The sequence below is a fragment of the Aliamphritea ceti genome, from assembly GCF_024347215.1.
Taxonomy (GTDB): domain Bacteria; phylum Pseudomonadota; class Gammaproteobacteria; order Pseudomonadales; family Balneatricaceae; genus Amphritea; species Amphritea ceti.
Window position 1 is genome coordinate 3,110,958 of record NZ_AP025282.1, and the last position, 922,746, is coordinate 4,033,703.

The 922,746-nt window shown below is 46.9% G+C and carries 825 protein-coding genes, 19 tRNA genes, 1 pseudogene and 1 riboswitch (1 of these 846 cut by a window edge); of the genes and pseudogenes, 326 read left to right on the top strand and 519 right to left on the bottom strand.

The genetic code is table 11. The annotated features are described in order from the left end of the window. Positions 1 to 69 precede the first annotated feature (69 nt). Together OCU49_RS14255 and OCU49_RS14260 are read right to left on the bottom strand one after the other, a co-directional pair. Positions 70 to 1,686, bottom strand: a complete 1,617-nt coding sequence (locus OCU49_RS14255) for a methyl-accepting chemotaxis protein (protein WP_261845237.1) — start codon at positions 1,684 to 1,686, stop codon at positions 70 to 72. 613 nt (positions 1,687 to 2,299) lie between these two features. Next, on the bottom strand, positions 2,300 to 2,686 hold the full coding sequence (locus OCU49_RS14260) for a hypothetical protein (RefSeq protein WP_261841234.1): 387 nt from the start codon (positions 2,684 to 2,686) through the stop codon (positions 2,300 to 2,302). 481 nt (positions 2,687 to 3,167) lie between these two features. Here OCU49_RS14260 and OCU49_RS14265 point away from each other — a divergent pair, with 481 nt between their 5' ends. Beyond that, positions 3,168 to 3,848 (top strand): mechanosensitive ion channel family protein, encoded by a 681-nt coding sequence (locus OCU49_RS14265; protein WP_261841235.1) that lies wholly within the window; start codon positions 3,168 to 3,170, stop codon positions 3,846 to 3,848. Positions 3,849 to 4,019: 171 nt separating this feature from the next. Here the strand turns inward: OCU49_RS14265 and OCU49_RS14270 are convergent, their stop codons facing one another. After that, complete coding sequence (locus OCU49_RS14270) at positions 4,020 to 5,819, bottom strand: acyl-CoA dehydrogenase (RefSeq protein ID WP_261841236.1); 1,800 nt, start codon at positions 5,817 to 5,819, stop codon at positions 4,020 to 4,022. 333 nt (positions 5,820 to 6,152) lie between these two features. On the opposite strand from OCU49_RS14270, the gene OCU49_RS14275 reads away from it, so the two are divergent. Then, positions 6,153 to 6,581: a MaoC family dehydratase gene (locus OCU49_RS14275; RefSeq protein WP_261841237.1), complete on the top strand. Its 429-nt coding sequence runs from the start codon at positions 6,153 to 6,155 to the stop codon at positions 6,579 to 6,581. 61 nt (positions 6,582 to 6,642) lie between these two features. Here OCU49_RS14275 and OCU49_RS14280 read toward each other — a convergent pair whose 3' ends face one another. The 28 genes from OCU49_RS14280 to sdhC form a co-directional block, all read right to left on the bottom strand. Then, complete coding sequence (locus OCU49_RS14280; RefSeq protein ID WP_261841238.1) at positions 6,643 to 7,086, bottom strand: c-type cytochrome; 444 nt, start codon at positions 7,084 to 7,086, stop codon at positions 6,643 to 6,645. 2 nt (positions 7,087 to 7,088) lie between these two features. Then, positions 7,089 to 8,141 carry a quinolinate synthase NadA gene (gene nadA / locus OCU49_RS14285; RefSeq protein ID WP_261841239.1) on the bottom strand — a complete coding sequence of 351 codons (1,053 nt, stop codon included), beginning with the start codon at positions 8,139 to 8,141 and terminating at the stop codon, positions 7,089 to 7,091. Positions 8,142 to 8,265: 124 nt separating this feature from the next. Continuing rightward, complete coding sequence (gene queC, locus OCU49_RS14290) at positions 8,266 to 8,949, bottom strand: 7-cyano-7-deazaguanine synthase QueC (RefSeq protein ID WP_261841240.1); 684 nt, start codon at positions 8,947 to 8,949, stop codon at positions 8,266 to 8,268. Between the two features lie 49 nt (positions 8,950 to 8,998). Next, positions 8,999 to 9,757 carry a tol-pal system protein YbgF gene (gene ybgF, locus OCU49_RS14295; RefSeq protein WP_261841241.1) on the bottom strand — a complete coding sequence of 253 codons (759 nt, stop codon included), beginning with the start codon at positions 9,755 to 9,757 and terminating at the stop codon, positions 8,999 to 9,001. Between the two features lie 20 nt (positions 9,758 to 9,777). Further along, a complete protein-coding gene (gene pal, locus OCU49_RS14300) occupies positions 9,778 to 10,281 on the bottom strand; it encodes a peptidoglycan-associated lipoprotein Pal (protein ID WP_261841242.1) in 504 nt (167 codons plus the stop codon). A 324-nt stretch (positions 10,282 to 10,605) separates the two neighbouring features. Then, on the bottom strand, positions 10,606 to 11,904 hold the full coding sequence (gene tolB, locus OCU49_RS14305) for a Tol-Pal system beta propeller repeat protein TolB (protein ID WP_376787878.1): 1,299 nt from the start codon (positions 11,902 to 11,904) through the stop codon (positions 10,606 to 10,608). Further along, positions 11,901 to 12,983 (bottom strand): cell envelope integrity protein TolA, encoded by a 1,083-nt coding sequence (tolA, locus tag OCU49_RS14310; RefSeq protein WP_261841243.1) that lies wholly within the window; start codon positions 12,981 to 12,983, stop codon positions 11,901 to 11,903. Before tolA ends, tolB begins: the two co-directional genes overlap by 4 nt. 7 nt (positions 12,984 to 12,990) lie before the next feature. Further along, positions 12,991 to 13,407 (bottom strand): protein TolR, encoded by a 417-nt coding sequence (gene tolR / locus OCU49_RS14315; RefSeq protein WP_261841244.1) that lies wholly within the window; start codon positions 13,405 to 13,407, stop codon positions 12,991 to 12,993. A 12-nt stretch (positions 13,408 to 13,419) separates the two neighbouring features. Further along, positions 13,420 to 14,100 (bottom strand): protein TolQ, encoded by a 681-nt coding sequence (gene tolQ, locus OCU49_RS14320; RefSeq protein ID WP_261841245.1) that lies wholly within the window; start codon positions 14,098 to 14,100, stop codon positions 13,420 to 13,422. A 378-nt stretch (positions 14,101 to 14,478) separates the two neighbouring features. Further along, a complete protein-coding gene (locus OCU49_RS14325; protein WP_261845239.1) occupies positions 14,479 to 14,850 on the bottom strand; it encodes a TraR/DksA family transcriptional regulator in 372 nt (123 codons plus the stop codon). A gap of 136 nt (positions 14,851 to 14,986) precedes the next feature. Further along, positions 14,987 to 16,000 (bottom strand): Holliday junction branch migration DNA helicase RuvB, encoded by a 1,014-nt coding sequence (ruvB, locus tag OCU49_RS14330; RefSeq protein ID WP_261841246.1) that lies wholly within the window; start codon positions 15,998 to 16,000, stop codon positions 14,987 to 14,989. Positions 16,001 to 16,019: 19 nt separating this feature from the next. Further along, on the bottom strand, positions 16,020 to 16,643 hold the full coding sequence (ruvA, locus tag OCU49_RS14335) for a Holliday junction branch migration protein RuvA (protein ID WP_261841247.1): 624 nt from the start codon (positions 16,641 to 16,643) through the stop codon (positions 16,020 to 16,022). Between the two features lie 45 nt (positions 16,644 to 16,688). Next, a complete protein-coding gene (locus OCU49_RS14340; protein ID WP_261841248.1) occupies positions 16,689 to 17,399 on the bottom strand; it encodes a trimeric intracellular cation channel family protein in 711 nt (236 codons plus the stop codon). Beyond that, the gene (gene ruvC, locus OCU49_RS14345) at positions 17,393 to 17,908 is read right to left on the bottom strand and encodes a crossover junction endodeoxyribonuclease RuvC (protein ID WP_261841249.1); all 516 of its coding nucleotides are present in this window, start codon (positions 17,906 to 17,908) and stop codon (positions 17,393 to 17,395) included. Before ruvC ends, OCU49_RS14340 begins: the two co-directional genes overlap by 7 nt. Positions 17,909 to 18,063: 155 nt before the next feature. Beyond that, positions 18,064 to 18,804 (bottom strand): YebC/PmpR family DNA-binding transcriptional regulator, encoded by a 741-nt coding sequence (locus OCU49_RS14350; RefSeq protein WP_261841250.1) that lies wholly within the window; start codon positions 18,802 to 18,804, stop codon positions 18,064 to 18,066. 75 nt (positions 18,805 to 18,879) lie between these two features. Then, positions 18,880 to 20,646, bottom strand: coding sequence for an aspartate--tRNA ligase (gene aspS, locus OCU49_RS14355; protein WP_261841251.1), 1,767 nt, complete (start codon positions 20,644 to 20,646; stop codon positions 18,880 to 18,882). Between the two features lie 100 nt (positions 20,647 to 20,746). Next, positions 20,747 to 20,977: an FmdB family zinc ribbon protein gene (locus OCU49_RS14360; protein ID WP_261841252.1), complete on the bottom strand. Its 231-nt coding sequence runs from the start codon at positions 20,975 to 20,977 to the stop codon at positions 20,747 to 20,749. Positions 20,978 to 21,146: 169 nt separating this feature from the next. Next, the gene (locus OCU49_RS14365) at positions 21,147 to 21,686 is read right to left on the bottom strand and encodes a nucleotidyltransferase family protein (protein ID WP_261841253.1); all 540 of its coding nucleotides are present in this window, start codon (positions 21,684 to 21,686) and stop codon (positions 21,147 to 21,149) included. Positions 21,687 to 21,701: 15 nt separating this feature from the next. After that, entirely contained in the window at positions 21,702 to 22,565 is an 864-nt protein-coding gene (locus OCU49_RS14370; protein WP_261841254.1) for a sensor domain-containing diguanylate cyclase, read from the bottom strand. 168 nt (positions 22,566 to 22,733) lie between these two features. Then, the gene (sucD, locus tag OCU49_RS14375; protein WP_261841255.1) at positions 22,734 to 23,609 is read right to left on the bottom strand and encodes a succinate--CoA ligase subunit alpha; all 876 of its coding nucleotides are present in this window, start codon (positions 23,607 to 23,609) and stop codon (positions 22,734 to 22,736) included. Positions 23,610 to 23,611: 2 nt separating this feature from the next. Next, positions 23,612 to 24,778 (bottom strand): ADP-forming succinate--CoA ligase subunit beta, encoded by a 1,167-nt coding sequence (gene sucC, locus OCU49_RS14380; RefSeq protein ID WP_261841256.1) that lies wholly within the window; start codon positions 24,776 to 24,778, stop codon positions 23,612 to 23,614. A 194-nt stretch (positions 24,779 to 24,972) separates the two neighbouring features. After that, entirely contained in the window at positions 24,973 to 26,415 is a 1,443-nt protein-coding gene (gene lpdA / locus OCU49_RS14385) for a dihydrolipoyl dehydrogenase (RefSeq protein WP_261841257.1), read from the bottom strand. 38 nt (positions 26,416 to 26,453) lie between these two features. Further along, positions 26,454 to 27,659 (bottom strand): 2-oxoglutarate dehydrogenase complex dihydrolipoyllysine-residue succinyltransferase, encoded by a 1,206-nt coding sequence (odhB, locus tag OCU49_RS14390; RefSeq protein ID WP_261841258.1) that lies wholly within the window; start codon positions 27,657 to 27,659, stop codon positions 26,454 to 26,456. A gap of 46 nt (positions 27,660 to 27,705) precedes the next feature. Continuing rightward, positions 27,706 to 30,537 carry a 2-oxoglutarate dehydrogenase E1 component gene (locus OCU49_RS14395; protein ID WP_261841259.1) on the bottom strand — a complete coding sequence of 944 codons (2,832 nt, stop codon included), beginning with the start codon at positions 30,535 to 30,537 and terminating at the stop codon, positions 27,706 to 27,708. A 464-nt stretch (positions 30,538 to 31,001) separates the two neighbouring features. Beyond that, positions 31,002 to 31,706 carry a succinate dehydrogenase iron-sulfur subunit gene (locus OCU49_RS14400; RefSeq protein ID WP_261841260.1) on the bottom strand — a complete coding sequence of 235 codons (705 nt, stop codon included), beginning with the start codon at positions 31,704 to 31,706 and terminating at the stop codon, positions 31,002 to 31,004. Positions 31,707 to 31,718: 12 nt separating this feature from the next. Then, positions 31,719 to 33,494, bottom strand: coding sequence for a succinate dehydrogenase flavoprotein subunit (gene sdhA, locus OCU49_RS14405; RefSeq protein WP_261841261.1), 1,776 nt, complete (start codon positions 33,492 to 33,494; stop codon positions 31,719 to 31,721). Between the two features lies 1 nt (position 33,495). After that, positions 33,496 to 33,843 carry a succinate dehydrogenase, hydrophobic membrane anchor protein gene (gene sdhD / locus OCU49_RS14410; protein WP_205656700.1) on the bottom strand — a complete coding sequence of 116 codons (348 nt, stop codon included), beginning with the start codon at positions 33,841 to 33,843 and terminating at the stop codon, positions 33,496 to 33,498. Next, positions 33,837 to 34,214: a succinate dehydrogenase, cytochrome b556 subunit gene (gene sdhC / locus OCU49_RS14415; protein WP_261841262.1), complete on the bottom strand. Its 378-nt coding sequence runs from the start codon at positions 34,212 to 34,214 to the stop codon at positions 33,837 to 33,839. Before sdhC ends, sdhD begins: the two co-directional genes overlap by 7 nt. A gap of 852 nt (positions 34,215 to 35,066) precedes the next feature. Here sdhC and gltA point away from each other — a divergent pair. Continuing rightward, the gene (gene gltA, locus OCU49_RS14420) at positions 35,067 to 36,347 is read left to right on the top strand and encodes a citrate synthase (protein ID WP_261841263.1); all 1,281 of its coding nucleotides are present in this window, start codon (positions 35,067 to 35,069) and stop codon (positions 36,345 to 36,347) included. A 106-nt stretch (positions 36,348 to 36,453) separates the two neighbouring features. On the opposite strand, the gene rlmKL is transcribed toward gltA, so the two are convergent. Beyond that, on the bottom strand, positions 36,454 to 38,673 hold the full coding sequence (gene rlmKL, locus OCU49_RS14425) for a bifunctional 23S rRNA (guanine(2069)-N(7))-methyltransferase RlmK/23S rRNA (guanine(2445)-N(2))-methyltransferase RlmL (protein WP_336605340.1): 2,220 nt from the start codon (positions 38,671 to 38,673) through the stop codon (positions 36,454 to 36,456). Positions 38,674 to 39,157: 484 nt separating this feature from the next. Between rlmKL and OCU49_RS14430 the strand changes: the two genes are divergently transcribed. Beyond that, positions 39,158 to 39,367, top strand: coding sequence for a BatR family protein (locus OCU49_RS14430; protein ID WP_261841264.1), 210 nt, complete (start codon positions 39,158 to 39,160; stop codon positions 39,365 to 39,367). 126 nt (positions 39,368 to 39,493) lie between these two features. Here the strand turns inward: OCU49_RS14430 and OCU49_RS14435 are convergent, their stop codons facing one another. Then, positions 39,494 to 40,522: a quinone-dependent dihydroorotate dehydrogenase gene (locus tag OCU49_RS14435; RefSeq protein WP_261841265.1), complete on the bottom strand. Its 1,029-nt coding sequence runs from the start codon at positions 40,520 to 40,522 to the stop codon at positions 39,494 to 39,496. Between the two features lie 74 nt (positions 40,523 to 40,596). Beyond that, entirely contained in the window at positions 40,597 to 40,830 is a 234-nt protein-coding gene (locus tag OCU49_RS14440; RefSeq protein WP_336605341.1) for a DUF2835 domain-containing protein, read from the bottom strand. A gap of 275 nt (positions 40,831 to 41,105) precedes the next feature. Between OCU49_RS14440 and OCU49_RS14445 the strand changes: the two genes are divergently transcribed. Beyond that, positions 41,106 to 42,920 (top strand): BatD family protein, encoded by a 1,815-nt coding sequence (locus OCU49_RS14445; protein ID WP_261841267.1) that lies wholly within the window; start codon positions 41,106 to 41,108, stop codon positions 42,918 to 42,920. Here OCU49_RS14445 and OCU49_RS14450 read toward each other — a convergent pair whose 3' ends face one another. Beyond that, positions 42,921 to 43,823 (bottom strand): TIGR01777 family oxidoreductase, encoded by a 903-nt coding sequence (locus tag OCU49_RS14450; protein WP_261841268.1) that lies wholly within the window; start codon positions 43,821 to 43,823, stop codon positions 42,921 to 42,923. It lies immediately after the preceding gene. 163 nt (positions 43,824 to 43,986) lie between these two features. On the opposite strand from OCU49_RS14450, the gene OCU49_RS14455 reads away from it, so the two are divergent. Then, on the top strand, positions 43,987 to 44,601 hold the full coding sequence (locus OCU49_RS14455; protein ID WP_261841269.1) for a riboflavin synthase subunit alpha: 615 nt from the start codon (positions 43,987 to 43,989) through the stop codon (positions 44,599 to 44,601). Between the two features lie 73 nt (positions 44,602 to 44,674). On the opposite strand, the gene mqo is transcribed toward OCU49_RS14455, so the two are convergent. Together mqo and OCU49_RS14465 are read right to left on the bottom strand one after the other, a co-directional pair. After that, on the bottom strand, positions 44,675 to 46,177 hold the full coding sequence (gene mqo, locus OCU49_RS14460) for a malate dehydrogenase (quinone) (RefSeq protein ID WP_376787879.1): 1,503 nt from the start codon (positions 46,175 to 46,177) through the stop codon (positions 44,675 to 44,677). A 483-nt stretch (positions 46,178 to 46,660) separates the two neighbouring features. Then, entirely contained in the window at positions 46,661 to 47,548 is an 888-nt protein-coding gene (locus OCU49_RS14465) for a bile acid:sodium symporter family protein (protein WP_261841270.1), read from the bottom strand. A gap of 604 nt (positions 47,549 to 48,152) precedes the next feature. On the opposite strand from OCU49_RS14465, the gene OCU49_RS14470 reads away from it, so the two are divergent. The 3 genes from OCU49_RS14470 (at position 48,153) to OCU49_RS14480 (ending at position 51,391) form a co-directional block, all read left to right on the top strand. Continuing rightward, entirely contained in the window at positions 48,153 to 49,310 is a 1,158-nt protein-coding gene (locus tag OCU49_RS14470; RefSeq protein ID WP_261841271.1) for a cation diffusion facilitator family transporter, read from the top strand. Continuing rightward, on the top strand, positions 49,307 to 49,924 hold the full coding sequence (locus OCU49_RS14475; RefSeq protein WP_261841272.1) for a YigZ family protein: 618 nt from the start codon (positions 49,307 to 49,309) through the stop codon (positions 49,922 to 49,924). Before OCU49_RS14470 ends, OCU49_RS14475 begins: the two co-directional genes overlap by 4 nt. Positions 49,925 to 50,368: 444 nt before the next feature. Beyond that, complete coding sequence (locus tag OCU49_RS14480) at positions 50,369 to 51,391, top strand: GGDEF domain-containing protein (protein ID WP_261841273.1); 1,023 nt, start codon at positions 50,369 to 50,371, stop codon at positions 51,389 to 51,391. A 92-nt stretch (positions 51,392 to 51,483) separates the two neighbouring features. Here OCU49_RS14480 and gorA read toward each other — a convergent pair whose 3' ends face one another. Continuing rightward, entirely contained in the window at positions 51,484 to 52,839 is a 1,356-nt protein-coding gene (gorA, locus tag OCU49_RS14485; protein WP_261841274.1) for a glutathione-disulfide reductase, read from the bottom strand. A gap of 279 nt (positions 52,840 to 53,118) precedes the next feature. On the opposite strand from gorA, the gene xthA reads away from it, so the two are divergent. The 7 genes from xthA (at position 53,119) to OCU49_RS14520 (ending at position 62,373) form a co-directional block, all read left to right on the top strand. Continuing rightward, on the top strand, positions 53,119 to 53,928 hold the full coding sequence (gene xthA, locus OCU49_RS14490) for an exodeoxyribonuclease III (RefSeq protein ID WP_261841275.1): 810 nt from the start codon (positions 53,119 to 53,121) through the stop codon (positions 53,926 to 53,928). A 401-nt stretch (positions 53,929 to 54,329) separates the two neighbouring features. Beyond that, the gene (locus OCU49_RS14495; protein ID WP_261841276.1) at positions 54,330 to 56,708 is read left to right on the top strand and encodes a DUF1989 domain-containing protein; all 2,379 of its coding nucleotides are present in this window, start codon (positions 54,330 to 54,332) and stop codon (positions 56,706 to 56,708) included. 125 nt (positions 56,709 to 56,833) lie between these two features. After that, positions 56,834 to 57,802: an ABC transporter substrate-binding protein gene (locus tag OCU49_RS14500; protein WP_261841277.1), complete on the top strand. Its 969-nt coding sequence runs from the start codon at positions 56,834 to 56,836 to the stop codon at positions 57,800 to 57,802. 230 nt (positions 57,803 to 58,032) lie between these two features. After that, on the top strand, positions 58,033 to 59,100 hold the full coding sequence (locus tag OCU49_RS14505; protein WP_261841278.1) for a quaternary amine ABC transporter ATP-binding protein: 1,068 nt from the start codon (positions 58,033 to 58,035) through the stop codon (positions 59,098 to 59,100). Then, positions 59,097 to 60,632, top strand: coding sequence for an ABC transporter permease (locus tag OCU49_RS14510; protein WP_261841279.1), 1,536 nt, complete (start codon positions 59,097 to 59,099; stop codon positions 60,630 to 60,632). The genes OCU49_RS14505 and OCU49_RS14510 overlap by 4 nt, the downstream gene beginning before the upstream one ends. 71 nt (positions 60,633 to 60,703) lie before the next feature. Next, entirely contained in the window at positions 60,704 to 61,726 is a 1,023-nt protein-coding gene (locus tag OCU49_RS14515) for a LacI family DNA-binding transcriptional regulator (RefSeq protein ID WP_261841280.1), read from the top strand. Between the two features lie 410 nt (positions 61,727 to 62,136). Then, entirely contained in the window at positions 62,137 to 62,373 is a 237-nt protein-coding gene (locus tag OCU49_RS14520; RefSeq protein ID WP_261841281.1) for a hypothetical protein, read from the top strand. Between the two features lie 194 nt (positions 62,374 to 62,567). Here OCU49_RS14520 and OCU49_RS14525 read toward each other — a convergent pair whose 3' ends face one another. Together OCU49_RS14525 and OCU49_RS14530 are read right to left on the bottom strand one after the other, a co-directional pair. Next, on the bottom strand, positions 62,568 to 63,506 hold the full coding sequence (locus OCU49_RS14525) for a universal stress protein (RefSeq protein ID WP_261841282.1): 939 nt from the start codon (positions 63,504 to 63,506) through the stop codon (positions 62,568 to 62,570). A gap of 122 nt (positions 63,507 to 63,628) precedes the next feature. After that, positions 63,629 to 64,372: a sulfite exporter TauE/SafE family protein gene (locus tag OCU49_RS14530; protein ID WP_261841283.1), complete on the bottom strand. Its 744-nt coding sequence runs from the start codon at positions 64,370 to 64,372 to the stop codon at positions 63,629 to 63,631. A gap of 253 nt (positions 64,373 to 64,625) precedes the next feature. On the opposite strand from OCU49_RS14530, the gene bfr (OCU49_RS14535) reads away from it, so the two are divergent. Continuing rightward, the gene (gene bfr / locus OCU49_RS14535) at positions 64,626 to 65,111 is read left to right on the top strand and encodes a bacterioferritin (protein WP_261841284.1); all 486 of its coding nucleotides are present in this window, start codon (positions 64,626 to 64,628) and stop codon (positions 65,109 to 65,111) included. 58 nt (positions 65,112 to 65,169) lie between these two features. Beyond that, a complete protein-coding gene (bfr, locus tag OCU49_RS14540; RefSeq protein ID WP_261841285.1) occupies positions 65,170 to 65,643 on the top strand; it encodes a bacterioferritin in 474 nt (157 codons plus the stop codon). A gap of 119 nt (positions 65,644 to 65,762) precedes the next feature. Here the strand turns inward: bfr (OCU49_RS14540) and OCU49_RS14545 are convergent, their stop codons facing one another. Beyond that, positions 65,763 to 65,972 (bottom strand): bacterioferritin-associated ferredoxin, encoded by a 210-nt coding sequence (locus tag OCU49_RS14545; protein ID WP_261841286.1) that lies wholly within the window; start codon positions 65,970 to 65,972, stop codon positions 65,763 to 65,765. Between the two features lie 304 nt (positions 65,973 to 66,276). On the opposite strand from OCU49_RS14545, the gene OCU49_RS14550 reads away from it, so the two are divergent. The 4 genes from OCU49_RS14550 (at position 66,277) to OCU49_RS14565 (ending at position 69,308) form a co-directional block, all read left to right on the top strand. Beyond that, positions 66,277 to 66,621, top strand: a complete 345-nt coding sequence (locus OCU49_RS14550) for a hypothetical protein (protein ID WP_261841287.1) — start codon at positions 66,277 to 66,279, stop codon at positions 66,619 to 66,621. Between the two features lie 113 nt (positions 66,622 to 66,734). After that, entirely contained in the window at positions 66,735 to 67,997 is a 1,263-nt protein-coding gene (locus OCU49_RS14555) for a GGDEF domain-containing protein (protein ID WP_261841288.1), read from the top strand. 128 nt (positions 67,998 to 68,125) lie between these two features. Further along, the gene (locus OCU49_RS14560; RefSeq protein WP_261841289.1) at positions 68,126 to 68,725 is read left to right on the top strand and encodes a DUF5610 domain-containing protein; all 600 of its coding nucleotides are present in this window, start codon (positions 68,126 to 68,128) and stop codon (positions 68,723 to 68,725) included. A gap of 274 nt (positions 68,726 to 68,999) precedes the next feature. Next, on the top strand, positions 69,000 to 69,308 hold the full coding sequence (locus OCU49_RS14565) for an ArsR/SmtB family transcription factor (protein WP_261841290.1): 309 nt from the start codon (positions 69,000 to 69,002) through the stop codon (positions 69,306 to 69,308). A gap of 51 nt (positions 69,309 to 69,359) precedes the next feature. On the opposite strand, the gene OCU49_RS14570 is transcribed toward OCU49_RS14565, so the two are convergent. Continuing rightward, positions 69,360 to 72,092: a bifunctional acetate--CoA ligase family protein/GNAT family N-acetyltransferase gene (locus OCU49_RS14570; RefSeq protein ID WP_261841291.1), complete on the bottom strand. Its 2,733-nt coding sequence runs from the start codon at positions 72,090 to 72,092 to the stop codon at positions 69,360 to 69,362. 224 nt (positions 72,093 to 72,316) lie between these two features. After that, complete coding sequence (locus tag OCU49_RS14575; protein WP_261841292.1) at positions 72,317 to 73,483, bottom strand: MFS transporter; 1,167 nt, start codon at positions 73,481 to 73,483, stop codon at positions 72,317 to 72,319. Between the two features lie 349 nt (positions 73,484 to 73,832). Here OCU49_RS14575 and OCU49_RS14580 point away from each other — a divergent pair, with 349 nt between their 5' ends. Continuing rightward, positions 73,833 to 74,315, top strand: coding sequence for a DUF1203 domain-containing protein (locus OCU49_RS14580; protein ID WP_261841293.1), 483 nt, complete (start codon positions 73,833 to 73,835; stop codon positions 74,313 to 74,315). A 60-nt stretch (positions 74,316 to 74,375) separates the two neighbouring features. On the opposite strand, the gene OCU49_RS14585 is transcribed toward OCU49_RS14580, so the two are convergent. The 5 genes from OCU49_RS14585 to pdxB form a co-directional block, all read right to left on the bottom strand. Next, positions 74,376 to 74,942, bottom strand: coding sequence for a DUF637 domain-containing protein (locus tag OCU49_RS14585; protein WP_261841294.1), 567 nt, complete (start codon positions 74,940 to 74,942; stop codon positions 74,376 to 74,378). A gap of 288 nt (positions 74,943 to 75,230) precedes the next feature. Further along, entirely contained in the window at positions 75,231 to 75,515 is a 285-nt protein-coding gene (locus OCU49_RS14590; RefSeq protein ID WP_261841295.1) for a hypothetical protein, read from the bottom strand. A gap of 135 nt (positions 75,516 to 75,650) precedes the next feature. Continuing rightward, positions 75,651 to 76,766: an ATP-NAD kinase family protein gene (locus OCU49_RS14595; RefSeq protein WP_261841296.1), complete on the bottom strand. Its 1,116-nt coding sequence runs from the start codon at positions 76,764 to 76,766 to the stop codon at positions 75,651 to 75,653. Between the two features lie 140 nt (positions 76,767 to 76,906). Next, positions 76,907 to 77,602, bottom strand: a complete 696-nt coding sequence (locus tag OCU49_RS14600) for a flagellar brake protein (protein ID WP_261841297.1) — start codon at positions 77,600 to 77,602, stop codon at positions 76,907 to 76,909. 2 nt (positions 77,603 to 77,604) lie between these two features. Beyond that, positions 77,605 to 78,765: a 4-phosphoerythronate dehydrogenase PdxB gene (pdxB, locus tag OCU49_RS14605; protein ID WP_261841298.1), complete on the bottom strand. Its 1,161-nt coding sequence runs from the start codon at positions 78,763 to 78,765 to the stop codon at positions 77,605 to 77,607. Positions 78,766 to 78,878: 113 nt separating this feature from the next. Between pdxB and OCU49_RS14610 the strand changes: the two genes are divergently transcribed. Continuing rightward, entirely contained in the window at positions 78,879 to 79,127 is a 249-nt protein-coding gene (locus tag OCU49_RS14610; protein ID WP_261841299.1) for a hypothetical protein, read from the top strand. Positions 79,128 to 79,350: 223 nt separating this feature from the next. Then, positions 79,351 to 80,553, top strand: a complete 1,203-nt coding sequence (gene trpB / locus OCU49_RS14615) for a tryptophan synthase subunit beta (RefSeq protein WP_261841300.1) — start codon at positions 79,351 to 79,353, stop codon at positions 80,551 to 80,553. A gap of 98 nt (positions 80,554 to 80,651) precedes the next feature. Here trpB and OCU49_RS14620 read toward each other — a convergent pair whose 3' ends face one another. From OCU49_RS14620 to OCU49_RS14630, 3 genes are all read right to left on the bottom strand, one after another. Beyond that, positions 80,652 to 81,242, bottom strand: a complete 591-nt coding sequence (locus OCU49_RS14620) for a hypothetical protein (RefSeq protein WP_261841301.1) — start codon at positions 81,240 to 81,242, stop codon at positions 80,652 to 80,654. Between the two features lie 172 nt (positions 81,243 to 81,414). Further along, on the bottom strand, positions 81,415 to 82,722 hold the full coding sequence (locus OCU49_RS14625; protein WP_261841302.1) for a Na+/H+ antiporter NhaC family protein: 1,308 nt from the start codon (positions 82,720 to 82,722) through the stop codon (positions 81,415 to 81,417). A gap of 345 nt (positions 82,723 to 83,067) precedes the next feature. Next, positions 83,068 to 83,391, bottom strand: coding sequence for a hypothetical protein (locus OCU49_RS14630; RefSeq protein WP_261841303.1), 324 nt, complete (start codon positions 83,389 to 83,391; stop codon positions 83,068 to 83,070). 310 nt (positions 83,392 to 83,701) lie between these two features. Here OCU49_RS14630 and OCU49_RS14635 point away from each other — a divergent pair, with 310 nt between their 5' ends. From OCU49_RS14635 to OCU49_RS14645, 3 genes are all read left to right on the top strand, one after another. After that, positions 83,702 to 83,959, top strand: a complete 258-nt coding sequence (locus OCU49_RS14635) for a CV_2116 domain-containing protein (protein WP_261841304.1) — start codon at positions 83,702 to 83,704, stop codon at positions 83,957 to 83,959. A gap of 337 nt (positions 83,960 to 84,296) precedes the next feature. Continuing rightward, a complete protein-coding gene (locus tag OCU49_RS14640; protein WP_261841305.1) occupies positions 84,297 to 85,301 on the top strand; it encodes a GGDEF domain-containing protein in 1,005 nt (334 codons plus the stop codon). Positions 85,302 to 86,132: 831 nt separating this feature from the next. Continuing rightward, positions 86,133 to 87,731 (top strand): sensor domain-containing diguanylate cyclase, encoded by a 1,599-nt coding sequence (locus tag OCU49_RS14645; protein WP_261841306.1) that lies wholly within the window; start codon positions 86,133 to 86,135, stop codon positions 87,729 to 87,731. Between the two features lie 43 nt (positions 87,732 to 87,774). On the opposite strand, the gene OCU49_RS14650 is transcribed toward OCU49_RS14645, so the two are convergent. The 4 genes from OCU49_RS14650 to OCU49_RS14665 all read right to left on the bottom strand — a co-directional run bounded on the left by OCU49_RS14650 (position 87,775) and on the right by OCU49_RS14665 (position 93,557). Further along, positions 87,775 to 88,218, bottom strand: coding sequence for a pseudoazurin (locus OCU49_RS14650; RefSeq protein ID WP_261841307.1), 444 nt, complete (start codon positions 88,216 to 88,218; stop codon positions 87,775 to 87,777). Between the two features lie 180 nt (positions 88,219 to 88,398). After that, positions 88,399 to 88,743: a mannan-binding lectin gene (locus OCU49_RS14655; protein WP_261841308.1), complete on the bottom strand. Its 345-nt coding sequence runs from the start codon at positions 88,741 to 88,743 to the stop codon at positions 88,399 to 88,401. A gap of 678 nt (positions 88,744 to 89,421) precedes the next feature. Beyond that, positions 89,422 to 92,349 carry a helix-turn-helix domain-containing protein gene (locus OCU49_RS14660; protein WP_261841309.1) on the bottom strand — a complete coding sequence of 976 codons (2,928 nt, stop codon included), beginning with the start codon at positions 92,347 to 92,349 and terminating at the stop codon, positions 89,422 to 89,424. 434 nt (positions 92,350 to 92,783) lie between these two features. Beyond that, the gene (locus tag OCU49_RS14665) at positions 92,784 to 93,557 is read right to left on the bottom strand and encodes an IclR family transcriptional regulator (protein WP_261841310.1); all 774 of its coding nucleotides are present in this window, start codon (positions 93,555 to 93,557) and stop codon (positions 92,784 to 92,786) included. Positions 93,558 to 93,859: 302 nt separating this feature from the next. On the opposite strand from OCU49_RS14665, the gene bhcA reads away from it, so the two are divergent. From bhcA to OCU49_RS14695, 6 genes are all read left to right on the top strand, one after another. Further along, positions 93,860 to 95,029, top strand: a complete 1,170-nt coding sequence (gene bhcA, locus OCU49_RS14670) for an L-aspartate--glyoxylate aminotransferase BhcA (RefSeq protein ID WP_261841311.1) — start codon at positions 93,860 to 93,862, stop codon at positions 95,027 to 95,029. 49 nt (positions 95,030 to 95,078) lie between these two features. Continuing rightward, the gene (bhcB, locus tag OCU49_RS14675) at positions 95,079 to 96,041 is read left to right on the top strand and encodes a beta-hydroxyaspartate dehydratase BhcB (protein WP_261841312.1); all 963 of its coding nucleotides are present in this window, start codon (positions 95,079 to 95,081) and stop codon (positions 96,039 to 96,041) included. Between the two features lie 116 nt (positions 96,042 to 96,157). Next, entirely contained in the window at positions 96,158 to 97,330 is a 1,173-nt protein-coding gene (bhcC, locus tag OCU49_RS14680) for a 3-hydroxy-D-aspartate aldolase BhcC (RefSeq protein ID WP_261841313.1), read from the top strand. Between the two features lie 72 nt (positions 97,331 to 97,402). Then, positions 97,403 to 98,389, top strand: a complete 987-nt coding sequence (bhcD, locus tag OCU49_RS14685) for an iminosuccinate reductase BhcD (RefSeq protein WP_261841314.1) — start codon at positions 97,403 to 97,405, stop codon at positions 98,387 to 98,389. Between the two features lie 208 nt (positions 98,390 to 98,597). After that, positions 98,598 to 99,473, top strand: a complete 876-nt coding sequence (locus OCU49_RS14690) for an isocitrate lyase/PEP mutase family protein (protein WP_261841315.1) — start codon at positions 98,598 to 98,600, stop codon at positions 99,471 to 99,473. 119 nt (positions 99,474 to 99,592) lie between these two features. Further along, on the top strand, positions 99,593 to 100,303 hold the full coding sequence (locus tag OCU49_RS14695) for a DsbA family protein (protein ID WP_261841316.1): 711 nt from the start codon (positions 99,593 to 99,595) through the stop codon (positions 100,301 to 100,303). Between the two features lie 546 nt (positions 100,304 to 100,849). Here the strand turns inward: OCU49_RS14695 and OCU49_RS14700 are convergent. Then, positions 100,850 to 101,578 (bottom strand): PhzF family phenazine biosynthesis protein, encoded by a 729-nt coding sequence (locus tag OCU49_RS14700; RefSeq protein ID WP_261841317.1) that lies wholly within the window; start codon positions 101,576 to 101,578, stop codon positions 100,850 to 100,852. A 194-nt stretch (positions 101,579 to 101,772) separates the two neighbouring features. On the opposite strand from OCU49_RS14700, the gene OCU49_RS14705 reads away from it, so the two are divergent. Then, a complete protein-coding gene (locus tag OCU49_RS14705; protein WP_261841318.1) occupies positions 101,773 to 102,243 on the top strand; it encodes a nucleoside triphosphate pyrophosphohydrolase family protein in 471 nt (156 codons plus the stop codon). A gap of 101 nt (positions 102,244 to 102,344) precedes the next feature. Here OCU49_RS14705 and OCU49_RS14710 read toward each other — a convergent pair whose 3' ends face one another. The 15 genes from OCU49_RS14710 to OCU49_RS14780 form a co-directional block, all read right to left on the bottom strand. Continuing rightward, positions 102,345 to 103,466: a mandelate racemase/muconate lactonizing enzyme family protein gene (locus tag OCU49_RS14710; protein WP_261841319.1), complete on the bottom strand. Its 1,122-nt coding sequence runs from the start codon at positions 103,464 to 103,466 to the stop codon at positions 102,345 to 102,347. Between the two features lie 134 nt (positions 103,467 to 103,600). Next, positions 103,601 to 105,448 carry a BatD family protein gene (locus tag OCU49_RS14715; protein ID WP_261841320.1) on the bottom strand — a complete coding sequence of 616 codons (1,848 nt, stop codon included), beginning with the start codon at positions 105,446 to 105,448 and terminating at the stop codon, positions 103,601 to 103,603. Between the two features lie 12 nt (positions 105,449 to 105,460). Then, positions 105,461 to 107,626, bottom strand: coding sequence for a vWA domain-containing protein (locus OCU49_RS14720; protein WP_261841321.1), 2,166 nt, complete (start codon positions 107,624 to 107,626; stop codon positions 105,461 to 105,463). Further along, the gene (locus tag OCU49_RS14725) at positions 107,626 to 108,654 is read right to left on the bottom strand and encodes a vWA domain-containing protein (protein WP_261841322.1); all 1,029 of its coding nucleotides are present in this window, start codon (positions 108,652 to 108,654) and stop codon (positions 107,626 to 107,628) included. The genes OCU49_RS14720 and OCU49_RS14725 overlap by 1 nt, the downstream gene beginning before the upstream one ends. Then, positions 108,651 to 109,145, bottom strand: a complete 495-nt coding sequence (locus OCU49_RS14730) for a DUF4381 domain-containing protein (protein WP_261841323.1) — start codon at positions 109,143 to 109,145, stop codon at positions 108,651 to 108,653. Before OCU49_RS14730 ends, OCU49_RS14725 begins: the two co-directional genes overlap by 4 nt. Beyond that, positions 109,142 to 110,074, bottom strand: coding sequence for a DUF58 domain-containing protein (locus OCU49_RS14735; protein WP_261841324.1), 933 nt, complete (start codon positions 110,072 to 110,074; stop codon positions 109,142 to 109,144). Before OCU49_RS14735 ends, OCU49_RS14730 begins: the two co-directional genes overlap by 4 nt. 16 nt (positions 110,075 to 110,090) lie before the next feature. Next, positions 110,091 to 111,101 carry an AAA family ATPase gene (locus OCU49_RS14740; protein ID WP_261841325.1) on the bottom strand — a complete coding sequence of 337 codons (1,011 nt, stop codon included), beginning with the start codon at positions 111,099 to 111,101 and terminating at the stop codon, positions 110,091 to 110,093. Positions 111,102 to 111,178: 77 nt separating this feature from the next. Next, on the bottom strand, positions 111,179 to 111,832 hold the full coding sequence (locus OCU49_RS14745; RefSeq protein ID WP_261841326.1) for a YfdX family protein: 654 nt from the start codon (positions 111,830 to 111,832) through the stop codon (positions 111,179 to 111,181). Between the two features lie 204 nt (positions 111,833 to 112,036). Next, positions 112,037 to 112,213: a hypothetical protein gene (locus OCU49_RS14750; protein WP_261841327.1), complete on the bottom strand. Its 177-nt coding sequence runs from the start codon at positions 112,211 to 112,213 to the stop codon at positions 112,037 to 112,039. Positions 112,214 to 112,480: 267 nt separating this feature from the next. Continuing rightward, positions 112,481 to 113,869: a HAMP domain-containing sensor histidine kinase gene (locus OCU49_RS14755; protein ID WP_261841328.1), complete on the bottom strand. Its 1,389-nt coding sequence runs from the start codon at positions 113,867 to 113,869 to the stop codon at positions 112,481 to 112,483. Then, a complete protein-coding gene (locus OCU49_RS14760) occupies positions 113,856 to 114,533 on the bottom strand; it encodes a response regulator (protein WP_261841329.1) in 678 nt (225 codons plus the stop codon). The genes OCU49_RS14755 and OCU49_RS14760 overlap by 14 nt, the downstream gene beginning before the upstream one ends. A 130-nt stretch (positions 114,534 to 114,663) precedes the next feature. Continuing rightward, positions 114,664 to 115,086 (bottom strand): phosphoribosyl-AMP cyclohydrolase, encoded by a 423-nt coding sequence (gene hisI, locus OCU49_RS14765; RefSeq protein WP_261841330.1) that lies wholly within the window; start codon positions 115,084 to 115,086, stop codon positions 114,664 to 114,666. Between the two features lie 11 nt (positions 115,087 to 115,097). Continuing rightward, positions 115,098 to 115,772 (bottom strand): DUF1826 domain-containing protein, encoded by a 675-nt coding sequence (locus tag OCU49_RS14770; protein WP_261841331.1) that lies wholly within the window; start codon positions 115,770 to 115,772, stop codon positions 115,098 to 115,100. After that, positions 115,769 to 116,734 carry a GTP cyclohydrolase FolE2 gene (folE2, locus tag OCU49_RS14775; protein ID WP_261841332.1) on the bottom strand — a complete coding sequence of 322 codons (966 nt, stop codon included), beginning with the start codon at positions 116,732 to 116,734 and terminating at the stop codon, positions 115,769 to 115,771. Before folE2 ends, OCU49_RS14770 begins: the two co-directional genes overlap by 4 nt. A 162-nt stretch (positions 116,735 to 116,896) precedes the next feature. Then, a complete protein-coding gene (locus OCU49_RS14780; RefSeq protein ID WP_261841333.1) occupies positions 116,897 to 117,814 on the bottom strand; it encodes a LysR family transcriptional regulator in 918 nt (305 codons plus the stop codon). Between the two features lie 154 nt (positions 117,815 to 117,968). Here OCU49_RS14780 and OCU49_RS14785 point away from each other — a divergent pair, with 154 nt between their 5' ends. Next, positions 117,969 to 118,655 carry a type 1 glutamine amidotransferase domain-containing protein gene (locus tag OCU49_RS14785; RefSeq protein ID WP_261841334.1) on the top strand — a complete coding sequence of 229 codons (687 nt, stop codon included), beginning with the start codon at positions 117,969 to 117,971 and terminating at the stop codon, positions 118,653 to 118,655. Positions 118,656 to 118,919: 264 nt separating this feature from the next. On the opposite strand, the gene OCU49_RS14790 is transcribed toward OCU49_RS14785, so the two are convergent. Together OCU49_RS14790 and OCU49_RS14795 are read right to left on the bottom strand one after the other, a co-directional pair. Continuing rightward, positions 118,920 to 120,938, bottom strand: coding sequence for a DNA topoisomerase III (locus OCU49_RS14790; RefSeq protein WP_261841335.1), 2,019 nt, complete (start codon positions 120,936 to 120,938; stop codon positions 118,920 to 118,922). Positions 120,939 to 121,064: 126 nt separating this feature from the next. Continuing rightward, a complete protein-coding gene (locus OCU49_RS14795) occupies positions 121,065 to 121,427 on the bottom strand; it encodes a glutathione S-transferase N-terminal domain-containing protein (RefSeq protein ID WP_261841336.1) in 363 nt (120 codons plus the stop codon). Positions 121,428 to 121,770: 343 nt separating this feature from the next. Between OCU49_RS14795 and OCU49_RS14800 the strand changes: the two genes are divergently transcribed. Continuing rightward, positions 121,771 to 122,340 carry a TIGR04211 family SH3 domain-containing protein gene (locus OCU49_RS14800; RefSeq protein WP_261841337.1) on the top strand — a complete coding sequence of 190 codons (570 nt, stop codon included), beginning with the start codon at positions 121,771 to 121,773 and terminating at the stop codon, positions 122,338 to 122,340. A 46-nt stretch (positions 122,341 to 122,386) separates the two neighbouring features. Here the strand turns inward: OCU49_RS14800 and OCU49_RS14805 are convergent, their stop codons facing one another. Beyond that, on the bottom strand, positions 122,387 to 122,872 hold the full coding sequence (locus tag OCU49_RS14805) for a Crp/Fnr family transcriptional regulator (RefSeq protein ID WP_261841338.1): 486 nt from the start codon (positions 122,870 to 122,872) through the stop codon (positions 122,387 to 122,389). Positions 122,873 to 123,194: 322 nt separating this feature from the next. Here OCU49_RS14805 and OCU49_RS14810 point away from each other — a divergent pair, with 322 nt between their 5' ends. After that, positions 123,195 to 123,464: a GrxA family glutaredoxin gene (locus OCU49_RS14810; protein WP_261841339.1), complete on the top strand. Its 270-nt coding sequence runs from the start codon at positions 123,195 to 123,197 to the stop codon at positions 123,462 to 123,464. A 40-nt stretch (positions 123,465 to 123,504) separates the two neighbouring features. Beyond that, positions 123,505 to 123,660 carry a hypothetical protein gene (locus OCU49_RS14815; RefSeq protein WP_261841340.1) on the top strand — a complete coding sequence of 52 codons (156 nt, stop codon included), beginning with the start codon at positions 123,505 to 123,507 and terminating at the stop codon, positions 123,658 to 123,660. Positions 123,661 to 123,775: 115 nt separating this feature from the next. On the opposite strand, the gene OCU49_RS14820 is transcribed toward OCU49_RS14815, so the two are convergent. After that, on the bottom strand, positions 123,776 to 124,222 hold the full coding sequence (locus OCU49_RS14820) for an HIT domain-containing protein (protein WP_261845242.1): 447 nt from the start codon (positions 124,220 to 124,222) through the stop codon (positions 123,776 to 123,778). A 199-nt stretch (positions 124,223 to 124,421) separates the two neighbouring features. Here OCU49_RS14820 and OCU49_RS14825 point away from each other — a divergent pair, with 199 nt between their 5' ends. Continuing rightward, positions 124,422 to 125,582: a GNAT family N-acetyltransferase gene (locus tag OCU49_RS14825; protein WP_261841341.1), complete on the top strand. Its 1,161-nt coding sequence runs from the start codon at positions 124,422 to 124,424 to the stop codon at positions 125,580 to 125,582. A gap of 160 nt (positions 125,583 to 125,742) precedes the next feature. Beyond that, a complete protein-coding gene (locus tag OCU49_RS14830) occupies positions 125,743 to 126,924 on the top strand; it encodes a sensor domain-containing diguanylate cyclase (RefSeq protein WP_261845243.1) in 1,182 nt (393 codons plus the stop codon). Positions 126,925 to 126,985: 61 nt separating this feature from the next. Here the strand turns inward: OCU49_RS14830 and OCU49_RS14835 are convergent, their stop codons facing one another. Further along, positions 126,986 to 128,647: an aminotransferase class V-fold PLP-dependent enzyme gene (locus OCU49_RS14835; protein ID WP_261841342.1), complete on the bottom strand. Its 1,662-nt coding sequence runs from the start codon at positions 128,645 to 128,647 to the stop codon at positions 126,986 to 126,988. Positions 128,648 to 128,847: 200 nt separating this feature from the next. Here OCU49_RS14835 and OCU49_RS14840 point away from each other — a divergent pair, with 200 nt between their 5' ends. Beyond that, on the top strand, positions 128,848 to 129,303 hold the full coding sequence (locus tag OCU49_RS14840; RefSeq protein WP_261841343.1) for an Lrp/AsnC family transcriptional regulator: 456 nt from the start codon (positions 128,848 to 128,850) through the stop codon (positions 129,301 to 129,303). Between the two features lie 42 nt (positions 129,304 to 129,345). Here OCU49_RS14840 and OCU49_RS14845 read toward each other — a convergent pair whose 3' ends face one another. From OCU49_RS14845 to OCU49_RS14940, 20 genes are all read right to left on the bottom strand, one after another. Continuing rightward, the gene (locus tag OCU49_RS14845) at positions 129,346 to 129,930 is read right to left on the bottom strand and encodes an HAD family hydrolase (protein WP_261841344.1); all 585 of its coding nucleotides are present in this window, start codon (positions 129,928 to 129,930) and stop codon (positions 129,346 to 129,348) included. 60 nt (positions 129,931 to 129,990) lie between these two features. Then, on the bottom strand, positions 129,991 to 130,377 hold the full coding sequence (locus tag OCU49_RS14850; protein WP_261841345.1) for a hypothetical protein: 387 nt from the start codon (positions 130,375 to 130,377) through the stop codon (positions 129,991 to 129,993). A 94-nt stretch (positions 130,378 to 130,471) separates the two neighbouring features. Beyond that, positions 130,472 to 133,105 carry an aminopeptidase N gene (gene pepN / locus OCU49_RS14855; protein ID WP_261841346.1) on the bottom strand — a complete coding sequence of 878 codons (2,634 nt, stop codon included), beginning with the start codon at positions 133,103 to 133,105 and terminating at the stop codon, positions 130,472 to 130,474. Between the two features lie 169 nt (positions 133,106 to 133,274). Further along, positions 133,275 to 134,123, bottom strand: a complete 849-nt coding sequence (locus OCU49_RS14860) for a DUF2797 domain-containing protein (RefSeq protein WP_376787880.1) — start codon at positions 134,121 to 134,123, stop codon at positions 133,275 to 133,277. Then, the gene (locus tag OCU49_RS14865) at positions 134,113 to 134,379 is read right to left on the bottom strand and encodes a YeaC family protein (protein WP_261841347.1); all 267 of its coding nucleotides are present in this window, start codon (positions 134,377 to 134,379) and stop codon (positions 134,113 to 134,115) included. The genes OCU49_RS14860 and OCU49_RS14865 overlap by 11 nt, the downstream gene beginning before the upstream one ends. Before the next feature lie 45 nt (positions 134,380 to 134,424). After that, positions 134,425 to 135,282 carry a rhomboid family intramembrane serine protease gene (locus tag OCU49_RS14870; protein ID WP_261841348.1) on the bottom strand — a complete coding sequence of 286 codons (858 nt, stop codon included), beginning with the start codon at positions 135,280 to 135,282 and terminating at the stop codon, positions 134,425 to 134,427. A 6-nt stretch (positions 135,283 to 135,288) separates the two neighbouring features. Beyond that, positions 135,289 to 136,263 (bottom strand): metallophosphoesterase, encoded by a 975-nt coding sequence (locus tag OCU49_RS14875; RefSeq protein ID WP_261841349.1) that lies wholly within the window; start codon positions 136,261 to 136,263, stop codon positions 135,289 to 135,291. A gap of 1 nt (position 136,264) precedes the next feature. Further along, the gene (locus tag OCU49_RS14880) at positions 136,265 to 137,146 is read right to left on the bottom strand and encodes an NAD(+) kinase (protein WP_261841350.1); all 882 of its coding nucleotides are present in this window, start codon (positions 137,144 to 137,146) and stop codon (positions 136,265 to 136,267) included. 41 nt (positions 137,147 to 137,187) lie between these two features. Next, entirely contained in the window at positions 137,188 to 138,153 is a 966-nt protein-coding gene (locus OCU49_RS14885) for a 1-aminocyclopropane-1-carboxylate deaminase/D-cysteine desulfhydrase (RefSeq protein WP_261841351.1), read from the bottom strand. Between the two features lie 68 nt (positions 138,154 to 138,221). After that, positions 138,222 to 139,157: a GGDEF domain-containing protein gene (locus tag OCU49_RS14890; RefSeq protein ID WP_261841352.1), complete on the bottom strand. Its 936-nt coding sequence runs from the start codon at positions 139,155 to 139,157 to the stop codon at positions 138,222 to 138,224. 401 nt (positions 139,158 to 139,558) lie between these two features. After that, positions 139,559 to 139,635, bottom strand: a tRNA-Asp gene (locus tag OCU49_RS14895). A 20-nt stretch (positions 139,636 to 139,655) separates the two neighbouring features. Continuing rightward, positions 139,656 to 139,731: transfer RNA gene (locus OCU49_RS14900), tRNA-Val, on the bottom strand. A gap of 58 nt (positions 139,732 to 139,789) precedes the next feature. Next, positions 139,790 to 139,866 (bottom strand) — tRNA-Asp (locus OCU49_RS14905). Positions 139,867 to 139,886: 20 nt separating this feature from the next. Next, positions 139,887 to 139,962, bottom strand: a tRNA-Val gene (locus OCU49_RS14910). Between the two features lie 59 nt (positions 139,963 to 140,021). After that, positions 140,022 to 140,098 (bottom strand) — tRNA-Asp (locus tag OCU49_RS14915). Positions 140,099 to 140,104: 6 nt separating this feature from the next. Next, positions 140,105 to 140,180, bottom strand: a tRNA-Val gene (locus OCU49_RS14920). 59 nt (positions 140,181 to 140,239) lie between these two features. After that, positions 140,240 to 140,316, bottom strand: a tRNA-Asp gene (locus tag OCU49_RS14925). A gap of 6 nt (positions 140,317 to 140,322) precedes the next feature. Then, positions 140,323 to 140,398, bottom strand: a tRNA-Val gene (locus OCU49_RS14930). A 58-nt stretch (positions 140,399 to 140,456) separates the two neighbouring features. Then, positions 140,457 to 140,533, bottom strand: a tRNA-Asp gene (locus OCU49_RS14935). Between the two features lie 21 nt (positions 140,534 to 140,554). Further along, positions 140,555 to 140,630, bottom strand: a tRNA-Val gene (locus tag OCU49_RS14940). Between the two features lie 233 nt (positions 140,631 to 140,863). Here OCU49_RS14940 and syd point away from each other — a divergent pair. Next, positions 140,864 to 141,448, top strand: coding sequence for a SecY-interacting protein (gene syd / locus OCU49_RS14945; RefSeq protein WP_261841353.1), 585 nt, complete (start codon positions 140,864 to 140,866; stop codon positions 141,446 to 141,448). 6 nt (positions 141,449 to 141,454) lie between these two features. Continuing rightward, on the top strand, positions 141,455 to 142,030 hold the full coding sequence (locus OCU49_RS14950; RefSeq protein ID WP_261841354.1) for a YajG family lipoprotein: 576 nt from the start codon (positions 141,455 to 141,457) through the stop codon (positions 142,028 to 142,030). A gap of 189 nt (positions 142,031 to 142,219) precedes the next feature. On the opposite strand, the gene OCU49_RS14955 is transcribed toward OCU49_RS14950, so the two are convergent. Both OCU49_RS14955 and msrB read right to left on the bottom strand, forming a co-directional pair. Next, positions 142,220 to 142,888, bottom strand: a complete 669-nt coding sequence (locus OCU49_RS14955) for a DNA-3-methyladenine glycosylase I (RefSeq protein WP_261841355.1) — start codon at positions 142,886 to 142,888, stop codon at positions 142,220 to 142,222. Continuing rightward, the gene (msrB, locus tag OCU49_RS14960; protein WP_261841356.1) at positions 142,889 to 143,302 is read right to left on the bottom strand and encodes a peptide-methionine (R)-S-oxide reductase MsrB; all 414 of its coding nucleotides are present in this window, start codon (positions 143,300 to 143,302) and stop codon (positions 142,889 to 142,891) included. It abuts the gene before it with no gap. Between the two features lie 173 nt (positions 143,303 to 143,475). Between msrB and OCU49_RS14965 the strand changes: the two genes are divergently transcribed. The 3 genes from OCU49_RS14965 to OCU49_RS14975 all read left to right on the top strand — a co-directional run bounded on the left by OCU49_RS14965 (position 143,476) and on the right by OCU49_RS14975 (position 146,453). Further along, positions 143,476 to 144,690: a pyridoxal phosphate-dependent aminotransferase gene (locus OCU49_RS14965; RefSeq protein WP_261841357.1), complete on the top strand. Its 1,215-nt coding sequence runs from the start codon at positions 143,476 to 143,478 to the stop codon at positions 144,688 to 144,690. 226 nt (positions 144,691 to 144,916) lie between these two features. Next, positions 144,917 to 145,285, top strand: a complete 369-nt coding sequence (locus OCU49_RS14970) for a hypothetical protein (protein ID WP_261841358.1) — start codon at positions 144,917 to 144,919, stop codon at positions 145,283 to 145,285. Positions 145,286 to 145,625: 340 nt separating this feature from the next. Next, on the top strand, positions 145,626 to 146,453 hold the full coding sequence (locus tag OCU49_RS14975; protein WP_261841359.1) for an HDOD domain-containing protein: 828 nt from the start codon (positions 145,626 to 145,628) through the stop codon (positions 146,451 to 146,453). A gap of 109 nt (positions 146,454 to 146,562) precedes the next feature. Here the strand turns inward: OCU49_RS14975 and OCU49_RS14980 are convergent, their stop codons facing one another. Beyond that, the gene (locus OCU49_RS14980) at positions 146,563 to 147,489 is read right to left on the bottom strand and encodes a class I SAM-dependent methyltransferase (protein ID WP_261841360.1); all 927 of its coding nucleotides are present in this window, start codon (positions 147,487 to 147,489) and stop codon (positions 146,563 to 146,565) included. 241 nt (positions 147,490 to 147,730) lie between these two features. On the opposite strand from OCU49_RS14980, the gene htpX reads away from it, so the two are divergent. The 3 genes from htpX to OCU49_RS14995 all read left to right on the top strand — a co-directional run bounded on the left by htpX (position 147,731) and on the right by OCU49_RS14995 (position 149,386). Next, the gene (htpX, locus tag OCU49_RS14985) at positions 147,731 to 148,609 is read left to right on the top strand and encodes a protease HtpX (RefSeq protein WP_261841361.1); all 879 of its coding nucleotides are present in this window, start codon (positions 147,731 to 147,733) and stop codon (positions 148,607 to 148,609) included. 261 nt (positions 148,610 to 148,870) lie between these two features. After that, complete coding sequence (locus tag OCU49_RS14990) at positions 148,871 to 149,050, top strand: PA3496 family putative envelope integrity protein (RefSeq protein ID WP_261841362.1); 180 nt, start codon at positions 148,871 to 148,873, stop codon at positions 149,048 to 149,050. Between the two features lie 144 nt (positions 149,051 to 149,194). Continuing rightward, complete coding sequence (locus OCU49_RS14995; RefSeq protein ID WP_261841363.1) at positions 149,195 to 149,386, top strand: PA3496 family putative envelope integrity protein; 192 nt, start codon at positions 149,195 to 149,197, stop codon at positions 149,384 to 149,386. Positions 149,387 to 149,423: 37 nt separating this feature from the next. Here the strand turns inward: OCU49_RS14995 and OCU49_RS15000 are convergent, their stop codons facing one another. Further along, positions 149,424 to 151,715, bottom strand: a complete 2,292-nt coding sequence (locus tag OCU49_RS15000) for a YgiQ family radical SAM protein (RefSeq protein ID WP_261841364.1) — start codon at positions 151,713 to 151,715, stop codon at positions 149,424 to 149,426. Positions 151,716 to 151,865: 150 nt separating this feature from the next. On the opposite strand from OCU49_RS15000, the gene OCU49_RS15005 reads away from it, so the two are divergent. Further along, positions 151,866 to 152,036, top strand: a complete 171-nt coding sequence (locus OCU49_RS15005; protein WP_261841365.1) for an oxidoreductase-like domain-containing protein — start codon at positions 151,866 to 151,868, stop codon at positions 152,034 to 152,036. On the opposite strand, the gene OCU49_RS15010 is transcribed toward OCU49_RS15005, so the two are convergent. From OCU49_RS15010 to OCU49_RS15020, 3 genes are all read right to left on the bottom strand, one after another. After that, positions 152,033 to 153,346, bottom strand: coding sequence for a hypothetical protein (locus tag OCU49_RS15010; RefSeq protein WP_261841366.1), 1,314 nt, complete (start codon positions 153,344 to 153,346; stop codon positions 152,033 to 152,035). The two genes, OCU49_RS15005 and OCU49_RS15010, sit on opposite strands and share 4 nt — an antisense overlap. Before the next feature lie 76 nt (positions 153,347 to 153,422). Next, on the bottom strand, positions 153,423 to 153,905 hold the full coding sequence (locus OCU49_RS15015; RefSeq protein WP_261841367.1) for an FKBP-type peptidyl-prolyl cis-trans isomerase: 483 nt from the start codon (positions 153,903 to 153,905) through the stop codon (positions 153,423 to 153,425). Positions 153,906 to 154,046: 141 nt separating this feature from the next. Further along, positions 154,047 to 155,084, bottom strand: coding sequence for an NAD(P)H-dependent flavin oxidoreductase (locus OCU49_RS15020; RefSeq protein WP_261841368.1), 1,038 nt, complete (start codon positions 155,082 to 155,084; stop codon positions 154,047 to 154,049). Positions 155,085 to 155,380: 296 nt separating this feature from the next. On the opposite strand from OCU49_RS15020, the gene OCU49_RS15025 reads away from it, so the two are divergent. Further along, entirely contained in the window at positions 155,381 to 156,745 is a 1,365-nt protein-coding gene (locus OCU49_RS15025) for a DEAD/DEAH box helicase (protein ID WP_261841369.1), read from the top strand. A 62-nt stretch (positions 156,746 to 156,807) separates the two neighbouring features. On the opposite strand, the gene OCU49_RS15030 is transcribed toward OCU49_RS15025, so the two are convergent. From OCU49_RS15030 to OCU49_RS15045, 4 genes are all read right to left on the bottom strand, one after another. After that, the gene (locus OCU49_RS15030) at positions 156,808 to 158,715 is read right to left on the bottom strand and encodes a sensor domain-containing phosphodiesterase (RefSeq protein ID WP_261841370.1); all 1,908 of its coding nucleotides are present in this window, start codon (positions 158,713 to 158,715) and stop codon (positions 156,808 to 156,810) included. A 143-nt stretch (positions 158,716 to 158,858) separates the two neighbouring features. After that, positions 158,859 to 159,461 carry a MarC family protein gene (locus tag OCU49_RS15035; RefSeq protein ID WP_261841371.1) on the bottom strand — a complete coding sequence of 201 codons (603 nt, stop codon included), beginning with the start codon at positions 159,459 to 159,461 and terminating at the stop codon, positions 158,859 to 158,861. A gap of 188 nt (positions 159,462 to 159,649) precedes the next feature. Continuing rightward, positions 159,650 to 160,123 carry a DUF2947 domain-containing protein gene (locus tag OCU49_RS15040; RefSeq protein ID WP_261841372.1) on the bottom strand — a complete coding sequence of 158 codons (474 nt, stop codon included), beginning with the start codon at positions 160,121 to 160,123 and terminating at the stop codon, positions 159,650 to 159,652. Between the two features lie 56 nt (positions 160,124 to 160,179). Further along, positions 160,180 to 160,761, bottom strand: a complete 582-nt coding sequence (locus OCU49_RS15045) for an NlpC/P60 family protein (RefSeq protein WP_261841373.1) — start codon at positions 160,759 to 160,761, stop codon at positions 160,180 to 160,182. Positions 160,762 to 160,883: 122 nt separating this feature from the next. Here OCU49_RS15045 and OCU49_RS15050 point away from each other — a divergent pair, with 122 nt between their 5' ends. From OCU49_RS15050 to OCU49_RS15065, 4 genes are all read left to right on the top strand, one after another. Further along, complete coding sequence (locus OCU49_RS15050) at positions 160,884 to 161,390, top strand: thioesterase family protein (protein ID WP_261841374.1); 507 nt, start codon at positions 160,884 to 160,886, stop codon at positions 161,388 to 161,390. Positions 161,391 to 161,393: 3 nt separating this feature from the next. Continuing rightward, a complete protein-coding gene (locus tag OCU49_RS15055; protein WP_261841375.1) occupies positions 161,394 to 162,401 on the top strand; it encodes a hypothetical protein in 1,008 nt (335 codons plus the stop codon). Positions 162,402 to 162,651: 250 nt separating this feature from the next. Further along, positions 162,652 to 163,788 (top strand): efflux RND transporter periplasmic adaptor subunit, encoded by a 1,137-nt coding sequence (locus tag OCU49_RS15060; protein ID WP_261841376.1) that lies wholly within the window; start codon positions 162,652 to 162,654, stop codon positions 163,786 to 163,788. A 12-nt stretch (positions 163,789 to 163,800) separates the two neighbouring features. Further along, positions 163,801 to 166,833 carry an efflux RND transporter permease subunit gene (locus OCU49_RS15065; protein WP_261841377.1) on the top strand — a complete coding sequence of 1,011 codons (3,033 nt, stop codon included), beginning with the start codon at positions 163,801 to 163,803 and terminating at the stop codon, positions 166,831 to 166,833. A gap of 159 nt (positions 166,834 to 166,992) precedes the next feature. Here the strand turns inward: OCU49_RS15065 and OCU49_RS15070 are convergent, their stop codons facing one another. Beyond that, entirely contained in the window at positions 166,993 to 167,526 is a 534-nt protein-coding gene (locus tag OCU49_RS15070) for a YaeQ family protein (RefSeq protein ID WP_261841378.1), read from the bottom strand. Positions 167,527 to 167,827: 301 nt separating this feature from the next. Here OCU49_RS15070 and OCU49_RS15075 point away from each other — a divergent pair, with 301 nt between their 5' ends. The 3 genes from OCU49_RS15075 to OCU49_RS15085 all read left to right on the top strand — a co-directional run bounded on the left by OCU49_RS15075 (position 167,828) and on the right by OCU49_RS15085 (position 169,942). Then, complete coding sequence (locus OCU49_RS15075) at positions 167,828 to 168,085, top strand: YkgJ family cysteine cluster protein (protein WP_261841379.1); 258 nt, start codon at positions 167,828 to 167,830, stop codon at positions 168,083 to 168,085. 74 nt (positions 168,086 to 168,159) lie between these two features. Then, positions 168,160 to 169,221 carry a nucleoid-associated protein gene (locus OCU49_RS15080; RefSeq protein ID WP_261841380.1) on the top strand — a complete coding sequence of 354 codons (1,062 nt, stop codon included), beginning with the start codon at positions 168,160 to 168,162 and terminating at the stop codon, positions 169,219 to 169,221. Positions 169,222 to 169,636: 415 nt separating this feature from the next. Next, positions 169,637 to 169,942, top strand: coding sequence for a hypothetical protein (locus OCU49_RS15085; RefSeq protein WP_261841381.1), 306 nt, complete (start codon positions 169,637 to 169,639; stop codon positions 169,940 to 169,942). Positions 169,943 to 170,070: 128 nt separating this feature from the next. Here OCU49_RS15085 and OCU49_RS15090 read toward each other — a convergent pair whose 3' ends face one another. The 9 genes from OCU49_RS15090 to OCU49_RS15130 form a co-directional block, all read right to left on the bottom strand. Next, positions 170,071 to 170,865, bottom strand: coding sequence for a hypothetical protein (locus tag OCU49_RS15090; protein ID WP_261841382.1), 795 nt, complete (start codon positions 170,863 to 170,865; stop codon positions 170,071 to 170,073). 348 nt (positions 170,866 to 171,213) lie between these two features. Then, on the bottom strand, positions 171,214 to 171,855 hold the full coding sequence (locus tag OCU49_RS15095; protein WP_261841383.1) for a hypothetical protein: 642 nt from the start codon (positions 171,853 to 171,855) through the stop codon (positions 171,214 to 171,216). Next, complete coding sequence (gene dcd, locus OCU49_RS15100) at positions 171,852 to 172,418, bottom strand: dCTP deaminase (RefSeq protein ID WP_261841384.1); 567 nt, start codon at positions 172,416 to 172,418, stop codon at positions 171,852 to 171,854. Before dcd ends, OCU49_RS15095 begins: the two co-directional genes overlap by 4 nt. Positions 172,419 to 172,563: 145 nt before the next feature. Continuing rightward, on the bottom strand, positions 172,564 to 173,655 hold the full coding sequence (apbC, locus tag OCU49_RS15105; RefSeq protein ID WP_261841385.1) for an iron-sulfur cluster carrier protein ApbC: 1,092 nt from the start codon (positions 173,653 to 173,655) through the stop codon (positions 172,564 to 172,566). A gap of 244 nt (positions 173,656 to 173,899) precedes the next feature. Beyond that, positions 173,900 to 174,217, bottom strand: a complete 318-nt coding sequence (locus tag OCU49_RS15110; RefSeq protein WP_261841386.1) for a DUF4144 family protein — start codon at positions 174,215 to 174,217, stop codon at positions 173,900 to 173,902. Between the two features lie 10 nt (positions 174,218 to 174,227). Then, entirely contained in the window at positions 174,228 to 174,821 is a 594-nt protein-coding gene (locus tag OCU49_RS15115) for a cysteine hydrolase family protein (protein WP_261841387.1), read from the bottom strand. Positions 174,822 to 175,020: 199 nt separating this feature from the next. After that, positions 175,021 to 175,368 (bottom strand): GFA family protein, encoded by a 348-nt coding sequence (locus OCU49_RS15120; protein WP_261841388.1) that lies wholly within the window; start codon positions 175,366 to 175,368, stop codon positions 175,021 to 175,023. A gap of 25 nt (positions 175,369 to 175,393) precedes the next feature. Beyond that, positions 175,394 to 176,098 carry an RDD family protein gene (locus tag OCU49_RS15125; protein ID WP_261841389.1) on the bottom strand — a complete coding sequence of 235 codons (705 nt, stop codon included), beginning with the start codon at positions 176,096 to 176,098 and terminating at the stop codon, positions 175,394 to 175,396. Positions 176,099 to 176,328: 230 nt separating this feature from the next. Further along, positions 176,329 to 177,162, bottom strand: coding sequence for an MBL fold metallo-hydrolase (locus OCU49_RS15130; RefSeq protein ID WP_261841390.1), 834 nt, complete (start codon positions 177,160 to 177,162; stop codon positions 176,329 to 176,331). Between the two features lie 197 nt (positions 177,163 to 177,359). Here OCU49_RS15130 and OCU49_RS15135 point away from each other — a divergent pair, with 197 nt between their 5' ends. Further along, positions 177,360 to 178,019, top strand: a complete 660-nt coding sequence (locus OCU49_RS15135; RefSeq protein WP_261841391.1) for a peroxiredoxin — start codon at positions 177,360 to 177,362, stop codon at positions 178,017 to 178,019. A gap of 108 nt (positions 178,020 to 178,127) precedes the next feature. Here OCU49_RS15135 and OCU49_RS15140 read toward each other — a convergent pair whose 3' ends face one another. Then, a complete protein-coding gene (locus tag OCU49_RS15140; protein WP_261841392.1) occupies positions 178,128 to 178,475 on the bottom strand; it encodes a DUF3127 domain-containing protein in 348 nt (115 codons plus the stop codon). A 278-nt stretch (positions 178,476 to 178,753) separates the two neighbouring features. Between OCU49_RS15140 and OCU49_RS15145 the strand changes: the two genes are divergently transcribed. Then, positions 178,754 to 179,089, top strand: coding sequence for a zinc ribbon domain-containing protein YjdM (locus OCU49_RS15145; protein ID WP_261841393.1), 336 nt, complete (start codon positions 178,754 to 178,756; stop codon positions 179,087 to 179,089). A 134-nt stretch (positions 179,090 to 179,223) separates the two neighbouring features. Here OCU49_RS15145 and OCU49_RS15150 read toward each other — a convergent pair whose 3' ends face one another. The 11 genes from OCU49_RS15150 to OCU49_RS15190 form a co-directional block, all read right to left on the bottom strand. Then, complete coding sequence (locus OCU49_RS15150) at positions 179,224 to 179,739, bottom strand: P-loop NTPase family protein (RefSeq protein WP_261841394.1); 516 nt, start codon at positions 179,737 to 179,739, stop codon at positions 179,224 to 179,226. A 371-nt stretch (positions 179,740 to 180,110) separates the two neighbouring features. After that, the gene (locus OCU49_RS15155) at positions 180,111 to 180,725 is read right to left on the bottom strand and encodes a cytochrome c oxidase assembly factor Coa1 family protein (protein ID WP_261841395.1); all 615 of its coding nucleotides are present in this window, start codon (positions 180,723 to 180,725) and stop codon (positions 180,111 to 180,113) included. A 103-nt stretch (positions 180,726 to 180,828) separates the two neighbouring features. After that, positions 180,829 to 181,191, bottom strand: coding sequence for a VOC family protein (locus tag OCU49_RS15160; RefSeq protein ID WP_261841396.1), 363 nt, complete (start codon positions 181,189 to 181,191; stop codon positions 180,829 to 180,831). A 440-nt stretch (positions 181,192 to 181,631) separates the two neighbouring features. Continuing rightward, positions 181,632 to 182,042 carry a GFA family protein gene (locus OCU49_RS23780; protein ID WP_376787881.1) on the bottom strand — a complete coding sequence of 137 codons (411 nt, stop codon included), beginning with the start codon at positions 182,040 to 182,042 and terminating at the stop codon, positions 181,632 to 181,634. Between the two features lie 135 nt (positions 182,043 to 182,177). Beyond that, positions 182,178 to 182,459 (bottom strand): hypothetical protein, encoded by a 282-nt coding sequence (locus tag OCU49_RS15165; RefSeq protein ID WP_261841397.1) that lies wholly within the window; start codon positions 182,457 to 182,459, stop codon positions 182,178 to 182,180. An 82-nt stretch (positions 182,460 to 182,541) separates the two neighbouring features. Continuing rightward, positions 182,542 to 182,685, bottom strand: coding sequence for a hypothetical protein (locus OCU49_RS23785; protein WP_376787895.1), 144 nt, complete (start codon positions 182,683 to 182,685; stop codon positions 182,542 to 182,544). Further along, on the bottom strand, positions 182,664 to 183,224 hold the full coding sequence (locus OCU49_RS15170; protein WP_261841398.1) for a hypothetical protein: 561 nt from the start codon (positions 183,222 to 183,224) through the stop codon (positions 182,664 to 182,666). The genes OCU49_RS23785 and OCU49_RS15170 overlap by 22 nt, the downstream gene beginning before the upstream one ends. Positions 183,225 to 183,319: 95 nt before the next feature. After that, positions 183,320 to 184,234: a DMT family transporter gene (locus OCU49_RS15175; protein ID WP_261841399.1), complete on the bottom strand. Its 915-nt coding sequence runs from the start codon at positions 184,232 to 184,234 to the stop codon at positions 183,320 to 183,322. A gap of 287 nt (positions 184,235 to 184,521) precedes the next feature. Further along, positions 184,522 to 184,755 carry an immunity 41 family protein gene (locus OCU49_RS15180; RefSeq protein WP_261841400.1) on the bottom strand — a complete coding sequence of 78 codons (234 nt, stop codon included), beginning with the start codon at positions 184,753 to 184,755 and terminating at the stop codon, positions 184,522 to 184,524. A 92-nt stretch (positions 184,756 to 184,847) separates the two neighbouring features. Then, positions 184,848 to 185,204 carry a hypothetical protein gene (locus OCU49_RS15185; protein WP_261841401.1) on the bottom strand — a complete coding sequence of 119 codons (357 nt, stop codon included), beginning with the start codon at positions 185,202 to 185,204 and terminating at the stop codon, positions 184,848 to 184,850. A gap of 84 nt (positions 185,205 to 185,288) precedes the next feature. Beyond that, positions 185,289 to 185,867, bottom strand: coding sequence for a hypothetical protein (locus tag OCU49_RS15190; RefSeq protein ID WP_261841402.1), 579 nt, complete (start codon positions 185,865 to 185,867; stop codon positions 185,289 to 185,291). Between the two features lie 696 nt (positions 185,868 to 186,563). On the opposite strand from OCU49_RS15190, the gene OCU49_RS15195 reads away from it, so the two are divergent. Further along, positions 186,564 to 187,073, top strand: coding sequence for a hypothetical protein (locus OCU49_RS15195; protein ID WP_261841403.1), 510 nt, complete (start codon positions 186,564 to 186,566; stop codon positions 187,071 to 187,073). 101 nt (positions 187,074 to 187,174) lie between these two features. Here OCU49_RS15195 and OCU49_RS15200 read toward each other — a convergent pair whose 3' ends face one another. From OCU49_RS15200 to OCU49_RS15315, 24 genes are all read right to left on the bottom strand, one after another. Next, a complete protein-coding gene (locus tag OCU49_RS15200) occupies positions 187,175 to 188,434 on the bottom strand; it encodes a sirohydrochlorin chelatase (protein ID WP_261841404.1) in 1,260 nt (419 codons plus the stop codon). An 83-nt stretch (positions 188,435 to 188,517) separates the two neighbouring features. Beyond that, a complete protein-coding gene (locus tag OCU49_RS15205) occupies positions 188,518 to 189,678 on the bottom strand; it encodes an aminotransferase class I/II-fold pyridoxal phosphate-dependent enzyme (protein WP_261841405.1) in 1,161 nt (386 codons plus the stop codon). Continuing rightward, positions 189,678 to 190,658: an adenosylcobinamide-phosphate synthase CbiB gene (cbiB, locus tag OCU49_RS15210; RefSeq protein ID WP_261841406.1), complete on the bottom strand. Its 981-nt coding sequence runs from the start codon at positions 190,656 to 190,658 to the stop codon at positions 189,678 to 189,680. Before cbiB ends, OCU49_RS15205 begins: the two co-directional genes overlap by 1 nt. After that, positions 190,658 to 192,358, bottom strand: coding sequence for a cobyric acid synthase (locus tag OCU49_RS15215; RefSeq protein ID WP_261841407.1), 1,701 nt, complete (start codon positions 192,356 to 192,358; stop codon positions 190,658 to 190,660). Before OCU49_RS15215 ends, cbiB begins: the two co-directional genes overlap by 1 nt. A gap of 34 nt (positions 192,359 to 192,392) precedes the next feature. Then, positions 192,393 to 196,292, bottom strand: coding sequence for a cobaltochelatase subunit CobN (cobN, locus tag OCU49_RS15220; RefSeq protein WP_261841408.1), 3,900 nt, complete (start codon positions 196,290 to 196,292; stop codon positions 192,393 to 192,395). Continuing rightward, positions 196,292 to 197,392, bottom strand: a complete 1,101-nt coding sequence (gene cobW, locus OCU49_RS15225; protein WP_261841409.1) for a cobalamin biosynthesis protein CobW — start codon at positions 197,390 to 197,392, stop codon at positions 196,292 to 196,294. Before cobW ends, cobN begins: the two co-directional genes overlap by 1 nt. A gap of 69 nt (positions 197,393 to 197,461) precedes the next feature. Further along, positions 197,462 to 198,250 (bottom strand): precorrin-4 C(11)-methyltransferase, encoded by a 789-nt coding sequence (gene cobM / locus OCU49_RS15230; protein WP_261841410.1) that lies wholly within the window; start codon positions 198,248 to 198,250, stop codon positions 197,462 to 197,464. A gap of 395 nt (positions 198,251 to 198,645) precedes the next feature. Then, positions 198,646 to 199,422, bottom strand: coding sequence for a precorrin-3B C(17)-methyltransferase (gene cobJ, locus OCU49_RS15235; protein ID WP_261841411.1), 777 nt, complete (start codon positions 199,420 to 199,422; stop codon positions 198,646 to 198,648). Between the two features lie 115 nt (positions 199,423 to 199,537). Then, the gene (locus OCU49_RS15240; protein ID WP_261841412.1) at positions 199,538 to 200,308 is read right to left on the bottom strand and encodes a cobalamin biosynthesis protein; all 771 of its coding nucleotides are present in this window, start codon (positions 200,306 to 200,308) and stop codon (positions 199,538 to 199,540) included. After that, positions 200,305 to 201,045, bottom strand: coding sequence for a precorrin-2 C(20)-methyltransferase (gene cobI, locus OCU49_RS15245; protein WP_261841413.1), 741 nt, complete (start codon positions 201,043 to 201,045; stop codon positions 200,305 to 200,307). Before cobI ends, OCU49_RS15240 begins: the two co-directional genes overlap by 4 nt. 45 nt (positions 201,046 to 201,090) lie before the next feature. Then, positions 201,091 to 202,431 carry a precorrin-6y C5,15-methyltransferase (decarboxylating) subunit CbiE gene (gene cbiE, locus OCU49_RS15250; protein ID WP_261841414.1) on the bottom strand — a complete coding sequence of 447 codons (1,341 nt, stop codon included), beginning with the start codon at positions 202,429 to 202,431 and terminating at the stop codon, positions 201,091 to 201,093. Between the two features lie 11 nt (positions 202,432 to 202,442). Next, positions 202,443 to 203,084 (bottom strand): precorrin-8X methylmutase, encoded by a 642-nt coding sequence (locus tag OCU49_RS15255; protein WP_261841415.1) that lies wholly within the window; start codon positions 203,082 to 203,084, stop codon positions 202,443 to 202,445. A gap of 24 nt (positions 203,085 to 203,108) precedes the next feature. After that, positions 203,109 to 203,882 carry a precorrin-6A/cobalt-precorrin-6A reductase gene (locus tag OCU49_RS15260; protein ID WP_261841416.1) on the bottom strand — a complete coding sequence of 258 codons (774 nt, stop codon included), beginning with the start codon at positions 203,880 to 203,882 and terminating at the stop codon, positions 203,109 to 203,111. Further along, positions 203,879 to 205,033 carry a cobalt-precorrin-5B (C(1))-methyltransferase gene (locus tag OCU49_RS15265; protein ID WP_261841417.1) on the bottom strand — a complete coding sequence of 385 codons (1,155 nt, stop codon included), beginning with the start codon at positions 205,031 to 205,033 and terminating at the stop codon, positions 203,879 to 203,881. The genes OCU49_RS15260 and OCU49_RS15265 overlap by 4 nt, the downstream gene beginning before the upstream one ends. A gap of 59 nt (positions 205,034 to 205,092) precedes the next feature. Next, positions 205,093 to 206,400 carry a cobyrinic acid a,c-diamide synthase CobB gene (locus OCU49_RS15270; RefSeq protein WP_261841418.1) on the bottom strand — a complete coding sequence of 436 codons (1,308 nt, stop codon included), beginning with the start codon at positions 206,398 to 206,400 and terminating at the stop codon, positions 205,093 to 205,095. Positions 206,401 to 206,416: 16 nt separating this feature from the next. After that, entirely contained in the window at positions 206,417 to 207,025 is a 609-nt protein-coding gene (gene cobO, locus OCU49_RS15275) for a cob(I)yrinic acid a,c-diamide adenosyltransferase (RefSeq protein ID WP_261841419.1), read from the bottom strand. 28 nt (positions 207,026 to 207,053) lie between these two features. After that, a complete protein-coding gene (locus OCU49_RS15280) occupies positions 207,054 to 208,895 on the bottom strand; it encodes an ATP-binding protein (RefSeq protein ID WP_261841420.1) in 1,842 nt (613 codons plus the stop codon). A gap of 39 nt (positions 208,896 to 208,934) precedes the next feature. Next, the gene (locus OCU49_RS15285) at positions 208,935 to 210,317 is read right to left on the bottom strand and encodes an MFS transporter (RefSeq protein ID WP_261841421.1); all 1,383 of its coding nucleotides are present in this window, start codon (positions 210,315 to 210,317) and stop codon (positions 208,935 to 208,937) included. 51 nt (positions 210,318 to 210,368) lie between these two features. Beyond that, the gene (locus tag OCU49_RS15290; RefSeq protein WP_261841422.1) at positions 210,369 to 211,064 is read right to left on the bottom strand and encodes an energy-coupling factor ABC transporter ATP-binding protein; all 696 of its coding nucleotides are present in this window, start codon (positions 211,062 to 211,064) and stop codon (positions 210,369 to 210,371) included. Positions 211,065 to 211,113: 49 nt separating this feature from the next. Continuing rightward, positions 211,114 to 211,896, bottom strand: coding sequence for a cobalt ECF transporter T component CbiQ (gene cbiQ, locus OCU49_RS15295; protein WP_261841423.1), 783 nt, complete (start codon positions 211,894 to 211,896; stop codon positions 211,114 to 211,116). Positions 211,897 to 211,917: 21 nt separating this feature from the next. Further along, positions 211,918 to 212,499 (bottom strand): NikL family nickel/cobalt ECF transporter subunit, encoded by a 582-nt coding sequence (locus tag OCU49_RS15300; RefSeq protein ID WP_261841424.1) that lies wholly within the window; start codon positions 212,497 to 212,499, stop codon positions 211,918 to 211,920. After that, complete coding sequence (gene cbiM, locus OCU49_RS15305; protein ID WP_261841425.1) at positions 212,492 to 213,112, bottom strand: cobalt transporter CbiM; 621 nt, start codon at positions 213,110 to 213,112, stop codon at positions 212,492 to 212,494. The genes OCU49_RS15300 and cbiM overlap by 8 nt, the downstream gene beginning before the upstream one ends. A 58-nt stretch (positions 213,113 to 213,170) precedes the next feature. Continuing rightward, on the bottom strand, positions 213,171 to 213,977 hold the full coding sequence (locus OCU49_RS15310) for a DUF4198 domain-containing protein (protein ID WP_261841426.1): 807 nt from the start codon (positions 213,975 to 213,977) through the stop codon (positions 213,171 to 213,173). Between the two features lie 110 nt (positions 213,978 to 214,087). Continuing rightward, a riboswitch (cobalamin riboswitch) is annotated at positions 214,088 to 214,380 on the bottom strand. A 127-nt stretch (positions 214,381 to 214,507) separates the two neighbouring features. After that, the gene (locus OCU49_RS15315) at positions 214,508 to 216,364 is read right to left on the bottom strand and encodes a methyl-accepting chemotaxis protein (RefSeq protein ID WP_261841427.1); all 1,857 of its coding nucleotides are present in this window, start codon (positions 216,362 to 216,364) and stop codon (positions 214,508 to 214,510) included. A gap of 313 nt (positions 216,365 to 216,677) precedes the next feature. Here OCU49_RS15315 and queE point away from each other — a divergent pair, with 313 nt between their 5' ends. Both queE and hisC read left to right on the top strand, forming a co-directional pair. Then, a complete protein-coding gene (gene queE, locus OCU49_RS15320) occupies positions 216,678 to 217,319 on the top strand; it encodes a 7-carboxy-7-deazaguanine synthase (RefSeq protein WP_261841428.1) in 642 nt (213 codons plus the stop codon). A gap of 550 nt (positions 217,320 to 217,869) precedes the next feature. Continuing rightward, positions 217,870 to 218,937, top strand: coding sequence for a histidinol-phosphate transaminase (gene hisC, locus OCU49_RS15325; RefSeq protein WP_261841429.1), 1,068 nt, complete (start codon positions 217,870 to 217,872; stop codon positions 218,935 to 218,937). A 96-nt stretch (positions 218,938 to 219,033) separates the two neighbouring features. Here the strand turns inward: hisC and OCU49_RS15330 are convergent, their stop codons facing one another. Both OCU49_RS15330 and OCU49_RS15335 read right to left on the bottom strand, forming a co-directional pair. Then, the gene (locus OCU49_RS15330) at positions 219,034 to 219,945 is read right to left on the bottom strand and encodes a sensor domain-containing diguanylate cyclase (RefSeq protein WP_261841430.1); all 912 of its coding nucleotides are present in this window, start codon (positions 219,943 to 219,945) and stop codon (positions 219,034 to 219,036) included. Positions 219,946 to 220,101: 156 nt separating this feature from the next. After that, positions 220,102 to 220,374 carry a DUF1127 domain-containing protein gene (locus OCU49_RS15335; protein ID WP_261841431.1) on the bottom strand — a complete coding sequence of 91 codons (273 nt, stop codon included), beginning with the start codon at positions 220,372 to 220,374 and terminating at the stop codon, positions 220,102 to 220,104. A 164-nt stretch (positions 220,375 to 220,538) separates the two neighbouring features. Between OCU49_RS15335 and OCU49_RS15340 the strand changes: the two genes are divergently transcribed. Further along, complete coding sequence (locus OCU49_RS15340) at positions 220,539 to 221,969, top strand: aminotransferase-like domain-containing protein (protein ID WP_261841432.1); 1,431 nt, start codon at positions 220,539 to 220,541, stop codon at positions 221,967 to 221,969. 20 nt (positions 221,970 to 221,989) lie between these two features. On the opposite strand, the gene rlmF is transcribed toward OCU49_RS15340, so the two are convergent. The 7 genes from rlmF to OCU49_RS15375 all read right to left on the bottom strand — a co-directional run bounded on the left by rlmF (position 221,990) and on the right by OCU49_RS15375 (position 228,966). Further along, complete coding sequence (gene rlmF / locus OCU49_RS15345; protein ID WP_261841433.1) at positions 221,990 to 222,994, bottom strand: 23S rRNA (adenine(1618)-N(6))-methyltransferase RlmF; 1,005 nt, start codon at positions 222,992 to 222,994, stop codon at positions 221,990 to 221,992. A 329-nt stretch (positions 222,995 to 223,323) separates the two neighbouring features. After that, positions 223,324 to 224,268 (bottom strand): alpha-L-glutamate ligase-like protein, encoded by a 945-nt coding sequence (locus OCU49_RS15350; protein WP_261841434.1) that lies wholly within the window; start codon positions 224,266 to 224,268, stop codon positions 223,324 to 223,326. Then, positions 224,265 to 225,824 (bottom strand): inactive transglutaminase family protein, encoded by a 1,560-nt coding sequence (locus tag OCU49_RS15355; RefSeq protein ID WP_261841435.1) that lies wholly within the window; start codon positions 225,822 to 225,824, stop codon positions 224,265 to 224,267. The genes OCU49_RS15350 and OCU49_RS15355 overlap by 4 nt, the downstream gene beginning before the upstream one ends. 8 nt (positions 225,825 to 225,832) lie before the next feature. Then, positions 225,833 to 226,555, bottom strand: coding sequence for an ATP-dependent zinc protease family protein (locus OCU49_RS15360; RefSeq protein ID WP_261841436.1), 723 nt, complete (start codon positions 226,553 to 226,555; stop codon positions 225,833 to 225,835). Positions 226,556 to 226,815: 260 nt separating this feature from the next. After that, entirely contained in the window at positions 226,816 to 227,268 is a 453-nt protein-coding gene (locus tag OCU49_RS15365) for an NfeD family protein (protein ID WP_261841437.1), read from the bottom strand. Positions 227,269 to 227,276: 8 nt separating this feature from the next. After that, positions 227,277 to 228,209 carry an SPFH domain-containing protein gene (locus tag OCU49_RS15370; protein ID WP_261841438.1) on the bottom strand — a complete coding sequence of 311 codons (933 nt, stop codon included), beginning with the start codon at positions 228,207 to 228,209 and terminating at the stop codon, positions 227,277 to 227,279. Between the two features lie 217 nt (positions 228,210 to 228,426). Beyond that, positions 228,427 to 228,966 (bottom strand): hydrolase, encoded by a 540-nt coding sequence (locus tag OCU49_RS15375; RefSeq protein ID WP_261841439.1) that lies wholly within the window; start codon positions 228,964 to 228,966, stop codon positions 228,427 to 228,429. 209 nt (positions 228,967 to 229,175) lie between these two features. Between OCU49_RS15375 and OCU49_RS15380 the strand changes: the two genes are divergently transcribed. From OCU49_RS15380 to OCU49_RS15400, 5 genes are all read left to right on the top strand, one after another. Further along, positions 229,176 to 230,024: a DMT family transporter gene (locus tag OCU49_RS15380; RefSeq protein WP_261841440.1), complete on the top strand. Its 849-nt coding sequence runs from the start codon at positions 229,176 to 229,178 to the stop codon at positions 230,022 to 230,024. A gap of 301 nt (positions 230,025 to 230,325) precedes the next feature. After that, entirely contained in the window at positions 230,326 to 230,949 is a 624-nt protein-coding gene (locus OCU49_RS15385) for a TetR/AcrR family transcriptional regulator (protein WP_261841441.1), read from the top strand. Continuing rightward, positions 230,946 to 232,007 carry an efflux RND transporter periplasmic adaptor subunit gene (locus OCU49_RS15390; protein ID WP_261841442.1) on the top strand — a complete coding sequence of 354 codons (1,062 nt, stop codon included), beginning with the start codon at positions 230,946 to 230,948 and terminating at the stop codon, positions 232,005 to 232,007. The genes OCU49_RS15385 and OCU49_RS15390 overlap by 4 nt, the downstream gene beginning before the upstream one ends. Continuing rightward, positions 232,007 to 235,111 carry an efflux RND transporter permease subunit gene (locus tag OCU49_RS15395; protein ID WP_261841443.1) on the top strand — a complete coding sequence of 1,035 codons (3,105 nt, stop codon included), beginning with the start codon at positions 232,007 to 232,009 and terminating at the stop codon, positions 235,109 to 235,111. Before OCU49_RS15390 ends, OCU49_RS15395 begins: the two co-directional genes overlap by 1 nt. A gap of 31 nt (positions 235,112 to 235,142) precedes the next feature. Then, positions 235,143 to 236,444, top strand: coding sequence for a TolC family outer membrane protein (locus OCU49_RS15400; protein ID WP_261845245.1), 1,302 nt, complete (start codon positions 235,143 to 235,145; stop codon positions 236,442 to 236,444). 68 nt (positions 236,445 to 236,512) lie between these two features. Here OCU49_RS15400 and fabV read toward each other — a convergent pair whose 3' ends face one another. The 4 genes from fabV to OCU49_RS15420 all read right to left on the bottom strand — a co-directional run bounded on the left by fabV (position 236,513) and on the right by OCU49_RS15420 (position 240,464). Continuing rightward, positions 236,513 to 237,706, bottom strand: coding sequence for an enoyl-ACP reductase FabV (gene fabV / locus OCU49_RS15405; protein WP_261841444.1), 1,194 nt, complete (start codon positions 237,704 to 237,706; stop codon positions 236,513 to 236,515). Positions 237,707 to 238,048: 342 nt separating this feature from the next. Further along, on the bottom strand, positions 238,049 to 238,978 hold the full coding sequence (locus OCU49_RS15410) for an FAD-binding protein (RefSeq protein ID WP_261841445.1): 930 nt from the start codon (positions 238,976 to 238,978) through the stop codon (positions 238,049 to 238,051). Continuing rightward, positions 238,978 to 239,727 (bottom strand): electron transfer flavoprotein subunit beta/FixA family protein, encoded by a 750-nt coding sequence (locus tag OCU49_RS15415; RefSeq protein ID WP_261841446.1) that lies wholly within the window; start codon positions 239,725 to 239,727, stop codon positions 238,978 to 238,980. Before OCU49_RS15415 ends, OCU49_RS15410 begins: the two co-directional genes overlap by 1 nt. 476 nt (positions 239,728 to 240,203) lie before the next feature. Next, positions 240,204 to 240,464, bottom strand: a complete 261-nt coding sequence (locus OCU49_RS15420; RefSeq protein WP_261841447.1) for a DUF1127 domain-containing protein — start codon at positions 240,462 to 240,464, stop codon at positions 240,204 to 240,206. A 179-nt stretch (positions 240,465 to 240,643) separates the two neighbouring features. Between OCU49_RS15420 and OCU49_RS15425 the strand changes: the two genes are divergently transcribed. The 6 genes from OCU49_RS15425 (at position 240,644) to OCU49_RS15450 (ending at position 245,929) form a co-directional block, all read left to right on the top strand. Next, positions 240,644 to 241,585: a LysR family transcriptional regulator gene (locus OCU49_RS15425; protein WP_261841448.1), complete on the top strand. Its 942-nt coding sequence runs from the start codon at positions 240,644 to 240,646 to the stop codon at positions 241,583 to 241,585. Positions 241,586 to 241,816: 231 nt separating this feature from the next. Then, positions 241,817 to 242,779: an ABC transporter substrate-binding protein gene (locus OCU49_RS15430; RefSeq protein ID WP_261841449.1), complete on the top strand. Its 963-nt coding sequence runs from the start codon at positions 241,817 to 241,819 to the stop codon at positions 242,777 to 242,779. 16 nt (positions 242,780 to 242,795) lie between these two features. Continuing rightward, the gene (locus OCU49_RS15435; protein ID WP_261841450.1) at positions 242,796 to 243,710 is read left to right on the top strand and encodes an ABC transporter permease; all 915 of its coding nucleotides are present in this window, start codon (positions 242,796 to 242,798) and stop codon (positions 243,708 to 243,710) included. Next, complete coding sequence (locus OCU49_RS15440) at positions 243,707 to 244,510, top strand: ABC transporter ATP-binding protein (RefSeq protein WP_261841451.1); 804 nt, start codon at positions 243,707 to 243,709, stop codon at positions 244,508 to 244,510. The genes OCU49_RS15435 and OCU49_RS15440 overlap by 4 nt, the downstream gene beginning before the upstream one ends. A gap of 155 nt (positions 244,511 to 244,665) precedes the next feature. Next, positions 244,666 to 245,547 carry an AraC family transcriptional regulator gene (locus OCU49_RS15445; protein ID WP_261841452.1) on the top strand — a complete coding sequence of 294 codons (882 nt, stop codon included), beginning with the start codon at positions 244,666 to 244,668 and terminating at the stop codon, positions 245,545 to 245,547. 91 nt (positions 245,548 to 245,638) lie between these two features. Then, a complete protein-coding gene (locus OCU49_RS15450) occupies positions 245,639 to 245,929 on the top strand; it encodes a putative quinol monooxygenase (RefSeq protein ID WP_261841453.1) in 291 nt (96 codons plus the stop codon). A gap of 109 nt (positions 245,930 to 246,038) precedes the next feature. Here the strand turns inward: OCU49_RS15450 and OCU49_RS15455 are convergent, their stop codons facing one another. Beyond that, entirely contained in the window at positions 246,039 to 246,545 is a 507-nt protein-coding gene (locus OCU49_RS15455) for a GNAT family N-acetyltransferase (protein WP_261841454.1), read from the bottom strand. 188 nt (positions 246,546 to 246,733) lie between these two features. Between OCU49_RS15455 and OCU49_RS15460 the strand changes: the two genes are divergently transcribed. The 3 genes from OCU49_RS15460 (at position 246,734) to OCU49_RS15470 (ending at position 248,305) form a co-directional block, all read left to right on the top strand. Continuing rightward, a complete protein-coding gene (locus tag OCU49_RS15460; protein WP_261841455.1) occupies positions 246,734 to 247,351 on the top strand; it encodes a LysE family translocator in 618 nt (205 codons plus the stop codon). 51 nt (positions 247,352 to 247,402) lie between these two features. Then, positions 247,403 to 247,690 carry a TfoX/Sxy family DNA transformation protein gene (locus OCU49_RS15465; RefSeq protein ID WP_261841456.1) on the top strand — a complete coding sequence of 96 codons (288 nt, stop codon included), beginning with the start codon at positions 247,403 to 247,405 and terminating at the stop codon, positions 247,688 to 247,690. A 168-nt stretch (positions 247,691 to 247,858) separates the two neighbouring features. Beyond that, on the top strand, positions 247,859 to 248,305 hold the full coding sequence (locus tag OCU49_RS15470) for a class I SAM-dependent methyltransferase (protein WP_261841457.1): 447 nt from the start codon (positions 247,859 to 247,861) through the stop codon (positions 248,303 to 248,305). Between the two features lie 334 nt (positions 248,306 to 248,639). Here the strand turns inward: OCU49_RS15470 and OCU49_RS15475 are convergent, their stop codons facing one another. After that, entirely contained in the window at positions 248,640 to 249,725 is a 1,086-nt protein-coding gene (locus OCU49_RS15475) for a hypothetical protein (protein WP_261841458.1), read from the bottom strand. A gap of 195 nt (positions 249,726 to 249,920) precedes the next feature. After that, positions 249,921 to 250,538, bottom strand: coding sequence for a hypothetical protein (locus OCU49_RS15480; RefSeq protein WP_261841459.1), 618 nt, complete (start codon positions 250,536 to 250,538; stop codon positions 249,921 to 249,923). A gap of 1,015 nt (positions 250,539 to 251,553) precedes the next feature. Between OCU49_RS15480 and OCU49_RS15485 the strand changes: the two genes are divergently transcribed. Then, complete coding sequence (locus tag OCU49_RS15485) at positions 251,554 to 252,135, top strand: NAD(P)H-dependent oxidoreductase (protein ID WP_261841460.1); 582 nt, start codon at positions 251,554 to 251,556, stop codon at positions 252,133 to 252,135. 547 nt (positions 252,136 to 252,682) lie between these two features. Continuing rightward, positions 252,683 to 253,012, top strand: coding sequence for an Imm63 family immunity protein (locus OCU49_RS15490; RefSeq protein ID WP_261841461.1), 330 nt, complete (start codon positions 252,683 to 252,685; stop codon positions 253,010 to 253,012). Between the two features lie 283 nt (positions 253,013 to 253,295). Here OCU49_RS15490 and soxR read toward each other — a convergent pair whose 3' ends face one another. Then, complete coding sequence (soxR, locus tag OCU49_RS15495; RefSeq protein WP_261841462.1) at positions 253,296 to 253,751, bottom strand: redox-sensitive transcriptional activator SoxR; 456 nt, start codon at positions 253,749 to 253,751, stop codon at positions 253,296 to 253,298. Positions 253,752 to 253,994: 243 nt separating this feature from the next. Between soxR and OCU49_RS15500 the strand changes: the two genes are divergently transcribed. Beyond that, a complete protein-coding gene (locus tag OCU49_RS15500) occupies positions 253,995 to 254,405 on the top strand; it encodes a RidA family protein (protein WP_261841463.1) in 411 nt (136 codons plus the stop codon). 104 nt (positions 254,406 to 254,509) lie between these two features. Here the strand turns inward: OCU49_RS15500 and OCU49_RS15505 are convergent, their stop codons facing one another. From OCU49_RS15505 to OCU49_RS15535, 7 genes are all read right to left on the bottom strand, one after another. Beyond that, entirely contained in the window at positions 254,510 to 255,271 is a 762-nt protein-coding gene (locus OCU49_RS15505) for an SDR family oxidoreductase (RefSeq protein ID WP_261841464.1), read from the bottom strand. 77 nt (positions 255,272 to 255,348) lie between these two features. Continuing rightward, complete coding sequence (locus OCU49_RS15510) at positions 255,349 to 257,250, bottom strand: propionyl-CoA synthetase (RefSeq protein WP_261841465.1); 1,902 nt, start codon at positions 257,248 to 257,250, stop codon at positions 255,349 to 255,351. Positions 257,251 to 257,383: 133 nt separating this feature from the next. Further along, positions 257,384 to 258,274 carry a 3-hydroxyisobutyrate dehydrogenase gene (gene mmsB, locus OCU49_RS15515; RefSeq protein ID WP_261841466.1) on the bottom strand — a complete coding sequence of 297 codons (891 nt, stop codon included), beginning with the start codon at positions 258,272 to 258,274 and terminating at the stop codon, positions 257,384 to 257,386. 53 nt (positions 258,275 to 258,327) lie between these two features. Continuing rightward, complete coding sequence (locus OCU49_RS15520) at positions 258,328 to 259,425, bottom strand: enoyl-CoA hydratase/isomerase family protein (protein ID WP_261841467.1); 1,098 nt, start codon at positions 259,423 to 259,425, stop codon at positions 258,328 to 258,330. Between the two features lie 10 nt (positions 259,426 to 259,435). Continuing rightward, a complete protein-coding gene (locus tag OCU49_RS15525; protein ID WP_261845246.1) occupies positions 259,436 to 260,212 on the bottom strand; it encodes an enoyl-CoA hydratase in 777 nt (258 codons plus the stop codon). A gap of 26 nt (positions 260,213 to 260,238) precedes the next feature. Further along, the gene (locus OCU49_RS15530; RefSeq protein WP_261841468.1) at positions 260,239 to 261,396 is read right to left on the bottom strand and encodes an acyl-CoA dehydrogenase family protein; all 1,158 of its coding nucleotides are present in this window, start codon (positions 261,394 to 261,396) and stop codon (positions 260,239 to 260,241) included. Positions 261,397 to 261,486: 90 nt separating this feature from the next. Further along, on the bottom strand, positions 261,487 to 262,980 hold the full coding sequence (locus OCU49_RS15535; RefSeq protein WP_261841469.1) for a CoA-acylating methylmalonate-semialdehyde dehydrogenase: 1,494 nt from the start codon (positions 262,978 to 262,980) through the stop codon (positions 261,487 to 261,489). Between the two features lie 216 nt (positions 262,981 to 263,196). Between OCU49_RS15535 and OCU49_RS15540 the strand changes: the two genes are divergently transcribed. After that, entirely contained in the window at positions 263,197 to 264,108 is a 912-nt protein-coding gene (locus OCU49_RS15540; RefSeq protein WP_261841470.1) for an AraC family transcriptional regulator, read from the top strand. 58 nt (positions 264,109 to 264,166) lie between these two features. Here OCU49_RS15540 and OCU49_RS15545 read toward each other — a convergent pair whose 3' ends face one another. Both OCU49_RS15545 and nhaA read right to left on the bottom strand, forming a co-directional pair. Further along, entirely contained in the window at positions 264,167 to 265,108 is a 942-nt protein-coding gene (locus OCU49_RS15545; protein ID WP_261841471.1) for a GGDEF domain-containing response regulator, read from the bottom strand. A gap of 481 nt (positions 265,109 to 265,589) precedes the next feature. Continuing rightward, positions 265,590 to 266,807 carry a Na+/H+ antiporter NhaA gene (nhaA, locus tag OCU49_RS15550; protein WP_261841472.1) on the bottom strand — a complete coding sequence of 406 codons (1,218 nt, stop codon included), beginning with the start codon at positions 266,805 to 266,807 and terminating at the stop codon, positions 265,590 to 265,592. A gap of 143 nt (positions 266,808 to 266,950) precedes the next feature. On the opposite strand from nhaA, the gene nhaR reads away from it, so the two are divergent. Then, positions 266,951 to 267,853 carry a transcriptional activator NhaR gene (gene nhaR, locus OCU49_RS15555; RefSeq protein ID WP_261841473.1) on the top strand — a complete coding sequence of 301 codons (903 nt, stop codon included), beginning with the start codon at positions 266,951 to 266,953 and terminating at the stop codon, positions 267,851 to 267,853. A 295-nt stretch (positions 267,854 to 268,148) separates the two neighbouring features. Here the strand turns inward: nhaR and OCU49_RS15560 are convergent, their stop codons facing one another. From OCU49_RS15560 to OCU49_RS15585, 6 genes are all read right to left on the bottom strand, one after another. After that, positions 268,149 to 269,339 (bottom strand): acetyl-CoA C-acyltransferase, encoded by a 1,191-nt coding sequence (locus OCU49_RS15560; RefSeq protein ID WP_261841474.1) that lies wholly within the window; start codon positions 269,337 to 269,339, stop codon positions 268,149 to 268,151. 47 nt (positions 269,340 to 269,386) lie between these two features. Then, a complete protein-coding gene (locus OCU49_RS15565) occupies positions 269,387 to 270,310 on the bottom strand; it encodes a branched-chain amino acid ABC transporter permease (protein ID WP_261841475.1) in 924 nt (307 codons plus the stop codon). Positions 270,311 to 270,320: 10 nt separating this feature from the next. Beyond that, positions 270,321 to 271,208 (bottom strand): branched-chain amino acid ABC transporter permease, encoded by an 888-nt coding sequence (locus tag OCU49_RS15570; protein ID WP_261841476.1) that lies wholly within the window; start codon positions 271,206 to 271,208, stop codon positions 270,321 to 270,323. A gap of 133 nt (positions 271,209 to 271,341) precedes the next feature. Next, positions 271,342 to 272,553: an ABC transporter substrate-binding protein gene (locus OCU49_RS15575; RefSeq protein ID WP_261841477.1), complete on the bottom strand. Its 1,212-nt coding sequence runs from the start codon at positions 272,551 to 272,553 to the stop codon at positions 271,342 to 271,344. A gap of 52 nt (positions 272,554 to 272,605) precedes the next feature. Next, positions 272,606 to 273,352, bottom strand: a complete 747-nt coding sequence (locus tag OCU49_RS15580) for an ABC transporter ATP-binding protein (protein WP_261845247.1) — start codon at positions 273,350 to 273,352, stop codon at positions 272,606 to 272,608. 14 nt (positions 273,353 to 273,366) lie between these two features. Then, the gene (locus OCU49_RS15585) at positions 273,367 to 274,161 is read right to left on the bottom strand and encodes an ABC transporter ATP-binding protein (RefSeq protein WP_261841478.1); all 795 of its coding nucleotides are present in this window, start codon (positions 274,159 to 274,161) and stop codon (positions 273,367 to 273,369) included. Positions 274,162 to 274,456: 295 nt separating this feature from the next. On the opposite strand from OCU49_RS15585, the gene OCU49_RS15590 reads away from it, so the two are divergent. The 9 genes from OCU49_RS15590 to OCU49_RS15630 all read left to right on the top strand — a co-directional run bounded on the left by OCU49_RS15590 (position 274,457) and on the right by OCU49_RS15630 (position 284,850). Beyond that, positions 274,457 to 274,861, top strand: coding sequence for a MerR family transcriptional regulator (locus OCU49_RS15590; RefSeq protein ID WP_261841479.1), 405 nt, complete (start codon positions 274,457 to 274,459; stop codon positions 274,859 to 274,861). Positions 274,862 to 274,912: 51 nt separating this feature from the next. After that, on the top strand, positions 274,913 to 276,079 hold the full coding sequence (locus tag OCU49_RS15595) for an isovaleryl-CoA dehydrogenase (protein WP_261841480.1): 1,167 nt from the start codon (positions 274,913 to 274,915) through the stop codon (positions 276,077 to 276,079). Positions 276,080 to 276,204: 125 nt separating this feature from the next. Then, positions 276,205 to 277,812, top strand: coding sequence for a carboxyl transferase domain-containing protein (locus OCU49_RS15600; protein WP_261841481.1), 1,608 nt, complete (start codon positions 276,205 to 276,207; stop codon positions 277,810 to 277,812). 16 nt (positions 277,813 to 277,828) lie between these two features. After that, positions 277,829 to 278,614 (top strand): enoyl-CoA hydratase/isomerase family protein, encoded by a 786-nt coding sequence (locus tag OCU49_RS15605; protein WP_261841482.1) that lies wholly within the window; start codon positions 277,829 to 277,831, stop codon positions 278,612 to 278,614. A gap of 34 nt (positions 278,615 to 278,648) precedes the next feature. Next, the gene (locus OCU49_RS15610; RefSeq protein WP_261841483.1) at positions 278,649 to 280,643 is read left to right on the top strand and encodes an acetyl/propionyl/methylcrotonyl-CoA carboxylase subunit alpha; all 1,995 of its coding nucleotides are present in this window, start codon (positions 278,649 to 278,651) and stop codon (positions 280,641 to 280,643) included. 2 nt (positions 280,644 to 280,645) lie between these two features. Further along, complete coding sequence (locus tag OCU49_RS15615; protein ID WP_261841484.1) at positions 280,646 to 281,554, top strand: hydroxymethylglutaryl-CoA lyase; 909 nt, start codon at positions 280,646 to 280,648, stop codon at positions 281,552 to 281,554. Between the two features lie 53 nt (positions 281,555 to 281,607). Next, the gene (locus OCU49_RS15620) at positions 281,608 to 282,210 is read left to right on the top strand and encodes a peroxidase-related enzyme (protein ID WP_261841485.1); all 603 of its coding nucleotides are present in this window, start codon (positions 281,608 to 281,610) and stop codon (positions 282,208 to 282,210) included. Positions 282,211 to 282,285: 75 nt separating this feature from the next. Further along, positions 282,286 to 283,986, top strand: a complete 1,701-nt coding sequence (locus tag OCU49_RS15625) for an AMP-binding protein (RefSeq protein ID WP_261841486.1) — start codon at positions 282,286 to 282,288, stop codon at positions 283,984 to 283,986. Between the two features lie 3 nt (positions 283,987 to 283,989). After that, positions 283,990 to 284,850: a class I SAM-dependent methyltransferase gene (locus OCU49_RS15630; protein ID WP_261841487.1), complete on the top strand. Its 861-nt coding sequence runs from the start codon at positions 283,990 to 283,992 to the stop codon at positions 284,848 to 284,850. A 353-nt stretch (positions 284,851 to 285,203) separates the two neighbouring features. On the opposite strand, the gene OCU49_RS15635 is transcribed toward OCU49_RS15630, so the two are convergent. Together OCU49_RS15635 and OCU49_RS15640 are read right to left on the bottom strand one after the other, a co-directional pair. After that, complete coding sequence (locus tag OCU49_RS15635; protein ID WP_261841488.1) at positions 285,204 to 286,547, bottom strand: purine-cytosine permease family protein; 1,344 nt, start codon at positions 286,545 to 286,547, stop codon at positions 285,204 to 285,206. Positions 286,548 to 286,724: 177 nt separating this feature from the next. Then, positions 286,725 to 288,101 carry an aminotransferase family protein gene (locus OCU49_RS15640; protein WP_261841489.1) on the bottom strand — a complete coding sequence of 459 codons (1,377 nt, stop codon included), beginning with the start codon at positions 288,099 to 288,101 and terminating at the stop codon, positions 286,725 to 286,727. Positions 288,102 to 288,577: 476 nt separating this feature from the next. Between OCU49_RS15640 and OCU49_RS15645 the strand changes: the two genes are divergently transcribed. From OCU49_RS15645 to pdxR (OCU49_RS15670), 6 genes are all read left to right on the top strand, one after another. Next, positions 288,578 to 289,513, top strand: a complete 936-nt coding sequence (locus OCU49_RS15645) for a LysR family transcriptional regulator (protein ID WP_261841490.1) — start codon at positions 288,578 to 288,580, stop codon at positions 289,511 to 289,513. 93 nt (positions 289,514 to 289,606) lie between these two features. Next, complete coding sequence (speB, locus tag OCU49_RS15650; protein WP_261841491.1) at positions 289,607 to 290,584, top strand: agmatinase; 978 nt, start codon at positions 289,607 to 289,609, stop codon at positions 290,582 to 290,584. Between the two features lie 98 nt (positions 290,585 to 290,682). Further along, positions 290,683 to 292,215 (top strand): CoA-acylating methylmalonate-semialdehyde dehydrogenase, encoded by a 1,533-nt coding sequence (gene mmsA / locus OCU49_RS15655; RefSeq protein ID WP_261841492.1) that lies wholly within the window; start codon positions 290,683 to 290,685, stop codon positions 292,213 to 292,215. Between the two features lie 144 nt (positions 292,216 to 292,359). Then, the gene (locus OCU49_RS15660) at positions 292,360 to 293,688 is read left to right on the top strand and encodes a tetratricopeptide repeat protein (RefSeq protein WP_261841493.1); all 1,329 of its coding nucleotides are present in this window, start codon (positions 292,360 to 292,362) and stop codon (positions 293,686 to 293,688) included. Positions 293,689 to 293,923: 235 nt separating this feature from the next. Further along, entirely contained in the window at positions 293,924 to 294,166 is a 243-nt protein-coding gene (locus tag OCU49_RS15665) for a glutaredoxin domain-containing protein (RefSeq protein ID WP_261841494.1), read from the top strand. Positions 294,167 to 294,239: 73 nt separating this feature from the next. Beyond that, positions 294,240 to 295,700 (top strand): MocR-like pyridoxine biosynthesis transcription factor PdxR, encoded by a 1,461-nt coding sequence (gene pdxR / locus OCU49_RS15670; RefSeq protein WP_261841495.1) that lies wholly within the window; start codon positions 294,240 to 294,242, stop codon positions 295,698 to 295,700. 67 nt (positions 295,701 to 295,767) lie between these two features. Here pdxR (OCU49_RS15670) and OCU49_RS15675 read toward each other — a convergent pair whose 3' ends face one another. The 6 genes from OCU49_RS15675 to OCU49_RS15700 all read right to left on the bottom strand — a co-directional run bounded on the left by OCU49_RS15675 (position 295,768) and on the right by OCU49_RS15700 (position 302,778). After that, a complete protein-coding gene (locus tag OCU49_RS15675) occupies positions 295,768 to 297,882 on the bottom strand; it encodes a methyl-accepting chemotaxis protein (RefSeq protein ID WP_261841496.1) in 2,115 nt (704 codons plus the stop codon). A 214-nt stretch (positions 297,883 to 298,096) separates the two neighbouring features. Continuing rightward, a complete protein-coding gene (locus OCU49_RS15680; RefSeq protein WP_261841497.1) occupies positions 298,097 to 298,909 on the bottom strand; it encodes an ABC transporter permease subunit in 813 nt (270 codons plus the stop codon). Between the two features lies 1 nt (position 298,910). Beyond that, positions 298,911 to 299,873, bottom strand: coding sequence for an ABC transporter permease subunit (locus OCU49_RS15685; protein ID WP_261841498.1), 963 nt, complete (start codon positions 299,871 to 299,873; stop codon positions 298,911 to 298,913). Then, positions 299,870 to 301,051 (bottom strand): ABC transporter ATP-binding protein, encoded by a 1,182-nt coding sequence (locus tag OCU49_RS15690; RefSeq protein WP_261841499.1) that lies wholly within the window; start codon positions 301,049 to 301,051, stop codon positions 299,870 to 299,872. Before OCU49_RS15690 ends, OCU49_RS15685 begins: the two co-directional genes overlap by 4 nt. Before the next feature lie 110 nt (positions 301,052 to 301,161). Then, positions 301,162 to 302,253, bottom strand: a complete 1,092-nt coding sequence (locus OCU49_RS15695; protein ID WP_261841500.1) for a polyamine ABC transporter substrate-binding protein — start codon at positions 302,251 to 302,253, stop codon at positions 301,162 to 301,164. A gap of 24 nt (positions 302,254 to 302,277) precedes the next feature. Beyond that, positions 302,278 to 302,778 (bottom strand): thioredoxin family protein, encoded by a 501-nt coding sequence (locus OCU49_RS15700; protein WP_261841501.1) that lies wholly within the window; start codon positions 302,776 to 302,778, stop codon positions 302,278 to 302,280. 378 nt (positions 302,779 to 303,156) lie between these two features. On the opposite strand from OCU49_RS15700, the gene OCU49_RS15705 reads away from it, so the two are divergent. Together OCU49_RS15705 and OCU49_RS15710 are read left to right on the top strand one after the other, a co-directional pair. Continuing rightward, positions 303,157 to 303,735 (top strand): cytochrome c biogenesis CcdA family protein, encoded by a 579-nt coding sequence (locus tag OCU49_RS15705; protein WP_261841502.1) that lies wholly within the window; start codon positions 303,157 to 303,159, stop codon positions 303,733 to 303,735. Positions 303,736 to 304,237: 502 nt separating this feature from the next. Then, entirely contained in the window at positions 304,238 to 304,525 is a 288-nt protein-coding gene (locus OCU49_RS15710; RefSeq protein ID WP_261841503.1) for a Bor family protein, read from the top strand. Between the two features lie 130 nt (positions 304,526 to 304,655). Here the strand turns inward: OCU49_RS15710 and speB (OCU49_RS15715) are convergent, their stop codons facing one another. Both speB (OCU49_RS15715) and OCU49_RS15720 read right to left on the bottom strand, forming a co-directional pair. Further along, positions 304,656 to 305,636, bottom strand: a complete 981-nt coding sequence (speB, locus tag OCU49_RS15715; RefSeq protein ID WP_261841504.1) for an agmatinase — start codon at positions 305,634 to 305,636, stop codon at positions 304,656 to 304,658. Positions 305,637 to 305,814: 178 nt separating this feature from the next. Next, a complete protein-coding gene (locus OCU49_RS15720) occupies positions 305,815 to 306,705 on the bottom strand; it encodes a LysR family transcriptional regulator (RefSeq protein WP_261841505.1) in 891 nt (296 codons plus the stop codon). A gap of 172 nt (positions 306,706 to 306,877) precedes the next feature. Here OCU49_RS15720 and dctP (OCU49_RS15725) point away from each other — a divergent pair, with 172 nt between their 5' ends. The 4 genes from dctP (OCU49_RS15725) (at position 306,878) to OCU49_RS15740 (ending at position 310,461) form a co-directional block, all read left to right on the top strand. Next, positions 306,878 to 307,894 carry a TRAP transporter substrate-binding protein DctP gene (gene dctP / locus OCU49_RS15725; RefSeq protein WP_261841506.1) on the top strand — a complete coding sequence of 339 codons (1,017 nt, stop codon included), beginning with the start codon at positions 306,878 to 306,880 and terminating at the stop codon, positions 307,892 to 307,894. A gap of 110 nt (positions 307,895 to 308,004) precedes the next feature. Next, positions 308,005 to 308,661, top strand: a complete 657-nt coding sequence (locus tag OCU49_RS15730) for a TRAP transporter small permease (RefSeq protein ID WP_261841507.1) — start codon at positions 308,005 to 308,007, stop codon at positions 308,659 to 308,661. Further along, positions 308,658 to 309,938: a TRAP transporter large permease gene (locus OCU49_RS15735; protein WP_261841508.1), complete on the top strand. Its 1,281-nt coding sequence runs from the start codon at positions 308,658 to 308,660 to the stop codon at positions 309,936 to 309,938. Before OCU49_RS15730 ends, OCU49_RS15735 begins: the two co-directional genes overlap by 4 nt. 166 nt (positions 309,939 to 310,104) lie before the next feature. Beyond that, complete coding sequence (locus tag OCU49_RS15740) at positions 310,105 to 310,461, top strand: HopJ type III effector protein (protein ID WP_261841509.1); 357 nt, start codon at positions 310,105 to 310,107, stop codon at positions 310,459 to 310,461. A gap of 74 nt (positions 310,462 to 310,535) precedes the next feature. Here OCU49_RS15740 and OCU49_RS15745 read toward each other — a convergent pair whose 3' ends face one another. The 5 genes from OCU49_RS15745 to OCU49_RS15765 all read right to left on the bottom strand — a co-directional run bounded on the left by OCU49_RS15745 (position 310,536) and on the right by OCU49_RS15765 (position 317,942). Beyond that, on the bottom strand, positions 310,536 to 311,372 hold the full coding sequence (locus OCU49_RS15745) for a sulfite exporter TauE/SafE family protein (protein ID WP_261841510.1): 837 nt from the start codon (positions 311,370 to 311,372) through the stop codon (positions 310,536 to 310,538). 171 nt (positions 311,373 to 311,543) lie between these two features. Then, positions 311,544 to 313,103: a SulP family inorganic anion transporter gene (locus tag OCU49_RS15750; protein WP_261841511.1), complete on the bottom strand. Its 1,560-nt coding sequence runs from the start codon at positions 313,101 to 313,103 to the stop codon at positions 311,544 to 311,546. A gap of 210 nt (positions 313,104 to 313,313) precedes the next feature. Continuing rightward, positions 313,314 to 314,399 carry a DNA polymerase IV gene (gene dinB / locus OCU49_RS15755; protein ID WP_261841512.1) on the bottom strand — a complete coding sequence of 362 codons (1,086 nt, stop codon included), beginning with the start codon at positions 314,397 to 314,399 and terminating at the stop codon, positions 313,314 to 313,316. Between the two features lie 125 nt (positions 314,400 to 314,524). Next, positions 314,525 to 314,809, bottom strand: a complete 285-nt coding sequence (locus tag OCU49_RS15760; protein ID WP_261841513.1) for a helix-turn-helix domain-containing protein — start codon at positions 314,807 to 314,809, stop codon at positions 314,525 to 314,527. 187 nt (positions 314,810 to 314,996) lie between these two features. Continuing rightward, on the bottom strand, positions 314,997 to 317,942 hold the full coding sequence (locus OCU49_RS15765; protein WP_261841514.1) for a sensor domain-containing protein: 2,946 nt from the start codon (positions 317,940 to 317,942) through the stop codon (positions 314,997 to 314,999). 353 nt (positions 317,943 to 318,295) lie between these two features. Here OCU49_RS15765 and olsF point away from each other — a divergent pair, with 353 nt between their 5' ends. From olsF to OCU49_RS15785, 4 genes are all read left to right on the top strand, one after another. After that, on the top strand, positions 318,296 to 320,089 hold the full coding sequence (gene olsF, locus OCU49_RS15770) for a bifunctional ornithine lipid synthase OlsF (protein ID WP_261841515.1): 1,794 nt from the start codon (positions 318,296 to 318,298) through the stop codon (positions 320,087 to 320,089). A 147-nt stretch (positions 320,090 to 320,236) separates the two neighbouring features. After that, a complete protein-coding gene (locus OCU49_RS15775; RefSeq protein ID WP_261841516.1) occupies positions 320,237 to 320,767 on the top strand; it encodes a hypothetical protein in 531 nt (176 codons plus the stop codon). 93 nt (positions 320,768 to 320,860) lie between these two features. Beyond that, complete coding sequence (locus OCU49_RS15780; protein ID WP_261841517.1) at positions 320,861 to 321,574, top strand: VWA domain-containing protein; 714 nt, start codon at positions 320,861 to 320,863, stop codon at positions 321,572 to 321,574. A gap of 17 nt (positions 321,575 to 321,591) precedes the next feature. After that, positions 321,592 to 322,287, top strand: a complete 696-nt coding sequence (locus tag OCU49_RS15785) for a DnaJ domain-containing protein (protein ID WP_261841518.1) — start codon at positions 321,592 to 321,594, stop codon at positions 322,285 to 322,287. A 3-nt stretch (positions 322,288 to 322,290) separates the two neighbouring features. On the opposite strand, the gene OCU49_RS15790 is transcribed toward OCU49_RS15785, so the two are convergent. Continuing rightward, positions 322,291 to 323,538 carry a hypothetical protein gene (locus tag OCU49_RS15790; RefSeq protein WP_261841519.1) on the bottom strand — a complete coding sequence of 416 codons (1,248 nt, stop codon included), beginning with the start codon at positions 323,536 to 323,538 and terminating at the stop codon, positions 322,291 to 322,293. Positions 323,539 to 323,757: 219 nt separating this feature from the next. Between OCU49_RS15790 and OCU49_RS15795 the strand changes: the two genes are divergently transcribed. Further along, positions 323,758 to 325,077: a sigma 54-interacting transcriptional regulator gene (locus OCU49_RS15795; protein WP_261841520.1), complete on the top strand. Its 1,320-nt coding sequence runs from the start codon at positions 323,758 to 323,760 to the stop codon at positions 325,075 to 325,077. A 3-nt stretch (positions 325,078 to 325,080) separates the two neighbouring features. Here OCU49_RS15795 and ybaK read toward each other — a convergent pair whose 3' ends face one another. Both ybaK and OCU49_RS15805 read right to left on the bottom strand, forming a co-directional pair. After that, positions 325,081 to 325,554, bottom strand: coding sequence for a Cys-tRNA(Pro) deacylase (gene ybaK / locus OCU49_RS15800; protein WP_261841521.1), 474 nt, complete (start codon positions 325,552 to 325,554; stop codon positions 325,081 to 325,083). A 61-nt stretch (positions 325,555 to 325,615) separates the two neighbouring features. Then, positions 325,616 to 325,834, bottom strand: a complete 219-nt coding sequence (locus OCU49_RS15805) for a DUF3820 family protein (RefSeq protein ID WP_261841522.1) — start codon at positions 325,832 to 325,834, stop codon at positions 325,616 to 325,618. 189 nt (positions 325,835 to 326,023) lie between these two features. Here OCU49_RS15805 and OCU49_RS15810 point away from each other — a divergent pair, with 189 nt between their 5' ends. Further along, on the top strand, positions 326,024 to 326,857 hold the full coding sequence (locus OCU49_RS15810) for an MOSC domain-containing protein (protein WP_261841523.1): 834 nt from the start codon (positions 326,024 to 326,026) through the stop codon (positions 326,855 to 326,857). Between the two features lie 5 nt (positions 326,858 to 326,862). On the opposite strand, the gene OCU49_RS15815 is transcribed toward OCU49_RS15810, so the two are convergent. The 3 genes from OCU49_RS15815 to OCU49_RS15825 form a co-directional block, all read right to left on the bottom strand. Further along, entirely contained in the window at positions 326,863 to 329,028 is a 2,166-nt protein-coding gene (locus tag OCU49_RS15815; protein ID WP_261841524.1) for a tRNA(Met) cytidine acetyltransferase TmcA, read from the bottom strand. Between the two features lie 12 nt (positions 329,029 to 329,040). Continuing rightward, positions 329,041 to 330,003, bottom strand: a complete 963-nt coding sequence (locus OCU49_RS15820) for a GGDEF domain-containing protein (protein ID WP_261841525.1) — start codon at positions 330,001 to 330,003, stop codon at positions 329,041 to 329,043. Between the two features lie 144 nt (positions 330,004 to 330,147). After that, entirely contained in the window at positions 330,148 to 330,753 is a 606-nt protein-coding gene (locus OCU49_RS15825) for a DUF924 family protein (protein WP_261841526.1), read from the bottom strand. A gap of 89 nt (positions 330,754 to 330,842) precedes the next feature. Here OCU49_RS15825 and OCU49_RS15830 point away from each other — a divergent pair, with 89 nt between their 5' ends. From OCU49_RS15830 to OCU49_RS15895, 14 genes are all read left to right on the top strand, one after another. Next, a complete protein-coding gene (locus tag OCU49_RS15830; protein ID WP_261841527.1) occupies positions 330,843 to 331,394 on the top strand; it encodes a hypothetical protein in 552 nt (183 codons plus the stop codon). A 330-nt stretch (positions 331,395 to 331,724) separates the two neighbouring features. Next, positions 331,725 to 332,348 carry an HD-GYP domain-containing protein gene (locus OCU49_RS15835; protein WP_261841528.1) on the top strand — a complete coding sequence of 208 codons (624 nt, stop codon included), beginning with the start codon at positions 331,725 to 331,727 and terminating at the stop codon, positions 332,346 to 332,348. Positions 332,349 to 332,455: 107 nt separating this feature from the next. Beyond that, complete coding sequence (locus tag OCU49_RS15840) at positions 332,456 to 333,148, top strand: substrate-binding periplasmic protein (RefSeq protein WP_261841529.1); 693 nt, start codon at positions 332,456 to 332,458, stop codon at positions 333,146 to 333,148. Between the two features lie 180 nt (positions 333,149 to 333,328). Beyond that, positions 333,329 to 333,496 carry a DUF3012 domain-containing protein gene (locus OCU49_RS15845; protein WP_261841530.1) on the top strand — a complete coding sequence of 56 codons (168 nt, stop codon included), beginning with the start codon at positions 333,329 to 333,331 and terminating at the stop codon, positions 333,494 to 333,496. A gap of 358 nt (positions 333,497 to 333,854) precedes the next feature. After that, positions 333,855 to 334,976 carry a hypothetical protein gene (locus OCU49_RS15850; RefSeq protein WP_261841531.1) on the top strand — a complete coding sequence of 374 codons (1,122 nt, stop codon included), beginning with the start codon at positions 333,855 to 333,857 and terminating at the stop codon, positions 334,974 to 334,976. Positions 334,977 to 334,986: 10 nt separating this feature from the next. Then, on the top strand, positions 334,987 to 335,613 hold the full coding sequence (locus OCU49_RS15855; RefSeq protein ID WP_261841532.1) for a glutathione S-transferase N-terminal domain-containing protein: 627 nt from the start codon (positions 334,987 to 334,989) through the stop codon (positions 335,611 to 335,613). 37 nt (positions 335,614 to 335,650) lie between these two features. After that, positions 335,651 to 336,274 carry a LysE family translocator gene (locus OCU49_RS15860; RefSeq protein WP_336605342.1) on the top strand — a complete coding sequence of 208 codons (624 nt, stop codon included), beginning with the start codon at positions 335,651 to 335,653 and terminating at the stop codon, positions 336,272 to 336,274. A gap of 135 nt (positions 336,275 to 336,409) precedes the next feature. Continuing rightward, on the top strand, positions 336,410 to 336,985 hold the full coding sequence (locus OCU49_RS15865; RefSeq protein ID WP_261841533.1) for a hypothetical protein: 576 nt from the start codon (positions 336,410 to 336,412) through the stop codon (positions 336,983 to 336,985). A 377-nt stretch (positions 336,986 to 337,362) separates the two neighbouring features. Further along, positions 337,363 to 338,919 carry a trimethylamine methyltransferase family protein gene (locus tag OCU49_RS15870; protein WP_261841534.1) on the top strand — a complete coding sequence of 519 codons (1,557 nt, stop codon included), beginning with the start codon at positions 337,363 to 337,365 and terminating at the stop codon, positions 338,917 to 338,919. Between the two features lie 95 nt (positions 338,920 to 339,014). Further along, positions 339,015 to 341,432 carry a GcvT family protein gene (locus OCU49_RS15875; RefSeq protein ID WP_261841535.1) on the top strand — a complete coding sequence of 806 codons (2,418 nt, stop codon included), beginning with the start codon at positions 339,015 to 339,017 and terminating at the stop codon, positions 341,430 to 341,432. Positions 341,433 to 341,434: 2 nt separating this feature from the next. Continuing rightward, positions 341,435 to 342,679: a sarcosine oxidase subunit beta family protein gene (locus OCU49_RS15880; protein ID WP_261841536.1), complete on the top strand. Its 1,245-nt coding sequence runs from the start codon at positions 341,435 to 341,437 to the stop codon at positions 342,677 to 342,679. Positions 342,680 to 342,761: 82 nt separating this feature from the next. Further along, positions 342,762 to 343,043, top strand: a complete 282-nt coding sequence (locus OCU49_RS15885; RefSeq protein ID WP_261841537.1) for a sarcosine oxidase subunit delta — start codon at positions 342,762 to 342,764, stop codon at positions 343,041 to 343,043. Next, positions 343,036 to 346,077: a sarcosine oxidase subunit alpha family protein gene (locus OCU49_RS15890; RefSeq protein ID WP_261841538.1), complete on the top strand. Its 3,042-nt coding sequence runs from the start codon at positions 343,036 to 343,038 to the stop codon at positions 346,075 to 346,077. The genes OCU49_RS15885 and OCU49_RS15890 overlap by 8 nt, the downstream gene beginning before the upstream one ends. Further along, positions 346,074 to 346,610: an aminomethyltransferase family protein gene (locus tag OCU49_RS15895; protein WP_261841539.1), complete on the top strand. Its 537-nt coding sequence runs from the start codon at positions 346,074 to 346,076 to the stop codon at positions 346,608 to 346,610. The genes OCU49_RS15890 and OCU49_RS15895 overlap by 4 nt, the downstream gene beginning before the upstream one ends. 1,078 nt (positions 346,611 to 347,688) lie before the next feature. Here the strand turns inward: OCU49_RS15895 and OCU49_RS15900 are convergent. Both OCU49_RS15900 and recQ read right to left on the bottom strand, forming a co-directional pair. Beyond that, positions 347,689 to 348,111 carry a YqaA family protein gene (locus tag OCU49_RS15900; protein ID WP_261841540.1) on the bottom strand — a complete coding sequence of 141 codons (423 nt, stop codon included), beginning with the start codon at positions 348,109 to 348,111 and terminating at the stop codon, positions 347,689 to 347,691. Next, on the bottom strand, positions 348,108 to 350,243 hold the full coding sequence (gene recQ, locus OCU49_RS15905; RefSeq protein ID WP_261841541.1) for a DNA helicase RecQ: 2,136 nt from the start codon (positions 350,241 to 350,243) through the stop codon (positions 348,108 to 348,110). Before recQ ends, OCU49_RS15900 begins: the two co-directional genes overlap by 4 nt. A 127-nt stretch (positions 350,244 to 350,370) precedes the next feature. On the opposite strand from recQ, the gene OCU49_RS15910 reads away from it, so the two are divergent. Then, a complete protein-coding gene (locus tag OCU49_RS15910; protein WP_261841542.1) occupies positions 350,371 to 350,961 on the top strand; it encodes a YecA/YgfB family protein in 591 nt (196 codons plus the stop codon). Positions 350,962 to 351,166: 205 nt separating this feature from the next. On the opposite strand, the gene OCU49_RS15915 is transcribed toward OCU49_RS15910, so the two are convergent. The 5 genes from OCU49_RS15915 to OCU49_RS15935 form a co-directional block, all read right to left on the bottom strand. Then, positions 351,167 to 351,538 (bottom strand): hypothetical protein, encoded by a 372-nt coding sequence (locus tag OCU49_RS15915; RefSeq protein ID WP_261841543.1) that lies wholly within the window; start codon positions 351,536 to 351,538, stop codon positions 351,167 to 351,169. A gap of 329 nt (positions 351,539 to 351,867) precedes the next feature. Continuing rightward, positions 351,868 to 352,098: a hypothetical protein gene (locus OCU49_RS15920; RefSeq protein ID WP_261841544.1), complete on the bottom strand. Its 231-nt coding sequence runs from the start codon at positions 352,096 to 352,098 to the stop codon at positions 351,868 to 351,870. Between the two features lie 197 nt (positions 352,099 to 352,295). After that, the gene (locus tag OCU49_RS15925; RefSeq protein WP_261841545.1) at positions 352,296 to 353,933 is read right to left on the bottom strand and encodes a TPM domain-containing protein; all 1,638 of its coding nucleotides are present in this window, start codon (positions 353,931 to 353,933) and stop codon (positions 352,296 to 352,298) included. 40 nt (positions 353,934 to 353,973) lie between these two features. Continuing rightward, positions 353,974 to 354,630, bottom strand: a complete 657-nt coding sequence (locus OCU49_RS15930) for a LemA family protein (RefSeq protein WP_261841546.1) — start codon at positions 354,628 to 354,630, stop codon at positions 353,974 to 353,976. A gap of 118 nt (positions 354,631 to 354,748) precedes the next feature. After that, the gene (locus OCU49_RS15935; RefSeq protein ID WP_261841547.1) at positions 354,749 to 355,699 is read right to left on the bottom strand and encodes a hypothetical protein; all 951 of its coding nucleotides are present in this window, start codon (positions 355,697 to 355,699) and stop codon (positions 354,749 to 354,751) included. Between the two features lie 329 nt (positions 355,700 to 356,028). Between OCU49_RS15935 and OCU49_RS15940 the strand changes: the two genes are divergently transcribed. From OCU49_RS15940 to OCU49_RS16005, 14 genes are all read left to right on the top strand, one after another. After that, the gene (locus tag OCU49_RS15940) at positions 356,029 to 356,919 is read left to right on the top strand and encodes a type II secretion system protein N (RefSeq protein WP_261841548.1); all 891 of its coding nucleotides are present in this window, start codon (positions 356,029 to 356,031) and stop codon (positions 356,917 to 356,919) included. 3 nt (positions 356,920 to 356,922) lie between these two features. Continuing rightward, entirely contained in the window at positions 356,923 to 358,926 is a 2,004-nt protein-coding gene (gene gspD / locus OCU49_RS15945; protein WP_261841549.1) for a type II secretion system secretin GspD, read from the top strand. Between the two features lie 11 nt (positions 358,927 to 358,937). Next, positions 358,938 to 360,428 carry a type II secretion system ATPase GspE gene (gspE, locus tag OCU49_RS15950; protein WP_261841550.1) on the top strand — a complete coding sequence of 497 codons (1,491 nt, stop codon included), beginning with the start codon at positions 358,938 to 358,940 and terminating at the stop codon, positions 360,426 to 360,428. After that, positions 360,415 to 361,626 (top strand): type II secretion system inner membrane protein GspF, encoded by a 1,212-nt coding sequence (gene gspF, locus OCU49_RS15955; protein ID WP_261841551.1) that lies wholly within the window; start codon positions 360,415 to 360,417, stop codon positions 361,624 to 361,626. The genes gspE and gspF overlap by 14 nt, the downstream gene beginning before the upstream one ends. Before the next feature lie 15 nt (positions 361,627 to 361,641). Beyond that, positions 361,642 to 362,097 (top strand): type II secretion system major pseudopilin GspG, encoded by a 456-nt coding sequence (gene gspG, locus OCU49_RS15960; protein WP_261841552.1) that lies wholly within the window; start codon positions 361,642 to 361,644, stop codon positions 362,095 to 362,097. Continuing rightward, positions 362,060 to 362,527, top strand: a complete 468-nt coding sequence (locus OCU49_RS15965) for a prepilin-type N-terminal cleavage/methylation domain-containing protein (RefSeq protein ID WP_261841553.1) — start codon at positions 362,060 to 362,062, stop codon at positions 362,525 to 362,527. The genes gspG and OCU49_RS15965 overlap by 38 nt, the downstream gene beginning before the upstream one ends. Further along, positions 362,511 to 362,900: a type II secretion system minor pseudopilin GspI gene (gene gspI / locus OCU49_RS15970; protein WP_261841554.1), complete on the top strand. Its 390-nt coding sequence runs from the start codon at positions 362,511 to 362,513 to the stop codon at positions 362,898 to 362,900. Before OCU49_RS15965 ends, gspI begins: the two co-directional genes overlap by 17 nt. Continuing rightward, positions 362,897 to 363,526, top strand: a complete 630-nt coding sequence (gene gspJ / locus OCU49_RS15975) for a type II secretion system minor pseudopilin GspJ (protein ID WP_261841555.1) — start codon at positions 362,897 to 362,899, stop codon at positions 363,524 to 363,526. Before gspI ends, gspJ begins: the two co-directional genes overlap by 4 nt. Beyond that, on the top strand, positions 363,516 to 364,481 hold the full coding sequence (gspK, locus tag OCU49_RS15980) for a type II secretion system minor pseudopilin GspK (RefSeq protein WP_261841556.1): 966 nt from the start codon (positions 363,516 to 363,518) through the stop codon (positions 364,479 to 364,481). The genes gspJ and gspK overlap by 11 nt, the downstream gene beginning before the upstream one ends. Next, positions 364,478 to 365,674 carry a type II secretion system protein GspL gene (gene gspL, locus OCU49_RS15985; protein ID WP_261841557.1) on the top strand — a complete coding sequence of 399 codons (1,197 nt, stop codon included), beginning with the start codon at positions 364,478 to 364,480 and terminating at the stop codon, positions 365,672 to 365,674. The genes gspK and gspL overlap by 4 nt, the downstream gene beginning before the upstream one ends. Before the next feature lies 1 nt (position 365,675). Continuing rightward, complete coding sequence (gene gspM, locus OCU49_RS15990; RefSeq protein ID WP_261841558.1) at positions 365,676 to 366,152, top strand: type II secretion system protein GspM; 477 nt, start codon at positions 365,676 to 365,678, stop codon at positions 366,150 to 366,152. Further along, complete coding sequence (locus OCU49_RS15995) at positions 366,149 to 366,811, top strand: hypothetical protein (RefSeq protein ID WP_261841559.1); 663 nt, start codon at positions 366,149 to 366,151, stop codon at positions 366,809 to 366,811. Before gspM ends, OCU49_RS15995 begins: the two co-directional genes overlap by 4 nt. Before the next feature lie 332 nt (positions 366,812 to 367,143). Beyond that, on the top strand, positions 367,144 to 367,563 hold the full coding sequence (locus tag OCU49_RS16000; protein WP_261841560.1) for a MarR family winged helix-turn-helix transcriptional regulator: 420 nt from the start codon (positions 367,144 to 367,146) through the stop codon (positions 367,561 to 367,563). 138 nt (positions 367,564 to 367,701) lie between these two features. Then, complete coding sequence (locus tag OCU49_RS16005) at positions 367,702 to 368,226, top strand: DUF2937 family protein (RefSeq protein WP_261841561.1); 525 nt, start codon at positions 367,702 to 367,704, stop codon at positions 368,224 to 368,226. A 368-nt stretch (positions 368,227 to 368,594) separates the two neighbouring features. Here the strand turns inward: OCU49_RS16005 and OCU49_RS16010 are convergent, their stop codons facing one another. The 8 genes from OCU49_RS16010 to OCU49_RS16045 all read right to left on the bottom strand — a co-directional run bounded on the left by OCU49_RS16010 (position 368,595) and on the right by OCU49_RS16045 (position 376,353). Further along, positions 368,595 to 370,601, bottom strand: coding sequence for a sulfatase-like hydrolase/transferase (locus OCU49_RS16010; RefSeq protein ID WP_261841562.1), 2,007 nt, complete (start codon positions 370,599 to 370,601; stop codon positions 368,595 to 368,597). Between the two features lie 37 nt (positions 370,602 to 370,638). Continuing rightward, positions 370,639 to 370,872 (bottom strand): hypothetical protein, encoded by a 234-nt coding sequence (locus OCU49_RS16015; protein WP_261841563.1) that lies wholly within the window; start codon positions 370,870 to 370,872, stop codon positions 370,639 to 370,641. A 426-nt stretch (positions 370,873 to 371,298) separates the two neighbouring features. Continuing rightward, complete coding sequence (locus OCU49_RS16020; RefSeq protein WP_261841564.1) at positions 371,299 to 371,760, bottom strand: outer membrane lipoprotein; 462 nt, start codon at positions 371,758 to 371,760, stop codon at positions 371,299 to 371,301. A 138-nt stretch (positions 371,761 to 371,898) separates the two neighbouring features. Beyond that, on the bottom strand, positions 371,899 to 373,683 hold the full coding sequence (locus OCU49_RS16025; protein ID WP_261841565.1) for an ABC transporter ATP-binding protein: 1,785 nt from the start codon (positions 373,681 to 373,683) through the stop codon (positions 371,899 to 371,901). 106 nt (positions 373,684 to 373,789) lie between these two features. Further along, positions 373,790 to 374,035: an HP1242/YdcH family protein gene (locus OCU49_RS16030; protein ID WP_261841566.1), complete on the bottom strand. Its 246-nt coding sequence runs from the start codon at positions 374,033 to 374,035 to the stop codon at positions 373,790 to 373,792. 191 nt (positions 374,036 to 374,226) lie between these two features. Next, positions 374,227 to 374,541, bottom strand: a complete 315-nt coding sequence (locus OCU49_RS16035; protein WP_261841567.1) for a BolA family protein — start codon at positions 374,539 to 374,541, stop codon at positions 374,227 to 374,229. A gap of 9 nt (positions 374,542 to 374,550) precedes the next feature. Continuing rightward, positions 374,551 to 375,939 carry a DUF3422 family protein gene (locus OCU49_RS16040; protein WP_261841568.1) on the bottom strand — a complete coding sequence of 463 codons (1,389 nt, stop codon included), beginning with the start codon at positions 375,937 to 375,939 and terminating at the stop codon, positions 374,551 to 374,553. A 57-nt stretch (positions 375,940 to 375,996) separates the two neighbouring features. Then, positions 375,997 to 376,353: a hypothetical protein gene (locus OCU49_RS16045; RefSeq protein WP_261841569.1), complete on the bottom strand. Its 357-nt coding sequence runs from the start codon at positions 376,351 to 376,353 to the stop codon at positions 375,997 to 375,999. A gap of 59 nt (positions 376,354 to 376,412) precedes the next feature. Between OCU49_RS16045 and OCU49_RS16050 the strand changes: the two genes are divergently transcribed. Next, positions 376,413 to 377,147, top strand: a complete 735-nt coding sequence (locus OCU49_RS16050; RefSeq protein WP_261841570.1) for a hypothetical protein — start codon at positions 376,413 to 376,415, stop codon at positions 377,145 to 377,147. A gap of 25 nt (positions 377,148 to 377,172) precedes the next feature. On the opposite strand, the gene OCU49_RS16055 is transcribed toward OCU49_RS16050, so the two are convergent. From OCU49_RS16055 to ycaO, 4 genes are all read right to left on the bottom strand, one after another. Next, complete coding sequence (locus OCU49_RS16055) at positions 377,173 to 380,622, bottom strand: SbcC/MukB-like Walker B domain-containing protein (RefSeq protein WP_261841571.1); 3,450 nt, start codon at positions 380,620 to 380,622, stop codon at positions 377,173 to 377,175. Further along, positions 380,619 to 381,398 (bottom strand): DUF4194 domain-containing protein, encoded by a 780-nt coding sequence (locus OCU49_RS16060; protein WP_261841572.1) that lies wholly within the window; start codon positions 381,396 to 381,398, stop codon positions 380,619 to 380,621. Before OCU49_RS16060 ends, OCU49_RS16055 begins: the two co-directional genes overlap by 4 nt. A gap of 2 nt (positions 381,399 to 381,400) precedes the next feature. Then, on the bottom strand, positions 381,401 to 382,801 hold the full coding sequence (locus tag OCU49_RS16065; protein ID WP_261841573.1) for a Wadjet anti-phage system protein JetA family protein: 1,401 nt from the start codon (positions 382,799 to 382,801) through the stop codon (positions 381,401 to 381,403). 227 nt (positions 382,802 to 383,028) lie between these two features. After that, positions 383,029 to 384,762, bottom strand: coding sequence for a 30S ribosomal protein S12 methylthiotransferase accessory factor YcaO (gene ycaO / locus OCU49_RS16070; RefSeq protein WP_261841574.1), 1,734 nt, complete (start codon positions 384,760 to 384,762; stop codon positions 383,029 to 383,031). Positions 384,763 to 385,056: 294 nt separating this feature from the next. On the opposite strand from ycaO, the gene OCU49_RS16075 reads away from it, so the two are divergent. From OCU49_RS16075 to OCU49_RS16100, 6 genes are all read left to right on the top strand, one after another. Beyond that, positions 385,057 to 385,132, top strand: a tRNA-Asn gene (locus OCU49_RS16075). Between the two features lie 37 nt (positions 385,133 to 385,169). Continuing rightward, positions 385,170 to 385,245, top strand: a tRNA-Asn gene (locus OCU49_RS16080). A 14-nt stretch (positions 385,246 to 385,259) separates the two neighbouring features. Continuing rightward, positions 385,260 to 385,336, top strand: a tRNA-Pro gene (locus tag OCU49_RS16085). A gap of 55 nt (positions 385,337 to 385,391) precedes the next feature. Further along, positions 385,392 to 385,468 (top strand) — tRNA-Pro (locus tag OCU49_RS16090). A 57-nt stretch (positions 385,469 to 385,525) separates the two neighbouring features. Continuing rightward, a tRNA-Pro gene (locus OCU49_RS16095) sits at positions 385,526 to 385,602 on the top strand. A gap of 55 nt (positions 385,603 to 385,657) precedes the next feature. Continuing rightward, positions 385,658 to 385,734, top strand: a tRNA-Pro gene (locus tag OCU49_RS16100). A gap of 342 nt (positions 385,735 to 386,076) precedes the next feature. Here OCU49_RS16100 and OCU49_RS16105 read toward each other — a convergent pair. Beyond that, positions 386,077 to 387,375, bottom strand: a complete 1,299-nt coding sequence (locus tag OCU49_RS16105; RefSeq protein ID WP_261841575.1) for a M18 family aminopeptidase — start codon at positions 387,373 to 387,375, stop codon at positions 386,077 to 386,079. A 2-nt stretch (positions 387,376 to 387,377) separates the two neighbouring features. Further along, positions 387,378 to 387,911, bottom strand: a complete 534-nt coding sequence (locus tag OCU49_RS16110; protein WP_261841576.1) for an FKBP-type peptidyl-prolyl cis-trans isomerase — start codon at positions 387,909 to 387,911, stop codon at positions 387,378 to 387,380. Between the two features lie 332 nt (positions 387,912 to 388,243). On the opposite strand from OCU49_RS16110, the gene OCU49_RS16115 reads away from it, so the two are divergent. The 3 genes from OCU49_RS16115 to rpsA all read left to right on the top strand — a co-directional run bounded on the left by OCU49_RS16115 (position 388,244) and on the right by rpsA (position 393,129). Further along, a complete protein-coding gene (locus tag OCU49_RS16115) occupies positions 388,244 to 390,337 on the top strand; it encodes a carboxy terminal-processing peptidase (protein ID WP_336605343.1) in 2,094 nt (697 codons plus the stop codon). A 59-nt stretch (positions 390,338 to 390,396) separates the two neighbouring features. Further along, positions 390,397 to 391,170 carry a hypothetical protein gene (locus OCU49_RS16120; protein WP_261841577.1) on the top strand — a complete coding sequence of 258 codons (774 nt, stop codon included), beginning with the start codon at positions 390,397 to 390,399 and terminating at the stop codon, positions 391,168 to 391,170. Between the two features lie 279 nt (positions 391,171 to 391,449). Next, positions 391,450 to 393,129, top strand: a complete 1,680-nt coding sequence (gene rpsA, locus OCU49_RS16125) for a 30S ribosomal protein S1 (protein WP_261841578.1) — start codon at positions 391,450 to 391,452, stop codon at positions 393,127 to 393,129. A gap of 441 nt (positions 393,130 to 393,570) precedes the next feature. Here the strand turns inward: rpsA and OCU49_RS16130 are convergent, their stop codons facing one another. Continuing rightward, positions 393,571 to 394,770 (bottom strand): winged helix-turn-helix domain-containing protein, encoded by a 1,200-nt coding sequence (locus tag OCU49_RS16130; protein WP_261841579.1) that lies wholly within the window; start codon positions 394,768 to 394,770, stop codon positions 393,571 to 393,573. Positions 394,771 to 394,944: 174 nt separating this feature from the next. Here OCU49_RS16130 and OCU49_RS16135 point away from each other — a divergent pair, with 174 nt between their 5' ends. Both OCU49_RS16135 and OCU49_RS16140 read left to right on the top strand, forming a co-directional pair. Beyond that, positions 394,945 to 395,388: a DMT family transporter gene (locus tag OCU49_RS16135; protein ID WP_261841580.1), complete on the top strand. Its 444-nt coding sequence runs from the start codon at positions 394,945 to 394,947 to the stop codon at positions 395,386 to 395,388. A 338-nt stretch (positions 395,389 to 395,726) separates the two neighbouring features. Then, complete coding sequence (locus tag OCU49_RS16140) at positions 395,727 to 396,827, top strand: malate dehydrogenase (protein WP_261841581.1); 1,101 nt, start codon at positions 395,727 to 395,729, stop codon at positions 396,825 to 396,827. Positions 396,828 to 396,835: 8 nt separating this feature from the next. Here the strand turns inward: OCU49_RS16140 and OCU49_RS16145 are convergent, their stop codons facing one another. Beyond that, entirely contained in the window at positions 396,836 to 397,777 is a 942-nt protein-coding gene (locus OCU49_RS16145) for a LysR substrate-binding domain-containing protein (RefSeq protein ID WP_261841582.1), read from the bottom strand. A 163-nt stretch (positions 397,778 to 397,940) separates the two neighbouring features. Here OCU49_RS16145 and OCU49_RS16150 point away from each other — a divergent pair, with 163 nt between their 5' ends. Then, positions 397,941 to 399,197: a M24 family metallopeptidase gene (locus OCU49_RS16150; RefSeq protein ID WP_261841583.1), complete on the top strand. Its 1,257-nt coding sequence runs from the start codon at positions 397,941 to 397,943 to the stop codon at positions 399,195 to 399,197. Between the two features lie 121 nt (positions 399,198 to 399,318). Here OCU49_RS16150 and OCU49_RS16155 read toward each other — a convergent pair whose 3' ends face one another. The 3 genes from OCU49_RS16155 to aptA (OCU49_RS16165) all read right to left on the bottom strand — a co-directional run bounded on the left by OCU49_RS16155 (position 399,319) and on the right by aptA (OCU49_RS16165) (position 403,144). Continuing rightward, the gene (locus OCU49_RS16155) at positions 399,319 to 399,981 is read right to left on the bottom strand and encodes a TetR/AcrR family transcriptional regulator (protein ID WP_261841584.1); all 663 of its coding nucleotides are present in this window, start codon (positions 399,979 to 399,981) and stop codon (positions 399,319 to 399,321) included. Positions 399,982 to 400,214: 233 nt separating this feature from the next. After that, complete coding sequence (locus OCU49_RS16160; protein ID WP_261841585.1) at positions 400,215 to 401,705, bottom strand: CoA-acylating methylmalonate-semialdehyde dehydrogenase; 1,491 nt, start codon at positions 401,703 to 401,705, stop codon at positions 400,215 to 400,217. Between the two features lie 98 nt (positions 401,706 to 401,803). Next, positions 401,804 to 403,144, bottom strand: a complete 1,341-nt coding sequence (aptA, locus tag OCU49_RS16165; RefSeq protein WP_261841586.1) for an omega-aminotransferase AptA — start codon at positions 403,142 to 403,144, stop codon at positions 401,804 to 401,806. Positions 403,145 to 403,290: 146 nt separating this feature from the next. Here aptA (OCU49_RS16165) and OCU49_RS16170 point away from each other — a divergent pair, with 146 nt between their 5' ends. From OCU49_RS16170 to OCU49_RS16190, 5 genes are all read left to right on the top strand, one after another. After that, the gene (locus OCU49_RS16170) at positions 403,291 to 404,217 is read left to right on the top strand and encodes a LysR family transcriptional regulator (protein WP_261841587.1); all 927 of its coding nucleotides are present in this window, start codon (positions 403,291 to 403,293) and stop codon (positions 404,215 to 404,217) included. A 94-nt stretch (positions 404,218 to 404,311) separates the two neighbouring features. After that, positions 404,312 to 405,796 (top strand): aldehyde dehydrogenase, encoded by a 1,485-nt coding sequence (locus tag OCU49_RS16175; protein WP_261841588.1) that lies wholly within the window; start codon positions 404,312 to 404,314, stop codon positions 405,794 to 405,796. 673 nt (positions 405,797 to 406,469) lie between these two features. Next, positions 406,470 to 408,479 carry a methyl-accepting chemotaxis protein gene (locus OCU49_RS16180; RefSeq protein ID WP_261841589.1) on the top strand — a complete coding sequence of 670 codons (2,010 nt, stop codon included), beginning with the start codon at positions 406,470 to 406,472 and terminating at the stop codon, positions 408,477 to 408,479. A gap of 621 nt (positions 408,480 to 409,100) precedes the next feature. Continuing rightward, the gene (locus tag OCU49_RS16185; protein ID WP_261841590.1) at positions 409,101 to 410,732 is read left to right on the top strand and encodes a methyl-accepting chemotaxis protein; all 1,632 of its coding nucleotides are present in this window, start codon (positions 409,101 to 409,103) and stop codon (positions 410,730 to 410,732) included. Positions 410,733 to 410,983: 251 nt separating this feature from the next. Then, positions 410,984 to 411,673, top strand: a complete 690-nt coding sequence (locus tag OCU49_RS16190) for a pirin family protein (RefSeq protein WP_261841591.1) — start codon at positions 410,984 to 410,986, stop codon at positions 411,671 to 411,673. 22 nt (positions 411,674 to 411,695) lie between these two features. Here the strand turns inward: OCU49_RS16190 and OCU49_RS16195 are convergent, their stop codons facing one another. The 8 genes from OCU49_RS16195 to OCU49_RS16230 form a co-directional block, all read right to left on the bottom strand. Further along, positions 411,696 to 413,213: an aldehyde dehydrogenase gene (locus tag OCU49_RS16195; RefSeq protein ID WP_261841592.1), complete on the bottom strand. Its 1,518-nt coding sequence runs from the start codon at positions 413,211 to 413,213 to the stop codon at positions 411,696 to 411,698. Positions 413,214 to 413,318: 105 nt separating this feature from the next. Continuing rightward, positions 413,319 to 413,864, bottom strand: coding sequence for a nitrous oxide reductase accessory protein NosL (locus OCU49_RS16200; RefSeq protein WP_261841593.1), 546 nt, complete (start codon positions 413,862 to 413,864; stop codon positions 413,319 to 413,321). 14 nt (positions 413,865 to 413,878) lie between these two features. Beyond that, the gene (locus tag OCU49_RS16205) at positions 413,879 to 414,712 is read right to left on the bottom strand and encodes an ABC transporter permease (RefSeq protein ID WP_261841594.1); all 834 of its coding nucleotides are present in this window, start codon (positions 414,710 to 414,712) and stop codon (positions 413,879 to 413,881) included. After that, positions 414,709 to 415,644, bottom strand: a complete 936-nt coding sequence (locus tag OCU49_RS16210; protein WP_261841595.1) for an ABC transporter ATP-binding protein — start codon at positions 415,642 to 415,644, stop codon at positions 414,709 to 414,711. The genes OCU49_RS16205 and OCU49_RS16210 overlap by 4 nt, the downstream gene beginning before the upstream one ends. Further along, a complete protein-coding gene (locus OCU49_RS16215) occupies positions 415,641 to 416,999 on the bottom strand; it encodes a nitrous oxide reductase family maturation protein NosD (RefSeq protein WP_261841596.1) in 1,359 nt (452 codons plus the stop codon). Before OCU49_RS16215 ends, OCU49_RS16210 begins: the two co-directional genes overlap by 4 nt. Before the next feature lie 52 nt (positions 417,000 to 417,051). Continuing rightward, on the bottom strand, positions 417,052 to 418,962 hold the full coding sequence (gene nosZ / locus OCU49_RS16220; RefSeq protein ID WP_261841597.1) for a TAT-dependent nitrous-oxide reductase: 1,911 nt from the start codon (positions 418,960 to 418,962) through the stop codon (positions 417,052 to 417,054). Between the two features lie 22 nt (positions 418,963 to 418,984). Then, positions 418,985 to 421,174, bottom strand: coding sequence for a transcriptional regulator NosR (nosR, locus tag OCU49_RS16225; RefSeq protein ID WP_261841598.1), 2,190 nt, complete (start codon positions 421,172 to 421,174; stop codon positions 418,985 to 418,987). Positions 421,175 to 421,197: 23 nt separating this feature from the next. Beyond that, the gene (locus tag OCU49_RS16230) at positions 421,198 to 421,554 is read right to left on the bottom strand and encodes a copper-binding protein (RefSeq protein WP_261841599.1); all 357 of its coding nucleotides are present in this window, start codon (positions 421,552 to 421,554) and stop codon (positions 421,198 to 421,200) included. Positions 421,555 to 421,915: 361 nt separating this feature from the next. On the opposite strand from OCU49_RS16230, the gene OCU49_RS16235 reads away from it, so the two are divergent. Further along, positions 421,916 to 422,560 (top strand): glutathione S-transferase family protein, encoded by a 645-nt coding sequence (locus tag OCU49_RS16235; protein ID WP_261841600.1) that lies wholly within the window; start codon positions 421,916 to 421,918, stop codon positions 422,558 to 422,560. A gap of 97 nt (positions 422,561 to 422,657) precedes the next feature. On the opposite strand, the gene OCU49_RS16240 is transcribed toward OCU49_RS16235, so the two are convergent. The 6 genes from OCU49_RS16240 to OCU49_RS16265 form a co-directional block, all read right to left on the bottom strand. After that, positions 422,658 to 424,400, bottom strand: coding sequence for a SulP family inorganic anion transporter (locus OCU49_RS16240; RefSeq protein ID WP_261841601.1), 1,743 nt, complete (start codon positions 424,398 to 424,400; stop codon positions 422,658 to 422,660). A 355-nt stretch (positions 424,401 to 424,755) separates the two neighbouring features. Then, a complete protein-coding gene (locus tag OCU49_RS16245) occupies positions 424,756 to 425,031 on the bottom strand; it encodes a hypothetical protein (RefSeq protein ID WP_261841602.1) in 276 nt (91 codons plus the stop codon). Positions 425,032 to 425,315: 284 nt separating this feature from the next. Then, a complete protein-coding gene (locus OCU49_RS16250) occupies positions 425,316 to 426,680 on the bottom strand; it encodes an NAD-dependent succinate-semialdehyde dehydrogenase (protein ID WP_261841603.1) in 1,365 nt (454 codons plus the stop codon). A 175-nt stretch (positions 426,681 to 426,855) separates the two neighbouring features. Then, positions 426,856 to 427,779 carry a dimethyl sulfoxide reductase anchor subunit family protein gene (locus OCU49_RS16255; RefSeq protein WP_261841604.1) on the bottom strand — a complete coding sequence of 308 codons (924 nt, stop codon included), beginning with the start codon at positions 427,777 to 427,779 and terminating at the stop codon, positions 426,856 to 426,858. Positions 427,780 to 427,923: 144 nt separating this feature from the next. Further along, a complete protein-coding gene (locus OCU49_RS16260; protein WP_272885299.1) occupies positions 427,924 to 428,610 on the bottom strand; it encodes a 4Fe-4S dicluster domain-containing protein in 687 nt (228 codons plus the stop codon). Positions 428,611 to 428,631: 21 nt separating this feature from the next. After that, on the bottom strand, positions 428,632 to 431,571 hold the full coding sequence (locus OCU49_RS16265; RefSeq protein WP_261841605.1) for a molybdopterin oxidoreductase family protein: 2,940 nt from the start codon (positions 431,569 to 431,571) through the stop codon (positions 428,632 to 428,634). A 771-nt stretch (positions 431,572 to 432,342) separates the two neighbouring features. On the opposite strand from OCU49_RS16265, the gene OCU49_RS16270 reads away from it, so the two are divergent. The 5 genes from OCU49_RS16270 to OCU49_RS16290 all read left to right on the top strand — a co-directional run bounded on the left by OCU49_RS16270 (position 432,343) and on the right by OCU49_RS16290 (position 438,533). Further along, a complete protein-coding gene (locus tag OCU49_RS16270) occupies positions 432,343 to 433,089 on the top strand; it encodes a sulfite exporter TauE/SafE family protein (RefSeq protein ID WP_261841606.1) in 747 nt (248 codons plus the stop codon). Between the two features lie 355 nt (positions 433,090 to 433,444). After that, complete coding sequence (locus OCU49_RS16275; protein ID WP_261841607.1) at positions 433,445 to 434,443, top strand: AAA family ATPase; 999 nt, start codon at positions 433,445 to 433,447, stop codon at positions 434,441 to 434,443. Next, on the top strand, positions 434,430 to 436,223 hold the full coding sequence (locus tag OCU49_RS16280) for a cobaltochelatase CobT-related protein (protein WP_261841608.1): 1,794 nt from the start codon (positions 434,430 to 434,432) through the stop codon (positions 436,221 to 436,223). The genes OCU49_RS16275 and OCU49_RS16280 overlap by 14 nt, the downstream gene beginning before the upstream one ends. A 518-nt stretch (positions 436,224 to 436,741) precedes the next feature. Then, on the top strand, positions 436,742 to 437,137 hold the full coding sequence (locus tag OCU49_RS16285) for a DUF3461 family protein (protein ID WP_261841609.1): 396 nt from the start codon (positions 436,742 to 436,744) through the stop codon (positions 437,135 to 437,137). Between the two features lie 208 nt (positions 437,138 to 437,345). Beyond that, positions 437,346 to 438,533, top strand: coding sequence for an ROK family transcriptional regulator (locus OCU49_RS16290; RefSeq protein WP_261841610.1), 1,188 nt, complete (start codon positions 437,346 to 437,348; stop codon positions 438,531 to 438,533). 148 nt (positions 438,534 to 438,681) lie between these two features. Here the strand turns inward: OCU49_RS16290 and OCU49_RS16295 are convergent, their stop codons facing one another. The 3 genes from OCU49_RS16295 to OCU49_RS16305 form a co-directional block, all read right to left on the bottom strand. Further along, positions 438,682 to 439,956 carry a TRAP transporter large permease gene (locus OCU49_RS16295; RefSeq protein WP_261841611.1) on the bottom strand — a complete coding sequence of 425 codons (1,275 nt, stop codon included), beginning with the start codon at positions 439,954 to 439,956 and terminating at the stop codon, positions 438,682 to 438,684. Positions 439,957 to 439,966: 10 nt separating this feature from the next. Next, entirely contained in the window at positions 439,967 to 440,491 is a 525-nt protein-coding gene (locus tag OCU49_RS16300) for a TRAP transporter small permease (RefSeq protein WP_261841612.1), read from the bottom strand. 146 nt (positions 440,492 to 440,637) lie between these two features. Next, complete coding sequence (locus OCU49_RS16305; RefSeq protein WP_261841613.1) at positions 440,638 to 441,885, bottom strand: TRAP transporter substrate-binding protein; 1,248 nt, start codon at positions 441,883 to 441,885, stop codon at positions 440,638 to 440,640. A 483-nt stretch (positions 441,886 to 442,368) separates the two neighbouring features. Between OCU49_RS16305 and OCU49_RS16310 the strand changes: the two genes are divergently transcribed. Then, positions 442,369 to 443,163 carry an IclR family transcriptional regulator gene (locus tag OCU49_RS16310; RefSeq protein ID WP_261841614.1) on the top strand — a complete coding sequence of 265 codons (795 nt, stop codon included), beginning with the start codon at positions 442,369 to 442,371 and terminating at the stop codon, positions 443,161 to 443,163. Between the two features lie 115 nt (positions 443,164 to 443,278). On the opposite strand, the gene OCU49_RS16315 is transcribed toward OCU49_RS16310, so the two are convergent. After that, complete coding sequence (locus OCU49_RS16315) at positions 443,279 to 444,916, bottom strand: GMC family oxidoreductase (RefSeq protein ID WP_446680415.1); 1,638 nt, start codon at positions 444,914 to 444,916, stop codon at positions 443,279 to 443,281. Between the two features lie 379 nt (positions 444,917 to 445,295). On the opposite strand from OCU49_RS16315, the gene pdxR (OCU49_RS16320) reads away from it, so the two are divergent. Next, positions 445,296 to 446,771 carry a MocR-like pyridoxine biosynthesis transcription factor PdxR gene (pdxR, locus tag OCU49_RS16320; protein WP_261841616.1) on the top strand — a complete coding sequence of 492 codons (1,476 nt, stop codon included), beginning with the start codon at positions 445,296 to 445,298 and terminating at the stop codon, positions 446,769 to 446,771. Positions 446,772 to 446,793: 22 nt separating this feature from the next. On the opposite strand, the gene OCU49_RS16325 is transcribed toward pdxR (OCU49_RS16320), so the two are convergent. Both OCU49_RS16325 and OCU49_RS16330 read right to left on the bottom strand, forming a co-directional pair. Then, positions 446,794 to 448,197 (bottom strand): pyridoxal phosphate-dependent decarboxylase family protein, encoded by a 1,404-nt coding sequence (locus tag OCU49_RS16325; RefSeq protein WP_261841617.1) that lies wholly within the window; start codon positions 448,195 to 448,197, stop codon positions 446,794 to 446,796. Positions 448,198 to 448,324: 127 nt separating this feature from the next. Beyond that, entirely contained in the window at positions 448,325 to 449,212 is an 888-nt protein-coding gene (locus OCU49_RS16330; protein ID WP_261841618.1) for a LysR family transcriptional regulator, read from the bottom strand. Positions 449,213 to 449,498: 286 nt separating this feature from the next. Between OCU49_RS16330 and hisD the strand changes: the two genes are divergently transcribed. Continuing rightward, complete coding sequence (gene hisD, locus OCU49_RS16335; protein ID WP_261841619.1) at positions 449,499 to 450,806, top strand: histidinol dehydrogenase; 1,308 nt, start codon at positions 449,499 to 449,501, stop codon at positions 450,804 to 450,806. Between the two features lie 100 nt (positions 450,807 to 450,906). Continuing rightward, positions 450,907 to 452,103, top strand: a complete 1,197-nt coding sequence (locus OCU49_RS16340) for a DegT/DnrJ/EryC1/StrS family aminotransferase (RefSeq protein ID WP_261841620.1) — start codon at positions 450,907 to 450,909, stop codon at positions 452,101 to 452,103. A 253-nt stretch (positions 452,104 to 452,356) separates the two neighbouring features. Here the strand turns inward: OCU49_RS16340 and OCU49_RS16345 are convergent, their stop codons facing one another. After that, entirely contained in the window at positions 452,357 to 452,806 is a 450-nt protein-coding gene (locus OCU49_RS16345) for a PACE efflux transporter (RefSeq protein ID WP_261841621.1), read from the bottom strand. A gap of 171 nt (positions 452,807 to 452,977) precedes the next feature. On the opposite strand from OCU49_RS16345, the gene OCU49_RS16350 reads away from it, so the two are divergent. Beyond that, positions 452,978 to 453,877, top strand: a complete 900-nt coding sequence (locus OCU49_RS16350) for a LysR family transcriptional regulator (RefSeq protein ID WP_261841622.1) — start codon at positions 452,978 to 452,980, stop codon at positions 453,875 to 453,877. 57 nt (positions 453,878 to 453,934) lie between these two features. On the opposite strand, the gene folD is transcribed toward OCU49_RS16350, so the two are convergent. From folD to OCU49_RS16380, 6 genes are all read right to left on the bottom strand, one after another. Continuing rightward, positions 453,935 to 454,804 carry a bifunctional methylenetetrahydrofolate dehydrogenase/methenyltetrahydrofolate cyclohydrolase FolD gene (gene folD, locus OCU49_RS16355; protein WP_261841623.1) on the bottom strand — a complete coding sequence of 290 codons (870 nt, stop codon included), beginning with the start codon at positions 454,802 to 454,804 and terminating at the stop codon, positions 453,935 to 453,937. 656 nt (positions 454,805 to 455,460) lie between these two features. Then, positions 455,461 to 457,911 carry a GcvT family protein gene (locus OCU49_RS16360; protein WP_261841624.1) on the bottom strand — a complete coding sequence of 817 codons (2,451 nt, stop codon included), beginning with the start codon at positions 457,909 to 457,911 and terminating at the stop codon, positions 455,461 to 455,463. 68 nt (positions 457,912 to 457,979) lie between these two features. Then, a complete protein-coding gene (gene purU, locus OCU49_RS16365) occupies positions 457,980 to 458,834 on the bottom strand; it encodes a formyltetrahydrofolate deformylase (protein WP_261841625.1) in 855 nt (284 codons plus the stop codon). Between the two features lie 117 nt (positions 458,835 to 458,951). Continuing rightward, entirely contained in the window at positions 458,952 to 459,899 is a 948-nt protein-coding gene (locus tag OCU49_RS16370) for an electron transfer flavoprotein subunit alpha/FixB family protein (RefSeq protein WP_261841626.1), read from the bottom strand. Beyond that, entirely contained in the window at positions 459,899 to 460,648 is a 750-nt protein-coding gene (locus OCU49_RS16375; protein WP_261841627.1) for an electron transfer flavoprotein subunit beta/FixA family protein, read from the bottom strand. The genes OCU49_RS16370 and OCU49_RS16375 overlap by 1 nt, the downstream gene beginning before the upstream one ends. Positions 460,649 to 461,219: 571 nt before the next feature. Then, positions 461,220 to 461,813: a helix-turn-helix domain-containing protein gene (locus tag OCU49_RS16380; RefSeq protein ID WP_261841628.1), complete on the bottom strand. Its 594-nt coding sequence runs from the start codon at positions 461,811 to 461,813 to the stop codon at positions 461,220 to 461,222. 550 nt (positions 461,814 to 462,363) lie between these two features. Here OCU49_RS16380 and OCU49_RS16385 point away from each other — a divergent pair. The 6 genes from OCU49_RS16385 (at position 462,364) to OCU49_RS16410 (ending at position 468,787) form a co-directional block, all read left to right on the top strand. After that, the gene (locus OCU49_RS16385) at positions 462,364 to 463,362 is read left to right on the top strand and encodes a TRAP transporter substrate-binding protein (protein WP_261841629.1); all 999 of its coding nucleotides are present in this window, start codon (positions 462,364 to 462,366) and stop codon (positions 463,360 to 463,362) included. Between the two features lie 73 nt (positions 463,363 to 463,435). Then, entirely contained in the window at positions 463,436 to 463,999 is a 564-nt protein-coding gene (locus OCU49_RS16390; RefSeq protein ID WP_261841630.1) for a TRAP transporter small permease, read from the top strand. A 15-nt stretch (positions 464,000 to 464,014) separates the two neighbouring features. Next, positions 464,015 to 465,358, top strand: coding sequence for a TRAP transporter large permease (locus OCU49_RS16395; protein ID WP_261841631.1), 1,344 nt, complete (start codon positions 464,015 to 464,017; stop codon positions 465,356 to 465,358). A gap of 84 nt (positions 465,359 to 465,442) precedes the next feature. After that, positions 465,443 to 465,943, top strand: a complete 501-nt coding sequence (locus tag OCU49_RS16400) for a universal stress protein (RefSeq protein ID WP_261841632.1) — start codon at positions 465,443 to 465,445, stop codon at positions 465,941 to 465,943. 536 nt (positions 465,944 to 466,479) lie between these two features. Next, positions 466,480 to 467,109, top strand: coding sequence for a hypothetical protein (locus OCU49_RS16405; RefSeq protein WP_261841633.1), 630 nt, complete (start codon positions 466,480 to 466,482; stop codon positions 467,107 to 467,109). A gap of 196 nt (positions 467,110 to 467,305) precedes the next feature. After that, the gene (locus tag OCU49_RS16410) at positions 467,306 to 468,787 is read left to right on the top strand and encodes a protein adenylyltransferase SelO (protein WP_261845250.1); all 1,482 of its coding nucleotides are present in this window, start codon (positions 467,306 to 467,308) and stop codon (positions 468,785 to 468,787) included. Positions 468,788 to 468,815: 28 nt separating this feature from the next. Here OCU49_RS16410 and OCU49_RS16415 read toward each other — a convergent pair whose 3' ends face one another. From OCU49_RS16415 to ppnN, 8 genes are all read right to left on the bottom strand, one after another. Beyond that, positions 468,816 to 469,541: an MlaA family lipoprotein gene (locus OCU49_RS16415; protein WP_261841634.1), complete on the bottom strand. Its 726-nt coding sequence runs from the start codon at positions 469,539 to 469,541 to the stop codon at positions 468,816 to 468,818. Between the two features lie 146 nt (positions 469,542 to 469,687). Continuing rightward, the gene (locus OCU49_RS16420) at positions 469,688 to 470,716 is read right to left on the bottom strand and encodes a porin (RefSeq protein WP_261841635.1); all 1,029 of its coding nucleotides are present in this window, start codon (positions 470,714 to 470,716) and stop codon (positions 469,688 to 469,690) included. A gap of 447 nt (positions 470,717 to 471,163) precedes the next feature. After that, positions 471,164 to 475,093 (bottom strand): ATP-dependent RNA helicase HrpA, encoded by a 3,930-nt coding sequence (gene hrpA, locus OCU49_RS16425; protein WP_261841636.1) that lies wholly within the window; start codon positions 475,091 to 475,093, stop codon positions 471,164 to 471,166. 91 nt (positions 475,094 to 475,184) lie between these two features. Next, entirely contained in the window at positions 475,185 to 475,961 is a 777-nt protein-coding gene (locus tag OCU49_RS16430; RefSeq protein ID WP_261841637.1) for a class II glutamine amidotransferase, read from the bottom strand. Between the two features lie 30 nt (positions 475,962 to 475,991). Continuing rightward, entirely contained in the window at positions 475,992 to 476,462 is a 471-nt protein-coding gene (locus OCU49_RS16435; protein WP_261841638.1) for a bactofilin family protein, read from the bottom strand. After that, positions 476,402 to 477,361 (bottom strand): M23 family metallopeptidase, encoded by a 960-nt coding sequence (locus tag OCU49_RS16440; protein ID WP_261841639.1) that lies wholly within the window; start codon positions 477,359 to 477,361, stop codon positions 476,402 to 476,404. The genes OCU49_RS16435 and OCU49_RS16440 overlap by 61 nt, the downstream gene beginning before the upstream one ends. A 180-nt stretch (positions 477,362 to 477,541) precedes the next feature. Then, complete coding sequence (locus OCU49_RS16445; RefSeq protein ID WP_261841640.1) at positions 477,542 to 478,291, bottom strand: TIGR00266 family protein; 750 nt, start codon at positions 478,289 to 478,291, stop codon at positions 477,542 to 477,544. Positions 478,292 to 478,389: 98 nt separating this feature from the next. Further along, positions 478,390 to 479,775, bottom strand: coding sequence for a nucleotide 5'-monophosphate nucleosidase PpnN (gene ppnN / locus OCU49_RS16450; protein WP_261841641.1), 1,386 nt, complete (start codon positions 479,773 to 479,775; stop codon positions 478,390 to 478,392). Positions 479,776 to 480,220: 445 nt separating this feature from the next. On the opposite strand from ppnN, the gene OCU49_RS16455 reads away from it, so the two are divergent. The 3 genes from OCU49_RS16455 to OCU49_RS16465 all read left to right on the top strand — a co-directional run bounded on the left by OCU49_RS16455 (position 480,221) and on the right by OCU49_RS16465 (position 484,561). Further along, a complete protein-coding gene (locus tag OCU49_RS16455) occupies positions 480,221 to 481,609 on the top strand; it encodes a PhoH family protein (protein ID WP_261841642.1) in 1,389 nt (462 codons plus the stop codon). A gap of 343 nt (positions 481,610 to 481,952) precedes the next feature. Further along, positions 481,953 to 482,219, top strand: a complete 267-nt coding sequence (gene yidD, locus OCU49_RS16460) for a membrane protein insertion efficiency factor YidD (RefSeq protein WP_261841643.1) — start codon at positions 481,953 to 481,955, stop codon at positions 482,217 to 482,219. Between the two features lie 131 nt (positions 482,220 to 482,350). Next, positions 482,351 to 484,561: a hypothetical protein gene (locus OCU49_RS16465; protein ID WP_261841644.1), complete on the top strand. Its 2,211-nt coding sequence runs from the start codon at positions 482,351 to 482,353 to the stop codon at positions 484,559 to 484,561. Between the two features lie 20 nt (positions 484,562 to 484,581). On the opposite strand, the gene OCU49_RS16470 is transcribed toward OCU49_RS16465, so the two are convergent. From OCU49_RS16470 to OCU49_RS16480, 3 genes are all read right to left on the bottom strand, one after another. Further along, on the bottom strand, positions 484,582 to 485,379 hold the full coding sequence (locus OCU49_RS16470; protein ID WP_261841645.1) for a response regulator: 798 nt from the start codon (positions 485,377 to 485,379) through the stop codon (positions 484,582 to 484,584). Between the two features lie 297 nt (positions 485,380 to 485,676). Next, positions 485,677 to 486,474 carry a response regulator transcription factor gene (locus tag OCU49_RS16475; RefSeq protein ID WP_261841646.1) on the bottom strand — a complete coding sequence of 266 codons (798 nt, stop codon included), beginning with the start codon at positions 486,472 to 486,474 and terminating at the stop codon, positions 485,677 to 485,679. Between the two features lie 267 nt (positions 486,475 to 486,741). Beyond that, positions 486,742 to 487,551 carry a mechanosensitive ion channel family protein gene (locus OCU49_RS16480; RefSeq protein WP_261841647.1) on the bottom strand — a complete coding sequence of 270 codons (810 nt, stop codon included), beginning with the start codon at positions 487,549 to 487,551 and terminating at the stop codon, positions 486,742 to 486,744. Between the two features lie 302 nt (positions 487,552 to 487,853). Here OCU49_RS16480 and radD point away from each other — a divergent pair, with 302 nt between their 5' ends. Then, positions 487,854 to 489,590: a DNA repair helicase RadD gene (gene radD, locus OCU49_RS16485; protein ID WP_261841648.1), complete on the top strand. Its 1,737-nt coding sequence runs from the start codon at positions 487,854 to 487,856 to the stop codon at positions 489,588 to 489,590. 26 nt (positions 489,591 to 489,616) lie between these two features. On the opposite strand, the gene OCU49_RS16490 is transcribed toward radD, so the two are convergent. From OCU49_RS16490 to OCU49_RS16530, 9 genes are all read right to left on the bottom strand, one after another. After that, on the bottom strand, positions 489,617 to 490,018 hold the full coding sequence (locus tag OCU49_RS16490) for an SMI1/KNR4 family protein (protein ID WP_261841649.1): 402 nt from the start codon (positions 490,016 to 490,018) through the stop codon (positions 489,617 to 489,619). Positions 490,019 to 490,106: 88 nt separating this feature from the next. Beyond that, positions 490,107 to 490,583 carry a peroxiredoxin gene (locus OCU49_RS16495; RefSeq protein WP_261841650.1) on the bottom strand — a complete coding sequence of 159 codons (477 nt, stop codon included), beginning with the start codon at positions 490,581 to 490,583 and terminating at the stop codon, positions 490,107 to 490,109. A 139-nt stretch (positions 490,584 to 490,722) separates the two neighbouring features. Continuing rightward, complete coding sequence (locus OCU49_RS16500; RefSeq protein ID WP_261841651.1) at positions 490,723 to 491,043, bottom strand: branched-chain amino acid transport AzlD family protein; 321 nt, start codon at positions 491,041 to 491,043, stop codon at positions 490,723 to 490,725. Beyond that, a complete protein-coding gene (locus OCU49_RS16505) occupies positions 491,036 to 491,788 on the bottom strand; it encodes an AzlC family ABC transporter permease (protein ID WP_261841652.1) in 753 nt (250 codons plus the stop codon). The genes OCU49_RS16500 and OCU49_RS16505 overlap by 8 nt, the downstream gene beginning before the upstream one ends. Before the next feature lie 2 nt (positions 491,789 to 491,790). Continuing rightward, positions 491,791 to 492,771 (bottom strand): bifunctional helix-turn-helix transcriptional regulator/GNAT family N-acetyltransferase, encoded by a 981-nt coding sequence (locus OCU49_RS16510; protein WP_261841653.1) that lies wholly within the window; start codon positions 492,769 to 492,771, stop codon positions 491,791 to 491,793. A 160-nt stretch (positions 492,772 to 492,931) separates the two neighbouring features. Further along, positions 492,932 to 493,303, bottom strand: a complete 372-nt coding sequence (locus tag OCU49_RS16515) for a hypothetical protein (RefSeq protein ID WP_261841654.1) — start codon at positions 493,301 to 493,303, stop codon at positions 492,932 to 492,934. Between the two features lie 13 nt (positions 493,304 to 493,316). Next, positions 493,317 to 493,553, bottom strand: coding sequence for a hypothetical protein (locus tag OCU49_RS16520; RefSeq protein ID WP_261841655.1), 237 nt, complete (start codon positions 493,551 to 493,553; stop codon positions 493,317 to 493,319). A 225-nt stretch (positions 493,554 to 493,778) separates the two neighbouring features. Continuing rightward, complete coding sequence (locus tag OCU49_RS16525) at positions 493,779 to 494,060, bottom strand: peptidylprolyl isomerase (protein WP_261841656.1); 282 nt, start codon at positions 494,058 to 494,060, stop codon at positions 493,779 to 493,781. A gap of 119 nt (positions 494,061 to 494,179) precedes the next feature. Next, positions 494,180 to 495,097, bottom strand: coding sequence for a LysR family transcriptional regulator (locus OCU49_RS16530; protein WP_261841657.1), 918 nt, complete (start codon positions 495,095 to 495,097; stop codon positions 494,180 to 494,182). 84 nt (positions 495,098 to 495,181) lie between these two features. On the opposite strand from OCU49_RS16530, the gene OCU49_RS16535 reads away from it, so the two are divergent. Genes OCU49_RS16535 through OCU49_RS16545 form a run of 3 tightly spaced genes read left to right on the top strand, consistent with a single transcriptional unit; the run spans position 495,182 to position 496,943 of the window. After that, positions 495,182 to 495,778, top strand: coding sequence for a flavodoxin family protein (locus OCU49_RS16535; RefSeq protein WP_261841658.1), 597 nt, complete (start codon positions 495,182 to 495,184; stop codon positions 495,776 to 495,778). Between the two features lie 21 nt (positions 495,779 to 495,799). After that, positions 495,800 to 496,366, top strand: a complete 567-nt coding sequence (locus OCU49_RS16540; protein ID WP_261841659.1) for a cytochrome b — start codon at positions 495,800 to 495,802, stop codon at positions 496,364 to 496,366. A gap of 4 nt (positions 496,367 to 496,370) precedes the next feature. Next, positions 496,371 to 496,943 carry a YceI family protein gene (locus OCU49_RS16545; RefSeq protein WP_261841660.1) on the top strand — a complete coding sequence of 191 codons (573 nt, stop codon included), beginning with the start codon at positions 496,371 to 496,373 and terminating at the stop codon, positions 496,941 to 496,943. Positions 496,944 to 497,143: 200 nt separating this feature from the next. Here the strand turns inward: OCU49_RS16545 and OCU49_RS16550 are convergent, their stop codons facing one another. Continuing rightward, positions 497,144 to 497,359, bottom strand: coding sequence for a cold-shock protein (locus OCU49_RS16550; protein ID WP_261841661.1), 216 nt, complete (start codon positions 497,357 to 497,359; stop codon positions 497,144 to 497,146). A 314-nt stretch (positions 497,360 to 497,673) separates the two neighbouring features. Here OCU49_RS16550 and OCU49_RS16555 point away from each other — a divergent pair, with 314 nt between their 5' ends. Further along, positions 497,674 to 498,231 (top strand): DUF2058 domain-containing protein, encoded by a 558-nt coding sequence (locus OCU49_RS16555; RefSeq protein ID WP_261841662.1) that lies wholly within the window; start codon positions 497,674 to 497,676, stop codon positions 498,229 to 498,231. Between the two features lie 379 nt (positions 498,232 to 498,610). After that, positions 498,611 to 498,817, top strand: a complete 207-nt coding sequence (locus tag OCU49_RS16560) for a cold-shock protein (protein ID WP_261841663.1) — start codon at positions 498,611 to 498,613, stop codon at positions 498,815 to 498,817. 56 nt (positions 498,818 to 498,873) lie between these two features. On the opposite strand, the gene OCU49_RS16565 is transcribed toward OCU49_RS16560, so the two are convergent. After that, positions 498,874 to 499,476: a DUF938 domain-containing protein gene (locus OCU49_RS16565; protein WP_261841664.1), complete on the bottom strand. Its 603-nt coding sequence runs from the start codon at positions 499,474 to 499,476 to the stop codon at positions 498,874 to 498,876. Positions 499,477 to 499,609: 133 nt separating this feature from the next. Between OCU49_RS16565 and OCU49_RS16570 the strand changes: the two genes are divergently transcribed. The 4 genes from OCU49_RS16570 (at position 499,610) to OCU49_RS16585 (ending at position 505,689) form a co-directional block, all read left to right on the top strand. Further along, positions 499,610 to 501,271, top strand: a complete 1,662-nt coding sequence (locus tag OCU49_RS16570) for a transporter substrate-binding domain-containing protein (RefSeq protein WP_261841665.1) — start codon at positions 499,610 to 499,612, stop codon at positions 501,269 to 501,271. After that, positions 501,268 to 502,677: a sigma-54-dependent transcriptional regulator gene (locus tag OCU49_RS16575; protein WP_261841666.1), complete on the top strand. Its 1,410-nt coding sequence runs from the start codon at positions 501,268 to 501,270 to the stop codon at positions 502,675 to 502,677. The genes OCU49_RS16570 and OCU49_RS16575 overlap by 4 nt, the downstream gene beginning before the upstream one ends. A gap of 277 nt (positions 502,678 to 502,954) precedes the next feature. Further along, the gene (locus OCU49_RS16580) at positions 502,955 to 504,361 is read left to right on the top strand and encodes an aspartate ammonia-lyase (RefSeq protein WP_261841667.1); all 1,407 of its coding nucleotides are present in this window, start codon (positions 502,955 to 502,957) and stop codon (positions 504,359 to 504,361) included. 47 nt (positions 504,362 to 504,408) lie between these two features. Continuing rightward, positions 504,409 to 505,689 carry a dicarboxylate/amino acid:cation symporter gene (locus tag OCU49_RS16585; protein ID WP_261841668.1) on the top strand — a complete coding sequence of 427 codons (1,281 nt, stop codon included), beginning with the start codon at positions 504,409 to 504,411 and terminating at the stop codon, positions 505,687 to 505,689. A 67-nt stretch (positions 505,690 to 505,756) separates the two neighbouring features. Here OCU49_RS16585 and OCU49_RS16590 read toward each other — a convergent pair whose 3' ends face one another. Beyond that, a complete protein-coding gene (locus OCU49_RS16590) occupies positions 505,757 to 506,596 on the bottom strand; it encodes a formylglycine-generating enzyme family protein (protein WP_261841669.1) in 840 nt (279 codons plus the stop codon). Positions 506,597 to 506,738: 142 nt separating this feature from the next. Next, entirely contained in the window at positions 506,739 to 507,119 is a 381-nt protein-coding gene (locus OCU49_RS16595) for a hypothetical protein (protein ID WP_261841670.1), read from the bottom strand. A gap of 581 nt (positions 507,120 to 507,700) precedes the next feature. Between OCU49_RS16595 and OCU49_RS16600 the strand changes: the two genes are divergently transcribed. Further along, a complete protein-coding gene (locus tag OCU49_RS16600; RefSeq protein ID WP_261841671.1) occupies positions 507,701 to 511,186 on the top strand; it encodes an indolepyruvate ferredoxin oxidoreductase family protein in 3,486 nt (1,161 codons plus the stop codon). Positions 511,187 to 511,320: 134 nt separating this feature from the next. After that, entirely contained in the window at positions 511,321 to 512,370 is a 1,050-nt protein-coding gene (locus OCU49_RS16605; protein ID WP_261841672.1) for a Leu/Phe/Val dehydrogenase, read from the top strand. Positions 512,371 to 512,438: 68 nt separating this feature from the next. On the opposite strand, the gene OCU49_RS16610 is transcribed toward OCU49_RS16605, so the two are convergent. From OCU49_RS16610 to OCU49_RS16630, 5 genes are all read right to left on the bottom strand, one after another. Next, positions 512,439 to 512,849, bottom strand: coding sequence for a VOC family protein (locus OCU49_RS16610; protein ID WP_261841673.1), 411 nt, complete (start codon positions 512,847 to 512,849; stop codon positions 512,439 to 512,441). 233 nt (positions 512,850 to 513,082) lie between these two features. Beyond that, positions 513,083 to 515,980 (bottom strand): aminomethyl-transferring glycine dehydrogenase, encoded by a 2,898-nt coding sequence (gene gcvP / locus OCU49_RS16615; RefSeq protein ID WP_261841674.1) that lies wholly within the window; start codon positions 515,978 to 515,980, stop codon positions 513,083 to 513,085. A gap of 271 nt (positions 515,981 to 516,251) precedes the next feature. Further along, complete coding sequence (gene gcvH, locus OCU49_RS16620; protein ID WP_261841675.1) at positions 516,252 to 516,641, bottom strand: glycine cleavage system protein GcvH; 390 nt, start codon at positions 516,639 to 516,641, stop codon at positions 516,252 to 516,254. A gap of 27 nt (positions 516,642 to 516,668) precedes the next feature. Beyond that, positions 516,669 to 517,958 carry a serine hydroxymethyltransferase gene (locus OCU49_RS16625; RefSeq protein ID WP_261841676.1) on the bottom strand — a complete coding sequence of 430 codons (1,290 nt, stop codon included), beginning with the start codon at positions 517,956 to 517,958 and terminating at the stop codon, positions 516,669 to 516,671. 48 nt (positions 517,959 to 518,006) lie between these two features. Further along, complete coding sequence (locus tag OCU49_RS16630) at positions 518,007 to 519,389, bottom strand: L-serine ammonia-lyase (RefSeq protein WP_261841677.1); 1,383 nt, start codon at positions 519,387 to 519,389, stop codon at positions 518,007 to 518,009. Positions 519,390 to 519,950: 561 nt separating this feature from the next. Between OCU49_RS16630 and OCU49_RS16635 the strand changes: the two genes are divergently transcribed. The 4 genes from OCU49_RS16635 (at position 519,951) to lipA (ending at position 525,079) form a co-directional block, all read left to right on the top strand. Then, positions 519,951 to 520,589, top strand: a complete 639-nt coding sequence (locus tag OCU49_RS16635; protein ID WP_261841678.1) for a helix-turn-helix domain-containing protein — start codon at positions 519,951 to 519,953, stop codon at positions 520,587 to 520,589. Positions 520,590 to 521,151: 562 nt separating this feature from the next. Then, positions 521,152 to 522,510 (top strand): alanine/glycine:cation symporter family protein, encoded by a 1,359-nt coding sequence (locus OCU49_RS16640; RefSeq protein WP_261841679.1) that lies wholly within the window; start codon positions 521,152 to 521,154, stop codon positions 522,508 to 522,510. 265 nt (positions 522,511 to 522,775) lie between these two features. Next, a complete protein-coding gene (gene gcvT, locus OCU49_RS16645) occupies positions 522,776 to 523,891 on the top strand; it encodes a glycine cleavage system aminomethyltransferase GcvT (RefSeq protein WP_261841680.1) in 1,116 nt (371 codons plus the stop codon). A gap of 165 nt (positions 523,892 to 524,056) precedes the next feature. Then, positions 524,057 to 525,079 (top strand): lipoyl synthase, encoded by a 1,023-nt coding sequence (lipA, locus tag OCU49_RS16650; RefSeq protein WP_261841681.1) that lies wholly within the window; start codon positions 524,057 to 524,059, stop codon positions 525,077 to 525,079. Positions 525,080 to 525,165: 86 nt separating this feature from the next. Here lipA and alr read toward each other — a convergent pair whose 3' ends face one another. From alr to OCU49_RS16665, 3 genes are all read right to left on the bottom strand, one after another. Beyond that, entirely contained in the window at positions 525,166 to 526,251 is a 1,086-nt protein-coding gene (gene alr, locus OCU49_RS16655; RefSeq protein ID WP_261841682.1) for an alanine racemase, read from the bottom strand. Between the two features lie 148 nt (positions 526,252 to 526,399). Then, positions 526,400 to 526,786, bottom strand: a complete 387-nt coding sequence (locus tag OCU49_RS16660) for a RidA family protein (RefSeq protein WP_261841683.1) — start codon at positions 526,784 to 526,786, stop codon at positions 526,400 to 526,402. A gap of 141 nt (positions 526,787 to 526,927) precedes the next feature. Next, the gene (locus OCU49_RS16665) at positions 526,928 to 528,187 is read right to left on the bottom strand and encodes a D-amino acid dehydrogenase (RefSeq protein WP_261841684.1); all 1,260 of its coding nucleotides are present in this window, start codon (positions 528,185 to 528,187) and stop codon (positions 526,928 to 526,930) included. Positions 528,188 to 528,487: 300 nt separating this feature from the next. On the opposite strand from OCU49_RS16665, the gene OCU49_RS16670 reads away from it, so the two are divergent. Together OCU49_RS16670 and dsdA are read left to right on the top strand one after the other, a co-directional pair. Further along, the gene (locus OCU49_RS16670) at positions 528,488 to 528,991 is read left to right on the top strand and encodes an Lrp/AsnC ligand binding domain-containing protein (RefSeq protein ID WP_261841685.1); all 504 of its coding nucleotides are present in this window, start codon (positions 528,488 to 528,490) and stop codon (positions 528,989 to 528,991) included. A 20-nt stretch (positions 528,992 to 529,011) separates the two neighbouring features. Beyond that, positions 529,012 to 530,325, top strand: a complete 1,314-nt coding sequence (gene dsdA, locus OCU49_RS16675) for a D-serine ammonia-lyase (RefSeq protein WP_261841686.1) — start codon at positions 529,012 to 529,014, stop codon at positions 530,323 to 530,325. Positions 530,326 to 530,490: 165 nt separating this feature from the next. Here dsdA and OCU49_RS16680 read toward each other — a convergent pair whose 3' ends face one another. From OCU49_RS16680 to OCU49_RS16690, 3 genes are all read right to left on the bottom strand, one after another. After that, positions 530,491 to 531,474 (bottom strand): NADPH:quinone reductase, encoded by a 984-nt coding sequence (locus OCU49_RS16680; protein ID WP_261841687.1) that lies wholly within the window; start codon positions 531,472 to 531,474, stop codon positions 530,491 to 530,493. 41 nt (positions 531,475 to 531,515) lie between these two features. Further along, positions 531,516 to 532,286 carry an SDR family NAD(P)-dependent oxidoreductase gene (locus OCU49_RS16685; RefSeq protein WP_261841688.1) on the bottom strand — a complete coding sequence of 257 codons (771 nt, stop codon included), beginning with the start codon at positions 532,284 to 532,286 and terminating at the stop codon, positions 531,516 to 531,518. Positions 532,287 to 532,442: 156 nt separating this feature from the next. Then, on the bottom strand, positions 532,443 to 533,225 hold the full coding sequence (locus OCU49_RS16690; RefSeq protein ID WP_261841689.1) for a sulfite exporter TauE/SafE family protein: 783 nt from the start codon (positions 533,223 to 533,225) through the stop codon (positions 532,443 to 532,445). Between the two features lie 291 nt (positions 533,226 to 533,516). On the opposite strand from OCU49_RS16690, the gene aptA (OCU49_RS16695) reads away from it, so the two are divergent. Further along, positions 533,517 to 534,833: an omega-aminotransferase AptA gene (aptA, locus tag OCU49_RS16695; protein WP_261841690.1), complete on the top strand. Its 1,317-nt coding sequence runs from the start codon at positions 533,517 to 533,519 to the stop codon at positions 534,831 to 534,833. A 235-nt stretch (positions 534,834 to 535,068) separates the two neighbouring features. Here the strand turns inward: aptA (OCU49_RS16695) and OCU49_RS16700 are convergent, their stop codons facing one another. Next, on the bottom strand, positions 535,069 to 535,641 hold the full coding sequence (locus OCU49_RS16700; RefSeq protein WP_261841691.1) for a helix-turn-helix domain-containing protein: 573 nt from the start codon (positions 535,639 to 535,641) through the stop codon (positions 535,069 to 535,071). 256 nt (positions 535,642 to 535,897) lie between these two features. Between OCU49_RS16700 and OCU49_RS16705 the strand changes: the two genes are divergently transcribed. Further along, positions 535,898 to 537,955, top strand: a complete 2,058-nt coding sequence (locus OCU49_RS16705) for a molybdopterin-containing oxidoreductase family protein (protein ID WP_261841692.1) — start codon at positions 535,898 to 535,900, stop codon at positions 537,953 to 537,955. Between the two features lie 119 nt (positions 537,956 to 538,074). Here OCU49_RS16705 and OCU49_RS16710 read toward each other — a convergent pair whose 3' ends face one another. The 6 genes from OCU49_RS16710 to OCU49_RS16735 form a co-directional block, all read right to left on the bottom strand. Beyond that, entirely contained in the window at positions 538,075 to 538,764 is a 690-nt protein-coding gene (locus tag OCU49_RS16710; RefSeq protein ID WP_261841693.1) for a pseudouridine synthase, read from the bottom strand. Positions 538,765 to 539,132: 368 nt separating this feature from the next. After that, positions 539,133 to 539,825: a M24 family metallopeptidase gene (locus OCU49_RS16715; RefSeq protein ID WP_261841694.1), complete on the bottom strand. Its 693-nt coding sequence runs from the start codon at positions 539,823 to 539,825 to the stop codon at positions 539,133 to 539,135. Positions 539,826 to 539,938: 113 nt separating this feature from the next. Then, positions 539,939 to 540,382 (bottom strand): BLUF domain-containing protein, encoded by a 444-nt coding sequence (locus OCU49_RS16720; protein ID WP_261841695.1) that lies wholly within the window; start codon positions 540,380 to 540,382, stop codon positions 539,939 to 539,941. 153 nt (positions 540,383 to 540,535) lie between these two features. After that, entirely contained in the window at positions 540,536 to 541,354 is an 819-nt protein-coding gene (locus OCU49_RS16725; protein WP_261841696.1) for an ABC transporter permease subunit, read from the bottom strand. 1 nt (position 541,355) lies between these two features. Then, positions 541,356 to 542,318: an ABC transporter permease subunit gene (locus OCU49_RS16730; RefSeq protein ID WP_261841498.1), complete on the bottom strand. Its 963-nt coding sequence runs from the start codon at positions 542,316 to 542,318 to the stop codon at positions 541,356 to 541,358. Further along, entirely contained in the window at positions 542,315 to 543,484 is a 1,170-nt protein-coding gene (locus tag OCU49_RS16735) for an ABC transporter ATP-binding protein (protein WP_261841697.1), read from the bottom strand. Before OCU49_RS16735 ends, OCU49_RS16730 begins: the two co-directional genes overlap by 4 nt. Positions 543,485 to 543,902: 418 nt before the next feature. Here OCU49_RS16735 and OCU49_RS16740 point away from each other — a divergent pair, with 418 nt between their 5' ends. The 6 genes from OCU49_RS16740 to OCU49_RS16765 all read left to right on the top strand — a co-directional run bounded on the left by OCU49_RS16740 (position 543,903) and on the right by OCU49_RS16765 (position 549,893). Beyond that, positions 543,903 to 544,613 (top strand): GntR family transcriptional regulator, encoded by a 711-nt coding sequence (locus OCU49_RS16740; RefSeq protein ID WP_261841698.1) that lies wholly within the window; start codon positions 543,903 to 543,905, stop codon positions 544,611 to 544,613. Between the two features lie 324 nt (positions 544,614 to 544,937). Further along, complete coding sequence (locus OCU49_RS16745) at positions 544,938 to 546,308, top strand: aspartate aminotransferase family protein (RefSeq protein ID WP_261841699.1); 1,371 nt, start codon at positions 544,938 to 544,940, stop codon at positions 546,306 to 546,308. Between the two features lie 33 nt (positions 546,309 to 546,341). Further along, a complete protein-coding gene (locus OCU49_RS16750) occupies positions 546,342 to 547,145 on the top strand; it encodes a response regulator transcription factor (protein WP_261841700.1) in 804 nt (267 codons plus the stop codon). A 138-nt stretch (positions 547,146 to 547,283) separates the two neighbouring features. Then, positions 547,284 to 547,904, top strand: a complete 621-nt coding sequence (locus OCU49_RS16755) for a LysE family translocator (protein ID WP_376787882.1) — start codon at positions 547,284 to 547,286, stop codon at positions 547,902 to 547,904. Between the two features lie 34 nt (positions 547,905 to 547,938). Continuing rightward, the gene (locus tag OCU49_RS16760; RefSeq protein ID WP_261841701.1) at positions 547,939 to 548,862 is read left to right on the top strand and encodes a LysO family transporter; all 924 of its coding nucleotides are present in this window, start codon (positions 547,939 to 547,941) and stop codon (positions 548,860 to 548,862) included. Between the two features lie 143 nt (positions 548,863 to 549,005). Further along, on the top strand, positions 549,006 to 549,893 hold the full coding sequence (locus tag OCU49_RS16765; RefSeq protein WP_261841702.1) for a response regulator transcription factor: 888 nt from the start codon (positions 549,006 to 549,008) through the stop codon (positions 549,891 to 549,893). Between the two features lie 16 nt (positions 549,894 to 549,909). Here the strand turns inward: OCU49_RS16765 and OCU49_RS16770 are convergent, their stop codons facing one another. Continuing rightward, on the bottom strand, positions 549,910 to 551,238 hold the full coding sequence (locus OCU49_RS16770) for a DEAD/DEAH box helicase (protein ID WP_261841703.1): 1,329 nt from the start codon (positions 551,236 to 551,238) through the stop codon (positions 549,910 to 549,912). 90 nt (positions 551,239 to 551,328) lie between these two features. Next, entirely contained in the window at positions 551,329 to 554,220 is a 2,892-nt protein-coding gene (gene rapA, locus OCU49_RS16775) for an RNA polymerase-associated protein RapA (RefSeq protein ID WP_261841704.1), read from the bottom strand. A gap of 239 nt (positions 554,221 to 554,459) precedes the next feature. Here rapA and OCU49_RS16780 point away from each other — a divergent pair, with 239 nt between their 5' ends. Further along, the gene (locus OCU49_RS16780; RefSeq protein WP_261841705.1) at positions 554,460 to 555,860 is read left to right on the top strand and encodes a DEAD/DEAH box helicase; all 1,401 of its coding nucleotides are present in this window, start codon (positions 554,460 to 554,462) and stop codon (positions 555,858 to 555,860) included. 108 nt (positions 555,861 to 555,968) lie between these two features. Here OCU49_RS16780 and leuA read toward each other — a convergent pair whose 3' ends face one another. Next, positions 555,969 to 557,627 (bottom strand): 2-isopropylmalate synthase, encoded by a 1,659-nt coding sequence (gene leuA / locus OCU49_RS16785; protein ID WP_261841706.1) that lies wholly within the window; start codon positions 557,625 to 557,627, stop codon positions 555,969 to 555,971. A 291-nt stretch (positions 557,628 to 557,918) separates the two neighbouring features. Here leuA and OCU49_RS16790 point away from each other — a divergent pair, with 291 nt between their 5' ends. Further along, the gene (locus OCU49_RS16790) at positions 557,919 to 558,410 is read left to right on the top strand and encodes an Lrp/AsnC family transcriptional regulator (RefSeq protein ID WP_261841707.1); all 492 of its coding nucleotides are present in this window, start codon (positions 557,919 to 557,921) and stop codon (positions 558,408 to 558,410) included. A 64-nt stretch (positions 558,411 to 558,474) separates the two neighbouring features. Here the strand turns inward: OCU49_RS16790 and OCU49_RS16795 are convergent, their stop codons facing one another. From OCU49_RS16795 to trmH, 8 genes are all read right to left on the bottom strand, one after another. Beyond that, the gene (locus OCU49_RS16795; protein WP_261841708.1) at positions 558,475 to 559,578 is read right to left on the bottom strand and encodes a hypothetical protein; all 1,104 of its coding nucleotides are present in this window, start codon (positions 559,576 to 559,578) and stop codon (positions 558,475 to 558,477) included. 103 nt (positions 559,579 to 559,681) lie between these two features. After that, on the bottom strand, positions 559,682 to 561,022 hold the full coding sequence (locus OCU49_RS16800) for a hypothetical protein (protein WP_261841709.1): 1,341 nt from the start codon (positions 561,020 to 561,022) through the stop codon (positions 559,682 to 559,684). Between the two features lie 100 nt (positions 561,023 to 561,122). Next, on the bottom strand, positions 561,123 to 562,928 hold the full coding sequence (locus OCU49_RS16805) for an SPOR domain-containing protein (RefSeq protein ID WP_261841710.1): 1,806 nt from the start codon (positions 562,926 to 562,928) through the stop codon (positions 561,123 to 561,125). A gap of 355 nt (positions 562,929 to 563,283) precedes the next feature. Then, complete coding sequence (locus tag OCU49_RS16810; protein WP_376787896.1) at positions 563,284 to 565,362, bottom strand: TRAP transporter permease; 2,079 nt, start codon at positions 565,360 to 565,362, stop codon at positions 563,284 to 563,286. 292 nt (positions 565,363 to 565,654) lie between these two features. After that, the gene (locus OCU49_RS16815) at positions 565,655 to 566,692 is read right to left on the bottom strand and encodes a TAXI family TRAP transporter solute-binding subunit (RefSeq protein ID WP_261841712.1); all 1,038 of its coding nucleotides are present in this window, start codon (positions 566,690 to 566,692) and stop codon (positions 565,655 to 565,657) included. A gap of 348 nt (positions 566,693 to 567,040) precedes the next feature. Then, on the bottom strand, positions 567,041 to 568,393 hold the full coding sequence (locus OCU49_RS16820) for a sigma-54-dependent transcriptional regulator (protein WP_261841713.1): 1,353 nt from the start codon (positions 568,391 to 568,393) through the stop codon (positions 567,041 to 567,043). An 81-nt stretch (positions 568,394 to 568,474) separates the two neighbouring features. Then, a complete protein-coding gene (locus OCU49_RS16825; protein ID WP_261841714.1) occupies positions 568,475 to 570,223 on the bottom strand; it encodes a sensor histidine kinase in 1,749 nt (582 codons plus the stop codon). Between the two features lie 56 nt (positions 570,224 to 570,279). Beyond that, complete coding sequence (gene trmH / locus OCU49_RS16830) at positions 570,280 to 571,002, bottom strand: tRNA (guanosine(18)-2'-O)-methyltransferase TrmH (RefSeq protein WP_261841715.1); 723 nt, start codon at positions 571,000 to 571,002, stop codon at positions 570,280 to 570,282. 131 nt (positions 571,003 to 571,133) lie between these two features. Between trmH and OCU49_RS16835 the strand changes: the two genes are divergently transcribed. After that, entirely contained in the window at positions 571,134 to 572,000 is an 867-nt protein-coding gene (locus OCU49_RS16835) for a prephenate dehydratase (RefSeq protein ID WP_261841716.1), read from the top strand. A gap of 133 nt (positions 572,001 to 572,133) precedes the next feature. Here the strand turns inward: OCU49_RS16835 and OCU49_RS16840 are convergent, their stop codons facing one another. Further along, positions 572,134 to 573,300 carry a GlxA family transcriptional regulator gene (locus OCU49_RS16840; protein ID WP_261841717.1) on the bottom strand — a complete coding sequence of 389 codons (1,167 nt, stop codon included), beginning with the start codon at positions 573,298 to 573,300 and terminating at the stop codon, positions 572,134 to 572,136. A gap of 715 nt (positions 573,301 to 574,015) precedes the next feature. Between OCU49_RS16840 and OCU49_RS16845 the strand changes: the two genes are divergently transcribed. From OCU49_RS16845 to OCU49_RS16865, 5 genes are all read left to right on the top strand, one after another. Then, entirely contained in the window at positions 574,016 to 574,591 is a 576-nt protein-coding gene (locus OCU49_RS16845) for a YdeI/OmpD-associated family protein (protein WP_261841718.1), read from the top strand. 125 nt (positions 574,592 to 574,716) lie between these two features. Next, on the top strand, positions 574,717 to 575,481 hold the full coding sequence (locus OCU49_RS16850) for a sterol desaturase family protein (protein WP_261841719.1): 765 nt from the start codon (positions 574,717 to 574,719) through the stop codon (positions 575,479 to 575,481). A gap of 91 nt (positions 575,482 to 575,572) precedes the next feature. Next, positions 575,573 to 575,896, top strand: a complete 324-nt coding sequence (locus OCU49_RS16855; RefSeq protein ID WP_261841720.1) for a luciferase domain-containing protein — start codon at positions 575,573 to 575,575, stop codon at positions 575,894 to 575,896. Positions 575,897 to 576,009: 113 nt separating this feature from the next. Beyond that, positions 576,010 to 576,594, top strand: a complete 585-nt coding sequence (locus tag OCU49_RS16860; RefSeq protein ID WP_512699312.1) for a DUF2238 domain-containing protein — start codon at positions 576,010 to 576,012, stop codon at positions 576,592 to 576,594. 437 nt (positions 576,595 to 577,031) lie between these two features. After that, positions 577,032 to 577,385, top strand: coding sequence for a hypothetical protein (locus OCU49_RS16865; protein ID WP_261841722.1), 354 nt, complete (start codon positions 577,032 to 577,034; stop codon positions 577,383 to 577,385). 173 nt (positions 577,386 to 577,558) lie between these two features. On the opposite strand, the gene OCU49_RS16870 is transcribed toward OCU49_RS16865, so the two are convergent. The 8 genes from OCU49_RS16870 to OCU49_RS16905 form a co-directional block, all read right to left on the bottom strand. Continuing rightward, entirely contained in the window at positions 577,559 to 579,307 is a 1,749-nt protein-coding gene (locus tag OCU49_RS16870; RefSeq protein ID WP_261841723.1) for an ABC transporter substrate-binding protein, read from the bottom strand. A 199-nt stretch (positions 579,308 to 579,506) separates the two neighbouring features. Further along, entirely contained in the window at positions 579,507 to 579,779 is a 273-nt protein-coding gene (locus tag OCU49_RS16875; protein WP_261841724.1) for a DUF2160 domain-containing protein, read from the bottom strand. Beyond that, positions 579,776 to 579,910, bottom strand: coding sequence for a hypothetical protein (locus OCU49_RS16880; protein ID WP_261841725.1), 135 nt, complete (start codon positions 579,908 to 579,910; stop codon positions 579,776 to 579,778). The genes OCU49_RS16875 and OCU49_RS16880 overlap by 4 nt, the downstream gene beginning before the upstream one ends. A 23-nt stretch (positions 579,911 to 579,933) precedes the next feature. After that, positions 579,934 to 580,062 (bottom strand): hypothetical protein, encoded by a 129-nt coding sequence (locus OCU49_RS16885; RefSeq protein ID WP_261841726.1) that lies wholly within the window; start codon positions 580,060 to 580,062, stop codon positions 579,934 to 579,936. A gap of 11 nt (positions 580,063 to 580,073) precedes the next feature. Beyond that, on the bottom strand, positions 580,074 to 580,880 hold the full coding sequence (locus tag OCU49_RS16890) for a carbohydrate ABC transporter permease (RefSeq protein WP_261841727.1): 807 nt from the start codon (positions 580,878 to 580,880) through the stop codon (positions 580,074 to 580,076). Between the two features lie 11 nt (positions 580,881 to 580,891). Next, positions 580,892 to 581,758 carry a carbohydrate ABC transporter permease gene (locus OCU49_RS16895; RefSeq protein WP_261841728.1) on the bottom strand — a complete coding sequence of 289 codons (867 nt, stop codon included), beginning with the start codon at positions 581,756 to 581,758 and terminating at the stop codon, positions 580,892 to 580,894. Next, positions 581,751 to 582,854, bottom strand: coding sequence for an ABC transporter ATP-binding protein (locus OCU49_RS16900; protein ID WP_261841729.1), 1,104 nt, complete (start codon positions 582,852 to 582,854; stop codon positions 581,751 to 581,753). Before OCU49_RS16900 ends, OCU49_RS16895 begins: the two co-directional genes overlap by 8 nt. Before the next feature lie 3 nt (positions 582,855 to 582,857). Further along, positions 582,858 to 583,949, bottom strand: a complete 1,092-nt coding sequence (locus tag OCU49_RS16905) for an ABC transporter ATP-binding protein (RefSeq protein ID WP_261841730.1) — start codon at positions 583,947 to 583,949, stop codon at positions 582,858 to 582,860. Between the two features lie 369 nt (positions 583,950 to 584,318). On the opposite strand from OCU49_RS16905, the gene OCU49_RS16910 reads away from it, so the two are divergent. Further along, on the top strand, positions 584,319 to 586,268 hold the full coding sequence (locus OCU49_RS16910) for a sigma-54-dependent Fis family transcriptional regulator (RefSeq protein WP_261841731.1): 1,950 nt from the start codon (positions 584,319 to 584,321) through the stop codon (positions 586,266 to 586,268). Between the two features lie 3 nt (positions 586,269 to 586,271). Here OCU49_RS16910 and OCU49_RS16915 read toward each other — a convergent pair whose 3' ends face one another. Both OCU49_RS16915 and OCU49_RS16920 read right to left on the bottom strand, forming a co-directional pair. Then, entirely contained in the window at positions 586,272 to 587,087 is an 816-nt protein-coding gene (locus OCU49_RS16915) for an undecaprenyl-diphosphate phosphatase (protein WP_261841732.1), read from the bottom strand. 85 nt (positions 587,088 to 587,172) lie between these two features. Continuing rightward, positions 587,173 to 587,694 (bottom strand): hypothetical protein, encoded by a 522-nt coding sequence (locus OCU49_RS16920; protein ID WP_261841733.1) that lies wholly within the window; start codon positions 587,692 to 587,694, stop codon positions 587,173 to 587,175. A gap of 269 nt (positions 587,695 to 587,963) precedes the next feature. Here OCU49_RS16920 and OCU49_RS16925 point away from each other — a divergent pair, with 269 nt between their 5' ends. Next, a complete protein-coding gene (locus tag OCU49_RS16925; protein WP_261841734.1) occupies positions 587,964 to 588,188 on the top strand; it encodes a FeoA family protein in 225 nt (74 codons plus the stop codon). Then, positions 588,185 to 590,362 (top strand): ferrous iron transport protein B, encoded by a 2,178-nt coding sequence (gene feoB / locus OCU49_RS16930; protein ID WP_261841735.1) that lies wholly within the window; start codon positions 588,185 to 588,187, stop codon positions 590,360 to 590,362. Before OCU49_RS16925 ends, feoB begins: the two co-directional genes overlap by 4 nt. 94 nt (positions 590,363 to 590,456) lie before the next feature. On the opposite strand, the gene OCU49_RS16935 is transcribed toward feoB, so the two are convergent. The 3 genes from OCU49_RS16935 to OCU49_RS16945 all read right to left on the bottom strand — a co-directional run bounded on the left by OCU49_RS16935 (position 590,457) and on the right by OCU49_RS16945 (position 593,071). Beyond that, positions 590,457 to 591,017, bottom strand: coding sequence for a hypothetical protein (locus tag OCU49_RS16935; protein WP_261841736.1), 561 nt, complete (start codon positions 591,015 to 591,017; stop codon positions 590,457 to 590,459). Positions 591,018 to 591,080: 63 nt separating this feature from the next. Next, a complete protein-coding gene (locus tag OCU49_RS16940) occupies positions 591,081 to 592,391 on the bottom strand; it encodes a sensor histidine kinase (RefSeq protein ID WP_261841737.1) in 1,311 nt (436 codons plus the stop codon). Positions 592,392 to 592,393: 2 nt separating this feature from the next. After that, positions 592,394 to 593,071 (bottom strand): response regulator transcription factor, encoded by a 678-nt coding sequence (locus OCU49_RS16945; protein WP_261841738.1) that lies wholly within the window; start codon positions 593,069 to 593,071, stop codon positions 592,394 to 592,396. A gap of 278 nt (positions 593,072 to 593,349) precedes the next feature. On the opposite strand from OCU49_RS16945, the gene OCU49_RS16950 reads away from it, so the two are divergent. From OCU49_RS16950 to OCU49_RS16960, 3 genes are all read left to right on the top strand, one after another. Then, positions 593,350 to 593,847, top strand: coding sequence for a hypothetical protein (locus tag OCU49_RS16950; RefSeq protein ID WP_261841739.1), 498 nt, complete (start codon positions 593,350 to 593,352; stop codon positions 593,845 to 593,847). 371 nt (positions 593,848 to 594,218) lie between these two features. After that, on the top strand, positions 594,219 to 594,605 hold the full coding sequence (locus tag OCU49_RS16955) for a nuclease-related domain-containing protein (RefSeq protein WP_261841740.1): 387 nt from the start codon (positions 594,219 to 594,221) through the stop codon (positions 594,603 to 594,605). A 286-nt stretch (positions 594,606 to 594,891) separates the two neighbouring features. Continuing rightward, entirely contained in the window at positions 594,892 to 595,242 is a 351-nt protein-coding gene (locus OCU49_RS16960) for a hypothetical protein (RefSeq protein WP_261841741.1), read from the top strand. Between the two features lie 73 nt (positions 595,243 to 595,315). On the opposite strand, the gene OCU49_RS16965 is transcribed toward OCU49_RS16960, so the two are convergent. From OCU49_RS16965 to OCU49_RS16990, 6 genes are all read right to left on the bottom strand, one after another. Beyond that, entirely contained in the window at positions 595,316 to 596,056 is a 741-nt protein-coding gene (locus tag OCU49_RS16965) for a hypothetical protein (protein WP_261841742.1), read from the bottom strand. Between the two features lies 1 nt (position 596,057). Continuing rightward, positions 596,058 to 597,785: a P-loop NTPase fold protein gene (locus tag OCU49_RS16970; RefSeq protein WP_261841743.1), complete on the bottom strand. Its 1,728-nt coding sequence runs from the start codon at positions 597,783 to 597,785 to the stop codon at positions 596,058 to 596,060. A 490-nt stretch (positions 597,786 to 598,275) separates the two neighbouring features. Further along, positions 598,276 to 598,554: a hypothetical protein gene (locus OCU49_RS16975; RefSeq protein WP_261841744.1), complete on the bottom strand. Its 279-nt coding sequence runs from the start codon at positions 598,552 to 598,554 to the stop codon at positions 598,276 to 598,278. 90 nt (positions 598,555 to 598,644) lie between these two features. Continuing rightward, positions 598,645 to 599,103, bottom strand: coding sequence for a hypothetical protein (locus OCU49_RS16980; protein ID WP_261841745.1), 459 nt, complete (start codon positions 599,101 to 599,103; stop codon positions 598,645 to 598,647). A 92-nt stretch (positions 599,104 to 599,195) separates the two neighbouring features. Beyond that, complete coding sequence (locus OCU49_RS16985) at positions 599,196 to 599,939, bottom strand: HNH endonuclease family protein (RefSeq protein ID WP_261841746.1); 744 nt, start codon at positions 599,937 to 599,939, stop codon at positions 599,196 to 599,198. Beyond that, positions 599,932 to 601,110, bottom strand: a complete 1,179-nt coding sequence (locus OCU49_RS16990) for an AAA family ATPase (protein ID WP_261841747.1) — start codon at positions 601,108 to 601,110, stop codon at positions 599,932 to 599,934. Before OCU49_RS16990 ends, OCU49_RS16985 begins: the two co-directional genes overlap by 8 nt. A gap of 257 nt (positions 601,111 to 601,367) precedes the next feature. Here OCU49_RS16990 and OCU49_RS16995 point away from each other — a divergent pair, with 257 nt between their 5' ends. After that, the gene (locus OCU49_RS16995; protein WP_261841748.1) at positions 601,368 to 601,520 is read left to right on the top strand and encodes a hypothetical protein; all 153 of its coding nucleotides are present in this window, start codon (positions 601,368 to 601,370) and stop codon (positions 601,518 to 601,520) included. A gap of 204 nt (positions 601,521 to 601,724) precedes the next feature. On the opposite strand, the gene OCU49_RS17000 is transcribed toward OCU49_RS16995, so the two are convergent. Next, positions 601,725 to 602,333: a YopT-type cysteine protease domain-containing protein gene (locus tag OCU49_RS17000; RefSeq protein WP_261841749.1), complete on the bottom strand. Its 609-nt coding sequence runs from the start codon at positions 602,331 to 602,333 to the stop codon at positions 601,725 to 601,727. A 419-nt stretch (positions 602,334 to 602,752) separates the two neighbouring features. Here OCU49_RS17000 and OCU49_RS17005 point away from each other — a divergent pair, with 419 nt between their 5' ends. Next, complete coding sequence (locus OCU49_RS17005) at positions 602,753 to 603,109, top strand: c-type cytochrome (RefSeq protein ID WP_261841750.1); 357 nt, start codon at positions 602,753 to 602,755, stop codon at positions 603,107 to 603,109. Positions 603,110 to 603,384: 275 nt separating this feature from the next. Here OCU49_RS17005 and OCU49_RS17010 read toward each other — a convergent pair whose 3' ends face one another. Next, positions 603,385 to 605,142, bottom strand: a complete 1,758-nt coding sequence (locus OCU49_RS17010) for an amidohydrolase (protein ID WP_261841751.1) — start codon at positions 605,140 to 605,142, stop codon at positions 603,385 to 603,387. Positions 605,143 to 605,288: 146 nt separating this feature from the next. Between OCU49_RS17010 and OCU49_RS17015 the strand changes: the two genes are divergently transcribed. Beyond that, positions 605,289 to 606,197, top strand: coding sequence for a LysR family transcriptional regulator (locus OCU49_RS17015; protein ID WP_261841752.1), 909 nt, complete (start codon positions 605,289 to 605,291; stop codon positions 606,195 to 606,197). A 380-nt stretch (positions 606,198 to 606,577) separates the two neighbouring features. On the opposite strand, the gene OCU49_RS17020 is transcribed toward OCU49_RS17015, so the two are convergent. Together OCU49_RS17020 and glpK are read right to left on the bottom strand one after the other, a co-directional pair. Then, positions 606,578 to 607,021: a CopD family protein gene (locus tag OCU49_RS17020; RefSeq protein ID WP_261841753.1), complete on the bottom strand. Its 444-nt coding sequence runs from the start codon at positions 607,019 to 607,021 to the stop codon at positions 606,578 to 606,580. A 504-nt stretch (positions 607,022 to 607,525) separates the two neighbouring features. Next, a complete protein-coding gene (gene glpK / locus OCU49_RS17025; RefSeq protein WP_261841754.1) occupies positions 607,526 to 609,010 on the bottom strand; it encodes a glycerol kinase GlpK in 1,485 nt (494 codons plus the stop codon). 282 nt (positions 609,011 to 609,292) lie between these two features. Here glpK and OCU49_RS17030 point away from each other — a divergent pair, with 282 nt between their 5' ends. The 5 genes from OCU49_RS17030 to ilvA all read left to right on the top strand — a co-directional run bounded on the left by OCU49_RS17030 (position 609,293) and on the right by ilvA (position 616,462). Beyond that, positions 609,293 to 610,051: a DeoR/GlpR family transcriptional regulator gene (locus tag OCU49_RS17030; protein ID WP_261841755.1), complete on the top strand. Its 759-nt coding sequence runs from the start codon at positions 609,293 to 609,295 to the stop codon at positions 610,049 to 610,051. A 439-nt stretch (positions 610,052 to 610,490) separates the two neighbouring features. Then, positions 610,491 to 612,008 carry a glycerol-3-phosphate dehydrogenase gene (glpD, locus tag OCU49_RS17035; RefSeq protein ID WP_261841756.1) on the top strand — a complete coding sequence of 506 codons (1,518 nt, stop codon included), beginning with the start codon at positions 610,491 to 610,493 and terminating at the stop codon, positions 612,006 to 612,008. 267 nt (positions 612,009 to 612,275) lie between these two features. After that, positions 612,276 to 613,277, top strand: coding sequence for a type I glyceraldehyde-3-phosphate dehydrogenase (gap, locus tag OCU49_RS17040; RefSeq protein WP_261841757.1), 1,002 nt, complete (start codon positions 612,276 to 612,278; stop codon positions 613,275 to 613,277). Between the two features lie 90 nt (positions 613,278 to 613,367). Continuing rightward, positions 613,368 to 614,813 carry a pyruvate kinase gene (gene pyk, locus OCU49_RS17045; protein ID WP_261841758.1) on the top strand — a complete coding sequence of 482 codons (1,446 nt, stop codon included), beginning with the start codon at positions 613,368 to 613,370 and terminating at the stop codon, positions 614,811 to 614,813. 344 nt (positions 614,814 to 615,157) lie between these two features. Continuing rightward, complete coding sequence (gene ilvA / locus OCU49_RS17050) at positions 615,158 to 616,462, top strand: threonine ammonia-lyase IlvA (RefSeq protein ID WP_261841759.1); 1,305 nt, start codon at positions 615,158 to 615,160, stop codon at positions 616,460 to 616,462. Between the two features lie 163 nt (positions 616,463 to 616,625). Here ilvA and OCU49_RS17055 read toward each other — a convergent pair whose 3' ends face one another. Beyond that, positions 616,626 to 617,252, bottom strand: a complete 627-nt coding sequence (locus OCU49_RS17055; protein ID WP_261841760.1) for a LysE family translocator — start codon at positions 617,250 to 617,252, stop codon at positions 616,626 to 616,628. Between the two features lie 105 nt (positions 617,253 to 617,357). Between OCU49_RS17055 and OCU49_RS17060 the strand changes: the two genes are divergently transcribed. From OCU49_RS17060 to OCU49_RS17070, 3 genes are all read left to right on the top strand, one after another. Then, the gene (locus tag OCU49_RS17060; protein ID WP_261841761.1) at positions 617,358 to 618,236 is read left to right on the top strand and encodes a LysR substrate-binding domain-containing protein; all 879 of its coding nucleotides are present in this window, start codon (positions 617,358 to 617,360) and stop codon (positions 618,234 to 618,236) included. A gap of 218 nt (positions 618,237 to 618,454) precedes the next feature. Then, positions 618,455 to 619,135, top strand: coding sequence for a zinc metallopeptidase (locus OCU49_RS17065; RefSeq protein WP_261841762.1), 681 nt, complete (start codon positions 618,455 to 618,457; stop codon positions 619,133 to 619,135). Between the two features lie 97 nt (positions 619,136 to 619,232). Continuing rightward, entirely contained in the window at positions 619,233 to 619,559 is a 327-nt protein-coding gene (locus OCU49_RS17070; RefSeq protein WP_261841763.1) for a YciI family protein, read from the top strand. 12 nt (positions 619,560 to 619,571) lie between these two features. On the opposite strand, the gene OCU49_RS17075 is transcribed toward OCU49_RS17070, so the two are convergent. The 3 genes from OCU49_RS17075 to OCU49_RS17085 all read right to left on the bottom strand — a co-directional run bounded on the left by OCU49_RS17075 (position 619,572) and on the right by OCU49_RS17085 (position 622,020). Then, entirely contained in the window at positions 619,572 to 620,075 is a 504-nt protein-coding gene (locus OCU49_RS17075; RefSeq protein ID WP_261841764.1) for an MOSC domain-containing protein, read from the bottom strand. A gap of 83 nt (positions 620,076 to 620,158) precedes the next feature. Beyond that, on the bottom strand, positions 620,159 to 621,448 hold the full coding sequence (locus OCU49_RS17080; RefSeq protein WP_261841765.1) for an AmpG family muropeptide MFS transporter: 1,290 nt from the start codon (positions 621,446 to 621,448) through the stop codon (positions 620,159 to 620,161). A gap of 89 nt (positions 621,449 to 621,537) precedes the next feature. Continuing rightward, positions 621,538 to 622,020 carry a YajQ family cyclic di-GMP-binding protein gene (locus tag OCU49_RS17085; protein ID WP_261841766.1) on the bottom strand — a complete coding sequence of 161 codons (483 nt, stop codon included), beginning with the start codon at positions 622,018 to 622,020 and terminating at the stop codon, positions 621,538 to 621,540. Between the two features lie 142 nt (positions 622,021 to 622,162). Here OCU49_RS17085 and OCU49_RS17090 point away from each other — a divergent pair, with 142 nt between their 5' ends. From OCU49_RS17090 to OCU49_RS17105, 4 genes are all read left to right on the top strand, one after another. Continuing rightward, positions 622,163 to 623,092, top strand: coding sequence for a 2-dehydropantoate 2-reductase (locus tag OCU49_RS17090; protein WP_261841767.1), 930 nt, complete (start codon positions 622,163 to 622,165; stop codon positions 623,090 to 623,092). A 93-nt stretch (positions 623,093 to 623,185) separates the two neighbouring features. After that, positions 623,186 to 624,028 (top strand): polyphosphate kinase 2, encoded by an 843-nt coding sequence (gene ppk2 / locus OCU49_RS17095; RefSeq protein ID WP_261845252.1) that lies wholly within the window; start codon positions 623,186 to 623,188, stop codon positions 624,026 to 624,028. Positions 624,029 to 624,225: 197 nt separating this feature from the next. After that, positions 624,226 to 624,840, top strand: a complete 615-nt coding sequence (locus OCU49_RS17100) for a cob(I)yrinic acid a,c-diamide adenosyltransferase (RefSeq protein ID WP_261841768.1) — start codon at positions 624,226 to 624,228, stop codon at positions 624,838 to 624,840. A 75-nt stretch (positions 624,841 to 624,915) separates the two neighbouring features. Then, on the top strand, positions 624,916 to 625,263 hold the full coding sequence (locus OCU49_RS17105) for a hypothetical protein (RefSeq protein WP_261841769.1): 348 nt from the start codon (positions 624,916 to 624,918) through the stop codon (positions 625,261 to 625,263). A 123-nt stretch (positions 625,264 to 625,386) separates the two neighbouring features. Here OCU49_RS17105 and OCU49_RS17110 read toward each other — a convergent pair whose 3' ends face one another. The 3 genes from OCU49_RS17110 to cobU form a co-directional block, all read right to left on the bottom strand. Next, positions 625,387 to 626,001: a histidine phosphatase family protein gene (locus OCU49_RS17110; RefSeq protein ID WP_261841770.1), complete on the bottom strand. Its 615-nt coding sequence runs from the start codon at positions 625,999 to 626,001 to the stop codon at positions 625,387 to 625,389. A 12-nt stretch (positions 626,002 to 626,013) separates the two neighbouring features. Then, positions 626,014 to 627,072 carry a nicotinate-nucleotide--dimethylbenzimidazole phosphoribosyltransferase gene (gene cobT, locus OCU49_RS17115; RefSeq protein WP_261841771.1) on the bottom strand — a complete coding sequence of 353 codons (1,059 nt, stop codon included), beginning with the start codon at positions 627,070 to 627,072 and terminating at the stop codon, positions 626,014 to 626,016. A gap of 127 nt (positions 627,073 to 627,199) precedes the next feature. Further along, the gene (cobU, locus tag OCU49_RS17120) at positions 627,200 to 627,727 is read right to left on the bottom strand and encodes a bifunctional adenosylcobinamide kinase/adenosylcobinamide-phosphate guanylyltransferase (protein ID WP_261841772.1); all 528 of its coding nucleotides are present in this window, start codon (positions 627,725 to 627,727) and stop codon (positions 627,200 to 627,202) included. Between the two features lie 317 nt (positions 627,728 to 628,044). On the opposite strand from cobU, the gene OCU49_RS17125 reads away from it, so the two are divergent. Together OCU49_RS17125 and OCU49_RS17130 are read left to right on the top strand one after the other, a co-directional pair. Continuing rightward, positions 628,045 to 629,226 carry an NnrS family protein gene (locus tag OCU49_RS17125; protein ID WP_261841773.1) on the top strand — a complete coding sequence of 394 codons (1,182 nt, stop codon included), beginning with the start codon at positions 628,045 to 628,047 and terminating at the stop codon, positions 629,224 to 629,226. 266 nt (positions 629,227 to 629,492) lie between these two features. Next, entirely contained in the window at positions 629,493 to 630,086 is a 594-nt protein-coding gene (locus OCU49_RS17130; protein ID WP_261841774.1) for a Z-ring associated ZapG family protein, read from the top strand. Positions 630,087 to 630,185: 99 nt separating this feature from the next. Here OCU49_RS17130 and OCU49_RS17135 read toward each other — a convergent pair whose 3' ends face one another. Continuing rightward, entirely contained in the window at positions 630,186 to 630,428 is a 243-nt protein-coding gene (locus tag OCU49_RS17135; protein WP_261841775.1) for a hypothetical protein, read from the bottom strand. Between the two features lie 26 nt (positions 630,429 to 630,454). After that, a complete protein-coding gene (locus OCU49_RS17140) occupies positions 630,455 to 631,216 on the bottom strand; it encodes a Nif3-like dinuclear metal center hexameric protein (protein ID WP_261841776.1) in 762 nt (253 codons plus the stop codon). 96 nt (positions 631,217 to 631,312) lie between these two features. Between OCU49_RS17140 and OCU49_RS17145 the strand changes: the two genes are divergently transcribed. Next, entirely contained in the window at positions 631,313 to 632,566 is a 1,254-nt protein-coding gene (locus tag OCU49_RS17145) for a S1C family serine protease (RefSeq protein ID WP_261841777.1), read from the top strand. 117 nt (positions 632,567 to 632,683) lie between these two features. On the opposite strand, the gene OCU49_RS17150 is transcribed toward OCU49_RS17145, so the two are convergent. Beyond that, positions 632,684 to 633,886 carry an MFS transporter gene (locus OCU49_RS17150; RefSeq protein WP_261841778.1) on the bottom strand — a complete coding sequence of 401 codons (1,203 nt, stop codon included), beginning with the start codon at positions 633,884 to 633,886 and terminating at the stop codon, positions 632,684 to 632,686. Positions 633,887 to 633,977: 91 nt separating this feature from the next. Here OCU49_RS17150 and OCU49_RS17155 point away from each other — a divergent pair, with 91 nt between their 5' ends. From OCU49_RS17155 to OCU49_RS17170, 4 genes are all read left to right on the top strand, one after another. Then, the gene (locus OCU49_RS17155; RefSeq protein WP_261841779.1) at positions 633,978 to 634,820 is read left to right on the top strand and encodes an AraC family transcriptional regulator; all 843 of its coding nucleotides are present in this window, start codon (positions 633,978 to 633,980) and stop codon (positions 634,818 to 634,820) included. Positions 634,821 to 634,988: 168 nt separating this feature from the next. Continuing rightward, on the top strand, positions 634,989 to 636,050 hold the full coding sequence (bmt, locus tag OCU49_RS17160) for a betaine--homocysteine S-methyltransferase (protein ID WP_261841780.1): 1,062 nt from the start codon (positions 634,989 to 634,991) through the stop codon (positions 636,048 to 636,050). Positions 636,051 to 636,510: 460 nt separating this feature from the next. After that, entirely contained in the window at positions 636,511 to 637,278 is a 768-nt protein-coding gene (locus tag OCU49_RS17165; RefSeq protein WP_261841781.1) for a substrate-binding periplasmic protein, read from the top strand. Between the two features lie 21 nt (positions 637,279 to 637,299). Continuing rightward, entirely contained in the window at positions 637,300 to 639,708 is a 2,409-nt protein-coding gene (locus tag OCU49_RS17170; protein ID WP_261841782.1) for a sensor domain-containing protein, read from the top strand. A gap of 278 nt (positions 639,709 to 639,986) precedes the next feature. Here OCU49_RS17170 and OCU49_RS17175 read toward each other — a convergent pair whose 3' ends face one another. Then, positions 639,987 to 641,228, bottom strand: coding sequence for a methyl-accepting chemotaxis protein (locus OCU49_RS17175; protein ID WP_261841783.1), 1,242 nt, complete (start codon positions 641,226 to 641,228; stop codon positions 639,987 to 639,989). A gap of 337 nt (positions 641,229 to 641,565) precedes the next feature. Between OCU49_RS17175 and OCU49_RS17180 the strand changes: the two genes are divergently transcribed. Next, on the top strand, positions 641,566 to 642,312 hold the full coding sequence (locus OCU49_RS17180; RefSeq protein ID WP_261841784.1) for a sporulation protein: 747 nt from the start codon (positions 641,566 to 641,568) through the stop codon (positions 642,310 to 642,312). A 73-nt stretch (positions 642,313 to 642,385) separates the two neighbouring features. Here the strand turns inward: OCU49_RS17180 and OCU49_RS17185 are convergent, their stop codons facing one another. The 5 genes from OCU49_RS17185 to OCU49_RS17205 all read right to left on the bottom strand — a co-directional run bounded on the left by OCU49_RS17185 (position 642,386) and on the right by OCU49_RS17205 (position 652,162). Beyond that, positions 642,386 to 644,500 (bottom strand): methyl-accepting chemotaxis protein, encoded by a 2,115-nt coding sequence (locus tag OCU49_RS17185; protein WP_261841785.1) that lies wholly within the window; start codon positions 644,498 to 644,500, stop codon positions 642,386 to 642,388. Between the two features lie 471 nt (positions 644,501 to 644,971). Next, on the bottom strand, positions 644,972 to 647,008 hold the full coding sequence (locus OCU49_RS17190) for an AIPR family protein (protein ID WP_261841786.1): 2,037 nt from the start codon (positions 647,006 to 647,008) through the stop codon (positions 644,972 to 644,974). 17 nt (positions 647,009 to 647,025) lie between these two features. Beyond that, positions 647,026 to 647,979 (bottom strand): PD-(D/E)XK motif protein, encoded by a 954-nt coding sequence (locus OCU49_RS17195; protein WP_261841787.1) that lies wholly within the window; start codon positions 647,977 to 647,979, stop codon positions 647,026 to 647,028. Further along, positions 647,976 to 650,687, bottom strand: coding sequence for a Z1 domain-containing protein (locus tag OCU49_RS17200; protein WP_261841788.1), 2,712 nt, complete (start codon positions 650,685 to 650,687; stop codon positions 647,976 to 647,978). Before OCU49_RS17200 ends, OCU49_RS17195 begins: the two co-directional genes overlap by 4 nt. Next, positions 650,684 to 652,162 carry an ATP-binding protein gene (locus tag OCU49_RS17205; protein WP_261841789.1) on the bottom strand — a complete coding sequence of 493 codons (1,479 nt, stop codon included), beginning with the start codon at positions 652,160 to 652,162 and terminating at the stop codon, positions 650,684 to 650,686. Before OCU49_RS17205 ends, OCU49_RS17200 begins: the two co-directional genes overlap by 4 nt. A 250-nt stretch (positions 652,163 to 652,412) precedes the next feature. On the opposite strand from OCU49_RS17205, the gene OCU49_RS17210 reads away from it, so the two are divergent. The 3 genes from OCU49_RS17210 to OCU49_RS17220 are packed head-to-tail and all read left to right on the top strand — an operon-like array spanning position 652,413 to position 654,948. After that, positions 652,413 to 654,083 (top strand): DNA cytosine methyltransferase, encoded by a 1,671-nt coding sequence (locus tag OCU49_RS17210; protein WP_261841790.1) that lies wholly within the window; start codon positions 652,413 to 652,415, stop codon positions 654,081 to 654,083. Positions 654,084 to 654,087: 4 nt separating this feature from the next. Then, positions 654,088 to 654,534: a very short patch repair endonuclease gene (locus OCU49_RS17215; protein ID WP_261841791.1), complete on the top strand. Its 447-nt coding sequence runs from the start codon at positions 654,088 to 654,090 to the stop codon at positions 654,532 to 654,534. A gap of 36 nt (positions 654,535 to 654,570) precedes the next feature. Then, positions 654,571 to 654,948: a VOC family protein gene (locus tag OCU49_RS17220; RefSeq protein WP_261841792.1), complete on the top strand. Its 378-nt coding sequence runs from the start codon at positions 654,571 to 654,573 to the stop codon at positions 654,946 to 654,948. Positions 654,949 to 654,951: 3 nt separating this feature from the next. On the opposite strand, the gene OCU49_RS17225 is transcribed toward OCU49_RS17220, so the two are convergent. Together OCU49_RS17225 and OCU49_RS17230 are read right to left on the bottom strand one after the other, a co-directional pair. Continuing rightward, entirely contained in the window at positions 654,952 to 655,770 is an 819-nt protein-coding gene (locus tag OCU49_RS17225) for a substrate-binding periplasmic protein (RefSeq protein WP_261841793.1), read from the bottom strand. Positions 655,771 to 655,982: 212 nt separating this feature from the next. Next, positions 655,983 to 656,894 carry a LysR family transcriptional regulator gene (locus OCU49_RS17230; protein ID WP_261841794.1) on the bottom strand — a complete coding sequence of 304 codons (912 nt, stop codon included), beginning with the start codon at positions 656,892 to 656,894 and terminating at the stop codon, positions 655,983 to 655,985. 139 nt (positions 656,895 to 657,033) lie between these two features. Here OCU49_RS17230 and OCU49_RS17235 point away from each other — a divergent pair, with 139 nt between their 5' ends. Both OCU49_RS17235 and OCU49_RS17240 read left to right on the top strand, forming a co-directional pair. Continuing rightward, entirely contained in the window at positions 657,034 to 657,951 is a 918-nt protein-coding gene (locus OCU49_RS17235) for an NHL repeat-containing protein (RefSeq protein WP_261841795.1), read from the top strand. 720 nt (positions 657,952 to 658,671) lie between these two features. After that, positions 658,672 to 660,348, top strand: coding sequence for an amidohydrolase (locus OCU49_RS17240; protein ID WP_261841796.1), 1,677 nt, complete (start codon positions 658,672 to 658,674; stop codon positions 660,346 to 660,348). 244 nt (positions 660,349 to 660,592) lie between these two features. On the opposite strand, the gene OCU49_RS17245 is transcribed toward OCU49_RS17240, so the two are convergent. The 5 genes from OCU49_RS17245 to OCU49_RS17265 form a co-directional block, all read right to left on the bottom strand. Then, a complete protein-coding gene (locus OCU49_RS17245; RefSeq protein WP_261841797.1) occupies positions 660,593 to 660,955 on the bottom strand; it encodes a cupin domain-containing protein in 363 nt (120 codons plus the stop codon). 184 nt (positions 660,956 to 661,139) lie between these two features. Beyond that, entirely contained in the window at positions 661,140 to 661,490 is a 351-nt protein-coding gene (locus OCU49_RS17250; protein WP_261841798.1) for a hypothetical protein, read from the bottom strand. 93 nt (positions 661,491 to 661,583) lie between these two features. After that, positions 661,584 to 661,937 carry a hypothetical protein gene (locus OCU49_RS17255; protein ID WP_261841799.1) on the bottom strand — a complete coding sequence of 118 codons (354 nt, stop codon included), beginning with the start codon at positions 661,935 to 661,937 and terminating at the stop codon, positions 661,584 to 661,586. A 280-nt stretch (positions 661,938 to 662,217) separates the two neighbouring features. Then, entirely contained in the window at positions 662,218 to 662,424 is a 207-nt protein-coding gene (locus tag OCU49_RS17260; protein WP_261841800.1) for a cold-shock protein, read from the bottom strand. Positions 662,425 to 662,825: 401 nt separating this feature from the next. Next, positions 662,826 to 663,737, bottom strand: a complete 912-nt coding sequence (locus OCU49_RS17265; protein WP_261841801.1) for a LysR family transcriptional regulator — start codon at positions 663,735 to 663,737, stop codon at positions 662,826 to 662,828. A gap of 114 nt (positions 663,738 to 663,851) precedes the next feature. Between OCU49_RS17265 and OCU49_RS17270 the strand changes: the two genes are divergently transcribed. Then, positions 663,852 to 664,574: an SDR family oxidoreductase gene (locus OCU49_RS17270; RefSeq protein ID WP_261841802.1), complete on the top strand. Its 723-nt coding sequence runs from the start codon at positions 663,852 to 663,854 to the stop codon at positions 664,572 to 664,574. 105 nt (positions 664,575 to 664,679) lie between these two features. Here the strand turns inward: OCU49_RS17270 and OCU49_RS17275 are convergent, their stop codons facing one another. Both OCU49_RS17275 and OCU49_RS17280 read right to left on the bottom strand, forming a co-directional pair. Continuing rightward, positions 664,680 to 667,097, bottom strand: coding sequence for a bifunctional diguanylate cyclase/phosphodiesterase (locus tag OCU49_RS17275; RefSeq protein ID WP_261841803.1), 2,418 nt, complete (start codon positions 667,095 to 667,097; stop codon positions 664,680 to 664,682). Between the two features lie 32 nt (positions 667,098 to 667,129). Next, the gene (locus OCU49_RS17280) at positions 667,130 to 667,888 is read right to left on the bottom strand and encodes a transporter substrate-binding domain-containing protein (protein WP_261841804.1); all 759 of its coding nucleotides are present in this window, start codon (positions 667,886 to 667,888) and stop codon (positions 667,130 to 667,132) included. Positions 667,889 to 668,038: 150 nt separating this feature from the next. Here OCU49_RS17280 and OCU49_RS17285 point away from each other — a divergent pair, with 150 nt between their 5' ends. Then, complete coding sequence (locus OCU49_RS17285; protein WP_261841805.1) at positions 668,039 to 668,251, top strand: hypothetical protein; 213 nt, start codon at positions 668,039 to 668,041, stop codon at positions 668,249 to 668,251. Here the strand turns inward: OCU49_RS17285 and OCU49_RS17290 are convergent. From OCU49_RS17290 to thrS, 12 genes are all read right to left on the bottom strand, one after another. Then, positions 668,241 to 668,858 (bottom strand): hypothetical protein, encoded by a 618-nt coding sequence (locus OCU49_RS17290; RefSeq protein WP_261841806.1) that lies wholly within the window; start codon positions 668,856 to 668,858, stop codon positions 668,241 to 668,243. The genes OCU49_RS17285 and OCU49_RS17290 overlap by 11 nt on opposite strands. A gap of 91 nt (positions 668,859 to 668,949) precedes the next feature. Then, a complete protein-coding gene (locus OCU49_RS17295; RefSeq protein ID WP_261841807.1) occupies positions 668,950 to 670,899 on the bottom strand; it encodes a monovalent cation:proton antiporter-2 (CPA2) family protein in 1,950 nt (649 codons plus the stop codon). Continuing rightward, on the bottom strand, positions 670,896 to 671,549 hold the full coding sequence (locus OCU49_RS17300) for an NAD(P)H-dependent oxidoreductase (RefSeq protein ID WP_261841808.1): 654 nt from the start codon (positions 671,547 to 671,549) through the stop codon (positions 670,896 to 670,898). Before OCU49_RS17300 ends, OCU49_RS17295 begins: the two co-directional genes overlap by 4 nt. Positions 671,550 to 671,976: 427 nt before the next feature. Further along, a tRNA-Pro gene (locus OCU49_RS17305) sits at positions 671,977 to 672,053 on the bottom strand. A 71-nt stretch (positions 672,054 to 672,124) separates the two neighbouring features. Next, positions 672,125 to 672,484, bottom strand: a complete 360-nt coding sequence (locus tag OCU49_RS17310; RefSeq protein WP_261841809.1) for a MerR family transcriptional regulator — start codon at positions 672,482 to 672,484, stop codon at positions 672,125 to 672,127. Further along, a complete protein-coding gene (ihfA, locus tag OCU49_RS17315; protein WP_261841810.1) occupies positions 672,471 to 672,767 on the bottom strand; it encodes an integration host factor subunit alpha in 297 nt (98 codons plus the stop codon). Before ihfA ends, OCU49_RS17310 begins: the two co-directional genes overlap by 14 nt. An 18-nt stretch (positions 672,768 to 672,785) precedes the next feature. Beyond that, entirely contained in the window at positions 672,786 to 675,176 is a 2,391-nt protein-coding gene (gene pheT / locus OCU49_RS17320; RefSeq protein ID WP_261841811.1) for a phenylalanine--tRNA ligase subunit beta, read from the bottom strand. Between the two features lie 43 nt (positions 675,177 to 675,219). Continuing rightward, positions 675,220 to 676,203 carry a phenylalanine--tRNA ligase subunit alpha gene (pheS, locus tag OCU49_RS17325; protein WP_261841812.1) on the bottom strand — a complete coding sequence of 328 codons (984 nt, stop codon included), beginning with the start codon at positions 676,201 to 676,203 and terminating at the stop codon, positions 675,220 to 675,222. Positions 676,204 to 676,288: 85 nt separating this feature from the next. Further along, entirely contained in the window at positions 676,289 to 676,642 is a 354-nt protein-coding gene (gene rplT, locus OCU49_RS17330) for a 50S ribosomal protein L20 (RefSeq protein WP_261841813.1), read from the bottom strand. Positions 676,643 to 676,682: 40 nt separating this feature from the next. After that, positions 676,683 to 676,877 carry a 50S ribosomal protein L35 gene (rpmI, locus tag OCU49_RS17335; RefSeq protein WP_261841814.1) on the bottom strand — a complete coding sequence of 65 codons (195 nt, stop codon included), beginning with the start codon at positions 676,875 to 676,877 and terminating at the stop codon, positions 676,683 to 676,685. A gap of 103 nt (positions 676,878 to 676,980) precedes the next feature. Continuing rightward, positions 676,981 to 677,523: a translation initiation factor IF-3 gene (infC, locus tag OCU49_RS17340; RefSeq protein WP_261845253.1), complete on the bottom strand. Its 543-nt coding sequence runs from the start codon at positions 677,521 to 677,523 to the stop codon at positions 676,981 to 676,983. 23 nt (positions 677,524 to 677,546) lie between these two features. Continuing rightward, positions 677,547 to 679,466, bottom strand: coding sequence for a threonine--tRNA ligase (gene thrS / locus OCU49_RS17345; RefSeq protein WP_261841815.1), 1,920 nt, complete (start codon positions 679,464 to 679,466; stop codon positions 677,547 to 677,549). A gap of 326 nt (positions 679,467 to 679,792) precedes the next feature. Between thrS and msrC the strand changes: the two genes are divergently transcribed. Together msrC and OCU49_RS17355 are read left to right on the top strand one after the other, a co-directional pair. After that, positions 679,793 to 680,251 carry a free L-methionine (R)-S-oxide reductase MsrC gene (gene msrC, locus OCU49_RS17350; protein WP_261841816.1) on the top strand — a complete coding sequence of 153 codons (459 nt, stop codon included), beginning with the start codon at positions 679,793 to 679,795 and terminating at the stop codon, positions 680,249 to 680,251. A 4-nt stretch (positions 680,252 to 680,255) separates the two neighbouring features. Further along, a complete protein-coding gene (locus OCU49_RS17355) occupies positions 680,256 to 680,858 on the top strand; it encodes a Crp/Fnr family transcriptional regulator (RefSeq protein WP_261841817.1) in 603 nt (200 codons plus the stop codon). A gap of 45 nt (positions 680,859 to 680,903) precedes the next feature. Here the strand turns inward: OCU49_RS17355 and OCU49_RS17360 are convergent, their stop codons facing one another. Beyond that, the gene (locus OCU49_RS17360; RefSeq protein ID WP_261841818.1) at positions 680,904 to 681,131 is read right to left on the bottom strand and encodes a hexameric tyrosine-coordinated heme protein; all 228 of its coding nucleotides are present in this window, start codon (positions 681,129 to 681,131) and stop codon (positions 680,904 to 680,906) included. A gap of 73 nt (positions 681,132 to 681,204) precedes the next feature. Then, the gene (locus tag OCU49_RS17365) at positions 681,205 to 682,158 is read right to left on the bottom strand and encodes a catalase family protein (protein ID WP_261841819.1); all 954 of its coding nucleotides are present in this window, start codon (positions 682,156 to 682,158) and stop codon (positions 681,205 to 681,207) included. A 232-nt stretch (positions 682,159 to 682,390) separates the two neighbouring features. Between OCU49_RS17365 and OCU49_RS17370 the strand changes: the two genes are divergently transcribed. After that, positions 682,391 to 682,744, top strand: a complete 354-nt coding sequence (locus OCU49_RS17370; RefSeq protein ID WP_261841820.1) for a MarR family winged helix-turn-helix transcriptional regulator — start codon at positions 682,391 to 682,393, stop codon at positions 682,742 to 682,744. A gap of 76 nt (positions 682,745 to 682,820) precedes the next feature. Then, positions 682,821 to 683,018 carry a YgaP family membrane protein gene (locus tag OCU49_RS17375; protein WP_261841821.1) on the top strand — a complete coding sequence of 66 codons (198 nt, stop codon included), beginning with the start codon at positions 682,821 to 682,823 and terminating at the stop codon, positions 683,016 to 683,018. Positions 683,019 to 683,066: 48 nt separating this feature from the next. Here OCU49_RS17375 and OCU49_RS17380 read toward each other — a convergent pair whose 3' ends face one another. Next, the gene (locus OCU49_RS17380) at positions 683,067 to 683,576 is read right to left on the bottom strand and encodes a hypothetical protein (RefSeq protein WP_261841822.1); all 510 of its coding nucleotides are present in this window, start codon (positions 683,574 to 683,576) and stop codon (positions 683,067 to 683,069) included. Between the two features lie 12 nt (positions 683,577 to 683,588). After that, positions 683,589 to 684,281 (bottom strand): FadR/GntR family transcriptional regulator, encoded by a 693-nt coding sequence (locus OCU49_RS17385; RefSeq protein WP_261841823.1) that lies wholly within the window; start codon positions 684,279 to 684,281, stop codon positions 683,589 to 683,591. Between the two features lie 246 nt (positions 684,282 to 684,527). Here OCU49_RS17385 and OCU49_RS17390 point away from each other — a divergent pair, with 246 nt between their 5' ends. The 3 genes from OCU49_RS17390 to OCU49_RS17400 are packed head-to-tail and all read left to right on the top strand — an operon-like array spanning position 684,528 to position 687,584. Beyond that, positions 684,528 to 685,460: a (Fe-S)-binding protein gene (locus tag OCU49_RS17390; RefSeq protein WP_261841824.1), complete on the top strand. Its 933-nt coding sequence runs from the start codon at positions 684,528 to 684,530 to the stop codon at positions 685,458 to 685,460. 4 nt (positions 685,461 to 685,464) lie between these two features. Then, positions 685,465 to 686,910, top strand: a complete 1,446-nt coding sequence (locus tag OCU49_RS17395; protein ID WP_261841825.1) for a LutB/LldF family L-lactate oxidation iron-sulfur protein — start codon at positions 685,465 to 685,467, stop codon at positions 686,908 to 686,910. After that, on the top strand, positions 686,907 to 687,584 hold the full coding sequence (locus tag OCU49_RS17400) for a LutC/YkgG family protein (RefSeq protein WP_261841826.1): 678 nt from the start codon (positions 686,907 to 686,909) through the stop codon (positions 687,582 to 687,584). Before OCU49_RS17395 ends, OCU49_RS17400 begins: the two co-directional genes overlap by 4 nt. A 139-nt stretch (positions 687,585 to 687,723) precedes the next feature. Here OCU49_RS17400 and OCU49_RS17405 read toward each other — a convergent pair whose 3' ends face one another. The 9 genes from OCU49_RS17405 to OCU49_RS17445 form a co-directional block, all read right to left on the bottom strand. Continuing rightward, a complete protein-coding gene (locus OCU49_RS17405; RefSeq protein ID WP_261841827.1) occupies positions 687,724 to 690,954 on the bottom strand; it encodes a flagellinolysin in 3,231 nt (1,076 codons plus the stop codon). Positions 690,955 to 691,240: 286 nt separating this feature from the next. Then, the gene (locus OCU49_RS17410) at positions 691,241 to 691,936 is read right to left on the bottom strand and encodes a hypothetical protein (RefSeq protein WP_261841828.1); all 696 of its coding nucleotides are present in this window, start codon (positions 691,934 to 691,936) and stop codon (positions 691,241 to 691,243) included. A gap of 64 nt (positions 691,937 to 692,000) precedes the next feature. Continuing rightward, positions 692,001 to 694,151 (bottom strand): adenosylcobalamin-dependent ribonucleoside-diphosphate reductase, encoded by a 2,151-nt coding sequence (locus OCU49_RS17415; RefSeq protein ID WP_261841829.1) that lies wholly within the window; start codon positions 694,149 to 694,151, stop codon positions 692,001 to 692,003. Between the two features lie 158 nt (positions 694,152 to 694,309). Then, positions 694,310 to 695,113 carry a TSCPD domain-containing protein gene (locus OCU49_RS17420; RefSeq protein WP_261841830.1) on the bottom strand — a complete coding sequence of 268 codons (804 nt, stop codon included), beginning with the start codon at positions 695,111 to 695,113 and terminating at the stop codon, positions 694,310 to 694,312. Positions 695,114 to 695,144: 31 nt separating this feature from the next. Beyond that, on the bottom strand, positions 695,145 to 697,295 hold the full coding sequence (locus OCU49_RS17425; RefSeq protein WP_261841831.1) for an adenosylcobalamin-dependent ribonucleoside-diphosphate reductase: 2,151 nt from the start codon (positions 697,293 to 697,295) through the stop codon (positions 695,145 to 695,147). A gap of 267 nt (positions 697,296 to 697,562) precedes the next feature. After that, complete coding sequence (locus OCU49_RS17430; RefSeq protein WP_261841832.1) at positions 697,563 to 697,850, bottom strand: hypothetical protein; 288 nt, start codon at positions 697,848 to 697,850, stop codon at positions 697,563 to 697,565. Positions 697,851 to 698,076: 226 nt separating this feature from the next. Then, entirely contained in the window at positions 698,077 to 698,964 is an 888-nt protein-coding gene (locus OCU49_RS17435; protein WP_261841833.1) for a LysR family transcriptional regulator, read from the bottom strand. 117 nt (positions 698,965 to 699,081) lie between these two features. After that, positions 699,082 to 700,029, bottom strand: coding sequence for an agmatinase (gene speB, locus OCU49_RS17440; RefSeq protein ID WP_261841834.1), 948 nt, complete (start codon positions 700,027 to 700,029; stop codon positions 699,082 to 699,084). Positions 700,030 to 700,110: 81 nt separating this feature from the next. Then, positions 700,111 to 701,280, bottom strand: a complete 1,170-nt coding sequence (locus OCU49_RS17445) for an MFS transporter (protein ID WP_261841835.1) — start codon at positions 701,278 to 701,280, stop codon at positions 700,111 to 700,113. A 389-nt stretch (positions 701,281 to 701,669) separates the two neighbouring features. Here OCU49_RS17445 and rho point away from each other — a divergent pair, with 389 nt between their 5' ends. Both rho and OCU49_RS17455 read left to right on the top strand, forming a co-directional pair. Then, positions 701,670 to 702,629: a transcription termination factor Rho gene (gene rho, locus OCU49_RS17450; RefSeq protein WP_261841836.1), complete on the top strand. Its 960-nt coding sequence runs from the start codon at positions 701,670 to 701,672 to the stop codon at positions 702,627 to 702,629. A gap of 233 nt (positions 702,630 to 702,862) precedes the next feature. Beyond that, positions 702,863 to 703,276 (top strand): universal stress protein, encoded by a 414-nt coding sequence (locus OCU49_RS17455; protein ID WP_261841837.1) that lies wholly within the window; start codon positions 702,863 to 702,865, stop codon positions 703,274 to 703,276. An 87-nt stretch (positions 703,277 to 703,363) separates the two neighbouring features. Here OCU49_RS17455 and OCU49_RS17460 read toward each other — a convergent pair whose 3' ends face one another. The 3 genes from OCU49_RS17460 to OCU49_RS17470 form a co-directional block, all read right to left on the bottom strand. Continuing rightward, positions 703,364 to 704,473, bottom strand: a complete 1,110-nt coding sequence (locus tag OCU49_RS17460) for an aminomethyl transferase family protein (protein ID WP_261841838.1) — start codon at positions 704,471 to 704,473, stop codon at positions 703,364 to 703,366. A gap of 102 nt (positions 704,474 to 704,575) precedes the next feature. Continuing rightward, positions 704,576 to 706,156: a trimethylamine methyltransferase family protein gene (locus OCU49_RS17465; protein ID WP_261841839.1), complete on the bottom strand. Its 1,581-nt coding sequence runs from the start codon at positions 706,154 to 706,156 to the stop codon at positions 704,576 to 704,578. After that, on the bottom strand, positions 706,153 to 706,461 hold the full coding sequence (locus tag OCU49_RS17470) for a hypothetical protein (protein ID WP_261841840.1): 309 nt from the start codon (positions 706,459 to 706,461) through the stop codon (positions 706,153 to 706,155). Before OCU49_RS17470 ends, OCU49_RS17465 begins: the two co-directional genes overlap by 4 nt. Positions 706,462 to 706,662: 201 nt before the next feature. Between OCU49_RS17470 and OCU49_RS17475 the strand changes: the two genes are divergently transcribed. Further along, positions 706,663 to 707,541, top strand: a complete 879-nt coding sequence (locus OCU49_RS17475; RefSeq protein ID WP_261841841.1) for a LysR substrate-binding domain-containing protein — start codon at positions 706,663 to 706,665, stop codon at positions 707,539 to 707,541. An 81-nt stretch (positions 707,542 to 707,622) separates the two neighbouring features. On the opposite strand, the gene OCU49_RS17480 is transcribed toward OCU49_RS17475, so the two are convergent. The 3 genes from OCU49_RS17480 to OCU49_RS17490 all read right to left on the bottom strand — a co-directional run bounded on the left by OCU49_RS17480 (position 707,623) and on the right by OCU49_RS17490 (position 710,016). Next, a complete protein-coding gene (locus OCU49_RS17480; protein WP_261841842.1) occupies positions 707,623 to 707,823 on the bottom strand; it encodes a putative motility protein in 201 nt (66 codons plus the stop codon). A 105-nt stretch (positions 707,824 to 707,928) separates the two neighbouring features. Then, positions 707,929 to 708,585: a transglycosylase SLT domain-containing protein gene (locus OCU49_RS17485; RefSeq protein WP_261841843.1), complete on the bottom strand. Its 657-nt coding sequence runs from the start codon at positions 708,583 to 708,585 to the stop codon at positions 707,929 to 707,931. Positions 708,586 to 708,762: 177 nt separating this feature from the next. Further along, positions 708,763 to 710,016 (bottom strand): DEAD/DEAH box helicase, encoded by a 1,254-nt coding sequence (locus tag OCU49_RS17490; protein WP_261841844.1) that lies wholly within the window; start codon positions 710,014 to 710,016, stop codon positions 708,763 to 708,765. A gap of 321 nt (positions 710,017 to 710,337) precedes the next feature. On the opposite strand from OCU49_RS17490, the gene OCU49_RS17495 reads away from it, so the two are divergent. The 9 genes from OCU49_RS17495 (at position 710,338) to OCU49_RS17535 (ending at position 718,762) form a co-directional block, all read left to right on the top strand. Continuing rightward, on the top strand, positions 710,338 to 710,526 hold the full coding sequence (locus OCU49_RS17495) for a periplasmic nitrate reductase, NapE protein (RefSeq protein ID WP_261841845.1): 189 nt from the start codon (positions 710,338 to 710,340) through the stop codon (positions 710,524 to 710,526). Between the two features lie 4 nt (positions 710,527 to 710,530). Then, positions 710,531 to 711,034 carry a ferredoxin-type protein NapF gene (gene napF, locus OCU49_RS17500; RefSeq protein ID WP_261841846.1) on the top strand — a complete coding sequence of 168 codons (504 nt, stop codon included), beginning with the start codon at positions 710,531 to 710,533 and terminating at the stop codon, positions 711,032 to 711,034. Beyond that, on the top strand, positions 711,031 to 711,300 hold the full coding sequence (locus OCU49_RS17505) for a chaperone NapD (RefSeq protein ID WP_261841847.1): 270 nt from the start codon (positions 711,031 to 711,033) through the stop codon (positions 711,298 to 711,300). The genes napF and OCU49_RS17505 overlap by 4 nt, the downstream gene beginning before the upstream one ends. Before the next feature lie 113 nt (positions 711,301 to 711,413). Next, positions 711,414 to 713,921, top strand: a complete 2,508-nt coding sequence (napA, locus tag OCU49_RS17510; RefSeq protein ID WP_261841848.1) for a nitrate reductase catalytic subunit NapA — start codon at positions 711,414 to 711,416, stop codon at positions 713,919 to 713,921. Positions 713,922 to 713,947: 26 nt separating this feature from the next. Then, positions 713,948 to 714,736 carry a ferredoxin-type protein NapG gene (napG, locus tag OCU49_RS17515; RefSeq protein ID WP_261841849.1) on the top strand — a complete coding sequence of 263 codons (789 nt, stop codon included), beginning with the start codon at positions 713,948 to 713,950 and terminating at the stop codon, positions 714,734 to 714,736. Continuing rightward, entirely contained in the window at positions 714,726 to 715,610 is an 885-nt protein-coding gene (gene napH / locus OCU49_RS17520) for a quinol dehydrogenase ferredoxin subunit NapH (RefSeq protein ID WP_261841850.1), read from the top strand. The genes napG and napH overlap by 11 nt, the downstream gene beginning before the upstream one ends. Next, on the top strand, positions 715,607 to 716,047 hold the full coding sequence (locus tag OCU49_RS17525; protein ID WP_261841851.1) for a nitrate reductase cytochrome c-type subunit: 441 nt from the start codon (positions 715,607 to 715,609) through the stop codon (positions 716,045 to 716,047). Before napH ends, OCU49_RS17525 begins: the two co-directional genes overlap by 4 nt. Before the next feature lie 11 nt (positions 716,048 to 716,058). Further along, entirely contained in the window at positions 716,059 to 716,646 is a 588-nt protein-coding gene (locus tag OCU49_RS17530) for a cytochrome c3 family protein (protein WP_261841852.1), read from the top strand. A gap of 445 nt (positions 716,647 to 717,091) precedes the next feature. Beyond that, positions 717,092 to 718,762 carry a formate--tetrahydrofolate ligase gene (locus OCU49_RS17535; protein ID WP_261841853.1) on the top strand — a complete coding sequence of 557 codons (1,671 nt, stop codon included), beginning with the start codon at positions 717,092 to 717,094 and terminating at the stop codon, positions 718,760 to 718,762. 271 nt (positions 718,763 to 719,033) lie between these two features. Here OCU49_RS17535 and OCU49_RS17540 read toward each other — a convergent pair whose 3' ends face one another. The 14 genes from OCU49_RS17540 to OCU49_RS17605 form a co-directional block, all read right to left on the bottom strand. Next, positions 719,034 to 719,318 carry a hypothetical protein gene (locus OCU49_RS17540; RefSeq protein ID WP_261841854.1) on the bottom strand — a complete coding sequence of 95 codons (285 nt, stop codon included), beginning with the start codon at positions 719,316 to 719,318 and terminating at the stop codon, positions 719,034 to 719,036. 124 nt (positions 719,319 to 719,442) lie between these two features. Beyond that, entirely contained in the window at positions 719,443 to 720,087 is a 645-nt protein-coding gene (locus OCU49_RS17545; protein ID WP_261841855.1) for a class I SAM-dependent DNA methyltransferase, read from the bottom strand. Between the two features lie 90 nt (positions 720,088 to 720,177). Continuing rightward, a complete protein-coding gene (locus OCU49_RS17550) occupies positions 720,178 to 720,822 on the bottom strand; it encodes a tetratricopeptide repeat protein (RefSeq protein WP_261841856.1) in 645 nt (214 codons plus the stop codon). A gap of 314 nt (positions 720,823 to 721,136) precedes the next feature. Continuing rightward, complete coding sequence (locus OCU49_RS17555) at positions 721,137 to 723,086, bottom strand: putative bifunctional diguanylate cyclase/phosphodiesterase (protein WP_261841857.1); 1,950 nt, start codon at positions 723,084 to 723,086, stop codon at positions 721,137 to 721,139. A 178-nt stretch (positions 723,087 to 723,264) separates the two neighbouring features. Continuing rightward, positions 723,265 to 724,143: a LysR family transcriptional regulator gene (locus OCU49_RS17560; RefSeq protein WP_261841858.1), complete on the bottom strand. Its 879-nt coding sequence runs from the start codon at positions 724,141 to 724,143 to the stop codon at positions 723,265 to 723,267. A 57-nt stretch (positions 724,144 to 724,200) separates the two neighbouring features. Then, positions 724,201 to 725,937: a dipeptide ABC transporter ATP-binding protein gene (locus tag OCU49_RS17565; protein WP_261841859.1), complete on the bottom strand. Its 1,737-nt coding sequence runs from the start codon at positions 725,935 to 725,937 to the stop codon at positions 724,201 to 724,203. Position 725,938: 1 nt separating this feature from the next. Beyond that, positions 725,939 to 727,186, bottom strand: a complete 1,248-nt coding sequence (locus OCU49_RS17570; RefSeq protein ID WP_261841860.1) for an ABC transporter permease — start codon at positions 727,184 to 727,186, stop codon at positions 725,939 to 725,941. Positions 727,187 to 727,188: 2 nt separating this feature from the next. Continuing rightward, positions 727,189 to 728,373 (bottom strand): ABC transporter permease, encoded by a 1,185-nt coding sequence (locus OCU49_RS17575; RefSeq protein WP_261841861.1) that lies wholly within the window; start codon positions 728,371 to 728,373, stop codon positions 727,189 to 727,191. Between the two features lie 157 nt (positions 728,374 to 728,530). Beyond that, entirely contained in the window at positions 728,531 to 730,588 is a 2,058-nt protein-coding gene (locus OCU49_RS17580; protein ID WP_261841862.1) for an ABC transporter substrate-binding protein, read from the bottom strand. 37 nt (positions 730,589 to 730,625) lie between these two features. Next, positions 730,626 to 731,318, bottom strand: a complete 693-nt coding sequence (locus tag OCU49_RS17585; RefSeq protein ID WP_261841863.1) for an HAD family hydrolase — start codon at positions 731,316 to 731,318, stop codon at positions 730,626 to 730,628. Positions 731,319 to 731,320: 2 nt separating this feature from the next. Then, entirely contained in the window at positions 731,321 to 732,151 is an 831-nt protein-coding gene (locus tag OCU49_RS17590) for an alkaline phosphatase family protein (protein ID WP_261841864.1), read from the bottom strand. A 287-nt stretch (positions 732,152 to 732,438) separates the two neighbouring features. After that, positions 732,439 to 733,365 carry a DUF808 domain-containing protein gene (locus OCU49_RS17595; RefSeq protein WP_261841865.1) on the bottom strand — a complete coding sequence of 309 codons (927 nt, stop codon included), beginning with the start codon at positions 733,363 to 733,365 and terminating at the stop codon, positions 732,439 to 732,441. Positions 733,366 to 733,526: 161 nt separating this feature from the next. After that, positions 733,527 to 734,459, bottom strand: coding sequence for a GntR family transcriptional regulator (locus OCU49_RS17600; protein ID WP_261841866.1), 933 nt, complete (start codon positions 734,457 to 734,459; stop codon positions 733,527 to 733,529). Beyond that, complete coding sequence (locus OCU49_RS17605; protein WP_261841867.1) at positions 734,449 to 735,264, bottom strand: alpha/beta hydrolase; 816 nt, start codon at positions 735,262 to 735,264, stop codon at positions 734,449 to 734,451. The genes OCU49_RS17600 and OCU49_RS17605 overlap by 11 nt, the downstream gene beginning before the upstream one ends. 81 nt (positions 735,265 to 735,345) lie before the next feature. Here OCU49_RS17605 and OCU49_RS17610 point away from each other — a divergent pair, with 81 nt between their 5' ends. The 5 genes from OCU49_RS17610 to OCU49_RS17630 are packed head-to-tail and all read left to right on the top strand — an operon-like array spanning position 735,346 to position 741,147. Next, a complete protein-coding gene (locus OCU49_RS17610) occupies positions 735,346 to 737,481 on the top strand; it encodes a TonB-dependent receptor (protein WP_261841868.1) in 2,136 nt (711 codons plus the stop codon). A gap of 11 nt (positions 737,482 to 737,492) precedes the next feature. Further along, entirely contained in the window at positions 737,493 to 738,371 is an 879-nt protein-coding gene (locus OCU49_RS17615) for an ABC transporter substrate-binding protein (RefSeq protein WP_261841869.1), read from the top strand. After that, entirely contained in the window at positions 738,358 to 739,362 is a 1,005-nt protein-coding gene (locus OCU49_RS17620; RefSeq protein WP_261841870.1) for a FecCD family ABC transporter permease, read from the top strand. The genes OCU49_RS17615 and OCU49_RS17620 overlap by 14 nt, the downstream gene beginning before the upstream one ends. Further along, positions 739,359 to 740,330: a FecCD family ABC transporter permease gene (locus OCU49_RS17625; RefSeq protein WP_261841871.1), complete on the top strand. Its 972-nt coding sequence runs from the start codon at positions 739,359 to 739,361 to the stop codon at positions 740,328 to 740,330. Before OCU49_RS17620 ends, OCU49_RS17625 begins: the two co-directional genes overlap by 4 nt. A gap of 4 nt (positions 740,331 to 740,334) precedes the next feature. After that, positions 740,335 to 741,147 (top strand): ABC transporter ATP-binding protein, encoded by an 813-nt coding sequence (locus tag OCU49_RS17630; protein WP_261841872.1) that lies wholly within the window; start codon positions 740,335 to 740,337, stop codon positions 741,145 to 741,147. A gap of 14 nt (positions 741,148 to 741,161) precedes the next feature. Here OCU49_RS17630 and OCU49_RS17635 read toward each other — a convergent pair whose 3' ends face one another. The 8 genes from OCU49_RS17635 to OCU49_RS17670 form a co-directional block, all read right to left on the bottom strand. Next, the gene (locus tag OCU49_RS17635) at positions 741,162 to 742,052 is read right to left on the bottom strand and encodes an EamA family transporter (RefSeq protein ID WP_261845254.1); all 891 of its coding nucleotides are present in this window, start codon (positions 742,050 to 742,052) and stop codon (positions 741,162 to 741,164) included. Positions 742,053 to 742,057: 5 nt separating this feature from the next. Next, positions 742,058 to 742,885: a phosphonoacetaldehyde hydrolase gene (phnX, locus tag OCU49_RS17640; protein WP_261841873.1), complete on the bottom strand. Its 828-nt coding sequence runs from the start codon at positions 742,883 to 742,885 to the stop codon at positions 742,058 to 742,060. Between the two features lie 162 nt (positions 742,886 to 743,047). Beyond that, positions 743,048 to 744,742 (bottom strand): putative 2-aminoethylphosphonate ABC transporter permease subunit, encoded by a 1,695-nt coding sequence (locus OCU49_RS17645; RefSeq protein ID WP_261841874.1) that lies wholly within the window; start codon positions 744,740 to 744,742, stop codon positions 743,048 to 743,050. After that, complete coding sequence (locus tag OCU49_RS17650; protein ID WP_261841875.1) at positions 744,739 to 745,911, bottom strand: putative 2-aminoethylphosphonate ABC transporter ATP-binding protein; 1,173 nt, start codon at positions 745,909 to 745,911, stop codon at positions 744,739 to 744,741. Before OCU49_RS17650 ends, OCU49_RS17645 begins: the two co-directional genes overlap by 4 nt. Positions 745,912 to 746,079: 168 nt before the next feature. Further along, on the bottom strand, positions 746,080 to 747,105 hold the full coding sequence (locus tag OCU49_RS17655; RefSeq protein ID WP_261841876.1) for a putative 2-aminoethylphosphonate ABC transporter substrate-binding protein: 1,026 nt from the start codon (positions 747,103 to 747,105) through the stop codon (positions 746,080 to 746,082). Positions 747,106 to 747,366: 261 nt separating this feature from the next. After that, positions 747,367 to 748,227: a phytanoyl-CoA dioxygenase family protein gene (locus OCU49_RS17660; RefSeq protein ID WP_261841877.1), complete on the bottom strand. Its 861-nt coding sequence runs from the start codon at positions 748,225 to 748,227 to the stop codon at positions 747,367 to 747,369. Positions 748,228 to 748,229: 2 nt separating this feature from the next. Then, the gene (locus OCU49_RS17665; RefSeq protein ID WP_261841878.1) at positions 748,230 to 748,778 is read right to left on the bottom strand and encodes an HD domain-containing protein; all 549 of its coding nucleotides are present in this window, start codon (positions 748,776 to 748,778) and stop codon (positions 748,230 to 748,232) included. An 87-nt stretch (positions 748,779 to 748,865) separates the two neighbouring features. After that, positions 748,866 to 749,525 carry an HAD family hydrolase gene (locus tag OCU49_RS17670; protein ID WP_261841879.1) on the bottom strand — a complete coding sequence of 220 codons (660 nt, stop codon included), beginning with the start codon at positions 749,523 to 749,525 and terminating at the stop codon, positions 748,866 to 748,868. Between the two features lie 66 nt (positions 749,526 to 749,591). On the opposite strand from OCU49_RS17670, the gene OCU49_RS17675 reads away from it, so the two are divergent. Next, a complete protein-coding gene (locus OCU49_RS17675; protein ID WP_261841880.1) occupies positions 749,592 to 749,819 on the top strand; it encodes a hypothetical protein in 228 nt (75 codons plus the stop codon). A 63-nt stretch (positions 749,820 to 749,882) separates the two neighbouring features. Here OCU49_RS17675 and OCU49_RS17680 read toward each other — a convergent pair whose 3' ends face one another. From OCU49_RS17680 to OCU49_RS17705, 6 genes are all read right to left on the bottom strand, one after another. Continuing rightward, on the bottom strand, positions 749,883 to 752,432 hold the full coding sequence (locus OCU49_RS17680) for a sensor domain-containing protein (protein WP_261841881.1): 2,550 nt from the start codon (positions 752,430 to 752,432) through the stop codon (positions 749,883 to 749,885). 388 nt (positions 752,433 to 752,820) lie between these two features. Beyond that, positions 752,821 to 753,381, bottom strand: coding sequence for an RICIN domain-containing protein (locus OCU49_RS17685; RefSeq protein WP_261841882.1), 561 nt, complete (start codon positions 753,379 to 753,381; stop codon positions 752,821 to 752,823). A 274-nt stretch (positions 753,382 to 753,655) separates the two neighbouring features. Next, positions 753,656 to 754,114 carry a DoxX family protein gene (locus OCU49_RS17690; protein WP_261841883.1) on the bottom strand — a complete coding sequence of 153 codons (459 nt, stop codon included), beginning with the start codon at positions 754,112 to 754,114 and terminating at the stop codon, positions 753,656 to 753,658. Positions 754,115 to 754,319: 205 nt separating this feature from the next. After that, positions 754,320 to 755,528, bottom strand: coding sequence for a 3-oxoadipyl-CoA thiolase (gene pcaF / locus OCU49_RS17695; RefSeq protein WP_261841884.1), 1,209 nt, complete (start codon positions 755,526 to 755,528; stop codon positions 754,320 to 754,322). A 51-nt stretch (positions 755,529 to 755,579) separates the two neighbouring features. Further along, positions 755,580 to 756,953 carry a 3-oxoacid CoA-transferase gene (locus tag OCU49_RS17700; protein WP_261841885.1) on the bottom strand — a complete coding sequence of 458 codons (1,374 nt, stop codon included), beginning with the start codon at positions 756,951 to 756,953 and terminating at the stop codon, positions 755,580 to 755,582. Between the two features lie 345 nt (positions 756,954 to 757,298). Further along, positions 757,299 to 758,033, bottom strand: coding sequence for an outer membrane protein OmpK (locus OCU49_RS17705; protein ID WP_261841886.1), 735 nt, complete (start codon positions 758,031 to 758,033; stop codon positions 757,299 to 757,301). 499 nt (positions 758,034 to 758,532) lie between these two features. Between OCU49_RS17705 and OCU49_RS17710 the strand changes: the two genes are divergently transcribed. Then, positions 758,533 to 759,435, top strand: coding sequence for a LysR family transcriptional regulator (locus OCU49_RS17710; RefSeq protein ID WP_261841887.1), 903 nt, complete (start codon positions 758,533 to 758,535; stop codon positions 759,433 to 759,435). A gap of 363 nt (positions 759,436 to 759,798) precedes the next feature. After that, on the top strand, positions 759,799 to 760,581 hold the full coding sequence (locus OCU49_RS17715; RefSeq protein WP_261841888.1) for an IclR family transcriptional regulator: 783 nt from the start codon (positions 759,799 to 759,801) through the stop codon (positions 760,579 to 760,581). Between the two features lie 101 nt (positions 760,582 to 760,682). Here the strand turns inward: OCU49_RS17715 and OCU49_RS17720 are convergent, their stop codons facing one another. The 7 genes from OCU49_RS17720 to OCU49_RS17750 form a co-directional block, all read right to left on the bottom strand. Beyond that, positions 760,683 to 761,759, bottom strand: coding sequence for a maleylacetate reductase (locus OCU49_RS17720; protein WP_261841889.1), 1,077 nt, complete (start codon positions 761,757 to 761,759; stop codon positions 760,683 to 760,685). Between the two features lie 264 nt (positions 761,760 to 762,023). Continuing rightward, positions 762,024 to 762,869: a dioxygenase family protein gene (locus tag OCU49_RS17725; protein ID WP_261841890.1), complete on the bottom strand. Its 846-nt coding sequence runs from the start codon at positions 762,867 to 762,869 to the stop codon at positions 762,024 to 762,026. A 154-nt stretch (positions 762,870 to 763,023) separates the two neighbouring features. Further along, positions 763,024 to 764,016, bottom strand: coding sequence for a TRAP transporter substrate-binding protein (locus OCU49_RS17730; RefSeq protein WP_261841891.1), 993 nt, complete (start codon positions 764,014 to 764,016; stop codon positions 763,024 to 763,026). 23 nt (positions 764,017 to 764,039) lie between these two features. Next, complete coding sequence (locus OCU49_RS17735) at positions 764,040 to 765,332, bottom strand: TRAP transporter large permease (RefSeq protein ID WP_261841892.1); 1,293 nt, start codon at positions 765,330 to 765,332, stop codon at positions 764,040 to 764,042. Continuing rightward, positions 765,329 to 765,847: a TRAP transporter small permease gene (locus OCU49_RS17740; protein ID WP_261841893.1), complete on the bottom strand. Its 519-nt coding sequence runs from the start codon at positions 765,845 to 765,847 to the stop codon at positions 765,329 to 765,331. Before OCU49_RS17740 ends, OCU49_RS17735 begins: the two co-directional genes overlap by 4 nt. 56 nt (positions 765,848 to 765,903) lie before the next feature. After that, a complete protein-coding gene (locus OCU49_RS17745; RefSeq protein WP_261841894.1) occupies positions 765,904 to 766,923 on the bottom strand; it encodes an amidohydrolase family protein in 1,020 nt (339 codons plus the stop codon). A gap of 699 nt (positions 766,924 to 767,622) precedes the next feature. Then, positions 767,623 to 768,117, bottom strand: coding sequence for a MarR family winged helix-turn-helix transcriptional regulator (locus OCU49_RS17750; RefSeq protein WP_261841895.1), 495 nt, complete (start codon positions 768,115 to 768,117; stop codon positions 767,623 to 767,625). 443 nt (positions 768,118 to 768,560) lie between these two features. Here OCU49_RS17750 and OCU49_RS17755 point away from each other — a divergent pair, with 443 nt between their 5' ends. The 4 genes from OCU49_RS17755 (at position 768,561) to OCU49_RS17770 (ending at position 772,953) form a co-directional block, all read left to right on the top strand. Then, a complete protein-coding gene (locus OCU49_RS17755) occupies positions 768,561 to 769,547 on the top strand; it encodes an XdhC family protein (protein WP_261841896.1) in 987 nt (328 codons plus the stop codon). After that, positions 769,544 to 770,155, top strand: a complete 612-nt coding sequence (locus tag OCU49_RS17760; protein WP_261841897.1) for a nucleotidyltransferase family protein — start codon at positions 769,544 to 769,546, stop codon at positions 770,153 to 770,155. The genes OCU49_RS17755 and OCU49_RS17760 overlap by 4 nt, the downstream gene beginning before the upstream one ends. A gap of 69 nt (positions 770,156 to 770,224) precedes the next feature. Continuing rightward, positions 770,225 to 770,713 (top strand): (2Fe-2S)-binding protein, encoded by a 489-nt coding sequence (locus OCU49_RS17765; RefSeq protein ID WP_261841898.1) that lies wholly within the window; start codon positions 770,225 to 770,227, stop codon positions 770,711 to 770,713. After that, on the top strand, positions 770,710 to 772,953 hold the full coding sequence (locus OCU49_RS17770; protein ID WP_261841899.1) for a xanthine dehydrogenase family protein molybdopterin-binding subunit: 2,244 nt from the start codon (positions 770,710 to 770,712) through the stop codon (positions 772,951 to 772,953). The genes OCU49_RS17765 and OCU49_RS17770 overlap by 4 nt, the downstream gene beginning before the upstream one ends. A 276-nt stretch (positions 772,954 to 773,229) precedes the next feature. On the opposite strand, the gene OCU49_RS17775 is transcribed toward OCU49_RS17770, so the two are convergent. The 8 genes from OCU49_RS17775 to OCU49_RS17810 all read right to left on the bottom strand — a co-directional run bounded on the left by OCU49_RS17775 (position 773,230) and on the right by OCU49_RS17810 (position 782,723). Continuing rightward, a complete protein-coding gene (locus OCU49_RS17775) occupies positions 773,230 to 773,943 on the bottom strand; it encodes a UTRA domain-containing protein (RefSeq protein WP_261841900.1) in 714 nt (237 codons plus the stop codon). A 140-nt stretch (positions 773,944 to 774,083) separates the two neighbouring features. Further along, complete coding sequence (locus OCU49_RS17780; protein WP_261841901.1) at positions 774,084 to 776,477, bottom strand: DNA polymerase II; 2,394 nt, start codon at positions 776,475 to 776,477, stop codon at positions 774,084 to 774,086. A gap of 71 nt (positions 776,478 to 776,548) precedes the next feature. Continuing rightward, entirely contained in the window at positions 776,549 to 777,556 is a 1,008-nt protein-coding gene (mvaD, locus tag OCU49_RS17785; RefSeq protein ID WP_261841902.1) for a diphosphomevalonate decarboxylase, read from the bottom strand. Further along, positions 777,540 to 778,472, bottom strand: coding sequence for a mevalonate kinase (gene mvk, locus OCU49_RS17790; RefSeq protein ID WP_261841903.1), 933 nt, complete (start codon positions 778,470 to 778,472; stop codon positions 777,540 to 777,542). Before mvk ends, mvaD begins: the two co-directional genes overlap by 17 nt. Beyond that, positions 778,453 to 779,490 (bottom strand): mevalonate kinase family protein, encoded by a 1,038-nt coding sequence (locus OCU49_RS17795; RefSeq protein ID WP_261841904.1) that lies wholly within the window; start codon positions 779,488 to 779,490, stop codon positions 778,453 to 778,455. The genes mvk and OCU49_RS17795 overlap by 20 nt, the downstream gene beginning before the upstream one ends. After that, complete coding sequence (locus tag OCU49_RS17800) at positions 779,477 to 780,643, bottom strand: hydroxymethylglutaryl-CoA synthase (protein WP_261841905.1); 1,167 nt, start codon at positions 780,641 to 780,643, stop codon at positions 779,477 to 779,479. Before OCU49_RS17800 ends, OCU49_RS17795 begins: the two co-directional genes overlap by 14 nt. A gap of 2 nt (positions 780,644 to 780,645) precedes the next feature. Beyond that, entirely contained in the window at positions 780,646 to 781,689 is a 1,044-nt protein-coding gene (gene fni, locus OCU49_RS17805; RefSeq protein WP_261841906.1) for a type 2 isopentenyl-diphosphate Delta-isomerase, read from the bottom strand. Then, entirely contained in the window at positions 781,689 to 782,723 is a 1,035-nt protein-coding gene (locus OCU49_RS17810; protein ID WP_261841907.1) for a hydroxymethylglutaryl-coenzyme A reductase family protein, read from the bottom strand. The genes fni and OCU49_RS17810 overlap by 1 nt, the downstream gene beginning before the upstream one ends. Before the next feature lie 268 nt (positions 782,724 to 782,991). On the opposite strand from OCU49_RS17810, the gene OCU49_RS17815 reads away from it, so the two are divergent. Next, entirely contained in the window at positions 782,992 to 783,387 is a 396-nt protein-coding gene (locus tag OCU49_RS17815) for a hypothetical protein (RefSeq protein ID WP_261841908.1), read from the top strand. A gap of 133 nt (positions 783,388 to 783,520) precedes the next feature. Here OCU49_RS17815 and OCU49_RS17820 read toward each other — a convergent pair whose 3' ends face one another. From OCU49_RS17820 to OCU49_RS17830, 3 genes are all read right to left on the bottom strand, one after another. Further along, positions 783,521 to 785,098: a tetratricopeptide repeat protein gene (locus tag OCU49_RS17820; RefSeq protein ID WP_261841909.1), complete on the bottom strand. Its 1,578-nt coding sequence runs from the start codon at positions 785,096 to 785,098 to the stop codon at positions 783,521 to 783,523. 147 nt (positions 785,099 to 785,245) lie between these two features. Beyond that, positions 785,246 to 786,472 (bottom strand): argininosuccinate synthase, encoded by a 1,227-nt coding sequence (locus tag OCU49_RS17825; protein WP_261841910.1) that lies wholly within the window; start codon positions 786,470 to 786,472, stop codon positions 785,246 to 785,248. 168 nt (positions 786,473 to 786,640) lie between these two features. Beyond that, positions 786,641 to 787,498 (bottom strand): flagellar protein MotY, encoded by an 858-nt coding sequence (locus OCU49_RS17830; protein ID WP_261841911.1) that lies wholly within the window; start codon positions 787,496 to 787,498, stop codon positions 786,641 to 786,643. A 258-nt stretch (positions 787,499 to 787,756) separates the two neighbouring features. Between OCU49_RS17830 and rnt the strand changes: the two genes are divergently transcribed. Further along, positions 787,757 to 788,377 carry a ribonuclease T gene (gene rnt, locus OCU49_RS17835; protein ID WP_261845255.1) on the top strand — a complete coding sequence of 207 codons (621 nt, stop codon included), beginning with the start codon at positions 787,757 to 787,759 and terminating at the stop codon, positions 788,375 to 788,377. A gap of 52 nt (positions 788,378 to 788,429) precedes the next feature. Here rnt and OCU49_RS17840 read toward each other — a convergent pair whose 3' ends face one another. The 3 genes from OCU49_RS17840 to grxD form a co-directional block, all read right to left on the bottom strand. Beyond that, entirely contained in the window at positions 788,430 to 789,653 is a 1,224-nt protein-coding gene (locus OCU49_RS17840; RefSeq protein ID WP_261841912.1) for a multidrug effflux MFS transporter, read from the bottom strand. Positions 789,654 to 789,976: 323 nt separating this feature from the next. Then, positions 789,977 to 790,579 (bottom strand): peroxiredoxin, encoded by a 603-nt coding sequence (locus OCU49_RS17845; protein WP_261841913.1) that lies wholly within the window; start codon positions 790,577 to 790,579, stop codon positions 789,977 to 789,979. Between the two features lie 156 nt (positions 790,580 to 790,735). Then, positions 790,736 to 791,068, bottom strand: a complete 333-nt coding sequence (gene grxD, locus OCU49_RS17850) for a Grx4 family monothiol glutaredoxin (RefSeq protein ID WP_261841914.1) — start codon at positions 791,066 to 791,068, stop codon at positions 790,736 to 790,738. A 326-nt stretch (positions 791,069 to 791,394) separates the two neighbouring features. On the opposite strand from grxD, the gene OCU49_RS17855 reads away from it, so the two are divergent. The 4 genes from OCU49_RS17855 (at position 791,395) to OCU49_RS17870 (ending at position 795,060) form a co-directional block, all read left to right on the top strand. After that, positions 791,395 to 792,579, top strand: a complete 1,185-nt coding sequence (locus OCU49_RS17855) for an aspartate aminotransferase family protein (RefSeq protein WP_261841915.1) — start codon at positions 791,395 to 791,397, stop codon at positions 792,577 to 792,579. Between the two features lie 70 nt (positions 792,580 to 792,649). Beyond that, positions 792,650 to 793,564, top strand: a complete 915-nt coding sequence (gene argF / locus OCU49_RS17860; RefSeq protein WP_261841916.1) for an ornithine carbamoyltransferase — start codon at positions 792,650 to 792,652, stop codon at positions 793,562 to 793,564. A 126-nt stretch (positions 793,565 to 793,690) separates the two neighbouring features. Continuing rightward, positions 793,691 to 794,605: a LysR family transcriptional regulator gene (locus tag OCU49_RS17865; protein ID WP_261841917.1), complete on the top strand. Its 915-nt coding sequence runs from the start codon at positions 793,691 to 793,693 to the stop codon at positions 794,603 to 794,605. Then, positions 794,602 to 795,060 (top strand): DUF6942 family protein, encoded by a 459-nt coding sequence (locus OCU49_RS17870; protein ID WP_261841918.1) that lies wholly within the window; start codon positions 794,602 to 794,604, stop codon positions 795,058 to 795,060. The genes OCU49_RS17865 and OCU49_RS17870 overlap by 4 nt, the downstream gene beginning before the upstream one ends. On the opposite strand, the gene OCU49_RS17875 is transcribed toward OCU49_RS17870, so the two are convergent. Further along, positions 795,057 to 796,694: a sensor domain-containing diguanylate cyclase gene (locus OCU49_RS17875; protein WP_261841919.1), complete on the bottom strand. Its 1,638-nt coding sequence runs from the start codon at positions 796,692 to 796,694 to the stop codon at positions 795,057 to 795,059. The genes OCU49_RS17870 and OCU49_RS17875 overlap by 4 nt on opposite strands. A 234-nt stretch (positions 796,695 to 796,928) precedes the next feature. Next, positions 796,929 to 797,327, bottom strand: coding sequence for a carboxymuconolactone decarboxylase family protein (locus tag OCU49_RS17880; RefSeq protein WP_261841920.1), 399 nt, complete (start codon positions 797,325 to 797,327; stop codon positions 796,929 to 796,931). Positions 797,328 to 797,556: 229 nt separating this feature from the next. On the opposite strand from OCU49_RS17880, the gene OCU49_RS17885 reads away from it, so the two are divergent. Together OCU49_RS17885 and OCU49_RS17890 are read left to right on the top strand one after the other, a co-directional pair. Then, positions 797,557 to 798,285: an SDR family NAD(P)-dependent oxidoreductase gene (locus tag OCU49_RS17885; RefSeq protein WP_261841921.1), complete on the top strand. Its 729-nt coding sequence runs from the start codon at positions 797,557 to 797,559 to the stop codon at positions 798,283 to 798,285. 2 nt (positions 798,286 to 798,287) lie between these two features. Continuing rightward, positions 798,288 to 799,145 carry an amidohydrolase family protein gene (locus tag OCU49_RS17890; RefSeq protein ID WP_261841922.1) on the top strand — a complete coding sequence of 286 codons (858 nt, stop codon included), beginning with the start codon at positions 798,288 to 798,290 and terminating at the stop codon, positions 799,143 to 799,145. 12 nt (positions 799,146 to 799,157) lie between these two features. On the opposite strand, the gene OCU49_RS17895 is transcribed toward OCU49_RS17890, so the two are convergent. The 3 genes from OCU49_RS17895 to OCU49_RS17905 all read right to left on the bottom strand — a co-directional run bounded on the left by OCU49_RS17895 (position 799,158) and on the right by OCU49_RS17905 (position 801,786). After that, positions 799,158 to 800,621: an NAD-dependent succinate-semialdehyde dehydrogenase gene (locus OCU49_RS17895; protein ID WP_261841923.1), complete on the bottom strand. Its 1,464-nt coding sequence runs from the start codon at positions 800,619 to 800,621 to the stop codon at positions 799,158 to 799,160. 125 nt (positions 800,622 to 800,746) lie between these two features. Continuing rightward, complete coding sequence (locus tag OCU49_RS17900) at positions 800,747 to 801,127, bottom strand: carboxymuconolactone decarboxylase family protein (protein ID WP_261841924.1); 381 nt, start codon at positions 801,125 to 801,127, stop codon at positions 800,747 to 800,749. 11 nt (positions 801,128 to 801,138) lie between these two features. Further along, a complete protein-coding gene (locus OCU49_RS17905) occupies positions 801,139 to 801,786 on the bottom strand; it encodes a GntR family transcriptional regulator (RefSeq protein ID WP_261841925.1) in 648 nt (215 codons plus the stop codon). Between the two features lie 261 nt (positions 801,787 to 802,047). Here OCU49_RS17905 and OCU49_RS17910 point away from each other — a divergent pair, with 261 nt between their 5' ends. From OCU49_RS17910 to OCU49_RS17935, 6 genes are all read left to right on the top strand, one after another. Then, positions 802,048 to 802,647, top strand: a complete 600-nt coding sequence (locus tag OCU49_RS17910; RefSeq protein ID WP_261841926.1) for an amino acid synthesis family protein — start codon at positions 802,048 to 802,050, stop codon at positions 802,645 to 802,647. Further along, a complete protein-coding gene (locus tag OCU49_RS17915) occupies positions 802,619 to 803,452 on the top strand; it encodes an alpha/beta fold hydrolase (RefSeq protein WP_261841927.1) in 834 nt (277 codons plus the stop codon). The genes OCU49_RS17910 and OCU49_RS17915 overlap by 29 nt, the downstream gene beginning before the upstream one ends. Further along, complete coding sequence (locus OCU49_RS17920) at positions 803,445 to 804,353, top strand: flavin reductase family protein (RefSeq protein WP_261841928.1); 909 nt, start codon at positions 803,445 to 803,447, stop codon at positions 804,351 to 804,353. Before OCU49_RS17915 ends, OCU49_RS17920 begins: the two co-directional genes overlap by 8 nt. Positions 804,354 to 804,367: 14 nt before the next feature. Next, a complete protein-coding gene (locus tag OCU49_RS17925; protein ID WP_261841929.1) occupies positions 804,368 to 805,402 on the top strand; it encodes an LLM class flavin-dependent oxidoreductase in 1,035 nt (344 codons plus the stop codon). A 15-nt stretch (positions 805,403 to 805,417) separates the two neighbouring features. Next, entirely contained in the window at positions 805,418 to 806,905 is a 1,488-nt protein-coding gene (locus OCU49_RS17930; RefSeq protein WP_261841930.1) for an aldehyde dehydrogenase, read from the top strand. A gap of 97 nt (positions 806,906 to 807,002) precedes the next feature. After that, positions 807,003 to 808,664, top strand: coding sequence for a BCCT family transporter (locus OCU49_RS17935; protein WP_261841931.1), 1,662 nt, complete (start codon positions 807,003 to 807,005; stop codon positions 808,662 to 808,664). Between the two features lie 109 nt (positions 808,665 to 808,773). On the opposite strand, the gene OCU49_RS17940 is transcribed toward OCU49_RS17935, so the two are convergent. Further along, a complete protein-coding gene (locus tag OCU49_RS17940; protein WP_261841932.1) occupies positions 808,774 to 809,949 on the bottom strand; it encodes a mandelate racemase/muconate lactonizing enzyme family protein in 1,176 nt (391 codons plus the stop codon). 104 nt (positions 809,950 to 810,053) lie between these two features. Then, on the bottom strand, positions 810,054 to 810,821 hold the full coding sequence (locus tag OCU49_RS17945; protein ID WP_261841933.1) for a class II aldolase/adducin family protein: 768 nt from the start codon (positions 810,819 to 810,821) through the stop codon (positions 810,054 to 810,056). Positions 810,822 to 811,079: 258 nt separating this feature from the next. Here OCU49_RS17945 and OCU49_RS17950 point away from each other — a divergent pair, with 258 nt between their 5' ends. Together OCU49_RS17950 and OCU49_RS17955 are read left to right on the top strand one after the other, a co-directional pair. Beyond that, entirely contained in the window at positions 811,080 to 812,432 is a 1,353-nt protein-coding gene (locus OCU49_RS17950; protein WP_261841934.1) for a class II 3-deoxy-7-phosphoheptulonate synthase, read from the top strand. Then, positions 812,432 to 812,770: a YqcC family protein gene (locus OCU49_RS17955; RefSeq protein ID WP_261841935.1), complete on the top strand. Its 339-nt coding sequence runs from the start codon at positions 812,432 to 812,434 to the stop codon at positions 812,768 to 812,770. Before OCU49_RS17950 ends, OCU49_RS17955 begins: the two co-directional genes overlap by 1 nt. A gap of 20 nt (positions 812,771 to 812,790) precedes the next feature. Here OCU49_RS17955 and OCU49_RS17960 read toward each other — a convergent pair whose 3' ends face one another. From OCU49_RS17960 to OCU49_RS17975, 4 genes are read right to left on the bottom strand one after another with little or no spacing between them, the layout of a single operon-like run. After that, a complete protein-coding gene (locus OCU49_RS17960) occupies positions 812,791 to 813,189 on the bottom strand; it encodes a CBS domain-containing protein (RefSeq protein WP_261841936.1) in 399 nt (132 codons plus the stop codon). After that, positions 813,186 to 813,536 carry a P-II family nitrogen regulator gene (locus OCU49_RS17965; protein ID WP_261841937.1) on the bottom strand — a complete coding sequence of 117 codons (351 nt, stop codon included), beginning with the start codon at positions 813,534 to 813,536 and terminating at the stop codon, positions 813,186 to 813,188. The genes OCU49_RS17960 and OCU49_RS17965 overlap by 4 nt, the downstream gene beginning before the upstream one ends. A gap of 17 nt (positions 813,537 to 813,553) precedes the next feature. After that, positions 813,554 to 814,339, bottom strand: coding sequence for a DUF1538 domain-containing protein (locus OCU49_RS17970; protein ID WP_261841938.1), 786 nt, complete (start codon positions 814,337 to 814,339; stop codon positions 813,554 to 813,556). Further along, a complete protein-coding gene (locus tag OCU49_RS17975; protein ID WP_261845256.1) occupies positions 814,339 to 815,040 on the bottom strand; it encodes a DUF1538 domain-containing protein in 702 nt (233 codons plus the stop codon). The genes OCU49_RS17970 and OCU49_RS17975 overlap by 1 nt, the downstream gene beginning before the upstream one ends. A gap of 444 nt (positions 815,041 to 815,484) precedes the next feature. Between OCU49_RS17975 and OCU49_RS17980 the strand changes: the two genes are divergently transcribed. Then, positions 815,485 to 816,549: a DUF3549 family protein gene (locus OCU49_RS17980; protein WP_261841939.1), complete on the top strand. Its 1,065-nt coding sequence runs from the start codon at positions 815,485 to 815,487 to the stop codon at positions 816,547 to 816,549. 98 nt (positions 816,550 to 816,647) lie between these two features. Here OCU49_RS17980 and OCU49_RS17985 read toward each other — a convergent pair whose 3' ends face one another. The 3 genes from OCU49_RS17985 to OCU49_RS17995 form a co-directional block, all read right to left on the bottom strand. Next, on the bottom strand, positions 816,648 to 817,460 hold the full coding sequence (locus OCU49_RS17985) for a replication protein P (protein ID WP_261841940.1): 813 nt from the start codon (positions 817,458 to 817,460) through the stop codon (positions 816,648 to 816,650). Positions 817,461 to 817,506: 46 nt separating this feature from the next. Beyond that, positions 817,507 to 818,628 carry a DnaT-like ssDNA-binding domain-containing protein gene (locus OCU49_RS17990; RefSeq protein ID WP_261841941.1) on the bottom strand — a complete coding sequence of 374 codons (1,122 nt, stop codon included), beginning with the start codon at positions 818,626 to 818,628 and terminating at the stop codon, positions 817,507 to 817,509. Positions 818,629 to 818,824: 196 nt separating this feature from the next. Then, positions 818,825 to 819,235 (bottom strand): CBS domain-containing protein, encoded by a 411-nt coding sequence (locus OCU49_RS17995; RefSeq protein ID WP_336605347.1) that lies wholly within the window; start codon positions 819,233 to 819,235, stop codon positions 818,825 to 818,827. A 68-nt stretch (positions 819,236 to 819,303) separates the two neighbouring features. Here OCU49_RS17995 and OCU49_RS18000 point away from each other — a divergent pair, with 68 nt between their 5' ends. Together OCU49_RS18000 and nfsA are read left to right on the top strand one after the other, a co-directional pair. Continuing rightward, the gene (locus OCU49_RS18000) at positions 819,304 to 819,951 is read left to right on the top strand and encodes an alpha-ketoglutarate-dependent dioxygenase AlkB family protein (protein ID WP_261841942.1); all 648 of its coding nucleotides are present in this window, start codon (positions 819,304 to 819,306) and stop codon (positions 819,949 to 819,951) included. Positions 819,952 to 819,977: 26 nt separating this feature from the next. Beyond that, the gene (nfsA, locus tag OCU49_RS18005; RefSeq protein WP_261841943.1) at positions 819,978 to 820,715 is read left to right on the top strand and encodes an oxygen-insensitive NADPH nitroreductase; all 738 of its coding nucleotides are present in this window, start codon (positions 819,978 to 819,980) and stop codon (positions 820,713 to 820,715) included. A 59-nt stretch (positions 820,716 to 820,774) separates the two neighbouring features. Here the strand turns inward: nfsA and OCU49_RS18010 are convergent, their stop codons facing one another. From OCU49_RS18010 to OCU49_RS18020, 3 genes are all read right to left on the bottom strand, one after another. Then, the gene (locus OCU49_RS18010; protein ID WP_261841944.1) at positions 820,775 to 822,280 is read right to left on the bottom strand and encodes a fumarate hydratase; all 1,506 of its coding nucleotides are present in this window, start codon (positions 822,278 to 822,280) and stop codon (positions 820,775 to 820,777) included. 185 nt (positions 822,281 to 822,465) lie between these two features. Then, positions 822,466 to 823,890, bottom strand: coding sequence for a transporter substrate-binding domain-containing diguanylate cyclase (locus OCU49_RS18015; protein WP_261841945.1), 1,425 nt, complete (start codon positions 823,888 to 823,890; stop codon positions 822,466 to 822,468). 179 nt (positions 823,891 to 824,069) lie between these two features. Then, complete coding sequence (locus OCU49_RS18020; protein ID WP_261841946.1) at positions 824,070 to 824,912, bottom strand: prenyltransferase; 843 nt, start codon at positions 824,910 to 824,912, stop codon at positions 824,070 to 824,072. Positions 824,913 to 825,264: 352 nt separating this feature from the next. Between OCU49_RS18020 and OCU49_RS18025 the strand changes: the two genes are divergently transcribed. Further along, positions 825,265 to 825,741, top strand: coding sequence for a class I SAM-dependent methyltransferase (locus OCU49_RS18025; RefSeq protein WP_261841947.1), 477 nt, complete (start codon positions 825,265 to 825,267; stop codon positions 825,739 to 825,741). 302 nt (positions 825,742 to 826,043) lie between these two features. On the opposite strand, the gene trhP is transcribed toward OCU49_RS18025, so the two are convergent. From trhP to OCU49_RS18085, 12 genes are all read right to left on the bottom strand, one after another. Continuing rightward, a complete protein-coding gene (gene trhP, locus OCU49_RS18030) occupies positions 826,044 to 827,408 on the bottom strand; it encodes a prephenate-dependent tRNA uridine(34) hydroxylase TrhP (RefSeq protein WP_261845258.1) in 1,365 nt (454 codons plus the stop codon). A gap of 50 nt (positions 827,409 to 827,458) precedes the next feature. Next, positions 827,459 to 828,019 (bottom strand): RNA 2',3'-cyclic phosphodiesterase, encoded by a 561-nt coding sequence (gene thpR / locus OCU49_RS18035; protein WP_261841948.1) that lies wholly within the window; start codon positions 828,017 to 828,019, stop codon positions 827,459 to 827,461. A 124-nt stretch (positions 828,020 to 828,143) separates the two neighbouring features. After that, on the bottom strand, positions 828,144 to 829,232 hold the full coding sequence (locus tag OCU49_RS18040) for a hypothetical protein (protein ID WP_261841949.1): 1,089 nt from the start codon (positions 829,230 to 829,232) through the stop codon (positions 828,144 to 828,146). A 178-nt stretch (positions 829,233 to 829,410) separates the two neighbouring features. After that, positions 829,411 to 830,712, bottom strand: a complete 1,302-nt coding sequence (gene pepQ / locus OCU49_RS18045; RefSeq protein WP_261841950.1) for a Xaa-Pro dipeptidase — start codon at positions 830,710 to 830,712, stop codon at positions 829,411 to 829,413. Further along, positions 830,709 to 831,683, bottom strand: a complete 975-nt coding sequence (locus OCU49_RS18050; RefSeq protein WP_261841951.1) for a LysR family transcriptional regulator — start codon at positions 831,681 to 831,683, stop codon at positions 830,709 to 830,711. Before OCU49_RS18050 ends, pepQ begins: the two co-directional genes overlap by 4 nt. Next, positions 831,684 to 832,838, bottom strand: coding sequence for a M14 family metallopeptidase (locus OCU49_RS18055; protein ID WP_261841952.1), 1,155 nt, complete (start codon positions 832,836 to 832,838; stop codon positions 831,684 to 831,686). It abuts the gene before it with no gap. A 66-nt stretch (positions 832,839 to 832,904) separates the two neighbouring features. Continuing rightward, positions 832,905 to 833,933, bottom strand: a complete 1,029-nt coding sequence (locus OCU49_RS18060; RefSeq protein WP_376787883.1) for an ABC transporter ATP-binding protein — start codon at positions 833,931 to 833,933, stop codon at positions 832,905 to 832,907. A gap of 1 nt (position 833,934) precedes the next feature. After that, the gene (locus OCU49_RS18065) at positions 833,935 to 834,933 is read right to left on the bottom strand and encodes an ABC transporter ATP-binding protein (RefSeq protein WP_261841954.1); all 999 of its coding nucleotides are present in this window, start codon (positions 834,931 to 834,933) and stop codon (positions 833,935 to 833,937) included. A gap of 4 nt (positions 834,934 to 834,937) precedes the next feature. Beyond that, entirely contained in the window at positions 834,938 to 835,891 is a 954-nt protein-coding gene (locus OCU49_RS18070; protein WP_261841955.1) for an ABC transporter permease, read from the bottom strand. A 2-nt stretch (positions 835,892 to 835,893) separates the two neighbouring features. Next, positions 835,894 to 836,868 (bottom strand): ABC transporter permease, encoded by a 975-nt coding sequence (locus OCU49_RS18075; RefSeq protein ID WP_261841956.1) that lies wholly within the window; start codon positions 836,866 to 836,868, stop codon positions 835,894 to 835,896. Between the two features lie 159 nt (positions 836,869 to 837,027). Next, the gene (locus tag OCU49_RS18080) at positions 837,028 to 838,581 is read right to left on the bottom strand and encodes an ABC transporter substrate-binding protein (protein ID WP_261845259.1); all 1,554 of its coding nucleotides are present in this window, start codon (positions 838,579 to 838,581) and stop codon (positions 837,028 to 837,030) included. A 379-nt stretch (positions 838,582 to 838,960) separates the two neighbouring features. Then, complete coding sequence (locus tag OCU49_RS18085) at positions 838,961 to 839,641, bottom strand: aspartate/glutamate racemase family protein (RefSeq protein ID WP_261841957.1); 681 nt, start codon at positions 839,639 to 839,641, stop codon at positions 838,961 to 838,963. Positions 839,642 to 839,780: 139 nt separating this feature from the next. Here OCU49_RS18085 and OCU49_RS18090 point away from each other — a divergent pair, with 139 nt between their 5' ends. Continuing rightward, positions 839,781 to 841,058, top strand: a complete 1,278-nt coding sequence (locus tag OCU49_RS18090; protein WP_261841958.1) for an NAD(P)/FAD-dependent oxidoreductase — start codon at positions 839,781 to 839,783, stop codon at positions 841,056 to 841,058. 364 nt (positions 841,059 to 841,422) lie between these two features. Further along, positions 841,423 to 842,415 carry an isopenicillin N synthase family dioxygenase gene (locus OCU49_RS18095; RefSeq protein ID WP_261841959.1) on the top strand — a complete coding sequence of 331 codons (993 nt, stop codon included), beginning with the start codon at positions 841,423 to 841,425 and terminating at the stop codon, positions 842,413 to 842,415. A 100-nt stretch (positions 842,416 to 842,515) separates the two neighbouring features. Here OCU49_RS18095 and OCU49_RS18100 read toward each other — a convergent pair whose 3' ends face one another. The 4 genes from OCU49_RS18100 to OCU49_RS18115 form a co-directional block, all read right to left on the bottom strand. Beyond that, positions 842,516 to 843,721 (bottom strand): MFS transporter, encoded by a 1,206-nt coding sequence (locus tag OCU49_RS18100; RefSeq protein ID WP_261841960.1) that lies wholly within the window; start codon positions 843,719 to 843,721, stop codon positions 842,516 to 842,518. A gap of 349 nt (positions 843,722 to 844,070) precedes the next feature. After that, positions 844,071 to 845,990 (bottom strand): TRAP transporter permease, encoded by a 1,920-nt coding sequence (locus tag OCU49_RS18105; RefSeq protein ID WP_261841961.1) that lies wholly within the window; start codon positions 845,988 to 845,990, stop codon positions 844,071 to 844,073. A 153-nt stretch (positions 845,991 to 846,143) separates the two neighbouring features. Then, positions 846,144 to 847,115 carry a TAXI family TRAP transporter solute-binding subunit gene (locus tag OCU49_RS18110; protein WP_261841962.1) on the bottom strand — a complete coding sequence of 324 codons (972 nt, stop codon included), beginning with the start codon at positions 847,113 to 847,115 and terminating at the stop codon, positions 846,144 to 846,146. A gap of 417 nt (positions 847,116 to 847,532) precedes the next feature. Continuing rightward, on the bottom strand, positions 847,533 to 848,231 hold the full coding sequence (locus tag OCU49_RS18115; protein ID WP_261841963.1) for a GntR family transcriptional regulator: 699 nt from the start codon (positions 848,229 to 848,231) through the stop codon (positions 847,533 to 847,535). A 242-nt stretch (positions 848,232 to 848,473) separates the two neighbouring features. On the opposite strand from OCU49_RS18115, the gene OCU49_RS18120 reads away from it, so the two are divergent. After that, positions 848,474 to 849,334, top strand: a complete 861-nt coding sequence (locus OCU49_RS18120) for a DUF547 domain-containing protein (protein ID WP_261841964.1) — start codon at positions 848,474 to 848,476, stop codon at positions 849,332 to 849,334. Positions 849,335 to 849,422: 88 nt separating this feature from the next. Here the strand turns inward: OCU49_RS18120 and OCU49_RS18125 are convergent, their stop codons facing one another. The 3 genes from OCU49_RS18125 to OCU49_RS18135 are packed head-to-tail and all read right to left on the bottom strand — an operon-like array spanning position 849,423 to position 852,027. Beyond that, the gene (locus OCU49_RS18125) at positions 849,423 to 850,313 is read right to left on the bottom strand and encodes an NAD(P)-dependent oxidoreductase (protein WP_261841965.1); all 891 of its coding nucleotides are present in this window, start codon (positions 850,311 to 850,313) and stop codon (positions 849,423 to 849,425) included. Between the two features lie 24 nt (positions 850,314 to 850,337). Then, the gene (locus tag OCU49_RS18130; protein WP_261841966.1) at positions 850,338 to 851,075 is read right to left on the bottom strand and encodes a class II aldolase/adducin family protein; all 738 of its coding nucleotides are present in this window, start codon (positions 851,073 to 851,075) and stop codon (positions 850,338 to 850,340) included. 7 nt (positions 851,076 to 851,082) lie between these two features. Further along, positions 851,083 to 852,027, bottom strand: a complete 945-nt coding sequence (locus OCU49_RS18135) for a 2-hydroxyacid dehydrogenase (protein ID WP_261841967.1) — start codon at positions 852,025 to 852,027, stop codon at positions 851,083 to 851,085. Positions 852,028 to 852,336: 309 nt separating this feature from the next. Between OCU49_RS18135 and OCU49_RS18140 the strand changes: the two genes are divergently transcribed. From OCU49_RS18140 to OCU49_RS18150, 3 genes are all read left to right on the top strand, one after another. Further along, positions 852,337 to 853,089 (top strand): sulfite exporter TauE/SafE family protein, encoded by a 753-nt coding sequence (locus OCU49_RS18140; RefSeq protein ID WP_261841968.1) that lies wholly within the window; start codon positions 852,337 to 852,339, stop codon positions 853,087 to 853,089. Positions 853,090 to 853,417: 328 nt separating this feature from the next. Beyond that, positions 853,418 to 854,986, top strand: a complete 1,569-nt coding sequence (locus OCU49_RS18145) for a trimethylamine methyltransferase family protein (protein WP_261841969.1) — start codon at positions 853,418 to 853,420, stop codon at positions 854,984 to 854,986. A 342-nt stretch (positions 854,987 to 855,328) separates the two neighbouring features. Then, positions 855,329 to 856,312 carry a GlxA family transcriptional regulator gene (locus tag OCU49_RS18150; protein WP_261841970.1) on the top strand — a complete coding sequence of 328 codons (984 nt, stop codon included), beginning with the start codon at positions 855,329 to 855,331 and terminating at the stop codon, positions 856,310 to 856,312. A 96-nt stretch (positions 856,313 to 856,408) separates the two neighbouring features. Here OCU49_RS18150 and OCU49_RS18155 read toward each other — a convergent pair whose 3' ends face one another. The 9 genes from OCU49_RS18155 to OCU49_RS18195 form a co-directional block, all read right to left on the bottom strand. Then, the gene (locus OCU49_RS18155; RefSeq protein WP_261841971.1) at positions 856,409 to 856,792 is read right to left on the bottom strand and encodes a 3D domain-containing protein; all 384 of its coding nucleotides are present in this window, start codon (positions 856,790 to 856,792) and stop codon (positions 856,409 to 856,411) included. Positions 856,793 to 857,015: 223 nt separating this feature from the next. Further along, complete coding sequence (locus tag OCU49_RS18160; protein WP_261841972.1) at positions 857,016 to 859,112, bottom strand: ASKHA domain-containing protein; 2,097 nt, start codon at positions 859,110 to 859,112, stop codon at positions 857,016 to 857,018. Next, complete coding sequence (locus OCU49_RS18165) at positions 859,075 to 859,974, bottom strand: dihydropteroate synthase (protein WP_261841973.1); 900 nt, start codon at positions 859,972 to 859,974, stop codon at positions 859,075 to 859,077. The genes OCU49_RS18160 and OCU49_RS18165 overlap by 38 nt, the downstream gene beginning before the upstream one ends. A 230-nt stretch (positions 859,975 to 860,204) precedes the next feature. Further along, the gene (locus OCU49_RS18170) at positions 860,205 to 860,921 is read right to left on the bottom strand and encodes a DUF1638 domain-containing protein (protein ID WP_261841974.1); all 717 of its coding nucleotides are present in this window, start codon (positions 860,919 to 860,921) and stop codon (positions 860,205 to 860,207) included. Positions 860,922 to 860,956: 35 nt separating this feature from the next. Beyond that, the gene (locus tag OCU49_RS18175; protein WP_261841975.1) at positions 860,957 to 861,664 is read right to left on the bottom strand and encodes a cobalamin B12-binding domain-containing protein; all 708 of its coding nucleotides are present in this window, start codon (positions 861,662 to 861,664) and stop codon (positions 860,957 to 860,959) included. A gap of 484 nt (positions 861,665 to 862,148) precedes the next feature. Beyond that, a complete protein-coding gene (locus OCU49_RS18180) occupies positions 862,149 to 862,859 on the bottom strand; it encodes a glutathione S-transferase family protein (RefSeq protein ID WP_261841976.1) in 711 nt (236 codons plus the stop codon). A gap of 113 nt (positions 862,860 to 862,972) precedes the next feature. Then, on the bottom strand, positions 862,973 to 863,659 hold the full coding sequence (locus tag OCU49_RS18185; protein ID WP_261841977.1) for a hypothetical protein: 687 nt from the start codon (positions 863,657 to 863,659) through the stop codon (positions 862,973 to 862,975). Between the two features lie 39 nt (positions 863,660 to 863,698). Continuing rightward, on the bottom strand, positions 863,699 to 865,747 hold the full coding sequence (locus tag OCU49_RS18190) for a hydantoinase/oxoprolinase N-terminal domain-containing protein (RefSeq protein WP_261841978.1): 2,049 nt from the start codon (positions 865,745 to 865,747) through the stop codon (positions 863,699 to 863,701). Between the two features lie 162 nt (positions 865,748 to 865,909). After that, positions 865,910 to 866,224, bottom strand: coding sequence for a DUF1289 domain-containing protein (locus tag OCU49_RS18195; protein WP_261841979.1), 315 nt, complete (start codon positions 866,222 to 866,224; stop codon positions 865,910 to 865,912). A gap of 336 nt (positions 866,225 to 866,560) precedes the next feature. Between OCU49_RS18195 and OCU49_RS18200 the strand changes: the two genes are divergently transcribed. Then, positions 866,561 to 866,956 carry an MmcQ/YjbR family DNA-binding protein gene (locus OCU49_RS18200; protein ID WP_261845260.1) on the top strand — a complete coding sequence of 132 codons (396 nt, stop codon included), beginning with the start codon at positions 866,561 to 866,563 and terminating at the stop codon, positions 866,954 to 866,956. A gap of 9 nt (positions 866,957 to 866,965) precedes the next feature. Here OCU49_RS18200 and OCU49_RS18205 read toward each other — a convergent pair whose 3' ends face one another. Then, on the bottom strand, positions 866,966 to 868,009 hold the full coding sequence (locus OCU49_RS18205; RefSeq protein WP_261841980.1) for a GlxA family transcriptional regulator: 1,044 nt from the start codon (positions 868,007 to 868,009) through the stop codon (positions 866,966 to 866,968). A 159-nt stretch (positions 868,010 to 868,168) separates the two neighbouring features. On the opposite strand from OCU49_RS18205, the gene OCU49_RS18210 reads away from it, so the two are divergent. After that, positions 868,169 to 869,047 (top strand): LysR substrate-binding domain-containing protein, encoded by an 879-nt coding sequence (locus OCU49_RS18210; RefSeq protein WP_261841981.1) that lies wholly within the window; start codon positions 868,169 to 868,171, stop codon positions 869,045 to 869,047. Positions 869,048 to 869,084: 37 nt separating this feature from the next. Here the strand turns inward: OCU49_RS18210 and OCU49_RS18215 are convergent, their stop codons facing one another. The 3 genes from OCU49_RS18215 to OCU49_RS18225 all read right to left on the bottom strand — a co-directional run bounded on the left by OCU49_RS18215 (position 869,085) and on the right by OCU49_RS18225 (position 872,766). Further along, positions 869,085 to 869,849: a creatininase gene (locus OCU49_RS18215; RefSeq protein WP_261841982.1), complete on the bottom strand. Its 765-nt coding sequence runs from the start codon at positions 869,847 to 869,849 to the stop codon at positions 869,085 to 869,087. A 10-nt stretch (positions 869,850 to 869,859) separates the two neighbouring features. Continuing rightward, on the bottom strand, positions 869,860 to 871,446 hold the full coding sequence (locus tag OCU49_RS18220) for a BCCT family transporter (protein ID WP_261841983.1): 1,587 nt from the start codon (positions 871,444 to 871,446) through the stop codon (positions 869,860 to 869,862). Between the two features lie 108 nt (positions 871,447 to 871,554). Continuing rightward, on the bottom strand, positions 871,555 to 872,766 hold the full coding sequence (locus tag OCU49_RS18225) for a M24 family metallopeptidase (protein ID WP_261841984.1): 1,212 nt from the start codon (positions 872,764 to 872,766) through the stop codon (positions 871,555 to 871,557). Between the two features lie 286 nt (positions 872,767 to 873,052). On the opposite strand from OCU49_RS18225, the gene OCU49_RS18230 reads away from it, so the two are divergent. After that, the gene (locus OCU49_RS18230) at positions 873,053 to 873,502 is read left to right on the top strand and encodes a GNAT family N-acetyltransferase (RefSeq protein WP_261841985.1); all 450 of its coding nucleotides are present in this window, start codon (positions 873,053 to 873,055) and stop codon (positions 873,500 to 873,502) included. A 31-nt stretch (positions 873,503 to 873,533) separates the two neighbouring features. Further along, entirely contained in the window at positions 873,534 to 873,953 is a 420-nt protein-coding gene (locus tag OCU49_RS18235; RefSeq protein ID WP_261841986.1) for a GNAT family acetyltransferase, read from the top strand. A gap of 19 nt (positions 873,954 to 873,972) precedes the next feature. Here OCU49_RS18235 and OCU49_RS18240 read toward each other — a convergent pair whose 3' ends face one another. The 4 genes from OCU49_RS18240 to OCU49_RS18255 form a co-directional block, all read right to left on the bottom strand. Continuing rightward, entirely contained in the window at positions 873,973 to 874,455 is a 483-nt protein-coding gene (locus tag OCU49_RS18240; protein ID WP_261841987.1) for a hypothetical protein, read from the bottom strand. A gap of 117 nt (positions 874,456 to 874,572) precedes the next feature. Next, positions 874,573 to 875,106 (bottom strand): hypothetical protein, encoded by a 534-nt coding sequence (locus tag OCU49_RS18245; protein ID WP_261841988.1) that lies wholly within the window; start codon positions 875,104 to 875,106, stop codon positions 874,573 to 874,575. A 130-nt stretch (positions 875,107 to 875,236) separates the two neighbouring features. Then, positions 875,237 to 876,343 (bottom strand): flavin monoamine oxidase family protein, encoded by a 1,107-nt coding sequence (locus OCU49_RS18250; protein ID WP_261841989.1) that lies wholly within the window; start codon positions 876,341 to 876,343, stop codon positions 875,237 to 875,239. Then, entirely contained in the window at positions 876,340 to 877,077 is a 738-nt protein-coding gene (locus OCU49_RS18255) for a cupin domain-containing protein (RefSeq protein WP_261841990.1), read from the bottom strand. The genes OCU49_RS18250 and OCU49_RS18255 overlap by 4 nt, the downstream gene beginning before the upstream one ends. Before the next feature lie 245 nt (positions 877,078 to 877,322). Here OCU49_RS18255 and sigZ point away from each other — a divergent pair, with 245 nt between their 5' ends. From sigZ to OCU49_RS18270, 3 genes are all read left to right on the top strand, one after another. Then, the gene (gene sigZ / locus OCU49_RS18260) at positions 877,323 to 877,892 is read left to right on the top strand and encodes an RNA polymerase sigma factor SigZ (protein ID WP_261841991.1); all 570 of its coding nucleotides are present in this window, start codon (positions 877,323 to 877,325) and stop codon (positions 877,890 to 877,892) included. Positions 877,893 to 877,987: 95 nt separating this feature from the next. Next, positions 877,988 to 878,728, top strand: coding sequence for a glutathione S-transferase family protein (locus tag OCU49_RS18265; RefSeq protein WP_261841992.1), 741 nt, complete (start codon positions 877,988 to 877,990; stop codon positions 878,726 to 878,728). Positions 878,729 to 879,437: 709 nt separating this feature from the next. After that, the gene (locus OCU49_RS18270) at positions 879,438 to 879,872 is read left to right on the top strand and encodes an excinuclease (RefSeq protein ID WP_261841993.1); all 435 of its coding nucleotides are present in this window, start codon (positions 879,438 to 879,440) and stop codon (positions 879,870 to 879,872) included. 153 nt (positions 879,873 to 880,025) lie between these two features. Here OCU49_RS18270 and maiA read toward each other — a convergent pair whose 3' ends face one another. The 5 genes from maiA to hppD are packed head-to-tail and all read right to left on the bottom strand — an operon-like array spanning position 880,026 to position 884,584. Beyond that, positions 880,026 to 880,670, bottom strand: coding sequence for a maleylacetoacetate isomerase (gene maiA / locus OCU49_RS18275; protein ID WP_261841994.1), 645 nt, complete (start codon positions 880,668 to 880,670; stop codon positions 880,026 to 880,028). Continuing rightward, positions 880,664 to 881,938 carry an amino acid aminotransferase gene (locus OCU49_RS18280; RefSeq protein WP_261841995.1) on the bottom strand — a complete coding sequence of 425 codons (1,275 nt, stop codon included), beginning with the start codon at positions 881,936 to 881,938 and terminating at the stop codon, positions 880,664 to 880,666. The genes maiA and OCU49_RS18280 overlap by 7 nt, the downstream gene beginning before the upstream one ends. Next, positions 881,925 to 882,908, bottom strand: a complete 984-nt coding sequence (locus OCU49_RS18285) for a fumarylacetoacetate hydrolase family protein (RefSeq protein WP_261841996.1) — start codon at positions 882,906 to 882,908, stop codon at positions 881,925 to 881,927. Before OCU49_RS18285 ends, OCU49_RS18280 begins: the two co-directional genes overlap by 14 nt. 14 nt (positions 882,909 to 882,922) lie before the next feature. Next, positions 882,923 to 883,462, bottom strand: a complete 540-nt coding sequence (locus tag OCU49_RS18290) for a VOC family protein (protein WP_261841997.1) — start codon at positions 883,460 to 883,462, stop codon at positions 882,923 to 882,925. Between the two features lie 18 nt (positions 883,463 to 883,480). Then, positions 883,481 to 884,584: a 4-hydroxyphenylpyruvate dioxygenase gene (gene hppD / locus OCU49_RS18295; protein WP_261841998.1), complete on the bottom strand. Its 1,104-nt coding sequence runs from the start codon at positions 884,582 to 884,584 to the stop codon at positions 883,481 to 883,483. Positions 884,585 to 884,755: 171 nt separating this feature from the next. On the opposite strand from hppD, the gene OCU49_RS18300 reads away from it, so the two are divergent. The 5 genes from OCU49_RS18300 (at position 884,756) to OCU49_RS18320 (ending at position 889,637) form a co-directional block, all read left to right on the top strand. Next, positions 884,756 to 885,223, top strand: coding sequence for a MarR family winged helix-turn-helix transcriptional regulator (locus OCU49_RS18300; protein ID WP_261841999.1), 468 nt, complete (start codon positions 884,756 to 884,758; stop codon positions 885,221 to 885,223). Positions 885,224 to 885,496: 273 nt separating this feature from the next. Further along, positions 885,497 to 886,516, top strand: a complete 1,020-nt coding sequence (dctP, locus tag OCU49_RS18305; protein ID WP_261842000.1) for a TRAP transporter substrate-binding protein DctP — start codon at positions 885,497 to 885,499, stop codon at positions 886,514 to 886,516. Between the two features lie 139 nt (positions 886,517 to 886,655). Then, positions 886,656 to 887,270, top strand: coding sequence for a TRAP transporter small permease (locus OCU49_RS18310; RefSeq protein WP_261842001.1), 615 nt, complete (start codon positions 886,656 to 886,658; stop codon positions 887,268 to 887,270). Then, a complete protein-coding gene (locus OCU49_RS18315; protein ID WP_261842002.1) occupies positions 887,270 to 888,571 on the top strand; it encodes a TRAP transporter large permease in 1,302 nt (433 codons plus the stop codon). The genes OCU49_RS18310 and OCU49_RS18315 overlap by 1 nt, the downstream gene beginning before the upstream one ends. Positions 888,572 to 888,719: 148 nt before the next feature. Further along, positions 888,720 to 889,637 (top strand): LysR family transcriptional regulator, encoded by a 918-nt coding sequence (locus tag OCU49_RS18320; protein WP_261842003.1) that lies wholly within the window; start codon positions 888,720 to 888,722, stop codon positions 889,635 to 889,637. Between the two features lie 148 nt (positions 889,638 to 889,785). On the opposite strand, the gene phhA is transcribed toward OCU49_RS18320, so the two are convergent. From phhA to OCU49_RS18340, 4 genes are all read right to left on the bottom strand, one after another. Then, complete coding sequence (gene phhA, locus OCU49_RS18325) at positions 889,786 to 890,571, bottom strand: phenylalanine 4-monooxygenase (protein WP_261842004.1); 786 nt, start codon at positions 890,569 to 890,571, stop codon at positions 889,786 to 889,788. Between the two features lie 70 nt (positions 890,572 to 890,641). After that, a complete protein-coding gene (locus tag OCU49_RS18330; protein ID WP_261842005.1) occupies positions 890,642 to 892,411 on the bottom strand; it encodes a cache domain-containing protein in 1,770 nt (589 codons plus the stop codon). A gap of 315 nt (positions 892,412 to 892,726) precedes the next feature. Continuing rightward, entirely contained in the window at positions 892,727 to 894,484 is a 1,758-nt protein-coding gene (locus OCU49_RS18335; protein WP_261842006.1) for a GAF domain-containing protein, read from the bottom strand. Positions 894,485 to 894,823: 339 nt separating this feature from the next. Next, positions 894,824 to 896,707, bottom strand: coding sequence for a DUF255 domain-containing protein (locus OCU49_RS18340; RefSeq protein WP_261842007.1), 1,884 nt, complete (start codon positions 896,705 to 896,707; stop codon positions 894,824 to 894,826). Positions 896,708 to 897,025: 318 nt separating this feature from the next. Here OCU49_RS18340 and OCU49_RS18345 point away from each other — a divergent pair, with 318 nt between their 5' ends. Continuing rightward, positions 897,026 to 898,171 carry an alpha-hydroxy acid oxidase gene (locus OCU49_RS18345; protein ID WP_261842008.1) on the top strand — a complete coding sequence of 382 codons (1,146 nt, stop codon included), beginning with the start codon at positions 897,026 to 897,028 and terminating at the stop codon, positions 898,169 to 898,171. Positions 898,172 to 898,261: 90 nt separating this feature from the next. Here OCU49_RS18345 and OCU49_RS18350 read toward each other — a convergent pair whose 3' ends face one another. Then, positions 898,262 to 900,589 carry a heavy metal translocating P-type ATPase gene (locus tag OCU49_RS18350; protein ID WP_261842009.1) on the bottom strand — a complete coding sequence of 776 codons (2,328 nt, stop codon included), beginning with the start codon at positions 900,587 to 900,589 and terminating at the stop codon, positions 898,262 to 898,264. A gap of 80 nt (positions 900,590 to 900,669) precedes the next feature. Between OCU49_RS18350 and cadR the strand changes: the two genes are divergently transcribed. The 6 genes from cadR to OCU49_RS18380 all read left to right on the top strand — a co-directional run bounded on the left by cadR (position 900,670) and on the right by OCU49_RS18380 (position 904,060). Next, positions 900,670 to 901,140: a Cd(II)/Pb(II)-responsive transcriptional regulator gene (cadR, locus tag OCU49_RS18355; RefSeq protein WP_261842010.1), complete on the top strand. Its 471-nt coding sequence runs from the start codon at positions 900,670 to 900,672 to the stop codon at positions 901,138 to 901,140. An 82-nt stretch (positions 901,141 to 901,222) separates the two neighbouring features. Continuing rightward, on the top strand, positions 901,223 to 901,489 hold the full coding sequence (locus OCU49_RS18360; protein ID WP_261842011.1) for a DksA/TraR family C4-type zinc finger protein: 267 nt from the start codon (positions 901,223 to 901,225) through the stop codon (positions 901,487 to 901,489). Between the two features lie 72 nt (positions 901,490 to 901,561). After that, positions 901,562 to 902,095 (top strand): methylated-DNA--[protein]-cysteine S-methyltransferase, encoded by a 534-nt coding sequence (locus OCU49_RS18365; RefSeq protein ID WP_261842012.1) that lies wholly within the window; start codon positions 901,562 to 901,564, stop codon positions 902,093 to 902,095. Positions 902,096 to 902,224: 129 nt separating this feature from the next. Then, positions 902,225 to 902,608: a hypothetical protein gene (locus OCU49_RS18370; RefSeq protein WP_261842013.1), complete on the top strand. Its 384-nt coding sequence runs from the start codon at positions 902,225 to 902,227 to the stop codon at positions 902,606 to 902,608. Positions 902,609 to 902,650: 42 nt separating this feature from the next. Beyond that, on the top strand, positions 902,651 to 903,187 hold the full coding sequence (locus OCU49_RS18375; RefSeq protein ID WP_261842014.1) for a c-type cytochrome: 537 nt from the start codon (positions 902,651 to 902,653) through the stop codon (positions 903,185 to 903,187). Positions 903,188 to 903,193: 6 nt separating this feature from the next. After that, positions 903,194 to 904,060, top strand: a complete 867-nt coding sequence (locus OCU49_RS18380; protein ID WP_261842015.1) for a c-type cytochrome — start codon at positions 903,194 to 903,196, stop codon at positions 904,058 to 904,060. A 192-nt stretch (positions 904,061 to 904,252) separates the two neighbouring features. Here the strand turns inward: OCU49_RS18380 and OCU49_RS18385 are convergent, their stop codons facing one another. The 6 genes from OCU49_RS18385 to OCU49_RS18410 all read right to left on the bottom strand — a co-directional run bounded on the left by OCU49_RS18385 (position 904,253) and on the right by OCU49_RS18410 (position 912,831). After that, positions 904,253 to 907,435, bottom strand: coding sequence for an efflux RND transporter permease subunit (locus tag OCU49_RS18385; protein ID WP_261842016.1), 3,183 nt, complete (start codon positions 907,433 to 907,435; stop codon positions 904,253 to 904,255). Between the two features lie 2 nt (positions 907,436 to 907,437). Beyond that, positions 907,438 to 909,351, bottom strand: a complete 1,914-nt coding sequence (locus OCU49_RS18390; RefSeq protein ID WP_261842017.1) for an efflux RND transporter periplasmic adaptor subunit — start codon at positions 909,349 to 909,351, stop codon at positions 907,438 to 907,440. Then, positions 909,348 to 910,805 (bottom strand): TolC family protein, encoded by a 1,458-nt coding sequence (locus OCU49_RS18395; protein ID WP_261842018.1) that lies wholly within the window; start codon positions 910,803 to 910,805, stop codon positions 909,348 to 909,350. The genes OCU49_RS18390 and OCU49_RS18395 overlap by 4 nt, the downstream gene beginning before the upstream one ends. 158 nt (positions 910,806 to 910,963) lie before the next feature. Beyond that, positions 910,964 to 911,365 (bottom strand): hypothetical protein, encoded by a 402-nt coding sequence (locus OCU49_RS18400; RefSeq protein ID WP_261842019.1) that lies wholly within the window; start codon positions 911,363 to 911,365, stop codon positions 910,964 to 910,966. 765 nt (positions 911,366 to 912,130) lie between these two features. Next, positions 912,131 to 912,207 (bottom strand) — tRNA-Met (locus OCU49_RS18405). A 547-nt stretch (positions 912,208 to 912,754) separates the two neighbouring features. Then, positions 912,755 to 912,831 (bottom strand) — tRNA-Met (locus OCU49_RS18410). A 257-nt stretch (positions 912,832 to 913,088) separates the two neighbouring features. Here OCU49_RS18410 and OCU49_RS18415 point away from each other — a divergent pair. Both OCU49_RS18415 and rimK read left to right on the top strand, forming a co-directional pair. Next, positions 913,089 to 913,502: pseudogene (locus tag OCU49_RS18415) on the top strand (ATP-dependent zinc protease family protein); the annotation flags it as partial. A gap of 78 nt (positions 913,503 to 913,580) precedes the next feature. After that, positions 913,581 to 914,474, top strand: coding sequence for a 30S ribosomal protein S6--L-glutamate ligase (rimK, locus tag OCU49_RS18420; protein ID WP_261845261.1), 894 nt, complete (start codon positions 913,581 to 913,583; stop codon positions 914,472 to 914,474). 93 nt (positions 914,475 to 914,567) lie between these two features. Here rimK and OCU49_RS18425 read toward each other — a convergent pair whose 3' ends face one another. The 9 genes from OCU49_RS18425 to OCU49_RS18465 all read right to left on the bottom strand — a co-directional run. Continuing rightward, positions 914,568 to 915,524 carry a tetratricopeptide repeat protein gene (locus OCU49_RS18425; RefSeq protein ID WP_261842020.1) on the bottom strand — a complete coding sequence of 319 codons (957 nt, stop codon included), beginning with the start codon at positions 915,522 to 915,524 and terminating at the stop codon, positions 914,568 to 914,570. A 164-nt stretch (positions 915,525 to 915,688) separates the two neighbouring features. Next, positions 915,689 to 916,660, bottom strand: coding sequence for a type II secretion system F family protein (locus OCU49_RS18430; RefSeq protein ID WP_261842021.1), 972 nt, complete (start codon positions 916,658 to 916,660; stop codon positions 915,689 to 915,691). Positions 916,661 to 916,672: 12 nt separating this feature from the next. Next, entirely contained in the window at positions 916,673 to 917,647 is a 975-nt protein-coding gene (locus OCU49_RS18435; protein WP_261842022.1) for a type II secretion system F family protein, read from the bottom strand. Positions 917,648 to 917,688: 41 nt separating this feature from the next. Further along, on the bottom strand, positions 917,689 to 919,038 hold the full coding sequence (locus OCU49_RS18440) for a TadA family conjugal transfer-associated ATPase (protein WP_261842023.1): 1,350 nt from the start codon (positions 919,036 to 919,038) through the stop codon (positions 917,689 to 917,691). Between the two features lie 4 nt (positions 919,039 to 919,042). Further along, a complete protein-coding gene (locus tag OCU49_RS18445) occupies positions 919,043 to 920,266 on the bottom strand; it encodes a CpaE/TadZ family protein (RefSeq protein WP_261842024.1) in 1,224 nt (407 codons plus the stop codon). A gap of 3 nt (positions 920,267 to 920,269) precedes the next feature. Then, entirely contained in the window at positions 920,270 to 920,740 is a 471-nt protein-coding gene (locus OCU49_RS18450) for a TadE/TadG family type IV pilus assembly protein (protein ID WP_261842025.1), read from the bottom strand. A 31-nt stretch (positions 920,741 to 920,771) separates the two neighbouring features. Next, entirely contained in the window at positions 920,772 to 921,242 is a 471-nt protein-coding gene (locus OCU49_RS18455; protein ID WP_261842026.1) for a TadE/TadG family type IV pilus assembly protein, read from the bottom strand. Further along, positions 921,239 to 922,552, bottom strand: a complete 1,314-nt coding sequence (locus tag OCU49_RS18460) for a Tad domain-containing protein (protein ID WP_261842027.1) — start codon at positions 922,550 to 922,552, stop codon at positions 921,239 to 921,241. The genes OCU49_RS18455 and OCU49_RS18460 overlap by 4 nt, the downstream gene beginning before the upstream one ends. A gap of 2 nt (positions 922,553 to 922,554) precedes the next feature. Continuing rightward, positions 922,555 to 922,746, bottom strand: partial view of a hypothetical protein gene (locus tag OCU49_RS18465; protein WP_261842028.1) — the 3' portion only. 66 nt of this gene lie beyond the right edge of the window; only the last 192 of its 258 coding nucleotides appear in the window; the start codon falls outside the window, past its right edge — the gene reads right to left on this strand; it ends in the stop codon at positions 922,555 to 922,557.

Below are 922,746 nucleotides of genomic sequence, written 5' to 3' on the forward strand. Positions count from 1 at the left end.
TTTGAATTTCATACCAGCATCACACCGGTTTCAGACATTCTACAAGATAGCTAAATGCAGACAAGCCCATTAACTGACTTTAAAGCGTTGCACGACATCACTCAGCGTATGGCTCTTGCTGTCCAGCTCAGCGATAGCAGCTTTATTACGCGCCACTGCCGCCGCGGTTTCTTCTGACAGCAAAGAAATACTGCTGACATTCTGTGACAGCTCATCAGTAACTGCAGACTGCTCTCCTGACGCGTTAGATATATTGAAGTTCAGATCGGATATACATTGAATTTCTGCTGAGATTTCCTGCAACGAATGTTCTGCTTTACGCACCATCTCGACAGAGCTACTGCTGCGCTGTTCGCTGCTCTGCATGACTTTGACTGCTCTGGCAGTACCGGCTTGCAGTTCGGTAATCATCCGGCTGATTTCTTCGGTACTCTGCTGAGTCCTGCTAGCCAGAGTTCTGACTTCATCCGCGACTACAGCAAAACCTCTTCCCTGCTCCCCGGCACGAGCGGCTTCAATAGCAGCATTCAGGGCCAGTAAGTTGGTCTGCTCAGCGATACCACCGATGACCGACAAAATCTCACCTATATCGTCAGAACGCTGTTTCAGCTGATCAACAACTTCAGAAGCATTTCGTAAATCATCCGCCAGACTCACAATGCTATTAACAGCATCTGACAGAGACGCTACTCCACTGCCAAACTCTGTCTGTGCATGATCTACAGCCTGCACTGCTGTATCGGTATTTTCTACAACCTGATGGGCGGTACTTGCCATCTGTCTGAGCGCAACCGCCAACGAATCTGTTTCGCCTTTCTGCTGATATGCCCGGGCAGCATTACACTCAGCATTATCATTAATCTGATCCAGCGAACTTGTGATATTAAACGAGAGATCCTTGACGTTGTTAACCAGGTCACGGATTTTATCCATGAACAGATTAAATTCATCAGCAATACTGGCAAACTCGTCCGTCCCCTGAATATCCAGTCGATGGCGAAGATCACCCTCACCGCGGGAAAGGTTATGGACTGCCGTGTGGAGTATATTCAGACGGCCTGATACGTATTGGTATAAGGCAAATGCAGCCAGCAGAATAACCACCAGACAACCAAGCATTAACATCACAGTGGTGCTTATCGCAGTGCCCGTCTGAGATTCGAAACGGCTGGTATAGAGACTTACCAGCTCAGCATAACGCTCCTCAAGAGCGATAAAACCCTGAATAGCTGGCGTATCTGAAATTTTAACGGTTTTATCAATACTGCCAACATCAGCACCACGGGCAAATAAATCCCGGACGGAGCCGGCTGCTGCCTGGTACTGATCTGCAACTTTTTGAATATCATCTAAAGCAGTCTGTTCCGCTTCAGTAAGACCAGACAATTGCCGATAACGGTTCAGCCCTTCACTCAATGATGAATGATTGTCTGTTATACGCTGATAATATTTTTCCTGGCCACGCAGGACGTAGTTTTTGAAATTATGTATGAGAGCGCCGTAGCCCATCTCGGAACGAACAGCGAGCAGTACATTTTCCCGGGCCAAAGCCTGATCCCTAAGCTCCTGCCAACTATTCCGCTGATCCTGCAACATAGTTGTCTGCACATACAGCACCCCGGCAAATGCCAGAATAACCACCGCAATTAAACTGACAAACCGGTGCTTAAGGCCTAATCCTTTCATCACTTTACGTCCCTTTACATTCCATTTCCTGAAGCTCTGACGGCTTTACACTTAATACTGCTAATCAGGCTTAAGAAGAATATAGGTCAAAACCCAATCTGGGACATAGATAAAAGGTCTACATAGTAACCATTATGAGTTCGGAATCGAAACGCAAGAAAACAGAAAGGCTGCACTTAGAAAAGTAATTAATGCCCAAAAGTAGCTTAAAAATACATTTAAACGGACATAATCATCAATATTCGCCCGTTCCTAAAGTAAAAAATCAGCAATTAATACCATAATAATTCATGAAGTTATCAGATTTTCCTAAGGTATTTAACTAAGTTATAAGCAGATTACAGTGCTGGATAGCAGCAGACAAATAGAGCAAAACAGATCAAAAATTAAGCAGATTAACCCTTGACGAATAGGCGATTGAGACCAATACTTTTAATCCGCGCTGCAGAATTCAGGCACACACATCACAAGTAATAATTGCCAGAATTCAAACGCTAAGCAGTTATAATTGAGCCGCAGCGTTGTATTTCCCTAATGAAAGTTTCATCAACATTCATTAAGCCACGGTATCCCCTAATACCGTGGCTTTTTTTATACCTTTTCTGAAACAGAGTTAACCTTCCGGTATCTCCGTCACGATTAACCTGTCGGAATCTGCTACCCGAACTATCTGCCCTTCTACTGTCGTAAAACGACGCAATTCAAGATCACGCTTATATACTTGGTAATCCCGACTTTCACCCTCTCCTGCAGGCGTTAACTGCACACTCAGCAAAGTGCGTCCGTCAAACCAGTGATAACCGGCAACCGAAGCACCACCCACCAGCGCCAGAAAAACAAGCACGACAGCAAGCAAGCGAAAAGGTGGCTTGGGGTCTATATCGGTTTCAGGAATCCTGCGTGTAGGAGATTGATCTCCAGCAGCTCGCTTGCGTTTAAATTTCAGATAAAAATAACAGGCAGTGATAACGGCAAGGGTAATTAGAATTTTAGTGATCATAGATGCCCGTATGCAGAACTAGGAAACAAAATCTCTGCTCAGACAACCGAACAGATAAACATTGAGACAGGGATTCCACCCCGCTTCAGTTAGATGAAAGCTTACCCGCAAACATCATTCGATACCACTGAAAGACAGTTACATTCTAATAGGTTAGATCCGATCCGCTGCTATAAGAAACAACCTTAAATAACAGATATATTTTTCTCGACAATACCCCGGTGACAGGCAAGATCAAACAGCAAGAAATCCTTTGCTTCGTTCAGCCTCATTACAGTTTCTTCTAAGTACTATGATTGATAACACATACATTTATCGATAACTATTAAGAAACGGGAAGCATATGGACATTCTAGAATCGCAATACGAGAATCTGATAAACCTGATAACGATCTACGGTGGGCAGATACTTCTTGCTGTGGTCGTTTTGCTTATAGGCCTTTGGCTTATCAAAAAAATAAACAATTTTTCCAGAAGCACCATGATTCGACACTTTCCGGACGAAACCTTAGCAAAGTTTCTCAGCGGTGCATTGGATATCCTGCTTAAAGTACTCCTGATTATAAGTGTCGCCTCAATGGTCGGCATTGAAACCACTTCATTTATCGCTGTTCTTGGTGCTGCTGGTCTGGCGGTTGGACTTGCATTACAAGGCAGCCTGTCGAACTTCGCCGGCGGCGTGATGATCTTAATATTCCGCCCTTTCAAAGTAACAGATTATATTGAAGCCCAGGGACTGGAAGGCGTAGTTATTGATATCGGTATTTTTGTTACAACTCTGCAAACATTTGATAAGCGTACCCTTATCATTCCCAACGGCCCCCTGGCTAACGGTAATATCATTAACCATACCCATAGCGATGTCCGCGCGGTTGAAATTAACATCGGGGTTTCATACAGCGATGATCTCGGCAAAGCAAAATCAGCAATGGAAGAAGTACTTGCTAATGACCCCCGTATCTTGCAAAACGAAGGCAATGTCGTCGCCGTTGTTGACCTGAATAGCAGCTCAGTGGATTTTCTGGTGCGGGGCTTTGTAAAAACAGATGACTACTGGTCGTTTTTCTTTGATAGCCGGGTAGCATTAAAAGCAGCTATCGAATCCGTGGGCTGTACTATTCCTTTCCCGCAGCGCGATGTTCATATGATTTCAGCAGAATAAATCACTCATTCAAAAGAAAAAGGGCCTTCGAATCCGAAGGCCCTCACTCACTGGGAATTACCCTTAACAGTCTCAGCTCAATTATTCAGTCACAACGGCTTTGCTGTCCAAAGCATTTTTAATGGACAACATTCCCACCCGTAATCAAACTATCCTGCGCATACAATCTTGTCAGCCAACTGAAGATAACCATTCTTCTTCCGTCATAGCGATTACCGCTCCACTGCCCTGCTGTAAAGAATCTGCATGGCCCTGAGTACGGGGTAATATTTGCTGAAAATAGAAATGACAAACTTTTAACTTACTGTCTTTAAACTGCTGACTGCAGTCATTATCTGACAGACAGGCCACTGCCTGTCGCAGTAACTGCCAGCCACCACAAACATAACCGGACTGCATCAGGAAATGCTGCGCAACAGCGCCGGCCAGTTGCGGATCATCAGACTGATTATGCAAGAGGTACTCAGCACTGACTTGCCAATTCTGCACCGCTGCTCGCAATTTAGTCGCAATGCCTTTCAAGCCCTCAGCATCAAATCCGGCAGCTTCTGCCTGAGCTATATCAGCATTGATTTCAGCCACTAACTGATGAAAGCCTGCTGCACTGTCATGTATTAATTTACGGCCTACCAGATCCATTGCCTGAATCCCATTCGTGCCTTCATAGATAGGCAGAATGCGGGCATCGCGGTAATACTGCGCCGCGCCGGTTTCTTCAATAAAGCCCATTCCGCCATGCACCTGAACCCCCAAAGAAGTGACTTCCTGTGCAAACTCGGTACACCAGCCTTTCACTATTGGCGTTAACAAGGCTGCCCGTACATTGTGCTGCTCGCGCAAGCCAACATGTTGATTCTGTCCTGCCCAGTCGATACTCGCACAGGCATCATAAGTAAGTGCCCGGCCAGCTTCTGTCAGTGCGCGCATAGTAAGCAGCATACGCTGCACATCAGCATGACGAATAATAGGACCGGCCTGATCAAAACCGACAGCGCGACCCTGAACACGTTCGCGGGCAAAGCCTACCGCATGTTGATATGCCCGTTCTGCAATCGCGACCCCCTGCAAACCAACAGCAAGCCGGGCGTTATTCATCATTTTGAACATGCACACCAAGCCCTGGTTTTCAGCACCAACAAGATAGCCGATCGCGCCGCCATTATCCCCATAAGACATCACGCAGGTAGGGCTGGCATGAATACCCAACTTATGCTCCAGCGAAACAACCTGACAGTCGTTACGGGTTCCCGGATTCCCGGCAGCGTCAGGCAAGAATTTAGGCACTAAAAACAACGAAATACCCTTCACGCCTGGCGGTGCATCCGGTAAACGCGCCAGCACCAAATGCACGATATTTTCAGCCATATCGTGCTCACCCCAGGTGATAAAAATCTTTTGACCGCTTATCAGATAATGGTCATCCTGAGGCTCAGCTTTTGTACGGATAACAGACAAATCAGACCCGGCTGCCGGTTCAGTCAGGTTCATGGTTCCAGTCCATTCACCGCTAATCAGCTTTGGTAAGTAACGCTGTTGTAACTCTTCACTGGCACTACAAGCCAGTGCTTCAACAGCTCCCTGCGTTAATAGTGGGCACAATCCCCACGACATATTCGCTGCTTGCCACATTTCCATAACAGCAATCGATAAAACATAGGGCAGACCTTGGCCACCATGAGCAGGATCAAACTGTAATGATCCCCAACCACCTTCAATGAATGCCTGATAAGCTTCCTGAAACCCGGGCGGCGTTTTTACATCTGTATCTTGCTGCTGTAAGCCTTGCTGATCGCCACTGCTATTCAGCGGCGCTAATACTTCACCTGCAATTCTGCCTGCTTCTTCAAGGATTGCAGAGACCATATCTTCACTGGCATCTTCAAACTGAGGTAATTGCGCCAGCCGTTGTAAACCTGCGGCATGCTTCAGAGTGAAACGCATATCTGCAACAGGAGCTCTATATTCCGCCATAACTAAGTCTACTCTTTATCTGTGTAGCCCTGAATGCAGGACTTTTTAGCTCAGGAAGCCGTGAATTTTCTATTCTGATCTTCGCTAAGCACCAAAAGCATGTTTTACTTAACATCCTAAAAAATCAGTGCGCCCATCATTTTATAAGGGTTTTCACTTATATTTCCAGTATAAGATTGTCGTATAGCAAAAACAGGTTATTTCGAAGTACTTTTAACGGTACAAAAACTTGTTCTGAGACTGACGCAAAGCCTGATTTCTGAATGAAATGACTGTCCGGTTACAACCTATTTACCGGACTTAGAGACTCGATTGCAGACGAGAGGAAAGTATATGCAAGACTTACACGGCTACTATCTGGAAGATCTGGAAGTAGGCATGAGCGACTCCTATGAGAAAACCATCAGCGAAGCCGATGTTAATCTGTTCGCTGAATTATCCGGAGACACTAACCCTGTTCATCTTGACGAAGAATATGCTGCATCCACGCCATTCAAGCAACGTATCGTCCACGGTATGTTTTGTGGGGCTCTGATTTCCACCGTTGCCGGCACTAAACTGCCAGGGCCAGGCTGCATTTATCTTGATCAGCAAATCAAATTTAAAGCACCGGTACTGATTGGTGATACGGCTAAAGCGACAGGTACTATTGAAGAAATCGATCAGCGTCGACGCCGTGTAAAAATGCGTACTGACGTTCATGTTGGCGAAAAACTGGTCGCAACCGGTTATGCCCTACTAATGGTTGATAAACGCGGGTAAGCGATATTAAGCACACAAAAAAACCGGCATCAGCCGGTTTTTTTTATAACTATTGAACAACTCAACGAAGCTGATCAACCTGTTCCATCGAGAATGTCATGCCACTGTCATTTCCCCAGGCATTGGAGATATAGGTAAGAATATCTGCCAACTCCAAACCTGTCACAGAATGTGAAAATGCCGGCATAGTGCCTTTACCTTCAAGCACTAATTTAATTAACGGATCAACTTCTTCACTCACGAAGGCATTCTCTTTCAAAGCCGGTGCTCCAACACTGACCTGTCCTTCGCCGGTACCCATATGACAAGCTGCACAGGTACGCTTATAAAACTTCTGTCCCCGATCAAGCCGCAGCAGGTTTTCATCGCTCCACTGCTTGTCACCGGTATTCCATTGCTCAGACAAAGCCTTTAAATCAGGCTCACCACCAAGCATATCGTCACAACCGCTGGCTAATACAACCGATGTCAGAACAGCAGCTACAATGGCTGAACGTATTATCATGCTTACTTCACCATCTGGCTGGAGAAATCCAGCATACGCTGCAAAGGCTTACGGGCATCATCAAGTAAAGCATCATCAACGATTACTTCATCAGAACCGTTTTCTAATGCGCTCAATACATTTTCAAGACCATTCATTGCCATCCAGGGACAGTGTGCGCAACTACGACAAGTAGCACCAGAACCGCCGGTAGGTGCTTCGATAAACTCTTTATCCGGAGCAACCTGACGCATTTTGTAGAAGATGGCTTTGTCTGTCGCAACAATGAACTGCTTATTCGGCAAATCACGTGCAGCATTGATAATCTGAGTAGTAGAGCCCACTACGTCTGCAATCTGAACCACCGGATCCGGTGACTCAGGATGGACCAATACCGCCGCATCAGGATAAACCTGTTTCATATCCAGTAAACGCTGCGCTTTGAACTCTTCATGCACTATGCAGGAAGAATCCCACATCAGCATTTCAATGCCCGTTTGCTTCTGAACGTACTCACCCAGATGCTTATCCGGTGCCCAGATAACTTTCTTACCCTGATCTGCCAAATGCTCAACAACTTTCAGTGCAATCCCAGAGGTAACTACCCAGTCCGCACGGGCTTTAACTGCCGCTGATGTGTTGGCATACACAACAACTTCATGATCCGGATGAGCATCACAGAATGCTGCGAATTCTTTTTCCGGACAACCAAGGTCCAGAGAACAAGTCGCTTCCAGTGTTGGCATCAGGACACGTTTTTCAGGATTAAGAATTTTGGCTGTCTCACCCATAAAACGCACACCAGCAACCAGCAGGGTTTTAGCCGGATGCTGATTACCAAAACGCGCCATTTCCAAAGAATCAGAAACGCAACCACCGGTCTCATCTGCCAGCTCCTGCAAGACTTCTTCTGTGTAGTAATGCGCGACAAGACAAGCATCTTTTTCAATCAGCAACTGCTTGATTCTGCGCTTATATTCTTCCCGTGCAACCTGATCAACATCAACCGGCATGCGTTCGCGTGCAAGGTGTTCCTGGACCAGGATACGATCGTCTAATTCGTGTTTCGTTAGCATTGTGTAGATCTTGTCATCAACACAGCTTTTACGCTGTAAGTGGGGGTCTAGTTTCTTAAGCTGCGGAGTATAGCATTGTTGCCGGTGCTTTTGGCATCACCGGCACACTCCAGTCAACTGAAGCTTATGACTGGTAACGGGTAGGGTCTGCAACACCGGCATCAACAAAACCTTTCGCCCGGATACGGCAGCTATCACACTCCCGGCAGGCCCGGCCCTGATCATCCGCCTGGTAACAGGAAACGCTCAGCGCATAGTCAACACCAAGGCGGTTACCTTCAGCAATGATCTGTGACTTAGTCAGGTCGATCAGAGGCGTCATTATCTCAATGCCATCGCCTTCTACACCTGCTTTGGTTGCCAAGTTAGCCATGGCTTCAAATGCCGCTATATACTCAGGACGACAGTCCGGATAGCCCGAATAATCGACAGCGTTCACGCCGATTGAAATATACTTAGCTTCCAGAACTTCAGCCCAGGCCAGCGCCAACGACATGAAGACGGTATTACGGGCCGGCACATAAGTAACCGGAATCCCTTCTTCTTCCCCGACCGGCATATCGATTGTTTCATCGGTTAACGCCGAACCGCCAAAGTCTTCAAGATGCAGACGTACAACCTTATGATCTGCAACCTGCATCTGGGCAGCAATCTGCTTAGCTGCATTCAGTTCAGTCTGGGAACGCTGGCCATAATCAAAGCTCAGTACATAACACTCATAACCAGCTTCCTGAGCCATTGCCAAAGCAGTTACTGAATCCAGGCCACCGGACAACAGCACTACAGCTTTCTTTGAAGAAGTATTCATAATTAGTCTGTCACTGGCAGCCTGTACAGACTGCCATCATTGAAGTTTTTTACTTAAGATGATCCTGCGCCAGATTGGCTGCAGAGGATCCGGGATACTGAGCAACGGTTTGCTCAAAATACGCTTTTGCCTGTGCTACATCGCCTTGCTGCTTATAGATCACACCCAGCTTATAACTGGCATCGGCAGCTTTACGGTGCTTGGCAAAATTATCGACAACATACTGAAATGCCTGCTTTGCAGGTTCAATATTTTGTTGTGCAAGATTAACCTCACCCAGCCAGTAATAAGCATTCGCTAAACGCGGACTGGAAGGATAAGTATTAATAAATGAATCAAAGGCACTAAGCGCTGCGTCGTAATCTTTATTACGCACTAACGCAAAAGCAGCTTGGTAAGCTTCAACATCGGTAACCTGCGTTGTAGTCGCTGGCTCCGTTCCACTCGTGTTTGATGAATCAGTAAGAGTAGTATCTGTCGCAGGAGTCTGACTGCCATTTGCTACAGGAGCACCCTGCTGAATATCGGCAATACGTCGGTCAAGATCACGGTATCGATCACGTGAATCTCGCTCCATTCGCTTAATCTTATGCTGCTGCTGTTCCACCATCCCCCGTAAAGACTGAACTTCACGCTGGAGCTGTTCAAGCAGCTGAAGAATATCGCCATTAGCAGCGCTATTCGAAGAAAAATTATTGGCTGCCCCTTCCTGAACCTGTAGTTCAATAACCGGGACGGGGTCTGCAGCGAAAGCGCTGGTGCTAGAAAGCACCAACGCCATAGCAGTAACTGAACATGCTTTAATCATGTGTTATTGCTTACCTACGCTTAGTAAGTCAGAACAGCACGACGGTTCTGAGCCCATGCAGATGGGTTATTACCCACAACTGCTGGCTTTTCTTCACCGTAGCTGATTACTTCGATCTGACTGCTGGACACGCCATTGATAGTCAGAACACGGGCAGCTGCTTTAGCACGCTTCTCGCCCAGTGCGATGTTGTACTCACGGGTACCGCGATCATCCGCGTGACCTGCCAGCTTAACTTTTGCAGATGGGTTAGCCGCCAGGTATTTAGCGTGGCCACGCAGTGCAGCAGCTGCTTCAGGCTTCAGAGTGTACTGATCGAAGTCGAAGTAGAATACTTTGTCCAGGCTCTTAACCTGATCCATTGCGTTACCAGAAACCTGAGAGCTAGTAGTGCTGGTAGTAGACGTAGTACTGGTATCGCCAGCTGCGCCTTCTGTAGTATTTTGAGATGTGGTGCTACAACCGGCAGCCCATACCACGGTCAGCGCTAAAGCAACTGCTTTGCTGATAGTCTTAGCTTGCATTGACGACTCCTAAAGTTTTTCTAACTGGTTCATACTGAACCGAAAATTAATGCAACAAGTGGTTGCCTAAATTAAAGCTTGCCAGCCATGAATGCAACAATTTTGCCTCAACTACACTGGCTTTACACAAGTCCTGTGTGTGCATTTTGCGACGATCACTGGAAATTTGGCATGATCTTTTCCGCATTAAGCACAGAACTGCATATTCTAAGTAGTTCCTGTAAGAGTTCAATAGTAAGGCAAGTCTTTATTGTCCTGCACTTACAACTGCTTACATAAAACCGGTAAAGCTGTCCGCAGAACAGACAGCTCTTTTAAAACACATTAGTTAAGGAACGGCGACCAGGCCGGTTCGCGAACATCACCGCTATCCGACGGCAAACGGAACTTAACATTACCATCCAGAGAAACCGCTCCTAATACACCCCGGCCTCCTGCCTGGGTTGCATACATTACAATACTGCCGTTTGGTGCAATCGTCGGTGATTCATCCATTGCTGTTTGAGTCAGTAAATCCAGACGGCCTGTCTGTAAGTCCTGAACAGCAATATGGAATGAACCGCCCTGCTGATGCACCATAGTCAAAAAACGACCATCCTGAGTCAGACGACCACGGGCATTATAACTCCCTTCAAACGTCAGACGGGTAATATCGCCACTCGGCAAATACACCTGGTAAATCTGTGGCTGGCCACCACGGTCTGAAGTAAAGATCAATGATTGACCATCAGGTGTCCAGGAAGGTTCCGTATCAATACCAAAATGATGTGTTACACGGTTCAAACGACGCTGTACCAGATCCAGAACATACACTTCCGGATTACCATCTTTTGAAAGCACTAATGCTAATTTATTTCCATCGGGCGACCATGCAGGCGCACCGTTCAGTCCGGAGAACGACTGCACTTTCTCACGACGACCAGAAGACAAATACTGAATGTAAATAGCCGGACGTCCTGTCTCGAAAGACACATAGGCTAACTTAGTACCATCACGGGACCAGGTTGGCGACATAATAGGCTCATCAGACTGAAGAATTGTACGGGGCCCGAAACCATCAGCATCCGCCAGTTGAAGCTTATAGTCATAAACCCCGGAACGGACTAAATCTGCTGTTACATAAACTATTCGGGTTGAAAAAGCGCCGCGGTTACCGGTTAGGGTTTCATAAATTTTGTCACTTATATAATGTGCAACAGCCCGTAAATTAGAGAAGTTAGCATTAACCACTTCACCTAATACCCGTTCTTCTTTCAGCACATCAAACATTTCAACAGCAACTTCAAGGTTACCGTCAACCTGCGGGCTGATCCGACCAATAACAAGAAAGTCTGTACCAGACACACGCCAGTCACGGAAGAACACACCGGACCGCTCTGACGGAAAGCTCAGCATATTATCCTGCGACATTAATGAAAATAAACCCGTTGTTTTCAGGTCATTGGTCACAATCGCGGCAACATCCTGCGGTAAGGCTGTTGTACCGTTCCAGGCGAATGGCACGACTGCCACAGGTGTTGGCTCGTCAAGACCTTTAGTGATTTCAATGGTTAATTCAGCCCTGGCAAGTAAACTGAAAAAGAGCGCGCATACCATTACTGCGCCGGACAACATTCTGTTCATTGACGAAGATCCTCAGGCTTAAATAACAATTCAAATTTTCTAAATTTCCGATCAAATAAAACTGACTGCATATTTTGTAGTTGATCAAACCTTTCAACGCGCTTCACAGCACGAACAGCACTTTCATCAAACAAAGAGTCACCACTGGACCGCTTCACATAGACATTATCCACTTCTCCAGTAGGGAATAGATGAATAGTCAACGTCACCTGCATTCCATTACGGGCATTCGGCGGACGACTCCAGCGGCTTTCAATTTCATTTTTAATATACGCTGTATAGCTGTTGACGCTAGCCTCATCAGCCATTTCCTGCGCTATACGTTCTTCTTCTGCAATTTCTGCATCAATTGCGGCCTGAATTTCCCGCTCACGCGCCGCATCTTTCTTAGCCTGCTCAGCTTTTTTGCGCTCAGCTTCTTGTTTAGCTTTTTCGGCCTTTTTACGCGCAGCTTCTTGCTTAGCTTTTTCAGCTTTCTTACGCTCAGCTTCCTGTTTAGCTTTCTCTGCTTTCTTACGTTCAGCTTCTTTCTTGACTGCTTCGGCTTTTTTACGCTCAGCGTCTTTTTTAGCTTTCTCTAACTTCTTACGTTCAGCTTCTTTCTTTGCTTGCTCAGCCTTCTTGCGCGCATTTTCCTTTTTAACTGCTTCAGCTTTCTTACGCTCAGCTTCTTTCTTTACTGCCTCAGCTTTTTTACGTTCAGCTTCTTGTTTCGCTTCTGCAGCTTTCTTACGCTCAGCTTCTTTCTTTATTTCTTCAGCCTTTTTGCGTTCAGTTTCTTTCTTTTCCTGTTCCGCTTTCTGCTGCTCAGCTTTCTTACGTTCAGCTTCTTGCTTTGCTGCTTCAGCTTTTTTGCGCTCAGCTTCTTTCTTACGTGCTTCTTCCTGCTTACGTTTGGTTTCCTGAGTGCTGGCCTTACTTTTCGCGCTCAGGTCGACAATCGTTGCCTTAACGTGCCTAGGTGTCGCTCTTTGTTCTTCGTCAGCATGGCCAAACCACGAGTTAAACAACAAAGTCAGCACAACTGCATGTAAAGAAACAGCGAGGAATGTAGGAATTATATAAGATCGGGAATTCACAATTGCGTTACTCAGTCACCAGCCCGACACTCGGAGCACCTGCCTGCTGCAACAGGGTCATCAGCATTACAACCGCTTCATAATCGACACCCTTATCACCTCTGACAAGCAAAAGTTTCTTAGGGTTCGTCGCTAACACCTTACTGATCCGCTCAAATACTACATCTTCACTAACAGCTTCGGATGGATCGCCGCCAACATCAATGTAATAGTTACCGTCCTTATCAACGGTTACGATAACTGGCTCGTTGTCCTGTGTATCAACCGGATCAGCTCCGGCCTGAGGTAACTCTACATTCACCCCCTGCGTTAGCATTGGCGCTGTAATCATAAAAATAACCAACAGCACCATCATGACGTCAATATACGGAACAACGTTAATCTCTGCGTTAAGCTTACGCTTTTTTTTCTGGCGTCTGATCATAACAGTTATCGCTTATTGTCCCGCGTGTGCACGACGGTGCAACACACTGGAAAATTCATCAGCAAAGGTTTCGTAGCTATTCATCAGTGTTTCTGTTTGTGCAGAATAACGGTTATAAGCAATTACTGCCGGAATTGCGGCAAACAAACCAATAGCTGTAGCAATCAATGCTTCAGAAATACCCGGTGCAACTGAAGCCAGTGTCGCCTGATGCACATTCGCTAAACCGCGGAATGAATTCATAATTCCCCAAACGGTACCAAATAGCCCAATATAAGGACTGGTAGAACCGACTGTAGCCAGGAAAGGTAAATTCGTTTCCAGACGCTCTTCTTCACGGGCTAACGCAACCCGCATACTGCGCTGCGCACCATCCATTACAGCATCGGCATCAACACCCGGCTGTTGATTCAGGCGGGTAAATTCTTTAATGCCTGCCCGAAAGATATTCTCAGCGCCATTATCAGCATCAGGTGAATGATTTACTTCCCTAAATAGCTGGCTTAGGTCCATTCCAGACCAAAAGCGGTCTTCAAAATAACGCAGTTTTTGTTTTGCCTGGCGTAAAACAGCATGACGTTGAAAAATCATTACCCAGGAAACAACCGATGCAAGCAACAGCAGTAACATTACCAACTGAACCACAACGCTGGCATTTACCACCAGACTCCAGATCGACATTTTATCCGGCACAGTCTGAACCTCTTCCGTTTGTGCAAAAAATTTTATTTAGCATGAGATAGTAGCCGGATAAACAAGTAAAATCTTTATCTTTTTTACAAATTTCAATTATTTGGCTATTGATACAGCAGGCAATTTTCAGACAGGCTTATTAAGGCTACAGACCACCAAAGAACCATTGGCAATCAGCACACACCCTTCTTTTCTGACAAGATTTCCTGTCCAGAATTAAGCTCTTTCGACATCCCGCTGTCTGACTGACCCTACCGCATCTTGGCTTTCCCAATGCAGGCCATGAAAACAGACAGCAAGCTTGCCAGTAAGTTTATTTTTTCGATAAAAAAACCGGGTAAAAACCCGGTTATTTAATTTTGCATACAAGATCTGAAATTAAGCCTCACAACTCGACTGACATCCGATACAAAGCACAGCGACCGGATTAGCCTTCAACCGGTTTAGCTCAATCACTTCACCACAGACTTCACACTCACCATATAAGCCGCTTTCAAGGCGTTGCAATGCATGCTCAGCAACACGCACCTCTTCTTCCAGCTTTTGGATATGCGCCAAAACCTCAACCCGGTGCGCACTGGCGTCAGCCTGCTCAGCCATATCCGCAAGCTGAGTTGTATCGACTACCGCCAATTCATTTTTTTGCTGTTCACGCTCCTGAGCAACATCTTCACGTAACTGCGCAATTAACTGCTGGATATCCTTTCTCAGATCAGCCAATTGTACTTGCGACAATTCACTGTTTTTCATCACATCTTTGCTCCGAATCCTTCGAATAGTGTCAGAGGCACGCCACTAGCCATCAATGGCCCGTCGGCAATTCGCACCACACGATTTAGTAAAGATGTAATTTTAAACTTTGATGAAAAACGCGCAATGACGCACATCAATCCCGCTTCGGTAATTCCAGCCCAAAATGCTGATAAGCATGATCAGTGACAATCCGGCCACGGGGTGTTCGCATCATATAACCTTGCTGGATCAAATACGGCTCCAGCACGTCTTCAATGGTATCCCGCTCTTCACTGATTGCCGCTGCAAGGTTATCGACACCCACCGGGCCACCACCAAACTTTTCAATCATCGCCAGCAGTAACCGACGGTCCATATGATCGAAGCCACGGGCATCAACATTCAACATATTTAGTGCCTGATCGGCCATCTCACGGGTAATTTCACCGTCACCCCGTACTTCAGCGTAATCCCTTGCCCGACGCAGCAGGCGGTTAGCAATTCGCGGAGTACCCCTTGAGCGACGAGCCACCTCAATGGCACCTTCATGCTCAATAACACAACCCGACAAACGCGCAGAGCGTTCAACAATGCTGGTCAGATCTTCAATATTGTAAAACTCAAGACGCTGAACAATACCAAAGCGGTCACGCAAAGGTGATGTCAGCAGCCCCGCCCTGGTAGTTGCCCCCACTAAGGTAAAAGGAGGTAACTCAAGCTTAATCGAACGTGCTGCCGGGCCTTCACCGATCATGATATCCAGTTGATAATCTTCCATTGCCGGATAAAGCACTTCTTCGACTGAAGCACTCAGACGGTGAATTTCATCTATAAACAGCACATCGCCTGGCTCAAGGTTCGTTAGCATTGCAGCCAGATCACCAGCCTTCTCTAACACCGGACCGGACGTAGTTTTTATCTCACTGCCCATTTCACTGGCAATAATATTCGCCAGAGTGGTTTTACCTAGCCCGGGAGGGCCAAAAACCAAGGTATGATCCAGGGCCTCACCACGCTTTTTAGCTGCGCTGATGAATATTTCCATCTGCTCACATACCACTGGCTGACCAACATAATCAGCCAGTGTTTTTGGGCGAATTGCCCTATCCTGCACTTCTTCCGCCGCCGGAACAGATACCGGCGATACAAAACGATCCGCTTCGATCATCAGTTAAACCCTATTTCAATTATCCCTGCACCATACTTTTCAGTGCGGCACGGATCAAGGCTTCACTACTAGCCCCTGGCTCAAGACCTTTATCAGCAGCAGAAATGGCTTTACTTGCCTGAACCGGCTTATAACCAAGCGCTACTAATGCACTTTCTGCTTCAGCACGATTATCTTCAACCGGTGTAGCTTCACCAAAGTCATCCGTAAGGGTGAAATCTGCAACATCATCCACCTGGAAGTCTTTGATCTTATCTTTCATCTCAATCAACAAACGTTCTGCTGTTTTTTTGCCTACACCCGGCAACCTGACCAGCGCAGCGGTATCTTCAAACTGCACACTCTGAACAAATTCAGACACGCTGATACCTGAAAGAATAGTCAACGCCAGCTTGGGACCTACACCGTTTACTTTGATCAGCGTACGAAATAATGAACGTTCCTGACGCTCATAGAAACCGTACAGCAGCTGCGCATCCTCACGGACAACCATGTGCGTAAAAAGTACGACGGTTTGACCGACTCCCGGCAAGCGATAAAAAGTGTTCATTGAAGCATCTACTTCATAACCAACACCATTTACATCCAGCACCAACTGCGGCGGAAACTTCTCAAGAACTTCACCTTTTAAACGACCAATCACGTATATATCCCTTCTCTTTTGCTGCTCTGCCAGCAACTGATAATCTTATCCGCGCTCTTTATCATCACGGCGCTCCAGCCTATGGCCCGCGACAATGAATTCCGGCAGACAAATATCACCAAAAACCGCTGCCATACGAATAATAAAAATAATTGAAATTGATAACGCCACTAATACTACTGGATGCATGCTGCCATCCAACCAGACATAAAGCACCGCCCCAATAATTGAGCAGGTGGCATATAACTCACCATGACGATGTAAAATCAGTGGTATCTGCCTGGTAAGAACATCCCGTACCATTCCTCCGGCACAGCCTGTAACCATAGCCATCATTACAACGATAATTGCAGGCAATTCAAGACTGATTGCTTTCTGTGCACCCAGTACAGTAAACAAAGCCATACCCAAAGCATCTAAAATGATCAGAAGACGCCTCGGATAGCGCAAATAACGGCATACCCAAAAAGCCGCCACTGCTGAAATAACAGCCGTCCAGATATAAGTATCATTCTGAATCCATAACAGGGGATGAATATCCAGGGTAAGGTCCCGTATAGTCCCACCACCCAGCGACGTTACCACTGCAAGGACCACAACACCCAGAATATCCATATGCTTGCCCTGTGCAGCTAAGGCACCCGTAATCGCAAAGACAGCAACGCCGAGCAGTTCAGTCACATACACAAATTCAGCCAGAGTGAAGAATATATTCATTTCAAAATCCGCCGCCCAGCCAAACTCGTTGTTTAACATAAACGCCCCCGACGACTGCCTTTAGCACCCGCCATTGCTATCAGACTGGTACGGGTATGCGCGTGACATAAAGCAATTGCCAGGCCATCTGCAGCATCTTCCTGAGGCAGACCTGGCAATTTTAGAATCGACATCACCATATGCTGCACCTGAGACTTATCTGCCGAACCTTTACCAACCACGGCTTGTTTCACTTTTCTTGCCGCATATTCAGAAACAGGTAACCCCTGATTAGTTCCGGCAACAATCGCAACCCCCCGCGCCTGCCCCAGCTTCAGCGCAGAATCAGCATTACGCGCCATAAATACCTGCTCAATTGCCATTTCCTGCGGGCAATAGTGCTCAATAATTTCGGTAACTCCGGCATATACTTGCTGTAAGCGTTCAGGTAATTCGTCGCCTTTAATACGAATACATCCACTGGCAACGTACTCGTTCTTACTGCCAACAGAATTAATAATACCGTAGCCGGTTATACGTGAACCCGGATCTATCCCTAAAATCAGCATTTACTTGCTATATGCCTCTGATATACACATTAAAATCAACCACAATACACTGTATCTTTATACATACTATCATTGCTAAAGCTATGCTTCTACGTGCAAACAGATATAAAAAAACCGAGACACAAAGCTCGGTTTAACATTCACTGCAACAATATTTACTCAACCAGAGACTCAGCCGGTATAACCGCATTATGGTAGACATTTTGCGTATCATCGAGATCCTCAAGCACATCCAGTAATCGCAACAGCTTGCGCCCTGCCTCTACATCTAGCTCAACACTGGTAGCCGGAATCATAGCAACTTCTGCAAACTCCGCTTCCAGACCCGCAGACAGTAAAGCATCCTTAACCAGCATAAAATCAGCAGCTACAGTTAACACTTCTGCTGAACCATCATCATGACTGACTACGTCTTCAGCACCTGCTTCCAGCGCGACATCAATCAACTGCTCCTCATCAACAGCGTCACCAAAGCTAAACTGACCTTTTTTCTCAAAAAGATATACCACAGAGCCACTGGTTCCGAGATTCCCGCCCGCTTTATTAAACGCAGCTCTTACCTGAGATACCGTCCGGTTAACATTATCTGTCATGGTTTCCACCAAAACAGCAACACCACCAGGCGCATAACCCTCGTAGGTCAGTTCACTATAGTTTTCATGCTCACCACCACCAGCACCACGAAGAATAGCCTTATCGACAGTGTCACGCTTCATATTCGCAGAAAGCGACTTATCTACTGCTGTACGCAGACGCGGATTATCGTCCGGATTCGCGCCACCTTCTTTGGCAGCAACAACCAGTTCACGAATAAGCTTGGTGAAGATCTTACCCCGCTTAGCGTCCTGAGCCGCCTTACGGTGCTTGATATTGGCCCATTTAGAATGACCAGCCATAGCGGACCTCCTTTTGGTACCTGAGAAACATAAAGATTCACCGCCGGAAGAAACCGGCGGTGAAGAAGGGTTAGCTTACGCCTCTTTCTGACGCAGCTTGATGTGCAGTTCGCGCAGTTGCGCAGCACTTACCTGACCAGGCGCTTCAGTCAGCGGACAGGAAGCACTCTGGGTTTTAGGGAAGGCAATAACTTCACGGATAGAGTCTGTACCTGTCATCAACATGATCAGACGATCCAGACCAAATGCCAGACCACCGTGCGGTGGCGCACCGTATTTCAGAGCATTCAGCAGGAAGCCAAACTTATCTTCTGCTTCTTCATCAGAAATCCCCAGCACTTCCAGAACAGTTGACTGCATTTCCTGATCGTGGATACGGATCGAACCACCACCCAACTCACAACCATTCAGAACCATATCGTAAGCGCGGGACAGAGCCGTCAGCGGATTAGCTTTCAGCTCTTCTGCTGTGCAGCTTGGCGCAGTGAACGGATGATGCAACGCTGTCAGACCACCTTCGGATGTTTCTTCAAACATCGGGAAGTCAACAACCCACAGCGGCGCCCACTCACGTTCGCTCATATTCAGGTCTTCACCGACCTTAATACGCAGCGCACCCAGCGCTTCGCTTACGACTTTCTCTTTATCAGCACCGAAGAATACGATATCACCATTCTGAGCGCCCAGACGTTCCATGATCTTCATGGCAACTTCAGCACCCAGGAACTTAACGATTGGAGACTGCAGACCTTCTACGCCTTTCTCCAGCTCGTTAACTTTAATCCACGCCAAACCTTTAGCACCGTAGATGCTGACAAATTTAGTGTATTCATCAATGTTCTTACGGGTCAGCTGAGCACCACCAGGTACTTTCAGCGCCGCTACACGACCTTTAGGGTCTTTAGCAGGGCCGGCAAAGACTTTGAATTCAATCTCAGCCATCAGATCAGCAACATCAACCAGTTCCATCGGGAAGCGTAGATCAGGCTTATCAGAGCCGTATTTCTGCATCGCCTCAGAGTATGGCATACGTGGGAATTCGCCCAGGTCGATACCTTTCAGCTCCAGGAACAACTTGCGAATCATGGCCTCAGTCATACCCATGATTCCTTCTTCATCCATAAAGGATGTTTCGATATCAATCTGGGTAAATTCTGGCTGACGATCTGCACGCAGGTCTTCGTCACGGAAGCAGCGGGCAATCTGATAATAACGATCAAAGCCGGAAACCATTAGCAGCTGTTTGAACAACTGAGGAGACTGTGGCAATGCGAAAAACTGACCTTCGTGAACACGGCTTGGCACCAGATAGTCACGTGCACCTTCCGGCGTTGCACGGTTCAGAATCGGTGTTTCGATGTCCAGGAAGCCATTGTCATCCATATAGTTACGGATAGCATTGGTTACTTTAGAACGGAAACGCAACTTGTCCTGCATTTCAGTACGGCGTAAATCGATGTAACGATGACGCAAACGCACGTCTTCACCTACCTGCTGATGCTCATCCAACTGGAACGGAGGCGTTTCAGACTTGTTCAGGATAACCAGCTCTTTGCCCAGCACTTCGATTTCGCCGGTAGCCATATCGGCGTTAGTTGTGCCTTCCGGACGCGCACGAACAGTACCACGCACTTCGATTACATATTCATTACGCACACTGTCAGCCAGGGCAAAGCTTTCTTCACGGTCCGGATCGAATACGACCTGTGTAACACCTTCGCGGTCACGAACATCCAGGAAGATAACACCACCGTGGTCACGACGACGATGTACCCAGCCGTTCAGGACGATGTCTTCGCCGATATGAGTTGTATTTAGTTCGCCGCAATAATGGCTGCGCATAATTACCAGTTCCTGTTATTTATCAGTTGCTCACTCACAGCCGCCTATTCCGGGCAACTGCTGAATATTTCTGATTGCCAATGCAATCAGTTGTCAGGTATCAGCTACCTGCTCCAGAGGAATTATCCCCCGCTATGTTTTTCTTCTTACCAGTTTTAAAGTCAGTTTCGTACCAACCACTGCCTGATAGTCGAAAGCCCGGTGCAGAAACCTTCTTTTCAACATTTTCAGCGTTACAGGCCAGACAGGCCGGGGCTGGCGCATCTGATTTCATAACTAACTTTTCAAATTCATGGCCGCATTCACGGCAGGCAAAATCAAAAATAGGCATAGATCAAATCACTTACTCAAGCTTATTCAAGCACACAGAGCCAATTAAAAAGACGCAAATTATACCTGAATTTCCCTGAGCTAACAGGGCCTGGAACGGAAATATCCCTTCCCTGATAAATGCAGCCGCAATAAAAGACTTTCATTCCCACAGCCAGCTAATTAGACAGTTATACTGCCACCTCAAGTCCGGGCCAGATGCTTAACCAGTTCTTCTGCGTTAGGCGCTGTAAAAACACATTATAATCGCGGACAGGGTTATGATTAACTTTGCCGGAAAACTGCAAATCAAGTGAAAAACAATGCTGTATCGACAGCATATTCTGCGCATTCAGAGAAACTCCTAGAGCGGTTTGCTTCTCAGGCCAATAACTCATCGCATCCAGTGAATTACCATAAGGCAAATCACCATTGCGTATATGCATTCTCGCCTGATTCTTTACAGACCAGGGCAGATCAGGGCAAATTGCAGATAACTGCCGTTCCAGCATCAGATCCCTTTCCTCTGATGTATCGCTACTACAAAAATAAATCACATCAATATCGCTCAACGGTGTAGTGACTTTAAATACGTGATCCCAGACTCTGTTGCGTACAAAACCCGCGGCAATCAACCAGCCTGGCAGCTCTAGCGACCTTACCGCAGATAAAGCCTGCATTCGCAGCGCATCCGTGTGAATTAATTCAATAATACAAGCCCGGAAACTCATTCCCTCACCTAACTTCTAGACCAATAAAGCACTATTCCTTCCTACCTCTTTACACTTATAAAGCGCCAAATCCACTCGCTTCAGGAGGCTTTCCCGGCACTCTCCCGGTAAAAAAACCGTTGCACCAATACTGACCGTCAATATCTGCTGATGAATAATACTGGCTGCTGCGATCTCAGTCCGTAGCTGCTCCACAAATCGCTTATATTCACCTGAATCAACAAGCTGACAGATTAGCGCATACTCCTCTCCGCCTACCCGGTAAACCCGACAATCGCTACCGCAGATACGACCGATCTCAGCAGCAATATTCTGAAGCGCCAAATCCCCAACATCATGACCATAATTATCATTCACATTCTTAAAGTGATCGATATCCAAGATCATCAAACCCCAAAGCTGCATTGCAGAAGAAGCAAGAATATCAGCCAAGTCTGCTTCAAATTTTCGGCGATTATAAAGCCCCGTCAAAACATCCGTATTGGAAATGCGCTCTAGTTCTTTTTCGGCTGCGGTATCAACAACCACTCCTGTAAACCCTTTTATAACCCCCTCAATACAAAGCGGCTCATAAATTGCGTGATAATAATGGGAATCACCATCTTTCTTTATAAAATGGGAATCATATCGAACCGCCTCCCCAGCCAAAACTTTATGGTAATGAACCAGATTGGCCTCAAACGCCTCCCGACCAATAACATCAGCAATGCTTAACCCAATTGCGTCCGACTGAGAAATACTGTGAGTTTTAGAGAAAAAAGAATTGATATATGTATAACAAAGCTGACGATCTACCGCATAAAATAATACCGGAACAGACTCAGCTAATTGCTTAAAAACAAGGGAATTACAATCTGACTCAACTTTACGGGAAACCATATTACGCCTTACACAAAGGATACTTCAGAACCCTTAAGCGACACCTGCTACCGTCGCACACAAATCACATCTAACAGCGCTTCCCTAAACACAAGCTGAACAACCCGCCAAAAATGCAAAAAGGCAGCCGTAGCTGCCTTTTTTATAATGCCGTAACAATCTGGAATATTATTTCCAGCCAGTCACTTCACGCAGACCATCTGCGATTTGCGCCAGAGAACGAACAGTCTTAACGCCAGCAGCTTCCAGAGCAGCAAACTTCTCATCAGCAGTACCTTTACCGCCAGAGATGATCGCGCCTGCATGACCCATACGCTTACCCGCTGGTGCAGTAACACCGGCAATGTAAGACACAACAGGCTTAGTAACGTTTGCTTTAATATAAGCAGCCGCTTCTTCTTCTGCAGAGCCACCGATCTCACCGATCATTACAATCGCTTCAGTCTGCGGATCATTCTGGAACATTTCCAGAATATCGATAAAGTTAGAACCTGGGATCGGGTCACCACCGATACCAACACAGGTAGACTGACCGAAACCAGCATCTGTAGTCTGTTTAACCGCTTCATACGTAAGAGTACCTGAACGGGAAACGATACCAACCTTACCTGGCAGGTGAATATGACCAGGCATGATACCAATCTTACACTCACCCGGAGTGATAACACCCGGACAGTTAGGACCGATCAGACGTACATTCAGCTCATCGCACTTCACTTTACATTCCAGCATATCCATAACCGGGATGTGCTCAGTGATACATACAATCAGCTCGATACCTGCATTCGCCGCTTCCAGGATAGAATCTTTACAGAATGGCGCTGGCACGTAGATAACAGATGCAGTCGCACCGGTTTCAGCAACAGCTTCAGATACAGTATTGAAAACTGGCAGACCCAGGTGCTCAGAACCACCCTTGCCTGGCGTTACACCGCCAACCATTTGAGTCCCGTAAGCAATTGCCTGTTCAGAATGAAAGGTACCCTGGCCACCGGTGAAACCCTGACAGATCACCTTAGTATCTTTGTTAATTAAAACTGCCATGATTATTTACCCTCCGCTGCTTTTACCGCTTGCTCAGCAGCGTCTGTCAGACTGGTCGCTGCAATGATCGCCAGACCAGATTCAGACAGCAGTTTAGAACCCAGCTCTGCATTGTTACCTTCCAGACGTACCACAACAGGCACCTCTACACCGACTTCTTTAACCGCGCCGATGATACCTTCAGCAATCAGATCGCAACGTACGATGCCGCCAAAGATGTTAACCAGAACCGCTTTAACTTTAGAGTCTTCTAAAATAATCTTGAACGCTTCGGTTACACGCTCTTTAGTCGCGCCGCCACCTACGTCCAGGAAGTTAGCCGGGAAGCCACCGTGCAGGGAAACGATGTCCATCGTACCCATTGCCAGGCCTGCACCGTTAACCATGCAGCCAATGCTGCCATCCAGCGCAACATAGTTCAGATCCCACTCAGCCGCGCGTGCTTCACGCTCATCTTCCTGACTTGGATCTTCCATTGCCTGCAAATCTTTGTGACGGTAAACAGCGTTACCATCGATCGCTAACTTAGCATCCAGACAGTGCAGGTTACCTTCTGCAGTAATAACCAGCGGGTTGATTTCCAGCAGCGCCAGGTCTTTTTCCTGGAACATTTTCGCCAGACCCATAAAGATCTGCGTGAACTGTTTGATCTGCACGCCTTCAAGACCCAGCTTGAATGCCAGCTCACGGCCCTGGTAAGGCTGTGCGCCAGTCAGAGGATCAACAGTAGCTCTAAGAATTTTCTCTGGTGTTTCTTCCGCAACTGTCTCGATTTCCACACCACCTTCAGTAGATGCCATGAAAACGATACGACGAGAAGAACGGTCAACTACCGCACCCAGATACAGCTCATTAGCGATATCGGTGCAGTCTTCTACCAGAATTTTAGATACAGGCTGACCATTTGCGTCAGTCTGATAGGTCACCAGATTTTTTCCTAACCACTTAGCGGCAAATTCAGACGCTTCAGCAGGAGAATTAATCAGCTGTACACCGCCAGCCTTACCACGGCCACCGGCATGCACTTGAGTCTTAACAACCCACTTGCTACCACCAATTTTTTCAGCCGCTTCAGCAGCAGCTTCCGGTGTATCTACAGCGTATCCTTTGGATACCGGCAGACCATATTCGGCAAACAGCTGTTTGCCCTGGTACTCATGAAGATTCATGCTCTAATCCGTCGTTTTTACTTTTGAGGTCTCTGTACACAATGGGGAGAGGCCATTGACGTACAGCCCAAAGGTTGCAAACACCCAGCAACTGCAGATACAGCATGCCGGGTATAAACAACGATAATCAACCGGGGTCTCCGGTCGAAATCTAAAACCATAAAGCCCCTGCACTTACTACAGGGGCTTTTTAATTACTTACGCTTACGGCGATTAGCCATATGGATTGCGTGACCATCCACAGCCAGTGCTGCTTCGTGCACTGCTTCACTCACTGTCGGGTGAGCAAATACAGTCAGCTGCAGATCTTCTGCAGTTGAAGAGAATTCCATTGCAATTGCAGCCTGAGCAATCAGCTCAGACGCGATACCACCAACCATATGCACACCCAGGATGCGGTCAGTTTTTGCATCAGCGATCATCTTCACGAAACCGTCAGTATCATTTGCTGCCATGGCACGGCCAGAAGCTGCAAACGGGAATTTACCAACTTTAATCTCAACACCTTCCGCTTTCAGTTCCTGCTCGGTTTTACCGACCCAGGCCAGCTCAGGATGTGTGTAGATGATGCTTGGAATAACATCGTAGTTCATTTGCGCATGGTGACCAGCAATGATATCTGCAACCATGATGCCTTCTTCAGACGCTTTATGCGCCAACATCGGCCCACGCACAGAATCACCAATTGCGTACACGCCAGGCGCTTCTGTACGGCACTGACCATCAACAAAGATGAAGCCACGCTCATCCAGTTTAACGCCGGAATCATCTGCCAGCAGACCATTCGTCTGAGGACGACGACCAACCGCAACAATCAGCTTATCAACGGTAATTTCCTGATCACCATTGGCATCGGAGTATTTAACTTTAACTTCTTTGCCATCGACGATTTCAGTACCGGTACAACGGGCACCCAGCTTGATATCAAGCTTTTGCTTCTTGTACAGCTTGGCGGCTTCTTTAGCGACGTCTTTGTCGGCCATTGCCAGGAAGCTGTCCATGGCTTCAAGTACAACAACTTCAGTACCTAAGCGCGCCCAGACAGAACCCATTTCCAGACCAATAACACCGGCACCAATAACGCCCAGACGCTTAGGCGTCTCATCGATATTCAGCGCACCTTCGTTATCCAGAATCAAACCTTCGGTCAGTGGCGCCGGTGGAATCTCAACCGGTACTGAACCAGAGGCCAGAATAACGTTTTCTGCATCATAAACAGTTGCAGCGCCGTCAGCAGCGGTTACTTCAACGCGCTTATTTGCTAACAGCTTACCTTTACCAGCCAGCAGCGTTACGCCGTTCGCCTTAAACAGACCAGCAATACCGCCAGTCAGGTTTGAAACGATTTTGTCCTTACGGGCAACCATCGCCTTAACATCCATAGTGACTTCGCCACCAACCTGAATGCCGTGAACATCAGCGTGCTGTGCATTATGGAACTGGTGAGTAGATTCCAGCAAAGCCTTTGAAGGGATACAACCAACGTTAAGGCATGTACCGCCTAACAAAGGTGCACCTTTAGTATCGACCCACTTCTCTACACACGCGGTTTTCAGTCCCAATTGTGCGGCTCGAATCGCAGCTACGTAACCACCAGGGCCAGCACCAATCACGATGACATCAAATTTATCTGACATTTTTACCTACCTTTAAAATTTCTGTAAGGGGGCTGAATTTATACGTCTAGCAACATCCGAGCTGGATCTTCTAAGAGATCCTTAATAGTAACCAGGAATTGTACAGCTTCCTTACCATCAATCATACGATGGTCGTATGACAGAGCCAGGTACATCATTGGTAAAATTTCTACCTGACCATTGACCGCCATTGGGCGTTCCTGAATCTTGTGCATACCCAGAATTGCAGTCTGCGGTGGGTTCAGAATTGGCGTAGACATCAGGGAGCCAAATACACCACCGTTAGTGATAGTAAAAGTACCACCCTGCATATCATCGATACCCAGCTTGCCGTCACGACCGCGCAGACCAAAATCGCGAATTGTCGCCTCAACGTTCGCCAGACTCATCGCATCAGTATCACGCAATACTGGCACCATCAGACCACGAGCAGTAGATACTGCCACACCGATATCCTGGTAACCGTGGTAAACCATATCGTTACCATCGATTGAGGCATTTACCGCAGGGAAACGCTTCAGCGCTTCAGTTGCAGCTTTAACAAAGAAAGACATGAAACCAAGACGGGTACCATTGTGCGTCTTCTCGAACAGATCTTTGTACTGCTTACGCAGCTCCATGATCGGCTTCATATTTACTTCGTTATAGGTTGTTAGCATTGCAGCATTTTGCTGTGCTTCAACCAGTCGCTTAGCAATAGTTGCACGCAAGCGTGTCATCGGTACACGTTTCTCAACGCGCTCGCCAACAGGCACTGTACCTGGCGCGGCCGCAGATGCGACTGCAGGCGCAGCGGCAGGAGCCGGCGCAGCAGGCTTGTTCTGAATAAAGTTAGCAACATCTTCCTTAGTGATACCGCCATTCTTGCCGGTACCTGAAATCTGCGCTGCATCAAGACCGTTTTCTTCGATCAGCTTACGCGCAGCCGGGCCAACTTTATCAGCATCCGTAGCCGCAGGAGCTGCCGTAGGTTCAGCAGCGGCAGCAGGAGCTGCTGATGCCGCAGCACCAGCCTCAAAAACACCCAGTACTTCTTCACTCAGTACGGTATCACCTTCACCTTTGAGGATGTCTTTAAGAACGCCATCAGCCGGCGCCACAACTTCCAGCACAACCTTATCGGTTTCAATATCAACAATCAGCTCGTCAGTAGAACAAGCTTCACCAGGCTGTTTGTGCCATGTAGCGACTGTACCGTCGGCTACGGATTCAGGGAACGTCGGCGTTTTGATTTCGATAGACATATTCTTTCCTTTTCAGTGTTACTAACAGGCGTTTTCTGCAGGCCTGTTAGCCATTGATTGCTTCATTAACCAGTTTTTCCTGCTGCTCAAGGTGTACAGAAATGTACCCTACAGCAGGTGCGGCTGCATGTGGCCGGCCGACGCCGCCCAGTTGAATAGAGCTGTTATGACGCGCAAGTGCATGACGCATGTGGTGCTGACTACAGTACCAGGCACCCTGATTCATCGGCTCTTCCTGACACCAGACAACAGACTCAAGATTGGTGTAATCCTTGATAGCCTCATACATCTGATTTTCAGGGAACGGATATAGCTGCTCAATACGTACGATTGCTACATCATCCTTTGCCAGCTCTGCACGACGGTTATACAGGTCGTAATAAACCTTACCGCTACACAACACGAGACGTTTCACTTTAGCCGGGTCCAGCTGATCAGTTTCACTGATTACTGTCTGGAAAGTGCCGCTGGCAAGTTCCTCAATACTGGAAACAGCCTGCTTATGACGTAACAAACTCTTCGGCGACATAACCACCAGAGGCTTACGCAACGGACGTACTATCTGACGGCGCAATAAATGATAGATTTGCGCTGGAGTAGTAGGTACACATACCTGAATATTGTGTTCAGCACACAACTGCAGGTAGCGCTCAAGCCGGGCTGAAGAGTGCTCAGGACCCTGACCTTCAAAGCCATGCGGCAACAACATAGTCAGGCCACACAAACGCGCCCACTTATGCTCACCACTGGTGATAAACTGATCGATAACTACCTGAGCACCGTTCGCGAAATCACCGAACTGCGCTTCCCAGATAACCAAAGCGTTAGGCATTGTTGTGGCATAGCCATATTCAAATGCCAGTACCGCTTCTTCTGATAAGAAAGAATCATGCAAAGTCAGCCGGGGCTGATCAGGTGCAATATTCTGTAACGGCTCATAAACAGCCGCATCTTTTTGATTGTGTAATACCGCATGACGGTGCGAGAAAGTACCACGGCCAACATCCTGACCAGTCAGGCGAATCGCATGCCCTTCCGCCAGAACTGAAGCATATGCAAGCATTTCTGCACAACCCCAGTTAACAGCCATTGCACCAGCTGCCATTTTTTTGCGGTCGTCATAAATTTTCTGCACCTGACGCTGAACAGCAAAGCCCTCTGGCACTTCACAGATCTTCTGACCTAATGCCTGTAGTGTTTTGATGTCAACACTGGTGTCACAATCAAATGACCATTTGTGACCCAGATAAGGCGTCCAGTCTACAAACAATTCTTTATTTGGTTCCAGTACCAGAGAATGGGTAACGTGCTTGCCGTCTTCCAGGTTCTTCCGGTAATCCTTCTCCATTTGCTTGCTCTGCTCCTGCGTAATGACGCCCTCGTCAATTAGCTGCTGAGCATAAAGTTCACGGGTAGTTTTCTGTGCTTTGATCTTTTGATACATCAGCGGCTGAGTACCAGAAGGCTCATCTGCTTCGTTGTGACCACGACGGCGGTAACACACCAGATCAATAACTACATCTTTCTTAAATTCGGTACGGTAATCCACAGCCAGCTGGGTTACAAAACGCACCGCTTCAGGGTCATCACCGTTCACATGGAAAATAGGCGCCTGTACCATCTTAGCGATATCAGTACAGTATTCTGTAGAACGCGAATCTTCCTGCTTATCTGTTGTAAAACCAACCTGGTTGTTAACAACAATATGAATGGTGCCACCGGTCTTATAAGCACGGGTCTGGGACATCTGGAATGTCTCCATAACCACACCCTGACCTGCAAATGCCTGATCGCCATGAATATTAACCGGTACAACGGTGTTACCCACAGGGTCATTACGACGATCCTGACGAGCCCGCACTGAACCTTCAACCACTGGCGCTGCAATTTCCAAATGGGATGGGTTAAACGCCATCGCCATATGCATTTCGCCACCATCTGTCATGATGTTTGATGAGAAGCCCTGGTGATACTTTACATCACCGGAAGTTTCCAGCGTTTGAACGCCTTCAAATTCACCGAATAGCTCAGCAGGATTCTTACCAAAAATGTTTACCAAAGTATTCAGACGGCCACGGTGAGCCATACCAATTACCAGCTCACGGGCACCGTGCTTACCGGCACGGTGAATCAGCGTATTCAGGCAGACAATCATTGATTCGCCGCCTTCCAGGCCGAATCGTTTGGCACCGGCAAAACGGGAGCCCAGGTATTTTTCAAGACCTTCAGCTGCCGTTAGACGCTCCAGAACCATCACTTTCTTTTCTGGCTCTACAGTAGGATGGGCGCGTACAGGCTCTAAACGAGACTGAATCCAACGCTTCTCCTTGGTATCAACGATGTGCATATACTCTGCACCCACCGTTGTACAATAAGTCTTTTTCAGGTCATCCAGAATAGACTTCAGCGTTGCTTCTTCAGCACCGAAAAACAGGGAACCTAACTGGAAAGTCGTATCATAATCTGCCTCAGACAGCTCATGAAAACGAGGATCTAAATCAGGTATAGGCTCACGTACGACCAGATTTAACGGATCGATTGTGGCAGCCTGATGCCCCCGCACACGATAAGCGTTGATCATCCGCAATACGCGAATCTGCTTTTTCTCGTGATCAGAGCTGACGCTTGAAGCAGAGACAGGGGCTGCCCGACGCTGGTTCTTAGCAATAAACTGGAAGTGTTCACGCACCGCTGTGTGCGGTACATCCTGTGTAATGTTGTCGCCGACTTTAGGTAGCCGGTCAAATTCTTCACGCCATTCCTGAGGAATTGCGTTGGGGTCCATCAGATAGGTTTCATACAGCTGCTCGATGTAGGATAAGTTGCCACCGTAAAGATGCGCATTCTTCCACATCAGCTCCATTATGCCTTCTTGCATTATTGATCACCCTGGCTCAAAGGAATATCAACGTTCAGGTTGCACCACGTCCCGACTGATACGGCCAATCTAGCCATTTCCTTTATGGTTATCGTTTATTATTTCTCACGTATATAGCCCCGAAGTGGTAGCACTTATACAGGGACAGATTCTACGCTTTTTGCACCCGCCTTCATACATGCAAGGCACTAAGAATCTTAAAGTTTTCTATTTTTGGATCATATACAACTTTTTTTTACTTACAAAAATACGACACCCACCCTGCTCATCCGATTCAAAAGCGTCTTCTAACTGATTTGGTGTATAAATTTCAACCATTCAGACCGAAGTACCTTTGTACCATCCTCACGCAACTCTGAACATTCCCCAAAGGATGCATGAATGCAATTCAATCAAGATTAAATAGCTGAGTTAAATTTAAGCAATAAAAAAGGCGGTTCCTTTCGGGACCGCCCTGGTAACAATCAGGTTGCCTGTTGCAACAACATGTTACGAATCTTACCAATTGCCTTCGTCGGGTTAAGACCCTTAGGACAAACACTGACACAGTTCATGATACCGTGACAGCGGAAAACACTGAACGGATCATCAAGATCAGCCAGACGCTCCTTAGTAGCCGTATCACGACTATCCGCCAGGAAGCGGTATGCCTGCAGCAAACCGGAAGGACCGATAAACTTATCAGGGTTCCACCAGAATGACGGACATGCAGTCGAACAACATGCACACAGGATACATTCATAAAGACCATCCAGCTCTGCACGTTCTTCAGGAGACTGAAGACGCTCAATTGCCGGCGGCGGCGTATCATTCAACAGGAATGGCTTGATCTTTTCGTACTGCTGATAGAACTGAGTCATATCAACAACAACATCACGAATAACTGGCAGACCTGGCAGCGGACGCAGAACAATTTTATCGTTCTCAACCACTTCAGACAGCGGCGTAATACACGCCAAACCGTTCTTGCCGTTCATATTCATGCCATCAGAACCACACACACCTTCACGGCATGAACGACGGTACGCCAGAGACGGATCTTTATCTTTCAGCAGTTGCAGCAGATCCAGAACCATAATGTCCTTACCACCAGGAATGTCGATATGAACATCCTGCATGTAAGGCGCATCATCAACCTCAGGATTATAGCGATATACACTTACTAGCATCGTGGCAACCCCTTAATACGTTCGAACTTTTGGCGGGAAGGCATCAACTGTCTTCGGCGCAAAGTTAACAGCACGCTTGGTAATCTGTTTAGTTTCCGGATGGTACAGAGAGTGGCACAGCCAATTCTCATCATCACGCTCGGTGAAATCGTTACGGGCATGCGCACCACGACTTTCCTTACGGGTAACAGCTGCGATAGCCGTTGCCTCAGCAACTTCCATTAGATTCTCAAGTTCCAGCGCTTCAATACGTGCAGTGTTAAATGCGGAACTCTTATCTTCAAGGTGAAGATTTGAGATTTTCGCACGCACTTCTTTAAGCAGCTCCAGACCTTTTTCCATACTCTCGCCTTCACGGAATACACCGAAGTACAATTGCATAGTCTTTTGCAGCTCAGCACGAACTTCAGAAACACTCTCACCACCGGTTGAGTTATTCAAACGATTCAGACGCGCCATTGCACGCTCCAGGTCAGCATCACTTGCAGACGCAACTTCGTAACCTTCACGCATTTGCTTCTCAATCTGGATGCCCGCAGCGCGGCCAAACACCACCAGATCAAGTAATGAGTTACCGCCCAGACGGTTAGCACCGTGTACGGATACACAGGCAACTTCACCACAAGCAAACAAACCATCAATGACCACATCATTGCCATCTGCATCAGCACCGATAGCCTGACCACCGATGTTAGTTGTTACACCACCCATCATATAATGACAGGTAGGAACAACAGGAATTGGCTCTTTGATTGGATCAGCGTGAGCAAATGTACGTGACAGCTCAAGGATACCCGGCAACTTAGCATTCAGAGTATCAGCACCAAGATGATCCAGCTTCAGGAATACATGGTCGGCATCTTCACCACAACCACGTCCCGCCAGAATCTCCAGCACCATCGAGCGGGCCACAACATCACGGCCTGCCAGATCTTTAGCGTTAGGCGCATAACGCTCCATGAAACGCTCGCCATCCTTATTCACCAGATAGCCGCCCTCACCGCGGCAACCTTCTGTCACCAACACACCCGCACCGGCAATACCGGTTGGGTGGAACTGCCACATTTCCATATCCTGCGCAGGCACGCCTGCTCGCAGACTCATACCCATACCGTCACCGGTATTAATCAGGGCATTAGTTGTAGACTGGAAAATCCGACCAGCACCACCGGTCGCAAGAACAGTCGCCTTAGCCTTGATATACACGGTTTCACCGGTTTCGATACAAATTGCGATAACACCAACAACCGCATCATCCGCATTCTTAACCAGATCGACTGCAAACCATTCATTAAGAAAAGTAGTACCGGCTTTAATATTGCCCTGGTACAAAGCATGCAGTAACGCGTGACCGGTACGGTCAGCTGCCGCACAGGTACGGGCTGCCTGCCCGCCTTCACCAAAGTTTTTAGACTGACCACCAAAAGGACGCTGATAAATACGACCTTCTTCAGTACGGGAGAATGGCAGACCCATATGGTCAAGCTCAAATACCGCCTGCGGGCCAACAGAACACATATATTCGATAGCGTCCTGGTCACCGATATAATCGGAACCTTTAACGGTATCGTACATGTGCCAGCGCCAATCATCGTTCGGATCATCACTGGCAATCGCACAGGTAATACCACCCTGAGCAGATACCGTGTGCGAACGGGTTGGGAATACTTTTGTGATACACGCAGTATTCAGGCCCGACTGGGCCAGTTGTAGCGCGGCACGCATACCAGCACCGCCACCACCAATTACAATCCCGTCAAATGTCAGGGTACGTAACTTGCTGCTCATCTTATGCTCCCCACAGGATTTGAACACCCCAAACGACGTAGATAAAGGTCAGCAGACCACACGCAGATTGGAACAGAAAACGGATGCCAGTTGGCTTGATATAATCAGTAGAGATTGACCACATACCTATCCAGGCGTGTGCCGCCAGAGACAGGATAGTCAGCAGCGTAAAGATACGCATTGCTGTGCCCTCAAACAGGCCACTCCACTGGTTGTAATCCAGATCCGGATTCATTAACAGATAGCCGATCATAAAGATCGTATAAGCAAGCAGTACGACAGCTGTTACACGCTGGATCATCCAGTCATATAAACCGCTGCGACCAAAACTTGTAATTGAAGTTACCATATCCATACTCCTGCCAGCAGAATTGCGATAGCCGCAATAATCAAAGTCGCTTTAGCGGCTTTCTGTCCAGACTCCAACTCTTCACAGTGACCAAAATCCATAATCAGATGTTTGATACCGGCAAAGAAGTGATACAGCAATGCTGAAACCAATCCCCAGGCAATAAACTTCGCAAAGAAGCTCTCTGTCAGCATCTGCGCGGCAGCATTAAAACCCTGCTCAGACTCAAGAGACATCCCTAACGCATACAGCATAAAAAAGGCACCAAAGAATAGTGCCAGACCTGTTGCACGATGCAGAATGGATGTAATCGCCGGTAAAGGCTGTTTGATAGTTCGTAGATCTAAGTTTACGGGTCTTTTCTTGTTCACGGCTCTTGTTCACACTTTATTGGTTAGCCCGATCGCAGGGCTAAGTTATAAAAGGGTAGTGTTCAAAGACAAAGTAAGTACCTCGGTCCAACGCCTACAACCCTTTAAATACGGGCCTATAAGCTGGTGCGAGAGTATACCAGCTCGCACTAATATTACAATTAAGCAACGGCCCTCTAAGCCCTTTGTCTAGGTTGTTACAGCCAAGTTACAAGGCCAAAAAACCATCAAAAAAGGGACCAAAAGCGCCCAATAAGTTTTCCTCCATGCGACAAACAATGTCGCATACACCACCTTAAAACCCGCGCCATTTGTGGGCTCAGGGAAATTTGATCAGCCTGCATAATAGTGTCAACATTCCACCTTCACCACTCGGGATGAGTAGTAAGAATTTTTTTAAAAAAAACCAACATTCCACATCACCGATACCACCAGACAGTGAATCATACAAAAGTCGCTATCTGCGGTATAAACTTCTAAAAAACCTCTTTACAAAAAACCATTAACCCAATGAAAAACAAGCAATTTACTTGACTAAAGCACAACCCACCACATCATGCTGCACCGCAACACAGAAATCCGAATATAAATTGACAATTTCGTGTAAGTCTCTATATTGTCTGGGTCCTATTACGAGCAGAGACTCAGACGAAACCCTGAAAAAAGCTTGGCAACCGCCATCGATTGTTATCAATCTGGCCGTTGGACCAAGAGCGGTTTCCCTAACGTGACTAGTATTACAAGAGCCTCTGAGAAACCCGACCGTCTCCTTATATACAGGCAGCACAGGTCCCGAGGTACCCTCAAAGGCTCTTGAGTCATTCAGATAACCAGAAATGATAGGAGCCTCTAATGGCTGACAAGAAAGCACGCTTAACGGTCGATGGTCTCGAGGAAGTCATCGAACTTCCGGTTTATACCGGCACCACAGGTCCTGATGTGGTTGACGTACGCGCTCTGACTAGCAAAGGCCTGTTCACTTATGACCCTGGCTTCGTATCTACGGCAGCCTGCGAGTCTAGCATCACTTATATTGATGGCACTAAAGGCGTACTGCTGCACGGCGGCTACCCTATTGAACAATTGGCAGAAAATTCCGATTACCTGGAAGTATGTTTCTTACTTTTAAATGGCGAACTTCCAACGCCGGAACAAAAAGAAGTATTCGTTAAGACTGTTAAGAACCACACAATGGTTCACGAACAGATGACGCACTTCTTTAACGGCTTCCGCCGTGACGCACACCCGATGGCTATCATGGTCGCGGTTGTTGGCGCACTGTCCGCGTTTTACCACGACTCTCTGGACATCGATGACGCTCACCACCGCGAAGTGTGTGCATTCCGTCTGATCGCTAAGATGCCAACCATTGCAGCTATGTGTTACAAGTACAGCATTGGCCAGCCATTCCAGTATCCACGCAATGAGCTTGATTACGCTGACAACTTCCTGCAGATGATGTTCGGTAACCCATGCCAGGACTATGTAACTAATCCTGTACTGGCTAAAGCCATGGACCGCATCTTCCTGCTGCATGCAGACCACGAGCAGAACGCTTCAACATCTACTGTACGTCTGGCTGGTTCTTCCGGCGCTAACCCGTTTGCATGTATCGCATCTGGCATTGCGGCTCTATGGGGCCCTGCACACGGCGGCGCAAACGAAGCAGTACTGACTATGCTTCAGGAAATTGGCGATGAATCAAATATCGACGAATTCATCAAGCGCGCTAAAGACCCGGAAGACTCATTCCGCCTGATGGGCTTTGGTCACCGTGTTTACCGTAACTTTGACCCACGCGCCAAAGTAATGAAGCAAACCTGTGACGAAGTACTGGCTGAACTGGGTATCGAAAACGATCCTCTGCTGAAGATTGCTAAGCGCCTGGAACAAATCGCCCTGGAAGATGACTACTTCATCCAGCGTAAACTGTATCCAAACGTAGACTTCTATTCAGGCATCATCCTGAAAGCAATCGGTATCCCAACCAACATGTTCACTGTGATTTTCGCCCTGTCACGGACAATTGGCTGGATCTCTCACTGGAGTGAATTCCACAGCAGCCCGAACAAAATCGGCCGCCCACGCCAGCTGTATACTGGTCCAACCAAGCGTGATTACGAGAAAAAGTAATCCTACCGGTTAGATTACACAAAAAAGGCCATCAGATGATGGCCTTTTTTTATAACTAGCTTTTACTCAGGAGACTCGCATTAGCGCTGCTTCAAACCGCTATACCTTACTCAGGTTTAACAAACTCAAAACAGCTGTGTATTTTTGCGTTGCGCTTAAAATCAAGATCGATAGTTGAGCGGGTAATATCTTTGACCTGATAACGTTGCTGCAAAGCCTCATCAAGCTTAAAGCGACGATAGTTATTAGAGAAAATCAGCTTGCCACCAGGACGCAACAACTGCATCGCCTGATCAACCAGCATCACATGATCACGCTGCACATCCAATACATCATGCATACGCTTAGAATTAGAAAATGTTGGCGGATCCATGAAGATCAGATCAAAATGCTGACCTTTCTGCGCCTTCAGCCACTTAATACAATCTTCCTGTAAAAAGTGATGACGGGTTTCTGCAAAGCCATTCAACGCAAAGTTCTTGCGCGCCCAGTTAAGGTATGTCGCCGACATATCGACACTGGTCGTTGAACGCGCACCACCTTTCGCAGCATGCAACGAAGCGGTTGCTGTATAACTGAACAGATTTAATACATCTTTGCCTGCCGACTGCTGCTGTATCTGCAATCGCACCGGACGGTGATCCAGGAACAAGCCCGTATCAAGATAATCTTGCAAATTCACCAGAATCCGACAACCACCTTCCTGAACTTCAAAGAAGTTATCCGTCGCATTCTGTTTTTCGTACTGACTGGTACCCTGCTGACGCTTACGTTGCTTAAGTACAACTTTCTCTGCTGGCATTTCGAGCAAGCCAGGTAACACCTGCATCACCTCATGTACCCGCTCAAACGCCTTCACAGTATCAACACTTTTCGGCGCAGCATATTCCTGCACATGCAGCCAGTCGCCGTAACGGTCAACCGCAACAGCATATTCAGGCAAATCAGCATCATATATCCGGTAACAGGCAATATCTTGCTTACGCGCCCACTTACCCAGCTGTTTTAAATTCTTCTTTACCCTGTTAGCAAACATAACAGCGCCATCGGACAACACAACAGGTTCGGCGTCAGCATTCAATTTTTCCTGAACCAACTGCTGCTTTTCTTCAGCTTCAGCAATTTCTTCTGCGGTTCGCTCACGAATATCAAACATCAGCAACTGACTTTCAAGCGCACCGTTATAAAGCTTGTAACGCTTATCTACCGCCAGCTTCATCATCTTGCAAAGCTCTGGATTACCGGTAAATACCGCAGCACGCCAACCCGCAAAATCAGCCTTAAGCCGCTCTCCCAAATGCTGGTACAGGAAGAACAATGTCGGCTCATCACCTAAACGCTCACCATACGGAGGGTTCGTCAGTAATAATCCCTGTTCCATTTTTGCCGGGCACGACAGCTTTGCCAACTCACGGCGCTCAAAATGCATCACATGATCAACACCTGCACGGCTGGCATTTTCCTGCGCGGTGGCCAGAACTTTGGCATCTGAATCAAAACCTGCCAACTTAATATCGAGTGACGCTAAACCCGCTTCACGACGCGTCTGGGCTTCTTCAAGCAGTTCACGCCATACTGAAGCCTTATGTTGTGGCCAGCGGGTAAATCCATACTCACGACGCTGCAAGCCCGGCGCAATATCTGCAGCCATCATTGCTGCTTCTATCAATAAAGTACCGGAGCCACACATCGGATCAATCAGGCCCTGACCCTGAGAATAAAAATCCTGCCACTGACACCGATACAACAAAGCAGCCGCCAGGTTCTCTTTCATCGGCGCCTTACCCGCCTGTAAGCGATAACCACGCCGATGCAGACTGTCGCCAGATAAATCCAGACACACTCGCAACTTGCCACGATTCAACCGCACATTAACCCGTAAGTCCGGACGTATACGGTCAACAGATGGACGATTCCCAGTCTGCTCACGAATCTGATCGACGATTGCGTCTTTAACTTTTTGTGCGCCAAAACGACTGTGATTAATGGCCTGAGACTGACCAGAAAAATCTACAGTCAAAGTACCGCTGGCACGAAGATGATCCAGCCAACCCACGGCACTTACCGCCTGATAGAGGTCATCAGCGGTCTCAACAGCATCTGCATCATGCAATACCAGCAAAACCCGGTTAGCAACCCGCGACCATAAACACACCCGATACGCTTCAACCAGTTCACCGGCAAAACTCACACCCGCTAAGGTCTGACGACAATCAGAAACGCCGAGCGATTCCAGCTCAGTAAATAAAACAGGCTCCAGGCCTTTGGGACAGGTAGCAAAAAAGTTCATATCAGACAGGTATTCAAATAGATGGATGCGGGACACAGAAGGTCAGGAAGCGCATGGTAACGCGCCTACAGGTATAACACCAGCCAATTAGCACCCCCAGACCCACTACTCAGACCACCACTTAATGCAAAGCCACTAGCCTAGAATTCTGCAAAATACAAAGTAGAAAAACACAAATGCACTCAAAAATTGCGCCAAATCAGATGAAAATATTTCAAACATTTATTTGAAAAACATCTATTAGAAATAACTATTTGAAAAAGCAGCTTTATTCACCGCTGAAGATTACAAATTTATTAAAACCTTATCGTTAATATGCTTTTTTAATTACACAGTGAAGCTGAATTGAGTATAAATGGGGAAGTGCGAAGTTCAGGCGCAAGAGTATTCTCACCCTGATACACAGAGAAATGGATAGCTATTGTTGCTGGCAGATTACTAAAGAATCACCAGGCCCATACCGGACTCCAGAAGACGGCTATCCTGCCTTCAATGTTAAACCCTAAAGAGAGGTTGTCTTATGAAAAGACAGAAGCGAGATCGTTCCTCCGTACTTTTTAACCGTGGTTTTCAAGCAGGTCTTATAGGCAAATCCAGAGACGAATGCCCCGTCAATAACATCAACGATTTACGCAGTCACTGGATGAGTGGCTGGAGAGAAGGCCGTGAAGCGCACTGGAATGGCCAGTCAGGGGTATCAGCCATCAACATTAATCCGTCTCTTCATTAACATCAAAAAACGAACTCTGAACGCCACAGCGCTTCAGGTTCGAATTAAACACTCACTTTTCTTTACACCATAAAAAAGGGCCTGAAACTTTCGTTTCAGGCCCTTTTTTAAAATACATCCTACTAATTAACTATCGCCCAGCTCAGCAATCGCTTTTACTGAATCACGAATCAACGACGGTCCCTGATAAATAAAACCACTGTAAATCTGAACCAGACTGGCACCGGCTTCAATTTTTTCCCGGGCATCAAAGCCATCGGTAATCCCGCCTACTCCGATAATAGGTAATGCACCATCAAGCTCACGCGCAAGAATACGCACCGCTCTGGTCGAGCCACTCCGCACCGGCGCACCACTTAATCCACCAGCTTCATCACCATACTGAAGCCCTTCAACACCCTCACGTGATAAGGTCGTGTTAGTTGCTATCACACCATCAAGCTCATACTGCTTCAGAGAAGCTGCAACTAAACCAAACTCTTCTTCATTCATATCTGGCGCAATCTTAACTGCTACTGGCACATACTTTCCAAATACCTGCGCCAGCTTTGCCTGCTCTTCCTTCAGATTCTCCAGTAATTCATTTAATGAATCACCAAACTGCAAGTTACGCAGCCCCGGCGTATTAGGAGAAGACACGTTAACGGTAATATAAGTAGCTTCGCTGTACACCTTGCGCATACACAACAGATAATCGTCCAGCGCATTTTCAACAGGTGTATCAATATTCTTACCAATATTAATACCCAGCACACCGCGAAAACGACTCTTCGCCACATTTTCCAGCAACGCATCAACACCCAGATTGTTAAACCCCATCCGGTTGATAATTGCATGCTGCTGAGGCAAACGGAAAATGCGTGGCTTCGGATTACCCGGCTGAGGTCGCGGCGTTACTGTACCAACCTCTACAAAACCAAAACCCAGCGCGGACATAGCATCAATCGCCACTGCATTTTTATCCAAACCCGCTGCCAGTCCTACAGGATTCGGAAAATCGATGCCCATAACATTTACCGGCAACTCTGGCTGCTTACATGCCAGCAACTTATCCAGACCACTGCTACCCATAAGCTGCATGCTTTTCAGGGTCAGGTCATGGGAAACTTCAGGATCAAGCTGGAACAACGCAGAACGAGCGAGTTGATATAACATTGGCGGCCACATATCGGTTTAAATTCAGGCGCATTATAAGCAATCAGTGATACAGAGTAAAAAGACATCAGCCCCTATAAGCGTCGGATATCACTAAATTTCCCCTGATCATCAAAACGAATCGCAAAACTGCCATGAACACCATTATGTAATAAAAATGAGCGGAGAATATCTGCGGGGAATCTTATCCTCCTGCCATCCCGGCTATAAGCCACTACATTCTTTGCAGTGCCCCTATAATGTTGCAAATACTCTTCATTACTAAGACTGATATCGACTATGATCTGTTGCATAATCCGGCTAAACATCCTGCTAAAAATCTGTTAATTCGTACTCTTATCTTTTGCCAGATATTCTATATGAGTCAATGAGCCCGGCGCTACATAAAATCCGACAAATCCGCCCGCAAGCACTTACCTGATATAACCCGAACACCCCGCTGCACAGCGCATCAAGACAATTTATCTTCATCGCTGGGATTTACTGAAAACCCCGTTATAATCCTAAACCTAAACGCACGCGGCCAAATCCTTTCACACCCCGTGCAACTACTATCAGCCGTTTCAGGACTTCACCTGCCAGCATGCACTGTTTACTTAACTTTATCGCCATTCTGACAGGCGCCTTCAGCCTGTTATTTTCCAGCCTGCTGCACGCCCAAATCAGCGTATATCTCGATCGCTACGCAATCAACTCTAACGAAACTGTCCTGCTCACCGTAGAAGTTGATCAACGTAGCGCACGCCGCCCGGACTTTTCACCACTGAATAAAGATTTCCATTTTCTTGGCAGCAAGCAAATGAGCGTCTCCAGCCATACCAACGGCAATAATAGCTACAGCAGTCGCTGGCAGATTTTATTACGCCCAAGAATCAGCGGCGAATTACAAATCCCCGGCTTACTGATCAATCAGGAAATCAGCCCGACAATATCCCTTACTGTTCTGCCTTCTCAAACCCGGCCAACGATTGCACGACAGGACGAATTTATTGAGCATAACGTTGATAACAACGAACTTTACGTTAACAGTCAGCTTCTCTATAGCATTAAACTATTTCATCAGGAATCCTTAGGCCAGCTGGCGCATCTGCAACAGCCCGCAATTGATAACGCCGAAGTCAAACCGCTGGGTGAGTCCCGTCAGTACACAACGCAATTTCAGGGTGAAACCTACCAGGTACTTGAGCACAATTATGCAATTTTCCCGTTACAGCCAGGTCAGTTGGTCATCCCCCCAGCAAGCTTTCGTAACGGACCCGGAGCAACAGAAGTCACCAGCCCGCCTCTCAACATTGCAGTACTTAATCAGGCTCCGCAGGACCCACCAGGATTCTGGTTACCGGGCAGTAAAGTCAGCATTACTGAAAACTGGCAGATGCCAGAACCACTGGTACCCGGCGCAGCAATCAAGCGTACAATCACATTAACTGCCGAAGGCGTGCCAGCCAGCAACCTACCGTCACTTATGCCACTGCGCAATGAACTGGCCAGAATTGCTATTGATGAAGTAATACTCAACGAGGAAGTAACCAGTGCAGGCCTGATCAGCAGCCGTACTGAAGTAATTACCATCATTCCTACTGAACGCGGCGAAGTTACCCTGCCACAAATTGTCATCTCCTGGTGGAATACCGAACGCGACCGAAATGAGCGCGCAACATTACCCAGCGCGACTTTACGTGTTATACCCGGCTCTGCGCCGATCAGCATCGGCGAGGCTACTGCTCCTACCGAAAGCAGAACCACCGAAAGCCTTATCACGCAGACCGAGAGCTTAACTTCAACATCAGAAGCACCGGTAACCGTTAGCATGTCCGCAACGGACAACATAACCATTAATGCTGTAATGGACTCTCCCACTGCTGCTGTACCAGTAATACAACAGTCAGCCACCTCAGCTCCACAGGACAACTCTCTGCCTTTCATTGTCTGGTTACTGGCAGGGGTGAGCATACTTTGTGCGCTGGGCTGGCTATATACATTCGCCCGGTTGCGCAAAATTAAACAAGACCCTTTTGCACCATCAATGCCACTGGCACAAACAAATAATGCAGACTCAGCAACCATTGAAGATGAGCTCGACGCCACAGATTTAATGGCAATTCAAATTGCTGAAGAAGAAGCCTTTAGCGCAACCATCCAGGCGTGCAATCAGGGCATGGCACTGGAAGCCCGTCTTATGATGTTAGAATGGGCCAGATATTTATGGCCGGAACAGGATATCCAGAACAGCATGGATATGATCAATGCCAGCGGCAGTAAAACACTTGAGCTGCTACTGATAGATCTTGAGAACCATATCAGTGAACATGACGCTGAAGACTGGGCCGGAGATTTACTCGCCAAGGCATTACAAAAAGTACGCGACCGTCAGTCTGCGCAGCTACACGCCCTCTGATTACCAGTCTGCCAGTACCGCTTCCAAAGCTGTCGGCAGCTCAGGATAGCTAAACTTATACCCCGCAGCCTCCAGACGTTGCGGATATACCCTTTGCCCCTGCAGTAACAATACAGCCCCTTCACCAAGCAACAGACGTGGTACTATCGACGGCAGAGGCAGCAGTGCCGGACGATGCAGTGCACGGCCAAGCTCGGCACTGAATTCACAGTTACTGACTGCGCCCGGCGCTGTCAGGTTAAATGCACCGGAACATTCAGCATGTTTGAGCAAATATAAAATCATGCCCAACTCATCCTGAATATGTACCCACGACATAACCTGTACCCCGGAAGCAATTCGCCCACCCAGACCAAATCGAAAAGGCGGCAACATTTTAGCTAGCGCCCCCCCTCTACCTAACACAATCCCCGTGCGCAGTAGACAAACCCTGACGCCGGAAGCTTCAGCACGCAGTGCACTGGCCTCCCAACGCTGACAAAGCTCGTGAGTAAATTCAGCCTGAGGCTCAGCCTCTTCACCCAACTCCTTTTCTGGTGGCTGACTGCCGTAAAAACCAATTGCGGAGCCACTCAGCATCACTGCTGGCTTAGTTTCCAGACGCTCTATCAGGGCAACCAGCGCATCCGTTGTTCCTACCCTGCTACTCAGCAAAATACCTTTACGCTTCTCTGTCCATCGCGCATCAGCTATCCCTTCACCGGCCAGGTTAATAACAGCATCAATAACAGCATTATTCTCCAGTGCATCTAACGCCGTCACACAGCTGACACTGTCTCCATATAAACCTTGCACCTTTGTTTCAGAACGCGCCCAGAGAGTAATGTAATGCCCTTCCGCTAATAGCGCAGGTACCAAATACTGACCTATAAACCCGGTTCCGCCACTGATTAAAATATGCATACTTTTCCCCATTCCATTTCCGGTGACTTGTTCCCACCTGACAACTACCAGCCAGGTTAATCAGTTTATACCTTGAAATCCTGCTTTCAGATCTCAATATAAGATGCCTATATAACAGGTTTACACCATTTGGCAGCTCCCTGCCTACTAACGAGAGACAACTATGTTTACAGGTATCGTACAAGGCATTGCGACTGTCACCCAGCTGGAACGGCACGAAAACTTCATGCGCCTGACGCTTGAACTGCCTGTTGCTCACTGTAACAATCTGCAAACTGGCGCCAGCATTGCGGTTAATGGCACCTGCCTGACGATTACAGGCTTTGAAAACCAGCAAGTCCACTTCGACCTGATCATGGAAACACTAAGAGTAACAAATCTTGGAGAACTGAAGCCGGGCGAAAACGTTAACTTTGAGCGAGCTGCCCGCTTTGGCGATGAAATTGGCGGTCATTTACTGTCCGGGCACATACACAGCCAGATAACGCTGCGCAGCAAAGAAACCCCAACCGATAACTGTATTCTCTGGTTTGATGTAATGCCTGAGTTTATTAAATACATTCTGCCTAAAGGCTTTGTTGCCCTGAATGGCTGCAGCCTGACAGTGGGTGAAGTAAGCGATTCAGGTTTCAATGTTTACCTGATTCCTGAAACGCTAACTGTCACCACATTTGGCGAAATCCAGCCTGGCGACAAAATAAATCTCGAGATAGACAGCCAGACCCAGGCTGTAGTCGACACTATTGAACGCTATATGAAACATAATCAGCCAGCCTGAAGCCGAACAACAGCGTAATACCGACGAAAAAAAACCGCAGCTCAGGCTGCGGTTTTTTTATGAGTAACTGAACCTATACTTGCTCAGCACCATACTGATCATCAATTTTCAGTACTGACAAGGTACGTTTACGTACACGGCGCAGCAATTCATCATCTGCAATCAGGTCTTCACCATACGACTCAACCATTTGCTTCAGTTTAGCCTGCCATTCAGGACTTTTAACCTGCTCAGGGAAACAACGGTTGATAACATCAATCATCGTCATCGTTGCGGTAGACGCTCCCGGAGATGCGCCCAGCAAAGCAGCCAAACGGCCATCAGCAGACGAAATCACCTCAGTGCCGAATTCCAGCTTACCTTTACCTTTGGCATCTTTCTTAATGATCTGTACTCGCTGACCAGCAGAACATAGCTCCCAGTCTTCTTCTTTCGCACCCGGAAAGAAACGGCGCAGAGAATTGACACGATCACTATGCGACTGCATTACTTCACTGATCAGGTAACGGGTCAGATCCATATTCTTAGCGCCAACAGACATCATTGGTTTTAAGTTGCTAAGACGTACGCTTAACGGCATATCCAGCACAGACCCTTGCTTCAGGAACTTAGTAGTAAAGCCCGCAAAAGGCCCAAACAGCAATGCGCGCTTACCATCAATGACACGGCTATCCAGATGCGGCACAGACATTGGTGGCGCACCGATTGGCGCCTGACCGTATACTTTAGCCATGTGCTGCTCTACAACTTCAGGCTTATTACACACCAACCATTGCCCACTTACAGGGAAACCGCCGTAGCCATCACCTTCACTGATACCGGACTTCTGTAATAACGGCAATGCTCCGCCACCTGCACCCAGGAAGACAAACTTAGCCCGAATCTTAATATCTTTGCCCTGCAAAGACTTAAGATCCACACGCCAGTCACCATCGCTACACTGACTCAGGTCTTCAACCGCATGGCCCAGCAGCAAATCAAAATTATCCTGTTTTTCCAGATATTCGACCATGTTGCGTGCCAGTGACCCGAAGTTCACATCAGTACCATAGCGTACCCGCGTCGCCGCAACAGGCTCATCAGATGGACGATCCTGCATAATAAGTGGCATCCATTCACTCAAAACAGCCGGATCTTCGGAATATTCCATGTCAGCAAACTGAGCAGTTTTACTCAGCGCAACATAGCGCTTACGCAGGAAAGCAACATTCTCTTTGCCCCAAACAAGACTCTGATGAGGAACATTACTGATGAATTGCTCAGGAGACGGCAGGCATTCCTGCTCAACCAGGTACGCCCAGAACTGCAGGCTAGCCTCAAATGATGCATTAATGCTAAAGGCTTTATCAGTGCTGACACTGCCATCTTCCTGTAAAGCCGTATAGTTCAGCTCACAATACGCAGCATGACCCGTACCGGCGTTATTCATCGCATCAGTACTTTCATTCGCGACATGATCGAGACGCTCAACCATGGCAATTTTCAGGGAAGGATCGAGTTGCTTAAGCAGCACACCTAACGTGGTGCTCATCGCACCGGCACCCACCAGTAATACATCAACAGATTTCGAGGTCATAAATCTCCGCCATTTAAACCTAGACATTAACGCTGACATCAGCGCTGCACCGCAGCAATACCGGTAAACTGTATCACCGCGACTCATGACAGCGCTGAATAAAGAGCTTCTGCAGTATAGTTGCTGCAGCATCCATCTGGAGGAATGAACCAGCTTTCGTCATTAACGAAGCATAATTACCGCCAGTGATGGTTTTTGTGGCGCTGATTATACTGATTATGACCAAAAAAGCTTGTCGTACAGGATAATAAAATACTATCCCTTAGGCTGATACTGCTACTAAGGTCTATATAACCAGGGCACTCAATAAACAGCCCTTTTGTGAAACACTCACGCTGCACCCGCAAAAGAATTTTGACCTTCATTACGGCCGCATAGACCAACAGCCACTGGCAGGCTGTAGCTTTGGCTGTAGAGCTCATTTTGAATTCAATGAAACCTGGCCAGAAACCAAACAGTGCCCCTCTGTAACTGAACGTAAACTTATCTGGCAGGATAGGCATGAGATGCCCGGATTCCAGGTAAATTGCGCCAGATAATCAACCCGAAGGCAGGCAGCTGCATCAGAATGCCATATAGCAGAACAGCCGCTGACATCTCTGTGTTTTGCAGAATGACCGCCGTAATAATCAGGCTGGTACCCGCGTTCTGGATACCTGTTTCTATTGCCAGAGTCAGTGATTCACGCTGCACCAACCCTGATCCGCGACTAACTATATAAGCCAGCAGCATAGCCAGGCCAGCCAAGGTCAGGACGGCCGGCGCTAACACCGGTAACAACTGTAATAGCATCTGCAATTGTGTAACTGCCAGCATAGAAACCACCAGCAGCATAATCAGAGCAGCAAAGCCTTTAACCCAGACCATTATACGCAGACAAAACTGCGGCTGACGGTAACGACAAAGCATGCCTAGAGCAACCGGCAATACGCTGATGGCAAACAGCTTCGTAATTGTCATTCCAACCGGAAAATTAATTGCCAGATCACTGAGCTGTAATTGCTGCAAGACAAGAATACTTAGCCAGGGTAGCGAAAAAGGAATAATTAAACCGGATAGTACCGTCAGGCTCACCGACAATGCAGTGTCCGCCCGACACAGAAAACAAATCAGATTGGACGTAGCACCACCAGGTGCAAATGTGAGGATTAACAACCCGGCGGCCAGCACCGCAGGTAAATTAAACAGATAAACAACAGCAACGCCCAATAACGGTAACATTACCAGCTGCAACAACACCCCCAGTACAATCACACCCGGTCGCTGCTTCAGCTGCCAGAAATCATCTGGCCTTAGGGACAAACCCACGCCGAACATAACAGTAAAAAGTGCCAGCGGCAGCAACAAACCCACAATATCCGGATCGTTCATAAATAAGCCTGTACCCCGTAGCAGCAGTCTTCAGAAATCAGCCGGCATCATATGCGCTAACTGTTGCGGATTATATATCAGCGGCCTTATCCCTTAGTTGTAGAAAGCAGTAGAAGACTCCGTCTAAAACACCTGTTGAACTCAAAAAATCTTCCGTTGTCTTAAGCTTTTGAATCCCCTGAAAAAGCACCTGAAATCTTTTCCCCAACAAGCGGCAAACACTGCCAGTACAAGGCCTGAAAAGAACTACTCACATATCTTGTGGATAACACTGTGGGTAGCCGTATTAAAACCCTCTAACAGCCCCACTACTGTGTAGATACACACAAACTGGTCATATTTTAACCAGATGTTTTATTACTTTTATTTCAATGACTTACATCTGCCAAAACTGTATTTTCAGACCTTAAGCGGTATTTCTCCCACACTATATTGCAAAACCGCGTCAGCGCTGTGACAGAGAGAAGTCAAGCTGCTTTTATTGTTTTTTTTAGATTTTTTTACAGTCTTTTTGATGCTTAAACTGGAGCCAGAAAAGCAGACGCATTAGTATGCCTGCTTTATCGTCAGGCTCATTGCCCAAACAACAGCTATTATTCAAATCATGACTCCACAATCTGAAGCTCAGAAAATAACCCTGATCGGCGCTATTCTTGATACGTTACTCGGGGCACTCAAAATCATTATCGGCAGCCTGGCGCACTCCACCGCCCTGGTAGCAGATGGCATTCATTCCCTGTCAGATTTGCTCACCGATGTGATGGTCATAGTTATCTTTAGGTATTCGCACCAGGAGCCGGATAAAGAACATCCATGGGGGCACGCCCGGTTTGAAACACTAGGGACAATTATTCTGGGTGGTTTACTGATATTAGTAGCCGGCGCTATCGCCTATGACAGTGTACATACACTTATTAGTGGCACAACGTTGCTGATACCTGAATGGCCAACATTAGTGGTTGCAGCAATTTCCGTCGCTGCCAAAGAATGGATATTTCGCTATACACTGGCAATAGGTAAAAGGCTCAAGTCGGACCTGCTCATAGCCAACGCCTGGCATAGCCGTACCGATGCACTGTCTTCCATCATCGTTTTTGTCGGCATTCTCGGCGCGATGAGTGGATTTGCCTGGCTCGATGCAGTGGCTGCTATTCTGGTTGGTTTCATCGTAGCCAAAATAGGTATCGAACTTAGCTGGAAATGTGTTCAGGAATTACTGGATACAGCATTACCGGAAGAAGATGTAACCGCCTATACCGATGAGATCATGCAGGTAGAAGGTATTCTCAGCGTCCACAATTTCAAAACCCGGCGTATGGCCAGCCAGATCCTTCTGGAGATTCACTTACAGATTGCACCTTACCTGAGTGCCTCTGAGGGACATTTCATCGGCGATAGAGCAGTATACCGCCTGCGTGCACGCTTCCCGGACATTAAACACGTGATCTTTCATATCGACACTTACGACGACGAAGCGGATAACTATTGTCAGGTATTGCCTAACCGGGTTGAAATCAGCCGCTACATTTTTGAAATCCTGGATCAAAACGAAGCTACAGAACTTAAGATTCACCGCTTAAATCTGCACTATCAGACCGATGCGGTAGAGATTGATCTGCTGCTTAACAGCAGCGATACTGCCGCCTACGAATTGACGCATCTGCAACAACAACTGAACTCAGCTCTCAGCAAACACGCATGGTTTGGCAACCTTAACGTACTGGTAAGACAACCGGACTCATCTAAGTCAGAATACCAATGAAAACCTATTTGCGCCCCTGTGCTGCAGTAAGCAGTGAAATTATTATTAAACACAGCCGCTTTATCTGTTACATCGCGCCCGTATCAGGGCGTGAAGCAGCAGAGGCCTTCATTGAGAGTATTCGTCAACAACACCCAAAAGCTAATCACAACTGCTGGAGCTATGTGGCGGGCTATCCTGAAGACCCACAACAATGGAACTGCAGCGATGACGGCGAGCCAAAAGGCACCGCCGGACAACCGATGCTTAACATTCTGCGACATTCAGGTATAGGCGAGATCTGTGCTGTCGTCACCCGTTATTTTGGTGGTGTAAAACTAGGCACCGGCGGTCTGGTAAGAGCTTACGGGCAAAGTCTGAATGAAAGTATCAGACTCTTAGAAACCGAACCCGTCGTACCTCAACTGGATATCAGCCTGTCTGCCGGATACGAACTTACCGGCGATCTGGAGCAGCTAATCAGTCGTTTCAACATACTGGTAAAAGAGCGTTTATTTGAACAACAACTGCTTATTCACGGCTCTATTGAAACGCAACTATTGGAAGATCTGAAACTGGCTCTGCAACCCATTCAGCACAAAGTCTCACTCAGCTATGACGATAAGGCTGCTTAAAAAGCTGATCAGATACTGCAGCTTCGACTGCTTCCTTCAGCCATACAGTTAAAAACACCAGTTTTTTACTTCTCAACAAGGCAGCATGTAAGCCTTTGCTATACCCCTGCTCACCGACTCACACTGGCAAATACCATCTTGCAGTCTTATTCTCTGTTAGCACAACTTATGTAAGCAACTGATCTGAATCAAATTTCCCATAAAACACCGATTCAGCATTTTTCAAACTTTAACAATTAACTTATAGTCTTATTTCGCTGCCCGGAAACCTCATGCGACGATCGGAATACGCGCCCAAAGCGTCTTAAACAGTTGTTTAATTATTTTCAATAAACTATAAAGTTCCACCAAATCAAGCCGATAGATTATTTCTAAGTATAAATCAGTAACATGTTTGGTTGTTGTACTTGTTGATATAACGATTGCACTCGCAGAAGAGGTCGTATGAAGTTCGCAGATAATCCTAATCAAGCCGCTGAATGTCTCCGTCAGGCAATTCCCCTGATGGTTAAATACAGCATTCCGCCCAACCCGCTGAATTATTCACTTTGGTATGCCTATGTATCTAATGTTATTCCAGGGCTAAATACCCAAATGGATAAAGCACTGGAAACCTACGGCACCTGCCCAAGTATCATCAGCGAACAGATGTTTCGCGACTTTCTGATCAAAGAAGAAATTGATAATGCTGAAGACCTGCAAACCGCCTTAATGGCTGTGATGGGCAGCCTGGAAAGCGAAGCCAGCAGCACCATCGAAAACGCTGAAGCCTTCAGTGATATGCTTGAAGACAGCTTACAGGCACTGCAGGCAAGCCATGTCATCGAGCAGGATGAGAACGTTGCCGGCATCATTGAAAAACTCACCGCGAACACTCAGGCAATGAGTGACACGACCAAACAGTTCCAGAGCAAGATTGATGAAGCACAAGCAGAAATAGCTACCCTGAAGCAGGAACTTGAAAAGTCCCGTCAGGATGCCAGCGTTGATGCCCTGACAGGTCTATTCAACCGCCGCGTATTCGATATGGAATTCAGCCAGATAGCCAGCAGCAAAGACGCTAAGGTTACACTGGTAATGATCGACATCGATCATTTCAAGAAATTTAATGACACCTACGGCCACCTCATGGGCGATAAGGTTCTGCAGTACGTCGGCAAAATGGTAAAAGAATTATGCCTGCCGCCTCTTCTTCCGGTGCGTTTTGGCGGCGAAGAATTTGCAGTACTTCTACCAGGTAAAGACACGGCAACAGCAGTACAGCTAGCGGAAACAATCCGCAGTAAAATTAAAGCTATCAGAATTAAACAAAAGAAATCTGGTGAAGTTATCAGCTCAATTACTTCATCATTCGGTGTAGCGGAACTTATTCCTGGCGAAACACCTGATGCCTGTACCGGCCGTGCCGATGTAGCACTCTACAAAGCAAAACAAAATGGCCGTGATCAGGTACAGATAGCCAATTAATCTGCCACTGCAGCTAAAACAACTTCGACCTATACACTGCTTTCGAAAAAAAACCGCGTCATATACGCGGTTTTTTTATACATAGAACCTGCTTATTTCGCCGGTTCACGCATAGTAACGAACTCTTCTGCAGACGTAGGATGAATACCAATAGTTGAATCAAACACCGCTTTGGTCGCACCAGCCTTCAGTGCCACAGCCATGCCCTGGATGATTTCACCGGCATCAGCGCCAACCATATGAATGCCCAAGACTTTATCGGTATCCCGATCCACCAGCATCTTCATGAAAGTCTTTTCATCACTGCCACTCAGCGTATGCTTCATCGCCCGGAAAGATGACTTATAGACATCAACATTGCTGTACTGCTCACGGGCCTGTTCTTCACTCAGACCAACAGTACCAATGTTTGGCTGACAGAATACGGCTGTAGCAATCAGGTCGTAATCAACCTTCTGATCTTGTCCACCGAACAAGTTACGCACCAGCGCCATACCTTCAGCCAGCGCGACCGGCGTTAACTGAACACGGTCAATTACGTCACCAATCGCATAGACAGACGGCTCACTTGTTTCGAAGTTATCATTAACCACGATTGCGCCATTTTTCTGCTGCTCAACATTAACCGTTTCCAGACCCAGATCCGTCACGTTTGGTACCCGACCAGTGGCATACAAAATAGTATCCGCTTCCAGAACGGTGCCATCTGTCATATATGCCAGCAAACTGCCATCTGACTGTTTTTCAATTTTGCTGATGTTGTTATTGAAGCGCAGGTTTACGTTCTTCTTGGCTACTTCTTCAGCCGTGAAACGACGCACTTCTTCATCAAAGCCACGCAGGAACATGTCACCACGGTAAATCAGTGATGTCTCTGCGCCCAGGCCAGCAAAAATACCGGCAAATTCAACAGCGATATAACCACCGCCAACGACCAGTGCACGTTTCGGAAATTCATCCAGATAAAACACTTCGTTAGAGGTAATTGCGTGTTCACTGCCTTCAAACTCAGGTACGAACGGCCAGCCGCCAGTAGCAATCAGGATCCGCTCAGCGGAATATTCCTGACCTGATACTTCTACAGAATTAGGTCCGGTAATACGCGCACGGCCCTCAATCAGGTTAACGCCAGCGTTTTTCAGCATGTTACGGTAAATACCGTTCAGCCGTTCAATCTCTTTAGTTTTGTTATCACGCAGTGTCGGCCAGTCAAAACCATTTGCCTGTACATTCCAGCCATAGCCCGCAGCGTTTTCAAAATCTTCATGGTAGTGAGAACCATAAACAAACAGTTTCTTCGGAACACAACCTACGTTTACACAGGTACCGCCCATGTAGCGGTCTTCGGCCATACCTACTTTAACACCCATGGCAGCAGCCATACGTCCGGCACGCACACCGCCTGAACCGGCACCAATTACAAACAGATCAAAATCGAACTCTGCCACAATCTTTCCTCTTTTCTGTTACGCCATGTACTGCGCTGCTAATACTCATCTGAACCGCGACAACTTGCGGTTATATAAAGACGCTAATCTACCTGTTTGGACGAACAACTGCCAATAAAGATAATCAACAATGCTTATAGCAAAGGCTTATAAACAGTCATTCATCAAATTAGAAAAAGCTATAAATAAAGCTTCCCGACATCCCCACTCACAAGCAATTGATCTTTACCTGTACGCAGAGTAACTTAGTGCCTTTCGATTTAGCCTTACGGATTCACCATGAAACTCATCTCTTTTAATGTCAACGGCTTACGTGCCCGTCCTCACCAAATTAAAGCACTCATAGAAAAACATCAGCCAGACGTTATCGGTATTCAGGAAATCAAAGTACACAACGAAGAATTTCCGGTTGAGATGATCACTGACCTTGGCTACCACGTTGAATTTCACGGCCAGAAAGGCCATTACGGTGTTTGTCTGATTTCTAAACAACCACCTGTCAGTATTCAGATGGGCTTTGCCACTGACGAAGAAGACGCTCAGCGCCGTATGATCATCGGTGAATATGACATCAATGGTGAAACAGTTACCGTTCTGAATGGCTATTTTCCACAGGGCGAAAACATTGCCCATGAAACAAAATACCCTGCCAAGCGTAAGTTTTACGCCGACTTACAGATTCACCTAAATGAGCACTGCTCTCCGGATGCCAATGTATGCGTGATGGGTGACCTGAACATCTCCAGTGAAGATATCGACATTGGTATTGGTGAACCAAACCGCAAACGCTGGCTAAAAACCGGCAAAGCAAGCTTTCAGCCAGAAGAGCGCGAATGGCTGGCCACCTTGCTTAGCTGGGGTCTGCAAGACACTTTCCGTAAGATTCATCCGACTGAAGATGCATTATTCAGCTGGTTTGACTATCGCAGCCGTGGTTTTGAAGCAGAGCCAAAACGCGGCCTGCGCATTGATGCCGTTCTGGTCACAAAAACACTTTATGAACGCTGCGCTGATGCCAATATTGATTATGATATTCGCGGTATGGAAAAACCTTCTGATCATGCGCCAATCTGGGCTGAATTCAGCTAAATATTCAAAGAAAATCTGTTAATACTGAAAAAGGATACCTGCTGGTATCCTTTTTATTTTCTGCCAAAAATACTTGTCCGCTGAAATTTTTTTAAAAAATCTGCAAAAAAAATTATATTTGTTATTTATCATTTCATTACAGAAAACCCGGTTTTCTGCAAAGTCACGTCATTCGTACTGCCCAAGCAAATAGCCAAAAAAATGTAACTGTTACATCTGCTGACAGCTGAAGCAGAACAGGTTATTTCTGTACAAATTTTCAACACTTTTTCTCAACCAACACTTGCAAAGATAACAATCTATGATTAAGTTAAATGCAAATGTAACCGGTTACATTCGTTTCAGAGAAGACTTATATAACCAATTAATACCCACACAACCTGATTAAAAAGAGCACCATTATGGCTGATGCTACGACAATCGTCTGGGAACCAACCCGGGGCGGACTGGATACTACCGCTCACTACCCTGGTTTCCCCCAGGCGGACAGCATAGAAACGTTGTTACTTGAATCCGGTGGCTGTCATTGGATTAATTTGCAAGCCGGTGACCTAGTTTCTATGCAGGCTGACCAGGCAGACAGAGAGCTTTTACTGGCAGCTCTGACTTGTGACAACACAGCAACCGGCGCAGCACTCAGCAACATTCCCTACCAACCGGAATTCATGCAGCAGCTAGCTGTCGCAGAGAATGCTGACGAACGCTTCAATTCAATGGCTATCGCAAATCGATTACAGGCAAGACAAATTCAACCGGATGAGCTGAACTTCTATAGCATGAATACCACTCTGCTATCCGACATAGATCAGCATGCGGTTATCAAAGCAGAACAGAATTACAGTCTGATAGTTGCGCTACCCGCCACGAGTAGCCAGCTAGTTGATGGCAGTGAACAGTCGTTACCCGCCATCAGTATCAGCATCCAGCGTAATCAGAAAGATACTGAACATCCACTGCCTGAGCCACTCGGCCCGGTACAACGGGAATTCCTTGTATCCAGAGCTACAGCCTATGCCTACACAGTCAAAAAGGGCGAATACATTCAGATAATAGACGTTGAAGGCCGCCAGTGTTCAGACTTCATGGCAATGAACACAACCGCTCTGGCAGCAGGCAAAGAACGTTATATAGACTCAACCGTCAGTCGTTCTCTGGCAGTCGGGGCATACCCACAGCCGGGCTTACACGATAAATTTTATGATCAGGATATGCAGCCATTGCTGGCCGTTGTTCAGGATACAGCCGGACGACACGATACATTTGCACTGGCCTGCACTGAGTATGGCTATGCTGAACGGGGCTTTCCTGGCCATGTAAATTGCTCAGACAACATTTCAGCCGCTTATGCCAAATACGGTATTCAGCCCCGCCGTGCCTGGCCGGCCATTAACTTCTTCTTTAACTCATGGATTGATCCGAATAGCCATCAACTGGGATCAGACGAATCCTGGTCACGTCCGGGTGACTATGTGTTGATGCAGGCACTGACCGATCTCACCTGCGTCAGCACTGCATGCCCGGATGACATTGATCCTATCAATGGTTGGAATCCAACTGAAATACACGTGCGAATCTACCGCCCGGATGCGGACATCCCCCGCTCCGTTGCTTATCGTTCATTACCGGAGTCGACCCCGTTTATGAGTACTGAAACACCCTTTCATCCACGCACCAGTGCGCTGACCAAGCGTTTCCACAACGCCCGTAATTACTGGGTTCCTCAGGCATTCGACAGCACCGGCAGCATCGCTGAATACTGGAACTGCCGGAACAAAGTTACCGTGCAGGATATGTCTAACCTACGCAAGCTGGATATCTATGGGCCAGACGCAGAACGCCTGTTACAGCTGGCACTGACCCGGGATATAAGCCGACTATCTGTTCATCGGGGATACTATGCTCTGCTCTGTTCGGAACAGGGTGCGGTAATTGATGACGGCACCCTGTTCCGCCTGGCACCACAGCTGTTCCGCTGGTGCTGCGGTAGCGATGAATCAGCTCGCCAGCTGGAAGAAATCGCCCGGGAAAACAACCTCAAAGTCTGGGTAAAAGATCTCACTCTCAAGCTTTGTAATCTTGCGATTCAGGGGCCTAAAAGCCGTGAACTACTACAGCGTTTAGTCTTCACTCAGCCAGCTCAACCTGAACTCAACAATATTAAATGGTTCGGCTGTGCTATCGCCCGTAGCCATGACCGTAACGGCATTCCTTTTATGTTAACCCGCAGTGGCTTCACCGGTGAGCTCGGCTACGAACTGTTCTGTGACCACCGCGACGCCCTTGCCCTCTGGGATGCAGTATTTGCTGCAGGGGAAGAACTTGGTGTCAGTGCCATGGGCGGTGAGGCATTAGAAATGCTCAGAGTAGAAGCAGCTCTGATGATTAACGGTGCTGAATTCGGCGGTGACATTGAGCCGGATGAAGCAGGCCTTGGTTTTGCCATTGATATGCGCAACACCGAATTCGCTGGCCGTGAAGCAATTGAACGTAACCGTCTTGCCCCCCGTAAACAGCTGGTCGGCCTGCTCATTCAAGGTGACGAACTGCCACTGCATGGCGATCACATTTTTATGGAACGTCAGCTGGTTGGCACTGTTACCAGTGCAATCCGTTCCCCGGAACTGCAACAGGTCATCGCTATGGCCAGGATTGCAACTGAGCTGGCTGAACCGGGTACTCAACTGGAAATAGGTAAGTTAGACGGCCATATGAAGCGGCTCAGAGCAAGTGTCTGCGCATTACCCTTCATTGACCCGCAACGCGTCAAAGCGCGGCAATAAGCATGTTTAACCGATGCATCACAACAACATTTACAGACACCCGTCGGCATCAGTAACAAAGATACCGCCGGGTACTCATTTGCAATAACCAAAACTCGATCCAACAATAACAACAGGAGTGAAACATGAAATCTTTACGTCAATCTCTGCTGGTCGCCCTCGGCGCCTCAAGCCTGCTACTCAGCCAGGCACATGCGACTGACAAGATCACCGTTGGTGAGCCCAGCTGGCCCGGTGCAAAAATCATCGCCAACCTGATACAGGTAGTTGCCAGTGAAAAGCTTGGCGCGGAAGTCGGCCTCGCCCCAGGCGCTAACGCAGCCATTTATGCCGGTATGGACAAAGGTCGCGGGGATATCGACGTACACCCTGACGTTTGGCTACCTAACCAGCAAAGCTTTACCGACAAATACGTTGTCGAAAATGGCACGGTTGCCCTTAGCGAAGGTGCTTATGAAGGCGTCAGCGGCTTCTGCATGCCCAGTTATATGAAAACAGAACATGGCATCAGTTCTATTTACGATCTGGCCACACCTGAAGCTCAAAAACTGTTCGATTTGAATAATGACGGTAAAGGTGAAATCTGGGTCGGCGCACCAGGCTGGGGGTCAACTAAAATTAATCAGGTGAAAGTACGCGACTACGGTATCGAGGACTTTCTGGAACCAACTACAGAAGACGAAGCAGTCTTCTACGCCAAGATATCCGCAGCTATTAAAAAGCGCCAGGGCGTAGTGTTCTACTGCTACAACCCCCATTACGTGCACAAGCTGTATGACGTCACCATGGTGGAAGAGCCAACCAATAACCCTGACACATACCGTATGGTTCAGCCGGATCAGGACTCCGAATGGTATACCAAGTCACACATCAGCAGTGGCGATGCGAAAAAAACAGTTCGGGTTGCTTACTCTAAGTCACTTGAACAACGGGCACCGGAAGTCGCCAACTTTCTGAAAAATATCGACTTGGATAATCAGGCGATTAGCGCCATGACCCACGCGGTTGTTATTGAAAAACAGGAACCTGCAGATGTTGCCAAAGCCTGGGTAGATGCTAACAGCGCAACTGTCGACAAATGGCTTGGCCTGTAAACCAGGCTGATTAAATCAGTACCGCGGCTTCTGTATGAAGAAGCCGCAGTTATTAGGAACTTACAAGCAATCTGAAATAACTCAAACGGAAGTGCTTCCTGAAATCATCAGCGACTAAGGCAGTGCCGCCCGGCCGATAAGTTTCCAGCCTTAAAGCCGGATCATGCTGAAGTGCCGGGCATATATGTTTGTAAGCTCCCTGAAACGAACAGAATAAGAAGGAAGTAGCGGTGAATACACTAACCGAGCAGCCGGCCATTCAGGTTAACGGCGTCTGGAAGATCTTCGGCGACCGTTGGCGGGAAGCACTGCACGCGGTGCAAAATCAGGGCATCAGCAAGCAACAGGTGCTGGAAGAATATAACTGCGTTGTCGGGGTTGCCGACGCCAGCTTTGAAGTCGCAGAAGGTGAAATATTCTGCATCATGGGACTATCCGGCAGTGGCAAATCAACCCTGGTACGCCACGTAAACCGCTTACTCGAACCTTCTGCAGGCCACATCCATGTTAATGGTGATGATGTCGTCGGACTGAATGCCAAGGAACTACGCGATTTACGTAATCGAAGAATCGCGATGGTATTTCAGAACTTTGGACTCATGCCACACCGCACTGTACGGGACAACGTCGCCATGCCTCTGGAAATCCGCGACTTGCCTAAGGCAACCCGCTGGGAAGAAGCCGATCGCGTGCTGGAACTGGTGGAACTGAGTGGCTGGGAAGACAAATACGCCCACGAACTTTCTGGCGGTATGCAACAAAGGGTTGGTCTGGCACGCGCTATTGCAGCAGACCCTCAGGTTTTGCTAATGGATGAACCTTTCAGCGCGCTTGATCCGCTGATTCGCCGTCAGTTACAGGATCAGTTTATGCAACTGGCACAGGTGATGAAAAAAACCACCCTTTTCATTACGCATGATCTGGACGAAGCCATCCGCATTGGCCACCGTATTGCCATCATGAAAGACGGTCGGATTATACAGATAGGTACACCGGAAGACATAGTAACGAATCCTGTCGATGACTACGTTGCAGACTTTGTTGCCAGTATTTCACGTCTCAAGTTTGTGCATGCAGCCTCTCTGATGCAAAGCCCTGAAGCCTATATTGCTACTTATGGCCCCCTGCCAGATAACGCGCCCCGGGTAAGTACAGGTGCGGATCTGAATACATTAATCGATAACGCCATTGAATGGGCCGGCCCCATAAAAGTTGATAACGCTGAAGGTGAAACCGTCGGCATTATCGACAGAGTCGATATTATGCGTGGCATCCAGGGTAACGGAGGTTCAGAATGAACAGCACCTTACAACATACTGAAACAGCTCCCCAGGACGAGAAAAACACCTACCAGCAAAGTGTTGATCAACTGGTTGATCAGTATTGTGTCCAAAACAGCAGTTACTATCAGCAAGCCTTTGCCCGGATCAGCGGTGCAAACCGTTTTATTCTCAGCTTCAATCTGATGGCCGCTTTACTGGGCCCCATATGGTTTGCTGCCCGGGGATTATGGAACTGGTTTCTGGTGTTTGTATTACTTGAAGCCTTTGCCTGCATTCAGATATCTCTGGGGCTATTCAGTGACCTTGGTGCTGAATCCAAACAACGGGCCGAACGCATCACAGCTACGCTGGAACAACGGCGTGAACAACTTGCCAGCGCTATTGAAAGCGGCACAGGTAACGTCGAAGGACTGACCCGCATCGTCAATTCACTGGAAAACGCCGTTCAGCAAGCACTGCAACAGGCCCAGGCATTAGAAACAGAACGTATGTCCCTGTTGATATTCGGCCTGGTAGTTATGACGGCTATTAAACTGATTCAGGGATTCATTGCCAATCAAGCACTGGAGAAACACTTCACCCTGTGGCGCTCAGATCGCTACATGGCACACGGTATCTCAGTGCTACGCGGTGTTACCGGCCTGGGAATAGTGGCCATTGTATATGGTCTTGCTTCAGCACAGTTTTCTTTTCCTACCAGCTGGTCAGGGCTGCAAACATTCCCCGCACCAGAAGGTTTCCGCATTGGCGTCAGTGACAGTCTGAAGTCCTGGTTTGACTATGCCACCGTTGCTGGCAGCGGCTTCTTCAATAACATTACCGACAGCGTGCGGGTGTTACTGGATGGCCTTGAAACACTGTTCGTCGGCACTCCATGGCCAGTGGTTATACTCTTCATCGCTTTACTGGCCTGGCAGTGTGCAGGTCCACGTGTAGCAATCTTTGCCATAGCCGGCTTAATGTATCTTGGTTTGCTGGGATTCTGGGACAAAGCTATGGCAACAGTTTCTCTGCTGGGTGCCGCTGCCTGCGTCAGTATCTCACTGGGCATTCCAATGGGTATTCTCTGTGCACGTAAGCCGCGGGTATATACCTTTATCCGTCCGGTACTGGACTTTATGCAAACCATGCCGTCGTTTGTCTATCTGATACCGATTATCGCCTTTTTCGGCACCGGTAAACCGGCCGCTATCCTGGCTACTCTGGTATTCGGTAGCCCACCGGTAATCCGACTGACAGTACTGGGATTACAGGGTGTACCTGAGCATGTGCGTGAAGCCGCTATTTCCTTTGGTGCATCGCCAGCTTACCTGCTGTTTAAGGTCGATCTGCCCCTGGCAGCTAAAACCATTATGACTGGTGTTAACCAAACCATCATGATGAGCCTGGCGATGGTAGTAATAGCCTCTTTGATCGGCGCAAAAGGTCTGGGCGAAGATGTTCTGGAAGCCTTGCAGTACGCTTCAACCGGGGAAGGCATCCTGGCCGGATTTGCGATTCTTATCTGCTCGATGATTCTTGACCGGATCATTCAGGGTAAGCGCTAATCACGTTAAGCGCTGTCGGAACGGCAGCGCTTTCTTCTCAAACCCTCAGAGATCCAGTATTCTCCTTGCCTATGAATAAAGCAGTGTCCGGACAAAGCGGCGTCCGTCAGGTCGCAAAACTCGCAGGGGTATCGGTAGCAACCGTTTCCCGGGTGTTTAATCAGGCATCCAGTGTACGACCGGATACCCGGGATAAAGTCATGGCGGCTGCTAAACAGCTGAACTATGTGCCTAACAGTGCTGCCCGCTCACTGACAATGAACCGCAGTTACACTATCGGCATTGTTATTCCCACCATCGATAACTCTATTTTCGCCCGCTTCATCGACGCCATCGAGCAAAGCCTTGCTACACAAGGCTATGGATTAATTGTCGCCACCTGCGGTTTTGACCGGCACAGCGAAAGCCAGCGAGTCGAAGAATTACTGAAAATGGGCATTGAAGGCCTTATTTTGTCCGGTGCGGAACATGATTCAGATCTGCTGGAACTGATTGCCGCCCGTAAACTGCCACTGGTCTGTACCAGCTTATTTGACGCAGATTACCCCTGGCCAACCATCGGTTATGACAACTACAGCATGGGTAAAGCCATCGCTCAGCACTTGTTAGAACTGGGTCACCGTAAATTCCATATTCTGTCCGGTCCACGGGCACTGATAGACCGAACCCGTATTAGGGTGCAAGGTGCACTGGACTGCCTGCATGATGCAGGTATTCATGATGTTGCTATCAGTGAAACAGAGCTGAATTTTGCAGACGGCTGTCAGGCAGCACAGAAACTTCTTAGCCAGTCGCCTGACTTCACAGCGTTGCTATGCACATCTGACGTACTTGCTATGGGTGTATTACTGGAAGCTCCCCGCCTGAATATATCTGTTCCCCGACAGTTATCTGTCACAGGATTTGACGATCAGGACTGGGCAGCCGTGAGTAATCCAGGGCTAACCAGCGTGCATACACCATCACGGCGAATGGGAGATGCAACCGCCAGAGCCTTAATGGCTAATATTGAGTATGGGACACTTATCAGCAATCAGCTGATCGAATCCCATCTGGTGATACGCGGTTCCAGCGGAGCTGCACCACCTGAGTAAGTCCCTAATTACCTAAGTACCTAAGTACCTAAGGTCACAAACATTATGCCCACTTCTATTGTTAATAACTTCCCCCCAAAGACTCAGAAAATCACCACAAAAAACCTTCCCATTGATGCCTGTTTTAAAGTCTGAATACTGATCAGCGATATCCGCACAGCTATGCAGAGTCACCCTCAAATGAGGCAGTTACAGGTTAAGGATATGCGGGGAGCTACGACATAGAATTTGAAATTAATGACCGATGTGCCAGTATTATTTTGATATTCACTTGCCGTTTTAAACTAATAGATAGGAATGGAATGTTACCTGACGGCTCAGGGTGCCTGATACGGATATAGCACGGCAACCCGGCCTGTAGACTCAGCAGGCTTAAAATTATCAATAAACCATACTCAAGGATGATATGTATGCTTAACGGAAAACGCGTTTCTCTGATCGGTATTCCCGACACACAAATTCCACGTTTGACCACTCTTTATGCACTACGAGATATTAGGATAGTTCCTTACGGTCAGGCCACAGATTATATTGTTTACGGCCCTTACCTGAATAGTATTGATGAGATCGACCGGGGCAGTAACCCTGTTGCAGACATAATGTCTCAGGACGACTTTTTTTCACTGCTATTAAGAGACGTAAATTAGACAGTACCCCCTCCGCAACTGCCTGTTAGCACATCTATTGCGGAGGGTTAGATACATAATTCATCAGCAGCTAGAGATGATTCGATACACCTCAGAACAGCCTGCGACATACCTGCTTCGTTCGAATCTCAGGGGAAATCAAAAAGACTTATTCGAAGCACCGGACAGAAACCATCATACTTACAACAGAATAATCAGGACTCGCTAATCCGACATTCAAAATCCGGAGATTTCACCACCATAATATCGCAGTGAATAGAATCCAGGATACGTTCAATGGTACTGCCCACCATAAGCCGGTCAAATACACCCCGGGATACCGCACCCATTACCAGTAAATCCACATGATGCTCATCTACATACTCCAGCATCATTCGATGTGGTGCACCTTCCAGCAAATTTACTCTCGAGCTGTCAGTATTTAGCCCATAAGGTTCGAGCAGATTATCTAATGCCCTGATATGTTCGCGACGCACCTTTACCTGCATCCCTTCAAAATCCGCTACAACGTGCTCATCAAAAATAGCTGAATGCGGCAGTACATTAAAGCAATGCATCACCCGCATTTCACCTTCCAGATGCTGAGCAATTCCGGCACTCCAGTTAAGAATATGGCTGTCCAGCACAACGGGCTCTTCACACTCATGAAAAGGGTCAACCGTCGCTGCCACATGACCACCATCAGACCAGCTATGTTCTTTTAACAGTAATAAAGGCACCGGGCATTCCCGGATCAACTGCCAGTCACTCTGAGCAAACAGGAAATGTCCCAGTCGGGAATGCTTTTCAATCTGATGCATCAGGATATCCGGCTGATAACGTAAAACTTTACGTACTAAACTGTCCGCGTGATGGCGCTCCCAGCAGACATCGTAATCAACGTCGATACCTTCAGCAGCAATCTGCTTAGCCAGTTCTTCCAGTTCCTTTTCAGCCTGATTCATGAACCCGTGCTCAGCCCGAAGCAAACCTTCCTTATCGAACAGATAACTATTACGCAACGAAGTGTTATAGCAACAGCGGAACAGTTCTATACGGGCACCGCTGGACTCAGCCAGTCGCAATGCTTTCTCAAGCAGAAAGCTATGATCCTTACCTTCTTCAACGTTAACCAGAATTTTATCTATGTTCACCGGAAGACCTCCTATTCACTCAGCACTCTTTAAGCATGTATCAGCATAAGAATTTTTCAACGCTTTTTATAGCATACGTCTTAAATTACTCCGGTGAATAAATCCTTCTGTTGCACAAAGCACTAGGTAAAGGCCTGAATTCCGGCACGAATAATGCCGACGGCTGATAACAGGATCAGCAATCCTATTACACCGCTGCGCAGTTTTTTCTCAGGCAACACGTTAAATAAACGTGAGCCGAAAAAGATTCCGACTCCCATAGGTAGCAGCATCGCCAGGCTTTGCCATATTAGCTCTTCGTTCAGCAAGCCATGTCCGGATGCAGTGCTAAGTAAAACGATATCTGTCAGCAGAAAGAACATTACCAAGGTCGCCCGCAACTCTGTCATCGTCAGATTCATAGCCGTCAGAAAAGTCGCAACCGGTAAACCGCCGACACCTGCAGCACCGTTGCAAACGCCAGACACCAGCCCTAACCCGAAAAATGGCATCGGCCCTGTGGGACCGCGGTATTGCCAGCCTACTGCCAGTAATACACTCATCAGCAGAATTACACCGGAAAGCAACAGCCGTATGTTATCTGCGGGCATTACCACCAACGCATACACCCCCAGCGGCGTAGCAATCACCGTACCTATCAGCAGATATATCAAAATACGCCAGGCAGTGTCCCGCCAGGTACTCAGCACCATCTGAATACTCGCAGCAATTTCCAGTACAGCAATCATAGGCACAACCTGTGAAGGCGGCAGAAATAAAGTCGCTGATGCGACAACAAGTGCCGAGAAACCAAAGCCAATACAGCCTCTTACCACACCTGCAACGCCCACAATCAGGATTAGCATCACCCATTCAACAAGTTCCATCCACTGCCCTCTACTCTCACTAAATGATATTTATTTTCAATTACTTAACACGAATCTAATGCATTAGTTAGCGATAATAATTTACAAATGATAATCCCGGCATGGTATGCAAAAACAGCATTAAATTACACCCACAAATGTCATCTCTTTACGCTATATTTATGCCACTCAACTGTTCGGCAGGTAGAACCAATCAGAAAAATAAACCTGTCCGCGCCTACAAGAATGACAAAAGCCCGATACGGAGAATCCCATGAAAGGCAGCCAAAAAGTTATCGACGCCTTTAATATGCTGTTGGCGAACGAACTCGCAGCTATTGACCAGTATTTTGTACATTCGCGCATGTACGATGACTGGGGCCTGGATAAGCTTTACACCCGTCTGAACCACGAAATGGAAGAAGAAACTCAGCATGCCGACTGGCTGATCAAGCGCATCCTTTTCTTAGAAGGTGTTCCAAACCTGAGCAAGCGCCGTGAACTGATCATTGGTCATGACGTAAAGTCGATGATGGAAAATGACCTCAAGCTGGAAATGGAAGTCGTTGCGGCAGTGCGTGACGTTATTGCTACCTGCGAAGCTGAACGTGATTACCAAAGCCGTGAAATCCTTGAAAAACTGTTGTTCGATACCGAAGAAGATCATGTTTACTGGCTGGAACAGCAAATTGGCCTGATCGGCCGTATTGGCATAGCTAACTACACCCAGTCTCAAATGGGTGGCGGTGCCGGCGCATAACTAACAAGAACAGCCAAAAAGGTTTTCAGCCCGCTGAAACCTGAATAAGGAAGATATTATGAAGGGTGATAGCCAAATTATCGCTGGCCTCAACGCCGTACTTGCTAACGAACTGGTTGCCATTAACCAATACTTTTTACATGCACGTATGTTTAAGAACTGGGGCCTCGATGGACTGAATAAAGCTGATTACAAAGTTTCTATTCAGAAAATGAAAAATGCTGACAAGATTATCGAGCGGGTGCTGTTCCTGGAAGGCTTGCCAAACCTTCAGGATCTTGGTCGGCTGCGAATCGGTGAGGATGCTGGTGAAATGATTCAGGCAAATATGGATTTTGAGCTGGACGCCTTAAAACCGCTTAAAGACACCATTGCCAAGTGTGAGGAAAAGAACGATTTCATCAGCCGCAGCCTGCTGGAGAGTATTCTGGAAGAGCAAGAAGAACAGATAGACTGGCTGGAAAGTCAGCAGTATCTGATCGCCAATGCCGGTATGGAAAATTACCTGCAGTCTCAGTTAGACGATGACTGAATCTAATCTTCTATTAGAATGCTAAACGCGCGTAAAAACGTGTGACTAAACAGCACCATTAAAAAAGGCTTAACTCACTGAGTTAAGCCTTTTTCATACCCGGCAGAGCCAAAAATTAATCAGGCTACCTGGGCAGCGTTTTCTGCAAGCGCCAGTAACTTCTCATTAAGAATTTTCTTAGTCACGCGGGCACACTTCCCACACTGACTCGCCACTCCCAGTTGTGTAGACAACTGCTTCATTGTGGTTGCGCCTTCTTCAATACTGGCTTCAATTTTTTTGTCGGTCACACCGTGGCAAATGCAGACGTACATTGTATTCATTCTCATTAACATTAGCTGCAGCGATAGTAATGTAAATGATAATGACTATCAAGATTAATTATCATGAAAATGATTCACATCATTATTCATTCTCAGTGCCAAAGTGAGTACAAAGCACCCGTCGAGTAGCTAAATTTAAGTAGATTTATTCAGCCTGTTGATTTACAAACGATTTATACGCTTGTTTAATATAGGGCAGCCATACGCCCCCTCGGTTATTTAATAGCAGCAAATGCTACTTATTAGTTAACTGAAGCAAAAAAACAATTACTATACTCACACGGGACGTGAATCAGGTTTAAACAGATCTATGACAGTACGCTTACCATTACCAGCAGCCAAGAAGTTGACCATCATTTATAATGTAGAGTCAGGCTGTCTCGGCCCTCAGGGGCCTTCACATATCGAACCTTTCTGTCGCTTTGCTCAGGAACAGATGGTCGATCTTCACAGTGACTTCATCAACTGGCAGATCACTCCCAGGTCCGATAACAGTAAACCCGAAATTCAATATGCACTGATGAATAAACTCCTTCAGGAGCATCAGGCAGAAAAGTTTCTCAGTTATTTCGACAAAAGTGTTGATGAATTGGAAACCTTCCTACTCGGCATAATTGTAATTCTGATTGAGCAGTACCATAACGAGCAGGCTTAAGGTAACTAAAAACGCGAAAGAAATTCCCCAAAGCGGTTAGCCACAGATTCGTCACTAAGGCCGCCTGTGCTACTCTAACGCCTTAATTTGTCTGTTATTTTAAGGCCACTTCCTTGCTTGCTTATGCCTTCACAAAATCACTGCGTTTACTGATTCCCGGAATCATTACTCTGATCGCAGGTGTTCTTTTACAACAGCAGGCAGCGGCTCTGCCGCTGCACTACAAGGACATTGTTACACTGCTTCCTTATGTCCTTGGCATCATTAGCCTGATTCTGGCTGTGAGCTTCAATCAGGGACGTTTATTTCTTAGCACGCTTAACGCGCTTTGCTTTTATGCGGCTATTCAGTCAGAGCTGCAAACTTCACTCAACTTACCGGCTAACTTCGTATTTTTTAGCCTGTTGTGTTTACTCTTTCCAACACAGCATGCATTACTCAGCCTCTATCCAGAAAGAGGTTTTAGCCCGCGCTGGGCGCTTCCCCGCGCCAGTATAGTCATCTGCAGCTATGCCTTGCTCTGCGGACTAAAACAATTTCAGGGATTTGCCGGATGGATAGGTAACCTGCCATCAGCCATGTTGGAACTGGCCTTTAATTCCTTATTACTGAACCAGGTCAGCCTGATTATTTTTACTCTGGTACTGCTGCTCAATGCCTATTTGCTAATGCGCCGCCAAAGCCTGGTAGATGCGGCAATGCTTATCATGACACTGGCCGCTGCTCTGATGCTGGCATTTTTTGCCCAGCCTCTGGCTTCAGCATTATTTGCCTGCTCGGCACTGATCCTGTTGTTATTTACCATTTTATTTAACTCGTACAGCATGGCATTTATTGATGAGCTAACCTCTCTGCCAGGACGCCGGGCACTGGAAAATCAGCTCGCCAGCGTCGGGAAACACTACACCCTGGCAATGGTAGATGTAGACCACTTCAAAAAATTTAATGACACTTATGGTCATGACGTTGGTGATCAGGTGCTGCGCATGGTTGCCAGCCAAATGCGCCAGGCAGCCAAAGGAGCTCAGGTATTCCGCTATGGTGGTGAGGAATTTACCATTTTGTTCAAAGGCAAAGACGAAGCCGCTGCCTGGCATACAGCGGAACGGGTACGCGAAGCTGTCGCAAATTATCCTATGTATATTCGCGGCGATAACCGCCCGGAAGATGCCGATGAAGGTAAAAATCAGCGCCAGTCAGATAAACCTGAATCTGACTATGTACAGGTATGTATCAGCCTTGGCCTGTGTCAGAACACTGATGACCTGGCAGACAGCAGCGCAGTGCTGAAGGCTGCTGATGAAGCCTTGTATAAAGCCAAGCAAATGGGGCGTAACCGTACCATTGGCCGTCAGACGGGTATTACTAACGAATAACCCTTCCCGACTGCTTTCAGCCAGGCTAAATTTTCAAACATATAGTCTGGTTGAATAAATTTCACTCGATTTTTTTGTCAGCTGGTCGATAGTAGAGATAATGACAAACCCATTCAGAGATTCGTGCCATGGAGATTACCCCTCAGGGACAAACCATCCGCAGTAATGAAACGCCTGCGCAACACAATCGTAAAACCGGACAAACAGACAATCAGGGCCAGGCTAATCAGGTAAATATCAGTCAGGCAGAATCGAGTAAGACTCAACTTAATCAGTCGATCCTGAAAGCCTCTCTGGAAGTCAGTATAAAATCTGGTAATGATTCAATGACTCTGCTTTACCGCAGTGCCATTGATAAGCTTAATGAAGTTTTAGAAACTGATTTGGGTGAGAGTTCAATCAACAAAGCCTATGACTCAGGTCTGGATGTCAGTCCGGAAGCAACAGCAGAACGTATCGCTACTCAGACGACAGGATTTTTTGCCAGTTACCGTCAGCAGAACCCTGAACTCAGTGAGTCTGAAGCCGCAGAGAAGTTTAGCGAAATCATCCGTGGTGGCATCAAACAGGGATTTGATGAAGCCAGAGAAATCCTTGACGGCTTAAAAGTGTTAGAAGGTGATATTGCAACAAACATCGATACAACTTACGGCCTGGTACAGGAAAAACTCGATAGTTTCTTTGCAAATCTGGCCAAAACTGAGCCTGCAGAAACCCCTTCATCATAACCCGATTCAGATCAATGTCCGGCCTGATACTTAGGTATATGATCACAAAAGAATAGTCTGTGCCGGACGCGAATACCTGATCGGAAACCATCTGAACAAAAAACTCTGATAGCTGCTCGCCAGCCGGCGCCGTTTCTAGTGTATTAGCAAATTGAGATTTAACTCCAATTCCACTAGAATCCTTGTGTTGGATAACCGAGTGATCCTCGGCCAGCCCCACACAATAATAAAAATTGCCGGAGATTTCCCCTTGAATACCATTGCGGATCATCCTATGACGCCAGAGACCCTGGTAATGATGAAAGACAATGCGGCACAAGCCGCAAAAACAATGAAAGCCCTGAGTAATGAAAGCCGACTTTTGATCCTCTGCCACCTGGATGGCAAAGAACTTTCGGTGACTCAGTTAAATGACTACCTGGACCTTAGTCAATCGGCTTTATCGCAGCACCTGGCTGTACTGCGCAAGGATGAATTAGTCAGCACCCGCCGCGAATCGCAGACCATTTACTATTCGTTGTCAGGCAATAATGCAACTCGCATTATTCATACCCTGCACGAGGTATTCTGCCCAACGCTATAAGTGATCAGGCATTGAAGAGTGCCCCTTCAATGCCCATGATTACCTTCTATGCTAATGCTTTAAACGTTGCTTTTGCCAGTCCTGTTCCGGTTCATTCAGCAACATTTCCATTTCAATCGCGTCTTCATCCATGTTGTAACGATTCTTAAAACCCAAATGACGCGCCAGCCCCTGCATCCCTTTATTCGACACCAGAGTAGACCCCATCAACAATAGCGTTCCCCGGCTACGGCAGTAGTCGATCGCCTTCTGCATCAGAATACGGCCCAGCCCTTCCCCTTGCAGTTCATCACGAATAACGACGGAAAACTCAGCCCTTACATTGTCGGCATCTGTCACTGCACGTACGACACCAAGGGTTTCCCAACCACTGCCATCAGCCTTCCAGGCTGTGGCAATAAATGCCATCTCCCGGTCATAATCTATCTGTGTCCAGTTAGCCAGTTCGAGATGATCCGGGACCCCACGATTATAGAAATAACGCAGTCTGATCGACTCGGCACTAAGACTGTTATAGAACATCAGATGATTAGGCTCATCTTCGCCACGAATAGGCCTTACCTCAACCTCTCTGCCACCTTTAAGAAGTACCACATCGCGCAGATGTTCCGGATAAGGCGAAATAGCCAGACGAGCTCGCCCGCCAAGTGATACAGCCACATCTACGGCAAGCACGCCCTGTTTATTGATCATCAGCGGATTAATCTCAATCGCCTGCAAATGAGGTAATTCCACCGCCATTTGCGATAAACTGAGCAACACTTCACACAACTGCTCCAGATCACTGTGTGGCCGGTGGCTATTTTCCTGTAATACCTGCCATGCCCGACTCTGACAAATCAACTGCCTCGCCAGGCTCAGGTTTAACGGCGGTAACATCACCCGGCGATCCGCTATTACGTCTACCGTATAGCCGCCAACACCAAATATGATCACAGGGCCAAATACCGGGTCACGGCTGATCCCCAGATTAATCAGGATTGACTGTTTACCCCGCTGCATCGGCTGCACGCAAAAGCCCAGACCAGTACTTTCCGGGCAGCGTTCTCTCGCACGGTAAGCCAGCCTTACTGCCGCCTGCTGTACTTCCTGTTCATTCTCCAGATCCAGCGCTAAATCCTGCCAACGCTGCTGACTTCTTTCATCATAACAATACGGCTGGGCGTTCTGATCATGTAATACTTTCAAAGCAGCCGGCCGTTCAAATTGTTGTGAGGCATGCACAGCTGCATCAATATCATCCGCATACCAGGATTTAGCCACTGGAATATTATATTGATCCAGTAAGTCACAGGCTTCGTGATGACGAAGAAAGTTGCGCCCTTCAGCGGCGGCTACTTCCAGTAAATACTTCGCCCGAATATGATTTTCACGGTTTTGAGTAATAAAAGGCAGCGGGGTCTGTTTCATCGCGCTCTGGTTACGATGAAAATCCACCATATACATAAAAGCGTCTACCGCTTCTTCCGGTGTGATAAAAGTCGTCATACCTGCAACGTTAAACAGATTACGACAATCAATGGCGGTGCTGCGCCCCATCCAACAGGTCAAAACATTACGCACAGTTTTTTTAGCAACAGCAATCACCGCTTCCGCGGTATCTGAGCCGGATGCTAGCCGGGTAGGAGCATGAACCACCAGCACCACATCAACCTGATCATCTTTTGTCAGTAACTCAACGGCACGGGAAAAACATGCAGGAGTAGCTTCAGCACTCAGATCAACTGGGTTACGTCCACTCCAGCTCAACGGCAGAACATCCTTCAGCGCCTCTACAGTTGCCGGGCTGATTTGCGCCAGCCGACCACCACGTTTGCGTAATCGATCCGCTGCCAGCGCACTCGGTCCTAAACCATTACACACAATTGCTAACCGCTCGCCACGCATGGTCTTCATACGTGACAGAGTTTCCAGCGCATTAAACAGCTGATCACTGCTATCAACCCGTACAGCACCGGCACGACTGAGCGCAGCGTTATACACTAAATCTTCGTGAGCAATTCCAGGAGCAAGCGCTTCTAACCGGTCTTCCGCGAACACCATATTTGATTTAAGCACCAGCACGAGCTTGTTGCGTGAAGCAGCCCGCAAAGCACTTATAAAGCCCCGGGAGTTACCGATAAGATGATCCATCTGCAACAAAATGGCCTGCGTATGCTGATCCTGCGCCAGGTAATCTATAATCGACGCCAGATCCACATCGACACCATCACCTAAGGTAAGAAAATGTGAGAAGCCAATTCCCTGACCATTCGCCCAGTCAATCATTGCCGTACCAAGTAGGCCAGACTGACCTATGTAACTGACCTTCCCCTTCTGAATATTCAGATGCGAATAACTGGCATTGATATTCTGCCAGGGTGCCAGCATCCCCATACAATCCGGACCAAGAATACGAATACCATATGGTTCAGCTGCTTCTCGAATCGCATCCCGCTGGCTTTTACCGTCCGGGCCGAGTGTCCGGGACAAACCACCGGTCAGAATCATTGCAGCTTTAACCCCTTGTCTTCCCAGCGTTTCAACTACAGCTGGAACAGTTGCCGGGGGGGAACAAATAATCGCCAGATCAGCCACCCAATCCAAATCTGTAACTTCCGCAACAGCCTGTACACCGAATACTTCACTTTGAATATCCGGGTGCACTACCGCTAACTGACCTTTATAGCCGCCCTCCAGTAAGTTCTGCAGAACCACGCCACCCATATTATCAGGCCGCTCAGAAGCACCGATAATGACGATAGACTTGGGGTTGAACAAACGCTTCAGGTATCGGGTACTCACGGCAACTGCCCTGCAATGGATTAGCAAACATAATAGTCGGTATTCTACCTGTGAAATGTTCATTTCGCAGATGCAGCATAAATTTTATTGCTATCTTTGTGACGGATATCAAAGGTTAACCGCTTCCGCAATACAGTGAGTATTTCATCGTATCCTGAAGCAAGAGCTAACTGGCTTTACACGGGAGTGACAGACTTATTCCCCCCACATGCAGAACCCGCCACTCAGACTTTATATTTTCTTTGCTGCAATAAACTCACAGCCGCCAAAATTAATTCCAACGCACCCAGCAAGAGCAAAACAGCCAGTAACATATCAACACCGCCAACGCTAAGCAGCCACCCGCCGATAAACGGAAAACCATATAATCCGACAAAATAAGCTAACGGAAAAACCAACAGCGCAGGCTGCAGTAAATCACTCTCTTTAATATTAGCGACGACCCCATTCAACACTGAATATGTCAGCCCATAACCCAGTGCGAACACTACGGTGGTGGCTATAAAAACCGTCGCCGACTGCATTACAAAAGTGTAAGAAGCAAGTGACAGGCACATAAGGATCAGCAAAATAACAGCCACAGGATACGCAGGTTGTGTATTAATTTTACCTGCCAGCCCCAACCGTGAAACAACAACCGTCACCACAAAAACAGAAAAGAATAACGAAAAATCGATGCCCTTGGCTTCAGCAATGATAGTCTGAAAATTGGTCAGACAACCAAAGATAGCCCCACCGATAGCAATCATCAGAACCGGCACTCTGGCTTTAGTATTAAATACCGCTTTTATTCGCTCCATACTCAGTGAAGCACCTGACTGAAATAGCCCCTCCGAACTTTCTGAAACATCATTTTTAAGGGATAAAAATAATCCAGCACTAACCGCTGACAAAGCAGCCCCCAGAATAAATATATCGTTGATACTCAACGCCAACGCCTGGAACACACGTCCAAGAACCGGACCAGTCCCTACTCCCAGCATCATCAGGCCAGAAATTATTGTCAAAATACGAACTTTTTGTGATACCGGTGAAATAGCTACCGTCAAAACAGGCGTCAACAGATAAAAAATCGCCCAACCGAAGCCCAGGCCTAAACCAATTATCAGATTACTTGCGTGTATCCCATTTAGCATTGCAACATACAAAAGCGACACCATCTGAACTAACGCAGACAGAGTAATTGCGCCCACTTTCCCTAAGCGATCCGCCAGATGCCCTGAAAACGCGCCTGAAAGCAGTGCTGATAGCATTGCTATACCGAGTATCTGCCCAACATGGATTTCACTTCCACCCAACTGCCCTATCCGAAGCGGCAGCAGAAACGTAATTCCATACGCTGTCGAATGAAAAATTACAGCCGTATACATTCGAAAATAAATCAGATTCATACACTCTCCAGCCTTTCCATATTCCCGTGCTTCACATCATTACCTTTCTCAATATGTGTAAACCACTAACTGGCTGGAAGAGTATGTCAATAACAAGAAACTCAACAGACCCACTATACCTGCCTGTTACTGCCCAATCTTTCTACAAATAACCAGAAAACCTGCCGGCCTCGTTGCAAAAGACATCAGTAAACATAGCTAGATGTTCAGCTTACTCTTTGCATTTTCTGAACATCGAAAACTGCTTTATGTAATACAAACGCAAGAAAACAGGTTCGTTGAACCTGCCTGAGTGATCAAATCAATGTGCCAATAAAAGCAGCTGACCATAAAAACGATGGGGTAACCAATGAAGTACAGAATAATTCCGTTACGTCGCGACTTTACCGATAAAGTTAGAAACACACTGAGAGATGATCAGAATCAATCTGTTGAAATCACTGTTGCCAACGGCGGTGAACCCTGCAGGGATGTAATGCGAAGGGCTTTACCCGGTGAGCAAATCATTTTGGCGAGCTACTGCCCTTTCAGTCAGCCCGGGCCTTATAAAGAATATGGGCCTGTCTTTATACTCGCGGAGCAAAGCGACGAAAATTTCGATACGTCTAAGCTACCCTTCCCAACGGAAACAAACGCTAGCTACTTAGGTGAAACATTCGTATTGAAAACTTATTGTAAGAATGAACGCATCATTGATGCAAAACTGGCAACCCCCTCAAATGCTGAAGCCGTACTTGCTAAGCTGTTTTCAGATAACAAGGTTGCCTTTGCCATTGCAAGGTACGCAGCTTTTGGCTGTTATAGCCTGCGATTAGAGAAGAGGCGTTCTTGAAATCCACACAAAAACCCGCCGTCAGGCGGGTTTGGACTATATTCTGAATCCGAACAATAATTACAAAGAATTCATTTCCTTATAACGCTTAACTAGCGCTTCAGGATATTTTTTCTTATTGGTTTTGTTCAGAACAAACACCACTGACTGACCCTGTGGACCAGTACCAATTTGAGTCAGACGGTAAGCAGCTTCGCCAGTCTGACGAACAGCTTCCATATCATCTAAACGGTTAAACACGTATAAACGACCGTCTTCGCCGCGCATCTCACCGTAAAAATCTTCAGCCGCTGGCATTGCACCCTTATACATTTCAACACCGGCCAGACCATTGAGCTTCTTCTTGTCTTCGCCACGCAGGCCAAATACCAGGCTTTCACCTTTAGGGCCACCACCGATAAATACTTTACGGTATGAAGTTTCACCTACTGTCAGAAACTGCTGGTAGGTAGCAAAATCATCAAATACGTAATGACGGCCTTCATGTGCCACTTCGTATAAATCCTGATTATTCAGCTGAGGCACTGCTGCTTCAGCAACTGGCTTATCCTGCTGGGTCTGACAAGCAGTCAGCGCAAGAGTAGCACCGGCAACCATCATTGCTGTCGCAAGCTTCTTCATAGACATAGTTATTATCTCCAGAGCACTAATAAGTTTTGATGGCTAAGGAGAATAAGGAAAAATTATGACAGGGAAATGTCAGAATTACTGCAGTCCTGTAACAAGGATTATGCGTATAACTCAAGCTAAAAGACTAAGACTCTGCATTGTAAATATTTTTTAACGCTGACATTGGATCTGCCAACTATCGGTCTATTTAACTAACACGTTTCCGGCCATACTCATTTTCTGAATGCCAAAGCTGCTTTAGCATTCCCAAAAACAAATATCAGGCAAACTCCAACCAGCCAGAACTTATAAAAAAGCTAACAAAAACAACACCAATGCTGCAGCTATACCTATGAAAAAAGTTGCACCAACCTGAACACCACATACCAATATCACATTCAGCGCTTTTGGTGTGCCTGAAAACCCCGGATGGTCCTTAGAGTTAACAACAACGATATAGCTGCTTAACGGAATCGTCATGATCCAAAGCCAGCTATAACCAGCCCCCAGTATAGATATCAAAGCTAATAAAAAAGCGATATTGAGGAGTATTGCGTATCCAAACGGTACTAACGATTCTGTTCTGGTCATAATCATGCCTATTTCAATTTTTTATTATTCTCACCAGACATCCATTGACCTGCGAATGCCCGGTTTTCTGTATAAATAGCTCTGCTCTAAATTTTAACAGTGCCACTGAATCATGACTCAGTTAAACAGCTTCCGCTACAAATCTGCGACCCGGTAAAGAATCGCATCCCGGTATCCGGTAACAATACGGATCAAACCAGCTAACTGATGATTCAGATCTGCATCGCCACTGTCGACAATAAGTGGACGACCATCCAACGACTGTATTTTAGTTTTAGTCGCGACAACAATGATATTTTCACGTCCAAGACGTTTTAACAACGCTGGACTCAGTTGCTGATTACCACGTCCAATAATATGCCCCTGCCCACCGATTACTGTAATCACCAACCGGGTTTCGCGCCCATCTGTCATTTCCAGCAACTGCTGAGCAGTCAGATCCTGACCAATTAACTTGCCATTTTCAATCAGATCAACACCCAACAAAGTATTTTCCAGACGCAGTTCATTCATCAGCGCCTGGACAGTCGAGCCTGACCCCATAATATACAGAACATCATCTTCCATGCTTTCAACGAAGTCTGCGGCGATGTCATCCAGCACCAGCTCTTCAACTTCCTTACCACCGCTGCTTTTAACATTCTGCACATAGCGGGCTTCCTGCGGTACCAGTAACTCACCATAATATTTAGCACGGACTCTGCCTTCACGAAAAGCAACTTCGTCGATATCCCGTACTTCCTGCTCATCTAAAGTGACTATTTCTCCCCGTACCAGCATTGCTACCACTTCGCCGGCAGCCTTAGGCGTGACAGCATACACACCGGAATGAATTTTCACCCCTGCAGGTATGCCCAGCACTGGTACCGCATTTTCGATGGCATGACAGATATTTCGAGCTGTACCATCACCGCCAGCAAACAAAATCAGATCAACACCTTCAGCAACCATAGCAATAGCTGCTTTTTCAGTGTCTTCCGCGGTTGTATGGCCAGACTGGATTTCACCAATAACCTTTGGGTTAAAACCCATTTCAGTAGCAGTATCGGCACCCATTTCAGCAGGAAAGCTAACCACTTCCATTACAAGCCCCTGCAACGGTTCAAGCGCCTGACGGGTACGTAGATTCGCCTTGGGCTCAGCGCCTAAAGCTATTGCTTTTGCAGCTGTGTCTTCACCGTCGCTGCCTTTCAACGCAACGCTTCCGCCCAGTCCCGCAACGGGATTTACAATCAAACCTAATCGAAACATCTTTATTCCTGTGTACTGTGATGCCCCCTCAAGCACCGTATTGTTGTTTCTTACACTTATATCTTACGCGTAAACCTTTCATACCAGTCGCCATCGCACCAGATCGCGACTGGTGTACATCATTCATCGGTAACCAGCGTTTATAATTCCTGACCGTTAGGTTCCATATTGCCCGTTTCAACCAGAAACTGCTGATACGTAAAGGCAATTAAGATCAAACGAGAGTCTTCATCCAGGTCGATAAACTTAAAACCATGGTTAATAACCACACTGCCCGCTTCACTGCCTCTGTGCAGGTTACGTAATTCAACCGGGGTAAGGATCACATGTTCTATATCCGCTACCCTCACCCGGGTCGTCAGATAAAAACGATCACCGATATCTCCTAGCGTCCGGCCAAACTGCACACAGCAGCCACTCAGACTTATATCAACACCCAACGCGGAACAGGGTAAATCATCCCGGTGACTCATCTCGTCAATATCATCAACAGATACCATCAGATTCACCGGTACCCGGGTATTGCTTCGGATCTGTTTTGATTCAATACTCGAGGGATACTCTAACAGCCAGTATGAAACCGGTAAGTCATATTGCTTTAATAGCTTGCAGGTAAAAGTAATAATTCGGTTGTTACTCAGCAAACGCAACGTGATGATGTTACCTTCAGTAATCAGCACTGTTTCACCACGGGCATTCTTAGGCGCCTGAATAAACACTCCGCTACCATCCACCACACCGACTAGAGAAGTCATGTAATGGCCTTTCGGCGCCTTTATTTCAACCCTTACGGGTTCACCTATTTGCAACTTCAGATCTGACAGACTCTTTGCCATGTTTAAATCTGCCCGCCAAGTTTAAAACCCAGCGACAGTAACAGCCTGCCATCAACGCTGTCCGAATCAACTCCATGAAGTGTCAGCGAAGAAAATTCGCGGCGTACCGGATACTCTTTACGCAAACGGTCAAAATTAACAGGTTGCTGCACGGTATCCAGTAAAGAATTACGAAAGCGCCGATCATCAGCTGCCGGATGATATACAGCATCAATTGCTTGTCTTACATCTACTGTCTTATTCAATGTCAGGTCCGTCAACTCAGCCGCTGGCAAACAGTCATCCAGTGTCAGTTCAGGCAAAATATCCTGTGCCTGACAAAATGCCTCATACAACATGAAAGTCCCCCGCACTTTACCTTCCAGGCTATACCCGGCTATGTGCGGCGTACCTATGCGAACCCGAGCCGCCAACTCAGCATCTACGGCCGGCTCATGCTCCCAGACATCCAAAATCAGTGTGACGTCTTCACGCTGCCGGTGCCAGTTGAGCAAATCCTGATTATTAATTACCGGACCACGTCCTGCGTTCAGCAAAATAGCTCCCTGTTTGAGGGAATCAAGGTTGTCCTGATTGAGCAAATGTTTACTCGGATGGCTTCCTGTCGTCGTTAGCGGGGTATGACAACAGACAATATCGGCTTCGCTCAGTAACTGCTCCAACGCTGTAAATTGCTCGTTCGAATCCGTCTCCCGTTCCGCCCTGGGAGGATCATTAATCAGTACATTTAACCCCATGCCTGACAAGCGCCGCTGTAACCGGCCGCCGACATTACCAACCCCAACAATACCAACGGTTTTTCCGAGTAATTCAAAGTTCTGTTCTGCGGCCAGCATATACAAACAGCTGATAACATACTCCACCACAGCGTCTGCATTACAGCCTGGCGCACTGGAGAAACTGATGTCCTGCTCTTGTAAATAAGCCTGATCAATATGATCAGTGCCAATGGTCGCGGTACCGACAAAGCGAACGCTACTGCCTGCCAGTAAACCGGCATTAACCTGCGAGATTGATCGCACCAGAAGAACATCTGCATCAGCAACATCTTCTCTTTTCAGGTGACGTCCCGGTAAACGGCGAATGCTGCCAAAGCTGCCAAAAAGGCTTTCAACGGCTGGAATGTTTTCATCAGCGACAATATGTAACGGCAGGTTATTCAAATAGGGCTCCAGATACTGAAATTACGGCTGGTTAAGCGTCTCAAGCATGATTATAATTCCCGGCCACACAAGATTGCAGTAAAATATGCAGTCATTTTATTTAGGAAGCACTCTTGATCATTCGCTGGCGCAAACAACAGGACTTTTTTATCGTCCGACTCTACCAGGACTTGGTAGGCGACTGGGTGCTTAGCGAATCTTGGGGTAACTCTTTGCATCAGGATAATGCCTTTAATCACACGGTATATCACTGTTACCACGAAGCCCGCCACAGGCTGCGTGAAATTGGCCGCGAAAAGAAACTGCTGGGCTTCAAAAAAACCGTCGCTAAAGAACAACAGATCGAACTGGATTTCGGTTAATCTTTCCAGCCTCCTTTCTTCACTTCTTCTCTACACTCCTTCTCTTATTTCTCTCTCAGCTTTTAGTACCATTCCAGAACAGCCTTCTTAGACTAATGGCGAACAGTCTCTTCTGCGCTTAATCCCTATAGTTCTTCTTTTGCTATGCATATAACAAAGTGACTGATCGCGGACATTCAAAGCTCTGCAAAATCGGTCCATGCAAGAACCAGGAGAAGTACCCATGAGTCAGTTCAATTTTGCGCCAATGCCAGATGCCGAAGGTTTCTTTGGAGAATACGGTGGGCAGATTATCCCCCCTGGACTGAAAGCAATTATGGATGAGATTAATCATGCCTATGAAGAAATCCGCCATACTGAAACATTTCAAAATGAACTGATGCAGTTATTTCAGGATTACGTTGGCCGTCCCAGCCCGGTTTATCACGCTAAACGTTTAAGCGATCAACTGGGCGGTGCGCAAATATTCCTCAAGCGTGAAGACCTCAATCACACCGGAGCCCATAAAATTAATCACTGCCTGGGTGAAGCTCTGCTGGCAAAATTCATGGGCAAAACCAAAGTCATTGCAGAAACAGGTGCCGGCCAGCACGGAGTAGCTCTGGCAACCGCCTGCGCACTGGTAGGTATCCCCTGTGAAATACATATGGGTCAGGTGGATATAGAAAAAGAACATCCTAACGTTACCAAGATGAAAATTCTGGGTTGTAACCTGATACCGGTTACCCGTGGCACAGCAACGTTAAAGGATGCTGTCGATAGCGCATTCGAGGAATACCTTAAGGATCCTGTTAACTCAATATATGCCATAGGCTCAGTGGTCGGCCCCCATCCCTTTCCGAAAATGGTGCGGGATTTTCAGAGCATTATTGGCCGGGAAGCTCGTCAGCAATTTCAGAACAGATTTGAAAAGAATCCTGATTATATAACCGCCTGTGTCGGCGGCGGTTCAAACGCAATGGGCTTGTTCACTGCATTTCTAAACGATGATGATGTGCGTATTGTTGGCGTAGAACCCGCCGGCAAAGGACTTAACACCCCGGACCATTCTGCAACCCTGACACTGGGTTCACCCGGCGAAATACATGGCTTTAAATGTTACGTGCTACAGGACGAAGAAGGCCAGCCTTTACCGGTTCACTCAATTGCTTCCGGGCTCGATTACCCCGGTGTCGGACCGCAACATTGCTACCTGAAAGATATCGAACGGGTACAGTATGAATCAGTAACTGATGAAGAATGCCTGAACGCTTTTATGACGCTGTCCCGGGTAGAAGGCATTATTCCCGCACTGGAAAGTGCTCACGCTGTTGCCTGGGCCATGCGGATGGCACCACAGCTGGATCAGAATCAGACCATTCTGGTTAATCTTTCCGGCAGGGGCGACAAAGATGCTGATTATGTAGCAGACAAACTGGGGCTATAAACCAGGATTTGCACCTTAAAACAAAAAAGAGAAAGATACCGGCTAATAATATATCAGCGGTTCTTTCTCTTTTTTAATAGCTGTGATGCAAGAGTAAATCAGAAACTGAAAGTTGGCGGTTCTGTTTCCGTCTGACTAAGCGCTCGCAAATGGGCATTTTTCTTGATGACCTGAGCAACCATAATTTTGCAATTTTCAGTAAAGCTCACACCAGAATCTTTACTGGTGACAGCTAAAACATCTTTAAGATGATCAGTAGTATAGGTTATCGCAATTCCCTTACCATGTTCGTAGTAACTCTTAAAAGGTGATCCCTGATTACCCAGGTACAACTGATCCTGTGTATTTGACCATTGCTTAAGTTCACCTTTTTCATAATCAGATACAGGGCAAACTTCATGAAGGCGGGCATTAATCACCGCCAGTCTGCCAGCAAGAATTGCATTACTTTGCTCTGCCTTCAGTGGATCCTCTTCCTTAAGTGATGAAACTTCGGGTTTCTTCACTGACGCGACAACAGGTTTTTGAGGTGCAACATTACCCGGTGTAGTTTCAACCGTTACCTGTGATGCTTTTGCCGATGTATCTGAAGACTCTTCCTGAGATGTATTTTCAGGTTTTATCAGAGACTGTAACTGGCAACCAGACACCCCAACAGCGGCTACCAACAAGAGAACTCTTTTGAACATAATCATCCGTTAACTCTGTATTTTCGGAACCAGAGAATGATACACATCTACTATTCCAGAATCCAAAAATGAAACCGTTTTTTCAGACAAAAATATTCAAAAACGGCGCGAATTCATCAGAAAACCCACACCGTCACGTTTGTGTACTGCTTAAATCTATTTTTGTGATGTTTTACCGGGCATATCCTGGTTTAGCTATGATCACAGAAATCACCGCCGCCAGCCCCAAAAACCAGCAATACTGTACAGAAGTTACTAACTCCAGTGGCGAAACCTTCGCTATAGATGATGCCAGCAGAATCTGAGCTCCCCAGGGAATCATTCCCTGTACAACACAGGAAAAAATATCCATCAGACTGGCTGCCCGCTTGGCATTCACACCATAGCGGTTTGCGATATCCCTCGCTAAAGAGCCGGCAATAACAATAGACACTGTATTGTTAGCCGTACACAGGTTAATAGCCGCTACACTAGCAGCAATACTAAACTCACCAACCCTGCGGCCATCTTCCCGCCCTTCTTTATGGGTCAGCGCTTCAATTTTATCTGCAATATAATTCAGGCCACCCTGCTGTTTAATCAAAGCTCCCAGCCCACCAATCAGCATCGACAGAATCATGATTTCCTGCATGCCTGTATAACCATCATATATTTGTCCGGATAGCTGCGCGACACTGTAATCTGGCATTGTTATAAAACCAACACCGCCCGCCAGCAAAATACCAGTTAACAGAACAAGCATGACATTAACGCCCATAACAGCCAGTACCAGCACCGTTAAATAAGGCAGTACTTTTATAAGCTCATAGTCATGCGGCAGCACTTCGCCGGGATTACTCTGGTACGCCAGTAACAAAATAGCTATAAAAGCAGCAGGCATTGCAATCATCAGATTCAGGCGGAATTTATCCCGCATCTCACACCCCTGGGTTCGTGTCGCAGCAATAGTAGTATCCGAAATAATCGACAGGTTATCGCCAAACATAGCTCCACCTACGACAGCACCAGTGGTCAGCAACAATGGCAAGTCACTGGATTCAGACAGCCCAACTGCTACGGGAGCTACTGCAGCAATGGTTCCCATAGAGGTTCCCATCGACGTAGCAATGAAAGCAGCAATAATGAATATACCCGGCAATAACAGCCATTCAGGCATAATACTCAGCCCAAGGCTAACCGTCGCATCCACACCACCAACAGCTTTAACCACTGAAGCAAAAGCACCTGCCAGTAAAAACACCAGTACCATGGTAATTATGGTCGAATCACCGATGCCCTTAATAAAAGATTCCAGACGGTTATTCAGTGACCCTGGCGAGAAACATAGCGACAACACGATTGCCGGGATAATCGCCACTGGCGCCGAAATCTGATAGAACGCAAAGTCTACGCCTTGTGCCTGATAATAAATCCCGCTGCCAATGAACAGCGTAAGAAACAGCGCTAACGGAAGCAGCGCCAAAGGATTGGAAGTATGCATGAATAGTGTTCCTGAAAACGAGAAATCTGTGGGTAACAGCTAACTCAGCACAGCTATCAGGATCTCTGACAACGGCACTTGAAGTGACGGAAAAGATACTCTCAAGAAGATATAAAGAAAAGATTTTTTATTTCTTTTTAGAATTAAAAGATTATAAAACCTGACTTTTGGGTTATATCCATCAGCACATTTAATCACTGATCAATACCTGACCGGATTCTCCATTAATACGCACTTAACTCACCAGAGACCTTTAGATTTCACCCCGCTCTCACAACGACAGATTACCCGCCTAAAAACGCAGTAGTTTCCTGAGCAGGCAATCCGTCACATACTCCGGATACATTAAAAAGCTTTCTTAAGCTTACGCTCAGAACGAGTTGAACGGGTCTTTATTATCATATTGCCGTCGTGCTGAATCATCTCGTACATACCGTTTCGCTTCCAGATACTTCGTCGCTTAGAGCAATATGTTTGCTTTTTCTTTATTACCCTTCCGCAGGTTTTCTCAGAAGACACAGTCATATCAGGATAGCCCCATGCATCATAAACTTTGCTGATGTCATCACCTTCGTCAGCGATATCGCCATTCGGTAAACGAATACCGGCACTCGCCGAGATGGATGTGGCTAATAAGAGGAGAAGAATCAATCCATAATTCATTTTCATAATATCCATATACAGGTAGAAAGACTCTTTATAACACAGCCAGCATTAGGGCCACAGTCCACAAGCACCAGGTCTCTAGATTGTTTACCTCTTCATCCAACCAAGCAGGAAGTTTAACGTTAAATAATCAGATCAAATCTAACGTTCCTAAAAACTCTTACTTTGAGAAGCCCGCAGGGTTGGCTGACTAAAGCGAAAAAAATCTCCGACTTCCTCACTACCCAAAATAGGTAATTCGAAGTAACGTCTCTATGAAGCTCAGCTATCTTTTCTCTTGTGGCAAGTTTTACAACAAAACAAGGATCTGCCAATGATTAAAGCACAGCATAAAGGTTTCCTGATATTTGCAGCCCCGGAAGAAATTACAGACAACGGGAAATGGAGCGTAAGAGTATTAATTATGCGTAACATGAAAACTGATACGGTATCTAAACAGCAATATTATAAAAGCAAAAACACATGTGACAGCAGAGAAGAAGCTGAAGCACATAGTATCTTCTACGCTCTCAGAGTTATTGATGGCAAGATTCCTGGTCAAAACACTAACAGTCTATTTTCCGTCATTTAAGCCTATATATCGTCAGTAAGAAGCTTTATAAAAACAGGTCGAAAACCAGTTAAATAGTTACCGACAATAATTTTGATACCTACAGTAAAAATTTACCGTTTTTAAATCAACAGAATGCTAAGCAAAAAAGTGAGTAATTTATACTACTTTAAACTGACTGTTATCATATTTATCGCTAATAAATCGATAGATCATCAAAACCATTAAGCATAGATTAATGCACAACCTGTTTTTTATTATACACAATGTATACAGTTTGATTTAACGCTTCTTTTTTGTTCTGATTATCGTGAAAATAATACTGTTTTATACCTCACGCTGGTACAGAGTATAAAAAATGGATGCTGTAAGTTTCATACATAAAATCAGAACAGAATTTAAAAAACGCTCCGAACAAGAAGTCGTTATGCTCTCTTGCAGTGCGTTAGGCATCTTATATCTCCCCCCCTTTATCATCTACCGGATTATAAACGAAGACTGGTCTATGGCAGTCATCGACTCGCTTGTGTTCCTGATCATGGTTCTGTTTTTCAGATTCAACTATATGAAGGGTAGCATCCTCAGTACAAGATTAACCATGTCAGCTTTTCTCATGATTGCCTGCATGGCAGTCGTCTACCTCAAAGGTATATCATCTATTTTTTGGTATTTCCCTGCTGTAATTGTTGTTTACTATTTGTTAAAACCCATACATGCAGTTTTAATAAGCTTATCTTCAGCAGTTACTTTATCTTTCATATTGTACTCTTCACTAGAGAGTATTGTATTTGCATCAATACTTGTCCCTTGTATTTTAATGAATTTAATTTTATATATTACATTTAATTCGTATGCAAAAATTGAAAAACAATTAACCAAACTTGTTACTATAGATTCATTAACTGGAGTCAGAAATCGCAGATCTCTTACACAAGAGCTTGCCAACATAGTAATGAGTCAGCGCAGAATTTTTTTTAATATATCGCTAATCATGTTCGACTTAGACAATTTCAAAAAAATTAACGATGAACATGGACATGTCATTGGTGATGAAGTTTTAATACATATAGCAAAAATTTTTAGCTTAAATATTCGCGCTTCTGATTCTTTATTCAGATATGGCGGCGAAGAGTTTGTCATTCTGCTACCTGACGTCAATCTTCCTGAAGCATTTACCGTCTCTGAAAACCTACGTAAGCTCGTCGCCGCCAGTACACTTCCATCAGGTATAACAGCAACGGTATCAATGGGAGTCGCACAACAGCTAAAGGCTGAAACAGCTGTTGAATGGTTAAAAAGAGCCGATGCGGCCCTCTATAAAGCAAAGCAAAACGGTAGAGATCAGGTAGTAATTTCTCAATAAATTACTCAAGTACCTTACTCATCCTGTATTAATTTTAAAGAGCAAGCTTGCTTGTAAATAAAAATAACTGAAACATAAAACGAGTTAGCTTACTTATTATTTCGCTACATAATTTAATAAATTTGTATAATTTATCTAGCATTTTCTCACACAAAACCGACCTCTTTATACGCAACTAAACAGAAATAGAGACATTCAAATATTTTCAATCATGATTCACGCTTAACATTAAATAAATCACTAAAGCTATAATTGGCTATACTTTTATCGGGTACCAAAGGATGCTGTGACGGGATGGCGCTTCTGATTTTCAGTACATCTGTAAAATAAGGACATCGGCCTAGCAATATTAGTCAATATGTCGATACGCCATGTTAGAAGCATCCGGTACCCGCCTTTCAAGCCTGTTTACCCAAAAACTAATACCTTTTTTCATGGCTACTTCACCAGGCATTTTCTGATCCCTGTTTAAGGAAAATCTATTAACGCTAAACTGTTGAAAAGTAATACTATTCATCTATCTCTACACATAAATGAAACAGAAAATAGCGAACCGGCACATTCGACCTATACTTATCTATACAAAAAGCTATCTGTCTGAACTCCCACGACCCACCTTTCAGACGGGTAGCTTTTTGTTTTAACCGCTTTACGACGCCTCCCTATTCCTTTCAGATTTAACTAATCAAGCCAAACTCTCATCAATTCAAGCACTTAAATAAAACACATGTTTCACTCATTACAAATCAGACTTTTCAGACAAGTACGACATTTATGGGTTACAAGACTATACTGGTTATCAATTACCGTCATCGGCAACTCTGAAATACTATGTCATTTGTGTCAGATCAGCAGACAGCAATTTCGGAACAACCTTTCGCCTTATCTCCTGAGGTAAGCATTGCGTTAGCCCGATTTATCAGCGCTATCATTACCGCCCGGTCTGAACAGCAGATATATTCAATTCTTTCCCGAAGCCTTATCGACCTGATTCCTAACGACCGAACAAGCGTAACCCTGCTCAACAATGAAACGCAGCAGCTAGACATATTTTCTCTCCATGGCCAACACGGAGCCTTGCCTCAGGGAAAATCATTGCCTCTGGAAAACACCTTCACCGGCAGAGCCGTAAAACAGGTTAAAGGGCAACTTAACAAAGTGAAAGCAACCACTTCGGTGATTGATGGCAAAATTCTCTATCACGAAGGGATACGTTGCATCATCAATGCACCACTCATCATTCACAATCAGGCGATTGGTGCTATCAATTCAGGCCATCGCAATGACAGCGGTTTTAGCCGGGTATCTTTACAATTACTGGAATTAATTGCCCAACTGGTATCAGCGAATATTGAACGCCAGAGATTGCTTGAAGATCGTCAGAAGGCAGTCAGTCATTATCGTTTTTATGCTACACAGCTGGAAAACTTAAATCGACTGGCCCAACAGCTATCAACAGTTTCATCAGTTACTGAAACGCTGGAAATCACCACCCGTACATTGCAAATAATGATGCCTTCACGACGCATCAGTTATGCAGCTTACTGCCCGGAACAAGACAGTTTCGAAATCACAGTATTAGCCGGTAACGAAATAATGAATTGCCTGTGTATTCCTGCCGAAGGCACTGGTTTGCAATTAGTGATGAACTCTCAGGAACCTATGTACTTTTCAGATCTGGGCAACTCTCCTCATCCTGAGCATCAATGCCTGAGTGAACGAGGAATGAATTGCGCATGGAGTATTCCAGTACGCAGTGAAAACCGGGTCATCGCAGTGCTTAACGCAGCTTCAACAGCTGCGGACACAGATCCACACCGGTTGATGGATATATTAGGGACACTGAGTGGCATCATTGGCAGTGTACTGGAGCGTCTGAATGCTCAGGAAAAGCTCATACATCAGGTCAACCACGACAGTGTTACCGGGTTACCAAACCGCTTATTACTTAACCTGCAGATAAACGAGCTAATGCAAAACCATCAATCTCAGCGCTATGCTCTGATGTTTATCGATCTCGATCATTTTAAAATTATTAACGACACTCTGGGACATCAGATAGGCGATGAACTGCTCGCCCTCGTTGGTAAACGCATGCGCCATACAATAAGGGAAGAGGACCTAGTGGCACGGGTTGGAGGCGACGAATTCATAGTCCTGATGAAAGATGATAACCAGGCCAGCCGAAGCCAGGAAACCGCTCACAGAATCATTGATGCCTTGTCTGGCCCGTTCGATATAAAAGGAGAGACTCTGAACATTAATGCCAGTATCGGTATCTGCCTGTCGTCAGATACCCTCTATAAAACCGAAGACATGATCCGAGCTGCCGACATGGCTATGTATGAAGCAAAAGTTGCTGGCAGAGGGACTTACCGGATTAGCCAGCAACAACAACCGCTGGTCAGTAGCCGTAAGTCCAGTCAATAAACTCCGGTAAACCTTCTGCCCCCACCTATAGAGCAAACAAGATCTACTTAGACTGCTGCAAATAATTATCCAGGCGCTCTTTGTTCATAACAAACTTTGCTTTAAGCGGTGCTGAGTCCTTCATGATCACATCAAGATTAGTCGGCTGACCTGCGACTAATACTCCGACCATTGCCATAATGGTATGCGGCAAACACTGATACACATATACACCCTCTTTTTTCAGGGTCACAGAAACTGGCTGACCTAATTCACCTTTCCAACTGTCAGCCCCCTGAGGAGCCAGCCCTGCTACCAGTTCAGAATTATGTCCCATATCTGTAGGCACAAAAGTAACTGTATCTCCAACTTCAGCTTTAACCACGGCTGGTTCGAATACCATCGCTCCTTCTGCACCCACATTTTTCATTTCTATGATGATTTCCTCAGCAGAAATACCTGTAACCATACATGTCAACGCAACACCCAACAGAACCTTCAGATTCATATTCATCTCCTTTATCCGAATTGCTATATGAAGTATCTGATTGTTAATGTACGTCACACAACAGACAAAAGCACTTAATAATCATTATCATTTACGTGATATGAAAAATACTAATTTTCAGACATAAAAAACGGCTGCCAGATAGCAACCGTTCTATTATTCAAACTGATAAAAGAAACGTCAGAAAACGTATTTTATCTCGATGACACTCATTTCACCCTGCACAATTGATTCCCAGCGCCCGGTGAATTCAGCGCCATATGAGGCTGCAAGCACAGGTCCGATCTCTTGCGCTTCATCATCGCTCCAAAGCGGTCCGGCCAATACTGATGTTACCAGCTCATTCTGACCTTTCTGATCAGTGCTAAGCTCAACCTCTATAACACTCATCTTATCAGCAACAACAGTTGACCAGTGTCCGGTCCAGACACCCTGATGGGCAGCAGCAATCATTGGTGCTTTCTTTTCAGCGTCAGCCTGATTCCAGATAGGACCTGCCGGCAGATAGACTTTGTAGCTCGACATAACGATTCCCTGTTCACACTGGCTGGATCTTTCCCGAGCAATGAGGGTCAGCCTGGTATCAAATGACTTATATCTAACTAACGTATACAAGATGCAGATACTCACCGAATAGTGATATTCCGCCTGGAAAAATAATGAAGGGATCAAAACTGAAGTGAAGATTTACGGGGTGGTATGCGCCCACACCACCCCGTACAAATCATCCATAACGAAGCTCCCGTCCCTGAGGTGACTTTATCCTTAAAGCCTCTCATCCCTGAACTAATTCCATGAGCGCCTCATCCTAACAGAGGCTAATTGTCCTGATCGTCCATGAATGGGTGACTCCGTCCCCCAGATCCATTCATGCATACATCCTGATGCAGCGCTCATCCGTGAACTTTTCAGTTCCTTTGCAATTAATTCCTGTAGCTTCGACCAGCTTCCATGTCATCTGCGCATTGTCATCCTGACGCGCTCCTTTATCGACCGCTGCAATGATCTCTCCGTACAAATAATTCTAGCAAAACGTGAAATTTAAAAAGTATCATCTTGGTATCAGTTACAGGTGCTAAAAAGTATCAAACAGCATAATTGATCATTTTTTAACCAATTCAGACAATATAACTGCTTTCTTGAGAAGTACTTACTGTATGAATAAAACCGCCAGCATCAACAGGCTTAAACCGGCGGCTTGATTTAGTTGAACAGACTTTGCTGTTGCGGTGTGCAGGAGAAGTGCAAACGGGCTTTTTGTATCCATTCCGAGGCAACAAATGAGTTATCTGCCACAGTACGCGACATCAGATAATACAGCTCTGGCAAATAACAATTCGTACCTTGTTGTTCAGCCACGCCAATAGCTTCTTCCAGTACATTTAAAGCTTCGTCTACCTGTCCGTTACTAATCAGTACATCACCAATAAGCGCTGCATAAAGAGACTGCGTCAATCTGAATCCGGTACTGGATAACCAGCGTTGATAGCCCGTCGCAATGGTCATGATATGCTGCTCATCAGGATTCAGCTGATACTCCGCCCAGCCTTTAAATAAAGCGGCAATACCCTGATAAAACGGAAACGAATTCTCCTCCGTCAAGGTTTCAAGCTCAGTTGCATACTCCAGGGTTTTACTGAGATCCCGTTGTTTCCAGTAAAACCAGGCCCCAGCCTGCAAAGCAATAGCCAGGCTAAACATGTGCCCTACTTCACGGCTGGTATTAATCATATCCTGAAGATAAACTTCGGCCTGCTCATCCTGTAACTGCAATGCACTCAGGCACTTAAAGCACCAGGCAATCATTCGCGGATCTTGCCCTTCTATCTCCAGTGCTGACTCAAGCATACTCGGATCATACTGCTCTAATGCCAGTGCCGAATGTCGAAAAGCCTCTTCAGCCCTTCCCGCCCAGAAGCAGGTATTACCAAGCGCAGTCAGTGCCTGCATTTTACAGGCGCTATCTTCCAACTGCTCCGATAGCTGCAACGCTTCCTGGGCATAACCAATTGCTTCAGGAATATCCAGACGCATCAGTGCAATCGTCCATATCCTGAACAAGCCGTTTACCTTGCGGTGATAACTCTTGGTACTGTCACAAAGCTCAAGAATTTCAGCATATACATCATTGATAACCGGTGAATACCAGCCATAACGCATTTTATAAACGTTAGCTAAATAAAACAGCACATCCAGTTTAATATCCTGACACTGTTCAGGCGTATATTTACCTTTTGTACAGTGTTTCGGCTGAGCAGCAATTTCCAATAAATCACGTGCTTCCAGTAATTGCGCTTCTGCTTCACTGTAACTGTCTGCGGCAATCAGCAGGTTCGCATAACGCGCCTGATAAATAACCGCTCTGAAGTAATTTTCCGCTGACTTAAACTGCCGGTATAACCACTCCATACGTAAACGATCACGAGCAGGCGTTTGTTCAGACAGCTTACCGTCCAACATTGCCCTTTCCACTTCGGCAGCCAGCTGATTATGTAACTCAGGTTTATCCTCATCCTTAAGACTTGCAACAACCAGCTCCCTGATCAGCCGGTTGGCAATTTCCAACTGCCCATCACTTGTAGCTCTGACTAACTGCGATTGCCGCAATGTCTTCAAATCTGAGCGTCCCGCCAGGATATACAAAACATCAGGAGGCAAAGAAACACCTGCCAGTGCTAAATACTGCATAGCCTGTTGTTCACCAAAGCTCAGACTAAACAGTTGCTCCTCCAGCACCAGTTGGATAGAACCTGGCATTTGCTGGCTTTCAGGATCAACCTGCTCGAGCAACAGATTCAGATAAAACGGCACACCATTTGAACGGGCAATACTCTGCTGCAGCCATTCGCGGGAATGATGTTTAAAATGACCCGCCAGCTTTTCACATTCGGCTAGGGTTAAACGCGATAAAGCGATAAACGAATCAGGATTCAAAATCCGGATCACCCGGTCTGAATAGCGAAAAGTACTGCTGATAACCGCAACCACCGGAAAACCACGGAGAACTTCACTCAGTTCTGCTAACTGATCCAGCGCATCCGATACACAAACATGGATATTATCGATCAGTATTGCCAAACCGTCCGGCATATTTTCCAGTGTAGCTGCTAAGACATCAGTATCTTCAGTAAGCGTCTCGGGTTGCCAGTGTTCCAGTCGGGAAGTCAGTAATACCCGCCAGTCAGTCTCATGCTGTTCTGCATCAAATCGAATCACCTGCATCCCAAGGCTCTCGGCATGAGCTGACATCTCATCAAGCATGCGTGTTTTGCCCATACCGGAGTCCCCGGCAAGGCAATTAAGCGTAAGTTTCTGATCTTTAAGACTGACATCAAACTGTTGCTGCAAGCGGATGAGTTCTTTATCACGGCCATACAAAGGTATCTGCCGTTCATCATTTCGGGTCGGACCATCAATTACCCACCAGCCCGACTGATTCGGCTGTAATGGTGAGAAATCAAACTGCAGGTCATAGAGAAACTTCAACTGATCGCCCACCACAACAGTATTTGGTGGCACATTCAACGCATAATCAAGTAACCGGCTTATCTCACTGTTCGATAGCTTATAGCTAATGCCATCGTGCTCTAATTGCATCAGCGTCATCAGACAAAAACTTGGCGAGAGGAGTGATACAGACTGTTCGGTGAACATCTTATGTAACAGGAACAAAATATGCGCCCGGGTATTACCGGCCGAGGCACTATCAGGATAAGAAGCATACTGACTGAACGCGGCAATAACATATGCCCCGTGCTGCTTTACAAACAACGGTGCTAATTCATCAAGTTGCAGTTGAATATCCACTTTCTGCCGGATATCCGTCACCTTGATGACAGCAACCACACTCAGGCGATTCTGCAGCAGCGCCATGCCTTCTGCTAAATCGTGCTGCTCTTTGTGCAATAACAATTCATCACTGGGAACTGAGAAAAACTGCGCAAGATTATGCAATGTACGCAAAGTAACGGCTTTATTCGTTTCAGCACGTTTAATCGTAGCAATAGAAATTCTCAGATGTTGCCGCTCACAGGCGTCTGCCAGAGCTTCCTGACTCAGACCATTTTCCCGTCGTAAACGTTTCAGACGTGCGCCATCAATAAAAATCTGTCTGTCTTTTTGTTTTGCCATGCATCAAATCCTGAACCAGGTATACCCTGTTAAACAACGTCTGAACGGGTCAGATTTTTAAACAGAAAATGGTCATCAACCAATGCAGAAACAAGCCGTTCTTCAGACTTTGATCAACAATATTCAGCGGATGAAACACTTTATTATTCTAATATGTATGTCACATACGGGAGAACAGTCAGAGCTTTAAGATAGTTAACACTCAGCATATAACTTTGCTTATACGCAGACAGATACCTTAAATATGAAGGATTCGATGCCAGATGCCGCCGACTGTCCCCACAGAAACGTTTGAATTCAAACGCTAGCCATACAAAAAACAATCGAATCCCGAAACACAAAATATACCTGACAATAGCAGGCAAAACACCTGTTGATTCCAACAGCATGTGTACTAAATATTACAGTTTTTCCTTAAAAAACTACGATAATGATCAGCTTTCATAACCAAGTTGAGCAGAAATAGCTTTACCTGCGGCCTGCAGATCTTCAATCCAGGCATCTTTACGCCGGTCGATAGGCGCAGAAACAGACAAGCCTGCTGTGATGTTACCAGTACGATCGTATAGCAACACACCAATACACCCGACATCGATTTCAGCTTCCTCGTTATCCAATGCATAACCCTGGGCAGCACTTTTCAGACACTCGTCCGTCAAGGCTGTTAACGATGAAAATGTATTCCGGGTATAAGCAGGTAAATTAGTTCGCTGAGCATAATTTGCAATCTCGTCTTCCCCCCCGGATCCCAGCATCAACTTGCCTACACCCGTCACATGCAGAGGCGCCCTACTGCCAATAATCTGCTGTACATGCATCATGCGGTTCGGCGTTACTTTTTCAAAATAAATAACAACATCACCTTCACGAATCGTCAGGTTAACGGTTTCACCGGTTTTGTCCCGTAACTTCTCCATAAAAGGCAGTGCAACAGCACGTAAATCGATGTCCGTATGCAAACGGTTACTTAACTGTAATAACCGTTGACCAAGACGGTATTCACCACTGCCATTACGTTCTACAAAACGGTTATCGATCAGCGAATGTAAAATCCGGTGAGCCGTTGACGGATGCAGTCCAGTATCGGCGCTCAGCACCTTAAGTTTCACTGGCTTCGAATAACGGGAAATAGAATCCAGTAATGTCGCAGCACGATCTATTACCTGAATACGTGCTTCCGGCTTTTCCTTAGTTTTTTCTTGAGACATCTGACCACACTCCGAACGTCTTGAACATAATTGCAATGGGAAACAATTTCATAATGCAGCAGATACTTTCACAATACAACACACTAGTTTCGCGTTTCGTATTATGAAAATTAACTTATAAAAACTTAATACTTAATAATCAAATACTTATATTTATTTATGTCTAAAAACTGATTATTCTCATATTATGAAACTTTTGCATATTGCGATATATAAACCTGACCCATAAGTTAAATAGTAACTGGCCAGCGCAACCCTAAATCAGGCGCAGGGTCCAACTATCAACTTTAGGCAGAGCAATCATGGCAGATCAGAATCCCATTTTTATTCCCGGACCGACCAATATCCCGGACCGGTTACGCAACGCAATGCATATCCAAAGCCGCGATCACCGCGCTCCTGACTTTGTGGAAACTTTTGCCCCCGTTCTGCGTGACTGTAAAAAAGTGTTCGGTACAGACAGTGGCGAAATCATTACTTTTCCTGCCAGTGGTACAGGTGGTTGGGAAGCAGCAATCTGCAACACCCTCTCCCCCGGTGACAAGGTACTGATTGCCCGCTATGGCATGTTCTCTCACCGTTGGATCGACCTGTGTCAGCGTCATGGTTTAGAAGTGCAGATTATCGAATGCAGCTGGGGCAGCGGTGCACCGGCGGAGCAGTTCGAAGCAATACTGAAGGCTAATCATCCGCAGGATATTAAAGCGGTTCTGGTTACCCATAACGAAACAGCCACTGGCGTATTAAGTGACATTGCCGCTGTTCGTCAGGCAATGGATAACGCTGGCCATCCGGCCATGATGTTCGTTGACTGCGTAAGTTCACTGGCATCAGTACCCTTCGAGATGGATGCATGGGGTGTAGACATTGCCGTTTCCGGCTCCCAGAAAGGCTTCATGCTGGCAACTGGTATGGCGATTCTGGGAGTAAGTCAGAAAGCACTGTCAGCTATGGAAACAGCCACCCTTCCACGGACATTTTTTGACTTCCGCGACATGATGACAGCTAACGCAACCGGCGGCTTCCCTTATACACCTCCGCTGCAACTCATCTACGGCCTGAAAGAAAGCCTCAACATGTTGTTTGAAGAGGGCCTTGAGCAGGTTTACGCCCGTCATCACCGTTTAGCTGAAGGTGTACGGCAGGCGGTATCGGCCTGGGGACTGAAGTTGTGCGCTAACTCACCTGATCTGAATTCCAACACAGTAAGCGCCATCTACGTACCGGAAGGTTTCGACAGTAACCGCTTAACTGAACATGCCTTCAGCAAGTACGGCGTTTCCTTCGGAATAGGCCTTGGCGAGATGAACGGTAAAGCATTCCGTATCGGCCATCTGGGTTCACTCACCGATGTCATGGTGCTGTCAGGTCTGGCTACCATCGAAATGGCCATGGCTGATCTGGATTACCCAATTGAACTGGGCAGCGGTGTACGTGCTGCGCAGGAATATTTCCGCCAGACCGCTGCTTAACAAACAAGCCTTACACGACGCCTTAAAAACAGCAGATAAGAGGTAAATCATGTCTGAACAAACAATGATCATACCGACCTATGACGATGTAAAGATCGCTCACGAGCGTATTAAACCTTACATCCACGAAACACCGGTACTGACATCACGTTTTATAAATGAACTGACCGGTGCGGAACTGTTCTTCAAGTGTGAAAACTTTCAGAAAGCCGGAGCTTTTAAAGTCCGTGGCGCCTGTAATGCAGTCTTCGGCCTGAGTGAAGAACAGGCAGCAACAGGCGTGGCAACTCACTCTTCCGGTAACCACGCCCTGTCGCTTTCCTATGCAGCAGGTCAGCGCGGTATTCCTGTCTCAGTCGTCATGCCACGTACAGCGCCGCAGGCAAAAAAAGATGCGGTAATCGGCTACGGCGGAAAAATTGTTGAGTGCGAGCCATCCACCAGTTCCCGTGAAGCAGTATTTGCAGACATGGTAGCGGAATCCGGTGCTGATTTTATCCATCCATATAACGATCCACGGGTAATTGCCGGTCAGGCAACCTGCTCACGGGAACTGCTAACCCAAGTAGACAATCTGGATGCAGTTATCGCACCAATCGGCGGTGGCGGTATGATCTCCGGCACCTGCCTGACACTTTCTAATGTAGCGCCTGAAGTAAAGATCTACGCAGCTGAACCCCTTAACGCTGATGATGCTGCGCGTTCTTTTCGTGCTGGATACATCATCGCTGATGATGCGCCGGAAACAGTCGCAGACGGCTTAAAAGTTCCGCTAAAGGATCTCACCTGGCATTTCGTCAGCAATCACGTCACCGACATTCTGACAGCAACAGAAGAAGAAATCGTTGATGCAATGAAGCTGATATGGAAGCGCATGAAGATTGTTATGGAACCCAGCAGCGCCGTTCCGCTGGCAACCATCCTGAAGAATCCGGAAGTGTTCCGGGGCAAACGTGTCGGCGTGATTATCACTGGCGGCAATGTCGATCTGGACAAACTGCCCTGGCAATAAAAATTACATAAACACAGCAATGATCTGAAACCTTAACCCAGGCAGTCTCTGCAATTCGGCGCGCCTCTCACTCGCCGGGAGTACTGCGGGCAAGGTTTAAATATTTGGAGAACCCCATGACAGCACAGACTAATTTATCGCAAACCCCGCCCCTGGCAATGGAAGTAGGCTATGACATTCCGGCTGCTATCGGCATGAATGAAACAGATATTCAGACCCCTTGCCTCGTCGTTGACCTCGACGCCCTGGAAAAGAACATCCGTACTATGGGCCAGTACGCCAAAGAAATGGGCGTACGGCACCGGGTGCACGGCAAAATGCACAAATCAGTTGATATCGCCCTCTTACAGGAACAGTTGGGTGACAGCTGTGGTGTTTGCTGCCAAAAGGTATCAGAAGCAGAAGTGTTTGCCCGCGGCGGTATTCGCGACGTACTGGTATCAAACCAGGTACGTGACCCGGCTAAAATCGACCGTATGGTGCAGCTACCTAAGCTTGGTGCCCGCACAATTTGCTGTGTCGATGACATAGACAACGTGGCCGAACTGTCCGCTGCCACCCAGACCCACGGCACCGAACTTGAATGCCTGGTTGAGATTGACTGTGGTGCCGGACGCTGTGGTGTTGCAGCCGGTGCTCCTGTGGTTGAACTGGCAAAAGCTATCGCCGCTGCACCAGGTCTTAAATTCGCCGGTATTCAGGCATATCAGGGTGCGATGCAACACATGCAAAGCTACACCGAACGTAAAGAAAAAATCGATATTGCAGTAGACATGGTTGCCCGCTCTATCCAATTGCTTAAAGCCGAAGGCCTTGAATGCGACATCGTTGGTGGTGGCGGAACAGGTTCTTACTATTTCGAAGGCAACTCAGGTGTATTCAACGAACTGCAGTGCGGTTCTTATGCCTTTATGGATGCGGACTACCAGACAATCCACGATGAAAACGGCAAGCGTATCTCCGAATTTGAAAACTCACTCTTCATTCTGACCTCTGTTATGAGTCACGCAAAAACAGATAAAGCCATCTGTGACGCAGGCCTGAAAGCTCAGTCAGTAGACAGCGGCCTGCCATATATCTTCGGTCGCACTGATGTTGAATACGTTAAATGCTCCGATGAACACGGTGTAATTGCCGACCCGGAAGGTGTACTGAAAGTAAACCAGAAACTTAAGCTGGTACCGGGTCACTGTGACCCAACCTGTAACGTACATGACTGGTATGTAGGTGTACGCAACGGCAAGGTTGAAACCCTGTGGCCGGTATCTGCCCGCGGTAAAGCATTTTAATTCGCAAAACCGAACTTAACTACCAGCTGTGCCGGATACATCCGGCACACAACACCTGCAAGGAGTCACTTAATGACTACTCAGAACAAAGGCGTAGCCATTGTTTCCGAAGCGGTATGCGAAGCCATAGTTGGCCGCCCGGAAGCCTTCACCGCCGTCGAAGACATTTTTGCTGCCATGGCAAAGAAAGATGCATACAACTTCCCAGTTGTTCGCGAAGCTATTGGCCACGCTGATGCATTATACGGTTTCAAGTCTGGCTTCGACCGTGCCGGTCAGGTACTGGGCGTAAAGTCTGGCGGCTACTGGCCAGGCAACGCGGCGAACGGTCTGACTAATCACCAGTCCACCGTCATCCTGTTTGACCCAGACACAGGCAAACTTAAAGCACTGGTTGGCGGTAATTATCTGACAGCCGTACGTACTGCTGCCTCCTCAGCTGTGTCTATTGCTCACCTGGCCCGTAAAGATGCCAAGGTATTAGGTATGGTCGGCGCCGGCCACCAGTCAACCTTCCAACTGCGTGCAGCAGTTGAACAACGTAACTTTGAGAAAGTTGTTGCCTGGAATCCGCATCCGGAATACCTGCCACGCCTGCAAGCAGTTTGTGATGAACTTGGCCTGCCATTTGAAGCAGTCAGCCGCGAAGAACTGGGGGCTCAGGCAGATGTCATCATCACCATTACTTCTGCGTTTGAACCTTTGCTGATGAAAGACTGGATCAAACCCGGCACGCACATCGCCTGCATGGGGACTGACACTAAAGGTAAACAGGAGGTCGATCCTGAATTGCTGGTTGCCGCCAGTGTCTTCACTGATGAGATTGAACAATCAATCAGCATTGGTGAAGCCCAGCACGCAGTTGGCAATGCTAGCCTGAGTGCCAGCGATATTACACCCATCGGTGAAGTCATTAACGCAACCCACCCGGGCCGACGTTCAGATAATGAAATTACCCTGTTTGATGGTACAGGCGTAGGCCTGCAGGACCTGGCTGTCGCTTCCGCTGCCGCCGAACTGGCTATCGCACAGAATCAAGCCGACTGGACCGAACTGTAAGCAGAAATCACGGCTTCTGCTTCCGGTATATCGCTGTATTTAAGGCATCTCCGATCGACGACAAACATTATTAGTCATTGAAAAGAGCCTCCCCTCAGGCCGGAATACACAGCGATGCCCTTGCTGCCTGAACAGGTAGCCCAAACACCCCTTCCTTCGCCGGAGGGGTGTTTCTTCCTTCCCCCTGATACAACAAGGAGCAAAGACTATGAAAAAGACCGCCAGAACCCGCATGCGTGCCCTGCTGGAAAATCACCAATGCGTACCCTGCGCGTCAGTCTTTGATCCGATGTCCGCCCGTATGGCTGATGATATCGGCTTTAAAACCGGCATATTAGGCGGTTCCGTAACATCTTTAATGACGCTTGGTGTACCGGATATTTGCCAGCTGACACTCAGCGAACTGGTCGAACAGGCCCGCAGGGTTTGTCGTGCCTCTGACCTGCCAGTCATCGTCGATGGCGACAACGGTTATGGCAACGCACTGAATGTTGTACGTACCATTGAAGCACTGGAATATGCATGTGCGTCACTGGTCACTCTGGAAGATACTGTACTGCCTCACGGCTATAACGGTTCGCCACAACAGTTAATCTCGGTTGATGAAGCCTGCAGCAAACTTAAAGCCGCTTTAAAAACCCGCCGGGACCCGGAGTTTGCCATCTTTGCCCGGACTCATGCATTACCTGGCCAGTCGGTCGAATCTCTGCTGAAAAGAGTGATTGCCTATACCGCAACGGGTATCGATGGTCTGTGTATTTTTGGCCTCACAGATAAAGATATCCTCGAGCAGGTGGCCGCTAATACGCACCTGCCACTTATGCTGATTTCCTATGGTGACACTGATTTAGGCAGCCAACAGGCTCTGGCAGATAATAAAGTAAGGATCCGTCTGCAAGGTCATCTCGCCTATGAAGCAGCTGTCCGGGCGACCTACCATTCATTACAGGCATTACACAGCCGCCATAACCCTGAAGCAAAACTGCAGCACACAGATGCCGCCGCTAAAACGCTTATCCGGGAATACTCCCGCCAGTCGCACTATGAAGCACTCATCCGCGACTACGTAACACCAGCAGGATAAAACCCTATACCAAATCACTTTGTCGAATCATGCAACAATCTGTTGCAGTCAGGGTGCTATATTCAATGCGCCGTCAGTATTAGAGTAAACCTATATACTCTAATACTGACGGCACTACTTTGATCAACTCTTATACCCTGCATTATTTTTTCGATCCTTTCTGTGGCTGGTGCTACGGCGCAGCACCTTTGCTGCATCAGATCAAATTACTGCAAAACGACTTCGCCGAAACCGACACTCCCCTGCAAATACGCCTGCATCCGGGCGGCATGTTCAGTAACCATAACCGCCTTCAAATCTCCTCGCAGTTCCGGGCAATGGCCACTTCTCATGACGCCCGTATAGCAGACATCACCGGACAGATATTCAGCGATACCTATAAGCAAGAACTGTTACTGGATACACGCAGAATTTTGGACTCTACCCCGCCATCAGCGGCAATAATAGCCGCTGAATATGTCGCAGGAAGAGGCCTTGCGATGCTGCACAGCCTGCAACAGGCACATTATATTTCAGGGCTGGATATCACTGCTGAAACGGTTTTACTGCAACAGGCAAAAAAGCTACAACTCGATCAAGAGGTCTTTAATGACAGCCTGATCATTGCCCATAAACAGATCAACACAGTAATTGATGATAGCCGTGAGAAAATGCACCGCTTCAACCTGATGGGCTTTCCGGCATTTGTGCTTGAAAGCAGCACTCACTTACAAAATTGTCAGCCCGCTGGACTGACCCCGAATACAGAATCAAGTTTCAAAGCGCTCAACCACCAGCCTTTTTATGGCCAGCCAACAGCGTTTGCCGATTATTTAAAGCAACTCATTTAAAACAGCTCACTTATAGCAAGTCATTCAGTCCTAACGCTTTAAAAAGGAACTGTTCGATAAAACGATTATTAACAATGCGTTTGGCAACAAGACTAGCCAGCAAGCGCTACCATTTAAGCTACATGCTGATGAACAACTGGAGGCGAACAAACAACTGGTGGTCGACTTCTATACCGACATCCTGTTTGAGAATTAACCGGAGAAGATTGATCAGTACATTGGGGATGTCTATATCCAGCATAATCCGAATGTTGCTGACGGTAAGCTGGCACTGGTAAATTTGCTCAAAAGCTTTCCAGAGCCGGAAGCTGGCAGTAAGCCTTTCGGTGAGATTAACAGAGTCATTGCGGAAGGTAATTTAGTAGCTCTGCATTAAAAGCTACACATCAAAAACTAATCATAGTCTGGCCCCAATAGCGGAGCAGTCGTTGATATTTTCCGGGTTAAAAACAACATGATTGTTGAACACTGGGATGTTATTCAGGCAATTCCTGACTCTGCGACTAATGACAATACGGTGCTCTGAGCCAGGGTCCGAAATTCACATCAAGCTGGGGCAACCCGGCCTCCTACCCAAATATCACCGGCGCAACAATTCAGATAAATACGGTTTTGATAGTTAGGAAATCCCATCACTATATTGCAACCTTCTGTGCCTATAGACAGCGGTAAAGCTGAGCAACACACGCCGCAGGCGGAATCTTCCGGCATATTGAATAACGGGTTGGTTGCCCGGGCATAAAACTGCCCTTCATGCTCGGTATACAGCACGTAGCCGCTGAAATCCCGGCCCTGATTCCATTCAGCCAACGCCGGTAAATTAAACTCTGCGGCATTCAGTGCCTGCAAACAATCCACCCAGATACACAGTTTGGCTTTACCGGCACTGTGAATTCCCTCTAAATGAATATTGCCCGGCATCAGACCCAACCAGCAGGCAGAGAAACCTTCAAGGTCCTCATTTACAGTTACCCGTGAACCAAGATTAACTTCAGCCATCTCACCGTCACAACGTACCTGGAGAATACCCGCACCGGTTTCCACCCGCCCTTCATTTATCTGTAAAGCCTGAACAGCACCCAGCAATGCATGTCCGCACAGAGGAGCCTCTTTTGAGCCCGGATAAAAAAAACGCAAACGAATATCTGCCTGTGTGGAATCCTCTGACATAACGGTCACCGGTATATCGGCAGCGACAGAGTTCTCCGGCCGCTTTGTCAGTGCCATCAGATTACCACTCTGCTCCGCCGAACCACCAAATACTCTGAATTGCATACCCACCTCCTGCAAAGCTGTTGCGCTGAACCTTCAATAACGCCATTATGTTGCGCTGAATTTATGACTCGGTCATGGCCTAAATTTTTCCTTAGCCATTGATCAAATTCATCCAACTGCCAAATAACTGTTACTAATTTGTACAGTAAGCCCCGGCAGGCAGCAATCAGATTATTTATTTCAGGCGAATCTCTATGAGTAACTTCAGCGACGTATCTTTCCTTAATTCAGTTTTCGGCAATGTTCTGGGCGACAAGTCCAACCCTGACTGGCAAAAAGCTGCCAAGCAGCTACATCTGATCAAAGAGGAACTTGCTGAATTGGTAGAAGGTATCGAAAATCATGATATCAGCGAAGTCCGTGATGCCATCGCTGATGTACTGGTAACCACTTATGGTATGGCCCATGTATTAGGTATTGATGCAGATAAAGACATGGCGACAGTACAGGCAAGCAACTTATCCAAGCTATGTAAAACACAGGAAGAAGTGGATCAGACGCTTGCTTACTACAGCGAAGAAGTCGGCCTTAAGGTGTACAGTGGTGGCGAGCTGCCAAAAGCATTCATCAAATCAGCTGAAGGCCAGACAGGTAAAGACGGTAAGTTCTACCCGGCACATAAATTCCTCAAGTGCATCAACTGGCATGAGCCAGAGTTTGTTTAAGCCGTTTATCCAGACTATCTTTTTAAGCTGCTGTGAAGCGGCTCTTTAAGTATGAAGAAGCCGCCGAACAGTATCCACTGTTCGGCAATACCCGCTAGTTTTTAGCTATAGCTGGCAACCGGCTCACCCAGCACATCTAACCGCGGTGTGATTCCCAGGCCCGGCTCAGCTGGCGCCATTACCAAACCGTCTTTAACCTCAAAGTTACCGTCTGCTGTTGTCAGACTCACCATGTCACGACACTCTAATACTGAGCGAAGCAAGCCTGGCTGAACTGTTTGGCCAAGGTGTACTATTGCCGCAAATGCAATATCTGAACCGGTAGTTTCCTGAACACTTAAAGTAAGGCCAGCAGCTGTACAGATATCCCTCTGCCTGCGCCCCCGGGTGAGACCACCATTCTTGGAGATCTTCAGGCCTATGCCATCAGCCAGATCGTTAGCGACAATCTGCGTAATTGAAGACTCATCCAACGCTAGTTCATCCCAGATAATCGGTAAATCACAGCGGGCACGTAATGACTGACATTCGCGTATCGTTGCACAGGGCGCTTCCAACACAATATCCAAACCGGCAGGCAACTGACGTATCATCCGCAATGCATGCTCTACAGTCATGCCACCATTGGCATCCACCAGAAAGTATTCTCCGGGCTTACGATCCGCCAGCGAAGCCGCAATTCGTGCAGCATCCAATGCCGGTCCACCTTCAGCCTCTGAAGCACCTATTTTGATGGAATGGCTGCGATAACCCTGCTCACGGTGTGCAGCAATCCTGCTGCGCATATCTTCAGGATTACCAGCATAAATAGAAGAGATAATAGGCATAGCTACAGCGGTACGACCACCCAACAAATCACAGACAGGCATGCCTGTGGCTTTGCCGAAAATATCCCAGCAGGCAACATCTAAAGCGGTCTTAGCATGATTATGCCCAACAAGCGCCGCATCCATCGCATCGTTAATACGATCAACATGCCGCGGATCCAGACCTATCAGCTGAGGTGCTATTTCGGCAATCCCCGCCCGAACTCCAAGTGCATGAGCCGCTATATAAGTGGCGCCAAACGGCGTACTTTCACCCCAGCCTTCCAGTCCGGTATCGGTGGTAATACGTACAAAAGTTGCATCGAAACTGCTGAACTCCCGTCCACCGGATAATCGGTACACACCTCCGGAATAGGGTAAATCCTTCTGAAACACATCAATACTGGAAATCTTCATGGCAATCTTCTTGTTGTAATTTTGCGGTTAGATTTTTAAACCCGGGTGTACATTTATAGCCTAGCCCCGATATCCGTTACTCTCACAAAAGCGAAGAAGATTACCAATCCTTTACAACAATAAAAACTAACAAATCAGTGTGTATGACTCACTTTTTCAGGATAAAGCGGTGGTAACTTTGCATGTGCTGCTTTCGACTCAGAATAAATGCTGTCCAGTACCTCGCTCAGACGATTAACCTCATAAGGCTTTACCTGCTGATTACCTGCTGCAAATATACGGGCTTCTAAAGCAGATATCTCGTCATTCAGCGCCGAATTCATAACTGGCTGCTTGCGCCAACGCATCCAGCTCAGTAAAGCATGATAAATTTTACTGTTATCACCCTTGCGAATTGCATTGCGTAGTAACTTAAGCTGCTGCGCTTCTTTATCCTCAGTCGCCCCTGAAGTTTCCTTCCTATGGAAAGCCACTTTATTATCAGCTTGTAATACAGCCGATAACGGCTCCTGACGAGCAGAGCGCTTACGCTGCCAGATAATTCCCAGCGTCAACAATAACAGTACAGCAAGCCCTGCTGCCTCATAACGCTGGTCTTTTAACAGTTTTAAGATGCCGCCTTCTGCAGCATCTACACCAGCTAAATCAATATTGGCAGCCTCTTGTTGTGGTAACCCATCCTGCTTATTCAGTGTTCCTGCAACGGCTGACTGAATGCTCAACTGATCTGCTCCGATGCCTTCCACCTTCACAATCATTTCTGGCAATACCGCCTCTTTCTGCTCATTGCTGCCTGTATCCAGCCAACTGACGCGTATTTCCGGCAAGGTTATTTCACCCACGGCTGTAGGCACAACTGATACCGCCACATCCCTTCGGGCAACAGTTCCCTCTGCGGTTTGTAACTGATCCACCTGGGTATCATCCAGATACATTTTCACATTATCAGCGTTACCTATATTCAAATCAGGCAATTGTTCAGGCCGTGCACCTAATGCCAGCAGGCTAATCTTTCTTGTTACCGCTTCCCCAACCCGAAAAACCGGACTTACTGGCTGCCAGCTGGCTTCAATATGCACTGCCTTAGCCGGTAGAAACCAACTGTCCTGAGCAGCATTCGGATTACCAGCAACCTGTAAAGTCAGTGAATCAGACCGGACCTTAAACGGTTTACTCTGGCTAGACATACTGCCAAAACCAAACTGCTGCAACATAGCATCACGGTCAAATGGAAAGCCCATAAAAGGAGACCGGCTCTGACGGCTGTCAGCCACTTCTCCCTTTAGCACAAATGGAGAAAGTGTCAGTTCACCGCTGGTTTGCGGACGCAAAACGTAATCCCGTTCAATAACGTTCAGCCCCTGAAGATGCTGCACCCTGTCCTCACCAACCTGCGTCAATTCAAAATCAGCACTCTGCGGCGCAACCAGTGCTGCCTGCTGAACTGGCTGACGTATCTCCATACGCACCGTTAACGGAATCTCCTGATAGATATAATGCTGCTTTTGATCCGGAACACTCACGCTCACACTGATTCCGTTGGCCCCTATAGCTTTCGGCATATCGCTAATATCCACTACCTGGATATGTGTACTGTCACTGCTCACGCTTCCTGCTGAAATAGCAGGTATCGTCAGTACACCCGTCTGTTTGGCTGCAAGAGTAATTATCCAGCTCTGCTGCGAACTTCTCTGACCATTAATGATTCGGGTCTGCATCGACTGAGAAGTCCCCTGCACCGAAAAGTCTGCTTTCAGCGGCTTCAGGTCCGGCACCGATGCCTGTGAATCCTGAGTACTCAGAATAAGCTGAAAGCTGTCGCCTACTGCCACTTTTTGAACATTCAGTCGGGCATCCAGCCCCGCTGCCAGCAACGACTGAGATACCGCAGCTGTTGCAAGGGTCATAACTACAGCAACGCTACTGACTTTACTTCTGGTCTGGCTGCCAAGTTGCAATGCAAGCCGTGATAACAATGTCATTTTCAACCTCTCTTACTGCATCGCGCGAAGCTGCGCATAATGTTGACGAATACGGGCCCGCAACAAACCGGTGGGATCATCCGGCACCCGCCGAAGCTGCTGCTCCGATGCCTGATCCAGCGGTTGAGTACTATTCGAACCTGAAGCGGCATCAGCACCTGAATCACTTTGTTCAGATTCATCCTGATTACCTTGCAATGCTTCTGAAATCAGCTTTGATAGCAGTCCCTGTTCTGTATCCAGAGCTTCAGATTCTCCAGCGCTCTCGTTAGAAGCATGCTGCTTCTGCTGCTCGTCTAAACCAGAACTGGATTGCTGTTTCTGCTGCTGTTCACCTGTACCTGAACCAGATTGCTGATCCTGCAGCTCATCTGAAGCAGAGCCTGATTGCTGATCCTGCTGCTCATCTGAGCCAGAACCGGATTGCTGATCCTGCCGCTCATCTGAGCCAGAGTCTGATTTCTGATTCTGCTGCTCACCTGAACCTGAACCAGATTGCTGATCCTGCTGCTCATCTGAAGCAGAGCCTGATTGCTGATCCTGCTGCTCATCTGAGCCAGAACCGGATTGCTGATCCTGCCGCTCATCTGAGCCAGAGCCAGACTGCTGATCCTGCTGCTCATCTGAACCAGAGCCGGATTGATCCTGATCTTGATCCTGATCCTGATTCTGATTCTGTTGCTGTTGCTGTTGCTGTTGCTGTTGCTGTTGCTGTTGCTGTTGCTCTAGCAGCTTGGCGATCAGATCGCGGTTATATACTGCGTTTTCATGATCCGGATTGATGCTTAGAAAGTTATCGTAGGACTCCAGCGCTCCCTGAAAATCACCCGCTTTGGCCAACGCATTGCCCAGGTTGTAGTCCTTATCACTGGCATTCAATGAAGCATATTCCCGCGCTGCTGCCGGATAATCACCGGCCTTATACAATGAGGCAGCCTGCCAGTCAGGTGATTCAAAAGTTTCCGCTGCAGTACTAAAGCTCTCTAAACTGAAAGCCTTACTGGCTTGCTGATCAGGCGTTTTCCATAAACCATTCCAGTTGAATGCATCGCCATCAGAGGATTGTTGTTTTAATGTATCTGTTGCTGTTGAAGACGTTTCCGAAGACTCCGTGGCCATCACCTGCTCAGGCTGAAAACCAGCCACTCCCACTGCCAGCACCAGACCAAAAATCAGGCCCCGACGAAATAACAGTGGCGCTGCTAATACCGGTAACAACAACAGCCAAAAACCATTATCTATCCAACTATCTGCCTGTATATCGCTGACATCACCGGCAGCCATTGCCTGTAAATCAACTGGTAACAGGCGGGCAAGATCTTCACCGCCAGCAGTTATAACAGCCATTTCACCACCTGCCTTCGATGCCAGCTGTTGCAATTCACCCACGGGTAATTTCGAAATCAGAGCATCACCATTTCGATTATTAATCGTCTGACCATCCGCCGTTTGCAACATCGCACCAGCTGTCGTACCAACACCTAATACGGATACCTGATACCCCTGCTGCCGGGCTACTTCAGCCGCCTGGATACTTGCCTCAGGATACTCACCAATACTGTCTGTGAAGACGGCTATCCGGCCGCTTTTGGCATGGGTTCGCTGCAACAACTGAGCAGCTTCAGCTATTGCCAGATCCAGCCGGTCTCCTAAGACAGGCATCAGGTTGGTAGAGAGCTCAGGCAACATCTGTTCTATTACTTGCGCATCTTTTGTTAAGGGTGCAACTATAAAAGGAATATCCGAATAAATTACCAAAGCACGGTCGGTACCCTGAGTCTGTGCCAGTAGATCCCTCAACTTGTGAATAGCGCGCTTCAACCGGCTTGGCGCAACATCATTACCATTCATGGATTGTGCCAGACTCAATACAGCGACGACCGGCTCACCACCATGGAACGACGGTGTTTCTGCCTTTTCCCAACTCGGCCCGGCTAAAGCAGTTATAAAAATCACCAGGGCAATACAAACTGCAACCCATGATCTATGGCTGGCGTTTGCTTTAGCGCCTTGCAATGACAAATGCACCAGCAGGTGTTCATCAATATAACGTTGCCAGTTATCATTGCCCTTTGCTGTACCACGGCGAATCAGTAACACCATCAGTACAACACCGGGAATTAATGCCCAGAGCCATTCCGGACGCAGAAAATGAAACTGCTCAATGATCACACTCATCACTGCGCCTCCAGATGTTTATTACGCTTGAAGTTAAACGACCAACCTGAGACCAGACTCAACAGAGCAGAAATCGCCGCTAAACACAGTGCCAACCCAGCTGGCCAGAAATACAGCGCCACTTCAGGACGAACATAAACGGGCTCACCACTGACAGGTTCCAACTGATCTATTGCCCGATAGATATTGGCCAGCCCCTGCTCATCTGTTGCCCGAAAATACTTACCACCAGTCAGCGAAGCAATTTCACGTAAACTGGCTTCATCCAGCTCCTGCGACGGATTCACCACCTGTTGGCCAAACATTGTATTAACCCGCATGGCATCAGCACCGACACCTATGGTATAAATCCGAATTCCCAGTTTTTTCGCCAGCTTAGCAGCCTGGACAGGATCCATGACCCCTTCGTTATTCACCCCGTCTGTCAGTAAAACCAATACCCGGCTGTCCTCTGCACGGTCTTTCAAACGTTTTGTCGCTATCGCTATGGCATCACCGATGGCGGTTTTCTGGCCGGTTAACCCAACCTGTGCCTGACCTAACAGTTCACGTACCACCTCTCGGTCGAAGGTTAAGGGAGACTGCAAATAAGCACGGTCAGAAAACAGCACCAAACCAACACGATCGCCTTCCCGGCGTTGCAGAAAATCATCGGCAGCTTGTTTCACCACATCCAGGCGGGTCGCACGCTGACCGCTGCGGGTAAGATCTTCTTCCTGCATTGAGCCTGACAAATCTATCGCCATCATCAGATCCCGGCCTTTCACCGGTAAAGGAACTTCATCGCCTACCAGTGCAGGCCGTGCCAGCGCAGTCACCAGCAGCCCCCAGATCAACCAGGCGAATATCTGTAACCAGATACTCTGACCAGCAACCGAAGCCTGCTGATTATGTCCCTGGGAAAAGCGTTCATAGAAAGGCACTTTTAAAGCACCTGAAGTACCGGCGGCAACCGGTTTTAAATATCTTCTGGCTAAAAAAGGCAATGGCAATAACAGAAACGCCAGCGGCCAGATAAAGGTAATCATGCATGCCTCCTGATCCAACGTTCAGTGCCACTGAGTAATATTCCAGCGTCAGGTAAATCGGTTGTTTGCTGGTAATGATCTATTTGTCGATACGGAGCGCTGGCAATAAACTCTGCGACCTCAGTAGCCATACCTTGCTGACCTTCACTCAGGTAATGGCTCCAATTAGCATCAGCAAGCATGCCGGATGCTTTACCATCAATAGCAATAGCTACCCGGTGTAACAGAACCGATAACTGAGTTGCCAGCACTACGGGATGAATGTTTTCCGCGTCTTTGCGAAGTATCGCCAGCTCCTGCAAGGCAATATATCGCACGCTGTTACGACGCTTCAGCAGACATACCAGACCGACCACCAGCAACGTCAGCATGAGACCTGTGAGTACCCACCAGCCTGGTGCCAGAGGCCACCATGAAACGGCCGGCGGTAATGCGATATCACGCAGAAGATCCAGCTGTGCCTGCATATCAGGTGAAAGATTGGTATTCATCTCATCCCCCTTACAGTTTGAGGTCTGAGCAGACAGCTTGGCTTCTCGAGTGTTGTAATCTGATGCAACACCATATTGTGCTGCAGACTCAGCTTATTCAGCCGGGCACTGCGGTATTGGAATGCTGTGGCGTAGTCTGCCAACGTCTGCTTATGCAATTGTCCTAACTGAAGCGTTTCACGACCGTTACTGATTCGCCCTGCTGAAGCAGGTAAAGCACTGTCCAGGGGGTCACTGATCTGAATATTGATCACATGGCTGCGACCCGCCAAATATTTCATTTCCCGTTCACAGCCCTCATCAAGATCCGCAAAATCACTGATCACAAACACCATGCTGCCGGGCCGGCACACCTGACGTAAGCGTCTTAACCCTTCGGTAAGTGATGGTTCATCCTGCTGAGTAGTTATCTCAGGTAAGCGCTGAGTTTGATGAGCCACCGCGTCGAGAAACTGTAAAACCGAACTCCGGGTACGGGCGGACTTAAAACTGCGTATACCCTGGCGGCCAAGAATCAGAGCGCCTATCCGGTCACCACCATCATGACCAACCCAGGCAAGTTGCGCGGCTATTTCGGCGGCAAGATGCGATTTAAATCTTACTCTGGAGCCAAACTGCATCATGCTGCGCAAATCCACCAACAGATACACAGGCCGCTCGCGTTCCGCCTGAAATAACTTGGTATGGGTCTGTCCGGTCCGGGCAGTCACACACCAGTCGATATTCTTCACATCATCACCGGGCTGATAAATCCGTGATTCAGCAAACTCCATGCCCTGCCCCAAAAATGCAGAACGGTTAGTTCCCCACTGGTGCGTCTGAACAGGACCGGAAGGCGCAAAACCGGTCACACCTTTTGGAGGTCGCGCCTGTATCAGTTCAGCCTTGCTGATTTCAATACCCGGAGCTCTAGCTTCTGTCTGTTGCATATGCAAAGCCTCCCTGTCAGCTCACCGGTACACGGTCTATCAGGGCCGTTATAAACTCATCCGCAGTTTTGCCTTCTGCCTGGGCTTCAAAGCTAAGAATGATACGGTGCCGCAATACGTCATGAACAACTGCCTGAACATCCATTGGCGTCACAAACTCAGAACCCCGCATCCAGGCATGTACCCGGGCGCAACGGTCCAGCGCAATAGTGCTTCGGGGGCTGGCGCCGTAACTGATAACATCAACCATATCTTCGCCGTACATGAATGGCCGGCGGGTCGCCTGAATAATCTGAATGATATATTCAAGCAATGCTTCAGATGCATGGGTTTGTAATGCCTGTTGCCGCGCAGCAAAGATCTCTTCGGTGCTAATCAGTCGGTTAGGCTTTAAGACCTCTCCCTGCGCTTCACCGTGCACAATGCGTAAAATTTCCCGTTCTGCCCGCGCACTTGGGAAATCTATATTCACATGTAACAGAAAGCGGTCTAGCTGAGCTTCCGGTAACGGATAAGTACCTTCCTGTTCAATCGGGTTTTGCGTCGCCATAACCAGAAACAGTGCGGGTAAAGGATAAGTATGGCCACCAACTGTAATCTGCCGCTCGGCCATCGCTTCCAGTAATGCAGACTGAACTTTAGCCGGCGCCCGGTTAATCTCATCCGCCAGAATCAGATTGTTAAACAGAGGGCCTTGCTGGAAAGTAAAGCTTTGCTGCTCTGGCCGGTAAATATCGGTACCGGTCAGATCACTCGGCAGCAAGTCCGGGGTAAACTGAATCCGTCTGGCATCACAATCAATGGCCTCTGCCAGCGCATTAACGGCTTTGGTTTTTGCCAGCCCTGGCGCACCTTCAAGTAAAATATGACCGTCAGCGAATAACGCCAGTAATAAACGCTCAACAAACTGCTCCTGACCGACTATCCGCGCATTCATATGCGCTTTCAGATGCGCCACCAGCTCATCTGCTGGAATATTATTTGTCTGCAGATCCGGCGTATTTTTAAGTACAGTATTAGAATTCATCGGCTTATCCTCTTCACCAAAAACCGAAATACAAAGAAAAAAGAGACCAGCTCTCGCTGGCCTCAACGGTGAACAGATTAAGACTTACTAATGGTTTCCCAGGCAAAGCCCTGCTTAGGGGTGTCTGCAACGCCGTAATCTTCAATAACCAGCGATGTTTCAATCGCTTTCAGGGCAATATTGGCTTCATAAAAACTGCCGTCCTGCAGATCATCAAGAGCGTTATTCAGGCTAACAACTGTTGGCGCGACTGGCAGCATGGCATATTTGAAATCCAGCTCAATGCCACCTTCAATCATGGTTTTTACTGCTGCTTTCGAATCACCTTTCTGTGCCAACTGACCAGCCTGATTGATTACTTTTGCGTCAGCATCTGTTGGCTGAAAACCTTCATTAAACTCAACAGAGCTATCAACCGGGATACCAAAACCGGAATCGTCATCCAGCTCAACAGCATAATCAGCGACACCGGCATCGAAGGTATCCAGTGCTTTTTGTACCAGATCGATTGCAGCATCGGTCTGACCTTCAAACAGTGCAACACGTGCAGCACGGGTATCTGCTAAAACTGATTTCGCGTGACCGGGAATTTTTATGCTTTCCACCACATATACAGCTGTATTGTCCTGGCTGGTGTTACTGCTTTGTGCAGCCGAAACAAAGCCAGACATGGCACTTACCGCCAAAATACCTGTGAATGCTAAAGCGAATTTAGTTGGTGCTGTTTTCATGACTATCTCCAGTTCATTCAGTTGATACCGGCAATACTAAGCCCTGATTTTCACCCTTACCTTTAGTGAACTTTAAATAAAATTAAACTTACAAAATCGTTCATAGTTAATTGAAAACACTAAGCTAAATGACTCTTCAGGCAATAAAAAAGCCCGCATGGCAACAACCAGCGGGCTTTAAAAATATACGTTTCAGATTAATGATCAGAGCTTATCAAGCGCTGTTTTAATCTCATTCAAAATCATCTGTCTGGCCGCAGCTTCATTATTTTCCGGTACTTCCCAATCCATGATCTTAAGATACTTATCAACCAGTTTATGGACATCCTGTGTTATGTGTCCGTGCAGCTTAGCAACTTCAGCCTGTTGTAGTTCTGACATTTTGTATTCCCATTGAATTAGTCGGTAAACAAATAAACGCCGGGCCCTGCTCTCTTCTTTGATACGCACAAAGAATAAAAGCTTAAACAACAGTGAGCATCAAAGGCCCGGCGTTTTATTTTGGGACATCCTAATTTAGTGCCTACCAGACTTCCCCAAGTACCTGATATGGAAACTGTTTCGGATGTTGTAGAAAAGCATAAATCAGTAACTTAACCTGAAACTGGCCGTATCTTTAAAAAAATTTAAACTTCTTGAATGACAAGATTACTGTTTTGGAAATAGCACCTGAATCCGCAACCCCGGCGAAGCATCACTCAACTGAATTCGGGCATGATGGGCATCGGCTATTGCTTTAACCAATGCCAGACCAAGACCATTACCCGGTGTAGTACGTGGCTGGCTGAGACGCGTAAAAGGTTTAAAAATATCCTCACGTTCAGAGTCAGGAATACCCGGACCGTTATCTTCAACAGTCAAAACTATTGCTTCAGCAGTTTGTTCTGCACTAACCTGAATCCTGCTACCGGCAGCACAATGAGTAATGGCATTGGTCAGCAAATTAATCAGCAATTGCTGCAACATCCCCGCATCGCAATACAGCTCTAAAGCCTCTTGATGACTATCCTGCTTAGCGCTCTGTAAGTGCGACACGACACTCAATTCCATGCCGGCATCCTGCGCACCAGGCTCCAGTAAATCGAATATTTTCTCCACCAGCGCATGCAGTTCTACCAGAGCAAAACTGCTTTTGTCTGTCTGCGCCTGAATACGGGAAATTCTTAAAATGGTATCGAAGGTTTGGTTAAGCTGCTCCAGCTTACTAAGCGCCTGGCTAATCTCCTGCTCAGGGTCTTGTCCCTGATCACACTTATCACCGGCTTCATAAAGTGCTATTTGCGCATGAGACAAAGGTGTTTTCAGATCATGTGCGATTGCCGTCGCGGTTGTCTGAATGCCATTAACCAGTGTGGCTAAGTGCTGCAATTGCGCGTTCACCTGAATAGCCAGCAAGTCAATCTGATCATGGGTATCTGATACCGGGATCCGGGCACTCATATCACCACTGGCAATGGTCTTGAGCACCTGTCCCATCGCATATAACTTCCGGTAAGAGCGTCTGCTTGCCAGATACCCCAACAGCAACGTCCCCAAAGACAAACAAATTCCGGTTACCAGCAACCAGATAATCAATTGCTGCCGGGCGGCATCGATATGGGCAGTACTGCGCCCAACAACCAGAGTCATTCGATCCAGCTGAAATACACGGGCATGATAGTTCTGTTCTTCTCCAGAGGGTGGTTCAAGTAACATCAGATGGGTCTTTCTCCAGCCGACAAAACCCGGCATCAGGCTGACCTGTCCGGCCAAATGAATCCGGTTTTCATCAAACAGACCCAGTGCACGATCAAAAAAGACCGACTGCTTAGCCAGCTCTTCAATACTGCTGGTTAATCCACTGAGCCCTTCTGCGTCGTAAATATCTTCAAGCAGAAGCGACTCTTCCTCTAGCTGAGCACGGGTTTCGTTTTCCAGTGTATTAGTCACGGCTGTCACCAGCACCATACCCGCCAGAACTAACATAACGACAAAAACAGCCAATAGCTGAACAGAAACTCTGAAGGCAGAACCAGCAATAATATTAGCGAGGCGCACGGATGCTGTACCCCATATTCCGAACCGTATGGATCAACTGTTCGGCAAATGGTTTATCTACTTTTTGCCGCAATTTACTGATATGTGTTTCAACTGCCGTCGTGCCGGGATCAAAATTCAGATCCCAGACTTTTTCCAGAATGATCGTCTTGCTAACAACCCGGTTGGCATTCTCCATCAGCAGCTCTAACAGCGCATATTCTTTATTTTTCAGCTCGATTTCCTGCCCCTGACGTTCTGCCATGCGGGTCAGTAAATCCAGTTTAAGATCGTGCACCAGCAATTCAGTTTTTGCGTTACTTTCGCCAGGACGGCGAGACAATGCAGTTATACGAGCCAGCAACTCTGAGAAGTGAAACGGCTTAACCATATAGTCATCGCCACCGGCCAACAGACCTTCCACTTTATCATCAACATCTGACATGGCTGTCAGAAATATCACGGGTAACTGACTACCTGAGGCGCGTAATGCTTTAACCACTGAAAGCCCATCCATACCTGGCAGCATTCGGTCGGCAATAAATAAATCACACTGGTTGTACAAACAATACGTCAGGGCTTCACGACCGTCCGTGACCCAGTCCACTACAAAGCCTTTTTCGACTAGCCCTTTGCGAATGTATTCAGCATTAACGGTATCATCTTCGGCCAGCAAAATTTTCATCAGTGTTCCATTCACCTGGTTAAACGTTGTTGCTGTTATCAGCATTAAATAACTGACAACCAGACACAACATAATTATCCAACAAGGTGAGTGCAACTGATAAATAACAGTGGCTGTTAAACGCGAACCTTCATTCAGGCCTGTCAGTCAGAACTTCAGCCTGATGTTGTTGTGGCTTTACGGAGAAGTAATAGCAGCTGGACCTGTTGGTATGGCAGGCAGCACCTGACTGCTCAACCAGGCATAACAGGCTGTCTCCATCACAGTCTATACGTAACTCGACTAACTTCTGTATATGCCCGCTGGTAGCACCTTTCACCCATAACTGCTGACGTGAGCGGGTCCAGTATGTCATCTGGCCAGTATCCAGCGTTAGTTGCAGCGCTTCGATATTCATCCATGCCTGCATTAATACCTCACCGCTGCTCACACACTGGGTTATCACTGGAATTAACCCCTGCTGGTTCAATACCAACTGCGGTAACAGCTCATCAACCGCAATTTGCTGCCCGGCCCTGGCATTTTCCAATGCTGCAAAGTAACCGTTATACATGCAACTCTCCCTTAATTGGCAAAGTCAAAGCTCAGAAAAACTCTTGGTTCAGAAGCACTGGCTTGCGGCGAACGATGAACGATTCCATTGCCTTCGTTTTGCCACCAGCCCTCTCCCTTAAGCAATACAACGCTTTGTTCAGGTACTCTCTTAATATCGGCTTCGGTATAAACCAAACCGGATTGTTCATTTGGTACCTTAGCTTTATCAGCACGGCTACCAGCGCCTAATCCGGAACGGTCTACTGTACTGTTCTCAAGCCATTCAGTTGTGGCGCCGGTGTAGGTGGTTACCAGCCGGCAAGGCACTTTGTCGACATGAAACTTAGGGCACATTGCCCGTTGCAATGCTTGCAGACGAATACCTACATTCGAAAGATCAAACAAACAGCTAAACATATCTGCCAGTATCGCCACATCTTCGACAAAGGCGGCTTTTCCAGAATGTTCAGGCAACACTTCATTCAACCAGTCGGCCACTTCAGCTTCGCCAAGTACAGATGACTTACTGCTAAAATAACAATCCGGCCCCGCAAGATACTGCGCGTATTCCAAGGCCTGAACGTCAGTTTCCCGTTGCCAGTAAACCAAATTCAGTTCTGGCTGATAAATTTCACTGAGAACACCCGGCTGAGTACCACTGCAATAGTTGTGTACCGGTTCGGCTGAAGCCAGAGCCTGGTTCATACGGTATTCCCCCCGACGGCATTGTTATTGGCCATCGCAGGTGCAATCCAGTTACTTTTTGCTACGGCATCGTGACCATGCAGACTTTCATAATGACGCACCTGAATATTCGCCATTTGATAGCCACTCAAAGCATCCAGAATACGCCGGCTGGCATCTTCCACATACATAAGGTTGCTGCCATTACGCAGGGCGAATGCTTGTTCATCGGCGCGTTTAACAAAGGTTTGTACCGGGGTTTGCAACGCAGATTCGATCTGGTCGATTAACTCACCTATACCAAAAGACACTGCATCCGGTGACAGGCTTACATTTATCCGCGCAACACTGCGCTGGCTATGAGGCGTTGCAACAGAGCCATGTTCCAGCAACCACTGGCTAACAGTTAGCGGATCCGGTTGAGCTAATTCAGGATCAGCTTCTGATGCGATACGAAAATGTTCACTAAGCGCCTGACGTGACAATGCTGCTGAACAGGGGCAGGTTGATGAATACGCAACATCTACTCCAACAGAGACGCTTGAATTGCCATCTGCATCAGTACTCGCAGACAACTCTACCGCGTATCCCTGCCAACCTGCTGCGGCCTGCGTCAGCAACGCGGGTCTTAACAGTAACAGATCAAAAGCAATGTTGATCTGAGACTGATATGAATAACAATCTTCATGACTACTGACACATTCCTGCAAGCACTTCAGCACTGCCGGCAAGGTTAACGGCTGTTCAGACATCGTCAGTAAGGCGCGATACAGTCTCGACATATGAATGCCTTTCCTGGCGCCTTCCCCTCCCGGCAAATCAATACCAATATCGACAGTGGCACTGACATGGCTGATTTCCTCAGAAACGTCTGTCGCTTTAAGGCTTAAAGGTATTCTGATATTTTCCATACCGACCCAGTCCAGCGAATGGCTGTGTGAAGGCATAAGATGACGAGCGGTATCCGGTAAAGAGGCGTTCAAGCAATAGCTCCTGAATACATAATTGAATAAACAATCTCAGGACTGACTTCATAGTGGGGAGTCCCGAAGTCTGAGATTTATTAGAAGCACATAACATTGTGCAATTAAATGTTATGTTATAACAATTCAATTAATATTCACAAGCAAGAATATCGTCTGTAATTAAATATTCAGCAACCGCTGACTTTCCAATCCAGAGTAATGCAACTTAAGAAAATCCAGTAAAACCCTGAGCTTCTTAGTTTTAGCAGCACCCGGAGCAAACACGCCATACACCTCAATATCATTCAGTTGGTAATCGTCTAGAACCGACTCAAGTGTTCCGGCCTGAATTTTTGGCAAAGCATCATAGGTAGGAATCCTTCCTAACCCATGGCCCCCTTCAACAAAAGCCGTGCGGGCGGCGGCGTTATTTGTAGAGATATCGCCTTCAGGTCTGATACTGAACGAGCGCTCTCCTTTGCGTAGTTCCAGCGTGCCTGATGAGAGTTGATAAATAATCCAGTTATGCCGGCTAAGTTCTTCGGGCGACTGGGGGCGACCGTGACTTTTAAAGTACTCAGGTGAACCACAAATATGTGTCTGTAGCACAGCAAGATGCATAGCCTGTAGCGAAGAATCAGCCAACGGCGCACCACGGATCGCCAGATCGATCCCCTCCTCCAGAATATTCACAACCTGATCTGCCAGCACCACATCCAGCTCAATACGGGGATACTGACGCTTGAAAACGTTCAACGCCGGCACGATGATCTGTAGCCCCATATTCACCGGACAGGTAATCTTCAACAGACCTTCCGGTACATGCTTGAAGTTTTCCATTTGCTGCTGAGCTGAGTCAGCCTGCTCAGTAATGGTTTTACAGTACGTATAATAAGCACGCCCTTCGTCAGTCAACGATAAAGACCTTGTCGAGCGGTTCAGCAGCTGCACTCCCAACTGTTGTTCCAGCTTCTTAATGTGATAACTCACTACGCCACGGGAAAGCCCCATATGTCGGGCAGCAGCGCTAAAACTGCCGCGCCCGGCAACGTGCGCAAATACAACCATGCTTTTAAGTTGTTCAAAGGAAAGATTCATCAGGGCAGCTCTTTGCATCTTCTTTGTATCAATTATTAAAACAAAGTTACCAAGTTTATCGCCATTATGTAATCAGACTGATTAATTCATACTGTTGTTATTCCACTAAATACTTCAATAAATACTTTCAGTATCTCAATCAAGGACGCTAACCATGCCACAGTCAAAAATTCTTATGGTTCTGACCTCTCACTCAGAACTGGGCAACACTGGTGAAAAAACCGGCTTCTGGGTTGAAGAATTTGCCGCACCTTACTACGTGTTTCTTGATGCCGGTGCCGAGATTACTCTGGCATCCCCAACTGGCGGCCAACCTCCGGTTGATCCAAAAAGCGAACTACCTGACTTTCAAACCGACGCAACACGACGCTTCGATGCAGATGCAAGCAGCCAGGCGAAACTAGCAGCAACACAGAAACTCAGCGACATAAATGCTACAGATTACGATGCGGTGTTTTACCCGGGTGGCCATGGCCCGTTATGGGATTTAACGGAAGATAAAGATTCAATCGCTTTGATTGAAGCACTGATCGCCAGTAATAAACCGGTATCAGCAGTGTGTCACGCCGGTGCGGTATTACTGCATGCTAAAGACGCTAGTGGCGTAGCGCTTGTTAAAGAACGAGCAGTAACAGGGTTTAGTAATTCAGAAGAAGCTGCCGTTCAGTTAACCGACATAGTTCCTTTTCTGTTAGAAGATGCACTCCAGGCAGCCGGAGCGGAATACCAGAAAGCAGAAGACTGGCATGCTTTTGCTGTGCAGGACGGCTTGATTATTACCGGACAGAATCCGGCCAGCTCAGCCCTTGTTGCTGAAAAGCTGTTGGCTCATCTGGATTGATAAGTCCGGAATAACAGACCGGCACTACTGTGCTTTTGATACGTATCAATACGCATCTGACACAACATGCCGATCAGGATAAGTAACGATACTAACGGATATTCCTGATACCCCTTTTGCCTGACCCTCACAATCAAAACTGTCGATCTCATCCCCCCGATATCGACCTGTGAGCTGGTCAGGCACTCTGTTCTGTCGCAGCCAAATAAATGCCTGTCTCGAACAGTCTGATAAATATATCTGGCTAATCAGCATAAGCTGTCTTTATACGGACGCTGCTTTACGTTGCCGGCCACCGGCCGACTTAACAGCACTCTTTCCAGATGCTTTAGAGCTGCGACCAGTAGCTTTCGCTGCAGTCTTACTTCCTGTTTTAGCTGCTGATTTACCTGCCGCAGTTTTACGCCGCCGGCCATAGGTTTTTTTCCGGGCTGGTGAAGCAGCTTTTAGTGAAGCCGGGATTTGTACGCTCTCTGAGCCCGCAACCAGTTCCTGCAAACTCACCAGCAAAGGCTGCATAAAAGCATCGTAACTACTCTGTTTATGACTAATGTCATTCAGCGTAGCCTCCCAGCGCGCGGTCATATCTGGTGTCGTAGCTGAATCAGGTAAACAGCTGATTAGCGCTTTACCCACCTCAGTAGCCCGCACAGCTTTGCCTTCACGATATAAAAAACCACGGGTAAACAGCAACTCAATGATCCCCGCCCGGGTTGCTTCTGTGCCTAAACCGTCGGTATCTTTCAGAATTTTGCGAATATCCGGATCCTGTACATAGCGGGCAATACCTGTCATTGCCGCTAACAGGGTTGCATCAGTAAAGTATTTGGGAGGTTGGGTATGCTTTTCTTCAACTTCACCACGCAGGCAATCAACGACCTGGCCTTGCTTCAGCTCAGGTAACTGCTGATCTTTACTGGCATCTTTATTGAGTAAATTCTTCCAGCCCAGATCCAGAGTCCGGTGTGCATTACAGGCAAACAACCCACCCGCAACTGTCACTTCCGCCTTCGTTTCAAAGTAGCTGTACTTCGGCAAAAACTGATACAGATAAAAAGTAGCAACCAGCGTATATATTTTCTTCTCTGTTTCCCCCAGAGATGCCGGCATTTTTCGGCTAGTCGGAATAATTGCGTGATGCGCGTCCACCTTGCTGTCATTCCAGGCGGCACTGCGTCGACTCAGATCCAATAAGCCTGAAACTTTCTCAAAATCAGGACAGTTGCTCATCACAACAGGCATTACATCTTTTGCCAATGCATGATGTTCACGGGGTAAATAGCGGCTATCTGAACGTGGATAGGTAATTAGCTTATGGCGTTCATACAAACTCTGACAGGTATCCAGCACGGCCTTGGCATTCATACCAAACCGCTTGGCAGCTTCTATCTGCAGTGCCGATAAATTAAACGGCAAAGGCGCTGCCTGCTGCTTTTTCTTCTGTTCCAGCTTAGTGACTGTACCTGGCTGGCCAGTGATCCTTGAGGCCACATTTTCTGCCAGCGGCCGGGATAACACCCTGCCCTCTTCGTCCTGATAGGGTGCACAGTTCTCACTGGGCTTCCAGCGCGCCTGAAAGGCTTCTTTCAGAGAAGTCTGTAAGTGTGCCACCACCTCATAAAAAGGCTTGGACACAAACTCTTCAATGCTCAGATCCCGTCTGACAACTAACCCTAATAAAGGCGTTTGCACCCGCCCTACAGACAACACTCCGCTATAGCCTGCCTGCTGACCTCGCAAAGTATAAGCGCGGGTCATATTCATACCGTACAGCCAGTCAGCCCTTGAACGGGCCAGTGCCGAGATCGACAGCGGAATAAATTCCTGGTTTGAACGCAACTGCTTTAAAGCCCGGCGCACAGCACTGCCATTAAGATCGCTAATCAGACAGCGTTGAGTAGCTGCTTTTTTAGCAGCGCTGACCCCCAGATAATTAATCACTTCATCGACAAGCAGCTGCCCTTCACGGTCAGGATCGCCCACATGAACTAATTGATCAGCCTGCTTTACTAGTTTACGTAACACACTTAACTGGCTGCGGGTTTTACTGCGTGGTTGTAATTGCCACTGCTGAGGTATTATTGGTAGATGCTCAAAGCGCCACTGCTTAAACTGTGGGTCATACTGATCCGGCTCTGCCTGCTCCAGTAAATGCCCTAAGCACCAACTGACCACATCACCATTTCCTACCCGGATAAAGCCCTGATCTTTACTCTGTGGTTTTGGCAGCACATCTGCCAGTGCCCGGGCCAGACTGGGTTTTTCAGCAATGTATAAAATCATAAGGTGCTCAAACAGATAAATTACTGGCTAAATATACAGTCTATACTTCTTTGCCGGCAAGCCCTGTGAATCACAAACACAAAAAAAGCAGCCATTGGCTGCTTTCTTAATGTGTATCTGCAAAGTTTACTTCACATAATTTTGCTCAAGATACTGAATAATCTCGCCAGATTCATACATCCAACGCACACCATCCTGCTCTTCAATACGCAAACAAGGCACTTTTAATTTACCGCCATCTTTTTCGAGCTCAGCTTTAAAGTCCTGGTTACGTTTAGCATCACGCACTTCAACATTCAGATTGAAGCGGCGCATCGCCCGGCGCACCTTCACGCAAAATGGGCAAGCTTCATACTGATATAAAGATAAATTGGCAGTCTGCTTATCCAGCTGAGCTTGTTGCTCAGGGCTGCGCTGCATTTTTGTCGGCGGAGTAAGCGCATTCAACAGCAGAATAATACGACCAAGAATCCAGCGAATAATAAACACTACTATCTTCCTCAAAGAACAAAAACGGTGCGCGATTCTAGCACAGATCAATCACCGGTGACGATGCCAAATATAGAGCACTGTGACAGGGCCAAATACGTGCACGATCAAGCTGAAATAAAACTGAAAATAATAAACAAATGTTCGAACTTTTCTCAGACAGGGCAGTCACAGGCTAAGCTGTACAGGGATGGAACATGATTTCTAGCTAATTTATCCGGGCTTCTGCGCCCCGCTTTACCAGTGGTAACCCCTCTGAATTGCCAGCAGATGCCTGATCAAACAAAGACAAACTTGCAGCCCTGATACGCAGCAAGAGAAAATTTTGAGTTACGGTGCCACCATGCGTTTATTAATTGCTTCCTGCTTGACCTTCATTTCCCTTTTCAGCCTCAATACCCAGGCAGCGTACATAAGTGATGATGTCTTCACTTATTACCACGGTGGCCCCAGTGACCAGTTCAGGATTACCGGCCGTATTCGCAGCGGCACCAGTATTACAATACTTAGCCGAAACAAAGATAGCGGATACGTACGGATCAAAACCGCTTCCGGCCGTACCGGCTGGCTACCAGGTGCAAACGTAAGCGAAGGTACCAGCATGTCTGTACGCTTCCCGCAACTGGAAGAAAAGCTGGGGAAAAGCAATGCTATGATTACTCAGCAAAATGGCGCTATTCAGTCACTCAAACAACAAACCGTTGGCTTGCAACAGCAAAACAAAGAATACGCCGACACTATTGCTAAGCTGGAACTGGAAATATCCAGCCTGAACCGCTCAATCAACAGCATGGATGACTCTAATCTGATGCGCTGGTTTACTTACGGCGGGCTAGTTGCTTTTGGTGGCCTGATTCTGGGTCTGATTATTCCAATGTTCCCACGCCGCAAAAAACGCCCAGACGTCTGGTAAGCGCTACATCAGAATTTCTTTAAAAGACAGACAAAAAAAACCGCCGTTATTCGGCGGTTTCTGTTTTTAGCTGGTCGATACACCCGGCTAACTGGCAATCGCCGTCTCGCAAGCGTCTGCTTAAGTCCCGGGCCATATTCATAAAAATCAGCGTGTATTGTTCAGCATCGTGCTGATACAAGGCAAATAACTGGTCCGCTTTGATTTCAATTGCATGGCAATGATCATCAGCCAGTACTACACCACTGCGCGGATAAACACCGAGCAGCGCCATCGAACCGAAACACTCAGTTGCCTGAAAACTGCGAATTTTATGTAATCTATTGTTATCACTGCCGTGCTTATACAAAGAGGCATGGCCAGACACAACTACAAAAGCAGAATCACCACGTTCACCTTCAGTGAAAAAAGCTTCACCTGCTGCGTGTTCCACACAACTGCAACCAGAAACTAACAACTTAATACTGTCTTCCCGCAAGCCACCAAATACCGGCATGTCCTGCAACTGCTCAATAGGAATATCTATTGCCACGCGACTACTCTACTTTTCCCGAGACGACATATTGTTATGTCAAACTCATGACATTCTAAACCAAGCAGCGCCACTAGAAAACTGATGCTTTTACCAGCTGTAAAATCAAATACTTAGCAACCGCTCACCCTATTAATGCTCCCCATACTCAAACTGGTTGCTATACTGAGGCTAACAACTCAGCTTCTGAATCCGTTTATGGCATAATTGACGCGTTATAGAGCTAATAACCAATAGCTATGTTTGATATAAACATTCACTATTGGCGTACGGGTTAATAAATTGTTTCAATGTCACCCGTTCTTATGAGGAGATTATTTAGATGCAACGTGTGACTATTTTCGGTCGTGAAGGATGTGGATTCTGCGTCCGTGCCAAGCAACTTTGTGAAATCAAAGATTTCGATTTTCGCTACATTGATATCCACAAAGAAGGTATCAGCAAAGAAGATCTTGAAAAAACTATCGGTAAACCAGTCACTACTGTTCCTCAGATCTTCCACGGAAAGGAACACATCGGAGGCTTTACCGAATTTTCTGCATTAGTCGCTGAACTTGAAGAAGGGAATGAGCTCGAAGGATTCGAGCTGTAAACTGACTAAGCAATAACCGCAATTAACAGCGAGCATGCCAATGATTACATTATTGTTTTTAGCCGTTCTAGCTTGCCTGTTCGTGATTGGCTATAGCCTAAAAGATCAGCTTAAAGGTCATAACAATCAGCCGCAGGTGATGCGTATTCCTGTCGAAGAGCAACGTCAGCAGCCTCAGCGCCGCCGTCGTCGTTAGAAGAGAAGCCTCTTAAAAGAAAAGCGCTCAATCATTAAGATTCAGCGCTTTTTTTATGTCTGCCAGCTTTTCAGTTAAAACCTCCACAGCTTTAGTAAAACGAAGCTATAAATTCTTAACTTGCCCGGTTTAGCGCCAAAGCTCCGTTCAGAATAACCTCAACTTTATGCTTTACTTCATACAGTTCAGTTTCTGAATAAGGCCTGGCAGGCACTGCACCCCATACCGGCGCGGGCCAGGCTGCATCGCTCTCGTAACGTACCACATGATGCACATGCAGCTGCGCGACCATGTTACCAATAGCGGCAACATTCATTTTTCTGGCAGCAAAGATGTCATGCAGATTCTCAGCCAAAAATGACGACTCATGAATCAGCTGCTGCTGCTCTTCTTCAGGTAAATGGTAAATCTCTGTCGCGCCTGCACGCCGTGGTACCAAAATGCACCATGGATAATTTGCATCATTCATTAATAACAACCGGCACAGCGGAAAGTCGCCAATATGAATACAATCGGCGGCTAAACGGGGATCCAGTTCAAACTCCAGCTCAAGCTCGTCCATCATATATCTCCTTTGTGAAGCAATACCTTAACTCTAGCAGTTCAATAGCTATCCCGACAGAACTTGTTGACTATAAAGCAGTTTTTAACACCATCGCGGGATCAGCCCAAACCAGTAACAGCAGCGTAAGACTGGTTTATAACAGCCGTCTGACATACAGTAGGCGAACTATCCCGCCAGTTACCTTATATTCTGATCTATGACCACATTTAGCTTTCATAACTCAATTGCCGATATTGGTCAGGAGACCTGGGATACCTTGGTGCACAGACCCGGCGACGGACTTGATTATCCGTTTATACGCTATGGCTTTTTACATGCTCTGGAGAACAGCGGAAGCGTTTGTGCAAAAACCGGCTGGCAGGCATTTCATCTGGTAATCAATGATCCTGAACCTGTTGGCGTTATGCCACTGTATATCAAGCAGCATTCATACGGTGAATACGTATTCGACTGGGCCTGGGCCGATGCCTATCAGCGTTACGGGCTGGAATATTATCCAAAACTGCTTAATGCCATTCCTTTTACACCCAGCACCGGCCCCCGTCTTTGTCTGTCTGCGAACCTAAGTGCAGCACAGCAGGCCGAGCTACATCAGGCAATAGCACAGGCACTGACGCAGGTTTGCCAGCAACATAAACTGTCTGGCTGGCACAGCTTATTCCTAGAATCTGAAGTCATTCCTCTCTTGCAGGGTAAAGGCATTAAGCGCAGATTAGGCAGCCAGTACCACTGGTTTAATCAGAACTATACTGACTTCGATGATTTCTTAAGTTATTTCAGCTCCAGAAAGCGCAAGAACGTTCGCAAAGAGCGGCAAAAGATTGAGCAACAGACAATCGAACATCGCTTTTTGAATGGCAGTCAGATCAGCAACAGCGAGCTGGAAAGCTTTTATAACTTTTATCAGGTGACTTATCTCAAGCGGGGACGCTCCGGATATCTGAATCTCGATTTTTTCCGCCAGCTCTGCGAGCAAATACCAGACAACCTTTTGTTCTGCATTGCCAGTAAAGATAATGACGACGTTGCGGCAGCACTCTATCTGCGGGATTCAACAACCCTCTACGGGCGCTATTGGGGCTGTCTTGACGAATTTGACAGCTTGCATTTCGAAACCTGTTATTACCAGGGAATCGATTATTGCATTCAACACGGTTTAAAACGCTTTGATCCTGGTGCACAGGGCGAACATAAAATTCAGCGCGGCTTTAAACCTATCGAAACCTGGTCTGTTCACTGGCTCGCTGAGGCCGGATTTGATCAGGCTATCAGCCAGTTTCTGAATGAAGAAGAACAAATGATGCGCGAACATATGTCTGTTCTTGAAGCTCAGTTACCTTTTAAAGCCGACAGTTAAACCAAACAAAATGCCACGTGCCGAAGCTTTATTCGGCAACCATTACCCAAACTGGGCAATACATATTCAGGCTGCAGGCCAGTAACTATGAGGGTTGTTGAATATTAAGTGTTTTTTTCCGGTTTTGGACACAAAAGTTTTCCAGTACTTTGCCGATTAAATCGATTATAGTTTTGCAGTCGGGCAAAACCAGGATCTTCTAGTTAGGCAAGATATGACATCAACAGAAAAAGACAATCAGGAACTACGCCGCGTCATCCGTCTTATGTCGAGTAAGATGGAACGTAATGAGGCGATCCTGAAATCATTTTTTGAGATGGAAATACGCCTGCTCAGCTGCAGCACTCTGGCAGAATTACTGGACCTGCTATTAGTAGAGTTTAAAGAATATTTCCGCCTGACATCCGTCAATCTTATCTTATTAGACCCCGAAGGTGCCGCCCGTGACCTGCTGGACGAATATGTCCCGCCTAAACCCGGACATACACTGCGCTTCGTTAAAAATCAGCGGTTATTGAAATCTATTTTCCCAACCCCTGAGCTGAAAGCTGGTGAATTAACTGATGCAGTTAAAAAGTTGGCCTTTCCAGGCAGTCCTTTTATTCTCAGTAGCGCCCTCCTACCCCTGATACGTCATGACTGCCTGATCGGCAGCCTGCATCTGGGAAGCAAAGACCCCGGCCGTTACAGTGACAGCTTTGATTACGACTACATTAATCATCTCGCATCTGTGATTGCGGTATGTATTGAGAACTGCATAAACCAGCAGAACCTCAAGCGCATGAGCATCATAGATATGCTCACTAAAGTACATAACCGCCGCGCCTTTGATCAGGAAATTATTCGCGAATTATCACGGGCGAACCGTCATCAGAGCACGCTCAGCTGCCTGTTTGTCGACCTTGATCACTTTAAGCTGGTCAATGATACATACGGCCATCAGGTAGGCGACCGGGTACTGCGAAGTGTTGGTCAGGTACTTAAGAAGTCACTGCGTAAGACTGACTTTATTGCCCGTTATGGCGGCGAAGAGTTTGCGATTTTGCTGCCTAAATGTGATGCCGTACAGGCACAGCAAATCGGCGATACAATACGCAATAAAATCCTTAAAATGATTATGCATAATGATCTTGGGGAACCGTTTCGAATCAGCTGTTCTATCGGTATCTCCAGCTGCGAAGTCTCCCGCTACGATCATGCGTCACTGGAAGATCTTTCTACCCGGTTACTGAAAGCAGCTGACGACGGTGTCTACACAGCCAAACATAATGGCCGCAACCAGTGTGCTTATGAGCACTTCGATTTAGAACCCCGCAGCGGTATCAAACTGGTTTCAGGTTAATAAAAAACCGCTGACAGATTCACTCCATCAACGGTTGATTTTTTTCTACTTTATGCGGATCTCAGATTTCAATCGCCTGCGGCAACACAAACCAGCGCAATGCTTCTGCGTCAGCCGGTAAACTCAGCTCAAAACGCTGGCCTTGCTGCTCCTGTAGCAAAACGTCTTCTGCCTGCTGCAACAAACCTGCATAATCAATATCTGTTGCTGTTGGCCGAGGCCGCTCCGTCTGATCCTGATCCATAAAATCCAAATCCTGCAAATTCACCGCAGGTCGCAAACCTTGCCCCTGATACTTCCAAACGCCTGAAGCGGTATCGTACTGGTAGAACGGCAGTAGACGCCAGCCATGCTCAGCAACCAGGTCTATAGCCTGTAACAAATACTGAAAACAGGCTTCGTCAATAAAGTAATTAAAGTTCAGACGACTCCAGCCTGGACGCATCACCATCTGTGCAGCCTTAATCTGAGCTTCTACAGCCTTGCTATACTGCATATCCATATCGAGTAGCGCATGACCATAGGGACCAGCACAGGAGCATCCACCGCGCGCCTGAATGCCAAACAGATCATTCAGCAAGGCAACAACAAATCCGTAATGAAGATCTTCCTGCTGATACTTAATTCGCAGAGAAACTATAGATAAACGTGGGGCATCAGGATTACCCAACACTTCGATTTTATCGTTATTGCCCCAATGCTGCAGTGCACGGCGAACAAAGTCGGTTTCCAGTTTTTCTATTCTCTCTACTCCAACCTGCTGCTGTAACCTAAACACCAGACCGGCACGAATAGACTCAATAATCGCCGGCGTTCCACCTTCTTCTCTGCGTTCACCGTGCTCTGTGTAACTGTGATCTTCAGGGGTTACATAAATTACCGTACCACCGCCCGGCACGGCCGGTACCCGATTCGTCAGCAGCGCTTTATTGACGACCAGAATTCCAGGAGTACCCGGACCACCAATGAACTTATGCGGCGAAATAAACACAGCATCCAGCGCGCTGTCTGGCTTACCACCTGAAAGCATATCAATACCTACATAGGGTGCGCCGGCTGCATAATCCCAAAATGCAAAAGCTCCAAAACGCTTTAGCAAATGACTGATACCAACCACGTTGCTCTTCAACCCGGTAACATTAGAAGCCGCAGAGAAACTGCCAATCTTCAGCGGTCTGTTCTGATATTCAACCAGCTTTTCTTCCAGAACCTGTATATCCAGCAGTCCTGTCTCGCTCAGTGGAATCACCACGACATCGGCAATACTTTCCCGCCATGGCAACTCATTGGAGTGATGCTCATAAGCACCAATGAATACTACCGGACGCTGGTCCTGTGGAATCATATCGGTAAATTTATAACGATCATTCAAATCAGCCGGCAAACGTAAATTAAGTATATCCACCAGTTTATGGATAGCAGCCGTTGCCCCTGAACCGCAAAAGATCACTTCATAAGTGTCGTCAGCATTCACAGCCTGACGAATTTCTGTCCGTGCCTGCTCACGAAGCTGACCTGTCTGTGCGCCGGTATAGGAAGACTCAGTATGCGTATTGGCATAAAACGGCAACACCTGCTGCTGAATATACTCTTCAATAAAGTTCAGGCTTCGGCCTGAAGCTGTGTAATCGGCATACACCAGTGGCTTATCGCCAAAAGGGGTTGTGATGGTTTGATCCGAGCCAATTACTGCATCCCGTATCCGTTGAATAAGCGCTGTCATACTGCCACTCCGCGTGCTGCATTAAAGAATGCATAAAGTATATGCAGCATCCCGTAAAAAGAGTTTGCTTTTATTCGTACAAACACCGCACAAGATAGAAATTTATTTTATTTTTATATATAAAAATAAATTATTTTTCTTCACCACCACCCTAATATAAAATATATCGGCAATGCAAAATCATAACAGCAGAGATCAGTATGGACATTAAAGACCGCCAGATACTCAATATTCTCCAGCAAGACTGCAGCCTTTCATTGCAGGCCATTGCTGAAAAAGTAAATCTTTCCCCTACCCCCTGCTGGAAACGAATAAAACGCTTAGAAGAAACCGGTGTTATCAAATCACGGGTGGCATTGCTTGATGCTGATAAAGTAAATCTGGGAGTGTCAGTCTTTGTACATATTAAAACTCAACACCATGATAGCCAGTGGCTGGAAAACTTTGCGAATAAAGTCACAGAATTGAAAGAAGTCGTTGAGTGCTACCGGATGGCAGGCGAATGGGATTATTTACTAAGAGTGGTCGTTGCAGATATTCAGGCGTTTGATCAATTCTACAAAATTCTTGTGAACCGGGTAGAAGGTATCAGTAATGTGACGTCGAGCTTTTCAATGGAAGAAATAAAAAACACCACCCGCCTGCCTTTACTCTGACATAATTCAGCGCCAGTGTAAGCCAGCAGATTTATTAGCAATTCAGAGTAACTCTGCCAGCGAATGAATACGCACATCGGTCAGTTCGGGCCATTCTATTGTCCCGACAGCAGACACATGCACGGTCTGAGCATCTATGGCTTTACCAGCCTCCAGATCAAACCGGAAATCTCCCACCATAATCAACTCATCACCAACAACCTTCCAGCGCTGACAGAGCTTTTGTAAGCCTTCAGGGTCAGGCTTAGGCCTGGCTTCGTCACGGCCCAGCACTTCTTCAGCATGGAAATATTCGCCGACACCAATCGCCTGTAGAGAACTAATAGCAAAATCTTTTTTATTACGGGTAAGGATACCCAACTTACAACCAGCAGCGTGCAGCCTGACAATCAGGTCCTGCACACCTTCAGCCGGCTCTGCCTGACGGGCATAATATCCTTCAAGCTCGTCGAGCCGCTGCAACAGCACCTGTTTTTGCGGCTCAGGTGTTTGTTCGATCGTCTCCAGAATAGCTTCACCTTCCGGGATACCTAACTCACGACGCATATGCGCAAAATCGTGAACCGGACGGGTTAAAGTCCCGTCCAGATCAAATACCCAGTGACGAAATTTATTCAGATCGAACATATCACTCCAAATGTCAGTAATACTCAGAGACTCAAAGACTCAGCACTCTGTCACAGACAATTATGAATAATTAACATCATTAAAAGGATCAATCGGATTTTCCAGTGCACTGTCTTCACTGCGATACAAAATCTGACCTTCCAACTTAAAGCCTTTACTGTGGAACCAGCGCATCACTTCTTCCCGGCTTTCATCAGCCTTAAAAGATGCCTGCCAGGCAACACCTATCCGGTAAAAATACAGCACCAACAGTGCCGCCGCGGCACCCAGATAAAACTCAGATGCAAATGCGAACAACAATGCGATAACACCGGCAATCCATACCCGGCTGGCCTTAGCCTGCTTCAGACGCTCAAAATGCTCCAGGTAGGTTTCATTAAACTTTACAAAACGTCGAAAGTTCTGTTGCACATCGTACTTATCCTGTGCAGCGATACTTGGCTCCATCACTCTTTTCCTTTCTTCTAATGGCTCTTATAAAGTCACTGTCCTGACAATACGCACGAAACCTATTGTCAGATCAGCAAAAATAATCTGCGGTTTAAACCGCCAGACTCTTCGTCAATACTTCGAAAACATCTTTAGACAGCTCACCACTGGCTTTAATACGCTCCAACTCAGCACGCATCTGCTGCTGACGGGCCGGTGCATATTTCTTCCAGCGCGTAAGCGGCCCTAACAAGCGTGATGCTATCTGCGGGTTTTGTTTATTCAGCTGGATAATCTGATCCGCCAGGAAAGCATACCCGGAACCATCCTGATGATGGAAGTTTACCGGATTCTGGCCACAGAACGCGCCAACTAAAGAACGTATCTTATTCGGGTTTTTCGCATCATATGCAGGATGCTGCAATAAAGCTTCAACCCGCGCTAAGGCGCCTTCAGAAGGCTTACTCGCCTGTACAGACAACCACTGGTTCACAACCAGAGACTCATCTTTCCAGCTGTCATAAAAACGTGCCAACAAGTCATCAGTTGCTGCGCTAAAATCAGAATGCGTTACCAATGTCAGTGCCGCCTGCTGATCAGTCATATTGTCAGCCGCATCATATTGCTGCAACGCTAACTGCAGATACTCTTCTTTACCAGTCGCCAGCAAATACGCCAACGCCAGATTCTTCAGACTCCGACGGGCAATAGAATCAGCATCCGGACTGTAAGCCGCTTCGCTCAGATTAGCCTGATAAACATCCTGCCATAAAGGCTCAAGCTCTGCCGCCAATGTATTGCGCACAAACTCACGAACTTTGTGAATCGCTTCAACATCAATTACCTCTGCCAGCTCACTCAGATACGCCTGGCTTGGCAAAGTCAGAATCTTGCTGACCATAGCTTTATCCAGAGAGCTATCTGCCAACACTGTGCGATACGCATTCACTAACTGTTCCGGCAGCTGTAACGCCTTACCCGCCTGATGATCAACAATCAGCGCCTGCATCATTTCAACAGCCAGCTGTTGAGAAGCATCCCAACGGTTAAAACCATCACTGTCATGCTGCATCAGGAAAATATGCGCTTCCTGTGAATAGGGATAGCTCAGCTTCACCGGTGCAGAAAAACCGCGCAACAATGATGGTACCGGCTCAGAATCAATATTCTCGAAGTGGAATACCTGCTCAGCTGCAGTGAAATCCAGCACCTGGGTCGTGGCACTATTCTCCAGCAAATATTCACCGCCCTGCTGATCCAGTAAACCTATTGCGACCGGAATATGGAATGGCTGCTTTTCGGCCATATCAGGCGTCGCCGGGCAAGACTGACGCAATGTCAGGCTGAAGCGCCGTGCCTCTGCATCATAAGTACCACTGGCATCAATAACCGGCGTACCGGCCTGTGAATACCAGCGACGGAACTGAGTTAAATCCCGACCACTGGCGTCTTCCATAGACTGAACAAAATCATCAGTAGTCACAGCCTGACCATCATGACGTTCAAAATACAGATCAGAACCTTTACGGAATTCATCTGCCCCCAGTAACGTATGAATCATACGTACCACTTCACAGCCCTTTTCATAGACTGTCAGGGTATAAAAGTTCGAAATCTCTATGAATGAGGCCGGGCGAACAGGATGCGCCATTGGACCTGCATCCTCAGCAAACTGAGCGGTACGCAACAAAGACACATCTTCAACACGTTTTACCGTGCGCGAGTTCATGTCCGCTGAAAACTCAGAATCCCGGAAAACCGTAAAGCCTTCCTTAAGACTCAACTGGAACCAGTCACGGCAGGTAACCCGGTTACCAGACCAGTTATGGAAATATTCATGGGCAACGACCGCCTCTACCCGCTGGAAACCTGCATCGACAGTCGTTGCCGGATGAGCCAGGACGCAGGACGTATTAAAGATATTCAGACCTTTATTTTCCATCGCCCCCATATTGAAGAAATCCACCGCTACAACCATAAAGATGTCCAGGTCATATTCACGGCCATAGACTTCTTCATCCCAGCGCATGGACTTTTTCAGCGAAGTCATGCCGTAGTCCAGCTTGTCGAGATCTTTACTTTCAGCAAAGATCTGCAACTTCACATCGCGACCGGACATTGTTGTATAGCTGTCTTCAATGTATTTCAGATCACCGGCAACCAGTGCAAATAGATAAGCAGGCTTAGGGAAAGGATCCTGCCAGCGCACCCAGTGAGTGTCACCTTCTTCACCACGTTCAACAGCATTACCGTTCGACAGTAAAATCGGGTACAGCGCTTTTTCTGCTACGACTATTGTTTCGAAAACAGACATCACATCCGGGCGGTCAGGATAAAAAGTTATCCGGCGAAAACCTTCTGCTTCACACTGAGTGCAGAACATACCGTCAGACTTATACAGGCCTTCAAGTGCAGTATTATTCTGTGGCTCAAGAACAGTGACACAGTGCAGTTCAAACGCTTGCGGAACAGCTGCTATGCTTAGCAGCTCACCTTCGCGCTGATACTCATCGGTGGTCAGACTACGCCCATCAATAGCCAGCTCCTGAAGCACCAGGTCAGGATGACCATCTAACTGCAACGCAGGGTTACTTTGCTGACATTCAGGATTTCGGATAATTTTAAGGTCGGCAAACACGCGGGTATTGTCTTCACCCAGCTCAAAACGCAGTGCCGTGGTTTCAATCAGGTAAGCAGGAACCTGATAATCCTTGAGAAAAATTTCATTCGGTTGTGACTGAGTCATCAAGCTACCTTATGTATTCAGTTACTTCCTGCCGACGCTAACCAAACGTGCCACCGGGCATTTCCCTGCCCGGATTACTGGCTACAATCCGGATAAAATAACAGCGTCGGTAAAAGTGTCATATTTTGGAACCTAGCAATTGGAGGAGTGAAGCGGAAAATAATTCCCCTCAAACTGCACTAAATTCAACCTGGTATGAGCTGTACTTACGGATATTAATAACTCCGATATCAAGTATCAGATACTGACCTTTAATGCCCTGCAACACACCTTCAACCTCTGGCGTTTTATCCAGATTAAGACTGCTGACCTTACTTGGATAATTAAGCACAGGGTAGTTAAGTTCCAGTACCTCAGAATCACTGAGATACTCAAACTGTGTATCATGCTCTTGCTCAAGCGCGGTCAGTTCGTCCGCACACAACGCCAGTAAACGATCTCGTTCAGCAATCAAATCCAGTTTATCTACCTGGCCCTTCAGCATCGCCCGCCAGTTCGTTTTATCGCTGACATGCTGGCCGATAACCCGTTCAACTAAACCTGACCAGCGGCGTTCGCTTACCTTCAGGATTGGCAGTGCCTGAACAGCCCCCTGATCAATCCAGCGGGTTGGCAACTGATTGCCCCGGGTGATACCCACTTTAATACCGGAAGAATTGGCCAGATAAACGTAGTGACTCTGCTTACAGAAACGCTCACCCCATTCAGGATCACGGCAGGTACCCAAATGATAATGGCAACGCTCAGGCGCCATAATACAGGTATCGCACTGCGGCAGCTTTCTGAAACATGGATAACAATAACCCTGCGCAAAACTCTTCTTGGTTTTACGGCCACAGTTACTGCAATGAATCTCACCGGCAAAACTCAGCCGGATACGACGTCCAATATATTCATTGAGAGAAATTTGCTGCTCGCCCAGCTGTAGCTGGTAAGCAACAGGTTCAGCCAGGCTAACTGGCATTTTGCTTAAAGCACCACAGCCCAGTTGCTGCAGAATACTGATATCAGTGCTCATTTAAAATCTTCAACACCTGTGGTTCTAAGGGATTCTTACCATGCTGACTGCCGTCTTTCTTCGTCCGGTCTATGTAACCGCTACGCTGTTCTTCCGGCAAATTGGCTGCTTCATAGGCAATCACAGCACGCATGGAGGTTTCACGCTGCTCTTTACTTAGCTTCTGACCATTGGGCCACTTGCCCAATTCCACAGCCTGCTTAAGGCTGGCATAAACATCCGGCGTCATCGCCTGGATCATTTTTTCAAAAGTCATATCAGTCTCCGGTTCGAGCCGCCAATACTAGCATAAACTCCCCTTTCAGGGGCGACGTAACATACTAATGGCCTTAGCAATTAACGCTAACATGACACCGGCAATTAAACCGGCAAGGTGAGCGGTATTGGCAACCTGCCCAAACCCAAACGTAGCCAGCAGATCTGAATAGCCCAGCGCCAGCATGAACAGAATAAAACCAAGTATTGCGGGCGGCAAACCAACCGGCTGAGGCGGTTTGAGACGGTCCCATATAACGGCAAAGCCAAGCAAGCCAAACACCACACCGGACATACCCAAAAACAGTGGCCCGGCATCCCAGAACTGCGCAATGTTAGATACAACACCGGTAACCAGCGCCATCAAAATCAGCGCCGGAGAACCAAACAGCATTTCCAGCCGGCGGGCAACTATCCACATCCAGAGCATATTAAATACCAGATGCAAGACACTGCCGTGCATGAACGCAGGGGTAAACAGCCGCCAAACTTCGCCCTTACTCAGTTCAGCCCATAAATCTGTACCGTATCGAATCTGATCGCCCCGGACCTGAAAATCGACAATGGACATATATGACATAACCTGTAAATCAGCACCAAAATCCACCCAGAATGTCGCCAGTACACTCAGTAGTATCAGTAACATAGTCACAGGCGTACGCATCAGCTCTGATACAGACACACCACTTTTCCGCGGATGATTACTGCGAACACTCTGCAAGCTGCCGCCCTTTTGCCAGTGCTCAAATAACTCTCTGACCTGCTCATCACTGACACTGTGTGCGACCAGTAAAATCTGCTTATCATCCTGTTCCAGCACCCGGTGTGGCACGCTGTGCTTCCACAACATGGCGGTAAATTCACTTAAATCCACACTCAGAGAGACTTCGAGAACAGGTTTCATAGGCTCCTATACCTGGCTGGCAATTTCTTTACGTACATCAACCCAGACAAACTTATTCGGATCAATACTGGTTTCATCGTCAAGGCGATATGCAACCAGCTTACCGTACTTAACTGCACTGTAATCCAGGCAGGCCACATTATCTGCCAGTGCCTGCGGTTTACCTTCACACCAATAATGACCAATAAAGAGCAGCGGCTCATCCGGCTTATAGTGAATCAAATCAGCCCGGTCTGCATCACTCAGAGGCGTTCTTGCTACATGCTCCGGTAACGGATCAGGCTGAAAAACCACATCAACATAATACTGGGGATCACAGGACCAGAACTTAGTTCGGAAAAAACGTCGCTTAAAGCCATCTTTACTGATCATTTCCTCGCCATTAGGCAGCTTCAGATGTGTACCTCGAAGCAAGCGATCCATGGTTTCCCACTCATAGGAGCCTACAATAGCTGCCTGATGGAGATAATCTTCACTGAGTCGATTACTGCCAGACGCTTTCAGAAAACTGTCAACATGTCCCTGTGACCAGCAGGCATGGACAACCCGAAACTGATCCTGCTCAAGAAACAGCGGCATCTCCTGCATCCAATTTAGAAAATCCCGTTTATCATCCGGATGATTCGCAAACTGATCGAGGGTTTCATTCAGTATCCGCAAGTGGCGGCGGTTATGCTCACGTAAATACGGCATACCGGAACCTGGCCGGCCGGGTGTTGTATAAGAAAGGTAATTAAATTCATGATTACCCATCACAATCTGCGCACAGCCTGCATCAACCATATCCCGGACAATATGCAGCGCCTCACGGATACGCGGCCCACGATCGACAATATCACCAAGAAAGATAGCCTGCCGGAAAGGATGCGAAAACACCCCGTTACGCTTACTGTAACCAAGCTTTTCAAGTAACAGAATTAAAGTATTGGCGCAGCCATGTACATCGCCAATCAGGTCATACCCCTGCCATTTTTGTTGCATATCAGTCACCCAGCTTCGTACTCCAGCCGAGTTTTTCACGACAGGTCTGATAAAAGTTATGGTTCAGCGGATGTAACAACTTCAGTTTCTGCGGCTTCTTATGAATCGTAATCGTATCGCCCGGCGCACAACTGATATCTTTCTGACCGTCACAACTAATGGTCGGATACGTCTCGTTGCTGTCACTGATAACCAGCTTCAGCTCGCTGTTACCGTCCACTACTATTGGTCTGCTCGACAATGTATGCGGAAACATTGGTACCAGCACCAGCGCATCAAGCTTAGGATGCATGATCGGACCACCGCCAGACAACGCATAGGCGGTTGAGCCTGTCGGGGTAGATACAATTAAGCCATCAGAACGCTGGGTATAGACAAACTGACCTTCAATATACAGCTCGAACTGAATCATTCGTGCTGACTTACCCGGGTGTAATACACAGTCATTCAGACCTGTCGCTTCACCAATCGGCTCGCCCTTACGCTTAACAACCACATCAATCAGAAAACGACGATCAACGGTATATTGGCCGTTAAGTACTTCGCCAACTTTTTCTTCAATCTCATGGGGAGCAATGTCCGTCAGGAAGCCTAAATTGCCGCGGTTAACCCCCAGCACAGGCACATTCGACTGCGCCAGGCTTCGCGCCGCACCCAATAAGCTGCCATCACCGCCAACAACAATTACCAGATCACATATCTCGCCCATCATTTTCGTATTACAAGTCTGCTCACTATGGCCCGGCATCAGAGAAGCTATTTTTTCATCCAGAATAGCATTCAGACCACGCTCACCAAGGAAGCGAATTAAATGCTTCAGGGTATCTATTACCTTGGTACTGCCCAAACGTCCGATTAAACCGATATTACGAAAATTATCCATTAGCACTCCAAAACGCAGTCAGATAAGCCTGCCGCGCAATTTTATTCTGTCTCTTGTCTCTGTTTTTCCATGTCGCGAAAACGCTTCAGTTGCTCAGCCAGACGCTCCTCCATCCCCCGGAGTCCCTGCAAACCACCGGTATGCACCATCACAACCCGACTGCCGGCAGTAAATTCTCCACCTGCCAGCATGTTCTCTAACGCCAACAACAGTTTACCGGTATACAAAGGTTCTAACTGAACACCACTGTGTATCTTAAAGCGCTCAATACAGTCAGCCAGACGGGGCGAAATTTTACCATAGCCACCTTCATGTGCGTCGAGAATTAATCGCCAGCGCCCATTATCAGCATAGCCTGCCTGCTTAAGTAACCCACGTATATCATCATACAGGAAGTCAGCCCCCTTAAGGGCTGGCACACCTAATACCTGGGTCGGAACCGGAGCAGCCGAAATCAGCCCCGCCAGAGTTGCACCAGTTCCACAGGCACAGCACAGGAAGTCTACATCATCCAAAGCACTCAAAGACCCGGCAATCTCCGTACAACCTTTAACCGCCAATGCATTAGAGCCCCCTTCCGGCAGATACTCAAACTCCCCCAAACGTGCACGCAGACTGTCGATAAAAGCCGCTGAATCTTTTTGCCGGTATTCAGCACGGCTAACAAACTCAAGCTGCATTCCCCAGGACTCAGCATCCTGTAGCATTGCAGACACTTGTGCCGGGCGCTCACCCCGAATAACACCTATGGTTGGAATTCCCGCCTGATAGCCAGCATATGCCAGCGCATGTATATGATTCGACCATGCACCACCAAACGACAGTAACGGGTAAGACTTCCCAGCAGCCTGATATGCAGCCAGGTTATATTTCAGTTTGAACCACTTATTACCGCTTATGAAAGGATGAATCGCCGTCAGATCAAGCAACAGCAAACGCACCTGGCGCTCAGCAAAGCTGGCCGGCGTAACATCACGTAGTGAAAGTGAAAAATCGGTTGGCGACACGTTTCAGCAATCCAAAAATATTGCCCGCATCATATACAAGTATGCAACAACTGCCCAGTCTGACCAGATCAGGCGATAGCTTCTGCATCCTGAGTTTTAATATCAGCACAGCCCTGTAATGGCACAGCACAGTCACCACCGGCATGCTTGGCTCGATACATAGCCATATCAGCCCGCTGAATAAGATGATCTACCGGCTCACTGCCGTCTGTTGAGGCCACCCCCAAACTCATCGACAAACAAATCTCACCCTCCGCAGCAAACTCCGGAGAATAAAAGCAACTGGCATTAAAACGCTCACGAATACGGTTTGCTGAATTCATACTGTGCTCAGCATCAGTATTAGGCAGCAATACCATAAATTCATCGCCACCATATCGAAATGCTAAGTCAGAATCCCTGATTGTATCTTGCAACAACTGCCCCATTCGCCGAATAACCTGATCACCTTCAAGATGCCCAAGCCGGTCGTTTACCTGCTTAAAACCATCCAGATCGATACAAATCAAGCTAACACGACCGCCATATCGCTTGGCCCGCTCCATTTCTTTTGACAATCGCGAATAGAAATAGCGCTGATTATAAAGACCGCTTAAGTCATCAGTAATCGATTGCTTTTTAAGATTTGCTTCAAGGCTTTTCTGCTGCGTCAGATCATGAAAGAAACCAATACTGCCACGACGATCACCATCTTTGACAAGGGAAGCCGAAAGCCGGATAGGAATCCGCGTTCCATCATGAGAAAGAATAGCTGTCTCATAGCCCTCCAACTTACCTGACGCCCCTAAACGACTTGACAACATCGTCAGCATAACTGCACGGGCATCTGCTTCACTGGAATACAATGCACGAATATGCATCTTACCCACTACATCATCAGCCTGATAACCTAACAATTTCTCTGCAGCCGGATTAAAAACCGAAATAACTCCCTTACCATCAACGGCAATAATCGGATCTGGGCATATCGCGGTAATTTCACTTAACACAGTAGTATTTCTCATAGGTTATCCGATACCTGAAAGTTCTAAACAGTGTATAGAGTCAAACAACACAAACATGTGTACCAGGCAGAAAAAACAACTTTCTGCTCCAGTTCCTTGTTATCTATCAGGCTATCGAAAGGACAGGGCTGAACATCAGATGGCGCATTAAGGGCGTAATGGAAACATAATCACTCCGCCACTGCACCTCGTTGATTACCCATAATGACAGTAATGGTATTAATTTTCCGTTCAGCAAGCAGAATCAATTAAAAATATAAAAAGACAACTAGATCAAAGTTCAAGAAAACACAGCAAGAGAAGAAGACAGGGAAACAACAAAAATAGTTAGAAATAGCGTGAAAACTTACAGAAACTGCAACAAGAAGAGCCAGAAGCTAAGAGGAAATAAAAAGATAAAGTGGCGGAACGGACGGGACTCGAACCCGCGACCCCCTGCGTGACAGGCAGGTATTCTAACCAACTGAACTACCGCTCCGCAGCGATAAGCTTGTTTAGTGGTGGGCGTGGAGAGGCTCGAACTCCCGACATTCGCCTTGTAAGGGCGACGCTCTCCCAACTGAGCTACACGCCCACTAAACAAAGTTGAAGATTTTAGACTCTGCTTCAAGAGCTTCTCTTCATAAGAAGAGTGGCGGAACGGACGGGACTCGAACCCGCGACCCCCTGCGTGACAGGCAGGTATTCTAACCAACTGAACTACCGCTCCGCAGCGATAAGCTTGTTTAGTGGTGGGCGTGGAGAGGCTCGAACTCCCGACATTCGCCTTGTAAGGGCGACGCTCTCCCAACTGAGCTACACGCCCACTAAACAAAGTTGAAGATTTTAGGCTCTGCTTCAAGAGCTGCCGCTTCTCAAGAGAAGTGGCGGAACGGACGGGACTCGAACCCGCGACCCCCTGCGTGACAGGCAGGTATTCTAACCAACTGAACTACCGCTCCGTTTAGTGGTGGGCGTGGAGAGGCTCGAACTCCCGACATTCGCCTTGTAAGGGCGACGCTCTCCCAACTGAGCTACACGCCCACTAAACAAAGTTGAAGATTTTTGGCTCTACTTCAAGAGCTGCCGCTTCTCAAGAGAAGTGGCGGAACGGACGGGACTCGAACCCGCGACCCCCTGCGTGACAGGCAGGTATTCTAACCAACTGAACTACCGCTCCGTTTAGTGGTGGGCGTGGAGAGGCTCGAACTCCCGACATTCGCCTTGTAAGGGCGACGCTCTCCCAACTGAGCTACACGCCCACTAAACAAAGTTGAAGATTTTAGACTCTGCTTCAAGAGTTTCTCTTCTTAAGAAGAGTGGCGGAACGGACGGGACTCGAACCCGCGACCCCCTGCGTGACAGGCAGGTATTCTAACCAACTGAACTACCGCTCCACTCTATAGTGTTCGATTTGATGGTGGGCGTGGAGAGGCTCGAACTCCCGACATTCGCCTTGTAAGGGCGACGCTCTCCCAACTGAGCTACACGCCCTCAAATCGAGAGCCGAATTGTAAGGATTTTACGTGCCTTGTCAAACATTTATCCGAAATTATTTCACAGCCGTCACTAAGTAATTTATTCGCGATTTACCGAACTACACCCTGCCCGATATTTTCTAACTAATTCAATTAGTTCAACTTTATGCTGCAGGAATAGAATGACCGACATTCATTTATCCCCAGAACCCTTTATACTGAGCCCATCACTTAGGGGAAAGACACTACATGCAAACAGCAGACAACCTACAGAAACAGATTGATCAGTTCATCCAATCCAGCATTGAACTGCAACACAGCACTCACGGCCGGCTACCCCTGACACTGGCCGATACAGACTGGCCTTCTGCCTGCTACCAAGAGTCCCCTGCAAATACTGAAAGCCACCAGGTATGGCAACCCATTCAGCAAAACAGCTACGCAGAAGATATGTTTGATCGTCTGGAAGAAGCACTTGGGTACAAAGTTCATCCTGATATTCGCACTTGGTACAGCAGCTACTGGTCTGATCCAATCCCTGCCCAGTGCTCTGAAGGCGACCTTAGCCTGCTATTCATCTGGAGCGAAAAAGACTGCGAACGTTTAAGAGGCAACCTGATTGGTCACCTGCTCAACAAACAAAAGCAACGCCATCCGCCAAGCATCTTTTTTGCCTGTACAGAGCCCGACGGTGATCACTACCTGAGTATCGATAACGACAGTGGAGAAGTCTGGCTGGAACTTCCGGGCCGCCCGGCAATCCGAAAGATAGCAGGCTCATTAAGTGAATTCCTCACGACACTGACGCCTTTACCTATCCCTGACACGGAGTAATCAGTTATGCGTTTTTTAATGATGTCTGTATTCGCCTCATTATTGCTACTAAGTGGCTGCAGCAAATTTCAGCCCCACCAGGTAGACCTGCAAGCCCTGCACCCCAAAATTGATACCAAGCAACGCTTACCTGAAGGCCTTACAGTTGAAGTTGAAACCCGCGACCTGCGTCCAGACAGCCTGATTGGTTACCGTATCAGTCGCCTCAGTGACCGTGCTCCTGTAGAACTGGCTCTGCCAGCCAACATGCAAATCAATCAGGGAGCTAAAGTTGCACTGGTGAAACTCGACGCAACACCGGTCGCCAGTAATGCTGAAGTTAAACTGGTACTGGTCCTCACTGATCTGAGCTATTCCGCAACCGTAGAAGCACTGCAAACAGTGACAGTTAAAGCCGGTCTCGAAGTAAAAGCCAGCAAATACAACCGCAGCTACACCGGCAACTACAACAGCCAGAAGCAACACCAGTTTGTCGCTACTCCGGATCTTCAGGAAAATCAGGCCATCGTTCAGGAAATCATTCTTGAAACGTTAAGTCGCGCCTTCAGTGACCCTCAGCTACTGGATTTCATCTCACAATAAAACAGCTAAGCAAGGCAGCGAAATAACCTTACAAAGCTCTTCTCCAACAAACAAAAACAGGCCTGATGGCCTGTTTTTTTTGTTTTACTGATTTGACCTTAACTCACTCGCTAAGCTGGGCACTCCAAAACATCACCATTACTCGCCGACAGCGCTATATTTTTAGCAAACAAGCTTCTTCAGTGAAGATCACCAGCCGACAGTGTAGGACAGCATTCTGCTGATATGCGCCAACGGTCTGCCTGACTCCTGTTGCCAGGCATTAAAAGCATTTTGCACCAATACCAGATCCCGCTTCGCCGTCGGAGCCTTATCAATAACCCCCTGAGCCTTGAGCGCTGCGACTACATCATCCGTCAGCAAAAAAGTATCTTTACCTATCTGCCGAAGAAAATAAGCTGCTGAGCGCCCTCCCAGCTGCTGCCCTTCCTTCTTCAAAAAAGCCCAAAGCCCTACAATATCTTCTGTTGGCCAGTCAGCCAGCATCTTTGCAAAGCTGCCATGATCATCGCCATAATTAACAATCATTGTGGCATTTATACGCACCGCTTTAATCTTCCCCCAGTGCCGGATGATCTTGTCATTCTGCATCATATTTTCCAGCTGCTCATCACTCATCAGGGCAATTTTATGCGGCGCAAACCCCCAGAAAGCTTCTTCGAACGCAGGCCACTTTCCATCCACCAGAGAATGCTTCAACCCTGCCCGAAAAATTCTTCGCGACATTTCTGAAAGTACCCGGTCATCCCCCAGCTCAGCCAGATACTCAGGCGACTGCACAACAGGCATCAGACTTTCCAGATCATGCCCGGCCTTATGTGCGCTGACATGCTCATAAATCCACTTAAATGACTTCACTCAGCCATCCTCTTTCTCAGTAAAACCCAGGGAAACTGAATTGATGCAATAACGCAGTCCAGTCGGCGCAGGACCATCAGGAAAAACATGGCCTAAATGCGCACCACAACCATTACACACAACCTCTGTACGGACCATACCGTGGGAAACATCACGATTTTCGCCAATACAAGCGTCATTCGCCGGCTGGTTAAAGCTCGGCCAGCCACAACCGGCATCAAATTTAGTATCAGAAACAAACAGCTCTTCACCACAACAAACACACTGATACTGACCGGCAACAAAATGCTGATCGTATTCACCGCTATGTGGTCGCTCTGTGCCTTTCTGACGACACACCCGATATTGCTCAGGGCTCAGCTCTGACTGCCACTCAGCTTCACTGCGCTGACGTGGATATTTGTTTTCACCCATTGAAATTCCCCTGTTTTTTTACGCTCAACTACTGTTTATGGACAGGCCAAATGCAGTATGATTCAAAACCTTGTTTTGATCGCCCAAAGTTAAACTTTAGCGTCCCGTGCATAAATTAAAATAATTAACTATTTCAGCCACTTACTCATCGTGGCCACCAAGGATAAATAAAGATGTCTACAATCCGCAAATCCAACAAGCTGATCAACGTCTGTTACGACATACGCGGACCGGTACTTCAGGAAGCCAAACGCCTTGAAGAAGAAGGCCAGCGGATCATCAAACTCAATATAGGCAACCCTGCCCCGTTCGGCTTTGACGCACCTGAAGAAATCATTCAGGACGTCGTACACAACCTGCCAACTGCGCAGGGCTATTGTGACTCAAAAGGCCTGTTTTCGGCCCGCAAAGCAGTCATGCAGGAAACCCAAAAACGTGGTATCAAGAATGTCACCATCGAAGATATTTATCTGGGTAACGGTGTCAGCGAACTGATCGTGATGGCAACTCAGGGCCTGCTCAATGATAATGACGAACTCCTTATACCTGCACCTGATTACCCATTATGGACAGCTGCCGTAAGCCTTGCCGGCGGTACACCTGTGCATTATGAATGCGATGAAAGCCAGGACTGGGCACCAAGCATTGCTGACATGCGCAGCAAAATCAGCGATCACACTAAAGGAATTGTGGTCATCAACCCCAATAACCCTACCGGTGCCGTATACCCACAAGCAGTACTGGAACAGATTATTGATCTGGCACGTGAATTCAACCTGATTATTTTTGCCGATGAGATTTACGACAAAATCATCTACGACGAAGCCAAACACATTCCACTGGCTAGCCTCAGCGATGATGTTTTCTGCATCACATTTAACGGCCTGTCAAAAACCTACCGTGCAGCAGGGTTCCGTTCCGGCTGGATGACCTTGAGCGGGCCTAAGCATCACGCCAGAGATTACATCGAAGGTCTGGATATGCTGGCCAGTATGCGCCTGTGTGCAAACGTTCCGGCGCAACATGCCATACAGACAGCACTGGGCGGCTACCAGAGCATTAAAGAATTGATTATTCCTGGTGGTCGTCTTTATGACCAGCGCGAACTTGCATATCGTGAAATAAATGCAATTCCCGGGCTTTCCTGCATTAAGCCACAAGGGGCGCTATACTTGTTCGTCAAAGTCGATCCAGAGGTATATCCGGTTTTCAATGACGAGAAGCTGGCACTGGATTTATTGTTGCAGCAAAAAGTACTGATCGTACAGGGAAGCGGCTTCAACATGCCGGATACTCAGCACTTCCGCCTCGTATTTCTACCCAGGGAAGATGAACTCATGGATGCTATTTCACGTATCGGAGAATTCTTCCGAAACTATTCAGAATAACTGAATAGGCTTTCGCTCTGATCCACTGCCGGTAAATCATTACCGGCAGCTATACCTGTCCACAGCACTTCCACATAATGAAAACAGCCTTTAACGCGGCAATTCGCTTTCCCTTACCGAACAGCGTAAGATTTTTATCATATAAGCCAGCTATACTTCTTTAGGCTTTATCGCTGACGCATTATTAACATTCAGCATATTCAATCCACCAGCAACTGGAAGCACTATGTTTATAAAGATCAAAAAGAATTGCGGTATTTTTATGGAACACAACGGTATGGAGAAAAATCATATCATTCCGGTCACCAGTAACTTTCTGATCAACCTCAACCATGCAGCAGAAATTTCCTTCTACACAATCAAAGAAACTAAAACTAAATTTGACCTGGAAAACCACGAAATCAACGTACCGCCACACACTCGCGTCATCCACATGCAAATGACCTATCGCCACTCAAGCACTAAAGAACGCATCGGCGACACTAAAGGCAGCATCGTTGAACGTAACTACTACAAGTTCTATTTCATGCCTGAAGAAATGGGACAATACGAACAACTGCGTGGCCACATTGAAAACCACGTCCTGAATCTGTAATCAGCACAAAAAACACAACAGTCTCTGCTATGGCTGGGAAATCAGCCCATAGCAGAGCACTATTTTTCAAAATTCCGCATATTTCTCTTCAGCACACCCACACAAGCCTCCGACTGTAGCACATGTAAACAAACGTAAGTTTTTTTCACTGACCACCTCCCATAATGAGATTATATTTGCTTGCAAAACAAGCCTCTTCGTATTTATCTATAACCGTCAACTCAATTACTTACGTGATTAGAAACGGATATTCGGCCACGCTTATCTGGTGCCAATAAACCGCATACACTGAGTTGGACAACGAATTATAAGATAGCCTGTCACAGATTAAGGAGCGGCTATGGAAGTCAGCGAATTATTACAACAAACTCACAAATTACCGAATGTACCGGACGTGGTACGTGAGCTGATCCAACAACTGAACAACCCGAATGCCGACTACGGTGAAATCAGCGAAAAGGTCTCTAAGGATCAGACCATGTCACTGAAAATATTACGCCTGGTTAACTCTGCTCATTTCGGCCTGAGCCGCAAAGTATCTTCAATCGACGAAGCCGTCGTAATGCTGGGTATGACTCAGCTAAAAACACTGGTTATCGCATCAGGCCTGGCAGGTTCTGTCAGCGAAGTTGAAGGCCTGAATCTTAAGGAATTCTGGTCACAGTCATTCCGCATTGCCACTATCGCTAAGTGGTATGCAAGCAAAACTGACTCAGTTGATCCCGACGTCGCTTTCACCATCGGCCTGATTCATAACATTGGCCGCCTGTTACTGCATCTTACCAAACCAAAACTGGCTGAGGCGATTCAGGCACGGGTGAAAGAAGCAGGCACCAGCCGCTCTGCGGCAGAAATGGAACGCCTGAATTTTACGACACCTGAAGCTGGTCAGGCATTACTGGATATGTGGAAATTTCCTGCTGAACTGGGACAAGCGGTTCGCTACCACAAGAACCCAATGGAGGCTGAGCCACCTAATGCAGCATGTGCAATTACCAATATCGCCTGCTACCTGAACGCTTGTATACGCAGCAACCGAAGCGTTGAGGAAACAACCGCACGCTTCCCAATGAAAGTAGCATCACTGGCAGGCCTGCCAGCAGATATTGCCAGCAGCTGTGAAGAAGCTATGACGCTGGAGTCCGGCCTGGACGGCCTGGCGGGCTAACTGATTCTAAGTTACTGAATTCAGGCTGCTGGACCCGGCAGCCTGAACCTTCCTCATAGAGTCCATTCATCGACTATTAAATAGATTTTTTCAAAGCAGCTTTTTCAAACTATTTGTTCAAACTGTTTTTTTCGAACAGCAGGACTTTAAGTGCCCGCTCGGGGTCCGCATCTGGAAAATCCTCAGGATTAGCAAGACGTTCAACGAACCTGAATTCCGGACAATACTCTGCCATTAAATCCAGCAGGAACTGACTATCCAGCTCAGGTGAGTTCAGGCAACTCAGTACTCTGGCATTTTCACAGGTCAAATCAGGTAAACGCCGTAACACCTTTAAATAATCCTTCGTCGCCACGAAACTGCCCTTTTGAAAACTTGGCGGATCGATCACTACCAGATCATAAGGCCCTTCACGTTTTAATTTGCCCCAGGAGCGAAATAAATCATGTGCAAAGAATTTAACTTTACTCATATCATGCCCGTTCAGACGATGATTCTCGCGACCGGTATTCAGTGCAGGACTACTCATATCAAGATTAACAACTTTGGCAGCACCACCTGCCAGAGCAGCGACTGAAAACCCGCAAGTATAGGCAAACAAATTCAGGACTCGCAAACCTTTACTCTGCTGCTGCACCCAGCGGCGACCTTCACGCATATCCAGAAACAGACCACTGTTTTGGTTTCTCAGAGGCTGCATCCAAAACTGCAAATTCCCTTCAGTCACAGCTAACCGCTGCAACTCGGTTTCCGGCGCCTGCCAACATACTTTAATACTATCTTCCCGCAGATAGCGATACTGAATAACCAGCGTCTCCGGTTTGTAAACCGGATGTTCAGCAAAAAATGCCACCAACTGATCAAGCTGCTGCTCCGGAATCTCGCTGAACAGACGGATAATAATTAATGGCGGTAAGCGGTCAATAACCACATCTTCAAAACCACTGAAACACTGCCCGCGCCCATGAAACAACCGGGTAACTTCACCCTTACGCTGGGTAAACTGCTGTTCTATATACTCAAATACAGCCTGCATATCATCCTACTCTGAGCAAATCGCCAGCACCCATAAATATGCAATGTCAGCGTCTTCGAATTGTAATTTCTGGCGATTATAGTCATCTGATACAGGCCACACCAGCCCGGACTTATTTCGCCGGTACGCTTGAAACTTAACCCAACCGCCTATATCTAAAGAACAACTTCTAACGCTTACTGAAATGGCTATAACTCGCCGCAGTAAAACGTTCCACATAGCCAGCCAAAGGTTATATACCATGCGTATCGTACTTTTCCTTCTGACCAACTTAGCTATTATTTTGGTTGCCAGCATTACCCTAAGCCTGTTGGGCGTAGGCTCCAGCCTGCAGGCTAACGGCGTTGACCTTGATCTCGGCAACTTGCTGATCATATGCGCCGTTTTCGGCTTTATAGGCTCTTTTATCTCATTGCTGCTATCCAAATTCATGGCAAAGCGCTCTACGGGCCTGCAAATGATCGAACAGGCCAGCAATGCTGACGAACAGTGGCTGTTAGACACTGTTCAGGAGCTTTCTAACGAAGCAGGCATAGGTATGCCTGAAGTCGGTATATTCCCTGCAGAGCAAGCTAACGCCTTCGCAACAGGCTGGAATAAAAACAACGCACTGGTAGGCATCAGCCTTGGCTTGCTGCAACGCTTCCGCCGGGAAGAAATTCGTGCAGTTCTGGCTCACGAAATCGGCCACGTAGCGAACGGTGACATGGTCACCCTGGCTTTGATTCAGGGTGTCGTGAATACCTTCGTGATGTTTTTTGCCCGCATCATTGGCCACTTTGTTGACCGGGTCATTCTGAAAAACGAAGAAGGCCATGGCATTGGCTACTTCATCACATCCATCATTGCTGAACTGATTTTGGGCGTACTGGCTTCCACCATCGTCGCCTGGTTCAGCCGCCGTCGTGAATTCCGCGCTGATGAAATGGGTGCCCGCCTGGCAGGTAACTTTGCGATGATTGGCGCCCTTCAGCGCCTAAAAGCTGAATACGAAGTGCCTGATCAAATGCCAGCGACCATGGCTGCCTTCGGCATCAGCAGCCATCTCAAGCAGGGCTTTATGGCCGCATTTGCTACCCACCCACCTCTGGATGACCGCATCGCAGCCCTTCAGAAATAACCCGAACAGCCTTAACACAAGCCCTGTATTTACGATTTGTAAAACAGGGCTTTTTTATGTCTGCAGCAAAGCCTGTAGCAAATAAATACCGTACCACTCAAATTATTCTCTCAACGAATATCACATCATACTTTTATAAAAAAAAGTTCTTTAACCTCTCCCAGAATTTTGTTCCATAATCAGATAAGACTTAAAGAGCCATGCCATTTTCGGCTAACGGCATTTTCACCAGCTATCGGACTTTAACCGAGGTTTTTTAGCATGAATGAAAAAACTGCTATCGAAGAAGAACTGGAAAACATCGACGCCGACTCAAAAGACACTGAGCTGTCGACTGCTGAACAACAATTTTGCCCGGACACGGAAAAACGCCGCCGCATTGAAGCAATGCGTGAACAGCGTGAACTGGAACGTGAGCTTAGAGAATTCTTTGACGATTAACCTGCAACAGGCACTTTTTTCCTGATGCATAAAATCGTCATCGTTCAGTCATACGCCGGTCACAAAAACGCGGTTTTATATGCCTGAGACGCCATTACGGTGAAACAGACAATAAGATATAAAACACAGCGGAACCATTCAGTTATGAGCAGCAAAATCCGTCTTGACGACCTTTCCAGCGAAGCCCTTGATGATATGGATAACAGCTTCTTTTCAGAAGAGAAGCAACAACGTCCGAAAAAAGCGAAAACTAAACGCAAACGCCAAATGATCGAAGATTACATGGAAGAACGCCAACTGAAACGTCGTATCAGTGACGGCTTTGAATGGGCTTGAATGACTTCACAGACAAACCCTCTCAGTTAAAGCAGCGTTAGCGCTGCTTTATTCTGTCTGCAATGCGGCTTCTTTGCGCACTGCGTGCTTTTGCACCCGTAGCAGTTTTATTACCAGCTGGCTTAGCTTGCTGCTGCCCCGCCTTTTTCTGTGCTGGCTTCTGCTTCTTTGCAGTCTTAGCAGAATAAGGTGTTACTGGCTGATACCCCTTAGATACCTGCGATCGATCAGAATCCGTAGGTTTTGCTACTGGTTTACGCTTTGACACTTCCTCTTCCGCAACCAGACATTCATTACCACGGCCGATCAGCTCTGAGCGCCCCATTTCTTTCAACTTGGCACGCAGCTGTGGCCAGTTTTCTTTATCGTGATAACGTAGCAGCGTTTTATGCGCCTTACGCTGTTCGGTTTCTTTAGGAATGTACATACGGTCACTCTTATAAGTAATCTGCTTCAGCGGATTCTTCTCAGAATGATACATAGCCGTAGCCAGTGACATAGGGGACGGATAGAAGGTCTGTACCTGATCTACCTTCAAGTCGTTGTTCTTCAGCCACAAAGATAAGCTCAGCATATCTTCATCATCACATCCCGGATGGGCAGCAATGAAATATGGAATCAGATATTGTTTCTTGCCAGCCTCTCGGGAAAAACGGTCAAACATATTTTTGAAGTCATAATAGGTATCCATACCCGGCTTCATCATCTTACTCAGGGTATTTGGCTCACTGTGTTCCGGGGCTATCTTCAGATACCCACCCACATGATAAGTCACCAGCTCTTTTACGTATTCAGGGTCGCGGACAGCCAGGTCATATCGCAGACCGGACGCAATAGCCACGTTATGAATCCCCTGCACTTTACGCGCTTTACGATACAGCTCAGTCGTCGGGCTATGATCAGTATTCAGATTCTTACAGATAGTCGGATATACGCAGGAGAGCTTACGACAGTTCGACTGAATTTCATCATCATTACAATTGAGGAAATACATGTTAGATGTCGGGCCACCAAGATCAGAAATAGACCCGGTAAAGCCCGGTACTTTTTCTTTAATATCTTCGATCTCATTAATGATCGACTCATGAGAACGGCTCTGGATAATCCGGCCTTCATGTTCAGTAATAGAACAGAAGGTACAACCACCAAAACAACCACGCATGATATTGATCGAAAAACGTATCATGTCATACGCCGGAATTTTCGCCTTACCGTACATAGGATGCGGCACCCGCTGGTACTGCAATCCGAAAACACCGTCCATTTCTTCTGTGGTCAGCGGAATTGGTGGCGGGTTAACCCACACTTCACGGTTACCATGCTTTTGCATTAACGCACGGGCATTGTGAGGGTTAGACTCCTGGTGTAATACCCGGGAGGCATGAGCATACAAAGCCGGATCTTTCGTTACCTTATCGAATGAAGGCAAACGAATATAGGTCGTCTCAGATTCAAGTTTTTCTTTACGCTTGAGCGGCATCGGCACAATTTTAATAGGTGCCTCAATTTGTGATAAATCATCCGGAGTTGTGCCACAGGCAGTACTGTCATCAGCACCGTTTTCCTGATTACCAAAATCATACGGGTTAGGTAACTTATCAATATTGCCTGGCCAGTCAATCCGGGAAGAATCCAGCTCTACATAGCCCTGTGGTGGCGCCTTGCGCAAATGCACAGTGCCACGCATATTCCATATATCATCAAGTGACTTGCCTTCAGCCAGAGCATGGGAAAGATCAACAATTGCCCGTTCGGCATTGCCGTACAGCAGAATATCTGCCGTTGCATCAATCAGCACTGAACGCCGTACTTTATCACTCCAGTAATCATACTGAGCAATACGTCTTAAACTCGCTTCTATACCACCAATTACAACCGGTACATCACGGTAAGCTTCTTTACACCGCTGACTGTACACAATCACCGCACGGTCCGGACGCTTACCACCTTCACCACCAGCGGTATAAGCATCATCATGACGCATTCGCAGATCAGCCGTATAACGGTTAATCATGGAATCCATATTGCCCGCCGTCACACCGTAATACAGGTTCGGCTTACCCAGCGACTTAAACGGCTCAGCACTGCGCCAGTCAGGCTGTGCGAGAATACCAACACGAAACCCCTGCGCCTCCAGCAAACGCCCCATAACGGCCATACCAAAGCTTGGGTGATCCACATAAGCATCACCGGTAACAATGATAATGTCGCAGCTATCCCAGCCAAGCTGATCCATCTCAGCACGGGTGGTCGGCAAAAACGGTGCCGGACTGTTACTTTTAGCCCAGTATGGCGGGAAGGAAAAAATATCGGGAGCGTGTATTCTCATGGCGTAAAGCAACTGCTGCGTCGTAAGTAGCCGGCTATTGTCGCAGAAACTGCGACTAACGGCCAATAAACCGACAGTTAATCTGGCGTCCAATGATCTTTATTCAATGATAGAATAGAGGTTCTAGAAATGATTACTGAGCCAAATAGAATGAATCGTGAACGTCCAACTCCACCCGGCGACTATGAATGTTGCGAAAGCGCTTGTTCACCTTGCGTGTGGGATACCTATTACGAAGACCTCAACGCCTGGAATACAGAACAGAAAGCACTGAAAGAAGCCGAAGCAAAGCAGACAAACAATGCCGAGACAGAAGCTTAAAAGCGTTCGAACACGAACAGTGTCAGCACCACCAATCCGGACATTCCCAACATATACGGCAAATTCCAGCGCATAATTTGCATACCGTCGATGCCGTATTTGCCCTGTATAGATATATTCATCCCTGACAGTGGTCCGGCCGCAGATCCCAACGCCCAACTGGACAGAAAGATAATTCCCAGCATGCTCTGATCCGGCTGTAACGGCATCAATAGCGGTCCGATAATCGAAATACCAATCACCGGATGTAAACCAGACACCGCCAATGCCATAATAAAGGCATAACTCAGACTGGCAGTTAAGGCATTAAATTCACTGAACGGCAACAATGACTCCTGGCCTGCCAACACACTCTGCAAGCCAAAACTGAACACCCCCGCAGATAAAAACAGCACCACTTCGTTAGTCATATTGGCCAGACGACCATGCACATGGCTACGTAACTGCAGCACCATCCCTCCGCGTTTTAACAACGTCAATATACAAATTAACGGAGCAGAAAGTGTAATGATGAACAATATTGATAACTGGGGATACAAATAGTGAACCACCAGCACTGCTACCGCCAATAAAGTTGGCAACCACAGGCTATTCAGGCGTAACGGGTAACCTTCAAAGCGTTCATTTTCTGACAACTGGCGCACAGCAAAAAAAATAATCACTAAAGCAGCCACAGCCAGACAAGCACCACTCAGCATCAGCTCCGACAGTTTCGCCTGCGGTGCATAGGTAAGCGCCACCCCCATAGCTGCAAAGAAAGGTGACCAGAAAGCCGCCGCTGAAAATGCCCTTGTCAGTGCAACCACCTGTGCACGACTTAACGAACGGCGCTGAGATAAGCGATCCCCCAGTATAAATAACGCCGACAGGTTAATTACTGCGCCAAAGAAATGCACACCTAACAAAGTACCAAGTATCGAACGCTTACCGGTCGGCAGCTGCTCGCCTTCTGCCAGACTGGGCTGACTGACCAGCCCCAGAAAACTCACCGCAACCAGCATAGAAATCAGCGCAATATTACCCTTGAGTAAACCTGTAAAATCAACAGAATGACTAAATAATCCGGCAATTACTGCTGCGCCCAGGCCAATACCCGATAACACCAACGCCTGCAAACGGTTACGCGGTGTCATATTCCGCCAGGATAATCCGGAAGCGCACCAATAGCACAGTCCGGCAAACAGCAAAAAACCTTGATGCCATAATGCCAGCGGTGTACTCATGACACCGAGTAATACACAGATACCCCGTATATTCTGACTCTGACTGACAACTGGCGCATCATTAGCTGCGCTGTTGGTATCCGACATAATGCTTCAGTCCCTGACGAAAAAAGCCTTGCGACCCAAAGGATCGCAAGGCTTTCAGTATTACAAATTAAGACAATTAGTGGTGATGACCGCCAGCACCGTGAGCATGGCCATGCTCCAGTTCTTCAGCAGAAGCATCACGTACTTCAACAACTTCAACATCAAAGTTCAGCACCTGGCCTGCCAGTGGGTGATTACCATCAACCACAACTGTTTCATCAGTAACAGAAGTAACAACAACTGGCTGCTCACCCCAAGGTGTCTGCGCCATGAACTGCATACCCACTTCAATAGTGTCGATGCCTTCAAATGCAGTACGTTCAACTTCCTGAATCAGCTCTTCATTCGGCAGGCCGTAACCTTCTTCAGCAGATACTTCAACCTGCTGCTTATCACCTGCTGACTTACCCGTCAGTGCATTTTCAAGACCCGGTACAATATTGCCCTGACCATGCAGGTACGCCAAAGGCTCACCACCAGCAGAAGAATCCAGTACTTCACCTTCTGCATTCGTCAGAGTGTAATGAATCAGAACAATTTTATTGTCAGCAACTTGCATGTTTTTCTCTCACTTATGAGGACAAAACAGCAAAACGCTGCTGAAGGCCTCAGTAAATTAATTGACCCGTACCCTAACGGTATCGGCATGCAGTATATAATGCCGACGCCCCCAGCCTGTTTCAAGGGCTTAGCGTGGATTCTACGCAATATAATCAGCTGCCAGCTCCCTGGTAAGTACACCGGCATCAATTAACCGGCAGCCGCTGCGATTCTGCCCTGCCCACAATGGCGAAAAATCTGCATTGCCGATGGCTTCCGCAGCACTGCGTAATGGCGCCAGCGCAGCTGTTGCCATTGGAAAAGGTGGCGCATCCTGACTGATCGGTCCTAACTCTTGCATGGCCCGGTTTATAATCCCTCTCGCCGGGCCACCGGAAAACACATTAGTCAGTGCCGTATAGGTATTCTGATCCTGTAATGCCTGCCGGTGCAATGTACTGGTCTGTGCCTGATCACATAACAGATATACAGTTCCCAACTGCACACCCGCAGCGCCTAACTGCATTGCGGCACGAATACCGGCCTGATCACAGATACCACCAGCAGCAATAACGGGTACATCAACTTCAGCGACTAACTGCGGTAATAATGCAAAAGTGCCTGACTGGGTATTCATATCGCGGGTCAGAAATATACCCCGGTGACCACCAGCTTCTAATCCCTGAGCAATAATGGCATCAACACCTTTGTCAGCCAGCCAGCGTCCTTCTTCAAACGTTGTTGCACTGGCGATAACTTTCGCCCCCGTCGCTCTCACCCGGGACAACAAATCTACGTCTGGTAATCCGAAATGGAAACTCACCACTTCAGGACGGTATTTCTCAATCACCGCTGCATGATCTGCATTAAAAGGGGCACGTCCGCCAGCGGCTGCCACAGGCTCAACGTTTAATTCTTGATAGTAAGGCTGTAAACGCTGCTGCCAGCGCTGTAACTGCTGTTCTGTGACAGGTAAAGGATCATGCGCAAAAAAATTAACATTGACCGGACGATCTGTCGCTGCACGAATTACAGCCAACTCAGCATCTATTGTTTCAGGGGTTAACATCGCACAAGGCAATGAACCCAATCCACCGGCATTACACACAGAAATCGCCAATGCACTGCCCTGTACACCAGCCATCGGGGCCTGAATAACAGGCAAATCAATACCAAACAAATTTCGAATATCAGTCATCGATGCAGTCTCCCTCAGCAGTCTATTTGCAGGTCAGCAAGCATTACACAAGACGCGCCCGCGCTACAATCAGTCAATAGTCTTCAGGCTATATGGTAAAGCTTTCCGCAGAGCCTTTAGCAAGGCTTCACGATAAAACACTCAGTATTTAAAGCGCGTTAAATCATTCTCGTAAAATACAGCCACTGCTATCCATTACAGCTCCACCGTTAGCAATAGCTATACAGATCCGTTAAGCTGCGACCTGTTCGGCGTGCCAGCTAAACCCATTACTATTACTGAATCAGAATATATCTATGTCTTTCGCTAATCTGGGGCTCAATGACACTCTGCTAAGTGCACTACAAGAGCAGAGTTTTGATACTCCAACACCCATCCAGCAACACGCCATTCCTGCCATATTACAAGGTAGAGATCTGCTTGCTGCCGCTCAGACGGGCACAGGTAAAACCGCAGCATTTGCGCTGCCCATTTTGCATCAACTGGATAACCGGCAGGCTTCGGCTGGGCAGACACTGGCACTGATTCTGGTACCTACACGGGAACTGGCTAGTCAGGTAGCCAGCAACATTCAACACTTAAAACCTGAAACATTACGCTGTGAAATTCTCATTGGTGGCGTACCCCGCGAACCTCAGTTGGAGGCACTGGCAACAGGCGTTGAAATTCTCATTGCAACACCTGGCCGCTTACTGGACTTATACGATCAAAAAGCTGTCAGCTTTAATCAGCTAAGCTATCTGGTATTGGATGAAGCGGACCGCATGCTGGATTTAGGCTTCAGCCCGGAAATTAACCGCATACTGAACGCCTTGCCGGAGCAACGCCAAACACTGCTGTTTTCCGCCACATTCAGTGATGCTATCCGGGAGCTGGCAAAGAAGCGCCTGAATTCCCCTGCAGAAATATCTGTTAACCCGGCTAATAGTGCAGCAAAAACCGTTAAACACTGGCTCTATAGCACAGATAAAAAACGTAAAGCAGAACTGCTTACCGAACTTATCCAGACTGAACGCTGGCGCCAGACATTAGTCTTCACAAAAACTAAAAAAGGTGCGGATGCACTTGGCCAGATTCTCTATGAAACAGGTATTAACTGCGCGGTAATTCATAGTGACCGCAATCAGCAAGCCAGAGAAAAAGCATTAAATTCATTTCAGGCTGGCAGAGTCTGGGTTCTGATTGCTACTGATGTCGCATCCCGTGGCCTGGATATTCATCAGTTACAGCAAGTAGTGAACTTTGATTTACCTGGTCAGGCAGAAGACTACATCCACCGCATAGGTCGTACCGGACGAGCCGGTAAACAGGGTCAGGCAGTTTCTCTGGTCAGTGCCGATGAATTTCCTCAGCTACAGGCAATTGAGCAATTACTGGGTAAGAATATCGAACGTCGTGAAATCGCCGGGTTTGAGGCAGACCACCGTCTGCCATTATTTGATAAACAAAATGCCAGTAAACAGTCGCCAACAGATAACAAACCATCGAAGAATACAGCCAAAAAGCCAGCATCAAACAAGACAAAAGCTAAACCAGGTCAGCAAACGAAAAAAGCAGCAAAGGGAAAAAACAAAGAAAGCGCTTCAACAAAAAATACGACTATTGGAACGGAACAAACTAAAACAACAAAACGGCCACGCCCAAGCTTTAGTAAGCGCTAAGACCTATACAGTTAAGCACTCACAGTCGACGACATGTATCAATAGACCAGAAAACGCAGAACTCAGGCGATTGCCATCTGCTCATCATCAATAGCAAAAGTCTGAGTTTCCAGATGCGAAGCAGCAAACTCCAACGCAGGAACCGGACGACCATATAAATATCCCTGTCCGCAGTCGCAACCCTCTTCCAGAATAAAGTCATTCTGTTCCTGAGTCTCAATACCTTCAGCAATAACATTAAGCTTAAGCTTCTTCGCCATGGCAATAATCGCCCGGGCTAGCTCACGGTCCTGCTCACTGTTATCCAAGTGCGCTATGAAACCACGATCAATTTTCAGTGTATCAAACGCATACTTTTGCAAATAACTCAGCGACGCATATCCGGTACCAAAATCATCCAGCGATACACCTACACCAATTCGCTTCAATGCATTAATTACCCGGGTAGCCTGATATTCATCCTGCATCAGTACACCTTCAGTAATTTCCAGCTCCAACATGCTTGGCGGTAACTGAAACTCAGCCAGCAGATCAGCAACATAGCGTACCAAACCGGTATCCCGGAATTGCACAGGTGAAATATTCACCGCCATCCGCATCGGGTATTTATACAAACGGTACCAGTTAGAAATCTGTTCAATTGCAGTACGTAAAACGAAATTACCAATATCATTAATCTGGCCGTTGCGCTCAGCCAGACTGATAAACTGATCTGGCCGAACCTGACCAAGCACCGGATTAAACCAGCGTAATAATGCTTCTGCACCCAGTAATTTACGGCTTTCAGTCGCGATTAGAGGCTGGAAATGCAGACTAAACTCATTATTTTTCAGTGCATCAACCAAGTGAGATTCAAGCCTGCAACGCTCATCAAGCGCCAGCTGCATACTATCGGTGAAGAAAGTGTATGCACTGCCAGACACCTTACCCAGGTTCATTGCTGCACCAGCTTTCTTAAGTAAGGTAGATGCATCCGGGCCATCAGCCGGCGACATCGCCAGCCCCATTTTAATTGGTACAGTAATATTCTGCTGATCAATTACCAGCGGCTGGTTCAGGCTATGACTTAACCGGTTAGCTAAACGGACTGTTAATTCTTCAATCCGTGAGGTCACAAGTAATACAACAAACTCATTACCGGTTACCCGGGCCACATAGAAATTACCAGCCAAGTCATGACGCAAACGGTCACTGACCGTTTGCAATATCTGATCACCGACCAGATAGCCATAACTGTCATTAATGGTTTTAAAGTTCTGCAGGCCAATATATAAAACTGCAAACTGCTGGTTCGTGTTAACCGCAAGAATGTGTTCCATATGGCTAAGGAGTGCCGCCCGGTTAGGCAGCCCGGTCAGTGCATCATAACGCTGCACATATTCCAGCGTTTGCGCCATCGACGCACGGTTATCAACTTCCTTAGAAAGCTGGCCACGCAACTCAGTTAATTCTTGCTGCTGGCGTTCGTGCAATTGCGTCAATACTTCATTAGCAGCCTCAAGCCTGGCCTGACGGGCCATACTGTCGAGATCAGCTTCTATGGTTTTCTGGAAACGAGCCAGTAATGAGCGAATATTGTCGGCGTAATTATTTTCCCGGCTATCAAGAATACAGATAGTGCCGAATACCTGACCACAGGGCCAGTAAAGTGGCAACCCATAATAAGAAACCATCCCGTGCATTTCTGCCAGACACGCCTGCCATTCAGGGTGCTGAGCAATATCTGCAACATGCAATGGATTCTCATGACGGACAAATGCCTGGCATAAACTCCCCCGTACATCATGGCTTCCCTTGCTGAACGGGTTCGTCTGGTTATCACTGGCAACGAACACTTGAAGTTCTTCGCCCTGATCCCGGATTATCAGCACCGCCGGTATACTGGCGATTTCAGAAACTAAGTCTACGGTTTGCTGCCAGCCTGCCAGTATCGAATCGGGTACTACAGCTGTTCTAATATCAACCGACATATTTTATCTATAAATTCCACTCTCTCTTACGTTGCTACTCAAACGTAATTGACATTATTCGGAGGCTTATTAAAACACTTATTTCAAATAGGAAAACCGTCCCGTTCACCATTTTAAGCACAGCAAATTTCCTAAATGAAACATTAGCCGCTGGCTATCAGTTGGGTCACACCGTCATAGACAAACTGTATCGCCAGTGCAGCCAGGATAACCCCCAGAAAACGGCGCAGAATTTCATCTCCAGTACGACCAATAATCACCTTCACGTAACGAGATAACAGCATCAGCACCAATGTCAGTACTGTTATAGAAATGATTGCCATCAAAATGGATAAGTCCTGCTCGGCACTCTCTGACTGTGAAAACAACAGAATCGAAAGCGTCAGGGAACCAGGACCAGCCATCAGCGGAATCGACATCGGGAATACTGAAATATCCCGTTTAGCGGTCGTCACCGTATATTCCACATCCTGAGTAATCATTTTAAATGCGGTGTAAAACAGCAGTAAGCCACCGGAAATTCGCAGGGCCTCAATGTTAATGCCCAGCTTATTCAGGAACGGCTCGCCGTAATTACCAAAGATAATCAGCAACAGGGTCGAAATGATGATCGACTTAACTGCCATTTTAACCCTGTGCCCGGTTTCCCCAACCGGTACCAGAGAGTGGAAAATAATTGCCGCGCCAATCGGATCAATAATAATGAACAGCGCTGTCATGGCATTCAGATAAACCAGAATATCCATTCAGAGAACCTTACAAACAAAAGAAAAGTAAAACACAGGCGACTTCAGCTAACGCCGGTCGCCACGAAGCAGAGCATTCAGCCCTGCACATCGACTTAAAACTATCTGACTAATATAGAAATATCGGCCGAAACTATATGTGACAGCAAGCCAGTTAAAACAAAACCGTTAAAACAAGTCTGCTAAAACTAAGGACGCGCACCAATACGCACATTTCCTGTCTGCATAAACTGTGCAACTTGCTTACGCTTCCGACCAATCAGCAACGGACCATTGTCGAAAAACAAAAAGTTCTTCCAATGACGCTTAAATACGTACCAGCGGGTTTCAATAACATGTTCAACGTCATAACAGAAATACACCAGCGTATTGTCATCCCATTCAAGATGTTCCAACAACTGTTCAGGCATTTCTGCTTCGTCAGATTCCCAGCGGTTTTGCCAGGGAAAGGTTTCTTGCCAGGTAGGATTTTTATTCGCCCAGTCATCATCATAAAACAGTTCCGGATGATTACTCTCCTGACTGATTTGCTGGCGCCATACCTGCTCTGCCCTGGCTTCGCTCAGGGGTTTAATCTCATTCAGATCCGCCTCAGAAATTGGCAGGTCTTTGTGCCTGAAAATCCAAGCGCGTTTGTACTCTTCTAACGGTATGTAATTCATTTGATAAACCAAAGCTGCCGCATTGCTATAAAGCTGCGGCATAAAGAAAACAGGTATTATCTGTCGGCCAGAGACTCCGGCACAGCATCCATAACGATATCAGGACGACGGGCCTGCCAGAAGCGTTTACGCCAGTAGGGGTTGGACAAAGGCGTAATGCTTACACCTAAGGTTTCACCCGAATGCAGGAAAGATTTATTACCAACATAGATGCCTACGTGCCTGCTGTATTTTCCGGTTTTAAAAAACACCAGATCACCAGGCTGTAATTCATCACGCGAAACCGGCTTACCGATCACCGCCTGTTTAAGCGTTGTACGCGGTAAATTAAGATCAAACTGTGCGGCAAAACTTCGCTGCACAAAAGCTGAGCAATCGATCCCTGTTCTGGTAGTACCACCCAGACGGTACGGTACTCCCTTCCAATCAGAAAACTGACGGAGTAACTGTTCCTGTATCGTTGCAACGTCGGCTGGCAGTGGCTTAGCTTTATTATAATGCCAGCCCACCACAGGCCGTTCAGCCACTGATGTCTTATCAACCACTGCAGGTTTTACCGACTGGCCTCCACAACCTGTCAGAAGCATCGCTGCTAACATGCAGCACACAATCAACCCTGTACGAATCTGCTTAAGCATTCTGCTGTTCATCCTGGAAAGCACGACAGATATTTGTGCCAATAATAGCCCAAGCATTGGCACAGCAATAGAGGCAAGATACTATTTTGGTTAAGGATTATCGAACATTTGGATAAAAAGCCATGACCCAGACACCCAATTTACCTATTATTTACAGCACAGAGATCAAATCTGACTGGCTAGATTACAACAACCACATGAACGTGGCTTACTACATACTGGTTTTTGATCTGGCTGGTGTTGAACTGGTCGCTCAACTGGGCCTCAGCCCTGAATATACCGAACAACAAAAGATTTCATGGATGGTACTGGAAAACCACATCACCTATGACAATGAAGTCAGCCTAGGCCAGGAAGTAGATATCAGCTGCCGCCTGCTTGATAACGACAGTAAACGCCTGCACCTCTATTTTGAAATGCATGCCCGCAATGCCGACGGCAGCACATATCTGGCATCAACACTTGAGCAAATGGCCATGTGCGTTGATTTGAAGGCACGTAAAGCCTGTGAGTTCCCGGTTGATATAATGACTAAAATTGAAGCATTGGCGGATAAACACGAAGCCTTGCCAATGCCCGATAATATTGGCCGTAAAATCGGCATTCGCCGTAAACCTGCTGCAGGCTGAATCATGCTAAAACCCGACATACTTCATCGCGCCGCCGCGCAAGGACTGCTGACACCCGAGCAGGTTGACCCTCTGGTGGATTTTATTAATCAGCAAAACGATGCTGATCTCAATACAGCTCACGACGAAGAGCAACTTAAGTTTGTCCGCAATTTTGGCGATATTTTTATCACTATAGGTGTTGCCTTTGTTGCCATGTCGATTGCGACTATGAATTTGCAAAGCTGGCAGTGGTGGCTCGCCGGCGGGTGTTTTGTAGCACTGGCAGAATGGCTAGTCAGACAACGGCGTCTGGCGTTACCCGGCATGGCCATTCTGCTGTCTATTATGTACTTCGTCGCCCAGGCTGCAGGCCTGCCGGAAATCGACTTGTTCGCTGACCAGTTCAGCAGCATTCCATCTCTGCTATTACTGGCAGGCTGTGCCGGCGCATTTTACTGGCGCTACGGTATGCCATTCAGCCTGCTACCTATGGCACTGAGCCTGGTTACTATTGCGCTTATAGGTTTAGGTGAACAATTACTAGAACATCAGTGGTTATTTACATTAATTGGCTTAGTCGTCTTCAGTATCGCCATCACTTTCGACAGTAAAGACAGGCAACGTAAACTGCGCTGGAGCGACTGTGGTTTCTGGTTACACCTACTGGCATCACCATTAATTGTGCACGGAATTATGACAACGCTGATATTCTCAGACTCCCCCCTGCTGAATGCGCTTGGCAATGAGATTCTATTAATCAGCTTCTTCGTTGTGTTCATGTTGGTGGCCCTGTTAGTCGACCGCAGAGCAATGCTTGTGTCCAGTTCCAGCTATGGTATCTATGCCATTTTCACTTTATTAGAAAACAGTCCGGTCAGCGCCGAAAACTTACCACTAGTGGTATTCATAGGCTTTGGTCTGTTTATTATCTTTTTTGGCACCTTCTGGTACAGATTACGTACGGTTATTTTCCGACCGCTACAAAATTCGCGGGTTGCAAATCTGGTACCTGACTTTACCGATAAGTAACTCAGGGAATGTGTTTTTCAGCAACACACTATTAAAGAACATATGATTTAAGAACAGCTGACTTAACAACGAGTAATCAGTACGGAGAATATACGCTAAACAGTTGAGAGTGCTGGACTATTCCACCAGCATTCTGCAACTATAGCCTTAACTACCAGTAACAAGCGCTTAACCATCCATTTACCCCATCTGGATTATACTGGGGGGATAATTTTTTGACTGTTCGCCCACACAAAGGGAGATTTCCGTGTTGTCGCATCGTTTAATCCGCACGCCAATAATTCTGGCCGGCCTTATTTTATCTGCATCTCTGTTACAGGGCTGTGCTGAAGAAGATACCCAAACTACCGATCAGACAGCACAAACTGTGATCCGGCCCGTAAAGCTCTATAGCGTCGGTGCCCCCAAAGAAGCACCTAGCCGAACTCTCGCAGGGACAATTCAGGCATCAGATCAGGCTGATCTGAGCTTCCGGGTTGGTGGTAAAGTTGCCGAGGTTAAAGTGGATGCCGGCGACAGCGTTAAAGCCGGTGATGTCATTGCTACGCTGGATACTACCCAGTTACAGCTTGCAGCTGATTCAGCCAAAGCCCAGCAACAGAGAGCCAACGCAGTCCTTGCAGAAGCACAGCGCAAATACACAGCCAATAAAGAACTGGTTAAGCGCGGCGTAATATCCCGGATCAGCTTTGAAAACATCGTCGCAACCCTCAAGTCCACTACCGCCGATGCCGATGCAGCCAAAGCCGAATATCAGCGTGCCCTGAAAGATCTCGACTATGCAGAGCTGCAAGCGCCTTTCAGCGGCTTGATTGCCAGCCGTAACGTAGAACCTTTCACCAATGTTACTGCCGGCCAAAGCCTGTTCCAGATAGCTAAACAGGGCCAGCGTGAAGTTGTCGTAAGAATGCCTCTTTCGACTCTACGCTACATTAATCAGGATACTCCAGTACGTGTTACACCTCTGATTGCGGATGAACTTAGCCTTGGAGAAGCAGCTTCCTATGCAGGTGTAATTCACCAGGTAGGATCACGTTCTGAAGCTGGCAGCGCCGTCACCATGAAGGTATTACTGCAGGGAAATGTTGCAGAGTTGCGCGATGGTATGGCTGCAGAAGTGCGTTTTAACCTCAGTTATCAGGACAGCGGTCATCTAACTGTACCTTTCAATGCCATTATTGCAGGTGACCAGGCTGATACAGGTTTTGTATTCAAATACCAGGCAGATAGCCAGCAAGTGACTAAGGTAGAAGTTCAGCTGATTGCCCCCCGTGACCAGGGCGTTGAAATCACCGGCGAGCTATTAGCGGGTGATCAGGTTGTTGCCGCAGGTGCGCAATTCCTCCATGAAGGCCAGCAGGTCATGCCGTTTAAAGCGGCTCAGTAAGGGAACCGGAATATGATTACCAAGCTAGCCCTGCAGGGCAACCGGGTAACCATCGCCCTGACGCTGCTGCTGTCATTGATGGGAATATTTCTCTATCAGGATTTTCCGTCTCAGGAAGAACCTGAAATTAACATCCGTGAAGCCGTGGTAACTGCCCAGTACCCGGGCCTACCACCGCAACGGGTGGAAAACTTAATCATTCGTAAACTTGAAGACGCCATCCGGCAAATTCCTGAAGTTAAAGACATTAACTCTCAGGCCAGCACTGGCTACGCACAGATAAACGTCAGCCTGTACGATTCTGTCAGTAACCTTCAACCAATCTGGCAAACACTGCGAAACAAAGTTAACGACATTAAAAACCAGCTGCCCAGCGGCACACAAGGGCCATTCGTCAACGACGATTTCGGCCGGGTTGCTGTGGCGAGCATAGCCTTTACCGCTGAAGGTTTTACCCTGGCAGAAATGCGCGCAACCGTTAAACGTTTTCAGGATCAGTTAACTGCCCTCAAAGGTGTCAGCCGTATAGAGCTATTAGGCAACAATCCTGAACAAATCTATATGGAGAGCACTACCACTGAACTGAGTAATGCCGGCGTTAATATCCAGCAGGCTCTGCAAACGTTACAGAACCGTAACGTCATCAGCTCTGCAGGTCAGCTCAGTACCGGCGCGCAGCGGGTGGTAATTGAACCAACCGGTAATCTCAACAGCATAGAAGAAATCGCCAATATTCCGCTCCGGCTGGACGACGGCAGCATCATCTATCTAGGTGACCTGTTCCGCATTACCCGTGGCTATAAAGAACCCGCTGAACGTTATGCCTATTACAATGGCAAACGCGCACTGGTGCTGGCCGTATCAATGCAGAGTGGTTTCAACGTATTGTCCTTTTCAGAGCAACTGAAGCAAAGAGTCTCAGAACTGGAAAATACATTACCCTGGGGCTTTGAAACAGATTTTGTTACTTATCAGGCAACTGAAGTAAAACGCTCTATCGATCAGGTTACCAACAGCCTGCTGCAAACTGTTGCGGTGGTTTTTGTGGTCGTCGTCATGTTTCTGGGGCTACGTACAGGTATTGTTGCCGGCTTACTGGTACCGATTACGATTCTGGTTACCCTGGTCATCATGTCTGTTATGGAAATCCCGCTACAAAAGGTTTCCATTGCCGCCATTATCATTGCCCTTGGGCTATTGGTTGATAACGGCATAGTAGTTGCGGAAGACTATCTCACCCGGGTCAATCAGGGGCAGTCTGGCTTCCAGGCTGCCGCTACGTCCGGCAGTAAAATGATGGTACCTCTGCTAACCGCTTCTCTGACGACTATTTTTGCCTTCTATCCATTAATGGCCGGCGACAACGTCACCATTGAGTACACCCGCTCACTGGCACAGGTCATCACGATTACCCTGTTGTCTTCATGGCTGGTCGCACTGACGGTTATTCCGTTGCTGGCTATTTGGCTGATTAAAGCCCGCGGCCCACAGCAAAGTGCCGATAGCGAAACCTCGTTACAAACCGGCTACAAACGGCTACTCAACATGATACTGGGAGCACGTACTCTGTTCTTGCTGCTAATGGCAGGCTTACTGGTTCTGGCTGTCTATGCATTTGGCGCTGTGCCAAAACAGTTCATGCCGCCTAACGCCCGCCAACAATACATGATTGAACTGGAGTTACCGGCAGGCTATGCCATAGAGGCCACACAAAAACTCAGTGGCGAAGTCAGTCGCTGGCTCATGCAGGAAGAGACTAGTCCGGAAGTAGCCAACCATGTTACCTATATAGGCTTTGGTGGTCCGCGCTTCGTATTATCCCTTAGCCCTAATGATCCGGCACCGCACCGCGCCTTTATGCTGGTTAACCTTAAAGATGGCAGTAGTCAGCAGGCTGCTATGGATAAAGCCCGTGACTATCTGAGTAATCAGTTCCCTGAAGCCCGTATCAGCGTGAAAGGTTTTGGCTCCGGTGGCGCAGAAGAAGGCAGCATCGAATATCGCATTAAAGGTCCGGATAAAATCACCCTTCGTGAAATCTCTGAACAGGTGCAGGGGCTGCTGTATCAACAACCGGGCATGATCAATATTCAGGACAACTGGGATAACAAAGTATTCAAGCTCAAGGTACAGATCGATCAGACTAAAGCCGAGCTGGCAGGCCTGAGTACCGAGCAGATATCCCGGGCACTTGATACGTTGCTCAGCAGTGGCGAAGTAACCCAGTTCCGTGAAGGTGATCAGAGCATTCCGGTAACAGTGCGTAGCGCCAGCATTGAACGTCAGGACGTCGAGCGCTTCGGTACTCTGTATGTCGGCAATGACCGTCAGGGCAACCCGGTTACACTGACCCAGATTGCTACCTTCTATGCTGAACCGACTGAATCCCTGCAACGTCGCTACAACTTAGAGCCGACTATTAAAATTAAAGGTGTCAGCACTCTGCTTCCGGCCGGCACGATGGTCGACCGCCTTACACCGGAAATTGCGGCTCTGAATATTCCTCTTGGTTACAGCATTGAAATTGGCGGTGAAGCTGAGTCCTCCAACGATGCGACATCGGCGTTGGCCCAGAACCTGCCAATTGCCTTCGGCGCAATATTCCTGCTGTTACTGGCACAATTCCGCTCGTTCCGTAAAGTCGGCATTATCGGCATTACACTGGTATTCAGCCTGATTGGCGCCAGCTTCGGCCTCTTCCTGTTACAGGCCAGCTTCGGCTTTATGGCGATGCTGGGCTTCCTGTCACTGGGAGGAATTATCATCAATAACGGCATCTTGCTGGTTGAGCAATTTGATGTGGAAGAAGCCAGCGGCAAGTCGCCGTACCAGTCCATCATTGATGGTGCGACATCCCGTCTGCGTCCAATTCTGGTTACCACCGGCACCAGTGTTATTGGCCTGATGCCACTAATGCTCAGCGGTGACGAGCTATGGTTTGGTCTGACAGTTGTACTGGCTGCCGGCTTATTAGGCGGCACCTTGCTAACGCTAGGAGTTGTACCTGTACTCTATAGCTTGCTGTTTAAAGTGAAACGCGCTTAAACATTCAGACCTTTAATAACAAAGATCTAAACGCAAACAGGCCGGTAAAATACCAGCCTGTTTTGTATTCGGTCTTTTAACTTTTACAGTGAATATTCTCAGTGAACATTCTTAATGTGAACAAGGATCTAAGTGAGTAACGCAGAACAACACTAAAAATTAAGACAGTTGTTGCAAAGTGACTTCGCAATGCTGGTCATCACTGCTCAACATCAGAGTATCGTCAGTAATCATGAGTGACAGATCCATCGTCCGCTTGACCATTGCTTCCAGCGGTTCAAGTTGTGCTGCAGGCAACTGCCAAACGTTTACCTTTGGTAACTGGGTAATAGCCTGCTGATGCTTCTGCCACCAAATCTCGGTCTCACTGCCGTAAGCATACAAACTGATTTGCTGCGCCCGACTCACACCTTTACGCAAACGCTCCGGGCTTACCTGCCCCAGCTCAATCCAGTTTTCTACTTCCCCACTGGGAGATACTTGCCAAAGTTCCGGTTCATCGGTTGCTGACAAGCCTTTGGTAAAGCTGAGATCACGATGATAATTCAATCCGTAAACCAAAACCCGCACCATCATCCGCGTCAGAGTTTCTGATGGATGCTGTGCAACAGTCAGGGATAAGCTCTCATAACAATGCTTATTCATATCGCTAAGCTGCAGGTTTACTTTGTAGATCGTCGGTTTCAGGGCCATAAAAGTTCTCAGCAAGGCGAAAAAAGTGCGCCATTGTAGCCTTAAATACCTTCCGGCGCACCGCTTACCCTCTGCCCTGGCTTATATCGGCAGTTGCTCTAAACAGCAGTTACACAGCACTACCTTCAGACCAGCCGCCTCTGACTTGACCCATGCAGCACATTCGCCCATCCTTGCGCGATACTCTTTTTTACGAGCGTCTTATTTACAAGCTTCTTATTTACGAGCTTCGAACTACAAGCTTCTTACTTTTACTAGCTTCGAACTACAATCTTCTAACCACAGTCTTCAGAGGTTATTTATGCAGTGTCGGTCTGGCTGTGGTGCTTGCTGCATCGCACCGCATATTTCTTCCGCAATTCCTGGCATGCCAGATGGCAAACCCGCTGGCGTACGCTGTATAAACCTGGATACAGAGCATAATTGCCAAATCTGGCAACGCAGCGACTACCCTCAGGTCTGTAAAGATTTCACTGCTCATAGCGAACATTGTGCTGAAAACCGCCTTCAGGCACTGCGAATTCTGACCTTGATGGAAGACGAAACCCGTCCGGATTAAAAAGCCCTGATGCACCGATTCGCCGGCGGTGCTAAAATCGCTTTCCCTGTCCGCCAATCAATACAGAAGACATTATGGAACTGAAACATCTAGCCATCCGTGAACTGCTTAAAAACGCTGAAGAAACCCAGGCGACTATCAGTAACAGAGGTGGTCCAATCGATATTCAGGCACCTATGGCACAGCGACTGTTTGATACTCTGGTATCTGCCTATGGCCGCCGTGCTGCACTGACCCATGGTTCATTCACCGTAGAAGATCCGGACAGCCATCCGTTTATTATTAATTTCCGTCAGTTCATCGACGGCACACCGGATGATGATGATTTCCTGAGTCTGTGTGATGTGGCTATGGGACAGCTGGCAGCGTCTCTAAGCACCGAGTCAGCATCTGCTGCAACCGGTGGCTATGTCATCTTCTGTCACTACAGTGCAGATGTTTTCGATTACCTTCTGGTTGCTCTGGTTCGGGATAAAAACGGCGTAGCTTTTGACGGTAACCTGCACCCAACTCAAGTTATCGAGCTGGATCTGGATAAACTGCATCAGGCAGCCAAGATCAATATCTCGACCTATAAAGAAGGCACCGACAGCTACCTGAGCTTTATCGGCACTAAGCGCAAAGGCGATATTACCCATTACTTCTCTACTGCACTTGGCTGCAGTGATGTTGTACCTGCCCGCCAGGCAACGTCTGAACTGATCCGCGCGACTGAAGATTTTTGCCGCAAAAATCAACTGCAGGATAAACAGGAAGCCATCGTTGATGACGTAGTCGGCTATCTGTCAAAGCAACGCAGTGAAAAACAGTCGGCTTATCTGCCAGACATGAATGAAATCTTTGCCCAGCACATTCCGCCTGAACAGGCAGAAAGTGGTACAGAAAGCTTTGGCAGCTTTGCTAACTCTGAAGAATATCAGGTTAGCCATGAGTTCCAGCCGCATACCAGTACTATTAACAACTATACAAAGATTAAAGCTAAAGCCGATAACTGGCAGCTGGATTTTTCCAAGCGTTCACTGGGCGAACTGAACTCCACCAGCGATATCCAGTTTGATCCGAATACCAACAGCCTGATTATCCGTCGCTTACCCACCAAGGTAGTGGATCAGTTACGCGAAGCGCTGGACGACTAAACTGCTACATCATCAGCGCAATTAATCTGCGCTATCACATTCCTGTCATATGCCGGTGCTATCGTGCCGGCATTACCCTTGTGCAACGCACAATAATAATTCTCTGAATGATCATACATAGCTTTTGTTGCAGCGCAAAATAACTACCAAAGTCTGCAGTAAGCTGATTTCAGGTACATTATGCTAAACCAGTGGAAAATTGCTCTACAAGGTAGATAATCAGCCAATAAAAGCCACTTATTACAATCAAAAACAACAAGTTAAATCGATTTATGTTATTCCCGGTAAAGTCACCGGTTATCGTCAGGACGGTTTTTTTGTGCACCGCACAAAAAAATATTTGACACGCTCGAAAAGTGGCTTACAATAAGCCTCATATTGTGCACTGCACCAATCAAATATATGGAGATACACCATGACTAATAACATCGATTTTCAAGCATCGTTCGACTCTGTTAAGTCTCTGATGGAATTGCAAGCGCAAACTATCAGCAAGTCTGTTGAACTACAGAAGCAATCTGGCGAGCAGCTAACTGCTTTCTTCAAGCAAGAAGCTGAAAAAGCTCAGACGCTGAAGACTCCAGAAGACGTAGTAAAGTTCAACGTTGAAGCTAACACTGCTTTGTTCCAACTGCTGAAGCTTCAAGGTGAAGCTTTCACATCTCTGGCTACTCAAGCTGGCGAATCTGTGATGAGCCAAATGACTAAAGCTGCTAAGTAAGCTTACTTAACAGTTGTAAAAAAGCCCCGTCAGACTCAGTCTGGCGGGGCTTTTTTATGCTCTGTATTAAGTTCTCATTACTTATAAAAAGCTCTTATAAAGAGCACTTATACAAAAAGATCCATGATTCAGTGCAACGGCGGCGCTTTATCGCTCAGTTGCATAATTGGCTGACCGGAACTGTCCAGTGCTAACGCACCCTGCTCTACGGCATAATCCATTAGCTGGCTCATTACCATGTCAGTTAAATGCGCACTGATCACCAAACCTGCCGGTGGATCACCTTCGAAGATTTCATCTTCAACCATACCATCAGCACGTAAACCTAATAGCAGAGGATTCTCAGCAACCAGCGGTGCAATATCATCCGGAGCAAATACTGAATATTCGGACGCGACCTCTAAAGCCAGGTTATAAGCATCAGCAGCTTCCGTCGCCAATCGCTCCTGATATACAGACTCAGCCAGTGCCATCACCTTAGTCAGCTCAGAACGACCAGGCTTCTGCATATTCTGCTTAGCCAGCTCACTGTCACTGTAATCCACTACAGGCGCAATAACCTCATCCAGCTGCTGATGAACCTCTTCAGACAAATGCCCTTCAGCATCCGGCTTCAACCAGCCCTGCTCTGCAGCAATACCAATCAGCGCTTCCAGCATGCCAGCTGCAAGGTTCACACAAATGATCATCCCTACGCTCGGATTAGCCGCTTCTTCTGCATCAGCAATCATACCGCCAGGACGAGTCGCCAACAGCGTCGGGTCCTCTGCAACAACCAGTGCCAATTTATCAATTTCAAGGTACAAATGGTGATTACACAGCTCCATTGCAATCCGCAATGCGTTCTCACCGCCAGACGTCATCATCGCAGCGTGATAGTCATGCTGCACCTGCTCAACGATGTCTGCTAATAATTGGCTCATGTTTTTCTCCGGCTGGGCGCAAATTTTTCAACTCAAAACTCAGCAGTATTTACTAATGTTTAACAAAGGCTTGTCGATAGCCTTTATATGACGGAGGTTTTACAAACCGTCACGCTATACGCTTTATACCTGACAAACGGGGGTCAGCATGCATATTCAATTACCACAACCGGTACCTGAAGACGAAGATGAAGGTAAGGTATACGTATTATCAGATAATTAAGATCGTCGGATTTCTTAGCTAGTTTTCTAGCCAGGCTGGTATAAAAAGCCCTTTCAGACAGACCTTTCAGCCTGTCAAAGAGATCTGATGCTTTAAATCTCAGACGTTACTAATGGCCGATGCCTTTAATGATAGGTCAAACCAATCAGTTTGATCTGTGCTTTAAGCTCATCGAACTGATCGCGCAACTCTGCCATCGGGCGTAAACCAAAGTCCAGCGGATCGACCGGCAGCTCATACCAGTCCAGGGTAGATACCCGGGTCATCAGATCATATTCACCAATTAAAGCATCAAGATAGATCATCACCGCTTCAATCCGCGGCTCCATATCCAAACTATCCGGCAACTCTTCCATGTACACAGCCATAAACAATTTGCTGTTTTCAATGCGGAAGCTATACCAAAACTCTTTCAGCTCTATGACGTCTTCACCGAGGTGAATATACGTAGGGACCGGATCATAGCGGTGGTTAAACGCAATGAAGCGGATACCCGCAACACTAGGCGCCGCACCGACCAGACTCAGAACACTGCTGATAGACTCAGGATAGCCATCGCAGCCAAACACCATTTCAACCGGACCATCTTCTTCATCTCGCTCAAAATGAAACGTCAGATTACGGTCAATCTTCTGCAGAGAGTTACGATACTCCAGCAACAGATTATCAGCATCGAAGTTATTATCTGCTTCGCTGCTGAGTAAGTTGTCTATGGTGTTTTCCAGCTGTTGCCAAAAATTGACAATATTTTCCTGCCTATGAATCATGTGCGCGGAACAACCACCCCAGTCTGTCCCTGATACTTACCATCCCGGTCTCTGTAGGAGGTTTCACAAACTTCATCGGCACCCAGGAACAACATCTGAGCAACACCTTCATTGGCATAGATCTTGGCCGGCAAAGGCGTTGTATTAGAGAATTCCAGTGTAACGTGACCTTCCCACTCAGGTTCCAGCGGCGTCACGTTTACGATAATACCGCAACGTGCGTAAGTGCTTTTGCCCAGACAAATAGTCAGAACATCACGGGGAATTTTGAAGTATTCAACAGTACGCGCCAGCGCAAAAGAGTTTGGCGGGATAATACATACATCAGATTTCACATCAACAAAGCTGCCGTCATCGAAGTTCTTCGGGTCAACAACTGAAGAGTTGATGTTAGTGAAAATCTTAAATTCGTCAGCACAACGGACATCGTAGCCATAGCTGGAGGTGCCGTAGGAGATTAGTTTTTCTTCACCACGACGACGCACCTGGCCCGCCTCAAATGGCGAGATCATTTGATGTTCTTCGGCCATGCGGCGAATCCAACCGTCCGACTTAATACCCATAGTCACAATATCCGTCAGTTTAATCTTAAAAAAGGCGACAATCTTAACGTTTTTGCCATAAAAAAACCGCACTTTTTCAGAAAAAAGTGCGGTAAATTTCAGCCCTGATCTACAGCGCTCTGAACCAGTGGTTCAAACGCCTGAATCAGTCATTCACAATCGAAATATTTGGCATAGCTACAGGTGCTTCAGCACGCTTCGCCAGCAAGGCACCAACCTTACGTGCCATATCGCGATAGATAGCTGTTTCCTGGCTATCCGGAGCGCTTACAACCGTAGGTGCACCATTGTCAGTAGAGGTACGAATGCCCATTGTCAGCGGCAACGCACCCAGCATTGGGCTCTGATACTGCTCAGCCAGCAGTTCACCGCCGCCATGACCAAAGATAGGTTCGCTATGACCACATTCACTACAAATGTGCAGGCTCATATTTTCGACCACACCCAGTACAGGAATCTCGACCTTACGGAACATCTCGATGCCTTTCTTAGCATCCAACAGCGCAATATCCTGTGGCGTTGTCACGATCACAGAACCCGTAACAGGTACTTTCTGAGACAGTGTCAGCTGGATATCACCGGTTCCCGGCGGCATATCAATAAACAGGTAATCCAGATCTTCCCAAACAGTTTCGGTCAGCAGCTGCTGCAAAGCACCACTTGCCATAGGACCACGCCAAACCATTGGCTGTTCGTCATCAATCAGAAAACCGATCGACATCACCTGTAAGCCATGCGCCTGAATAGGTGCCATCAGCTTCTCACCAACTGGCTGTGGGCGGGTTCCAGGTGTCACACCCAGCATCATACCCTGGCTTGGGCCATAGATATCCGCATCCATAATGCCAACACGTGCGCCTTCAGCAGCCATCGCCAGTGCCAGGTTAACAGTCGTTGTTGATTTACCAACACCGCCTTTACCGGAAGACACTGCAACAATGTTCTTCACACCTTTCAGTGCCTGCAAGCTGCCCTGCACCTGATGTGCAGCAACCTGACTTGTAATCTCAACCTTCACACTGCCAGCACCTACTGCTTTAACAGCGTCTGTCAGAGACTGTTTAATATCAGCCTCAACACCAGCACAGGGATAGCCCAGTTCAATGGAAATCGTAACTGTATCGCCCTGTACGCTCAGTGCTTTTAATGCTTTAGCACTGACATAGTCCTGCTCTAAATACTTATCCTGTACGCCGGCAATTGCCGCATGTACCTGCTCGTTCGTTAAGCTCGTCATAAGGTTATCTACTCTTGGCTCTCAATACCCTAGTAATTTTGTCGGGAATTATGCGCCATCTATTATCGTAAGGCCAGCCAAATCCGGTATTTTGAAGCCATCAATATCTCAATCATTGGTCGGTTAGCATTTAAAGACAGGCACAAACACACAACATGATCCTGCAGCCTAACCTGACGTCAGAGCCGGAAACACGCTGTAATCAGCAAGATAACAGTAATGAACTAAGAGAAGAAAACAACCATCAGTCAGATGCAACAACCTGCACAGCTTCGGCTACTGAGCCTACCAGCATCTTTGCAACACAGCAGGCACCTGCTGCAGCAAAATGTAACCGCAGCAAATCATTTAACGCATCCAGAGACAGCTGCGTATCCGAATGTTGTGGCTCAGAACCGCGCTTTAAATGAAAACACTGCCCTGCAGAATCGATCAGTAAATCCGCAGCATCGTAATACTGCGCTAAGTAATCCTGCCGCCATTCTGCAGCAGACATAACTGCAATCAGTTCAGGATCACCGGCATAACTAAGCAATGCTGGCCAGTGAATATCAGTATTCATATCATTCGGCTCAATGTGCCTGCGGTAACGCTTGTAATAATTCGCCAGATTCACATACCTGACAATACTCACCATGTAAGTTACTCAGAAACGCCCAGTGAACATCCTCAGCACTCAGTTGTTTCCCGGTTAACAAATCCATGGCAAAAGCCGCCGAGGCGTCATCCGGAACCATAACCCTGAACCCCAGACCGCTGGCAACCCGCACAGTAGCATCTACTGAGTTATTACTCAGCACACCACAAATCACAAGCTCAGTTACCTCCTGCGCTTTTAACAGAGCTTCAAGCTCCGTGCCGATAAAGGCACAGTTTTCCTGTTTCGTAATCACCGCCTCGCCCATCAAAGGTTCGGCTTCATACTTGAAAGAAAAGAAGTCCGATGCAGGATGATAAGGTGAATTTTCAAACTTAGAAGCATGGCGCACATGCACCACAGGCAAGCCCCGGTCGCGCCACACCATTAGTAAAGATGCGATCACCTTCTCAGCATCTGGATTATTACGGCTGTAATCAGAGTAACAGTCAATCGCATCCTGAACGTCTATAACGATCAACGCCGGATTGCCTGAAATAAACAAATCGTGATGTATGCCTGGCAGCATAGATAAAGCCCATCCCTGTTACAGCGACTCCCCCCGTTATATATGTTGCAAACGTTTGGCTGTGGCAGTCACATTATTGTCATAAGTATAGGTGGCATTAATGACAGCTTTTACACATCACAGCAAGTGACTAAAGGGCTAACTCAAGATTTCAGGCTCAGGACTTTTATCTAAGTGCGTTCCAACCAAAACAAGTCCATTAGTCCATACCAACCCCGTCCGTTGCCCTTACACTTATTCCCGAAGGGTCAAAGCCTTCCAGACAATATACATTCACGCCAAAATGATCTGGAGTAACACGCTTACGGTGAAACGGATAAATCCCACATACACTGCAAAAATAATGCTGCGCCGTATGAGTATGGAAACGATAGGTTGTGAGAACGTCTTTGCCCGTCAGAATATTCATCTGACTCTCATGTACTTTCACCATTAAGGCATTCTTACGCCTGCAGATAGAACAGTCACAAGTCGTCAGTTCAGGGAAGTCAGTTTCAATCTCAAAGGTGACAGCCCGGCAGTGGCAAGAACCGCGATAGGTTTTCATTTGTTTTACACTTCTGCCAAAAACATTATTTAACACGCAACTTACGACGGCAACCAAACAAACGACAACGCCAGCCATAAGATGCAATACAAAACAGAGCGATCCAGAACCCAGTATTCACCGCTGTATAACTCAAAGTATCAGACGTCGAGCATTGCACGAACTCGATGCATGAATAGCTCAGCGCATAAACCATCAACAAGGCTTCGGCAATGACGAGTAACACCAGATATAACAAAATGAATACAACCCGACGCATTTTTGGAGGGTAGAAATAACGTTCAGTGTCTTCCCTCCGCTCCGCCAACACTTCATAAGCAGATACCGTCTTAGGGGATCTATGTACGACAATAGAGCCGCTTATCATGTCATGTACTGCCTGATACTTTGCGGACGTCATAACCGTGACCAGAGACATAATCCCCAATGGTAATTTGGTAAAGAACCGAACATAACTTGCCAGCATACCGAGGCGCTTATCCTCAGCTACTCTGCGTATCCGTAAAGCACTCAGATGATGCCCAACTGAGCCACCCGTAAGCCAAACGCACAAAGGCTCCACTGAAACCAACAATCCCAAAATAATAAGACTCTCGACTGTTTCTACAGATAAATCTAACTGTTTCACCAAAAAAATAATGACGAGAAATATGATACTTAGAAATACACAATCGATCAGAAGTGCCTTTAGTCGCCTGGGCAACCGCGTATAGGCTATTAAATCATCCATATGAAATCCTTTTATTTAATAACCTCTATTTGAAAACTCAATGCCCGACACAATCAAATATTAGTCGTTATCCTGATGTACCACACCGTTTTTATCCAACCGGTACTTCTGGAAATCTTCTGCAAGATAAAGCTGTCCGCCATAAACCTCTTTAGCTTCCAGACGCAAAATCTCTACTGAAGATGGTGCAGCAGGGTTAAGCTGATAGCGGGGACTAAAATGCGTCAGTATCAGACTCTTAACATTGGCTTGTTCAGCAAATTCAGCACCTGCCCGGCATAGCTATGACCATACTCTGCAGCTTGCTTAGCAAGGTCCTGCGCATAAGTGGCTTCATGCACTAACACATCACAATCACTGCATATATTCTGCAGTACTGAAGGCTCTGCATTATCACCGCATATTACGACTTTTCTGGGCCTGGTATCAGTAATGACATAGTCACAGGCACGATACAGCTGCCCTGCGTTACTCACATCCACACCGGATTGAAGCAATCCCCAGTCAGGTCCAGCCGGCAAATCCGATGCCCGAAGCGCTTCAACATCCAGCTCGCCATCGACCCAGCTTTCTGTAAAGCAATAAGCATATGATTCAACACGATGAACCAGTGGCACAGCAGACACTGAAAACTGGCCAAACGACAATGCGTTCAGTTCAGCCGGATACTCGTCAGACTCCGTAGATTCCTCAGTTGATAACTCTTCTGGTAGAAGAAAATTGAGCTCGAATGATAAATGAAACGCCGTAAACCTCTGCGTCGCTTCTATCCATTCACGAATGCCCCGGGGAGCAACAATGGTCAGCGGCTCGGTTCTGCCGGTCATACCCGCACTGCCTAACAGCCCAGGCAAGCCATAACAGTGATCACCATGTACATGAGTGATGAAGATTGCCTGTAAGGTATTCAGAGACAACTGAGTGTGCAGCAACTGATGTTGCGTCGCTTCGCCGCAGTCAATCAGATACCAGTTACGGCCTTTACTTTCCTGTAAAGCAACCGCTGATACATTACGCCGTTTAGTTGGCGTACCTGAAGAAGTACCAAGAAACTGAATAAACACTGTGAATCATCCTGACTGAAAATAAAAGCCTCAACTAACCACAGACAGTGTGCCATAAACCACCTGTTCTCTGCTGCGTCAGACGCTATAAATATATACCAAGAACAGATATCAGAATCGCCGCCACATTACTGTTTATGGACTAACCTTAACGGACCTCTTTCCAGTAACCCTGAATACATATCAGGAGACACATAATGTCATTACGCATAAACGATCAGGCGCCAAACTTCACCGCCCAAACAACCCAGGGGCAGTTAGATTTTCACGAATGGATTGGCGATGGCTGGGCAGTACTCTTTTCCCACCCCAAAGACTTTACTCCAGTCTGCACTACAGAGCTGGGCTACATGGCGAAAATTCAGCCCGAATTCGACAAACGCAATACTAAGATTATCGGCCTGAGTATTGACCCACTTGAGGACCATGTGCAGTGGATCAAAGATGTTGAAGAAGTCGGTAATACCACCGTCAACTATCCCGTCATTGCTGATACCGATTTAAGCATCGCCAAACTCTACAACATGTTCCCCGCCGATGAGAATGGCTCCGCCGAAGGCCGCACAGCCATGACCAACGCCACCGTACGCTCTGTATTCGTTGTAGGCCCGGATAAAAACATCAAACTGATGATCACCTACCCAATGACCACCGGTCGAAACTTCGATGAAATCCTTCGGGTTATCGACTCTATGCAGCTGACTGCGAAACATAAAGTCGCCACACCGGTGAACTGGCAACAGGGTGAAGACGTCATCATCGTACCGGCGGTATCCAACGAAGACGCAGAGAAGATCTACCCTGATGGCTGGGAAACCCTGAAACCGTATTTGCGTAAGGTAAAGCAACCAGGCTAGACGCTTTAGAACGGCTAAATAAGCTACCAGCCTGAAACTTTTCGAGTGACAAAAACAAAGAAGCCATGCAATGCATGGCTTCTGAGAACAGTCTGATTTCAGTACAAATCAGAAGGGTACATCGTCATCAAAATCTACTGGCGCGCTGGTGTCGTATGCAGGTGTCTGATCATACGGATCTGAAGCGCCGGCGCCTCCCTGAATCTTCCAACCAACCAGGTTGTTAAAATAACGACCGTTGTATTCGCGGCCACGGATATCAAAAGATACCGTCACCTGCTGGCCAGGCTGAATTGAATCCAGCAGGCTTACTTTGTCCTGCACAAATTCCAGATTGATATCCTGCGGGTATTTCCCTTCCTCGACCGTTACAACCATTTCACGCTTAGTGAAGCCGCTGTTAAAGGTCTGTGGATCCTGAATTAACTTAACCTTACCGGTCAGTTCGTAAGCCATTGTCTTTACCTTGTATAGCTACATCTTGATGGCACATATTTAAGCAGAAACTGAAGAGAATTACTGTAGGTTTTTATGGCTGATTTTCTTAGCTTGGTTATGCATAGGATTCACTGTGCCAGAGAGTATATCTAAGCTCTGTTTCTATCTTTGTCATTGTCTTGATAACGAGATAAAAGAACTGACTGGCATCAAGAGAATTTAAAGAAAAATACTCGCCAAAACAGAGCCATCCCACTATCATTCACGCCGAACTCACTGGAAAGAAGAAATACCTTATGTCCCTGCCTAACTGCCCAAGCTGTAATTCTGAATACGTTTATCAGGATCAGGATATGCTGATCTGTCCGGAATGTAGCTACGAATGGAACCCTGTAGAAGCCGCTGAAGAAGACGCCCTGGATATCAGAGACGCAAACGGCACACAGTTACAGGACGGTGATCGGGTCACTCTGATAAAAGACCTTAAGGTAAAAGGCAGCTCTCAGGTACTGAAAATCGGTACCAAAGCCCTGATCAAACGCATGGTTGATGGCAAAGACCACGAACTGGACTGCCGTGTAGATGGCGCCGGTGAAATGATGGTAACAGCTAAGTTTGTGAAAAAGGCTTAATAAGCTTGAGGCAGAGCAATATCACGAATTACTCTGCCTCATAACGGTCGGCTAAACGAATGAGTACCAACCCGTTTAGTAGAGGTCACAATTATTTTGTGACTGAACAGATTTGATCCGTTTCTTATGTGCGTCTATTTAGTATTCCGGCGCACAAAGTTATTTAGTTCAGAAACCGACCGAATTATATAGAGTGATTTATCAGTCGATAACGCTTCTAATCTGCACATAAAGTCGTCATTCCAAAACCTAGGACATAGCTTTAATACTTTATAGCTTTCCAATGTGCCTTTCAGTACTGAGCAGCCATCAGGCCAACCTTCAGGCTTTACAACAAATCCTTTTAACAGCCGCTTGGTCACAAACCAATAACTGGTTAAATATGGCAGATCAATATAAACCAAGGTATCAGCCGCTTCTAAACGCTGATTAAACGAAGCGATGGGCCCAAACCCATCAATTATCCAATTGTCAGACGCCAGAACGCTTTCATGTGCGTCATCGAATAACTTGCGATCTACAAGCTCGCCGCTTTTCTTATACAACATCGAATCGAGCTGGTGTAGCTGTATACCTGTTGCTGACACTAGCGCTTTACTTAAAGTCGATTTGCCACTTCCTGGCTTACCAAAAACTGCGATTTTCTTCATACTGCCGCCTTAAAATGGAAGATCCCCATGAGGCAGAAACAAAAAACCCACCTCTTCAGGGTGGGTTTGATAAATTAAAAGCGCATCAGACATCCACCATTCCTATGGAATGATGATAATTCGTACTGTCTGCTGCTGAAGGTTTGTTTTCATACACTGATCGTCATATATAGAAAAAAGATTGTCAAACCGTAATAGGGATAATTAAGGTCAGAGTAAAACCAACTAGCAACTAACGGTTAGTTTTACTTTGGCCCTAAATTAATTTCTAACACTCTGTTAATGGTTCAGAAAAATATTCGACTAAACTGTGTAGCGAAGCGAAACTAAGCCAAGCTTTAGCAATCTCGCTTTAACAGCTTGTAAGGCATTTATTCTACAGGAGTTACAACCTGTATTTTTTTATCCAATTCAGGCCAATGAACAATAACGTTATACAATACCCAAGCTTCCATTTCTTTATATGCTTGTACATAAACATCAGCGTCACCTTTAGGGCCTGAAATTGAATACTGTAAAGATGCTTCTCCATCTGTTCCTGACGTTTGAATGCTTCCCATGACAAAATATCCAGCTTCGATAGGCTCACCCACGACCTCAATAACTTCAGAATTTTGAGATATTGCAACCATGGATTGATCGAAAGCTGCACCTTTAAGCATGTTACCAATCAGTATAAAAAACAGAGGAAAAACCACAAAAAATACGATTAAACCAGCATTACGCCACTTTTTCTGTGTTTGCTTAAAGTGTTCAATATCTCTCCATGTTCGATTTTTCCACGCCCATTCATTTCCTTTTGCGCCAAGCATAAAAAACATTACAATATTTACCAGAGGAACAAACATTAACAATGCTATATATGTGCTATTACCTATTCCCCAAATCCAATTTAGAAAAAAAGCTCCCCAATTCCACCCTTTGATCTCTGGCGGAACTACAGAATTCTTACCTAAGCCTGAAACATATTCTTGTTCTTGATTCATTTTACAAATTAACTCCAATCCTTTGGTGAATATCTAACGCCACGTTTTGTGGTAGTTTTGGAAGCACGATGTGCCGGAGAAGTTATCCGACAACAGCGTCTTGTTAGGCATTGTTGCCAAGAGTTTTATAAAATGAAAGTAGATTGCCAAATGGGTCACTGAATTCAAAATATTGAATAGCTTCAGGTACAGTCTCTATTTGCCCCGCATCCACTCCAAGGCTTAAAACTAACTCATGACTACGTTCTATATCATCAGTCTCAAAATTGACAGATTTTGAACTAGACTCCTCGGCTTCCAGCTCAAAAAGTTGCAACCAGAATGAAGACGTAACACGAATCTCCCAAATACCTTCCATAGGGCTTACTTCTTCCAGGCTCCCTAAAAGTAGACGGTACCAATCAGTCGCTCGACTCAGATCAGTGACCGGCAGGCCAACAGTTACGCTACTAATTTTATTACTCATCTTCTTCTCCTATAGATTCTTTATACCCAACGCTCGCAGCATGAAATCGCGCAGCGAGCACAGTCCATGTATTGGGCAGCAATGCCTGTGTTTGTTACATACGACATAACTTGCCCGTGCGGCTTTAAAACTAAAGCCGGTGATGCGAATAAGTGCTGGTCAACGAACCTTATGGTTCAATAATTTTTGAGCGGAAACACGGAGGGAAAGAGCAGAGACCTGAAGCTACTGCGTACCGTCCAGTGGTACCACGTTGTCCTTATTTTGCTATTAGCACTGAGTGCTCGGTTAGCAGAGGCCAAAGGCTTAGACTTAAGGGCTAAGTCCTCTGGGCTCTTAAGCTATAGAACGCCCGATTAATCGGTGGCAACAACGCGTAGCGTTTTTGATATCCGTGCTCAACCGGTTATTAGGCTGATTTGGCTCCTTCATTTTTATTATTACTGTCTTTCATCAAAGAAAGGAATTGTACCCACCTCACTATACCAATCAGCTCTAGACTTCCAGAAAATATTGCGTTCGGGTGAAACTGCTGGGGTATCATCTAAGGTTCCAGCTGGAACAAGAACACTTCCCCCACTGCGATTAAGCGAGGGTAATTTAGAGCCACACACTGAACAAAATGAATTGCAAAAACGCTCCGCGGCGGGATCCTCCCAACGATTTACCAGTTCCTCACCTCGTGTCCAAGCGAATTGGTTCCGATCTAGTCGAATATTGGCTGCATGCGCTGCTCCAGATGTTTTCCGACATCTACTGCAATGACAATATTGGAAAAATTGAAAAGGCGGTGTGATCTCATATGCAACACTCCCGCAAGCACATGTACCACAAAGTTTATTATCATTCATTTAGCTATTCCCAATTTATCAGTTGGTGCGATTTTTGAATGCAACCTAACGCCTCGTTATGAGGCAAAAAATTATTGGCTAAAATTAGCGACGAAGGAGAAAAAGCCAACTGTTTTTGTCCTTTTAAACGACTTGTTATGTGACGTCTTTAGTAGCAACTAAATTTATAAGCATTAGTTCTTCGTTAACAAATACACTGCAAGACCAAACATTCTTCATACCCTTCAAAGGGATTGAATTTTCATTCTCAATATCTTCCAGTAGGATATTTCTAGAATTGTCCGTTATCACATCTTCTAGACCAGTTATATCCCAATTTAATATCCCTTTATATAAAGCATCTTCTTTACAGGCTGATAAACATTGCGATATGAATGTTCCACCTTTGAAATCAAGAATTAGAGTATACAAATCCATTTGTTAAACCTCGTAGTCACCTAACGCTTTTGTAAAAGGCGCGACGACAGGAGCGTCCTTTTGACAAATTTGTTAGCTGTGATTAGTAAAACTGACATTCGAATACCCATTCACCGGATTCGTTTTTGTTAAAGTAAGCAATACCATTATCGGCCCACATCCAATTCGGTTTTTCTTCACTGCCTATTTGAAACACATAGCCGTCTAGGTTATGACTGTGCTGAATACATTTCGGGAACCCTCCAAATTTAGTTCCGGGATAGCGATTATAATCATAAAAAAATTTTCATCTTCACCATCTGATTCATTGATAGGAGTCATATCTACAATGTCCCAAGCATTTTCCCAATCTGGAGTATCATCAACAACCTTGTTCCATTGTATTGGAAAGCCTTTAATTAAATCAGGCTCTTTTGATTTAGGAAGTAATTGTAAGTCATCTAAAGATTCATATTCCCTTATTTCCCACCCCTCACCGTGAGGCTTATCAAACGGCAATTCTTCACGGTTTGTGAATACAACCAAAAATTTTGTTTTTTGTAGCTCTGGAGGAATTACTGGCAATTCTGAAATTTTTACTTGAAGCAAGCAAAACATTTCCTTGCCTTTATAGGTAGGAAGCACTTCACCTTTTGAACCTATTCCCTGACCTCCAAACCAAGAAGTTATTTTATCTTCTGGTGGACGAAACCCACCAATTTTAGCTACAGATGCTTCTTTTAAGTGGAGGTCCAATTCTTCGTATGTTTCTTTAACTGATTTCATAATCTCACTTACAGCTAACGCCTTGCTCAACGGAAAAATGCGAGCGCGAGCGAGTAGTTTTTCCGATGCAGCAACTTGTTATACATTTTGTAATTTCATTTTGCAGCACGACTTCCTAGCACCCAAATACTTAATAATAAAAGTCCACCACCAACCCACTGTAATATACTCAAGTGTTGACCAAGTAAAAAAGCTGATAGCACAACAGCTGTCAGTGGCTCAAGTAATGTTGCAACAGTAAGCTCAGTGGGTTTAAGACGTGCTGCGCCCCAGCTGAATATTAATAATGCTAAAGCTGCAGTTACTAGACCAAGGTAGAGTAACCAAACTTGAGGTGGAAACTCTGCTGGCCAGGAGAATGGACGATAAAGAGTAGTTAAGCCCATTATTATGGCTGCAACCACAGTAAGACACGTTGTTGCTAGGCCAGCCCCAAGAGCGATAGAAATACGACCACTGATCATTGAGAAACCAGCGTACAGAAATGCCGAACCAATAGAAAAAGCGACGCCAAGCATGGTGTTATGAGAATTAATGTTTGAAGTTGTAGAACCATGTTGAGTGATGATTAAAACTGTACCTGTAATTGCTCCCAAAAGCACAAGAATTAGTTGTAAATCCGCCATCTCTTGACCACGAAATACTGAAATTATTGTAACGATGACAGGAGGTAAACAGAGTGCTATTAGTGTTGGAATTGCAGCACCCATTTGCTCTATACCAAGAAACCAAAGTAATACATAACCTGACATTGCTGTTCCAGCAATAAATACAATTGGTAAAATTGGACGTAATTTTCTCCAAACAATTCGACGACCAAAAATTATGGCTAGAACTACTGCACCAATGAGAAAGCGCCAAAAAGAGACATTTTCAGGAGTAAAACCATGTTGGGCTACGAGTATATTAACAACAAGCGCACCTGTTCCCCATAATACACCTGCTCCGCAAGCGGCTAATAACGCTAGCTTCGAAGACCTATAATGCGTAGGAATTTTATTAGAAGACATGGGATATTTTCAGTTTTTGGTTTGTATAACGCCGCAATAAGCGGCAAAAAGTAGTTGGCTAAACGTTGTGAGAAACGAACAAAAGCCAACTGTTTTTTATCCGTTTAATTGCCTTGTTAGGCAATTGATAGCAAAGGATTTGGCATATCAAAATCTGCCTCATCTAAAACCTCACCTGTAATAGCCCCTAATATTGCATCCTGAAAACGTTCTTGAAGTTCATATAATTCTTCATCATTTACAGATGTAATCTGCCAATCAACAGCTGGATTGGTATGAGAATCTATCTATATCAAAACGTTCTGTTGAATATACAAGAGAGCATAAGATAATTCTCTACTCACCGATAATTCGTCATCTATTTCTTTAGCTATATCGATTAAAGCTTTGTGCAATACCCAAAACTTATCTAAATCCCACTCACCGTGCTCAGACAAATAGCCATAGAAAGAATCTTCCCATTCTAGGCAGCCATCACCAGGGATATTTTTGAATATTTCGACTAAGGATTTATTTACCATGATGTGCCTAACGCCGCTATAAAAGGCGCGCTTTAGCGCGTCCAGTGGAGGCCGCTTTTTGGCCGGAACGGTTTTTGATAACCTTGTTAGCTTTATGCATGGTATGAGCAACCTTCTATTAATACATTACCTACTCGCTCTCTAAAACCATAAATTAATAGACCAGGCTCTTTCCGAGTTTCTAATTTCACTTTCCATAGCACTATCACATGATCAGGGTTTCTATGGATTGCCACTAAATCCGAGATTGTGTGTTTGCCATATGAATCGTAATTTTCTTCAATCTGTCGATTGAATTCTTCTTCTGGAAAGTTCTCGGAAGGATTCTCATCAATAAAGTACTGAATAAAACCACTGTAGTTTTTATTATTCCATGATTGTTCAGTATGCTCTGCTAGAGGCTGTACTAGATCTAGTATTTCCTTGTCGCTAAGACCCTTAGTTTTCATCGTATCATCTCTATTTTCGGACTGGTTTTAGAAGCTAACGCTTCACTAATGCGCGCGCTTTTTGCGTCGCCTTTGAGTGACTTGTTAGCTGCGGACCTCTGCCACAGCTACGGATTTACATATTACAAAGCATGTATCAAACACTAATGCCTTGCACCCACCCTCAGGATTATATGAGGGTACAAAATTGGTTTTAATGTGGCTGCCAACTGCACTTTGATAAAGTTCCATTAGTGGTTTAGGTCCCTGCGCTAGCTGCCCATTGGAGCCTTTACAGAACTCTATGAACTGGCCCGCATTATATGTATTGGCAAAGTCAGAAAGGGGACGCCAGCCACCAAATAGTTTTTCATGGGCCTCCCAGACCCGACCTAGTATTTCATACCGACTTTCTGGCTCTGAGGAGTAATAAAGCCCCCCATGAGGCTCATTGTGATTCCATAGTAACTGGTGAGAATCCGTAAATTCGATCTCACCAGTTACAGAAGGTTGCACTTCGCTTTCGGTTACTCCGTGACACGTAATCTTGAAATAGCGTGTAACATCATAGTCGGTCCAATCATCACACCGGAAATCGATTACTAAATCGTGTGAATAATCTACGGCCGTGATTCGACCATTAAGATCTTCGTATAGCTTCTCTGATAATTCTTCAATGTTCATAATTACGTGCACTAACATTTTAATACTGCGCCGGCTCGATTTGCCCATGAAGGAAAAGGTAATGATTGAAAGTATATAGTTGATCTATATACCTTTTTCTGTAGCACATCCTTTTTCTTTTCTGGCAAAACGAGCGCGCTCGTTTTGTCTGAATCGACAGGCGCAGTATTTCGCCTGTTGATATCCTTATCCGACTCATATTGCAGGATTTTTACAGGTTATACCAGTAGCTAAACGTGCCAGACTCCGCTTTCTTAACTGACAAAACGCGCCTACATTCAGCATTTCTGTGAATATACTGTCTAATTACACAGTTATGCTATGAAGAATATCCACAAGATGGATGATATGAGTGATAACACTGTCATAGCCTTATCTGCATAACTATCCGATCCGTTTTTTAGTAGTTCTCGCCCTACAGCATTAAAGTATTCAGGCTAAGAATATATCAGCCACAAAAAGCCGCCGATCACTTGCGTTACCGGCGGCTTCTGTTTTGCTCTTTTAGCTAGTTAAGATTACTTTTTGTGAACAAAAGTCTCATCGGCTTTTACCAGGCCGATACGGTCTTGTTTTTCATCCAAAACATCTTACAGAAACGAGCCTAGCGAGCGTTCAATTACCGCATATTTTTCTTACCAAGCCTTTGATAGTTCAAGTAATATAAGTAAAAATCGATACATATTAAGGACCGATATGTTTAAAAATATGCTTCTGACTTCCGCAGTACTTTCTACCTTAACAGGCTGCGCTACAGCTCCCGACTATGTAACACCAGAAAATGTAGAAACAACACAAATACACGTCACACGTGACATTAAAGCACCTTTAATCGGTGGAACCAGCACTCAGATCTTCAATATGAAAGCATTTAAAAAATGTGATGAACCAATGCAAGCTGGAAACACCCGCTTCATGATGCTGGTTGAAGGCCATCCTTTAATGACGAACTTTAATGAAAACGGCGTAAATGTACCGGTTGGCAAGCCTCTCAGCCTGTTTATGTTTTCGGTGTCAGGTGCAATGAGTACCTGCTCAGGTATTGTTAAATTCACACCAGAATCCGGCAAAAATTACGACATCAAGCTGAATGGTGATCTGACAGCTATCAACCCCTATTGCACAACCGAGTTATGGAGTATGCCTGAAGGCTCAGATGTTGCTCAGCAAGAACGCTTTGAAGAATTTGACGACTGCCAATCATAGTTCATCTTTCTGAGCATCCCTTTTAAAACATCAGCCATAAAAAAACCGCCGGTCACTTGCGTCACCGGCGGTTTCTGTTTTGCTCTGTTAGCTAGTGCAGCTTACTTTTTGTGAGCAAAGGTCTCTTCAGCTTTTACCAGGCCGATACGGTCTTGCTCTTCGTCCAGTACTTCCTGTGGGAACTGGCTCATGAAGCAGCAGCATACGCCTTCACCGATCATGGTACGTGGCCCAAGTGGGTGTGCAATGTGCTTGTAGATACCGTGGCTGTGGCCATGATCATGGTCGTGTGAATGTCCGTGATCGTGAGAATGCCCATGATCATGGTCGTGTGAATGTCCGTGATCGTGCGAGTGACCATGATCATGTGAATGATCGTGATCGTGCGAGTGACCATGATCATGTGAATGATCGTGATCGTGCGATTGAGCCTGCTCATGCGAGTGGCCGTGATCATGTGAATGATCATGCTCGCCTTCATTCGGATTGAATTCGGCATGGTGATGGTGAACATCTACTTCGCCAGCAGCCAGACGGCGCTTGAAGGATTCCATCAGGCTTTCGTTGCTCAGGTCCTGCTCACCATCAAGAATTTCACGGACGCGAATTTCAAATGCGTCGATCACTTTCTCATGGTCGTTCAGGTAAGGTGTCTTGATAAACTCAATACCCTGGTTCTGTTCAGCAACCTGATCTACATAACCGTAGATACGCTTGATCAGACGGCCTGTAAACAGGAAGTAAGGCGCAACAACTACGCGCTTGTAACCCAGCTTCAGCAGCTTCTCCATACCTACGCCCACTGAAGGGTAAGTTACACCGGAGTAAACCGTATCAGCCCAGCCGAAGCCCATGTTTTCGTTAACGATACGGGTCAGCTTAGCGGCTTCTGCGTTTGCGCCGGTATCGGATGTACCACGGCCTACAACAACCAGCAGCGTGTCGTACAGGTTTTCTGGTGGGTTTTCAGGATCCAGCCCCATAGACTCATAAATGCGTGCCTGGAAGGCTTCGATCATTGCCGGGTGCAGACCCAGCTCGCTGCCGTAATGCATTTCGATCTGGCTGTTGTTCTCTTCAAACGTCGTCAGCACAGACGGGATATCATTCTTGGCGTGAGTCGCCGCAAACAGCATACCCGGAATAGCATAAACTTCTTCAACGCCCTGCTCCAGCAGAGAGTTCAGGCTCATATGAATATTCGGCGCAGAAAACTCAAGGAAACCGTATTCAACCGGGATATCCGGGAAGCGCTTCTTCAGGCCTGCTGCCACTAAACCAAATTCGCGTTCTGCATCTTTGTCACGGCTACCGTGACCACAGACCATAATGCCTTTTTTTGACACAATTTCTCTCCGCATCTTGTCGCCCTGTTTCATATCTCAGAGCTCTATATTCTTAGTATGTTTTGTTGCTCACATCTGCATGTAACAGATGTTGTCGATTAAATCGTTTCCAGCCGGGCCTGCAGCTGTGCAGACGCCTCCGGTTGCAGTGCGTCTATGATGCCAGTACGTAACAGCATGCTGCCATCGTGCAGGTCAATCAAACGCACTAAAACTCCCTGTTCTGCCAGCTTTTGATACAACTTATAAGCAGCTGGCTTAGCTAATCTGTGACAGGCGAATAACTGTTCCCGGCAAAAAGGCTGTGCATCATACGCCGCCAAAACCGGTTGTAAAAGTTTTTCTGTCAGTTCCGCATTGGCAGCAATATTCTGCCGCGCCTGCTGTTGCCATTGCACATCATTCAGCGCCGCAATCGCGACTGTTTGCGCCGGCCCGTTTACCGGCCATGGGCCCAGCAACTTTGCTAAGCCCTGTATGACATCTTCACTGCCAAAAATAGCGCCTAGCCTGATGCCCGCTAAGCCAAAAAACTTCCCGAACGAACGCAGCACCAGCATATTAGGGCGGTTAAATTCACCTAATACACTCTCTTCCGGATGAAGGTCTACAAAAGCTTCATCTACAATCAGCTTCGCACCAGGTTTTAGCCTGTCCGCCCAGTTAGCTAACTGCTGCGGGGTAAACTTCAGCCCGGTTGGGTTATTCGGGTTAATCACTAACAGATGAAAGCTGTCATCTGTTTTGGCTGACATTTCTACTGAGCGGTCTACTGAACAGTCTAATGAGCGATCTAATGCCAGCTCTATCGCCTGCTCTGCAGCAGCATGATCCAGCGCCGGATAATAACGCAGTTCAGCGCCATACTCTTCCCAGTGCTGGCGGTGTTCCTGATAACCAAAGTCCGGCAGCAGTACCGGCATATCTTCTAATACTTCCGGCAAAAACTGAATAATCGGCTGGCTACCATTCGCCAGCTGATAAGGTAAATCACCGTAATAGCTGCGCACAGCTTCATCCAGCTCAGGACGTAAATATGGCAGTGCCTGATAGGCCTGACTGTCGAACGCCGGTAGCGGGTAATACTGTGGATTGATGCCTGTCGAAAGGTCAATCCAGTTTTCCACTGCTGTGCCAAATTGCTGACTGGCGGAATACAGATCACCGCCATGGCACAAGTTCAACTCCTGACCTGCCAGCTGGTTTTTACCACCAGCTTCTTCAATATCTATTGCGACAGACCTGCTCAGCTCACTCATTACATCAGCCTCAGGGTAAGCCACAGTGATGGTGCCATTGCCAGTGCGACTATCACCAGATACCAGCACAAGATCGCTTCATTCACTAAGCGACAGGCCGCTTCAATGTCCCGGGCTTTCGGGGTCGGATCTTCCACCAGCCCCAGTACCGGGCGGTCCTGCCATTTGCCGTGATACACCGCACCACCGCCAAGCTTCACACCAATAGCTGCAGCTCCGCTGGACATTACTAAACCCGCATTAGGGCTTTTCCAGTTGCCCCGCTGACGTTTCCAGGCTTTGAAGGCCGCTGTAGTTTTACCGGCCAGACAATAACTTAATGCGGTTAACCGCGCCGGTATAAAATTCAATACGTCATCTGCCCTAGCAGCTGCCCAGCCAAAATTCAGATAACGGCGGTTTTTATATCCCCACATGGCATCCAGTGTATTGCTCATGCGATACAGCACCACACCCGGTACACCAAACAGGCAGAACCAGAAGATCGCGGCGAATACTGCATCAGCACCGTTTTCCAGTACCGACTCAGTGGCTGCTGTCGCAATAGCGGTTTCATCCAGCGTTGAGGTGTCCCGGCTGACAATCATGCTCACCGCCTGACGGGCACCGTCCATGTCACCTTTGCCTAATGGGTTAGCAATGGCACGGGCATGGCTCAACAGGCTCTGCCAGCCAATGCCCAGATACAGCACAACACTGCCCAGCAAGGTTTCACACCATATATTCAGTGCCAGTATGTCCATTAACAAACAGGCAAGTACTGTGATTGGCAGTACTGCCAGACACCAGGCCAGAATGCCACGGCCTTTACCGGACGCGTCCCCCTGCGCACCGTGGCGGTAGCGGTTTAAATGCTTCTCCAGCCACAGAGCCAGGTTACCGAAGCCCACTAATGGGTGATAACAACGCGGCTCCTGAAAACGGTAATCCAGTAGTAAGGCGATTAGAATCGCCAGTACGATGCTTAATCCTTCAGTCATTAGCCTTCACCCAGTTCTTCACGCATCGCTTTTGCACTCGCCTGATCAACTGCACTGATATCCATTTGCAGTAAATCCAATAACTTTTCTAGCGGTATAGCGTCTTCTACAGCATCTGCCAGACGTTCGATCTGCTGATCCCTGAATGCCAGATAATCAAAGCTCTCAAACTGCGCCAGACCTGCCCAGCGCAGTACATATTCCAGTGTTGTCTCTTCATCCAGCAGCCCGTGAATATAGCTGCCCATGACTCTGTCATCCGCGTCCCGCGCACCATCTAGAGAAGCTCTTTCTGAAGAGCTTAGGTCTAAAGAGCCAGCTAATAAAGCACCATTAGATATCTGTTCACCGTGTTGCTGTTCCTGCTCATGTAAGCCATGGAACATCGGGATATCCAGCGCTGGCCCGCTGCTGCGGCCAGTATGTATCTCGTAACCGCTGACAACCACCGAGTCATCTGCTGCTAAAAAACCGCGCACATTACGTAAAATCTTATCGCCGGTCAGGGTTGTTTCCATGTCCAGCAGGCCTAAGCCTTTGTCAGAGCCCGGTGCGGACTCATGACCATCCGGATCATGTACCCAGTTACCCAGCATCTGATAACCGCCGCAGATACCTAATACTTTGCCACCCAATCGGAGATGACGCTGAATCACTTCCCGCCAGGTAAGATCTGAAATACCGGCATCATTGTGCTCAGATTTAGCGTATGTATTACGGCCATCCAGCCAGCTCAGATCACCACGGACATTTTTACTGCCCGGCAGGATGATCAGATCAGCGCCTTTAAACTGCGCCGGGTCTTTCAGGAACTGACAGTCCACCTGCGGATGCATCCGCAACGCATCAAAATCAGTGTGGTTACTGGCACGTGGATACAGTGGCACGACAACTCTTAGCTGCTGGTAATCATTGTCACCGGTTTGTTGCTGAGCAACTGCATCTTCGGCTTCAATGTGCAGGTTATGGATATAAGGAATCACGCCGGTTACCGGTACACCGGTTTTATCTTCCAGCCAGTCCAGGCCAGACTGCAGCAAACGGATATCACCCCGGAAACGGTTGATGATAAAACCTTTCACCCGGGCTTTTTCAGATTCACTCAGCAGCTCGTAAGTCCCGTACAAATGGGCAAATACCCCACCGCGATCGATATCCGCACAGATCACTACCGGGCAGTCGACTGCCTCAGCAAATCCCATGTTAGCAATATCATGTTCCCGCAGATTGATCTCTGCAGGGCTGCCGGCACCTTCTACCAGCACAACTTCAAACTCGTCACGTAAACGGTGATGGCTGGCGACAACTTCTTTTAATAGTTCAGGCTTGTACTGGTGATACTCGGTCGCCTGCATATTGCCGATGGCTTTACCGTGCAAAATTACCTGAGCACCCAGATCGCTGTTAGGTTTCAGCAATACCGGGTTCATGCTTATCGACGGCGTCAGAAAACAGGCTTCAGCCTGAACCGCCTGTGCCCGGCCGATTTCACCACCTTCAGCGGTTACCGCACTGTTCAACGCCATATTCTGCGACTTAAAAGGCACAACATTAATGCCTTTACGGGCCAGAATCCGGCAAAACGCCGTCACCAGAATGCTCTTACCAGCGTCCGAAGTCGTGCCCTGTACCATCAGGCTCTGAGGTGAGGAAACGTGTGGTGAAGATAAATGAGATGATCCAAATTTAGCAGCTGTCATCGTTTATAACCTGTACTTAATCTTCGCTAGCCGTTTAACCGGCCGCTTCCTGTTGTTCATCAATGCTCAGCAGCAAGTCTTGCAGCTTATCCTGATACTCGCCCGGTTCCTGCCAGAGACCACGCTGTGCGGCTTCCAACAAACGTTCTGCCATCTCTTCCAGCGCATGCGGGTTATGCTCTTCCAGAAACGCCCGGTTTTCTTCATCAAACACCAGCGCATCAGAGACTTTTTCGTACTGATAATCGGCAATCAGGTTTGTAGTCGCATCATAGGCAAACATGTAATCCACGCTGGCGGTCATTTCAAACGCACCTTTGTAGCCATGTTCACGCATTGCCCCAATCCATTTTGGATTCAGCACCCGGGAACGGATTACCCGGTTAAGCTCTTCTTTCAGGGTACGGACTTTTGGCTGCTGAGGGTTTGAGTGATCGTTGTGATACACCTGCGGCATCTCTCCACCGAAGACCCGCACAGCATTAGTCATGCCTCCCTGGAACTGATAGTAGTCATCCGAATCGAGAATATCGTGTTCCCGGTTGTCCTGATTCTGCACTACCACTTCTAACTGAGATAAACGGTGCTGAAAGGCCTGTTTAGCCTGCACGCCATCTTCTGCCTCACGGCCATAGGCATAACCACCCCAGTTGAGGTAGGCATCGGCAAGATCACTTTCCTGCTCCCAGCAACGTTCGTCTATCAGGCCCTGTAAACCGGCACCATAGGCACCAGGCTTACTGCCGAATACCCGGAAACTTGCCTGCCGGGAAGCATCATCGGCAGACATACCTTCCGCTTCCAGCTCGACTTGTCGGGCTTCGATATTCGCCTGAATAACATTACCGTTACCCGGCTCATCCAGTGCTGCTACTGCCTGAACGGCAGCATCATATAATTTCATCACGTTCGGGAATGCATCACGGAAAAAACCAGACACCCTAAGCGTCACATCGACCCGCGGACGGCCAAGTCGCTGACAGCTGACCACTTCAAAATCTACCACGCGATTAGAACCTTGCGCCCAGACTGGCTTAACGCCCATCAGCGACATTGCCTGCGCGATATCATCACCGCCGGTACGCATGGTAGCGGTGCCCCACACAGATAATCCCATCTGTTTAGGGTAATCGCCGTGTTCCTGTAAGTGCCTTTCGATCAGTGCGTTAGCGGAACGCTCACCAATTGCCCATGCTGCCGGAGACGGAATTGCACGGTTATCCACCGCAAAGAAATTACGCCCGGTCGGCAAAGTATCCAGTCGGCCTCTGGTAGGCGCGCCGCTTGGCCCCGGTGGCACAAAACCACCGCTCAACCCGCTAATCAGCGAGCTTATTTCCAACTCAGCACTTTGCTGCAATGCCCGGAAAATCACAGTATTAACATAGCCCAGCTGCGCTGCTGTATGCGGCAGTTGGCTAAGTGTATCTGCAGTGACTGCGGCGACTTCGGCATCAGCCATAAGCACGTATTGCCTGATCAGCCCTTTGGCTAGCAGTTCAAGACGCTCACGGGTGTCTGCCTGCGTACGCCAGGCATCATCAGTGACGGCTTGCAGCAACGCAGGTTTTTCGCCAACCCAGACCGTATGATCGCCGGTTAACGGCTCGAATAATTCGCCATCGATGCGCAAATTCAGATCCAGCGCGATATTGTCCAGTATGCCGCGGCTATCATCGGCATCACCGCGGGGTAAACGCAGCAATGCCACTAACGTGTCTGCCAGCTTATCAGTAGCAGGCAGTTCACCTATGATGTGCAACCCATGGCGAATCTGCGCTTCTTTGATATCACAGAGATAGGCATCCAGTTCAGACAGGAGGGTTTCTTCAACCTCTTCTTCGCTCACCCCTGCAACCTGCTCAGCATGATGCAAATTGGTTTGGCTCAGCAGCTCTTCACGTAAGTTTGAATCGTTCAACTGTTGCAGAATCGCTTCACGCAGCCAGTTCTCACGGGCCTGATCCATACCCATTGCCTGATAGAACTCATCCACCAGCCCTTCCAGCTCAGCCATTTCACCGTAAGTTTCGGCACGTGTCATTGGCGGCATCAGGTGATCAATAATCACGCCCTGAGTACGGCGCTTAGCCTGCGAGCCTTCACCCGGATCATTAACGATGAACGGATAAAAATGCGGCATCGGGCCCAGAGCTATATCTGGCCAGCACTGGTCAGACAGTGCCGAACCTTTACCCGGTAGCCATTCCAGATTGCCGTGTTTGCCCACATGAATGACTGCATCCACACCGTAGCAGTGACGCATCCAAAAATAGAAAGCTAAATAATTATGCGGTGGGATCAGATCCGGGTCATGGTAATTCGCCACCAGATCGATGTTAAAACCACGGGCAGGCTGAATACCAATGAAGGTTTCACCTAAGCGCATACCGGACAGCATTAAACGGCCATTACGGCATTTAATATCCTGCTCCGGGCTGCCCCACTGGTCATAAACCGCTTGTTGGCAGTCTTCCGGTAATGCGCGGAAGTACTCCATATATTCATCAATTGCCATACTCTGCCAGCATGGCAAGGTATGCAGGGTATTCGGGTTATTGGTCACCGAACCCAGCAATTCTTTAATCAGGTCATCGCCGCTGGCCGGAATGTTTTCCACCGGAAAACCCGCATCAGCCATGGCGTTAAGAATGTTCACTGTCGATGCCGGCGTATCTAAACCAACACCGTTACCGATCCGGCCGTCTTTGGTTGGATAATTTGCCAGAATCACACCGACGCGTTTATCTGCATTGCGCTTATTAGCCAACCGGCAATATGCCAGAGAAAGCTTAGCAACAAACCGGGCCCGCTCAGCATGCAACGCATAACGTACCACCGAAATTTCACTGCGCTCAGCAAAGTGACTTTCAGCTTTAAAACTCAGCGCCCGGGTAATGACCCGGCCATCCATTTCCGGCAATACCACCTGCATGGCGATATCCCGGCTGCGCAGCCCCTGGCTGTATTGCTGCCAGTCTTCTTCGGTGCTGCTTGAAAGTACCAACTGTAATACCGGTACTTCACGGCTGAATGGCGAATAGAATTCACTCGGCTGCGAACACAGATCCGGGCTGGCCACTGTGTTACTGGCAAAGCCGGTGGTATTCAGAATCAGCTTGGCATCACTCTGCTCCAGTAACGCGTTAACCAGCGCCATAGATTCAGGATCTTTGAGAGAAGCAATTGCCAGTGGCAGCGGGTTAAGCCCTTCACTGCGCAGCACTTCGATCAGATGATCGAACATGTCGGTATTGGCTGACTGTAAATGGCTGCGATAAAACAGTAACAGGGCAACCGGAGCATCCGGTAACGCATTCGCCTGCCACTCAGCAAAAGAAGCCTGCGCCTGTCCGTTAACATTCTTTTCGGACAAGCTGGCAGGCTGATAGATCATACAGCGCGGTAATACCTGCGGCTCGCGCCACAGTAGCTCTGCATGTTCAGGAATAAAGGCTGCGCTGAGATAGCGCAGCAACTGTTCAGCATTCGCAGTGCCGCCTTCCCGAAGGTAGCGCCACACTCGCTGTTGCTGTTCAGCGGTAACATTACTGGCAGTTTCTAACTGCGGATCAGGCGTATCGTCACCGGGTACCAGAATCAGCGTACGGCCGGGCTTTTTTGCCCAGGCCTGTAAACGCTCAAAACCATATTGCCAGTAGCTGGCACCTCCCAACAGAGAGACAACAACGACTTTTGCCTGCTCAAGTACTTTATGTTCATAAAGATCATAAGCGGCTGGTTTTAGAATCTGCATCCAGTTTGCCAGACGGATGCCCGGCAAATCAGCAGGCGCCAGATCAACACCGCTGGCTAAACCCGCCAGGGCGCTGTCTGCCGCCGCCATAATAACGATATCGCCGGGGCTCTGATCTAAATCGATGATACCTTCTTCATCAACAAAGCCACCGGGTTGTGCTGCCAGTAAATGCATTAAACCGCTGCTGCCTCTGCCTGGTCAGCAAGCGCTTCATTCAGTGCTGCTTCGATAACAGACTGTTCGATGCCTTTACCGATGAATACCAGAGAAGTGCCGCGGGTTTCTTCTGCCGCCCATGGACGGTCAAAGTAAACATCCAGACGTTTACCAACCGCCTGCATTACCTGACGCATTGGCTTACCTGGCAGAGCCGCAAAGCCTTTCGCGCGGAAGATGTTGTACTCTTCGATCAGGCCCTGCAGAACCTGCTGCAGTTTCTCGCTGTCCACTTCACCCATCTTAACGACGAAAGAATCGAAATGATCGTGTGCATGCTCATGGTGGTGGTCATGATCATGGTGGTGATCGTGATGGTTATGCACATGATTAATACGTTCTTCTGCCTTGGCATCCAGACCCATCAGTACATCCAGCTCAGCTTCGCCGTTGCTGATGTAAGTGGTCTTAACAGAAGAAGGAACTTTGGCAGTTACCCGGTCCTGAACAACAGTACGCTGAGCTTCGTCCAGCAGGTCGTTCTTGCTAACAACTACCAGATCCGCAGCGCTCAGCTGATCTTCCAGCAGTTCCTGCAGAGACGGATCGTGATCCAGGCTTTCATCCGCCAGACGCTGTTCCTGTACTTTGTCTGCATCATGTGCAAAACGGCCAGCGGCAACCGCAGGACCATCAATCACAGTGATTACAGCATCAACAGTGCAGTACTCTTTAATGCCAGGCCAGTTGAATGCCTGTACCAGCGGCTTAGGCAGTGCCAGACCACTGGTTTCGATCAGGATATGGTCGATGTCGTCACGACGGGCAACCAATTGCTCCATCACCGGCAGGAACTCTTCTTCCACGGTGCAGCAGATGCAGCCGTTAGCCAGTTCGTAGAAACCGTTATCACCATTGGCAGCGGTTGCGTTTTCATCTTCACAATCCAGCGGGCAGCTGCGCAGTAAATCAGAATCGATATCCAGCTCGCCAAATTCATTCACAATAACAGCAATACGCTTACCGGCAGCCTGCTTCAGTACGTTAGACAGCAGAGTTGTTTTACCGCTACCCAGAAAGCCGGTAACAACAGTCGTTGGGATCTTATTCAGTTGCATTTCTGTATCTCTCTTAATTCAGGCTGTATCACCTTCAAGGCAATACAGCGCAATTATTCAGCAGGGGGATTAACGCTTCACTGTACGTGGCGTTTCCGGCTTCACTTTTGGACGGTAAACGTGTGCCTGATCTTTGGCATACAGGTAAGAGTCCGCAAAGTCATCGCAGTCCAGTACGTGGCCAACCAGAATCAGTGCAGTACGGGTGAAACCTTTATCCCGAACTTTTTGCACGATATCTTTCAGAGTGCCGGTCACGTAATCCTGATCTGGCCATGACGTCCGGTAGCAAACAGCAATCGGGCAATCTTCGCCATAATGCGGAATCAGCTCTTCAACGATCTTATGGATACGTAAAATGCCTAAGTGAATTGCCAGAGTCGCGCCACTTTGTGCCAGCTGCGGCAAACGCTCACGTTCAGGGAACGGCGTTTTACCTTCATAACGGGTCATGATTACAGTCTGGGTTACGCCAGACAGCGTCAGTTCTTTACCCAGCATCGCAGCAGAAGCGGCAACCGCACTGACACCCGGAATTACCTGGTAGTCGATACCAAACTCTTCCAGACGGCGAATCTGTTCACCGATAGCACCATACAAAGCCGGATCGCCACACTGTAAACGGGCAACATCTTTGCCCTCTTTGTGCGCTTCTTCGATGACAGCTGAGATTTCGTCCAGATCGATACTGGCGGTATCAATGATCTTTTCAGCGGTATCTTCCACTTCAGCCAGTACTTCACGGGGTATCAGTGAACCGGCGTACATTACTACCGGACACTTCTTCAGTGTCTTCATCCCTTTAAGGGTCATCAGATCCGGATCACCCGGGCCAGCACCAATAAAATAAACGGTCATTTTTCATGACTCCTGCAAACACGCATTGTTGTTATTCAGCAATTCCCTGCACGGGCAGGAAATCCGGGTATTACATGCCACGCTTCAACTTACTCTCAGGTCCACCAGCCACTTCAAGCGTTATCATTACGCTTTCAAGCGGGTTCTGGCGTCATAAGCGCAGGTCAGACAAGGAACAAATTCACCGAGGGAGCGGATCTTATGTAAATAAGTGAGCATCCCGAGGCGAATTTTGACGCCGTATGTCCAAGCGCTACAAAAGCGCCTCTCTGGCGTCATGAGCGCAGGTCAGACAAGGCAAAATCTGTTGAGGGAGCGGAGCTTATACGTATAAGTGAGCATCCTGAAACAGATTTTAACGCCGTATGATCAAGCGCAATAGCCAGAGCCAATAGTTAGAGTTTTTTGCTATAGCCGCGTGGCGTATAAACCCACTCTTTGCTGCCATTCAGAATGTGCTTAGTTTCACTGTTACCCACGCTAACCATAGTGAACATATCCACGTCTTTAGCATCCAGCTCACCCAGAGTGATGATACGGATAGATTCATCTTCACGGGTCAGCTGACGGCCCAGCAGTACCGGAGTACTCGCAGGACGGTATTGCAGCAACACGTCACGGGCGTGGTTTAACTGCCAGTCACGCTTTTTGGATACTGGGTTGTAGAAAGACACTACAAAATCACCAGTACCAGCGCTGTGAATACGCTTATCAATGGTTTCCCATGGTGTCAGCAGATCAGACAGAGAGATGGTGCAGAAATCATGACCCAGCATTGCACCGATGCGGCTTGAACCTGCCTGCATCGCGGAAATACCCGGTACAACTTCAATTTCAACATCCAGCCATTCAGGATGATCTTCTTTACCCTGCAGCTGCTGATCCAGCAGTTCGAATACCAGTGTTGCCATCGCATAAATACCGATGTCACCGCTGGAAATCAGTGCTGTATCTTTACCTGCTGAAGCCAGATCCAGCGCCAGACGTGCACGACCGATTTCTTCGCCTAATGGCAGGTCGTGGTGGGTCTTGCCTTCACACAACTCACCCAGCAGATCCAGATACAAACCGTAAGCAACCAGATCTGTACTGGCAGCGATAGCAGTACGGGCCTTAGGTGTTAACAGATCAGCATTTCCCGGGCCGGTGCCCAAAACAAATAGTTTTGCCATTTTTTCAATCTACTCTTCAGTATCTGTACCGATGCACAAACATCGGACCTGTTATCAAAACTGCGCTTACCACGCAGACAGCAGTATCAGTTGGTGATATCTGCTTCAGTTCTTTTCAATATCTAAAACTACGTGCAATCGAACACGTCGCTTGCTTATTCTTATGTTTCGGCAACACCAGCTCCGGTGCTTCACCGGTGATCTGCCCGGCGGCATAAAGGGCAGCGGACTCCGCTACGCCATATACCCCGACGGTATTAAATACATATTCGGAACGCATGCTCAGCAATGGTTCCATCTGCATCAGCGTTGCTGCATCCCAGGTCTGATAAGGCTTACCCAAAGTCTTTGCCAGCTCAATCAGGCCGACTTCGTCCGCTTTTACATCAATACTGTGAATGCTACTGATGTCATCAATGCTCAAATTAGCCTTCGCCAGACATTCATCCAGCAAGCCCTGCAAGACATGTTCAGGACAATGCCTTTCACACCCCATACCCACACTGTATACCGGCTCAAGATAGGCTCTCGCACTAGTAATTACCGACTGTGCGTCAATCAGTTTTGCGACATCTGCCGCCCACTGATTAGCGCCACCTTCGTGACCAGACAACAACGGGATAACAAACTTACCCAGCTCATCCAGCACCAGTACCGCAGGGTCTTTATATTTATCTTCAATAACCGGTGCCAGAGTGCGCATAACAATGCCGGTAGCACAGATAAAGATCTGCCGTTCACCAGACTTAAACGAGTCGCGAACCTGCTGTTTAAACGGCTGTGGCTTATAACTAAGTTCAGCCGTTTCCCCAGCGTCTACCAGTAAAGCCTCAAGCTTTTCACCCAGGCGTTTGCCTACTTCAGTGAGGGCAAAAATCCGCATCATGACGGACGGTTACCACGCACTACAACAAACAGTGAAAAATACGGCCCTACTTCATTTACCAATTCACTGGCGGGCATCGTTTGCTGATTATCGCGGCCAATATATTCAAGATAACGGGCTTCGTTCAGACGTCCAGTTGCTTCCAACTGAGCCAGAATACGTGGCCGTGCCTGACCGGCTTTCATTATCACAACGCTGTCATGATCTGTCAGTGCTTCCGCAAGTTGCTCATCAGAGTGACGGCCACTAACCACAGCAAAAGACTCCTGCTGCATGGTTAACGGTAACGCCAGTGCTGAAGCAGCGGCGTTTACGGATGAAATACCCGGTACGACTTTGCAGGTAAACTCACTTTCCAGACGTTCTAACAAATAGCTGAATGAACCGAAAAACAATGGGTCGCCTTCACACAGAAAGACCACATCCTGACCGGCTTCCAGACATTCGCGAATTTCCGCTGCACCTTTATCGTAAGCAGCATTTGCCGGTGCCCGCTGGATCACCATCGGCATTGGGACACTGATATGTTTTGCCGCACAGCTTGCTCCGGAGAGTTCCAGTGCTGCGTTGGCAATACCCCATGCCTGGGAATGCCCTTCCGCATTCGACAGGTAGCTGACAACCGCGCTGTCTTTGATCAGACGCAGGGCTTTCAGAGTCAGCAGTTCCGGGTCACCCGGGCCAACACCTACACCGTAGAAACAGCCGGTGCCAGTTGTTGCTGTCGCATTGCTCATATCTTCAATCTCACTTAAACACACGCGGGCATCTGCCCACGAAAATTAATTTTTACAGAAGCTGTATAAATTGACCGGTAAATTTGGCCGGTACATCAGCTGGCCAGCCAGTTGCTCACCCCGGCTTACACCGATCTGAACTGTATGTGGCTGACAATCTCCTGCGCCGCAGCGCTGATCATAAAAGCTCAGCAGCTGCTGTTTGCTGTTTTCTGTCACAGCGCTGGCCAGTAACACACCACCCGGTGGTAACAAAGCCCAGCACTGTTGTAACAGGGTGGCCATTTCGCCATCGCTGCCACCAATGAAAATCTTATTAGGAGACGGTAAATCATTAAGGGCCTGTGGTGCTCGCCCCGCTACGACCTGCAAATTGCTGCTGACGCCATATCGCTGCTGATTGGCCGTTAAACAGGCTAATCGCTGCTCATGATGCTCGATAGCAAACACTCTGCACTTTGGCTGCCAGTAACTCAGCTCAATAGCGACACTGCCGCAACCGGCACCAACATCCCAGATACAGTCATCAACTGCAGGCTGCATTAAAGACAAAATGGACAGACGCACTTCACGCTTGGTAATCAGGCCTTTCCCGGCAGACGCCACTTCAGCGGTGAGGCTGCACTCGTCGCCGGCCAGAATACGCTCAGCCTGTTCCGAATCAGTAATAAAACCATTATCAGCAATGCCGGGAAATGCCGGTAATAAAGCCGCCTTACCAGCAGGTAAAACAGGCTCAACCAGGCTGACATGCAGCGGATCGAACTCCAGGGCATTCGATTCACCCTCTGCATCTGCCAGTTGGCGGGCTGTAAAACTGCGTACTTGCTCTTCCGGGTAACCTAATGTTTCACAGACACTGATCAGCGTCTCACTGAATCCGGCTGCCAGGCATTCACGGGCCAGGGCCTGCGGATTGCTCTGAGCATCAGTCAGAATCAGCAACGGCTGTCGATTACGTAAACGGGTACGGATTTTCGCCAGTGGGCGGCCATGCAAACTTAGGACTTCGGTATCCTGCAAGGAGCGCCCTAAACGGTGACAAGCTGCCTGCAAGCTAGAAACACCCGGATGATAGTGCAATTGCGCCTGAGCAAAAGTACGCCCGAACCATGCACCAATACCGTAAAATAGCGGATCGCCTGAAGCCAGAATCGCAATAGTATCTACCTTAGTTGCCATATCGGGCAGCTGCTGCTTCAGCTCAGAAAGCTTAGGCAGCACGCACTGCTGCTGCTCAGCAGTGAGTAACTCAGCGACTGTTTCAAGCTGACGTTCTGAACCGATCACAATTGCAGCAGCACGTAACCCCGTTTCAGCCTCAACACTGAGCCGTGCTTTATCACTGACTCCAAGGCCAATGATATGTAATTTGAGATCGCTCATCGTCCCCATGATTAGTACCATTCACCGCGGTTACAACGCAGCAAAGCATTCACACTGGCCGCACTGACAGCGCTACCGCCCTGTCGGCCCAGTAACGTGATGCATGGAATTTCAAGTTCTTTATGTACTTCCCAAAGCGCATCTTTAGATTCAGCGGCGCCAACAAAACCTACTGGCATACCAACCACTAACGCTGGCTTAGGCGCACCCTGTTGGATCATTTCCAGCAAACGAAACAAGGCAGTTGGCGCATTGCCGATAACAACAACGCTGCCGTCTAAGTAATCTTTCCAGAACTCCAGCGCCGCCATTGAACGGGTTTCACCGCGTTCCTTTGCCAGACCTTTAACCCGCTCATCATTCAGAAAACACAGCGGTTCACGCTCGATCATCCGCTTGGTAATACCCTGCTTAACCATCTCAACATCACACAAAATTGGACAGTTGTTTGCCAGGGCAGCCATGCCGGATTCGCAGGCACCTTCACTGAACCGGACCAAATCAGCAACTTCAGGCAGACCCAGACTATGTACTACACGCATAGCAACCTGTTGCTGCTCACGGCTGAAGCCATCCAGATTAGCGGTCTGGCGAATCTGACGGAAACTTTCCTGCTCAATCGCCTGAGGGTTTAATTCGTATTCGAAGCTCACGGGCCTGACTCTCTTATTAAAATGTTAACTTACTAACTGTGCCCGCAACGCGGTTACACAATCGGCAATATTGCTAAATTCCTGTTGTGCTGCAGGCATCTCTGGCCGTTGCAGCATAAACACTTCTACACCGCTATTACGGGCTGCTTCCAGCTTGGCAACAGTGGCATCGCCACCACTGTTTTTAGTTACCAAGGCATCAATCTGATACTCATTAAACAAAGCTGTTTCTGCTGTCAGGTCAAAAGGCCCGATGGCTTTAATCCACGGCATAGACTCCGGCCAGCTGAACCTTGGCGGCGCAGCGGTACGCAAAATCAGCCGTTGGCCATTCTCTGCAGCCTGAGTCAGTAACTGTTTGCTGAGTTCTTCAGTAAGTTGCCCTGCCGTTAACAGAATATTGCGTTTACCTGCTAACAACCCCGGCAGATCTTGCCAGTCACTATAGCTCTGCCAGTTATCACCGGACTGCTGCTGCCAGGCCGGACGGTGAAACCGCCAGCAAGGCAAATTAAGTTCAGTACAAACATCAACCGCTGTGCGGCTCATGTTTTCAGCAAAAGGATGTGTTACATCGAACACGCCACTGATCTGCTGATCCTGTAAGTAGGCTTTTAAACCGCCAAACTGAGTAAAGCCACCACTGATCACTTCACAGTCCAGCTTTGGTATCCGCACTAATCCGGCCACGCTGTACACCAGCGACAACTGCCCTTGCGGGACCAGTAGCCCGGCATCAGCTAAGGCACTTACCAGGTGTCTGGCATCAGCCGTACCACCGAGGATCAGCCACTTCATGCCTGATCACCATTAGTCATTACGGCTTTAAGGCTGGCGGGATAACAACCCACAAACCCGCCTTTACGGTCTACCGCAAAAATCTCCAGCTGCAGGTTTTCCAGCGCCGGAACATTCATTACGTCTTTCGCTTTCTTCCAGGCTTCTTCACACACTTTAGAAGCTAGATCCACACCGGCATCCTGACAGGACTTCAGTGCCTGCATACTGGTGTTAGCCGCTTTGATTTCTGCCTGCAGGGCGTCATCAGCACCCATTTCAGCAGCCAGGTTAGCCAAATGCTCAAGGTCGATACTGGAAGTCCGGCTATTCAGATCCAGATGGCCATTAGCCAGTTTGGTCAGCTTGCCAAAACCGCCGCATATCGTCAGACGTTCTACCGGTACTTTCTTCAGGTATTTCAGAACGGCACCCACAAAGTCACCCATCTCAATCAGGCCCATTTCCGGAATATCATAAATTCCGGTAATCGCACCTTCACTGGTGCTGCCGGTAGTAGCAGCAATGTGAAAGACACCATTAGTGGTCGCAACATCAATTCCCTGATGGATTGATGCTATATAGGCTGCACAGGAATATGGCCGTACGATACCGGTAGTACCCAGGATTGACAGTCCACCGAGAATACCCAACCGGGAATTCATGGTTTTCAGCGCAATGGTTTCGCCCCGTTCTACGCCGACAGATACTTCAAAACCGCCAGCATATTTGTAGACCTCTGCAGCATTCAGCAAATGATCGGTCATCATCTTGCGCGGCACCCGGTTAATCGCCGGCTCACCAACAGGTAACGCCAGCCCTTCCCGGGTTACAGTGCCAACACCTTCAGCGGCCTTAAAACGCACACCCGGCTCATCCTGCAGACGCAGTTCAACATAAATAGTCGCGCCATGGGTGGCATCCGGATCATCGCCGGCGTCTTTAATCGTCGCCGTGCGCATACCTTTATCCGCAGGCTGATCCGACAATGGCAGATAGCCTTCAATCGTCATATTAACCACTTTGCCTTTTGGCAAAGTGATCTCAACTTTGGATGGCTGTTTGCCGGCCAGCAACGCCTGCACCGCAGCAACACTGCATGCAGTTGCGCAGGAGCCTGTTGTCAGGCCACTGCGTAATGGTTGGGGCGTTTCACTGGTTTCCGGCCACATACTGCTCTACCCGTTACTCTCTAAAATTCAATCAGCTGTTCTGTTAAACATTTCTCTGTTCAACACTTTGCGCCGAATACCCGGGCAACTGCTTCAGGGTTAGATGCAAAGAACAAATGCAAATAACTGGCAGTTAAACCGCGGGACTGATAAATCGATTCACCCGGCGCCGGATGACGCTGGCGACGGCCATAGCCCACAGGTTCAGGTGTGCTTTCACTGCGGGAACGGTGGTGTGCATGTGCACGTACTTCGCCTTCAGGCAGCACAGCCGTTTGCATACCCTGACAACCACGCTTACCACGCATTGCACCTGTGCCCTGCAAAATTCCCAGCATTGGGTGCACATCGCCTTCCAGATCAACCAGATCATTCAGGCTGTACAGGAAGCCACCACACTCAGCCAGAATAGACTTACCAGCATCAAAGAAACCGCGAATCTGGTTATGCATAACAGTGTTTGCAGCCAATGCTTTACAGTGTAATTCCGGGTATCCGCCTGGCAGCCACATAGCATCGGCTTCTGGTAATTCGGCATCATGCAAAGGTGAGAAGAACACACAGCTCGCTCCCATCTGTTCTAACAGACGGATATTGGCGTCATAAATAAAGCTAAAGGCTTCATCTTTGGCGACAGCAATAGTTTTGCCCTGCAACAGAGGTGCGACTTCCGGCACTTCCGCACTGTAAAACGTCACCGGCTCTGGCAGCTGAGTAATCAGTTGTCCATCTACCCATTCCGCACCAGCCGTAAAGCGCTGCTCGAGTTCATCAGCCACTTCTGCAGCCTGAACCAGGCCCAGATGCCGCTCCGGCAGAGCGACTTCTTCAGAACGCGGTAATGTTGCCAGCAATGGCAGACTTTCCGGCAATGCATCACGAATCAGCTCAGCATGACGTTCAGTGCCGCAGTGATTAGCAATCAGACCGGCAACTTTAACGTCATCACGGAAGTTAGCCAGACCACCGGCAATGGCAGCTGCAGTTTGCGCCATACCCTTAACACTCATGACGATCGCAATCGGAATGTTAAAACGAGCAGCCAAATCAGCACTGGAAGGATCACCGTCAAACATACCCATGGCACCTTCAACAATGATCAGATCAGCAACCTGAGCTGCTTCAAACAGCTTCTGCTGGCAATATTCTTCACCAGCCATCCACATATCCAGCTGCTCAACATCTTCACCGGATGCCTGTGCCAGAATTTGTGGGTCTAGGTAATCCGGTCCGGTTTTGAATACCCGTACTACTTTGCCCTGATTAAGAAAATTACGCGCAATAGCAGCAGTGATGGTGGTTTTACCTTCACCTGAACTCGGTGCCGACAGAAAAATTGCCGGGCAGCTGACACTTTGTGTAGTCATTTCTGAGATATCTCCCTCAGTACTCAATACCTTCCTGAGCTTTTACACCCAGACGGAACGCGTGACGTTCATCACGTACACTGCTGATAGTATCTGCAATTTCTTCCAGACCTTCTGGCATTACCCGGCCAGTGATCATAACGTTTTGCTTCGCAGGACGGTTCTGCAACGCTTTGACAACCGGCTCAAGCTCCAGATACTTATACTTGAACATGTAGCTCATCTCATCAAAGATCAGGATGTCGTAGTAATCATCCTGCAGCAGTTGCTCAGCCAGTTCCCAGGCTTTCTCAGCCGCGGAGATATCCTGAGTTTTATCCTGTGTTTCCCAGGTAAAACCATGGCCCATTACGTGCCAGTCAATTTGCGGATGATCTTTAAACAGCTTGAACTCACCGGTTTCAGTCCGGCCTTTAATAAACTGGATTACAGCTGCACGCTGACCGTGACCAACAGAACGTGCCATTGTGCCGAACGCAGAGCTACTCTTGCCCTTACCGTTACCCTTCAGCAGAATCAGTACACCACGTTCTTCAGTTGCCTTGGCAATCTTCTCGTCAACAACGGCCTTTTTACGTGCCATGCGTTCTTCGTGAGTCTGTTTAGGTTTTGCCTGATCTGTCATCGTGCTGCCCTCTTGTTTGGCTCTGTGCTTACAGAGCAATGTATTCTGCGCGTAACTGCTGTGCCAGAACTTCACCCCGGCCGCGCTTTACGCTTGCTTGTTCGGTATCCAGCCAGAAGGTTTTACCCGGCAGGCTGATATCATCTAACTGTGCCTGGCTTCGGCCATCAGTTAACACATAAGTATTTATTTCCAGCGCCGGAAACTGACGCTGAATCTGCTGCAGATAACCTGCCACATGGCTGAATGCCTGATGCATTGGTGTACCACCGCCAGCACTGAGATTATCTAACCAGCGCTGTAATTCTTTTGGGGCGCGGATTTGCGGCAACAGGTTATCGACCTTGTTATTGCCAAAACCAAAAATGGCCAGTTGCTGCCGCTCCAGATAAGCGCGGCGGGCAATTTCAACCATGGCACCTTTCGCCCGGGCAAACACACCTTCAGCCAATGTCGACGCAGACGTATCCAATAACAGGCAGTGCAACTGACTGCGGCCTTCAGGCTTACGCTTAAACACCAATTGCGGCGGCCATTCACCGAGACTCTTACTCAGAGTCGCAAACCAGTCCGGGCGGTTCGTTAGTGCCGTACCTTTTGCTGAACCGCTTTGTGCTGCTGATTTACCCTGACGGCTGGCAGACTGCACAGCCATTGCTTTGCCTTTCAGCGGTGTTGCCTGGTCTAGCTGAGCTGGCAGGGTTACATCAATACGCTGTTCCGCTGCATAGGCCTGAGGTGCCATGCTGCCCCAGTCGCTTTGCTGCCCCTTGCCCTGATCTGAGCCCTCGCCATTACCGGAGCCATCTTGCTGTTCTTGCTCGGATGAATGCTGTTCAGAAGATTGACGCTGGCTGTCATCCGGGCGCTTAAAGCCGTTATTACGTGGCGGCTTAGGTGGCTGTTTAGACTGTTCTTCAGACGGCTTTTTATCAGAACTTTTATCAGAACCTTTATCAGGATCCTGATCAGACGGTGGCTGACTTCCACTATCGCCCTGATCATTCTTACGGCGATGGGTCAGTACCAGTTCGGCAACCGCATCGATATCTTCCGCCAAGACTTCATCACGCCCTTGCAAAGCCGCATGTGCAACCGCCGCACGGAACCAGACGATATCGCCTCGCAAGCCATCAACACCTGCAGCATTACACGCCTCAGCAATTACAATGCGTAACTCATCGCTACAGCTAACCCGGGGCAAAATCTTACGTGCGGTTTTAATCTGTACTAACAACTGCGCCTGAGTCTCTTCATACAAACGGCAGAAGCCTTCAGAATCAGCATCAAAGGCTTCCCGGTGACGCACAATCTCAACACGTTCAGCAACCGGATACTGGTTGCTCAGATGGACTGCCAGACCAAAACGGTCCTGCAACTGCGGCCGCAATGCACCCTCATCCGGGTTCATGGTTCCCAGTAACAGAAAACTGGCGGCATGCTGATGGCTGATACCATCGCGCTCAACCCGGTTAATACCACTGGCTGCCACGTCTAGCAGCTGATCGACCAGATGATCATTGAGTAAATTAACCTCATCAACATAAAGCACGCCCTGATGAGCTTTGCTTAATAAGCCCGGCCGAAAACTAACCTGCTTGTCGCTGAGTACTTGCTGCAGATCAAGAGAACCCAGCAACATTTCTTCGCTGGCACCCAGTGGCAAAGTTACAAACGGAGCAGTCTCATCATCAGTTTCAGTGTGCGGTAAAATATCAACCAGACCCCGTGCCAGAGTCGACTTGGCACAACCACGAGGACCACTGACCAGCACGCCGCCAATCCCGGGATTAACCGCGGCCAGCATCAACGCCTGCTTCAGATTCTGCTGACCGGTTACTGCTGCAAATGGAAACTGCTGTTCATTCATTGTATGTCTGTCTTTCCAGTTAAACCCTGACGGGTTTTATTATTGCTTAGGCCAGTGCGCATGGTGCTCATCAATCACAAAACGGTGCCGGTGGCGATGTTTGGCATGGTAATGCGGATGCACGTGCGGTTCCGGACCTTCCCAGCCTTCATGTGTATGCTGGTGATGTTCATCATGGGTATGCGGGTGTAAGTGCTCCTGAGCAGGATGTACATGCCACATATTTTCCTGATCATCATGCTGCCACAGCTTAGCCGCCAGCATAGTCGCCAACAACGCAACCACACCCAGAATAGCGAAACACACCTGCATACCCCATTCACTGCCGATGCTACCAGCCAGCAAATATCCTACAAGCCACATACCATGCGTTAGCGCAAAGTTTGCAGAGAAATAATCATTGCGGTCGCCGGCATTACAGGAATCTCGCACTACCCGACCAGTTGGAATCAGTACCATTGAAGTAGCACCGCCGATCAGGAACCAGATCGGAAACAGACCTATATAGCCCGGATCAGTTAAACCAAGAAACAAAGCAGCACTAAACAATACACCGCCGGCCAGCATCACCGTACGGTTAGAAAAATGATCCAGTAATTTAGGCAACACAAACGCCAGCGCCATAGACCCCACGCCGGCAGCAGCCATCAATGTCGGCACGGCAGACTCACTCATGCCAAGCACCTGACGAACATACACCACCGTATTCACAATGATCATGGCACCCGCCGCTGAAAGCGCCAGATTAAGTGCCAGAACACCGCGTAACCGCGGCGTCTTAAAGTAACTGATTATGCCAAAGCTAACATGCTGCCAAACCCCACCAGTGCGTTCATTGGCTGCCGCTTTTGGTACCTGTACCAAGAAAATACAACCAGCAGCCAAAACGAAAGCGATAGAATTCAGGCGGAAGAGTAATTCATAAGACGTGATCAGCAATAAGCCGGCAGCCAAAGCTGGGCTGAGCAGGCTTTCCAGCTCCATTGCCAGACGGGACAGAGAAAGTGCCCGGGTGTATTCATCTTCATCAGGCAAAACATCTGGCAGTAACGCCTGATAGACTGGTGTATAGCCGGCAGCCAGTGCATTCAGTAAAAAGATCAGTATGAATATTTGCCACACGTCAGTAGCCAGTGGCAGTAAGAAAACGATAACTGCGCGCCCCAGGTTGAGCCCGGCAAGCCAGCTTCGGCGGGGGAATGCATGACTGTACCCTCCCACAACCGGCGCTACACACAGATAAGCAACCATTTTAACCGCCAGCGCAGAGCCCAGAACCAGACCAGCCTGTAGCGGGCTCAGATCATAAACCATTAAAGCCAGGGCGACCGTTGCCATCCCTGTCCCTAACAGAGATACGACCTGTCCAAAAAACAACCAGCGAAATACTGGATGGGCTAACGGGCTAAAAAAGCTACTCATAAGATTCTGTCTGATCTATTTATCGGATCTAATAAAAAGACGCCTCAAAAATCAGGCCGGCACAGCACTCAGGCTAGTCTGGTAATCGACCAGGCCAGCATCCTGCAACCGCACCCAGCGGGTTGCCAGCTGTTCAAGAAAACTGTCGTCATGGGAGATAATAATCATCGCCTGTGGCAGGTTCTGTAAGGTTGTCAGTAAACGCTCCCGGGCCTTAGAATCTAACGCATTACTTGGCTCGTCCAGCAATAACACATCCGGTTCCATGGCTAATACAGATGCCAGGGTAATCATGCGTTTTTCACCACCAGAAAGCTGATGCGTTACCCGCTCTTCAAAACCTGCCATTCCTAACGACTCCAGCGTTTTGCTGGCAATGTCCATGGCTTCGTTCTGGGTTTTACCCAGGTTTAGTGGGCCAAAAGCAACATCTTCGATAACGGTCGGGCAGAACAGCTGATCATCAGGATCCTGAAACAGGAACCCCACTTTTCCGCGTACTTCAACAAAGTCAGATTCTTCACTACGGGTTTTACCAAACGCAATGATATCGCCCTGTTTGGCCTTTTTCAGACCCATCAGCAAATGCAGCAGAGTCGTTTTGCCTGCACCATTTGCGCCAGTCAGCGCAACGCGTTCTCCACTATGCAAACTGAAATCAACCGCATCCAGCACAACGCCCCGACGCGGGTAGCGATAGCTGAGACCACGGACTTCAAGTAATGCGGTCTTATTCATGTTTGTCATAGTTCTATCTCAAGTTTGTAACAACAGACATCCAACCTGAACATCTGCCTTAATAAAAATTCAGTCCAACAAGAATGGCTAAACAGAAGCCAGTCAGGGCAATAAAGTAATAGTCATGACGAACCATTGCCATGTTATCCAGCAAATACAATTTACCCTGATACCCACGACACTTCATTGCCGCCATAATTCGCTCAGAACGCTCAAGCGAATGCACCAGTAACATACCTACCAGATATCCCATGGAACGCCAGGTATGCATATTACTGCGCAACACAAATGCACGAGCCTGCATCGCCCGGCGCATACGTTTGTATTCCTGACCGATAACGTCCAGATAACGCACGGTAAACATCAGCAAGTGGACCAGCTTTTCCGGCACTTTTAAGCGTGCCATTGCGTGCCCGAGAGTTGTAGCTCCCATCGTGCCAACTAAACCTAGCAACGCCAGTACAACCGCATTTGCTTTCAGTGCAATTTTGCAGGCATGCAGCAAACCTTCGACACTGGCGGAAAAGCCAAACAGGCTGAACATTTCTTTACCTGGCGTCGTAAACGGCAACATGATGACCAGGAATATCATGAACATATCCATAGCAATCACACGTCGCAGAGTGCGCTTAAAATTGAGTTTGGCCAGCGCCGCCACTACCAGTGCCAGGGCCAGCCCAAAAATAAGTACCGCAAAGTTATGCGACAGCACAACTGCGAAAGCAAACAGCACCGCCGCGGCAACTCTCGCCCGAGGATCGAGAATATCGATCACCGAGCTATGATGCTTCAGCTGCTGCCCTTTCCAGGACGTACCGCTATGTTCCAGATTTTGTGGCAAATCTGTCTCCTTGCCGTTTAATCAGACTGCCTGAGCAGCTTGCGCCTGCTTACGCTGACGCCACCACATTCCAATACCGCACAGTCCGAAGATGTAACCGATACCGCCAAGAACATCCTGTAAACCTGCTTTCTCCTGGAACGCACGTAACTCTTTACGCAGCGGTTTAACCTGTTTAGCAACGGCTTTCTCAATCATGCCCTGCATAGCAGCTTCGTCGTATTGCACAGCAGAACCTGTTGACGCCTTAGCGGCTGAAGCTGCTACAGCAGTATCACCACCGGCCAGAGATTCTGACAATTCTTCTGCAGGCAGCGTCATTTCCAAAACATGGCCACTTCCCATTTCCATCCGGAAGATATGATCAATCCGGGTGGTTGCTTCCATAGTAAAGAAGCCTTCATCATCGGTTTCTGTTTCCAGCAATACATTGCCAGCAGCATCTGTCACGATCACCTTAGTGCCGGCAGAGGCCATATCACCGTTTGAAAAACCCGCTTCACCTTCAATGGTGCTGCCAATCGCATATACACCACCCACAACATTGTGAGCACTGGCTGGCAAAGCAAACAGCATTGCCAGCAATACAAATAACTTACGCATTATCCCAATCCTCCGCGAGATGCAGAAATTCTGGTTTAACCTTACGAATCAGCAGCACAGCAGCGGCCGTTACAAAGCCTTCTACTAACATCACCGGAATATGTGCGATCAGCGTTGCTTTCGCAGCCAGCCAGAACGCTTCACCAGACAACGCCAGAGAGCCTGCTACCATCACGGTTGTGACTGCTACAGCCCCCGCACCTCCAATAGCTCCCCAAATAGCAGCTACTTTTGGAGAAGACGCGGCTATGCCATGTCGGCAAAGGAAGTACACCATGACCGCAGGCAAGGCGATGTTGACGGTATTGACCCCTAATACGAGGAAACCACCAAAGCCAAAGAAAACCGCCTGCAGAATCAACGCTACCAGCAATGCAGGGAACGCCGCCCAGCCCAGCGCCAAACCAATCAGACCGTTGAGGATCAAATGAACACTGGAAAAACCAATAGGCAAGTGAATATAAGAAGCAATAAAGAATGCGGCGGACAAAACACCTACCTGAGGCAGGTGCTCATAGTCCATTTTCTTCAGACCGTATGCTACACCGGCAATCGCAAGTAATGCTCCGCCGGCCAGAACCGGTTCGGAAAGCGCGCCATCTACTATATGCATAGCTGTTCCTGAAACTGTAAAACCGGTAGATCTTTAACAGAACTGCCGGCTTCAGTGATTATTTAATATCGTGAGCCTGAACCCAGATAACCGCGTCCTGAGACAACTCTTTACCTTTGTATTCAGTATCTGAACCTACTCCCAGAGCAGCAAAGCCCCAGTGGCCAGACTTTGGAATACCGAATGTAAAGGTACCGTTGGCATCCGCAAAAATCGTCATAGTGACAAATGCATCAGCTGGCGGTGTCATTTCTGCATGATCAGAGAAACGATTATTTTTCACATCCGGCTCGTAGTTCATGTATTCAACTTCGATTTCAGCGAAAGGAACTGGCTCGCCATTGCTTTTAACAACACCGGTAAAGGTACCGCCAGCATAAATAGCGTACGGTTTAGTCAAAGGCACGATCTCTGCTTTAAGACCCAGCTCTTCGTTCCAGTCAGTTGGCAAGCCGCCAACATTGATGATGTTCTTAGTAACCTGCTGAATGTAAATATCTTCTTCAGCTTCGTAGTAAGGCTCTGGGGTCATCACGAAAACATTATCGCCCAGTCCACGAAAGCGTACCTTTGCTTCGTACGCAGGGCCTGTATCTACAGCACTGGTCCACTCAATTGGTACCAGTTTATCCATCAGGTCAGTTTTTTTACCCTTACGGACAGAATAGAATTCTAAAGGCTCACCCATCTTCATCACGTGGCCGCTGGCAGCAGGATGAGTAAATGGCATCTTCAAGACCACCTCACCACCCTTTTCACGCAAAGAGTCATGGGCATAAACCAACTGAAAATGTGCCTGAGCCGTACCGGCTACCAGGGAAGAACCTAACACTAAAGCTGCAGATAACTGCTTGAAATTGAACACGTTTGAATTGCTCCGTCTGAATAAATAAACAGCCAGAGTTGGGAGGAATCAGCACAGCAGATGTGGGAAGAAACATCGCTAAGCCTCGGTGAAGCCCTCCGCAACACCTAGTTATAACAAGTTACCAAGTCGGTATCCGGACTCATCGACGGATTTTCATCCCCTGTTTCGCCTTCCCACTAATTTTGATTCACGGGAATCATTTGCTCGCGGTGGCCAATGAAACAGTTTTATCGATTTACCGTTGCGGGGGCAGTGTTGGGATTGCCAGAACTGGCGCTGCATAATTTGGCAATTACAACAGCAGCAACCGAAATCTAAACTCACCAACTTCCCGGGCAATGCATTTTTTAATGCTTTGCCCTGCGTGTTTGCACACGCAACTCAGTAACGAAAACGCACAATACCTGCACCGCTCAAAGATTGTCAATCAGCGCCGGATAAATGTCGCAATTTAATAAAATAAGGTCTTAAGAAGGGCAATAACAGCCGCCAAACGACGGCTGTTCAGAGTAAACAAAAAATCAATCTCAGGTTACAAACTGGCCGACTGCCAGCTTCAGCTGCTGGGCCTGAGCCGCCACCTCGTCACTGGCAACTACATTTAACTGCGTCTGGGCACTTGCATCATCAATAATCAGCCGGATTTTATCTACATTCTGATTAATCTCACCTGCCACAGTCGCTTGCTCTTCTGTAGCAGCTGCAACCTGAGCTGTCATATCCACAATGGTCGCGGCATCTGATGTAATCGCATCCAGCATATTAATACTCTCTCCCGCCCTTTCAGCACTCTGCTGACTGCGGCTAAGGCTCACCGCCATCAATTCGGTAGCTCTGCTAGTACGGACCTGCAATTGAGTAATCATACCTTCAATTTCACTGGCCGAAGCCTGAGTACGCTCCGCCAGCGACCTCACTTCATCAGCAACCACTGCAAACCCTCTGCCCTGCTCACCGGCTCTGGCCGCTTCGATAGAAGCATTTAAAGCCAACAAATTAGTTTGCTCTGCAATGGATTTAATGACCCCTAATACTGAACCAATTTCTTCGCTATCTTTTTTCAGCGTCTGCACCTCACTATCAGTCTCGCTAGCCTGCTCAGCAAGGCTCTGGATGCTGTCGATTAACTCATGATTACTGGCTTTACTTTGTTCGGCCTGACTCAGGGAGTTTTGTGCGGTTGAAGAGGTCTGTTCAGTATTGCCGGCAATTTCTGCCATAGCCGCTTCCATCTCGTGGACTGCACTGGCAATTTGCACAACTTCATCCTGTTCATTCTGTAAATCAGAGGCCGCCCGGTTAGCACTGCTGGCCAACTGTTCCGAAGACGACTGCAAATGCCCAATTGCTTTTACCACATCACCAATTAACGTCTGGAAGATAGCCATCATGGCATTAAAGTCGCTTCCCATTTTACCCAGCTCATCGCGATTGCCACCTTCATATCGCAATGTCATATCCTTGCTGGCACTGACTTTTTGCATACAGGTCGCCAACGCAGAAATTGGTAACAGAATACTGCGGGAAATGAGTGTAACCGCTACCCCTACGATAAGAGCTACAGCGATCATAATACCTACGGCTAAAAACTGTACCCGGGATACTTCAGCAGCAACATGCGCCTGCAGACCGACATTAATCTGATCAAGTGTGGTTTGAGTATCCTGAGCCTGCTGCTGCATAACCCCTCGCAAACCGGATTCGGCCGTTAGCCCTAATTCTTTACGGGCCTGAACAAGCGCAATAAACTGACGCTTATAATCATCCAGTAAGTCCACTGTCACTTTGCGCTGCGCCTGACTAAAATCCACTTGTCGCAAAACAGCAATTGCCTTATCAAAGTTGCCGGTAAATTTCGTCAGATATTTTTCATTTGAGCGGATAATAAAATCTTTCTCATTTCTGCGTAGCTGCAAAATTCGTACATAAAGCGCATCACTGTTAATCGCGACAACATTTTTTTCCGCTGCATGAACCGCTCCCCGCAAACCACCCCGCAAGCCTTCTTTTTCATTCAAACCAATAGTTTTTAACAGACCCGCAACTTTTACAAAGCTGTCACCATATTCACCAAAATGCTTTCCCAGTACTTGCAACGAACTTTGGGCATCTGCATCAAGCTGCGTCATCGCCTCGGACAAATGGCCGTTAAAACGTGATTTAGCCTCAATAAAACCCGTTTCTGAAGCGCCTTGCAATGTCGTCACGAACGCCAGCTCATGCTGCCCCATTGCCAGCTGATCCTGCTTCAGCTTCCCCACCAGAGATTCGCTTTCGCGAAGTTCATTTAATGTGCCCAGGGAATACATCAGCAAGCCAAATAGCGCCGCCACAGAAAACAGCACAATACCCAGCAGTAAAATAAGTTTGTTTTTGATGGTCATGCAACACTCCACATCAAGACATTTGGTCTCCTGACCGCCCTCACTGACAATCAGATCCAGACTTGATCTGGTGCGCTCAGAGACTCCTGCAAACATCAGTCACCAGCTTAATCACCAATCGGCCAGACAACGCCCTTGACCAAAATCCTTTACCAAGTTTTAGAAAACTAGCTGTCGCACGAAAATTCTCCAGTAAAGTTTGCCCAGTTTGGGGATTATCTATAGTCAAATGTCAGTTGCGTATACTGCAAAAACCATTGCACAAAAATCACTCCGGTGTAGACTTGCCCGCTGCAATTCAGAGAGGTTGGTTATGCGTTCCGTTTACAGTGTCAAAGAGATGTTTTACACCCTGCAGGGCGAAGGTGCTCAGGCGGGCCGGCCGGCGGTATTTTGTCGGTTCACCGGCTGCAACCTGTGGTCTGGCCGGGAACAGGATCGTGCGAAAGCGATCTGCGATTTCTGTGATACTGATTTCGTCGGCACTGACGGACAAAACGGTGATAAATTTCGCAGCCCTGAAGCACTGGCAAAAAGAGTTCGCAGCTTCTGGCCACTCAACAATGAAGGTACACCTTATGTTGTCTGCACCGGTGGCGAACCTTTATTACAGCTGGATGAAGCACTTATTGCTGCCTTTAAAGCAGAAGGTCTGGAAATTGCGCTGGAAACCAATGGAACATTACCTGTTCCGGATGGTGTGGACTGGATATGTGTCAGCCCAAAAGGCGTCTCTGAGATTGTGCAAACCACTGGCCATGAACTAAAACTGGTCTACCCACAAAGCCAGGCATTACCTGAACGCTTTGCCGACCTCAGGTTCGATAACTATTACTTACAACCACTGGATGATGCTTTGCAGACAGCCAACACTAAAGCAGCTGTTGAATACTGCATGGCGCACCCTAAGTGGAAACTCAGCCTGCAGACCCATAAATTTATCGGTATTGACTAAAATAAGCCGTCAGTTTCACCATATTTCAGATTTTTTTCAAAAAAATTGAAATTTTTTTCGTCTCTTCAGGTCTACTTTGCTGATAAAGAATACCGAGTATTTTCAAATTCTTGGCTAACACTTCTATAACCTGCATGAAGTATGATATGCAGGTTGTACATTTTTTTTGCGAAAAAATGCAAAAAAATTCAAATCGCACTGAACTTATTGCGCAACCCCTTCTCTAAATCTGTACATCAACGTTCGAGCAAGACCCCTTTTGTAGTAAAAGTAGTTTCTTCCCAGAGCTTCCCCTCTCTGGGAAGAAGCTACTCCCCTTTTCTTCTAAACGCTTTTTCTACCGTATTTCTAAGTCGCTTTTTGTAAACCAGTGCCTATCTTTTGAACCGCCTTAAAACACGCCCGTCGAATGCACCTTTAAAGCCTTAGTACTAATTTTTAAACCGCATATTTAAAGCCTCTGTAAGCAACTAACATTCTTTGCTATCCTAGCCGGCCTGTTTATTTGCGCTGTTTCAGGCGTAATCAACCTTCTGAATAGTGAATCAAGATGAGTAAGTACTGGAGCCCGGCAATTAATTCGCTCACCCCTTATGTCCCTGGTGAGCAGCCAAAGCAAAATGGTTTGATTAAACTCAACACCAATGAAAATCCGTATCCGCCATCACCTCATGCCATCGCTGCTCTGAATGATTACCCTAAAGAGCGCTTAAAGCTGTACTGTGATCCTGAAGCCACATTGCTTAAAAATGCACTGAAAGACTATTTCAGTCTGGATTATAAAAATGTCTTTGTCGGTAATGGTTCAGATGAAGTACTGGCTCTGGCATTCATGGCGTTCTTCCGTCAGGAGCACCCTATCCTTCTGCCAGAAACCACATACAGTTTTTACGATGTTTACTGCAACCTGTATGACATTGCATATACTCAGCTGCCATTAGATACATCTTTCAACATTGATCTGAGCACATATCAGCAGCCAAATGGCGGTATTATTTTTGCCAACCCGAATGCACCTACTGGCCGGGTATTACCTCTGGAACAGATTGAAGCATTGCTTAAGGTAAATACCGAGTCTCTGGTAATAGTTGACGAAGCCTATATCGATTTCGGCGGTGAATCAGCGGTTGAGCTGGTGCGAAAATATGACAACGTTCTGGTTATTCAAACCTTTTCAAAGTCTCGCAGCATGGCTGGTTTACGTGTTGGCTATGCGCTGGGCCATGAGAACCTGATCGAAGGCCTTGAGCGGGTTAAGAACTCGTTTAACTCTTACCCTCTGGATAGCCTTGCTATTGCCGGCGCCGTTGCCTCTATTGAAGACGAAGACTACTTTAAGGCAACAACACAGAAGATTATCAGTAGCCGCGAATGGACTACCGAGCAACTGACTGAACTGGGTTTCAATGTTATTCCTTCAGCCAGCAACTTTGTGTTCGCCAGCCACCAGCGAATTGCCGGTGCTGACCTGATGACGTATCTGCGCAGCAAAAACTTACTGGTAAGACACTTTAAAAAGCCAGGCATTGATAACTACTTGCGAATTTCTATCGGTACCGACGAAGAAATGACTGCTCTGATAAGTGCACTGAAAGAGTACCCGGGCATTACCGGCTAACAACTTTTCAGCATACAAAATCTTATATACAGAATCTTGTATAAAAAAAGGCGCTACCAAGCGCCTTTTTTGTATCTACAGTTTTGTCCTGCGATTCTATCGGGGCTCTAAATCCCCAATAATACTGTCACCCAGCGCCTTAGCTTCACGCAAATAACTGTCTGCTCTGGCATACATAACCTCAGCATTGTCGTCATCATCGTTCAGCGTGGCGACACCAACACTCAAAGTAAAAGGCACATTGGATACTTCAGTATCCTGCGCCAGACCTGCAGCCATCTTCTTCACCCGGTCAGCTGCCAGAACTCCTTGTGCCTCGTTCGTTTCAGGTAACAGAATTGCAAAATCATCCTCACCTACACGAGCCAGAAAGTCCGCGGTTCGCTTCATCTGATTCAGAGACACCGCCATCGCTTTAAGAATGTCGTCACCGGCATCCCAGCCATATTTGTCATTGATATCCTGCAGATTATCAACACTGATAATCATCAGGCTACAAATCCAGTCATAACGCTGAGCCTGCGCCATAGACTGCGCCAGAACCGGCATCAGTGCCTGCTTATTATACATTCCGGTTAGCAAATCACGGTGCACCCGCGAACGCTCACGTTCGGATTTCTTCCGCTGGGAAATATCTTCAATCCTGCATACAACACTGGGCTCATCACCCGCTGAAGGGGCTAAACGCGCCTCAACCCAGCATGCTGTAGTCATTCCCTGATCTCTCAGATAAGGAATATGCGCAGGATCCAGCAAGATCTCTTTGGTAAGAACCTTGTTATGACTGAGTGACTGATCAATCATGCCCTGCAGGGATTCTGTAATGACGTCCGGAAAAATATCAGAAAGGTGCTTACCCAACAACGCATCATCACCGCCCCAGGGCAGTGATGAGTTACTGTGAGAAGAAAAAATAATGGCTCCGGCCTGACTCAGCACCAGAACATCCTCAGAGAGTACATTCAATAGCGCATCTATACGTGACTGAAGAACATTCGATTTGTGCATTTAATCGCCTCATATCCCTGAACACTGTAAATAAGACCTTACATTCACTTGCTAGGTTGGTGCAACCGCTTACACAATCAGAGCCGGGTTATGTAACAGACGACATCCCATTTTGGGTTTTAGAATTCATATAGTTACCGGACGCCTGAATTTTTCTCACTCTGATCTAGCATTCTCTCTGCTAACCCGACAGCTTTTCCAGCAGGGCTTACCTGCTTCTGCCAGCGCATCCGCCCGACTAACACCTATATCTTTCAGGGCATCATCATCCAACCTCTCTAGCTGAAGACGGCTGCGATAATTAAAAATGCACGCCGCAGAAGCCCCTCGCGTCAGTATTAACAACCGACCAATTCTTTCGCAGATGGATGCCAATAGCTGTCCGTTCAGGCCGGCTCGCCCCTTAAACTCTTTCGCTAACTGAGTCATAACAATCTCCTTTTTCAAAACTGAATACAGCTTAAGGAAATCTCTGATACCATTACAGATTCAAATACAAAAAACAAAAACCGGTACAGATTAAAACAAGCTGATCTGTACCGGTAACCCAGCACACAACTGTCATGCCGCTTTAACTGTACCGGAGGGATGCAATGAAACTGTACGAGCAACTCGCAGAAAATCTGCAACAGCGAATTGATCAGGGATACTATCCCGACGGTACTAAACTACCTTCGATCCGCGCCACCAGTCAGGAGCATGGCGTCAGCATTTCTACCGTTCAGGAAGCCTACGCCTTGCTGGTCGAAAACGGCAAAGCAGTAGCCAGACCTAAATCCGGTTACTTCGTCACTGAACAGCTCAGCCCACCACCACTGCCTCAAACCAGCCAGCCAACCGCCAAACCTTTAGGTCTGCCTGAATGGCATAATTTATTGCATATCATGGATGACTACGGCGAAGAAAATGTCTTTCAGTTAAGCATCGCAGTGCCAGACTGTGACGCCCCCAGCCTGAACCCTCTGCTTAAACTCACTGCTGAACTAAGCAGGACCACCACCAGACGGCTGTTTAATTATGATCACGTAAGAGGAGCGGCAGAACTGCGCAGGCAAATTGCCAGGATGATGATTGATTCCGGCTGCAGCGTGACACCTGAAGACATTATTGTCACCAGTGGATGCCAGGAAGCACTAGCCAGCAGCCTGCGGGCAATCACCGAACCCGGCGACATAGTCATCGTCGATTCACCTAATTTCTTTGGCTCACTACAGGCCATAGAAATGAGCGGTGTAAAAGCACTGGAAATTCCCACTCACCCGGAAACCGGCATCAGCCTGGACGCACTGGCCAAAGCACTGGAACAATGGCCCGTGAAGGCCTGCCTGCTAACACCCACGAATAACAATCCGCTGGGATACAGTATGCCGGACGAAGACAAACCCAGACTGCTGGAGTTACTAGCCGAATATGACATCCCGTTAATTGAAGACGATATCTACGGCGACCTGAGTTACAAACTGCCCCGCCCCCGTAGCATTAAATCTTATGACACTGAAGGCAGAGTCATTCTCTGCTCATCGTTTTCCAAAACGCTGGCGGCAGGATTACGCATCGGCTGGGTGTGCCCCGGCCGTTACTTCGACAAAGTCATGATGATGAAATACGTATCCAGCATGAGTACGGCAACTCTCAATCAACTGGCGGTCGCAGAATTTGTTGCACAGGGCTATTACGAGAAACACTTAAGGAAGATGCGGCAAAACTACCAGCGCGACAGAGATACAGTCATTGCACTGTTAAGCCGCCATATGCCGCAAAGCACCCGCATCAGTTATCCGCAGGGCGGCTATCTTTTGTGGGTAGAATTGCCGGAAGCCATTGATGCTGTTGAACTCAACCGAAGAGCCGGCCAACAGGGCATCAATGTCGCACCGGGACCGCTCTTTTCGGCAACCAACAAATACAAAAATTTTATGCGGATAAACTGCCGCAACAGCCAGGACTCAAGAATGGACCCAGCCATTAAAGCCCTTGGCGAAATTGCCAACGACTTGCTCATCGAAAGCTTACGGCCCGCCTGATGACTTATTAACAGAGCGTATTAGCGCCAGCTTTCAGACCAGGCTAATTGCTGCTCAGTATCCATATACGTCCAGGCAATAATGTGACTGCTCTTCTGCCCTTGCGCCATTTCAATCACTTTTACTTCAGCTACTTTTGCCTGCTTTAACTGCTGCTGCAGTCGAGGCAGGTTTTCCTGCTTCGAAACCAGACTGGTAAACCATAAACATTGTTCAGCAAAATCTCTGCTTTCCTTGATCATCCTGCCAATGAACTCAGCTTCCCCGCCTTTACACCAAAGCTCATTATTCTGGCCACCAAAATTCAGCTTCATGGTTTTAGAAACTTCAGTTTTAGCGACAGCAGCTTTAGCACCACGAGGGGCCTTTTTCGGTTGGGACAAGTTAGTTACTTTACGCTGCGCGGCTGCATTCGCTTCTTCGGCAGAGGCATGAAATGGCGGATTACACATAGTGAAATCAAACACTTCATCTGTACCTATCAGACCACTGAAGGTTTTCGTTTTTTTGGGTTGCAAACGATACTCAATCATACCCTTCAACGAGGTATTGGACTGCGCCACCAATGCCGCCGTCTGAACCGATAACGGATCAATGTCACTGCCCAACATCTTCCAGCCATACTCACGGGCAGCCAAAAGAGGATAAATACCATTTGCACCGGTACCGACATCCATACCGCGCAACTTTCGCCCTTTAGGCGGCTGCTCTGTACCGGCTGACGCTGCCAACAAATCTGACAGGTAATGCACATAATCCACCCGACCTGGAATAGCCGGGCACAGATAGCCTTTTGGCAATTCCCAGAAAGCGATTCCGTAATGATATTTTAACAATGCCTGATTCAGGCAGATAACTGCCTTAGGGTCTGAAAAATCAATACTCTGACGGCCACGAACATCTATAACAAAAGCTGCCAGTTCAGGAAGAGCCTTTTGCAAAGCATCAAAATCATAGTTGAAACGATGTTTATTACGGGGATGCAATCCGGATTTTACTTTCGAACCAGCCTTAGATTTAGACACTACACTCTTCCTGTCAGCTAAAACGCCAGCACGATTATGCCCTGCGCTTTACAGCCAGTTATGGATTAACCAGCTTATTTCAAATAGCGCTAAGTTTTACTCTGGATGACAGCATACCCATCACCCGAACAAGCACAGCAGACCGCTGCCAGCGCGAAGCCGTGCATTGTTATCGTATTCAGTCACAGCGTCCAGATATTTTTACTTATGAAGTAAAGTTAACGTCATTCAATAACATTCTTTTAAATGTTGAATGATTACGCCAGTTATCTGCATTCAAATTATCTAAGGTTTTACTCAGAAAACCACTGGCAAAGGCACCATCAGTTCTAACTAAAAGCTGTCTGCACAAAATCAACCCGCGCTTCAGGAGACAGCGCAGCATCATCCAGCGCTGCAATTTTATCGAAGCGCTTCAGCAGCCCCTGATTATTGGCAATCTGAATTGCTAATCCTGGGCGGGCATTCAATTCCAGTAACATTGGCCCCTGATAAGCATCCAAGACAATATCGACACCCAAATATCCTAACCCGGACATTTCATAACAGCGGGCAGCCATATTCAACAACTCTTGCCAGCCATCGATATTAATGTCAGAAAGCAACATACCGGTGTCCGGATGATGTTCCACCGGACGGTCGAACTGTATTGCGTAGCTGGCCTTACCCGTCACAATATCGATACCGACACCTACTGCGCCCTGATGCAAATTTGCTTTACCATCGGAAGCAGCAGTCGACAAACGCATCATTGCCATAACAGGAAAGCCTTTAAAAACAATAATTCGGATATCCGGCACACCCTCATAACTGTAATTAGCGAATGACTCATCGAAATGGATTAAATACTCTATGATTGCTTTGTCTGGCTGGCCGCCTAATGAAAACAGTCCCGCTAGAATATTCGAGGTATGTCGCTTAATATCCGCCAGAGACAGAGCCTGATTATTCGGTTTAAAGTACTCATGATCATCATGATCATGAATCACCAAAATACCTTTGCCACCGCTACCCTTGGAAGGCTTTATACAGAACGCATCCTGCGTATGTAGCAACTCATCAATTTTATTAACCTGATGCTGATACTCAATAACACCCACTAAAGGCGGTACCGAGAGCCCTGCGGCAATCGCAAGATTTTTGGTTTTCAGCTTATCGTCCACTAATGGAAATAAACGTCGCTCATTGTGCCCGGAAATATATTCAATATTACGCTGATTCATTCCCAGAACACCCTGTTTCCGCAACTGCCGGGGGGAAATAAACCAACTCATTTTGGCGCCTTTTCGGAAGGTTTAAACTGTGAACGGTCTGTCCCATTTTGCTGAAAAGCGTTAAACCGGACCAGCTCAATAAGGCGGTAACCTGTATAGCTACCGAGTATGAGAACCAGCGCCAGTAAAACCAGCTGTAAACCTGGGAAGTTAAAAGTCAGATGCTGCACATACTGATTAGACATCACAAGATACGCCAGCAAGGCTACCGCCAGTGAGCCGCCGCCCTGCTTCATAACTTCACCACCACCTTCTTCTTCCCATAGCAGCGACATTCTTTCAATCGTCCAGGCGATGATGATCATCGGGAAGAAAATAATATTCAGCCCTTCGACAATACGCAGGTTATAGGCAATCACAGAGAAGGTAGCGGTGAGTAAAATCACAATAATAATCACCGCGCTGATTCGTGCCACCAGTAATAAATTAAGCCGTGAAAGATAACTCCTTACCACCAGCCCGGACACAACCAGCAGAACAAATCCGGCAAGGCCTGCGCCCAGCGCAGTCTGCATAAGTGCCAGTGCGATTAACACCGGCATAAAAGTACCGGACGTCCGCAGCCCCACTAATACACGCATCAGCATAACTATCATCACACCAACCGGAATCAGCAGCAGTCCCCGAAACAGTTTTTGTTCCTCTAACGGTAGGCTGTGCAACGAAATCTGCATCGCGCTGACATCGGCATATTTCTGTTCCAGTGCCTGCTGAACAGGTGCTACATCACGTTGCATGGAAAAACTGACACGGGTATTCCGGCCACCTTCCAGATCAATCAGCGGCCGGTCACCCAACTCCCAGATCAATAAGCGCTGAGGCCGCCCCTCTTTACCGGTCGCCAGATTAAAAAAGGCAACTTTTTCATCTTCGCTATCTTCGCCATATACCATCAGATAGGCACGACTTTCCTGATTTCGGCGACTGTTTTTAAGCCTCAATGCCGTCACCTGACGGGCAGGTATAGCGGCCAGTTGCATCAGCAATATCGCAGCTTCTTCAATGGAACGTTCCTGTAACAGTAACTGCACCTGCTGATCATCCGACTGAAGATTATTTAACAGCTGCGCAGCCATCGTAATCTGATCTGCAGACTGAAAACGAGCCTGTTCAATCAGGCGCTGCGCCACCAACTCAGTAGTCTCCGGCAATATAGGCGGCGCCAGTAATTCAGGCGCAGCAGGCCATTCTTTGCCCTGCTGTTTATCCAGCAGAAAACGGGCCCGATAATAGAGCACCTGTTTACCTGCAGCTTCCTGCGTTGACCAGCGTACCGCAGGAATATCTTCCTCAGTCAGGTAGCTAAGTCCAAACCCCGGAGATGCTGTACTCTGCTCAAGTAAAGTAAAACCCTGCTGGGTTTCCGGAATTGCCATCTGAGCAATAATCGGCTCCCCTAACGCGGCGAACTCCAGCCGTGCTTCAACACTCCAGACTTCACGGGTTTCACCGGGAAGCCATGGAATTTCAAGATTAATATGACGATAAACGGCACTTCCCAGTCCCAGACATATCAACAATATGACCAACAGATAAAAAGGAATTTTCTGCTGCATGTCATCTCCTACTCTGCAGGCTTATCAACACTTGCCAGTTTTGGTTTTTTACCCAATACATAGCGCCTCGCCACATCAACAACCATCAGGTCTTTAAGCAAGTTTCGCCCGACTAAAACATCATAATTCAGGTGGCTGCGGTCCTTCAGCGTAAACTCAGCCACCTGAGTGATATTGCCTAATTTAATACCCAGCTTTACTACCCAACGCTTATCTTTTGTAGACGATGCCTGACGAATGTTCGCGTAACGCACGAGTTTAAGTGACACTTCCTGATCATCCGCCAGCGTAAACTTCACCCAGCGTTCGCCATTACGCTCAAATTCAGAAATATTACGGGCATTAATCGAAGAAGTTGTCGCACCGGTATCCATGCGGGCTTTGGAAACACTTTGATACCCACCATAATCAACCGTCGACCATTCAACAGCACCCACGACCGCTTTATTACTCAGCGACTTTCTCAACTGTGAACAGGACTGATCAGCGCTGGCAGTTATAATCAGCTCACGACGATCTTTGGCTTCTTGTTTCAGCGCTTTAGTTTCGCGCTGCAAGCCGGTTATTATTTTATTTTGCGCATCAAATTGCTCAGTCATAAGTACCTGTGCGGCACTACACTGCTCAACAGCCTGAGCAGCTAACTGATTCGTTTCTTGCTGTAATTGCTGACTTGCTATACATCCTTCAAGCATGAAAACCGAGAGCAAAATATAAAACCCTCTCTTCATAACGCGCCTCTTTATTTTACAAATATGTGTTAACAGACCTGCCTGTACCCAAATGCGATCCCACACAAAAGCATAGCCGCCACCGAAACGTACGTCGATTTAGCGCATCAATTATCAAGAACAGACAGATTAAACATTCAGACAGACAAGGTGGGACTTCGCAGCAAGGTAAACGTTCCTCAAAAACTCAACAACTGGCATAAAAAAACGCCAGTTCCTGTTACGGAGACTGGCGTTTCTGATACTAATTCAGGGGAGCATTAATCGACCTGTTTAACGACCAGTACCATACCCTGACTATCAACGATTTCGATCTTGCTGCCAGCAGCGATATTTTCATCCGCCTGCGCACGCCACAAAGTATCGCCAATCTGAATACGACCCAGTCCATTTTCAATCGGACCGGCCAAAACCAGCTGCCGGCCTACCAATTGTGCTGCCCGGTCATTCAGTAATGGCTGATCACTGCGGTCATTAAAACGACGGAACAGTTTCCAGTACAGCAAGGTGAAAATCACTGAAGCCAGCGCAAACACCAATAACTGCTGTTGCCAGCCCATATCCGGGACTACAAACAGAATCACGGCCTGTAATAACGCTGCCAGCGCTATTCCTAACAAAAAACCAGCCGTGCCCAACACTTCAAATCCGAGCAGTAACATACCCAAAATTAACCAGTGCCATGGGCTTAGCTCAGTAAAAAACTCAGACATTGACCGCTTTACCCCTTGATCTTAGTTGCATTCAGCAACTCACTGATACCGGCAACAGAGCCAATTACGTTACTGGCTTCCAGCGGCATCATAATCACTTTACTGTTTTCTGCCGAAGCAACGCCCTGCAAAGCTTCAACATATTTTTGCGCAACGAAGTAATTCAGAGCCTGCGGATTACCCTGAGAAATAGCCTCTGATACCATCTGGGTTGCACGAGCTTCAGCTTCAGCCTCACGCTCACGTGCCTCAGCTTCACGGAAAGCCGCTTCTTTCTGGCCTTCAGCACGTAAAATAGACGCTTGCTTCTCACCTTCCGCAACAGCAATGGCAGCCTGACGCTCACCTTCAGCATTCAGAATTGCTGCACGCTTTTCACGCTCTGCCTTCATCTGGTTTGCCATAGCTTCAACCAGATCCTGCGGCGGAGAAATATCACGAATCTCAACCCGGGTTACTTTCACACCCCACGGATCTGTCGCTTCATCGACCTTGGATAAAAGAGTGCCATTAATTGAATCGCGATTAGATAACATCTGATCCAGCTCCATCGAGCCAACTACCGCACGAATATTGGTCATCACCAGGTTTTGCATCGCCCGGTAAAGATCATTGACCTCATAGCTGGATTTAGCTGCGTCTAATACCTGAAAGAAGCATACCGCATCCGTAGTAACCATAGCGTTATCTGAGCTGATAACTTCCTGCGGAGGAACATCCAATACCTGCTCCATCATATTCTGACGGTGCCCAATGGTATCGATAAAAGGAATAATAATGTGCAGACCTGGCGGTAAAGTACGGGTATAGCGCCCAAAACGCTCTACCGTCCAGCCATAACCCTGCGGAACAACTTTCGCACCGGAATAGATAACCAGCAATACCAGAATCAGCAGTACTATTGAAGTAACGCCAAATTGAGAAATACCTAAATCAAACATTTATAACTCCATTTAAACATTGTCTGAACCTGCACCACGGTCATTTCTGAACACGACACAGATATACGTATAACTTTCGTCGCAGCATACTACCAGCGTCTGTTAACGCTTGGCAGCTTTATTGAAAAACCTGACGGTATTGCCTGTAAAAATGAACGAATTACATTTTCTCAGGCAACATCAGAGCTAAAATTTTCCGCTGTTAAGAAACGAAGCTTTATTTAAATAAGGGTAGCAGCTGTCTGAAAGCAGGGCTGGCAGCATCCTGCACCAGATCAAACAGACACATTTCTACAGACGTACGCTGGGCTCCCGCCGCAGTCATCCGGTTTAAACCTAAAGCACGGTTTTCAGCGGTGCGGGATGAAATAGCATCTTCGATGATTTCAACGTTATAACCTTTCGACAGTAAGCTCCTCACTGACTGATACACACAAATATGTGCTTCCAGGCCGCACACCAGCAGATTTGTCTTATTAAGGCTTTCAATCCTGCTAACAATTTCCGGGTTACCACAACAGTCAAATGTGGTTTTTGACATAGGAGTCTGGTCCGCCAGTAATTCACTGACCTCAGGTAAAGTAGCACCAAGCCCCTGAGGATACTGTTCAATATGCAACACCGGTATTCCCAGTATTTTGGCCCCCTGTATTGCCCTGGTTATGCATTGCAGCATTGTTTCAGCGTTATACATACTACGCGCCAGTTTGCCCTGCACATCGATCACAATAAGAGCTGTTGTTTCAGCGGTTAACATATACACTCCTGTTTTTTGTATCATTATACTGTAACCCGCCGAACTTCCGGGAACGTAAGCGAAAAGACTAAAGATAAAAGCCATATAGCAATATATAAGACAGTTGTAACTTACGTCTTAACTCACAGTATTCAGACAAGGACGCTAAATCAAGGTGCCAACATATACTTATAAAGCATCAGTAACTCGCCACTCTGTAACATGCCAATATGCATAACGAATACCTAAAAGGCGCTCTGCTGACAGCACTTGGGGTCACGATTCTCAGCTTTGATGCACTGCTGATACGCCTGATAGACGCTCACTCTTTTGGCTTAATTTTCTGGCGCGGCAGCCTGCTTAGCTTAGTGGTCTATATCTGGTGCAAAAGCTATAAACCCCGTGTAAATACCCTGCAGTTTGATGCTGCTATGCTCCGCTCAGCGGCTCTGTTTGCTATTAGCAGCTTTTCCTTCGTCAGCGCTATCAAAATAACCTCAGCCGCAAACGTCCTAGTCATCATCAGCGCTACGCCTATGATCTCAGCAGTACTGGCCCATATTTTCCTTAAAGAAAAATCTCCACCAATAACCTGGATAGCGATATTTATCTGTATGGGCGGCATTGTCTGGGTGCTCAGGGACGGCTGGCACAGTGGCAAAATGCTGGGGGACATGTTCGCTGTACTTTGCTGTCTTGGTATTTCTGCAAAGTTCGTCAACGACCGACACGCCCGCTCCCGGGATATGACACCGTCCTTAATACTCGCGGGTATCATGATGGCGGCAATCGCGGCCTGTTTTGCCAATCCTTTTATCATGGCCCCACAGGACTGGTTATGGATAATCGCTCTGTGCGTTGTGGTTCTGCCAGCAGCATTCATTCTGATTACACTTGGGCCAATGCGAATTCCTGCAGCAGAAGTCAGCATGATGATGCTTCTGGAAACAGCATTGGGACCTTTATGGGTCTGGCTGATTCTGCAAGAAGTGCCACCTACCTCAACGTTACAGGGCGGATCAGTGGTTATTTTAACGCTGCTGGCTCACAGCCTGCTGCGGTGGCGTAAACCTGTGTAGACATGGCGAGAACAGAACTAAAAAGCTTGCGAACAAGCTATCTGTTTATGGCAAAGCAGTGCACTTCTTATCAGCTTAACAAATCGTTACAAATCTCGACTCACAGTTTACTTTTGCGTTGATTAAAATATCCAATCAGCACGATTAAAGATCCAAATCGCAACTAAACTTGGCAAGCTTAAAAAGCTACTATAGAATCGACGCACAGTTTTAAGACGACCGGTCTAATTAATTTAAAAAATCATCTATTACAACACAGACCCGGTAAAGAAGAAGTTAAGAAAACGTTAAGACGCAGACTATGAATCGACCTAAACGTAACGAACACAACCGCGAAACTATCCTTGAAAAAGGCATGGAACTGTTTAACCAGCGTGGTTATCACGGTACTGGCATAAAAGAGATTCTCGATGCCTGCCAAGTCCCTAAGGGCTCTTTCTACAACTACTTTGAAAGCAAAGAACAATTTGCCGTGGACGTACTGAACTATCATCACGACCAGGAAAACGCAAAGTGGCAACACCACTTCGCCACCACTGAAGGCCGTCGCCTGCAGCAAATACGTGAAATGATAAATTCCTTTGTTGATGGCTACGAACAAGATCCTAATCTTTGTGGCTGCCTGCTTACCAATCTGATGGGGGAAGTTGGCAACCTTAGCGAGTCATTCCGCAAGGTAATTCAAGCCTCTTCCGAAGAAGTTATTAGCTGTATTACTGAAGATCTGGTTGTTGCTCAGCAAGAAGGTGATGTTCGTACTGATATGCCCGTAGACGTCATGGCTAAGTTGTTCTGGGACAGCTGGCAAGGCGCTCTGCTGAGAACTAAAGTTAATGGCTCAACCCAGCCACTGCAGGAAACTGTAGATACTCTGTTTACTCTATTTAAAGCCCCCGATGGCGCAAGCCAGGAGAACAATGCATGAAGCCGATGAAACAATACCTGCTGGCCTGCGCGACCAGCCTGATACTTATACCCAGTATCAGTCAGGCCGCAGACGAAGCACCGCAGGGGCTGCCGGCTGAAGTTGTACACGCAACAACAACCCAGCTTGACGACACTATTGAAGTTGTCGGCAACCTGACCGCTAACGAAGCGGTTATTCTGCGCCCTGAGCAAAGCGGCATCATCCGTGAAGTACTGTTCGAAGAAGGCTCTATCGTTGAACAGGGCCAGCAACTGATACAACTGGATACTGCCATTTATGCTGCTGAACTGCAGCAGGCTAAAGCCCGTGTAGCACTGAGCCAGATCGCCTTTAAGCGTGCAGACAGTCTATCCAAGAAACGTGTTGGTTCGCAGCAGGACCGCGACTCAGCGCTGGCTCAGTTACGTGTTGATCAGGCACAGCAGGTATTAGCCGAAACCCGTCTGGCTAAAATGACCATCACTGCTCCATACCCGGGCAGCATTGGTTTGCGAAAAGTCAGCCCTGGTGATTACGTAAACGCCGGCGAAGACTTAGTCGAGCTGGTTGATAACCACACCATGAAAGTAGAATTCCGTGTGCCTGAAAAGTTCTTCGCCCGCCTGAAGCCAGGCCAGACAATCAAACTCAACAGTGACGCCCTGCGTGGTGAATCTTTCAGCGGTGAAATTTATGCTATTTCACCCACTATTAACGACCGTAGCCACAACGTACTGGTACGTGCCCGGGTACCAAACCCGGAACTCAAACTGCGCCCAGGCCTGTTTGCCAAGGTTCAAATTCTATTGGACAGCTTAGATGCAGCCGTCATGGTGCCGGAAGAAGCGATTATTCCGAAGAATAATAAGTTCTTCGTATATAAGGTTGTTGATAACAGCATTGAAATGGTCAACGTTGAAATCGGCCAGCGCCGTGGTGCAGAAGTACATATCGCTAGCGGCCTGGCGGCTGATGACGTAATCGTCACCGCTGGCCAGTTAAAACTCTTCCCTGGCATGCCGGTAACACCTATCTTTGTTGACGGCAGCCAGTCAGCTAAAGGGGAGTCTGAGTAATGATCCTCTCTGATATCAGTATCCAGCGTCCGGTACTGGCCAGTGTGATGAGCCTGCTGATCTTACTGATCGGCGCCATCGCGTATGACCGGTTAACGGTGCGGGAATACCCAAAAATCGACGTACCGGTTGTAACCGTTGAAACCAAATACCCTGGCGCCAGCGCATCTATAATAGAAAGCCAGGTTACCCAGATAATCGAAGACTCTTTATCCGGTATTGAAGGGGTTGATTTCATCAGCTCTATCAGCCGCTCAGAAACCAGCCAGATCACTGTTACCTTCAATCTTGACCGTGACTCTGACAATGCAGCAAACGATGTCCGGGACCGGGTTGGACGGGTACGTGGCCAGCTACCGGATGACGTAGATGAGCCTGTTACCAGTAAATCTGAAGCGGATGCACAGCCAATAATCTGGCTTGCCCTGTCTTCCGACCGTCATGATCCAATGCTTATGTCCGATCTGACAGATCGCCTGGTAAAAGATCCTCTTCAAACCGTATCAGGCGTTGCAAACGTTCTGCTGTTTGGCGACCGTCGCTATGCCATGCGCATCTGGCTTGATCCCGCACGAATGGCTGCTTATAAAGTAATTCCGCAAGACATCGAAGACGCACTGAATAAGCAGAACGTTGAGATACCTGCCGGCCGTATCGAAAGTTCACAACGTGAATTCAGCGTGCTGTCCCGTACAGATCTGAACACAGTAGAACAGTTCAATGACATTATTATACGTAACGACAGCGGTTATCCGGTACGTATCCGCGACGTTGCTACCGTTAACATTGCCCCGGAAGATGACCGCAAAGTATCGCGCTTCAATGGCGAAACTGCCATTGCACTAGGTGTTGTAAAACAGTCAACCGCGAACCCACTGGATGTATCCGACGGAATAAAAGAACGTCTGCCACAGATTCAGGCAAGCCTGCCTGAAGGCATCAAAGTGAAGATCGCATACGACTCTTCTATCTTTATTGCCAAGTCTATTGATTCGGTATTCAGTACAATTCTGCAGGCCAGTGGTCTGGTTATACTGGTTATTTTCTTCTTTCTGCGAAACGTTCGCGCCACCCTGATTCCGGTTATTACTATTCCGCTGTCACTGGTGGGCGTATTTGCCATGATGTATTTCTTTGGTTTCAGCGTGAACACCCTCACCCTGCTGGCCATGGTACTGGCGATTGGCTTAGTGGTAGATGACGCCATCGTAATGCTGGAAAACATATACCGACACGTTGAAAACGGTATGACCCCCATTCAGGCAGCTTTCAAAGGCAGCCGGGAAATTGGCTTCGCGGTAATCGCGACAACACTGACACTGGTTGCTGTATTTGCCCCGGTTGCTTTCACCCCCGGACGTACCGGCAAACTGTTTACTGAGTTCTCGCTGACACTGGCAGGCGCTGTTGTGGTGTCTACATTTATCGCCCTTACACTGTCTCCAATGATGGCTTCCCGCCTCCTGAAGCACGAGAAACGCCACAGCGCCCTGTTTAATCTGGTTGAAGGCTGGTTAATAGCGTTGAATAACAGCTACGCCGCATCGCTGAAGTTCGTGCTGCGTTCCCGAATGCTGGCACTGGCTATTATGGCCGGCAGTATTTTCGGTAGTTATTACTTCTACACGCAACTACCACAGGAACTGGCACCGACCGAAGACCGTGGTGATATTCTGGCAATGTCTATTGCTCCGGACGGGGCATCTGTCGGCTTTGTAGACAAGTACGCCCGTCAGGTTGAAGGCATGCTCAGCGAAGTACCGGAAGGCCGCCACTACTTCAGCATTGTTGGCTTCCCTACTGAAACCAACTCGATGGCATTCATTTCCCTGAAACCATGGGAAGAACGTGCCCGTAGCCAGCAATCCATTGCTGCGCAACTGACACCGCAGCTGTTCGGCGGCGTAACCGGCACCATGTCATTCGCGATGAACCTGCCTTCACTGGGCCAGAGCTTTATCTCCCGTCCGGTTGAATTCATCATCAAATCGAACAGTGATTACTCCGAACTACAGGGCATTGCTGACCAGCTAATGGGGCGGATTCTGCAGAATCCGGGCTTCATCCAGCCGGATGTGGATCTGAAACTGAATAAACCTGAACTGGCCATTGATGTTGACCGTAACAAAGCCTCTGAAGTCGGTGTGGATGTCAGCCTGATCGGACGCACACTGGAAACGTACATCGCCAGCCGCCAGGTTACCCGCTTTAAGAAGGACGGTGAACAGTACGACGTGATCGTACAGGTTCAGCCTGATGAACGAAGCAACCCGGCTGATCTGAGCAATCTGTACCTGCGCAATCAGAATGACGAAATGATCCAGCTATCGAACCTTGTCGATGTACAGGAAAGCGTTGCACCAAAGGAGCTTAACCACTTCGATAAGATGAAGTCTGTTACTTTCCAGGCAATTCTGGCACCCGGTTACAGCGTCGGCGAAGCCTTGGACTTTATCGAACAGGCCATGGCTGAGATCAGCCCTAACACTTTATATGACTACGGCGGACAATCGCGGGAATTCAAAAATTCCAGCAACAGCCTGATCATCACAGCTGCACTGGCTGCCCTCTTTACCTTTCTGGTACTGGCTGCACAGTTTGAAAGCTTTAAGCACCCGCTGATCATCATGCTATCTGTACCACCAGCAATCTTTGGTGCAGTAATGGCTCTGTATTTCACCGGTGCGTCACTCAGCATCTACAGTAAAATTGGCCTGATAACCCTGATAGGCCTGGTCACCAAACACGGCATTCTGATTGTCGAGTTTGCCAACCAGTTACAACAGAAAGGCGCCAGCGTCAGCGACGCTGTACTTGAAGCAGCAATCCTGCGGTTACGTCCTATTCTGATGACCACTGCTGCGACAGTATTAGGCGCCTTCCCACTGGCTTTCGCCATGGGTGCGGGTGCAGAAAGCCGCCAGCAACTGGGTTGGGTAATCGTCGGAGGCATGACACTGGGAACAATTCTGACTCTATTTGTAATACCTACGGTATACAGTTATCTTGGTAAGCGCCTGTTTAAACAGGTCTCTTACCAGGAAGTAGCTGAAAAAACTGACACGATGAACACTGATAGCATCATTAACAGCAACACTAAGTAACAGCTGACAGGAAAGGAAAACTAACGTGAAAATGGTAAAAAATCTTTGCCGCTTAACCTTGCTGGCAGGCTGCATTCAAGCCTCAATAGCACAAGCAGGCAGCCTGGCAGACATCTATCAGCAGGCCCTACAGCACGACCCACAACTTAAAGCTTCAGCCGCATCATCTCTGGCTGGTACGGAAGCAATTCCACAGGCAGAAGCAGGCTTACGCCCAACGATCAGCCTGAACGCCAACGCGACCCGGAATGAAACCACCACCCGTGATTTTAACAACACGGGCTATACCGTCAGCCTGAGCCAGCCGATCTATAACTCTGCTGCCTGGTACGGTGTTGAACGTGGCAAAGCTCTCAGCCAGACAGCTCAACTGCAATATGAGCAGACTCAGCAAAACCTGATTATCCGCAGTGTAGAAAGCTACCTGAACGTACTGCGCGCCAAGAACACACTGGAAACGACGCAAGCTGAAGAACGCGCGATTAAACGTCGTCTGGATCAGGTTAACGCGCAGTTTGAAGTTGGTCTGATTCCTATCACAGATGTTCACGAAGCTCAGGCATCTTATGACAACGCCAAAGTTTCCCGAATTCTTGCCGAAGGTGAACTGGATAACAGCTTTGAAGCGATCGAACGCCTGGCTGGCCAAAGTTACAACGACGTTGATGTACTCAGCGCTAAATACCCTATCGACAACCTGGAATCCAATGATGCCAATGCCTGGCTAAACAAAGCCAGAGAAGGCAACCTGGCACTGCAGGTAGCCGACAGCAATGTTGAGTCCAGCCGCCAACTGACACGGATTAACCGTAGCGGACATAAACCAACAGTATCTCTGACCGCCAGCCACGATCAGGACAAAGGCACCACCTTTAACGACAACCGTAACGAAACCAATCAGATCGGTCTGACATTCAGTCTGCCACTGTATTCCGGTGGCGGAACCAGCTCACAGATCAGAGAATCAGAATACCGTCTGGATGAAGCACTGCAAAACCGTGAAGACGTGTTTCAGGGTATCAAGCTAGACACCCGCAGCCTGCTGCGCAATCTGTCCACTGACGTTCTGAGTGTTGCTGCCCGCAAACAAAGCATTCGCTCCAGCGAAACCGCACTGAAAGCCACTGAAGAAGGTTTCAACGTCGGTACGCGTAACGTAGTAGACGTATTACAGGCAGAGCAAAACCTCTACCGTGCACAGCGTGATTACGCCGAAGCGCGTTTCAACTATGTGTTAAACCTGTTCCGCTTTAAGCAGGTTATTGGCACTTTGAATCCTGAAGACATTCAGGGTCTGGATATCTGGATGGTTGCCGAAAGTGAGCAAGGCTAACACCTGCTAATCTTCAGACACAAAAAAACGCGCTATAAAGCGCGTTTTTTTTCGTCCGCATCAGCGAATCAGATGTCGATAACATCAAACTCAACTTCAGGGCTTACATCCGCATCGTAATCGACGCCATCAACACCAAAGCCAAACAGCTTCAGGAACTCATCCTTATACAGCTGATAATCGGTCAGCTCGAATAAGTTCTCAGAAGTAACCTGAGCCCATAGCGCCTGGCACTTCTGCTGGATATCATCACGCAATTCCCAGTCATCCATACGCAGACGGTTTTCAGCATCAACCTGACCGGTAGAACCTGCAATTGCAGAATCGAATAAACGGTAAACCTGATCCATACAACCTTCATGCACACCTTCCGCACGCATGATCTTGAAGACCATAGACAGATACAAAGGCATAACAGGAATCGCAGAACTCGCCTGAGTTACAACAGACTTCAGCACAGCTACATTAGCGCTACCGCCAGTCTTACCCAGAGTCTCATTCAATGCAGTTGCTGCACGGTCAACGTCTTTCTTCGCCTGACCCAGTGCACCGTCCCAGTAAATCGGCCAGGTAATTTCAGTACCGATGTAGCTGTAAGCAACTGTCTTACAACCTTCAGCCAGAACACCCGCTTCGTTCAGCTGGTTAATCCACAGCTCCCAATCTTCACCGCCCATAACTGTAACAGTATTAGCGATCTCTTCATCAGTCGCCGGCTCAACTTCTGCATCAATGATAACGTCTTTGTTAGTATCGATAGCAGTCGAACGGTATACCTCACCGATTGGCTTCAGGCAGGAACGGATAACTTCACCGGTTTCCGGCATTTTACGCACTGGAGATGCCAGTGAGTAAACCACCATATCAATCTGACCTAAGTCTTCTTTGATCAGATCAATAGTCTTTTGCTTTGCTTCATTCGAAAACGCATCGCCATTCAGGCTCCTTGCGTACAAACCTGCTTCATGTGCTTTTTTGTCAAAAGCGGCAGCGTTGTACCAGCCAGCTGTACCGGTTTTACGCTCTGTCGCTGGCTTCTCAAAAAATACACCTATGGTAGCTGCACCACAGCCAAATGCTGCTGTAATCCGCGAAGACATGCCGTAACCACTGGAGGACCCTACAACCAAAACACGCTTAGGACCGTTCTCGATCGCGCCTTTTGATTTAGTTAAATCGATCTGCTCCTGAATGTTCTGCTCACAACCGACAGGGTGAGTGGTGGTACAAATAAAACCGCGAATCTTTGGTTTGATAATCATTAGCTATCCACTTTGGTAAGTGCACGCCGGGCGGGCCTCACATTCCGGTGAGATGCCCCTAAAACGTACGAAACTTTAAAACAGCGGCTAAAGATACCTGATTTTGGCATTTTAAGGAACCTTTAGAGTGTTATAGCAGGGTCAGCTTCATGCCTTTCAGCGTCATTTACGTACACTTACAAGTCACTGAAATAAAGGAATTTAGGCTCTGTTTTCATAACAGCCTGGCTATATTATTCAACCGCTTCAGGATTACAGCCCTGCCCTTGCTCTGCCTAAGAAAACAACAGGCAACAAAAAAGCCGCGCGGTCTCCCGGGCGGCTTTTTCTGATCGGCTGTTATTACAGCTTACTGTCCAGTTCAGGAACAGCTTCAAACAGGTCTGCTACCAGGCCGTAATCGGCAACCTGGAAGATAGGCGCTTCGTCGTCTTTGTTGATCGCAACAATGACTTTAGAGTCCTTCATACCTGCCAGGTGCTGGATCGCACCGGAGATACCAACTGCAACGTACAGATCAGGTGCAACAATCTTACCTGTCTGGCCAACCTGCATGTCGTTTGGTACGAAACCGGCATCAACAGCAGCACGGGATGCACCAACAGCTGCACCCAGCTTGTCAGCAACAGAATCCAGCATTGCGAAGTTTTCGCCGTTACCCATACCACGACCACCGGAAACGATAATCTTAGCAGAGGTCAGTTCAGGACGGTCGCTCTGAGCAACTTCATCACTTACGAACGTAGACAGGCCTGCATCGTGTGCAGCAGCAACAGCTTCAACAGCCGCGCTACCACCTTCAGCAGCAGCTGGCTCGAAAGCAGTGCTACGAACAGTGATAACCTTGATAGCATCCAGAGCTTTAACAGTCGCAATCGCGTTACCCGCATAGATAGGACGACCGAAAGTGTCAGCGCTATCAACACGCAGGATGTCAGAGATCTGACCTACGTCCAGCAGCGCAGCAGCGCGTGGCAGAACGTTTTTAGTTTCTGGAGTAGAAGTAGCCATGATGTGGGAATAACCAGCACCCACTTCAGCAATCAGCTTAGCAACGTTTTCAGCCAGCTGGTTTGCGTAAACAGCATTGTCTGCAACCAGGACCTTAGAAACGCCAGCAACTTTCGCTGCTTCTTCAGCCGCAGCCTGACAAGCGCTACCAGCAACCAGTACGTCGATGTCACCACCAACTTGCTGAGCAGCTGTTACCGCGTGCAGTGTAGCTGCTTTCAGCGTTGAATTATCGTGTTCTGCAATGATTAACGTAGCCATCAGATCACCTTCGCTTCGTTCTTCAGTTTTTCTACCAGCTCGTCAACGCTCGCCACCTTGATACCTGCCTGACGTTCTTCAGGAGTATCGACACGCAACACTTCAGTGTGCGCTTTGATAGTTACACCCAGCTCTTCCGGCGTAGTAGTCGCCATTGGCTTCTTCTTCGCCTTCATGATGTTCGGCAGAGACGCGTAACGTGGTTCGTTCAGACGCAGGTCAGTTGTAACCAGAGCAGGCATCGCCAGCTCAACAGTTTGCAGACCGCCGTCAACTTCACGAGTAACCAGAGCCTTATCGCCTTCGATCTTAACTTCAGATGCGAAAGTACCCTGAGCCATACCTGTCAGTGCAGCAAGCATCTGACCAGTCTGGTTGTTATCGCTGTCGATCGCCTGCTTACCAGTAATAACCAGACCAGGTTGCTCCTGCTCGATTACCTTAGCCAGCAGCTTAGCAACGTGTAAAGATTCCAGCGTCTCATCAGACTGAACCAGAATGCCACGGTCAGCACCCAGCGCCAGAGCAGTACGGATCTGTTCCTGCGCAGCTTGTGGGCCCAAAGACACAACAACAACTTCACTGGCAACACCTGATTCTTTCAGGCGAACCGCTTCTTCTACAGCGATTTCACAGAAAGGATTCATCGCCATTTTTACATTGGTTAGATCAACATCAGTATTATCGGACTTTACACGTACCTTTACGTTGTAATCGATAACCCGCTTGACAGTTACCAGTACTTTCATTCGTACACCGTCCCTATCTAAATTGTTTGGTTAATGACCGCTAAAAAAATACCCTGACTTAACCATCGATACATCAGTATCGACACATTAGGGAATTCACTTATTTTACATAGCGCCTTTTAATAAGCAATCACCTGAAAAGGTAATAAGCAATCGCCCGTAATAAGGCAAATAAAAGAAAGCTCATAAAATCGAGAACTTCTTATAAGATAGAGCGCAGCCAATTTCAATAAGAATCCTGCCTCAGGTCGCATATAGACCAGATACAGGACGACTCTGCACCAGAAACGTCATCGCCCCGCAGCCTGTCTGCTACAGCGCATTTAAGGGATATTTTTCAATGCGTCATTAAGCGATCAGAAAACGTCCTCCCACAAAGTAAAATACCCCGCCGGTGAACCGACAGGGTATTGCGCAATTTTTACAGACGTTAACTAAATAAGCAGGCAAATATAGCGCCAGACTTAACGACAGACTTAATGCCAAAAAGGCTTATCTGCTTCGTTAAGTGCATCCGCCCTGCTCAGCCCCAGATCTTTCAGTGCTGCAGAATCAAGCTGAGCCAGCTGGCGACGCGTACGCCAGTTATGCAACCACAGCTTTAACCGGCCTTCAATTTGCAAACCTGGCTGCTTATCTGCAGTTTTCTGCAACTTATTCTGTGTAGTCGCCTGAGTAGCACGATTAGCGTTTAAGTTAAGTTTTTCTGGCTTATAGCATGGATTAAACGTGGTCATTTCAATACTCCTCAGCGCAAAACCTATTAAGGTCTTATCTACAGCGCTTAGCTTTTTTATACGTTATGTATGCGTTGTGTATGGGAGTATTCTTGTATATGGCAGTGATCACGACAAACGATTAGTTTTTACATATACTTAAGAAAATCTTACTTATATATTTTTTTCAGGATGTCCAGATGAACCGATTACCGCCACTTAAAGCGTTACAGGCATTTCGACACGCCGGCGAAAGCGGCAGCTTTAAAGAAGCCGCTGAGCAGTTACACGTCACTCAGGCCGCTATAAGTCAGCAAATTCGTGGTTTAGAAGAGCATCTTGATATTCGCCTGTTTCAACGAAAAACACGGGAAGTAAGCCTGACCCCTGAAGGCCAGATACTGCTAAACCATATCAGTAAGGCCTTTAGGCATATCGAAACAGGTGTACTGGAACTCAGTAAAGATCCTTACCCCGATCAGCTTACCCTGAGTGCACTGCCATCTTTTGCCGCACGTTGGCTGGTACCACGGCTAGGGTTCTTTCAGCAGCACGCTGAAGACATCAGTATCAGACTCAGCCCCAGTCTTGGGCTCGCCAGCTTCGACGATAAGAGCCTGGATTTAGCGATCCGTTTCGGTATCGGAGAATATCCAGGACTGGAATCACGGCTTTTACTGGAAGACTATTTACTACCGGTTTGCCATCCGTCATTGCTGGATCCGGAACAACCGGTGAAACCACAGCTGACTAAAATGCCAATGCTGATTGATCAGGCGCCGGATGTTCAGTTCATCAGCGCTGAAGTTGAAGTAGCATTAGGGTTTTCAATGGAAAAGAGCAAATCCAAACTCTATGTTTCAGATGCAAACATGCTGGTTGAAGCGCTCCTCAGTGCACAGGGGCTGGCAATGATGCGCTTCAGTCTGGTCTATGAATTACTGCAACGTGGCCAGTTAATCTGCCCTGCCGCTGTTGCCGTTAAATCAGCTTACAGCTTCTTTATGGTCGCGCCGCCTGCACACTTTCAGCGGGAGAAAATCATCCGCTTTGAAAGCTGGCTTAAAGAAGAATTAAAAGTCATAGAAAACGGCTGGCAAACATTCAGCCAGCAACATGATTTAAAAGATCTTCACTCATAAGCTTTTATTTATAAGCCTTAATGTAAGACGACCTGGGCACAGCTCACCGGCAACTGATTCACTTAAGCAAATACTAATATAACCGCCAGGAATAAGTGCATTTTTACTTTGAATTGCAATCCGGTTAAGGTAGGCACTTTCTGCGCGAATACGGCTATTTTTCAGCCCGCCAGACACTTCTTTACACAGCTTTAAAAAAGCCGCGACCCCGTTAAATTTGGAGTTAACACCATGAAATTCACTACTATTGTCAAGGCAGCAGCTTTGGCGGCAGGCGTACTTTGTACAACTGCGCAGGCCGCAGATCAGACTTACATCGCGACCACCGCTATTGTTGAACACCCAGCTCTTGATTCGGTTCGCGCAGGCATTAAAGACAGCCTGATGGAAAACGGTTACACCGAAGACAACCTGAAATTCACCTTCGAAAGTGCTCAGGGCAGCCCGGCAACTGCGGTACAGATCGCCCGTAAAATGGTCGGTGATGAGCCTGATCTAATCGTTGCTATTGCAACCCCTTCCGCTCAGGCAGCAGTAACTGCCAGCGAAAACATCCCGGTTATTTTCTCAGTAGTGACTGATCCATTAGGCGCTAAACTGGTGAGCAACATTGAAAAGCCAGGCGGTAACGTAACCGGTCTGTCTGACATGCTGCCTCTGGCGCAACAGCTGGAACTGCTGCAGGAAATCATGCCAAACCTGAAAACCCTGGGCGTACCTTACAACCCGGGCGAGCCAAATGCGGTATCCAGTGTTGAAGCTCTGAAAGTTATCGCTAAAGAGAAAGGCATCAAGATCATTGAAGCGCCAGCGCCAAAATCATCTGATGTAGCATTTGCCAGCCAAAAGCTAATTGGCAAAGCTGACGCTATTTACTGCCCTATCGACAACACCATTATTTCTGCCCTGGAAGCGGTTGTTAAAACCGGTATCGACGGTCAGATACCTGTATTCGCTGCTGACACTGACTCTGTTGCCCGCGGTGCTATCGCAGCGCTGGGTTTCAACTACTACGACCTTGGCAAGCAAACCGGTGAACTGGTTCTGCGTGTACTGAACGGCGAAAACGCCGGTGACATCCCGGTTAAATTCGCTGAAGGTACTAACCTGGCTATTAACCCTAAAATGGCTGCACGCATGGGAATTGAAATTCCTGCCAGCGTAACTGCCCGCGCGACTCAAGTGATCGAGTAAGGAACCCTCACCCACAATGTCTTTATTTTCATTCATGGGTACCCTGGAGATCGGCCTGATATTCGGGCTGGTCGCCATGGGCGTATATCTGACCTTCCGGGTACTCGACTTCCCGGACCTGACTGTTGACGGCAGCTTTACCCTGGGCGCAGCAGTCACTGCTGCACTGATCGTCAGCAGCGTTAACCCTTATCTCGCAACATTTGCCGGATGCCTGGCAGGTGCAGCAGCAGGCGTTGTTACCGCATGGCTTAACCTGCGGTTTAATATTCTGCATTTGTTAGCCAGTATTCTGACCATGACCGCGCTGTATACCATTAACCTGCGCGTCATGGGCAAACCTAACCTGGCACTGATTACTGATCCGACAGTTCTGACACCATTTGAAGGTTTAGGGCTGGCAAACATGTACCTGAAGCCGCTCTTCGTCGGCGTGTTCGTGATCACTGTTGGTATTTTACTGGCACTTTTTCTACGTACTCAGTATGGCCTGGCCATGCGGGCAGTCGGTGCCAATAAGCGTATGGCGCAAGCCAACGGCATTGTTGTTAAAGAAAAAGTCTATGCTGGCCTGGCACTTTCTAACGGCCTGGTCGCACTGGCCGGTGCCCTGTTTGCACAAACCAACGGCTTTGCCGACTCCACAATGGGCATAGGTACCATAGTTGTTGGTCTGGCAGCAGTTATCGTTGGTGAAACTCTGCTAAGCAGCCGCAAAATGCTGATCATCATCTTTAGCTGTATTGTCGGCTCTATTCTTTACCGACTGGCAATTGGCTTTGCGCTCAACGCAGACTTCCTTGGATTTAACGCATCGGACCTCAACCTGATCACCGCCTTGCTGGTTGGTCTTGCACTGGTACTGCCACAACTGCGTAAAGAATGGAAAGCCAAGCAAGCAGCTATTAAAGCCAACGGAGGTGATGCATGATTCGCTGTGAACAACTCCGAGTAACCTTTAACGCTGGCCTGCCGACTGAAAAGAAAGCCCTTCGCGGCATCGATCTTGAAATCCCTCAGGGCGAGTTCGTCACTGTTATCGGCTCCAACGGCGCGGGTAAGTCAACATTGCTCAACGCAGTCGCTGGCGACATTCCAGCCAGTGGCGGCAAAATTCTGTTCGGCGACAAAGACGTTACGAAAACCCCTGCAACTGGCCGTACTAAAGACGTTGCCCGGGTATTCCAGGACCCTCTTGCAGGCACCTGCGCCAGCATGACCGTTGAAGAGAATATGGCACTGGCTTATGGCCGGGGCTCACGTGGTAAGTTGTCATTCGCGCTCAACGATAAGCTCCGGGTTATCTTCCGTGAACAACTGAGCCGTCTTAATCTGGGGCTGGAAAACCGTCTCGATTCAGAAATGGGGCTGCTGTCTGGTGGTCAACGCCAATCTGTCAGCCTGCTGATGTCTGCCCTGCAACCGAGCAGCATCCTGCTATTGGATGAGCACACCGCCGCACTGGATCCGAAAACGGCTGCACTGATTATGGATATCAGCGCCCAGATCATTGCTGAGAAACAACTCACAGTGATGATGGTGACGCACTCAATGCGTCAGGCACTGGATTTCGGCAGCCGCACACTGATGCTACATGAAGGCAAGATTGTGTTCGACCTTGCAGGTGAAGACCGCAGTAACTATGAAGTCAGCGACCTGCTCGACCTGTTCGCTAAAGCCCGGGGCGGTGATGAAGCACTGGACGATGACAAATTGTTACTAGGTAGCTAGTTTTAGCGCCTTATTAAAACTCCAGTACTAAACGCCTGAATTAGCTTTCTTAAGCAGCTTCAAAACGCCCCGATTTATCGGGGCGTTTTCTTATCCATCATCACTTGGTATAAAGAATTCAGTTAGCCTGGTACAAACACACGGAACTCAGCAATATGGCAACAATATTTGAACATACCCAGACTAACATTCTGGTGATTCCCCAAGCGCTGTTTGCCATGCAAGACGTAACAATAATCAACCAGGATCAACACTCTGTAATCTTCTATAAAGCCCTACAGAATGATTTAACAAACATCGAGTTTTACACCAACAGCCCCTGTTTCATTTACATAGACAGTGGCCGTGAAGTCATCACTAACAGCGCAAATGAATCCATTGAACTTCTACCAGGCGATTCCGTATTCATTCCTCAGGGCTTAAATCTTCATTCTGATTTCGTTAAACAAACCGAATCACTCAGTGCTTATCTGGTATTTTTCAGTGATCAGACCATCACCGACTTTCTGGCTCGTATAAAACAATTGCCTGACGCTGATACTGCCCCTGCAGAACCCCATCTTTTACCAAAAAATCCTGATCTGAGGTCGTTCTTCACCTCTGTTAGCCGTGATATACAAGACCCGGGCTACCTGGCAACTAAACTGCATGAATTGTTGTTTCTGATTGCCAACGAAAGTGCCAAACAAAAACTGTATAAATGCCTGTTAAATATTAAAACGAAATTACCAAAACGAAACCTGGCACGCCTTCTAGAACAACATGACATTATTCAGCTTAGCGTGACTGATTTGGCCAATATATCTGGCAGAAGTATTTCGAGCTTCAACCGCGACTTTAAAAACATCTACGAGATGTCCCCTAAACAGTGGCTACAGGAAAAACGCCTCTGTCATGCAAAGACCCTACTGGAAGAACAAAACATCTCAGTGACGGAAACAGCTATGGCTGTCGGCTACGAAAACGTATCAAACTTCATCAGGGCCTTTAAAATAAAATACGGCGTGACGCCTAAACAAATAAAGCTCAGCAAATGACTAATATTTGATACTTTTGGCTGCTCTTAAGCAGTTACCCAACATTCCTTTGTTTATGGTTCATTAAAATCAAATATCAAAGGAAAACAACATGAATGTTCGCGTTACGCTCAACTGCAAGCTAAAGCCACACACACTTCAGGACCTACAGCCATTTCTGAAAGAAAACCTGCCAAACGTCAGAAATTTTGCAGGTAATATCCAGGTGAATGTTCTGCTGAATAAAGAACACAACGAAATGTTACTGGATGAAGAATGGCAGTCAGTAGAAAGCCATCAGGCTTATCTGCAATTCATCCAAAACAACGGCGTAATGGAACAACTAAGCCACTTTTTGGATGCACCGCCAGAGATAAAATATTTCCACCTGTCAGAACTGTAAATTAATAACGCTAACGGCAGGTAGCAGCAAGCAATAGCCAGCAAAACCTTAAACGCCCCGAACCTTCGGGGCGTTTTGTTTCTCTCACTTCGCATTGGTTGCGGCTGTTTTATCTGTTCAGGTGATAATGATAAAACACTGAATCGCCATCCGACGGCTGACGGATAAACTTCAGTTTTGTAAGTAGCCCGGATGACGCAACATTGGCTTTATCAACACCGGCAATCAACACCTGCCAGTCAGTCATGCTTTCTGCATAGTGAATTAAACCGGCCAGCACCTCACTGGCAAGTCCTTTACCCCAGTAACGCTCTGCTAATAAATAGCCTATATGCGCATCTTTGTTGTCCCCGGCATATACAAATACAAAACCAATAATCGTATCAACCTCAGTAAGCCTGAGCATAAACAGGCGGCTTTCTGCCAACATCCGGTCAAGCCATTCATTAGCCGCTGCAACTGTATTTATGCCATGAAAGTAACCCGGCAGATTTTCCACTACTGCAGGTGAAAGCACCTCTACAGCCTGATTAAGTAGATCAGCCTTATCCGCCTGTGCCGAATTCTGTAACAGTTCGTATACCTTTAATCTGGCTGTTTCGTAAATAATCTTCATGATCTGATCTCTCTGAAGCGTCGGCTAAACAATAAAGCCTCTATCCTACTCATAATTTTGGCTGCTATTTGTTATAGCCCCAGTTATATTCCCAGTTATAACCTCAGTGAAAGCAGCCCAAAAGCAACTCACCGAGTAAGCCATTCTACTCAAGACTTACCGTCCCGGCAGACAAGGATAACGTCAATATGAATTTTGAAACCTGGATAGCTTACGCAGTTGCCTGCACCCTGCTTTCTATTATTCCCGGCCCAAGTGTTTTACTGACAACAGGTATAGCACTTACCAGAAGCTTAGGCGCTGCCTATGTTTGTATTGCAGGCGCAACCTTGGGCAGCACTATTTTAATACTCTTATCCCTACTTGGCGTCGGCGCAATTTTGCAAACCTCTGCACTGCTGTTTCTGATTGTTAAATGGCTGGGCGTTATCTATCTGGCCTATCTCGGCATTTGTCAGATCATACAGGCCAGACAAATATCTTCGGCAGCTGATAACCCTTCTCAAACTTCTCAATACAGCAGCTTTAGTTCTGGTTTCTTAACTGCACTGTTAAATCCTAAATCCATCGTATTCTACATGGCATTTCTCAGTCAGTTCTTCGACCCTAGTGCAAACCACTTGCTTCAATACGTCATTCTGATAATAACGGCTCTGGTCTCCGCCGCTATAGTTCTGGCCTGTTATGCAATGGCTGCAGCCAAAGCAAAAACCTCTTTTACGAACAGTCAGATGCAGAAAAAAGTAAACTATATTAGTGGCGGGCTTTATCTCAGTGGAAGCGCACTGATGGCAACATCCAAGTAAAATACAACGATTCTAATTTTCCTCTTTCAACAGATCAGGCAACAAACAGCTATGGAATCACCTTACCCCAAAGCACCGAAGCGGCTCCGTGACCTAAACGGTTTCGGCCCAAGAAGCGAGGAAATTCTCGCCGAAGTAGATATCCATTCAGTCGAAGAATTTATGGCAACAGACCCTTATGAACTCTATGCCAAAATCAAACCGATGAAAGGCATGGGCATGAACTCTATTTACGCCATCATCGGCGCACGGGAAAACCTTCACTGGCTGGATGTAGCTAAAACACGTAAAACTGAAATACTGATGCAGTTAGATGACTTAGGGCTGGCACCCAAATAGCCAGCGATGATGCAACACCTGACTGAAACCGCTCTACAGCGCCACAGACTTAGCCAACGACAAATTGAGGTATAGCCTTTGACAGGCTTTGAAATAGCTTTACTGATACTCATAACTTTTATCGGAGGCACTATTGTCTGGAGCACACTATGGGTTGGAATATCCCCCATGCCCAGCTCCAAAAAAGCCCGTAAGGCTATCCTTCAGCTGAGTGAGGAGACCGGAACCGGACCAATTTTCGAGCTAGGCAGCGGCTGGGGAAATTTACTTATCCCACTGGCAAGAAAATACCCTCAGCGGAAAATAATCGGCTATGAATTATCGGTTATGCCATGGCTGACAACCGTCATACTTAAAACCCTGTTTGGTCTCAACAACATTCAGCTACATCGAAAGAACTTCTTACAGGCAGACCTTAGCGACGCCTCTGTCATCATCTGTTATTTGTTTCCCGGCGGGATGCAGACAATTGAGAATAAGCTGAAGACTAAACATGAAAACCTGAATTATCTGATCAGTAATAACTTCTCGTTACCGTCACATACACCAGCCAGAACAATTCAGTTAAATGACTTGTACAAATCACCTGTGTATTTATACGAATTAAAAGATTAGCCAATGGGCTAACTGCTAGCCGACATTAAGAAGAACTATTCCGAATACTTGAGCAATTTAGCTAAAGGCATATGCGAGCTTTCTGGATGAAGGAATTCTTATGCCCGCTGAATGCCAAAAGCGGACCTTGAGGAATGCTAGCCAGAGGGCCGCTTACGACACAATGCAGACACTAGTCATAAGGCTTTGTTTTGGCATTTTCAGTAATGAAGTATATTCTGCTTCATGTGTAATCATTTGCTTGCGAAGTAGTCCCACCTAAAAGATTTCAATATTTTTACTCTGAGCCTAAATATCCATATAAATATAAAAACTTACAATATCGTAACTGATACTAAGTCATGTTTGAAATTTCATTAAATCGGCTGATATATTGTGCTCTACTTTTTTCGGTAATATCTACACCAGAAGGCATCTTATTGCCATAAAACTCCTGCATTTCCACACCTTCGTTAAAAACAGATTCGAGCATTTCTTTAAATGTTTGGCTGTCAGTTTCTTTATAGGTAGTAAGGCTAAAAAATATATCCAGCTGTTTGCGCTCTATACCTCGAACACTCGCTTCCTGTACTAAATTATTTTGGTCAATATGAATACCATTCTTGTTTTCATTGGCAACTATAACCCCATCAATAGTAAAAACCGTTTTTTGCGGTGAAGCATTGTAATTTACTAAGCCTTGTTCCATCTGTTGCAATGCTGTCGCACGGATAGATTGGGTTTGGTACATTCGTTTTGTCTGCTGGTTTACAAAGTCTCCCCATGAAGAGTCGTTAAGCAACGCGTGAGCCTGTGCATAATTAGGCCCGTCGCCGTCTTCGAATGTTTGAACTGACACGCGGCCACCAAACCGAGCCTTTAAACTATCGAGAAAGACATCATATTCTCCATGCGATTCCTGCAGTATTAAACTTGCTTCTGCTATCTGCTCATGCTCTGGATTGGGCCGAAAGGGTGTTGCTATTTCTCCACGGGTGGTTTGTAGTGCCACAAATACGCCATCAATTTTAACGACAGCTTTAGTAGTGCGTTCATTTCCCTGATCGATCATGCTTGCTTGATACAGGTTGATGTTTTCCGTGCTCTCGTGACCATCTAGTGTATGACGCGCTCTTTTAGCGTCCAGCATTGACAGGGATTCAGTGCCAATGGTCACGGTTTTAACGAACTCGTCCCACGGATTTCTCTGCACAAAACGAACAGACTCTACTGCGTTATCGAACGTTGTGCCTTTATAAGGGGTTGCTTCTAGTCCCCCCCCTTCTTGCAATGACTTTAATAGAGAATCGATGCTACTTTTTTCCTCATAAGAATCATGTGGAGGTTGCTTAACTTGATTTGATAGCCGATAAGCTGGGGTTGTCGAACGAATGTCCATATTATTTCTCCAAAACTCTTCTTGCAGCACCACGTAACCCATCTCTGTTCTTAAAAAAGTTGGGAACCCATTGTCACTGCTTGCTATGCGAGAGTGTCAATCGTCGGTTGAAGTTTGTAAGTATATTTTTGTTCAAACATGTTTGTTTCAATCGAACCTTTTCTAAAGAGGAAGGCGTTAATTCTGGCTGTGACAGTTCAGAACGGACCAAACACCGAAAGGTACTCATTAATTTTATTAGAGGATAGATTCCCTAGGTTCAGTTTTATCGGCGATTTTTAGCGCCATTTCCAGTTGATTAATAGGTGTCTTGTCTTCACTGCCCAGGGGCTGTCCTGCTGTGGCGTTTAAGTATTGATTTTGTTCTGCACCGACGGTCTTGATGTCACTCGCCAGCGAGGAAAGTTTTGAGCCATCAAAATTATGAATAATCGATTTGGCCGTTTGTAGAGTCGTGATTAAGCTATTCTCGGGGTCAGTTTCCTTCACGCCATTACTAAAGCGGTCTATGAAAGTAGATAGTTCTCCAGGAGTACTGTTGGGACTTTCACCAGGTGAAGCTACAGATGGACTTAGTTTGCTCGCCACATCGGTGCTGAGAAAATCATCTTCGGTGAGTCGCGCTATAAATTCTGGCGTGATAGATACACTTTGTGGTCTCGCAGAAAAAAACTCTTCGTTTAGCTTCTGAATTTTCTGCGCCCTGGTAGAAAGTTCAACACCGCGAGGATTGCTATGTAATGCCTCTGTGATACCGTTTTGATCTGTTGAATCGCTGGCCGCCTTAACTGTAACGCCTTGGCTATTATCTTGTTTTATAGGAGCATCGTTGCGTGTCGAGCTGATAGTAGGCATTACACATGTCCATAAACGAATAATCTGATTGGTAGACACACAAAATATTTGTGCCAACTCTGAAAGATGAAACAGAATCCCCTTATGCATCGAAACTATAGGCGCCAAGTAACAAAGCGCCAAGCAGCTGCCTGCGGTACGGCAAGTCAGTGCCTGTAATCTGCGCTCCAGCACCAAGACTCCCGATGACTCCTTTGTCGTGGATTAAGTTACTCAGCCTCATATGACCTAGCCGTAGAAATCCTCGTGTTGGTACATCGAGATGCCCTCTAACAGCGGCAACATTAGTTAGCTGCGTTGCGGAGAGACTAAGGTAAGCGATGAGTAAAAAAGGATACAGGTTCAGATTTATCTATATTTATAATGTCAAAAAGATAAGAAGGGAATTTGTCCTCATCTGATTTTATCAATCTGTACTTATGGTCTAGCTCCTCTATCATCAAACTACTGCGCGAGCTTAACGAATAGATTCGATCGAAGTGCCGATCTGTTGTCTCTGGTATGCCCTAAATAAGGGCTCTCAGACCAGGTAAGAGTTTTTCAAAACCAACAGCCCTAGCCGCGTTTGTAGTGGTCATGTAAAACTGGCCAATGGGGGGCGCTAAGTTCGCGTAGCAGAAGCCTGCGGTTGACGCGAAGGTTGACTGCTCTGTACCAAAAGCAAACATAAATAGCGGCTTTTCTTCGGGGCAGGCAGCAGCCTAACTATGAATATTCGTACAGTATATTTGGTGACTTTCAAAATGACGGCTCGTTTTGACAGACAGGTAGGCTCGAAAACCTGTTGGAAATATATACGAAATATTGCATTATCAATAAGTTAGCAGATTAGTTGCTTGGGATACTGTGCCAAGCCTCCCAGAAATATACGCTGGCTCGTTTTCATGGAAGATAATGAAAGACGCTTTCTGATTTTTCCTTACTCTTCATATGTTTATATATCTATAATAGAGATATCTAAAATGGCAAACCAAGCCAGCTCAGAATTAAAATGTTAGAAACATAAGGATATATAGTGAACTGTTTAGTTGTAGTAGCACACCCTTTAGAAAATAGTCTCTGCAAATACTTGACGGAAAAAACAATTACCCATCTAAAGAAAAAAGGTTATCAAGTAACTGTAAAAGATCTTTACAACGAAGGTTTCAATCCAGTATTGAGTAAAGCAGAAAGAGAAAGTTACTACCAAAATATGTTTGATGATCATCAAGTGAATAGTGATATTAAGCAACTAAAGCAAGTCGAATGCTTGGTTTTAATATTTCCAACTTGGTGGTTTAGTTTTCCTGCCATTTTAAAAGGTTGGTTTGACAGAGTTTGGGCACCAGGACACGCATACGAGCATGCTTCAGACTATGGTCCAATCAAGCAGTGTTTAAACAACTTAAAAGAAATGAAAGTTATAACCACTCTTGGTTCACCTTGGTGGGTTGATGCTTTTGTTTTGAGGAAGCCAGTGAAAAAAATTCTTAAACTTGCACTTTTAGGAGCTTGCGCAACTAATTGCAAATTTAAGATGTTGTCTTTATATAATAGTGAAAAACTTAGCAAAGAAAAAATTAACAAATTTGTTGATAGAATAGAATCGAATTTCTAACAAGTTGCTGCATCGGAAAAAATACTCGCTTGTGCTCGCATTTTTCCGCTGAGCAAGGCGTTATGTTTCAGGCGATATATGTTCATAGGTACTGAGTTTCAAAAATGGTGTGCTCTTTTTGTACTCGCATTGGTTGGGGGCGCAGTAGCGAATAGCTTTCCTCACCCAAGTGACCCCATTCGTCCGTATTTATTAGTATTGCTATCACTTATGTTTGCGAAGCATTGGCTAGAGTATTTATTGTTCCTGCCAATAACCGGGCTTAAGGGACTATATATACCAACCCAAGAGCGTGAGAAAAGACGCAACTTTTTCATTTTCACACTAGTCGCTTATGTGGCTCTAATGGTTTGGCTGGTTATATATGTATATCCAGCGTAAAAACATAACAAGCAAAGGCAGCATAGCCCTGCGGGCTGGACGCGCTAATGCGCGCTGCTGCTTTGGGCGTTAAATATCTATGAAGAGAATCTCAGTGCTCCAAAAAGAACTCGACTCCATAAGGAAAAGACTAGTCGACGGGCCTCGATCAAATGGCCTTTTTCTTATGCCAGATTGTCCGACTCATAGCGGAGCGCCACATGTTGAGATCATCGGTGATGAATATCACTTTGTAGTTACTGAAAGAGGTTCAGAATTTGAGCGCCGAAAGACAAAGGAATCTGATGAGTTACTTTATTGGTTTGTGTCCGGAGGTGTTTCACAGCTCGCCCGAGATTGGGAACTAGAACATAGAGTAGAGGGGAACGATTCTAGACGGTTATGGTTCGCAAAAGAAGTTGAGATGTTACGTACACTCAATATTGAATGGGCCAAAAGAAAGGTACTGCATCAAAAAAGTGTTCTAAAAGAGCATCCGTTCAATGACAATATTTAACAAGGCAATTAAAAATCGCCCACAAAAATCATGGGATGGACTCGCTTACGCTCGCCTTTTATTGCGACGTTAGCACACACGATTTTATGGATAGCGGAGTAAAAGCATAGGCCAGAGAATACGCTATACGTTTTCGGCCGATCTGTACTCCCATAAACAAATATAGCCTAAACCATATACAGCTTTAGGTTTTTTGAATTAAGGACTTGGAATCATAAGCACACACTAACAAAGATTGGAAAGACGACGTCTGAAATCAGAACTTATTTCTAATGATTCAGACTTATTCGCAACCTTCCTCGTCGATTAACCTTTGTGCACCATCCCCGTTTTCATGCAGGATATCATCAGGATTAAGTAAGTGGCATTTCTTCATACTCAAACATCCGCAACCAATACAACCTGTTAAATTATCCCTTAAAGATTGTATTTGTCTCATTTTACTATCGAGATCTTTTTGCCATTTCCTGGCGACTCGCTCCCAATCTCTCTTAGTAGGAGTTTTGTCCATTGGCAGGCTTGCTAGCTCAAACGTAATTTCTTCAAGAGTAAAGCCGACAGACTGGGCAACCTGAATTAATGCAATCCTTCTCAACATAGAAGCATTGTATCTGCGTTGATTACCATTCGTTCGCCTGGAATGAATCAAACCTTTAGTTTCGTAAAACCGCAGTGCAGACGTTGCGACACCACTTCGTTCAGATAGCTGACCAACAGTAAAATTATTGTTATTTATCATGGCTTTAAATTAAATATCGAGCGTAAATTAATATATAAAACTAAGGTGTTGACTTAAAGTTAACTTTAACAATTATACTGCGCACCTGATTACAAGACAACGCGAAGCAGGTTCATGAAATATCTAAATTTAACAAACAGTCCTACGTTCAAATTTAAAGCGCTACAAAATTGCATTTTAAAAATAGGCGTCGTAGCAGCAATAACGACAACTACGTTTAACGCGATCGCTCAGGAGAGCCCAATGACTTCAACAGTAGAAACAACTATCTTGAATCCAGAGGGTTTATATAACCCAGAGCCTTATGGTTTTAGCCATGTGGTTATTTCCAAAGGAGGAAACAGCATTGTTCACCTTGCTGGCCAGGGAGGTGAAGACAAAGAAGGTAAGCTATCTCCGGAGTTTGCTAAGCAGGTCGAACAAGCCTATAAAAATTTGAGCATAGCGCTTGAAGCTGCCAAAGCGAAGCCAAACCAAGTAGCAAAATTAACTACCTATGTTGTAAATTACGATCAGTCGATGCTTGATGTAATGACATTACATGTGCGTACAACCTTTGGTAAGACACTTCCGGCGCAGTCTCTGGTTCCTGTCCCAAGATTAGCGATAGATGGCATGCTATTCGAAGTCGATGCTGTGGCTATTATTGATTAAATAGCCAGATGTAAAGGGATGTTAAGGGGCCTTATATCCCCTTAACAAATTTTGAAAACTGCTTACAACGTACTACTGTATCTGCCGTTAAAAGAGTTCAGTAATTAAATCCGCAAACCGCCATCCATTTCTATAATCCGGCCAGTAAAGAAATCGTTCTCAATTATGTACTGCAGTGTATGGGCCATTTCTTCTACTTCACCCAAACGGCGTAATGGAACTGCCTGAACCATACGCTCGACGGCTTCCGGCTTCATTTGTGCAGTCATATCTGTGGCGATGACACCCGGTGCAATACCGCCCACCCGAATACCATGACGGGCCAGTTCGCCCGACCAGGTAACAACCATAGTCGCGACAGATGCTTTAGTGGCTGAGTAATTGGTTTGCCCCATGTTACCGGCGCGGGAGACAGAGGATATATTCACAATCACCCCGCCTTCGCCCTGCACAGCCATAATTGCTGCTGCTTCACGGGTACACAGAAAAGTACCGGTCACGTTTACATCAAATACTGAACGGAACTGATCCAGCCCCATTTTGGCCTGCAGCTCACCATCTTTTACTTTTATGAGCATGCCATCACGCATCAGGCCGGCGTTATTCACTAACCCGTGCACGCCGCCGCAGGTTTCTTTGATCTGTTCGAAAGTTGCTTCAACGGCTGCCTCATTGGTGATGTCGCACACAAAAGCATGCGCACTGCCGCCTAAACTGCGGCATTCTGATACCGCACTGTCTAATACACCCGCATCCAGATCGATCAGCGCCAGTATGCCCCCTTGCTCTGCAAGATGACGCGCCATTGCTAACCCCAGGCCACGGCCACCGCCGGTAATTACAAACACTTTGTCTTTTATCTGCATGACATTTGTCTCTTATATATTTCTGTTACGTCTCTTAGCTTCGTTCTGACTGCTTATCTATTCCACAATGCCCTGAATCAAATCATGCCGGTACGCTGCATGATGTCGGTTATTTCACCAAGGATGCTTTCATCATCGATAGTTGAAGGCATTTTATAGTCCTGGTTGGCAGCAATTTTACGCAAAATAGCCCGCAGGATTTTACCCGATCGGGTTTTAGGCAAGCGCTGTACAACAACCGCCTTACGGAAGCAGGCAAGCGCGCCAACCTGATCTCTGACCATTTGCACTAACTCGGCCTCCAGTACTTCAGGGTCTATATCCACATCTGCTTTGAGTACCACTAACCCCACTGGCAACTGACCTTTCAGGGTGTCCTGCATGCCGATGACGGCACACTCAGCGACAGCATGGTGAGCGGATACCACTTCTTCCATTTCACCGGTGGATAAGCGATGCCCGGATACATTGATCACATCATCGGTCCGGCCAGTAATGTAGACATAGCCTTCGTCATCTTTAAAACCGCCATCACCGGTGTGGTAGAAACCCGGAAAAGCAGTCAGATAGGAATCGGTGAAGCGCTGCGGCTGGTTCCAGATATCCCAGGCAACGCCTGGTGGCATCGGTAAGCTAACAACGATATTGCCGGTTTTATTAGCTTCAACCGGTTGACCTGCCCCGTCGACCACCTGAATGTCATAGCCAGGAATAGGTTTGTTGGTCGAACCTAAACGAGATGCTGAAGGATTATTCCAGCCCATCATAGGTGAGGTCATTGGCCAGCCGGTTTCGGTCTGCCACCAGTGATCAATCACCGGTACGCCAAGTAAATCATCCAGCCAGTGATAGGTAGATGAATCCAGCTTTTCGCCAGCCACAAATAAACGTTTCAGGCTACTCAGATCATATTCTTTGCTTAACAGGCCTTCGGAATCTTCCTTACGAACGGCACGGAATGCGGTTGGGGCGCAGAACATGGCATTGACACCGTATTCACTGATCACCCGCCAAAACGCGCCAGCATCCGGCGTACGAATAGGTTTACCTTCATAGAAAATTGCGCTGCAGCCGCCCATTAGCGGGCCATAAACAATGAACGAGTGGCCAACTACCCAGCCAATATCCGATGCGCCCCACCAGACATCTCCGGACTGCATACCATAGACATTATGCAACGCATAATTCAGCGCAACCGCATGACCACCATTATCCCGAACGATACCTTTTGGTGCGCCAGTAGTACCCGAGGTATAGAGAATATACAGAGGATCTTTACCCTGAACCGGTACGCAGTCCGCCGGTTCTGCGCCTTGCTGACATGCATACCAGTCAAGATCCCGTTGATCATCCATGTCAGCCTGTAACATCGGCCGCTGGCAAACCAGTGTATGCAAAGGTTTATGCTGTGCCAGCGCAACCGCTTTATCCACCAAGGGTTTATAAGCAATCAGCTTATCGAATTCGATGCCGCAGGAAGCCGTAAGGATCAGCTTTGGTTTGGCATCATCAATACGTATTGCCAGTTCATTCGGTGCGAAACCACCAAACACAACGGAATGCACAGCACCTAAACGCGCACAGGCCAGCATGGCAACCGCGGCTTCCGGAATCATCGGCATATAAATAACAACGGTATCGCCTTTTTCGACACCCAGACCTTTAAGTGTGCCGGCGAAAAGCGCTACCTGCTGATGGAGTTCACGAAAGCTAATGGCCTGCTTAACATCACTGGCAGGCGAATCGTAATACAGTGCCACCTGATCGCCCCGGGTTTCCAGATGCTGATCCAGCGCCAGATAACATGAGTTCAGTTCGCCATCCGGATACCAGCGATGGCTGCCGTTTGGCAAAGCTTCAAGAGTGGTCTGCGGCGGCTTGAACCAGTTAATATTACCCGCCTGCTCCGCCCAGTAGGCTTCCGGATTCTGCTGGGCTGCCTGATACTGCAGCGCATAATCTGCTTGCTGATTTGCCATTAATCACTCCATGAAGCCCATAGCACGCCATCGGTCAGAACAGACCGGAAAAAAGGGCTTTGTTATTTTTATTGGTAGCCAGTTCGCCAGCTCTGGAGCTGACAAACAAACAGGTTATTTTCAGACGCAGTGATTACTGGTCCTGATAGAGCTTAAGTACACTGGAAAAATCCATTCCGCCGTTACCTTTAGACTTATGCAGACTGAACAATGCCCGGGCCTGTGATCCCATCGGCACTGGCGACTCACTCAGTTGGCTAAGCCCCATTGCCAGACCTAAATCTTTGTACATCAGATCAACCTGAAAACCGCCCTGATAATCATTGGAAGAAGGTACGTTTTCCATCACACCCGGCACAGGGTTATATACATTCAGTGCCCAGTTACCGCCAGAGCTCTGCTTCATGATTTCTGACAGCACCGCCGGATCAAGGCCGTTCTTCATGCCCATATTCAGTGCTTCACAAGTACCTGTCATCAGTACTGCCAACAGCATATTGTTACAGGCTTTTGCGATCTGACCGGCACCATGATCACCGGCATGGAAAATATTCTTCCCCATGCAATCCAGCACCGGCTTTGCCCGGGCAAACTCCTGCTCAGAGCCACCAACCATAAAGGCCAGCGTACCGGCAACCGCCCCGCCGACACCACCGGAAACCGGTGCATCGATAAAGCTTAAACCGCGTTCAGCAGCTGCGGCTGCGGCTTTTTTAGCCGTTGCTGCATCAATCGTCGATGAGTCAATAATCAATGCAGAGTTAGAAATAACCTCAAACAGTGGCGTATCGCCGTTCAGATAAACCGCCTCCACATGCTGACCGGCCGGTAACATGGAGATAACAAACTCACTGTCACGGGCTGCTTCTGCAGCGGTTCCCATGACATTACAACCCTGTTCAGCGGCAGCCGTTAATGCGGCTTCTGAAAGGTCGAAAACTTTAACCTGATGGCCGGCCTTCGCCAGGTTAGCTGCCATTGGGCCGCCCATATTACCTAAACCAATAAATCCGATTGTTGCCATCTTCCTGTCCTCTTATCGACCTACATTCATAGGTAAAACTGTTGTAATTCTGTTTATAAACCCGCCAGTGGATTCACTTCCCAGGGGCTGGTGAAAAACTCATCCACCAGAGTCTGATCTACATCGGCCAGAGTATTAAATGTCCATTGTGGGGCTCCGTCTTTATCCACCAGCAAAGCCCTGACACCTTCCGGAAATTCGCGGTGACGGCAGCATTGCACCGACAACGCCAGTTCTTGCTGAAATACTTCTTTAAGGGATAAGTGCCGGCAACGCTGCAACTGACGTGCGATCAGGTTAATTGCCAGCGGGCTACCATGACTGATCGCCTGTTGGGCCCGTAACAACCATTTATCTTCGGTTTCCAGTGTCTGCAGAGCAGTCACTATGTCGGCAACAGAATCCTGATCCATCAGGCGGTTAATAACTTCGAAATGCTCCTGAACGGGAGAATCTGCCTGCCAGTCGGCCAGAGAGTTCTGTTCCAGATGACGCAGTACCGAAGCCACAACGCTCTGATGATTGCCCTGCCAGTTAGCATTGCAAAGATCATCCAGTAACTGCTGGCGACACTCACTGGCAATAAACCGATCTGCCAGACCTAAAAACAGTGCATCAGCAGCATTCATCGAATTGCCGGTTAAACCCAGAAACAATCCGGTTTTCCCGGGCATACGGTTAAGGAACCAACTGCCACCAACATCCGGATACAGGCCAATAGTCACTTCAGGCATTGCCAGCCGGCTACGCTCTGTCACGACCCTATGGCTACAACCGCTCATCAGCCCCATACCACCGCCCATGACGATGCCATGACCCCAGCAGATCAGCGGCTTGCTATAGCTATGTAACAGATAATCCAGACGATATTCCTGAGTAAAAAAGTGCTCGGGGAAATACGCATCGCCATCACCTGTCATCGACTTATACAGATTGACTACATCACCACCGGCACAAAAAGCCTTTTCGCCAGCACCATCCAGCAGCACACAAACAATGCTATTATCCTGCTGCCAGTTCTGCAGTTGCTCCAGCATCAGTTCGATCATGTCCAGCGTAAGGGCATTAAGAGAACGTTCGGCATTCAGGGTCATCTGGCCAATTTTATGGCCTGAAGCGGTGGTCAGTTCGTTAAACAATACACAGCTCATGCGTATTTCCTTATTTATTCAACCAGGTCGGTTTACGCTTCTCCAGAAAGGCATTCACGCCTTCGCTCTGATCTTCAGTGAAGAACAGGTCGACAAACAATTCACGTTCCAGAATGTAACCCTGATCCCAGTGATTAGAGCGGTTGTTCTGAATCAGCTGTTTACAGGCAGCAACTGCTGTCGGGCTCTGTTCAGCCACTTTCTCAGCTATTGCCAGTGCAGCCTCAAGTGACTGACCTTGCTCAACCACTTCTTCAACTAGGCCTATCTGCAGCGCTTTGTCAGCCTTCAGCCGTTCACCACATAGAATCATTCGCTTCGTCCAGCCTTCACCGACCAGCATAGTCAGATTCTGGGTACCACCTGCACAAGGCAACAGGCCGACTTTCGCCTCTGGCAATGCCATCTGTGCCTGAGCTTCAGCAATTCGGATATCGCAGGCCAGCGCCACTTCTAAACCGCCACCCATGGCAAAACCATTAATAGCTGCAATAGAAACACCGCGAAAGCGGCTCAGAGTCTCGAAGGCTTCACCAAAATATCGCGCCATGTCCCGCGCGATACTTCTGTCGCCTTCAGCAAACAGTTTCAGATCAGCACCGGCGGAGAAGAACTTATCCCCCTGCCCGGTAATGACCAGACTATAAATCTGCTTATCCTGATTCAGATCTTCCACCAGCTGTTTCAGCCCTTTGAGGCTATCTGCCGTCCAAGTATTCGCCGGTGGATTATTCATGGTCAGTACGGCGATATTGCCGCGCTTTTCCAGCACCAGAGCATCAGTCATCATGATCTTCCTTATGCCTAATCAGTTCAGACAATCGCTGCTGCATCTTCGACTAACAGCCGACGGGCGATTATCACATTCATAATTTCGTTGGTCCCTTCCAGAATCCGGTGTACACGGTTATCCCGTACATACCGCTCCAGCGGGTATTCCTTGATATAACCATTGCCGCCAAAAATCTGCAGGGCTTCATCCGCAACCCGGAAACCAACATCCGTCGCAAAACGTTTTGCCATTGCGCAGTAAGTAGTTTTATCCGGATGACTCGCATCCAACCTGGCCGCCGCCATACGTACCATTTGCCGGGCAGCCACTAATTCAGTACTGGATTCGGCCAGCTTGAACTGCAACGCCTGGAAATTCGCTAACGGCTGGCTGAACTGTTTACGTTCATGCATGTAATCCCGCGCCTGATTCAGTGCCTGCTGCGCTGTACCCACAGAGCAAGTAGCGATGTTCACCCGGCCACCATCTAAACCACGCATGGCAATTTTAAAACCATCTCCCGGCTTACCCAGCATCGCGGTAGCTGAAACCCGCACATCACTGAAACTGATCATCCGGGTTGGTTGGCTATTCCAGCCCATTTTGTCTTCTTTACGTCCATACTCGATGCCTTCAGCATGAGCATCTACCGCAAAGGCCGAAATGCCTCCGGCACCCTCTCCGCCGGTGCGCGCCATCACCACCAGACAATCAGTGCTACCGGCACCAGAGATAAATATCTTGCTGCCATTAAGAATGTAATCACTGCCTTCCAGACGCGCAGTGGTCTTCAAATGCGCAGCGTCAGAACCAGCATTCGGTTCAGTCAGGCAGTAGGAGCCAAGCTTCTGGCCGGATGTCAGATCCGGGCACCATTGCTGACGGGTATCTTCATTACCAAACTCACTGATCATCCAGGCCACCATATTGTGAATGGTGAGATAAGCAGTGGTTGACGTGCAGCCCATCGCCAGCTGCTCGAAAATGATACTGGCGTCTAACCGAGAAAGCCCCAGGCCACCAACATCTTCATGACTGTATAAACCGCAAAAGCCCAGTTCTCCGGCGGCCCGTATAACATCGACCGGAAAGATCTGTTGCTGATCCCATTCTCCGGCATGAGGTTGCAATTCATTTTCTGCAAACGCTTTGGCCATTTCGCTGAAGGCCAACTGATCTTCGTTCAGTTCAAAATCCATTGCTCACCCCTTCTTTCGCTATCATCTTTCTCTGCATCTTTATGCTCTTAATCGACCGGTTCAGAGCTAGCCCCTGAACCGGCCAGAACATCAGCGCAGGTTGATACTGGTATTCACACCGGTATCAATATCATCCTCAAACCAACGGGCGGTTACTGTCTTGGTTTCGGTATAGAAACGCACCGCCTGCTTACCATAGGCGTGCTGATCACCGTAGAACGATTTACGCCAGCCCGTGAACGAAAACATAGGCAGAGGCACAGGCACCGGCACGTTGATACCTACCTGACCGACTTTGATTTCATGCTGATATTTGCGTGCAGCAGCACCGGACGCCGTAAACATGGAGGTACCATTGCCATACGGGTTGTTATTGATCAGTTCAATGGCTTCATCCAGCGTATCCACTTCCAGCGCGATCAGTACCGGGCCAAAGATCTCTTCGGTATAGATAGACATATCCGTTGTGACATTGCGGAACATAGTCGGTCCAACCCAGTTACCATCCGGGAAGCCTTCAACAACACATTCAGAACCATCGAGAATACAGTCGGCACCTGCATCTTTACCCTGACGGATGAAGTCGAGAATACGTGCCTTAGCCTGCGGGTTAATCTGCGGACCATAACCGGCATCAGGATCATTCCAGGCACCGGGACGCACCTTCGCCAGCGCATCACGCACTTCAGGAATCCATTCGCGGGATTTACCCACAAACACAGCGACAGAAATCGCCATACAACGCTGCCCCGCCGCGCCGACAGAAGCACCTGCAATATTATTTATGACTTGCTGTTTCTGTGCATCTGGCATGACCACCATATGATTTTTGGCACCGGCAAATGCCTGCACACGTTTCATATGATCGGTACCGGTACGGTAAATATGTTCACCAACATTCACAGAACCAACAAAGGAAATCGCCGGCGTATCTTTATGCGTCAGTAACTGATTAACCACATCTTTAGTGCCATGCAGTACTTGCAGCAGACCATCCGGTGCACCGGCCTCTTTAAACAGTTCAGCCAGGCGCATTGGCGTCAGCGGGTCCTGTTCAGAAGGTTTCAGGACAAAAGTGTTACCGCAGGCAATTGCCATCGGGAACATCCACAATGGGATCATTGCCGGAAAGTTAAACGGGGTAATACCAACACACACACCTAATGGCTGAGTAATGCTGTAGCAGTCAATCTTACGGGCAACGTTTTCGACGGTTTCACCCATGCTCAGTGACGCAATATTGCAGGCATGTTCAACAACTTCTATGCCACGCCACACATCACCTTTCGCATCTTCAAAAGTCTTGCCGGTTTCCTGAGACAGCAGTGTAGCTATCTCATCATGATTCTCTTTTAGCAATGCCTGATAACGCAGCATCAGCCGGGCACGTTCACCTACCGGTGTCTCTTTCCAGGTAGCAAAGGCATTTCGGGCCGCTGCAATTGCCTGTTCAACTTCTTCTTCAGTTGCACAAGGTACCTGTGCCAGCACTTCCTGAGTTGCCGGATTAGTCACCGGAATCCACTCATTCGCACGGCTGGAAACCAATTCACCATTAATAAGCAGTGGGACTTGCTGAGTCATTCTAATCACCTTTAACTCTTGTTATTGAGTTCTTGTTATTGGTCATATCGTTGCCTGTTTCGCTTACATACCGAAGCAAGGTACTGATTCGATTAAAGCACAGCTCAGCAATTGCAAGGATTGATAAAGTTGCTGACTTAATGGATTATATTGCTAACAAATAAGTAATTACCCTTATATCTTAGTCTAACCTTATCCTAACTTCCGGAGTAAGTCATGAGTACGCCTTCAAACTGGCCACTTGATACAGCAAGCATTCGCTTTGTCTTACCCCATAAAATTATTCGTATGCTGAATGAACACCCACTGACTTCACAGCTGTACCCTCTGGGAGCTGGCTATTATCAAGAAGCCACAGGCCATCAGATGCAACGTAAAGAACACGATGATGACCTGATCATTTACTGTCTTGAAGGCACGGGTAAACTAACCGTTGATGGACGTATATGGCGTATAAAAGCTGGGGATCTGATTATTTTGCCCCGCGGACAGGCGCACCATTACGCCTCCGACCAGGATCATCCGTGGAGTATTTACTGGAGCCATTTCTCAGGCAGTGAAAGTAGCGAGTTCATTCGTTTAATCAGTGAAAAGCGTCACCGGCCTGTGGTGCACCTTGGTATTCACAGTAAACTGATCAGCGACTTTCAGGCGCTGCTGGATGCCAGACAAACTCAGTACCACCTGAATACATATCTGCATGCGGCCAACCAGCTTCGCCAGATACTGACACATATTGCTGTATTGCTGCCGCTGAGCCGCGGGCAAGCACACGCCGCTGAAGGCTTTGATCTGGAAAAGGTACACAGCCTGATGCAGGCACGTTTACATGAACAGCTGGATCTGGATACGCTGGCTGCGAGTGTGAATCTGTCAAAGTATCATTTCATCAAAAAATACAAAGAGCTGACCGACACCACCCCCATTAGCCACTTTATCCATCTGAAGATAGAGCGTGCCTGCCAGCTACTCGACAGTAGCCACAAAGCCGTCACAGAAATTGCGCTGCAACTGGGCTATGAAGATGCATATTATTTTTCGAGGGTATTTAAAAAAGTGATGGGCATATCACCCAGCCAGTACCGCAAACTGCAAACCGGTGCCTGGGCTTATCCAAACTTTAGTTAGTCAGGAATGAGAGAAATAATAGAATTTAATAAACAGATTAAACGAAAACAGACCTGTATCAGGCCTGTTTAGATTGAGCGGCTTCACTTTCCGCAAAAGTAGCATAACGGTTACGGCCATTACTTTTAGCAAAATACAGCGCTTTATCCGCCTGAGATAACAGTCCCTGACTGGTACTGCCATTAAACTGACTGGAACTGATGCCGATGCTCGCCGTAATATAAGGCTTAATCGGCGAAAAGGCATGTTCTAGTGCAGCTTCTGCAAGCGCATTAATGATATCACTGGAAATTTTTTCAGCGCCTTCAAGGGATGTATTTGGCAGTAATATAACAAACTCCTCTCCCCCAAAACGGGCAACAAGATCTGCTGGCCGGTGAAGCTGCCCTTTCAGTACAGCACTGAATTCTTTCAGGCAAACATCGCCCCGCTGATGACCATAGTTATCGTTATACGGCTTAAACTGATCGATATCGATAAACAGAACACAGAGCTCTGTTTTTTCCCGCTGATGCAGCTTCCAGGCGCGCTGTAACGACTCATCAAGGCCACGGCGGTTTACAACATCAGTAAGAGGATCAATATGTGTCAGTTTCATCAACTGGTGATTAGCTTCATCAAGATCTGCCTTCATTTGCGCAATACGCGCCATCGCACGAATCTTTGCGCCCAGAACAATAGGATTAATAGGTTTAGTCAGGTAATCATCACCGCCGGCGTCAATCGCATCTGCCAGATGCTGATCATCGCTCTTACCTGTAAGGAAAATAATCGGAATCCAGTTGTCTCCCAAATGACGTCGTATCTGCCTTGTCAGGGTAAACCCATCTACCTTAGGCATTTCGACATCCATCAGGATGAGGTCAATATCAACTGTATTAAGAATTGTTTTAGCTTCTTTCGCACCACTGGCCAGAAAAGGTGTATCACCGGCATCAAGGATAATGGACTCAAGTAACTCTCTGACTAGCTTCGTATCATCTACAACTAAAATCTGCATTCAACAGCCCAGTGCAATACAACCAAAATGATAACTTCGTACAACATAACTTCGGGCTACTACTGGCACATTCCCGTTGCCGTTATACGCCTAAAACATTCTCAGTTCAGACATTGTGTTTACTGCAAGCAACTCATTAGACATATAAACACATAAAACTATAAACAAGCCTGATCAAGACTAATTGATACGTAATGAAAAAGCTAATGAGCTACAACGAACCTGCGCTACAGACATATCAATCTGGTTAGTTCTGCTGGCGTAGCTCAAGAAAACATACCGAAAACAATCCGTTTCAATCTTCCCCCGATCAATACCCCTTAGCTGACTGCTTACTCAAACCTCAAGCAAGTTAAGTAGCAGCGGTCTCTAACAAGGTTATAACCGGGAATCATGACAGAATCACAACAGCAAGCTTCTCAAAAAAATAATCCGTCCCTGGATTCAAAGGTGAGAAGAAACTGGAAAAAACGATTAATAATCAGCCCTGCTTTTCAGCAAGCCTGCGTCGCCGCTCTTCAGACTTAGCGACTTTACTGCGACGCATTGCCAATTTTATAACCAGGAAGCCTGTAATAGCTGATAGCACAGACGCAAGCAGGATACCCAAACGTTCATCGATCAGCATATTGATACCGCTTTCTTCGAATGCCAGCGAACCAATAAACAGACTCATGGTAAAGCCCACCCCGCAAAGTATCGAGACACCATACAGACTGAGTAAGTCCATACCTTTAGGCAGCTCAATCCGGGTGAAACGCACCACCAGATAGCTGAAACCGAATACACCTACCTGCTTACCCACGAACAGTCCTGCTGCAATGCCAAGTGTCACCGGATGCATTAAAGATTCGATACTGATAGTGGATAAGTTTAACCCCGCATTCGCAAAGGCAAACACCGGTAAAATCATAAATGCTACAGTCGGATGCAGACTGTGCTCCAGATGCCGAACCGGCGAATGACGTCGGTTTTTGCTATCCCGCATAGGAATAAAGAATGCCAGTACAACCCCTGCAAGGGTGGCGTGAACACCGGACTTAAGTAACGCAGTCCAGAGTATTAAACCAACCACCATGTAGGCAGGAATATCACTGATCCCACGATAATTAAGAGCACACAGCAGGACAACACAGCCCGCAACCACCGCCAGCGCCACCGGATCAATACTCTCGGTGTAAAACACGGCAATGATCAGAATCGCGCCAATATCATCAATAATGGCTAAGGTGACCAGAAACAGCTTAATAGAAGCAGGTACAGACTTGCCCAGTAATGCTAAAACCCCTAAGGCGAATGCAATATCTGTAGCAGCAGGAATCGCCCAGCCTGCAGTGAACTCAGGCGATGAAGATGTGAAACTCAGATAAATCAGTGCCGGCACCAACATACCGCCAACAGCACCTGCAAACGGTAAAGCAACCAGTGAGGGTTTGGCGAGCTCACCCTCCAGTATTTCACGTTTAAGTTCTAATCCAACCAGGAAAAAGAACACCGCCATCAGACCATCGTTGATCCACAACAACAATGGCTTCTCAATGGAAAAGTTACCTAATGAAACCCCTGCAATCAGATGAATCAGCAAGTCGTAGTATTCTGCCAATGGGCTATTTGCAATCACTAAAGCAACTGCCGTCGCAAACATCAGTAAAATACCACCAGCGGCCTCGCGCTGCAGAAATTTACGTAAAGTTGTCATTCTCTCTCTCCATAGAAACCAGCTCCAACTAATCAGGATATTTCTATTCAAACTAGTTTAGCTGGCCAAGTCCTTTTTAATTTAATAGGCTAACAACGAAGATAAAAACTGATTATTTCTACCTTAAGCATCGATTAAACCGAATGATAACCAACATAAACTACAATCATTTTTACTACTTTTGGGTCGTCAGCAACGCAGGAAGTATAGCAAAAGCCAGTAAAATCCTGCATTTGACGCCTCAAACCATCAGTGCGCAAATCTCCATGCTGGAGCAGCGTCTGGACAAAAAACTCTTTATTCGCGAAGGTCGACAGCTCACCCTTAGCGATTATGGCCGTGTTACTAAACAATATGCCGATGATATGTTTGCCATCGCCGAAGAATGGCTGGAAACCTCACAAGGCAACGACACTTACATAAAAACACTGAAAGTAGGTATTTCTGATGCCTTGCCAAAGTCACTGGTGACTAAATGGCTGGCTCCCATAATTCACTCAGACAGCAACATTAAACTGACCTGCATCGACGGAAAACAGGAAGAGCTTCTCAGCCAGTTAGCCATTCATAAGCTTGACCTGCTACTCACCGACACGCCTTCCGATAACAGCTATAACCTGAAAGTGTTTTGCCATGAAATCGGCAAAAGTAACATTGGACTTTATGCTCGACATGCTCACGCACGGGAGTTACAGGCAAACTTTCCTCACAGCCTGAACCAGCAACCTATGGTGCTACCTGGCAAAGACAGCCCTACCAGCCGGGCCATCGAGTACTGGTTAAATGAGCAAAATCTAAATGTCAGTATTGTCAGCCACGTAGACGACAGCGCGCTGATGAAAGCCTTTGGTAAAGAAGGTCTGGGAATTTTCCCTGCTCCTTTACTGATCAAAGATGATGTAGAGAGCAGCCATGAAGTAAGCCTGATTGGCCAGGTAAATAATGTGTATCAATCCTACTATCTGATCACCCCGCAACGACTGGTCAGCGATACGTTTTCTACCCGTTTACTGGAGCAAGCCAGGATGGGCGAAAACATTGAATAGCAGGTGTATTAGCCCTCCCCAAATAACAACAGTTTAAAAACTTTACTGTGAAATTTGCCAGTTATCAGAGCCGGTCTATACTTACTCCTAGCGAAAAGCTACCCGTCAGAGCCTCCGTGCACACTCATCTCAGACGAGTAGCTTTTCGCTTTTTACATCGCCTCTCTGATCAAGCCAGCTTTTCAATTCAATGCCTCATTGAACTAGCGAATATAACCCGCCGTAAATCATCAGCGTTTATTCTTGCAGATATAAAAAACGCCCCACAGGGCGTTATTTATTCACTTAATTCAGATCAGTTACACATTTCTATAGCGACAGCAGTGGCCTCACCACCACCGATACAAAGTGATGCCACACCGCGCTGTAAGCCTTTTTGCTGCAAGGCATAGAGTAAGGTCACCAGAATTCGAGAGCCCGACGAACCTATTGGATGCCCCAGAGCACAGGCACCACCGTGTACATTAACCTTACTACTGTCCAGCCCCAGTTCCTGACATGCCAGCATAGTGACCACGGCAAATGCTTCATTGATCTCATACAGATCAACTTCACCTTTCGCCCAGCCACTTCGATCCAACACCTTCTGAATTGCACCAATTGGTGCAATCGTAAACTCTTCCGGTAACTGAGCATGGGTTGAATGCGCAACAATTTTAGCCAGCGGCTTTAATCCCTGTGCTTTAGCAGTACTTTCACGCATCAGTACCAGCGCTGAACCACCATCAGAAATGGAACTGGCATTGGCCGCTGTCACTGTGCCCTCTTTGGCAAAGGCTGGCCGCAAACTGCGGATTTTATCTACCCGGGCATTCCCCGGCTGCTCATCAGTATCAACAGTAATATCGCCTTTACGGCTGCTAACTGTTACCGCAGCAATTTCTGCTTTAAAACTGCCATCAACAATTGCCTGATTAGCCTTCTCCAGCGAGTGAATCGCAAAATCATCCATCGCTTCACGGGTCAGACCATACTGATCTGCTGTTTGCTGCGCAAAGTTGCCCATCAGCCCGCCTTCATAAGCATCCTGGAGGCCATCATAAAACATATGATCTAACGCTTGCTGATGCCCCATGCGCATACCGGCACGGGCTTTTGGCAACAGGTAAGGCGACAGGCTCATATTCTCCATGCCACCCGCCACCATGACGTCAACCTGCCCCGCTTTCAGCTGATCATGGGCCAGCATCACAGCTTTCATGCCTGAACCACACATCTTGTTTATGGTGGTAGCGCCGGCTGCATCGACAATTCCCGCTGCCCGGGCTGCCTGACGGGCCGGAGCCTGCCCTAAGCCAGCAGGCAAGACGCAACCCATGATAACCTCATCAACCTGATCTCCGGCAACACCGGCGCGCTGCATAGCAGCCGCAATTGCAGTTGCACAAAGTTGCGGTGCAGGCACCTCACTGAGCGACCCCATCATACCGCCCATCGGGGTACGGGCAGCACCTACAATCACAATCGCGTCATTCTCAACAGTCATACTCAATCCTTCTGTCACCTGGTGGTACATCTAACTTTGCAACCAGACTAAAAATTCTTCTTCACCATCTTCTGGAATTCCCCAACGATACCGCTGCGGAAAGCCAGTACACATACAATAAAGATAGCGCCCATAATAATACTGATGTAATTACCCAGCTCACCACCGGATAAGTAATTCTGAATAGTAACTACAACAGCAGCCCCTACTACCGGACCAAAAATCGTCCCCATTCCACCCAGTAAGGTCATCAGCACCACTTCACCGGACATATGCCAGTGCACATCCGTCAGCGAGGCCAACTGGAATACCAGAGTTTTAGTCGAACCGGCCAGCCCCGCCAGTGCAGACGAAATAATAAACGCGACCCATTTGTAATCATTAACGTTGTAGCCCAAAGAAACAGCTCTTGGTTCATTTTCACGGATCGCCTTTAGTATCTGACCAAATGGCGAATGAATGGTGCGATGAATCAGCCAGAAACCAAATATAAAGATCGCCAGTACAAAGTAATACATCACCATATTGTCAGACAGATCCACCAGGCCAAACAGCATTCCCCGAGGAACACCTTGCAGACCATCTTCACCACCGGTAAACGGAGCCTGTAGGTAGAAGAAGAATGCCAGCTGCGCCAGCGCCAGCGTTACCATCGCAAAATAAATACCTTCACGTTTTACCGCCAGCTTACCGTACACAGCACCTAGTAAGCCCGCCGCCACTGTTCCCGCCAGTATGCCCAACTCCGGTGTAATACCAGTATTCAGCATTAAACTGCCCGTAATATAACCGCCGGTACCGAGAAAAATTGCATGACCAAAAGACAGCAGGCCAACAAAGCCAAGCAGTAAATTAAACGCGCAGGCAAAAAGTGCAAAGCACAGCACCTTCATCAGAAACACCGGATACAGCACTAAAGGCGCCAGCAAAGACAGGCCAAACAGACTCAGATATAACTTATTCACTTTCATCATTCGCCCCTCACGCTTCTTTGCCGAACAGACCGGCCGGTTTAATCAGCAGCACGATCACCATTACCAGAAAGATCACTGTGCTGGATGCTTCCGGGTAAAAGAATTTAGTCAGACCTTCAACCACCCCCATCATCAGGCCAGTCAAGATTGCCCCGCCGATGGAACCCATACCGCCTATAACCACGATGGCAAATACAACAATCAGAATGTTAGACCCCATCTCAGGGCTCACGGAATAAACCGGTGCTGCCAACACACCTGCAAAACCTGCCAGCGCTACACCAAAACCAAAAGTTAATGTTGTGATCAGTGGTACGTTGATACCGAAACCCTGCATTAATTGTGGGTTTTCAGTGCCAGCCCTGAGGTACGCCCCAAGTTTTGTTTTTTCAATCACCCACCAGGTCGTGGCACACACCACCAGCGAGGCAATAATGATCCAGGCACGGTAATTAGGTAGATACATAAAGGGTAATTTAGTACCGCCTTTCAGTTCGGCAGGAATTTGATAGGCCAGACCGGATGAGCCGTATAGCTGCGTGAATAACCCCTGCAGAATCAGCGCCAGACCAAAGGTTAGTAGCAAGCTGTATAAATGATCCTCTTTAGCGATTGGCCGCACCAGAAAGCGCTCAATCAGAATCGCAATGCCACCGACAGCCAGCGGCACCAGAACCAGCGCTAACCAGTAATTCACACCAAAATACTGCAGCGCCATCCAGGCCAGAAAAGCACCCAGCATGTACATAGCGCCCTGAGCGAAGTTAATAATTTTTAAAAGACCAAAAATAATTGCCAGCCCCAAACTGAGCAGGGCGTAAAATGAGCCATTGATCAAACCGACCAACAGCTGCCCGGAAAGGGCAAAAAGATTAATTCCAAATAATGTCGCCATGGCTTCGCTCCGAACGGCAGAATCTCTTGTGACACTGAGACCAACAGCCGACAAGATATTAGTCGCTGTCTGTTCTTATTGTTATAACGGAAGGGCCTCCCAAACGGGAATGCCCTCCCTTAATCAGCCGTACTCAGGATTTCGCTGCAAAGTTGCAGGATTCCATCATAGGGTTGAACGCCACATCTCCCGGAATAACCGCTTCGATGTTGTAGATATCATCATCTGACTGGCGGCTCGCGGCATCCTTGATGCTAACCAGCAGCATGTCATGCACCATCCGTCCGTCGTTACGCAGATAAGCATTACGGGCAAAGAAATCATCCGGTTTAGTTGCTTTCATCATCGCCATAACCGCATCTGCTTCGTCAGTACCAGCTGCCTTAATCGCGTTCAGGTAGTGCATCGTCATAGAGTACGCACCCGCCTGACCCATCGCAGGAATAGAGCCATGACGTTGTTTAAAGCGTGCTGACCACTCGCGGGTTTGGTCATCCATGTCCCAGTAGAATCCAGTCGTCGCCTTCATACCGGCAGCAATTGCCGGATCCAGTGCTTTAGCGTTATGCGTAAATACCAGCAATCCGGCCACATCAGCTGTCTCTGTCAGGCCAAATTCCGCAGAGGTTTTCAAGGCATTAACGAAATCAGTACCTGCATTTGCCAGACCGATTACGTCTGCACCAGACGCCTGTGCCTGTAGCACATAGGAAGAGAAATCAGTGGTGCCTAACGGCGCCCGGACAGCACCAACTACTTCACCGCCCTGATCGTTAATCACTTTCGTCGCAATGCCTTCCAGTGCATGACCAAACGCATAGTCAGCCGTGATGAAGAACCACTTTTTCTTACCGGAATCGACCATAGGCTTCACAGTGCCGTTAGCCAGTGCAGCAACGTTGTAAGTCCAATGGACGTTATAAGGTGAACAGGCTTTAGTGGTGAATGCATGGCTTGCAGATGTGGAAATCAGGGCAACTTTTTTCGCATCCGTCAGTACCTTAGTCACCGCACCGGTTACCGATGATGCAACCAGACCATTTACCGCATCTACCTGCTCGCTTTCGATCCACTGGCGTACTTTAGCCGAGCCAACATCCGGCTTGTTCTGATCATCAGCGCTGATCACCTCAATCGGTTTGCCCAGCACTTCTCCGCCAAAATCCTCAACCGCCATTTCAACGGCAGTTACACAGCCTTTGCCACAGATATCGGCATAAACACCGCCCATATCTGCCAACACGCCAATCTTAACCACGTCATCGGAAACACCGCCAGCCTGGGCTGTTACGGCAAAAGCAGCACTCATGGCCGCAGCCATCATAGTTTTCTTCATCGCTTGCATAACGTCACTCCTTTAAAGCTCTTATTTTTATTCACGCTTTCAGTTAATCCGGTTACACACCCAGATAGGTGTTTAGCAATTCAGTCTTAGCAGCCAGTTCGTGCTGCTTTACTTCTTCGACTATATGGCCGTGTTCCATCACGTAATGACGGTCGGCAATAGGCGCAGCAAAACGGAAGTTCTGCTCCACCAGTAAAATGGTAAGCCCGCGTTCTTTGAGCATTTGCAGCACCTGAGCAAGCTTTTGCACTATGACAGGCGCCAGGCCTTCGGTTATTTCATCAAGCAAAAGAATGTTGGCACCAGTACGCAGAATTCGCGCCATCGCCAGCATCTGTTGCTCACCGCCAGACAAACGGGTGCCCTGGCTGTAGCGCCGCTCAGCTAAATTGGGAAACAGTTCGTAGATTTCTTCGAGACACATGCCGTCAGAACGCACTTCTGGAGGCAGCATGAGATTTTCTTCAACATTAAGACTGGAAAAAATCCCCCTCTCTTCAGGGCAGTAACCTACACCAAGATGCGCAATCCGGTGTGCCGGTAACGGGATGGTGTCGGTACCATTAATATTGATCTTACCGGTGCGCCGGCCAACCATATTCATAATGGCTTTTAGTGTGGTAGAACGGCCTGCACCGTTACGGCCCAGCAGTGTTACCAGCTCTCCCTGCATGATCGTCATATCTATGCCATGGAGAATATGTGACTCACCGTAGTACGCATGCAAATCATGGATACGGATCTTTTCACCGGTACTGTTTTTTGCAGTACGCAGCAGCTCTTCGCCAGGAGGATTCATAACTGTGCTGTTCATTACACGACCTCCTTTTCAGGTACTGCTTCTGCCTGATGATCATCAGCTTCTACGCCCATATAGGCTTCACGTACCTGAGGGTTCTGTGACACTTCTGCATAATCACCTTCAGTCAGAATGGCGCCACGCTGTAGCACTGTTATGGTGTCTGCGAGCTTAGCGACCACGTGAAGGTTATGCTCAACCATCAGAATGGTACGGTCTTTGGAAACTTGTTTGATCAGGTCAGCAACAACACTGACATCCTCATGTCCCATGCCCTGTGTCGGCTCATCAAGCAACAGCATCTCAGGCTCAAGCGCCAACGTAGTCGCAATCTCGAGAGCCCGTTTGCGGCCATAAGAAAGATCAACTGTGACGGTATTGGCAAAGCTCTTCAGCCCTACCTGATCAAGTAACTCCATCGCCCGGTCATTCAGCTTGTTAAGCACTTTATCGGAGGTCCAGAAGTGGAAACTGTTGCCCTCTTTACGTTGCAGAGCAATGCGTACGTTCTCTAATACACTCAGGTGTGGAAACACAGCCGATATCTGAAAGGAACGCACTATCCCCCTTCGGGCAATAGCTGCCGACTTCAGCGAAGTGATGTCCGCACCGTTATAGAGAATCTGGCCCTTTGTAGGCGTCAGAAACTTCGTCAGCAAATTAAACACTGTTGTTTTACCGGCACCATTCGGGCCGATCAGAGCGTGGATAGTGCCCCGCTCAACCTTAAGATTGACATCATCAACGGCAGTAAAGCCTTTGAATTCTTTCACCAGATGTCGGGTTTCGAGAACGTAATCAGCAGTCATTCGTAACCGGCCTCTTGTTATTTTTGTTGTATTAAGAACCGTTCAAATTGTCTGGTACGTTCCTGAGCGGCTAGATGAAACTAGCAATTACCCCTAGGGGTTAACAAGTACTACTTTAGTATAATACGCATATTTTTATCCCAAAAAAATCACTATTAATACTTAAAAATCAATAATTTAATACAACTCATACACAAGCCTCTAATACATTAGTCAAAAATAAACATGCTTTACGTTTACGTAAACTTACTCTATATTCGAATCATCTTAGGTTTTCAGACAAATACGAGCAGTTATGAGTAAAACCACTTTTACAATCCGAGATCTGGCCAGCGAGTTTGATGTGACAACCCGCAGCATTCGCTTTTATGAAGATCAGGGTTTGCTATTTCCAACCCGCAAAGGTCAGACACGCATATACAGCAGCCAGGACAGAGTCCGCCTGAAACTGATTCTTCGCGGCAAGCGTTTAGGCTTCTCTCTGGCAGAAAGCAAAGAACTATTTGAACTCTGGGATCAGACACCCGGCGGCAGCATGAAACAGCTGGAACGCCTGCAGGCAAAAATTACGGAAAAGAAACAGGCGCTGAAACAGCAACTTAACGATATCGCTATGTTGCAGATCGAACTGGACAGCGCCGAATCGCGCTGTCAGTCAGCGATGCAGGCGCTTATTTCTCAGGAACAAAAAGCGCAATAGATCAGCACTGTCTGAGCAACCACACAACCATAAGAAACAGGTAACAACGCGATGATCTCACAATACAACACCCTGAATTTTGGCCTTGGTGAAACCCTCGACATGCTGCGTGATCAGATCAACAGCTTTGCCGCAGAAGAGATTGCCCCCCGTGCCGAAGAGATCGACCGGGAAAATGCCTTTCCAATGGATCTGTGGCGTAAGTTTGGTGGTATGGGCTTACTGGGTATTACCGTTAAGGAAGAATACGGTGGCGTTGATATGGGTTATCTGGCCCACGTCATTGCTATGGAAGAGATCAGCCGTGCTTCTGCTTCTGTAGGCTTGTCATACGGCGCGCACTCTAATTTGTGTGTCAACCAGATACATCGCAACGGCAACGAAGAACAGAAACAAAAATACCTGCCTAAGCTGATCAGCGGTGAGCATATCGGTGCACTGGCAATGTCTGAGCCGAATGCAGGTTCGGACGTTGTCTCGATGAAACTGCATGCAACAGACAATGGCGATCATTACCTGCTTAACGGTAACAAGATGTGGATCACTAACGGTCCAGACGCCCACACTTACGTTATCTATGCCAAGACCGATGTAAACGCTGGCCCGAAAGGTATTACCGCATTCATTGTGGAACGTGACTTTGCCGGTTTCTCCCGCCATCAAAAACTCGACAAGCTGGGCATGCGTGGCTCCAACACCTGTGAGCTGGTATTCGATAACTGCCCGGTCCCTAAAGAAAATGTGCTGGGTGAATTAAACGGTGGTGTCCGGGTGCTCATGAGCGGTCTGGATTATGAGCGTCTGGTGTTATCCGGCGGACCACTGGGCATCATGCAGGCTGCAATGGACATCGTTGTACCTTATATCCGTGACCGTCAGCAATTCGGTCAGTCTATCGGTGAGTTCCAGCTGGTACAGGGTAAAGTCGCCGATATGTATACCCTGATGAACGCTTGTAAATCTTACACATACACCGTTGCCCGTTCAGCAGAACGTGGCGAAGCCACCCGTAAAGATTGTGCAGGTGTCATTTTGTATACCGCAGAAACCGCCACCAAGCTCGCACTGGATGCCATTCAGTTACTGGGCGGTAACGGGTATATCAACGAATTTCCTACCGGCCGCCTGCTGCGAGATGCAAAGCTTTATGAAATCGGCGCCGGTACCTCAGAAATCCGCCGCATGCTGATCGGCCGCGAGCTGTTTCTGAATAAATAAACCGCATTGCGGGAAACCGGGCATTTTTTGCTGAGCTCACAGGAATCACCATTCTGAAGAGAGCCTTGCGTGGGGATACCCTCCCCACGCCTTTTTCAGCAAAGCGAACAGGAGATGGCTAGACCATGGCTTTACTCAACAGCAAGATTAATCCGCGCAGCGAAGAGTACCTCGCTAACTATGAAGCAATGGCCAGCGCTGTTGCCGATCTGCGCGACAAAACCGCCCAGGTTGAACTGGGTGGCGGTCATAAATATCAGGAACGCCATTTATCCCGTGGCAAATTGCTCCCCCGTGATCGTATTAACACTCTGTTAGATGAAGGCTCCGCATTCCTGGAGCTGTCACAACTGGCAGCCTATAAGGTATATGCTGACGACGTCCCTGCCGCAGGCATCATTACAGGTGTTGGCCGGGTCAGTGGTCAGGAATGCATGATCATCGCCAATGATGCCACCGTAAAAGGCGGTACTTACTTTCCACTGACGGTCAAAAAACATCTGCGCGCCCAGGAAATTGCCGAGCAGAATAATCTGCCCTGCATTTATCTGGTGGATTCCGGCGGGGCTAACTTACCGCAACAGGATGAGGTCTTTCCGGACAGGGATCACTTTGGCCGTATTTTCTATAATCAGGCGCGCATGTCATCCCTGGGCATTCCACAGATTGCTGTCGTAATGGGACTTTGTACCGCCGGTGGTGCTTATGTCCCCGCCATGGCAGACGAATCCATTATCGTACGTGAACAAGGCAGTATTTTCCTTGCTGGTCCGCCATTAGTTAAAGCCGCTACCGGTGAAGTCGTCAGCGCGGAAGACCTAGGGGGTGCCGACGTCCATTGCCGTACTTCTGGCGTTGCAGATCATTATGCTGAAAACGACGAACACGCTCTGCAGATTGCCCGCAGCTGTATTGCTAACCTGAACCGGCGTAAAGACATTAAGCTAAATACCCGCCCGGCACAGGCGCCGCGATTTGATGCAGAAGAACTCTACGGCATTGTCGGTACTGACCTGAGAAAACCCTTTGATGTCAGAGAGGTTATCGCCCGCCTTGTGGACAACTCTGAATTTGACGAGTTTAAACAGCTTTACGGCACAACACTTGTCACTGGCTTCGCACACATATTCGGCTACCCTGTCGGCATTGTGGCAAATAATGGCATCTTATTCGGGGAATCTGCTCAAAAAGGTGCGCACTTCATTGAGCTATGCTGCCAGCGCAAGATCCCCCTGCTTTTCCTGCAGAACATTACTGGCTTCATGGTCGGTCAGAAATATGAGTCAGAAGGTATCGCTAAGCACGGCGCGAAAATGGTAACCGCGGTTGCCTGCGCAAATGTACCTAAATTTACCGTGCTTATTGGTGGCAGCTTCGGTGCCGGTAACTATGGTATGTGTGGCCGGGCATATAGCCCTAACATGTTATGGATGTGGCCTAACGCGCGTATTTCAGTCATGGGTGGCGAACAGGCCGCTGGTGTACTTGCGACCGTCAAACGCGACAACATTGAGCGCAACGGTGACAGCTGGTCCGCTGAAGAAGAAGCCACATTCAAACAACCAGTTATCGACACCTACGATGCCCAGGGACACCCTTACTACGCCAGCGCCCGCTTGTGGGATGACGGTGTCATTGACCCTCGCCAAACCCGTGAAGTAGTCGGTATGGGTTTATCTGCTGCTCTTAACAAACCTATTGATGAAACCCGCTTCGGCGTGTTCCGCATGTGATCAGGAGGGATCAGATATGACCAACAGTCAGGTACTTTTCAGCTTCACTGACGGCGTCGCGGAACTCACGCTCAACCGTCCGGAAGTGCATAACGCTTTCGATGACAACATCATCGAAGCACTTATCAGCCATCTGGAAATCGCGGCGGACCTGCCCGACCTGCGAGTGCTGATCCTCCGCTCCGCCGGTAAGAACTTTTCCGCTGGGGCCGATCTGGCGTGGATGCGCCGCATGGCTGACAACAGCCATGACGATAATTTAAAAGATGCCCACCGGCTGGCCAGACTAATGCAACTGCTGAATGACTTTAACCGCCCGACTATCGCGCAGATTCAGGGCGTCGCTTACGGTGGCGCAGTGGGTCTGGCGGCTTGTTGTGACATAGTGATCGCCAGCGAGACAAGTAAGTTTTGCCTCAGTGAAGTTCGCATTGGCCTGATCCCCGCAGTCATCAGCCCTTATGTTATCCGCGCCATTGGTGAACGCCAGGCACGTCGCTATTTCATATCAGCCGAGCCTTTCAGCGCACAACAGGCGATGCATTTCGGACTAGTACATGAAGTCGTTGCCGAAGACCAGTTACAAAGCAGTGCCGACGACATGATCACCAAACTGCTACAGAACAGTCCTCAGGGCATGTACGCCGCTAAACAGCTTATTCAGGCGGTCAGCCAGCAACCGATAAATGACACACTGATTGCTGATACCGCCAACCGTATTGCCGACATCCGGGTTAGCTCCGAAGGTCAGGAAGGCTTAAGCGCCTTTCTGGAGAAACGCACCCCGGCTTGGATTAAATAATAAGGGTTAAAAACTAAGGATTAAGGACCACACAATGTTCAATAAAATTCTTATTGCCAACCGCGGCGAAATCGCTTGCCGGGTAATTCAGACAGCCCGTGCAATGGGTATACGCACAGTGGCAGTTTACTCCGAAGCCGATGCTCAGGCCCGACATGTAAAAATGGCTGATGAAGCCTTTTTGCTTGGCCCTGCTCCAAGTACCGAAAGCTACCTGCGAAGCGACAAAATATTAGACATTGCCATCAGTAGCGGTGCCCAGGCGATTCATCCTGGTTATGGTTTTCTCTCAGAGAATGCTGAGTTTGCCGCCGCCTGCGCCAAAGCCAATGTCGTTTTCATCGGTCCGCCAACCGGTGCAATTGAAGCAATGGGCTCAAAATCTGCCGCTAAACAGATTATGTCTGAAGCATCTGTTCCGCTGGTTCCGGGTTATCACGATGCCGATCAGAGCGACGCAACACTTAAAGCTGAATCAGAAAAATGTGGCTACCCGCAGCTGTTGAAAGCCGTTGCCGGTGGCGGTGGTAAAGGCATGCGGGTAGTAAACAACCTGCTGGAATTCCCGGAAGCGCTGGAATCGGCCCGCCGGGAGGCCAGTAATGCCTTTGGCAATCCTGATATGCTCATTGAGCGTTATCTGACGCAGCCACGCCACGTAGAAATTCAGGTATTTTGCGACACTCTTGGCGCGGGAATTTATCTGGCAGAACGGGACTGTTCTGTACAGCGTCGCCATCAGAAAGTCATTGAAGAAGCGCCTGCACCGGGCCTTAGCGACGCCGACCGCAAAGCCATGGGCGAAGCAGCCGTACGGGCTGCACAGGCGATAAATTATGTTGGCGCCGGTACGGTGGAGTTCCTCTATGACACCGACGGTTCCTTCTATTTCATGGAAATGAATACCCGCTTGCAAGTAGAGCATCCGGTGACAGAAATGATTACCGGGCTGGACTTGGTAGAGTGGCAACTTCGTATTGCAGCCGGTGAAGCCCTGCCTCTGTGCCAGAGTCAGGTGACAATTAACGGCCATTCACTGGAAGCCCGGGTATACGCTGAAGACCCTAACAACGATTTTTTACCGGCAACGGGTATGCTCCACTACCTGAAAACACCTCAGGAGAATGCGCATGTTCGGGTAGATACCGGCGTCCTTCAGGGGGATGAAGTCAGTGTGTATTACGATCCGATGATCGCAAAACTGATTGTTTGGGACACCGACAGAGAACGTGCAATCAACCGCATGGTCAGCGCACTGGAAGATTATAAAATTGCCGGCCTGACCACTAACCTGAGCTTTTTGCACAAACTAGCTGACAGCCAACCATTCAGAGATTGTCAGTTGGATACCGGTTTTATTGAAACCCATCAGGCCTTACTTTTCCCTGACAGTCAGGCAGATACAGCCCGTTGGCTGGCGATTGCGGCAGTGTGTTTTGCTGCTAACAATCAGCAAAACAATACACAACCAGCTGATCCAGACTCACCTTTCAGTAACTCTGATAGCTGGCGCTTAAACAGTAGCTATGCCCGCCCACTGACGCTGATCTTTAAAGATGGCCAGAGCGATACCAATGCCACACTCACAGTGCAAAGTAATGGTAACCGGTACAGCATTACTAACCATGATCAGCAGTTAGAGTTAGAAGCACACTTAAGCGACGACCAGTTAAATATTACCCTCAATGACCACCGGCAAACGCTGGACGTCTGTTTTAACGGCGACCAGCTAACCCTGTTTGCCGGCGCTGAACAATTTAGCTGTCAACGCCACAGAGAAGATTTTGGCAGCAATGCTCACGACAGTGGCAACAGCCTAAACGCCCCAATGAATGGTGCAGTCGTCGCTGTACTGGTAGAAACCGGGGCTAAAGTCGCTGCCGGAGATACTCTGGTTATCATGGAAGCCATGAAAATGGAGCACAGCCTTAAAGCACCTCACGACGGCACAGTTGCTGAAATTTTCTATCAGGAAGGCGAGCTGGTTGATGACGGCGCGGAACTGATCGCACTGGAAGCGGAGGACTGAACATGGCCCTGCCGAGTAATGTTCGCCTGTTCGAAATGGGTCCCCGAGACGGCCTGCAAAACGAACCCGGCGATCCAATTGCCACTGCGATCAAAATAGAACTGATCAACCGACTCAGTGACACCGGCCTGACAAACATCGAAGCCACCAGCTTTGTTTCGCCACGCTGGGTGCCCCAAATGGCCGATGCCAGCTCAGTAATGGCAGGTATCAAACGTCAATCCGGCGTTAGTTACAGTGCACTTACCCCCAACCTGAAAGGCCTGGAAGCCGCAATTGCCGCCGGAGTTGATGAAGTCGCTGTATTTGGTGCCGCTTCAGAAAGCTTCACACAAAAAAATATTAACTGCTCGATAGCTGAAAGCATCGAACGCTTTACCCCGGTTATCGAACTGGCTCGCCAGCACGACATAAGAGTGCGCGGTTATGTTTCGACCGTTCTTGGCTGCCCCTATGAAGGTGATATCCAACCGGAAAAAGTCGCTAATGTGTGTGACCTGCTGTACCAGCTTGGCTGCTATGAAATATCACTGGGCGACACCATTGGTACCGGCACACCGCTGAAGGCCAAGCAGATGTTAGAAGCCGTCTGCAAATATGTGCCTGTAAGCCATCTTGCTGCACACTTTCATGACACTTATGGCCAGGCCCTCGCCAACTTATATGCAGTCCTGGAAGAAGGCGTTGCGGTCATCGACAGTTCAGTGGCCGGGCTTGGCGGCTGCCCTTATGCCCACGGCGCTTCAGGCAATGTCGCCAGTGAAGACGTACTCTACATGCTACAAGGGTTAGGCATCACTACTGGTATCGATTTACAGAAAATGGTCACCACAGGACACTGGATCAGCGCCCAGCTAGGTCGCCGCTCTGGATCTAAAGTTGCATTGGCTACTAGTCAGCCAAGCAGTTAAATAAGATAGCTACAGCAAAAAATAAATATAAGAAACGCTATAAGGAGATACAGATGCAGGATTCCGAACCACAGGTAAGCTACCAAACTGCAGCACTGACAGCACTGGACTTACCCGTACCCGCCCCGGACCAGTATCCGGCCGATGTGCAGAAATACTTCGCTAAATGTGAAGAGAAACTCGGCATGCTGCCCAATGTACTGAAAGCCTATAGCCAAAACCTTGCGCAGCTGGATGTATTCAGTAAGTTCTACAACGAACTGATGTTTGGCGACAGTAACCTGACACTTCTCGAACGGGAAATGATTGCCGTCGCGGTATCCTCCCGCAATCATTGTTTCTATTGTATTGCAGCCCACGGTGCTGCCATCCGCGAATATTCCGGCGACCCAGCTCTGGGTGAGCTGATTGCAATCAACTATCGGGCTGCTCAACTGTCTGACCGGCACACCGCCATGCTGGATTTTGCTGTAAAAATGACTGACAAGCCTGACGCAATTCTGGAAGCTGACCGTCAGCAACTGCGAGATGCAGGCTTCAGCGACAGAGACATCTGGGATATCGCTAATCTGGCTGGTTTTTATAACATGACTAACCGCATCGCCAGCGCGGTAGATATGCAACCGAATCCCGAATACCACAGTCGCTGTCGCTAAAGAAATGCTCTGTCTGCACTGCTAAAACTGACGCCCGGGCTTCAGCAAAAATAACAATTACAAGGAAATAACAACGTGAGCACTCCGACCCAAAAGAACGCCCCCAGCTACACGAATGGCGCCAGCGCTCAGCCTCTGTTAGGAATGACCATCGGCGATAAATTCGATGCCACCTGTGCAAACTTTCCCGACAATGATGCCCTGATTGTTCATTTCCAGAATATCCGCTGGGATTACCGTACCCTGAAACAACAGGTAGATAACTGTGCCCGTGCGCTATTAAGCCTCGGCGTTAAAACCGGTGACCGGGTCGGCATGTGGTCGCCGAATAACGCACAGTGGCTGGTTACTCAGTTCGCCACCGCAAAACTCGGTGCTATTCTGGTAAATATCAACCCGGCATACCGGTTGCACGAACTGGAATACGCACTGAATCAGTCCGGTACCCGCTTTCTGGTCACCGCAGACAGTTTTAAAGCGTCTAACTACACCGCCATGTTGCTGGAACTGGCGCCGGAACTGCACAACTGTGAACCGGGCCAGCTCAACGCAGCTAAACTGCCTAACCTGAAATGCATCATTAATCTGGCAGATGAACAGCATCCGGGCATGTGGCGCTGGGCAGACTTCACTGAACAGGCAGCCCACAGCAGTGCGGAAGATGTTGCCCACATTCAGAGCACGCTGCAATTCGACGATCCGATCAATATTCAGTACACCTCAGGCACAACCGGCTTCCCTAAAGGCGCAACGCTCAGCCATCACAATATTCTTAACAACGGGTATTTCGTTGCTGAAAGTATGCGTTTCACCGATCAGGACCGGCTGATCGTACCGGTTCCACTATACCACTGCTTCGGCATGGTGATGGGTAATCTGGGGTGTATCACCCATGGTGCAACACTGATCTATCCAACCGAAGGCTTCGAGCCCCGGGCGGTACTTGAAGCCGTCGAAAAAGAAAAGGCAACCGCACTGTTCGGCGTGCCAACAATGTTCATTGCTGAACTTGGAGATGAGCAATTCGAACAGTATGACTTATCCAGCCTGCGCACCGGCATTATGGCCGGATCTATCTGCCCGGCAGAAGTCATGAAAGCAGTTAACGCCAAGATGCATATGCAGGAAGTTCAGATCGCCTATGGCATGACCGAAACCAGCCCTGTTTCTACACAGACAGCCGCCGACGACCCATTCGATAAACGCGTATCAACCGTTGGCCGTAGTCAGCCTCATATCGAGACTAAGATAATAGATCCCGCCAATGGTCAGGTTGTATCCCGCGGTGAGATAGGCGAACTATGCACCCGAGGCTACAGCGTCATGATCGGCTACTGGAACAACCCTGATGCAACCGCTGCTGCAATTGACGACCGTGGCTGGATGCACAGTGGTGACCTTGCCACTATGGATAAAGAAGGTTACGTTCAAATCGTTGGTCGGATTAAAGATATGGTGATCCGTGGAGGCGAGAACGTCTATCCAAAAGAAGTAGAAGAATTCCTCTATACACACCCGGATATCATTGATGTTCAGGTCACCGGCGTGCCAGACAAAAAATACGGCGAAGAACTGATTGCCTGGGTAAAACTGACCCCGGATGCCCGTGAAGTTTCAGCCGAAAACCTGCAAGCTTTTTGCAAAGGTAAAATCACCCACTTCAAAATTCCACGCTACTTCAAATTTGTCGATGAATTCCCGATGACAGTCACCGGGAAAATCCAGAAATTTAAAATGCGGGAAATATCCATCGCAGAGCTTGGCCTGGACGACTAACAGGTGGTTGCTCATCACTATAGTGAACAACTGAATCCGGCAGAGCTTTTATGCCGGATTCATAGCACTTTTCCTCAAGGTGCATTACCCCATCAACTGGCAGGTATTGATCAGCTGCACATCGGTGGGATTCAGGCCAGCAAGAAGCTACTGACTCACTTGCCTGATTCTCCTGAAAGCACCTTTCGGATATTGGAAATAGGTGCTGGCCTGGGTGGCCTGCAACGTCTCTATACCAGTCAGTTAGCTAAGCATTCTCCGGTCAACTACATAACCCTGGATATCACCCCTGAATTCAGCCAGCTGAATCATGGGCTTAACCGGCTATGTAAGGTCAAACAGTCAAATGTAATCACCGGCGATGGTCAGCAACTGCCGGTATCCGACAACCAGTTCGATGCAATTATATTGCAACACAGTTTGCTCAATATGCCAGATCAACAACAATGCCTTAAGGATTGCCATCGAGCACTTAAACCAGGCGGTAAATTAATTCTTCATGAAGTACTGCGGGGTAGCTTACAACAAGACATCACCTATCCAGTGCCCTGGGCCGGCGATGAAGCCAATAGCCACCTGCTCAGCCTGGCAGCATTGCTAACTCAGCTAAGTAACGCAGGCCTGACGGTAACCTCTGAGCAAAACTGGTCTGCAGAAGCTTTGGAATGGCGTCAGCAACAAAGCCGAAAAGAAGCTCAACCACCAGCTCCGGAACAATCGCCAACAAACCCCTACCCTCTGCACAAGCTTTCCCCGAGAGAAATATTCGGCATACGCTTTATGAAAATGGCCACCAACCTCCTGGCTAATCTACAAAGCGGTGCTATCGAAGTGCATGAGATAATCGCTAATAAACCGTTATGAAGATTACTTCTCAGAGCACACTCAGGTACGCATGCCAGAACAAACAGAATTGATTAATTTTCTATTTCTTTGAAGCACGTGTGTTACCGAAAATATATAAATTATTTTAAGCAGCCTATTCACAGACTCACATGCCAATGATCAGATCAATGTATCTGATCCACTCCCTCTACTATTAGAACAGAAGCTTACTTAATCCCCTTCTCAGTTAAACCCAGAACGAATACCAACACTTCTGAAAAACAAAAACCCATGAAAACTACAGTGCTTATTATTGCTATAAAATTTATATATTTAATTAGTCAAACAAAAAAGCCTTTCGTAAAGAAAGGCTTTTATTAGTAATTAAAAACTTACTTAGCAGGTTCTACACCAGATAAAACAGGTGCCTTAAATAAGTTACTTACAACTATATAGAGTATACCAGTCGCTACAAATGAGAGTGCTGTAGCACCAAACTCTAACGGATTAACATACGTAAAGTAGAATGACATGGCTGCACCAATAAAATAGACGATAATAGCCTTAACATTAAAGCCATTCGTGTAGCGATACAAAGTGCTATTCGAAGATTTTACTAATTCATCAACATTAAAATCAGACTTTTTAACAAAAAAGTAATCTGCCAGCATTATTGAAAATACCGGAATAAATAGAGCACCAACTAACAGCACCCAGTCAAAGAACGAAGCCATAAGTATTTCTTGTAAAAACGCCCCTGAAGCACAAAACAGACCGATAAGAATAGCCACTTTTGTATAGCTTGCTTTTGGAACCACACTCATCGTCGACATAATACAGCTATAAGTAGCCATAATATTAGTTGAGACAGCAGACAGAAACATAACAAATGCAGCAATAAGGCCAACACCACCACCAAGAAGAACGGCAGGATCATATGTAGGCTCCATGCCATCGATAATAGAGAAAGCACCTACAGTAATACCAATGCCCATCGCTAGAATTGTACCTATCATGTAACCAGATACTACACCCACTACACCAGTAGTAGAATTTTTACAGTAACGGTTATGATCGCATGTCAAAGCTATCCATGAAAATGCTGTTGCCAGCACGATGTCAAAAATAATTGCATATGTTAAAGCAGGGCTGCTTGATACTTCAAAAGTGTAAAGACTATTAATTTCGTATTTATCAAGAATCATATAAATAACAAATAAAGCCACGACAATCATAGCTGTTGAAGCTAAGCCTTCAATCTTTTGAATACCTGTATGTCCTAAAATTGTAATAACGATTACGATTCCTGAAGTGACAAATAAAGCCAGCAATATATTATCAAACCCTAGTAACCCTACAAAAATTTGATTTAATGCCAATGCGCCCAGATAGCCCTGTATAAAACACCAGCCACCTAAAATAATAACATTAAGCACTGCAATTATTTTAGCCCCGCCGTAGCCAAAAGTACCCCGAGCGACAACAAGTGTTGGCAAACCGGTTCTAGTGCCAATTAGTGACATTGCTGCTAATGCTACACAACCAACAATCGACGCTATTACTAAAATTTCAAATGCTTCCAATGGTGCAACATCAGGAATAAACATTTGTCCGGTCATAACTGTAGGTACAACTAAAGTTGCCGCCACCCACAGAAAAAACGTACCGACAACACCTAATTTTTTTTCACTGCTTTGGATAGGCGTTATATTATCTTCACTTATTCCAAGACTCATATGTTTGTACCTCTTATTTTATTATATTTTTTCCTGGTCTCTTCGAGCCAGAGAGCACTAACAGTTAACCTACACCATAGAAAAAAAACGTTACACGACTATTATGTAACGTTCGGTTGGCAAAAATGGAAACTGTTTAGGCGAATAAATCTTATGTTTCAGCTAATAAATAACAGGTCACAAATCAGCCAAAGCTTTATCAAGACTATCGATAATGACATCTATATCGTTTTTGGTGACGATTAACGGAGGACTTAAACAGATATTATTATTTAGCGCTTTAAATGAACGATTTGTTCGCCCGATAATGACACCATATGAGAGACAAGCCGCCACAACCTTTGCTACAACAGATTCACATACAGGCTCTTTAGTGATTCGGTCTTTAACCATTTCAAAACCAGCGAACAAACCTTTACCACGTACGTCACCAATAACCTCGTATTTAGCTTTCAGTTCATTCAACCGGATCTTCAGGTATTCCCCCTGAACGTTAACATTATCCAGCAGATTCTCATCTTCGATGATTTGCATGTTAACCAGAGCCGCAGCAGGACCCGCAGTACAACCACCAAAGGTAGAAATATCACGGAAGTAATCCATACGTGGATCTTCTGGCTCTTTAAACACGTCGAAAACAGCTTCAGTTGTTACTGTGCAGGAAATCGCTGCATAACCGGAAGCAACACCTTTCGCCATAGTGACTATGTCTGGCTTAATACCGTAATGTTGATAACCGAACCACTTACCGGTCCGGCCCAGACCACATACTACTTCATCAATGTGCAGCAGGATGTCGTACTTTTTGCAGATTTCCTGAACGCGATCCCAGTAACCAACAGGAGCTTCAATGATGCCACCCCCTGCAGTAATAGGCTCAAGGCACAATGCACCCACCGTTTCAGGACCTTCTTCCAGAATTACTTTTTCAATCTGGTCTGCCGCCCAAACGCCGTAGTTTTCCAGATCCGCACCTTCCTGTGGGCGGTATTCGCAGCAGTGAGGTACTTCAACAAAACCAGGCGTGAAAGGACCGTACTGGTTCTTACGCTCAAACTGGCCAGTCGCGCTCAATGCAGTAATCGTTGTACCGTGGTAATCACGCTCACGGAACAAAATCTTGTGCTTAACGCCGCCGTATTTCTTCTCAGCAATCTGGCGAACCATCTTGAAGCACTTTTCGTTCGCTTCAGAACCAGAGTTAGAATAGTAAACACGGCTCATGCCTGGCATTTTATCAAGCAGCTTTTCAGCAAACTGAGCAGCTGGAACATTACCTGCAGTCTGAGCGAAGTAGTTCATAGTAACCAACTGGTCACGAACAGCATCAGCAATTTCTGTACGGCCATAGCCAACGTTCACAGTCCATACTGCACCGGAAACAGCATCCAGGTATTCATTACCCTTCACATCCCAAACGCGCATACCTTCGCCTTTAACGATCATCAACGGATCGCTTTCTTCATAAGGCTTATGCTGCGACAAGTGGTGCCATACATGCTTACGGTCTAAATCAATATTTCGCCGAAAATCAGCACCATCAATTTCTTTCATTTCTCACCCTTAAACTATTAAATTAATAACCTGCGCCATAATTAATCCAGGTGATTAAATTGATTAGCCCCACAAAGAGTGACATTTTAGATCCAATCTGGACCTATAAAAAAATTCATTCCGAACTTTAATTTTTCTTATAAATACGGTAGTAAACCATCTAAATCCAACTAACAAACAGGGTGAAATTAAATATTTAACATAGAGAACACTCATAAAATATAATAACTATCTCTCGCTAAAACGAATTTTTAAAAGCACTCATTTACCTTGTTTTGAATATCAGATATTGATAAACCTTCAAATCGTCAAGCATAATGATGTCTTTAATGGATGACTTGAGTCATTCATTAAACTTGCAATTAAAATTAGATGCATCTGGGATATTTTACGCTGCACTACCTATAAGGCCGATATACTAAACTTCGCTTATAGTTTTGGGCAGTTACCCGAACCACGATGAACAGGAATATTATATGAAGCGCCTCAGCCTTTCCGGCCAAGTCAGTGATGTAGATTTAAAATTGCTGAGAGTCTTTAAAACAGTGGTTGAATGTAACGGCTTTTCTGCTGCAGAAGTAGAGCTAAACATTGGTCGCTCGGCTATCAGCCGGTTGATGTCTGACCTGGAAACCCGCTTAGACATGCGTCTTTGCCAAAGAGGGAGGTCAGGCTTCCAACTGACGGACCATGGCCAGCTTGTATATGATTATTCACTTGAATTGCTGCAAGATCTGGAAAAATTCAGAACGAATATTAATGCTACACACAGCCGTCTTGTCGGAGAACTTAACCTCGCCCTGACGGATAATATGCTTACCGACTCTAACTCCCCACTTGTTGATGTATTAGGCAACTTTCATATCAACGAACCAGAGGTCAGGATAAACATACAAATAGCCGCACCCAATGAGATTGAACGTGCAGTTATTGAGGGCAGAGCGAATGTCGGCATCATCCCTTTCCATCACAAGCTCCCCGGGCTTGAATACAACGCCCTACATCACGAAACCTCATTACTTTACTGCAGCTCGCGTCATCCACTATTCGACTTGCCTGAGAATGAAATAAATATTGCAAAAGTCAGCCAACATGACTTCATCGTGCCCGCCTATGCTCACAGCATGCTGATGTCCGAACACTTTCCAGAGTTAAAAGGTACTGCGACTTCATATCAGGTTGAAGGCATTGCAACACTTATCTTAAGCGGTCAGTTTATTGGCTTTTTACCCAGTCACTATGCTGCAATTTTCACAAACAAAAATCAGATCAAGGCACTTCTTCCGGATATCTTTACCTATCAGGTACCTTTCAAAACAATCTCCCGGAGAGACGCGCAACCCAATTTACTCAGAAGTGCCTTTCTTAAGGCCTTAACTGAGCAACTGGAAAACAGGAATGTTTCCAAATAGGTAAACTTTACCCTTCATCTTTGACATTTAAGAAATACTTCCCTCCCCCTATATTCGGTTATAAGAATTATCACCTATTACGAGCGATAACTTATGACCGAATTAAAAAATAAAAACTTCAGTCCACTCGCCGGAGAAACCGTTCCCCGATATGCGGGCCTCGCTACATTCATGCGTCTTCCTCACTACAATATTGAAGATTCAGAAGGTACTGAAATCGGTTTATTTGGCATTCCATGGGATGGTGGCACAACCAACCGCGCCGGCGCACGGCATGGTCCACGTCAAATTCGTGACTCATCGTCAATGATGCGCAAAGTACACCCTGCGTTAAAGATAGATCCTTACGCGCTTGCTAACTGTGCGGATCTGGGTGATGCACCAGTAAACCCACTGCAGATAGAAGAAACACTGGATATGATCCAGGAATTCACTGCAGATCTGGTAAACAGAAACATAATTCCTCTCGCAGCCGGAGGTGACCATTTAGCAAGCCTGCCGGTACTTCGGGCACTGGCAGCTAAACATGGTCCACTTGGCATGGTTCATTTTGATGCTCATACGGATACCTGGGATCGATATTTCGGCGGCTGCAAATATACCCACGGCACACCTTTCAGACGCGCTATCGAAGAAGGAATACTGGATCCTAAGCGGGTTATTCAAATCGGAATCCGCGGCGGATTGTACAGCGACACTGACGACGACTGGGGCCTTGAGCAAGGCATTCGTGTTATGCGTATTGAAGAATTCAATGCACTAAGTCTGGAAAGCGTAATTGAGGAAGCCAGAAGAGTTGTTGGTGATCAGGCGACTTATATCAGCTTCGATGTTGACTGCCTTGACCCTGTTTTTGCGCCAGGAACAGGGACTCCCGAAATCGGAGGACTAACCACTATTGAGGCACAGCAGATTGTTCGGGGTCTGAGAGGTCTGAATCTGATTGGCGCCGATTTAGTTGAAGTTTCTCCGCCCTTCGATCCCAGCGGTGCAACAGCCCTTGTTGGAGCAACGCTTATGTGGGAAATGCTTTGCCTATTAAGCGAAAAAGTTGCCCAGCGAAAGCTCTGAAATCCTGTAAATCAGACCCAAGCCCAAGCAGATTAATATTTAGAAATACATCTGACGCCACCCGGCTGTCACTTAAAAAAGATTGAGAGACATTATCCATGACTACAGAATACATCAAAATCAGAAACCATATTAATGGTGAATGGCTTACTGATCAGAACGGCCAGTACGAACCGCTAAAGAACCCATCTACCGGCGCTATTATTGGTGAAGTTCCAATGTCTTCACAGGAAACATCCCAACAAGCTGTCGCTGCAGCTGCAGAAGCATTTCCTGCCTGGAGCGCTACACCGCTGCCGAAGCGAATGAACTATATCTTCGATATGCAGCAAGCCATGCGGGATAATCTGGAAGAACTGGCACAATCAATTGCGATTGACCAGGCTAAGCACATTGCTGAAGCTCGCGGCGAAGTTGGTCGCGTAATCGAAATTTTGCAAATGGCCTGCTCTATCCCGGCACTGATTCAGGGTGAAACCGTTCAGGGGATAGCCAACAACATTAATGGCCGTCTGATTAAAGCACCATTAGGCGTGTTCTGTGGGGTTGCTCCGTTTAACTTCCCTGCCCTTGTATTTGGTTGGTTTGTTCCGTTTGCGATCGGCACCGGCAATACATTTGTATATAAACCGTCTACCGAATCACCTCTGTTCATGCAGAAAATGATGCAATTACTCATTGATATAGGCCTTCCTAAAGGTGTTGTAAACATTGTTCACGGTGACCGTACAACTGTTGAAGCCTGGTATGACGATGAAAACGTAACCGGTGTTTGCCTGGTCGGCTCTACGCCAACAGCACACGCGATTGCCGAAGGCTGTGGACGTAATGGCAAAAAAACAATGCTGTTAGGTGGGGCTAAAAACTTCATGGTGGCGATGGAAGATGCCCCTATGGACCTGATGATCGATAACGTTCTGATGTCCGGTTACGGCTCTGCAGGCCAGCGCTGCCTGGCAGTGTCAAACATTGCTGTCGTTCCTGAAATCTACGATGAATTTGTAGAACGTTTATTGGAAGCATCTAAAAAAGTGACCGTTGGCGACGCCATGGATCCTGACGTATTCATGGGCCCGGTGATTTCGGCTAATGCCAAATCCAGAATAGAAAAATATATTGAAATCGGCCAAAACGAAGGGGCGAATCTTGCACTGGATGGTCGTAATCCAAATATTCCTGATGCGAATAAAGATGGTTACTTCGTCGGCCCTACTGTATTTACAGAAGTAACTCCTTGTATGCAAATTGCCCGTGAGGAAATCTTTGGCCCCGTACTGAATATAATGAAAGTAGGCTGCATCAATGGCGCTCTTCGAATGATCAAAAATCATGAAATGGGCAATGGGGCAGTAATCTTTACTCAGAATACTTTTTACACTGAAAAGTTCATCAATGAAGCTGATGTAGGCATGGTTGGAGTAAACGTTGGTATCTGTGCGCCTCACCCGTATTTACCATTCGGTGGTATTAAAGGATCACTGGTAGGCAATAACAAAGTACAAGGTAAAGATGCAATCGATTTCTTTACCCAAAACAAAGTAGCGACTGTCAGAGTTGTAGATCCAAATGCCGGTAAAACAACCTCTGCAGCAAAAACTGACTCGTCAGTACGTAGCTGTGTAGCAAACTAAACAAGGCCGATGGTTTACTGCACACTGCAGTAAACCATCTTTCGCTTTTTCTCATTGTAAATACAAAACTATAACTACCAGCACTAAAATAATATTTATGGGTGATTGAGTATTTTGGCTATATAAAATAATAAGGTAATAGCAATGAAAGATTTAACCAATTTAGATGTAACTATCCATAGCAAAGAAGCTCTGGATCTTTTTAACGCCGCAATCACCGAACTGTGCTTTTTTAAAAATCCACTGCACAATATTATTGATCTTTTGAAAATAGAGCCTGACTGTGCCATGGGTCAGGTTCTTAATGCACATGTTAACCTGTGGACTACAGATAAAGATGATGCAATCTGGTCGGTTCGCAGTAATGAAGCAATACATAAACTTGACCATACAAGTTTAACTACCCGCGAAAGAATGCACATCGCGGCTGTTCAAGCCTGGGTCGCTGGCGATTTAAGGAAAACCTCTGTCATTCTGGATGAAATCCTCATCGAATACCCATGCGACATTCTTGCCCTGCTCAGTGGTCATCAAATTGACTTTTTTCTCGGCGAAGCAATGAACCTGCGTGACCGCGTTTCACGTGTTTTACCCAGCTGGGACAGCTCACACCCGCTATATGGTTTCCTACTGGGAATGCTCAGCTTTGGCCAGGAAGAATCCGGCCACTATAAACAGGCCGAAGAAACAGGCCTGCGTGCTGTGGAACTCAATCCTACCGATGTTTGGGGCATTCATGCCGTATCTCATGCACTGGAAATGCAGAACAAACCGGAAGCAGGGGAAAAGTTTATGCATGATAATGAGCAATACTGGGGACAAGACAATTTTTTCATTGCGCATAACGCCATTCACTATGGTTTGTTTCTTCTCGAAACGAATAACATGACGACACTTATTAATGTGTACGATAAATATGTACATAATAAAGACACTAAGCCAGCATGCTTGACGCTTGTTGATGCTTCATCTGTCATGTGGCGTTTATATCTTGAAGGCGTGGATACCGGCAATAGAATTCCTCAACTGGCACAGTCCTGGCAGGATAAATGCGGCCAAAATTATTATGCTTTCAATGATGTCCACGCAATGATCGCGTTTGCTGCCAGCGGTGATCATGTATCTGCCAAAAAGCTGATTAAGAGTATGGAAGATTATTTGAATGCCGGAGACCGTACATCTAGTAACTATCTAACCACACAAAGAATCGGCTTGCCTGTTGCTAAAGCATTCTATGAGTTTTCTCAGGGTCACTACAGTAGTGCGATTGATATTCTCATGCCTATAAAAAACTCAATTAATGTCTTTGGCGGCAGCCATGCACAACGTGATGTAGTGGCCAGAACATTACTCGACTCGGCTATTAAAGCTAAACAAAAAAAACTGGCTAAAGCCTTGATTAATGAACGAATTATTAAGAATCCTGACGGATTTTATAACCAAATCAAGCTTGAACAGGTAAATGGTATTTAACAATAACTATTACTGACTAATGAAGAACAGAGCACAGTCTCTGTTTTTACAACATTTAAATGAAACGTTAACCACTCGAAGTTATTTAAACCTGTTGAATCATGCATAAGGAGTCTTCGTCTAATCAGACAAGACTCCATCTCAACAGAGGCCTCCCGCCCCCTCGCATGACACCGACTAATTGTCGTTATAAATACTAACCCAATAAAAAAATTATCTAGCCAGGGAAAACAAAGTGAAAGAATTTACAATTTATGGTCGTGAAGACTGTGCATTCTGCATTAAAGCTATTCATTTGTGCTTACATAACGGATATAGCTTTAATTTTATAAATATTACAACTGCAAAAATAACTAAAGAACAGCTTTCTATAAAAATCAACCAACCTGTAAGAACAGTACCTCAAATATTAACGGGGAGTATTTATATAGGCGGCAGTGAAGACTTAGAAACTCACCTTATAAATATGCCTGGTTGATATAAATTTAAAATTCATTATCAAAAAATAATTTGGTGATTAACAACAGGAAATCAGAACCAGGGCAATAACTATGATTCAGCATCTTTTTCATTTATCTACCGATAAACCCGTTACATTACAACAACAGGTATATGAATCAATTAGCAATGGTATTCTTGATGGTCACATATCACCGGATATTCCCTTACCATCTACCCGTCAGTTATCAAAGATGTTAGCAATATCGAGAAACACTGTCGTTATTGCGTATCAAAATTTAACAGCAGATGGTTATTTATTACCCAAAGACAGAGCCGGTTTTTATGTTGATAAAAACATACTAAAGGGAAAGCCTGGTAACACTCAACCTCTCGATATAACAGCAAATAGCCAACCGGACTGGGAGAGCCTCGTCAGCTTTAACCGTGTAACAAATACGATTAAAAGAGCACAAAACTGGCAAGAGCAACCCTACCCTTTCGTATACGGACAACTTGATCCGGACCTCTTTCCCTTCCAGCACTGGCGTGAGTGCAGTCTGGATTCTGTTCGTATCCTGCCCGCTAAAAACTGGCTGTCAGATCACTATGACTCAGATGACCCTTTACTGATTACCCAAATCAAAAGTCGTTTACTTCCACGTCGGGGTATCTGGGCAGAAAACGATGAGATTCTGGTCACTGTTGGTGCGCAGAATGCAATATTCATGACGCTATATGCGTTACTGAATAACCGGTCTACCCTGGGAGTCGAGAATCCAGGTTATCCGGACCTGTATCAAATTGCGAATCAATCCGGAGCTAATATCAAGCCATTAGCCATCGACAGTCAGGGATTGATTATTAATGAGCAGATCAATACCTGTAACCTTCTGTTTACAACCCCCAGCCATCAGTTTCCCACAACCGTCACTATGCCTCTTGAACGCAGAAAACAATTGCTTCAAAAAGCGACAGAACATGATTTTTTAATTATTGAAGATGACTATGAAAACGAAATAAGCTTTGAATCAACGCCGTTACCAGCACTGAAGAGTTTCGATGCCGATAACAGGGTTATATATATTGGCAGCTTATCTAAAACACTCTCGCCCGGGTTAAGACTTGGCTACATTGTAGCGCCTAAGCCATTCATAAATGTATTACGCGAGATACGCTGTTTAATGCTGCGTCATCCGGCAATGAATAACCAAAAGGCAGTTGGCCTTTTTCTTGAAAGAGGTTATTACCACTCATTAGTAACAAAGCTTGTTGCAGTTTATAAAGAACGCTGGAAAATAATGAATACGTCCATAAATATGTATCTTCCTGATTATCTATCCCAACCTCTTATCGGAGGGTCTGCTTGCTGGATTGAAGGTCCGAAGCACTTAAATGCTAAAACACTTAAATCAATCGCTTCAGATCACGGGATAATTATCGAGAGTGGCGAAAAATTTTATGCGGGTGATCAGATACCACTGCATACTTTCCGCCTAGGTTACTCTTCAATCAAGACCGATAAAATTGATAGTGGCATTTTGAAGCTTTCAAACTTAGCAATAAATATCTAAAAACACTTATGTCTACGTGCCAAATCCCCTCAATAAAATTGAGGGGATATGTCAGCAACCAATCTACTTATGTCTTTAATTTAGCTAGCTGCTGTTCCTGCGCAGTCACCAGATCAGCTAAATTAACACTGCTCCCATAAGCTTCATCTGCAATAGACGCTAAAGCTGATGCAGAAGATGAAATCATAGTAACGTTATGATCGACCGCTTCAGTCATTGAACTTTGCTGTTCAGCAGCAGCCGCTATATGATTCACCTGATTAGAAACTTCATCAATTTGTTCAACAATCTGCCCAATAGAATGCAAAGCCTCATTAGTTTTGCCTACGGCAAGATCCGCCTGCTCAGTCCCCTTTGAAATAACCTTTGATGCACTGGCAACTTCAGTATGCAAAGTAGCTATGAGCTGACTTATATTGTCAGTCGATATCTGAGTTTTCGATGCTAAAGAGCGAACTTCGTCAGCAACTACTGCAAATCCACGCCCCTGATCACCGGCACGTGCAGCTTCAATAGCGGCATTTAAAGCCAGCAGATTAGTCTGCTCTGCAATTGAACGAATCACTTCAACAATTGTGTTTATATTCTCACTACTTTGAGTGACTTTAATCACTGCAATTTTAGCTTGCTCTGACTCTTCTGACATAGTTGACACATATTGCATTGCAGTCGTCAGGCTGGTTTGGCTATTCTTAACATTCTGCGTCATCATACTGACTTCGTTCGCTGTCTGTTCAGAGGCTTTTGCTGCCTCAAGTGCTGTTAAATTCATTTGCTGAACAGCAGAAACAACTCCTTCGATTTGAGTATGTTGCCCGTTCACGCTTTCCCTAATATTTTGAGAAATCCTCGCGGCACTTTCGCTTTCATTTTGCGTACTTCCAGCCAAAACTTTTAACTGTGATATTAATAGATGTAATTTTTTAAGAAACTGGTTAAACCCGCCACTCAAAGCGATTAACTCTGCATGCGAGGCGACCTTAATTTGTCTGGTTAAATCGCCCTCTTCGCTGGCCAATTGTGTCATGTGAACTCTTAACTGATCAATAGGTAACACAATACTTCTGGTCATCCACCAAATACAGAATACCGCAATGACAGTGCTTACCAGTCCCAGTATGACCTGGAGACTTGTCATTTTGTCTGCGTTTTTCTGCATATGACTTTGTAAGAGTAACGCACTTTCCTGAGCATCAGCCTTATCAATTTCAATTACAATTGACCACTTACTCCCTGATACATCAATATCGATAGGTTCAATTATTGTTATAGTTTCAGACGTTTCTAGGAATGATGCTTGCTGTGCTTTTGCTAGTATTTCGTTTGCTTGTGAAGGTCCTATCACTTCCTGTAATGGCCGGCCTAATTTTAAATAATGGCTTGAGGCAACAATCAATCCCGTTTCACTTAATAGTGTTACTTTGCTTTTACCTTTATATAAGAGCTGAGACAGCTCATCAATAAACGATTGAAAAACGGGTAGATTAATGTCGGCGCCAACAAGACCAACAAACTTGCCTTGCTTAACTACCGGAACGCTCATCGATGTCATCAACTCACTATATTCAGGAGTTACCTCATAAAGATAGGGTTCCATTAAGCAAGGTTTAACATGCTCTTTGCTACATAAATACCATTCAGCCGCACGTATATTAAACTCATCAAGTGTTTCATCATATTTATGTGCAGCATCATCAATGATCACTTGTACAATATTATTTTCATTCTCACGAACATAGTAAACCTCAAAGTTTCCTGACACTTTGACACTATGTGAATGTCCTTCAGTGTATGCATGATCATTGCCATCAAAACCATTGGCCTCAAAAATTGCATAAAGCGACGATAAGTTCTTATTCTTTATTAATGTATCGGCAATAAGCTTCTCAGCCTGATCACGTTTTATTCCCGACCTACCACTGTTCTCCATGACGCTGGAGAAAGAAAAAGGCACACGATAAGCCTCGTTAATAAGAGCAGAAACCCGCTCACTATACTGAAGAGCTTTAGCGACTAACTTCTCTTTAATTTCTGTATTAATTATTGTCGTTGTTGAATCATAAACTTGCTCATTGTTTATTTTTAATGCTTGCCACATGGCTAATGACAACGTGGATACGGTTAATATAAATAATATAATTGTTGTGTACAGCAGCTTGGAACTGATTGAGTATTTTTTCATAATATTCCTTAACAACAGGCGTAATGATTACTCTTCTTTAAACATTACTCGTGTAATATTTAAAAACAAATATTAATAATCAGCTAATATGCAAATTTAAGGTATGTTTAGTAACGACGCTTAATATAGCGGTCTTGGGCATATAATAAGAAAAGTATAAAATATACTTTTCTTATTTCATTAAATTGAATCACTGATTAATATCTATTAATTTTTAATCAGGTAACATTTTATTTTGGCGGCGCATCTGCCAGATCGCACCAACAACACCCAGGGCAACGATACCGATCATGATCGTCGCCAAGGCATTCACTTCCGGCGTAACCCCTAAGCGCACCTTGGAGAAAATCACCATTGGCAGCGTGCTGTTACCCGGACCGGAGACGAAGCTGGCAATAACCAGATCATCCAGCGATAAGGTAAATGACAGTAACCAGCCGGAGATGATCGCCGGTGAAATCAACGGCAAGGTCACCAGGAAGAACAGGCTGAAAGGCTTGGCCCCCAGGTCCATTGCCGCTTCCTCCAGTGATTCATCCATCGCCGATAAACGCGATTGCACAATGACCGCCACATAAGCCAGACAGAAAGTACTGTGGGCAATAATAATGGTTCCGATGCCCCGGCCGGATGGCCAGCCGAAGGCGCCTTCCATTGCCACAAACAACAGCAACAGTGACAAACCGGTGATCACTTCCGGCATCACCAAAGGTGCGGTGATCCAGCCAGACAGCACCAGTTTGCCCGGAAAACGGCCCATCCGTGACAGTACGAAACCTGCCAGTGTTCCCAACACCACCGCCACACTGGCGCTGATGAAGGCGACCTTTAAGCTCAGCCAGGCAGCCGTCATGATCTGCTCGTTATTAAACAGCGCGCTATACCATTTCAGGGACCAGCCACCCCAGACGGTGACCAGTTTGGATTTGTTGAAACTGTATACGATCAGCGCAATGATCGGTGCGTACAGGAAGATAAACCCTAATGTCGCGCTGGTATTCAGGAACAGCGATTTACGTTGTTGCATCTTAAAACGCCTCCTTACCGGAATTAGTGTTTCTAATCAGCATGATCGGCAGTACCAGCACGATCAGCATCACGGTTGCCACCGCACTTGCCATTGGCCAGTCCCGGTTGAGGAAGAACTCATCCCAGAGGACTTTACCTATCATCAGGGTATCGGAGCCGCCTAAAAGGGCCGGAATCACGTATTCACCAACCGCCGGAATAAATACCAATAAACAACCGGCAATGATGCCCGGTATCGCCAGTGGCAAGGTAATCAGGAAGAAGTTCTGCATCGGCCGGCCACCTAGATCCTCAGCGGCTTCCAACAAGGTAATGTCCATCTTTTCCAATGCGGTATAGAGCGGCAAGACCATGAACGGCAAGTAGGTATAGACGATGCCGATATACACAGCGAAGTCGGTCTGCAGCATAGTTAACGGCTGATCGATAATGCCGAAACTGAGCAGAAACTCGTTGATCAGGCCATTCTTTTTCAGGAAGCCCATCCAGGCATACACCCGCAACAGAAAGGAGGTCCAGAACGGCAGAATCACCAGCGACAGCAGTAAAATCCGTGTGGTGGATTTACTGCGGGCGATCAGGTACGCCATTGGAAACGCGACTAATAATGTGAAGAAAGTCGATACCGCCGCAATGCGGATGGAGCTCAAATAGGCTTCCAGATAGAAGGTGTCTTCAAACAGGTAGATGTAGTTGCCAAGGTTCAGCTTCAGGGTTGCAAACGACTCTTCCGGGTCCCATTCCAGCAATGAACTGTAAGGCGGAATCGAGATGGTCGGCTCCGCTAAGGAAATCTTGAAGACCACTAAAAAGGGTACAAAAAAGAACACTGCCAGCCACAGGCTGGGCAGGGAAATAACCGTCCAGCGACCAATGCTCAGGTGGCGTAAGGTATAAATCAGGCGCCCCAGACCTGACACCGGCTTCTGGCCGGGAATATTCAGGGAAACTGGGGCGTTCATGAGGTCAGTACCACGCTGCTGTCCGCATCCCAGGACATGTACACCTGATCTTCCCAGGTGAAGCGCTCGCCCATGCTACGGGACAGGTTCGGCTGAGTGATACGGACTTCTTTACCGCTTGGCAGACGGATGCGGAACACCGACATGCTGCCCATGTAGGCAATTTCTTCGATGATGCCGACGATACAGTTAACGTCCTGATCCGGCTTACGGCGGCTGACTTTGATCTTTTCCGGGCGCAGTGCCACGTGTACTTTCTGATTTGGTGAACAGCTGATGCCGTGGTTAACATAGAGTTCGCCACCGGCTTCTTTGGAGTGAATACGCACACTGTCCGGTTCATCTTCAATCACCCGGCCTTCGAACATGTTCACTGAACCGATGAATTCTGCAACGAAGCGACTGTTCGGGTATTCATACACATCATGAGGCTCGGCGGTCTGGACGATCTTACCCTGATCCATGACGCCAATACGGGTCGACAGGGTCATTGCCTCTTCCTGGTCGTGGGTAACGACCACGAAAGTCACGCCGAGTTTTTCCTGAATGTTAATCAGCTCAAATTGGGTCTCTTCACGCAGCTTCTTATCCAGTGCCCCCAGTGGCTCATCCAGCAGTAACAGCTTTGGCTGCTTGATCAGTGAACGGGCCAGTGCGATACGCTGGCGCTGACCACCGGACAACTGATGAGGTTTACGTTTGGTCAGATGCCCCATTTGCACCAATTCAAGCATCTGGGCGACCCGCTCTCTGACTTCTGCACGGGGAATGCCTTCACGCTTCAGGCCAAAGGCAACGTTTTCTTCAACACTCAAGTGGGGGAACAGCGCATACGACTGAAACATCATATTGACCGGGCGCTTCCAGGGCTGAATACCTGCCATATCAACGCCATCGATGATAATTTTGCCAGACGTAGGAGTTTCAAAGCCAGCAAGCATGCGCAACAAGGTACTTTTACCAGAACCGGAACCGCCTAGCAGACAAAAAAGCTCGTTTTTATAGATATCCAGTGAGATGTTATCAACGGCTGTAAAACCAGCAAACTTTTTAGTGACATTTTCGATCCTTAAAAAAGCTTCTGCTCCATCTTGCTTCCATAGAGGAGCAGTAGAATTGATCACATTAGACTCAAGTGAAACATTTTCACCCTGTTTAATGATTGGGTTCGAACTCATGTTAGTGCCTAAATTATTATTATAATATTATCTACAAATATCTTTTAAATCATCTGCAGGTTTAATTAGTTATTAGTAATAAAAAATAACCGATGTTTTATATAACCCTATTACCTTCCAGTTTTAATATCGGTCCATGCACGGGTAAGTAAACGATCAAATTTTGCCGTATGTGCAACAGGAGCAAATAAACGTTGCTTTACTTCATCAGATGGATAAATACCTGGATCAGTCATAATTTCATCTAAAAGCAGAGGTTTAGCCGCATCATTAGCAGATGCAAAGAAAGTGTAATTCGAAAAGTCAGCGGCACTGTCACTTCTTAATAAATAGTCAATAAAAGCATAGGCACCTTCTGGATTTGGAGCATCTGCCGGAATAGCAATAAAATCAAACCAAAGCAATGTACCTTCTTTAGGTATACTATAACCAAGGTTAACACTAACTCCGGCTTCTTCAGCGCGCACGAGAGCATTAGAAACATCACCGTTATAACTAAGTGCTACACATATATCGCCATTGACTAGATCTGTTATATGTTTAAACGATGAAAACTGCTTATAATTTGGCCTTGATTTTTTCAATAAATCCGTCGCTTTTTTCAGATCCTTCTTGTTCTCTGAATTTGGATCCAACCCTAAATAATTTAACGCAATGGATGTCACCTCAGCAGGTGACTCAAGAATACTGATGCCACAATCTTTTAATTTAGAACTGATTTCAGGATCAAAAATAAGATCTAATGAGTCAAGAGGCATATCACCTAAGCGCTCTCTTAGCATTGTCTCGTTATAACCTAGCCCAATAGTACCCCAGGCATAAGGAATACTGTGCTTGTTTTCAGGATCAAACTGACGTGCTTTAGATAATAAGTCTTTATTTAAATTCTTGTAATTTTTTAACCTGTCATGATCAATTTCTGAATATACACCTATTTTCGCTTGCCTTTGAAGATATGAACTGGCTGGAATTATTACATCGTAACCACTAGCGCCAGTCATCAGTTTGGCATCAACTACTTCATTTGAATCGAAAACATCATAGTTAACTGTAATACCTGTTTCTTTCGTAAAATTATCAATAACGGTAGGTCCCACATAGTCAGGCCAATTATAGAAATTTACTGTACTGGTTTCTGCAAGAGCTAATTCTGATGAAGCAAACATCAAACATCCAGCTATTAATTTATTTTTATTATCCATAACTAAACCTCTAATTTTTCTAGTTTATTTTATTGCTTTAATAAGATCAGTTACCGTTCTGTTCAAATAGCCTCCTAACTTACAATCAGATTTTATATTTTCATATTCATATGAAGGGCAGCTTCCTGATGGACATTCAGAATAAAAATCAACCATTTCAAATCTCTCATCAAGAATAACAACAACTGGTATTAAAACTTCATCAATTTCTAAACGTGATTTAATTTCGTCTTCAGCTCTACCTTTAGTAATTATAGACATTTTAAATAAGCTGTTGATTTCACATATTTTATTAAGAACAGATAATTGCAATTGACAAAATGGACACCACATTTCAGCAGCCACTAGCAATTTAACAGGCTTGCTTATACTTAGCAGCTGATCTAAAGCCTCCTGATTAATTTGTAAGTCAGTATTTAGCAAGTCGGCAACCTTACTGACTTCCAAAATTTCATTACGGGTTCCCCGACCTAAATATTGATGATAGTTCTCACCACATTCGAAAAGCTCTTGATATGTCATCATCTTTACACTCCACTTATCATCACAAAACCAGATTACGACTCAATACAGTTACAGTTAACTTTTTAAGTAATCCTGCTAACAGTATTAACCTCCCTTTGAGACTTAATAAATGCACAACACGTCACCTAAAGTTTACAATTACGGAAACATTCTCTGGCTATTGATGGATCCGTAGCAACTATTACTCTCTGAGCTTTAAACACTTAAATAGCTACATAACAGTCAATGGCACCTTAACAGCTGATATATATGAAGAATTCACGATGGAGAGACGTTTACAAACAAAATATTTCTATAAAACTAGAAATATAGATATAATTTTATTAGCCATGTTTCTTAAATGGCTGAAATTATAGTTTCAAAAAATGGATTGCAGAAATGCCTGATGTAACGGTTACAGAATACTTTATTGCCTTCATAGGCGGTCTTCTTTCTACTTTTTCTCCCTGCTCTGTTACCCTCCTACCTGGTTATCTATCATTTCTTTCTTGTCAAACTGATAGCCGCTATTCAAATATAAAAATAGCTTTGAGTTTCACATCTGGTTATTCATTATATTTCTTATTACTAGGCTTTAATATTACACTATTAGGAAAAATATTTTGGAACTATCAAGAAGAATTGAATATATTAGTGGGAATATTGATAGCTATCCTAGGTTTAAAATTATTGTTTAATTGTGGTAGCTGCGACAAAAACTCCAGTATTATTTATAATTCAAACAATGGAGTACTTAAGAATGCCTTTATACTTGGAATATTATTATCCTTAGGAAGAACTGCGTGTACAGGTCCGATATTAGCATCTATACTTGCTTATCAACCTGTTGTTCCAAACGCATATATCAGTCCAGTTTTGTTAATCATTTATTCTCTTGGTTTCAGTATTCCAGTACTTCTCATATCGTTGACGTTCAATCGTTTACATCAACATATAAACAGACATAAACAGACATAAACAGACATAAACAGACATAAACAGACATAAACAGACATAAACAGACATAAACAGACATAAACAGACATAAACAGACATAAACAGACATAAACAGACATAAACAGACATAAACAGACATAAACAGACATAAACAGACATAAACAGACATAAACAGACATAAACAGACATAAACAGACATAAACAGACATAAACAGACATAAACAGACATAAACAGACATAAACAGACATAAACAGACATAAACAGACATAAACAGACATTAAATAACATCAAAAAAATAGGATCTATTAGCCTGATTTTAATCGGAATCACTATGATTGTTGGTAAAACAAAAGAACTCTCAGTTTGGATTAGCATACTTTACCCTTCCTTACTGAACATCGGATAAGGTGTCTGCAGCGTCAAACCCATTCATTTTCTATACAAAACCTTACAATAATTATTTTGCTGTTAGCTAAGATGTCTCCGTTACTGAACATACTCCGTCAATTAACAGGACATATCATGAAAAAGACTTTGCTGGCTTTAACTGCCACCGCATTCATCAGCGGCTGCTCAACCCAGACTTTTAACATTAACGGTACAACTAACAGCCAGCCTGCCAGTGAAGAATCTCAGACATTCTTTATTAACGGTATAGGTCAGGAAAAACAGACTAACGCTGCTGAGTTATGTGGCGGTGCTGATAAGGTGGCAAAAGTTGAGACTCAGGAAACATTTGTGAATGGTTTCCTTGGTTTCATCACACTGGGAATTTACACACCACGGGATGCGCGGGTGTATTGCAGATAAGCGGAGATAAAAGAACGCACAGCGCCTCCGGTTAACTGACCGGAGTAGGTCCGCACTGTGCGCTAAGGTGTTTGGAATCTATCGGAAATCAGGCTTCTGTACGGTGAAATACAGAAGCCTTTTAGTGTGATCAGCTAGCTTGTTCAGCACGCTTGGCACGGGCATCAAATACATATCCCAGCAAGTTAAGCAGTACCTGAGCGGCCAGAATACTGGTCGTACCGGTGTGATCATAATCCGGAGCCACTTCGCAGAGGTCGATACCGACCACATCACCCTGCTGAGCAACCTGCTGCAGTACTTCCATTACTTCGTAATACTGGAAGCCACCATGGCTAGGTGTACCAGTGCCCGGAGCAATAGACGGATCAAAACCGTCGATATCAATTGTGATGTAGTAATTCACATCTTTAGGAATCAGCTTCATTACGCCTTCTAAGCCCAAACGGCGTACGTCACGTACAGACAGAATGGTTGAACCGGAATCTTCCGCCAGTTTATGGTCAGAACGGTTCGAAGAAGACACATTACGGATGCCCAGCTGGGTCATACCACTGATATAACTCTGTTCAGATGCACGGCGCATCGGGTTTCCGTGGCCATAACGAACACCATGACGCTCATCAACAAAATCCAGGTGTGCATCTATCTGAATGATATGGATCGGGCCTTTATTGGCATATTCCTCGAATGCTTTAATGCAAGGGGCATTCACAGAATGGTCTCCCCCAACAGTGACCGGTAATACACCGGCTTCGAGCATTTTACGTACGCCGTATTCAATATTGGCGTGACTCTTAACGGTATCGGTATGTACGATATCAGCATCACCAATATCAACGATGCTCACGCCTTCCAGATACATAGTGTCTTCTTCATAGGAATAAGCGCCACCATGTCCGAAAGAGAACAACGTTGATGCTTCACGAATTGAACGTGGTCCCATACGCGCACCGGAGCGCCACTGGGTGCCACAGTCAAATGGTGCACCCATGAAGGCAACATCACCCTTAATGTTGTCCCAATCTTCACAGGTAGGACTCTTGGCAAAAGTACAGAAACCTACAAACGGCAGATTCAGCCGGCCTTTCTCGTAAGCATTATCGCTCATCTTTATTTACTCCTGTTCAGCAACCACTGCGGCTCAATACAACAGGAGACAAACATTCCCGTTGCTTAGATTGCCCCCTTTATGATTTTTTAATCGGGGGATTGCTGGGAGTATTACAAACTAAATCGCATCAAAAAATATGAAAGTTATGATGCTTATATTTGATTTTATAATGTAACTATTCCGGATCTAATCCCAGAACATCTTCTATGTCCTTAACAAAGACCCTGACAATATTACGTACCGCAGGTGATGCTCGCATTGCCAGATAAAACGCTGAATGATGCTCCAGATTCAGGTGATCTATGGCCCGCATCTCACCGCTATCAACCCATGCCTGCGCATAATGCTCAGGCAAATATCCCATAAAATGACCACTGGTAATCAACATAGCCTGGGCTTCCATATTAGTAACGAATGCAGTGTTCTGAATACCTGGTAAGTCAGTTTGCTGTAAATATGCCCGGGTCGATACCGGAAACTGCTGCAGTGTTTCCCAACTGATCTCAGCAGCAGGTGCAGCAAACAATGGATGGTGCTGGCCACAGTAAAAACCATGCGCTTCCTTATGTAATAAGCGATATGTCAGCGTATTATCCCGGCGTTGAAACGGTCCAATGGCAACATGAATATGACCATTAAGCAGGTCACGCTCAAGATCCTCGGGGGGTAATACCTCAAGCTTGATTGATACATCGTTATCACGGCTGAAGAAACGCTGTAGCGCAGCGTTAATAGGAAATTCCTGATTACTGATCGTGGTATCAATCAAACCGATTCGCAACGTACCTGTCAGCTTGTTACGCAATTCGCCTAAATCTGCCTCAAAGTCAGAGACATTATTCAGCATACTGCGGCACTTTGCGTACACCAGCTCCCCTTTCTCTGTCAGGTTAAAACCACTGCGCCCACGGTGACATAACTGAAAGCCAAGGCGGATTTCAAAATCCCGTATATGCGTACTGATTGCGGGCTGGCTCATCCCTAAAGCGGCCTGCGCACTGACAAAACCGCCACATTCCACCACTGAGCAGAATGTCTGCATGTGTTTCATTGAGTACTGCGCCATAATCCGCTCCTTTTAGTAAGAGAAAGATATAATTTACATCAATTTTTATGATGTATACATATTAAATATTGTATTTTTCAATACATATACTTTTGCAATACTGATTGTGAATCACATGATTTATGACCGATTTCGCCAACAATAATAAATGCTACAAAGCGAGGCCTATAAGATGTTCAAGCTAAAGAAAGGGTTACAAAATCTGGCTATCACTGCCACTGTTGCCATGCTGCCGGTACTATCCCACGCAGAAGAGTGGAAGTTCGCCATTGAAGAGATTCCAGGCTCTATTATGGATGCCTATGCACAGGAATTTAAACGTAAAATAGAAACCAAAACCAACGGCGACATTACTGTGAACGTCTACCCGCTGGGCTCATTAGGTACACCTACTGAAATGGTTGAACAGGCTGCCGACAGCGTGGTGCATTTCGCCAACGTTTCCGTCGGTAACCTCGGTACTATCGTACCGGAATCCCAGTTATTCCTACTGCCTTATACATTACCTTCTGAACCGGCTGCCATTTCCGAAATGCTGACCACCAGCAAGGTGATTTATAACGATCTGGGTGAAGATTTCGCCAGCAAAGGCCTGAAACTTCACACTATGTATTCGGAAGGCCCACAGGTTTGGACAACCAATAAAGAAGTCCGTAAGCCTGCTGACCTGGATAACTTCAAAATGCGGGTAATGGTTTCACCTATCCTGCTGAAAGCTTATGAAGACTTAGGTGCCAGCCCAACACCACTGCCATTCGGTGAAGTATACGGTGCACTGCAGCTGAAGATAGTTGATGGTCAGATCAACCCTGTACCTACTATCGAAGAAATGAAGTTCTACGAAGTAACCGACTACATGATCTGGGCCGGTGAACAGGAACTGGTAACAACTATCGTTTCCGGTACTGACTGGTACGAGACGCTGGCACCTGAGAAGCAACAACTAATCACCGAGACCATGACCGAAATGCGTGGTTTTATTGATGACGTAGTGACTCGCTTCAACCAGGATAAACTGGAAAAAATCAAAGCTGCCAAACCTGATATCCAGTTCGTGAAGTTAAGCCCTGAAGAACAGGCTGTCTTCCGTGACCGTAGTAGCTCTACTCACTCAGCATTTACCGAAATTGCCGGCGAACGTGGCCAGCAACTGCTTCAGGATCTGCTTGCCGAAGTTAATGCGAAGTAAGCACCCCGCTGCTTTACCGGCTGAAATTTAATTAACCGGTAACAGGCTCCGGACAGCAGCAGTGCCCGCTGCTGTCCGATCTCACTCTAGCTGTTCCCCGGGAGCCTATTATGTCCCAAGTTATTACCGGATTGCTGAACCGGCTCGATCTATGGATTGGCCGTATAGAAGCCAGCATTCTCAGCATTGCCATCATTGCCATGGCAGTCAATTCAATCGCTAACGTCTTCGGCCGTTATCTTTTCAACCAAAGCTTATATTTCTCCGATGAGCTGAACCAGTTTCTGATTGTGATCGTTACCTTTATGGGTCTGGGCTACATTACCCGCAAAGGTAAGCATATTCGGATGTCTGCCTTTTACGACATGTTGCCTGCCCGCTGGCAGAAAATATTCATGGTCGTTATTGCTCTGTTAACAGCCACTGTGATGTTTGTACTGGCCTGGTATGCGCTGGAATATGTAATGAAAATCGCTCGCCGTGGCCGTGTCACGCCAGCTTTGCAGTTCCCACTCTACCTGACATATATATGGGTCGCTCTGGGCCTTCTGATCGGTGCTATTCAGTACCTGCTGACGGCTATCAAGAACCTCGATTTACAGGACGACACTGTGTACATCTCATACACCACTGTCGATGAATACGAGGATCCTGAAATTGCGGATGCTATTCAGCGCTGCCAGAGCAACAACACTGAAGGCACAAACGACGTTCAGTCTGAAACAGAAACATCCAAGCAACATCAAGTGCAGGAGTCTAAATCATGACCTTAATGATGCTAAGCGTAATGCTTATCCTGTTGTTATCAGGCTTTCCAATGATGATGCCACTGCTGTGTGCAGCTATCCTCGGTTTTACTATTTATTACCCGGATCTCAGCCTGCAACTGGTAATTCAGCAGATGATCGGCGGTGTTAAGCCTTCTGCATTGATTGCTGTGCCTATGTTCATTCTGGCGGCGGACATTATTACCCGGGGTCACTCAGCTGACCGGCTGGTCGATGTTGTTATGCGCTTTATGGGTCATATACGTGGTGGCCTTGCGGTATCGGTAACAACTGCCTGTGCTATGTTTGGTGCCGTGTGCGGTTCTACTCAGGCAACCGTGGTTGCTATCGGCGGCGCCATGCGTCCACGGATGCTCAAAGCCGGATACAATGATTCCTTCTCAATCGGCCTGATCATTAACGCTGCCGACCTCGCCTACCTGATTCCTCCGTCTATCGGTATGATCATTTACGGCGTAATCTCCGGCACCTCTATATCAGAGCTGTTCATTGCCGGTCTGGGCCCTGGTTTGCTGATCATCGTACTGTTTTCTATGTACTGTATCTGGTACGCCAGAAAACATAATATTCCTGTTGAATCTAAAGCGACCTGGTCACAGCGTTTAACCGCACTGCGTCGGGCACTCTGGCCAGCAGGTTTTCCACTGATAGTGGTCGGCGGTATCTACGGTGGAATCTTTAGCCCAACCGAAGCGGCAGCAATCTGTGTGCTATATGCACTGATTCTTGAGCTATGTGTATTCCGCTCAATCAATCTGAAAGACGTTACCGATATTGCACTTTCAACAGGTGCAGTTACCTCAGTCGTGTTTATTCTGATTGCCGCCGGAGCAGCTTTCTCCTGGGTACTTTCGTACGCTCAGATACCTCAGCAGATCATCGCATCACTGGGCCTGGAAGGTGCAGGCGTTATTACGACCCTGATTGCCATCAACATCGCCTTCTTCGTCGGCTGTATGTTTGTTGATTCAATCGTGGTGATTCTGATTCTGGTACCGATATTTGCGCCACTGGTAAAAGCCACCGGGCTTGATCCTGTTTTAGTCGGCGTAATGATTACCCTGCAGGTCGCGATCGGTGCAGCGACGCCACCATTCGGATGCAACATATTTACCGCTGTTGCCGTCTTCCGCCGACCTTTCGTAGACGTAATCAGAGGTATACATCCTTTCCTCATAATCCTCTTTGTTGTGACAGCGCTGATGATGGCTTTTCCTGAAATAGCTCTCTTGCCACGGGATTTGGCATTCCGCTAAACACACATGCTGAATTTACTCCGCAATGTTTATCCGGTGTGGTCTTCCTGACTACACCGGATATCTACACCCTTGGTCGTAATAAACTGAAAATACTACATTTTTAAGCTTCTAAGCCGACAAGGTTAACCGTACAATCGGGACAAACTTTGCATAGGAGCACCCCATGGATCTGAATACATTTATCCAGAATCTGACCAACTCTGCACCGCAGATGGATTTCGAAGACACCATGGCTGTTATTGAACAGCACTATAGCTACACCCCTACGCGCTTTTTAAATGGCCTGGGCGATAATCCGGTTGTTAATGAAGCCGGTACGAACGAAGGCTCCTGCAAAATTTTTGCATTCGCAAAACTGAACTCACTGAGCGAACAGCAAACCCTTAACTGCTTCGGCCGCTTCTACCATGAAGACGTTCAGCAACACCCCGATGCCAGCGACCACGGCAACATTCGCAGCTTTATCGAATATGGCTGGTCCGGTATTCAGTTCGACAGCCAAGCACTTACTGCTAAATAAGCTCGACTGCCAGACACCGCACACACAAAAAAGCAGCCATCAGGCTGCTTTTTTATGAACTGCATTTATTGTGATTAACTCACCGACAATAACATCTTCGCAGCAAGCGCCAGCAGCAACACGGCAAAGCCTTTTTTCAATACCGGCACGGGTAAACTGTGTGCCAGTTTTGCCCCCAGTGGCGCGGTAGTGAAACTAAGCGCGGAAATCAGAACGACTGCCGGTAAGTTCACATAGCCAAAGATCAACCAGCCACTGATTTCTACCGGCCAGCCATTAATCAGATAACCAATGGTACCCGCCACTGAAATAGGTAAACCAATGGCTGCAGAAGTGCCTATGGCCTGCTTCACATCAACGTTATGCCATGACAAATACGGCACTGTCAGCGTCCCGCCACCAATAGACACTAAGGCAGAAAAACCACCTATACCTGTCCCGGCAGTGAACAGTCCCCAGAATCCAGGGATAGTCCGGCTTGGCTTTGGCTTCTTATTGAGGAACATCTGCACTGAAACAAATACCAGAAAGCAGGCAAAGAAGACCGCCAGAAAGACACCGCTCAGCGACGCTGCCAGAAAAGTCGCCAGAAAGGCGCCTATCACAATACCCGGTGAAACATTCTTCACCACTGGCCATATCACGCCGCCACGGCGATTATGCGCCCGCATACTGGAGACTGAGGTCAGAATAATGGATGCCATAGACGTACCCAGCGCCAGATGAACTACCTGTTCCAGTGGATACCCCTGCCAGATAAACAGGCTGGTGAGTGCTGGTACCATTAATAACCCACCACCAATGCCGAGCAAGCCAGCCAGTACACCCACGATTGAACCCAGCGCAACATAAGCGAGGATAAATTCCAGTTCCAGCATTTGTTTGCGTACCTCTTTTATGACAATAACCATTTGAAACCCGGCCACTATTTCAAAACCCGGCGAGGAATGCAAAGCCAGATGTCTGAGATATATCACACCAGAAGGCTTTTTTCGGATACTGGAAACGAAGTATGCCAGTCACTATTCAGATACAAAAACGCCGGCTATAAAGCCGGCGTTTTCAATGTATCAGATCGCTAATCAGGCCAGCTTATCATCAGCCACTTTGTATTCAGGATCTTCAGCGCGATTAATCTCAACCACACTGCCCGCTTTTTCTAACAGGCGGATACATTCCGGGCTAAGGTGACGCAGGTGAATATCGATACCAGCTTTCTGATAACGCTCCACCAGAGAGTCGATGACTTCAATACCTGAATGATCCACTACACGGCAGTTTTTGAAGTCGATAATAACTTCCTGAGGATCATAACGTGGCGTGAACTGGTCACGGAAGTTCTGCACAGAGCTAAAGAATAATGGGCCGTTAGGCTCATAAATCTTCAGATAACCATTGTTCTCCATACTGCTATCAACCCGCATATACTTGGCGTGCTTCCATGCGAATACCAGTGCAGAAACAATCACACCGACGATAACCGCAATTGCCAAATCAGTTAACACTGTTACTACAGTTACTGTGATTACTACGAATATGTCGGAAGGAGGAATCTTGTTAAGCAGACGAAGGCTGGCCCATTCAAAGGTACCAATTACCACGATGAACATGACGCCAACCAGCGCCGCAACCGGAATAATTTCAATCCAGCTGGAACCCACCATAATAAACGCTAGCAGAAACAGCGCCGCAGACACACCAGATGCACGACCCGTACCGCCTGAGCTGATGTTAATCATACTCTGACCGATCATGGCGCAACCACCCATACCGCCGAAGAAACCAGTGGTAATGTTAGCAACACCCTGGCCAACACATTCTTTGTTGCCACGACCACGGGTTTCAGTGATTTCATCAATCAGCGTCAGTGTCAGCAGAGACTCAATCAGGCCAATTGCGGCTAAAATCAGTGCGTAAGGAATAATGATCCGCAGAGTTTCAAAGTTGATCGGAACCATTGGAATGTGGAACTGAGGCAGGCCACCAGCGATAGACGCCAATGGATTACCCGTCATATCCGCCAGTACGTCCTGCACAGTACGGGCATCCAGATCCAGACCGATCACCAGTGCTGTCACTGTGATAATTGCCACCAAAGTAGACGGCAGCGCTTTAGTCAGTTTAGGCAGGAAGTGAATGATCGCCATAGTTAACGCAATCAAACCCAGCATCATCATCATTTGGCTGCCTTGCAGCCAGGTCAGGTTGCCGTCATCGTCCAGCATTTGGAACTGCTTCATTTGCGCGAGGAAGATGACTATTGCCAGACCGTTCACAAACCCCAGCATAACGGGATGCGGCACCATACGGATAAACTTACCCAGCCGGAAGACACCCGCCAGTACTTGTAAGATACCCATGAGCACCACAGTGGCAAACAGATACTCTACCCCGTGCATTGCAACCAGACTAACCATTACAACCGCCAGTGCACCTGTTGCACCGGAGATCATTCCCGGACGGCCACCGATTGTTGCAGTAATTAAACCCACCATGAAAGCGGCATATAAGCCAACCAGTGGTTCTACACCCGCCACAAAGGCAAAGGCGACCGCTTCCGGCACAAGGGCCAGAGCAACAGTAAGGCCGGAAAGCACATCGGCTTTCAGGCTCTGTGAACGCTTAACTAACAATTGCAGCATAGAATTTCCGTGCTCCGGGAAAAATAATTACATCTCTACCCCCAGCCTACAGTTAAAACAGGGCTGTTAAGGTACAAATGACGTAAGAAAGGCGCAGGATTATATAACATCGCGACTGTGCAATGACAGCGCCAATTTGAAATAGCCAGAGGATTTAAACATGAAAATATGACAAGTCTTATGCAGTGACATCATCACCATACGTTTAACTTACTCAAACAAACTCAATTGAACCCCTTGCTGAGGTTTATGCTCCACTAACCTGTAACCTAAGCCGATTAGCCGAACGGGTCTTTCGCCTCGTAACCACGCCTGCTCACACAGCTGCTGATAAAGTGCGAGATTAGGTGTCAGCGTCGACAGCTCAACCGTTGTCTGCGAGAAATCATGAAACTTAAGTTTCACAACTGCACCACTAATATCCCGCTGTTCTTTATGCTTACCATAACGCCGTTGCAATTCTTGCATCAGAATCGGGAGCTGTTGCAAGCAGGTCTTCAGATCCTGCAGGTCCTGAGGATAAGTATGCTCTACACTGATCGACTTACGTTCACGGGATACTTTTACCGGACGCTCATCAATGCCTCTGGAAAGCTCGTATAAGCGCTTTCCAAACCGCCCGAAACGATCTACAAGTTGGGCCAGACTAAAACTGCGTAACTGGCCACAGGTTTCAATCCCCATGTCATGCAGTTTGGCGGCGGTTACTTTCCCCACGCCAAAAATCTTCGACACTGCTAAGGTTTCAATAAAATCATCCATATCCTGAGGCGTAACTACGAACAAGCCATCAGGCTTACGCCAGTCGCTGGCTATTTTTGCAAGAAACTTATTCCCCGCAACACCTGCTGAAATGGTAATACCAACTTCAGCAACAACCCGGGCACGGATCTCTTCAGCGATCAGGGTCGCACTGCCACCGCAATGCTCTGAGCCGGTCACATCAAGAAAAGCTTCATCAAGAGATAAAGGCTCAATCAGGTCTGTATAGTCCTGATAAATATTCATAATCTGCTGAGAAGCCTGGCGGTATTTTTCCATATTACCCGGTAACAAACGCAGCTGCGGACACTTCATCAGTGCTTTGGCTGTCGACATAGCCGAATGAATACCAAATTTACGGGCCGGATAGTTACAGGTGGATATAACACCTCGCCGGTCAGAAGAACCACCGATGGCAATAGGAATGTCAGTAAGGCTGGGATCATCACGCATTTCAACTGCGGCAAAAAAGCAATCGCAATCACAATGAATGATTTTTCTCTGTGGACCGGATGTCGTTTGTTCGTCAGACATAAATTACGTTACACAAGCAGTGCTGATGGGCTAAGTGTAATGCAATTAACTGTATAAAAAAACAGTGCACAATTATTAACTGCGCACTGCTCAGGAGAGGAATAAAGAACTGGATCTATGATCACTTACCTATCAAGCGACGATTCCAGTGTCTTCAAATTTCCTTCAACCCAAGACGGATCAAAAGGTCCCCAATTATCAATGACATAATAGCCGTCGTTATTCCGACACCCATCCTGTTTGAAATAGATTTTAATGCCTAAGCCAGGTATGGCTTTAATGACGTCCTGAATGGTGCGCCGTGGCCAGCCTGTTTCCAGCATTAAAGCAGAGACACTGGGACGCTCAAGAGTATTCACCAGATGGGTGATAACTAAACGACGCGCAAACGCAGAATTGAATTTTTTCATGGCGGGTTCTACATCCTTTTAGATTAATTGGTAAAACACTGCTAAAGCAGTACCAACAGCGCTATATCCTTTTAGCCTCTCCACTCGAAAGACCTTCACGCTTACTTTCAAGCATAATAATTTTGCAGCACGAATACTAGTAGGCCCAAAAAATCTTTAAGGAACTTTCAAACAAAAATAACCGATATTAAGCAGGCAGGACCTGTGCTGATTTATGGATGACATTCATGAATTGATCTTTACAAACGGGTTTACTATAGAGAAATCCCTGCAACAGGTCGCAGCCCAATTCCTGTAAAAGTTCTGCCTGCTCCGGAGTCTCTACACCTTCAGCAACAGTGGTCAGCCCCATACCATGAGCAAGTGCTATAACCGAACGTATTAATGCAGCATCTGCTGAGTCTGTTAGCGAAGCAGCAACAAATGATTTATCAATTTTCAGGGTATTAAACGAGTAACGTCGCAAGTAACTGATAGACGCAAAGCCGGTACCAAAATCATCTATAGACAGCTTGATACCTGCCCCGGTGATTTTCTGAATCTGTTCATCAACCTCAGACCAACGGTTCAGCAATAACCCTTCTGTAATTTCCAACTCGAGGATTTTTGGCGATAAATTATATTGCGCCAGTAACGACAGTAACCAGTCAGCAAAGCCGTTTTTCTGGAATTGTTTAGGCGAAACATTGATACACATTCGAAAATCTTCGGGTAAATCAGTACGCCAGCTCAGGTATTGTTCCAGCGATCTTTCTATCACCCAGTCACCTAACTCATTAATCAGCCCCAGATCTTCCGCTAACGGAATAAACTCGTCCGGGCTTACCTGAGCTAAAACAGGACTGTGCCATCGAAGTAACACTTCACATGCCACAACCTCACCACGCCGGCTACAGGTAATTGGCTGAAAATGCAGACTCATTTCTTCGAACTCTAAAGCACGTTGTAAATGCGTTTCCATCACCATTCGCTGTTGCGCATGCTGATTCATTTCCGGGGTAAAAAAGTGATAGTCGTTACGCCCCCTGGATTTTGCAATGTACATTGCCGCATCAGCATTGCGCAGCAATGTTTCTGCATCGTCACCGTCCTGTGGATACACCGCCCCACCCAGAGAAGCTGTTACAAACAGCTCGTGTTCTTCGATATACACCGGTGAATTAAATGCCCGCAATACTTTTTCAATAATCCGCTCTGCAACATCAATTTCATCGAAATCATCCATGATCAGCAAAAATTCATCGCCTCCAAACCGGGCAATAATATCTTCACTGCGAACTGCCTCCTTAAGAAGCTCGGCAACACTGGCAAGAAACCGGTCACCAATACTATGACCAAAGCTGTCATTAATCCGCTTGAAGTGATCCAGATCGATAAATATAACCAATACGTGTCTGTCGCGCTTTTTAGCAATACGAATACACTCACTAAGACGTTGCATGGCCACCAGACGATTCGGCAACCCCGTCACAGCATCATATTTAGCCTGAAAGGCCAGCTGCTGCTCCTGCCGCTTATGCCGGGTAATATCTTCCATTATGCACACATAATGGGTGATGCTCTGATCATCCCCCGTAATAGGAGCAATACTGGTCAGCGCCCAAAACTCTTCTTTGTTCGCCCGATGATTGAGTAACTCACCACGCCATGGCAGCCCCTGATGGAGGTTTTCCCACAATCCCGTGTAAATATGTTCCGGCATTTTGCCTGACTTCAGAATCCTGGGGGTTTCACCAAGCGCTGCCTGACTGTGATATCCGGTGCTCACTTCAAATGCGGGGTTAACGTATTCGATAACACCTTGCTGATTAGTGATTAAAATTGCCGACGGGCTTTGCTCTACAACTGTAGAAAGCTGACGCAACTTCAGTTCACGACGATTACGGGTAGTTATATCTGAAATAAATCCTACAAACCCCCGTGTTTTGCCCTGTTCGTTCAACCGATAGTTAATACTGACCCGAATATCGATAACGCTGCCATCCTGACGAATACCTTTACGACTATAAGTATCAAGATGCGGAAATTCGTCCACCATACGTTTCAGTTTACGGCTGTAATACTCACGCTCTTCAGGACTCATGGTTTCACTAACCGCGCGGCCAACCATCTGATCCGGCGGATAGGCAAAAATCTGATGCGCTTTAGGGTTAGCAAAAATAACGGTGCCCTGCAGATCAATTTCAATAATTCCGTATGGCGACGCATCAACCAGTGCACGAAACCGCATTTCATTATCGATGACCTGATTCTGACTGTTAATCAGTTCTGTCATATCCTGGACGACACCTCTGATCAAGGTGACTTCCCTTAGAGGATCAATCACAGGTTCAGCCTGAACATGTAACCAGCGAAGCGAACCGGTAGGATGTATTAGCCGTATCAGGCAGGTATCAATCTGTTTACTGATCATTACTTTATCGGTAAGTGACCGTAACTGCGCCCTATCTTCAGGCAGTAACTGTTCCAGCACATCACTCAACACAGGTGTCTGTTGTGGGCTTAGCCCAAACAGGCTGCGTGCCTGCGGCGTGCAATTTAACTGACGACTCTGAATATCCAGGGTCCAGCCTCCCAGGCTGGCAAGGCTCTGTATACGTTGTAACTGATCATTACTGGCGCTTAACCGTTTAAGAAGCTGTAACCTTGTCAGCTCAGCTTCTACGCGGTTAATAAGTACCGGCAGTAAACGTATCAAACCGGCGGATACCTGGAGCCGACCACGGGACGCAAGCAGCAGGTTGCCCATCGGCTCGCCATCGTGATCACATAACGGCACCCCGAGATAACCATCCATCTCAAGCTCTTGCAGCATGTCTGCTTGCGGATAACGAACCATGGCACCGTCAGGAATATACAGAACCTTGCGGCCCTGTAATTCAAAACAAGGGGTATTTTCAAGACGATAGTGAATATTCGCGGCGGGAATGCCATCCAGGCACAAAGCCAGACTGGTCGCATTATTAGAATTTTCGTAATCCAGCAATGACACCATTGCCAGATCGGCGCCCATTACTTTAACTAACCCGTTAACCAGCCCCTGAAAAAAGGCTTCGTCGTACAGGTTTACCACTCCATCGATCAACTGCTGAAATAACCGTGAAGCATCCGTATCTATAAGATCAGAAGTCACAATAAATCCTTTTCGGAGTTTCTTATCCTACCCGGTCTGTCCAACAATACTTCTGCTGAAAGAAACTCTTAGTCTGGATGCAGGCGTCTGATTACAAGCCGGAGGTTCGGCGATACAAGCAGTACACAATGAATGAAGGTCGCGTCCGACGCACCACATCGTATGTTTGAAACTATTGCTTTGAAACTAAAGCCAAGACACACAATTGTAAAGCCCAAGTTCATATATACCGGGATTTTCGGCAGGCTTAGCGAGAAGAGGCTGTCATCCGAATGTCACCAAACAGCAAACCAACTGTCACCAAACCGTCCTAAATTATCTGCCACACGTTTAGCAGATAAGGCCTAATACCCGTGATCAATGTCGAACAGATCATCAGTGAAAAATACCCTTCCTTTATGACTAAGCCGGCACCGTTACGCCGTCCGACATTGTATTTTCTACGGCGCCTGTTTCATGAATCGGAAGTAAACAGTTTTCTGGAAAAACACCGTCACTGTGAGGGGTTTGAATTCATTGACCGGGTGCTGGACTACTTCAACTTCAGCTATAGCCTGAGTAATACTGACCGTCTGAACATTCCATCCAGTGGCCGGGTTGTCATCATTGCGAACCACCCGTTAGGTGCGCTGGATGGCCTGGCACTGATCAAACTGGTCGGTGAAGTTCGCCGTGATGTAAAAATTATCGCCAATGATATGCTGGCCAACTTCGCACCACTGGCTCCCGTATTGTTGCCCGTAGACAACATAAGTAAAGCCACCCATAAGCAGGATATTGCCAACATTAATGCTGCGTTGCGTAACGAAGAAGCTGTAATCGTCTTTCCCGCCGGAGAAGTCTCCCGCGCAGGCCTGACCGGTATTAAAGACAGTAAATGGAATAGCGGTTTCATGCGCTTTGCCCGTCAGACCAACAGCCCTGTTTTACCTGTCTATATTGGCGGTAAAAACTCCCCACTGTTCTATTCGCTATCAATGCTCAACCGGGGGATGTCTTCCGCATTGCTGCCCCACGAAATGTTCAACAAACAGTCAGCTGTTCTACCGATCAAGGTCGGCGAGCCTGTTGCCTATAGTCAGATTGATGGATTACCGGTTAATAACAGTGAAAAAGTAAAACTGATAAAACGCCACCTTTACCGAATTGCCAAAGGCAAAAAACCACTGTTTATCACCGAAAAAACGATCAACCACCCACAGGACCGTCAGGCACTCAAACAAGAGCTACGTGACAGCGAACTGCTGGGCGAAACCAGTGACGGTAAAAAAATATTTCTATTCGATTACCGTGCAGACTCAGCGGTTATCAACGAGATTGGCAGGTTAAGAGAAATTGCTTTCCGCCGCGTTGGCGAAGGTACCGGCGAACGCACAGACCTTGACAACTATGACCCTCACTATCGCCACCTAATTCTCTGGGACGATGATGATTTGGAAATTGTCGGTGCTTACCGGCTGGCCGAAGCCTGGCGAACCGAAGCCGACAACCCTGGCCATGAGCACCTCTACAGCGCCAGCCTGTTTGACTATAAGGACGCGATGCAACCGTACTTCTCACAGGGTATTGAACTGGGACGTAGCTTTGTGCAGCCGAAATACTGGGGCAAGCGCAGCCTGGATTATCTCTGGTATGGCATTGGCGCTTATCTAAAGCGCCACCCCCAGGTACGTTATATGTTTGGCCCTGTCAGCCTGAGTAACACCTATCCTAAGGCTGCTAAAGACATGCTGGTATATTTTTATCGCCTCTATTTCCCAGACACTGAGAACCTCGGCAACTCGCAAAGCCCTTATCAGCTGGATGCAGCAACAGAAGACAATATGCGCTCTATATTCGCCGGGGATGACTACAAGGAAGACTTTAAAACCCTTAAGCATCAGCTGGATTTCTGTCACGTAGCCGTGCCCACTCTCTACAAGCAATACGCAGATGTATGCCGTGAAGGCGGCGTACGTTTTCTGGACTTTGGTGTCGACGCCGACTTTAACTACTGTGTTGACGGGCTGGTACTGGTCGATATGCACTATCTGAAAGATAAAAAACGGCAGCGCTATATGGGAGACACTACCAACTCAAAATCTGAGCTCTTTCCTAAGCCAAATGATGAAATAAAGCCGGTTACCAGTACTCCTTTAACAGCCTAATACCATTGAAAAAGTGCTGCTAACAGACGTCCATGGATGCTGCTAGTATCTGCATAATCCGTAAGATATTGGCCTGACTGGATTTACCTACTCTTCTGACTGCTGTTATGCTGAATTAAGTATTCAGAAAAAGGAAGGGGCACTTCGATGGGTAAGTTCAGACATACTGAAAGTCTTAATCAGCTCCCTCTGACAAGTAATACACAGACATTATTTGCTACCAGTCTGGTTTTAGCTCTGGACCCCGACTTCACAACAACTATCCTGTTACCTGAGGCTTCTGATTACTCCTCTGCATCAAACTCATCAACACCCCCCTTAACAAATCGATACCAACCCGACCTTTCCGATGCCAACCACTTACTTAGCAGCCAACAGGATCACATCGATTTCAGCAATGAACTGAGCAAAGTATTATCCCCGGTATCCCTGCAGCTCAAAGACAATCTGAGCCCACCACCAATTGAAACCTTGCTGGACGAACCGGATCATATGATTTCTGATCTGCTTAACCGTATTACGCCGGTTACAGATACAATGTTCATTGCTTCCTCAGGACAACCGGCATCACCTATCATGCCAATTGATCTGAGTACCTTTGCACCATTCGACAGTCACGATTTGCATAGTCTTGAGCTTCTTAATAACCTGATAATCGATGAAGATATTCTCAGCTGAATTGAGCATCAGGAAACTTCTTTTCATCCCACCGTTCTATAATTGAATGAAGCCTTCAGGATAAAACCTGCATCGACCAAACGGAGCCAGAGAATGTCAGACAAGTCATCCTTACCGCAGAAAACGTCTAGCAACCAGGAAATTGAAGCCTTTCTGGAACAGGTTCAACGTAGCCCGGCCGTTATTAATACCGGTCATCAGGGTCGGCTTGTTTTTTCTCTGGATGCCACCGCCAGCCGTGAACGCACCTGGGATCAGGCATGCCAGATTCAAAATCAGATGTTTCTTGAGTGCCAGTCCCTTGGTGGAATCTCAGTTCAGCTTTGCCATTATGCCGGTTTCGACCATTTTTCAGCATCAAACTGGATGAATACCCCTGACGCCCTGCTTAGCCAAATGCGCAATGTTCACTGCATTGGCGGCCACACACAGATAGCCCGTTTACTGCAGCACGTTCTCAGAGAAGTTCGTCAACAACCGGTACAGGCATTAGTATTTGTGGGCGACTGTGTCGAAGAACCTGTGGATTTTCTCTGCCAGCTGGCAGGTCAGGTAGGTTTACTGGGCACACCTATTTTTATTTTTCATGAAGGCCGTGATATAACCGCTGCCCAGGCTTTTCGTCAAATGGCAAAAGTGTCCAACGGTGCTTACTGCCGGTTTGATAATAGCAGTGTCGCCCAGCTCAAAGCTTTACTCAGTGCAGTGGCTGTTTATGCCGCCGGTGGACGTAAAGCTCTGGAAAGCTTTGCCGAACAGCAAGGCGGTGAAGTTAAACGTCTCAGCCAGCAATTGGGACATAAATAACCCGGGAACTCCTTGTCGTGAATCCAGTAACTTTTTTCATCCTTAGCGCGTTGTTTGCAGTCTGGTTTGTCTGGACCCGTCGTCAGCCGCAGCAGCAACGCCGCCAGACCAATATTAAGTTACTGATTTTTATTCTCGGTATTCTGCTGTTCTACCTCATACTTACCGGCAAACTTCACTGGCTGGGAGCTGCTGTTGCTGTTGCTCTGCCCTTTGTACGCAGACTGTGGCCCTTCATACCTTTTATTGGCCGTTTTCTGAAGCAAAGAAGCAACCGTCAGGGTGGCAACACCTCTGCAGTAGATACACCAATTCTGCACATGGAGCTGGATCACGACAGCGGTGTCATGTTCGGTACGGTGCTGGAAGGTCCGCTAAAAGGCCATCAACTGGGCGACATGTCTGAGAGTGAGTTTATACAACTGCTTAATTATTGCCGGCAACATGATCAGCAATCGGCACGCTTACTGGAAACTTATCTGGATAAACGCTTCGGTGAGAGCTGGCGGGAAGATGATAAAGCCGATAACACCGCTCCATTAAGTGAAGTAGAAGAGGCTTATCAGATATTGGGCCTGGAAAAAGGTGCCAGCGAAACAGCTATCATTGAAGCACATCGCCGGCTGATGCAAAAAATGCATCCTGACAGAGGTGGCAGTGACTATCTGGCAGCAAAAATTAATCAGGCTAAAGATATACTCATGAAGCGTTAATCTTTATTCAATCTCGAGCAGCTCAATATCTTCAACGGGCTGCTCATTTGCCTGCACTTTCACCGCCTCAAAGTTGAAAGTGCGTACTTCCTGACTGTACTCATTATTCAGCACCGGAGCTTCTGCTTCAGAAAGTAGCTGTGGTGCAGCCGTATCGCCCGGCTGATCGGTCACTTCACTATGCCAAACCAACGGACTCTGCATCCAGAGCTGAAAACGTGCACCATCGGGTAATTCAGCAAGCCGTCCTCCCTGTAACTGATACATCGCCCGGTTTAAACGCTTAAAAATTAACAGGAATGCCTTATCCGAAAGGTCTGACATGGTCAGCACCAACTTTTGTGACTCCAGCAATTGCCAGGTACCGCGTTCAGTAACGGCATTCTGCTGCTGGCGCCGCACTAAACTTACCCGACCATCCTTATGCAGTTTTAATAAGGCTTCCACACCGCCTTCTCTAAACTGATATAAACCACTGACCATATCACTGGCAGGCTCTCCTCTGCGGGCACAACCAATATACTCATTGCCATACAGCAACATGCTGGCCCGGAAATTCAGTAGGGTTCCATTTTCAGGGTCAACACAGCGGCCTGGTTTCAAAGCAATCTTAAATTCAGGAATACCTTTCGAGGAAATAACACTGGCAAACGTCTGCTCCTCACTCAACTTGCCTCTGCTGAACTGCCCGGGGGTTGCCACCCTTTCATCTGTTTGTGCCTCAGAATCCGGCGACTGACGACTCACGGGAAAACTATAACTCCCCAAAGGCTCGATACTCTGGACTCGCGCACCGTTTTCATGAATATCCGCAACCCAGTAAGGAGACGAACTGGCAGCCCGGAAACTGACGTTCGATAAATCAAAGAAACAGGTACTTTCACCACCACCGGCAACATGTAGATCAGACACTCGGACACGATTCTGCTGATCCGCCTGCGCGCCAGTGAACTCCATATAAACAGGCAAACCACCCGCACCTAACTGCTGATAAAAACGCTGTAAGCTACCATCTGATGTACCATCAACCAGCGTCCACCAGCCATTGTCAAAACAGGGACGAAAACGTAGCTGAGCATCCTTTAACTGTACAATCCCCCGCAAAGCCAGGTCCTGCTCAGGTACAGTTGTTGCAGATTTACACCCCACCAACAAAAGTACCAGACACAAACATTCAAACAGCCGCCAGCGACCGGCAACAGTCGATGTTCGATCAGATGGTAACCTTGCTGTTCTGTTGCAGTGTTGCACAGTCTTATCCCTGTTAAACTTAAGCTTCAAGAAAGCCTTAAAAAACCTAAAAAATACAGCATCTTAACAACCAACCGACACATCGCCTACCGGACAACATTTTTTAACGCGATTAAGCGAAGAAAAAATGCAACCATCGTCCCAAATTCACATCTAAACGTTGATGCCATAAACGGATCGGTTACAATGATTATAGGTCGTTAAGGAAATTTCCCCATTATGCAGATGCAACATCGTATCCTGTTACTTGCAGATACGCCGCAAATTATCCGCCGTTGGCACTTGTGCCTCAGCGCTCAGGGTTATGCTGTCAGCCATATTAACGATATAAACCAACTGGCCAGCCAGGAAAGATTCGATCAGTTACTCATCGATCTTTCAGAGTCGCTTCCAGGTGTATCACTCAGTCAATTACCCGTACAACGGACACTGCTGCTGGACTCTGCAAACAGCCAAACCCAGACGGCTATCACTGAAAACAAATCTGATCAGTTAACCATCCTGGCAAAATCTGCCGACGACCAGGAAGTCCTTAGTATCATTCGCGCGCGGCTACAATCGTCTGTTACCGCTGAACCCAGGCTTTACAACACAGAAATTGGCCCGGTGCTCAGTCCAAATATGCAGGCAACCCTTCAGCAAACTCAACGTATTGCCGCGGCCAGCAGTAATCTGACAATTGTTGGCGCTGCCGGTAGTGGTAAAACCAGTATTGCGAAAACATTACACGCTGCCAGCAAACATGCAGAGCAGCCTCTGACTGATCTGAACTGCGCTCAGTTATCCACCAGTATGATCAGTAAGACATTATTCGGTGATAGTGAACTAGACATACCGCCAGCAATTACTCAAACAGACGCGACCCTGTTACTCCGGCACATTGAACAACTGGACTTTCGGTTACAGATTCAGCTCAGCACCAGCCTCTCACAGACTGAAACGACCCCACGTATTATAGCGACCACCAGTGCTGACCTGGATGAAATATTCACAAGCGGCCAACTGGCAGCAGACCTGTATTACCAGATAAGTGACATTTGTTTGCAGGTACCAAGCCTGCAACAACGGACAGAAGATATCCCTCTGTTGGCAGAACACTTTCTGACACAAAATAATAACCGGCCAACATTAAGCAACAGCGCTAAACAACTGCTGTTGCATGAACCGTGGGAAGGTAATGTCGCACAGCTAAAACGCTGTATGGACCAGCTGAATATAGAAAGGGGTTCTGATCCTTCTGAAGGAGTTATCGAGGCAGCAGAAATTCTTGCTGTACTTGAAGAATCTGCACCTGAAATCCCTTCATTCAATCAGGCCCGGGCAGAGTTCGAACGTAACTATCTGGTCCGGATACTGACATTCACCCAAGGTAAAGTCAGTAAAGCTGCCAAACTGGCGCAACGGAACCGTACTGATTTTTATAAACTACTGGCGAAACACGAACTGAATGCAGCTGACTTCAAAAAATCTGCCAAAACAGCTGGCCAAACATCCGCCACAGTTAAAACAACAGTATCGGCGTTATCTAAAAGTGCTTAACAACTAGCCAGTAAGATCAGCAAACTGCCCTTTAGACAGCAACAGTAAATCTGTTGCTTGCAGCTCAATTTCAAGACCTCGTTTACCTGCGCTGACAAATACCGTCGGCCAGTTTTCAGCGCTGCTATCCAGCAGTGTTGGCAATGCTTTCTTCTGCCCCAGAGGGCTAATCCCCCCCAGCAGATACCCGGAACTGCGCTGTGCAGCTTGCGGGTCAGCCATGGCTATTTTTTTGACTTTAAACGCCTTAGCCGCAGCCTTAAGATTCAATTGCGCAGCAACCGGCACTATTGCAACAGCCAGTTGTTTATTATCGCCATTCAATGCCACCATCAGGGTTTTATAGACCTGACCCGGATTAATATTCAGCGCCTGAGCCGCTTCGTCACCATAAGACTCGCAGTTAGGATCGTGACTATAACTGTGAACCTGATGCGAAACAGCCTGTTTTTCAGCCAGAGTAATAGCGGGTGTCATACCGTGCCTTAGTTACATAATACTTCGTGAAAGCTGGATAATTTTAACGATGTTTCAGATTTTAACGCTGCCGTAATGGTTCCAGAATATCCTCAAGACCATTCAGTTTTACTTCGTATAACAGCTGCAGCAACATACCAATTTCTCCGGGGGGAAATCCCTTACCGGAGAACCACACCAGATAAGGTTCCGGTAAATCCATCAGCACACGCCCCTGATATTTGCCAAATGGCATCTTCATAGTGGCAAGCTTTTCAATATGTTTTGTTGTTAAATCCATGCTGTTGTCCGCATTAAACCGATAGTCAGAATCAGATACAAACTTTAACCGATAACAGCCTGCTTTAAATAGAAAATTTTACTGAATTCCCGCATAGGAATAGCTACACTCAAACATAAGAGACGCAGCCTGAAACATCACATAAAACGACTCTAGCCAGTTAACCACACAGATTCATTGAGGCATTAAATGACCTGTACGCTCAACCAGTTACACGTATATCCAATTAAATCCACTGCAGGTATCAGCCTGAACCGCAGTCATGTTTCTCCCCGCGGCCTTAGCTTCGACCGTGACTTTATTCTCCGGGATTTAAAAGGCCGCTTTATTACCGCCCGCACGCATCCAAAACTGGTGCTGGTTACAGCGAGCCTGACACCCGGCGGCATGGTACTCAGTGCTCCGGAAATGCCAAACATTGAAGTCAGCTACTCTGCTTTCAGTAATAACTATTTAGATGTAAAAGTCTGGGGCAACGAGATCAGCGCACAGCATTGCCAGGCAGATGCCGACCACTGGTTCAGCACATATTTACAAGTTGAATGTCAGTTAGTGTACTTCGGCGAACAGTCACAACGGGAAGTTGATGGCCATGCCGGACAACCCGTCAGTTTTGCCGACGGTTACCCATTGCTGCTTATTTCACAGGGGTCATTAAACGACCTTAACGCTAAATGTCCTGCGCCTATCAGCTTTGCACACATGCGGCCTAATATCGTTGTTAGCAGTACAGCACCCTTTGCTGAAGACAGCTGGTCACAGATACGCATTGGTGAAGTTGAGTTTGATGTGGTTGAAGCCTGCAGCCGTTGCGTATTTACCACAGTTAATCCAAAAACAGGGGTACGCAACGAGTTCAAAGAACCGCTAAAGACCCTCAAACAATACCGTCGCGATGAAAAAGGTGAAGTGTTCTTTGGCCAGAACCTGATTCCACGTAATCAGGGTGTTATTCATGTCGGCGACACTGTCGAGATACTCGGTGGTAAATCACCGGTCAGCCTGCTACCTGCTGAAGCCTGACAACGCTAATAATTAAGCAACACCGCTATCGCCTCGCGAACCTGTTTTAACAGGTTACGTGGCGATACCTGTTGCAACGATTCAGATGGCAAATCATGCCAGTCTCTCGCCTGCAATATTTTACCAATCACCAGCAACTGCTGATCCCGCGTTAACGCTGTCAACTTACCTGCCAGAGCACACCGATACACCCAATGCTGCAATACAAACTGACAACTATCATACTGGCGATGGGCCAGAGCAAACGCGGTTAGCTCATCCCGGTCCGCAGGGCTTAAGTGCACATCTTCATCTAATCGATTATCAGACAAATCAGCAAACACACCGGTTACCAGAGCTACATCCAGGTTATTCAGATAACTGCTGAGTAAACTGCCATATTGCCGTTGTAAACGGGAACGGGCCTGTTGCAAAAGTTCCGATCCGGTTGTGCTGCACCCCCTGAGCATAATGACACCATGGGTGGCACTGACACTGTCACGGGTTAAGCCAATACGGGCCAACTGATAGCCATTATGCCGCCAGAAACTCAGTAACTCTGATGTCAGGCCGAACCCTGTACCTAACCAGTCAAATGACATTTCTCCGGCATACAATTCCAACTGCTGCAGCATACGTTCTGCAACTTTTCTTCGCTGCAGCGCTGGCCGAACTGCAATCCGCATAATCCGCAAGCCTTTAGCTTGTCCGGCAAGCTGAATCGCTTCCTGAGCGAGCAAAGTCTGTGGAATAAGATGACCTTTAGGACGGCGCTTACCCGCATACACAGCTTGCGCTAACGCCTCTTCCAGCGGACCTTCTGCAGCGACTAACATAGTTCCAAGCAGAACATTTCCGACAACAGAGAATGCACCCCATACCTGCAGATTCGGGCTATCAAGCAAAATACGCAGATCACCAGGCGTAGTACGGTAATGTGCCAGTACTAAAAGACCAAACACATCATTTAATAAAGCTTCATCTGCTAACAATGCATCGCGATCCAGTAACCGAACATCAACCTGTTGTGTCAGTAATTCAGGATCAGATTTCAGCTCTGCAGGCTCTGCGGCCAACATCAAAGCAGCAAAAGTAAATGCTTCCAGCGAATCACCTTCAGCCCAGCGCACAGGCGTATTCAGACGCAGGTCATGCCAGCCAGCAGCACAGCGGTTAAGCAGCCCTTTAAAACGTACTGCAAACCCCTGTCCGGTACCTTCATAACCATGGACAGTTGAGGCAAACACACATCGGGAATACGCTTTCAGTAAACGCGCTAAAACAGGTACCGGAATTGCCGCAGCCTCATCCACCAGTAACACATCCGCTTGCGGCATTAATTCCAGCATTCGGTCCGGCTGATAAAAAGTAATCTGAGCATTGCCAGAACGAATATTCCCAGAGGCTTCTGTTACCTCCGGTAGATTATCTGCAGCCGCACTGAATAAAGCTTCTACCGCTGAAAACGCTGGCGCAACAACGGCAATATTGTTCACCCCCTGGCCAACCATTTTTGCAGCTAACAAACCCAGACTGGCTGACTTACCACGACCTCTGTCGGCCGTGACAACCTGCACCGCAGGCCTTTTGCCGGTTAACTGAACTGCCAGGTGTTCCACCAGCTGTTGCTGTTCCAGGCTGCGGTAAGGGGCTTCGCACTCTTCAGGCAAGATAACATTCTCGACTGAAGGAATAGCAGGCAGAGGCTGCCCTTGCTGCAACAGCTGTAGGCCATCGCCAGTAGCGATTAAGCCCGCAATACGTTGAATAAACCGGCGACCAACGTCGTCGCTACTATAGGGCTCTACTGCGATATGCTGTAGTTCAGGATCATCAAATTCAGGCCACTCATTAAGCTTAGGAATGAGCAATAACATCAACCCACCAGCCACCAAAACACCGCTAACCTGGCCAAAAGCATTTGGGTTAAACCCAGCATAAGCATCGACAATCAGCCGCTGCCGCTCCTGTCCTAAACAGTTACTTGCATGTTTAGGGCTAACGCATTCAACACCTTCTGGAATATTTACAGGAGAGAGTTCACTGCCCAGCCACAAACAACTGTCTTCAGGGTTAAGAGTCGTCAGTTGCTGATTTAACCAGTCGAGGTCTCCACTGAGCACCAGTAACGCCCGCTGCTGTCGTGCACGTGCGCTAGCCGACAGCTGCTGAAAATAAGCCTTGGTTAACATGACAGGGAATGATCAGTTGGAGTAAGTCACTGGCACTTCCAGTGACTGTTCAGTATTGAAGCTTACCTGATCGCCACCGGCGTCCTGCGCCTCTTGTAAGACAGTTTCAGTCAGTTGCTTAATATAGGCAGCATTTAGCTGTGCAGATGGCTGCATAGTACTTACACCAATACTCAGTGTCAGAGATTGTTCTTCATGGGAAATCTCACTTGCCTGCTCACGTAAACGTTCAGCCAACTGGGGAGAATGTTCATTAGTTGCAGGTAACAGCAAAGCAAAACGGTCTTCGCTGATTCGGGCAATCACATCACCTGGCCGGAAAACCGTTTGTTGCAGAATATCTGCCAGTTGCTGCAACATTTTAGAATGGTCATTAGCCGGTAGAACTGCCAGATAAGCGTTATCCGGTTCCAGCAATATAAGTGACAACGGGGTAAATTCCCGCACTGCTCGACGACATTCAATATCCAACAGTACTTCAAACTGCCTGGCATTTACTAAGCCGGTAGCAGCATCTTTGCCACTAGCCTGCTCTAACTGATCCCGACTCACCTCGAGTGACTGTTCATGTTCACTTACCAACGCCTGATAACGTCGGTTTCTTCGCCAGTTCATAACCAGTAAATTTAGCGTAAAGAAAATCACCACGGCTGCCAAACCGGCAATCAATTCAGGAAGAAGAGTGAAATGGCTTTCAATCACAGGTTGAGAGACACGCTCAAAATCAGTCCGCACAACACCATTGGCGGAATACATTTGCCATAATTCATCAATACTGGTGACCGCATCAGCCGCTTGTGGGTCAACCCCAGTCACCTGCTCTTCCAGCGCCAGTCTGATTCCCTGAACCGCAACATGTTCTTCATAGCTGTGTAGCCCAAACACGGCACCCGCCCACACCAGACCAGCACCAACAGCAGCCAGCAATAACTGTGAAAGCCAGCCTTCACGTGTATTTTGTTCAGTGGCAGACAAAATCTTTCCTTAATCTATACAGATAACATCTGGTCCGGCAGCAATACGCCCGGAGCTCAGCAGAGAAAGCCCGTTAAGGCTGAATATGAAGCTCAAACCTAATATCTTTTCCGGGCCGATGCAACGCACAACCGCCCGAAATGATTACTGTCCGTAGGTTTTATGCGGCTGATTAAGATACGCCAGCTCTTCCGGGGTAGATTCCCGGTTCAGAACAGTGTTTCGATAGGGAAAACGACCAAAGCGCGCAATCAGCTCCCGATGCTCATGGGCAAAATCTAAAGCATTATCCAATACCTGGCGGTGCTCTATACCCAGCTCCCCAAACATACTCTCCAGACAGGCTATATGCTGGTCCTGTTCATTCAGCGATTCCGCATGTTCCAGGGGCATATAAAAGAACAGCTTTTCACTCAGTTCCAAAGCACGGTCATGACCAAGTTCAATGCCTTCTTTAGTCAAGGAAGCCGCTTTGCTATCCCCGGAAAAAGCCTCACCACTGCCGCGGTAAATATTACGCGAGAACTGATCAAGTAAAATAATCAAAGCAAGACGCCCACGTGGTTGCCGTGCCCAGTCATCCAGTTCACCAGCCAACGCCTGACGAACCCGTTGACCGAATGCATCACGAATCAGGTTATCAACCTCTTCACCGCCAAACCACCAAAGCTTTTTCCTATCCTTAGTGGCTAACCCATCACACAAATCACCAAACCAAAAATGCAGAATCTCTTCAATTTTCTCAGTCATGCAGATAATCCGTCTTAAAAATCCACTACAAAGTATAAGATATACAAGTACACATATAATTTATATCTTTAAAGTCAGAAGTTTCTCCAATGACAATACTCAAAGTACTTCTAATAACATCAACATTCATACTCATGAGCAACTCGCACGGATACGTTACTCAAGAAGAAAGTATTTATGAGCCCCTGCTACTCAAAGTAATCGGTAACACTTACGATAAAGCCTATCTGATTAATTTAACTGACTCAGAATGGTTCAGAACAACACCTCTGGAAAAGGTCATAAATCGCAATAAAAATGTCAAAATTGATCCCCAATTGCTAGAAAAATTATACACCGTTAACAAAACTCAATACCCAATAGAATGGCAGCCAATCCTGGTTAATATCACCATATTGCCTTCTAGTATTCATCGTTCCAAAGATATCGAAATCAGATGCGGAATAAACGCTCAAAACAGGACTTTTCGTGCATATCACACTTTATCAAAAGTCGCTTTTTCTGCAGATGGAACCAAGGCTATTGTCAAACATGGCATACATTGCGCGCCTCTCAGTGGAGCAAGGCAACAAATCGTAGTGTTCATAAAAGAAGGGGATTTTTGGATTATTAGCAAACTTATGCTGCTATCCATTTCCTAGATGGGTTTGCAGCCTGATCAGCTATCATCTGAGTAACCTAATAACTGCTAGCTGATCGCCCCCCCTAAGCGCATATCGGCAGTTGCCGGGAGTTGTTTCGCTTCGCTCAACCAAACTAAAGATGAGTTAGGATCATCTTCCGTTATCTGCCGGTAAAGACTCTTAGTTTTTATCACTAATCCAAATGTTAACTCTCTCTACATACTCAGCATTTACAAAGTCAGAGTCTCAAATGTAAATATCTCATTTTCGCACCTTCTCACATTTCGAATAGTAAGTTCTTACCTTAAGATAAGTAACATATAAGGCTACGTGGATCGGAGAGTATGTATGGGGGTAAGAGAAGAAATCTTCAATTCCTTACTTGATGACGCTAAAGCTTTATCCATCTCCTTGAAATATCGCGACTATTTAACATTTCAGCACTCTGAACGTGTCAAAACACTTTCCTTAGAGCTAGGACTGGCTTGCGGCCTTAACCAATTGGATTTAGATACCCTGTGTATAGCCGCTATGTTTCATGATATTGGTAAAATAGGTATTCCAGACGATATCCTGATGAAATCAGAGAAGTTTGATGAAACCGAATGGGAAATCATGCAGCAGCACTCCGCTATAGGAGAAGAAATTATGACGTCCATGAACGTGGGAAACTCACAAGAAGTTGCCCGTTTAATTCGTCATCATCATGAGTCATATGACGGGTCGGGATATCCTGATCATTTATCTGGAAACTACATACCACTTGGCTCACGAATTATTAGTATCGCTGACAGTTATGATGCGATATCCGTAACACGGGTTTATCACCATGCACGAACCCATCAGGAAACGATGGCAATCATGCATGAAGAAACAGGTAAAAAATTCGATCCAAACCTGATGCAGCTGTTTTGTAATCTTATTGAACTAAGCCCATTTAAAGCAGCCAGAAAACTAGAATCTCACGCATGAGAGATAGAGAAGCTACTGCCTTTTTATGCACTGAAAAGCATTAAAACCTGTACTTCCTCACTGCGTGAACATAAAGCTACAAATGTATTAGCTAGAGGTGATTTGATATGCAGTTCGTCGCCATAATTGCGCTCACACCATTGTTATTATTTAACAGTGCCATCTATGCAAGCCCTATAAATTTCATGCTGCCTAAATTCAAGCCCTTTACCTATGTTGAAGATGGCGAATTTAAAGGTATCGGTGTTGAAAAAGTCAGGACGATAATGGACAGCATGGATACGCCATACAACTTGGAGTTGGCCCCTAATTATGGCCGAGCGGTAGAAGAACTTAAAAAAAATAGAGTCGATGGGATGTTTCTTGCTTCTGAAAACGCAGAGCGAAACAAAGTAGCAACCTTCTCTGAACCGGTAGTAATCAATCGTTGGTCATGGTTCATTCTCAAAGATTCAAAGCTACTACCTGGCAACATTACCTTTCATTCTAAGGCGTTGGTAGCTTCACAGCTCAATACAAATACCCACAAATGGTTATTGAAGGAGAATTATCAGGTTGGATTTGCCCCTTCAGATATTGACCTATTACCCTGGGTTCTTTCTAAGGGTCGGGTCGATGCTGTTTTTCTTGCTGAAGAAGTTTTCTTAAAGAGCTGCGAAGACCTGGACATCAACCCTGATATCTTTATTCAGGTAGTACAAATTGAAAAACCGTTTGGTATTTATATCCATAATAATTACCTGCAATCACATCCTGGATTCATGGACAGACTAAATTCTGCGATTCATAAGGCGCTTTGAACTACTTTCAAAGCTGCCTGAAATTATATCCCTTCGACTTCTTACAAGGTCTAACCGCTTGTTGTGCTGGTCTATCCTACTCTTCATAGAACAATGTCAGAGGCATCATTCATCTGTTGTTACAACTTCCACTCTTACAATTTAATCACTACTTACAATTAACGATATTAAGGTTCACACATGAAAAAGTATGCTTTGGCACTCACCCTGGCCGCTTTCACTTTAGTAATGCAAGGCTGCGCTCCTGATGTAGGCACCGAAGGATGGTGCGCTAATCTAAAAGAAAAACCAAAAGGTGACTGGTCAGCAAACGAAGCTAAAGACTTTACTAAGCACTGCATTTTATAACTGTTTATCAATTATCAAATAATACCCGGCAAAGATAACTGAATACTTTAATGGGTATTTTATTAGAAGATCCGTTTTTAAGTGCAAAGCAGACATAAAGATAAATTTTCTTTCATATTAACCACCAGCTAAGACCTTAACCCCCGCATATAACCTCAGCTCTTTACATCCATTTACTTTACATTTTTATGCCGTTCTATCCAGTCTAAGTAACATTAAAAACCCTAACTAGTTGATAGTCAGGGCTATAGTGCTCTACCGAATTTCTTTGGAAAGCTATCATTTATATAATTTAAATCTTTAAAGTCATGAGTTTCTGATTTAGTCTGAGACGATAATTTTATTGAGGGAGTCTGAAATGCGTGCGTTACTTATCGTGGCCGTTATCGCTGTTCTGGCGATTGCAGGTATATATATCTACCAGTCAATGCAACCTGCTGTTTCACCTCAAACCGCCAGTCAGGGATCTGACCGTAAGAACGCCGGTCAGTTACCTAAAGTCACGCACAGTTCTGACTACGGCTCTGGAGATAATTCTGAAAATAGCCAAACCTCATCTGATACATCCCCTATCACTTCAAACACTCCTGCCGCTATCAAGGTTCAGCCTGTTGATGAACAGCAGCTATCCGCCAGTGACAACATTTTAGAAGAAGTGATTGCATCACCAGTGGATGATCTGACTAAACAAGCTGCCAAACAACACATTGAAGAAGTTATTCGCTCTCCTAAAGAAGCGATAGATATCTCTCAGGCTGACCACTTTGTGACTGTCGACCAGTTATTAGAATTGCCTCTGCAACAACTGATAACACCGGCAACAACAGAAGCCCCGGTTGCTTCAGTCGACAATGCTAAAACCTTCGCGGTAAATACCGGCCCAATTAAAGCAACGCCGCTGAAACCTGATCCGGCTGACGTTCGTAAAGCTGCCCCGAAAAAAGCAGAAGAAAGCGGTTTCTCTTTTGAGAATATCAAACGCAAAATAGTCACTGTTTTCAGTGATGAAAACGGTGATTCGAACCCTACCCCGCAAGAAGTCTCCCGAACTAAAGCCGCCACTGAAGAAGCCATCGCTCAACTGGATAACCAAATCAAACTGCAGGCTCTTCTGAATAATCCTGAAACAGCCAAAAATCAGGTGTTTTTCATTCACGCTGTGACAGGCGGAGACGATCAGGGCCTGTGGGGCATTATTCAGAACGGTGTTATTAAGACCTTCGCAAAAGGCATTCGCATTCAGGACCGAATGATTACCGCAAATATTCCCCGTCAGGCAGATGAACGTTTGGCGAACCGCAGCAGTTCATTCCTGGGCGCAATTCTGGATCGTAAAGTCAAAGACACCTACGTTTACAATTATCAGAAAGGTATTCTTGGCCAGAACCCTGACCTTATAACGCCAGGCCAGGAGCTAATCATTGTTAGCTTTGAAGAAGCTGAACTGATTGCTATTTATAACCACTTTGTTAGCCAGTAATGCGAAACATATGATTGATCTGTATACCTGGGGTACACCAAACGGCCGCAAAGTATCTATTATGCTGGAAGCCTGCGGCCTGCCCTATCAGGTTCATAATATTGATATTGGAGCCGGTGATCAGTTTAAACCTGATTTTCTGGCAATCAGCCCAAACAATCGTATTCCTGCAATTACAGACTCTTCAGGGCCAGATAACCTGCCTGTGTCTATATTTGAAAGCGGCGCTATCCTGCTCTACCTGGCTGAAAAAACCGGGCAGTATTTACCTGCGGATCCTCGCCAGAAAATCATCTGTATGGAATGGCTGATGTGGCAAATGGGTGGCTTTGGCCCCATGCTGGGACAAGCACATCATTTCAATCGATTTGCTAAAGAAGATGTACCTTACGGTAAGCAACGTTATACCGGTGAAGCGAAACGCCTTTGGGGTGTTTTGGATAAACACCTGACCGGTAAAGATTACATCTGCGGAACTGATCTCAGCATTGCAGACTTTGCCATCTATCCCTGGGCCTGCCGTTACGAATGGCAAACAGTTGATCTGGCAGACTTTCCGGCGGTTCATCAGTGGATGCAACGGTTAGCAGCCAAAGACTTTATCAATAAAGGTATGCAAGTGCCTGATAGCCGCTAATCAGTATTCACCTCTTTATAAGAGATAGAAAACACATATGGATATGTTAACCACAGAATTTCTGATCACCTCCCTGATTATCGTTTTACTGCCGGGAACTGGCGTCATATTTACTGTTGCTACGGGGCTTAGTAGCGGCCGGCGGGCCAGCATCTCTGCATCTGTTGGTTGCACCTTAGGTATCGTACCTCACTTAATGGCGAGTATCTTTGGCCTTGCAGCTTTACTGCATACCAGTAGCCTGGCATTTCAGGCTTTCAAATATGCAGGCGTCATTTACCTGCTGTTTCTGGCATGGGGAATGTGGCGGCAAACCGGCAGTATTCGCTTCGATAACAATGAAACGCCAGCCACCAGCTATTTCAGGATCGCCCTACAGGCTATGCTGATTAATATCCTGAACCCTAAACTGTCGATATTCTTTCTGGCGTTTCTGCCGCAGTTCATTCCAACAAATACCGCAACACCACTCTCGGACATGCTAATTCTTAGCTTTATCTTTATGTTAATGACTCTGGCTGTCTTTATTAGTTACGGCCTCTTTGCCCATCATGTAAAACGCTATATCCAGCACAGCCCTGCAATCATGATCTGGCTTCAACGCAGTTTTGCCGGAATATTTATTGCTCTGAGTGCCCGACTGGCCAGCAGCGAAAAGTGATCTATTCCTACGCTCTCTGCTTCTTGCTATTTAAATAAATCATCTCAATACAAACCAACGTTAATTACGTGCTTGTCGCTAGAGTCAAAGCGCCGTATATTGCGACTCTCAAAATTCATTTAAAAGGACTTAAAAATGAAATCTTTGTTATTAAAAGGTGCTAACTGGATTATTCTGATTGGGTTAGCTTTAACCTGTTATGGTATCTACGAAGCTGTCACTCAACGTAATATAAGCGCTTCACCTGAAGCAATTGATATCTCCAGTTTGGTTAACTATGAAGGCGAATTAAAATACGTCACTATCACCGGTGGCCGTTTAGACTTAGCCAACACATACGAATATACGCGCGAAAAGAAAGGTAAAGTGCGTAGCCGAGACTTCTACTCCCCCATACTTGGTAAAGATGATAAACCGGTTTACATAATGCAGTTCGAAAACGAACCCACTATGGAAATGGCCTTTACCGAAGCCAAGTTCACCGGGTTACTGAAAGAAAGCTCTGGGTTGCCAAGCGATATTTTAGATGCTTACACTGCTGAGTTTTCCGGTACTGATTATTTTATGTTACAGACCGACTTCACCTATAAAACCATGGGAGAGCGTCTCAAACTGATTGGTATATTCTTTGCCATGTTTATTATCGGTATTGTGATACGTAAAGCATTAACCCGCAGCTCCCGCAACACACAGCAGGAAACAGAAGCTTAAACGTTATCCAGGATCAACCGATTAACGCTGAATCACTAAGAACTCAGATGTAAGCTTCACAAAGCAAGCGCGTTACAAAAATAGCCAGATAATTATCTGGCTACTTTTTATCAAACCTTCTATCTACAACAGTTTTAGCTGCTTACCTAAAATTCTAATTAAGATGCTCCCTCTGTTTTACAAACGTATTTGTTAATTCATCATCAAATGGAACAACTTCTTTCTATAAGCCCACATCCTTATAAACAGGGCTATTAACATCACCACTTTTTAAGCATGACTTAAACTCATGCTTGATGATTTAAAATCGTTTTTCCCTTCTTTCTGCCTGTTTTATTTTGCCGTGAAGCCAATTCATAAAAACAAACAGGCCAGCTATGCAAACTACTTCCGGGCAACGTACTTCCCGCCGCCGTGGCACCTCCCGCAGCGCCGGACGAGCCGCTCAGGCCATGAACCAACTTCCGTGGCAGCAGCTACAAAATCCAATCGCGCCTATTAAGATAATCAGCGATGATCAGTTAGAAAGCATCCACCACGCATCACTGGATATTCTCGAACAGGTAGGCGTGAAGGTCTTATTGCCCGAAGCCCGTGAGATCATGCAGCAGGCAGGCGCTCAGACATCTGCAGATTCAGAACAGGTTTACTTCGACCGGGAGATGATCGAGTCCCTCATCAAAAAAGCCCCGTCAGAATTTACCTTACATGCTCGTAATCCGGCCCATAATCTGCGCTTCGGCAGCAATTATGTAAACTTCGGCACGGTCGCCAGCGCACCCAATGCCAGCTGTATGGAAAAAGGCCGCCGGGCAGGTAACCGTAAGGACTATCAGGATTTCCTCCGCCTGGCCCAGCACTTTAACATCATCCATTTTCTCTCCGGCTATCCGGTTGAACCCGTCGATGTACATCCCGGTGTGCGTCACCTGGACTGCCTTGCAGATGCGGTGCGGTTAACCGACAAAGTCATGAACTGCTATTCACTGGGCGTTGAACGTAATCAGGATGCCATCGAAATTGCCCGCATCGCACGGGGCATCAGCGACGAGCAGCTCGATGCTGAACCCAGCCTGTTTACCATCATCAATACTAACTCTCCCCTGTCGTTAGATATTCCGATGCTGCAGGGCATTATGGAAATGGCAAAACGCAATCAGGTCGTTGTTATTACGCCATTCACACTGGCAGGCGCAATGGCACCGGTAACTCTGGCGGGTGCACTGGCACAACAAAATGCTGAGGCCCTTGCCGGTTTATGTTTTGCTCAGATGGTTAGCCCCGGCGCTCCGGTGGTGTATGGCGGCTTCACTTCCAATGTGGATATGAAGTCCGGCTCTCCCGCCTTTGGCACCCCGGAATATATGCAGGCGGCACAAATAGGCGGCCAACTGGCACGCCGCTATAACCTGCCCTACCGCAGCTCCAACGTAAACGCAGCAAATACTGTTGATGCCCAGGCGGGTATTGAATCCACCATGGCTCTGTGGGGCGCACTTGGCGGCGGCGTTAATCTGCTGATGCACGGTGCCGGATGGATGGAAGGCGGCTTATGTGCCTCATTCGAAAAATTCGTGCTGGATGTCGACCTCTTACAAATGATGGCCAGCTACCTGCAACCACCGGAAGTCAGCGATGCCAGTTTAGCCGTCAGCACCATTGCTGAAGTTGGCCCCGGTGGGCACTTCTTCGGCTGCGCACACACGATGGAACGCTACGAAACAGCCTTCTATGCCCCCCTCATTTCTGACTGGAGCAATTATGAAACCTGGGATGGAAAAGGCCGACCAACCGCTTTTGAGAAAGCTAATCAGGTTTACAAAAAAGCCCTGACCGAATATCAACAACCTGTGCTTGATCCGGCCATCGACGAAGAACTGGAAAGTTTCATCAGCCAGCGTAAAGCCGCCGGTGGCGTCGCCACAGACTTTTAAAGTGAGACCACCGGCAAATACCGGTACCCGATTAACAGACCATTGCACGAAATAACGCGCCAGGGTCTTGCTGAATAATAAGGATAAATATAGCTATGAAATCTCATGTACAGGTTGCCGTAATTGGCGGCGGCGTTGTTGGTTGCAGCGTCCTCTATCATCTGACAAAGCTGGGCTGGAAAGATGTCTGCCTGATTGAACGTTCAGAGCTGACCGCCGGTTCTACCTGGCATGCCGCCGGTGGTATGCACACACTGAACAGCGACCCCAACGTCGCCAAACTGCAAAACTATACGATCAACCTGTACAAAGAGCTTGAAGAAATTTCTGGCCAGTCCTGTGGCATTCACATGAGCGGCGGCATCATGGTGGCCGATACACCGGAACGTCTCGAGTTCCTTAAAACCGCGCATGCCAAAGGTAAATACCTGGGACTGGAAAGCGAATTCATTGATATGGATGAAGTCAAAAAACTGCATCCTCTGCTGGATACCAGTCACTTCTGTGGCGCGCTTTACGACCCGCTCGAAGGCCACGTTGACCCTTCAGGTGTAACCCACGCTTATGCAAAAGCAGCCCGTATTGGCGGTGCAGAAATTTATCGCCAGTGCCCGGTTCTCGATCTGAAACAAACCCCGGAAGGCCACTGGGAAGTGATCACTGAAAAAGGCACTATTATTGCCGAGCACGTGGTTAACTGCGGTGGATTATGGGCCCGTGAAGTAGGTCGCATGGTAGGGCTGGAGTTACCGATTCTGGCGATGGAACACCAGTATCTGATTACCGATACCATGCCAGAAGTACAGGCTCTGGATAAAGAACTGCCTCACTGCATCGATTTTTCCGGCGAAATGTATATGCGCCAGGAAGGCCAGGGGCTGGTAATGGGCACCTATGAGCAAGCCTGCGTTGCATGGTCAGAGCGACAAACCCCATGGCACTTTGGCCATGAACTGCTTAACCCTGATTTAGAGCGTATATCTCCCAGCCTGGAAATAGCTTTTGCACACGTGCCTGCACTGGCTAACGCGGGTATCAAGCAAACCATCAATGGACCCTTTACCTTCGCACCGGACGGTAATCCGCTGGTAGGCCCGGTTCGTGGCCTGAAAAACTTCTGGGTTGCCTGCGGTGTAATGGCAGGCTTCAGCCAAGGCGGCGGCGTTGGGCTGGCGTTATCTAACTGGATGGTTCACGGTGACCCGGGCAGCGATATATTTGCCATGGATGTAGCCCGTTATGGAGATTGGGCCACCATGGCATACACCAACACCAAGGTTAAAGAAAACTATCAGCGCCGTTTCCGCATTGGTTATCCTAATGAAGAATTACCGGCAGCCCGACCGCACCGTACAACACCGATTTATGATCTGCTGAAACAAAAGAATGCGGTATTCGGCACCAGCTATGGCCTGGAGCACGCGCTGTGGTTTGCTGCTGAAGGTCAGTATCCTGAAGAGATACCCAGCTTCCGCCGTTCAAATGCGTTTGAACAAGTCGCCGCTGAATGTCAGGCCGTACGGAATCAGGTGGGGCTGCTGGAAATATCTAACTTTGCCAAGTACCGCATCAGCGGTAATGGCGCAGCAGCCTGGCTGGATAACCTGCTCGCCAATAACTTGCCGGCTGTTGGTCGTATGGTGCTGGCACCTATGCTGAATAAGTCAGGTAAGCTGCTGGGTGACTTCACCGTCGCCCGTTTAGAAAGCAATGAGTTTTACATCTTTGGTTCCGGTACTGCTGAAGAATTCCACCTCCGCTGGTTTGAACAACAGCTGGAAGGCATTAAAGATGTTCAGCTTGAATGCCTGCGCACCCGCCTGACCGGCCTGTCTATTGCAGGACCAAACACCAAACAGCTGCTCAGTAAACTTACCCACCATGACCTGAATGACTTCAGTTTCATGAGTATTGCCCGTATGGATGTGGGCCACGCGCCTGCGCTGGTTGGCCGTATCAGTTTTACCGGCGAACAGGGTTATGAAATCTGGGTAGAGCCAGATTATTTACGCGCTGTATACATGAGCCTGACTGAAGCCGGTGCTGATCTGGGCCTGCGTCATTTTGGTGGTCGGGCACTGGACAGCCTGCGCCACGAAAAAGGTTTCGGTGGCTGGACCCGCGAATTTACACCGGATTATCAGCCATACCAGGCAGGTATGGGCCGTTTCGTGAAACCCACTAAAGGTGAGTTTATTGGCCAGTCTGCAGTTGCTGAATTCGCCGGACAACAGGCGGAAAAAGTACTCATACAACTGGCTATTGATGATCTTGGTGGCGATGCAGATGCCGTCGCAGACGAACCGGTTTTCTTCAATGATGAAGTCGTCGGCTGGGTGACCTCAGGGGCATATGGCCACTGTGTCAAAATGAGCCTCGCTCATGCCTATGTAGATAGCGCAGTGGCCGCCGAAGACAACTTCAGCGTCGAAATTCTGGGCAATATACACCCTGCAACCCGACTGGCTGAACCGCCTTATGATCCATCTGGCAGCAAAATGCGAGGCGCCTGAAGATGCAGCGTTACTCGATCTTTAATCTGATTCGCCACGCCCTGGGTTATCACCGAGGCTGGCAAAGTAACTGGCGAACGCCCACGCCAAAAGATCATTACGACATCATCATTGTTGGCGGTGGCGGCCACGGGCTCGCAACCGCTTACTATCTTGCAAAAAAACACGGTATTAACCGGGTTGCGGTAATCGAAAAAGGCTGGCTGGGTGGGGGTAATACCGGGCGTAATACCACCATCGTTCGCTCTAATTATCTCTATGACGAGTCTTCTGCCCTGTTCGAACATGCCATGAAACTTTGGGAAGGCCTTTCTCAGGAACTGAACTACAACGTGATGTTCTCACAACGGGGCCTGATGCATCTGGCGCACAACGAGCATGACCTCCATGAGATCACCCGCCGCTGCCATGCTATTCGGATGAACGGTATCGACTCCGAAATACTCACTCCACAGCAGATCAAACAGCAGGTACCTATGATCAATCTGGATGTCCGCTTTCCGGTTCTGGGCGCACTGTATCAGGGCCGTGCAGGCACTGCCCGACACGATGCAGTCGCCTGGGGCTATGCCCGTGGCGCCGATGATCTGGGCGTGGATATTATCCAGAACTGCGAAGTACTCGGCTTTGATATACAGAACAATGAAGTCCGTGGCGTACACACCACACAGGGCCTAATCAGGGCCAGTAAAGTCGGTTGCGTAGCAGCAGGAAACTCCAGTGTTCTGGCGGCACAGGCTGGCCTGAAACTGCCACTGGAGTCAGCCACTTTGCAGGCGTTTGTTTCTGAACCGCTCAAACCTATGCTTAATTCTGTGGTGACCTCTAACACCGTGCATTGTTACGTCAGCCAATCGGATAAAGGTGAGCTGGTCATTGGCGGCTCCTCTGATCCGTACAACAGCTATTCTCAACGGGGAGGCTTTGATCAGATCGAACATGTTGTTGGCCCAATGGCTGAACTGTATCCGATCATCAGCCGGCTCAAAATGATGCGCCAGTGGGGCGGCACCGTTGACCTGGCTCCGGACCGTTCACCTATTTTAGGTGAATCCAGTATCCGTAATCTGTACTTCAATTGTGGCTGGGGGACCGGAGGCTTCAAAGCAACGCCTGGCTCTGGGGATCTGTTCGCCGACTCACTGGCAAAAGACCGGATGCACCCGATTCTCAAGCCTTTCGGGCTGGAACGCTTTGCAAGCGGTGAACTCATCGACGAAGGCGCTGCAGCGGGTGTTGCCCACTAGCTGTACTCCAAGAGAACAACTCTTAAGGCAATTCTAAGGATTAACTTCTGGACAGCGCTTAAGACAATTTTCAGGATAAAAAATGCTATTAATTGAATGCCCCTGGTGTGGCCGCTGTGAACAGAGCGAATTTCATTACGGCGGAGAAGCCCACCTCACCCGCGCGACATCGGCGAGTGACAATACAGAGCTGACGGAATTTCTCTTCCTGCGCAATAACGTCCGTGGCGACACCGCTGAGCGCTGGTTCCATGCAACCGGTTGCCGCCGCTGGTTTAACGCCGTTCGTAACACCGTGGATGATCGTTTTATCTGCACCTATAAACCCGGTGATACAGCCACACAAGGAACTACCGATGCCTGACTCACTTAACCGCACCGGTCACGGTCTTAAGCCCGATGCAAAAACTGTCAACTTTCAGTTTAACGGCAAAAGTTGTCAAGCTCTGGAAGGCGATACCCTGGCTTCAGCTCTGTTAGCAAACGGTATACATTTTGTTGGCCGGAGCTTCAAATATCACCGTCCCCGGGGCATTTTCACCGCCGGCAGCGAAGAGCCTAACGCAATTGTACAAGTAGGCAGCGCTGGCTATGCAGAACCAAACGTCCGTGCCACTGAAGTCGAAGTCTATGAAGGTCTGGAAGCACGCAGCCAAAACTGCTGGCCCTCCCTGACGTTTGATCTGTTAGGTATGAATAGCCTGATCAGTCGTTTTATACCCGCGGGCTTTTACTACAAAACCTTTATGTGGCCGCGAAGCTTTTGGCTTAAATACGAGCACTTTATCCGACAGAGTGCCGGCATGGGCGAATGCCCTCAACAACCTGATGCAGAGCACTACGAAAAGCATCACCGCCATTGCGATGTGTTAATTGCCGGTGCCGGACCCGCCGGATTAGCGGCGGCTCTGACAGCTGGCCGCAGCGGTGCCAGAGTTATTCTGGTAGATGAACACCCGCAAACCGGCGGCCAACTTAACGACCGCGGTTTTAAGCAGGAGCAGCAAGACTGGCTACAGCAAACCACCGAAGCACTACAGGCACTGCCCAATGTAACCCTGATGCTACGTACTACACTGAGCGGTTATTATGATCACAACTACTGCACCCTACTGGAAAAAGTCAGTGACCATTTGCCCCCCGCTGAACGTCATGATTGTCGCCAGCGCTTATGGAAAATTCGCGCCGGCCAGGTGATCATTGCCAGCGGTGCTTTCGAACGGCCACTGGTCTTTGCAGACAATGACCGTCCGGGCGTCATGCTTGCAAGTGCGGTTCGCAGTTATATTAATCGTTACGGTACTTTGCCGGCACAGAAAATCTGCGTATTTACAAACAATGATTCAGCCTATCAGACAGCACTGGATGCCCATCAGGCCGGTGCACAAGTACAGATTATAGATCTGCGCCAACAACCCACAGAGCTTTCCCCTGACAGCCTGCCCGGCCAGGCTCAAACAGCAGGTATTACCATTCACTGGAACAGTGCAGTGACTGCGGTACAGGGCAAAACCCAGGTAAATGCCGTCACTATTCACCAATTAACCGCTGATGGTGAAAGTATTCAGGGAGTCGCTACTAAGCTGAACTGCCAGTGCATCGCAGCATCCGGCGGCTGGACACCTAATGTCAGCCTGTTCAGCCAGGCCAGAGGCAAGCTGAAATTTGATGACAAACAGCAGCATTTTGTACCCGACAGCGGCGTTGCCATTAATCCCAATATCAGTGCCGGTGCCTGCAATGGCCGTTATGACCTGGAAGGTTGTATCAGTGAAGGGAAAGCTGCCGCTCAAAAAGCACTGATTGCACTGCAGATAACTGTCACCGAAAGCAGTACCAAAACACAGCTAAACAGCATTGAAGATCAGCCGGCACATCTTGCCCCACGCACCCTCTGGGCAGTACCCTGTGACCACCCTATTGGCGAAGGGCCCAAAAAACATTTCCACGAATTACAAAACGACTCGACCGCAGGAGATATCGCACTCGCAGCCCGTGAAGGTTTTCATTCAGTGGAACATCTGAAGCGATATACAACCACCGGCATGGGGACCGACCAGGGCAAAACCTCAAATGTAAACGCCCTCGCGCTCATGGCCGAATACCGCCGCCTGCCCATCGCATCCGTCGGGACCACCCGCTTCCGTCAGCCTTATACGCCGGTGACTTTTGGCGCCATCGCCGGACGGGATCTGAAAAACCTGTTTGCACCCAAGCGTCATACCAACATCCAGCCGTGGCATGATCAGCATGGTGCAGTAATGGAAGATGCTGGCGGCTGGCGCCGACCCCGCTACTATCAGCAACATCCCGGCGAAACTATGCATCAGGCGGTACAAAGAGAATGCACCCAGGTACGCAAAACCGCCGGTATGGTAGATGCATCTACGTTGGGGAAAATTGGTATTCAGGGTAAAGACGCTGCTGAATTCCTCGAGCGGATTTACACCAACCGCTGGCATACTCTGAAAACAGGCCAATGCCGCTATGGTCTGATGCTAAACGAGCAAGGCATGGTTATTGATGACGGTGTCACCAGCAAAATAGCCGAACACCATTTCCATATGACTACTACGACCGGCGGTGCTGCCCGTGTATATCAGATTCTGGAAGATTATCGACAAACTGAATGGCCGGAGCTGGATGTATATCTAACCTCAGTTACCGAGCAATGGAGTGTTATCAGCCTCAGCGGCCCTCAGGCCGAAGCAATGTTGCAACCGCTGACGGATCAGCCAATTAACGCAACTGCATTTCCGGATATGAGTTGGCAGACAATCGACATTGCTGGTGTAACATCACGGGTATTCCGGATCAGTTTTAGTGGCGAACCCGGCTATGAGATCAACGTCCCTGCCCGCTACGGAAAATATATCTGGGAACGCCTCTGGCAACAGGGAAAAAGCGTTAATTGCGTTGCATACGGTACTGAAAGCATCCATTTACTGCGGGCAGAAATGGGCTTCATCATCGTCGGTCAAGACAGTGATGGCACCCACACGCCAATGGACTTAGGCATGCAATGGATAGTGGCTTCTGACAAAGCAGACTTTGTAGGCAAACGCGGCCTGCAACGCAGTGTCTTCAGCCAGACTAACCGTAAACAACTAGTAGGCCTCATACCAAAGAACAGCACAGTTACACTGCCGGAAGGTGCCCAGGTAGTATTGCCCGGTGCTACTCAGGGCCAGGACAAAGGCATTGGTCACGTTACATCCAGCTATTTTAGCCCGACCATCGAATCCGGTTTCGCCATGGCAATGGTCAGCGGTGGCAAACAGCGTAAAGGGGAAGGTCTGGAAGTCATGTTACTCAGTGGTGAAACTGTCCCGGTTACTGTTACCTGTACCCGCTTTCTGGAAGCATTTAACCAGCAAAACCAACAGGAGGCTTCATGAACGCAGTCGATCAATCACTGCCTCTGGCGAACTTTCCTTTGCAGGATAAAGCGCCACTGAGCAACTTATCGGTTTCATTAAGCCCACTGCCGCCCTGCAGTAAGCTCATTCTGCGTGGTAATTTCGATGCCCCTGAGTGGCCAGCTGCCAAACAATTTAAAGCAGCAGCAACCAGCCAAAGCCATGCTTACTGGCTGGGCCCGGATGAACAACTCATCACCGCCCCTGACGACACTATTGAAGCGCTTCAGCAGCATTATGCTGACTATGTTCAGGTAGATGTCAGTGACTATTACCAGCAGCTGTTACTGGCCGATAGCCATGATCAAAACTCAGCTGCCATCCAGCATATTCTTGGGCAACTGTTTCATCTTGATTTTGATGCCTTTGCCGTTGGGCAATGTCAGCAGACTCAGTGTGGTCAGACCACAGTGCTTATTGCCCGGCAGGATAATGGTTATCTTATTCAGTATCGGGCCAGTTATGGGGATTATTTGTGGGAGTATTTTGAACGACTAATGCAGGCTACATAGCCTGCATTCATTGTTTTAATGTTCGTTGAAGCGGGGTTTTGGTGCGCTGATTTATTAGCATAGCGGCGGATAGTCTGATGACCTTTTCGCTATCGCGAGTCAAGACTTTTGGAACCGCGCAAAAGTCTTAACAATCTAAACGCGGCCCAATGCTTGTCCGGCTTCACCGCATACCTTGCGCGTTTCGCGTTTGAATGGCGTTACAAAAACTCGACCGCTACGCGCTCTCAAACAGTTTGTAACGCTGATCATTAAAACACTGCAATGCTCAGCGGCGCATAAGGGAAATAGGGTGCGAACTTCGAGCTCACCAATCTTATTAAGACCTAATCCTGAGATTTTTAGTTTTTTAATTGCTCTGTAAACGGCCTTGTTGTTCGCTGCAGCCCGTTTGCAAATCTAACATCCCAAATCAATTGGATTACATTTCCCCCGGAAGAGATCTTAATCCCCAGGGCAAAAACAAAAAACAGTTATTAACTAACTTTAATAACCATTCATCCAAGATTTCAAATACTCTTCGAGAGAAGACATCAGATTATGCTCTTACCTAAATCAAAATTTCTCAGGATCATTCGTAACTACTGTACCTATGACTTAACTACGCGATTGACGTTTATTGAAAACAAATGAGTATAAGTCTTTCCAAAAATACATTCCGACTAATGTTCCTGGTAGAATCAGGTAATATTCAAAGCTCTTAAATACGAAATAAAAAATACAACAGGTCGAAGCAAATCCTAAAAAAACAAAAGTATAATTCTTTAACAAGTATCTTTTAAGCTCTATCCGGTTAACTAGTTTTTCTTTATAAATTATATGAGAAAAACTAAAAATCAGTATAACGCCCCATAACCAAATATTTCCTTGATATACAAATAGCAAAAGCAATGTATAAAGCGATACTAAAACAAGTGAATATAATTGTATTCTGATCATATTAAGAAAGTATCCTTACCTCGAGTAACAGCCATGAAAATAATTTCCGTGACATGAAAGCCACCTGTTACATCCTTTAAATTAACAAGTTTGATACGCAAAACATCTTGATAAATCCGACTTAACAGTCAAACTGTATTCAGCTTACTACCCAAAAAACCACCCAATATCTCACCAACTTCCCCAAAAAAATCAGCAAAACCGACAACAGCACCGGCAACTTCAACCACCCCGCCAACAGGCACAAAGGATCACCAATCACCGGCACCCAGGAAAGCAATAAACTCCAGGCACCATAACGTTGCACATAAGCCATCGCCCGCTGATGTTTCTTACTGTCTGCTTTAAAAGGATTCTTTATCCACCAGCCAAGGGCAAAAGTCACACCTCCCCCTAAGCCATTGCCTAATGTTGCCACTAATAACAATAACCACACCGGATAGGTTGCAGTATTCACCAGATAACCTAAGACAACTTCCGAACCGCCGGGAAGCAATGTTGAAGAGATAAAACTGCTGGCAAACAGCCCCCAGAGATCGAGGCTGTCAGTAAAGGATGTCATGCAGGGGTAGCCTGCATTGATGCTCTGACACAACGCAGAATATGGTATTCATAGGCGCCACCCAAAGCCTCAAATACAGGCTTTAAAGCAACTCCGGTTGCCTGTTCATGCTCAATAATCACTTGTTGAATATTGGTCAGCTCAGCGCTGTTAATTTCAACCACTGACTCTAGATCAAGCAAACCTTTAGTTATTCCCAACGCTAAATGATGGTAAATAACTTTTACCGATAAATGCTGTTGACGGGCAACCTGCTCAACCGTCATACCAGCTTTGTATAAAGTTACCGACTCTTGCGCCTGTAAGTCACCATCAGCATGTTCTTGTTGGCTACTTTCGTATTCATGAATAACCGACAGAAAGTCATCACCATAGAGGGCAAGTTTCTTATCACCTATACCGCTCAAACGTCCCATTTGTTGCTGGGTCTGAGGGCGGTACATCACCATTTCCATCAGCGTTGCATCATGGAAAATTACGTACGGTGGTACATCCTGTTCTTTAGACAGCTGCATACGTAACTCACGTAAGGCCGTCCATAATCCATGATCTTCAGCTTCCAGTTGCTGCTGTGGATCTTTACGCTTACCCAGGCTCTCGTGTTTACGTTTATCCTGCCGCAGTTGAATCTGTTCTTCGCCCCGCAGCAAGTTCCGGCAGGTTTCGGTAAGGTGCAACACCCCGTGGCTGTCTGCCAGTACGCCAAGATAACCGCGCGCAACTAACTGACGAAATACCGAACGCCACTGCTGTACATTCAGTTCCTTACCAATACCAAAGGTAGATAAACTCTGATGATTACTGCTTTGGATTCGCTCATTTAACTTCCCCAGCAAAACATCAATCACATAGCCAACACCGTAACGCTGACCTGTGCGGTAAACCGTCGACAATGCTTTGCGCGCAGCTTCTGTTCCGTCCCATACTGGTACGGGTTCCAGACAGGTATCACAATTACCGCATTCATCTTTGGCGTCATCATCAAAATACTGCAACAGTGCCTGACGCCGACAAGTGGTTATTTCACAAAGCCCCAGCATTGATTCCAGTTTTTGCCGCTCAATGCTTTTATGCATCTCGCTGCCTTGCGAACTTTCCAGCATCTGCCGGAGGAAAATCACATCCTGTAAGCCATATACCATCCAGGCATCTGCCGCTAAGCCATCACGGCCAGCACGGCCAGTTTCCTGATAATAGGCTTCGATGCTTTTGGGCAAATCAAGGTGAGCAACAAAACGTACATTCGGCTTATCAATACCCATGCCAAATGCAACGGTTGCTACCATAATGATGTTTTCTTCGGTGAGGAAACGATGCTGCCGCTGGCTACGTACATCTGAAGCTAACCCGGCATGGTAAGCCAGCGCATTAAAGCCCTGCTCTCTTAGCCATGCAGCGGTGTCATCTACCTTTTTACGGGACAGGCAATAAACAATACCTGAGCTTTTTACATGCTCAGCTTTGATAAACTTCAACAGCTGCTGCTTCGCCTGCTGCTTCTGGCCAATGCGATAACGTATATTCGGCCGGTCAAACCCCTGAACAAAGACCCTGGCGTTTACCAACCCCAGCCGGTCAACAATCTCTTCCCGGGTACGGGTATCTGCGGTTGCTGTTAAGGCAATCCGCGGCACTTCCGGAAACATTTCCTGTAAACGGCCAAGCTGAAGATATTCAGGCCGGAAGTCATGCCCCCACTGGGAAACACAATGCGCTTCATCAATAGCAAACAGCGCCAACTGACATTCCCGTAAAAGCTGTAAGGTACGGGGCTGCAATAAACGTTCTGGAGCAATATAGAGAAGATCAAGATTACCGATGCGTAAATTATGTTCGGTTTCCTGAATCAGAGAAAAGTCTAACGAGGAATTCAGACAACCGGCCCGTAAGCCAAGCTGCGATAATGCCGACACCTGATCCTGCATTAAAGCAATCAATGGCGAAACGACAATAGCAACGCCCGGTCGGATCAGACCTGGCAACTGATAACACAGGGATTTTCCCCCGCCAGTCGGCATCACGACTAGCACATCCTGACCATTTAAAACGGTCTCAATCACTTCGTCCTGTGGCGGGCGAAACTGATCGTATCCGAAAACGTGCTTTAAAATATGCTGGGCTTGCTCAATCATGGCGGGGATTATCCTTAATCCAGATCAGGGTGTCACCCGATATTCAAACTAAGTTAGATAAAGACTACGCATTTACCGCCAATCACTGGTAAAATCGCGGCTTCACGAAACTTAGCGGATATTCACTATGCAAAACCCTCTTCTGACAGCCCCCCTGAATGATAATGAACTCGATGAATTAGAGGCATTTCTGTTCAGTGATGCTGTATCTGAAGATGCCCTGGACCTGATCGGTACCCACGGTTACTTCTGCGCATTGAATATCAGCCCGGCTGAAATTTCTGAAAAGCAACGTTTACAGGAAGTATTCGACGGTAAACCTGACTATCAGTCAGAAGAACAGAAGCAACGCATTACACATTTGCTAAACCGTCTTTACAGCAACATTGGCAGCGATCTTTATAACGATCACGACATGCTGATGCCGTGCGACCTGACCCTTCACGATACCGAAGATGAAGTTGCAGAATTAACACTCTGGGCACAGGCTTTCATGGAAGGTGTATTCCTGAAAGAAGACGAATGGTTTAACCACCAGGCGGAAGAAGAAGTCGCAGAGCTGATGCTACCTATCATGATCGCATCTGACCTGTTTGAAGAACCAGAATTCACCAGCATGCGCGATGACCAGCGTCTGTGTGACGAGATGTGCCGCAGCATCCCGGACCTGTTGGTTGATCTGTATTTGCTGTTCCACGCACCAAAAGATAAGCGTTAATACAGACAGAAATACATAAAGAGATCTGAGCATATAGATCTCAGCTAATACCCAGTAACCCTGCCACAGTGCAGGGTTATTTTTTCCTCAACTCATCATCAAATAATTATTAGAACTACCCGCAATTCAAAGCTGGACTCTCGCCAATAAAACAACAGCCCTGAAACCAGAGCTGCTTTTTAGCTGTATAAGAAACTGATTAACTTTAACGTTCTATCGGATGAAGAATAACCTGATCAAAATCATCACAATTATTACTCCAATGATCTCTTAAAGTAACAGGAAGAAAATTGATAAAAGCCAGATTCAGTGCATTTATCAATGATTGACCCTGAGTATCATTAGCATTGTAGCGCTTGTTTAACGGTATTTTAATAATACTGTTTCCCGTCCGAAAATGAACAAGTACAGCAGACCCCCAGTCATCTCCACCTTCTATATTTGTGATGAACCCATATTCCATTTTAGCAATGGGTAATTCATCAATACAAAGCCTTCCCGGGTTTGTATCGGTAGCAAACGAATTACTGGATAAAAGAATAAAAATAGCAAACGAAATATATTTTTTTGCTTTCATAATACGTCCTTGTAATTTATGTAATCATGAAATTATTGAATAAACTCACAGAGTAAAATTACTCAACTTGGGAGGCAGTATATTAAAACAAAAATATGGTATCAACCGGTAAAGTTATTTTTTAAAAAATGATTTTAATGTGCTACATTTAAGATCATGTTTATAAACGAAATTTAAATTTAGCCACTCTTTTATATGATACAAAACATCCATAATGTATAACGTAATTAATGATTCACAGATAAATAAATCAGTATAAAACTAAACAAACTCTTCAATCAGGATCATATTTTAAGTCACGAAATCAGTTTCAATAACTGGTCCAGCCCTTAATCAATTGGCTGCCTAAGTACAGGTATTATAGAGTCTGCTTCCTTATAAAATTCTTCAACACTATCTACAGAAGCATCTTCAGGGACAAGCAGATCAATACCAAATAGAAAAAACATACTACTCATACCAATATATATAACTTGAACATGATCACTTGTATCTATAGCTAGGCCGACCCCAAAAAAGAATAAGGCTAAGGTTAAAGCTGTCCTTTGAAATCCTTTCATTAATACTTCCTATTTCTTTTAACTTCAGTAACTGTTAAAAGACACATATAACTTTTTGTTAACTGCATACGAAAATATTATCTACATTTATTCGATACCAAATGGATGATTAAACATAATCACCCATTTTAAATATACAAATAAAAATCAATAATACCCCTAACACCTAAAAACTCTAATATAACAGTTAAATTATATTAGTGAACCTGACTCATTTCTCGTTTAGGCTCTACTTTTGCATTAAAATTCATATAAAAATCTCCACGTAAAACTTGTATGGAAATTTCATCATCAGATTTTAAATTATATAATTCATCATCAATAAAATTAATACTCGGATTATTTTTCTCATTCCAATGGGTAATTAAATCATTCTTTTTTAGCCCCATACGATCAGCCTGAGAATCAGGTTCTATATGAAATATTTTAACTTGGTGCTTACCTCTACTAAAGAACGTCACACCAAAACGATACTTTCCGGGATCTGGATATGGAGGTGCTTTAATAAACTTATCAAAGTACATATTACCACGGCGAATTTTAAGAAAAATATCTAATCCAGGTCGAACAATTTGCATCCGTCTGTCTACAACGTTCGAATGTGGATTTTTGTTACTTTCCCATTGTAAAATAACGTCACCAACCATCAGCCCCTGATTTTTAAGATAAGAATCTAGTCCAACAAATCTTTTTATTACTGTACCTTCATATCCACTATAGCCATATTTCATTCCAAAAGGTTTATAAAATGGAATCCCCTGATGATCAAAACGCTCCCCTTCAGGGCGATATATATATAAGTGTTCGAAACCAAAAAGATATTTAGCAATCCCAGACTGATTTTGACGACTAAAATCAAGATACCATATATTTCCTACCGTATGGCCGAGTCCATCTCCCATTGCTTTAAGATCAATCCGCCACTTTCCATCGTAGCCTTTTTCAAATAGAAACGGATCACAGGAGCGGTCCTGCAATTTAGGCATCCAAACAGCCAAGGAACGAGAGCTATCATAGAAAAGATGCTCCATCTGACAATTTTTATACCGCTTTACAGCATTATCCATCTGAGCAGGAGTACTTACTTTTCCCTTCATATGCAACTTTGACCCAGCAGTAAAAATATCCAGATCCCAGCGACCATTCCGATTTTCCATCGCTTCAAAAAATCGACGTAAGGTTTCAACCGGCTGTTCAGCTGCGAGAATGTCCGATCGCCCTTCAACAAAGGTATTATCCCGTCCGCTGGCAATATTACCTTTACTACTCGCTCCACCGCCTATACTCATTTTCAATGAGTCAGGATCAAACTCTCCACCTTTCATAGCATCAATCAATCGAATTCTGATCAATTCACTCGTCGCAAAGATGCCTTCATCTACTCTGCCTAACTTAAAATAAGGCACCATTTGCCGTTGTTCAATGTACGCAATGAAAGCATCAGGAAAAACAGACTCAAGCTGAGCCGAAACCTCTATGCGTAACACATCCTTAACCGGATCAATTACTAATAACAAACCTCTACCCTGACGACTTTGCTCCCCAATCAACTCATCATTGAATAATTGCCTGGAATATTCGTCGATATCGGAAATATCATTTGCCGTAACAATGCGGTAATCAAGATCATATCTTTGTAATAAAACCTGATGGTATTCATTAATATAATTTTCATCATCTACGGATAATAGATTCGACTGATCATCAATTAAACTTAATTTTTGATCAAATAAGTCTTGTAAATCGATTTTATCTAAATAACTATTTCCGTCATAAGAGAGCCTGATGATAACGGCCGTCAAAAGCAGCAGTAACACTAGCGTTAAAAATTTCATTACTCATCCTTGAGTTATTTAATCAAGTTCACTTTGTTAATCAATCCAATTCAACAGATACCCTTTCATTGGAACCATTATCAGATTGAAAATATTCTTTTCGCTTGAAACTACCAATAGAAGCAATAAAACTACCTGGAATCCCTCTGATAGAACGATTAAATGCTTCAACGTGTTGATTATAATTAATTCTTGCAATATTAATCCGGTTTTCAGACCCTTCTAACTGAGCTTGCAAAGCTAAAATTTGATCATTTGACCTAAGCTCAGGATAAGATTCAACAGTGGCAATCAGCTTATTCATTAAGCCACCAATTTTACTTTGTGAGACATCATAAGCCTGTAAGAAATCTTTATCTGTAATTCCAACTAATGCATTTTCTGCCATCATTTGTTCACCGTCCTGACTAGCATTCATAAGTAAGCTCATAATCTGTTCCATCTTTTGATTATCCCCGGCGCGGGCAGTTGTTATGCTTTCTAAGGTGTTTCTTTCATGATTCATAAAAGCAGAAAGAGTTTTTACTAAATTAGGAATCAGATCAGCTCGACGTTGATAATTACTTTCAACCTGCGCCCATGCACTAAATACTGCCTCGTCTTTATTTACAGCACTGTTATAAAAGTAAACACAAACCAATATAGGCAATATTAAAATAAGTAAAACAGTTATAATTGAAGATAATAATGTATTCATAACGCCCTCACTATCCTTGTGATGAATGAAATATAATTCTTATTAATTATTCTATTCATAGCCTCATAAACATCAGTAAAAATAAGCACATAAAGCAATTATTTAAACTGTAGTGATTTTATTTAACACATGACACATAAGCATGTGCACGCCAGGATGACCGCCGAGTTTTATTACATGCTGTTTCTTTGAAATAAATCTCTCTAACCGGACTTGATTCAGCGGTAAAAACTAATACATCTTCAAATATCTCTTGCCCGTTTTTTTCCACCTCGATCCGATACCTTCCCGGATAGACCTGGTAATGTTTTTTATCATAGCCGCCAACTTTTCCTGCAGCATACTCAGGAAAAACATCAGCAGCATATTTAAGCGCTGCGGCACTCGTAAAGGCTCCTTGCAGAATATCCTCAGCTGGCGGAGGCGCTCCGGTAAGAAAAACATCTACCCCTTCTACTTCTGTCCGCTGCTGATCAAACAACTTAAGCTCTACCCTTTGCATTTTTTTCAAATGCACTGCTTCAGAAACCCTGGCAAGCACTGGCCGGATATCCTTATATGGCACAGGTAACCAGTAATAAGCCTCTCCAGCTTTAAGTTTAATCAAATAACCCCTGTCTATACTGGCCTTATCCCATCCATCCCCCTCACCGCTATAAGGCACCGTAGGTAAGACATCCGCAACGACTTTACGGTATTCACTAACAATGGGGTAACTATCAGATTTTACCCAGCGAAAATACTTAAGAGGGTCTGCTAAACGCACTTCAAACTTAACAACACCATTCGCATCAGTTTTTAAAGGCTGATCCGGAGATACACGTAATTCAGAGCCGACAAAATCAAACCATAGCTGCGTATTTATGGCTGGCACCCATTCTTCACCGACTTTCTGCTGCACTAAAAATTCAGCAACGCCTGATCGCGACTGCTTCAAAAGATCAACTAGTTCTATCCGATACCTGGTATTTTCAGTGGTTACTGCAGGTGGTTTTAAGACTGTGTATTGACACTCTGAGAGCAGCAAGACCATCAGCACCTTAATTATTCTTAATAAACGAATGTACAACGTTTTATTCCCTCAAAACTAAAATTCATTCCTTAAAAAAACATCTTCCTAAGACACCTTCTGTGGCACGTTGAATTAGCTATAACATTTATTTGTTTTTAGAAACAATATTGATCACAGCTAACCTGTCTCTTAATATTAATTGGACGAACTTACTACAGTAATCAGCACTATTGAAGTATTTATTAGTTTTTAAAAGCTCTTGGATATATGAATATTTTTTAAAAACTTAATAAAACATGCTTTTATACGAACCACTTACGAGGTAATCTAACAGAAGAAATTGGATTTCTGACTGCTGACTATATGGATATAACAGGCAACTTTTTATGCTACTTCCTCAGTTTATCTCTCGCTCACTTACTCATATTCTGATTGCCGGATGTGCCGTTCTGCTGGCTCAGTTATGTTGGCAGGTTGTCATCAGCCAGCTCAGTTTTACCCCAGCGGAAAGTATTAATACTAAAGCTGCCCTGAACTCACACACGCTTGTCAGCCTCGATTCATCAGAAATTATTCGCGCCAATTTATTTGGTGTTGTTAAAAAAAACGCACCGAATGCGGTTTTACCCAAACCTAAAATCAGCCGTCTTAATATCCAGGTACTTGGCATCATCAGTGGTTCACACCAAAGTAAGGCGGCTATTCTCAGCCATAACGGAAAGCACGGTGCTTTTTTAATCCATCAAACCCTGCTCTCTCTGGGAAAGCCTGAAATTTCTATTACTGCGATAGATGAACGCCGAATCACTATTGATAATGACGGCACAGAAGAACATCTGTTCTTAAAAGAGACGTCTGAGAACAGCTTTCTCAGTAACATACAGGTTGATGTATCAGATGTTGCGGAACCTCCTGCCAACACTCTAATACCTATACAGCACATAAACTTACAGGATAACGACCAGCTGCAGAGAGTTGTAAAACATATTGACCGTATAGTCGCCACACGACCCGACTTTTATAAACGCTTTGTTTCCTTCAGTCAGGTTGCTGCATCATCAAACAATGTATCCGGCCTGCTTATTAAACCAGGAAAAGATAAACGGTTTCTTGCACAAATCCCCTTACAGTCAGGTGACATCATCACTCACCTTAACGGTAAAGATATTTCACAACACTCTCAGGACAACATTCTTTCGTTATTAACAGAAACGCCAATGATTGCCCTGCAACTGCAGCGTGAGTCTACAGCTATAACCCTTAAGTTAAGTATCTGAACGATGAATACCATTAAACATATCCTGGTTCTGATAGTACTTAACGCAATGGTATTTTTTTCAGGCCTTGCAACAGCAGAAGACTACACCTTAAACATGCAGGATGTCGAAATCCGGGACTTCATCAATACCATCGCCAAACTTACTGAAAAAACCATCATTATTGATGAGAAGGTCAAAGGACGCATCTCCATCGAAAGCCCGAAAACACTATCTTCGGAAGATTTATATGAGATTTTTTTAGTTCAGCTGAGTGTAAAAGGCTACACCGTTATCGATAACGGCACAGGTATTCTGAAAGTAATACCGGCACAGGGAGCCAAACTGCAAGGTGCAGAAGTTGGGTTGGGAATTCCACAAAGTAACAGCGAGAAAATAATTACCCAGGTCATAGAAGTTAAAAATGTTAACAGTAACCAGCTAGCTGCAACTCTGCGGCCACTGGTAGATGCACAAATAGGGGTTATTGCCGCTTATGCGACTTCTAACGTAATTCTGGTTACAGACAGAGCTACAAATGTAAAACGCATCTCAAAGATCATTCAGGAAGTCGACCGGGCAGACTCACAACGTTTATCAATAATAAAGCTTAACTACGCGTCAGCAACTGAATTAGAACGAACCTTAAATAACCTTACTCAGCGACAGGGCGCCGAACAAAGCAGAACCCCTCCTATTATTTCAGCAGATACCCGTACAAATACACTGATTATACGCGCAGACCTGCCTGACTGGCTGAAGCTTAAAAGCATCATTGAACAATTGGATTCCGAAGTAGAAAATACGGCTAACCATAAAGTTATCTATCTTAAATACGCCAATGCAGGAGACCTCTTACCTGTTTTAAAAGGTGTCAGTAACAGTATTGTTGAAAATGCCAGCAGCAGTAACGGTGGACAGATCTCAGCCTCAGCACCTCAAAATGTAACGATAAATGCTCACGAACAGACCAACGCTATTATCATTTCCGGTGACCCATCAATTATAAAAAATCTGGAAAGTATTATTTCTAATCTGGATATCCGGCGTGCGCAAGTAATGGTGGAAGCCATCATTGCCGAAATAACTGACACAAAAGCACGGGAACTTGGCATTCAGTGGCTGTTTGGCAGTAATAACAATTATGTGTCTGCAGTAAATTTTCCCGGCAGCGGCAATAACAGTATTGTTGCCCTGGCAAATGCAGCCTCACAAAAAGCCGACACTTCAGGGTTTATTGGTGAAGGTCTTAACCTGGCAACCGGCAGTATTAACCGTAACGGTTTTAGTTTTGCTGCGTTTCTACAAGCTCTGGCGACCGATAAAGACACCAACATTCTATCAACACCAAATCTGGTCACACTGGATAATGAAGAAGCCTCTATTCTTGTTGGTCAGGAAATACCGGTGATTACGGGTTCAACAACAGGTTCAGATAACAACAATCCCTACCAGACAATCGAACGTAAAGACGTAGGTATTAAGCTCACCATTAAACCTCAAATAAATGAAGGCAGTGCCATTCTGCTAAAAATCACTCAGGAAGTTTCATCCGTGTCTGGCCTACTCGCATCAGATATTGTGACGAACAAACGGGTGATAGATACCACGGTTTTAATTGACGATGGTTCAATGATTGCCCTTGGTGGCCTGATGACTGATGAAGTACAGGAAACCTATTCTAAAGTCCCGGTGTTAGGCGATATTCCTTTGCTCGGTAAAGCTTTCAGGTCTGATCAGACAAAACGTGAAAAACGTAACCTGATGGTTTTTCTACGGCCAAAAGTTCTGTTGGATCAGGCTTCTGCCACACAGGAAAGCCGTAAAAAATATCAGGCACTGTACAGCCTGCAGCAGCAACAAAATATTGAAACAGACATCAACCTCATTCCCGGAGAAAAACGCCCTGCCTTGCCCAGCTGGGATAGCGAAAGCATTGCACCGAGCTGGTATGGCAATCAACCGCTACCTAACGCAATCAGTGAGTCAGGTGAACTTCAGTATGTCTCACCTGAAACCTTTTTCTGAGTGGCATTCCTATGAAGAGTACTCCTTTACTGCCGTTCAGCTTTGCCTACAAACAAGGCGTAATGGCTATTCGCACTGATAGCCAGCCTGCTGACATTCTCTATTCCGAAAGCACCTCGCTTCAGGCAATTGCAGAAACCTGTCGCGTACTCCCAGCTCCAGTGAACTATGTGCTGCAGTCAGCGGATGAAATCCAGAAACAGATCTCTCTCATTTATAAAGAGGCCGATAATGACTTTGCAGCAATACATGAACTGAACGACCACCTTGATCTCAGAGACATGAATCTGGAAACAGCTATCACTGAAGATTTACTTGATAGTCAGGACGATGCGCCAGTGATTCGTATGATAAATGTCCTCTTCAGCCAGGCTCTCAAACAAAAAGCTTCGGATATACATATTGAAACGTTCGAAGCCAGTATGTCAGTCCGGATACGTGTAGATGGTGTGCTTCAGGAGGTATTAAAGCCAGATTATCGCTGGGCTCCACGTCTGATCTCCCGCATCAAAGTCATGGCTAAACTGGATATCGCTGAGAAACGCGTTCCACAGGATGGGCGGGTATCGTTAAAGATGGCGGGTCAGGCACTGGATGTCCGAGTCTCGACTATGCCTGCGATTCACGGTGAACGCATTGTTCTGCGTTTACTGGAGAAACAGACCCGACAACTTAATTTTTCACAGCTGGGAATACCTCAACAAACCGCTGATAAACTTCACGAGCTGTTTCAGGTACCTAACGGGATTATTTTGGTAACCGGCCCCACAGGCTCAGGTAAAACCACCACTCTTTATGCCGGACTATCCGCTCTGAATGATAAATCACGCAATATACTCACAGTTGAAGACCCGGTTGAATATGCACTTGAAGGTGTCGGGCAGACTCCCGTTAATACAAAAACCGGGATGAGCTTTGCCAAAGGCCTGAAAGCGATTCTGCGTCAGGACCCGGATGTCGTCATGATAGGTGAAATTCGTGATGCAGAAACAGCACAGATAGCGGTACAGGCCAGCCTCACCGGGCACCTTGTCTTATCAACACTACACACCAATGATTCGCTTGGCGCAATTACCCGCCTGATGGATATAGGTATCGAATCCTATCTGATCGCATCAGCGCTTAAAGGTGTATTAGCCCAGCGCTTAATAAGACTTTTGTGCAAACACTGTAAAACCCCGGCAACACTGGATGCCCAACTTGCTGAGCGGTTAGGAGATTCAACTCAGGCAAATGCAGAGGTTTTTGATGCTTGCGGCTGTGACCTCTGTAACAACAGCGGCTACTCTGGTCGTGTCGGTTTATATGAACTTCTTACTGTTACTCCCCCGCTGGCAAAGCTCATCCATAACCGCGCCAGTGAACATGAAATTGCTGAATATGCTCAGGCCTATGTCAGCACCTTATTAACGGAAGGAAGACAACTAGTCTTACAGGGTAAAACACCTGCCCACGAAGTATTAAGAACAGTTAAGGACTCAACTGGCTATGCCATCGTTTGAATATCATGCGCTGGATATGACCGGCAAAAAACATCGCGGCTTTATTGATGCAGATTCTGGACGACAGGCACGTCAGCTCCTGCGTGATAAAAAACTGTTAACAAACATTCTGACACCGGTTAATGAACAACCTTCCAAAAGAAAACTTTGGTTTAAACCCAAAATATCTGTGCAACAACTGGCACTGTTTACACAACAGCTTGCTGTACTTATCCAGTCCGGGATCCCTATCGAAGATGCGCTTCAGGCTACTATTGAGCAAAGTAATAGCAAACATTTATGTACGGCATTACAAGGTATAAAAAGCAAAGTACGTGAAGGTCAGGGCATTGCCGAGAGTATGACCGAATTCCCTGGCATATTTCCTCCTGTCTACCAGGCTCTGGTAGGTGCGGGCGAAAAGTCGGGAGATCTGGGTAAAGTATTATTACAGCTGGCTGACTACACTGAACGTAACCAACAACTACGTAATACTGTCTTACAGGCATCGATTTACCCAATTGTACTAACTCTGGTGGCAACCATCATCATTGGCGTACTCATGGCTTACGTAGTGCCTAAAGTTGTCGAACAGTTTGAACATGTTGGCCAGCAGCTCCCGCTGCTAACCCGTATCATGATCAGTCTGTCTGACTTTATTGTGAATAACGGCGGCATACTGATCTGTACTGCCCTGGCGCTGTTAATTGCTTTTCATTACAGCTATCGCCACTTCAGATTTAAAATGACCCTGCATAAACAACTGCTAAGGTTCCCGTTTATTTCCAGACTACTGATCAATCTGGAAACAGCCCGAATGCTGAACACACTCAATATAATGCTAAACAGCGGTGCGCCCCTGCTACAGGCATTAAGCGTAAGCCAGCAAACAGCAGCAAATATTTACTTCAAAACTCTTTTAAATAACCTGTCAGAAAGCGTTCGGGAAGGTGGCAGTCTTAATAAAGCTATGGGACAGCTAAAACTCTTCCCACCAATTACGGTATTTATGGTTGCTAACGGTGAAATCTCAGGCGAGTTGTCGCTCGCTTTAAAGAAGTCTGCCGAACAGCAGGAACACCAGCTAAATAACATCATAGCTATTACTACTCGGCTGGTAGAGCCGGTTCTCATCATCATCTTTGGGCTTATCGTTCTTGCTATTGTGCTGGCGATATTACTGCCAATCATGCAATTAAATGACCTCACGCAACTCTGAGCAGGGAGCACAACAATGCGTAATCTAAGCAATATTTGCCACCGCTATAAACCCCACACAAAGCAAACGGGGTTCACTTTGCTGGAAATAATGGTGGTCATCGTAATTTTGGGACTTTTGGTTGCAATCGTTGCACCTAATGTCTTGCAAAATCAGGATATTGCGATGGTTGAAAAAGCTAAGGCGGATATTTCCGCATTGGAAAATGCCCTGGATATGTACAAGTTAGATAATCATAAATACCCATCAACAGATCAGGGGTTAGAGGCTCTGGTGAGTAAACCGACGATACCTCCCGCGCCCAAAAACTATCGAATGGACGGCTATATTAAGCGTCTTCCCAGCGATCCATGGGGCAACTCATACCAATACCTTTATCCCGGCGAGCATAACAGCTACGACATTTATTCACTTGGTGCGGACGGCAATACTGATGGCGAAGGAATGGCAGCAGATATCGCTAACTGGTAAGCAATATGGCTTCACCCTGTTAGAACTGATGGTCGTGATTACCCTAATCGGGCTTATCGGCAGCATTATTATCGCCAGGCCTTATGTAACAGCTAATGACAATAATCCTGCTGCTGAACTGGAAATACTCCTTAAGGAAATGGCTAACAAAGCGCTTATAGAGCAACGCTGGTATGGAATGCAAACTGACACCGACAAATACCGGCTGATGCAATTCTCGAATAATGGCTGGACACCCGCAGGGAAGAAAAACTGGGTGGAACTGCCAGCCAATATGACACTTGAAGTATCCCCACAACCTGCAAACAGTGAAAGCAGAAAGGTTGTTATCTTCGCGTCGCCAGACGGCCTGCTCAGCAATGTTAGCCTGATATTAGTCACCCCGGCTAAAGACATCATCTTAAGGGGCCCCTATGCACTCGCAGAATAAGCATCCAGCAAATACTAATTCCCGCTATAGCGGATTTACCTTGCTGGAAGTCATGGTGGCAGTTTTTGTACTGGGCGTGGCTGCGGCAGCAATTGTGCAGGCAACCAGCGCTTCAATTCGGCATGCGGACGCTATTACTGAACGGCAACTGGCCCTTTGGGTTGCGAATAACACAATGACAATGGCGATGTTGCCGGAGAGCCCTACCAACCAGGAAGGCTCAAGTTCATTCGGAGGCTATACATATAACTGGCAATTACGTGCAGAGCACACGTCAACTGACAACTTTCAACGGCTCTCAGTAAAAGTATTTCGACCCAACAGCCAAAACCATTATCTGGCACAGCTTACGGGGTTTAAATTCACAGAATGAAATCAGCCCTGAACAGTTTCGCCGGCTTCACCATGATAGAGCTCCTGGTTGCCATTGCTATGACAGCATTAATCGGTCTGGCTGCCAACAGTATGCTGGACGTTATGCTACGCAGCGGTAAACTGCTAAATCAACAACAGGCACAATTAATTCAGCTGGATTCAGGATTACGTATCATCCAGCGAGATTTACAACAACTGGTTCCCAGACAACTTAAGGGTGATGATTTCACCACTTCTTCTTTCGGTATGCTATTGCGACCAGTCAGTGAAGCTGTTGGCAGCAGTTTTATGGAATTTATTCGATTTAGTGCCTCCCCTTCCCTCAGACATGATACAACACAGCTGATACGGGTACGCTACCGGCTACTTGATACCAAGCTAATCAGAGAACAACGTCCTTTTCCTGCAATGCCGGACCAGCAAAGCTGGCATAAAATAGTCGTATTAGAAGAAATAAGCGCGATTAAAATTCAGCTTTATACTCAGCAGTGGCGGGAGTTATTTGGTAATTATCGAGCTACAGAGTTACCACTGGCGCTGCAATTAACCTTTCAGCACCCATACTGGCAAAATGCTGATCTTGTCGTAGCTCTTCCAACCGGAAACCAACCTGATGAAGCATAATCAGCAATCCGGTGCAGCTTTACTGATCGTACTATCTCTGATGGCTATTCTGACCATTATTCCGACAGAACTTTATGAGAAATCACGTTACAGCAGTAACCGTCTAAGCAGCTTGCAAAGCTTATTTCAGGCGCAATGGTTTGCACGTAGTGGCGAAAGCCACGCCTTACTTAAAATCCGCGAACTCCATAACCTTAAGGTGATTGAAGCCGGACAACTGCGTACCGACTACCCTATAGAAAAAGGAAATATAAACATTCAGTTAACCCCTCTGCATAACTGTTTTAACCTCAACAGTCTTGACAGTAAGACACCTGAAGAACAGACAGAAACCAATAATCCCGATCGTTTAATAGCAATCAACAGCCTGAAACGTTTACTGCAACACTCAGGCATTCCATTACATACCAGTCGAATATTCACCAGCCGACTTGCCGACTGGATTGATCAGGACCAGCAGCCTCTGGACAGTTTTGGGCTTGAACGTGCAGGTATTAACACCCCCAAACCCAACAATACGCAGCTCATGAATACTGCTGAAATTTTCCGGTTAAATATTCTGGGCGTGCAAGAATTCGACAAAGTAAAACAACATTTATGTGCTCATATTAACGACTCCAGCCTGACCATCAATCCAAATGACTTAACCACCGAAGATACCGCTTTACTACAAGCAGTACTGGGTGATGCGCTGTCACCTGAAGCGATCAGACAACTCTTAGAAGCCAGACCCGCAGACGGTTATCAGGATATTAAGAGCTTCTTTACACAAGGCGTTTTTAAAGACACCGAGATCACTCCGGCAACAAAAGCAGCCTTCTCTCTGAAACGTAATTTCTTTCATGCAAAAATCGATGTGCACTACGACATTGCAAGAATCCGACTCAACAGCCTGTTAAGTATTAACAATGATAAAGGCACGGTGGTGGCACGATACTATGGAGCTATGCCATGAAAAAGCATACTGTCATCCATCTGTTAGCAGACGTGCAACAACAGCAGTGTAGCTGGATAGCGCTTCAGGCTAAGCACACCCCTTCGTCAGGAACCGTAGATCTAACTAATCTGGAAAGCCTTGCAAATCAGTTTCCAGACGCGGCTTGTCATGTCTACCTGCCCTCAGAACTGATCAGTTTTATCCGATTAGAATTACCCAATGTATCCGGAGCTGCCTTACAAACGATTCCCTTTCAGATAGAAGAGTTTCTCGCCGAACCTCTGGAACACTGCCACATAGCTTACAGACATAACGGTACAGACAGTGCCGAGACCCTTACCTGCAAACGGGACATTATTACAAGATGGCAAGCGTCGTTTGAGGACTCGGGTCTGGACCTGCAATGTCTGACAGCAGATATATTCCTGCTTGACTCAGAACATCCGACCCTGTGGATAGATACCAACCGCATACTCGTTCACAGCTGTCTATATAAAGGCGCACTTCCTGCTGAAATTCTGCCGCATATACTGGAAAGACATGACACAACTGAGTTGCAAATATTATCCTGCTCAGGCATATCAACAGAAAGCTCAGAAACATTACGGCAAAGTAAAATAACGCCGCTGGTACGGCAGTCAATCTTTACACAGGAAGCGGTCTTAAAAGCTCAAAAGTCATCTGTAAATCTTTTATCCGGAGAGTTTGCTAAATATACGGTTTTCGATAAGTTCCGCAGCTTGGTCACAGCTCCGGCAATAACTGCCGTTTTCTGTCTGCTACTCTGGTTAACCAGTAATTTACTGGGTAATTATCAGCTGGAAAAAAGCATACAGCACGCAGATCAAGAAATGACAGCCTTGTATAAAACGCTGTACCCACAGGCTAAAAAAATCATAAACCCTGCCAGCCAGATGCGTGCAAATATCAAGCGACAGCAAGACCGTCCGTCGCACCTGTCTTTCATTAGTCAACTTCATCAGATAGCTCAACTCCTCAGCCCAGGAGAGCTACATATCAAAAGTATTCGCTACAATCAAAATAACCAAAGCTTACAAATACTGCTTAACGCTAACGGATTCGCGCCTCTGGAACAGATTCAAGCACAACTAAAACATCAAAACCTGAACTATAAATTTGGCGATTTAATACAAACCCCTGAAGGCGTATCAGGGCTCATCAATTTGTTACCTAACACGCAAGGAAGCTAATATGACAAAGGATTACCTTTCACGCCTCAGCCCCAAAGAATTAAAAACCCTGGCGATTGCGATTCCAACCATTCTTTTACTTTTCTCATGGTTGCTGCTGATAAAACCTGTATTGGAAAGTAACCAGCAATTACAGCAACAATTAAAACGTAAGCAAGCTGATCTGGCATGGATGCAAAAAGCTCGTTATCAGATTTCTCCGCCGCTCAAACAAAGCCAGCCATCAACGGAGATTAACCTGAGACAACAAATTAATGATGTATTTTCCCGAAAAAATATCAGTTCATCACGGCTTAACAGTAGTGGGACTGAGCAACTTTCAATGACTGTTGATTCAGCAGAATTCAATCATCTTATCGACGCAATAACGACGTTGGAAAACAAAAGTATTCTTCTCACACAGGGCCATATCACTCCTCTGCAGAGCACGGGAATAGTGACTGCAAAACTGACATTCAGCTACGGAACTGAGAAATGAGATATTTACTGTTAACATTTTTCTGTAGCTTTTTCATCGCCGCTATTGCACTACTACCCGCCAGGCTATTAGAGAGTTATTTACAAAACTACGGCATTTCTTCGTTTACATTAGAAGGAAATTTATTAACCGGAACAGCAACCAGCAGTCGGTATCCTGACTCAGCCTTTCACTGGCAATTAGATTTACTATCTCTCATTACATTTTCGCCTAGCTGGCAACTTAAATCCGCGACTGGCACATTCAATCTGACTCCGGCTTTAACCAGTACTAATATCAAGGCGCTTAATGGTTACGGCAGAATAAATGATCTTTTAAGGTTAGTAACCTTCCCCGCTAACCTGACGGGTAAGTACCAACTTGATATTAAGCACCTGGATCTCAGCGGGTGTAATGAAAATACAGTCATCCAGCTAACAGCCAACAGAATACACAGCAAAGAACCCGCAATTAACTGGGGCGCATTGCAAACCGACTGGACCTGCGAGAACAGCTCATGGCAGGTGATACCAATACTGTCCAACAGTGAAGTTAAACTTAATGGACGATTAGTCATTGGTCCCGATACAAACATCGTTAGCGAACTTAAATTCGAATCTGACAACCAACAAATCCAGATGAATCTAAATGCTATTACGCCAAGCAAAGCTAACCGGTAGAGCCAAAAATGCTTAAACACATTTTTGAAACTCATCTAACAACAGTAATATCTAATCCAGCTTTTTCACTCAGTGTAAAACAATGAACAATAGAATTGCTCTTCTATGCAGCCTGATTCACCGAAGCAACACTATTCTGCAAAGCAAAATGATACACACTGAGTATCTCTAGCCGGCTTTTACTATCTAGATACCCTTGCCTGACACCTCTATATTCACACTCAAAAACCCCACGGTATTAACTGTTGAAACTTTTTTCACTGACAGAGTTTACAGCTCACACAAGCTTCACATATACTTGAGTAATCAAGCATTACTTAAGGACTTGTAATATGTCAGAACAATCACTGGAAGCAAGCTTTGTCATTCAAACCTCAATGCTCGCCTCTAAATTAATAAAGAGAGTCGATGGCCAACTAAGCATTCATGGTATTAGCTTTACTGAATTCATGATCATGCGTCATTTGAATTCTTCAGCGCTTAAAACCATGCGACGCATTGAAATAGCAGAAGCTGTAGGTATAAGTGCATCTGGTGTAACACGGTTAATAGCACCGATGGAAAAAATGGGCATAGTAGAAAAAGAATCGAATCCCAGAGATGCTCGTCAGAGCCTGGTCAAGCTATCGAAGGCGGGCCAACGTTTATTTGAAGATGCATCTTTAAGCTTCGAAGACTGTTCAAAACATATGCTGCAACCGCTAAGTAGCAATCAGCTGGAAAAGCTCATAGAACTTTCAGGCAAGTTATAGAGTAATATTTAATATAGAGACACGTATCCAGATAACCTGCTTCGCTCCAGCCAGACGATGCGCTTCGTTCGGACAATCCAAGCTTCATATGGTTTTCCGATTTTTTGCAAGTAGCAGCTAACATCTAAGGAGAACAACTTGATTGGAAAATTATTAGATAAGCTGGTTTTCGGGGTCACGCTTATTTTCGCCCTGCAGATACCTCAGCTGGCTGATCATTACCAACAGTTTTTATCCGGTATGTATCAGGCTACAAAATCGCAAGTCGAAGGTTATGAATCCACCGCCAGCCGATATGAATATCCGTCTGTCAGAGCAATGGTTGAGCATCATCTTAAAAACGATGTCAAAAGCGTACGGGCTGACGCACAGCAAAAGCTAGCAACCCTTGAACTATTTGAAGAATTAGAGGCAGGCATACAAATATTGAAGAGTGGCAACATCATAGATAAAGCAACCTATATGCTTAACCCTGTTAGATATGACTACTTGGAAAAAACCGTTCATAACTTCAAGCCAGGAATCCCTTTAACGACGAATGGCATAGTTTTCGGAATAGTTTTTGGATTAGTGGTAAACCTTCTGATCACCTTTCCATTCGTAATCTGGTCTAAACGCAAAAGGCATCACACGCGAAGCGCCAAAGATATACGCTCTGCTTAATCTAATGTGTCTTGGTGTCCATGACAGTCTGGGAAAAATGGCGCAAGACTAAAATACACGACTCTTTATCTGCTCTGAATAACCTCCTCCAATCAATACCAGTTAATTGGCTACTAACTTATTTATAACAAGTTAGTAGTTAAGCTAGATAACTCATACACAAGGAAACGCTATTCACACTAGTCAGGTACCTCCATCAACAACAAATTATACTTTCACGATAATATGTAGCTAAAGATCATAATTTTATTAAGAATCTAACAAAATGGCTTCGTTTGTTATATTAGATTATCATCAAAAAAATTCGGCATTATCACCACCCCTATATAAACTGGAAAAGTGAATTTCACTACACAACATTTTTATGACTAAATGTTGTTTGATTGGCAATACCCATATGGGTCAAATCCAGGATCTTCTGAATAATGTTCACATATACTCTTTAACATTACGGGCCAAGGAGCGTCTCCTTTATATTCTGATAAATAGTGCCATTTTGAATTCAAAGTATCTATAAGAACTAATTCCTCATGGTCAGGTAAAAATATCAACTGCCATGTATAATAGTATATTGATCGTTGTTTTCTCTTAATAAAACTAGAGTATTCATTAGGCTTTATAATTAACCTTCCATTACCATCAACTAAGTACTTTGAGTAAGTTTCAGAGAAAACAGCTTTTTTGTCAATAAAACTGGTATTAAGCGATTTTACTGGTAAAGAGGATTCAACAAAAATCATTCTATTATTATCTTTCTTCTCTCGACTTGGTAATGGCTCTCCATCGAAAAAGGATAGATGATCAGAAAGTTCTAGTTTTGCCAAAATACTTGGTGCTATATCAACAAGAGAAAATAAACCCGATATAACAGAACCCTGCTGAACAGATCTGCCATTTTCAAATTTAGAGTATGCAAGCAGTACATCCGCCTGAGCCTGGTTCATAACATTTGTACCATGTCCCCATGCATTCGTTTTTAATGAATAATCATCTGGATACGAAGGGTTACTAATTGTATCTTTTTCAAGCATAAATCCTTCGCCATGATCAGAAAAAACATAAACATGTGCATTATTTAACTGTCCACTTTCTTTAAGTCGGTGTATAAAATCTGCAAACTGATTGTCCATTTTCTGCAGCATTTTTTTATACATGAAGTGATTATAATTTCCTGTCCAGTCAGTATTCTCCGAAGGAATAAATTCTCGAGATGTATACGGCCAATGCAGCATACAGAAATGTGCTGCCAAAAAATTAGGAGAATCTGTTGCTAGAGAATTAACCACCTCTTTATTGAACTGATGTGGACGATACGCTTTTCCGTACGCCCGGTTCATATAAAGATAAGGAAATATATATTTAGAAAAAGAATTATTGAGCATTAAATTAATCAGCGGTAAATCTGCATTATTCGCTATCAGAGCATCTGCAGCTCCAGCTTTTGGACCGATCACCTTATCGAAACCATAAGCTTCATCAATCTGATTAAAGCGCCGCTCATCCATGGCATAATGCATTTTATAATTATTTTTTTTAAGTTTATTTATTAAATCGAATTCCGTATTTACCTGGCTAGGAGAAGTAAGATTAAAACGAGCACCGTGTTTTACTGGATAAGTTCCACTCAATAGGCTCATCCATGCAACATAAGTTCTGGCCATAGGAGAATATGTATGATCATAAACAACAGCTTCGCTTAAGAAACCATTTATATTCGGAGCCCAAGCTAAAGGGCCATTTTTGTATAACAAATGATCAGGGCGTAGACCATCAACACCGATAATAATGACATTAGGTTTCTGTTGGGGAGACTGAACATTATTTTTAAAAGATACTAAGTTAACTGACGTAAATATAATAGTTATAGTAGCCACTATTGATAACTTTACCCCTCCTATAAGGTGATACATTCCATACAAGAATAAACTTCCTAATATAAATGACAAAAAAATCAACAGCGCTGGTGAAACTATATAGCTATGCCGTAAAAACCCTAATAAAGATGTTGGATAAAATAAAGAATTCAAAGCTATTATTAATGTCATATGACCAAAAAATATCGCCATCCAAATCAGTGTTTTAGTATTATCATTCCATTTTTTTTCAATCCATGGCTTACAGCTAACAGTAATTACTGCTGCCCATATAAGATGCAATATTACACAAACAACAAAGAAATAGAAAAGGTCAAAAACCAAAACAAAATTAATAAAATGTTGATTTTTTACATGAGTCATTAAATCAGCAATTACCGCTGGAGGATAATACTGCAACAACTTACGGTAGAAGAGTAAAAGGCAGGTCACAAATAGTATAAGAAAAACGGTACGCCAAAATATTCGAGTTATTGTAATTAATGATGTTGGCTCTATCATCCCGGATCCCCATTCAGGCAATAAAGATTTATAAAAATTACTTTTTCTTTGGTGTTATTTTATAATTATAATGTTTAGTTATTTGATCCGGAAACTGAACTGATGACGGCCAGTCTCCCAGAATCAGATAGCGCTCAGGTAAACTCGAACCTCCTGGGCTTTCAGAACGAATAGATTTGCTAATTTGATAAGCTTTTAATGCAGGTATTACGTTTAATAAAAGCATAATAATAATAACGCTTGTTAAACCATACTGCAGATAACGCTCCATATATGTATCCCCGTTCCCAGAACAACCTACTACCTAAAGCAAACCTTTCAATTCTTATTAAAATAATTATAGCTGCTGACTCCCGGTTTAACCGAGGAAACTTAAAAAAACCTAAACAGGTCGGTATATCTATGAATTCATTGGTAAATATTTCCATCAGACAAACAAGAACTGCGCTAAAAAATGGTATCAAATACTCGAGATTCTCAGTACACACTTGTCAATGTTCATAAGCAGCATGTCACTCTTGCTTTATACTTCCCGCTTTACGATGACAGGCCTTAAAAACAAACGACGTTAGAAAAAAACATTTATTCGTCTGTTGGGCTTAATCTACTAAATCTATCACACCAAACTCTTCTATTTTTTTGACACAAAAAAACCCGCTTAATAGCAGGCTTTTTTACAGATATAGAAAATTGATAACTAACGTGTTACCCGCGCAGTTCCGCCCTGTCCAAGAATACGTACCCGGTCACCAGCCTGGAAAATACCATTGCCGCTGACTTCCTGTACTACAGAAATAATCCGGCGGCTTTCCAGTTCAACCGTAATTTCCTGAGCTTGCTTGCGGGTTAATTTTTCTTCAGCCTGCTGGCCGACTACACCACCAGCAACTGCACCTAATACCGTTGCAATGCTGCGCCCTGTACCGCCGCCAATTTTACTGCCACCAATACCGCCAATAATTGCACCTGCACCAGCGCCCAGCGGGCTGTTAGTACGGCCTTCAATTACAACCGGTGTCACTGAAAGCACCTGACCATATTGTACCTGCTGAACTTTCCGCGCTTCGCTCCGGGAATAAGTTTCACCGGTCAGTGAAGAAGCACAGCCCTGCAACATTACCGACGCAGCCAACACCGTTGCCACTAAAATCTTATTCATAACTTACCTCGCATCCCAGCGACTAAACCGGGGTTGCCTCCAAATAATTGTTCACTCTAACTTAGCAAGCAATTGCTTAACCTGCTTTTAATTATACGTTAGCGCTGTTATGTAAAACTGCCGCAAACTTGAGCAGTATTAATGTTGATGCTGCCCATAAAGTTTGGCATACAAGCCATCCTGTTGCAGCAAATCCTGATGCTCTCCCTGTTCACTGATTTGTCCGTCTTCAAATACATAAACTCTGTCGGCCTGCTTCACTGCACTTAAGCGGTGAGCCACTATAATCGTCGTTCTTCCCACCAAAAAGTTTTCCAGTGCAGACAGCACTTCGAATTCTGTTTGTGCATCCAGTGCCGATGTTGCTTCATCCAGAATAACCACCTTAGGATCAGACAAAACCATACGGGCAATTGCCAGCCGCTGGCGCTGACCACCGGATAAACGTACACCCTGACGGCCAACCAATGCATCCAGCTCACCGTCAAGTTCGGCGACAAATGATTTCAACTGCGCGATTTCAAGCGCCTGCCACAAGCGTTCGTCATCAAACTTGCGCCCTAACGTCAGGTTGCCGCGTACTGTATCGTTAAACAACATGGGCTGCTGTAACACTGTGACAACATTTTCGCGAATAAGATCAAAACCTATCTGTTCTACGGGCACACCATCGTAGCGGATCGCGCCACTGCGAATCGGATACAAGCCCAGCAGAATCTGCACTAACGTCGACTTACCGCCACCACTGGCCCCCACCAGAGCAATCTTCTGACCGGCTTCAATTGTTAGGCTCAAACCTTTGAGTACTTCCTGATCAGGCAGATAGCCAAAATGTATTTTCTCGACATCAATCGCGATTGATTCGCGCTTGCTGAACGGATTTTCCAGATGCGGATAATCTGGTTCTTCTTCCAGATTTTCCAATTCGTTAATCCGCGATAGCGCTGCATTTGCATTGTAGTAGGCATACTGAATACCCAACAGTTCCTGAACAGGCCCCATCATAAACCAGAGATAGCCAAACACAGCCATCATCTGGCCAATGGTCAGATCAGAAAAAACTACCATCAACATCGATAATGCACGGAATAAATCGAAACCAACCAGAAACACCATAAAGCTGAAACGGCCAGCGGCTTCGCTACGCCAGCCAAAGGCAACTGAACGGTCCCGCACTTCTTCAGCCTGCCCCTGCAACCGCTGCAAATAATGCTTTTCACGATTGGCTGCTCGAATCTGATAAATCCCTTCCAGAACTTCTATCAGGGAAGCTTGAAATGCGCCATAAGCAGCGTTCTCATCTTTCTTAAGGTCTTTTACCCGCTTGCCCAGCACCATAGTGAAATACACCACAATAGGATTGAGTAATAAAATAAACATCGCCAGTTGCCAGTGCATCCAGAGCAGTACTACAGCCGTGCCAAGAATCGTCAGCCCCGCCAGTAACAACTTACTTAACGACGTACCAACAAACTGATCGACGGTATCCAGATCAACCACAAAGTGATTACTAACCTTGCCACTGCCAAGGGTTTCGTACTTCGCCATCGAAATACGTTTTAGTTTTTGCAGTAATCCCTGGCGAATTCTGAAGACAACTTCTTTTGAAATGTGCGTAAACTGACGACCCTGCCAGACATTCAACCCCAGCGCGATACAGCGCAGAATAATTGTCAGTACCAATATTGATACAATGTAGAGCACAGCACCCTGCCAGGACTCAGGAAACAACTGCTGACAAATCTCTACCAGTGTCGCAGGCTGCCCAAGCAACACCTCGTCTACCAGTAACGGCATAAGTAAAGGCAAAGGTACGCTGGCAATCGTTGCCAACAGCGCAATCAGATTTGCCTTAATCAGTTCTGGTTTATATTCCCGGGCGATTGAAAAGATATAGCGCCAGTTATAACCGCTTGAATGCATTCATAAATCCCAAGTATTTAAATAACCTATACCGACACTATAAATAGAAAAAAACCCGCAATAAAGCGGGTTTCATTACGAAAGCAGTTTTTGGGTAAATTCGCTTTTAAGCGGGTTCGGCCGTGAGCATTGAAAACAACTGATCTTTGAGATGCAAACGTTTAGCTTTACGGGCACTTTCTGTTTCAGAACATACAGGTTCAGTCAGCGACTCCATACGCTCAACTTCCTTAGTCACATCATGATATTCCTCAAACAGCCGGGAGAAATGCGCGTTACTCATTTTTAAAGTATGGATACGTTCACGATACTCTGGCAATTCATGAATCAGGTCGTGGTGTTCAATGCTCATCTGTTTTTCCCTTTAATGGCGCTTTTGATTTCTTAACTGATGTATTAACTATCGCGCTGCCTGAAAAGAAAAACATTGATGCGAATCAACAATCTGAACGCCATTTCGCTGACAATAAACATTCGCTTTATGGCATAAAAAAAAGCGCTGTAGCCAACGGCTAAAGCGCTTATAAATTGCTCCGGTAGTACTTACTTAGAACCGCCCATGCAGTTTGGTGACAACGGAATTTCTCCGTTCTTATCCGTCCATTCCTGGCGAGTATACAGATGCATTGAAAATGCATGGATAGGATTGTTCATTAAGGTATCGACAGCCTTATAGACTGCCTGATGTCGCGCTACCAGACGCTTGCCGGTAAAGTCATCGGAAACAACTGCCACCTTAAAATGGCTGTCTGTCGCAGGTCCGCTGTGCATGTGACTTTCGTTTTCAATATACAGCTGATCTACATCCAGTGAATCACGCAGCTTTGCTTCAATCTGCGTGGCAATAGTTTGTGTCATATCACACCTTTACCTATGGCCTGACCGGGGAGATTCCGGATCATCAGCCAATTTATTAAATTTCGAATGCACCCGTCGGGTTAGCCCGGCAACAAGGATGATTACCAACGGCATAGAAATACCTAACGCCAGGCTCTTATCAAATGAGATTCCCTGATCATAAAGAACCCCCAGAAAGATTTTTACCAGCCCGATGGTGTAATAACTGATTGCCGCAACCGATAACCCCTCTACAGTATGTTGCATCATCAACTGTATTTTTGAACGCCGGTCCATTGAGCTGAGCAGTTCCTGGTTTTGTCCCTGAATGGACAAGTCCACCTGCGTACGCAACATATCGCTAACCCGGTCAATCCTGCGGGATAAGTCTTCCAGCCGCGCAGCGACCGATTCACAGGTTTTAACCGCCGGGCCGACCCGGCGTCCAATGAACTCCTGCAACGTGAGGTGCCCGGAAACTTCGTCTTCTCGCAGCTCATCAATATTGTTAAACATGATGTTCTGATAAGCCAGTGTCGCATTAAACCTAAATGTCGACTGTGCCCGGTAGGCTTCCACCTGTGAAGCAATCTCCGTCAGTTGCCCTAATAGCTGCTGCGCATCATTAAAACCTTCCTGCTGATCGCCCTGCGCCAAAGTCTGCGTTAACTCCGCCAGTTTCAAATCCATCTGCCGGAGTTGTGGACTGATAGACCGGGCAAGAGGCAGACCCAGTAAAGTCATCAGCCGGTATGTTTCTATTTCCACCAGACGTTGTACCAGACGGCCTAACTGGCTGGCACTCATCTCACGGTTGTACACCAGAAAACGGCCATAACCATCATCATGCAGCTGATAAGTTGTCCAGACCTGAGCGGCCCCCTGAGAAGGCTGACTGCCAATCAGACGCATGTCGTCAAAGTATTGCTTTACCTGCGGAATATCCGGCTCACCTGACTCAGACGCATCCAGTACGGTGACGTGAAACGCCGTCACTATCTGACCTTCCAAACCGGCTAACCATTCCTCTGGCAGGCCCCCAATACAGCTGTGTGCAAAAGGCACTTCGGAGTCATCGCAGCGGCTGGTAAAGGTGTAAGCAATGAATTCAAGATGTTTCTCACGGCGCATTTGTAAGCCGTTCAGATTCATCTGAAAAAATGCCACATCCTGCTCCGGCGGCTCAACGGCGTAACTTTCACACAGCTTCAGCAAATGCGCATACTGGGATTTTTTCTGCGTTTCATCGCACATAATCACCAGATGGCTAATACGTGCCGGCGCATCAATGACCCGGAAAGGACGCGAGTGCATCTCAGCATAGAGCTCCTGACGCAACGGGTGCTCAGATAAACGGGCATTAGCAGAAAATTGCATTGTCATATGGGAAATTAACTCGCTACAGGTATCTGCCAGCATCTTACCTGAGCCTGACAGCTGGAAAAAGCCATATTCACAGACACTAACTAAGAAGAATCAGTCAGTTAATGGTGCCAACATTAAAGGTTCAGCGGACAGGTCAATAGCAATCACCTGCGGTGTCACATCAAACCACTGCTGAAACAGCTCAAAGCTGCGTGCAGCTGGCCAGTCATCACCAAACTCATCCCATGCAGCCAGCTCATTCTCAAACATAGCCGCATAATGTTGCTCTAATAAACGCGCCACATCGGTCTCATCCTGAAACTCATCAACCATGTAAACACTGGCTTCACGGCGATGGTCTTCAAGGCTAAGCTGCTCATTAAGTTCATCAGCTGCCTGAGCATTTGCCCAGTCTGCAAACGCCTGTTTCGGCAATAATGAAAATGCCGAACGATTTATTAATTTCATAGAGTCTCCAACTTGCTATACTGCGGCGATAATACTGTCGTTTGAATATCCCGCTATCAATGAATATCCGCCACCTGCCTCATCTGAATGACCGCGATGCCTGGATCAGCTTTTGCCAGCGAGAGCAGCCGTATTGCTTTATCGCTTCGCCGGAAGCCTTAGTAGATTTTCAAACTACTCATTTGTTAATCACGTTGCTTGAAGGCAAAACCCGCAACGGTAAAGCTGCACTTAAATACAGTATCGGCTCCCGGACAACAATGGAGCCTGCCTGGCGCTTTATTAAAGCCTGCGACTTTAACCTTCAAATGATGATTGATGGGCTTAATCAGGTAGATTTCAACGGCAATGTGCGAGATAACTCATTTCTGAAAGCACATTCTGATCTGACCGTCAGGAAGTTCTTCTCTAAAGATAAGAACATTGTTTCGCCATCACATATGGGATTGCTCAGCCCGTTACAACGTTTACCTAATGTATGGAATATTGCCGGTGTCTGCCGCTTACTTGCCAATCAGCAGTTTAGTCATTTAGACAACGAACAACTGGCTTTGCCGGGCGAAAATCATCAGCAGTACACAGGAAAGACAACAGACTCGAAAGCCCTGCTGCTAGCCCTGCTGGATGCACCACATGAATGGCAGGTTCGCCCCGTCACCCATATAAATTCACCGCTGCTTTTACGTATTTATCAGAAAGGCCAGCCGCGATTTAGCCTACGTCCTAACCTGAGTCAGCCAGAACCCAAAATGCGCCAGCGAGGCTCTCACTGGCACAATCTGGATAATTCTTAACAGCCTCGCCCAGCTAACCGGAACCTTATGCAGGTTCCAGCTCGCTATCTTCTTCCGTTTCGGTATCTGCTGAATTTTTAGCCGCCATACGATAAGGGTTATCTGAGTTAAGCAACTCTTTACCCTTTTTCGTTGGGAATTCAACATCGATATCCACAACCCGGCCATCACGGCATACGTTAATAACCGTATCCATAGTAGTCGCCATCAGGGAGTACTTATCATCCGGCGCAGCAATCAGTGTTTGCAGACCCAGATCACTCATGAAGCCCAGTGATGTCTGAGTGTTCTCAGCATCCAGCTTGTTGAAGGCCTCATCGAATACCGACAGGCTGATACCGCCAAGAGTAACGCCATCGGCACTGTCACGCAGACGGTAAGTTGCACCCATAGCAGCCGCGATCGCCACATAGAAAGGCACCTGGTGCTCACCACCGGAACCGGTTTTGATACGCTGACTCAGGGTCGTCTTACGGTTGCCGTCGATATCTTTAATCACCAATTCGAAATTATAGAAGTTACGATAATCCTGCAGCAAGCTGCTTTCACCTTCATCTTTCAGCACCTCATGGATCTTAGCCAACGCATCCTGATGTGGCTTATCCTGATCATTTTGCAGATCAAACAGGCTGCCAACATTCGCCTGATCCATTTTGGTGTAAGCTTCAACCAATTCCAGAATATCTTTCAGTTCCGGGTTAGGCGTCATCTCAAAACCATAACGCTCTTTATGGAACGGACGGTTCTTCAAATGTACATTCAGCTCACGGATCAATTCTTTAATCTTATCGATCTGATCTTTAAGGTGTGCGACGAAGTCAGAACGGAATGAGGTTTCTGCCTCTAAGCGGGCATGCTCAGCTTTTTCAGTATATTCAGCCAGCTCACTGTCACGCAGCGACTGTACTGTATCGTTAACAAAACGCTCCAGCTGCTCATGAGTTGAGTCAGGCGTCACTTTATCCAGTTCCTGATGGCTCAGGCCTGAACCGTGATAGCGCGCTTTATACTGAGCCACACCGTCACGCACAGCGTTCTTTTTCTTTTCAATCAGACCAAGCTCAGACTGAGCCTTCTTTGCTGATTCAAAAATAATCCGGTCCAGATCACCTGAACAGGACTCATCCATATAGTCGCGTTTTTCCTGAGCGGACTGCGCGTCAAAGTTAGTATCTTCTTCACACTTTGCTCTGGCAGCTGCGTGTTCAACTAACTCTTTATCCAACAGTTCCAGTGACGCATTGTCTTTAATCAGGCTGGTACGGGTCGTCTGCAGTTTATCCATCAGCTTCTTTTGCTGATCCTGTGCTTGCTTCTGCCCTTCGACCAACTCAGCAATACGTTTCTGTACGCCGCTATCATCCTGATTCCGCAAGTCAGTAATGCCCTGTCGGTAACCATCGATTTCGCTATGCAACATTTCGCGCTGATTGGACAGATCAAAAACCCGCTCACCCATGCCGACCAGACCCGTGGTCATACGTACCAGATTTTCTTTCAGGTTATCCAGGTCTTCATGGTCTTTATTCAGCACACTGAATTCAGCCATCATTTCATCAACCTGACGGCCCTGCTGCTGTAGCTGATGCTGACGACGGCCTCCACCGCTTCCCAACATAGGCGTTTCTTCACGAATAGCCGTGGTTGTACCTTCCGTCTGCAACATGCAATCGTAAGTCAGCGCGCGCTCCTGACGAATCAGTTCGGCTTCCGTTTCAACTGCAATAACTGAACCCAGTGCACGGTTCATATATGCCTGAGCATCATCGGTCTGACAGTCGATAAATTCAGCCAAAGAATTTGGCTTACTACGGTTAAGCCATTCATGACTCTTGGTCGTGTTAACAATTCGGCAGCCTTTTAAATGACGGCCTTTACGGCGATACAGCGTAATTGCTTCTTTAACCCGGTCAGGATCAACAATCAGAGCTTCCCGACGCGCGCCCAGGAAACTCTCAATCGCAATGCGCCATTTCTCATCGTTGATGTCTACCAACTCACAGATAGGCGTAGACTTGATACCATAGTCACTCAGTAGCTGCATCAACTCACGGGTATTACGGCGTAGCGGTGCATGACCTTCTTTGAGCTGCTCAACGGCACTGCGCTGATTCTGAATTTCAGTGCGCAATTCGTTCATACGAATAACTGAGGCTTCAAATCGACGGGAAATCTCACGACGAACTTCGTCGATGCTGCCCTTGAGCTTTTCTAAATTGTTATCGACATTCACCGGCTCAAGCGGCCAGGCTTCAGCCATCATATCTTCGCCGGAACGCCACAGCGCCACAGACTCCTGAACCACAGGAATGAAACTGGAAGGCAGGAACTGCTGGAAGTTAGAGAAAGTTACCGTAGAACGCAGCAGGCTATACACGTTCTGAATTTTCTCTTTGACGACATTCAGCTCATGCTGCTTGGCATCAATGGAGTTTTCCAACGCTTTCACTTTGTGTGCGCTGTCAGTGTTGTTTAGCTCTGCGCGGGCTTCTGCCAGCGTTTGCATTACAGTGTTTAATTGCTCACTGTTTGATTCCAGGTCACTTTGTAACTGAGTTTCTTTTTCCTGGTAAGATTCCAGACGGTCCTGTGCACCTTCCTTCTTCAGGTCAGCATGTTCAAAACGCGTCTCATGAACTACCCATTCGTATTCAGCAGAGTTCTTAACGTTGCGATGAATGCCCTTACACTGCTCCTGAACTTTTTCCAGTTCGCCAATGCGATTAGCCACTTCACGGGTTTTCTGCTCCATCACCCGATATTCATCCAGGGATTTCCGGAAAGCACCTACGTGAACAATGTTTTCATCCAGAACAAACTCACGGATAAAACGGGTTGGGCTGTTAATCGGCACAAACTTAAGTGCGTTACGGAAGTTCTTTACAAACTTCTCGTCATCGTTCGGCATTTGCTGATCATAGCTGAGCTCGGTTACCAGCTCACGAATGAAACGGCTGGCACGCTTTTCCAGCTTCATTTCAGGACACTGTCTCAGCAGACTCTCACGCACTTCAGGCCATTCTTTCGGCAGACGTCCGCCATCTTTTTTATCGGTAAAGTCTTCCAGGCTGACAGAAAAGTCAGGCAGGATAAAACGTCCCAGAATTTCTTCTTCAGGTGAAGCCAGCGAAGCACTGATGGTCAGACCCACACAGGTCTCTTTTCCCGTTTCAGTATCGTAAAAACTCAGCGCCAGATAACTGATTGAATCCTGACGGGCGTTCTCTTTCTTACCTGAGTCATCCATAAAGCCAAGACAATAGGTCCGCAGGCTACGTTCACTCTTATCACCGGCACTAGCGTTAAAGCTCAGATAACGTTTATTGCCACCCATCAGTACTGTCTGAATGGCATCCAGTAATGATGACTTGCCTGAACCGTTTGGACCGACGACGGCAACATTACCTTTAATAGGTACTTCAACGGCACCCAAAACATACCAGTTCACCAGTACGATGCGATTTAACTGTTTCATTGTACCGGCTCCTCCGGGGTTGCCTCTTCAACTGGTTTTTCAGACTCTACAGTTTCTTGCTCAATCTGTTCCTGAGCGTCACTGCTTTCTGCAACGGCTGCTTCAGCATCAACCGTCAGAGTTTCAGCCGGGGCTTCGGTTTCAGTTGCTTCAGCCGGTTGTGTATCTGCAGCAGGCTCCACCGGATTCTGCTCAGCATCATCACACAATGCTTCTAACTGGCCGATAAAGTCTTCAACTACTACCTGACGGATAGTCGGATTGATTGTCAGTGGAATGTTCTTAGGATCAGTTTCATGCGGCTTACCCCGCTCAATGACGCCATGACGGCTGAACAGCGAGAGAATTTCCTTCAAACGGGTTTCGTTGGGAATATCTTTACCGGTCAGGTTCTCATATACGGTCAGCAAGTCATTGGATGTAATATAAGCACGTCCACCTTCAACCTCAAAGGCTTCAAGCTTTTCTTCATATTGCTGACGCATGCACAGCAGGAAGAATGACTCATCCAGCTTCAGGCGCATAAAGCGCTCATCACCTTGGGGCAAAATACCTAAAAATGCTTCATCTGGCTGATACACAAATGACCAGCCTAGTGCCGCAAACAGGTTGGTAAAATAATCCACGTGAGACGCTACCAGAAAGTAACTGTCACGGTGGCCTGAACGTTCAGCGTATAAAAACTGATTCACTAACAGCAGATTGGCAGCATGGACGAAATCTTCTTCCTGATACTGATCGCTGCGGGCAATAATTTTCTGCAGATCACCTAACATGTTTATCGTCTCTGAATACTGAAGTCGCGACACTCAACCATATCGGCGACGTTGACATACTTATCGCTGAACTGAATATCATATTTATTGGCGGTATTGCGCCCCTTCTTACCCAGGGAGCGCATATGCCTCAGATAACTGAAGCAGATGTAGTCTTCGATACTGTCGATCGTAAACTGACCGGCTGAGATCTCATTCTCACCCAGCAAGTGACGTTCGATATAATCTTCAATCCTTTCCGGGCGAACTTCCCGGCGGGCTTTATATTCTTTAAATAGCTGGCGCATCTCTAGCACCCGCGGATCAATAATATCCTGCTGAATAACCCGCGGTTTAGTTGCCACCCGCCGTCTGACCGGTGCCCGAACACTGCCCGGAGACAGAAACCCGGTTTCTTCCAGTGTTTGCAGCTTTGGTAACTTACGCTGATCAAGCTGCGCCGCATCAGAGATAACCCGCGACAAACGCGCACTCATACCCGGTGTAGTTTTATCCATGTAACGAACGGTGTCCGCTACACGTTTCTCAAGGCGGTAACGGAAATCATCAATGGTCGCTAAACGCTGATCAACCGATTCAAAAATTCGGATAATACGGTTGATATGACTATGCACCATTGCTTCAGCGTCGTCATAGTTGGTTTCGAACTGTTCCTGATAATGCGTACTTAGCAACGCAACCTTTGTCGTATCGAACTGCAGTTCACGTAGCTGACTCAGAATCTGACGGCGAAAGCGGAAAGGGTTGTTCTTGGTCTTCAGGGTTTTGTAATCTGATACCAGAATATGCGCAACGAAATGATCGAAAAAGTTACGTACAATTTCCTGTGGATTCTTTGTCGCTGCCAAGCTGATTTTCAGCTCACGTAAACCCAACATCATATCCGTCAGGTGAGCACTGAAGTCAGAGGCGGTCTGCGCCGCTTCCTGCAGGGTAATCCCCCGCCCGGCCGGATCATTAATCGCAGCTTCCAGTGAACTCAGCACGTTTAGTACTGCGCCGCCGTAACTGCGTTTTTCCAGATTATTAATCGATACCAGCGTACGTAACAGGTAACTGTTCGCCGGTGATAACAATACAAAGGTACGGTAAATACGCTGTTCTTCTTCCAGCCAGCCAGTTACCACCAGCCGGCGATAGATACGACTGGTATATTCCGCAGTAGAACGTGGCGCTTCCTGTTCGGCTTCTGAATCATTATCTTCAGGTTCCCAACGACGTACACCCAGCTTAACAACGGTGTCTTCAATGGAGGAGCGAATCAGATCTTTAGGAACAAAAGGATCAACCAGATCTTCATCGAAGAACTGATCAGCAAGATCGAGCAATACCGCCTGATAGATTTGACGGTTCTGCCCGGCAAGTGGCAGGAACAGGTCTTCGGGAAGCTTGTTAAAAAGCATCGAGAATCAAATCTCCTGACAGACATATCAAATGCCTGACATTAACTAAGGTCAACGCTCTTGGTAAGCAAATAACAGGCCGTGTAAGCCAGGAAAAAGCAGCCAGACAAAAGCATAAAATAGCCGAAGATAATAACGGAAATAGGCCGTCTGACCAAGTAGCAAAAAGGCCGTTTTCAGGAAAACGGCCTTTTCTAAAAAGTTAACAATTCAGGTTAGATTAAAAGTCAGCCAGCGAGACGCTTAGCAGACTGAAGCCGGTCATAGATTTCCAGCATTTTCTGATGATTCGTAAAACCTTCCAGACTCAGACTACTGGCTGTAAAATCTTTAAAGATCTTTTCTCCGGCCAGCATCTCTGCCACCCGGGCCATCAGCGTTTTTCCATATACCTGTTCAAGCAGACCGCTGTAATCGTCAAAGTCCCGTTCAGCATCCAAAGCAAACTGTAAACACTGAAACAAGCACCGGTAAAGCAATTCACGCGACTCATGCAACTGAGCGTTCTTCAGCTGCCAGCCACACCAGGCCAGCGCATCCGCAAAATTACCCTGCTGCAAGTGCAACAGACATTTTAGCTCACCGATCCGCAGCGTATTCCAGGCGGTACCTTTATCTGCAACAACACCTATCAGCTCTGCGACCAACTGCTGATCATCAAAGCCTTCGGTATTCATATCTACCAACAGATCAGCGCCCTGATCTTTATCGAAGTTTGCCAGATCCAGCAAGCTCTCCCGGTACTCGACACCCGCATTATTATTATTCGACACAAGATCATCTACCGGATAAATTTCAGACATTCCCGGTACAATAATCCGACAGGTATACACGTTCAGATGCTCGTAATCGGCAATATAAATATCCATGTCGACTTTATGAATCAGATTACACAAGTGTTCGAATTCAGCCTGACTGTCGCCTTCCACGTTCCATTCAACAAACTCGTAATCTGTATCCCGCGAAAACAGATCCCAGGCAACAACACCGCTCGAATCAATAAAATGGGCTTCAAGATTCTGAGAATCAGCCACATCCGAAAGATTAAAACTTGGTGACGGGAAGTCAGTCAGCGAATTAAGTGCCCTACCACGCAGCAATTCGGTCACAGTCCTTTCCAGTGCCACTTCAAACTTAGGGTGCGCACCGAATGACGCACAACAGCCGCCATCATCAGGATTTATCAGGGTAACGTTAACCATCGGATACTTACCGCCAAGGGAAGCATCACGGACCAGCACGACAAACCCATAATCGCGCAAAGCTGCCAGAGCATCTACAACCTGCGGATAGCGGTTAATTATATGCTCGGGAATTTCCGGCAAACTGATACCGGAAGTTATAATCGTATTCTTAATATGACGTTCAAAAATCTCAGACAGTGCCTGTACTCTTGCTTCTGCAACACTGTTACCTGCAGCAGCACCATTACTGATATACAAATTGCCAATAATGTTTACCGGAATCCAGACTTCATTGCCGGTACGCTGACGAATAAACGGAATAGCGCAGATACCCCGCCCCGCATTACCCGAGTTAGTATCGATAAGCCCCGGTGCGGTTAAATCATCGTGCAGGTTATAGTGCTGCAGTGTTGGTTCATCGAACAAACCGTCTGGTATTTCATCGCCACTGACTTCAAACCAACGCTCGCTGGGATAATGAACAAAGTCGCTTTCAGCAACTTCTTCACCAAGATAATAATCAGTAAAAAAAGAGTTACAGCTAAGACGTTCGAAATACTCACCCAACGCACTGGCCAACGCAGCATCTTTACTGGTGCCTTTGCCGTTGGTAAATAAAAGCGGGCAGTTGCGGTCACGGATAAGGACAGACCAGACATTCGGTACTGGATTGAGCCATTGAGCCTGCTCAATATCGAAGCCCAGAGCCTCTAACTGAGAAGACATTTTTTCAATCGACTCCTCTAAGGGCGCATCTTTTCCGGGAATCATCGTCATATCACTAAGTCCTAGCAAGCCAATCAACACATCCGCAGGACAAATAACCCCGCTTAAACTCCACTTTATACAGAAATACGCCCCACACCGAAACTCCAGATTAGCTTATTTTGTGTTCTGATGAAGCGTTTCACTGATTCACGACAGCTTGTTGATAACCCTGAAAAACCCACTGTCAGCAAGCATCTAAAACCTACCTAACTATTATTGTCAGTTGAATGAAAAACTTTTTAACGTAAGTGCTTGACGGCCATAGGGCTGATCATTAACATACGCCGCCACTAGTTAAGCAGTTCCTCGATAGCTCAGTTGGTAGAGCAGTAGACTGTTAATCTATTGGTCGCTGGTTCGAGTCCAGCTCGAGGAGCCAATTCTGCATTAGCTAGTAACATTTTGATGGATAACATTCCTCGATAGCTCAGTTGGTAGAGCAGTAGACTGTTAATCTATTGGTCGCTGGTTCGAGTCCAGCTCGAGGAGCCATCAAAATAAGAAGACGGGGCATAGCGCAGCCTGGTAGCGCATCTGCTTTGGGAGCAGAGGGTCGTAGGTTCGAATCCTGCTGCCCCGACCACTTTCTGAAAGTGAATCTTCTTAACACTCAAACAGTGTCTAAACAGTTTATTTGTCGGGGCATAGCGCAGCCTGGTAGCGCATCTGCTTTGGGAGCAGAGGGTCGTAGGTTCGAATCCTGCTGCCCCGACCACTTTTTAATAAGTGACCTTTCTAAAACACTCAAACAGTGTCTAAACAGTTTACTTGTCGGGGCATAGCGCAGCCTGGTAGCGCATCTGCTTTGGGAGCAGAGGGTCGTAGGTTCGAATCCTGCTGCCCCGACCACTTTCTATAAGTGAATTTCCTTAACACTCAAACAGTGTCTAAACAGTTTATTTGTCGGGGCATAGCGCAGCCTGGTAGCGCATCTGCTTTGGGAGCAGAGGGTCGTAGGTTCGAATCCTGCTGCCCCGACCACTTCTCTACTATATTCACAAGACCACTATAATTACCCCGGTTCGAGTTGAGCGTAGCGAAACAACATCGCGTTTTTTGCGATGATCATCCTGCTGCCCCGACCACTTAATACACTTCCTTCTCAGTCTTATCCTTCAAGCATTTCTATTAGATACTTGTTTACGCTCTCCTCATCCAACTCTATTCTTCAACACTTATTAGCTCGCCTGTTATTTGTTGACTTAATTAGCGCCTCTTTGCCTCTCACCTTCGCAATATATAAGTAACCATAATATCAGCGCATAAAAAAACCGCCCGAAGGCGGCTTTAAAATAACAGATCAATCCTGAACACTCTGCTTCGTCACACTTTCTCCATACGGAAAAAACGCTGCAGAATACGCGCAAGATTAACTGCGTCATCACTGCCACATATTTCCCGGATTGAGTGCATAGCATACTGCGGCGCACCAACATCAATAGTCTTTACACCCAGCTCGCCGGAAGTAATAGGGCCGATTGTACTGCCGCAGCCCATATCAGTACGCACTACAAAACTCTGTACTGGCACGTCTTCAAGGTCAGCCAGATTACGGAATATTGCCGCCGTTTCACTATTAGTTGCATAGCGCTGGTTATTATTGATTTTAATAACCGGACCCGCATTCAGCTTAGGGCCATGGTTAGCATCATGCTTGTCCGCAAAGTTTGGATGAACCGCGTGAGCATTGTCAGCAGACACCATCATTGAATTTGCCAATGCGATATTTCGCTGTTCATTATCCGGCAGTAAACGCTCCAGCAGATTAATCAGCATTGGCCCCTGCGCACCACAGGCACTCAAGCTGCCAACTTCTTCATGATCATTACATATCAGCAAAGCGCCCTGCTCAGAATCAGCTTCAATCAAAGCTTCAAGCCCAATAAAGCAACTCAGCAAATTATCCAGCCGTGCAGACGCCATAAACTCTTCATTCAGCCCCACATATCCGGCGCCTTGTATGTCATAAAAACTCAGCTCGTAATCCAGTATTTTATCGACATCATCAATATGCTCACGGGCAAGCTCAGCCTTTAGTACGGCCTTAAAATCAAACTCATCACCATCAACCTGCACCTGTGCAAGTAATGGTGGAATATCTGTTTGTGGATTAACACTGCGATCGCTGTTAGCCGTTCGATCCAGGTGAATTGCCAGACTCGGAATTATGGCAATTGGTTTTGCGAAGTTCACCAACGCGCTACATAGCTCACCATCTTTTGCCAGATAGCTCACCCGCCCTGCCAGCGACAAATCCCGGTCAAACCAAGGATTTAACAGCACACCGCCATAGACCTCAACACCAAGATTGACGCAACCCTGACGTAATAACACAGGATTAGGCTTTACCCGTAAACACGGGCTATCTGTATGAGCACCAACCATACGGAAGCCCCGTTCGGGCAACCCACCATCTGCAGGCATCTGCCAGGCAACAATCGCTGATTCATTACGTACAAAAAAATACCGCCCACCGGACTTTACCGACCAGCTATTTTGCTCTTCCAGCTCAACAAAACCCGCTTCCTGTAATCGGCCCCGCATTTCATTAACCGCATGAAAAGGAGTCGGAGACGCCGCCAAAAACTCAAATAGCCGTTGATTAAATTCATTCTTAAGCATAATCATTCTGCCTGCAGCGCAGGCACTATCTCCAATAATTCAATTTCAAATATCAGTGCGGAGTTAGCCGGAATTTTTTCGTTCGGACTAATCGCTCCATATGCCAGCTCCGAGGGTAAAAACACTTTCCACTTAGCCCCTTCCGGCATTCTTAGCAAAGCTTTCCGTAAACCTTTAATGACACCACTCAGAGGTAATAAAGCAGGCTCTTCCTGACTCAGAGTACTCTCAAATAACTCGCCACCAATCCGCCATCCCTGGTAATGAACCTTTACACTGTCCTTTATATGCGGTTTAGCCCCGCTGCCTGACTGTAAGACGACATATTGCAGACCATCATCGGTTACCTGCACATCTGGCTTTAGCTTGTTTTCTAGCAAAAAAGCCACACCTTCCTTCTTCACATCATCATTGAGGGCTTTTTCAATTAACTGCCGCCGAAACTCCGCCTCATCCTGGTTATCACTACAACCAGCCAGCAGCATAACACTGCCCAACACACCCGCAACCACAGCTATTTTAATCTGTTTAAACATATCTACCTTGATCAAAGTGCTGAAAAACCAAACACTTTACAGAGAACTAAATTTACAGTGCAAACGTACAAGTTTGCAGTAGCAACAGCCTGAAGGCTACCCATGATGAGTGTATTACCTGCGCCCAGTCAGTGGAAATTGCTATTCTATAACACTAAGTGATTGAATTTACATCAACACAGGCGGAGACTACACTCGAAGCCAAAGGTTAAACCAAGGGAACCTCAGAAACGGTTTGCAGGTCTTAACCTGTAAGAGACCATTACCTGACGACCTATTTAAGGCCCAAAAGACCGGTTTAACTTTGTTTAAGCTATACAGGAATACTTACCTTGAGCACCAGCCAGTTTGCAATGCGTATAAAACAAGCCACTCTTGGCGGCCTGATTCTGCTGCTTAGCAGCCTACCCGCTCACGCTGCTGTAAGCCCGAATCTGACACCTGAACCCGTACATAGTCAGGTAATACGTGATATCGCCAGCTCACTGGTTGATGACCATTATTCAGACATTACTGTTGACGATAACCTGTCCAGTAAAGTACTCGACAGCTTTGTTGATAACCTCGATCCAAGCAAAGCCTATTTCTTTGCCGATGATATAAAAAGCTTCGAGCCTTACCGCACACTGCTGGACGACCAGATAAAAGCAGGTAATCTCGATGCCGGTTTTGAGATTTTTAATCGCTATCAACAGCGCATTACCGAACGACTGACATTTCTTATTTCACGCCTGGAAAGAACCGACATGGGTATCGACTTTACAGTCGACGAGTCCCTAATGACGGATCGCACCAAAAGCGACTGGACAACCAACCAGGCTGACATGGATGAATTCTGGCGTAAGCGCCTTAAAAGCATGCTTCTGAATCTGAAACTGGCAGGAAAAGACATTGCCGGTGCTAAGGAAACACTGCTTAAGCGTTATAAAAACCAACTCACCCGTGTCGAGCAGACAAATCCGGAAGATGTTTTCCAAAGCTATGCCAATGCATTTGCACAGCAGTTTGATCCACACACCCAATACTTTTCGCCACGCCGCTCTGAGAACTTCAACATCAACATGAGCCTTTCCCTGGAAGGCATTGGCGCGGTTCTTCAGACAGAAAACGAAAACACTAAGATTGTTCGCCTGGTACCTGCAGGTCCGGCCGAAAAAACCGGTCAGATTAAACCAGCCGATGTAATTGTTGGTGTCGGCCAGGGCACCACCGGTGAAGTACAGGATATTATTGGCTGGCGTCTGGATGAAGTGGTTGCGCTGATCCGCGGCCCTAAAGGCACGACTGTTCGCCTTGAAGTTATCCCGGCAGATGCAGATGACGGCACTCGCCGAATCGTTTCTATTATACGTAACAAGGTCAAGCTGGAAGAGCAGTCTGCACAGAAACGCGTCATTGAACTGGACCGGGACGGCAGCACTTATCGTCTTGGCGTGATCAGCATTCCAACGTTCTACATTGACTTTAATGCACTGAAATCAGGCGACGCCAACTATAAAAGCACCACCCGTGACGTAGAGAAGCTGATCAAAGAACTGCAACGTGAAGATAAAATCGACGGTCTGATTGTCGATTTACGGGACAATGGCGGCGGCTCTCTGCGCGAAGCCAACGAACTGGTAGGTCTGTTCATCAATCGCGGACCAACAGTTCAGATTCGAGACCAGCAAGGCCGGGTTAACATTCTGCAAGACTCTAACCCCAAAGTGGTCTATCACGGTCCAATGGCAGTTCTGGTCAACCGCCTGAGCGCGTCAGCCTCCGAGATTTTTGCCGGTGCCATCCAGGATTACCAACGCGGCATCATTGTAGGCAACCAAACCTTCGGTAAAGGTACAGTACAAACCCTGTCTCCACTACGTCAGGGTCAGCTAAAACTGACCCATGCCAAGTTTTACCGGATTTCCGGCGACAGCACCCAACACAAAGGTGTCGTTCCTGATATTCGCTTTCCATCTCTTTATGACATAGAAGAAATTGGCGAAAGCGCCCTCGATGGTGCACTTCCCTGGGATCAGGTACATCCGGTTCCTCACCGTCAATTCATTAGCCTTACAGGCACACTGCCCGAACTGACTGCACGTCACAAAGCACGTATTGAAACAGATCCGGACTTCCGCTACATGCAGGCACAGATCGATCGTATTACAGAAATAAAGAACGACAACCTGATCACCCTCAACGAAGCAATGCTTCAGGCTGAACGCGATGCGTCCGAAGCCTGGCAGTTAAATGTTGAGAATCAGCGCCGCTCTGCCAAGCAGTTACCAGCTCTGGACAAACTGTCCGATCTGGAAGCTACTCTGGAGAAGGATTCCCAGGGCCGCATAATTAATCCTGAAGCTGAAGCCATTCTGGCCGAAACAGGAAGAATACTGCTGGATGTTATTTCTGTTACCTACAAGAAATTCCTGGCCAAGCAATAAGCCTGGCCAGGCATCCGCCATACACTTTTTGCAGCTCACACACCTATTGAGGAAGGCATATGTCCTTTAGCAAGAATAAACTGGCACTGATAATTGGCTTACCTTTACTACTGATACTTCTCGGTATTGGCGGCTATATGCTGTACACCATACTGATGGCTCAGGATGCTAAAAATAACGCCAGCCTTCAGGGCTTTGGCGAAACAGTTATGCCCGGAGATTCCCGCTATGACCTCGAAGGTGAAGATGCCCACCTGGCACCTTCAATCGATACCAATCCGAATCTGACACCTAACCAGAAGATCATCGCCAAACTACGCTCCGAACGCCGCAAGATGAGCCTGGAAATTGACAATCTGAATGCTGAAGTTATTACTCTGCAAGCGAAGGTTGAGTTACTGGAAGAATATAAGCGCACTAATGAACGTTATGCACCCTACTCCCTGGATGAAGAAATTTCACTGATCCACACCCGCGTTAAACAATTACTGGCCGGCCACGCTGAAACACGTCGCTTCAACCGACGCCAGATCAGCAGCATGTCTGCCGCAGCTGCGCAGGAATACCGTCGTTTCATAACTATCCATAAACTGGCGCTAGATCAGGGACAAATAGACACAATAGTAAATGAACACTTACCGGCGTATGCCTTTTGTATAGGTAACGGCGTTGACATTGCTGCCAATAACAAAGAAGAAGAACTGCTAGTTGTTGAATATTTTAAGACTCGCAATGAAGCCCTGATACCGGCGGGTCTGCTCAACGATTTGAAAGTTGTTTCCAAGCCTTGCCGGGAAAACCTTTATAATCGCCTGGCGTTCCTGACTGAATAAACAGTTGCCTAATTCCGGTGGGAAATTCGAATATCCCCACCGGAAAAACTACCCAAAACGTAAATTTTCCTACTCCTTTCAGCTTTTTTTTGCCTATTCTACTTTCTACTTGATTTTAGCGGCTGTATAATGACCGCCCTTATATCTGTACTCCGGTTGCCCATTGTCAGCCATCCAACCGGAAAATAGATACTAAAACTGACCCTGTTTCTGGCTGACGTTACAGGCTAACTAAAGTAAGTTCTTGTTTTCCCGGAATTTACTGGATAGGAATATTACATGTCCGAAAGCTTTGCTGAGTTATTTGAAGAATCCCTGCAACACGTTGATATGACGCCTGGCACCCTGGTAATGGGTGAAGTTATCGATATCGATAGCGACTGGGTTACTGTTAACGCTGGCCTGAAGTCTGAAGCAATCATTGCTCGCAACCAGTTCCTGAACGATGCTAACGAACTTGAAATTCAAGTTGGTGACATGGTTAAGGTTGCTCTGGAAAGCGTTGAAGACGGCAGCGGCGAAACTCGTCTGTCTCGTGAAAAAGCTAAGCGTTCAGAAGCTTGGGAAGTACTGCAGAGTGCATTCGATGCTGAAGAAACTGTTAAAGGTTACATCAGCGGCAAGGTTAAAGGTGGTTTCACCGTTAACGTTAACAACATTCAAGGCTTCCTGCCGGGTTCTCTGGTAGACGTGCGTCCAGTACGCGACGTTGACCACCTGGAAGGTAAAGAGCTTGAATTTAAGCTGATCAAGCTGGACCAGAAGCGTAACAACATCGTTGTATCTCGTCGTGCGGTTCTGCAAGAAGCTAACAGCGCGCAGCGTGATGAACTACTGGCTACTCTTGAAGAAGGCCAGGAAGTTAAGGGTTACGTTAAGAACCTGACCAACTACGGTGCATTCGTAGATCTGGGCGGTGTTGACGGCCTGCTGCACATCACTGACATGGCTTGGAAGCGTATCTCTCACCCAAGTGACATGCTGACTCCAGGTGATGAAATCACTGTTAAGATCATCAAGTTTGACAAAGAGAACAACCGTTTGTCTCTGGGTCTGAAGCAACTGAGCGAAGATCCATGGGCGTCTATCAAGGCTCGTTACCCAGCAGGTAGCAAGGTTGAAGCTCGTGTTACTAACCTGACTGACTACGGTTGCTTCGCATCTATCGAAGACGGCGTTGAAGGTCTGGTACACGTTTCCGAAATGTCTTGGACTAACAAAAACATCCACCCATCTAAGGTTGTACAGGTAGGTGATGCTGTTGAAGTTATGATCCTGGACGTAGATGAAGATCGTCGTCGTATCTCCCTGGGTATCAAGCAGTGTGCTGCTAACCCATGGACTACTTTCGCTGAGCAATATGCTGCTGGCGATAAAGTGACTGGTTCTATTAAGACCATCACTGACTTCGGTATCTTCGTTGGTCTGGAAAACGATCTGGACGGTCTGGTTCACATGTCTGACATCTCTTGGGATGCTGACAACGAAACAGCTCTGCGCGGCTACAAGAAGAGCGAAGAAGTTGAAGCCGTTATCCTGTCTATTGATGCTGAGAAAGAGCGTATCTCTCTGGGTATCAAGCAGCTGGAAAGCGATCCGTTCTCTGAGTACGCTGCAGCTAACGAAAAAGGTACAATTGTTACCGGTACCGTTAAGTCTGTAGACGCTAAAGCAGCTGTTATCGAACTGGCTGAAGGCATCGAAGGCGTACTGAAAGCATCTGACATCAGTGTTGATCGTATCGAAGATGCGACTACAGTTCTGAAAGAAGGCGAAACAGTAGAAGCTAAGATCGTTAACCTGGATCGTCGTAACCGTGCGATTACTTTGTCTATCAAGGCTAAAGATCAGGCTGAAGAGAAAGCTGCGATCAAGGCTGTTAGTGATAAGCCAGTTGAAACTGCTGGTCCTACCACTATCGGTGACCTGATCAAGGCACAGATGGAAGCTAAGAAGTAATAGCATCCTCTGCGATTAGAAAAGGCGCGTTCTACGCGCCTTTTTTGTGCCTGCTATTTGGAGAAATCCAGTTGAAACTGCTGGTACGTCCACCTTGCGCACTATCGGTACGCCTGATCAAGGCACAGATGGAAGCTAAGAAGTAATAGCATCCTCTGCGATTAGAAAAGGCGCGTTTTACGCGCCTTTTTTGTGCCTGCTGTTTGGGGAACGCCAGTTGAAACTGCTGGTGCGTCCTCCTTGTGCACTATCGGTGACCTGATCAAGGCACAGATGGAAGCTAAGAAGTAATAGCATCCTCTGCGATTAGAAAAGGCGCGTTTTACGCGCCTTTTTTGTGCCTGCTACTTGGCGAGAGAGCCAGTTGAAACTACTGGTACGTCCTCCTTGTGTACTATCGGTTACCTGATCAAGGCACAGATGGAAGCTAGTCAGTAACGGTTAAATCTGCAAACGCTTTGCAAACTCTACAACAGACAAACTCATCCCTGTCAGCTTTTCAATTCGAAAATCCGCCACATGATTGAATGCCATAAAAGTCTGTAAAGATGCACACAGAGCATCCAGACAGTCCTCAGATACTGACTCTTCAAAATGTAGATGCCGCACACGCATACAACCTTCTTTACGATCAGTTTTTACATCCATACGTCCGATAAACCTCCTCCCGGACATTAAAGGTAAAGCAAAATATCCAAAGCGACGCTTGGCTTCCGGCACATAGCACTCCAGTTGATAATCGAAATCAAACAGCGCCTGGGTACGTTTACGCTGTATCAGCAAGTTATCGAAAGGTGACAGTATTCTCACCTGATCAGCCGGAATACGCTTCGCCAGATCGTCCGTTACATTTGCCAGTGCCACATACTCTTCAGAGCTTTTTTTGCCACCGATACGCAGCTTAATAAGGTTACCTTCCGCCAACATTTCGGCGACTTTCTGCCTGATCGGACGCAGCATCCCCTTTAATAAGTAACAGCAATGCTCTGGCTTTGCGAAGGCATTAGCCGATAAATAGCGGGTGATCAAATAGCGTAAATATTCACCCTCATCAGGAACTGAAGTATCCACTTCAGCTGGCAAAGCGCGCTCAGTAAGATCATAAACCTTCTGAAAGCCACGCCGTTCCACTGCCATCAACTCACCTTCCATAAATAGCTGTTCAAGCGCCTTTTTCGCCGGTTTCCAATCCCACCAGCCAGCGTTCTCACGGCGGGGATGCTCAAAATCTCTGGCCATCAACGGACCTTCTGACGCTATTCGACCTCTAATCTCCCGCATCAGACGATCATCACGATCAAACCAGTGCTTATCCCCGGTTGCAATTGCACGTTTACGCGGCAAACTGAAACGGTAGTCGCTCATTGGCAAATAAGCAGCAGCATGGGACCAGTATTCAAATACCTTCCGTTCTGCCAATAACGCGTCCAGATGCTCCTGACTATAATCAGCTACCCGGTTCCATAAGGTATGATGATGTGCACGCTGAATGACCGATATCGAATCAATCTGCACGTAACCTAACTGGCCAATCGCCTGTAAAACTCCGTTTACGCCCTTACCACAAGGCCTGTGTAATCCTTGCGCCAGCAATACCAGCTTCTGCGCCTGCGCAGTACTCAGCTCGGTAATTCCCGCCATGCTAACCTCTCATCATCCAGAATTCATCGATCATAAACCCTCACATAGCAGCTACCAACAACTAATATCCGATACCCACAACAAGGCAAACTTCACTATCTGAAAACTGCAAAATTTATCTTTACAGCGAAAACACTATAATGGCGCCGCAACAATTACCTTCAGGGAAACGATATGGTCTGGCTAAGTATTTTTCTGGTTTTTATGGCGGGCGCAATGCTGCCGTTACAGGCAGGCATCAACTCTCAGCTAGCCCGGGCAAGCGGACATGCAATCTGGGCATCGGGCTTTTCATTTGTGATGGGGACACTGGTATTACTGAGTATATTTTTAGTGATGCGACTACCATGGCCAGGCATTATGCAATTAAAGGAAGCCCCTGCTTCAGCTTGGACTGGCGGCCTGATGGGCGCTTTCTTTGTAACCTGTATGGCTTTCTTCGCACCTAAACTGGGTGCAACTACTCTTTTAGCTTTGGTAATAGCTGGCCAGATTATAATGTCTCTGGCGCTGGACCATTTCGGGGCCGCGGGGTATATCCAGCAAGAGATAACCCTGCCGAGAATATTAGGTGTACTGTTGATTGCTGCCGGCATCTTTCTGGTCAAAGAATATTAGTCACCAACAGCTCAATATGAGCTATCTGCTTCAATCGCTATCATGTTCTTAGAAACTAAACACTTCAGATAGTGAAAAACTCAAACGCCGTTTTCAATCTAAAATCTGACTTACAAGACAACTTAGTTAACTTACCACCTCGCCTACACTCCATAGAAATCAAGCAACCACAGGCAAAAAAGATTTACACGCAACTGCTAAAAGCAGTGGAAATATGAGTCTGAGTATTACAAAGCCTTACCGTATTATAAAAAAAATTATCTGGTTACTGCCTTCTTAGCGTCATACAAAAGTAGTAGGCTAAACGTCTATACCCCACAGACGTTCAGAGGTAAAAAATGAGAAGGCCAGTTCGTATTGCTGTTACAGGTGCCGCCGGCGCCATTGCCTATAGCCTGTTATTTAAAATTGCAGCTGGCGAAATGATGGGAAAAGACCAACCGGTCATTCTACAACTCATTGAAATTCCGGAAGCAATTGAGGCTCTACGCGGCGTAGCTATGGAACTTGAAGACTGTGCCTATCCGTTACTGCACACCGTCACTTTGCATGACACCGTAGAAGAAGGCTTTAAAGGTTGTCATTACGCGTTACTGGTCGGTGCACGCCCACGTGGACCAGGCATGGAACGAAGCGATCTGTTAGAAGTAAACGCACAAATCTTTGCCCGTCAGGGTAAGGCTCTTAATGACTACGCCAGCAGAGATGTAAAAGTACTGATTACCGGTAATCCCGCTAACACTAACGCACTGATTGCCAGCCGTAATGCACCGGATTTAAGCCCGTCACAGTTCACCTGCCTGACCAGGCTTGACCACAACCGCTCGAAAGGTATTCTCGCCAGCCAGACAGGAGCCTCTTCGCTGGACATCCAGAATATTATTATCTGGGGTAATCATTCTCCTACTCAATATCCGGACTTACATCACGCAACCATTCACGGTAAACCTGCCCTGCAACAGATAGATCAGGAGTGGTATCGCGAACAGTTCATTCCTAAAGTTCAGCAACGGGGCGGTGAAATTATTCAGGCCAGAGGCCTTTCCAGCGCTGCCTCTGCAGCTCAGGCTATTGTTAACCAGATGCATGACTGGTGTATGGGCACTGCACCCGGAGAAATTGTTAGCATGGGAATACTCAGTGACGGTAGCTACGGCATCGAGAAAGGTATCTTCTATTCATTTCCGGTTCGCTGTAATTATGGCCGTTACCAAATAGTGCCTGGTTTTGAGATCAACGATTACAGTCGTGAAATGCTCAACAAAACCGAACAGGAATTACTGGATGAAAAGGCAGTCATTGCAGATCTGTTGCCGGCAGAAACTGAAGCATCGCATATGAACCTGTCGATCTGTCTGAAGTCAGGTATGACCCTGTATGCAGACGAAACAGGCCCTAAATCGGAGTGCACCTTTATGCGCACTAACCGGGTGATGTAATCGCTACCTTATGCAATAGACATTTTAAGTAACAGCCAATGATAGAACATCTGTAAGCCGGGCCTTTCCGCCCGGCTTTCATTCACCCCTAACCAGTAACTGCGCCCGGATTTAACTTCCAGACGTCCTACTCTGTGCAGACTGCCTTCAGCCAGTTGCTGATCAACTAACTGGGCCGTTCCCAATGCAATCCCCTGCCCACGTCGTGCCGCATCCATCAGCACCATATAATTACTGAATCGCCGGGTATTTCTTACTGACAAACCTGTTTCTAAAGCATTGAACCAAACTTTCCAGTTAATCCAGTTAGGCTCTATCCGTTCGAAATCCAATAATTCATAGTTAAGCAGCTCAGCCACCTCTTCCACTTTACACGCCGTACGCTGCAGATATTCCGGACTGGCAACAGGAAACAAAACCTCACCAAATAACTCAGCAACATTCCAGCCAATACGCTGTCCCGGGTCATAAGCGATATTAAGGTCTATATCGTCTGCAAATAAATCCGGCGTACGGTCTGAGCTGATTAACCTGACATTCAAATCTACTTGCGGGTGCTCCAGATAAAACTCACTGATCATGCCGTTCAACCAAAACTGAGATACTGCAGAATTGGCAGCGATGGTGACACTTTCCCCCTGCTCCAGCCCCTGCAACTCATCAATCCCATCAGCCAGATAATTCAGTGCCGCACTAACCCTACTACGCAGCTGCTCACCTTTCGCCGTAATAAGCACCTTACGGCCATTTCGGTGGAACAACTCAAAACCAAAAAACTCTTCCAGATATTTGATCTGCTTACTCACCGCAGCCTGAGATACATGCAACTCCTCTGCTGCCTGAGTGAAGTTCATATAGCGCGCTGCCGCTTCAAATATCATCAGACTATGCAGTGCAGGCATACGATGGCGAAAACTTTTTTCTGACGCCCTAACCAGTTCCCTTTTCATAAACCCTCATAACTAAAAGTTATCCTAATTCATAAGCAGATAGCTAATGTGCCGCTAAAAGACAGCTCTTATACTCACTCTATGAATGATGATAGCCAATATATCCGGATCATCAGTACTCTCAAACAATAATAAGAAGAAGTTATCTAATCAGGAATTATTTATGACTATGCTCGATTGGCACGCTGAACGAACCGATCTTTCAGGTCTCCACTTACTGGATCAGGCACCGGAAAGTAAAGGCATAGACCTTATTGCTGTACGCCGTTATCGCCTGCAACGGGTCAGAGAGCAAATGCGCAAGTACCACATTGGCGCTCTGATCATTTCAGACCCGGTCAATATTCGTTACGCCAGTGGCGCGCGAAACATGCAGATTTTCTGTTCCCGAAATGCACCTTCACGTTATCTGTTAGTAACTGAAGCGAAAAACATTCTTTTTGAATTCACTGGCTGCGAACACCTGGCTGAAGGTATTGAAACCATCGATGAAGTACGGACGTCTGCCACCGCCAGCTTTGTTGCCGCCGGCTTTGATATCGCCGTCCGGGAACAGCAGTGGGCAAAAGATATGCTGACCTGTATACATGAGATAACCGGACCAGACGCCACCATAGGAATGGAACGGATGAACGCCGGCACTGCGATCGCTTTGGCCAGCATGGGCGCGAGAATTGTTGATGCTCAACAGCCAATTGAAATGGCTCGCTGCATTAAATCCTCTGAAGAAATGAAATGTATAGTTGCATCACTTCGCGCCACCGAGAAAGGAGTCGCCAAATTACGCGATGCCATTCGCCCGGGAATTACCGAAAATGAGCTCTGGTCTGTACTTCATCAGTCGATCATAGCGAATAATGGAGACTACGTTGAAACCCGGCTTCTCAGCTCAGGTAACCGAACCAACCCCTGGTTTCAGGAATCGGCCAGCAAAAAAATTCAGGCCAACGAACTAATTGCCCTAGATACAGATGTAGTCGGCTGTCATGGCTACTATTCAGACTTTTCCCGTACTTTTCATGTTGGACCGAACGCTCCAACAGAAGAACAAAAAAACCTGTATAAACTGGCCTACGAACAAATACAAAACAATATAGGCATTATTCATCCTGGAATGAGCTTCAAAGAATACTCTGACAAAGCCTGGAATATTCCGGCGCAATATCACAAAAATCGTTATTACCTTTCAGCCCACGGTGTCGGTATGACCGGCGAATACCCATACCTGTATCATCATGCTGACTATCCTGACGCGGGTTATGACGGCACGATTCTGCCGGGCATGACATTATGTGTAGAAAGCTACATAGGTGCTGAAAATGGTTCGCAGGGGGTAAAGCTAGAAGAACAAATTCTGGTCACGGAAACCGGAATAGAGATACTTTCTCAATTTCCATTCGAAGAAAATTTGCTGCAATAGAAGTACGCTGAATCTAACCGAGCTTTCTGCGTAAGGCTTCTAATCAAGGTTTTTAGAGAAAATTGATCAGATACAAAAACAGCGCCTATGGCGCTGTTATTCTTCAGATCCCATGAGCCGCCTAGCGTAACCCAACACCTTTTAATATCACCTGGGCAATAAAGTCACTGGCGCCCTGATAATCACCATCATCCAACTTATCTTTTTGCATCACCAGACTGATCTGAGTCGAAAAATCCGCATAGGTTTGCGTTGATGCCCAAATAACAAAAAACAGGTGATACGGATCAACGGGATCCATCTTGCCATCTGCAATCCAGCTACGTACCAGAGCAACATCCTTCTCCAGCGAATCTATCAGATTATCCTGCAGATATTCTTTCAGGTACGGTGCACCGTTAATGATCTCGTTGGCGAATACCTTAGATCCGTTCGGGTGCGTGCGGGACATATCCACCTTACGACGAATATAGTTCTCCAGAATTTCAGCAGGCTCGCCACCATCCTGATCCAGCAACAGCACCATCTTCTCGACCCAGAGATCAAGAATCTGCTGCAATACCCGGCGGTAAAGGATCTCTTTAGACGGGAAGTAATACAGCATATTCTGTTTAGACATCCCGGCAGCTTCAGCAATGCTGTCTACAGCAGTACCGTTGAAACCATTATGCGCAAACAGATCTTCTGCTACCTGTAAAATTCTGGCCTCATGATTTTCACGAATCACCGAGCGGCGACGGGCTTTTTTCGGCTTGTCGTTTTCATTGGCAGGTAATTCAGACATAAGTAGTTCCAGATAAAAATTTCAGATACAGGGTCAATAAATCGCTCAGACAATCCCAAAGGCCATGGATTTTAGCATGCAAAGACGAGATAGGAAGAGCTTAACTGAACGCCTGCGTTAAATTAATCCCATATACCGGACATAAAAAAACGGCACAGACTTTCATCTGTACCGTTATATCTATTGTCAGCGGATCTATAAAATCAAACCTGTGACATTAACTGTTTAACAAATCAACTTGGGAAAGCGAAAGATACGCCTTCACGAACACCGCTGGAAGGCCAGCGCTGAGTGATAGTCTTACGCTTAGTGTAGAAGCGCACTGCGTCTGGACCGTAGGCATGTAAATCACCAAACAATGAACGCTTCCAACCACCGAAACTGTGATAAGAAACAGGTACTGGCAACGGTACGTTAATACCCACCATACCTACTTCAATGTTATCGGAGAAGTAACGCGCTGCTTCACCGTCACGGGTAAATATACAGGTACCGTTTCCGTATTCGTGATCGTTGATCAGCTTCATAGCGGCTTCCATACTGTCGGCACGAACCACCTGCAATACCGGCCCAAAGATCTCTTCCTGGTAGCTCTGCATCTCAGCGGTTACGCCATCGATCAGGGTTGCACCAACGAAGAAACCTTCTGCATAACCTTCAACCTGAGGATTACGGCCATCAACTACGATTTTACAACCATCCTGCTCAGCGCTGTCGATATAACCGACAACTTTTTGCTGATGCTGACGAGTAATAACCGGACCAAAATCATTGCTGCTATCAGTCGCTGCACCCACTTTAAGAGGCTTCATCGCCTCCTGCATTTTTGCAACCAACGCGTCAGCTGCGGCATCGCCAACAGCAACCGCAACAGACAGCGCCATACAACGCTCACCGGAAGAACCGAAAGCAGCACCTAACAGCTGGTTTACTGCGTTATCCATATCAGCATCTGGCATAACAATCGCGTGGTTCTTCGCGCCACCCAAAGCCTGACAACGCTTACCGTTAGCATTAGCTGTGCTGTAAATGTATTCCGCAATCGGTGTGGAACCAACAAAGCTAACTGCCTTGATACGCTGATCTGTCAGTAACACGTCAACCGCTTCTTTATCACCGTTAACAACGTTCATAACGCCGTCTGGAAGGCCTGCTTCCTGCAACAACTGCGCAATGAACAGTGTCGAGCTAGGATCGCGCTCAGATGGTTTCAGGATAAAGGTGTTACCGCAGGCAATCGCCATTGGGTACATCCACAGTGGTACCATCGCAGGGAAGTTAAACGGCGTAATACCGGCAACCACACCCAGCGGCTGGAACTCACTCCAGGAATCAATGCCCGGACCCACATTACGGCTGTGCTCGCCTTTCAGTAATTCAGCGATACCACATGCATATTCAACGTTCTCGATACCGCGCTGTAGTTCGCCGGCAGCGTCATGTGAAATCTTACCGTGCTCATCACCGATCATTTCGCAGATTTTATCCGCATGCTGTTCCAGCAATGCTTTAAAACGGAACATAACCTGCGCACGCTTGCCTGTTGGCGTATTACGCCATGCAGGATAAGCTGCCTGCGCTGCGGCAATCGCTTCTTCAACAGTTTCTTTCGCTGCCAGCGCTACCTGCTTGGTTGCCAGACCTGTTGCCGGGTTAAAAACGTCCTGAGTGCGAGCTGCATCGGTGCGTACTTCACCGTTAATCAGATGTCCTACGATTGTCATTACTGACTCCTAAATTCTGTTTTTCAATTATGCACTGGCCTGCTGCTGGCTATAGCAACAACAGGCCGATTATTATATTTTTTAACGCAGACTGCTGATCAGTCCAGCTCTGCTAATGAGTCGCCCAACGCGTTAATAATGTCATCCATTTCCTGTACTTCAGTGGTGAATGGCAGGCCCAGCTGAATAGTGTCGCCACCGGCACGTACATAGAAGCCTTTCTCCCAGCACTTAAGCATCACTTCAAATGGGCGCACAGCAGGATCACCCGGTGCAGACTCAATCGTGATTGCTCCTGCCAGACCATAGTTGCGAATATCAGTCACATACTTGGCACCTTTCAGGCTGTGCAACAATTCCTGGAACTGAGGAGCAGCAGACTGAACACGGTCAACCAGCTTCTCTTCCACCAGTAAGTCCAGTGCAGCAAGACCTGCAGCACAAGCCACAGGATGGCCTGAATATGTATAACCGTGTGGCAATTCGAGCATATGCTCTTTGCCGCCTTCAGCCATAAATGTATCGTAAATCTCTTGCTTAGCAACCACTGCACCCATAGGTACAACGCCGTTGGTCAATTGCTTAGCAATGGTCAGCATATCCGGTGTTACACCAAACTCTTCAGCACCCGTGTATGAACCCATCCGGCCAAAACCGGTGATAACTTCATCGAAGATCAACAGAATATTGTGCTTGTCACAAATTTCACGCAACTTCTGCAGGTAACCCTTAGGCGGTGGAATAACGCCCGCAGAACCAGCCAATGGCTCAACAATCACCGCGGCGATATTCGACGCATCATGAATGGCGATCTGTGCTTCAAGATCTTCCGCCAGAAAAGCGCCTTCGTCAGGCATGCCTTTCACAAAACGATTTTCTGCCAACATAGTATGTGAGATGTGTGTCGTCTCAACGCCCTGCCCATACAGCGCCCGGTTACCAACTATACCGCCAACACTGATACCACCGAAGTTCACACCGTGGTAACCCTTAGCACGACCGATAAAGCGAGTTTTGCTGGCCATACCTTTTTTGCGCCAGTAAGCACGGGCTATTTTCAGAGCCGTTTCAACCGATTCAGAACCCGAGTCCGTAAAGAAAACCCGGTTCAGACCTTCCGGCATTAACTCAGTGACTTTATGCGCCAGCTGAAAAGCCTTCGGATAACCAAACTGGAAAGCCGGTGAATAATCAATTTCACCCAGCTGCTTGCTGACTGCTTCGGTGATTTTAGGATGACAATGACCGGCACCGCAGGTCCATAATCCAGACAGGCCATCAAAAATCTGGCGGCCATCTGCTGAGGTATAGTAGCGCCCTTCAGCAGATACAATCATCCGCGGGTCTTTTTTGAACTGACGGTTAGCAGTAAAAGGCATCCAGTACGCATCAAGCTGCGCCTGTGAGAGTCCTGCAAGCTTATCGTTGTTGTTGGTCATACAACACTCCGGTTAAAAACGACTCAAATAGTGATGACTTCATTATGGCGATGATGATAGTTTATTAAATTCATATTTTATAAACTTAAGTTAAGTTAATACTTACCTAAAAGATTTACCTACAAATTACTCCTGAAGGCATTGCTATGAGCCAACCCGTTTCACGCCTGCCGAGACAAATCGGCGATGCACATATTCGCTTACTTCGTATCTATAAAGCGGTCATTGAAAACGGCGGATTTGCCGCAGCAGAAGTCGAGCTGAATATCAGCCGTCCGGCGATCAGCCTCGCGATGAATGAGCTGGAAGGCTTACTGGAAATGAAACTCTGCCAGCGGGGCCGTTCAGGTTTCTCGGTTACCGAACAGGGAGAGCAGGTTTATCAGGCGAGCCTGCAACTGCTCAGCAATCTGGAAACCTTTCGTTCCCAGATCAACGCCATCAATACCGAGCTCAAAGGTGAACTGAATATCGGCATTACCGATAATATGGTGACCGTACCTCAGATGCGTATTACCCGGGCACTGGCCAAACTCAAGCAACGTGGACCGGATGTCGTGATCAACATTCGTATGATCCCACCTAACAAAATCGAATCGGCGGTACTGGAAGGCCGTCTCCATGTAGGAGTTGTTCCCGATATTCGTACACTCACCGGCCTCAACTATACGCCCCTATACAATGAGCAATCGTTACTTTACTGCAGTGATGAGCACCCTCTTTATGACATGAAAGACTGGCGCATCACTCCTCAGCAGCTCACTGAAGCAAATACCGTTATTCCAGCTTATCCACAGAGTGTTGAAGCCAGAAGCCAGCATACCGATCTGCAAACCAGTGCCAGCTCCACTGATCGTGAGGGCATCGCATTTCTGATTCTTAGCGGCGAATACCTGGGATTTTTACCGACCCACTTTGCTGCCCGCTGGGTACGTGAAAAACGCATGCGCAGTATTCAGCCACAAAGCCGCTTTTTCTATACAGAGTTTTCCGCAATTACCCGTAAAGGTGCCCGCCCAAATCTGATTCTGGATGCTTATATGGAAGAACTGGAAAAACTCGAAAACAACTAAACCTACCCCGGCCGGGGTATATCTTCAGCCCTTAATTCATTTATTATCCGAAGCATCATTCAATTTTAAAAAAGAATATATGCAAGGTGAATACATGAACTTAGCCGACTGGAACAAGCAGGTTGAACACCTGACCATCCCCTCAAAAGCTTTTATTAATGGCAAAAATATTGCGGCTATGTCGGGTAAAACACTTGCTTGTATCAACCCTTCGAATAACCTTAGCCTTGGTGAAGTATCCGACTGCGGGACTGAGGATGCAGACCTGGCGGTAAACATAGCCCGACAAACCTTTGAGCAGGGCTGCTGGTCTAAACTACCACCAGTTGAACGCAAAAAAATCCTGATTCGCTGGGCAGAATTGCTCGAAGAAAACAGCGAAGAATTAGCGCTACTGGAATGCCTGAACGCAGGCAAGCCAATTTCAGACACGGTGAATGTGGATGTGCCAGGCGCTATAACCACGATTCGCTGGACCGCAGAAGCAGTCGATAAAGTGTATGAACAGATAGCACCAACTAGCGAAGACTGCTTAGCTTTGGTGACCAGGTTACCTCTCGGCGTCATTCTGGCAATTGTTCCCTGGAATTTTCCACTGTCTACCACTGCCTGGAAGCTGGCACCTGCACTGGCAACCGGCAACTCGGTAATCCTGAAGCCAGACCAAAAGACACCATTAACAGCACTGCGTATCGCACAACTGGCAACAGAAGCCGGTTTACCGGACGGCGTACTTAATGTGTTGCCAGGTGACGGACCGGTTCTCGGTCAGCATCTGTGTCTCCACCCGGGTATCGATGGCCAGACCTTCACCGGTTCGACCGCTGTCGGTAAGTTGCTGATGCAATATTCCGGTCAATCCAACCTGAAACGAACCTTTCTGGAACTGGGCGGCAAAAGTGCCAATATTGTTTTTGCGGATGCTAACCTGGAAAAAGCAGCTCAGATGGCCGCAGTAGCCGGTTTTTTTAATTCTGGACAAACCTGTACCGCCGGTACCCGGTTATTAATTGAAGCCTCTATTTACGATGAATTTCTTGAAAAGGTAAAGGCCTATACAGAAGGCTGGCAACCAGGTAACCCACTGGATCCGGATTCCAGCATGGGAGCGATAATTGATCAGCGACAGCTGGATACCATTCAGGGCTATGTAAAAGTTGGTCTTGAAGAAGGTGCCGAACTGCTGACCGGTGGTGAAGCTGTTGATCTGGGTAATGGCGGTTTTTATCATCAGCCAACTATCTTCAAAAATGTGAATAATCAGATGCGTATCGCCCGGGAAGAAATTTTTGGCCCTGTTGTTGCCGCAATTCCATTTGAAAATATGGAAGATGCTATTCAAATAGCCAATGACTCCCCGTACGGCCTTGCAGGCGCAGTCTGGAGCAGCAATATAAACACTGCTCACATAGTAGCAGCAGCCGTTCGGACAGGTACCATGGGCGTGAATAACTACTTCGGCGGTGATGTCACTGTACCATTCGGCGGCTTTAAGGAATCTGGTAATGGCCGGGATAAATCATTGCATGCGATGGATGATTATACCGAGCTGAAAACCACCTGGATTGAATTCGAATAGTAACGGTTCTTCTCTTCAGCTCCCTGATTCAATCCACTACTTCAGCCCGTAGCTAAGCTTAGCTACAGGCTGAAGCACAAATATCCCGATAGCCGTACAGATAAATCCAGCCCTATCAAATAATAGGGATCTATAAATTAAACAGGCTACGAAAATTGTTTATTCATTAACCTTAAAATATAGACAAAAACAAACTGATTAACATATTTTAAAAAACCAGCGAGGCAACATATTAACAACTAAAATTCCTGCTTATTACTCACCGTATTTTTACTTTTTAATCCGCATAATATTTAGTGCTATCACCTTAAATCACTTAGCATCATAAATATAACTCCACGCTAGCGCCTCAATACGCTGCAGACAGCATAACTGTTAACTTTTGATGACAGAGCCATTATTTATTTTTTCTAAAACAACGTATAAGTTTATCTAAAGAGATTTTGTGTTTTTACGACACTAAATTGAATTTATCGTCTTTTTATATGACGACTAACCATTTTGACATGTGATGTTTTTCTTTTCTCAAAACGATCTTTATATACTCGATGCAATATTTTATCGAATCAGGAAAAAGTATTTTCCGTTGTTGATGACGATAATTAAAATCGTGGGGTTAAGGATAAGGCTACGATCAATAAAATAATTTTTGCATAACAGGATTAAAACAATAATGAACTTAACCGTTACGCAACGTATTGGCGGTGGTTTCGCCTTACTGGTTATCTTGCTATTGATTATAAGTGCCTCATCCTATCGTGGTCTCAGTCAGGTAAATCATCAGCTCGAAATCACTAACGATGAAATAACACCTATCATTGTTCGCAGCTCAGCGATGGCTGTGTCACTGCTTTCTTCAAATAAGTCTATGCTGCAGTATCTGGACAGCACTGATACTGAAACCCTGGCACTTTATCAGGACAATTTTGAACAGCAGCGCCAGCAGTATCAGCAGCAACGCGAACAATTACTGAAGTATGCCAAAACCTATCCGGAAGTAAGCAATACTATTAATCAGCTGGACAGTAAAACCGACAGTTATTACTTGTCCGCCGAACAGGCACTAATTGATCATCAGCAATATTTGCAACTAAGCACACAGTTGGAACAGGCTGAACAGGACCTACGCACCGAAATACATTTATTTTTTAATGACATAGAATTACTCATTACTTTCGGTATTTCAGAAACCGAAAAAAGCAGCGGCCGAGAATTGAAAGAAAATCTCAAAGCGGTCGAAGTTGAATTTAACACTCTTCTGAAAACCACGCTTTTAGAACAAATCACACCTATTGAAGAATCTTTTGCGACTGAAGGCTATGGCTATAGTGTTCTGGCGCTCAATACCCGGCTGCAGAAAATGATCGACAGCGGTAATACCATCGCCCCCGATCTGAAGAAATACACAGGTCCTATAGAGCAGGCTGCCAACGATGTTGCAGGACTGACCCAATTACATAAGCAGAAAGTACTTCTCGATGCTGAATTAGCAAATCTTGTCATGCAGTTATCCGAAAGTGCCGACGCCAGCAACCAGGCATTAGAGCAACTGATGCAGGATGCACAAGTACTGGCTGCTCAAGTCGCCGGTGACGCCGAACAGCAAGTAAACATCAACCAGACAACCAACATAGTTATAAGTCTGTTCTCAGTACTGATTGCCATCACGATCGGCGTTTGGGTTAGTCGCAATATCCGTAATTCAATGCGTCGTATTATGAATATCCTCCGCGTTATTGCCGATGGTGATCTGACTCAACGCCTTGCTGTCACATCTAAGGATGAATTTGGTCAGCTTTCTCGCTGGGTTAACGAGCTGGTAGATAAGCAGGAGAATGTCATTCGTCAGATCCATACAGCTGCTAATCAGATCAGTAACTCGGCACAGCAAGCTTCTGATATTGGCCATCGCACCCACAACATGATGAATGATCAGCAAATGCAGACAACTCAGGTAGCAACGGCTATCCATCAGATGTCCGCAACGGTTTCAGAAGTTGCCCAGAGCGCAGAACTGGCTCAGCAGCAGGTTACCGACATTGATACTGCTGCTAACAGCAATCGGGAACTTATGCAGCACAGCATAGAACGGGTCAACGCTCTTGCGGAAGAGCTTGACCGTACCGGACGGGTAATTAACCAGCTTAATGAGGACAGCCTGAATATTGGTCGGATTCTGGAAGTCATTGAAGACATCGCTGGTCAGACGAATTTGTTGGCCCTGAACGCAGCTATTGAAGCCGCCCGGGCCGGAGAACAGGGCCGCGGCTTTGCAGTGGTTGCTGATGAAGTACGTAACCTTGCCAGCCGTACCCAGAATTCCACCCAGGAAATTCAGGTAATGATAGACAAACTTCAGTCCGGCGCGACTGATGCGGTAAAAATTATGGATAGCAGCCGTCAGGAAGCACAATCCAGTGTTGCTCAGACAGTCAAAGCTGGAGACTCCCTGAGCGAAATGGTCCGTCAATTAGGCGAAGTTCGACAAATGTCTATCAGCATCGCCACGGCAGCAGAACAGCAAACCGCTGTGAGCATGGAAATATCTCAGTCCGTTCAGCAAATTGCTGACACTGCTGAATCTGGCTTACAGGACGCTGAAGAAAGTGCTAAGGGGAGCGAAGTGCTTTCCAAACTGGCCATGCAACAACAGCAAATGATCAATCAGTTTAAGCTCAATTAACCTACTCTGCTTCACCGTTATTTTCGCTGAGAAAATAACGGTGACGCTTTGATCGAATTCGCTTCAATTCAGCCATTTAATCGCAATTAATAACCATTATTACTACTAATTATCATTAATATTACTGACCACTTAGTCAAATAAATATTAACTTAACAAATAAACTGCTTCTGAAACTTAACTGAATATTAATTCAAAAAATATTAATTATATTTTTAATGCGGTTTTTTCGCCCTTCAATCATCCACACATTTAAATTCAACCAGCCTCTGAAACAGCGCTTAAAATCACCATCCAAAAACAAAAAAACCTTTATAAAACAGTAACATCTAAGCTAGAACATTAAGCATAACAATGCCGAACAAACGTTTAAACCCTACAAAAAACCCATAACAAACAAGGGCTTGCACCTCGTCAATTTAATCAAACCTATCTCCCAAAATGGGGGCATTCGCTACAGTAGGGCTTCTCAATCAGGAAATCGTAATGCTAGGATTAAATCACTAGGACGAAATAAGTGCTGCTTAGGTTTGGCAATTTAGAACCTCTTCAGATTATCGGCTGGTAGCGCAACGCGTAAGGATACAATTCGTAAACTGATGTACTACGGAATCGTTAGTTATGTTTAAGAATATATCCATTAAATCAAAATTGATTATTATGTCAGGCCTGCCAATTATTGGTCTGATAATCGTTTTAGCGACAGCCCTTTTCGAACTTAAAAGCACCGTCAACGGCTCCGCGCGAATGTACAACGACCGTGTCGTTCCCCTCGAAGATCTCAAAGTAATTGCTGACGACTACGCCGTACTGGTTATAGACGCCGTCAACAAAGCTAACGCCGGCCTGATTCCTGTCAGTCGAGCGGTTTCCGACATTGAAGCCTCTAAAACTGAAATTGCCGAAAAGTGGCAAAAATACATGGCAACAGAACTCACGCCTGAAGAAGCCCGGTTAGCACAGGAGGCCGAGCAACTGTTTACTTCTGCCAACCGTGCAATCGACCGTCTGCTTGGTGACCTGAAAAAATTCTCCGGGGATCCTAAAAACAACCTGTCTCAATTTGACGGACCGCTTTATAAAGATATTGATCCTATCAGTGAAAAAATCACAGAGCTGGTCAACCTCCAGTTACGTGTGGCCAAAGAAGAATACGAAAATATCGAGCATTTATATGAAGAGAGTATTTTATACCTTGGCGGCACCAGCATCCTGATTTCAGCCTTACTACTGTTCTTCTCTATAGGTGTATATCGCTCAGTTGTACTACCGTTACAAAATGCACAAAAAACCATCGAAACAATCGCTGATAAGTCAGACCTGACCTTGGAACTTAAAGTCGAAAACAACGATGAACTGGGCGCAATGTCCACCAGCTTCAATAAAATGTTGTTACAAATGCGCGATATCATCACGCAAATCAGCAGCGCAGCAACACAACTTTCCGGCTCGGCGGGCGGTATGACTGAGGTTAGTACCCGGGCGAACCAGAGTATTGATGCACAGCGCTTAGAAATTGAGCAAGTAGCAACCGCGATGAACGAAATGGTCGCTACTGCACATGAGATCTCACAAAACGCAGAAATGGCTGATAAAGACGCCCAGGACACCAGCGAGCAAGCTGAACAGGGTAACTCAATCGTAGAAGAAGCTATCGGTGCCACTAACGCACTGGTTGAAGATGTTGTTACCGTTTCTGAACACATTCGCACCCTGGAATCTGACAGCGAGAGCATAGGTTCAATTGTTGATGTGATAAAAGAAATTGCTGAACAAACCAACCTGCTGGCACTGAACGCGGCGATTGAGGCTGCCCGGGCCGGTGATCAGGGTCGAGGGTTTGCCGTGGTTGCTGATGAAGTACGTACCCTGGCACAACGTACGCAGCTCTCCACTCAGGAAATACAAAACGCAATTGAACGTTTACAAACCGGCACGATGAACGCAGTAAACGCAATGTCTGATGGCCAGGAAAAAGCAAAAAATGCAGGTGATAAAGCAGCAGAAGCCGGCGATGCGCTTAAAGCAATCTCTGTTGCTGTACGTAACATTACCAACATGAATACTCAGATCGCCAGCGCATCCAGCGAACAAACCAGTGTCTCTGAAGAAATTGACCGTTCTTTAGTCACTATTCAGGATACATCTAACGCATCCAGTGAAGGTGCTCTTGAAATCGCCCGCTCCAGTGAAGAACTCTCTGCTCTGGCAGCTAACTTACAGGACACCGTTAGCCGCTTCCGACTCGGCTGATCATCTTTTAGCTACACATCAGATCTGCCGGCTATACGCCGGCAGTTTTGTTTTCATTTCACGTTACTGTTTTCACAACTAGGGACGAGCGATCTTTTCAATAGTTCCTTTTCAGTTACTAATGTTCAAAACGGTCAGGCAAATACAGGCCCTAGCTGGCTTTATCAAAAACAAGCAGTTAGGATAATTTTTAAGCAATACGAATAAAACTAAGGCGGATCGACAAAACACACTCACAGAAGAGAACAGAGATGATCAGGATCAGACGCTCGAACGATCGGGGTTTTGCACACTATGGCTGGTTGGAAAGCCACTATTGTTTCTCTTTTGCCAGCTACTTTGATCCTGACTTTATGGGCCTTGCTAACCTACGTGCCTGTAATGAAGATTCTCTGCACCCCGGTGCCAGCATCGACCCCTGCCAGTTTCAGCAAACCGAAGTCTTCAGCCTGATACTTGAAGGTCAGGCACAGTTTCATGACTCCCTTGGCCGCAAAGGCATGTTTAAAAGCCCTGGCGGGGCATTGCTGCTCAGTGCAGCCGATGAAATTGACTTCAACCTAACCAACAACGGTGCCGGCAAAACTCTGCGAATGCTGCAACTGTGGTTCACCCCCAACGCCGGCTTGCAACTTCAGGCAAACCTCCAGCAAGCAAAACTTTCGCCTTCCAACGGTACACTGCTGGTCGCTTCACCGGATGGCCGTGACGGCTCAATGCTGCTGCAACAGAACATCTGTATATATCGTCTGAAGCTGGGTAAAACAGCCTGTGGGTTACCGGCAGAAAAGCATGGCTTTTTGCAACTGTTAAAAGGTGAGCTGGAAATTAACGGATCGCTGATGTCACCGGGAGATGCGGCTCTGATCAGTGATGAAGCAATGCTGTCTATCCGCACTGCCCCACGCACTGAAGCCCTGTATATAACAATGTCCGGATAATAATCAGACAAGGTCTAGCAATCTAGCTCAAATCAATCCACACAGTTTTATATTCAACATACTTATCCATCGCATGAATCGACTTATCCCTGCCAAAACCGGACTGTTTAAAGCCGCCAACTGGTGATGAAATATCACCGTGATCATGACAATTGATCCAGATAACGCCGGCTTTAATATCATGAGCTGCCTGCTCCATACGCTTCATATCTCTGGTCCAGACCGCAGCACCTAAACCATAAACCGTTGCGTTTGCCACAGCGATCGCTTGTTCAAGTGAATCCACCGGAATGACCGATAAAACAGGCCCAAAGATTTCTTCACTGGCAATGCGCATATCTGCACTGACGTTATCAAAGATAGTTGCCTGCAAATAACACTGACAATCATCTCCTGCTTCCTGCTCTCCACCACAGACCAGCTTTGCACCGGCTTCATTTCCTGCCTGAATATATCGCAGGACATTAGCGGTATGCCGTGCATCAACCAGGCAACTGAACTCAGTTGCCGGATCAAGAGGATCCGCCGGTTTGATTTTCTCAGCTAAAATTCTGACTTTATCCATCAGCGGCTGATGAACTTTACGATCAACAATCAGCCGTGAACCGGCATTACATATCTGCCCCTGATTCGAGAAAGCACCTAATACAATCGCTGCGGCGGCTTTGTCCAAATCTTCAACGTCATCCAGAACGATATTAGGCGTTTTACCACCGCACTCCAGTGCCACCCGTTTCAGATTCGACTGACCTGCATACTGCATATATAAGCCACCGACTCTGCTTGATCCGGTAAAGGCAAGTGCATCAACATCCATATGCAGCCCCAACGCTTTACCGGCAACATCTCCCATCCCGGGAACAACATTAAATACACCAGAAGGAACCCCAGCTTTATGCGCCAGTTCGGCCATACGAATAGCAGTAAGCGAAGACTGTTCTGCCGGTTTAAGCACAACGGAATTACCAGCAGCCAGAGCTGGCGCTGCTTTCCAGCACGCGATCATTAGCGGATAATTCCAGGGAACGATAGCCGCCACCACACCAACAGGCACCCGATGAATCCGGGTTAAGGCATTAGGTTGAGTAGGGGCAATTTCGTCGTAGAGTTTGTCTGCCAGCTCGGCGTACCAGTTTACGCATTCCACAGCACCAGGAAGATTCATAGTGCTGCTATCTCTGATGGTCATGCCCATATCCAGGCTTTCCAGCAACGCTAATTCGTCAGCATGTGCTTCCAGCTCATCGGCAAAGGCCTGCAGAATTTTCTTACGCTGCTTAGGCATAAGACCAGACCAGACACCTGCGTCAAAAGCTTGCCGCGCTGTGGCCACTGCTTTATCAACATCCTCTGCGTCGCAGGCGGCGATGCGGGTAAGCAGCTGACCATTTCTCGGTGAGATACAGTCGAAAGTTGCACCGCTGGCAGCATCACAAAACTCACCATCAATAAAAGCCTGGTTTGCCAGCCCATTGCTGATCAGTTGTTCAGCGCTGTCCTGCCAGGACTGATAAGTAGATATCTGCTCACTTGCGGCCATGCCGTGCTTCCTTTTGAAAATACAAATTCGCGCTGATTATAGGTCAGTCACGAAGGAAGCTCTAATATCCAGATGCTCTTAAGTTAGATACGACAAAAGCATACCTCAGTGGCCACGTGTCATGTCCACCAGCACTTGCAAATCAATCTGTTCAAAGCCAAGTATTTCACCGCCTTCGGCATCAGCAAATGCCTGAGCATCCTCTTGGCGGGCAAAACTCGCCAAAGTAGCCCCCATAGCTCCCTGTTTAGAATGCCCTATGACATACCAGGCCTCACGGGCATCCACATAGGTTTCTTCATCCGGGTGGTCCCAGGGCGTGACGGCCATATCATGTACAAAAGCCTGCTTCACGTTATGGCTATTTTCCGGGTCCACAATAAACGCAAACATATCCCGGGTTGAACAGAACTTCAGGTTACCTTCAATGCCCTTGCTGAACAGCTGGCCTTTCGGCCCCGGGTAATTGGTAATGATCATGCCGCATAAGTGGCACTCTTCACCGCTCTCTATTGCCACTGCCTGCTGAACCATTGCAGCCTGTTCATCTTCAGTACAACCTGCTAACAAACCCACAGACAACAGCAGCATCAATAGTGTTTTGATAATTTGGGTTTTAACCAGAGATATTTCATTCAAAACGAATTTCATCACAGCCTCCTGGCTCACAAACCACGGCGGTTAAAAATGTACATAGCCAGGCTGGCAGGCATCACCAGCCAGGCCACTAACCCTGCCAGTAATCCATACAGTGAAAACTGAGTTTGCTGTGCAATAGCCATCAGACCGGTCAGGTTCTGATCGGCAAAATAAGTAATGTTAACCAGTCTGAAAATATCTGTCGGATTCAGCAACAACATATATGGAAACAAATTAGCGTCGACATTACCCTCAGTAGAGACCAGTAAGCCCAGTAACCCCAGATCAAATACTAAGACGAAAATAAACCAGATAATCAGCGCGATACCCGCCGCTTTAGATTTTTCTGCAACACTGGCACTGATCACATACGCAATAGCGATAAATATCCAGCCCAGCAACATCGCAGATAAAATAAATACTGTGTAAGGCATCAATAAATCGCTCCATGACGTGCTGGCTGAAAATAAGCCAATCATCAGCGCCGAAGAGCCGAAACCAATCAGGGTTGAAAACGCCATTATCGCGCCCTGCCCTAGCATCTTACCTAATAAAAGCTGAGTTCTTGAAAGCGGATAGGTCATCAGTAGTAGCAAAGTGCCACTTTCATCTTCACCAACAATGCCATCGTACGACAGCATCAGAGCAATTAGCGGAATAATGAAAACCGCAAGGCTTGCCAGGCTCACAATAGTCGTCGACAAAGAAGTAAAACCTACCTTACCCGCGGCTGCTGCGCCGAAGTAAGCAAGCCCGATAGCCAATACGGCAAAAATAATACAGATCGACAAAACCCAGCGGTTTCGTAAACCGTCGCGGAATTCCTTGCCCGCAACTGTCAATAATGGATTAAGCATCATAACGCAGCCTCCTCATCACAATGGCGCTGAATAAAGTGGGTATACAGGTCTTCCAGTGAAGGTAACTGCACATCAATATTTTCTACGCCGGATAAACTTGCCAGCGTACGCAGGGTCTGCATTTTTTCCTGCATAGGTACTGCCATACGCATACCTGAGCTGTCACAGCGGGCCAGCAAACGCAAATCCTCAGGTAACACTTCTGACTGCCCCTGTAACTGAAACACCGCCGGTAGGTTTGCCTGACTGCGTAACTGTTCAATGCTGCCACTGGCAAGTACTTCGCCCTGCCCCAAAATTAATGCCCGGTCGATATATTTCTCCACTCCTGGCAGTACATGTGAGCACAACACCACAGTGCAACCCTGATGCTTTAAATGATCAATGCTGTGGTAAAAGTCCTGGGTGGCAATAGGATCTAAACCAACGGTCGGTTCATCCAGTAACAGCAGCCGTGGACTCCCCAGCAAAGCCTGAGCTAATCCCAAACGCTGACGCATACCTTTTGAATAGGTTTTCACCCGCCTGCCTGAAGCATCTTTTAAACCAACCTGTGCCAGAAGCTCCAGGCACTCTTTACGGCAGGATTTACGCGCAAAGCCCTTTAATCGGGCAAAATATTCGAGTACTTCCTGACCTGTAAGCTGGTCATAAAAGCTGACATTTTCCTGCAGGAACCCTAGCTTGCCACGTAACTCACGGGCACCGGATTGAGTAGGATCCTTACCAAATACACTGACACTGCCAGATGTCGCTTCAATTAAACCCAGAATCAGTTTAATAATGGTGGTCTTACCTGCACCGTTATGGCCAAACAGTCCGAAGACTTCACCCGCCTGTAAATTCAGGCTCAGGCTCTGCAAAGCATTGACGCCCAGATACTTCTTTTCAACTTCTATTAATTCAACGATATTCTCTGTACTACTCATCATTCTGTACCTGCCTGTATCTGGATTGCCAGAGAGCTGTCTTCATCTGTAGCCTGCATTCCAGCCTGTTTCTGTGGCCGTTCAGCCATTAATGGCTGACTATCCACTACACCTGGCCCTTTAAGCACTGGAAATTGTCGCTGTACCCAGCGCAGGGTCTCAATAGCAGGACTGTTAAGCAGCAATTTGGCAGCCGGAAACTTCCACAATAAACGGTCAACACTGTCATTCGGTTCGTATTCGATATCCCCAACGCCATCGCCATTCATATCCCAGCCCAGATAATCACTCCAGTAATTACCCGCCCAGTCCTGAGTACGGGTTGAAACATATTTCACCTGAGTTTTGTTATTCACAAAGGCATTGCCCACTAGCGTGTTATCTTCAGAAGCTGCAGTGAGGTGAATGCCAATATCGCTATCGGCAAAACGGTTGTCGGTAAATTCATTAAATAGTGAGTTGTAGATAAATAGCGCTTTACCTTCCAGACCTGCTCGCCTGGCTGCATTAGTGCCAGTTTTCTGCATATGAGGATTGTGGCGATTCTGAATACCGCGGATATCATTATTGCGCAGTGTTGAATTCGTGATGTAGTTCATCAAAATGCCGTAATTGACGTCATTGACGGAACGGTTATTCAACACTGTCAGATATTTTGACTGCATCAGCGCATAACCTGTCCGGGTATTTTCAGTCAGATTGTCTTGCAGCAAATTATTGTAGGAATACATGTAATGCACGCCATAGCGAAGGTCGTGCAGATAATTACCCACCAGCTCATTACCATTACTGGTGTCGATATAAATGCCGTCGCGGGTTTCCCAAACCTCATTCCCCTTTACCAGCGCCTGGCTGACATTGAATAAATGGATCCCGTTACCACGATCGGAGGCACGTAATTCGAGATTACCACGTACCTTATTATTCAAAATCCGGGCTTGCTGGGTGGCATCAACCCAGATACCAAAACCACCGCCATAAAGGCTGTTATTCTCTATACGGCTTCCGGTGGCTGACGTTGCCAGTAAGATACCGGCATCCTGATTGGTCAGATCTTCACCCCAGTTAATAATCCGTAGATCATGAACATAACTTTTTTCAGCTTCAACCTGTAATGCATGCCCTTTACCGGCAGCATCAATGACAGCTCCCTTCTGAGCAGTCAGTTCTATCGTCTGTCGAACAACAAAGTTTCCCCGGTATTCACCTTCGCCTAATACCAGAGTGTCACCTGCCTGGCTGCGATCCAGCACCAGCTGCAGGTCATCTTGCGGAGTTAACTGAATCACAGCCGCACTGGTTACGCTGCTGGTCAGCAGTGCCAGCAGGCCAAAAATCCTTCCAGTCAGATTCAGCATCTGTTACCTCTCAAACAAGCCGGGCGATCATACCGCCCGGCGATTACTGCCTTTAAGCAGGTTCAACCAACATACGGCCACGCATTTCCATGTGCAGCGCATGACAGAACCAGTTGCAATAGAACCACTGCACCCCTGGCTTATCAGCCATAAAGGTCACAGACGCGGTTTGTTGCGGGCTGATTTCCATCTGCACACCGTGATTCACCATACAGAAACCGTGAGTTACGTCTTCGATCTGGTCAAGGTTGGTAATAACAACCGTTACTTCATCGCCCTGCTTCACGCTGAACTCATTCATGCCATAAGCAGGTGCAACAGACGTCATATAGACACGTACCTTGTTGCCGTCACGAATAACCTTGTTTTCAGTGTGTACGTTAACCCCATCCGCTTTCGCCATTGCAATAGTGCCGGCAAAAGTTGGATCTTCACGGTCGTACAGCTTGCGGGTTTTCACTTTAGAACGGTGAACGATCATGCAGTCATGCGGCTCAGCATACGTAGGACCGTCATGGATAAGTTTCATTTCATCGCCGGAAATATCAATCAGCTGATCATTTTCGGGATGCAGAGGGCCACACTGTAAGAAGCGGTCCTTAGCAAACTTCTGCAGTGATACCAGATACTTACCATCAGCATCACGGGTTTCACCCATGCTGGTATGGTTATGGCCTGGCTGATAATGCACATCCAGCTTCTGCAGGATGTAATCAACGTTTTCACCGTTATATGCCTGAATGGCTTTTTCGACATTCCACTTACATACCTGGCTATCGATGAACAATGTTGTGAACGCATTGCCTTTACCGTCAAAGGCTGTGTGCAATGGCCCAAGACCCAGCTCAACTTCAGCAACTACTGTATCCCGTGGCTTAATCTTGTCGTCAAACAAAGCATCAAACTTATCTAGCTGGAATACAGTGACAGTTGGAGACAACTTACCGTTGGCAACCGCGTACTTACCGCCCGGGGCAGTGTTGATACCGTGCGGGTTCTTAGGCACTGGTACATAGCGGGTCAGCTCAGAACCTTTACGGCCGTCCAGAACCGGTACATCGGATCCAGCCAGAGTAATAAATTTACCAGCCTTAACTGCTGCTTCAATACGCTCAATATTGAAGATAACCAGATGGTCACGCTCTGCCTTCATGGAACCGGTCAGATCAATAGCACCTTCTGAGTTATAACAAGTAGAGAACGCATACTTACCGGTGTAATCCGCATCAGTGTTATCCAGGTTACCGTCAACAATGATCTGCCAGGACACGTCCATGCTTTCTGCGTCTACACCGTTGAACAGTGTGTAGTAGCCAGGTACGTCATCCATATTCAAGCCATTATTCGGATGAGGAATACGGAATTCTGCATTGGCAAATAAGTACTTGGTATGCGGTACTTTCTGTACCCGTAAACCATGAATCGCCTGACAGTTAGGGATAGTCGTGATTTTGTCAGTTTTCATAATGTCACAGCGAATCCGCGCTACACGGGTATTCGCCTTGTCATTAATGAATACATATTTGCCGTCGTAATGACCATCTGTCATGGACATATGCGGATGGTGACAATCACCATTTAACGGTGCGTTTTCACCCAGAATCACCTTACTTTCGTTGGTAATACCCCAACCGGTCGCACTATCAACGTTAAATACCGGAATACGCATCAGCTCACGCATTGATGGCAAGCCAAGGATACGTACTTCACCAGAGTGACCACCACTCCAGAAACCGTAGTACTCATCCAGTTCACCCGGACCAACACTGCCGGCAGCGCCGGTAGAAGCCTGCGCGGTAGAAGGTAGCAAAGCACTACCCATACCTGCACCTAAGGTGCTGGCAACCCCAGCCAACGCTGCTGAACCACCGAGGAATAAACGTCGGCTGACTTTTACATGTTCTGTTGCCTGCGGATCTTCAACATCAATCTTCGGCAAGCTCTTATCTTTCGGATCAATCATCTTCTCATTCTCCACACAAGGACTAAGCGTTCGGCACTGGCGCCGAATCGGTCACATCCAGAGTCTCAATTTTTGCCATAGCAGCTTGCTGCTTAGCGCGTTTTCGGGCCTTGACCACCAGCGGTGGACATTTGTCATTTCGGTAATAGGTCACCTGGCAATCCAGACACTGATGGCACTCGTTAGCATTGATAGAGCCATCAGGGTGAATTGCCTGAATTTCGCATTCGTTTGCACAGACTTTGCAGGGCTGGCCACATTCTTTGCGGCGTTTCAGCCAGTCGAATAAACGCAGCCGGGCAGGAATCGCCAGAGCAGCGCCCAGCGGGCAGATATAACGGCAGTAAACTTTACGGGTGAAAATATTGATCACCAGCAGAGCAACGGCATACAGCACGTAGCCCCATTCGCGGTTGAACTGCAGCAGGAAGGTTGTTTTAAAAGGCTCAACTTCAGAATAAAGCTCAGCTTCAGAAAGTGACTCCAGCGACACGGCGAACAGCGCCAGCAAAATCACATATTTAATTGCCCAGAGGCGTTCATGTACGGCAAAGGGAATTTCATACTGCTTAACTTTGAAGCGGCGGGCGACTTCGTTAATTAGCTCCTGCAGCGCTCCAAACGGACATAGCCAGCCACAGAAGATCCCGCGGCCCCACAACAACATAGTCATTGCGACAAAGCCCCAGAGAATGAACAACATTGGGTCAAGCAGGAACAGATCCCACTGAAAATCACCCTGGAAAGCATGTACAAAGGTAAAGACGTTCACCACCGACAGCTGTCCCAGTGCATACCAACCGATAAACACCACGGTAAACACCAGATAACCATGACGCAGGCCGTGCATCAGCCGTGGGTAACGTACAAGTACATCCTGAATAAAAATGATCACGAACAGCACCAGCAGCGCCACCGACAGCACGCCAATCTGGAAGGCTTTCTCACGCCAGATGCTCACCCACAGCGCTTCAGATTCTACTTCAGCAATGGGCGCAACGGGTTCAGGACGTAACAAATACTGTTCAGGTGTTAAATAGTCGCCGTAGAAACTGGTAAATACACTGTCCAGAGCGCCAATCTGACGGCGTACTAACAGTTCCAGTTGCCAGGGAGCCCCCGGATCAAAGTCATACTGATCACGGATAACAAAGATCGCCATCTCCCGAAAACCCGGAAAGCCGTCGATATAGACATCATCCAGCCGGTAGTAATCGGTATCATGAAAGCTGATCGCCTTACCGGCCTGCTGCAGCTGAGTGCGGTCAAAAATACCACCGCGCACATAACCATTACCTTTAAAGGAATATTCGCCCTCTCCCATCACAGCAATGGCGCTGTCGCCGGCATTAAGCTCGCCCATAAGCCAGTCATACTGCTGGTCACCAAGAAGATTGCGTCCAATAGTCGGGATATCAACTGGTGCGTAATACAACTCAATGAATTCTTTATCAGCAATGGCAGGTGTTTTCGCCGCCTGATTCTCAGCTTTGGTACCTACAAAAGCGGCATCAATGTCTTTACGTTGTAATGCCAGGCGACGCACAGATCCATCACCAGTCAACTGCAACCAGTCTGCTTTAGAGAACACCTCAGGCCTGATAGTCGCGGGGGGAACAACCGCGACCTGAGAAAGACCTGCAATGCCAAGAATACGCGCGACTTTTCTGGCCGCCCGCATAATCGCCTCGTTCACAACCATCACTGTGACAGTTGCACCGGAGACTACATCAACGTTTTTAACCTCCTCATTATTACCCGCACCGACTCTGACCTTGTCGGTCACATTCAGTCCCTGGTACTTATCAGTAAAATCAAAAAGTTTTTGTTCCGGAATGCCGACTAACAGAATAGGCTCATGATGTTCAAGAACCCGGGTAACGACTAGCTGGCCTTCCCTGTCCATGACAATCAGAGTATTAATTGGTTTGCCAGAATAGGCGGGGATATTAACTACATCGTTGGTATTAAAGGCGTAGGCGATTTCTTCATCGCCTGTATACACACGTCGAATCAGAATCTGATCGCCGTCCAGCGCTTCCTTATCAGCAACACGGGTTGCCTCAGGTAAGGCCTGCAGAATAGTCTCAGTTTGCTGAGCTTCACTGACTGGCACCATCGCCAGAGCAGTGTTCAGCATCACTAGCATAAGCATCGCCCCCAGCCATAAACGGCTAAGAAAACGCGCTAATTTTCTGCAATCTGCGTTCATTATCAGCAACCTCTTCACTATCGCTACTGATCAGCAACATCGGTAATAGTGAACGTCATCATGTTCTGTTGCTGTAGACGAAAACGAATCTCCTGGCCTTCCTGAAAATCTGTAGCCTGCAAGCCAGGAGCCAGATTAAATTTCATCTGCATCTGACGCATATCCCATTCAGGAATACGCTGGTGCTGAACTTTAAGTTGATTAGTTTCCGCCAGAACACCCTTCACAACACCCGAAGTGCTTACCACCTCAGCCATACTTTGCGCACTGGCAACCTGCTTATGCATCATTTTGTGTTCTTCAGCCTGAGCAGTTAGTGCTGCAGCCCAGAGTAAAACGGTACAGCTCGCCAGAGCCAGATCTTTGAACGGAACAAACATGACGGTATCTCCTTACCTTTACCTGTGACGATTTGTCGCTGCGACGATTTGTCACAGGTGAAAGTTTAAAGAGGCACCTTCCGAGGTGTATTGACATCCATCAAGTTAGAGGAGGTTTGAAAATCAGGCTAAATCTGAACTGATCCAGATCAGTAAATTCACTGTAGACACAGTAAGAAAAGGCGCGAATAGAATAAGAAATATCTTTTTAATAACCTTCAGCTACAGCCATAGAATAATTCGTTCATATACCTTTCAGATATTTCCGGTAGAGTCCGAATGATTGCCGCTGGCGCACTCTATACCCAAACAATAATGACGCCACATTCGGTCGCACAATAACTACCAGAAAGGTTTAGCCATGGAACTTTTTTCCCTCCCTGTTAGCACCTATAGCGCAAAAGTGCGGATCGCATTGGGCCTGAAAAATATCGACTGCACCATCTCACCCCCACCAGGCGGATACAGCACAGCTGAATATATGCAATTGGTATCCCTGGGAACAATTCCTGCGTTACGGGTTGGTGAAGAATATTTTTCTGAATCAGATGTGATCATGGAGTATCTGGAAGATGCGTATCCGGCGTATAGCCTGCTAACAGAGGATAATCTGAAGAGAGCCCGACACCGCTTTCTCGCCCGTTACCACGACTTATGGCTGGAACCTCATTTGCGCCGCACCTTTGCACATTGTGATCCGGCTACACGGGTACAGGCAGAGCTGGATGCACACCTGGATAAATTTGAAGAACGTCTTGAAAAGCTGGATGAGTTATTTACCGCACAGCCTTTCATGGTCGATGAAACCATCGGTTACGCCGACTGTGCCTTCCCAGCCACCATTGAGCTGGCTGATATCCTGCTACCAATGTTTGGTCGTGAACTAAAACTGGGACCCAATATGCGTATCTGGCGTGAAGTTGCATTCGCAAATCCGGTAGTAAAAGCAGTCACTGATGAAAGCCGTACAGCCACGCTGGAATGGATGAACAGTGGCGGCGGTTAATTCCTGTACATGTTGTTACAAACAGTGAATTAACAACACAAAATACAGCTACAAAAAAGCCTGTTTAATAACAGGCTTTTTTAGATACATAATCAGATCAGACAGTGGCAATCAGAGGTTGCTTAAACTTTTCACATTCGCGGAAAACATGCTGCTGACAATTTTCGCAAGTGGTTTGATTCAGCTCCGGAAAAATACTGCTGATCGCGGCAGACTTATTAGCAAAGAAACGGTCTTCACCAATATCTTCAACCAAACCTAATTTAGCGGCATTTTCCATTACCCCTGGCTTCATGCCAAAGAAATACAAGCCACCACCTTTTGCCCGTAATTTTCCATCCAGAGATACCAGCAGATCAACACCGCTCATATCTATAAAGTTAATCCCCAGACAAATTATCAGGATTCGTTCCACGCCCTGCTGAGCTGCGATTTGCTCAATGCGGTTTTGGATATGATTGACGGATCCAAAATAAATCGACATCTCTACCCGCAACACTTTGAGCTGTGGGCACTGCTCACCTTTGCCACTGCACGCCTCAACAAAGCGGCGCTGATCTGTATTTAGTGACATCTCGGTAATTTCTGGAGTGGAAGTCTTCGCCAGGAAGAGCACCAAAGATAATAAAACCCCCAGATAAATAGCGAACTCAAGTTCCAGAAATAAGGTAGATACAAAAGTTATACAGAGTACCGATGCTTCTGGCCTGCTGGCAGCAATAATCTTCTTTATATGGTGAAAATCCACCAGATTATAAGCCACCATCATAATCACGCCGCCCATTGCCGCTACCGGCAAATACGCAGTCAGGGGTGCTACTAGTAACACGATAAGCATCAGTAGAATTGCAGCAAATATAGCTGACAGCGGTGATTTAGCACCCGCGGAATAGTTCACACCTGAGCGGGTAAAAGATCCTGATCCCGCATAACAGGAAAAGAAACTGCCAACGATATTAGAAAGCCCCTGACCGAGAAACTCCTGGTTAGGATAAATACGTTGCTGAGATTTGATGGCGATTGCACGACTAATAGATACCGCTTCAATTAGCCCCAACAATGCAATTGCGAAAGCCTCTGGTGCTAATACACGAATGGTATCCAGCGACAGGTCCGGAAGTGATACTGGCGGTAAACTGGTAGGAATCGCACCCACTAGCAGAATTCCATAACCGTCACCAAATGCCAGCGCTACAAGACTGCCAAAGACCATAGCAACCAGTAAGTTTGGAACTTTAGGGATATAACGCTTGATGCCAACCGCCATTAATAGCGTCAGCATACCGACACAGAAAATCGCCCAGTTAAGCTGATCTAAATGCCCCAGCATTACCATCCAGCTTTCAGAAAAGGACAGGCCCTTCTCTGCGGGAATACCGGTAATGTGCTTAACCTGGCTGGTGGCAATAAGAATCGCAGCTCCGGCGGTAAAGCCTATAACTACCGTATGAGATACAAAATCCACCAGTTTGCCTAAACGGGCCAGACCAAATGCCAGCTGGAAAATACCTGCGAGCAATGTCAGCGTCAGTGCCATTGAGATAAATTCAGGGCTCCCCGGCTGTGCATGACCACTGACCGCAGCAAACACGACAATAGATATAGCCGTCGTCGGACCAGATATTAAATGCTTTGAAGAGCCAAATAATGCCGCAATGATTGGCGTTACCATCGCTGTATATAAGCCATATTCAGGCGGTAAACCTGCAATAGTAGCGAACGCCACACCTTGTGGCAGAACAATAATCGCCCCTGTGATACCTGCTATAAAGTCAGCTTTAACATCTTGAAATGTTAAGCATTTCAGCCACACCAAAAAAGGGAAAAGACTATTTTTCATGGAGTCTCCGGGAGTTACTCAAATCAATACAATCAGAAAAAGAGCAGCTGTACGGACACAGTGCTCTGATAAAAAAACTCAGTCATTACCTAAACCTGATTCGAGATGACAGGACGTCATACAGGGCATGATTTAGCAGCTTGGATATATGCATGATTACAGAACTGCAATTCAGGCGCGTCAGCCGGTGGGCATTTTATAACCAATTATCGGGTTAATCTATATCCATACGGATAGTAAGGAAAAAATCTGAAGATATTTTTTGTCCTGTGTCATTAAAAATACTAAAGAACAGGCAAAAAAAAAGCCGCATAAATGCGGCCCAAACGTGAGATCACTATGAAACGGGTAAAGCTTAGTTAACCTTAATCGGGTTAGCCTGTTCTTCGTCGCGCTGCTCCATTGAAGCGGCTGCCATTTTACGGCCAAAAATTTCCATCACATCCAGATTAGCATCTGGGTTCTCACTGGCTTCATCCATCGCTTCAACCATTGCCTTAACGGTTGGCAGGGTTTTCTCAACCAGCTGAGTAATATAAAACTCAGTCGTAGTACCAGTGTATTTCTGGTAACGGGTAAACAATTCTAAGGTTTCTGCTGCTAATTCAATCTGAACTGTCTTAGTGGACATGATAACTCCTGATACATCTGAAAACGGTGTTCCGCGTGTAATACACTTTAGATTAAAACGCTGAACACTTTTATTATAACCTGCTAAATGCAGCAGCTGACTATACGTAAGAATATACCGGTGAGCCAGTAATATCCCTAGAACCAATGCAGGCTTCTCTCTGGAGCCAACTATCGGCTTAAATACGCGAACAGCTTCTAAAATAAGGAAAAATGGTCGCTATTGCGACCATTATTCAACATCTTATAAAGAGGATTCAGTAACACTCAGCTGCTGAACTGCTATCAGGCAACCCACATGCTCTTAGCATTACAGAATTCCCGAATGCCACTAACACCCAACTCGCGTCCCAAACCGGATGCCTTAGTGCCACCGAAAGGTACACGTACATCACTGGCTACCTGAGCATTAACAAAAGCAGCACCGACATCCAGGCAACGGGCAACCTGCTCTCCCTTAGCTACATCCTGAGTCCAGATACTTGCACCCAGACCAAAGCGCGTAGCATTTGCCTGAGCAATGGCATCAGCCTCATCACGAACAGAAATAATCGCGGCAACTGGCCCAAAAATTTCTTCGTTAAACGCCGTCATGCCCAACTCAACGTCAGTCAGTACTGAAGGCGCATAGAAATACCCTTCGCCCGGTAATACTTCACCACCAGTCAGCAGCGTCGCACCATCAGCTACGGTTGCCTTTAACTGCTGATGTACTTTGTCACGTAAATCCAGACGCGCCATTGGTGCCAGCGTAGTATCCGCCAGCATTGGATCCCCTGCCTTTAACGCACGAGTCCGTTCTACCATCATTTCAGTGAATTCAGCCATCCGGCTGGACACCACCAGGAAACGCTTAGCAGCTATACAGATCTGACCTGCATTAGCAAAACGTGCCCGCATGGCAACATCCATTGCCGCTTCCAGGTCCGCATCATCAAGAATAATCAGTGGATCCGATCCACCCAGCTCCAGCACTGCTTTCTTCAGATGCTGACCCGCTAATGCGCCTATCTGACGTCCCGCCATTTCACTGCCAGTAAAGGCCACACCATGTACCCGATGATCAGCAATTACCTGTGCTGCCTGATCAACTGAAATAGTCAGGTCCGCAAATAAACCTTCAGGTGCGCCGGCATCAATCACCAGCTGTTCAATTGCCTTAGCACTGCGTGGCACATTTGGCGCATGTTTAAGCAATACTGCATTACCCGCCATCAGATTCGGAATCATGCAACGGAACACCTGCCACAACGGGAAATTCCACGGCATGATCGCCAATACCGTGCCCAGTGGCTCATAGCTCACCAGACTGCGGCTTGCTGCCGTCGTAATCAGATCATCCTGCAGCATTATTTCTGCATGCTCTGCGTAATACTCACAGGCACCAATACACTTATCGACTTCGCCCAGTGCTTCACTCAGCAACTTACCCATTTCCAGGGTCATGGTTTCTGCGATTGCCTGACGACGTTCAGTCAGCTTGCCAGCTATCGCCAGCACCAGGGCTGCACGCTCAACAAAGCTGGTATTACGCCAGTGTAATGCGGCCTCGCGTGATTCGACCAGACGGCTCTCCAGCTCTGCATCAGACAGAAAGGAAAACTCTTCGATCAGTTGATTGTTATACGGGTTACGGGTTGCGAAATTCATGTTCAATTCCTCCGGACATGACTCTGGCCTTGGATTAATAGTTATTGCGGCCAAACGAAGCAAAACAGGCTGACAGATACTGCGCACTTAGCAGCGGATACGTCTGCCAGAGACAAAAAATCCAGAGTGGCAGGGCCGACTCTGGATTTTTTAAAGGGCATTCAACCGGGTGTAATTACACCCGCTGATCACCATGGAACAGACGTACTACGTGACGCGCTTCTGCGAAGAACAACCAACGTTCAACCAGCAGTCCGCCAATTGTAGAAGCAGCAGCAACCACCAGTAATACTGAGTTAGCACACAGCAGCAACAGGAAAGGCACTACAAAAGCCACCGCCAGCATCAGCAAACGCAGACGTACCAGCTTGTTAGCCGCTACTGTATAGCCGAACTCATCATTCAGGAAGCTGTTAGAAGTGTGACCCTGATCCAGCAAACGTACACTCGCCTGGGTAAAACCGGTCGCAGTGTTAATCGTGCTGCCAGCAGGCTTACCGATCCAGAAAAAGTAGATCACTTTACAAACCGCACCCAACACAACCAGTGCCAATGCAACCTGCTGCAGTACGCCGTCCAGATCACCGGCAATCACTGTCTGAACAGTTGCCAGTAATACCGCACCGGACATCAGACCCAACGCAATATAGTTAACCGGCGTCAGAGAAGAGTTCCACTGGCGAATCGTTTTCAGGCTCGCATAAATCATACTGGTACAGAACAGCGTAATCATAGCCAACGCCGCTGTCAGGATAGCTGCCGCAGATACAAGAGCACCACTCATGTCCATCCAGATAGCACCAAGATACGCCAGCATAAATGGATACAGCAGAACGGCGAATACCGCTTCACGGGACAACCATGAGGTTTTGAAACGGCTGAATGCACGCCATGCATTCTTAGGGTTAGCCAGGTGCAATGTTGATGACAGCAGACCGCCAGAAATCATTGCAAAAGACAGGATACCTGCAGTTAACAGTACAGCAGTGTCCTGCAGTTGTGACAGGCCGCTAAGGTGTCCGATTACCATCAGGGTAATCAGGCCGTAGCCGGCGCCCGACATCACGGTAAATACAAGTACGGAAAAAGCCGGATGCATATTCGTGTCTCCGTTTTGGCCAGTTTAAGTAAACTGACCGGCTTGCCTCGGTAAATCAGCATATACCGGGCAAACTGTTATTGTTCTTTCCGGTGCCTTATCCGTCAAATCAGATATGCACCGGAACTATTGACGTCTCTCAGATTAACGAGAGATAACCTTGTTAACCCAACCTTTAACAGTGGCCTTCAGAGAAGGCTGGTACTGTTCCACTACCGGCTTGTTACGCGGTGGCAGGTAAGTATTAACCGGGTTGTAACCCAGCTCAGGCATCAGCGCTTTACCGGCACGGTCACGTACCAGTTGGCTAACTTCTGAGTTTGGATCGTCAAAATCACCAAATACCCGTGACTTAGTAGGACAGGTCAGTACACAGGCTGGCTTACGCTCATCTTCTGGTAACTGCTCGTCATAAATACGGTCCACACATAAAGTACATTTTTTCATCGTACCTTCGTTTGGATCCAGCTCACGGGCACCGTAAGGGCACGCCCAGGAACACAGGTTACAACCCATGCACTTATCCTGGTCAACCAGAACGATACCGTCTTCGCTACGCTTGTAAGATGCGCCAGTCGGACAAACCGTTACACAGGCTGCGTCATCACAGTGCATGCATGACATCGGCATGTTAACGGTCTTACTGTTCGGGCTGTCACCTACTTCGTAGGTACGAATACGGTTCAGCCAGGCGCCGTTCGGATCACGACCGTACGGATCTTTATCCGCCAGCGGACCAATGGTGCCTGAAGTATTCCATTGCTTACACGCAGTCGCACAACCGTGACAACCTACGCAGGTATCCAGATCAACTACTAGACCTAATTTCATCTTCTTATTCTCCGTCTGCAGTTACTTCTCGCCACGGGTCAGAATGTCTGACATCGGGCGTTCCAGATTAACGTTCTTATGCGACGTATAGCTCAGCATGTCCGGTGAAGCATCAGCATTAGGCTGTGGCTTCAGGGCACCAAAGCTTGGCCATGCACCGGTTTCACCAGGTGCAGCCGGGGTGATCTTAACGCGCAGGTCGTACCATGCAGCCTGACCGGTAACCGGATCAGAGTTGGTAACGCGGTCGTTCTGATCGCCCTTCGCAGGCAGTAATTCAGAGATAAGATGATTCATCAGGAAAGCATCAGTTGCTTCATTCGAATCGTCGGACAGACCCCATGCACCACCACGCTTAGCAATCGCGTTCCAGGTCCAGACAGTCTGTTCGTTAGTACCTTCCATCAGTTTAACCTGAACACGGATCTTGCCGTTGTGTGATTCAACCCACACCCAGGACAGATCTTCAATGCCGTCACGTTCTGCAGCAACACGGTTCATGAACAGATAGTTCTGCGACATGATCTGACGTAACCAGGCGTTCTGGCTATCCCAGCTGTGATACATGAACATTGGACGCTGGTTAACCGCGTGGTACGGGTACTCTTCGCGATCAATACGCTGCTCTTCCAGAGGTACGTAGTAAGTTGGCAGCGGATCGAAGTACTTAACTAAGCGCTCTTTGTGATGCTCTTCAGTTGGCATTGGGCCATCGTACAAGCCCTGACCTGCCAGACGGAAAGACTGAATCTTCTCAGAGTACAGTTCAATCACGATCTGCTTAGTAGAACCTACCCAGGCAGCTTCTTTAGCCAGTGTCAGGTAGTCCAGGTTAGCGTGACGCATGTAGCGCTGATTTGGCGCCAGCTCCATTTCGAAGAAACCTTCGTTCTCTTCGTACGCTTCCCACTGACGTGGATTTGGCTCACCGCGCAGGGACTTATCGCCGTCCTTACCACGGTAACCGGCCAGGAAGCCGATACCAGGCTCTTTTTCGAAGTTAACAATGAAGTCTTTGTAAGAAGAATACTTACGCTCGCCACCATCTTTAGTGAATGCTGGGAAACCTAAGCGGCCGGCCATTTCGACCATCACTTCCTGCCAGGACATTACGTTCCGGTCAGGCTTAACAACCGGAATACGTACCGAGTCACAAGCAGCGTGTGGCTCAGAGATCGGACGGTCCAGCATCGAAATAGTATCGTAACGTTCCAGGTAAGTAGTATCCGGCAGTACCAGATCAGAGTACGCCACCATTTCAGAGTTAAACGCATCTGAACAAATGATGTACGGGATCTTATATTCGCCGTTGTCTTCTTTCGCTGTCAGCATGTCCATGGTCTGAGCCGTGTTCATACTGGAGTTCCAGGCCATGTTCGCCATGAACAGCATCAGCGTATCAATCTTGTACGGGTCGCCTTTAACAGCGTTGCTGATCACCATGTGCATCAGACCGTGACAGGAAACCGGAGCATCCCAGCTGTATGCCTTATCGATACGCAGCGGGTTACCGTTTTCGTCGATCGCCAGATCTTCAGGGCAAGTAGGGAAACCCAGTGGTGGTGACTTAAGCGGAGTGTTAGGCGCGCATTCTTTCGCTGGCTTGATGCCTGGCGGAATGTGCTTAGGGAATGGCGGCTTAGCCAGGTGACCACCCGGGCAGTCAACCGTACCCAGCAGAACTTGCAGCAAGTGAATTGCACGGCAAGTCTGGAAACCGTTCGAGTGTGCAGAGATACCACGCATTGCATGCATAGATACCGGACGACCAATGAACTTGTCTTGCTTACGACCCGCCCAGTCTGTCCACTCTACATCAATAGTGATAGTTTCTTTGAAGGCAACGTGGGCCATTTCCAGCGCCATACGCTCGATGTCTTCCGCCGCAACACCACATTCTTTAGCAGCGTTTTCAGGGGCGTACTGTTCATCAAGGTACTTGTCCAGCATGATGCTCATTGCGGTACGCAACTGACGACCATCCGGAGCAGTGAATTCGCCAAACAGTGCCGGGTTAATCTCCGCCTGGTTTGCATCAACGAATTCTTCTTTAACCAGATCCCACACCTGTGGTTCACCGGTCATATTCTTAACGCCTTCACCGCGGTAGAACAGACCATCGCCCATTTCACCCGGCGTATGAACAACCAGCTGTGCAGAGTTGGTGTAACGGATCAGGAATTCATCGTCGACCAGCTGGTTTTTCAGCAGGACATGAACCATAGACAGAGCTAGTACTGCATCGGTACCCGGACGGATTGCAACCCACTCGTCAGCAATCGCCTGGTAACCGGTACGTACAGGGTTAACTGCAACAAACTTAGCACCGCGTTCTTTAAGCTTCTTCAAACCCAGTTTAATTGGGTTAGAGCTGTGGTCTTCCGCCACGCCCCACATCATGAAGTATTTGGTGTTATCCCAGTCCGGATCACCAAACTCCCAGAAGGCGTGACCCATAGTGTACAAACCACCGGCAGCCATGTTCACGGAGCAGAAACCACCGTGAGCCGCCCAGTTGTATGTACCAAACTGGCTTGCCCACATACCCGTCAGTGCCTGCATTTGGTCACGGCCGGTAAAGTAAGCAAGTTTACGAGGGTCAGTTGCACGGATATGAGAAAGACGCTTCTCCATAATATCCAGTGCCTGTTCCCAGGAGATTTCTTCGAACTCGCCAGCACCACGTTCGGTACCAGGCTTTCGCAACAAAGGTGAGCTCAACTTCGCTGGTGAATACTGTTTCATAATCCCGGAGTTGCCTTTCGCGCACAACACACCCTTATTGATCGGGTGATTCGGGTTACCCTGTATGAAACGGACCTTGTTATCTTCAACTGTTACTTTGATGCCGCAACGACAGGCACACATGTAACAGGTAGTGTACTTGGTCTCTTGATTCGAGCGGTCTTCAAACTCTGGCAGACCCGATGCGACCGGTATCTTACTGGCTTGGCTTGTCATATTTATTATCCACCGTTACGTTGAGCCGATTATTCCGACCCAGGTGTTATTCACTTCATGTGAATTTTTATTCGTTTGGCTTAAGGCTGCTTTCTTAACCGGCACTACCTGCCCAATCAAAAAGTTAAAAACCTCGATGCTGCCAAACATGCTAGGAATTGCACAGCATTCAGGCAAAGGCCAGTCATAAATCGCTTATGGGACCAAGGCTGGTAACCTGAAGTTGGCAGGGCCTCACCCCTAACCAGTTAAAACACAAAGATATAAGCTTATTACAAAGCTTTGAAAACACCACTAAAAAGCCAGCACCTGCTTCAGGTACTTTATTTTCGTTGTATTCCGGGTTACCTATCAGGTCGCTGCTAATATTTTAAATACCAAATAACGACCTGCTTTAACGGTAATACCTATCCCTGTTATACGCCGTTCTATCTTATAACTGTTTGGACTATTAATAATATTTAAACCTTTTATACATAAGGTTTAATAAAAACAAACGATCAAGCCTTACTTACTGAATTTTAATATCTTTTTAAATAATCTGACGCTTACAGCTACATCCTGAAACAGTAGAAGCAACAGCTTTGAAACAAAACTTATGAGACCATTTTTCCCGAAAGAGCATTTTCAGCACACAACAAAAAATCATTACAGGACTGTTTTCAGCCATTAATACCGCGTATGATTGCGCTCCGTTTTTCCCGCGACCTGATTCCAATAACAACACGACAGTGGTCGCTCCAGCTTATTGGAATAATCTACAGGTATCCGATGGACCTCATAACACTGCTGGTTTTTACCGGCATCATTGCTTTCGCAACATACGTACAGACAGTCACCGGCTTTGCGCTGGGAATGATCGTAATGGGCACCGTCACGGCTATTAACCTGGTGCCGATAGCCTTTACGGCAGTGGTCATCAGTGCCGTTACCCTGATTAACGGTCTGTTTGCACTTAAAGGTAACTTCAGTGCGGTCGACTGGCGCAAAGTCATGCTGACATCCGCAGGCATCCTGCCCGGCGTCATTGCTGGCCTGGTACTGTTAGATTACATGAGTGAAGATTTTAGCGAACTGCTGCAATTACTCTTAGGCGTGACAATTATTCTCGGCGGCCTGATGATCATGTTGAAACCTCAGCCACTGGAAAAGCCATCCCCGGATCTGGCGTTCACAGCCTCAGGGGCAACCGCTGGTTTTCTCGCAGGGCTCTTCAGCATGGCTGGACCACCTTTGGTGTATCTGTTCTACCGTCAGCCATTTGAACTGCTGACCATCCGTTTATGCCTGATGACAATTTTTCTCACCAGCTCCGTTGCCCGTACTGGAATAGTTGGCCTGCAGGGTGGCCTTACCTGGGACATGCTGGTGTATTCTGTACTTTGCATTCCGGTTGTTATGTTCTTTACCTGGGTTGGTAAGCGTTACCCACCACCTCTGAGCACTCCAAACATGCGCCGTCTGGCATTCTTTCTGCTGATTATTATTGGCGCTAGCCTGGTCATCAGTACTTTCTGAGTCTTTTCCTGGCACTGTTGCCTATTTCTACTCTCTATACCTGCGCAGGTGGATCAACGGTATTCACCTGCCACCTCTATCCCCCCCTGCTATTCCATCATGGTCATAACCTTTCGGCCTACCCCTTAGCGCATATAGAACTGTTGGCCATATGCAAAGGTAAAATCTGGCACAGGCCCATCCTTTACGCCTACAGTAAACTACATCCATAATCGGCGTAATTTGTCTGCCCTGATGTTTACAGTTCTATCTTTCGGGAGACAATCTGCGCCACTTAATCAATCGTTTTATGTGCCGTATTTTGCCGACAAGCGCCTGGCAGCACGTTTAACACCAACATTTAACAGGTAGGAATATGTCCGATATTAAAGTACAACAACCGGATATCATGATTTCAGTACGCGATGTTTTCGGCATCGACACTAACCTTAAAGTCCCGGCTTTCAGTGAGCGTGATGATCACGTCCCGGAAATCGACACTGCCTACCAGTTTAATCCAGAAGTTACTCTGGCTATCCTTGCCGGCTTCAGCCGTGACCGTCGCGTTATGGTTCAGGGCCTGCACGGTACCGGTAAATCCACTCACATCGAGCAGGTTGCTGCCCGCCTTAACTGGCCTTGTGTACGTATTAATCTGGATGGCCACATAAGCCGTCTGGACCTGGTTGGTAAAGACACTATCGTACTGCGTGACGGCAAGCAGATTACTGAATTCCAGGAAGGTATCGTCCCCTGGGCTCTGCGTCGCCCTACCGCACTGATCTTTGATGAGTTCGATGCAGGTCGTCCGGACGTTATGTTCGTAATTCAGCGTATTCTGGAACGTGACGGTAAATTCACTCTGCTGGATCAGAATGAAGTTATCCACCCACACAGCCACTTCCGTCTGTTTGCAACTGCAAACACTGTAGGTCTGGGTAACAGCACGGGTCTATATCACGGTACTCAGATGATTAACCAGGCACAGATGGACCGCTGGAACATTGTTACTACGCTGAATTACCTGCCAACTGAAGATGAAGTTAAAATCATTCAGGCACGCTTACCAAGCTTCAACGATGAGAAAGGCAAGCAACTGGTTCAGTCTATGATTGCGGTTGCAGATCTGACCCGTCAAAGCTTTGCAGCCGGCGATATTTCTACGCTGATGTCTCCTCGTACTGTTATTTCCTGGGCTGAAAACATCGAAATCTTTAGCAACCCTGCTATCGCTTTCCGTTTGTCGTTCCTGAATAAGTGCGATGAAGCTGAAAAGCCAATGATCGCAGAATTCTTCCAGCGCTGTTTTGATCAGGAGCTTTCTGAATCCTGGGCCCATCAGGCTGCTGAGGTAATGGCAGATGGCCAACACTAATCTGGAACTCTCTACCTTAGGCAGAGAAGAAGAAAAAGATAACGCACCACGTATTGAGAAACTTCAACAGCAAGTTGAAGAAATCTGTGGTGCAATTGTCCGCGCCGCTGCCGGCGAGCCGCAGTTTCGCTTCCGTGGCCGCCGCCCGGAGATTGGCGGTAAGCCCTCAGGTATTCGCGCGCCGCATTTACAACCGGATCTGAACAGCGACGACTTTCGTTCGTTTCGCGGAGCTGCTGACGGCATAGCGCTGCGTCTTAAGCTCAGCGACATAGACTTGCACCGTTCCCTGATGCCACAAACGGCTGTTGGTCAGCTGTTGTTTGAGTTAATGGAACAGTTGCGTGTTGAGTCATTGGTACCCGATTGCTATCCAGGCATGAAAGGCAACTTGCGGCACCGCTTTGAACAATGGTGCTTCCAGTTTCATTCTTCCGGCCTGACTGAAAGCCATATCGGTTTGCTGGTGTATACCATCGGCCAGATGTTTTGGAGTCGTCTGACACTCAATCACGTGATGGAAATCACTGAAGAACTGATTGAGCCACAACGCATGATGCTGGCACCTCACACCGGCAAGTACATGATCAACGTCCGTAAATTAAGCCACGACCAGGCCGCTTATGCGGTACAGGCGTTGGGAATTATTTCGGTTGTTGATGAGCTGGTTGAAGCCTACAAAGGTGATGAATCGGACGATGACGATAAGTCAGATGAAGATATGGAAGAACTGGTCAACAGCTTCGGTCTTATTCTTTATCCCGATGCTGGCCTGGAAGGCACTATGGGCGTTAATGGCCCGCAGGTAACAGCTACCGATTACCGGGAGCTGATGAAGCAGCTGGAAAAATACACTGTTTATTCCAGTGAAAATGACCGGGTCATTCATGCCAGCAAGCTAGTCTCTGAAGATCAGCGCCAGCAACACCGCGAAGAACTGGATCTGCGTATCAAAGGCCAGGGCGTTAACGTCCCCCGGTTGGCACGGGATCTGGCGGCCATCTTATCCGCACCGGAACTGGATGGCTGGAATTTTGGTGAAGAATCAGGTCACCTTGACGCCAAGCGTCTGACCCGACTTGTTACCTCACCCGAATACCGCCAAATTTTCCGCCGCGAGCGCTACCAGCCAAAAAGTAATTGCCTGGTGACATTCCTGATGGACAACTCCGGCTCAATGAAAACCCACATCGCTTCCATTGCCACGCTGATGGAAATCATGTGTCGTGCACTTGAGCAGGCTGGCGCCAGCACTGAGATTCTGGGCTTCACTACCCGCGCCTGGCAAGGTGGCAAAACTTATAAGCAATGGCAACGCCGCGGTAAACCAGCCAACCCTGGCCGTCTTACCGAGTTGGAGCACATTGTTTATAAAGATGCGGATACACCAACGAAACGCGCACGTCTTGATATTGCGGCAATGCTCAAGCCTAGCCTTTTCCGTGAAGGCATTGATGGGGAAGCACTCCTCTGGGCTGCAGAGCGGATGTCTGCCCGTTCAGAAGAACGTCGCATTCTGATTGTTCTGTCTGACGGTTGCCCTATGGAAACTGCCACTAACCAGAACAATCCGGAAGATTATCTTGATAATCATCTGCAACAGGTGGCCGGTATGCTGGAAACTCGAGGTGATATAGAACTCTACGCCCTGGGCTTTGGCCTGGATCTGAGTACTTATTATCGTCACAATCTGGCGCTGGAATTACCTGAACGCTTAGAAAACGGGGTCTTTAAAGAGATCCTCCAGATGATTGCCAAACACGGTCGCCGTTCACGCTAACCGCTATTTGTTCATGCCTTTCCCGGCACCGGATAACAGCCCTGTTTCTGGTGCCATTTTAAACAAAACACTGGCCCTAAGCCCTACTAAGGTATGAGCATAAAATGCCCACCATCGTCCGGCAGGATTTGTGTGTCTCCACAGAATAACTGCTAAATAGCAGTAAATTCTGCAGCAAGTTCCCCCAGATACACAAGTTCGGACGACATACCTGATACAGTCCTAAAGAAACACGTTCAGCTACCTGAATAAAGCTTCCCGCCACTGTCTCAGCTCAAATAATAAGAAACATGTAATCCATGATTTACCAGCGTAACGGACTTTCAAAAGAAGACCGCAGCACTGGTTCGTCGACTGCGGCCTGAGTGCACCGTATCGACACAGCCTCATCTATACTGATTGAAGTAGCCATTGCGGTAGTAATGAGAATATTGTTACTGTAAGGCACAGATGAATAACACTATTTTTTGAGCCCGGTTATCCAAGCGATGATAACCCCTAAATGAGAACACGCAATAATGTCTAAGAATCCTACCCTGACTAAGATGGGCATTACCTCAGTCGAAAATATTGATAAGTACACGGTACAACATCAGGGCGAAGTAGATGTACTCAAGATCTACTACAAGCGTCCAAAAGGTTCTTTACTGTCCCGCAGTAAAAAGTTTTCTTTCATGCGTGGACGTAATTACCTGCCAATCGAAGCCCGTAACTCTAAGGCTTTCGATCAGATGGAAAGCATTAATCCAGAGCTGATGCATGCAATCGATGAATTGAAGCAGCTTAATGCCACCCGTGAGAAAGACAGCAAGATGGATCCTAAGCAGCGTATGATTGCAGATCTGGATCATCTGGAAAAAGTCATGACTTCCAAAATCGACGATCTGCGCCGCCAGATTGAAGAAATGAAGTAATAGCTTCCAACATAAAAAAACGCAGCCAGAAGCTGCGTTTTTTTGTTCCAGGCAATCTAACATCACCTATTTAAGCCTTATCTACTTATTTGTAAGCATCTAACTCTTTACCAGACCCTAAGTGATTCTTTGAAATCAAAAAGTAAAAAAATTATTCTTATAAATTACTTCCTGTAAGCAATAATTATTTTCCAAATTGGAGCCACTCATGCCCAGCGAACAGCAACGTTCACGTGCTGATCTAGGTCGCGCAAACCGCCGCAGCGTATTAGCTGAAATTCTCTATAACGCCCCAATCGCACGGACAGAAATCGCCGAACGCACTGCGTTAACGGGAGCCTCTGTTTCACGTATAACCCGCGATCTTATTAATGCAGGGCTGGTTGTTGAAAGTAGCGCTTCAATTCCACAAAACCGATCCGGCCGCCGCCTGATTGAACTGAACCTCAATCCAACTGGCGCTTATGTTCTCGGCATAAGTATTAATGCCTTTGCCCAATGGGTCAGTCTGTCAGGTTTGGATAACAACATCATCGCCCGCAAACAGCTAGCACTGGAATGTGTAGATAATCCTGATGAAGTTCTCAGCAAAGTTATCAAAACCGCACAGCAAATGATTACTGAGTCCGGCATCAATAAACAAAAACTGATAGGTGGTGGCGTTGCAATTGGTGGTGCAGTAGAACCAAATTCCGGGCGACTACTGTTCTCCAGCACGATGGACTGGGGGGAAATGGATATCGCACCTATGATGTCTGAGCAGCTAGGTATACCTATTTGCGTTGAAACTGTGCCTAACGCCCTTAATCTGGCAGAAACTCGCTTTGGTATAACTAAAGGACAGCGCAACGTGGTAATGCTTAACGCATCGTTACGTATGGGCGCCAGCTTGCTACTGGATAACCAGTTACGTCGCGGGGTACGCTTTTCCGCCGGCCTGATAGGCAAACTTCGTTTGCACCAGGCAGATAATGCAGACTCAGCGCTGTTACTTGATGAAGTAGCTGCCGGCATTGCGGTGCTTAATAAGCTCACCGGCGAGCCTGACCTTACCAGTGGACGCCGTGCTGCCGATACACTGATGCAATTAAAAAATGCTTCGGTCAGTGGCGACAAGGCAGCCACCGATGCCTTCTATCATGCTGGCCAGATGCTCAGCCAGACGATTGATGTCGTCGATACTTTACTACAGCCTGAAACAATATTACTGGCTGGCCCAATGGCAACGGTTCCTGCCTATATTGATGGCGTGCTGGATAACTTCCGCCATGACAACAGTCAGACACGCAGCAGCGGCGATAATCTTCAGGCCAATATCCTTGTCAGCAATGTCAGCCCTGAACAGGCCGCTATTTATATTGCATTAGATGAATTTCTTACGAATAAATATATTTAATACCTCAGCGAATATATCTATTGAATAAAATCAATTTTCAATTTTTAAAAACTATTTATTTTTGCAGATAAAAATCTAACATTTAGACACAAAAAAGGCGCCTTCACAGGCGCCTGATACATACTCACTTAACTAAAAGGCACTCCACCTAAAAGCTTAGCATCCATAAGCTGAGACTTGGTACGAAGGCAACCAGCACCCAGGTTGCCAGCAAAGCATACAGATATGGCAACGTTGAACGTACTAACTGTAAATACGGTATACCGGTCATACTACTGGCAACATATAAGTTCAGACCATATGGCGGCGTTATGAAACCGATAGCATCACCGATTAGAAACAGCACCGCAAAGTGGATTGGATCTACACCGATTGAAGCTGCAATCGGAGCCAGAATAGGTGCCAGAATAATAGTATTCGGCAAGCTTTCCAGTACCGTACCTGCCAGCAAAACAATTAACAGACAGGCAAACAAAATCGGATAGTATCCACCAAGTTGGTAAATCACCTCAGTCAGAAACTCTTTCGCACCTAATAAAGACAGTACCTGCTGCATAACTACAGATATAGCAATCAATGGCGCCAGCATGCCGGTAATCTGACCAGAGCGCATCAAAATAGCGGGCAACGCCGAAAACTTGATTTCACGGGTAACCAGTACCCCTGCCAACAAACAGAATCCCGTGGTCATACCTGCAGCTTCTGTCGGTGAAAATGCCCCTGAATAAATCCCCCACAGTACGATACCGATCGCCAGGAAACCTAACCAGGCTTTCATACCTGCCTTGGCCGCACGTTTGATCTTAAATGGCTGCAAGTTACCCCAACCATTTTTCTTACATATCCAGTAACACACTAACTGCATGGCGATTACCATCAATATGCCCGGAATCAAACCAGCCATGAATAAATCGCCAATTGGCAAATTCATCATAAAGCCGTAAACAATGAAGATAATACTCGGCGGAATGATAATTCCCACGGTACCGCCTGCCGCAATCGTTGCTGCAGCAAACTTAGTTTCATAGTTACCTTTGGTCATTTCCGGATGCATAATGCCGCCGATTGTCGCAGTGGTTGCCGAGTTCGATCCGGAAATCGCCGCAAACATACCACATGCACCTAAAGACGCCATACCTAAACCGCCACGTAACCAGCCTAAGCACTCATAAGCGAAATCAGATAGCCGTTTCGCAATGCCGGCGGCATTTATGAGGTCACCGGTAAGAATAAATAACGGTAACGCTAATAAGCCGTAAAAGCTTAAGCCTTCGTTCAAAGTCACACCAACATTCGCCAGTGTAAAATCAATCACCAGGCTGACACCAACCACCCACAAAGAGATGACCAGAAAGATAGGTACGCCGATTATAAATAACGCCGTCACCCCAAGACTGATCAAAGTAATCAATAAACCATCCATCAGATTCTCCTCAATCAAACAACGGGGCTTGGGTTGTCAGAGACCGGCCATTTCTGAAATCATCAATGTCCTGCCGTAAATTTTGCGCCACCCGGATAAGAATCAGACCCCATGCCAGCGGTGTTGCCATATAAAACCACCACTGCATGACATCATCAGTGCCCTGCACAATCGCGAAGTTATCGTAAGAGATATAGACTTGCTCAACAGAGTAATAAATTACAATAGCACCCATTACGAACCAGCAAACCGCGTCCAGGATCAGGCACAAGAATTGCCCCTGATAAGGCATACGTTCCCGAACTTCAGTAAAGCGCAAATGCGAACGTCGTAAGGTGTTATATGACGCACCCATCCATGTAAGCCAGAGAAAAAGGTAAATAGGAATTGTGGTACTCCAGGGCGCCTGTTCATTAAAGAAAAAGCGTCGGATAACTTCCACAAAGATAATGCCCGCCATCGAGGTGTAGGACACAAGGATTATTGATTTTTCGATATTTCGTTCTGCGTAACGCAGCATCGAACCCAGAGACATAGCCAGGCCCTCCACCCAATATAATACTGTTCACCAATGCAGGGAAAAAGCGCTGATGAACTTAAAACACGCTAACAAAAACAGCCCCGACAGCCTGACTGCCGGGGCTTGATCATGACAGCATAGTTAGCTTTTTTAGTTTTACCTTATGCAGACTTCCACCAGCGACGCGGCTCAACGTTCTCAGCCAACATATCGCGTGGAATTTCACGTGCGATTTTATGAATCGAGCTGTAAGTATCGTGTCCACCTGACCACTTATCCAGACGATTACGCCACTTCTCCCAAGGCTCTGGGTTAAACTCCGGCGCACAGATACGCTCTGCTTTCGCACGTTCTTCATCGGACAAAGCCGCTACACGAACATTGTGCTGATCAAATAACGTGCCTGGTAGTGATGGCGTCGTTGCACCAACAGTATTTACCAGTGCCGCTTCCTGTGCAGCCTGAATCTTAACCTGTGTCAGGTATGCAGACTCCATTACTGCGTCTTGTAGCTCACCACTGAAGCTATCAAACAGTGCAGCATCCATCATGGTTGCTTCAGTACCGCAGAAAAAACGTAAATCGACAGACTGAGAAACCACAGGAGACATATTTGCATAGCCCACTGCTCCAGCCCATGTTTCCGCACCATCAATCAGACCCTGTTTCAGACCATCCAGCGTTTCAGACCAGGCGATAGGTACCGGATTAAGTTCCAATAGCTGCATCGCAATTCGACCCAACTGAGTACCGGTTACACGGTTCTTTGTACCGCGAAGCTGATCAATGCTGGTAATAAGAGGCTTATCTTCCCAACCAAGACCCATCTGTAAACCGCGCAGCTCACAATGAGAAAACAGGAATTGCAGACCATGACGGGTACGCAGAGGATCACGCAGCAGTTTCTGGCTATCAGGGTGATACAGGAAATGATACTGAGACGCCCGGGTTGGGAACATATAGGCGTAATCAAGAACGTTAAGATAAGGTGCACCACCTGCTGAATTCTGGGTGGATGCAGTGAACATATCAATAATGCCCTGCTGGGTTTTCTTTACACAGTTTAACTGACCACAAATCTGATTATCGCCAACAAACTCTACGCGGATCTCACCATCAGTCCGGTCTTCCACATCTTTCAGAAAGTCGATGCAACCAGCACGCTCTATCAATAAGTTATTTTCGTTAAAGCCAGACGCCCCGAAAGTAAGGGTATGTTTAGCTGCTTTTTTGTAGCGTTTCTTCGAATTATCGTCTGCAGCCTGCGCAAGCTGAGAAAGTGAAAAACTTCCCAACGCAGAAGCCGCCAGCATAGTAGAACTCAGACCATAAGTAGAAGCTACACGGAAGAAATCCCGACGGGAGACTTTTTCCTGATTTGAATTGGATGCACTTACTCGCTTATTCATTGCATATACCTTTAGTTATTTTTATTGCGCTAAATTGGCGTATTGCTCAATGGACAATATAAATAAAACACAAGATTTACATGTTTTCAATTATATTATGATAATAAAAGTCTCGTTATTATTAATAAATGAAACAAAATACTCATCAAAAACGAGTAATGATCCCTAAAAAACCTTCATCAAACACTTATCTGCATGAGGATAAACATATATAAAACAACAAGTTAATAACACGGACAGATTAAGTAAAAAGTGTTTTCATCTGTATATAAACGCTTACAAAAAAATATCAAAAAATAATAATTTCAAGAAAAAATATCTCAGTATTTTTACATTTATATTAATTACTTACTGTATCTAATTAATATAAATTCAGAAAAATTTATTAATAATTATATTTAAAACTTCATTTATTACTCCAAATGAGACTTTTAATACCGTAGAATAGCTATCAATATAGTTAACTATCTGGAATTAACAGTCATGTCAGACTCAGAGAGTAAGGGTAAAAACTCCTCTATTCAGCGTGCTTTACACATACTGGAAATTGTTGCTAACGCAAAGCAGCCTATTACCCCAACCGAGATTAACCGTGACCTTAACCTGCCTAAGCCAACCGTTCACCGTCTTTGTAGCCAACTGGAAGATGAAGGCTTTTTACAGGCGCGCATGGATGGCCGGGGTCTTCTACCAGGGCCTAAACTGAACGGTATTGCTTTAGGAATTCTGAGTAATAACGATTATTTGCGGGGCCAGCGACACGTCATACTGCAACGTCTGTCTGAACAACTGGGTGAGACCTGTAACATTTCGATCCCAAATGGCGACCACATGATTTATTTTGACCGGGTTGAAACCCACTGGCCATTACGAATCCAGCTACAGATTAACGATCACGTCCCCCTTCACTGCACCGCCAGTGGCAAGCTGTTTCTCAGTGAAATGAGCAGTGTGCAGCGCTCTCGTCTGCTCAGTAAGCTGCCAATGGATGAACGCACTCCTAATACACTCACCAGTGCAGAGGCCCTTAAGCCGGTACTGAGTAAAATTCGAAAAGAAGGTATCGGGATAGATAACGAAGAGTTTTTTCAAGGCATGATTGCTGTGTCAGTGCCTATTCGTGATAAACAGGGCCGTTTATACGCCGCTCTGGCAATGCATGCACCAACAGCACGTATGAGTCTGGAAGAAGCCATCAGCAATGTACCAGCAATGCGTCAGGCGGCCACAGAGCTTGCTGAATTAATGGATGATGAAAGCACAAGTAATAACAGTTAAAGCAGCCACAAAAAAGCCTCCGGCGGTAAGGCTCGGAGGCGAAGGCTGAAACATATTCTCAAAGTTGAGAAGACCACCAGTATGGGTGCAGACTGGCAGCCAGTTGAAAGCAGGATTAACCTGCTTTCGCAACGGCCATAGCGGCCGCATCTTCTTTCATCATATCTGCCGCTTTTTCAGCAATCATAATGGTTGGCGCGTTGGTATTACCTGACACGATTAGCGGCATGATAGAAGCATCTACTACCCGCAGACCTTCAATGCCATGCACCCGCAGACGGTCATCAACTACTGCCATATCATCATGACCCATCTTACAAGTACCGGTCGGATGATAAATCGTCGTCGCCCTGTTACGCGCATACTCCAGTAACTCTTCATCCGTCTGATGCTGGATACCTGGCTCATGCTCTTCCTGTATTAGTGGCTTAAGAGCCGGTGCATTCACAATACTGCGAGTAACCTTAATCGATTCAATCGCGGTTTTCTGATCCTCTTCAGTGGCCAGATAGTTCGGGTGAATCGCCGGATATTCCGCCGGATTATTACTCTTCAATTCAATGTGACCTGTACTGGTCGGCCGTAACTGACACACCGATGCAGTAAACGCAGAGAAGCGATGTGTTCCTTCTGCCGGCTTATCTGCACTCAAAGGCTGCAGATGATACTGAATGTCGGGACGCTGCATTGCCTGGTCAGTTTTGGTAAAGATACACACCTGACTCGCAGCCATAGTCAGCGGACCGGTGCGGAATAAAGCATATTCAAGCCCCATCATCACTTTACGAATAGGATTATTCACTTCGTCATTTAAAGTAATCGGCTTGTTAACCTTATAGATGGTACGGATCTGCAGATGGTCCTGAAGATTTTTACCTACGCCCGGAACGTGTTTAACCACATCAATTCCATGACGCGCTAACTCATCCTGATCACCAATACCTGACAGCATTAAGGTTTGTGGTGAGTTTATTGCTCCAGCACTCAGAACAATCTCTTTGTTACATTTGATTGTATGACTTATGCCTTTAATGTTGACTGTCAGACCGACCGCACGGTTACCGTCAAACTCAATACGCTCAACCAGAGCATTCGTCTGCGCACTCAGATTAGGACGTTTCAGCGCCGGCCGTAAAAAGCCTACCGCCGTACTACAGCGTGTGCCATTACGGTTGATCGTCAACTGAAAATAGCCAACGCCTTCCTGGGTCTCACCATTACTGTCTTCATTGCGTGGGATGCCGACCTGTTCAGCTGCATCAATAAACTTGTCACACAACTCACGGCGGATTTTAATATTTGAAACCTGAAGCGGACCACCAACGCCATGATAGTCGTTTGCGCCACGCTCCTGATCTTCTGATTTTTTGAAGTAAGGCAGAATATCTTCGTACGACCAGCCTTTATTCCCCAACGCAGCCCAGTCATCGTAGTCTTCTTTCTGACCTCTTACGTAAAGCAAACCATTCAGGGAACTGGAACCACCCAGAACTTTACCCCGTGGCCATTCCAAACGGCGGCCATTAATACCTGGATCCGGTTCCGTTTTATAACACCAGTCGGTTTTTGGATTGTGCATGGTTTTGAAGTAACCAATTGGCACGTGAATCCAGGGATTAGAATCCTTATTACCCGCCTCTAACAATAAGACGCTGCTATTTGAATCTTCTGACAACCGGTTCGCCATTACACAACCTGCTGAGCCGGCGCCAATTACGATGTAGTCATATGCTTGTTGTAGAGACATCAGCATTACCATTTCTCTGCGTGTTACTTACTGAAAAATCATATCCAAAGCAGAATTCCAGTTACAACACCTTTGTTATTGTTCTCGGACGCCCCTGTTAAAGGGCGCCCGGCCTTACTGCTGTCACGCCAAGGCATCAGAAACTTGTCTTTCTGATACACAAAGTATCATTTTAATTTAATAAAAAATCAACATTTTTTATTAATTACGGAATTATAAGTCTCATTTTTGTTGATAAATGTTGATAATTCATGCTTTGTGATCCATGATTGTTTACACAGGTACTTATATAAAAGCGTCATCCTATGGCGATCTGAGCACAGGCCCGATAACATATGCGCATTTGTCGTGCTCCACCTGCAACAACTGATAGGTAGCCAAAACTATGTCAGCACTCTTCCATCTGGATCGTGAAAACAGCGCCGCCACGCTGCAACAACAGATCCGGGAACAACTGGTTAACGCCATTCTTGGCGGCTATCTGCCACTTGATGAGCCTCTGCCATCCAGTCGTGGACTGGCTAAATCTCTTAATGTTGCCCGTAATACCATCGTACTTGTATATGATGAGTTAGCTGCCGATGGTTACCTGATATCCAAAGAACGCAGTGGTTATTACGTCGATCCTGATTTTCTGGCAAAAAAACTTTCCGGAAGTGACCAGGCTGCCCCTGCCGCTGATGAATCTGCAGATAAGGTTGACTGGCATAGCAAATTAAAAGTACTGCCCAGCACACAAAAGAATCCCAGCCTGGCCCATGCATGGCAGAGCTACCCTTTTCCATTTGTTTATGGGCAGTTGGACTCAAAGCTTTTCCCCATCGATAACTGGCGTAAATGCTGGCGTGACGCAGTCAGTGTTCAGGCCATCCGGGACTGGACCTCAGACCGCTACGACAGTGACGATCCATTACTGATAGAACAGATACAAAAACGTATATTGCCTAACCGCGGGATTCAGGCCGATCCGGAAGAAATTCTGATTACTGTCGGCTCACAGCAAGCTATCTATTTACTGGCTCAGTTACTGCTGGATAAAAGCAGCTGCTTTGGCATAGAAGATCCCGGCTATGTCAGCGCCGCTCATATTGCTGCTGTGTTTGGAGCCAAAGTCGCCAGCCTTGAAGTGGATGAACACGGCCTGATGGTTGATGATCGCCTGAATTGCTGCGACGCTCTGTATATTACACCCAGTTACCAGTGCCCTACGACAGTCACTATGCCCCTGGAACGCCGCAGAGCATTACTGAATAAAGCCAAAGAAGAAGATTTCATCGTCATTGAAGATGACTATGAGATGGAAATGAATTACGACACGAACCCTACACCGGCGCTGAAAAGCCTCGACTGTAATGACCGGGTTTTATATATCGGAAGTTTGTCCAAAACCCTAGCTCCAGGCCTGCGTATGGGCTTTATGGTAGGACCAAAAACATTGATTCAGGAAGCACGTAACTTACGCCAATTAATGGTGCGGCACCCTCCCCTTAACAACCAGCGAGCAGTCGCTTTATTTCTGGCTCAGGGATATCACGATGCATTATTACGCAAACTGGCCCGTGCCTTTCAACAACGTAGTGAAATCATGGCTGCAGCGTTGGATACACACTTACCTGGTAGCTACACGCAACCCAGCGGTGGTTCTTCTTTCTGGTGTAAGTTACCAGAACATATCGACGCCGCAGAATTAAAGCGTAAAGCCACCAAAGATGGCCTGCTAATTATCTCCGGTGACAGTTATCACTTTGCAACTAACCTGCCAAAGAACTATATAAAATTGGGTTTTTCTGCGATTACGCCAGAAGCCATCGAGCCGGGCATACGAAAACTTGCCCGGCATATTGATGCATTAACCGAATAGATAATACTTAATCAAACCTTTCTCAATATTCACCGCTGGCCATTAACGCTTTGCCAGTGGTGATACACGCTTCCAGAAAACGCTCGATGTTCTGACTCTGCGCCGCATCATTCGCCAGTATCAAGCGAATTCCGCTGCGGCCTTTATACTGTGCATAGTCCACGTACGCACCGCCATTACGCATCATAGTTTTAGTGATCGCAATGTTTAAACGGCGAAGTGTTTGCTCATCATCCAGCCCTTCTGGCTTATAACGAAACACCACATTCAGATAGACTGATGGGGCTATCATTTCCAGCTGAGCACTCTGCTCAACCTGCGCGACACACTGAGCTTTAAGCCCCTGAAGATAATCGATCTTCGCCGCAAAGCCTTTATTACCAATAGCTTTCCAACTTAACCAAACCTTCAGAGAGTCTGCCCGACGACCACATTGCATAGAACGCTCACCCAAATTAAATGCCGCATTCTCATCATTGTGGAACAGGTACTCACCACCACCGCCGCTAAAACATTCTGTCAGTAAGCCAGCCTGTTTAACCAGAATTACCGCTGCAGTGATTGGCACGTTCATCAGTTTATGCGCATCCCATGCAAAGGAATCAGCCAAACCAGAATCCGCCAGCAAATGCCGGGACTCTTCAGAAAACAACACCGGCGCCCCCCAGGCACCATCAATGTGCAGCCAAAGGTCATACTTATCTGCAACGGCACGGCATGGCACGACAGGGTCGTAAGCGCCAACAACCGTTGTTCCTGCTGTGAGGCTGATATAGAACGGCTGATGTCCTGCTGCCAGACTTGTTTCAATTGCAGCTTCCAGTGCTACAGGACACATACGGCCTTCAGCATCTGTCGCAACCGCAACCAGATTATCTGAGCCAATACCCAAAACGTTCACTGCTTTCTGCGCAGAATAATGTGCCTGATCAGACACATAAGCGATTAAACGACGACCGTCTGCGCCACGAGTCTTATATTCAGGACAAGCTTTGTGACGCGCCAGCATCATGCCGATAAGGTTAGCCTGACTACCACCAGATACCATAAGGCCGTCACCTTCAGTGAAGCCTACCAGCGCATTCCAACTCTTAATCAGTTCCAGCTCCATCAGGGTTGCAACCGGTCCTACCTGATAGGTATGCATAGTTGCATTGCTTAAGCTGGTTACCCAGTCACCCAGCAATGCTGGCTCGTTTCGACCAGAGTAAAGCAGTTTGAAGTAATCTGCCTGAGAGCTGTCAGGGTTGTAATGCAGATAATCCTTTACAGCCTGCTCCAGGGTTTCCAGGTCAGCACCATCCTGCTGCAAGCTCAAATCCAGTTTCTGTTGTAGCTCAGATGCCGCCGGCGCCTGTACAACAGGCCGGTCGCCACGGGTAAAGTCCGTCACGGCACGGTTGAGAATATCCAGATAAGCTTGCATAGCGTTACTCCAAGAGGCAATTCAATCATTGCCCGGGAGTATAGGCGGCTGAAGCAAAACAGCTCCAATGCTATTTTGCTTAGCAGTGGTTACTATTCGGCATAGCCTCAGAAAAAGGCAGTATTCATCAGCCTTGTAGGTGGTTCCAGAAAGCCTCACAAGCAGCGTTTGCAGGTTTACCTAAGCGATACAATTTAATCGACAATTCAACACAATCGAATGGCGCTGGCAGTATCGTTAACTGGCCCGATGCCAGCTCCTGAGCAACCAGGCTTTCCGGAACCCATGCCATACCATGCCCTTTCAACACTAATGCTTTAAGAGCTTCTGACAATGCATTCTCACAGACAGAATGCAGCTTTGCTTTATCTGTCAAACCCGATAAACAGCGCTGTTGTAACAAACGTCCAAAGAAAGATTCAGCGGGATGACTGAGCAAGCGCACTGGCTGTTGTAAGTCGCCACCAAACATTGGCTGTCCATCTTTCACCAGTGAAACAGGTATTAAGCGGTCATGGCCAACATCCAGGTTTTCAATATCATCCCGTTGCATTTGCTGAAAGACTTCATGGCTGGCATAGCTCAGCAAAAAGTCACCATTGCCACTTAAAAAAGCATCCATCGCATCATGCAGATTGCCGGCATCTACTTTAATAAGCGTATCTGAGCCTGAGGTTTCCAGTGTTTGCATCCAGTCAGGGAAAAACGAAACTGCCAGTGCATGCTGAGAAATCACCTGGACCTGTTCCCGGGGCTGACTGATCGCTTGCATCTGCTGCCGCACAGCATAGGTCTGATTAATCAACAGCTGAGCCTGCTCAGCAAAAGCAACGCCGGTTGGAGTGAGGGTTGTTGGATATTGATCACGATCGACCAGACTGACGCCTAACCAGTTTTCCAGCGACCTGATACGCCGACTAAATGCAGGCTGAGTAACAAAGCGAGACTCCGCTGCTTTAGAAAAACTGCCATGCTCAACCAGTGCTATAAAATCAATCAGCCACTTAAGTTCCATTCGTTACCCTTAGAAAGTTACAACCTGTCATCCGCACTATACAGCATCACTGCCATGAATCGAGAATCATTAACATTTAAAGACAAATTATATTGTCTCTACTACCTTTACGTTATAGCCGACACGCCTTAGCAGACGGAAGCTATGCAAAAAAGTAACCGCCGAATATCAAAAATAGTATTGGTCAGCTTCAGTCCGCCCTTCTACTATCGGTATCAATAACAAACATCAGATATCGCAGAACATATTCCCTGCAGATAGATTTGATAAGCTGACGAGGTGGGCCATGGAGTACCTGAAGAAATCCAACGCACCGGTTGCCGAAACCGATGAAAAAATCCAGACAGCTGTAAAAGCTATGCTGGCACGTATCGCCGACGAAGGTGAAGCTGCAGTTCGCGAATACGCGCTCCAGTTTGATAACTGGGAAGGCGACTTCATTCTGAGCGATGAGAAGCGTGCCCGTCTGATTGCGGAAGTGCCTGAACGTACTAAACAGGATATCCAGTTCGCCTATAAACAGGTACGCACCTTTGCTGAAGCTCAGAAAGCCAGCATGCAGGAGTTCGAGATTCAATCCGAGCCTGGTGTAAAACTGGGTCAGAAAATCATTCCGGTTAATTGTGCAGGTTGTTATGTGCCAGGTGGGCGTTACTCACATGCTGCGTCTGCATTAATGAGCGTAGCTACTGCTAAAGTAGCTGGCGTAAAAAAAGTGATTGCCTGCTCACCACCGAAAGATGGCAGCATTCACCCTGCTATTGTATACGCGATGGACCTGGCTGGCGCTGATATCATTCTGGAAATGGGCGGCGTACACGCAATTGCCACTATGGCTAAAGGCCTGTTCACAGGTGAAGCTGCAGACATTTTGGTTGGCCCGGGTAACGGCTATGTTGCTGAAGCCAAGCGCTTACTGTTTGGCGAAGTGGGCATCGATGTTTTTGCAGGGCCGACTGAATCCGCCATTATTGCTGATGACAGCGCAGATCCAATGACTCTGGCTGTTGATCTGGTTTCGCAAGCTGAACACGGTTACGACTCTCCGGTATGGCTATTCACCACCAGCAGACGCATCGGTGAAAAAGTCGCAGAGCTAATGCCAAAAGTAGCTGCAGATATGCCAAACCACGATGTAGTTCAGTCTGCATGGGATGTACACGGTGAAATCATTCTTTGCGACAGCCGCGAAGAATGCGTCAAGGTTAGTGATGATTACGCTAGCGAACATTTACAGGTGATTACTGAAGATCTGCAATGGTGGGCAGATAATCTGACCAACTACGGCTCTTTATTCCTGGGTGAAGGCAGTACAGTTACCCATGGTGACAAATGCTCAGGTACTAACCACATTCTGCCTACTAAGCGTGTCGCCCGTTACAGTGGTGGCCTTAACGTACAGAAATTCCTCAAGATTCTGACCTATCAGGAAATTGACGAATCAGCTAACCTGGCATTCAGTACAGCTGGTTCACGTATTTCTCGCGCAGAAGGTATGGAAGGCCATGCCCGTGCCTGTGACTGGCGTCTGCGTAAGTACTATCCTGATACCGAATGGGATTTCCACGTTTACGATCAGAAGCGTTACGATTAGTCGCCGCTCACATAACAGCCGGGCATATGCCCGGCTGTTGCCTATCGTAACAATCATATTTCGAGCCCTGTCCCACAGGGCTTTGTAACGTCAGGAATTGATGATGAAGACCTTCAATAAATCTTTTACCCAACAGGAAGCTATTCCGGAAGCAGGCATTGCGGCAGCTAACGAAGTCATGCAATCAGGCCGCTTACATCGCTATAACACCCTGCCAGATGAACGCAGTGAAGCTGACCTGCTGGAAATTGAATACGCTGAATATATGGGCGTACCTTATTGCCTTGCATGCTCATCAGGCGGTTACGCGCTTCATGTAGCAATGCGAGCTGCCGGCGTTAAATCTGGTGACAAGGTACTCTGCAACGCGTTTACACTGGCACCGGTACCAGGTGCCATCCACAACAGTGGTGCAGAGCCTGTACTTGTGGATGTTGCCGAAGATTACTGTATTGATCTGGACGACCTGGATGCAAAAGCAGCCAGCAGCGGCGCCAAGTACTTTATGTTGTCCCATATGCGCGGCCACCTGGCTGACATGGATCGCATTATGGAAATCTGCGATAAATACGGTTTATTTCTGATTGAAGACTGCGCCCACACGATGGGAGCCACCTGGAATGGCAAAAAAAGCGGCACCTTTGGTGATGTTGCCTGCTTCAGTACTCAAACCTACAAGCATATCAATTCCGGCGAAGGCGGTTTCCTGACAACCCGTCATCCAGACATTATGGCCCGTGCCATTATGCACTCCGGCTCATACATGCTGTTTGAGCGCCACTTTGCAGCGCCACCTAAAGAAGCCTTTGCGGAAATTCGATTCGAGACACCAAATTACAGCGGTCGAATGGATAATCTGCGGGCGGCAATCCTACGCCCTCAACTGGCTGACTTGGATACTCAGTGTAATCGCTGGAATTCACGTTACCGATTACTTGAGACTGTTTTCAACGCATGTCCGGGTATCCATATTCCAGCACGTCCGGAAGCAGAACAGTTTGTTGCCAGTTCAATCCAGTTTTCATTACCGGATTTCAGTGAAGCCCAAATCCTTAATGTGGTCACTGAATGTGCTAACCGTGGCGTTGTATTAAAATGGTTCGGAGACGCTGATCCTAAAGACTACACCAGCCGTTACGACAGCTGGCGCTATATCAAGAATATGCCGCAACTGCCAAAGACTGAGCAAATTCTCAGTAAGCTGCTTGATATGCGTATACCTCTGACATTCAGTGAAGCAGACTGTCAGTTATTAGGAGAAATCATTTCAGAAGTAGTTAGCGAGCAGAACAGCTAAATTCGGACGAAAAAAAACCGGGTGCAAGCACCCGGTAAAAATACTTATGACAAGAGCCTATTGCTTAAATCGAGCCAAATACGATTTCAGCCATAGTTCGTAAAGTGAAAAGAGTTTGGCCAAATCAAACCCTTTTCTGCAGCAACACCTCGGTGAGGTGAGGAAATGTTGCTGACCACTTACGAGCCAGAGCAATAATACATTAATGATAATGATTATCAACTCTTTTTGATAATAAATTTCATTCCGGGTTTTAAGCTATAGCTTCTTTCTGGATAACTGGAAAAAATCTGTCGTATATCCAGGTATAGGCGAAGGTCATCAATACCACGCTGGCCATCACCGCAATATCCATCACCAGCGCCTGCCAGAGGCTAAAGCCAAGCCACCACATAATAATCGGTAATGATGTCGCCGTAAGAGTTAACTCAAAACTCAAAGCGTGCACAATCCGGCCAATAATGCTTCGTTCAGTTGGAATTCTGCCAAAAGCTACGTCTACCCGGTCATATGCATAATTAAATATCAGATTAATTATCATCGCTTTAAGACTGAGAATTAGCGACAGAGCACCCATTTCCAACAGTTCCTTATCCAAAAAATAACTCAGTGCAGGTGTAATTGTACCGATTAAAAGAATCTCAAAGATAATGGTATAACGAATTCTGTCCCACTTACTCCGAATCACAATATCTGCTGCCATGTTCCCTGCCTCCCCTTTGTCTGGATATTACTCACGTAAACAACTCAATAGACACTGACCAAAAGTATCCACATTCAGTCTAAATCTGTTGTATAAATTAATCTGAGCATTCTAACCATCTTAAAGATACAATAAAGTTAAATACTATCTATAAATCAGATAGGTAACTTTATGCCCAGCCAAGATCAAATCCTTGCCTTTATTGCTGCTGCCGAACAAGGTTCATTCTCAGCCGCTGCTCGTCGACTCAACAAAGCTCAGTCAGCGGTGAGCCACGCAATTCAAAACTTAGAGATAGATATCGGCGTCGAGCTGTTTGACCGCAGCTCCCGCAGCCCTACTCTCACCCCGGCAGGTAACGCGTTACTGCGTAAAGCTCACGCGCTACAACAAACTCAGCAGGAATTCATTGCTCATGCCACTTCCCTGAACGGCGCCAATGAAACGGAGATTTGTCTGGCTATTGCTCAAAGCGTCTGGGACTTACCTTTACTGGACGTCTTAAAAGAATTTGAGCAGCGCTATCCTTACGTTACCCTGGAATTACTCGATCCGGGCAGCAGTGATGCCGCCGAACTGATTCGATCAGGCCGGGCAGATATAGGACTAATGATGGAGCAGGAAATTTATCCGAAGGGTTTCCGTTTCAGCGGTATAGGACATGCGCGCTTACTGCCAGTCTGTCACCCGGAACATCCACTGGTCTTACAACAGCCTGTAAGCCATCAGCAGCTTAGAGAACACCGCCAGCTACTGGCCAGTAACCGTAACCCTGATGATCGCAGTCATGAACGTCATCTGCTAAGTCCAGACATGTGGCGCTTTGAAAGCCCTCACGTCATGCTAGAGGCGGTATGTGCCGGTCTTGGCTGGGCATTCCTGCATGAGTCAGTAATTCGTGAAAAACGGCATTTAGGCGAACTGACAGTATTCCAGCTGGCTTATCAGCAGGTTGACGTCTTTCAGGGCATCGATGTGATATGGACTGAACACAAAGCGCTGGGGACTGCAGGACAGTGGCTTCTGAACCGCCTTCGAGCCATCAAAGGCAATACTCCCTCTCCCGGTTGAGCAATTTCAGACACAAAAAAAGCCGGCATATAGCCAGCTTTTTTAAATTTAAAAATCTTAGTTCAGATTTTCCAGACGCTTAAATGCTGTCAGCGTGTTCAGCAGCAGCATTGCGATAGTCATTGGGCCAACACCACCTGGTACAGGTGTAATGTGTGCAGCTTTTTCAGACGCGCTGGCGAAATCAACATCGCCTACCAGCTTGTTCTTACCATCGCGCTGGATACGGTTGATACCTACGTCAATCACGCAAGCACCTTCTTTAATCCAGTCAGCATTAACCATTTCTGGACGGCCAACAGCAGCCACAACAATGTCAGCCTGACGGCAGATTTCTTCAATGTTCTGGGTACGGGAATGCACGATAGTTACTGTGCAGCTTTCAGCCAGTAACAATGCAGCCATAGGCTTACCCACGATATTAGAACGACCAATAACAACAGCGTTCTTACCAGACAGGTTGTCACCCAAAGCGTGTTTGATCAGGTGAACACTGCCGTGAGGCGTACAAGGCAACAGACTTTCTTCACCGATAGACAGACGGCCAACGTTTACCGGGTGGAAACCGTCGACATCTTTATCAGGATCAATTGCATTCAATACTGTTTTCTCATCAATGTGAGATGGCAGTGGCAACTGACACAAAATACCGTGAATTTCGCTGTCGTTATTCAGTTGATCAACCAGTGCCAGCAATTCTTCCTGAGAAGTTGTTTCAGGCAAACGGTGCTCAGTAGAGATAAAGCCGACTTCTTTTGCCTGCTCGCCCTTCTTGCGAACATAAACCTGGCTAGCAGGATCTTCACCTACCAGGATAACGGTTAAGCCTGGTGCCTTACCGGCTTTTTGCTGAAGCTCAGCAACTTCACCCGCCATAGTCTGACGAAGATTAGTAGCGTACGCGTTGCCGTCAATGATATTGCTCATAATTTACCTATCGTAATCCTGTATCGACCCGGCATATCTATCTCCCTGACAGTCACTCTGCTGCCATAAGACAAATACAATCGGGAGCTAAATTAGCCTTGGTTTACGCCCGCCAGCAAAGCATTCTGCGACGCGACAAAACAGCCGTTATGATATAGCTACCACTGTCAGGTTCAAGCATTTATCGACAAGAAAACCCGGTAATTGGGCAGTGGTAAACAGAGGCATGATCTACAGCAAGCGCCGATAGAATAGCCTGTCATCAGAGCAGTATTATCAGGACATTGCGTTAGCAATAATTTGCTAAAAGCGACCTGTAATTGATTAAAGATACTGACCGTAGCTATCGCACCGGCCGTATGGCTTAACGCTTATACTTTATTTGCTCTGACAGCCTGAATACCAAGCCTGTAAAATTTACAAACCTGACATTTGCACCAAAAAAATCTCCTGTCTCAGAAACCTGAGCAGAAGATCGTAATAGCTATACTTTTGAACAACTACTTTTGTATAACCTGGCTGAGGCTATCCTGCATGAGCAACGTAAAAGAAGCAACCATGCGACTTAATTTTAGGGCACGACCAGACCAGAGCATACCTCTCTGATCCGGCAATTAAGTCACAGGTTGCCTCAAACCCTCATTAAATACCGCTTATCAGCATTTAATTTTTTCCATCGCCGGATCAAAGAATGAACGCAAGGATGGTTTAACAGCGAAGCGCTCGTATTCCACTTCTATCTCGAACTGAACGCTATCCAGCCAGTCTTTCGTCACACCAGCATCATTTTCTATGTAGCCCATTGCAACTGTCGCACCCATGGAATGACAGAACATACCGGCTGTTGTGCGGCCAACGATCTTGCCATCGGCAATGATCGGTTCTTCGTGGTAACACAATGGTTCAGGATTCTCGAACAGGAAAGCGACAAAACGACGCTTCAGCGAACCCGCTTCTTTCTGTGCCAGCAGCGCTTCCTTACCAATGAAACCACCTTCTTTATTGAAGTCAGACGCAAAGCCTAAGCCCGCTTCCAGAGCAGTATCTTCATCGGTAATGTCGTGACCCCAGTGACGGTAGCACTTCTCCATCCGCAGGGAGTTCATGGTGTGGTAACCATAAGGGCGGATACCGAACTCTTCGCCGGCTTCCATCACCAGATCATAAACACTTGGTGCGAATTCCGTTGGGATATACAGTTCCCAGCCCAGCTCACCTACATAGGTAATACGTGAGGCACGTACTATTGCGTAGCCCAGCTCAATCTCTTTCGAAGAAGCAAACGGGAAAGCGTCAGCAGACATATTTTCACGCGTCAGCTTACTGATCGTTTCACGTGACTTAGGCCCCATAACAGTCACCACAGCCATAGCAGATGTCATATCAGTGAAGAACACCATGGCATCAGCGGGCTTGTTGCTGCGCAACCAGGCCATATCACGGTTCTGACAGGCAACACCGGAAACAACCAGGAAACGGTCATCAGCCAGACGGGTAACAGTTACATCCGCTTCAATACCACCACGATCATTCAACCACTGGGTATAAACCATACGCCCAACAGCAACGTCGATGTTATTCGAACAGATACGGTTCAGATAGCTAACCGCATCCGGACCTTCAACCTGATACTTACAGAAAGAGCTCTGATCGATAACGCCTACTGAGTTACGTACCGCTTCATGCTCTGCACGGTTATTGTCGAACCAGTTCTGACGACCAAAAGAATATTCGTATTCCGCTTCCTGGCCTTCATTAGCAAACCAGTTTGCCCGCTCCCAGCCATTTTCAGAACCAAATACTGCACCCTGTGCTTTTAACTGATCATGCAGCACAGAACGACGCACGCCACGGGATGTTTTGAACTGTTTGAACGGATAGTGAGTTTCGTACAGCAAACCTAAAGTCTCTGTAGTACGTTCCTGCAAATACTTTTGAGTCCCCTGGAACGGCATATTACGACGAATATCCACATCCCACAGATCACGTGGCGCATGTCCTTTATCAATCCACTCAGCCAGCATTTTACCTGCGCCACCTGCAGACTGAATGCCCACTGAGTTAAAACCTGCCGCAACAAAGTAGTTACGCAGCTCAGGCGCTTCACCAAGGTGATAACGGTCATCCGGTGTGAAAGATTCCGGCCCGTTGAAGAATACCTGTAGACCAGTTTTTTCCAGCTCAGGTACACGGTGCATTGCTGCTTCCAGATAAGGCTCTAAATGCTCAAAATCTTCCGGCAGCTCATCAAAACAGAAATCTTCCGGAATACCGTCCTGACCCCATGGCTTAGCACCAGGTTCGAACATACCTACCAACAATTTACCGGCATCTTCTTTGTAATAGCAGTAACCATCCATATCACGCAACGTCGGTAAACCATGCTGCAGATTAGGCATATTTTCGGTAACAACGTAAAAGTGCTCAGCACCGTGAAGAGGTACGTTCACACCAGCTTTTTTACCAAATTCACGAGCCCACATTCCGGCACAGTTAACTACGTACTCAGCATCGATATCACCTTGTTCGGTGATAACACCGGCAGCTTTACCGTCACGGATTTTCATATCCAGCACTTTCACGCCTTCAATGATCTGAGCACCACCCATACGGGCACCTTTAGCCAGCGCCTGGGTAACATCAACCGGACTTGCCATACCATCCATTGGCAGATGGATAGCACCTAGCACATCATCAATGTTCAGCAGTGGCCACAAATCACGGGCCTGCTCAGGGTTAATAACATCACATGGGAAACCGGCAACTTTCGCCATAGACGCGCCGCGTTTCAGTTCAGATAAACGTTCTTTGTTAGTTGCAATAGTCAGGGAACCATTGCGAACAAAGCCAGTTGCCTGGCCTGTTTCAGATTCCAGAGTGTCATACAGGCTGGCACTGTAATTGGCCAGCATCGACATATTATAAGTCGCACGTAAAGTTGGCACTAAGCCGGCAGCATGCCAGGTAGTACCACAGGTCAGCTGCTTACGTTCCAGCAATACTACATCGGTAATGCCCAGTTTGGTCAGGTGGTAGGCAACGCTACAACCGATTACGCCGCCGCCAACAATGACAACGCGCGCAGAAGAAGGTAATTGTTTAGTCATATTCATTTCTCCAGCCACAATACACAGCTACAGTTTCATTATTTTTTATTTAGGTTGCTAACCCACTGCTAGCTGAAAACAACAGTTTTGTTGCCATGCACCAAAACCCGGTCTTCGAGGTGATCACGCAAACCGCGCGCTAATACAGTTTTTTCTACATCTTTGCCCAACCGAACCAGATCAGCCACTTTGTCACTATGACTTACTCTGACAACATCCTGATCAATAATCGGGCCTTCATCCAACTGTTCAGTGACATAGTGACAAGTTGCCCCAATCAGCTTTACACCACGACGCGATGCCTGATGGTAAGGTTTGGCACCAATAAAAGACGGCAAAAAGCTGTGGTGTATGTTAATGACCTGATGACGTAGCTTTTCACACAATGACTGAGGCAGTATCTGCATGTAACGCGCCAGCACAACACAGTCACCTTCATAGTCAGTAACCAGACGCTCAACTTCAGCAAAGCCTGGTGCTTTATCTTCCTTATCGATCACCACGTGATGAAATGGAATCCCGTACCATTCAACTAAACCACGCATATCTTCATGGTTTGAAATAACACATGGAATGTCACAGTTAAGATCACCACTGCGCCAGCGATCCAGCAAGTCAGACAGACAGTGGCTGCCTTTACTTGCCATGATCACGACTCGCTTAGGCTTGTTACTGTCACTCAGACGTACATTCATTTTGCATTCGTCGATTAACGGCTGCAGTGCTTCCCGTAATCCATGAATATCAAAAGGCAGTGTTTCTGCCTGAATTTCAAAGCGTGAAAAGAACCAGTTGCTGTCTTCATCTGAGTGATGCTCAGCTTCATTAATCCAGCCACCATTATCTGTAATCACTTTACCGACCCGAGTGATCACGCCTATCTGGTCCGGACAATCCAGCAACAACCGATACGTTTGCTTCATATTTTTTCCTCGCTGCCAGCTTGCCAGCAGCTTTTACATACACAACATCAGATGTTCTCTGCACAAAAAATTGCCTGCAGCATGGCTGCAGGCTAAGGGGTGCTTTAGAGAAACGGGTTAAAGCTTTTGTTCCAGCTCAGGTAATGCTTCGAACAAATCTGCTACCAGACCGTAATCCGCAACATTAAAGATCGGTGCTTCATCGTCCTTATTAATAGCAACAATTACTTTTGAGTCTTTCATGCCTGCCAGATGCTGAATCGCTCCGGAGATACCGACTGCGATATACAGTTCCGGTGCAACAATTTTGCCTGTCTGACCAACCTGGTAATCATTCGAGACAAAGCCGGCATCAACCGCTGCACGGGAAGCACCAACAGCCGCACCAATCTTGTCGGCAACCTTTCCCAGTAATGGAAAGTTATCGCCGCTTTGCATGCCCCGGCCACCAGAGATGATTACCCGGGCAGAAGCGAGTTCAGGACGCTCAGAACTGCTCTTCTCTTCAGAGATAAAACGGGATACGCCCTGATCAGATGCCTGATCCAGATTTTGAACCTCAGCCTGATTACCTGTAGCAGTAACGGCTTCAAATGCGGTCATACGAACTGAAACAATTTTTACTGCATCACTGCTTTGTACTTTAGCCAGCGCATTACCCGCATAAATAGGACGAATAAAAGTATCAGCAGCGCATACTTCAATAATGTCGGAAACCTGAGCAACATCCAGCAAAGCAGCAATGCGTGGCAGAACATTCTTTGCCATAGTTGTGGAAGCTGCAACGACATGCGAATAACCGGCAGCCTGAACAAGTGATACGACAGCTGGCGCAAGGTTTTCTGCCAACTGCTGAGCCAGCGCGGCAGAATCCATAGCTATTACTTTATCTACACCGGCAACAACAGCTGCTTCAGCACTAACGGCAGAACAGTCACTTCCTGCTACTAACAAGTGTAAATCACCTGCACCTGCCTGCTTTAGCTCATCTGCAGCACGTACACTATTAAGAGTTGCAACATTTAGTTGCTGGTTATCGTGTTCAGCAATTACCAAAATAGTCATTACAGTACTCCTGCTTCAGCAGTTAACTTTTCAACCAATTCACCTACGTTCGCAACTTTAATACCAGCCTTACGTTCCTCCGGCATTGTTACTTCCAGCGTCGTCAGACGTGGGGATACATCAACGCCAAGCTCATCCGGTGTGATGGTCTCTAAAGGCTTACGCTTAGCTTTCATAATATTTGGCAATGACGCATAGCGAGGTTCGTTCAGACGTAAGTCAGTCGTGACAACCGCCGGTAGCTTCAAGCCGATTTTCTGCAGACCGCCATCAACTTCACGGGTAACCAGCAGCTCTTCACCAGACACTTCAATTTCAGATGCAAAAGTCCCCTGCGTCATATTAGTCAGAGCCGCCAGCATCTGACCTGTCTGGTTATTTTCGCCATCAATTGACTGCTTACCCATTAACACAATACCTGGCTGCTCTTTCTCAACCAGTGCTGCTAATAATTTAGCGATTGCTAATGGCTCAATTTCAGCATCTGACTCAATCTGTAAAGCACGGTCCGCGCCCAGCGCCAAACCTGTACGTAACTGCTCCTGGCAATCTTTAGTGCCGGCACTCACTACAACAACTTCACTGGCAATGCCTTTTTCTTTGAGACGTACAGCTTCCTCAATCGCGATTTCACAAAATGGATTAACCGCCATCTTTACATTGGTAAGATCCACAGCAGAATTATCCGGTTTCACACGAACCTTTACGTTCGCATCAACAACCCGCTTTATCGCGACCAGTATCTTCATCACAACCTCATCAAGACCGTTTTCACTCTGCCGTGAAGTAACACATAAGCAAAATGAAATTATTTATTAAAATTTCATTTATATATATACACTCGGTATTTTTTTATGTCAAAGCATTTTAATTTATAAAATTACACGTAAGGGAAAATATTATGGGAAACCAACATCAAATATGAAATGTAATTGACGGACACACTCTTACGAATACACTTACGCAAATGCTTACGAAAACCTGAAACGTGAAACCTGAGAAGAGAAGAGAAGAGAAGAGAAGAAGTGGAAAACGGCTATAGCTACCAAGAGTAACTATAAATACAGGTTAAGACTTACACAGCCGCCCCAATGATCAAAAGTGTCTTAATTCATATAGCTATCATGAGGAATACAACATAAACGTGGTTCTAAATGAAAAACTTCGGTATACAGCTTGCTGGTATACCGAAGAAGTAAGATAGACAGCGAAAAAAAGGCAGAAAAAAAACAGTTAAAAAGTAGGTAGTCATCAAAAGGCACATACTTCAAATAAAGAAATCAGCGCCACAAATCAGAACATGCAGTCTGACCAACTCTATTAATAGTTAGCCCCTGCCAATGTCCAGACAATCACGACTTCTTCATCATCAGACATATTTCGCAGCCAATGGGGCTCATCACCGGTCAGCGCAAAGCTGTCACCAACTCCAAGATGGAACACTTTTTCACCAATTCCCAGTTCAAGGTTCCCCGAAAGGACAAATCCGGCCTCTTCACTCTTTCGACGACGGGATGCCTGCCGACCAGATCCTGGTTCTAAAGTCGAAAGCACCATCTGCAACTGACCGCTTAGGGTCGGTGATAATAACTCTTCGCGCATCCCTGTACCGGCAAAGTTCAAACTGCGCCGGTTATGCTGCCTGACGACATAATCCAGTTCATCCATTGGCGCTTCACGATCGGCATGAAAGAACCAGCTAATCTGTACATCGAGAATTTCACTGATGGCTTGTAAAACCGGAATAGGCAAAGCTGAAACACCCCTTTCTACCTGACTAACGTATCCAACAGAGCGTTCTATCTTCTCTGCCATGGTCGTCAGAGTGATCCCCTTTGCCTTGCGCAAATCCCTTATCTGCTTACCTATACGCAGGTTTTCGCTTTCCATATTTTCTTTATGCCCTTGTTTCATAAACAACCTTTCACCCTTAACCGGGTGACATCATAACAAACAAACTGCCGGATGAATAAATTTGTCGATTTTTCACTTAAACCACAAGTAACTGAAAAATACGCCCCTGAAAGCCAAAGAAAACACTACCTGAGGTTTCACCCGGAAGTCGTATATATATGAATGATCAATAACTTATGAAAATAAAATTGGAAATTTAATATTTTGCATTGGGAATCAAGGCTATAGTATTAACCGGTAACCCATTCTTCTATAAGCAGAATAGGGTCACTTTAGGACTGGTCCCATATGGGTTGCTCGGCTGGCCCTAAAAAACAAACATCCATGGGTTAACTATGTATGTCATTGTCACATTGAGATTCTGACGTTTGATTACTGCTTGTTATCAGACGTAAAAACAGGTTTCGCCGAGTGATAATGGCTTACAGAAAGTTGTTATTAATCACCCGTGTGGTATTAATCTCTCTGACTCTAAGTCGATTCGGCTACGGATCACATGGCTCAACACTTGTCTCAGAACAAGTGCAATAACAAAAATCAGGAGTTACTTATGAAGCATAAGAATAAGATCACTACAGTACTATCCCTGACTGCTGGCTTGCTGTTTTCTGCCAGCACATTAGCTGCTAACTGGAACATCGCAGTAGGTGATGGTGGCGGAAGTGCTCAAGAAGCTTTAGGTCTGAAATTCATCGAATCTCTGGAAGCGAAAACTGATCACACAGCTAAGCTGTTCCTGAACGGTCAGCTGGGTTCCGAGCAGGATACTGTAAACGACGCTGCCCTGGGCACACTGGATTTCTCCATCGTTGCAAGTAACAACATCGGTCCTTTCTCTCCAACTCTGGGCATTTTGTCTCTGCCTTACATCTTCGAAAACCTGGACCAGGCGGTAAGCGTTGTATCTGGCCCAATCGGTGCTGAGCTGGTAGACAACACTATTCGTGATGCTGGTGTTCGTATTGTTGGTTGGACTTACTCAGGTTTCCGTGTACTGAGTAACTCTAAGCGTCCTATCCAGAAGCTGGCTGATCTGGATGGCATCGTTGTACGTGTACCTAAAAACGAAATCATGATCGACACTTACAAGTCTTGGGGCAACAACCCTACTCCAATGGCTTGGTCTGAAACATTCACAGCTCTTCAGCAAGGCGTAGTAGACGGTCAGGATACTCCTTACACGACTATCTATGCGATGAAGTTCGGTGAAGTTCAGAAGTACATCTCTGACCTGCACTACTTGTTCCTGCTTGAGCCTCTGATTGTTTCTGAGTCTCTGTACCAGGATCAGGATGAAGCTACTCAGAAAGCTATTCTGGAAGCCGGTACTGAAGCAACTGCTTACAGCCTGCAGTGGCTGAAAGACCAGGAAGCCGTTATCAAAGACGAGCTGGTTAACAAGTACGGCATGCAGATCGATACTCTGCAGGACGAAGCTGAATGGGCTAAGAAAGCTCAAGACGCTGTATGGCCTAAGTTCTACGAGAGTGTTGGCGGCAAAGAGAAAGTTAACGCTCTGCTGCGTTCTCTGGGTCGTGCAGAAATCTAAGGTTTAACTACCGTAGATTTCTCACTAACGTATATGCCCCTTTGGGGCATATACTTATACCGGAGTACCTCCCATGGGCAGCAAATTCATACACTTTCTCGATAATATCGAGAGCTACATCTGCCGCACATTGCTGACAATCTTTGTCTCTCTGTTGTTTATGCAGATCATTTCACGCCAGTTTTTTGGTTATTCATTTTCCTGGACCGAAGAACTTTCTGTTTACATGTTTGTCTGGTTTGTATTTTTCGGTGCCAGCTACGCTGCAAAGCTTGCCGCGCACAACCGTGTAACCTTTCAATACAAACTGATGCCGGCGTTTTTACCCCCCATACTGGAAGTCATTACCGATTTCATCTGGATATGCTTTAACGCCTATTTCGTATACCTGTCCTATGATTTCGTCTTCAACAAGATGAACCTGTTCTGGAAATCGCAGACTCTCGGTATACCAATGAAGTACGTTTACATCATTCTGCCAATTGCCTTCGCCCTGATGACCTTTAGGGTAATCCAGGTTAACTACTTCAAGCTGGTTAAAGGCATCGATATACGTGACCCTGATTCTCAGGAATTGGATGAATTAATCGATCACGATATCGACGAAGACGACAAAAATAATAAAAGCGCCGTTTAATCCCAGGAGCTGATCATGGCAGAAACCTCAATAGTACTCATATTATTCGGATCATTTTTGGTCCTTTTAGTGATGGGCGCGCCAGTTACCGTATCACTCGGTGTGGCTGCGTTAGCGTCATTTTTATACCTCGATCAAAACCCAATTAAATTTGTCCAGATCGCCTTTACCTCAGTTGGCTCTTTCCCGCTGATGGCATTACCCTCGTTCATCCTTGCGGGTGCACTGATGGAAGCGGCAGGCATCTCAAAACGCCTCGTAAATTTGGCTGAAAGCTTTGCAGGCCCAGTAACAGGCGGCATTTCAGCCGCTGCTGTTCTTGCTTGTATGTTCTTTGGTGCAATTTCAGGCTCAGGCCCGGCAACTACAGCTGCAGTAGGCATGCTGATGATTCCGGCCATGGTTAAACGTGGCTACGATAAAGGCTACGCATCTGCTATTACCGCATCTTCAGGTGGTTTAGGAATCGTTATTCCACCATCTATCCCGATGGTAATTTTCGGTATCTCAGCTATTGGCCTGACCGTTCCACCAGAAGCTATCGCTGTTCACGGTGAATTCCAGAGCGTTTCAATCAGTAAGCTATTCATTGCCGGTTTCTTACCTGGCGTTGTAATGTCTGTCTGCATCCTGACCATGAACTACTTCCGCTGTAAGAAAGCAGGTTACATGGGCACTGAAGGCGGCTGGGATATCAAACATATCCTCGAAGCTTTCCGCACGGGCTTCTGGTCTATCATGGCGCCGCTGGTAATTTTGGGTGGTATTTACTCTGGTTTCTTCACACCAACGGAATCAGCAATCGTAGCCATCTTCTACACGTTGTTTGTCGGTGTCTTCATCCACAAAGAACTTAGCTGGCAAGATCTGTTCCGCTCATTGGAAACCACCACATGGTTATCCGGCCGGGTATTACTGATCCTGTTTACAGCGACAGTATTTGGACGCCTACTGGTAGAAAATCAGATTCCAGCCATTGTTGCAGAATCTATGCTTAGCCTGACAGATAACCTGTACATCATTTGGTTCCTGATTATCGCATTCCTGCTGTTTGTAGGTATGTTTATGGAAACTCTGGCAGCCATTATGATTCTGACACCAGTACTATTACCTGTTACCTATAACTTGGGTATCGATCCAATTCACTTTGGTATCGTCATGGTATGTAGTCTGTCGATCGGCTTCTCAACTCCTCCCTTGGGTGAGAATTTGTTCGTGGCATCAGGTATATCAAATATTTCATTGGAAGAAGTAACTGTTAAAGCGCTGCCATTCGCAGCAATGTCTACCATTGCGGTATTCATAATTGCCTTCTTCCCTGAGATTGCACTATTCCTGCCGCGGGCATTTGGCTACTAGCCTCCCAGCTAGTTTCCGTCCGCCAGAAATACTCAGCCGGCAGCTACTGCCGGCTGTTACAGCCAATAAACAGGAAGAACCGCCATGCTACCTAAAGTTCGTAAGATTCTTTACAGCACTGACCTTTCCAAAAGCTCTACCGCTGCTTTCGAGCAAGCAACTTATTTGGCAAAGCAAACAGGTGCTGATATTCATATCCTGCATGTTGTGGAAAAACTATCCAGTGACGCAAAAATCACTCTGCAAACCTACGTGATGGATAATAAAAGCCGCCACGATCTATTGCAGGAACGTGTTCACAACGCTACCGATAAGCTCCACGCTCGCCAGGATCACTTTTGGGATTCCTTGCACCCGGATGAAACCGAAGTACGTAAACAAATTAAATCGATTGATATAGTGGAAGCATATCCAGCCGAAACCATCATCAAAACCGCCAAAGAACTTAGCGTCGATTTGATAGTGATGGGTACACACGAGAAAGGCATGCTACATACCTTCCTTGGCAGCGTCGCCAAAAAAGTATTAAGTCACTCACGCATTCCAATGCTCATCGTTCCACTCGCTGAGCGCGAAGATGATTAAGGTTAGTTACACGTACAAAAAAGCCCCGATATTTCGGGGCTTTTTTATTAAAGAAGAATTTATCCTGCAATCCCTACAAAATCATATGTAGGCTTCTGCTCTTCCTTGGGCTTAGCCGGCATCTTACACATCGTCTGCTTTGGCTGCTTCAATACAATTCTGATCTTACCTTGTTGATCAGATGTTGAGTTTACTGCCTGTGGCTGACTTGCTCTGTGCGCTAACATACCCGTTGCCTCTTAGTTATGACCCCAGAACCAAAGAATGGGGCCAGCTGTGTAGCTTTGATGGAACCAGTATGAACCAGACCACTTATATTTCAAAAGAATAAAAAACAATAATTAATTCCAAAAAGAAATATAGAAAATAAAACTATAATTTATAACGATTTTTCCCTCATACAATAGAAAAAAACCCACATAAAAAACCTTACACATCCAAATTGGTACTAGCTTTACTCACAGACTGGCGCTAACTCAAAAGACTGCCAATTTTTATATTTAAGTATCTACATAATTCTGACGTGCAGACCTACTATGAAACATGACAGCGCCTTTGAAGCAGCTACCAGCAACTGGCACCAAGCTATTCTGGATACAGATACCCGCAGCAGCGGCAACGGACTGCTCAGCATATTTTATGGATGCATTGAACAAGCTGCACGTCAGCAATGGCCAGAAAAGCAATTAGCCATTGCTACAGCCGATCTTGAAATGCTACTGACCAGCTACGAACTAAAGCCCTTAGCTCCAATAACAGACAGAACAAGTGAAGCGGTTGCCATATTCATTCAGAGCAATTTACAGGACAACTGGAATGAATATGATGATATGACTCACCCTCAGCGCCAGGAAATAGCAATCAACCTTGTAAATGAAGCCGCCAGCAACATATTTGGCGGTACGAATCAGATTGCAGCCGCAAGCTGGCTTTTGTTTTACCTATGCCCTCAACTGCCGGTTTTTCCTGTCATCGAGAGCCTTAGCACAACAGACAACTATGCAGACTATTATTTAAGTCAAAAGCAAAAATTCACGATTGCACTACCATCTCTTGATCAGAACACTCCTGACATCCGCTATGGAAATCAACTGGAGCAAAGTATTATCAAAGCCCTGTTAACCGCCAACAACTGGTGGCAGCGTTACCTATTTGTAAAAGGGTAACATCAAAGCTAATAGGAACTCAGATAATTAGAAAACGGTCTGTAGTATCATACTCAGACCGTTTTTTATTATCTGACGAAAGCTAATGACCTCATCTTTACAGAACCTAAACTTCAGCAATCGTTTTACAGAACAACTACCAGCAGATCCGATTACTGATAATTATTGCAGACAAGTCTAGTCAGCCTGCTTCTCACTGGTTCAGCCAACACGAGTGCGGTCACCTAAAACATTAGCCATTTCTTCCAGTGTTCTTAAGCTCCTTAATATAGATTGCACTGCAAGCAAATTACTTGATGATTCGGAATTTGCGGATATATTTACCGACAACAAGATGCTATCTGGCATGCAGCCATATGCAATGTGCTACGGTGGCCATCAGTTTGGCAACTGGGCCGGGCAGCTAAGGGACGGCAGAGCCATTAATTTAGGTGAAGTGATAGCCGGCGACAGCTTTTATACATTGCAACTAAAAGGCTCTGGCGTGACGCCCTACTCCAGGCGCGCAGACGGCCTTGCAGTGTTACGTTCTTCTGTAAGAGAGTTTCTCTGCAGTGAAGCAATGCATCATCTCGGAGTACCTACTACTCGCGCACTTAGCCTTTCTCTTACTGGTGAATCTGTTACCAGAGATATGTTTTACAACGGTAACCCTCAGCAGGAACCTGGCGCAATCGTTTGCCGGGTCGCCAGATCTTTCACCCGCTTTGGACAGTTTCAGTTATTTTCCTCAAGAAATGATATAACCTTACTGAAGACTTTTACTGACTACACCATAGCTAATGACTTTCCGCACCTTAGCTCGCCAGATAAAACAACATATCTAAAATGGTTTAAAGAAGTATGCCAGAAAACACTCGAAATGATCGTTCACTGGCAGCGAGTTGGCTTCGTACACGGAGTTATGAATACAGATAATATGTCAATCTTAGGTCAGACAATTGACTACGGGCCTTACGGCTGGCTGGATAACTATGATCCAAACTGGACACCCAATACAACTGACGCTCAAAACAGACGCTATCGCTTCGGGAATCAAGCGCAAATATCACTCTGGAATCTCTATCAACTAGCCAATGCCATTTATCCGTTAATCGAAGATGCAAAGTCACTGGAAGAAATACTTAATAACTATTCAGAAGAATATAAAACCGCCTATTACCAGATGATGTGCCAAAAACTTGGTTTAAATACATCATTTAGTAGTCAGAAAGAAATACTTATAAGCGAACTAGAAAACCTATTAACTCTTATTGAAACCGACATGACTATTTTTTATCGGGAGCTAGCAAATACTGCACTAGATATTCACATTGACCAACAACTAATCAGCTTAAAAAATGCATTTTATGTAAGTGAACAAATTGACGCCGCATATATTCAGACACTAGAAACCTGGCTACTTAAATACAAAGAAGTTTGCATTTATGAGGAATTACAAGACAGCGAACGTCACCAACTTATGAATCAGATCAATCCAAAATACGTACTTAGAAACTACCTTGCACAAATGGTCTCAGACAAAGCGACCGAAGGAGATCTAAGCATGCTACACACAATGCAGGCACTGCTGCAAAACCCATACGATGAGCAGCCTCAGTTTGAGAAATACGCCGAAAAGCGGCCAGAGTGGGCACGAACGCGCCCTGGATGCTCAATGCTATCCTGCAGCTCTTAGAGCTGCAGAGTATATGTCTATCTACGAATTAAAAATCGTTGTCGTAATCAGCTTCGATTTCGCCATCATTCACCTGATACTCCCGACGCTGCAGATAGGCATCTCGCACAGCAACATAACGGTCATCGCCTGTTAATAATTCTTCAGCAGCAAACAACTGCGCACGAGAATCAATAATTCTCAAACCAATAAGTGAATTACGTGTGCGAATATGATCAACTTCATTAACCGGATCGACCAATGCGTCTGGAATCAAACCTACACCGTCACGCACTGTAGAAGGACCAAATAAAGGCAATACTACATAAGGACCTGGTCCTACTCCCCAGGCAGCGAATGTCTGGCCAAAGTCTTCTTCATGCTTAGGCAATCCCATAGGGGTAGCTACATCAAATACACCACCTATGCCTATCGTTGTATTAAATGTGAAACGCAGGAAGCTCTCCACTGCAGCTTCGCCCTTCCCTTGCAATAAAGCATTTAATGTACTATTCACATCTGATAGGTTGCCAAAGAAATTATTCACACCAGTTTCAACTACATCTGGTGTAACCGCCTGATAGCCTTTAGCCAGTGGCTTCAGCGCATAAGTATCTAAACCATCATTAAACGAGAACATCGCACGATTAAAGCCTTCCCAGGGATCCGATACATACTGACCTTCACTGGATATCTCTACTACAGACTCATCCTGCGCAGAAACAAGACCTGAGAACAAAACACTTAAAATCAAAGCAGCTGATGCAAATTTCACTAGTAAGAACTCCCGTGTTCTTCAATCTGATTACACGCGCATTATAACTAGGCTTGATTCGACACAGAAGCCTTCAAAGACTTTATCTTTCCTACAGACGCAAAAAAGGCCCCCGAAGGAGCCTTTTTTCTCAACTTTTAATAGAATTAGAAGTTGATTGTGTAGCCCAGAGACAGAACGTCGTTGTCAGCCTGGTTCGCTTCACCGCTTGCATCGATGTATTCAACATCAATGTAAGTATCGCCCATGAAGTAAGCAGCACCGATACCGAATTCGTTCTTCCACTGACCAGTAGAAGCAGAAACAGCGTAATCGTAATCGTGGTAGTTAGCCCAAACAGTTACGTTGTCGAAAGACTTAGAAACCAACAGGCTTGTAGTTTCAACATCGCCAGCTTGAGTAGTAGCAGAAGTACCGCTTTCGTAGTCCTGGTAACCCAGAGCAACATTTACCATGCCACCGAAGTCGTAAGAACCGGAAATACCTGTGTACGAACGATCACCAGATGTACCAGCTGCTGCAGTGTTAGCACCATCTACGTATTCGTTAGCAACTTCCCAGTATGCTGCAGATACAGAGAAACCGCCGCCGTTGTAGTTACCACCAACGATAGTAGAATCTACATCGTTTTGAGACTGCTGAACTGCAGTTGCAGTAGAACCAGTTGGAGAACCTTCAGCTACGATAGCAACGTATGCGTCAAAACCGTTCAGATCTGGAGTCTGGTAAGAGATAGCAGAACCGATGAAATCTGGATTCAGATCGTGTGTGAAACCAGTCGCACTTTCTGACCAGTTACCAACTTTTGCTACAACAGCTTCAGCAGGGTTAGCGAAACGACCTACTTTAACTGTACCGAAGTCACCTTTCATACCAACAAATGCTTTACGAGCATTCAGGCTCTGAGCAGGAGTGCTGTCAGTTGCAGAAGTGTAAGAGTTATCGCCGTCAGGGTTGATTTCAGTTTCGTAACCGAAAATACCTTCAACACCTTCCATACCAGTGTCAACACTGCCTTTAACACCCAGACGGAAATCATCCGACTGAATTTCAGTGTTCTTGTTTTTTGCATCCACTAAACGCATTTCGAACTTGCCGTACAGTGTAGCGTCAGCTTGAGCCAGTGGAGCAGTCAGAGCGCCAGCAACAGCCAGAGCGATGATTGACTTTTTCATCAACAATTTCCCCTTTAATATTTAACGTACTAGTAGTTAAACTTTTTTGTTAACCAAAGCGGTTAACTTTAATTTTTTTAGCTTTAATGTGCTTGGAATGTCCACATCACAGATATTCCGAACGCATCGCTCACTAAAAAATACTATAAAATAAAATTATTTCAAACATATGAAAGCAATTTCTTTCATATATTGGTGACTTTCATCATTTAGCCATACTTTTTTTAAGCTTTAAAAGTTATTTATTTACAATAACTTTTATTTCTTATGATTTGATTAGCCTTACTAATAACAACTAACTAATTATCTAAATATGAACTCAAAATGAATGTTTAGTCTAATAAATTGGACGCATTACAGCATACACGACAACCTTCTGCAACTATTTCGCCCTTTATTTGTCAGGGTTTTACCGGCCTGAAAGCTACTATCCCCATACAGGCAGAGTTACGACTCAACCAGCGCTTGCCAGGCCTGTTTAAGTCTTTTTTCTGAGACTGGCTGCTTTGTACCTAATTGCTGTGCAAACAGCGACACACGATACTCTTCTAACAACCAACGAAATTCGATTAACTCGACTGCACTACGCCGTTGCTGCTGAAGCTCTTTCTGGCGTTTCTGAACCCCCTGCATATACGCAACCAACTGATCACTAAGCATTCTTTGCCGGGGCAGCTCACGCATATATTTTTCTAATCGCAGCTCAATAGCTTGCAAATAGCGTGGATACTCCTGCAATCGTTGCCAGCCTGCAGAAGATAAATAACCAGTATGCAGCAAGTCTGCTAACTGTAACTTGATGTCATTTAAGATATTCACAACTCTGAGATCTAACTTACCACTAAGCTGCTTATTTATACGATGATAAAAATGATGTATCCCATGAACTGCTTCAGCTACCTGCTGTGCTGTTTTCACAAAAGATACATCAGCTTTACTTAAACTCTGCAGAAATGAAGCTTCTGTACGTGGAATATCTCTATCTGCAAAACAACATGCCTCGATAGCCAGTAGTAAGATATCTTCCCTTAATGACTCTTTGCGCTGAACTTTAGCGAACAAAAGCGCAGATTCTTCAAATTTAACTAACTTAGCTTTCACCTGTCGAAGATGTGATGACATATTCAGCCAGGCCAGCCTGATAACACCTTGCCGCGTCAGCACTAATGCTTCCTGACGGTCTTCGACTACTGCCAGCTCGACAGAATCTTTACGATCAATTAGCGCAGGATATAACTCTACCTCTATACCACCTGCCTGCTTTAACATCACGGATTCAGGTAAATCACCAAAATCCCAGCGTGTGATACCTTTCCTCCCCCAGGTCTCATCGGCCTCACTGATCAGTGCTGTTTCAGCCTGTTCGCCGTACTGCTCACTCAGAAACTGCCAGTCACGATTTTGAGCAATGACTTTGCCCTTATCCCCTAACAACTTAATATTCACCCTTTGATGCGCTTCCAGCTCCACCGCTTCGAGCAGCAGTGGATCCAAACGAACACCGGTCATACGCAGCATCTGATGTGCTAAGGCCTCTTCTAACTTGCCTTCACCAAAACTCGCCGACTGCATGAATGCATCTACATAATCAGGAATCGGTACATAGTTTTTCCGTATCTGCTTTGGCAGACCTTTAAGTAACGCAACGCACTTATCTTTCAGCATACCCGGCACTAGCCAGTCCAGCCGCTGCAAAGGGATTTGATTCAGCAACACCAACGGAACATTCACCGACACACCATCATCGACTGCACCGGGTTCAAAATGATAACTAAGCTTCAGAGGGGCTCCGGAGACCTTCAGCATCTCAGGATACTGTCGCGCATTTACATGCTCGGTACTTCTTTGCAGAATATCTTCTTCCGTCAGGAATAAAACTTTCTCATCAGCTTTTTCGACTGTTTTTCGCCACTTTTCAAAGCCTGCACCGTTAACAACATTGTCACCTTTGTGCTTTGCCATTCTGGCCGTATAAAAATCACAAAGGGTATCCTCATCCACCAGCAAATCTTTTCGCCGTGATTTCGCCTCTAAGCTTTCAACACTTGTCAACAAGCGGCGATTATGATCAAAAAACTTACCCTGAGTGTGGAACTGCCCTTCTACTAATGCTGAACGTATAAATATGTCATGGCTGACAAGTGGATCGACATTACCAAAATCTACATTCCGCTTTGGCACAATAACCAGCCCATACAAACTGACCTGTTCCTGAGCGATAACCTGAGCGCGTTTTTTCTCCCAATGGGGCTCAAAGTAGTTGCGTTTAACCAGATGGCCCGCAAGAGGCTCTGCCCAAAGCGGATCTATTTTTGCCACCATACGCGCATAGAGCTTTGTGGTTTCAACAACCTCAGCTGCCATAATCCATTTTGGCGCCGACTTATATAACCCCGATCCGGGAAAGACATAAAACCGACGATTGCGGGCGCCAAGATATTCTTTATTTTCTTGCTTAAAACCGATATTGCCTAACAAGCCGGATAGCAACGCCCGATGTAAACGATCATATCCTGCGTCAGAGTTCGCTTCTTTGTACTCCAGAGATTTACAAATCAAATGTAACTGGCGATGTACATCACGCCACTCACGCATCCTGTTATAAGACAAAAAATGCTTTTGACAGTACTTACGCAGCTGATTCTGGCTCAACTCCTGACGCTGCTCTTCAAACAGTGCCCAAAGATTAACCAGCGTCACGAAGTCAGAATCTTTATCCGCATACTGTCGATGCTTCTCATCTGCAGCTTGTTGTTTATCGAACGGACGCTCACGGGGGTCCTGAATCGTCAGAGCACTGGCAATAACCAGCATTTCTCTTAAGCAACCTTCTTTAACTGCAGCAACAACCATTCGGGCGATTCGAGGATCGATAGGCAGTTTACTTATCTGCCAACCCAGAGATGTAATCTTACGCTTTTCATCAACAGCCCCTAGCTCCTGAAGCAGCTTAAAGCCATCATTAATAAACCGGGAGTCCGGCGGGTCAATAAACGGAAATGCATCGATACTGCCGAGACGTAACGTAAGCATCTGTAAGATAACAGCCGCAAGATTTGTCCGACGAATTTCAGCATCTGTAAACTCAGAACGACTATTAAAATCATCCTCCGAATAAAGGCGAATACAGACACCTTCAGCAACCCGACCACAACGCCCTTTTCGCTGGTTTGCACTTGCCTGAGAAACAGGTTCTATCGGAAGACGCTGAACCTTTGAGCGGTAACTGTAACGACTGATTCTCGCCAGGCCAGGATCAATCACATAGCGAATACCTGGCACCGTTAACGAGGTTTCAGCCACGTTAGTTGCCAAAACTATCCGTCGCCCCGCACTTCGGCCACCATGAAAGATTTTATTTTGTTCAGCAACACTCAGACGCGCATATAAGGGCATTACTTCAATATGCTTTAAACGCTGTGCAGTCACAGCTTTGCGCAGATGCTCTGCAGCTTCACGAATTTCCCGTTCACCACTCAGAAACACCAGAATATCGCCCTGGATCGTTTTCTGCTGTTGCCGCTCCAGCACTTGCAGCTCCTGAGCTGCCTGCACAATCGCTTCCGGAATGGACCGTTCACCCGACTCAGGCATATCTTCAAGCGGCCGGTACAACACGTCGACAGGATACGTCCGGCCTGACACTTCTATCACAGGCGCATCATTAAAGTGCTTAGAAAAGCGCTCCAGATCGATTGTCGCCGACGTAATAATAACTTTGAGATCAGGCCGTTTAGGCAAAATTTGCCGCAGATACCCCAACAAAAAATCAATATTGAGGCTTCGCTCATGCGCCTCATCAATAATCAGAACCTGATATTTTTCCAGATACCGGTCACGCTGAGTTTCCGCCAGCAAGATACCGTCGGTCATCAGTTTTATCTGTGTATTCTCAGCAACCTGCTCAGTAAAACGCACCTGATAACCAACCGTTGCACCAAGTGAAGAATCTAATTCTTCAGCTATACGATTAGCAACCGTGCGTGCAGCAAGACGACGCGGCTGGGTATGCCCGATAAGCCCTTTAGTACCTAATCCAAGCTGCAAACATATCTTAGGCAGCTGAGTTGTTTTACCTGAACCAGTTTCACCCGCAATCACTACGACCTGATTATTTTGAATCGCTTCTGCAATTTCATCCCGGCGACCCGATACAGGTAAATCCGGAAATATTATACTTTCACCGTCATAGGCCCGGGCGTTAACTGCAGCCTCTGACGCTGCAATAAACGCGTCAGTATCAGATAAAAGCTTATCGAAAGGCTTCCCCTGCTCAGCTCTGCGACTTAAATTACCCAGCTTCTGACGCAATTTAAATCGATCGCTGATCAGGCATTCATCAAGACGTTGATATAAAGATTGAAACTGACGACTCACGTTAAGGCTCTATCCGGAAAAGGCTATAAACAAAGATGCGCTGAGAGAACAAGTTTCAATCAGCGCATCAGCAATACACAATGGGTTCTATTCAGGTAAACTTGACAGGTTCACCATCGACGAAGGTAATCATTTCCCCTGCTACTAACGCCGTCCATTCTTCGTTATCAGTTAGCGGCTCTGTCGCTATAACTGTCACTACATCTGTGGTATTGGTTTCTTCACGGAAGTTTACCGTTAACTCAGCATCTGTCAGGCTCGCTTTACCGAAAGGTGCTCGACGGGTAATCCAGGCAAGCTTAGTCGTGCAATAGGCAAACAAATATTCAGACTCAGTCAGTAACATATTAAATACGCCCAACTCGCGTAACTGATCCGCACATCGTGCAATCAAAGCACTGAGTTCAGAAAAATCATCTGGCCGATCAGGAAACACTTTACGCACTTCACCCAACAACCAGCAAAAAGCATATTCGCTATCTGTCGTCCCAACAGGTTTATAAAAAGACAACGGCAAATCAAACAACTTGGCATCTAACTGGCCGTTATGTGCAAACGTCCACATATACCCCCAGAGCTCGCGAGTAAAAGGATGCGTATTTTCCAGGCAGGTTTCACCCACATTCGCCTGACGAATATGACTGATAACAGTTTTACTTTTAATCGGATGATTTTTTATCAGTAGCGCGATTTCAGAATCGCAGCTTGGCTCAGGGTCATGGAAATCCCGCAAACCTTTACCTTCGTAAAAAGCGATTCCCCAACCATCACGATGCGGCCCGGTATCTCCACCACGCTGCATCAGGCCAGAAAAACTAAAACAAATATCCGTCGGCACATTTGCACTCATGCCAAGCAGTTCACACATGCTACATCCCGTTACTTAATCACAGCCTGTTCAGGCTTTGGAAACCTGCTCATCATCACTGTTAAGGGTCACTTTGTCCGGCAGTGAATCAATTGCCTCAATACCGGATTCCATATGGGGCAATGGTTCAGCAGTATTCACTTCTTTCATCCGGCGTTCACCGACAAAATTTCCTTCCGGATGAATCGCCATGACCTTGCTAGTTACTGTAGCAAAGACTTTTCCACCGCGATCAATTTCCAGCTCATCACACCAGACTTCACCTTCCACCAATCCACAAACGCTAATCTGATTAGCTTTCACAACGCCTCGGATGTGGCCATTTTTACCAATAGAAATATTATCCAATGAAGAAATATTCCCTTCGAACATGCCATCGATGTGCATCCTGCCAACGATACTCATATCACCACTAAACTTATTGCCTTCAGCAATAATTGTTATTGCTTTGCCGTTTGTAGTGTTTGATTTAGCGGGTACATCTTTTTTAAGGAAGCCCATTCGATACCTTTAACCGTAGAAAACAGTGAATCAAAGTTACTCATATCCCACGCCACGAAAGGTGCAGGGTCGACCGGCCGGAAAACATGCCGAATTTCATAATGCAAATGTGGCCCGGTTGAACGGCCCGTATTGCCACTCAGCCCGATCAGCTGTCCTTTCGAAACGAACTGCCCGGACTTAATTTTAATCTTGTTAAGATGCGCGTAATAGGTTTTAAACCCAAAGCCATGCTGCAAAATAATAAGTTTACCGAAGCCACTCTGCTTATTGTATCCGGCAAACTCTACAGCACCGTCAGCAGTGGCATATATAGGCGTGCCTTTGTCCGCTTTAAAGTCGATACCGTAATGCATCGAGCGTTTCTTTAAAACCGGGTGCCAGCGCATACCGTATTTACCACTAATACGAATGCCCTGAATAGGTAAGCCATTCGGAATACTGTTCAGATAAAACGTCCGCTGACTGATCAGCATGCTCAATTCACCAGCACGCTCAGGCGTCATTTCATCTGACGCAGGTAAGCCCAGTAAACCTTCTAGTCCGTATAAGCTCGCATCCAGCACAGCATTCAACTCACCAATTCGCAGGTTTTCTTCTTTCAGCTGTTTTTTCTCAACCTGAAGCTGAGAAAGAGACCGGGACAGCTGATTTAGCTGCCCTTCCTGCTGCTGCGATGCTCCCAGAGTATCTTCATACTGCACACTAAGCGTATCGAAGCCTGCTTCCAGATTCAGCAAGTGATCAGTGGTTTTGACCAATAACAGGTTGGATACAAAGAAACTACAAACAGAAATAACTAAAAATACCGCCAGCAAATACTTAGTAATCTGCCCCAAGGTATATTGACGCGATCCCTGCGCTGTCGTGAGTGTAATAACCAGCTTATTTCGTAACATTACTTCTGAGTCTGAATACCGGAGAAAAATAAAACGAAAATATACCTGTATTCAGCAAAAAAGTCATAACTTGTGTGCGGTTACAGACAGATAGTCCGAAACCACACAGAGGTTTAGCATGCTTTGCTGGCTAAATCAGGGCAAAACTTCAGAACTAATACTAAGAGCTAACCTTCAGGATTAGCTTTCACCCTGACGACTGCCACCCAAATCAGGTGCAGCAGCAATAATCCGGTCAGCCAGGCGTGAAAACGGCAAGCTCTGAATCCAGACACTTCCGGTTCCTGACAGTGTCGCCAGCCATAAACCTTCACCACCTAGTAACATCGACTTCATACCTTTAGTCAGCTCAATGTCATACGAAATACCTTCGCTAAAGCCAACCAGGCAACCCGTATCTACCCGCAGAGTCTCACCATTCAGTTCTTTACGAACAACAGTACCGCCGGCCTGAATAAAAGCCATACCATCGCCTTCCAGCTTTTGCAGAATGAAACCCTCACCGCCGAAAAAACCCGCACCAAGTTTCTTTGAAAAGGCTACAGACAGGCGCGTGCCAAGTGCTGCACATAAAAAAGCATCTTTCTGACAATAAAGACGCTGACCTATTTCTGCCATATTCACCGGCACGATATCCCCTGGATAAGGAGCTGCAAAAGCAACGCGTTGTTTACCGGCACCCTGATTAGAAAAATGCGTCATGAACAGAGATTCCCCGGTCAACATACGCTTACCAGCGGAGAACAACTTAGACATCAGTCCTTCTTCAGGGTCTGAACCATCCCCCATACGGGTTTCATAACCAATACCATCTTCCATGTAATTCATCATGCCCGCTTCAGCGATTACAGTTTCACCCGGATCCAGTTCAACCTCTAAAAGCGGCATAGAATTACCAACAATTTCATAATCTACTTCATGGCATTGCATCTTTTTCTCCTTAAAACTGTTCCAGAGTATTAAAATTATTTCGCTCATAAAAAAGCGCAGAAATCTGCGCTTTAGATTTATGGATAACCCCTGTTAACTTAAGCCTCAGCAGCATCTCCAACCTTGATACGATAACAAGGCTTATATTCCTGATAATTAATCTTCATGCGTCGCTGTTCCACAAAAGAAGCCAGCAACTCATCAAGTGAGCGCATCATTTCAGGATCCCCACTCAACTCAAAAGGACCGTGGGTTTCGATCTCCTGGATACCCTGGGCTTTAACGTTACCGGCAACTATGCCAGACAACGCCCGACGCAGGTTAGAAGCGAGCTGATAATCTTCCTGATCATGGCTGAGGTTTAATTCAGCCATTTTCTCGTGAGTAGGCTCAAACGGCTGTTGGAACTCAGCAGGTATATGCAACTGCCAGTTGAAGTGAAAAGACTCACTGGTCGCTTTTCGATACTGAGTAACAAGCTCAAGGCCTGCCTTCATCTGACTGGCGACCTCAACCGGATCATCCACAATAATCTGATATCGCTCAGCAGCTTTATCGCCCAGAGTCTGGCGAACAAAACGGTCGATGGTCTCAAAATACGCCTCACTTCCAGCAGGACCAGTAAAGATCAGTGGCAATGGCATACTGTGATTCTTTTCATGCAGCAATACGCCCAACATATACAGAATTTCTTCTGCTGTACCGGCACCACCAGGAAAAACAATGATCCCGTGACCCAGACGGACAAACGCCTCCAGACGTTTTTCAATGTCCGGCATGATAATCAGCTCATTAACAATCGGATTAGGGGACTCCGCAGCAATAATTCCCGGTTCTGAAATACCAACATAGCGAGCATCATTAATACGCTGTTTAGCATGTGCAATGGTGGCACCTTTCATAGGTCCCTTCATTGCTCCTGGCCCACAACCAGTACACACACCAAAGCCTCTCAGCCCCAGTTCATAACCAACCTTTTTGGTATATTCATACTCAGTACGGCCAATAGAATGCCCGCCCCAGCAAACAACAAGATTAGGCTTAATATGCGGCTCAATAGCCTGAGCATGGCGTAAAATCTGAAAAACCTGATTGGTAATGGCTACGCTTTCGGTGAGTAAATTATCCTGTCCGACTTCATCGCCGACATATAAAATATCACGCACCACGGAAAACAGGTTTTCCCGAATCCCCTGAATAATTTCGCCATCAACAAATGCACTGGCGGGCGCATTCGCAATTTCAAGCTGGATGCCACGATGCTTTTGCGCGACCTGAATATCAAAATCCTGATACATCTCCAATACCTGCTTGGTACTGTCGACTTCACTGCCGCAATTCAATACCGCCAGACAACACTGGCGAAATAACTGAAATAATCCTGCCTGGTTACGATCCTGTAAACGCGCAACCTCAATAGGTGATAAAGTATTTAAACTATCTAAAGGAGTAATATTGGCTGTTACAAATTGATCAGTTGTCATAATTCACGCTCCCTTCAAAGACACATCTATGCTGGCCGAGAGGCACATAACTCAAAGCAAGTCTGCCTGTAAGTCATGCTCAAAAAACAAGATATCCCGTGCTACATACAACCGGCTTAACGACTTAATCAGACGCCGGATGAATCACTATTCCCTGTCACTCAGCGAGCTTCGGTATCACGTTCAATATATGCTATCAGTGGTTTCATATCCACTAAGCTATTGAATTTTAAAACATAGAAAACAACAAAGCCGCCAGGCTCAATAATACACTATGCATTAGAACCCGAACAAAGTTACGATTTTATTACTCATAATCGCCACAGTTACTTAAATTCATACATGGATGAAAACAAAGGGTTTTAACTGACTTCAACTTCTGCTTAACTAAACATATCTGGAAGCCTATTTCAGATAGACAACAAGGTTGGAGAAGGAATCCCTTATGGCTGCTACAAAGCTTTATATCCTCGACACCAATGTTTTACTGCACGACCCAAACTGTCTGTATGAATTCAAAGAGCAAGACGTCGCGATCCCTATGACCGTTCTGGAAGAACTGGATAACATAAAGGACCGTAAACAAAGCGTTGCTCAGGAAGCACGTCACGCTATCCGGGCAATAGATAACATTCTCAGCGTGGCATCCAGCCCCACACAAATAACCCGGGGCGTTCAGATCAAAGTGCCGGGCACAGACGACAGCAGTACTCTGGGGAAACTCAGTGTCTATCCCGATCACGAACTTACCAGCCGTCAGGGATTTCTCCCGTCGACCACTAACAACGATAACCGCATTATCAATTGTGCACTTCACCTGCAAACCAACGATTCACACCGGGATATCATCCTGGTCACTAAAGACATCAACATGCGCCTTAAAGCAATGGGCGCTGGCTTACAAAAAGTAGAGGACTACCGCAAAGATCAGCTCGTTTCTGATCTCGACCTGTTATCGGCAGGCCACCAGCACATCAACGGAATGTTCTGGGAAAAGGTCGATCAGGTGAAGAGCTATCAGAAAGGCCCTCATACCTTCCATAAAGTCAGTCCGGACTTACTCGCCGACACATATGTTAACCAGTATATCCATGATGACTCTGAAGACTTTGCCGCCCGGGTAGTCAGTGTAGACCACGAAGCTATTATTTTGCGGGACCTTGGCCACGAACATTTAATGCAACAGAATTGCTGGGGAATTTCACCGATCAATATCTACCAGGCGTTTGCCATGCAATCCCTGCTGGATAGTGATATTGATCTTTGTATGCTCAACGGTGCTGCCGGTTCAGGTAAAACGCTGATAGCTCTGGCCTGTGCATTAGAGATGGTCATTGAACAGGGTCGCTACAGCAAAATTATCGTTACCCGTTCAACACCACCTGTCGCTGAAGACATCGGCTTTCTACCGGGTACAGAAGAAGAGAAAATGACCCCCTGGCTCAGCTCCATTCTGGACAATCTGGAAGCGATGCATGAAGGCGATGAACGTCCTCAAAGTAGCGTAAAATACGCCATTGAAAAAGCCAATATTCAGTTCAAATCTCTTAACTTCATTCGAGGGCGTAGCATCCAGGATGCAATAGTGCTGATTGATGAAGCTCAAAACCTGACACCTTCACAGCTAAAAACAATACTGACCCGCTGTGGTAAAGGTACGAAAATGGTCTGCCTGGGTAACCTGGCACAAATTGACTCCAATTATCTGACAGCGCTTACTTCAGGTCTTACATACATTGTTGAACGCTTTAAAGATTACAACGGTGCTTCAAACGTGCATTTCGAAGGCGTTTTCCGTTCATCTTTAGCCGAATACGCAGAAGAACATCTGTAATATATTTAAAATCACTCACTCCGCCAGAGCCTAGCTATGGCGGAGTTCTTAAGCCTTTATTTAACGAATATCATACATGTTGTGATCATTTACCTGCAGATACCACTAAATACATGGAAGTTTACTGCTTTCCTTTTTGCTTTATCTCTATATAATGCGCGGCACAATTATATGTTTTAAATTCCCCTTCTTTGGCCGGGTAGACACTGTAATCGACATACTTGTGCTTTTACCAAGATGAATTTTGTATGTGAATACTCCGGCATTTTCTTCACCTGACAGCGCTTCATCCGCAGGTTAAACTTAGACAGTTTCCTTTTCAAAACCCTGGTTATTGCCACATATGCGAACGTTGTTACGTTTTCTCATTAAGTTCTACCAGTACGTTATCAGCCCGATACTGGGGCCACGTTGCCGCTTTTATCCCACATGCTCGGCATATGCTCTGGAAGCTATTGAAATACATGGCCCACTAAAAGGCATAACCCTAACAGTAAAACGCCTTCTAAAATGCCACCCCGGTCACCCGGGCGGGGTCGACCTTGTCCCTGAAAAATCATCAGGCTGCTGCGATAACCACACAGAATCCTCCTCACATAACGATCGCTAACGTTTAAATAAGCCACCTCAAAATTTGACCCCACCATCAGCCAGCGCTATAGCTTAATGAATACCTCTGCAAAAACCTGATGCAAATCACTGGCAAGGATAGCCGAACGAAACGGAGGAAATTCTTCGGTTATGTTCAGTTCAATTACAGTAATACTGGTTATCTCATCCTATATGGCAGTTTTATTTGCTATTGCTCAACTGGTCGAACGTAAAATTGAACAGACGGGTAAAAACTTCAATGGTCCCTGGACATACGCCCTTTCTCTGGCGGTTTATCACACATCCTGGACATTTTATGGCAGCGTCGGTTTTGCCGCTGAATCAGGTCTACTGTATTTAGGTGTATATATTGGCTCATTACTGAGTATCGCCTGTTGGTGGGTCTCCCTAAGACGTATGGTACTGGCAAAAAACACCTTTAGGGTTACCAGCATTGCTGACTTTATTTCCACCCGCTACAACCGCTCACAAAAGATAGCAGCACTGGTTACTATTACGGCATTACTGGGAGTATTGCCTTATATCGCACTACAGCTAAAAGCGGTCATCAGTTCCTTCAAGATAATCACCCTCAGTGGTCAGGGTGCCGACCTGCATAACACGACTATGGACTGGGGTAGCTCCGGCTTGCTGATTACCCTGTTCATGATCATATTTACCATTATGTTCGGTGTGCGCAGGCTCGACCCTACTGAACGCCATCAGGGAATGATCAGCGTATTAATGGTCGAGTGTATTGTTAAACTGATCGCCTTCATGAGCGTCGGTATATTTGTCTGCTTTTATCTGTTTAATGGCTACCACGACATTCTGGAACAGCTCGATCAGGCAGGTATGCATCAGGTGACCAGCTTTCATACCCGCCCTGACAGCGGCGTCATGTGGCTAACCCTAATCATTTTAAGTTTTGCGGCCGTACAAAACCTTCCCCGTCAGTTCCATGTGGCCGTAATCGAAAACGCCGATGAAAAATACATCAAGAAAGCACTCTGGGTTTTTCCGCTGTATATTTTGCTCATCAATCTCTTCGTTATCCCAATTGCTGGTGCCGGGCTGCTTAAAGGCATAGATACTGGTGCTGCCGATTATTACGTTTTGCTGCTACCTCAACAAGCCGATAACCCGGCTCTGACTATGCTGGCATTTATTGGTGGCTTTTCTGCTGCAACCGGCATGATCATTATTACCACAATGACGCTGGCAACCATGTGTTCCAACCATCTGATAATGCCGGTGATAGAAAAATTCGAGCGTTATGCATCTGTCCGTAGCGAACTGCTCAAAATCCGCTGGGCGCTGGTAACTTTGATTCTACTCAGCAGCTACAGCTTCGCCATTGCATTCAGCGACTCTTATATCCTGGTTGCAATTGGCCTGATTTCATTCGTGGCAGTCTTGCAGTTCAGCCCGGCACTTTTCGGAGGTATATTCTGGCAAAGAGGTAATAGCGCAGGTGCACTGGCAGGCCTCTTATCAGGATTCATTATCTGGATGTATACACTGGTTTTTCCAACCCTTATACGACAGGGCTGGATGGATAACGCGCTACTCAGTGAAGGTTTATTCCAGTTAAGTTGGTTACGTCCGGAAGCACTTTTTGGCATTGAAGGTTTATCCAGTATTCCTCACAGCGTGCTTTGGAGTATGGTATTCAATATATCCGCCTATCTGCTCGGCTCTTTACTTTATTCCCCTCACAAAGCAGAGCGCACACTTACCGCTGAATTCATGCAATCCATGCGTAATCAAAACAGCAATAAAGCCCGCCCAACCGGGCTTGAACAATACATCCGACTACAAGTTAAACTGAAAGAAGCATCTGCCTTACTGAACAACTATCTGAGTCCGGAAAAAGCCCGTAATGCAATTGCTCAAATAACCGAAGACTTACAAGTAACCGATAAAGAACGCATCAGCATAATTGAGCTTATCGAATTTCACCGCATGCTGGAACACACGCTTACCGGTTCAATCGGCGCAGCAAGTGCGCATAACGCTATGGAAAACGGCATTCGTTATACCAGCCGGGAAACCGGAGACCTGAAAGCACTGTACAGTCACCTGGTCACAGAAATGGATAATCGGGTTGAGAATAAACCTCAAACTAAAAATACAGAAACGAATTTCGGCCTGATTGATGATCTGCAACGACAAATCACCCTACTGGAAAGGAAGAACCTGTCCCAGCAACAGCAACTTGAAAAGTTAGAAATGAAATTAGAAGAGCGACACCAGCAGATTTTTAAATATCGTATCGCCGCTCAACATGCCCAACGGGATAAAAGCATCCTCAGTGAACAATTACAGGTATTCACCACAGACAAACAAAGCAGTGAATAACCTGTGCCATCCGGCTAATGTCAGCCTTCAAGAATCTGTGCCAACAGCTTACGTACACCGTCTGGCTCAAATGGTTTATTACTTAACGCATTCACCCCAGACTGAGCCACGTTTTGCAATTGTGCCTCGTTATCTTCTGAAGTCACCATCAGAACCGGCATATGGCAATGATCATCGGACTGACGAATATACTCCGTTAGTTCAGCGCCGTTTACTTCAGGCATATGATAATCCGTCACCAGAAGATCAAACGTCTGATTATTCAGAATTTCAATTGCACCTGAACCATCATCTGCTTCCTGAATATGCTCAACTCCCATATTGGTCAAAACCCGGGTAATCACATTTCGTGACAGTCTGCTATCGTCCACAACCAACACTCTCAGGTCGTCAACTTCATACATATCCAGCTCAAGTGCTTGTGGAGATAACAAATCAACAGTCGCATTCACTGCACGGTGCAAATGTTGCAACGTATAAGGTTTGGGCAAGATTGCAATCACACCGGATTGCTTAAACTCTTCCAACTGAGCACGACGATTCTCACTCGAGACCAGCATAAAAGGTAGATCCTCAAGATCTGAGTCCTGACGAATTGAGCGCAGTAAATCCAGTCCGGTTCCGTCTTCAAAGTACAGTGAAGAAATCACCAGATCCGGTTTAATACGGGTTACCTGCTCAAAGGCATCTTTACAATTACTGCAAACATCCAGGTTAAAAACACCTTCCTCATGCAATGCGTTGAGCAAAAGCTTGCGCTGCATATGCGATGGTTCAACCACTAAAATGTTCAGATCTGCAGGTGATAATTTGTCCATATAACCTCTGCCAACATCAAGTAACAAAGCAAGTGCCACAACCACTCACTTTGTACGAAAAAACTCTGCTTTGACAAGCTGAACGCTTAAGTATGTAAAATATAAGTACTCAAGCATCTCAAACCTAAGCTTTATTTAATTCTAAGTGCTATTTCGATTTAAATGCTTAGCAAGCTTAGTAACTAAGCACTCACAATCCGGTAAAAATACACATGTACCAAACAAATGTTAACCACAAAACGTTTCTATCTTATCTGCTTTATATAAATACAAACAAGCACTTATAAGATACAGAAATCAGCCTTCTAAAATTGACGCTAGTAGTTGCTTAACCACATGAGGCTCAAAAGGTTTATCGGTCATGGCATTAACGCCCGACTGAGCCACATTCTGTAAATGGGCATCATTCGATTCGGAAGTCACCATCAAAACAGGTACGTGCCCGTGCGTAGGAGACTGACGAACAAACTCGGTCAACTCAACACCATTCACTTCCGGCATGTTGTAATCAGTCACGACCAAATCAACACCCTGATCCTGAAGATACGCAATTGCTTCAGAGCCATCAGCGGCCTGAACAATATTTTTAATACCCAGATTTGTTAACACCCGAACAATCACGTTACGTGCCATTCGACTATCATCAACAACCAGCACCCTTAGCAAATCAATGTCATATAATTCCAGATCCAGATTTTGCTCCGACAGCATATCCAGTGTGGCATTTATGGCCTGATTCAAATGCTGCACACTGAATGGTTTAGGCAGCATCGCGATTACACCTGACTGCTTAAACTCCTCCAGCTGTTCACGTCGGCTCTCACTGGAAACCAGCATAAAGGGCAAATCTTCCAACGAACCTTCCGCGCGGATCAAACGCAATAGCTCAAGGCCCGTACCGTCCTCAAAATACAGTGACGATATGACCAGATCCGGCTTAAACTCCCGAATCTTCTGAATTGCTTCTGCTTTATTACCACAGGCAGCAATCTTATCGACCCCTTCTTTCGTTAATGCTTCCAGTAATACTTTGCGCTGCATCTTTGATGGCTCTACTACCAAAATACTCAAATCTTCAGCCGACAACCTTTCCATAAAACCTCTCAATAACACCGAATAAACAAGCAGTTAAAGCGATTTTAACAACGGGACACTTTCGCTCAGACATCCTAGCAACATACCTTGAGTAGGCACCTGACGAAAAGCCCATCTACCAGAGAGACTACCCATAACAGGTGCAAAACCTTCTAGACAATTGAAATTTACGCACTTTCAAGATCCCAGTCTTGAAATTCAGACAAAAAAAACGGCCGCTAAAAGCGACCGTTTTCTGTACTTAAGTAGCCAAATTAGCAGCTCAACTTATTTACTCTCATGCTTGTACTGATGCACATCCATTTGTGGATATGGAATGGAGATACCTTCAGCATCAAAACGCAACTTCACAGTTTCAGTAGTTTCGAACAATACATCCCAGTAATCTGCTGCATTTACCCATGGACGAACCACAAAATTAACACTGCTGTCCGCCAGCTCAGAAACGGCAATAACAGGAGCAGGATCTTTCAGTACCCGGCTATCACTGTTAATGATCTCTTCCAGTAGCGCTTTAGCTTTCTTCAGATCATCGTCGTAACCAATTCCGAATACCATATCAACACGTCGGGTATCACGGGCAGAGTAGTTGGTGATTACACCACTGTAGATAGCACCATTTGGCACGATAACTTCTTTGTTATCGACTGTACGCATCACTGTACTAAAAATCGTAATCTGCTCAACAATCCCGGAAACACCAGCCACTTCAACGAAGTCACCTTCTTTGAAAGGACGGAATACAATCAGCATCACGCCGGCTGCAAAATTCTGCAGCGAGCCTTGCAACGCGAGACCAACCGCCAAACCTGCAGCACCTACCAGTGCAATCATTGAGGTTGTATCAACCCCTAACTGATCAAGTGCAGCAACAACCACTACCAATAACATCAGAATGTTAGCAATAGAAGTCACGAAGTTAATCAGAATGTCATCCATGCGGCTTTTACGCAGCATTTTCTCCAGCAGACCACGCAGTGCCTTCACTATCATTCGACCAACGATAAAGATCGCTGCTGCCAGTGCGATATTAATAATCCACGGCATTACGTAAACATCAAAAAATGAAAGATCCATATCAGAATTCCCCGTTGAATAGACCGTCATTGCGGCAGCAAAAGCCACCAGCAACTACTAAATTGTTATATTTTCATTCAACTGCAATCTGCTTATCAAAGGAGTGTGTCCAATCAACAAACAGAAATCAGTTCACAGCTTAACGAAATTAATGCCGTGTTTCACCCACAGAAACAGTCTGCACTGAGATAAAGCTGGCCACTATAACGGCGCCAGTCTGAACACAGAATGAGTAAAACAACATTACTGGAAAACGGTATAATCCTCATTCCATATCACCGGAAGATCGACGACTAACCTCAATGAGCACTTTTAAATTACGCGACTATCAGCAGGAAGCCGTCCAGGCCACATTGCAGCATTTTCGTAAAAGCAATCAACCAGCGGTAATCGTACTACCGACCGGTGCCGGAAAAAGTCTCGTAATTGCAGAACTCGCACGGTTAGCGCGGCGAAAAATTTTAGTGCTGGCACATGTAAAGGAACTGGTAGAACAGAACGCAGCGAAATATCGAAGCTATGGTCTGGAGGGCGGCATATACTCAGCCGGTCTGAAGCAAAAACAAACCGAACATCAGGTTACATTCGCCAGTGTTCAGTCAGTCTCCCGTAACCTTGATGCTTTTCAGCATGAATACTCCCTGATCATCATTGATGAGTGCCACAGGGTAAGTGAAGAAGACGACAGCCAGTACCAGCAAATTATTAAGCAGCTCACTGAAAAGAATTCACAACTAAAAGTACTCGGTCTGACTGCAACGCCTTACCGACTAGGAATGGGCTGGATCTACCGTTATCACCATCATGGCATCTGCAGAGCGGAAGAACCCCGCCCTTTTAGCCACTGCATTTATGAATTACCACTGCAGTACATGATTAAGCACAACTATCTTACACCACCCACAATGGTAGACGCCCCCGTAGCGCAATATGACTTCTCTCACCTGAGAGCCAGTAATAGCGGAGAATTTAATAGCCGTGAGGTCAACCAGCTATTGGTCAGCCATCCACGGGTGACACAGGCTATCTGTGCACAGATAGAAAACCTCGCGGAATCCCGCAAAGCAGTCATGATTTTTGCAGCCACAGTAGAGCACGCTCACGAAGTATTCAGTTATCTGCCACAAGCACATACAGCACTGATTACCGGCGCCACTCCTTTGAATGAACGTGATCAGCTAATCAATGCATTTAAACAGCAACAATATAAATATTTGGTAAACGTTTCAGTACTCACCACAGGGTTTGATGCACCTCATGTCGACATGATCGCCATATTACGGCCAACTCAGTCAGTATCACTTTATCAGCAGATAGTTGGACGAGGGCTGCGCCTGGCACCGGATAAAAAAGATTGCCTGGTCATGGATTACGCGGGTAATAACTTCAATATTTATTACCCGGAAGTTGGCCAGCCGCGCCCCGACAGCTGTAGCGTGCCAGTGCAGGTGTTCTGCCCCGCATGTGAATTTGCCAATGTATTCTGGGGAAAAACGGATGACGACGGTCAGATCATGGAGCACTACGGCCGACGCTGTCAGGCAATGCTCGAATCTGAACCACCTGTTCAGTGTGATTACCGGTTTCGCTTTAAAGAATGCCGGTTTTGTAACGGTGAGAATGACATTGCAGCACGCCGTTGTGGCCACTGCGGAGAAGCCATTATCGATCCGGACAATCAGCTAAAAGATGCTCTGAAGTTAAAAGATGCGACCGTCATCCGCTGTGCGGGCATAAGTTTTCAACCCCAGGGCAGTCGACTGCAGATTATCTATCATGATGAACAGGGAGAGGAACTCAAAGAATCTTTCGACTTTAACAAACCGAAACAACTATCAGTGTTTAATAAATTATTTGGCAGGCGCTTGCAGCAAGGCCAGCAGCCTAAACAGTTCAAGACTCTGGAAGAAGTACTCAGTTGCAGCCACTTACTAAATCATCCGGATTTCGTCATTGCACGAAAATCCGGACACCACTTGCGCGTTACTGAACGTATTTTTGATTATCAGGGCAACTATCGCAAAGCTAACCAGCTTTAAAATCAGTAACACCGTATTTAGCTCTGTTAGCTAACTAACCAAACTTCTCTGGCCCACTCCCAAATACTGGTCCACTCTTCATGTTCGTGACCATCAAAACTCCATTGGATAACAGCACCTTCCAGATTCACTACATAAAAACCATCAGCATAGGCACACAAAGGTGTCATTTCACGGGAAAGCCCTACTGACCATGCGTAAGCTGCTACATCTGGCAAATGCGTATGCGAACTTGGATCGGCGGCAGTTGCCGGCTCAAGCGAACCACAAACAACGTCACTGACTGTCAGCAGAAACTCTTTAAAGTCCGGATGTAATGGCACGCAGATATCTTCTTCTACTTCCACAACATCATCAAATTCAGGTAAATCCAATGGCGTTGGCACATCCAGATTGGCGTGTCGTAACGCGTCGATTACGTCTTGCATATCACCTCACAAAAACAACAAAGCCGCTGCAAAGCAGCGGCAATAAACTATAAGCTTCAAAAAGCAGGAATTATCCTGTTAGAAATAATTATCCCAATTTCGCTAACATGGCTTCAGCACTGCTCACTTCAAACTCTTTAGGTGCTTCAAGTGCTAAATCAGTCACTACACCATCTTCAATAATCATTGCATAGCGACGTGAACGCATACCGCCAAAAGAACCTGAATCCATCTCCAGGCCCAATGCCAAAGTCAGCTCTGCGCCACCATCAGCCAACATAGCGATCTCCGTAGCCTTCTGATCATCAGCCCAGGCCTTCATGACAAAGCTATCATTTACTGATAAACAGGCAATCAGATCGACACCTTTAGCTGAAAAATCAGCGATGGAACCCACATAGCCAGGTAAGTGACGAGCTGAACAAGTTGGAGTAAACGCTCCAGGCAATGCAAATAACACAACCTTTTTACCAGCACATAACTCACTAAGCGGTAATGTTTGTGTTTCACCCTGCTGAACTACGCCGACGTTTACTGAAGGTACTTTTTCGCCTACCTGAATCATAATAATGCTCCTAAAAATTACGCCTAAAAAGATGCGCCTAAAAAATGTTCAGCCGATTTGCAGGCTGCAGTATAAAGTAAGCCTGCACTTAAGTCCGACGCTTTTCTTCAGCCTCCCTAAAAGACTTCTATCTCTAGCCCTACCAGCCAAAACCGAAACGTAGTAATAAAAACATCAGCATTCCAAGCACAATTGTCTGTAGTAAATCCTTTCGCCACATCGCCACCAGAACGGCGAAGACAGCCGAGACTAACCACGGATTTGTCAGGCTAAACCACATTTCACCTTTTGGCATAATCACCGCAGGTACAATAATAGCGGTCAAAACAGCAGGCGGTACAAACCCCAGCGCCAAATCCATCCAGGCCGGAAAACGAATTTTTCCTGCTACACCAAATAGAAAAAACCGCACGGTAAAAGTCACTGCAAACATACCAGCAATCAGACCAACTTCATTCATAGCTCTGCCCCCCCTGGCATGTCGATGCGTGCTTCGCCTTCTTATTTTGTTGCAACCAATGGAGTGAAACACCTACAGCAATGCCACAAAGAGCAGCAACCAGCAGCCCTAGCTTATGAGGTAAAGCAACGCAGGCAATTGCCATAGCGCCGGCAACAATTACCGCCGCCCACATCGGCCGGTTAGTCAGATACGGTACGACCATACCAATAAAAGTAACTGACATTGCAAAGTCCAGCCCCCAGTTCACCATCCCCGGAAACACTTCACCGAGCATGACGCCAATACCTGTACAGAGCACCCAGTTAGAATACATCGCCAGGAATGACCCCAGGTAAAACCAGTGTGCATGTTGCAGATCATCATGGCGCAAATAACGGTTACTCACTGCTGCAAAGGTTTCATCCGTTAAACCGAATGCCAGCGGAATACGCCAGCGCAATGGTAAATGCCTAACCTTTGGCACCAGGTTTGCCGAATAGAGTAAATGACGTAAATTCACCACAAAGGTTGTTGCGATAATTACCGGCAAAGCCGCACCTGCCGCCAGCAGTCCCAAAACGATGAACTGCGAAGAACCGGCAAATACAATCACTGACATTGCCAGTGCAGCCAGAGCCGACAAGCCACTTGGTTCAGCCAAAGTACCAAAGATAATACCGAAGGGAATCGCGCCAACTATTAATGGCAGTGTAGCTTTCGCACCCTGTAAAAACTCCTGCCGTGGCGATGCTTGATGCGCCATAGTCACTCTCCCAGGCTCAGGGTTAAATACATATCAGAACGTGGATAAACAGACTTTCCGTTCGGATGTGGAATTTCAGAAAAACCCATATTTTGATAAAGACGAACCGCTCTTTCCAAAATGCTTGCCGTCTCAAGAAAAACTTCACGGGCGCCTAACTGGCGCGCTTTGGTTAATGCAATCAGCATCAATTCGCGCCCGACACCCTGACCATGAATAGCTTCATCCACCGCCATTTTAGAAATTTCAAAACAGTCGTCGCTAACCCGAGCCAGCGCAATACAACCAATCGGTGTACGTGTTTCATCCTCACGGCAAGCAAACCAGATATAACCACCCCGTGCGAGATAATAGCTCTCAGGGGTATTCAGAGCTTCACGATCAAGATCAATCATTTCACCGTTAAAATATTTATTCAGCCATGCCATATTCAGCCGGCTAAAATCATTCCGATAGCTCTCATCCCAACCAACAATCTGAACATCTTCAATATTCTGACGTTCTCTGATACTTGTCAGCACAGGCTGGAAAAAGCCCTGCTGATCCAGACTCTGTTCAAATTCATTAAGCGCATCCAGTAACGGATGGCGTTGTGTCAGCATCAGACGGTCAAGATACTGCTTAATTTCCCGCCATACTGGCTTTATCTCATCCAGCAAAGCATAGCTCTGCGGAGTCAGAGCCAATAACTGACGACGCTCGTCTTCAGGGTCAGGCGTTTTAGTCAGCCACCCTTCGGTAAGCATCTTACGGGCAATTTTGCTGATTGCCGGATGGCTAACCCCCAGCAACTCAGCGGCCTGAGTGACACTCATCTCCCCTTCCTGAACTAACAGATTAAATAAAGGAAAGAATGTCGGATTCAGCTCGATACCCTGTGCCTGGTAAAGACTTACCACATCCTGTACCAACCGATCGGAAAGACGTCGCAAACGGCTACCTAATGAAAGATTACCGAAGCTGCGCATTAAATCTGGGTGCATATTATGTTCTGCCAATTCTCTTTGCTAATGCTTGCTTTCAACACTTAAAACAAATTACGTAACAAGTTACGCAATTTAGCAAAGTAATATACAAATGCAAGAAAATTCAGCGGCTGAGCGCCATAAAATAACGCTTAATCAGCCACTGCTATCAGAAAAATTACTCAGGTAAATCTACTTTATAGGTCTGCTCACTTCTTCCGTGAACAAGGTCATAAGCCCGAACCTCAACAGCGGAAGTTCCATCCGGAATATGAATTACCTGGCTTCGGGTAAAAGGTTGTTCGTTTACATGGGGATGATGCAAAACCCGTTCGCCTAATACATTACCCTGCATATCAATAACATCCCAGGCATTCGCATAATGATCCCAACCGGTATCATCATGCCGTAATGTTACTGAAAAATTGTACTGTTCAGCTCCCCGGGAGGCGACCTGTACATTTTCGATAACAACACTTCCCGCCAACACCTGCAAACAGGCCGCCATTCCGATGCTGGCAACAATCCATTTAGATAAAAACAATTTCATAACTGATTTCATCTTATAAATGATGGTCATGAATGAATAACTCAAGGCTGTCATAACTCCAGTCGCTACCATCCGGATGCTTATGATCATGTTCATTCAGCTTACTCATCATTACCTTCAGGTTGTCACCTTTCTTGCGCAACCCCTGCACAAAATGGATCGCTTCTGTAATTGCCTGCTGTTGTTCTGGAGTGATATCTGACTGCTTATCGCCTTTCTTTTTAACGCTTACACTAATCCCTGCTTTCATCGCATTATCTCCTGCCGTCATCAATACATATAGGAATACGTTACTCTGCTTCAAATTATGAATAAAGCAAAAAACTAAGAATTTATGTTTTAAATCAGAGTATTTAAAAGACAGAGAAGTTCAGCGCTTTAAAGCTGTACTGAGGTAAGGAAATGAAATAGCAACGGAATAATGAGAGGAAAACAAAGCGGAAACCTCTTGCAGGTTTCCGCTATCGCGCAGTAATCAGTCTTCGCGGCTGGTTACTTCTACCAGGTGAAAACCGAACTGAGTCTTTACCGGACCCTGAACTTCACCTACAGGTGCAGAAAATACAACCTTATCAAACTCAGGTACCATCTGACCCGGGCCAAATGAACCCAAATCTCCACCGGACGCCTTAGAAGGACAACCGGAATGCTGCTGAGCTACCTCAGCAAAATCTGCACCTGCTTCAATCTGAGTTTTCAGATCATTACACTGCTCTTCAGTGTTAACCAAAATGTGACGGGCAGTTGCTCTTGCCATGTTAAATACCTGCTTTTATAAAATTACTGAAGCGTGAAATCACGTCCCGCCACTATAGCATAAGGCGTTCTAAGATCACTTGTTAACTCACTGAACCGGTTAAAAAAACCAGCAAAACATCAGCGCTGCAAACTCTGCATCAATTGTTGGCGCACCCAGATGCACATGGGATCCCGGTGGTAGCGCTCATGCCAGTATAGATAAAAGTTAATATTCTGCGACTGCAACGGTGACGGCACTGTCCGATAAATTACCCGACGGCCATCAACGATTCGCTTAGCTATCAGCTCTGGCAATACAAACAGCAAATCAGTGGTTTCGCAGAAGTCGGCTACCGACATAAAGTTCGACAGGCGTAATCCTAAATGACGGCTTTTGCCTAATGTCTCAAGCCTCTCATCAATAATGCCCATTCCCTGTCCCGTCACAGACACAATGCCATGGCTGGCTGCCAGATAATTCTCAAGCGTCAACTCCTGTTTTGCCAACGGATGATTTTCACCCATCAGACAAACCGTATGTGTTTGCGCCATGAGTAAACGCCGATACTGACTTTCCGACCGATCAGGAGACAATGCTGTTATCGTAAAATGCACATCGCCATTTTCCAGTAACTCAAAATGATTTCGCGGATCAGACCGCATCTCCATTCGCATTTGTGGTGCTTCGTCATACAACACTTTCATTAGTGGCGGTAAAAAACAGCAAGCCTCTAAATCCAGACCGTAAAAGCGCACCACATCCCGAGCCTGCGAGGGAATAAACTCAGGTTCAGCAATTAACTGCGCCGTATCATCAAGCAGTGTCTGTAATTTAGGTAATAAACTGACCGCCCGGGCACTTAAATCATATCCCGCTGTCGTACGTACCAGCAGCTCATCATCAAAGGTACCTCTTAAACGCTGCAATGCCCGGCTGACTGCAGGCTGGCTCATATGTAAACGATCGGCAGCCCGGGTTACATGCCGGGTTTCCAAAAGAGCTAATAAAACCACCAAAAGGTTAAGGTCGATGCTTCTTAAATTCACTTCGCGCATAACAACAATCACACCAATGCATTAGATGAATAGATTATGCCGTATTACATTAGAGACATCCATTAGCAAACAACGGGCAACAGAATGTCACAGCAGGTCAAAATCGCCATTGCTTACCACAGCGGCTTCGGTCACACCGAAGTACTGGCCCATGCAGTTGCAGCTGGTGCCGAAAACGCCGGTGCGAAAGCTATTGCCGTTTCAGTAGCAGACCCGGATACGCTGAACTGGGAACAACTGGCTGAAGCCGACGCTATTATTTTTGGCACGCCGACATATATGGGTAGCGTAAGCGCACCTTTTAAAACCTTTATGGATGCAAGTTCAAAAATCTGGGCGCAACAAGGCTGGAAAGACAAGCTGGCAGCAGGATTCACTAATTCGTCAAGCCAGAGTGGTGACAAATTAAATACGCTCATACAACTGTCCGTTTATGCCGCATCACACAGCATGAACTGGATCAGTCTGGGGCTGATGCCTGGTAATAACAGTAGCCTGGGCAGCAATGCAGACTTAAACAGATTAGGTAGTTTTTTGGGTGCGATGGCTCAAAGCAACAGCGACCAGTGTGCTGAAGTTACACCACCGCAATCGGATCGTGATACAGCACAGGCACTTGGTGCCAGAGTCGCTGCTGCCGCTCAGCGCTGGCAGTTAAAAACAGAGCCATGCAGCCACTAACCCGGGATACAGGATTTAACTATGTCACTGTCAATTAAAAACACGAGAAGCACTTATGGCCTTGCCAGCATTTCATTGCACTGGATTATGGCGTTAGCAATTATTGGCTTGTATTTGCTCGGTTTGTATATAGATTCGTTAGATTATTACGACCCTAATTATCGGACCCTTCCACACTGGCATAAAAGCATAGGTATTATTTTGCTGGGCTTTTATGTATTCAGACTGGCCTGGAATCTGATTAATCCGCATCCGGAACCACTATCACAACCGGCACTGGCACAGTTAGCAACTAAAATCGTACATAAACTGATGTACGTACTGATAATTCTGATTTTAGTATCCGGCTATCTGATTTCAACGGCTGACGGACGTGCCATCGCTGTATTTAACTGGTTCGAAATACCTGCTATTCCAGCGTTACTGGAACGACAGGAAGATACAGCCGGATTCTTACACTACTGGCTGGCCACAGGCTTGATCTCCCTTGCCGGACTTCATGCTTTGGCTGCACTGAAGCACCATTTCATTAATAAAGACCAAACCCTGAATCGTATGTTAGGGAAAGCACAATCCACCCAGGAGTAAACACATGAAACTGAACACGACTCTGGCCGGCGCATTACTGGCTACTTCAATCCTTGCTGCCCCAGGCATCCAGGCTGCTGACTACACGATCGATACTAAAGGCGCACACGCCTCTATTAATTTTCGTGTAAGTCACCTGGGCTACAGCTGGCTGGAAGGTCGCTTCAATGAGTTTGGCGGCCAGTTCAGCTACGACGAAGCGAACCCAAATGCTTCAACTGTAGAAGTTGAAATCAATACAGCAAGTGTTGATTCCAACCACGCTGAGCGTGATAAGCACATCCGTAGCGGAGATTTCCTGGATGTAGACACCTACCCAAAAGCAAGCTTCAAGAGCACAGGTTTTGCAGCTGACACTGGCGTGCTGAGTGGTGACCTTACCCTGCACGGTGTTACTAAGCCAGTACAGATCCAGGTATCTAAAATTGGCCAGGGTGATGACCCATGGGGCGGCTACCGTGCAGGCTTCAGCGGTACTACCGAATTCAAAATGAAAGATTTCGGAATGACTAAGAATCTGGGCCCGGCATCAGAGACCGTTTACATGGAATTGCATGTAGAAGGTATTCGTCAGTAAGTCATGACAAATTTGAAAAAAATGCGCCCTACGGCGCATTTTTTATGTCCGTAAGAAAAGTCAGCTAAAGAGTAAGATAAATAACAGAAGGGGAAATAAATGCGTAAAGATCAGTACTGCCCGGCAAACGCCGATCAGAACAGAGGAATAAGACTGGAAGCAGCCCGGCCAGAGCAAGCCAAGCTGCTCTCTGGGATAAGTTAAGCTGAAATAGTTACGTTTTCAGCTTGTAGCCCTTTCTGACCTTCAACCACTTCGAAGGTTACCTGTTGCCCTTCAACCAAGGAGCGACGCCCGGTACCGTTGATTGCTCGAAAATGTACAAATACGTCAGGCGCACCTTGGCGTTCAATGAAGCCAAAACCTTTTTCGTCGTTGAACCATTTCACTACACCAGATAATAGTTGATCAGACATACCTTCCTCTTCTTATATTTTGGTGCCTGCAGACTGTTCCGTCAGACATCCTTTGCTATTTAGAAATCTTTAACTCCCGGATAGACTAAAGATTTCACATCAACAAAAAATTAGCTTTTCAGCCGGGCCGGGGCATGCTATGAAAAAAGCCAAATACATCTTCTACTTATAAAAACGAAGATATGCAAGCCAGTATCTTCACTTTTTGTGTAATTTCTATGAACCTTGCCGCAAAAAAATCAATTATTTAGAGACAAAACAACGAATATGCTAGACTGTCTGCCGTCAAATTCACGATCGATCTGGAAAATAAGATGGCAGGTTCACTTCAGGATCAACTACTCGGCGCCGGTCTGGCCTCTAAAAAACAGGCCAACAAAGCCAAAGCTGATCAGCGTAAAAAAACTAAGCAGTCAAAAACTGTTAAAAAAGGTCAGGTTTACCAGGACCAGGACGAGATAAAGCGTCAGGCAACTATTGCCAAACAGAAAGAAGAAAAACTGGCAAAAGATAAAGCGCTGAATAAAGAGCGGGAAGAACAGCGCCTGCAGAAAGAAATAGACGCAGCAGCCCGTCAGATCATTCAGCAAAATGTTATCAGCATGCCTGCAAACGGCGAGGTTGAATATAACTTCGTTGATAACGGTAAGATAAAGAAACTCTACGTTAATAATGAACTGCAAAATCAGTTAGCTAACGGCAATCTTGCAATCGCCCTGCTCGACAACCGTCATGTCATCATTCCCGCTGGCGCTGCAGAGAAGATTTTCGAACGTCGCCCGGAGCTGATCATTAGCCGACAGGAGAAAGAAGACATCGATCCGGATGATCCTTATGCCGACTTCCAGATTCCTGATGATTTAATGTGGTGATCTGAAATACTCAAATCTGGCTGGAAGCCTCCAGCCAGAGCTTTTTAAAAACTGCTAAAAACGTGCCTGCATCTAGCAGGAAAATGTTACAAAAAAACATGCAAAATCCCCCTTCAAGTTCAAAAAAATCAACGTCTTAAGCTGGTTATCTTTTCACCGAATATGCTCTTCCACTCTCCAGATAAATAGCATAGAATGTCGATAGCTTGAAAGTAAGGCTCGTTTTTTATGATTTAAATCCTGGTATCCCAACCTGAATGATGAAGATATTTAGCATAAAGTCATAAATGTAGTACCTACATTTCTTAGCTCAACGGTGGTAATAAACACAGCGTTAATTACCGCTTAAATTATTTATATTTTTTGTAGGATACACATTATGTCTACTACTACTGGTACCGTTAAATGGTTCAATGCCGATAAAGGCTATGGTTTTATCGAGCAGGAAAGCGGTCCTGACGTATTCGTTCACTTCCGTGCGATCAACACAGATGGCTTCAAGACTCTGACTGAAGGTCAGCAGGTTTCTTTTGAAGTTACTCAGGGCCAGAAAGGTCCTCAAGCTGAGAACGTTTCTGTTCTGTAAGCTGGCTTCTAAGCTGTAGCCTTCGGGTTACAGCTTAATTTTCTGCTCTACCTCTGTTACATCCCTTTATCTGATTTCTGCCACACTAATAGCTGATTATTTGCCGGCATAGTTACGTCTGCAGTAAGTCTCAGCCCTTCAGATTCAGCCAGCGCATTCACCGCTGAATAATCCCGGATACCGCTATCCGGATCCCTTTGCTGTAACCACATATCAAACTCAGCATTACTCGCACTGGTATACTCCCCGGCATAACGGAATGGCCCATAAACGATAAGCTGTCCGCCATGCTCAAGACTTGCCCCTACTCCGGAAAAAAAGCACTTCACCTGTGCCCATCCCATGATATGTAATGTATTGGCAGTAAAAACCACATCAACCGGCTCCACACCCCAGTCAGGCTGACAAACATCAACCACCTTCGGCGCTAAAATATTCCCCACCGACCCAGCTGCCAGATTAATCTGCAATGCATCATGATTCATAGCCAGCTCTGTAGGCTGCCAGCTAAGCAGAGGAAACTGATTAGCGAAGAATAACGCGTGTTGACCAGAGCCGCTGCCAATCTCAAGCATTCTGCGGCTATTAACCAACAGTTTGTCTAGCTGCTCAAAAATTGGCTGCTGATTACGCTCACAACTGGGCGAAAAGTTAAGCATTGAAACTCCTGATTTAGAATCTGAACATTGGTTGACACATACATCACTATTGCAATCTATCCATCAGCCACCCAACATAGTTACAGTCGATAACGATTACAAGACTCTTTATTTCAAATTCGGGGCCATCAACTTGCTCAAGTCTAACTGGTTAATTTCAGCCTTTTTCATTTGCTTCTCGCTACAAAGTTTTGCGACCGAAACAATTGTCATAGGTGGTGATTACTCTTACCCCCCGTATGAATTCATCGACGAAAACGGCCAACCCAGCGGTTATAACGTTGAATTGACCCGAGCCATTGCCGAAGTAATGGGGATGAAAATCGAATTCAAAATGGATCGGTGGTCAGTGGTCAGAGACGCGCTTAAAAACGGTGAAATAGATGCACTGCAAGGCATGGTTAGCTCAGCGGAACGGGGGAAACAATTTCTCTTCAGCCCACCACACGCCATTGTCCATCAATCCATTTTTGCCCGGCGCGATGATTCGCGCGCGACCACTCTTACAGAGTTAAAAGACAGACAGGTCGTCGTCCAAAAAAATGGCATCATGCATGATTATTTATTACAGAATAACGTTGGCGCAATCATCAACACTGCAGAAACCCATGCTGATGCCCTGCGACAACTCTCTGCAGGTAAACATGACTTTGCACTGGTCGCCAATCTTCCAGGCCTGTATCTGGAGCAGGAATTAGGCCTCAATAACATCATGCCTGTGGGCCAGCCTTTTCAGGCTCAACAATATGGTTATGCCGTACTACAAGGCAATGAAGCACTATTGGCACGCTTCAGTGAGGGCCTGGCAATACTCAATAATACGGGCCGCAAGCAGGAAATTTACAACAAATGGCTAGGGTCATTACAGGACAGAGGTGTCCCCTGGCGCGACATAGGTAAAATTACATTCTGGGCATCTGTGCTGTTATTAATATTCTTAAGTGTCGCGGTAATCTGGAACCGGCTTTTGAAACGGGAAGTAAACAAGCGCACCAGAGAACTTCATATCCAGCAACAACAGCTCATTCAGGCCGACAAGATGACCTCCCTGGGCATTCTGGTTTCAGGTGTCGCCCATGAAATTAACAATCCTACCGGCCTTCTGCTCCTCAACTTGCCCATCATCCAGGATGCCTGGCGCGACTGCGAACTCACACTTGAAGAACGATTCAGGGAACAGGGGGATTTTGATCTGGGTGGCCTGCCCTATTCGCAAATGCGGGAAGAAATACCCGCCCTGCTCGATGACATGCACAACGGAGCAAGGCGTATAAAGCGCATAGTTAACGATCTGAAAGACTTCTCACGCCAGGAAGATGATGACATACAAGAAGCCTTCAACCTTAACGACGTAGTCAATACCACTACCCGACTGCTGGACAACAACATTAATAAATACACTGATAACTTCAGTACCCGTTTAGCAAGCCACCTACCCGATAGTAGCGGTAACGCACAACGTATCGAACAAGTAATCATTAACCTGATCGTCAATGCCTGCCAGGCACTGGATGACAGATCCAGCAGCATCCAACTGAAAACTTTTTATCTGCCCACCCAGAATTTGGTTGGATTAGACATCATCGATCAAGGCCATGGGATCGACCCGCAAGATCAACCACGACTGATTGATCCGTTTTTCACTACCCGACGCGAACATGGCGGCACAGGTCTCGGCCTGTCGATATCCAGTGGTATTGTTAAAACCCATGGCGGCCAGTTAGAATTCGCCGCCAATCAGCCCCGGGGAACCCGGGTACGAATGACAATTGCCTGTAACCCGGAAAGTCTATGAGTAACGCTAGTCTGTACCCTGAATTCGGCATTTTGCTGGTCGATGATGAAACCTCTTTTCTACGCAGCCTAAGTCTGACACTGAGACGTAGCGGCAATATTACCCATCTGCACCAATGCAGCGACAGCCGGGAAGTCATGCCTTTACTTGCCAGTCAAAATATCGGACTGGTATTACTGGATCTGACCATGCCGCACATTTCCGGTGAACAGCTACTACAGCAGATTACCGAAAGCTACCCGGATATTGGCGTGATAATTATCAGCGGACTGAATCAGGTAGAGTCCGCGGTTAGCTGTCTGCAGCAAGGTGCGTTTGACTACTTCGTCAAAACCAGTGAAGAAGGTCGCTTGATTGAAGGCATTAAACGCGCAATCCGGATGCAGGAATTGTTGCGCGAAAACCAGGCCCTCGGCCAGCGAATGCTCAGTAATACACTGGAGCATCCTGAAATATTCGAGCCGATTATCAGCCGTAGTAAACAAATGCATGGCGTCTTTCAGTACTCTGAATCAATCGCCCCCAGCTCTCAGCCATTACTGATTTGTGGCGAAAGTGGTACCGGTAAAGAACTGCTGGCAAAAGCGGTCCACCAGCTCAGTAAACGTAAAGGTGAACTGGTCACTGTTAATATCGCCGGGCTGGATGATCACATCTTTGCAGATACCCTGTTTGGCCACCAGCGAGGCGCCTTTACCGGTGCCGATAAGGACCGCCCGGGTCTGATCGAACAGGCCAGCAACGGTACACTTTTTCTCGATGAAATTGGTGATCTCAGCCCAACCTCTCAAATCAAATTATTACGCCTGCTACAGGAAGGCGAATACTATCCTCTGGGAAGCGACCGGCCTAAACGCAGCAGTGCCCGAATTATTGCAGCAACACACCAGGACCTGCAGCACAAACAGCAGGACGGAGACTTCAGACGGGATCTGTATTACCGGCTTTGCACTCACCAAGTGAGAATCCCTCCTTTGCGACAGCGTAAAGAAGATCTGCCGTTGCTGCTTGATCACTTTCTGCAATTGGCTGCAGAAGATATGCATAAAACAGTACCTGGTTACCCTCCGGAGCTTACTCAGCTACTGGCAACCCACAGCTTTCCTGGCAACATTCGTGAATTAAGGGCACTGGTGTTTGATGCCCTCAGCAGACACCGTTCACATTTGCTGTCACTGGACGTATTCAGACAGGCTCTGAATCAAGTTGATGAAGAAACACCTCTCACTCAGGACTCTGCAGCCGTGCAATTTAATCCTGATTCAAGCCTGCCGACACTCACTGAAATCAATAACTTGCTGGTTAATGAAGCAATGCACCGGGCAGACAATAACCAGTCACTGGCTGCACGCTTACTGGGAATTTCACAGCCGGCACTTAGTAAACGTTTAAAAAACATGCGCTAAATACCCATAACCAAAGTTATAAACATAACTTTGGTTATGTCAGCCTTAAACAGGGCTCTGGCCTTTATACAGTAAGGCTTACCTATTCTCCGCCTGACTTATTCATCTCTTTTTATATAACTCTGGTTATACCTATCCACCCTCTCAGCCAACAACATAAAAATAACAAAAAACTCATAATAAACAATTAGTTAAAATAGATACGTCACTCATGGCACAGGCCTTGCTCTATAGATTTCTATATTTGCTTCGCCATAACAATAACGAGTGACCCTCCATGAACAGTTCTAACGACACCCGCCTTGAACAGGACTTACTGGGACAGGCTGAAATTCCCAAACAAGCCTACTACGGTATTCAGACCTGGCGTGCCCAGCAGAATTTCGATTTAAGCGGTGTCAGCCTGCAACACTTCCCTCACCTGATTTCAGCACTGGCGATGGTTAAACAATCAGCTGCCCGCGCCAACCATCAACTGGGGTTTCTCGATCAGGAACCAGCCGATGCAATTGAGCAAGCCTGTCGGTTAATTATCGACGGACAGTTTCATGATGCGTTTATCGTCGACATGATTCAGGGCGGTGCAGGCACATCCACTAACATGAACGCCAATGAAGTCATTGCCAATGTAGCACTGGAATTATCTGGCCATAGCAAAGGTGACTATCAGCACCTACACCCCAACAATCACGTCAACATGTCGCAATCAACAAACGACGCTTATCCAACAGCCGTACGCCTGGCAATTTTACTCAGCCATGGCAATCTGGTTGACCGGCTAAAAAGCCTGCAAAGCAGCCTTATTCTGAAAGCTGAAGAATTTAACGACATTCTGAAAATGGGTCGTACTCAGCTTCAGGATGCCGTTCCAATGACACTGGGCCAGGAATTTAACAGCTGGGCTTCCACTCTGGGCGAAGACGTGCAGCGAATTGCCGGACTGGCCGAATTACTGACCGAAGTAAACCTGGGCGGCACAGCCATAGGCACCGGTATCAATGCCGATAAGCGCTATGGGAAGTTAGCCGTCAGTGAACTGGCCCGTCTCAGCGGTTACCCACTTATTCAGGCAACAGATTTAGTTGAAGCCAGTTCCGATATGGGTGCCTTTGTACTGTTCTCCAGCATGCTAAAACGGCTGGCCATTAAACTTTCAAAAATCGCCAACGACCTGCGCTTACTCAGCATGGGACCCCGTGCCGGCCTGAATGAAATCAACCTTCCACCACAGCAGCCAGGCAGTTCAATTATGCCGGGCAAGATCAACCCGGTAATCCCGGAAGCCGTGAATCAGGTTGCCTATCAGGTAATGGGCAATGACCTGGCCGTATGTATGGCTGCCGAAGCAGGTCAGTTACAACTGAATGCAATGGAACCTCTAATTGCCTTCAACGTTCTGGAATCTATTCGTTTACTTAGCCAGGCAATGCCCATGCTCGAGCAACGCTGCATAGCAGGCATTACAGCCAACCGGGAGCACTGCCGGCAATTAGTCGATAACAGTATCGGGGTGGTCACAGCTCTGAATCCACACATTGGATACGAAAACGCCACCCGTATTGCCCGCCAGGCCCTGCACTCAGGTGCCAGCGTGGTCGAGCTGATCCGTGAAGAACAACTGCTTTCTGAAGCTCAGCTGGCAGAAATTCTGAAACCGGAAAACATGATTCATCCCGGCCGTTAAGCGGCCACCCGTTCAACCCTCACAATCAAAACAACAAGAGGTTAACTATGTCTGACTCATCCCTGGCCATGAACAAAGGTGGCGCCTGGCGCTCCATGGCACTCTGGAAAAAAATCTTCATCGGTATGCTTGCCGGTGTAGCTGTCGGCGCATTTCTCGGTCCTGATGCAGAAATACTGAAACCTATCGGTACCCTGTTCATCAACGCCATTAAAATGCTGATTGTCCCACTGGTATTCTGCTCTCTGGTCGTCGGTGTAACGTCCATGAAAGACAGCGCCAAAATGGGCCGCATCGGTATTAAATCCATTGTTATCTACCTGCTAAGCACAGCAGTAGCTATCTCAATTGGTTTAGGTTTAGGCACAGTATTCATGCCGGGTGAAGGTCTGAATATGGTTGCCGATACCAGCGCAGCAGCGGCGGCTAAAGAAGCACCAAGCCTGGTAACAACCATCATTAACCTGATTCCTAAAAACCCGATCGAAGCGCTGGCTAGCGGTAAAATTCTGCAGATCATCGTGTTCGCACTGGGTCTGGGTATCGCACTAAATATGATCGGCGAAACTGGCAAACCTGCAATCAAGCTGTTTAACAGTCTGGCTGAAGGTATGTACAAACTGACATCTATGGTAATGAACTTTGCCCCTTACGGTATCTTTGCCCTGATGGCATGGGTTGCTGGTAAATATGGCGCGGATGTCTTACTGCCATTGGCTAAAGTAATTGCAGCGGTTTACATCGGCTGCATCGTACATGTACTGGTGGTATACACCGGCGCAATTGCATTGATTGCCAAACTGCCGCCAGTTCAGTACCTGAAAGGTATTGTCAGCGCACAGATGATGGCTTTCACTTCGACTAGCAGCTCAGGTACGTTACCGGTTAGCCTGCGCTGTGCACGTGAAAATCTGGGTGTATCTAAAGGTACTGCCAGCTTTGTACTGCCGCTGGGTGCAACCATTAATATGGATGGTACTGCTCTGTATCAGGGCGTTGCGGCACTGTTTGTTGCCCAGGCTTTCGGTATTGATCTGAGCATGGCGGATTACATGACGATTATTGCCACTTCCACTCTGGCATCTATCGGCACTGCAGGTGTTCCGGGTGCAGGTCTGATTATGCTGTCACTGGTACTCAGCACTGTTGGTCTGCCAATGGAAGGTCTGGCGATCATTGCCGGTATCGACCGTATTCTGGATATGGCCCGTACCTGTGTGAATGTATCTGGTGACCTGATGGTTTCCGTCTTAATCGGTAAGAGTGAAAACGAGCTGGATACTGACGTCTATAAATCTGACGAGCCTCAGGTAGCCACTCAGAGCTAATAGCTACGCATAAAAAAACCGCTGCCTGGGAAATCTGGGCAGCGGTTTTTTATATCAGCAGATATCTTTAGCCCGGATCATACGCACAGCGAAAGCCGATAGAACCGTAGATACTCCGGCCACTCACCGGCCGCTTAACATTGCGGAACGAGCTACGCAGGTTGGCTTTGTTTTCATCCCAGGAACCACCGCGAACTAAACGCTGACGACTCTGCGCCTGATCACTCAGGTTACCGGCAGCATACTGAGTGATGCCATCTTTTGCGTACCAGTTCATCATCCATTCGCCGGCGTTGCCCTGCATATCAAACAGGCCAAGTGCATTTGCATCTCTGCTGCCGACGGGCCAGGTTCGGTCTTCACCACAACCATCCGGTTCATTAGGCACAGACCCCATAGTGATGCCATCATCCAAAATGGCATTTTCACAACTGACATTTTCGCCCCAGGGATAACGGCTGGAAGAACCGGCACGTGCCGCTTTTTCCCACTCTGCTTCAAAAGGCAAACGTCCACCTTTCCACTCGCAGTAGGTCAGTGCTTCCTGCCAGTCGACACAATTTGCCGGGTGATTACCTCTACCTTCAGCACCAAGATTACAGTATTTGTTGCGCTCAAAATCCTTAGGCCTCACACAGATGCCTGCATCAATACAGGCCTCGTATGAGGCGACAGTTACTTCAAACTTATCCAGCTCAAAAGCAGGGACATTAACAGCAGTACCGCCTTGCGGTCCTTCATCGCCATCACAGGCAGTATCATTCACGGAGCATCCCATCTGGAAGCTACCGGCTGGTACGACAACTGTATCTTTGGCGTGTGTAATTGCAGCAGAAAATGCCATTGCGGTAACACCACAGACAGATAGCATTCGGGGTAAAACAGGAGAAATTCGGGAAACAGGCATAAACGCTCCATTTTATTATTCTGAGTATGCTGCCGGAGGGGAGCCGACAGAAACTTTATACAAAACAAGGTGGAACAGGGAATAACAGTCAACAGTAGACACAATTAACCACTGACTAGTTCCCATCCGTTTCCCAATACAACTATTTAAATACGTCCGGACAAGCTTCCAGGCTATTGAATCCCGGTGACCAGCGTCGCACATCATTCGCCCGACGCCAGCGCTGATGATAAAACTGCATCAGGCAAAGCCCGGAATCCAGCTCCACCATAAACACATCCAGTTCACGAACATCCGCATACGCCGGATACTCACGACTTTGCCCCCAACTATTTACGTCTTCCCGCTGAGCAAAAGCCCGCCAGAAAGTCACCGGCTTAAGCCATTTTTGAGCCACTTCATCCCAGGCGAGCAACTCACCTGAAGCTGTAGCCCGTAATTCACCGTCACGTTCACCCATTACTTCTGCCTGCGCTGTAAAACTCAGACTAAATAAAACGGCCAACAGTGCAACAATACGCATCTGCGTTCTCCTTGGTTCACCTCTGAATACCAGATAAAAAATGTAACACAAAACAAATAATCAATATAAAACAATTAATTAACTTAGCTGCATTGTTCACATTTATACGCATCTGATGACGCTGCGGTTCACAAATTCACTTCAGGCATCAAATAATCAGCAATTATCTGAAGCAGCCTCAAGTTTTAGAAATATCCGCCAAATTCTAATTTCGAAAAGAAAATATCCGCGAATTGCTTCCTTCAAAACAGAAATATCACTAAGCGAGAGTATTTGACAGGTTGCGAACGCCCATCTAGGTTAGACCTCACACCCCACAAGGGTGAACACAAAATCTGTTTGACAATAACAACAAAAATATCATCCTGGCTGCGATCCAGCTGTGATGAAAGGGAATAATTATGACCCGACAAGCAGCCTTATCCGGCCTGAGCGTTTTTACACATCCCCTCTCGACTCCCGTTCGTTATCCGCTCCTTTACCCTCCTCTGTTACTCAGCAGCTGATATCCATTCGTTTTACTTTCAGACTATTTCACGAGTATTCAGCACGACATATATGTCGCTGCAGGAGATATGTAAATGGAAACTTTTGCTCCGGTATCACTGGACGATAAATGGCAACAAAATCATGGTCAGGTCTATCTGACTGGCAGTCAGGCGTTGGCACGACTACCAATGCTACAGGCAACTCAGGACCAGCAGGCGGGCTATAACACTGCAGGTTTTATATCCGGATACCGAGGCTCGCCACTGGGACATTTCGATAAAACTTTGTGGCAGATAAAAGAGCGCCTCGCCGCACTGAATATCACCTTTCAGCCAGGTGTGAATGAAGATTTAGGTGCAACTGCTGTCTGGGGATCACAGCAGGCAAATGTTTTTCCCGGGGCCAAATTCGACGGTGTTTTCGGCCTTTGGTACGGCAAAGGCCCGGGGGTAGACCGCAGTGGCGATGTGTTTAAACACGCCAACGCCTTTGGTACAGCACCTCTGGGCGGTGTACTTGCTGTCGCCGGAGATGATCACGCCTGTAAGTCTTCCACCCTGCCTCACCAAAGTGACTATGCTTTCATGGATTCGATGATGCCATTCCTGTATCCGGGTAATATTCAGGAGCTTATCGAATACGGCCTGTATGGCTGGGCTATGTCCCGTTATAGTGGCTGCTGGGTTGGCCTTAAGGCACTGGCTGAAATAATGGATTCCGGCAGTCGGGTCGATTTGGATCACACCCGTATCAACATCCAATATCCAACCAGCGAAGGTAAGCCGAATGATGGCCTCAATGCCCGCTGGCCGGACAAACCTCTTCAACAGGAAGTACGTCTGCACGAACATAAGCTGGAAGCAGCCCGTGCTTTTTGCCGCGCTAATCAGTTAGATAAAACCATCATAGAAACAACGAAACCTCGCCTGGGAATAGTCTCCGCAGGTAAATCTTATCTGGATGTTTTACAGGCACTGGAAGATCTTGGCATTAGCCATAAACTGGCAGCAGATTTGGGTATTCGTCTTTATAAGGTAGCTATGCCCTGGCCACTGGAACCACAAGGAATTGAAGCATTCAGTCAGGGAGTGGACGAAATTCTGGTGGTCGAAGAAAAGCGCGGTGTTATCGAAGAACAACTGCGCCAGCAACTCTATCAGCAGATCCATAAACAGGGAGAAATGCCGCCGCTAATCACCGGCAAACTGAATGATAAGGGCAGCGAATTACTCACAACGCTTGGCGAGCTTACACCCGCAATGATCGCCCGCGCAATCGCACAACGTATAGCACCTTTTCATAGCAGCCAGGCTATTCAGCAGCGTCTGGACTTTCTCACCACAAAAGAAGCTGAGTTAGCCCGGCCACGCGCATTGCTCGAACGGACTCCCCACTTCTGTTCCGGCTGTCCGCATAACACATCAACAACTTTACCGGATGGTAGCCGGGCATTAGGCGGCATCGGCTGTCACTACATGGCAACCTGGATGGATCGCGGAACGGAAACCTTCACCCAGATGGGTGGCGAAGGTGCTACCTGGATAGGCCAGGCACCATTTACCGACACAAACCACGTATTCCAAAACCTGGGCGACGGTACTTACTTCCACTCAGGCTTGCTGGCAATTCGGGCGACAGTCGCATCCGGTGTCAATATCACCTATAAAATCCTCTATAACGACGCTGTTGCAATGACTGGTGGCCAGCCCGTGGATGGTAGCCTCAGCGTGCAACAAATCAGTCATCAGGTCTACGGCGAAGGTATTCGCCGGATCGCGATTGTCAGTGATGAACCGGAAAAATACAGCGACTATAGTGAATTTGCTAAAGGTGTTAGCTTCCATCACCGGGATGAACTACCAGCCGTACAGCTGGAGCTGCGTGAAGTTGAAGGCTGTAGCGTACTCATTTATGACCAGACCTGCGCAGCCGAAAAGCGTCGTCGCAGACATCGTGGACAAATGCATAATCCGGCCGAACGCGTCGTCATAAACAGTGATGTTTGTGAAGGTTGCGGAGACTGCGGGGTACAGTCCAACTGCCTTTCAATTGAACCATTGGAAACATCCCGTGGCCGTAAGCGCAGCATTAACCAATCATCATGTAACAAAGACTTTAGCTGTGTACGGGGCTTCTGCCCAAGCTTTGTGACAGTAAGAGGCGGTGAGTTACGTAAACCTGAACTGGACCTCAGCCAGGTGAGCTTTGCTGAACTCAACGAACCACAGTTACCGGCATGCAATACCCCTTACAACATCATGCTCACCGGTGTCGGTGGTACCGGTGTTGTAACTGTTAGCGCCCTGCTCGGCATGGCCGCACATATTGAAAATAAAGGTATTGGTGTACTGGATCAGATAGGGCTGGCGCAAAAGTTCGGCGCTGTTATGAGTCACATCCGCATCGCCGAAGATCAACAACAGATCCACACCGTCAGAATCCCTGCCGGTGAAACTGATCTGATGGTCAGTTTTGACCTGATGGTTGGCGCCAGTGAAGAAGCACTTGGCAAGTTAGAAAGTAGCCGTAGCCATGTGGTCATTAATAATCATCAGAGCATGCCCGCAGCTTTTACCCGGGACCCTGACCTTCAGGTGCCAAATGCGGCAATGGAAGCGGTGATTCACGATACAACCGTTCAAAGTTACGCACTCGATGCAACCGACCTGGCCACCCAGCTGTTAGGCGATGGCATGGCCGTCAATCTGTTTTGTATTGGTTATGCCTGGCAACAAGGCCTTATCCCACTGGAACGGGCATCAATAGAACAGGCCATCCAGCTCAATGGCGTCGCTGTAGATGCAAACATTCAGGCATTTCTCTGGGGACGTCGTGCCGCCGTCGATCTGCAAGCTGTCAGCGATATTGCCTATGGTAAGCAAACACCTAAAGCCGAGTCGATTCAGCTGATGCCATCACTGGAAGAAATCATTCAACGGGAAAAGCAGCACCTTATTGAGTACCAGAACAATGCTCTGGCTAAACGTTACGAGAATCTGATACGCCAGGTACAGCAGCAAACTAAAGATATGCGCCTTGGTCAGCGTTTGGGAATGGCTGTTGCCAGCCAGTACAGCAAACTGCTTTCTTATAAAGATGAATATGAAGTTGCCCGACAGCTGACATCTGACAGTTTCCGCGAACAGCTCAATAGTCAGTTTACCGGCGACATTGAACTGGAGTTCAATCTGGCACCACCGCTACTGGCAAAAAAAGATCCTGCAACCGGCAGGCCACGCAAACGTAAATTCAGTCAGAAATACCTGCCGCTGCTGAAGCTACTGGCTAAACTTAAACATCTGCGTGGAACCGCTTTAGATATATTTGCCTATAGCCAGGACCGCCAACTTGAACGTCAGCTGATTCAGCAATACGAGCAGGATATTCGCCTGATACTCGATAACCTCAGCGCCGACAACTACGCTGCAGCATGTGCTCTCGCGGAACTGCCCGGACAAATCCGTGGCTTTGGGCCAGTTAAAGATGCCGCATGGCTGAAAGCTCAACCGGAACGTCTGCAGCTATTAAGCCACTTTTCAGCTGACAGTAATCAGTCAGTGGAAATGTCAGCAACCTGACACACTCCCGGATGCTTTTCTGCTGGCAGCCTGAATGATCGTCTGAACGGCTGCCAGACTAAAGTGTCCGGGCAACATCCCCCTTACGGCTTAACAGCCCATCAATACAGTTTAGGAAAAGGAAACACACGGTTATGAGCATTTTCAGTCACCCTGAATATGACCAGCATGAACAGATCAGCTGCTATCACGACCCGAAGACAGGCCTTCAGGCTATTATCGCAGTGCATAATACTAACCGTGGACCGACACTAGGTGGCTGTCGCATGTGGCACTATGCCAGCGATGCTGAAGCCTTGACGGATGTACTGCGTCTGTCCCGTGGTATGACGTATAAATCCGCACTAGCCAATCTTGATCTGGGCGGCGGAAAATCAGTCATTATAGGTGATCCGCAGCAACATAAAACGCCAGAGCTACTGGCCGCAATGGGACGTATGCTGGAACGCACCGGCAACCAGTACATCGCGGCAGAAGACTCCGGCACCAGTGTTGCTGACCTGAGTGTTATGGCTGAACACACCAATAATGTCGCCGGCATCACTGATCGCATCGGTATCGACGGAACCCCCTGTAACGGAGACCCTTCACCGGCAACCGCCTATGGTGTATTCGTCGGTTTAAAAACCGCTGTGCAGAAGCGTCTCGGTTGTCATCATCTTGATGGGGTTAAAGTAGCCGTTCAGGGCATAGGCAATGTTGGCTATCGTTTATGTCACCTGCTACACAACGCCGGCGCTCAGCTTTATATCACAGATATACATCCACAGCGGGTAGCTCAGGCTCAGGCAGAATTTGGTGCTATCGCGGTCAGCGGACAGGAAATCTACAGCCTGGATGTTGATGTATTCGCACCCTGTGCATTAGGCGCAGTTCTAAACGACGCAACCATTCCCCTGCTTAGCGCAAAAGTTGTCGCCGGCGCGGCTAACAACCAATTGGCAGGACAACGTCATGATCTGATGCTACAGGAACGCGGTATTCTCTATGCACCGGATTATGCTCTGAACGCTGGCGGTATTATTGATTTGTACTACGAACGCATTGGCCACGAACATCTGAAAGTTCGTGCTCATATTGAAACCATCAGTGAGACACTGGAAGAAATCTTCCGGCGGGCAGAACAGCAAAAACGCCCCACAGGTGAAATTGCCGACCGTTTGGCTGAAGAGCGATTCAGATAAGCTGCTTCTCTGTCTACTAAGAAAGTACCGGCCCGGTAAGTTTTCTTACCCGGCCGGCTTTTTACCACTTATAAATAACACACCACCTGCAGCTTATTGCCATCCGGATCGCGCACATAGGCGGCATAATAATTATCTGCGTAATTGTCCCGAATTCCCGGAGCCCCTTCATCACTCCCACCCTGCTTCAGTGCTGCGGTATAAAACGCCTGAACCTGCTCTATAGTACCAGCCTGTAAAGCCAGATGGCTGCCATTACCTATGCTTGCGGGTTCACCGTTAAAGGGTGAGTAAATATAAATATAAGGCAGTTCAAAACCATCACCCTCTGCTTCAGGCCGGGCATAAGCAGGTGGTTTACCTGCAGGCTTAGGTATCCTCTCTAACCCTAAAACAGGCATCACTGCATCATAAAATACGGCTGACTTTTGAATATCATTGGATCCCAGTGTTACATGACTGAATATTGAATTACTCATCTGGTCTATTCTCCTGATTTTCCGATCAACCTTTACCGCATCATAAATCAGATCAGAACATCTCTGTAGCCCATAACAAAAAAAGGCGCACCCATTAAGGGCACGCCTTTTATAAGCTCGACGGATAGAGCTTACTCTCTCACGCTTGGGCACATCATTTACTACTCGTATCGGTAGCTAACGATGTTAGTGCTGCCCGGGAAATAACAATTAGTTTCCCGGGGAGTTATCTGTTACTCGTCGCGGTAGCTTTCGATACCAGGGCAAGAACAGATAAAGTTACGGTCACCGTAAACGTTGTCGATACGGTTAGTTGCTGGCCAGAACTTATTGTCGCGGGTAGCAGTATTAGGGAATACAGCCTCTTCACGGGAGTAAGGACGTTCCCAATCGCCAACCATTACGTCAGACTGAGTGTGAGGCGCTCTGCACAGCGGGTTGTTATCCGCTGGCCATACACCAGATTCAACTTTGCGAATCTCTTCACGGATCTGGCTCATCGCAGCCACGAAACGGTCGATCTCAACTTTAGACTCAGACTCAGTTGGCTCGATCATCAAAGTGCCGGCAACAGGGAAAGACATTGTTGGCGCATGGAAACCATAGTCCATCAGACGCTTAGCAATATCTTCTTCAGTTACACCTGAAGATTCTTTGAGTGGACGAATATCAACGATACATTCGTGAGCAACTTTATCGTTACGACCACGGTAGAGAACCGGATAATCAGCAGCCAGCTTCTCAGTCATGTAGTTAGCGTTCAGGATAGCAACCTGAGTAGAACGCTTCAGACCAGACTTACCCAGCATCTTAATGTATGCCCAGGTAATTGGCAGAATTGCACCGGAACCATAAGGCGCAGCAGATACAGCACCGTTATCGGCACTTACTACACCAGTCGGGCTAACCTGATGACCTGGCAGATATGGCGCCAGATGACTCTTAACACCAATAGGACCAACACCCGGACCACCGCCACCGTGTGGGATAGCAAAAGTCTTGTGCAGGTTCAGGTGAGATACGTCAGAACCGATAACACCTGGCTTAGAAATACCTACCTGCGCGTTCATGTTCGCGCCATCCATGTACACCTGACCACCGTTACGGTGAATGATGTCACAGATTTCTACGATCTCTTCTTCGTATACACCGTGGGTAGACGGATAAGTGATCATCAGTGCAGACAGGTCGTCTTTGTGCAGTTCAGCTTTAGCACGCATGTCAGCAACATCAACGTTACCGTTGGCATCACATTCAGTGATAACAACTTTCATGCCCATCATTGCTGCAGATGCAGGGTTAGTACCGTGTGCAGATGAAGGAATCAGACATACGTTACGGTGACCCTGGCCGTTCGCTTCCTGATACTTACGGATTGCCAACAGACCAGCATATTCGCCCTGTGCACCTGAGTTAGGCTGCATAGATACGTTGTCGTAACCGGTAATTTCTACCAGATCAGCTTCCAGTTCGTTGATCATTTTCAGGTAGCCCTGAGTCTGATCTTCCGGCGCGAACGGGTGCATGTTAGCGAATTCAGGCCAGGTAACCGGAATCATTTCTGCAGTCGCGTTCAGCTTCATAGTACAAGACCCCAGAGGAATCATACCGTGAACCAGCGAGTAGTCTTTGTTTTCCAGCTTCTTCATGTACCGCAGCATATCTGTTTCGCTGTGGTAGCTGTTGAATACAGGGTGTGACAGAACCGCATCTTCACGGCGCTGTTCAGCAGAAATACCTGTTGCAGCACCGGCAACGATTTCAGCATCCAGTGCAGCTGTATCCAGACCGTGGCCTTCGCCCAGAACGATATCAAACAACTGAGCAATGTCTGCAGCAGTAGTGGTTTCGTCCAGAGAGATACCCAGCTTATCAGAGCCTGTATTACGCAGGTTGCAGCCGTTATCCAGGCCACGCTGATAAACTTCAGCCGCTGTTTCAGGCAGGCTCAGTGTCAGGGTATCGAAGTAAGTGTCGTTCAGAGCAACGCCTTTGCTGCGCAGGCCGTTAGCCAGAATCGCAGTCAGACGGTGAACACGTTCAGCAATAGTCTTCAGACCTTCCTGACCGTGGTAAACAGTGTAGAAAGACGCCATGTTAGCCAGCAGCGCCTGAGCAGTACAGATGTTTGAGTTAGCTTTCTCACGACGGATATGCTGCTCACGGGTCTGCATTGCCATACGCAGTGCCTGGTTACCGTTAACATCAACGGATACACCGATGATCCGGCCAGGAACAGAACGCTTAAGTTTTTCGCTGGCTGCAAAGAATGCAGCATGTGGGCCACCGAAGCCCATAGGTACGCCGAATCGCTGAGCAGAGCCCAGAACAACATCAGCACCCAGCTCACCAGGTGATTTCAGCAACATCAGTGCCAGCAGATCAGTCGCAACAGCAACCATGGTCTTCTGACCTTTAGCCTGCTCGATAATCGCTTTAATATCCTGGATATCACCGTAAGTGCTTGGGTATTGCAGCTGAGCACCGAAAGCGTCTGCGCCTTCCAGATCAGTCAGCGGGTTACCAACAACAACGTCATAACCGAAGTATTCTGCACGGGTTTTGATAACAGCAATTGTTTGTGGGTGAACATCGTCAGCCACAAAGTAAACGTCTGTCTTCTTACGGTTAGAACGCTTACACAGCGTCATCGCTTCTGCGGCTGCAGTAGCTTCATCCAGCAAAGAGGCGTTCGCCAGATCCATGCCCGTCAGGTCCATTACCATCTGCTGATAGTTCAGCAGTGCTTCAAGACGGCCCTGAGCGATCTCAGGCTGATAAGGTGTATAAGCGGTGTACCAACCAGGATTTTCCAGTACGTTACGCAGAATAACGTTAGGTACCTTAGTGTTGTGGTAGCCCATACCGATGTAAGACTTATTAACCACGTTTTCACTGGCCAGAGTCTTCAGGTATGCAAGGGCATCACTTTCAGTAACGCTGTCGTCCATCGTCAGAGCATCGTCCAGACGAATCGAGTCCGGTACGGTTTTTTCAATCAGCTCATTTAACGAGCTAACGCCCAGAGATTCCAGCATTTCGCGGGTTTGTTCAGCATCCGGGCCGACGTGACGGCGGGTGAAGTCACCCGTCTGTAGTAGATCACCCAGGGTATGAGTATCTGTAGCCATAACAATAACCTGTCAGTACACCGTCCGGCCGTTTACAAAGTACAACAACGACCGGAACAAATTATTTAAAGAATACAGTCAGCAAAAACGATTAATACTGTCCTGTATCCCTGTAGGGATGCGGGCCGGTGCTCATGAGGGCTGAGCGTCCGGCCCGCGATTTGCCAAAGAACTTAAACTTTTACCTAATGCATACAGATCAGGTGGTTCGACTCTCAACCGTGAACGTCAAAGAGCGGTGCCCAAACCACCTAATCTACACAGGGAGTCCTTAGGCTTCTTCGGCAATCGTTGCTGCGTATGCAGTAGCATCCAGCAGTTTTTCCAGTTCAGCAGCATCAGCTACTTTCAGTTTAGCAATCCAGCCACCTTCGAAAGGCTCGCTGTTTACCAGATCTGGCTCATCTTCAAGAGCTTCGTTAACTTCAACAACTTCACCGCCTACAGCAGCATAGATGTCAGACGCAGCTTTAACAGACTCAACCAGTGAGAACTCTTCACCAGCAGCGACTTCGCGGCCTACTTCTGGCAGCTCTACGAATACAACATCACCCAACAGTTCCTGAGCGTGGTCAGAAATACCAACTGTTACAGTGCCGTCACCGTTGTCCAGTACCCACTCGTGGCTAGGGGCGAAGCGATAGTTTGCAGGAATGCTCATGTTTAATTTCCTTAAGTAATATTCAGATTAACGGTATAGAGGGAATTTCTGGCATAAGGTTTCCACTTGTGCGCGGACCTTAGCCTCTACCTCAGAATTGTCGTCAGGGTTAGCCACTAAGCCGTCCAAGACATCGTTGATCAGATTACCGATCAAGCGGAATTCTTCTTCACCAAAACCACGGCTGGTACCGGCTGGTGTACCCAGACGAATACCGGAAGTGATCATAGGTTTTTCAGAGTCGAACGGAATACCGTTCTTATTACAGGTAATACCGGCACGCTCAAGAGCGTCTTCTACCGCATTACCTTTCAGGCCTTTAGGCCGTAAATCAACCAGCATCAGGTGTGTGTCAGTACCATCAGTAACAACAGCACAACCACGGTCAACCATTACCTCAGCCAGAGCTTTAGCATTAGCAACCACTTGCTGGATGTAAGTCTTAAATTCAGGACGCAACGCTTCACCGAAAGCAACCGCTTTCGCAGCAATAACGTGCATCAGGGGACCGCCCTGCAGACCTGGGAATACAGCAGAGTTAATCTTCTTACCGATATCCAGATCGTTAGACAAAATCATACCGCCACGTGGGCCACGCAAAGTTTTGTGTGTTGTCGTCGTCACAACGTGTGCGTGCGGCAGCGGGCTTGGATGTACACCTGTAGCAACCAGACCGGCGATGTGTGCCATGTCGACCATCAGGTAAGCACCAACTTTGTCAGCGATCTCACGGAAGCGGGCAAAATCGATTTCACGTGGAATAGCAGAACCACCGGCAATGATCAGCTTAGGCTGACACTCAACCGCCTGCTTCTCAACTGCATCGTAATCAATACGGCAGTCAGATTCAGACACGCCATACTGCTCAGCGTTGAACCACTTACCAGACAATGCAGGACGTGCACCGTGTGTCAGGTGACCACCTGCGTCCAGAGACATACCCAGAACAGTGTCGCCTGGCTGTAGAAGCGCCAGCATAACTGCACCGTTTGCCTGTGCACCGGAGTGCGGCTGAACGTTAATGAACTCACAGTTAAAGAGCTCTTTAGCACGTTCAATTGCCAGGCCTTCAGCCTTATCAACGTATTCACAACCACCGTAGTAACGACGGCCTGGGTAGCCTTCAGCGTACTTATTCGTCAGTACAGTACCCTGTGCCTGCATTACAGCTTTGGAAACAATATTTTCAGAAGCGATCAGCTCGATCTGGTTTTCCTGACGGACGAATTCTTCATTTACTGATGCCATCAGTTCGGCATCAGCAGCAGCCAGGTCCTGGCTGAAAAAGGCTTCACGGGCCTGATCGTTATGACTCATTTTTAACACTCGCTCTTAGTTTGATTCCACAGCATTAGCAGGTAGTTGTTAACAGGCAACAACGTTAACAGCCAAACCGCCCTGGGACGTTTCTTTATACTTATCTTGCATATCCAGCCCCGTTTGACGCATGGTCTCGATCACTGAATCAAGGGATACGTGATGCATGCCGTCGCCTCGCAACGCCAGACGGGCAGCATTAATAGCCTTCACGGCTCCCATTGTGTTTCGTTCAATACATGGCACCTGAACCAGTCCGGCAATCGGGTCACAGGTCAGACCCAGATTATGCTCCATACCTATTTCTGCAGCGTTTTCTACCTGCGAAACAGTTCCACCCATTACTGCGCACAAGGCGCCGGCAGCCATAGAACAGGCAACACCAATTTCCCCCTGACAACCGACTTCGGCTGCAGAGATAGAAGCGTTCTTCTTATACAGCATGCCAATTGCAGCTGAGGTTGCCAGGAAATCAAAAATGCCCTGTTCACTCGAACCCGATACAAAGCGGTCGTAATACGCAAGAACAGCAGGAATAACACCTGCAGCACCATTAGTAGGCGCAGTCACTACACGGCCACCTGCCGCGTTTTCTTCATTCACTGCAATCGCAAACAGATTCACCCAATCCATAACTGTCAGCTGATCTTTTAATGCTGCCTCAGGATGGTTCTGCAGTTCTTGATATAAAACAGGTGCACGGCGTTTAAGATCTAAACCACCCGGTAAATTACCTGTCTCACTACAACCACGTTTAATACAGGCATCCATTACACCCCAGATCTGACGCAGCTTAGCGACTAAAGTATCCTGGTCATGGAAGGCAAGTTCGTTCTTTAGCACCAGTTCAGCAATACTCATGTTATTGCTTTCGCACAACTCCAGTAGTTGCTCGCCATTATCGAAATGATAAGGCAGCTTTACTGATGGCTCAGCTTTAGCACTCTGCATATCAATTTCAGCATCACTCAGTACAAAACCACCGCCTACAGAATAGTAGATAGCATCCAGTAAAATCACACCTGCGGTATCATATGCAAAGAAACGCATGCCGTTAGGGTGCTTTGGCAGTGACTCACCAAAATGAAACGGTAAATGCTCAGACTTAATAAAAGGTACAGGATGCGAACCTGCCAAATTAAGCATGCCCTGCTGTTCAATCTCGCGGATATACTGAGGAATCATATCCGGATCAACACTGCTTGGCGCTTCGCCTAACAGGCCAACCATAGTAGCTACATCTGTCGCGTGACCAACACCGGTCATTGCCAGCGAGCCATACAGAGCTACTTTAACGTTCGCAACCTGATCAATAAGCTGCTGTTCTTTAAGAGTATCCAGGAAACGGTTTGCCGCCACCATAGGTCCAACAGTATGTGAGCTGGATGGCCCTACACCTACTTTATATAAGTCAAAAATACTTAACGGCATTGTCATAACCTGCGTGGCAGAACCACGTTCACTCTTATTATTAAAAGAACTCGTATTAAAAAAGCTCTTACAGCATTCGTTTGTCGTCTTATATATGTTGCTTGCAGATCAGAGCCCTTTAAAAAGTAAATTCAAAGCATTCTTTGAATTTTCGCCTGATTCTTATCTGCGCAACGGCGCGACATAAACTATAGTTTTCTCAGACTAGCAACACTTATTTCCAAAATCAACAAAAAGTTTCTTATAGGAAACATCTTGTTTTTGAGCAATCGGACACCTTTGTGTCTATTCGCGTCGCCTATAAGGTTATTCACTTTCCAAGGATTGCAGCCTTGTGTAGTATTGCTGGCAGGGCATATTCGTTTATCCGGGTCAATAGCAGGCAAACTTAGGGTTTGCTAAACAGCGACTTAGATGTGTTTTTAACTTAATAATTACAACGTGATCACACGTGCTTATTGTTCGAACCTATGCTTGTACACCTGTTTATGAGGAAGGATGTGCTGAATGAATTCAGCAGCATTATCAGCGTAAACACCCTGATCGTTATGGTAAATTAATATGTCCGAAAAACCGTCTTTTCTGCAATCTGAAAAAATTCTTGAAGTCAGCAGTCCGTCTGGTAATGCCGAAGCTATGGTAGAGCCACTTGAACTGGGTAAACGGGTACGTGAAATCCGCTTAAGCCAAAACCTGACACTTGAAGAAGCCAGCAAGCTCACAGGCCTGGCTCGTTCCACACTGTCTAAAATTGAAAATGAGCAGATATCACCTACTTTTACGGCTGTTAATAAGTTAGTGAAAGGCCTGGGTATCGATATTCCCCAGCTATTCAGCCAACCTAAACAAAAAGCACCGGGTAGCGGTGGTCGCCGAGACATCACCCGTAAAGGTGAAGGTCGTCCACATCCGACACCTACTTATGAACATGAACTGCTGGCAACTCAGCTAAGCAGTAAAAAAATGGTACCCTTCCGTACCACTGTCCGTACCCACTCCTGGGATGAGTATCAGGACTGGATCCGCCATGATGGCGAAGAATTCCTGTATGTAATTGGCGGCAGCATCATGTTTTACACTGAGTTCTACGAACCAATCGAATTACATACCGGTGACAGTGCTTACTACGACTGTGAAATGGGCCACGCGCTGGTTTCTACCAGCGAAGAAGATGCTGAAGTTCTTTGGGTTACTGCTTAAACAGCAATAGCCCCTGCTTTTCTTACGCTACAGATACAAACTGCATTTTCAGCCTATCTCTAACTACTTATATATAGCTCGTGACGCATAAGACTTATGCGGCACGGGCCCTTCTTCCTAACTGAACTATCCCCGCGCTGTTACGCCCGGCTTTCCAAAACGAAACATACCGCGTTTACAGACAACTTCAGCCTGCAGAGCCTACAAATACTAAAATCACGTTTATTTTAGGAAACATGCACCATTTCGGGTCGCTATTTAGTTTTTTTAAATCCCCTACTACTACTTTAGTCCCTTGTTATTAAAGTAAATTCGCTGGACAAGACTTGCCTAAAGTAGACAAACAACAGGATTTCCAGCATTTTTGGTTGGAAAAATATTTCCTTGTGGTGTATCTTGTTTCCTATTGGAAATTAATTTTCTATTTTTGCTAAAAAGTTTTCTAGGAGAATCATCCTCTCAGAAATCGACTAAGCTTTGACTGGAAATGATTTTCAAAACCTTCAACCCGTCCAGGGGTAGTCGGTTAACAACAACAATAAAACCTTCTGGAGTCTCCTTTATGGAAACGTTAACTTCGATTATTGGTGGGATTAATAGCATCGTTTGGGGTCCAATGATGCTGGTCTTGATCTTAGGTGTCGGCTTATTCCTTATGTTAGGTTTACGTCTGATGCCAATCCTCAAACTTGGTACTGGTTTCAGCCTTCTTTGGAAAGGCCGTAGCAGTGAAGAGGGTGAAGAGAAAGAGGGCGAGATCTCTCCATTTCAGGCGCTGATGACTGCGCTTTCTGCGACTGTAGGTACTGGTAACATTGCCGGTGTAGCTACAGCGGTATTTCTGGGTGGTCCTGGCGCCCTGTTCTGGATGTGGTGTACTGCTCTGGTAGGTATGGCTACTAAGTACTCTGAGGCTGTTCTTGCGGTTAAATACCGTGAAGTCGACGAAGAAGGCAACCATGTTGGTGGCCCGATGTACTACATCAAAAACGGTCTGGGTTCTAAGTGGACCTGGCTGGGTACTACCTTCGCAATTTTTGCTGCGGTAGCTGCTTTCGGTATCGGTAACACTGTACAGTCAAACTCTGTTGCAGACGTTATTCACGCTAACTTTAGCATTCCTACCTGGGTAACAGGTGTAGTGCTGATGGTTCTGGTTGGTCTGGTACTGATCGGTGGTATCAAGCGTATCGGTAACGTTGCCGGTTCTCTGGTACCTATCATGGCTATTGCTTACCTTGCTGCTGGTCTGGTTGTACTGGGTATTAACTCTGAAGCAATCCCTGCTGCTCTGGACATGGTATTCACTCATGCATTCACCGGTACTGCTGCTGAAGGTGGTTTCGCAGGTGCTGCTGTCTGGATGGCTATCCGTTTTGGTGTTGCTCGTGGTGTATTCTCTAACGAAGCTGGCCTGGGTTCTGCGCCTATCGCTCACGCGGCGGCACAAACTAAGAGTCCTGTTCGTCAGGGTCTGGTAGCAATGCTGGGTACATTCATTGATACACTGATCATTTGTTCTATCACTGGTCTGGTAATCATTACTTCCGGTGAGTGGACGTCTGGTGTATCCGGTGCAGCGCTGACATCTGCGGCATTCGCAAGTGCTCTGCCTGGCCTGGGTAACTACCTGATCGCAATCTCTCTGGCTATCTTTGCCTTCACAACTATCATCGGCTGGTCTTTCTACGGTGAACGTTCTATCGAATACTTGTTCGGTGTGAAAGCAGTTAAGCCTTACCGTGTTGCATGGATCCTGGCAGTACCAGTTGGTGCGATTGTTAGCCTGGACTTCATCTGGCTGGTAGCTGATACGCTGAACGCTATGATGGCAATTCCTAACTTGATCGCTCTGGCGCTGTTAAGCCCAATCGTATTCAAGTTGACTCGGGAATACTTTGCTAACAAAGAAAACAGCTAATCTGTACCCGATCAGGTAACTGCGGTTACCTGATCCTCTCAGCCTTACCTTTGACCTGAGCTAAGGCTGATTTATGGAAAATACATTAAGCTTGATCCGGTATTGATTAGTCTCGTATTAAACAATTCCGTACTAAATAGTCCTGTACTAAATAGTGTATTTCCCATAAATCTGAATAAACCGCGGTCGGTTAACTGACTGACCGCAGTCTTTGTACAACCGCATGGCCCTGCCACTGGCAGCTATGCATCTATCGGAGATAGCAATGTCTGAACTGCACAAAACAGCTTTGTATGACCTGCACCTGGAACTGGGCGCGAAAATGGTACCTTTCGCGGGTTATGATATGCCTGTTCAGTACCCATTAGGCGTGAAAAAAGAACACCTGCACTGTCGTGACAACGCAGGCCTGTTTGATGTTTCTCACATGGGTCAGGTAAAGCTGATTGGTGAAAACGCAGCAGCTGTACTGGAAAAGCTGGTTCCTGTAGACATTATTGATCTGCCGGTTGGCAAACAGCGTTATGCGTTGTTCACCAACGAAGAAGGCGGCATCATGGACGACCTGATGGTTGCTAACTATGGCGACCACCTGTATGTCGTTGTTAACGCTGCATGTAAAGAGCAAGACATCGCTCACATGGAAGCACACCTGACAGACGGTGTAACACTGGAAGTAATGGAAAACCGTTCTCTGGTTGCCCTGCAAGGCCTGAAAGCCGCTGAAGCTCTGGCGCGCATCTGCCCTGAAGTAAACGACCTGGTATTCATGGATTCCCGTGCACTGACTATCGATGGCGTTGACTGCCTGATCAGCCGTTCCGGTTACACCGGTGAAGACGGCTACGAAATTTCTATTCCTAGTGACCAGGCTGAAGCTCTGGTACGTCGCATTCTGGCAGAGCCAGAAGTTGAGCCAATTGGCTTGGGCGCACGTGACTCACTGCGTCTGGAATCAGGTCTGTGCCTGTACGGCCACGATCTGGATCAGACTACTACTCCTGTTGAAGGCAGCCTGTTATGGGCAATCAGCAAGTGTCGCCGTGCAGACGGTGAGCGTGCTGGCGGTTTCCCTGGCGCCGACATCATCTTTGAACAAATCGCAACCAAGAACATCAGCCGCAAGCGCGTTGGCATGATTGCTCAGGGTAAAGCTCCAATCCGTGAAGGTGCTGAAATCACCGATGCTGAAGGTAACAAAATCGGCGTTGTGACCAGCGGTACTTTCGGACCAACGGTAGGCGTACCAATTACTATGGGTTATGTCGCAACTGCGCACGCAGCTATCGGCACCGAAGTATATGCTAGCGTCCGCGGTAAAGCTTTACCAATGGTGGTGTCCAAAGCACCATTCATCGAACAACGCTACTATCGCGGTTAACAGTCTCACCGGGGTCACACTCGGTGAGATTATGCACTTCCGAAGCAAATGCCTTAGTCTCTAAGGCATATTTTAAGAGCCTCGTGAGCGAGCTTGCCTCTCAGCTACGCCTGCAATACCCTGGCTCTCTTTTTTTTCTGTTTTAACTCTGCATAGGTAACCGCTATGGATCTTATTCCCGTTACGGAATTAGCGCCGCTGAAAGACTTAAAAGGCGAATCCAAAATGTCCCGGCTGAAGATCAAACCTGATCCGACCCGCGAGCGTTTGCGCAAACCCAAATGGATTCGTATTGATGCGAACTCCAACGCCAATGTTAAAAAGGTTAAAAAGCAGCTTCGTGACCTGAAATTGCATACCGTGTGTGAAGAAGCCTCCTGCCCTAACCTGGCTGAATGTTTCAGCCATAAAACTGCAACCCTGATGATTATGGGTGCTATCTGCACCCGTCGCTGTCCGTTCTGTGACGTTGCTCACGGCAAGCCAATGCTGCTTGACCCTGAAGAGCCAAAACACGTTGCTGAAACGATCAACAAGCTTGGTCTGCGTTATGTGGTTATCACATCCGTAGACCGGGATGATTTGAAAGACGGCGGTTCAGGCCATTTTGCAGAATGTGTTAAAGAAGCAAGAGCGCTTAACCCTAATCTCAAAGTTGAGATTCTGGTACCTGACTTCCGTGGCCGTATGGCCATCGCCCTGGATAACCTGGGCACTCAGGTACCGGACGTTCTCAACCATAACCTGGAAACCGTACCACGGCTGTATAAGCAGGTACGTCCAGGCGCTGATTACCAGTGGTCACTGGATCTGCTGAAGCAATTTAAAGACCGTCATCCTCAGGTCGATACCAAATCCGGCCTGATGGTTGGTCTAGGTGAAACCAAGGAAGAAATCCTTCAGGTAATGCGGGATTTACGCAGCCATAACGTTGATATGATCACTATTGGTCAATACCTGCAGCCAACTAAGCACCACCTGGCCGTCGAACGTTATGTAACACCTGAAGAGTTTAAGGAATATGAAGTTCTGGGTTATGAGCTGGGCTTCAAGAATGTTGCCAGCGGCCCAATGGTTCGCTCCTCTTACCATGCAGATATGCAGGCTAAGAATCTGGATAGCGAATCTGACAACCAAGCCGATAGCCAAGCTGATAGTCAAGCTACTGAACTGGCTAAAGAAGCCTGATCAGCAATCACAACTGACTCTGCTACCAGTAGAGAACAGATACAAAAAAAGGAGCTGTTAGCTCCTTTTTTATTATCTACAGCAATTTACTTATTGATATATTCTTTGTGAACACGGCGTTGAATACCGGTAAACAAAGTATAAGGAATAGTATTACAGTAACCGGCAATTTCAGCAGCCTTCAGGTTCTTACCCCAAAACTCTACTTCAGTACCAACATCCGCACCTTCAATACCCGTCAGATCAATCGCCAGCATATCCATAGATACACGGCCAATAATCCGTGAACGCTGACCATTTACCAGTACCGGTGTGCCAGTTCCGGCATAACGCGGGTAACCATCAGCATATCCCAATGCAACAGTACCAACACGGGCAACACCTTCTTCAGGCGTCCAGGTACCGCTATAACCAACGGTTTGGCCTGGCTGAACATCCCGCACTGCAATTACTTCTGAAACAAGTGTCATGGCCGGAATCAGTTTGTCAGCATTTTCCTGCGACTGTTCAAAAGGTGTCGCGCCGTACAACATCAGACCCGGGCGTAACCAGTCACGGCGGGCATCGCCCCATTCCAGAATACCGGCAGAGTTAGCCACACTGGATGGCGCATCAATACCCTGAGTATGAGCGTCAAAGATTTCCAACTGCTGAGTCGTCATTGCATCGCTTGGATCATCTGCACTGGCAAAGTGGCTCATCAGAATGACATCAGATACGTTATCCAGTTCTGTCAGTCGCTTATATGCCAACTGATAATCTGCAGGTGCAACACCTAAGCGATGCATACCAGAATCCATCTTCAACCAGACTTTTACCGGCTGACTCAGCTTCGCTTCTGCCAGCACATCAATCTGCTGCAGGCTGTGAATCGCAGTCCACATACCATTGGCGCTGATGTAATCCAGTTCACTGGATTCAAAGAAACCTTCCAGCAACAATACTGGCTTGCTGATGCCAGCTTCCACCAGCTCAACACCTTCTTCAATACAGGCGACACCGAAAGCATCCGCTTCGCTTTCCAAAGCTTTAGCTACTTCAACAGCACCGTGACCGTAAGCATTCGCTTTAATGATTGCAGCAGCATTACTGCCTGGGCTTAAGGAGCGAGCCAGACTAAAGTTATGCCGGATGGCATCCAGGTCTACACGAATTTTGGCAGCACGACTCATATGTTCTTATTACCTTAAATCAGCCAGATTCCCACACTTGTCAGCAGGAGTCTGATATAAAAAACCGGCCTGAAGAAGGCCGGTTTATCACTTGTTCATCAGCAGAACGAAGTAACACTCGTTCCGCTATACAGAAAGCTCTGCGAAATTAACCAACCACCATGATTGCTTCAACTTCGATATCCACATCTTTTGGCAGTGCTTTAACCGCGTAAGCAGCACGTGCTGGATATGGCTCAGAGAAGTAACGCATCATCACTTCGTTCACCTGTGCAAAGTTAGCCAGGTCACTCAGCAGGATAGTCAGTTTTACGATATCAGCCATAGAACCACCGGCTTCTTCAGTAATAGCTTTCATGTTTTCGAATACCTGAACGGCCTGCGCTTCGAAAGCCATGTCTTCAACTTGCATCGTTTCCGGGTTCAGAGGAATCTGACCAGAAATGTAAACAGTGTTGTCGACTTTAACTGCCTGAGAGTAAGGACCGATAGCAGAAGGTGCTTTTTCAGTCGAAATGATAGTTTTAGTAGGCATTTTACTGCTCCTTAAATTTATTTTTTCAGGCCTGATATAACAAATCAGACCAGCACAGAATCTTTTGAGAAGCTGGATTATAGCGGCTAAGAACCGCATCGCACAGGGAATAATCTGTCCCTGCGCGACTTCTCAACCCGCTTACTTATGACCGTAACGGGCAACAGACATGCCTTCCGGATCAATATCTGTATCTTTGCCGCAAATAACGTCTGCAACAAACTTGCCCGAGCCCAGAGACATGGTCCAGCCAAGCGTACCGTGACCGGTATTCAGGTACAGGTTCGGGTAACGGGTGCCACCCAGAATTGGCGTGCCGTCTGGCGTCATTGGACGCAGACCAGTCCAGAATTCTGCTTTAGAAACATCACCACCGCCCGGGAAAAGATCAGACACCGTGTGTTCAACATTACGGCGACGCTTTTCCATCAACTCAGTGTTGTAGGAAGTGATCTCAGCAGTACCACCTACACGAATACGGTCTTCAAAACGGGTAACCGCAACTTTGTACGTTTCATCCATAATCGTAGAAACCGGTGCTTTGGTTTCATCAATGATTGGCAGCGTCAGCGAGTAACCTTTGATCGGATAAACCGGTACAACCACGCCAACATTCGCCAAATGCAGAGTTGAGTAGCTACCCATACACATCAGATAACGGTCAGCAGTCAAAGTACCCTTGCTGGTTTTAACGCCAACAATTTGATTATCATCGCTAAGCAAACCATCTATGTCTGTATCGAACATGAATTTAACGCCCAGCTTTTTACATTCTTCCGCCAGCGCATTGGTAAACTTGAAGCAGTCGCCGGTTTCATCACCTGGCAGACGTAAACCACCTACTAGCTTTTCCTTCACCTGAGCCAGAGCTGGCTCACGGTTAACACAGCCATCGCTGTCCAGTAACTCATAGTCAACACCGCACTCTTCAAGAACAGCAATATCCTTGGCCGCTGCATCAACCTGTTTCTGAGTACGGAACAGCTGCAGAGTACCGCCGGTACGCTGCTCGTAATCGATATTCATTTCAGCACGTATATCCCGGAAGCAGTCACGGCTATATTCAGCCAGACGCATCATGCGTGCTTTGTTTACGTGGTAAGAGCTCTGATTGCAGTTTGCCAACATCTTGGTCATCCACTTCAGAGTATTGGCATTTACTTTAGGATTGATCATCAGTGGTGCAAGGTCCTGCATCATCCACTTGATCGCTTTCAACGGCACACCCGGTGCAGCCCATGGCGCAGAATAACCCGGTGAAATCTGGCCAGCGTTACCAAAACTTGTTTCCATTGCCGGCGCACCCTGCCGGTCAACTACAGTCACTTCATGACCTTCTTTGGCTAAATACCATGCGCTGGTGACGCCAATAACGCCACTGCCTAGAATAACAATCTGCATTGCACTACCTATTTATATTTTTATAATTTATTGGAGTCTTCACACGGGTAAACAGACACTGGTATCCATCTTTAAGGAACCTTTCCGATTCACAGGAATCCACCTGTAAGATCGGTTAAACTATCCGCTCCGGCTATGATTAATAGCCACTGCAACCCGCCCGAGTCTCTCGACTTCCGAAGCAAAAAATTTGCTAACAAACTTTTCAGCTAGTATATTGCAGCTTTCGTAGTTTATTATTTTGTAATACGCGAAATTTCAGGTTTATAACCCCTCAGAATTTAAAAAGTAGAAAATCTTATGGCTCTGACTAAAAACCATCTCAAACGCAAGCTGGATAAAATTGACCTGAATATCCTTAACACCCTGCAAAAAAATGGCCGGATCAGCTATGTCGATCTGGCTGATACCGTAGGTCTGAGTACCACGCCATGCATGGAACGGGTTAAGCGTTTAGAGAAAGATGGTTTGATTCAGGGCTACTACGCCCGCATTGATCCTCAGGCAATGGGGTTCGGAATGTTGGTATTTGTTGAGATATCTCTGTCTTATCAGTCGCCGGACGCTTTCCAGAAATTTAACCAGGCAGTTGCCACCCTGCCATATGTTCAGGAATGCCATCTGGTATCCGGTGATGCTGACTTCCTCATCAAGGCACGTATTGCCGACATGTCTGAATACCGGGCATTACTGGGTGAAATGTTACTGACTCTGCCTGGCGTGAAAAACTCCAAAAGCTACATCGTAATGGAAGAAGTTAAAGAAACACTTTCATTACCTATCAGCCCGAATCATCCGCGCTAACAGATATAAGAAGACAAACAATGAACCAGTCAGATATCACTGCCGGGCAAATTCGCCAGGGCGCTCCTTTCCTGTGGGTAAATCCTGAGCGTCAGACTGACTTTGATCCTGACCTGCCTCTTAACATTCAACATATCCGTGATGCTGATAATCGTCTCCGTCGTTTCGGTCCATTGCTGACACAGCTCTTTCCTGAGCTAAGTGATGCTGGCGGGTTGATAGAATCCCAGTTACATCCTGTCCCGACCTTACAAGCTGAGGTATACCCAAACCTGTCAGGACAACTATTGATTAAAGGCGATCATGCTTTACCCGTTGCCGGTTCAATAAAAGCCCGCGGCGGCATATATGAAGTCCTTTGTCACAGTGAAGCACTGGCACTGCAACACGGTATACTCCACGATACGAATGATGATTATCTCAAGTTGACATCTGAACCGGCTAAAGTGTTATTCAGCCAGTACGAAGTCGCTGTGAGCAGTACCGGAAATCTGGGCCTGAGCATTGGCATAATCAGCGCGGCTCTCGGCTTTAAAGCCACAGTGCACATGTCAGTTGAAGCTAAAGAGTGGAAGAAAACTCGCCTGCGAAATCGTGGTGTAAAAGTCATTGAACACAAAGATGATTACAGTGCGGCAGTTACGGCCGGTCGCGCCGAATCAGACGCAAACCCAAATAGCTATTTTGTCGATGATGAAAATTCCCAGCAATTGTTTACTGGCTATGCGGTTGCCGCGCTACGTTTGCAACAACAACTCAGTGATGCAGATATTAAAGTGGATGCCGAGCATCCTTTGTTTGTTTATCTGCCATGTGGAGTTGGCGGAGCCCCTGGTGGCATTGCCTACGGCTTACGTCTGATTCTTGGTCAGCACGTACACTGCTTCTTTGCTGAACCAGTAGAAGCGCCCTGTGTATTAGTTGGCATGCAAGCAGAAAGAAGTGCGGAAATCGAAAGCGTATATGACTTCGGTTTAAAAGTTGCCACTGAAGCAGACGGCCTGGCAGTCAGTAAAGCATCTCCATGGGTATGTTCACTTATGCGTACTCTGTTGGATGGCGTGTTCACTGTCGATGACGATCGCCTGTTCGAATATCTCTATCAGCTTCAACAGCATGAAAGCATCTCCATTGAACCTTCTGCCGCAGCAGGCTTTACAGGCCCAGACATTCTTACTGCAACAGAAGATGGCAAAGCCTACCTGCTTGCCAATCAACTCAGTGATAAGCTCGATAACAGCACTCACCTGCTATGGACCACCGGTGGTTTATTTGTCCCTGAAGAAGAGATGTTTAAATTTAGCGCTAAAGGCAAACAGTTACTTAATCTGTAAAGCTGCCTGGATAAACGCCTGAAAACCAGCCTGTAAAATAAACAAAAAACGGCAATCAGAATCGTATCTGTTTGCCGTTTTTTAGTCTTTAAATTAAGAGTTAGAGTTAAGCGTTAAAGTAACCTGCGTGGTTATTTAATCAATCACCTCATACATATCCGATACTCAGATATTGATAACCACACAGCCTTCTGAGCCACCCGCTTCAATATGCTCACTCGCAGCTGCGATATCATCTAATGCGTACTCCCCGGCAATCCGGTGCTTCAACTGATCATTGCTGAGTGCCTGAGTAATGGCTTCAATTGCTGCCTGCTTTGCTGTTTCCGGCATCGCGTAAACGATCACCATACGTATCGTCAGATCCATAAACATCATCTGCTTAAATGGTAATACTGGCTCAGGCACGACCGTAGAAGAATAAGTAGCAATCACAGCACTTGTGCGCAGTAAATCTAAAGCAGCAGGCAAATTAGCACCAAATTCCACATCCACTAAGCGATCAACTTTGCGGCCTTCAGTAAACGCCAACACCTGCTCTGAAAAATCTTCCGCACGGTGGTCGACAACAAAGTCTGCGCCTGCTTCGAGGCAATATTGTTCACTTTGCGGATTACTCGCCGTGGCAATCACGGTCGCACCCGCCAACTTCGCCCACTGAATAGCATAATAACCTACTCGACCAGCTCCACCGGTAATCAGTATAAGCTGCCCCTCTATCGGGCCGTCTGCAAATACACAACGATGTGCAGTCATCACAGGAATACCCAGACAGGCTCCTACAGCAAAAGACGTGGTCTCAGGTAACACCACTGCCCGCGCAGCATCAATCGCCAGGTATTCTGCAGCGGTTCCGTGCAAACGCCCATACTGTGCCTGATAAACCCATACACGTTCTCCTATCCTGGAGGCAGAAACACCCGCACCCACCGCAGTAATGACGCCAGCACCATCACTATTAGGAATAACCGCACCGGTATCTAACAGATTAGGAAAAGCTCCCTGGCGTTTTTTAGTATCAGAAGGATTTAGCCCTGAGCAGTGTAACTGCACCAGAACTTCACCGGCAGCAGGTGCCGGCATTGCACACTCGCCAATCTGTAAAACTTCATTTGCTTTACCAAACCGTTCAAACCATGCCGCTCGCATAACTCATTCCTCAAACTAACTATTATATGGCAGGTCAGTACTCAGCCCCCAGCCATCAGACCACCATCAACGATCAGGGTTTGTCCGGTAATATAATGCCCTGCTACACATAAATAAAATATAGCCTCGGCATAATCCTGCGGCTCGCCAATACGTTGAAGCGGCAACTTCAGAGCCGCTTCTTCCGCTTCCGCCTCATCCCAGCTGCAATCCCATCCGGACATTTTCACCCATCCTGGCGCGATAGCATTCACCCGGATATCAGGCCCTAAGCCTTTGGCCAATTCGCGGGTCATCGTCACCAGCCCCCCCTTGCAGGATGCGTAGGTAGTACTACTGCCCCCACCACCAAATGCAGCCGTCGAAGCAACATTCACGACAGCGCCTCCATCCCGTGACAAATAAGGTTGCGCAGCACGAATACAACGGAAAGGCCCGACCAGATTAACCCCTAATAACTGCTGCCAGAAAGCATCATCCTGCCGCTCCAGATCTGCAGCAGATATACTGTTACGGGTCCCGGGGGTTGCGGCGTTATTCACTAAAATATGCAAGCCACCAAGCACATCCACTGCTTCAGCCACCATACGATCAACATCAGCGGTATTGCTCATATCTGCAGGAGCAGCATAAACATGCAATCCCTCAGCCTGCAAACGGGAAACTTCTTCATCCAGCTTTACGCTACCGGGTAAATCATTAATAGCTACCCGGGCACCATTACGGGCCAGCATCTCAGCAGTCGCCAGACCAATACCCGAAGCCCCTCCGGTTACCAGTGCGCACTTGTGTTGCAGATCGGCAGAAATCATAGTGCAACGCTCCCATTGTTATAAACACAAAAGTTATTAACGGTGAAGAATACTGATTACTTTCTTAATGCCTCGCTGTATAGACTTTTCACACGAGATGTCGGTTTCGAACAATTCACCTGCATTTATCACCACAAACTTATTAAGATAATCACCTCAAATAACGATGTACAATCCCAGTAAAAACAGCGCGGTAAACAAAGCTTTCTTAAACATCTCAGGTGATAATTTCTGACGAATTCGCTGACCAATATACATTCCCAGCAGTGCCGGTAGCAGACCTGCCAAAGACATAACACCCTGTTCTGCTGCAAATAAGCCGTTACCCTGTAGTGCAATGGCCAAGCCTAAAGTCGACAAGCTAAATAACATACCCATCGCCTGCATTAACTCATCCCTGGAAAGGTTAAGCGCCTGCAGATACATCACACCCGGTACAGTAAATGAACCCGTCATTCCAGTTAAGACCCCATTGACGCTACCTACAACTACAGCTATCCAGGAATGCCAACCAGATGGCGCTTTACTAATATCCAAACGCACCCCCGCGAACCCCGTAATCCCGTAAACTATCAACAAAGCCCCCAGCAAACGTGTCAGGTAACTGAAGTCGATATAGAGCAAGGCTTGCCCTCCCAACCAAACCATCAAAGTAGCAGGCAGCATAAAAGGCCAGACTTGTAACCAGATTCGCCTGGTCTGGCCTGACTTTCTTTCACTTCCACCTTCTCCCTGGCCAGTACTCAGCGCCTGCCAGATATTCGTCACAAAAGAAGGCACCAGTAACAGCACCATTGCCGTCGGCAAATCGAAGACCAGCAACAGCAACGCCAGACTAATAGTGGGCAATCCCAGTCCAACAATCCCCTTCACCGTGCCGGCAAATAAAAATACCAGCAGGATGATAGCCAACGTTTGTGGTTCAGCCGACAGGCTCATACTCTCTCCTACTTAAATCACTGGCCAATACCAGTACCTATTTATAGCCGCTAAACTTTGAAACCTACTTTTATACATACTCAAATGATAGTAACCCGGCTTAGTGAAGTATCAAAACCTATACAAATCTGTCACTTAATCAACTAACACACTATCCCGATAAATTATTTTTTTTGCCTCTGACACAAGCTTCCTAAGACGCCGCAATCACTCACTAAGGGTATATATAGTCAGACCACGTGGCCCGATAATGACAGGCATATTGTTCTCTATTACTTAAAAGGTTGCCCTATGACCGCTCTCAACATGGATGCCTTCTGGATGCCTTTCACGGCAAACAAAGACTTCAAACAACAGCCTCGCCTGCTGGACCGTGCAGAAGGCAATTATTACTTCAATGAACAACAGGAACCTATTCTGGATGCCACCGCCGGTTTGTGGTGTGTTAACGCCGGTCATGGCCGGCATCAGATAGCAGATGCCGTCAGCCGACAACTGCGCAGCCTGGACTATGCATCACCTTTCAATTTTGGCCACAGTATTGGATTCGAATTTGCTAATCGTCTGGTGCAATACACGCCGGCCCCACTAAACAAAGTATTCTTCACAAACTCCGGTTCAGAAGCCGTTGAGTCTGCACTAAAAATTGCCCTGCAATATCAGCAATCCAGAGGTAAGAGCGGTAAGTTCAAACTGATTGGCCGGGAAATGGCCTATCACGGTGTCAATTTTGGCGGTATTTCAGTTGGCGGCCTGACTCCGAACCGCACCGGGTTTGGTCCTCTACTGGAAACAGATCACCTGCCACACACGCTGGATATCGATAAAAACGCCTTTACCCGTGGTTTACCTGCAGAAGATCTGAGCAAAGCCGATGCTCTGGAAGCCCTGATTAACTTCCATAACGCCGACACAATTGCTGCTGTCATTATCGAGCCTATTAGTGGTGCAGGTGGCGTTATCATGCCACCGGAAGGTTATTTACAGCGAATTCGGGACATCTGCACTAAACACGATATTCTGCTGATCTTCGATGAAGTAATTACCGGCTGGGGCCGATTAGGTTCTGCTTTTGCTGCAACTGAATTCGGTGTAACGCCGGATATGATCACTTCAGCTAAAGGCATCACTAACGGTGTTATGCCTCTGGGAGCGGTATTTGTCAGTGATCATATACATGACCAGATTGTTGATAATGCAGCGCCGGGAGCGATTGAGTTCTATCACGGCTATACCTACTCAGCCCACCCGGTTGCCTGCGCTGCCGGTTTAGCTACTTTAGATATCTACGAAGAAGAACAACTGTTAACGCGTGCCAGTGGCAGCATTGGGGAATATTTTGCTGAAGCATTACATAGTCTTAAAGACGCACCAAAAGTCATTGATATCCGAAATTACGGTTTAGTCGGTGCTGTTCAGTTTGATGCTAGTGTCGCTGCAAACGGCCCCATTGGTCTGGACTTCCAGAAAAACTGCTTCAAGCGCGGCGTGATGGTCAGAACCATGGGGAACATCGTTGCTTTCTCGCCACCACTGACAATAGAGCCAGAGCAAATTGATCAGCTGGTGAAGGTATTACGTGAAGTAGCTGAAGACATGTTTGGCTAGCGATAAAGACCTGGCGGCAAAATCCAAGCCGTGCAGCATGAACAAGCACATGAAAACGGGGTGAGAGCCACCCGCATCTGGATATGATTATCACGTAACTTTGCGCTTACGCATATCCAGTTTTTTCCGGGCTTTAGGGTGATCCCCTGTAAGCCCGTTTTTTTTGCCTAAGCGATATTCCGACAACTCACTGGCCGGCAAACACCAGAAATAAATCCAGAAGCAAAAATCTGAACTATGAAATTCCAGGCTGATGCGATTTAGGCGGTAAAGGTACATTCACCACACACAGTTCGCATTCAGTATCTCCCGTATTTCGGAAACGGTGCGGACGGCTACTGTCAAAACAAAAACCATCCCCTTCATTCAATTCGTACACCTGAAAACCTACTGTAAGCTCAATACAGCCACTGACAATTACCCCGGTTTTTTCACCGCCTGCCTGTAACATTTCAGAACCACTGTCGGCCCCCGGCGCAAAACGTTCGCGGGTAAAATCAGCCAACCGCTGAATAATTCCAGCCCCGACCAACTTACGACTCCAGCCCGCCGTTCCTACTTCTGGCATACTCTCTGCAGAAAATACCGCCAGATCTGGCTGAATGTTTTCCAGATCCAATGTAAAAAAATCACCAATAGAAATTGGAATGCCACTGAGAACTTTCTTCAGTGAACTGACAGATGGACTGACACCATTTTTCTCAATCATTGAAATGGTGCTGTTGGTTACACCGACCCGCTTGGCCAGTTCCCGCTGGGAAATCCCCTTTAACTTACGAATCGCTTTTAACCGTTCACCAACATCCACAGCTTTTCCCCGGTAACTACCTGTTTAATCGGATATTACCGGAGTGTAGCTCATACTTACACAGCTACAGTCCTGCTTATAAGCTACATTTTAAAAGCTACTGCATAGCGTCACCGGAAAGCATCTTTTAAAGCACCAAGAATAAAAAATAAATGGGTCCTTTTTTCTCTAACAAAGTGGACCTTATGAGGTATCCATTTTGCAAGTAAAGTAAAACCATAAGGAACCTGCCACAACAATAAATACGGATCGCCAAATGACCAGCCCAACACAGAGCAGCACACCTCACATACAGGAAAAACTCAGCGTTTGTCCGCTGGACTGTCCTGATACCTGTAGCCTGAAAGTGACCGTCACTGACAACGAAATCACTAAAATCCGTGGTTCACATGTAAACCCGTTAACTGAAGGCAGCATCTGTACCAAAGTTGCCCGTTATTATCCTGACTTCGTTCACGGCCCAAAACGTTTACGCCACCCTCTTTTACGTACAGGTCCACGGGGCAGCGAACAATATCAGCAAATCAGTTGGGACGATGCACTGCAGCGTGTACATCAGGGGCTGGATAACGCCATTAAGACCTATGGCCCGGAAAGTGTCATGCCACTTAATTACGGCGGCCCGCATGGCAAACTCGCCGGTGGCTCAATGGATGTCAGATTCTTCGAGCGGCTTGGTGCCACTCAGCTAAACCGCGCGCCATTGTGTGGTGGTGTACGTTCACTTGCATACCGTTCAATGTATGGCAGTACTGCACCAGGTTTACCGCCTCAGCAGGCAGAATTTGCCGACCTTATTCTGATCTGGGGCTGTAATGTCAGCGTCGCCAATCTGCACTTTATGCGCACCATCAAACGGGCCCGGGCGAAAGGTGCAAAACTGGTCGTCATCGACCCGCACAAAACCCAGGTCGCCCGGCAGGCAGATTTGTTCCTGCAAGTAACGCCCGGCAGCGATGTGAGTCTCGCTTTATATCTGACAGCACAGCTGGCAGCTAAAGGCTGTGTCGATAAGAAGGCTCTGGATGAGTACTGTACAGGCCTGCACACTTATCTGGAACATGCAGCCAGTTACGCTGATACAGATATTCAGTCGACTTGCGGTGTCTCTGCTGACGACGCTGAGCAGCTCATAGAATTACTCGAACAGGCGAACAGCATTACCCTGAACGTCGGTGTTGGTCTGGAACGAACCCGTAACGGCGGCGCAGCTTGCCGAGCGGCTTACAGCTTCCCACTGTTATTTGGCACCCCCGGTGCTGTCGGTAACGGTGTAATCGGTAGCTACGGGTCAATATTCCCAAGTAACGACCAACTAACCGACAGTGGATACCGCTCCAGCCATACGCCCCGTGAATTTAATATTATCGAAGTGGCAGATCACCTGCTGGATACCGAAAAAGAAACACCGGTGAAAGCGGTCTTTATCTATAACCACAACCCAATCGCCACACACCCGGACCAGCAAAAACTGATCCGTGCACTAAGTCAGGAAGAACTCTTTATTGTCGGCTGTGATGTCGAAATGAACGACAGCATGAAGTATGCAGATGTTATTCTTCCGGCAGCCACTCACTTCGAACACAACGAAGCTTTTTCAGCCTATGGGCATGGCTATTTACAGCGCGCTGATGCGGTAATCCCTCTCGTAGGAGAAGCACTGCCAAATACGGAAATTTTCCGTAAATTAGCAACAATATTTGGTTTTAAAGACAGCGTTTTTCAGGATCAGGATGAAGACCTGCTGACCCAGGCATTTAAACTGGATAAAGAAACCCACGGAATCAGCAGTATTCACGAATTACCTGTTGATGAAGCACTCTGTTTACAAAACGCGGAATACCGCTGGCTAACCGATGCTGTTCTAACCACACCTAGCGGTAAAGCAGAACTCTATTCAGAAAGCTTACAAGAGGAATACCAGGCGGGTTTGCCCCTATATCAGTCAATCACACAGGATGCACCTTTCCAGCTGATCTCTCCGGCGTCCGATAAACGCACCAATGCAACCTTTGGCGGCAACCCTGCATCTGACGGTTTACAGCTTCTGGAAATTCATCCGCAGGATGCTGAGAAGCTGAATATCAGTGACAATGAAACACTTATTGTAAGTAACAAAAATGGTGAAGTGCAGCTGCAGGCAAAAATCACAGAAGCAGTAGCAATCGGTGTTGTCTGTTGCGACAAAGGCGCATGGTGCCATACCAGCCCTACCGGACTCACTGTAAATGCACTGATCAGTAATACCAGCAAAACAGATATTGGAGACGGTGCTGCTTATTACGATACCTTTGTGGATATTCGTAAGGCGTGATCATTAAGTACGCCCCTTTTATGATTCATTAAATAAAGGGGCTGCTTTCAACTATAAATTCAGTTCATCTTTGCAACTCACTCTGAACCCCTCTTATGCACAAGATTTTACAGACTGAATCACTTAGAAAACGACTGCACCTCACTATCCGTTAAGTAACGCCATTGCCCTACCTCAACGTCAAGTTTTACGTCCCCAATTGCCTCACGGTGTAATGAGATAACACGGTTACCTACAGCAGAAAACATCCGTTTAACCTGATGAAACTTACCTTCTGTTATCGTTAAGATCACCTCTTTAGAATCAACTACCTCTAAAGTGGCTGGTCGTGTTAACTGCTGCTCACCTTGCAGTTTAATTCCTTCTTTAAACCTGTCAGCCATACCTTCTGCGATCGCCTGCGACAAACCAACCCGATATACCTTTTTACATTCCTTCGCCGGCGTTATGATATTAAATGACCATCGCCCATCATCTGTAATTAAGACCATACCCGTTGTGTCGGCATCCAGCCTTCCTGCGATGTGAAGTTCTGAAACCTTATCCACATTCAGATAGTTAAATAACGATGGGTAGGCCTCATCGATATTTGAACAAATTGTTCCCGCTGGCTTATGCATCACGATATAACGAAAACTACGCGCCTTTAGCTTAATGCCATTTAACAGTACTTCATTGTTTTCATGAACCTGAGTTGCCTCGAGGGTGACAACATGACCATTAACAAGAACATCACCAACATGAATTCGGTGAACTGCATCTGATCTCGTTAATTCGGTACTTTTACAAACAAATTTATCTAAACGCATTAAAAGTAATAATCAAAATAATGGCTGATCGATTCAATATAACTATATAAAACAACTACTTATCGTGAGTAATACGGACACATAACACCCAAATAACTGGCTCAATAATTGTTGGCTAAAATTGTGTAATGAAGCGTATCCAACCGGTGTTGTCTGTTGCGACAACAGCGACTGATGCAAACAAGCACTACCCGGCTCACCGTCAATGCGTTGACCAACAGTACCAGTAAAACAGATTTTGGAGACGGTGCAGTCTATCACGACACCTTCGTGGATATTCGTAAAGCATGAGAATTAAGCACCCCCCTTTTTATTCATTAAATAAAGGGAGCTGCTTTCAACCCAAATCGAACTAACAGATACTTTTTCTAAAGCTCAGTAATGCAGCCATTCTGATCGAAGAAGTAAATGTTTTCATGCTTGAATCCCCACTTACCATTAACTTTTCTGATATGAGGTTCAAAAGTAAAAAGATTCACAGCACCAAGCTGATCATGGCATGCAGAGTCGATAAATTTTCTATGATCAGGGTCTGTTTCTATGCTATGCCCAAGATTGCCAAGAAAATCGAGGTTTTCATATCCCAGCTCTCTGATTTTCTGATTACCAAACTCGAACAATTCAGAGAATGTTACTGTTGGAGTAACAAATTCAGACATTATCTGATGAAGCTCTTTTTCAACAGCCTTCCCTTCAGAAAATTCAGCTTTCTTTGGCTGCTCACTGCATATTCCTTCTTCAATATAATAGGACCGGGCACAATCGCCCCACACATCACCTAACATAGGGCTCAGATCAACAGTGACCATATTTGTCATGCCAACCAGCTCATTAGAAGGAGTGTAATCTCTGCCAGAGACTGATAAGCAACTTCTGCTACCAAGTAAAACAAATGCAGGTATACCGTGATACCAGGTATCGGTTATCCCCATGCTAGCCATTAACTCAATAGCTTTATTTGATATTAACTGCTCACTGGATTCCGATGAGATAAATCTACCTAACTGCGCGTGTACTTCCTTAGCTGCGCTCTGAACCTTTTTATATTCATCCAGATTCATATAAATCCCTTTCCCATTGTATATATGTGCGATCGCTTTACTGAGGCGTTATTACAAACGATGCCCGCTTATGGCACTTAGCACTGATAAGCTTAACCAGCAGTCAGCGATCACTACAAGTCCAGAAATGCATCTTTCATTGCGTGAAATTCTAGCAATACCTGATGTGCTAGCTGTCCGTTTGGTCTACCGATGCTAAGCAGTCGTCGCATCCGGCTATCCAGTTGAGCATAATCATCACGGGTACCGCTGCCAAGAATTCGACACCCCATTCGCCAGTTAGCAAATTCCCTCTCTACCAGATGATCATTGGTATAAATGATGTCCATAGCATAGTGCCGCTGATCAGCGCTGATATCTGCAATTATCTGATCAATTGAAGCAGCGGGTCCTTCCAGCACCTGCATAAATACCGGCTTATCAAACAGCAATAAACCCGTGAGCCCCATGTCCTTGTTTTTCTTACGTGACTGCATCAGTAATCCACGTAACTCTTCTTCCTTAAAATCCAGTACTTCATGACTAATATAAGCAAACTGCTTTAACGCTTCGGGCACCTGAAAACTCCTGTTCTGATCTATTGATCAGTGTGACACAAAATGATTCTGTTTCGATAGAATCACGGCCAATAAAAAGCGCCAGTACATTTCTGTACCGGCGCTTTCAATTCTAACTTTACGGCTATTAATCAAAGCCTGTCTGTCAGCACATCAGTCTAAACGGTTCATCATCCGGTTCTGGCGGCGCATCTGCCAGATCGCGCCAACAACACCCAGGGCAACGATACCGATCATGATCGTCGCCAAGGCATTCACTTCCGGCGTAACCCCTAAGCGCACCTTGGAGAAAATCACCATTGGCAGCGTGCTGTTACCCGGACCGGAGACGAAGCTGGCAATAACCAGATCATCCAGCGACAAGGTAAATGACAGTAACCAGCCGGAGATGATCGCCGGTGATATCAGCGGCAATGTCACCAGGAAGAATAGGCTGAAAGGCTTAGCCCCCAGATCCATTGCGGCTTCTTCCAGTGATTCATCCATCGCCGATAAACGCGATTGCACGATGACCGCCACATAGGCCAGACAGAAAGTACTGTGGGCAATAATAATGGTTCCGATGCCTCGGCCGGACGGCCAGCCGAAGGCGCCTTCCATTGCCACAAACAACAGCAACAGTGACAAACCGGTGATCACTTCCGGCATCACCAAAGGTGCGGTGATCCAGCCAGACAGCACCAGTTTGCCCGGAAAACGGCCCATCCGTGACAGCACGAAACCTGCCAGTGTTCCCAACACCACCGCCACACTGGCGCTGATAAAAGCGACCTTTAAGCTCAGCCAGGCAGCGGTCATGATCTGCTCGTTATTGAACAGCGCGCTATACCATTTCAGGGACCAGCCACCCCAGACGGTGACCAGTTTGGATTTGTTAAAGCTGTACACGATCAGCGCAATGATCGGTGCGTACAGGAAGATAAACCCTAATGTCGCGCTGGTATTCAGGAACAGCGATTTACGTTGTTGCATCTTAAAACGCCTCCTTACCAGAGTTGGTATTTCTAATCAGCATGATCGGCAGTACCAGCACGATCAGCATCACGGTTGCCACCGCACTTGCCATTGGCCAGTCCCGGTTGAGGAAAAACTCATCCCAGAGGACTTTACCTATCATCAGGGTGTCGGAGCCGCCTAAGAGGGCCGGAATTACGTACTCACCAACCGCCGGAATAAATACCAATAAACAACCGGCAATGATGCCCGGTATCGCCAGTGGCAAGGTAATCAGGAAGAAGTTCTGCATTGGCCGGCCACCTAGATCCTCAGCGGCTTCCAACAAGGTAATGTCCATCTTTTCCAATGCGGTATAGAGCGGCAAGACCATGAACGGCAGGTAGGTATAGACGATGCCGATGTACACGGCAAAGTCGGTCTGCAGCATAGTTAACGGCTGATCGATAATGCCGAAACTGAGCAGAAACTCGTTGATCAGGCCATTCTTTTTCAGGAAGCCCATCCAGGCATACACCCGCAACAGGAAAGAGGTCCAGAACGGCAGAATCACCAGCGACAGCAGCAAAATCCGTGTGGTGGATTTACTGCGGGCGATCAGATATGCCATTGGAAACGCGACTAATAATGTGAAGAAGGTCGAGACCGCCGCAATCCGGATGGAGCTCAAATAGGCTTCCAGATAGAAGGTGTCTTCAAACAGGTAGATGTAGTTGCCAAGGTTCAGCTTCAGGGTCGCAAACGACTCTTCCGGGTCCCATTCCAGCAATGAACTGTAAGGCGGAATCGAGATTGTCGGCTCCGCTAAGGAAATTTTGAAGACCACTAAAAAGGGTACAAAGAAGAACACCGCCAGCCACAGGCTGGGCAGGGAAATAACCGTCCAGCGACCAATGCTCAAGTGGCGTAAGGTATAGATCAGGCGCCCCAAGCCTGACACCGGCTTCTGGCCGGGAATATTCAGGGAAACCGGGGCGTTCATGAGGTCAGTACCACGCTGCTGTCCGCATCCCAGGACATGTACACCTGATCTTCCCAGGTGAAGCGCTCGCCCATGCTACGGGACAGGTTCGGCTGCGTGATACGGACTTCTTTACCGCTTGGCAGACGGATGCGGAACACCGACATGCTGCCCATGTAGGCAATTTCTTCGATGATGCCGACGATACAGTTAACGTCCTGATCCGGCTTACGGCGGCTGACTTTGATTTTTTCCGGGCGCAGTGCCACGTGTACTTTCTGATTCGGTGAACAGCTGATGCCGTGGTTAACATAGAGTTCGCCACCGGCTTCCTTGGAATGAATGCGCACACTGTCCGGCTCATCTTCAATCACCCGGCCTTCGAACATGTTCACTGAACCGATGAACTCAGCGACAAAGCGGCTGTTCGGGTATTCATAGACATCATGCGGCTCGGCCGTCTGGACGATCTTACCCTGATCCATGACACCGATACGGGTCGACAGGGTCATCGCTTCTTCCTGGTCGTGAGTAACGACCACAAAAGTCACGCCAAGTTTTTCCTGAATATTGATCAGCTCAAACTGCGTCTCTTCACGCAGCTTTTTATCCAGTGCGCCCAGTGGCTCATCCAGCAGTAACAGTTTTGGCTGTTTGATCAGTGAACGGGCCAGTGCGATACGCTGGCGCTGACCACCGGACAATTGATGCGGCTTACGCTTGTTCAGATGGCCCATTTGCACCAGTTCAAGCATCTGAGCGACTCGCTCCCGGACTTCTGCACGGGGAATACCTTCACGCTTCAGGCCAAAGGCAACGTTTTCTTCAACACTCAGGTGGGGGAACAGTGCATACGACTGAAACATCATATTCACCGGGCGCTTCCAGGGCTGAATACCTGCCATATCGACGCCGTCGATGATGATCTTGCCAGACGTGGCTGACTCAAAGCCGGCGAGCATGCGCAACAAGGTACTTTTACCGGAGCCGGAACCGCCTAACAGACAAAAAAGCTCGTTTTTGTAGATATCCAGCGAGATGTTATCGACGGCGGTGAAGTCACCAAACTTCTTGGTAATGTTCTCAATCCGCAGGAATGGCTGAGCGCCGTCCTGTTTCCATAAAGGGATTTCGTCCGGAGAAGATTGCGCCACTGTTGGGCTATCAATCACCTGTGTTTCAGTCATAACCTGCCTCGGATATCAGTATCGAACCTGCTCTCGCCCTTTGCCAGGTAGAGGCAAATCCATTTGTTATTATTCACCCGGTACGGTGCCGGGACACATAGAATTGCTACCACCAGCCGTAAGCACTTGTTTCTTATCTGCTTTGATAATAACAAATTGATCCAGCGTATCTACAGAGGATTAAAGCCCCCTCTGTCGTCAGTCTGCTCACACAGCTAAGGGGTATAAAAACATGATGCCTTAAGTTACCCCGTTCAGCTTTCCTGACGCTATACCTCTCAGTGGGTAGCAGCTAAATGCGCTATTCCGGTGAATAGTTCTACCAGAATAAGATAAGAAAACACAACTTTGTGATCACATTTTTATATTTTTTGTGATCACAATATACTTTCAGTCACTGCACTATTAACATAGCACTATGGATAAACACTCCCCCATCACTCTCAATCCACTTGCCCGGGACGAAAGCCAAACCGTTACCCAGTGGGTGTATCAGACATTACGTCGTGCTGTAATGGATGGCGACTTCTTGCCCGGCAGACAGCTGACAATTCGTGCGCTGGCACAAATGCTTGATGTCAGCCCAATGCCCGTACGCGAGGCATTACGTCAACTGGCAGCGGAAAACGCACTGGCCATTCAGGGTAACCGCCGGGTGATGGTTCCTCAGATGACAGCAATGAAGTTTACAGAACTGTGTGAAGCCCGCATCGCCATTGAGTGCCATGCAGCTGCCCGTGCCTTACCCTATATTGATGCCACGCAACTTAAAGCTCTTCAGCAGCAGGATGCCGCTATAAATGAGGCTCAGGCTAGCGGTAACCTGGCTCAGATCAACCATCATAATCAGGAGTTCCATCGCCTGATGTACAGTGCAAACCCTCACCAGGTCAGCCTGTCACTCATTGAGAGTCTGTGGCTGCAGCTCGGTCCTTTTATGCGGCTGGCAAGCAAAAGCATTAACGAGCATTATCTGGTTGATCGCCATAGCGAAGCCATGCAGGCGATAGAACGTAAAGACGCGATCGCCCTGCAACTGGCGATTGCCGCAGATATCCGCGACGGTGTCGCGTTTGCTAATAACCCACAACAATTACAAAGCTTCATAAACCACTCTAACGGCGCGTAAACTCTCAGCTCTCTTTGTAAAAATCAGTCTTAAAAGCCATGCTCATCTGCTCTTATCAGACACTCTTCTTAAACGCATTCCTCAGATTATTTACCTTCATCTGTTCACATAACTGACAGCCTTACACTGCCCGCTATTTCTACATTTAGGCCTTTAGCGCTCTGCTGATATATCACCTGTGCATAAAAAATGCACAAATATTCATTTGACATTTTAATTTTGTGATCACAAAATAAATTCAGAATTTAAGAACAATCCTTCGGGAAAAACATAACAAACAAACCTGCGCTGGTGTCGTACACCTGCCGAAACAGGAGATCAGAGATGTCACAGCAAACCAGCAGTCAGGAAATCCAGTCCCTTGACCGGGAACACCACATTCATCCGTTCAGCAACACTGGTGCTCTGAAGCAGCAAGGCACCCGGGTGATCGAAAAAGCCGAAGGTGTATACCTTTGGGACGGTGACGGTAACAAAATCATTGATGGTATGGCGGGCCTCTGGTGTGTGAACCTGGGATACGGCCGTCAGGAACTGGTAGACGCAGCAGCAACACAAATGCAGCAGTTGCCGTATTACAATACCTTCTTCAAAACCACCCACGCCCCTGCTGCAAAGCTGGCTAAAGCCATCGCAGAAGTTACACCGGGTGATCTGAACCACATTTTCTTTGCAGGCTCAGGTTCTGAAGCAGTAGATACAATTATCCGCCTGGTCCGTCAGTACTGGTGCATTGAGAAAAAACCTTACCGCAATATTATTATCAGCCGTGAAAACGCTTATCACGGCAGTACTCTGGCAGGTGCCAGCCTGGGTGGTATGGGCGGCATGCACAAACAAGGCGCTCCCGGTGTTCCGGGTATCGAACATATCCGCCAGCCATACTGGTATGGTGAAGCTGGTGATATGAGCGAAGAAGAATTCGGTATTGCCTGTGCACAGGCACTGGAAGACAAGATTCTTGAGGTCGGCCCGGACAACGTCGCGGCCTTTATCGGTGAACCAATTCAGGGCGCTGGCGGCGTTATCGTGCCACCGGCTAATTACTGGCAGGAAATTCAGAAGATCTGCCGTAAATACGACATCCTGCTAGCCGCCGATGAAGTGATCTGTGGTTTTGGCCGCACCGGCAACTGGTTCGGCAGCGACACTCTGGATATTCAGCCAGATATCATGTCGATGGCGAAAGGCCTGTCTTCCGGCTATCTGCCAATTTCTGCTGTCGCTATCGGTGACCGTATTGCCAATGCGCTGATTAATCACGATGATGACTTCAACCACGGCTTCACCTATTCAGGCCATCCGGCTGCTGCCGCAGTGGCGCTGGAAAACATCCGTATCATGAAAGAAGAAAATATCGTTGAGTACGTAGCTAACGATATTGGACCTTACTTTCAGAAGAAGCTGCGGGATACACTGGCAGATCACCCTCTGGTAGGCCACATTGAAGGGGTAGGCCTGGTCGCCGGTATTGCCCTGATGAAAGACAAGACCAACAAAACCCCTTTCGGGGATGACGTTGATGTTGGCATGATCTGTCGTGACCATTGCTTTGCGAACAATCTGATCATGCGTGCGGTCGGCAGCCGAATGGTACTGTCGCCACCATTGATTATCAGCCATGCTGAAGTTGATGAAATCTGTGAAAAAGCAAAATTATGCTTTGATAAAACCCTGGAGTCTGTCGCAGAATAACCACAGACCAGAGCGTTTTCGGAGATAACTATTATGCAGGCACTTCAACACCGCAGTCAGGATCCCTATTCTGCCCGCTTAATTGCCGGCTTGATTGATCATATCCGTTTACGCTCTTTCCCTCAGGTACTCAGTGAGTACCTGGAGGCACTCTGCCAATTCGACTCTATTCTTTGTATTACCTATAAACAATCATTCCGGCCGATCATAATCCATCCGCAAGATCCGGATCAGCACAGCCCGGCTTTGCACCGCTATATCGAACATTCCTATATTCTCGATCCGATTTACACATCCATTCAACAAGGTGTAAATGAAGGCATCTGCCGACAGGCGGACGTTGCCCCTGAAGGCTTTGAAACCAGCGATTACTATCAGGACTGTTACAAAAACTTCGACTTTGTAGATGAGATCAATCTGCTGGTTAACCTCGGACAGGACGTCTGCTTCGCAGTATGTCTGGGTCGCAAGTCCAGGCTGGGAACCATTACCCGTAGTGAACTGAACCGCCTGCAGGAAGCCTTACCGGTTATCAGCTCACTTATCCGGCAATTCTGGTTATCTCAGGCCAGTGAATACACCCGTCACGAAAAAGCCGAAGGTGCCATCGCCCAGGCACTAAGCAGTTTTGGTCAGGGCGTACTTACTCAGCGGGAACAGCAAATCGCCGGCCTGATTCTGCAGGGACACTCCTCCAAATCGATTGCGGATAACCTCAACATCAGCGCCGGGACTGTTAAAGTTCACCGGAAAAATATCCACGCCCGTCTGAAAACATCTACACAGTCAGAAATATTCACCCTGTTCCTGGCGCACCTGAAAGCTATTGATAGCTAGACTGGCTAACAAGCCTGTTTTATAACGGGTTTTAAAACACGCTTTATCCCCATAGACATAAAACAGCAGCAATATTTGTACTGCAACTCAGCTGTACATTGCTTAGAATAGCCGCCGAACCTCAACGGAATGATACTGATGTCCATTGCCCTGCTATCGCTGTTTATCCCAACATTTTTCTTTGTCTCGATTACACCCGGGATGTGCATGACTTTGTCACTGACACTAGGCATGTCGATTGGTGTGCGTCGCAGCCTGCATATGATGTGGGGCGAACTGCTTGGCGTAGGTTTGGTAGCAGCAGCGGCCGCATTAGGTGTTGCCACGCTGATGCTACAGTTTCCGGAAGCCTTTATATTTCTCAAATATGCCGGCGGCGCATACCTGGCCTGGATAGGCTGGCAAATGTGGCAGTCCCGCGGCAAGCTGGTGTTGCCTGAAGATGGCTCTACTCCAATAAAGCAAAGCCCGTTACAACTGGCTGGCAACGGCTTTATTACCGCTGTTGCTAACCCCAAAGGCTGGGCGTTTTTCGTTACGCTGTTGCCGCCATTTCTCGATAACAGTCAGTCGCTCGCACCACAGCTGGCAAGCCTGATAGCAGTAATTCTGACGCTGGAGTTTATCTGTCTACTGATCTATGCCAGTGGCGGTAAAGCGCTACGCCACCTGCTAATGAATAAGAACAACGTCAAGCTGATGAACCGCATTGCCGGTTCACTGATGATTGGCGTTGGCGTATGGCTCGCCTTTGGCTGATAACAATCATCTCTCCTGGTAGATACATTCGATTATGACCGTACTTCTGACCCTTGGCCCATTACTTCTGGCCATGATTCTCGGCTACATGATACCCGTCCGCGCACTGACGAATGCCCGCGTTAATCAGGGCCTGACCTGGCTAACGAATATAATTCTGGCATTTGTTGGCTTCGGCATTGGTAGCCTTGAACAGCTGGAAACTAAGCTCAGTGTCGCCGGCTATAACGCGCTATGGCTGTTCTTACTGATTACTGCATTTAACATTTCAGCGCTGTACATAAGCGGCCGAATGCTGGATAAAGCACACCGTAACCAGTCGCAGGAAAACACTAAAGCGATCCCGTTCAACTGGCAGAACCTAAGTGGTGCATTGCAGACGGTCGCCTGGGCTCTGGCTGGCGGTATTGCAGGTTATGCACTGCAACACCCTTTGCACGCTCTTGATCAGATAATTATCTGGCTACTCTATATCCTGCTGTTTCTGGTTGGTCGTCAGCTCTATCTGGGTAATTACCGACTGCGTAAGTTGTTTCTCAATCCTCAGGGGCTGATCATCGCTGCGGTGACTATTATCAGTACCCTGATTGCCGGCATCTTCGGTGCCTGGATTCTGGATTTGCAGCTTCGGGAAGGCCTTGCCGTTGTATCTGGCTTTGGCTGGTATAGCCTGACAGGCATTCTGCTAACAGGTATGGGATCACCGGTATTAGGAACCACAGCCTTCTTACTGGACCTTGGCCGGGAAGTAGCAGCCCTGATACTGATTCCTTTCCTTAGCCGGCTCAGCTGTCATGTGAACGTAGGTTACAGCGGTGCGACCGCACTGGATTTCACTCTGCCTCTGCTAGCGAAGTGTCATGGCGCCAGCGTGATTCCTAATGCGATTGCCAGCGGCTTTATTCTTAGCCTTGCCGTCCCTATTCTGGTACCGCTGTTGTACTCATTAAATCTGTAAAAAATACAAAAATAGTCATCTATCTACACATTTTGGCTATTAGTATTTAGTTTATTGAATCGCTAAAATGGCCATAGAGAACAGCCCTGTCCAATAAGAACGACAGAGCTAAGAGTGGTCCTAATAACAGAATGGATGTAACTGTGGCAGAAACTGTTTCAAAATATTACCGGGTGGCCGGTGAGCCCTTGGTACAGTGGCATGATGCCATCGCTGAAATTATTAATTCCGGGGTGAACGACACTGCTGTCGATCATCTCATTGACACCCTGCGCCTGCTGGTGAATGCCGACGGCAGTAGCCTGATAGTCTATCCCGAAGGGCTGCAGCCTTACTGTCCGTTCCGCAAGCGTGGCGACGGCAGCGATCCACGGATTCATATTGATCAGTACCTCGACAGCGCCTATCTCCTTGACCCTTTCTATGGCCTGACAGTCGAAAAGCCGGCAACCGAAGGCGTTTACCCTTTGAGCAAAGTTGCCCCCTCCGGCTTTAAGCAAACTGAATTCTATCGGGTTTACTATCGGGTAGTGGATTTTGGTGATGAGATTTGCCTGATAGTGCCCACGCCGGACAACGCCAGCATTCATATTTCCATTAGCCGTCAGGACGACAAAGCAAGGTTCAGTGAATCACAGCGCGCTCTACTACAGCGTCTGTTTTCTACTGTGCGGGCAATACTGTTGAAATGGTGGTCAGAATCCCAGCAGGAAAACCTCAGCAAGCAAAAAGTCAGCACTCTGAACGCACGGCTCGACAGCGCACTGGCTAACTTCGGCAGTTCAATTCTGACCCAAAGGGAAACTCAGGTATTACAGTTAATTTTGCGAGGGTATGCGGTGAAGTTTATTGCCCAGAAACTGGATATCAGTCCCGAAACGATTAAACATCACCGTAAAAATATCTATTCTAAACTGGATATCAGTTCACAGGCCGAGATGTTTCACCTGTTTATAGATTCATTACGTATGATGCGGGCAGACTCCCCGGCTGATCCGCTGGCAGAATACCTGCAACCAGCCCGGCAGTAAATCACAGAAGAAGCGCTTAGCGCTTCTTCTTCAGCGGTGCCAGTCCATCATCAGAAACCAGTGCTGCTTTCGCCTGACGACGACTTCGCTGATCCTGCTTAGGCTTAGCTTTTGGCTTAGGCTTAGCAGCAACAGGAGCTTCACCTGAAGCCGCTTTCTTAACCGGTTTAGCCGGCTTAATACCTTTAAACTTCGCTTCCAGCCCTTCTATCACTGCACGTTGCAGATGACGCTGCAAAAAGCGCTCGATACGCTTAAATGAATCCCAGTCTTTCGGGCCAACAAAAGAGACCGCTTCACCTTTAGCACCGGCACGGCCAGTACGGCCAATACGGTGAACGTATTCTTCTGCCTGCTTGGGCATGTCGAAGTTAATTACTAAGGATACCTGTAACAAATCCAGGCCTCGTGACGCCACGTCAGTGGTTACAAGTACTTGCTGATGGCCGCGACTGAAACCATCCATAATCCGGTTACGCTCACTCTGACTCATCTCACCACTGAGTGCCGCACAGCTGATATCTGCTGCCTGCAGCAATGCAGATAAACGCTCAGTATCCGTACGGGTAGCCGTAAAAATAATCGCCTGCTGATAACTGCGGTTAGCCAGCACGTTCTGTAACAGGGCTTCTTTATGATCCAGATGATCACATAGAATAACTTCCTGAGTAATATCTTTGTGCTCTGCGTTTGCCGCACCAATTGCCACTCGCTTAGGCGACTTCAGCAACTGATCAGCCATGTCATCAACCTGAGCATGATCCAGTGTGGCAGAAAACATCAGTGTCTGACGCAAACGGTGATCCGCAGCCTTATTAATCAGCGTCAGTTGCTCAGCAAAGCCCAGATCCAGCATTCGGTCTGCTTCGTCCATGATCAGCAATTCAAGCCCGTTAAGCTGCAAGCTACGTTCTTCAATATGGTTCGCCAAGCGTCCAGGGGTTGCGACCACCACGTGAGGATCTTTCTGTAAGGCTTTAATCTGGTCATTAAAATTTTCGCCACCCAGCACCAGAGCAATCTTAGTCTGACCACCACTGGTCAGTGCTCTTAACTGCGTAAACACCTGCTTAGCCAGCTCACGGGTAGGCGCCAGAATAATTGCACGGGGATCGCGCTTACTCAGGGCACGCTTTTTCATCAGCCGGTGCATCATTGGCAGTAAGAATGCCAGGGTTTTGCCTGAACCGGTTTTCGATGAGGCAATCAGATCGTGGCCAGCCAGCGCCAGCGGTATAGACTGTGCCTGAATCTCTGTTGGCGTTGTAATCGCCTGATGATCAAGATTCTGCAGCAGGCGATGATCTAATCCCAGATCCGGAAAATTATCGGTTTGCTCAGACAAGGTATAGCTCCGCAAAGTATAAAAACATACCGGGTATCAGCGCCCGGTATCAAAAGTATAATTCAGGCCAGCATGGCCAGAAAGGTAAAATCAGGTGGCTACAATAACCCGAATTGCATCCAACTTCAGCTGCAGGGTTTCCAGATAGCCTTCCAGCAATTCCTGACGCTCCACCAGTGCCGCAATTTCTTCAGCGCGAATATTCGGATTAATCTCAGCCAGTGCAACCATACGCTCGATCTCTGCGCCCAGAACATGGCTGACATTTTCCTGCGCCGCCGCATAAATGGCTGGCTGTTGCTTCTCAGCCAGCTCTTCAGCTTCGGCAACCATGGCATTAATTTCAGTGCGGGTATGCTTAACAATATCCACGGCCTGACGCTTACCAACCCGCTCTGCCAGATTATTGATATGCTGTTCTGTCAGCACCTTACTCAGATCCGTTTTGTTCACATCGACAACAATACGTACCAGAGTTTCAGGCAGGTAACGCTGAACTTGCAGATGCTTTGGCGCCGCACAGTGCAGAGTAAAGATACTTTCCAGCAATAGCGTTCCCGGCTTCAGTGGTGGCAATTTAATACTGCACACCGCAGCATTACCAAACTCACCGGACAGAATCATATCCATCGCACCGGCTACCATTGGATGCTCCCAGCTAAGGAAGTGCATATCCTCACGGCTCAGAGCTGTGGTCCGGTTAAAGGTTGCTGTCATGCCCTCTTCCGGTAAACCCGGGAAGCTTTCACAATGCATATGATCACTTGGATGCAACACAATGCTGTTAGTACTGTGATGCTGCTGTTCAACACCGAACTGATCAAACACTTTTTCCATGAACTTGCTCAGCTTACTGCTGGCGCTGGCATTATCGATATTTTCGATAAGCTCGGCAGCCCGCAGCGGATCACAGGAATTCATTTCCAGAAGCTTGTTACGTCCCGCCTGCAATGCAGCCATAGTTTCATCGGCAGCAGCACGGGTTTCACTGATCAGCTTCTCTGCTTCATCGTCATTGGCATGACCACGCAGCATTGTCAGCAACGGCGTTTCAAAACGTTCAAACAAAGCACTGCCTGCCGGGCAAGCAGTGGCAAAACAATTCAGTCCCTGCTCGTACCATGCCAGCAAATGCCCCTGGGCTTCAGTAAAGTAAGGCACGTGAAGGTTTACATCATTCTTCTGACCAATACGGTCAAGACGGCCAATCCGCTGTTCCAGTAAATCAGGATTCAATGGCAGATCGAACAACACCAAATTACTGGCAAACTGGAAGTTACGACCTTCACTGCCAATTTCAGAGCAGATCAGTACTTGAGCACTGTCGTCTTCATCAGCAAAATACGCCGCTGCACGGTCACGGTTTACCAGACTCATGCCTTCATGGAAAACAGCAGAACGCACGCCTTCATATAAACGTAAATGTTCTTCCAGCTGTTTCGCAGTGCTGGCAGCCGCACAGATAACCAGTGTTTTTTCATCGCGGTTAGCCGCCAGCCATTCAACCAGCCACTCTACCCGGGGATCCGCTTCCAGCCAGCGATCCTGAAATACTTTTTCAGGGTGCAGCAATAAGTCCAGATCTGCACCGTCAAGCAATTGCTTTTCGCTTTCCAGATAAAAATCAGGCTCCGGCAAAGGATACTGATGCAGAATACGCTCAGGGAAACCTTCCACGGCATCACGGGTATTTCGGAACAATACCCGGCCTGTCCCATGATGATCCAGCAATTCGCTGATGGTGGTTTGTAACAACTCATCAAAAGCTACAAAGTCTTCAAGGTTCCGCGCCGCATCGAGTAAAGCATCAATACGTGCCTGTCCCAGATACTCAGCCAGTGAGGCCTGTACTGCAGCATCCTGAATCTGCTCCAGTACATCATCAGCCAGTAGTGCTTCCATCAGCTTACGTACTGGCTGATAGCTGGCTTCTTCTTCACGGAATTTAGCCAGATCGTAATAACGGTCAGGATCAAGTAACCGCAAACGGGCAAAGTGCCCTTCCATACCTAACTGCTCTGGTGTTGCGGTTAATAGCAACAAACCTTTAATTTCAGCAGACAAAGCTTCGATACAGGCATATTCAGTACTGATTGCATCTTCAGCCCACTCAAGATGGTGCGCCTCATCGACAATCAGCATATCCCAGCCAGCCATAATGGCTTGCGCCTGGCGCTGAGTGCTGTTGGTCAGGAAAGGTAAAGTACAAAGCACCAACTGAGCAGTCTCAAACGGGTTTACCCCTTCATCGGACATTTCCAGTGCAGTACAGCGCAACTCATCCAGAATCGTAAAACGCAGATTAAAACGTCGCAGCATTTCCACCAGCCACTGGTGAATCAGACTGTCTGGTACAACGATTAGTGCCCGGCTGGATTTACCGCTGGTCAACTGCTGATGCAGGACCAGACCCGCTTCAATGGTTTTACCTAAGCCTACTTCGTCGGCCAGTAATACGCGTGGCGCAAAACGCTCGCCTACCTGATGGGCAATAAACATCTGATGCGGCAACAGTTGTACCCGGGGACCAATGAGTCCAAAACCCGGTGATTTAACATGCTGATGCTGGTGCTTCAGAGTTTCCAGCCGTAGCTGAAAACGGTTATTCTTTTCAACCTGACCGGCAAATAAGCGGTCATGGGGCTTACTGAAGTGAACCGAGCTATCAAGCTCCAGCTCATCAATACTGTGATCTTCACCTTCGGCATCAAAACCCAGATAGTACACGCCGCCATCTTCTTCTATTACTTCGCTGATGACAATTTCCAATCCCTGGTAGGACTTCACCTGCTCGCCTACCGGATAAATTACCCGACTAAGCGGCGCATTATCAATTGCATAGGTGCGCTCTTCCTGAACGGCAGGGAAACTCATCACGACACGGCGGTTGGCAACATCAACAACAACCCCCAACCCCAGATTTGATTCGGTGTTACTGATCCAGCGCTGACCGGGAATAAACTCTGACAAAGGACGACTCACTATTTTTGAAAATTCTGCGCAGTATAATTTTTGCTTGGCCCAAAACCATTCACACAGCATAGCAGTAAGAACGGCGGGCAGCGCATGATAGGGCTTGTTTCAATGTAGCTCAAGAGGCAAACAGCCCTGTTTAAGTATAAACGCTCCAAGAGTGACACAACGCAGGGAAATTCAGGTGGTCGGCAGCAAAATGGTGTATGCTTGCGGTTTAATTTTCACTGCCCATCTAAGCGAGCACTATGTCCTTTATCGATCTTGATCTGGACCTGGAAATCCTCGGCGCACTGGCCGACAACGACTTCCTCAAGCCTACTGATATTCAGCAACAGGCTATCCCTGCAATTCTGGACGGCCTTGACCTGCTGGCGAGCGCCCCAACCGGCACAGGTAAGACCCTGGCCTTTGTTCTGCCCGGGCTGCAGCACATACTCGATAACGAGCCGGACAGTAGCAGCGCACCGCAGGTTCTGATTCTCAGCCCGACACGGGAACTGGCCAAACAGACATACGAAGTCGTTAAACAGCAAACTGCCAACAGCCATATCAACAGCTGTCTGATTGTTGGTGGCGTGCCATTCGGTATGCAAAAAGGCATGCTCGCAGAACGCATTGATATCATGGTTGCAACACCTGGCCGTCTGCTTGAGCTGAATGCACAGCAATGGCTGGATATGTCCCTTGTAGACATGCTGGTAATAGATGAAGCAGACCGTATGTTGGATATGGGCTTTATTGACAGCGTTAATCAAATTGCCGATGTGTTGCCTCAGTCACGTCAAACACTGATGTTCTCAGCAACACTTGAAAGCGACAAGATTCAGAAGTTTGCCAGCGATTTGCTTAACGAAGACGCCCGCTGTCTTGAGGTCGAGCAGCCACGACACATTCCGGAACATATAAAACACAGCGTTTATCAGGCTGACAACGAAGTACATAAAGATCACCTTCTCAAAGCGCTGGTTAAAAGCCATGAGATTGATCAGGCAATCATCTTTGTAAACACCCGTAAGCAGGTTGATCACTGGGTACATGTTATTCGCGGCCTTGGTATCACCTGTGCTGGTTTACATGGCGACTTACGCCAGAGCGACCGCGGCCAGCGTGTTAAAGACATGCGCCGTAAGCGTATCAAGGTTATGGTTGCGACTGACGTTGCAGGCCGGGGTTTGGATTTGCCCGATATCAATCACGTCATTAATCTGCAATTACCTATGAAAGCCGATGGCTACGTTCATCGCGCAGGTCGCAGCGGTCGTGAAGGCAGCACCGGTTATGTCTGGTCAATTGTTGATGCGCTGGACTGGCCAAGCCTTGGCCGGATAGAACGTTTTATCGGTCAGAAACTCAGCCGGGCAACATACCCGGGGCTAGGATCGAAAAAACCTGAGCCGACTGAAAAGAAAAAGCTCAAAACCAATACAAAAACCAAGACCAAAACTAAGGTCAAGAGCAAGGTCAAAGGCAAAGCCGCCAAGGCAAAAGCTAAGCCAACCAAAAAGCCAAAAACAGGTGCCCGCCCTGCTACTCCAAAACCGGCCGCATCTAAATCTGCAGACAACAAAAAATCAGCGGGTAGCAAACCGGCTACAGCGCGTAAACCTGCTACGAAAAAGCCGGCACGAAAGCCAAAAGCTGATTAACGATTTAGCAGTAGTAAACACAAAAAAACGCCCGGCAGTGCAAACTGCCGGGCGTTTTTATTTGTCTTAATTTGCCTGTCTAAACAGGTTGAGTGTTCTAACCAGGAATCAAGCTGCCTGAGCGACTGCAGCCTGACTACGGCTAAACGCTGATAACAGTGCCTGCATAGTAGCAGCTGAAGTATCTTCCGCGACGGCAACACCGTGGTGTAACTGCTCATCGATCATCACTTCAATACATGCCTGAGCCTGAGCCGCAGTACCAGTACCAATCGCGTGCTGATCAAACTGCTGTACTTCAATACTGCAACTGAACCGTTGGCTCAACGCCTGACATAATGCTTCCAGCGGGCCAGTGCCCTGACCACTGAACTGGCTGTTACCTACACTGAACTGGCCATTTACCTGGTGGTCTTCTGTATGCAGATCATAGCTGCCCAATGCCCATTCAGGATCCACAGCAACAAAGTGCTGGTCGTATAACTCTTTAATCACCGTTGGAGATACTTCAACGCCCGAAGCTTCAGCCTCACCCTGAACCTTCTGGCTCAGTGCACCGTGCATCCACTTAGGTAATTCAATGTTGTAATCACGCTCTAACACCAGCGCTACACCACCTTTGCCGCTCTGGCTGTTAATGCGTACAACAGCTTCATATTCACGGCCAATATCACGCGGATCAATAGGCAAGTAAGCAACATCCCACTTATCCAGACCATTGTCTGTGTGGTAGTTCATTGATTTACGGATAGCATCCTGATGGCTGCCGGAGAAAGCGGTATATACCAATTCGCCAGCCCATGGATGACGGGCAGACACTGGCAACTCTGTGCAGTACTCCACCACTTCAATAATTTCTTTAATGTCCGAAAAATTCAGTTTCGGATCAATACCACGGGAGTAAAGGTTCATTCCCATGGTTACGATATCCATATTACCGGTACGCTCACCATTACCGATCAGCGTACCTTCGATACGGTCTGCACCGGCTAATACACCCAGTTCGGCAGCAGCAACTGCGCAACCACGGTCATTATGAGTATGTAAGCTAATACGGATATGTTCACGCTGACTAACGTTACGGCAGAAATATTCAATCTGATCAGCGAAAACATTTGGTGTCGACATCTCAACAGTCGCCGGCAAGTTAATCACCATTGGCTGACCATTCTCTGGCTGCCATTCAGCGATAACGGCATCACAAACTTCAACCGCATAATCCATTTCGGTGCCGGTAAAACTTTCTGGCGAATACTGGAATTCCCAGTCTGTCTGCGGGTAACGCTCAGCATAGGACTTAACCAGCTTAGCGCCCTGCACCGCAATCGCCTTAATACCTTCACGGGACTTACCAAAGACCTGCTCACGCTGAACAGTAGAAGTAGAGTTATACACGTGAACAATGGCGCGGCGTACACCTTCCAGAGACTCATAAGTACGGGAGATCAAATCTTCACGCGCCTGAGTCAGTACCTGAACAGTTACATCTTCAGGTATACGGTCTTCTTCGATCAGCTTACGGACAAAATCAAAATCCGGCTGTGAAGCCGATGGGAAACCTACTTCGATTTCTTTGAAACCCAGCTTAACCAGCAAATCAAACATGCGGGTTTTCTGATCAACATTCATCGGATTAACCAGTGCCTGATTACCATCCCGAAGATCAACACTGCACCAGTCAGGTGAAACAGTAATTACCTGATTTGGCCAGGTACGGTCGGTTAATGCTAATGGCTCAAAAGCTTTATATTTACGATGGTCAAACATGCTGAGTTCCCAGTGTCATGCCTCGGTAAGGCGAAATTTTTTTAATTCTTGTTAAGTCTGCGAGCGGTGCTTGTGGCAACAGAGGTAGGCAGTTTTTAGGCCCGCCGCCGACCGGGTAAGTCACGTGGCGGGCCTGACCGAAAACAGGGATCGTCCCGTCATTCGATAAGACATAGTGTAAACATTGCTGAGCGCAATTACTGTGCGCAATAACGGTGATTAAAACTAATTGCGCAATTTTTATAAATAAAATACGCTTAATGCATACAAATAATTGCGCGGCAGATAAAAATGCGTACAACCAATATCAGTTTAGACCCGTTTGATATAAAAATATTGCGCGAATTACAGCGTGACGCTAACCAGTCAAATCAAGAACTTGCTGAAAAGGTAGGTCTTACAGCAGCGCCCTGCTCCCGCCGGGTTAAACAGCTGGAAGAATCCGGCGTAATCCAGCAAAAAGTCGTGCGTATCGATGAACGGGCGGTCAATCTGGACCTTATCGCCATCCTGCATATCAGCATGGATAAGCACATCCCGGAACGTTTTGAAGAGTTTGAAGCGACTATTAATCGCTTTCCTGAAGTCATGGAATGTTACCTGATCACCGGACATGACGCGGATTATCAATTAAAAGTCGCGGTACCGGATATGGACCGCTACCACGATATTCTGCTCGGTAAGATCACCCGGATACGGGGCGTGACTGGTGTAAAGTCTGCTTTCATCATGCGTAAGATTGTCGATACAACCTCAGTACCACTGGATTACATCCAGCCCTGAATAAAACTCTATTCACAAAAAAAGGCGGCCCTCAGGCCGCCGTTTTTCTTAACACCTTAAAGCTCTATGATTTAGTCGGTGTATAAATATCCTGCAAAACAGATAACTGGCGAATCCAGCCACCTTCGGCAACAACAGCCGGTAACTGCGATTCCATGCCACGTTTAGCGGCACCATAGCTATCGAACTGATGGCTATAGAGCACAACGTATACAGGCCCCAAAACAGTCACACTGCGATAGTAATCAACCTTGCCTTCAAGACGATTAGCCTGCAAAAACTCAGTCATTGCAGGCTTATCTTTAAACTGTGCCAGCTGCAAAACAAAATTCTGCTTTGGCTGACTAAACAGCCAGTCACTGGTTTTGAGACCTGGCGCTGCAGAAAACCCTGCCGATGCCGGCTGACCAGCAGCTGTCGGGCCATAAAGATTTAACAGTCGCTCTGAAATAGCCGTATATAACACATCAGCTTTTTTATGGCCTGCAGCTTTGCTTCGCTGCGCATACTCCAGCGCCTGGGGCAGATCTGCATCAACCTGCTCACCATTAAAATAAATAGCGGCCAGGTTATACAACGCGTCCGGGTTTTCCTGCACAGCAGCCTTCTGATACCAGCTCAGGCTGGCATCATGGTCTTTACCGGCTAACAAAATTGCCAGTGTAACCTGTGCATCCTGATGACCCGACCGGGCTGCCAAACGCAACCAGCGCTCACCAAGACCTAAGTCTTGTTTTACACCACTGCCCTTCAGCAACATTTGTCCCAGTTTGAACTGGCTTTCAGACATATTGCCAGAAGCCGCCTGCCGGTAATATCCTACTGCCTGAGGTAAGTTTTGCTCTACCCCCCTACCATGTTCATAAGCAACGCCCAGATAATATGCTGCCGGCGTGTAGCCTGCCGCCACGGACTGAGTTAACAGCTCAACAGATTTAATCTGATCGCCGTCACGGCCCAGGCTTTCACCATAGATCCGCCCCATGGCAAACAAACCCTGGGCATCACCGGCATCTGCCAGTTTGGAACAAATCGTGTTGGCCGCAGCATAATCTTCATGGTTCAGGCGATCCAGGCACGCCGGCGCCTGTGGATCATGATCTGCCAGCACCGAAGCAGAGCTAACTGACAACAGTGCACTGAGTAATAAATATTTCTTAGCAAACATCACAATCTCCCTAACCGATACCTACGGCCAAATCCCTGGCCGACAAACCGGAATTTTCTCTGAATAATGACAGCGTTAAACTGACTAAAAAAATACGTTCTGGTTAACTTTCACCGTTCGGTGCGACGTAATCTGCCTGCAAGGTAGAAAAACGCCGGTACCAGACACCCTTCTGAACACCATCAGACAATACCTGACGTGCGATCTCTTTCGACTTAGTTACCGTTTCGTAGTTGCGGTGATACAACAACACGTACACTAACCCTGCCCGGGTGCGGGCCCTATAATAATCAACCTGATTCTGTAAGCTATATTTTTCGATATAACGGCTAATCGCAGCTTTCTCTGTAATCTGTGCTAACTGCATAACAATTCGCTGATCCGGCTGATTCATTAACCATTTTTTATCACGCAATGTAGCGGCTATCTGTTGAGGTGCAGCAGGCTTAGATGCTTTCTTTACTGGCTGTTTGCTAACCTCAGATGCCTTCTTTGCACTTACAGCCTTCTTGGTGCTGACAACCGGTTTAGCCACAACCGCTTTTTTCGCAGCCGTCTGAGCAGTTAATTGTTTATTGGCAGATTTTTCAACAGCCTTCTGTTTAGTAACAGGCTGACTGTTCTGCTGCACAGCCGGCTCTATAGGTTCCGGTGCTGATTCAATAACCGGCGCAGTATTCACAGCCAAAGCATTGGTTTCAGCCAAACGGTCTTCAAGCTTCTCTACTAAGCGTTTACTACTATGCCGACCTAAACTAAAACTTTGTTTCGCCAAACGCAGGGCTTTACCTAAATCAACCTGCTCACCAAGTTTACCTTCAGCGTAAATATCAGCCATCTGATACAGAGCAAAGGCATTGTTCTGTTCTGCTGCCTGCTGATACCAGTGTAATGCCTGCTTATCCTCTGCAGTCGCCTGTAAAATAGCCAGCGTTACCTGAGCATTAGGATCACCACCAATGGCTGACTTTTCCAACCATTCCTGCGCCTGCTGATAGTTGGCAGTAACACCGTCACCTTTCAGCAGCATTACACCTGTTTTTAGCTGACTTTCAATATGACCGGCTTCGGCACCACGCTGATACCAGCTAAAAGCTTCAGGAAGGTTTTGTTCTACAACTTCACCACTTTCATATAAAGCAGCAAGGTTGTAACAGGCTGGACCGTAATCAGCTTCCGCTGCAACTTTCAGCCATACAAGTGCCTGGCTGACATCGGCCTTAGCCCCGCCCAGTCCACGTGCATGTAAATTAGACATTACAAAGCTGGCGACTGCACCACCATCATCCGCTAATGCTTTACAGGCGGGATAAGCACTGGCATAACGGCCATCCTTATACAGTTGCTGACATTTGCTTTCAGCATCATCAGCTGAATAAACAGCAGTACTGCCTGCTGCTACCAGCACGAACATCAGAAAATTGGAAAACTGCTGTTTTATCATCTCATTACCCTGTGCGACCGCCGGCGACGATAGATTCAGTTCAAGAGTTCAGAAAGCGATATACGATACCTATGTGACATCCAGAACGCACATCTTTTTTCTATTCGGCAGGAGGTAATGAACCGGGAGTTCTGTATAACTTTTGCAAAGTACTGTACTGACGAACCCAGTGACTTCGCCGCGCTTTACGGGGCAATTTAGCCAATGCTTTCTTCGCTGCTGCAACAGTTTCGTATTCGCCGTATACCAGAACATAGTAAAGACCTGCATCTCGCTGGGTGCGATAAAAATGCCAACCTTTTACACTTTTCAGACCGGCACGGCGAATGTACTTCTCCATGCCTTCTTTAAACTCACCGTTTGTCAGCTGAATAACATAACGCTCAGCAGGCTGCTTCATCAGCCAGCCATCCGCTTCCATCCCATAAGGGCCAGACTCTTTCTCCATCAAGGGCTCAACGGGTGTAACAACAGGCAATTGCTTAGTAGATTCTTCATCCGCAGCATTCACTGCTTCAACTGAAGTTACAGCCAGCGTAATAGTTTCATTGTCAGTCGGTTTGACTGACTCTGTATCTTCCGTCACAGCACTTACCGCAACCGTGCTGGCACTGGCTGCCGGCGGTGCAGATTCCGTTATTTGTGTCAGCGTATCAGCACTCACCTCAACAGAAGCTAAAGCCAGTAAGGCTTTTGGTTCGTCCGGTGAAGAAGCAACATCTACTACTTCCTGACCGGCCGCGCCATTATCGGCTGACTGTTTTTCTGCTGCAGCAACAAGAATATTTTCCTGGGCAGCCGAAGCAGACGCTTCAGTAGCTGAGTTTTGAGCAACATTTTTTTCAGAATCAGGCACAACGGATGCTGCAGACTCTTCAGACACAGCAGCTACAGTGACAGAAGCATCTGCTGCTTTTGTAAGTTCTAAATCGACAGGACTGTTATTAACAGTTTGTTCTTCAGTAGCATCAAGCCCTGCAGCACTGTCAGCAATTACAAGCTCCGCAATCACTGGCTCTGCACTGACAACCTCTGTACCTTCAGGCTTCAGCTCTGCAACAATTTCAGCCCGTAAAGCTTGGGAAGAATAATTACCAGACTCAATAGCTTCATCCACCAGCGCCAGTGCTTTAGGTAAATCCCGCTCGACACCCTGACCGCTGAAATAAATTAAAGCCAGATTTTGCTTAGCAGATACATTGCCCTGATCAGCCGAACGCTGATACCAGCGCGCACTATCCTGTGGATCAATCTCAGCCAGCATTACGCCCAGCGCCAACTGGGCATTATGATTTCCGGCTTCTGCTGATTTACGAATCCAGTGCTGGGCCTGAACACGGTCAGCTTTAACGCCACGGCCTTCAAAAAACATTGTTCCCAAACGCAACTGTGCATCCGGCAAACCCTGAGCAGCTGCACGTTTATACCAGGCATATGCTTGCTGAATATTCTGTTTAACGCCGTAGCCGCCTTCATACATTGCGCCTAAACTGCGCTGGGCTTTCGCGTGATGGGCCTGAGCGGCCTGAGTATACCAACGGACTGCCTGAGTATTATCCTGCTCCAGCCCCTGACCTAACTGATAAGCCAGGGCCAGTCTGTAAGCGGCCTCAGCATGGCCATTTTCTGCAGCTATTTTATCCCAGAAAATACCACGCTGATCGCCAGCGTCAGTACCTTCCTGATAATAAATTGTCGCCAGAATAAAAGCCGCACGGGCATCATTCTGTTCTGCCAGCCCCTGGCAAGTCTGCTGAGCAGTAACTAAATCACGCTCAGAGTAAGACTGGTAACAATCAGCTTGTTGTGCCGCTTCCAGCGACAAAGGCATTCCACACACCAAAGGAATCATCCATGGAGCGGAAGGCTTAAACATCCGTTGTATAGCAACTTTAATAGCAGCCATTGATCATTTCCGTATTACTGTTCTGTTTGCATCATCAGTGATGATAACCGGTATAAGAATATCTAAGATTGAAAGCGAGCTGTCGGTATAACCGCAGCACAACTTTATTGCAGATAAATCCCTGCTGTGAACTGTTGCTATAAACCAACACATAGAATCAATGTATCAATTATTCATCAACAACTTAGCACAACATCAAAAATCTCTGCAGATGATACCACAACAGGTAAATATAAGGGGAATGGCTGTTTACGACATATGACCAAATAGCCATGACAGGAAAGCTGATTACAAGTAGTGATTCAATAGAAAAAACTGCCCCGCCAGTACGGGACGGAGCAGTTGGACCTGTCTGTCAGTCAGTGCTGACGGACCTGTTTCGACGTGAGTAGATAAAGATGGCAATAAATACTGCAACAGCGCTGAAATTGATAATCAGATTACCGTGAGGCCAGAGCATCGCACCCCCCGCAACACCACTGGTTATACGTAATACCGGGTTTAACGGACTTTCCAGATACCCTTCCATACACCCTACCAGCGCATAAATGCCAAATACCGAGAAAGCAAAAATACTCAGCACCTCAGTGGCGGTACCACCAATGAAAGGCGTATAAGCCAGCAACACCGGCACAATATACAGACCTTTGGCTACCTTCCAGGCAGTAAATCCGGTTGCCATGGGCGGTGTCCGGGCAATCGCCGCCGCAGCAAACGCAGTCAGACATACCGGCGGAGTGACGTTGCTGTCCTGAGAAAGCCAGAAAATAATCATGTGCGCGGAAACCAGCAACATAGCCAACACTTCAGGTGCCAGTGCCTGCTCTAATAACTGGGCTTTAAAATCACCAGGTACCATAGCTAACAGCTGTTGAGCCTGCACTTCAGACATTGGCTCGGCTAACAGTGCAACCTTTTCGGGAGCAATTAACAGAAAGATTGTCCTGGCTGTTTCCGGCAAATTACCTGTCACCAGCAGATCCACCAACTGCATCTCTGCAATCAGGTTATACAGTGCCGGTGCCGATAAGGTCGCCAGTACAATATATGACGCCGTCACCGGCAGCCCCATCCCCAGAATCAGTGACGCTAACGCGACCAGAACCAGAGTAATCATCAGACTGCCACCAGCCCATTCAGCCACCATCAACGAGAAAGTATTACCTATCCCGGTCATCGCAACCACATTCACCACTAATCCCACAGCAACCAGTAACATTGCTGTTGTCGCCATATTCTTAGAACCCTGAGCAAGTGCGTCCAGAACATCCTTAAAGTTCATCGGATGCTTGGATAACCATGAAGCGGCAATCACCGAAATCGTTGAGATACCAGCGGCATAAGTAGGCGTAAAGTTATTTACCAGCAAAGTAACCAGCACCACCAGTGGCAACAAATAATGCCAGCCCTCTTTCAACACCTGGCCAACCGGCCGGGTATCCAGCTCAACAGACTGAGCATGGCTACGCATCGCTTCTACCCGAACAAAAAAGCCTACCGATAGGAAGTAGAGTAACGCCGGTAAAGCTGCCACCGCGATAATGTCCACATAAGGCACCTGAGTGTAAGACGCCATAATAAAAGCACCTGCACCCATTACCGGAGGCATTAACTGTCCGCCGGTCGAAGCGGCAGCCTCAACGCCAGCCGCAAAGCGTGCCGGAAAGCCCGCCCGGCGCATCAGAGGAATGGTAATAACACCGGTAGACACAGTATTGGCAACCGAAGAGCCTGACACAGAGCCCATCAAGCCTGAACCCAGCACTGCCACAAAGCCCGGCCCACCAACAAAGCGGCCTGCGGCACAACGGGATAACTCAATAATGAAATCGCCGGCACCAGACTTCACCAAAAAAGCCCCGAACAGAATAAACATAAAGACGTAAGACCAGGATATTCGGGCTATCTGGCCAAACATTCCCTCGGTGGAGAAATAGCTCCGGTACAGCACCGTCTCCAGTGACAGACCCGGGAAACCAAAAATGCCGTCGATATATGGGCCCCACCAAAACACATACGTCAGGGCAACCACTATCATTGAGGGAATAAACCAGCCTGTGGTTCGCCGCGCCATTTCCAACGCAATAAAAATTGCCGCGATAGAGAACACCCAGTCACTGACCACAAAAGTAACACCGCGGTCATAGAGGGCATCCTCAAAGCCAATCAGGTAGGCTGCACACACCACAGCAGCTAATCCCAATAAACAATCCAGCAGCAAAAACCAGCGCCTGCTGGCAGCCGTTTTCCCCTGCATGACAGGTACCATCAGCGCACAAAGCAAGGCAAAGCCTGCGAAATGAATAGACGCTACCCATAGCTCGGGCAAGGTACCTATTGTATTGAAGTAGATATGCATAATGGCAAAGGCAACACCCAGCCAGTAAATGCTCTTACCAGCGGCAGAGTCGTCCGGCCGCTTGGTCAGCTCCATCGACTGAAGCTTTGCTGCTGTTTCAGCATCCGTTGGCCCAGCAGATTTCTGTTCAGCAACGCCCTGCTCAGCCGTATTGTTTAAGGTACTCATAAGAAAATCCTACGCACGATCACCCGCCTGCTACATTTGCCCAGGGCAAATATCAGAAACCACAGGAATAAGTGTAAATATCGGAGGCCGGCCAGAGCTATCGCCTCTCTGATAACTCTGACCGGTAGGCACTGAGATCCCAGTGCCAGACTGACTGCATCGCTATGTATCGGCGTGCACTCAGTCAGCTAGCAAGATCTCAGTTAGAAACTAAATGCTGTGGGATATCCAGACCCATTTCAGAGTAGAAACGGGCAGCGCCTGGATGCAATGGTACCGGCAAGCCAGCAATCGCTTTTTCCAGTGCCATCGCTTTAGTTGCTTTATGAATACCGTTCAGGAATGGCAGGTTTTCGTAGATAGTTTTGGTCAGCAAATAGACGTCTTCTTCAGATACATCATCGCGTACCGCCAGGAAGTTTGGCTGTGCCATAGTGTTGATGTCTTTTGTCTGTCCAGGATAAGTGTTTGCCGGAATCACGTAACGGGTCCACAACTTGTAGCTGCCGTTCGCTTTGGCGATCTGCTCATCGTTAAAGTCCAGTACTGTCATATCATCGCCCAGCGCAGCGTATGCACGGGTAACTGCACTGGTTGGAACGCCTGAAGGCACGTTCATCCCTTTAATAGAACCGTTCTGTAATGCATCCGCACTTGGACCATAACCCAGATACACCAAATCAAGATTGTCAGCTTTGACGCCTAAACCAGACAGAATCTGACGTCCGGAACCTTCTGTACCGGAGTTCTTCTTACCGATAGAGAATTTATCGTCATCCAGGTTATCCAGATCATCGATAGTGCCGCTTTTCACCAGATCAGACTTAACCACGAACTGTTCAACGTTCTGCCACAACATAGACACTGAACGTAAGTGCTCTTGCGGACCAGAGTTCGCCAGCGCACCTTCACCACTCCATGCCCAGGCACCGTATAAGCCTTGCATGATGGCAAACTGCGCTTCATTTTCACGCAATAATTTTACGTTTTCACCGGAACCGGCAGAGTTGATTGCACCCAGAGAGAATTTGTATTTTGGCTCCAGCTTTACTTTAGTCAGTGTCGCCAGCGCAACACCTACCGGATAATAAGTACCACCGGTTGAAGCAGTTGCCAGAATATAGGAGCGCTTATCTGCAGCAACAGCAGCTGTCGATACACTCGCCATAGTTGCTACGCTTGCAGCCATTCCTAAAGAGATGACCGTTTTCAGAAATGTACGCTTAGTTATGCTCATTGTGATTTCCTTTTAGAATTTTTGTTTTCACATAGCCTTAAGAGCAAAACTGGGGCCAACATTCAAAAAACGCACATAACTAATTGAATATAAATAAAAATACTCAATAAACCTTACTATAAAAAAACTCTGAATAAGCAAGAAGTTGCTTATCTGATATCTATTCATAAGCAAAAAACAGCCTATTCAGACAGACTATTCGCTTTTAAAACCTGTTTGCAGCACAGAACAGCAAAATCACAGAGGCTTTAATCGCCGTTTTTATCTCTGCTAATACACCAACCAGGCAGAATGAGCTGTTTTTTGCCTATTGTATTTATATTTATACCAACCAAACAGGTCAGAGAATCAGGTGTAATCACAACGGTTAATATCGTACTTCACCATTTTTTGATTAAGCGTACGCCGTGGCAATTCAAGCTGTTCCATCACTGCTGCAATATTGCCTTTGTGAGCAGTCAGAGCCGCACGAATAATCTGGCTTTCAAAGTTAGCAACCTGTGCACCCAGCGATAAACCGTTAATCTCATCACTATTACCCAGAAACTCTTCCTGAGGAAACAGTACATCCGCCAGAGATAACTCACCATCCAAGGCATAACGAACGGCAGCATTTTTCAGCTCACGAACATTACCAGGCCAGCTATAAGCCTGCATATTATCAACATCCTGCTGGGTAAACCGGCGCAGTTCACAGTCATGCTGTTGCGCAGCTTTACGGGCATAGTGCTCAAACAGCAGAGGAATATCCTCCTCCCGTTCCCGCAGCGGTGGTAAACGTAAGGCAGATACATTCAGGCGATAAAACAAATCTTCCCGAAAACCTTCTTCAGTACGCAAATCAGTTTTCGAAGCAGCTACCACCCGTAAATCAACGTCCACTGGCCGGTTACTGCCCACCGGCTCGACCTGCCCTTCTTGCAGCGCCCGCAGAATCTTCACCTGTAATGCCGCCGACATACTCTCTATTTCATCCAGAAACAGCGTGCCTTTGTCAGCATACTCAAACTTACCGATCCGGCGCTTATTAGCACCGGTAAACGCACCTGCCTGATGACCGAAAAGCTCACTTTCAATCAGATTTTCCGGTACGGCACCACAGTTCAGCGGCACAAAACCACTACATCGCCGACCGCTGTATTCATGCAGACACTGGGCAACCAGCTCCTTACCGGTACCGGTTTCACCATAAATAATGACATTGGTATCCAGAACTGCGTACTTAAGAATATCCCGTTTTAATCGCTGAATAGCCGGTGAAATACCGATCAGCTTGGCATCAATACCCGACTGCGACGCCAGATTTTCCTGTAAGCGTAAGTTCTCAATAGTGAGGCGTCTTTTTTCACAGGCACGGTTAATATTCTCGACTAAACGTTCTGGAACAAAAGGTTTTTCAATAAAGTCGTAAGCACCGTTGCGCATCGCGCTTAGGGCCATATCGATATCACCGTGCCCGGTAATCAGAATCACCGGAAGCTCAGGGTCACACTGTTGTGCGTGAGCCAGTAACTCTAACCCGTCCATACCCGGCATTTTTACATCACTGATAAGTACTCCGGGGAAAGTTTTATCCAGATAAGGCAAAACCTGTTCAGCGGTCTCGCACATGGTGACCTCAAAACCAGCCATGCTCAGCCATTGCTCGGTAGAATGGCGAATCAGTTCATCATCATCGACCAGCAGAACCTTACCTTGCATATGTATAATCTCCGGCATTAATCCACATCAGTTATTTCCTGTTATTCATGGGCGGCTATTCAGTAGTGACGGCAATCTCAGTTAAACCATTTCGTACAAAGGTAATACAACCCTGAACTCAGCACCGGTATCTGTATTAGCAGCCTGAATCTCACCATTCAGATCACGGCAAATTGAATGCACAATCGCCAGCCCCAGTCCCAGCCCTTCGCCTATCGACTTAGTGGTGAAGAAAGGCTCAAATAAATGCGCAGCGGTCTCATCATTAAAACCAGGCCCCGTATCTCTGACGGTAAAGCTTACCCGGTTATCAGCATCCGTCTGCATGTGCAGTGACAAACGCTTCTGCCCCTCAGCCTGTGAAAGCATTGCATCACAAGCGTTGTTCATTAAATTCAGAAAGACCTGCTCCAGACGTGGACTGTCTGCAGCAACTTTTACCTGGAAATCCGGCCGCTGCCATTCCAGCTGAATAGCCTCTTTTTGACAACGGCCAGCCATCGTCGCCACTACCTGATCCAGCACCTGCAACGGATCAATAGGGGCCAGCTGCTCAGGTTTTTTGAAGGCAAACACTTTCAGCTGCCGGGTCATCGCCGACATCCGCTCGGTCAGGGTTTCTATTAAATCAAAATTACCCTGTAACGCTGCTGTATCCTGCGATTCCTGTTCTTTACCCTGTAGCTGCAGCAATCGGTGTCGGGCGATTGATACATAAGTACGCATCGCCGTCAGCGGTTGATTCAGTTCATGCACCAGCACGGAAGACATTCGTCCCAGCGCGGCCAGTTTTTCCGCCTGTACCAGTTCAGCCTGCGCTTCCTGCAATGCTTCTGTACGCTGCTGTACCTTGTGCTCCAGCTGATCATTCGCCTGCTGCAGGGCTAACCGGGTTTCCTGACGAGACTGATTCTTTAAGTGCCGTTCCCGCAATAACAACCCAAGTAAAAACAACGCGACACAAGCCGCCAACGTATAGTTAGCCACTGTACGGCTGTCACTGATAACCGACTGTAGCGGGGTAATAACGGTAAAGGTCCAGCCCAGATCATCCAGAACCACCGACTGCACCAGCACATCACCCCGACCCGGTAAATTACGCAGTTCAACACTGGAACCATCGCTTAACTGGCGTAATTCTTTAGCGGTCAGCACATCTCCCAGTGCCCGGCCTGTCCAGTCACTGTTAGCCGCCAGCAATACTTCCTGCTGGTTACTCACCACAAATTCGCTGTGTAATGGTAAACCGGAACGCAACTGTTCAAGATCAATCCGTACCACCGCCGCTCCGGCAAATTGCTGACGTTCATAAATGGGGGCCGAAAGATAAACTGCCGCTTCATCATCCGGCGACATTGATACCCCCTGCAAACCTTTTTTCGCCTGCTGGAAGTACAGCTGATCAGCCTGTGTTCGGTAAGCCTCAGTATCATCTCGCCAATGGCTCAATGCCTGAACATTGCCATACGTATCCAGCACGAAAAGTGCCGTGGAACCGGCAACCAGATTGATCTGTTCAAGATAACGGCTAACCGCAGTAATTTTATGGGATGAAGCACTGCGCAACAGATTCTGCACGTCGCGGCTCTGAGAAATAAGAAAAGGTAAATAGCGGTATTCGTTAAGCCCATTACGAAACTGACTAACCAGCGTTAGCAACTTATCTTCGCCGGCAAGTCGTAACTCAACCGTCCCCCAGTCCCGGGCATAACGGTTCATTTGCAATGTCAGCAATGCTGATATCAGTACCACCAGAACAACAAATGCGACGGTACGCCCAGAGCGTCGCCGGGGTACGGACGCTTTAGCTAATACACTGTCTGCAATCATATCCCGCCTCCCTGAAAACAGTTACCACAACAAAGACTCCGCCGTTCAGTAACAGACTACCACTGTCGCAGTGGCGCTTCACCCAGCCGAACCTGCTCGTACCAGTCCGACGGATTCAGCAATTCAAAAGCCTCATTCACCGGAGGGTACTCCAGACCTTTGTCATGACAATACTTCGCCAGATCACCATAACCCCAGGCAAACAGGGTGTCATTGAATTCTGCAGCCGGCATTCGCGGCGCATCATACAACCCTGCCTGCATGCGCTGATTCTGTGCTTCAATAAGAATAATACCTGCTGCGGTAGAGACATTCAGTGACGCCACCATGCCCATCATAGGTATCAGAATATGCTCATCAGCCAGCGCTGCAGCCTCATCACTGACACCTTCTTTTTCAGACCCCATAAGAAATGCGCAGGGCTTGGTGTAATCAAGGCTTCGGTAATCCACTGCCCGGTCAGAAAAATGTGCTGCATAGACTTTCATCCCCTGGGCTTTAACACTGCAAATAGCCGACTCACAGTCCGCATGCAAAACGTTCTTCACCCAACGGTCACTGCCCTGAGTGGTCCCACGAAACCGGTAACCTTCCTTCGGCTCGACACTGTGAATCTCGCCGATACCAACTGCGTCAGCTGTACGAATCAGCGCCGCGATATTTCTGCCCTTATGCACCTGGTCAGTAATCAGGCTCAGATCAGGCTGACGGCGATTAAGAGTAGCAATGAATTTATCGCGGCGCTCAGGGGTCATGTCTATTCCCATATGAATGGTCATACATCGGAGCAACAGTAACAGCCCCGGCTAAAATGGCGCACATAATAGCAAAATTACAGGTAAGCTCACGGTAATCTATGCCATAATTGGCGCCCTAATTTTCAGAAGACAAACAAGAAACGGAATCCCAAATGTCGCAATTGCCGAACATTATTGCCTATCAGGGCGTCGAAGGCGCTTACTCTCACTTGTCCTGCCGACATGTTTATCCAAACATGACAGCCGAGGCCTGCGGCTCTTTTGTAGATGCAATGTTTATGGTCGAACGCGGCGAAGCTAAACTGGCGATGATTCCGATGGAAAACTCTACCGCCGGCCGCGTAGAAGAAATCTACCGTTTAATGCCTAAAACTCAGCTACACATTATCGGCGAGCATTACGAACCGGTTAATCACTGCCTGCTGGGCATTAAAGGTACCAGCATTGATCAGTTGAAAACGATCTCGTCCCACCCTCAGGCGCTGGCCCAGTGCCATGACAACATCCGTAACCTGGGACTGGAAGAAATCGCCGGACTGGATACCGCCGGCTCTGCATTTGAATTATCACAAAACCCTGATCCAACCCATGCATCCATTGCTTCCAGCCTGGCGGCAGAACTGTATGACCTTGATGTACTGCAGGAAAATTTTCAGGATGTCGACGGCAACACTACCCGCTTCCTGATTCTGTCCAAAGAACAGGGCATGCCAGCACTGGAAACAGAAAAAACCTACATCACTTCGCTGATGTTCACTGTGCGTAATATTCCTGCGGCACTCTACAAAGCGCTGGGCGGTTTCGCCACTAACGGCATCAACATGGTGAAGCTGGAAAGTTACATGGGCAGCGGTGCCACCAAAGGCGCCAGTTTCCACCTGGATGTAGAAGGCCATCCAGACGAGCGTTTCATGCGTTACGCTTTGCAGGAACTGGACTTCTTCACCAAAGAAGTACGTAACCTCGGCACCTATGAAACTCACCCTTTCCGCGCAGAAAACCGACCTCTGCCGGAATAAGCAGCAAATATTAAAAAGCCCCTTAGCTGCAAAGCTAAGGGGCTTTTTTGGATCCGGTAAACAGGCTCAGTAATGGCTGGCAGAGGCGAAACATAATTCATCTAACCTCTTAGCCAGTACTTATCAAAACTATTCAAAACTCCGTACTGGCCAGCTTCAGTTGCCGCCCCAGTAACTTAGGCGAACAGCCAAACTGATCTTTGACGTTTTTACTGAAATGAGAGGTGCTGGAAAAACCACAGGCAATAGAAATTTCAGTAATGCTCTTACTGGTTTTTTGCAGTAGATCCCGGGCCCGGTTTAGTCTCAGTTCCATATAATAGCGGGACGGCTGACTATCCAGATATTTCCGGAATAACCGTTCTACCTGGCGCCGTGAAATACCCAACAGGTCTGAAATCTCCTGCAACGATAAAGGCTCTTCTATATTCGACTCCATCAGCAAAATTGCATCCTGCAAACAAGGCGGCATATAAGTAGAATGCTGGCTGCTATGAGCCCCGCGTTGCGGCTCACTGGATAAACGGGTACGGCAAATCAACTTATCAGAAACTGCCAATGCAAGCTGCTGGCTATGATCTTCACCGACAAAATGCAGTAATAAATCCTGCACATCACTGCCGCCAGCACAGCTAAAGCGATTCTTATCTACCACATATAACTGCGAGTTAAGCAGCAATCGCGGATACTCCTCCTGCATCGCCGCCAGGTATTCCCAGTGCGTCGTACAGGCATAATCATCCAACAAACCGGCCCGCGCTAATGGATAACTCCCCGCACCGAAGGCACCAATGCTTAAATTGAAATTTCCCGCCTGCCGTAACCAGCGTAACAACTGTGGGTCATCACATCCCTGCCCACCACAGACAACAAGCTTATCCAGCCGTGCCGGATCAAGCCGCTGCATGCTCTGCTGTACACCTACTTCAAAACCTTCATCCGACATCACTGCCAGACCATCCCGGCTACATAACGTCCAGCGATAAAGCGTCTGTTCTGCCAGCTTATTCGCATTATTCAACACCCCAACGGCCGCGCTCAGACACGCCATAGCAGTGCCGGGCAAGAGCAAAAATGCCACCTCCCTCACCTGCTCAGCCACCTTCGGCACCCATTGCGGCGTAGCAACGGCATTACTCTCTACCATAGCTTTTGTTGTGTCTTTCCCAAAAGCAGGTCGAATCACCACCCCTTTAGATTCAACAGGCGGTAAGTCCCGGTCACGGTAAAGCAACGGCACATGTAAAGGCAGGGAATTAACAGACGTACTGACGTACACAGGTTTAGATATCAGATTCATAGGCGTGGGTCATACATCAGGCTGATTATTATTGTTTGCCGAAGCTCTCCTGATAATATCCCCAGCGCCCTTACCCGTAAATTTGATAATTCATATGGGAGCTATGAGAAATTCTGTTAGCCAACTTCATTTGATACGGCTGAAACTGATACGTTCCAGCACTGGTAAATCGATAGAAAACCCTGCAAAATCAAATTTATAGGAGAATGTTTTTGTAATAACGCGTTTGTATAAATGGTCTCCATTGCAGCTATCGACAATTCGGCCTTAACAAGCGTATGCCGTCACGCTGATTTGCCGCGGCACTCCAAACCAACCTTAAATTCAGGCGTTAAACACACAGGATACACAACAAACTAATGCATAAAAAAGTAGCTTTATACTCATTAATTTGGCCTTTTATAGCGATTATTTGGCTACATATTCCTATTGTAAATATTCCAATGGTTTTCTTGTCTATGCCGCTTTGGGATATAGCCCCGTTCGTATCTCAAACAAATGACTATGTTGAGTGGTATTTTTTCGGTCCAATTATTAAAAGCTTTTACGCTTTTATTGTATTTGGTTTGTATTATTGGGCTGTAGGTATTCCAGTGTACCTAATCATTTGGTGGAAAAAACGGGATAAGTGCATTTAAGAATCACTTTGCCCATTACTTGTTTTTGCCAACAATTTTTTGCCTGTTAATTATGCGCTATACCGAAGAGTAATCTTATGCCCCAACCCGATTCAGCGAAAATCATAACCTTTACCTCACCTAAAGAACTCAGTCTGTGGCTTAAAACTAATCACGCCATTGAAAATGAACTGTGGGTAAAGATTTTTAAGAAAAACACAGGCATTCCGAGTGTGACCTGGGATGATGTAGTGATTGAGTCGTTGTGCTGGGGTTGGATAGATGGCATCAAGAAGTCCATAGATGATCAGGCTTACCTCCAGCGGATTACACCAAGAAAAGCGCGCAGTAACTGGTCTAAAAGAAACACTGATCATGCGGAACGCTTGATAAACGAGGGTCGGATGATGGCCTCCGGACTCGAGCATGTTAATGCAGCTAAAGCAGACGGCCGGTGGGAAAAAGCCTATGTGGTAAGCGAAATAGAAGTGCCGGCGGATTTCTTAGCAGCTCTTGAAAGTGAGCCAAAAGCAAAACGCTTTTTCGAAACACTCACTAAATCGAATAAGTATGTCATCGCACACGGATTAACAAGTGCGAAGAAAGCAGAAACCAGGAAAAAGCGGTTTGAAAAGTTCATAAGTATGCTTATTCATGAGGAAAAACCTAAATAAACCGCATCCGATATAATCAGAATTTAAAGCAATAGCGTTAACAGTTTGCACAGTTAAACTTCTCTTAAAATTTATCAAAAAATGCTCCACCCCTAAAATGGACGCAATAATTTAAGGAGCATCCTTTGAGTTTTGAAGATATAGCACAAACGATTATTTTTATGTTTGAGTTTTGGATTCAAACAAGTTGGTACATTGCATTTTCAATGTCATTCGCTACTAACGTATTGATTTACATAACAGCCGCTTCATTCATTGACATTGTTACTAACACAATAATAGGCAATGGCTCATTAGGCACACACATTAACAATAATCCTTTGAAAAAAGGACAAAAGATCACAGAAATAAAAAATGGAATTATTTCATGTTTAATTTTTTCACTCGTAAGCCTTCTAGCCCGTAAATTATTTGCAGGCATAACTCCTGAATCGATTATTCAACTATCAATTGAGATACTTTTATTTACGATTTTTTATGAAACCTACTCTTACTTTGTTCATCGCTTGCTTCATACCAAGCTATTTATAAAGCCACATGCTGTTCATCATTACTCTGTACGAACAACGCCCTGGAGTGCCTATAGTGTGCATCCAATAGAAGCATTACTCATTAGTCTGAGCGCACCTGTTTTTATGTGGATATTCCCTGTACATCTTTGCGTTATTTTCGCATTTCATATTCTTGGTGTCATATTCACTATGGTTATACATTCCAATTTACAAATTAATAACCGTATATTTTTAAGCGGTATATTCAATCGCTACACAAGATACCATGCCGCACATCACTCTATTGGAAATGTAAACTTTGGATTTGTGTATTCGCTTTTAGATAGTTACTTTAATACAAAGCTAGTTGACAAAAAAACTGTACATGAACGCGTATAACAGGCCTATAAAATAGAACTGTTAACATGACTATTTCAGCGCAAGCTACGCCATTTAAGTGAGTACACATACATTTTTCAGGCCTAAAGACATGTCAAAACTTAAACAATATTTAAGAGATATGATTTTAGATATTCCTGCAGTGACTGATCAAACAGTTCAAGGGCGAAACGGCGAATTCACTTCTTTTTCGTTTAAGGGCAAAGAGTTTGCTCATTTTCATACCGGTGATGAGCTGGATCTTCGTCTTACAAAGAAAGTCATTGCGAGTGAACAGCTAGAACATCCCAGAAATTCTGAGAACCATCCTAAACGAACAGCAAACTCAGCATGGATAGAGCTAAGATTTACAAAAGAAGCGGATCTTCAGCAAATAATAGAATTAGTAACACTGGCGACCAGGCAAATCAAATAACAGCCGTATATTGATAGAGTAATCGCTACAACTATAGATTTTCAGCCTAAATAACTAAGGGCACTGCACCCCAATATTCGGAGCATCCAGATATCAAATACCTTGGAATAGTTATCTTTACAGTGGTTTTAATCTGGTCCGGGATTAACCCCAAAGATCAGTTCACCTGGTTTCTTGAAGTGGTTCCAGCCCTGATCGGAGGCGCTCTGTTGGCCGCCACCTACAAGTCCTTCAGACTTACGCCTATTTTGTATTTCTTTATATTACTGCACTGCTTAGTACTGATGGTCGGTGGACATTACACTTACGCAGAAGTCCCATTCTTCGATGGTTTATTCGGAGCAGAACGAAATAATTACGATAAAGTAGGCCATTTTTTCCAGGGGTTTGTACCGGCTTTATTAGCTAGAGAGATTCTGATTCGTAAACGTGTTGTAAACGGTGACCTGTGGCGCAATCTGATTGTAGTTTCTGTTTGCTTAGCCTTCAGCGCATTCTATGAATTAATTGAATGGTGGGTCGCTCTGGCGACCGGTGAAGGTGCTGAAGCATTTCTGGGTACTCAGGGCTATGTTTGGGATACACAGTCCGATATGGGATGGGCTTTGTTTGGTGCTATATGCTCACTGCTCTTATTATCAAGACCTCACAATAGACAGTTACAAAACCTGACAGATCAAATGGACAAGGCGCTATAGACAGCTCCTTGCTGGATTGTCAGGCCTTGCCGCTAAGCTTTTTATACTTAGCAGTGAGGCAAAAGCCTACGTAAGTAAGCACTGTGCTTATTCTTCGCAGCCGTAACAAAATCACCAATACAATCTACAATAATTATTGGCTGCAAAAACGTAATCGCAATAAATCCAAGATTGAGCTGCTCAATGTCATTCTTAATGAAATGTGAAACCTCATCTATAACGCATAAATGAGGCACAACAGGTGTTCGCCCCTGACCCCAAACAACTTGGTAGCAAAGCCTTTTAATACTAAAACGTTTAAGGCCTAAGCTTTTAGAACTAGAGCTTTTAGGACTAGAGCTATTAGGACTAGAGCTATTAGGACTAGAGCTACTTAGCAAGGAAAATCCGGACGATTACGGCATGCCATCTTTAATGCCTGAAAGAGGAGATCCGGAATGCGTAAATTTTTAGTAACATGTACCTTTATACCGTTCTGTAGCATCGTATGGGCTACACCTGACCTGAATGCAGCTGCGGAAGATGTCTGTGATTGCCTGGAAGCACCTTACGCTCAAGTCCAACAAGCGATGGAACTCTTTAACGCTGCTCAGGCATCTGGAGATATGAGTGCTCTCGAAGCAGCACAAGGCGAAATGATGGGGGTTATTAATGCATCCAGACAGTGCTTTAAGGGACTTACGGTAAAATATCCAGAGATTAGTCTGAGCGAAGAACTACAGCATCAGGTTATGGATATAGCTGACGAGCAATGCCCAAACCCTGCAGCTGCGATGTCAGAAAATCAGTGACTAGCCTGTATCAGCCACATAAAGCCACAACAAAAAAATGCTTACCCGCCCCAGGTAGGCAGGTAAGCACTGAACAATTGTTCAAAAGCATGAGCGCTACACAGCGGTGCCGGGCAGACTACCCGCTGTGTAGCGACTTTCAGTAAAGCAGCATGGCTGCTTAGATTTCCGGATTAGTTCTTCGCTACTTTCGCTGCATCCTTCCAGCTCTGTAACAGATCGTCATATGCAACCGTTTCACCCTGCGGTTTTTCATTCGCTAGCTTAGCTTTTGGTGAACCTGGTTTAGCCAGCCACTCCTGCGGATCAACCTTAGGATTCAGCTTAGGACCACATTCACCCTGAACACCGGCACGCTCCAGACGCTTAAGGACTTTATCCTGTGCAGCTGCCAAACCGTCGAGTGCTTTCTGTGGCGTTTTTTCACCGTTTGCAGCTTCAGCAATATACTGCCACCACAGCTGTGCCAGTTTCGGATAATCCGGAACGTTGGTACCTGTTGGGGTCCACTGAGTACGTGCAGGGCTACGGTAGAATTCCACCAAACCACCCAGCTTAGGTGCTACATCGGTCATCGCCTGAGAGTTAATATCAGACTCACGAATTGGTGTCAGGCCAACCAGTGTCTTCTGCAGAGATACAGTTTTAGACACAGTGAACTGTGCGTATAACCATGCAGCCAGACGGCGGTCATCCGGCGTCGACTTCATGAAGGTCCATGAACCGGTATCCTGATACCCCAGCTTCATGCCCTCTTCCCAGTACGGTCCCTTCGGCGAAGGTGCCATACGCCACTTTGGCGAACCGTCTTCGTTTACAACCGGCAGGCCATCTTCGATCATGCTGGCGGTGAATGCGGTATACCAAAAGATCTGCTGTGCAATCGCACCCTGCGCAGGAACCGGACCAGCTTCAGAGAAGGTCATGCCCTGTGCCTGTGGTGGCGCATAGTCACGCAGCCAGTCCACATACTTAGATGTTGCATATACTGCTGCCGGGCCGTTGGTTGCACCACCACGGGCAACACTTGAGCCCACTGGCTGACAGCCTTCTACACGGATACCCCATTCATCAACCGGGAAGCCGTTTGGCAGGCTCTTATCGCCAGCACCCGCCATGGAGAACCATGCATCGGTGAAACGCCAACCAAGGGATGGATCTTTCTTACCGTAATCCATGTGGCCATAAACACGCTGACCATCGATTTCCTTCACGTGCTTAGAAAAGAACTCAGCAATGTCTTCATAGGCAGACCAGTTCTTCGGCACACCCAGCTCATAGCCGTAAATGTCTTTAAACTGCTTCTTCAGGTCGTCACGGGCGAACCAGTCAGCACGGAACCAGTACAGGTTAGCAAACTGCTGATCCGGAAGCTGATACAGCTTACCGTCAGGGCCAGTTGTGAAGTCCAGACCAATGAAGTCTTTCAGGTCCAGTGTTGGCAGGGTGAAATCTTTACCATCACCCTCCATCATGTCAGAAACAGGGAATACTTTACCGTAACGGAAGTGCGTACCAATCAGGTCGGAGTCGTTGATATAAGCATCGTAAATGTTACGGCCAGACTGCATTTGCGTCTGCAACTTCTCAACTACATCCCCTTCCTGAATCAGGTCATGCACGACCTTAATACCAGTCAGTTCAGTAAAGGCTTTTGCTAAAACCTTGGACTCATATTCATGAGTCGCAATGGTTTCAGAGGCGACGTTAATCGTCATACCACGGAAAGGTTCGGCCGCTTTCGCAAACCAGGCCAGCTCTTCCAGCTGCTGCTCCTTGGTTAAGGTGGACTGGCCAAACTCATCAGCTACCCACTTTTGCGCTGCGTCGCTGTATTGATCAGCGTGTGCTACTCCCATGGTGGCCATGGAAATCGCTGCGCTTAACAGCAGTCGCTTCGGCCAGTTATTATTTTTTTTCATGATCAACCCCATAAATGAAGATTGTGGTTTAGGGAAGCTAACGGTTAAGTCCCAAGCTTAACCGCAGATTCCTTTATTTACCGGCTCACCTTTAACTGCGCAGTCACCGGTGCGTCTTTCCCCTAATTGCAAAGTCCGTTCTTGTGACTCGCACTAGCAGCACACAGAACCCTTCACTCAACATCCCAGCAGAGATGAATTACCCCCAGCGCATGACTATGAACAGCCACACGCAAGAAATACCTAAGGCTATCCACAGGGTCATTTCCGTTAACCCGACGTATAGCAAATGAATATAAGCACTGGTCAGCAGACCAATGAATAAGCGGTCACCCCGTGAGGTTTCAATCGGCAAAAAGCCTTTACGCTCAACACACGGAGATCTAACTTCGTACACCGTCATCACGATTAAAATCACCGCAATAGTGGCGAAAAAGATCGCCGTCGGCAGAGTCCATGCCATCCAACTCATAACAGACCCTCCTCTTCTGCCCGGCCCGGGGCGAAGCCCCTGAACATATGAGTGACGTGATTACGGACAAACCCGCTCGCCTGTTGCCCGGTTCTGGCAAACCCCGAAGTCAGGTCGCGTTTCATGGTCATAATGTTCTCCATAATCCGTCTCCTTATACCCGGCCCAGGGCGAAGCCCCTGGCCATATGAGTTACGTGATTACGAACAAACCCGTTCGCCTGTTGCCCGGTTCTGGAAAACCCCGAAGTCAGGTCGCGTTTCATGGTCATAATGTTCTCCATAATCCGTCTCCTTATACCCGGCCCAGGGCGAAGCCCTTGGCAACGTGATTACGAACAAACCAGATCACCAGCAAACCCGGAATAATGGTCAGCACCCCGGCCGCAGCCAGTACCCCCCAGTCGATCCCCGAGGCCCCGATGGTTCGGGTCATAATGGCGCTGATAGGCTTGGCTTCAACTGAAGTCAGCGTCCTTGCTAACAACAACTCCACCCAGGAGAACATGAAGGCAAAGAAAGCTGTCACGCCAATACCAGACCGGATCAGTGGCAGGAAGATCTTCACAAAGAAGGTATGAAAGCTATAACCATCGATATAGGCAGTTTCATCAATTTCACGCGGCACGCCAGACATAAAACCTTCCAGAATCCAGACCGCCAGTGGCACGTTAAATAAACAGTGCGCCAGCGCGACCGCCAGATGGGTATCAAACAAACCCACAGAGGAATACAGCTGGAAGAACGGCAGCAGGAAAACCGCCGGTGGTGCCATACGGTTGGTCAGCAGCCAGAAGAACAATTGCTTATCGCCGGCAAACTTATAACGGCTGAAGGCATAAGCGGCAGGTAAGGCAACCATCAAAGTGATAATCACGTTAAGTGACACATAGGTCATGGAGTTTACGTAACCCATGTACCAGGTCGGATCACTGAAGATCACCGCGTAGTTATCGAAGGTGAAATCTTTTGGCCAGAAGGTCAGATCACCCAGAATCTCCGCGTTACTCTTGAACGACATGTTCAGCAGCCAGTAAATTGGCAAGAGAACAAACAGGATATAAGCGCTGATACCCAACTTCTTTTTACGACTGAAATTCATACTTATATCCCCTACTTCGCCTTATCCAGATGGGTAATAGTGGTGAAGAACAACCAGCTCACCAGTAATACAATCAGGAAGTAGATTAATGAGAAGGCTGCCGCCGGCCCCAGATCAAACTGACCAATCGCCATCTGGGTCAGGGTCTGACTCAGGAAGGTCGTCGAATTACCCGGTCCGCCACCGGTGAGTACGAAGGGTTCGGTATAGATCATGAAGCTGTCCATAAAGCGCAGCAAAATGCCGATCACCAGTACACTCTTAAGCTTCGGCAACTGGATATAACGGAAAATAGCCCAGTTAGATGCACGGTCGATACGCGCCGCCTGATAGTAAGCTTCCGGAATAGCCCGCAAACCTGAGTAGCACAGTAAAGCCACCAGCGAAGTCCAGTGCCATACATCCATCAGCAACACGGTAAACCAGGCATCCATAGGATTAGAGGCGTAGTTATAATCGACGCCCATACTGTTCAGCGCCCAGCCAAACAAGCCAATATCCGCCCGGCCAAACACCTGCCAGATCGTGCCGATAACGTTCCAGGGAATCAGCAATGGAATCGCCAGCAAAATCAGTGTCGCCGAGGCAGTCCAGCCCCGTGTCGGCATCATCAGCGCAACTGCAATGCCTAACGGAATTTCGATTAACAGAACACAACCGGAGAAAATGAACTGGCGTAGCAAAGAATCATGCAGGCGCGGATCATTAAGTACCTCCCGGTACCATTCCGCACCCACAAAGTAAGCATTATTCTGGTCGAAAATATCCTGTACGGAGTAGTTCACTACGGTCATCAGAGGGATAACCGCCGAGAACGCCACCAGCAGGAATACCGGAATTACCAGTAACCATGCCTTGTTGTTCTCAACCTTATTCATCGTAAGTGTCCTCCACCAGGTATTCGTCGACGTACAGCTTCAGCCACTGTTTAGGAAAGCTGACATACGCCTTGTCTGACGGTATTTCCTGATCTTCATCCAGGCGGGCTTTCATCACCGCGCCACCCAGTTTGAAGGTCAGAATTTTATAAGTACCCAGATCTTCCACGTGACAGATTTCTGCTTCATAAGCACCCAGCACAGACTCACTGGACACGTGAACAAATTCAGGACGAATGCCTACTTTGAGATTGTTACTCGGGATCTGATTGAGGAAATCCACCAGACCATCTTCCAGCGCAATATCCACGCCGTTGAAGATCACCCCGCCGTTGTGCCTTTCAACCTCAACCACGTTCATACCCGGGCTGCCAATGAAGTAACCCACAAAGGTGTGATTAGGCGACTCAAATAATTCTCTTGGCGTACCGAACTGAACGATCTGACCGTTGTACATAACGGCGATTTTGTCAGCGAAAGTAGAGGCTTCCAGCTGATCGTGGGTGACGTACACCATAGTGATATTGAACTGCTCGTGGATTTGCTTGAGCTTACGGCGCAGTTTCCACTTCAGGTGCGGATCGATCACCGTTAACGGCTCATCAAACAAAATGGCGGAGACATCGTCGCGTACTAAACCACGCCCCATTGAGACTTTCTGTTTCTCATCAGCCGTGAGGTTCTTTGCCTTGTTCTTCAGCATGTCCTGCAGCTCAAGAATCTCAGCAATCTCCAGTACTTTGGCCTGCACTTTAGCTTCCGGTACTTTCATATTCCGCAGCGGAAAGGCCAGATTATCGAACACCGTCATGGAGTCGTAGATCACCGGAAACTGAAACACCTGTGCAATATTGCGGGTTTCCGGTGGAATATCATTTACCCGCTTGCCATCAAACAGCACATCACCATCGGAAGGCGATAGCAGGCCAGAAATAATGTTCAGCAAGGTGCTCTTGCCACAGCCAGAAGGTCCTAGCAATGCATAGGCACCGCCCTGCTTCCAGACATGATCCATTTCGCGAATGGCATAATCGCCCGGACCTCTGGGATTCTCAGAATAGCTGTGCGCCAGAGATTTAAGATGTATTTCTGCCATGACTTATTCCCCCGTATACATCCGGCCCGGCGCCTGCAACATGCGGCCATCCAGACTGAATACAAAAAGTTTATGAGTAGGCAGATACACCTTGATGGAGGTATCCGTTCGGTATTCATGTACCCCGGAAAGCTGGGCTACTAAATTGAAATGATCATTACGCACATGCATGAAAGTTTCCGAGCCACTGATTTCAGCAATCTCAACTTTCACCGCCACTTCCAGATCATCGTCCCCATGGGGAACCAAACCAATATGACTGGGGCGTACACCGAAGTAATAGTCACCGGGCTTTAAACCCCGAATATCTTGGTTAAGTGGAAAATGTACGGTGCTGTCGAAGGTCACTTCTGCATCAGAAACCTGACCACGAATCAGGTTTATCGGTGGTTCGCTGAATAATTCAGCCGCATCGATATTCACCGGATAGCGATACACATCTGAAGAAACACCGGTCTGAATCACCTTACCCTCATGCAGCAGCGTGGTTGTGCCGCCCAGCGCCAGTGCTTCATTCGGCTCGGTTGATGCGTATACAGCAATTGAATTACGGCTGATAAGCAACTCACGAATTTCCTGGCGCAGCTCTTCACGGAGTTTGTAATCGAGATTCACCAGTGGCTCATCGAACAGAATCAGGCTGGCATCTTTAACCAGTGCCCGGGCCATTGCTGTACGCTGCTGCTGACCACCGGATAACTCCAGTGGGCGACGCTGCAGTAACCCTTCAATATGCAGCATCTCTGCGGTTTCATTCACCCGACGGCGAATGTCTGCTGCTGAAACTTTTTCCAGCCGCAGCGGCGAAGCGATATTCTCGTAAACAGTCCAGTTCGGATAATTAATAAACTGCTGATACACCATGGAGATGTTGCGCTTCTGTACCGGCACGCCGGTTACATCCACACCATTCATAAGAATCTGACCGGAAGTGGGTTTATCTAAACCGGCCATCAGACGCATCAGTGACGTTTTTCCCGCCAGCGTACGCCCGAGTAAGACATTAAAAGAGCCGGGCTCTAATGTCAGATTAGCGTCGTCAATATAGGTGTGGCCATCAACAACACGGGTAACATTTTGCAAACAAAGCGACATAAACCGGCCTTTATTGTTATTAAAATATCTGCCACATGCAGCCCGTCTACTCAGGAGTGCATGGCGAATTCAGCCTTAGTTCGAATTCGAACCTGAATACTGTCATTTTCTGCAATAAATCAGCAACAATAAAATCAAAATAAAACATAACTAATTGTTTTATATAATTAAAAACACAAAATTCACCATGTAGAATATCGAACATTATCACTCAACACCGAAACACAGTGTTCAGTTCAGCATTGACCCTGAACAGTATTGAACATATATTCTGAACACTTTACCGACCACCTGAAGCACTTGTTTACTATTCGGTAAAGATCAGCTAAAACAGCTCATTCCCTTATCCATTCAGATAATACGTTTCGGATGAAAGATAACGACCAGAAACCCGGCAACCTGGGCCACGACCTGCTCATTAAGAGCTCATGGCAGCGTTGCGACAGCTACGGCCTGGAACAGGACGCCACACCGGCGGACTTTGCCCTGGCTAAAGGCGAGATCAGTCATCTGAAGGATAAGCATCACTATCTGATTGATACCACCGGGCACGAAGTGCTGCCCTTCTACGAAAACATTCTGAATAACTCCAGCTGCCTGATCATTCTTGCCGACCGCGAAGGCCAGGTACTCAACTGCTGGGGTGACAACCGTTTTATCGATTCAAAAAAACGCCCTTACTTCCGTGACGGTAACAGCTGGCTGGAACGCAGGAATGGTACTAATGCCATTGGCACCGCGCTGGAAACAGGCCAGGCAGTTCAGGTTCAGCGGGACGAACACTTTCTTAAATCCAACCGTTTCATGATTGGTTCTGCGGCACCTATCTATAACACCGAGCGCGAGTTAATGGGGGTGCTGGACGTTTCCAGCGATGCTTACCTGCCCCAGGCACATACCCTGGGCATGGTAAAAATGATGTCACAGTCGGTAGAAAACCGGCTGATCTTCAGTAAGTTCGGCGACACCGAATTTCTGATGACCTTCAATACCCATACCGATAACCTCGACAGCCAGTGGGTCGGGCTAATTGCCTTTAACGAAGAAGGCACCATTATCTCAGCGAACCGCCGGGCAGAAATGCTATTACGGTATGAACTGGCGCTGCTCAGTGTTGAAGAAGTGTTTGGCATTCCACTCTTTGAGCTGAAGAATCAGCCTGAAGGTATACCTGTCGCTATTAGTGCTTTAGGCAAATATAAGATGTACGCCCACGTACGTAAGCCATCTCAGGCGCCTATCATTGCGCCGGACTTTCGTGAGCGTCAGCAACAACATCAACCACCCGAGCAGGCATCTCCATGGCAAAGCATTAACTATGGTGATGCCAGAGTCGAACGTTGCATAAAAATGGCCAGCACCATTATGGAACGGGATATTCCTCTGCTTATTCAGGGCGAGACAGCTTCCGGAAAAGAATCGTTTTGCCGTGCCCTTCACCGTGCCAGCCAGCGACGCAATCAGCCCTTCATTGTTATTAACTGCGCCTCGCTTTCCGGCAGTACCATTGAAGAAGAGTTGTTTGGCCATATAGATGAATACACAGAAGAGGCTGTTCCCGGCCTGATTCAGCAAGCAGATAATGGCACCCTGCTGCTTAAAGAAATTGGTGATATGCCACTGGATATGCAAGCCCGCTTCCTGCGTATTCTTGAAGAAGGCAGCATTAACCACAGCGGCAGTAAAACCCGGCACCCAATTGATTTTAAACTGCTGGCCTCAAGCCACAGTAACCTTAAAGACCTGGTCGATACAGGCCTGTTCCGGCAGGACCTGTATTACCGCATCAGCGGCCTGAAGCTGGACTATCCACCATTGAGTCAGCGCACCGACAAAGTACAAATTATCCAGCAGATACATACCGATTTGCGGGAAGACCACCAGCCAAGATTCCTCTCCGAAGAGGTGATTCAGTTGCTCGACAAACATCCCTGGCCGGGAAACTTTCGTCAGTTGGGTAACGTGATTCAGATTGCTCTGCTAATGGCAGATGCCACCGAAATTAAACCCTGGCACTTACCGGACGACTTCTTTGAAGATCTGAAGAGCAGCGAGCCGATGTCCCCTGCCACCGCTACTGATGCAGCCGTAGCAACCGACACAGTGCTGACAGCAGCTGAGCTTATTTCAACCTCAGCTTCAGCTTCAGCATCGGCATCGGCATCAGCTCACCAGACAGCAGCAGCCATCGACCCGCTGGATGAAACCCTGAAGCAATATAACCTGCATCAGGGCAACATTTCCCGCACCGCTAAAGCCCTGAATATCAGCCGTAATACCCTGTATAAGCGGTTAAGAGAATTAGGTATCAAACAGTAATCATCAGATTACAAACAGGTACATCAACACACCTCCCAACGCTAAGCGATATAACACAAAGGGCCAGAGTCCCATTTTTTCGATCAGCTTTAAAAAACAGCGAATACAGAGATAAGCACTGATAAACGCAGCGCCAGCACCCAGCCCAAGCATGCCCCATTCAACAGTCGATTCAGACAGACTCAGGTTCACAACCTGCAACATACCGGCTGCGGCAATAACCGGTATCGACAATAAAAACGAATACCGTGCTGCTGCCTCACGGGTAAGGCCCAGCATCAGCCCGGCGGTAAGTGTTATGCCCGAGCGGGAAGTACCCGGCACCAGCGCCATCGCTTGTGCCAACCCGATTAACAAAGCTTCCCGAAAACCAACATCTTCCAGCTCGCGTATCTGACGGCAGCGTAAATCGGCCCAGCCCAGTAATACCGCAAACCCCAAAGTAGTCATGGCAATTACCTCCGGGCGGCGCAGGTAGAGTGCAATTAAGTCCCCGGCAAAAAAGCCCAGCAAACCTGCCGGAACACTGGCCACCAGCAACGACCAGGCCATACGGGCAGCTGGCCTGTCATCAGAAGGTAAACACTGCCCCGGCACCCAGCTGGAAAGCCATGCAGAAGTCAGCCTCAGTAAATCCTCGCGGAAATACCAAACCACTGCCGACAGCGTGCCCATGTGCAACGCCACATCAAATGCTAGCCCCTGATCCGGCCAGCCAAATAAATATGCCGGCAGGATCAGATGTGCGGAACTTGAAATCGGCAGAAACTCAGTAATGCCCTGTAACAACGCCAGTGTAATGGCGATCAGCCCATCCATTTTTTATCGTTTACCTGTGAATTGCCTAGATTTTAATGGCTGATATAACGGCTGTTATAACTGCATGTCCTGAGCTACACATGGCTTACTGCATACCCAGAAAACCATCACGAACAAATAACGGATGGTCATTCATATAAGCGACCCGCTCTGCTGCATGGCACGCCATACAGGCATTCTTCGCCTGCTGAAAACCCGCCTTAACAATTGCCGGATCTTCAGTTGCCAACGCATCGTTCACTTTTGCCCAGGTGCTGTTAAGCAAAATTGCTTCAGCATTTGCCCGTCGTCCGGGACGCTTCATCAGGCCGTTTTCCAGGGTGATTTTTATCTTTTTCCAGTGATACTGCGCCAGTTCATAATTCTCATCGATCAGCGCCTGTTCCATCCGGTCATAACGCTCACCCACCTCCCACATTGGCTGATCAAAACCGCGCAGGTACTTTTCCAACCGCTTATCTTTCGTCAGCTGATCCGGTGCTCCGGAAACCCAGTCTTTTGCCCCCTGAAAACCCTCTTCGGCATTTACGCTGGCTGCCGGCACACTTACAAAAACCGCCAGAACAACTGCGCTGGCGAAGCTATTTTTTAATTGTTTTATCAACATAGAACTGTCCTCTTGCATAAGTTCACCGCCAACCCTAAGTCCGGCCTTGTCAAAAAAACGTAGAAGCTTCGGCGCCAGTCACTGCTCAATCGTGCAAAGCACGCATAGCTGATTCAGCTTTGAGATATTTCACATTTTTTTAACCGAATAATTGCAAGAATTGATAAATGCTAAACATTCTCAGATGCATTTAATTTATCTTGATGCGAAATAGCTCTGTGACAAACAGATTTTTACTTGTTTATGCTTCCGATAAAGCAGGACCGAATATGACTCTGGATCAACTCCCCCAAAACACCCCGGCGCAGATCACCGGCTTCACCGGCGACCAGCAAAGTTTCTATCCCCTGTTAGTGATGGGTGTCAGCCCTGGCGCAACCGTCACGCACCTGAACACAGCCCCACTGGGCGATCCAATACAGGTTCGGGTAATTAATACTTACCTGAGCATTCGTAAGCAGGATGCCTGCCAAATTCAGGTGGATCTGTTATGACTACCACTATCGCGCTGGTCGGAAATCCTAACGCCGGTAAGTCCACCCTTTTCAACTGCCTCACAGGCGCACGTCAGACTGTTGGCAACTGGGCAGGCGTCACCGTTGAACGTAAATCTGGCAGCTTGCAGCTTGGTCAGGAAGCAGCAGAGCTAATTGACCTGCCCGGACTCTATGCCATACATAAAGAGGCCGATTATTCACCGGGAATAGATGAAGCTATCAGTGTTGATTACCTGCGCAGCCAACAAGCCGATTTACTGATCAATGTTGTCGATGCTTCTAACCTGCAACGCAACTTATTGCTCACCCGCCAGCTGCTGAATACTGGTACACCTATGGTGGTTGCCCTGAATATGCTGGATGTCGCCAGCCAACAGGGTATAAACATTGATATATCCCGCCTGGAAGCACGTTTAGGCGTACCGGTTATTCCACTGGTTGCCAGCAAAGCTCAGGGCATTCCTGCGCTACTTTCCACACTGGCCGAAAAGCTACACCAAAACTCGTCAGACGCTGCAACCTCATCAGCCACAGTAATGAGCCCGGCACCCGCTTCAACAACCGCCACCTATTACGACGCCAGTATCAGTGAAGATTTTACCTGGGCCAGAGAACAGGTTCAGGCAAGTTCAACCCTGCTCCACAGCCGGCCATCAGTCACCGAAAGGCTGGACCGGCTGGCACTGAATCGCTGGCTGGGAATACCGATTTTTCTGCTGGTGATGTATTTGCTGTTTGTGTTTGCGATTAATCTCGGCGCTGTCTTTATCGATTTTTTCGACATTTTGCTGGGTGATATTCTCGTCACAGGCTTGGGAGAATTACTCACTTACTGGCAGTTACCCGCCTGGCTGGTAACTCTTCTCGCCGATGGCATAGGCGGTGGCATTCAGTTGATCGGTACATTCATTCCGGTCATTGGCTTCTTATACTTGTGCCTGAGTATTCTGGAAGACTCTGGTTACATGGCAAGGGCTGCTTTCGTGGTAGACCGCCTGATGGCAGGCATTGGCTTACCCGGCAGTGCTTTTGTACCACTGATCGTTGGCTTCGGCTGTAATGTACCTTCAGTAATGGCATCCCGCAGCCTCAGCCGGGAACAGGACCGCCTGCTCACTGTTGCTATGGCACCCTTTATGTCATGCGGGGCCCGGCTCACGGTGTACGCTCTGTTCAGTGCAGCTTTCTTTGCTGAGCTGGCCAGCCTGATGGTCTTCCTGCTTTATCTGCTTGGCATAGTCGTGGCGGTTTTCACCGGCTGGCTGTTCAGACGCACCATTTTTCCCGGCAGTAACGCAGCTACATATACTGAAATGCCCCATTACCATCTGCCGGTTATGCGCAATATCATTGCCACTACCTGGCATCGCCTCAGCGGCTTCATTAAACGCGCCGGCAGCACCATTGTACTGATGGTTGCTCTGCTCACAGTCATTAACTCCATTGGCACTGACGGCAGTTTCGGCAATCAGGGCAGTAAAGACTCGTTACTCAGCTACAGCAGCAAAGTTCTGACACCACTGCTTAGCCCAATTGGCATACAGGAAGAAAACTGGCCGGCAACTGTCGGTATATTTACCGGCATCTTCGCCAAGGAAGCCGTTGTCGGCAGCCTGGATGTGCTGTATCAAAACGCTCTCAATCCGGCAGCAGACAACAACGCTGTCGAGCCTGATGCATTCAGCTTTATCGAAACGGTAAGTGCTGCACTGCTCTCCATTCGGGATAATGCTTACGGCTTGCTTGGTGGGCTGGGGGATCCGCTGGGGCTGGCAGCTATCAGCGACAGCGCCGATGATCAGGGCGTCAGTAACCAAAGCCTCAGTACCATGCGGCAACTGTTCCCGAGCAACTATGCTGCATTTTGTTATCTGGTGTTAATACTGCTCTACACTCCCTGCGTCGCCGTAATCGGCGCGATGAAACGAGAATCAGGGCGATTCTGGGCAGGAGTGGTCGTAGCATGGTCCAGCTTTCTGGGTTACTGGCTGGCCAGTGTGATGTATCAGTTAAGCAACATCAGTAATAACCCTGGCTTTGCCCTACCCTGGTTATTTGCAGCAGCAGTCGCGATGTGGCTAGCCACTCTTATGTTAAAAAGAATTGGGCTAAAAAAGGCGAGAGAATCATCAGCCGGACTACCGCCAAATATCATCGCCCGTCAGAGCTGACGGGCTACTTTAACGATTGTAATCTCAAATGGGCTAACGCTTATAGTTAGCCCTCGCTAACGACCAAACCCTTATCTATCAACTCGCCAGCCAGTTAAAGAGTTTGATACAGCGTAATTCGGGCCGGCTCTATCGGCCCCTTAACGATCAGCTCTTCGGTATGCAATGCGCACTTATTCAGATAAATACGTAGCTTAGTTTCCCAATACTCTTCATCAAAACCAATCACACCATTGGCATTCTTTTTCTCTTCAATGTAACTGAGAATCTTCGAGTTTGGATTAATCGCACAGCCGGGAATCTTAGTATCGAGGTCTTCCTCAACATCTATATATTCAAGACCTTTTGCACGAATACTGTACACATAGACTTTTTCAGGAGTAGTCGGATAAACACTGCCCATACTACTGTTTAATGGCCCGACCGGACGCTTGCCCGCAGCATCTATACCACTGGCGCCCATATTCAACGCAGACTCAAGAAAGAAGCGGGAAATACCCCGCAAAGTACGTGCGCAAAAAACAGTACTGGTTCCGTAAACCGTATTCATCCACTCGTTATTCGTACCCGCAAAACCATCCTGAAGAATGGTTGCCGGCGGCCGGAAGTCCATACGGTAAATAACTTTCTCTGTTACTTTTTTACGCTTCGGCATAACACCTTCTTTTTACTGGATTTTTTAAATACAGTAATACAGACACAAGCCCAAAGTAAGAGTTCAATCCTCAACAGGAAAGCCAATAACGGCGGTACATCCGGAACTGCCGTATGTACTGTTATCGGTTAATTCAAAGCTCCAGCCATAGCGGTGACAAATATCCCTCACAAGCAGCAAACCTAAACCAAAGCCCTCGCTGGCAGCCGATTTACCATACAAGCCGGGGCCGGTATCACACACCTGAATCCCCTTACTGTCTACCACCACATTAACAACACCCTGCTCCACACAGGCAAACGCATTCTTCACCACATTACCCAGCAATATATGAAAAGCGGCCTCAGGCATGCGGATTACGGGTTTACCTTCAACCTGCACCCACCACTTTACCGGCTTGTTATTCAGTAAATGCTGATGGTTAGAGACAATGTTCTGCAGCTCAGCTTCAGACAATGTTCGCGGCGTGAGCTCTGCCCCTTCAACAGCTTTCGTCAGGCTCAGCAGGGTCTCAATGAATTCACTGATCTCACCGGTCGCTTTCTCCAGCCTTATCCGTTGCTTGTTAATAAACGCTTCATCCTTAGACTCGCCCAACAGGGTGATTGCCCCTTTCATGACCATCAGTGGAGTACGCAGTTCATGGCTGGTATAGCGGTTAAATGCCCTTTCACGCTCGAGTAAATCCCGGATACGCGTCTGGTAATCATTAAAGGTCTCTACCATTTTCAGCAACTCACGGGTTGCGGTTCCCGGTGGCACTTCCACCGGCTCAAGGTCATCCGGGGACCTTTCCGAAAGTGTGTTGGCAAAGCGTGAAATAGGTCGGGTAAGCCGGTCGGCAATCTTCATAACCACGAACAGGCTAATAATCAGTAACAGTAGTGATACTGCTAATTGCTTGGCATGCGCCCCAAGCAACTGCCCTTCACTGAATTCATATAACGTATTGTCGATAACCAGGAGTGCCTGATAACTTTCACCGCCGGCTGGCAGTTCAATCAGCTTCAGAAAATATGCCCGCTCTCCTAAGGCCGGTGAGAACTTTAACTCCCGCTGTTCATTCAGCGTCATTTCAGTAGGGTCAGGAAACCCCTCAGGCAAAACCTGCCAGTTCAGATAAATAACCGGCGGCGTATTCACATCTGAAAGCTCTTCTGTAGGCAGTTCAATCTTATCCAGCCCGGTTAAATCTTTATCCGCAAACTCTCGTAACGCAAAAGCTTCATTCGCCATTAACCGGTTATTACCATAGAGGTGCTCGATATCTTCTGTGGTGAACTCAAAGACCGACGCATGGATCGTCACCAGCGCAATGGCCACAATAGAGAAATAGAAAAATGTTAAACGCTTAGCGGAAGGGACTGATTTCACAATTAGGACTCTGCTGCCAACTGATAACCAACTTTAGGAACAGTTTTAATATACGCATGCCGGAACGGCTTATCGATCTGGTTACGTAGCTGATAAATATGGCTGCGCAGTACATCACCATCCGGCTCATCATCCTGCCAGACTTCCTTAATCAGCTCGTCACGGGTAGCAACATCCGGTGCACGCATCAGCAAGGTTTTTAAAATAGTAAACTGGGTTTGGTTTAGTTTAAAGCGACAGTCATTACGCTCAACAACCCGGTTTACCAGGTCCAGCTTCAGCTCACCGAAATGCAAAAACTTAGTCGCAATCGCACCAGTTTTCCGGCGGTTCAATGCCTGTACCCGCGCCTCAAGAATGTTCAGGTCAAAAGGCTTCACCAGATAATCATCCGCCCCCTGCTCAAACCCTTCAAGAATATCTTCCCGGTCACTGCGGGCGGTAAGCATCAATATCGGAATATCAATTCCGCGGCTACGTAACGTCCGGCAAACATCAAGGCCATCCATCAGTGGCAGCATAATATCCAGAATGATCAGATCGTAATGATTCTTGCTGGCCAGCTCCAAGCCATGACGACCGTCACTGGCATAATCCAACAGGTAATCCCCACGGATCTCAAAAAAATCGAAAATGATTCCGGCAATGTCCTGATTATCTTCAATCAACAATATTTTCATAACAGATCACAACTCCGCAGCCGGCAGCACCTTAAGCCAACAGCATAACAATAAATGGTCGCAGCTTAGTTCTAAAAATGTGAAATAAATGTATAACAGGCTACCACTATGGCAATGAAGGCCAGCGCCTAAAATGTGATAGACAAGCCCAAAGCTTAAAGAAGTTGCAGTTAGCTACAGAGAAACTGTGGCGGATATGTAATAGTGTAATGAATAAGGAACGCTGGCTAGTCTAGTCAGCGGAGCGCATGCAAAATAGGATGCTAAAGGAAGATTCCATGCTTAAACCACTCATTCAAGTATTCTTCATGTTATGGATGCTTACTACTCTAATAAGTTGTACCTCAGATGAAGACCAGCCGTTCAAATCTCATGGCACCTATAAAATGGCGGATATCTCTGTTCATCAAAAAATAATAGATGAATTAAACAAACAACATATTAAGTATCGCTTATCAGATGACGGATACATTAAATATTCAATGTATGACTACCATTTACATCTCCGCATAACAAGAGAAGCGCTAGACGGTGATAAAAGCCGAGAGAATGATCTTGAATCAACCTTTTTTAGTAGTGAAAAGCACAAAAGTTTTTTAATTAAAGAGCTCGATAGAATAAATATTTGGTACCAGATCAGCACTAATTCTCAAGGCCGTGAAAGTGTTATGTGGGGAGCTCCTGATTCACCAAAACTAGATTTGATCAGACGCAACGCAATGCTATACCGTTTGGGCATGGAGATCCCTAAAGAAGACGAACAACATATGCAATAGCGCAGAGAATAAGGGAACGCTGGCTAGACTAGCCAGTTGGGCGCAAGCAAAACATGGATACGTATAGGCAACGTAATGGACTATCTAATCACAGGAATTATCTGTTTTCTTATCTACGTCTTTCTGAGACGTTTAATCGAAAACACGACCTTCACAGCGCCAAAACCACGTAAAAGTAACGTTTCCCTTCTACTAACAGGGACGCCAATCAGCCTGATATACCATCCTCCCTGGAAGAACGTGATCCAAACCCATGGGTTGCTGATCCCGATGGCCGTATAAAAACACCTGATAGAGTAGCTACCTCACACAGAGGAACAATCCGGCCTTCAAAACCTGATAAGCCTTTCTCTAAAGTCGTTAAGCAGTTCTTGTATGACATTACATTACCGGATAGCCATAAACGCGGTAAACGAGGTGAAAGATTAGTTCACAACTCTTTAACTAAGTACATGAATTCAAAGGGCTACCATAACCACTTATTGCAGGATGTAACGCTAGAGGTAGACGGCAAGACAACTCAAATTGATCATAGCCTGATATCCCTTATCGGCATCTTCGTCATAGAAACAAAGAACATGGATGGTTGGATTTTTGGGAATGCTAAAAGCAAGGCATGGACACAGTCTATCTATGGCAAAAAACATAAGTTCATGAACCCAATCCACCAGAACTACAAGCATCTGGTATTCCTCAATAAGATTTTCGATGCACCTCAACGGCTGAATAGCTTAGTCATATTTACGGACGCTAGTTAGTTCAAAACCGAAAAACCCAAAGACGTGATCAACCTGATACAGTTTTTTTCATACATGAAGCAGTACGACTATGCGGTTCTGACTTCAGAGCTGTGTGACAAACTAGTTCAACAGATCGAATCAGCACGACTAGAAGAAGGCTACGAAACAGATTTAAGGCATGTAGCTGGGTTAAAAAGCAATAGATAGCTAAGGAGAAAAAAGACAGATTCGCAATAGCGCACAGAATTAAAGAATGCTGGCTAAATTAGTCAGAGGGACACATACATTAATATAAGGACATATCATGCACATCGGACACTACATCAGCTTATCAATCGCAATAGCTGTCGGCATTACCATCGGAAACTTCTCTTCAGAACGCGCATCTGCTGCATATCATGAATACCAGCTTCAGGAAGCTAAAGAACAAAAACGACTTAAAAAGAGCCGTGAACGTAAAATCAATCAACAACTGCTCAAAGAAGCAATTGAAGACGAAAAGCGAATGCTCTCCGAAAAAGGCCAAAAATTAAAAATCACATGTGACGCTTGGGTTAAGAGCTTTGAAGAAACGCAGAGCTTTAGGGCAAAAGAACTCATGTTTGAACACTGTATTAAGTATCAAACCTACGTTAGAGAAGGTGTGTACAACTAACTTAATTAAATAAAAACAATATTCAATCATACCACCTCTCAACGATTCTAAATATTATGTAATGAATAAACATTCACTTTAAACTTTTCACTCTATCCCATTCTTTTTTAAGAATTATTCCTGCAGCCTTTTCTATCGGCGGAATTTTCGAAATAATACTAGATTCATCTTTTGTCTCCTTCATCGCAACAGCTATTGCCTCTATCAAGAACTCACTTTCTTCTTCTTTTAAATTCAGCATTAGTTTAATTTTAGTATATAAATATTGAATATCACTAAGTACTAACTCTAATAAATTTGCATTTTCCGCATGAATTTCTAATATTTTTAAATTACCAACCTCTTGGCTAATTTTTTTATTATGAATAAATCCTTCAATAACGGCCGTATGATCAACACTACCATCAATGATGGTTTGCTGACGTATTAAAGCCTCTACAATTTTTGAAACATCATCTCTTAAAATATTAATCCATGCTTGCCTGTTTTTAGATTCAGTTTCAACTCGTATTTTTCTATTTTCTAAATCATCTTTTTTCTCTGCAATGCGTTCTTGACTAGATATTGTTTTTTGAAAATTTTTATTAGTACTTTTATTTGTCATGACTACAACAAAGGCAGTAACAATCATAGCTACAATCATACTAAATATTGCAGTCCAATCCGTACTTACGGTTACAAATAAATCTGGAAAGTCTAAGCCTATTTCATTACTATTTTTTTTCATATCAAAAATTGAAAAAATATTAAGAACAACAGTTTTAATTTCATAAAAAATCAATTCAAGAGTTTCATTTATGTCTATATTCATCATGTTATCTAACTTTACTTATACGAGTATATGCTTCATATAAAACATCATGAAGATCTAAAAGAGCTGACACCTTTATTCCAAACTTAAGCTCATTAATTATCAAATCAATTTCATAACAAGAATCTTTAAGAAATTCACTCTCAGCACCAAAAATATCATCTATATTACTAAAACGATATCTAGACTTCATATACTCACAGAATCTATGAACTTCCTCTTGATGCCAATTATTTAGTGAGCCTACAAACTTAGACATGGATATATTATTAAAAAATGATTTATGCGAATAGGATCTATTAATTTTTTCCTCAACATCATGCCATGACATAAAAAACCTACCAATCAAATCTTCTTTGTCTAAATCATATAAATAATCAGACATCTCCTTAAACTTCAAAGCATAATATCTTTTAACATCATCACAATAAAAATCATTTTCTGCACTATATTTCCCAGAAAAATCCTCTAAGCTAAAATCAGTTTTTTCTTTTGAAGCACATTTTTCAAGTATTTCATTTACAGTAAACTTTCCACTTTCCACCATTCTTCTTTTTAACATATGATTATAAGTATCACACGCCTTAAACCACTCATAAAATTTAACATTATTTTCATTATCTATTATTTCTTCTAAAGACTTTAGAACTGAAGGTAAATCATCGTCTTCTAGCGAATAAAGCCTCCATATAGCAGAAGCACTTTCTTCAACCGTCATTTTTCTAGGCAAAGATAATTCATAAGAGATATCATTAAATTTAAAAACTCCTTCACAACAATAATCAATTATTTCTTCTCCCGGATTATAATATGCACCATTAAAAATATTATCTAGTATTGTATATTCTTCTTTCTCATCATTATTTTTCTCATAATTACGAATAAACCTGCTAGTAATTGAGTCTTTTATTGTTTCAATTGTAAATTCGCGTTCAAACCGAGCATAGCTAATCCTTATCACAAAATTAAGTATTTTCTTATACGCAACTGTAAAATCCACCTGATCAGATTCAGGGATTTGCTCACACAAATAAATAAATTTTCTTATAGCTCTCTTTAAAACTCTGATGTTACTAATTTTTAAATCATTTATTATCAACTTTATATCTTCTTCGATATACTGATGATAGTGAGTTGGCAACAATGACTTTGAAATTTCAAAAATATCACTTTCAGATAAACTAAATTTTATTTTATCTACAAATACTTTTTCAACATCCTCACTACAGTCTAATTTTTTTTCATTGGCTACAATTATAACTTTAGTGTTTTTCCTCTCTGCTAAGTTTAAGCATTCACCTAGCACATCTCTTATAACTTTTTTATCGCTAATTCTTTCTAAATCATCTAATACTATTACTTTATCTTTGAAATCAGAGTATAACTTATACTTATATGCACCAGACGCGCCACTTAATAAAGCACCTAACCCTCTCTCACCTGAAATTTGTGCAAGCCCATCTGTAATTTCTTTAGCCACTTTCCCTAATTTAGTAGTATCTTCTGATTCATTAAAACTTAGTGATATTATTCTATCTCTAAAATCACTTATACTATTCAAACCATACAATGAAAAAAACAAAGATTTTGTTTTATACCTTTCATTTAAAAAACCAATCAATTCATTTTCTATAAAAAATGTTTTACCACTCCCCCAATCACCATCAATCAACAACATTGGAGGGAATGAATCATCTTCTAAAAAATGAGAAATTTTACTTTTATTAGGCAAGTTAATATCCAACTAAATTTTACAATCTATCCATTTAACACTTTTTTCTCTTAAAAAACAGTATCATATTGGTATCAATTAACCTTCTATTGACCTGCCTTTGTACATAAAACGAACGCATATAAATCAACCTATTTAACCTAAATACTTTTCTTATAGGTGACACACGGCTAACACTTTCGATAGTCTCACCTATACGGCATGGAATAATAAGGATATTTCATGTCTGTCAGAAAGAAGGATCAAGCTTGGATTGTGGATGTACGACCACAAGGCACCCACGGTAAGCGCGTTATTCGTAAATTCCCGACTAATACTACCCCATCTGATAGAGTCATTAGCCTCCAAGCAGAACACACAAGCCCAGAGCTTTAAGAAGTAGCGGTTAGCTATGGAGAAACAGGGACGAATACGCAATAGCGCAAAGGATAAGGGAGTGCTGACTAAAGTAGTTAGCCAGCGGGGCGCTAGTAAGGATATAAATATGATTTTACACTTTAGGTCCCCAGCCATTTCTTTCTGCTAAGATTTGCCATTGTGGCTTTTTACTACCAATTATTTTTTCGCATGAAAAAATCAGATTATTAATTTCTCTAATACCTGATTTATCTAAAGACAATGGTGTACTTTTAGATTTACTTACAGCATGAGTCCTTTGCAAGTGAGGAGTAATACTATCAATTGCTTTAATTAAATTCTCATCTTCAGTAGAAGCCCTAATTTTTCCTAGAGCGCTCAAGTGCGCAGAAAGTGTTTTAATTTCACGCACAGACCTCAAAAACTTCTCATAACAGTTCATTATAAATTCCAAACAGTATTACAATAAATTAATTTTTATTACAAAACAAACAGATAAATATCATCTACCAACAAAATATTTATCTTTCAATTCATAATATTTATCGATTGATATTTTTATTACTACCGAACCAACTTCTTTAGCATAAGCTCCAATCGTTCCATCAGGGTAATTTTTTTTCCACTTATCAAAATCTTTTTTTTCAGAAACTCCAAGCGTGACAACTCCAACAACAGGTATAACTGAAACTGCTTTTTGAGCTTTAGATTGTGCGCGAGTTTCCATTCTAATTATTTTAATTTTATTATTATAATCATTATTCAAATCATCAATCTGGGTTTCATAGTTTATTTTAAGATCATTAATTTCTTTAACATAAGCCAGCTTATTTATATTCATTAATACTTTGTACTTTTCAGCTTCTCGATCAACCAATATGTTTGCTCTATATTTCTCATAAAAAACAATCGTCATCAAAAAAGAAACCAATAGCACCATAGAATATTTTTTATAAATCATAACAATGCTCACTAAAATCTAACTACAACCTTATTCAAAAAATATTTTATTTTATTTGTCCCGCTAGAAAAGCGATATAAATCAGCAATTAATTAAGCACAATCTAGTACCAATGTTGAACTAACATTCATTAGTTCATTTAATTCTTTAGTCCATATATTTTGACCTTTCATTGCTAAAACCAAATCAATAAACTTAGAATCATTAAGCAAATTTGTTGCAGTAGAAGCGGCATACCCTGCTTTAGGCTGGCACTCCTCTAATAAGCCTTCAACTATGCTTATTAGTCTATTTCTACTGCGAGTATCCTTTTTTTCAGTAAATACTATATAACGATCCCAAGAAGTATCTAGTAAATCATCAATTTTCTCACCGATTTCAAACCGACTTAATACTAATCTTTTAGAATGATTAAGATCAGTCACCTCAATAGTATTATTCCCCTTTATTGTTTTTCCTCTAAACCTATAAGAGCGCATATATAGATGCTCTTTTGGGTCATCAATATATGGGTTAACAATTGGCTCTTTAATTACATCATGTGTGCTTTTCGTGCCATTACATTTTTTACATGATGGCAAGAGATTTTCCCACTCAACCACCTTGTCTGGATTATGTTTTTTGTCTTCAAAATGCTCCACTTCCATGTAATTACTTTCAGATGTTAAAAGACATTCACAATAGGCACATTTACCATCACTAGATGCTAATAAGGGAGTTTTAATTTGTTCTTTATTCCATACAGAAAGACTTTCTTCTTTATAGACACCTGTTAATTCTAAAACCTTAGAGTCCGATAAAAAAGCAGGCCTAGAGGCTCTTATCAACTTAATCAAGACACTCCTCCTTAATTGTAACCAACTCCAATTTAAGAAGTTTTCTCATATGATTATTTGGATGAAGCAAACTATCTAATTCTTTATAAGCAGTCTCTGCTTCTTTATAATTTTCGTTCAAAATAGCATTTTCAAAACTGTTAATTTCTTTGTAATAAATATCAGTTCTTGTGTCAGTCATGCCCATGACATCTGTTAAAATTTCCTCTACTGTCCAGCCTTGATAACCATACTTCCTACCTTCTAAATCTCTACGATAAACTTTTCCACCTTCAGTAGCCAAGGCAATTATTTCATTTGAGTTTGCATTTTGTAGAATATGCGGACTATGCGTTGTGGTAATAAATTGTGCTTTGGGAAAAATCTCCACTAACTTCTTTGCTATCTTTGCTTGCCATTCAGGATGTAAATGAAGTTCTAGCTCATCAATCAATATCACTCCATCAAAGTCACAAGCATTTATACAAGGATTTTTAAATCTAAACTCTATTTCCTTAATGATCCCAAATATAATTGATAGGCATGATTTAAACCCTGACGATAAATATTCATAATAAATTTCACCATTAGGAGTATTAATCATTATTTCATTAGATGCTGCAAGTACTCTGCTAAAAGTATAGTTATCATCTAATATAGAAAAGCTTTTTTCAGAAAGCATTAAATTATTCATTTGCTCTTTAGTTAGCGCTTCTTTATGTACGGAGTATAAATATCTATTTACAAACCAATTTTTAACTTCATTAATATTAATTCCATTCTTAGCCTCTTCATATGACGTGTTTTCATCTTTATTTATATCTTTACCAACTGAATTCAAGGATTTATATTCAAATGATCTAGAAACCTTAAAAGACAAAAGCTTTATTGAATTTCTATACAAACCGTCAATTCTTACAGTTTTATCTGGATCAAAATCTTTTACTTCATTACTCGTGTTTTTTAATTTACCGTCAATATCTACTACAGTTTTAAAAACACCTGTATCTGAAGAAACATTTCTCTTTAATATATTAGTACTAAACATTGAAAAAGTATGCGCAACACATTCCAATAATGTTGTTTTACCAATACCATTAGGTCCACAGATAAAATTCATATTATCATTAAAGTTAACATGAAGATTTTCTACCCCACCAACCCCTATAACATTAATAGATTTTATTTTCATAAATCCTCAAAAAAATTACTTTATTGCCAATAACAAAAATCAATATTCATTAGAAAAACCATTGCCTATCTAACACTATTCTCCATTTAAAAACAGTATCATCTTGGTATCAATTAGCCTCCTATTGACTTAGGTTTGTACAAAAAACAAACACCCATATAGCCTCCTGATTAACCCAATATTTTTCTTATAGGTGACACTGCGTACACAACTTCGGTAGTCTTACCTATACGGCATGGAATAATGAGGATAATTTCATGTCTGTCAGAAAGAAGGATTCCGCGTGGATTGTGGATGTACGGCCACAAGGTACCCACGGTAAGCGCGTTATTCGTAAATTCCCCACTAAGGCTGAAGCCGTCCGGTTTGAGTCATTCGTTATTGCTGAGATCGCTTCCGGTAAGCCATAGAATCTGGAGCAGGACGACTCCCGTCTCTTAAGTGAGCTGATTGAGCTTATGGAGGGTTGGAACAACTACCAAGGTATGACGCTAGCCATGAACGGGGGAAACGGCTGATGATGGATAGGTTCTGTCAGGTGACTGATAAAGCGATAGGAACGCTGACTAAGCTAGTCAGCGATATTCAGACAAAAGATATAAATTGCACCTTTCTCAAGGAAACTGCCCTCTGACACAATCCCACTGGCCATCTAAGTCAGGATAAAATGTCTTTAATAGCGCACCCAACATGTGATCAAAATTCCCGCCTCTCTGCTTACCCTCAAAGATAATTAATCCGTAGTTAGGGTCAAACAACTGAATCGAGTCGCCAGTGTTAAGGAAAGCAATAGCATGGCCTGAGCTAGTTGTAGATGACTGAAAGTGAAGCTGATAAAAGCCTTTACCTTGCATCACAAACTCTCTGACTACACCAGAATTACGCGACACACCTGTTTTTTGCACGTTATCATCGCGAATTGAAAAGATTCTCCAAATCTCTTTGATATAACCGGTGTAATACCCTCCAAGCGCACTCGCAGGTCCGGAAGCTGCCATTGCCAGACCCTGAAAGCCCTTAACCTGGTTTTCACCAATCTTTGAATTAATAAACTGCTTGAAAGTAGAAACGTTACCTTTGGATAAGATCCAACAGCAGCATAAAGTCATACAACAACCGGCGCGTAATTCAGGCTTAAAGCGTGCAATATAATTGCTTTGATCAAACTCCTGGATAGAGCGGCCATGATAGTGCACAGCCCATTGCGACATTATATTTGGCATTTACTATTCCCTTAAAAATTAACACCTTAAAAAATTATTGTATCGATAAATTTCCAAGCCTGCGAATGAATACTGAATAACCCGTTTCTGGTAACCCATACCTGGCCATAGCCCCTTAGGTATTACCCTGAGCTACGATCTCTTCTTCCCTGAATAGCTCTCCCCTTAATATCGCCCTGAATATTTTTTCCTAAAAAAGCTGGAAGACGCTGCTCTGCTAGACCCTTTTGAGGAAATTCAAAAATATTAGATGGAAGGTGGAAAGAATCTTCTGAGCGTATCAGCTGGCATCAGAATTTCTTGCTGTATCTCATCGCCTTATGAAGCACTGATGATTTTTGTGGAAGAAATGTCGAATACATTTCTTCCACTCCACCATTGCTAGTCTTGCCGCAGTTTAAAACCAACAGAGATTAGCTATGAAATATGCCCTTGCAGGCCTCAGCGCATTAGGTGTCGCAGGTCTTATCTTCCTTGCCAGCAGTGTTACTTCTGAAATTGCATTCGCTGCAGATCTGAATAACGGTAAAGCCAAGTTTCAGACTAACTGTATGGTTTGCCACGGCAACAAAGGTTTGGGAGACGGCCCTGCTGCTGCCGGTATGGCGAAAAAGCCCGCTAACATCAGCAAAAAACTGAATTCCATGTTTCAGACAGATTCTAAACTGACGCAGGATGTTATGGGTGGTAAGACAGGTATGCCAGCGTTTAAGGGCATTCTGAGCCAGAATGACGTTAGCGATATATTCGCGTATATCCGCAGTATTAACCCTTAACTCCCCTTCTTTAAACCTGAAAGCCCCCTCATAAACAGCCACCCTAAGGGATGGCTGTTAAAGAATGGCTGCTTAAAGAAAGACTGTTTAAAAACGCTTTCAGGTTTACCTTATTCAAGTTTCTCAGGTGTCTGGTAGTAGCACGACATGGCTTCTGTCCCCCGGCAATAGAGTCTCCGTATTACACAGACACCTGCGAAGCTTTCTTTGCACAAGCTTCTATATACAGCCAGCTGAACAAACAGCTTTAACAAACAAACTTTGCACAACAACAGTTATTGCTGCTGCACGTACACCGGTTGCCCGCCGAAATAGGTTTTCCTAACCTGTGTATTACCAATATCCGCCGGGGCTATCGCAAAAACATCCCTGTCCAGCACGATAAAGTCTGCAGCTTTACCGACCGTGATTGAGCCGGCACGGTCTTCTACCCGCAGCGCTTTAGCGCCATTCATGGTAAACATCACCAGCGCCTGCTCAAGCGTTACTTTCTGATCTGCCCATAGTTGTTCACCGGGGCGTGATCCATCAGGTGCCTGACGGGTTACAAAGGCTTCAATCCCCGGCCATGGATTCACGCTGGCAACCACCGGCCAGTCTGAACCGGCAGTTGGGGCAGCGCCCGCTTCAATCATGCTTCTGGTGGCACAATAACGCCCTGCTCGCTCTTCACCCAGCAAGGCCTTCATGCCGTCAACCAGGCCACTAGGAAACCAAAACATCGGCGAGTAGTTCGCGACTGCATTTAACTCAGCAAAGCGCGCAACATCATCTGGGTCGACCAGGCAGGCATGGGCTAAATCGTGGCGCAAGCCACTGTTACCGTTTTGTTTGCGTGTTGCCTCTACGGCATCCAGCATAACTCTAACGGCTCGGTCCCCTACAGTATGCGCCTGCACAGTAACGCCAAGGGCATCCATCCAGATCAGGTCTTCTGTCAGCTTTTCAGGGGTAACTTCCAGCGCTCCTCTATTATCATTACCGGCAGGCAGATAAGGCTCAATAAAAGCGGCTGTTTGTGTCGGCGGAATACCATCAACGGCGATCTTACTGAAACGGGTATTTACTTCAGGGTTATTATTCCCGGCATTGATACGGGCAATAAAAACGGCTTTGTCTTCTTCTGTCGTTACCTTACCTGCATGCCAGCCAATAGATAACGCCGCGTGTAAATTCAGTTCACCCTGATTATCCAGCGCCAGATAGGTGTCTATTTCAGCATCGCCGGCAAATGAGTCTTTCACCCCAACAATGCCGTAGCCGTGTAGCGTATCTACCGCTTTGCGCATCGCCATCTGATATTGCGCTGCTGTACGGCCAGGTACTGCACGGCGAACCAGCATACCCGCACCTTCATGAAAGAAACCTGACATTTGCTGAGTTTGCGGGTCCCGCACGATCAGGTCAGCAAATGCCTGTTCTTCTGCCGGGGTAATATTGGCAGCCGTCATCGCCACACTGTTAACCAGTACGTTGTGATTACTGAAATCCCGCAATACCAGAGGATGCCCCTGTGCCGCCTCATCCAGCTTTTGCAGAAAGTCCGCCGCATTCGCAGTAGCCTGCTGCTGTAAACCTGGCCCCCAGGCACCACCTTCAATCCAGCTTCCTGCAGGCGTTTTAGCTGCGCAGTCTGCAACGGCTTTTAATAACCCGGGAATGTCGGTGTCGTTAGCAAAGTTACAGGTAAAAAGGGCTTCCTCCCCTCCGGATAAGGCGTGAATATGACTGTCATATAATCCGGGGATAATTCGCTGATTCGCCATATCTTCCGTGACAGTACCCGGATGATCGGCAATATATGCCTGCACCTCTTTATTACTGCCAACCAATGCAAACTTGCCATCTTCTACAACAAAAGCCTCAGCTGAAAGATTCGAGGAATCCGAGGTAAATACCTGTGCATTTACAAATGCTTGCGGAGCAGCCGCCAAAGAAAAGCTGTAGGCTGACGCGATAGCGCCCACCAGCAAAAGACTGCTTAATTTTTTAGACGCAATGCGCGGTGCGACAAGCCTTAAGTGAGCTGACATTCAATTACCTGCATAATTAATACAAAGAAATATCTCTCACCGATATTACTTGCTCTGTAAATGCACAATAAACCACATTTCTTTCACATCTTTGTTGCATAATATGCACGATAAAGACGTATTCTGAAGCACAAAGGAAGTAATAAATGGACCGCATACTGGCTGCTGAAGTGTTTGTTGCCACTGTTGAGCAAGGCAGTATTACTGCGGCAGCAACAGCACTGAATATGTCCCGCTCTATGGCATCACGCTACCTTAGTGAAATGGAAAGTTGGGCGGGTAACAGGCTGCTGCACCGTTCCACACGGAAGATATCGCTAACCAGTACCGGAGAAGATGTGCTCAGTGACTGCCGTCAGTTACTGGCAATTGCCAACAACCTGCCAGACCAGCACACCACGGAAGATCTGCCACCAAAAGGCAACTTACGTATCAGCTGTTCACAGTTTCTGGCGCAAAGTATTTTACCGACGATTTTGCAGCGTTTTCTGCGGGACTATCCGCATATCTGTATTGATATTCATATCAGCAATGATGCTGTAAATCTTGTCGAACAGCGGATCGACCTGGCTATCAGAATTACCAATGCTCTGGACCCTAATCTTATCGCCCGACCTTTAGGTAAATGTTCTTCGGTGCTCTGTGCAACCAGTAGCTACCTGGAGTCAGCAGGTGTTCCTCAGACCCCTCAGCAACTTATTGATCATAACTGCCTTACCTACTCATACTTCGGTAACAGCCTTTGGCATTTTCATGATCAGCAAAGCGATAACCAACAAAGCAGTGAAATGACAGTACCGGTGAGCGGCAATCTAAGCGCAAATGAGTCCATGACCCTGATGGAATCGACTCTGCTAGGTATGGGAATCAGTCATCAACCCAAATTTGTTGCTACGCCTTATCTGCAAAGCGGTCAGTTGCAGCAAGTGCTGGTTGATTACACGCTGGAGCAAATGAATATTTCCGGTATTTATCAGTCACGTAAAAATCAGCCGCGACCTTTACGACTGCTACTTGACCACCTGGTTGAAGAATTTGCCGTGCTTGATCTCTGATGCAACCCATTGACCCTGGTTGCGAGGACTCTGATAGCAAGAATAAGAACAGGAACAGCCGCTGAAAGTCAGTGCAAAGTATCAAAGACAAGTCTCTGAGATACCGCTGAAAAGATCTGCGAATAAATGCCTGAAATTGAAAATTGTCTCCGGGCCTTAACCTTTTATTTACCTTTCCAACTGTATAAATGTTTTCCTACATTTCTGTAGCACATAACTGGCGTTTTGCAGCTCTGTATATGAGACATATAAACAAGCCGTATGCGCCAGCAGTAAACTCTCATACCCGTTTACAACAAGCCCTGTCAGCATCTGCTACATGAAGGAGTGCCCCCCCGTATTCCCTATCGGTTAAGTTGCTTCAGGGCTTGTTTTTTCTTTTAGAAAAACCAGCCCGTCTTAAATGACACACCAACCACGACAAACAGCACTGAGAAAATCGTCACCGGAATAATATGCCACGCCAGTGAACCAAGGTTATCAGCAGACAGTTTAGGAATGACCCGCAGGCGGGCATCCAGCGCAAAACCCAGCGTACACAACAGTAGAATGACTTTGATGCTTATGACCCGGGAAATCGGGTGAGAGAAATCAAACCACAGTGAAAAGTCAGGCAGTAATCGGAATGCCAGGTGCAATCCCGTTAATACTTGAATGATCAGCGCCGGGATACCAACCTTTTCAAACCCGGATTCAAATGCCTGAATATAAGCAACATCAGAATATTTAAGCACCCTTGGCAAAACTCCCAATGCCAGCACCAAATGTCCACCTGTCCAGACGGTTGCCGCTAAAACATGAAGCAATAAAAAAATTTCGTACATTGTGCAGCGCCCCATAAAAACATACTGAGAATGATTCTTAACTCTCTACCTTATACTCTCTGCGGGCTGGAGAAGAATTGATATAGCTCAGGTGAATCAGATTGCTGGTAAATTTATGGCATTTTTTGCTGCAGCCGCAAACAAAAATGTAAGGGATCACTTCGCTTAAAAAGCTATGTTTTCGTCAAAGTTCTGAACATAGTCCACAGTCAATACCTAACGCTGTTTATTTTGTTATTTTTTTTGCCATAATTTCTAATATTTATTATTGATATATATAACTATTTGATTTTAATAGATTTATTTTTAGATGGTGCGAATATGAACGATTTGTTAAAACCCCTGTAATGACGCGGCCTGAAGCCATCTACCCAAATAATACTCACAGAGTTATCCACAGATTTTGTGAGTAATCTCTTTCTGCTTTTCTCCTTTGTTCAGGCATAAAAAAAGAGGCCCTCAGATTTCTCCGGGAGCCTCTTAAAGAGCAAAAAAATTACACCTTTACTGGCCGCTCTGCACTCTTCTTACTGCGTCTTTCCAGCCAGCATAAAAACCGTCACGTCGGGATTTTTCCATACTCGGCTCAAAGCGCTTATCGCAGCGCCACTTCTCTTCAAGCTGTTCCAGTGATGTAAAAACACCCGCCTGAAGGCCGGCAAGATAAGCCGCACCTAAAGCCGTTGTTTCTATAATCTCAGGCCGGTCAACATTGGCACCGAGAATATCGGCTAAAAAGTTAAGCACCCAGTTATTAGCCACCATGCCACCATCTACCCGTAAGGTTGTTGGCCGGACTCCATCGCTTTCCATCGCCTTTTGTAAATCTTTGGTCTGGTAGCACACCGACTGCAAACCGGCAGTAACGATTTCTTTAATGCCAGTATCGCGGGTTAACCCAAAAATCGCGCCGCGGGCATCAGGGTCCCAGTAAGGTGCGCCCAAACCGGTAAAAGCAGGTACCAGAAATACACCATGATCCAGCGGTGTCTGCTCCGCCAGTGGTTCGGTTTCGCCCGCCCCCTGAATCAGCTGTAAACCATCACGTAACCACTGCACAGCTGCACCGGCCACAAATATGCTGCCTTCCAGCGCATAGGTAGTCTTGCCATTCAAACGATAAGCCACGGTTGTGAGTAAGCGGTTTTCAGATTTCAAAGCCTGCTCACCGGTATTCAGCATCAGGAAGCAGCCGGTACCGTAAGTACTCTTTGCCATACCCGCCTGGAAGCAGGTCTGGCCGAACAGTGCGGCTTGCTGATCGCCCGCTATGCCCAGCACTGGTACTTCAGCCCCGAGTAACTCAGCATCTGCAATGCCGAAATCAGCAGCAGAATCCATTACCTCAGGTAACATATTGGTTGGAATATCTAACAGCTGTAACAGCTCGCTATCCCATTCCTGAGTGTGAATATTAAAGATCATCGTGCGGGAAGCATTGGTCGCATCAGTGCGGTGTACTTTACCGCCCGTCAGCTTCCACAGCAGGTAACTGTCAACGGTACCAAATGCCAACTCCCCTGCTTCAGCACGGGCACGGGCACCAGGTACCTCTTCCAGAATCCAGCGCAGTTTAGTGGCTGAAAAATACGGATCCAGCAGCAAACCGGTTTTTTCCTGAACACTGTCACCATGCCCCTGATCACTCAGTTGGCGACAGTATTCCGCAGTACGGCGGTCTTGCCACACGATTGCGTTGTAAACCGGTTCGCCGGTCTGCTTATCCCATACCAGGGTCGTTTCCCGCTGGTTGGTAATGCCTATTGCTACCAGCTCGCTGGCGCTTACAGCCGCGTCTTTCAATACCTGACGCGACGTACGTAATACGGTGTCCCATAAATCTGCCGGGTTATGCTCGACCCAGCCATCATTCGGAAAATGCTGCGCGAACTCTTCCTGAGCAACCTTATGAACCCGGCCTTCAGCCGTAAACAGAATCGCTCTGGAACTGGTTGTCCCCTGATCGATTGATAAAATATAGCCTGACATAGGAAAGCCTTTCTAATGGACCTGCTGCGGCAATAAACAACCGTCAGCAAAAAATAATTGTTCTTTTCGGTATTTCACTATTTAGGCTAAATTAACACAGTGATTTTCGAATATGAACTTTAACCGCATTTACCGGTGAAAATAATGACGCAATTTGCCCCGTATGCGATAATTTTCAACCGTTCGGCCCCATCAGTTTCAGATGAGGAATACACCGGCAAACATTCCCCCAAGATGGGTAATTAACCGGTACGAGACGTAACCGATAAACAGGGTCAGCCAATGAATCAAAGCCAGCGCCATGCGGAAATTCTTAAACTTGTGCAACACAAAGGCTTTGTCAGTATTGATGAGCTGGTGACACATTTTCAGGTCACTCCGCAGACCATTCGCCGCGACCTGAACCAACTGGCTGATGAGAAAAAATTGCTTCGTCATCACGGCGGTGCCGGCGGCGAATCCAGCACAGTGAATGTTTCTTACCAGTCGCGTAAGATCATGAATCTGGAAGCAAAAGAACGTATTGCCCGGGAACTGGTAAAACTGATCCCAGACGGCGCGTCTCTGTTTATCAACATTGGTACAACCACTGAAACCATTGCCCGCGCTTTACTTAACCACCGGGACCTTAAGGTTGTTACTAATAACATCCATGTAGCAACAATTCTGGCCACTAAAGAAGACTTTACTGTCATTATTGCTGCCGGCGAAGTACGCCACCGCGACGGCGGTATCGTGGGTGAAGCCACCAGCGACTTTATCAGCCAGTTCCATATGGATTTTTGTATCATTGGTATCAGTGGTATTAGCCCGGACGGCTCATTACTGGACTTTGACTACCGTGAAGTACGGGTTGCCCAGGCAATGATTGAGCATTCCCGCAGTGTCATTCTGGCGGTCGATAATTCTAAATTTGGCCGCAGCGCTATGGTAAAACAAGGTTCGATTACCCAGGTAGATCACCTCTACACTGACATGCAGCCACCACAGGCGATCAGCGAAATTCTCGACGAGCACGAAATTCATTTACAGATTGCCTGACCTTACCGGCCTGACTCTGCCTTCCTTCTGCAGGAAACTGTAAACCTCAGATTTCCCGAGACTAATGCACCTTAACTCTTCTTCTGTAGCTGTCTGATATTTTTACCATTCAGACAGTTTTAGCGTCCTCCTGAGCCGATTTAAGTACCTTCTGTGACAGTTATGTTACCTAGCTCATCTGCAGGCAGCAGCGACGCCAGTGCTTAACTGCACTTTTCTTTCCGGATATTCATCCATTACCTGCGTATCTGTACCGTTAAATTTTCATGAAATATTCACTTTTTGTTCTTTTATAGTTGATTTTGTTCGTTAACGAACATTATCATTAGTTCATCGAACATAGATTGCACGCACAGCTCGACTAAAAAACTCGGCTAAAAAGTTCTACTAACCAGAGCTTGTCATCATGTGCATACATCCGCTGGAGGAAACAAAGATCATGGCTAAACAGCACCAAATATACGACCTGTTTGTCGTCGGTGGCGGCATCAACGGTGTAGGCATTGCTGCCGACGCTGCAGGCCGGGGGCTTAGCGTATTTCTCTGTGAAATGAACGACCTTGCATCAGCAACTTCGTCGAACAGCAGCAAGTTGATCCACGGTGGCCTGCGCTACCTTGAATACTATGAGTTCCGGTTGGTTAAAGAAGCACTGGCAGAACGGGAAGTACTCCTGAAAAACGCACCGCACATCATGTGGCCACTACGCTTTCGCTTGCCTCACCGACCACATCTGCGTCCCGCCTGGATGATTCGTGCCGGTCTGTTTCTGTATGACCATCTGGCAAAGCGCGTGACTCTGCCAGCCTCAAAAAGTATCAAGTTTGATCCCTCCGGCCCGCTGGTTAAAGGCATTACCAAAGGCTTTGAATACTCAGATGGCTGGGTAGACGACGCTCGTTTAGTGGTTCTGAATGCACAGCAGGCTCAGGCCAAAGGTGCAAAGATTAAAACCCGCTGCCGTTGCATTGCCGCAGTCCGTAAAGATGAGCTGTGGGAAGTCAGTGTTGAAAACATACTGACAGGTAAGGTTAAAACTATTCGTAGCAAGGCACTGGTGAATGCTGCCGGCCCCTGGGTGTCCAGCTTATTCGCCGACACTATGGAAATTCCTGCACCGAAAAAGATTCGTCTGGTTAAGGGCAGTCACATCATCGTGCCGCGTATCCATGATGAAGAGCAGGCTTATATTCTGCAAAATGAAGATGGCAGAATAGTATTTGTGATCCCCTATGAAGAAGCGTTTTCATTAATCGGCACTACCGATGAAGAATATCAGGGTGATCCGTCTGCAGTGACTATCAGCCAGGCTGAGATTGATTATCTGATAGATATCAGCAATCAGCACTTCACCACCCAGATCGATAACACCCAGATTATTCGCACGTATTCAGGCGTGAGGCCTCTACTGGATGACGATGCAGAGAACGCTCAGGCAGTCACCCGTGATTACACTTTTGAAGTGGACGCACCACTGAATCAGGCGGCGCTGTTATCGGTATTCGGCGGCAAGATTACGACCTACCGTAAACTGGCACAGGCTGCCGTCGATAAGCTCTGCGAGCATTTCCCGCAAGCCGGCCCACAGTGGACGGCTGACGCCGCCCTGCCCGGCGGTGACTTTCAGAGCAAGACTGAATTACTCGAGCAGCTGCAACGCCAGCACCCATGGCTGCCACAACAAACTGCACAACGCTATGTACGCAGCTACGGCACACTCAGCCATAAGCTATTGCAACATATCGATAGCCTGGAACGTATGGGCCAGCACTTTGGGGCGGGGCTTTATGCCTGTGAAGTGGAGTATCTGCTGAAACACGAATGGGCTGTCAGCCTGGAAGACATCCTCTGGCGCAGAACCAAACTGGGTCTGTTCCTTAATCCGGCACAGACATCCGCATTGCAGGAATATCTGAACCGGTATTTCAACTTTAAAAACCTCGACGCAGCCTCATGATGGGCACTTTAAAGCAGGTATCTGCCTGACGTACCCCGATGCTTATGCTTAAGTGCTATTAACGAGAACCTTAGCTAATCAATTATATAAGCACTTATATAAGCCACTTATATAAAGCCTTTATAACAAGCACTTATAGAAAATTTCTTATAGAAAAAGCGCTTACAGAAAGCTCTTATAGATAGAAAGCATCGGAAAAACCTTTGTACAGCCTGCGTTGAAAACTTTGTCACCAGACAGCAACTTTAAGTCAGTAAGGGGTTAAGTATGACAATACGTGTAGCTATTAACGGCTTTGGCCGTATTGGTCGGAACATTTTACGGGCGCTTTACGAGTCCGGTTACCGTGAGCAGATCCAGGTCGTAGCGATCAACGACCTGGGGAATGCCGCTATCAATGCACACCTGCTCAGTTATGACTCTGTACACGGTCGTTTCAATGCTGAGGTAAGCGTCGATAATAATGCTTTGCTGGTTAACGGTGATATCATTCGTATTTATGCAGAGCGTGATCCCGCAAAGCTCCCATGGCAAGCTCACAAAGTTGATGTCGTCTATGAATGCACCGGATTGTTCACCAACCGCGAACAGGCCGCAGCGCACATCAGCGCAGGTGCCAGGAAAGTCCTCATTTCGGCCCCCGCAGCAGACGTCGACGCAACCATTGTGCATGGTATAAACGACCATATACTCAGCGCTGAACAGCAGGTTGTTTCTAATGCGTCCTGCACTACTAACTGTCTGGCACCGGTAGCAAAATCACTGAACGACAGCATAGGCATCGAAAGCGGTTTAATGACCACTATTCACGCCTATACCAACGATCAGAAACTCAGCGATGTTTATCACACGGACCTTTACCGTGCCCGTGCCGCTGCTCAGTCAATGATTCCAACTAAAACAGGCGCAGCTGCTGCTGTCGGGCTGGTTCTTCCAGAACTTAACGGCAAGCTGGACGGTATGGCTGTTCGGGTACCAACGATCAACGTATCACTTGTCGATCTGAGCTTTATTGCCGAGCGCAGTACCAGTGTTGAAGAAGTAAACCGGATCATCAGCGACGCAGCTGCCGGACCACTGGGTAAAGTGCTGAAGGTAAATACACTGCCACTGGTATCTATCGATTTTAATCACAACCCTGCTTCATCCATTTTCGATGCCACCCAAACCCGGGTAAATGGCCGAATGGTTAAAGTTATGGCCTGGTATGACAACGAATGGGGATTCTCAAATCGTATGCTGGACAATACTTTAGCCTGGAATCTGTGATGAAACTGTAACTTAAACACTATATCCTTAAAGGCCTACTCCATTCAGGGCCTTTTTGGATAAGGCCCACTTTCGATGTAAGGCTAAAACATGCAACGCAGAACGAAGATCGTCGCCACCTTAGGTCCCGCCACCAGCTCCCCTGAAAATATCGCCGCTTTAATTACCGCCGGTGTTAACGTCGTCCGTATGAACTTCTCCCACGGTTGTGCGGAAGACCATATGGAACGTACCCGCGTAGTACGTGAAGAAGCCGCGAAACAGAATCGCTTCGTCGCCATTCTCGGAGACCTGCAAGGCCCTAAGATCCGTATCTCACGTTTTGCCAATGACAAAGAAACCCTCACCGTTGGCCAGAGCTTCGTTCTGGATGCAGAACTGGACGGTAACGCCGGTGACAGCACCCAAGTTGGGATTGACTACAAAGAACTGGTTACCGACAGCCAGCCGGGCGATATCCTGCTGCTGGATGACGGCCGCTTAGTCTTCGAAGTCACCTCTGTAGAAGGTCAGAAAATACACTGTATCGTTCAGGTAGGCGGCGTGATATCTAATAATAAAGGTATCAACCGTAAAGGCGGCGGCTTATCTGCAGCAGCCCTGACCGAAAAAGATAAGCAGGATATTCTGCTAGCTGCCAAGCTAGATGTGGATTTCCTGGCGGTCTCTTTCCCACGTGACGCGGAAGACATGAACAATGCCCGCAAACTGATGGAAGCGGCTGGCTGTAATGCTAACCTGATTGCCAAAATTGAGCGCGCTGAAGCCGTCGAAGATGACGCACTGGATGGCATCATTGCAGCCTCCGACGGTGTGATGGTTGCCCGTGGCGACCTGGGTGTTGAAATTGGTGATGCTGAACTGATCGGTGTTCAGAAGCACATCATTGAACGTGCCCGGACCGGTAACAAAGTAGTTATCACCGCGACACAAATGATGGAGTCTATGATTAGCTCACCACTGCCAACCCGTGCTGAAGTATTCGACGTTGCCAACGCGGTACTCGACGGCACCGACGCAGTAATGCTGTCTGGTGAAACGGCGATGGGTGATTTTCCAATTGAAACCGTTGAAGCAATGGCCCGTGTCATTGTCGGTGCCGAACAGCACCCTAAGAGCAACGTTTCTCAACACCGTATGCACGAGTCATTTACCTACATTGATGAGTCTGTTGCCTTGTCGGCAATGTATGTGGCCAACCACCTTGAAGGTGTTAAGGCGATCATCTGTATGACAGAAACCGGTGCAACACCGCTGATTATGTCCCGGATTCGCTCACAGCAGCCAATCTACGCATATTCCCGACTGACCAAAACTCAGCACCGGGTATCTATGTACCGCGGCGTTAAAACCATTCCATTCGATGTTAGCGCAGTGCCTAACGCCGAGATTAACCAGCGAGCTGTTGATGAGTTGGTAGAGCGTGATGTACTCGAAGAAGGTGATCTGGTTATCATCACTAAGGGCGACTATGTAAACGCTCAGGGTGGTACTAACACCATGAAGATCGTCAGAGTGGGTGCGAAGATCCAGTAACGGACTCTTATACCGCGCTAACCCGATACCTAATAAGCCCTGCACTGCAGGGCTTTTTTGTGTCAGCAGCTTCTGATTAGCCGCTTCGGTTTAAAGATCTCTGACGGGCAGTTATTGACGTACAGACCCAAATAGATAATCATATTAACCATGAACCTACACCGAAACGACAGCCAGAATATTATTATCATCATTTCTCAGGAAGTGGTGGGATAGCGCGTGTCGTAGCTAAATTGGAAAACCCGCCCAGCAAGGCGGGTTTTTTTATAGCTAAAGAAAGCCTCGCCAGACATTGCCGATGCGGGTAACCGATTTTTCAAACACTGAAAATACGGAGCCACACAATGCCTGAAGCCGCTAAAAACAGCAGCCTGACAGCCACCTCTTTACCTACAGCCGGTACATATTATCCGCAGCTGGAAGATATCATTGCGGCCGAAAAACGCTTACGAAGCGTAGTTAACCGAACCCCACTTATTCGCAGCCAAAATCTGAGTGAACAGTATGGCGCAAATATCTACCTTAAACGAGAAGACCAGCAAGTGGTCCGCTCCTATAAGATCCGTGGCGCCTACAATAAAATCCTTTCCCTTAGCACCCAGCAACAGCGCCAGGGTATCGTATGTGCCAGCGCGGGCAACCACGCACAGGGCGTTGCATATGCCTGTGCCCTGCTGGGCTTGAAAGGCACCGTGTTTATGCCCGTGCCTACTCCGGCTCAAAAAGTGCAGCAAGTCCGAAAGTACGGCAAAGACGCTGTTGATATCAGATTAGTCGGCGACACCTTTGATGAGGCTTATCATCAAGCTAAGGTTTTCTGTGAGGCTCAGCAAGCTTCATTTGTGCACCCATTCGATGATCCGAAAGTTATCGAAGGCCAGGCCTCAGTCGGTGTAGAAATACTTGATCAGCTGGATCAGCCTGTTGATCTGATGATAATGCCCGTCGGTGGTGGCGGTCTGGCATCCGGTTTATCTGCTTACTTCAAGGCGCAGTCGCCAACAACACAGCTAATCGGTGTCGAACCCGAAGGCGCAGCTTCGATGAGCAGCTCTATTGCCACAGGTAATAACCAGACACTTGCAGAAATCGATACCTTTATCGATGGTGCTGCCGTGCAGCGAGTCGGCGAAAAAACCTTTGAGATATGCCGGCAGAACCTGCAACAAATGCTCACAGTACCGGAAGGTAAGGTATGTTCAACCATGCTACAGCTCTACAATCAGGAAGCCATTGTCGTTGAACCCGCTGGCGCATTGTCTATCGCAGCACTGGACAGTTTAAAAGAAGAAATCCGCGGCAGAACTGTTGTTTGTCTGATCAGTGGTGGTAACAACGACATCCACCGTACCGAAGAAATCAAAGAACGGGCTATGCTCTATGAAGGCCTTAAGCATTACTTCATGGTTAACTTCCCGCAACGTGCTGGCGCCCTGCAGGAATTTCTGGCCAATGTTTTAGGCCCTGAGGATGACATTACCCACTTCGAATACTCGAAGAAAAGTAACAGCAGTAAAGGCCCTGCCCTGATCGGCATAGAGCTAAATAAGAAAGAAGATTTTCAAAGCCTGCTACAGCGCATGGAAGAACAGCGGGTACGCTTTGAATATCTCAACGACAAGCCTGACCTGTTCCGCTTTCTGGTGTAATAAAAGTGTAAATATCTTAAACAACATATAACTAAGTAGAACGGCTCAGTGGCCCCGGCCACTGAGCTTAATTACTCAATTGCTTTGTTCTACTGCCCTACTCTACTGATTTGTTCTACTGCCCTACTCTATTACCGCTCTCTACTATTAAGCACACAACTATTCAGGCATTAATTGCCAGCTTAGCCCCCAACCCCACTAAACAAGCTCCTGTTACTCTCTCAATCCAGACCCTCGCCCGGGCAAACATCTGATTAAATCGCGGATGAGTTAAAAGCAGTGCCACTATGCCAAACCAAACAAAGTGCGCCACTGAAATAAACACACCGATTAACACCTGAATAATCAGCGGCGTAGCCGGATCAACCACCTGAGTGAACAGTGCGATGAAGAACAAAGCAGTCTTGGGATTCAACGCGTTACAGATAAAGCCATTTTTAAAAGCCGTCCAGCCTGCGACACCTGAAACAGCCAAACCCGTTTTACTGCCCCCCTCCCCTTTACCAGGCAGAAAAGCACTTACGCCCAGCCATATCAGATAACCGGCCCCTAAATAACGCATGACCTCCAGCAACCAGACCGCTTCTGCCATGATGTACCCCAGACCAAACAAGGTATACACCACATGCACCGACACACCAGCTGCAATCCCAATCGCAGTTGCGAGCCCTGAACATCGGCCATACATAAGGCTGTTACGGGTTGTGATCGCAAAGTCAGGCCCCGGGCTGATCACTGCAAGCAAGATGACAATTCCAATCAGTACAAACTGAGTTTGCGCTTCTATCATGATAATAAACCTCACACTAATGCTTGATTGGTTTAATTATCAATGTTGAATTATTAATTAAAAATCGAAATAAAATACGAATTTATGTGAGTTATACTCACACATATGAAACTGAATAACTTACCCCCTTTAGGTCCCCTGAAAAGCTTTTGCGCTGCGGCAAAACACCAAAGCTTTACTAAAGCAGCTCAGGAACTGAACCTGACACACGGTGCTATCAGCCGGGCGGTACAACAGCTTGAACAACATTTTGGCCAGACCTTATTTCTGCGCCGAAACAGACGTATTTATCTGACCGAGAGCGGCCGTTTCTTTGCTGATAAAGTCACTGCCATGCTGAAACAGCTTGAAATAGCCAGTGAACATATGCGTGCCAGAGAAACTGAAACCTGTATCTCTGTATCTTGTGAACCGTCACTCGCCATGCGCTGGCTGATGCCCCGGCTCAGTCACTTTTATGCGCAAGTTCCCGGCGTAGAGGTACATCTTTCAACGGCCGGTGGGCCTGTCGACCTTGCCGCGCAGAATATCGACCTGGCCATTCGTCGCTCGGACTTCCAGTGGCCGGCAGATTACTGGGTAACACCGCTAACCAAAGAACGAATTGGCCCAGTCTGCCATCCCGGCTATCTTGATAAGTTAAACCAGCAAACGGCAGTGCTTCTGCATACCCGCACCCGCCCGGCAGCATGGGCGGACTGGCAAACACTGAGCGATCAGGAAATTACCTTTACCGGCGAGCAGTACTTCGACCATTTCTATTTCAGCTTACAGGCTGCGGTAGCAGGATTAGGCATCGCTATTGGCCCGGAATCACTGGTCACCGATGACCTGAACATGGGTCACCTTGTAGCCCCCTTTGGCTTCATCACAACTGACACTGACTATGTGGCTCTGACTTTAAAAAACCCGCAGCGCACTGAGCTTCTGAATAGTTTTATTAGCTGGCTGGAGCAAGAGTTATCGGTGCCTCTTCAGGTTTAAACAGTGAAGCAATCACTGTGCACAGACGGCATCTGTTACTAAACTTAAAGATGTTCAGAAATACTGAGAATTTAATCACTCCGCAGTCATCCTGATAATTACGCTACAGTGCAGGCGAAGATAAAAGCATTCAGATATTTGTACTGTATGATGAACATCCGTCTTAAACCGACGTCTGATAAGTTAACCCTAAATAGCAGCAACACGGACACTTCCACATGCTTTTTATCCTGCTTGGTCTGATACTGATGATTTTGGCGTTTGGCCCTCAGTACTGGGTCAGACATATTATCCGTAAGCATCATACGCCGATGGAAAATATGCCCGGCACAGGCGCAGAGCTGGCAACACATCTGATCGAACGGTTTAAACTTGAGGGCGTACAGGTACAGGAAACAGGGCCGGATCAGAATTATTACTCACCGGGCGAGAAGATCGTCGGCCTTTCTCCGGATGTGTACCATGGCAAGTCACTCTCCGCTGTTGCTATCGCCACCCATGAAGTTGGTCATGCTATTCAGTACGGCCGTGAAGAAGCTGTTAGTAAATTACGCAGCAAATATACGGTGCCGGCAAAGATGGTACAGGGTATTGGTATTTTCATTCTATCCAGTACTCCTTTTATCGGCTTGCTGGCCAAAGCCCCCGCCGTTATGGCGCTGACCATAGTGGCCGGCATCGCTACTATGCTGGCATCTGTGGTTTTCCATGCGATGATCCTACCCGAAGAATACGATGCCAGCTTTGGTAAAGCGCTGCCTATTCTCAGCGAAGGCTATGTGCCAGAAGAGCATTTACCAGCCATACGGGAAGTACTAAAAGCCGCCGCTTACACTTATGTTGCCGGAGCACTGGCTGACATTCTCAGCGTCTGGCGCTGGCTGCTGATTTTACGCTGAAATTGTTGTTTTCACTTCCGTGCTCTTATTTCTTCGCTCGCATTTCTGCAAAAGCCACTAAGCTTATCTGACACAGATAACGCGAAAGGAATTCAGCATGACGCAATATATGATCACCTATCTGGGCGGCAACCAACCGGCAACGCCGGAGGAAGGCAAACAGCACTTTGCCAAATACATGCAATGGCTGGCGTCTTTAGGCAGCGCTGCGGTGAGCCCTGCTAATCCCTTAAAAGCCACTTGCGTGATGCATCCTGATGGTCAGGTAACCGAAGGCGGTATGACCGGTATGTCAGGCTTTACACTGATCGAGGCTGAATCCATGGACGCTGCACAGGCAATGGCTAAAGACTGCCCCTTTCTGGAGATAGGTGGATCACTGGAAATATCAGAACTGATTAAGATGCCGAAGCCAGACTACTAAGTAGTCTGGCTGTTACTCTTCAGGCGGTTGAGCGATCACTGCATCACCAATACGAATGGTACCTGTGCGCAGAATTTTGGCACATAGCCCGCCATGCCCGAGCATTGCAGCTACCCCACCCTTCCCAAGAGCAGCTTCCATTCTGGAGCAGGGATGACACAAAGCTGTCGCTTCGAATAACGCGTCGCCAATAGTGAATTGCTGATGACGCAAAGCCGTGAGATTAATATTCTTTACCACTAAGTTGCGGCGCAACACACCCGGTTGCAGATCATCCAGCCCGGTAAAATGACGAATCATCTGAATATATTCTTCAGAGATAATCGTTATCTGCCGGCCTGACCCAGGTGTTTTGTCACAACGGTGGTCCCCCTGTAAACCTAAGGTTTCCAGCGCCTCTGCTTCCGTGACTTCCAGCATATCCTGCTTACGCCCCGGACGCAGACCAATCCAGCTGAGCTCTCCTGGCGGCAAATCTTTTACGAAACGTCCGAACAGAAATTTTTGCGCTTTCATCAGCTGAATCCCCTTTTAGTTTTTTAAGACAGTACTGCTCAATATAATGCCCGGGTCTATTAAAGCATTACATCGCAAGCCTGCTACTTTGCCGATGCCTCTTCAGGTGCATTCCAGGGGGCAACCTTGAATAACAGCAACATACCCGGAATCGCCAGAACAGCACACAACAGGAAGAAATGCTCCCAGCCAACCGCATCAACAATATAACCGGTTATGGCATTCACAAAGGTCCGCGGCAATGCTGCCAGTGCGGTAAACAAAGCAAACTGTGTTGCTGCAAAAGCCACACTGGTGGTTCGGGCAATAAAGGCGGTAAACGCCGCTGTTCCCAAACCAACACCCAGATATTCAAAGCTGATAACAACTGCCAGTGCCAGCTTATCCGGCCCCATCTGAGCCAATATAGCAAAGCCCAAAATAGTCACTACCTGCACCACACCAAAGATCCACAACGCCCGGTTAATGCCCAGCTTGATCATCCACAGGCCGCCTAAAACACCGCCAACAATCGAGGCCCACAATGCGGATGCCTTAGCAATCACACCGATGTCTGTCAGGGTAAAGCCCAGGTCTATATAAAACGGCGTCGATAAGGCAGTTGCCATGTTATCGCCAAGTTTATACAGAAACATAAAGCAGAGAATTTGCAGCGCGCCCATCCAGCCAAGCCGGCCGACAAACTCCCGGAAAGGCTCAATAATCGCTTCTTTGAGGGTTTTCGGTGCCGCAGGTTCACTCACCGGCTCTTTTACAAACAACGTCATGAGCACGCCAAGCAGCATAAAGCAGGCCACAATCACGAACACCGTTGACCAGGGCAATATATCCGCCAGAATAAGCCCCAGCGCGCCCGGCACCAGGCCGGATATTCGGTAAGCCTGAACATGTACCGAGTTTCCCCAGCCCAGTTCTCTGTCCGGTAAGAGCTCTCGGCGATAAGCATCCAGTACTATGTCCTGACTGGCACTGAACAGCGCAACAGCCGTGGCCATATAAGCAATGGTCATAATGGACATCTGCGGATCAAAGCTGCCCAGCATGGCAATCGATATCAGCAGAGCAATCTGCATTATCAACATCCAGCCTCTGCGCCGACCAAGAAATGGCGGTACATAGCGATCCATTAACGGTGCCCAGAGAAACTTCCAGGTATAAGGAAAAGTAACCAGTGCGAACAGGCCAATCTCTTTCAGACCCACGCCTTCTGAGCGTAAATAGGCAGGCAACATCTGAAAGAGTACGTATAAAGGCATACCGGATGCAAAACCGGTAAAGATACAGATCAGCGTCCGGCGGTTAAGGACCGCATCCCACCAGTTGTCTGTTGCAGGCTGGCTATTCTCCACTGCGTCTGTTTCTGATGTAGCCACCCGAGATGCTCCCAAAACAATTTATTCGTACAAAAAAATCAGGTTGCAGAAATACTGCAACCTGACTGACTGGGATATGAACCCCGGGATTAATCGCGGAAATTATTAAACTGCAACGGCAGTTCTAAATCGGCTTCGCGCAGAAAAGATATAACGGTTTGCAGATCATCACGCTTCTTACCGGTTACCCTTACCTGCTCGCCCTGTACCTGAGTCTGTACTTTGAGCTTGGCATCTTTAATCTGCTTGATGATCTTTTTGCACATTGGCTGATCCAGCCCCTGCTTCAAAATCACCTGCTGGCGGGCTTTCATGTTTGTTACTTCAACGTCTTTTTCTTCCAGACTTTTAACGTCGATACCGCGCTTAACCAGCTTGTCACGCAGAATCTGAGCCATTTGCTGCAGCTGGAAATCCACATCAGCATGCATGGTGATCATCTCATCAGCCAGCTCAAACTTCGCATTAATACCTTTAAAATCAAACCGGGTGGTTACTTCACGGTTAGCCTGATCAACCGCGTTATTTACTTCGTGCATATCCAGTTCAGAAACAATATCAAATGATGGCATAGGGGTTTTCTCCTCTGTTACCGGGACAACACACGGCAACCTGTAAACACATGTCAGATCAGGGACAGGCCCCGAGTGATTTATTTGCGCTTATCATACCGTTATGATGCGCAGGACTACAGTACATTCAACAGGATTACTTATGCAGTGGCATATCCTCGGAGCCGGAGCAATCGGCCTGCTCTGGGCGGCAAAATTTCAGCGGACAGGGTTTAATACAACTCTGCTGTTACGTAACCCCGCTAAACTGGCTACATACAGGGGGACTTTCACAATTGTGGAAAGTTCGATTCAGGAAAGCCCGACTCAAAAAGCCCAGCAAAGTAGTCAGATCGCCGTACCTGCCCAAGCGCTTGATGCTCCTGACTGTGGATTAATCCACAACCTGCTCATTACCACTAAAAGCTATGATTCGCTTAGCGCTTTTAACAGCATCAGACACCGGCTCGCCGACAATGCCCGGATTCTGTTGTTACATAACGGCATGGGGCCTCAGCAAGCTATTGCTGAGCAAAACCCGCAGCTACAGGTATGGGCAGGCAGCACGACTGACGGCGCTTATCTGAACAGTGCTTTTGAACTGATCCGTGCTGGCCATGGCCATACACGGATTGGCAGACTGAACGATCCACAGGATCAGTCACTCAGTAACCAGCTAATCAGCTGCGAACAGGCACTAAGCCACAGCCCTGATATCCATGCGACTTTATGGCAGAAACTGGCCATAAACTGTGCAATTAATCCCCTGACTGCTATTTACCAGTGTCGCAACGGCGAACTCTCCAGCCATGCAGAGTACCGCGCGCATATGCAGATTATCTGCCACGAAGTAGAACAGGTTGCCAGCCACTTACAAACTCCTTTGTTTGATCAGCCACTGATCGACCAGGCATGCTTAGTCGCTGAACAAACTGCCAACAACTATTCATCCATGTATCAGGATGTTATTCACCAGCGCCGCAGCGAAATTGAGACCATTACCGGCTACCTCTGCCAGCAGGCAGCTAAACACAAGATTCCTGTCCCGGAAAACCAGCGTCTTTACGAACAGATTATCCGGCTACAGGCGTAATTCCAGCGCTGCTATGACCCCGGTCATCCCTGTCAGGAGATAACCGGCATATACTGGTAGCACCCGTTCAGAGAAGGACATTCAGTGAGTAATATGGACACCGCGACTACCGGATCAAAAGCCAGAGGCCTGGGTGACGACTACCCATACGATCAGAAAATCTCCCGCGCGGATTATGAAGCGGAAAAACGCCTGCTGCAGATTGAGCTTCTGAAAATGCAGAACTGGGTTAAGCACAGTGGTGAACGGGTGATGATCATTTTTGAAGGCCGCGACGCAGCCGGCAAAGGTGGTGCAATCAAACGCTTTATGGAGCACCTCAACCCACGGGGTGCCAGAATCGTCGCACTGGAGAAACCTTCTGCCACAGAACAAAGCCAGTGGTATTTTCAGCGCTATATGCAACATTTGCCCAGCGGTGGTGAAATCGTATTATTCGACCGCTCCTGGTATAACCGCGCCGGTGTCGAACGGGTGATGAACTTCTGCAGCAATGCCCAATACTCTGAGTTTATGCAGCAAACACCTGCACTGGAAAAAATGCTGGTACAAAGCGGCATAAGGCTTTTTAAACTCTGGTTTTCAGTTAACAAACAAGAACAGTTTCGCCGTTTCCAGCAGCGCAGGAATGATCCTCTAAAGCAGTGGAAACTTAGCCCGATGGACCTTGCATCGCTGGATAAATGGGACGACTACACCAAAGCTAAAGAAGCTATGTATGCCTGTACACACACGCCTGAAGCTCCCTGGACAACCGTTATGTCTGACGACAAAAAACGTGCCCGTCTGAATGCGATTAAACATGTCCTTCATCATCTGCCTTATGACGATAAAGACACTCAGCATGACTTATCGCCCGATCCGCTTATCATCGCTGATGCCTTAACCCGCAACACTCAGCATTCGATGGATCACCCCGCCCCTGGCAATCGCTGAATACTGCTGCCAGGTTCTGACCTGGCAACATAACCGTTGTATTCTGCCGCAGCTAACAGAAACGTATAACAATAGCGGGAATCCGACCCCGACTTTTCCCTGTGCGTCCCAACTTTCAGAGCACTGCAACAACTGTTGACCATTCCCTCCAGCCAACTCATTATGACTGCAATACTTATCATCTGTTGGAGTCACTTATGGTCGCGCGCCGCCTGACAAAAATTTATACCCGCACCGGCGATAAAGGTACCACCGCCCTGGCAAATGGCAGCCGGGTAGATAAACATCATCCCCGCATAGAAACCATGGGCGATGTGGATGAACTCAACTGCTTACTTGGCGTTCTGGTAGAAGAACTGGCAAGTGATGATCCAATCCGGGAATTTCTGACCCTCAGTCAACACTGCCTGTTCGATATCGGTGGCGAAATAGCCGTTGCTGATGCGGGTTACAAAGTTATTGCCGCTGAAGATATTACTCAGTTAGAACAGCAGCTCGATCAACTCAACGAAGATTTACCGCCGTTACAGGAGTTTATTTTACCCGGTGGCAACCGTGCCGCAGCACTGTGCCATCAGGCCCGCAGTGTATGCCGCCGGGCAGAACGCCGTCTGGTTGAACTGGTACAGCTGGAAAATACCCCAGCCGAAGGGGAACAGGAGGCTGTAGAAATGGTCAATAACTATGCCGCTGCATATGTAAACCGTTTATCAGATCTGTTGTTTGTCAGCGCCCGGGTTCTCGCCCGCCGAAACGACGGCAACGAAGTACTCTGGCAGCCAAAACAAAAGCGAACTGCCGGAGAAGATTAAGGGTCGATTAAAGCGGTTTGTTATACTGTGCTAAGAAGAATCAACTGAACTTCATTTATTACCGAAAGCGCGAATATGAACATAACCGTAAAAATACAGACTTTACTGGCTGGCATCACACTGGCGATCAGCCCAATGGCGATGGCCATGGGAGATTGTAAGGACCAGCAAAGTTTCTGCGAAGCTAAATGTGAAGTCCGCCATCTGGGTGACGATGCAGCTATTAAAGGCTGCTATGCAAAATGCACCGGTAGCCGGGCAGTTTGCAGCACTAAAGAAGGCGCTATAGAAGCCTATGAAGCAGGTGAAGAAGGTGTAGGCACTGTCTACGAAGCCGGCAAAGAAGGCGCTAAAAGTGCCGTTGAAGTCGGTAAAGACGCTGTAGACTCTACCAAATCATTCTTCAAAGGTATTTTCGACTGATACCTGCAAAGCATTAAAGACCAGAGCTTAAGCGGGTACTGATCAATAAAAAAGCGCAGCCATTTATGACTGCGCTTTTTTTATACTTAGTACTTTTTTATGTTCTGTACTTGGCAACCGCATTCAACGGTTAATAAATGCCACGCTGTACCCCAACTGATCGGGTTCACCGATTATGTGAATACGGCTCAGCGATGCATAATCCAGTTGCAGACAATTCCAGTTACCTGCAGGTATAGCCAGTATTCTCGCCAGTAAAGCCCGGATTACACCGCCATGTGTGACCCACAGATAATGCCCCTGTGAATGGGTGCGAACAAAATCATCCAGACATTCTTTCAGGCGCCCTCTGAAAACTTTCAGCGTCTCACCTTCAGGAGGTGTGAATTCTTCCGGGTCTTCCCAAAACTGAGTAACATCTTCAGGAAACTTCTCCCAAATATCGGCCAGCAGTTCACCATCCCATTCGCCAAAATCAATTTCCTGCAAACGTGGTTCTAACTGGCAACTGATGTCATGCTCCGCCGCATAAGCAACAGCTACTTTAGAGCAACGCCGCAACGGTGAGCTAACTACTCCCCGCCAGGGCTGACCTGCTTCTGCTAAAGTCCGCTGCATGCACTTCATGCCCGGTTTACTCAGTTTAGAATCTGTACGGCCACGATAAATGGCCCCGTCTTCTGTCTCACCATGGCGTAACAGATCGATAGTCAGATCAATACTTGGTTCTGTCGGCATATTTTTTGAGCCTCAGGCTGATTTGTCGGCAACACCCGCATCGGCAAAAGTTGCCATATTCCCATGCAGTAAACAAGCACTGCGTAGCAGATCAACCGCCAGTACCGCACCGCTGCCCTCTCCCAGACGCATACCAAGGTTCAGCAACGGTTGCACTTGCAGTGCCTGTAGCATAGCCCGGTGGCCAGGTTCTGCAGAATTATGTGCAAATACCAGCCACTCCTGAACTTCCGGATGCATACGACACGCCAGCAACGCCGCCGCGGTACAAATAAAGCCATCTACCAGTGCAGGAATACCTTGTTGTGCGCAGGTCAGGTAAGCACCACATAAAGCAGCAATCTCAAACCCACCGACGCTTTGCAATACACCCAGTGGTGTATTCAGTTGCGCAGCATGCAATGCCATCACTTCTTCCAGAACTGCCTGCTTAGCGCGTACACCGGCATTATCCAGGCCAGTACCCGGGCCAACTAACTCTTCCAGAGTACTTTCTGTCAGTGCAGCCGCGATCATTGATGCCGCACTGGTATTGCCAATGCCCATCTCACCGCCGATAAACAGTTCAGCACCTTTCTCCTGTGCAGATAAAACCCGCTCACGACCAGCATTCAGCGCCAGCGCCAGTTGAGCATCGGTCATTGCCGGTCCCTGAGAACAGTCTGCAGTTGAAGATGCAATTACTGCCTGAACCACCGTAGGATGATCAGCAACCGGGCCGACAGTACCAAGGTTCACTACTTCAAAATCTGCGCCGCGGGCTTTAGACAATACCGAGACAGCCGCGCCACCGTGGGCAAAGTTACTCACCATCTGAGCAGTTACTTCCTGCGGAAACGCCGACACACCACGGCCAGCCAGACCATGATCCGCCGCAAAAATAGACACCTGAATATTATTAATCTGCGGCTTTAACTGCCCCTGCATACCGGCAAACCGGATAGCCAGTGCTTCCAGCTGTCCAAGAGAACCGGCAGGTTTAGTCAGAATTTGCTGGTGTTCACTGGCAGCGCTCATCGCAGCCTGATCAATTGCCTTTGGAGCCTGGGTTAACCATTCAAGGTTGGACATAATTAACTACCTGATCCTGAAATAACCGGCCTCACCTGAGACCCGTCTGAATAAATTGGTTACTGGCTCTGAATTACATTCCAGAACCTTTCTGATATATAACAAAAAGCCTGACGTCAGTTACAAGTCAGGCTTTAAACTCCATCGGCAAACCGGCTACCGTTAATGTAACCCGCTCGCATATTTGCGCCAGTCTCTGATGCAGGAATCCGGCCTGATCCTGAAACTTGCGGGTTAACTCGCCCATAGGCACTATTCCCAGCCCCACTTCATTACTGACCATAATGACTTCCGCCTGACAATTAGTCAGCGCCGCTTCAAACTCAGCAATGCTGGCTTCCATACGTGCATCATCTTCCAGCATCAGCAGGTTCGTTACCCAAAGCGTCAGGCAATCGATCAGTAAACAGGTATTAGCAACATTATGCTGTGCCAGCACCGCCGCGAGATCAACAGGCTCTTCAATGGTCATCCAGCCTTCCGGGCGTAAATCCTGATGTCGCTGAATACGCGCGGACATCTCACCATCACCAGCATTCGCCGTTGCCAGATAATACACCTGACGGCCGTCTTCAGCGGCGTGCCAGTCTTGCGCCCGTTGCTCCGCCAAAGCAGTTTTGCCGGAACGGGCCCCACCTAAAATTAGTTGTTTCATAGTGCTATAGCCTGAAATATTCGACTGCCATTTTTCTGGCAGGTATGCAGGTTCCTAAGCTAACGGCTATCCTGACCAGAGACAAGCAACTATACATTCTCAGGGCGACATAAAACGTCGTAGAAGGAACCGGACTGGCTGACATGTCTGACATATTCGACAAAGTTTTCTACATCCTTAATAACCTAAACAAAACAGCTATCTGATGAAGCTTTGATTTAGCGCAGATTGTTAAAGCACTTAAAGATGTATTTAAAAAACATTTTATGATTTAATCCACCCACTGAAGTAACAGCATGAATCGAGAAAGGTGAGCCATGCAAATTCAAATTCAGGAACCCAGAACCTCCGGTTCCATTGCTCTGTTTAATCTTGGTTTCAGACCATTCTTCTTATTCGGTGCACTCTCTGCATTAGTATTAATGCTGATCTGGCTGATCATGCTAAGTACCGGACAGGTCACCCAGGATTACTATCAACTCAGTTACATCTGGCATGGACATGAAATGCTGTTCGGCTATTCAGTGGCGATTATCGCGGGCTTTCTGCTCACTGCCGTTAAAAACTGGACCTCACAGCAAACACCACACGGCAGTTGGTTAGCTATCATATTTGCGGTCTGGGTTGCCGGCAGGATTATGCCATTCACTGCGTTACCTGCTGTGCTAATCGCAGCCGTTGATTTGCTATTTCTACCACTGGTTATTCTGGGAATTGCTATTCCGATTATTCGCAGTGGTAATCACCGCAATCTGTTGTTTATTGTCATCCTTTCGGTCATGACGCTGGCAAACGGTCTGATGCACTCGCAACTACTCGGTTACACCGAGAATACTTTGTTGCAAGGTATGCAATTACAGCTCGGTCTGATTATTTTGATCATTATGATTCTCGGTGGCCGGGTTATTCCGTTTTTTACCGAACGGGCACTGGGTAATTTCACAGCACGAAAGTTCACCTGGCTGGAATACTTTACACCGGCCATCACTGTAGCCTGGCTTGGCAGTCATTTTGCTGGCTACCTGCAACTGGCAGGCGTACTGGCAGTACTCGCGGCAGCCTCTCAGTTCTTACGTCTATACGGCTGGTTTCACCCACGTTTACTGCGTAATCCTCTGCTATGGATTCTACAGCTGGCTTACCTGTTCATTCCTCTGGGATTCGCACTTTATGCGGCCAGTGTGTTTACCGGTATTTCTCCATACCTATCTACGCATGCCTTCGCAGCCGGCGCTATTGGCTCAATCACTATAGGAATGATGGCCCGGGTATCACTTGGTCATACCGGTCGGCCGCTGAAACTGACCAACTGGGTGAAAGTCGGCTTCGGCTTCATGATTCTCAGTGGCCTGATCCGTTGCCTGTTGCCACTGGCGCCGGAACTGTACACAGTTGCCTTACATGCCTCGGCAACCTTCTGGGTCATCGCCTGGGCACTGTTCCTGATTCCGTACAGCCCGATTTTGTTACAGCCAAGACTGGACGGCCAATACGGTTAGAAGCAGCTTAAATACAAACAAGCCCGTCGCATAATTGCCACGGGCTTTTTTATTCTTTTTGTGCAAACCACAATTATTCCGCCCTGGCTTTAGGCTAAAAGTCCTCGCTTTCATTTGATTTCGACCAGAGGCAAGCGGTTAAGGCATAAAAACGCCATTCAAACGCACAAAAATTCCTTTGATTCATCCCTGCGTATTTCCCTCTTCAGGCAACTTGATATAATGCATGGACACCTGTTACACGCGATTTATTGAAAGGAGCCATTGTGGAAGATAACAGTATCTGGATTATCAGTATCCTTACCCTGGTCACAGGAGGCGTTATCGGTTACTTCGCTGGCCGGTCTGGAACCAATGCAACCAAGCAACGGGACCTTAGCCTTCAGCTAGAAGATTCACAACGTCAGCTGGATGCTTACAAGCAACAGGTAAATCAACATTTTGAGCGCACCGCTGAGCTGGTCAATGACATGACCGAGAGCTATAAAGCAGTACACACTCACCTGGCTACAGGCTCAGAAGCACTTTGCGACGCAGACACCAGCAAACTCGATGCCGCACCGGTTAAACCTGTTATTACTGACCAAACAGATAAAGCACCGGAACCTACCGCGGAAAAAGCTACACCAGCCGCTGAACCAGCTAAAGCTCCAGCCGCAGACACTAAAGAACAGCCTGCCGCAGACGCTGAAGCCGAAAATATGCCTGCACCACCACTGGATTACGCGCCAAAGACACCAGATCAGGAAGGGACACTGTCGGAAAACTTCGGCGTTAAAAAAGACGCTGAAGAACCACAGCCAGAACCTGTACCGGCTGATCATTTCGCGAACAAGAAAAAAGCCGAAGAAACTGCCTGACAGCAGACATTCTCAGCTACCAGAACGACAAAGGCCGTTGCTCACGCAACGGCCTTTTTTATTGGCGAATGAAACGCTTTACAAGCTCTAAACAGCCGCTTATGTATTCTGAGTATTCACAATGCAGCTATTTGTTATAGCATCATAACGACCACCCTGATTTTCACAGGAATTGCTAACAAACTGCTCAGAACTCCCCAGAAAATACACAATTACAGCAGTGAACAGGCATAACATAAGCGCCTTACCCGACTGCATATTTTTTTTACGCAGTATCATAACCAACGCACTAAGACCACTGACGACTGAAACAACCACCAGCAGATAAAATAAACTCATCATAAAATCAGGTCCGAAAAATCAGTTAATCAGGCAGGATTATCAATATCAACAAAGTGATGTTCAACTGCAAATACTTCTGCTAAATGCTCACCTAATGCCTTAGCACCGTATCGCTCAGTAGCATGATGCCCCGCTGCAAAATAATGAATATTTTCTTCCCGGGCGCTGTGAGTTGTGGGCTCAGAAATTTCACCGGAAAGATATGCATCTACACCATGTTCTATAGCTTTATCGATATAGCCCTGAGCCCCGCCGGTACACCAGGCAATCGTACTTATAGTTTCAGGACCGGCATCAACGTGAAGTACATCACGCCCCAGTACTTTCGCCACATGTGCTGAAAAATCAGCAGCTGGCACTGGCACAGGTAAGCGGCCAACAGAACCGATACTCAGCGGGTTATCCGCTTCCAGCCCACCTTCAGTAATAATACCCAGCTGTTTTGCTAACTGCGCGTTATTACCCAGTTCAGGATGACCATCTAAAGGTAAATGATAAGCCAGGAGGCTGATGTCGTGGCCAAGCAAAACTTGTAAACGTCGCTTTTTCAGACCTTTTATAACTGGATTTTCGCCCTTCCAGAAGTATCCGTGGTGCACCAGTACCAGATCTGCCTGCAGTTCCACCGCTTTATCCAGCAATGCCTGTGACGCTGTCACCCCGGATACGATGCAACTGACATCAGTTTTACCTTCTACCTGAAGCCCGTTCGGGCAGTAGTCCCGATAACGCTCAGGGGTCAGCAAGTTATTGGTATAATTTACGATTTCGTTCAGCTTAACTGCCATAATTCTGCCGCAATAGTTCCCATTGATAGATAAGTATCCGTATAATTCTAAATCCAGTCGATCCTGATCGCACCTAATTAAAGGTAAACCTTGCGCATGCGTAAACTTTCGTTTCTTATCTGGCCGACTATTTCTGGTGTTCTTGCGGCAACTTTTCTTCTGATGTACGTCCCTGGTCTTTTACCCAGCAACCAGGTGACAGATCTTTTTGCCGACGCCAAACGCCCTGTTACTCCGACAATCACAAGTGTGGGCCCTGCATCCTATGCCGGAGCTGTCGATATTGCATCACCCAGCGTGGTAAACATCTATACCCGGACAGTTGTGCCGCCAAAAGAATCTGCCACAGTTACAGATCCGTCAGTGAAGCCTGAAACTGTACCTGAAGCAACACCCCGCAAGAAATATGAAGGCGATAATTTACAAGGACGTGACAAAGTTCACACCAGCTTGGGGTCAGGTGTAATCCTTACCCACGACGGCTACATTGCCACGAACAACCATGTTATTGCGAATGCTGATGAGATCACAGTCGCACTTAAAGATGGCCGCGAAGCGCTTGCACAAGTTATAGGCCGTGATCCGGATACTGATTTGGCGGTTCTGAAAATCGACTTACCAGAGCTGCCAATTATTACCATCAGCACATCCAACAATCTGCGAGTTGGCGATGTCACTCTGGCAATCGGTAATCCATTTGGTGTTGGCCAGACGGTTACTATGGGCATTATCAGCGCAACTGGCCGAAACCAGGTTGGCCTGAATACCTATGAAAACTTTATTCAGACGGATGCAGCGATTAACCCTGGTAACTCTGGCGGCGCGCTAATTGATCCTTACGGAAATTTAATCGGCATCAATACAGCCATTTTCTCCCGTAGCGGTGGATCACTGGGCATTGGTTTTGCCATTCCATCGAATCAGGCCATTGTCGTCATGAAAGACCTGATTGAACATGGTCGGGTAATCCGTGGCTGGCTAGGCATTGAAGCACAGGAAATGACCGCGCAACTGGCTGAATCATTTGCGCTAAAAGAAAACCGTGGCCTGATCATTGCCGGCATTTATCGCGATGGTCCGGCACATCTTGGTGGTCTGCAACCTGGCGATATCATGCTGGAAATCGAAGGTGAGAAAATCATCGACGGCCGCACCTCAATGCGCCAAATCGCTCAGGTACGTCCAGGCAGTCAGATTCAGATAAAAGCCCTGCGCGATGGTGAGATGCAGGATTTCAGCGTTGAAATCATCGAGCGACCGACCCCACCAACACCGGATGCAGCGGCAGCACAGATACCAGAAACAGTGCCTGCTCCTCAAAAGCTGCCTGAACAGCCAGCGACAGAATAGTGCGCGAAAAAGCAGTAACAACCTCCGCCGTTATATAATAAGAAATCCCGGAAACGCTTAACGCCTCCGGGATTTTTTGTATAACGCCTGTTCTAGCCTAATACTGCCAAAGGCCGGTCAGGATAACTGCTCTGCCGATACCTGCTTTTGCCAATATACCTCTCTACCCGGCTCCGGATTCTCCGGCACCATTCGCGCCAGCACCAGAGATACCGCCGCCATAGCTGCACCGGTTAAGAACACTGCCGCCGGTGACACCATCCACAACACACCATAAACGGCTGGTAAAACTACCGCAGCAATATGATTAATTGAAAAAGCTACGCCTGCTGTAGAGGCCATATCTTTAGGATCGGCAATCTTCTGTAAATAGGTTTTCTGGGCAATAGCCATGGAAAATAACAGATGGTCCAGTATATACAGGCCCACAGCAATCCAGGGATCAGACACAAACGCATATGCCCCGAATACCAACATTAAGCCAATGTACTCAAGCGTTAGCGCCCTGCGCTCTCCCCAATGACCAATTAACTTGCCAATTTGCGGCGCCAGTAACATGTTCATGAAACCATTCGCCAGAAACAGCAAAGATATTTCCCCGGCGCTGAAGCCAAACTTTTCAACCATCAGGAAGCCAGCAAAGACAACGAATATCTGCCGCCGCGCACCGCCCATGAACGTCAGCGCGTAATATAGCCAGTAACGCTTTCGCAGTATTAGCTTTTTATGTTGCTCTACTTTCTCCGGAAAATGTGCAAACCAGCGCCAGCAAAACAATGCGATCAGAATCGTAATACTGCCTCCCAGCAAATACACCAGCTCCATGGCGATTCCAGCAACATCCAGTGCCAGCCAAACCAGCCCGAAAGCCACCAGGCTGGCAAATGAGCGAACAGCTACCAGCTTGCCCAACTTATGCGCGGCAGTTTTCTTATCAAACCACTGTAACGACAACGATTGATTCATCGTCTCGTAGTAATGAAAGCCAATAGACATCAGCACAGTCGTACAGTAGAGGCCGATTTCAGTCGGGAAATATCCCGTTAAAGCAGTACCTATTCCCAATAACAATAAAGATACCAGCGCCAGCGTCTGTTCCCGCATAAACACCAGTAGCAGAACCGCAGCGAATGCCATAAAACCTGGTATTTCACGCAGCGACTGCAGAATACCTATCTCCACACCGCTGAATGCGGCCCGCTCTATCACGAAGTTGTTTAATAGCGCCTGCCATACACCAAATGAAATCGGCATAGAAACGGCCATCAATATCAGCAGCATTTCCGGGCTACGCCAGTCTACTCCCTGAAAAATCTTCATAAATCACCCTGATCTGTCTGAATTGCTCTAAATTGCTCTTAATTACTTGAACTACTTTAAAAGCTCACGAATATGTCGTATACAATCGACTATGACAAAAAATAACGATAAACAGACAAAAATAGCACCCTGGCCTGCTCACTGGGTCAGTAAGGCAGATATTCAGGCCGGAAAGCCCGAAGAAGTCCCCCGTAAACTGGTTATTCGCCACTTTGGCCATGAGGCTAACCATTACTCTCCTTACCATTGTCATAGCTGGGGACAACTCCTGTTTATTTCGGAAGGCTTGGTACAGGTCAGTGCCCGGGACATTGGCCACTGGATCGTACCGCCGCAACGGGCCGTGTGGATTCCACCTTTCATTGAACATGACGCCTTAGCGCTGCAACGCTTACAAATGCACAATGTTTACATCTGCCCTGAAGCCGCGGCAGGCATGCCAGATAACTGTCAGGTTGTGCATATAACGCCATTGCTCAGAGAGTTAATCATGGAGCTGTCTAAACTGCCCCGTCTCTATGATGAAAACGGCGCCGACAGCCGCATGGTGGAAGTATTTCTCGACCAGCTCAAAACCACGCCGGAAGTGCCATTGCATCTGCCACAGCCTGGCAGTGAACGCTTACAAAAACTTACCCTTAGCTTGCAGCAAAACCCGGATGATAATCGCCCGCTGCAATACTGGGCTGATCAGATAGGATGCAGTGAACGTACCCTGGCCCGACGTTTTCACAAAGAAACCGGAATGACCTTTGGCCAGTGGCGCCAACAGGCCCGCCTGCTGGAAGCCCTCAGCCGCATTGCTGGCGGGCAATCTATTGCCAGCATAGCGCAAGATCTTGGTTACAGTAGCCAGAGTGCTTTTATCAGTATGTTCCGCAAAGCACTGGGTAAAACTCCGGCACGCTACTTTCAGCCAACAGATACAAACTGAATTCTTTTTTGTCCGTTAAAGAGCGCTCAGATCTGACAACGATTTAACAAAGCTAAGAGTATCATTTCATTCATATTTACCTGCAAAACTCTCATATAGAGGCGTATCCGCACCGGAATTCTTGAGTTAGAATGCGAGCAATTATTGTCTCACTGTAAGGCTGTTGCTATGTCTAATTTATTCACCCGTTTGTTAAATGAACGCCCTTACCTGCTGGCTGACGGTGCCCTTGGTACTAACCTGTTTAAAATGGGCCTGCAAACCGGTGATGCGCCGGAGCTCTGGAACACAGATCACCCTGACCGTATCCAGGAACTGGCACAACGCTTTATCGACGCCGGTTCAGACATCCTTCTGACCAACAGCTTTGGTGGCACCCGTTACCGCCTGAAACTGCACAATGCGCAGGACCGGGTAGACGAACTGAACGCAAAATCTGCACAGCTTCTCAAGCAACTGGCTGATGCCAGTGACCGCGATATCATCGTCGCCGGCTCTATGGGCCCTACCGGTGAGATTATGGTTCCTGCCGGTACACTGACATTTGAAGAAGCCTACGACGCCTTCAAAGAACAGGCTGAAGCGCTACAGAAAGGTGGTGCTGACGTGCTTTGGATCGAAACAATCTCCGACGCAACAGAAGCAAAAGCGGCTTACGATGCAGCAGCCAGCACAGGCTTGCCAGTAGTTTACACCATGAGTATCGATACTAATGGTCGTACCATGATGGGTGTAACGCCTTCCGAGCTGATCAAGCTCAGTACTGAACTGGACCACCCACCGGGTGCCTGCGGGACTAACTGTGGTATCGGCGCGTCTGAAGTTGTTGCAGCAATCATGAATATGAAACTGGCCGCTGAACAGCAGAAAACCGATCCGGTACTGGTTGCTAAAGCCAACTGCGGTATTCCTGAGTATGTTGATGGCAAGATCGTTTACAGCGGCACACCGGAACTGATGGCTCAGTACGCCCGACTGGTTCGCGATGCCGGCGCTAAAATCATTGGTGGCTGCTGTGGTACTTCACCGGAACATATTGCCGCTATGCGTGATTCACTGGACGGCTATGAGCCAGGTGAAGCACCTGATATCGACGCTTTAGAAGCACAGCTTGGACCAATCACCCAGGGCGCAAAAGCTCAGCTGGGCGGTGACCTGAGTGTTGCCGGCGGTTCCCTGAGTGGCGGTGGTCGCGAACGTCGTTCACGTCGCGGTGCCAAAAAGTCATAACTGACACGGCCTTTACATCTTTTCTAAAAGCCCGGTTATCCGCAGATAACCGGGCTTTTTAACGCCTTCACAAACGCAACCCCTAAAGACTTAACCAGAACATCTCACTGCTCAGCATTACCCACCGGATTTCAAACAGACGCTCTTACCTTATAAATTTCATAAACCCAATATTCGCAAAGGTTACTGACTTAATAGCCGGAATCTGTTTCAAACCTTAGTAGCAGCAATCACGCAACTAAAAACCAACGAGTACCCACAACGGGGAATCCTGCTGTAACACAGGTTTTATATATAGTATGTTAAGTCTTTAGTTTAAAGGCGATCCCCTAACGGACGAGCTAAACAGTGAAGTTGAAATGTCCGCCGCAATCCTGGCAACAACTTCCAAACAGCCCTCAGAAGCGGGCTGATTAAGCGTTTTCATCGGTTTCCTTACCCACGCAAAGGATGGTAGTACATGAATCGCAAGACCGGATTTACCCACAGAATGTCTGTACTCATGCTGTTCGTATCCAGTCTGTTTTCCTCTTCCTTATTGGCAGCGTCTGATTTAAAGATTTTTGCCAGCCATTATCCGCCTTTTAACATTGCAGATAATCCACTGACACCCGGCTTTGACGTAGAAGTCACAGAAGCTGCTTTTGCCGCATCAGGTGTCAACGTTAATGTAGATTTTCGCCCCTGGGCGCGGATCATGCGGGATGTCCAGTCGGGCAATGCCACGGCAGCGGTCACCTGCAGTGAAAACGCCGAACGGCGTAAACAACTGAATTACAGCGACCAGATCAGTAGTAGCCAGATCGGACTACTTAGTCACACTGAATTGGATACAAGCAAGATCAATTCACTGGAAGATCTCCGCGATTACCGGGTAGTTTCAGTCAATGGGTATGCAACCCAGACGGAACTGATAAACAAAAGCATAAAAACACTGAACGTGAATCGAATGGATGAAGCATTAAATCTAATCGCCCGCCAACGTCAGGACATCTTTTATGTAGGTCGGGAAGCAGCTCTGTTTATCGCCAACCAACTTGGCCTCGCACAAGATATTAAATTTACCCCACTGCCAGAAAAACCCATTCTCAAGCTTTACGTTTGCTTCAGTAAACAATGGCCTGACAGCCTACAACTTATTAGTTTATTCAACCAAGGCTTACAACGGATCCGTAATAACGGTGTTATGCAGGAGATACACGCACGCTATGGTCTTACACCCTTTTAACCCGTATTGGGGACTGCTCAAATGATCCCGCTACGACGACAACTGGGATTCAGAAACTTTATACTGGCACTGATCATGATGCTGGTACTAAGTCTCGTCTCCTCAGCCATCCAGATTTACTCTGACTGGCAGGCTACTTACCGAAACATGGAAACCCAGGTTGAACAAACCCTTGGGTTACTTGAAGAATCGGCAATTCAGGCGGCTTATCAGCTGGATCGGGTACTGGCCCAGCGAATTGTTGTCAGCCTGATGAAAACGCCGTCAATCTTTAAAGCAGAAATCAAAGATGACTGGGGCAACAAGCTGGCTGAAATTGAACGGCCAGTGATGAATACCAGCGTTTACTGGCGCGACAACGGATTCATCGATCGCTACCGTACCTTTGTGCACAACCTGACCCTGCCAGACAAACAAATTGGTGTTGGCAGCCTGGAAGTATCTATTGATCAGGCTGAAATAATGAAGGACTTCACCCGCCGCAGCTGGCAGGTAGTGTATTTCAAACTGTTCGAATCACTGATTACTGCGGTGCTGTTTTTCGGCGTATTCTTCTTCTTTGTAACCCGGCCGATCATCAACATTACTCACAATATTGCCCGTGTAAATACTGATCCGGAACACCCGGAGCTGCTCGACCTGCCGAAAAGACATAAAGGTGATGAGCTTGGCTTCCTGATCAAAAGCTTCAACAACATGCTGGATAAACAGCTACGTATTGAACGCTCTCTTACCGACAGTGAAGCTTACTTCCGAGCAGTAATGGAGCAAGCAAGTGACGGCATATTCCTGCTCGACTGCGAGGGGAAACTACTGGATGTGAATGCCAGCGCCTGCTACGCCCTCAAGCTCAGTAAAGATGAACTGCTCAGCGGTAGCCTGTTTGATATCTGTAACGAAAAATATCACGACGACCTGCGCGCAATGATCAAAGAGGCGGATCTGAATACCTCGATCACCAAAGAAGTAGAAATGTACCGCCGGGATAAATCTATCAATCTGATGGAAATCCGTACCGTACAGGTAAAAATCAATGACGAGACTCTGCTGCTCAGCTCAGCGCGTAATATAGGTAAACGTAAATCTGCCGAAGAACGTATCAAGTACCTGGCTTTTTACGATTCGCTTACAGACTTACCTAACCGCCAGCTACTCAATGACCGGATCACCCAGGCACTGCGCATTGCTAACCGTCATGACCATACCGGCGGCATTCTGTTCCTGGATCTCGACCGCTTCAAGCTGATTAACGATTCTCTGGGGCACAGCGTTGGCGACAACCTGCTCAAGCAAGTTGCTCTGCGGCTAAAATCCAGCCTGCGCAGTGAAGACACCGTTGCCCGCCTCGGCGGTGATGAGTTCGTCATACTGGTGCCTGAAGTACCTACTGAAGAAAGTTGTGCAACAACAGGTATCCAGCACTTGGCGCAGAAGATTCTGCAATTGTTTAAGCAGCCTTTTGTGATTAACGGCCACAAACTCTTTGTGTCCACCAGCGTTGGTATCACTCTGTTTCCGCAAGCGCATGCGGTAAGCATTGATGATTTGCTGAGGCAGGCCGACACGGCTATGTATCAGTCCAAGCGTCAGGGTCGTAATCAGCTGTGCTTCTATCAGCAACAGTTACAGGAAAGCGTTAACGAACGTCTGACCCTTGAAAAAGACCTGCACCACGCCCTTGAAAATGAAGAGTTTGAACTCTTCTACCAGCCTCAGGTGAATGTTCAGGGTCAGCTAATTGGTATGGAAGCCCTGCTCCGCTGGCGTCATCCGCAACATGGTTTAGTTGCACCGGATAACTTCATTGGTGTCGCTGAAGAAACCGGGCTGATTCTGCCTATCGGTCACTGGGTAATGGAAGAAGCCTTCCAACAGTTGATCCAGTGGCAAAAACAAGAGTTACCGGACAGCTTCCGTCGTTTGTCGATTAACATCAGTCCGAAGCAGTTTATTCAGCCTGACTTTGTTGATCAGCTGGAACGCCTCCAGCAACAGGCTGGGATCGATACCTCACTGATCTGCCTGGAGCTCACTGAAAACATGCTGATCGAGAACATCGAAGCCGCTGCCAGCCAGATGCGCCGCCTTAAAGCGCTTGGGGTTCATCTTTCAATTGATGATTTTGGCACCGGCTATTCATCCCTGCGCTATCTGAAAACGCTGCCGTTGAATGAACTTAAGATTGATAAATCCTTTGTTCACGACATCCGTACCGATGCCAGCAGCCTGACCATTGTAGAAACGATTATCGCAATGGCCGGAAGCCTGGACCTGGAGATCATCGCCGAAGGCGTTGAGACACAGGCTGATCAGGAATTACTGGAATCACTTGGCTGCCTGCATTTCCAGGGCTACCTGTACAGCCGCCCTGTACCTGCTGATGAATGTACCAGGATGTTCACTGCTGAACCTCAAGCCATAGTGGAATGATGCCTAAGCCGGGCTTAGCAGGCCCGGCTTGCTTAGCCTTACTAAATAAGCCTTACTACACAAACCTCATTAAATAAGCCTGACTTAACAAGCCCGTTAAGCCAGATGAATTAAATCAGAACAGTTAGACCAGAATAACTCAGTCCGCCATATCTTCCGCAGTAATCCGTAACCAGTAATCACCACAGAAGCGATACAAAAAAGCCGGTGGCCTTAACAGGACACCGGCTTTTTATTCTCTGCTTATTTACACTCAGTCGTCAGACGACCAGCGGCATTCAGAACAACTCAATATCATCTTCTATATTACCCGCTGCTACCGATCCGTTACCTTCCATTGGACGGGTCTTGGTTCTGCGCTGAATGTGCCAGTAGTCGCCTTCAAGACTAAACACCTGCAACTTGTCACGCAGCTGCTTACCAAGTGCTTCCAGATCATCTTTAGAAATAGTATGCACCTGAGATTCCTGTAAGGTCTCACGGTTAAGTGCTGCCAGCGTATCACTTGAGTTACGTACCTCAATCGCCCGCTGTTGCTGATTCTCCGCAGACTCACTGATCGCACCCGCCGCTTCATGAACCCGGCCAATAATATTCACTAAATCAGTCAGCTGATCACCAACTTCGGTTACCCGGCTGTTATTTTCTTCTGAGGCATCACCACCTTCCTGCATGGCTTCCGCCAGGCTACCGGCACCAATCTGAATCCGTTCCAGCATCCCCTGTACTTCCAGAGTCGACTGGCGAGTACGCTCTGCCAGGTTACGCACCTCATCTGCAACAACCGCAAATCCGCGCCCCTGCTCTCCGGCCCGGGCTGCTTCTATCGCTGCATTCAACGCCAGTAAATTGGTTTGTTCCGCAATACCATTTATCACTTCAACAATGCTGCCAACCTGATCCGTTTCAGTTTTCAAACCATCCAGAATCGTTTGCGCCTGACTCATATGGTTTGATAAACGATCCACCACTTCCTGCGCAGAAGTCATAGACTGCTGGCACTCCATCACCGCGGCATTACCGGAAGATGCTTCTTCGACAATCAAACGGGCGCTGCCCGCCACTTCTGTTGAAGCAGTTTTAATGCTGTCCATCGCATATAAAATTTCATCAGAACGGCTGTCCTGTAGTGAGGCTTTTTGTGTCGCATCACCGTAACTGTCAGCCAACTCATGAGACATAGGAATCAGACGGGCAGCGGAGCTGGTTACCCCTGCAACCGCTTGTTCTACCCGCTGCTGCATCTCATTCATATTATCCGTCAGTGCATGAATTTCCGGATGTTTGCTATCAAAGCGCACCCGTAAATCTATCTTCTCTTCAGCCAGCACAGCATCAATATTCTTCAGTAAAGAACCGATACGATTTTGGGAAACCAGAATAGCGCCCCAGAACAGGCCACCAAATAACACCAGATCACGGGCAATCCGCACATAGAGATCGCCGAGATAAGGGTCTAAAAGAAAGTTGCTAGCGAACAACACTACCGCCGCAATCCAGAACAACAGTTTACGAGTCATAACATCCACACCATCCTGAGTGTTTGAAAACTTTCCACACACGTAAAAACATGTAACACAATGGTAGCAACAACCCCCTGTAAAAAGTAAGGAATTACAGCGTTTTCAATTAGATATAATAACCAAAATGAGTTGTATCACATTCAGCCCTACAAACACCTATAGGTTTGTCGCCTATAACCAACATCCGCCACATACCACCAGCACCGAATACCGCACTCTGCCTGTACAGTATCAGCACAATGTATTTTCGCTGATTTTCCGGCGCTGCCAAACCCCGTTTTGCCTGATATAGTGTGCGGCTGGTAAATCACGTTTTGGTTATAAAGGAAGCGACATGTTAAAAAACCTCTTTGCCCGGATTGGCGTCGGTGCTGCCACTGTAGATACAATTCTGACCACCGAACATTTTCTCCCCGGTGCCCGGGTCGAAGGCCGTATTGAAGTTAAAGGTGGTGACGTCGAGCAGGAAATCTCCGCTATCACGCTGAAACTGATGACCAATGCAAAAGTTGAAAGTGACGACACCGTCAGCTACGTTGCGCAGCCTTTAAACCAGTTTCAGGTAACCGAAGCTTTTACTTTACAGCCAAATGAGTTCCGCAGTCTCGACTTCAGTTTTGACCTGCATCCGGAAACTCCCATTACCGTGCTGGACACCCATAACAACCAATGCCGGGTATGGGTAGAAACCGCACTGGATATCGAATTTTCTGTCGATCCGACTGACCGTGATCCAATGCACATCCACCCGCCAGAAGCGGTTTCTCACTTCATTCAGGCGATGAATGCCTGTGGCTACGCCATGGTGAAGGCAGATGTTGAAACCGGCTACCTGCGAGCAAATAACTTCCAGTCTCAGTCGGGCTGCTATCAGGAAATGGAATTCAGACCCGGAGGCTTCGGCTCACTGTTTGGTCATACTCAGGAAGCGGAGCTGTCCTTTATTCTGACACCAGACACCACCCATGTACTGATCGAACTGGACCGTACATTTGGCGGCGACGGCTATCGTGAAATCAGCGTCAGTAACCAGACCAGTTACCCACAGATTGAAGCCGAAATTAAAAGACTGCTTGGTTAAACCACACGTATTTTGAATACAAAAACCGGACTATTGAGTCCGGTTTTTTATACTTATAAATCGACTTCAGCAGCTACACTTTAAGCTTTTCCAACTGCTCATTCAGGCTGGCAACTACTCTGGTCATATCCTGACTAACAACCTCTACCTGCGCCACCTGATCCGCCATTTCACCGGCAGCATCGCCAATCACCGACACATTACGGTTAATGTCTTCTCCTACCTGACTCTGCTGTTCAACCGCCGTGGCAACCTGAGTAGCATTGTCTGATATAGACACCAGACTCTCGGTCACCTTCTGGATCATGTCAAAGCACTGTGACGCTTCATCAGCCACAGTATTCACCCGCTCGCGGTTCTTACTGATTTGCGTAACGGACGCATCAACATCCTCCTGCAAGGTCGATACTAACGAGCCAATTTCTTCTGTTGCCTGCTGGGTACGGGCAGCCAGCGTACGTACTTCATCCGCCACAACAGCAAACCCACGTCCCTGATCGCCCGCCCGGGCCGCTTCAATAGCTGCATTCAGTGCCAGCAAATTGGTCTGATCTGCAATCGAACGAATCGTCTCGACTATGGTATTAATGCCTTCACTGCGCTCAGCTACCTGTGTAATCCGCTCACTGCTCAGTGCCATTTCATCAGCGGTCAGCTGAATCTGTTGCAGATTCTGTTCAATTGCATGCTTAGTTGTCACTAAATCCTGACTGGAACTCTGTGCTTCAGTTGCGCTGGCAATCGCAAAATCTGTTACTTGCGCACTGCTGGTCGACATCTCTTCCATAGCGACCGCAACGCTATCAATCTGGCTGGCCTGCATGCCCACAGAACGGTTAGCATTATTAGCCGAACCACTTAAGCGCCCGGAAAACTCAGCCAGCTCATCAGACTGCTGTTTAAACACCACAATCATTTCCCGCAACTTCTGCATGAACTGGTTAAAACCGTCACGGATTTCAATTAACTCTTTATGATGGGCAATATCCAGATGCTGAGTGAGATCACCATCGCTGCTGACTAAGCTCCATACTTTGTCACGCATACGGTTCAGTGGATTCGTCACTGCACGAACCACCAGATAAATCAGTAAGATTGCCAGTACAATCAATCCGGCCGATAAGCCCAGCATGCGGGTCATCGCGGTATCTATTCCGGTATTCAGATCTTGCTGTAATGCCAGTAAATCTTCCATGATGACTGAATCAGGCACTGAAATAATCAACGGCCACTGAGTAGCTGTCGCACTGATGCGTATTTGCGCCACGGCCATCAGCCGGTCTGCCGTTCGGGATACCTGTTTACCTGCACCTTGAATAACACTGGCTAATTCAGCATCCACCTGACTCAAAGGCTGCATCAACTGCTCTTCATAAGCAGTACTGGCAACTAATCTGCCGGCAGGGCTAACAATATGAATATCCCCCCGCCCCTCAAACATCGATTCAGCAATCAGCGCTACCCGTTGCTGAATAGCGGGTAGATTCAGATCCGCTCCCGCGATACCCACCGCCTTTCCAGCACTCATTACCGGGGCTGTTAACGTTGTCATTAACTGACTATTACCCGGTTCAATCTCGTAAAGGTAAGGCTCCAGTGCACAGTTTGCTGCCGACTCAAAGCTACACAAATACCATTCAGATTCTCGCTGACCTGAATCTGTAATAGCCGTCAGATAACGCCCTTCCGGATCACCTTCGTATTGCTGCAGCCCTTCGGGAGTGCGCACCCAATACAACCCCAGACTGCCATCCTTAGAACTGCTATGCACACCGCTACCAACACTCTGTTTGTCCAAACCATCATAACCATCCGGCTCAAACTCAGAATACAAGGCACTGACATGGCTGTTAGATGCCAGACTTTGCTGCACCAAGCGCTGTACCTGATCCCGGCTCAGAGATTGATCTTTACCGCCAAGACTGGTCGCCGATAACACCGATGCCAGCGCCACAGGTACATCGAACGCCCGGTCTAAATAATCACTTACCTGTTGCGCCGAATCTGTTGCCATAAACGCCAATAGCTCAGCAGCACTTTCCTGCTGGCTGGCACTGATCGCCTCCAGCGTGTACTGACCACTGCGCTTCATCGACTCAATACCGGTCAGCACCACCAGCGACTGTACCAGCAATAAAATAATCCCTGCTGCCAACAACAACTTACGCTTCAAACTCCAATGAGACATCTACACCACCTTTTATCTTTCTTATACAGAACAAGATCGCGGATCAACCGAACGCAAACAACGAGAATAAATTAATGCTATAGATAGGTTTTAGATATACCCCCTAGTACCTAGGTTTGAGGCCAACGGAGTGGTGTTCAGAAGTGAAACAGAGGTACCCATCCTGTGGATGGGCTGGAGAATTTATTCGACGATCAGGCGGTCAATCCGCATATGCATCGTGTGTAACGTGGTTTCCTGTTGACGACCATAATGCAATTCACGGTGGCAATTAGGGCACAAAGCAACGGCATTAGTTACCGTATCAGATTCTTTATCTACCACTCAACGCAAATGGGGAACTTCTAAGAAAGGCTCTCCAGAATAGCTTTCAAAAGGCGACGGTTCACAACAGGACTCACAAATGCCATTAGTTTGTCTCTAAGCCTGCTCTTAACCGACAACCCCAGTAAGGGAAAAAAACAACCGAACTCAAAGTGTCAGCCTGTCAGCATACTTATCCAGTAACTTTGCTAATACTACAGACTGTTTTTCTGAAGGTAATTTAGTTGGATGATTCGCGATCTTCAATATTCCTATCAGGTTATGCGTTGCCGCATCGTCGTCATGTAGACAACTCACGATCTCACTCCATACCCGCTTATCTGTTTTTAGAACCCTTTCTTGAGCATGAATTCCATCATCCGTTTTCTGCACTGCTTTTGATTCATCAAATTGCTCCTTTGCTTCTTCTTTGCTTATTAGAAGATTGCCAATATCCTTAATATCGCAACTCAATCTCTTAACCTTATCCCAGAACATCGCCCTCTTAGCATATTCACTAGGGTTGCCAACGGGACGATCATCCGCAAGAAGAATACCGTTAATCTTTTCTCCTAGGCTCAAAAGTTCTTTCAAAATAGCTTCAGGAATAATTTGCGCCCTCCAAAGCACATCATTATTCCACTCCAAAGAACAGGCACAAACCTCTTCAGAAAGCCTAGCAATTGCATAAGTCACTATATTGGCCCTATACCCGCAATACCAAGGCTCCTTCATAACAACCTTTTCAAAGGTTCGGAAAATCCATGCTCTTGTTATCAACTGGCGGAAGTAGGCCTCATTATAGAACAGGTCATCCTTTTCCCACTGAGCATCCACTTGTTCAGCAAACTTTGCAAAATTCTTTTGGGCTCCTTTGCTTACCTCATGAGGTAAACAATCCCAAGAGTTCATAATTTTGGCAACATCGGTCTTAGTAAGGAGCTGCGCTCGGGGATTAAGCAACTGAAAATGCCTTTTCTTGGCCGGTGTCAGGTAAGCCTGAGCATCCAGGTACTGTCCCCTGGCTCGCTCATAAAACCAGTGAGTTTGGGCATTCTGCCCAGCTCGAACCGGAGTCCAGATTCTTCTTGAAAACTCCTCTAGCCGAACATGGTAAGAGTGATTTGAGAACAGATCTGCATCAGATACTTTGTTTTGAGAGTTAGCAAACCTGGAAATCTTAGGTACCAGTTCAGACGAAGCTTCTTCAGATAATACTGTTAGCTTCATCTGTACTGAAATGTTGGAAAGATCTGCCTTATCCTTTACATAAGCGCTGTAGATAGAAGCGGTAGTTTGCCCTCCATTAACAACCTGAAGATTTTTCAGCCCAACTATCATAGGGCCTCTCTCGGTATACTCAATCGTTACGTCTTGAGCAGTGGTCGTTAAACCATTGTTATAGGCAAAGAAGTGAGTAGAATCACGCAATATAGTAGATCTGATACCTTTATTTACCTTTCCTCTGTGCTGAAGAAAGCTACGGACATTCTGCTCCAACAACCTTGCCCCCCACTGCCCATACAGCGATACCAGTTGATTACCAGACATTACTGCGAGAATTGACTTCTCACCTTCTGCTTCATGTGCAACAAGGCATGGGAGAGGGGCATCCTTCAAATCGATAACCATTTCCTCCCTTTCATTTCGAGAGGACTCAAGATTATAGATCCGTTTTAAATCCCACCGACTGACAGTACATGGCCGACCCTCAATATCACTGATCTTTATTTCCTTCATCCTATCAGCAGCAGGCCGATTAGAGACAAGGATAAGCCTTATATTTGAAACCTCTCCCCACTTATCCTTTATAAACTGCGCTACTTGGTAACAACTGCTTGTGGGCTCAAAAGAAGCCGACAGGAGTGGTTCATTTAGTGCAATATCTATAAATTTTATCAGACGGTTTAGTGAAGGCTCGATATCTCTTTTGGCAAAAGTTAAAGGAGTTTCATCTGAGGTCAAAACAGTAACAAACAGAGCTAAAGAAAAGTTACTTGTGTCATAGGAATACCCATCAACTAGCCACCTCCCTGCACTATCCCGTCCATCCTCAACAATTGTATAATCATCAAACTCTCCTGCATCGGAAAGCAGATCAAGAATATAGTTAAGAAATTCAAACTCAATTAATCGACCCTCAACATCTGATGATGCTTTAACATGTTCAATCAGAGAAGTGTAATACTCCATCAACTCATCCATGTTTTTAGCTCCGTTCTTTAATCTATATCCGAAATTAGACAAATCCAATCTGCAGCTAAGGCTAAATCAACTTCATAACGAATCCGGCTTATAGCTACTGGCAGAGAATATTCCGTTAGTCTCGGAAAATCACCTTCTATTTTATAGGCTTTTGGCTCTCCGATCTGAAATTCCATTTCATCATAATATGGATCATATACATAGCCGACAGTAAGCAGACGCTCATCAAAAACCGAATACTCATTGGGAGAAAGTATTCTTCTTACTTCTTCCACATACTCATTCAGACTTTTTCCACCAGCCTCACCAGAAGACAAGCAACCTGGGTAGGCAACAATAAACAGCAGGTCCTCGGAATCAAGCTGTTCTTTAGAAGAAATTTTGACAATATTCGAGTCAAAAGAATGTGATTTGATTTCAACTGATACCCCCAATGTTTCATCTCTAAAATCTTGCGAAGCGCCTGTGGGTCCAATCCACCCACTTACACACCGTGATGGCTTATTTTGAATCCAATAATCTTTCAGGAACATTAATTCAGCAATCAGCCCAAGACACTTTTCAACAGATAGTCTTCTATTTCCTTTTTCAAATAGCCGTTGCCAGGCGAGGACTCTCCGCTTCAAGATAGCGATGATTTCAGATGGATTCTCCGAATAGCGGCATGCTGACATCAAATCCAAACAGAGCCGATGAAAAACAGTTGCTAATTCAGATGAGTTAATCACTACACCAAGATAGTGATCCCCATTGGAGTCGTTGATCCTAACTATATTAATCTTAGCCGTTCCCTGAACAGTGGATGCAATTTCTTCCTCCTTGACTGGAAGCTGGATAGCCGCGCCATACGCCCCACCATTACTTTTAATCCAATACCAAGGGTTAGACTCTTCATGTCTGACACGCAGGGTAGTAAGACCTTCTCCGAGAGGAGATTTCATGTGAGTCCAAGGTGTTTCAATATCAGTCATGATTCTGCTTCGTCGGTGAGTTCGGTGCCATATTTCTCAAACCAGTCAATCGTTACATTCCAAAGAATATCCGGTTGAGCTGCAGAAGAAGGAGGAATAGAAACGGCCCAGCCAAGCACATCCAACTCTGAAGCTATATTTGCGCTACTTGATGGGCCTGAGTATTCACATGCCCTTATGACATGAAAAACGAGAGAAGGCTTTTTACGTACCTTGCGATATTTCTTATCCGCAACCAACCCTAAGCCTTTCTCTACGTGGTCAATCTCTCCCTGTGTCAGACCTAGTGCCTCAACCCCCCGACTTGTAATGGACTGCTTTCTACTTAATCGAAGCTCGTGCTTATTTCTCTCATTACGGGGCTTGTTTGTAACTATTCCACGGCGAAGGCGCGAGTATACCTCTCCGTCCTTTGCCTTCCACACTCCTTCGTCTGCTTTATTAGGTTGGTATACAAAGACATCCCATTTCGCTAGCTCATCTCTAGAACGTCCTTCTATGTATTGAAGAAAAAGATCATTCTCTGCCCAAAAACCACAGCTTGGATGATTCCTTAGAGTTTTGAGACAACTCACAATGTCGCTTACATCAATATCCCTGAATTGAATATGCTGCTGATGGTGCTGTGGGATATCTGCACCTTGGTATTTGTTATTGCTAATTTCTGAAATAAAACGGCTAAACTCATCAAGGTTTGCTTCTATAACCTCTGGCCTTGAGTCTACACAGTCTGTTTCCCAAAGCTTATTGTCAAAACGCAATCTAGTGGTAATTGTTCTAGCTGTTCGCATCTTGTTTGCAGCGGTAACCATCAACGCGTCAGGAGAAGCCTGAACACGAAGCCCGAATTCGCTAGGGGTCATTTTCCGTCGCTGCATTTCTGCTGCCTGCTCACGGAGGTCATCTGATGCTTTAGATATATGCGCGTACCAATCCAGTGACTCGGATGTTATCCAGATCCGTAATAAATCCTGATAACCATCTCTATATCCGTACCAGCGCCCCATCTGCATAAGGCTATCGTACATGGCAGACCGGCGGTAAAAATAGCTTATTACCAAACCTTCAAGTGTTAACCCCCGGCTAAGCTTAAGACCGCCAATAGCAATCTGCTTCTTGGGACCTTCATTATCATAAACAAGTGCATCACCAGATTTACTGTGTACTGTAACTGTCTGGGGTCTTTCCATTTCAGACAATGAATAACAGACATCCTCCCAACACTCATCACATATACCCTGATAATGTTGCATCCAAAGCTTATGTAGGTTCCCTATAACACCTGACCTAGTTTCCGGGCTTTCCTTGCAGGTATGCACAGTGATTGCATCCCAATATGAATCCAAACAAGTATCCACATAAGGTGTAATATCAGACTGCACAGTAGTAAGCCTGGACATATTAATGAGCATCGAATCATGCTCATGTTTAATTATATGCTTCTTACGCCTTATGTCCTTTACGGCGCATGCGAGCAAAAATACTCCTATAGCACTTTTTAACGATTCTGGAATCGAATGAATTGCGATTCCGGGTTTATGCTGGATAGGCAGGTGTTCATGCGCATCTTCAATTTCAACGCAAACTCTCTCTGTTACCCCCTCATTTCGAAAAAAGAAGCTGGCTCCGCAGTAATTATTCGGCGGCTCTAAAGCAACGATGAAGTCTTTAGGAAACAGATCGTCTGTGTCTGATCGATCACCTTCAGAATCTGGATGGATAAATATGTTAGCAAAAGGTGTTGCCGTATAGGCGACATAGCTAACCCGCCTGCATGCGGCGACAACTTCTCGAATAAGTCGGTTAATTGTTTTTGGATCTTCGTCTTCGGCACCTGTATTTACTGATGCATTATCGGCTTCATCGTCAATAATAAGAACGGGTTGATCTACCTTCCCGTTCTTGGCATTGATTTCAGATGTCAGCCAAGTGACCAAGCGTTGTAAAGGGAATTTATTTTTCTTGGTTACGACAAGAATCGGCTCACTGATAGTCGCTATACGATATCTAGGATCCTTCTTAATATCATCATCCCTGTCTGTAAGGCAGAACGGTAGCCTGGAATCATCAGATCGCCCCACTCCTATTATCTTGGTCTGTTTGTCTTTACTGGATCGACCAGCAATTGAAACACTGCCTACGAAGTCAGAGTCCAAACGCTCTTGAGTCTGTTGTCTCAAGTCCTCAACAGTACCAGTTAGAACGATTACCAGCTTGTAGCCTACATCAGCAGCTTTGTTAATAAGTGCAGAGTAGTTATTTGTTTTTCCTGCCTGAACATCTCCAATAACCATGCCTCTGCATGGAAATCCGCCATGTGAATCTGGATCCCCTAATAAAGATAAAACTCGATCAGTATCGGTATCAGTTCTCTTTAAAACACTTTCAGGAATATCTTTTGTTTTAAAATGATCTTTAAAACGCTTCCAGTAATACCAGTCAACTTGCTTCTTTTTATCCGAAGTAAGCCATTCTGTACGTGGCTCATCGCTTACTAAAATAGCAGCCTCACCCACAGTAACTTCTACTTTTGTCCGAAGAAGGTTAATAACAACTTTTTCGTCACCATCATCAAGATTGAAATTTGAACAGAACTTCTTTGCCTGTTCTGAAACCCAATCCATTGAAGGTGTGTTATCCAAACGATGAGCTTCTTTTTCAAGCTGTCCCACCACCATTTCGATAATTGTGTCCTTTGAGAGCATCATAACGTCCCTAATTTTGAAACTATCTTATTTGCTTTATCTGGAGTTAATCCAATGTTGCTATCGTTAACCAAAGCTCTTTGAATAAGCTCCTTGTCTATTCCTGCATTAAATAACTCTTCTGCAAGATCTATGCAGTGATGAAAAAGGTCATCTGGTTCCTGTTGCATCTTTATGTTTGTTGCAGACATATCATTTTTTATAAGTTCAACAGGTAATGATGACTCAATCAGTTTTATAAGAGCGCTTCTCGTATCCGAATCCCCAAGAACAACCAACATCTCAGAAAGAGCGGAATGTTTTCTGTTCAAAATGTAATGAACCCTCGACTTATCTCGGTCGAAGACACGCTGCCAGACGGGTTCCGGATCAACCGAGGGCATCTTGGCTCGACGTGTAAATGTCGTCGAGGACTTTTTTGCGCACTGCGTAATCACCCGCCTTAGCTGTTCTCTAAGTGATGACGGAAGATCTACCCTAGATTTGCGTACATCTATCCTCCACAAACTGTCTGCATCATTACCAAAATCCACTTGGATACGAGCTAGCTTATTAGCTTCAGATGCCTTGGCCAGCCGATGCCAGCCTCCTGATACTATTAATCGCCCTGCTCGGTAGATGTAAATTCCTTGTCCTGAATGGTGATCACCACCTTGAGAGACTTTTTTGGCAAAGGAGTGAGAAAGATTCGTTGGATGCGGAAGCAGATATGCTTTGACACCAACAGAGCAGGCTCCCAACCGGATAGTTTCATTAGAAAGAATGGTAGAGGCCTGCTTATTGGGCTCAGGCTTTGTCGCAAATGGATCTTTAGCTGCAATAGACTTGCCATTAAGCCGCAGGTTAACTTTTCGAGATACCTCCTCACCTCTGATAAAACGGTGAAATGTAAGAGCCAAATGATCAATCAGCGCAACGATACGCCGATCATAATCTCTTTCCCCACTAACGGCAGTAGGGTCAATGGCCCTATCGAAAGTATTCCAAATAACAGCTGTTCCCTTTGAAAATGATAATTCAACCTCATTCAAAAAGTCTTGGCATTCTGCTGGATCCATCTCCACAACAAGCCAACTATTTTCTCTCTCGACTAAATCTAAGTCCCAACGAAGTCCATACCAGTCAAGCGCAGCAGACTTCCGGGTTATCAAAGTAAGGCTTTTACATTGGGAAAATGAAGCAGTTTTAAGCCCCATACCAAATCGGCCAAGATCCTCACTCGACCTGGAATCAGCAGGACCAACAGCACCCAGCTGCATAGCAGCCTGCGCTTCATTTGGTGACATTCCATGACCGTCATCCATAACAGCCAAAACGGGATCACTATTTCGCCATTCTGTATAGATATCAACAGTGTTTGCCTGAGCTGATATAGAATTATCGATCACGTCAGCAACAGCTGACTCAAGGGAATAACCAATACTTCGCAAACTTTGAATGAAAGGCCCGGCTACAGGGGGCAACGGCAGCGTAGCCATATATTACAACACTCCTTATCGTTTGTTTTCATGCGGCTATAGCACATATTTAATGAATCCTATAGCAACTACTGAATAATCGAAATGGATTAGTTCCCGTTATGCGATATAGAGCATTAGTTTAATTTCTTCAGCAGAATTCGTTGACCGCTACAAGTCCCATCTTACAAGAGATACTGCCAATCTTGTCATTGATAACAATACTGATCCCTAGTATCGTTCACCTTAAGTACAACGGAAGTCCCTCACCATGACACCAATCAAAATAGTTGACCTTTTCGCAGGGCCTGGCGGCCTCGGCGAAGGCTTCTCGTCTCTAAACAATAAGTTTGAAATTATAGTCTCAGCTGAAAAAGATCAGTTTGCACACAAAACACTTCGTTTAAGAGCTTTCTTTCGATTACTCAAACGACATAGCCCAGATGCAATTGGTGACTATTACGCTTTCTGTAAAGGTAGGTCTGAAACCCCCTATTCAGAGAGCACACAGCATTTATGGGAACTAGCTGGCAAAGAAGCCAGACAAATTGAGTTGGGTACTACAAAAGGTAATGACGAACTCGATACAATTATTACCACTTCTCTTAAAACCGATAACAATGCTGTACAGGAAGACTGGGTTTTAATTGGGGGGCCTCCATGCCAAGCGTACTCACTGGTAGGACGCGCACGAAACAAAGGCATTGCAGACTATAAAGCTGAAGATGATCACCGAAATTTTCTTTATAAGGAATATCTTCGAATCATTCAGAAATACAAGCCATCTGTATTTGTCATGGAGAACGTCAAAGGTATTCTTTCCGCAAAAGTGGCAGGACGCCCGGTGTTTCATGACATTTTACGAGACTTGTCGTCTCCAGACGAAGCTCTCGGATTAGAAGGCTCTAAAGAAAAATACAGAATCTGTTCATTAGTCACCGGAGATACGTTTCACTATGACAATAATCCCGCTGACTTTGACGCTCGAAAATTCATCATTCGATCGGAAGATTTCGGAATTCCCCAAGCACGGCACCGTGTAATACTACTAGGAATTAAAGAAAGTTTGCTTGCAGAACAAGGGATTCTCACCCCAAGCAAGCAAGTCTCTGTAAATTCGGTCATAGATAATTTTCCTGCTTTAAGAAGTAAAGTAACAAAACAATCAGATAGCCCTTCAGAATGGCAACAGATTGTTAAAGATCATATTGATGATCTTGTAAGTGATATTGAGATACATGGCAAAAACTCGTCTTCAATGCTGAGCTTGCACGGTAATGATTACAACCAACTCATACCTTATCTAAAAGCAGCAAAAACGGCTATTACGCTACAACGAGATCATGGAAGCCTTCGCTATCCAAAGAATCAGATAGAAAACAGCTTGAGTAAGGAACTGACAAAGTGGTTCGAGGATAAAGACCTCGACATATGGCTAAACCATGAATCCAGAGGACATATGTCTGAAGATTTACGACGCTATGTTTTTGCTTCCTGCTTCGCTAAAGCGTTTGGTTATTCTCCAAAAGGCCATAAAGATTTTTGCTTACCCAGCTTACGTCCTGAACACAAAAACTGGGAAACAGGTAAGTTTGCCGACCGATTCAGAGTACAGCTTGAAGGCTCTCCATCAACAACTGTCACTAGCCATATTTCTAAAGATGGTCATTATTTTATTCACCCTGATCCCGGCCAGTGTCGCAGTCTTACGGTGAGAGAAGCAGCCCGGTTACAAACTTTCCCGGACAACTATTTTTTCCAGGGAAATCGTACACAACAATTTCACCAGGTTGGTAATGCTGTTCCACCTTTACTTGCTCACCAGATTGCTAAAATTGTGAAGTCTATAATCCATAGAGAAAAGCCAGAAAATAAAGCAGTGAAGCCTGAGCCTAAAACTCAAAAGGCTAAAATAATTAGCAAGCAGATAGAGATGATCTGATCCAATGACTGACATACACGACAAGAAAACCAGAAGTCGCAATATGTCAGCCATTAAAAGCAAAAATACCAAACCGGAAATCTGGCTGCGAAAGCGACTGCACGCACAGGGTTTTCGGTATCGTTTGAATGTCCCTTCTCTGCCCGGTAAGCCCGACATAGTGCTTCCAAAATACAAAGCTATCATTTTTGTGCATGGCTGCTTCTGGCATGCCCATGAATGCCACCTTTTTAAGCTTCCGTCCACCCGCACTGAATTCTGGAAAGAAAAGCTATATAGCAATAAATCCCGGGATAAAACAACTAACCAAACACTGATACTTCAGGGATGGCGGGTTCTGACTATCTGGGAATGTGCAATTAAAGGCAAAACTAAACTCCCTGAGGCAGAAGCACTGAGCAAAATTACAGACTGGATATTAAGTACTGACTCTTCCTGTACGATTCCCTGATATGCTCAGGCAATCACTCACCTGAAAAGCTTCCACATGAACATTCAGCGACACGGCATCATCCTCAACGTCGAGAATTTTGACGCTTGCCTCCACTTCTACAAAACTCTTTTTAATCTACCGGTGATGTTCGAAAAGCAGGAAGGTGACTTCCGGCTTTGCTGTCTGGAATTTGGTACAAGCTATCTGATGATTGAAACTGAAGGCTTCGCTGAGCCTGAAGGTAAAAGCATTGCAACCTGCCCGCACAAGCTCCGCTTCAACGTTAGCAATATAGATGCAGCCTTGAAGGATGTACGTGCGTTAGGAATAGATGCTGAAATATCTATGACTGACTGGGGGTCAGTCATTAATATCCACGACCCGGACGGTAACCGTATAGGGATCAGAGACGAAGCAAGCTTTGCGCAATAACGCTCAGTGTTTATCACGCAAACGGGGCCGGTAAAGCGCACCTAATATCCGCTTAAAAGTACCATCCCGTTTCATTGTGTTCAGGTGGATATTAATTTCAGGCAACCGCTTAACCAGAAATGATTTCTTTGAAATACCAAAGCGCAACACTGTTGTAAAAACAGGCTTTTCAGCAAAGCGAATACGTTCGTACCCATGACCCTTTAGCAGACTTACGCCGTTGGAATACAGCAGCGGCGTAAGCTCTACTCTTCCCTGATCAAGCATCTTCAGGTTTTGCTCATCTGTTGCGGATTCACTCACCGTTAAACCATATTCCTGAACCGCATCGCGCCAGTTATCGCCATAGTGATAACCCCGTACAGCGCGGATTTCGTAGCCACTAAGGTCCGCCCAGTGCTGCCAGCTAAAGTGCTTATACGTATCGAGAGAATACGCCAGTAAAATAGGGTCCCGGTATACCGGTACGGTAAACACCATATACGCTGCCCGTGTCTGGTTTTCAGCAACCATAGGCAATAAATCGACTTCGCCGGTTTTAATCAACTGTAAGGCACGCCGCCAGGGAGCATACTGAAACTCAAGTGGAATGCTCATCCTGGAGAACAACTCTGCAATTATTTCGATCGCATATCCACGGGTGACCTGCTGACGTTTTTCATCATCAGCTATTTCCCAGGGAGGCCAGTGCTCAACCACAATACGCGCCGCCTGCTGATCAGGATTATCCCCTGCTCCGTTACTGAAAGCCGGCACGCAGTAACACAAAACCAACGCCAACACAGAACGATATGCACAACGAAAAAAACGAGAAGAAACCAACCGAAACAAACCTGAAACCACCAAACGCACTTTAAAACATTACTTTTGATTGAACAAAAAATAGCCAACCAACTTTAAGAAGGCAGGCATTATAATGATTCGCACGCAAAGATATAGACTGCTGACGATCTATTGCCCTTACTTTGTCCCCACAATTTGTAAATTAATGAACAGACTCCTAAAAAGTCTGAAAATAACAGGCAGCAGCACTGCTACGAATAGCTGGTAGCTTTAAGTTTTTCCCGGAAGAATTCAACAGAGCGACGAACTTTTGGTAGCTGAAAGCGGTTTTTTAAATACAGTAAGTAAATCCCCATCGACTGATCACGAATCATTCTTGGAGGGTTATCGAAATCGACCTTAACCAGCTGTTTGTTTAACAGATACGGTCTGATAGCCCACATGGGCAATAAGCACATGCCCTTGCCAGCAATAATATTATTCAACATCAGCTGAAATGAGTTGGTTATTGCCGCCGCTTCCAAATCTAAAATTTGCTCACTGGGTTGATCAACTATCCACCAGGGCATCTGTCCGTCAGGACCTCGAAAGTAAATGACCTTATGTCCTTCAAGCTCGTCGACAGAAGTCGGAACGCCGAATTGCTCTAAATAACCCGGGCTGGCACACACATGTAACTCATTCTCCATTACCTTTTCAGCCATCAGACGCTTATCAGGCATAGGCCCTCCTCTGAAGGCAATATCCACATCACTCAGCGTTAAGTCTTTAACCTGATCAGAAAAGTCGGCATCAACTATGATCTTAGGATACGTATCCTGTAATTCTTCAATTAGAGGCACCAGAACCCGTTCTCCAAAAAACGTCATGGCACTAATTCGTAATGTTCCACAAGGCTCGCTCTGGTAATTAGCAACAAGTTCATCAGCAGATGCCAGCTTATCTGCTACATGTTGGCAACTGTCTAAATACAGCAGTCCAACCTCTGTCAGACGTATTTTCCTGGTAGAACGTATAATTAGTTCCGTTTTGAGCGAAGACTCTAAGGCGGATATTTGCCGTGAAACACTTGATACAGGCATATGAAGTTTGTCCGCAGCACGGCTAAAACTTCCGACTTCTGCAACACAAATAAAACACTTAATCGCCTTCAGCTGATCCATCACACATCTCACTTATTGCAGAATATGCAAAATAGATTATCACTTTACCCTCTAAATCAGCAAAAAACTCTATGTTAAGTTTTTACAACGCCAACGCTATCGAGGCTAAGGAGCACATCACTTTGCTCTCGCCCCGGCAATGATATTTAGCAGCCTGATTTCACTTACAGATCAGACCTTAAACTCAAGAGAGAGCCCGAAAATGAAACTTTTTACTTATGCCTTTATCGGTCTAAGCCTGACAACACTCCCCTTAACCAGCCACGCTGATGCCGCCAAGCAACGGACGATTAACACTGGTTATACAAATGCTGAGGCAGTGTCTGTCGACCCGAAAACTGAAATCACATACATCTCTGTGGTTGGGCAAATGAACGGAGTTGATGGTGATGGTTTTATAGCTAAGCTCGAGCCCGGAGCAAGTGAGCCGACTAAATTCCTAAGCGGATTAAACGGACCAAAAGGTTCACAAATTAAAGACGGCAAGCTCTATCTTGTAGAAGTGGATAAGATACTGATCATCGACTTAAAAACCAAAGAAACAAAATCAGTCAATCTGCCACAGGCTGCCTTTCCGTTAGACCTGGCTCTTGATAGCAAAGGCAATATCTTTGTGACAGATCCGCCAAAGAATTCTATTTATAAAATTACAAATGGCACTGTCAGTACACTCATCGAAAATAAGAAGCTCAGTTACCCAAATGGTATTGAGGCCATGCCGAATGGTGACCTCCTTGTCGCTTCATGGGGCGAAGTAACCAACGAGAACACCTGGGAAACGTCAGAGCCGGGCCGAATCATCCATGTAAACGCAACGGGCCATATTATTGACAGAACTGAGCCTCTGGCAAATTTTGACGGGCTGGAAACCGCTGCTGATGGCTATGTTGCAACCGGTTTCAATGATGGAAAGCTATACCATTACAATGCTGATAACCGCAAAGTTTCAACTATCAAAAAATACCAGGAAGGATTAGCCGATATTGCCTTCGGTAAAGGTGTGACATATACCGTCAACTTCAATAATTCTGAAGTGGGTATAGAAGTATCCAAATAGTAATTTAAGGCTAAAGATACCAAACCTTAAATAAGTGTTTGCACATTGTATTCCTGATTCATGTGATCTTTACCCAATGAACTTCATTGGGTATTTTTTTAGATCTTAATAATCATTAACACGGCAACTGCTGGTAGCTTCATACTTTTCACTGCACCAGTAGCGTTTTCATTCAGGAATGACAGCACAGAATCTCTGCACTCACACAGATGTAAAGACGTGACGATTCCCTGACCAACGTTTCACACAAAAGCACATAGTAAATCGAACTGTCAGCAGCTCAATAGCGACGCACTGACCTGATATTGGGTTAATACATAAGAAGAAAAACTAAAGACAGATAGAAGATAATCTAAACATAATTTAATTATTCTATTATTTATCAGTAAGTTATCGAAAGATCAGCTAATACAAAATACCAGCACACTACCCAAGTTGGGTAATGGGTAGCTGGTTATATGCCCACGACCTCCATAGACTTGTCGGGTCGCTGTCAGTCCTAACCCCCCCGTCAGCCTGACGGCGACCTCATGTAAAGTTACGGAACGCAATTCCTTTGTTGAGCACACGGACTGTGCACATGACCCTCTGCTTTCAGCGATAAGATTCAAACACCAGCATCAACAATTGATGATGCTGAGTATTTATCATTATTCTGTCCTTACACTGCGCTTGTCAGAATTTTTGTTTACCATGCTCGCAGGCCCACAAGGACTCAACATGAACACAATCTCACTCTCAATAATGCTGAGCCTCAGTATGCTTGGAAGCCAAAGCGTCGCGGCTATCGAATATGCTGACACTCTGATCACCGATGCAGTGGTATACGCCGATCAGCCTGCAAACACTATTGCCATTAAGCAAGGGGTTATTACCTATGTTGGTAACGACCATACAGGCCAAAAGTATCTGGGAGCAGACACTGAAGTTCTCGATATGCAGGGCGCTATGGTATTGCCCGGTTTCATCGATAACCATAACCATGTCTTTGAAGCAGCATCTGAAGCCGGCGGGAATTGTGAAGTCAGCCCTGATGCCAACCTTGAAGGCCAGATCCCTTATCTTGAGGATTGCGCCGCACAGGCAACAGAAGGCCAGTGGCTCATCGGCTATGGCTTCACACTGGAGCTAATACTCAGTGAGAACAACAAACAAACGCCGCTGGAAGTACTTGATGATATTTTCCCTGAACATCCGGTCATCATCATGGAGCAGACCTCTCACTCTATGTGGGTGAATTCTGCAGCCTTAGAGCTGGCAGGTATCACTGTCCGTTCAGAAGAACCCCAAGGTGGCAAATACCTTAAAGATCCACTTACCGGCGGGCTTAACGGCATTCTGCTGGATAACGCCGGTGACATTGTGATGGAACAGGCCTGGAACAGCCTGAATAATATTTTCCAGCAAAGCTATCAGGGCCTGCAAAACGGCTTAGCGGAAGCAGCAGCCAACGGTATAACAACTATTGGCGACGGCCGTCTGTACTGGAAACGTGGCTGGTTTGATGTCTGGAAAGCTGCAGAAAACAATGGCGACCTAACGTCCAGGGTGTCGTTACGCCCCTGGATTTACCCGCAGGATGAACCGGAAGCCCAGCTGGAATTTCTCAAAAAAATTCAGTCACGTAACCCTGAAAACCTGCTGATTATTGATCAGGTAAAGATGTATAGCGACGGCATTTTGATAAATGGTACGGCCAAAGTCGTCGCACCCTATAGATACAAGTTAGTGGAAAACCTCCCCTTCGGTCTGAACTATATCCCACCAGAGGACATGCAATTCTGGCTAACCAAGCTGGATAAAATCAATTACGGTGCGCATATTCACGCGATTGGCGACGGGGCTGTTCGTGAATCCCTTAATGCGATTGAATACGCCCGGGAACAAGGTTCAGAAAGGGATTACACCCTTACCCATGTTGAAATGATTCAGAACGTTGATATCCAACGCTTTAAACCACTAAAGGTAACCGCTGACTTTCAGGTAGGTTCTGACTATATCGTCGCACAGGATCACAGTTGGGCAGAGCCTTTTATTGGTCAAAAACGCGCCCATTCACTTATGCGGCTGCGGCCTGTTTTTGACACTGGAGCAAATCTAACACTAAGCAGTGACTGGAATGTAAACGATATTAATCCCTTAGTAGGCATTGCCAACAGCCTGAGGATGGCAAAAACTGGTTTACCGGATATCAGCTCTGCAATAGATGCTTACACTATCAACCCGGCAATCAGCTTAGGGCTGGATGACATTACCGGCAGCATAACTGTAGGAAAGTCAGCTGATCTGGTTGTACTGGATGAAGACATTACCGAGCTACCAGCCAACAAGATTGCAGATACAGAAATTCTTATGACCATACTTCAGGGCGAAGTTGTATTTGATGCTGAAGAATAAGCGACTGAGTAAATGCATGCTGCCAGAACAGTTCAGCAGGCGGTTTGCTACTGCTGAACATCGGCTTAGAAAATGACTAGCCATCGCCTTATTTTCCCACCGACAAACATTGCTTATGACAACCTGGAAAGCTGCCGAAATAGTCGGAACACATAAAGAAACAATCAGCTAATGCCTTCCATCAAGGAAAGTATAAAAGGAAGGCATAAAACAGGAGACGCGGGCACGCCTCCAGAGATAAAAATTATGCGCCGTAAATCACATACACTTTGCGCAGTGTTTCATGCACAGTCCAGTTGCCACACCAGCCAACTGGGAACACAGCACTTGAACCTGCAGTCAGTTCTACGGCTTCACCGCCATCTTCAACGACCGTCATCCGACCAGACAATACGTAAATAACTTCGCCACGGGTCATAAATTCCCAGCGTGACTCACCTGGTTCACACTCCCATGTACCAGACATAACATTTTGTTCTTCTGTATTAAAAAACACCTGACTACGGGTCGTGATGTCACCGGAAAGTGGTTCAGCTGTTGGTTGTGCCAGTGGTTTTTCATTCAACTGATCAGCTGGAATTTCAGCCGCGCGGTAAGTAATTGTCATGCAATATCTCCTGTAAACATATGGTTTACAGCAAAATAACATCAAGCCCATAACAGGATTTGCTTGTTTGCGGCAGAACCAGTCTAAGACCTATAAAAAAAGCGTCTGAACTACCGCTCAGACGCCTTATAAAATCAATGCATTACCGCTTAGCTTATTGCTTTTTCAACTTCAAATAGTGATCTCAGTTAGCATCAAAGAATATTTCCCTGAGTGCCTGATGTTTAGCCCGAATATACAGATCCCGGGAAAGTTCTTCGGGTAAGGTGATCCGTTCACCATCACGGGAAAGCGCTATTTTCTCCAGCTCTTTAAACTGCAGAGAGTCTATCTTATATTGCTTCATCTGCCGGGCCGAGATACCAATTAAAACCAGCGGATAGCACTCACCTGTTCTACAAACAAAATCTGAACCTGTAGGCGCCTGATTGCCAATTTTGACACCCTGCCAACTGACACCTTTCTTTATCGTATAAGCAGAATCAGCCTGAACCAAACCAGCTATAAGCACCAGTATTAAAAGACTGTAACGCATACCTAACCTCCACATCTTTGCTCAACTGAAACTGCTATACGCAGGCTTCCTGAAATCAGTTCAGCCATCAGCGTTGGCTGACATAACTACAAGCTATTTCGAATCGGAAATTTTTGCCCGCTGTACTTTGTCACGGCTGCGTTTGAATAGCACACTGGCCAGATCAGCAGGCAATGTAATGCGATCTCCGTTAGTTGATGTCGCCACTTTCTGCAGGGCATTAAAGCTCAGTGAGCCCAACTGATACTGTTGCTTCAACTCACGGGGAACAGTGATATTTTTAAACAATGGATAACACTGATAATTACGGCAGATATGATCAGCACCGGAAAGAGAGGAAGAACCAATTTTAACGCCCTGCCAACTGACGCCTTTTTTCACGGTATAGTTTGCATCCGCATGAACCAGACCAGCTACAAGAGCCAGTATCAAAAGACTGTAACGCATAAGCCACCTCCACAAAAATCATGTGCGCCGAGTATGAATTGCTATATGAGTGTCTAGACAGTACAGATCTGTAAACGTTCATGCCGGCTAAACAGCCTGCTACAGAAACAGCGATGTATCCGTATCAAAAAAGTGTCAGAAGCACTTATATAAGAAGAGGCAGTAAAGAAGGAAAAGAAAACCATGTAAAACAGGCTTTAGCGACCTTGCGTCGGCTAAAAAAAGACAAAAAAAAGCAGATCCTAAGATCTGCTTTTCTATATAAGCTGAATATCAGTTGTTACAGAACAACGATGTTCTCAGCTTGTGGGCCTTTCTGGCCGCTTGTAACTGTGAATTCAACTTGCTGGCCTTCAGCCAGAGTTTTGAATCCTGAACCCTGAATCGCGCTGAAGTGTGCGAAAACATCTGGGCCAGACTCTTGCTCGATGAAACCAAAACCTTTAGTTTCGTTGAACCACTTAACAGTACCGGTAGTTTTAGACATGATAAATATCCTGAATTTTAAATTTAATATGTGCCCACATTAGCAGGCGATAATCGCATAAAAAATAGACTGAAACTTAAACTTAAAAACTGCAGGACCAGGCTTACGAATAAAACTGCGAAATGTAGATTTGTAAATAAAAGACTTCTTTTTAGCTGCTGCGAACTTTATAGATATCCCTTTCGCTTGTCCAGTACTTATTTCAAAATATCTAAAGTTTTTTCCTAGCAAACAATCACCTATAGAAAATCACAGGAATTCACCGTGGTAAAAAAAGCTAAAAGAATCGACTCTTCATGATCTTAGCTATCCCTCAGCGACCAAGGCACAGCGTTCATTGCTGTTTGTGCAGCCTCTTTGCGGCAAGACGACAGCAAGTTTTACAGCCTTTTCTCAATAAATTAGCCGGGCTCACGTACTAACGCATCCTGATAACGTGCTTCAAAATGCTCTTTCAGCCATTCCATCAACACTCTTACCCTGTGCAACTGATGACGCAGCGGCGGACAGAGCAAGGTCAGCTGAGTTTGCTCAGACCATTCTGGCAACACCTCAATCAGCTTGCCAGCTTGCAGGTCTGCCTGTACATAGACATCAGCCAACCTGGTTACGCCTAATCCGGCCAGTGCGGCTTGTCGCATTACCCGACCACTGGTCACTTTAATCCCCTGCGCCACGTGAATTGTCTTTTGCTCCGCCGCCCGGCTAAGCGTCCAGTGATCAACGCTGCCACATATCAACGGCAGATTTTTCAGATCATCCGGTTCTTTAATACCATGATGCGTCTGCAAAAATTCCGGACTGGCCACATAACGTGTGGTTACCGAATGCAGCCTTCTGGCAATCAGGCTCGAATCTGGCAGCTCACCCATCCGCATTACCAGATCATAATGGCTGGCAATCAGGTCGACATGTATGCTCGAAAAGTCCAGATCGACACGTATATCCGGATGCTGCCGCTGAAAATCAATGATAAGCGGTGCCAACAAATCTTCACCAAAAGGCCCGCCAACGGCATTCATACGAATTAAACCTTTGAGTTCATCTGTAGATTGGCTCGCCCATTCAGCAGCCGAGTCCAGCTGCTGCATAGCTAGTTTACAGCGCTCATAGTAACCCTGGCCGATTTCCGTCAGCCGCAACTGTCTGGTTGTTCGATACAGCAACTGCACACTCAGCGCCGCTTCCAGATCCGTCACCAGCTGACTCAGGTTAGCTTTAGAAAACCCTGAGACCTCTGCCGCAGCAGTAAAGCCACCATGTTCCGCAACATATATAAATGCGCGTATGCCCCGCCAGGAAATATTGTTCATATAAACCAAACAATGTTTTCAGATTAGTGATATTTATCACACTAATATCAAATCCTATCATGTGCAACATCCAAATAGCTTCATGCCATGAAGGCATTCAAAAGAGATAAACACATGACTAAATCACTGGTAGTTATCACGGGCGCAAGTTCAGGTATTGGCGCGGCTATGGCACAACAGTTTTCAGCTGCAGGTCACCCTTTACTCTTAGTTGCCCGCCGGATAGAAAAACTGCAAGCACTGAACTTGCCTAACGCTTTATATCGTCAGGTTGATATGACAGATGCCGCTGCTTTTCGAGCAGCCATCGCAGAAGCTGAGGCGATCCACGGCCCTGTCGATTGTCTGGTCAATAATGCAGGCTTAATGCTGCTTGGGCAGATAGACACGCAGGATCCAATGGAATGGCAACGTATGTATGACATTAACGTCATCGCCCTACTGAACAGCATGCAGGCGGTACTGGGTGATATGAAAGCCCGCAATGCCGGCACCATTATCAATGTCAGCTCTATCGCAGGGAAAAAATCGTTCCCGAACCATGCCGCTTATGTAGGTACTAAATTTGCGGTATCAGCAATGAGTGAAAATATCCGCGAAGAAGTCGCCGACAGCAATGTACGTATCATGAGTATTTGCCCAGGCGCAGTAGAAACCGAACTGCTGGGGCACACCACTTCACAAGACATCATTGATGGCTACGAAGACTGGAAGCAGGCAATGGGGGGCGTATTAGTCGCGGACGATATCGCTCGTACCGCAGCCTTCATGTATGCGCAGCCTCAGGGTGTAAACATCCGCGATGTTGTTATTACCGCAACCCGTCAGCAACCGTAATTTATATTATCAAAACCATGATTCGAGTTTTATACCGAATCAACTGATAAGATCAGTGAGCCTTTCTGACTCACTGATTTTTCGACTTTCCCTTCTATACAGAGCTCAGCTGGCAGTGGTCTCTACACTTTGCTGCAACATCTCATATATTTGGGAAGCCGGTACCGGTTTAGAGAACAAATACCCCTGAAAGCAGCAACAGCCAAGCGATTGCAGAGCAAATCGTTCTTCTTTCGTCTCAACGCCTTCTGCAATCACCTGTAAATCAAGCCGATCTGCAGTCGCGATGATAACCTCGATAATCGCTGCTTCTTCAGATAAGGAGCGTAGACCTGCAACAAATGAGCGATCTATTTTAAGAACATCCAGTGGCAAATACCGCAGATATTTTAATGATGAATAACCCGTGCCAAAATCATCAATAGCGAAGGAGATGCCTCGCTGTTTTAGCAGATTCATTTTGTTACTGGCCACCTCAAACTTGTTCAGCAGCATATTTTCAGTAATTTCCAGTTCTATCATGTTGCCGGAAATTTTCGAGGCATCTAACAAAGCGAATAAGGTTTCAACAAAGTTAACCTGCATAAACTGTAACGGACTGATATTAATCGACAGCCTTCGAAATGACTCGGGTAATCCCTGGACCCGCCACTGCGCTAATAAACGCAAACTTTCTGCTATGACCCATTCACCCACTTCAATGATTTGACCGCTGTCTTCAGCAACAGGGATGAATTCACCAGGTAAAATTAATCCCCTCTGAGGATGATTCCAGCGCACCAGAGCTTCCGCACCAATAATCTTATCGTCGATATCTGTTTGTGGCTGAAACCACAGCTCTAACTCTTGATTATCAACCGCCAGATGCAAACCTTTTTCAACATCCAGCCTTTGTTGAGCAGATGATTGCATCTCCGGATCAAAAAACTGGAAGCAATTTCGCCCCAGAGCTTTCGCTTTATATAAAGCGGTGTCGGCGCAACGTAATACATCACTGGCAACATTGCTTTTATCCGGAAACATACTGATACCAATACTGGCAGAACAGTACAAAGTATGGCTGTTCACTTCGAACGGAGCCCTTATTTGCTCTAATACCTGTAAAGCAAGGTTAGCGGCAATTTCAGCACTGACTTCTGCATTCTCGCCAATCTCAGGCAGCAGTACGACAAACTCATCACCACCAAATCGTGAGCATGTACTGGTAGCTGGCAGTATTTTCTTTATGCGGTTTGCAATCTCACAAAGAAGCGCATCTCCAACACCGTGCCCAAGTGAATCATTCACCGTTTTAAAACGGTCTAAATCCAGATACAGAACAGCGCCAAATTTATGATTGGCATTGTGCAATTCTAAAGAAGAAGTAAGTCTGTCCATAAACAGACGACGATTGGGCAAAGCTGTTAGCGGATCGAAAAAAGCCAGATCATATATTTGCTTTTCAGCTTCTTTACGTACAGAAATATCCCGTACCATAATCAGCAAATAATCAGACTCTTCTAATACCAGTTTAATGACCCGGGCTTCTATAGGAATCAACGTCCCATTTTTACTCCTGTAACTATCTTCGAAACTGGTTACCTGCTGTTCGTCCAGCGAAGCAAAAAGTGACACTAACTCATCATGAGAATAGTTTTGACTGAACTCAGACATATTTCTCTTCAGCAAACATGCCTTGGTTTCAGCAAGATACTGAGCAGCCCGATTATTCACCTGCACGATACGGGTATCAGGAAAGCATAAAAACATTGCATCGCCGGCATTATCCATGAGCGTCCGGGAAAAACTCTCACTTTTAGACAACTCCTGAATAGTCTCATTCAGTTTGTCAGTAACCTGTTTACGCTCCTCCCAAAGACGGGAAAAACCAGCCACCAGATCGCCGATCTCATCAGTTTCTGTATAAGGTAACTGGCCCTCTTTACCTTCCCGAAGATCATTTACCCATGCCACAATATTTTCGATCGGCTTTGACAACCAGCGGTAAAACAAAATTAAAAATATTGCCGCTAAAGTTACGTCATAGAACAGGCTAAACAGAAGGCTGGTAAATGCTCTGCTGGCAAAGCTGGAAGCTATTAGCGCGGCATCTAAGTCAATACTCAGGCGAGCAGTGTTATTAGCTGACGCATCAACAGATAAAGATTCATGGATTTGTGTCTCAACTCTGAAAAAATAACTTCCCAGTAATGAAAGCCAGGAACTCTCAGTCTGCGGGCGAGAATGCTCTGCCAGAGGATCACCAAAATCATCCACTAACTTAGCACTGTAGATTTCCGGATAAGCGATCAGAGCTTTAGTAATCTCTTCTGCCTGTCCCTGGTTAAGGTTATACACAGCTAAGCTTGCGGTTTCCCGGTGCAGCGTCAAAATCCGCTCAATACCCGCTTGCAAACTGCGCCTTTCCTGTTGAAGGTCAAGTGTAATTTGCCAACCGGTGGAGACTAAGCCCAGCAATATTGATATCAACAGCACTACACGCGCTTGCTTGAACGCAATTCTATGCTTGCTATTAAGTGACATAAATACCGACCGTATTCGACATCATCAGCATTTTATAAATACTGCTCATAAATAGCGTCAAACCTGCCGGAAGCTTTTATTTTTGCCAGACCGGTATTAAACAACTGCAGCAAACGCTGCGAATCAGGGTAACCTTTGCTCAAACAGAGATGAAAAGAAGAACTTTCCTTATCAGTAAATCTTTTTATTTTTATATCGTCCTGTATGCCTAACTGCCCGGCACGATACAAAGTGGTTAGCTCGCCACTATAAAAAACGTCAATATCACGATAAACAACCGACTTAATTCCGTTGTCCATTTCTGCAGTTGTAGTGTGAGGAATATTCTTACGCACCAGCTCACGCTGAATCCCCCACCCCTCAACGGCTATTACCTTAAAGTTACTAAGGTCCTGGAAGTTCACCAGCTTACGATCATCTAACCCTTTAGACATCACCGCCACTTGGTTAGCCTCGCTCACCTGATCACTAAATAGCATAAAGCTAACCCTGTCAGGCCGTTTCGAGCAACTCAGCGCGCCCAAAACCCGACCATGCTCAAGGTTCTTCAGTACCCGTTTCCAGGGCGCAGTATTAATTTTTGCAGTAATACCCACAGCCGCGAATGCTTCCCGGGTAACATCGACATCTATTCCAGATATATTGTTAACGTCTGAAACAATCATGTAAGGAGGATAATCGACAGCGTACAGCTCAATAACATCTTCTGCAGCAACTACCACTGAACATAAGCAAAGCCAAATAAAAGCGAAGCAATTACGAACGCCTACCAACATTCTGGACCTCTCCATTTAAAATCCATCTTTTAGGGTGCTTACGGCTAATACAACTTAAAGAAACCAGCAATGTAAAACTGAGATGATTCGATGAATGAAGAAACATATCAACTCCAAATATCCCAGTATGAGATAAATGAAACATATGTTTAAGCTTGCGAATTAGTGACCAAACTGAAAAAAATTAGCTCAACAGCACCTGCAACAGTGCTTACAACAGTACTTACAACAAAAAGTTTTATTCAAAAAATAAACTTAAGCCTAAGCAGCCTCTGCTTACTCTATAAAGATGACTTTCAAAGTAAGGCTGAAGCGCTACAAATACAAAGCAGCCTGACCGGCAAGCAACAACAGATGCTACCAAACGCTACAACCTGAGAAGATAAAAACCGCCTAAGATATAAACCAGTGCCAGAACCAGCATTAAAAACCGCGAATATACATTTTTATAGCTGGCCGTCACTTCCCGTACTTTATTACTCAGCAACCCAACCCGCATGTACACAGCTTTTCCGTGCATTACGTCATACATAATTTTGCAGCCCATATAAGGAAGAATTGGCGCTGCATAGGCATACAACGGCAGGCTGTTTTCTGACAGCAGAGCTTTAATAAAAAGGAAGATAAATAACCCTGCGGTTACTAAGATACTTGCCAGTGCTAACGGCCTGGCCTGCTCACTGGTTCCCATGGTGATGCCCGCCAACCAAAGTTCCAAAGCACCTTCTGGAGCTTGCTCAGGCTCAGGAGCAGCCTTCACAGGTTCAGAAACTACTGACTCATTAGCTTCTGGCTCAGTAGTTTTTGGCCTCGTAGCTTTTAGCTCAGTAGTATCGTTACCAAGTAACACCTCAGTATAAGCTCCAGTACCAGCTTCCATATCTACACCGCTCAGCTCAGCGTTAGCACCACAACCAATACACTCAGCAGTATTCTGTTGATTAACCTGTTCACACTCACTACAAACCCATTCGCGCTTCATCATAATTCCTAAATCGCCTAACACTTAACACTTAGCACTTAACACTTAACAGGCGCAAAATGACTTAAAACCGGACTTAACTGCATCAGTTTCATCAAACGGGTTTCTCACTATCAGTTGGTTTGCTTTCATCACTAAAATCATCCAGATAATCCTTAGGCGGCGGCGTCCATTCCCGTTCAGACAAACCATGCCTGTCCATATGATCTTCATCCATCGCCGCCCGGATGGTTTCTTCAAACTGGATAAACAAATGCCGGAAGTGCATGTCGTATGACTGAGACTCTTCTCCGCCTAACCAGGTCTCATATAGTTTGTCTGAACTGGTGTCTTCAATGCGCTTAAACTTAACTTTCTGCTGCTCAACCAGGAAGGGATGCACACCCAGGCAACGCAAAGCCTGCGACCCTACTTCTAATGCCGAGTGGAAGGTTTCTTTCTCCACATAATCTGCCCCCGCCTGCCGGAGCATGTAGAAATGGCGGCGATCAAACGCACGGGCAATCACTTTAACCTGTGGATAGGTATGTTTCACATACTTCACAAGCTCTGTGGTGGCCTCCTGGTTATCCATAGAAACAACCAGCATCGATGCACCATCAATACCTGCCGTATGCAGCAGATCTGGGCGTGTCGCATCGCCAAAGTAGCTTTTAATATTTATTTGACGAAGGTTTTCAACCTGTGAAGCTTCATAATCAAGCACCACAGTTTTCACACCATTTGCCGTCAGTAAGCGATTAACTACCTGCCCAAAGCGGCCAACACCGGCAATAATCACAGTACCTTTTTCATCAATCTCGTCGGCTTCCCTATCATTCGACGCGTGTTCATAACGGGGCAAAATCACCTTGTCATACAAAATGAATAAGCCCGGCGTGAGAAACATAGACAGCGCGACAACCAGTGACAGTAACTGAAAGATCTCCATCGGAAGCACGTAGTTTTGTGTGGTAAAGCTCAACAACACAAATCCGAACTCACCGGCCTGCGCAAGGCTCAATGCAAACAGCCAGCGGCCAGAGCCTTTAATTTTAAAAATCACACTTAACAGCAGTAACACCAAGGCTTTTACCAGCATCACCCCAAGCGTTAGCCCGATGATCAGCGCAAAATCATCGAATAAAATGCCAAAGTTAATGCCTGCACCAACAGTAATAAAGAACAAGCCTAGCAATAAACCTTTAAACGGCTCTATGTTCGATTCCAGCTCATGACGGAACTCACTGTTCGCCAGCACCACCCCTGCCAGAAAAGTCCCAAGCGCCGGTGATAAACCGACCAGGCTCATCAATGCCGCTATACCTATCACCAGCATCAACGCCGTGGCGGTAAAAATCTCCCGTAAACCTGAACTGGCAACAAAGCGAAACAAAGGGCGACTCAAAAAGTGCCCGCCGACAACTACCCCAGCAATGCTGGCTGTAATCACAATGCCCATTGCCCATCCGGGCAAGCCTGCCACAAGGCTCATTTCTTCATGATGCTCAGCAGCACTGGCAGCCGCACTCTGCGCTTTCGCCACCAACTCCGGTAATGCCAGCAATGGAATAAACGCCAACATCGGAATCACAGCTATATCCTGAAACAGCAGAACTGAAAACGCGTTCCGCCCACCCTCTGTTTTCGTCAGCCCTTTCTCGTTAAAGGTTTGCAACACAATAGCAGTGGAAGACAGGGCAAATATCAGACCGATACTCAGCGCGATGCTCCACTGCTGATCAAAAAATAACGCAACTCCCATAACCGCTGCAGCGGTCAGGCCAAGCTGCAAACCACCTAACCCCATCAAACGGTTACGCATTGCCCACAGCATCTTTGGTTCAAGCTCTAAGCCAACCAAAAACAGCATCATCACGACACCAAACTCGGCGAAGTGCTGAATCGTTATTGTTTCATCGCCCACGAGTCCAACTACCGGCCCGATCACCACACCTGCAATCAAATATCCCAATACCGAACCTAAGCCAAAGCGCTTAGCTATTGGCACCGCAATTACTGCAGCCACCAGATAAATAAAAGCCTGCAAAAATATACCGGTCATTCGCTTGCTCCTTTCATCATGCTGCCGAGGTTTGCCGCATTCACCGTTTCATGCTCAGCCACAACATCCAGATCTAACACATCGTCAACCAAAGCAGTCAGCAGCTGACGGTAACCATCCGCATGCTTTTTTACCCGGCAATCTTCCACCGCAGTACGGGCACCAAACAACGCATAAGGCGCCAAATAACGCATACCGACTAAGTTCGACATTTGCTCCAGAGGGTGCAGTAATTCGCGGATATTAAAATGATTAAAACCTTCTGCCCGGTAATAATCCTCCTTACCTCCCGCAGTGATCGCGCACATAAAAACCTTGCCCTGCAATGCCGTGCCGCCGGTGCCATATGCAAAGCCATACTCCAGCACCAAATCCTGCCACTCTTTTAAAATGGAAGGTGTGGAATACCAATACAGAGGGAACTGAAAAATAACGACGTCATGGGCCAGCAGACGCTTCTGCTCCCGGTCGATATCAATATGAAAGGTTGGGTACTCAGCGTATAAATCGATAAAGGTGACACCATCAAGGTTATCCGCCACATTAAACAGCGGTGCATTCACCTCTGAACGGCGTAACGAAGGATGTGCGAACAATACCAATACCTTTTTAGGCGCATTTACCACGCCGTCATGCTTTTCCTGCTCCACACCCTTCCCCTTCTTACAACCGATCTCAGATCTACAGCCAATACTGAATATTCAGAGTTAGCTGTACAGAACTTTATACGCCACAAAACAAATACCCGGCGCTTTATGACAGAGGTGAGTATATCAAGCCCGAAGAACACTGCTCTAAAGATATTTAGGAGAAGGTGTATCCAGCGTTTGCGAAGATGATTTTTGGAAACGCGTAACGTACTGGCAACAACCTAAAACAGATAGCAAAAATACGTTGATTACGGTTGTTACTACAACGAAAAAGGCACGGACATTCAGACAACTAGCATCAGAAACACCTGTTCTGGAAATCATCTTTTAAACGAATAAATACCTGTTAATTCCCACTGTATTTCAGGATCAGAAAAAACGATATAAAAGAGAGTTATATCTGTATTTTGAAAGATTCAGGGGAAGATGGTCGGGATGAGAGGATTCGAACCTCCGACCCCCTGCACCCCATGCAGGTGCGCTACCAAGCTGCGCTACATCCCGACGATGACCTAGAACGGCCAAGAAAGTGGGCGTGATAATACGCCAACTTAATGATTATTAAAAGATAAAAATTATGAGGATTTAAGCTGTTTGTTGATATCTTCAAGCTCATTAATCATCTGCCGAAGCAGTTGCTTATATTTGCCTGAATCATCACCGGCCTGTTCACCGCTAAACCATTGGCGGGCACCACTGATGGTGTAACCCTGATCGTAGAGCAAACCACGGATCTGGCGGATAATCAGAACATCCTGACGCTGATAATAGCGCCGGTTGTTACGCTTAACCGGGCTGATCTGTTCAAACTCCTGCTCCCAATAGCGCAGGACATGAGGTTTGAGATCACATAAAGACGCTACTTCACCAATGGTGAAGTAGCGCTTATTTGGTATGGGTGATTGATCTTCGTAGCTGGGTTCAGTCGCCGTCATAGGCCTCAACACGGTCCTTTAATTTCTGTCCCGGCTTAAAGGTCACAACCCGACGGGCAGAGATAGGCACCTCTTCTCCCGTTTTTGGATTACGACCCGGCCGTTGCCGTTTGTCACGTAGATCAAAATTCCCGAAGCCCGACAGCTTTACCTGCTCATTATTTGCCAGGCTGCTGCGAATCTCTTCAAAGAATGCTTCGACAATATCTTTGGCTTCACGCTTGTTAAGGCCAAGTTCTTCATACAGACGTTCGGCCATTTCAGCTTTCGTTAAAGAACTCATGAAACTTACCCCTATCGATTACTCTCGTAATATAGCACCGAACTGTTTCTGCAGTTCAGACACAACAAAATCAATGACTTCGTTGATTTCTTCATCATTAAGAGTGCGCGATGGATGCTGCCACGTCAAGCCAAGAGCCAAGCTTTTTTGCCCCGGTTCAACACCTTTACCCTGATAAACATCAAACAAGGTCACCGATTTGAGGAATTCACCGCCCTGCTGGCTGGCAACTTCACGAATCGATTCGAAGCTGATTTTCTCGTCAACCAGTAATGCCAGATCACGACGGGTTTCAGGGAATTTAGACAGGCTGTCAAAGCGTGGTAGCTTTCCGTCCAGCACAGAAGCCTGATTGATCTCAAATACGAATACAGCACCGTTGAGGCCTAAAGACTTCACCAGCTCAGGATGCAAAGCACCCATATAGCCAACGATTTCACCGTTACGCTGGATCGCTGCAGACTGACCAGGATGTAGTGCAACGTGACGTGCAGCTACAAACGTGAACTCTTCAGGAGAACCGCCTAACGCCAGCACAGACTCAACGTCACCTTTCAGGTCATAGAAGTCGACCGGCGCTGCGTCGCTTGCCCAGCCTTCAGCCAGACGTGGACCGCTAATAATACCTGCAATGACGTTTTCCTGAATCAGCTCGTCGCCATTAGGAATAAAACGCTGGCCTGTCTCAAACAGACGTACACGGCTCTGCTGACGGTTCTGGTTGTACTGTAGTGCTTTCGCCAGCCCCGGCATAATAGTGGTACGCATGACCGCCATTTCTGCAGAGATAGGATTCGCCAGTGCAACCGCTTCATGCTGATCATCAAACTGAGCAGCCAGGTTCTTTTCAATGAAGCTGTATGTAATTGCTTCCTGATAGCCACGCGCAACCAGCTGGCGGCGCACATCGTGCAGGCCCAGCTTGGATTCATCGTCGGCGATCATGTTCAGTTCAGCGGTCGGAACTTTAACCGGCAGGTTGTTGTAGCCGTATACCCGCGCCAGTTCTTCAATCAGATCTACTTCGATGCTGATATCAAAACGGTAAGATGGCACTGCAAATGTCCAGGTACCTTCACCACGTTCAACGATTTCCAGACCCAGACGGGTCAGGATCTCTTCAATTTCCGCAACTGGCATTTCAAACGCCAGCAACTGGTTAACTTTGCTCTGACGCAGAGTCACCTGACGGTCGCTAGGCAAGTCAGCTTCGCTCACGGCTTCTACAACCGGGCCTGCTTCACCACCAACAATGTCTAATAACAGCTGTGTGGCACGTTCAGTGGCTTTACGCTGCAGTTGCCAGTCCACACCACGCTCGTAGCGGTGTGAAGCATCTGTATGCAGGCCGTAAGAACGCGCTTTACCCGCGATCGCAATCTGATCGAAGAAAGCACATTCAAGGAAGATATCTTTACTCTCAGCGGTAACTCCGGTCGCTTCACCACCGAAGATACCTGCCATTGCAACCACACGTTCTTTATCGGCGATTACCAGAGTTTCACTGCTCAGCTCAACTTCGTTGCCATCCAACAGCGTCAGTTTCTCACCGGCTTCAGGATAGCGAACCACGATGCAACCGTTCAACGTGTTCAGATCGAACGCGTGCATTGGCTGACCAAGCTCCAGCAGAACATAGTTGGTTACATCAACCACAGGATCAATGCTGCGAACACCACAACGGCGCAGCTTTTCAACCATCCACAAAGGTGTCTCAGCAGACATATCCACATTGCGGATAATACGGCCCAGGTAACGCGGACAGGCAGCAGGCGCTTCCAGCTCAATGCTGAAAGTGTCATCAATCGCCGGTGCAACAGGTTCAACTTCAACGAAGCTAACTGGTGCTTTATTCAATACACCTACTTCACGGGCCAGACCTGCAATAGACAGGCAATCACCACGGTTTGGCGTAAGGTCTACGTCGATGATCTGATCATCAAGTGACAGGTATTCGCGCAGGCAGGTACCCACTGGCGCATCAGCTGCCAGTTCCATGATCCCAGCACCTTCATCAGAGATGCTCAGTTCGCTTTCAGCACACAACATGCCGAATGACTCCACCTGACGCAGCTTAGCTTTTTTGATTTTGAAGTCTTTGCCATCAGGACTTCCCAGCACAGCACCGACAGTTGCAAATGCAGTCTTCAAACCAGCACGGGCATTTGGCGCGCCACATACAACCTGGACTTGCTCGCTGCCATTATTAACCTGACAAACACGCAGTTTGTCGGCATTAGGGTGCTGCTCTGCACTGATGATCTCACCAACAATAACGCCGGTGAACTCACCAGCAACCGGCAATACTTCATCTACTTCAAGGCCTGCCATGGTGATCTGGTCGGCGATGCCCTGGGTATCTACCGCAGGATCAACCAGTTCCCGCAACCACTTTTCACTGAATTTCATAGTAATAATCCGATATCTGTAAGCGTAATTAAGTCACTCAGGCTCAGTTAAACTGGCCGAGGAAACGCAAGTCATTTTCGAAGAACAGACGCAGGTCATTAACGCCATAGCGGAGCATCGCAAGACGCTCAACACCCATACCGAAGGCAAAGCCGGTATATTCTTCAGGGTCGATACCAGAGTGTTCGAAAACTTTAGGATGGACGATGCCGCAACCCAGAACTTCCATCCACTTACCGTCACCACGATCAATATCTACTTCAATTGAAGGTTCAGTGAACGGGAAATAAGAAGGACGGAAACGTACTTTTACATCTTCTTCAAAGAATTCACGCAGGAACTGTTCCAGCGTACCTTTCAGATCTGCAAAGCTAATGTTCTTATCAACGATCAGGCCTTCAACCTGATGGAACATTGGCGAGTGAGTCTGATCGTAATCATTACGGTACACACGGCCCGGGCAGATAATACGAATCGGCGGCTTTTCGCTTTCCATTGTCCGCACCTGCACACCAGACGTGTGAGTACGCAGCAATGTATTAGCATTGAAGAAGAAAGTGTCATGCATTGAACGCGCAGGGTGATGCGACGGAATATTCAGCGCTTCGAAGTTATGGTAATCATCTTCGATTTCCGGACCTTCAGCGACGCTGTAACCGATACGGGCAAAAAACGACTCAATCCGCTCCAGCGTTTTTGTCACCGGGTGCAAACCACCCTGCGACTGACCACGGCCTGGCAGTGTGATATCGATCGTTTCTTCAGCCAGCTTCGCTTCCAAAGCGGCTGATTCCAGGTTCTGCTTACGGCTGTTCAATACATCCTGCAGGGCCTGTTTTGCTTCATTGATTTTAGCACCCGCCTGTGGGCGTTCCTCGGCAGATAATGCGCCAAGGCCTTTCAATAGCTGGGTAAGATGACCTTTCTTACCCAGATACTGAACACGCACCTGATCCAGGTCCTGAGTACTTGTGGCCTGTTCAGCAGCTTCTTTGCCTTCTGCTAACAGGATTTCAATGTTTTCCATTTACGGCTCCAAATAAAAATAGGGGAAGAGCTTGCACCCTTCCCCTATTACACAATCAAAACTTACCTAAAAAGGTAAGGGTGTCTTACAGTGCAGCTTTAGCTTTTTCGACGATAGCAGCAAATACATGCGCTTCGTGTACAGCCAGATCAGCCAGCACCTTACGATCGATTTCGATAGATGCTTTCTTCAGACCAGCGATAAAGCGGCTGTAGGACAAACCATTGATGCGAGCAGCAGCGTTGATACGTGCGATCCACAGCGCGCGGAACTGACGTTTGCGCTGACGACGGTCACGGTATGCGTACTGACCTGCTTTGATTACTGCCTGTTTAGCAACGCGGAATACCCGGCTGCGAGCGCCGTAGTAACCTTTTGCTTTTTTCAGGATTTTCTTGTGACGACGGTGTGCTACTACACCACGTTTTACACGTGCCATGTTATTTCTTCCTAATTAAAAATTTTTGACTACTACGAGCTTAGATATAAGGCAACATACGCTTGATCAGCTTAGTGTCCGCTGCATGAACCTGCAGCATTGGACGCAGCTGACGCTTACGCTTAGTAGACTTTTTAGTCAGGATATGACTTGTGTGAGACTGCTTGTGCTTGAAGCCATTTGCAGTCTTTTTAAAACGTTTCGCAGCACCGCTGCAAGATTTCATTTTAGACATTACTAAATCCCCACGCATTCGTTAGTTATGTTTCATCTCAGACAACAATAAAACCCGCACCTACTCCGAAGAGGTGGTACGGGTATCTATGAAGTAACCGAGATTACTTTTTCTTTTTCGGAGCTATGACCATAGTCAATTGGCGGCCTTCCATTTTTGGACGCTGCTCAACAGTACCAAGCTCGACCAGGTCTTGTTCGACCCGGTTTAATAGCTTCATACCTAACTCCTGGTGTGCCATTTCACGGCCGCGGAAACGTAAAGTTACCTTGGCCTTATCGCCACCTTCCAGGAAACGTATCAGGTTGCGTAGTTTTACCTGATAATCCCCATCTTCCGTATTCGGACGGAATTTCACTTCCTTGACCTGCATCTGCACTTGTTTCTTCTTCTGTGCATTTGCTTCTTTCTTCTTCTCGTACTGGTACTTACCGTAGTCCATTACCTTACATACGATAGGATCAGCATCAGAAATTTGAACCAGGTCAAGTTCAACACCTTGGGCCGCCTCTAGGGCATCCTTAATAGGCACTACACCTAACTGTGTTCCATCGGGACCAATCAGTCGACACTCGCGGGCGCTGATGTTTTCATTAATAGGCGGTTTGGACCGCTCATTGCGCCCTCTTCTGTTATCGCGCTTGATAGTGGTATCTCCGTAAAAATTAACTAAACTTTGCGACCCTTGCTGGCAACATCTTGCCCCAGGTGATCACAAAACTCTGAAATCGACAATGTGCCGAGATCTTCACCGGTCCGGGTGCGTACTGCCACGGTGCCGGTTTCAACTTCCTTATCACCGACAACCAGCAAATAAGGAACCTTAGAAATTGTGTGCTCGCGGATTTTAAAGCCGATTTTCTCATTTCTCAAGTCCGCTTGAGCAAAGAATCCAAGTTCTTGCAACTTTTCTTCGATTTCACGGCAATAATCTGCCTGTTTATCGGTAATATTCATAATTGCAACTTGCTGAGGGGCTAACCAGGTAGGTAATGCACCCGCAGAGTTTTCAATCAGAATTCCGATAAAGCGCTCAAATGAACCCAAAATTGCACGGTGTAACATCACCGGCGTTTCACGCTCACCTGCTTCGTTAACAAATTGTGCATTCAGACGACCTGGCATAGAGAAATCCACCTGAATCGTACCGCACTGCCATACACGTCCCAGGCAATCTTTCAGAGAGAATTCAACTTTAGGTCCGTAGAAGGCACCTTCACCTGGTAATTCAGCCCAGTCCAGACCGGCTGAATCCAGTGCATCGCCCAGTGCTTTCTCAGCCTTGTCCCAAACTTCATCTGACCCCACACGCTGTTCAGGTCGGGTAGACAGTTTGTAGATAACTTCTTCAAAGCCGAAGTCAGCATACACTTCGTGCAGGAAGCTGATGAAACGGGAAACTTCTTCCTGAATTGCATCTTCAGCACAGAAGATATGCGCATCATCCTGAACAAAACCACGTACACGCATAATACCGTGCAGTGCACCGGATGGTTCATTACGGTGGCAGCAACCAAACTCAGCCAAACGTAAAGGCAGGTCACGGTAAGAACGCAGGCCCTGATTGAATACCTGAACGTGACATGGGCAGTTCATTGGCTTAATCGCAAAATCACGGCTTTCAGAATGCGTGGTAAACATTTCTTCTGAGAACTTATCCCAGTGACCGGATTTCTCCCACAGAGTACGTTCAACAACCTGTGGCGTCTTAATTTCGTCGTAACCGTGCTGACGCTGCTTCAGACGCATGTACTGTTCAATAGTCTGATACAGTTTCCAGCCATTCGGATGCCAGAAAACCATACCTGGTGCTTCTTCCTGAAGGTGGAACAGGTTCAGCTGCTTGCCCAGTTTACGGTGATCACGCTTTTCAGCTTCTTCCAACCGTAACAGGTAAGCTTTAAGTTCTTTCTTATCACGCCATGCGGTGCCGTATACACGCTGCAGCATTTCGTTTTCAGAATTACCGCGCCAGTAAGCACCGGCAACTTTCATCAGTTTGAATGAACGCAGTACACGGGTGTTAGCCACGTGTGGGCCACGACACATATCAATGTATTCTTCGTGGTGGTAAAGGCCAACTTCAGTCACGGACTCATCCAGACCATCAATCAGCTCAACTTTGAACGCCTCACCACGATCAGCAAAGATCTGACGCGCTTCAGCAACCGGCGTCATCTTTTTAACAACGTCGTAATCTTTTTTGATCAGTTCCTGTACGCGTTTTTCCAGTACCACCAGGTCATCCGGTGTGAAGTGATGTTCGCTGGATACGTCGTAGTAGAAACCGTTTTCAATAACCGGACCAATCGCCATTTTGACATCAGGATAAAGCTGCTTCATCGCATGCCCTAACAAGTGTGCAAAAGAGTGACGAATAATGTGCAGACCGTCTTCATCCCGTGGGGTTACGATAGCAACGTCAGCGTCCGTGGTGATCAGTTCGCAAGCGTCAACCAGCTCACCATTAATACGGCCGGCAACCGTGGCTTTAGCCAGGCCAGCGCCAATATCAGCAGCAACTTCTAAAACAGTAACCGGGTTGGCAAACTCACGTTTGCTCCCATCAGGAAGAGTAATAATAGGCATTGAATTTCCTTTTTTTCTCAGTGGTGGCCCATACCAGAGGCCACTTAAGCACAGGAGTGCAGTGCGACGAAATGACAGGAAGCCAGCCGACGAACCTACACGACAGTACGGTATCTAAAAATGAACGCGGAATTGTACGTGATTGTTCTCTAAAGAGGTAGTCTGCCGGGGCATACTGCGGAGGATTTTTTTACATTTCCAACATGTTACTAAGTACTCCTGATCATGCCCTGATAATTACCCTCCAAAAATATCTGTGGCCTGCTGCACTCCGTTAACAAAACTACTATTATCAGGCTTTCATTATCAGCAGCAGAGGTACTCCCGTGAACCCGGTATATCAGGATATACATACGCAACTGGACGGTTTGCTAGAAGGTGAAACTAACTGGATCAGCAACCTGGCAAACACTTCTGCCCTGCTCTGGATGTACCTGCCAGATATTAACTGGGCTGGCTTTTATATCCGCAAAGGCGACGAACTGGTACTGGGGCCATTCCAGGGCAAACCTGCCTGCACCCGTATTCCTATTGGCAGAGGTGTTTGCGGCACCGCTGCTGAAACGCTGGAGTCACAACTGGTCGCTGATGTGCACGAATTTCCCGGACATATTGCCTGTGATGCAGAATCCAGGTCTGAAGTCGTAATTCCAATGATCCGTAACGGCAAACTCATTGCTGTTCTCGATGTAGACAGTCCGGAAACGTCACGTTTTACCAAAGGTGATGTTGAAGGCCTGGAAAAGGTTGTCGAAATCATTCTGCGCCACCAAACAGCAGAGTAAAGCTATGCTGCCTGAAGTTATCCAGCAATATCCTGAGATTCAGGCGCCTGCCAATCAGGCACTGTTAACGCAGGGGCAACATTGTGAGAATTGTTTTGTAATTACTCAGGGTTGTGTAAAAGTTTTTGGCCGCTCCAGCGAAGGCCGGGAACTGGTTCTGTACAGAATTAACAGCGGTGAAATTTGTGTTCTCACTACTGCCTGCCTGCTCAGTAATGACAGTTTTCCAGCGGAAGCCGTCAGCGAATCCCCTGTTACAGCACGGGTTATTCCATTACAGGATTTCCGGCGCTTACTGGGGGAATCAGAAAGCTTCAGAGAATTCGTTTTCGACGGTTTCAGCCAGCGACTCGCTAACCTGATGCAGCAGCTGGAAAGCATTACGCTGGCAAGTGTCGATAAACGCTTGCTTAGCTACCTGCTGAATAATGCAGATTATAAAAACCAGCTAAGCGCTACTCATCAGTTCATTGCCATAGAAATTGGCAGCGCCCGGGAAGTAGTTAGCCGTCATCTGAAAAGTCTGGAAAAGCAGGGCTTACTCAAACTCCAGCGCGGCAGTGTTTTATTGCTCGACAGAGACGGCCTGCAAGCCCTCATAACATAGCATGACGTATCCATCTTAATGCCATGCTATGTCATGCGAACGTCTTTAGGACCAGTAATTATTTGCCATCGCAACCGTCTGAAAGTTCGTTGCGATTACCTGCGAGGAAGCAATTAAGCTATTTGCATCCTGTTCGTATACCGGCCGTAATTTTTGCCTCACCTCATCCTTAGGCTGCGTGTATTTCACTCCCATTCTCGCCAGTTTTATCGCCAGCTCGTAGCCTGCCTGTGGGTCCTCGGTCTTCAAACTGGTTAGCCATTGCTGCTGCATATTTATGCCCTCCCGGGGTCAGTGATAATTTTAATAGCCGATCTGAGAAACAGACCGGTAAAATGCCTTCTACTTATTGCTCCGACAGACGTCGGCCAAATGAAACGGCATACGCATCACGTCGGGCCTGTAGAAGCGGATCGTTCGAAGGAAGAAAACCATCAGACAGTAATAGCGGATCATAATTAATGTTGCCGCACGTTCCCGGATGCTGGTCACTCACCGCATTCACTTTCAAGGTAGCCGCTACCAGCGTTTTATGATCTCCAGTCCATGCTATTGCGGCGTTATCAACAACATCATCCGGGTTAGCAAAGGTTACAACCATATCCCAGGCTAGCTGCTGGTCAGACATGTTCTGCTGCATATTCTTATAAAAGAAATCTTGCGCTTGTGGCTTAACAATACCTGGCAGGCCTCTTGGCACAAAAGCCCACCTGACAGCTGTTTTTTCACCTTTTTCACTAACCAGATAAAAACTGTTGATACTGTTATAAGTTGAAGCTTCATAAGGTGTCAGTTGCGTAGTCTTTTGTTTGGAATGCGCACTGAAACGCTGCAAGTCAGTATTTGAAGCTTTGAATGCTTTCACTGCCGCCTTACCTTGCGCTTTGGCCTGCATGAGCTCTGCAAACGCTTCTGGTGTGGCAACCGGGAAAAAATCCAGCGTGTTCATCGACATTCGGTGCTGCCTACCATCACTCAGGCTGATCGAAAGCCCCATTCCGTACTCTGCCGGTACGTTATCAGCAGCTTGCGCATTTCCACCCTTATGAGAAAGCCGGCCAATCACCTGCGAGTCCTGTATAAACAGAGGACTTGCAGAGTACTGCTGTATTGCAGTGCCTGCCGGGCTTAATGTTGCCGTGAAACAAAACCCTTTGGTGTGGTTACGCCGTTCACCGGCGGTTACACCGAATACCTGTTCGAACGCATCAACCGTTTTCACAGCTGTAGATTCTGCAATGACTGGCATTGACTGAAAGATAAGTACCGAAGCACAAATTGAACTGTATTTTTTAATCATGACATCACCCTTTAACTGCAAATATAAAGCTCGTTTCTATTAACAAACGATCAATCAAAATTTATTAGCTCACGAATAGTTAGTACACTAACTATACGTCAGCAAATCTTGCATGTCTAATGATTAGCCATCAGAATATCTGTCATCATTGACCAATCAGGGATCAGACACTTTGTCGGCAGCCAAGTTAAATGACCAGCTTTGCTTTGCAATCTACTCTGCTTCAAGCCATATGACCGCGATATATCGGCCGTTACTTGAACCTTTAGATCTCACCTATACACAGTTCATCGTGCTGATGGCGCTCTGGGAAGAGGATCAGGTTTCCATTAGCCAGCTCGCTAACCGTGCTGGACTAAGCAAAGCAACTATGACGCCTCTCTTAAAGCGCCTGGAACAGAAAGGTTTAATAAAGCGTGAACTCAGTCCGGACAGCGAACGGCAAAAACAGATTGTGCTGACAACTGAAGGGCAAAAAATCTCTGAACGCAGTGAAGCCATCACCAAACAGGCTTTCTGCGATACAGGTTTAGACGCTGCAGAAGCAAAGCAAATGATTCAGCTATGTAATAAATTACTCAGTTAAAAGCTGTGTGACTTAGTCACAGATCTCTCCCCTTCCAGCTATATACACTGCTGGTAAAACTAAAGGAGAGACACCCATGCCTAAAAATCTTGGAAACCTGGACCGTAGCCTGCGACTTATTGCAGGCCTGATATTAATCAGCCTGGTATTTATTGGCCCGCAAACAGCCTGGGGCTGGGTAGGAATAATCGGAGTGCTGACAGCAGCTATCGGATACTGCCCGCTTTATAGTCTGTTCGGGTTCAAGAGCTGCCCGCTGAAGCACAACAGCTAAATATAGCCAGATAGCGGGCTTTACGGCCCGCTTTTATCTTCACTTCCTCTAAGACGCACTTATACCCAGCTGCCGTAATCTGGCCTTAACTGAAGGCACCTCATCCCTCATGGCTATTCGGATGAATGCATCTGCTTCTTCCCTGTACTGCGGATATTGCTCACTCAGCAAATAAAACCCACCGTAACTCCAGGCACGAACGAATTTATTGCTGTCCTGCAGCCCACTCCGTAACCAATATTCCAGCACTGTTACCGATTCAGCCGGAATCTGAATATGCGGCAAAATCTGCAGCAGATGTAACCGGCTCTGCCAGCTCTGCAATTGTCCGGCCTGAGCCAACAGATCCGCCAACTGCTCAGCAGACAGATCAGGTGATGTCTGCCGTTCGGCCCCATACTTTAATAACCAGCTGGCCCCTGGCTGGCAGTTCCCATAGGCTAATAAAGCAATTAACTGATCGGCAAAATCCGGCGCCTCTACATATTCCCGGTAAGCCGTTTTCAATGCTTCGGTATCGTTACCATCCCAGGTCTTTATGACAGTCTGCAGGCTCACAACAGCCTCCGCTTATTCATTCGCGCTCAGCTGCTTAAGCGTATAGAGAATATGATTGGTTGCAGCTTCTCTGGCAGCATCCGGATCCCGCGCCATAACAGCCTGATGAATGCTGGCATGCTGGGCCCGAATACCATCAGGATAACGGCCACGTTTTTTCAGCGTGCGGGAAAGCACACCGTAAATCGCATTAAAAAACCGGCTATAAAAAATTTCGCTGAACGACACCACTAATAAGTGCTGAGATGCTTCTGCGATCAGCATATGAAAGCGCAGATCTTCCTTCGCCTTGGCTAAAGTTGTCTCGCCTTTATCCCGCTTCAGCAATTGCTGATATTCCTTATCAACCCGCTCCAGCTGAGCATCTGTAGCCCGCAGAGCAGCATAGTATGCAGCCTCTCCTTCCAGCATCGCACGAACCTCGAGCACCTGCTGCTGAAACTCCGGATTATCGCCAAGCCCTTCCAGCGGCATATCGAAACAAACTTCCAGCAAGTTATTACAGTATGTTTTGCCACCCGGCCGTACGTTGATAAAGCCTTCACTTTCCAGTTGCCCCATGGCTTCACGTACAGTTGAACGCGACAAGCTAAGGCTTTCAGACATGCTTCGCTGTGACGACAACGCCTGCCCGGGCAGATATTCGCCGCGGAAAAACGCCTGTTTTATGTCCTGTACTAACTGATCGCTACGCGAAATAGCCATACTTTCACTTTCCTGAATTCAAAGCAGAAATAGCCGTATATCTGTGACTGGCCCGTTTTTATTCCGAGAGTATAAACCAAAATTGGTCAGACCGGTTTTTCAGGTAACGTTTCTTTTTATCCGCCCCTTCTCTATCGTGCATAAACAGACCGGCTACATGACCGGATCGATAAGAGCCAACAACAAGAAAACGATATACGGAATTCCGGCTTAAGTTTGCCACCGTCATTATCGGGGAAGTGCCATATGCCTCAGCAACACCCATCAGAAAAGCCGTCACCGAATGTCGGTCTGTTCATTACCTGTCTGGCAGATATGTTTCGTCCCAGCATTGGTTTTGCCACCGTCAAACTGCTGGAACAAACCGGCTGCCGCGTCAGCGTACCGGAACAGCAAACCTGCTGTGGCCAGCCTGCCTATAACACCGGTGACCGGCGTACCAGCGCGGAAATAGCCCGCATGACTATTGATGCGTTTGCCGGTTATGAATATTTGGTAGCGCCTTCCGGTTCCTGTGTTGGCATGATTAAGTATTACCCTGAGCTATTTGATAAAGAAGATCCTTACCAGCAACTGGCGCAGGAACTGGCGGATCGCAGCTATGAAATTACCAGCTTCCTGTTCGACGTTATTGGCCTGGAAGCCCTGCAACAACAATTACAGCAATTAAGTATTCCCCGTACGATTACTTATCACGACTCATGCTCAGGCCTGCGACAACTAGGCATCAAACAACAGCCCAGAGAGCTACTGAAACAAATCGACGGCCTGCAAATTGAGGAAATGACTGAAGCTGAAACCTGTTGCGGTTTTGGCGGCACTTTCTGCGTCAAATACCCGGAAATATCCAACCGGATGGTAAGCAACAAATCCGAATTCATTAATGACAGTGGTGCCGACACCTTAGTCGGTGGCGACCTTGGCTGCTTGCTGAACATGGCAGGCAAACTGCAGCGACAAACCAAAGATGCACCAGGAGAATTGGTTGAAGCCCGTCACGTGGTTGAACTGCTTGCCGATATGCTCGACATTCCAGGCATTGGCGAACAAGAAGTTCGCCAGTTAAAAGACAACGTTTCCGCTAAAAATTATGCACTTGCTTCTGAATTAAAAAGCTCTGAACTAACAGGCTCTGAATTAAAAACTTCAGCAATCACAGCAGAACAGGAGGCAAAATAACATCATGGATATTAATACTCCGTTCTTCAAAGCACGTGCCAGCGAAGCGCTTCAGGATGAAAACCTGCAACAGGCGTTGGGCAATCTGAAACAGGGCTTTCCTCACAAGCGCGCAATTGCCGTGGAACGCATGCCGGAATTTGACGACCTGCGAGACCAGGGCCGGGATCTGAAAAACCATATTCTTGAACATCTGGATCTGTATCTGGAACAGTTTGAAAGCAAAGTCACTGAAAATGGCGGCCATGTTCACTGGGCCCGTACCGGTGAAGATGCTAACCAGATCATTCTAGACATCTGCCAACAAGTAAATGCCAAAACCGTCACTAAAGGTAAATCGATGGTTTCTGAGGAAACCGGACTCAACGATTATCTGGAAAAGAATGGTATCCAGCCGGTGGAAACAGACCTCGGCGAATACATTTTACAGCTGCGCGGCGATCACCCAAGTCATATCATCGCACCGGCCATTCACCTAAATCTGGAAGATGTTTCTGAAGCCTTCCACCAGCATCATAACAAACCGAAATCTGATGATCCGGTTACCCTGATGCAGGAAGCCCGGGATGCATTACGGGAAAAGTTTGTCGTTGCTGATGTCGGAATTACCGGCGCAAATTTCTGTGTCGCAGAAACTGGCTCAACCATTATTGTCACCAACGAAGGTAATGGTGACCTGACCCAAACCTTGCCAAAAACCCATATCGTCATCACCTCTATCGAAAAAGTGGTGCCAACACTGGAAGACATGACGTTGTTCCTGCGTTTGCTGGCCCGTTCAGCAACCGGGCAGGAGTTTACTGTTTATAACACGCTGTCATCGGGCCCGCGCCGCGAAGGTGATCAGGATGGTCCTGAAAACTTCCACGTAGTACTGGTAGATAACGGCCGCAGTGAAATGGTCGGCAGCCAGTTCCAGGATATGCTTCGCTGTATTCGTTGCTCAGCCTGCATGAACCATTGTCCGGTGTATGGTGCTGTTGGTGGCCACAGCTACGGCTGGGTGTACCCAGGCCCGATGGGCTCAGTACTGACACCGAAAATGATCGGCATTGAAAAAGGCGCAGCCCTGCCAAACGCCTCAACTTTTTGCGGAAAGTGCGAGTCCGTCTGCCCGGTACGTATTCCGTTACCTAAGCTAATGCGTCACTGGCGGGAAGATGAATTCAGTAAACACCTGACACCTAAGGCAGCCCGTTACGGCCTTAGCAGCTGGGCCTTTTTAGCAAAACGCCCAACGCTTTATCGTCAGTTCACCAAGCTTTCAAGCTGGGGGCTGAAGCTATTAGCCAACAGCAGCTTTGGCGGCGACAAAGGCAAGCTGGAGAAAATCCCGCTGGCAGGTGGCTGGACCGATTTCAGGGACATGCCAGCTCCTCAGGGTGAAACCTTTATGCAGCAGTGGAAACAACGCCAGGCCGCCAACCAGACTGACGGAGAATCCTCATGAGCCGTGCTGAAATTTTTGCCAATATCCACCGTGGCCTTGGCCGTGAAATACCAACAGATGAGCAGCGTCAAACCGTACAGAACCGGCTCAAAGCAAAGGCTGACAACATTATTCCGGCCCGTGCACAATTACCTCAGCCACAGCAGATAGAACTGTTTAAAAGCATGGCGACAGAAGCCGCCGCTGAACTAATTGAGTTGGACACACTGGAACAATTGCCTGCCGCTTGCGATGACTGGCTGAAAACACAGAATCTTAACGAATTTATCTGTGCCAGCGACCCACAACTGGAAGCTCTGGACTGGACAGTTATCAGCGCAGCCCGACAGCAGAGAGTGGCACAGGTCGGCGATATGGCCGCTCTGACCACCAGCTTTGCAGGCATTGCTGAAACCGGCACGCTAATGCTGTACTCACGGCCGGAGAGCCCGACAACGCTTAACTTCTTGCCAGATAATCATCTGGTGGTATTACACGAGAAAGATATTCTCGGCGTATATGAAGAAGCCTGGAAGAAGCTGCGCAACCATTGCCAGACTGATGACGGATTACTGAAGCTACCCCGCACGGTAAATATGATTACCGGTCCTTCGCGCAGCGCAGATATTGAACAAACACTACTGATGGGCGCCCATGGCCCTAAGCAACTGGTGATCTTTATCATTAAAGGTTAAGCAGCGCTTCACAATACTAACGATATTGTCAGTAACTGTATTCAGCAGGTTTGATGATCTTTTGCTGAAGCTAGCAAACACCCGCCAGTCCCCCGGCGGGTTGTTTTTCTAATAAGAAATACTTAAGAATACAAAATGGTTATTGTAATAAACTGAGTATTTGTTGAGGCGCAGCATTCGCCTGGGCTAGCATAGCAGTTCCTGCCTGTTGAAGAATCTGAGCACGGCTTAAATTAGCAGATTCTGAAGCGAAATCTGCATCTAAAATACGCGACCGTGCCGTACTGGCATTTTCAGAAACGTTGGACAGATTAGAAATAGTAAATTCAAGCCTATTTATAACCGCACCTATTTCAGAGCGGGTCTCACCAATACTGATAATTGCGTTATCAATCACACCAATTGCTTTCTGAGCACCAGCAGCGGTGGTAATCGACTGGCCTGCTAAAGAACTTCCCGAACCACTGCCAGAGAGTGAATTCATATCCGCTAAGCCTGTAGCAGTTTTACCATTATCAGTCACATCGACACTGATAGAATTGCCGCTGGCTGATGCCAGCTTTATTCTTGCTTCAAGTATAAATACTTCATCGCCCAGCAACTTATCACCATCATTATCAAACAGGTTTTCTCCACCATTAACGCCAAAACTGATCCCCAAAGCCTCCAGGGTTTGCAATCCATTTGTATTACCAAGCGAAATCCGTACTGCCGTATTACCCGTAAGCTGTAGCTCACCATTATCATCCAGCTTAGCCGTTACACCGGTGTTGCCACTGGCAGCATTGAGTTCTGTCACTATTGTTTGCGCATCGCTTAAATCACTTAACGCGACTTCTTCGCCCCGAATTTTAATTGAGCCATTTCCTGCAGCACCGCTGTTCACAAATCCCAGCTCAGTGACTAAAGCGCCACCGACACTGTCGCCAAGATTCATAACTGATTCTGAAAACACGTGTAGCTTGCCTTCATCACTAACATAGGCACTGGCACTGTGTGCAAATGTGTAACTGTTAATCGTTGCAGCAATGTCTGCAGCTGTATCATTGGCATTAATCAACATACCCACGCCATTGATACCAAAGACACCATTGTTCACAATACTGATACCACCAGCCGCGGTTGTATATGCGGTGGTTGAATCATTACTTATCCGGAAAGACTCATCGGCAACAATACTTGCAATAACACCCGTCTCACTGGTCGCAGCATTAATGGCATCGATTTTACCCATAAGACCGCCAGTCGATTCTACTTTAGCGATTTCAATATCATTGATAATCAAATCACCCTTAGCTAAGGCAGTCTGTTGCTCTGTTGAATTAAGACCTTCTGAAACAACCTCACCCTGTTTAGCTATCTCGCGAAACCCAAAGTTCTCAAGATCTAAATCTGATCCGCTGGCAGTTTTGGTAACGGTTACAGCACCGCCATCATCTGCTGATAAAACAAGTTGGGCATCCGCAGTAAAATAAGTCCCTGAATATTGATCCGGCACAATCAGGTTAAAATCCTGCGCAGGCTGGTTCGCCACATTTGCAAATACACTGCTCGAACTTAATGAAGCATTACCATAATCAGAGCCACCAATTGAGCCGGTATCCGCATCAACCAGATTCAATGTAGAACTAGCAAAAGGCCCCGCGCCGGTTGAGTACTCAAAACCATTCGCTCGAAAATACGTTTCAAAAGCTGCAAGATCGGTAAACTGAGTTTTACCTGCAGCATTCAGATCCTGAATAGCCTGATCTAAAGTATCACCTGTTTCCAACTCATCGAATAAAAGCTTAATACCATCAGTGTCATTGGCATAAATATCATCTTGCAACATTTTCGCAGCAAGGTATGCAACAGAATAGCCACCTGGATCAGTAGGTGAACCACTGGCCTTTGTCGCATCAAACAACGTTTCAAATTCAGCTTCAGTATCTATATAACTGTTTTCCTGAACCACCCTTTCGTCAGCACCATGAATCAGCTCAGCAACCCCCTCAGTGAACCATCCAGGCAAAGCAGCGCCGCCGGTAATACGTACGCCCCCACCCACATCAGTTAAATCCATGGTCACAGCCATAACTGCGTGCACCATTTCGTGGGCAATAACTCGCTCCAGGCTGGCATTTCCACTGCCACCATCCGGCAATGTGATACCAACATAGTCAGCTAAATCAATATTTAAAGATAAGTCTAATGCCTCACCTGTCGCCGGGTTAACCATAGTCCAGCTAACCGACGCTACCTGACCAAACTGCGCATCAGTAAACAGATTCAAAGTTATATCTTCACCCGAACCTTTAATTCCAAAAAACTGTTCGATTCTATCTTCAGCTTCACTGACCCAATAGCTATTCAGACCTTCAACTATATTGGCAATATCCTGATTGCTGATACTCGTCGTATTAAAGCCACTGGCAGTTCCAGAAGTTGAATCCTGAATTAAAATGGTCGATACAGAATCGCTGTTAATAGCCAACTTTCCGTCATCTACCGTGGCCTGTAACTTACCTGACGTTTGCAGATTAATTTTTTCAGCAAGCTCATCCAAGGTATTTGTAGACGAAACGGTATACGTGCTGGCACTGCCATCCAGCCCAAACACTTTCAAAGTAACACTATCAGAAGCGATTAGAACTCCATTACCGACAGATGTCGCTGTAACACCCATTACAGTACTGGCACTAACACCGTCGATATCGTCATTAATTCGTTCTAACAGGGTGTTTAAACTATCACCCGCGTTGATGTTCCCGATATTCTGACCATTAATAGCAATCGCATGGCCCAGATCAGTCGCTAATTTACCGGTATTACTATCAATATTGATTTCAGCACCGGTAAGCCCAGCAGCACCACTACTCAACCCCAATGTTTTAGAATCCATTGACTGAAGCTGAAAAGAAATTGTCTGATCTGAATCGGAACCGACCTGTAGAGCTACATCAGACTGAGAGCCATCAAGAATTGTCTGGCCATTAAAACTGGTTGTTTCTGCGATTCGGTCCAACTCTTTGGATAACTGTTGAAATTCCGCATTGATCGCCCCACGGTCACCACTTGAATAGGTACCTGAAGCAGACTGTACCGATAATTCCCGCATCCGTTGAAGTATATTCGTGCTCTGATCCAGTGCGCCTTCCGCTACCTGTAACATTGAAACACCATCATTGGCATTTCGCACAGCCTGATTCACACCACGAATCTGAGATGTCATACGGTTGGAAATAGCCAGTCCTGCAGCGTCGTCTTTAGCGCTGTTAATGCGCTTTCCAGATGACAATCGCTCCATAGCATTGCTCAAGCTACCGGCGTTATCTGCCAGTTGCCTGCGTGCATTCATGGAAGCAATATTGCTGTTAAGAACTAATGCCATTAAATCTGCGAACCTACATTAAAGAGTATATCCTTAATTGTTTTCGGCATTAAAACCTATAACTTGATGATTTAATTTGTAACAAACATCAAAGAATTAAAAACATTTTTAATGTGGTGTGCGTTAAGAAACGTATCCAACAAAAGCGTTTCCAGGCAAGTGTCGAGCGTACTCATCCCTGAGTCTTCAAAATACATCCTGTACACGCCTGACTTCATACTCACTTTGTATTCTGTGAGCAATTACACTCACTATTCTTGTTTTCGAAAATCACTCTGAGTGAACTCTAAACGGCCTGTTTATTCTCCCCTTCTTCGGAGTTATGTTCTGAAGATGTTTCACGACGAGTATCGACCACCTTTTCACCTGCTCCATTTCTATTCACTGATAACTGGCTTGTTGAAGATTCCGCTGTATGTAATGTCTGAACAGTTGCAGTCGCGTTCTTTTGCTCATACTCAACATCTGGCAAACCAATTTTTTTAAAGTGCGCGAAAATCGCTTCGCCGATCTCAGACGCCAGCGTCGGGGTAAAGCGACCGCCTTGCTTAAGATGGTTATTACGCTGATCGAAAAGACCATAGAGCTCCCGCAGGCGTTCACCTAACGGCGCTGGCTTATCAAATACACCGGAAATAATCTGATTCAGTGAGGTTATCCACATGAAGTGATCCATATTGCGGGTATTCACAAAGATCTCCCAGGGATAATGCATTTCAGCATCACTGCCCGGGTTAAGTATCAGATCATTAACGGTGACATACAGCGGATGTTCCGACCGGGGTGTTATGACTCTGTATGTTGAGCCCGACAGGGTTTCAGGCCGGTCAAATCCAGCACTCGCTAACGCCATAATGTCAGGGAATTCCTGCAGGTGTTTAAGTACTTTGAAAGCGACAATCGGCGCATCAATGACAGCGATCTCTGAAGTGTGAGCTGACGTGTTTTGTGCCTGAACAGGCTGAGTAGTTTTAACAGACATATCCATGTTTCCTTTGTTCCTGGTAAGAGGTGATTAACTCTGAATTTGCAAAGTAAATCGCGACTTATAAACGGCCGTAATAGCCTTCTTTGAGGGCATCAAACAGATTGGCCGCAGTATGCAGTTCTCCGTCATATTCAACCTTTGCATCACCGGCAAGCTCCACTTCCCGGCCATCCGACAACGTGAACTGGTAGCGGGTATTTTTCAGGTCGTCTTCCTTTACTAATACGCCCTGAAAAGCTTCCGGATTGAAGCGGAATGTCGTGCAGCCTTTCAGGCCACGACGGTAAGCATAAAGATAAATATCCTTGAATTTGGCGTAAGGATAATCGGTGGGAACGTTCGCTGTTTTAGAGATAGCAGCATCCAGCCAAAGCTGTGCCGCTGCCTGTATATCCACATGCTGCTTTGGATGAATATCATCCGCACTGATGAAGTAATCAGGTAAGTCGTTATCAGCTGAATCAGCATTTATCAGCTGTCGGTAAGCCAGTAACTCGTATGAGAAAACCTCTATTTTTTCCTTACTCTTCTTACCTTCACGCTGAATGTTACGGCTGTACTGATGGGCAAAACTTGGTTCAATACCATTACTGACATTGTTACCAAATGACAGTGCAATAGTGCCTGTCGGTGCGACCGAGCTATGGTGTGTAAAACGACTGCCGAACTCCGTCAGTTGCTCCACCAACTCAGGCTCTTCAGCTGCTATTTTTTGCATATAGTGACTGTAACGGGCATGCAGAATCCGTCCCGGCAACTGGTCACCTGGCTGATGTCCGTCCCGGCGCATTTCAGGACGTTTACACAACATGGCCTCCGTCACCGTAAACATTTGCTCCATGATAGGCGCAGGTCCCTTTTCTTTAGCCAGATCCAGCCCTACCTGCCAACCGGTCAGCGCTAAACGCTTAGTGACGGCCTCAGTAAACGCCACTGATTGTTCATCGCCGTAGCTCATCCGTAACATAGTGACTGCAGAACCCAGCCCCATGTACCCCATACCATGGCGGCGCTTATGCTCAATTTCGTGCTGCTGCTCCGGCAAAGGCAGGCCGTGCAGTTCCACTACGTTGTCCAACATACGGGTAAATACGGCGACTACTTCGGTGAAGCTTTGCCAGTCAAAACTTGCTCTGGCCGTAAACGGGTTACGTACAAAATGTGTCAGGTTTACTGAGCCCAGTAGACTGCTGCCAAAAGGCGGCAATGGCTGTTCGCCACAGGAATTAGTCGAACGGATATTTTCGCAGAACCAGTTGTTGTTCTGATCATTCACCTGATCAATCAGAATAAAACCCGGCTCAGCATATTCATACGTGGACTGCATGATCACATCCCACAATTCACGGGCAGGCAAACGCTCAGTAATCTTACAGGCGACTAAGCCCTCTTCATTTGACACATAATCTTGCTGCAGCGGCCATTCCCGCCAGATAACCTGATCAGAATCACTCAGATCCAGTTGTTGCTTTGCCTGCTCCTGGCGGCTCAATGGAAAAGCCAGCGGCCATTCGCTGCCACGCTGTACCGCATCCATAAACTCATCGGTAATCAGCAGAGAAAGGTTAAATTGTCGCAGGCGCCCGTCTTCGCGCTTGGCTTTAATAAACGCCAACACGTCTGGATGGCCCACATCAAACGTCGCCATTTGCGCGCCGCGCTGGCCACCCGATGAGGACACCGCAAAACAGGTCTTATCAAACACATCCATAAACGCCAGCGGACCGCCCGTCAGCGCGCCGGCACCCGCTACAAAGCTGCCATTGGGACGCAGTGTTGAGAACTCATAACCTATGCCGCAACCGGCTTTTAAGGTCAGGCCAGCCTGTTGATTCCGCCCCAGAATATCCATCATGCAATCGCCGATTGAACCGGATACCGTACAATTAACCGTCGAGGTGGCTTTTTTGGCCTGCTGGGCACCGGCATTCGCCAGTATTCTGCCAGCGGGGATCGCACCGTTTCGTAACGCCCAGAGAAAACGGCTATACCAGAAAGCCTGAGCATCACTGCCTGACTCAACCTCTGCAAGTGCCTGCGCAACCCGGACGAAAGTATCGTCCATTGTCTGATCCAGCACTTTACCTTCAGCATTACGCAACCGGTACTTAGTGTCCCAGATATCAATTGAAGCTGGTTGAAAGTCAACCAAAGAAGAAGATGAAGAGAAAGAAGAGAGCCCGTCAACAGGCTTCGTAAATGTATTCATGTGCTAACACTCCATATCAGTATGAAAAAGCGCTACAACAGCTGTCGTAACGCTTAAATACTAGCAGTGCCGCAATGTAATCCTCGTGTTACAGACGCGTATGGCCCACTCTGTTTCCACAACCCAGATTGGTGGGTCAATTCTCGTCAAAATGTTACTTAACCGCACTTACTCTCTGCACAATTCAGGCAGGTGTAACAACCATCCATGAGAATAGCGGCCTTAACATGGCAGGCAGTACACAACTGAGCGCCGGCAGGAAAGCTACCTGATTCATCTTTATCTGCTTCGAGAGTACTGGCTTCAACCTTAGTTTCACTAGCTATGCTCTGCTTCTGATCACGCTGTTCATACTCAGCCCGTTTGGCCGCCAGTAGTTGACGCTGATTTTCATCCAACTGATCATTTTCAAGTAAACCAATAGCCTGCAGATGGTCTTCAATGGCATAGCCTATTTCTGCAACAAGTGACGGCATGTAACGCCCTCCCTTTTTGAAATAACCACCTTTGGGATCAAATACAGCCTTAAGCTCTTCCACCATAAAGGTGACGTCTCCGCCTTTACGAAAGACCGCAGAAAGAACCCGGGTAAGCGCCACCACCCACATAAAGTGATCCATGTTTTTCGAATTTATAAAAACTTCATAAGGATGGCGTTGTTCAAATTCCGTTCCCTGATTCAACAATACATCGTTAATGGTGATATACAGCGCATGGGGCGACACTGGCGTTTTGATTTTGTAAGTAGAGCCCAGCAAACGCTCAGGCCTGTCCAGGTTCTCGTGTACCCGCTCCATTGCCAGTTCATTAACGGGTACTGTTGATGAAACTTCAGATCCCGACTCTTCAGATAAAGCATCCGCGGTATCTTTACATTCTTCTTTAACAACTTCGCAGGCAATAATTTTTCGGTTAATAGAGGCTGATACAGACGCCTGACCGGAAGACATAAGTTGTGACATTTTAATAACTCCAAAGTATTCAGATCAGTAATTACAAACGGCCGTAATAGCCTTCTTTAAGTGCATCAAACAGGTTCGCAGCAGTATGTGTTTCACCGTCATATTCCACAGTTTCATTACCTGCTAGTTCGACGCTGCTACCGTCATCTAATGTAAAACGATAACGGGTGTTAGCCAGATCCTGCTCTTTCACCAACACCCCCTGAAACGCCTCCGGATTAAAGCGAAAAGTCGTGCAGCCTTTTAGCCCCTGTTCCCAGGCATAGTGATAAATGTGCTTAAACTTCTCGTAGGGGTAATCAGTGGGTACATTCGCCGTTTTGGAAATAGACGAATCAATCCATTTCTGTGCGGCAGCCTGAACATCTACATGCTGTTGCGGATGAATATCATCAGCGCAAATAAAGTAATCCGGCAGCTGTTGTTCAGGTGCAGAACTGAAGGGCATAGCCTGAGGGTTAATTAGCTGTCGGTACGCCAGTAATTCATAAGAAAAAACATCTACTTTTTCCTTGGTTTTACGGCCTGCACGAATAATATTCCGGCTATAGTGATGGGCAAAACTCGGCTCAATTCCGTTGCTGACATTATTCCCCAGCGACAACGCAATTGTGCCTGTGGGAGCAATCGAACTGTGATGTGTAAAGCGGCAACCATAACGCGCCAGTTGCTCAACCAATTCAGGCTCTTCACTGGCAATCTTCTGCATGTAATGGCTATAACGGGCATGTAACACTCTGCCCGGTAACTCATCTCCTGCCTGATAGCCATCGACTTCCATTTCAGGACGTTTACGCAACATTTCCGCAGTCACAGTGAAGACTTCATCCAGTATAGGTGCAGCGCCCTTTTCACGGGCCAGCCCTAAACCTGTTTGCCAGCCAATAATCGCCATTACTTTGCTAACTTCTTCGGTGAATGCCAGCGATTCCGGATCACCGTATTTATGCCCAAGCATAGTTATGGCCGAGCCTAACCCCAGATAGCCCATACCATGACGGCGCTTGCTCCATATTTCCTTTCTTTGCTGTTCCAGCGGCAGGCCATTTATCTCTACCACGTTGTCCAGCATCCGGGTAAATACGGCCACTGTTTCTCTAAAACCTGACCAGTCAAAGTGTGCGTATGCAGAAAATGGCTGGCGAATAAAACGGGTCAGATTAACCGACCCCAGCAAGCAACTACCATAAGGCGGTAACGGTTGTTCGCCACAGGGATTCGTCGAACGAATCGTTTCGCAGAACCAGTTATTGTTCTGTTCATTCACTTTATCGATCAGGATAAATCCCGGTTCAGCAAAATCATAAGTGGCATTCATAATCGAATTCCACAGGCCTTTCGCCTTAACCCACTTACTTACCTTACAGGCCACCAGCCCTGAGTCGTTAACCACATAACCATCCTGCAAGGGCCATTCCCGCCAGATGACTTGCCGACTATCATTCAAGTTCAAAGGCTCTCGCTGCTGAGTCTTCAGGCTAACCGGAAATGCCAGCGGCCATTCAGCATCGGCATCGACCGCTTGCATGAAGGCATCGGTAATCAGCAGAGAAAGGTTAAACTGCCGCAGGCGACCGTCTTCACGCTTAGCTTTAATGAACGCCAGCACATCCGGATGACCAATATCAAAAGTCGCCATCTGAGCACCACGACGACCACCCGCAGAAGACACGGTGAAACACATCTTGTCGAACACATCCATGAATGAAAGCGGGCCTGATGTATAGGCCCCTGCGCCAGACACGTAGTCCCCGGCCGGACGTAACGTCGAAAACTCATAGCCAATGCCGCAGCCCGCTTTCAGTGTTAAACCCGCTTCGTGATTACGGCCAAGAATGTCATCCATAGAATCGGCAATGCTGCCGGACACCGTACAGTTTATGGTAGAAGTTGCAGGTTTATGCTGCTGAGCACCAGCATTTGCGATAACCCGCCCGGCAGGCACGGCACCATTACGCAAGGCTTGCAGAAACTTCTCATACCAGTACGCCTGTAACTCATCTCCCTGTTCAACCGCAGCCAGCGCCCTGGCAACCCGCTGCAGCGTGTCATCAATATCTGTATCGACTACCTCACCCTGTCTCGATCGCAACCGGTACTTACTGTCCCAGATATCTCGGGAAGCCTCTTGTAAGGTTAATTGAGCCAGCTCCGTATCGCATTCAGATTGCAGGGTGTTCATGCACAGTTACTCCATCCAGTAGTAATTCACAAAGAATAACCAGACGCACAACAAGCACATCTAGTGCATGGATAGTAATTTACATACCAGATATAGTTGCTTGATATAAATCAAGCGACACATAAGAGAGATCAAAACAGGCGCATAGATAAGTAGGAATTAAAAAGAAATATGAAGAATAAACACGGAATAAGGAAGAGTAACACGGTGCTGAAAGTGACAATAATGACCTGCTTAGCTAACAGACCAAACACTTAAAGCCCCGTTTTATTTATCTTCAGAAAGACCGGAAATACTTAAGTCAGGCAGATCAGCCTTTCCAATAATAATCATTACAATACCGCAGGTAGAAAAGAAAAATGTAGATGCTAGATAGCTGGCCGTAATCACATCTTCCATGCCAAGCGTTTGTGATTCCAGATAGGTCATCACCAAACAAAATAACGCTATGATCTGACAGAAAATACCTGCAGCCATAGATGTTTTTTGTAACAAACCTTTTTTCTTTAAGGGCCGGATACTTTCAGCGCAACTCTTAACAGCGCCGTTATTCACAGATTCGTTTTTACCAGATGAGTGTTTCATGGGGCACAGCTCTCAGACAAGTCAGAGCTAAGATACTAGCACCTCAGGCATAGGCATTTTTGCAAATACACGCGTTAGTTGATCTGAGTCGCTTAAAGCATTTATATCGCGGGCCAGAACTTTCAGTATTACCCAACTTCCTCAAAGCTCTCACCCAAATACAAGCATGTAGTAAACGGCAAACTGAAAAATGCGTTCAAGTATGTTCTGACGACAGCAACTCAAGAAACTCACGAACTAATGGCTGCTCACTAGTATTCGTTTTGCATAGCCCGTAAATAGAAGACATCAGATATAGCTCATCAATAGCCAGTTTTTTGAATTGATTTTTATCTACCCAATACTGAGCATAATGCTCGGGAAGCAAACCAATATATTCTCCACTTAACGTCAGCAAAGATACACTGTCTAAGTGGTTGCAAATATTAATATTATGGAAATATCCAAGTATTGGATTGGACTTTTCATGCGTACAGGTTGCTAAGCCTAATTCTTTTACATCCTCTAATGAGACTAAGCCGTTTTTATATGCACCATGATTGATCGCAGAAATATACGGAAATGAGCGTTCTTTATATAAAAGTGTTGATTCCAGACCTGATATTCTTCTGGATATATAGCTAATACCAATATCTATTTCGTTGTTAATTAATTTCAGAATAATCTCATCTGCTGAACAAGTCACAACTTTAAAATTAACGTTAGCCTGTTTAGATTTAAAGCTGCGCATAGCATCATGAACATGGCACCCAGAATCCTGAGCAATATTATCAATCACACCCAAAGTAATCGATGAAGCAGATCTGTGTTTTAAATTATTAATGTCTATTGAATGCTGATCAATTGATTTCAATAGCCTCAACGCAGACTGATAATACTCTTCGCCTTCAGGAGTTAATTCAAACCCTCCCCGTCCCCGGTTACACAGCCTTACACTTAACCTGGCTTCCAATGAAGAAATATATTTGCTGATCGATGAACAATTGAGATCCAACATTGCTTCAGCATTGGTGAATCCCTGGCAATCAACGACCGTAACAAACACTTTGAGGTATTTAAGATCAATATCATGAAATGCAATCATATCAATGCCTGCCCGATTCAATAATGTCTGATAGATACCCTGATTATATGATAAAAAAAGTGGAGGATTACCCTCCACAAAGTCTGACAAAACTTTACTTACCGCATAGCTACTTACCTAAACGACATCCTTTCTATCCACAGACTTCAGACACAGATATTCGAGTGCTATTTGCGCTGCAGCAAAAGACGTTATATTCCCTACATCATAGGTAGGTGAAACTTCAACAACGTCCATACCTATAAAATTAATGCCTGTCAGGCCGCGTAAGATGCCCAGAACCTGATCCGATGATAACCCTCCCATAACAGGTGTTCCGGTACCCGGTGCAAACGCAGGATCTAAACAATCAATATCGAACGTTAGATACGCTTTATTACTACGTACTACATTTTTAATTTCACTGACAGTGGCTGAAATACCGTGTTCATGCACCCACGGCGAAGACAACACAACAAACTTATCCTTTTTATAATATTCAGTTCTTATACCTATCTGCACTGACCTTTCAGGATCAACCAAGCCTTCCTGAACAGCGTGAAAAAACATCGACCCATGATCATAAGTATTACCATGTGGATCCGTATCAGTATGTGCATCAAAATGAATCAGCGATAAAGGCCCGTGCACCTTTGCCAGCTCACGCAGTACAGGCAGAGTGATAAAATGATCACCTCCCAGACACAGAGTTTCAGCACCTGATTTAACTATATCTGCCACATCTTTCTGCGTTTTCTCGACCAGATCTGCCGGATTACCATATTCAAAATTCACATCGCCATAATCAACAATGGCAAGCCTGTTAAATGGATTAAACTCCCAATGAAACTGTTTATTCCACCAGGCCATATCTGCACTGATCTGACGAATAGAAGCCGGACCAAAACGTGCACCCGGACGGAAACTCGTAGCTAGGTCACAGGGAACACCTAAAACAGCAATATCCACACCTGTCAGGTCACGGGTATATCGGCGGCGCATAAAGGTTGGTAAACCCGCAAAAAGCAACTCCTGGCTCGATCCGTATAATGCTTTTAATTCCGGAGAATTATTCAACTCTGTCATTTTCACATCTCACTTTTATATCTTTTCAAATGGCTGCCGAGCGTTATTAACACCGCTGAAAAACAGCAGCCGGTATCGGTATCAGCTGCCAGAAACAGGACTGTTAAGAGTGGTCGTTTGCTGCGAATGCCTGAGTAGCGGCAGAACAAGAAGAAAACCTGCTATCATAAAACCAGTCGATACCGTAGCAAGAATGCCGTAGCCATTTTCACCTACCAGGTTTGCAGCAATGAAAGGCCCAAAAGCTAAACCGGCACCTATCGCAGCATTGGCCATAGCAAGCGTTCGACCTGAAGCATCAACAGCGGCGCAAGCACCCATAAGATAAGGCAGTAAGAAACTCCAAAGACCAAAGAAAAGACAGCAAGCTGCTGCGTAAGTAGCGAACGCTACCTGATCGATAGTGAATAAATAGAAAGACAAAATACAACCGGCCGTGCCAATAATTACAGGTATGCTTCGCCCACAACGAGAACCCATTTTTGCTGCTAATCCACCACCCAGAAGACCAGCGACAGACATTGCAGAAAAACTGATTCCGATATCTTCAGGGCTCAGGCCTGCCTGATTCCCAATTCTTTCTAAGTAAGTGTAAATAGCCATTAAACCTATATATACAAGGAATATGGCAACTACTCCTGATGCAGCTTTTTTAAATACTGCCGGGTCAACTTTACTGATATTACGATTTTGAGACAAAGCCTGTTCTGGTATGAAACTGAATAGCAGTCCACCCAGTAATAACAGCCCGGTTAAAACCAGAAAACCGCCATTTACACTGATATCCCAAAAATACTGGAAGCCCACCAGTCCAAATCCAGCCTGAAAAACCAGCCACCAGCCATAAGCAGAATCCGGATCACGCATCTGACCAATAACCGCAAAAGTCACCGCCGTTAGAACACCACCTCCCAGACCTGAGACAAACCGAACCGCCAGAAGCGTATCGTAGTCCGATATGTTTCCAGAAAGAGCATTCGCGGCAACCATCAGCGCGATACAGGCAAGACTTAATTTACGCCAGTTCACTTTATGGATGAAAAAGAATGATGACAGGGTTCCAATGGTATATCCCAACATATCGGAAGTCGCGACAAAGCCAGCCTGCTGATCCGTCATCCCCAGATGCTCAACCATCCCACCAACAAGCATTGGTAAAAAAATGATTACAAGCGCTGGTAAAGTACACAGATAAACATTAGCGAAAACGGACGGCCATCCATTTATGTCATAAGATTTCGAGTTATTCATAAGTCATAGTTCCACTTCTTATTTTTATTAACGAAAAGCATAGAACTATTACTTTCTTACACTTCAAGCCTTCTTAAAATATTCAATATTTAAACCTCTCTTTCATTAAAAGAAAGTAATCTGGAGTGGGCTTACAAAACTGATAAATCGGACACTGAAAACGCTTACTGAATAGTCTGTTCTGAATAACCTATGCTGAAGAACCTTTTTCAATAACCTGGCCATTCCATTGTTGAATGTTCAACAAACAACTAAGATGCCTGACTGAATACCCTAAAGTCAGTCATGCTGAGAACACTGCAAAGCTGATGCGATAACGTATAAGTAAGCATTCTTCCAGAATTTACAATCAACGCACTCTTCACTCCCCAGAGCGATATACCAATATCATGACGCGAAAAATACTATCGCTGAAAGGCAAAAGAAAGACTCCGTCCAAACCTGTAGAAGAAACGACCGAAGAGGTCTTTGATAAAGACCCTGTAAAGCGTTTCATGAATGGCGTTGCTGTCCATCCGTCGCCAGGTATCCGCCTGGAGTCAGGCTCGGAGCACTTCGCCGCTCGCGCAATGGATTTAATCACCCCGATTGGAATGGGTCAGCGAGGCTTAATTGTTGCCCCCCCAGGTTCTGGCAAAACAACTCTTTTGAAACATGTCTGCCAGGCGGTAAGCGAAGCTTACCCTGACATAAAGCTTTATGCGTTGCTCATTGATGAGCGACCGGAAGAAGTCACTGATTTTAAACGCAGTGTAAGCGCCGATGTGCACGCGTCATCCTCAGATGAAAGCTATGCTCAACACGTTCGCGTGGCCAACAATCTTCTTAACATTGCCCGTAAGCAAGCTGGCGAAGGTCATGATGTCATGATTGTTATCGACTCGCTGACACGGCTATCACGCGTCCATAATGCCGAACGCAAAAGCAGTGGCCGTACTATGTCGGGCGGCGTTGACGCCAGAGCACTGGAAATACCCCGAAAACTGTTTGGCGCAGCAAGAAAGATTGAAAACGGTGGATCACTGACAATTCTGGCAACTGTACTCGTTGATACCGGCAGCCAGATGGATCAGGTGATTTTTGAGGAGTTCAAAGGCACCGGTAACATGGAAGTCGTGTTATCACGGGAAGCGGCTGACCGGCGGGTATTCCCCGCACTGAATATTGCTAAAAGCAGCACCCGCCGTGAAGAACTGCTGCTGAACTCAAAAGATATTCAAAACATAAAAGCGTTACGCAGAGCACTGACCAACCTTAAACCGATAGAAGGTGCCAAAAAACTTATCGCGTTACTCGAAAAATACCCGACAAATGCAGAGCTATTAGAAGCATTTTCGCTCAAAGGCTGACACTTCCATCGGCAAAATGAGGTAGCGAAAATTGACGCCTATCTCATTTAGATGATTCTCATATCAGCAATTATTCCCTGCCTTTCCTTAATACATTCAGCGCCCCCTTTCCTCTGGATAAACAATAACCAGAAAAATTGATCTGCCTCAGCTCTTTAGATATCAAATCGCTGTAAGCCCCGTATTCGTTACTACAATCAAGTTATCTAATATAACGAAAGAAGGAAGCAATGATGTTTAACAAAATTTTGATTCCTCTGGATTTTACCGATTCGGATACACAGAAACGTGCTTTATCTATTGCGACTGACCTGGCCAAATCCCAAGGTGCTGAACTCCACGCGGTAAGTGTCGGTAGCAGCCTTCCCGGCGCTACCGCCCGTACAGAAGAAGAACGGATATCTCATCTCGATGATGTAGTCGCAAGCATTCATGCTACTTATGGTATTGAAGCGATTGCGCATGAAATTCATTCTGTCGATCCTGCCGCTGAAATCGATAAGCTACTTCTGCAATCGATTGATGACTTAAATATCGATCTGGTGATTATGTCTTCTCACGTACCGGGAATCATGGAATATTTCTTTTCCGCACACGCAGGATACGTCGCCTCACACGCGAAAGTATCTGTTTTTGTCGTGCGCTAAAAACTCATGGATAAACGGGGCAGCAAATACACAGCCCCGTTTAGTTACAACAACTTAGTAGAGTAAAACTTGCTGCTAAAGCAGCTATTATCCCGCATGCGTCCGCACTTTCTGCGGATCATAAAACGGCATTTCACTCACCTTCGCTTTATACTCCGTACCATCTTCAGCAACGGCCGTTAGCTCAGTACCTGGTGCAGCAACCTCCGGCGATACATGCCCCAGTGCCAGTGATTTATTCATTCGGTGTGACCAGCACGGGCTGTTTACCACACCAACCTCTGCACCGTTGAGTTTCAATACCTCACCTCCGGCCAGACTGTCGTTATGATCAATCACCAGACCAGCAGGTAATATTTTTGGTGAAAGCTCTGCTGCTAAAGCAGCTTGCTTGCCACGGAATTCACCCTTATTACGATTAACCGTAAAACCAAGCCCTACTTCCCAGGGCGTATGTTCGGTGGTCATGTCATAACCGTAAAACAGTAATCCGGCTTCAATACGGACTTTATCCAGCGCGGTGAATGAACAGGGCAAAACACCCTCAGCAGCCCCTTCGGTTAACAGGCTGTCCCAAATACTGCCGGCACAAGCTTCATCCACTAATATTTCATAGCCGCGCTCACCTGAATAGCCGGTACGGGAAATCCGACATGCATGCCCAAACAGTTCGACCGCCTGATGGTGAAAATATGCCAGGCTGTTCAGATCTGTTGAGCAAAAACGGTTCAGCAACGCCAGCGCTTTTGGTCCCTGCAAAGAGAGATTATGCAGCGTATCATCCAGTTCAATACTGACATTCAAGCCTTCTGCTGACTCCTGTAAGCACGCCATACTGTCACCGGAACCATGACAAAATAACCACTCATCGCCACCGTTATTGGCGATAATAGCATCATCACATACCGTTCCCTGTGCCGTCAGAATGGCCCCATAGACAGACTTACCGGTATAGATACCTGTCATATCCCGGGTAATCACATGATCCACCACCTTCAGTGCATCCGCCCCCCGCAAATACACTTTTTTTAAGGGTGACATGTCGAATAACCCGGCAGCTTCACGCACCGCATCATGCTCTGCACAGGGGTCCGATGAATACGACCAGGCAGTGCCCATACCATTCCAGTCTTCCAGTTCAGAACCCAGCGCACGGTGACGGCTTGCCAGTACAGAATGTCGTGTAGATTCGCTCATAACTGCTTTTCCTTATTTTCAGAATGCTTGTTGAAAGAGGGTTTTGATTAAAATACTTGTCTTAAAAGCACCCGCTAAACACATAGCAGGTAAGAAGGTGGGTCAGTACCACATGTCCGGCATGGAAGCCTTACGCTCTTCAATGAAAGCCTTGAGTTCACGGTCGATAGCCGGATCAAACTCAGGCAAACGATATTCAGCCAGCATTGCTTTCCAACGGGCATTGGCACGCTGCTCAATGGTCAGGCTGCCATCTTCCGTCCACTGCTCAAATGAATTGGTATCCGCCAGATCAGAGAGATAATTCGCGTCACGGAAATTGGCCATTGTGTGATCTGTTGCGAGAAAATTCTCTCCGGGACCTGCCTGCAAATACGCCTGCGTCCCCAGGCTATTGGCATCAATGGTCAGCCCGGCCAACTGGGTATGAATCATGCCGCAGCGGTCCAGATCCATAACAAACTTTTCATAACCGATAGTCAGCCCACCTTCCAGCCAGCCGGCTGCATGCAGAATGTAATTCCCCCCCGCCAACAAACCGGCATTCATACTGTCAGATGATTCCTGCATTGCCTGACCATCCGCCACTTTCGAGGCTGTCAGATGTCCGCCACAGCGTAACGGCAATCCAAGCCGGCGACATAATTGTCCAATAGCCATTGCAGAGAGGTTTGCTTCCGGCGTGCCGAAGGTAGGTGCCCCGGTTTTCAAATTCATCGTCGTTAAAAAATTGCCATAAACCACCGGTGATCCCGGCCTAACCAGCTGGCCTAAAGCGATTCCTACCATCGCCTCAGCGTGAGCCTGGGCAATCAATGCCGGCTGAGTGACTGGTCCCATGGCACCACCAAGAATGAATGGCGACAACACGATGCCCTGATTCGCTCTGGCGTACGCTTTCAAAGCCCCAGTCATCACATCATCGAACACCAGCGGTGAATTAACATTGATATTGCCCTGAATAACACAATGGTTTTCCATGTATTCATGGCCATATACCAACCTGGCCATTGCAATAGAGTCTTCCGCACGCTCAGCATTGGTAACGGAACCCATGAAAGGCTTGCTGGAATACCGCAGATGGGCATACACCATATCCAGGTGTCTCTTATTAACCGGAATATTCACCGGCTCACAGACAGTCCCCCCGGAATGATGCATCCAGGGGGATACATGGGAGAGTTTTATAAAATTTTCAAAATCATGAAGTGTGGCATAGCGGCGGCCATTATCCAGATCGGTCACAAAAGGCGAGCCGTAAGCCGGTGTCAGTACCACTGAATTACCGCCAATGCTGATTTCATAACCCGGTTCCCGGCCGTACATCTGAAACTGCTGTGGCGCGGTTTTACAAAGCTCTCGCGCTAAACCCTGCGGAAACTTTACCCGTTCCCCATCAACAACCGCCCCGGCAGCGGCAAAGAGCGCCAGCGCTTCTGCATCGTCTTTAAAAACGATACCGATAGTTTCTAAAATCCAGTCTGCCTGAGCTTCCAGTGCATCTAACGCTGCATCATCCAGAAGGTTATAAATCGGAACTTCACGTTCAATGGCACGGGCTTTTTTCGGGCCGTTATTTTGTAATGCACGATTACGCTGTTTAATACTTCCCTGACGTCGATTACGGCGCCCTCTTTCTGATGCAGGTACCGCTCCTGTCGAACTCATTTCAGACTGACTCATACCCTTTCCTCTAAATCAGCAAGCAAAGTAAAAACACCTTGCTTCATTAAGTTAAGTCGGTAATAACCCTGCACTTCAGCACACATCCACGTCGTAAAAAGTGCAGTACTTGAAAGCTCAGTACTTGAAAGCTCAGCAGTAATCAGTTTCTGATCTTTCCTGACGTTCATTTCCCCTGATTTCTTATCCCACCTGAATTGGCTAACACCACATTCAGACTCGGCAGGTAACTGGCACATCTGACGGTCGAATCCCAGGTTAAATACTGCGCCTTGTTCAGAACGATACTTCATCCCCTGCATCATCACTCCCCCCTGTCAGCTGACTGATAACCAAACTAAAACAATGAACAATAAAATTAATCCAAATTTCAAAAACAGCTTTATAACGCAGCGTTTTTTGCTGTAATTTAAGGTATCACCGCTAAACTAAACCGCACAATGCAAAAGATTTGCTCAAACTGTTCAAATAATTTAAACCTAAATATTCATAAATGAGTGGCTAATATGCGTTTTCGACACTACGACAGTTTGCGATTATTTGACGTTGTGGCCCGCCACCTGAGCTTCACACAGGCAGCAGAAGAATTGCACCTGACTAAGGGCGCTGTCAGTTATCAGATATCCCGACTGGAAGAAGCGCTGGGATTCAGTCTGTTTATCCGTAAACACAAAGGCATATTGCTTACGCCTAAAGGCAAGCAACTCTGGCACGCATCTCAAACCGCATTTCATGACCTGGAAAACCTCATTACCCAGCTAAGAGAAGATGACACCAGTCGAATTACTGTGGGTATGTCGACCTACTTCGCATCCCGCTGGCTATCTCCCCGTCTCATGAATTTCATGGCGGAATACCCCAATATCAGCCTGCGTTTACAACCAATGATCGATCTCGCAGATTTCCATACCGAAAATATCGACATGGCTATTCGCTGGGGTAAAGGCAGTTGGCCCGGTATGAATGTAGAGCTGTTACTGCAGGCACCGGTGCGCCCAGCCACCAGCAAAAATACTGTGGCTAAGCTGGCCGGACAGCCTGCCCATGAATGGATTAACAAACTGACACTGCTACATGACCGTGAAAACAGTCCAGCCTGGCAGGAATGGCATCAGCGCGCAGATGAGCCTTACCATGCGAAAAAAGGCGGTCTGGTTATTCAGGACCCGAATGTCAGAGTACAGGCGATGATTGATGGTCAGGGCGTCGCCCTATATGACGACCTTATAGCTGCTGAATTAAACAGCGGGCAGTTAAACTGGTTATCAGACATAAGCATGCCGGAGTACGGCTATTTTCTGGTGTATCCGGCCAACGCGCTGAACAATCCGGCGTTGCAGGCATTTCGTGACTGGATAATTGATTCTGCTGAAATGGCGAACTAAATAGATTGATCAGTTACCCCAATCAGACAGACAAAAAAATCCCCGCTGCTTAAGGCGGGGATTTTTATGATCTCATCTCGATTAGGCATAAACGTTTATGTTTTGCCCTAAAGAAGGAGACGAAAGGTCCACTGGCGCAACAGCAGTGGCGTTAATCAGATCTAATGCCATCTGACCTTCATCTTCAATTTGCTTAATCGCTTTTGCTGTCATTTCAACACCGACTTCAGACTTAATACTCTGTTGCTGATGTGCAGATATTGAAGCTGCAGAGAGTTCCATTTATATATCCTCTACTGAATAACCATACTTCAATGTTAACGGCAGGCAGGGCTGCTACTTTACCTTCATAACTAACGACGTGAATGAAAAGAATTCATCTTGCGATTATATCGCTGAACAACTCTTATATTGCTCGCTATACATAACCATACGGCGTTCAACTTTAGAAGCGACACCCAATAACCAGAGTTTCTGATTATAAGTGCCACGCCGGTAGCCACTGCGCCCTTCGTGATACGCCAGATATTGTCCGTAAGCATCACTGCGTGACACCCCCGTCAGACGCTCAGTATCACGGGTATACCAACCGACAAAATCGATTGCGTCAGTAAAGTTATCCCGACGGGCCTGGGGATTATCAGTACGCTGCTTATAGTCACCCCAGACACCATCCAGTGCCTGTGCATAACCAAATGCACTGGATTGCCGGGTATAAGGAAAGACGCCTAAAAACCATTTATAGCCAGGACGGGCATCAGCAACAAATTTAGACTCCTGATGCATAATTGCCATCATTACCGGTATAGGTGTTCCCCAACGGCTGTGGCTTTGTTGTACCGCAGTATACCAACCATCACGGGCATCCAGAATTGAGCAGATATTATCCAGATTTATCGGCCGAAGAAATGCAAACCCGGCATATACAACCAGCACACACAGCAAACATACTGCGCTCATCCAGCTAAGTAATGACACTTCTCCCAGACCACGCTGCAAAGCCCTGCCACGCAATATCGCGCAACCTTGCTGCAATGAAAGCATTGATCTGACCGGGCCTGACCGTCTAAACAACATCACTCCAACTCTTTGCCTTTAAATATTGAATACGCATCTAAAATTAAGGGCCACATATAGCAGCCACTCAACAACAGAGCAAACTGATCGCCAGCGATACTGATCTATCGCAAGGCCCTGATCAATTCGTACAACAAAATTCTTTTAACGACGCCGGCCACGACGTTTGTTCGCCGGCTTTCCCCTGAGTCCCAGCGCTTCTGCACGAGCCTCTTTTTTAGACATTGGGCGACGCTTCTTTTCAGTCGCGGGCTTATCCAGATCCGGTTCAAATCCCGGATACCATTCCTGGTTAAGCTTCTCATCCAAAAGGGTTTCGATTGGCTCCAGCAAATACAGTTCCTCACTACTCACTAAAGTAACCGCCAAACCTTCTTTGCCAGCCCGGCCGGTACGACCAACGCGATGAATATAATCCTCTGCATTATATGGCAGCTGATAGTTGATCACGTAGTTAAGGCTATCAATATCCAGGCCTCTGGCAGCAACATCTGTGGCTACCAGCACCCTAATCTCACCGGCACGGAATGCCTCTAGCTCACGTTCCCGTGCTCCCTGTGACTTATCACCATGAACAGCTTTAGTGTTTAAGCCATCCTGGGTCAGCTCTTTGGCGAGAAAATCTGCGCTCTGCTTAGTACGCGTAAAAACCAGCACCTGCTGCCAGTTATTACTGCCAATCAGATATGACAACAGCGGATGCTTTTTATCCGCATCAACTTCGTAAACTTTTTGCTCGACGCCTTCAGCGGCACTGTTACGGGTATCTACCTGCAGAATTTCCGGATCATTCAGTAAGGTTTTACTGAGTTTAAAAATGGCGTCATCAAAGGTGGCAGAAAACAGCAAGGTCTGACGCTGTTGCGGCAGTTTCTTCAGCAACTGATTAATCTCACCAATGAAGCCCATATCCAACATCCGGTCAGCTTCGTCGAATACCAGACTCTCAACCCGGCTCAAGTCCACAGCACCTTTAAAAATAAGATCCAGTAAACGTCCAGGCGTTGCCACCAACAAATCTACACCATCCTGTAAGGCAGCAATCTGCACATTCAGACTGGCACCGCCATAAACCAGACAACTGCGTACATCTGTCGCGGCGCCATATTGCTGCGCACTTTTAAATACCTGCTGAGCAAGCTCACGGGTGGGCGTCAGTATCAAAACGGCAGGCATATTAACGTTACGATGCTCCGACGACTTAACTGTCATCAAACGCTGTAACAGGGGTAATACAAATGCAGCTGTTTTGCCGGTTCCGGTGCGTGCTCCCGCCATGACATCCCGCCCATCCAGAACCAGTGGAATAGCGGCTTGTTGCACTGCTGTTGGCTGTTCGTATCCCCGCCCTGCGAGCGTTTCAACCAGGGCCTTATTCAGGCCTAATTCTGTAAACACGTATTTATCCTAAATTGTGAGTCTAAACTGTAAATCCGGGCTGCAAATCTGCACACGCATTCTGTTTTTTCAATCCAGATGAAGCAGGTACAAATTCCTTGTTTATACATTATGCGCCAAGTGTATCAGCTTGCCCCCCAAGAGGTTCAGATAGGCACTCAGAAGTTGCTGATTCTTCTGAAAAACCCGTCTGCATTGCACTTAAGTCGCAACTATTGACCCAGATCAATTTTCCCACCTGCAACCCTTGATGCACGTCAAAGAGCGAACAGCTCTGTTTGCTACTATTCTTTCTAAGCATTTTTCTTGGAAGCCAAAACGATGAAAGAAGCAGCAAACGCACTACCGCAGGAAGAGTCCGGCGGACAAAACAGCTCCCGGTTTCAAGAGACCAGAGCATTCCTGTTTCTAACCGGAATTATCGCACCAGCCGTGGCTGTATCGATAGTTGTGGGGTACGGATTCATTGTCTGGATTTCCCAGATTCTGACTGGACCTCCGGGAAGTTAATCCCATGGTCGATCTGAGCCGTCGGGCACTATTCAGAGGTAAGGTGTCCAGAGATCAAGCCGGAAAACCTCTTCGCCAGAACCTTCCCTGGATCAAGGATGAACAGCTGTTCCTTGCCGACTGTCACCGCTGTGACGCCTGCATCAAACACTGCGAAACCCAGATAATTACCCGGGGTGATGGTGGTTTCCCGACTATCGATTTCAGCCGCGGTGAATGCACTTTTTGCTATCAATGCGCTGCAGTTTGCGATCAGCCGTTGTTCCGGCCAGAAACTGAACAGCCCTGGCAGCAGCATATAGAAATCGGTACCCAATGCCTGACCCAATCTGGCGTTGAGTGCCGTAGCTGTGAAGACAGTTGTGAACCTGACGCCATCCAGTTCCGACCAAGACTTGGTCAGGTCAGCGCCCCTCAGATCGACACCGAACAATGTAACGGCTGTGGCGCCTGCATCCGCACCTGCCCCAGCAAAGCCATCACCATAAATTATGGAGTCCAGCTATGAACGCGCACAAGGATGACTCATTCCAAGACGACAAGGACTTGCATATTGCCAGCCTGGTTGTCATGAGCCACCCGGATCACCTGCAACAAGTACAAGACACGATTCACAGTATCCCCGGTGCAGAAATACCAAACGCCACACCGGAAGGCAAGATGGTCGTTGTACTCGAAGCAGATGATCAGGCCCAGTTACTGGATAAGATCGACCATATCCAGATGGCCGACCACATTCTTTCAGCATCACTGGTGTACCACCACATTGCGTGATGTTGCTGAGTAATACCGAATATCGCGGTTCGCCGCAAAGACAAGAGTGACCCGGCCCCCGCCAGATGGGACTGGGCCTGAAGAATAAACACAGGTAATAAGAGAGGATCACCATGAAGGTATCCAGACGTGACTTTGTAAAAGCACAGGCAGCATCTGCTGCAGCTGTTGCCGCCGGTATTAGCCTACCCAGCCAGGCGACTAACCTCATCACTAAGTCATCCGACTCAGAAGTGAAGTGGGACAAAGCGCCATGCCGTTTCTGCGGCACCGGCTGCTCAGTGCTGGTCGGCACCCAAAACGGCAAAGTAGTTGCTACTCAGGGCGACCCGGAAGCACCGGTAAACCGTGGCCTAAACTGTATCAAGGGCTACTTCCTGTCAAAAATCATGTACGGCAAAGACCGTCTGAATACGCCTTTACTGCGCATGACAGATGGCCGTTACGACAAGAATGGCGAATTCACCCCAATCAGTTGGGATCAGGCATTCGACATCATGGCAGAGAAATGGAAAGAGTCGCTGGTGAAAACCCGCAACTCTGACGAAATGCCACCTATCGGTATGTTCGGTTCTGGCCAGTGGACAGTTATGGAAGGCTATGCCGCTTCCAAGCTGATGAAAGCCGGCTTCCGTTCTAACCACATCGATCCAAACGCCCGTCATTGTATGGCGTCCGCGGTAGGCGGTTTCATGCGTACCTTCGGCATCGATGAGCCAATGGGTTGTTATGACGATCTGGAACAGGCCGATGCATTCGTGCTTTGGGGCTCCAACATGGCGGAAATGCACCCGATTCTGTGGTCCCGTCTGACTGACCGTGTCCTGAGTGCAGATCACGTTAAAGTTGCCGTTTTGTCTACCTTCAAGCACCGCAGCTTTGAACTGGCCGACAACCCAATCATCTTCACACCGCAAACTGATCTGGCGATTCTGAACTACATTGCCAACTACATTATTCAGAATGATGCGGTTAACAAAGACTTCGTTGAGAAGCACACTAACTTCCGTAAAGGTGTGACTGACATCGGCTACGGTCTGCGCCCGACTCACCCGCTGGAAAAAGCGGCGAAGAACCCTGGCAAAGGCGGTTCTGACCCAATCAGCTTTGAAGAGTTCGCTGAGTTCGTTAGCACTTATACAGTGGAATACACATCAGAGCTGTCCGGTGTTCCGGAAAAGAACCTGGAAGAACTGGCTCAGCTGTACGCAGATCCGAAACGTAAAGTTGTTTCATATTGGACTATGGGCTTCAACCAGCACACCCGTGGTGTTTGGGCTAACAACCTGGTGTACAACATTCACCTGTTGACCGGTAAGATTTCTGAGCCAGGTAACGGACCATTCTCTCTGACTGGCCAGCCATCTGCCTGCGGTACTGCCCGTGAAGTAGGTACTTTCTGCCACCGTCTGCCTGCAGACATGGTCGTGAAGAAGAAAGCTCACCGCGATATCGCAGAAAGCATCTGGAAACTGCCAGAAGGTACAGTTCCTGCAAAAGTTGGTTACCACGCAGTTAAACAGAACCGCATGCTGAAAGACGGCAAGCTGAACTGCTACTGGGTAATGTGTAACAACAATATGCAGGCTGCGCCAAACATGAACGAAGAAGGCCTCCCAGGTTACCGTAACCCGGACAACTTCATCGTTACTTCTGATCCGTATCCAACGGTTACTGCTCAGGCATCCGACCTTATTCTGCCAACTGCAATGTGGGTAGAAAAAGAAGGCGCTTACGGTAACGCTGAGCGTCGTACCCAGGTTTGGTACCAGCAAGTTCCTGCAGTTGAAGGCGCTAAGTCTGATTTGTGGCAGTTAGTTGAATTCTCTAAACGCTTCAAAGTTGAAGATGTTTGGTCTGACGCCCTGCTGGCAGCAAGCCCTGAATTGCGCGGCAAAACTTTGTATGAAGTGCTGTACATGAACGGCAACGTCGACAAGTACCCACTGTCTGATCTGCCAGAAGGCCAGATCAACGATGATGCTTACGACTTTGGCTTCTACATCCACAAAGGCCTGTTTGAAGAATACGCCGAATTCGGCCGTGGTCACGCACACGACCTGGCGCCATACGACATGTATCACAAAGCCCGCGGTCTGCGCTGGCCTGTTGTTGACGGCAAAGAAACCCTGTGGCGCTTCCGTGAAGGCTACGACCCATATGTAGAAGCTGGCAGCGAAGTTCAGTTCTACGGCAAGAAGAAAGACAAGCGTGCCATCATCTTCGCCCTGCCTTATGAACCAGCGGCGGAATCTCCGGATGAAGAATTCAACCTGTGGTTATCCACCGGCCGGGTTCTGGAACACTGGCACACTGGCACCATGACTCGCCGCGTACCTGAGCTTTACCGGGCCTTCCCGGATAGCGTTGTGTACATGCACCCTGAAGATGCCAAAAAGCGCCAACTGCGCCGTGGTGATGAAGTTCGGGTTGCATCCCGTCGTGGCGAAATTACTACCCGGGTTGAAACCCGTGGCCGTAACCGTCCGCCGGAAGGTCTGGTGTTCATGCCATTCTTCGATGCTAAGCAGTTAGTTAACCGTTTGACACTGGATGCAACTGATCCGCTGTCAAAAGAAACTGACTATAAGAAGTGCGCTGTGCGCATCGAGAAGGTTTAACGCCAGGCGCGTTAAGAATCTGATTAGTGAAGCAGACCATGGACAAGCAGCGTCACTCTGAATCATCTGCCAGCAAGGCTCCGTCGAGGCGTCAGTTTTTTACTGACGTCGCGCGCGGTGCATCTGCTGCCGGAATGGTTGGCCTGGGCCTTACCGCCTGGGCGAGCAGCGCAAAGCGCAGTGATCCCCAGGCAATCCGCCCACCCGGCGCATTGTCCGGAGATGACTTCCTGAATGCTTGTCTGCGGTGTGGTTTGTGTGTGGAAGACTGTCCTTACGACACCCTGAAACTGGCAACTTTATTTGATCCCGCCCCCAGCGGTACACCCTGGTTTGAAGCCAGACAAGTCCCCTGCGAGATGTGTGAAGATATTCCCTGTGTAGCAGCCTGCCCGAGCGGCGCGCTGGATCCTGCACTGCAGAATATCGACGACGCCCGCATGGGCACCGCGGTGCTGATTGATGAAAAGAACTGCCTGAACTTTCAGGGCTTACGTTGTGATGTTTGCTATCGGGTATGCCCGTTAATCGACGAAGCAATAACCCTGGAGCGCCAGCGCAACAGTCGTACCGGCAAGCACGCTTTATTCATTCCTACCGTACATGCCGATATTTGCACCGGCTGCGGTAAATGTGAAGAAGCCTGCGTACTGGATGAAACTGCTATTAAAGTCCTGCCAATGGCATTAGCCAGCGGCTCCCTCGGCCAGCACTATCGGCTGGGCTGGGAAGAAAAGGCCCGCAATGGCGGCTCACTGGTACCGGAACAGTTAAAGCTGGAAATCCGCAGACCGGAGAACAGCAATGCCAACTGAACGTCAGGCAGATCGCCGCGTCGGTGCTGAAGCGTTAGCACAACTGGGATGGTGGCATGCTCACCGTTTCCTGTTACTGCGTCGCTTTTGCCAGTTGAGCATTCTGGCTTTGTTTGCAGCCAGCTTTTGGTATGAACTGGATATTCTTAAAGGCAACCTCAGCAGCTCTACAGTGCTGAACACCGTTCCTTTAAGCGATCCTTTCGTACTCGCACAAATCATCGCCAGTGGTCACTGGCCGGCAGAAACAGCATTACTGGGCGGCTTTATCGTCCTGCTGTTCTACGTGCTGATCGGCGGACGCAGCTATTGCAGCTGGGTTTGCCCGGTCAACATTGTTACCGATGCCGCCAGCTGGCTGCGCCGTCGTTTAGGCATCAGCAAAACCACCCGTATATCCAACAGCCTGCGCTACTGGATGCTCGGATTATCACTGCTGTTACCTATGCTTGGCGGTTTGCTTATATGGGAGCTGGTGAACCCGGTTTCCCTGCTGCAGCGCGGACTGATTTTCGGTTTGGGCAGTGGCTGGGTACTGATCGCCATGATCTTCATGCTGGACTTATTTATCAGCCAGCGGGCCTGGTGTAGCCACCTTTGTCCAATGGGCGCCTTTTACGGCCTGATAGGTAAGCTTAGTGTGATCCGGATCAATGCCAGGAATCGCGAACGCTGCGATGATTGCATGGACTGTTACAAAGTCTGCCCTGAACCTCAGATTCTGAAACCAGTATTAAAAGGCGCTGCCAATAGCGTCAGCCCAATTATTTTTGCCTCAGATTGTACAAATTGCAGCCGCTGTATCGATGTGTGCGCCGAGTCTGTATTTGAAATCAATACCCGATTTACCACCGAGGTGGAGAACAAAAAATGAAAAACCTATTGCTACTATCTTTAATTGCCATCCTTTCTGCCCCTGTTGTTGCTGAAGAATTTGGCGATCTGGGTGGGTCTCTGCGCAGCCATGACCTTAATAGCCAGTCAGAAACGGCTGAGCTGAAAAACTATCCAAAAGAAAATTCGAGCCTGGAGCTGAACTACGTCCAGCAGCCTCCACTGATTCCGCATTCCATTCGCGGCTATCAGGTAAATAAGAACTCTAATAAGTGTTTAAGCTGCCACAGCTTTAAGAACTATAAAAAGTATGGCGCAACCAAGATCAGCATCACTCACTTCAAGAATCGTGACGGTGTAGAACTGAGTGATGTATCACCACGCCGTTACTTCTGCCAGCAGTGTCATGTACCTCAGGTAGAAGCACCACCACTGGTTGATAACACTTTTAAACCAGCTGGCGCTATCAGCGAGTAAGGAGCACTGCCATGCAGTTAATCAAATCGATTTGGCGCACCCTGACCCGCCCTGCCGTACATTACAGTCTGGGCTTTCTGACTATTGGTGGCTTTGTTGCCGGCATCATTTTCTGGGGTGGCTTTAACACCGCACTGGAATTAACCAATACAGAAGAATTTTGTACCTCCTGCCACGAAATGCGTAACAACGTGTTTGAAGAGCTGAAGCCAACCATTCACTATTCAAACCGTTCCGGCGTACGTGCCAGTTGCCCGGACTGTCACGTACCGCATAACTGGACCGACAAGATTGCCCGTAAGATGCAGGCATCTAAAGAAGTCTGGGGCAAAATCTTCGGTACTATTAACACACCTGAAAAGTTTGAGGCAAAACGCCGCGAACTGGCTGAGCACGAATGGGCACGCCTGAAAGCCAATGACTCACTGGAATGCCGTAACTGTCACGAATTCGACAGTATGGATTTCACCCTGCAGGCTGGCCGGGCTGCTAAACAGCATTCAACTGCTCTGGCATCCGGTGAAAATACCTGTATTGACTGCCATAAAGGTATCGCTCACCAGCTACCTGATATGACCGGAGTGGAAGGCTGGCACTAAGCCAGATAACCGCTGACACAATTGCCGTGCCCTGTTTCGAATCAGTGCGCGGCAATTTTCTTTTTGGCCACATAAGTTTCCTGAATTGCACAAAGTTTCGGCACATCTGTCGTCAAAAAGAACGTTTTTTCCAAAGGTGTCGCAGATACACAAGCTAATGGCTAAAAGAGATAAATTCTACTGCCCTGAAAGTGATTGACTACACGCATTGGAGTCGTCGCATTCTATTCATGGGAGTAAACGCAGTTTTACTTGATGCAACTTGCCTGTAGCCATTGAAAAATTGCCTCAGGATATGCATTATAACGCTGCTTTTTGCTTTGGAGATTCTTGCTAAGACGCAACACATTAGAATGCTGCGCTTAACGACCCAATCATTCTGAATGATTACATATAAATACTGGCGCTCTCGCCAAAACGTGATTCTCTAACAGAGGTATAAAAGGTGAATACTGATATCGATATTGCTCGCGCGGCAAATAAACTGCACATCAGCGAAATTGCTGCGAAATTGGAGATCCCAAACGAGCATATTAGCCCTTACGGCCACGATAAAGCCAAGGTTAGCCTCGACTACATCGAAACTCTAAAGGATCGCCAAGACGGCAAACTGATCCTGGTTACTGCAATCAGCCCGACTCCGGCTGGTGAAGGTAAAACAACTACTACTGTTGGTCTGGGCGATGGCCTGAACCGCATTGGTAAAAAAGCAATTATGGCACTGCGTGAGCCTTCTCTGGGCCCATGTTTTGGTATGAAGGGTGGCGCTGCCGGCGGCGGTAAAGCTCAGGTAGTACCAATGGAAGATATCAACCTGCACTTCACAGGTGACTTCCACGCAATCGGTGCTGCACACAACCTGCTGGCTGCTCTGATCGATAACCACATTTACTGGGGTAACGATCTGGGTATCGACAGCCGTCGTATCGCGTACAAGCGTGTTATCGACATGAACGACCGCGCACTGCGTGAAATCGCTAACGGTCTGGGCGGCCCAGGTAACGGTTACTCCCGTACCGACGGTTTCGACATCACTGTAGCGTCTGAAATCATGGCTATCTTCTGCCTGGCTAGCGACATGAACGATCTGCGTGAGCGTATCGGTAACATCATCGTTGCTGAAACTCGCGAACGTACTCCAATCCGTGCTAAGCAGCTGGATGCAGATGGCGCAATGGCGACTCTGCTGAAAGATGCCCTGAACCCTAACCTGGTTCAGACTCTGGAAAACAACCCAGCGTTCATCCACGGTGGCCCATTCGCTAACATCGCTCACGGCTGTAACTCAGTTATCGCAACTAAAGCGGCTCTGAAGCTGGCAGACTACGTTGTAACTGAAGCTGGTTTCGGTGCTGACCTGGGTGCTGAGAAGTTCTTCGACATCAAATGTCGTAAAGCTGGCCTGAAGCCTGAAGCTGCTGTAATCGTTGCTACTGTACGTGCTCTTAAGATGCACGGCGGTGTTGCTAAAGATCAGCTGACTGGCGAAAACGTTGAAGCTGTTCAGAAAGGTTGTGCAAACCTGGCTCGTCACATCCAGAACGTTAAGAAGTTCGGTGTACCAGTTGTTGTTGCTATCAACCAGTTCATCCATGACACTGAAGAAGAAATCGCTGCTGTTAAAGCTGCTGCTGCTGAAGAAGGCGTAGAAGCTATTCTGGCTAGCCACTGGGCGAACGGTTCTGAAGGTACTGAAGAGCTGGCAACTAAGGTTGTTGAGATGATCGAAGGCGGTTCTGCGCAGTTCGCTCCTCTGTACCACCTGGACCTGCCACTGTTCGAGAAAATCGAAACTGTTGCTAAGAGCATTTACGGCGCTGGCGAAGTTGCTGCAGACAAGACTGTTCGTGACCGTCTGCACCAGTTCGAAGAACAGGGCTTCGGTAACCTGCCAGTATGTATGGCTAAGACACAGTACAGCTTCTCTACTGACATGAACCTGCGTGGCGCGCCAAGCGATCACACAGTAACTGTTCGTGAAGTTCGTCTGTCTGCTGGTGCTGAGTTCATCGTAGCGGTATGTGGTGACATCATGACCATGCCTGGTCTGCCACGCGTACCAGCTGCTAACAGCATCCACGTGGACGAAGACGGCCTGATCCAGGGTCTGTTCTAAGATTTTTTAAATCTTAAATAACGTCTAAAAATGGCTCCTTCGGGAGCCATTTTTGTTTCTGATATATACAAGCATAAACAAGAACAGGCATATGATGTCAAAGAACGCCATCATGGCTCCAGTGGCCTGGTCTGCCACGCGTACCAGCTGCTAACAGATCCAGGTTACCGAAGACGTCCTGATCCAGAGTCTGTTCTAAGCCTTAGTAATTTATGACTACAAAAAAACGGCGCTTAAAGCGCCGTTTTTTTTTGTATCTGGTTTACAGAAGTCACTCAATAACTGAAACACCTGAAATCTCTAAAACTGTTTTCGCATCTGCCCGCTCAATCACTTTTAACAAGGTCGTCTGAATCGTTTCGTCTTTTCTGGCATCACTTTTACAGGAAAACTTTTGCTCTTGGGCTGCAGCGCCTTCTTCTGAAATAAACCCAACAACGACTTCAGTTGCGCAACTGGTTGATTTACCAAAGTAAGCTATCGATATCTGAGGATAACCCTGAAATCCTTTTTTAACTCTTTTTGCTATACGTTTTGTTGATTTATCCAAATTCATAATAAGTACCCAAAAGAAATTTAACGTCTAAATCACAAATTCACCGGAGTAAAAGCGATTATTGAGTATAAGCGAAGCAACCACACATTCGACCTAACAAAGTTAAGTCCTATGTATGCTTTCGTTACACCTCGTACCAGCCATACCAGAAATATTCCATTTTTCTATAATGTACGGTTTTAGAAACTTCACTCACCATGGAATGAAATTCTTCTTCCGTTATAAAGTTTTTGAGTATTTCGTGCTGGCTACCATCTTTCAGTGTTCGCACCTGGTAAGTATTACCATCTGAATCCTGACTGCTTATCGGTGTACTATTGCCTTCCACATAAAGATTATCGGCAAATATCACGAGACTTCCGGGCTCAAGATTCACGTGTAGCATTCTTAGAAATGCATTAACGTCACTTTTCTTAATGTGCGACAGCCAAAACCCAGCATAACAAGCATTAGCTTTTTCCGTGACCTTGCTAAGACGAAAAGCGTCATCGACTATAAACTCAACATTACAATTTTGGAGCTCCTTGCCTCTGGCGACCTGAAGCACTTCCTGGTTGTAATCTATCCCCAGTACACTTGCCGCATCAGTACAATACTTCTGCGTCCAAAAACCTGTGCCACAGGCAATTTCCAAAACATCTTTTTGAATGAAGTTATTCTTTAAAAAAAGTGAAAGTGCCTGAATATCCTTTTGACGCTCTGGCTTAGCGTAAATGTCTTCATACTCTCCAGCACGGGTCTTGTAGTATTCCTTTAGCTCAGCTTCCATACCTTTGTCCTTTAGAGAAGTAACGCCCTTAACAATAGGTGTAGGGCGCAGCTCTACATCCTTTTTAATTTGATCGTTATGTGCCGATGACTATCTTACTTCGGCTTTTCTTTGTAATTCTTCATACTCCCCAAGCACCCTGCTAGTAACTGGGTGAGAGTCATCACTTAAGCTTCGAAATATCCGTATCGCGAACTCGTAGTGTCCCAATGCTTCGTCAACATTTCCAAGCTCTGCCTCAATTGCCCCAATGCCTATGCGAGCTGATGCTGAAAAGTGAGTGTTTTCCATAGATAAATCTCTAAGAATATCTAACTCGATTTCGTATCGCGTTCTCGCAGAATCATACACGCCCTGCTTTAACAGAGCCTCACCAAGATTGCCATTCAGGACAGCTAGTTGTAGTCGATCGCTGGTAGGATTTGAGTCCAATAGCTCAAGGGCCCTTTCTAGCTCGACTTGAGCATCTTTTGGCTTATTTATTAGATTCAATACAGAAGCCAGATTACTCAATTGCCTCGCAATTTCTGACGGACGAAAATTGACTTGCTCCATTAGAGAGACCAACTGCCTCCTGCTTTCTTCAGCTTGAGCATAATCCCCTTGATTTTGGGCTTGTGCAGCTTGCTGATTTAGAGCTCCCATCACTTGTATGAAGCTCTTGGTAGCATCATCTTGAGCATGTACGTTAAATGCTAAAAATAAAAATAATGATATTAAAGCAAAAGTTCTCATGCTATTCCTTGAAGCACATCCTTATTCTTCACTGGGAAAACGCGAACGCACACCTTGTCGGTGTTAACAGTTACGCTATCCTGCCTGCGCAGAATCCTATCCCCCTAATATAGTCCGATATTCTTTAGTTGCTTCAGTATTAAGGTATGTATGCTTTTCATTTATTAACAAGTAAAGCGTGCTTGTGTATGAGTAGCGTTTCAATAGATAGCTTCAGTCACCAGTACTTATAAATGAATTATCCACAGCATAAAAAAACGGCGTTCTTAAGCGCCGTTTTTTTTTGCTGGATAAATATCCTTGGCTTCAACAGATCAACCAACATTCACCCATTTAAGCTCAGACTGATCACACAACAGGTTACGCAGGTTTGCAGGTGAGAAATGATAGTAGCCCTGTTGATAGAAGATCTGATGTTCTTTGAGCTTTTCAACCTGCCAGCGGGTTTCTACCCCTTCTACAATCAGATTCATCCCCAGTGCGTCGACTAACTTGTGAATGCAGGTTACCGTTTCAACGCCTTTATCAAGGCGGGAGACAAACTCCCGGTCCAGCTTCACCCATTTGGCAGGAATGCTGTTGAGGTAAGCCAGGGATGAGAAGCCTGTTCCGAAATCATCGATCGCAAAGCTAAAACCATAACCTATCAACTGATCGATTGTGGAAGAGTATTCTTTTGAGTCAGGCATGATGACCCGTTCGGTCAGTTCCAGCACCAGATCCTGTGGCAGCAGACCTGCTGAATTGATCGCGTATTCTAAATCGCTAATAAGCCTGCCCTGCTGTATGTGTAAGCCGGAAACATTCAGCGACAGTAAGACCTGATCACCAAACCGCTGACGGATGGCCCGGAACTCCTGGCAAGCCTGATAAAAAATCCAGCTACTCAGCTCGCCAATCAGACCACAGTGCTCGGCTACATCTATCAGCTCATCCGGGCTGACTTCAGCCAGCTCTGAACCGGGCCAGCGAACCAGGGCTTCAACAATCACTACCCGTGAATCGTGCATATCAAATACCGGCTGATAGCACATTTCAAACTCATCATTGAGCAGTGCAGCACCAATGCGCTGAGAAATCTGCGTGCGTCGCAGCAATTGCTCACGCATACCTTTACGGTACTGAATCCAGCAACGGCGACCGGAACCTTTGGCCATATACATTGCAGCGTCGGCATCAGCTAACAGTAATTCCAGGTCATCATCATCACGGGGATAACTGGCAACACCCACACTTACCGATAGCACAACCGGCGGAATATCATCGGAGATTTTGTATTGCCCGGAGAGACTCTGCACCAGCGCAGTGGCAAACACATCAAAATAGTCATCAACGCAGGCTTCGGGAAGTATCACAACGAACTCATCACCGCCGATACGGGATATATCTCCGTCATCGCCGGTACAGCGTCGCAGACGGCTGGCAACCTGACACAACAGGCTATCACCTACTGCGTGGCCAAAGCCGTCATTGATAGGTTTAAAGCCGTCCAGGTCGATATAATAGATAGAGAAAGGCGTTTGTTTCTCATGCAGCAACTTCATGCGCTGAAACAAACCTTTACGGTTAAAGACTCCGGTCAGCACGTCATGGGTCGCCATTTGCTGTAACTCAAGCTCACGGCTTTTACGCTCATGGATATCCTGAAAGCTAACAACAAAGTCGCCAGCTGTAGTTTCACTCAGGCGCACCTCTACACTGTGCCATCGATTGCCGTCGGCACATTGCAGGCAAATATCCTGCTCGTAGAACTTATCTTTACCGGCTAGTTGGCGATCAATTTTCACCAACTCATCAACAGGAATCAGATCAGCCAGATTATGAATGTCTGTGCCGAATTGCTGACGGAAAGACGGGTTCGCACTCAACAGCTCAAACTGCTCGTTAAACAGACAAATCATGATAGTGCCGCTGACCAGCGCGGCTATTTCTGCACGCTCTACATGCAAGCCTTCCACGAGCATCGCCAGCCGGCCATCATCAAGATAGACACCCGAAAACTGACAATAAACATCTTTGGCTTTACCTTTTGGCGACAACTGCCACCAGTGGCAAATACGCTTACCCAGAGCAAAGTCATCCAGATAGTTTAAGAGAGTATGCTGAACAGCATCAGATGTACCTTCCTGAAAATCCCGGGCAGTAAGCTCTTCAAGGCTGGATGCATGCCATAAGGTCAGTGCACTTTCATTAGCCCAGTGAATACGATAGTTATCAATATCGTATATCCATATCGGCGTCTGAAGCTGATCAATATCAAGCATGGCTAATCCTTCAGTCTCATCACACAATTTTTAATGAGGGTACTAAAGGTTTTAGACACCCAAAACACAAGTGTCCAATATAGCACGCGAATAACCCAGAATGGTAAGTATATTTACCAAAAAAACGTGCTACAAAGGCAAAATAATAGCCATTAAAGCAAATAAATGGTAGGGATAATTAATCGATATTTCGCCGTGTTAAGGCCATCTCAACAAACTCTCTTATGCCCTGTTGCTGACTGCGGGTTTTCAGCCAGACAACATGCTCTGTTACATCCATATCGGTACCTTCAACCGGCACCAGTGCATAGAGGTGATCAGGCCGGATGTCATCACTGAGAGCAAAGCCTACACCCAATCCCTGAACAACAGCATTACTGACATGCTCCGACGTACTCATCATCATTTCAAAGCGCGGATTCAGCTCAGCACTGCTAAAAACAGCCTTCACATACTCCTGTGTAAACGAGTTATTTTTATAGGCAATTAATGGATCCTCTATCAGATCATGTGCGGTCACTGATTCAGCACAGGCATGACGATGGTCCTTAGGCAAAATAGCCGTCAATCCATGACAATGGAACGCCAGCCGCGAAAGCCCGGATGGCGGATTCGGCATAGGAAATAAACCAATATCAGCTTCCCGCTCCATAATCATCTGCCGGCATTCATGGGTTGTCCCGGCAATCACCTGAACCAGAGCCTTGGGATACTGCTTTTTGAACGCAGCCATTAACGGCATAAAAATCAATGGTGAGGCAGTAGCAACTTTAAGACGAAAGTTTTCACTGCGTACTTCCGGTTCGAGCAATGATGCAACCGCCAGATCCAGATCCAGATACTGACAACTGAGCTGATGCAACTGTTTACCCAGGCTTGTTGGCCGCACCTCTTTGCTAAAACGTTCTAATAACGGGAATTCACAGCGGGACTCCAGTTTGCGGATCTGTGCCGTCACTGCCGGCTGGCTCACGCCAAGCAGTTTTGCTGCCTGGGTAAAACTGCCCGCCCGTACTACCGCATTGAATGTGCGGATTTCATTCAGCGTAATATCCATCAGAATCCCACCAGCATTGCTATAACTAAGGCCGTAGCCGTATACACACAGTCATAATCAGATAACTGCAACATCAGCACTCTGCTCCGTTGTTTTGACTATCGGTGCTCTGGCCATCAGTTCTTCAGAGGCATCAACTACAGCATTCCGGGGTTCCAACAATGGAATTGAAGCGATCAGTTGCTGGGTATATGCCTGCTGAGGATTAAGGAAAATATCCCGCACACTGCCCTGCTCGACCATATCCCCATGCTTCATCACACACACCCAGTCACACAGGTTGGCAATGACGCTCAGATCGTGGGAAATAAACAGTATCGTCAGCCCTAACTCTTCGCGTAACTCTTTCAGTAAAGCCAGAATTTCCGCCTGAATAGACACGTCCAGAGCTGCGACCGATTCATCGGCAACAATGAACTTAGGCTTACATACCAGCGCCCGGGCAATACTGATCCGCTGCCGCTGGCCACCGGAAAAAGCATGGGGAAAACGGCGTAAATGGCTAACATCAATATGACAACGCCTGGCGATTTCAATCACCTTTTTATCAGTTTCTTCGCGGTTCTTGGTCAGCTTCATTGCTTCCAGCGGCTCGGCAATAATATCCCGCACTGTCATCCGCGGATTAAGTGAGCTGTAAGGGTCCTGAAATACCAGCTGAGCTGTTCTGGCAAGATCTTTACGTTTCAGCCTTTTACCTATACCAAATTCAACCGGGCGCTTTTTACGGTTGTACTTCACGGTACCGCTGCTAATGGGAGCAGCACCAAGTAATGCTTTGCCAAGCGACGTTTTACCGGAACCACTTTCACCGACTAAGCCAATGATCTGGCCTTTCGGTAAATCCAACGAGATGTTTTTAACAGCAGTAAAGCTTTCCTGTTTGCGCGCAGCACTGGCCAGTTGGTAAGTAACTGAAAGATTCTCTATCGACACCAGCGACTTAGGTGTTTTTGCCGGCGGTTCCGGTAAATCATCCAAATGCGGCAAGGCATCCAGCAAACGCTGGGTATACTCATGTTCCGGCGCAAACAGCACCCGCTCTGCCGTGCCGGCCTCAACTATTTCACCTTTTTTCATGACCGTCACCCGGTCAGCAATCTTAGAGATAACCCCAAGATCATGGGTGATAAACAGCATGCCCATGCCATACTGCTCACGCAGCTCCAGCATCAGTTCCAGCACTTGGGCCTGTATGGTCACATCCAGCGCCGTCGTTGGCTCATCGGCAATCAGCAGCTTCGGCTTGGTAGATAATGCCATGGCGATCATTGCCCGCTGCCGCATACCGCCAGACAGCTCAAACACGTACTGATCAAAACGTTTTTCCGGCTCTAAAATGCCCACCCGATCAAACAACTCAATACCAGCTTTACGGGCTTCTTCACGGGTGATGCCTAAATGTATCTGCATGGTCTGAATAATCTGATCGCTGATCCGAATAGCTGGCGCAAAGCTGGCCATAGGTTCCTGAAAGATCATCGAAACAGCATCGCCACGTACCAGACGCATATCTTTACCGCGCAACTTCAGTACATTTATATCTTGTTGCTGATGGTGCAGATGGATTGAACTGTTTGGCTGGATAATCGCATTACCCGGGCTCAGACGCATGATGGTTTTCGCAGTGACTGATTTACCTGAACCGCTCTCGCCTACCAAGCCCATAACTTCGCCAGGCTTAATATCCAGACTGACATTATTAACCGCCCTTACCAGCCCTTCGTCAGTATTAAAATCGATACTTAAGTCACGAATTTCCAGCAAGTTACCTGCTTTTTTATGCATGCTCATATTACTTCTTCTCCGCATAAGGGTCCGCGGCATCACGCAGAGCATCACCGACAAAAACAAAGGCCATAATCAGGAATACAAACACAACAACCGGAAAGAACTGCCAGATCATATTCTGCTGAATATCCGGATCCTGAGCCTTTTGCAGCAACACCCCAAGACTGTTAACCGGCTCAGTCAAACCCAGCCCCAAAAAGCTCAGGCTGGTTTCTGCCAAAATCACGTAGGGAAAGTTAATCAGCGTATCGACAATAATGTAGCTACCGAAGCTCGGCACCAGATGCCGCCAGATAATCCGCCAGGTACTTGAGCCGCAAAGCTGGGCCGCAAGTACGTAGTCCTGATTCCGCTCCGTCAGAATATGGGTACGTAGGCGCCGACCGAGCGTTGCGAAATCCAGCATCCCAATGACCACAGCAATAGCAAAATACCGCTGCACAGATGTCAGATCGAGCTGCGCTAACGCAACGGCACAAGCCAGATAAATAGGAATCGGCGGAATCACCCTTACAGCTTCCGTGATACTCATCATCACGGTATCGACTTTGCCGCCGAAATAGCCACTGACACCGCCCACCAAAAGTGATGTAAACAACTTCACCACCAACGCCACTATCGCAATACTGATGGTTATCCACACGGCGTGCAAAGTCCGGCTAAACACGTCTTTTCCGTCTTCATCGGTGCCCATCAGATGAATCTGGCCGTTTTCAACGCCAAATAAGTGCAGGTCCCAGCGAATATCCAAGTCCATTCCAGCCATACTTAAATCAATCAGGCTGTATTCCCAACCCTTAACAAAGAACTGCAAATAACGACGCTTGTCTTCATCCACCAGAAACTTGTTCTGGCTGGATGAACTCAGTGCGCCGCTGGATGTAAGTGCATCCAGGGCATCCAGCCCACCACCGGCTAAAGCCTTAAGGTCAATCTTGGCTTTCTCTTTCTGATAGGTATACGTGAAAGGCCGTAACGAAAAACCATTCTGATCCCAGAAATACACTATCTGCGGTGCACCGCGACGGTAATCTTTATCGGCACCGGATATGGTCGGATCAACCGGAGAAAAGAAACCGGCAAAAAAGCCCATAAACACCAGCGAGCCGAGAATCCACGCGGCAACTACGCCGGTGGTTTTACGCTTAAAGCGGGCCTTTATCAGAGCCATTTGCCCTGCGGTGTAATACGCGTCGTCTGCGACTGCTTCTTTCTTACGCCCAAAGCGGGCTAAAACACTTCCGATCGCCATATTCAATTCCCCAGCACGCTTTTACGTACCCGCGGATCAATTGCCGCTAATACAATATCGGTAATAAAATTCATAGAAATAACCACCAGCGCGACCAGGAATAAAATACCGGCGGCCAGTTCCTGATCATTGGTTTGTGCCAACGCTTCAATCAACAGCGCTGCAGCATCCGTCAGACCAATCACAACAGCCACAATTGGTAAGTCATTGAAGATTCGCTGGAAGTCAAAACCGACACTGTTAAATAGCGGGCTGATAGAATGGCGTACCGGATAACCTGCCCACAGTGCCATACCATCCACACCCCGGGCACGGGCTGCATCTACATAGAGCTTATTAGACTCATCCACCACCAGCGCCCGGACTGTTTGTAACTGCAACGCTGTTGCAGACCAGCCAATGACAAATATCGGTAGCCAGATATGGCCCAAAAAGTCCTGTAATTTGCCAAACTCAAAACCGTTATCGCCAAACCAGGGCACACTCTTCCACTCATCAGAAAACAGCCCGGTTGGCGTTGGCTCACCAGCGAACACATACAGCAGAATAATGCTTAGGGCTAACAGGAAATTCGGCAATGCGAGCCCCAGATAACTGATAATCCGCAACTGCAAATCCAGCAGTTTGTTAAAGCTCAGACCAAGAGTATTTACAAAGCGTTCAGCTTTAGTGTGCTGAGGATTACGGTCTTTCCAGTCTTTGTTGATGGTAAAAGCAGACAGAATGCCGAATGGCACGGCAATGATGTAGGCAAAAATCAGACCGGCCATACAAAACATAAAGCTCAGCCAGAAACGTTCGCCCAGCGCCAAATTAACTGACTGACGCTTGGCACAACTAAAGCCCAGATCCCCTTTTAAGGTCAGGTCTGTTACCCAGCTAGCCCAACGCACGGCTAACGGCTGGTCTAACCCCATCCGGGCACGTTCCGCCGCAATATCTGCCTGAGTAATTGTTTCGCCCTGGGTATTCTTATAAGCAATATACTTTTCAGCACAGTCACCCGGCAGCACTTCCATTAAGGTAAATACGATACCGCTGACAATCAGTAAAGTGATCAGCGCCAACACATAACGACTGAATACATAATTGAAATACTGGCTGTGCATGCCCCGCCAGTAGAGAAACCCACCAACGCTCAGCAAAATCCACAGTAGCCAGGTGCTGGCTATAAAATCGGCAATCACAAGCAAATCCTCAAAACCTGTTATCGGTACGTTTTCAGCCACCACACCTGACGAAAAGGCATTGATAGCAGGTCTTCATACTGTTTTCAGAAAGACACAAAAGGAGGGTGGCAATGCCCCCCTCCTTTGTAATGCACCTGATCAGGTGCGCGAATAATCAGTTCTGTGCCATGCCTTCCGCACCCAGGAACCACTGAGTGGCCAGGTATGGATACATACGGTAGAACTCATAAGAAGAGGTTTTAGGCAGTTCAAAGTTACCCAGTGAGCGGCTGCGGTATACCGGAGAAACAGCCTTCACCGTGCCTAGAATGTAAAGGTCATCGACAACGCGCTTGGCAATTTCAACACCCAGTTCATTGGATGCTTCCGTACCTGCCTGCAGGGTTACAAAGCGATCGGTCAACTGCTTCATATCAGCAACAGTTGCCGGTGGCTGAACACCTTCAGCACCCTTAGTATCGCGGTGCTGTGCCCACAACATACCGGTACGCAGATCAAAGAAGCTGCCGTAAGGTGGTAACAGGGTTTCAGTATTGCTCGCCAGCGTTGCCAGTGGACGGCCCATTACCCAGCTCAGCACGCTCAGATCGTTTGCGGTCTGAGAGTTACGGTATTCATCAGAAGTCACTTCTTTGATAGTGGTTTTAACACCCACTTCAGTCCAGTTATTCGCGATGATTTCAACCAACTCAGTTGGCGTACCCTGAGTCGCATACTGAATGTTCAGCTCAAACTTTTTACCGGAAGGCAGATCACGCAGACCATCGTTGTTTTTATCAACTACACCGGCTTTATCCAGCAGTTCAGTTGCCATTTTCTGATCATACTGCGTCCAGCTGGACTTCAGATCTTGAGTGATGAAAGGCGTAGTATCCGCATCAAAACCTGTGTACTGAGTTGGCTGACCCAGGCCGAAATAAGCAATCTCGTTAATCTGATCACGGTTCATGGCAACCGACATCGCCCGGCGGAAGTTCACATCATTGAATACAGCGCGCTTCTCCAGATCTTTATCTGTCAGATTAAACGCGATAGTGGTTTGCGCAATGGTCGGACGCAGTGCAAGTTCGTACTTTCCCTGGTCTTTGTTTTCCAGCAAAACCGGTGCCTGAGGCAGGTTAACTGCCTGAGCTTTATAATCTACTTCACCAGCAATCAGCTTAGCGGTTTGAATGTCTTCATCACCGATAAATACTTCGCTGATTTCATTGATATACGGCAACTGATTACCGGCAGTATCAACCTGGAAGAAGTAAGGATTGGCTACCAGACGACGACCTTCCAGAGACTCTTCTACGACCAGATAAGACTCAAGACTTGGTGCTATAGCAGTCAGGCCAGCTTCAACCAGGCGGTCAGACGCTGCTTTGTCTTTCAGCAGCGGGGTTGGTACATCTTTCCAGTCAGACTGACCGTAGTAGAAATTGATAACCGCATAACCGTTTTCAAAGCCCAGCGCTTTAGCTTTCTTGTCGGCATCTTTGTTCAGCTTAGGATGGAACTGCGCTAACAGGTGTTTAGGCTGGAATGGCTGCGCGTAATCCTGTGCAAAGTTATCCAGAAAACCCGGTGTAGATTCGTTCATCGTGAACTGAACTGTTGTTTCGTCCAGTACTTCAACCATTACCGGCTTGCCCGCAGACAGGAAACGGTCCTTAGGTTTCTCGATAACGTTAGTATTCATCAGCAGGTCGTTGTACCAGAAGGCAATATCTTCAGCAGTGAAAGCAGAACCGTCAGACCATTTGTGGCCTTTACGCAGGTTTACTTTCAGTACCGTGAAGTCCGCGTTCCATTCCCAGGATTTGGCCACGTTAGGTACAACAGTTGCCAGATCATCGCTGAAACGTACCAGGTTAACGTGACGCACAGACAACAGATCAGACGTACCTGACTCAGTTGCCTTAGAAATACCATCCAGCACACCGCCATAGATACCAATTTGCTGATATGGCGCGACGACTAAAGGCTCGGCTGGAATACGCTTAGCCAGAGACATCAGCTCCGGGTTACCCGCGATACGGGCATTGAGCTCTTCAATTGCCGGATTTTCAGCAAAAATCAGTTTGCAACCCTGCTTTGCTTCATATTCGGCACGTTCAAAAATGTGTGGGTATTTACCACCAGCATCCGGCCCAGTTACAGCCGGGCAGCTTGCCAAAACATTGCTTGCCATCAGCGCTGTAGCGCCAGCGATTAACAACTTATTCATCATTCAGTTCCTGCTAAAAAATTAGTGTGAATTCAAATCAGACCGACGCTGCAAATGCAGGTGCTGGCCAGCGAATCAGTTGCCAGCCACGGGATGTAGCCAGCTCACTGAGTGATTTATCGGGATTAGTCGCAACCGGATGCTCTACCAGCTCTAATAGCGGCAGATCATTCATTGAGTCGCTGTAGAAATACGCACCATCCATGGACTCTCCCTGCTCTTCCAGCCATGCCTTCAGCCGGATAATTTTGCCTTCCCTGAAACTGGGTATACCGGCAACTTCACCGCTATAAGTTACTTTCGATGTTTCTGAATCAATGGTCTCTTGCAGCTCAATGGCTAGCACATCCTCAACCTCTAATTCCTTTGCAACTGCTCTGACAATAAACGCCGCCGTTGCTGAAATGATCACCAGACGCTTTCCCTGTGCCCGACAGGCACTCAACAATTCACGGGCATCGGCATACACCCTGGGCGAAAGATATTCATTTACAAATACCGGCATCAGAGCATCAATCTGTTGCTTATCCAGATGCATCAGTGGCTGCAGCTGAAAGCGAATGTAGTCACACATATCCAGACTGCCGGCGCTGTATTGCTCCGAAAATGCGGCATCACCTGCGAGAAAATCATCACCAGCAAAACCGTGATCGACCAGATAACGGCAAAATAACGAAGCACTATCACCCGCGACTAAGGTTTCATCTAAATCAAAAATTGCTAATGCCATGCTTATAAAGCTCCTGAAAAGTCAGCATGTAAGAAATTATCCGGGTAAGCCTTTGCATGTCCCTGAATCCCAAGAAGCTGGCAAACGGCACCGCACAGTTCCAGCTGCTGCGGCTGTGATTCAGAGCTGTGAGAAAAACCATTGCCCATCACGTACAAAGGCACCATGCGCTCTTCTGGCAAAATACCGCCATGGCTAAAATCGTTATTCATACCGTGATCAGAGGTCACCAATACCTGGTAGCCTGCATCCAGCCAGTCTGGTAAATACTCGGACAAAGCCATATCAGCATGGCGGGCAGCGTTACGGTATTTGCTGCTATCCCAACCGGCTTTATGCCCGGCATCATCGATATTCATTGGATGCACTAACAGAAAATCAGGATCATGCTGACGACGCAGCGCTTCAGCGTCGGCAAACAGATGATCATCGGGATAATGATCCTGGTGATAGAAACTGCCGTATTGAATTGCCAACTCAGGATCAGCTGTATGGCGATCTCGTTTGGCGCGATAAGGTGTGCGGTTGTATAGCTCACTAATCCAGTGATACGCCGCTGCGGCAGTGGTAAGGTCGGCATCACGTGCCAGATTAAACACACTTTGCTGATTGGAAAGACGTGTAACAGTGTTATGTACAATGCCACTGTTTGCCGGTGCAACGCCCGTCAGAATCGCTTCATACAGAGGCCGCGACATAGAGGGTAATTCACACTGCAATTTGTACAGCGTGGCACGCTGCTGCTCACGCAGCGCCTGCAAAAACCCCATACATTGCTTACCAACCCCGTACTCGAGGCCATCCAGCACGACAAGAATTACTTTTTGTGACATATACACTTACTCAAAAATCAACCGGATCAAACATGGATACCCGATCAGTAAGCGCTGTAATACAGAACTTAATGAGTATCCGAAGACTGCATCTAGGTTAATTTCTGAATGTGTAACTTATACGACAGGAATGGGTATTTTTCGTGACATTTTTATGGCTTATTTTCCTGGCATAATCATTTGCTATAAACAGTCACAAAAAATCAGTAACTAAAACCTATACCTAAAGACAAAAATCAGACATAAAAAATGCCGCTATAGCGGCATTATCAAAACAGAACAAACGATCAGGTATGTGAACCTGAGCTAAATATTTTCATCACCCCGGCCAGCACAAGGCCTATCAATAAGCCAATCAGACCAGAAGTTACCGATGGTGCAAATAAAGCGACATAAATACTGATATCCGCTCCCAAACGTTGCACATGGTGCACCCACTCAGCTAACAGAGGAATCCCATGTACGATGATGCCACCGCCCACCAGGAACATAGCAACAGTGCCAACAACGGTCAGAGTACGCATCAGCCTTGGAGCAAATGCCAGCAGGCCCCGGCCAACGCTGCGCTTAACCGCAGCAAATGCCCCGGCGGTTTTATCTTTCAGCAGATACAGTCCGGCATCATCCAGTTTGACGATAATCGCCACCAGCCCATAAACAAACACAGTAATCAGTACCGCCAATACAGAAATAACCAGCGATTGCATGGCAAAGCTGGCGTCCTGAACGGTTCCCAGTGCAATAGCGATGATCTCGGCGGAAAGAATGAAGTCGGTACGTATAGCACCTTTTATCTTATCTTTTTCCAGCTGTTCCAGATCCGTATCCTGCTGCGCCAACAAGGCCTCAACCTTTTCATCATCGGTCTGCTTCGACGATTTACTGAACATATGCAGCACTTTCTCGGCCCCTTCGAAACACAGAAATGCACCACCCAGCATAAGCAGAGGGGTAATCAGCCAGGGGATAAATGCGCTGATCGCCAGTGCCCCGGGCACCAGAATCAACTTATTCAGCATCGAGCCTTTCGCGACGGCCAGCACCACAGGAATTTCCCGCTCAGCTTTAACACCCGCCACCTGTTCGGCATTCACCGCCAGATCATCGCCTAAAACCCCGGCAGTTTTCTTTGCTGCGACCTTAGTCAGTATTGCCACGTCATCAAGCACTGCGGCGATATCATCAAGAAGTGTTAATAAACTCCCGGCTGCCATCAATCATCTTCCTTATAAAAAATCCGGACGTTACTCACCCTACACGGACAAATACATGAAATCCATAAATCAGAATATGGGATAGCATACCTTCAAAAATGAAATAAGGCTGAATAAACGGGCAACACTAAACCCTTAACTGCTACTGCAAGTAACGTCACTTACGAATTATCAGGTACGCCCAATTCTCCACTTGCTGATATTTGCAAATGACGCTCCATTAAACTGGCAGCCCACTGCCTATCACCTTGCAAAACACAAGCAATAATATCCAGATGTTCCTGACAGGATTTTTGCATCCGTTCCGGATACAACACAGCTCCGGACTCAGTAAAACGTCGCATCCTGTTTTGTTGACGCATGATCTCTGAAAAAAACCGGTTACCAGAAAAATCAACAAGCATTTGGTGAAAACCTGCATTAACGGTAAGTAATGTGTGTGGAGCAATCTCAAACACTAAGCCATCAACCAGTCTGCGATGAAAATCAGCGCAGGCATCCAGTCTGGGTTTATCAATCTGAAAAGCATCGCTACGAAGTGCCGCTGGTTCCATTAGCTGACGCAACTCATAACTCTCCCTATTACTGCCGGTATTATCGATAAGAGCTGTAAAATTCCAGCCTTTTCCCTGCGCTGGTTGTAATAGCCCTTCACTGGCAAGTTGCGCCAGGACCTTACTCAACAAAGCCTTAGTAACATCGTAGCGACGCAATAGATCGGCCTCAGTTACATGGTTAGGCAAATCTCCCTGGACCCTGTCCTGACCAATTTTGACATACAATGCATCTAAAGGTGGTTGAGGCAGTTCAAGCTCTAAGCGATATAAATCTTCACTCTCACAATTTAACAGATACCCCCCGGCAGGCCTTGGTTTCACGACGTTAAAATGCTCTAGCAGCTTAAGTGCTGCACGAATAGGCGAGCGTGAAACACCTAGTTGTTCAGCTAAATCCCGCTCGGTTAAATGACTACTACGCTGAAGACCACTTCGCTGAAATAATTCTATTAACTGGTGACTAAGCTCCGCCTGTAACGGATTGACTTTACGAATCGCGGCCAGAGTATCGCCTTCCATGGGGTTCTCAACTGTCATCTAAAATCACCTTAAAAAATTCAAAAACTTCCGGCAGAACTTCAAAACCATTATGTCCAACTCCCTTAACGCTATCAAACTGCAACCTATCCACCAACGGTTGCCAATTCTCAAATAAGCGCTGTGCCCGGAGAACTCTATTTTCACCGGCATCATTCGCGCCAACAGCCCAGTAATGGGAATCTTCTTTCAGCGTAATCTCTGACGTATCTAAATCGTCCTCACCAACAACAATCTGCACTGGCACGTTTTCTATGGCCACTACATTCATCTGCTTATCGAAAAGAGTCTCTAAGTTACCCGTTCCTACCCACCAGTCTGCATGACTATAAAGCGTAACTAACCCAGGCGCGCCCACCGAAAGAGCAGCCAACCGCTCAGGCCATAAATACAAAAAACGATTAGTAAACTGACCGCCGCCTGAAAAGCCATGAAGATAAAATTTATCAATATCAACAGGATACTTCTTACCGACCTCATCAATCATCGATAACAGAATCTGATCGTAACGAATCCCATTATCTAAAAGAAACTTATATCCCCCGGTATCTTCCATAGTTGGAATACCAATCGGAAAAAGTGGACATAGCACAATCAGATTTTGTGTTTCTGCAAAATCCCGACACAAATCCCGATACACCTCAGCAGTACGCCTTGACCCATGAATTACGACAAGAAGTCGACATTTAGACTCATTTACAATGGATTTCGGCACATACAAGCAATAGCTAAAGCGTTGATCTGACTGGCTCGCAAAGAAGGCTGTTGCACCTACATCATAAATTCCAAGCATTTTTAATTGCATTCCTATTGGTATTTTTATTAACATTAATACCATAAACGATAATAGTTAGCATTTATATTAACCTTTAAGTTGGCATATCCCATGAAATCAACTCTGGTCGCGCTTTCATTAATACCAATGTCTGCGGCAATAATTTCTCCTGCTGTTAACGCTACTGATTCTTCATACCGGCAAAATGAGTCAGAAAGTACGCTGGTCATCAGTGCTACTCGTCAAGACTTAACATTAAACGAACTCGCCCACTCAGTGACAGTGATTGACAGACAAGAGCTAAATACTCAATTACAGACCTCGCGTAATCTCGGAGAAGTACTAGCGAAAACAGTACCAGGTATGGCACCTGCCAGTCAGACGCTGACTAACTGGAGCCAGACTTTGCGCGGACGAAATATGCTAGTACTGATCGACGGCATCCCGCAAAATTCAAACCGTAATAGCCGCCGGGATCTCATGAGTATCGATGTCGGCAACATCGAACGTGTTGAAGTACTGCGTGGCGGCAGTGCCGTTTATGGTAGCGGCGCAGCAGGCGGTGTGGTCAATATTATTACCCGTCGAAATACAGACGAGACCATCAGCAAAATTGGCCTGGCAACTTCCCTGTCTGAACTGGACAGCGAAAGCTTACGTTACCGGCTGGAACAATATACCGGTGGTCAAAATGAAAATTTTGATTATGGCTTTAATGTAGCCTGGGAACGCACCGGCGGTTTTTATGATGCAGACGGTGATCGAATTGCACCCGAGCCAAGCCAGGGAGATATGTCAGACACTGACAGTATCAGCCTGGCTGGTAAATTACGCTGGAATCTTGAGAACAGCACATTAACACTGTCTGCCAGCCACTTTGACGCTGAGCAGGATACCGATTACACATCCGACGCATCCGTTAATACAGCACCAAAGGGCTCTGTTAAAGCCAAGGCCCTTTCCGGCCTGCAACTAGACATGCAACCCCGTACAAAGACAACTTTGCTGAACCTTGCATGGAACGTCGAGACAACGCCTCTCGGCAGTATGGATGCACAGCTATACTACCGAGATCACCAGGCTCGCTTCTTTCCTTTTGCATCTAATCCCGTCCAGCAATACTTTCTCGAAAGTGAAAGTATTGGCTCTCGTTTAGCGTTCAATACCGATATCAACGATGACAACCTGATTCGCTGGGGGATAGATTATAATCAGGAAGATTACGCAAATCCTCAGTCTACCTACGACCGTACAACCTACGATAACAGTAATGGACGAATCTTCAGTTACACCGGCGACCGAATAGGCAGGCCTCCCGCTACACAAGAAGACTTAGGTGTTTTTGCGCAACTCGAACAAAACCTGACTGACCGCTTCCGCTGGGAACTGGGCGCGCGCTATCAGCACTCGACCGCATCTTTCAACACCTTCACAACAATGTCTGGAAATACGGTTCAGAGCGGTAAAATAAGCTTTGACGACATTATGTTTAATACCGGCGCTGTATATGATGCCAGCGAGAACAGTGAAATCTATGCGAGTTTTTCCCAGGGCTTCGAACTACCTGATATAGGCCTTAGACTGAATAATGCATCTAGTACCTTCACACTATCAGACTCTGAGTTAAAGCCACTTAAAACCGATAACTATGAAATTGGTACCCGCTCTGACTGGGGCAATACCCAGTTAACATCAGCAGTGTTCTATAGCACTTCAGATCTGGGACAACCACAAGCAACCGCTCTTAATATCTTCTTGCCACGTGCAAAAGAACGCATTTACGGACTGGAATTAACCGTTGATCACAACATTAACGCACAGTGGTCTGTTGGTGGTCTGGCAACCTGGATGGAAGGTGAAACATACGATGAAACACTACAGCGTTGGAGAGCACTGGATAACTTGCGTATTCCGCCGCTACAGTTGCGGGCTTACTTAGGATACAGCCCAGACAGTTATTGGTTCCACCGCCTGCAAGTAAACTACAGCGGTAACCGGAATAATGCTTATAACGACAGAACTAATGACAATCAGTTTGGCCGTTATACTGAAATCACCGACTATACGACCCTTGATTATCAGGCCCGTTATGAATACGACCGTCATACTGTCAATATCGGTATAGAAAACCTGCTTAACAAACAGTACTACACCGTATACGGTCAGGCATTACGTGGCACACAGAATACCAGTCACATTGCTGCATCCGGAGCCACTCTGGCAGCGAGCTACCAATACCGATGGTAAAATCAGCGCTGATGGCAATGCTCTTAGCATTGCCAATGTTTAGCTATGCGGCCGGCAATTGCCGGCCGATTGAGCATGCACTGGGTACAAGTTGTGTGCCTGCACACCCGGTTAGAATTGCCGTGCTGGATACCGGTGAACTAGATATAGCAATAGCTCTGGGCATTACCCCTATCGCTGCAACAAGCGCCTACCAGATAAACGCTTTACCAGATTATCTTCCAGCTATAACAGATGAAGTTATTTCGCTTGGCATGATTCAGGAACCTGATTTAGAGCTGCTCTTAAAACTACAACCTGATTTGATTATAAGCAGCAAATTACGTCATGGCAGAATATACGATCAGCTCTCAGGTATCGCCCCTACAGTCTTTAGTGAATCTATAGGCGCCAGCTGGATTGATAATCTGCGGCTATTTGCTGATGCTCTTAACAGGTCAGCCAAAGCAGACATCTGGATAGAAAAGTTCGAGCAGCAATGCAGGACTGTCCAGGAAAAGTACAATAAGCTTGGCAAGCCACCGTTATCTGTCGTCCGCTCATTACAGACACATATACGTCTTTATCTGCCAGACTCCTTTATCGGCTCAATTCTTCAGCACTGCGGCCTGCAACGCCCGATAAGCCAGCAAGGTAAAGGCTTTGCAGTCCGCTTGCGATCTCCAAGTAAAATTACCCAGCTGGAAGCTCCACTCATTCTATTAAGTGAATATTCTCCGTCTCAGGGCTCTTTAATCCAAGACTGGCAAAAGTCTCCTTTCTGGCGCTTGCTCAAAGGAAAAACCTACCCTGTTAACGACAGTTACTGGATGCTTGGAATTGGCCCAATTGCAGCGCAAAAAGTGCTCAACGATTTGCAGAGCATTCTGGATAATTATGCAGCTAACTAATAAATTTTTCCCTTTTCAGCTAACCGTTATAATCATTTTGTTTCTGGTCTCGCTGCCAATGGCTTTAACGGCAGGGGATAATAACATCGGTCTGTTACAGGTCTGGCAATGGCTAAATAACCAACAACCGGATCCGATGGCATCATTGATAATAACGGAGCTACGCCTGCCTCGCTTACAGACAGCAGTACTGACTGGAGCTGCCCTCGGTTGCGCAGGTTGTCTGCTACAACGACTCACCCGCAACCCGCTATCCAGCCCGGGATTATTGGGACTAAATCAGGGTGCGGCTCTAGGTTTAGTGGCATTATTGATTAGCCCTTTACCTTTCACTCCCTTATTCAGCTTCGTGGCAGCCTTCATTGGTGCCGGGCTTGCAATGCTATGTGTATTTACGGTTGTCCGCATAGCAACTGGCGCTCTGGCGGCAGACAGCATACTGCTCTTTGGGGCATTACTCAGCACACTGTTTGGCGCTATTACCAGCCTTATTTTAATACTGGATCAACATGCGCTGGATGCGATCCGCTTTTGGCTGGCAGGGTCACTCTCACTCGTCAATACAGAAACGCTACCCTGGCTAACGATCCAGACCCTCGCAGGTATTAGCCTTGCTTTTGTTCTCTGCCGCCCATTACAGCTGCTTGAAACCGGCCAGGAAACAGCACGTGGAGTAGGTGCCGCCCCCCGTCAAATTTTGCTCCTGGTTAGCTGTGTAATTTTAATACTGACTGCTTCAGCAGTTGCTGTTTGCGGCCCAATTCTCTTTATTGGTCTTGTAGTTCCACATCTTGCCCGCTTCTGCTTTTCAGAAAAAATATACGGACACCTTGCTGGCAGTGCGCTACTGGGATCACTGTTACTGATTCTTGCTGATGCAGGGGTTCAATGGCTAGATGCTAACGATCGCTTGCCACCCAGCGTTGCTTTAGCCTGCATTGGTGTTCCCTGGTTTATCTGGCAAATCAGGCAGAGGTATAAAACCCAATGATATCAAACATTCAGATACCTACGTACCTATGGCTACTTCCGATTATTGTATTATTCTGCCTTCTGTCCGGAAGCAACTCATCATGGCAAATACTCTGGGATACAGTTCAATGGCAGCAAGTTAGCCAAACGGTACTTGAACTGCGTTTACCCAGAGTAATAGTTGCGGCAATGGTTGGCGCGAGTCTGGGAATTGCTGGCCTGCTACTCCAGACAGTTACCGGCAACCGGCTTGCCGACCCTGGAATCATTGGTGTTAATCAGGGGGCTGCACTGGCCGTCATAAGCGCCATTATCTGGCTACCTGAAATCACTTATCTCTGGTTACCACTTATCGGCCTGACTGGCGGTATTGTCACTGCAATTACACTATGGTGGCTCTGCAGGGGCACTGCATCAATCGCCCTGATTCTGACAGGAATAGGCCTGAGCAGCCTGCTAAGTGCTTTAATTGGCTGTTTGATGGTGCTCACTGAAACACAGCGCTTAGCTACGATCATGACCTGGTTGGCAGGCAGTTTCAGTAGTGCCAACGAGCAAACGCTTATCAACACCATTGCCTGGTGCCTGCTGCTTTTACCTTTGGCTTATTTAGCCTGCCGCCAGATAACCCCCATGCTACTCGATAGCGACAGCGCCACAATGCTGGGAAGCCGGACACCCTGGATGGAAAGCAGTTGCTTACTTATCGCCTGCGCACTCTGCTCAGTCGCGGTAGCTGCTGCCGGAACTCTTAGCTTTGCAGGCCTGCTGGCCCCACACCTGGCACGTAAACTTCACCCTCCTCAACCGGATAAACTAGCACTACCTGTACTCTGTTATGGCGCCATGTTAACAATGCTGGCTGACATGCTCGGCCGCACCCTTTTCGCTCCGATACAAATTCCTGCGGGACTCATGCTGGCGATTGCAGGTGTACCTGTATTTATTCTGATTTTACTCTGGCAACAACGCATTCGGGGGCACTAAGCATATGACTGAAACAGCAATTCAGGGTAAACATTTACAGACGGGATACCGTCAAAAAATATTAATTGATGAAGCTCTGATAAAAATTCCTAAAGGAAAAATAACTGTATTACTGGGGGGGAATGGCTGTGGAAAATCAACACTATTACGTACACTCGCCGGGCTACACCCTAAACAATCAGGCGAAGTATGGATTGGTAACCGACAACTAGAGACAATTAGGCCTCGGCAATTGGCACAGATAATGGCGTTTCTACCACAGCACCCTCAGGCACCAGAAACACTGACAATCAACGAATTGGTGATGCTTGGCCGCTATCCTTATCGTAAAGGCTTTCTGCCGCCATCAAAAACGGACAAACAAGCAGTCAATTCCGCTCTGGCCAACACAGATTTATTGGCCCTGGCCGAGCAATCGCTGGGAAATATATCCGGTGGACAGCGACAACGTGCCTGGCTAGCGATGATACTGGCACAAGAAACCGATATTCTCATGCTAGATGAACCCACCAGCTATTTAGATCTGAGCCATCAGTATGATCTTCTGAACCTGATCAAACACTTAAACGATCAGCATCAGAAAACCATACTCATCGTATTACATGATCTGAATCAAGCCTTCGAGTTTGCCGACCATCTCATCTATATGAAAAACGGCAAAGTAATCACTCAGGGAAGTCCGGCGGAAACCGCTTCTGAATCCCTGATACATGAAGTTTTTAATCTACGTTGCAGTATTCAGCAACACCCCGAAAGCAACTGTCCGTTACTGGTGCCTCTGGCAGGAAGATATGCTCCCCGTTGCATGACAAGCTAAGGAAAACTGAATATCTATAAAGACACCAAAACCAACCCTAACAGCATCAAAGTTACGCCCTGTAAACGGGTCATACTCAATGACTCTTTCAGCCACAGCACACCGATAGCGACGCCAATTGGAATACTTAGCTGACGTAATGCAACCACATAGCTGACCTCAGTCACCATCGACATACTGATCAGCACTAACAGATAAGTTCCGACAATGAATACCCCTGTCATCGCAACTGAGCGGAAAGCACCTGGCCGGTTAAATACTGAGCCAAACAACGATTCCTTAAACAGCAACAAAGATACTGGCAACATGCAGATAACGATTCCACCAGCTTGTACAACTGCAAAAGCACTGCCGGCCTGAAAGGCTGTAAACCCCTGCTCCCGCATAAGATGAACCGCAGCACTGTCGGTAAAAGAATATCCGGCTGTGCCTAAAGCGGCGACGATGGCCCAGCCTACAGTAGGCGTCATATAAGCACGCAGGTGCCATTCCCGCCAGCGTCTGACAGGTAAAATCATCGCGCCAAGAAAGATAAGGATTAAGGCAACTATATCTTCAATAGATAACAAGCTATGTCCGTACGCACCCAGCACCAGCAGCGGCACTATAAGTACCGGCAATGCGCGGGCTAACGGATACACCATGCCCAGATCACCACCCTGATATGCTTTAGCCAGACCAACTAAATAGACTGTCTGACATATACCTGAACATACAATCAACCACCAGAACTCGGTTGGCATCTGCAACACATCTCGCCAGACATCGAACAGGAACGGACTGAAAATAACCATGCCGCAGGCTGTGGCCCACATATAAAAAGATACGCTGGTGCCCGAGCGTTTTCCGATTGAATTCCAGCCGGCATGTAATAATGTGGAAATCAGAATCAGACCAATGGCCATTGCACTCAAGGCTTTTCTCCTAATGCCAGACGGCGGGTAATATCTTCCAGGCAGCTTATTGCGTCAGCGATTGTATCAACCACATAATGCGCGCCTCCCTGACGGAATTTTTTGTACGCAGGCTGACGATATTTATCCTGTTCTTCCGCTGACAGTGCCTGCCATTTCTCAAGGCTCAGGCCTACTTCGTTACCACTACACGCCAGTGCAATGGTCCACATACCGGCATTCAGGCCTTCATCAATGCCTGGCTGGGTATCATCAATTTTTACACAGGCGGCAAGGTTTTCGACGCCAAGCTGCATAGCATTGGTCAAACTCATATAAGGATAAGGCCGGCCTTTACTGACTTGTGTAGCACACACCATGCTCTGCGGACTGTAACCCTGCTCTGCAGCGCGCTCCAGCAACCCAGACACCATTAAGTCCGCATAACCGGTATTCGCACCAATGCGAACATTGCGCTGTTCTGCCCAGAGAAGTAAATCTGTCACGCCTGGAATAAGCACTGATGTTGCAGCAATCGCCTCAATTTGCATTGGCACAAAGTCTTCGAACATAGTGTCGATATCATTACTGTCCGGCAGTTTTCCAAACTGTGCCTGCCAGGCATTCCGAATACGGGGCAGCTCACACAACTGACGAATATGTTCACGCTTCTCCGCTCCCATAGGCCCCCGTGCTTCTGTTTCACTGATATCAATACAACGACTGGCAAACAGGCGCTGAAACCCTTCTATAGGTGCCCGTGAACCAAAATCTACAGTGGTGCCCGCCCAGTCCATGATAATGGCCTGAACCGGTCCGATATACTGACGGGAATAACGATACATTCTCACCTCATCATGGCGCATTCGGCCATAAGCTGCGTGTGATTACTGAAGCAAGAATTATACAGGAAGGAAATAACATCACAATCTGGTATAGACCAGGTTAGAATTCTAAATAAATATTATCTGGTACTTAAGTCACCTTAAGCACCAGACAAAGGAACATTAAGCATGACGCCAGCGCTGACTGCGTGATAACAGCTCTTTACTGATCAGCCAGTGGCCACTCTTCACACCCAGCGCTGTAAACATAAGTAATACTGCCATTGCTGCTGCCGGCGCGGTATCCCCCGCTTCATCCATATTAATAACCGCAACCGATGCCAGAGTTGTATCAGCCGAATAAAGAAATACAACAGCAGAGACGGTCGTCATTGCATTGACGAACAGATACACCGATATATCCAGCACAGCAGGTAAACATAATGGCAAAGTTACCCGTCTGAAAGTGGTATAAAAAGGCACTTTCAGCGATGCAGAAACCGATTCAAACTCGCCATCAATTTGCTTCAGGCTGGTACTGGCTGTCAGGTGACACACAGTATAAAAGTGCACCAGAGTATTCAGCACCAAAATAGCCAACGTGCCGTATATAAAGTTCAGCGGATTATCCGGCGAGTTAAAGAAGAAGATATAGGATAAACCCAATACCATTCCAGGTACGGCCATCGGTAGCATTGCCAGAAACTGCATCGTTTTTCGCAACATCGGCAAGGCTTTAATCTTTTCATTCAGATAAGACAGAATAAAAATAACTGCAGTACCGGTAATCGCGACCCAGAACGCCATACGCAATGAATTGAAGTACGACTCCCAGCCTCCACCATCCATCATATCGAACTGATAATTGTCCAAAGACAACGTCAGATTATATGGCCAGAAGGTAATTAAAGACGCATACATCGCCATACCAATAACCAGCAACAGAAACGCTGAGACCACACCACAGAACAGCATTAACAGATTATCTCTGAGAGGCTGCGATTCTGGCTGAATAGCAACCGCACGGGCACTCACCTGAGCGACCTGCCTCTTTTGTACACGTCGCTCAATCCAGAACGACAGAACCGCCGGTAACAACAAAATAACACTGACCACAGCTCCCATCTGGAAATTCTGCTGGCCCACAACCTGCTTATAAATATCAGTTGCTAATACGTTGTACTGCCCGCCTATTACCTTAGCAACACCAAAATCGGTAATGGCCAACGTGAAGCAAACAAAAACTGTATTCACTAAACCATAGCGGACACCCGGCAATGTGATGGTCAGAAAGACCCGCCAGCCTGGGGTTTTTAGTGCCTTAGCCGCTTCATACAAACGTGCATCACTATTCGCCATTGCTGTCGTCAGGATCATCAATGCATGAGGAAAAATCCAGAAACAGAGTCCCATCACTATGCCTACCGGCCCGTATATAGAGTCCACCGGTAACCAGTCTTTCAAAATGCCCTGATTACCGAACAGGTAAATCATGCTTAACGCAGGTAGTAATGACGGTGCAAATAAAGGCAGACTGCTGATCAGGCGAAATCCCTTCTTGCCCGCCATGCCGCTACGGGTCAGTGCGTATGCCGTTATAAAGGCACAGGTAACAACAATCACTGTTGTCCAGCAGGCAATAATCAGTGAGTTAAGGATCGAACCGAATAACGCTGGAGTGGTAAAATATTCTGCATAGTTAGCCAGGCCAATGAAGTTTCCAGTCTGATCCTGCAAGCTCTTCAGTAACATAGTGCTCAGCGGTGCCAAAAGCCCCAACACTAAAAACAGAACCCCCAGCAATAATAAAACCCGCTGTAAAAAACCTTCCGTATTCCAGGCCGGCAAACTCAGCCGACGAGCAACAAACTCACTCATGCCTGAGCCTCCATAACACCGTCCAGCTGTGCCTCGATACAAGCGACTACTTCAGTCTGACGTACGCTGACTAAGGTTGGTTCATCAATTGGTGGCTCCGGATAGAAATGCAGGTTGTCCGCATCAATCGCCATATGTAAGTACTCACCTATCGCAGGCTTATACTGCGAATATTGCTGTACTGGCATATCAACTTCGATATCCGTATCCAGTGCAATCGTCACAGCTAAACGTACAAAGGCCCCCATAAAACTCACCTGAGCAACTTCCCCCTGAAGTAACAGGTTCTCCGCGCTTGCTGTTTCAGCATGCTGTAATACCCGGATCATCTCCGGGCGAAACCCCAGTAAGCCTTCTTCGACACTTTGATTAAGCATCAGCGGCAAAGACAATTCTGTATCACCAATCAACAGGTTATGCCCTTCCAAAACCCGGCCGGGTAACAAGTTCATACTTCCAATGAAACTTGCAACAAAAGATGTAGCCGGATGACGATAAATTTCTTCCGGTGTACCAACCTGAGCAATTGTGCCGTGATCCATCACCACAATGCGGTCAGCCATTGTCAGGGCTTCATCCTGATCATGGGTGACCATGATGGTAGTAATCCCCAGCGAACGCTGTAACTCACAAATTTCTTTACGTAAATGCAAGCGTACCCGTGCATCCAGTGCAGATAAAGGCTCATCTAATAAAAGCAGACCAGGCTGAATTGCCAGTGCACGGGCCAGTGCAACACGCTGCTGCTGGCCACCTGAAAGCTGTCCCGGAAACTTCTCACCTATGCCTGGTAAGTCAATCTGTGCCAGTAAATCGTTCACCCGGGCCGTACGGTCCTGGCGGCTCAGTTTGTTATTTACCAGGCCGTAAGCAATATTTTCTGTCACTGTCAGGTTCGGAAATAACGCATAAGACTGGAAAACAATACCAAAATCACGCTGCTGTGGTGGCAATTGAGTGATGTCTTTTCCTGCTTGAACAATATTTCCCTGCTGCGCCTGCTCAAGACCAGCAATTGTCCGTAGCAGAGTTGTTTTACCGCAACCGGACGGCCCCAGAAAGCAAACAAACTCACCCTCTTTGACCTGCAGGGATATATCCTGCAGTGCGACAAACTCGCCAAAACGTTTTTCCAGTTGATGAATATTTAAATACGGGGCAGCAGACATCTGTCTCACTCCATCATATGCCGCTTTGAAACATCCTGTTATCAACGGCATTGCTGATTCTGAATAGAATTTATGAATACGGTTTCGGAAGCCGACTCTTTAAAACGGCTCTTTAATACGACAAAACGGCAGTCAAAAAGACCTGCCGCTTTTCAGTGCGAAGTGTAATTACTTCTTAGGTTCGCTCTTGCTGTCGTAACGCTTCTGCCACTCTTTCAGGATGCGTGAGCGGTTTACAGCAGACCACTGGAAATCGTTATTGATCATGCGATCGGCGATATCAACCGGGTAGTTTTTAATTGGCTTGGCAACACCAGGCATAGCCACAACTGCATAACTTTCGTTGTACAGCTCGTTAGCCGGACGGGTTACAGCCCAATCCATCAGAGTCTTAGCAGCTTGCAGCTTGTCAGTACCTTTCACAATTGCTGCCGCTTCCATATCCCAACCCAGACCTTCAGATGGGAAAATCACTTCGATCGGCGCGCCTTTTGTGACTAGCTTGGCACCACGGTAAGCAAAAGAAATACCCACAGCTGTTTCACCCGCAGCTGCCAGCTTACAAGGCTTAGAACCTGAGTGTGTGTAACGGTCTACGTTAGTGTGCAGCTTATCCATGAACGCCCAGCCTTGCTCTTCACCAAAGCTCTGCAACCAGCTGGATACATCCAGGAAGCCAGTACCGGAAGAATTAGGGTTAGGCATAATGACATGGCCTTTGTATTCAGGACGTGTCAGATCCTGCCAACTTGTCGGCTTAGGCAGGTTGAGTTTTTCTGCTTCAATGGTGTTGTAACAAATAGACGCAACCCAGGCATCCATCCCCACCCATGAAGGTGTTGCATCATTATCAACAAACTTTTTACTCAGTTGCTCAACACCTGCAGGCTTATAACTCTGCAGCATTCCCTGGTCTTTCAGTACCAGCAAACTGGTAGCAGCAAGACCCAGCACTACATCCGCCTGAGGATTTTCTTTCTCGGCCAGCAAGCGCGCTGTAATGATACCGGTTGAATCACGTACCCAACGGATCTTCACATCAGCATTCTGCTTCTCAAAAGCCTTCGCATAGGTTTTCAACTGATCGGCTTCTAACGCCGTATAAACAGTCAGGTCAGTTTGTGCCTGAGCCTGCAGTGCAGCCCCCATTCCCAATGCAACCGCCAATAAACGCGCTTTTGCGATCAGTTTCATCTCGAAGTCCTCATTCAGCATAGAAGTAACGGCTAAGCCGTTGTTATTTTTCAGCGTCAGCAGAGCACGCTGCTCCACCTGGTCTATACCAAATTATTATCAGCCGCTTTGATGACAGAAAAGTGACAGTCAGATAACGTATTTTTTACAATTACTCTCAGTGAACATCAGGCTGGAACGCCGCAATACTTCTGCAGTTAATTTGTAGCGCCCACAAAAAACGGGATGCAAAGCATCCCGTTAGTATTCTTTCTGAAGCTGCTACACAGTAGATTTACTGTGTGCGGTAGGCGTCGCCACATGAAAACTTGGGTTATCAAATTCCCGGTGTTTCATATCGTAGTAGTCATCGTAGAAATCACCGAAATGCAAAGAGTTAAAAGTATAGAACATAGCCCGGCGGGATTTATCGGAACCATTCTTTTCTGAATAATGCGGCACATAAGAATCAAAAATAACCACATCTCCCGGCTTTGCTACAATCGGCTGCCACTTAATCCGGTCGACCACTTCCTGTTGGATAGCACCATGGCTGCTACCACCGTCATAACTTGGCAGTATCGGTAGCTGACCATTCGGTGTGGTCTGTAATTCATAGTCATGCCCTTTCAGATCACGGCGATAATTCTCCGGGAAGAACAGACAACCGTTTTCCAGCGTTGCTTCATCCAGAAAAATGGCCACAGTCACATGAAAATTAGGCTTAAGATGATTATAAGCAATGACATCCTGATGTGGTTCAAATGCCCCGCCACCCGGATTTTTAGCATTACATTTATCTTTAAAAAGTACGAAGTCATCGCCGGTCAGCGTTTTAATGAATGTTTGCAGCTTAGGTACCAGCTGTTCACGGATCACTGTATTGAAGCCTTTAATGTATTCGTAGCGGCAAACTTTTAACCCGTCGTCTATCTCCGGTACAACGATCAGTTCCTGCAGATTCTTCTGATAAAAATCATTCAGGCTTTCACCGCTGGCCTGTAACTGCTCAAGCAGATAGTCTGAGTGGCGGTATAAATCAGCACTGGCTGCCTCGAGCATCTGCATATCTGCTTTGCTCAGCCCCTGATCTAAAACAATATAGCCCTGACGCATGAAGCTGTCTTTATTAAATTCAGGCATGACTAAGCTCCCTCTTCCAATGGCTGAGTACTGGCCTGCAATTGCGGCAAATAATGCCGAAAAGGCTGCATACTCAGCTCCTGGATTTTGCCTTCATCATCCCAGCGACGCAGCTTAATCGCCGACTCAACATAGGTTTCGGCCAGAAAAGCATCACATTCTTCCGGGCTCATCAAACCACCCTGATGGTGCAGCGAATCAAGAGACGCTGCGGACAGCCCTTCCAAATAGCCCTTTTCAACAGAACACAGATAACGTTTTGCCTGCGCATGTAAACGAATAGGCTCCGTGACCGCTGGAGAAAAGTACTCGGCCAGAAACCCGGCACCTACGGCGTCGTGCTTATAATTGCCGTAAGCAAGATCTGTTGTCGCAAGTAAATGTCCGATGTCATGAAGCAACGCTGCCGTTACAAGCGCATCAGACTCGCCGGCACGCACAGCCAGTTCAGCACACTGAACAGCATGCTCGGTTTGTGTAATATCTTCGCCGTAGGTCTGATTACCTTCAGCTTCAAACAAATCAGTAATTTGTTTAACAATAGGATGCATAAGTCTACCCGTCATTTTTATCAGGCTGCTCAGTTCACAAGAGCAGCACTGTTTTCTAATGGCGGGCAGATATAACCTGACCGCCGCTTAAATTGTCCAGTTAAGCTGTGCCCAGTTACGCTCTCGGGCGATCACCGCCAGGCGCGGATCAGGGTTAGTCGCCACCGGCTGCTCAACCACTTCCAGCAATGGCAGGTCATTCATTGAATCGCTGTAAAATGCTGCGCCTTTCAAAGATTCCTGCTCCGCCTCCAACCATGCATTTAGCCGGGTTACCTTGCCTTCTTTATAAGTTGGCACACCATCAATCTCGCCGGTATAGCAGTCATCGCCATCAACACAAAGATCAATCGCCAGCACTTCATCAACTCCAAGCTGTTTCCCTACTGCCCGCACAATAAAGGTTGCCGTTGCCGAAACGATCACTACCCGGTGTCCTGCACTGCGTAACTCGCTCAGTAATACTTTTGCCTGCGGATAAATCTTCGGCACGATCACATCAGCAACAAAGCGCTCTGTCAGATGATCGATATCCGCTACATTCATATCTGCCAGAGGTTTCATCTGAAACCGGATATATTCCACCACCGACATAGATCCCCGTGCGTACTCATCCATCAGCCGTTGCTCTTCCGCAACAAAACCAGGATCCGTTACCAGACCGGTTTCCTTCAGATATTCACAAAACAGCGACGAGGTATCGCAACAGGTTATGGTTTCGTCCAGGTCAAAAATGCGTAACGCCATGGCTTAAATTCTCATCTAGATTGAAAGCAGAAAAACTACAAACCAATCTGGTATATACCAGATTATATGATCGAAATATTACAACGTAATGACAACTCTGTCGATGTAGAAAAGCTCAGGGGAATGTTTAAGGAAAGTAATGCTTTTACACAGGAAGTAAAAAATAACGATTCAGCAAGAAATAACGGCTTTGCCAGCAACAAACCCTATCAGGAACAGAACGTGAAAAATGATATTGCCAGGGACATAGCTAACTATGAAATCACAGTTAACCACGCGAATAGTTCTTTATAACTTCCTGATAAGAAGAACCTTACAAACTTTAAAAATCCCATCTCGGATAAGCGAAAAAATCAGCTACTGCAGAGGTTCATTTTGTGGTGCGGCTACCATCTGCCTGAACACATCAAAGGCCAAAGGCTTGCTGTATAAGAAGCCCTGAAAAAACAGACATCCTTGCTGTGAAAGAATACTCGCCTGCGTTTCTTCCTCTATTCCTTCAGCAATTACCTTAAGCCCCAGGCTTTCAGACATCGCCAGAATAGCCGTTACCAGTGCATGACTTTGAGTATTTGAGGTAAGTTCACTGACGAAGGAGCGGTCAATTTTAAGGGTAGTAATCGGGTACTTATGCAGATAACTCAAAGACGAATAACCTGTGCCGAAATCATCAATCGAAATGCCTACACCTATGCCTCTTAATGATTCAAACTGCTCTAAGATCTGACAATCATCATTCAGCATAATGCTTTCTGTGATTTCGAGAACAAGTCTGTGTGGCTGAAGCCCGCTGGCTTTTAAGGTATTGCGAACCAGTTCAGGTACGTCGGTTTTTTGGAACTGATAACATGAGACATTAACGGACACAAAAAAGTCATCCGCACAGCCTCCCAGCATTTCGGCCACTTGCCTACATGCTTCCTGCAACACCCATTCTCCTATAGTCGAAATTAATCCACACTCTTCTGCCAGTTCAATAAACTCTGCAGGGTACACTAATCCAACATCAGGACGTTGCCAGCGTATAAGCGCCTCAGCCCCGACTATTCGGCTGGTACGTGCATCAATAATTGGCTGGTAATGTAAAACAAACTCTTGCTGTAATATTGCCTGACGCAAAGCATTTTCAAGCTGAATCCGCTGCTGAGCTTCCAGGTGCATGTCTGCGGAGTAATACTGAAACGTATTTCGGCCACGATTTTTGGCTTTATACATTGCACTGTCAGCATTTCTCAACAGCTCTTCAATTGTATTACCGTCTTCAGGATAAACCGTTACACCAATGCTGGCAGAAAGATAAACATCACTGCTATCAATGTGATACGGCTGAGCAAGGGTACTCAGTATGGTTCTGATCGTGTCTTCCATATGATGGGTGCCGGGCAAGTCAGGAAAGATCACCGCAAACTCATCTCCCCCAAGCCTCGCCACAGTATCTGACTGCCTGACATGTCCATTTAACCGCTTGGCAACCTGTTTCAGTAACCGGTCACCAAAAGTATGACCAAAGCTATCATTCACCTGTTTAAAGCGATCGAGGTCAATAAACAATAGCGATACCTGACTGTTATTTCTGTCAGACCGATAAATAGCGCTGGCAAACCGATCCTTTAATAAATGTCTGTTCGCCAGGCCGGTAAGCGCATCATAGTTTGCCTGGTATTCTATTTTTTCTTCGTATTCTTTGCGCTTGGTGATATCACTGAATACAGCAACATAGCCACTTAAGCCACCCTGATCATCATACATTGCAGAAACTGACAGCCATTGCGGATAAACAGTGCCATTTTTCTTTTTGTTCCAGATTTCACTTTCCCATTTACCAACCAGCTCAAGCGTCTTGAACATTTCTGCATAAAAAGCCCCGTCATGATGACCTGAGGTTAGCAGTGCCGGGCTTTTCCCCAGAACCTCATCCCTTGCGTAACCAGTAATCTCGGTGAAAGCTTTATTTACCTTGATTATTTTTCTGTCGACATTCGTCACCATGACAGCTTCGGTGGCAGTCTCGAGAACCGTCGCTGCCAATTGCAACTCACGCTCTTTCTCTTTACGTTCGGTAATATTGCGATCGAGTCCCCGGTATCCCCGAAACTCTCCCTTGGCATCAAATATGGGGACGCCACTGGTTTCCAGATACACAAGAGTTCCATCTTTATGGATACTCAGATTTTCTAACGCTGAAAACTTCTCCCGGTTATTCCATACAGGCTGAAACAGCACCTGCACCCTTTCGGATTCTTTTTCTGGCATGAAATCGAACGGTTTTTTTCCGATTAGCTCTTCAGGTCGATAGCCTAAAATGCCATCAGGAATTGTTGATGAAAAACTGTATTCGAGGTGTTCATTAACTTCCCAGATGATGTCAGATGAACAGTGGGCAATGTCCCGAAACTTCTTTTCCTGGTCTGTTAATAACTTCATTATGCGCAGACGTTCATACTCAGCAGCGATACGGCCTGCAACCAGATCAAAATATGTGAGTATGAAGTCTTCATTCTTAATCGGCAGGCTGTTCAGCGCGATGATCAGCCCAAAAGGAGCCCCTTCAAGCGAAAAAAGCGGCACCCCTACATAGCCTTCAACATTCATGTCCTGCAGTAACAGGTCTTCAGGAAACGTCTGTTGGGCATCTTTGCTGATCACGCAAGCATCATTACAGACCACTGTTTCACAGGGGGTTCCGGCTAGCTGATAAACGATATTTTCAGTACTTTTACCGTTGGCAAACACCGCTTTGGTCTGAATCGCGGTGTTGCCTTCAACAAGCTCTCCGATTAAAACGATATCCACGTTTAGAACACCGCTAAGGTATTCAACCAGAGATTCGAAATATTCCTGGCCTAGTTTTATAGACGTGGCATCCGACAGTCTTTTTACTTCGTGAGCTATATCTGAAAAAGCCATTTTTGTACCTGACCGACTGCTGTTAACCCATACTAGCAAGATTAAAACAAGCAAGGCATCAGCCAGGAAAGACTTAAAACCATTTTGAGGATAAATCAGCAAGCCACGCTAACTAAGCTTGACGAGCAAACAAATGATCACTTACACCGGATTGGCAATACTCCCTTTATTAAGCATCAGATCATATGGTGCAGTTCAGGCCTCATAAACATGGAGCTGACTGAAAATGGTGCTATGACTCCGTGTCAAAGTCTCCTTAAAGAGCATCGCACATACATGAAACTACTTAGATGTAACAACTATTTTTAAGCTCACTGCCGGCGTATTAGCAAGATTAACTAATGTCACTTACTAGCTTCGAGGACAACTAAACATACCTGGACTAAAGCTATTCCGGTATAGAGAATTTCCAACGTGAGTGAGCAGGATTTACAACGGCACACTCTTCGACAAAAAGTGGGCGCCAACGATGGTCAGCAGCGTAAGTAGAATCTGAAGTTCGACCTGTTGTTAAACACAGACCTGAGTTGTTTAACTCAACAAACCCTTCTTCATTCAATTCAAATTTTTGCAGCAGTTCCGCATCCAGGAAAGGAGACCGTTCACCGCAATCTCTGGCAAGCACAGAAGCGCCCGGTAAAGCGCGCGAATTAATACCAGCAACTGTCACACACTTCCCGTAAGCCGGGAATCTGATATAGCCATTTGCATCAAGCACAACAGCCTCATCAGCATATAAACCCGGTTTACAGTTATGTGCTGTCATCGGCAAATCAAAACGTACGTAAGAGCCTGAACCTGCTATATCCAGACAATAACCATCCTGAGGACGATCTAAGTCGTCTATTAACCTGAGGTGTCCTGCTACTTCCCGCCCTTCTGTCGCTGGCACACTCAATGATATCCCCATAATTATTACTGCAGAGGAAAGACATTTTAACAACTTCATTTCAATTCCTTCATTTTTCAGCAAGCATGATAATGTTTAAAAACATATTAAATTGCACAAAAATTTCTTTTACTAACACAGCTAACAATCATTTATTTAATTGTTTCTTCCATTCACAAATAAACAATCAGAAAGCATCTTATATACATATAAAAACACAAACATTAACTGTCGTTACAATAATCATTGCTGTATTAAACTGAGTATATTTATCGATTAATAAACACCAAAGTATATAGCTACTCAAGAGCCTCAATAAGCGCTTAACTCAGCTTTATTTTGAGCCAGATCTTTCTAAAATATTTCGCAACCATGTAGGTTTAGACTGATCGAGATAAATTAATGCTAGCAGGCCCCCTGCAATTGAAACGTTTTTAAAAAAAGCAACCATGTTTGTAAATGGCGAAAAGCCTGGTGGACTGCCTACAAAATTTACTGCTAAAAAATCTGGGATCCAACCAGCATGGTAGAGAATACTTGCCGGAAACAGGAATCCAATCCAAACGATACATACTGCCCATACATATTTATTAAAAAGAACAAGCAGACTGCCACCCAGCTCAATTAATAAAACCACTATAAATATTGCTGTGGCGGCAAATGCCATACCATGTAGCTCGATTCCTTTAATATGAAACCCGCTATTAAATAACTTATGTAAACCTGCTGAAATCCATATCCCACAGGTTAATAATCGAACAATAAAATAAACAGAAATTCTCGGTGTAAACATTATTTATTTCTCCGTGTATTGTAGTAATAAAAATTAACCGCCTATTAAAACAAACAAATTAAAAAATAATATACGGATTAAACCCTGAGATTACATTCGTCTCATAAAGCGATACTTATCTACTAAGAAAATACAGCCTCCTACAGAGGCTTAATAAACGACTATCGTTAAAATTTTGTTTACTCTACTTCAGCCTGAACACTATTTAATTACGTTCAATCATCATCGCAATGCCCTGACCAACACCAATGCACATCGTGCATATCGCTAATCGCCCACCACTTCTTTCCAGTTGATTAACCGCCGTGGTAACCAGACGCGCGCCACTCATACCTAATGGATGCCCCAGTGCGATAGCACCGCCATTCGGATTGACACGTGGATCATCATCTTTAAGACCAAGATCCCGCATAGTGGCAAGCGCCTGAGAAGCAAACGCTTCATTTAGCTCGACTAAATCCACCTGCTTCAATGATATTCCTGTAAAGCTCAGGAGTTTCTTAGTCGCTGGAGCCGGACCAAACCCCATAATCCGCGGCTCAACACCCGCAGTAGTCATGGCTATGACTTTCGCCCGTGGTTTCAAACCATAGCGTTCCACTGCATCTTTTGACGCCAGAATCACAGCGCAGGCACCATCATTTACACCAGATGCATTGCCTGCTGTTACCGAGCCTCCTTCACGAAAAGGCGCTCGCAGCTTCGCCAGACCTTCAAGGGTAGTATCAGCGCGGGGATGTTCGTCTGTAGAGACAACCAGTGGTTCGCCTTTACGTTGCGGAATGCTCACAGGTACTATTTCGTCATCAAATAGCTTGGCATCCATTGCAGCTTTGGTTTTCTGCTGACTTCGAAATGCAAAGAGATCCTGATCTTCTCTGGATATCTTAAATTGCTCAGCCACGTTTTCAGCCGTTTCCGGCATTGAATCAACACCATACTCCGCTTGCATTTTTTTATTAATAAAGCGCCAGCCAATAGTCGTATCATGCAAACCATCAGGTGTTCTCGAAAATGCAGTTTCAGCTTTGCCCATCACCAAGGGCGCTCTGGACATCGACTCAACCCCACCAGCAATGATCAACTCCGCTTCGCCAGCTTTGATCGCCCTGGCTCCAATCCCGATAGCGTCCATTCCAGAACCACAAAGACGATTTACGGTTGTTGCAGGAACTGATGTTGGCAAACCCGCTAACAGCAAGGACATACGACCGACATTTCGATTATCCTCTCCGGCCTGATTCGCACAGCCATAGATAAGTTCATCAACCTTATCCCATTCAATGCCTGGATTACTTTCCATCAGTGCCTTTAGCGGAACGGCCCCCAGGTCATCTGTCCGAACCTTGGACAAAGCACCACCGTAACGCCCAATAGGCGTACGTACAGCATCACAGATAAAGACTTCTTTCATTACTCATTCTCCAGATTAGGATGTGCCTTTTACAACATGCCCGGACTAGCGTTAATTAAGCGTCCTGACATTGCCTTCAGCTTCCAGAGCAACTTCATAGTAAGCACCGGTTTTTGCCTGTATTTCCTCAAACGTGGCACCTGGCAAAACTTTGACGAGCAGCATTTTGCCCTGATCAAATCTGAACTTTGCCAGCTCGGTTATCAGTACATTGACGGCGCCTTTAGTGGTCAGTGGTAACGTACAGGAAGGTACTACCTTAGAATTACCTTCACGGTCTGTATGGGTCATAGTAATAATTAGACGCTCTGCACCTGAAGCGAGATCCATCGCTCCACCGACACCCAATAATGGTTTACCCGGAACGGCCCAGTTAGCTAAATTTGCGTCAGCATCCACCTGTAAGCCGCCCATAATCGCGACGTCTACATGCCCACCACGAATCATTCCGAACGACGTAGAGCTGTCAAAATAACTGGCTCCGGGCAATGCAGTAATGGGAACCTTACCTGCGTTCACCGGATAATCCATTGCCCCTCCTGATTCAGGCTCCGGGCCCACACCCAGCATCCCATTTTCGGTATGCATACTGATGCCATGCTCAGGTGTTATAAGATCGGCGACTAAGGTGGGTACACCAATCCCCAGATTAACGACATCACCAGGGGTTAATTCTGATAACGCCTCACGCGCCATATTCAATCTGCTTTCATCCACTTTCTTGGCACTTGCAGATACAGATGCTGAGGAACCCAAATCTGCTTCTGTAAGCTTCGCCTCAACCAGATAATCTATGAAGCATCCTGGGGTGTGTACACTATTTGGATCAATGTCTCCGACAGGAACAATTGTTTCTACTTCGGCAATCACCAGCTTCGCAGCAGTCGCAGCACTGTGGTTGAAATTGTTCTCTGTCATCCGGTAAACCAGGTTTCCGGCAGCGTCGGCTTTCCAGGCGCGAATTAGAGCAACGTCACCTTTAATGGCAGGAATATAAACCATCTCAACGCCGTCGATCATTCGCGATTCTCGACCTTTAGCGAGAGGTGTTCCTGCTGAGGTAGGTGTAAAAAAGCCACCAATACCAGCACCACCAGCCCGCATCGCTTCACCCAGAGTCCCCTGAGGTAGCAACTCAACAACCATCTTGCCAGACTGAGCAGCCTCAACAGCTTCACGATTACTGGTGAAGTATGAACCGATAGCCTTTTTAATCTGACCGTTACGTAATAAACGGCCTCCGCCTAAACCGGGCTCACCAACATTGTTACCGATATACGTCAAATCTTTAGTATCTGTTTCTGCAATGGCATGAAGAAGATGAACAGGGTTACCAGTCATTCCAAAGCCACCTACCAACATAACATCACCGCTATTAACTTTTTTAGCAGCCTCTTCAAGAGAAATTATTGGAACAACTTTCATCTTATTTACACCTTCTTATTAATGCTTTTCCGACCACAGCAGGATCAAACCAATCACTTAGTTCTCATAGCGTACAATAGTACGCATTTCGAACGCAATATTTTTTATATGAAACAGCGTCCGAATAAGAGCTACTGTCAACAGAAATCAAATAAACAAGAGAGACTATTGGCTTATAAAACCGCTACACAGGCAGAAAATGGAAACCAGGAAATAAAGACTTAAATATCAGTAAAACGGGAAGGTGTTGAAATATAGATAAAAAAGAGGAAGTAAATAAACTAATTAAACAAACTAAGATTAGGCAGTTGTCACTAACCCTAGCTTGCTTTCGACGATCAATACTTAGAAGTGCACCTTGAGCAATAAAGAAGGGCTACGCTCATCAACGCCTTCAACACCAAATTTATTATTCCAGTATGCATACTCAACACCGACGTATACTGGCTTCTTAGTACCCATTGCTTTACCCACATTCCATTTTAGCTGAGACGTAAAGTTCATCTCAGTAGCATGATTTGCTTCATCTTCAGATGACGTCAAGTCGATAAAACCATCATATAAGAATTCAGCATTACCAATCTCAAACGGTGCGCCCCAACCTAGCGTAAGCTGCATATCACTCTTTTTGGTGTCATTACTTACTTGGTACAGATTAGCTTTAAAGAATTGAAAACCTGGTACGTCCAAGCTCACACCCACACCAGCCATGTAATTATCAAAGCCACCATTGCTGTCGCTCTTACTTTCCCATTGAGATGCCAGGTATACATCCTTTACTGGTCCAAAAGAAAGATCTGAACCCGTCAGGTAGCTAAGGCTTAAACGCGGCTGTAATTCAAAGTACGTTTCATTCGTGCCATTGTCTGACATAGAACGATCCATAAAGAAGAATGTGTCACCCCAATCATGGCCGCTGGCATGTTCGAAGGTTATAACTTGGCGGTTACCATCACCAAGCTCATGATCCGAGCCATCCAAATAAGCGATATTAAAGTCGCTCCAGATTTGCTCCGCAGATACACTAGATGAAACCAGGGCACCAGCAAGAACAACAGCGGTAGTTGATATTTTTTTCATGATATTTCCTTTTGTTAATTATTTTTATAATCTTTCTCTGAGCCCGTCTAAAGGGGAAAACCGGCCCATCAAACACACTTAGCCCTGCCGGAATATTCAGCATTTACATATCTGACAAAAAGTAATTAGCAACCTGTAAACACCTCTTATGAAGCAGAGGAAAACTACAGGTATTAGTAATACCTGATGCGTTTTAATCAGAAACGCACATCCATGACGGGTCACTCTTTGTATAAAAACAAGTCATTTAAAGGCCCCATAACAAACCAGTAATTTTTGGCAACTTGTTTCATCACACATGTTCCACAGCGTACAGATATTAAACTCGCTGCCCCGCTCCACACGGGTATATCCAACATGCTCTATACAATCTGTATTCTTTCGAAGGTTAAAAACTCTCGACTGTTGTTTACAGCTTAAAGAGATGCCTGATAATGTAAAATGACAATAAAGGCCAACAACATACCAAATTGATATGAAGATAGACCCGCGACACCTCATGCAACTTGCTGCGATTATTAAATGCGGCGGCTTTACTGAAGCCGCTGCACAATTGGGCACCAGCCAACCAGCATTATCTAGAATGGTGGCTACACTCGAAACACGGCTGGGCGAACCTCTTTTTTTTCACAAACGTCGTCCCCTACAACCAACTCCGGTTTGCGTAACCCTGGCTGAACAGGGACGGACAATTCTTGCCGCTACCAATAAGGCAGCAGACAGCCTCGATGAATTCAGAAAAGGGGAGCAGGGAACGATTCGCTTAGCTGGCCCACCATTTTTTATGGATGCTTTAGTCGCAGGCATCATTGCCGATTTTCAAGCTTTACACCCCCGGGTAAGAGTTGATCAAATACACGGCTACCCTGCTGAAGTAATTTCCATGATTCGTTCAGCCCAGGCTGACATAGCACTCTGCCCAGTTGATCCTTTAGACCAAAATAACGACCTTGCATTTACCCCGTTAATTCGGGCCCATAATGTTTTAGCCTGCCGCTCAGATCACCCCTTGAGTGAAAAAACTACACTGGCTGTTGAAGACATACTTAAATACCCCTGGATCGCCCCTCCCCCCAACAGCCCCTTAAACGCGGATTTAAAAAACATGTTGGCTTCTATGGGTATCGAAAAAATCAGAATTACCTACTCCTGTGGATCATTTGGTAGCGTACTGAATCATCTAAAACGCTCAGACTGCCTCACAGCACTACCGCATACCGTTGTATTCTCACTACGTGATACAAACCAAATACAAGCCTTACCTATGATTCTGAGCTCCCCCAACCGTCTGTTTGGCCTTATTCAATCCGAACAAATGCCATCAACACCAGCTATTAGGCTTTTTGCTAACTACCTTTATGACCGCTTCGGGAAATTAAAAGATCAGATTCAGGCATCGTAAATGCTTAAATCACACGAAACACTCAACGGCTTCAATATGATTTATTGATTCAATCCACAACACTCACATTTATGATTAAATGACTTACAAACATCGCATATAAAATTTAAATTTACTTGGGAAAATAAAACCTGAAAACCTCATAGATAAAAACCATAAGATATTCATAAGTATTACAACAATCAGTATCCGTACAGCTGTGCATATTTAATGACTAAATCTTGAATACATTTAATCGAAAAGTTGAATATTTATTTTCAAACCAGAAAAAATAACTAGTGAATATGTAGATGAATTGATAACCTCACACCTGTTCGCATACCGAACTGCATGCTATATGTAATATATTGAGGATTTGGGTTAATGAACCAAGACATATCGAATCTTTCTGAAATGAAAGACTTCGTAACATCCTTAGCCCGTGGGCTAAAGGTAATTAAAGCCTTTGATAGCAATCATAGTCGGCTCACACTGACCGAAGTTGCCAAGCGGACAGACCTGAACCGTGCAGCCGCACGTCGCTTTCTGTTTACATTAAATGCACTAGGCCATGTCGAATCTGATGGAAAACTTTTCTGGCTCTCGCCCACAATACTTGAACTCGGATATGCTTATTTAGCTTCCCAGCCCATTGTCGATACCGTTCAGCCATTTATTGAAGAAGTAAGCAAAAAAACAGGAGAGTCTTGCTCTGTATGCGTCCTAAACGGCACAGATGTCGTCTATATCGCACGCCATCTAACCCATCATATCATGTCTGTTTCGCTCAACGTTGGCACACGGCTACCTGCATTCGTAACATCAATGGGCCGTGTCTTAATGGCCACTAAAAGCAGCTACGAAATTGATGACATTCTGACACGTAGTGAATTAAAACAATTTACCGAATATACCTTTACAGAACCTACCAAGATTAAGGAAGAACTGGAAAACACTCGTCTCCAGGGGTACTCCATTGTCAATCAGGAATTGGAATTGGGATTACGTTCAATAGCCGTTCCTATTCTAACCCAACGAGGCCAGGTAGTCGCCGCCATAAACGTCAGCACGCAAGCTGCCCGCATCAGTGAAGAAGAACTTATTCAACGCATTCTCCCCAGCCTGCAAAGTGCCGCTAAGGAGATTTGTGATGTACTACCAGACTAAGAAAAGAAACCCTCTTATCAGCGTCAGTCGAGAACAAACCCAGACTGACGACAAGAGAAAAGCCCTTCAGTGATATAAAAACGCTCTAGCTTCTGTCTCTTTTACTGGTCAACGTTCGGCCGTCGACCATGAAACGCATCGTCCAGTAGACGTCGAATACTTTCCCGGGTTATTGGCCGCGGGTTGTAGTACGGATTGCGGGTTGCTATATCAGCAGCCTTATCTAAATCTGCTTCAGTCATGCCTAGCTCAGACAGCGTCATTTTTGCGCCAATTGCAGTATTCAGATCAAATAAAGCACCCGCAGCGTCTTCGCTTTTCTCAACACCCAAAGCCTTGGCCACACGCCCAATCGCATCCGGTGCTGCCAGGGTGTTATAAGCCGTGACATATGGAATGATGATGGTATGCACTTCCGCATGTGGCAGGTTGAAGCTTCCGCCCAGGGTATGACAAAGCTTATGATGAAGTGCCATTCCGACAGCACCTAACGAGGCACCCGCCAGCCACGCACCATAAAGCGTGTCAGAACGGGCAGCGATATCTTCTTGTTGCTTAACGGCGTTTTCTAAACTGCGCCCAATGGCACGAATACCTTCTTCCGCCATCATGGAGATAATTGGATTGGCATTTTCCGCATAAAGCGCTTCCACACAGTGAGCGATGGCATTCATGCCACTGGGTCCGGTAATAAAGTCAGGCAGGGTTACCAGTAATTCCGGATCATAAATAACTGTTCGCGGTAAAACCTTTGGATCACGCCCTGTGGTCTTAACCCCTTCTTCAGTTAATCCCCAGATAGGCGTCATTTCTGAGCCCGCATAGGTCGTTGGCACTGCCAGAATAGGTTTACCGGTTTCCAGTGCGATGGCTTTAGCCAGACCTATGGTTGATCCACCACCAACAGCAATGGTGCAACCCGCATTCATTTTATCTGCCGCTTCAATTCCAGCCTTTGCTGTTTCTATTGGTACATGCATCACAGCCTGATCGAATACACCAGCAGAAAGTTCGCCTAACTGATCGGAAAGACGATGTGCTGCTTCACTTTGCGAAGGAGTCGCGAGTACCAGCGCCTTACCTGCATTCATCGCCTGAATTTCGCTGGCAATTAGAGAATGACTGCCAGGTCCAAAAATCACCCGACCGGGATTGGCGTTATAAACAAAAGGATGCATCTCAGTTTTTCCTTATAGGCTCGAGCATGAACGGCTTAAAATGCGTTCAATATGTGTATTGTTTGTTATATCCAGTCATGTTTTCACATACGAACAGCCGATATTGTTATGAAAATCATGTATTCCCTGTTGGGAAAAGCGGCCCTTACAGACTGAGCAGCTTCTGATTATTTCAGCACTAAAGCTGATCAACAGGACATCGTGAATATCTAAATGAAAGCTATTGGCTAAATTAAACTTCTCAGCAATAAATCAGGTAACAGGTTACTCAGCCGTGGCTCTCACCAGTTTAAAATCGAACTTCGAATGCCAGACTGAAGGTCCCTCAGTTTTGTCTATTGGGGCTATAAGGCTGTCTTTTACACCAAAAACAGCATCTGAAGACAAATAAGGATCGTCCCCTAAAAAGGTATGTGTAACGACTTGTTTATAGCCATCTGCAGTGACAAGAAAGTGCATATGTGCAGGCCGGTAAGGATGCCGTCCTAATGCTTCAAGCAATTTCCCGACAGGGCCATCATTGGGGATTGGATAACTGACCGGCTTAATGCCAAAGAAGCTATATGTGCCATCTTCTCCGGTTATAAAACGACCACGATTATTCCATTTGGGCTGAATATCCGGTTGTTGTATATCGTAGAAACCATCGGCGTTGTCTGACCATGCGTCGACGCAAGCACCTGTAATCGGATTGCCATCCATATCCACGACTTTACCTTCGAAATGACAGCTTTCGCCTTTTTCGTCTAAACAGATGTTGTCTCCCATACTCCGGGCAGGTGCACCTTTGACATGAAACGGCCCCAAAACTGTATTCTCTGTCGCCCCGGATGGTCGGCGATTGTTAATCGCATCAACGAGCATTGAAAGGCCCAGAACATCACTGAGCAGAATGAATTCCTGACGTTCTTCAGTACACAAATGCCCCGCTGTAGTTAAGAACTTAATCGCCTGATCCAGCTCATCCTGAGTAAGCTCAACTTCTTTTGTAAACGCATGCAGGTGTTTCACCAGACTTGCCATCACAAGCTGCAGTCTGGGGTTGGTGTTTGGATCAACCCGTTCATTCACGGCATCAACGGATTGCTCTTCTGTAAAGTAGCTCGACATTTCACATCCTCATGGTGAACTGAGCAAAGACCTGGCTCAGCCATTTAACAAAAACTGGAAGATCACTTTGTGCTTGGCCCTGGGTACCCGGGCTGATAGCCCAGGTACCTATACCCTTATGAATGACACTTTCGCAGGCAGTTATTTATAAAAATTACTGTAAGAGTCCATTTAGAGCGTCGACTTCAGCCGCGAGAACAGCGTTATTTTCAATTAACCCTGCTGTTGAGCTGGCAATGGTTTCTTGCAGAGACTTCTCAACTTCCGGAGAAAGCGGCGTTAATGTTCCACCGTTCTCTGTCCATGCATCTGCGGCACGCTGCACATCGTTAAGCCCCCACTGAACAGCTTCAGATTCAACGTCTCGCGCAATAGTCTGCAGACGATCACGAGTTTCATCAGGAAGACCATTTAGCCAATTACTGGAAGTAGCAACGGTTACAATAAGTGGCCAGCTATCAACCATCGCCATATAAGGTGCTGCGTCATAGTAGCGAAAGGCAGCAGCAACTGTTGGCGCTGCAATAACAGCATCAATCGCACCGGTTTGGAGTGCCGGCATAACCTCAGATAGCGGCATTGGTACAGGTGTTGCTCCAAGTGCTTTCATCGGTTCGATTTGAAAAGGCGTGCCAAGAACACGTACCTTCAAGCCGTTCAGGTCTTGCAATGACCGGATTGGTTTTTTTGAAATAATTGAATTAGGACTGTGCACAAAAGTAGAGATTGGCTGAATGTTTCGTGAGTCTCCGTAGCTTTGAGCTCTCACCCTGAATGCATCAGATGAAAGTAGCTGCCGCGTTTTAAGCGGATCTTTGAAGATAGAAGCAACATCGAAGGTCTGAAATCTGGGATCGACCTGACTCAGGAAGGCTGTCGCAGTTATAAATGATTCGATTGTGCCGAACATGACCCCTTCAACCATTCGGGGAATCGGTCCCAACTGGCTAGCCGGATATAGCTGAACGGCAACGTCAGGCAATTCTTTGCTGACTTTATCTTTAAACATAACCTGATATTGATGCTGAACATCGTTCAGTGTTGCTGAAGCAAACTTAAGTGTCTGTTCTTGTGCAAAGGCTGGAAGCCCTAATCCCAAAACAGCGACCCCAAGTATGCATCCAAGTAGTTTCCGTCGAATGATCATTTTTTATCCTTATTATGATTAATTTAAGATCTTGCAAACAAAAAGTTTGGCAAGGCCGTCGATAATTCAGGTACGAAAGTCACGATTGCCAGTGCAAAAAGCTGAACAATAAGCACTGGTACAACGCCACGTAAGATAAGACCAAGCCTCAGCCCAAGTGCCCCCTGGGTAATAAACAGGCTTAATCCGAAAGGAGGGGTCAAAAGCCCAATAGCAAGATTGAGCGTCATAATGATGCCGAGATGGACAAGGTCGATACCTGCGGCCGCCATAATAGGCGCGAGTAGCGGTGTCACAACCAAAATGGCAGCAATCGGGTCCAGAATTGCACCGAGTAAAAGTAACGCGACATTGACAATAAGCAGCAGCATCCAGGGAGAAAGACCGGCCTGAGCAATCCAGCCTGCTATCTCTTGTGGTACCTGATTAATCGTTAATACCCAGGAGAAAACACCTGCAGCAGCAACAATGATCATGACCTGAGCCGTTAAAAAAGCAGTTCTTTCTGCGCAAGCCAATACATCGCGCCAGTCCAGATCCCGATATACGATGCAGGCAATGATGATGGCTGCTACACATGCAATGCCCGCCGCCTCTGTCGGAGAGAAAATCCCACCATAAATGCCACCAAGAATGATTGCTGCAGGCACTAACGCAAAACTTGCTCTGCGAATACTGGTTTTCAGTGCAGGCCAGTTGAACGACCGGCCATCCTGAATACCGTGAACCCTGGTCTGAAAGATCACCAGCGCAGACATAAGTACTGCGACAAGTAAGCCAGGAAGAATGCCGGCTGCAAACAAACGCGGTACGGATTCATTTGCAGCTACGCCGTAGACAATGAGCGGAATTGAAGGTGGTATCAAAACACCGATAGTGCCGGCAGAAGCTAACAGGCCCGCAGACACACGGTCCGGATAACCAGAATTGCGCAGCGTTGGCAGTAATAGCCTGCCTACCGTTGCAACCGTCGCTGGAGCAGAACCGGATATAGCGCCAAAAAGAGTGGTTGTGGCAACAGTTGTCAGTCCAATCTTGCCTCGAACAGGTCCAGAGCCCTCATCAACTAAATCAACAATACGCTTTGCTATTGAACCACGAGACATTAACTCACCGGCAAAAATAAAAAACGGTATTGCTAAAAGCGCAAACGATTCAATAGATCCAAACAGAGCCTGATGCAGCGCGATATTTGGAATATTACTGAACAAGACAAGCGTAATTGCTGCAGTTCCAAGCAACACAACGTATATAGGAAATCCTAATACCAGCAGCAGAACCGGAGAAATTGCTAACGACCAATCAACAGCTGTCATTGATTTTCTCCTTTATCAGACTCGTCACTGACACCACGCACGCAAAACCACCCGGTAATGCACGCGGATAAACCAAAGCCTAAGGCCACAACACCATGCGGTAGCCACATAGGAATGCCAGCGGTGAGGCTTGTCTGACCAAAGCTTTTAAGCTGCAGCGATACAGTGAAAGCGACCCAGGCAACAAAGCCAGCTAACACCGCAATGACTAACCATTCAAAGCGACGCAGAAATTTCTGTATACAAACAGGGGCCATATCAACAAACATAGACATGCTCATATGCTGATTTCGAAGCGTCACAAGAATTGTTCCTGCAAAAACGATTCCGATCATCAGATAGATCAGAGCCTCTTCTGCACCAATAACGGCACTCCCAAATACGTAGCGTCCGATAATGTTGGCTAAGTTTATAATGACCGCTGCAATAACAATCAGCCCAAGTAACCGCTCTAAAAAACGCGTTATTAACTTAGGTAAATTGCGCAGTTTGAATAATGGAGTCAGTCTTCTCATCGCCGCTCCTCCTTATATGAAGTACGAATGACTAGTCTGAAGAATAGCTAACAGACCTACTTCACAAGTGGCAGATTTTCAGCGGAACTGCTCAGGACATCCTGTAAATTAAACAAATCAATGGCATTCTGGCGGCCAATCTTTTGCAAATCACGTTCACTGATACTGGTAGAATCAAACCAATTCGCAGCATGGTCGACATTTTCAAAAGGCCAGTCAGTCGAGAACAAAATACGGTCAGAACTGATTTCCATCATGGCATCGATCAAAGTTTGGGTTCGAAAATTACCCGAAGTCGTTAAGTAAAAATTCTCATTAAAGTAGTCAGCAATGGCCCGCTTCGCAGGATACCCAGGCGTTGTTTCAACCCATGCATTTCGATTATCAATTCGCCACATGGAATAAGGCAGACCTTCGCCCATATGCCCCAGCACGATACGCAGCTTCGGGTACTCATCAAAAAGTCCGGAGCCCATCAAACGTAAGGCATGAACCGCTGTCTCCTGACCAAAAGCCCAGGTAGGTCCCATCAGCCAGGGATGTCCTTCATAGATCTTGGAATGTTGCGGCAGAGGATTTCGCGGATGGAGATAAAACGGCACTTCCAGCTCTTCCACTCTTTTCCAAAAAGACCTGTATTGCGGTAAATCGTAATAGAGAGGTTCATCGCTGCCCGCCACTTGCGAGAAGCCATTAACGAGTGCACCGCGGAATCCCAGCTCTTTGACACAGCGCGTTAATTCTTCAGTCGCTGCCTCGGGATCTTGCATCGGAAGCGCGGCAAAGCCCTGAAAACGATCCGGACGCACACTGATTTGATCAGCAAGATAATCATTAGCACGACGAGCAACGTCTATCGCATGCTGAACATCCGGAATAGCCTGAACAGCGGGTGCATTCAATGACAAAATTGACATCTCAATGCCGTTTGCATCCATTTCGAATAGCCTCCGGTCATGAATATCCATCAATCGGCTACTCAGTTCAGTCCAGTAACTGTCTGGTACAAACCCCGCAGAATCCTGCAACGTTTCGGTAATAGCGAAATGTTCTTCGAGCGCAATCTTTCCCAGCACGGTCATTCTCCTAAATCTAATAGTTATAATTTTTAAGAATTTTATTTGTTGTAAACATATAATGTTATAAACAGACATGTCAAACGAAATCTGCCCGCAATTGAGACAGTCTGAAGAACCTGGGGATAAGTATTGTGCTGCCAGACGAGCCCTGTTTTTAGAAAGGAATTAAAATAACTAGCTGATATTTATTAACTTTTTATTAAAAACCATTAGCTCTGTGAACAGGCAAAAAATGCCTGGTTCTATTGATATACATTGCGACATTCATTGACGACAGAGCAAGAACAGTTACTTGATAAGTAATCAAGGTTATTAGTTTGAGTTTGTATATAGATAACAAAACCCTGCTAACAGGATTTGTCTCAGTCAGTTGACCGCTGCATTTATGCAAGTATGGTTAACAAGGTGATACGCATGGCCGTAAAACAGCAGAGCTTCATAACAATAATGATTTGCTACAGCCTTACTGCTGAAACAGCACTGGCTATGGGGTAAGAAGAAGGGAGCGGGCCGTTGCAGCCCGGATTAATCCAGCAAGTAACCTAAACAATCCGTAAGCAAGAAACCTTCTTAACAGAGCACTCCCCTGCTAATGGCTCCAGATACCCAAATGGGTGCTAAGCTCTCTAACTGCTTAACCGTTTAACTGTTTAATTATAAAATAATAAAACTTACTCACGGACCGAGATCATTGCCTCAGTCCAAACTTTCGCCACGCGCTTTTTGAAGAAGATAGCTTAACTGCTGAAGCTCCTTTTCCGAAAGCTGGTCAAACTGGGAACGATGTATTTTAAGAAGAGGTACATCAATGGATTCAAGAATTTTTGAACCTTCGTCTGTTAAAAATGAACGCACTACACGGCGATCAGACGCGTCAGGTTTCCTGTCTACAAGACCATCACGCACCAATCGGTCCATAAGCCTAGTGACATCAGCCCTTGGATCCGTCATCTGTTCGCTAATCTGCGAAATCCTCAAACCCTCAGTGCCACCGCGTCGTATAGAACGTAAAACGTTATACTGCTTCCCTGAAAGTCCAAACTCGGCCAGTAAATCGGATACATTCTGGCCCATCACTTGTGCTGTGCGAATAAGATTCAGATAAGCATGCTGGGCAGGAACATATTGCCCTGTTTCTTCGATTACAAGGTCAGGAGTCTGAAACGTTTTTTCGTTATTCTGATCAGTCATTTGATTCACATATTTGTTTTTAACAATATACGTTCAAGCCGTATATCGTTGCCATCATACCGAACACTTATCAAAATAACAGCCCCATTTTCTTAGCGGTTGCTCCGTCTATTCCCAGCCTTCGAACATAACTGAAATTCCCGGCTGTTCGACAAATATTTCCAAATACCTTCAACAACGATGATAAGGCGTTTTCCCTTTGGAGTAACAGATACGTCGGCTTTTCTCACTGAGCATTACCTGCTTGCTTTGATCCATCAATAGTCAGTCAGCACCTATCAATGCGCACCAAACACGCTTTGAGATTCAACATATTTGAAGTTATCACGAATAAGCATCACTTGACTTATACGTTTAAGACAATATATGTTTACAACACATAAATTACATTTAAGAGGCCTTTAAGATGAAACAATCAGCCTTTATTGAACACTGTAATGCTTATGAGTAATCAACTATCCCATATGCTGTCTGCCTGGTTAAGGACAGAAACCACCACCGAATGGGTGCTAGGTACTGTCTACAAAACTGAAGGCTCAGCCTATCGAAAAGCCGGCTCCATGATGCTAATAAACAGCCTGGGACAACAGTTCGGTTTGCTTAGTGGTGGTTGCCTGGAATCCGATATCATTCGTAACGCGCGTAAAGTGATGGCAACAGAGCGCCCTGTCACTTTGATATACGACAGCACAGACGAAGACGATCTCTCTTTCCATTTAGGCATCGGTTGTGGCGGCAAGATTTACATCATGTTACAGCCTCTCCTTTCAGATAATGATTTGAATCTCAAGGCAGTGGCTACCGCCCTGAAAAACAGAGAGTCAGGTACTTATTACCAGAAGATCGGCGGTCTTGAAGTGTATTTCAAACCAGGGGAACTTCGTCCACTACGACATAGCCATATCGAAGATGGTTGGTTAATCACACCTATTGTTCCTGAACCTCACTTACTCGTTGTTGGCGGCGGTATCGATGCTATTCCATTAGTTCGAATAGCCAAAGAACTGGGCTGGCGGGTAACCCTGGCGGATCCAAGACCAGCCAATGCAAGGGCTGAAAAGTTCCCGGAAGTAGACAAGGTAGTTCGGGAACTCGGCGTTACTCTCTCCAATTACGCAACTGAAACCCGGGTCGATGCAGCAGTATTGATGTGCCATAACATAGACCTTGATGCGCAGGGTTTACTTAACCTTCATCACTGCGACCTCAAGCATATTGCTCTGCTGGGGCCAAAGCATCGCTACCAACAGGTACTGGAATGCGCTGGGCTCAGCGAACGTGAATTAGGATGTCCCGTCTCAGGACCCGCCGGACTTAACATAGGTGGGCAACTTCCGGAAAGTATCGCGCTTTCCATTCTCGGTGAGTGCCACGCTGTATTGCATTCAGAATCAAGGAGTCCTCAACTTCAGTTAGTGACTGTTCGATGAACATCGCCTGCCTGTTACTAGCCGCCGGGGGAAGCTCACGGTTTGGAGGGCGAAAGCAACTCGCCTGCGTTGGTGGAAAATCCATGGTGCAACACACTCTGGAACAGCTAACACCCGTATTTAAACAAAAGCTCTACACAGTAATTGGTGCCTACCGGGATGAGATCCGTCCGGTTGTAAATAAGTATTCATATGTCATTGAACATGCCGGCTGGGAACAGGGACTGGGATCATCAATAGCTGAGGGTGTGAACACGATAACCAGACACGCGGACTATGATGGCATTTTGATCGCTCTCGCCGATCAGGTGATGGTCAGCCAAAATGACTATCTGACTCTCTTAGATACGTTTGATGGAACACAGATAGTTGCATCGAGTTATTCCGGAAAAAATGCCGTGCCAGCCCTGTTTCCAGCACAGTATTTCCCAGAACTTCAGGAATTCAATTCTGATTCAGGTGCACGCGCTCTGTTAGCCCTCCACACCAATGCTGTGATCTCTGTCTCACTCCCGCAGGCTGAAACTGATATCGATACAAAACAAGATCTAACTGAATTCACTGCTACTGCCAGTGAATCAGGCTTTCTAGGTGAGGGCTCAAATTAATCCCTTAAACAAAAAAGGATCGGTGCATTCAATAATCTGATCATCAAAAATAACTAGGATGACTATGACATGACCACATTTAAATTAAACGGTAAGCAGGTATCAAGCACTGCTGCTAACGATACACCACTGCTATACGCATTAAGGGGTGACTTTGAGCAAAACGGCCCAAAATTTGGCTGTGGAATCGCTCAATGCGGCAGCTGCAGCGTACTCGTTGACGGTAAAGTCGTTCGCTCTTGTGTTATGCCAGTTTCCGCTATCCAAAATAAAAACGTCACGACTCTGGACGGACTGGCCGTTTCCGACAACCAACTGCAAGCACTTCAACAGGCTTTTTTAGATGAGCAAGCTGCACAGTGTGGCTATTGCACCAACGGCATGATCATGGAAGCAACAAGCCTTCTGAAAGAAAACCCAAACGCAAATGATGAAGAAATTCGTCAGGCATTGAGCGATGTTTTATGCCGTTGCGGGAGCCAGGCACGGGTATTAAAAGCTATCAAACGTGCCCAGGGTGCAGACTTGGGAACAAATGTAGGAGCAGCAGACTTATGAGCAATGTTAAAGAATCCAGTGTTTCCAGACGGAATTTTCTAAAAGTAGCAGGCGGTCTGACAGCATGCTTTATGCTGCCAGTGAGCTTTAGCGGCGCACAAGCAGCTGATATCAAGCTTCCATGGATTACAACTAAATACCCAACGGTTGATGCCTGGATTCGTATCAATCCGGAAGGCACGGTTTCCGTATTTTCAGGCAAAGCAGAACTCGGACAAGGTGTGCAAACAGCTATCTGTCAAATTGTGGCGGAAGAGCTGGATGTAAATATGAGCCGTGTTGAAATGGTCAATCCGGATACATCTCTCTCGCCAGAAGAGTTTTACACAGCAGGTAGCGTATCCATAGAAACAAGTGGTATGGCTATCCGGCACGCCAGTGCTGAGGTCCGTGACCACCTTCTTGGATTAGCAGCAGTTACTACCAAGATTAAGAAAACAGGTGCGACTGTTACGGACGGTGAAATCGTCGGTAGCAACGGTGCGAAAACAAATTACTGGTCACTCGTTACCAATAAAACGATTGATATAAAAATGACCGGTAAAGTCGCACCTAAAGATCCATCCACCTATAAGCTCGTTGGTAAACCCCTTCCACGTATTGATTTGCAGGACAAACTGACCGGTAAAGAAAGCTTCATATCAGATATTCGCTTACCTAATATGACCCATGGCCGTGTCGTACGCCCTACCCGACCAAACTTTACATTACGTAAGGTTGCCACTGCTGATGTTAAAACAATGCCTGGAGTTATCTCTGTTGTTCAGGATGGTAGCTTTCTGGGAGTGGTCGCTGAGCGGGAAGAACAAGCTATCGCTGCGGCAAGAGTATTAAGTAACAATGCTGAATGGGATAGCCCGGCACTAAAACCAACTCATAGCGATCTGCCGAGTCAGATTAAAAATCTGCCAAGCAAATCAGAAACTTTTTTTGAAACGGGTGATCTCGCCCAGTCAAAAGGTCGCCAGATATCTGCCTCTTATTATCGTCCATTTATCGCCCATGCTGCGACATCACCATCATGCGGCATCGCCAAGTTTGAAGGCGATACGCTGACAGTCTGGTCGCACACTCAGGGGGTATTTCCTGGGCGCCGGGATATGGCGTTCGCCCTTGGCATGCCTGAAGAGAAAATTCGCTTTATCCACGCTCATGGTGCTGGTTGCTTTGGCCATAATGGTGCCGATGATGTTGGTATGGATGCTGCGCTGTTGGCACGTGCGTCAGGCCGCCCCGTTAAAGTAATGTGGTCTCGCCAGGATGAAATGGCTCAGGCGCCCTGTGGTACCGCTATGCGCATGGAGTTAACAGCGACAATCGACGACGCAGCCAAAATAGTTGGCTATGAGCACGATGTATGGACCGGTATTCACGGCGCACGCCCTGGCTTACAGTTCTATATGGACGCAGGTACAGGCACCGCTTATTTGCCAATGTGGAATCTTGATAACCCCGTCAAACGCTATGACATTGTTGATATTCCACCGAAGTTTGGTGGTGGCGGTGAGCGCAACGCAAACCCGATTTATGATATCCCCAATACACGTGTCGTTAAGCATCTGATTCCTGAGATGCCATTAAGGGTTTCTGCGCTCAGAACTCTGGGAGCGCATGGCAACATCTTCGCGATGGAATGCTTCCTTGATGAAATTGCATTGGATTTAAATGAAGATCCGGCAGCATTGCGTATACGCCATCTAACAGACCCACGTCACAAAGAAGTTATTGAGCAAGTCGTCAAGAAATCCGGCTGGACGGGCAAAAGAGGCGGCAATGGCAAAGGTCGTGGACTGGCATTCAGCCGGTACAAGAACCGCGCCGGTATGACAGCAATCGTTGTTGATGTCGATGTCGATCTGAAAACTGGCGAAGTTACCATTGAAAAAGTCACCGCTGCGGTAGATGCCGGACAGGCTATCAATACCGACGGCGTGGCTAACCAGGTCGAAGGCGGTATTATCCAATCCTTAAGCTGGGCATTGATGGAAGAAGTAACCTATAACGAAGATGCTATTACCAGCTTAGACTGGATAACATATCCTATCTTAAAACTGGACAACACGCCGACAGTCGACATACAGGTTATTAACCGACCAGATCAGGCTCCGCTTGGAGTAGGTGAAGTATCACAAGGTCCTGCGTCTGCAGCACTGGCGAATGCAGTTTTTGATGCCTGTGGCGCACGGGTACGTGAACTGCCGCTACGTCCTGAAAAAATCAAAGCAGCGATGACAAGCTAGCCCATAATATTGTTGCTCCATTGTCTGGAGAACATAGTCAAGCCTGAATCCTTTGTAGCTAACATAAAGATACTGCAAAGGGCTCAGGCTTTTTTGATATTATGAATCGAAGAACTCTCGTCATAAAAGCTTTTCATCAACCCTTAAAGAATCAGTTATGGTTGATGTTACGTCACTCACAAAGGAATGTAGCTTTCAGTTTTAGGGCTCTGTTTTGACCTTCAACTGACAAACAATATTAGAACTGGGATTAGATTTAATCCTATAGGTAGGACTCTACCCATCAATATTCACCACCAACTTGATCGCATCGTGTAGCCAGAACTCACGGTCGAATTCCAGAAAATCACCGTTTTCGTCGTAACAGAGCCGTTCAAGATACAGGCCCGTGCTGCCCTGATTAACGTTAAGAATATTAGCTTCATCACCGACCAGTGCCTGAGAGCACACTTCTATCTTTCGTTCCGCCGGCGCCAGTTGATAGGTATCCCGTAGCATTTTCCATAAAGAATGGTCAGTATCCTGATTGAGTAATCCCGGACACTTGAGCGGGTTAACGTAGTTATGCTCAACAAGCAGGCAGCGGTCATCAACAAACCGGCGGCGAACAAAATGGTAAATAGGTGAACCAGCTGTCATTTCACACTGATCCGCCAGCCATGCAGGTGTCTCTGTGAGAACCTTAGTCAGGGTTTCTGTCTTTGGCACAAAGCCCTGCTCTGCGACATAACGGGTAAATCCCACATCTCGGCTAGGTTCATAGCTCAGGCGTGCCGGTGTAACAAACCACCCACGGCGGTTTGATCTGTAAATTCTCCCTTCAGCCTCAAGCTGCCCCAGCGCCTGACGTAAGGTAACCCGTGTTGTATTGAAGCGCTCTGCCAGTTCACGCTCAGCAGGTAACCTTGCCTGACTGTCCAGACTGTTAGCCGTTATCCATTCCCAGAGCTGTTCACGAACCTGGAGATAAACCGGAGAATTACTCAGCATTCAAATGTCCTGTAAAACACCGCCGCAAAGCGAAAAAAGTGATGCGTTAACAACTATTTGCCATTCTAACAGCAAAGCTCTACTTAAAAAATTCTGCAGAAATAACAGCGTAAAAAGAAGTTATACGGGGATCGCTTAAACTAAAACAGTTTAAATTGTGGTGTCGCCATCGATTCAAAATCCTGATCCAAAAAGACCAGAATGGTATCAATCACTGGCAGCAGCTGTTTATCCGTATAATGCTGGTAATCAATGGCGGAATGCCTGTAACGGGCCGGTTCAGGGCCGTTAACAGTTATCACATACTCGATGTATGTACCGGCCGATATCTGATCAGGCTTACCTTCCTTTGCCAGTTGTTCACACAGCTTATGTGCCGCCTGAATCTGTGGCGGTTTATTCTTCTGATAGTCAGCAAGCGGCCGGCGTAATCGCTTTCGGTAAACTAATTCATCATCCAGCACACCTTCCCGCAAATCCTGCAGAACAGCTTTCAAATATTCAAGATAAGGCTGGTCAGTAAAGATTTTTTCATACAAGTCCTGCTGCACCCTACGTGCCAGAGGCGTCCAGTCTGAACGGACGTTTTCCAGCCCTTTGAATACCATTTTGTGGCTACCGTCGGGCTTATACTGAATACCCGCATAACGCTTCTTGGTACCTTTATCTGAATGCCGCATGGTTGGCATCAAAAAGCGCTGATAGTGGGTTTCGAATTCAAGTTCCAAATGACAGTCAATGTCGAATCTTTCCCGCAAATTCTGACGCCACCAGCGATTCAGCTCTGTCGCCAGTCGCTTACCTTCAGTAGCGGCATCCTGTTCCGGAAAGTCATTGCCCAGCCAGACAAACACGGAATCTGTATCGCCATAAATAACTTTATAGCCAAATTCCTGCTCTATCTGATCCTTTGTACGGTTAAGAATTTCATGGCCACGTAAGGTAATTGAACCTGACAAACGTGAATCAAAAAAGCGGCAGACATTAGACCCCAACACACCGTAAAAGCTATTCATGATGATCTTAATTGCTTGGGAAAGCGGTGCGTTTTTTTCAGCCTTGGCCTGATCGCGAGCCGTCCAGAGCGTTTCAATGATCGACGGCAGGATACTGTCACGCCGGTCAAAAATACCATTATTAAAGCCGGGAATCAGGCTCTCAGGCGGTACATCCGTCCCGGTTCCCTGCGCTAATCCGTAAGGATCGACCATAAAGGTAAGGATAATACTGGGATACAGACTCTTAAAATCCAGCACCAGCACATGTTCAAATAAGCCAGGCGTTGAATCCATGACAAATCCGCCAGGTGCGCCCATGTCGGCACCGGATGCATATACACGGGCGACATATCCCTTACGGTGTAATCGCGGTAAATACTGGTTATCAAAAGCGGCTGCTGAACCGCCTATTTTATCCAGTGCCAGCCCGGTTAATCTTCCCCGCTCTACCAGATAATGCAGCAACTGAGCTTTTTCAAAAATGTCCCAAACCAGCTTGCAGTCTTCCAGATTATACTCTGCCAGCAGACGTGGATTTTCCCGGTATGTCTGCTGAATTTCTTCGCCACGGTTTAAGCCATCATCCACCTGATGCCCCAATAATTTACCGCGCTCCAAGAGATGATTCGCGACATATTCCAGCGAAAAACTTTCAAACTGAAAGGTCGCACCTTTAAGGGTATCAATTCCGTCGACGACTACCCGACCGGCAATACGGCAAAACCACTTGCCCTGCCCTGACTGCATTACATTAAGCGGATGGTTATCCCGCCCCAGCGATAAACGCACGCCCAACGCACGGGCACGTTCATATATTACCCGGAAATCGAAGCCGACAACGTTCCAGCCAATGAAGATATCTGGATCATATTCCCGGGTAATACGATCAAAAGCCTTTAGTAACTGGCGTTCATCAGGAACATAGATCAGCCAGTCATCTACTGGCTTACCCTCTGCCTTATCATCAGCCGGATCACCAATCATGACTACTTTGCGAAAATCATCGGCATAGAAACCAATAGAAAAGATGTGATCAGCTCGCATGGTCGTTTCAATATCTAACGACAACATTTTAAGCTCAGGCTTGATATCCACAGGCTGCAAACGCATTCCCTGATCAGTCATCACTGCCCGGGCACCCGCCTGAATAAAACGCTCCATCAGATAACGGTCAACACCACGGATATCTTCTTCCATCATGCCGATATGTGCATTCGTCAGGCGCTCGATTACTTGTCGCTGTACAGCCAGAGACTGGCTATACAAGCCATGTACACCGCGTTGTTCGAGTTCTTTTAAAGGAAGGTCTACGAGACGCCAGCCTAACAGATCGTGCAGTAAGCTTTGGATTTCAGATACGTCGTCATCAAAAACAAAAAAGACCACTTCCTGGCCTTTTATCGTGACATTAAATCCGCCGTTGGCATCCTTCAGCCAGTAGCTAAAATCGATACCATCTTTGCTGTCATACTGCTGCCGGGTAAGGATGAATCCTTCCCGGCTAGCGCCTGTCAGTGACAAATCAACAATATTCATTTAACTACTGAAAGCACTGTTAGAAAGCACGGTTAAAAAGTGCTGGAGGAAAGCCCTGTTAATAAGCAAAGCTACTGATTTCCAAAAGGCGTAATCACCTGCATGTCAGGGAATTGTTTGCAGATTTCAGCTTCGTCTGCAGTGTTAAAAAGCACTTTAAGGTTCGGCCCTGCATCCATAGTGAAATAGAGTGACAGCCCTTCTGCTCTCAACTGCCAGATTTTATGCATGGCAGTAACCGAGTCAGCCTGCCAGTAAAGCAGCGGTGGCCAGGAAGCAATCATAGTGGCATGCATCGACAGTGCATTCTGCTCAGCTGTTTGCCCTAGCAATTTAAAGTCCTGCGTTTCAATAGCCGTATGCAACTGGCTGAGATCCGCCGCAGCCTGCATTGGCCAGCTTTGATACAGATGAGCGGTAGCAACTGTACGGTTCATACCGGAGCGGGAATCGACCGGTTTTTGCGCCGTACTGACTTTAATCAAACCAATACGTAACTCTGGCCACTGAGCGGCTAATGGAGCGGCAATACTGTCCATGCCATCTTCACGCTGGCCCATCTGCCATTCAACAAAGCCTGTAAACAAAGATCTGCTGGCACTGCCACTGCCCATTCGGGCAAAAGCAGACTGCAGTGATAGATCCAGCTCTAAGCGATAGAACTCATTCACCGCCTGCATCAGAGCAGCAAAACCAGAAGCAGACGAAGCAAGTCCGGCTGCCGTTGGTATGTTATTTTCAGTTTCTACCCGCACCTTATGATCAGCGCCACGGCGAAACATATCGATAAAGGCAATGACTTTAACTGCGAAACTATTATCAGCAGCTAACAGCTCATCGTTCAGAACTACCTGATCCTGTTCGGTATCCGACAGCAGAATCCGGGTTTTACTTCCCAGATGCGCCAATGATACAGATAAGCTGGAATTGATCGGCAGATTTAACTCGGCGTCTCGTTTGCCCCAATATTTACACAAGGCAATATTACTTGGCGCAAAACTAAAGGTTTTCATGCTCTGAGGCGATACTGTATCTGGTAGATACTCTGCGACAACCTGCTGCTTAGTAAATTTCAACATTCACCCCCTGCGGTGACAAACTGACAGGAATTTCCTGATACTCAAGTGCCAGCTCCGGGTCACTGCCTAATGCCAGTACACAGTCTCCCAGACCTGAACCGGAAATCTTTGCACCATAAATTTTAGACGACTGCCGCAAGCGGTAAACCAGATCTGATAACGCCAGATCATTTACTCCCAACGCATCCATTAAACCCTGATAGACATTCATACACTGACCTAATGCTTGCCAGTCCTGTTTAGCTAACGCAGCCTCAGCATCAAAGGTACACTGGCCCATCAACCAATACAGCTTCTGATACAGCTCAGGTAAGGTTTTAGTATGCTGCTCAACCTGACGCAGCACCTCAGGCGTTGTGGTTTTATAGCCCACATAATACAAACTAAGCTGTGGTACCTGCCCCAAAGGCTCTATCTGGCAAGGATTCACGGTATAGCCTACTGACGCTCCAAAAACACTGGCGGCTAAATCGGTTCCTGAACCTCTGCCCTGTACTTTATGCACAGTCGCCAGCGCTTTACGAAACAGCTCATAGCTGTCGGACGCTTGCTGACAATACGCATCCAGCGCAGCAGTGGTTGCCACAGTGACTGCAGCAGAAGACCCCAAACCCAGCGTATGACCAAAACCAGCTTCAATCTTCAAATCAAAGCCTTTATGTAAGTCATCAAGATGTTGCTCGATAACCGCCAACACAAAACTCAGTTTCGCTTCAACCTTTAAATCATCCAGATCAGCAGAATAGTCAGCCAGACTGGAATCTATATTAACAACACGATCATCCCGTGGTGTCAGTGTGACATAGATGTGTTTATCTACCGCGCACGCCAGCGCACGCTCACCAAACAATACTGAATGCTCCCCCATCAGCATAATGCTGCCAGGAGCAGACGCTCTAATGACTGAGTCGAGCACCGTATCTGTCCTCTTCTATGGCAAAGTATTCATAACTGAAGTTCGTACAGAGATTTGCCAGCACCTGCTCATTAATGCCACATGCCAGCATTGCGCCTCCGGCATCACCCCGTACCGAGCCCGCACCACTGATTTTAACCGCCCCACCGGCAGCTTCCACTGCTCTGGCAAACCGGGCGACCTTATCCGGCACAACACCTATCACTTCCAGCAAACGCTGATTTTCCCGTATGGCAACGCGGGCATCACGCTTATCTAAAACAGCATCTTTAATCTGTGCAGTAATGGCAGCAAACTCCTGCCATATTGCTGAATTAGCAAAACGGCTACGCACCTGTTCAACACATTCGCCTGTTCCGGCAACCGGACGGCCACTGTTAATATAAAACCACTGACCGGTAAGAGTTACATCAGGAATAGCAGCGGGCACACTATTTAACACCTCGACCAAACCACCAAAGCTTACAGTAGCAGAATCAATCATCCCGCCACGACCGTGACACAACCGCTCGCAATAACGAGTCATTTCATAAAGTTTTTGTGTGGAAAAAGCATCGCCAAACTGCGCGGAAACCAATGTAAGAACCGACGCAGCGGCCGCTGCAGATGAGCCCATTCCGGCACCTGCCGGTAACTCTGACCTGACGGTTAACTGTAAATGTTCTTTTGGATCAGACTCAGGTAAGCATAATGCCAGGCAATACAACACCAGCTGCTGCGGTGATTGCAAAATAGCTGCTGCAGCTAACTCACCTGATTCAAAATCTTTATGTCGACTATCCAGCAATGCAACCTGTGCGCGTACATCAGCCCAGCTTAAAAAGCCCTGTTGTTGTAAATCAGGTAATGACCAGGAGAGACCAGCAGCAGTATCCGGCAGGATACTGCACTGACTATGGATGTGACGCGCCACGGCTAATGCCAGTGCTGGCGCACCGTAGACAACAGCGTGTTCGCCGCTGAGAATCAGTTTGCCAGGTGCTAAGCTTGCAGCTGACGCCTTATTAGCAAGCGACATACTCACGCTTATGGTGAGAAATACTGGCTAAACGGAAGCGACCTGTCGACTCACGACGACGTTCATGTACGCCACCATCAGTAGGTTCAACTTCGTTATACAAACGCAGGTATTCTTCATAAGAAACCGCATTACGTGCTGCCAGCATTGCCTGATGGCGTGCACTGTGCAGATAGTTTTCATAACCTGCAACAATTCTGCCAGAGAAAAACTCTGCCACACAGCCAGAACCATAACTGAAGAAGCCAATACGCTTTCCTTCAAGATCCTGCTTGCAGTTTTCCAGTAAAGACACCAGGCCAATGTACATAGAAGCCGTATAGCTATTACCGATAATACGGTTATACGACAATGTATCTTCCACCTGCAGGTCCAGCATTTCAGGGCTCAACTCACTCTGATTCAACTTGGCTAAATGCTTATGAGCTTTCTGTGCCATGCGGGTAAACGGCAGGTGATAACAAAAATGCTGAAAATCATTGAATGCCAGTGAACTTGCCGTACAGAAATTTTCCCAGGCTAACTTCAATGATTTCAAGTAAATCTTGGTTGAATATTTACCATCCACTAATGCGGTAGAACGGTAATTCGGGCGCCAGAAATCCATCACGTCTTCAGTGTAGTTACCCACTTCAGGATCAATTTCCACTAAACGCGGATTAGCCGTAATCAAAATTGCCACAGCACCACATCCCTGAGTCGCTTCACCCGGAGTATCCAGGTCATAACGTGCTACATCAGATGCGATCACCAATACGCGTTTTTCAGGCTGACGGGCAACCAGTGCACAGGCCATTTGAATTGCAGCAGTGGCGCTATAACAGGCTTGCTTTAACTCCACAACGCGACAATTCGACGTTAATCCCAATAAACGGTGGACATAAACACCCGCAGACTTTGACTGATCAATGCCGGTTTCTGTCGCAAACATAATTGTGCTGATCGATTCAGCACCCACTCGTTCAATCAGCGGATAAGCAGCGTTAGCGGCCATTGTGACGATATCTTCGTCTGGCGCAGGCATACCCATTTTTTCCTGACCGATGCCTTTATAATATTTATCGACATCTATATCGCGTACTTCAGCAAGCTGCTGGAGATCAAGAAAATAATTAGAGGTGTAGAAGCTTATTTCATCAATACCGACGGACATACCTAATTTCGATCCTCACCCTCACTCAATATTAGAGCCCGGTTCATATATACGCTGTTTATATCCGACATTCCCAGCAGAAACATCGCAGTGGTAAATTCACGCCGGATTTGTTCGATAACCTGGACTACCGCGTCGGCAGACTCCATGGCAGGTTTTAAGAATGGAGTAGCCATGCCACATATCGAGGCGCCGAGTATAACAGATTTAATCATATCAATCCCATCCCTGAGACCACCACTGGCAATGAAATCAGCCTGTTGTTGATACGGCTCAGCAAGACGTAGTGCTAAGGGTGTAGGGATTCCCCAGTCCTGAAACGTCAGGCCCAGATTATCACTTACATTTCGCGCCCGGTGATACTCAATACGACTCCATGAGGTACCGCCACAACCGGCCAGGTCAAAGTGTTTAACACCCAATTTAAGCCCCGCTTCAATGTCCTGCGAAGATAAGCCACAACCCACTTCTTTAAACATGACCGGAACCGTTAACTGCTCCACTAGGTCAGCAATTTTAGACGTCAAACCAGAGAAATCAGTATCACCTTCTGGCTGAACCGCTTCCTGTAATGGATTCAGATGCAAATACAATGCATCAGCCCCCAAACAATCGACGGCTTCCTGACACTTTGCAATATCAAAACCGTAGTTCAGCTGCACAGCACCAACATTACTGCACAAAACTGTTGTCGGCGCGTATTCGCGTAATTCAAAGCTAACTCTGGCACCAGGCTGGGTAAACATTACCCGCTGCGAACCTACGGCTAATGCCACACCAGTCTGTTCAGCCGCAATAGCCAGGTTACGGTTAATGGTTCGGATCAACTCGTGATCTCCACCAGTCATCGACGAGATCAGTAACGGAAAGCTCAGTCGCTTACCGAGAAACTCAACCGACGTATCGATCTGATCCAGCGCCACTTCTGGCAATGCTCTGTGGGTCAGATGAATACGGTCAAAATAGCGACCGTCCCGATCAGTCGCTGCATCTTTTTCGATGGCGCGAATATGTTCGATTTTGCGATCGTTAGTCTGATCGGTCATTATCTTTCCATCTTCAGATGAGATTCCATCAGCTCACCGGGATTTGTCTGTGCAGCCATTAGTGACAACTCGCCACACAAAACTGTTGCCGCACAAATTGCCGCCAAACGTCGGGCATTTGCACCTGGTTCACGGTCTTCCTTACATCCCAGTGCACGCAGATTTTCTTCTACGAATTCAATACCTTTACCATTACCAACACTGCCCATAATCAGGTTAGGCAGGGTACAGGAAAAGTATAAATCACCGTTCCGGACTTCCGCATGCACGATACCCTGAGATCCCTCAATGATATTTGCTGCATCTTGACCGGTGGCCAGATAAAAGGCCAATAACATATTCGCATAGTGCGCATTCGCGCTGCGCAAACCGCCGGCAACCATAGTGCCGATCAGGTTTTTCTTAATATTCAGATCAACCACTTTTTCCGGTGTGGTTTTCAGACGGCGCTCACACAGCTCACGGGGTATCAGAATTTCGCTGACAACATATTTACCGCGACCAAGAATACCATTCACTGCAGTGGCTTTTTTATCGGAACAGTAATTCCCGGAAATAGAACAGTAATCCAGCTGTGGATATTCGTTCAGCAACCATGGAATCAGCTTATCCGCCGCATTCGTCACCATGTTATGCCCTGAAGCATCACCGGTGGTAAATTCCAATCGCAGATAAATAAGATTAGCCACAACCTGGCTGTGCATGTCGATCAGTTTGGCAAACCGGCTGGTCTGAGCCACAACTGCATTCAAATCATCCTGACGGGACTTAATTGACTGCAGTGCCTGCACCGCTTCTAACGCGTCTTTAGCTTCCAGCAAAATCGACCGGGACATACGCTCATCAACAACGGTGGTACGTATACCATCAGTCAGCGCAGAAATCCGCGCGCCACGGCCAACGGAAGGCCATAGCGGGGTTTCGTAGGTCGCCAGCGGGACCATTACTTTTTCTTCCAGGATATGCCCGCAAATTTTAAGCGGACCTACCGAGCGCATAGGGATCGGCGCCTGTTGAATTTTATGGGATTTCATAAGCTTTTTACTGATATATAGATTGGTCTAAATTGAAGAATTCCGACCAACTTTGTGGTCGACACTACCCGGCACATCCAGGTCAGCCAATTTAAGATGGCGCGATTTTATCGACCCCCTGCTTAATATGCAATTAGCCGAACAGTACTCAGCCCGCTATCTGACAGAATTCATTGCCAGATCAGCATCTTGCAGAGCTCAAACCTACCCACCATATTGACAAGCTACTGCTTGACTAAATATTCATCTGCGCCGCATACTTCAGGATATGATCAAACTGGAATTATTAAAAGATATCGATATGCTGTACGCATTGAAGGACAATCAGGGAAATATATTGGCCATCTCTCAATACGAGCAAACCGGCTCTGTCGTTGTGGATGTAAGTGACCCTGATGTTATGGAGTTCCTCAACAATCAGAATAAGATCCATTCTCCGGAACAGTATCTGAATAACTCTGACGGCAATATTGGCCGTATCCTTGAAGACCTTATTGAACTGTTGATCAGCCAGAACACTATCCGCTTCACTGACCTGCCTGAAGAAGCACAGCAAAAACTCATGAATCGTAAGCTGGCCCGTTCAGCGCGCAGCCTGTTAATGGGCGATGACCCAACGGATACTAACAACAATTCAATTTTATTAGATGACGATACGATTTAATAGCAATGCAGTTAACAGCATGCAATTAACAGTCCTCAATAAATAGTAACGCTGTTAACGCGATACATTCTTCCAGTGTACCTGCATAACCTCTGTCGCCACTCATAACAGCACCTGTATTTAAGCGCTGTTTTCAGCCAGGTACCGCATCCGCAAATAAACCAGCCAGGCGCTGTCCCATAGTTCTATAGCGATTCTGCTGCTTACGGCTCAGCACATTAAAGTCCAGTCCCCATAACAACTCGTCTATTTCCACAAGCTCTCTTTCAGGTATACTTTCTCGCTGCCCGGCACGTTCCAGATAAACCTGTACCAAATTTAACACAACGCCTGGATTATCCGGCAAGCACAGATTCGCTTTACGGAACAAAGATAACGCTTTTTCAAAATCCTGCTTACGGTAACTAAGCATTCCCTGAACATTTAGTTTTCCCCAGTCCAGTTCAATTACCTGGCGGTTAAGCTGTTCTTTTATCTGCTGCGCTTCACTTTCGACATCACTCCCACGTATCCTATCTAGTAACAGCTCCTGCCACTGCGCCTGCTCGCCGGCCCCACACTGACAATATAATTCGAATGCAGCCTGACAAGCTGACATAAACTCTAGATCCACACCGCGGGCACGGTACAACTCCACCCAGAACAAACGGGCTATAAACCGTGTTTGCAGATCACTGAATGTAAGTATCAGCTCTTCCAGCGCTTTCACCGCTGCTTCCTGCGCAGCAACAGAATCAGCATCGCCTGAGGCATCAACCTTCACCTGCAAGCTGGCCACCAACCCTATGTAATAACTTTGCTGCTGGAAACAGCCACCACGGGAGTATTCTATGGCATCACGGTAGGCGTTCGCCGCGATCGAATACTCACCTTCATGGAGTGCAATTTTACCTAGCGCAGCCTGTAGCTGAGGTGAAGTTGGCTGAATCAGTGTCGCCTGACGCAGTAAATCAATTGCGGTTCGTTGCTCACCAATAGCCCGGTGAGCATTAGCCAGGCCAACAAAAGCTTCAACACATAAATGTGCTTCCTGAATCACGCCTTTGAATACCCGAATGGCTTCCTGTACCTGCCCTAAACGGGATAAGGCCACACCTAAGCCAACACGGGCCCAAGGTAAATCACGTCGACTGAGCAAACCTTTGAACAGTTTAACTGCTTTATCTTCCTGCCCCAGACGGAGCAGTATTTCGCCTTCCAAGCGCTGGATATACAACACCAGTCCCGGATAGGACTTAATATAATGTCCGCACTGCTCCAACGCTTCCGACAGTTGTCCCTGATTAAGTAATTTCTCTAAAGGCTTTAAAACACTTTTGATCCGCAAAATCTTTTCTAAACGTACCCGAATTTTAGCGACATCATAAGGTTTGGAAATATAGGTATCCGGAGCGGTATCAAGCGAACCAAAAAGAAGTTTCGAGCGATCCTGATCAACAATCAGAATAAAGGTGGTGGTATAAAGCTTAGTGCCTTCCGCACTGGCCTCCTGAATTAACTGCAGGCCATTCTTTTCTGCTTTACCCAGATCAAATAACGCAAAGCAAATGTCATACGTCTCTTCACGCAACAATGCCAAAGCCATATTCACTGATGACGCCACATGAACCGTTTTAACACCTAACTGACTCAGCACACGCTTAAGTTCAGTCAAATCTTCAAAACGATTATCGACAATCAGAACTTTGTTTTGTGAATAATTTATTTCCATAAACTCGACATCAAAGGCTAGCGCTCAAAGTAGCATAGTTATCAAGCAACTAGAACTCCCGGCACGCCCCCTGAACAGCAAAAAACCCGCTATGTCACCATAACGGGTTTTTCAAAAAATCAGTTTTCTGAAAACTGATTTTTATGCTTAGTCTTCCAGCAGATTGCGACCTTTGCCTGCGGCAATACGCATACGCAAAGCGTTCAGCTTAATAAAGCCAGCAGCATCTTTCTGATCGTAAGAACCGGCATCATCTTCGAAAGTAGCAATGTTCTCATCGAACAGACTATCTTCAGAACGACGACCAACAACAATTACATTACCCTTATATAGCTTCAGGCGAACGTCACCATTCACGTTACGCTGTGAGTAATCGATCATTTCCTGCATCATCTTACGTTCTTCTGACCACCAGAAGCCGTTATAGATAACTTTGGCATAACGCGGCATCAGCTCATCTTTCAGGTGAGCGACTTCACGGTCCAGAGTAATAGACTCAATTGCACGGTGTGCGCGCAGCATGATAGTGCCGCCCGGTGTTTCGTAACAACCGCGGGACTTCATACCAACGAAACGGTTTTCAACAATATCCAGACGGCCAATACCGTGCTCACCACCAACCTTATTCAGGTAAGTCAGAACAGTTGCCGGAGACATTGCTTCACCGTCGATTGCAACGATGTCACCCTTTTCGTAAGTCAGTTCCATGTACTGTGCTTCATCCGGAGCTTCTTCCGGAGATACAGACCAGCGCCACATATCCGTTTCAGCTTCAGCCCACGGATCTTCCAGGATGTCACCTTCGTAAGAAATGTGCAGCAGGTTAGCATCCATAGAATATGGAGACTTCTTCTTCTTGTTGGAGAAGTCCACTGGAATATCGTGTTCTTCACAGTACTGCATCAGCGTTTCACGGGATGTCAGATCCCATTCACGCCATGGAGCAATTACTTCAACGCCAGGCTTAAGTGCATAAGCACCCATTTCAAAACGAACCTGATCATTGCCCTTACCAGTCGCGCCGTGAGAAATAGCATCAGCACCGGTTGAGTTAGCAATTTCAATCAGACGCTTCGCAATCAGCGGACGTGCGATTGACGTACCCAGCAGGTACTCACCTTCATAAATGGTGTTAGCACGGAACATTGGGAAAACGAAATCACGTACAAACTCTTCGCGAAGATCTTCGATGTAAATTTCTTTTACACCCAGGGCTTCGGCTTTCGCACGCGCAGGTTCAACTTCTTCACCCTGGCCCAGATCCGCCGTGAATGTCACGACTTCACAGTTGTAAGTTTCCTGCAACCAACGAACGATTACAGATGTATCAAGGCCGCCGGAGTAGGCCAGCACAACCTTTTTAATGTCGGACATAAAAGAACTCCACACGAAAATCCACCACCGGGCAGACAACCCGATGTATTACCTGAAAAAGGAAAGGGCGAAATTATAGCATGAATACAGAGCAGGAACAGAGACAGTAAGGATAATTCCCCACTATCTCCAAGGCCAATAGAGTTTTTGTATACCCTATAGAAAAGCTTACGGCTGATTACGGTCCAGACGAATCGTTACCCGACGGCTACGGTCACGGGTCGCTTTATTATTGGTCTGGTCCACAGGATAACGCTCACCATGATAACGGGTAATAATGACATCCGGATTAACACCCTTAGTCTTCAGATATGCCGTGACTTCATCAGCACGCTTCTTAGATAAATCCCGGTTGGCCAGACGTCGACCCTGAGTATCAGAGTGGCCATCCACATACACAGAACTAACCGCTTCATCATTGTTTACATAGATAGCAATCAGATCGAGACGCGCCTTAGTAGCATCAGACAAACGCCAGGTTGCGGAAGGAAATAACACAGCAGTCCGGGCAATCTGGCGATAATTCACTGGCAACAAGCCTGCAACACAACCTGAATAGCTTTCAAAGGCTGGCTGAAAATTCGCAGCAGACAATCCCACCCGAACATTATCGCCGGTACCCAACCAGTTACGTGCTTTAAACGTCGGCATCATGCCTTTATATAAAGCGGCAATCATATTCTGAGCTTTTGGGCTCACAACCTCAATTTCACCACTGAACTGATTAAACTCCACTTCCCCTATACGCTTAGGTGCAGTACCTGGCTGCCAGGGAGAGGCCTCAGCTAACAGCATGGCCTTACCTTTCATGCCATGCCCTGGAAGCGGCTTAAGTACAAAACGGATCTGCTCTCCGGCCTGATGATCAAAAATGGCTTCACCGAACAAAGGAATTTTTTGCGACAAACGGCAGTTAAACTTTGAGGATTCGAGATCCCAGCGAGACTGATCGATAGACGCAACAAAACTGGCCGCCCACGCAGGCAACGCCAATAAAGTAATCAATAATCCCAGAACAATTCGCATAAACAGATCAAATCCTTGCAGATACTTAACCAACATCTCAAATATCGACTGTTAGAGGTAAAACTTTACCGTCCTAACTGGGATATTTAAGCATTCGTCAGTGTCTATCCATTTTAACAGCAATATGCTGCAAATACTTCCGTAGCAATGACAACTGCCAGCCAAGATTATACACTGGCGTCATACTCAACTGCAGGCTGAAGAGACAGCCTTTAAGGATCTCATTTGACTAAACATAACAGTGCCTATCAGCATCCGATGTCGACCCGCTTCCGTGGCTACCTGCCAGTCGTCGTTGACGTTGAAACTGCCGGGTTCAATGCTCAGACAGATGCACTTCTGGAAATTGCCGCCGTCACTCTGACGATGGACGATGACGGCAACCTGCTGATTGACCAAAGCTATTCCTTTAACGTTAATCCGTTTGAAGGCGCCAACCTGGAAAAATCCGCGCTGGAATTTACTGGCATCGACCCGTACAACCCATTACGCGGTGCCATCGACGAACAGGAAGCTCTGGAAAAGATTTTCAAATCTATTCGTAAATCCGTGAAGGCCCACAACTGTAAGCGAGCTATTCTAGTTGGCCATAACGCGGCATTTGATCACAGCTTTGTAACCGCTGCTTCCGACCGTTGTGACATGAAACGTAATCCGTTTCACCCATTCTCAACTTTTGATACTGCTACCCTTGCAGGCCTGGCTTTCGGACATACTGTGCTGGCCAAAGCCTGCGACATCGCAGATATAGACTTCGACGGTAAAGAAGCACACTCAGCACTATACGATACGATGAAAACAGCAGAGCTGTTTTGCACCATCGTCAATCGCTGGAAAGACCTCGGTGGCTGGAGCATGGTTCAGGATCACTACGAATAACACCTGCTCACTTAGCTTACAAAAAAGCCCTGTAACAACAGGGCTTTTTATATCAGGATGTCTGAACCTCAGCTCGCCCCGCTTCTATCCAGCGCATCATCACCAGCCCCACAGCAGCACATACAGCAAAACCAGCCACCAAAGGAATCACCGTCCCGTTAAACAGCCCACCAATAAATACGCCTATTATTGCGGATAACAGTGTTGAAACAGCGCCTACCACCGCTGCTCCCATACCGGCATATTGCCCCAGACCTTCCATTGCCAAAGCATTCAGATTACTGAACAACATACCAATACAGGCAAACGCCAAAATAAAATACAGGGTTAACAGCCAGAGCGGCGGTAATCCTTGCCAATAGCTGCTGGCAACTACACACAGCGTAGAGCTAATCATTAAGATAAGCAGAGCCCGCCAAGTGAGATGTTGCATACCTAAACGCATCACCAGCCGGCCATTAAGATAAGAAGAAAAACCAATCGCAAACGCAAGCAATGCAAAATAAAGCGGAAACAATTCCCCTAGCCCATACAGCTGTTGAAACACCTGAGCGGACGAACTCAGATAGGCAACAAACGCCCCAGAGACGATACCCGCCATTACGGTATAGCCCATGGCAAAGCGATCGGTTGTAACCGTCATAAATGCTTTACTGATTGCCTTGAACGAAAACTCCGCCCTGCGTTCCTGCGGGTGCGTTTCTGGTTGACGCAAATGAAACCAAACTAAGCTAATCAACCCGATCACTAATATGGCCACAAAGATGTAACGCCAGTCAGCCACCCAAAGAATCAACTGCCCGAATACCGGTGCGATCATCGGAATAACAATAAAGATAACCATAATAAATGACATGACCCTGGCCATATCCCGCCCGGAAAACTGATCCCGGACAATTGCTACCGTCAGAATTTTCGGTGCCGCCAGACCAAAGCCTTGCAAAAACCGTCCCAGCAGCATCACATGCAAATCCTGCGCGACGATACACAGGATACCGCCAGCAATAAACAGCGCATACCCCAGGTACATCACAGGTCGGCGGCCAAAGCTGTCAGATGCAGGTCCGTAACACAGCTGCCCCACTGCCATGCCTAAAAACAAAACAGATACCACCAGCTGCACATCATTAATGTCTGCAACCTGCAGGGCATCTCCCATTAGTGCTAACGCTGGCAACATTGCATCAATCGCCAGGGCAACCAGCGACATCATCATCGCCATAAGCGTGACAAACTCAGCGAACGGCATTTGCCCCGTATAGGATTTATTCGGCACAGAAAAATTCCGGAATTAATTAGTGAAATTATTTAATAGGGCTAACTGGCTGAACTCTTTAATCAAACTCTTTAGTCAAACCATTTAGCCGGGCTATTTAGTAAAAGCAAAATGCCCGCTACAACACAGGTAAAGAACTTACCGATAAGCAAGCGCAGGACGATCAAACATCATACCCGATGAACAGGCAGAATGATCATTATAAATAGGTATGTCAGGCATGCATATTTCATATACAGCTATACAAACGCACAACAGCTGAAACTAAAATCCAGACACAAAAAAACCGCCATAAAGGCGGTTTTTTTTCAGATATTTAAATCTTACAGCTTGTCAGCGTTGTCAGACAGGTAGCTTGCAACACCTTCAGGAGAAGCAACCATACCTTCATCACCTTCGCTCCAACCAGCCGGGCAAACTTCACCGTTCTTCTGGTGGAAAGCCAGCGCATCAACCATACGCAGCATTTCGTCAACGTTACGGCCCAGTGGCAGATCGTTAACAACCTGGTGACGTACCAGACCATCTTCGTCGATCAGGAAAGAACCACGGAAAGCAACACCACCTTCAGATTCAACATCGTAATCTTTACAGATGCTGTGAGTCATGTCAGCAACCAGAGTGTACTTAACAGGACCGATACCACCTGCTTCAACAGGTGTGTTACGCCATGCATTGTGAGAGAAGTGAGAGTCGATAGAAACACCGATTACTTCAACGCCACGCTTAGCGAACTCTTCGATACGGTGATCGAAAGCCAGCAGCTCAGAAGGACATACGAAAGTGAAGTCCAGTGGGTAGAAGAATACAACAGCTTTCTTGCCTTTAGTTGCTTCAGACAGTGTAAAAGCATCAACGATTTCACCGTTTCCCAGTACTGCTGGAGCTGTAAAGTCTGGAGCGTTCTTACCTACTAATACGGCCATGTTTAGTTCTCTCTTAAATGAATTAAAAATACAGCGGTTACCCGCGCACAAATTAAGTGCGAATCAGCATAGCAGATAGTTCTTATTAGACTAATTAAACCAGACAATAAAAACGATAAAGAATATTAATTACCAGCTTGCTGATTCACCAGAGGCTTACTCGCCTTCAGGCTGGCTAGGAGCAGCTTCAGCAATCAGCTCTTTAAGCTCGCCACTGGCAGCCATTTCTACAACGATGTCACAACCGCCAATCAACTCACCTTTTACCCACAACTGCGGGAACGTTGGCCAGTTAGCGTATTTTGGCAGCTCTGAACGGATTTCCGGGTTTTCCAGAATGTTTACGAAAGCAAAACGCTCGCCACACTCCATAACCGCTTCAACAGTACGGGAAGAAAAACCACACTGAGGGAAACGGGGCGTGCCCTTCATGTATAGCAGAATATCATTAGATTCAATCTGCTCTTTAATGGTATCAACGACGCTCATAAGTACACCTTTAAACCTGTCAAAACTTTCGCCCGTTTCTGCGGGGGCGTTAAAAAAAACGCAAGCCTACCATAAACCCGAGTGTTTTACTCAAGAAATAATTCAGCCACCTGCCTGCTCCAAATGAGCAGTCCACTATCCTAATCTGTGTCTTTATAAAACATTGTGACGCTGATCAATAAATTCAAGCCTGAATCCCCTGCCCGAACAGATAAATTGCAGCAAAGATTGCTAAACTAGCGACGATTGAATAGACTTTTCCGTTTTTTCCACGCCGAGACTTCTTCTTTTATTGGCGATGGGTACATGTCGCAAAGAGGGACTTTATGTCTACACAGCCCATAATGAACACTTATGCACGCCTGTCCGTGGCCTTTGATCATGGCGAAGGCTCATGGCTGTATGATACAGATGGCCATAAATATCTGGACGCACTGAGCGGTATTGCCGTTTGTGGCCTGGGTCACGCACACCCGGCTGTCACCACTGCGATCAGCGAACAGGCCAGTCAGCTTATTCATACATCAAACCTGTACACGATTCCGAATCAGGAACGTCTGGCCCGCCGTCTGACACAAATCTCCGGCATGGACAGCGTTTTCTTCGGCAACTCGGGTGCAGAAGCCAATGAAGCTGCAATTAAACTGGCACGCCGCTACGGCCACGGCAAAGGTATCGACCAGCCAGTTACTATTGTTATGGACGGGTCGTTCCATGGCCGCACCATGGCGACCCTGAGCGCTACCGGTAACCGTGCTGTGCAAGCAGGCTTTGAACCTCTGGTCAGTGGTTTTGTACGTGCTCCGTTTAATGACGTAGAAGCGATCCGCAAAATTGCGACCAACAACCCGAACGTAGTTGCTATTCTGGTTGAGCCAATTCAGGGCGAAGGCGGCGTTATCATTCCTGCCGACAACTATCTGAACCAGTTACGCGATATTTGTGATGAACATGACTGGCTGTTAATGCTGGATGAAGTTCAGACAGGTAATGGCCGTACCGGCAGCTACTTTGCGTATCAGCAGAACGATATCCTTCCGGACGTTGTTACTACAGCTAAAGGCCTGGGTAACGGTGTACCAATTGGTGCCTGTCTGGCCCGCGGTAAAGCTGCTGAGATCCTGATTCCGGGTACTCACGGTTCTACTTACGGCGGCAACCCTTTATGCTGTGCAGCTGCGCTGGCAGTCGTAGATACTATTACTCACGACAAGCTGGACCAGCGAGCCGCTGAACTGGGTGACCAGATTACAGAAGGCTTCCGCGACCAGCTAAGCGGTTCTGAAAGCGTCAAAGAAGTCCGTAACAAAGGACTGATGATTGCCATTGAATTAAGCGAAGCCGGTTCTGAGCTAGCTGTACTGGCAAAAGTGAAAGGCGTTCTTCTGAATGTAACCGGTGGAGGTAAAGTCGTACGTCTGTTACCACCACTGACGATGACCGACAGCGAAGCCAAACTGCTGGTAAACACTGTATCTAAGATCATCAAGGTATATATGGCTGACGATTAATCGTCAGCTGTTATTAAAGACTTAAATTAACGAAGATTAAGGAGGCCTGATTCGTCAGGCCCTTTTTATTATGACAACAAGACATTTCTTAACCCTGCTAGATTTAACGTCCGACGAATTGAAAGCGCTGATCCGTCGCGCCGTAGAACTGAAGCGAATTCGCAACAGTGGTGAGATTTACGAGCCATTGAAAAACCAGGTACTGGCGATGATTTTTGAAAAATCCTCCACCCGTACCCGTGTCTCTTTCGAGGCTGGTATGGCGCAGTTTGGCGGCCATGCACTCTTCTTGTCATCCCGCGACACCCAACTGGGCCGGGGCGAACCGATTGAAGATAGCGCCAAAGTAATTTCCAGCATGTGTGATGCGGTAATGATCCGTACCTTCTCACATGAGTCTGTTGAAACCTTTGCAGCCAACTCAAGCGTGCCTGTTATCAACGCACTCACAGATGAGTATCATCCGTGCCAGCTGCTGGCTGATATGCAAACGTATTACGAACACCGCGGTGATATTCAGGGTAAAACTGTGACCTGGGTAGGCGATGGTAACAATATGTGCCATTCCTATATTAATGCAGCCCGCCGGTTTGATTTCCATCTGAACATTGCCTGCCCGGAAGGCTTTGACCCGGATGCGGAACTGGTTGAAACCAACAAAGGCCGGATCACCATTTATCGCACGCCTGAAGAAGCTATCAAAGATTCGCATCTGGTTGTTACTGACGTATGGGCATCCATGGGCCAGGAAGAAGAACAGCTGGAACGTGAAGAAGCCTTCGCTGGCTATCAGGTAACGTCAGCACTGATGGATACTGCAGATAAAGAAGCTCTGTTCATGCATTGCCTTCCGGCTCACCGTGGTGAAGAAGTCAGCGCAGAACTGATGGATTCTGATCCACGCTCAGTGGTTTTTGACGAAGCAGAAAACCGTCTGCACGCTCAGAAAGCATTACTGGAACTGCTGATGGTAGACAGTAAATAAGCTGACCGTCAGACTACTTATCCCTGTTTTTTCAACAGGGGTAAGTAGTTACTCTCCGGCTAAGCCGTCAAGGTACGACAGTTCATACTATACTCATATCTAAGTTGAAGTTGAGGTTCCACCCGTATGATCGAGCTTCGTCATTTAAAAACTCTCTCGGCACTACGTGACACCGGCAGTCTGGTGGATGCGGCAGACCGTATTCATCTCACCCAGTCAGCACTGTCGCATCAGATCAAAGATCTGGAAGACCGGCTCGACTGTTCACTGTTTATCCGCAAAACCAAACCTATATGTTTCACCAGCGCCGGGCAGCGAATTCTCGCCCTCGCGGATGAAGTGTTACCTATGGTTCGAAATGCTGAACGGGACATTGCCCGTTTAGCGGGTGGTGAAGCCGGCCGGCTGAATATATGCATAGAGTGCCATAGCTGTTTCGACTGGCTCATGCCGACCATAGACCACTTCCGCCAGAACTGGCCAGAGGTAGAAATGGACCTCTCAACCGGTTTCAGCTTTTTACCACTACCGGCACTGGCCCGGGGTGATCTTGACCTGGTTATTACAGCGGACCCTGAAGAGCGCAACGGAATTACCTATATTCCTCTGTTTACTTACGAATCCGTATTAGCCATCGCCAAACAACACCGACTGGTTGCCAAGCGACATATCCAGCCACAAGACCTTGCCAGCGAAGTACTGATTACTTACCCGGTTGAGTCCCATCGTCTGGATGTTTTCAAACATTTTCTGGAACCGGCTGAAACTGAGCCCGCAAGTATCCGTACCTCAGAACTGACTGTCATGATCATGCAACTGGTTGCCAGCGGTCGTGGTGTTTCTGCACTGCCTAACTGGGCGATTCACCAGTACATCGAGCAGAATTACATCAGTGCTCGACCACTGGGTGAAAAAGGTGTTTGGTGTACGTTATACGCCGCCATTCGTGATGATCAGAAAGATGCAGACTTCATGCTGGACTTCCTGAACACGGCCAAAGAAATTACCTTTAAAAATCTCAGCGGTATTAAATCTGCATGAACCAAAGCTTTTCAAGCCTTGGCAACTCTCAGGCTGAAATCTGTCTGTATCTGCCTACCCCACCAATCTTGGAAAATGGCTGGCAAGGCTACGATGATGCGGTACGCCAAAACGGCAATCACTGGCGTAAAATACTGATTATTCTATCAAAAATAGCCTGTCCGACCGATGACTGGCGAAGCCACAGAGACAATGCACTGTTAGAAACAGAAGCAATAAATTTCCGCAACTCGCTGAACACTGCTGCAAAAGTACATCTTATCGCCGGTAAAGCCAGCTGGGAAAGGTTAGGCATGATTGCCAGTGAACAGTCTCCTGCCGATACAGGCTTCACGCCACTGGATGACAGTGGCATGCTCTGGCGTAAAGATAACCTGATACTCACACCATATCCGGACTACCGTCAGTTTCCTAATCACCAGATTGACTGTTTGCGTGCGGCGCTATACCCCTAGATAACTTCCGGTAACGGATGAATAGTTCCTTCTGCACAGCAATTCCGACCGTTTTCTTTTGCCTTATATAAGGCTTTATCAGCTGCCAGATACAACTGTTCAAAACTAACTTTATTTGCCGGCGCTTCTGATACACCTACCGATAAAGTCAGCTCCCCCATAAAGGGGAACTCTTCTTTTGCTACCTGCTTATAGCGCTTACGTAACCACTCAGCTTTAGACAAGGCTTTGCCAGGAAGCGCCCCGGGCATCAGCAAAATAAACTCTTCTCCACCATAACGGCATATCACATCACTGCTGCGGCATTCCTCTGTCATCAGCTGCGCTAACAAGCGAATAACATCGTCACCTTTCTTATGGCCGAACTCATCATTCACCCGCTTAAACCTATCCAGATCCAGCATCAGCATGCCAACCAACTGAGTATTCTCCGGCACAAAAATCTGCTCACTCAAGGTTTCCAGCATACGTCGGTTAAACAAACCGGTTAGCACATCATGCGTGGCCTGATACTCCAGATTATCTTTAAGATCAGTGACTTCTTTTATTTTCGTCTGCAATGCATCGTTATAGCTGCGGATCTGATTTTCAAGCCGCTTCTGCTCAGTAATATCGGTAGAAAGACCGATATAACTGTCGATTTCTCCGGCTTCATTCTGCAAAGGGATTTTTACCGTCCAGTAGTAATACACCTTATCCGGAGTGGCGAAAGACTCCAGACAGTCAACCCGCTCGCCGGATTCAAAAACTTCCCTGTCGGTTCGGTCAAACTCTTCGCCCTGCTCTTCACCCAGCAAATCAAAATTGTTTTTACCTATGATGTCGTGCTGCTGAAGCCGGAACAGAGCTTCCGTTTGCTTGTTCGCATATTGAAAACGCCGCTCTTTATCTTTGATAAAAATATATGCACCGACATTATCCAAAATGGTCGAAAGGCGTTGCTCACTGATATACAAACGCTTCTGAGTTTGTTTCAGCTCAGTGATATCCATTGATATGCCAAATAAACCTAAAGGTGCGCCAGTTTCATCAAACAATGGCTTTTTGACAGTCAGATAATCCCGGTATTCATCATGATTTTGTACATAATTACGCTCTTCTGTCTCTAGCGTAATTCCTTGTTCAATTACCCGGCTATCGATTTGTTCGATCATTTTCCGACCGGTTGCTTCATCAAACAACTGGCAATCGTTTGCACCAACAATATCTTCCTGATTTAACTCAAATAGCTCACAGACTTGTTTGTTCGCATAGGTATAGTTGTAATTCACATCTTTGCAGTAAACATAAGCCCCCAGATTATCCAGCATTGCATAGAAATTCTGACGTTCAGCATCGCTGAGTTCAGGCCGGCTGAAATGCACAGCAACAACCAGCTGTCCGGCTTCCTGTATTTCCGAGCAACAAAGAAGAAAAGCCTTCTGACCAAGATAAACCTGAGTATTTTTAACTGACCGGGCGGTTTCTATTGCCGGCAAAAGGACATTCAGCCAGGTATCCCTGCCCTGAGAAGTAGTAATATCCAGCCCCGTCAATAACGCAGCTTTGGCATTTACTAATAATGGTTCAGACGGATCAGAGCCTACTAAAATGTAAGCCTGTTCCAGCTGTGCAAACACGTTCAATACTGACAAATCAGCCCCTCCACCGCACGACAAATACCATAGCTCTTTTGGCTATAGTCACCACTATGTCTGTCTCCGCGCCAACTGTTGTTCAGCCGGTAAGCATAACGGTTATCGCTATGCCAGAGAGCTTCCTGACCCGAAACTCAAAGCGTCTCGCTCTACGTATCATTGTGCTACAAATATGCAAGCAAGGGTTAACAAATACCCACCACAAACGACACACTGCTTTCCATCATTAGTCTATGATCGATCATCAGCGTGTTCCAGTTGCCAGCTATCGATTACTTCCTGAGCCGCCCGAAATGCTTCCTGTGCAGCCGGAGCGCCACAATAGACTATGGAGTGCAGTAACACTTCCTGTATTTCCGCCACACTGCAACCATTATTGAGCGCTCCGCGGACATGTCCCTTCAACTCCTGTGGCGCCTTAAGCGCAGCTAACATAGCAATGGTTACCAGTGACCGGGTAGAACGGGGCAACCCTTCTCTTTGCCAGGTTGATCCCCAGGCGTGTTCGTTAATCCAATCCTGTACAGGCTGTGTTAGCTCTGTCGTGCTATCAACGGCACGCTGTACAAAGAATTCACCCATAACTTCTGTGCGAACCTGCAAACCATTTTCATAATCTTGCTGTGACATATATGACTTCCCAATAATGCGTATTCGTATCCGTCCATAAACGGAGTCTTCGCAACTTATATGAGCAGCCTGCAAAACTCTAGTTTTCGGGTCACCAGAATCCACATACAACAAACTCACGCAAAAACAGGACCGATGACAGAGCTTATGTTTAACCCCGTGCTTATGCTTACCCACTGCTTATAGTAAAATCAGCATACACTGATGCATAAAAACGGAAGATTAACGGATGCAAAAAACAGCTATTGTTACCGGTGGCAGCAAAGGTATCGGATTGGCAATTATTGAAAAGTTTATCCAGGCAGACTATCAGGTGTTCAATCTGGATATTACACCTGGCGATGCGGGCCATCATATCGCTTGCGACATGCGTGATTTTGCTCAGGTACAAGAAGCCGTCCAACAAGCTGTTGAAATAACCGGTAGACTGGATGCTCTGGTATGCAATGCCGGCATACATTTTTCTGCCAATATTGAAAATACCCGCGAAGAAGACCTGCAACGGGTATTTGATATTAATGTTAAAGGCGCATTTGCTGCTATTCAGGCAAGCCTGCCAGGCATGAAACAACAACACAGTGGCGCTATTGTTATTGTCGGTTCTGACCAGTCCCTGGTAGGTAAGCAAAACTCTTTTGCATATAACCTTACCAAACATGCACTGGCTTCCATGACTAAAACCACGGCACTGGATTACGCGGCCTATAACATCCGTACTAATGCAATTTGCCCTGGCACAATTGAAACACCGCTTTATCATCAGGCTATAGACAACTATTGCCAGCAATCAGGTGCAGATAAAGCCAGCATTCATGCTGAAGAAGCAGCACTGCAACCACTTGGACGCCTTGGACAGGCTGAAGAAGTTGCCGAACTGGCGTTTTTTCTGGCCAGCGATAAAGCCAGTTTTATGACCGGTGGCCTGCACAGCATTGATGGCGGCTATACTGCTCAGTAACTATGAAAATTATCGACCCCCATTTACATCTGTTTAATCTGCAGGAAGGCGAATACAGCTGGCTTAAGCCAGAAAACCCGCCGTTCTGGCCAGATAAATCGGTTATCAGCAAAGATTTTTCAGCAGAGGATTTGCAACTGCCGGATAACTTGCAGTTAAGTGGCCTGATACATATTGAAGCAGGCTTCAGTAACCAAACTCCCTGGCAGGAAATTAGCTGGCTTGAGAAACATATTCAGCATCTTAGCTTTCGTAGCATAGCCTGTGCTGACCTTACTCTCAGCTCAGCTGACTTCAGCCTTCAACTTGATCAGTTAGAACAATACGCTTCTGTTGTAGGGGTTCGACATATACTTGATGCTGATGCAAGTCAGTTACTGCAACTGCCTCAGGTTATCCACAACTTGCAACAACTCATTGAGAGGGAGTGGATCTTTGAGTGCCAGTATTCACTCACAGCTACCCTGGCAACCCGCGAACTGGAGGCCTTTCTTGAAGTGCATCCCCTGCAACTAATCATCAACCACGCGGGTTTTCCTCCAACAGACAGAGACGTTCAGCAGCAATGGCAAGCAAACCTGCAACGCCTGGCGGTTTTTTCTAATGTTGCAGTGAAAGCATCCGGCTGGGAAATGCAGGACAGGAACTATCAGCAAGAGCTGATTGAAAACACATTAAGTACTTTACTGAATACTTTTGGTGAACGCCGGGTCATGCTGGCCAGCAATTTCCCTCTGTGCCTGCTTAGCAAAAGCTACACAGCACTGTGGCAACAATACCAGCAGTTACAGCTGCCTCAGGAGGTGCTGCAACTGCTGTGTCATGACAACGCCCGCCGACTTTACCGACTTAGCGATTAGTCACAACAGCGGTCAGATGCCGCCCATACAGATGTATTTAGTTTCCAGGTAATCATCCAGGCCATACTTGGAACCTTCACGGCCCTGCCCTGACTCTTTCACGCCACCAAAAGGAATCATCTCAGAGCTGATCGCTACTTCGTTAACACCTACCATGCCATATTCCAGTGCTTCAGATACCCGCCAGGTACGGGACATGTTTTCAGTAAACATGTAAGCCGCCAACCCGAACTCAGTATCGTTAGCCATTTTCACGGCTTCTGCCTCATCACTGAAACGGAAGATGGGTGCTACCGGGCCAAAGATCTCTTCGCGGGCAACCCGCATTTCAGCGTTGAGATTCGCCAGAACAGTCGGCTGATAGAAAGTATCTCCAAGCGCATCAATCTGACCACCGATTGTTACTGATGCACCTTTGCTCACGGCATCGTCAACCAGGCTCTGTACTTTAGTTGCAGCCTTATCAGTGATCAGCGGGCCAATATGAGTGCTGCCAGCGAAGCCATCACCCAATACAAACTCACTTACCTTGGCGGTAAACTTTTCAACAAAGGCGTCATAAACACTGTCTTCCACCAAAATTCGGTTTGCACAGATACAGGTCTGCCCGGCATTACGGAACTTAGTACCGAGAGCGCCTGCTACTGCTTTAACCAGATCAGCATCAGCAAATACAAGTACCGGTGCATTACCACCTAACTCCATAGACGTGCGTTTCACAGTTGTAGCGCACTGTGCCATCAACTGCTTACCCACAGGGGTAGAACCGGTAAAGCTGAACTTCTTAACCAGTGGATTACTGGTTAACTGTTCACCGATAGCCGGTGCATTCATACCCGTTACCACATTAAACAGGCCTGCAGGCAAACCCGCCCGCTCAGCCAATTCAGCCAGCGCCAATGCAGATAATGGCGTCTCCGCTGCAGGCTTCAGAACCACCGCGCAACCTACCGCCAGTGCTGGCGCAGCTTTACGGGTAATCATTGCATTCGGAAAGTTCCAGGGCGTTACTGCCGCAACAACACCGATAGGCTGCTTGATAACCACAGAGCGGCGATCCGCAGTGGTGTTAGGAATCACATCCCCATAAACTCGCTTACCTTCTTCCGCGAACCATTCCGCATAAGACGCACCATAAGCAACTTCACCGCGGGATTCAGCAAGAATCTTGCCCTGCTCAGCAGTCATAATAATGGCTAGATCTTCCTGATTAGCCAGCATCAGGTCGTGCCATTTACGCAGTATCGCAGAACGTTCTTTAGCCGTTTTCTTGCGCCAGCTTTGCATCGCAACTTCAGCGGCTTCAATAGCACGGTTAGTTTCTGCACCGGCTAAATCAGCAACCTGAGCAATAACCTCACCAGTTGATGGATTAGTAACAGCAAAAGTGCTGCCATTATCAGCATCCAGCCATTCACCATTAACGTAGGCCTGAGTTTTCAACAGACCAGAATCTTGCAGTTGTAACGTTGTCATAGCAGTTCTCACAGACAAAAGAATACCTGCCGGCCAAAGGCCAGCATTCAGAATAGGAATACAGCTTAATTATCGATTAGCGGCGATGACGCCCGGCTACCTGAGCGACTATCGGTGTAATGCCGTCAGAGCAAGTCTTGCTCTTCCAGCACCTCACGGGCAATGCGGAAACATTCCACACCCTGAGGGACACCACAATAAATAGAAATAGCATGAATACTGGCGCGAATTTCAGCGACGCTGACGCCATTATTGATCGCTCCGCGTAAATGCAGCTCCCATTCGTGCATCTTACCCAGCGCAGCGATCATACTGAGGTTCATCAGAGAACGGGTTTTAGCATCAAGGGTATCGTCACCCCAGCCAAAGCCCCAGCACCATTCTGTCATGGCTTCCTGAAAAGGACGGTTAAAGTCATCGGCTTTGGCCAGATTATTCTCAACATAAGCGTCGCCTAAAGTGGCTTTACGGCGCTCCAGTCCTAACTCAAACAATGCTTTATCCATCACTAAACCTCTCAGATTAATTGGTATGCCAGTAGTGCTGCTCCCTCCAGATGACTGGCACAGAGTTCAGCGGCCCGCTTAGCATCCTGTTGCTCTATCGCATCAACGATATTTCGTAAATTTTCCGGCCCCTGACTGCGTCGCTCACCCTGACTCAAGGTAAGTGCCCGCAACCGGGAGATCCGGGCGTTCAACTGCTCTACCAGATCCCAGGAAACTGTTTTTCCGCCGGTGGTAAAAATTACCTCGTAAAACTCACAGGTGACCTTTAACGCCTGCAACACATCCTGCTGCTCCAGTGAGTCAGTGATTTCATCACACAGACTGCGCAACCGGCTAACAGTCTTGGCAGTTGCCTGAGTGGCGCAGCTGGCAACTGCAGCACACTCCAGCATACTGCGGATCTGATAAATCTCTTCCACATCGTCGCGACCAATCGTAGCGACGACATAACCAGAGTTTGGAATGCCGACCACCAGCCGCTCACTCTCCAGATGGCGGATGCATTCACGCACAACCGTCCGGCTCACACCCATGCTTTCACACAGAGCTCTTTCCACCAGGCGTTCACCCGGTTTCAGTAAATCGGCGGTAATCGCATCACGCAGCGACTCCAAAGCATTTTCTTTCAGGGTTTTAGGCCTGTCTACCTTAAGCATGTATTGGCTATTCCGTGTACTTCTGTCGGCGTAACAACTAATTGTTCGCCTTGTTAAGTTCAGGGTACCAAGGTTACTACCAAAGGAAGTTCAGCCCAATCTATTTTCCCTGCAGCCTCTTTTAAATGCCGTTACTGCGTTAAATCCATCCATAAACCTGCTTAAAAAACCACCAAACCAGATTCATTTTTAGTTTGCATGCCGGAATATTATATGATTGTATACCATAATACAAACGCACAACTAATAACGAGATCTGCCATGACACCTGAAATTCGCAAAGTGGTTTGCTACGAAGAAGAAACCCTGATCGAAGGTTTTAAAGCCTGTGATACCCCAGTAAAAATGTTTGCTGCTGCAGCAATTGTTAAGAACCCGTGGGCCGGACGCTTCGTTGAAAACCTTCGTCCGGAAATCCTGTCTTTTGGCCCAGTGCTGGGTCAGTTACTGACAGATAAAGTCTGTGCGATGGCAGGCGGTGCTGAAAACATTGAAGCTTTTGGTAAAGCAGCTGTCGTCGGTATGAATGGTGAAGTGGAACATGCTTCAGCGCTGATCCACACATTACACTTTGGCAACATCTTCCGTGAAGCTGTCGATGCGAAATCCTTCCTGTCATTTACCAATACCCGTGGTCCGGCTAATACGCCAATTATGGTACCGATGATGGATAAAAATGACGGTGGTCGCCGCTCACATTATCTGACACTGCAATTCAATATTCCTGATGCTCCGGGCGCCGACGAAGTTGTTGTTGTTCTGGGCGCTTCTACCGGTGGCCGGCCACATCACCGCATTGGTGATCGTTATCAGGAACTGAAGGAGCTGGGCCATGACATTGAAAACCCTGCAGCGGTCTAAATCTGCTAACGGGCTGGCCTTTCATCGCAGCGGTAGCGGCGAGCCAATCGTACTGATCCATGGTGTCGGCCTGCGGGCTGAAGCCTGGTTTCAGCAGCTACCGGTTCTGTCCAGCCACCACGAAGTACTGGCCGTGGATATGCCTGGCCATGGTGACAGCGACCTTCTAAGCGGAACAGCTCCAAGCCTGACTGCATATGTCGATCACATTGCCAGTTTATTGCGGGAGACACTAACACGCCCGGCAATGATCATCGGTCATTCAATGGGTGCGATGATCGCGGTACAACTGGCAGCCCGTTACCCCTCACTATGTAAGGGTGTTGCGGCACTAAATGCTGTCTACCGCCGTTCAGATGAAGCACGAATAGCTGTACAAAATCGTGCCCGGCAAATGTGGGAACATCCGGAACAGGACCGTGTTGCAGCCCCTATTCAGCGCTGGTTTGATGTATCCGGCAGTGAACATGAAGCAGCAATGGCCAAGCTCTGTGCGAGCTGGCTGGAAGCAGCGCCGGCTGAAGGCTACGCCACCGCATATAGCATATTCAGTGAAGAAGACGGCCCGACAGATGCTGAACTGGACAGTCTCGCTGTACCGGCCTGGTTTATTACCGGCGACGGCGACCAGAATTCATCGGCACAGATGTCTGAACAGATGGCCTCGCAGTGTCGCTATGGCCATGCTGAAATTATTGAAAACTCGCGGCATATGCTGCAACTCACCCATCCCGATGCAATTAATGCGCTGCTGGAGCAATTTATAGACTCCTGTGAACAGCCATCAGGAGTCCATCATGAGTAATTTTGATCCCCGCGAATTACGCAACGCTTTCGGATCTTTCATGACCGGCGTAACAGTTGTTACTGCGGTCAGTGAATCCGGTGAAAAGGTTGGTTTCACTGCCAACTCATTTACCTCGGTATCAGTTGAACCATCACTGTTACTGGTTTGCCCGGGCAAAAATCTGTCCAGCTTTGATATTTTTAACAGCTGTGAACATTTTGCGATCAACATCCTTGCCGAAGACCAGCAACAGGTATCGAATACTTTTGCCAGCTCGAAAGGTGACCGGTTTGCTGAGATCAACTGGCATGCCGATCAGCACGGCAGCCCACTTATAGATAATGCTGTTGCGCATTTTAGCTGCAAGACCTTCAACCGTATTGATGCTGGTGACCACGTTATCCTTATCGGTGAGATCAGCGCCTTCGCATCTAACGATAAACTCGGTTTAGGTTACGCAAAAGGCGGCTATTTCAGTCTGGGCATGGAACATCGCGCTGAACAGTTAAGTAAGCATCAGGGCAGCATTGTCGGTGCAATTATTGAGCATGAAGATAAGGTCCTGTTAAGCCGCACCAGCCAGGGATATACCCTGCCGCAAGTCGCTGCTGACGTACAAAAAGGGTCATTAGAATCGGTTCGTGAATACTTAACTAGCAACGGCCTGAACTGCCAGCTCGGTGCTGTTTACTCTATTTACGAAAATCTCGATGCCAAGCAAAACACCTGTTTTTACCGCGCCAGTTCAGAGCAGGCAGATACTACCCGGCTGGGAGAATATGTTGAGGTCGCAAAGTTAGCAGACCTTGATTACGTCTCTGCTGACATCGCCAGCGTAATGACACGCTATGCTGATGAAAAGCAGCACGGAGTATTCCGGCTTTACGTCGGCGACCAACAACACGGCAACATTCACTAGGAAGGAGCCATATAATGAAATTTTCACTTTTTTCACATATGGAACGCGTTGACGAAAGCCAGTCACAGCAGCAACTCTATGATGAGTTTCTGTCACTGTGCGAAATGGCTGACCAGAGCGATATGACGACTATCTGGACCGGTGAGCATCATGGTATGAACTTTACCATCGCGCCAAACCCGTTCCTGAATCTGGTTGATCTGGCGCATCGCACCAAAAATGTACGCCTGGGTACAGGTACAGTAGTCGCGCCTTTCTGGAATCCAATTAAGCTGGCCGGCGAAGCTGCGATGACAGACATCCTTACCGATGGCCGTCTGGAAGTGGGTATTGCCCGTGGCGCTTATTCTTTCGAATATGAGCGCATGGTTGAAGGCGGCATTGATGCCTGGGGCGCCGGTGAGCGTTTACGTGAAATTATCCCTGCTATCCGAGGACTGTGGGCCGGCGATTACAGCCATGAAGGTAAGCACTACAACTTCCCAAAAACTACGTCCTCACCTAAGCCGACTACCGAACAGGGGCCACCTCTTTGGGTTGCAGCACGGGATATCAACAGCCATGAATTTGCAGTCTCTAATGACTGTAATGTTCAGGTAACGCCTTTATGGCAGGGCCTCGAAGAAGTTGAAGGCTTGATTGAGAAGTTTAACTCAGCTTGTCAGACATATGACAAGCGGCCAAAAATCATGATCCTGCAGCATACTTATATTGGCAAAACAGAAGATGAACTTGCGAAAGCAGCCGCCAAACTCAATGAGTTCTACTGTTATTTCGGCGCCTGGTTCAAAAACGAACGCCCCATTAATCAGGGCCTGATTCAACAGTTAACTCAGGATGAAATTGCTGCGCATCCGTTCTACTCTGCTGAGAAAATCCGTAAAGATCTGATGATCGGTACGTCTCAACAGATAATAGACCGACTCAAGCATTATGAAGACCTGGGTTACGATGAGTTCTCTTACTGGACTGATTCCGGCATGAGCAGAACAGAAAAAGAAACTTCCCTGGCCCGCTTCATCGATGAAGTAATGCCGGCGTTTAACTGATTTAAGGGGTCTTATATGACTAACCAACAACCTCACTACCAACTGTTCATTGACGGCCAGTGGCGCGAAGGCTCCGACGCTCAGGTAATGACCAGTATTAATCCTGCAACAGGTGAAACCTGGGCGAGTTTTGCCTGCGCATCTGCCAGCGATGTTGATACTACAGTTAAGGCGGCTCGCCGTAATCTTAACGAAGGTCCATGGTCAGAGTTAAATGCGACCGCCCGTGGCGCGCTGCTTTACAAGCTGGCGGATCTGATTGAAGCGAATGCCGAAAAAATAGGGGCTGTTGAAACAACAGACAGCGGAAAACTGGCAAAAGAAACCGTGATGCAAACCGGCTACGTTGCCAATTATTATCGTTACTACGCCGGCCTGGCTGACAAGGTAGAAGGAAATACTCTGCCAATCGATAAGCCAGATATGCACGTTTACACTACCCCAGTACCAATCGGTGTAGTTGCAGCCGTTGTACCCTGGAATGCCCAGATGTTCCTCACGGCAACCAAACTGGGTCCAGCTCTGGCAGCAGGCTGTACAGTTATTCTGAAAGCTTCCGAACTTGCACCAGCACCAATGTTCGAACTGGCTAAGCTAATTAAAGAAGCAGGCTTCCCGGACGGTGTAGTATCGGTCATTACCGGTGATGCACAGAACTGTGCAATTCCTTTGACTTCTCATCCTGACATTGACCGACTGGCATTTACCGGCGGCCCAGAAACAGCCAAGCATGTTATCCGCAATACTGCAGAAAACTTCGCAGTTACTTCACTGGAACTCGGTGGTAAGTCTCCTATTATCGTATTTGAAGATGCCGACCTGGAAAGTGCTGCAAACGGCCTGATCGCCGGTAACTTCGGTGCCTCAGGTCAGTCTTGTGTTGCCGGCTCCCGGGCGTTTATCCAACGCTCTGTCTATGAGCAGGTAGTCGCCAAGGTTGCTGAAAAAGCTGGTCAGATTGTAATTGGCAATCCATTACAGGACGACACACATATTGGTCCGTTGTGTACGATGGCTCAGGTAGAGAATATCGAGCGCACGCTGGCTAAATCAGTAGAACAAGGTGCAACTATTCGCTTCGGCGGCGAACGTGCATCCGGCTGTGGCTCACAACACTACTTCAAACCAACTATGGTGGAATGCCCTACGTCCGACATAGCCACGCTGACAACAGAAATGTTTGGTCCGGTTATGTCCGTTGTAATCTTTGATACTGAAGAAGAAGCCATTGCTATGGCTAACGACAGTATCTATGGGCTGGGATCAGGTGTTTTCACCCAAAATCTGGCACGGGCTCACCGTGTTTCGAGCAAGATCCAATCCGGCATTTGCTGGGTTAACACGTATCGCGCTATTTCTCCGATTGCACCTTTCGGTGGCATTAATCAGTCGGGTTATGGCCGTGAAGCAGGAATTCAGGGAATTTTTGACTACATCCGTACCAAAACAACCTGGATCAACATCTCCAGCGAACCGATGAGCAATCCCTTTGTGATGCGCTAAGTAAGCTGATCTGAGCCGCATCTGCTGGTGCGGCATATCCACAAACCCTCGAATCTTCCTCCCGCAAATTTGCCGGGGGCAGTAGGTTTTCGCACTTATGAAAATAAAAAACGCAATAACAGACCTCAACATCCCCACCTCTGAAGGTGGCTTCTATGCTGGTTTTAACCAGTTTGTTACCCTGGGCGCCAAGTTACTGGTTATTTTACTGGTCATCTGGGCGGCTATGGATCCGGAACGGGCAGGTTCATTACTAAGCGCACTACAAAACTGGTCGTTTGCTAACCTGGGCGCCTGGTACATTTACGTGATGGGCTTCTTTGTACTGGTTTGTCTGTTCCTGGCAATTATGCCTGGCATTGGCAAAACCAAACTGGGCAAAGCTGATGACGCTCCGGAGTTCTCGTATTTCTCCTGGGTATCTATGATGTTTGGCGCCGGTATCGGCATTGGCATGATGACTTATGCGACCGCTGAGCCGCTGTATCACTTCGCCAATAACCCGGACACTATACTGGGCCTGACCACAGCCTCCGCCGCAGATAACGTAGTACCATCAATGAAATGGGCTTTCTTCCACTGGGGTCTGAGTGCCTGGGGTTGCTATGCAATCATCGGAGTAAGTCTGGCATTCTTCAGCTATAACCGCGGCCTGCCTCTGACCATCCGCTCCGCCCTGACACCACTGTTTGGTCGTGCACTGGAAGGCCCTCTTGGTCACATTGTGGATATTGCAGCAGTACTGGCAACCGTACTCGGTGTTGCTGTTACCGTTGGATTTGGCGTAAGCCAGTATGCTTCAGGTATATATGAAGTATTCGGCTTCGAATGGCTGATTAACGCAGACAAATCACCTTCTACGGCAGGCATGTTATTTGCGCTGACTATCGTAATGGTGCTGTCTATTTTCTCTGCTCTTTCAGGTGTAGGTAAAGGCATCAAGTGGCTGTCGAACATTAACATGGGGCTATCTGGCGCACTGTTACTGTTCTTCCTGATTTTTGGTGCAACTGCTTTCGCGCTGGACTCTTTATTCAGCGGTATGTTCGAATACCTGGCATTTGTGCCGCAGCAACTGTTTACTTACTGGTCTCCGGGCGATACTGATCCGGCTAAAGGTTTGTATTCCTGGCAGTCAGGCTGGTGGACAGTGTTCATCTGGGCCTGGTGGATTGCCTTTGCACCTTTCGTTGGTCTCTTTCTGGCGCGCATCTCTAAAGGCCGTACCATACGGGAATTCATTTTGGGCGCAATGATAGTACCGACTCTGGTTTCTTTCATCTGGTTCGCCTTTCTGGGCGGTACTGCAATTGATCTGGAACTTAACGGTGCAGCTGCTGGTGCTATTAGCGGCGCAGGTCAGGAAGCACAGTTATTCATGACGCTGAAGTTAATGGTATCTGAAGCTGTTTATCCAATCATGACTTTGCTCATACTGGTATTGCTTACTACATTCCTGGTGACCTCAGCCGACTCAGCAATCCTGTGTGTTAACACGATTAATTCTGTGGGTGTAATGCCGAATAAGAGTAAGTCGCACATCATTATCTGGGGCGTTATGTTTACTGCGGTAATCGCGGTACTCATGGTTGCAGGCGGACTGGGGGCAATTAAATCAGCGATGATTGTTGCAGCCGTGCCTTTCTCCGTCATCATGGCTTTAATGGCTATTTCACTGATTAAAGCTCTGATCCGTGATCGCCTGCGCGAAAAAGCAAACGAAACGGAAGCCAGTGTTTCATCTGAGCCGACTATCTGAACCCTGTGATACACCGCTTGTGTAAAACACCTCTTGGGTAAAAACAGCAGGCATAAAAAAACCGGCGTTTCGAATCTCGAAGCGCCGGTTTTTTCTACTCACAAAACCGTTACTTAATAACGATTCGCGGTGAACGCATAACTACTTCATCGTTCAGCTCAATACCAATACCCGGCGCTTCAGATACTTCAAAGACACCATTTACAGGCTGTGGATCCTGAATACAAAGTTCCCGGTTCCAGGACTTAATGGCATAAGTATGATGCTCATGAATCAGGAAGTTAGGAATCGCTGTTTCCAGATGCAGTGAGGCTGCTGTAGCAACCGGGCCGCCGCATACATGCGCCTGAATACGTACGTCAAAAATGTCAGCGTAATCACAGACTTTCTTCGTTTCAGTAAAGCCGCCACACAGTCCGATATCAGGCTGTAAGACATCAACGCTCTGATCTTCCAGATAGGGACGTACTTGCCAACGGTTATACAAACGTTCGCCACCAGCAATGGGAACCGCAACCTTATCTGCCACTTTGGCATGCAATGAATGGTTAAGATAGTTAACCGGCTCTTCGTAATACATGCAGCCAAACTCTTCTGCAATTTCGCCCAGCTGAATTGCTGTTGTCGCACCCGGCAAAGAATGGCATTCAAAGATGATATCCACTTCATCGCCGACCGCTTCACGTATTGCAGCCATCCGCGCACGGTACAGTTTCATTTCAGCCTTAGAAATGATCTTCGTACGCTCGTAATACGTGTTGCCGTCTTTGTCGTACATAATCGGATCGACTTTAACCGCATCATAGCCTTCGGCCATGGCTTTCAGAGCAGCTTCAGCATACTGTTCTGGCTGCGACAGGGCCTTGAACTCACTGTCCCAGTCAAACTGTAACTGTGAGGCATAAGTACGCAGTTTATCGTTCACCTTACCGCCCAGCAGTTGATAAACCGGTAAGCCCAGAGCTTTACCTTTAATATCCCACATCGCTGTATCGATAGCACTCATCGCAGCATAAACCACCGGACCGCCACCTAAGCCCCAGAAAGATTCACGCAGCATTCGTGACCAGAGTTTTTCAGTTTGAAACGGGTCATGGCCAATCAGAAAGGCTTCTGCCATTTCCTTAATCATATGTGCTGCAGCACTGTGGCCAAGATCATAAGCCAGACCTGCTTCACCGACACCGTTAATGCCTTCATCGGTGTGAATACGTACAAACACCGGATTCCATGCCGGACGTTCAGGGCAGTGAATATCAAAAACTTCAACCGAAGTAACTTTCATACATATCTCCGTATTTCTTAATACTGCGTCCTAAATTGTTTCAACAAGTGACATTCGCAGCTTTTATAATTTTAACAGCATAGATTTTTGTAACGTGCTAAAACTTAATCCATAAATCCCGGATCAAGTTTGTACGCTTTACGTAACATGGCCGGCCAGATCTTTTGCCCGCCGGTTGTTCCTGTATGAACAATCTTCGCCTGTTTATAAATATTATCCAGAATCGGCTGAGGTACTTTAATAGCCTCCTGCCCGCTGGCCTGTAACATCAGTTGGATTTCACAGGCACGCTGTAAATCAAACATCCGCATAAAAGCATCACCCACTGTAGGTCCAAGCGTAAGACCGCCGTGATTAACCAGTAACATATGGTTGGTGGTACCTAAGTCATCCTGTAGACGCTTCTTCTCGTCATCATTTACTGCCAGACCTTCATAACCGTGGTAAGAAAGCGATGACAGCGAAAACATTGAATACTGACTATACGGTTGCAAGCCTTCTTTCTGAGATGCAACAGCAATCGTCGCCGGTGTATGCAAATGCATCACACAGTGAGCATCTTCCCGCACCGCATGAACAGCGCTGTGAATAGTAAAACCTGCCGGATTAATCTCGTAAGGCGTATCATCAAGAATATTGCCATTCAGATCTACTTTAACTAGGTTAGACGCGGTAACTTCATCAAACGCCAGGCCAAAAGCATTCACCAGATACTGATCTGTACCATCCAGTCGTGCAGAAAGATGCGTATAGATGATGTCATCCCAGCCAAGGTCAGCTACCAGACGGTAGCAAGCGGCTAAATCTACCCGCAATTGCCACTCCTGTTCTGAGACTTTTCCTTTCAAACTGATTTTCGGCAAATCGAACACAGTGCGGCTCCATACAGTATTAACAAATTAAACGCCGATTTTACGTGATTCACCTCCGACTAACCATGCCACAAATCAGTTGAATTCAGATCAATTCAAAAACCTGTCGCCATATCAGTTGCTAACGCAAATAAATCCCCACAGGCCCCTTACTTGTTAACCCTATGCCAGCTACACTATAGCCTTTTAGATAATCCCCTTAGTGAGATCATCTGCTTAGATAATCTTCCTATACTTATGGCCATATCGAGTTAAACAATGCAAAACTGGACCCCTGATAGCTGGCAATCCATGCCTATTCTGCAACAGCCAGAATACCAGGATACTGCCGCACTGAAACGTGTAGAACAGAAACTGGCCGAACTTCCACCACTGGTATTTGCCGGTGAAGTTCGATCCTTACATCAGCAACTGGCAGAAGTCTCTGCTGGCCGTGCTTTTCTACTTCAGGGTGGCGATTGCGCCGAAAGTTTTGCTGAGTTTAACGCGACAAATATCCGCGACACTTTTCAGGCCATGATGCAAATGGCTGTGGTGATGACCTTTGCAGGCAGCTGCCCTGTCGTTAAGGTTGCCCGTATTGCTGGCCAGTATGCAAAGCCTCGTTCCGCAGGTACCGAAACTATCAACGGTATTGAGTTGCCAAGCTATCGTGGCGATATCATCAACGATATTGAATTCACAGAAGCAGCCCGTGCACCGGATCCTGAGCGTCTGATCCATGCGTATAACCAGGCAACTTCTACACTGAACTTGCTACGCGCTTTTGCACAGGGTGGCTTTGCTGACTTGCACAAAGTAAACCAGTGGAACCGTGGCTTCGTTGCTAAAAGCCCACAAGGTGAAAAGTACTCTCACCTGGCTAAACAAATCGATGATGCGCTGGCATTTATGGAAGCCTGTGGTATTCGCAGTACCAATGTACCGCAACTGAAAGAAACCCAGCTATTCACTTCCCATGAAGCACTGTTGCTGAACTACGAACAGGCACTGACCCGTCGTGACAGCATTACTGAGCATTGGTACAACTGCTCAGCACACATGCTGTGGATCGGCGACCGTACCCGTCAGCTGGATGGTGCACATGTAGAATTCCTGCGCGGTGTTGAAAATCCTATCGGCATGAAGGTTGGTCCGACCATGAAGCCGGACGAGCTGATTGAACTGATCGATACGCTGAACCCGCAAAATCAGCCAGGTCGCCTGACGCTGATCAGCCGCATGGGCGCAGATAATGTTACTGAAATGCTGCCTTCTCTGGTACGTAAAGTAAAAGAGGAAGGCCGTCACGTTGTATGGAGTTCCGACCCTATGCACGGAAACACCATCAAAGCCAGCAGCGGTTATAAGACCCGCAGCGTTGAGCGCATCCTGAAAGAAATGAAAGGTTTCTTTGAAGTACACCGCGCTGAAGGCACTTATGCCGGCGGTGTTCACTTTGAAATGACCGGTCAGAATGTTACTGAATGTATCGGCGGTGCTTACCAGATCACTGAAGAAGGTTTAGGCGACCGTTATCACACACACTGTGATCCACGCCTGAATGCTGACCAGGCACTGGAACTGGCATTCCTGATTGCAGATACACTGAAAGAAGCTCGCGGCCGTTAATGTCTCAACACTTGTCGCAAAGTGAGCAACTTGCTGCAGTTCTGAGCGATATTCGCACAGAACTGCAACGCCTTAACTGCTGGCAAACACAGTCACCTTCAGCCGAAGCGCTCGCCAGTCAGCAACCCTTTGCCGTTGATACGCTCAGTTTTTTTGAATGGACTCAATGGATCATGCTGCCACGCTTTGATGCTCTGATTAAACAAAAAGCGCCATTACCAGCAAACTGCAATATTGCACCTATGGCAGAAACCTGTGTTCAGCAAGAAGGCATAGACGGCCAACAGCTAATTGCTCTGTTTCACCGTCTGGACCAGGTTCTCAACGGCACTCACTGAAAGCGCTATTAAGACAGCGTTTATTCAGCGATACCCGCCAGCACGATCTCGTTGTAACTGACCACGCCTTTAATTTCACCGTTCTCAATGACGGGCCCGATCGATAAACCTAAGTTATCGAACAGACGGGCGCTGTAACGAATATCCATATCCGGCTCCACGCCGACGACTGGCTTGGTCATAATTTCATAGATATTCACCCGTTCCGGTGAACGATCTTTAGCCAGCACCTGCTTGGCGATATCAGACAACAATAAAATACCGTACTCATCATCTTCATTACGCTTATCAACCAGCAATGCAGCCACATTACGCTGCTTATAAATGGCAATCGCTTCCTTCACTGTCATCAGGCCATCAACAATCGCATAGTCCTGAACCATGACATCCTTAACACGTACCAGCTTACGCTCGCTCATAACTCTTCCTCAACCACATTAGTCAGGGTTTCAATCTGGTGAGCCACACCCACCGCATCTTCCACATCCAGCTGTATTGCAATGCCTTGTCCCGGAGCACTGTCGAAACCAGCCACTTCTGAAATCGTCTCCAGAATTTTACGACTGAGGTGCTCTTCAACAATAAACAATAAAACATCCCGTTGAGTTTCCAACGTCAGACCGAAAAAGGTTTTCGTCTTATTAACGCCTTCACCACGGGCATTGTTGATCACCGTTGCACCGGTTGCACCGGCATCACGGGCGGCCTTCATGACCTGATCGGTTTTTGCATCCTCAACGAAAACTAACAGCAATTTAAAATGCATAAATTCTTCCTATCCTTTTATTCAGCCTGTGACTGGCGCGTATTTCTGGCGGCCAGCCAACTGGTAATCTGGGCGTATCCCATCACTGTTATCATCGGAAACAGACTGGCAAACGCGATCAAACCAAAACCATCAATTAACGGGCTACGGTCCGGCACAGTACTCGCCAGTCCCAAACCAAGTGCAGCTACCAGCGGCACAGTTACCGTAGAGGTCGTAACCCCACCGGAATCATAAGCCAGTGGAACAATCATCTTAGGTGCGAAGAAAGTCTGGATAACCACAAACACATAACCGGTGATAATAAACCAGTGAATCGGATAACCTGTGACTATCCGCCAGGTGCCCAGACTTATACCTACAGCCACGCCCAGCGCAACCGCTAAGCGCAATCCCCAGATCCCAATAGCACCGCCAGATACCTCATTTGCCTTAATAGCCACCGCAATCAGCGAAGGCTCTGCAATGGTAGTACTGGCACCAATCGCAAAGGCAAAAATGTAAACCCAGTAATAATCCTGCCAGGTAAGACTGCCCGCGACAGCATCACCACCGCTAAGAAATACAGGGTCAGTTAACTGTTCCGCCATTAAACGGCCAACTGGGAATAACGCTTTTTCCAGCCCTAACAGAAATAACGCAAGACCGACGATGACATAGGCAAAGCCAAACAAAACCCGCTTAAAATTCGGGATTGGCCGGCGAATGACAAAAATCTGAAAGCCGAAGATAATTGCGGCAATCGGAATAACATCCTTAAGCGTGGTAAACAGAATACTGAATAGCTGCTCTAATAATTCCATCAGATCACCATCCCGTATGCCATCACAAAGATCATTGGCGTCAGTGACGCAAACGCGATCAAACCGAAGCCATCAATCATCGGATTACGCCCTTCAATTGAAGATGCCAAACCAACACCTAATGCTGTCACCAGAGGTACAGTAATAGTAGAGGTTGTAACCCCTCCGGAATCATAAGCGATGCCAATAATTTCTTTTGGTGCAAAAGCCGTCATGATCATGACTAAGACATAACCAATCGCGATCATATAGTGAATCGGCCAGCCTTTAAGAATACGCAACACACCTATGACAATTGCCAGCCCTACCGAGAATGCAACCGTATATCGCAGGCCTGATGCGTAGCTCGTCATGGCTTCATCACTGGTAAGAATCATGCCGCCCTCAGCAGCCACTTTTGCTGCCTCTGCAGAAACGGCAATCAATGCCGGTTCAGCAACAGTCGTACCAAACCCCAGTGAAAACGCAAATACCAATAACCAAAAAACACTGCCCTTTCTGGCAAACGCATTCGCCAGGGTTTCACCGATGGGAAATAACCCCATCTCCAATCCGTAAATAAAAAATGTTAAACCAGCAACAACACAAAGTAGCCCGGTCATCACCCCAAAAAAGTCCGGTAACGGTTGCTGTAAGACAAACACCTGAAAAAATCCGATTACCAATACTATTGGTAACAAATCCCGCAAGCTGCCCAGCATAGACCGCCCCAACGCAAGAAACGCGTTACTCAAATCCGCTCCCTCTATTTATATGTTGTTATCCATTAGAGATATTGTACGCAATAAGCCCTCTTCCACTCAGTATCGACGTCGGTATTTTTCGACTATTAATTGCGCTTAATCAAATTACTGACCGTTTTATCAAAACCTATCTGGAGCCAGGTTAAATAATTAGCAAAACAATCAGCTAATCTAGTTTCAGGGTGTGCCTAAAACCTTTATAAATCAATGGTTATTCAACTAAAGCCTAATCCATAACCGAGGCATATCTATTTCACAGTATCTCGAATACTTAAAGTCTGCTTATGCTATACAGATCAGCAGGCACAAGCCTGTATATCCGGCTTCGCCCCTGATAAAATATCCTCCCTGTGGCAAATTCCATCCAGCAGATAACCTTCAACTCCGGACCTACTCAGCCCCATGCAACGCTTTGAAACCCTGACCGACTTTATCCGCCAGACCGACGCTCAGTTCCGCATTTTTGACATGGGCCGCCGGGTCAGCAAACTGTCTGCAGAAACTTTTCATAAAGTTGAGCACGGCCATGTGCCTTATCCACTGCCATTTTTACACCAGGCATGGATCGGTGTACTCCTGTGGAATCCAAAACAGCAAGATCAAAATGTTGTCTGGTTTTTAAAACTGCCACTTGATGAGCAGGGCTATCTGGTTCAGGCTGCACGGGACGACTTCCTGGCGCGCTTGTTAGAAAACCTGATGAATAATCAGGGAGTTATGGATGCAACAGAAAACACTGAAGGCTTTCGCGATGCACTGAAAGACAACCCTTTCTCGTTCAAACCTGAACAGGAAAAAATGGCAGCATTTCACGCGAAAGCCACCCTAACCACTAAACAGCCAGCGTCCAGTTATTACGAACATGCGCAGGCGTACTTTACCGGTCAGGCTAACCTGGAAAAATGGGACGGTTTGGGATTTCAGGGCATCGCTGACTTCACTGTGCGCCTGGATCAGAGCAATAACTCTGCGGCGCTGGGTAAGCAGCTAACAGTACTACCAGACACCCCACTTGAAGCAGTCAGCAGCCTGTTAGAACACATTGAACCTGATACAGAGCTGACAACGGCTATCAGTCAGCGTCTTAATACCGCTCTACAGGATCAGAACAGCAGTGCCAATTTAATTGGCGCGCTGGTACGCGGGTTGTCTAACAGTAAAGATGAAGCAATTAAGGTTCAGATTCTGACGGAAGTGGTTAACAGCCCTTTCGGTAAAGACCCGGAGGTAATAGCCGCTGTTGCCAGCCGCTGCTGGATGACTTTACAACATCCTGAGCTGCTAACACCATTTCTGGAAACCCTGGCAATCAACAATGCCGGACAGGCATGCTTTAACCGGGTAATGGCCGATCTGATGTTTATCCCCACGTTACGCGCGTTATCACTACGTGTATTTCGCTCAGAATCCCGCAGCGAAGCCCTAAGTAAGGCAATCGGTGGGTTGTTCGGCGAGTCGTTCGAGTAACTCAATTACCTTTACTCTGCAGACATAACATTCAAAAAATACGCCATCATAATGATGGCGTATTTTATAGTGCCCTGAGAGCCTTAAGTCAGCAACTCTTACTGATAATCATCCGGTAGTGTCAGCTTCAGGCCCCATTGCCGGGCCCGATCTTCACTAACCTGCTTAAACCGTTGACGAATAGCAGTACCGGCAGGTTTTGTCATATAAAATAGCAATGTAGTTGCCTGTTCAGGGGTAATCCCCTGAGCTTCGCCCCAGCTTTGTATAAACGCTGAGAAAGTATTATCTGACTTATTCTCCAACGCGACCGGAACCGCTTCATCCAGTTGCTCACCCGCACGTACACGTCGGCAGATAATCTGATAGTTGTAATCGAATTCAGGAAATATACGGGACTCTTCTTCACCACGTAAACGGAACCATTCGGTTGCTCTACCTGCGTGGTACACAGCCTGATGGCTCCATTGACGCTGGCTGGGCCGATCGGCAAAACGGCAGGCTTCATAATATGCCTGGCGGGAAGAAGGCAGACCATAATCGCCACCCATATCATGTAAGATTTCCAGGAACTCAGACACTGTAGGCATCCACGCCAGAGTTTCTTTACAGCGATCAATAGCGCGAACCAGTTCAGCCTCAGAGTAATACTGCAGACTCAGCGCCCATTCGCGTTTAGCAATTCGGATTTCATCCTGAGTTTCGAAGCAACTCTTAAACTTATGCCCGTAAATTGCCATAAAGCGCGCAAAGATCATGTTCACCATCGTTTTAGTTTCTGTGGTGATGCTTGCCGTTTCCGGACGCGCCTGTGCATCCTCTTTCACAGGACGGCGATCATGGTACGGATCGACCCGCTGAGGAGGCAATTCGCCCTGCTTTTTAGAAAGAATCTGTCCGGGAGTTTTCAATTTACTTACCTCTTCAGGCGTCAGGACTGATAACAGTATTTACTGCTTACCAGTCAGTATCCTTAATATCCATAATCGCAGCAGTCACCCGCTGGCGTTTCTGTCGGGCATCTGGCTGCCCCTGCTGAACACCACCGGTGCTTTCACCTTGCTTATAACGCTGTTCACGCGCTTCACGGGTTTGCTTCTGCACCCATTCCCGTTTCACCCAGGCAAGAAACTTCTGATCCCAGTTGGTTTCTTTACGGTCTTTGTCTAACCAGTAAAGTACAAACTCATCAATTAACTGCTCGGCAAAATCTGCAGGAATACTGTGTCTTGGTAAAGTATCAAATAAAATCTGTGACGGGCGCCAGCCAAGATAAATAGAATGCAGCTTTTTATTCTTCTGCTCCAGTTCATCCAGCTGTGAAGCAAACAAATTACCAGCACCCGGCTGAGGACGACTTTTTGACCATCCGATGCTACCGCCAAATGTCGGTGCAGGTCCACGATTCTGAGGCTGTACTTCCTGATGCTGACGCAGTTGACGTAAGTCGTCTCTGCTCGGAGGCTGCTCCATAACCGGTAGTTTCTGAACGGTCACTGGCGGTGTTGGCGGCGGGTTGTAATACTGATTATCTGCTGTCGGAGGCACATACTCAGGCTCTGTCGATGTCTGATATTGCGCAGGTGGCATTTGTTCAGGCAGCACTTCTGGAGTATCCACAGGCAAAAACTCGGGGACAGCTTCAAATACAACTTCTGAAGAGGCTTCAACGGTTAAATCAGCCGCTGCAAATGTTTGTTCAACGGCCTCAGGCTCAGGGGTAACAGCCTGCGTAGTATCCTTCTGTGACTCAACAATCGGTAGTTCTTCACAGACAGAATCAGGCAACTGAGGTAGTAATGTCAGCGTTATGCGAATATCACCGGATATTGCCTGAATGTAGCCATGGCTAACCAAACTGCGAGTGACATTCGCCAGGCGACTCTCATTCCAGAAATCAGCTAACAGCAGCCAGTCACGCCGGTCGAGACATAAACTTAAATTGCCATTACTGTCCAGCTCCCCCCGGGATTGCAACCGGTCAACATACACGGCATACAATAATGCTTCATCAGTGCCTATCTGATGTGCCAGTGAGGGATAAAACAGAATTGGTTTTTCCGGTAAGCGGAAGCCCATATCAACATTCAACCTGAATCAAAACTATGCTTTTCTGCAACATGCAGATCCTGTCCGGTAAACACTAAAACGTGTATCCGGCGGTAATATTGTCGATCCAGCCTGTCACCGACCCGACAATCGCAGCATCCCCTAAAATTATGCTGCGTTATGCCGGCATTTTTTAATGCCAGCCTTTATCTCTATTTCAATCAGTTCAACCGTCGCGGGCAAATCTTTCGACCGCTTTAAGAACATCCCGTCGACTGATCTGGCCGACCAGTTTACCATCTTTCACCACCGGAAGCCGCCTGCAGTTATGATTAATAATCTTTTCTGCCACGTGAACTATGTCGGCATCATAACTGATGGTATGTAACTCTGTCGTCATGCATTCTGCTACTTTGCCACCCATCTCTTCTTCATGATAGGTAAGCGTTAAAATAGCTTTCAGGCAATCCTGCTCAGACAACATACCGACCAGTTGACCGTCATCATCAACTACCGGCGCACCACTTATTTTATGCTCCAGTAACAGACTAATCGCGTAGAAAAGATCATCGCGCAGGCGAAAGGTGACCAGCTTTGTTGCCATGTAATCGCTGGCCTGTACGGATCTCAGCATCATACACCTCCAATCCAGAACCCATTTAAAGCAGGAATCTGCTCTTGTATTCACTATAGTCGCTAGTTTTGGTGGCGGCGACGTCGTACACTATTTTTATTAAATGGCCATTTCAGGAAAGCACTATTAACCCTCACAAAATCCCTGTTGCTAATGGTTGTCTGACCCTGATTGAAAACTTCATTCCATGTTCAGACCAGCAAGCGCTATTCAGTACACTGGAAAGCCAACTGAGTTGGCAACAGGATCAGCTAAAACTGTTTGGACGCATTGTTTCAATTCCTCGTTTACAGAGCTTTATGGGAGACGCAGGTATCGAATACACCTATTCAAACCTGCTAATGAAAGCCTGTCCCTGGCTGCCATTTATGCTAACGCTTAAGCAACAAATAGAAACGGCCAGCTGCAGTCAGTTCAATACGGTACTGGCTAACCTATACCGGAATGGTCAGGACAGCATGGGCTGGCACAGTGATGATGAACCTGAGTTACGGCGCAACCCCACAATTGCATCACTCAGCCTGGGTGAAAAAAGGCGCTTTTTACTCCGCCCTAAAGGCAGTAAAAGCGCTTCAGTAGAGATACCGCTGGACAGTGGTAGCCTGTTAATTATGTCTGGCGAATTACAACACTACTGGCAGCACAGCATCCCTAAAACTGCACGAAAAATACAACCGCGCATCAACCTTACGTTTCGGCAAACTTATTCGACGCACTAATTCGACAAAAAATGGATAACATCAATATGAACAGCACCATTGAGTTATTGAAAAGCCACCGCTCTATCCGCAAATTCACCACAGAGCCAGTACCCCAGGCAACTCTGGAAACACTAGTTGAAGCCGGTCAGGCTGCGGCCACATCGAGCTTTATTCAGGCCTGCACACTCATTCAGATCAATGATACTGACAACCGGCGTTTACTTTCTGAATACGCAGGTAACCAGGCATATGTAGCAGAGGCACCTGTATTTATGGTTTGCTGTGCGGATATGCGCCGCCTTCAACTTGCCTGTGAACTGAACGATGCGCCCATGCAATCAGGATTCACTGAGCAGTTTATTACCGCTACCGCCGATGTCGCTCTGTTTACCCAGAACCTGACCATTGCAGCTGAATCTCTGGGGTTGGGCTGCGTATATATTGGCGGTATTCGTAATAATATCGCTGCTGTCAGCGAACTGCTTAATTTGCCAGAACGGGTCTATCCGGTATTCGGCTTATGTATCGGTCATCCTGACCAAAACCCTGAAGTGAAGCCTCGCCTGCCTGTATCTGTGGTTCTCAAACAGGACAGTTACCAGGATCAGAACGACGCAGAAATCATCAGTGAATACGATCATGCGGTGCGCGACTATTATCAAACCCGTACCGGCGGCACAAAAGACATGACTTGGAGTGAACAGATGTCCGGTATGTTGAGTAAAGAAGCCCGGCCACACATGTTAGCGTTTTTGCAGAAACAAGGCTTCCTGCTGAAATAACCTGTACACAAAAGCCAAAAAAGCCCGCTATTGCGGGCTTTTAATCTTACACATTAACTTCAGACCTGCTCAGCAATAATCTGCTTCCACTTAGCCGGGCCTGTGGTATGAACAGACTCACCATTGCTGTCGACGGCAACCGTAACAGGCATGTCTTTAACTTCAAATTCGTAGATAGCTTCCATGCCCATTTCTGGGAAGGCCAGTACTTCAGCATTGGTAATTGCTTTAGATACCAGATAAGCAGCACCACCTACAGCCATCAGGTAAACAGCTTTGTTATCACGAATAGCTTCAATCGCTACCGGACCACGCTCAGACTTACCAATCATGCCTAGCAGGCCGGTACTCTCGATAACCTGACGGGTGAACTTATCCATTCGGGTTGCTGTTGTCGGACCTGCAGGCCCAACTACTTCATCACGAACCGGATCAACCGGACCTACGTAATAAATAAAGCGACCTTTCAGATCAACCGGCAGCTCTTCACCCTTATTCAGCATCTCAACCATACGCTTATGCGCAGCATCACGACCTGTCAGCATTTTACCATTCAGCAGAACAGTCTCTCCTGGCTGCCAGCTTAAAACATCTTCTGGAGTGATTGTATCCAGATTCACCCGGCGGGTAGACTCACCCACTTCGAAAGTAATCTCTGGCCATTCATCCAGGCTTGGTGGCGTCAGTATCGCCGGACCTTCACCGTTCAGCGTAAAGTGTGCGTGACGAGTGGCGGCACAGTTAGGAATCATGCATACAGGCAAAGACGCCGCGTGAGTAGGATAATCCTTAATCTTCACGTCCAAAACAGTCGTCAGACCACCCAGACCCTGTGCACCTATGCCCAGAGCGTTAACTGCATCCATGATTTCAATACGCAGTTCTTCAACACGGTTTTGTGGACCACGCTCACGAATTTCATGAATATCAATCGGGTCCATCAGGGATTCTTTTGCCAGTACCGCTGCTTTCTCAGCCGTACCACCAATGCCCAGACCCAACATACCTGGTGGACACCAGCCCGCACCCATTGTTGGTACAGTTTTTACAACCCAGTCGACAATGCTATCAGACGGATTCAGCATCACCATCTTGGATTTGTTTTCAGACCCGCCACCTTTAGCAGCTACCTGAACATCTACTTCATCGCCTTCAACAATTTCGTAGTGAATAACCGCAGGCGTATTATCTTTAGTGTTCTTACGTGCACCGGCAGGATCAGCCAGAATCGAAGCACGCAGCACGTTATCCGGATGAGTATAGGCACGTCGTACACCTTCATTCACCATGTCAGTAACACTCATGGTGGCATCCCAGCTAACATTCATACCTACTTTCAGGAACACAGTCACAATGCCGGTATCCTGACAAATAGGCCGGCGACCTTCTGCACACATACGTGAGTTGATCAGAATCTGAGCCATGGCGTCTTTTGCCGCTGGATTCTGCTCTTTCTGATAGGCGCCATGCACGCCCTGAACAAAATCTATCGGATGGTAATAGGAGATAAACTGCAGGGCATCAGCAACGCTGCTGATAAAGTCGTCTTGACGTATAACGCTCATATTTGGCTCCGCTATCAGGCTCGGTTTTAACCCGGTAAACTGCGCATCGCCGGCTCCGAAGCAGCCAGTACAGGATTTACAATTTCCAGGTCATAGTTATAAGTGCGCCGATTATACACATATTACGCCTGACGGGCGTCACAACTTAGTCTCATAATTTCAACGAAAGTCTTTTCTGAAAGCGCTTATAAAACAATTGTTGGCGACTCAAGTGAATCAAATCGCTCAACTCTGTTACGACCTTTCTGCTTAGCACTGTACATTGCCCGGTCACTGTAACTTAACAATACCTCCAGGCTTTTATCCTGACTGGAATGCACTACGCCAATGCTAATAGTCGAGGTTAAATGCTCGCCATTGTTAAGCGCAATCTGCGTACTGGCAATTGAGTGACAAATACGGTTAGCAACCTGCATAGCCGTTTCAACATCTGTTTCCAATAACGAAACGACGAACTCTTCGCCGCCAATACGGCCAAACAGATCATTTTCACGCAATTCTTTCTGGCAGATATCTACCACAGACTTAAGCACCTGGTCTCCGGCAGCATGCCCATAGGAATCATTAATCTGTTTAAAGTGATCGACATCAAACATTAACAAAGCCAGCGAATTATCGTAGCGCTCAACCCTGCGTAATTCCTGACGCAGACAATCAAATAAGTGACGACGATTCATAATCCCGGTGAGTTCATCCGTTGTCGCCAACCGGCGTAACTTACTCTCCAGCGCTTTACGCTCTTCCAGCTCTTTATTCAAAGCCTGTGTGCGCTCCCGCACCTGATGGCGCAGCATGCGGTTCCAGACAAACACCATAATCGCCAGTAAGACGAAAATGCCACCGGCAATCTGCAGCAGTAACTGCGGAGTAAAAATCTGCCCTTCATAGCCAAGGTTTATCCAGCGACGGAAAATAGTTCGCAACTCATCATCGCTGATGTCATCCAGACCCTTTTGAATAATAGAGACCAGTTCCGGCCAGTCTTTACGCACAGCAAAACGCAGCTGCCAGGCAAATCCAGATTCCCCGGCAACCCGTAAGTTCGTCAGGCCATCCCGTTCAATGTAAAACAGCGCGGCAGCATTAGTAGCAATAATCGCGTCCGACAGACCATAGGAAACCATGCGTAAACCGGTTTCCAGATCTGGTACCTCTAAAATATCCAGGCTCGGGAAATTCTCCTTCACATACTCACTTGAAGCATAACCTTTGATCAGAACAACTTTATGGCCATCCAGATCACGCATATTCAGGGGACCATCAATATCTTTGCGCACCACAATTACCGCGGGCAACCGAATATAAGGCCGGGTGAAGTTCATATACTCCTGTCGCTCAGGCGTAATTGCAGATGCTCCCCAAACATCTACCTTGCCTTCTTGAGTGGCGGCGACAACCTTGTCCCAGCTAGGGTACTGAGTAACATTCATATCAAGCCCCTGACGCTCCCCCATCAGGCGTAGAAAGTCCGCAGTAATCCCACGATAGACATCATTTTCGTCGAAGAACTCAACAGGAGGATAGTAAGGCGCAGGCGCAAAACGGATATCAGTATGCTGTTCCAGCCAGCGCTCTTCTTCACGGGTAAGCATTGATGAATCGTCTGCCATCAGCGAAACCGGGAACATAAGCCCCAGCAGAATTAAAACCCATCTTTTAAATAGCAAACTCATTAAGTTCAGACCCCTAAGAACTGCAACAAACAACCTTATACATCAGACTGTTATAAATTTATTGTCTGTAATCTACTAAAGGTATGGGGGCATCAGTCATCGGTCAACTGCCATGTTCACAAAGTGGTAAGATAAAGCAGCCCGAACAACAGAAAAAAGCGACCGGTTGCCGGAGGCAAATAACGTCTGGCATGCTGCCCCAGACCTGCCATAGGAAGCAAAGTGAGTGCCCAGGGTACACTTAACAGCAACGGCCATATAAATTTCAAATCACCTGAGAAATATAACAACGGGCAGCTCACCAACAGTACTGCCAGCCCTGTTCGGTACAGCAAAACCGCTTTCTTCAACCCCAACCTTACACTCAGAGTTTTGCAGCCCTGAGCCCGATCTGTCTCATAGTCACGAATCTCATTTGCCAGTAATAGTAAACTGGTTAACAAACTAACAGGTATCGCCTGGCGTATAATCTGGCCGTCAATCCGCCCACTGAGAAAGTAATACACCCCGCATATCATCAGTACGCCCATCAGCCAGAAAACAGCTGCCACGGCATAACCACGGCGCTTAAGATTCACCGGTTCAAGCGTATATCCCAGCGCACCGGCTACGCCTGTCAGAGTCAGTAACAATGCAGGCCAGCCTCGTATAGCAATGAAATACACAGCCACAGCAGTAGCCAACGCAAAACATACAACAGCTATACGCATATTCTTATGAATCAGCTCACAGCTACGAGCATCACCGGTCAGAAAAGGTAAATCTGAACAGTCATTAATCAGATTTACTCCTGCCTGTAAAAGAATCGCAGCACACAACAAACTGAATGCCTGCAACCAGATAATCTCGGATGCTCCTGATGCTGCGACAATGCCAGTGAGGCCCGCCACGCCAGCAACAGCAAATGAAAATGGCCGCAGAGCGCGGCCAGTTTGATACTTATCTGCCATAGCAATCATTGCAATGTCAGTTTCCCTGTAAGTTTATTATCTGTCGGATCAGGAAGCTTCAGCTGCTTTAAATCCTGGCGCATTTGGCAGATTACGCATCAGTAAGGCGTATTCCATATCGGTGGCAAAATCTACCGGAATACGCATATCATGTATATTTATATCTATTACAAGATCGCGGCCTTAGGCGCACAGACAATACAGAGCCACTTGGGTAGCTCACGCATCACCTGGTTTATCATGAAGTCATCTAGAAGTTTACAACAGAATTTATCAAAATTATGCGAAAAGCACCTATTACTGCTTTTGATAAAAACATATCAGACAACATGAGGTCCAATGAACATCAGAGGATATACACATGAGCAGATTAGAAAGCATGATACGCAGACTTACTGCGCAAAAGATCGGTCTCGAATGGGGTGTAGGACACACACAAAATATTGCAGGTGATTTTGTGGAAATCGGCCTTGGAAATGGTCGAAGCTATGATCATTTACGCGAAACGGCACCTGACAAGAAAATCTGGGTTCTTGATCGCGCCTTACAATGTCACCCGTCTTGCGTCCCACCAGAAGGCAGTTTTATGCAAGGCGAAGTGAATGAAGCCATGATGCAAATGAAAAGCGATAATATAGGTATTGCCCTTGCACATTATGACTTGGGCATCGGTATTAAAGATAAAGACAAAGCAGAAGCAGCAGCTTTAAGCCCTCGAATCAAGGATATTATGGTTAAAGGTGGTCTTATCATATCTTCCCAACCGCTGGTTGGTTTTACACAGATCGACGGGCCTGCAGAAATTCCCACTGGCCGCTATTACTTTTACAAAGCTTAAAGCTTACTTGCCTGTCGCTTTATTTGTCAGTTTTTCTAAAGCACCTTTCATCTCAGCAATCACTTCCGCATCCGCAGGTAAGCCGTGGTTTGCAGACAAATTTGATGGCGAATGATAAGCAACAAATACTTTCCCCGCCTAATATTCATAAGACACAATATGTAATAGTAAATCTAGACCTGCAATTTATATGTGGTCACACCAGCAAATGAAAATGGCCGCAGAGCGCGGCCAGTTTGATACTTATCTGCCATAGCAATCATTGCAATGTCAGTTTCCCTGTAAATTTATTATCTGTCGGATCAGGAAGCTTCAGCTGCTTTAAATCCCGGCGCATTTGGCAGATTACGCATCAGTAAGGCGTATTCCATATCGGCGGCAAAATCTACTGGAATGCGCATAAAATGGCCAGAGCCTGGTGCGCAATCTTTAGCTTCACCTTTAAGGTTTTCCATTTGTTGCAAAGTAAAAGAATGGTTACCAGACGGTGTCATCAACTCTAGCTGGTCACCTACCTCAAAACGGTTCTTTACTTCAACATCGATAGTACCTTGTTGCTCATCCCGGCCAATGATTTCGCCAACAAACTGTTGATGTACGCCAACCGAACTGCCGTTCTCATAGTTCTGATACTCATCATGCACATGACGGCGGTAAAAACCTTCGGTATAACCACGGTTCGCCAGGTTTTCCAGCGTATCCATCAGCCCCATGTCGAATGGCCGGCCGGCAGCAATATCATCAATCGCTTTACGGTAAGCCTGAGCAGTACGGGCGACATAATAATGCGACTTAGTACGACCTTCGATCTTCAGTGAATGAACCCCCATGGCAGCAAGACGCGGCACATGCTGAATCGCCCGCAAATCCTTGGAGTTCATAATGTAAGTGCCATGCTCATCTTCATATGCAGGCATAAACTCACCCGGGCGGGTTTCTTCCTGTAACAGATACATTTTATCGGTTGGCTCACCAACCCCAAGACTTGGCTGAGCAGCATCCGGATCAAAGTTCTGCACAGGAATCAGGTCACCACTGGCATCCTGCTCTGCTTCATGGGCATCGTACTTCCAACGGCAGGTATTCGTACAGGTACCTTGATTCGGATCCCGGTGGTTAATATAACCGGACAGTAAACAACGTCCGGAATAAGCTATACACAAAGAGCCGTGTACAAACACTTCCAGCTCCATTTCCGGGCATTTCTCTCGAATTTCTTCGATCTCATCCAACGACAGTTCCCGGGAAAGTATGATCCGTTCAACACCAGCCTGATGCCAGAACTTAACACTGGCCCAGTTCATCGTATTGCTTTGTACAGATAGGTGAATGGGCACATCAGGCCATTCCTCACGGACCATCATAATCAGACCGGGATCAGACATAATCAGCGCATCAGGTCCCATTTCAATCACTGGGCGCAGGTCGTTAATATAGGTTTTGAGCTTGCTGTTATGCGGCATGATATTGCTTGCAAGGTAGAGCTTTTTACCCTGCTGGTGCGCAATATTGATGCCCTGTTCGAGCTTTTCAAGATTGAAGTCGTTGTTACGGACCCGCAGGCTGTAACGGGGCTGGCCAGCGTATACGGCATCGGCGCCATACGCAAAAGCGTATTGCATATTCTTCAGCGTACCCGCCGGAGAAAGTAATTCAGGCTTAAACATCATAAGTCTCTGCTTATTAGCAGGATGCGCCTGAATCAGCAACGCTTACATCAGGCCATATCCTGCAAAGGGATTTCAAATAAAGGGGTATAGATCGAACCACGCTCGCCTGGTTTACTTTGGTACAGAATCACTTCGTCTGCCAGGCTGATAAGATCCAGCTCTGGCCAGTGCTCAGGTACATTGAACCGGTTCTCTGCCGGTAAGCGGCCTAACGTGATGTGTGGTTGAAAGTCTTCCTCGGTATAAGCAATGCCCGCTTCACGGGCCACCTGCATCATCAACTGATTTAACTGGCTGAGCGCCTGATGTTCAGGACTCATAGCCGCAATCAGCGACAAATGCTTATTTACCGGGTAATACTGCGAGGTATTAATATGCACCTGAAATGAGCGAAACTCAGCCAGATGCTTACTTGCAACCTGTTCCAGACGATCAACCTGCTCGAGACTTATATTCCCCATAAAGCATAGGGTTAAATGATAACACTCTGAATCGACCCAGTTAACCTCTACGTGCTTATCAAACTGACAAAGCGTATCGGCATGGTCTGCCAGAGATCGGGCTACTGCCCCGGGAAGAGGTAAAGCAAAAAAGGCACGAATTTCCATTACGTACTATTTTCCTTCAGTTATGAAAGCCCGACACTGACGTATCGGGCCCGGCATTCTTGCATTAGATTAAAAGCGCCACAAAGCGAATAACCATCGAATGAGCACTTATGTTTGCAGTTAGTTACTGCAGGCTTTCAACCTGCAACTGGAGATTATTCAGACGCTGCCGAATGCGCAAAAGTTCCTTATTCAACACTAAACGGGAACCATCAATTGCTTTAACAGCCTGCTCATTAACTTTCACGCGACGTTCAAGCGTACTGGCAGATACACCGCTGCTCTGGGTGCTTTTGCTGCCAAGCTGATCAATCCGGCGATTCAGATCTTTACCTTGCTGTGACAAAGCCACCCGCTGTAACTCCTGACCTTCAGAAAGAATCTGATAGTCAGCGCTTAGCGCGGCTAAATTTGCCCGTACCTGAGAAAGCTGTTTACTGTCTGCGCCACTGGTACCTGACAGCTTTTTACTGGTGGCCTTAAGTGACTTATCCTGAGCCTTAAGACTTTTTTCCAGACTGGCCAGCTTTGTGTTAACCGTTTTAATCTGCTTTTCAAGACCAGCATTAAGTCCGGCTAAATCTTTACCTAATTTATCAACATTTTGCTGACGTGTACTGGCCGCCTTATTTACAGAATCCAGTTCAGTACCAAGTGTTTCAACGGCAGCCAGGCGAGTAGTCAGAGCAGCCAGAGATTTAGACTGATCTGCAGCGCCGGCATTAAGCTTTTCAAGCGTAGCGGCCTGGCTGGTCAGTTGTTTCGACGTTTGTTCTTTTACCTGAGTTTGCAGTGCAGCCAGCTGTTCATCTATTAATTTAATTTTCTTATCAGCTGCGGTAGCGCGGTTATTTACCCACTCAAGCAAGGATTCATCAGATTGTTCAACACTGCTTTCAGCACTCTTTAACAAATGCTGTAATTGTACAATCTGAGTCGATAAGGATTCGACCTGTTTAGACTGGTCGGAGAGTAATGCCTGTTGCTTCTGAATCTGACTTTGCTGCACTGTGCCCCAATACCCCAGGCCAGCCACAACAGCGGCCAGTAACAACACGACAAACAGAATAAAACCTTTGCCTTTTTTAGCTTGCTCAGCGTTCACCGATTGTGCAATGACACCTTCACCAAGCTTTTTTTCAGGGGCTTGTTTCACCAGACTTGGATCAGCTGGTCCGAAACTTGGAACTTCCACATTATCTTGCTCACGCATCTATATCAGATCCTAAAAGAATGCTCTGTGTGGCTGGCGTGTGCCAACTCCACATCAGGAAAAACAGATCACACTAAATTATATGTCTGCATATCAGACCGAAAAAGGCCTTACATCAGTTGCACTATAATATGAGCGCTGTCAGCATCCAAGTCCCGGCAGTATTTTAGCCTTTGTTTTACTGCGCTGCGGCAAAAGCATCCCGGGTAAAGTTTTCAATCCCATTCGCTTTGATTAACACATTGTCTTCTATACGAATTCCACCAAAGGGTAGCAAACTCTCGATCAGCGCCCAATCAATCAGCTCTGCCACAGGAGACTGGCGTAAGCCATGCAATAAGCTCGGAATAAAATACAAACCTGGCTCAACCGTTAGCACACTGCCTTCTTCCAGCATATCCGCATATCGCAGGAAAGGATGAGCGGCCGGCGGCTTAGGCTCGGTTGCAAGCTTATCATGCTGCCAGGAACCCACATCATGCACCTGAATTCCCAGTAAATGACCTAAGCCATGAGGGAAAAACACACGGGTAACACCTTCATCAAGCTGAGTATCAACCGATGCTCTGACAATACCTGCCTGCTGCAGAATAGCGGCTATTTTTCGATGCATACCAATATGTAAATCTACATAACTGATACCTGCACGCATGTCAGACAATGTTCCCAGATGCGCCTGTTCCATTGCCGCTAATAAGTCAGAAAAAACACCATCTTCAGCCGCATAAGTACGGGTAATGTCTGCAGCATACCCAAGGTGGCCTGCACCGGCATCAATCAGCAAAGTACGGTGTTTATCCGGTAATCTGCGATCCTGCCACTGATAATGCAATACTGCCGCGTGCTCATTTAAGGCAACGATGTTGTCATAAGGTAGCTGCTTTTCGTTGTGTTCTATCGCAGTCAGATAGCCCTGATGAATCTGAAACTCAGACTCACCGGCCCGGAACCCCTGCTCCGCACGTAAATGCCCCTGCACCGCCAGAATATTCGCTTCACGCAAACATTCATGTTCCCACTCCGACTTAACCCGGCGCACCCGATGCAACTGCTGAATCAGTGCCTGCGGATTATGCGTCCAGCTATCCCGGGCAAACGCCGGGAAATGCTCGACTATCACCGCAAGGTTATCCTGTGTCACCGGCGCGGTATCCTTGATGGCGACAACATCAAACGCCTCAGCCCACCAATCACCTGGTAACTCGGGAGTTACATGCCAGAAGTCATCGGCCATAACAAAATACAACAGCGGTTTTTTACCCGGCTGAACCAGTAACCAGCAACCCGGATGCTGAGTCAGAAAAGGTAACCAGTGCACAAAATTTGGATTAGCCTTATACGTGTGCCCGTAATCATCCTGAAAACGCCGCGAAGAACTACCTGAGCCAATCAGTAATCCATCAAAATCAGCATCAGCCAACAGCGACTCTGTCGCCTGCTGCAATCTATCTAAATGAGCAAAATACGCGTGTTGATTCATGAATTAACCGAAACCTTATGATCTGCGCCTGTCGCCAGCGAAACCTTTTCCAATGGCAAAGTTTTCTGTAAATGCGGCCAGAGTTTTTGTAATTGTTGATTATGATTGTGCTTAGAGCGATATAAACGAATCTCTACCGGAATATTCCAGCTCTGATCCGCGGCAAAATCGAGACGGTTATAGCGGAAATTATCTTCCAGTAAACTGGTCGGTAACCAGCCTAGCCCAAAGCCTTCCTTCACCATCGCTTTAGCGCTCACCGAATTAACATTTTCATTCATAGTCAGAAGATGAGGTGCCGGCTCACAGCGTTGTAAAAAGCTACGGATTACCGGCTTAAGAAAAGCATTATCGTGATAACCAATAAATGGAATAGGATGACGTTTGGTACCCGGCAACTGATACAAAGGTTTGCCGTCATCATCCAGTGCCGTTACCGGCACCAGTTGCTCCTGACAAACCAGAATATGTTCAAAGCGCTCTTCAGACAGTGTCTGTAAAAAATCAATTGTCGGATGCCAGTAGCAAAGCACCAAATCACACTCATTGTTACTTAATGCTTCAACGAAATCCGCGCCCATCCAAGTTGTCGACTTCAGGTTATGCACCATGTCGACATCCAGATCTGTTGCCACCGGCATCAGCCAGGATTTCCAGAACCCGAGACTGAGAGACTGTGTCGCAGCGAATGTCAGCCGGTTACTCTGTTGTTCCAGAATATCTTTACAGCGGCTTTTAGTATCGTGATGGATACGCGAAATCTGTTCCGCTGAGGCCAGAAACACTTCCCCGGCGGCGGTCAGAGACAGTGGCAAAGTATTACGATCGATGAGCGTCACACCCATCTCCTCTTCCACTAACTTAATCCGGCGACTCAGGGTTGGCTGGGTAACATTTCGATCGTCTGCTGCACGGGAAAAATTCCTCGTTCGTGCCAGGGCAATAAAATCTTCCAGCCAGCGAATTTCCATTTAGCGGACATCTCCGGATGCAGCCTGATCACGCTGCAATAGCCAATCCGCTATAGGATCCAGTAAGCTCGCGCCTAACCTGGCAGAACGGCCTGCTGACCAACCCTGAATAGGATCTGGCTGCAAGTCATAATCTTTAAACGGCATTTCAAGTGTCATCGCCGGACAATTATGATGCTGACCTACCCAGTTGGAACACATTGTCAGCGTTTCTTCACCGAACACACCCGGCTCATACCCTCTGTCCATCTGGAAGTCAGGGTTAGCTGTCATCAGTACTTCCTGAAAACGCTGCTCCGCTGCCAGTACGGCCTCATCTGTATTGGGAATACCTTCCTGACCAGCAATAAAGTTACAGGGCAGCGCTTCGTCACCATGAATGTCCAGATGCAGATCAACCCCTGTCTGAGCCATTTGCTGGCGTACCAGATATACCTCGGGACTTTGCTCCATGGATGGTTCCATCCATTCGCGATTGAGGTTTATACCGGCTGCATTGGTACGTAAATGCCCACGCACTGAGCCGTCCGGATTCATATTCGGCACGACATAAAACACCAGTTGCTGGCTCAAACGACGGGCCTGTGCATCTTCATTATCAAACAGACGCTCTAACAGTCCTTCCACCAGCCACTCAGCCATGGTTTCGCCCGGATGCTGCCGGGAAGTAACCCAAACAGCTGCTTTGGCAACAGCCGGATTCCCCACCACTAACATATCCAGATCGCGGCCATCCAGCGTTTGTCCCAGACGAACACTTCGACAATTCCCATGCTGCTCCGCCCAGGCGAGCATATCCAAATGCCGCTCGTAACTATAGGGTGCGAAATAGGCGTAATACAGACTATTAGTCTGTGGCCGATGCTCAATGACCAGTTCACCATTTTCGTAACTGGTTGGTACTCTGAACCAGTGCTCCCGGTCATAGGAAGCAACTGCCTGATAGTCTTCCCAACCATCAACATATGCAGCTTCATTTGCATTCAGTAAGCGCATTCGCAGATTCTCACCTGCAGCTCCCTGAACACGGTAATAAAACCACTGAAAAAAATCAGACTGATAATCACGGCGGATATTCAGCTGAACATCAGCAGGATTACGCTGATCAACCACCTCGATATTACCCGCGTCAAACGCGCAGCTAACGGTAAGCATAATCGTTATTCTCTTTGGCTAGGCTCAAGTGTGATATACGTGTTTCAGAATAGATATTATGACGTATTAATCGATACGCTGCTCTTCTACTGCGTGACAGGCTACTTTAACACCGCCATCTGTTGACATAAGCAGGGGTTTTTCTTCCCGACAACGGTCATTAGCATAAGGGCAACGGCCATGAAATACACAACCACTCGGCAGGTTTACAGGTGTCGATACCTCACCCTGCAGTTTAATGTGATTCGGCCGGTCATCCGCCAGCTTCGGAATCGCTGACAACAACGCCTTAGTATAAGGATGGCGCGGCTGGTCGAATACTGTATGACTATCACCAATCTCGCACAGCGTCCCCAGATACATAACCGCCACCCGGGTCCCAAAATGCTCAACCACCGACAAATCATGGGTGATAAACATATAAGTCAGGTCACGTTTTTCCTGAGCGTCCATCATCAGGTTCAGAACCTGCGCCTGAATAGACACATCCAGTGCCGAGATTGGCTCATCGGCAACGATAAATTCAGGATCAACGGCAAGTGCACGGGCGATACTGATTCGCTGACGCTGGCCACCTGAAAACTCATGTGGGAAACGTACACCCCAACTCGGATCAACCCCTACAGAATGCATAACTTCATGCACCTTGTCGCGCACTTCCATGCGCGTCCACTTAGGATTATGAAACTTCACCGGCTCAGATAAGGTTTCATTGATGGTCATCCGCGGATTTAGCGAAGCAAACGGATTCTGGAAAATCATCTGCATTCTTTTGCGATATGGCAGCATTTGCTGGGCAGATAAATTATCGATCCGCTGACCGTCATAGCTGACCGTACCGCCACTTGGCTCCAGCAGGCCCATTACTGTGCGGGCAACGGTTGATTTACCACAACCGGATTCACCCACAACGCAAAGCGCTTCACCTTTGTAGATATCCAGATCCACACCGTTAATGGCGTGAACAAACTCCTGATGCCGCTTGATCTTACCGCCTTCAAAACGCAACTGATCGAGAAAATCACCAGAAATAGAAAACCGTTTATACAGATCACGGACCTGTAGCAATGACTGCTTTGATTCTTGTGCTGACACCCTAAGCTCCTTCATCCTGCGCTTTGTCTTTCGACTGCGCGACCAACTCTTCGACCATATGACACGCCACCAGACAACCGCCAGAACGGGTAAAGTCGGGAATTACTTCGCAACGCGAAGAGGCATAGTCACAACGGTTACTGAAAGCGCACCCCTTCGGGATCGCCTGCAACGTCGGCATAGAGCCGCGAATCTGCTGCAAACGCTCACCACGTACGCCCATTTGTGGCAGAGCATTAATTAAGCCCTGGGTATAAGGATGCTGAGCATCATTAATAATTTCTTTGGTAGGCCCTTGCTCGATAACCCGTCCGGCATACATAACCATAGTGCGCTGAGTCACCTGAGAAACCACACCCAGATCATGCGTAATCAGAATCAGTGCAACGTTATTACGCTCACACAACTCCAACATCAGCTCCATGATCTCGGCCTGAATAGTCACATCCAGGGCAGTTGTCGGTTCATCGGCAATAATCAGATCCGGATCCATCAACAGACCGATCGCGATAACTATTCGCTGACGCATCCCTCCAGACAACTCATGCGGATACTGATCCAGGCGTGTTTCCGGAGACGGAATCTGAACCTGCATCAGCTTCTGCAAGGCTATTTTACGTGCTGCAGCCTTGCTTATTTTCCGGTGGGCTAACAAACACTCAATCATCTGATTGCCAATCGTCAGTACCGGATTCAGCGTCATCATCGGATCCTGGAAGATCATCGCAATACGATTACCACGGATGGTACGCATGGATTTATCATCCAGATTCTGCAGACTCTGGCCTTCGAAGCTGACATCCCCGGCAGAAATATGGCCTGGCTGGGAAATAAGGTTAAGGATGGAGAACCCCAGTACGGATTTACCGGCACCGGACTCACCTACCACACCGATACGCTCACCGCGTTCCAGCGAAAAGTTAATATCGTGCAGGGCTTTAACAGCGCCGCTGCGCAAACCAAAACTGACTTCTAAATTTTTAACGTCTAATAATGCCATTGGCTTACCCCTTATAAAGCTTCGGGTTCAGAACATCACGCAGCCAATCGCCCAGTAAATTCATTACCAGCACCAGCACCACTAACACCACGCCCGGAATCACAGTGATCCACCAGATACCGGAGAAGATAAACTCAAAACCACCAGAGATCAGCGAGCCAAGCGACGGCTGAGAAACCGGCATTCCCAGCCCCAGGAATGATAACGCTGCCTCAGAGATAATCGCGTTCGCGACCTGAACAGTGGATATAACCAAAATCGGTGACAGCGTATTTGGCAGAATATGGCGGAACATAATCCGTGGCGCTCTTAAGCCCATCACCCGGGCAGCATCCACGTATTCTTTCTCTTTTTCCGCCAGTACTGAAGCACGAACAGTTCGAGCATATTGCGGCCATTCAGCGATACCTATCACCAGAATCAGCATGACCATCGCCAGATCCTGATACAACTGTGTACCAAACGTTGCCTGGAAAACAGCCAGTACAACAATCGCGACCATCATGGTTGAAAATGACAATTGTACGTCAGCCATACGCATCAGCAGACTATCGACTTTACCGCCGACATAACCAGCTATAAGACCAATACAAATACCCAAAAAAGCTTGCAGGATTACTGCACAAATACCAATTGTCAGTGAAACCCGGGTACCGTAAAGAATCGTTGACCAAAGATCACGCCCCTGAGCATCGGTGCCTAGCCAGAAGTCGGCCTCGCCTTCTTCCTGCCAACTCGGCGGCAACTCAGAATTCATGATATCGATTGACGCCGGATCATATGGATTAAACGGTGCCAGCAATGGCGCCAGCAATGCCATAATCACGTACGCGATAAAGACCATAAAGCTCAGCTGAGCGACGCGGTCAATTTTAAAACTGTGCCAGAAATGCGATTTTAAGAATCGCTGCATCATGGTTGGCGCTTCATCCGCCAGTGCAGAAGATGTCTGAGTCATACTTATTTGCCCCCAAACAGTTTCACGGTTGGATTCACCAAACCATAAATCAAATCAACAATCGTGTTGGTGATAACGAAAATCGCACCAACTACTATTAAGTAAGCCACAATCAGCGGCGTATCTACCCGGTTTACAGCTTCAAGAAACAGGAAGCCCATTCCCGGCCACTGGAATACCGTTTCTGTCAAAATGGTATAAGCCACCATAGTGCCAATCTGTACACCCCCTACGGTAATAACCGGCAACATCGTATTTTTTAACGCATGCAAAAAATAAATACGGCTTGGCGACAGGCCTTTTGCCCGGGCAAACTTTACGTACTCAGACTGCAGCACTTCCATCATTTCTGAGCGGATCAAACGGATAAACAGCGGCAGCATAATGGATGCAAGCGTGATACATGGCAGCACCAGATGCCTCAACCCATCGGTGGTCGCAAAAGCGGTATCCCAGCCAAATACATGGCCAACTTCACCACGGCCAAATGAAGGCATCCAGCCAAGCTCTATGGAAAACAGATAAATCAGACCAATTGCTGTCAGGAAAACGGGAATTGATATACCTACAGTACTGAACCCCATAACGGCTTTAGAAAACAAACTGCGAGGTTTAATTGCGGCATATACGCCCAGCGGGACAGAAAACCCAACAATAATAAGCGTCGCACCAAACACCAGATCCATGGTGGCGGGAAGCTTCGTTAAAATTACCTGCAAGGCAGGCTCTTTAAAGAAGTAAGAGGTTCCCAAGTCACCCTGTACGGCATTTTCAGCAAACCGAAGATAACGTTCCAGGAACGGGTCATTAAGCCCAAGCTCATCACGCAGCGCCTGGCGCTCCTCTTCCGATACCGATTGACCCACCAGTTCCCGCAAAGGGTCACCCAGGTTGTCCTGTATCGAAAAACTGATGATGCTGATTACAAACATCACCACGATAGCTTGTGCTAAGCGTTTGATTAAAAAAGCGAACATATAAATTCAGCCTGCAAACATAAGTATTTCTGGACGAGCACGGTCGGACCCGGCCAGCGAGTAGTTATAATTTCAATAGTTTATCTGATCAGGAATGAAGGGCTCAATTCATTTGGCGAATTGAGCCCTCAGTCGCAGCACTAAGCTGCAGACAGTGACTTAGCGTTTAATAACCAGGTCACCCAGGTACGGGAAGTTCATCTTGTTAACAACCGGCTCAATCTCTACACCCTTAGCAGATGCCCAAGCCAGGTTCTGCCAGTGCAGTGGGATGAAAGCAGCATCGTCGTACAGCAGCTTCTCGATATTCTGCATCAGCGCAGCACGCTTAGCAGGATCAGTTTCGACGTTAGCCTGTGCCATCAGCTTGTCAGCTTCTGGATTACAGTAGTTACCACTGTTGTACTGACCCAGGCCAGAGTCCGCATCCGGACATGCAGACAGGAACTCATAGAAGTTATTGGAATCTTCGGTATCCGCGTGCCAGCCAATCATCATAATATCAGCAGCGCGCTCATCAAAGGTTGGCCAGTACTGTGCTTTTGGCATGGTTTTCAGGTCAACAGTGATACCCACTTTAGCCAGCATAGAAACAACTGCCTGAGCGATCTTCTCATCGTTTACATAACGGTTATTAGGCGCCATCATCGTCAGCGTCAAACCATCAGCATAGCCTGCTTCCTTCATCAGCTCTTTAGCTTTCTTAAGGTCGTAGCGTGGTTTCAGATCTGGGTTATAACCCAGGTAACCTTCAGGGCTCATCTGCGCAGCAGGTGTTGCGAAACCACGCATGATCTTCTTAACAATACCTTCCTGGTTGATCGCATGTACGATTGCCTGACGGACACGTACGTCTTTCAGTGCTTCAACACGGTTCTGATTCATCTGGAACGTGATGATACGGGTACCCGGCATAGTCACCAGATCAACCTTACCATTACCGTCGATACGCTTATGGTCAGTTGGTGGTACTGGCATGATGAAATCAACGTCACCAGACAGCAAAGCAGCTACACGGGTAGGCGCTTCTTTGATCGGCGTCAGAACGATTTTATCAACGTTACCTTTGGAATCTTTATCCCAGTAATCAGCATTACGGGCAAACTCAGTACGGACACCCTGCTCACGGGAAACAACAGTGAACGGACCAGTACCGGAAATGTTACGGGATGCAAAAGAGTTGCCGTGCTTAACCAGCATATCTTTTGCGTTGCCGTTTTCGTCTTCACCAGAATAGAACTTGCTGTCCATCGGGAAGATGTACGTCGCGTTGTTCAGAACCAGCGGGAATGGCTCTTTGGTAACCAGATCAAAAGTCAGATCATCAACAACATTCACACCTTCGAATGCAGCAAAGATACCTTTAAAGTCAGGAGAATTTTTAAGACGCTCAAAAGTAAACTCAACATCTTTTGCAGTCAGCGCGTTACCGGAATGGAACTTTACTCCATCACGCAGTGTGAAACGCACGGTTTTATCATCAACACGTTCCCAGCTTTTAGCCAGACGCGGCTCAAAGCCCAGATTCCGGTCCCAGCGAATCAGTGGGTCAAATGCCATGTGGGAAAGCTGCAACATACCGCCGGAAAGCTGCTCATGAATATCAAGTGTTACCGGGTCAGCATCATATGCCATCTTCAAGGTTTCAGCCTGCAGCGCAGTCGCTGACATACTGAGCAATGCACCGGCAAGTAAACTTGCTGTTCTCTTCATCATGGGAATAAGTCCTATCAAGGTTTCATTGTTATTCTTATGGAGCCGCTAACCGACCCCTGAGGGTTTAACCCTTCTTGTCTAGCAATACAGCCTAACCAAGCCCTTGATTTTCACCAATCGAAATACTAACTACCCCTATACAGGATACGTATGCAGTCACTATTCATAATATGTATACCTATCACGTATACAGCATTTGAACAATCTTAATGAGACATAATAAAAAACAATAGAATCAACGATATAGAGACATGATGGGCAAGAAAAAAACACATCTATCTCATTCGGAAGTAGTCACTGTTTGCAGGCAGCAGATGAAGAGCAACTTTTTACTCTTTAAAGAAAAAATAACCATCAAAAAATTATATTACTGTCTTTAAGATGCGCTTTTTATCCAGTCAATGGCCGTCATCAGGTCATAAACCGTTAAACCAGTATGTTGTTTAATAGCCTCCCGGTATGGCGATAAATTAGTACATTCGAGTACTAATACACGCATATTCGGCTGACGCTCCCGCAATTCATCTACCGCCATCAATACATCTTTTTCGGCCTGAACAACATCAAGTTCAGTTTCATCCTGGCTGATTACCCGATGTAACTCTTGCCCTCTTTCGATACCACCGATACAGATTCGCTCATCAAACCAGCCATTAAAATGCTGCTCTGTCAGTTTGCGACTGTCAAACGTAAGCACGCCAATTTCTGCAGGACCATAAACAGTGCGTAAAAATGGCATCAATACCAGCGAACTGGCTATAACCGGCACCTTGTATCTGGACGCTAAATTTTCTTGCATACAGCTTAAAAAACCACACGAAGTGACCAGTAAATCTATTCCCCGCGCCTGAAGCGCATCAGCTTCTTGTAAAAGAGTTTGCTGTAAATCATCTTCAGGTGCACTGCTACTAACGATGTTATCCACACGAGCAGCATCCACGCGCTGAATAATCACCTCACAAGGTAACGAATCCGGATTACCAATATCGCCGGGTAAACGTGGAAAGTGGGTATTAAGCATCAACACCCCAAGCTTAAAACTATCAACTGAAGACATAGTATTACTCATAACCTGATTAACTATTTAACTCTAATATCGGAGGCACTAGGTGATCTCTAAAAATCTGTATACAATACTGTAGACTATAACGTCTACCATAATTATAACGCTAAAAACTGGAAGATACGTTCACCCTATGCTGCAAGATCATTCGCTGAATTCATCCGACACACCACCTGCTTCCAGTATCTGTGTACTCGGTGCAGGCATTGTAGGCGTCAGCTGCGCGCTCGAACTGCAACGGCAGGGTTATCAGGTGACACTGATTGATCGCAGCGATGCCGTTGTTGAAACTTCCTACGGTAACGCTGGTGTACTGGCAACTAGTTCAGTGCTGCCGATGAACAACGCCCGGCTCTGGGATTCCATTATCCCCATGTTGCGGGGCAAATCACCTTCTCTGCGTTATCAGACCAGCTATTTATTGCGAAACTGCCGGTGGATGGTCCGCTTCATGGCCAGTGCAACTGAAGAGTCAGATCGTCTTCGGGTAGCAGCACTTAACTCACTAGTACGCCAAAGCATGCTGCTCCATGAAGAATGGCTGACGCAAGCCGAATGCAAGCAGCGCCTGCGAAAGACTGGCTGGCTGAAGCTATACCGGACCCAGAGCAGCTTTAAAGCTGCTAATTATGAACGCCTCCTGCTTAAAGATGTTGGCGTAGATATGCAAATTCTCAACAACGATGAACTTCAACAGCTTGAGCCTGGGCTACAGCAACCTTACTTCCGGGCTACCTGGATCAAAGATACTGCCAGTGTGGATAATCCCGCTCAAGTGACCCACGCATACCGAGAGCTCTTTATTACTGCTGGCGGTAAGTTCCAAATTGCTGATATTCAGAAGGTAGTAAAAACAGCACAGGGATTTCTGTTATCCACTGCGGATGAACAGTTCACTACTGAAAAACTAGTCATTGCTTTAGGGCCCTGGAGTAATGATCTGCTAACCCAGTTAGGCTGTAAATTACCGATGGCCTATGAGCGGGGCTACCACCAGCATTTCGACAGCACAGCAGCAGAGCCACTTGGCCGGCCTCTACACGATGTCGATGGTAGCTATGTGCTCACTCCTATGGAACAGGGCTATAGACTCAGTTCTGGTGTTGAACTGAAAGAGCGTGACGCCCCCGCCAGTCCAGATCAGCTGGAAGCGGTAATACCAAATGCCCGGCTAGCATATCCTATTAATAAACCTTTGGATCAACCCTGGCTTGGCCGCCGACCAACATTACCAGATGCACTACCGGCCATCGGTGCGGTAGAACAATGCACCGGACTATGGCTCGCTACCGGGCATCATCACATAGGCTTTAGTACCGGACCGGCAACCGGCCATTTACTGGCGCAGCTTATTCAACAAAAAACACCCGATATTTCAGCGGAAGCCTTCGCGCCTGCCCGTTTCTTCTGATGCTTACAGCGGCTAGTAAAAACAGCCGCCGTCATCATTACGTCGATAATCACTTTCAACAGCATCCCCTATTAAAAGGGATCCAAAATACCCCTCTCTGCATTTATACGTACACAAATCAGCCAATAAAAAGCTAATTAGGACATTCTCCCGGCTAATAGGGAAATAGAGGCTTTCTGGCTATTCAAAAACTGTATACAGCTTGGTATAAAGTAATATATTCACACTCAGAACAAGGTTATTCTCAGCACTGCCCATAAAAAGCAGCCGTTAAGAATAACTACAACTGAACAGTCATAATAAAAACACCGACGCAGGCATACCGCAGTAAGCCATGTGTGCGTCTGAATTCGGGATCACACATATGCACACGAATAATCAGGATTATGCTGCCGCAAAAGCTTTATCACTTGAAGATATTCCAGTGATCGACTTTGCTCCTCTGATTGAAAACGGCGACATTGAAGCAGTCAGCGAGCCACTCATGGCAGCGGCACTGAACACCGGCTTTTTCTATGTTAAAAACCACGGTATTGATCAGCGACTGATTAACAATGCATTAGAAGCGTCCAAAGAATTTTTCCGCCTGCCTGCAGAGCACAAGCAGGAAGTCGCAGTTAACACTCGTCAGCGCGGTTGGCTGGCTCCTGGTATGGCGACGCTGGAAGGTGCTAAAACCCACGACCTTAAAGAAATTTTCTTTACCGGACCGGAGCACTGGTCAGCAGAACTGCAGGCTAAAAAGGCTCAGATCCCACTGATAGCCGACAACCTCTGGCCAACATTCTATCCTGCTCTGAAAGACAACGTTCTGCCATATTACGATGCGGTATGCCAACTCGGCCACCAGGTACTGAAGGCCATTGCCGTGGGCATGGGTGAAGAATCAGACTTCTTCGCGAAACGTTACACCAGCCCTCTGGGACGTGGTCAACTGGTTTACTATCCACGTTCAAGTACCGAGGATGAAGCACAGGAACGCTTTGGTGCTGCCGCACATACTGACTTTGGCGTCATCACTTTATTACTGCAAGATAACAACGGTGGACTGCAGGTACTCAACAAACAAAACGAATGGGTAGAAGCACAGCCAATCGAAGGTACTTTTGTCTGCAACATCGGCGACCTGCTGCACCGCTGGACCAACAACCACCTGTCATCTAACCTGCACCGGGTCATCAACCGCTCTGGTAATGAACGTTTCTCTATGCCGATCTTTTTTGATCCAGACCCAGACGCAATCATTGATTCTCGGGATTTCAAAAAATTGGCTAATGAAGACGCTAAGTATCCGGCAGTATCGGTTGCTGATTATATAGACAGCAAAAATCGTAAAGCTTTTGCACAATACAAATAAACTCAGCCTTTAAAAAAAGAGCGTTTTTCCATGCGCTCTTTTTGCTTTTGGTTCTGACTTAAATCTGTAGTTTCTCATTAACAATAATCCAGGCATAAACCTAAGCAATATTGCTCACTGCTGCTTGTCCTTTATTATGCTCTCGCAAAGCTAAGTAAAAGCTCAATGGCATGATCACACTGACGCCAAATAATACCCATAAATAACTATCGTATGAGCTACCTAGCAACCACAGCGCAGCGCCAACTAAAGGCGCGACTGCCTGCGCCAAGTTATATGGTGCGGTCAGCAAGGCATTAACCCGGCCATATGAATAGTCAGGGAAGTAATCAATAATAACGATGCCTTTCACGATTATCAGGCTCCCCCCGAGTAAGCCATAAAAAACGATAATCACTACCCAGACAGGTACTACCGCAGCGCTTAAATACATCGCCAGCAATACCAGCGGTTGAAACAATGTCAGCATCACTGCCGCACTGGTTGCAGCCCTTCGGCGCAGTAAAACCATCAACCATACCCGACCTGCTACCTGCACAGGTCCCAATACAGCCACCAGCCAGATAGCTGTTGAAACCGATAACTGCTTTTCTAACAAAATCGCAAATAAATGAAAGTTCAAACCTGCCTGAATAAGCCCGTAACCAGCAAAGGCTACCACCAGATACCAAAAAACAGCCGACTTATGTACGCTCCTCAGAGTACCCTCCGAATGAGCTTTTTGATCGACGCAGCCTTTCTTGTGCTTTTCGTTCAGTGGGCTATTAAGTAAGCAAAAATAAATTCCCGGCGCGATTATTATGAAAGTCAGGCCCAATACAGGCATAGCTAGACGCCAACCCAGAGTATCAATGAGCATTTGCGTATAAGGCATAAATACCAAACTGGCAAAACCCGCCCAGAGCGTCAGTCGCGGAATAATATAGCGTGCCTGCTGCACACCAAAGCAATTAGTAACACAGGCAAACAGAGGCTCGTATAAACTGGCTGCCAACGCCAGCCCCATTAAGGTATACAGCCCATACAACTGCCACACGGCGGTTATAGCGGGCAAACAACAAAGTACTCCTGCCCCCAGCAACCCACCCAGGCACATCACTGCACGTCCATAACCTAAATCGATCCATCGTCCTACCGGATAAGCGCCAATGGCTGCCGAAGCCATTGCTACGCTGCCGGCGGCATAGACCGAAAATCTTGACCAGCCAAACTCCGCCAACAAAGCTTCCGCCAACATTGGAAAGCTGTACAACAAACACCCCCAGGCACTCATCTGGGCGATTCCCAACCATGCAACCCTCAGCATAGTTGAGATCTCAGCACTTCAATCACTGGTTTAAAAAGACACTCAAATAACATCAACAGTCATATCCGCAACAAAACTAGATTTATTCACAAGGGGAATCGTGGGAGAAAATTTCAATAACGCAGCCAAGCATAAACGTCCCGGCTCTGACAGATAAGCCCCATTAATTGCACTCTTTATAACCCACTACTCGTAACCTCTTTGTCAGTCTCAAAAAATAACACTGATCATGCCAGGGTTTATTAACTAGCAGACAATAAAAAGCCCTCACTAAAGAGGGCTTTAAATTCATCGTTAAAAACCGAAGATGATTATTGACACATTAAAAATGCCACTCAAACACACCCTTTTACGAAATGGCCTCGGTACGGGATGCCTGAGTTTTTGAGAACAGGTACAGTAACAGGAAAGTACCCAAAACTGCGGCGTCTCGCAGATATACATCAATCCAGGAGAACAGAGCAATCGCAACTCCCAGACTGATCAGAAGTAAACGTGCCAGAACATTTAGCCTGCTGGAAAAATAACCGGCAATTCCCGCCGCCAATAGCGACAGACCTCCCACGATTGCAGTCAAGTTCGCAATAATGCTGATGAAGCTACCTTCCATACGCATCTCCGGCACAAACAGATAGCTGAAGCCCACTACGTAGCCTGCTATCGCCATGCGCGAAGCATGTAACCCCGTCAATAAAGGATTACAGCGGGCAATTGAAGCTGCAGCATATGAAGCAATCGATACCGGAGGAGTCGCATCTGCCAGAATCGCAAAATAGAAAATAAACATATGCGCAGCCAGTACCGGCGCACCGAATTCATTAATCAGCAATGGCGCACCAATTGCTGAAGTAATAACGTACGCTGGTGTCGTCGGAACCCCCATGCCCATTATTAATGTAACAAACATCAGCGCAATTGCCGCGACCCACATCTGACCATTGGCAATATCAGTCACGATCGAACCGATAGAAACAACCAGCCCAGTCTTGGTCAACACAGCAACAATAATACCTGCTCCGGCACAGGCGACAGCAATAGTGACAGTATTACGTCCAGCCGTCACCAGTACATTGAATAGCTGCTTAGGACTGAAGCGTTCGGAGGTGAAAGTTACGACAATCAGAGTAGCAAAAATCGAATAAAGAGCTGACATATGCGGTGAGTAGCGCAGCATCAGTAATACAATCAGTACGACGATTGGAATCAGCAAATAAAGCTTCTTCAGCACTTCAGCACTGCTAGGCAACTCGCTGGCATCCATACCTTTCAGGCCATGTTTACGGGCTTCAAAATGCACTGATACAAAAATCAGCGTAAAGAAACACAAAGAGCCCAGAATCGCCGCAACAATGATTTCGCTATACGGTGTATTAGTGATTTCCGACATAATGAAAGCACCGGCCCCCATAATTGGCGGCGCACTCTGGCCACCAACACTGGCTGCCGTCTCGATACCACCCGCTACCTGCGGCCGAAAACCGATTCGTTTCATCATCGGAATGGTGAAAGAACCAGTGGTAAATACATTCGCTGAGGCGGAGCCACTCATAGTGCCAAAAAACGCTGAGGTCACAACAGCAACCTTCGCTGGCCCACCACTGTAACGGCCAGCAATCAGCTGTCCGCCCTGAGTGAATAACTTACCTACACCACTGGCTTCCATAAAGGCGCCGTACGCGATAAAGATCGCCACCATAGTCGCCGCAATGCCGGTAATCGACCCGAACATACCCTGACCGTTAAACAGATACAGAGTCTCAATAATTTCGTAGTAAGGCATATCCCGGTAGTTAAATATGCCCGGCATATATTCGGTCAGGAACAAGTAAGCGATACCGAAACTGACCAGACCTGCCAGTATCGGCGATACTGAACGACGTAAAGCTTCCAGTAACAAAACTGTCGCTATAGTGCCCATCCACAACTCGACCGGCAGAACTTCATCAATACCTTCAAGGCGTAAATTTATCCGGTCAGCTTCCAGCCATGAATACACAAATGGCAAGATCGCCAATACAAATAAGATAATACCTGTTAACCCCGGTATAAAAGGCTGGTCCACACTGACCTGATCCCGGCGACGCGGAAACATCAAAAAGACCAGTGGAACCATAAACATAAGATGCAGTGAACGCTGGGTGCGTGGCTCCAGAAAACCGATATAAGCGGTATAAAGATGAAAAACACTGGCTGAAAATGCCCACAGTGCAATAAATCTAAGCATCCAGACAGCATAACGGCTATCCGGCGCAGTCAGATTAGAAAACATAACATCACCCTAAAGCGTACCTGTTGATTCCGCAATTATACCGCTTAAGCATATAAAACTGCGGAGCTGCAGCACGGAACAATCAACATACGGTGGATATAAAACGGCCGAGCATACACTCGGCCGGAGATACGGTCAGCAGGACGTAAACCCTTACATGAAGCCCGCTTCTTTGTAGTACTTAGCAGCACCCGGGTGGACCGGAGCCGGTGCATTTTTGAATGCTGTCGCACAATCAAATGCCTTCATGGAAGCATGGATGCTCGCCAGCTTAGCGTTATTTTCACATAAAGTTTTGGTTACTTTATAAACGGTATCTTCGCTTACATTCTTACCAACCAACAAGGTTGTAGCCATTTTAATGGTGTTTGCTGCAGGAACGTTTTCGTAGGTATTCGCAGGAATAGTGCCGCTCAGGAAGCCATAATTATCGTTCAGCCCCTTAAGGGTTTTGTCCGAAAAGTTAACCAGATGCATCTTACGCGCCTGACCCATATCGATCATCGCTGCGCCCGGTAAGCCCTGGCCACCGAATACATAATCAACCTGACCATCTTTGAACTGAGAGCTCATCTCACTGAAGTTACCATGGTTAATCTTAAAACCGCGGTCTTTCAGATCTTCATAGCTAGTGCCAAACTGTTCCATCATCCAACGGAAAGCCTGTTCACCGGAAGAACCACGCTTAACCACTGCAATATTAACGTCTTTACCGTTTTTCAGCAGATCTTCAATGGAATTATATTTAGCATTCTCGCTGGCCACCATGTGGTAGAAAATGTCAGAGAAGCTCATACCAACCATCATCAGGTTTTCATGTGGCTTGTTGTTATACAACACCACACCCTTGCTGGCCTGATAAGAAAAAGTATCCAGCCCCCAGCCAAACTGGCTAATGCCACGATCAATCTTGGTTGGGTTGGTCGTACCACCACCCGGTACGATCTTCAGCGTCAGATCAGGATAAGCATCCTTTACCAGATTAGAAACACCGGAAGCCATGGTGAACCAGCCGCCACCCAGCTGACCTGAGGTCCACTCCAGCACTTCAGCATTTGCGCTTACAGATACACCCAGCGCAATCGCCGCTGAACAAACTTGATTGAGTATTTTTTTTCTTATCATTGGTCTTCACCGTGCGGCGAGCTCTGCTCAAACAGCGATCACTGCCCTTATGCCTCCGGTCGGTTCCGGCGACATGTAAGCGCTGTTATGAAACAAAATCTCTATCGTTGTTATTAGAATATTTCGTATTTAAAACTGTATACAGAAAAAAATATAACACTATATACCAAAGATTCTCAATCCCTGCCCCCCACTTCCGTGCAGAATAACCCACCAGAAGAATAAGGGTAGAACAGAGCAGGCAAAACTGGCAGCAAAAAACCGGAAAATGGAGAAAACGTCTATTAGCAGACAACAGAAAAACTCAGGCGCTTAAGAAAGGCACTTTATATGCATCATAAGAAAGGACTTAAAACAGAAAGAAAATACGGATCGAACGATCCGTATTACAAAAGATACTTAGAGATTCAACGAAACTTATTCAGTTGGCATCTGACCGGTATAGATCAACCCATATGCCTGGCGGATAGACACTGAAATTTCATCCCGACGACGACTTACATGTTCGCCAATCAAGCTAACTGCTTCAGCTTCATTACGGGCAACAACAGCTTCAACAATACGCTTATGGCTTGGCTCAAACACTTTCTCAGAGGTGACATCAATCCAGCGCATGAAATATATACGCTGATTAACATTACACAGTGCATTCACAATTTCATCGTTATCCGATAAACGTGCCAGTTTCTCGTGAAACGTCTGATCAACCTTGAGATTGGCAACGGTTTTATCCTCTTGATAAATACCGTGAATACCCGCATAAAAACTTGCGAATTCCTGCAGTTGTTCGTCTGTCGCACGGCGACAGGCTAAGCGTACTGCCTGTTCTTCAAGCAATTGCCGGTATTCATAGAGATCGAATACTTCTTTCTCATCCAGTTCACGGCAAAAGAAACCTTTGTTGCGTTCCCAGCGTAGCAATTTCTCAGACACCAGCTGCTGCATGGCTTCACGCAATGGCGTACGACTGACATCAAGTTGCTTAGCCAGTTTGCCTTCATTAATACGTTCACCAGGGCGAAACTGAAACTTAATCGCCATATTACTGACACGCTGGTAGATAGACTCTTTAACATCTGATGACGGCTGTTTTGCCGCGGTTGAATCCGTTGACATGCACTCTCGCTCGAACTTTACGTTCCGACTGATTCTGCTGCTGTTATTATGGATAACGCTTTTGTAGGCATACAGAATCTGATAACTTTTTTGCTAAAATACCACACTTGGCTACAGGACAAAGGAATTATTTACATCCCTCAGGCATAAGTAAATGCCTAATAAATCCAGCGATTCTGTGAACTTCCTTATCTGTTTGAGTGACTCAGTCTGTGAATACTCTCTGATCTGAGGAACCATAAGTGGCCACCTTCAACATTCGCCAACTTACACAGCTACTGGCATTTATCTTAAGTCTCACCTTGCTCAGCCTCAGTTCTGGCAATGTACAGGCAGCTCCCAAAGCCGAACTCTGGGCCTTCTGGCAACCAACATCCGGTACCGTTCAGTCAGCGGTACCACAATTTCAGACCTGGCAACGCTTTCTCGATACATACGTTAAAGACTATGCCGATGGCCTCAACCGAGTTGACTACGCAAGCGTCACTGCGACGGACAAACAACAATTAAAGCAATTGTTAAACGAAATTTCTGCAATAGATCCCCGTGGCTGGAGCCCAGCTGAACAAAAAACCTTCTGGATTAATACGTACAATCTGGCGGTGGTATCACTGGTGTTGGACCATTACCCGCTGGAATCCATTCGCGATATTCGCCTGAGCTTTAAAAGCCTGTTTAATGGCGGCCCCTGGGAAGACAAATACCTGACTGTCGCCGGCCAGGAGTTATCCCTGAATGATATTGAGCACAGAATACTACGCCCTATCTGGCCAGACCGCCGCCTTCACTTTGCCCTCAACTGCGCCAGTATCGGTTGCCCTAACCTGGCAACGGATATATACCAACCAGAGAGTTTGGAACAACAACTGGACGCAGCCGAACAAGACTTTCTCAACAATAACCGCGCTGTATTCTGGCAGCCCCGTTCAAAGACTCTGCAACTGTCCAGTATTTTCGACTGGTATCAGATTGATTTTGCCGGCAATGAAGTACAGCTGCTTAATTACCTGCAACAACAGGGAGCAGTTAACCATGAAATCCTGAACGACCCGCAATTAAAAGTCAGCTATGACTATGACTGGAATCTAAATATCGACAGCTGATCAAACGACAATTGAACAAGCACCAAAAAAATGCCCGGCATATACCGGGCATTTTATCATTCGCAATTTGTGCCTGAGATTACCAAAATCAACGTAGAACTTGCCCTGTACGCTCTTCCAGCAAACGAACAACATTGAGATGCGGGACTTCAGGTCCATAAGCTTGTATCGCTTCCTGATAGGTTGCATATACTTTGTTAGCCAATTCCAGCTCAATATCCAAATGACTGCCCAGCTCAGTGATCAAACGCATATCTTTAGTCGCTAAGCCCAACGCAAAGGATTCGTCATAACTGCCGTCCAATACTTTAGGAATGTAGTTATCCACCACATAACTCTGTGCGCAGCTGTTACTCAAAACATCACTCAGGGTATGTAAATCGAGCCCCGCTTTTGCCCCCAGCATCAAGGCTTCACCAATCCCCTGAGCGACCAGATAGTTCAGATGCAGCTGGCTAAGCTTAGTGACATAGCCTGCACCGGAAGGCCCCATACGAACGGCTTTTTTTGTAATACTGCCGAGTAAATCCTCAAAAGGCTTTAAGACCTCATCCTCGACACCTAACAGCATCGTTAGCGTACCTGCTGCCGCGCCTTCACTGCCACCTGTCACAGGTGCATCAATCAGTGTCATCCCTTCAGGAGCCGCCGCGAGTACTTGCTGCCATTGCGCCAGTTCGTTAGTGCTGGTTTCAAACCAGGTACAACCTGATGACGCGTTCTCAAGAATGCCTTCTGCACCAAACGCAATCTGATTCACTTGTATAGCACTGGGCAGCGATGTAAATAAAACATCACACTCACCTGCCATCTGTGCAACTGAACCACCATCTAAGGCGCCGTTATCCGTCAGCAACTGCATAGCCGCACGATTCAGGTCGAGAACCTGCAAATCATAGTCATGCCAGCGACAGTGCTCCAACAGGTTAGCCGCCATGCCTGAGCCCATATTGCCCAAGCCGATGAAACCTATTTTCATAGCCAATTACCTGCGATAGCCGGTTTACTGTTTATAAGACGGATCGAGCCGGTCGCACTTACGCAGCAGTGCCGGCCATTCGTACTTACCCGGAGGGAATGCTTCATATTGCTTAGAAGCTTTCTCCCACAGCTCTGTTGGACCCGGATCAAGCTCATAGCCAGATGCTGTTGCCTGCAACGCCACTTCACATAAACGCACCAGATAATACATATTCATGAAGCACTCTCCGGCAGTCGCTCCCACCGTCAGGAAACCATGATTACGCATCACCAGACAGCTGTTATCCCCTAAGTTCTCAGCGATACGAAAACGCTCATCAGGATCGACCGACAGACCTTCCCAGTCATGGAAACCAACCTTGCCATACAGCATCGAGGAATCCTGTATCAGGAAGGGTAATTCCTTAAAAGCGGTTGCTGCACTCGCTGACTTCGGATGGGCATGGAAAACAAACCGGTTATCTTTATGACTGTCACTCAGATGCACAGCACCATGAATAATAAAGCCTGCAGTATTCACATCTTCCGGGCCTTCAAGCACCTTGCCCTCTTCATCGACCTTGATCAGATTAGATGCACTGACTTCGTCATAATAAAGACCAAACCTGTGCATATAAAAATGATGATCAGAACCAGGTACCCGGGCAGTAATATGATTCCAGATAGTGTCGTCCCAGCCAAAATAATGTGTCAGGCGGAACATCGCAGCCAGATCAATCCGAACCTGCTCCTGTTGCTGTTCTAATGTCAGTTCGCTCATAGTCATCTCACGTGTTATTTTTATTAGTGAATCGGTTTGGTGAATGCAGCGGAAACGGCCGCTCTCCCTGCTCAATCCGTTGGATATTGTCTACCACCAGTTTAGCCGCAGAGTGTGCGTAAGTTGCACCGGACATATGGGGTGTAATATGAATATCAGGATGCCGCCAGAGTGGCGAATCTGCCGGTAAAGGCTCAATACTGAAAGCATCCAGTACAACCTGGGATAAATGCCCGGTTTCCAGAGCTTCAACTACATCTGCTTCGACGAGTAACTCACCCCGACTGATATTGACCAGCACAGCACCTTTAGGTAACTGCGCCAGCAACTCCGCATCAATCATATAGCGGGTAGCAGTCGTTAAAGGCAGGCAATTAATCACTATATCTGCCTGAAACAACGCCGGTGATAATTCGTTACGGCTATAGCACTCCACACCGGAAAGTTCGGTTAAATTCCGATCCCATCCCAAGACGTTATAACCATTCTCAGACAAACGCTTTGCAACAGTTTTACCCACCATTCCCAGACCCAGTACCAGCACCGAAAACTCTTCGCTGGCACAAAGATTATGTCTTTCCCAGTGAGCTCTTTCCTGCTGTTCGGCATAATCACCAAAACGGCGATGAAAATGCAGCACCCAATAAAGTGCGTAGCGTGCCATGTCTTCCAGTACCTGAGGATCAACCAGGCGCATAACAGGTACATCAGGGATAGTCGAATCGGCATCCACAGCCTCAGTACCAGCGCCTAACAGATGAATCCCTTTAAGATTAGGATACTCAGCCAGATCTCCCGGCGGATGATCCCATACCAGTGCATATTCAATCTGCTGACGGCGGGCAGGCGTCATTTCTGCAAATAAATATATCTGCTGCTCCGGTAATAACTCAGCTAATGCAACCTGCCAGGACGCATTATCATAACCATGATTGTTCAGCAGAATTGCCATCATTTCTCCGTTTTCAGATTTAAACTGTAAGCTCTGATCAGCAGGCTCAACAGATTATGACTTCTATTCTCAGCACTCCGGCAAAGAAGTAAAACGAATAATACAGCTTATTAATATCGATTTTTTCGATACCAAAATAAGCTATAGCTATGCTTTTTCGATTTCACAAAACTGGTATTTACTTAAACAGGCACGTTATTATCAACCTGGATCGATGGCTTAAGCTGTTAAATAAACAACGGTTCAAACTGCTGATAAAACAGCACCGGCCACTACCACACAGACAACCAATATTCAGATTCCATAGCAATGCTTACTGATCCTCTGTTTTATTTTGCGGCTATTCCTGCAGTACTGATTGTGGGAGTTTCCAAAGGCGGTTTTGGCGGCTCTCTGGGAATGATTGCAGTCCCTCTGTTAACGCTTGTCGTTGCCTCTCCTGTTGCTGCTGCAATTATGCTGCCGATTCTGTTTGCTATGGATTTACAGGCACTGTGGCGCTTCCGGCAGCACTTCGATAAACGCAATCTGCAAATCCTGTTACCTGCCGCAACTATGGGCATAATAATAGGTGCGATGAGCTTTCAGCATCTGAGCGATAGCCACCTGAAGCTGATCATAGGAGCAACATCCCTGCTGTTCTGCCTGAATGCTCTGCTGCAGGAAATACGCAAGCGAACACCACCACCCCGTCAGCCCCATATTGGTCGAGGTGCGTTTTGGGGTACGCTCGCGGGATTCACCAGCTTCAGCATTCATGCCGGTGGGCCACCACTGAATTTTTACCTGCTTCCCCAACGGCTGAATAAAACAGTATTTGTCACCACCAGTATCATTTTTTTTGCCAGTGTTAACGGTATGAAACTGATTCCTTATTCCTTTCTCGGGCTATTCAACACGAGCCATTTACTGACTTCGCTCATACTGATGCCTCTGGCAATTGCTGGTGTCAGACTCGGCGCCAGATTACACAACGTACTCGACGCCACTATGTTCTACAGGCTGTGTTATATATTTCTGTTCTTAGTCGGTATGAAACTCACCCTGGATGCACTGTTCTGACATCCGGTACAAAAACGACATACACAGCTAATCTAGCTTAACCCCTACAAAAATCAGGCTTTTGCAAAGCTGTTTTTTTTCGTAAATGTGCTAATCCTGGTCGTCTACGGGATAGACAATGACGCGCTCAAACACGAGCATGTCGCGATCAGGTCAGCCCGAAATCTGACCTCAAACCATACTCCCGCTTAAGATATGAAATTTCTAGATAGCTGACATAACCCGCTTTAATGCGTCATTTAACGCCCTGAATAATCTTAGGTAATTAAACAGATGTAAGGCGTGTCAGCCCACGTTAGCCAGCATAATTCGAATTTGGAGTAAATACATGAGCGATTCAGAAGGCCCAGTTAAAGCACGTAAAAGTCGTCGTGGTGGAGGCCGTGCGGGTCGTCGTGCTGCAGGAAATACTCCGGCAGAGATCGTACCGTACATCACCCGTAACATTCCTTACTACGAAGTGCTTGATGAAGAAGGCCTGGCGCTGATCGAAGCCAACGCTGAAACTATTCTTGAAGAAGTCGGTATTGAATTCCGCGATGATGAAGAAGCGCTGCAGATCTGGCGTGATGCCGGTGCCAACGTTGAAGGTGAGCTGGTTAAGTTCCCTAAAGGCATGTGTCGCTCTATCATTCAGGCTTCTGCGCCAAGTGAATACACGCACCATGCGCGTAACCCTGCCCGCAACGTTGTTGTAGGTGGTAAGAACACTGCATTCGTTCCTGCTTACGGCTCTCCGTTCGTTTATGACATGGATAAAGGTCGTCGTTACGCGACTATCGAAGATTTCCAGAACTTTGTTAAGCTGGCCTACATGGCACCAAGCTTGCACCTTTCCGGCGGTACTATCTGTGAGCCTGTTGATCTGCCGGTAAACAAGCGCCACTTCGACATGCTGTACACGCACATGAAGTACTCTGATAAGCCATTCATGGGTTCTGTAACTGCTCCTGAGCGTGCTCAGGACAGTGTTGATATGTGTAAAATTCTTTTCGGTGACGATTTCTACGATGAAAACGGCAAACCGAAAACATGTATGACCAGCCTGATCAACGCTAACTCACCTATGACATTCGATGACACTATGCTGGGTGCGGCTAAAGTTTACGCCCGCAACAATCAGGCATGTGTAATTACTCCGTTCATCCTGGCCGGCGCAATGTCTCCGGTAACAGTTGCCGGTACTGCTGCTCAGACACTTGCTGAAGCAATGGCGGGTATGGCCTTTGTACAGCTCGTAGCACCAGGTGCTCCGGTTGTATTCGGTAGCTTTGCAAGCTCTATCTCTATGCAGTCTGGTGCACCTACCTTCGGTACGCCTGAGCCTGCTCTGGTACTTTACACAATGGCTAACCTGGCACGTCGTCTGGGTGTTCCATTCCGTTCCGGTGGTGGCTTCTGTGGTTCTAAGATCCCTGATGCTCAGGCAGCAAGTGAAGCTGCAAACACTCTGGTACCTACTACTCTGGCAGGTGTTAACTTCGCACTGCACACTGCTGGCTGGCTGGAAGGCGGCCTGGCAATGGGTTACGAGAAGTTCGTAATGGATGCAGACCAGGCTGGTATGATGTGCACCCTGCTGAAAGGTGTTGATCTGTCTGAAAACGGTCAGGCACTGGACGCTATCCGTGAAGTAGGTCCGGGTAACCACTTCCTGGGTTGCGCCCACACTCAGGCTAACTTCAAGACTGCTTTCTACCTGTCTCCGCTGACTGATAACAACAGCTTCGAGCAGTGGGAATCTGAAGGCTCCAAGACCATGGAACAGCGTGCGAATGCATACTGGAAGAAACAGCTGTCTGAATACCAGGCACCTGAAATCGATCCAGCCACTGACCAGGCACTGATTGAGTACATGGAACGCCGTAAGGCTGAATTCCCAGACTCAAACATCTAAACAACAGAGCTTATAGTCTGATACCAACGCCGCGCCGGTCACTGACCCGCGCGGCGTTTTTATAACTACTGGTTATAGCATCAATAAGCGACTAGTTTATCTATAGTTTTTCTCATGGCACCATCAAAAAGTCTTATCCGAAGAATGTCGTTTTTTGTTGCATCTGGACGCCAAACCATAGTTAACTTGCCTAAACGCGCCACCCCGTCGACAAGGGTGAAACAAAAGATAATACTAGCGCACCGCCTTCCCCAACCCACATACCAAATAAAACAAAATGTGGCTTTATAAGCCATACTGGGGAATAGCAACAATTTGACTTGTTCGGTTAGAGAGGCACGCATGACATCTGAACAATACCCCGACACACTGACTCGTTTCGGCTTCTTGTTGGTATCAAAATACTCCATGATCGCTATCAGTTCTGCGATTGAACCCCTACGTATGGCAAATCGTCTGCTGGGGAAAAACCTGTTCACCTGGACCATTATTACTGCCGACGGCAGCCCTGAACCTGCCAGTAATGATCTGATGCTGGCTGCTGACTGCGGTTTTAATAATATTCCAGAACTGGATATCGTTTTTGTTTGTTCAGGAGTCGACGTCAACGGTGTATTTAACGCCGATATTCAAAAAGTACTGCACAACCTTGCACGTAAAAAAGTCATCCTCGGTGGCCTCTGTACCGGCACATACCTGCTGGCACGATCGGGTCTGATGGAGGGTTACCGCGGCACGGTTCACTGGGAAAATATCGCCAGTATGCGCGAAGAATTCCAGCAGATGCAGATCAGTGATGAACTCTACGAAATAGACCGCGACCGTTTCACCTGCGCAGGTGGCAGTGCGCCTATGGACATGATGCTAAAGCTAATTGCCGACTCACAGGGCAGCAAGCTCTCAGCGAATATTTCAGAGCAATTCATGTGCGACCGTATCCGCGGCCGTCACGACAGACAACGCACACCACTGCAGGCGCACCTGGGTTCAGGTCAGCCTAAGCTGATCGAAGCTGTTACTCTGATGGAAGCCAACATTGAAGAACCAATGAGCGTCGATGAGTTGGCTAAGTTGGTAGGTATTTCCCGTCGTCAGTTAGAGCGCTTATTCCAGAAGCATCTGAATTGCGTACCAACCCGCTACTACATGGATTTGCGACTTAACTGCGCCCGCCGACTGCTATTGCAAACTGACAAATCGATTGTAGATGTGTCCCTTGCCTGCGGTTTCGTTTCGGCCCCGCATTTCAGTAAATGTTACCGCGACTTCTTCGGCATCCCACCACGTGGCGAGCGCCACCTGAAACAGGCCGGCAACAACAAGTAATTTAACTCAACGGACTTGAAACACCGGACAGGACGTCCGAAAACCTCTCTCTTCTCTCAATATAAACTTCCGACAATAATCTCTAAGCAAACATCCTTATTCGTCTTTCTCCCAGAATATCATCACTTTCCGCTTACCCCATTGCAGGGCTTTCTTCCTGTCTTTTCCCATATAAATATCAATCTTCTTCTCCCAGCGCTTATTCATTTTATCCAACACCAGATACTCACCTTCAAAGCCTTCAATTCTGACTTTGGTGTTATGCGTCAACCCTGCGGCTATTAAGTCCCTTGAAACAGCAATAGCTTTCATCCCCGGCTTTAATGTATCACCCCAGGCAGCCAGAGAAGGCGTGCTATCGGTTTCTCCAGGTGTTGACGTGTAAGCAGTCGCCTCAACCTCTAATGAGCTCTCACCGTTACTACAGCCGCTGAGGGTTAAAGATAGCAACCAGACAGAACAGACAAACAGAAATTTCATTGATTAACTCACCGTCGCGCTTACACACTGGATTATTTTAAATTAAAGCTGTCTATACGATATATCAGCTTTATAGAACGTCTCAAGAACGAACACACCTGAAAACAAAACATTGCAAAAAGCCATCACAGGAACAACTGACACGCTCAGCTTCTATAAGCTCCAGACAAAAAAACGCCGTCACAAAGGACGGCGTTTTCATTAGCAAACTAAACAATCAGAATCATTCAGTTTCTGCAGCCGGACGAGGCTTAGCCCGACGACGACCACGGGTACGCCCGCCTGCCGCCTGAGTATCAACCACTTTGCGCTCAGGTAAAGTCACAGCTTTACTCAGCTCAGCAAAGTCATCACTGCCGTGTGGTAAAGCCATCGCGGCAACGAAATGATCCTGGAATTTAGCTTCCAGTGCTGTTTCGATCTTCTCTACACGACGCAGTACCCGTTCGATTTCGTCACGCTTGAAGCGATCCAGTAGCGCAATACGCGCACCAGTGCCTGCAGCGTTACCGATCGGACCAACATTTTCCAGATCACAGTCAGGTATCAGACCCAGAATCATGGCGTACTTGACATCAATGTGGGAACCGAAAGCACCGGCCAGGCCGATCTTATCCACAGTTTTCACACCGAAGTGATCCATCAGCAACCGAATACCGGCATACAACGCAGCTTTCGCCAGCTGGATTGCCCGTACATCATTCTGAGTAATAGCCAGAGTCTTATCGCCTTCGTACAGCACATAAGAGAAGGTACGACCTTCAGGGATTACCCGTGATGACTTCTCAGCCATAGCTGGATCGACCACACCGTTAACGTCCAGAATACCTGCCAGGAACATCTCAGCGATAACTTCGATAATGCCAGAGCCACACACACCGGTTACACCGGTCTTGGCAACACTCTCAGCAAAACCTTCTTCATCAGACCAAAGTTCGCTACCGATAACCCGGAAACGCGGTTCCAGAGTCTCAGGATCAATACGTACACGCTCAATAGCACCCGAAGCAGCACGCTGGCCGCAACTGATTTGTGCACCCTCAAAGGCCGGACCGGTTGGGCTGGAAGCAGCCAGCAAGCGATCTTTATTGCCCAGGACGATTTCAGCGTTGGTACCAACGTCAACCAACAGAGTGACTTCATCGACCATATCCGGACGTTCAGCCAGAATAACGCCTGCTGTATCCGCACCGATATGCCCCGCAATACACGGCAGGATAAACGCCCGCGCCTGTGGATGCATCGCCAGATCCAGCTCTGCAGCCTTCAGAGAAACCGCCCAGTCAGTTGCCAGCGCGAATGGCGCAGAACCTAATGGTGTCGGATCAATACCTAGCAACAGGTGATGCATAATCGGGTTACAAACAATGGTGATTTCCAGCAAATCTTCTACCGGAACGCCTGCGCGTTTGGCAGCTTGCTCAGCCAGCTCAGACAAAGCTTCACGCACCACACGGCACATGTCTTTATCACCACCTTCGTTCATCATCACGTAAGAAACCCGGCTCATCAGATCTTCGCCAAAGCGGATCTGAGGGTTCATTACCGACGCAGAAGACACCACATCACCTGTGGTCATATCACACATATGTGCGGCAACAGTGGTGGAGCCAAGGTCGACAGCCAGGCCGTAAATTTTTTCTTTCTTGCCTTTCCAGACAGCGATAATATCCGCCATATCATCATCGTGGTGGTGAACCGCCACGGTAATTTCACGGGTATCGCTTTCCAGTGCCGGTTGCAGCTGCTGAATAACAGCCAGCTCGGCATTCGCATGAGGTACATCAAACAGCTCAAACAGGCCCTGCTGCAAACGGCGCAGATCAGAAGCAGGTTCGTGCATGTCTGGTGGAGTAACAGTCAGGGTATAAAGCTTCACTGCCGGATCGAGACGAATGTCGATGTTGGCGGCTTCTTTAACGATATGCTGTTGGTGCATCTGACTCTCAGATGGTACATCAATAACCATATCGCCAAGAATTTGTGCCGAACAACCCAGACGACGGCCTTTCAGCAACATCTTCTGGAACTTTCGTTTCTCGGTTTCAACCTGAGATGGCGGAGTGATATTTTCCGCCAAAGAAGAGATGCCGTGCTTAGAAAACTCACCGACACTCTGTTGAATCTGACAACGGCCGCAGATACCACGGCCGCCACAGCTTGACTCCAAATCAACCCCAAGCTGCTGAGCAGCCTGGAGAATTGAAGTCCCGGTAGGAAACTCGCCGCGTAGCCCGGTAGGGGTAAATACTACCGTAGCCATCTCAGCGGTCTTCTCTACATTAGGCACGGCGACGACGACCACCGGCACGACGACCACGACCTTCACCTTCAGCAGGTGCTTCGCGGAAGCGCTTAATCCAGTTTGCGCAATCCGGGTCACGACCCATCATTACGTCAGCACCCAAAGTAGAAGCAATGATCTCATCATGCATCGGGTTAGCAATCGCAGATGTCATACCCGCCTGGATAGCCATAGACAGGAATGCACCGTTAACACCGTTACGGTTAGGCAGACCAAAGCTGATGTTAGATGCACCACAAGTAGTGTTAACTTTCAGCTCTGTACGCAGACGGTGGATCAGTTTGAATACCTGAACGCCTGAAGAGTTGATTGCGCCAATAGGCATAACCAGCGGGTCAACAACAACGTCGCAAGCCGGGATGCCGTAATCAGCAGCACGCTCAACAATCTTCTTAGCTACTTCAAAACGTACGTTAGGATCCTGAGAGATACCTGTTTCGTCGTTAGAGATAGCAACAACAGCAGCACCGTGCTTCTTAACCAGCGGCAGTACACGTTCCATCTGCTCGTCTTCACCGGTTACAGAGTTAACCAGCGCTTTACCCTGATAAACGTTCAGACCTGCTTCCAGTGCTTCAACGATTGAAGAATCGATACACAGAGGCATGTCAGTGAAGCCCTGAATCAGCTGGATAACTTCAGCCAGGATACGCGGCTCATCAGCCAGAGGAATACCAGCGTTAACGTCAAGAATGTGTGCACCGGCAGCAATCTGAGCTTTCGCATCAGCTTCTACACGGCTGTAATCACCTTCTTTCATTTCAGCAGCCAGGATTTTACGACCGGTCGGGTTGATGCGCTCACCGATAATAGTGAACGGGCGCTCGAAACCGATGACGGCTTCTCGGGTAGCGGAACTGATAATAGTATCGGTCATCTTGCAAATATCTCCTGGGATAATTTGTTATACCGCCGGGTTCGGGCGCCTTGCCATCATTCGGCCCTGCGGTTATTTCTCAGCCACTTCGAGGTGGCAATAGTTCATAAACCGTACGCAGCAAATGGCATGCGTATCGGCAAATTCATCCGGCTAAATTGCCGTAACAGGCTTCCTCAGAAACCTGTCAGAATACTTTAGCTCAACGGGAAGATTTCCCGGAGCACAGGTCAGTCTTTCAGCTCTACCGCAATTCGCTGATTAAAGCTTAGCAACGCGTCACCTAAAACACCGGTACCGCCATAGAAATACTCATACTCAAGGCCGAGTTTTTCGGCAGCTTGCTGAGCCATCTCTTCCAACTGAGAATCTTTTGTCTGGGCAATATAGAGAAGTTTTTTATAATGTCCGAAATACACTGGCATTAACTCAGGCTTATTCTCCAGCCCCATACCGCGGATAATCAGACGATCAAAATGACGGGTCAGAAAATCAGTCAGATAAAAAGTACCTAACTCGTTTTCCTGAAACTGCTCAAAGATCTCACCGCCACTGAAGAACTCGTAGCAATGACTTCCCGGTACCCGTTCAACCTCTTCTGCTTCAAGCATGGCATCCAGCTGTCCGCCGGTTCCACAGTCACCATAAGCAACAAAGATTTGCTGATTTTTTGCCTTAGCAATATCAATCAGACTTTTAACTGCCCCGGTAATCTGCTCGGGGTAGTTATGCAGTTCCGCAGTAATACACTGTGGCTGCAAATGTTCCCAACCATTTGCCTTGGAAACCATGGTGATTTCTTTTAGCAAGGCGGAACAGGTAATAACAACTGCCGGTGCGTCAGGTAGTTTGGCATTGGTTTCAATAATTTTTTCGAGCTTCCCCGAAAAATCATCCAGCCTTTCGACGTTTCGCGCAGCCCTGCGACTTGTCCTTCTCGTCCGCATCGCAAAGCCCTCGGCAGTTTTTACTTCAGAGAGGTTTATGCAGCGCGTTTCGCAGCAATCATCTCTTTAGCCATATCAACAGCTACGGCTGCATCACGACAGTAACCACAAGCACCTACTGCATCGCCAAATTCCTGGTTCAGTGGCGCACCACCTACCAGTACGATGTAGTCATCACGGATACCCTTCTCTTTCATGGTATCGATAACAACTTTCATGTAAGGCATGGTTGTTGTCAGCAGTGCAGACATACCCAGGATATCTGGCTTATGTTCTTCCAGAGCAGCCAGGTAATCTTCAACCGGAATGTTGATTCCGATATCAATTACTTCAAGACCAGCACCTTCCATCATCATCGCTACCAGGTTCTTGCCGATATCGTGGATATCGCCTTTAACCGTACCGATAACCATTTTACCAACAGACTCAGCACCGGTTTCAGCCAGCAGTGGACGCAGGATAGCCATGCCGCCCTTCATTGCGTTAGCTGCAGACAGTACTTCAGGTACGAACAGGATGCCGTCACGGAAATCGATACCAACGATGGTCATACCGCCAACCAGCGCTTCATTCAGTACACGGTCAGGTGCCCAACCACGTGCCAGGAAGATTTCAGTTGCTTCAATAACTTCTTCTGCCAGGCCGTTGTACAAATCATCGTGACACTGTTCTACGAGCTCGTCATCGGGCAGCGTGGACAGATCAAGTTCTTCATCATCATACAAATCATCTACATCAGACATTCAGCTAACCCCAATAACATTAGTTTTTTAGTATTTATCAGACCCTCTGTGTGGCCTGAATTTATATTCAGCTTTATATCAACACTGAGCTTGGTGCTCTTGTGTTGTTTACCGCCCCGGTATTATTCATTTAAGGATAATACCCAGTCCTGATTCTGTAACATTTTCTGCGTAGCATCCTGACAAGAAAAACGCTTTTTCGTGTCATAAAACGACCTTCGCAAATATGCATGTGACTCAAACAGGCAAATTGGTCGGCAATATAAGGGCTAAGAGTAGGTTCAGAGTTGTATAGCTGCTAATATTTTCGCGACACAAAGTTACTGGAAAGCGACACAAAAAGTCGCACCCATTTTTGCGCAAAAAATGCACGACATAAAGCAGCGTGAAAGCGACACTTTATGATCTACAACCGACTCACTAAAACTTACTCCTACCCTATACAAACGTCTGTTTTTCTCAGTCTTTTTCGCTTTTGTACTAATTATCCAACCACCATTGCCGGTGGCAGATCCGGTGGATCGGGGTAACGCAGCAAGCCTCCGAAAACAGACTGATCGGCAATACTGCGGGACACAGCGGGAAATTGTTCCATACGGATCAGAAAGTCATTCAGCGCAGGCAAACTCAGTAAATCCTCTGCTGCAATAGCCTGCCCCTGTGGATATAGCGCAGCCCAGCGTGCCAACGCGGCCAGATAAAAATCACAGACTGACAACTCTTCACCCAGTAACCAGCCATCAGGGGAATGTTTATGTAACTGCTCATCAAGCAGTTTGAAATGACCTAACACCCGCGCTCTGACTTTCGTCAAAAACACTTCAGGCTCACTGTCATCAGGGCGGTAACGGTCGGAATAGAATTGAATACGCAAATCAGCATGCAATGTATTAGAAAGATAAAACAACCATTGCAAACAACGGGAATAAGCAACGGAGTCATCGCTGGCAGGTACTAACTGGCCATACTTTTGCCCCAGATATAAAGCAATGGCAGCGGTTTCAAATACCGCGTGCTCACCATCCACCAGCGTTGGAATCAGACCCTGAGGATTAAGTCGCAAATAGGTTTCTGTACGATGCTCCCCCTGCCCACGGTTTAGCCAGCAAAGCTCATAGGATGCATCCAGCTGCTCAAGAATCATCTGAACAACAAGATTCGCGCTATCCGGCGCGCTGTATACTTGATAACTCATCACTGCCCTTCCTCCCTAAAACACCAGTATTCACTGCAGAATACGTTCTGGTTATCAGAGCATCTGTTCCCGATGCGAATTAAGAGATAGTCAGTTGCGACCTGTACCGTTACTCAGTCAGTATTCACCCGCACAAAGACTTCTGTATGAAAGGCGGCCTGAGCCGGAGGATATAAAAACTCCCGGCCAACCGGACAGGCTCTGCGCGCAGCACAGCCTAAATGATTACAGGGATAGTCCGGTTCGCGGGCAAGAAACTCCGCACAGGTTTTATAGAGATATTCGCTGCCGGTAAATGCGTTTACAGGGCAGGCTGATAAACAGGGCTGATCTGTGCAACTCACGCAGTCAGAATCTGCTGAGCTGTCAGCAGGCAGGGCTAAATGTTCTTTATCTGCATTTGTAAGCAAGGCAAAGCGATACGCATGCCACAGGCCATAACGTGGATGCAGAGCCATACCCAGCGGTGAACTGTGACAAGCTCTGGCACGTTGAGCCCAGGTCACGAACGGCCAGTGCGGCGGTCCGCCAAAAGGAAATAACGGTGTAACACCGAAACGTTCTGTCAGCTTTTCGGCAACCCGCTGACTCCAGCGATCCAGCGGATTATCGTTACCATCAGCATATTCAGCAGAGGCGCTGAAAACAGGCCACATATCCGGTCCGGCATTCCCCACAAGCAACAATAGCCGCGCGGTATCACCTCCCGGTAATGCAGGAAGCCGATCCTCTTCATCGACCTCCAGTACACCCAGTATTTTTAATCCCAGTTCAGCAATCTGTTGTTGCAGATCTGACATACGCACCTCCATCGTCGGAGCCTGACGCTCCGAATGAATTTACGCGCTGCAAGCCTCCGAACTTTCCGGCAGGTCCAGTACGTTACAATCAGGGCGGCCACTGGCTGTTGCTGTAATTTCACAGTCCAGGAACAGTTCACCGTCGATATCATGTTTAATATGGTTATCACTACGGCTTATCGATATTTCGATCGACTCAGCACCGGCTTCCTGTGCCTGTCTGGTCGCCAACTCAGTTACCAACTCTTCACCACAGCTAATCGCTTTTTCCAGATCACTGAAACGCTTAGGTTCACCCTGGTGATACAGACAAAACACACCGAAAGTTGGCTGCGAAATAGTCACATGAGCGCGCTGTACGACAGAACCCATAACAGCCCCTACAGCATTGGCAACATCACCATGCTCAGGCAGGTGCAGATCCAAACCAATTTGCTTCGCCACGCTTGGATAATAGCTGGCAGCAGGTGCACCTACGGCAACCAGTGGATAACCGCTGGCAAAATCTACCTTAAATAATGGATTGCTGGACTCTTCTTTATTACCGTCCAGTACCAGATCAGCCAGTAAGCCGGCCATACTTTTCGCCTTATGAGCACTCATCTTGCCTGTCTGATGTAAACCAGACTCAATCAGAACATGGCTGATCTTCTTAATAACAAGCTCGTAAACCTCCTGACACGGCGATACCGCATCACCCGGCGGCCAGGTTCCCATGCCATACAGATTACGTAACTGGTTTGCCCAGATTTTCGCTGCTATTTCGGCAGTTTCTTTACACCAGTGGTCACTAAGCCCTAATACGTGAGAGGCATCTGAAGGCGTAAACCCACTGTATATAGCCAAACCTGCACGCTGTAGCCGTGCTAACGCCCGCGCCAAATGTCGGTTTTCCTCAACAGCCTTATCCAGCTCAATTGGCCCTTCACCTAAACGTTCCCAGGCATAGGCTTCGTCCGGTGTCAGGTTAGCCAACATTTCTTCATTACTTTCCAAACGCATAACAAAACGGTTGTTACGGGCATTTGGGTACGCATTAAGCTGATGCTGCAGGCGCTCTTTTACCCAGGGATATTGTTTACCCAGCAAACACATAGGCACAACCCGGCGCGGCCCTATCGCAAAACCTTCGCTGGTGCTGAACGCCACTTCACTGTCGCCCCCCAAACCGATCGCATAAATACGTACCGCTTCAACCATTGGCTGCCAGTCACCAACACGGGCGCCATCTGAACAAAGTTCAGGCTTACCATCAGTGACAATTGCGATATCAGTGGTTGTGCCACCCATGTCAGCAACTACGGCATTCTTCAGGCCACTCAGCGCGCAAGCACCTACAACACTCGCCGCAGGGCCAGACAAGACTGTCGCTACCGGCTGCTGCAGAGCAGTTTGCGTATTCACCAGTGAACCGTCACCCTTAACGATCATCAGTGGTGCATCAATTTTATGTTCGCCGACGATCTGTTTCAGCGCGTTAATCAGCTTCTGAATGTAAGGAACCATTCTGGCATTCAGTACCGCCGTCAATGCACGCTGAGGCGCCCCCAGGCTACTGGCCAGTTCATGACCACACGCCACAGGTTTGCCAGAAAGCTCATTTACTAATTCACGTAATTGAATTTCATGGCTGGCGTTACGGGTACCAAACATACTGGAAATAGCAAACGCGGATACTTTATCTTTCTGCGCCAGAATAAAGTTACGGGCAGCTTCAAGATCCAGTGGCTCAGCTTCATCACCCGTTGCTCCATGACCGCCCGCCATAACCAGCGCGGCATCATCACTAACCATATCCAGCAGGCCACTTTTAGTCACCTGGCTCGGGGTATAGCCCGGCAACATGACGCATACAGGTGCACCATGCCCTTCCACTACAGAGTTAGTAGTTAACGTTGTCGACAACGCTATCAGGGTAACGTCGGTCAGATATTCTTTCGGTAATCCCGATAAAGCATTACCAATACCAATGGTCAGATCATGACGTGTAGTAAGGCTCTTAAAAGTCGCCACAATCTTATTTTGATCATTCATGATGACCGCATCGGTATAAGTACCACCGGTATCAATACCCAAACGAAACGCCATAGTTTACCCCTGAAAAAATAATGCATCCGCAGCATCACACAGCCCGGTCAACCGGGTTATACAATGCAGGAATTCAAGCAAAACGGATTTAATGCAGTGATGCCCTGGCACGCATCACCGACAAAGAAAATATCGTGGCTCTTAAAATGTAAAAGTTAAAACTTATACTTTTAAACGACGATTTCGACCACGACGAGCGCTGGCACCGCCGCCGGCAGCACGCTCAGCCTTACGGCGCTCAAGCAGCTCCGATACACGGCCTTTCAGCTCAACACCAAGATCTGTCTTAGTAGCCGCATCAAACATCTGCCAGTCATCAATTTCAACTTGTGTACGACCACAGCCAAAACACCAGCCGGTATTGCCATCGGCAACACACACGCCCATGCAGGGAGTCATTTCAGCCTCAGCAATTAACTGCTCGTCGGATTTCAGTTCGCCATCGGATTCGGCGATCATTGACTCATCGATTTTCATTATAATTATCTCTTGTAGCACAGCATTAAAACGGCAATAGGCCATAGAACTTATCAGCAGGTGTTAACCGGCTCACAGGCTTCTAGATACCTCAATAATAATAGCAAAGCAAGACAGCATTATGCGGGTGTCGCTTAAGCGTTTAGAGAGGTCACAAAAAGCAAAGAAAATACCCTGAAAGGCCCTGCTCACATAAGGGAAATACGGCAAATACAACTAACTATCCGACAACCGCTCTTGCCGCTAAAAACAATCATCTTTTGCCTGTTAACGGCAATCTGTTCAACGGACACATCTATACGTTAGTATTTAGCTAACAAAAGGAGCACCAGCATGATGGACTACAAAACAACCCGCGACTATCTGCTCAGCCGCCCGGAAGCAGAAGAAGATTTCCCGTTCACCCCTGACGTAGCAGTGTTCAAAGTATGCGGCAAGATGTATGCAACGCTATCGATGGATAAAGCTGATGACGGCTCTCCTGCTCCGCATATGAATCTGAAGTGCGATCCTCAGGAAGCCCAGATGTTGCGAGATATTTTCACTGCAGTAAAAGCCGGTTATCACATGAATAAACGCCACTGGAATACTGTAATACTTGACGGTTCAGTTCCCGCTGGTGAAGTGCAGCGCATGGTAGACCGTTCTTACGGGTTGGTTCTGAAAGGCATGACCCGCAAACAGCGGCTGCCGCTGGAACTCAAATACAGCCCGGAAGAACTGTATCGTTGAAACGGCTCATTAAGCCTTTCGGTGTAATTGTTGCTCACGAAAGTCTGTAGGCGCTAAGCCGAAGAAATTTTTAAAACAGTTACTGAAATGACTGGAAGACACGAAACCGCAGGCAACTGCAATATCAGTCACTGATATACGGCTTTGTAATAGTAAGTCTCTGGCATATCTGATGCGTAACTGCAGATAATAACGCGACGGCGGCACATCCAGATGCTGCTGAAATAAGCGTTCAACCTGTCTTCGGGAAAGGTCTGACAAACTGGCGAGTTCCTCAATACTCAAAGGCTCCTCAATATTGCCATTCATTAGCTGAATAACAGTTTGCAAATGTTCAGGCAAACTTGTGTTTTGCGCAGACATCGCAACCGCATTACTTCCTGTCAAATCAGTTCTTACTGCAAAACGATCGCAACTAAGTATTTCTTCGACAGCCCGGGTTATAGCACTACCTTGTAAACACGTGACTAACTGCATCATCATATCCAGTGCACTTGAAGCGCCCGCGCAGGTAAGGAAGTTGCTGTCTATCTGATAACTCTTATCTGTTAAATTTAAGAGCGGACATTGCTCCCTTAACAAAGCATGATTATCAGGGTGCAGACTAAAAGCAATATCGGCCAACACACCCGCATACGCCAAACTGATCGCCCCATTCCAGATACCTCCTAACACCACTCCCTGAGTATGAGCTCGGCGCAATAACAACGACAAACGATGCTCTTCAGCCAAAGAACAGCGAAAGCCTCCGCAAACAATCAGAATATCGGGGAAATTGTTAGCTATATTTTGTATGTTCCCTGCTGTACTTATTTCAATACCAAGATCACTGACAACCTTATCTTGATACAGCCCAAAACTTGTTATTTGGTAGTGTTCAGCATCGGCCTGGTGGACAAGATTAGCCGTTACTAAAACATCACACGCTGCAGTAAATGCCATCAAACTGAAGTGTTCCAATAAGATAAAACCAACATTCACAGGTTTAGAAACTGATCTCAAACCAGCACTCGAACTCAGCCCTTTTGCAGTACCATTGTGTTTAATTTCCATACATCACCCCTGCTATTTCAAGCAGTATCTGAATCAACAAGCATTTACAAAACAAATATTAATATAGATATCATTTGATATAATTATTCGCATATATCTCTTAGCCTTTCAGCAACAGACTATGGGATTGCCTTCAACAAACACGCCAGGAATTATTAAATGAAAAACCTTCCCATGGATCTCCTGCGCACATTCACTACTATTAATGATCTGGGCGGTTTTACTCAGGCTGGAGACTTACTAGGCCGCTCACAACCTGCCATTAGCCTGCAAATAAAGCGCCTCGAGGAAATGCTCGAAGTTACGTTATTCAACCGCGTTGGAGGCCTTAAACTCACTGAAGAAGGCGCCATCCTATACAGCTATGCGCGTAAAATTCTCGAGATGAATGACACGGCTTGTTCACGCCTTTCCGCACCGGCTCTAAGTGGCTCAGTCCGGCTAGGTACTCCCAATGACTTTGAAGTATCTTTTCTGCCGGTGTTGTTATCAAACTTCTCCCGTGCGTACCCTGATGTCACATTAGATGTTCATTCCGATGTCAGTATTAACTTAAGAAACGCTTATAAAAAAGGTACCTTCGACTTTGTCATGACTATGGATGAATACCCAAATCATGACTTCAGTGACGGCGACTATATTGTTGAACCACTTTCCTGGGCAATCGGGCCTACCTTCAGCTTGCCAAATAACCAACCGCTACCTTTAGTTTTGTATCCACAAGGCTGTATTTACCGCCAACACATTACCCAGGCACTAAACGATGCCAACATTCCCTGGCGAGTGCTCTATTGTTCATCCAGTTTATTGGGAATTAAATCTGCTATTGAAGCAGGCCTTGGAATAAGTGCTTTGTCTTTAAACACCATGCCCAAAAATTTAATCGCAGAGCAAACAGACGGAAACTTACCTGAACTAGGTAAAGTAACGATTGGATTTAACTATGAAAAAAGTAGTTTATCTCCAGCCGCAGAACTGTTGCTAAAACACTTAAAACGCGGGCTGATTCAAAACAAAGAATTTTCTGACTCTATGTAATCAGGTGCCTTCATATTGAAGGCACCCGCAGTTAGCTTTACTTGAAACGTTCCTTGATGCCCGTTGCTATACCCTCAATGCAGACCTGAAACAACAATTCACCGTATTCAACAGTCGCCTTTTTTGCTGAAGACAATGTACCGCTTTCCGGCACCCAACTTTGATCAGCAGGGAATACGTCATAAGGAGGAAACGTCGCCGGTTGATGATCAATTACTTTTTCCATATCAACCAATTCGGGATGTAAATACAGCATTAATGAGGTTTCCAAAACCCCTCCATGCTCAACATCCCAGCCAGTAAATCCATCCGGGAAAACAGTTTTGATCGTATCATCAGTCACAAAATCCCAGTATGACAACAAGATAACCTCAGCATGAATATCATCAATACGAAGTTTCTCTAACGCCAGCTCGATACCTTCAACCACAAACATTGAGTTTTCGTAATGCCCGTTAACCAACACAAACTTTCGGTTTCCGTGCCGGGCATAAGCAACAACAACATCCTTAATAGTATCAATAAGAGTTTTACCGCTAATGCAGGTAGTACCTGGGAAAAAGTTGCCTCCACCTGACTTCACTTGTGACTTATAACCATAAGAAATAGGATGAGCGACTAAAACATTATCGAAAGCCTTCGCTACCCCCTCTGAGATCGCTTGCGGAATAAGCACATCAGGATTCATGGACATATGCGGACCATGCTGTTCAATTGCACCTATAGGTAACATAATGACAGCGCTTCCATCTGAGACTTTCTTCTCATATGTTTGCCAGTCCATATCTTCTAATCTAACCATGTCTAACTCCTTAAGATGTAGAAACAGAAGCTTTCATCTGTATTAATTTAGATTCTTCCCTGACACCTTTAGCCAGTGCAACACACATCAAAACCATGATGAAAGAAAAAGGCAGTGCCGCTGTAATTGAGGCCGTCTGAAGGGTACTTAGCGCCGCATTACCACCTGCAACTAATAGCACCGCAGCAGTCGCTCCCTGAATCACACCCCAGAAAATACGATGCCGCTTTAAAGGATGTTCATCGCCTTCGCTCATGATAGTTGTCAGTACTAAAGTTCCTGAGTCAGAAGACGTAATAAAGTATGTAGATACTAATAAAGTACCGGCAATTGTTGCTATATAGCCAACAATACCTACATCCATACCATTAATTGTTGCATACAAAGCATCGGCAACATTCGCTTTTACCGTCTCAGTAATAGTGCCTGCAGTGTTTAAATCTATATTCAGAGCTGTTCCGCCGTAAGCTACCAACCATACAAAAGACAGTAACGAGGAAACCCCCACTACACCAAAGATAAACTCACGAATAGTACGACCTTTAGATACACGTGCGATAAACACACCAACAAAAGGCGCCCAAGACATCCACCAGCCCCAGTAAAATACCGTCCACCAGCCCTGCCACATGTTCTTCCAGCTGGCATCAGCATCGCCCCAAGACTGGGTTTGCGGCTCAATAAAGGCATTCATCGGTACCAGATTAACCATATAGTCCACGGTTGCGCTGACAAGTAATTTAACGATATATACGGTTGGGCCCAACAGCAGAAAAAACAATAACAAAATAATGGTTAACCACATATTGGACATTGAAAGGTACTTAATACCCCGCTTCAAACCAGTCAGTACTGAAATAAGTGCACAAATACTGATAACAACGATCAAAACCAGCTGAACAAACAGGGTTTGTGGAATATCCCAGATAGCATTTAAACCTGCGTTGATCTGCTGTACCCCTAACCCCAAAGAAGTAGCAATCCCGAATAGTGTTGCGAAAATAGCGATAACATCAACAGTGACGCCTATCCAGCCATTTACCTTTTCACCCAACAATGGGTATAAGGTATAGCGAATACTTAAGGGTTTTTTAAGTCGATAAGCGACAAACGCCAGAGAAATGCCAACTACACAATATATAGCCCAGGCATTTAACCCCCAGTGAAAAAACGTCACTTTCATGGCCTCTTCGGCAGCAACCTCATTACTGACAGCCTCAGAGAAAGGAGTACCGCTTGAAAAATGGAAAATAGGTTCGGCTATAGACCAGAATATAATGCCAATTCCCTGACCTGCGGCATATAGCATCGCAAACCAGGCAAAGTAGCTGAATTCAGGACGGTCATTATCGTCACCCAAACGTATCTTGCCGTGTTCACTGAATGCCAACCAGGCACAAAAGATCAGGAAAAACGCGGCTAAACCGACGTACCAGGCATTTGCAGACAGAGTGATAAATGTGCGGGTTTCGTCAATGAGGGCTGTAGAGTGTTCAGGAAATGTGATCGTATACAAGGTGAAGGCAGCTATTAAAGCCAATGAGATAAAGACTATATAAGGGTTGATCCCCTTTATCAGTCCATTCTTAATAATCATACATACAACCTCAGGGAGTGTGCTCCCTTTTTTGTTATTGTGTAATTATTAGCCACCGGACAAAGACTCCTCACGATGGCTAATATTTTGTTCAGGAACTAGAGATTATTATCCTTTAATAATGTTGTGCTCAGGACCAAACGGGAAGCGAGTGATATTCTCGGCAGCATTTTCACCTACCACTAAAATATCGTGCTCACGATAACCGCCCGCACCAGCCAGACCTTCAGGCAACATAAGCATAGGTTCCATAGAGACAACCATGCCTGGTTCCAGCACAGTATCGACATCTTCACGTAACTCCAGACCTGCCTCACGACCGTAATAATGGCTCAGGGTACCGAAGGAATGACCGTAGCCGAATGAACGATATTTCAGCACATCATGCTCTAGGAAAATCTCATTCAATTCAGCGACGATATCGCAGCAACGAGCACCCGGTTGAATTAATTCAAGGCCTCGACGGTGAACTTTGCAGTTAATTTCCCACAATTCCAGATGACGGTCAGACGCATACTCAGAGAACAAAGTACGTTCCAGTGCGGTGTAATAACCAGCAATCATAGGGAAGGTATTAAGGCTAAGTATGTCTCCAGCCTCAACTTTACGGCTGGTCACCGGGTTATGTGCACCATCAGTATTAATACCTGACTGGAACCATACCCAGGTATCCATCAGCTCACCGTGCGGAAAAGTCCCGGCAATTTCCCGTACCATCGCCTGTACACCCGCCAGAGCAATTTCGTACTCAGGCACACCCACCGCAATAGCATCACGAATTGCAGCACCACCCACATCAGCAATGCGAGCACCCTGCTTAATTAACGCTATCTCTTCAGGTGACTTTATAAGCCGCATTTCCATCGTTGGAGCAGCAATATCAACAAAGTTTGCTTGCGGCAAAATCGCTTTCATTTTATCCAGGTTTTGCAACGGCATATGATCAAACTCAACACCGACTTTACCGCCGTCTTTGATCAGTTGCTTAACCGCATAAAAGAAATTGTCTTTGTGCCAATCGGTATAAACGACATTATCTCCCAATAAATTACGGCGATAAGGCTGACCAGAATCGATATTAGCGGTCACGGTGGTGAAATCATCCTGAGTAACCACTAAGCCATAGTCACGACCAAAACGGCAATATACGAAGTCGCTGTAATAATTGATATTGTGATATGACGTAAACAACACAGCATCAATATCATTAGCGGCCATATGTTGACGCAACTTCTGCAAACGGGAATTCATTTCCTCCATTGAAAAAGTTGGCCGAACCTTGTCGCCGTTCGGAATTGGCAATGTATGCGGCATTTGCATGCTTAAGTCCTCTTATTCTTATGCCGTGACCTATCACTAGGCACGTACTGATAAATATGATTAAAGAGTAACTATCAGTTACTAATTACAGACTAAGCCTCAAAAAAACATAATTGAAGTTAATAGTATTAATGTAATTATTTACAATACAAATGCAGATATAATCTTTATCCATGAATAAAACCGCACTGAATCCAAGCCGGATCCAGTAACTTTGCCAGATCTGTCATATTCAATAATACTTAATCTAACCCTCTGGCCCGGTAACAACCTCCGAGACACAACAATGAATATACGGCCAATGCACATCTGTGAAGCAGAGTATGCTTCCGAGCTGATTATGGCGGCTTTTTTTCATACAGTTGCTCAGACACTGCCACGTCACGGCATCGAAAGTTTCCGGGACGTTGTCGCTGCAGATTCACTGCGGCAGTATCAAAAAAATGGCGCCTTACTGTTAGTTGCAGAGCAAGATCATCAGGTCATCGGGGTGGGTTCAATCAGAGAAGGCAGGCATATTGGCTTACTCTTTGTGGAACCTCAGTTCCAACGAAAAGGCGTCGGTCAGGCACTTATCAAAGCCTTACTGGATCACCGTGAAGCTGATACCGTTACTGTCATGGCATCAGTTCCTTCGATACCGGCTTATGAACAGTATGGCTTTCATATCACTGGAAAACTGGAAGAATGTGCAGGTATTATTTCCCAACCGATGCAGCGTGAATTCCAAAGCTAATCCCGCCCTTATCTGAATATCAGAGAGCCGTATGCAGATTCGACCATTTCATATAAATGATCAGACAGACGTCATCCAACTCTGGAGCGATTGCGGACTGGTTAAGCCACAAAATAATCCGGCAAAAGATATCTGCCGTAAACTCAATATCCAGCCGGAGTTATTTCTGGTCGGTTATAACTCTAGTGGCAAAATCATCGCCAGTATTATGGGGGGATACGAAGGTCACCGCGGCTGGATTAATTATCTGGCAGTACATCCCTCACAGCAGCGCTGTGGATATGCACGTCTGCTGATGCTGGAAATTGAACACCGCTTACAGGCGTTAGGTTGTCCGAAAATAAACCTGCAGATTAGGGATACAAACACTGAAGTACTGGCATTCTACCGGGCTATTGGCTATCTGGAAGATCCTGTAATCAGCTTTGGGAAACGGCTGGAAACAGATTAACTCTGGTTATCCTCATCATTCACTGCTGCAAAGCCCGCAGTAACTCCACTACTTTATGATGTAATCCGGCCGGGTCTGGATACAGGCGCTTAGAATAAAGCCAGTTAGTATGGTGCCCTATTGATAGCAATCCGGTACGGATTTTAAATCCGGGATTAACGTAAATATCTCCGCTTGCCAAAATCTGGGTGACTTCTTTATTTGATAAAGTCCAGCGATGTCCGTTACGTTTGCCTTCGCGATTATCATCCAGATGACATTCAATACCGTTAACTGTCTTTTTCAACCAGGTTGTCTGTTTTGACGTTTCAAAGACTTTCAGGTCAGCGGGATCAAAGGCAACCGGTGCGCCTTCATCAATAACATCTGCTTCCTGATCTTCTTCTTTAAGAAAAGTTTTCCAGGCGAGCCAGGCGCCAAAGCCGGCCAGAGCCGTTTGTGCAACTTTAGACAGTAAATCCACAAACTCTAAAACAAACTTCCACAGATCAAAGTCTTCCATGTAAGGCTCCAAGGCAACGCTGATTTACAATTCCCTTCACGATATCGTTAGATCATCATTCGCTCCCTGTGCTCTTAAATCCTTTCGATATCTCCGACCTATATTTTAGACCTTTAATCAGCCATCAATACTCAGTAGCTGTGAACGGCCATCCCGGACGGCTACACAGAAATAGTGTTCTGCTTTTTCACAGTAGAGAGTTATCTCCCAGGGTTTATCAATTTCTCCACCCACAGGTACTGTAAAGCCATCAATAATGAAAAACCGTTGCCAGTCAGCGGGTAACTCTTCTTGAAACCAGGTTTGCCAGCCATGCCTAACACCTTCCTGAGCATAAGGAAGCAACAGACTGAGATTACCTAAAAACCGTTTACTAAAAGCGACTTCAGCATCCGAAGGCTCTGCACCGGACACCTGTTGATAGTTATCTTCGGCGGCCACACTCACCACACCATCAGCCAGCCCGGAGACAACATCCTGCTCGGCTTCCCAGCGAGTATGTTCACCCTGCGGCCAGAGAAATAAACGGGTGAAATATTCATGCTTGGCGTCAGTTATTTTTTTAGCAGTAGTATGTTGGTTATAAACCGCCAAAATAAACCCCATCACCAGCGCTATCACTAACAAAATAACCAGAGAATCTGCATTCATGTGCGTACTCCGTATAGATAAACGTCATCCCAGCTATGACCTTTTTCTACACAGTAGCCCATCAACGCCCTCCCTGCAGAAGGCTAGCTACTCTCGACCACCCAAAAACACCAGTAAAAACGATAACTTACTAAACCAACCCAAGTATTTTTAAGCGGCTCAAACCGGTATCAGCAGCCTCAAGAGCGCCTTCAATCAAACCGCCAGCATAGTGGGACATTTCCGTAGATATGAATAACAGCCCCTGCTCAGACAGCCCTTCAAGATTCGCTGGCATGCTATATTGAGGATGCCCAGTCAGGTTCTCACGCCAGTCTTCAGACGTTGCAGAATATTTTTCAGCAGACCAATTCTGTAGCCAGACATTCACTGGTTTTGCCGCCATAGGGCCAAACAGTCTGGTTAACTGCTCCGTTACTTGTTGCCGCAATATCTGCGGGTCGGTATTACGGGGTAACTGCTGCATGAAACCAAACAACGCACCAGTTGTTGATCCAGCCAGTGTCGCATCATGAATTTCCTGTAGCGGACCCGTGCGGCTAATAGCATCTCCAGATAACTGCATATCACGCCAGAATGGCGTTTCGTATTCAGCAATTACTTTGGTAAACCGCCCCATCCAGGTCGGAATGCTTTGTAAACTCTGACGCACATATACTGGCAATGCAGGTTCAAAATGAATCACTTCATCAACTACCCTGGGCGGTACGGCCAATACAACGGCTTTTGCAGCGAGCTGAGTCTGTTCACTTTCGCTGTTGTTAAGCGTCAGTTGCCAGTTAAAACCACTATCACTGTTTGCTAATTGACGAATATTCCCAACAGCCTCCCCTGGCATTAACTTGTCAGCATTAAGCTTACTAAGTAAAAAGCTGATCAGCCCTCCCATGCCTTGCTCAACGCGTAATGCACCTTCCATGGTGGAAAAGTTCAGGTGGCGTATCTGCCCTGCTTCTTCGAATACCAGATCACCCTGGCTGTACTGTGCATAACTCGTTAGACCCGCCGATTTAATAAGGCTTGCGATACGAGGCTGGCCTTGCCAGAACCACGAAGGTCCCAGATCATAACCCCGTAAGTGCTCAGCCGGATGATTAGCATCCGCACACAGAATCCTGCCGCCAAAACGCGAACGGGCCTCAATCAGACGATAATCAACACCAGCAGCTTCTAACTGAGACGCCAGATATAACCCACTGAGACCGCCGCCAATAATGGCAACATCTGTCAGAATCATTGACTGGCTTTCCGGGCTGCTTCCAAATGAATAAAGGCCGATGTCTGTAGAACGTCTTCAGTTAAATGGCCACGTTTAACCCAAAGTTTTGCACCATTGTCGCCAACAATTACCTGTGCATATTTTTCAGCAGGTAGACGCAGCCAGCCATTAGCCGTAAAACTGTAATCACTATCAGCTGTTTCTCCAGAATTCATCGTCAGGCAGCCCTCAACCACCAGCACTTCGATACCACCCCGATCCCCCAGTTCAAAACTAACACCCGGTTCACAGGTTTCTAGCTGAACTCTTTCCCTGCCATCTTCATATAAAGGTGTAACGGCTACTCCATTACGAACCGGGTCAGGCAAACAACCAATCTTGTGGGTGTTAATCCGTGCAAAAGTCCGGTCCGATAAGTCAAACTGACCCAGTTTGACAAAAATCACACAGCCTTGTGCTGCTCCGGGCGTATGGCTGGATGTTGGTGGATTTCGCACATAAGTCCCCGGTGGGTAATCACCGTGTTCATCCTGAAACACACCTTCTAAAACCAGAAACTCTTCACCACCATGATGAATATGCGGCGAAAACTTACTGCCTGGCGCATAACGTACAATCGAAGTTGCCCGTGCTCCATCATGCCCCAAACGATCCAGCATACAGCGATCAACACCTTGCATCGGTGAAGCGACCCAGTCTGTATCAACAGGTTTGGCACTGGCGGGAAGCGTAAAGTCCGCATTTAGCTGCATTCAGGTATCCTCAAATATTATCTGCCAATATCCTAGCCTTTATCGGCCAGACCGATAAGTAAGTACTAATCAGTACTCAGGTACTTTTCAGTACATCTTACTGAAAATAAAGTGTTTTATATTTTTTATAATTATTTACATCTGAGCATCGTCTTTTTCAAAACTAATTCGTCTTTATACAACTAGTCTGAAATAATTTAACCGGGTAGCCGCGATACTTCGCGAACAAACATCAGGATTTGCGTATGAATATAGAAACTGTCTGGGCCGAGTATCAGGCCAGCCTGAAAGCCTTCCTTTATTCACGGATAAATGATCCGGCTGATGCCGATGATCTCCTGCAAGATATTTTGATCAAGAGTTACCAAAACCTCAGCGCTTTACAGTCACAAGGCAGTATTAAAGGCTGGCTGTTCCAGATTGCTAATCATAGCCTGATTGATTTCTATCGCCGAAAAGGTACCCGTAAAGAATTTAATACCGATTCTTCTGATCTGGAAAGTTTTCTGGAAACTCTCCAGGAAAAACAAGACAGTCATCCTGATCAGCCAACGCTGGTGGACTGTATTGAGCCTTTTATTAACGCACTGCCAGAAGAAAATGCAGCACTGCTCATGGCCATCGACATCCACGGACACTCTCAAAAAGAACACGCGGCACAACTTGGTATTGCTTATTCCACACTGAAATCCCGGGTACAGAAATCCCGTACGCTGTTACGTGGTCTGTTTGAAGACTGTTGTCATCTGAACCTTGACCAGCAGGGTAATATCATGGAGTTCACCCCAAAAGGCACACATTGTAAAAAGTGTTAAAGCCCATTTCTGTCGAACTTTTTATATTGAATTTCGTCTTTTTTTCAACCTGCCCGTCTTAACAGGCAAATTCATTCAAGACGGAATTCATCAAAATGATCAAAATTGTCAGCTTCAAAATCTGCCCATTCGTTCAGCGCGTCACCGGTTTACTGGAAGCAAAGAATGTTCCCTATGAACTGGAATACATCAGCCTGAAAGACAAACCGGAATGGTTTCTGGAACTGTCTCCTACCGGCCAGGTACCAATTCTGATCACCGAATCAGGTCAAGCCCTGTTCGAGTCAGATGCAATTATCGAATACATCGACGAAATCTTTGCACCAATTGAAACAGATCTTTCTCCTGAAGATCGCGCCTTTGACCGCGCCTGGAGTTATCAGGCCAGCAAACATTATCTGGTTCAGTGCAGCACCATGCGCAGCGGCGATAAAGAAATTCTCACTGAGCGTACCGAAAAGCTGGGGAAAGCCTTCGCCAAGGCAGAAAAACAGCTGACTAGCGGTACTTTTACCAATAATTCTTCTGAGGGCTCCTTTTTTAAAGGTGAACAGTTAAGCAATATTGATATTGCCTGGTTACCACTACTGCACCGTGCTGAGATTATTCAGCGGCATACCGGATATAATCTGCTAAAAGGTTTTCCAAACGTGCAGGCATGGCAAACAGCGGTTATGAAAACAGGCTTAGCAGAGGCTTCTGTAGCTAAGGATTTTGAGCCTGCATTTACCGATTTCTATCTGTCCGAGCAGACCTGGCTCGGTAATCAGGAAAAATGCGCACCTGAGGGAAGCAACAACGCCGACAGCGCCTGTGCCAGCGGTACTTGTTGTTAAGCCCTTTCAATTAAGCACTCACTGTTAAGTTCTTACCTACCTGACACAAAAAACCACCTCAACTGAGGTGGTTTTTGATTGTCCGCACAAATCAGCGAAAGGCATCAACCGATACAGTCCGGCTGTTGCTCCGGCTGTGCCTGTTTGAACGCCGGTTGCCGGTTACAATGTTTCCAAACCGACTCTATCAACGGAAATGCACGCAAATCACATTCAAACCGCTTCGCGTTATATACCTGAGGTATCAGGCAAATATCCACCAGCTTCCCTAACTCGCGACAGCTAACACTACATGCTCTAGTAATTTATGCAGTGACTGCGATATAGTTCAGCCTGATGGGTAATCGGAGTACCCGTATTATAGTCTGTGATTTCAACTGACCTTCGAAACGTAGGCAGTTCAGACGGGTATTCAGGATGAACGCCATCATTCCTTTTCTTCCCCTCGCTGAATCTATTCCTACACGAAATTAGTCATAGAAATTTTATAATTACGGCAAATTCAATATCTAGCATTACATACTTATCAATTTAAGATTTACTTTGTCATGTAACAAAACTTGCAGGTATTCACTCAAAGTGAGTTACGTGTCACATGATGAATTTATTCAATAAACAAGCTACGAATTTAGAAGTGACTAACACAAGCAGGTAGCAGGCCTCCCCTCTCTGCTGAAAGAGTTACAATATTTACCTTAAGGAAATCCTCATGAAAAAAACTGTACTGTTTATACTTTTAGCAACCACTTCAATGTTTTCTGTTGCACGAGATGATATTGCGGATTATTCGGTAGCAGAAGCAATGTCAGTTAAAAAAATATCATCTGCAGTCGGAAGTGATGTGAGTTTCTTCTTTGCAGGTCAGAAGCATCCGAAAGTTGCAAAATCATTAGGCGAATATCAAAGCAACAAAAAAACTAATGCTTTCGCAAAAAGCGATAAAGAGGCATGTCAATGGGCGTTCGCCTCGGCAATGAAATCTTTTCGGGAGCGAGCAATTAAAGAAGGTGGAGACGCCGTAATTAATATTCGTTCAAACTATAGAAATAACATGACATCCAGCAGTAGCACTTTCAAATGCGGTGCTGGTGCAATAATGGCCGGTGTTACTCTTGTTGGTGACGTTGTTAAGCTGAAAAAATAAATCTAAAAACACTTGAACAGAAAAATGGTTGGCTATCATTTCATGAATGATAACCAACCATACTAGTCTTAAAAGATAATTATATTTTTATTGTGCAATGTAAATGCTTTCTAATTTTGCTGTCATAGAAGGGATATCGATTAACTTCAATCATCAACCGATACAGTCCGGCTGTTGCTCCGGCTGTGCCTGTTTGAACGCCGGTTGCCGGTTACAATGCTTCCAAACCGACTCTATCAACGGAAATGCACTCAAATCACATTCAAACCGCTTCGCGTTATATACCTGAGGTATCAGGCAAATATCCACCAGCGTCACTGAATCACCAAAACAAAACTTCCCTTCAGAACCACTGTCTTCAAGGCTTTTTTCCAGTGCAGTGAAACCAACATCTATCCAGTGCCGATACCACTTCATCTTATCTTTGTCAGATAACCCCAGATCATTTTGCAGGTACTTCAATACCCGCAAATTATTCAGCGGATGCAGATCAACCGCAATCTGCTGAGCCAGACTTCTGACCCGGGCTCTAGCCTGAGAATCAATCGGTAACAAAGGAGCTGCCGGATAAACATCCTCCAGATACTCAATAATGGCCAGCGACTGGGTTAACAAATGCTGATCCGTTTGAAGTGCAGGTACTAAGCCTTGCGGATTCAACTCCAGATAAGTCTGGTCCTGCTGTTCTGACGTTAGTAAATTAACCGGAATTTGTGCCCACTGCAGCCCTTTATATGCCAGTGCAATGCGCACCCGATACGCAGCAGATGATCGGTAATAACTATAGAGTTCTAGCATGCTAACTCCTGATAATCAGAGGCCTCCAGTGTCTCGACCGTTGCAGCAATACTGGCAACAATTGTTGGCAAGTTAGCCTCATTAAAGCCTGACAAATTCACCCGACCGTTACTGACAATATAGACACCGTATATTTTTTGCAGATGCTTAATCTCCGCCAGAGTTAACGGAAACAGCGCAAACATGCCCTGACCATCATGTAAAAACTGCCAGTTTTTTTGTGGTACAGCTTGCCTCAGTGCACTGCATAATTGTTCACGCACCCACTGTAGCCGGATATAAATACTGTCCAGCTCCTGCTGCCAAATACCCCGTAAATCTGCATCCTGCAGAATCCGCCTTACCAGCATTGCACCATGGGCCGGAGGCGTAAAATAATGCCGTGTCGCCAGCTGCATCCACTGCTGCATCAGTATCTTTTGTAACGATTCGTTCTGCGCCAGCGCCGCCACCATTCCGGTTCGGTCCCGGTACAGGCCGAAGTTCTTCGAGCAGGTGTAACACAACAACAATTCAGGCATCGCCTGCGCCATAATTCGCAGACCTTCAGCATCTTGTTCCAGTCCGTTGCCCAAGCCATGATAGGCCATATCAATAATTGGCAAGAGCTGACGCTGTTTACAAAACGCCGCCAGGCTGTGCCACTCATCAGCCGATAAATCCAACCCTGTCGGATTATGGCAACTAGCCTGCAGCAGTATCGCATCGCCCGGTTTGGCTGCCTGTAAAGACTCCAGCATAGTCGCAAAGCCCTGCCGCCCTGCCTGAGCATCGTAATACACGTAAGTCCCCTGCTTAGCACCAGCAGCTTCCGCAATCGGCCGATGCACTTGCCAGGTTGTATCACTTAACCACAAACACAGGTCAGGGTTAGTCTGCACCAACAACTCGAACGCTAACCGCAATGCGCCTACGCCACCTGGCGTTTGTGCACAGGCCAGCCGTGATCTTAGCGAGTCAGCTAATGATTTACCCAGAGCAAGTTCTGTCACAGCCGAGCAAAACTCCTGATCACCAAGCGGCCCGATATAGGCTTTGTCGGCTTCGGTATCTACCCGCCACTGTTCCGCCGCTTTAACCGCCCGAAAAACGGGGGACTGATTCAGCGAATCCCGGTACACACCGATTCCCAGATCAACTTTATTGTCACGCTCATCCTGCCGGTAGGTTTGCAGTAAAGCGAAGATAGGATCTTCCTCACCCCTGACGTCGGCCGTGCCCAACAGAGGTTCATCAGACCCCAGTTGCTGCGCATTATGGAGCAACATAACGGCTTACCTGCTGATCAATTTCACCAAATATTGAGTTACCTTCAGCATCGTGCATATCAATCTGAACCCGGTCTCCGAACTTCATAAACTCAGTTGCAGGCTTACCCTCAGCAATAATTTCCAACATCCGTACTTCAGCCAGACAGCAGGAACCACTGGAGCGATCTACATTGGAGACAGTGCCTGAACCGATAATAGTGCCTGCAGCTAGCGGCCGGCTTTTTGCAGCATGAGCAATCAGTTGCCCGAAGTCGAACGTCATATCCACACCAGCATTCGGCTCACCGATCAATTCACCGTTCAGTACTGCTTTCAGAGGCAAGTGCAGCTTACCCGACTGCCAGGCGTCACCCAGCATATCTGGCGTAACAGCCACCGGTGAAAATGCGCTGGAAGGCTTGGACTGATAAAAACCAAAGCCTTTGGCCAACTCACCAGGAATCAGATTACGTAGGGAAACATCATTCACCAGCATTACCAGCTGTATGTGTTGCAGCGCCGCTTGCGGCGATACACCCATAGGGACATCATCCAGCACCACAGCGACTTCAGCTTCAAAATCGATTCCCCAGGCTTCATCAGCTACTTCAATATCATCACGCGGACCGATGAATGCATCTGAACCACCCTGATACATCAGCGGGTCAACCCAAAAGCTATCCGGTATTTCTGCATTACGTGCTTTGCGTACTAGTTCCACATGGTTCACATATGCAGAACCATCTGCCCAGTGAAAAGCACGTGGTAAAGGCGAGGCGCAGATCTCAGGCTGAAATGCCTCACCCTGAATATCACCACTTTCCAACGCCGCAAATGTAGCTGCCAACTGAGGTGCACAATCACTCCAGTGATCAAGCGCAGATTGAAGAGTTACCGCAATTTCAGGCACCGCCACACAGCGATCCATCTGGGTATTAACCACTACCAGACGACCGTCGCGTCCACCCTTTAAAGAAGCCAGTTTCATAGTTTTTCTCGTTGTTATTTCATCGTCTGTGAAGAATCATGCAGCCACGCTGCATGCTGAGGTGCACGTTTGGTCAGATCCCATTCATCGAGCATTGCCGGCGCTACTTCATGCAGCTTTTCTAACATGCCCGGTTGCGCTGTATTGGCAGCTATTTCAAGGCGATGGCCATTAGGGTCAAAAAAGTAAATTGACTTAAAAATGGTATGCTCGACCGGACCTATCACTTCCAGCCCGGCATCCTGCACCTTTTGCTTAGCCGCCAGTAAGGCATCCATATCGGCAACTTCAAAAGCAATATGCTGCACCCAGGCAGGCGTATTTGGATCTTTACCCATAGGTGGCGAATTCGGTATTTCGAAAAACGCCAGTACGTTGCCATTACCCGCATCCATGAATACATGCATGTAAGGATCCGGCGCTTTGGTTGAAGGCACTTCGTTTTCTGCAATCGCCAGCTGAAAGTCCATACCCAGCACTTGCTGATAAAAGGTCACTGTTTCTTTGGCGTTATTACACCGGTAAGCGACGTGATGAATGCGTTGAATATTCATCTCAGGCTCCTTATTCATTTAAACGCGCTTCTGTTCAGCTGCTGCATCAGGTTGCTGATCAATAACACCCCGTGCCACCTGATCCCGCTCTATTGATTCAAACAGTGCTTTAAAATTACCTTCGCCAAAGCCGTCATCCTGTTTACGCTGAATAAATTCAAAGAACACCGGACCAATCACTGTGTCTGAAAAAATTTGTAATAACAGACGCGGCTCATCACCTTCGGTAGTACCGTCCAGCAATATTCCACGGCTTTGCAATTCATCAACAGGCTCACCATGGCCAGGTAAGCGTTCTTCAAGCATCTCGTAATAGGTTTCAGGTGGTGGGGTCATAAACTTCACACCTTTCGCTTTCAGTTTGTCCCAGGCTTCCAGTAAGTTGTCGCAGGAAAATGCAATGTGCTGGATACCTTCACCGTTATACGCCATCAGAAACTCTTCAATCTGTCCGCCCTGAGACGCCTCTTCATTTAACGGAATACGGATACGGCCATCCGGCGCAGTCATGGCTTTAGATAACAGACCGGTGTACTCACCTTTAATGTCGAAGTAGCGGATTTCACGAAAGTTGAAAATCTTTTCATAGAAACCAGCCCAGTAATCCATACGGCCGCGATAGACGTTATGTGTCAGATGGTCGATGACCTTAAAACCACAACCTTCCGGATGACGATCCACACCATCAAAATATTCAAAATCGATATCGTAAATTGAATTACAGTTCTCATATCGGTCAATCAGATACAAAGGTGCGCCGCCAATGCCTTTAATGGCTGGTAAACGTAATTCCATCGGGCCAGTAGGCACTTCGATTGGCTGAGCGCCTAACTGCAACGCTCGGTGGTACGCATGGTGTGAATTTTTAACCCTAAACGCCATACCACAAGCGGATGGGCCATGCTCTTCAGCAAAATAATGAGCGTTACTCTGAGGTTCATAATTAATAATGAAATTTATATCGCCCTGACGGAACAAAACCGCATCTTTAGACCTGTGACGCGCAATGCAGGTAAACCCCATCATCTCAAAAATAGGCTCCAACTGGCCGCGTTCAGTTGCAGAAAACTCTACAAATTCAAAGCCATCCAGGCCCATTGGATTTTCAAAAAGGTCTGCCATGTTATGCTCCTGCTATTCGAAGAACAAAAACCACAGGTACGGCGACGCTGCGTAATGCTCCCGATATAATTATTATTTTGTTGAAACAGACTGATCTGAATCAATAGTTGCTCATGCAACAATTATTGGTTGTAATCGCAACTATTGTCAAGCTATGACCCGGAAGAGCTTATGAAAAATACTCACGACACCCCTGATATCATCACCCTCGAAGACTTTATGCCCTACCGGTTGTCTGTACTCTCTAACAAAGTCAGCACCATTATTGCGGCTACTTATCAGGGGAAATTTGGTATCTCGGTAACGGAATGGCGCATCATGGCGGTACTTGGTGAATACCCAAATGCATCTGCAGACTTTGTTTCAGTAAAAACACAGATCGAAAAATCCATTATCAGCCGGGCAATTGCTAAGTTATTGCAACGCAAACTGATTGAACGTGAGTTTGATGCCGAAGACCGCCGTCGGTCAGTCCTTAATTTGTCTGTTACCGGCCGCGACGTATACCGGGAAATCGTACCGGTTTCATTTGCCTATGAAGAAAAACTGCTGGAGTGTTTTAACGAAGAAGAGCAGGAACAGTTCAGCGAACTGATCAACCGCTTATATGCTCACGCAGAAAAAATTGAAGAAAAATAACCCCCTAAAAACTCTCCAGTGAATAAGTTACACCGGCCAATTACCGGTGTAATTTCAATTTCACTGGAATATTTCTAAAACAAACCCTTGTCGAAAAACGACCTTTAATCCGTTGTAAATCCTCTGCTATTCCTCTTACTTAAGCGTTTAATTAACTAAGTTAAACCTATTTGAAATTTATCCAGCCCCCGTCATCACTGAAAATCGTCAACCGATTCAGTCCGGAACCCGGCTGAACACTTCTCAGACCAACAAAAAATATTAGAGGTCGTTATGACGATAAAAACTACTATCAAGTCTTTGGTTGCAGCTTGCACAACTGCTACGGTTTTATCACTGCCAATGGCTAATCAGGCCAGCGCAGGAGATGATTTTATTCTGGCTCATGCCTACCCTACCGATCATATTTTCCATATGGCTTCAGAGACCTTCATTAATGAGATGAAGAGCAGCAATTCTGAACTCGAAGTTAGTTACCACCCAGGTGGTGATCTGGGAGACTGGGCATCAATATTTGAACAAAGCATGGAAGGCGTCGTTCCTATGACGATGAGTTTTGGTGCTTCAGAATATGATCCTCGCCTGGACCTTTCATGGCTGGCCTATGTCGTCGATAACTGGGACGACGCTCGCAAAGTCTACGGTCCCAACGGACAAATGACCGACGTATATAACGATATTCTCGGTGATCTGGATTTAGAAATTCTGGGGACTATTCCGACTGGCTTCGGTTCACTGGCAGTACGTAAAGGTGTTAACCGCGTACCCACCAGCTTCCTGGAAGACGCTCAGGGATTCAAGATGCGGGTACCACCTGCGCCAGTCGCCATCGAACGCTTCAAAAACTGGGGATTCACTGCTGTCCCTATGCCATTCGCAGAACTCTACACAGCATTACAACTAGGTACAGTTGATGGACGTGCCTTTGGCCCGTCTGTCGAAATCTGGCAGATGCGAGATGTTCTGGAAAGCTATGTATTAACGAAAGATTACTTTGAGCATGCATTCTGGGTAGTAAATAAGACCTGGATGGACAGCCTGTCAGATGCTGAGCAACAAAAGATTCGCGCTGCTGCCACTGCCACCATGACAAAAGTGTGGGCTGAAGCTCAAAGCATTGATGAAGGTTTCTTAGCGAAAGTTCAGGAAAACGGCATCAATGTTGTTGAACTGACACCTGCTGAGCTGGAAAAAGCTAAAAGCATTATTTATGAAAAAGAATGGCCGTTCATGGAAGAAATCGTTGGCACTGAGATCATGAATAAGATGCGGGCGATCGCTGGCATTAACTGATTCTTGCACTTCTTGCCCCGGATCCGGGGCTTTTTTACAAAGTCCCCGGCATGAATATATTGCTGGGGTCGCAAATCAGCAGCGGCGGACCTTCTCTGTAACAACGGTTATCCGGCGCATTACTGAACGGATCAGTGTTATGCAAACGCCAGAAATATTGACGACCGGAAACGAGGCTTTATCACCACAGGCCTCTCCTTCCCAGATCTCGGATGCTCAACAACCAGAGAGTAAACTCAGAACATCAATGCGCAGTTTTGAAACACTGCTCAACTATACGTTTAAAGCACTCATGCTTTTTGCCGGCCTGATGCTTGCTGCCTTAATGTTCGCCCAGGTCATTATGCGCTACGTGCTGGAATCTCCTTTTACCGGCATTGAAGAAGCCTCCATTCTGCTGGCTGTCTGGGTATACTTTCTCGGTATGGGCTACGCCACACGGCAACATGAACACATTCACGGCGGCATTCTTACCCTTATCGTCAAAGACCCTTATACAACCCAACAGTTTCGTCTTTTTGGTTCTCTTGTTTGCATGCTGGCAGCCTGTATTTTTGGTTACTTTGCCTGTGTCTACGCACTGAAAGAAATTGATCGTGGCCGCCTGAGTATCAACCTGCGCTGGCCGAGAGGTATCTGGAGTGCAAGCATGATTGTCGGCTTCGCAATGATGGTTGGTTACTTTCTGCTGAATGCTCTACAGCAAATCACTGAATTACGGGCCATGAAATCAAACCGTCAGGAGACACGCTAATGCTTTTATTTTTACTGGCGATGCTCATTATTGTCGCCCTGATTCTGGTTGAAATCCCTGTTGCTTTTGCATTCGGTATTGGCGCAATGCTTTTTACCTTTAGCAGTGGCAATGATATTTCATTTCTGATTCCCCACGGCTTCAAAACAGCCAGTGGTTTCGCACTATTGGCATTACCGCTGTTTATTTTCGCTGGTTTACTCATGGCTGAAGGAGGTATTTCAGAGCGGCTGCTCAACTTTGTAAATGCACTGGTAGGACGGATCAAAGGCGGGTTAGGTGCAGTCACCGTTCTCACCTGTGCGTTATTTGGTGCGATTTCCGGTAGCTCATCTGCTGCTATTGCCGCGGTCGGGCAAATTATGATTCCACGTATGGTTCGCGAAGGGTATCCCGCGGGTCATGCGACGGCGCTGGTTGCCTGCTCGTCCGTCCTGGCACTGTTAATTCCTCCTAGCATTCCTATGATTATTTTTTCCATCACCGGAGGTTTATCCGTTGGCGCGGCCTTTTTATCGACAATCATTCCGGGCATATTGCTGACATTCATTTATTGCGCATTGAATATCTGGTTTCTGAAAGACAATCCGAATATTCAGGTCGAACCGGCCGTGCCTTTCAAAACAGCAGCTAAACAAGTGGCCGTTTCAGGCTATAAAGCATTATTTGCTTTACTGATGCCGCTCATCATTCTGGGTGCCATTTACAGCGGAATCGCGACACCAACAGAAGCAGCAGCAATTGCAGTCATTTATGCAATACCGGTGGGCTTGCTGATCTACAAAGGCATGACTCTGCGTAGCCTAGGCAGTGTCACTATTCGCGCTGTCACAATGACCGGCTCAATTATGGCTGTTCTATTCTTTCTGTTCATCATGAGCCGGGCAATGATTCTTGAACAAATCCCTAAAGAATTAGCCGAAGCTCTGTTACAGATATCAGAAAATAAATACGTCATTCTATTGATGATCAATGTGCTGTTATTACTGATTGGTATGATTGTTGACGATATATCCGGCAGTGTACTGGCGGCAATTATCTTTCTACCGGTGGTGAACGCATTAGGAATCGACCCGATTCATTTCGCAGCAATCGTTGGGGTGAACCTGGGTCTGGGTAATGTATCACCACCATGTGCGCCGATGCTTTATATGGCAGGCGGTGTGAGTAAGTTATCACTGGATAAATACCTTACTCCTACCCTGAAATTCCTATGTCTGGGACACTTACCTATGGTTATGCTGGTGACGTTCATTCCGGAATTATCGCTGTTTTTACCTAAATTGTTACTGGGTTACTAAACTCAGTATTAAACAGTCCTGTTCGGGTGGTGTTAGCTTACCGCCCGGATACGGTGCTCACTAAAGTGACCTTTTGCTACTACAGGCAATCTGCAATGACTACTCTTAACGCAGCCACAATAACTTTTGACAGGAAATACAGAATACTTTGAATAAACACGTTATAGGCCAGTTAAGCGACGTTGATTTGAGATTACTACGTATCTTCAGAGTCATCGTTGAAGCCGGTGGATTTTCTGCCGCCGAAGTCGTTCTGAACATCAGCAGCGCAGCAATCAGTGTTGCAGTTTCTGATCTTGAAACCCGGCTGGGATTTCGCCTTTGTCAGCGGGGCCGGTCAGGTTTTTCCCTGACTGAAGAAGGCCGGGAAATCTACGCATATATCCTGCAGCTATTTTCATCCATTGAAGACTTTAAAACTCAGATAAACGGCCTACATACTCAGCTAAAGGGTGAACTGAACATTGGTATCACCGATACACTGGTCAGCATGCCTAAGATGACGATTACTAACAGTCTCGCTCTACTGAAAGATCAGGGGCCGGATGTTGTTATCAATATCTGGATGATGCCGCCTAATGATGTTGAGTTGGGTATTCTGAAAGGCCATTTGCACGTGGGTATTATGCCTACAACGAAGCAAATCAGTGGCCTGGAATACCACGATTTATACAGTGAACGTTCGCAGCTCTATTGCGAAGCCAGTCACCCGCTGTTCCATGCTGAAGGTAAAGCTCAAATTGATCAGTGGCAGGCAGTTTTGCCTGCATATGTACAAAGTGCAGAAATCAAAACGCACCAACAATGCCTGAATACCGAAGCAGCAGCTACAGCTACTGACCGGGAAGGCATCGCATTTTTAATTTTAACCGGCCGTTACATTGGCTACCTGCCCGACCACTTCGCGCAACCTTGGGTCAATGAAAACCGCTTACATGCTATCGAAGCAGACACCTACTTTTACGATACCCGCTTTTCGTATGTTACCCGTAAAAGTACGCCACAGAATTTAGTTTTAAAGGCCTTCCTCCAGCATATGCGTGCTCAGATTGAACCTGCAAAGTGAAAAAAACGGCATCTCTGCTAAACAGAGATGCCGCTAAACATTCAGAATAAGGAGTTACTTTATTCTGCCTCACAGTTTACGACTCACTCTAAAGTCGATAAATAATCATTTTTTAAAGTAAAGATTACATAATCAGTACGTATTCAGATCATACGGCCTGAGGAAACTTCGCCGGTAATAATCCCAACTCCATTGCCTGATGCACCAGCGCCATCAGATCCAGTTTGGTCAGTGCTGTCATATGGGCAAGATCGTCCAGCAGAAAGTATTCCGGCTGCATAATGTCAATTCGGTAAGGTGTCCGTAAAACCTGTAAAGGCTCCAATGGAGTGATCTCTGCTTCATGACTAAAGGCATAACGGGTTTCACCGGGAGACGAAAGAATGCCGCCACCAATTACCCGAAAACTATCCTGATGACGCACCAGACCAAACTCAACCGTGAACCAATATAATCGTGCCAGATATACCCGCTCCTGAGGTGTTGCAGACACCCCAAGCTTTCCATAATGCTCAGTAAAATCGGCAAAATGCTGGTTAGTCAGCATTGCGCAATGGCCGAAAATCTCATGAAAAATATCTGGCTCTTTGATGTAATCAAGATCCTCTTCTGAACGAATAAAAGTAGCAACCGGAAAACGCCGCTGTGAAAGCAATTCGAAAAAGCGGTCAAAACCAATCAGGGCGGGTACTGCTGCAGTTTTCCAACCGGTTGTAGCATACAAAACATCATCAATTTCGCTCAGTTGAGGAATATGATCTTGCGGTAAGTTTAACAACGTCAGTCCGGATAAAAACTCATCGCAGGCAGTATCCTGAATACACGCCATTTGACGGTTAATGAGTGTTTTCCAGATACGATTTTCCGCAGCGCTATAACGGATGATGCCGTCATTTTCTGGCTGTCGGGCGATGTAGGACGTCTGCTGCTTCATAGGTTATCCTGTTGTCTCATCTGCTTTCTTTCACTGCCTTAAGTATAGACAGGTAAATGACATCAATTACTCAACCAGAGGTTATTCGCCGCAAAACATCAGCTTCATCCCGACTCCGTTCCGGCAATAATATTGTTCCTAAAAAGCCTGCCAACGCTTCACAGAATGACAACTTCTCTACACAGGTATCCTGATCCAGAGGAGCCAATAACGCCATCACACCAACGGCTGCACCACGGGCGTTGAATAATGGCACTGCAAGCATGCACATTTCACTCAGGAAATGTGCTTTAAGCCCACCAATAACCAATGGGTCTTCAGCAGATAAAGGCCCTTCCAGAGTAGTGGCAGACTGATACGCCCTTGAGAGCAGACTATCCAATTGAAGCGGAATCGTTGCCTCAAGATACTCTGCTGTTCGCATTCCCGGGAAATGCCCTGCTGCCAGTGACAGGTTTTGCTCATCACGGGCCAGATAAATCATCACCCCGTCACACTGCACCAGCCGCTGTAATTCATTACTCACATAACGGGCCCGGGCAGTGGTATCCGGGTAGGCAATCACCCGCTTCAATAAGCCAAACAAATCATCAAAATTATGCTGCATCTCATCCATCAGATGGTGCAAATCATCCACTTCAGCAATACCAGTATCCGTAAAACGGTTATCAAACTTAAAGCGTTTTATCTCCTTACCATGCTCAATCAGATCAACCAGTGGTAACGCCAGACGTCTCGTCATCAGCCAGGTTAATGGTAAGGCGAGCAACAGCAACATCAGAATGATCGCTCCACCTTCTTTGCGTATCCGGTAGGCCTCAGCAAGTAAATCATTTTCAGGGGTAAGCAGTAGAAGCTGAAACTCTGCTTCCGGTATAGGTGTCAGTGTTTTTAACTGCCCTTGCCAGGTATCCCCCTGAAAACTAACACTGAAGGTTTTGTCTGTACCATCGGGTAAATGACTTACCAGGCTCATTAGCGGATGCTGTAAATCCGCCAGTGTTTTAAGTTTTACTTTATTTTCAGTCGCACTGCTAATCAGATCATCTGAACGGTTATACGCGAGAACCTGCTGATTATTATCCAGTATCAGTAAATGACTGTTAGGGCTGATGCGTTGCTGCTGTATCGACTTCGCAAGCATATCCAGCGAAATATCACCCGCGATCACCGCCGCATCTTCGGTATTAATCTGAGTGAAGGTCACGCCTACTTTGCGGATAAAGAAATACAAATAAGGGTCAGTCAGCTTGCCTTCACCCCGCCCTTCGACTGCCAGCTCAAACCAGCCCCGTTTACGGGGATCATACTCAGTAGGTAAATATTCTGACGGACCTAAAGGGACTAAGTTTTCATCAAAGAATAACCGCTGAATCCGCCTTGGTTTGCTGGCAAAGCGAATATTATCCACCGCGTACATCGCTTGTTTTGGCGCGCTGAACACATCCCGCATATGCTCATCGTTCATCACCCGAACAATAAAAAAATCGCCATTCGCATAACCCACTTCAAGCGCAGTCAGCTCCGGACGATTCTCAAGTGCTGCGGCCAACAGAGGTAAAGTACGTAATCGGGAAGACATGTTCTGCGCGGTGGTGAGTTGAGTTTGCAGGAGTAAATTAACGGTTTGCGCTACTGGTGCATAACTACGCTGAAATTCCAGCTCGACATTCAGCCGAAGCTGTTCAAGATAATCACCGGATGCGCTGTTGATAAGCTGCCGGGTCTGATGATAATTATAAATTCCCAGGCTTCCACCCAGAATCAGCACCAGCAGGACTGCCAGCGTAGAGATATGTAAATGTATTGGACAGCGGCGCAGCCTTTGCCAGGAATCCATGTTGACGCTCCCTTACTGTGAAATCCTTTCATTGGAGATCACAGCCCGATTTTCTCAGCGTAAAGATCTCTTCCTTATATTTCCCGTCCGTAAAAGATTACTGCCTGCGCACCACCGGAATCACCGGCTGATAACTATTTTTTACGTACCACATATTTTTACGTGCTACATAAAAGTAGTTGAATATCTGAGTTTTTCTGTCAGGTATTACCCATAATGAGGCGTGTAATCGACATAATTACGATATATCTGAACAACCGCCCCAATCCGACGTGTTATCTCACTGACAGACTAACCAAATAGATAACGGTATATTTATTCAGAAGGCGCTGAATCTGCCACCGTTTTCTCATGATCAGCATTTTCCAGACAATTCGCTGCAAACCCCGCCAGCGCTTCAACAAAGGCACGTTGCTGATCCCGACTTTCTCCCTGTGCTTCCAGCAGCACTAAAACACCACGCACATGGCCTGAAACTAGCGGTACCGCAGTTAAGCGTAAATCTGCCGAAAACTGTTTTGCAAGTTCCCCAAATACCAGCGGATCTTCAGTCAAAAGATCTGCGCACTGAGTACAACGTGACTCTAGTGTTCGTGCGATCACAGAGTCCAGAACTAAAGGAATTTGCTCGGGGAGGTTAGCTGTAGAAGGAATAGATTTAAATCCCGTCCCGGCCAGAAACCAATGCTGCTTATCTTTAGGGCGATACAACAATACACCTTCATATCCTGTTATTTGCTGTAAGTCTTTCGTCAACAATTCCATCAGCCCCTCCTGATGACGTTGCTTATTAAGCTGCTCTAACTGACGAATAAATACCCTGAGCGTTTGTTGCATAACTCCCATAGCAGTCGCCAGTTCAACAATCTCTTTAATCCGTGAACGGTTTTCAATTTGATAACCTAAGTGAAAGCGCTGAATTTCCTGGCTTTGCCATACCAACCTTTGCAATGCCAGGGTTACCCGTCGGGCAATCCACCAGGTCAGAGGTAGAAACATTAACAGCAATACAAACGCAATCAGCGTGCTGTAACGGCGTATATTGTAAGCTTCTGCCAGTAACTCAGGTTCCGGTGTCAGTAGGAGCAACTGAAACTGCGCCTGTGGAATCGGCGCCAGTAATTTCAAAGAGCCCTGCCACGTCTGATCCATATAGTTCAGATCAAACTGCTTCTCAGCGCCATCCAGCTGAACCGAGGCAAGTGCCAGTAAAGGCTGTTGTAAATCATTAATGTGCAGTAAACGCACCCGTTCATCGGTGGCACTGTAAACAGAGTTCGGACGATGATTATAAGCCAGCACGCCCTGGGTCTTATCCAGAATCAGTAAATGGCTGCTCGGTGTAATATTTTGTTCCTGTACTGAAGCACTCAGAACATCCAGCGTAATATCACCGGCCACTACCGCATTTCCATCCAGACTGGCCTGTGAATAAGTCACGCCAACCTTACGAATAAAGAAATACAGATAAGGTTCAGTAAGACGCCCTTCAGCATCAGCTTCTGCAGCCTGTTTGTACCAGCCACGCTGCCTGGGATCATAGTCAGTAGGCATCAGCTGCATACCGCCAATCTGGTTTGAATCAGCATCCAGAAAAATCCGCTCTATCCCGCGATCTGCTTCTGCATACTGAATGTTGTCCACTAAAAATGCCGCATTCTTCGGCGCTTCAAAAACATCCCGCATATGCTGATCATTAATAACCCGGACGATAAAATAATCACCGTCTTTGTAAGCGACCTCAAGTGCTGCCAGTTCGGGCTGATCCTCTAGTGCAGTAACCAGCAAAGGTAGCTGCTGCATGCGTTGTTCAAATGTAGTGGCATTCACCAGAGGCGTTTTCGTTAAGAGGTGAACTGTTTGTGCAATCGGCGCGTAGCTGCGTTGAAAATCCAGTTCTATTTTTTGGCGGGACTGTTCGAAAACGTCACTGGCAGCGCTGCGAATTAACTGGCTGGCCTGGTAATAATTGTACAACGTCAGTACGCCGCCCAGGCATAACACCAGAAATAGCGCAAAAGTAGAAATATGGATGTGCAGTGGATAACTCTTGAAGCGATACCAACGTTCCATATTCCTCCTCCAGGTATCCCTGAATAATAGCGACCACCTGTCGCTTTTGAGTATCATTTGAACTGCGTACAGCTACTCCGCAATATTCTTAAGATGCTTGTTTTAAAACACTATAATCAAATAACTTTCCAAAAAACCGTGCTACAAACTACGATAAAAAACGCAATTAATCGAGCCCCTGTCATCTCACAACGACAGAAAAGACTCGATTTAGACATATTAAATTTGAATGATTTATCAGAATCCACTAATACGAGACAGAATATACCTGTATAGACGAAAAACCGAAGTTCTGCACACAGCCCTTAAGCACAATAGGACAAAACTCCGGTCATTCAGTTAAAGCGAAGTAGCCCCTCCCCGGAAGCTTTCTGCCACGTCAGCCACTTCTTCAGGTTTACTCAGTGGCAGTGAACACCGGTCCGGGTTACAGATAAACATACTTGCCTGCCCTAACTGTGGGTAACGGCCGGGCTTTTCAAAATGAATTAACTTACGCGGATGGTAAGCATCAATCCCTGCAGCATATAACTGCTGTGCTGCTTCATTTGCATTCTCAGCAACCACCGAAAACTCTACATAAGCAGCTGTCATTTGCTCCAGCGCTAAACCAGTTCGGCCGGTAATTCTGCCTTCTCGGGCAAGAATAGAAGGTGCAGCCACCGCCCTTATGGTTTCCTCAGCAACGGTTTCAAAGCGAGGTAACTTACTCATAATAAAGAGGTCATAAAAGAAGCTGGCAGCCTGCGCATTATCTTCCAGGGGCTTACGTGGCGGTATAAGATTGGCGGTCGAATCCGGCACTGTACCAAAAAAGCCTTTGTTCTTGCTGTCCAGTAAAGTTGCCAGCGTGCCGTCCGCGACATTAACAGCTGCATCCAGCCAGTGTTGCTCACCTGTTGTGCTATACAGTGCTAATAAGGCGCGTCCCATACTTGCTTGTGCCCGCAGGAAAGGTCTCGCCTCTTCGGTATGTGGATGTACCCGCTGATCATCAAGCATTGCCTGATTTTCCCGCGACTGTAACAACCAACCTTCAACCTGCTGCCGGTCCTGCAGAATAAACGTCGCTGTATCAACCGCTTTTTGCAGATACTCAGGAGCATCAAATGCCTGGGCAGCCAATACATATGCTCTGATTACTTCACCGTTTTTATCCGTATAAACAGCATGATCAATGGGCGGCACACCGTAGGCCAGGCGCTGATCAGCAGTATCTAGCAACCAGTAATCCTGTGGCCACCAATCTTCAGGCAAACCTTCCGGTTCGTCTTTCTGATTAGCGTAATAACCTTTACTGCTATCCAGCATCCAGTCTGTCAGATACATATCAACATTGCGCATCCCTTCACGGAAAGCTTCATCGCCAGTAATCCGGTAAGCTTCTGCAAAAGCAGTAATTGCATTGACTTGATTGCTAATACGTTTTTCAGGGATTGCCATCAACTTGCTGAAGCGAGCCGGTACTCCCTGGCTGCCTTCTGCTATTTTCTTGATATAAGCACCGCCCCAAACCGGATCCAGTGTTTCCAGAAACCCTTTACTGGTAGCCAGCGCCAGGTCACGCAAGTTCTGGTTATCATATAAATGCGCACGGAAATACAGATGCTCTAATCGCGGACCGTCAATTTCAGTATTCAGTCCCCAGCGAGACCAGCCATAATCATCATTCAGCGCACGGTCGAGCTGTAACCGTACCTGATCACGAATCTTAGTTAACTCAGTTTCCACCGGCTCAGGTGCAGCAGCATAAGGCGAACGGGGATCAGGTTTTAAAGTACCTGCTGTTTGTTTATCGACCAGATCATTGAGGATAGGAATAAAGTTGCGCGGCAGTCGATTACCCGCCATAGCAAATACCTGAGTTGCATCAGGTTGCAGAAATGCGGTTGCCGGCCATGCCCAGTCAGAATAACGTTCGCCGATATCCGGACGCGCCTGCGCATCCACGGCAATCGCAACAAAATGTTTATTAATCAGATCAACTACATTCTGGTTGGTGTAAGTCACACGCTCCATGCGATTACAGGCCGTACAGCCTTCCATACCAACATTCACCAGAATCAGTTTATTCTCTGATTTAGCTTTATCGAAAGACGTTTTATCCCAGGGCTGCCAGTCAATACCGCCCTCCTGACCAAAGTTAGCTGCCTGAGCTGCTATGCCAATCAGCATTACGCAAGCTCCCAGCAACCAGCGATATCCGTGTTGCTTCATCCACATGACCGGTTCCTCCCAGGTATTTGAGAATGCCGGACAGCCTGACGACCGCTTAGCTGCCAACTGCCGGCACGCTTCGCTATTCAATACATATAGAAACTACAGCTTAGCCGAACAACTAAAGCACATAAGTCTGAAATAAAAATGAAAACCGGCAACCTTACAGGCCAGCTTCACTGCCGTAACATACTGAAACACATGCCTTTGTAATCTAGCGAGTTGCCTTGCATAAACAAAACATTCAGGGGAATATGAAAAATAGTGTTTCCAGCTTCTATGCCGACCGCTATTACTAACAGTCACTTAACAGAGCAAAGTATTATGCGCCGATCACTCAACCATCAGGCAGCCTGCATAGAAGATCTGAGAATGCTGGCTAAACGTCGCATTCCAAAATTCGCTTATGAATATCTAACTAACGGTTGTAACAGTAATCAGGCGGTTTCGGCCAACCGCCAGGCACTGGATGCGCTGTATCTGCACCCCAGATACCTGACCAGCTGCGAGACTCCGGAAATCAGCTGTAACCTGATGGGACAACAATATGCGGCACCTTTCGGTGTAGCTCCGGTAGGCCTGAGCGGCCTGATCTGGCCCAGAGCATCAGAATATCAGGCACGTGCAGCACATCAGGCCAACATACCTTTTATTCTCAGCTCTCTGGCTAGCATATCTATCGAGCAGGCCGCCGAAAATGCCAAAGATAATTTATGGTTTCAACTCTATCCTCCAACAGTTGATGAGATTTGCGAAGATCTCCTCAGACGTACCTGGGAAGCTGGATGCCGCCACCTTGTAGTAACAATCGATGTGCCGTCTCCCGGTTATCGCCCTGCGGATATCCGAAACGGTTTATCGGTCCCGCCAAAAATATCAGCTAGAAACCTCTGGCAAAGCATGTGCTGCCCAGCCTGGAGTTTGAATACCTTACGTAACGGCGTGCCGCAATTCGCCACTATGGAGCCTTATCTTCCAAGCGATGCAAACTTAGCAGACGTAGCCCATTACATTCGTAATACTCTAAAAAAAGTGGTCGACCTGCCAACTCTGAAAGCTATTCGGAAAATGTGGCAAGGAAAACTGATCGTTAAAGGCATTCTCACTGCTGATGATGCCAAACGGGCAATCGGTGCTGGCGCTGATGGCTTAATCATTTCTAATCACGGCGGCCGGCAGTTAGACGCAGCAATTCCCAGCCTGCACGCCCTTGCTAAAATTCGTAGCAGTATCGGCTCAGACACATCATTAATGGTGGATGGCGGCGTTGAAACAGGAGTAGATCTTGCCCGCTATCTGGCAAACGGGGCTAATGCTGTTTTTGCTGGTCGGGCCTTCATGTACGGTATGGGAGGATTAGGAGAGGCAGGAGCAACACACACCATTGAAATATTTCAACGGGAACTGCAACAAGTTATGGAGCAACTGCGCTGCCCTGCTATTGCCGATTTACCTAGGTTTCTAAAGTAAACTAGCAAAAAAAAGCCCTTCTCCGGTCGTCACGAAGAAAGGCTTTGGTTCAACTCATAAGTGAATCCTGTTCAGGCTGTCAGCCAAACATTAGGTCTTTTTTAATAGCCTCAAACCGTTTGCCACCACAAGAAGGCTGGCACCTACATCAGCAAAAACAGCCATCCACATAGTGCCCAGACCGATCATTGTTAACACCAGAAAGATGCCTTTTATACCTAACGCCAATGCAATATTTTGCGCCAATATATTACGGGTCCCCTGAGACAATCGAACAAAAGCCGGAATTTTACGCAGATCATCATCCATCAAAGCAACATCCGCTGTTTCAATGGCGGTATCTGTGCCCATAGCTCCCATGGCAAAACCTATTTCAGACTGTGCCAAAGCAGGCGCATCATTAATGCCATCGCCAACCATTCCCACTGCACCGTCAGTCGCAAAGTTTTTAACCGCTGTCAGTTTATCTTCCGGTAACTGATTACCGCGGGCTTCATCAATGCCTACCTGAGCAGCAATTGCCCTGGCAGTATGTGGGTTATCACCTGTTAGCATTGCGGTTTTAACCCCCAATGCATGCAACTCAGCAATCGCCTGCTGACTGGATTCCTTAACTGTATCAGCCACGGCAAACAAGCCAAGAATACGACTCTGATCAGCCAGCATAACAACTGTTTTGCCTTGCTGTTCAAGTTCATTCAAACGCATCTGAAGCTCAGTATTATTCAGCTGCAACTCATCAATCAGACGCTGATTACCCAGATGATACTGCTCACCGTCTATCTCCCCCTGAACACCGCGCCCAAGCACAGCAGCAAAATTTACTATCTCCAGATGCTGTTGCGGCATAGTTTCAGCCTTAACAATCGCTACAGACACCGGATGATCAGAACGTCCGGCCAGACTGGCTGCTAATGTTTTCACCTGTTCTTCAGACAGTTTTGTATCCCAGGATTGAAAATCAGTCAGTACCGGTTTGCCGTGAGTAATGGTGCCGGTTTTATCCAACGCCAACCATTTCAGTAAGCGCCCCTGCTCCAGATACACACCACCTTTAATCAGAATTCCCTGACGGGCAGCCGCTGCCAAACCGCTGACAATGGTTACAGGAGTAGAAATCACCAACGCACAGGGACAGGCAATTACCAACAGCACCAGCGCTTTATAAATCCAGTCTTGCCAACCTCCACCGAGAAACAAGGGGGGCAATACAGCTACGGCGAATGCAACAATAAACACGATTGGTGTATAAATCTTTGCAAACTTATCCACGAAGCGTTGAGTAGGCGCTTTAGTCCCCTGAGCCTCCTCTACCGCATGGATAATACGTGCCAGAGTAGTCTGACCCGCAGCCGCAGTAACCTTATATTCGAATGAACCGGACTCATTAATCGTACCGGCAAACACAGCATCGCCAACCGTTTTATCCACAGGTAAACTTTCACCGGTAATTGGCGCCTGATTAATACTTGATGCACCGGCAACCAGTTCACCATCCAGACCAATACGCTCACCCGGTTTAACCCGCACCACGTCATCAATCGCAACCGTTTTAGCATCCACGTCCTGCCAGCTACCATCAGTCTGCCTGACCGTAACCCGTTCAGGAGTCAGCTCCATTAAGCCAGCAATCGCATTACGTGCCCGATCCAGAGACTTAGCTTCAATCAACTCAGCAATGGTAAACAACACCATTACCATCGCAGCTTCCGGCCATTCTCCCAAAATAGCAGCACCGGTAACCGCAATGCTCATTAAAGCATTAATGTTCATATTGCCGTTTTTCAACGCCACCCAACCTTTTTTATAGGTCGTTCCACCACACATCACAATGGCAACCAACGCCAGGGCTGCAGCGGTCCAATCGGGAATAAGTGCACTTTCAATCCAACCAACCGCCTCTGAAGCAACGGCGATTAGCGCGGCAATTATCAACGGCCACCAGGGCTTTTGTTCCTGCTCAACAGCACCTAACTCGCCACTGGCATCCGGCAGTTCCGGATCAAAATCCAGCGAGCGTACAGCAGCCAGTACGTCATCCAGACTGCCCTCTGTATGAACAACAGTAAGTACCCGCTGCATAAGATTAAATTCCATGCTGCTAACACAATCCATAGCGCCCAGCTTCTTACGGATCATGCTTTCCTCTGTCGGACAGTCCATCTGCATAATACGCATAGAGGTCTGCACACCGCCGTCTACTTTTGTTTGCCCACCAACACTGGTCAGCCCAATAGCCGGTGCACTGCAACATCCCCCAGATGCATCTTCTTGATTCACTACAGGCTCAGTTGTTACTGAACCACAGCAACCAGATGAAATTTCAGGCTTAGCCACGGCAACATCTGCAATATTTTCTACTGTCACTTTCTCTTCAACGGCGGTGTCTAACTTGTTTTGATCGCAGCACTTTGTCATGGCGATTCTCCAGAACTTAACTTATGCTTGGCATTAAACACCCTGAAGTGACTTTAGGGTCAACACAGTAGGATAAAAAAATGAAAATCGGTGAATTAGCCAAAGAAACCGGCTGTACCGTAGAAACGATTCGCTACTACGAAAAGGTGGGGCTGCTACCCAAAGCGATGCGCAGCCAGGAAAATAACTACCGTTACTATGGCCAGAAACATTTGGAACTACTGTTGTTCATTCGTCGCTGCCGCGCTTTAGCGATGACTCATGAAGAGATTCAGCAACTGCTTCAGGCCAGAGAAGAACCGGATAACAGCTGTGTCAGCATTAATGAACTGATCGAGGAACATCTTGAACACGTTCGCGCCCGTATTGAAGAATTACAGGCGCTGGAGTCCCAGTTAGAAATCCTCAGAAGTCAGTGTCATTCAGTGCATGCAGCCCGGGATTGCGGCATTCTGAAAAAGCTCGACGAAGCGGATAACAATGAATGGCAAACTCCAAAAGCCAGTAATAGCCATGTTGAAGGCAGTCGCTGTCATCATAAAAAAACCTGAAATATGACGCGTTCACGCAAGCTCGCTATTCCGGAGAATCTATACTGACCATCAAGCCAAATAAAAAAACAGGAGTATAGCTATGGCCGGAGGTTGGGCGAAAGACGGTGCTGTTCAGGATCAGATTGATGCCAGTGTTGAAGATGCTGTTGCACATGCACGCCAGCAACTCCATGAAGGAGACAGTCTGGAGCTTTGTGAAGAGTGTGACGCCGAAATTCCGGAAGCCCGCCGAAAAGCAGTACCAGGCGTTCATTTGTGTATAAAATGCCAGAGTGAGTACGACAAGCAGCAGGCTAATACTGCCAGTTACAACCGACGCGGCAGTAAAGACAGCCAGCTCCGCTAAACCCTCTGAATAATTTATCCGCAAGCGTTTATGTTATTAACATACCCTGCTCAGACACAAAGGAACTGAACCATGAGCACTATCCACATCCAGTATTACCAAACACCAGTAGGTGAACTGATTATTGGTGCTTTTAACAGTGAACTCTGTCTGTGTGACTGGCGCTACCGGCGTATGCGGGATCAGGTGGATAACCGCTTAAAGAAGTTTTTCAAAGCTGAATATGAACAGCTGACAGATCCAGTGATAGATCAGACCATTGATCAGTTAGAAGACTACTTTTCAGGCCAGCGCCAGCACTTTGACTTACCGCTGTCACTGGCAGGCTCCGGCTTTCAACAACAGGTCTGGCAAGCATTAATTAAAGTACCTTACGGCGAAACGTATAGTTATCTGCAACTTTCAGAATTACTTGGTAACCCTAAAGCCATCCGCGCCGTTGCCAGCGCGAACGGCGCCAATGCTATTTCTATTATCGTGCCCTGCCACCGTATTATTGGCAGTGACGGTTCACTTACCGGTTATGCGGGAGGCCTCCCTGCGAAGGAGAAACTTCTGAAACTGGAAGGCGCAGAACTGCCCGGACAAACACTCGAGCTGTTTTAATTAAACCCGATGATGACTGCGCCATAACTAACGTTAAAGCGACCGTCATGTTGCCTTACACGTGTTGTCGTACACATGTTGTCTTACAACACAGTTGCCTTATAAATGCAGTTTCTTTAGCATTCTGTAATGATAAAAATCGAATCACGCCAGCCACTTACCAGCCCGCTGATGATTATCGCTATGATGACGATTCTGTTTGTGCAGGCGTCCCTGGCTAGCGGCTTACTGGCATCGCTAACGGCAGCCTCTCAAAACAACTATCAACAGCATCACCAGGCCCACGACCACGATCTGACTTACTCCCATTCTGATCACCTGAGTTATGAAAACTTACAACTCTTACATGAAGGGACATTCAGTACCCTAAGCCAATTATTTTTGAATCCAGTACGCATATGCTGCCCTGAAACGGATCAGTATGTACCGGCAGAGCATGTTCAAAGCCGCTATCTCACTCCCGCGTTAACATCGGATGATCCGCCTCCAAGATACAAATCCATGAATACTTAACTGTTATAAATCGCGATTTTTAAAAGAATTTAAGAGGTATTTATGTACAAGTTAGCCGCTACTATTGCTATTAGCACGATCCTTACCACAGGCTTAGTCACGTCTGTATCTGCCCATCAGGGCGCTACCGGCATCGTTAAAGAACGTATGGATCAGATGGATGTGATGAAAAAATCCATGAAATCTATGGCCGCAATGTTTAAAGGCAAAACCGCTTACGATGCAGACGCAGTACGTAAACACAGCCAAACTATTGCAAAACATTCTGCAACAACACTTACTAAGCTTTTCCCCGAAGGTAGTCTGCAACACGCCAGTGAAGCCAAGCAGGAAATATGGAAAAAGTGGGATAAATTTGAGTTTTTATCCACTGAACTGAAACGCATCAGCCTGGCACTGGAGACTTCTGCAGACATTCGTGAAGCAGACAACAATGAAGCCAGTATGAGTATGTCGATGGATACTTCAGCAATGGCTGATCCGGCAGTAACTGAAGATTCTGCAGACAGTCTGTTCCGACAGCTGGCAGATACCTGTTCGTCATGCCATACCAGCTTCCGTAAAAAGAAGAACAAGTAACCGCTGATGATCAAAACCATCAGCCTGACCGTCCTGCTCTCTGCAGCAGTGGCGGCCGGTTACTATATGCTTCAACCTGCCATAACTGTTGAAGCGCTGTCAGATAATCAGGAACAGCCAGGTAACGTCGCTAACGGTGCTTATCTTGCGCGTATCTCCGGTTGCATTGCCTGCCATACTGATAGCGAAAACAATGGCAAGCTGGTTGCCGGTGCACCACTGGACAGCCCTTACGGCCAGTTCTATGCGCCTAACCTGACGACGGATTCTAAGACTGGAATCGGCAGCTGGACACTCAATGATTTTGCCCGGGCAGTACGTCAGGGTATATCACCGGAAGGCAGCGCTTATTATCCGGCTTTTCCTTATGAGTTCTTCGGTCAGCTAAGTGATCAGGATGTTCGTGACTTATGGGCTGCATTTCGCACTGTACCACCCGTTAATCAACCAACACCGCCTTCACAACTGAGCTTTCCCTATAATCTGAAACAGGGATTGCCAGTATGGCAACGGCTGTTCCAGTTATCACCTGATGTAACTGAAGAGTCCGACAGGGGTAAGTACCTGACTGAAGCAGTTGGCCATTGTGCAGCTTGCCATACCCCCAGAAATCTATTCGGCAGTTTGCAACAGGATCAGTGGCTACAGGGCGTTGAAGCTTTAGGAGACGCGGAAGCAATACCGGCAATTACTGCCAGTGCCTTACGGCAAAACAACTGGACGGTGGAAGACTTAGCCTATGCATTAAAAACCGGTATCACGCCTGAAGGTGATGCTTTGGGTGGCAGTATGGGTGAAGTAATCAAGCATGGTAGCCGCTTCATGAGTGAAGCAGACCGTCAGGCAATCGCCAAATATTTGCTAAGCGAATAGGTCAGCAGCTCACAACAAAAAAACCGGGAGCCTGCTCCCGGTTTTTATTAACACTCAATTCTTAAGAGCGGTGCCTTCAGCGTAGCTGCTTTTATAGGCACAGGCTTTCTATAAACACTGTTCTATTCAAAAGTGCTGAACGATTCATAAAAGCTGTACTACTCATAAACACAGCGTTATTCATAAACACAACTATCCCATTAAGGCCGACTCAGTCACTGCGACAGGTGTAGATTTAACGAAAAAGTTCTCAGCCGTAAACGCTTTTACTTCCCGCTTGCGCCACAGGAAATACACCACAGGTAACACCATCAGGGTAAGAATTACAGCACTGATCATGCCACCAACCATCGGCGCTGCTATTCTGCTCATGACTTCGGAACCGGTGCCTGTGCCATATAAAATAGGCAACAAACCGGCAACAATTGCCGCCGCTGTCATCATGACAGGTCGTACCCGTAGCCCCGCGCCCTGCATAACGGCATTGCGTAATAAAGACTCATCAGGCATAGCCTGCTTCTGACGGCAACTGTCCAGCATTTCATGATACGCCTGATTCAGATACACCAGCATAATCACGCCTATTTCCACCGCAACACCTGCCAAAGCGATAAAACCCACACCGACGGCCACCGAAAAATTAAAGCCTTCCAGATACATCAGCCAGACACTGCCAACCATCGCCAGTGGTAAGGTTCCCATGATGATCGCAACCTCGATAAAGTTACGAAAATTAATGAACAACAGAATCACAATAATCAGCAAGGTCAGGGGAATTACATACGTCAGCTTCTCTTTCGCCCGTTCCATGTATTCATATTGCCCAGACCAGTTAATCGAATAACCCGCGGGTAAATCCAGATTTTCTGCGACGATCTTACGGGCATTTTCAACATAACTGCCAATATCGACACCTTCTATATCAATGAAGGTCCAGCCATTCAGACGGGCATTTTCACTCTTGATACCTGGCGGTCCTTCTTCGATGTAAATACGCGCGATATCGCCCAGCGGTATACGCTGTCCCATTGGCGTGACTATTGGCAACAATGCTAATTGCTCAGGCGAGTCACGGAAGCTCTGCGGATAACGGATGTTAATCGGGTAACGCTCAAGCCCTTCAACGGTCTGAGAAACATTCATTCCGCCAATTGCTGCCGAAACAAGTTGCTGAACATCAGCAATATTGAGCCCGTAACGCGCAGCCTTCTGGCGTTGAATATCTACTTTGATATAACGACCGCCGGCAACCCGTTCAGAATACACTGAAGCGGTTCCCGGAATATCTTTCATCACTACTTCCAACTGCTGACCAATATCCTGAATCACACTTAGATCAGGCCCGGCAATCTTAATGCCCACAGGGGTTTTAATACCGGTAGCCAGCATATCGATGCGCGTTTTGATTGGCATCACCCAGGCATTAGTAATACCCGGAAGTTTAATTAGGTCATCCAGCTCTTTCTTCAAGCTGGCGGTGGTCACACCGTCTCGCCATTCTGACTGAGGCTTTAACTGAATAAAGGTTTCAATCATGGTTAACGGCGCGGGGTCTGTTGCCGTTTCTGCCCTGCCAACCTTACCAAAAACCGTTTCAACTTCCGGTACGCTGCGAATTAATTTATCGGTTTGTTGCAAAATCTGCCGCGCCTGACCAATAGATACACCCGGATAAGTTGTTGGCATATACATAAGGTCGCCTTCATCCAGTGGCGGAATAAACTCACTGCCAAGTTTATCTAACGGCCAGACACCTAAGGCACAAATACCTAAGGCCAATAACAAGGTTAACTTAGGAAAGTTAAGTACTGTTTTTAACCCAGGTAAATACACTGCCGACAGTATTCGGTTGATCGGGTTTTTGTGCTCCGGTAATACTTTTCCGCGAATAAAATATCCCATGAGTACTGGCACTAAAGTAATTGCCAATGCTGCAGCAGCCGCCATTGCATACGTCTTGGTAAACGCCAGCGGTGAAAACATCCGTCCTTCCTGCGCTTCCAGCGTAAACACCGGCACAAAGCTAACGGTAATAATCAACAAACTGAAGAATAACGCCGGCCCTACTTCACAGGCGGAATCAGCGACGATTTTCCAACGATTTTCTTTTGTCAGTGGCGTGCGCTCCATATGCTTGTGCATATTCTCAATCATCACAATGGCACCATCAATCATGGCGCCAATAGCGATTGCGATCCCGCCTAAAGACATGATATTGGCATTAATGCCCTGTATATACATGACAATAAATGCCGCAAGAATACCCACAGGTAAACTCACAATGGCCACCAGCGACGAACGCACATGAAACAAAAACACCATACAGACCAGCGCAACCACCGCGAATTCTTCAATTAGCTTGGTCCAGAGGTTATCTACCGCCCGCTCGATCAGCCCGGAACGGTCATACACAGTAACAACTTCTACACCAGCAGGAAGTCCAGACTTCAGCGATTCAAGCCGTGCTTTCACACCATCAATGGTTTGCTGCGCATTTTCTCCAAAGCGCATCACCACAACGCCGCCAACCACTTCGCCTTCGCCGTCTAACTCCACAACCCCGCGACGCATTTGTGGGCCAACGCCAATATCCGCAACATCTTTCAGCAATAACGGCGTGCCACTTTCATTCATCCCCAGTGGGATATTTTCAAGATCCTGACGGTTCTGAATATACCCTGATGCACGCACCATATATTCAGCTTCTGCCATTTCAACAACAGATGCACCGACCTCTTGATTACCGCGTTTTATTGCGGTCTGAATATGTGACAGTGGCATATTGAAAGCCCGCAACTTATCCGGATCAACCCGTACCTGATACTGCCGCACCATGCCCCCCAGTGAGGCAACTTCAGAGACTCCCGGCACTGTTTGTAATTCATATTTCAGGAACCAGTCCTGTAAACTGCGTAACTCACTCAGATCGTTCTGTCCGGTCCGGTCAACCAGCGCATAAAGATAGACCCAGCCAACCCCCGTTGCATCCGGCCCTAGCTGTGCTTTGGCATTCTCCGGTAATGACACCTGATTCAGATACTCTAATACCCGGCTTCGCGCCCAGTACATATCCGTATCATCATTAAAAATCACGTAAACATAGGAATCACCGAAAAACGAAAATCCACGTACTGTTTCAGCCCCCGGCACTGATAACATTGCAGTCGTCAGTGGATAAGTTACCTGGTCTTCAATAACCTGCGGCGCCTGCCCTGGATAGCTGGTTTTGATTATGACCTGCACATCAGAGAGGTCAGGTATCGCGTCCAGAGGCGTATTCTTCAGTGAATAAAGGCCACCACCGACGATCATCAGCGTAGCCAGCACAACAAACATACGGTTGCCCACCGCCCAGCGAATAATAGCTTCAATCATGACTATTTCTCCTGCGCTGCAGACAAGCCAATGTTATCCAGCAATTCAACATCAGAAATGACATAAAGACCGGCATCTGTTTTGGTTATTTCTATTGCGATTCGCATGCCCAGCTGCAACTCCTTCGAAGACACATCATCAGCCAATCCCAAATCCATATTCATTGATGGCCAGCTCCAGGCTTCAATAGCAGCGTGTTTCACATTGACCCGACGCCCATTCGACAACAGTTTATTTATCCTGGCTGTCGTCCATACTCTGTTTGCAGGCATATCCTCTACGTCAGAATTTCCAGCAGACACCGGCATATTCTCAGCCGTCATCATGCCTGTTTTTTTCATCTTCATTTCTTGCGACTGGGAATATTCCAATCCAGATTTCATAACTATCCAGTTCGGCATGTCGCTGGCCGATTGCATATTCATCCCTGCTGACATGCTGTTCCCTTTCCCTGCCTCAGCATTCATCATTTCGGTTTTAAGCATCTCTGTAGAACTGGCACCGGACATATTCATCTGCATGTTATCCATTGCGGCCATCGCAGAATCGGGCTGATGCATACGTTTAAAGTCAGACGTTTTACTGGACTCAGAGTCCAGCAAAAATTGTGCAGAAGTCACCACTAACTCGCTCTCTGCTATACCCTCTAATATTTCCACCCGGCTGCCGTCATGCCGGCCAGCAACTACATTCACGGACTTATAACGTCCTTCGCCCAACCCCAGTACTACCCTGTCACTATTACCGACACGAATCAGAGCTTCACGGGGAATGTTTAACACCTGCTTTTCGGATAAATTACTGATCACTACTTCCGCATACATATTCGGTTTCAGTACTAAGCCTGGATTCGGAAAACGAATACGTACTCTTAGCGTCCGGTTCATTTTATCCAGCGCCGGGTACACATAATCCACTTTACCCTGCCAGATTTTCCCCGGTAGATAATCAAGCTTTATTGTCACCGGAGCCCCCTGCTTAACCAGACTTGCCTGACGCTCAAAAACCTCTGCTTCTATCCATACTTCATCCAGTGAAGCGATGGACATCAGCATTTTTCCAGGTTTCACAAAAAAGCCTTCCTGCATCGCAAAGTTTTCGACAACACCGGACATCGGCGCATAAAAAGTTACTGTCTGAACGACTTTGCGGGTTTTCTTCAACCGTTTAACTGCAGCGTCAGGCACCTGCAATGCACTTAATCGCCGTTCTGCAGCCTTAATAAGACGTCGGTCTTTACGGGAGAACGCGAACAGCAACTCTTCCTGCGCGTTCACTAACTCTGGAGAATAGAGTTCATACAAAGGCTGACCTTTCTCCACAGTCTCGCCGGCAGACTTGACGTATACCTTCTCCAGCCAACCTTCTACCCGGGGATGTACATGTACCATTTCATCCTGGTTATATTGCACATAGCCCACAGTGTTTACCTGCAGCGACAACTGCGAAACCCGCGCAGGTGCTGTTCGCACACCAAGATTATTTACCACTTCAGATGAAATTCTAATCGTACCCGGACCGCTCTCATCACCGCCGTCATCTCCATAAAACGGCACAAGATCCATCCCCATGGGAGATAAGCCCGGTTTATCTTTACGGAAATTAGGGTCCATCGGTGCCACCCAATACAGAGGCTCCTTTGGCTTACTTTTCACAGGCTCGGCATAAAACGGTACTAACTCCATCCCCATAGGTGACAGACCCGGTTTATCTCGCTGATAATTCGGATCCATCGGCGCCACCCAGTAAAGAGGCTCTTGAGCATCAGAGTCTTGCATTTCCATAGCGGCTGAATCACCGGACATACCCATCATGCCTAACTGGCCTTTGATATAAGGGACGACAGCTGTAGCCGCAGCAGTACCCAGTACCACACCCACTAAAACTAAACTGAAATTTTTCACTGAGCGCATCATAATGCTGTTTCCTCAACGCTGGCTGATGGATAAGTAACGGCTAAATCGGAGGTGGATAAAGAATTCTGCGACACTGATGAATGGGCATTGAATACAACGGGAACAGGCATATTTTTTGTTGCCAGAAAATAATTCATTCGCGCTGTTAATAACTGTTGATCAACAACGATTTCCAGCGCATCAATACGACCATTAAGTTCGGCAATTCGCGCCCGGACGACTTCTGCAAAATCGCCGTTATCTGCGGTATAAGCATTTAAAGCCGCCTGAGCTTGTAAACGCATCTGCGGCAAAATCTGATTGCTATATAACTCTTCACGCTGATCCAAGCGGGCACGCTGTACCTTAGCCGCGTTAAACTCAGCGATCATTTTACGCAGCAGTAAAATGCGTTCGCTGTTCACAGCTTCACGCCGGTACACCGCCGCTTCAACACCACTGTCCTGCTTTACTGTGGAAAAAACCGGCATGTCCAACGTGACACCAAATGTCACCAGATCCGCCCGGTCACGCCCACTGCTATCGCTGGCCCGGTAACCATAGCTGGCACGAACACCCCATTGCGGCTTGTAAGCCTGCTTAGCTAAATCAACGCCGATTTGCTGTACCGCTAATCTTTTGTTTAGTGCGATGATCAGTGGATGTTGCATTAAAATTTGTGCCAGAGAACTATCATCCATTCGGGCATCAGATGTACTCAACTCTGAGCGTAACAATGATAACCGCGGCATTTCTTCCGAATAGACATATGAACCTGCGTAACTATCAGCCCCGAGCCACTCGCCCAGTTGTTGCTCCAAAGATTCCTGACGCTGTAATAACTGAGTAAGACGATCATCAAGTAAGTTTTTTTCCAATTCGGCACGCACAATATCCTGCTGCTGGGTTTGCCCCAATGCAGAGGAATAACTAGCCAATGAAATATCTACTAACTGATCGAACAACACCCGATCATTCCTGATCAGCGCAATGCTCTGACGAACCTTGTAAGCTTCCAACCATAACTGGCTAACAGTCATCACCAGTCGGGCCTGCCGATCCAAGCTCAGCAAAGGGTGACGCTCACTGCGTTGCAGATACTGTTGTTTTTGTAACGCCAGTGAATCCCCTCTCGGCAGCACTTGAGAAACGCCACCGATCAGCTGTGTCATCCGTTCCTGATCAAAGTCGAAACTGTCTGTGGGTAAGTTAGCTAGCGAGAAAGAAAACTGAGGATTAGGCAATTCACCCGCTGCCCGGCTCTGCGAAATAAGAGCCTTCTCCTGAAGACGATTCTGAAGCTGCCAGGCATCCTGCTGCAAGGCAGTCTGCACTGCCTGATCAAGTGTAAAGACATCGTCAGCAGACTCTGCAACCTGTTCTGCGAGAACCAGACTAGCGCTAACACTTAACCATGCACCACAAATTAAGCGTGCACAGCTTATCGAAATAAAATCTTTATTAATTAAAAACATAACTCCCCCACGAAGGGTAAATCTAACAAGGGAGTTGTCTATTTATCTGATGAATAAACCGTTAACGCCACACAACCGTGTAGCTAAACTTATTCACATAAATCATGATAAATAACAGAACAACTCACTAAAAAATAAGCACTAAAAGTGCAAATGCTTTAGTGAGTAATTGGAGGGCGGTATAAAGAACTTAATGACTGTACAGGTAAATGTAACTGAAGTTGAGACAGTAAATGACGGTCTTTACGCATATTCAGACCCGCTGAATTAGCCGTAAATACCGATGATGCACATTGCATAGATGCGCAGTTGGCATCGCAATCACAGCATTCACCCTGCAAACTATCAGCCATATTCATACAACAAGCCATAGCTTCTGCTGTACTCATACCCTGACAAATCATAGCCATATTTGAAGAAGATTCAGAAACAGACTGCATTGCAGCCATCCCGATATGCGTATTAGAAACGCTGGCCACAGACGACAAACTATACGTCTGGGCAACCATAGTTACCAAGATGCATAACAACATCGTAAATCTGTTTAATCGGGTCAGCATTTTTACAACTTCCAGGCCCTTCAGGGCAAGTAACAAGATAAATCTGGGCGCATATTGTTTAAATTCAGACATTTAGTCAAGTGAAGCGCCGCAAAGTTCAGTAATACAGAACTGCAGCGACAATAAGCAAGCAACCTGAAACTATCCTGAAAATATGCCCCTACTGGTCACTTATACCTTCAATAAAACCCGTCAGGGCCAACTTGATAACGCAATGTTAAATTTACCGGCACTCTTAAAAATCAGTGCTCACAACAACTTATTCAAAAACAAAAAACAGCCCAATTATTTAAGCGAAGGTGAGCCGCAATTTTAGGTTGGTAGCGGTAGCCAGAGTTGAACTGTCTACCTCCCCAGGAGGTTATAAAGAGCCAAGCTCGATGAGCTAGTAAGCTGCTCTAAAAAACTCATACCCCAGAAACGAAAAAAGCCAACCTTTCGGTTAGCCACTTCTGTTTTATCACGTTGGTAACGGGGGCCAAAATTACACTGAAGACCTTCGCCCAGGGTTATTAAGAGCTGAGCCCGACGAGCTACCAAGCCACACTGAAATATAACCTCAAATTTCAGGCATAAAAAAAGCCTATCTATTAAGATAAGCCTCTCTTTTTTACGTTGGTAGCGGGGGCCAAAATTACACTGAAGACCTTCGCCCAGGGTTATTAAGAGCTGAGCCCGACAAGCTACCAAGCCACACTGAAATATAACCTCAAATTTCAGGCATAAAAAAAGCCTATCTATTAAGATAAGCCTCTCTTTTTACGTTGGTAGCGGGGGCCAGATTTGAACTGACGACCTTCGGGTTATGAGCCCGACGAGCTACCAGGCTGCTCCACCCCGCATCAACGTGGGGCGTATATTACAGATGAGGTCTGTGCTTGGCAAGCGTTAAGTTAACTCTGAAAAATACATGTCCCTGAAACGAAAAAAGCCAACCTTTCGGTTAGCCTCTTCTGTTTATCTCGTTGGTAGCGGGAGCCAAACTTACACTGACGACCTTCGCCCGGGGTTATAAAGAGCTGAGCCCGACGAGCCACACTGAAATATAATCTCAAATTTCAGGCATAAAAAAAGCCTATCTATAAAGATAAGCCTCTCTTTTTACGTTGGTAGCGGGGGCCAAACTTACACTGACGACCTTCGCCCGGGGTTATAAAGAGCTGAGCCCGACGAGCCACACTGAAATATAATCTCAAATTGCAGGCATAAAAAAAGCCTATCTATAAAGATAAGCCTCTCTTTTTACGTTGGTAGCGGGGGCCAGATTTGAACTGACGACCTTCGCCAGGGGTTATAGAAAGCTGAGCCCGGCGAGCCACACTGAAATATAATCTCAAATTGCAGGCATAAAAAAAGCCTATCTATAAAGATAAGCCTCTCTTTTTACGTTGGTAGCGGGGGCCAGATTTGAACTGACGACCTTCGGGTTATGAGCCCGACGAGCTACCAGGCTGCTCCACCCCGCATCAACGTGGGCCGTATACTACATATGCGACCCGGAGGTGGCAAGCTTTATTCAACATAAGTCGTGAAAACCTATCTTTTAGCGACGAGATGCCTAAATATCAACCAGTTAACGACGAGCAGTTGCTATGACATAGCGAAAAACTGCACACTAATTAGCCAGAGGATTAAGGAATCAGCGAATGCAATCGGCACTTTTCTTCACTATACCGACTGTATTCCCGGGTCCCTACAACAATAAAAATAAGGAATACCCTGCATGGTTAATCAAAGCAGTAAACTCATCACAGGTAGCGAGGAATGGTGTAAATTTATTGACCTGTCGATACCAGCAATAAAAGCCCGGGTTGACTCCGGTGCCCGCACTTCAGCTATCCACGCTCTCAATATCAAAACCTTCCAACGCAACGGCAGCTCCTGGGTCAGTTTCGATGTATACCCTCTTCAGGACAATCGCAAAACCGTCATAAACTGTGAAGCTCCCATTCATGACCGCCGTACCGTTAAAAGCTCCAGCGGTAGTTCTGAAAAGCGCTATGTCATCAAAACCAGTATCGCGATGGGAGAACAAAGCTGGGATATAGAGCTGACCCTGACAAACCGCGATGCAATGGGTTACCGAATGTTACTCGGTCGCGAAGCAATGAAAGGACGCTTGCTGGTCGACCCTGAAGAGTCTTTCATGTTTGGCGACCTGGAGGACAGCGAGCTACTGGACCTATACCGGCCAAAGAAACTCCCTAAGCGCGGTATGAAAATTGGGGTACTGGCCAGCAACCCTAATCTATACAGTAACCGCCGCATCATTGAAGCCGGTGAAGAACGCGGCCATGAGATGGTATTTCTGAATATTAAATACTGTTACATGAAGATGGATGCCGACACCCCGGAAGTTCACTACCGGGGAGGTGATGTCCTGAATGATCTGGATGCTGTCATTCCCCGAATTAGGCCAAGCATGACCTTCTATGGTTGTGCCCTCTCCCGCCAATTCGAATCTATGGGCGTCTACTGCCTGAATACTGCTTTAGCTATTACTCAGTCACGAGATAAATTGCACTCGCTGCAGTTACTGTTCGAAAGCGGTGTTGAAATTCCTATTACCGGCTTTGCTAATTCACCACTGGAAACTGCAGACCTGATCAACATGGTCGGTGGCGCTCCCCTGATCATAAAACTCTTGGAAGGTACTCAGGGTCGCGGGGTGGTTCTGGCGGAAACCAAAAAAGCAGCAGAGTCTGTGATTAACGCTTTTAAAAGTTTACGGGCAGATATTCTGGTACAGGAGTTTATTAAAGAAGCCGCCGGTAAAGACATTCGCTGCTTTGTAGTAGACGGTAAAGTGGTCGCTTCCATTCAACGTGAAGCGGAACCCGGCGAATTCCGAGCCAATATTCACCAAGGCGGTACCGCCAGCCTGATTGTGCCCACCGCTGATGAGAAACGTATCGCCATAAAAGCCGCCAAATGTATGGGATTAAAAGTCGCCGGCGTAGATATAATCCGATCGGCTAAAGGACCATTATTATTAGAAGTAAACTCTTCTCCAGGGTTGGAAGGCATTGAAGGCGCAACCGGTAAGAACGTTGCGGGTATGATGATTCAGGCAATAGAAAAGAAACTCAAATGGACGCTGGCAGAATAACTTACCCAACAAAAGATCCGAATAAGTTGCTGTCATAAAAAAGCCGCCGCATTTACCCTGCGGCGGCTAAAGGACACCTCAACACGTCCCCAATCAAATCTCCTGATTTTTCGTCAATCCACTTTTCAGCAAACGCTTAACTTTCACAAGGTTCTGCTGAGCAACTTTGTAATACCGCGGATTAGCAGTTATCGCTTTCTTAAAAAAATCAGCCGCCTCAACATATCGCTTAGATAATAAGCAAATATAGCCAATATCATTGTAAGCCTGGGCGGTATCCATCACTTGCTCTAACGCCTCAATCGCTTCCAGATAACGCTCCTGTCGCGCATATACCAGGCCTAAATTCTTCCAGGCTGGCTGGTATAAATTATCTTTTTGTAAGGCTTTACTAAAATACACTTCTGCTTCGTGCCACTGTGCAGACATATAGTGAGAATAACCAAGATTATTCATTATTACCTTGCTGGATCCGCCAATCGCCAGCCCTTCCATATAATGCTTACGGGCTTCTTCAAGTTCACCTTTCATATCATAGATGATGCCCAGGCCATTATATGATTCCAGTGCCAATCCTGCTGTACGGCGTATAACCGACGAATCGGCGCCTGCTGTCTCTTGCTCTTGTGTCTTGGCTTTCTGATAGGTCACAGCTTGCTGAAATGAATCCTGAGCAGCATCATATTGCTTTTCCCGCAACAGAATCAGACCTATTCCCTGATGAGCAGACACCAGAGCCTCATCAATTGATAAAGCTTTTCTGAATGCCACATAAGCCGTTTTGTAATTCTTTCGCAGGTAATGGATATTACCAATTTCCAGTAATGCCTGTGTATGCTTATCGTCCAGTTCATATACACGAATATATTCATACAGCGCTTTGTCATAATTATTCTCAGCCACCGCACTTCGGGCACGCTGTAAAGCTTCTTCAGGTGTTTTAGCCTGTTTTGCCGCCAGATAAGCCAGTATTGGCTTACCGTCATAAAGTTCTGACTGTTCTGCACTTAGCTCTGAAGACTTCTCCTGATTAGCTGTACAACCACTCAATATGACAGCACAACAAATTACTGCACAATAAATATAACCACGATAAATATCCTAATACAGCTTGGTAAAAGTACGCATGATCCAGCCCCCTTTGCCGCTGATGCCAATGCTTCGTTACTTAGCCGATATGTAAAGTCCATAAGTATAAGTATGGCTGTTTTTTTCTATCTTGTAGCGTAAACAGCTAAAACCCCCAAAACAGCAGGTCCAACCATTACCAGAAAGAATGATGGCCAGAGACAAAATGTCAGTGGGAAAATCATCTTTGTGGCTATTTTTGCCGCCAGCTCCTCCGCCCGTTGTAAACGCTTATCCCTGAACTCGTCGGAATACACACGCAAGGTATCGGCGATACTGGTACCAAACCGAATACTCTGATCAAGTGACGCAACCAAACCACGGATATCCTCTAAACCAGTTCGAATCGCCATGTTTCTTAATGCCTGAATTCGATCCACACCAACCCGGGTTTCGTTATTTACCTGATGTAATTCGTCCGCCAATATTGGATGGCTAACCTGTATTTCATCGGCGACTCGTTGCAAAGCCATCTGAAGTCCCAACCCTGCCTCAACACACACCACCAACATATCCAATGCATCAGGAAATGCATTTCGCAACGCCCGCTGCCGACGGGCAATAAGCTTATCCAATACATAGCTCGGTAAAATTATGCCGACAACCAGCGCCAGTACTAATGTTGCCGCAATATTATTCGCACTCATTTCCGGCATAAACTGGGTAACCCCTAAGGCAATACCTGGCAATAACAGAATTAGCAAAAAGCGAATAGCATAATAATCTGCGACTGCACTCGAGCTGCGAAAGCCTGCATTAGTAAGACGAACCTGTGTTTTTGAATCCTGCCAGCCCTCTTTAGGCGCCAGAGACTCCGATAAGGATGTGCGTGACGTTTTAGTCGCCAAACGGTCATTACTGACTGACGCTGAACCGCCAGGAACCTGCTTACGAAGCATCATCATCTTCAAACGCAATGGGTCTGATAACCCCAGTACCATAAACCCTATTCCCAGACAAACAATCAGGACTGCTAACCCAGTCAACACCAAAAAAATTAACCGGGCATCAGTCGCGTCAAAAACCGTACTATTAATAAGACCATATAAATAATCCATGACAGTAGCCTCCTACACTTCTATTCGCAGAACTCGGTTAATCCAATACACACCTATAACCATGCCAGCAAAAGCAAAGGCCACCAGCTTAACGCCCATTGGATCATCTAAAAGTAAAGGTAAGTAATCAGGGCTCGTCCAAGATACAACCAACACTAAAACAAAAGGGACTAAGGCTAAGATCCAGGCTGACAGTCGCCCTTCTGCTGAAAGCGTTTTTACCCGCCGCTGAAATTTAAAACGCTCACGAATCACCTGGCCAATACGTTCCAGAATTTCTGTTAAATCACCGCCGGTATCTTTTTGTATCAATATAGAAGACACCAACGCCATTACCGGAATACTGGGGACTCGGTGTAACAATCCCAGCATAGCTCGTCGTAAATCATTACCGTAGTTAAGATCAGCAAAGGTAATTCTGAACTCCTGACCAACAGGTCCTTCCATTTCTTCTGCCACCAGGTGAAGTGACTCAGAAAAGGGATGACCAGCTCGTATCGCCCGTTTCATAATATCTATTGCATCAGGCAACTGTTCTTCAAAAATAGCTATTCTCTTGCGCTTCGCACGTATTATGCTAATCACTGGTACAAGAAAACATATACAGCCAACAGCTAAAGCAACCCAGTGATTTCTGGTCAGTACCCAGGCAATCAGAGCCCCTAAAGCAGTAAAGAAGACAACGCCACTCACAACCTGATAGGCACGATATTTAAAATCTGCTTTTTCCAGTGCATCTGCCAGCGTTTCCATGCCAGGCAATGACTCGAGCCAACGCTCAACTGGCGATAATGAACGAAGATACTTCTTCCTTAACAACAGGGTAATCGTATTTGCATCAGTATCAGCGGATAATTGGCGGACTCTTTTTTGCAAATTCTTTCTGGCTTTCTGGCTTTCACCAAAAACCGGAATTGTCAGGCCCATCATCAGTAAAAAAACTGCCGCAAATACCATTGCGCCAAAAATCATAAATTGTTCAGACATAACACACCTCCTGCTACAGCAATGTGTAGCGCCCCGTGAGGTTAAAATTCATCGAATAGGCGATAATGAAGTTCTATACCGCGTTTTTTCAGGTGGTCATAGAAAGCAGGAATAATACCTGTTGCGGTGTAGCGCCCTTTCACCCGACCATTTTCATCTATTCCCTGACGTTCAAACTTAAACAGTTCTGTCATCGTAATGATGTCACCTTCCATACCGTTTATTTCCTGCAAACTCACCATACGTCGCTGGCCATCTTCCATTCGGGCAATCTGCACCACGATGTTTATTGCAGAAGAAATCTGCGAGCGTAATGTCTTCATTGGAAAATTCACACCGCTCATAGACACCATATTTTCTATTCGGGACAGTGCATCCCTTGGCGTATTAGCGTGAACTGTCGTAAGGGAACCGTCGTGGCCTGTATTCATCGCTTGCAACATATCCAGTGCCTCACCACCACGGACCTCACCAATAACGATTCGGTCCGGACGCATCCGCAAGCTGTTACGAACCAGCTCCCGCTGACTCACTTCACCTTTACCTTCGACATTCGGCGGACGGGTTTCCAGACGCACTGTATGTGGCTGCTGCAGTTGTAATTCTGCCGAATCCTCAATAGTGACAATGCGTTCATCTTTCGGAATGTAACCTGAGAGAATATTCAGCAAAGTGGTTTTACCAGAGCCGGTACCACCGGAAATCAGCACATTAAGCCGTGCTTTAACAATCCCCTCGAATACCGGTACTAACTCTTCAGGCATAGAACCCAGATCAACCAGACCCTGCATATCCAGCCGTTCAATTGCAAAGCGACGAATAGACATACTTGGACCATCCAGCGCCAGTGGTGGAATGATCGCATTTACCCGGGAACCATCTTTAAGGCGGGCATCGACCATAGGCGATGATTCATCTATTCGCCGTCCCACAGTAGAAACAATCCGGTCAATAATGTTTAACAAGTGCTGATCATTGTTAAAACGGATATCGGTAGGTTCTAACTTACCACCCCGTTCTACAAACACACTTTGGGGACCATTAACTAAAATATCGGAAATACTCGCATCAGCCAGCAGCGGCTCTAACGGCCCCAGCCCCATTATCTCATCTTCAATTTGTTTAACGATCTGGATACGGGTGGCTTGATTACAGGGGATAGATTCCTGCTGAATCAGTTGTTGGCAAATATCACGAATCTGATTACGGGCATCAGCTGGTTCTAAATTATCAATCAATGATAAATCCATAACCTTAAGTAGCTGCTCATATATCCTATTTTTCCACTCTTTCTCCAACTTAACTGTATTGGTAAAACTATGGCTCTGCATTGCTGCCTCAGCTTGACCACTCTGGGTATTATTAACGCCGTTCATTTCATCAAACTGCATAGTCTTATGCCCCCGTCATATTAGAAAACATACGTGCCAGAAATCCCTTCTGCTGATCCGGAAAACCATTAATCAGCTTCTCCTGCAGGGACTGAATTGAGCGGGTAATTGCCGCCCGGCGAGCAACTTCGTATAAAGGCTCACCTTTATTCAAGCTATCCAAAACGTGCTTATAATCATTCGCGATGCTTACAACATGCTTAGCATTTAAAGCTTGCTGAATATCATCAAGACTGATTTGAGCATTTTTCTGTACCCTGTTTACTGCAACAATAATCTGGCTATCCATTAGCCCCATTTCCTGCTGCAATATACGCATCAGATGTGCTGCATCTTTGATATTGATATAATCTTGCTGCACCACCACAACAATCTGAGTGGCCTGAGTAAGTACTGCAGCGGTGGCCTGATCGATTACCCTGGGAACATCCACAACTAACTGGGAACAATTCTTTAATAAAATATCCAACAGCATGCGAACCCTTGCTTCAGGAATCTGGCTCGGCAGACACAACTCGTGCAAGGTTGCCCCCATGATTTTCAGGCCGCTTTTATGGCGCAGCAAATAGGCATTAAGCGCGGTCACATCCAACTCATCAACCACACGTAACGCTTCGACCACACCATTTTCTGGTTGCATGTTCAGATACTGAGCTAATGCGCCAAACTGCGTATCCATGTCCATTAATAAAACGTCTTCATCACTGAGCACTTGCATCATGTGCGCTAAGTTACAGGCAAGTACTGTTGCACCCGAGCCTCCCTTAGCATTAATAACAGCGGTCAGTACTCCGTTTTCAGCATGCTCTGCGGTGAATTTTTCATGCTCAATTTTATGTAATGCCGCTAATAAATCTTCGACATTCACAGGTTCGGTAAGAAAGTCTCTGGCACCAGCCTGCATGGCCAAGCGCATCATCTCTGGTTGCTCAGAGCTTCCTATTATCAGTAACTGAGGGTGTTGCTTCGATGTGTTCAGGCTCAGTGCCTGTAACTCTTCACGCCACATTTCACTTAAGTGCAAAATTAACAGATCTGGCTTATATTCCAGCCCATCTAAAGGATCAACGGTGCCATTGATTGCCAATCTGGATTCAAGAATCACACTGTCACTGGTACCTTCCAGATTGCTCTTCAAATATTCCAGCATCAATGAATCACGGCCAGAAACTAATACCTTAAACTGACGTGAAGCCCGGCTTTTGAGTAAATTGCTATCAGAATTCATAAACTAAGCCCCCGTACAATCAACTGACCAGCTTCCCGGAGCAGTAATCCCCAGACTCTCGCTTGGTAAAGTTGTGGTAAATGCTGATGCGTTAAACGGAGGTAAGGGAAGAAGCGGTATCAGCAACTGATACTGATACCCCTGAATGCTGCTACGTACATATCTGACTTCCTCTAGTATTGCCGTAGTAACCTGATTACTATTCAGGTACTCGATACTTACATGAGTGCCATTCAGTGAAGCCATTCCAGGTGCATCCAAAGCTGCATTTTCCCGTACATCATTAACTTGCGACATTGGGCAAACAGCAGCCAAACGGGAAGCTCTGCGAGTTACTTCATCGAGAATATTCCAGGTATATAAAAAACGTCCCATCTCGATAATTGCAAACAGTATAATGATGAACACCGAACCAATTATCGCAAACTCCACGGTGACTAAACCTTTTTGTTTGCAGGTTTTCAGATTGTTCATTTACATCCCCCTTGTAGTGCCTGTCATCCTTTCAAAGCACAGGCATCCCTACAGCAGCATTCATTGGTATCTCCAAGTCGATGCTCTGCCAAAAAGATAGTGGAAAAATGATCGGATCATAGGTATAGGTCGCCGATACAATGATTGGATTAGCGCCAACGGCTGCAGTATCTGTAACAACAGCAACCACGTTAGGTCCGGGCAACAAAGGTTTGGTACTTGGTAAAATTGTCAGTGAACCATACCGAACCAGGTTTTCTGCATTAGTTTTAACAGTCGCAAGTTGTCCGGGGGTGTCTACCGCCCGAACCTGACTTGCCAAATATCGTGCACCACCCTCTACAGCTTTAGTCAGGGTGTTGTACTGGTATAAAAAGCGCCCGGCTTCTGCCGATATAAACATGAGCAGGAGTAATAATGGCAGAGCAAGTGTGAACTCAACCGCAGCAACGCCTTGCTGTCGATTACGGGCTAAGGAACGACGCGAGAAACAGGTATTCATGACTCTTCTCCGTCGGGGTTTTTAAATAAGAAGATGGTAGTTACACCGCTTCCCTCGGTTACACCGGTCGATGGCGGCGTACATTCATTCATGAAGGCACCTTGCAGCGACCCACTATCTGAACCGGCACCACCTTGCTGAGTAGCTGGTTTAGTCAGTAAAAAGCAACCGAACCCAAGTGTTTCAACCGTATCATTACCTGTTGCGCTGCCATCACAGGCACCTACAGGTACTTTGACTATACGACGTTGATAACGGGAATCATCCGGCTGAATATTACTGCTAGGTGAATTGTAGTATTCAGCATAGTTACGGGGGTCCAGACAAGCATTCGGTCCGGTTCCATTATCGGGATCTGTTCCAAGACCATCCGGATCCATACCAACACAGTCAGGCGTATGCGACGTATCGTTAGCGTAATCAGGTGGATAATCCGATGAACTACCATTTAATGGTCCGGTATAAACACCAAAACGGGTGTTAATGCCCTGAACAGTAGGGCCGACTTTATTACCTGGCGCTAAATCTATTTCAAAAGTTTCACCATCTGCACCACAGCTTGAAGACTCGGCAAAGGCATAACGAATATCATTAGCCCCTTGTAACCCAGGTATATCTATTAAATGAAAGCTGCCTGTACCTATATCTGGATCAGGACCAGAACCAGAACCAGTCTTCAAAGTGACTGTGTCTGTTGTAGCATCAAAAGACGCCCCTAAACCCGCAGAAAAATCGAACTCATTAAAGCCAGTTGGCGTATCAGGATTTTGTGTTCCTTTACATACCATCACCGGTATCAGATCACACACACTTGCACCGCTACCAAATCCAGCTACAGCTGTCGCACCAACAGGTTTATCGGATACACCGACAACCTGAACTAAGTACGTTGTTAACGGCACCATAGGTGAAGCAACTTTAATGTAGTTAGGATCGTTTACCGTTGCGGCAACAAAAGAACCAGGTGTTAAATCCTCAGAAAATGTCACAGTCGGTACGGGGGCATGAGAAATCAGCTCGTCGGATAAGTTAGCATTAAATGCTGCCAGTGCAGCCGCCCGTGCGTCATCCATAGGTGTAACGCTAACCGACAACTGCAACGCTCTGGCGCCACTCAATGCGGCTGCATCCACAGCATTCTGCAGACGGGTTTTATTGAGTAACAAATGCCCTGTATCAATTGCTAAGCCAACCATTGCAACCAGAGCAACCAGGCCAATAGCAACGACTACTGTCACTATCCCCCGCTGCCGGTCTAATCTGACCTTACACAATCGAGTATCTGCTCTGCGTTTGCTACAGGTATTCATAATTAGCTACCTATATTTACCTGAATTTCATTTTTAACTTCTTGAGGTTTACTAACTGCTTCTCTATATTTTCGCAGTACATTCACCCCTATTTCACCATCCAGTGAGTTACCATCTCTACTCGCATTTTGCTGAGTAGCAGCCGGGTTATATGTCTGTTGCTCAATCATTGCCTGAACGCTGCTTCCCAACTC

Excerpts from the sequence above, each read along its gene's own strand:
- OCU49_RS14255 (WP_261845237.1), bottom strand. The coding sequence starts at position 1,686 with ATGAAAGGATTAGGCCTTAAGCACCGGTTTGTCAGTTTAATTGCGGTG.
- OCU49_RS14260 (WP_261841234.1), bottom strand. The coding sequence starts at position 2,686 with ATGATCACTAAAATTCTAATTACCCTTGCCGTTATCACTGCCTGTTAT.
- OCU49_RS14265 (WP_261841235.1), top strand. The coding sequence starts at position 3,168 with ATGATTCGACACTTTCCGGACGAAACCTTAGCAAAGTTTCTCAGCGGT.
- OCU49_RS14270 (WP_261841236.1), bottom strand. The coding sequence starts at position 5,819 with ATGGCGGAATATAGAGCTCCTGTTGCAGATATGCGTTTCACTCTGAAG.
- OCU49_RS14275 (WP_261841237.1), top strand. The coding sequence starts at position 6,153 with ATGCAAGACTTACACGGCTACTATCTGGAAGATCTGGAAGTAGGCATG.
- OCU49_RS14280 (WP_261841238.1), bottom strand. The coding sequence starts at position 7,086 with ATGATAATACGTTCAGCCATTGTAGCTGCTGTTCTGACATCGGTTGTA.
- nadA (WP_261841239.1), bottom strand. The coding sequence starts at position 8,141 with ATGCTAACGAAACACGAATTAGACGATCGTATCCTGGTCCAGGAACAC.
- queC (WP_261841240.1), bottom strand. The coding sequence starts at position 8,949 with ATGAATACTTCTTCAAAGAAAGCTGTAGTGCTGTTGTCCGGTGGCCTG.
- ybgF (WP_261841241.1), bottom strand. The coding sequence starts at position 9,757 with ATGATTAAAGCATGTTCAGTTACTGCTATGGCGTTGGTGCTTTCTAGC.
- pal (WP_261841242.1), bottom strand. The coding sequence starts at position 10,281 with ATGCAAGCTAAGACTATCAGCAAAGCAGTTGCTTTAGCGCTGACCGTG.
- tolB (WP_376787878.1), bottom strand. The coding sequence starts at position 11,904 with ATGAACAGAATGTTGTCCGGCGCAGTAATGGTATGCGCGCTCTTTTTC.
- tolR (WP_261841244.1), bottom strand. The coding sequence starts at position 13,407 with ATGATCAGACGCCAGAAAAAAAAGCGTAAGCTTAACGCAGAGATTAAC.
- OCU49_RS14325 (WP_261845239.1), bottom strand. The coding sequence starts at position 14,850 with ATGAAAAACAGTGAATTGTCGCAAGTACAATTGGCTGATCTGAGAAAG.
- ruvB (WP_261841246.1), bottom strand. The coding sequence starts at position 16,000 with ATGATCGAAGCGGATCGTTTTGTATCGCCGGTATCTGTTCCGGCGGCG.
- OCU49_RS14340 (WP_261841248.1), bottom strand. The coding sequence starts at position 17,399 with ATGTTAAACAACGAGTTTGGCTGGGCGGCGGATTTTGAAATGAATATA.
- ruvC (WP_261841249.1), bottom strand. The coding sequence starts at position 17,908 with ATGCTGATTTTAGGGATAGATCCGGGTTCACGTATAACCGGCTACGGT.
- OCU49_RS14350 (WP_261841250.1), bottom strand. The coding sequence starts at position 18,804 with ATGGCTGGTCATTCTAAATGGGCCAATATCAAGCACCGTAAGGCGGCT.
- aspS (WP_261841251.1), bottom strand. The coding sequence starts at position 20,646 with ATGCGCAGCCATTATTGCGGCGAACTAAATACAACTCATATCGGCGAA.
- OCU49_RS14360 (WP_261841252.1), bottom strand. The coding sequence starts at position 20,977 with ATGCCTATTTTTGATTTTGCCTGCCGTGAATGCGGCCATGAATTTGAA.
- OCU49_RS14365 (WP_261841253.1), bottom strand. The coding sequence starts at position 21,686 with ATGAGTTTCCGGGCTTGTATTATTGAATTAATTCACACGGATGCGCTG.
- OCU49_RS14370 (WP_261841254.1), bottom strand. The coding sequence starts at position 22,565 with ATGGTTTCCCGTAAAGTTGAGTCAGATTGTAATTCCCTTGTTTTTAAG.
- sucD (WP_261841255.1), bottom strand. The coding sequence starts at position 23,609 with ATGGCAGTTTTAATTAACAAAGATACTAAGGTGATCTGTCAGGGTTTC.
- sucC (WP_261841256.1), bottom strand. The coding sequence starts at position 24,778 with ATGAATCTTCATGAGTACCAGGGCAAACAGCTGTTTGCCGAATATGGT.
- lpdA (WP_261841257.1), bottom strand. The coding sequence starts at position 26,415 with ATGTCAGATAAATTTGATGTCATCGTGATTGGTGCTGGCCCTGGTGGT.
- odhB (WP_261841258.1), bottom strand. The coding sequence starts at position 27,659 with ATGTCTATCGAAATCAAAACGCCGACGTTCCCTGAATCCGTAGCCGAC.
- OCU49_RS14395 (WP_261841259.1), bottom strand. The coding sequence starts at position 30,537 with ATGCAAGAAGGCATAATGGAGCTGATGTGGAAGAATGCGCATCTTTAC.
- OCU49_RS14400 (WP_261841260.1), bottom strand. The coding sequence starts at position 31,706 with ATGCTAGTAAGTGTATATCGCTATAATCCTGAGGTTGATGATGCGCCT.
- sdhA (WP_261841261.1), bottom strand. The coding sequence starts at position 33,494 with ATGAGCAGCAAGTTACGTACCCTGACATTTGACGGGATTGTAATTGGT.
- sdhD (WP_205656700.1), bottom strand. The coding sequence starts at position 33,843 with ATGGTAACTTCAATTACAAGTTTTGGTCGCAGCGGTTTATATGACTGG.
- gltA (WP_261841263.1), top strand. The coding sequence starts at position 35,067 with ATGGCTGACAAGAAAGCACGCTTAACGGTCGATGGTCTCGAGGAAGTC.
- OCU49_RS14430 (WP_261841264.1), top strand. The coding sequence starts at position 39,158 with ATGAAAAGACAGAAGCGAGATCGTTCCTCCGTACTTTTTAACCGTGGT.
- OCU49_RS14435 (WP_261841265.1), bottom strand. The coding sequence starts at position 40,522 with ATGTTATATCAACTCGCTCGTTCTGCGTTGTTCCAGCTTGATCCTGAA.
- OCU49_RS14440 (WP_336605341.1), bottom strand. The coding sequence starts at position 40,830 with ATGTTTAGCCGGATTATGCAACAGATCATAGTCGATATCAGTCTTAGT.
- OCU49_RS14445 (WP_261841267.1), top strand. The coding sequence starts at position 41,106 with ATGCACTGTTTACTTAACTTTATCGCCATTCTGACAGGCGCCTTCAGC.
- OCU49_RS14450 (WP_261841268.1), bottom strand. The coding sequence starts at position 43,823 with ATGCATATTTTAATCAGTGGCGGAACCGGGTTTATAGGTCAGTATTTG.
- OCU49_RS14455 (WP_261841269.1), top strand. The coding sequence starts at position 43,987 with ATGTTTACAGGTATCGTACAAGGCATTGCGACTGTCACCCAGCTGGAA.
- mqo (WP_376787879.1), bottom strand. The coding sequence starts at position 46,177 with ATGACCTCGAAATCTGTTGATGTATTACTGGTGGGTGCCGGTGCGATG.
- OCU49_RS14465 (WP_261841270.1), bottom strand. The coding sequence starts at position 47,548 with ATGAACGATCCGGATATTGTGGGTTTGTTGCTGCCGCTGGCACTTTTT.
- OCU49_RS14470 (WP_261841271.1), top strand. The coding sequence starts at position 48,153 with ATGACTCCACAATCTGAAGCTCAGAAAATAACCCTGATCGGCGCTATT.
- OCU49_RS14475 (WP_261841272.1), top strand. The coding sequence starts at position 49,307 with ATGAAAACCTATTTGCGCCCCTGTGCTGCAGTAAGCAGTGAAATTATT.
- OCU49_RS14480 (WP_261841273.1), top strand. The coding sequence starts at position 50,369 with ATGAAGTTCGCAGATAATCCTAATCAAGCCGCTGAATGTCTCCGTCAG.
- xthA (WP_261841275.1), top strand. The coding sequence starts at position 53,119 with ATGAAACTCATCTCTTTTAATGTCAACGGCTTACGTGCCCGTCCTCAC.
- OCU49_RS14495 (WP_261841276.1), top strand. The coding sequence starts at position 54,330 with ATGGCTGATGCTACGACAATCGTCTGGGAACCAACCCGGGGCGGACTG.
- OCU49_RS14500 (WP_261841277.1), top strand. The coding sequence starts at position 56,834 with ATGAAATCTTTACGTCAATCTCTGCTGGTCGCCCTCGGCGCCTCAAGC.
- OCU49_RS14510 (WP_261841279.1), top strand. The coding sequence starts at position 59,097 with ATGAACAGCACCTTACAACATACTGAAACAGCTCCCCAGGACGAGAAA.
- OCU49_RS14515 (WP_261841280.1), top strand. The coding sequence starts at position 60,704 with ATGAATAAAGCAGTGTCCGGACAAAGCGGCGTCCGTCAGGTCGCAAAA.
- OCU49_RS14520 (WP_261841281.1), top strand. The coding sequence starts at position 62,137 with ATGCTTAACGGAAAACGCGTTTCTCTGATCGGTATTCCCGACACACAA.
- OCU49_RS14530 (WP_261841283.1), bottom strand. The coding sequence starts at position 64,372 with ATGGAACTTGTTGAATGGGTGATGCTAATCCTGATTGTGGGCGTTGCA.
- bfr (WP_261841284.1), top strand. The coding sequence starts at position 64,626 with ATGAAAGGCAGCCAAAAAGTTATCGACGCCTTTAATATGCTGTTGGCG.
- bfr (WP_261841285.1), top strand. The coding sequence starts at position 65,170 with ATGAAGGGTGATAGCCAAATTATCGCTGGCCTCAACGCCGTACTTGCT.
- OCU49_RS14545 (WP_261841286.1), bottom strand. The coding sequence starts at position 65,972 with ATGAGAATGAATACAATGTACGTCTGCATTTGCCACGGTGTGACCGAC.
- OCU49_RS14550 (WP_261841287.1), top strand. The coding sequence starts at position 66,277 with ATGACAGTACGCTTACCATTACCAGCAGCCAAGAAGTTGACCATCATT.
- OCU49_RS14560 (WP_261841289.1), top strand. The coding sequence starts at position 68,126 with ATGGAGATTACCCCTCAGGGACAAACCATCCGCAGTAATGAAACGCCT.
- OCU49_RS14565 (WP_261841290.1), top strand. The coding sequence starts at position 69,000 with ATGACGCCAGAGACCCTGGTAATGATGAAAGACAATGCGGCACAAGCC.
- OCU49_RS14575 (WP_261841292.1), bottom strand. The coding sequence starts at position 73,483 with ATGAATCTGATTTATTTTCGAATGTATACGGCTGTAATTTTTCATTCG.
- OCU49_RS14580 (WP_261841293.1), top strand. The coding sequence starts at position 73,833 with ATGAAGTACAGAATAATTCCGTTACGTCGCGACTTTACCGATAAAGTT.
- OCU49_RS14585 (WP_261841294.1), bottom strand. The coding sequence starts at position 74,942 with ATGTCTATGAAGAAGCTTGCGACAGCAATGATGGTTGCCGGTGCTACT.
- OCU49_RS14590 (WP_261841295.1), bottom strand. The coding sequence starts at position 75,515 with ATGACCAGAACAGAATCGTTAGTACCGTTTGGATACGCAATACTCCTC.
- OCU49_RS14595 (WP_261841296.1), bottom strand. The coding sequence starts at position 76,766 with ATGTTTCGATTAGGTTTGATTGTAAATCCCGTTGCGGGACTGGGCGGA.
- OCU49_RS14600 (WP_261841297.1), bottom strand. The coding sequence starts at position 77,602 with ATGGCAAAGAGTCTGTCAGATCTGAAGTTGCAAATAGGTGAACCCGTA.
- trpB (WP_261841300.1), top strand. The coding sequence starts at position 79,351 with ATGAGTCAGTTCAATTTTGCGCCAATGCCAGATGCCGAAGGTTTCTTT.
- OCU49_RS14620 (WP_261841301.1), bottom strand. The coding sequence starts at position 81,242 with ATGTTCAAAAGAGTTCTCTTGTTGGTAGCCGCTGTTGGGGTGTCTGGT.
- OCU49_RS14625 (WP_261841302.1), bottom strand. The coding sequence starts at position 82,722 with ATGCATACTTCCAATCCTTTGGCGCTGCTTCCGTTAGCGCTGTTTCTT.
- OCU49_RS14630 (WP_261841303.1), bottom strand. The coding sequence starts at position 83,391 with ATGAAAATGAATTATGGATTGATTCTTCTCCTCTTATTAGCCACATCC.
- OCU49_RS14635 (WP_261841304.1), top strand. The coding sequence starts at position 83,702 with ATGATTAAAGCACAGCATAAAGGTTTCCTGATATTTGCAGCCCCGGAA.
- OCU49_RS14640 (WP_261841305.1), top strand. The coding sequence starts at position 84,297 with ATGGATGCTGTAAGTTTCATACATAAAATCAGAACAGAATTTAAAAAA.
- OCU49_RS14645 (WP_261841306.1), top strand. The coding sequence starts at position 86,133 with ATGTCATTTGTGTCAGATCAGCAGACAGCAATTTCGGAACAACCTTTC.
- OCU49_RS14650 (WP_261841307.1), bottom strand. The coding sequence starts at position 88,218 with ATGAATCTGAAGGTTCTGTTGGGTGTTGCGTTGACATGTATGGTTACA.
- OCU49_RS14655 (WP_261841308.1), bottom strand. The coding sequence starts at position 88,743 with ATGTCGAGCTACAAAGTCTATCTGCCGGCAGGTCCTATCTGGAATCAG.
- OCU49_RS14660 (WP_261841309.1), bottom strand. The coding sequence starts at position 92,349 with ATGGCAAAACAAAAAGACAGACAGATTTTTATTGATGGCGCACGTCTG.
- OCU49_RS14665 (WP_261841310.1), bottom strand. The coding sequence starts at position 93,557 with ATGTCTCAAGAAAAAACTAAGGAAAAGCCGGAAGCACGTATTCAGGTA.
- bhcA (WP_261841311.1), top strand. The coding sequence starts at position 93,860 with ATGGCAGATCAGAATCCCATTTTTATTCCCGGACCGACCAATATCCCG.
- bhcB (WP_261841312.1), top strand. The coding sequence starts at position 95,079 with ATGTCTGAACAAACAATGATCATACCGACCTATGACGATGTAAAGATC.
- bhcC (WP_261841313.1), top strand. The coding sequence starts at position 96,158 with ATGACAGCACAGACTAATTTATCGCAAACCCCGCCCCTGGCAATGGAA.
- bhcD (WP_261841314.1), top strand. The coding sequence starts at position 97,403 with ATGACTACTCAGAACAAAGGCGTAGCCATTGTTTCCGAAGCGGTATGC.
- OCU49_RS14690 (WP_261841315.1), top strand. The coding sequence starts at position 98,598 with ATGAAAAAGACCGCCAGAACCCGCATGCGTGCCCTGCTGGAAAATCAC.
- OCU49_RS14700 (WP_261841317.1), bottom strand. The coding sequence starts at position 101,578 with ATGCAATTCAGAGTATTTGGTGGTTCGGCGGAGCAGAGTGGTAATCTG.
- OCU49_RS14705 (WP_261841318.1), top strand. The coding sequence starts at position 101,773 with ATGAGTAACTTCAGCGACGTATCTTTCCTTAATTCAGTTTTCGGCAAT.
- OCU49_RS14710 (WP_261841319.1), bottom strand. The coding sequence starts at position 103,466 with ATGAAGATTTCCAGTATTGATGTGTTTCAGAAGGATTTACCCTATTCC.
- OCU49_RS14715 (WP_261841320.1), bottom strand. The coding sequence starts at position 105,448 with ATGACATTGTTATCACGGCTTGCATTGCAACTTGGCAGCCAGACCAGA.
- OCU49_RS14720 (WP_261841321.1), bottom strand. The coding sequence starts at position 107,626 with ATGAGTGTGATCATTGAGCAGTTTCATTTTCTGCGTCCGGAATGGCTC.
- OCU49_RS14725 (WP_261841322.1), bottom strand. The coding sequence starts at position 108,654 with ATGATTACCTTTATCTGGCCGCTGGCGTTTCTGTTATTGCCATTGCCT.
- OCU49_RS14730 (WP_261841323.1), bottom strand. The coding sequence starts at position 109,145 with ATGAATACCAATCTTTCACCTGATATGCAGGCACAGCTGGATCTTCTG.
- OCU49_RS14735 (WP_261841324.1), bottom strand. The coding sequence starts at position 110,074 with ATGCAACAGACAGAAGCTAGAGCTCCGGGTATTGAAATCAGCAAGGCT.
- OCU49_RS14740 (WP_261841325.1), bottom strand. The coding sequence starts at position 111,101 with ATGAATTCTAATACTGTACTTAAAAATACGCCGGATCTGCAGACAAAT.
- OCU49_RS14745 (WP_261841326.1), bottom strand. The coding sequence starts at position 111,832 with ATGAAAACAGCACCAACTAAATTCGCTTTAGCATTCACAGGTATTTTG.
- OCU49_RS14750 (WP_261841327.1), bottom strand. The coding sequence starts at position 112,213 with ATGTCAGAACTACAACAGGCTGAAGTTGCTAAGCTGCACGGACACATA.
- OCU49_RS14760 (WP_261841329.1), bottom strand. The coding sequence starts at position 114,533 with ATGAAAATTTTGCTGGCCGAAGATGATACCGTTAATGCTGAATACATT.
- hisI (WP_261841330.1), bottom strand. The coding sequence starts at position 115,086 with ATGTATAACGGTTACTTTGCAGCATTGGAAAATGCCAGGGCCGGGCAG.
- OCU49_RS14770 (WP_261841331.1), bottom strand. The coding sequence starts at position 115,772 with ATGAACCAGGCTCTGGCTTCAGCCGAACCGGTACACAACTATTGCAGT.
- OCU49_RS14780 (WP_261841333.1), bottom strand. The coding sequence starts at position 117,814 with ATGAATCTTTCCTTTGAACAACTTAAAAGCATGGTTGTATTTGCGCAC.
- OCU49_RS14785 (WP_261841334.1), top strand. The coding sequence starts at position 117,969 with ATGCCACAGTCAAAAATTCTTATGGTTCTGACCTCTCACTCAGAACTG.
- OCU49_RS14790 (WP_261841335.1), bottom strand. The coding sequence starts at position 120,938 with ATGATTTTATACATTGCTGAAAAACCCAGTCTGGCCCGGGCACTGGCA.
- OCU49_RS14800 (WP_261841337.1), top strand. The coding sequence starts at position 121,771 with ATGCGTTTATTAATTGCTTCCTGCTTGACCTTCATTTCCCTTTTCAGC.
- OCU49_RS14810 (WP_261841339.1), top strand. The coding sequence starts at position 123,195 with ATGCAACGTGTGACTATTTTCGGTCGTGAAGGATGTGGATTCTGCGTC.
- OCU49_RS14815 (WP_261841340.1), top strand. The coding sequence starts at position 123,505 with ATGATTACATTATTGTTTTTAGCCGTTCTAGCTTGCCTGTTCGTGATT.
- OCU49_RS14820 (WP_261845242.1), bottom strand. The coding sequence starts at position 124,222 with ATGGACGAGCTTGAGCTGGAGTTTGAACTGGATCCCCGTTTAGCCGCC.
- OCU49_RS14825 (WP_261841341.1), top strand. The coding sequence starts at position 124,422 with ATGACCACATTTAGCTTTCATAACTCAATTGCCGATATTGGTCAGGAG.
- OCU49_RS14835 (WP_261841342.1), bottom strand. The coding sequence starts at position 128,647 with ATGACAGCGCTTATTCAACGGATACGGGATGCAGTAATTGGCTCGGAT.
- OCU49_RS14840 (WP_261841343.1), top strand. The coding sequence starts at position 128,848 with ATGGACATTAAAGACCGCCAGATACTCAATATTCTCCAGCAAGACTGC.
- OCU49_RS14845 (WP_261841344.1), bottom strand. The coding sequence starts at position 129,930 with ATGTTCGATCTGAATAAATTTCGTCACTGGGTATTTGATCTGGACGGG.
- OCU49_RS14850 (WP_261841345.1), bottom strand. The coding sequence starts at position 130,377 with ATGGAGCCAAGTATCGCTGCACAGGATAAGTACGATGTGCAACAGAAC.
- pepN (WP_261841346.1), bottom strand. The coding sequence starts at position 133,105 with ATGACTCAGTCACAACCGAATGAAATTTTTCTCAAGGATTATCAGGTT.
- OCU49_RS14860 (WP_376787880.1), bottom strand. The coding sequence starts at position 134,123 with ATGAGCACTGATATCAGTATTCTGCAGCAACTGGGCTGTGGTGCTTTA.
- OCU49_RS14865 (WP_261841347.1), bottom strand. The coding sequence starts at position 134,379 with ATGACTTTTGAAAAAATGATCCAGGCGATGACGCCGGATGTTTATGCC.
- OCU49_RS14870 (WP_261841348.1), bottom strand. The coding sequence starts at position 135,282 with ATGAAACCTGTTCTCGAAGTCTCTCTGAGTGTGGATTTAAGTGAATTT.
- OCU49_RS14875 (WP_261841349.1), bottom strand. The coding sequence starts at position 136,263 with ATGCAACAAAAATGGCAGGGGTATGACCTGATTGGCGATGTACATGGC.
- OCU49_RS14880 (WP_261841350.1), bottom strand. The coding sequence starts at position 137,146 with ATGGATAATTTTCGTAATATCGGTTTAATCGGACGTTTGGGCAGTACC.
- OCU49_RS14890 (WP_261841352.1), bottom strand. The coding sequence starts at position 139,157 with ATGAGAAATACTACTGTGTTAAGTGAAATTACCGCGATATGCCCAGAT.
- syd (WP_261841353.1), top strand. The coding sequence starts at position 140,864 with ATGCAAACAGCAGACAACCTACAGAAACAGATTGATCAGTTCATCCAA.
- OCU49_RS14950 (WP_261841354.1), top strand. The coding sequence starts at position 141,455 with ATGCGTTTTTTAATGATGTCTGTATTCGCCTCATTATTGCTACTAAGT.
- msrB (WP_261841356.1), bottom strand. The coding sequence starts at position 143,302 with ATGGGTGAAAACAAATATCCACGTCAGCGCAGTGAAGCTGAGTGGCAG.
- OCU49_RS14965 (WP_261841357.1), top strand. The coding sequence starts at position 143,476 with ATGTCTACAATCCGCAAATCCAACAAGCTGATCAACGTCTGTTACGAC.
- OCU49_RS14970 (WP_261841358.1), top strand. The coding sequence starts at position 144,917 with ATGTTTATAAAGATCAAAAAGAATTGCGGTATTTTTATGGAACACAAC.
- OCU49_RS14975 (WP_261841359.1), top strand. The coding sequence starts at position 145,626 with ATGGAAGTCAGCGAATTATTACAACAAACTCACAAATTACCGAATGTA.
- OCU49_RS14980 (WP_261841360.1), bottom strand. The coding sequence starts at position 147,489 with ATGCAGGCTGTATTTGAGTATATAGAACAGCAGTTTACCCAGCGTAAG.
- htpX (WP_261841361.1), top strand. The coding sequence starts at position 147,731 with ATGCGTATCGTACTTTTCCTTCTGACCAACTTAGCTATTATTTTGGTT.
- OCU49_RS14990 (WP_261841362.1), top strand. The coding sequence starts at position 148,871 with ATGAATGAAAAAACTGCTATCGAAGAAGAACTGGAAAACATCGACGCC.
- OCU49_RS14995 (WP_261841363.1), top strand. The coding sequence starts at position 149,195 with ATGAGCAGCAAAATCCGTCTTGACGACCTTTCCAGCGAAGCCCTTGAT.
- OCU49_RS15000 (WP_261841364.1), bottom strand. The coding sequence starts at position 151,715 with ATGAGAATACACGCTCCCGATATTTTTTCCTTCCCGCCATACTGGGCT.
- OCU49_RS15005 (WP_261841365.1), top strand. The coding sequence starts at position 151,866 with ATGAATCGTGAACGTCCAACTCCACCCGGCGACTATGAATGTTGCGAA.
- OCU49_RS15010 (WP_261841366.1), bottom strand. The coding sequence starts at position 153,346 with ATGTCGGATACCAACAGCGCAGCTAATGATGCGCCAGTTGTCAGTCAG.
- OCU49_RS15015 (WP_261841367.1), bottom strand. The coding sequence starts at position 153,905 with ATGCAAGTTGCTGACAATAAAATTGTTCTGATTCATTACACTCTGACG.
- OCU49_RS15020 (WP_261841368.1), bottom strand. The coding sequence starts at position 155,084 with ATGACTGATATTCGAAATTTGTTTGGTATTGATTTGCCTGTTATTCAG.
- OCU49_RS15025 (WP_261841369.1), top strand. The coding sequence starts at position 155,381 with ATGTCTTTCGCTAATCTGGGGCTCAATGACACTCTGCTAAGTGCACTA.
- OCU49_RS15030 (WP_261841370.1), bottom strand. The coding sequence starts at position 158,715 with ATGTCGGTTGATATTAGAACAGCTGTAGTACCCGATTCGATACTGGCA.
- OCU49_RS15035 (WP_261841371.1), bottom strand. The coding sequence starts at position 159,461 with ATGGATATTCTGGTTTATCTGAATGCCATGACAGCGCTGTTCATTATT.
- OCU49_RS15040 (WP_261841372.1), bottom strand. The coding sequence starts at position 160,123 with ATGAATTACATACCGTTAGAAGAGTACAAACGCGCTTGGATTTTCAGG.
- OCU49_RS15045 (WP_261841373.1), bottom strand. The coding sequence starts at position 160,761 with ATGCTTAAGCAGATTCGTACAGGGTTGATTGTGTGCTGCATGTTAGCA.
- OCU49_RS15050 (WP_261841374.1), top strand. The coding sequence starts at position 160,884 with ATGACCCAGACACCCAATTTACCTATTATTTACAGCACAGAGATCAAA.
- OCU49_RS15055 (WP_261841375.1), top strand. The coding sequence starts at position 161,394 with ATGCTAAAACCCGACATACTTCATCGCGCCGCCGCGCAAGGACTGCTG.
- OCU49_RS15065 (WP_261841377.1), top strand. The coding sequence starts at position 163,801 with ATGATTACCAAGCTAGCCCTGCAGGGCAACCGGGTAACCATCGCCCTG.
- OCU49_RS15070 (WP_261841378.1), bottom strand. The coding sequence starts at position 167,526 with ATGGCCCTGAAACCGACGATCTACAAAGTAAACCTGCAGCTTAGCGAT.
- OCU49_RS15075 (WP_261841379.1), top strand. The coding sequence starts at position 167,828 with ATGCAGTGTCGGTCTGGCTGTGGTGCTTGCTGCATCGCACCGCATATT.
- OCU49_RS15080 (WP_261841380.1), top strand. The coding sequence starts at position 168,160 with ATGGAACTGAAACATCTAGCCATCCGTGAACTGCTTAAAAACGCTGAA.
- OCU49_RS15085 (WP_261841381.1), top strand. The coding sequence starts at position 169,637 with ATGACTAATAACATCGATTTTCAAGCATCGTTCGACTCTGTTAAGTCT.
- OCU49_RS15090 (WP_261841382.1), bottom strand. The coding sequence starts at position 170,865 with ATGAGCCAATTATTAGCAGACATCGTTGAGCAGGTGCAGCATGACTAT.
- OCU49_RS15095 (WP_261841383.1), bottom strand. The coding sequence starts at position 171,855 with ATGATTCATAGGCAGGAAAATATTGTCAATTTTTGGCAACAGCTGGAA.
- dcd (WP_261841384.1), bottom strand. The coding sequence starts at position 172,418 with ATGGGTATTAAGTCGGACGGTTGGATTCGCCGCATGGCCGAAGAACAT.
- apbC (WP_261841385.1), bottom strand. The coding sequence starts at position 173,655 with ATGACGAGCTTAACGAACGAGCAGGTACATGCGGCAATTGCCGGCGTA.
- OCU49_RS15110 (WP_261841386.1), bottom strand. The coding sequence starts at position 174,217 with ATGAATACTGATATTCACTGGCCAGCATTGCTTAGTTATGCCGGTGAT.
- OCU49_RS15115 (WP_261841387.1), bottom strand. The coding sequence starts at position 174,821 with ATGCTGCCAGGCATACATCACGATTTGTTTATTTCAGGCAATCCGGCG.
- OCU49_RS15120 (WP_261841388.1), bottom strand. The coding sequence starts at position 175,368 with ATGAAAACCTATCGCGGTTCTTGCCACTGCCGGGCTGTCACCTTTGAG.
- OCU49_RS15125 (WP_261841389.1), bottom strand. The coding sequence starts at position 176,098 with ATGGATGATTTAATAGCCTATACGCGGTTGCCCAGGCGACTAAAGGCA.
- OCU49_RS15135 (WP_261841391.1), top strand. The coding sequence starts at position 177,360 with ATGTCATTACGCATAAACGATCAGGCGCCAAACTTCACCGCCCAAACA.
- OCU49_RS15140 (WP_261841392.1), bottom strand. The coding sequence starts at position 178,475 with ATGGCTTACGAACTGACCGGTAAGGTTAAGTTAATTCAGGATCCACAG.
- OCU49_RS15145 (WP_261841393.1), top strand. The coding sequence starts at position 178,754 with ATGTCCCTGCCTAACTGCCCAAGCTGTAATTCTGAATACGTTTATCAG.
- OCU49_RS15150 (WP_261841394.1), bottom strand. The coding sequence starts at position 179,739 with ATGAAGAAAATCGCAGTTTTTGGTAAGCCAGGAAGTGGCAAATCGACT.
- OCU49_RS15155 (WP_261841395.1), bottom strand. The coding sequence starts at position 180,725 with ATGAATCAAGAACAAGAATATGTTTCAGGCTTAGGTAAGAATTCTGTA.
- OCU49_RS15160 (WP_261841396.1), bottom strand. The coding sequence starts at position 181,191 with ATGAGTAATAAAATTAGTAGCGTAACTGTTGGCCTGCCGGTCACTGAT.
- OCU49_RS23780 (WP_376787881.1), bottom strand. The coding sequence starts at position 182,042 with ATGAATGATAATAAACTTTGTGGTACATGTGCTTGCGGGAGTGTTGCA.
- OCU49_RS15165 (WP_261841397.1), bottom strand. The coding sequence starts at position 182,459 with ATGGATTTGTATACTCTAATTCTTGATTTCAAAGGTGGAACATTCATA.
- OCU49_RS15170 (WP_261841398.1), bottom strand. The coding sequence starts at position 183,224 with ATGAAATCAGTTAAAGAAACATACGAAGAATTGGACCTCCACTTAAAA.
- OCU49_RS15175 (WP_261841399.1), bottom strand. The coding sequence starts at position 184,234 with ATGTCTTCTAATAAAATTCCTACGCATTATAGGTCTTCGAAGCTAGCG.
- OCU49_RS15180 (WP_261841400.1), bottom strand. The coding sequence starts at position 184,755 with ATGGTAAATAAATCCTTAGTCGAAATATTCAAAAATATCCCTGGTGAT.
- OCU49_RS15185 (WP_261841401.1), bottom strand. The coding sequence starts at position 185,204 with ATGAAAACTAAGGGTCTTAGCGACAAGGAAATACTAGATCTAGTACAG.
- OCU49_RS15190 (WP_261841402.1), bottom strand. The coding sequence starts at position 185,867 with ATGAACATTGAAGAATTATCAGAGAAGCTATACGAAGATCTTAATGGT.
- OCU49_RS15195 (WP_261841403.1), top strand. The coding sequence starts at position 186,564 with ATGTTTAAAAATATGCTTCTGACTTCCGCAGTACTTTCTACCTTAACA.
- OCU49_RS15200 (WP_261841404.1), bottom strand. The coding sequence starts at position 188,434 with ATGCGGAGAGAAATTGTGTCAAAAAAAGGCATTATGGTCTGTGGTCAC.
- OCU49_RS15205 (WP_261841405.1), bottom strand. The coding sequence starts at position 189,678 with ATGAGTGAGCTGAGCAGGTCTGTCGCAATAGATATTGAAGAAGCTGGT.
- cbiB (WP_261841406.1), bottom strand. The coding sequence starts at position 190,658 with ATGACTGAAGGATTAAGCATCGTACTGGCGATTCTAATCGCCTTACTA.
- OCU49_RS15215 (WP_261841407.1), bottom strand. The coding sequence starts at position 192,358 with ATGACAGCTGCTAAATTTGGATCATCTCATTTATCTTCACCACACGTT.
- cobN (WP_261841408.1), bottom strand. The coding sequence starts at position 196,292 with ATGCATTTACTGGCAGCACAACCCGGTGGCTTTGTTGATGAAGAAGGT.
- cobW (WP_261841409.1), bottom strand. The coding sequence starts at position 197,392 with ATGCAACTGAATAAGATCCCAACGACTGTTGTTACCGGCTTTCTGGGT.
- cobM (WP_261841410.1), bottom strand. The coding sequence starts at position 198,250 with ATGACCGTTTATTTTATTGGTGCTGGCCCGGGTGATCCGGATCTGATG.
- cobJ (WP_261841411.1), bottom strand. The coding sequence starts at position 199,422 with ATGGCAAAACTATTTGTTTTGGGCACCGGCCCGGGAAATGCTGATCTG.
- OCU49_RS15240 (WP_261841412.1), bottom strand. The coding sequence starts at position 200,308 with ATGATGCGGATTTTTGCCCTCACTGAAGTAGGCAAACGCCTGGGTGAA.
- cobI (WP_261841413.1), bottom strand. The coding sequence starts at position 201,045 with ATGAGCAATGCGACAGCAACAACTGGCACCGGCTGTTTCTACGGTGTA.
- cbiE (WP_261841414.1), bottom strand. The coding sequence starts at position 202,431 with ATGAGCGATCTCAAATTACATATCATTGGCCTTGGAGTCAGTGATAAA.
- OCU49_RS15260 (WP_261841416.1), bottom strand. The coding sequence starts at position 203,882 with ATGAAGTGGCTGATCCTCGGTGGTACGGCTGATGCCAGACACCTGGTA.
- OCU49_RS15265 (WP_261841417.1), bottom strand. The coding sequence starts at position 205,033 with ATGTGGCCGGAAACCAGTGAAACGCCCCAACCATTACGCAGTGGCCTG.
- OCU49_RS15270 (WP_261841418.1), bottom strand. The coding sequence starts at position 206,400 with ATGACTACACAAAGTGTCAGCTGCCCGGCAATTTTTCTGTCGGCACCG.
- cobO (WP_261841419.1), bottom strand. The coding sequence starts at position 207,025 with ATGACAGATCAGGCAAAACCTAAACAGACTCACGAAGAACGCATGGCA.
- OCU49_RS15280 (WP_261841420.1), bottom strand. The coding sequence starts at position 208,895 with ATGAATGAACAGCAGTTTCCATTTGCAGCAGTAACCGGTCAGCAGAAT.
- OCU49_RS15285 (WP_261841421.1), bottom strand. The coding sequence starts at position 210,317 with ATGAGTAGCTTTTTTAGCCCGTTAGCCCATCCAGTATTTCGCTGGTTG.
- OCU49_RS15290 (WP_261841422.1), bottom strand. The coding sequence starts at position 211,064 with ATGACAAACATGAATAAGACCGCATTACTTGAAGTCCGTGGTCTCAGC.
- OCU49_RS15300 (WP_261841424.1), bottom strand. The coding sequence starts at position 212,499 with ATGCGTAAGTTATTTGTATTGCTGGCAATGCTGTTTGCTTTGCCAGCC.
- cbiM (WP_261841425.1), bottom strand. The coding sequence starts at position 213,112 with ATGCATATAGTAGATGGCGCGCTTTCCGAACCGGTTCTGGCCGGCGGA.
- OCU49_RS15315 (WP_261841427.1), bottom strand. The coding sequence starts at position 216,364 with ATGACCATCAAAAACAAACTTATTTTACTGCTGGGTATTGTGCTGTTT.
- queE (WP_261841428.1), top strand. The coding sequence starts at position 216,678 with ATGCGTTCCGTTTACAGTGTCAAAGAGATGTTTTACACCCTGCAGGGC.
- hisC (WP_261841429.1), top strand. The coding sequence starts at position 217,870 with ATGAGTAAGTACTGGAGCCCGGCAATTAATTCGCTCACCCCTTATGTC.
- OCU49_RS15330 (WP_261841430.1), bottom strand. The coding sequence starts at position 219,945 with ATGCACAAATCGAATGTTCTTCAGTCACGTATAGATGCGCTATTGAAT.
- OCU49_RS15335 (WP_261841431.1), bottom strand. The coding sequence starts at position 220,374 with ATGACTCAGTTAGCGAAAGAGTTTAAGGGGCGAGCCGGCCTGAACGGA.
- OCU49_RS15340 (WP_261841432.1), top strand. The coding sequence starts at position 220,539 with ATGAAACTGTACGAGCAACTCGCAGAAAATCTGCAACAGCGAATTGAT.
- OCU49_RS15350 (WP_261841434.1), bottom strand. The coding sequence starts at position 224,268 with ATGAGTTGGTTTATTTCCCCCCGGCAGTTGCGGAAACAGGGTGTTCTG.
- OCU49_RS15355 (WP_261841435.1), bottom strand. The coding sequence starts at position 225,824 with ATGCAGCAGAAAATTCCTTTTTATCTGTTGGTCATATTGTTGATATGT.
- OCU49_RS15360 (WP_261841436.1), bottom strand. The coding sequence starts at position 226,555 with ATGAAGAGAGGGTTTTATATTTTGCTCTCGGTTTTCATGCTTGAAGGA.
- OCU49_RS15365 (WP_261841437.1), bottom strand. The coding sequence starts at position 227,268 with ATGTCTGAGTTTTTTACTGAGCTAAGCCCATGGCACTGGTTAATTTTG.
- OCU49_RS15370 (WP_261841438.1), bottom strand. The coding sequence starts at position 228,209 with ATGTTTGATTTAGGTATTTCTCAATTTGGCGTTACTTCAATAGTACTG.
- OCU49_RS15375 (WP_261841439.1), bottom strand. The coding sequence starts at position 228,966 with ATGTTAACCGCTGAAACAACAGCTCTTATTGTGATCGATGTGCAGGGC.
- OCU49_RS15380 (WP_261841440.1), top strand. The coding sequence starts at position 229,176 with ATGCATAACGAATACCTAAAAGGCGCTCTGCTGACAGCACTTGGGGTC.
- OCU49_RS15385 (WP_261841441.1), top strand. The coding sequence starts at position 230,326 with ATGAATCGACCTAAACGTAACGAACACAACCGCGAAACTATCCTTGAA.
- OCU49_RS15390 (WP_261841442.1), top strand. The coding sequence starts at position 230,946 with ATGAAGCCGATGAAACAATACCTGCTGGCCTGCGCGACCAGCCTGATA.
- OCU49_RS15395 (WP_261841443.1), top strand. The coding sequence starts at position 232,007 with ATGATCCTCTCTGATATCAGTATCCAGCGTCCGGTACTGGCCAGTGTG.
- OCU49_RS15400 (WP_261845245.1), top strand. The coding sequence starts at position 235,143 with ATGGTAAAAAATCTTTGCCGCTTAACCTTGCTGGCAGGCTGCATTCAA.
- fabV (WP_261841444.1), bottom strand. The coding sequence starts at position 237,706 with ATGATTATCAAACCAAAGATTCGCGGTTTTATTTGTACCACCACTCAC.
- OCU49_RS15410 (WP_261841445.1), bottom strand. The coding sequence starts at position 238,978 with ATGGCTACGTTAATCATTGCAGAACACGATAATTCAACGCTGAAAGCA.
- OCU49_RS15415 (WP_261841446.1), bottom strand. The coding sequence starts at position 239,727 with ATGAAAGTACTGGTAACTGTCAAGCGGGTTATCGATTACAACGTAAAG.
- OCU49_RS15420 (WP_261841447.1), bottom strand. The coding sequence starts at position 240,464 with ATGACCACGTTTAATCCATGCTATAAGCCAGAAAAACTTAACTTAAAC.
- OCU49_RS15425 (WP_261841448.1), top strand. The coding sequence starts at position 240,644 with ATGAACCGATTACCGCCACTTAAAGCGTTACAGGCATTTCGACACGCC.
- OCU49_RS15430 (WP_261841449.1), top strand. The coding sequence starts at position 241,817 with ATGAAATTCACTACTATTGTCAAGGCAGCAGCTTTGGCGGCAGGCGTA.
- OCU49_RS15435 (WP_261841450.1), top strand. The coding sequence starts at position 242,796 with ATGTCTTTATTTTCATTCATGGGTACCCTGGAGATCGGCCTGATATTC.
- OCU49_RS15440 (WP_261841451.1), top strand. The coding sequence starts at position 243,707 with ATGATTCGCTGTGAACAACTCCGAGTAACCTTTAACGCTGGCCTGCCG.
- OCU49_RS15445 (WP_261841452.1), top strand. The coding sequence starts at position 244,666 with ATGGCAACAATATTTGAACATACCCAGACTAACATTCTGGTGATTCCC.
- OCU49_RS15450 (WP_261841453.1), top strand. The coding sequence starts at position 245,639 with ATGAATGTTCGCGTTACGCTCAACTGCAAGCTAAAGCCACACACACTT.
- OCU49_RS15455 (WP_261841454.1), bottom strand. The coding sequence starts at position 246,545 with ATGAAGATTATTTACGAAACAGCCAGATTAAAGGTATACGAACTGTTA.
- OCU49_RS15460 (WP_261841455.1), top strand. The coding sequence starts at position 246,734 with ATGAATTTTGAAACCTGGATAGCTTACGCAGTTGCCTGCACCCTGCTT.
- OCU49_RS15465 (WP_261841456.1), top strand. The coding sequence starts at position 247,403 with ATGGAATCACCTTACCCCAAAGCACCGAAGCGGCTCCGTGACCTAAAC.
- OCU49_RS15470 (WP_261841457.1), top strand. The coding sequence starts at position 247,859 with ATGCCCAGCTCCAAAAAAGCCCGTAAGGCTATCCTTCAGCTGAGTGAG.
- OCU49_RS15475 (WP_261841458.1), bottom strand. The coding sequence starts at position 249,725 with ATGGGTTACGTGGTGCTGCAAGAAGAGTTTTGGAGAAATAATATGGAC.
- OCU49_RS15480 (WP_261841459.1), bottom strand. The coding sequence starts at position 250,538 with ATGCCTACTATCAGCTCGACACGCAACGATGCTCCTATAAAACAAGAT.
- OCU49_RS15490 (WP_261841461.1), top strand. The coding sequence starts at position 252,683 with ATGCCAGATTGTCCGACTCATAGCGGAGCGCCACATGTTGAGATCATC.
- soxR (WP_261841462.1), bottom strand. The coding sequence starts at position 253,751 with ATGATAAATAACAATAATTTTACTGTTGGTCAGCTATCTGAACGAAGT.
- OCU49_RS15500 (WP_261841463.1), top strand. The coding sequence starts at position 253,995 with ATGACTTCAACAGTAGAAACAACTATCTTGAATCCAGAGGGTTTATAT.
- OCU49_RS15505 (WP_261841464.1), bottom strand. The coding sequence starts at position 255,271 with ATGCAGATAAAAGACAAAGTGTTTGTAATTACCGGCGGTGGCCGTGGC.
- OCU49_RS15510 (WP_261841465.1), bottom strand. The coding sequence starts at position 257,250 with ATGGCAAATCAGCAAGCAGATTATGCGCTGCAGTATCAGGCAGCCCAG.
- mmsB (WP_261841466.1), bottom strand. The coding sequence starts at position 258,274 with ATGGCAACAATCGGATTTATTGGTTTAGGTAATATGGGCGGCCCAATG.
- OCU49_RS15520 (WP_261841467.1), bottom strand. The coding sequence starts at position 259,425 with ATGAGCTGTGTATTGTTTAACGAACTGACCACCGCTTCAGGCCATAAA.
- OCU49_RS15525 (WP_261845246.1), bottom strand. The coding sequence starts at position 260,212 with ATGACTGATGCTCTGGTGCTGGAAAAGCGCGGCAATATCGCCGTACTG.
- OCU49_RS15530 (WP_261841468.1), bottom strand. The coding sequence starts at position 261,396 with ATGGATTTTGAACTGAACGAAGATCAGTTGGCCTTCAGCGAAATGGCC.
- OCU49_RS15535 (WP_261841469.1), bottom strand. The coding sequence starts at position 262,980 with ATGACTCAGCAAGTCCCACTGCTTATTAATGGTGAATTGGTTTCCAGC.
- OCU49_RS15540 (WP_261841470.1), top strand. The coding sequence starts at position 263,197 with ATGAGTACGCCTTCAAACTGGCCACTTGATACAGCAAGCATTCGCTTT.
- OCU49_RS15545 (WP_261841471.1), bottom strand. The coding sequence starts at position 265,108 with ATGCAGATTTTAGTTGTAGATGATACGAAGCTAGTCAGAGAGTTACTT.
- nhaA (WP_261841472.1), bottom strand. The coding sequence starts at position 266,807 with ATGACAACTTTACGTAAATTTCTGCAGCGCGAGGCCGCTGGTGGTATT.
- nhaR (WP_261841473.1), top strand. The coding sequence starts at position 266,951 with ATGATAACCAACATAAACTACAATCATTTTTACTACTTTTGGGTCGTC.
- OCU49_RS15560 (WP_261841474.1), bottom strand. The coding sequence starts at position 269,339 with ATGACTGTTGAGAATGACGCGATTGTGATTGTAGGTGCTGCCCGTACC.
- OCU49_RS15565 (WP_261841475.1), bottom strand. The coding sequence starts at position 270,310 with ATGAAAGTGAATAAGTTATATCTGAGTCTGTTTGGCCTGTCTTTGCTG.
- OCU49_RS15570 (WP_261841476.1), bottom strand. The coding sequence starts at position 271,208 with ATGGCGACATTATTTGGAATTAATCTTTTTGCCCTTTCCGGGCAGCTG.
- OCU49_RS15575 (WP_261841477.1), bottom strand. The coding sequence starts at position 272,553 with ATGCAAGCGATGAAGAAAACTATGATGGCTGCGGCCATGAGTGCTGCT.
- OCU49_RS15580 (WP_261845247.1), bottom strand. The coding sequence starts at position 273,352 with ATGAATCCTCCTGGCGAAGAGCTGCTGCGTACTGCAAAAAACAGTACC.
- OCU49_RS15585 (WP_261841478.1), bottom strand. The coding sequence starts at position 274,161 with ATGACTGCTGATTACGTTCTCGAAACCCGACATCTGGTGAAAGAATTC.
- OCU49_RS15590 (WP_261841479.1), top strand. The coding sequence starts at position 274,457 with ATGAGTAAAACCACTTTTACAATCCGAGATCTGGCCAGCGAGTTTGAT.
- OCU49_RS15595 (WP_261841480.1), top strand. The coding sequence starts at position 274,913 with ATGATCTCACAATACAACACCCTGAATTTTGGCCTTGGTGAAACCCTC.
- OCU49_RS15600 (WP_261841481.1), top strand. The coding sequence starts at position 276,205 with ATGGCTTTACTCAACAGCAAGATTAATCCGCGCAGCGAAGAGTACCTC.
- OCU49_RS15605 (WP_261841482.1), top strand. The coding sequence starts at position 277,829 with ATGACCAACAGTCAGGTACTTTTCAGCTTCACTGACGGCGTCGCGGAA.
- OCU49_RS15610 (WP_261841483.1), top strand. The coding sequence starts at position 278,649 with ATGTTCAATAAAATTCTTATTGCCAACCGCGGCGAAATCGCTTGCCGG.
- OCU49_RS15615 (WP_261841484.1), top strand. The coding sequence starts at position 280,646 with ATGGCCCTGCCGAGTAATGTTCGCCTGTTCGAAATGGGTCCCCGAGAC.
- OCU49_RS15620 (WP_261841485.1), top strand. The coding sequence starts at position 281,608 with ATGCAGGATTCCGAACCACAGGTAAGCTACCAAACTGCAGCACTGACA.
- OCU49_RS15635 (WP_261841488.1), bottom strand. The coding sequence starts at position 286,547 with ATGAGTCTTGGAATAAGTGAAGATAATATAACGCCTATCCAAAGCAGT.
- OCU49_RS15640 (WP_261841489.1), bottom strand. The coding sequence starts at position 288,101 with ATGAAAGAAATTGATGGTGCTGATTTTCGGCGAAATATTGATTTAGAC.
- OCU49_RS15645 (WP_261841490.1), top strand. The coding sequence starts at position 288,578 with ATGAAGCGCCTCAGCCTTTCCGGCCAAGTCAGTGATGTAGATTTAAAA.
- speB (WP_261841491.1), top strand. The coding sequence starts at position 289,607 with ATGACCGAATTAAAAAATAAAAACTTCAGTCCACTCGCCGGAGAAACC.
- mmsA (WP_261841492.1), top strand. The coding sequence starts at position 290,683 with ATGACTACAGAATACATCAAAATCAGAAACCATATTAATGGTGAATGG.
- OCU49_RS15660 (WP_261841493.1), top strand. The coding sequence starts at position 292,360 with ATGAAAGATTTAACCAATTTAGATGTAACTATCCATAGCAAAGAAGCT.
- pdxR (WP_261841495.1), top strand. The coding sequence starts at position 294,240 with ATGATTCAGCATCTTTTTCATTTATCTACCGATAAACCCGTTACATTA.
- OCU49_RS15675 (WP_261841496.1), bottom strand. The coding sequence starts at position 297,882 with ATGAAAAAATACTCAATCAGTTCCAAGCTGCTGTACACAACAATTATA.
- OCU49_RS15680 (WP_261841497.1), bottom strand. The coding sequence starts at position 298,909 with ATGCAACAACGTAAATCGCTGTTCCTGAATACCAGCGCGACATTAGGG.
- OCU49_RS15685 (WP_261841498.1), bottom strand. The coding sequence starts at position 299,873 with ATGAACGCCCCAGTTTCCCTGAATATTCCCGGCCAGAAGCCGGTGTCA.
- OCU49_RS15690 (WP_261841499.1), bottom strand. The coding sequence starts at position 301,051 with ATGAGTTCGAACCCAATCATTAAACAGGGTGAAAATGTTTCACTTGAG.
- OCU49_RS15695 (WP_261841500.1), bottom strand. The coding sequence starts at position 302,253 with ATGGATAATAAAAATAAATTAATAGCTGGATGTTTGATGTTTGCTTCA.
- OCU49_RS15700 (WP_261841501.1), bottom strand. The coding sequence starts at position 302,778 with ATGATGACATATCAAGAGCTTTTCGAATGTGGTGAGAACTATCATCAA.
- OCU49_RS15705 (WP_261841502.1), top strand. The coding sequence starts at position 303,157 with ATGCCTGATGTAACGGTTACAGAATACTTTATTGCCTTCATAGGCGGT.
- OCU49_RS15710 (WP_261841503.1), top strand. The coding sequence starts at position 304,238 with ATGAAAAAGACTTTGCTGGCTTTAACTGCCACCGCATTCATCAGCGGC.
- speB (WP_261841504.1), bottom strand. The coding sequence starts at position 305,636 with ATGAGCGATAATGCTTACGAGAAAGGCCGGCTGAATCTGCCGTTTGTA.
- OCU49_RS15720 (WP_261841505.1), bottom strand. The coding sequence starts at position 306,705 with ATGGCGCAGTACTCAATGAAACACATGCAGACATTCTGCTCAGTGGTG.
- dctP (WP_261841506.1), top strand. The coding sequence starts at position 306,878 with ATGTTCAAGCTAAAGAAAGGGTTACAAAATCTGGCTATCACTGCCACT.
- OCU49_RS15730 (WP_261841507.1), top strand. The coding sequence starts at position 308,005 with ATGTCCCAAGTTATTACCGGATTGCTGAACCGGCTCGATCTATGGATT.
- OCU49_RS15735 (WP_261841508.1), top strand. The coding sequence starts at position 308,658 with ATGACCTTAATGATGCTAAGCGTAATGCTTATCCTGTTGTTATCAGGC.
- OCU49_RS15740 (WP_261841509.1), top strand. The coding sequence starts at position 310,105 with ATGGATCTGAATACATTTATCCAGAATCTGACCAACTCTGCACCGCAG.
- OCU49_RS15745 (WP_261841510.1), bottom strand. The coding sequence starts at position 311,372 with ATGGTTATTGTCATAAAAGAGGTACGCAAACAAATGCTGGAACTGGAA.
- OCU49_RS15750 (WP_261841511.1), bottom strand. The coding sequence starts at position 313,103 with ATGCTGCAATTGTTAGTTAAGCGTTCACAGAGCCTGAAAGCCGATGTG.
- dinB (WP_261841512.1), bottom strand. The coding sequence starts at position 314,399 with ATGTCTGACGAACAAACGACATCCGGTCCACAGAGAAAAATCATTCAT.
- OCU49_RS15760 (WP_261841513.1), bottom strand. The coding sequence starts at position 314,809 with ATGAAAAAATTCAATTCTGCGTTTGCGCGTCGTTTAGTTATCACCCAT.
- OCU49_RS15775 (WP_261841516.1), top strand. The coding sequence starts at position 320,237 with ATGGGTAAGTTCAGACATACTGAAAGTCTTAATCAGCTCCCTCTGACA.
- OCU49_RS15780 (WP_261841517.1), top strand. The coding sequence starts at position 320,861 with ATGTCAGACAAGTCATCCTTACCGCAGAAAACGTCTAGCAACCAGGAA.
- OCU49_RS15795 (WP_261841520.1), top strand. The coding sequence starts at position 323,758 with ATGCAGATGCAACATCGTATCCTGTTACTTGCAGATACGCCGCAAATT.
- ybaK (WP_261841521.1), bottom strand. The coding sequence starts at position 325,554 with ATGACACCCGCTATTACTCTGGCTGAAAAACAGGCTGTTTCGCATCAG.
- OCU49_RS15805 (WP_261841522.1), bottom strand. The coding sequence starts at position 325,834 with ATGGATTTAACAACAAAACATATTGAAAAGCTTGCCACTATGAAGATG.
- OCU49_RS15810 (WP_261841523.1), top strand. The coding sequence starts at position 326,024 with ATGACCTGTACGCTCAACCAGTTACACGTATATCCAATTAAATCCACT.
- OCU49_RS15815 (WP_261841524.1), bottom strand. The coding sequence starts at position 329,028 with ATGTTAACCAAGGCTTATTTTCAGCAGCTGTCGGCTAGCGCACGTGCA.
- OCU49_RS15825 (WP_261841526.1), bottom strand. The coding sequence starts at position 330,753 with ATGACTGAGAAAATTGAAGAGATTCTGCATTTTTGGTTTGGTGATTTG.
- OCU49_RS15830 (WP_261841527.1), top strand. The coding sequence starts at position 330,843 with ATGACAATACTCAAAGTACTTCTAATAACATCAACATTCATACTCATG.
- OCU49_RS15835 (WP_261841528.1), top strand. The coding sequence starts at position 331,725 with ATGGGGGTAAGAGAAGAAATCTTCAATTCCTTACTTGATGACGCTAAA.
- OCU49_RS15840 (WP_261841529.1), top strand. The coding sequence starts at position 332,456 with ATGCAGTTCGTCGCCATAATTGCGCTCACACCATTGTTATTATTTAAC.
- OCU49_RS15845 (WP_261841530.1), top strand. The coding sequence starts at position 333,329 with ATGAAAAAGTATGCTTTGGCACTCACCCTGGCCGCTTTCACTTTAGTA.
- OCU49_RS15850 (WP_261841531.1), top strand. The coding sequence starts at position 333,855 with ATGCGTGCGTTACTTATCGTGGCCGTTATCGCTGTTCTGGCGATTGCA.
- OCU49_RS15855 (WP_261841532.1), top strand. The coding sequence starts at position 334,987 with ATGATTGATCTGTATACCTGGGGTACACCAAACGGCCGCAAAGTATCT.
- OCU49_RS15860 (WP_336605342.1), top strand. The coding sequence starts at position 335,651 with ATGGATATGTTAACCACAGAATTTCTGATCACCTCCCTGATTATCGTT.
- OCU49_RS15865 (WP_261841533.1), top strand. The coding sequence starts at position 336,410 with ATGAAATCTTTGTTATTAAAAGGTGCTAACTGGATTATTCTGATTGGG.
- OCU49_RS15870 (WP_261841534.1), top strand. The coding sequence starts at position 337,363 with ATGCAAACTACTTCCGGGCAACGTACTTCCCGCCGCCGTGGCACCTCC.
- OCU49_RS15875 (WP_261841535.1), top strand. The coding sequence starts at position 339,015 with ATGAAATCTCATGTACAGGTTGCCGTAATTGGCGGCGGCGTTGTTGGT.
- OCU49_RS15880 (WP_261841536.1), top strand. The coding sequence starts at position 341,435 with ATGCAGCGTTACTCGATCTTTAATCTGATTCGCCACGCCCTGGGTTAT.
- OCU49_RS15885 (WP_261841537.1), top strand. The coding sequence starts at position 342,762 with ATGCTATTAATTGAATGCCCCTGGTGTGGCCGCTGTGAACAGAGCGAA.
- OCU49_RS15890 (WP_261841538.1), top strand. The coding sequence starts at position 343,036 with ATGCCTGACTCACTTAACCGCACCGGTCACGGTCTTAAGCCCGATGCA.
- OCU49_RS15895 (WP_261841539.1), top strand. The coding sequence starts at position 346,074 with ATGAACGCAGTCGATCAATCACTGCCTCTGGCGAACTTTCCTTTGCAG.
- OCU49_RS15900 (WP_261841540.1), bottom strand. The coding sequence starts at position 348,111 with ATGACATCCTTTACTGACAGCCTCGATCTCTGGGGGCTGTTTGCCAGC.
- recQ (WP_261841541.1), bottom strand. The coding sequence starts at position 350,243 with ATGATTGAGCAAGCCCAGCATATTTTAAAGCACGTTTTCGGATACGAT.
- OCU49_RS15910 (WP_261841542.1), top strand. The coding sequence starts at position 350,371 with ATGCAAAACCCTCTTCTGACAGCCCCCCTGAATGATAATGAACTCGAT.
- OCU49_RS15915 (WP_261841543.1), bottom strand. The coding sequence starts at position 351,538 with ATGAAAGCAAAAAAATATATTTCGTTTGCTATTTTTATTCTTTTATCC.
- OCU49_RS15920 (WP_261841544.1), bottom strand. The coding sequence starts at position 352,098 with ATGAAAGGATTTCAAAGGACAGCTTTAACCTTAGCCTTATTCTTTTTT.
- OCU49_RS15925 (WP_261841545.1), bottom strand. The coding sequence starts at position 353,933 with ATGAAATTTTTAACGCTAGTGTTACTGCTGCTTTTGACGGCCGTTATC.
- OCU49_RS15930 (WP_261841546.1), bottom strand. The coding sequence starts at position 354,630 with ATGAATACATTATTATCTTCAATTATAACTGTTTTACTTATTTTAATA.
- OCU49_RS15940 (WP_261841548.1), top strand. The coding sequence starts at position 356,029 with ATGCTACTTCCTCAGTTTATCTCTCGCTCACTTACTCATATTCTGATT.
- gspD (WP_261841549.1), top strand. The coding sequence starts at position 356,923 with ATGAATACCATTAAACATATCCTGGTTCTGATAGTACTTAACGCAATG.
- gspE (WP_261841550.1), top strand. The coding sequence starts at position 358,938 with ATGAAGAGTACTCCTTTACTGCCGTTCAGCTTTGCCTACAAACAAGGC.
- gspF (WP_261841551.1), top strand. The coding sequence starts at position 360,415 with ATGCCATCGTTTGAATATCATGCGCTGGATATGACCGGCAAAAAACAT.
- gspG (WP_261841552.1), top strand. The coding sequence starts at position 361,642 with ATGCGTAATCTAAGCAATATTTGCCACCGCTATAAACCCCACACAAAG.
- OCU49_RS15965 (WP_261841553.1), top strand. The coding sequence starts at position 362,060 with ATGGCGAAGGAATGGCAGCAGATATCGCTAACTGGTAAGCAATATGGC.
- gspI (WP_261841554.1), top strand. The coding sequence starts at position 362,511 with ATGCACTCGCAGAATAAGCATCCAGCAAATACTAATTCCCGCTATAGC.
- gspJ (WP_261841555.1), top strand. The coding sequence starts at position 362,897 with ATGAAATCAGCCCTGAACAGTTTCGCCGGCTTCACCATGATAGAGCTC.
- gspK (WP_261841556.1), top strand. The coding sequence starts at position 363,516 with ATGAAGCATAATCAGCAATCCGGTGCAGCTTTACTGATCGTACTATCT.
- gspL (WP_261841557.1), top strand. The coding sequence starts at position 364,478 with ATGAAAAAGCATACTGTCATCCATCTGTTAGCAGACGTGCAACAACAG.
- gspM (WP_261841558.1), top strand. The coding sequence starts at position 365,676 with ATGACAAAGGATTACCTTTCACGCCTCAGCCCCAAAGAATTAAAAACC.
- OCU49_RS15995 (WP_261841559.1), top strand. The coding sequence starts at position 366,149 with ATGAGATATTTACTGTTAACATTTTTCTGTAGCTTTTTCATCGCCGCT.
- OCU49_RS16000 (WP_261841560.1), top strand. The coding sequence starts at position 367,144 with ATGTCAGAACAATCACTGGAAGCAAGCTTTGTCATTCAAACCTCAATG.
- OCU49_RS16010 (WP_261841562.1), bottom strand. The coding sequence starts at position 370,601 with ATGATAGAGCCAACATCATTAATTACAATAACTCGAATATTTTGGCGT.
- OCU49_RS16015 (WP_261841563.1), bottom strand. The coding sequence starts at position 370,872 with ATGGAGCGTTATCTGCAGTATGGTTTAACAAGCGTTATTATTATTATG.
- OCU49_RS16020 (WP_261841564.1), bottom strand. The coding sequence starts at position 371,760 with ATGAATAAGATTTTAGTGGCAACGGTGTTGGCTGCGTCGGTAATGTTG.
- OCU49_RS16025 (WP_261841565.1), bottom strand. The coding sequence starts at position 373,683 with ATGCATTCAAGCGGTTATAACTGGCGCTATATCTTTTCAATCGCCCGG.
- OCU49_RS16030 (WP_261841566.1), bottom strand. The coding sequence starts at position 374,035 with ATGAGCATTGAACACCACGACCTGATTCATGAATTGCCAGAGTATCGT.
- OCU49_RS16035 (WP_261841567.1), bottom strand. The coding sequence starts at position 374,541 with ATGACACAAACTATTGCCACGCAGATTGAAGCAAAGCTGCGTGATTCA.
- OCU49_RS16040 (WP_261841568.1), bottom strand. The coding sequence starts at position 375,939 with ATGCTGGCAGATACCTGTAGCGAGTTAATTTCCCATATGACAATGCAA.
- OCU49_RS16045 (WP_261841569.1), bottom strand. The coding sequence starts at position 376,353 with ATGAAATTAATAAATCGTTCGGCATTTTCATTATTGCCGAAACAGGCG.
- OCU49_RS16050 (WP_261841570.1), top strand. The coding sequence starts at position 376,413 with ATGAATATCCGCCACCTGCCTCATCTGAATGACCGCGATGCCTGGATC.
- OCU49_RS16055 (WP_261841571.1), bottom strand. The coding sequence starts at position 380,622 with ATGAAACAGTTAAATCGCATCGTACTGGTGAACTGGTATGTTTTGGGT.
- OCU49_RS16060 (WP_261841572.1), bottom strand. The coding sequence starts at position 381,398 with ATGTTAGGTGATCTGCAGAAAATTATTGCCCGCAGCGATCAGTATCAG.
- OCU49_RS16065 (WP_261841573.1), bottom strand. The coding sequence starts at position 382,801 with ATGCTTTTTAACAAGCTTCCCGAAGACCTGTTCCTGCCACTTGCCGGG.
- ycaO (WP_261841574.1), bottom strand. The coding sequence starts at position 384,762 with ATGACGATGATTCCCGGAAAAGATGCGCCCTTAGAGGAGTCGATTGAA.
- OCU49_RS16105 (WP_261841575.1), bottom strand. The coding sequence starts at position 387,375 with ATGCTTAAGAATGAATTTAATCAACGGCTATTTGAGTTTTTGGCGGCG.
- OCU49_RS16110 (WP_261841576.1), bottom strand. The coding sequence starts at position 387,911 with ATGTTTAAACAGATTAAAATAGCTGTGGTTGCGGGTGTGTTGGGCAGT.
- OCU49_RS16120 (WP_261841577.1), top strand. The coding sequence starts at position 390,397 with ATGTCCTTTAGCAAGAATAAACTGGCACTGATAATTGGCTTACCTTTA.
- rpsA (WP_261841578.1), top strand. The coding sequence starts at position 391,450 with ATGTCCGAAAGCTTTGCTGAGTTATTTGAAGAATCCCTGCAACACGTT.
- OCU49_RS16130 (WP_261841579.1), bottom strand. The coding sequence starts at position 394,770 with ATGGCGGGAATTACCGAGCTGAGTACTGCGCAGGCGCAGAAGCTGGTA.
- OCU49_RS16135 (WP_261841580.1), top strand. The coding sequence starts at position 394,945 with ATGGTCTGGCTAAGTATTTTTCTGGTTTTTATGGCGGGCGCAATGCTG.
- OCU49_RS16140 (WP_261841581.1), top strand. The coding sequence starts at position 395,727 with ATGAGAAGGCCAGTTCGTATTGCTGTTACAGGTGCCGCCGGCGCCATT.
- OCU49_RS16145 (WP_261841582.1), bottom strand. The coding sequence starts at position 397,777 with ATGAAAAGGGAACTGGTTAGGGCGTCAGAAAAAAGTTTTCGCCATCGT.
- OCU49_RS16150 (WP_261841583.1), top strand. The coding sequence starts at position 397,941 with ATGACTATGCTCGATTGGCACGCTGAACGAACCGATCTTTCAGGTCTC.
- OCU49_RS16155 (WP_261841584.1), bottom strand. The coding sequence starts at position 399,981 with ATGTCTGAATTACCTGCCAATGAAAACGACAAGCCGAAAAAAGCCCGT.
- OCU49_RS16160 (WP_261841585.1), bottom strand. The coding sequence starts at position 401,705 with ATGACAATCGTAGGACATCTGATTAACGGTGAAGTACGCACCGATGCA.
- aptA (WP_261841586.1), bottom strand. The coding sequence starts at position 403,144 with ATGACCAACAACAACGATAAGCTTGCAGGACTCTCACAGGCGCAGCTT.
- OCU49_RS16170 (WP_261841587.1), top strand. The coding sequence starts at position 403,291 with ATGAGCCAACCCGTTTCACGCCTGCCGAGACAAATCGGCGATGCACAT.
- OCU49_RS16175 (WP_261841588.1), top strand. The coding sequence starts at position 404,312 with ATGAACTTAGCCGACTGGAACAAGCAGGTTGAACACCTGACCATCCCC.
- OCU49_RS16180 (WP_261841589.1), top strand. The coding sequence starts at position 406,470 with ATGAACTTAACCGTTACGCAACGTATTGGCGGTGGTTTCGCCTTACTG.
- OCU49_RS16185 (WP_261841590.1), top strand. The coding sequence starts at position 409,101 with ATGTTTAAGAATATATCCATTAAATCAAAATTGATTATTATGTCAGGC.
- OCU49_RS16190 (WP_261841591.1), top strand. The coding sequence starts at position 410,984 with ATGATCAGGATCAGACGCTCGAACGATCGGGGTTTTGCACACTATGGC.
- OCU49_RS16195 (WP_261841592.1), bottom strand. The coding sequence starts at position 413,213 with ATGGCCGCAAGTGAGCAGATATCTACTTATCAGTCCTGGCAGGACAGC.
- OCU49_RS16200 (WP_261841593.1), bottom strand. The coding sequence starts at position 413,864 with ATGAAATTCGTTTTGAATGAAATATCTCTGGTTAAAACCCAAATTATC.
- OCU49_RS16205 (WP_261841594.1), bottom strand. The coding sequence starts at position 414,712 with ATGATGCTTAATCCATTATTGACAGTTGCGGGCAAGGAATTCCGCGAC.
- OCU49_RS16210 (WP_261841595.1), bottom strand. The coding sequence starts at position 415,644 with ATGATGAGTAGTACAGAGAATATCGTTGAATTAATAGAAGTTGAAAAG.
- OCU49_RS16215 (WP_261841596.1), bottom strand. The coding sequence starts at position 416,999 with ATGCTGAATCTGACTGGAAGGATTTTTGGCCTGCTGGCACTGCTGACC.
- nosZ (WP_261841597.1), bottom strand. The coding sequence starts at position 418,962 with ATGATTGATCCGAAAGATAAGAGCTTGCCGAAGATTGATGTTGAAGAT.
- nosR (WP_261841598.1), bottom strand. The coding sequence starts at position 421,174 with ATGAACGCAGATTGCAGAAAATTAGCGCGTTTTCTTAGCCGTTTATGG.
- OCU49_RS16230 (WP_261841599.1), bottom strand. The coding sequence starts at position 421,554 with ATGTTTGTTCCGTTCAAAGATCTGGCTCTGGCGAGCTGTACCGTTTTA.
- OCU49_RS16235 (WP_261841600.1), top strand. The coding sequence starts at position 421,916 with ATGGAACTTTTTTCCCTCCCTGTTAGCACCTATAGCGCAAAAGTGCGG.
- OCU49_RS16240 (WP_261841601.1), bottom strand. The coding sequence starts at position 424,400 with ATGAAAAATAGTCTTTTCCCTTTTTTGGTGTGGCTGAAATGCTTAACA.
- OCU49_RS16245 (WP_261841602.1), bottom strand. The coding sequence starts at position 425,031 with ATGTCCACTAAGACAGTTCAGATTGAATTAGCAGCAGAAACCTTAGAA.
- OCU49_RS16250 (WP_261841603.1), bottom strand. The coding sequence starts at position 426,680 with ATGAATTTCGCAACCCGTAACCCGTATAACAATCAACTGATCGAAGAG.
- OCU49_RS16255 (WP_261841604.1), bottom strand. The coding sequence starts at position 427,779 with ATGCATCCGGCTTTTTCCGTACTTGTATTTACCGTGATGTCGGGCGCC.
- OCU49_RS16260 (WP_272885299.1), bottom strand. The coding sequence starts at position 428,610 with ATGAAATTAGGTCTAGTAGTTGATCTGGATACCTGCGTAGGTTGTCAC.
- OCU49_RS16265 (WP_261841605.1), bottom strand. The coding sequence starts at position 431,571 with ATGACAAGCCAAGCCAGTAAGATACCGGTCGCATCGGGTCTGCCAGAG.
- OCU49_RS16270 (WP_261841606.1), top strand. The coding sequence starts at position 432,343 with ATGGACCTCATAACACTGCTGGTTTTTACCGGCATCATTGCTTTCGCA.
- OCU49_RS16275 (WP_261841607.1), top strand. The coding sequence starts at position 433,445 with ATGTCCGATATTAAAGTACAACAACCGGATATCATGATTTCAGTACGC.
- OCU49_RS16280 (WP_261841608.1), top strand. The coding sequence starts at position 434,430 with ATGGCCAACACTAATCTGGAACTCTCTACCTTAGGCAGAGAAGAAGAA.
- OCU49_RS16285 (WP_261841609.1), top strand. The coding sequence starts at position 436,742 with ATGTCTAAGAATCCTACCCTGACTAAGATGGGCATTACCTCAGTCGAA.
- OCU49_RS16290 (WP_261841610.1), top strand. The coding sequence starts at position 437,346 with ATGCCCAGCGAACAGCAACGTTCACGTGCTGATCTAGGTCGCGCAAAC.
- OCU49_RS16295 (WP_261841611.1), bottom strand. The coding sequence starts at position 439,956 with ATGGATGGTTTATTGATTACTTTGATCAGTCTTGGGGTGACGGCGTTA.
- OCU49_RS16300 (WP_261841612.1), bottom strand. The coding sequence starts at position 440,491 with ATGTCTCTGGGTTCGATGCTGCGTTACGCAGAACGAAATATCGAAAAA.
- OCU49_RS16305 (WP_261841613.1), bottom strand. The coding sequence starts at position 441,885 with ATGAATAAGCGAGTAAGTGCATCCAATTCAAATCAGGAAAAAGTCTCC.
- OCU49_RS16310 (WP_261841614.1), top strand. The coding sequence starts at position 442,369 with ATGTCAGACTCAGAGAGTAAGGGTAAAAACTCCTCTATTCAGCGTGCT.
- OCU49_RS16315 (WP_446680415.1), bottom strand. The coding sequence starts at position 444,916 with ATGCTGATGTCTCTACAACAAGCATATGACTACATCGTAATTGGCGCC.
- pdxR (WP_261841616.1), top strand. The coding sequence starts at position 445,296 with ATGTCAGCACTCTTCCATCTGGATCGTGAAAACAGCGCCGCCACGCTG.
- OCU49_RS16325 (WP_261841617.1), bottom strand. The coding sequence starts at position 448,197 with ATGCAAGCTTATCTGGATATTCTCAACCGTGCCGTGACGGACTTTACC.
- OCU49_RS16330 (WP_261841618.1), bottom strand. The coding sequence starts at position 449,212 with ATGGAACTTAAGTGGCTGATTGATTTTATAGCACTGGTTGAGCATGGC.
- hisD (WP_261841619.1), top strand. The coding sequence starts at position 449,499 with ATGGAGTACCTGAAGAAATCCAACGCACCGGTTGCCGAAACCGATGAA.
- OCU49_RS16340 (WP_261841620.1), top strand. The coding sequence starts at position 450,907 with ATGATGAAGACCTTCAATAAATCTTTTACCCAACAGGAAGCTATTCCG.
- OCU49_RS16345 (WP_261841621.1), bottom strand. The coding sequence starts at position 452,806 with ATGGCAGCAGATATTGTGATTCGGAGTAAGTGGGACAGAATTCGTTAT.
- OCU49_RS16350 (WP_261841622.1), top strand. The coding sequence starts at position 452,978 with ATGCCCAGCCAAGATCAAATCCTTGCCTTTATTGCTGCTGCCGAACAA.
- folD (WP_261841623.1), bottom strand. The coding sequence starts at position 454,804 with ATGAGCAATATCATTGACGGCAACGCGTACGCTACTAATCTTCGTCAG.
- OCU49_RS16360 (WP_261841624.1), bottom strand. The coding sequence starts at position 457,911 with ATGACTAAACAATTACCTTCTTCTGCGCGCGTTGTCATTGTTGGCGGC.
- purU (WP_261841625.1), bottom strand. The coding sequence starts at position 458,834 with ATGAAGCAAACGTATCGGTTGTTGCTGGATTGTCCGGACCAGATAGGC.
- OCU49_RS16370 (WP_261841626.1), bottom strand. The coding sequence starts at position 459,899 with ATGACTATTTTGGTAATTGCTGAACACGATAACCAGCAACTAAATGTT.
- OCU49_RS16375 (WP_261841627.1), bottom strand. The coding sequence starts at position 460,648 with ATGAAGATACTGGTCGCGATAAAGCGGGTTGTTGATGCGAACGTAAAG.
- OCU49_RS16380 (WP_261841628.1), bottom strand. The coding sequence starts at position 461,813 with ATGAAACAAGGGCATAAAGAAAATATGGAAAGCGAAAACCTGCGTATA.
- OCU49_RS16385 (WP_261841629.1), top strand. The coding sequence starts at position 462,364 with ATGAAGCATAAGAATAAGATCACTACAGTACTATCCCTGACTGCTGGC.
- OCU49_RS16390 (WP_261841630.1), top strand. The coding sequence starts at position 463,436 with ATGGGCAGCAAATTCATACACTTTCTCGATAATATCGAGAGCTACATC.
- OCU49_RS16395 (WP_261841631.1), top strand. The coding sequence starts at position 464,015 with ATGGCAGAAACCTCAATAGTACTCATATTATTCGGATCATTTTTGGTC.
- OCU49_RS16400 (WP_261841632.1), top strand. The coding sequence starts at position 465,443 with ATGCTACCTAAAGTTCGTAAGATTCTTTACAGCACTGACCTTTCCAAA.
- OCU49_RS16405 (WP_261841633.1), top strand. The coding sequence starts at position 466,480 with ATGAAACATGACAGCGCCTTTGAAGCAGCTACCAGCAACTGGCACCAA.
- OCU49_RS16420 (WP_261841635.1), bottom strand. The coding sequence starts at position 470,716 with ATGAAAAAGTCAATCATCGCTCTGGCTGTTGCTGGCGCTCTGACTGCT.
- OCU49_RS16430 (WP_261841637.1), bottom strand. The coding sequence starts at position 475,961 with ATGTGTGAACTGCTTGGCATGAGTGCAAATGTGCCGACGGATATTTGT.
- OCU49_RS16435 (WP_261841638.1), bottom strand. The coding sequence starts at position 476,462 with ATGGGCTTCCTTAAAAAAGATGTACCCGCTAAATCAAACACTACAAAC.
- OCU49_RS16440 (WP_261841639.1), bottom strand. The coding sequence starts at position 477,361 with ATGTTACGAAATAAGCTGGTTATTACACTCACGACAGCGCAGGGATCG.
- OCU49_RS16445 (WP_261841640.1), bottom strand. The coding sequence starts at position 478,291 with ATGCAATGCCATGAAGTAGATTATGAAATTGTTGGTAATTCTATGCCG.
- ppnN (WP_261841641.1), bottom strand. The coding sequence starts at position 479,775 with ATGACAACTGATCAATTTGTAACAGCCAATATTACTCCTTTAGATAGT.
- OCU49_RS16455 (WP_261841642.1), top strand. The coding sequence starts at position 480,221 with ATGGCTGCTACAAAGCTTTATATCCTCGACACCAATGTTTTACTGCAC.
- yidD (WP_261841643.1), top strand. The coding sequence starts at position 481,953 with ATGCGAACGTTGTTACGTTTTCTCATTAAGTTCTACCAGTACGTTATC.
- OCU49_RS16465 (WP_261841644.1), top strand. The coding sequence starts at position 482,351 with ATGTTCAGTTCAATTACAGTAATACTGGTTATCTCATCCTATATGGCA.
- OCU49_RS16470 (WP_261841645.1), bottom strand. The coding sequence starts at position 485,379 with ATGGACAAATTATCACCTGCAGATCTGAACATTTTAGTGGTTGAACCA.
- OCU49_RS16475 (WP_261841646.1), bottom strand. The coding sequence starts at position 486,474 with ATGGAAAGGTTGTCGGCTGAAGATTTGAGTATTTTGGTAGTAGAGCCA.
- OCU49_RS16480 (WP_261841647.1), bottom strand. The coding sequence starts at position 487,551 with ATGGATCTTTCATTTTTTGATGTTTACGTAATGCCGTGGATTATTAAT.
- radD (WP_261841648.1), top strand. The coding sequence starts at position 487,854 with ATGAGCACTTTTAAATTACGCGACTATCAGCAGGAAGCCGTCCAGGCC.
- OCU49_RS16490 (WP_261841649.1), bottom strand. The coding sequence starts at position 490,018 with ATGCAAGACGTAATCGACGCGTTACGACACGCCAATCTGGATGTGCCA.
- OCU49_RS16495 (WP_261841650.1), bottom strand. The coding sequence starts at position 490,583 with ATGATTCAGGTAGGCGAAAAAGTACCTTCAGTAAACGTCGGCGTAGTT.
- OCU49_RS16500 (WP_261841651.1), bottom strand. The coding sequence starts at position 491,043 with ATGAATGAAGTTGGTCTGATTGCTGGTATGTTTGCAGTGACTTTTACC.
- OCU49_RS16505 (WP_261841652.1), bottom strand. The coding sequence starts at position 491,788 with ATGGCGCATCAAGCATCGCCACGGCAGGAGTTTTTACAGGGTGCGAAA.
- OCU49_RS16510 (WP_261841653.1), bottom strand. The coding sequence starts at position 492,771 with ATGCACCCAGATTTAATGCGCAGCTTCGGTAATCTTTCATTAGGTAGC.
- OCU49_RS16515 (WP_261841654.1), bottom strand. The coding sequence starts at position 493,303 with ATGAAATTGTTTTTATCTAAATGGATTGTTGCCAGCATCGGAATGGCG.
- OCU49_RS16520 (WP_261841655.1), bottom strand. The coding sequence starts at position 493,553 with ATGAAAGCAGGGATTAGTGTAAGCGTTAAAAAGAAAGGCGATAAGCAG.
- OCU49_RS16525 (WP_261841656.1), bottom strand. The coding sequence starts at position 494,060 with ATGGCAAGAGCAACTGCCCGTCACATTTTGGTTAACACTGAAGAGCAG.
- OCU49_RS16530 (WP_261841657.1), bottom strand. The coding sequence starts at position 495,097 with ATGCGCGAAGTGAATTTAAGAAGCATCGACCTTAACCTTTTGGTGGTT.
- OCU49_RS16535 (WP_261841658.1), top strand. The coding sequence starts at position 495,182 with ATGTCACAGCAGGTCAAAATCGCCATTGCTTACCACAGCGGCTTCGGT.
- OCU49_RS16540 (WP_261841659.1), top strand. The coding sequence starts at position 495,800 with ATGTCACTGTCAATTAAAAACACGAGAAGCACTTATGGCCTTGCCAGC.
- OCU49_RS16545 (WP_261841660.1), top strand. The coding sequence starts at position 496,371 with ATGAAACTGAACACGACTCTGGCCGGCGCATTACTGGCTACTTCAATC.
- OCU49_RS16550 (WP_261841661.1), bottom strand. The coding sequence starts at position 497,359 with ATGTCTGATCAACTATTATCTGGTGTAGTGAAATGGTTCAACGACGAA.
- OCU49_RS16555 (WP_261841662.1), top strand. The coding sequence starts at position 497,674 with ATGGCAGGTTCACTTCAGGATCAACTACTCGGCGCCGGTCTGGCCTCT.
- OCU49_RS16560 (WP_261841663.1), top strand. The coding sequence starts at position 498,611 with ATGTCTACTACTACTGGTACCGTTAAATGGTTCAATGCCGATAAAGGC.
- OCU49_RS16565 (WP_261841664.1), bottom strand. The coding sequence starts at position 499,476 with ATGCTTAACTTTTCGCCCAGTTGTGAGCGTAATCAGCAGCCAATTTTT.
- OCU49_RS16575 (WP_261841666.1), top strand. The coding sequence starts at position 501,268 with ATGAGTAACGCTAGTCTGTACCCTGAATTCGGCATTTTGCTGGTCGAT.
- OCU49_RS16580 (WP_261841667.1), top strand. The coding sequence starts at position 502,955 with ATGAACAGTTCTAACGACACCCGCCTTGAACAGGACTTACTGGGACAG.
- OCU49_RS16585 (WP_261841668.1), top strand. The coding sequence starts at position 504,409 with ATGTCTGACTCATCCCTGGCCATGAACAAAGGTGGCGCCTGGCGCTCC.
- OCU49_RS16590 (WP_261841669.1), bottom strand. The coding sequence starts at position 506,596 with ATGCCTGTTTCCCGAATTTCTCCTGTTTTACCCCGAATGCTATCTGTC.
- OCU49_RS16595 (WP_261841670.1), bottom strand. The coding sequence starts at position 507,119 with ATGCGTATTGTTGCACTGTTGGCCGTTTTATTTAGTCTGAGTTTTACA.
- OCU49_RS16600 (WP_261841671.1), top strand. The coding sequence starts at position 507,701 with ATGGAAACTTTTGCTCCGGTATCACTGGACGATAAATGGCAACAAAAT.
- OCU49_RS16605 (WP_261841672.1), top strand. The coding sequence starts at position 511,321 with ATGAGCATTTTCAGTCACCCTGAATATGACCAGCATGAACAGATCAGC.
- OCU49_RS16610 (WP_261841673.1), bottom strand. The coding sequence starts at position 512,849 with ATGAGTAATTCAATATTCAGTCATGTAACACTGGGATCCAATGATATT.
- gcvP (WP_261841674.1), bottom strand. The coding sequence starts at position 515,980 with ATGGCTACAGATACTCATACCCTGGGTGATCTACTACAGACGGGTGAC.
- gcvH (WP_261841675.1), bottom strand. The coding sequence starts at position 516,641 with ATGAGCATTCCTGCAAACTATCGCTTCGCCCCTAGCCACGAGTGGGTA.
- OCU49_RS16625 (WP_261841676.1), bottom strand. The coding sequence starts at position 517,958 with ATGAGTCATAACGATCAGGCCCGTGAAGCCTTTTTCAGCCAGGACCTG.
- OCU49_RS16630 (WP_261841677.1), bottom strand. The coding sequence starts at position 519,389 with ATGCCGTTAAGTATTTTTGACTTATATAAAGTAGGTGTAGGGCCATCC.
- OCU49_RS16635 (WP_261841678.1), top strand. The coding sequence starts at position 519,951 with ATGTCCGAAAAACCGTCTTTTCTGCAATCTGAAAAAATTCTTGAAGTC.
- OCU49_RS16640 (WP_261841679.1), top strand. The coding sequence starts at position 521,152 with ATGGAAACGTTAACTTCGATTATTGGTGGGATTAATAGCATCGTTTGG.
- gcvT (WP_261841680.1), top strand. The coding sequence starts at position 522,776 with ATGTCTGAACTGCACAAAACAGCTTTGTATGACCTGCACCTGGAACTG.
- lipA (WP_261841681.1), top strand. The coding sequence starts at position 524,057 with ATGGATCTTATTCCCGTTACGGAATTAGCGCCGCTGAAAGACTTAAAA.
- alr (WP_261841682.1), bottom strand. The coding sequence starts at position 526,251 with ATGAGTCGTGCTGCCAAAATTCGTGTAGACCTGGATGCCATCCGGCAT.
- OCU49_RS16660 (WP_261841683.1), bottom strand. The coding sequence starts at position 526,786 with ATGCCTACTAAAACTATCATTTCGACTGAAAAAGCACCTTCTGCTATC.
- OCU49_RS16665 (WP_261841684.1), bottom strand. The coding sequence starts at position 528,187 with ATGCAGATTGTTATTCTAGGCAGTGGCGTTATTGGCGTCACCAGCGCA.
- OCU49_RS16670 (WP_261841685.1), top strand. The coding sequence starts at position 528,488 with ATGGCTCTGACTAAAAACCATCTCAAACGCAAGCTGGATAAAATTGAC.
- dsdA (WP_261841686.1), top strand. The coding sequence starts at position 529,012 with ATGAACCAGTCAGATATCACTGCCGGGCAAATTCGCCAGGGCGCTCCT.
- OCU49_RS16680 (WP_261841687.1), bottom strand. The coding sequence starts at position 531,474 with ATGCGAGCGGCATGGTTTGAACGGTTTGGTAAAGCAAATGAAGTTTTA.
- OCU49_RS16685 (WP_261841688.1), bottom strand. The coding sequence starts at position 532,286 with ATGATTTCTGCCGATCTGCAACACAAGTGCGCACTGGTAACCGGAGGG.
- OCU49_RS16690 (WP_261841689.1), bottom strand. The coding sequence starts at position 533,225 with ATGAGCCTGTCGGCTGAACCACAAACGTTGGCTATCATCCTGCTGGTA.
- aptA (WP_261841690.1), top strand. The coding sequence starts at position 533,517 with ATGACCGCTCTCAACATGGATGCCTTCTGGATGCCTTTCACGGCAAAC.
- OCU49_RS16705 (WP_261841692.1), top strand. The coding sequence starts at position 535,898 with ATGACCAGCCCAACACAGAGCAGCACACCTCACATACAGGAAAAACTC.
- OCU49_RS16710 (WP_261841693.1), bottom strand. The coding sequence starts at position 538,764 with ATGCGTTTAGATAAATTTGTTTGTAAAAGTACCGAATTAACGAGATCA.
- OCU49_RS16715 (WP_261841694.1), bottom strand. The coding sequence starts at position 539,825 with ATGAATCTGGATGAATATAAAAAGGTTCAGAGCGCAGCTAAGGAAGTA.
- OCU49_RS16725 (WP_261841696.1), bottom strand. The coding sequence starts at position 541,354 with ATGCAACAACGTAAATCGCTGTTCCTGAATACCAGCGCGACATTAGGG.
- OCU49_RS16730 (WP_261841498.1), bottom strand. The coding sequence starts at position 542,318 with ATGAACGCCCCGGTTTCCCTGAATATTCCCGGCCAGAAGCCGGTGTCA.
- OCU49_RS16735 (WP_261841697.1), bottom strand. The coding sequence starts at position 543,484 with ATGACTGAAACACAGGTGATTGATAGCCCAACAGTGGCGCAATCTTCT.
- OCU49_RS16740 (WP_261841698.1), top strand. The coding sequence starts at position 543,903 with ATGGATAAACACTCCCCCATCACTCTCAATCCACTTGCCCGGGACGAA.
- OCU49_RS16745 (WP_261841699.1), top strand. The coding sequence starts at position 544,938 with ATGTCACAGCAAACCAGCAGTCAGGAAATCCAGTCCCTTGACCGGGAA.
- OCU49_RS16750 (WP_261841700.1), top strand. The coding sequence starts at position 546,342 with ATGCAGGCACTTCAACACCGCAGTCAGGATCCCTATTCTGCCCGCTTA.
- OCU49_RS16755 (WP_376787882.1), top strand. The coding sequence starts at position 547,284 with ATGTCCATTGCCCTGCTATCGCTGTTTATCCCAACATTTTTCTTTGTC.
- OCU49_RS16760 (WP_261841701.1), top strand. The coding sequence starts at position 547,939 with ATGACCGTACTTCTGACCCTTGGCCCATTACTTCTGGCCATGATTCTC.
- OCU49_RS16780 (WP_261841705.1), top strand. The coding sequence starts at position 554,460 with ATGTCCTTTATCGATCTTGATCTGGACCTGGAAATCCTCGGCGCACTG.
- leuA (WP_261841706.1), bottom strand. The coding sequence starts at position 557,627 with ATGTTTGACCATCGTAAATATAAAGCTTTTGAGCCATTAGCATTAACC.
- OCU49_RS16790 (WP_261841707.1), top strand. The coding sequence starts at position 557,919 with ATGCGTACAACCAATATCAGTTTAGACCCGTTTGATATAAAAATATTG.
- OCU49_RS16795 (WP_261841708.1), bottom strand. The coding sequence starts at position 559,578 with ATGTTTGCTAAGAAATATTTATTACTCAGTGCACTGTTGTCAGTTAGC.
- OCU49_RS16800 (WP_261841709.1), bottom strand. The coding sequence starts at position 561,022 with ATGATAAAACAGCAGTTTTCCAATTTTCTGATGTTCGTGCTGGTAGCA.
- OCU49_RS16805 (WP_261841710.1), bottom strand. The coding sequence starts at position 562,928 with ATGGCTGCTATTAAAGTTGCTATACAACGGATGTTTAAGCCTTCCGCT.
- OCU49_RS16810 (WP_376787896.1), bottom strand. The coding sequence starts at position 565,362 with ATGGAGCTGACCAAGCGGCCGGACGACTCTGCCGCTGGTAAGAGCATT.
- OCU49_RS16815 (WP_261841712.1), bottom strand. The coding sequence starts at position 566,692 with ATGAGCATAACTAAGCGTACATTTCTGAAAACGGTCATCTCTTTAGGA.
- OCU49_RS16820 (WP_261841713.1), bottom strand. The coding sequence starts at position 568,393 with ATGCAAGGTAAGGTTCTGCTGGTCGATGATGATGAACTGATTCGCCAT.
- OCU49_RS16825 (WP_261841714.1), bottom strand. The coding sequence starts at position 570,223 with ATGATTGCAGACAGTGTATTAGCTAAAGCGTCCGTACCCCGGCGACGC.
- trmH (WP_261841715.1), bottom strand. The coding sequence starts at position 571,002 with ATGACCATTCATATGGGAATAGACATGACCCCTGAGCGCCGCGATAAA.
- OCU49_RS16835 (WP_261841716.1), top strand. The coding sequence starts at position 571,134 with ATGTCGCAATTGCCGAACATTATTGCCTATCAGGGCGTCGAAGGCGCT.
- OCU49_RS16840 (WP_261841717.1), bottom strand. The coding sequence starts at position 573,300 with ATGAATCTGATATCTAAACCTGTGTACGTCAGTACGTCTGTTAATTCC.
- OCU49_RS16845 (WP_261841718.1), top strand. The coding sequence starts at position 574,016 with ATGCCCCAACCCGATTCAGCGAAAATCATAACCTTTACCTCACCTAAA.
- OCU49_RS16855 (WP_261841720.1), top strand. The coding sequence starts at position 575,573 with ATGTCAAAACTTAAACAATATTTAAGAGATATGATTTTAGATATTCCT.
- OCU49_RS16865 (WP_261841722.1), top strand. The coding sequence starts at position 577,032 with ATGCGTAAATTTTTAGTAACATGTACCTTTATACCGTTCTGTAGCATC.
- OCU49_RS16870 (WP_261841723.1), bottom strand. The coding sequence starts at position 579,307 with ATGAAAAAAAATAATAACTGGCCGAAGCGACTGCTGTTAAGCGCAGCG.
- OCU49_RS16875 (WP_261841724.1), bottom strand. The coding sequence starts at position 579,779 with ATGAGTTGGATGGCATGGACTCTGCCGACGGCGATCTTTTTCGCCACT.
- OCU49_RS16880 (WP_261841725.1), bottom strand. The coding sequence starts at position 579,910 with ATGACCATGAAACGCGACCTGACTTCGGGGTTTGCCAGAACCGGGCAA.
- OCU49_RS16885 (WP_261841726.1), bottom strand. The coding sequence starts at position 580,062 with ATGGAGAACATTATGACCATGAAACGCGACCTGACTTCGGGGTTTTCC.
- OCU49_RS16890 (WP_261841727.1), bottom strand. The coding sequence starts at position 580,880 with ATGAATTTCAGTCGTAAAAAGAAGTTGGGTATCAGCGCTTATATCCTG.
- OCU49_RS16895 (WP_261841728.1), bottom strand. The coding sequence starts at position 581,758 with ATGAATAAGGTTGAGAACAACAAGGCATGGTTACTGGTAATTCCGGTA.
- OCU49_RS16900 (WP_261841729.1), bottom strand. The coding sequence starts at position 582,854 with ATGGCAGAAATACATCTTAAATCTCTGGCGCACAGCTATTCTGAGAAT.
- OCU49_RS16905 (WP_261841730.1), bottom strand. The coding sequence starts at position 583,949 with ATGTCGCTTTGTTTGCAAAATGTTACCCGTGTTGTTGATGGCCACACC.
- OCU49_RS16910 (WP_261841731.1), top strand. The coding sequence starts at position 584,319 with ATGAAAGATAACGACCAGAAACCCGGCAACCTGGGCCACGACCTGCTC.
- OCU49_RS16915 (WP_261841732.1), bottom strand. The coding sequence starts at position 587,087 with ATGGATGGGCTGATCGCCATTACACTGGCGTTGTTACAGGGCATTACT.
- OCU49_RS16920 (WP_261841733.1), bottom strand. The coding sequence starts at position 587,694 with ATGTTGATAAAACAATTAAAAAATAGCTTCGCCAGCGCAGTTGTTCTG.
- OCU49_RS16925 (WP_261841734.1), top strand. The coding sequence starts at position 587,964 with ATGACTCTGGATCAACTCCCCCAAAACACCCCGGCGCAGATCACCGGC.
- feoB (WP_261841735.1), top strand. The coding sequence starts at position 588,185 with ATGACTACCACTATCGCGCTGGTCGGAAATCCTAACGCCGGTAAGTCC.
- OCU49_RS16935 (WP_261841736.1), bottom strand. The coding sequence starts at position 591,017 with ATGCCGAAGCGTAAAAAAGTAACAGAGAAAGTTATTTACCGTATGGAC.
- OCU49_RS16945 (WP_261841738.1), bottom strand. The coding sequence starts at position 593,071 with ATGAAAATATTGTTGATTGAAGATAATCAGGACATTGCCGGAATCATT.
- OCU49_RS16950 (WP_261841739.1), top strand. The coding sequence starts at position 593,350 with ATGCTTAAACCACTCATTCAAGTATTCTTCATGTTATGGATGCTTACT.
- OCU49_RS16960 (WP_261841741.1), top strand. The coding sequence starts at position 594,892 with ATGCACATCGGACACTACATCAGCTTATCAATCGCAATAGCTGTCGGC.
- OCU49_RS16965 (WP_261841742.1), bottom strand. The coding sequence starts at position 596,056 with ATGATGAATATAGACATAAATGAAACTCTTGAATTGATTTTTTATGAA.
- OCU49_RS16980 (WP_261841745.1), bottom strand. The coding sequence starts at position 599,103 with ATGATTTATAAAAAATATTCTATGGTGCTATTGGTTTCTTTTTTGATG.
- OCU49_RS16990 (WP_261841747.1), bottom strand. The coding sequence starts at position 601,110 with ATGAAAATAAAATCTATTAATGTTATAGGGGTTGGTGGGGTAGAAAAT.
- OCU49_RS16995 (WP_261841748.1), top strand. The coding sequence starts at position 601,368 with ATGTCTGTCAGAAAGAAGGATTCCGCGTGGATTGTGGATGTACGGCCA.
- OCU49_RS17000 (WP_261841749.1), bottom strand. The coding sequence starts at position 602,333 with ATGCCAAATATAATGTCGCAATGGGCTGTGCACTATCATGGCCGCTCT.
- OCU49_RS17005 (WP_261841750.1), top strand. The coding sequence starts at position 602,753 with ATGAAATATGCCCTTGCAGGCCTCAGCGCATTAGGTGTCGCAGGTCTT.
- OCU49_RS17010 (WP_261841751.1), bottom strand. The coding sequence starts at position 605,142 with ATGTCAGCTCACTTAAGGCTTGTCGCACCGCGCATTGCGTCTAAAAAA.
- OCU49_RS17015 (WP_261841752.1), top strand. The coding sequence starts at position 605,289 with ATGGACCGCATACTGGCTGCTGAAGTGTTTGTTGCCACTGTTGAGCAA.
- OCU49_RS17020 (WP_261841753.1), bottom strand. The coding sequence starts at position 607,021 with ATGTACGAAATTTTTTTATTGCTTCATGTTTTAGCGGCAACCGTCTGG.
- glpK (WP_261841754.1), bottom strand. The coding sequence starts at position 609,010 with ATGTCAGGCTATATTTTATCAATCGATCAGGGGACAACCAGTTCCAGA.
- OCU49_RS17030 (WP_261841755.1), top strand. The coding sequence starts at position 609,293 with ATGAATCAAAGCCAGCGCCATGCGGAAATTCTTAAACTTGTGCAACAC.
- glpD (WP_261841756.1), top strand. The coding sequence starts at position 610,491 with ATGGCTAAACAGCACCAAATATACGACCTGTTTGTCGTCGGTGGCGGC.
- gap (WP_261841757.1), top strand. The coding sequence starts at position 612,276 with ATGACAATACGTGTAGCTATTAACGGCTTTGGCCGTATTGGTCGGAAC.
- pyk (WP_261841758.1), top strand. The coding sequence starts at position 613,368 with ATGCAACGCAGAACGAAGATCGTCGCCACCTTAGGTCCCGCCACCAGC.
- ilvA (WP_261841759.1), top strand. The coding sequence starts at position 615,158 with ATGCCTGAAGCCGCTAAAAACAGCAGCCTGACAGCCACCTCTTTACCT.
- OCU49_RS17055 (WP_261841760.1), bottom strand. The coding sequence starts at position 617,252 with ATGATAGAAGCGCAAACTCAGTTTGTACTGATTGGAATTGTCATCTTG.
- OCU49_RS17060 (WP_261841761.1), top strand. The coding sequence starts at position 617,358 with ATGAAACTGAATAACTTACCCCCTTTAGGTCCCCTGAAAAGCTTTTGC.
- OCU49_RS17065 (WP_261841762.1), top strand. The coding sequence starts at position 618,455 with ATGCTTTTTATCCTGCTTGGTCTGATACTGATGATTTTGGCGTTTGGC.
- OCU49_RS17070 (WP_261841763.1), top strand. The coding sequence starts at position 619,233 with ATGACGCAATATATGATCACCTATCTGGGCGGCAACCAACCGGCAACG.
- OCU49_RS17075 (WP_261841764.1), bottom strand. The coding sequence starts at position 620,075 with ATGAAAGCGCAAAAATTTCTGTTCGGACGTTTCGTAAAAGATTTGCCG.
- OCU49_RS17085 (WP_261841766.1), bottom strand. The coding sequence starts at position 622,020 with ATGCCATCATTTGATATTGTTTCTGAACTGGATATGCACGAAGTAAAT.
- OCU49_RS17090 (WP_261841767.1), top strand. The coding sequence starts at position 622,163 with ATGCAGTGGCATATCCTCGGAGCCGGAGCAATCGGCCTGCTCTGGGCG.
- ppk2 (WP_261845252.1), top strand. The coding sequence starts at position 623,186 with ATGGACACCGCGACTACCGGATCAAAAGCCAGAGGCCTGGGTGACGAC.
- OCU49_RS17100 (WP_261841768.1), top strand. The coding sequence starts at position 624,226 with ATGGTCGCGCGCCGCCTGACAAAAATTTATACCCGCACCGGCGATAAA.
- OCU49_RS17105 (WP_261841769.1), top strand. The coding sequence starts at position 624,916 with ATGAACATAACCGTAAAAATACAGACTTTACTGGCTGGCATCACACTG.
- OCU49_RS17110 (WP_261841770.1), bottom strand. The coding sequence starts at position 626,001 with ATGCCGACAGAACCAAGTATTGATCTGACTATCGATCTGTTACGCCAT.
- cobT (WP_261841771.1), bottom strand. The coding sequence starts at position 627,072 with ATGTCCAACCTTGAATGGTTAACCCAGGCTCCAAAGGCAATTGATCAG.
- cobU (WP_261841772.1), bottom strand. The coding sequence starts at position 627,727 with ATGAAACAACTAATTTTAGGTGGGGCCCGTTCCGGCAAAACTGCTTTG.
- OCU49_RS17125 (WP_261841773.1), top strand. The coding sequence starts at position 628,045 with ATGCAAATTCAAATTCAGGAACCCAGAACCTCCGGTTCCATTGCTCTG.
- OCU49_RS17135 (WP_261841775.1), bottom strand. The coding sequence starts at position 630,428 with ATGATGAGTTTATTTTATCTGCTGGTGGTTGTTTCAGTCGTCAGTGGT.
- OCU49_RS17140 (WP_261841776.1), bottom strand. The coding sequence starts at position 631,216 with ATGGCAGTTAAGCTGAACGAAATCGTAAATTATACCAATAACTTGCTG.
- OCU49_RS17145 (WP_261841777.1), top strand. The coding sequence starts at position 631,313 with ATGCGTAAACTTTCGTTTCTTATCTGGCCGACTATTTCTGGTGTTCTT.
- OCU49_RS17150 (WP_261841778.1), bottom strand. The coding sequence starts at position 633,886 with ATGAAGATTTTTCAGGGAGTAGACTGGCGTAGCCCGGAAATGCTGCTG.
- OCU49_RS17155 (WP_261841779.1), top strand. The coding sequence starts at position 633,978 with ATGACAAAAAATAACGATAAACAGACAAAAATAGCACCCTGGCCTGCT.
- bmt (WP_261841780.1), top strand. The coding sequence starts at position 634,989 with ATGTCTAATTTATTCACCCGTTTGTTAAATGAACGCCCTTACCTGCTG.
- OCU49_RS17165 (WP_261841781.1), top strand. The coding sequence starts at position 636,511 with ATGAATCGCAAGACCGGATTTACCCACAGAATGTCTGTACTCATGCTG.
- OCU49_RS17170 (WP_261841782.1), top strand. The coding sequence starts at position 637,300 with ATGATCCCGCTACGACGACAACTGGGATTCAGAAACTTTATACTGGCA.
- OCU49_RS17175 (WP_261841783.1), bottom strand. The coding sequence starts at position 641,228 with ATGACTCGTAAACTGTTGTTCTGGATTGCGGCGGTAGTGTTGTTCGCT.
- OCU49_RS17180 (WP_261841784.1), top strand. The coding sequence starts at position 641,566 with ATGTTAAAAAACCTCTTTGCCCGGATTGGCGTCGGTGCTGCCACTGTA.
- OCU49_RS17185 (WP_261841785.1), bottom strand. The coding sequence starts at position 644,500 with ATGTCTCATTGGAGTTTGAAGCGTAAGTTGTTGTTGGCAGCAGGGATT.
- OCU49_RS17190 (WP_261841786.1), bottom strand. The coding sequence starts at position 647,008 with ATGGATGAGTTGATGGAGTATTACACTTCTCTGATTGAACATGTTAAA.
- OCU49_RS17195 (WP_261841787.1), bottom strand. The coding sequence starts at position 647,979 with ATGACTGATATTGAAACACCTTGGACTCACATGAAATCTCCTCTCGGA.
- OCU49_RS17200 (WP_261841788.1), bottom strand. The coding sequence starts at position 650,687 with ATGATGCTCTCAAAGGACACAATTATCGAAATGGTGGTGGGACAGCTT.
- OCU49_RS17205 (WP_261841789.1), bottom strand. The coding sequence starts at position 652,162 with ATGGCTACGCTGCCGTTGCCCCCTGTAGCCGGGCCTTTCATTCAAAGT.
- OCU49_RS17210 (WP_261841790.1), top strand. The coding sequence starts at position 652,413 with ATGACACCAATCAAAATAGTTGACCTTTTCGCAGGGCCTGGCGGCCTC.
- OCU49_RS17215 (WP_261841791.1), top strand. The coding sequence starts at position 654,088 with ATGACTGACATACACGACAAGAAAACCAGAAGTCGCAATATGTCAGCC.
- OCU49_RS17220 (WP_261841792.1), top strand. The coding sequence starts at position 654,571 with ATGAACATTCAGCGACACGGCATCATCCTCAACGTCGAGAATTTTGAC.
- OCU49_RS17230 (WP_261841794.1), bottom strand. The coding sequence starts at position 656,894 with ATGGATCAGCTGAAGGCGATTAAGTGTTTTATTTGTGTTGCAGAAGTC.
- OCU49_RS17235 (WP_261841795.1), top strand. The coding sequence starts at position 657,034 with ATGATATTTAGCAGCCTGATTTCACTTACAGATCAGACCTTAAACTCA.
- OCU49_RS17240 (WP_261841796.1), top strand. The coding sequence starts at position 658,672 with ATGAACACAATCTCACTCTCAATAATGCTGAGCCTCAGTATGCTTGGA.
- OCU49_RS17245 (WP_261841797.1), bottom strand. The coding sequence starts at position 660,955 with ATGACAATTACTTACCGCGCGGCTGAAATTCCAGCTGATCAGTTGAAT.
- OCU49_RS17250 (WP_261841798.1), bottom strand. The coding sequence starts at position 661,490 with ATGCGTTACAGTCTTTTAATACTGGTGCTTATAGCTGGTTTGGTTCAG.
- OCU49_RS17255 (WP_261841799.1), bottom strand. The coding sequence starts at position 661,937 with ATGCGTTACAGTCTTTTGATACTGGCTCTTGTAGCTGGTCTGGTTCAT.
- OCU49_RS17260 (WP_261841800.1), bottom strand. The coding sequence starts at position 662,424 with ATGTCTAAAACTACCGGTACTGTTAAGTGGTTCAACGAAACTAAAGGT.
- OCU49_RS17265 (WP_261841801.1), bottom strand. The coding sequence starts at position 663,737 with ATGAACAATATTTCCTGGCGGGGCATACGCGCATTTATATATGTTGCG.
- OCU49_RS17270 (WP_261841802.1), top strand. The coding sequence starts at position 663,852 with ATGACTAAATCACTGGTAGTTATCACGGGCGCAAGTTCAGGTATTGGC.
- OCU49_RS17275 (WP_261841803.1), bottom strand. The coding sequence starts at position 667,097 with ATGTCACTTAATAGCAAGCATAGAATTGCGTTCAAGCAAGCGCGTGTA.
- OCU49_RS17280 (WP_261841804.1), bottom strand. The coding sequence starts at position 667,888 with ATGGAGAGGTCCAGAATGTTGGTAGGCGTTCGTAATTGCTTCGCTTTT.
- OCU49_RS17290 (WP_261841806.1), bottom strand. The coding sequence starts at position 668,858 with ATGATGAAGCGCGAATGGGTTTGTAGTGAGTGTGAACAGGTTAATCAA.
- OCU49_RS17295 (WP_261841807.1), bottom strand. The coding sequence starts at position 670,899 with ATGACCGGTATATTTTTGCAGGCTTTTATTTATCTGGTGGCTGCAGTA.
- OCU49_RS17310 (WP_261841809.1), bottom strand. The coding sequence starts at position 672,484 with ATGACGGCGACTGAACCCAGCTACGAAGATCAATCACCCATACCAAAT.
- ihfA (WP_261841810.1), bottom strand. The coding sequence starts at position 672,767 with ATGAGTTCTTTAACGAAAGCTGAAATGGCCGAACGTCTGTATGAAGAA.
- pheT (WP_261841811.1), bottom strand. The coding sequence starts at position 675,176 with ATGAAATTCAGTGAAAAGTGGTTGCGGGAACTGGTTGATCCTGCGGTA.
- pheS (WP_261841812.1), bottom strand. The coding sequence starts at position 676,203 with ATGGAAAACATTGAAATCCTGTTAGCAGAAGGCAAAGAAGCTGCTGAA.
- rplT (WP_261841813.1), bottom strand. The coding sequence starts at position 676,642 with ATGGCACGTGTAAAACGTGGTGTAGTAGCACACCGTCGTCACAAGAAA.
- rpmI (WP_261841814.1), bottom strand. The coding sequence starts at position 676,877 with ATGTCTAAAATGAAATCTTGCAGCGGTGCTGCGAAACGTTTTAAAAAG.
- thrS (WP_261841815.1), bottom strand. The coding sequence starts at position 679,466 with ATGCCTATTATTACTCTTCCTGATGGGAGCAAACGTGAGTTTGCCAAC.
- OCU49_RS17355 (WP_261841817.1), top strand. The coding sequence starts at position 680,256 with ATGCTGCCTGAAGTTATCCAGCAATATCCTGAGATTCAGGCGCCTGCC.
- OCU49_RS17360 (WP_261841818.1), bottom strand. The coding sequence starts at position 681,131 with ATGCAGCAGCAATGGCTAACCAGTTTGAAGACCGAGGACCCACAGGCA.
- OCU49_RS17365 (WP_261841819.1), bottom strand. The coding sequence starts at position 682,158 with ATGATTAAAAAATACAGTTCAATTTGTGCTTCGGTACTTATCTTTCAG.
- OCU49_RS17370 (WP_261841820.1), top strand. The coding sequence starts at position 682,391 with ATGACCGCGATATATCGGCCGTTACTTGAACCTTTAGATCTCACCTAT.
- OCU49_RS17375 (WP_261841821.1), top strand. The coding sequence starts at position 682,821 with ATGCCTAAAAATCTTGGAAACCTGGACCGTAGCCTGCGACTTATTGCA.
- OCU49_RS17385 (WP_261841823.1), bottom strand. The coding sequence starts at position 684,281 with ATGGCTATTTCGCGTAGCGATCAGTTAGTACAGGACATAAAACAGGCG.
- OCU49_RS17390 (WP_261841824.1), top strand. The coding sequence starts at position 684,528 with ATGCCTCAGCAACACCCATCAGAAAAGCCGTCACCGAATGTCGGTCTG.
- OCU49_RS17395 (WP_261841825.1), top strand. The coding sequence starts at position 685,465 with ATGGATATTAATACTCCGTTCTTCAAAGCACGTGCCAGCGAAGCGCTT.
- OCU49_RS17400 (WP_261841826.1), top strand. The coding sequence starts at position 686,907 with ATGAGCCGTGCTGAAATTTTTGCCAATATCCACCGTGGCCTTGGCCGT.
- OCU49_RS17405 (WP_261841827.1), bottom strand. The coding sequence starts at position 690,954 with ATGGCATTAGTTCTTAACAGCAATATTGCTTCCATGAATGCACGCAGG.
- OCU49_RS17410 (WP_261841828.1), bottom strand. The coding sequence starts at position 691,936 with ATGTCTGTTAAAACTACTCAGCCTGTTCAGGCACAAAACACGTCAGCT.
- OCU49_RS17415 (WP_261841829.1), bottom strand. The coding sequence starts at position 694,151 with ATGAATACATTTACGAAGCCTGTTGACGGGCTCTCTTCTTTCTCTTCA.
- OCU49_RS17420 (WP_261841830.1), bottom strand. The coding sequence starts at position 695,113 with ATGTCACAACTTATGTCTTCCGGTCAGGCGTCTGTATCAGCCTCTATT.
- OCU49_RS17425 (WP_261841831.1), bottom strand. The coding sequence starts at position 697,295 with ATGAACACCCTGCAATCTGAATGCGATACGGAGCTGGCTCAATTAACC.
- OCU49_RS17435 (WP_261841833.1), bottom strand. The coding sequence starts at position 698,964 with ATGATTGCATTTCATGATATTGATCTTAAATACCTCAAAGTGTTTGTT.
- speB (WP_261841834.1), bottom strand. The coding sequence starts at position 700,029 with ATGACAGAGTTGAATAATTCTCCGGAATTAAAAGCATTATACGGATCG.
- OCU49_RS17445 (WP_261841835.1), bottom strand. The coding sequence starts at position 701,280 with ATGAATAACTCGAAATCTTATGACATAAATGGATGGCCGTCCGTTTTC.
- rho (WP_261841836.1), top strand. The coding sequence starts at position 701,670 with ATGACGCGAAAAATACTATCGCTGAAAGGCAAAAGAAAGACTCCGTCC.
- OCU49_RS17455 (WP_261841837.1), top strand. The coding sequence starts at position 702,863 with ATGTTTAACAAAATTTTGATTCCTCTGGATTTTACCGATTCGGATACA.
- OCU49_RS17460 (WP_261841838.1), bottom strand. The coding sequence starts at position 704,473 with ATGAGCGAATCTACACGACATTCTGTACTGGCAAGCCGTCACCGTGCG.
- OCU49_RS17465 (WP_261841839.1), bottom strand. The coding sequence starts at position 706,156 with ATGAGTCAGTCTGAAATGAGTTCGACAGGAGCGGTACCTGCATCAGAA.
- OCU49_RS17470 (WP_261841840.1), bottom strand. The coding sequence starts at position 706,461 with ATGATGCAGGGGATGAAGTATCGTTCTGAACAAGGCGCAGTATTTAAC.
- OCU49_RS17475 (WP_261841841.1), top strand. The coding sequence starts at position 706,663 with ATGCGTTTTCGACACTACGACAGTTTGCGATTATTTGACGTTGTGGCC.
- OCU49_RS17480 (WP_261841842.1), bottom strand. The coding sequence starts at position 707,823 with ATGGAACTCTCTGCAGCTTCAATATCTGCACATCAGCAACAGAGTATT.
- OCU49_RS17485 (WP_261841843.1), bottom strand. The coding sequence starts at position 708,585 with ATGCTTTCATTGCAGCAAGGTTGCGCGATATTGCGTGGCAGGGCTTTG.
- OCU49_RS17495 (WP_261841845.1), top strand. The coding sequence starts at position 710,338 with ATGAAAGAAGCAGCAAACGCACTACCGCAGGAAGAGTCCGGCGGACAA.
- napF (WP_261841846.1), top strand. The coding sequence starts at position 710,531 with ATGGTCGATCTGAGCCGTCGGGCACTATTCAGAGGTAAGGTGTCCAGA.
- OCU49_RS17505 (WP_261841847.1), top strand. The coding sequence starts at position 711,031 with ATGAACGCGCACAAGGATGACTCATTCCAAGACGACAAGGACTTGCAT.
- napA (WP_261841848.1), top strand. The coding sequence starts at position 711,414 with ATGAAGGTATCCAGACGTGACTTTGTAAAAGCACAGGCAGCATCTGCT.
- napH (WP_261841850.1), top strand. The coding sequence starts at position 714,726 with ATGCCAACTGAACGTCAGGCAGATCGCCGCGTCGGTGCTGAAGCGTTA.
- OCU49_RS17525 (WP_261841851.1), top strand. The coding sequence starts at position 715,607 with ATGAAAAACCTATTGCTACTATCTTTAATTGCCATCCTTTCTGCCCCT.
- OCU49_RS17530 (WP_261841852.1), top strand. The coding sequence starts at position 716,059 with ATGCAGTTAATCAAATCGATTTGGCGCACCCTGACCCGCCCTGCCGTA.
- OCU49_RS17540 (WP_261841854.1), bottom strand. The coding sequence starts at position 719,318 with ATGAATTTGGATAAATCAACAAAACGTATAGCAAAAAGAGTTAAAAAA.
- OCU49_RS17545 (WP_261841855.1), bottom strand. The coding sequence starts at position 720,087 with ATGGAAGCTGAGCTAAAGGAATACTACAAGACCCGTGCTGGAGAGTAT.
- OCU49_RS17550 (WP_261841856.1), bottom strand. The coding sequence starts at position 720,822 with ATGAGAACTTTTGCTTTAATATCATTATTTTTATTTTTAGCATTTAAC.
- OCU49_RS17555 (WP_261841857.1), bottom strand. The coding sequence starts at position 723,086 with ATGCTTGATATTGATCAGCTTCAGACGCCGATATGGATATACGATATT.
- OCU49_RS17560 (WP_261841858.1), bottom strand. The coding sequence starts at position 724,143 with ATGGATATTACGCTGAATGAAATCCGCACATTCAATGCGGTAGTACGG.
- OCU49_RS17565 (WP_261841859.1), bottom strand. The coding sequence starts at position 725,937 with ATGAGCATGCATAAAAAAGCAGGTAACTTGCTGGAAATTCGTGACTTA.
- OCU49_RS17570 (WP_261841860.1), bottom strand. The coding sequence starts at position 727,186 with ATGGCGATCGGAAGTGTTTTAGCCCGCTTTGGGCGTAAGAAAGAAGCA.
- OCU49_RS17580 (WP_261841862.1), bottom strand. The coding sequence starts at position 730,588 with ATGAATAAGTTGTTAATCGCTGGCGCTACAGCGCTGATGGCAAGCAAT.
- OCU49_RS17585 (WP_261841863.1), bottom strand. The coding sequence starts at position 731,318 with ATGGCATTAGCAATTTTTGATTTAGATGAAACCTTAGTCGCGGGTGAT.
- OCU49_RS17590 (WP_261841864.1), bottom strand. The coding sequence starts at position 732,151 with ATGTCACAAAAAGTAATTCTTGTCGTGCTGGATGGCCTCGAGTACGGG.
- OCU49_RS17595 (WP_261841865.1), bottom strand. The coding sequence starts at position 733,365 with ATGGCAGCCGGGAGTTTATTAACACTTCTTGATGATATCGCCGCAGTG.
- OCU49_RS17600 (WP_261841866.1), bottom strand. The coding sequence starts at position 734,459 with ATGACAGTTGAGAACCCCATGGAAGGCGATACTCTGGCCGCGATTCGT.
- OCU49_RS17605 (WP_261841867.1), bottom strand. The coding sequence starts at position 735,264 with ATGCAATTAAAAATGCTTGGAATTTATGATGTAGGTGCAACAGCCTTC.
- OCU49_RS17610 (WP_261841868.1), top strand. The coding sequence starts at position 735,346 with ATGAAATCAACTCTGGTCGCGCTTTCATTAATACCAATGTCTGCGGCA.
- OCU49_RS17615 (WP_261841869.1), top strand. The coding sequence starts at position 737,493 with ATGGCAATGCTCTTAGCATTGCCAATGTTTAGCTATGCGGCCGGCAAT.
- OCU49_RS17620 (WP_261841870.1), top strand. The coding sequence starts at position 738,358 with ATGCAGCTAACTAATAAATTTTTCCCTTTTCAGCTAACCGTTATAATC.
- OCU49_RS17625 (WP_261841871.1), top strand. The coding sequence starts at position 739,359 with ATGATATCAAACATTCAGATACCTACGTACCTATGGCTACTTCCGATT.
- OCU49_RS17630 (WP_261841872.1), top strand. The coding sequence starts at position 740,335 with ATGACTGAAACAGCAATTCAGGGTAAACATTTACAGACGGGATACCGT.
- OCU49_RS17635 (WP_261845254.1), bottom strand. The coding sequence starts at position 742,052 with ATGGCCATTGGTCTGATTCTGATTTCCACATTATTACATGCCGGCTGG.
- phnX (WP_261841873.1), bottom strand. The coding sequence starts at position 742,885 with ATGTATCGTTATTCCCGTCAGTATATCGGACCGGTTCAGGCCATTATC.
- OCU49_RS17645 (WP_261841874.1), bottom strand. The coding sequence starts at position 744,742 with ATGAGTGAGTTTGTTGCTCGTCGGCTGAGTTTGCCGGCCTGGAATACG.
- OCU49_RS17650 (WP_261841875.1), bottom strand. The coding sequence starts at position 745,911 with ATGTCTGCTGCCCCGTATTTAAATATTCATCAACTGGAAAAACGTTTT.
- OCU49_RS17655 (WP_261841876.1), bottom strand. The coding sequence starts at position 747,105 with ATGAAACTGATCGCAAAAGCGCGTTTATTGGCGGTTGCATTGGGAATG.
- OCU49_RS17660 (WP_261841877.1), bottom strand. The coding sequence starts at position 748,227 with ATGCCTGAATTTAATAAAGACAGCTTCATGCGTCAGGGCTATATTGTT.
- OCU49_RS17665 (WP_261841878.1), bottom strand. The coding sequence starts at position 748,778 with ATGCATCCTATTGTTAAACAAATTACTGATTTGTTTGAAGCTGAAGGT.
- OCU49_RS17670 (WP_261841879.1), bottom strand. The coding sequence starts at position 749,525 with ATGGCGTTACGCATTTTTGACCTGGACGAAACCATAACCTGTTGCGAT.
- OCU49_RS17675 (WP_261841880.1), top strand. The coding sequence starts at position 749,592 with ATGATCGAAATATTACAACGTAATGACAACTCTGTCGATGTAGAAAAG.
- OCU49_RS17680 (WP_261841881.1), bottom strand. The coding sequence starts at position 752,432 with ATGGCTTTTTCAGATATAGCTCACGAAGTAAAAAGACTGTCGGATGCC.
- OCU49_RS17685 (WP_261841882.1), bottom strand. The coding sequence starts at position 753,381 with ATGAAGTTGTTAAAATGTCTTTCCTCTGCAGTAATAATTATGGGGATA.
- OCU49_RS17690 (WP_261841883.1), bottom strand. The coding sequence starts at position 754,114 with ATGTTTACACCGAGAATTTCTGTTTATTTTATTGTTCGATTATTAACC.
- pcaF (WP_261841884.1), bottom strand. The coding sequence starts at position 755,528 with ATGAAAGAAGTCTTTATCTGTGATGCTGTACGTACGCCTATTGGGCGT.
- OCU49_RS17700 (WP_261841885.1), bottom strand. The coding sequence starts at position 756,953 with ATGAAAGTTGTTCCAATAATTTCTCTTGAAGAGGCTGCTAAAAAAGTT.
- OCU49_RS17705 (WP_261841886.1), bottom strand. The coding sequence starts at position 758,033 with ATGAAAAAAATATCAACTACCGCTGTTGTTCTTGCTGGTGCCCTGGTT.
- OCU49_RS17710 (WP_261841887.1), top strand. The coding sequence starts at position 758,533 with ATGCAACTTGCTGCGATTATTAAATGCGGCGGCTTTACTGAAGCCGCT.
- OCU49_RS17715 (WP_261841888.1), top strand. The coding sequence starts at position 759,799 with ATGAACCAAGACATATCGAATCTTTCTGAAATGAAAGACTTCGTAACA.
- OCU49_RS17720 (WP_261841889.1), bottom strand. The coding sequence starts at position 761,759 with ATGCATCCTTTTGTTTATAACGCCAATCCCGGTCGGGTGATTTTTGGA.
- OCU49_RS17725 (WP_261841890.1), bottom strand. The coding sequence starts at position 762,869 with ATGTCGAGCTACTTTACAGAAGAGCAATCCGTTGATGCCGTGAATGAA.
- OCU49_RS17730 (WP_261841891.1), bottom strand. The coding sequence starts at position 764,016 with ATGATCATTCGACGGAAACTACTTGGATGCATACTTGGGGTCGCTGTT.
- OCU49_RS17735 (WP_261841892.1), bottom strand. The coding sequence starts at position 765,332 with ATGACAGCTGTTGATTGGTCGTTAGCAATTTCTCCGGTTCTGCTGCTG.
- OCU49_RS17740 (WP_261841893.1), bottom strand. The coding sequence starts at position 765,847 with ATGAGAAGACTGACTCCATTATTCAAACTGCGCAATTTACCTAAGTTA.
- OCU49_RS17750 (WP_261841895.1), bottom strand. The coding sequence starts at position 768,117 with ATGACTGATCAGAATAACGAAAAAACGTTTCAGACTCCTGACCTTGTA.
- OCU49_RS17755 (WP_261841896.1), top strand. The coding sequence starts at position 768,561 with ATGAGTAATCAACTATCCCATATGCTGTCTGCCTGGTTAAGGACAGAA.
- OCU49_RS17760 (WP_261841897.1), top strand. The coding sequence starts at position 769,544 with ATGAACATCGCCTGCCTGTTACTAGCCGCCGGGGGAAGCTCACGGTTT.
- OCU49_RS17765 (WP_261841898.1), top strand. The coding sequence starts at position 770,225 with ATGACCACATTTAAATTAAACGGTAAGCAGGTATCAAGCACTGCTGCT.
- OCU49_RS17770 (WP_261841899.1), top strand. The coding sequence starts at position 770,710 with ATGAGCAATGTTAAAGAATCCAGTGTTTCCAGACGGAATTTTCTAAAA.
- OCU49_RS17775 (WP_261841900.1), bottom strand. The coding sequence starts at position 773,943 with ATGCTGAGTAATTCTCCGGTTTATCTCCAGGTTCGTGAACAGCTCTGG.
- OCU49_RS17780 (WP_261841901.1), bottom strand. The coding sequence starts at position 776,477 with ATGAATATTGTTGATTTGTCACTGACAGGCGCTAGCCGGGAAGGATTC.
- mvaD (WP_261841902.1), bottom strand. The coding sequence starts at position 777,556 with ATGTTGAAATTTACTAAGCAGCAGGTTGTCGCAGAGTATCTACCAGAT.
- OCU49_RS17795 (WP_261841904.1), bottom strand. The coding sequence starts at position 779,490 with ATGTCGCTTGCTAATAAGGCGTCAGCTGCAAGCTTAGCACCTGGCAAA.
- OCU49_RS17800 (WP_261841905.1), bottom strand. The coding sequence starts at position 780,643 with ATGTCCGTCGGTATTGATGAAATAAGCTTCTACACCTCTAATTATTTT.
- fni (WP_261841906.1), bottom strand. The coding sequence starts at position 781,689 with ATGACCGATCAGACTAACGATCGCAAAATCGAACATATTCGCGCCATC.
- OCU49_RS17810 (WP_261841907.1), bottom strand. The coding sequence starts at position 782,723 with ATGAAATCCCATAAAATTCAACAGGCGCCGATCCCTATGCGCTCGGTA.
- OCU49_RS17815 (WP_261841908.1), top strand. The coding sequence starts at position 782,992 with ATGATCAAACTGGAATTATTAAAAGATATCGATATGCTGTACGCATTG.
- OCU49_RS17820 (WP_261841909.1), bottom strand. The coding sequence starts at position 785,098 with ATGGAAATAAATTATTCACAAAACAAAGTTCTGATTGTCGATAATCGT.
- OCU49_RS17825 (WP_261841910.1), bottom strand. The coding sequence starts at position 786,472 with ATGTCCGACATTAAAAAGGTTGTGCTGGCCTACTCCGGCGGCCTTGAT.
- OCU49_RS17830 (WP_261841911.1), bottom strand. The coding sequence starts at position 787,498 with ATGCGAATTGTTCTGGGATTATTGATTACTTTATTGGCGTTGCCTGCG.
- rnt (WP_261845255.1), top strand. The coding sequence starts at position 787,757 with ATGTCGACCCGCTTCCGTGGCTACCTGCCAGTCGTCGTTGACGTTGAA.
- OCU49_RS17845 (WP_261841913.1), bottom strand. The coding sequence starts at position 790,579 with ATGGCCGTATTAGTAGGTAAGAACGCTCCAGACTTTACAGCTCCAGCA.
- grxD (WP_261841914.1), bottom strand. The coding sequence starts at position 791,068 with ATGAGCGTCGTTGATACCATTAAAGAGCAGATTGAATCTAATGATATT.
- OCU49_RS17855 (WP_261841915.1), top strand. The coding sequence starts at position 791,395 with ATGTCTACACAGCCCATAATGAACACTTATGCACGCCTGTCCGTGGCC.
- argF (WP_261841916.1), top strand. The coding sequence starts at position 792,650 with ATGACAACAAGACATTTCTTAACCCTGCTAGATTTAACGTCCGACGAA.
- OCU49_RS17865 (WP_261841917.1), top strand. The coding sequence starts at position 793,691 with ATGATCGAGCTTCGTCATTTAAAAACTCTCTCGGCACTACGTGACACC.
- OCU49_RS17870 (WP_261841918.1), top strand. The coding sequence starts at position 794,602 with ATGAACCAAAGCTTTTCAAGCCTTGGCAACTCTCAGGCTGAAATCTGT.
- OCU49_RS17880 (WP_261841920.1), bottom strand. The coding sequence starts at position 797,327 with ATGTCACAGCAAGATTATGAAAATGGTTTGCAGGTTCGCACAGAAGTT.
- OCU49_RS17885 (WP_261841921.1), top strand. The coding sequence starts at position 797,557 with ATGCAAAAAACAGCTATTGTTACCGGTGGCAGCAAAGGTATCGGATTG.
- OCU49_RS17890 (WP_261841922.1), top strand. The coding sequence starts at position 798,288 with ATGAAAATTATCGACCCCCATTTACATCTGTTTAATCTGCAGGAAGGC.
- OCU49_RS17895 (WP_261841923.1), bottom strand. The coding sequence starts at position 800,621 with ATGACAACGTTACAACTGCAAGATTCTGGTCTGTTGAAAACTCAGGCC.
- OCU49_RS17900 (WP_261841924.1), bottom strand. The coding sequence starts at position 801,127 with ATGGATAAAGCATTGTTTGAGTTAGGACTGGAGCGCCGTAAAGCCACT.
- OCU49_RS17905 (WP_261841925.1), bottom strand. The coding sequence starts at position 801,786 with ATGCTTAAGGTAGACAGGCCTAAAACCCTGAAAGAAAATGCTTTGGAG.
- OCU49_RS17910 (WP_261841926.1), top strand. The coding sequence starts at position 802,048 with ATGACACCTGAAATTCGCAAAGTGGTTTGCTACGAAGAAGAAACCCTG.
- OCU49_RS17915 (WP_261841927.1), top strand. The coding sequence starts at position 802,619 with ATGACATTGAAAACCCTGCAGCGGTCTAAATCTGCTAACGGGCTGGCC.
- OCU49_RS17920 (WP_261841928.1), top strand. The coding sequence starts at position 803,445 with ATGAGTAATTTTGATCCCCGCGAATTACGCAACGCTTTCGGATCTTTC.
- OCU49_RS17925 (WP_261841929.1), top strand. The coding sequence starts at position 804,368 with ATGAAATTTTCACTTTTTTCACATATGGAACGCGTTGACGAAAGCCAG.
- OCU49_RS17930 (WP_261841930.1), top strand. The coding sequence starts at position 805,418 with ATGACTAACCAACAACCTCACTACCAACTGTTCATTGACGGCCAGTGG.
- OCU49_RS17935 (WP_261841931.1), top strand. The coding sequence starts at position 807,003 with ATGAAAATAAAAAACGCAATAACAGACCTCAACATCCCCACCTCTGAA.
- OCU49_RS17940 (WP_261841932.1), bottom strand. The coding sequence starts at position 809,949 with ATGAAAGTTACTTCGGTTGAAGTTTTTGATATTCACTGCCCTGAACGT.
- OCU49_RS17950 (WP_261841934.1), top strand. The coding sequence starts at position 811,080 with ATGCAAAACTGGACCCCTGATAGCTGGCAATCCATGCCTATTCTGCAA.
- OCU49_RS17955 (WP_261841935.1), top strand. The coding sequence starts at position 812,432 with ATGTCTCAACACTTGTCGCAAAGTGAGCAACTTGCTGCAGTTCTGAGC.
- OCU49_RS17960 (WP_261841936.1), bottom strand. The coding sequence starts at position 813,189 with ATGAGCGAGCGTAAGCTGGTACGTGTTAAGGATGTCATGGTTCAGGAC.
- OCU49_RS17965 (WP_261841937.1), bottom strand. The coding sequence starts at position 813,536 with ATGCATTTTAAATTGCTGTTAGTTTTCGTTGAGGATGCAAAAACCGAT.
- OCU49_RS17970 (WP_261841938.1), bottom strand. The coding sequence starts at position 814,339 with ATGGAATTATTAGAGCAGCTATTCAGTATTCTGTTTACCACGCTTAAG.
- OCU49_RS17975 (WP_261845256.1), bottom strand. The coding sequence starts at position 815,040 with ATGCTGGGCAGCTTGCGGGATTTGTTACCAATAGTATTGGTAATCGGA.
- OCU49_RS17980 (WP_261841939.1), top strand. The coding sequence starts at position 815,485 with ATGCAACGCTTTGAAACCCTGACCGACTTTATCCGCCAGACCGACGCT.
- OCU49_RS17990 (WP_261841941.1), bottom strand. The coding sequence starts at position 818,628 with ATGGGCTTCCGCTTACCGGAAAAACCAATTCTGTTTTATCCCTCACTG.
- OCU49_RS17995 (WP_336605347.1), bottom strand. The coding sequence starts at position 819,235 with ATGATGCTGAGATCCGTACAGGCCAGCGATTACATGGCAACAAAGCTG.
- nfsA (WP_261841943.1), top strand. The coding sequence starts at position 819,978 with ATGAACAGCACCATTGAGTTATTGAAAAGCCACCGCTCTATCCGCAAA.
- OCU49_RS18010 (WP_261841944.1), bottom strand. The coding sequence starts at position 822,280 with ATGAGCGTTATACGTCAAGACGACTTTATCAGCAGCGTTGCTGATGCC.
- OCU49_RS18015 (WP_261841945.1), bottom strand. The coding sequence starts at position 823,890 with ATGGCAGACGATTCATCAATGCTTACCCGTGAAGAAGAGCGCTGGCTG.
- OCU49_RS18020 (WP_261841946.1), bottom strand. The coding sequence starts at position 824,912 with ATGATTGCTATGGCAGATAAGTATCAAACTGGCCGCGCTCTGCGGCCA.
- OCU49_RS18025 (WP_261841947.1), top strand. The coding sequence starts at position 825,265 with ATGAGCAGATTAGAAAGCATGATACGCAGACTTACTGCGCAAAAGATC.
- trhP (WP_261845258.1), bottom strand. The coding sequence starts at position 827,408 with ATGTTTAAGCCTGAATTACTTTCTCCGGCGGGTACGCTGAAGAATATG.
- thpR (WP_261841948.1), bottom strand. The coding sequence starts at position 828,019 with ATGGAAATTCGTGCCTTTTTTGCTTTACCTCTTCCCGGGGCAGTAGCC.
- OCU49_RS18040 (WP_261841949.1), bottom strand. The coding sequence starts at position 829,232 with ATGCGTGAGCAAGATAATGTGGAAGTTCCAAGTTTCGGACCAGCTGAT.
- pepQ (WP_261841950.1), bottom strand. The coding sequence starts at position 830,712 with ATGAATCAACACGCGTATTTTGCTCATTTAGATAGATTGCAGCAGGCG.
- OCU49_RS18050 (WP_261841951.1), bottom strand. The coding sequence starts at position 831,683 with ATGGAAATTCGCTGGCTGGAAGATTTTATTGCCCTGGCACGAACGAGG.
- OCU49_RS18055 (WP_261841952.1), bottom strand. The coding sequence starts at position 832,838 with ATGCTTACCGTTAGCTGCGCGTTTGACGCGGGTAATATCGAGGTGGTT.
- OCU49_RS18065 (WP_261841954.1), bottom strand. The coding sequence starts at position 834,933 with ATGGCATTATTAGACGTTAAAAATTTAGAAGTCAGTTTTGGTTTGCGC.
- OCU49_RS18070 (WP_261841955.1), bottom strand. The coding sequence starts at position 835,891 with ATGACTCAGACATCTTCTGCACTGGCGGATGAAGCGCCAACCATGATG.
- OCU49_RS18075 (WP_261841956.1), bottom strand. The coding sequence starts at position 836,868 with ATGTTCGCTTTTTTAATCAAACGCTTAGCACAAGCTATCGTGGTGATG.
- OCU49_RS18080 (WP_261845259.1), bottom strand. The coding sequence starts at position 838,581 with ATGAAGAGAACAGCAAGTTTACTTGCCGGTGCATTGCTCAGTATGTCA.
- OCU49_RS18085 (WP_261841957.1), bottom strand. The coding sequence starts at position 839,641 with ATGTCTTCAGTTGATAGTTTTAAGCTTGGGGTGTTGATGCTTAATACC.
- OCU49_RS18090 (WP_261841958.1), top strand. The coding sequence starts at position 839,781 with ATGCTGCAAGATCATTCGCTGAATTCATCCGACACACCACCTGCTTCC.
- OCU49_RS18095 (WP_261841959.1), top strand. The coding sequence starts at position 841,423 with ATGCACACGAATAATCAGGATTATGCTGCCGCAAAAGCTTTATCACTT.
- OCU49_RS18100 (WP_261841960.1), bottom strand. The coding sequence starts at position 843,721 with ATGCTGAGGGTTGCATGGTTGGGAATCGCCCAGATGAGTGCCTGGGGG.
- OCU49_RS18105 (WP_261841961.1), bottom strand. The coding sequence starts at position 845,990 with ATGTTTTCTAATCTGACTGCGCCGGATAGCCGTTATGCTGTCTGGATG.
- OCU49_RS18110 (WP_261841962.1), bottom strand. The coding sequence starts at position 847,115 with ATGATAAGAAAAAAAATACTCAATCAAGTTTGTTCAGCGGCGATTGCG.
- OCU49_RS18115 (WP_261841963.1), bottom strand. The coding sequence starts at position 848,231 with ATGTCAACGGATTCAACCGCGGCAAAACAGCCGTCATCAGATGTTAAA.
- OCU49_RS18125 (WP_261841965.1), bottom strand. The coding sequence starts at position 850,313 with ATGAAAATAGGTTTCATCGGCTTGGGCAATATGGGCTCAGGCATGGCG.
- OCU49_RS18130 (WP_261841966.1), bottom strand. The coding sequence starts at position 851,075 with ATGAGCGAACTGACATTAGAACAGCAACAGGAGCAGGTTCGGATTGAT.
- OCU49_RS18135 (WP_261841967.1), bottom strand. The coding sequence starts at position 852,027 with ATGGCAATTCTGCTGAACAATCATGGTTATGATAATGCGTCCTGGCAG.
- OCU49_RS18140 (WP_261841968.1), top strand. The coding sequence starts at position 852,337 with ATGCTTACTGATCCTCTGTTTTATTTTGCGGCTATTCCTGCAGTACTG.
- OCU49_RS18145 (WP_261841969.1), top strand. The coding sequence starts at position 853,418 with ATGAGCGATTCAGAAGGCCCAGTTAAAGCACGTAAAAGTCGTCGTGGT.
- OCU49_RS18150 (WP_261841970.1), top strand. The coding sequence starts at position 855,329 with ATGACATCTGAACAATACCCCGACACACTGACTCGTTTCGGCTTCTTG.
- OCU49_RS18155 (WP_261841971.1), bottom strand. The coding sequence starts at position 856,792 with ATGAAATTTCTGTTTGTCTGTTCTGTCTGGTTGCTATCTTTAACCCTC.
- OCU49_RS18165 (WP_261841973.1), bottom strand. The coding sequence starts at position 859,974 with ATGACCGATACTATTATCAGTTCCGCTACCCGAGAAGCCGTCATCGGT.
- OCU49_RS18170 (WP_261841974.1), bottom strand. The coding sequence starts at position 860,921 with ATGCGGACGAGAAGGACAAGTCGCAGGGCTGCGCGAAACGTCGAAAGG.
- OCU49_RS18175 (WP_261841975.1), bottom strand. The coding sequence starts at position 861,664 with ATGTCTGATGTAGATGATTTGTATGATGATGAAGAACTTGATCTGTCC.
- OCU49_RS18180 (WP_261841976.1), bottom strand. The coding sequence starts at position 862,859 with ATGAGTTATCAAGTATACAGCGCGCCGGATAGCGCGAATCTTGTTGTT.
- OCU49_RS18185 (WP_261841977.1), bottom strand. The coding sequence starts at position 863,659 with ATGTCAGATCTGCAACAACAGATTGCTGAACTGGGATTAAAAATACTG.
- OCU49_RS18190 (WP_261841978.1), bottom strand. The coding sequence starts at position 865,747 with ATGGCGTTTCGTTTGGGTATTGATACCGGTGGTACTTATACCGATGCG.
- OCU49_RS18195 (WP_261841979.1), bottom strand. The coding sequence starts at position 866,224 with ATGAAAATCGATGAGTCAATGATCGCCGAATCCGATGGCGAACTGAAA.
- OCU49_RS18200 (WP_261845260.1), top strand. The coding sequence starts at position 866,561 with ATGGACTACAAAACAACCCGCGACTATCTGCTCAGCCGCCCGGAAGCA.
- OCU49_RS18205 (WP_261841980.1), bottom strand. The coding sequence starts at position 868,009 with ATGGAAATTAAACACAATGGTACTGCAAAAGGGCTGAGTTCGAGTGCT.
- OCU49_RS18210 (WP_261841981.1), top strand. The coding sequence starts at position 868,169 with ATGAAAAACCTTCCCATGGATCTCCTGCGCACATTCACTACTATTAAT.
- OCU49_RS18215 (WP_261841982.1), bottom strand. The coding sequence starts at position 869,849 with ATGGTTAGATTAGAAGATATGGACTGGCAAACATATGAGAAGAAAGTC.
- OCU49_RS18220 (WP_261841983.1), bottom strand. The coding sequence starts at position 871,446 with ATGATTATTAAGAATGGACTGATAAAGGGGATCAACCCTTATATAGTC.
- OCU49_RS18225 (WP_261841984.1), bottom strand. The coding sequence starts at position 872,766 with ATGCAAATGCCGCATACATTGCCAATTCCGAACGGCGACAAGGTTCGG.
- OCU49_RS18230 (WP_261841985.1), top strand. The coding sequence starts at position 873,053 with ATGAATATACGGCCAATGCACATCTGTGAAGCAGAGTATGCTTCCGAG.
- OCU49_RS18235 (WP_261841986.1), top strand. The coding sequence starts at position 873,534 with ATGCAGATTCGACCATTTCATATAAATGATCAGACAGACGTCATCCAA.
- OCU49_RS18240 (WP_261841987.1), bottom strand. The coding sequence starts at position 874,455 with ATGGAAGACTTTGATCTGTGGAAGTTTGTTTTAGAGTTTGTGGATTTA.
- OCU49_RS18245 (WP_261841988.1), bottom strand. The coding sequence starts at position 875,106 with ATGAATGCAGATTCTCTGGTTATTTTGTTAGTGATAGCGCTGGTGATG.
- OCU49_RS18250 (WP_261841989.1), bottom strand. The coding sequence starts at position 876,343 with ATGATTCTGACAGATGTTGCCATTATTGGCGGCGGTCTCAGTGGGTTA.
- OCU49_RS18255 (WP_261841990.1), bottom strand. The coding sequence starts at position 877,077 with ATGCAGCTAAATGCGGACTTTACGCTTCCCGCCAGTGCCAAACCTGTT.
- sigZ (WP_261841991.1), top strand. The coding sequence starts at position 877,323 with ATGAATATAGAAACTGTCTGGGCCGAGTATCAGGCCAGCCTGAAAGCC.
- OCU49_RS18265 (WP_261841992.1), top strand. The coding sequence starts at position 877,988 with ATGATCAAAATTGTCAGCTTCAAAATCTGCCCATTCGTTCAGCGCGTC.
- OCU49_RS18270 (WP_261841993.1), top strand. The coding sequence starts at position 879,438 with ATGAAAAAAACTGTACTGTTTATACTTTTAGCAACCACTTCAATGTTT.
- maiA (WP_261841994.1), bottom strand. The coding sequence starts at position 880,670 with ATGCTAGAACTCTATAGTTATTACCGATCATCTGCTGCGTATCGGGTG.
- OCU49_RS18280 (WP_261841995.1), bottom strand. The coding sequence starts at position 881,938 with ATGTTGCTCCATAATGCGCAGCAACTGGGGTCTGATGAACCTCTGTTG.
- OCU49_RS18285 (WP_261841996.1), bottom strand. The coding sequence starts at position 882,908 with ATGAAACTGGCTTCTTTAAAGGGTGGACGCGACGGTCGTCTGGTAGTG.
- OCU49_RS18290 (WP_261841997.1), bottom strand. The coding sequence starts at position 883,462 with ATGAATATTCAACGCATTCATCACGTCGCTTACCGGTGTAATAACGCC.
- hppD (WP_261841998.1), bottom strand. The coding sequence starts at position 884,584 with ATGGCAGACCTTTTTGAAAATCCAATGGGCCTGGATGGCTTTGAATTT.
- OCU49_RS18300 (WP_261841999.1), top strand. The coding sequence starts at position 884,756 with ATGAAAAATACTCACGACACCCCTGATATCATCACCCTCGAAGACTTT.
- dctP (WP_261842000.1), top strand. The coding sequence starts at position 885,497 with ATGACGATAAAAACTACTATCAAGTCTTTGGTTGCAGCTTGCACAACT.
- OCU49_RS18310 (WP_261842001.1), top strand. The coding sequence starts at position 886,656 with ATGCAAACGCCAGAAATATTGACGACCGGAAACGAGGCTTTATCACCA.
- OCU49_RS18315 (WP_261842002.1), top strand. The coding sequence starts at position 887,270 with ATGCTTTTATTTTTACTGGCGATGCTCATTATTGTCGCCCTGATTCTG.
- phhA (WP_261842004.1), bottom strand. The coding sequence starts at position 890,571 with ATGAAGCAGCAGACGTCCTACATCGCCCGACAGCCAGAAAATGACGGC.
- OCU49_RS18330 (WP_261842005.1), bottom strand. The coding sequence starts at position 892,411 with ATGGATTCCTGGCAAAGGCTGCGCCGCTGTCCAATACATTTACATATC.
- OCU49_RS18335 (WP_261842006.1), bottom strand. The coding sequence starts at position 894,484 with ATGGAACGTTGGTATCGCTTCAAGAGTTATCCACTGCACATCCATATT.
- OCU49_RS18340 (WP_261842007.1), bottom strand. The coding sequence starts at position 896,707 with ATGTGGATGAAGCAACACGGATATCGCTGGTTGCTGGGAGCTTGCGTA.
- OCU49_RS18345 (WP_261842008.1), top strand. The coding sequence starts at position 897,026 with ATGCGCCGATCACTCAACCATCAGGCAGCCTGCATAGAAGATCTGAGA.
- OCU49_RS18350 (WP_261842009.1), bottom strand. The coding sequence starts at position 900,589 with ATGACAAAGTGCTGCGATCAAAACAAGTTAGACACCGCCGTTGAAGAG.
- cadR (WP_261842010.1), top strand. The coding sequence starts at position 900,670 with ATGAAAATCGGTGAATTAGCCAAAGAAACCGGCTGTACCGTAGAAACG.
- OCU49_RS18360 (WP_261842011.1), top strand. The coding sequence starts at position 901,223 with ATGGCCGGAGGTTGGGCGAAAGACGGTGCTGTTCAGGATCAGATTGAT.
- OCU49_RS18365 (WP_261842012.1), top strand. The coding sequence starts at position 901,562 with ATGAGCACTATCCACATCCAGTATTACCAAACACCAGTAGGTGAACTG.
- OCU49_RS18370 (WP_261842013.1), top strand. The coding sequence starts at position 902,225 with ATGATAAAAATCGAATCACGCCAGCCACTTACCAGCCCGCTGATGATT.
- OCU49_RS18375 (WP_261842014.1), top strand. The coding sequence starts at position 902,651 with ATGTACAAGTTAGCCGCTACTATTGCTATTAGCACGATCCTTACCACA.
- OCU49_RS18380 (WP_261842015.1), top strand. The coding sequence starts at position 903,194 with ATGATCAAAACCATCAGCCTGACCGTCCTGCTCTCTGCAGCAGTGGCG.
- OCU49_RS18385 (WP_261842016.1), bottom strand. The coding sequence starts at position 907,435 with ATGATTGAAGCTATTATTCGCTGGGCGGTGGGCAACCGTATGTTTGTT.
- OCU49_RS18390 (WP_261842017.1), bottom strand. The coding sequence starts at position 909,351 with ATGATGCGCTCAGTGAAAAATTTCAGTTTAGTTTTAGTGGGTGTGGTA.
- OCU49_RS18395 (WP_261842018.1), bottom strand. The coding sequence starts at position 910,805 with ATGTTTTTAATTAATAAAGATTTTATTTCGATAAGCTGTGCACGCTTA.
- OCU49_RS18400 (WP_261842019.1), bottom strand. The coding sequence starts at position 911,365 with ATGCTGACCCGATTAAACAGATTTACGATGTTGTTATGCATCTTGGTA.
- rimK (WP_261845261.1), top strand. The coding sequence starts at position 913,581 with ATGAAAATTGGGGTACTGGCCAGCAACCCTAATCTATACAGTAACCGC.
- OCU49_RS18430 (WP_261842021.1), bottom strand. The coding sequence starts at position 916,660 with ATGGATTATTTATATGGTCTTATTAATAGTACGGTTTTTGACGCGACT.
- OCU49_RS18435 (WP_261842022.1), bottom strand. The coding sequence starts at position 917,647 with ATGTCTGAACAATTTATGATTTTTGGCGCAATGGTATTTGCGGCAGTT.
- OCU49_RS18440 (WP_261842023.1), bottom strand. The coding sequence starts at position 919,038 with ATGCAGTTTGATGAAATGAACGGCGTTAATAATACCCAGAGTGGTCAA.
- OCU49_RS18445 (WP_261842024.1), bottom strand. The coding sequence starts at position 920,266 with ATGAATTCTGATAGCAATTTACTCAAAAGCCGGGCTTCACGTCAGTTT.
- OCU49_RS18450 (WP_261842025.1), bottom strand. The coding sequence starts at position 920,740 with ATGAACAATCTGAAAACCTGCAAACAAAAAGGTTTAGTCACCGTGGAG.
- OCU49_RS18455 (WP_261842026.1), bottom strand. The coding sequence starts at position 921,242 with ATGAATACCTGTTTCTCGCGTCGTTCCTTAGCCCGTAATCGACAGCAA.
- OCU49_RS18460 (WP_261842027.1), bottom strand. The coding sequence starts at position 922,552 with ATGAATACCTGTAGCAAACGCAGAGCAGATACTCGATTGTGTAAGGTC.